Source organism: Paenibacillus sp. W2I17, assembly GCF_030815985.1.
GTDB lineage: Bacteria > Bacillota > Bacilli > Paenibacillales > Paenibacillaceae > Paenibacillus.
The window spans coordinates 1,211,102-2,133,847 of record NZ_JAUSXM010000001.1; the positions used below are offsets into that span (position 1 = coordinate 1,211,102).

General features: G+C 45.2%; 791 protein-coding genes, 15 pseudogenes, 2 riboswitches and 1 other annotated feature (2 of these 809 only partly in view). Of the genes and pseudogenes, 141 read left to right on the plus strand and 665 right to left on the minus strand.

Going from position 1 to position 922,746, the window contains the following annotated elements; all coding sequences use genetic code 11:
• On the minus strand, positions 1–164 hold the 5' portion of the coding sequence (locus tag QF041_RS05285; protein WP_307412653.1) for a helix-turn-helix transcriptional regulator. The gene continues 799 nt to the left of window position 1, outside the view; only the first 164 of its 963 coding nucleotides appear in the window; it begins with the start codon at positions 162–164; its stop codon lies beyond the left edge, outside the window.
• A gap of 130 nt (positions 165–294) precedes the next feature.
• Between QF041_RS05285 and QF041_RS05290 the strand changes: the two genes are divergently transcribed.
• The gene (locus QF041_RS05290) at positions 295–1,419 is read left to right on the plus strand and encodes a GerAB/ArcD/ProY family transporter (protein ID WP_307412656.1); all 1,125 of its coding nucleotides are present in this window, start codon (positions 295–297) and stop codon (positions 1,417–1,419) included.
• 105 nt (positions 1,420–1,524) lie between these two features.
• Here the strand turns inward: QF041_RS05290 and QF041_RS05295 are convergent, their stop codons facing one another.
• Positions 1,525–2,424: a sugar-binding transcriptional regulator gene (locus QF041_RS05295; protein WP_307412658.1), complete on the minus strand. Its 900-nt coding sequence runs from the start codon at positions 2,422–2,424 to the stop codon at positions 1,525–1,527.
• Between the two features lie 257 nt (positions 2,425–2,681).
• Here QF041_RS05295 and QF041_RS05300 point away from each other — a divergent pair, with 257 nt between their 5' ends.
• From QF041_RS05300 to QF041_RS05325, 6 genes are all read left to right on the plus strand, one after another.
• Entirely contained in the window at positions 2,682–3,416 is a 735-nt protein-coding gene (locus tag QF041_RS05300) for an MBL fold metallo-hydrolase (RefSeq protein ID WP_307412660.1), read from the plus strand.
• Between the two features lie 27 nt (positions 3,417–3,443).
• Entirely contained in the window at positions 3,444–4,310 is an 867-nt protein-coding gene (locus QF041_RS05305; protein ID WP_307412662.1) for a Cof-type HAD-IIB family hydrolase, read from the plus strand.
• 78 nt (positions 4,311–4,388) lie between these two features.
• Entirely contained in the window at positions 4,389–5,384 is a 996-nt protein-coding gene (locus QF041_RS05310; protein ID WP_307416901.1) for an ABC transporter substrate-binding protein, read from the plus strand.
• 17 nt (positions 5,385–5,401) lie between these two features.
• Entirely contained in the window at positions 5,402–7,156 is a 1,755-nt protein-coding gene (locus tag QF041_RS05315) for an ABC transporter permease (RefSeq protein WP_307412664.1), read from the plus strand.
• Positions 7,153–8,202 carry an ABC transporter ATP-binding protein gene (locus QF041_RS05320; RefSeq protein ID WP_307412666.1) on the plus strand — a complete coding sequence of 350 codons (1,050 nt, stop codon included), beginning with the start codon at positions 7,153–7,155 and terminating at the stop codon, positions 8,200–8,202. The genes QF041_RS05315 and QF041_RS05320 overlap by 4 nt, the downstream gene beginning before the upstream one ends.
• A gap of 4 nt (positions 8,203–8,206) precedes the next feature.
• Positions 8,207–8,986: a Cof-type HAD-IIB family hydrolase gene (locus tag QF041_RS05325; RefSeq protein WP_307412668.1), complete on the plus strand. Its 780-nt coding sequence runs from the start codon at positions 8,207–8,209 to the stop codon at positions 8,984–8,986.
• Between the two features lie 212 nt (positions 8,987–9,198).
• Here the strand turns inward: QF041_RS05325 and QF041_RS05330 are convergent, their stop codons facing one another.
• The 7 genes and pseudogenes from QF041_RS05330 to QF041_RS05360 all read right to left on the minus strand — a co-directional run bounded on the left by QF041_RS05330 (position 9,199) and on the right by QF041_RS05360 (position 15,225).
• Positions 9,199–10,467, minus strand: coding sequence for a cytosine deaminase (locus tag QF041_RS05330; RefSeq protein WP_307412671.1), 1,269 nt, complete (start codon positions 10,465–10,467; stop codon positions 9,199–9,201).
• Positions 10,436–11,713: a cytosine permease gene (codB, locus tag QF041_RS05335; protein ID WP_307412673.1), complete on the minus strand. Its 1,278-nt coding sequence runs from the start codon at positions 11,711–11,713 to the stop codon at positions 10,436–10,438. Before codB ends, QF041_RS05330 begins: the two co-directional genes overlap by 32 nt.
• 687 nt (positions 11,714–12,400) lie before the next feature.
• Positions 12,401–12,637 (minus strand): annotated as a pseudogene (locus tag QF041_RS31310) (integrase core domain-containing protein); the annotation flags it as partial.
• Positions 12,638–12,691: 54 nt separating this feature from the next.
• Positions 12,692–12,925: pseudogene (locus QF041_RS31315) on the minus strand (IS3 family transposase); the annotation flags it as partial.
• Between the two features lie 47 nt (positions 12,926–12,972).
• Complete coding sequence (locus QF041_RS05350; protein WP_307412675.1) at positions 12,973–13,290, minus strand: transposase; 318 nt, start codon at positions 13,288–13,290, stop codon at positions 12,973–12,975.
• A gap of 142 nt (positions 13,291–13,432) precedes the next feature.
• Entirely contained in the window at positions 13,433–14,464 is a 1,032-nt protein-coding gene (locus QF041_RS05355) for a ketopantoate reductase family protein (RefSeq protein ID WP_307412677.1), read from the minus strand.
• 14 nt (positions 14,465–14,478) lie between these two features.
• Positions 14,479–15,225: an acetoacetate decarboxylase gene (locus QF041_RS05360; protein ID WP_307412679.1), complete on the minus strand. Its 747-nt coding sequence runs from the start codon at positions 15,223–15,225 to the stop codon at positions 14,479–14,481.
• A gap of 346 nt (positions 15,226–15,571) precedes the next feature.
• Here QF041_RS05360 and QF041_RS05365 point away from each other — a divergent pair, with 346 nt between their 5' ends.
• Positions 15,572–16,459: a LysR family transcriptional regulator gene (locus QF041_RS05365; protein WP_307412681.1), complete on the plus strand. Its 888-nt coding sequence runs from the start codon at positions 15,572–15,574 to the stop codon at positions 16,457–16,459.
• An 87-nt stretch (positions 16,460–16,546) separates the two neighbouring features.
• Here the strand turns inward: QF041_RS05365 and QF041_RS05370 are convergent, their stop codons facing one another.
• Positions 16,547–17,953: a family 4 glycosyl hydrolase gene (locus QF041_RS05370; RefSeq protein ID WP_307412683.1), complete on the minus strand. Its 1,407-nt coding sequence runs from the start codon at positions 17,951–17,953 to the stop codon at positions 16,547–16,549.
• 176 nt (positions 17,954–18,129) lie between these two features.
• Here QF041_RS05370 and QF041_RS05375 point away from each other — a divergent pair, with 176 nt between their 5' ends.
• A complete protein-coding gene (locus tag QF041_RS05375; protein ID WP_307412685.1) occupies positions 18,130–18,981 on the plus strand; it encodes an AraC family transcriptional regulator in 852 nt (283 codons plus the stop codon).
• A gap of 97 nt (positions 18,982–19,078) precedes the next feature.
• On the opposite strand, the gene QF041_RS05380 is transcribed toward QF041_RS05375, so the two are convergent.
• The 5 genes from QF041_RS05380 to QF041_RS05400 all read right to left on the minus strand — a co-directional run bounded on the left by QF041_RS05380 (position 19,079) and on the right by QF041_RS05400 (position 25,995).
• A complete protein-coding gene (locus tag QF041_RS05380; protein WP_307412687.1) occupies positions 19,079–20,203 on the minus strand; it encodes a phosphotransferase enzyme family protein in 1,125 nt (374 codons plus the stop codon).
• A gap of 173 nt (positions 20,204–20,376) precedes the next feature.
• Positions 20,377–21,843, minus strand: a complete 1,467-nt coding sequence (locus QF041_RS05385) for a glycoside hydrolase family 1 protein (protein WP_307412689.1) — start codon at positions 21,841–21,843, stop codon at positions 20,377–20,379.
• A gap of 42 nt (positions 21,844–21,885) precedes the next feature.
• Positions 21,886–23,823 (minus strand): beta-glucoside-specific PTS transporter subunit IIABC, encoded by a 1,938-nt coding sequence (locus QF041_RS05390; protein ID WP_307412691.1) that lies wholly within the window; start codon positions 23,821–23,823, stop codon positions 21,886–21,888.
• A 158-nt stretch (positions 23,824–23,981) separates the two neighbouring features.
• Positions 23,982–24,830 carry a BglG family transcription antiterminator LicT gene (gene licT, locus QF041_RS05395; protein WP_307412693.1) on the minus strand — a complete coding sequence of 283 codons (849 nt, stop codon included), beginning with the start codon at positions 24,828–24,830 and terminating at the stop codon, positions 23,982–23,984.
• 232 nt (positions 24,831–25,062) lie between these two features.
• Positions 25,063–25,995 carry an ArsR/SmtB family transcription factor gene (locus QF041_RS05400; RefSeq protein WP_307412695.1) on the minus strand — a complete coding sequence of 311 codons (933 nt, stop codon included), beginning with the start codon at positions 25,993–25,995 and terminating at the stop codon, positions 25,063–25,065.
• A gap of 224 nt (positions 25,996–26,219) precedes the next feature.
• On the opposite strand from QF041_RS05400, the gene arfA reads away from it, so the two are divergent.
• Positions 26,220–27,713 carry an arabinosylfuranosidase ArfA gene (arfA, locus tag QF041_RS05405; protein WP_307416902.1) on the plus strand — a complete coding sequence of 498 codons (1,494 nt, stop codon included), beginning with the start codon at positions 26,220–26,222 and terminating at the stop codon, positions 27,711–27,713.
• 643 nt (positions 27,714–28,356) lie between these two features.
• Here arfA and QF041_RS05410 read toward each other — a convergent pair.
• Complete coding sequence (locus tag QF041_RS05410; protein WP_307412696.1) at positions 28,357–28,896, minus strand: hypothetical protein; 540 nt, start codon at positions 28,894–28,896, stop codon at positions 28,357–28,359.
• A 116-nt stretch (positions 28,897–29,012) separates the two neighbouring features.
• Complete coding sequence (locus tag QF041_RS05415) at positions 29,013–29,927, minus strand: DsbA family oxidoreductase (RefSeq protein ID WP_307412698.1); 915 nt, start codon at positions 29,925–29,927, stop codon at positions 29,013–29,015.
• A 133-nt stretch (positions 29,928–30,060) separates the two neighbouring features.
• On the opposite strand from QF041_RS05415, the gene QF041_RS05420 reads away from it, so the two are divergent.
• Positions 30,061–30,408: a winged helix-turn-helix transcriptional regulator gene (locus tag QF041_RS05420; RefSeq protein ID WP_076253083.1), complete on the plus strand. Its 348-nt coding sequence runs from the start codon at positions 30,061–30,063 to the stop codon at positions 30,406–30,408.
• Positions 30,409–30,570: 162 nt separating this feature from the next.
• Here the strand turns inward: QF041_RS05420 and QF041_RS05425 are convergent, their stop codons facing one another.
• Together QF041_RS05425 and QF041_RS05430 are read right to left on the minus strand one after the other, a co-directional pair.
• Positions 30,571–31,035, minus strand: coding sequence for an NUDIX domain-containing protein (locus tag QF041_RS05425; protein WP_307412701.1), 465 nt, complete (start codon positions 31,033–31,035; stop codon positions 30,571–30,573).
• Positions 31,036–31,146: 111 nt separating this feature from the next.
• Entirely contained in the window at positions 31,147–32,031 is an 885-nt protein-coding gene (locus tag QF041_RS05430; protein ID WP_307412702.1) for a LysR family transcriptional regulator, read from the minus strand.
• Positions 32,032–32,155: 124 nt separating this feature from the next.
• On the opposite strand from QF041_RS05430, the gene QF041_RS05435 reads away from it, so the two are divergent.
• The 4 genes from QF041_RS05435 to QF041_RS05450 all read left to right on the plus strand — a co-directional run bounded on the left by QF041_RS05435 (position 32,156) and on the right by QF041_RS05450 (position 36,847).
• A complete protein-coding gene (locus QF041_RS05435; protein WP_307412704.1) occupies positions 32,156–33,166 on the plus strand; it encodes an alpha/beta fold hydrolase in 1,011 nt (336 codons plus the stop codon).
• Positions 33,167–33,352: 186 nt separating this feature from the next.
• Positions 33,353–34,957 (plus strand): type 2 periplasmic-binding domain-containing protein, encoded by a 1,605-nt coding sequence (locus tag QF041_RS05440; protein WP_307412706.1) that lies wholly within the window; start codon positions 33,353–33,355, stop codon positions 34,955–34,957.
• A gap of 90 nt (positions 34,958–35,047) precedes the next feature.
• Positions 35,048–35,938: an ABC transporter permease gene (locus QF041_RS05445; RefSeq protein WP_307412708.1), complete on the plus strand. Its 891-nt coding sequence runs from the start codon at positions 35,048–35,050 to the stop codon at positions 35,936–35,938.
• Between the two features lie 18 nt (positions 35,939–35,956).
• Positions 35,957–36,847: a carbohydrate ABC transporter permease gene (locus QF041_RS05450; protein ID WP_307412710.1), complete on the plus strand. Its 891-nt coding sequence runs from the start codon at positions 35,957–35,959 to the stop codon at positions 36,845–36,847.
• 104 nt (positions 36,848–36,951) lie between these two features.
• On the opposite strand, the gene QF041_RS05455 is transcribed toward QF041_RS05450, so the two are convergent.
• The 4 genes from QF041_RS05455 to QF041_RS05470 all read right to left on the minus strand — a co-directional run bounded on the left by QF041_RS05455 (position 36,952) and on the right by QF041_RS05470 (position 40,344).
• Positions 36,952–37,293: a sensor histidine kinase gene (locus tag QF041_RS05455; RefSeq protein WP_307412712.1), complete on the minus strand. Its 342-nt coding sequence runs from the start codon at positions 37,291–37,293 to the stop codon at positions 36,952–36,954.
• Positions 37,294–37,384: 91 nt separating this feature from the next.
• On the minus strand, positions 37,385–38,698 hold the full coding sequence (locus tag QF041_RS05460; RefSeq protein ID WP_307412714.1) for a cache domain-containing sensor histidine kinase: 1,314 nt from the start codon (positions 38,696–38,698) through the stop codon (positions 37,385–37,387).
• 28 nt (positions 38,699–38,726) lie between these two features.
• Positions 38,727–39,896, minus strand: a complete 1,170-nt coding sequence (locus QF041_RS05465) for a helix-turn-helix domain-containing protein (protein ID WP_307416903.1) — start codon at positions 39,894–39,896, stop codon at positions 38,727–38,729.
• Positions 39,859–40,344, minus strand: a complete 486-nt coding sequence (locus QF041_RS05470) for a response regulator (protein WP_307412716.1) — start codon at positions 40,342–40,344, stop codon at positions 39,859–39,861. The genes QF041_RS05465 and QF041_RS05470 overlap by 38 nt, the downstream gene beginning before the upstream one ends.
• Positions 40,345–40,531: 187 nt before the next feature.
• Between QF041_RS05470 and QF041_RS05475 the strand changes: the two genes are divergently transcribed.
• Positions 40,532–40,807 carry a hypothetical protein gene (locus tag QF041_RS05475; RefSeq protein ID WP_253508491.1) on the plus strand — a complete coding sequence of 92 codons (276 nt, stop codon included), beginning with the start codon at positions 40,532–40,534 and terminating at the stop codon, positions 40,805–40,807.
• 175 nt (positions 40,808–40,982) lie between these two features.
• On the opposite strand, the gene QF041_RS05480 is transcribed toward QF041_RS05475, so the two are convergent.
• The 6 genes from QF041_RS05480 to QF041_RS05505 all read right to left on the minus strand — a co-directional run bounded on the left by QF041_RS05480 (position 40,983) and on the right by QF041_RS05505 (position 49,506).
• Positions 40,983–41,609 carry a hypothetical protein gene (locus QF041_RS05480; RefSeq protein ID WP_307412718.1) on the minus strand — a complete coding sequence of 209 codons (627 nt, stop codon included), beginning with the start codon at positions 41,607–41,609 and terminating at the stop codon, positions 40,983–40,985.
• Positions 41,610–41,772: 163 nt separating this feature from the next.
• Positions 41,773–43,500: a thiol reductant ABC exporter subunit CydC gene (gene cydC, locus QF041_RS05485; RefSeq protein WP_307412720.1), complete on the minus strand. Its 1,728-nt coding sequence runs from the start codon at positions 43,498–43,500 to the stop codon at positions 41,773–41,775.
• On the minus strand, positions 43,497–45,320 hold the full coding sequence (gene cydD, locus QF041_RS05490; protein ID WP_307412722.1) for a thiol reductant ABC exporter subunit CydD: 1,824 nt from the start codon (positions 45,318–45,320) through the stop codon (positions 43,497–43,499). Before cydD ends, cydC begins: the two co-directional genes overlap by 4 nt.
• Before the next feature lie 14 nt (positions 45,321–45,334).
• The gene (locus QF041_RS05495) at positions 45,335–46,348 is read right to left on the minus strand and encodes a cytochrome d ubiquinol oxidase subunit II (RefSeq protein ID WP_179086461.1); all 1,014 of its coding nucleotides are present in this window, start codon (positions 46,346–46,348) and stop codon (positions 45,335–45,337) included.
• Entirely contained in the window at positions 46,348–47,712 is a 1,365-nt protein-coding gene (locus QF041_RS05500; protein WP_307412723.1) for a cytochrome ubiquinol oxidase subunit I, read from the minus strand. Before QF041_RS05500 ends, QF041_RS05495 begins: the two co-directional genes overlap by 1 nt.
• A gap of 399 nt (positions 47,713–48,111) precedes the next feature.
• Positions 48,112–49,506: an MFS transporter gene (locus QF041_RS05505; protein ID WP_307412725.1), complete on the minus strand. Its 1,395-nt coding sequence runs from the start codon at positions 49,504–49,506 to the stop codon at positions 48,112–48,114.
• A gap of 112 nt (positions 49,507–49,618) precedes the next feature.
• Here QF041_RS05505 and QF041_RS05510 point away from each other — a divergent pair, with 112 nt between their 5' ends.
• Entirely contained in the window at positions 49,619–50,500 is an 882-nt protein-coding gene (locus tag QF041_RS05510) for a LysR family transcriptional regulator (RefSeq protein WP_307416905.1), read from the plus strand.
• Between the two features lie 24 nt (positions 50,501–50,524).
• Positions 50,525–51,091, plus strand: a complete 567-nt coding sequence (locus QF041_RS05515) for a GNAT family N-acetyltransferase (protein WP_307412728.1) — start codon at positions 50,525–50,527, stop codon at positions 51,089–51,091.
• 88 nt (positions 51,092–51,179) lie between these two features.
• Here the strand turns inward: QF041_RS05515 and QF041_RS05520 are convergent, their stop codons facing one another.
• The 4 genes from QF041_RS05520 to QF041_RS05535 form a co-directional block, all read right to left on the minus strand.
• Entirely contained in the window at positions 51,180–52,151 is a 972-nt protein-coding gene (locus QF041_RS05520; RefSeq protein WP_307412730.1) for a hypothetical protein, read from the minus strand.
• Positions 52,151–52,642, minus strand: a complete 492-nt coding sequence (locus tag QF041_RS05525) for an RNA polymerase sigma factor (protein WP_307412732.1) — start codon at positions 52,640–52,642, stop codon at positions 52,151–52,153. The genes QF041_RS05520 and QF041_RS05525 overlap by 1 nt, the downstream gene beginning before the upstream one ends.
• A 151-nt stretch (positions 52,643–52,793) precedes the next feature.
• On the minus strand, positions 52,794–54,374 hold the full coding sequence (locus QF041_RS05530) for a histidine-type phosphatase (RefSeq protein ID WP_307412734.1): 1,581 nt from the start codon (positions 54,372–54,374) through the stop codon (positions 52,794–52,796).
• 240 nt (positions 54,375–54,614) lie between these two features.
• Entirely contained in the window at positions 54,615–55,034 is a 420-nt protein-coding gene (locus tag QF041_RS05535) for a DUF3237 domain-containing protein (protein ID WP_307412736.1), read from the minus strand.
• Positions 55,035–55,184: 150 nt separating this feature from the next.
• Here QF041_RS05535 and QF041_RS05540 point away from each other — a divergent pair, with 150 nt between their 5' ends.
• Complete coding sequence (locus tag QF041_RS05540; protein ID WP_307412738.1) at positions 55,185–56,387, plus strand: MFS transporter; 1,203 nt, start codon at positions 55,185–55,187, stop codon at positions 56,385–56,387.
• Entirely contained in the window at positions 56,380–57,024 is a 645-nt protein-coding gene (locus QF041_RS05545) for a TetR/AcrR family transcriptional regulator (protein WP_307412740.1), read from the plus strand. The genes QF041_RS05540 and QF041_RS05545 overlap by 8 nt, the downstream gene beginning before the upstream one ends.
• Before the next feature lie 91 nt (positions 57,025–57,115).
• Here the strand turns inward: QF041_RS05545 and QF041_RS05550 are convergent, their stop codons facing one another.
• The 13 genes from QF041_RS05550 to QF041_RS05610 form a co-directional block, all read right to left on the minus strand.
• On the minus strand, positions 57,116–59,377 hold the full coding sequence (locus QF041_RS05550) for a glycoside hydrolase family 3 N-terminal domain-containing protein (protein WP_307412741.1): 2,262 nt from the start codon (positions 59,375–59,377) through the stop codon (positions 57,116–57,118).
• A 95-nt stretch (positions 59,378–59,472) separates the two neighbouring features.
• The gene (locus QF041_RS05555; RefSeq protein ID WP_307412743.1) at positions 59,473–60,393 is read right to left on the minus strand and encodes a carbohydrate ABC transporter permease; all 921 of its coding nucleotides are present in this window, start codon (positions 60,391–60,393) and stop codon (positions 59,473–59,475) included.
• A 15-nt stretch (positions 60,394–60,408) separates the two neighbouring features.
• Positions 60,409–61,350, minus strand: coding sequence for an ABC transporter permease (locus tag QF041_RS05560; RefSeq protein WP_051153902.1), 942 nt, complete (start codon positions 61,348–61,350; stop codon positions 60,409–60,411).
• 136 nt (positions 61,351–61,486) lie between these two features.
• Positions 61,487–63,160 (minus strand): ABC transporter substrate-binding protein, encoded by a 1,674-nt coding sequence (locus QF041_RS05565; RefSeq protein ID WP_307412745.1) that lies wholly within the window; start codon positions 63,158–63,160, stop codon positions 61,487–61,489.
• A gap of 42 nt (positions 63,161–63,202) precedes the next feature.
• Entirely contained in the window at positions 63,203–64,864 is a 1,662-nt protein-coding gene (locus QF041_RS05570; protein WP_307412746.1) for an ABC transporter substrate-binding protein, read from the minus strand.
• Positions 64,865–64,985: 121 nt separating this feature from the next.
• Positions 64,986–66,725: a sensor histidine kinase gene (locus QF041_RS05575; RefSeq protein WP_307412747.1), complete on the minus strand. Its 1,740-nt coding sequence runs from the start codon at positions 66,723–66,725 to the stop codon at positions 64,986–64,988.
• A complete protein-coding gene (locus QF041_RS05580) occupies positions 66,707–68,293 on the minus strand; it encodes a response regulator transcription factor (protein ID WP_307412749.1) in 1,587 nt (528 codons plus the stop codon). The genes QF041_RS05575 and QF041_RS05580 overlap by 19 nt, the downstream gene beginning before the upstream one ends.
• Before the next feature lie 64 nt (positions 68,294–68,357).
• Entirely contained in the window at positions 68,358–68,570 is a 213-nt protein-coding gene (locus QF041_RS05585; RefSeq protein ID WP_307412751.1) for a hypothetical protein, read from the minus strand.
• A 251-nt stretch (positions 68,571–68,821) separates the two neighbouring features.
• Positions 68,822–71,140 carry a glycoside hydrolase family 95 protein gene (locus QF041_RS05590; protein ID WP_307412754.1) on the minus strand — a complete coding sequence of 773 codons (2,319 nt, stop codon included), beginning with the start codon at positions 71,138–71,140 and terminating at the stop codon, positions 68,822–68,824.
• Between the two features lie 286 nt (positions 71,141–71,426).
• On the minus strand, positions 71,427–71,852 hold the full coding sequence (locus QF041_RS05595; RefSeq protein ID WP_307412756.1) for a MarR family winged helix-turn-helix transcriptional regulator: 426 nt from the start codon (positions 71,850–71,852) through the stop codon (positions 71,427–71,429).
• 138 nt (positions 71,853–71,990) lie between these two features.
• The gene (gene nfsA / locus QF041_RS05600) at positions 71,991–72,731 is read right to left on the minus strand and encodes an oxygen-insensitive NADPH nitroreductase (protein WP_307412758.1); all 741 of its coding nucleotides are present in this window, start codon (positions 72,729–72,731) and stop codon (positions 71,991–71,993) included.
• Positions 72,732–72,870: 139 nt separating this feature from the next.
• The gene (locus QF041_RS05605; protein ID WP_307412760.1) at positions 72,871–74,091 is read right to left on the minus strand and encodes an NtaA/DmoA family FMN-dependent monooxygenase; all 1,221 of its coding nucleotides are present in this window, start codon (positions 74,089–74,091) and stop codon (positions 72,871–72,873) included.
• A gap of 116 nt (positions 74,092–74,207) precedes the next feature.
• Positions 74,208–75,311 (minus strand): Gfo/Idh/MocA family protein, encoded by a 1,104-nt coding sequence (locus tag QF041_RS05610; RefSeq protein WP_307412763.1) that lies wholly within the window; start codon positions 75,309–75,311, stop codon positions 74,208–74,210.
• A gap of 266 nt (positions 75,312–75,577) precedes the next feature.
• Here QF041_RS05610 and QF041_RS05615 point away from each other — a divergent pair, with 266 nt between their 5' ends.
• Positions 75,578–75,922 (plus strand): winged helix-turn-helix transcriptional regulator, encoded by a 345-nt coding sequence (locus QF041_RS05615; protein WP_074095086.1) that lies wholly within the window; start codon positions 75,578–75,580, stop codon positions 75,920–75,922.
• Between the two features lie 178 nt (positions 75,923–76,100).
• On the opposite strand, the gene QF041_RS05620 is transcribed toward QF041_RS05615, so the two are convergent.
• From QF041_RS05620 to QF041_RS05680, 13 genes are all read right to left on the minus strand, one after another.
• Positions 76,101–77,063 (minus strand): sensor domain-containing diguanylate cyclase, encoded by a 963-nt coding sequence (locus tag QF041_RS05620; protein WP_307412765.1) that lies wholly within the window; start codon positions 77,061–77,063, stop codon positions 76,101–76,103.
• On the minus strand, positions 77,056–77,691 hold the full coding sequence (locus tag QF041_RS05625; RefSeq protein ID WP_017688455.1) for a hypothetical protein: 636 nt from the start codon (positions 77,689–77,691) through the stop codon (positions 77,056–77,058). Before QF041_RS05625 ends, QF041_RS05620 begins: the two co-directional genes overlap by 8 nt.
• On the minus strand, positions 77,681–78,055 hold the full coding sequence (locus QF041_RS05630; RefSeq protein ID WP_091016260.1) for a response regulator transcription factor: 375 nt from the start codon (positions 78,053–78,055) through the stop codon (positions 77,681–77,683). The genes QF041_RS05625 and QF041_RS05630 overlap by 11 nt, the downstream gene beginning before the upstream one ends.
• A gap of 284 nt (positions 78,056–78,339) precedes the next feature.
• Entirely contained in the window at positions 78,340–79,242 is a 903-nt protein-coding gene (locus tag QF041_RS05635; protein WP_017688457.1) for a carbohydrate ABC transporter permease, read from the minus strand.
• A 12-nt stretch (positions 79,243–79,254) separates the two neighbouring features.
• Positions 79,255–80,220, minus strand: coding sequence for an ABC transporter permease (locus tag QF041_RS05640; RefSeq protein WP_017688458.1), 966 nt, complete (start codon positions 80,218–80,220; stop codon positions 79,255–79,257).
• A gap of 111 nt (positions 80,221–80,331) precedes the next feature.
• Complete coding sequence (locus QF041_RS05645) at positions 80,332–81,987, minus strand: ABC transporter substrate-binding protein (RefSeq protein ID WP_307412767.1); 1,656 nt, start codon at positions 81,985–81,987, stop codon at positions 80,332–80,334.
• 139 nt (positions 81,988–82,126) lie between these two features.
• Positions 82,127–83,668 carry a response regulator gene (locus QF041_RS05650; RefSeq protein WP_307412769.1) on the minus strand — a complete coding sequence of 514 codons (1,542 nt, stop codon included), beginning with the start codon at positions 83,666–83,668 and terminating at the stop codon, positions 82,127–82,129.
• Positions 83,669–83,681: 13 nt separating this feature from the next.
• On the minus strand, positions 83,682–85,463 hold the full coding sequence (locus QF041_RS05655; RefSeq protein ID WP_307412772.1) for a sensor histidine kinase: 1,782 nt from the start codon (positions 85,461–85,463) through the stop codon (positions 83,682–83,684).
• A gap of 4 nt (positions 85,464–85,467) precedes the next feature.
• The gene (locus QF041_RS05660; RefSeq protein WP_307412774.1) at positions 85,468–86,583 is read right to left on the minus strand and encodes a response regulator transcription factor; all 1,116 of its coding nucleotides are present in this window, start codon (positions 86,581–86,583) and stop codon (positions 85,468–85,470) included.
• Positions 86,584–86,932: 349 nt separating this feature from the next.
• The gene (locus QF041_RS05665) at positions 86,933–87,772 is read right to left on the minus strand and encodes a formylglycine-generating enzyme family protein (RefSeq protein ID WP_036671125.1); all 840 of its coding nucleotides are present in this window, start codon (positions 87,770–87,772) and stop codon (positions 86,933–86,935) included.
• Positions 87,773–87,905: 133 nt separating this feature from the next.
• Positions 87,906–88,541 carry a glycoside hydrolase family 11 protein gene (locus QF041_RS05670; RefSeq protein WP_307412777.1) on the minus strand — a complete coding sequence of 212 codons (636 nt, stop codon included), beginning with the start codon at positions 88,539–88,541 and terminating at the stop codon, positions 87,906–87,908.
• 71 nt (positions 88,542–88,612) lie between these two features.
• On the minus strand, positions 88,613–89,386 hold the full coding sequence (locus tag QF041_RS05675) for an alpha/beta hydrolase (RefSeq protein WP_307412780.1): 774 nt from the start codon (positions 89,384–89,386) through the stop codon (positions 88,613–88,615).
• 41 nt (positions 89,387–89,427) lie between these two features.
• Positions 89,428–90,711 carry an SGNH/GDSL hydrolase family protein gene (locus QF041_RS05680; protein ID WP_307412782.1) on the minus strand — a complete coding sequence of 428 codons (1,284 nt, stop codon included), beginning with the start codon at positions 90,709–90,711 and terminating at the stop codon, positions 89,428–89,430.
• A 290-nt stretch (positions 90,712–91,001) separates the two neighbouring features.
• On the opposite strand from QF041_RS05680, the gene QF041_RS05685 reads away from it, so the two are divergent.
• Positions 91,002–92,144, plus strand: coding sequence for a family 8 glycosyl hydrolase (locus QF041_RS05685; RefSeq protein ID WP_307412784.1), 1,143 nt, complete (start codon positions 91,002–91,004; stop codon positions 92,142–92,144).
• 278 nt (positions 92,145–92,422) lie between these two features.
• On the opposite strand, the gene QF041_RS05690 is transcribed toward QF041_RS05685, so the two are convergent.
• The 14 genes from QF041_RS05690 to QF041_RS05755 form a co-directional block, all read right to left on the minus strand.
• A complete protein-coding gene (locus QF041_RS05690; RefSeq protein ID WP_373461282.1) occupies positions 92,423–94,081 on the minus strand; it encodes an ABC transporter substrate-binding protein in 1,659 nt (552 codons plus the stop codon).
• A 20-nt stretch (positions 94,082–94,101) separates the two neighbouring features.
• Entirely contained in the window at positions 94,102–95,031 is a 930-nt protein-coding gene (locus QF041_RS05695) for a carbohydrate ABC transporter permease (RefSeq protein ID WP_036615892.1), read from the minus strand.
• A 27-nt stretch (positions 95,032–95,058) separates the two neighbouring features.
• The gene (locus QF041_RS05700) at positions 95,059–95,913 is read right to left on the minus strand and encodes an ABC transporter permease (protein ID WP_307416906.1); all 855 of its coding nucleotides are present in this window, start codon (positions 95,911–95,913) and stop codon (positions 95,059–95,061) included.
• A gap of 275 nt (positions 95,914–96,188) precedes the next feature.
• Positions 96,189–98,540 carry a helix-turn-helix domain-containing protein gene (locus QF041_RS05705; RefSeq protein ID WP_307412788.1) on the minus strand — a complete coding sequence of 784 codons (2,352 nt, stop codon included), beginning with the start codon at positions 98,538–98,540 and terminating at the stop codon, positions 96,189–96,191.
• 294 nt (positions 98,541–98,834) lie between these two features.
• Entirely contained in the window at positions 98,835–100,541 is a 1,707-nt protein-coding gene (locus QF041_RS05710; protein ID WP_307412789.1) for an RICIN domain-containing protein, read from the minus strand.
• Between the two features lie 275 nt (positions 100,542–100,816).
• Positions 100,817–101,764, minus strand: coding sequence for a carbohydrate ABC transporter permease (locus QF041_RS05715; RefSeq protein WP_307412791.1), 948 nt, complete (start codon positions 101,762–101,764; stop codon positions 100,817–100,819).
• 17 nt (positions 101,765–101,781) lie between these two features.
• Complete coding sequence (locus QF041_RS05720; RefSeq protein WP_307412793.1) at positions 101,782–102,627, minus strand: carbohydrate ABC transporter permease; 846 nt, start codon at positions 102,625–102,627, stop codon at positions 101,782–101,784.
• 53 nt (positions 102,628–102,680) lie between these two features.
• Positions 102,681–105,257 carry a DUF5696 domain-containing protein gene (locus QF041_RS05725; RefSeq protein ID WP_307412794.1) on the minus strand — a complete coding sequence of 859 codons (2,577 nt, stop codon included), beginning with the start codon at positions 105,255–105,257 and terminating at the stop codon, positions 102,681–102,683.
• A gap of 17 nt (positions 105,258–105,274) precedes the next feature.
• On the minus strand, positions 105,275–105,910 hold the full coding sequence (locus QF041_RS05730) for a YIP1 family protein (RefSeq protein WP_036615901.1): 636 nt from the start codon (positions 105,908–105,910) through the stop codon (positions 105,275–105,277).
• Positions 105,894–107,357, minus strand: coding sequence for an NHL repeat-containing protein (locus QF041_RS05735; RefSeq protein ID WP_076317895.1), 1,464 nt, complete (start codon positions 107,355–107,357; stop codon positions 105,894–105,896). Before QF041_RS05735 ends, QF041_RS05730 begins: the two co-directional genes overlap by 17 nt.
• A gap of 15 nt (positions 107,358–107,372) precedes the next feature.
• Entirely contained in the window at positions 107,373–108,248 is an 876-nt protein-coding gene (locus tag QF041_RS05740) for a carbohydrate ABC transporter permease (protein ID WP_026081082.1), read from the minus strand.
• Between the two features lie 2 nt (positions 108,249–108,250).
• The gene (locus tag QF041_RS05745) at positions 108,251–109,207 is read right to left on the minus strand and encodes a carbohydrate ABC transporter permease (RefSeq protein ID WP_036615906.1); all 957 of its coding nucleotides are present in this window, start codon (positions 109,205–109,207) and stop codon (positions 108,251–108,253) included.
• A gap of 19 nt (positions 109,208–109,226) precedes the next feature.
• Complete coding sequence (locus QF041_RS05750; protein ID WP_307412799.1) at positions 109,227–112,124, minus strand: extracellular solute-binding protein; 2,898 nt, start codon at positions 112,122–112,124, stop codon at positions 109,227–109,229.
• 105 nt (positions 112,125–112,229) lie between these two features.
• The gene (locus QF041_RS05755) at positions 112,230–113,585 is read right to left on the minus strand and encodes an extracellular solute-binding protein (RefSeq protein WP_307412802.1); all 1,356 of its coding nucleotides are present in this window, start codon (positions 113,583–113,585) and stop codon (positions 112,230–112,232) included.
• A 274-nt stretch (positions 113,586–113,859) separates the two neighbouring features.
• On the opposite strand from QF041_RS05755, the gene QF041_RS05760 reads away from it, so the two are divergent.
• On the plus strand, positions 113,860–114,627 hold the full coding sequence (locus QF041_RS05760) for a helix-turn-helix domain-containing protein (RefSeq protein WP_307412805.1): 768 nt from the start codon (positions 113,860–113,862) through the stop codon (positions 114,625–114,627).
• A 124-nt stretch (positions 114,628–114,751) separates the two neighbouring features.
• On the opposite strand, the gene QF041_RS05765 is transcribed toward QF041_RS05760, so the two are convergent.
• The 5 genes from QF041_RS05765 to QF041_RS05785 form a co-directional block, all read right to left on the minus strand.
• Positions 114,752–116,377, minus strand: a complete 1,626-nt coding sequence (locus tag QF041_RS05765) for a response regulator (protein ID WP_307412807.1) — start codon at positions 116,375–116,377, stop codon at positions 114,752–114,754.
• On the minus strand, positions 116,362–118,128 hold the full coding sequence (locus QF041_RS05770; protein WP_307416907.1) for a sensor histidine kinase: 1,767 nt from the start codon (positions 118,126–118,128) through the stop codon (positions 116,362–116,364). The genes QF041_RS05765 and QF041_RS05770 overlap by 16 nt, the downstream gene beginning before the upstream one ends.
• A 48-nt stretch (positions 118,129–118,176) precedes the next feature.
• Positions 118,177–119,862 (minus strand): extracellular solute-binding protein, encoded by a 1,686-nt coding sequence (locus QF041_RS05775; protein WP_307412809.1) that lies wholly within the window; start codon positions 119,860–119,862, stop codon positions 118,177–118,179.
• Between the two features lie 131 nt (positions 119,863–119,993).
• Complete coding sequence (locus tag QF041_RS05780; protein WP_307412810.1) at positions 119,994–121,538, minus strand: glycoside hydrolase family 43 protein; 1,545 nt, start codon at positions 121,536–121,538, stop codon at positions 119,994–119,996.
• Positions 121,539–121,545: 7 nt separating this feature from the next.
• Positions 121,546–123,063, minus strand: a complete 1,518-nt coding sequence (locus QF041_RS05785; RefSeq protein WP_307412812.1) for a glycoside hydrolase family 43 protein — start codon at positions 123,061–123,063, stop codon at positions 121,546–121,548.
• Positions 123,064–123,226: 163 nt separating this feature from the next.
• Here QF041_RS05785 and QF041_RS05790 point away from each other — a divergent pair, with 163 nt between their 5' ends.
• Positions 123,227–124,096 (plus strand): AraC family transcriptional regulator, encoded by an 870-nt coding sequence (locus tag QF041_RS05790; protein WP_307412814.1) that lies wholly within the window; start codon positions 123,227–123,229, stop codon positions 124,094–124,096.
• 118 nt (positions 124,097–124,214) lie between these two features.
• On the opposite strand, the gene QF041_RS05795 is transcribed toward QF041_RS05790, so the two are convergent.
• The 4 genes from QF041_RS05795 to QF041_RS05810 form a co-directional block, all read right to left on the minus strand.
• On the minus strand, positions 124,215–125,909 hold the full coding sequence (locus QF041_RS05795) for an ABC transporter substrate-binding protein (RefSeq protein ID WP_307412816.1): 1,695 nt from the start codon (positions 125,907–125,909) through the stop codon (positions 124,215–124,217).
• A gap of 275 nt (positions 125,910–126,184) precedes the next feature.
• Positions 126,185–126,460, minus strand: coding sequence for a barstar family protein (locus QF041_RS05800; RefSeq protein WP_047842948.1), 276 nt, complete (start codon positions 126,458–126,460; stop codon positions 126,185–126,187).
• A gap of 14 nt (positions 126,461–126,474) precedes the next feature.
• Positions 126,475–126,909, minus strand: a complete 435-nt coding sequence (locus tag QF041_RS05805) for a ribonuclease domain-containing protein (RefSeq protein WP_307412819.1) — start codon at positions 126,907–126,909, stop codon at positions 126,475–126,477.
• Between the two features lie 257 nt (positions 126,910–127,166).
• Positions 127,167–127,928: an alpha/beta hydrolase gene (locus QF041_RS05810; protein ID WP_307412821.1), complete on the minus strand. Its 762-nt coding sequence runs from the start codon at positions 127,926–127,928 to the stop codon at positions 127,167–127,169.
• A gap of 136 nt (positions 127,929–128,064) precedes the next feature.
• Here QF041_RS05810 and QF041_RS05815 point away from each other — a divergent pair, with 136 nt between their 5' ends.
• From QF041_RS05815 to QF041_RS05825, 3 genes are all read left to right on the plus strand, one after another.
• Positions 128,065–128,676: a TetR/AcrR family transcriptional regulator gene (locus tag QF041_RS05815; protein WP_307412824.1), complete on the plus strand. Its 612-nt coding sequence runs from the start codon at positions 128,065–128,067 to the stop codon at positions 128,674–128,676.
• Positions 128,677–128,703: 27 nt separating this feature from the next.
• Positions 128,704–129,585: an AraC family transcriptional regulator gene (locus QF041_RS05820; protein ID WP_307412826.1), complete on the plus strand. Its 882-nt coding sequence runs from the start codon at positions 128,704–128,706 to the stop codon at positions 129,583–129,585.
• A 108-nt stretch (positions 129,586–129,693) separates the two neighbouring features.
• A complete protein-coding gene (locus QF041_RS05825) occupies positions 129,694–130,974 on the plus strand; it encodes a glycoside hydrolase family 27 protein (RefSeq protein WP_307412829.1) in 1,281 nt (426 codons plus the stop codon).
• Positions 130,975–131,032: 58 nt separating this feature from the next.
• Here QF041_RS05825 and QF041_RS05830 read toward each other — a convergent pair whose 3' ends face one another.
• From QF041_RS05830 to QF041_RS05845, 4 genes are all read right to left on the minus strand, one after another.
• Positions 131,033–131,389 (minus strand): hypothetical protein, encoded by a 357-nt coding sequence (locus QF041_RS05830; RefSeq protein ID WP_307412831.1) that lies wholly within the window; start codon positions 131,387–131,389, stop codon positions 131,033–131,035.
• Between the two features lie 121 nt (positions 131,390–131,510).
• Positions 131,511–132,239, minus strand: coding sequence for an amino acid ABC transporter ATP-binding protein (locus QF041_RS05835; protein WP_307412833.1), 729 nt, complete (start codon positions 132,237–132,239; stop codon positions 131,511–131,513).
• Entirely contained in the window at positions 132,232–133,680 is a 1,449-nt protein-coding gene (locus QF041_RS05840; protein WP_307412834.1) for an amino acid ABC transporter substrate-binding protein/permease, read from the minus strand. Before QF041_RS05840 ends, QF041_RS05835 begins: the two co-directional genes overlap by 8 nt.
• A 344-nt stretch (positions 133,681–134,024) precedes the next feature.
• Positions 134,025–136,130: a serine hydrolase domain-containing protein gene (locus QF041_RS05845; protein WP_307412836.1), complete on the minus strand. Its 2,106-nt coding sequence runs from the start codon at positions 136,128–136,130 to the stop codon at positions 134,025–134,027.
• Between the two features lie 285 nt (positions 136,131–136,415).
• Between QF041_RS05845 and pdxR the strand changes: the two genes are divergently transcribed.
• A complete protein-coding gene (pdxR, locus tag QF041_RS05850) occupies positions 136,416–137,846 on the plus strand; it encodes a MocR-like pyridoxine biosynthesis transcription factor PdxR (RefSeq protein ID WP_307412837.1) in 1,431 nt (476 codons plus the stop codon).
• A 45-nt stretch (positions 137,847–137,891) separates the two neighbouring features.
• Positions 137,892–138,512, plus strand: a complete 621-nt coding sequence (locus tag QF041_RS05855) for an NAD(P)-dependent oxidoreductase (protein ID WP_307412839.1) — start codon at positions 137,892–137,894, stop codon at positions 138,510–138,512.
• A gap of 134 nt (positions 138,513–138,646) precedes the next feature.
• Here QF041_RS05855 and QF041_RS05860 read toward each other — a convergent pair whose 3' ends face one another.
• The 10 genes from QF041_RS05860 to QF041_RS05905 form a co-directional block, all read right to left on the minus strand.
• Positions 138,647–139,891 carry a serine hydroxymethyltransferase gene (locus QF041_RS05860; protein WP_307412842.1) on the minus strand — a complete coding sequence of 415 codons (1,245 nt, stop codon included), beginning with the start codon at positions 139,889–139,891 and terminating at the stop codon, positions 138,647–138,649.
• 25 nt (positions 139,892–139,916) lie between these two features.
• Positions 139,917–141,122, minus strand: a complete 1,206-nt coding sequence (locus QF041_RS05865) for a benzoate/H(+) symporter BenE family transporter (RefSeq protein ID WP_307412843.1) — start codon at positions 141,120–141,122, stop codon at positions 139,917–139,919.
• Between the two features lie 19 nt (positions 141,123–141,141).
• The gene (locus tag QF041_RS05870) at positions 141,142–141,885 is read right to left on the minus strand and encodes a YggS family pyridoxal phosphate-dependent enzyme (protein WP_076212076.1); all 744 of its coding nucleotides are present in this window, start codon (positions 141,883–141,885) and stop codon (positions 141,142–141,144) included.
• 332 nt (positions 141,886–142,217) lie between these two features.
• Complete coding sequence (rbsB, locus tag QF041_RS05875) at positions 142,218–143,150, minus strand: ribose ABC transporter substrate-binding protein RbsB (protein ID WP_307412845.1); 933 nt, start codon at positions 143,148–143,150, stop codon at positions 142,218–142,220.
• Positions 143,151–143,164: 14 nt separating this feature from the next.
• Positions 143,165–144,127 (minus strand): ABC transporter permease subunit, encoded by a 963-nt coding sequence (locus QF041_RS05880; protein ID WP_370511443.1) that lies wholly within the window; start codon positions 144,125–144,127, stop codon positions 143,165–143,167.
• A gap of 10 nt (positions 144,128–144,137) precedes the next feature.
• Positions 144,138–145,619, minus strand: coding sequence for a sugar ABC transporter ATP-binding protein (locus QF041_RS05885; RefSeq protein WP_307412847.1), 1,482 nt, complete (start codon positions 145,617–145,619; stop codon positions 144,138–144,140).
• A gap of 14 nt (positions 145,620–145,633) precedes the next feature.
• A complete protein-coding gene (gene rbsD, locus QF041_RS05890) occupies positions 145,634–146,035 on the minus strand; it encodes a D-ribose pyranase (protein WP_221821049.1) in 402 nt (133 codons plus the stop codon).
• Entirely contained in the window at positions 146,035–146,913 is an 879-nt protein-coding gene (gene rbsK, locus QF041_RS05895; protein WP_307412849.1) for a ribokinase, read from the minus strand. The genes rbsD and rbsK overlap by 1 nt, the downstream gene beginning before the upstream one ends.
• Positions 146,906–147,895: a LacI family DNA-binding transcriptional regulator gene (locus QF041_RS05900; protein WP_307412850.1), complete on the minus strand. Its 990-nt coding sequence runs from the start codon at positions 147,893–147,895 to the stop codon at positions 146,906–146,908. Before QF041_RS05900 ends, rbsK begins: the two co-directional genes overlap by 8 nt.
• A 309-nt stretch (positions 147,896–148,204) precedes the next feature.
• Complete coding sequence (locus QF041_RS05905) at positions 148,205–148,612, minus strand: cupin domain-containing protein (RefSeq protein WP_307412852.1); 408 nt, start codon at positions 148,610–148,612, stop codon at positions 148,205–148,207.
• 200 nt (positions 148,613–148,812) lie between these two features.
• On the opposite strand from QF041_RS05905, the gene QF041_RS05910 reads away from it, so the two are divergent.
• A complete protein-coding gene (locus QF041_RS05910) occupies positions 148,813–149,373 on the plus strand; it encodes a TetR/AcrR family transcriptional regulator (protein WP_307412853.1) in 561 nt (186 codons plus the stop codon).
• A gap of 160 nt (positions 149,374–149,533) precedes the next feature.
• Entirely contained in the window at positions 149,534–150,409 is an 876-nt protein-coding gene (locus tag QF041_RS05915; protein ID WP_307412854.1) for a DMT family transporter, read from the plus strand.
• 199 nt (positions 150,410–150,608) lie between these two features.
• Here the strand turns inward: QF041_RS05915 and QF041_RS05920 are convergent, their stop codons facing one another.
• From QF041_RS05920 to QF041_RS05950, 7 genes are all read right to left on the minus strand, one after another.
• On the minus strand, positions 150,609–151,751 hold the full coding sequence (locus tag QF041_RS05920; protein WP_307412856.1) for a DUF4309 domain-containing protein: 1,143 nt from the start codon (positions 151,749–151,751) through the stop codon (positions 150,609–150,611).
• A 245-nt stretch (positions 151,752–151,996) separates the two neighbouring features.
• A complete protein-coding gene (locus tag QF041_RS05925) occupies positions 151,997–153,130 on the minus strand; it encodes a serine hydrolase domain-containing protein (RefSeq protein ID WP_307412858.1) in 1,134 nt (377 codons plus the stop codon).
• Positions 153,131–153,346: 216 nt separating this feature from the next.
• The gene (locus tag QF041_RS05930; RefSeq protein ID WP_026081084.1) at positions 153,347–153,544 is read right to left on the minus strand and encodes a hypothetical protein; all 198 of its coding nucleotides are present in this window, start codon (positions 153,542–153,544) and stop codon (positions 153,347–153,349) included.
• A gap of 135 nt (positions 153,545–153,679) precedes the next feature.
• Positions 153,680–153,994, minus strand: a complete 315-nt coding sequence (locus tag QF041_RS05935) for a DMT family transporter (RefSeq protein WP_307412859.1) — start codon at positions 153,992–153,994, stop codon at positions 153,680–153,682.
• 3 nt (positions 153,995–153,997) lie between these two features.
• The gene (locus QF041_RS05940) at positions 153,998–154,339 is read right to left on the minus strand and encodes a DMT family transporter (RefSeq protein WP_307412861.1); all 342 of its coding nucleotides are present in this window, start codon (positions 154,337–154,339) and stop codon (positions 153,998–154,000) included.
• A gap of 248 nt (positions 154,340–154,587) precedes the next feature.
• Complete coding sequence (locus QF041_RS05945) at positions 154,588–155,460, minus strand: YitT family protein (RefSeq protein WP_036670902.1); 873 nt, start codon at positions 155,458–155,460, stop codon at positions 154,588–154,590.
• Between the two features lie 90 nt (positions 155,461–155,550).
• Positions 155,551–155,907, minus strand: coding sequence for a MerR family transcriptional regulator (locus tag QF041_RS05950; RefSeq protein ID WP_307412862.1), 357 nt, complete (start codon positions 155,905–155,907; stop codon positions 155,551–155,553).
• 111 nt (positions 155,908–156,018) lie between these two features.
• Between QF041_RS05950 and QF041_RS05955 the strand changes: the two genes are divergently transcribed.
• The gene (locus QF041_RS05955; protein WP_307412863.1) at positions 156,019–156,792 is read left to right on the plus strand and encodes an SDR family NAD(P)-dependent oxidoreductase; all 774 of its coding nucleotides are present in this window, start codon (positions 156,019–156,021) and stop codon (positions 156,790–156,792) included.
• Positions 156,793–156,966: 174 nt separating this feature from the next.
• On the opposite strand, the gene nspC is transcribed toward QF041_RS05955, so the two are convergent.
• The 5 genes from nspC to QF041_RS05980 form a co-directional block, all read right to left on the minus strand.
• Positions 156,967–158,094, minus strand: a complete 1,128-nt coding sequence (gene nspC, locus QF041_RS05960) for a carboxynorspermidine decarboxylase (RefSeq protein ID WP_221819364.1) — start codon at positions 158,092–158,094, stop codon at positions 156,967–156,969.
• A gap of 1 nt (position 158,095) precedes the next feature.
• Positions 158,096–159,334: a saccharopine dehydrogenase family protein gene (locus QF041_RS05965; RefSeq protein WP_307412866.1), complete on the minus strand. Its 1,239-nt coding sequence runs from the start codon at positions 159,332–159,334 to the stop codon at positions 158,096–158,098.
• Positions 159,335–160,018: 684 nt separating this feature from the next.
• Positions 160,019–160,156, minus strand: coding sequence for a hypothetical protein (locus tag QF041_RS05970; RefSeq protein WP_307412867.1), 138 nt, complete (start codon positions 160,154–160,156; stop codon positions 160,019–160,021).
• A gap of 113 nt (positions 160,157–160,269) precedes the next feature.
• A complete protein-coding gene (locus QF041_RS05975) occupies positions 160,270–161,529 on the minus strand; it encodes a cytochrome P450 family protein (protein ID WP_307412869.1) in 1,260 nt (419 codons plus the stop codon).
• 277 nt (positions 161,530–161,806) lie between these two features.
• A complete protein-coding gene (locus tag QF041_RS05980; RefSeq protein WP_307412871.1) occupies positions 161,807–162,643 on the minus strand; it encodes a TetR/AcrR family transcriptional regulator in 837 nt (278 codons plus the stop codon).
• 237 nt (positions 162,644–162,880) lie between these two features.
• Here QF041_RS05980 and QF041_RS05985 point away from each other — a divergent pair, with 237 nt between their 5' ends.
• Both QF041_RS05985 and QF041_RS05990 read left to right on the plus strand, forming a co-directional pair.
• Positions 162,881–163,528: a TetR/AcrR family transcriptional regulator gene (locus QF041_RS05985; RefSeq protein WP_307412873.1), complete on the plus strand. Its 648-nt coding sequence runs from the start codon at positions 162,881–162,883 to the stop codon at positions 163,526–163,528.
• Between the two features lie 19 nt (positions 163,529–163,547).
• Positions 163,548–165,869 (plus strand): MMPL family transporter, encoded by a 2,322-nt coding sequence (locus QF041_RS05990; RefSeq protein WP_307412875.1) that lies wholly within the window; start codon positions 163,548–163,550, stop codon positions 165,867–165,869.
• A 112-nt stretch (positions 165,870–165,981) separates the two neighbouring features.
• Here QF041_RS05990 and QF041_RS05995 read toward each other — a convergent pair whose 3' ends face one another.
• Positions 165,982–166,737 (minus strand): gamma-glutamyl-gamma-aminobutyrate hydrolase family protein, encoded by a 756-nt coding sequence (locus QF041_RS05995; RefSeq protein ID WP_307412877.1) that lies wholly within the window; start codon positions 166,735–166,737, stop codon positions 165,982–165,984.
• 214 nt (positions 166,738–166,951) lie between these two features.
• Positions 166,952–168,151 (minus strand): MFS transporter, encoded by a 1,200-nt coding sequence (locus tag QF041_RS06000; RefSeq protein ID WP_307412878.1) that lies wholly within the window; start codon positions 168,149–168,151, stop codon positions 166,952–166,954.
• Positions 168,152–168,396: 245 nt separating this feature from the next.
• Between QF041_RS06000 and QF041_RS06005 the strand changes: the two genes are divergently transcribed.
• The gene (locus QF041_RS06005) at positions 168,397–169,269 is read left to right on the plus strand and encodes a helix-turn-helix transcriptional regulator (protein WP_307412880.1); all 873 of its coding nucleotides are present in this window, start codon (positions 168,397–168,399) and stop codon (positions 169,267–169,269) included.
• Positions 169,270–169,351: 82 nt separating this feature from the next.
• Here QF041_RS06005 and QF041_RS06010 read toward each other — a convergent pair whose 3' ends face one another.
• The 3 genes from QF041_RS06010 to QF041_RS06020 all read right to left on the minus strand — a co-directional run bounded on the left by QF041_RS06010 (position 169,352) and on the right by QF041_RS06020 (position 174,887).
• The gene (locus QF041_RS06010) at positions 169,352–171,337 is read right to left on the minus strand and encodes a methyl-accepting chemotaxis protein (protein WP_307412882.1); all 1,986 of its coding nucleotides are present in this window, start codon (positions 171,335–171,337) and stop codon (positions 169,352–169,354) included.
• 243 nt (positions 171,338–171,580) lie between these two features.
• Positions 171,581–173,107, minus strand: coding sequence for a response regulator (locus tag QF041_RS06015; RefSeq protein WP_307412884.1), 1,527 nt, complete (start codon positions 173,105–173,107; stop codon positions 171,581–171,583).
• Between the two features lie 16 nt (positions 173,108–173,123).
• Complete coding sequence (locus QF041_RS06020; RefSeq protein ID WP_307412885.1) at positions 173,124–174,887, minus strand: sensor histidine kinase; 1,764 nt, start codon at positions 174,885–174,887, stop codon at positions 173,124–173,126.
• A gap of 206 nt (positions 174,888–175,093) precedes the next feature.
• Here QF041_RS06020 and QF041_RS06025 point away from each other — a divergent pair, with 206 nt between their 5' ends.
• From QF041_RS06025 to QF041_RS06035, 3 genes are all read left to right on the plus strand, one after another.
• Positions 175,094–176,407 carry an ABC transporter substrate-binding protein gene (locus tag QF041_RS06025; RefSeq protein WP_091016368.1) on the plus strand — a complete coding sequence of 438 codons (1,314 nt, stop codon included), beginning with the start codon at positions 175,094–175,096 and terminating at the stop codon, positions 176,405–176,407.
• Positions 176,408–176,475: 68 nt separating this feature from the next.
• Positions 176,476–177,348: a carbohydrate ABC transporter permease gene (locus QF041_RS06030; RefSeq protein ID WP_062834362.1), complete on the plus strand. Its 873-nt coding sequence runs from the start codon at positions 176,476–176,478 to the stop codon at positions 177,346–177,348.
• A gap of 1 nt (position 177,349) precedes the next feature.
• On the plus strand, positions 177,350–178,180 hold the full coding sequence (locus QF041_RS06035) for a carbohydrate ABC transporter permease (RefSeq protein ID WP_017688542.1): 831 nt from the start codon (positions 177,350–177,352) through the stop codon (positions 178,178–178,180).
• A gap of 117 nt (positions 178,181–178,297) precedes the next feature.
• Here the strand turns inward: QF041_RS06035 and QF041_RS06040 are convergent, their stop codons facing one another.
• The 3 genes and pseudogenes from QF041_RS06040 to helD form a co-directional block, all read right to left on the minus strand.
• A complete protein-coding gene (locus QF041_RS06040) occupies positions 178,298–178,483 on the minus strand; it encodes a Rossmann-fold NAD(P)-binding domain-containing protein (protein ID WP_307417095.1) in 186 nt (61 codons plus the stop codon).
• 21 nt (positions 178,484–178,504) lie between these two features.
• A pseudogene (locus QF041_RS06045) lies at positions 178,505–179,001 on the minus strand (SDR family NAD(P)-dependent oxidoreductase); the annotation flags it as partial.
• A gap of 220 nt (positions 179,002–179,221) precedes the next feature.
• The gene (gene helD, locus QF041_RS06050) at positions 179,222–181,636 is read right to left on the minus strand and encodes an RNA polymerase recycling motor HelD (RefSeq protein ID WP_307412889.1); all 2,415 of its coding nucleotides are present in this window, start codon (positions 181,634–181,636) and stop codon (positions 179,222–179,224) included.
• Positions 181,637–182,004: 368 nt separating this feature from the next.
• Here helD and QF041_RS06055 point away from each other — a divergent pair, with 368 nt between their 5' ends.
• The 3 genes from QF041_RS06055 (at position 182,005) to QF041_RS06065 (ending at position 184,588) form a co-directional block, all read left to right on the plus strand.
• Complete coding sequence (locus QF041_RS06055) at positions 182,005–182,322, plus strand: winged helix-turn-helix transcriptional regulator (protein ID WP_307412891.1); 318 nt, start codon at positions 182,005–182,007, stop codon at positions 182,320–182,322.
• A gap of 146 nt (positions 182,323–182,468) precedes the next feature.
• Positions 182,469–183,350 carry an SDR family oxidoreductase gene (locus QF041_RS06060; protein ID WP_307412893.1) on the plus strand — a complete coding sequence of 294 codons (882 nt, stop codon included), beginning with the start codon at positions 182,469–182,471 and terminating at the stop codon, positions 183,348–183,350.
• A 257-nt stretch (positions 183,351–183,607) separates the two neighbouring features.
• The gene (locus tag QF041_RS06065) at positions 183,608–184,588 is read left to right on the plus strand and encodes an aldo/keto reductase (protein ID WP_307412895.1); all 981 of its coding nucleotides are present in this window, start codon (positions 183,608–183,610) and stop codon (positions 184,586–184,588) included.
• A gap of 75 nt (positions 184,589–184,663) precedes the next feature.
• Here the strand turns inward: QF041_RS06065 and QF041_RS06070 are convergent, their stop codons facing one another.
• The 3 genes and pseudogenes from QF041_RS06070 to QF041_RS06080 all read right to left on the minus strand — a co-directional run bounded on the left by QF041_RS06070 (position 184,664) and on the right by QF041_RS06080 (position 186,872).
• A complete protein-coding gene (locus tag QF041_RS06070; protein WP_307412897.1) occupies positions 184,664–185,035 on the minus strand; it encodes an iron chaperone in 372 nt (123 codons plus the stop codon).
• 128 nt (positions 185,036–185,163) lie between these two features.
• Positions 185,164–185,637: an HIT family protein gene (locus QF041_RS06075; RefSeq protein ID WP_307412899.1), complete on the minus strand. Its 474-nt coding sequence runs from the start codon at positions 185,635–185,637 to the stop codon at positions 185,164–185,166.
• A 193-nt stretch (positions 185,638–185,830) separates the two neighbouring features.
• Positions 185,831–186,872: pseudogene (locus QF041_RS06080) on the minus strand (NAD(P)-dependent alcohol dehydrogenase).
• 191 nt (positions 186,873–187,063) lie between these two features.
• Between QF041_RS06080 and QF041_RS06085 the strand changes: the two are divergent.
• Complete coding sequence (locus QF041_RS06085) at positions 187,064–187,477, plus strand: MerR family transcriptional regulator (RefSeq protein ID WP_339783952.1); 414 nt, start codon at positions 187,064–187,066, stop codon at positions 187,475–187,477.
• A 98-nt stretch (positions 187,478–187,575) separates the two neighbouring features.
• Here QF041_RS06085 and QF041_RS06090 read toward each other — a convergent pair whose 3' ends face one another.
• Positions 187,576–188,154, minus strand: coding sequence for a TetR/AcrR family transcriptional regulator (locus QF041_RS06090; protein ID WP_307412903.1), 579 nt, complete (start codon positions 188,152–188,154; stop codon positions 187,576–187,578).
• A 289-nt stretch (positions 188,155–188,443) separates the two neighbouring features.
• Between QF041_RS06090 and QF041_RS06095 the strand changes: the two genes are divergently transcribed.
• Positions 188,444–189,367 carry an AraC family transcriptional regulator gene (locus QF041_RS06095; protein ID WP_307412905.1) on the plus strand — a complete coding sequence of 308 codons (924 nt, stop codon included), beginning with the start codon at positions 188,444–188,446 and terminating at the stop codon, positions 189,365–189,367.
• A 134-nt stretch (positions 189,368–189,501) separates the two neighbouring features.
• Here QF041_RS06095 and QF041_RS06100 read toward each other — a convergent pair whose 3' ends face one another.
• The 5 genes from QF041_RS06100 to QF041_RS06120 form a co-directional block, all read right to left on the minus strand.
• Positions 189,502–190,524, minus strand: coding sequence for an NADH:flavin oxidoreductase/NADH oxidase (locus QF041_RS06100; protein ID WP_307412906.1), 1,023 nt, complete (start codon positions 190,522–190,524; stop codon positions 189,502–189,504).
• Between the two features lie 121 nt (positions 190,525–190,645).
• On the minus strand, positions 190,646–190,990 hold the full coding sequence (locus QF041_RS06105; RefSeq protein WP_307412907.1) for a rhodanese-like domain-containing protein: 345 nt from the start codon (positions 190,988–190,990) through the stop codon (positions 190,646–190,648).
• 51 nt (positions 190,991–191,041) lie between these two features.
• A complete protein-coding gene (locus QF041_RS06110) occupies positions 191,042–191,182 on the minus strand; it encodes a hypothetical protein (protein ID WP_307412908.1) in 141 nt (46 codons plus the stop codon).
• A 116-nt stretch (positions 191,183–191,298) separates the two neighbouring features.
• A complete protein-coding gene (locus QF041_RS06115; RefSeq protein ID WP_091016387.1) occupies positions 191,299–191,724 on the minus strand; it encodes a MarR family winged helix-turn-helix transcriptional regulator in 426 nt (141 codons plus the stop codon).
• A 184-nt stretch (positions 191,725–191,908) separates the two neighbouring features.
• The gene (locus tag QF041_RS06120; protein ID WP_307412910.1) at positions 191,909–192,937 is read right to left on the minus strand and encodes an ABC transporter substrate-binding protein; all 1,029 of its coding nucleotides are present in this window, start codon (positions 192,935–192,937) and stop codon (positions 191,909–191,911) included.
• A gap of 210 nt (positions 192,938–193,147) precedes the next feature.
• On the opposite strand from QF041_RS06120, the pseudogene QF041_RS06125 reads away from it, so the two are divergent.
• Positions 193,148–193,961: pseudogene (locus QF041_RS06125) on the plus strand (undecaprenyl-diphosphate phosphatase).
• Positions 193,962–194,048: 87 nt separating this feature from the next.
• Here QF041_RS06125 and QF041_RS06130 read toward each other — a convergent pair.
• On the minus strand, positions 194,049–195,227 hold the full coding sequence (locus tag QF041_RS06130) for an MFS transporter (RefSeq protein ID WP_307412911.1): 1,179 nt from the start codon (positions 195,225–195,227) through the stop codon (positions 194,049–194,051).
• A gap of 138 nt (positions 195,228–195,365) precedes the next feature.
• The gene (locus QF041_RS06135; RefSeq protein ID WP_307412912.1) at positions 195,366–196,205 is read right to left on the minus strand and encodes an arginase family protein; all 840 of its coding nucleotides are present in this window, start codon (positions 196,203–196,205) and stop codon (positions 195,366–195,368) included.
• A gap of 105 nt (positions 196,206–196,310) precedes the next feature.
• Here QF041_RS06135 and QF041_RS06140 point away from each other — a divergent pair, with 105 nt between their 5' ends.
• Positions 196,311–196,676, plus strand: a complete 366-nt coding sequence (locus QF041_RS06140) for a winged helix-turn-helix transcriptional regulator (RefSeq protein ID WP_307416908.1) — start codon at positions 196,311–196,313, stop codon at positions 196,674–196,676.
• 143 nt (positions 196,677–196,819) lie between these two features.
• Here QF041_RS06140 and QF041_RS06145 read toward each other — a convergent pair whose 3' ends face one another.
• Positions 196,820–197,290, minus strand: a complete 471-nt coding sequence (locus tag QF041_RS06145) for a GNAT family N-acetyltransferase (protein ID WP_074095010.1) — start codon at positions 197,288–197,290, stop codon at positions 196,820–196,822.
• A gap of 218 nt (positions 197,291–197,508) precedes the next feature.
• On the opposite strand from QF041_RS06145, the gene QF041_RS06150 reads away from it, so the two are divergent.
• A complete protein-coding gene (locus QF041_RS06150) occupies positions 197,509–198,162 on the plus strand; it encodes an MBL fold metallo-hydrolase (protein WP_307412914.1) in 654 nt (217 codons plus the stop codon).
• A gap of 231 nt (positions 198,163–198,393) precedes the next feature.
• Here the strand turns inward: QF041_RS06150 and QF041_RS06155 are convergent, their stop codons facing one another.
• On the minus strand, positions 198,394–199,017 hold the full coding sequence (locus tag QF041_RS06155) for a hypothetical protein (protein ID WP_307412916.1): 624 nt from the start codon (positions 199,015–199,017) through the stop codon (positions 198,394–198,396).
• 228 nt (positions 199,018–199,245) lie between these two features.
• On the opposite strand from QF041_RS06155, the gene metE reads away from it, so the two are divergent.
• Complete coding sequence (metE, locus tag QF041_RS06160) at positions 199,246–201,540, plus strand: 5-methyltetrahydropteroyltriglutamate--homocysteine S-methyltransferase (RefSeq protein ID WP_307412917.1); 2,295 nt, start codon at positions 199,246–199,248, stop codon at positions 201,538–201,540.
• 176 nt (positions 201,541–201,716) lie between these two features.
• Here metE and QF041_RS06165 read toward each other — a convergent pair whose 3' ends face one another.
• The 7 genes from QF041_RS06165 to QF041_RS06195 all read right to left on the minus strand — a co-directional run bounded on the left by QF041_RS06165 (position 201,717) and on the right by QF041_RS06195 (position 207,159).
• Complete coding sequence (locus QF041_RS06165; RefSeq protein WP_307412919.1) at positions 201,717–202,259, minus strand: TlpA family protein disulfide reductase; 543 nt, start codon at positions 202,257–202,259, stop codon at positions 201,717–201,719.
• Positions 202,260–202,270: 11 nt separating this feature from the next.
• A complete protein-coding gene (locus QF041_RS06170; RefSeq protein WP_307412920.1) occupies positions 202,271–202,984 on the minus strand; it encodes an ABC transporter ATP-binding protein in 714 nt (237 codons plus the stop codon).
• Positions 202,977–203,798: an ABC transporter permease gene (locus QF041_RS06175; protein WP_307416909.1), complete on the minus strand. Its 822-nt coding sequence runs from the start codon at positions 203,796–203,798 to the stop codon at positions 202,977–202,979. The genes QF041_RS06170 and QF041_RS06175 overlap by 8 nt, the downstream gene beginning before the upstream one ends.
• A gap of 28 nt (positions 203,799–203,826) precedes the next feature.
• Complete coding sequence (locus QF041_RS06180; RefSeq protein ID WP_307412922.1) at positions 203,827–204,408, minus strand: nitrous oxide reductase accessory protein NosL; 582 nt, start codon at positions 204,406–204,408, stop codon at positions 203,827–203,829.
• Complete coding sequence (locus tag QF041_RS06185; RefSeq protein WP_307412924.1) at positions 204,405–205,793, minus strand: right-handed parallel beta-helix repeat-containing protein; 1,389 nt, start codon at positions 205,791–205,793, stop codon at positions 204,405–204,407. The genes QF041_RS06180 and QF041_RS06185 overlap by 4 nt, the downstream gene beginning before the upstream one ends.
• Before the next feature lie 317 nt (positions 205,794–206,110).
• The gene (bshB2, locus tag QF041_RS06190; RefSeq protein ID WP_307412925.1) at positions 206,111–206,791 is read right to left on the minus strand and encodes a bacillithiol biosynthesis deacetylase BshB2; all 681 of its coding nucleotides are present in this window, start codon (positions 206,789–206,791) and stop codon (positions 206,111–206,113) included.
• Positions 206,792–206,814: 23 nt separating this feature from the next.
• Complete coding sequence (locus tag QF041_RS06195; protein WP_017688572.1) at positions 206,815–207,159, minus strand: YojF family protein; 345 nt, start codon at positions 207,157–207,159, stop codon at positions 206,815–206,817.
• Between the two features lie 266 nt (positions 207,160–207,425).
• On the opposite strand from QF041_RS06195, the gene QF041_RS06200 reads away from it, so the two are divergent.
• Positions 207,426–208,211, plus strand: coding sequence for a DUF817 domain-containing protein (locus tag QF041_RS06200; RefSeq protein ID WP_307412926.1), 786 nt, complete (start codon positions 207,426–207,428; stop codon positions 208,209–208,211).
• Between the two features lie 171 nt (positions 208,212–208,382).
• On the opposite strand, the gene QF041_RS06205 is transcribed toward QF041_RS06200, so the two are convergent.
• The 14 genes from QF041_RS06205 to QF041_RS06270 all read right to left on the minus strand — a co-directional run bounded on the left by QF041_RS06205 (position 208,383) and on the right by QF041_RS06270 (position 227,531).
• Positions 208,383–210,923, minus strand: coding sequence for a glycosyl hydrolase family 95 catalytic domain-containing protein (locus QF041_RS06205; RefSeq protein ID WP_307412928.1), 2,541 nt, complete (start codon positions 210,921–210,923; stop codon positions 208,383–208,385).
• Complete coding sequence (locus QF041_RS06210; protein WP_307412929.1) at positions 210,920–212,065, minus strand: glycoside hydrolase family 88/105 protein; 1,146 nt, start codon at positions 212,063–212,065, stop codon at positions 210,920–210,922. The genes QF041_RS06205 and QF041_RS06210 overlap by 4 nt, the downstream gene beginning before the upstream one ends.
• Before the next feature lie 66 nt (positions 212,066–212,131).
• Positions 212,132–214,189, minus strand: coding sequence for a glycoside hydrolase family 65 (locus tag QF041_RS06215; RefSeq protein ID WP_307412931.1), 2,058 nt, complete (start codon positions 214,187–214,189; stop codon positions 212,132–212,134).
• Positions 214,190–214,233: 44 nt separating this feature from the next.
• Positions 214,234–216,528, minus strand: a complete 2,295-nt coding sequence (locus tag QF041_RS06220; RefSeq protein WP_307412933.1) for an AraC family transcriptional regulator — start codon at positions 216,526–216,528, stop codon at positions 214,234–214,236.
• Positions 216,529–216,615: 87 nt separating this feature from the next.
• Positions 216,616–217,551, minus strand: coding sequence for a glycoside hydrolase family 88/105 protein (locus tag QF041_RS06225; protein WP_307416910.1), 936 nt, complete (start codon positions 217,549–217,551; stop codon positions 216,616–216,618).
• Positions 217,552–217,599: 48 nt separating this feature from the next.
• Positions 217,600–218,847 carry a hypothetical protein gene (locus tag QF041_RS06230; RefSeq protein WP_307412935.1) on the minus strand — a complete coding sequence of 416 codons (1,248 nt, stop codon included), beginning with the start codon at positions 218,845–218,847 and terminating at the stop codon, positions 217,600–217,602.
• A 1-nt stretch (position 218,848) separates the two neighbouring features.
• Entirely contained in the window at positions 218,849–220,177 is a 1,329-nt protein-coding gene (locus QF041_RS06235) for a Gfo/Idh/MocA family protein (RefSeq protein ID WP_307412937.1), read from the minus strand.
• Positions 220,174–221,712 carry an extracellular solute-binding protein gene (locus QF041_RS06240; RefSeq protein WP_307412938.1) on the minus strand — a complete coding sequence of 513 codons (1,539 nt, stop codon included), beginning with the start codon at positions 221,710–221,712 and terminating at the stop codon, positions 220,174–220,176. The genes QF041_RS06235 and QF041_RS06240 overlap by 4 nt, the downstream gene beginning before the upstream one ends.
• Before the next feature lie 23 nt (positions 221,713–221,735).
• Complete coding sequence (locus QF041_RS06245) at positions 221,736–222,605, minus strand: carbohydrate ABC transporter permease (RefSeq protein ID WP_083679484.1); 870 nt, start codon at positions 222,603–222,605, stop codon at positions 221,736–221,738.
• Between the two features lie 2 nt (positions 222,606–222,607).
• Positions 222,608–223,567, minus strand: coding sequence for an ABC transporter permease (locus tag QF041_RS06250; protein WP_091016421.1), 960 nt, complete (start codon positions 223,565–223,567; stop codon positions 222,608–222,610).
• Between the two features lie 267 nt (positions 223,568–223,834).
• The gene (locus QF041_RS06255; protein ID WP_307412940.1) at positions 223,835–224,530 is read right to left on the minus strand and encodes a hypothetical protein; all 696 of its coding nucleotides are present in this window, start codon (positions 224,528–224,530) and stop codon (positions 223,835–223,837) included.
• 147 nt (positions 224,531–224,677) lie between these two features.
• Entirely contained in the window at positions 224,678–225,586 is a 909-nt protein-coding gene (gene murB, locus QF041_RS06260; RefSeq protein WP_373461376.1) for a UDP-N-acetylmuramate dehydrogenase, read from the minus strand.
• A 185-nt stretch (positions 225,587–225,771) separates the two neighbouring features.
• Positions 225,772–226,752 (minus strand): SDR family NAD(P)-dependent oxidoreductase, encoded by a 981-nt coding sequence (locus tag QF041_RS06265; protein ID WP_307412944.1) that lies wholly within the window; start codon positions 226,750–226,752, stop codon positions 225,772–225,774.
• A gap of 167 nt (positions 226,753–226,919) precedes the next feature.
• Positions 226,920–227,531 (minus strand): hypothetical protein, encoded by a 612-nt coding sequence (locus QF041_RS06270; RefSeq protein ID WP_307412946.1) that lies wholly within the window; start codon positions 227,529–227,531, stop codon positions 226,920–226,922.
• Between the two features lie 163 nt (positions 227,532–227,694).
• Between QF041_RS06270 and QF041_RS06275 the strand changes: the two genes are divergently transcribed.
• A complete protein-coding gene (locus tag QF041_RS06275; protein WP_307412948.1) occupies positions 227,695–228,369 on the plus strand; it encodes a class I SAM-dependent methyltransferase in 675 nt (224 codons plus the stop codon).
• A gap of 69 nt (positions 228,370–228,438) precedes the next feature.
• Here the strand turns inward: QF041_RS06275 and QF041_RS06280 are convergent, their stop codons facing one another.
• The 5 genes and pseudogenes from QF041_RS06280 to QF041_RS06300 form a co-directional block, all read right to left on the minus strand.
• Positions 228,439–229,842, minus strand: a complete 1,404-nt coding sequence (locus tag QF041_RS06280; RefSeq protein ID WP_307412950.1) for an outer membrane protein assembly factor BamB family protein — start codon at positions 229,840–229,842, stop codon at positions 228,439–228,441.
• Positions 229,843–230,037: 195 nt separating this feature from the next.
• Positions 230,038–232,090, minus strand: a pseudogene (locus QF041_RS06285) (serine hydrolase domain-containing protein).
• A 110-nt stretch (positions 232,091–232,200) separates the two neighbouring features.
• Positions 232,201–233,501, minus strand: a pseudogene (locus QF041_RS06290) (GHKL domain-containing protein).
• Between the two features lies 1 nt (position 233,502).
• Positions 233,503–234,243 carry a LytR/AlgR family response regulator transcription factor gene (locus tag QF041_RS06295; protein ID WP_091030735.1) on the minus strand — a complete coding sequence of 247 codons (741 nt, stop codon included), beginning with the start codon at positions 234,241–234,243 and terminating at the stop codon, positions 233,503–233,505.
• A gap of 197 nt (positions 234,244–234,440) precedes the next feature.
• Positions 234,441–235,205 (minus strand): YheC/YheD family protein, encoded by a 765-nt coding sequence (locus QF041_RS06300; protein ID WP_307412952.1) that lies wholly within the window; start codon positions 235,203–235,205, stop codon positions 234,441–234,443.
• A 202-nt stretch (positions 235,206–235,407) separates the two neighbouring features.
• Between QF041_RS06300 and QF041_RS06305 the strand changes: the two genes are divergently transcribed.
• Entirely contained in the window at positions 235,408–236,217 is an 810-nt protein-coding gene (locus QF041_RS06305; RefSeq protein WP_307412954.1) for a DUF6492 family protein, read from the plus strand.
• 17 nt (positions 236,218–236,234) lie between these two features.
• Entirely contained in the window at positions 236,235–237,608 is a 1,374-nt protein-coding gene (locus QF041_RS06310) for a sugar phosphate nucleotidyltransferase (RefSeq protein WP_307412956.1), read from the plus strand.
• Between the two features lie 106 nt (positions 237,609–237,714).
• Here the strand turns inward: QF041_RS06310 and QF041_RS06315 are convergent, their stop codons facing one another.
• The 5 genes from QF041_RS06315 to QF041_RS06335 all read right to left on the minus strand — a co-directional run bounded on the left by QF041_RS06315 (position 237,715) and on the right by QF041_RS06335 (position 243,905).
• Positions 237,715–240,534 carry a glycoside hydrolase family 2 TIM barrel-domain containing protein gene (locus QF041_RS06315; protein ID WP_307412958.1) on the minus strand — a complete coding sequence of 940 codons (2,820 nt, stop codon included), beginning with the start codon at positions 240,532–240,534 and terminating at the stop codon, positions 237,715–237,717.
• A 188-nt stretch (positions 240,535–240,722) separates the two neighbouring features.
• Positions 240,723–241,517, minus strand: a complete 795-nt coding sequence (locus QF041_RS06320; protein WP_307412961.1) for an SDR family NAD(P)-dependent oxidoreductase — start codon at positions 241,515–241,517, stop codon at positions 240,723–240,725.
• Positions 241,518–241,647: 130 nt separating this feature from the next.
• Positions 241,648–242,646, minus strand: a complete 999-nt coding sequence (locus QF041_RS06325; RefSeq protein WP_307412962.1) for an AraC family transcriptional regulator — start codon at positions 242,644–242,646, stop codon at positions 241,648–241,650.
• 191 nt (positions 242,647–242,837) lie between these two features.
• A complete protein-coding gene (locus QF041_RS06330) occupies positions 242,838–243,410 on the minus strand; it encodes an esterase/lipase family protein (protein ID WP_223869139.1) in 573 nt (190 codons plus the stop codon).
• A 186-nt stretch (positions 243,411–243,596) separates the two neighbouring features.
• The gene (locus tag QF041_RS06335; RefSeq protein WP_221819423.1) at positions 243,597–243,905 is read right to left on the minus strand and encodes a hypothetical protein; all 309 of its coding nucleotides are present in this window, start codon (positions 243,903–243,905) and stop codon (positions 243,597–243,599) included.
• Between the two features lie 163 nt (positions 243,906–244,068).
• Between QF041_RS06335 and QF041_RS06340 the strand changes: the two genes are divergently transcribed.
• Complete coding sequence (locus QF041_RS06340; RefSeq protein WP_307412965.1) at positions 244,069–245,301, plus strand: GAF domain-containing sensor histidine kinase; 1,233 nt, start codon at positions 244,069–244,071, stop codon at positions 245,299–245,301.
• A gap of 46 nt (positions 245,302–245,347) precedes the next feature.
• Positions 245,348–245,773: a hypothetical protein gene (locus QF041_RS06345; protein ID WP_145317541.1), complete on the plus strand. Its 426-nt coding sequence runs from the start codon at positions 245,348–245,350 to the stop codon at positions 245,771–245,773.
• Positions 245,774–245,853: 80 nt separating this feature from the next.
• Here the strand turns inward: QF041_RS06345 and QF041_RS06350 are convergent, their stop codons facing one another.
• Both QF041_RS06350 and QF041_RS06355 read right to left on the minus strand, forming a co-directional pair.
• Complete coding sequence (locus QF041_RS06350) at positions 245,854–247,086, minus strand: sialidase family protein (protein ID WP_307412968.1); 1,233 nt, start codon at positions 247,084–247,086, stop codon at positions 245,854–245,856.
• 18 nt (positions 247,087–247,104) lie between these two features.
• Positions 247,105–247,473, minus strand: a complete 369-nt coding sequence (locus tag QF041_RS06355) for a hypothetical protein (protein ID WP_047842879.1) — start codon at positions 247,471–247,473, stop codon at positions 247,105–247,107.
• Positions 247,474–247,655: 182 nt separating this feature from the next.
• Here QF041_RS06355 and QF041_RS06360 point away from each other — a divergent pair, with 182 nt between their 5' ends.
• Entirely contained in the window at positions 247,656–248,930 is a 1,275-nt protein-coding gene (locus tag QF041_RS06360; protein ID WP_307412971.1) for a stalk domain-containing protein, read from the plus strand.
• Between the two features lie 357 nt (positions 248,931–249,287).
• Here the strand turns inward: QF041_RS06360 and QF041_RS06365 are convergent, their stop codons facing one another.
• The 8 genes from QF041_RS06365 to QF041_RS06400 all read right to left on the minus strand — a co-directional run bounded on the left by QF041_RS06365 (position 249,288) and on the right by QF041_RS06400 (position 258,441).
• Positions 249,288–250,463, minus strand: a complete 1,176-nt coding sequence (locus QF041_RS06365; protein ID WP_307412972.1) for a Ger(x)C family spore germination protein — start codon at positions 250,461–250,463, stop codon at positions 249,288–249,290.
• A gap of 30 nt (positions 250,464–250,493) precedes the next feature.
• Positions 250,494–251,597 (minus strand): GerAB/ArcD/ProY family transporter, encoded by a 1,104-nt coding sequence (locus QF041_RS06370; protein ID WP_307412973.1) that lies wholly within the window; start codon positions 251,595–251,597, stop codon positions 250,494–250,496.
• Positions 251,598–251,638: 41 nt separating this feature from the next.
• Entirely contained in the window at positions 251,639–253,048 is a 1,410-nt protein-coding gene (locus QF041_RS06375; RefSeq protein WP_307412975.1) for a spore germination protein, read from the minus strand.
• 199 nt (positions 253,049–253,247) lie between these two features.
• Positions 253,248–254,129 (minus strand): carbohydrate ABC transporter permease, encoded by an 882-nt coding sequence (locus tag QF041_RS06380; RefSeq protein ID WP_307412977.1) that lies wholly within the window; start codon positions 254,127–254,129, stop codon positions 253,248–253,250.
• 15 nt (positions 254,130–254,144) lie between these two features.
• Complete coding sequence (locus QF041_RS06385; RefSeq protein WP_091016465.1) at positions 254,145–255,035, minus strand: carbohydrate ABC transporter permease; 891 nt, start codon at positions 255,033–255,035, stop codon at positions 254,145–254,147.
• Between the two features lie 54 nt (positions 255,036–255,089).
• Positions 255,090–256,355, minus strand: coding sequence for an ABC transporter substrate-binding protein (locus QF041_RS06390; protein ID WP_307412979.1), 1,266 nt, complete (start codon positions 256,353–256,355; stop codon positions 255,090–255,092).
• 85 nt (positions 256,356–256,440) lie between these two features.
• Positions 256,441–257,325 (minus strand): AraC family transcriptional regulator, encoded by an 885-nt coding sequence (locus tag QF041_RS06395; RefSeq protein ID WP_307412980.1) that lies wholly within the window; start codon positions 257,323–257,325, stop codon positions 256,441–256,443.
• Positions 257,326–257,442: 117 nt separating this feature from the next.
• On the minus strand, positions 257,443–258,441 hold the full coding sequence (locus QF041_RS06400) for a LacI family DNA-binding transcriptional regulator (RefSeq protein WP_307412982.1): 999 nt from the start codon (positions 258,439–258,441) through the stop codon (positions 257,443–257,445).
• Between the two features lie 161 nt (positions 258,442–258,602).
• Here QF041_RS06400 and QF041_RS06405 point away from each other — a divergent pair, with 161 nt between their 5' ends.
• Positions 258,603–259,028: a MaoC family dehydratase gene (locus QF041_RS06405; RefSeq protein ID WP_307412983.1), complete on the plus strand. Its 426-nt coding sequence runs from the start codon at positions 258,603–258,605 to the stop codon at positions 259,026–259,028.
• A 67-nt stretch (positions 259,029–259,095) separates the two neighbouring features.
• On the opposite strand, the gene QF041_RS06410 is transcribed toward QF041_RS06405, so the two are convergent.
• The 12 genes from QF041_RS06410 to QF041_RS06465 form a co-directional block, all read right to left on the minus strand.
• Positions 259,096–260,286, minus strand: coding sequence for an aminotransferase-like domain-containing protein (locus QF041_RS06410; RefSeq protein ID WP_307412985.1), 1,191 nt, complete (start codon positions 260,284–260,286; stop codon positions 259,096–259,098).
• Between the two features lie 179 nt (positions 260,287–260,465).
• Positions 260,466–261,614: an NAD(P)/FAD-dependent oxidoreductase gene (locus QF041_RS06415; protein ID WP_307412986.1), complete on the minus strand. Its 1,149-nt coding sequence runs from the start codon at positions 261,612–261,614 to the stop codon at positions 260,466–260,468.
• A 6-nt stretch (positions 261,615–261,620) separates the two neighbouring features.
• Entirely contained in the window at positions 261,621–262,340 is a 720-nt protein-coding gene (locus QF041_RS06420; RefSeq protein ID WP_307412988.1) for a methyltransferase domain-containing protein, read from the minus strand.
• Entirely contained in the window at positions 262,327–263,484 is a 1,158-nt protein-coding gene (locus QF041_RS06425) for a type III polyketide synthase (protein WP_307412990.1), read from the minus strand. Before QF041_RS06425 ends, QF041_RS06420 begins: the two co-directional genes overlap by 14 nt.
• A gap of 230 nt (positions 263,485–263,714) precedes the next feature.
• Entirely contained in the window at positions 263,715–264,599 is an 885-nt protein-coding gene (locus QF041_RS06430; RefSeq protein WP_307412992.1) for an alpha/beta hydrolase, read from the minus strand.
• Between the two features lie 160 nt (positions 264,600–264,759).
• Complete coding sequence (locus QF041_RS06435; protein ID WP_307412993.1) at positions 264,760–265,452, minus strand: hypothetical protein; 693 nt, start codon at positions 265,450–265,452, stop codon at positions 264,760–264,762.
• A 62-nt stretch (positions 265,453–265,514) separates the two neighbouring features.
• Positions 265,515–265,874 (minus strand): MmcQ/YjbR family DNA-binding protein, encoded by a 360-nt coding sequence (locus QF041_RS06440; protein ID WP_307412995.1) that lies wholly within the window; start codon positions 265,872–265,874, stop codon positions 265,515–265,517.
• Positions 265,875–266,016: 142 nt separating this feature from the next.
• Positions 266,017–267,423 carry a DEAD/DEAH box helicase gene (locus QF041_RS06445; protein ID WP_307412996.1) on the minus strand — a complete coding sequence of 469 codons (1,407 nt, stop codon included), beginning with the start codon at positions 267,421–267,423 and terminating at the stop codon, positions 266,017–266,019.
• Positions 267,424–267,540: 117 nt separating this feature from the next.
• Positions 267,541–267,855, minus strand: coding sequence for a DMT family transporter (locus tag QF041_RS06450; RefSeq protein WP_307412998.1), 315 nt, complete (start codon positions 267,853–267,855; stop codon positions 267,541–267,543).
• A complete protein-coding gene (locus QF041_RS06455; RefSeq protein ID WP_307413000.1) occupies positions 267,855–268,193 on the minus strand; it encodes a DMT family transporter in 339 nt (112 codons plus the stop codon). Before QF041_RS06455 ends, QF041_RS06450 begins: the two co-directional genes overlap by 1 nt.
• Positions 268,194–268,295: 102 nt before the next feature.
• Positions 268,296–268,396: riboswitch (guanidine-I (ykkC/yxkD leader) on the minus strand.
• Between the two features lie 70 nt (positions 268,397–268,466).
• Positions 268,467–269,096 carry a pentapeptide repeat-containing protein gene (locus tag QF041_RS06460; protein ID WP_307413002.1) on the minus strand — a complete coding sequence of 210 codons (630 nt, stop codon included), beginning with the start codon at positions 269,094–269,096 and terminating at the stop codon, positions 268,467–268,469.
• An 11-nt stretch (positions 269,097–269,107) separates the two neighbouring features.
• A complete protein-coding gene (locus QF041_RS06465; protein WP_307413004.1) occupies positions 269,108–269,872 on the minus strand; it encodes a class I SAM-dependent methyltransferase in 765 nt (254 codons plus the stop codon).
• Positions 269,873–270,531: 659 nt separating this feature from the next.
• On the opposite strand from QF041_RS06465, the gene QF041_RS06470 reads away from it, so the two are divergent.
• Positions 270,532–271,374, plus strand: coding sequence for an AraC family transcriptional regulator (locus QF041_RS06470; protein WP_373461377.1), 843 nt, complete (start codon positions 270,532–270,534; stop codon positions 271,372–271,374).
• 178 nt (positions 271,375–271,552) lie between these two features.
• On the opposite strand, the gene QF041_RS06475 is transcribed toward QF041_RS06470, so the two are convergent.
• From QF041_RS06475 to QF041_RS06490, 4 genes are all read right to left on the minus strand, one after another.
• Positions 271,553–272,632 carry a threonine aldolase family protein gene (locus QF041_RS06475; RefSeq protein WP_307413007.1) on the minus strand — a complete coding sequence of 360 codons (1,080 nt, stop codon included), beginning with the start codon at positions 272,630–272,632 and terminating at the stop codon, positions 271,553–271,555.
• Positions 272,629–273,051, minus strand: a complete 423-nt coding sequence (locus QF041_RS06480; protein WP_124114576.1) for a MarR family winged helix-turn-helix transcriptional regulator — start codon at positions 273,049–273,051, stop codon at positions 272,629–272,631. Before QF041_RS06480 ends, QF041_RS06475 begins: the two co-directional genes overlap by 4 nt.
• A 236-nt stretch (positions 273,052–273,287) precedes the next feature.
• Entirely contained in the window at positions 273,288–275,006 is a 1,719-nt protein-coding gene (locus QF041_RS06485; protein WP_307413009.1) for an ABC transporter ATP-binding protein, read from the minus strand.
• 2 nt (positions 275,007–275,008) lie between these two features.
• The gene (locus QF041_RS06490; RefSeq protein ID WP_307413010.1) at positions 275,009–275,383 is read right to left on the minus strand and encodes a hypothetical protein; all 375 of its coding nucleotides are present in this window, start codon (positions 275,381–275,383) and stop codon (positions 275,009–275,011) included.
• A 262-nt stretch (positions 275,384–275,645) separates the two neighbouring features.
• Between QF041_RS06490 and QF041_RS06495 the strand changes: the two genes are divergently transcribed.
• Together QF041_RS06495 and QF041_RS06500 are read left to right on the plus strand one after the other, a co-directional pair.
• The gene (locus QF041_RS06495) at positions 275,646–276,071 is read left to right on the plus strand and encodes a MarR family winged helix-turn-helix transcriptional regulator (RefSeq protein WP_074094962.1); all 426 of its coding nucleotides are present in this window, start codon (positions 275,646–275,648) and stop codon (positions 276,069–276,071) included.
• Between the two features lie 112 nt (positions 276,072–276,183).
• On the plus strand, positions 276,184–277,572 hold the full coding sequence (locus tag QF041_RS06500; RefSeq protein ID WP_307413012.1) for an MFS transporter: 1,389 nt from the start codon (positions 276,184–276,186) through the stop codon (positions 277,570–277,572).
• A gap of 106 nt (positions 277,573–277,678) precedes the next feature.
• Here the strand turns inward: QF041_RS06500 and QF041_RS06505 are convergent, their stop codons facing one another.
• From QF041_RS06505 to QF041_RS06540, 8 genes are all read right to left on the minus strand, one after another.
• Positions 277,679–279,766: a serine hydrolase domain-containing protein gene (locus tag QF041_RS06505; RefSeq protein ID WP_307413014.1), complete on the minus strand. Its 2,088-nt coding sequence runs from the start codon at positions 279,764–279,766 to the stop codon at positions 277,679–277,681.
• Positions 279,767–279,798: 32 nt separating this feature from the next.
• Positions 279,799–281,256, minus strand: a complete 1,458-nt coding sequence (locus QF041_RS06510; RefSeq protein WP_307413016.1) for an alpha/beta hydrolase family protein — start codon at positions 281,254–281,256, stop codon at positions 279,799–279,801.
• Between the two features lie 39 nt (positions 281,257–281,295).
• Complete coding sequence (locus QF041_RS06515; protein WP_307413018.1) at positions 281,296–282,216, minus strand: alpha/beta fold hydrolase; 921 nt, start codon at positions 282,214–282,216, stop codon at positions 281,296–281,298.
• A gap of 193 nt (positions 282,217–282,409) precedes the next feature.
• Entirely contained in the window at positions 282,410–283,396 is a 987-nt protein-coding gene (locus QF041_RS06520) for an alpha/beta fold hydrolase (protein ID WP_373461286.1), read from the minus strand.
• A gap of 217 nt (positions 283,397–283,613) precedes the next feature.
• Complete coding sequence (locus tag QF041_RS06525) at positions 283,614–284,984, minus strand: sensor histidine kinase (RefSeq protein WP_307413022.1); 1,371 nt, start codon at positions 284,982–284,984, stop codon at positions 283,614–283,616.
• On the minus strand, positions 284,981–285,655 hold the full coding sequence (locus tag QF041_RS06530) for a response regulator transcription factor (protein ID WP_017688634.1): 675 nt from the start codon (positions 285,653–285,655) through the stop codon (positions 284,981–284,983). Before QF041_RS06530 ends, QF041_RS06525 begins: the two co-directional genes overlap by 4 nt.
• Positions 285,656–285,728: 73 nt before the next feature.
• On the minus strand, positions 285,729–285,980 hold the full coding sequence (locus tag QF041_RS06535) for a GNAT family N-acetyltransferase (RefSeq protein WP_307413024.1): 252 nt from the start codon (positions 285,978–285,980) through the stop codon (positions 285,729–285,731).
• A gap of 45 nt (positions 285,981–286,025) precedes the next feature.
• Positions 286,026–286,631: a TetR/AcrR family transcriptional regulator gene (locus QF041_RS06540; protein ID WP_047842851.1), complete on the minus strand. Its 606-nt coding sequence runs from the start codon at positions 286,629–286,631 to the stop codon at positions 286,026–286,028.
• A gap of 282 nt (positions 286,632–286,913) precedes the next feature.
• Between QF041_RS06540 and QF041_RS06545 the strand changes: the two genes are divergently transcribed.
• Positions 286,914–288,353, plus strand: a complete 1,440-nt coding sequence (locus tag QF041_RS06545; RefSeq protein ID WP_076249946.1) for a DHA2 family efflux MFS transporter permease subunit — start codon at positions 286,914–286,916, stop codon at positions 288,351–288,353.
• Positions 288,354–288,451: 98 nt separating this feature from the next.
• On the opposite strand, the gene QF041_RS06550 is transcribed toward QF041_RS06545, so the two are convergent.
• The 3 genes from QF041_RS06550 to QF041_RS06560 form a co-directional block, all read right to left on the minus strand.
• Positions 288,452–289,687, minus strand: coding sequence for a cytochrome P450 (locus tag QF041_RS06550; RefSeq protein ID WP_307413026.1), 1,236 nt, complete (start codon positions 289,685–289,687; stop codon positions 288,452–288,454).
• Positions 289,688–289,902: 215 nt separating this feature from the next.
• Positions 289,903–290,190, minus strand: a complete 288-nt coding sequence (locus tag QF041_RS06555; RefSeq protein WP_307413028.1) for a hypothetical protein — start codon at positions 290,188–290,190, stop codon at positions 289,903–289,905.
• Entirely contained in the window at positions 290,187–291,329 is a 1,143-nt protein-coding gene (locus QF041_RS06560) for an NAD(P)/FAD-dependent oxidoreductase (RefSeq protein WP_307413030.1), read from the minus strand. The genes QF041_RS06555 and QF041_RS06560 overlap by 4 nt, the downstream gene beginning before the upstream one ends.
• Positions 291,330–291,625: 296 nt before the next feature.
• Between QF041_RS06560 and QF041_RS06565 the strand changes: the two genes are divergently transcribed.
• Entirely contained in the window at positions 291,626–292,441 is an 816-nt protein-coding gene (locus QF041_RS06565) for an AraC family transcriptional regulator (RefSeq protein ID WP_076249418.1), read from the plus strand.
• Here QF041_RS06565 and QF041_RS06570 read toward each other — a convergent pair.
• The 32 genes and pseudogenes from QF041_RS06570 to QF041_RS06730 form a co-directional block, all read right to left on the minus strand.
• Positions 292,438–293,079, minus strand: coding sequence for an HAD family hydrolase (locus QF041_RS06570; protein WP_307413032.1), 642 nt, complete (start codon positions 293,077–293,079; stop codon positions 292,438–292,440). The genes QF041_RS06565 and QF041_RS06570 overlap by 4 nt on opposite strands.
• 39 nt (positions 293,080–293,118) lie before the next feature.
• Positions 293,119–293,712 carry a DUF1349 domain-containing protein gene (locus tag QF041_RS06575; RefSeq protein WP_307413034.1) on the minus strand — a complete coding sequence of 198 codons (594 nt, stop codon included), beginning with the start codon at positions 293,710–293,712 and terminating at the stop codon, positions 293,119–293,121.
• A gap of 266 nt (positions 293,713–293,978) precedes the next feature.
• A complete protein-coding gene (locus QF041_RS06580; protein WP_051449724.1) occupies positions 293,979–295,223 on the minus strand; it encodes an MFS transporter in 1,245 nt (414 codons plus the stop codon).
• 92 nt (positions 295,224–295,315) lie between these two features.
• Positions 295,316–296,347 (minus strand): zinc-dependent alcohol dehydrogenase, encoded by a 1,032-nt coding sequence (locus QF041_RS06585; protein WP_307413037.1) that lies wholly within the window; start codon positions 296,345–296,347, stop codon positions 295,316–295,318.
• Positions 296,348–296,389: 42 nt separating this feature from the next.
• The gene (locus QF041_RS06590) at positions 296,390–297,697 is read right to left on the minus strand and encodes an aminotransferase class III-fold pyridoxal phosphate-dependent enzyme (protein ID WP_307413039.1); all 1,308 of its coding nucleotides are present in this window, start codon (positions 297,695–297,697) and stop codon (positions 296,390–296,392) included.
• Between the two features lie 37 nt (positions 297,698–297,734).
• Complete coding sequence (locus tag QF041_RS06595; RefSeq protein WP_017688647.1) at positions 297,735–298,889, minus strand: glycosyltransferase family 2 protein; 1,155 nt, start codon at positions 298,887–298,889, stop codon at positions 297,735–297,737.
• A gap of 352 nt (positions 298,890–299,241) precedes the next feature.
• A complete protein-coding gene (locus QF041_RS06600; RefSeq protein WP_017688648.1) occupies positions 299,242–299,808 on the minus strand; it encodes a TetR/AcrR family transcriptional regulator in 567 nt (188 codons plus the stop codon).
• A 152-nt stretch (positions 299,809–299,960) separates the two neighbouring features.
• A complete protein-coding gene (locus tag QF041_RS06605; RefSeq protein ID WP_307413041.1) occupies positions 299,961–301,439 on the minus strand; it encodes an Lsa family ABC-F type ribosomal protection protein in 1,479 nt (492 codons plus the stop codon).
• A gap of 516 nt (positions 301,440–301,955) precedes the next feature.
• Entirely contained in the window at positions 301,956–302,339 is a 384-nt protein-coding gene (locus tag QF041_RS06610) for a hypothetical protein (RefSeq protein ID WP_307413043.1), read from the minus strand.
• A 139-nt stretch (positions 302,340–302,478) separates the two neighbouring features.
• Complete coding sequence (locus tag QF041_RS06615) at positions 302,479–303,084, minus strand: pentapeptide repeat-containing protein (protein WP_036608249.1); 606 nt, start codon at positions 303,082–303,084, stop codon at positions 302,479–302,481.
• Positions 303,085–303,337: 253 nt separating this feature from the next.
• A complete protein-coding gene (locus QF041_RS06620; protein ID WP_307413046.1) occupies positions 303,338–303,946 on the minus strand; it encodes a GNAT family N-acetyltransferase in 609 nt (202 codons plus the stop codon).
• 32 nt (positions 303,947–303,978) lie between these two features.
• Positions 303,979–304,341 carry an Asp23/Gls24 family envelope stress response protein gene (locus QF041_RS06625; RefSeq protein WP_307413047.1) on the minus strand — a complete coding sequence of 121 codons (363 nt, stop codon included), beginning with the start codon at positions 304,339–304,341 and terminating at the stop codon, positions 303,979–303,981.
• 163 nt (positions 304,342–304,504) lie between these two features.
• Positions 304,505–304,981, minus strand: a complete 477-nt coding sequence (locus tag QF041_RS06630; RefSeq protein WP_307413048.1) for a hypothetical protein — start codon at positions 304,979–304,981, stop codon at positions 304,505–304,507.
• A complete protein-coding gene (locus QF041_RS06635; protein WP_307413050.1) occupies positions 304,978–306,981 on the minus strand; it encodes an alpha/beta hydrolase family protein in 2,004 nt (667 codons plus the stop codon). Before QF041_RS06635 ends, QF041_RS06630 begins: the two co-directional genes overlap by 4 nt.
• A 21-nt stretch (positions 306,982–307,002) precedes the next feature.
• Entirely contained in the window at positions 307,003–307,932 is a 930-nt protein-coding gene (locus tag QF041_RS06640; RefSeq protein WP_091030896.1) for an ABC transporter permease, read from the minus strand.
• Positions 307,933–307,948: 16 nt separating this feature from the next.
• Entirely contained in the window at positions 307,949–308,866 is a 918-nt protein-coding gene (locus QF041_RS06645) for an ABC transporter permease (RefSeq protein ID WP_145147472.1), read from the minus strand.
• Positions 308,867–308,967: 101 nt separating this feature from the next.
• Positions 308,968–310,533 carry an ABC transporter substrate-binding protein gene (locus QF041_RS06650; protein ID WP_307413053.1) on the minus strand — a complete coding sequence of 522 codons (1,566 nt, stop codon included), beginning with the start codon at positions 310,531–310,533 and terminating at the stop codon, positions 308,968–308,970.
• Positions 310,530–311,741 carry a M20 metallopeptidase family protein gene (locus QF041_RS06655; protein ID WP_307413054.1) on the minus strand — a complete coding sequence of 404 codons (1,212 nt, stop codon included), beginning with the start codon at positions 311,739–311,741 and terminating at the stop codon, positions 310,530–310,532. The genes QF041_RS06650 and QF041_RS06655 overlap by 4 nt, the downstream gene beginning before the upstream one ends.
• Complete coding sequence (locus tag QF041_RS06660) at positions 311,738–312,490, minus strand: FadR/GntR family transcriptional regulator (RefSeq protein ID WP_091016565.1); 753 nt, start codon at positions 312,488–312,490, stop codon at positions 311,738–311,740. The genes QF041_RS06655 and QF041_RS06660 overlap by 4 nt, the downstream gene beginning before the upstream one ends.
• Before the next feature lie 358 nt (positions 312,491–312,848).
• Positions 312,849–313,562, minus strand: coding sequence for a glycosyltransferase family 2 protein (locus QF041_RS06665; protein ID WP_307413058.1), 714 nt, complete (start codon positions 313,560–313,562; stop codon positions 312,849–312,851).
• 168 nt (positions 313,563–313,730) lie between these two features.
• Positions 313,731–314,828: a Gfo/Idh/MocA family protein gene (locus QF041_RS06670; protein ID WP_307413061.1), complete on the minus strand. Its 1,098-nt coding sequence runs from the start codon at positions 314,826–314,828 to the stop codon at positions 313,731–313,733.
• A 12-nt stretch (positions 314,829–314,840) separates the two neighbouring features.
• Positions 314,841–315,764: a helix-turn-helix domain-containing protein gene (locus QF041_RS06675; protein WP_237175535.1), complete on the minus strand. Its 924-nt coding sequence runs from the start codon at positions 315,762–315,764 to the stop codon at positions 314,841–314,843.
• 24 nt (positions 315,765–315,788) lie between these two features.
• A complete protein-coding gene (locus QF041_RS06680) occupies positions 315,789–316,793 on the minus strand; it encodes a Gfo/Idh/MocA family protein (RefSeq protein WP_307413064.1) in 1,005 nt (334 codons plus the stop codon).
• A gap of 431 nt (positions 316,794–317,224) precedes the next feature.
• Positions 317,225–320,027, minus strand: a pseudogene (locus QF041_RS06685) (alpha-mannosidase).
• An 18-nt stretch (positions 320,028–320,045) separates the two neighbouring features.
• A complete protein-coding gene (locus QF041_RS06695) occupies positions 320,046–320,870 on the minus strand; it encodes a carbohydrate ABC transporter permease (protein ID WP_036608291.1) in 825 nt (274 codons plus the stop codon).
• A 22-nt stretch (positions 320,871–320,892) separates the two neighbouring features.
• Complete coding sequence (locus QF041_RS06700) at positions 320,893–321,759, minus strand: carbohydrate ABC transporter permease (RefSeq protein WP_036608294.1); 867 nt, start codon at positions 321,757–321,759, stop codon at positions 320,893–320,895.
• A 67-nt stretch (positions 321,760–321,826) separates the two neighbouring features.
• The gene (locus QF041_RS06705; protein ID WP_307413071.1) at positions 321,827–323,206 is read right to left on the minus strand and encodes an extracellular solute-binding protein; all 1,380 of its coding nucleotides are present in this window, start codon (positions 323,204–323,206) and stop codon (positions 321,827–321,829) included.
• A 78-nt stretch (positions 323,207–323,284) separates the two neighbouring features.
• A complete protein-coding gene (locus QF041_RS06710; protein ID WP_307413073.1) occupies positions 323,285–324,586 on the minus strand; it encodes a glycoside hydrolase family 125 protein in 1,302 nt (433 codons plus the stop codon).
• A gap of 223 nt (positions 324,587–324,809) precedes the next feature.
• A complete protein-coding gene (locus QF041_RS06715) occupies positions 324,810–325,982 on the minus strand; it encodes a GntR family transcriptional regulator (protein WP_307416911.1) in 1,173 nt (390 codons plus the stop codon).
• Positions 325,983–326,238: 256 nt separating this feature from the next.
• Positions 326,239–331,485 (minus strand): S8 family peptidase, encoded by a 5,247-nt coding sequence (locus QF041_RS06720; RefSeq protein WP_307413075.1) that lies wholly within the window; start codon positions 331,483–331,485, stop codon positions 326,239–326,241.
• Between the two features lie 688 nt (positions 331,486–332,173).
• The gene (locus tag QF041_RS06725; protein WP_307413077.1) at positions 332,174–333,592 is read right to left on the minus strand and encodes an exosporium glycoprotein BclB-related protein; all 1,419 of its coding nucleotides are present in this window, start codon (positions 333,590–333,592) and stop codon (positions 332,174–332,176) included.
• 204 nt (positions 333,593–333,796) lie between these two features.
• Positions 333,797–335,257, minus strand: coding sequence for an alpha-L-fucosidase (locus QF041_RS06730; RefSeq protein ID WP_307413079.1), 1,461 nt, complete (start codon positions 335,255–335,257; stop codon positions 333,797–333,799).
• 122 nt (positions 335,258–335,379) lie between these two features.
• Between QF041_RS06730 and QF041_RS06735 the strand changes: the two genes are divergently transcribed.
• The gene (locus QF041_RS06735) at positions 335,380–336,225 is read left to right on the plus strand and encodes an AraC family transcriptional regulator (protein ID WP_307413081.1); all 846 of its coding nucleotides are present in this window, start codon (positions 335,380–335,382) and stop codon (positions 336,223–336,225) included.
• Between the two features lie 26 nt (positions 336,226–336,251).
• Here the strand turns inward: QF041_RS06735 and QF041_RS06740 are convergent, their stop codons facing one another.
• On the minus strand, positions 336,252–337,337 hold the full coding sequence (locus tag QF041_RS06740) for a glycosyltransferase WbsX family protein (RefSeq protein WP_307413083.1): 1,086 nt from the start codon (positions 337,335–337,337) through the stop codon (positions 336,252–336,254).
• Between the two features lie 61 nt (positions 337,338–337,398).
• On the minus strand, positions 337,399–338,394 hold the full coding sequence (locus QF041_RS06745; RefSeq protein ID WP_307413084.1) for a CgeB family protein: 996 nt from the start codon (positions 338,392–338,394) through the stop codon (positions 337,399–337,401).
• A 287-nt stretch (positions 338,395–338,681) separates the two neighbouring features.
• On the opposite strand from QF041_RS06745, the gene QF041_RS06750 reads away from it, so the two are divergent.
• Positions 338,682–339,089 carry a hypothetical protein gene (locus tag QF041_RS06750; RefSeq protein WP_307413085.1) on the plus strand — a complete coding sequence of 136 codons (408 nt, stop codon included), beginning with the start codon at positions 338,682–338,684 and terminating at the stop codon, positions 339,087–339,089.
• A gap of 110 nt (positions 339,090–339,199) precedes the next feature.
• Here QF041_RS06750 and QF041_RS06755 read toward each other — a convergent pair whose 3' ends face one another.
• The 6 genes from QF041_RS06755 to QF041_RS06780 form a co-directional block, all read right to left on the minus strand.
• Positions 339,200–340,549, minus strand: coding sequence for a glycoside hydrolase family 30 protein (locus tag QF041_RS06755; RefSeq protein ID WP_307413088.1), 1,350 nt, complete (start codon positions 340,547–340,549; stop codon positions 339,200–339,202).
• 22 nt (positions 340,550–340,571) lie between these two features.
• Complete coding sequence (locus tag QF041_RS06760) at positions 340,572–342,215, minus strand: type 2 periplasmic-binding domain-containing protein (RefSeq protein ID WP_307413089.1); 1,644 nt, start codon at positions 342,213–342,215, stop codon at positions 340,572–340,574.
• Positions 342,216–342,252: 37 nt separating this feature from the next.
• On the minus strand, positions 342,253–343,140 hold the full coding sequence (locus tag QF041_RS06765; protein WP_017688674.1) for a carbohydrate ABC transporter permease: 888 nt from the start codon (positions 343,138–343,140) through the stop codon (positions 342,253–342,255).
• Positions 343,141–343,155: 15 nt separating this feature from the next.
• A complete protein-coding gene (locus tag QF041_RS06770) occupies positions 343,156–344,145 on the minus strand; it encodes an ABC transporter permease (protein WP_206099103.1) in 990 nt (329 codons plus the stop codon).
• A 118-nt stretch (positions 344,146–344,263) separates the two neighbouring features.
• Positions 344,264–345,286, minus strand: coding sequence for a LacI family DNA-binding transcriptional regulator (locus QF041_RS06775; protein ID WP_307413091.1), 1,023 nt, complete (start codon positions 345,284–345,286; stop codon positions 344,264–344,266).
• Between the two features lie 180 nt (positions 345,287–345,466).
• The gene (locus QF041_RS06780) at positions 345,467–345,811 is read right to left on the minus strand and encodes a thioredoxin family protein (protein ID WP_307413093.1); all 345 of its coding nucleotides are present in this window, start codon (positions 345,809–345,811) and stop codon (positions 345,467–345,469) included.
• Positions 345,812–345,929: 118 nt separating this feature from the next.
• Between QF041_RS06780 and QF041_RS06785 the strand changes: the two genes are divergently transcribed.
• The gene (locus QF041_RS06785; protein ID WP_167350856.1) at positions 345,930–346,067 is read left to right on the plus strand and encodes a hypothetical protein; all 138 of its coding nucleotides are present in this window, start codon (positions 345,930–345,932) and stop codon (positions 346,065–346,067) included.
• A 79-nt stretch (positions 346,068–346,146) separates the two neighbouring features.
• On the opposite strand, the gene QF041_RS06790 is transcribed toward QF041_RS06785, so the two are convergent.
• Positions 346,147–346,449 carry a DUF3817 domain-containing protein gene (locus QF041_RS06790; protein WP_306068467.1) on the minus strand — a complete coding sequence of 101 codons (303 nt, stop codon included), beginning with the start codon at positions 346,447–346,449 and terminating at the stop codon, positions 346,147–346,149.
• A 196-nt stretch (positions 346,450–346,645) separates the two neighbouring features.
• On the minus strand, positions 346,646–347,614 hold the full coding sequence (locus QF041_RS06795; RefSeq protein WP_307413094.1) for a LacI family DNA-binding transcriptional regulator: 969 nt from the start codon (positions 347,612–347,614) through the stop codon (positions 346,646–346,648).
• 157 nt (positions 347,615–347,771) lie between these two features.
• On the opposite strand from QF041_RS06795, the gene QF041_RS06800 reads away from it, so the two are divergent.
• Positions 347,772–349,196: a glycoside hydrolase family 1 protein gene (locus tag QF041_RS06800; protein ID WP_307413095.1), complete on the plus strand. Its 1,425-nt coding sequence runs from the start codon at positions 347,772–347,774 to the stop codon at positions 349,194–349,196.
• A gap of 190 nt (positions 349,197–349,386) precedes the next feature.
• On the opposite strand, the gene QF041_RS06805 is transcribed toward QF041_RS06800, so the two are convergent.
• The 4 genes from QF041_RS06805 to QF041_RS06820 form a co-directional block, all read right to left on the minus strand.
• Positions 349,387–349,989, minus strand: coding sequence for a sugar O-acetyltransferase (locus QF041_RS06805; RefSeq protein WP_307416912.1), 603 nt, complete (start codon positions 349,987–349,989; stop codon positions 349,387–349,389).
• A 38-nt stretch (positions 349,990–350,027) separates the two neighbouring features.
• Positions 350,028–350,594, minus strand: coding sequence for a sugar O-acetyltransferase (locus QF041_RS06810; RefSeq protein WP_221819499.1), 567 nt, complete (start codon positions 350,592–350,594; stop codon positions 350,028–350,030).
• 229 nt (positions 350,595–350,823) lie between these two features.
• Positions 350,824–351,987, minus strand: coding sequence for an MFS transporter (locus QF041_RS06815; protein WP_307413097.1), 1,164 nt, complete (start codon positions 351,985–351,987; stop codon positions 350,824–350,826).
• A gap of 119 nt (positions 351,988–352,106) precedes the next feature.
• Positions 352,107–352,859 carry a TrmB family transcriptional regulator gene (locus tag QF041_RS06820; protein WP_036670754.1) on the minus strand — a complete coding sequence of 251 codons (753 nt, stop codon included), beginning with the start codon at positions 352,857–352,859 and terminating at the stop codon, positions 352,107–352,109.
• 205 nt (positions 352,860–353,064) lie between these two features.
• Here QF041_RS06820 and QF041_RS06825 point away from each other — a divergent pair, with 205 nt between their 5' ends.
• Both QF041_RS06825 and QF041_RS06830 read left to right on the plus strand, forming a co-directional pair.
• Positions 353,065–353,193 (plus strand): DUF4023 family protein, encoded by a 129-nt coding sequence (locus tag QF041_RS06825; RefSeq protein WP_047842809.1) that lies wholly within the window; start codon positions 353,065–353,067, stop codon positions 353,191–353,193.
• Positions 353,194–353,288: 95 nt separating this feature from the next.
• Complete coding sequence (locus QF041_RS06830; RefSeq protein WP_307413099.1) at positions 353,289–353,549, plus strand: hypothetical protein; 261 nt, start codon at positions 353,289–353,291, stop codon at positions 353,547–353,549.
• 81 nt (positions 353,550–353,630) lie between these two features.
• Here QF041_RS06830 and QF041_RS06835 read toward each other — a convergent pair whose 3' ends face one another.
• The 6 genes from QF041_RS06835 to QF041_RS06860 form a co-directional block, all read right to left on the minus strand.
• Complete coding sequence (locus tag QF041_RS06835; protein ID WP_307413100.1) at positions 353,631–355,274, minus strand: extracellular solute-binding protein; 1,644 nt, start codon at positions 355,272–355,274, stop codon at positions 353,631–353,633.
• Between the two features lie 304 nt (positions 355,275–355,578).
• Positions 355,579–357,258 (minus strand): response regulator, encoded by a 1,680-nt coding sequence (locus tag QF041_RS06840; protein ID WP_307413102.1) that lies wholly within the window; start codon positions 357,256–357,258, stop codon positions 355,579–355,581.
• A gap of 4 nt (positions 357,259–357,262) precedes the next feature.
• Positions 357,263–359,011: a sensor histidine kinase gene (locus QF041_RS06845; RefSeq protein ID WP_307413104.1), complete on the minus strand. Its 1,749-nt coding sequence runs from the start codon at positions 359,009–359,011 to the stop codon at positions 357,263–357,265.
• Positions 359,012–359,107: 96 nt separating this feature from the next.
• Entirely contained in the window at positions 359,108–359,998 is an 891-nt protein-coding gene (locus QF041_RS06850; protein WP_127545810.1) for a carbohydrate ABC transporter permease, read from the minus strand.
• 15 nt (positions 359,999–360,013) lie between these two features.
• Complete coding sequence (locus QF041_RS06855) at positions 360,014–360,919, minus strand: ABC transporter permease (protein ID WP_047842804.1); 906 nt, start codon at positions 360,917–360,919, stop codon at positions 360,014–360,016.
• Positions 360,920–361,067: 148 nt separating this feature from the next.
• Positions 361,068–364,808 carry an alpha-L-arabinofuranosidase C-terminal domain-containing protein gene (locus tag QF041_RS06860; RefSeq protein ID WP_307413105.1) on the minus strand — a complete coding sequence of 1,247 codons (3,741 nt, stop codon included), beginning with the start codon at positions 364,806–364,808 and terminating at the stop codon, positions 361,068–361,070.
• A gap of 385 nt (positions 364,809–365,193) precedes the next feature.
• Between QF041_RS06860 and abnB the strand changes: the two genes are divergently transcribed.
• Positions 365,194–367,611, plus strand: coding sequence for an arabinan endo-1,5-alpha-L-arabinosidase AbnB (gene abnB / locus QF041_RS06865; protein ID WP_307413107.1), 2,418 nt, complete (start codon positions 365,194–365,196; stop codon positions 367,609–367,611).
• 133 nt (positions 367,612–367,744) lie between these two features.
• Here the strand turns inward: abnB and QF041_RS06870 are convergent, their stop codons facing one another.
• The gene (locus QF041_RS06870; RefSeq protein ID WP_307413108.1) at positions 367,745–368,299 is read right to left on the minus strand and encodes a helix-turn-helix domain-containing protein; all 555 of its coding nucleotides are present in this window, start codon (positions 368,297–368,299) and stop codon (positions 367,745–367,747) included.
• Positions 368,300–368,428: 129 nt separating this feature from the next.
• Here QF041_RS06870 and QF041_RS06875 point away from each other — a divergent pair, with 129 nt between their 5' ends.
• A complete protein-coding gene (locus QF041_RS06875) occupies positions 368,429–369,010 on the plus strand; it encodes a LysE family transporter (protein WP_307413110.1) in 582 nt (193 codons plus the stop codon).
• A gap of 53 nt (positions 369,011–369,063) precedes the next feature.
• Here QF041_RS06875 and QF041_RS06880 read toward each other — a convergent pair whose 3' ends face one another.
• A complete protein-coding gene (locus QF041_RS06880; protein ID WP_307413111.1) occupies positions 369,064–370,041 on the minus strand; it encodes an MBL fold metallo-hydrolase in 978 nt (325 codons plus the stop codon).
• Positions 370,042–370,466: 425 nt separating this feature from the next.
• Between QF041_RS06880 and QF041_RS06885 the strand changes: the two genes are divergently transcribed.
• Entirely contained in the window at positions 370,467–371,444 is a 978-nt protein-coding gene (locus QF041_RS06885) for an alpha/beta fold hydrolase (protein ID WP_307413113.1), read from the plus strand.
• An 87-nt stretch (positions 371,445–371,531) separates the two neighbouring features.
• Here the strand turns inward: QF041_RS06885 and QF041_RS06890 are convergent, their stop codons facing one another.
• The 5 genes from QF041_RS06890 to QF041_RS06910 all read right to left on the minus strand — a co-directional run bounded on the left by QF041_RS06890 (position 371,532) and on the right by QF041_RS06910 (position 379,365).
• Positions 371,532–372,179, minus strand: coding sequence for a protein kinase family protein (locus QF041_RS06890; RefSeq protein ID WP_307413114.1), 648 nt, complete (start codon positions 372,177–372,179; stop codon positions 371,532–371,534).
• A 311-nt stretch (positions 372,180–372,490) separates the two neighbouring features.
• The gene (locus tag QF041_RS06895; protein WP_307416913.1) at positions 372,491–373,972 is read right to left on the minus strand and encodes a DHA2 family efflux MFS transporter permease subunit; all 1,482 of its coding nucleotides are present in this window, start codon (positions 373,970–373,972) and stop codon (positions 372,491–372,493) included.
• A gap of 68 nt (positions 373,973–374,040) precedes the next feature.
• Positions 374,041–374,628 (minus strand): TetR/AcrR family transcriptional regulator, encoded by a 588-nt coding sequence (locus tag QF041_RS06900; RefSeq protein WP_047842796.1) that lies wholly within the window; start codon positions 374,626–374,628, stop codon positions 374,041–374,043.
• Between the two features lie 262 nt (positions 374,629–374,890).
• A complete protein-coding gene (locus QF041_RS06905) occupies positions 374,891–378,145 on the minus strand; it encodes a bifunctional cytochrome P450/NADPH--P450 reductase (RefSeq protein WP_307413116.1) in 3,255 nt (1,084 codons plus the stop codon).
• A gap of 299 nt (positions 378,146–378,444) precedes the next feature.
• Complete coding sequence (locus QF041_RS06910; protein WP_307416915.1) at positions 378,445–379,365, minus strand: NAD(P)/FAD-dependent oxidoreductase; 921 nt, start codon at positions 379,363–379,365, stop codon at positions 378,445–378,447.
• A gap of 462 nt (positions 379,366–379,827) precedes the next feature.
• On the opposite strand from QF041_RS06910, the gene cyoE (QF041_RS06915) reads away from it, so the two are divergent.
• On the plus strand, positions 379,828–380,757 hold the full coding sequence (gene cyoE, locus QF041_RS06915; protein WP_307413118.1) for a heme o synthase: 930 nt from the start codon (positions 379,828–379,830) through the stop codon (positions 380,755–380,757).
• 126 nt (positions 380,758–380,883) lie between these two features.
• Here cyoE (QF041_RS06915) and QF041_RS06920 read toward each other — a convergent pair whose 3' ends face one another.
• From QF041_RS06920 to QF041_RS06930, 3 genes are all read right to left on the minus strand, one after another.
• Positions 380,884–382,653, minus strand: coding sequence for an ABC transporter ATP-binding protein (locus QF041_RS06920; RefSeq protein ID WP_307413120.1), 1,770 nt, complete (start codon positions 382,651–382,653; stop codon positions 380,884–380,886).
• The gene (locus QF041_RS06925) at positions 382,650–384,395 is read right to left on the minus strand and encodes an ABC transporter ATP-binding protein (protein ID WP_307413122.1); all 1,746 of its coding nucleotides are present in this window, start codon (positions 384,393–384,395) and stop codon (positions 382,650–382,652) included. The genes QF041_RS06920 and QF041_RS06925 overlap by 4 nt, the downstream gene beginning before the upstream one ends.
• A gap of 603 nt (positions 384,396–384,998) precedes the next feature.
• Positions 384,999–386,234 carry an MDR family MFS transporter gene (locus QF041_RS06930; RefSeq protein WP_127545778.1) on the minus strand — a complete coding sequence of 412 codons (1,236 nt, stop codon included), beginning with the start codon at positions 386,232–386,234 and terminating at the stop codon, positions 384,999–385,001.
• Positions 386,235–386,379: 145 nt separating this feature from the next.
• On the opposite strand from QF041_RS06930, the gene QF041_RS06935 reads away from it, so the two are divergent.
• Positions 386,380–388,146 (plus strand): ABC transporter substrate-binding protein, encoded by a 1,767-nt coding sequence (locus QF041_RS06935; RefSeq protein WP_307413125.1) that lies wholly within the window; start codon positions 386,380–386,382, stop codon positions 388,144–388,146.
• A 78-nt stretch (positions 388,147–388,224) separates the two neighbouring features.
• Here QF041_RS06935 and QF041_RS06940 read toward each other — a convergent pair whose 3' ends face one another.
• The 5 genes from QF041_RS06940 to QF041_RS06960 form a co-directional block, all read right to left on the minus strand.
• Positions 388,225–390,852 carry a PAS domain S-box protein gene (locus QF041_RS06940; protein ID WP_307413127.1) on the minus strand — a complete coding sequence of 876 codons (2,628 nt, stop codon included), beginning with the start codon at positions 390,850–390,852 and terminating at the stop codon, positions 388,225–388,227.
• A 270-nt stretch (positions 390,853–391,122) separates the two neighbouring features.
• On the minus strand, positions 391,123–393,504 hold the full coding sequence (locus tag QF041_RS06945; protein ID WP_307413128.1) for a polyprenyl synthetase family protein: 2,382 nt from the start codon (positions 393,502–393,504) through the stop codon (positions 391,123–391,125).
• Positions 393,505–393,691: 187 nt separating this feature from the next.
• On the minus strand, positions 393,692–394,489 hold the full coding sequence (locus QF041_RS06950) for a sulfite exporter TauE/SafE family protein (protein ID WP_307413130.1): 798 nt from the start codon (positions 394,487–394,489) through the stop codon (positions 393,692–393,694).
• Between the two features lie 486 nt (positions 394,490–394,975).
• Positions 394,976–395,731: an SDR family NAD(P)-dependent oxidoreductase gene (locus QF041_RS06955; protein ID WP_047842788.1), complete on the minus strand. Its 756-nt coding sequence runs from the start codon at positions 395,729–395,731 to the stop codon at positions 394,976–394,978.
• A gap of 326 nt (positions 395,732–396,057) precedes the next feature.
• The gene (locus tag QF041_RS06960) at positions 396,058–396,528 is read right to left on the minus strand and encodes a DUF6376 family protein (RefSeq protein ID WP_127545763.1); all 471 of its coding nucleotides are present in this window, start codon (positions 396,526–396,528) and stop codon (positions 396,058–396,060) included.
• 141 nt (positions 396,529–396,669) lie between these two features.
• Between QF041_RS06960 and QF041_RS06965 the strand changes: the two genes are divergently transcribed.
• Positions 396,670–397,638: a bile acid:sodium symporter family protein gene (locus tag QF041_RS06965; protein WP_074094894.1), complete on the plus strand. Its 969-nt coding sequence runs from the start codon at positions 396,670–396,672 to the stop codon at positions 397,636–397,638.
• A gap of 120 nt (positions 397,639–397,758) precedes the next feature.
• Here the strand turns inward: QF041_RS06965 and QF041_RS06970 are convergent, their stop codons facing one another.
• Complete coding sequence (locus QF041_RS06970; RefSeq protein ID WP_307413132.1) at positions 397,759–398,610, minus strand: aldo/keto reductase; 852 nt, start codon at positions 398,608–398,610, stop codon at positions 397,759–397,761.
• A gap of 172 nt (positions 398,611–398,782) precedes the next feature.
• Between QF041_RS06970 and QF041_RS06975 the strand changes: the two genes are divergently transcribed.
• Positions 398,783–399,301, plus strand: a complete 519-nt coding sequence (locus QF041_RS06975; protein WP_047842784.1) for a MerR family transcriptional regulator — start codon at positions 398,783–398,785, stop codon at positions 399,299–399,301.
• Between the two features lie 259 nt (positions 399,302–399,560).
• Here the strand turns inward: QF041_RS06975 and asd are convergent, their stop codons facing one another.
• The 6 genes from asd to QF041_RS07005 all read right to left on the minus strand — a co-directional run bounded on the left by asd (position 399,561) and on the right by QF041_RS07005 (position 406,993).
• The gene (gene asd, locus QF041_RS06980; RefSeq protein WP_307413134.1) at positions 399,561–400,646 is read right to left on the minus strand and encodes an aspartate-semialdehyde dehydrogenase; all 1,086 of its coding nucleotides are present in this window, start codon (positions 400,644–400,646) and stop codon (positions 399,561–399,563) included.
• A 168-nt stretch (positions 400,647–400,814) separates the two neighbouring features.
• Positions 400,815–401,092: a binding site (T-box leader), on the minus strand.
• 191 nt (positions 401,093–401,283) lie between these two features.
• Positions 401,284–402,129, minus strand: coding sequence for a class I SAM-dependent methyltransferase (locus tag QF041_RS06985; RefSeq protein ID WP_307413136.1), 846 nt, complete (start codon positions 402,127–402,129; stop codon positions 401,284–401,286).
• A gap of 149 nt (positions 402,130–402,278) precedes the next feature.
• Positions 402,279–403,151, minus strand: coding sequence for a UTP--glucose-1-phosphate uridylyltransferase GalU (galU, locus tag QF041_RS06990; RefSeq protein WP_237175573.1), 873 nt, complete (start codon positions 403,149–403,151; stop codon positions 402,279–402,281).
• 56 nt (positions 403,152–403,207) lie between these two features.
• Entirely contained in the window at positions 403,208–403,600 is a 393-nt protein-coding gene (locus QF041_RS06995; RefSeq protein ID WP_307413139.1) for a GtrA family protein, read from the minus strand.
• Positions 403,593–404,579 (minus strand): glycosyltransferase family 2 protein, encoded by a 987-nt coding sequence (locus tag QF041_RS07000; RefSeq protein ID WP_307413140.1) that lies wholly within the window; start codon positions 404,577–404,579, stop codon positions 403,593–403,595. The genes QF041_RS06995 and QF041_RS07000 overlap by 8 nt, the downstream gene beginning before the upstream one ends.
• A 239-nt stretch (positions 404,580–404,818) precedes the next feature.
• Positions 404,819–406,993: an ArnT family glycosyltransferase gene (locus tag QF041_RS07005; RefSeq protein WP_307413142.1), complete on the minus strand. Its 2,175-nt coding sequence runs from the start codon at positions 406,991–406,993 to the stop codon at positions 404,819–404,821.
• 205 nt (positions 406,994–407,198) lie between these two features.
• Here QF041_RS07005 and QF041_RS07010 point away from each other — a divergent pair, with 205 nt between their 5' ends.
• Positions 407,199–407,882 carry a response regulator transcription factor gene (locus QF041_RS07010; RefSeq protein ID WP_307416916.1) on the plus strand — a complete coding sequence of 228 codons (684 nt, stop codon included), beginning with the start codon at positions 407,199–407,201 and terminating at the stop codon, positions 407,880–407,882.
• A complete protein-coding gene (locus QF041_RS07015) occupies positions 407,882–409,399 on the plus strand; it encodes a sensor histidine kinase (RefSeq protein ID WP_307413143.1) in 1,518 nt (505 codons plus the stop codon). The genes QF041_RS07010 and QF041_RS07015 overlap by 1 nt, the downstream gene beginning before the upstream one ends.
• A 597-nt stretch (positions 409,400–409,996) precedes the next feature.
• On the opposite strand, the gene QF041_RS07020 is transcribed toward QF041_RS07015, so the two are convergent.
• Positions 409,997–410,707, minus strand: coding sequence for an SDR family NAD(P)-dependent oxidoreductase (locus QF041_RS07020; RefSeq protein WP_307413145.1), 711 nt, complete (start codon positions 410,705–410,707; stop codon positions 409,997–409,999).
• Between the two features lie 102 nt (positions 410,708–410,809).
• Between QF041_RS07020 and QF041_RS07025 the strand changes: the two genes are divergently transcribed.
• Positions 410,810–411,169 carry a MerR family transcriptional regulator gene (locus QF041_RS07025; RefSeq protein ID WP_076249478.1) on the plus strand — a complete coding sequence of 120 codons (360 nt, stop codon included), beginning with the start codon at positions 410,810–410,812 and terminating at the stop codon, positions 411,167–411,169.
• Between the two features lie 115 nt (positions 411,170–411,284).
• Here QF041_RS07025 and QF041_RS07030 read toward each other — a convergent pair whose 3' ends face one another.
• From QF041_RS07030 to QF041_RS07050, 5 genes are all read right to left on the minus strand, one after another.
• The gene (locus QF041_RS07030) at positions 411,285–411,866 is read right to left on the minus strand and encodes a GNAT family N-acetyltransferase (protein WP_307413147.1); all 582 of its coding nucleotides are present in this window, start codon (positions 411,864–411,866) and stop codon (positions 411,285–411,287) included.
• Positions 411,867–411,910: 44 nt separating this feature from the next.
• The gene (locus tag QF041_RS07035) at positions 411,911–412,486 is read right to left on the minus strand and encodes a GNAT family N-acetyltransferase (protein ID WP_307413149.1); all 576 of its coding nucleotides are present in this window, start codon (positions 412,484–412,486) and stop codon (positions 411,911–411,913) included.
• A gap of 166 nt (positions 412,487–412,652) precedes the next feature.
• Positions 412,653–412,952: a hypothetical protein gene (locus tag QF041_RS07040; RefSeq protein ID WP_017688728.1), complete on the minus strand. Its 300-nt coding sequence runs from the start codon at positions 412,950–412,952 to the stop codon at positions 412,653–412,655.
• Between the two features lie 153 nt (positions 412,953–413,105).
• On the minus strand, positions 413,106–414,875 hold the full coding sequence (locus QF041_RS07045) for an ATP-binding cassette domain-containing protein (RefSeq protein ID WP_307413152.1): 1,770 nt from the start codon (positions 414,873–414,875) through the stop codon (positions 413,106–413,108).
• Positions 414,860–415,714 carry an ATP-binding cassette domain-containing protein gene (locus QF041_RS07050; protein ID WP_307413153.1) on the minus strand — a complete coding sequence of 285 codons (855 nt, stop codon included), beginning with the start codon at positions 415,712–415,714 and terminating at the stop codon, positions 414,860–414,862. Before QF041_RS07050 ends, QF041_RS07045 begins: the two co-directional genes overlap by 16 nt.
• Before the next feature lie 112 nt (positions 415,715–415,826).
• On the opposite strand from QF041_RS07050, the gene QF041_RS07055 reads away from it, so the two are divergent.
• Complete coding sequence (locus QF041_RS07055; RefSeq protein WP_307413155.1) at positions 415,827–416,417, plus strand: biotin transporter BioY; 591 nt, start codon at positions 415,827–415,829, stop codon at positions 416,415–416,417.
• Positions 416,418–416,741: 324 nt separating this feature from the next.
• Here the strand turns inward: QF041_RS07055 and QF041_RS07060 are convergent.
• The 5 genes and pseudogenes from QF041_RS07060 to QF041_RS07080 form a co-directional block, all read right to left on the minus strand.
• Positions 416,742–418,210: pseudogene (locus QF041_RS07060) on the minus strand (Msr family ABC-F type ribosomal protection protein).
• Positions 418,211–418,704: 494 nt separating this feature from the next.
• Positions 418,705–420,594, minus strand: a complete 1,890-nt coding sequence (locus QF041_RS07065) for a beta-glucoside-specific PTS transporter subunit IIABC (RefSeq protein ID WP_307413157.1) — start codon at positions 420,592–420,594, stop codon at positions 418,705–418,707.
• A 211-nt stretch (positions 420,595–420,805) separates the two neighbouring features.
• Complete coding sequence (gene licT, locus QF041_RS07070; RefSeq protein ID WP_307413158.1) at positions 420,806–421,636, minus strand: BglG family transcription antiterminator LicT; 831 nt, start codon at positions 421,634–421,636, stop codon at positions 420,806–420,808.
• A gap of 401 nt (positions 421,637–422,037) precedes the next feature.
• Positions 422,038–423,480, minus strand: coding sequence for a 6-phospho-beta-glucosidase (locus QF041_RS07075; RefSeq protein ID WP_307413159.1), 1,443 nt, complete (start codon positions 423,478–423,480; stop codon positions 422,038–422,040).
• Positions 423,481–423,845: 365 nt separating this feature from the next.
• Entirely contained in the window at positions 423,846–424,676 is an 831-nt protein-coding gene (locus tag QF041_RS07080; RefSeq protein WP_307413160.1) for an amidohydrolase family protein, read from the minus strand.
• Positions 424,677–424,998: 322 nt separating this feature from the next.
• Between QF041_RS07080 and QF041_RS07085 the strand changes: the two genes are divergently transcribed.
• Both QF041_RS07085 and QF041_RS07090 read left to right on the plus strand, forming a co-directional pair.
• Positions 424,999–426,726 carry a cellulase family glycosylhydrolase gene (locus QF041_RS07085; protein WP_307413162.1) on the plus strand — a complete coding sequence of 576 codons (1,728 nt, stop codon included), beginning with the start codon at positions 424,999–425,001 and terminating at the stop codon, positions 426,724–426,726.
• A 131-nt stretch (positions 426,727–426,857) separates the two neighbouring features.
• Positions 426,858–427,757 carry a manganese catalase family protein gene (locus QF041_RS07090; protein ID WP_307413163.1) on the plus strand — a complete coding sequence of 300 codons (900 nt, stop codon included), beginning with the start codon at positions 426,858–426,860 and terminating at the stop codon, positions 427,755–427,757.
• Positions 427,758–427,945: 188 nt separating this feature from the next.
• Here the strand turns inward: QF041_RS07090 and QF041_RS07095 are convergent, their stop codons facing one another.
• The 22 genes from QF041_RS07095 to QF041_RS07200 all read right to left on the minus strand — a co-directional run bounded on the left by QF041_RS07095 (position 427,946) and on the right by QF041_RS07200 (position 470,852).
• A complete protein-coding gene (locus QF041_RS07095) occupies positions 427,946–429,928 on the minus strand; it encodes a sucrose-specific PTS transporter subunit IIBC (protein ID WP_307413165.1) in 1,983 nt (660 codons plus the stop codon).
• Between the two features lie 26 nt (positions 429,929–429,954).
• Positions 429,955–431,430, minus strand: a complete 1,476-nt coding sequence (locus QF041_RS07100) for a glycoside hydrolase family 32 protein (RefSeq protein ID WP_307413167.1) — start codon at positions 431,428–431,430, stop codon at positions 429,955–429,957.
• 346 nt (positions 431,431–431,776) lie between these two features.
• Positions 431,777–432,760 (minus strand): LacI family DNA-binding transcriptional regulator, encoded by a 984-nt coding sequence (locus tag QF041_RS07105; protein ID WP_221819545.1) that lies wholly within the window; start codon positions 432,758–432,760, stop codon positions 431,777–431,779.
• A gap of 373 nt (positions 432,761–433,133) precedes the next feature.
• A complete protein-coding gene (locus QF041_RS07110; protein ID WP_307413170.1) occupies positions 433,134–433,556 on the minus strand; it encodes a hypothetical protein in 423 nt (140 codons plus the stop codon).
• Positions 433,557–433,789: 233 nt separating this feature from the next.
• Complete coding sequence (locus QF041_RS07115) at positions 433,790–435,463, minus strand: ribonuclease J (protein WP_307413171.1); 1,674 nt, start codon at positions 435,461–435,463, stop codon at positions 433,790–433,792.
• A 157-nt stretch (positions 435,464–435,620) separates the two neighbouring features.
• A complete protein-coding gene (gene rhaA, locus QF041_RS07120) occupies positions 435,621–436,892 on the minus strand; it encodes an L-rhamnose isomerase (RefSeq protein WP_307413173.1) in 1,272 nt (423 codons plus the stop codon).
• Positions 436,893–436,911: 19 nt separating this feature from the next.
• Positions 436,912–438,981 (minus strand): bifunctional aldolase/short-chain dehydrogenase, encoded by a 2,070-nt coding sequence (locus QF041_RS07125; RefSeq protein WP_307413175.1) that lies wholly within the window; start codon positions 438,979–438,981, stop codon positions 436,912–436,914.
• A gap of 178 nt (positions 438,982–439,159) precedes the next feature.
• Complete coding sequence (locus QF041_RS07130; protein ID WP_370739085.1) at positions 439,160–440,092, minus strand: glycoside hydrolase family 5 protein; 933 nt, start codon at positions 440,090–440,092, stop codon at positions 439,160–439,162.
• A 411-nt stretch (positions 440,093–440,503) separates the two neighbouring features.
• Positions 440,504–442,843 carry a beta-galactosidase gene (locus QF041_RS07135; RefSeq protein WP_307413178.1) on the minus strand — a complete coding sequence of 780 codons (2,340 nt, stop codon included), beginning with the start codon at positions 442,841–442,843 and terminating at the stop codon, positions 440,504–440,506.
• 51 nt (positions 442,844–442,894) lie between these two features.
• Positions 442,895–446,233, minus strand: coding sequence for a DUF5107 domain-containing protein (locus QF041_RS07140; RefSeq protein ID WP_307413179.1), 3,339 nt, complete (start codon positions 446,231–446,233; stop codon positions 442,895–442,897).
• Between the two features lie 173 nt (positions 446,234–446,406).
• Positions 446,407–447,117 carry a trehalose operon repressor gene (gene treR, locus QF041_RS07145; RefSeq protein WP_307413180.1) on the minus strand — a complete coding sequence of 237 codons (711 nt, stop codon included), beginning with the start codon at positions 447,115–447,117 and terminating at the stop codon, positions 446,407–446,409.
• Between the two features lie 128 nt (positions 447,118–447,245).
• Entirely contained in the window at positions 447,246–454,748 is a 7,503-nt protein-coding gene (locus QF041_RS07150) for a fibronectin type III domain-containing protein (RefSeq protein ID WP_307413182.1), read from the minus strand.
• A 155-nt stretch (positions 454,749–454,903) separates the two neighbouring features.
• Positions 454,904–455,926, minus strand: a complete 1,023-nt coding sequence (locus QF041_RS07155; RefSeq protein ID WP_307413184.1) for an SDR family oxidoreductase — start codon at positions 455,924–455,926, stop codon at positions 454,904–454,906.
• A gap of 97 nt (positions 455,927–456,023) precedes the next feature.
• Positions 456,024–456,449 carry a cupredoxin domain-containing protein gene (locus QF041_RS07160; protein ID WP_017688751.1) on the minus strand — a complete coding sequence of 142 codons (426 nt, stop codon included), beginning with the start codon at positions 456,447–456,449 and terminating at the stop codon, positions 456,024–456,026.
• A gap of 221 nt (positions 456,450–456,670) precedes the next feature.
• Positions 456,671–457,624, minus strand: a complete 954-nt coding sequence (locus QF041_RS07165; protein WP_307413186.1) for an EamA family transporter — start codon at positions 457,622–457,624, stop codon at positions 456,671–456,673.
• A gap of 106 nt (positions 457,625–457,730) precedes the next feature.
• Positions 457,731–457,841, minus strand: a riboswitch (purine riboswitch).
• Positions 457,842–457,987: 146 nt separating this feature from the next.
• A complete protein-coding gene (locus QF041_RS07170; RefSeq protein ID WP_307413187.1) occupies positions 457,988–460,207 on the minus strand; it encodes a DEAD/DEAH box helicase in 2,220 nt (739 codons plus the stop codon).
• Entirely contained in the window at positions 460,204–461,547 is a 1,344-nt protein-coding gene (locus tag QF041_RS07175; protein WP_307413189.1) for an ATP-binding protein, read from the minus strand. The genes QF041_RS07170 and QF041_RS07175 overlap by 4 nt, the downstream gene beginning before the upstream one ends.
• A gap of 6 nt (positions 461,548–461,553) precedes the next feature.
• Positions 461,554–463,131, minus strand: a complete 1,578-nt coding sequence (locus QF041_RS07180) for a TerB N-terminal domain-containing protein (protein WP_307413192.1) — start codon at positions 463,129–463,131, stop codon at positions 461,554–461,556.
• A gap of 210 nt (positions 463,132–463,341) precedes the next feature.
• Positions 463,342–465,882 carry a diguanylate cyclase domain-containing protein gene (locus tag QF041_RS07185; protein WP_307413194.1) on the minus strand — a complete coding sequence of 847 codons (2,541 nt, stop codon included), beginning with the start codon at positions 465,880–465,882 and terminating at the stop codon, positions 463,342–463,344.
• Between the two features lie 281 nt (positions 465,883–466,163).
• Positions 466,164–466,760: a biliverdin-producing heme oxygenase gene (locus tag QF041_RS07190; protein ID WP_307413196.1), complete on the minus strand. Its 597-nt coding sequence runs from the start codon at positions 466,758–466,760 to the stop codon at positions 466,164–466,166.
• A 305-nt stretch (positions 466,761–467,065) separates the two neighbouring features.
• Complete coding sequence (locus QF041_RS07195; RefSeq protein WP_307413198.1) at positions 467,066–470,200, minus strand: MMPL family transporter; 3,135 nt, start codon at positions 470,198–470,200, stop codon at positions 467,066–467,068.
• Positions 470,201–470,279: 79 nt separating this feature from the next.
• A complete protein-coding gene (locus QF041_RS07200) occupies positions 470,280–470,852 on the minus strand; it encodes a TetR/AcrR family transcriptional regulator (RefSeq protein WP_017688759.1) in 573 nt (190 codons plus the stop codon).
• Positions 470,853–471,011: 159 nt separating this feature from the next.
• Here QF041_RS07200 and QF041_RS07205 point away from each other — a divergent pair, with 159 nt between their 5' ends.
• The 4 genes from QF041_RS07205 to QF041_RS07220 all read left to right on the plus strand — a co-directional run bounded on the left by QF041_RS07205 (position 471,012) and on the right by QF041_RS07220 (position 473,998).
• Positions 471,012–471,809 carry a Nif3-like dinuclear metal center hexameric protein gene (locus tag QF041_RS07205; protein ID WP_307413200.1) on the plus strand — a complete coding sequence of 266 codons (798 nt, stop codon included), beginning with the start codon at positions 471,012–471,014 and terminating at the stop codon, positions 471,807–471,809.
• A gap of 517 nt (positions 471,810–472,326) precedes the next feature.
• Positions 472,327–472,752, plus strand: coding sequence for a DMT family transporter (locus QF041_RS07210; protein WP_076327895.1), 426 nt, complete (start codon positions 472,327–472,329; stop codon positions 472,750–472,752).
• 44 nt (positions 472,753–472,796) lie between these two features.
• Entirely contained in the window at positions 472,797–473,495 is a 699-nt protein-coding gene (locus QF041_RS07215) for a Crp/Fnr family transcriptional regulator (protein ID WP_307416917.1), read from the plus strand.
• Between the two features lie 14 nt (positions 473,496–473,509).
• Entirely contained in the window at positions 473,510–473,998 is a 489-nt protein-coding gene (locus QF041_RS07220) for a DMT family transporter (RefSeq protein WP_307413202.1), read from the plus strand.
• Positions 473,999–474,088: 90 nt separating this feature from the next.
• On the opposite strand, the gene QF041_RS07225 is transcribed toward QF041_RS07220, so the two are convergent.
• From QF041_RS07225 to QF041_RS07240, 4 genes are all read right to left on the minus strand, one after another.
• Positions 474,089–474,805, minus strand: a complete 717-nt coding sequence (locus QF041_RS07225) for a YebC/PmpR family DNA-binding transcriptional regulator (protein ID WP_036608916.1) — start codon at positions 474,803–474,805, stop codon at positions 474,089–474,091.
• A 279-nt stretch (positions 474,806–475,084) separates the two neighbouring features.
• Positions 475,085–476,806, minus strand: coding sequence for an assimilatory sulfite reductase (NADPH) hemoprotein subunit (gene cysI, locus QF041_RS07230; protein WP_307413204.1), 1,722 nt, complete (start codon positions 476,804–476,806; stop codon positions 475,085–475,087).
• A 53-nt stretch (positions 476,807–476,859) separates the two neighbouring features.
• A complete protein-coding gene (locus QF041_RS07235; RefSeq protein WP_307413205.1) occupies positions 476,860–478,695 on the minus strand; it encodes an assimilatory sulfite reductase (NADPH) flavoprotein subunit in 1,836 nt (611 codons plus the stop codon).
• Positions 478,696–478,914: 219 nt separating this feature from the next.
• Positions 478,915–479,292 carry a winged helix-turn-helix transcriptional regulator gene (locus QF041_RS07240; protein ID WP_253509488.1) on the minus strand — a complete coding sequence of 126 codons (378 nt, stop codon included), beginning with the start codon at positions 479,290–479,292 and terminating at the stop codon, positions 478,915–478,917.
• A 189-nt stretch (positions 479,293–479,481) separates the two neighbouring features.
• Between QF041_RS07240 and QF041_RS07245 the strand changes: the two genes are divergently transcribed.
• On the plus strand, positions 479,482–480,042 hold the full coding sequence (locus QF041_RS07245) for an NAD(P)H oxidoreductase (RefSeq protein ID WP_036670680.1): 561 nt from the start codon (positions 479,482–479,484) through the stop codon (positions 480,040–480,042).
• A 169-nt stretch (positions 480,043–480,211) separates the two neighbouring features.
• Here the strand turns inward: QF041_RS07245 and QF041_RS07250 are convergent, their stop codons facing one another.
• The gene (locus tag QF041_RS07250) at positions 480,212–485,434 is read right to left on the minus strand and encodes an S-layer homology domain-containing protein (RefSeq protein ID WP_307413207.1); all 5,223 of its coding nucleotides are present in this window, start codon (positions 485,432–485,434) and stop codon (positions 480,212–480,214) included.
• A gap of 454 nt (positions 485,435–485,888) precedes the next feature.
• Positions 485,889–487,445 carry an ABC-F family ATP-binding cassette domain-containing protein gene (locus tag QF041_RS07255; RefSeq protein ID WP_017688769.1) on the minus strand — a complete coding sequence of 519 codons (1,557 nt, stop codon included), beginning with the start codon at positions 487,443–487,445 and terminating at the stop codon, positions 485,889–485,891.
• Between the two features lie 197 nt (positions 487,446–487,642).
• Between QF041_RS07255 and QF041_RS07260 the strand changes: the two genes are divergently transcribed.
• Entirely contained in the window at positions 487,643–488,116 is a 474-nt protein-coding gene (locus QF041_RS07260; RefSeq protein ID WP_307416918.1) for an SET domain-containing protein, read from the plus strand.
• A gap of 232 nt (positions 488,117–488,348) precedes the next feature.
• Here QF041_RS07260 and QF041_RS07265 read toward each other — a convergent pair whose 3' ends face one another.
• From QF041_RS07265 to QF041_RS07295, 7 genes and pseudogenes are all read right to left on the minus strand, one after another.
• Positions 488,349–488,969 carry a DUF1349 domain-containing protein gene (locus QF041_RS07265; RefSeq protein ID WP_235200736.1) on the minus strand — a complete coding sequence of 207 codons (621 nt, stop codon included), beginning with the start codon at positions 488,967–488,969 and terminating at the stop codon, positions 488,349–488,351.
• A gap of 37 nt (positions 488,970–489,006) precedes the next feature.
• Positions 489,007–490,353: a dihydrolipoyl dehydrogenase family protein gene (locus tag QF041_RS07270; RefSeq protein WP_307416919.1), complete on the minus strand. Its 1,347-nt coding sequence runs from the start codon at positions 490,351–490,353 to the stop codon at positions 489,007–489,009.
• A gap of 50 nt (positions 490,354–490,403) precedes the next feature.
• Positions 490,404–491,919, minus strand: a pseudogene (gene opuFB, locus QF041_RS07275) (osmoprotectant update ABC transporter permease/substrate-binding subunit OpuFB).
• The gene (locus QF041_RS07280) at positions 491,912–492,886 is read right to left on the minus strand and encodes an ABC transporter ATP-binding protein (protein WP_076249515.1); all 975 of its coding nucleotides are present in this window, start codon (positions 492,884–492,886) and stop codon (positions 491,912–491,914) included. The pseudogene opuFB and the gene QF041_RS07280 overlap by 8 nt, the downstream one beginning before the upstream one ends.
• A 220-nt stretch (positions 492,887–493,106) precedes the next feature.
• The gene (locus QF041_RS07285) at positions 493,107–493,967 is read right to left on the minus strand and encodes an ergot alkaloid biosynthesis protein (protein WP_307413208.1); all 861 of its coding nucleotides are present in this window, start codon (positions 493,965–493,967) and stop codon (positions 493,107–493,109) included.
• Positions 493,957–494,403 carry a nuclear transport factor 2 family protein gene (locus QF041_RS07290; protein WP_307413210.1) on the minus strand — a complete coding sequence of 149 codons (447 nt, stop codon included), beginning with the start codon at positions 494,401–494,403 and terminating at the stop codon, positions 493,957–493,959. Before QF041_RS07290 ends, QF041_RS07285 begins: the two co-directional genes overlap by 11 nt.
• Before the next feature lie 130 nt (positions 494,404–494,533).
• Complete coding sequence (locus QF041_RS07295) at positions 494,534–495,118, minus strand: TetR/AcrR family transcriptional regulator (RefSeq protein WP_307413212.1); 585 nt, start codon at positions 495,116–495,118, stop codon at positions 494,534–494,536.
• 167 nt (positions 495,119–495,285) lie between these two features.
• Between QF041_RS07295 and QF041_RS07300 the strand changes: the two genes are divergently transcribed.
• Both QF041_RS07300 and QF041_RS07305 read left to right on the plus strand, forming a co-directional pair.
• A complete protein-coding gene (locus QF041_RS07300; protein WP_076214772.1) occupies positions 495,286–495,648 on the plus strand; it encodes an iron-sulfur cluster biosynthesis family protein in 363 nt (120 codons plus the stop codon).
• A gap of 409 nt (positions 495,649–496,057) precedes the next feature.
• A complete protein-coding gene (locus tag QF041_RS07305; RefSeq protein WP_076214769.1) occupies positions 496,058–496,831 on the plus strand; it encodes a M15 family metallopeptidase in 774 nt (257 codons plus the stop codon).
• 134 nt (positions 496,832–496,965) lie between these two features.
• On the opposite strand, the gene QF041_RS07310 is transcribed toward QF041_RS07305, so the two are convergent.
• The gene (locus tag QF041_RS07310) at positions 496,966–497,205 is read right to left on the minus strand and encodes a hypothetical protein (protein WP_307413214.1); all 240 of its coding nucleotides are present in this window, start codon (positions 497,203–497,205) and stop codon (positions 496,966–496,968) included.
• 130 nt (positions 497,206–497,335) lie between these two features.
• On the opposite strand from QF041_RS07310, the gene QF041_RS07315 reads away from it, so the two are divergent.
• Positions 497,336–497,968 (plus strand): nitroreductase family protein, encoded by a 633-nt coding sequence (locus tag QF041_RS07315; RefSeq protein WP_307413215.1) that lies wholly within the window; start codon positions 497,336–497,338, stop codon positions 497,966–497,968.
• A gap of 48 nt (positions 497,969–498,016) precedes the next feature.
• Here QF041_RS07315 and QF041_RS07320 read toward each other — a convergent pair whose 3' ends face one another.
• A complete protein-coding gene (locus QF041_RS07320) occupies positions 498,017–499,177 on the minus strand; it encodes a leucine-rich repeat domain-containing protein (protein WP_307413216.1) in 1,161 nt (386 codons plus the stop codon).
• Between the two features lie 167 nt (positions 499,178–499,344).
• Here QF041_RS07320 and QF041_RS07325 point away from each other — a divergent pair, with 167 nt between their 5' ends.
• Complete coding sequence (locus QF041_RS07325) at positions 499,345–499,803, plus strand: AraC family transcriptional regulator (protein WP_307413218.1); 459 nt, start codon at positions 499,345–499,347, stop codon at positions 499,801–499,803.
• A gap of 318 nt (positions 499,804–500,121) precedes the next feature.
• Here QF041_RS07325 and QF041_RS07330 read toward each other — a convergent pair whose 3' ends face one another.
• The 3 genes from QF041_RS07330 to QF041_RS07340 form a co-directional block, all read right to left on the minus strand.
• Positions 500,122–501,366 carry an aminopeptidase gene (locus QF041_RS07330; RefSeq protein ID WP_036608587.1) on the minus strand — a complete coding sequence of 415 codons (1,245 nt, stop codon included), beginning with the start codon at positions 501,364–501,366 and terminating at the stop codon, positions 500,122–500,124.
• 238 nt (positions 501,367–501,604) lie between these two features.
• Positions 501,605–503,146: an acetate--CoA ligase gene (locus QF041_RS07335; protein ID WP_373461379.1), complete on the minus strand. Its 1,542-nt coding sequence runs from the start codon at positions 503,144–503,146 to the stop codon at positions 501,605–501,607.
• A 317-nt stretch (positions 503,147–503,463) separates the two neighbouring features.
• Positions 503,464–504,468 carry an aldo/keto reductase gene (locus tag QF041_RS07340; RefSeq protein WP_307413221.1) on the minus strand — a complete coding sequence of 335 codons (1,005 nt, stop codon included), beginning with the start codon at positions 504,466–504,468 and terminating at the stop codon, positions 503,464–503,466.
• Positions 504,469–504,669: 201 nt separating this feature from the next.
• On the opposite strand from QF041_RS07340, the gene QF041_RS07345 reads away from it, so the two are divergent.
• Positions 504,670–505,515, plus strand: coding sequence for an AraC family transcriptional regulator (locus QF041_RS07345; protein WP_211081549.1), 846 nt, complete (start codon positions 504,670–504,672; stop codon positions 505,513–505,515).
• Positions 505,516–505,583: 68 nt separating this feature from the next.
• On the opposite strand, the gene QF041_RS07350 is transcribed toward QF041_RS07345, so the two are convergent.
• The 13 genes from QF041_RS07350 to QF041_RS07410 all read right to left on the minus strand — a co-directional run bounded on the left by QF041_RS07350 (position 505,584) and on the right by QF041_RS07410 (position 521,580).
• The gene (locus QF041_RS07350; protein ID WP_047842725.1) at positions 505,584–505,982 is read right to left on the minus strand and encodes an Asp23/Gls24 family envelope stress response protein; all 399 of its coding nucleotides are present in this window, start codon (positions 505,980–505,982) and stop codon (positions 505,584–505,586) included.
• 28 nt (positions 505,983–506,010) lie between these two features.
• Positions 506,011–507,090 carry an AI-2E family transporter gene (locus QF041_RS07355; protein WP_253508009.1) on the minus strand — a complete coding sequence of 360 codons (1,080 nt, stop codon included), beginning with the start codon at positions 507,088–507,090 and terminating at the stop codon, positions 506,011–506,013.
• Positions 507,091–507,125: 35 nt separating this feature from the next.
• Complete coding sequence (locus tag QF041_RS07360) at positions 507,126–508,583, minus strand: sensor histidine kinase (protein ID WP_221819582.1); 1,458 nt, start codon at positions 508,581–508,583, stop codon at positions 507,126–507,128.
• Positions 508,561–509,268, minus strand: coding sequence for a response regulator transcription factor (locus tag QF041_RS07365; RefSeq protein ID WP_307413225.1), 708 nt, complete (start codon positions 509,266–509,268; stop codon positions 508,561–508,563). The genes QF041_RS07360 and QF041_RS07365 overlap by 23 nt, the downstream gene beginning before the upstream one ends.
• A gap of 234 nt (positions 509,269–509,502) precedes the next feature.
• Positions 509,503–510,948, minus strand: a complete 1,446-nt coding sequence (locus QF041_RS07370) for a 4-hydroxyphenylacetate 3-hydroxylase family protein (RefSeq protein ID WP_307413226.1) — start codon at positions 510,946–510,948, stop codon at positions 509,503–509,505.
• Positions 510,949–511,120: 172 nt separating this feature from the next.
• The gene (locus tag QF041_RS07375; RefSeq protein WP_307413228.1) at positions 511,121–513,079 is read right to left on the minus strand and encodes an ABC transporter permease; all 1,959 of its coding nucleotides are present in this window, start codon (positions 513,077–513,079) and stop codon (positions 511,121–511,123) included.
• Positions 513,054–513,824, minus strand: a complete 771-nt coding sequence (locus tag QF041_RS07380; protein WP_036608600.1) for an ABC transporter ATP-binding protein — start codon at positions 513,822–513,824, stop codon at positions 513,054–513,056. The genes QF041_RS07375 and QF041_RS07380 overlap by 26 nt, the downstream gene beginning before the upstream one ends.
• A gap of 313 nt (positions 513,825–514,137) precedes the next feature.
• Positions 514,138–515,121: a sensor histidine kinase gene (locus tag QF041_RS07385; RefSeq protein WP_307413230.1), complete on the minus strand. Its 984-nt coding sequence runs from the start codon at positions 515,119–515,121 to the stop codon at positions 514,138–514,140.
• A complete protein-coding gene (locus QF041_RS07390; RefSeq protein ID WP_307413232.1) occupies positions 515,118–515,822 on the minus strand; it encodes a response regulator transcription factor in 705 nt (234 codons plus the stop codon). Before QF041_RS07390 ends, QF041_RS07385 begins: the two co-directional genes overlap by 4 nt.
• A 41-nt stretch (positions 515,823–515,863) precedes the next feature.
• Positions 515,864–517,204: a beta-N-acetylhexosaminidase gene (nagZ, locus tag QF041_RS07395; RefSeq protein ID WP_307413234.1), complete on the minus strand. Its 1,341-nt coding sequence runs from the start codon at positions 517,202–517,204 to the stop codon at positions 515,864–515,866.
• A 398-nt stretch (positions 517,205–517,602) separates the two neighbouring features.
• Positions 517,603–518,706 (minus strand): NADH:flavin oxidoreductase, encoded by a 1,104-nt coding sequence (locus tag QF041_RS07400; protein WP_307413236.1) that lies wholly within the window; start codon positions 518,704–518,706, stop codon positions 517,603–517,605.
• 330 nt (positions 518,707–519,036) lie between these two features.
• Positions 519,037–520,350, minus strand: coding sequence for a hypothetical protein (locus tag QF041_RS07405; protein ID WP_307413237.1), 1,314 nt, complete (start codon positions 520,348–520,350; stop codon positions 519,037–519,039).
• Between the two features lie 180 nt (positions 520,351–520,530).
• Positions 520,531–521,580 (minus strand): 2,3-butanediol dehydrogenase, encoded by a 1,050-nt coding sequence (locus QF041_RS07410; protein ID WP_076249528.1) that lies wholly within the window; start codon positions 521,578–521,580, stop codon positions 520,531–520,533.
• Positions 521,581–521,966: 386 nt separating this feature from the next.
• On the opposite strand from QF041_RS07410, the gene QF041_RS07415 reads away from it, so the two are divergent.
• Positions 521,967–523,004, plus strand: coding sequence for a LacI family DNA-binding transcriptional regulator (locus tag QF041_RS07415; protein WP_307413239.1), 1,038 nt, complete (start codon positions 521,967–521,969; stop codon positions 523,002–523,004).
• Positions 523,005–523,182: 178 nt separating this feature from the next.
• Here the strand turns inward: QF041_RS07415 and QF041_RS07420 are convergent, their stop codons facing one another.
• Together QF041_RS07420 and QF041_RS07425 are read right to left on the minus strand one after the other, a co-directional pair.
• Positions 523,183–524,151 carry a D-2-hydroxyacid dehydrogenase family protein gene (locus tag QF041_RS07420; protein ID WP_307413240.1) on the minus strand — a complete coding sequence of 323 codons (969 nt, stop codon included), beginning with the start codon at positions 524,149–524,151 and terminating at the stop codon, positions 523,183–523,185.
• Positions 524,152–524,422: 271 nt separating this feature from the next.
• The gene (locus tag QF041_RS07425) at positions 524,423–525,004 is read right to left on the minus strand and encodes a TetR/AcrR family transcriptional regulator (RefSeq protein WP_307413242.1); all 582 of its coding nucleotides are present in this window, start codon (positions 525,002–525,004) and stop codon (positions 524,423–524,425) included.
• Between the two features lie 286 nt (positions 525,005–525,290).
• Between QF041_RS07425 and QF041_RS07430 the strand changes: the two genes are divergently transcribed.
• Positions 525,291–526,511, plus strand: coding sequence for an MFS transporter (locus QF041_RS07430; protein WP_307413244.1), 1,221 nt, complete (start codon positions 525,291–525,293; stop codon positions 526,509–526,511).
• Between the two features lies 1 nt (position 526,512).
• On the opposite strand, the gene QF041_RS07435 is transcribed toward QF041_RS07430, so the two are convergent.
• From QF041_RS07435 to QF041_RS07485, 11 genes are all read right to left on the minus strand, one after another.
• Positions 526,513–526,674: a hypothetical protein gene (locus tag QF041_RS07435; RefSeq protein ID WP_155985038.1), complete on the minus strand. Its 162-nt coding sequence runs from the start codon at positions 526,672–526,674 to the stop codon at positions 526,513–526,515.
• Positions 526,675–526,706: 32 nt separating this feature from the next.
• Complete coding sequence (locus QF041_RS07440; RefSeq protein WP_307413246.1) at positions 526,707–527,162, minus strand: SRPBCC family protein; 456 nt, start codon at positions 527,160–527,162, stop codon at positions 526,707–526,709.
• Positions 527,163–527,323: 161 nt separating this feature from the next.
• The gene (locus QF041_RS07445; RefSeq protein ID WP_047842713.1) at positions 527,324–528,409 is read right to left on the minus strand and encodes an HD-GYP domain-containing protein; all 1,086 of its coding nucleotides are present in this window, start codon (positions 528,407–528,409) and stop codon (positions 527,324–527,326) included.
• Between the two features lie 283 nt (positions 528,410–528,692).
• Positions 528,693–530,528 carry a UbiD family decarboxylase gene (locus tag QF041_RS07450; RefSeq protein ID WP_307413248.1) on the minus strand — a complete coding sequence of 612 codons (1,836 nt, stop codon included), beginning with the start codon at positions 530,526–530,528 and terminating at the stop codon, positions 528,693–528,695.
• A 214-nt stretch (positions 530,529–530,742) separates the two neighbouring features.
• Positions 530,743–532,074: a sensor histidine kinase gene (locus QF041_RS07455; RefSeq protein ID WP_307413250.1), complete on the minus strand. Its 1,332-nt coding sequence runs from the start codon at positions 532,072–532,074 to the stop codon at positions 530,743–530,745.
• Between the two features lie 2 nt (positions 532,075–532,076).
• Positions 532,077–532,745 carry a response regulator transcription factor gene (locus QF041_RS07460; protein WP_307413252.1) on the minus strand — a complete coding sequence of 223 codons (669 nt, stop codon included), beginning with the start codon at positions 532,743–532,745 and terminating at the stop codon, positions 532,077–532,079.
• 28 nt (positions 532,746–532,773) lie between these two features.
• Positions 532,774–534,738: an ABC transporter ATP-binding protein/permease gene (locus tag QF041_RS07465; RefSeq protein ID WP_307413254.1), complete on the minus strand. Its 1,965-nt coding sequence runs from the start codon at positions 534,736–534,738 to the stop codon at positions 532,774–532,776.
• 349 nt (positions 534,739–535,087) lie between these two features.
• Positions 535,088–536,380, minus strand: coding sequence for an amidohydrolase (locus QF041_RS07470; protein WP_307413255.1), 1,293 nt, complete (start codon positions 536,378–536,380; stop codon positions 535,088–535,090).
• Between the two features lie 78 nt (positions 536,381–536,458).
• Complete coding sequence (locus tag QF041_RS07475) at positions 536,459–536,752, minus strand: hypothetical protein (protein ID WP_076214685.1); 294 nt, start codon at positions 536,750–536,752, stop codon at positions 536,459–536,461.
• Positions 536,753–536,826: 74 nt separating this feature from the next.
• Entirely contained in the window at positions 536,827–537,924 is a 1,098-nt protein-coding gene (locus QF041_RS07480; RefSeq protein ID WP_307413259.1) for a saccharopine dehydrogenase family protein, read from the minus strand.
• Complete coding sequence (locus QF041_RS07485; protein ID WP_307413260.1) at positions 537,908–538,615, minus strand: class I SAM-dependent methyltransferase; 708 nt, start codon at positions 538,613–538,615, stop codon at positions 537,908–537,910. The genes QF041_RS07480 and QF041_RS07485 overlap by 17 nt, the downstream gene beginning before the upstream one ends.
• A 129-nt stretch (positions 538,616–538,744) precedes the next feature.
• Between QF041_RS07485 and QF041_RS07490 the strand changes: the two genes are divergently transcribed.
• Complete coding sequence (locus tag QF041_RS07490) at positions 538,745–539,854, plus strand: helix-turn-helix transcriptional regulator (RefSeq protein WP_307413262.1); 1,110 nt, start codon at positions 538,745–538,747, stop codon at positions 539,852–539,854.
• Positions 539,855–540,095: 241 nt separating this feature from the next.
• Here QF041_RS07490 and QF041_RS07495 read toward each other — a convergent pair whose 3' ends face one another.
• The 6 genes from QF041_RS07495 to QF041_RS07520 all read right to left on the minus strand — a co-directional run bounded on the left by QF041_RS07495 (position 540,096) and on the right by QF041_RS07520 (position 547,390).
• Complete coding sequence (locus tag QF041_RS07495; RefSeq protein ID WP_307413264.1) at positions 540,096–541,109, minus strand: FecCD family ABC transporter permease; 1,014 nt, start codon at positions 541,107–541,109, stop codon at positions 540,096–540,098.
• Entirely contained in the window at positions 541,106–542,131 is a 1,026-nt protein-coding gene (locus QF041_RS07500; RefSeq protein WP_307413266.1) for a FecCD family ABC transporter permease, read from the minus strand. Before QF041_RS07500 ends, QF041_RS07495 begins: the two co-directional genes overlap by 4 nt.
• A gap of 117 nt (positions 542,132–542,248) precedes the next feature.
• Positions 542,249–544,216, minus strand: coding sequence for an AraC family transcriptional regulator (locus QF041_RS07505; RefSeq protein ID WP_307413267.1), 1,968 nt, complete (start codon positions 544,214–544,216; stop codon positions 542,249–542,251).
• A gap of 287 nt (positions 544,217–544,503) precedes the next feature.
• The gene (gene yidC, locus QF041_RS07510) at positions 544,504–545,391 is read right to left on the minus strand and encodes a membrane protein insertase YidC (RefSeq protein WP_307413269.1); all 888 of its coding nucleotides are present in this window, start codon (positions 545,389–545,391) and stop codon (positions 544,504–544,506) included.
• Positions 545,328–545,678 (minus strand): hypothetical protein, encoded by a 351-nt coding sequence (locus QF041_RS07515; protein ID WP_241230758.1) that lies wholly within the window; start codon positions 545,676–545,678, stop codon positions 545,328–545,330. Before QF041_RS07515 ends, yidC begins: the two co-directional genes overlap by 64 nt.
• 92 nt (positions 545,679–545,770) lie before the next feature.
• Entirely contained in the window at positions 545,771–547,390 is a 1,620-nt protein-coding gene (locus tag QF041_RS07520; RefSeq protein ID WP_307413270.1) for a DUF4153 domain-containing protein, read from the minus strand.
• Between the two features lie 134 nt (positions 547,391–547,524).
• On the opposite strand from QF041_RS07520, the gene QF041_RS07525 reads away from it, so the two are divergent.
• Positions 547,525–549,336 carry an ABC transporter substrate-binding protein gene (locus QF041_RS07525; protein WP_307413271.1) on the plus strand — a complete coding sequence of 604 codons (1,812 nt, stop codon included), beginning with the start codon at positions 547,525–547,527 and terminating at the stop codon, positions 549,334–549,336.
• Between the two features lie 55 nt (positions 549,337–549,391).
• Here the strand turns inward: QF041_RS07525 and QF041_RS07530 are convergent, their stop codons facing one another.
• A complete protein-coding gene (locus QF041_RS07530) occupies positions 549,392–550,732 on the minus strand; it encodes an FtsW/RodA/SpoVE family cell cycle protein (protein ID WP_307413273.1) in 1,341 nt (446 codons plus the stop codon).
• Positions 550,729–551,064: a PadR family transcriptional regulator gene (locus QF041_RS07535; protein ID WP_181155366.1), complete on the minus strand. Its 336-nt coding sequence runs from the start codon at positions 551,062–551,064 to the stop codon at positions 550,729–550,731. Before QF041_RS07535 ends, QF041_RS07530 begins: the two co-directional genes overlap by 4 nt.
• Positions 551,065–551,348: 284 nt before the next feature.
• Here QF041_RS07535 and QF041_RS07540 point away from each other — a divergent pair, with 284 nt between their 5' ends.
• From QF041_RS07540 to QF041_RS07560, 5 genes are all read left to right on the plus strand, one after another.
• On the plus strand, positions 551,349–551,933 hold the full coding sequence (locus QF041_RS07540; RefSeq protein WP_307413275.1) for a P-loop nucleotide/nucleoside kinase family protein: 585 nt from the start codon (positions 551,349–551,351) through the stop codon (positions 551,931–551,933).
• A gap of 312 nt (positions 551,934–552,245) precedes the next feature.
• Positions 552,246–554,285, plus strand: a complete 2,040-nt coding sequence (locus tag QF041_RS07545; RefSeq protein ID WP_307413276.1) for a serine hydrolase domain-containing protein — start codon at positions 552,246–552,248, stop codon at positions 554,283–554,285.
• A gap of 387 nt (positions 554,286–554,672) precedes the next feature.
• Positions 554,673–555,434 (plus strand): hypothetical protein, encoded by a 762-nt coding sequence (locus QF041_RS07550; protein WP_307413278.1) that lies wholly within the window; start codon positions 554,673–554,675, stop codon positions 555,432–555,434.
• A complete protein-coding gene (locus QF041_RS07555; protein ID WP_307413279.1) occupies positions 555,427–556,755 on the plus strand; it encodes a sensor histidine kinase in 1,329 nt (442 codons plus the stop codon). Before QF041_RS07550 ends, QF041_RS07555 begins: the two co-directional genes overlap by 8 nt.
• Positions 556,752–557,387: a response regulator gene (locus QF041_RS07560; RefSeq protein WP_307413281.1), complete on the plus strand. Its 636-nt coding sequence runs from the start codon at positions 556,752–556,754 to the stop codon at positions 557,385–557,387. The genes QF041_RS07555 and QF041_RS07560 overlap by 4 nt, the downstream gene beginning before the upstream one ends.
• 134 nt (positions 557,388–557,521) lie before the next feature.
• Here the strand turns inward: QF041_RS07560 and QF041_RS07565 are convergent, their stop codons facing one another.
• From QF041_RS07565 to QF041_RS07615, 11 genes are all read right to left on the minus strand, one after another.
• Positions 557,522–558,487 carry a sugar phosphate isomerase/epimerase family protein gene (locus QF041_RS07565; RefSeq protein ID WP_307416920.1) on the minus strand — a complete coding sequence of 322 codons (966 nt, stop codon included), beginning with the start codon at positions 558,485–558,487 and terminating at the stop codon, positions 557,522–557,524.
• Positions 558,488–558,788: 301 nt separating this feature from the next.
• Positions 558,789–560,495 (minus strand): hypothetical protein, encoded by a 1,707-nt coding sequence (locus QF041_RS07570; protein ID WP_307413282.1) that lies wholly within the window; start codon positions 560,493–560,495, stop codon positions 558,789–558,791.
• A gap of 22 nt (positions 560,496–560,517) precedes the next feature.
• Positions 560,518–561,390: a carbohydrate ABC transporter permease gene (locus QF041_RS07575; protein WP_076249554.1), complete on the minus strand. Its 873-nt coding sequence runs from the start codon at positions 561,388–561,390 to the stop codon at positions 560,518–560,520.
• A gap of 38 nt (positions 561,391–561,428) precedes the next feature.
• Complete coding sequence (locus tag QF041_RS07580) at positions 561,429–562,331, minus strand: ABC transporter permease (RefSeq protein ID WP_307413284.1); 903 nt, start codon at positions 562,329–562,331, stop codon at positions 561,429–561,431.
• A gap of 111 nt (positions 562,332–562,442) precedes the next feature.
• A complete protein-coding gene (locus tag QF041_RS07585) occupies positions 562,443–564,044 on the minus strand; it encodes an extracellular solute-binding protein (protein WP_210107936.1) in 1,602 nt (533 codons plus the stop codon).
• Positions 564,045–564,440: 396 nt separating this feature from the next.
• Positions 564,441–564,815, minus strand: coding sequence for a hypothetical protein (locus tag QF041_RS07590; protein WP_307413286.1), 375 nt, complete (start codon positions 564,813–564,815; stop codon positions 564,441–564,443).
• Positions 564,816–565,052: 237 nt separating this feature from the next.
• Positions 565,053–567,296, minus strand: a complete 2,244-nt coding sequence (locus QF041_RS07595) for a helix-turn-helix domain-containing protein (RefSeq protein WP_307413288.1) — start codon at positions 567,294–567,296, stop codon at positions 565,053–565,055.
• Between the two features lie 21 nt (positions 567,297–567,317).
• On the minus strand, positions 567,318–568,541 hold the full coding sequence (locus QF041_RS07600) for an MFS transporter (RefSeq protein ID WP_307413290.1): 1,224 nt from the start codon (positions 568,539–568,541) through the stop codon (positions 567,318–567,320).
• Positions 568,542–568,590: 49 nt separating this feature from the next.
• Positions 568,591–569,643, minus strand: a complete 1,053-nt coding sequence (locus QF041_RS07605; protein ID WP_307413292.1) for an ROK family protein — start codon at positions 569,641–569,643, stop codon at positions 568,591–568,593.
• A 36-nt stretch (positions 569,644–569,679) separates the two neighbouring features.
• Positions 569,680–570,882, minus strand: coding sequence for an ROK family transcriptional regulator (locus QF041_RS07610; RefSeq protein WP_307413293.1), 1,203 nt, complete (start codon positions 570,880–570,882; stop codon positions 569,680–569,682).
• A 536-nt stretch (positions 570,883–571,418) separates the two neighbouring features.
• Positions 571,419–572,258 (minus strand): YitT family protein, encoded by an 840-nt coding sequence (locus QF041_RS07615; RefSeq protein WP_307413295.1) that lies wholly within the window; start codon positions 572,256–572,258, stop codon positions 571,419–571,421.
• A gap of 372 nt (positions 572,259–572,630) precedes the next feature.
• On the opposite strand from QF041_RS07615, the gene desA reads away from it, so the two are divergent.
• The 3 genes from desA to QF041_RS07630 all read left to right on the plus strand — a co-directional run bounded on the left by desA (position 572,631) and on the right by QF041_RS07630 (position 575,526).
• Positions 572,631–573,689: a Delta(5) desaturase DesA gene (desA, locus tag QF041_RS07620; RefSeq protein WP_036608678.1), complete on the plus strand. Its 1,059-nt coding sequence runs from the start codon at positions 572,631–572,633 to the stop codon at positions 573,687–573,689.
• Positions 573,690–573,793: 104 nt separating this feature from the next.
• Complete coding sequence (locus QF041_RS07625; protein ID WP_373461299.1) at positions 573,794–574,930, plus strand: histidine kinase; 1,137 nt, start codon at positions 573,794–573,796, stop codon at positions 574,928–574,930.
• Positions 574,927–575,526, plus strand: a complete 600-nt coding sequence (locus tag QF041_RS07630) for a response regulator transcription factor (protein ID WP_307413297.1) — start codon at positions 574,927–574,929, stop codon at positions 575,524–575,526. Before QF041_RS07625 ends, QF041_RS07630 begins: the two co-directional genes overlap by 4 nt.
• A gap of 185 nt (positions 575,527–575,711) precedes the next feature.
• Here QF041_RS07630 and QF041_RS07635 read toward each other — a convergent pair whose 3' ends face one another.
• The 7 genes from QF041_RS07635 to QF041_RS07665 form a co-directional block, all read right to left on the minus strand.
• The gene (locus tag QF041_RS07635; protein WP_307413299.1) at positions 575,712–576,620 is read right to left on the minus strand and encodes a hypothetical protein; all 909 of its coding nucleotides are present in this window, start codon (positions 576,618–576,620) and stop codon (positions 575,712–575,714) included.
• A gap of 44 nt (positions 576,621–576,664) precedes the next feature.
• Positions 576,665–577,405, minus strand: coding sequence for a polysaccharide deacetylase family protein (locus QF041_RS07640; RefSeq protein WP_307413301.1), 741 nt, complete (start codon positions 577,403–577,405; stop codon positions 576,665–576,667).
• A gap of 472 nt (positions 577,406–577,877) precedes the next feature.
• The gene (locus QF041_RS07645; RefSeq protein ID WP_076217026.1) at positions 577,878–578,381 is read right to left on the minus strand and encodes a ferritin; all 504 of its coding nucleotides are present in this window, start codon (positions 578,379–578,381) and stop codon (positions 577,878–577,880) included.
• Between the two features lie 156 nt (positions 578,382–578,537).
• Positions 578,538–578,657: a hypothetical protein gene (locus QF041_RS07650; RefSeq protein WP_017688846.1), complete on the minus strand. Its 120-nt coding sequence runs from the start codon at positions 578,655–578,657 to the stop codon at positions 578,538–578,540.
• Between the two features lie 101 nt (positions 578,658–578,758).
• The gene (locus QF041_RS07655) at positions 578,759–579,016 is read right to left on the minus strand and encodes a YolD-like family protein (protein ID WP_036608707.1); all 258 of its coding nucleotides are present in this window, start codon (positions 579,014–579,016) and stop codon (positions 578,759–578,761) included.
• 153 nt (positions 579,017–579,169) lie between these two features.
• Positions 579,170–580,861 carry a DUF11 domain-containing protein gene (locus tag QF041_RS07660; RefSeq protein ID WP_307413304.1) on the minus strand — a complete coding sequence of 564 codons (1,692 nt, stop codon included), beginning with the start codon at positions 580,859–580,861 and terminating at the stop codon, positions 579,170–579,172.
• Positions 580,858–587,568 carry a DUF7507 domain-containing protein gene (locus QF041_RS07665; RefSeq protein WP_307413306.1) on the minus strand — a complete coding sequence of 2,237 codons (6,711 nt, stop codon included), beginning with the start codon at positions 587,566–587,568 and terminating at the stop codon, positions 580,858–580,860. The genes QF041_RS07660 and QF041_RS07665 overlap by 4 nt, the downstream gene beginning before the upstream one ends.
• A gap of 232 nt (positions 587,569–587,800) precedes the next feature.
• Here QF041_RS07665 and QF041_RS07670 point away from each other — a divergent pair, with 232 nt between their 5' ends.
• Both QF041_RS07670 and QF041_RS07675 read left to right on the plus strand, forming a co-directional pair.
• Complete coding sequence (locus QF041_RS07670; protein ID WP_307413307.1) at positions 587,801–588,460, plus strand: hypothetical protein; 660 nt, start codon at positions 587,801–587,803, stop codon at positions 588,458–588,460.
• Positions 588,402–588,941 (plus strand): GGDEF domain-containing protein, encoded by a 540-nt coding sequence (locus tag QF041_RS07675; RefSeq protein ID WP_307413309.1) that lies wholly within the window; start codon positions 588,402–588,404, stop codon positions 588,939–588,941. Before QF041_RS07670 ends, QF041_RS07675 begins: the two co-directional genes overlap by 59 nt.
• A gap of 103 nt (positions 588,942–589,044) precedes the next feature.
• Here QF041_RS07675 and QF041_RS07680 read toward each other — a convergent pair whose 3' ends face one another.
• Positions 589,045–589,566 (minus strand): hypothetical protein, encoded by a 522-nt coding sequence (locus tag QF041_RS07680; RefSeq protein ID WP_307413311.1) that lies wholly within the window; start codon positions 589,564–589,566, stop codon positions 589,045–589,047.
• Between the two features lie 72 nt (positions 589,567–589,638).
• Positions 589,639–591,279 (minus strand): sensor domain-containing diguanylate cyclase, encoded by a 1,641-nt coding sequence (locus QF041_RS07685; protein WP_307413313.1) that lies wholly within the window; start codon positions 591,277–591,279, stop codon positions 589,639–589,641.
• A 301-nt stretch (positions 591,280–591,580) separates the two neighbouring features.
• On the opposite strand from QF041_RS07685, the gene QF041_RS07690 reads away from it, so the two are divergent.
• The 6 genes from QF041_RS07690 to mnhG are packed head-to-tail and all read left to right on the plus strand — an operon-like array spanning position 591,581 to position 597,489.
• Positions 591,581–594,535, plus strand: a complete 2,955-nt coding sequence (locus tag QF041_RS07690) for a Na+/H+ antiporter subunit A (RefSeq protein ID WP_307416922.1) — start codon at positions 591,581–591,583, stop codon at positions 594,533–594,535.
• Between the two features lies 1 nt (position 594,536).
• A complete protein-coding gene (locus QF041_RS07695; protein WP_036608715.1) occupies positions 594,537–594,875 on the plus strand; it encodes a Na(+)/H(+) antiporter subunit C in 339 nt (112 codons plus the stop codon).
• Complete coding sequence (locus tag QF041_RS07700; protein WP_307413316.1) at positions 594,868–596,346, plus strand: Na+/H+ antiporter subunit D; 1,479 nt, start codon at positions 594,868–594,870, stop codon at positions 596,344–596,346. The genes QF041_RS07695 and QF041_RS07700 overlap by 8 nt, the downstream gene beginning before the upstream one ends.
• Before the next feature lie 6 nt (positions 596,347–596,352).
• The gene (locus QF041_RS07705) at positions 596,353–596,829 is read left to right on the plus strand and encodes a Na+/H+ antiporter subunit E (RefSeq protein ID WP_036608718.1); all 477 of its coding nucleotides are present in this window, start codon (positions 596,353–596,355) and stop codon (positions 596,827–596,829) included.
• Complete coding sequence (locus QF041_RS07710) at positions 596,829–597,113, plus strand: Na(+)/H(+) antiporter subunit F1 (RefSeq protein WP_307413318.1); 285 nt, start codon at positions 596,829–596,831, stop codon at positions 597,111–597,113. Before QF041_RS07705 ends, QF041_RS07710 begins: the two co-directional genes overlap by 1 nt.
• Positions 597,097–597,489, plus strand: coding sequence for a monovalent cation/H(+) antiporter subunit G (mnhG, locus tag QF041_RS07715; protein WP_307413320.1), 393 nt, complete (start codon positions 597,097–597,099; stop codon positions 597,487–597,489). Before QF041_RS07710 ends, mnhG begins: the two co-directional genes overlap by 17 nt.
• Before the next feature lie 133 nt (positions 597,490–597,622).
• Here the strand turns inward: mnhG and QF041_RS07720 are convergent, their stop codons facing one another.
• The 6 genes from QF041_RS07720 to QF041_RS07745 form a co-directional block, all read right to left on the minus strand.
• Positions 597,623–598,738: a rhamnogalacturonan acetylesterase gene (locus QF041_RS07720; RefSeq protein ID WP_307416923.1), complete on the minus strand. Its 1,116-nt coding sequence runs from the start codon at positions 598,736–598,738 to the stop codon at positions 597,623–597,625.
• Positions 598,739–598,845: 107 nt separating this feature from the next.
• Positions 598,846–599,865 carry a dienelactone hydrolase family protein gene (locus QF041_RS07725; RefSeq protein ID WP_307413323.1) on the minus strand — a complete coding sequence of 340 codons (1,020 nt, stop codon included), beginning with the start codon at positions 599,863–599,865 and terminating at the stop codon, positions 598,846–598,848.
• 191 nt (positions 599,866–600,056) lie between these two features.
• On the minus strand, positions 600,057–602,303 hold the full coding sequence (locus QF041_RS07730; protein ID WP_307413325.1) for an MMPL family transporter: 2,247 nt from the start codon (positions 602,301–602,303) through the stop codon (positions 600,057–600,059).
• Between the two features lie 41 nt (positions 602,304–602,344).
• On the minus strand, positions 602,345–603,505 hold the full coding sequence (locus QF041_RS07735; protein WP_307413327.1) for a type III polyketide synthase: 1,161 nt from the start codon (positions 603,503–603,505) through the stop codon (positions 602,345–602,347).
• 234 nt (positions 603,506–603,739) lie between these two features.
• A complete protein-coding gene (locus QF041_RS07740; RefSeq protein WP_076217035.1) occupies positions 603,740–604,360 on the minus strand; it encodes a flavin reductase family protein in 621 nt (206 codons plus the stop codon).
• A gap of 169 nt (positions 604,361–604,529) precedes the next feature.
• Positions 604,530–605,522 carry an iron-hydroxamate ABC transporter substrate-binding protein gene (locus QF041_RS07745; protein ID WP_307413330.1) on the minus strand — a complete coding sequence of 331 codons (993 nt, stop codon included), beginning with the start codon at positions 605,520–605,522 and terminating at the stop codon, positions 604,530–604,532.
• A gap of 463 nt (positions 605,523–605,985) precedes the next feature.
• Between QF041_RS07745 and QF041_RS07750 the strand changes: the two genes are divergently transcribed.
• Positions 605,986–606,594, plus strand: coding sequence for a hypothetical protein (locus QF041_RS07750; protein ID WP_307413332.1), 609 nt, complete (start codon positions 605,986–605,988; stop codon positions 606,592–606,594).
• Positions 606,595–606,731: 137 nt separating this feature from the next.
• On the opposite strand, the gene QF041_RS07755 is transcribed toward QF041_RS07750, so the two are convergent.
• The gene (locus tag QF041_RS07755) at positions 606,732–607,967 is read right to left on the minus strand and encodes a multidrug effflux MFS transporter (protein WP_307413334.1); all 1,236 of its coding nucleotides are present in this window, start codon (positions 607,965–607,967) and stop codon (positions 606,732–606,734) included.
• A 6-nt stretch (positions 607,968–607,973) separates the two neighbouring features.
• Complete coding sequence (locus QF041_RS07760) at positions 607,974–608,717, minus strand: GTP pyrophosphokinase (protein ID WP_062834047.1); 744 nt, start codon at positions 608,715–608,717, stop codon at positions 607,974–607,976.
• 244 nt (positions 608,718–608,961) lie between these two features.
• On the opposite strand from QF041_RS07760, the gene QF041_RS07765 reads away from it, so the two are divergent.
• Both QF041_RS07765 and QF041_RS07770 read left to right on the plus strand, forming a co-directional pair.
• On the plus strand, positions 608,962–609,834 hold the full coding sequence (locus tag QF041_RS07765; RefSeq protein WP_307413336.1) for an alpha/beta hydrolase family protein: 873 nt from the start codon (positions 608,962–608,964) through the stop codon (positions 609,832–609,834).
• A gap of 85 nt (positions 609,835–609,919) precedes the next feature.
• Positions 609,920–610,636: a YoaK family protein gene (locus tag QF041_RS07770; RefSeq protein ID WP_307413338.1), complete on the plus strand. Its 717-nt coding sequence runs from the start codon at positions 609,920–609,922 to the stop codon at positions 610,634–610,636.
• Between the two features lie 117 nt (positions 610,637–610,753).
• On the opposite strand, the gene QF041_RS07775 is transcribed toward QF041_RS07770, so the two are convergent.
• Positions 610,754–611,650: a LysR family transcriptional regulator gene (locus QF041_RS07775; protein ID WP_036608744.1), complete on the minus strand. Its 897-nt coding sequence runs from the start codon at positions 611,648–611,650 to the stop codon at positions 610,754–610,756.
• Positions 611,651–611,782: 132 nt separating this feature from the next.
• Here QF041_RS07775 and QF041_RS07780 point away from each other — a divergent pair, with 132 nt between their 5' ends.
• From QF041_RS07780 to QF041_RS07790, 3 genes are all read left to right on the plus strand, one after another.
• The gene (locus QF041_RS07780; protein WP_307413340.1) at positions 611,783–612,493 is read left to right on the plus strand and encodes an O-methyltransferase; all 711 of its coding nucleotides are present in this window, start codon (positions 611,783–611,785) and stop codon (positions 612,491–612,493) included.
• A gap of 77 nt (positions 612,494–612,570) precedes the next feature.
• Positions 612,571–613,881, plus strand: coding sequence for an MFS transporter (locus tag QF041_RS07785; RefSeq protein ID WP_307413342.1), 1,311 nt, complete (start codon positions 612,571–612,573; stop codon positions 613,879–613,881).
• A gap of 148 nt (positions 613,882–614,029) precedes the next feature.
• Positions 614,030–615,145 (plus strand): AbrB family transcriptional regulator, encoded by a 1,116-nt coding sequence (locus QF041_RS07790; protein ID WP_307413343.1) that lies wholly within the window; start codon positions 614,030–614,032, stop codon positions 615,143–615,145.
• 129 nt (positions 615,146–615,274) lie between these two features.
• Here the strand turns inward: QF041_RS07790 and QF041_RS07795 are convergent, their stop codons facing one another.
• The 13 genes from QF041_RS07795 to QF041_RS07855 form a co-directional block, all read right to left on the minus strand.
• Positions 615,275–615,478 carry a hypothetical protein gene (locus QF041_RS07795; protein ID WP_017688872.1) on the minus strand — a complete coding sequence of 68 codons (204 nt, stop codon included), beginning with the start codon at positions 615,476–615,478 and terminating at the stop codon, positions 615,275–615,277.
• A 77-nt stretch (positions 615,479–615,555) separates the two neighbouring features.
• Entirely contained in the window at positions 615,556–615,819 is a 264-nt protein-coding gene (locus QF041_RS07800) for a YkgJ family cysteine cluster protein (protein ID WP_017688873.1), read from the minus strand.
• 102 nt (positions 615,820–615,921) lie between these two features.
• Positions 615,922–616,770: a chemotaxis protein gene (locus tag QF041_RS07805; protein WP_076249579.1), complete on the minus strand. Its 849-nt coding sequence runs from the start codon at positions 616,768–616,770 to the stop codon at positions 615,922–615,924.
• Positions 616,771–616,995: 225 nt separating this feature from the next.
• Positions 616,996–619,014 carry a PTS system trehalose-specific EIIBC component gene (gene treP / locus QF041_RS07810; protein WP_307413347.1) on the minus strand — a complete coding sequence of 673 codons (2,019 nt, stop codon included), beginning with the start codon at positions 619,012–619,014 and terminating at the stop codon, positions 616,996–616,998.
• A gap of 28 nt (positions 619,015–619,042) precedes the next feature.
• Positions 619,043–620,764 carry an alpha,alpha-phosphotrehalase gene (gene treC, locus QF041_RS07815; RefSeq protein ID WP_307413349.1) on the minus strand — a complete coding sequence of 574 codons (1,722 nt, stop codon included), beginning with the start codon at positions 620,762–620,764 and terminating at the stop codon, positions 619,043–619,045.
• A gap of 370 nt (positions 620,765–621,134) precedes the next feature.
• Entirely contained in the window at positions 621,135–622,490 is a 1,356-nt protein-coding gene (gene dctA, locus QF041_RS07820) for a C4-dicarboxylate transporter DctA (RefSeq protein WP_307413350.1), read from the minus strand.
• A gap of 235 nt (positions 622,491–622,725) precedes the next feature.
• Positions 622,726–623,418, minus strand: a complete 693-nt coding sequence (locus tag QF041_RS07825) for a metal-dependent hydrolase (protein ID WP_133384481.1) — start codon at positions 623,416–623,418, stop codon at positions 622,726–622,728.
• Positions 623,419–623,516: 98 nt separating this feature from the next.
• Positions 623,517–625,229, minus strand: a complete 1,713-nt coding sequence (locus QF041_RS07830; RefSeq protein ID WP_373461303.1) for a glycoside hydrolase family 13 protein — start codon at positions 625,227–625,229, stop codon at positions 623,517–623,519.
• Between the two features lie 119 nt (positions 625,230–625,348).
• Positions 625,349–625,807, minus strand: coding sequence for a VanZ family protein (locus QF041_RS07835; RefSeq protein ID WP_307413352.1), 459 nt, complete (start codon positions 625,805–625,807; stop codon positions 625,349–625,351).
• A 41-nt stretch (positions 625,808–625,848) separates the two neighbouring features.
• Positions 625,849–626,718, minus strand: coding sequence for an effector binding domain-containing protein (locus QF041_RS07840; protein WP_307413354.1), 870 nt, complete (start codon positions 626,716–626,718; stop codon positions 625,849–625,851).
• Positions 626,719–626,984: 266 nt separating this feature from the next.
• Positions 626,985–629,417 carry a glycogen/starch/alpha-glucan phosphorylase gene (locus QF041_RS07845; protein WP_307413356.1) on the minus strand — a complete coding sequence of 811 codons (2,433 nt, stop codon included), beginning with the start codon at positions 629,415–629,417 and terminating at the stop codon, positions 626,985–626,987.
• Positions 629,418–629,940: 523 nt separating this feature from the next.
• On the minus strand, positions 629,941–631,044 hold the full coding sequence (glgD, locus tag QF041_RS07850; protein WP_091031408.1) for a glucose-1-phosphate adenylyltransferase subunit GlgD: 1,104 nt from the start codon (positions 631,042–631,044) through the stop codon (positions 629,941–629,943).
• Between the two features lie 26 nt (positions 631,045–631,070).
• Complete coding sequence (locus QF041_RS07855) at positions 631,071–632,240, minus strand: glucose-1-phosphate adenylyltransferase (RefSeq protein WP_036608767.1); 1,170 nt, start codon at positions 632,238–632,240, stop codon at positions 631,071–631,073.
• A 623-nt stretch (positions 632,241–632,863) separates the two neighbouring features.
• Between QF041_RS07855 and QF041_RS07860 the strand changes: the two genes are divergently transcribed.
• Positions 632,864–633,934 carry a D-alanine--D-alanine ligase family protein gene (locus QF041_RS07860; protein WP_307413358.1) on the plus strand — a complete coding sequence of 357 codons (1,071 nt, stop codon included), beginning with the start codon at positions 632,864–632,866 and terminating at the stop codon, positions 633,932–633,934.
• A 7-nt stretch (positions 633,935–633,941) separates the two neighbouring features.
• Here the strand turns inward: QF041_RS07860 and QF041_RS07865 are convergent, their stop codons facing one another.
• The 4 genes from QF041_RS07865 to QF041_RS07880 form a co-directional block, all read right to left on the minus strand.
• Positions 633,942–636,374: an ATP-binding protein gene (locus QF041_RS07865; RefSeq protein ID WP_307413359.1), complete on the minus strand. Its 2,433-nt coding sequence runs from the start codon at positions 636,372–636,374 to the stop codon at positions 633,942–633,944.
• Positions 636,375–636,415: 41 nt separating this feature from the next.
• Positions 636,416–637,354, minus strand: a complete 939-nt coding sequence (locus QF041_RS07870) for a tyrosine-type recombinase/integrase (protein ID WP_307413361.1) — start codon at positions 637,352–637,354, stop codon at positions 636,416–636,418.
• 158 nt (positions 637,355–637,512) lie between these two features.
• Entirely contained in the window at positions 637,513–638,664 is a 1,152-nt protein-coding gene (locus QF041_RS07875; protein ID WP_307413362.1) for an iron-containing alcohol dehydrogenase, read from the minus strand.
• Between the two features lie 246 nt (positions 638,665–638,910).
• The gene (locus QF041_RS07880) at positions 638,911–640,605 is read right to left on the minus strand and encodes a M3 family oligoendopeptidase (protein WP_076217123.1); all 1,695 of its coding nucleotides are present in this window, start codon (positions 640,603–640,605) and stop codon (positions 638,911–638,913) included.
• A 606-nt stretch (positions 640,606–641,211) separates the two neighbouring features.
• Between QF041_RS07880 and QF041_RS07885 the strand changes: the two genes are divergently transcribed.
• On the plus strand, positions 641,212–641,967 hold the full coding sequence (locus QF041_RS07885) for a DUF3153 domain-containing protein (RefSeq protein ID WP_307413365.1): 756 nt from the start codon (positions 641,212–641,214) through the stop codon (positions 641,965–641,967).
• A 117-nt stretch (positions 641,968–642,084) separates the two neighbouring features.
• Positions 642,085–642,297, plus strand: coding sequence for a cation:proton antiporter regulatory subunit (locus QF041_RS07890; protein WP_017688899.1), 213 nt, complete (start codon positions 642,085–642,087; stop codon positions 642,295–642,297).
• Positions 642,298–642,347: 50 nt separating this feature from the next.
• On the opposite strand, the gene QF041_RS07895 is transcribed toward QF041_RS07890, so the two are convergent.
• The gene (locus QF041_RS07895) at positions 642,348–645,095 is read right to left on the minus strand and encodes a PAS domain-containing hybrid sensor histidine kinase/response regulator (RefSeq protein ID WP_307413368.1); all 2,748 of its coding nucleotides are present in this window, start codon (positions 645,093–645,095) and stop codon (positions 642,348–642,350) included.
• Positions 645,096–645,305: 210 nt separating this feature from the next.
• Here QF041_RS07895 and QF041_RS07900 point away from each other — a divergent pair, with 210 nt between their 5' ends.
• Positions 645,306–646,130 carry a protein-glutamine gamma-glutamyltransferase gene (locus QF041_RS07900; protein WP_307413370.1) on the plus strand — a complete coding sequence of 275 codons (825 nt, stop codon included), beginning with the start codon at positions 645,306–645,308 and terminating at the stop codon, positions 646,128–646,130.
• A 190-nt stretch (positions 646,131–646,320) separates the two neighbouring features.
• Here the strand turns inward: QF041_RS07900 and infC are convergent, their stop codons facing one another.
• The 17 genes and pseudogenes from infC to QF041_RS07985 form a co-directional block, all read right to left on the minus strand.
• A complete protein-coding gene (gene infC, locus QF041_RS07905) occupies positions 646,321–646,812 on the minus strand; it encodes a translation initiation factor IF-3 (RefSeq protein ID WP_307413373.1) in 492 nt (163 codons plus the stop codon).
• Positions 646,813–646,932: 120 nt separating this feature from the next.
• Entirely contained in the window at positions 646,933–647,865 is a 933-nt protein-coding gene (locus tag QF041_RS07910) for a manganese-dependent inorganic pyrophosphatase (protein WP_307413375.1), read from the minus strand.
• A gap of 484 nt (positions 647,866–648,349) precedes the next feature.
• Positions 648,350–649,096 carry a metallophosphoesterase family protein gene (locus QF041_RS07915; RefSeq protein WP_307413377.1) on the minus strand — a complete coding sequence of 249 codons (747 nt, stop codon included), beginning with the start codon at positions 649,094–649,096 and terminating at the stop codon, positions 648,350–648,352.
• Between the two features lie 99 nt (positions 649,097–649,195).
• Entirely contained in the window at positions 649,196–650,203 is a 1,008-nt protein-coding gene (locus QF041_RS07920) for an LLM class flavin-dependent oxidoreductase (RefSeq protein ID WP_307413379.1), read from the minus strand.
• A gap of 235 nt (positions 650,204–650,438) precedes the next feature.
• Positions 650,439–652,376, minus strand: a complete 1,938-nt coding sequence (locus tag QF041_RS07925; protein ID WP_307413380.1) for an LTA synthase family protein — start codon at positions 652,374–652,376, stop codon at positions 650,439–650,441.
• Between the two features lie 115 nt (positions 652,377–652,491).
• Positions 652,492–654,867, minus strand: coding sequence for a putative PEP-binding protein (locus tag QF041_RS07930; protein ID WP_307413382.1), 2,376 nt, complete (start codon positions 654,865–654,867; stop codon positions 652,492–652,494).
• Positions 654,868–655,125: 258 nt separating this feature from the next.
• Positions 655,126–655,308 (minus strand): annotated as a pseudogene (locus QF041_RS07935) (hypothetical protein); the annotation flags it as partial.
• Between the two features lie 89 nt (positions 655,309–655,397).
• Positions 655,398–655,715, minus strand: coding sequence for a hypothetical protein (locus QF041_RS07940; RefSeq protein WP_307413383.1), 318 nt, complete (start codon positions 655,713–655,715; stop codon positions 655,398–655,400).
• A gap of 91 nt (positions 655,716–655,806) precedes the next feature.
• Entirely contained in the window at positions 655,807–657,477 is a 1,671-nt protein-coding gene (locus QF041_RS07945) for a helix-turn-helix domain-containing protein (protein ID WP_307413385.1), read from the minus strand.
• Positions 657,478–657,576: 99 nt separating this feature from the next.
• Entirely contained in the window at positions 657,577–658,581 is a 1,005-nt protein-coding gene (locus tag QF041_RS07950) for an ABC transporter substrate-binding protein (RefSeq protein WP_307413387.1), read from the minus strand.
• A gap of 185 nt (positions 658,582–658,766) precedes the next feature.
• Positions 658,767–659,141, minus strand: coding sequence for a hypothetical protein (locus tag QF041_RS07955; RefSeq protein WP_307413390.1), 375 nt, complete (start codon positions 659,139–659,141; stop codon positions 658,767–658,769).
• A 133-nt stretch (positions 659,142–659,274) separates the two neighbouring features.
• Entirely contained in the window at positions 659,275–659,853 is a 579-nt protein-coding gene (locus tag QF041_RS07960; protein ID WP_307413392.1) for a histidine phosphatase family protein, read from the minus strand.
• Positions 659,850–662,072, minus strand: coding sequence for a class I SAM-dependent methyltransferase (locus QF041_RS07965; protein WP_307413394.1), 2,223 nt, complete (start codon positions 662,070–662,072; stop codon positions 659,850–659,852). The genes QF041_RS07960 and QF041_RS07965 overlap by 4 nt, the downstream gene beginning before the upstream one ends.
• Before the next feature lie 64 nt (positions 662,073–662,136).
• On the minus strand, positions 662,137–662,343 hold the full coding sequence (locus QF041_RS07970; RefSeq protein ID WP_307413395.1) for an aminoglycoside phosphotransferase family protein: 207 nt from the start codon (positions 662,341–662,343) through the stop codon (positions 662,137–662,139).
• A gap of 116 nt (positions 662,344–662,459) precedes the next feature.
• The gene (locus QF041_RS07975; protein ID WP_307413396.1) at positions 662,460–663,020 is read right to left on the minus strand and encodes a GNAT family N-acetyltransferase; all 561 of its coding nucleotides are present in this window, start codon (positions 663,018–663,020) and stop codon (positions 662,460–662,462) included.
• Positions 663,021–663,041: 21 nt separating this feature from the next.
• Positions 663,042–663,488 (minus strand): RidA family protein, encoded by a 447-nt coding sequence (locus QF041_RS07980; RefSeq protein ID WP_307413398.1) that lies wholly within the window; start codon positions 663,486–663,488, stop codon positions 663,042–663,044.
• The gene (locus QF041_RS07985) at positions 663,485–664,387 is read right to left on the minus strand and encodes an AraC family transcriptional regulator (RefSeq protein ID WP_307413399.1); all 903 of its coding nucleotides are present in this window, start codon (positions 664,385–664,387) and stop codon (positions 663,485–663,487) included. The genes QF041_RS07980 and QF041_RS07985 overlap by 4 nt, the downstream gene beginning before the upstream one ends.
• A gap of 128 nt (positions 664,388–664,515) precedes the next feature.
• On the opposite strand from QF041_RS07985, the gene QF041_RS07990 reads away from it, so the two are divergent.
• On the plus strand, positions 664,516–665,805 hold the full coding sequence (locus QF041_RS07990; protein WP_307413401.1) for a Gfo/Idh/MocA family oxidoreductase: 1,290 nt from the start codon (positions 664,516–664,518) through the stop codon (positions 665,803–665,805).
• Between the two features lie 171 nt (positions 665,806–665,976).
• Here QF041_RS07990 and QF041_RS07995 read toward each other — a convergent pair whose 3' ends face one another.
• Entirely contained in the window at positions 665,977–666,321 is a 345-nt protein-coding gene (locus QF041_RS07995; RefSeq protein ID WP_289392176.1) for a hypothetical protein, read from the minus strand.
• 123 nt (positions 666,322–666,444) lie between these two features.
• On the opposite strand from QF041_RS07995, the gene QF041_RS08000 reads away from it, so the two are divergent.
• A complete protein-coding gene (locus tag QF041_RS08000; protein WP_076318675.1) occupies positions 666,445–666,867 on the plus strand; it encodes a hypothetical protein in 423 nt (140 codons plus the stop codon).
• Between the two features lie 199 nt (positions 666,868–667,066).
• Here the strand turns inward: QF041_RS08000 and QF041_RS08005 are convergent, their stop codons facing one another.
• From QF041_RS08005 to QF041_RS08065, 13 genes and pseudogenes are all read right to left on the minus strand, one after another.
• Positions 667,067–670,240 (minus strand): bifunctional cytochrome P450/NADPH--P450 reductase, encoded by a 3,174-nt coding sequence (locus tag QF041_RS08005; protein WP_307413404.1) that lies wholly within the window; start codon positions 670,238–670,240, stop codon positions 667,067–667,069.
• 298 nt (positions 670,241–670,538) lie between these two features.
• Positions 670,539–671,093, minus strand: a complete 555-nt coding sequence (locus tag QF041_RS08010; RefSeq protein ID WP_307413406.1) for a glutathione peroxidase — start codon at positions 671,091–671,093, stop codon at positions 670,539–670,541.
• Between the two features lie 215 nt (positions 671,094–671,308).
• Positions 671,309–672,034, minus strand: a complete 726-nt coding sequence (locus tag QF041_RS08015; protein ID WP_307413408.1) for a LutC/YkgG family protein — start codon at positions 672,032–672,034, stop codon at positions 671,309–671,311.
• A pseudogene (locus QF041_RS08020) lies at positions 672,024–673,546 on the minus strand (LutB/LldF family L-lactate oxidation iron-sulfur protein). Before QF041_RS08020 ends, QF041_RS08015 begins: the two are co-directional and overlap by 11 nt.
• Positions 673,543–674,271 (minus strand): (Fe-S)-binding protein, encoded by a 729-nt coding sequence (locus QF041_RS08025; protein WP_091031478.1) that lies wholly within the window; start codon positions 674,269–674,271, stop codon positions 673,543–673,545. The pseudogene QF041_RS08020 and the gene QF041_RS08025 overlap by 4 nt, the downstream one beginning before the upstream one ends.
• Before the next feature lie 285 nt (positions 674,272–674,556).
• Positions 674,557–675,318, minus strand: a complete 762-nt coding sequence (locus tag QF041_RS08030; protein WP_307413409.1) for a DeoR/GlpR family DNA-binding transcription regulator — start codon at positions 675,316–675,318, stop codon at positions 674,557–674,559.
• Between the two features lies 1 nt (position 675,319).
• The gene (locus QF041_RS08035; RefSeq protein ID WP_307413410.1) at positions 675,320–676,813 is read right to left on the minus strand and encodes a rhamnulokinase; all 1,494 of its coding nucleotides are present in this window, start codon (positions 676,811–676,813) and stop codon (positions 675,320–675,322) included.
• 235 nt (positions 676,814–677,048) lie between these two features.
• Positions 677,049–677,564: a DUF2500 domain-containing protein gene (locus QF041_RS08040; protein ID WP_307413411.1), complete on the minus strand. Its 516-nt coding sequence runs from the start codon at positions 677,562–677,564 to the stop codon at positions 677,049–677,051.
• 111 nt (positions 677,565–677,675) lie between these two features.
• A complete protein-coding gene (gene pepF / locus QF041_RS08045) occupies positions 677,676–679,478 on the minus strand; it encodes an oligoendopeptidase F (RefSeq protein ID WP_307413413.1) in 1,803 nt (600 codons plus the stop codon).
• A 522-nt stretch (positions 679,479–680,000) separates the two neighbouring features.
• A complete protein-coding gene (locus QF041_RS08050; RefSeq protein WP_062833989.1) occupies positions 680,001–680,360 on the minus strand; it encodes a winged helix-turn-helix transcriptional regulator in 360 nt (119 codons plus the stop codon).
• Between the two features lie 267 nt (positions 680,361–680,627).
• Positions 680,628–681,191 carry a 6-phospho-3-hexuloisomerase gene (gene hxlB / locus QF041_RS08055; RefSeq protein WP_047842632.1) on the minus strand — a complete coding sequence of 188 codons (564 nt, stop codon included), beginning with the start codon at positions 681,189–681,191 and terminating at the stop codon, positions 680,628–680,630.
• 4 nt (positions 681,192–681,195) lie between these two features.
• Complete coding sequence (hxlA, locus tag QF041_RS08060; RefSeq protein ID WP_036670570.1) at positions 681,196–681,828, minus strand: 3-hexulose-6-phosphate synthase; 633 nt, start codon at positions 681,826–681,828, stop codon at positions 681,196–681,198.
• 417 nt (positions 681,829–682,245) lie between these two features.
• Positions 682,246–683,328: a lactonase family protein gene (locus QF041_RS08065; protein ID WP_307413415.1), complete on the minus strand. Its 1,083-nt coding sequence runs from the start codon at positions 683,326–683,328 to the stop codon at positions 682,246–682,248.
• 214 nt (positions 683,329–683,542) lie between these two features.
• Here QF041_RS08065 and QF041_RS08070 point away from each other — a divergent pair, with 214 nt between their 5' ends.
• The gene (locus QF041_RS08070) at positions 683,543–684,472 is read left to right on the plus strand and encodes an AEC family transporter (RefSeq protein ID WP_307413417.1); all 930 of its coding nucleotides are present in this window, start codon (positions 683,543–683,545) and stop codon (positions 684,470–684,472) included.
• Here the strand turns inward: QF041_RS08070 and QF041_RS08075 are convergent.
• From QF041_RS08075 to QF041_RS08095, 5 genes are all read right to left on the minus strand, one after another.
• Complete coding sequence (locus QF041_RS08075; RefSeq protein WP_307413418.1) at positions 684,450–685,040, minus strand: DUF2062 domain-containing protein; 591 nt, start codon at positions 685,038–685,040, stop codon at positions 684,450–684,452. The genes QF041_RS08070 and QF041_RS08075 overlap by 23 nt on opposite strands.
• Positions 685,041–685,098: 58 nt before the next feature.
• On the minus strand, positions 685,099–685,557 hold the full coding sequence (locus QF041_RS08080; RefSeq protein WP_076327802.1) for an OsmC family protein: 459 nt from the start codon (positions 685,555–685,557) through the stop codon (positions 685,099–685,101).
• Positions 685,558–685,577: 20 nt separating this feature from the next.
• Positions 685,578–686,345, minus strand: coding sequence for a DeoR/GlpR family DNA-binding transcription regulator (locus QF041_RS08085; protein ID WP_036608860.1), 768 nt, complete (start codon positions 686,343–686,345; stop codon positions 685,578–685,580).
• A gap of 137 nt (positions 686,346–686,482) precedes the next feature.
• Positions 686,483–687,613, minus strand: coding sequence for an NADH-dependent flavin oxidoreductase (locus QF041_RS08090; RefSeq protein ID WP_307413421.1), 1,131 nt, complete (start codon positions 687,611–687,613; stop codon positions 686,483–686,485).
• A gap of 188 nt (positions 687,614–687,801) precedes the next feature.
• On the minus strand, positions 687,802–688,479 hold the full coding sequence (locus tag QF041_RS08095) for an SOS response-associated peptidase (protein ID WP_307413423.1): 678 nt from the start codon (positions 688,477–688,479) through the stop codon (positions 687,802–687,804).
• Between the two features lie 228 nt (positions 688,480–688,707).
• Here QF041_RS08095 and QF041_RS08100 point away from each other — a divergent pair, with 228 nt between their 5' ends.
• Both QF041_RS08100 and QF041_RS08105 read left to right on the plus strand, forming a co-directional pair.
• A complete protein-coding gene (locus tag QF041_RS08100; RefSeq protein WP_105598328.1) occupies positions 688,708–689,229 on the plus strand; it encodes a zinc metalloprotease in 522 nt (173 codons plus the stop codon).
• 44 nt (positions 689,230–689,273) lie between these two features.
• Positions 689,274–689,945, plus strand: coding sequence for a hypothetical protein (locus tag QF041_RS08105; protein WP_036608867.1), 672 nt, complete (start codon positions 689,274–689,276; stop codon positions 689,943–689,945).
• 137 nt (positions 689,946–690,082) lie between these two features.
• Here QF041_RS08105 and QF041_RS08110 read toward each other — a convergent pair whose 3' ends face one another.
• The 11 genes from QF041_RS08110 to QF041_RS08160 form a co-directional block, all read right to left on the minus strand.
• Entirely contained in the window at positions 690,083–691,993 is a 1,911-nt protein-coding gene (locus QF041_RS08110) for an AraC family transcriptional regulator (RefSeq protein WP_307413426.1), read from the minus strand.
• Between the two features lie 180 nt (positions 691,994–692,173).
• On the minus strand, positions 692,174–692,302 hold the full coding sequence (locus QF041_RS08115) for a hypothetical protein (protein WP_307413427.1): 129 nt from the start codon (positions 692,300–692,302) through the stop codon (positions 692,174–692,176).
• A 16-nt stretch (positions 692,303–692,318) separates the two neighbouring features.
• The gene (gene msrB, locus QF041_RS08120; RefSeq protein WP_307413429.1) at positions 692,319–693,413 is read right to left on the minus strand and encodes a peptide-methionine (R)-S-oxide reductase MsrB; all 1,095 of its coding nucleotides are present in this window, start codon (positions 693,411–693,413) and stop codon (positions 692,319–692,321) included.
• 16 nt (positions 693,414–693,429) lie between these two features.
• Positions 693,430–693,996, minus strand: a complete 567-nt coding sequence (locus QF041_RS08125; protein WP_307413431.1) for a redoxin family protein — start codon at positions 693,994–693,996, stop codon at positions 693,430–693,432.
• Between the two features lie 18 nt (positions 693,997–694,014).
• A complete protein-coding gene (locus tag QF041_RS08130; protein ID WP_373461380.1) occupies positions 694,015–694,740 on the minus strand; it encodes a cytochrome c biogenesis CcdA family protein in 726 nt (241 codons plus the stop codon).
• A 34-nt stretch (positions 694,741–694,774) separates the two neighbouring features.
• Complete coding sequence (locus tag QF041_RS08135; protein ID WP_047842622.1) at positions 694,775–695,815, minus strand: sensor histidine kinase; 1,041 nt, start codon at positions 695,813–695,815, stop codon at positions 694,775–694,777.
• Positions 695,812–696,516, minus strand: coding sequence for a response regulator transcription factor (locus QF041_RS08140; RefSeq protein ID WP_083677370.1), 705 nt, complete (start codon positions 696,514–696,516; stop codon positions 695,812–695,814). The genes QF041_RS08135 and QF041_RS08140 overlap by 4 nt, the downstream gene beginning before the upstream one ends.
• 77 nt (positions 696,517–696,593) lie before the next feature.
• A complete protein-coding gene (locus tag QF041_RS08145; RefSeq protein ID WP_307413435.1) occupies positions 696,594–697,109 on the minus strand; it encodes a hypothetical protein in 516 nt (171 codons plus the stop codon).
• 166 nt (positions 697,110–697,275) lie between these two features.
• Positions 697,276–699,825, minus strand: coding sequence for a beta-mannosidase (locus QF041_RS08150; RefSeq protein ID WP_307413437.1), 2,550 nt, complete (start codon positions 699,823–699,825; stop codon positions 697,276–697,278).
• 246 nt (positions 699,826–700,071) lie between these two features.
• A complete protein-coding gene (locus QF041_RS08155; protein WP_307413439.1) occupies positions 700,072–701,103 on the minus strand; it encodes a LacI family DNA-binding transcriptional regulator in 1,032 nt (343 codons plus the stop codon).
• A 189-nt stretch (positions 701,104–701,292) separates the two neighbouring features.
• Positions 701,293–702,240: a DMT family transporter gene (locus tag QF041_RS08160; RefSeq protein ID WP_307413441.1), complete on the minus strand. Its 948-nt coding sequence runs from the start codon at positions 702,238–702,240 to the stop codon at positions 701,293–701,295.
• Positions 702,241–702,405: 165 nt separating this feature from the next.
• Here QF041_RS08160 and QF041_RS08165 point away from each other — a divergent pair, with 165 nt between their 5' ends.
• Positions 702,406–703,281, plus strand: coding sequence for a LysR family transcriptional regulator (locus QF041_RS08165; protein WP_307413443.1), 876 nt, complete (start codon positions 702,406–702,408; stop codon positions 703,279–703,281).
• 42 nt (positions 703,282–703,323) lie between these two features.
• Here the strand turns inward: QF041_RS08165 and QF041_RS08170 are convergent, their stop codons facing one another.
• From QF041_RS08170 to QF041_RS08190, 5 genes are all read right to left on the minus strand, one after another.
• On the minus strand, positions 703,324–703,521 hold the full coding sequence (locus tag QF041_RS08170; RefSeq protein WP_307413445.1) for a hypothetical protein: 198 nt from the start codon (positions 703,519–703,521) through the stop codon (positions 703,324–703,326).
• Positions 703,522–703,551: 30 nt separating this feature from the next.
• Positions 703,552–704,034: a tetratricopeptide repeat protein gene (locus QF041_RS08175; RefSeq protein ID WP_307413447.1), complete on the minus strand. Its 483-nt coding sequence runs from the start codon at positions 704,032–704,034 to the stop codon at positions 703,552–703,554.
• 196 nt (positions 704,035–704,230) lie between these two features.
• Positions 704,231–705,088: a heme o synthase gene (gene cyoE / locus QF041_RS08180; RefSeq protein WP_307413450.1), complete on the minus strand. Its 858-nt coding sequence runs from the start codon at positions 705,086–705,088 to the stop codon at positions 704,231–704,233.
• 157 nt (positions 705,089–705,245) lie between these two features.
• Positions 705,246–705,812, minus strand: coding sequence for a hypothetical protein (locus tag QF041_RS08185; RefSeq protein WP_091031535.1), 567 nt, complete (start codon positions 705,810–705,812; stop codon positions 705,246–705,248).
• Between the two features lie 655 nt (positions 705,813–706,467).
• Complete coding sequence (locus QF041_RS08190; protein ID WP_036609024.1) at positions 706,468–706,821, minus strand: DUF3243 domain-containing protein; 354 nt, start codon at positions 706,819–706,821, stop codon at positions 706,468–706,470.
• 246 nt (positions 706,822–707,067) lie between these two features.
• Here QF041_RS08190 and QF041_RS08195 point away from each other — a divergent pair, with 246 nt between their 5' ends.
• The gene (locus QF041_RS08195) at positions 707,068–707,283 is read left to right on the plus strand and encodes a hypothetical protein (RefSeq protein ID WP_307413452.1); all 216 of its coding nucleotides are present in this window, start codon (positions 707,068–707,070) and stop codon (positions 707,281–707,283) included.
• Positions 707,284–707,398: 115 nt separating this feature from the next.
• Here QF041_RS08195 and QF041_RS08200 read toward each other — a convergent pair whose 3' ends face one another.
• From QF041_RS08200 to QF041_RS08255, 12 genes are all read right to left on the minus strand, one after another.
• Complete coding sequence (locus QF041_RS08200) at positions 707,399–708,316, minus strand: NAD(P)/FAD-dependent oxidoreductase (protein WP_307413454.1); 918 nt, start codon at positions 708,314–708,316, stop codon at positions 707,399–707,401.
• Positions 708,317–708,497: 181 nt separating this feature from the next.
• Positions 708,498–710,129, minus strand: coding sequence for an S-layer homology domain-containing protein (locus QF041_RS08205; RefSeq protein WP_307413456.1), 1,632 nt, complete (start codon positions 710,127–710,129; stop codon positions 708,498–708,500).
• Positions 710,130–710,223: 94 nt separating this feature from the next.
• The gene (locus tag QF041_RS08210; protein ID WP_074094703.1) at positions 710,224–710,823 is read right to left on the minus strand and encodes a nitroreductase family protein; all 600 of its coding nucleotides are present in this window, start codon (positions 710,821–710,823) and stop codon (positions 710,224–710,226) included.
• 149 nt (positions 710,824–710,972) lie between these two features.
• Complete coding sequence (locus tag QF041_RS08215) at positions 710,973–711,227, minus strand: hypothetical protein (protein WP_036609033.1); 255 nt, start codon at positions 711,225–711,227, stop codon at positions 710,973–710,975.
• 136 nt (positions 711,228–711,363) lie between these two features.
• Entirely contained in the window at positions 711,364–712,212 is an 849-nt protein-coding gene (locus QF041_RS08220) for an AraC family transcriptional regulator (RefSeq protein ID WP_307416925.1), read from the minus strand.
• Between the two features lie 80 nt (positions 712,213–712,292).
• On the minus strand, positions 712,293–712,841 hold the full coding sequence (locus QF041_RS08225; RefSeq protein WP_307413458.1) for a glutathione peroxidase: 549 nt from the start codon (positions 712,839–712,841) through the stop codon (positions 712,293–712,295).
• A 189-nt stretch (positions 712,842–713,030) separates the two neighbouring features.
• On the minus strand, positions 713,031–713,927 hold the full coding sequence (locus tag QF041_RS08230) for a carbohydrate ABC transporter permease (RefSeq protein ID WP_307413460.1): 897 nt from the start codon (positions 713,925–713,927) through the stop codon (positions 713,031–713,033).
• 17 nt (positions 713,928–713,944) lie between these two features.
• Positions 713,945–714,826, minus strand: coding sequence for a carbohydrate ABC transporter permease (locus tag QF041_RS08235; RefSeq protein ID WP_074094700.1), 882 nt, complete (start codon positions 714,824–714,826; stop codon positions 713,945–713,947).
• 215 nt (positions 714,827–715,041) lie between these two features.
• A complete protein-coding gene (locus QF041_RS08240) occupies positions 715,042–716,358 on the minus strand; it encodes an ABC transporter substrate-binding protein (protein ID WP_307413462.1) in 1,317 nt (438 codons plus the stop codon).
• Between the two features lie 168 nt (positions 716,359–716,526).
• On the minus strand, positions 716,527–717,378 hold the full coding sequence (locus QF041_RS08245; protein WP_221825073.1) for a response regulator transcription factor: 852 nt from the start codon (positions 717,376–717,378) through the stop codon (positions 716,527–716,529).
• Between the two features lie 23 nt (positions 717,379–717,401).
• Entirely contained in the window at positions 717,402–719,222 is a 1,821-nt protein-coding gene (locus QF041_RS08250; RefSeq protein WP_307413464.1) for a cache domain-containing sensor histidine kinase, read from the minus strand.
• Between the two features lie 178 nt (positions 719,223–719,400).
• The gene (locus tag QF041_RS08255; RefSeq protein ID WP_307413466.1) at positions 719,401–720,168 is read right to left on the minus strand and encodes a helix-turn-helix domain-containing protein; all 768 of its coding nucleotides are present in this window, start codon (positions 720,166–720,168) and stop codon (positions 719,401–719,403) included.
• Between the two features lie 154 nt (positions 720,169–720,322).
• Here QF041_RS08255 and QF041_RS08260 point away from each other — a divergent pair, with 154 nt between their 5' ends.
• Complete coding sequence (locus tag QF041_RS08260) at positions 720,323–722,599, plus strand: FAD-dependent oxidoreductase (RefSeq protein WP_307413468.1); 2,277 nt, start codon at positions 720,323–720,325, stop codon at positions 722,597–722,599.
• 74 nt (positions 722,600–722,673) lie between these two features.
• Here QF041_RS08260 and QF041_RS08265 read toward each other — a convergent pair whose 3' ends face one another.
• The 34 genes from QF041_RS08265 to QF041_RS08430 all read right to left on the minus strand — a co-directional run bounded on the left by QF041_RS08265 (position 722,674) and on the right by QF041_RS08430 (position 751,683).
• Positions 722,674–723,174 (minus strand): DUF1648 domain-containing protein, encoded by a 501-nt coding sequence (locus tag QF041_RS08265; protein WP_307413469.1) that lies wholly within the window; start codon positions 723,172–723,174, stop codon positions 722,674–722,676.
• Between the two features lie 137 nt (positions 723,175–723,311).
• On the minus strand, positions 723,312–724,382 hold the full coding sequence (gene bglB, locus QF041_RS08270; RefSeq protein WP_307413471.1) for a beta-galactosidase BglB: 1,071 nt from the start codon (positions 724,380–724,382) through the stop codon (positions 723,312–723,314).
• Positions 724,383–724,417: 35 nt separating this feature from the next.
• Positions 724,418–726,973 carry a hypothetical protein gene (locus tag QF041_RS08275; protein WP_307413472.1) on the minus strand — a complete coding sequence of 852 codons (2,556 nt, stop codon included), beginning with the start codon at positions 726,971–726,973 and terminating at the stop codon, positions 724,418–724,420.
• 5 nt (positions 726,974–726,978) lie between these two features.
• Positions 726,979–727,797 (minus strand): carbohydrate ABC transporter permease, encoded by an 819-nt coding sequence (locus QF041_RS08280; RefSeq protein WP_373461381.1) that lies wholly within the window; start codon positions 727,795–727,797, stop codon positions 726,979–726,981.
• Between the two features lie 5 nt (positions 727,798–727,802).
• Complete coding sequence (locus QF041_RS08285; RefSeq protein ID WP_307413476.1) at positions 727,803–728,708, minus strand: carbohydrate ABC transporter permease; 906 nt, start codon at positions 728,706–728,708, stop codon at positions 727,803–727,805.
• A 92-nt stretch (positions 728,709–728,800) separates the two neighbouring features.
• Positions 728,801–730,072, minus strand: a complete 1,272-nt coding sequence (locus QF041_RS08290; protein WP_307413477.1) for an ABC transporter substrate-binding protein — start codon at positions 730,070–730,072, stop codon at positions 728,801–728,803.
• Positions 730,073–730,094: 22 nt separating this feature from the next.
• Positions 730,095–730,976 carry an AraC family transcriptional regulator gene (locus QF041_RS08295; protein ID WP_091031576.1) on the minus strand — a complete coding sequence of 294 codons (882 nt, stop codon included), beginning with the start codon at positions 730,974–730,976 and terminating at the stop codon, positions 730,095–730,097.
• 353 nt (positions 730,977–731,329) lie between these two features.
• On the minus strand, positions 731,330–732,007 hold the full coding sequence (locus QF041_RS08300; RefSeq protein WP_307413479.1) for a phosphotransferase: 678 nt from the start codon (positions 732,005–732,007) through the stop codon (positions 731,330–731,332).
• A 17-nt stretch (positions 732,008–732,024) separates the two neighbouring features.
• Positions 732,025–732,300 carry a hypothetical protein gene (locus QF041_RS08305; protein WP_091031581.1) on the minus strand — a complete coding sequence of 92 codons (276 nt, stop codon included), beginning with the start codon at positions 732,298–732,300 and terminating at the stop codon, positions 732,025–732,027.
• A gap of 166 nt (positions 732,301–732,466) precedes the next feature.
• A complete protein-coding gene (locus QF041_RS08310) occupies positions 732,467–733,006 on the minus strand; it encodes a GNAT family N-acetyltransferase (protein ID WP_307413482.1) in 540 nt (179 codons plus the stop codon).
• Between the two features lie 204 nt (positions 733,007–733,210).
• A complete protein-coding gene (locus tag QF041_RS08315; protein WP_307413483.1) occupies positions 733,211–734,398 on the minus strand; it encodes a glycoside hydrolase family 5 protein in 1,188 nt (395 codons plus the stop codon).
• Positions 734,399–734,605: 207 nt separating this feature from the next.
• Positions 734,606–735,022: a hypothetical protein gene (locus QF041_RS08320; protein WP_307413484.1), complete on the minus strand. Its 417-nt coding sequence runs from the start codon at positions 735,020–735,022 to the stop codon at positions 734,606–734,608.
• A 26-nt stretch (positions 735,023–735,048) separates the two neighbouring features.
• Positions 735,049–736,035 (minus strand): alpha/beta fold hydrolase, encoded by a 987-nt coding sequence (locus QF041_RS08325; RefSeq protein ID WP_307413486.1) that lies wholly within the window; start codon positions 736,033–736,035, stop codon positions 735,049–735,051.
• Between the two features lie 51 nt (positions 736,036–736,086).
• Complete coding sequence (locus tag QF041_RS08330; RefSeq protein WP_307413488.1) at positions 736,087–736,722, minus strand: hypothetical protein; 636 nt, start codon at positions 736,720–736,722, stop codon at positions 736,087–736,089.
• The gene (locus QF041_RS08335; protein ID WP_307413490.1) at positions 736,719–737,252 is read right to left on the minus strand and encodes a GNAT family N-acetyltransferase; all 534 of its coding nucleotides are present in this window, start codon (positions 737,250–737,252) and stop codon (positions 736,719–736,721) included. Before QF041_RS08335 ends, QF041_RS08330 begins: the two co-directional genes overlap by 4 nt.
• 172 nt (positions 737,253–737,424) lie before the next feature.
• Positions 737,425–737,892 carry an NUDIX domain-containing protein gene (locus tag QF041_RS08340; protein ID WP_307413492.1) on the minus strand — a complete coding sequence of 156 codons (468 nt, stop codon included), beginning with the start codon at positions 737,890–737,892 and terminating at the stop codon, positions 737,425–737,427.
• Between the two features lie 145 nt (positions 737,893–738,037).
• A complete protein-coding gene (locus QF041_RS08345) occupies positions 738,038–738,496 on the minus strand; it encodes a GNAT family N-acetyltransferase (RefSeq protein ID WP_307413494.1) in 459 nt (152 codons plus the stop codon).
• Positions 738,493–739,062 carry a P-loop NTPase family protein gene (locus QF041_RS08350; RefSeq protein ID WP_307413496.1) on the minus strand — a complete coding sequence of 190 codons (570 nt, stop codon included), beginning with the start codon at positions 739,060–739,062 and terminating at the stop codon, positions 738,493–738,495. Before QF041_RS08350 ends, QF041_RS08345 begins: the two co-directional genes overlap by 4 nt.
• A 32-nt stretch (positions 739,063–739,094) precedes the next feature.
• Complete coding sequence (locus QF041_RS08355) at positions 739,095–739,661, minus strand: GNAT family N-acetyltransferase (protein WP_307413498.1); 567 nt, start codon at positions 739,659–739,661, stop codon at positions 739,095–739,097.
• 2 nt (positions 739,662–739,663) lie between these two features.
• Complete coding sequence (locus tag QF041_RS08360; RefSeq protein WP_307413499.1) at positions 739,664–740,161, minus strand: GNAT family N-acetyltransferase; 498 nt, start codon at positions 740,159–740,161, stop codon at positions 739,664–739,666.
• A gap of 27 nt (positions 740,162–740,188) precedes the next feature.
• Positions 740,189–740,545, minus strand: coding sequence for an NIPSNAP family protein (locus QF041_RS08365; RefSeq protein ID WP_373461382.1), 357 nt, complete (start codon positions 740,543–740,545; stop codon positions 740,189–740,191).
• 37 nt (positions 740,546–740,582) lie between these two features.
• Positions 740,583–741,461 carry a methyltransferase domain-containing protein gene (locus QF041_RS08370; protein WP_307413504.1) on the minus strand — a complete coding sequence of 293 codons (879 nt, stop codon included), beginning with the start codon at positions 741,459–741,461 and terminating at the stop codon, positions 740,583–740,585.
• Positions 741,462–741,942: 481 nt separating this feature from the next.
• Entirely contained in the window at positions 741,943–742,488 is a 546-nt protein-coding gene (locus QF041_RS08375) for a GNAT family N-acetyltransferase (protein ID WP_307413506.1), read from the minus strand.
• 126 nt (positions 742,489–742,614) lie between these two features.
• Entirely contained in the window at positions 742,615–743,145 is a 531-nt protein-coding gene (locus QF041_RS08380) for a P-loop nucleotide/nucleoside kinase family protein (protein WP_307413509.1), read from the minus strand.
• 12 nt (positions 743,146–743,157) lie between these two features.
• On the minus strand, positions 743,158–743,643 hold the full coding sequence (locus tag QF041_RS08385) for a GNAT family N-acetyltransferase (protein WP_307416926.1): 486 nt from the start codon (positions 743,641–743,643) through the stop codon (positions 743,158–743,160).
• A gap of 5 nt (positions 743,644–743,648) precedes the next feature.
• Positions 743,649–743,819, minus strand: coding sequence for a DUF952 domain-containing protein (locus QF041_RS08390; RefSeq protein WP_307413511.1), 171 nt, complete (start codon positions 743,817–743,819; stop codon positions 743,649–743,651).
• Positions 743,820–743,883: 64 nt separating this feature from the next.
• Positions 743,884–744,399, minus strand: a complete 516-nt coding sequence (locus tag QF041_RS08395; RefSeq protein WP_307413513.1) for an AAA family ATPase — start codon at positions 744,397–744,399, stop codon at positions 743,884–743,886.
• A gap of 206 nt (positions 744,400–744,605) precedes the next feature.
• Positions 744,606–745,670, minus strand: a complete 1,065-nt coding sequence (locus tag QF041_RS08400; RefSeq protein ID WP_307413514.1) for a polysaccharide deacetylase family protein — start codon at positions 745,668–745,670, stop codon at positions 744,606–744,608.
• 219 nt (positions 745,671–745,889) lie between these two features.
• Positions 745,890–746,942: an ABC transporter substrate-binding protein gene (locus QF041_RS08405; RefSeq protein ID WP_307413516.1), complete on the minus strand. Its 1,053-nt coding sequence runs from the start codon at positions 746,940–746,942 to the stop codon at positions 745,890–745,892.
• 108 nt (positions 746,943–747,050) lie between these two features.
• Entirely contained in the window at positions 747,051–748,025 is a 975-nt protein-coding gene (gene yjfF / locus QF041_RS08410) for a galactofuranose ABC transporter, permease protein YjfF (RefSeq protein WP_307413518.1), read from the minus strand.
• Entirely contained in the window at positions 748,015–749,058 is a 1,044-nt protein-coding gene (locus QF041_RS08415; RefSeq protein ID WP_083657362.1) for an ABC transporter permease, read from the minus strand. The genes yjfF and QF041_RS08415 overlap by 11 nt, the downstream gene beginning before the upstream one ends.
• Positions 749,059–749,062: 4 nt before the next feature.
• The gene (locus QF041_RS08420) at positions 749,063–749,836 is read right to left on the minus strand and encodes an ATP-binding cassette domain-containing protein (protein ID WP_307413519.1); all 774 of its coding nucleotides are present in this window, start codon (positions 749,834–749,836) and stop codon (positions 749,063–749,065) included.
• Positions 749,829–750,575: an ATP-binding cassette domain-containing protein gene (locus QF041_RS08425; protein ID WP_307413521.1), complete on the minus strand. Its 747-nt coding sequence runs from the start codon at positions 750,573–750,575 to the stop codon at positions 749,829–749,831. The genes QF041_RS08420 and QF041_RS08425 overlap by 8 nt, the downstream gene beginning before the upstream one ends.
• A gap of 85 nt (positions 750,576–750,660) precedes the next feature.
• A complete protein-coding gene (locus QF041_RS08430) occupies positions 750,661–751,683 on the minus strand; it encodes an ABC transporter substrate-binding protein (RefSeq protein WP_017689009.1) in 1,023 nt (340 codons plus the stop codon).
• Positions 751,684–751,926: 243 nt separating this feature from the next.
• On the opposite strand from QF041_RS08430, the gene QF041_RS08435 reads away from it, so the two are divergent.
• The 3 genes from QF041_RS08435 to QF041_RS08445 are packed head-to-tail and all read left to right on the plus strand — an operon-like array spanning position 751,927 to position 756,291.
• Positions 751,927–753,738 (plus strand): cache domain-containing sensor histidine kinase, encoded by a 1,812-nt coding sequence (locus QF041_RS08435; RefSeq protein WP_307413523.1) that lies wholly within the window; start codon positions 751,927–751,929, stop codon positions 753,736–753,738.
• A gap of 5 nt (positions 753,739–753,743) precedes the next feature.
• Positions 753,744–755,333 (plus strand): response regulator, encoded by a 1,590-nt coding sequence (locus QF041_RS08440; protein WP_307416928.1) that lies wholly within the window; start codon positions 753,744–753,746, stop codon positions 755,331–755,333.
• Complete coding sequence (locus QF041_RS08445) at positions 755,326–756,291, plus strand: sugar ABC transporter substrate-binding protein (protein WP_307413525.1); 966 nt, start codon at positions 755,326–755,328, stop codon at positions 756,289–756,291. The genes QF041_RS08440 and QF041_RS08445 overlap by 8 nt, the downstream gene beginning before the upstream one ends.
• Positions 756,292–756,426: 135 nt before the next feature.
• Here QF041_RS08445 and QF041_RS08450 read toward each other — a convergent pair whose 3' ends face one another.
• The 7 genes from QF041_RS08450 to QF041_RS08480 all read right to left on the minus strand — a co-directional run bounded on the left by QF041_RS08450 (position 756,427) and on the right by QF041_RS08480 (position 760,467).
• Complete coding sequence (locus QF041_RS08450) at positions 756,427–756,951, minus strand: GNAT family N-acetyltransferase (protein WP_307413526.1); 525 nt, start codon at positions 756,949–756,951, stop codon at positions 756,427–756,429.
• 38 nt (positions 756,952–756,989) lie between these two features.
• Entirely contained in the window at positions 756,990–757,313 is a 324-nt protein-coding gene (locus tag QF041_RS08455; protein WP_307413527.1) for a hypothetical protein, read from the minus strand.
• A gap of 45 nt (positions 757,314–757,358) precedes the next feature.
• On the minus strand, positions 757,359–757,805 hold the full coding sequence (locus QF041_RS08460; RefSeq protein WP_307413529.1) for a GNAT family N-acetyltransferase: 447 nt from the start codon (positions 757,803–757,805) through the stop codon (positions 757,359–757,361).
• Positions 757,806–757,987: 182 nt separating this feature from the next.
• Positions 757,988–758,926: a hypothetical protein gene (locus tag QF041_RS08465; RefSeq protein WP_307413530.1), complete on the minus strand. Its 939-nt coding sequence runs from the start codon at positions 758,924–758,926 to the stop codon at positions 757,988–757,990.
• Between the two features lie 34 nt (positions 758,927–758,960).
• Positions 758,961–759,788 carry a methyltransferase domain-containing protein gene (locus QF041_RS08470; protein ID WP_307413531.1) on the minus strand — a complete coding sequence of 276 codons (828 nt, stop codon included), beginning with the start codon at positions 759,786–759,788 and terminating at the stop codon, positions 758,961–758,963.
• A gap of 44 nt (positions 759,789–759,832) precedes the next feature.
• Positions 759,833–760,297 (minus strand): hypothetical protein, encoded by a 465-nt coding sequence (locus QF041_RS08475; RefSeq protein WP_307413533.1) that lies wholly within the window; start codon positions 760,295–760,297, stop codon positions 759,833–759,835.
• Positions 760,294–760,467, minus strand: coding sequence for a class I SAM-dependent methyltransferase (locus QF041_RS08480; protein WP_307413534.1), 174 nt, complete (start codon positions 760,465–760,467; stop codon positions 760,294–760,296). The genes QF041_RS08475 and QF041_RS08480 overlap by 4 nt, the downstream gene beginning before the upstream one ends.
• A gap of 157 nt (positions 760,468–760,624) precedes the next feature.
• On the opposite strand from QF041_RS08480, the gene QF041_RS08485 reads away from it, so the two are divergent.
• Positions 760,625–761,074: a DUF1569 domain-containing protein gene (locus tag QF041_RS08485; protein WP_307413536.1), complete on the plus strand. Its 450-nt coding sequence runs from the start codon at positions 760,625–760,627 to the stop codon at positions 761,072–761,074.
• An 89-nt stretch (positions 761,075–761,163) separates the two neighbouring features.
• Here QF041_RS08485 and QF041_RS08490 read toward each other — a convergent pair whose 3' ends face one another.
• The 29 genes from QF041_RS08490 to QF041_RS08630 all read right to left on the minus strand — a co-directional run bounded on the left by QF041_RS08490 (position 761,164) and on the right by QF041_RS08630 (position 782,399).
• A complete protein-coding gene (locus QF041_RS08490; RefSeq protein ID WP_307413537.1) occupies positions 761,164–761,745 on the minus strand; it encodes an HAD-IA family hydrolase in 582 nt (193 codons plus the stop codon).
• A gap of 48 nt (positions 761,746–761,793) precedes the next feature.
• Entirely contained in the window at positions 761,794–761,928 is a 135-nt protein-coding gene (locus QF041_RS08495; protein WP_307413539.1) for a hypothetical protein, read from the minus strand.
• A 24-nt stretch (positions 761,929–761,952) separates the two neighbouring features.
• Positions 761,953–762,732, minus strand: coding sequence for an acetamidase/formamidase family protein (locus QF041_RS08500; protein WP_307413540.1), 780 nt, complete (start codon positions 762,730–762,732; stop codon positions 761,953–761,955).
• A gap of 87 nt (positions 762,733–762,819) precedes the next feature.
• Positions 762,820–763,347, minus strand: coding sequence for a DUF5662 family protein (locus QF041_RS08505; protein WP_307413541.1), 528 nt, complete (start codon positions 763,345–763,347; stop codon positions 762,820–762,822).
• Positions 763,314–763,823 carry a phosphotransferase-like protein gene (locus tag QF041_RS08510; RefSeq protein ID WP_307413543.1) on the minus strand — a complete coding sequence of 170 codons (510 nt, stop codon included), beginning with the start codon at positions 763,821–763,823 and terminating at the stop codon, positions 763,314–763,316. Before QF041_RS08510 ends, QF041_RS08505 begins: the two co-directional genes overlap by 34 nt.
• A gap of 54 nt (positions 763,824–763,877) precedes the next feature.
• Complete coding sequence (locus QF041_RS08515) at positions 763,878–764,360, minus strand: DinB family protein (protein WP_307413544.1); 483 nt, start codon at positions 764,358–764,360, stop codon at positions 763,878–763,880.
• A gap of 31 nt (positions 764,361–764,391) precedes the next feature.
• The gene (locus QF041_RS08520; protein ID WP_307413545.1) at positions 764,392–765,048 is read right to left on the minus strand and encodes a DUF4367 domain-containing protein; all 657 of its coding nucleotides are present in this window, start codon (positions 765,046–765,048) and stop codon (positions 764,392–764,394) included.
• 41 nt (positions 765,049–765,089) lie between these two features.
• Complete coding sequence (locus tag QF041_RS08525; RefSeq protein ID WP_307413547.1) at positions 765,090–765,644, minus strand: helicase; 555 nt, start codon at positions 765,642–765,644, stop codon at positions 765,090–765,092.
• A gap of 182 nt (positions 765,645–765,826) precedes the next feature.
• The gene (locus tag QF041_RS08530) at positions 765,827–766,354 is read right to left on the minus strand and encodes a YfiT family bacillithiol transferase (RefSeq protein WP_307413548.1); all 528 of its coding nucleotides are present in this window, start codon (positions 766,352–766,354) and stop codon (positions 765,827–765,829) included.
• 298 nt (positions 766,355–766,652) lie between these two features.
• Positions 766,653–767,054, minus strand: coding sequence for an NUDIX hydrolase (locus QF041_RS08535; protein WP_307413550.1), 402 nt, complete (start codon positions 767,052–767,054; stop codon positions 766,653–766,655).
• 120 nt (positions 767,055–767,174) lie between these two features.
• A complete protein-coding gene (locus QF041_RS08540) occupies positions 767,175–767,576 on the minus strand; it encodes a GNAT family N-acetyltransferase (RefSeq protein ID WP_307413551.1) in 402 nt (133 codons plus the stop codon).
• 111 nt (positions 767,577–767,687) lie between these two features.
• Positions 767,688–768,320: a hypothetical protein gene (locus QF041_RS08545; RefSeq protein WP_307413553.1), complete on the minus strand. Its 633-nt coding sequence runs from the start codon at positions 768,318–768,320 to the stop codon at positions 767,688–767,690.
• A 179-nt stretch (positions 768,321–768,499) separates the two neighbouring features.
• A complete protein-coding gene (locus QF041_RS08550; protein WP_307413555.1) occupies positions 768,500–768,763 on the minus strand; it encodes a VOC family protein in 264 nt (87 codons plus the stop codon).
• An 80-nt stretch (positions 768,764–768,843) separates the two neighbouring features.
• On the minus strand, positions 768,844–769,602 hold the full coding sequence (locus QF041_RS08555; RefSeq protein WP_307413556.1) for a nucleotidyltransferase: 759 nt from the start codon (positions 769,600–769,602) through the stop codon (positions 768,844–768,846).
• Positions 769,603–769,650: 48 nt separating this feature from the next.
• A complete protein-coding gene (locus tag QF041_RS08560; protein ID WP_307413558.1) occupies positions 769,651–770,286 on the minus strand; it encodes a Type 1 glutamine amidotransferase-like domain-containing protein in 636 nt (211 codons plus the stop codon).
• A 190-nt stretch (positions 770,287–770,476) separates the two neighbouring features.
• Positions 770,477–770,872, minus strand: a complete 396-nt coding sequence (locus tag QF041_RS08565) for a hypothetical protein (RefSeq protein ID WP_307413560.1) — start codon at positions 770,870–770,872, stop codon at positions 770,477–770,479.
• Between the two features lie 163 nt (positions 770,873–771,035).
• The gene (locus QF041_RS08570) at positions 771,036–771,500 is read right to left on the minus strand and encodes a hypothetical protein (protein ID WP_307413563.1); all 465 of its coding nucleotides are present in this window, start codon (positions 771,498–771,500) and stop codon (positions 771,036–771,038) included.
• Positions 771,501–771,700: 200 nt separating this feature from the next.
• Positions 771,701–772,480 carry a Cof-type HAD-IIB family hydrolase gene (locus QF041_RS08575; RefSeq protein WP_307413565.1) on the minus strand — a complete coding sequence of 260 codons (780 nt, stop codon included), beginning with the start codon at positions 772,478–772,480 and terminating at the stop codon, positions 771,701–771,703.
• A 327-nt stretch (positions 772,481–772,807) separates the two neighbouring features.
• Positions 772,808–773,356 (minus strand): P-loop nucleotide/nucleoside kinase family protein, encoded by a 549-nt coding sequence (locus QF041_RS08580; protein ID WP_307413567.1) that lies wholly within the window; start codon positions 773,354–773,356, stop codon positions 772,808–772,810.
• Positions 773,357–773,626: 270 nt separating this feature from the next.
• Positions 773,627–774,271 (minus strand): HAD hydrolase-like protein, encoded by a 645-nt coding sequence (locus tag QF041_RS08585; RefSeq protein WP_307413569.1) that lies wholly within the window; start codon positions 774,269–774,271, stop codon positions 773,627–773,629.
• 236 nt (positions 774,272–774,507) lie between these two features.
• The gene (locus tag QF041_RS08590) at positions 774,508–775,227 is read right to left on the minus strand and encodes a ferritin-like domain-containing protein (protein ID WP_307413572.1); all 720 of its coding nucleotides are present in this window, start codon (positions 775,225–775,227) and stop codon (positions 774,508–774,510) included.
• A 152-nt stretch (positions 775,228–775,379) separates the two neighbouring features.
• Positions 775,380–775,919, minus strand: coding sequence for a hypothetical protein (locus QF041_RS08595; protein WP_307413574.1), 540 nt, complete (start codon positions 775,917–775,919; stop codon positions 775,380–775,382).
• Between the two features lie 173 nt (positions 775,920–776,092).
• Entirely contained in the window at positions 776,093–776,923 is an 831-nt protein-coding gene (locus QF041_RS08600; protein ID WP_307413575.1) for a phospholipase D-like domain-containing protein, read from the minus strand.
• Between the two features lie 326 nt (positions 776,924–777,249).
• A complete protein-coding gene (locus QF041_RS08605; protein WP_307413577.1) occupies positions 777,250–778,347 on the minus strand; it encodes a Gfo/Idh/MocA family protein in 1,098 nt (365 codons plus the stop codon).
• Positions 778,348–778,405: 58 nt separating this feature from the next.
• The gene (locus QF041_RS08610; protein WP_307413579.1) at positions 778,406–779,578 is read right to left on the minus strand and encodes a Gfo/Idh/MocA family protein; all 1,173 of its coding nucleotides are present in this window, start codon (positions 779,576–779,578) and stop codon (positions 778,406–778,408) included.
• Positions 779,575–780,489 carry a sugar phosphate isomerase/epimerase family protein gene (locus QF041_RS08615; RefSeq protein ID WP_307416929.1) on the minus strand — a complete coding sequence of 305 codons (915 nt, stop codon included), beginning with the start codon at positions 780,487–780,489 and terminating at the stop codon, positions 779,575–779,577. The genes QF041_RS08610 and QF041_RS08615 overlap by 4 nt, the downstream gene beginning before the upstream one ends.
• Positions 780,490–780,830: 341 nt before the next feature.
• Positions 780,831–781,328: a metallophosphoesterase family protein gene (locus tag QF041_RS08620; protein WP_307413580.1), complete on the minus strand. Its 498-nt coding sequence runs from the start codon at positions 781,326–781,328 to the stop codon at positions 780,831–780,833.
• 216 nt (positions 781,329–781,544) lie between these two features.
• Positions 781,545–781,979 carry an Rrf2 family transcriptional regulator gene (locus tag QF041_RS08625; protein WP_307413582.1) on the minus strand — a complete coding sequence of 145 codons (435 nt, stop codon included), beginning with the start codon at positions 781,977–781,979 and terminating at the stop codon, positions 781,545–781,547.
• Positions 781,980–782,021: 42 nt separating this feature from the next.
• Positions 782,022–782,399: a DivIVA domain-containing protein gene (locus tag QF041_RS08630; RefSeq protein ID WP_017689054.1), complete on the minus strand. Its 378-nt coding sequence runs from the start codon at positions 782,397–782,399 to the stop codon at positions 782,022–782,024.
• 199 nt (positions 782,400–782,598) lie between these two features.
• Between QF041_RS08630 and QF041_RS08635 the strand changes: the two genes are divergently transcribed.
• Positions 782,599–783,165, plus strand: a complete 567-nt coding sequence (locus QF041_RS08635; RefSeq protein WP_036609176.1) for a TraR/DksA C4-type zinc finger protein — start codon at positions 782,599–782,601, stop codon at positions 783,163–783,165.
• Between the two features lie 190 nt (positions 783,166–783,355).
• On the opposite strand, the gene QF041_RS08640 is transcribed toward QF041_RS08635, so the two are convergent.
• The 7 genes from QF041_RS08640 to QF041_RS08670 form a co-directional block, all read right to left on the minus strand.
• The gene (locus QF041_RS08640) at positions 783,356–784,048 is read right to left on the minus strand and encodes an ArsR/SmtB family transcription factor (RefSeq protein WP_307413584.1); all 693 of its coding nucleotides are present in this window, start codon (positions 784,046–784,048) and stop codon (positions 783,356–783,358) included.
• A 133-nt stretch (positions 784,049–784,181) separates the two neighbouring features.
• The gene (locus QF041_RS08645; protein WP_307413585.1) at positions 784,182–785,471 is read right to left on the minus strand and encodes an MFS transporter; all 1,290 of its coding nucleotides are present in this window, start codon (positions 785,469–785,471) and stop codon (positions 784,182–784,184) included.
• 260 nt (positions 785,472–785,731) lie between these two features.
• Complete coding sequence (locus tag QF041_RS08650) at positions 785,732–786,007, minus strand: barstar family protein (RefSeq protein WP_076208833.1); 276 nt, start codon at positions 786,005–786,007, stop codon at positions 785,732–785,734.
• A gap of 14 nt (positions 786,008–786,021) precedes the next feature.
• Positions 786,022–786,462, minus strand: coding sequence for a ribonuclease (locus QF041_RS08655; RefSeq protein ID WP_036609184.1), 441 nt, complete (start codon positions 786,460–786,462; stop codon positions 786,022–786,024).
• Positions 786,463–786,724: 262 nt separating this feature from the next.
• A complete protein-coding gene (locus tag QF041_RS08660; RefSeq protein ID WP_307413587.1) occupies positions 786,725–787,732 on the minus strand; it encodes a Gfo/Idh/MocA family protein in 1,008 nt (335 codons plus the stop codon).
• Between the two features lie 2 nt (positions 787,733–787,734).
• Positions 787,735–788,109: a replication termination protein gene (locus QF041_RS08665; protein WP_307413589.1), complete on the minus strand. Its 375-nt coding sequence runs from the start codon at positions 788,107–788,109 to the stop codon at positions 787,735–787,737.
• A gap of 382 nt (positions 788,110–788,491) precedes the next feature.
• Positions 788,492–789,640, minus strand: coding sequence for an acyltransferase (locus tag QF041_RS08670; protein WP_307413591.1), 1,149 nt, complete (start codon positions 789,638–789,640; stop codon positions 788,492–788,494).
• A gap of 72 nt (positions 789,641–789,712) precedes the next feature.
• Between QF041_RS08670 and QF041_RS08675 the strand changes: the two genes are divergently transcribed.
• Positions 789,713–790,105: a YidH family protein gene (locus QF041_RS08675; RefSeq protein ID WP_017689063.1), complete on the plus strand. Its 393-nt coding sequence runs from the start codon at positions 789,713–789,715 to the stop codon at positions 790,103–790,105.
• A gap of 177 nt (positions 790,106–790,282) precedes the next feature.
• Here the strand turns inward: QF041_RS08675 and QF041_RS08680 are convergent, their stop codons facing one another.
• The 11 genes from QF041_RS08680 to QF041_RS08730 all read right to left on the minus strand — a co-directional run bounded on the left by QF041_RS08680 (position 790,283) and on the right by QF041_RS08730 (position 805,885).
• Positions 790,283–790,888 carry a general stress protein gene (locus QF041_RS08680; RefSeq protein ID WP_307413593.1) on the minus strand — a complete coding sequence of 202 codons (606 nt, stop codon included), beginning with the start codon at positions 790,886–790,888 and terminating at the stop codon, positions 790,283–790,285.
• A gap of 863 nt (positions 790,889–791,751) precedes the next feature.
• Positions 791,752–794,271 (minus strand): ATP-dependent helicase HrpB, encoded by a 2,520-nt coding sequence (hrpB, locus tag QF041_RS08685; protein ID WP_307413595.1) that lies wholly within the window; start codon positions 794,269–794,271, stop codon positions 791,752–791,754.
• Between the two features lie 153 nt (positions 794,272–794,424).
• Positions 794,425–795,231 (minus strand): SDR family oxidoreductase, encoded by an 807-nt coding sequence (locus tag QF041_RS08690; RefSeq protein WP_017689067.1) that lies wholly within the window; start codon positions 795,229–795,231, stop codon positions 794,425–794,427.
• A gap of 373 nt (positions 795,232–795,604) precedes the next feature.
• On the minus strand, positions 795,605–796,447 hold the full coding sequence (locus QF041_RS08695) for a hypothetical protein (protein ID WP_307413597.1): 843 nt from the start codon (positions 796,445–796,447) through the stop codon (positions 795,605–795,607).
• A gap of 10 nt (positions 796,448–796,457) precedes the next feature.
• Complete coding sequence (locus QF041_RS08700; protein WP_017689069.1) at positions 796,458–797,210, minus strand: vWA domain-containing protein; 753 nt, start codon at positions 797,208–797,210, stop codon at positions 796,458–796,460.
• A 219-nt stretch (positions 797,211–797,429) separates the two neighbouring features.
• Positions 797,430–799,484, minus strand: coding sequence for a hypothetical protein (locus tag QF041_RS08705; RefSeq protein WP_307413599.1), 2,055 nt, complete (start codon positions 799,482–799,484; stop codon positions 797,430–797,432).
• Between the two features lie 158 nt (positions 799,485–799,642).
• Positions 799,643–799,918: a WXG100 family type VII secretion target gene (locus QF041_RS08710; protein WP_017689071.1), complete on the minus strand. Its 276-nt coding sequence runs from the start codon at positions 799,916–799,918 to the stop codon at positions 799,643–799,645.
• Positions 799,919–800,103: 185 nt separating this feature from the next.
• Positions 800,104–800,652, minus strand: a complete 549-nt coding sequence (locus tag QF041_RS08715) for a WXG100 family type VII secretion target (RefSeq protein ID WP_017689072.1) — start codon at positions 800,650–800,652, stop codon at positions 800,104–800,106.
• 6 nt (positions 800,653–800,658) lie between these two features.
• Positions 800,659–801,489 carry a hypothetical protein gene (locus QF041_RS08720; protein WP_047842537.1) on the minus strand — a complete coding sequence of 277 codons (831 nt, stop codon included), beginning with the start codon at positions 801,487–801,489 and terminating at the stop codon, positions 800,659–800,661.
• A 16-nt stretch (positions 801,490–801,505) separates the two neighbouring features.
• Complete coding sequence (gene essC, locus QF041_RS08725) at positions 801,506–805,510, minus strand: type VII secretion protein EssC (RefSeq protein ID WP_307413601.1); 4,005 nt, start codon at positions 805,508–805,510, stop codon at positions 801,506–801,508.
• A 54-nt stretch (positions 805,511–805,564) separates the two neighbouring features.
• On the minus strand, positions 805,565–805,885 hold the full coding sequence (locus tag QF041_RS08730) for a hypothetical protein (RefSeq protein ID WP_221825192.1): 321 nt from the start codon (positions 805,883–805,885) through the stop codon (positions 805,565–805,567).
• A gap of 422 nt (positions 805,886–806,307) precedes the next feature.
• Between QF041_RS08730 and QF041_RS08735 the strand changes: the two genes are divergently transcribed.
• Positions 806,308–806,547 (plus strand): hypothetical protein, encoded by a 240-nt coding sequence (locus QF041_RS08735; protein ID WP_074094612.1) that lies wholly within the window; start codon positions 806,308–806,310, stop codon positions 806,545–806,547.
• Positions 806,548–806,670: 123 nt separating this feature from the next.
• On the opposite strand, the gene QF041_RS08740 is transcribed toward QF041_RS08735, so the two are convergent.
• The 6 genes from QF041_RS08740 to QF041_RS08765 form a co-directional block, all read right to left on the minus strand.
• Positions 806,671–806,823 (minus strand): hypothetical protein, encoded by a 153-nt coding sequence (locus QF041_RS08740; RefSeq protein WP_164783094.1) that lies wholly within the window; start codon positions 806,821–806,823, stop codon positions 806,671–806,673.
• A gap of 244 nt (positions 806,824–807,067) precedes the next feature.
• Complete coding sequence (locus QF041_RS08745) at positions 807,068–808,543, minus strand: aldehyde dehydrogenase family protein (protein ID WP_307413604.1); 1,476 nt, start codon at positions 808,541–808,543, stop codon at positions 807,068–807,070.
• A 167-nt stretch (positions 808,544–808,710) separates the two neighbouring features.
• Entirely contained in the window at positions 808,711–809,250 is a 540-nt protein-coding gene (locus QF041_RS08750) for a GNAT family N-acetyltransferase (RefSeq protein ID WP_307413606.1), read from the minus strand.
• Between the two features lie 113 nt (positions 809,251–809,363).
• A complete protein-coding gene (locus QF041_RS08755; RefSeq protein ID WP_076249779.1) occupies positions 809,364–809,702 on the minus strand; it encodes a L,D-transpeptidase in 339 nt (112 codons plus the stop codon).
• Positions 809,703–809,758: 56 nt separating this feature from the next.
• On the minus strand, positions 809,759–810,784 hold the full coding sequence (gene rsgA, locus QF041_RS08760) for a ribosome small subunit-dependent GTPase A (RefSeq protein ID WP_373461383.1): 1,026 nt from the start codon (positions 810,782–810,784) through the stop codon (positions 809,759–809,761).
• Positions 810,785–811,320: 536 nt separating this feature from the next.
• On the minus strand, positions 811,321–811,914 hold the full coding sequence (locus tag QF041_RS08765; RefSeq protein ID WP_307416930.1) for a DUF2087 domain-containing protein: 594 nt from the start codon (positions 811,912–811,914) through the stop codon (positions 811,321–811,323).
• 178 nt (positions 811,915–812,092) lie between these two features.
• Between QF041_RS08765 and QF041_RS08770 the strand changes: the two genes are divergently transcribed.
• The 3 genes from QF041_RS08770 to QF041_RS08780 all read left to right on the plus strand — a co-directional run bounded on the left by QF041_RS08770 (position 812,093) and on the right by QF041_RS08780 (position 814,430).
• The gene (locus QF041_RS08770; protein ID WP_307413611.1) at positions 812,093–813,091 is read left to right on the plus strand and encodes a YpdA family putative bacillithiol disulfide reductase; all 999 of its coding nucleotides are present in this window, start codon (positions 812,093–812,095) and stop codon (positions 813,089–813,091) included.
• A 5-nt stretch (positions 813,092–813,096) separates the two neighbouring features.
• Positions 813,097–813,540, plus strand: coding sequence for a DUF441 domain-containing protein (locus QF041_RS08775; RefSeq protein ID WP_036609212.1), 444 nt, complete (start codon positions 813,097–813,099; stop codon positions 813,538–813,540).
• Positions 813,541–813,917: 377 nt separating this feature from the next.
• Positions 813,918–814,430, plus strand: coding sequence for a hypothetical protein (locus QF041_RS08780; RefSeq protein WP_036609214.1), 513 nt, complete (start codon positions 813,918–813,920; stop codon positions 814,428–814,430).
• Between the two features lie 97 nt (positions 814,431–814,527).
• On the opposite strand, the gene QF041_RS08785 is transcribed toward QF041_RS08780, so the two are convergent.
• Positions 814,528–814,977: an NUDIX domain-containing protein gene (locus QF041_RS08785; RefSeq protein ID WP_307413613.1), complete on the minus strand. Its 450-nt coding sequence runs from the start codon at positions 814,975–814,977 to the stop codon at positions 814,528–814,530.
• Between the two features lie 49 nt (positions 814,978–815,026).
• Positions 815,027–815,329: a HesB/YadR/YfhF family protein gene (locus QF041_RS08790; protein WP_307413614.1), complete on the minus strand. Its 303-nt coding sequence runs from the start codon at positions 815,327–815,329 to the stop codon at positions 815,027–815,029.
• 488 nt (positions 815,330–815,817) lie between these two features.
• On the opposite strand from QF041_RS08790, the gene QF041_RS08795 reads away from it, so the two are divergent.
• Positions 815,818–817,563: an ABC transporter ATP-binding protein gene (locus tag QF041_RS08795; RefSeq protein ID WP_036609220.1), complete on the plus strand. Its 1,746-nt coding sequence runs from the start codon at positions 815,818–815,820 to the stop codon at positions 817,561–817,563.
• Positions 817,564–817,575: 12 nt separating this feature from the next.
• Positions 817,576–819,666 (plus strand): ABC transporter ATP-binding protein, encoded by a 2,091-nt coding sequence (locus QF041_RS08800; protein ID WP_307413616.1) that lies wholly within the window; start codon positions 817,576–817,578, stop codon positions 819,664–819,666.
• Positions 819,667–819,850: 184 nt separating this feature from the next.
• On the opposite strand, the gene QF041_RS08805 is transcribed toward QF041_RS08800, so the two are convergent.
• The 8 genes from QF041_RS08805 to QF041_RS08840 form a co-directional block, all read right to left on the minus strand.
• A complete protein-coding gene (locus tag QF041_RS08805) occupies positions 819,851–820,477 on the minus strand; it encodes a YdcF family protein (protein WP_307413617.1) in 627 nt (208 codons plus the stop codon).
• Positions 820,474–821,019, minus strand: coding sequence for a hypothetical protein (locus QF041_RS08810; protein ID WP_053061520.1), 546 nt, complete (start codon positions 821,017–821,019; stop codon positions 820,474–820,476). Before QF041_RS08810 ends, QF041_RS08805 begins: the two co-directional genes overlap by 4 nt.
• Before the next feature lie 99 nt (positions 821,020–821,118).
• Positions 821,119–821,829: a hypothetical protein gene (locus tag QF041_RS08815; RefSeq protein WP_307413619.1), complete on the minus strand. Its 711-nt coding sequence runs from the start codon at positions 821,827–821,829 to the stop codon at positions 821,119–821,121.
• Positions 821,826–822,881 carry an ATP-binding cassette domain-containing protein gene (locus QF041_RS08820; protein ID WP_307413620.1) on the minus strand — a complete coding sequence of 352 codons (1,056 nt, stop codon included), beginning with the start codon at positions 822,879–822,881 and terminating at the stop codon, positions 821,826–821,828. Before QF041_RS08820 ends, QF041_RS08815 begins: the two co-directional genes overlap by 4 nt.
• A 6-nt stretch (positions 822,882–822,887) precedes the next feature.
• Positions 822,888–824,618 (minus strand): arginine--tRNA ligase, encoded by a 1,731-nt coding sequence (argS, locus tag QF041_RS08825; RefSeq protein WP_307413622.1) that lies wholly within the window; start codon positions 824,616–824,618, stop codon positions 822,888–822,890.
• 278 nt (positions 824,619–824,896) lie between these two features.
• The gene (locus QF041_RS08830; protein WP_256704105.1) at positions 824,897–825,031 is read right to left on the minus strand and encodes a hypothetical protein; all 135 of its coding nucleotides are present in this window, start codon (positions 825,029–825,031) and stop codon (positions 824,897–824,899) included.
• A 122-nt stretch (positions 825,032–825,153) separates the two neighbouring features.
• Positions 825,154–825,489: a four-helix bundle copper-binding protein gene (locus QF041_RS08835; RefSeq protein WP_036609230.1), complete on the minus strand. Its 336-nt coding sequence runs from the start codon at positions 825,487–825,489 to the stop codon at positions 825,154–825,156.
• 73 nt (positions 825,490–825,562) lie between these two features.
• Entirely contained in the window at positions 825,563–826,681 is a 1,119-nt protein-coding gene (locus QF041_RS08840) for a CobW family GTP-binding protein (RefSeq protein ID WP_307413624.1), read from the minus strand.
• Between the two features lie 171 nt (positions 826,682–826,852).
• Between QF041_RS08840 and QF041_RS08845 the strand changes: the two genes are divergently transcribed.
• Positions 826,853–827,371 carry a MogA/MoaB family molybdenum cofactor biosynthesis protein gene (locus tag QF041_RS08845; RefSeq protein WP_237175930.1) on the plus strand — a complete coding sequence of 173 codons (519 nt, stop codon included), beginning with the start codon at positions 826,853–826,855 and terminating at the stop codon, positions 827,369–827,371.
• 68 nt (positions 827,372–827,439) lie between these two features.
• Here the strand turns inward: QF041_RS08845 and QF041_RS08850 are convergent, their stop codons facing one another.
• The 94 genes and pseudogenes from QF041_RS08850 to fliF all read right to left on the minus strand — a co-directional run.
• Complete coding sequence (locus QF041_RS08850; protein ID WP_237175931.1) at positions 827,440–827,994, minus strand: hypothetical protein; 555 nt, start codon at positions 827,992–827,994, stop codon at positions 827,440–827,442.
• Positions 827,995–828,068: 74 nt separating this feature from the next.
• On the minus strand, positions 828,069–829,088 hold the full coding sequence (locus tag QF041_RS08855; protein WP_307413626.1) for an acrylyl-CoA reductase family protein: 1,020 nt from the start codon (positions 829,086–829,088) through the stop codon (positions 828,069–828,071).
• 111 nt (positions 829,089–829,199) lie between these two features.
• Positions 829,200–829,853 carry a hypothetical protein gene (locus QF041_RS08860; protein WP_307413627.1) on the minus strand — a complete coding sequence of 218 codons (654 nt, stop codon included), beginning with the start codon at positions 829,851–829,853 and terminating at the stop codon, positions 829,200–829,202.
• 518 nt (positions 829,854–830,371) lie between these two features.
• On the minus strand, positions 830,372–831,826 hold the full coding sequence (locus tag QF041_RS08865) for a nicotinate phosphoribosyltransferase (protein WP_091017227.1): 1,455 nt from the start codon (positions 831,824–831,826) through the stop codon (positions 830,372–830,374).
• Positions 831,827–832,024: 198 nt separating this feature from the next.
• Positions 832,025–832,582, minus strand: coding sequence for a cysteine hydrolase family protein (locus QF041_RS08870; protein WP_307413630.1), 558 nt, complete (start codon positions 832,580–832,582; stop codon positions 832,025–832,027).
• A gap of 67 nt (positions 832,583–832,649) precedes the next feature.
• Positions 832,650–833,453 (minus strand): NUDIX hydrolase, encoded by an 804-nt coding sequence (locus QF041_RS08875; protein WP_062833857.1) that lies wholly within the window; start codon positions 833,451–833,453, stop codon positions 832,650–832,652.
• A 78-nt stretch (positions 833,454–833,531) separates the two neighbouring features.
• Positions 833,532–833,936 (minus strand): PaaI family thioesterase, encoded by a 405-nt coding sequence (locus tag QF041_RS08880; protein ID WP_036609249.1) that lies wholly within the window; start codon positions 833,934–833,936, stop codon positions 833,532–833,534.
• A gap of 209 nt (positions 833,937–834,145) precedes the next feature.
• A complete protein-coding gene (locus QF041_RS08885; protein WP_197997748.1) occupies positions 834,146–834,559 on the minus strand; it encodes a YlbF/YmcA family competence regulator in 414 nt (137 codons plus the stop codon).
• A 304-nt stretch (positions 834,560–834,863) separates the two neighbouring features.
• Positions 834,864–836,420: a tRNA (N6-isopentenyl adenosine(37)-C2)-methylthiotransferase MiaB gene (gene miaB / locus QF041_RS08890; protein WP_307413632.1), complete on the minus strand. Its 1,557-nt coding sequence runs from the start codon at positions 836,418–836,420 to the stop codon at positions 834,864–834,866.
• Between the two features lie 309 nt (positions 836,421–836,729).
• Positions 836,730–837,302 carry a phosphate propanoyltransferase gene (gene pduL / locus QF041_RS08895; protein ID WP_053783855.1) on the minus strand — a complete coding sequence of 191 codons (573 nt, stop codon included), beginning with the start codon at positions 837,300–837,302 and terminating at the stop codon, positions 836,730–836,732.
• 194 nt (positions 837,303–837,496) lie between these two features.
• On the minus strand, positions 837,497–838,492 hold the full coding sequence (locus QF041_RS08900) for a dipeptidase (RefSeq protein WP_373461320.1): 996 nt from the start codon (positions 838,490–838,492) through the stop codon (positions 837,497–837,499).
• 85 nt (positions 838,493–838,577) lie between these two features.
• Positions 838,578–838,838, minus strand: coding sequence for a stage V sporulation protein S (locus tag QF041_RS08905; RefSeq protein ID WP_007430104.1), 261 nt, complete (start codon positions 838,836–838,838; stop codon positions 838,578–838,580).
• 117 nt (positions 838,839–838,955) lie between these two features.
• Complete coding sequence (locus QF041_RS08910; RefSeq protein ID WP_307413634.1) at positions 838,956–839,750, minus strand: TIGR00282 family metallophosphoesterase; 795 nt, start codon at positions 839,748–839,750, stop codon at positions 838,956–838,958.
• 153 nt (positions 839,751–839,903) lie between these two features.
• Positions 839,904–841,445 (minus strand): ribonuclease Y, encoded by a 1,542-nt coding sequence (rny, locus tag QF041_RS08915; RefSeq protein WP_036609258.1) that lies wholly within the window; start codon positions 841,443–841,445, stop codon positions 839,904–839,906.
• Positions 841,446–841,755: 310 nt separating this feature from the next.
• Positions 841,756–842,493 carry a regulatory protein RecX gene (locus tag QF041_RS08920; protein WP_076208863.1) on the minus strand — a complete coding sequence of 246 codons (738 nt, stop codon included), beginning with the start codon at positions 842,491–842,493 and terminating at the stop codon, positions 841,756–841,758.
• A gap of 282 nt (positions 842,494–842,775) precedes the next feature.
• Positions 842,776–843,840, minus strand: coding sequence for a recombinase RecA (recA, locus tag QF041_RS08925; RefSeq protein ID WP_307413638.1), 1,065 nt, complete (start codon positions 843,838–843,840; stop codon positions 842,776–842,778).
• A 244-nt stretch (positions 843,841–844,084) separates the two neighbouring features.
• Positions 844,085–845,341 (minus strand): competence/damage-inducible protein A, encoded by a 1,257-nt coding sequence (locus tag QF041_RS08930; RefSeq protein ID WP_307413639.1) that lies wholly within the window; start codon positions 845,339–845,341, stop codon positions 844,085–844,087.
• Positions 845,342–845,448: 107 nt separating this feature from the next.
• A pseudogene (gene pgsA / locus QF041_RS08935) lies at positions 845,449–846,037 on the minus strand (CDP-diacylglycerol--glycerol-3-phosphate 3-phosphatidyltransferase).
• 320 nt (positions 846,038–846,357) lie between these two features.
• Positions 846,358–846,849 (minus strand): YajQ family cyclic di-GMP-binding protein, encoded by a 492-nt coding sequence (locus QF041_RS08940; protein WP_036609266.1) that lies wholly within the window; start codon positions 846,847–846,849, stop codon positions 846,358–846,360.
• Positions 846,850–847,004: 155 nt separating this feature from the next.
• On the minus strand, positions 847,005–847,169 hold the full coding sequence (locus QF041_RS08945; RefSeq protein ID WP_167350848.1) for a hypothetical protein: 165 nt from the start codon (positions 847,167–847,169) through the stop codon (positions 847,005–847,007).
• Between the two features lie 73 nt (positions 847,170–847,242).
• Positions 847,243–848,304: a helix-turn-helix domain-containing protein gene (locus QF041_RS08950; RefSeq protein WP_307413642.1), complete on the minus strand. Its 1,062-nt coding sequence runs from the start codon at positions 848,302–848,304 to the stop codon at positions 847,243–847,245.
• Positions 848,305–848,370: 66 nt separating this feature from the next.
• Positions 848,371–849,138 carry a DUF3388 domain-containing protein gene (locus QF041_RS08955; RefSeq protein ID WP_047842510.1) on the minus strand — a complete coding sequence of 256 codons (768 nt, stop codon included), beginning with the start codon at positions 849,136–849,138 and terminating at the stop codon, positions 848,371–848,373.
• 197 nt (positions 849,139–849,335) lie between these two features.
• Positions 849,336–849,599 carry a DUF3243 domain-containing protein gene (locus QF041_RS08960; RefSeq protein ID WP_017689119.1) on the minus strand — a complete coding sequence of 88 codons (264 nt, stop codon included), beginning with the start codon at positions 849,597–849,599 and terminating at the stop codon, positions 849,336–849,338.
• Between the two features lie 163 nt (positions 849,600–849,762).
• Positions 849,763–850,533: an elongation factor P 5-aminopentanone reductase gene (ymfI, locus tag QF041_RS08965; protein WP_076326809.1), complete on the minus strand. Its 771-nt coding sequence runs from the start codon at positions 850,531–850,533 to the stop codon at positions 849,763–849,765.
• A 1-nt stretch (position 850,534) separates the two neighbouring features.
• Entirely contained in the window at positions 850,535–851,815 is a 1,281-nt protein-coding gene (yfmH, locus tag QF041_RS08970; RefSeq protein ID WP_307413645.1) for an EF-P 5-aminopentanol modification-associated protein YfmH, read from the minus strand.
• Between the two features lie 3 nt (positions 851,816–851,818).
• On the minus strand, positions 851,819–853,099 hold the full coding sequence (gene yfmF, locus QF041_RS08975; RefSeq protein ID WP_307413647.1) for an EF-P 5-aminopentanol modification-associated protein YfmF: 1,281 nt from the start codon (positions 853,097–853,099) through the stop codon (positions 851,819–851,821).
• Between the two features lie 126 nt (positions 853,100–853,225).
• Positions 853,226–854,056 (minus strand): spore cortex-lytic enzyme, encoded by an 831-nt coding sequence (gene sleB, locus QF041_RS08980; RefSeq protein WP_307413649.1) that lies wholly within the window; start codon positions 854,054–854,056, stop codon positions 853,226–853,228.
• Between the two features lie 198 nt (positions 854,057–854,254).
• Entirely contained in the window at positions 854,255–856,993 is a 2,739-nt protein-coding gene (locus tag QF041_RS08985; RefSeq protein ID WP_307413650.1) for an FtsK/SpoIIIE family DNA translocase, read from the minus strand.
• A 90-nt stretch (positions 856,994–857,083) separates the two neighbouring features.
• Positions 857,084–857,314 (minus strand): YlzJ-like family protein, encoded by a 231-nt coding sequence (locus QF041_RS08990; protein ID WP_036670404.1) that lies wholly within the window; start codon positions 857,312–857,314, stop codon positions 857,084–857,086.
• On the minus strand, positions 857,311–858,084 hold the full coding sequence (locus QF041_RS08995) for a ClpP family protease (protein WP_223869123.1): 774 nt from the start codon (positions 858,082–858,084) through the stop codon (positions 857,311–857,313). The genes QF041_RS08990 and QF041_RS08995 overlap by 4 nt, the downstream gene beginning before the upstream one ends.
• A 219-nt stretch (positions 858,085–858,303) precedes the next feature.
• A pseudogene (locus tag QF041_RS09000) lies at positions 858,304–859,987 on the minus strand (ribonuclease J).
• Between the two features lie 477 nt (positions 859,988–860,464).
• On the minus strand, positions 860,465–861,343 hold the full coding sequence (gene dapA, locus QF041_RS09005) for a 4-hydroxy-tetrahydrodipicolinate synthase (protein ID WP_307413653.1): 879 nt from the start codon (positions 861,341–861,343) through the stop codon (positions 860,465–860,467).
• 47 nt (positions 861,344–861,390) lie between these two features.
• Positions 861,391–862,611 carry an aspartate kinase gene (gene dapG / locus QF041_RS09010; RefSeq protein ID WP_036670402.1) on the minus strand — a complete coding sequence of 407 codons (1,221 nt, stop codon included), beginning with the start codon at positions 862,609–862,611 and terminating at the stop codon, positions 861,391–861,393.
• A 377-nt stretch (positions 862,612–862,988) separates the two neighbouring features.
• Complete coding sequence (locus QF041_RS09015) at positions 862,989–863,585, minus strand: dipicolinate synthase subunit B (RefSeq protein WP_062833836.1); 597 nt, start codon at positions 863,583–863,585, stop codon at positions 862,989–862,991.
• A complete protein-coding gene (gene dpsA, locus QF041_RS09020; protein ID WP_307413656.1) occupies positions 863,582–864,481 on the minus strand; it encodes a dipicolinate synthase subunit DpsA in 900 nt (299 codons plus the stop codon). The genes QF041_RS09015 and dpsA overlap by 4 nt, the downstream gene beginning before the upstream one ends.
• A gap of 157 nt (positions 864,482–864,638) precedes the next feature.
• Positions 864,639–865,085: a dUTP diphosphatase gene (gene dut, locus QF041_RS09025; protein ID WP_017689132.1), complete on the minus strand. Its 447-nt coding sequence runs from the start codon at positions 865,083–865,085 to the stop codon at positions 864,639–864,641.
• On the minus strand, positions 865,045–866,328 hold the full coding sequence (locus tag QF041_RS09030; RefSeq protein ID WP_062833834.1) for a M16 family metallopeptidase: 1,284 nt from the start codon (positions 866,326–866,328) through the stop codon (positions 865,045–865,047). Before QF041_RS09030 ends, dut begins: the two co-directional genes overlap by 41 nt.
• Before the next feature lie 100 nt (positions 866,329–866,428).
• On the minus strand, positions 866,429–867,424 hold the full coding sequence (locus tag QF041_RS09035) for a polysaccharide deacetylase family protein (protein ID WP_047842504.1): 996 nt from the start codon (positions 867,422–867,424) through the stop codon (positions 866,429–866,431).
• A gap of 175 nt (positions 867,425–867,599) precedes the next feature.
• Positions 867,600–869,702 (minus strand): polyribonucleotide nucleotidyltransferase, encoded by a 2,103-nt coding sequence (gene pnp / locus QF041_RS09040; protein ID WP_307413660.1) that lies wholly within the window; start codon positions 869,700–869,702, stop codon positions 867,600–867,602.
• Positions 869,703–869,961: 259 nt separating this feature from the next.
• Positions 869,962–870,231 carry a 30S ribosomal protein S15 gene (gene rpsO, locus QF041_RS09045; RefSeq protein ID WP_036609297.1) on the minus strand — a complete coding sequence of 90 codons (270 nt, stop codon included), beginning with the start codon at positions 870,229–870,231 and terminating at the stop codon, positions 869,962–869,964.
• A gap of 159 nt (positions 870,232–870,390) precedes the next feature.
• Positions 870,391–871,329 carry a bifunctional riboflavin kinase/FAD synthetase gene (locus QF041_RS09050; protein WP_373461321.1) on the minus strand — a complete coding sequence of 313 codons (939 nt, stop codon included), beginning with the start codon at positions 871,327–871,329 and terminating at the stop codon, positions 870,391–870,393.
• 70 nt (positions 871,330–871,399) lie between these two features.
• Positions 871,400–872,323, minus strand: a complete 924-nt coding sequence (gene truB, locus QF041_RS09055; RefSeq protein WP_036670396.1) for a tRNA pseudouridine(55) synthase TruB — start codon at positions 872,321–872,323, stop codon at positions 871,400–871,402.
• On the minus strand, positions 872,317–873,294 hold the full coding sequence (locus QF041_RS09060; RefSeq protein ID WP_307413663.1) for a DHH family phosphoesterase: 978 nt from the start codon (positions 873,292–873,294) through the stop codon (positions 872,317–872,319). Before QF041_RS09060 ends, truB begins: the two co-directional genes overlap by 7 nt.
• A 19-nt stretch (positions 873,295–873,313) precedes the next feature.
• Positions 873,314–873,673: a 30S ribosome-binding factor RbfA gene (rbfA, locus tag QF041_RS09065; RefSeq protein ID WP_017689140.1), complete on the minus strand. Its 360-nt coding sequence runs from the start codon at positions 873,671–873,673 to the stop codon at positions 873,314–873,316.
• Between the two features lie 25 nt (positions 873,674–873,698).
• Positions 873,699–874,427 (minus strand): translation initiation factor IF-2, encoded by a 729-nt coding sequence (locus tag QF041_RS31250; protein WP_373461322.1) that lies wholly within the window; start codon positions 874,425–874,427, stop codon positions 873,699–873,701.
• Positions 874,375–876,285: a translation initiation factor IF-2 gene (infB, locus tag QF041_RS09070; protein ID WP_373461323.1), complete on the minus strand. Its 1,911-nt coding sequence runs from the start codon at positions 876,283–876,285 to the stop codon at positions 874,375–874,377. Before infB ends, QF041_RS31250 begins: the two co-directional genes overlap by 53 nt.
• Entirely contained in the window at positions 876,278–876,607 is a 330-nt protein-coding gene (locus QF041_RS09075; protein ID WP_017689142.1) for a L7Ae/L30e/S12e/Gadd45 family ribosomal protein, read from the minus strand. The genes infB and QF041_RS09075 overlap by 8 nt, the downstream gene beginning before the upstream one ends.
• Entirely contained in the window at positions 876,600–876,905 is a 306-nt protein-coding gene (rnpM, locus tag QF041_RS09080; RefSeq protein ID WP_017689143.1) for an RNase P modulator RnpM, read from the minus strand. The genes QF041_RS09075 and rnpM overlap by 8 nt, the downstream gene beginning before the upstream one ends.
• Before the next feature lie 25 nt (positions 876,906–876,930).
• On the minus strand, positions 876,931–878,028 hold the full coding sequence (gene nusA / locus QF041_RS09085) for a transcription termination factor NusA (RefSeq protein ID WP_047842500.1): 1,098 nt from the start codon (positions 878,026–878,028) through the stop codon (positions 876,931–876,933).
• Positions 878,029–878,151: 123 nt separating this feature from the next.
• Complete coding sequence (gene rimP / locus QF041_RS09090) at positions 878,152–878,613, minus strand: ribosome maturation factor RimP (RefSeq protein ID WP_047842499.1); 462 nt, start codon at positions 878,611–878,613, stop codon at positions 878,152–878,154.
• Between the two features lie 256 nt (positions 878,614–878,869).
• Positions 878,870–883,189: a PolC-type DNA polymerase III gene (locus tag QF041_RS09095; protein ID WP_307413665.1), complete on the minus strand. Its 4,320-nt coding sequence runs from the start codon at positions 883,187–883,189 to the stop codon at positions 878,870–878,872.
• A 343-nt stretch (positions 883,190–883,532) separates the two neighbouring features.
• Positions 883,533–884,987, minus strand: coding sequence for a proline--tRNA ligase (gene proS / locus QF041_RS09100; RefSeq protein WP_062833824.1), 1,455 nt, complete (start codon positions 884,985–884,987; stop codon positions 883,533–883,535).
• A 62-nt stretch (positions 884,988–885,049) separates the two neighbouring features.
• Positions 885,050–886,321, minus strand: coding sequence for an RIP metalloprotease RseP (gene rseP / locus QF041_RS09105; protein ID WP_307413669.1), 1,272 nt, complete (start codon positions 886,319–886,321; stop codon positions 885,050–885,052).
• Positions 886,322–886,434: 113 nt separating this feature from the next.
• Positions 886,435–887,574: a 1-deoxy-D-xylulose-5-phosphate reductoisomerase gene (locus tag QF041_RS09110; RefSeq protein ID WP_076208881.1), complete on the minus strand. Its 1,140-nt coding sequence runs from the start codon at positions 887,572–887,574 to the stop codon at positions 886,435–886,437.
• A gap of 70 nt (positions 887,575–887,644) precedes the next feature.
• Positions 887,645–888,439, minus strand: coding sequence for a phosphatidate cytidylyltransferase (locus QF041_RS09115; RefSeq protein WP_091031861.1), 795 nt, complete (start codon positions 888,437–888,439; stop codon positions 887,645–887,647).
• A gap of 16 nt (positions 888,440–888,455) precedes the next feature.
• Positions 888,456–889,223, minus strand: coding sequence for an undecaprenyl pyrophosphate synthase (locus tag QF041_RS09120; RefSeq protein ID WP_017689151.1), 768 nt, complete (start codon positions 889,221–889,223; stop codon positions 888,456–888,458).
• A gap of 89 nt (positions 889,224–889,312) precedes the next feature.
• Positions 889,313–889,867 (minus strand): ribosome recycling factor, encoded by a 555-nt coding sequence (gene frr / locus QF041_RS09125; protein WP_017689152.1) that lies wholly within the window; start codon positions 889,865–889,867, stop codon positions 889,313–889,315.
• On the minus strand, positions 889,867–890,595 hold the full coding sequence (gene pyrH / locus QF041_RS09130; protein ID WP_017689153.1) for a UMP kinase: 729 nt from the start codon (positions 890,593–890,595) through the stop codon (positions 889,867–889,869). Before pyrH ends, frr begins: the two co-directional genes overlap by 1 nt.
• 232 nt (positions 890,596–890,827) lie before the next feature.
• Positions 890,828–891,478 (minus strand): translation elongation factor Ts, encoded by a 651-nt coding sequence (gene tsf, locus QF041_RS09135; RefSeq protein WP_036609326.1) that lies wholly within the window; start codon positions 891,476–891,478, stop codon positions 890,828–890,830.
• A gap of 115 nt (positions 891,479–891,593) precedes the next feature.
• The gene (rpsB, locus tag QF041_RS09140) at positions 891,594–892,292 is read right to left on the minus strand and encodes a 30S ribosomal protein S2 (protein ID WP_017689155.1); all 699 of its coding nucleotides are present in this window, start codon (positions 892,290–892,292) and stop codon (positions 891,594–891,596) included.
• A gap of 296 nt (positions 892,293–892,588) precedes the next feature.
• The gene (locus QF041_RS09145; RefSeq protein ID WP_307413674.1) at positions 892,589–893,215 is read right to left on the minus strand and encodes a hypothetical protein; all 627 of its coding nucleotides are present in this window, start codon (positions 893,213–893,215) and stop codon (positions 892,589–892,591) included.
• Between the two features lie 3 nt (positions 893,216–893,218).
• Complete coding sequence (locus QF041_RS09150) at positions 893,219–893,803, minus strand: hypothetical protein (RefSeq protein WP_307413676.1); 585 nt, start codon at positions 893,801–893,803, stop codon at positions 893,219–893,221.
• A 65-nt stretch (positions 893,804–893,868) separates the two neighbouring features.
• Positions 893,869–894,183 (minus strand): hypothetical protein, encoded by a 315-nt coding sequence (locus tag QF041_RS09155; protein ID WP_307413677.1) that lies wholly within the window; start codon positions 894,181–894,183, stop codon positions 893,869–893,871.
• 52 nt (positions 894,184–894,235) lie between these two features.
• Complete coding sequence (locus tag QF041_RS09160; protein ID WP_133384327.1) at positions 894,236–895,645, minus strand: flagellar assembly protein A; 1,410 nt, start codon at positions 895,643–895,645, stop codon at positions 894,236–894,238.
• Between the two features lie 62 nt (positions 895,646–895,707).
• Positions 895,708–896,496 carry a FliA/WhiG family RNA polymerase sigma factor gene (locus tag QF041_RS09165; RefSeq protein ID WP_017689160.1) on the minus strand — a complete coding sequence of 263 codons (789 nt, stop codon included), beginning with the start codon at positions 896,494–896,496 and terminating at the stop codon, positions 895,708–895,710.
• Positions 896,497–896,511: 15 nt separating this feature from the next.
• Positions 896,512–896,955, minus strand: a complete 444-nt coding sequence (locus QF041_RS09170; protein ID WP_307413679.1) for a hypothetical protein — start codon at positions 896,953–896,955, stop codon at positions 896,512–896,514.
• 4 nt (positions 896,956–896,959) lie between these two features.
• On the minus strand, positions 896,960–897,457 hold the full coding sequence (locus QF041_RS09175) for a chemotaxis protein CheD (RefSeq protein WP_017689162.1): 498 nt from the start codon (positions 897,455–897,457) through the stop codon (positions 896,960–896,962).
• The gene (locus tag QF041_RS09180) at positions 897,450–898,070 is read right to left on the minus strand and encodes a chemotaxis protein CheC (RefSeq protein ID WP_091034987.1); all 621 of its coding nucleotides are present in this window, start codon (positions 898,068–898,070) and stop codon (positions 897,450–897,452) included. Before QF041_RS09180 ends, QF041_RS09175 begins: the two co-directional genes overlap by 8 nt.
• Before the next feature lie 10 nt (positions 898,071–898,080).
• Positions 898,081–898,542: a chemotaxis protein CheW gene (locus QF041_RS09185; protein WP_091031877.1), complete on the minus strand. Its 462-nt coding sequence runs from the start codon at positions 898,540–898,542 to the stop codon at positions 898,081–898,083.
• A 41-nt stretch (positions 898,543–898,583) separates the two neighbouring features.
• Positions 898,584–900,656 carry a chemotaxis protein CheA gene (locus QF041_RS09190; RefSeq protein WP_307413681.1) on the minus strand — a complete coding sequence of 691 codons (2,073 nt, stop codon included), beginning with the start codon at positions 900,654–900,656 and terminating at the stop codon, positions 898,584–898,586.
• Between the two features lie 32 nt (positions 900,657–900,688).
• Positions 900,689–902,131, minus strand: coding sequence for a protein-glutamate methylesterase/protein-glutamine glutaminase (locus tag QF041_RS09195; protein ID WP_307413682.1), 1,443 nt, complete (start codon positions 902,129–902,131; stop codon positions 900,689–900,691).
• Positions 902,132–902,163: 32 nt separating this feature from the next.
• Positions 902,164–903,051 carry a MinD/ParA family protein gene (locus QF041_RS09200; protein WP_017689167.1) on the minus strand — a complete coding sequence of 296 codons (888 nt, stop codon included), beginning with the start codon at positions 903,049–903,051 and terminating at the stop codon, positions 902,164–902,166.
• Positions 903,048–904,400 carry a flagellar biosynthesis GTPase FlhF gene (gene flhF, locus QF041_RS09205; protein ID WP_307413684.1) on the minus strand — a complete coding sequence of 451 codons (1,353 nt, stop codon included), beginning with the start codon at positions 904,398–904,400 and terminating at the stop codon, positions 903,048–903,050. Before flhF ends, QF041_RS09200 begins: the two co-directional genes overlap by 4 nt.
• Complete coding sequence (gene flhA / locus QF041_RS09210; RefSeq protein ID WP_017689169.1) at positions 904,397–906,430, minus strand: flagellar biosynthesis protein FlhA; 2,034 nt, start codon at positions 906,428–906,430, stop codon at positions 904,397–904,399. Before flhA ends, flhF begins: the two co-directional genes overlap by 4 nt.
• A 25-nt stretch (positions 906,431–906,455) precedes the next feature.
• Positions 906,456–907,538 (minus strand): flagellar biosynthesis protein FlhB, encoded by a 1,083-nt coding sequence (gene flhB, locus QF041_RS09215; protein ID WP_179088479.1) that lies wholly within the window; start codon positions 907,536–907,538, stop codon positions 906,456–906,458.
• Positions 907,539–907,561: 23 nt separating this feature from the next.
• Positions 907,562–908,350: a flagellar biosynthetic protein FliR gene (gene fliR, locus QF041_RS09220; protein ID WP_036609353.1), complete on the minus strand. Its 789-nt coding sequence runs from the start codon at positions 908,348–908,350 to the stop codon at positions 907,562–907,564.
• A gap of 10 nt (positions 908,351–908,360) precedes the next feature.
• A complete protein-coding gene (fliQ, locus tag QF041_RS09225) occupies positions 908,361–908,630 on the minus strand; it encodes a flagellar biosynthesis protein FliQ (RefSeq protein WP_307413686.1) in 270 nt (89 codons plus the stop codon).
• 25 nt (positions 908,631–908,655) lie between these two features.
• A complete protein-coding gene (fliP, locus tag QF041_RS09230) occupies positions 908,656–909,411 on the minus strand; it encodes a flagellar type III secretion system pore protein FliP (protein ID WP_036609355.1) in 756 nt (251 codons plus the stop codon).
• Positions 909,408–909,944, minus strand: a complete 537-nt coding sequence (locus QF041_RS09235) for a flagellar biosynthetic protein FliO (RefSeq protein WP_091017292.1) — start codon at positions 909,942–909,944, stop codon at positions 909,408–909,410. Before QF041_RS09235 ends, fliP begins: the two co-directional genes overlap by 4 nt.
• Positions 909,945–909,955: 11 nt before the next feature.
• A complete protein-coding gene (locus QF041_RS09240; protein WP_017689175.1) occupies positions 909,956–910,321 on the minus strand; it encodes a response regulator in 366 nt (121 codons plus the stop codon).
• A 28-nt stretch (positions 910,322–910,349) separates the two neighbouring features.
• Positions 910,350–911,624 carry a flagellar motor switch phosphatase FliY gene (gene fliY / locus QF041_RS09245; protein WP_307413687.1) on the minus strand — a complete coding sequence of 425 codons (1,275 nt, stop codon included), beginning with the start codon at positions 911,622–911,624 and terminating at the stop codon, positions 910,350–910,352.
• Positions 911,614–912,613, minus strand: a pseudogene (fliM, locus tag QF041_RS09250) (flagellar motor switch protein FliM). Before fliM ends, fliY begins: the two are co-directional and overlap by 11 nt.
• Positions 912,614–912,652: 39 nt before the next feature.
• Positions 912,653–913,114 carry a flagellar basal body-associated FliL family protein gene (locus QF041_RS09255; protein WP_215075444.1) on the minus strand — a complete coding sequence of 154 codons (462 nt, stop codon included), beginning with the start codon at positions 913,112–913,114 and terminating at the stop codon, positions 912,653–912,655.
• Positions 913,114–913,335, minus strand: coding sequence for a flagellar FlbD family protein (locus QF041_RS09260; protein ID WP_076208897.1), 222 nt, complete (start codon positions 913,333–913,335; stop codon positions 913,114–913,116). The genes QF041_RS09255 and QF041_RS09260 overlap by 1 nt, the downstream gene beginning before the upstream one ends.
• A gap of 68 nt (positions 913,336–913,403) precedes the next feature.
• Positions 913,404–914,219 carry a flagellar basal body rod protein FlgG gene (gene flgG, locus QF041_RS09265; RefSeq protein WP_264929307.1) on the minus strand — a complete coding sequence of 272 codons (816 nt, stop codon included), beginning with the start codon at positions 914,217–914,219 and terminating at the stop codon, positions 913,404–913,406.
• An 81-nt stretch (positions 914,220–914,300) separates the two neighbouring features.
• Complete coding sequence (locus QF041_RS09270; protein WP_047842481.1) at positions 914,301–914,684, minus strand: TIGR02530 family flagellar biosynthesis protein; 384 nt, start codon at positions 914,682–914,684, stop codon at positions 914,301–914,303.
• Complete coding sequence (locus QF041_RS09275; RefSeq protein ID WP_307413690.1) at positions 914,681–915,238, minus strand: flagellar hook capping FlgD N-terminal domain-containing protein; 558 nt, start codon at positions 915,236–915,238, stop codon at positions 914,681–914,683. The genes QF041_RS09270 and QF041_RS09275 overlap by 4 nt, the downstream gene beginning before the upstream one ends.
• 19 nt (positions 915,239–915,257) lie before the next feature.
• A complete protein-coding gene (locus QF041_RS09280) occupies positions 915,258–916,646 on the minus strand; it encodes a flagellar hook-length control protein FliK (RefSeq protein ID WP_307413692.1) in 1,389 nt (462 codons plus the stop codon).
• Positions 916,647–916,685: 39 nt separating this feature from the next.
• Positions 916,686–917,627, minus strand: a complete 942-nt coding sequence (locus QF041_RS09285) for a MotE family protein (protein ID WP_221824181.1) — start codon at positions 917,625–917,627, stop codon at positions 916,686–916,688.
• Between the two features lie 43 nt (positions 917,628–917,670).
• A complete protein-coding gene (gene fliJ, locus QF041_RS09290; protein WP_307413693.1) occupies positions 917,671–918,123 on the minus strand; it encodes a flagellar export protein FliJ in 453 nt (150 codons plus the stop codon).
• Positions 918,124–918,134: 11 nt separating this feature from the next.
• Positions 918,135–919,454 carry a flagellar protein export ATPase FliI gene (gene fliI, locus QF041_RS09295; RefSeq protein ID WP_036609365.1) on the minus strand — a complete coding sequence of 440 codons (1,320 nt, stop codon included), beginning with the start codon at positions 919,452–919,454 and terminating at the stop codon, positions 918,135–918,137.
• Complete coding sequence (locus QF041_RS09300) at positions 919,441–920,304, minus strand: FliH/SctL family protein (RefSeq protein ID WP_307413696.1); 864 nt, start codon at positions 920,302–920,304, stop codon at positions 919,441–919,443. The genes fliI and QF041_RS09300 overlap by 14 nt, the downstream gene beginning before the upstream one ends.
• Positions 920,297–921,313, minus strand: a complete 1,017-nt coding sequence (fliG, locus tag QF041_RS09305) for a flagellar motor switch protein FliG (RefSeq protein ID WP_047842476.1) — start codon at positions 921,311–921,313, stop codon at positions 920,297–920,299. Before fliG ends, QF041_RS09300 begins: the two co-directional genes overlap by 8 nt.
• Positions 921,314–921,324: 11 nt before the next feature.
• Positions 921,325–922,746, minus strand: partial view of a flagellar basal-body MS-ring/collar protein FliF gene (fliF, locus tag QF041_RS09310; RefSeq protein WP_036609370.1) — the 3' portion only. The gene runs 162 nt beyond the window's last position; 1,422 of the gene's 1,584 nt are visible here — the last part of the coding sequence; the start codon falls outside the window, past its right edge — the gene reads right to left on this strand; it ends in the stop codon at positions 921,325–921,327.

Below are 922,746 nucleotides of genomic sequence, written 5' to 3' on the forward strand. Positions count from 1 at the left end.
CCTGTATCGGAAATGATCGGTACTCCACTGGCACATAATGCATCAATATATCGATATACGGTTCTTATATTGATTTCTAACTTTTCGGACATCTGTTTTGCAGTTACTTTGGTGCCTGAATTCAGCATCCATAGAATGGCTAACATATTATCGTTCTTTGGCATAACCTGCATCCTCATCTTCAATTCTTTATTGGATATCTCCACATTATATCAGTACGCATATTTTACATAAAACAACTTCGTTGGGCGATACTACCTAGAAATATACTCTCCGGTTTGGAGCGAAGGCCAAATGAAGCAATCCACATCTAATATTAATACCTCCGAGGTAATTATTGTAGTTATCAATTCAATACTCGGAGCTGGAATTCTAACACTCCCTCGCACAATTAGTAAAGCAGTAGGGACACCAGATGTATGGATTTCTGTCATTTTATCAGGATTAATTGTAACCACAATCAGCATTCTTCTTGTAACCTTGTGTCGTAGGTTCCCCGGTAAAACGGTATTCGAATTTATACCCGAAATCACAGGTCAGTGGATTGCTTATCTATTGGGGCTTTTAATTATCGTGTATTTTGTTGTTCTTTGTTCATTCGAAGTTAGGGTCATGGCCGAGATTACAAGTATGTACATCCTTGAGCGCACGCCTACTTGGGTCACCATTATGGTCAGTCTGTGGATTGGTATTTATATGTTAACGGGTGGTCTTAAGGTCATCATCCGGGTCTTTTCAATCGTGTTGCCCGTTACGCTTGTGTTGCTAGCGCTGGTTTTCCTTTTAAGCAGCAAGATGTTTGAACTTAATAACCTCAGACCACTCCTGGGCGATGGATTCATGCCTGTGTTGAAGGGTCTTAAACCTTCGTGTCTCTCCTATTCTGGATATGAAGTTTTACTCATCATCACAGCTTACATGGTGGACGTGAAAGCGAGCAATAAAGCTGCTATATACAGCATACTTATTTGCACAATTATCTATTTGGTCACGATTGTCACCGTTGTAGGAAATTTATCTTTGCCAGGAATTCAAACACGAATGTGGCCAACGTTCGACATGGTTCGAAGTTTTGAAATTGAGGGATTTCTTTTTGAACGTTATGAATCACTGTTTATTGTGTTTTGGCTGATGCAGATCTTTGCTACCTATGCTTTTAAACACTATTTTGCGGCAATCGGGATCCGAGATTTGTTTCGTCTCAAAAATATTACGAGCATACAATTCGCGATGTTGCCAGTCTTGTATGTAATTGCTTACTTGCCTAAAAACCTGGAGGAAACGTTAGCTTTGGGTGATTTTCTTGGCAATATGTCCATTTTTTTATTTGGCTTGTTACCACTGCTACTGCTGATCATTAGTTTTGTTCGTAAAAAAGGCGGGAAGCAGGCTTCTAGTGAAGCCATAAAGGTAGGCTAAATAGTGAGTTCTTCTTATAGTTGCTCAGGAGAACCTTTTCGTTCTCCTGGCTCCACGAGCATAAAATGAGTTTCATTAGCCAAACGAAAGGATGTTTCTCGAACATCAAATTTTCGTAATATGACTTGCTGTGGCTTCATCCGTAATGAGCATATTAATATATCCACCCCGTAAAGCAGCCAGTATGCAGTCTATTTTGTGCAAACCAAAGGCCATGCCTACCACCGTTTTAGTCTTCTTTAACTGCTCCAGTCCAAGGCCAATGACTCTATGATTAATGGGATGCTCGGTGATTGTACCTTCACGAGTAATAAACACAGAATTAATATCCGCTACCGTGTGAAGTGCTTCTAATTCAGTTAACACTTGCTCATTCAGATAACCCGATCGTTCCATCGTTGACATGGAATACGGATTTCCGATCCCCACCAGCGCGAGATTAATATTCTCCCCCTCTTTAAGAACGGCCGAAATATTAGGCATGCCAACAATCTGCTCCCTTAACTCTTCTGTTTCCACAACGGCCGGAGCATATAACGTATCACAGGTTACGCCCATTTTTTTGGATAACTCATAGGCGATCTGATTAGAGTGCATTTCATTGCGTGAATTCCCTGTTCCACCCACCAGTGGAATAATTTTGACATTCTCTTTTTTCTCCAAAGGGAACTCTCGCACCATATGATAGAGCGTATTGCCCCATGAGACACCCACACGGTCACCGTTTTTAATCAATTTTTGGACAAATTGAGCGGCAGCCTTGCCTACAGCACTCGACAACAACTCTTTATTCAGATCCTTGGTTGGAACGACCAACACCTGTTTGAGGTTAAATAAGTCTTCCAGTTTTTTCTCCAACTTGGACGTTTCGTAATCATCATCATGAATGACAATCTCAATAATGCCCTCTTCCTTCGCACGTTGCAGCATCTTGGAGATTACTGGCCTGGATACACCTAATTTCTCCGCAATCTTCTCCTGTGTCCAGGATTCATAATAATACATCTTACAGACTCTTATCATATTTTTGCGTTCGTCTATATTCACATATAAGTCCGCCTTTGACGTTTAAATTTCCCTTCTTACACATTTCCCACTATAAAATGGGATTCGCGGCGGAGTCAAGCCAGGATAACTTTGCCAAAAGCATTTTTACAAAAGATTGACTTTCGGTTGACACGAGAGAAACAAACCCTTTTTACAATTGTAACTGTACGGAACATTTGTAAAGAATGCAGATTAAGACAGACAGAGGTGCAAAGATGAATGTGAAGATATTAGGTTACTGGGGTGGTTATCCCGCCGCTGGCGGAGCAACTGCGGGATACCTTGTAACCACAGATGAAGGGCAGATTTTGTTGGACTGTGGCAGCGGCGTTATGAGTAAACTCCCCAGCGAGACATGCGTGGAAGATCTATCCGGTGTTATTTTGTCTCACTTGCACCATGATCATATCGCCGATCTGGGAGTCCTTCAATATGCTGCAGCGGGTGCGATCCGCAATGGTCGCATGTTGAATAAACTGAAGCTGTATGCACCGGATAATCCAGTGGATATTCTGAATGGTCTATATGGTGAACATACCGAGGTCATCTCGATTGATCCTTCATCCAAAATTCGGCTTGCTGGCGCAGAGATAGAATTTGTACAGGTGCAGCATACCATTACATGTTATGCCGTTAAGATCACATATCAAGGTAAGGTGCTGGTGTATTCCGGTGATACCTCGTACTGTGATTCTCTTATCGAACTCGCTCGGGATGCAGACATCTTTCTATGTGAGGCTACAATCTGTGAAGGCAGTGTACACACAACTGGCCAAGGACATATGAATGCACTTCAGGCAGGCATGATTGCTGGTCAGGCTAACGTCAAGCAGCTCGTCCTTGTCCATCTTCCCGGAGATGGCGATCTGGAGTTCATGCGGGATGAAGCAAGTCGCTCTTTCCAAGGACCTGTGGATATACCCGAACCACTTCGTATGTATGTTGTGTAAGTTAATCAATCCGGGAGGAATATGTTCATGTACAGATTGTTAGCCCTTGATCTGGACGGTACGATGCTCAATCCAGATAAAATGATAACACCTATGACACGAAGTTCCATTCAACAATTAATCTCAGCGGAAGTGAATGTCACGATTGCATCTGGGCGATTTCCCGCTTCCGTATGGTCACACGCTAGGGAAGTCTCCATGAATTTCCCACTGGTTGCACTAAACGGTGCTGTGACGGTAGATCCCTTGACAGGACAACTGCTTGATGGCGTTGCGCTGAAAATAGAAGATATGCTGTTCATGTTGGATGTCATCCAGCAAGAAGGAGCCTACATCCATTTCTATGGATACAATGTTCTCTATGTTCAAGAGATTAATGATATCAATAGGAACTGGGCCATCAACAATAGGGTCAACAGACCGGAATTGGATTCTTTCGAAGAACGTGATGAACTTGATGCTATAGAGGCTGATCTTATTCGCTTCGTTGAAGTCGGAAAGGATTTCAGAACCTTTGTAAACCAGATGCCAGGCATGCTGTTCAAAGCAGCCGTGATCTGTACAGACAACGACTCACGCGAAAAGCTATTTCGTACCCTTGAAGAATCAGGGTTATTCCAATGTACACGAACAGGAAGTTTGCGGTTTGATGTTAATTCAGCCGGAGTCAGTAAACGAGGCGCACTGGAACGTTTATGTCATGCACATCAGATCGAACGCGAGCAGGTAGCTGCAGCCGGAGACTATGATAATGATCTGGACATGCTGCAATGGGCAGGATTAGGAATCGCCATGGGAAATGCAGAGCTTCATGTGAAGGAAATCGCTAATGTTGTCACTGCCAGCAACGCTGAAGATGGCGTTGCTCAGGCAATCCATACGTTCTTACTCTAATCTATCAGCTAGACACCAAAGGAGAGATTATCTGTGATTCCATTCAAAAAGTCGTTACTACTGCCCCTTTTGGCAGGCATGATTGTATTCAGCGGTTGTTCTGCACAGGGACAAGCCACGACAGATCAAGATAGTTCAGACGCAGCTTCGAGCACAGTCTCAGGTAAGCTTTCATTCTATACATCCCAACCAGAAGAAGATGCAGGCAAACTGGTAAAGGCGTTTAACGATAAATATCCTGATGTTCAAGTCAGCATCTTCCGTTCCGGAACCGAAGAAGTCACTGCCAAGCTTCAGGCAGAGCGTCAAGCGGGTAAAACACAGGCGGATGTACTCCTGCTGGCCGATGCCGTTACCTTTGAAAATCTTAAAAAAGATGACCTTCTACAATCGTACAAGTCCCCAGAGCTAAGTGAAATCCCGACAGATCTGGTTGATCCGGACGGTATGTACGCCGGTACGAAGGTTATGGCAACGGTACTCGCTACCAACACCCAAAAAGTCACTACTCGACCGACATCTTGGCAAGTGCTGACCCTGCCGGACAGTAAGGACGTAAGTATTATGCCGAGTCCCTTATACTCTGGTGCAGCAGCATACAACATCGGTGTGTTTAGTCGAACAGATGGGTTTGGATGGGATTTTCTACAGGAAACCAAGATGAATGGCATGGCCGTAATTAAAGGAAATGGTGCCGTTATGAAAGCTGTAGCCAGCGGTGAAAAATCATATGGCGTCGTTGTTGATTACCTCGTAGCACGTGAAAAAGCGAAAGGTTCTCCAGTTGAACTGATCTATCCAGAAGAAGGTGTCCCCATCATTACAGAACCGATCGGGATTATGAAAGAAGCTGCCAACGTACCGGCTTCTCAAGCCTTTGTAGATTTCATTCTCTCTGAAGAGGGCCAGAAGTTGTCTGCCGAGATCGGTTACTCCCCTATTCGTGAAGGTATTGCCCCACCTGAAGGATTAAAAGGTGTATCAGAAATGAAGATTTTGCCTGGCGATGCGGCCAAACTTGCAGCGGATCGTGAAACAGATAAACAGCAATTCATTAATGTGTTTGGCGAGTAAGGATTGGAGCTGTCTGAATGGAGAAATTGAAGAGAAACATGATCATTCTTAGGGGACAAGATAACAGGCGCAAGTCAGTTTTCTCCCTCCCCGGCCTGTTTCGTTGGAATCGATTGATCGCCCTGTTGGGTGCTATAGCTGTTCTATTATTCTTTGTATACCCCATCCTGAAGCTGGTTCTTCTCAGCTTTCAGGGCGAGCAAGGGTTAACGTTAGCACATTATAACGAATTGCTTCAGCAGGAGCGCTTCTGGTCCACATTGCGCAATACTGTATATATCGTCATCGGTTCAACTGTGTTCTCACTCGTGATTGGAACTGCACTGGCCTGGGTCGTCGCCTATACGGATATACGACACAAATCGGCCCTTCATATGGGGATCATGCTTTGTTTTATTCTTCCCTCTTATGTTCTCACATTATCTTGGTCTTCATTTACCGGGTCACAGAGCTGGCTCGCACATCTGCTGCAATGGATTCATCCCGATCTGGCTCCTTGGAGCATGTACAGTATGGGCGGAATCGTTTTTGTGATGGGAATTCATCATTTTCCGTTGGTGTATATGTTCACTTTGGATGTACTCCGCAAAATCCCGCGTGATCTGGAGTGGGCAGCCAGAGCCGGTGGTGCCAGCAGGATCGAGGTCTTCCGTCGTTTTACACTGCCGCTTGCTCTTCCGGGTCTAACGGCGGGCGGATTACTGGTTTTCCTGGCTTCGCTGGACAATTTCGGAATACCTGCTTTCCTTGGCACACCTGTGAATATTTCCGTTCTCAGTACACTTATATATGAAAAGATCATTGGATTCGGCCCTTCGGCATTTGCCCGTGGTGCATCGTTATCTGTACTACTCGGTGCTGCTGCGGTAGTCGGCAGTCTGTTGCAATGGATTCTTTTACGTAAAAGTCATGCTTCGGATACGATGCAACCTGATCTTACCCCAAGGTATAATTTGGGTTGCATGCGCAAGCCGCTGACCTTGGCCATATGGGCAGGTCTCGCACTGATTACAATTATTCCGTTGTCTTCGATGATCTCGATGTCTTTAAAAAGAGCGTATGGTCTCGGTCTGACTCGTGCCAATATGACCCTGGACAATTATAAATATATTCTCTTCGAGAATGAGCGTGTATGGCAGGCGATCCAGAACAGCCTGGTCCTCTCTCTTGTCACGATGCTGGCTTGTCTGATTATTGGTTCAGGATTTGCTTATATACGAGTTCGCAAACCTAATCAATTCAATAAAATGGCCGAACTGGCCACTGCTGTTCCCTATACACTACCCGGCATTGTATTCGCACTGTCCATGATTCTGGTATGGATGGAGCCGGTTCCCGGTTGGAACCCTGGCATCTATGGCACCATGACCATTTTGTTTATTGCCTACATCTGCCGATTCCTTATTCTTCAGATCCGTTCAAGTGTCACTTCATTCATGCAGTTGGATGCATCCATGGAAGAAGCCGCGCGGATATCCGGAGCCGGTTTCTGGCGTAAGTGGACTGCTGTTCTGCTTCCCTTACTTCTGCCGGGTATTCTGACCGGAGGTATGTTGGTCTTCCTGACTGCCCTGACCGAGCTTACTGTATCGGCATTGTTATATTCATCAGGTTCACAGACTATTGGAGTTACCATATTTAGTTTTGAACAGGCAGGAGATACCCTCTATTCAACTGCATTGTCCAGTCTGATTGTCGCACTTATTGCGGCAGGCGGAGTTATTTTGCTCATCGCTCAACGTTGGGCAACTCGTAAGGGAGTGAAGTCATGAGTATCCAGATTCAACAGGTCAGCAAATCCTTCGGAAGTTACCAGGCACTTCATTCCATTGATTTAACGATTAAGGATGGCGAATTCATCGCGATCCTTGGACCGTCAGGCTGTGGAAAAACCACATTGCTGCGCATTCTTGCCGGATTTGAACAGCCAAGCAGCGGTAATGTTCTGATGGATGGCAAGGTAGTTGCAGGTTCAGGGACATTGCTACCTCCGGAGAAACGGAGAATTGGCATGGTGTTCCAGTCTTTCGCACTTTGGCCGCATATGAATGTATCCGAACATGTCCGTTTTCCCATTAGAACACATAAATCAACACCTCCTCATATTAAAAATAACGAGCAGAACCGCATTCAGGAAGTCCTGAATATGTCTGGACTGTCCCATCTGGCCGAACGTATGCCGCATGAGCTATCCGGAGGGCAAAAACAACGCGTCGCTATTGCACGCGCCATCGCTCCCCAGCCCTCATTACTGCTGATGGATGAACCCCTCAGCAGTCTGGATGCCATGCTTCGCATGGATATGCGGCGTGAGATTCAACAAGTACATCGTAATACGAAATCAGCCGTAGTTTATGTGACGCATGATCAAGGCGAAGCCCTTGCCATGGCTGACCGAATTATCGTGATGAAGGATGGTCGTATTGAACAAGCTGGCACACCCCAGGAGATTTATTTGCGGCCAGAGACCGAATTCGTGGCGAGGTTTGTATCGAAGTCGAATTTGGTCAAAGGTCACTGGGATGCAGATATGTTCGTCCCTGAAGACGGTACGAATATTGCTTGGCCTGGCAAGCATGTTGCTAACTATTTTAAATCCAACGGTTTGTATCCCGTTAGACCCGATGAGTTCCATTTACAACCTTCCAGTGAAGCTGGAATAATGGGCGAGATCGCCAATGTTCAGTTTCAAGGGAAAGAATTTCACTATGATATTCGTAGTGATACGAAACGTTGGGAAGTCATCTCCCCTCTTCCTTTCGCCCTGAATGAACAAGTAAGTTTGAGTCTTTCTTCCGTCGGCGGTGAAGGAGTGTGACGTTATGACTCAGACCCCGAAACTGATTTTCTTTGACATTGATGGTACGCTGCTCGACCGCCATAATCGAATTCCCGCTTCCGCCAAGCAAGCTGTTCTTGCATTAAAGGAAGCCGGACATGTGGTCGCTTTAGCTTCAGGACGATCTCCGTTTATGTTGGAACAAGTGCGGCTTGAACTGGAGCTGGAGTCTTATGTTAGTTTCAATGGACAATATGTGGTGCATCAAGGAGAACTTATTCACAGTAATCCCATCTGTTCGGAAGCTTTGGAGCAATTGTCTTCATTCGCTGAGTTGTCGGGACATCCTCTCGTTTATCTGGATCATTCACAGATGAGTTGCAGTCAGGAATATCATCCGCATGTAGACCTTTGTCTAACTTCGCTTGGTGTAACGCATCCTGGGTTTAGCAAAAGCTTTTGTACAAATAGACTCATCTATCAGACGATGTTATTCTGCTCACCAGAAGAGGAAACGGTATACCGTGAAAGGTTTCGTGATCTCCACTTTGTACGCTGGCATCCGTTGTCCATGGACGTTCTGCCCGCCGGTGGTTCCAAAGCCGAAGGTGTTTCCCGACTCGCAGACCGAACGGAGTTTTCCCCTGAAGATGTGTATGCTTTTGGCGATAACTTCAATGATCTGGAGATGTTCCGTTATGCAGGCTGCAGCATTGCCATGGGCAACGCCCCGCATTCTCTACAACAACTGGCGTCTCATGTTACAGCAAGTGCGGAGCAGGACGGGATCTGGCATGGTCTGAAATGGGCTGGATTGTTGTAAAGAAAAAACAAGTAGCAGACCTCTTCTCCTTGTAGCAAAAATATGAGTACGCAAAGACCTCCTCTATTAACATAGGGAGGGCTTTGCAAGTTGTCTGTTGATACCTTTCATGTTCCATATAAAATACATCGTATGGGCCAGGCAGTATAACAGGTGAATACGCAAAAAAAGCCGCTTAAATAGCGACTTTTAATGGGATTCGTTCTTCTTCATTATTTATTAAAAGTAACCTTTTCTGTACCGCCCTCAAAAATGATGGATGTGTCCCGCGGCTTCGATTCCGCAATTTTACGACCGCCTCTGTAGGAATAAAGTACACCGGCTTGTTTGCGAACAGCCTCATATTCATTCTCTGCTTCAAGTACGATGAAGTTGGCAGGTTTACCTTCTTCAATGCCGTATACATCCTCAATGTGTAACGTTCTTGCGCTGTTTTTCGTAATGAGGTCAATTGAATTCACGATCTGGTCGTAACCAAGCAACTGCGAAGCATGAATCCCCATGTGCAGTACTTGCAGCATGTTGCCTGTACCGAGCGGATACCAAGGATCAAAGATGTCATCGTGACCAAAGCACACATTCAGACCTGCTTCCTGCAACTCTTTGACACGCGTCAGCCCTCTTCTCTTCGGATACGTGTCGAAGCGTCCTTGCAGGTGAATGTTAACCAGCGGATTGGAGACAAAGTTCAAATCGGCCATCTTCAGCAAACGGAACAATTTGTACGTATAAGCGTCATTGTATGACCCCATCGCGGTTGTATGACTTGCCGTTGTGCGTGAACCCAGTCCACGTTCATAAGCTTCCTTGGCAACAACTTCAACGAAACGGGATTGCTCGTCATCAATTTCATCGCAATGGATATCGATGAGACGATCGTATTTTTCAGCCAGATCAAACGCAACTTTCATTGAATCAACGCCGTATTCCCGTGTGAATTCGAAGTGTGGAATGCCGCCGACCACGTCAACGCCCATTTTCAGTGACTCTTCCAGCAATTCTGCCCCGTTTGGATAAGAGTGAATGCCTTCTTGTGGGAAAGCAACAAGCTGAATGTCCATATATGGAGCCATTTCTTCTTTTACTTCAAGCATCGCTTTAACAGCAATCAAGCTTGGATCAGTAACGTCCACATGGGTCCGTACATGCTGGATGCCTTGTGCCAATTGCCACTTCAGTGCTGTTTTGGACCGTGTTTTGACATCTTCATGTGTCAAGAAAGCCTTGCGCTCTGACCAGCGTTGGATGCCTTCGAACAGCGTTCCGCTTAGATTCCATTCCGGCTCACCTGCTGTGAGCGTTGTATCGAGATGAATATGCGGCTCAATGAACGGTGGCAGCACAAGCGATCCGTTGACATCCAGGATCTCTTCATTCTCGGTCACTTCCAGCGATTGTGTAATTCGTTCAAACTTCCCTTCTTTCACAACGATATTCCATAGTCCTTCTTTACCCCGCAATTTTGCGTTCTGTATAATCATTTATTTTCCCCATTTCTTTAGATTCTTTGGCAGGAACAATCAGCATCAAGACGATATAGGCCACTGCTGTACCAAGCAGTGCGTTCAATGGTGTTACGCCAGGAGCCAGTTGGGCGAATGCAACGCCGATGGCCCAAGCCACCATCGCTACCCAGTTTACATTTTTGAATAACATGTCGGCAAATGGCTTATAGTTTCTACGTTTCACAATGAAGTAATCTGCAATAATAATAGCCCCGATAGATGGTACCGCCGCGCCAAGTACGTTCAGGAAACTGACGAAGTTGTTGTACATCCACATGGCGAATACGGTACCCACGATGCCGTTTACGATGACGAAGAATTTCTTTGAGATTTTGGTAATATTCGCAAAACCAAGACCCGAAGCGTACAGTGCATTATCGTTGGTTGTCCAGATATTCAGGCCCAGAACGATGATTGCCGGGATGATCAATCCTTGCAGGAACATGACCTCCGAGATATCAGCCAGGTTATAGGCCATTGCGCCAACTGCACCGAACAGAAACATGAGTGAGTTACCCAGGAAGAATGCAATCACTGTTGCAGTAACTGCCTGTTTCGATGTCCGGGAAAACCGGGCAAAATCGGGTGTCAGCGTTCCGCCGCTTATGAATGATCCAATACAGATCGTTAATGCTGCCGCCGCGGTAAGCGACTGAGTCGGCGTGTAATCAAGCAACCCTTGCAGACCACCCAGCGAACCTGCACCTTCGAACATGGAGTAACCACCGAGAATGGCAATCGCAGGAACCGCGATATATCCGAGAATGACGAGTGACTTCATGCCGAAAATGGCTGATGCTGTCATGGCAAGTCCGAACACGATAATCAACAGGTACACGTTCCAATCCATGGCTTTGGCGACCGGAATTGCGAACATGGCTACGCCTACTCCGAACCATCCGACCTGTGTAAAGCCTAGCAGGAACGAAGGCAGATACGACCCTTTTGCACCAAACGCATATTTAGCGAGCAAATGTGTGGACAGGCCCGTTTTGGCGGCGATATGTGCCAATGCCCCTGTGTAGATACCGAGCACCAGATTGCCTGCAAGTACGATGCCAATGAACTCCATGAACGTCAAGCTGACGCCCAATGTCCCTCCTGCCAGCATGCTTGCAGAGAAGAAAGTGAAACCCAGCATGACGGATAATGTTTTCCAAAAGTGGTTTCTTTGCGCTTTCGGCACGGCTTGCCATGAAAATTCTTGATCTTGTTTGCTCATCAGAATACCCCCAACATAAAGTGTATCTGATACCAAAAAAAGCAGAAAAAAAAGGCTACTCGTCAAGTTATACACTGACAAGTAGCCTCTTTTTGCATCATAATCCGCGCGAAGACACAGAGCATCCTATTACGGAATATGCCCTGATTCTCGCGTGATTATGAAATCCGCTGCCCTTGCCAGCCTCTCTGGACTGAATTAAAGGTACCAGTATTCAATTACATTCTATTATTTTGGAAAAACCTGCAGTTGTCAATGTCATTATTATCCAAAGGTTATTAATTCCTTATACAGCAAGCTGTTTTTATCACGGTTATTCAATGATAGCGCACCTGTGGATTGAAAAGAATAAACCGTGAAGAACTACTCTATGCCGTTCTAAAATCAAGTTTAACTAGATTTACCAATACAACAAACAGGGGATGTCCCACAAGTCATAAATATGACGGAGGGCATCCCTACTTAACGTGATTTTGTTCTAATGAATCTGACACACGCTATTCGCTCCCATTGATCTAGTTCCGAAATCTAACGAATCACAGAGACGTTATTTGGTCGATTCGGTCGATTTTTTAGATCTTGACACCGTTTATGACGAAATAGCGTTACTGAGGTTCGTTAAATTTTGTATACGTTGATGATCTGCCTTTTAAGATGCGGTATGGACCTATGTCAAAAAAGTAGACACTACGCTGCGGATTTGTCCGTAAATTTCATCGCAAAACGAGCAGGGGAAAGATACCCTAGCGCGCCATGCATTCGCTTGCGGTTGTAATAGAACTCAATGTACTGGTAGATGGCAGTATAAGCCTCTTCCGGTGTCTTAAAACGAGGGTTGCAGTAAATGAGTTCCTTCTTTAAAATACTGTGCCACGACTCAATACAGGCGTTATCATAACAGTTTCCTCGTCGGCTCATGCTTGATTCCAGATGGTCGTGTTTGGAATCCGTAGTCTGAACGCGATATTTGGGCATGACCACAGAACGTAGATTCATTTGACGCATGTATATACTGACGGTACGGGAAGAGATTCGCAACCCTTCTAAATGGAGCAGATACGTAATTTTAGGGCTTCCACACCGCATCTGGTGGTCGTAAAAATGATACCGAATACGCTTCATGACCTCGTCTTTGCGGTTCTGTCGCATGCTGGTTCGGTCCATTCGCCATTTGTAATATCCGCTCCGTGATACTTGAAAGGTACTGCACATCTTCTCCAAAGAAAACTCGGAGCGATGGTCTTCCACAAACTGAAATCTTAGCTCTTTGGTTTGCTGAAGATGTGCACTGCTTTTTTTACAATCGCCAGTTCTTCTTGTGTATCCGCAAGCGTGTGCTCTTTCTCTTGAAGCAACCGGCGCATCTCTTGGAGCTCTGCTTCCAGTTCCTTCACTCGATCTACACTGGCAACAGGCTCATGTTTTAGTTCGCGGTACTTACTCATCCATTGGTGCAACGTACTTTTTGGAATGTTGAGTTCTTCTGTCAAATCTCCAAGTGTCTTCGTCTGCTCTTGAATGAATTTGACCGTTTGTTTCTTGAATTCTTCGTTATATCGTTGCCGCTGTTCTCCCATGTGGACACCTCCGTTAGTCTTATTATCCTTCCGTCCGTTAACGGGTGTCCACTTTTTATTCTAGCTCCAGTAGATTCGTTAGCGCTTGAGTAGAAAGGAAATTCCTTTGGAGAAAGCCCCTTCAGTGTAAACTTTAAATTTATTATTGTGCACTTAATAGTTCTTCAAAAGCTTTTATGTTCGTGTCAAAATCAGGAACGGTTTGAGTTTCTTCAGCAGATTTAACCAGTTTTACAACTAAATCATTATAAGGTGTCGTAATTCCGGTACCCTCTGCTCTGCTTGAAACAACTCCGTTAATATAATCAATCTCCGTTTTCCGGTTTTTCTCCAGATCTTGAAGCATGCTTGCTTTGAGCAATCTGGAGGGCTCCATCACGTAACGTAATGTTTTCACCCGTTCAGGGATATCTTCTTTGCTGTTCAGTTCGAGTGAAGCGATGTCGAATCCATTCATTTTAACTAGGGTGACCCCATTGGCGCGAGCAACTTTAATCGTCTCGTCCGCAATATGAGCTGCACTCACAATGCCGGCTTCTTGATCAAGAATGTCCCCATATTCCCCATTCAAAGCAGCTGATAAACCACTAAATGCATTGTTGATCAGCAATTTGGACCATTTGGTTCCAACCAGGTTATCGGAAATGTGTGTTCCACCTACAAGGTCCAACACCGATTTCACGCGCTGAATTCGTTCGGTGATTTCACCATTTATTTCACCAATCTGAAAAGCATACTGCTTAAATTGAGTGTACTCGATGGTCAGGCTCGACACACCCGGTTCAATGAGCGTAGCGCCAAATTCAACGGAGCCAGCAATGACACGTTTTTCACCCACAATGGACGCCACTTTTTCTTCCGGAATCCCGTTCTGCAAAGAACACACCATACTGTCTTCTTTCAAGAATGGAAGTAATTCCCGAAGAATGGAATCGTTGTAGAGTTGTTTGGTTAAAAGTAAAACGAGGTCATATTGTCCTGATTTCTGATCAGGAGTAATGGCTTTTACTTTGGCCTGAAACTCCGTGGTTCCGGTCACTTTAGCACCCGTCTGATTTAAAGCATTTACATGTTCCTGATATGCATCAATTAACTCAACGTCCAGTCCACCATCCGCAAGGTATGCACCTACGATGGTTCCCAAAGATCCTGCTCCTACAATTGCAATTCTCATTTTATTTTTCCTCCTTATTTCTCTTCCAGGTAGTTATATACAGGTTGTGCAGCGTTTAAGGTTAGGTTGGTAAGGATATGAGAAGCGGACACCACTTCCAACACAGGCAGATCTGCAAGAGGTGCCAACGCATGTTCGAACAGTTGAAGCCGGGCAGGTCCTGTCCAAGCCTCCTTCACTTCGATGTCCGTAATTTGAGTACGGATCAGATCACATATTCTTAAATTTCCGGTATAGTCCGTAGCAATCTTAATCATAAAATTAGGTCGGCATATTTCACGTTTGGCGAACTCCTTATCCAGCTCCATATGTTTATATCCCATCGTTGCCGTGGCTACACGCAGCGTTCCATAATCTAGTGTGCCAACTAGTGTATCTGAATCGGTATACAACTTGGGTGCACCCAGCTTTTTCGGATAGGCGGTGAGTTCTCGACCACTGGCTATCGCGGGGAAATTGTCTACGTACATCGAATGCACATAATCGCCTTCCTCCCCATTGAATTGCACAGGAATAACTTGTCCAGCTTCTGTATAAGCACCCAGCCCAGAAACATCCGGCATCCACATCACTTCGAATTTAACCAGTGGTTCAGTAATTTCGAGAGGTTCTGGTACGGCTGCCCGCAACGCTTTTGCATCAGTTCGGTAAATAATATTCAAATATTCACGATTCACGAATTTGTATGGTGGCATCGGGTATGCCGGAGCTGTTAGGGGTGTATTCAGATTTTTAGCTATGTTATTCACATCGATTTTCATCAAAGACACCTACCTTATGTTTTGGTTCTATATAAGTTGAACTCAAGATTATTTACACTGACACTACGATGACAGAACAACCTTCCAATCGCTGTTATCCCCAGATTTTTCGATTCCCCTTCTAAAGGGGAAAATCCGGTGATAAAGGCGAACGCTTTGCTTTTTCAGGTTTTTTCTGTCCTCTCCGTTATTGTGTAAATAATTAGTTCAACTTATATAGTCAGGTTTTTGCAATTCAAAATTTGATCTGTATCTCATAAAAAAATTCTACATCAATATTTAAATTTAATATAATACATAATAAGTACTATATATATTTATCAAAATAAATAAGGGGTGCACGTGAATGGAATTGCTTCAGCTCAAATACTTTCAGACCGTTGCCTATACTGAACATATCTCCAAAGCAGCTGCACAATTAAATATTGCTCAACCTTCCCTAAGCTTGACGATTAAAAGACTTGAGGATGAACTGGGTACCCCCTTATTCCACAGGAGAGGAAGAAACATTCAATTGAATTCCTCAGGTGAAATTCTATTGAAACATGTGAACAGGATTTTTATTGAAATTGAAAATGCAGAGATGGAGATTAAAGCGGAGGAACAGCAAATATCCAATACAATCAGGATCTCGATTACGAATACCAGATTCCTCACAGGTCTTATTAGTGACTATATCAACGGCTCCCCCGAAACCAAGCTTCATCAGGGTATTGGAACCCGCAGTGAAATTATTACAGGTTTGAAGAAAGGCGAAATGCATCTGGGGATTACGGGGCATCCGATTCAGGATGAGGAGATTGAGAGTATTGTGCTTGTTGAGGAGGATATTGTTCTCGTTGTTCCCACGAATCATGCATACGGCGGAGAGACAAGCATTTCATTAAGTGTTGTTGCAAATGAGCCCTTTATTTCCCTTGCCGATAATAAGGAGTACAGCCGGTTTACAACTATGCTCTGTGAAAAAGCAGGTTTCCTCCCCAATCATGCATTTGAGGTCGATTCTCATACCCTGCTTGAAATTATCAGCCTTAATCAGGGTGTTGCATTAATTCCGATCTCCGTATGTAGAATACTAGGGTTACGTTATGTAAAAATTGCAGATGATTCAGCTATATATCCCATTAGCCTATCCTGGGTCAAACAAAAATGGTTATCTCCTGCTGTAAGAGAATTTCGTAATTTTATTACTTCGTATTATGAAGACCATGCTGGCTTGTTTAAAGTGGAATAGGATTTCTTTATACATGACAAACGATAAAAACAAAGACCAGGTTAGTTCCTTGGAAGGAACCGACGTGGTCTTTGATCGTTATCGTTCTTAGCTATACTGCAGTCTGTCCTTATACCAAACGTCCGGAATCATCTTACGCTCCAGTTCCAACAATTCATGAATGATCTTGTCCGCGTCGCTGATGGAACTCACGAGCGGGTCAGTGAGCATCGTCCTTCTCAGCTTCTCGTAGCTCTGTTCCAGAACAGCTTCAACCGTAAGCTCATGCGTATCCAGTACAAGTTCTTGCATACCTCTAATTCCACGTGGCATCTCGCCTACATGGAGTGGCTTCACTCCATCCATATCTACATCGCACAGTAGTTCCAGGAACGAATCGTTATTCATATTGGTTACAGCGCCTTGATTGAGCGTATTGATGAAGAACTTTTTGCCCAAGTTCCCCACCATATTTTCGATGATATCTGTCGCATGATCCGGTCCGAAGGTGCTCATGTAATTGGCAATCGGGATGTTTCCTGTAAGGAAGTCATCGACTTGCTGCCACATTTCATCGTGACGCTCATATCTGTCCTCTGTCTCCCAGATCGATAATGGCGGGATGGTGTCCGCAGTTTTGCCAAGACCCTGCCAATACCGAACGTATTCCTTTGTATGCGCCGTACAAGTGGGAATGATTCCGAAAATATCATACAGTTCGTAGGTAATTGCATCGTTAAATAGAGCTTTTGCGCCGCGATCACCGCCGTTATTCTCATCACCTGCCAGCTTGCGCATGGCTTCTGCAATTGTGGGCATCACATTTTTTCCTTCATACTCGGCTTTGAGCAGCCAAGTAAAATGATTGACACCCGCGATACGAAAATCGAATTTCTGGTCTATTTCTGCGGTGAACTGGCTTGTATTTTCGATGATTTCGGCTCGTACGGCATAATAGGCTTTCTTATGCGGCATATGATGACTATCGCACAGTGCAAATGATTTAAGCTTCGGTGCATATCGATGTAAAGCGATGCCGTGCACGGTAGACGGGTTAATATAATTGATCACCCAAGCATCCGGACATAACTCCTCAATGTCCTTGGCACATTCCATAATAACCGGCAGTTCCCGCATCGCGCGAAAGATTCCACCAGGGCCAATCGTATCGCCGGAACACATGCGAATCCCATACTTTAGAGAAACCTGGCAGTCGATGCCCCGATATTTCACCGATTCTTCCGCAAAGCTGAGCACAACGAAGTCGGCTCCCGTCAGCACCTGTCTTCGGTCCACTGAACCCTCAATCTTTAGGGATACATTGTTCTCCTTGGCGACCATTTCCGCTAGTTTTACCATTTTCGAGAGCCGTTCCTCGTCCGTATCCACCAAGGCCAGCGTTCCCTGATTCAAATATGGGGAGTGAACCATCTGCCAGATGGACTGACGACCGAAAAACAGGCTGCCCGCCCCAATAACAACCACCTTTGGATGTTGTGTACTTGTAGCATTCATCAATAACCCCTCCTCGTAACGATATAAGTTCATTATAGGTGAGTGGGCTGGAATCGGAATGTGTGATAGTTTTCAAAACATGTCATATGGTACGATAGTTAACAAGAGATAAATCCTTTGTTATGATAGTGAAATATAAAGGATGTCATAAAGTCGAGAGGATTAGGTTGGATTAGATGCACATAGGAACTGTAAATATGAGTATAATCGACGAACTTTCGGAGTATGTCACACTTCGCATGAGCTCTTATTTGGAACAAACGCATGACAGCAATTGGACGGAGCACAAGTCTCATTCCGATTATGATCTGTGGTTCATTACAGCAGGCTCCGTGCAGATTACCATCGATGGAATCGAGCATATGGCGAACCCGGGTGACGTCGTGTTTTTTTATCCGGATATGCCCTACACTGCTTCCACGACCGGAGAGTTGTGCCGTTTCGTATACATGCACTTTGATTTCAGCATCGCTGAGCAAAAGCGAATTCTCGGCGAGTTTCAGCTCCCAGGCATTGTACCTGGCAATCTGATTCAAGAGGAATCAACGCTGTTCACCTCGTCCTATCGAAGATTCAAGCAGAGTGGCGGCGCTTCAGCCAGTCCACTTTATTTGAAAGCCTCTCTACTTCTCGTCATCGCCAAAATTTTGGAATTACATAGGCAAGGGCTGTATCACGGTGAGTTTCTGAAAGACCGAAAACCGAGGAAAATCGAAGGAAGTCTGGAAGTTCTGCAGAATGTCTTTCCCTACGTGGATGCGAATCTGCATCGTGCCATCCGAGTTAACGAGCTTGCGGCCATTGCGGGCGTCTCTGAGAAATATTTTATTTCTTTGTTCAAAAAAATCCTCGGTATTACACCGGGGCAGTATATCAATCAGATCAAAATGAACCGGGCCAGAGACTATCTGTACGAGAAAAAATATACGATCCAGCAAATTGCCGGATTTCTGGGTTATCCCGATCCCTTTACGTTCTCCAAAGCATTCAAAAAATTCTACAACGTGCCCCCATCCAAATTTGAATAAAATACCGCAGACAAACAAAGAGGCAACCGATCAATCCGGCTGCCTCCATACTTGATGAATCCTTGTTATTCAGGGTTTAGTTTACGTACAGGTCCCTTCAGCGTCCCTCATACTCAAAAGGAGCTTCAGTGGAATACATCTCATGGAAAAATCCTTTATACGGTATATCCTCTTCCAGACATTTAATGAGATACAACAGTTCTTCGTCAGCTTCCGGTTCTTCGCCCGCACGCTGCATTTCCTCAAATTGACCTAGAATATTTTCCAGAAGGGTGACTTGAATAAATAAAGCCAGCTTCTCCAACATCGCATCTGCGATTCGGGTCTCGGAAGTATAACCGGCAAGTGCGGTTTCAAAATACTCTCCCATGAACGTTCTGCGTTTACTGACATCGGGTTCGAATTGTATCCAGCCCATACCGTGCGTCCATAGATCAGCCAGATCATATATATACCAACCGAAGCATGAATTATCGAAATCATACACGGTGATCTGACCGGTATCAAAATCAATCGAATAATTCCCGTCATTATAATCGAAATGGATCATCCCGAATGTTTCTTGGTTTGTATCCAAACCTTGTAAGGTATTCAGGATCTCGACCATCTTCTGCTTGAGCAAAGAGAATGATTCAGGTACTACGTTTTCGATATATTTACCGTTATAATTGTCAATCAAATGATGCCGGCGATGGACGGGAGTGTACCCTTTCGATAATTGATGCATTCTGCCCAGAACTTTTCCGCTATTATAATAGTATTCGGAAAGTGGGACCCCTTCACGGTACTGATAATGGTTTTCTACCAGCAACTTCCCCTTGGCCTTCACAAACATACAGATAAAGAACGTATGCTCATCATAAGTGATCTCTTCTAACAGATGGCCCTTTTTCGAGCTGACTACATTCGAGACACTTGCACCGTGCTTAAATAAATACCGGACATACTCCAGTTCGGCAATGTAATCTTCCCGCTTTCTGTCAGGCAAAAAAGACACCCGTAGAATTAGCGATTCACGCCCCTCTTGCTCGCAAGTGTAAACGACATTACGTCCACCCTCATGAGGCGGAATAAGCTGAATATTGTAACCCTCCAGATGAAACAATTCGGGTACCAGCGTCAGTACATGTGTATTGCTGATGTTAACAGCTTCGTTAAAATTAATAATAATCTCCTCCAGTAAACATTGTTTGGACGGTTTCCCGCAGTGCAATGTCCACAAAAGGAATCTCTGTAATGCAAATATCCTTCTGTGAACCTAAAGCAAAATCACCTTGTTAGACATTGAATTCACTCCTCTTGTTTGAATATCACAAGTTTACATAATTATCCCTGATTTTACTAGTGTAAAATAAAGAACCGCCCATACGGGCGGCGTGTAAGAATTTTGTATAATTACAGGATTTCTCCGTTCGTTTCAATAACTTGTTTGTACCAGTAGAAGGAATCCTTGCGGGTTCTTTCCAATGAACCATTGCCGGCATTGTCTTGATCTACATAAATGAAACCATAACGTTTGCCCATTTCAGAAGTCGAGCAGCTAATGATATCGATAGGTCCCCAGCTAGTGAAACCCATCAATTCAACGCCGTCAGCGACGGCTTCTTTCATCTGTTCAATGTGGCTGCGCAAGTAATTGATGCGATAAGGGTCATGCACTGCCCCGTCCTCTTCCGGTGTGTCGATAGCACCCAGCCCGTTCTCAACGATGAAGAGCGGCATCCGGTAACGATCATACAACCGGTTCAGCGCGACGCGAAGACCAATTGGATCGATAGGCCATCCCCATTCGGTAGCTTTCAGATGCGGGTTTTTAATCTGACTGACCAGCATACCAGAGTTGCTGTTGTCATTGGGATCATATTTTCCGATATACGTCATGTAATAACTGAAAGCAATAAAGTCCACGGTATTGTCCCGGATAATGGCATCGTCCTCAGGAGCTTTAACCAGTTCAATGCCGTTTTCCTCAAAATATCTTTGCATATAGGATGGGTATTCGCCTCGTGCCTGCACCTCTGGGTAGAACAGGTTCATCTGATCTTCCTTCAGCGTCTGCAGAACGTCCTCCGGTTTACTAGAAGCAGCATACGTTTCCAGACGGCAGATCATACAGCCGATTTGTGCATTCGGCATTTTCTCTTTTCCGCTTTTGACAGCCAGCGCACTAGCTACAAACTGATGATGCGTTGCCTGATAAGCCACTTGCTCCGGGTTTCCCTTGATTTTATCTTCCAGAATGCCGCCGCCAGTATACAGACTTGTCAGCATCATGTTCATTTCATTGAAGGTAATCCAGTATTTCACTTTGTCTTTGTAGCGGTCAAACAGCGTATTGGCAAATTTCAGATACAGATCGATCATCTCGCGGCTTTCCCAGCCGTTGTATTTGCGGGTTAACTCAACGGGCATCTCGTAGTGAGAGATCGTTACGAGCGGCTCAATGCCGTATTTCAAGAGTTCGTCGAGCACGTTATCATAGAAGGCAAGACCAGCTTCATTGGGAACAGCCTCTTCTCCTGTCGGGAAGATCCGTGTCCACGCGATCGAAAGACGAAACACTTTGAAACCCATCTCTGCAAACAAGGCAATGTCTTCTTTGTAGCGATGATAGAAATCCACGCCGTTCCGTTTCGGGAAATATACGTCTGTGTTACCGCTCAGATATTCTTCCAATTGAACAGAATCCACGTCGAAGGTAAAATCCTTGCCATTGCGCTCCTCATGTGGAACGAATGGAGCCATGTCTGAGGTAGATAGTCCTTTGCCGTCTGCGTCATATGCACCTTCGAGCTGATTGGCAGCGGTAGCTCCGCCCCATAAAAATCCTTCAGGAAATGAGTGTTTAATTGTTTTTGTCATGTTATTTCTCTCCTTTTTTTGTATGTGGTATGCATGAAGCTGTCAACGAACGGTGAGGAGAAGCAATTCATTCATTGGAATCACCCCCTTCACCTGAACAGGTACTACATCGAGGTAATCCGGCGTATTGGTTACAATGACTGGTGTCACAAGATCAATACCCGCACCCTGGATGCCATCCATATCAAATTCCAGAAGCAAATCACCCTTCTTCACTTCTTGTCCAGCAACAACCTTCACGTCAAAATATTTCCCTTTGAGCGACACACTGTTTAGTCCAACATGAATGAGAATGTCGATTCCACTGGATGATGTCAGCATAATCGCATGTTTACTTTTGGCAACCAACGTGACGGTTCCGTCAAAAGGAGCTGTAACACGTCCATCCTGCGGACGAATGGCAATACCTTTCCCGGTCATTTCCTCGGCAAACGTTTGATCCGGAAGCTCTGCGAGCGGCACCAATTCACCAGTGAGCGGGCTGAACACCTCCCCTTTTTTATCCTCAATGGAATGTACTGTGACAGGTGTCACCGTTTCTTGAGAAAAGGCAGTGGTTGTATCCTGTTCCTGTTCGGTTAATGTTTGTGCTGAGTCGGACATGGCAAAATTGTGTGCATTTGGCTCATCCCACTTGAGCAACAAAGTCACCACGAAGGAAACAGTAAAGCTGATGCCAATTCCGATTAATGCATACCAGAAATTGGACATGCCACCATTCGGGCCAATGTATAACGGAAGTGACAGCAATCCTGGTACAGCAAAACCGAAGCATTTCAGACCCACTGCGGTAATAAAGCCACCCCCTGCTGCTCCACCGATGAGTGAAGCGTAAAATGGTTTTTTCAGCTTCAAGGTGACACCGTACAGTGCAGGTTCAGTAATGCCAAGCAAGGCAGATATGCCACTGGATAAAGCAATGGATTTCATTCTTTTATCTTTGGTCTTGAGGAAAACAGCCGTGACTGCACCAGCCTGACTCATATTGGTTATCAGGTTGATCGGCAGCAAAAGTACGTCATATCCGAGTTTGCTCAGATTCTGCAATGTGCCCGGGAAGAACGCATAATGCATTCCCGTCATAACAATCAGAGGCATGAAGCCGCCAAGAATAATGCCGGTTAACGGCCCCGAATGGGCAAAGAGCCAAGAAGTGCCCATTTCCAGATAGATGCCCATGTAATTCCCTAGCGGGCCAATCGCAATTAATAGAATCGGCACTGTGATGACTAGCACAATCATCGAGGTAAAGATGACTTTGACCGGACCGGGAATAAAACGATCCACCCAGCGATGTACATAACTCAGAAGCCACACACCCAGAATAATGGGAATAACGGACTGGGTGTAATTCACAATGGACACGGGCAGCGAGAGAAAACGAATCGGTTCAAGCTGGTTTGCCAGATACGCGTTCAGAATCGTAGGATACAATAAAGTACCTGCAAGCGTCAGGGCGATATATTCATTCACTTTGAACTTTCGGGCTGATGATAGGGCCAGAAGAAAAGGCAAGAAATAAAAGGCCGCATTTGCGATGGAAGACAGAACTTGATACTCACCGCTTTTCTCCTGTATCGCTCCAAGTGTAACGAGCAGTGCCAGAATCCCCTTTAACATCCCTGTACCTACGATGGCAGGCAGAATCGGAGTGAAAATGCCGGAGATCGTATCCAAAACAGCATTAATCCCTTTAGAGCGTGGCGCGTCTGTTTCGGGCTTCGATATGCCATTCTGCTTCATCTGATCCTCGATCTGCTCATATACGGCTGCAACCTGGTTACCAATGACCACCTGAAACTGATCGTTCTGAAACTGTGCGCCGAGCACACCATCAAGCGCTTTGATCTGTTCCAATTGAACTTTGTTTTGCTCTCGAACGTTGAAACGAAGCCGTGTGATGCAATGCCAGGCTTGGGTAATATTCTCTTGCCCTCCTGTTAACTGGATAATTTCTTTGGACAACTCCCGATGATTCATGTTGCTTCCTCCTTTTTTGGCGAAAAAAAAACCAAATGTAATACCGGCCCGCCGCAGATGCGGAGTCGGAAACATTTGGTGGTGCCTGATCGAATCAGTAACACTCCATATTCAATTCATTTTGATGATGGTATAACTTCAAACAGGTTGTATGGAGATCAATCCGTATCGGTACGGGATGTCACTCTCTCGATGTGGATCATGAGATATACCATCTCATCGGGAGTAATCACAAATCCGCGTTGCTGCTCCATCGCCTCCTTTATTTTGAGTGCGCATTCGAAGCTGACAGGATATCTCTCCGACAATACATCATATAGAAATTGCTGATCTTTAAACGAGAGCACTTCCCGGTTCAACTGACGAACAATGAAGTATCTCAGATGGGTGATGAACCTGGAAAAATCAGCAGATTCCTGATTCAGTGCCATTCCAAAATGTTCTGTCATGATACCTAAAATGTCATTAATCATCTGTGTAATTTTAATCGTTTGGTTCATACTGCCCGAGTCGAATTGTGAGTTCACGAAATGAAGGGCAATTGAGCTTGATTCACCAGATGGCAGTGAGACTAGAAAAGCATCATTGATTTTTTGAACTGCCCATTCTCCGGCACGGTATTCGGCAGGATATAGATGGCGAATGTCCCAATGAAGCGGATTTTGCACATCCACGCCTTTTTTGAAACGATCCAGCGCAAAATGAATATGGTCCGCAAGTGTTAAAAGGATCGAATCATTTAGCTTTTTTCCAATCATCGTCTTGCCTTCTTCAATAATCTGATCCGTAATGTCGATGACTTGCAGTGGGATATCACTGAGAAATTGCTCGACTCGCTGATATTTATCATTCGAGCCGATTCGGAACATTTTCTGGATCTGGCTCTGCTCAATCGGCTGTCCTTTTACTTTTTTGAAGCCAACACCCGTTCCGATGACAATGACTTCGCAGCCTTCGGCGTCTTCCGCCAGTGCGATGTTGTTATTTAACGATTTTTTAAACCTCATGATGTAATCACCCCCAGTATGCAAAAAGCACCACCAATGTCCAATTCACAAGTAATAAACAAACTTGTGAAATCCAGACTTTGGTGGTGCCTGATCGAATCAGTGACACTCCTTATATAGCTGTATCTTATATCAGCTATGTAATCGTTGTCAATACCATTACTCTGGAATTGTTCTGCGTGTGGTTCATCGTGGAACTTTCCCTCTATAAACTGACATCAAAACGAAAATCCTATTCGTCTGGAGTCTTATTTTCCTGAGCATCATAATAGTATCGAATCAGAATATCCTGATCATAGTTTCCAAAACCTTTCCCAAACAGGGTGAGTCCGCCTCGGCCATCTACTCCCTCTTCCGGCTTCAATCCAAAGGTCCAATAGGTGGATGCACCCAGATTCAGGTCTTGAACGCGCACATCCGACATGCGCTGACCATCAATAAACGTGCCTTCCCCGTTAATACGCAGCATTTTCAATACACCATACTGGTTGACGTCCAATTTCCACCATAGCGGTGTATGTTTTCCTTTCCGATCTCCAAAGTCCCCGGGGCTTGTCCATGTTCCCAGGTGTTTACCATTAAGGGAAAAACGGATGTCGGAAGGCCAGTTTTCATTAACTTGGGGTGCTTCCGAACTGAGTTCGAGTGAAATTTCAATTTCCTGGAGATGTTGTTGTGTATTCAGATAATTGGGAATCTTATATTCCAGAAAACCTCGTGCCAACCAAAGAATACCTGCATTGACCCGATCCGGGTCCATGAAGCAGGCCGGGGTATCATATTGCCCAATCATCTGCGTTGTTGTTGCAATGCCACAGGTGGGCCAGGCTTCGTAATCCGTATACTGACCAACCGGAATAGAGACTTCATGATAAGGAGCATCAACTGGTTCAGGAGAGAGATTGATAGTCATAAATTCTTGCAGAATAAAGCAGTATTTATACGTTCCACCGTTCTCACGCTTCATGCGGCTACCTACGATGCCCGCTTTCTGCAATTTGCTCACATGTGTACTAACGATGGCTTTGCTCAGATACAGCTCTTTGGCAAGCGCATTGATATGCATCTCCCTGTTTTGCAATAATAAGCGAACGATATTTAAACGGGCCTCGCTGGCGAGCGCCTCATATATGATCAAGGATGTGGCATCCGTGCCAAGCATCATCAATTTCACTTCCCTATCTCTATAGAATTCATATATTATTGATTTAGAATTCGTTATTTAGCGAACCCTGCGAAATAAACTTGCTCAATATAATAGCATTATGATACACATTAGATAACAAATCAATCCGTTGATTTTGCTTTTATGCGAACTCATCATGAAATAGAGTTTCTTACACACCTAAAATTAATTCTATGGAGGTTTTCCCATTGCTCACATCCAAGATGCTTATTGATAAAGACTTTCAGATTGCTGAAGTAGATCCGCGTGTCTATGGTTCATTTATAGAACATCTGGGACGGGCGGTATACGGCGGTATTTATGATCCAGGTCATCCTACGGCAGATGCTCAAGGTTTCCGTCAGGATGCCATTGAAGCGATTAAAGCTTTGAATGTGCCAATTGTTCGTTATCCGGGCGGCAATTTCGTATCCGGTTACAATTGGGAGGACGGCGTTGGTCCGGTAGCGGAACGTAAACGCAGACTTGAACTCGCTTGGTGGACGATTGAAACGAATGCGGTAGGAACAAACGAATTTGCAGATTGGGCCAAACTGGTTGGAACCGAAGTCATGATGGCTGTAAATCTGGGTACTCGCGGCATTGATGCGGCCAGAAACCTGATCGAATACTGTAACCACCCATTTGGCACATACTGGAGTGATCTGCGTATCTCTCACGGTTACAAGGACCCGCATAAATTCAAAACCTGGTGTCTAGGCAACGAAATGGATGGCCCTTGGCAGATTGGTGCAATGACTGCATATGAATATGGCCGTCTTGCCAATGAGACAGCCAAAGCGATGAAATGGGTTGATCCGGAAATTGAGCTTGTGGCTTGCGGCAGTTCCAGCCGTGACATGAGTACATTTGCAGATTGGGAAGCAACCGTGCTGGATCTTACCTATGAAAATGTGGACTACTTGTCCCTGCATCAGTATTACAACAACAATAAAGACAACACGTATGACTTCCTGGCGACATCGCTGGATCTGGATCAATTTATTGATAGTGTTGCTTCAATCTGTGATTTTGTACAAGCCAAGAAACGCAGCAAAAAGAAATTAATGCTGTCTCTGGATGAATGGAATGTCTGGAAATCCATCGGCACAAGCCGTATGGAAGAACGCTGGCAGATTGCGCCTCCAGAGTTTGAAGATGTGTATACACATGAAGATGCACTGGCCGTGGGCTGTTATCTGATTACCATACTCAAGCACGCCGACCGTGTAAAAATGGCTTGCCTTGCTCAGTTGATTAACACCATTGCACCAATCATGACGGAAAATAACGGAGCAATCTGGTTCCAGACGACGTATTTCCCATTCATGCACGCATCCAACTTCGGTCGTGGTACGGTGTTGCGATCCATTACCTCTTCACCTAAATATGATTCCAAAGACTTTACAGATGTGCCTTATCTCGAAGCGATCAGTGTGCATGATGAAGAGAACGGCACGATCACAATCTTTGCGGTGAACAGACATCTGGATGAGAAGTTGGAACTGAATGTGGATCTGCGTTCCTTCGGAGAAACCACATTTGTGGAGCATATCGTATTGGAGAACAACGACTTGAAAGCCACCAATACCAAAGAAAACCCACGTAACGTTGTTCCTCACAACGGCGGATATACAACGGTTGACCAGGGTAAAGTGCAAGCAGTCTTGAACAAAGCATCATGGAACGTGATTCGCCTCAAAACCAAACAGGCATAATAAGTAATAAGAGCGGGATAGAAATTTTCTCCTACTCTGCAACATCAGCATTGTTTTTCGCACCGCGTGCAGCCCCCTGCGCGCGGTGCTTTTTGCTGCATGAGGGTAGTCAGCCGAACTACACAGTTCCAAAGTTAGACCCTGTGGTGCGTATTGGAAATCTCAGTTTTTATTACTCGCAACGAAGGAATTTAACGAACACTGGGAGTCTTATTTAACCCGATTCGGGCGGATTTTAATTCTAACGAACACAGGAGAAGTTATGCTGCAGAATCAGCCCCTTTTCCACACTATATCTTACATTTTGCAGCAAATAGGGTGTGTCATGTTCGTTAGAATTTTAATGCCTTGATATTGACCCGAATAAGGTTTCTGAGGTTCGTTAGCACTGAGCAAGCATGCGAAATCGAGCTGGTTCGAACCTCATATACAGCATAAGCAAATAAGCCACCCTCCGTTTGCCGTACGGAGAGCAGCTTGCGGTTAAGCATCTAGCGGAGAAGATAAGGAACAGATCAGAAAGAGATCAGATCACCCAACATACTAGCGATACTTACTTCCCAAATGCAACGAAGGTTGTGTTCTATTTCACGATTTTCATTTCAAGTATTATCCTTGTTGTGCTTCCTCTTCACCTACGGTTTCAGCCTGAGCTGCTTGGCTTGCTGGAGTCAATCAGCCCTTGAACTGCCCCCATAAATGGCTGAATCTGCTTAATCATGCCATAACCCATTTTGACCACAGGTGTAAACCGCTGGATCATGCCAAACAACCGCATACCCCCGCCTAACATACCTCCAATCGAGCCTGCACCGCCAAAGCCACCTAACAATGAGCCTAGCATAGGCATGAAAGATGATACCTGGGCTTGCCTAGACGCTGAGCGAGACATCGACCGGGATCGTATTTGCGACTTACGTGTGCTGTTCACCCGTTTACGGTTTCGAGAGGATGCTGTTTTTCTCGTAGCCCCTGCTTTAGGTTTTGTTTTGCGAGCACTGCCTTCAGATGAGGGTGCTGTGATTGCGGCCTGTGTAAGCTTTCCGCCCCCCGTAAGCACTACGCCTTCGCTGTTAACGCCAGAGATGTACCCGACGTACGTCTCGCCATTATGAAGAGTCACGCAGACTGGGCGATCCTTGAGCCGTTTCACCCGGACGTGTATTTCATTGGTTTTAGCCATGGAATTCACCTCACTTGACTTGATCTACTTCAGTCTACGCAATGGGTGGACGACTTGCCTGTGCGAATAACACATCCTTGTGCCGAAAGCAGGAAGATTCTGACATGGCTCCTGCCTCAGATATGCTCAATATACATCTCATTCAAAATATGACCCATACGATATGTGTGCTCTACCAATTCAGATTTCACATATGATTCAATATCACTCTTTTCGATATTGTACAAGACCTCCATTTCTTTAGAAAAAAGAAGGTGTCCCTCATTGATTTTCTGCTCCAACGAGTTTATTTGTTTTGGTTTCAGATCACCACCAAGCACCTGCTGAAGTGCTTGCACATATGTTTCAAGAGAACGCGCTCCGACAATTTTCATACCCTGGTTCTCTTCATTCACAATGATAATTGATGGGAAACCTCTAACTCCCAAACTAGCGACACTCTCAAAGTCTTCCTCTAATAACTCTTGTGTAGATTGCTGTGCAGCCGCCTCAACCACTTCTTTACCATTCAAGCCCAGTTGATTAACGATATCCGTCAGCACATCATCTTCTCCAATATTTCGATTAAATGCAAACACAGCTTCACGCGCACGTCTTAAAAAGTCCTGCTCTTTCCCAGGGTGTGTACTCTGAATGACCTTAAATACGCGAGATGGCGGATAGGAAGAAAGTATTGGATTATCATGCCATAAGGAACCGTCGATGGGCATGCGTGAATGTTCACCCACTTCCTTCCAATGCGCTGCAACGTCCGAAGGTTTCTGAATCCCGTTAGCACCATCCGAAAAACCATTCCAGTTAGCCAGTAGCCCACCCATTTTGATTTGCAGCGTAAAATAATGGCCGTATTCCTCAACAAACCGATGAAGCACAGGCTCAAGCGCCCAGCAGTGAGAGCAGATCGGATCTGTTGCGTAATATAGAGTTATCCTTTTCTCAACGTGATTCAGATTGATTTCTTGCATCGCCTCTTCCTCATTCACACCACATACGCCTGTTTCCAGATCACACATCATAGATTCGTTACTCACATTATCCCGCCTTTATATTGTCTTATGAATTGATTTTCTTGTGTTAGTTTGATTATAATGTCTACATTCTTCTGAACAAGTACGATTCTTTTTCTGACTTAGTATCAAAAAGTATACTATTGGAGGGTATCAAGTGAAATACGAGTTTAATTTCGATCAGTTATGTCCAGCGACTTATGCATTTCAGGTCATTGGAGGCAAGTGGAATCTTCCGATCCTGGCAATCCTCAGTGAAAATGACTGTATACGTTACAATGAATTAAAAAGAAGATTGCCTGGCATTACCGGAACGATGCTAACGAACTGTTTGAAGGATTTGATTCATTCCGGCATCGTGCATCGGGAGCAATATAACGAGGTGCCACCGAGAGTGGAGTATTCGCTCACAGAATCGGGCAAGGAATTGGTTCCTTTAATTGAATCCATGGTAATATGGGGTCAGAAAAATATGACAGCAGGCGTGAAGCAACAAGATATATAACTCCTGGCCTAGTGTAACCCCTTATCATAGATGTTCATTTTTGAATCGCTCTGTACACTTTGTTCAACGACAAAAAGGCTATTTCACTGGATCATCATGTCCTTTGAAATAGCCTTTCCTTTATAAATACAAGACGGCCGCTTGTTTACGACGTGTACACATCTAACTATCCAGGTCGTCATCTTCCTCATTTCCTAAATACATAACCGTTTTTTCTCCATCAACCAATCTAATGATCTGCTTTCGTAATTTTGCAGGAAATAAAGGTAGTTCATTTATATTTTTAATTTCGAGCCATTCATATTCCACCTGATTTTCGTCACTTGGCAGAATAGAACTATCTTGGTCCATCAAACCTATGTACTCGCATAAAAAAACAAAATCTACACGATGAAGAGCTTCACCGTATACACCTTCAATGACAAATTCCAGTGATAACGGTTCTACATCTATTCCGATTTCTTCCGCAACTTCACGCTTCACAGCATCCGTCAGGGTTTCACCTGCATTCTGGCTCCCACCAGGCAGGATGTAGATGACTTCATCATTATCATCCTGCTTCATTGCAAGCATTCTCCCGTCTTTAATGATCAATGCTTTTGCAGAATTTCTAATCTTTCTCTCCATTGCTAATCCCCCATATATATCTGTATCATGTTGTTGAAGGTTGATTCCATTTAACCTCACGATCTCCATGAAGAATATTTTAACACATACATCTAAACAAATTCTGAACAATCAAATTAACTCACTCTTGGCGACCTCCATGAAAGCAGCCATGGACGGAGAGATCCATTTTTCCCGATGCCAGAGCATTTGCGCAGAAAAGGATACATCTGATAAATCCCACGGCAGAGCAACCACTTCCCCATCGCTCAACTCTTTCTTCAAAGCCATTTCAGGTAATAAAGCGATCCCTAGACCAGCCACAACACATTGTTTAATGGCTTCTACACTATGAAACTCCAGCTCTGTCAGAGCATCCACACCTTTCTTTGTTATGGATTGGTCAAAATGAGTGCGATACGAACAGTTCTTTTCGGTCAGTAGAAAATGCTGTTTGTGGAAGTCATCAATGACCAACACGGAACGCGATGCTAACATATGATCGGGAGAAACCACCATTTGAAAGGTCTCATCCTTTAAAAACTCTGACTGAAGGTCTTTGGAATTAATTGGCTCATCCAATACAAAAACGACATCGGCATGCCCTTCTCTCAGACTCGATTTAAGCTCTTGCCCTGACAAGGGGCGGAACAATAACCGCACACCAGGATAGTCCGCTCGGAAGCGTTTGAACAAGGCTGGAAGAAGATATGCACACAGCACTTCGTCTGCTCCGATCACAACCGTCCCCGCCAATTCTCCGTGCTGACTGGATATGCACTTTGCTTCCTCTACATCGTTTAATATCTTAGTGGCATATGGTAGAAACTGTTGGCCAGCATCCGTTAACACGACCTTTTTGCCTAATCGATCCAGCAATTTCACCCCAAGCTCTTCTTCCAGCGATTTGATTTGCATGGTTATGGTAGACGGTACATAGCTCAGTAATTCAGCAGTTTGACTAAAGCTGCAGGTCGATGCAAGTGTCCAAAAGGTTTTTAGCTGGCGTATTTCCATGAGTCAGGCACCTCCTAAGTTCAAAATAAATGAATGATATGTTCGATAACGTTTCGTTGAATTGATAATAGACGTATTGTAGAGTGAAATCAAGTTATTACTATTTTATAAGGAGAATCAATCTATGAACGATTATGAAACATATAACCTTGGAGTTACATTACTTCAATCGGGACAACAGCTCCCTCAAGCCTTTATCGCTTACAAAACCTATGGAAACTTAAATGCGGCAAAGGACAATGTTATTGTTGTCCCAACATGGTTTGCTGGAATTCACACAGATAATGAATGGTTAATTGGAACGGACAAAGCACTGGACCCCAGTCGTTATTTTATCATTGTGCCCAATATGTTGGGTAACGGATTATCGTCTTCTCCAAGTAATACCCCTGCCCCATATGATAAGGACAACTTTCCCCTCATCTCCATGTATGACAATGTGCGTGCCCAACATCAACTCATCACTCAAAAATTCGGTATCTCCAAAATCAAACTTGTTGTGGGCTGGTCTCTGGGAGCCATGCAGGTTTATCAATGGGGAACCAGTTATCCTGAGATGGTCGAGCGTATTGCCCCCTTTGGCGGGACGGCAAAGAGCAGACCCCATACACAGTTGGTATTCAAAGCAATGATCGCGGCGTTACAGGCAGATTCGAATTATAAAAATGGTAGATATGAACACCCTCCGGTTGCCGGTCTCGCAGCGATGGGAAGAGCTTATGCTCCATGGGGGTTCTCGCAGGCGTACTATTTGGAGAAATTGTACCAATCTGAGGGTTACGACTCCTTGAAATCTTATGTAGAAGATTACTGGGATCAAGTATTTCTTCCCTTCGATGCTAACGACTTGATTACCATGTTGCGTACAGGAATCTATGGAGACATTAGCGATAATCCCGTAGATGACGGCAACTTCGAACAGGCGTTAAGCAAGATCACTGCTCCTGCACTCGTTATGCCAGGATCAAGTGACTTGTTTTTCACGCCAGAAGACAGTTCGTATGATGCTCAGCATATGCCAAACGCGGTGTATCAACCTGTAGAGTCCAAGTGGGGACACTGCTTTGGAATCGGAGCAAACGAAGAGGATTCACTCGTTATCGATCGTCATCTAAAGCAATTTTTGGAGACATGAGTAAAAAAAGAAGGAGTACAAAGTAAAAAAAGTGCACAAAGCTCATTTCTCTTTTCTTCGCTACAACTCAAAAGTAAAAAAAGATACGGGTTCTCGTCAATAACCTTTATATCACATTCCCCCTTTCTCGTTTAGAATATTTTCAAGTAAGCGTTATTGAAATACGACTGATAAGGGGGAAAAGAAATGAACAAGAAAACGAAAACCTTAGTCTTGTCTGTGTGCATGTCAACCTTATTACTCGCAGCCTGTAGCAATGGAAGCGGTGCTGATAAAGGTTCAACGACGGACACGGATTCCAACGAGGCTGGAACAACAACCATTCATACCGTAACATCAGAATACTCTTCTGCAAAATATCCAAAGGGCGACGATATCACCAACAATGTATGGATTAAGCGATACAAAGAGAAGTTTAATATCAACGTCAAAACAGACTGGGTTAGCGATGAGTACGATACAAAACTCAATTTGGCTATCGCATCGAACGATCTTCCTGACGTATTCAGAGTTAATCCATCACAACTGAGACAGTTAGTCGAAGCAGATATGGTCATGGACCTTACCGAGGTATTTGATCAACACGCTTCAGATCGTCTCAAAGGTTACATGGAAGCAGATGCGGACAGTTACGAGTCTGGAAAGAAAGACGGTAAGCTATACGGGATACCACAGATGCACTGGGGATTAATTGAACAACCAGACTTCATCTGGATCCGGAACGACTGGAAAGAAGAATTGGGAGTCCAAGATCCGAAATCTGTGGAAGACATCAAAAATATTGCACTAAAATTCATGGAAAAGCACGGTGGTTATGGTATAGCGGTAGACCAATCGTTGGATTACCTCAACCTGCTGGCCATTGCATGGAATGCGCATCCGGATATGTGGATGGAGGATAGCACTGGAAAACTCGTGTACGGCTCCGTGCAGCCTGAGATGAAAAATGCGCTTGCTGAGTGGTCAGAATGGTACAAGCGAGGTATCATTGATCCTGAATTTGCAATCAAAGACTTTAATGCGATGAACGCTGACATTGTAGCCGGCAAAGTAGGCATGCAGCCTTATTACCAGTGGTGGGGTTATAATCCGGGTGTCGATACGGTATCCAATCTGGGTAAGGACGCCATCTTCTACCCTTATATCATCCCTACTGTTGATGGGAAAGAAGCCAAACAATCCATTTTCTTCGCCAACAACAATTATATCGTTATGAAAAAGGGATTTAAGAGCCCTGAAGAAGTGATCAAAATTTTGAACGACTATGCTTATATTGTGGATGAAGGCAATGGCAAGGAATCCACAGAAACGTTATCCGCCTTGCTGGACAACGATATTGCCCATGTTGTTGGAGCGTTCCGTGTACTTAATCCGAATTCCGATTACGAGCAATTTGAGGCGGTCTCCGCTGCCCTTCAATCCAAGGATACCAGTGGACTCACGACTTCGGGTATGTGGCAAAAATATAACAACAGTGTGGAATTCCTAGAGAATGCAACCCCAGGAGCAGTTGGTGATTATTTGCAACAAGGAGCTCCAAAGAACGCGTATGGTCTTGCCAAGAAAGTACTGGACAGCGAGAACTATACAAAGACGGCCTTATGGGGTGTTACGCCAGAAATACTTTCAAGCTACGGCACAACCTTGGATGATATCCTGACCGAAGGCTTCACCAAGATCATTATGGGTAGCGAAAGTATCGATTATTTCGATGTTATTGTCCAGAATTGGCGTGCAGCCGGGGGCGATGACGCAACTCAGGCAGTTAATGAAGCCTACGGGAAGAAATAATCTCGTTTGTCACAAAGAGGGGATGAGGGTCATCTCTCCCCTTTAATTGATAGCGATTACATTTGGCGTACGATGAACGGAGGAATATGTATGTTGAGAAAATGGAAGCAGCAGAGTCCTTACCATCTCATGTTGATTCCAAGCCTGGTCTTGGTCTTCATCTTTTGTTACATCCCTTTCTACGGACTTATTATTGCGTTTCAGAAGTACAATCCGGGCCTCGGCTTCAACTCGCCATGGGTTGGATGGGATAATTTTGCCCACATATTTAATCAGCCGAACTTCGTAAGAACGATCTGGAATACATTGTACATGTCTGTCTTTAAGATTATCGGTGGTATAATCGTGCCAGTAATTTTCGCATTACTGCTTAACGAGGTACTGCACAGTGGAATTAAACGTACATTTCAAACCCTTGTCTACATCCCGAACTTCCTCTCTTGGGTCATTATGGCTGGCATCATGCTGGATATCCTTAGCTCCGACGGCATTATCAATACATTTCTAAGTGTATTTGGGATTGCACCGATCTCCTTCCTTGGCACACCCTCTATTTTTCCTTGGACGATGATTGTGAGTGACATATGGAAAGGCTTCGGATTTGGCACGGTTGTTTATTTGGCAGCTCTGACCAGTATTGATCCGGGACTTTATGAGGCCGCAGTGATCGACGGAGCGAAACGGTGGAAGCAGACCGTCTACATCACGTTGCCTCTCCTCATGCCAACCATTGTTTTAATGACCGTACTTTCACTTGGGAACGTACTCAATGCTGGCTTTGACCAAATCTATAATCTCTACTCCCCTGTTGTTTATCAGACCGGTGATATTATTGATACCTATGTCTACCGTTTAGGAATTCAACAAGCACAGTATTCAATTGGTACCGCTGTCGGGTTATTCAAATCGATCATTTCCAGTGTTCTCGTTGCTGTATCGTACATCCTGGCTTACAGAGTGGCTGGCTATCGCATCTTCTAAGAAGGAGGAACTGACACTATGATCTATGATAAAAGTATGAGCAGGCGTGTATTTCTTATCATAAACTACACCATATTGCTTCTAATCTCTCTCCTATGTATCCTGCCGTTTATCAACCTGCTGGCTGTTTCATTCAGCAGCAGCGCAGCTGTATCTGCGGGGAGTGTTACGTTCTGGCCTGTGGAATTTACAACAAAAGCCTATGAATTTGCGTTAACGGGAGGATCATTTTTCTCCTCTCTCTGGGTGGCCATCCAGCGAACCGTTATCGGAACGTTGGTGAATCTGGTTCTGATCGTACTCACGGCTTATCCCCTCTCCAAATCCAAGCAAAAATTAATGGGGCGTAATATCTATATGGGATTTTTCATCGTAACCATGTTATTCAGTGGAGGACTAATTCCAACCTATCTCGTGGTTGTGAAAATGGGATTAATCGATTCCATTTGGTCTCTGATCCTGCCTGGAGCCCTCCCCGTATTCAGTATGATTATCCTCATGAATTTCATTAGAGGTTTGCCCGAGGAGATTGAAGAATCAGCCATTATCGATGGTGCTGGGCCAGTACAGGTATTGCTTCGTATTCTACTCCCACTTCTCAAGCCCGCTCTCGCTACGGTTGGTTTGTTCAGTATCGTTGCTCACTGGAATTCGTGGTTCGATGGCATTATCTATATGAACAATCCAGACAATTATCCATTACAAAGCTACCTGCAGACCCTCCTGCAAAGCTTTGAGCAAATCATGCTGAAATCTGGGTCAGATTATACACAGCTGTTGTCCATGATGAACGCCAGAACGGGGCGCGCCGCTCAGATGTTCCTGGGTGCCATTCCGATTTTACTTGTGTATCCATTCTTGCAGAAATATTTCACCAAAGGTTTGGTGTTAGGTAGCGTCAAAGGGTGAACAAAAGGGCTTGCAGTTCATACTGCGAGCCCTTTGTTTATATCTAAACTTATGTTTATGATCGCTGTACCGCATTATGAGATGCTAAGTGAAAGCATGAATGACTATTTGGCTTCTATGATGGCAGGCAGCAGAATGGAGAAAATGGTGCCTTCACCTATTTTACTCTCCACCTGTATTCCATAGGGTTTCCCAAAATGAAGTTGAATCCGCCGCTGCACATTATGCAATCCAATCCCATTGGTTCCCGTACTTGCACTGGACTTTTCTTCCAATAGATTCTGCATCGTATGATGATCCATACCAACGCCATTATCGCAGATTTCGATTACAACTTTATCCACCCGCAGTTGAATCCGAATGGTAATGATTCCGTCTTCCTCAAGCTCGGCCAGACCATGAAATATCGCATTCTCCACAATGGGCTGCAGGATCATTTTGGGCATGTGATAATCCAACACTCTATCCTCAATCTCATACCTCATCTGAATACAATCATAGTACCTGACATTCTGTATCGTTACGTAATTCGTTATATTATTCAAGTTCTTCACGAATGGTTACGAGGGTTCCATCGGATTTTGTTGCATAGCGGAGCATCGAGATTAAGGCATCGGTCATTTCCACGATTTTGTCAGCCTGTTGCATTGAGGCGATCCATTTCACTGACCCAAGGGTGTTATACAGAAAATGAGGCTTGATCTGGTCATGGAGCGCACGCATCTCGGCTTTGGCTTTTTCTATCTCTTCCTGCTGCATCCGTTCGACCAACCGCTTCAATTCATGCGACATTCTGTTAAATCGAATGGATAAATGTCCAATCTCGTCTCTTGATCCAATAGGTTCAACTTGTTCAAACTGACCTTTCTCGACTAGAGCAATATTCCGTAGCAGTTTTTTAATGGGAGTTGTAATGACATGAGATAGAAAGATGGAAATGACGGCAGCAAAAAGAACAATGACAATGGCAAGCGTCACCAGATTACGGCCCAATATTTTGCCATCAGCAGTCAGCTCATCCAAAGGCATATATAAGTAAGTTGTCCATTTTTGCTGACTAAGGGGACTGGTCACCACGACATTGAGTGATTCAGGCGGACGAACGTTGTCCCGGAACAGTGTCCCGATCAATCGTTCGTTCACGTTATAAACGATCTTGTCATCCTCATCAACGATCATGAATCTGGAGCGCAGCCCCTCCTGCAAGTTTCGATTGACGATTTCAATGAATTTGATATCAATGCTGACAACAATCACGCCAAGCAGTTTTCCACTAGTCACATCATGAATTTTGCGAGCGTGTGACACTGCCAGTATTTTATTCTCCAATTGCTCGTCGATTCGTGTTGTGAGGGTAATGGTTCGATCCTTATCATGCATGAACTTTTTAAACCACAATTCATTTGCTACTTTGAAGTTTGGATCAATGGGTTGATGTGGACTGACAAAAAGGTCTTGCCCCCCGTTCATATTGTAGAGGTAGATGGAGAATACGCGATCTTTCATCATGATGTAATTCATCAGAATATTGTATGCGGCAATCTCATGTTGTTCATCCCCCTCTCGCAGGAAATCCTGGATCGGAAAACTCCCTTCATGAGTCGCAGACAGATTGTCACTAAGCCCATTGCTGGCGAGCAACGAAATTTTCTCAATCTCCTTGAGGAACTCATCAATGCGAATATTCGTCTGTTTGGCCAGATCGTTTAGCAACGTTGTATAGTTCTGTGCCAACAACCGCTCTGAGGAGTAATACGAATTGATTGTCATCACCAATACCGGAAGGATAATGACCGTCATACAGATCACCATAATTTTGTACTTGATTCGGAAGGGCCGAACATGCTTCATATGCTGCACCTCTATTCACCGATTACATTCATCCCTGCTGTAATTCTCGATATTCCTCAGGAGTGACACCTACCGATTTTTTGAAAATCTTACTGAAGTACGTGTAATTATGGTAGCCCACCTTTTCTGCGATTTCATACACTCTCATTCCTCTGCTCAATAGATACGCCTTGGCATGTTCAATTCGAACTCGGGTCAAGTACGTGATAAAGTTCTCTCCTCGTTCCTGTTTGAACACACGGCTGAGATACGACGGATTCACACTGATTTGGCTAGCGATACTTTGCAGTGAGATATCTTCCGCATAATACTTGTCGATCAATTCAGTGGCGAGATCGGTGTAAGTGCTTTCCTGTTTGATTTGGGAATCGGTTTGGAAGTAATACGCAATATGAGCAAGCATATCTTGGTGGATATCCTCCCAATACTCCCCCTTTAGAACGATTTCATAGGGCGATTTTTCTGTTAAAGAAGGTGCACCTCTTTCCGTAGCTCGGGATAGATGGGAATGTATCGTTTCCATTACCATGATATATTGCTTGCGAATGCTATTCTCATCTGCTCGCAGCTGTTCCAGATTGGATCGGATTCCTTCAAGGAACTCTTCCGCCTTTTGGTTGTCTTTGCTTACCCATAACTTCAACAAATCTCGTTCTTGTTGCGGGCTTAAAGCCCCCTTAACTTCATGTCGATCTGGGGATTGAACCATATCATCGTAATACAGCACCTGGTTGCTTCCTGTGAAGAAACCCTGTTGTAGAGCCGTTTCTGCCTCTTGGCAGGCCTTCCTGATGTGAAGGAAACCGGAAGTCATTCTACTTACCCCAGCCGTGAGTGATAGATTCATAAAATCCTTGATCGAAGACAGCAATTTATTACATAGTTTATTCAAGTCGGCGTGTACAGATTGGCTCTCAGGAAGTACATTGACGATCACCCAATATTCAGAGGAACTTTCAACAAAAATCTCTTTCTCCCACTTCGATGGAATGATCTCTTCCATAATATTAAGAATCGAAAATCGGAGCAGCTTTTCCCCCTTCTCTACATATTTCCGCTTTGCATCCTCGTAATAGTTCACGATGAATTTCATGACAACCAACTGGTCCGAACGTATACGAAAATGCAGTTCTTCCGCTTTGGTGACGATATCCTCCTCACTAATGAATCCGCTTACAATGTCTTGGAAGAAAACTATCCTTTAGATATCTTAGGCTCTTGGAATAGTCCTGTGTTATAGAGGGTGTGTTGGTTGGGTGAACATGTTCACTTTGCAGTTTCTGTCCAACAATGCTCAGGAGGTCAATAAGGGAGGATTCGGTGATCTCACTTTTAATCAAGTAATCTGAAGCGCCAAGTTTTAGCGCCTCTTTCACATAATGAAATTCGTCAAAATTACTCAGGATGACATACTTACAGGTTTTCAGTACGCAGGAGGCCTCTTGTATAAGCTGCAGCCCATCCATAATCGGCATCTTAATATCTGTAATGATAAGATCAGGCATCACTTCAAGCGCAAGGCTTAGTGCCTCTTTTCCATTTCCCGCTTCACCAACAACATAGAAATTGTACTCTTCCCAATTCAGCATGGAACGAATTCCAACCCGCATGAGCAATTCATCATCTACGATCATCAGTTTATACATGCGTATCCCCCAACATGAACCATTTTTAGATATTTTACCATTAAACGAACTCTTGCAAAGATGTCTAGCGAACCTTATTGCATTGCGGGTATCATAAATAAGACTTTTACAGAACATACGTTCCTGTTATAATGAGATTATCGTATTTGATGTAACATAACATGCCCGCCTGGAAAGGATACATATCATGAATTTATACAAGTTTGAATTAACGGTGAACGGATATCTATTACGCGTGCATTTCAGTGCATCTGAAGAAAGTGGATTGAAATGGTGCAAACGAGTTGCTTCTGAATTCCAGAATAACGTTGCCAATCTGGAGATCAAGGTTGATATACATAAAAAGCAGAAACAAAAGCATGCACGGGAATATCACGGAAAGCCATATCTGTATGATAGGACACTAAGGAAAAAGCCGCTTACCAAGAAAATTAAAACGGCTGAATCATCTGCTGTTATGTAAAGGAGACTAAAAGACTTTAAGATTTTCATCATATAGGCTAACTGGTTAGGGTTCATTTTAATTCAGGTGTTTTCCTTCCTGTCCTTCAAGACAAAAGATAAAAGCCTGCTCCTATGTGGAACAAGCTTTTATCCGTGTCAGTTGTACTATATGCCAAGAAAGATTTTTGTCACCCTTAGTATCTCTCTGATTCCTTGAATATCATATAACGATGGACACCTCTGACAGCATGCATTGCTTCTTGTATTAGCTGAATCGCAGTTTCGCGTTGTCCCGCTTTTAGTTCAATCGCTGCAAGAAGCGAAGATCTCATCCAGACCTTGTTAATGGATTTCAAGTGTTCCCTCGCCTGCTCACTTCTTCCTTCTTCCATAAGTAAATACGTTTCATAATATGTACGATAATCCGATCTACGCATATTCTGCACCGCCGTACGAACAGCTACCAAGTCGTTGCGATAGGAGCCGTAAGCTGCATTATATACTGCTTGTGTCCTTTTATTGGTGTCCTCATTTCTGATGCGCTCTATTGTGTGTTCCAATTCATCATCAAGTCTGTTTGCAAGAGCGTAATAGATATAAAGCTTTGGGGTATTCTCCTGTCTGCGTAGAAAAGCCTCGACGCGGTCCATGCGTGTTTCCCAACCCAGAGGATAAAAAATACGAATGGTTAACATGATCAGAGTAGCGGTGAGAACGACTCCAAGTATCCAAAACAGAGATTGGTCATTCATCTTCATGTACACAACAAATAAAAATATGGCCAAATAAAAAACAATATCCCACTTATATTTTCCCATCATCCATCTCCTTTATAGACACAAAAAAACTATTATATCAAAACAAACCCCAAGGAGTCTATGCACTGCATCCTTTGGGGTTTAGTTAAATTTATAAAAATTGATTCATTGAAATTTTCTTTATTAACGACAACCGACAGCATTGTCTACTCAATAGACTAGATTCTCACGCCCCGGCGTCTCCAATCATTTGTCGTTCAATTTGTTTCATCTCATAGAAATAACCTTTTTGCTCCATCAGCTCGGAGAAAGAACCTGATTCTACAATCTTACCTTGGTCCATGACCACAATCCGATCCATCTCTTCCAATCCCGTCAGCCGATGGCAGATCAGGAGAAGTGTATCTTCGGATGCCTGTGCCAGAAGATGCTGGAGCACACGTTGTTCTGTGACGTAATCCAGTGAGGACGTTGGTTCGTCCAAAAGCCATAAGTGTCCTTTGCGCAGCATGGCTCGTGCCAGAGCCAGCCGCTGCTTCTCACCATCGGACAGGTTCTCCCCTTTTTCATACACCATGTCGGTCAATGATTTATTGGGCAGTTGGACTTTATCCAGCACAGCCGACAGTTGTTCATCTGAATGTTCTTCTCCATTCAGCAACAGGTTGTCCCGGATGGTTCCCCGGAAGAAATGGCTTTGCTGCAACACAACATTTGCCCTTTGCCAAATACTCTCCTCATTCAGTTCCTGCACCGGAACATCGTTTAACCGTATATCGCCAGACGTTGGTACACGCAGCTTGAGTAACAAATCGATAATCGTTGACTTACCTGACCCGCTCGGCCCGACAATCGCTGTTTTGGAGCCTGCTGCAAGTTGCAGGGAGAGCTCCCTCAGCGCCGGTCTCCATTCCCCTTCATATTGAAAGCTAACACCGGATAGTTCAATCGAAACCGCCTGATCGGCTGACACTTCACCGCTTGGCTGTACAGGTTGCACATCGGAGGTTGGCACCGTTTCCGCCAGTCGCTGAGCGGCGTGTTCACTGTCCTGTTTATATAGAGGCAATATAGCCATTGCGGCAGCTTCTTCGAACACGGTCTGCGTGGCCAGGATCAACATGGCGAGAAATACACCAGCAAACGCTCCATTCACAATTAAGAAGGCGCTGAGTGCTAACACACCCCATGTAACAAGATACGTCACAAAAACGTGCATAGATTGCCCGCGCAGCAGGTGCGAAGCGGCTTGTTTCTGTTCCGTTGCCAATGCAGCGGAAGCCTGCTGAAGCTGCTGCTCACGCTGTTCCAATTGGCCGTATACTTTCAAATCTCGGAAGCCATACAACACTTCGGTTACTTCCGTGGACAGCACAGCCCGTTGCTGACGAACACGTCCATGTATTTTTCGCTGACCTAACAAGACAACCCCTGGTACAACAAATGCCGTGATCAGCATACCTAGTACTAACAAACACGCAATCCAGATCGAAAAGGCCGAAGTGAACAGCATGGTAGCCAAAAACACCATAACGACCATGATGGGTGGATACGCGACCCGCAAAAAGTAATTTTGCAAGCTTTCCACATCACCCACAATCCGCGCAAGCAGATCCCCGCTTCGGTTTTTGTTCAATATACCTGGCGTTACCGGGATCAGTTTGGCAAAAAAGGACGTCCGCAAGCGGCTCAGCATGGAGAATGTCGCCCTGTGGGAATACAAGCGTTCTCCGTAGCGACTTGCCGCTCGAAGGAAACCAAGCAGTTTGACCATGGAAGTGAGTACAATTAAGGTATACAGCGGTGGCGCAAATACCGTTTGCGATATCATATACCCACTCGCGGAAAAGAGAGCTACACCTGCTATGCCGGCGATAAATCCGCCCAATATCGAAAGCAAGATATCCTTGCGCTCCTGAATCATCGCTTTTGACAGAATCGTCAGCTCATTCATGCTAACCCTCCTTTCCGTTGTACATCCACCATCTCCGCATATTGAGGCAGGCGCGCCAGAAGCGCTTCATGATGTCCTGAATCCACCAACACCCCATTGTCCATAAACAAAATGTTGTCCGCATGTTGAATTGTATATAAACGGTGTGCCACCGTAATCATCGTTGCTGTTTTGGCTAATGCCGCAATGGATTGTTGCATTACCCGCTCGGTGTGCAGATCCAGTCCTACGGTGGGTTCATCGAACAAAATAACAGCTGGTCGCTTCAGAAAAGCACGTGCCAAAGCAAGTCTTTGCTTTTCCCCACCAGACAGCCCTCTGCCCCCTTCACCAACAAACGTATCCAAGCCCTGCTCCAATTGTGCAACAACGCCAGCAAGCCCTGCTTCTTCTGCTGCCTGCTCAATTTCAGCTCTGGAGACATTCCGACCCGCGCCAATCGCGATATTTTCGGCAAATGTACCTGCAAAAATATACGGATGCTGTGTAATGTAGCTAACACGTTCAAACCAAGCAGCCTCATCATGTTGCGAAGGCTGGCTTCCGTTAACCAAAACCGCTCCCGAATCTGGTTTTAGTAAACCGGCAATGAGATGAAGCAGCGTGGTTTTACCTGAGCCACTTTTGCCTACAATAGCGATCTGTTCTCCCGGTCCAATCGAGATCTGTCCTGTCTCAAGTCCAAAGGAATCAGGTGTGTACTGGAATCGGACATCGTTCAGTTCAATGGTTGGTGGCATTGATATCAACTCGGCACGAGCTGTACGAAGCTCTTCCGTCTTTGCAATTGCATCGACATCGGTTAATTCGCTTTGATCCGGTCCTTCTTCAGGCTTCGTTTGTGTGCTCTTGACACTAGTGTCCGCGAGCATCTGTTCCACCTTACGAATGGCGCCCATACTGGTTCGCCCGCTGTGAAAAGCCGTTCCTGTATTCTTCAACAGACTGTAAAACTCAGGGACGAGTAACAACACGAGAAAGGCTGTGTGGAAGCTCATCGATTTGAAAACCAGTAACTGAATAGCCAGTTCAAGCGCGACAATACCGATGCTTAACATCACGATCGATTCCAGCATAAACGTATTTGTAAATGCAATTTTCAAAATGCCCATGGTGGCATCACGATACCCCAGACTGCTGCGTTCAATTTCCTGTTGCTGACTTTTAGCCCGTCCGAATATTTTCAACGTAACCAGCCCTTGAAGCGAATCCAGAAATGTACCGGAAAACTCAGCCAATTGCGCGTATTTTTCTTCTGATTTGTTCTTTGTCTGGAGTCCAACCAAGATCATGAACAGCGGGATAAATGGTGCCGTAAACAGCATAATCCAGCCTGTGTTGGCGTGCTGCGTAAATGTAACAACCAGAATCAGAATCGGGATCATCGCAGCTTCCATCATACGCGGCATGTACTGACTGAAATAACTGTCGGCCTCATCCACAGCATCCAAAGCAACACTGACCTTTCCTCCCGTCTGTCCACTCAGGGTTGAAGGCATGGAAGCGCGGGTCAGGTTCTGCAACACAGATGCTCGCATATTTGTCTTGGCGCGTGCTGCCATATGCAAGCCCACTTTCCCATTACCATACGACAACAGTGAACGTGCGGCCATAACAGCCAATAATAGGACAAGTAACAGGATCACTGATGAAAAGGAAGCTTTCTCTACAAAGATTCGCTGGACTGCTTCAGCCACCAAGGTGGCCTGGCTTATAATAGCTACACCAAGGGCCAGCGAAATGATCGCAAGGAGAAGTCTGTTTTTTCGTTGTAAAGACATTTGCTGCGAGATCAGATTGGATTTGCCTCTCCTTTTCATTGAACGCTCCTCCTTTATTTTTTCCCTTTCACATAATCCGCATCAAACAGGAACAGTTTGAAGACCAGAATCAGAGAAGGAATTAACAGGCACAGACCACCGATAAACACAACGACGAGTGCAAAGCCCATTGCAGGTGATGTGGCGCTGCTCTGAATGGTGATGTATGGATCAAGAATGTAAGGATATTGCCCTATCCCATAAGCAAAAAAGGCTGTGAGAAATTGCAGCATGATGCATATAAAAGCTAATCCGTAACGCCGTCCGTTATATAACAGCCACATGGCAATCATGAAAAACGCAACAGAAAGCGCCAGCAGCCACCATAAATCCATCATATTTTGAAAATGACGCTCATTGTGTTGACCCAAATATATAAATGCAGTCAGCGCGAGAATAATGGTCGGTGTGCTCCAGAACAAAGCATAGTTCCGCATCAGCTTCAATGCCGAATGGTCCTCTGCGCGAGAAGCGTAAAATGTGAGAAATGATCCGCTAATGAACAATACGGACACAATGGCTAGTCCAACGATGCTCCACGATAATGGATTCGTAAATAGTGCCCAGTAATCGAGGGAAACCGTATCGCCTTGTTTCAAAATAAAGCCACCTTCAGATAATGTCAGTGCCACTGACAATGACGCCGGAATAAGTAGACCCGTAGCTCCGTATAAGAACAAATACACGATACTTTTTTTGGAACCATAATTTTCGAAAGCATAGAACGACCCACGAATGGCAAGTAGAATGACGGCAATACTTCCTGGAACAAGCAGCGCGGAGCCATAATAATAGGCCGTGTCCGGGAAAAATCCGACGATACCAATATAGAAAAAGACAAAAAATACATTGGTGATCTCCCAGACCGGTGATAGATAACGGGAGATCAGACGATTAATCAGGTGATCCTGCTTTGTCAGGCGTGCGTAAAAGGCGAAGAAACCTGCTCCAAAATCGATGGAAGCTACAATAAGATAGCCGTATAAGAACAGCCAGAGTACCGAAATACCAATTAATTCATAACTCATCAGGCCTGATCCCCTTTCTTGGCTGATTGATCATGCTTCTCCTTCAACCATTTCTCCATCTCGAGTTCAGCAGGATTATTATTGAACAACCGTCTCAGTACGACGACACACATAACGCCTAACAGGATGTAGAGAAGCAAGAAGACGAAAAATAAAATTCTCACACTCGGTGAAGAAGTAGCGGCCTCTTCTACCCGCATATAACCTCGGATGATCCATGGCTGCCGCCCGATCTCTGCATAGAACCAGCCCATCTCAACAGCCAGAAAAGCAAGCGGTGCACTGAGTGCAACCATACGAAGCATCCACTTGTTAAACTGATTACGTTTCTTCCAGAATACAAACAGGAAGTACAGACTTGATATAGCAAGCAGAGCGAATCCAATACCAGCCATTAGATCAAACAAATAATGCACAAGTAAGGGCGGGTGTTCATCTGGTGGAAATTCGTTCAGCCCGGTTACCTCGGCGTTAAAGTCTCCAAAGGCAAGGAAACTGAGCAGTTTCGGCAAATGAAGAGCGCCTATAATTTCATGTTCTGCATTCAACCATCCCAAAAAAATCAAATCCGCTCCGCTTTCCGTCTCGAAATGCCACTCGGCAGCTGCGAGCTTCTCCGGCTGATGCTCAGCCAAAAACTTGGCAGACACATCTCCAGCTAAAGAATTTAATAAACTGAATACCAGCACAACGGCCATCATGAGATTCAAGCCTTTTTTGTGGTAGGCCGACACTCCTTTTCTCAGCATCGCAAAGGCTGCTATTCCTGCTAACAGAGCAGCTCCTGTCAGATAAGCCGAGCTTAATACATGGAACACTTTGGAGAACGTCGCTGTATTCATCATCGCTTGCACGGGGTTCACTGCCATGAATTGACCTGCTTCCATGACAAAACCTTCAGGCTGGTTCATGAATCCGTTCACTGTTGTAATAAAAACAGCTGACATGCCTGCCCCGGCGACAATCGGAATAGTCAGCAACCAGTGGATATACGGATTTTTGAACCGATCCCACGTGTACAGATAAATGCCCAGGAATATTGCTTCAAAAAAGAATGCAAATACTTCCATAAATAGTGGCAGTGCAATGACATTCCCGGCAAGTTTCATAAAATTCGGCCATACCAAGGCCAACTGTAGTGAGATCGCTGTGCCTGTCACGACACCCACCGCGACAGAAATGACAAACCCTCTGGACCACCTCTTTGCCATAAGTATGTAATGGTGATCCTTCTTCCGAATGCCGATGAACTCTGCAATAGCAATCATCAAAGGTACGCCGACACCAAGCGTTGCAAAAATCACGTGGAACCCGAGCGTCAAACCAGTCACTAGCCTGCTCCATAAAACCGTATCAATAGCCATTCTTTGTGTTGCCTCCTTTCAATCTCTGTTCAATTTAGAAACATTCAATATCAGCTTTGGCCAAGCTCAATGCAGAGTTGCGAAAAATTTCACAAAGTTAGGTATGACGATATCTTGCCACACCTATAATGCGTTTACTCCTGTTGGCCCCCGATTATAAGAAGCATTGGATGCCTATTAAAATCTGATATTGATGCACTTAATGTACTAACCAAGCCTATTAATCAAAATTATTATATCTTTATTTTTACCTAATTCAATCAAAGACACGGCTTCTACCCTAAACGTTCAAGAAAGGATCAACTCTTTCTGACAACTTGGTGAAAAACAAAAAATACACCCAATGGAGCTATTGATTCATTGGGTGTAAACGTGTTATTGCACGGCAGATTCGCTATTTTACTTGCTTACTTGCTCCGGACTCACCGTACCTGCCTCACGACGTACGCTCATGATGATCAGTGATGCAGCTAATACCGTAAGGATGATTCCAAGCATCTGAAATCCTGTCACATTAAATGTATCTCCCATAACAATTCCAATCAATAACGACGATAAAATGGTCCCCAGGTAGCGTGATGTATTAAAAATACCCGATGCGACTCCGATCATTTCTTTGGGTGTGCTTTTGAACAGAGCAGCTTGCATGCCGACCGCGTTTAAGCCGTTACTTATGCCAAATAAAGCTAAGGCAACAATGATTATGAAGATTGGAGAAGTTTCATTCATAACAAGGATCAATATAGAGCCAAATGTCATTAAAGAAGCGGATACGATCAGAGCTGGCCGTGATCCTGATCTGTCAATCCAGCGCCCTGCGATCGGAGCAATAATGACTGAACATAACCCCAAAGCTAGCATGCTCATTCCTGTATGAACTTCGTTGAGATGACGTACCTGCTTCAAATACGTAGGAACTCCAAAAAAAAGTGCGTAAAACAGGATGTTCATCAGCATGTATTGCACATTCACCCATGTCATCTCGGGATATGAGGCAAACGTTCGCAGAGGGATAAAAGGCGTGGCTACTTTTAATTCATGTCGAATGAACATAACGAGTGCGATTAACCCGATCGCTCCTGTCAGCAGATGCCATGTTGAAATATCTCCTGTGGAATTTACTGAAAGTAAACCGATGAGCAGAGTTACCAAGGCTACCGTAAACATCAGGATGCCTGGTGCGTCAATTAACGCGAGCCATTGCCGAATGGACATGTGACCAGAGATAGACGGAGATTGCTCGTCCTTCGGGATTGTTTTCCAGGCGAACCAAAAGCTTGCCAAGACAAACGGAATATTAACGAAGAATATGCTGTGCCAGTCCCACCAATGAATCAATACTCCACCAATAAAAGGTCCAATTGCAGCCGCTCCAGAAAGGAATATAGCCAAGGTGGACAAGGCGGAGGCTTGCTTGTCAGTCACGTTAATTCTGACAATCGCCATTCCGACGGCCACCATCATGCTTGTGCCAATCGATTGAACGATCCGGAATACGATAAGCCACGAAAAACTGGGAGACCACGGAGCTAACATGGACGATACAAAAACAATAACAAGACCCATGAGGAATATCTTCCTGCGGCCAAACAAATCACTACACTTGCCCATGACGGGTTGAGCGACAGCACTGGCAATGTAAAATGATAAAATAATCCACGAAACGGCTGTAAAATTAAGTTGATACACTTGTTGTAGCCTGGAGATTGCCACCGAAATCATGGAGGAATTCAACGGATTCAACATGATTCCGAGTCCAACAGCTAACATCAATCCTTTATTTCGAACGTTCATCGGTGCATCACTCCTTCTTCTTCTGCTGTCATCTTACTTGAAAGCATTCATTTATTCCAACGCATTATATGTTATGATTTGATGAACTAGAAGGAATGAAGGGATGGTGCAAATGGAGCTTCTTCAACTAAAATATTTCCTGACAGTGGCCCGATGCGAACATGTTACGGAAGCTGCGGGAAAGCTGCATGTCACGCAATCCTCCCTGAGCAAAACGATACAACGATTAGAGGACGACCTGGGAGTCCCTTTATTTGATCGAATCGGGAGAAAGCTGCGACTAAACGACTTTGGAAGAACATTTCTTCAGCGAACTGAAAAAGCCCTATTTGAATTGGAACAAGGAAAGCGGGAAATCGCTGACCTCTCCAACCCGGATCAGGGTACGTTGCAATTGGCAGTGACTACGGCAAGCACATTGCCCGGCATACTGCGGGAATTCCGGAAAAACAAGCCGGATATTCAGTTCCATGTGCAAATGGTTTCGTTAGAAAACATGTCCAGACTTCTACATCGGGGCGAGGTGGACTTTTGTCTCTCCTCCCCTCCGATTCAAGGTGACGATATCGAATGTCAGATATTATATGACGACCCGATTGTAGTCGCTGTTCCTATGGGTCATCGATATGCAGACCGAAGCAGCATTCAATTAACCGAGCTTAAGGACGAGTGGTTTGTTGGGGTGAAGCAAGGGTATGGGGTTCGTGATATGGTAGATTCCGTATGTCATTCCGCTGGTTTCCTACCGAAGTATGTATATGAAGGGGATGAGCCTGCAAGATTAACAGCCCTTGTGGAGGCGGAGATCGGTCTCGCGTTTATACCTAGCACAGCCAGAAACCCGCATGAGCGCATTAGATATCTTCAGGTAGAGGAACACCAACTCGTTCGGGAAATCGCTCTACTTTCGCACAAAAACAGGTATATTTCCAAAGCCGCTTTAGAGTTTCGCAGCGTAGTTATGGACTATTTCAATGCTGTGCCACCAGCATAAATTCAATCCAGAGGAGATGTCATTTTGATATTAAAACCAGAAAAATTTGATCATATTTCAGAGACAGAACGGCTAGTCATCCGACCATTACAGAAAGACGACTATGAAAATTGGTTGAATGAGTTTGAAAACCGCTTGCCCTCCCAACACCGTCATGATAAAGGAAAAATGGATATGAGTGAATGTACGCTGGATTGGTTTCATGATCTGGTAGATCGACACCAGGAGTTAGCGCGTACAGATGCGGTTTATGTTTTTGGAGTATTTAGAAAGCAAGATGGTACACATCTGGGTATGATTGATATTGCAACCTTGGCGAGAGATCATTTTCAATGGGGAAGTTTCGGATACACGATCCATAATCAGTATTGGCGAAAAGGTTATGGGAAAGAAGCAGTGAATGAAGCACTTCATATTGCATTCGAACATCTGAAATTTCACCGCATAGAAGCTCATATCAATGTGGATAATACCCCTTCCATGAAACTGGCAGAGAGTGTTGGTATGGAATTTGAATGTCTACGTAAAGGGTTTATACACGAAAATAATGAATGGACCGATCACTTGGTGTATTACAAAAATTCTAATTAATCTAATCTCACCGATAATCAAAAAAGCGAACAAAGCACTTGCTTGCCCTGTTCGCTCTTCTTGGTGCAGCCATATTACTGTCTTCGCCTTACTCGCCCAAGCTGTTCCAGAATGATTGGAACGCGCCTTTCTCCACTTCCAGGAATGCCGGAACATTACCATAACGAACCAGACCTTCACCAAACAGAACCAGTGGGACCTGCGTTTTGTCTTCCAGCGTGAGATAGATGATCTTGCGATCTTCCTTGCCGTAGAGGTTCTCTTCCAGTTCCGGGCTCGTTGCGATTGGTTTGGCAGCATTTAGCGATAAGATGAAGCTTTCCAACGATTCGTCCGCTGCTAACGGCTGAAGCTGCTGCAATCCGTTGTTCCAGCTATTAAACGTCTCCCATTGCGCCGAGGCGATGTTGCCTTCGAGATAAAGCTTGCCGATCAGGTCGGCACCAATACCAATGGTGATCCCGTTGTTCTTGTCGAATAGCTGGGCATACACCTGACCATCGATCTCGGTGTAGGACATGATGCGGAAGTCCTTATCGTAGCCATTAACAGCATAGATGTCAGCTTCGCCAATGTTGGAAGCAAGCTCCGTATATTTATCCTGGCCGCTCAGCTCATCAATGCCACCAGTGGTGGTACCCAGTTTATCCCCCCGCAGGTTGAGTGCATTTGCGCCTTCAAGCAATGTTGGGGACTGCGTATATACGTTTCCTCCATATACAACCAGTTGCATCATATCAGCCATCGCGCCTTTGCCCTGTGAACTCGGCAACTCCATCTTCGGAATCACTATCGGGTCAAACGATACGCCTGGAGTCACCGCTGCCACCTGTGGTGTTGGTGCAGCTGGCCCATTGAATTGTTGCCATACACTTGGCGCAGCCAATCCAATGCTGGCAGCGATAACAACACTTGCAGCAATGTATAGTGGTTTACGTCGATGTTTTGGTCCCTGATGTTGCGTGTTTAAGGATTGCTCTACCCGTTTTTTCAATTGCTCGTTTGTTTTCATTTGATCCACCGCTTTCTTGTAGTTTTGTTTAAATTGTTCTTCGTTCATTACAGTTCCTCTCCTTCCAGCTCCAGTTTTAACAGCTGTCTTCCTCGTTTTAATCTCATTTTCACTGCTGATTCGCTAATCTCCAGGATCTCGCTGATTTCTCGGATCGGATAATCTTCGTAATAATACAGATGAACCACCGATCTATACTTGACGGGCAGTGACAGTACAAGTTCGATCAGCGCGTGATCTTCAGCGTTGTCTGTTGTAAGAGGATCGACTCCCTCCAGTTTGACCTCCCGTTTGCGCCAGCCTCTGCCTAATAAGGATTTGCAATGATTGGTGATGACCCGAATCAACCATGCTTTTTGATGCTCCGCATCGTTGAACGTAGGGGCTTTTTCTATTAGTTTGATGAAGGTATCCTGAGTGGCTTCCTCCGCGTCTTCTCGTCTGCCGAGGTGCACCATGGCAATCCGGAACAGCGTATCCGCGTATGTCTCATAGACTTTCATCACATGATCGCCCAGCTGGGGCACTGATCGCTGCATGGTTGTTATGCCCTCCTTTATACCTCTAACACTCTTACGGACGGCATTTGGTCACATTTTGTTTTAGGATTTTTTTATTGGTCCATTTCATTCAAAATGCAAAAAAAAAAAGCAGCTCCATGGAGAGGAGTTGCTTTCTTCATCCAACCAATTAGAAATTCTTCTGTAAAAGCTCGATGTTGTCTTCCAAACTGCTGTCCAAGCTTACGCCTACCTTCTGCAGTTTGTTTTGGTAATATGCTTTTACATCTTCCCACTTATAGTATGGATAGGTCTTTGTTTCGATCGGGAAGGCGATCTCTTCTTCATTTCTAAGCATTTTCACGAGAACATCCTTACCATTGGAATACAGAATCCATTGAATATTTGCTCCCATTGGTGAGATAACCGAGCCATTCCAGTTTTGGGTCACGTCCTGCGGTTTGTCGATACTCACATTAGCTCCGGCGATATCCAGGAATGAAGATAGTGGAATGATGGTTTCTGCGTGAGCAAAACGAAATATACCAGCCGTGTCTTTCTGCTGAATGGACTGGTCGGTAGACACAATCAATTCTTTGACCAGAGGTGCAATGATATTCTGCGGCAGATCCGTTGACGTTAAAGATGGACCTTTTTCATAGAAATCATTGATATTGTCAATACTCTCGTACCATTTCAATTGATTAGCCGTGAAATACCGCCCGAATTCGAAGTCACCTTCTCCTTTAATATTCGAAGAAATGATGTACAGTTCGTATAAATTAGAAGCAGCCTCGGTTGGGTTGCTGAGCTTCACTTTTCCCTTCTCATCCTTCAGTTCAAACTCTCCAGCGTTCAGCCGTCGATAGAAGTCTTCAGAGAAAAATTGCAAAAGGACCTCTTTTGCATAACGCGTTCCAGTGCTCTGTGTGACATAATCCTCGTATAACTTAACCCAGTCTCCATCTTCTACGTACTCATTATACTTTGTCGCTAGGTCGTAGGGCCGTAGATAGGGGTCTTTCCCTTCTTCAAAAGCTGAAGCCAGAATGTCTACCTTGTTATCACCCAAGCTTTCCTTTAACCCGTCAATAAACTGATCTCTGCTCTGCGGCGTTCGATCTTTGAAGGTTGCTTGTGCAATCACTTTTTTATCAGATGTAAAAAGTTCTTTGAAATTCTGCCCAACTCTGGCCCCTATTCCTTTCAGTTCTTCTCCACCCGTAGTGGATAACAATCCATAATGATCTTTTTCAACCTTCATCAGATTGCCAATTTCCTTCTTCAGCTCTTTGCCCAGATTAGTGATCTGCCCGTCCTTTTCAGCGATGTCGAGCAGTTCAAATAACGTCTTGTCGTACTTGGAACTGGATAGATGCCTGGAACCATGTCTCCCTATGTAGTTAATAAATATGGGTTCATATCCAATAGGAGCTTTTGTGTAACTTGTTTCCTTAAAAGGATATGGCGTTTTGGTACCGCGGTATCCCTGCTGATCGTTAATATTAGCTCCAACAAATACCGATTGGGTGTTGTTATCCCAGTCTACCTCTTGCCCCAAGGCTTCACCAATCGCTCTTGCAGGTACATAAGTGACCCCATTGTAGAGAAATGATTCGCCTTCCACCCTTTGACCGTTCACAACCACATTAGCCGATTGTTCAGACACTTCGATCATGCTCTTTGAACCTGCACCATATGCGTCAAATACACTTACAGACGTTAAGAGGGCGAGTGATGCTACTGAAATCCCGATTTTTTTGATCATCATATTGATTAGTTTTCTCCTTATTCCGCCTGATATTGGTTTATTTTCGCTCATCATACTATAGGTGAGAAGTGTCTGCGCCGTATCCATCCTATGTTAATTAATTGTAAAAGAGTACATATAAATATTGACGTAAAGTCTCATACGACAAAAAGAGCCGCTCCTTAGCGACTCTGAATCAGCATAACAGGCTATCTTGCTCCGAGACACATGAACAAAATAGTTATCACATGTCTCGCATTATCATAGCGCCCTATATATTTTTATATCAATCCCTGACTCCGTCGGATGACCTTCTCCAACAAGTGTCTCACGGTTCAAGAAGGATAAGGCTTTGCTGTCTGTAATCATTTTGGGGGAAGTACGAAATAAAGCAGTTTTCAGCGTTTTATCAATATTTCCGTTATTTTCGATATAAATTTTGCAGGAATGACCTGTGTTGTCGGTCCCTTGGAGCATGTATCTTGCCGATAGCGTATGCGGGTCACCATTCTTCCCTATGATCTGCGTATCCACTCCTCCACCCAGCACAATTCCCTCAAAGTACTTTCCGGTTACGCTGCCTGTAAAAGTAATCATGACAACCGAATCATCTTCGCTATTCTGTAAATCAAATGATTCTTCGATGTTCACATGTACTGTGAACAATTCTTCTAATTTCAAGTGTTCCCACCTCCATATGGGTTCAATTATAACTCTACTCACTAGACTGCTTCACTAAAAAAAAGATTTACATATTTCCTTCAAATCATTTAAAATGGTTTACACAATGTAAAGGTTAACAAGTTGTAAACGAAGGGGTTAATGACGTACATGAGTACATTACCAAAATCAGTTCGCTTTCCACTGTTCATTCTGATGTTAAATCTGTTTATTGCTTTATTGGGGCAAGGGATGCTCATTCCCATATTGCCGGAGTATTTGAAGCTTTTTCATGCGGGAGGCACAGTAGCAGGATTTTTAGTTGCAGCCTTCGGTGCCGCTCAATTCTTCTTTTCACCTCTTGGGGGACAACTGTCTGATCGATTTGGACGCAAAAAGTTGATCATCGCAGGTATGTTTCTGTCTGTCATTTCAGATATCATATTTGCGCTGTCGACGTCATTACCGTTCCTCTATGTCGCACGGTTTATCGGTGGAATCAGTCTTGGTTTAATGGTTCCTGCCAACCTCGCATATGTCGCCGATATTACAACGCCAGAGACACGTGCGAAAGGCATGGGCTATTTCGGCGCAGCTATGAACTTGGGGATGGTTCTCGGACCTGGTCTGGGCGGTCTCATCGCCGAGATGGGCATTCGCATGCCCTATTTCTTCGCAGCGGGTCTGGGACTGATTGCGGCCCTAATGACGCTGCTATTGCCTGAGACACTTCCCCCCGAGAAAAGAACGGTCTCCATCCGTCTTCAAAAAGGAGATCACTTGGGCAAGAAAATCTGGAGTTCTTTTAAAGTCCCCTATTTCAAATACTTGATTGTGTTGCTTGTCATGACCTTTGGTCTCATGAGTTATGAGACAGTATTCGCTCTTTTTGCAGAGCAAAAATACGGATTCGACGCTGCAACAATCTCCATTATTATTACTTTGGGCGCGATTATCGGTATTATTGTGCAGATCTGGCTTTTGGATTGGTTTGTACAGAGAATCGGTGAAGTTAAGTTGATCCGTCTATCTTTAATAATCACCCCCATAGCTTTATTGTTAATGTTAATTAAGGTCAACCTTGTGTTTCTGTTGTTCGCTTCTGCGTTATTCTTTGCATTCAATTCGTTTTTGCGACCTTCGGTCAGCACGTTAATATCCAAAAATGCAGGAGATCGGCAAGGTTATGCATCCGGTCTGAATACTACATTTTCCAGTCTCGGAACGGTGATTGGGCCGCTGATCGCAGGACTATTGTTTGACAAAAACATAAACTTCCCGTATATTTTTGGTGCAATTATGCTGCTCGCTTCTCTCGGACTGACCTTGAACGCATTTCGTTCGAAGAAAGGACAATTGTATACAAGTGAATGAAAACTGGCATCAACAATTGGGAAATAAACATCGTGATGATTTGATTGCAGCAGGTAAGGAGCTTTTTTTGAAATATGGTTTGCTCCAGGTGAAGATTAAGGATGTATGTACAAAAGCTGAACTTAGTAGAGTGACCTTTTATAAACATTTTCAGTCTATGGATGAGCTTCTTCTAGCCATTCAGATGCAACTGATCGAACATTTAACGGATGAGGTTAGCCGTGCATCAACGAAGGACTTGAATGGACGAGAACAACTCAAGGTCATGTTGAATGCATGGGTTGTTTATGCCCAGGATCATCCAGACTACATCCGGTTTATTCAATTGTTTGATATCAACTATGAGATGTATGATTTTAGTCCTGAATTAAGAGAAGAGTATGATAAGTTCAACCAGAACGGGAAAGAAAAACATTTCCTGATGGGCGCTTTATCCCAAGGCGTTGTTGACGGAAGTATTAAGAATCCGTCCCCTCCGTTGGGTCTGGCTCAGTTTATCTTCACAACGATGATGGGCATGCTCCAGCGCATGGTAACTATTCGTGCTGCTCATGATAATTCATTGGATATGCGGATGACGGAGCAATTTGTGAAGATGCTGCTTCATTTTGTTTGTAGCGAGGATATACCCGAGTGATGGCATGGTAGATGGATCGATAAAACAAAAGTTTGAAATAAAAAACGGATTCCGTATATTGGAATCCGTTTTTTTCTTCATTAATTAAGCGTTAATCCGTTAGCACGGGCAACTGTCCTCCAGCTTTTAGTTGACCAAGCAATACTTTGATCCCGGCAGACGTATTTGGCTCCTGCTTTCCATACACAGCAATTCCTGAGCGCACGTTTTGCAAATAGATCGTTTCGTAAGGGTTACCGAGTGAGAACAGCGTGTATCGCTGATTACTCTTGTTCATCGCATTAATCAAGGTTTGATACTCACTCCAACCGAATTGGCTGGCCACATTACGAAATTGGTAAGAAGCAAGAATCACATAATTGGCTTTGCCAATCGCCTGAAGTGTTTCATTCATTTTGCCTTGACCAACAAGTGATATTTCAGTCTTTAACGACAGGTTATTAGCGGCTTGCAACAATTGTTTCTCAAGCTGTTTCGCCTGTTCCAGCTCGGCTGCGACAATAACAACCCGGTCGCCTTGCTTCATTGGATCAGGAAGCACACCTTCGCGACTGCTGAGTACAGTGACCGCTCGCTCTGCGATTGTCTGCTCCACTGCTCGGTGCGCCTTCGATCCGATGATACCGTTAAGCTGAGTTAGCTTTTGCGCAAGAGTTTGACTGCGTTCAAATAAACCATATTTCGCTTTCATCTCCAAGATTCGTTTCACAGATGCATGTATGGTTTCATCCTTGATCGTTCCATTGTTCACCGCGTTCACCAGCGTTTGATGGGCCGCTGCTGAATCTTTTGGCATAAGGATGATATCAACACCTGCGGAAACGGCGCGTTCCACCGATTGATTCTCCCCAAAATGCTCCGCAATTGCATTCATGGTAAAGGCATCCGACACAATGAGACCTTCATATCCCAGCTCTCCGCGCAGAAGTCCTGTCAGTACCTTTTTCGATAAGGTGGCAGGAATCGGCACATGTTCACCGTCTTTGAGAGAAATGACTTGTTCGTTGTCTATGGCAGGGAAAGCAATATGTGCGGTCATAATCATCTCTACACCATTTTTGATTGCAGCCCGAAACGGTTTTAATTCGACCGCATCAAGCCGTTCTCGGTTATGGGCAAGCACAGGCATACCAAGATGGGAATCTACCGTTGTATCTCCATGTCCCGGAAAATGCTTAACTGCCGCCATCACCCCTGATTGCTGTAGCCCTTTTATCGTTGCCAGACCAAGCCGTGTCACCATATCCGCATCCGAGCCAAACGACCGTATACCAATGATGGGGTTATCTGGATTGCTGTTGATGTCCAGTACTGGCGCAAAATTGATCTGCAATCCCAGTGCCTTCAGCTCCTCCCCTGTCAGCTGACCGGCTGCTTCGGCTAGTGTTGCATCTCCAGTTGCGCCAAGCGCCATCTGCCCGGGAAGGTTCGTGCCTCCTGGTATTCGCTTAATAACGCCTCCTTCTTGGTCGATGCTAAGAAATAGAGGAATGTCACCTGCTTCTCTTTGTATATCATGTGTGAACGTTGTAAGCTGCGTCACGTCTACAATATTTTTGTCAAAAAGAATAAGTCCGCCCAAGTCCTGATCATGGATAGTTCGTTTCAGCCCCTCATTAACGGTCGTTGTCGCTTTACCATTCCATTGCCTAATGTCAGGCATAAGCATCTGACCAACTTGCTCGCTCACCGTCATATAGGATATCAGTTTGTCCCAATCTTGTGTCCGAATGGCCACTTCACGTTCGAAGCGAATTACTCTCGCCATAAATACGGCATATTCAGCGCGCGTGACAGCTTGATTCGGACGGAAGGTGGCATCTGAATAACCGCCAACCAAGCCGTTTGAACTCATAATAAGAATGGGTGCCGCTGCCCAATGCCTGTCCGTATCTGTCCATTTTGCAGAATTCTTACCTTCCGCTAGTGAATATGCCCGTGTAAGGAAGGCCGCAGTCTCTGCGCGGCTAAGCGGTGTGTCCGGACGGAAGGTTCCGTTAGGAAAACCACTCGCAAGTCCATTTTTAGCAGCTATCATGATTTCTCGATGGAAAGGGTGTGTAGTTGGAACATCCGAATAGGTTGTGCCTTCCACTGCTCTTTGAAGCTGATCTGGATAAAGCTCGCGCACCATAAAAGTGACGGCTTGTGCCCTTGTCACAAGTGCCTCTGGCTTGAAGATCCCATTGCCATATCCGGCTACTGTTCCCCGTTTCGCCATATACGTGATGCCAACCTCTGCCCACTTGGAATACTTTAGATCAACAAACGTTTCTTCCGCAGCTGCCGTTCCCACCCCTATAAGCATAGAGCCAACAACGGCACCAATAATCGTCATCCATTTTACATGCATTTGTTTCACTCCTGTTGTATTCTATGGATGAATAGACGCTACTATGGTACAGTTTGTTGCGTTTTCATACTTCTATGAAATTATTCAGGTCATGACTAACCCTTTACACCGCCAATCGTCATACCCTGTACAAAGTATTTCTGTAAGAACGGATACACCATCAGAATAGGAACACTTGCAATAATGGTCATGGTCGCTCGAATCGAGGTTGGTGTGACCGCCGTTGCATTGCTCTCGGCAGACTGATAAGCATCACTTGCTGATGAAGTCGCTGAGGTCGTCGAAGTTTGCAAAATCTTCATCAACTCATATTGCAGTGTGCTTAATTCTTTATTGGAAGAGTTGTACAGGAATACATCGAACCAGGAATTCCATTGTCCCACAGCTACAAAGAGTGATACGGTTGCCATTGCGGGAATCGTTAGCGGCAGGACAACGCGGATAAATGTCGTGAACTCCCCTGCCCCGTCAATACGGGCTGACTCCAGAATGCCTTCAGGAAGACCTTCAATAAATGAACGGATGACAATCATATTGAAGACTCCAATTACACCCGGAATGATATATACCCAGAAGGAACCAATCAATCCAAGGTCTCGAATCAGCAGATAACCGGGGATCAACCCCCCGCTGAAATACATGGTGAATACAAAAAACATCGTAACAAACTTGCGAAGCACAAATTCCTGACGACTAACCGTATACGCGAGCATGGCTGTACAGAAGACGGACACCACGGTTCCAATGACCGTACGCAGCGCCGAGATCAGAGTTGCGTGATATATATCGGATTCGCCAAAAATGTATTTGTAGTTGTCCAGTGTCCATACACGAGGCCATAGATATATTCCACCCCGAATGGCATCATTTGCATTATTGAAGGATACGGCAATCATATTAACAAAGGGATAGATCGTCACAATCATCAGACATACCATGAAGATGATGTTAATGGTGTCAAACGCTCGATCCCCGGTGCTGCTATTCCGAAAGCGGGATGTGTTTCCTTTACGCATGGCATAGGCCTCCTTTTAGAATAGTCTGCTCTCTCCCATTTTTTTCGCTATATAGTTCGCGGAGAAAAGGAAGATGAAGCTGACCACAGTTTTGAATATGCCGGCTGCTGTACCTAAGGAAAAGTTCCCCATCCCTAATCCATATTTCAGTACAAAGATGTCCAGATTCTCCGAATAGTCCATATTCATCCCGTTACCCAGCAGATATTGTGGTTCGAATCCGGATTCAAGAATACTTCCCATGTTCATGATCAACAAGATCACAATAACTGGTTTCAAGCCAGGCAGGGTGATATATAACATCCGTTTGAAGCGACTAGCTCCATCAATCTCGGCAGCCTCATATTGCGCAGGATCAATTGCCGTAATCGCTGCCAGATAGATAATGGTGTTCCAACCGACATCTTTCCAGACCTCCGTTGCCCCTAGAATACCCCAGAAGTATTCACCTTTCCCCATCCATAATACCGGACTGTCAATCAGGTGAAGCTTCATCAGCAGCAGATTGATAATTCCGTCTGGTGAGAGGACTGTTAATACAATGCTGGAAGCAACAACCCACGAGATAAAGTGAGGCAGATAACTGACGGTTTGCACAAAACGTTTAAATATGACATTTTTCAGCTCATTCAACAAGAGGGCCAGTGTAATTGCTGTCACAAATCCCAACACCAGTTTAATGGAACTCATAACGAGTGTATTTCTCAGCACCCGGTAGAAGGTATTGTCCTCAAACAAGATACTAAAATGATGCCAGCCTACCCACTGCTGATCGGAGAAGGACCTCGCCGGTTTGAAATTCTGAAAAGCCATGGTCCATCCCCATAACGGCAGGTACTTGAAGATAAAAGCCCAGATGACAAAAGGAATACACATCCAGGCAAGTGTTCGTTGCTGCACAAGTCGCTTAAAGAACGAGTGTGCTCTGGTTCCCTTCGGACTCGAGGCTGGAGGCATCGAATTAAGGGAGACATTAGGTTTCTCCACGGTGAACCTGCTCCTTTCCTGTGCTGTTATTTATGCGAGGAGAAGCCGGAGTTATGCTCTTTCGTCTTCTCCTGCGCATGTAACAGTTTGTTTTAAAGTGTTCGTATTACCATTTTCCTGCTACACGATCCTTCACAACTTTGGTAATGGTCGCTTCATAACCAGCTTTGTCCAATTTGTTCAATTCAGCCATGTAGGCATCCCACAGCTTATCAAAATTCGATGGTGCTCCCAAGATCATTTCCGGTAAGTATTTACGTTGCAGATCATCCGATTTGGTGGTGAAGATCTGTTCAGGTGATCCTTGCTCAAGGGCGATGGACCATGCGGGGAACCATGGCCGCTCTTCCGGTTTGTTAAATAATTCACTAAAGGTTTGGATACCGTAGGCTTCAAGGAACTTGTTGTCTCCCTCGGTGTAAGATGCAGCGGCTACTTCTGGCTGGTTGCCAGGGCTATAAGCATTACCATCGGTAAGTGTAGATTCACCGCCATATCGCGGCCAGTCTGATCCGAAGTAAGTGAACCCGAATTTACGGCTCAGCTCCAGATCATCATGGGCTTTGCGTTGATCCTCATTTGCAAAATAAAATCTGCCCTTATCATCCACACTGTACGTCTCGTCCTTGATTCCCCATTGCACCAGAACCTGATTCTCTTCCTTCAGCAAATTATCGAAATATTTAATGATACGAACAGGGTCTTTGGCATTCACCGAGATACCTGTTGCATAGTTGTTGACAAAGCCCGGAGGATCAACATACTGATCCTTAATTCCTTCATCAAACACAATCGGAAGTGGTGTATAACGTTTCTCATCAATGCCTGCCGAGAGCAGGTTTTTCGACGCATCTCCAACCTGCCAGCCATAATTGAAGTATCCTAACACACGACCCGAAGTCAGCTTGGCCAAATACTGGTCTTTGTTCATCGTAAAGGATTCCGGATCAAGCATGCCTTGAGCATTGATTTCATTCAACTTCTGAATCCATTTTTTCTGAGCATCTGTTCCGGCGACAACTTTTGCCTCATGGGTAGTCATGTCGACCATGACACTGCCATCGTTCGGATAACCGGCAAGATGCATCGCTGGATTTTGCAGTGTGAAGAAGTTATTAGCCACACCCGCAAGTGACACAAATCCGATTGTGTCTGCACCGTCGACAGTTGGATGTTTTTCCTTATAATCCTGAATCAGATCAAAATATTCATCCAGTGTAGTGATCTTGGGATAATCAAACTCTTTGAGCACAGATCGTTGAATCCAGAAAGCTCCTCCGCCAACATTTGGACTACCTGAATACTCACCCTGATTAGCCGTATAAGGCAGCGCATAGATTTTTCCGTCTTCGGCATTTTTCATTTTATCGAAGTATGGTCCATACACCCTTTTGATATTAGGGCCGTATTCCTCAATCAGATCATCCAGCGGAATATAGGCCCCGGCATCCAGTAACTTGGACATCTCACCACTGGAGCTAATGACATCAGGATAGTCTCCACTGGCAATCATGACACCGGCTTTTGTAGCACTATCACCTACCAGATATTCCATCTTCCAGTCCACACCCGTCTGCTCTTGCAACGCTTTACCGATTGTTGTTTCGCTTGCCAGAGCATCCTTCTTGCCTGGAGAGAACATGTAATATGAGAACGTGACTGGACTGTTCTCATCATCACCTGTGGCTGAAGGTGATGATGACGAACTGTTCTGACACCCAGCCAGCAAAACTGTTAGTAATACAGCTAAACCCGCTGTTCTAAATTTTGGTTTTAACATGTGAATATTCCCCCGTTCCGTGTGTTCTCTTATGGATTACACTCACCATTTGCCAGCTACACGATCCTTAACTGCCTGCGTTATCGTAGCTTCGTATGTTTTCTTGTCGAGTTGATTCAATTGACTCATATATTCATTCCATGTGTTCTCGAAAGTGGAAGGCGAATCCATAATCATTTTGGGTAAATATTTCTTCTGGAGATCTTCTGCCTTGGTGATGAAAATCTGTTCAGGAGAGCCCTGCTCCAGTGCAATGGACCAAGCAGGAGACCAAGGACGCTCATCCGGTGTGCTGAATAGTTCTGTGAATGTCTCCACACCATATTTCTCTAACAACAGCTTGTCACCGTCCGTGTAACTAAAAGTGGCCACTTCTGGTTGATTGCCCGGCCCATAGGCGTTGCCATCCTCCAGCACGGAGTTATTGCTGTAACGAGGCCAGCTGTAATTAAAATAGTCAAAGCCGAACTTACGACTTAATTCCGGATCTTCATGTGCCTTGCGTTGGTCATCATTTTCAAAGTAAAAGCGGCCCTCATCATTCACACTATACGTCTCGTTCTCAATCCCCCATTGAACCAGAATCTGGTTTTCTTCCTTGAGCAAATTATCAAAATATTTAATAATTCGCACGGGATCTTTGGCATTTACGGTAATTCCGATACCATAGTTGTTCACAAAACCTGGCGGGTCCACATACTGGTCTTTGACACTGTCATCAAATACGATTGGTAGAGATACGTATCGTTTATCGTCAATACCAGCCTTCTTGAGATTGTTCGTTGCGTCTCCAACCTGCCAGGAGTAACTGAAATATCCCAGCACCCGACCGGAGGTTAACTTGGCGAGATACTGATCCTGGTTCATTGTGAAGGATTCTGGATCAAACATCCCCTGTGCGTTAACCTCGCTTAACTTCTGAATCCATTGTTTCTGATAATCAGATCCGGCTACCAGTTTGGCTTCATGGCTCTGCATATCCACCATCACACTGCCATCGTTTGGATAACCTGCCAGATGCATAGCCGGATTTAGCAGGGTGAAGAAGCTGCCCGATTCACCCGCAAGTGTGGCGAAGCCGATGGTTTCTTTTCCATCGATCTGCGGATGCTTTTGCTTGTATTGCTCAATCAAGTCAAAATATTCGTCCAACGTTTTGATCTTGGGGTAGTTGAACTCTTTTAACACAGCACGCTGAATATAAAAGCCGGTCTGGAAGTTAGGCTCTGACACATAACCGATGTTGGCAGTGTATGGCAAGAAATAGATCTTTCCATCCTCCTGTCTGAATTTGTCCATATAAGGCCCGTATACCCGCTTAATGTTAGGCCCGTATTGATCGATCAGTTCATCCAGCGGGATAAAAGATCCTGCATCCATCAATTTGGCCATTTCACCACTGGAGTCGATGATGTCGGGGTAATCCCCACTCGCAATCATTACACCTGCCTTGGTTGCACCGTCACCGACCAGATATTCCATCTTCCAGTCAACGCCTGTTTGTTCCTGTAGCTTCTTGCCAATGGTCGTGCTGCTTGCCAGAATGTCCTTCTTGCCACCGCCAAACGTGAAATATTTAAAGGTGACCGGGGTATTGTCATTACTGTCAGGATAAGAGGCTTCCGGGTTGGCTTTATTACAACCTGCCAGGGTTACAGCCAGTAAAATGGCCAGACCTGTTATAATGTTTCTTTTTCTAAACATGTAGCAAATGCCCCCTTAAAGTATGGTTTGTGTCTTTAAGCCTTCTCAATATATCAAGATAGCGCTTTCAAAGTTACCCATGAAAGTGTACCTCCTACTTTGAAAAGTATATCCCTCATATTTAGTCGCCTGGCATGGCTGATGGATCAAGTGGAAGCTTAATTTGGATACGCGTTCCTTCTCCTTCCCATGTCTGGATGTCGAATGAAAAGTGATTTTTATAACAAAGTTTTAAGCGACTATACGCATTTTTCATGCCAACATGCTCTCCCATATCGGTGTTTTGATCCAGGTAACTTAGCAACTCTTCCAATTTTGCTTGTGACATCCCTATACCGTTATCCGTTAGTCTGATATGGAGCTGGTCATTTTCCATTGAAACGAAGAGTTGAATGATACCTACACCCGGAGAGGACTCAATACCATGAATACTTGCATTCTCAACAAAGGGAAGGATAACCATCTTGGGGATTCGATACATCAGTACCGCAGGATCTGCCTCAATGGTATATTGGAGTTTTTCTCCAAAGCGGTATTTTTGAATTTGTAAAAAACTTTCGATGAGTTCCAATTCTTCTTTTACTGTCACATCATTCTGATTCCAACTAATCGACTTGCGAAACATCTTGGCCATGTTATGCACGATTTTGGCAGTCTCTTTCTCGCCTTTGATGAGGCTCCGCATACGTACCGACTCCAGCGTATTAAACAAAAAATGTGGGTTGATCTGACTATGGAGCGCATGAAGTTGTGCTTCCTGCTGCTTCAACTCCAGGTCTTTCTTTTGGATGTCGGCGAGATATACCTCATGAATCAGGTTATGGATCGTCTCGGTCATTCGATTAAATTCCATCGTGAGTTGACCTATTTCATCTCTTGCATCTTCAGGCGGAATCGTCTGGAAATTTTGTGTTTTTACTTTTTTCATATGTTTTAGAATACGCACCAGCCTGACATGGATGGATCTGGACATCGCCGCGATGATAATAGAAGGCAGGACAAAATTAATGCAAGCCAGCCATACGACGAAGGAACGGGACTTCCGCACCTCCTTCAACACAATTTCTTCATCCATCACTCCATGTAGGGACCACCCTTCCAGATAGTTAATGCCTGTATACGTAAGTTCAAAGGGAATCATTTTGGTCGGAAACTGGATCTCGCTGTAACGTTTCCCTATCTGAGCTTCTTCTGCTGTAGGATCATTTGAAAATTGGATGTGTCCCCCCGGATCAAGAAGATACACTTTTCCATCAAATCCACTGTTGTGGAAATACTGCTTGATCATATCCATATTCAGGTCAATTTTAAGTAACTGCTCTCTCCCCCCAGTGTCCAGATTGTCGAGCCTCTGAACCAGACTTAACATCTGATCCGATGAGATCAATGCCGGATAAGGGGCGGAGTATGCCTGAAATTGAACGTACCAGTCCGAGTTGCGGACATCGTCAGTTAAACGATCAATATAACCGGAAGATAAAATGGTAGAATTATCGGTATACACTTGATACCAGCGAATCCCCTGATTCATTTGCCCGGAGAATTGCCCTTTTAGATAGGAATTATAAGCGTCAATGTACTCAAAATGACTTTGAAATGAACGGGAGATGGTGTCGTTGAATACAGGGTCAGTATATAACGAATAAGAGAGGCCGACGCCCTGATCAATGGTTACCCGCAGGTCGTTCTTCAGATTGTTCAGTGCCATGCCGGCATCACGAGTTTTCTGACTACGAATATTGGCGGATGTAACATTGTAGAACACCACATTGGTAACAACGATGGGAATAAATACGGACAGGACATACATCAGCAGTAGTTTATCTCGAAGCTTCATGTAATTCAGGTTCCATCTTGGCATTGTGCACCTCGCTGCTCATTTCCCATAAGAAAATTGCGATATTCTGTAGGCGATAACTTAACAAGTTTCTCAAACTGTGTTACAAAATAATCCGCATTCTGAAATCCTACACGTGCAGCAACCTCGTACATTCTCAGATCCGTCTGGCGCAATAACTTCTTCGCCTCATGAATACGCAGGTTCAGCAGATAGTCATTGAAATATTGATTGTAGCTTTTGCGGAATAATCGCCCAAGATAAACGGGATTCATATAGAAGAGCGCAGCAATGCTTTTGAGATTGATGTTCTCAGTATAATTTGCATCAATATATCGTTTGATCTTGCTGATATCTCCTTTGGATCGCTCCATTCGTAAATGAGAGACATAATCCTCGGCTTCCTCCAACGCGATGAGAAATGCATTCTTCAATAGTCGTAAATTCCAACCTTCATGATTTTGTTGTGCCAGCTCCTTTAGCTGCTGCAACCCTTCATCATTACCACCCATTTCGTGGACTACAGCAAGAATACCCGTTATATAACGCAAAAGAGAACCCGATACAGCCTGAGGAGAAAATCGATTCATATGAAACAATTTGAATTTCTCTTCTACAATCTCGTGATAAGCTGACCTATTCCCCTCTTCCAGGCTCAAAATTAATTGATCCACCTCGTCTTGATATACATTGAAAACAAACAGCGGTTTGTCCTTGATCTCCGTATAACGTACGATACCTCCAGTTTCAGCATACTTATGCTTGGCTGCTTCTTCAGCCGCCATAAGGGATTGTGGGACATCACCAATTTCTTTGACGAGTGTTCCTGCGTAAAGACCGATATCCAAGTTAAACCTTTTGCTCAGTGTTATATGAATATTATGCAGTTTATCCTGTAACGCCGAGCCCCCTTGATGATGATCAGGCCACAACAGTAATAAAGCAAACATGCCGCGTTGTTGCTCACTGATGAACATTTTGCATAAATTACTCTCCAGAGAATGTACTGCTTCACGTAGCTCTTCAATGGTAATTTTAATTTCATCTAATCCGGTCTGAAGTTCAATCAAAGTCATGAGCAGACTTGAACTACGATTGATCCCAAGCATCTCGGCATATCGATGTTCATCTTCCTTCTGTACATGGCCTTTGATCACATCCTCCAGCATGATGTTACTCGCCTGCCCCTCAGCCAAAAGAATATGTTTTCTTTTATTGCAAATCAGATTAGCCGACTTCTGCAACGTCACCGTCAGTTCTTCATCATCAATAGGCTTCAGGATATAGTCATGAACACCGTACCTGATTGCCTGCTGTGCATATTTGAAGTCATGATAACCACTGATGATAATGAACACAGGTTCCAGATGTGGCATTTTCTCTACGGCACGTATCAGTTCCAGTCCATCCAGGATTGGCATGCGGATATCTGTTATAATCACGTCTGGTTGCAGGCTTTCAATCAGATTTAATGCCTCTGCACCGTTCTCTGCCTCTCCGATAATCTCCATATTAAGATACATCCAATTTATGAGTTCATACAGCCCCTTTCGTACATACATCTCGTCATCTACCAGTAATACTTTTAACATCCGTGTGTCCCCTTTCCTCCAACGAAAATAAACCGCCGGTAGCATGTCTCCCTATCGGCGGTATCTAATATGGTGACTGTTGTAGTTCGATGATTGATCCACTGGCCCATGGCATCAGGCAAAACCAGGTGCTGGCTGGCGTACCATCCGCATATTTTTCAGTGACCAGTCCTTCCGAATGACAGAAGCGTTCAGACATCCATCCTTTTTTGCCATAGCCGAATTCTTGATCATAACGATTATAGGTCTGACACCCCCACCCGATGGTATCCATCATGCTAGGATGGTTACATTTTATAGGTTCACGTCTGCAATTTCATTGCACAAACGGCTATATTTATTGCGCGAAACGACAAGGAGGTCATATATCTGATATGAATGAGACTTCAGAATACCTGTTTAATAAATTTTATTTGCATTGAGCAAAAACACGCCAACTCTTGCCTATATCTTATCTCAGCAAATAAAAAGAGCGAATTCGCACGGCAATTTATTCAGCCGGCATTCGCTCAGGTAATCGGTAAGTTCTTATTTGTTATTCCATTTATCCCCTTTTAATTCAATCATAGCATTGGGGCCAGGGAAGGTTAATTCTATCTTTTGGTCCAGATAGGATACGGTTACTCTTGATTCTGCAATAGAGCGAATTCTGGTATTTAACAGACGACCATTTTCCCATTCCAGATCTATTTCAAATCCGCCACGAGCCCGAATACCACGAATATATCCTTTTGACCAAGCTGATGGCAAAGCAGGTAACAATCTGATTACTTCGTTATGACTCTGGAGAAGCATCTCTGCTATCCCTGCAGTACCTCCAAAGTTCCCATCAATTTGAAATGGAGGATGGTCACAGAACAGATTGGGTAACGTGGAGGAACGAAGAAGTTCCACGATGTTATCGTGTGCAAGTTCCGACTCCTCCAATCGTGCCCACATGTTGAGAATCCACGCCCGGCTCCATCCAGTGTGTCCACCACCGTGTTCCAGTCTTCTGTCGAGTGTTACACGAGCTGCCTTGGCCAGGTCAGGCGTTGATTGCAACGTAATTTGCGTTCCAGGATGCAAAGCGAATAAATGGGAAATATGTCTGTGACCCGGTTCCAATTCATCATAATCGTTACTCCACTCTTGGATCTGGCCATGTTTTCCAATGGAGGTCTCCGGTATTTTGGTTAAAGCACTACGGAGTAATTCTCCAAATTCCTGATCTTCTTGCAATATACGAGTACTCTCAATGCAACGCGTGAAGAGTTCTCTAATAATCTGATTATCCATTGAAGCACCAAAACATAAAGCCCCCGACTCTCCATTATCTAATATATAGCGATTTTCCGGTGAGGACGAAGGACATATCACCCAATTGCCGGAAGGATCCTCTATTAGATAATCCAGAATAAACATAGCCGCATCTTTCATCGTGGCGTAAACTTTTTTAAGAAATTGAACATCTTTATTATATTCGTAGTGGTCCCATAGATGTAATGAAAGCCATGCTCCTCCCATAGTCCAAAACGTCGATGTCATGCATACATCCTGCGGAGCAGCGTCTGCCCAGATATCCGAATTGTGATGAGCAACGAACCCCTTGCATCCATACATGGTTCTAGCGGTTTCCTTTCCCCGGACTTGCAGTCGATCTATAAAATCAAACAATGGAACGTGACATTCAGACAGATTGCAGCTTTCTGCAGGCCAGTAGTTCATCTGTGTATTAATATTAATTGTATATTTGCTATCCCATACAGGAAGCATGTCTTTATTCCATATCCCTTGAAGGTTTGCAGGTAAAGAACCTGGACGACTGCTTGAGATAAGCAGATAACGACCAAATTGAAAGTATAGACTCATCAGTTCCGGATCATGCTTTCCAGCTCTAAGCCGCTCAAGGCGCTGATCGATTGGAAGTTCGGAATATACAACATCTTTATTTTCATCTTCGAGATGTATATCCATCTTTTTGAATAAGGATTGATAGTCCGAGACATGATCAGCGAGCAGTTCGCTATATGGTTTTGCGGAAGCAGCATCAATTCTGCGGAGGCACTCCACTTCGAGTTGTTCCTTGGGTACTCGGAAATCCGTGCAAGCCGTGATTAGAATAGTCGCTGAATTACCATTCTTCAAAGAAAGCTGACCGCTTGAATAATGAACCTGCCCCCCTTCAGATATAAGGCGAATCGCACAAGAAAATCGGATTCCTTCTTCTCCCCCACTTCTTCCCCGGATGATCAAGTCATTCGTTCCACGCCTCTCGATCCGGTCCAGATAGGATTGGAAACCAACAGGATGCTTAAGAATATCGGAATAGGCTGTTGATTCCAGAACGGTTCCCCTGCCAAAAACAGTGGAGAAAGATAACTTTCCAGGCACACTAGATTTGAGATGAACAACGAGCACTTGATCCGGGTAGCTAGCAAAATATTCTCGGCTGTAAATGGATTGATCTGCGGTATAATTCACGTTTACCTTGCCTTGTTTCAGATCGAGATGTCTTTGATATCCATTTGGTTCATGTTCACTGTGATCCATAGCGATATAGAAGTCCCCTAATGGCTCATAATGCCTTTGCCCGTCAGGAACACCTACCAGAGTATCTGCTGCGAATTCTTCTGCTTCCCTAATCTTACCGTCAAAAATCAGGCTTCTGATCTGAGATAAAGATTCAAGTGCTTGAGGATTATTCCGCTGCATCGGACCACCATACCACAGACTATCTTCATTAAGCTGAATTCTCTCGATCTGTGTTTTTCCAAAAATCATGCCTCCAAGAGTTCCATTTCCGATAGGCAATGCCTCTTCCCATGTTCCAGCAGGTTGATTAAACCAGATATTTTTGGTCTTCACGTTAAAACCTCCAACGAATTATAATTCCTCACATTTTCATGTTTAGTGTGTTCCGTTTGTATGTTCTTTCAGTGTACTGTAATCTCTTAAGCATCTAAATGAACAAAATTAACTTGAATTATCACAATCTTATCCCAGCATTAGAGGTGTAATCGTGAATTCCGAAACTGACAGTACAAATTCTTTGTTCTGGACAAGGAAGTATAGCTATTGGCAATAAAAAAAGCCGCTATAATAGCGGCTCTGTTTCGTTCATTTATTTAGATTACGTGAATCTTGGCATAAGTTATAAGATATTTCGCTCCATTTGTTGCATGAATTGTCTCAATATCAACCGATCTTCCGAAGAAATGGATTGAAGTAGTTTCTCTTGCTGCTCTCTCCATTTATGCTCAACCGGTTTTTCTAATTCTTTGCCCTTATCGGTTAGAAAGATACGCATAATCCTTGCATCCTGTACATCACGCTTGCGATATATAAATCCGTTCTGTTCCAGTGATTTGACCATGTTTGTAACCGTTGGTGGTTCGCATTTCATATGTTCACTTAGTTGCATCTGTGTTACCCCATCACCCAACCACAGCCGATACAACAAATTATCTTGTCCTACATAGAGATTAAGTTCCCGAAGAGATTCACTATAATTTCGTCGCATTTGGGAGGAAATTCGATCTAAAGACTGTCGAATTTCACAATCTACTGTATTTGTCATGAACGATCCCTCCCTAACATCCGAATTATATTTAGCAGACTAAATGTATCATGGGGATATATAGGTGTCAATTCTCCTTAGTTTCGTCTTTAAGGGCCTTTTCCTATCCAAGTTTCACCCGAAAGATTGGTTTAGTCCTTATTTTTTGGCAAAACCTTGTTTGTTCAAATAGGCCATCATTTGCGGTTGAATACTTCTCTCGAGGTGATCCTGGATATGGTCACTCCATCCTTTTACTTTTTTTACGGTGAAAGGAGCTCTCGTCGGACGATTTTCATAATACTTCAGCATGGTCTCATCATAAATTGCTAATTTCTCTTGATCCATTGGTTGGTATTGATTATCAAGCAATACCATGGATTGAGGGAGCCGAGGTTTCAGTTCCGGCTTATCTCCAGCTGGATTACCGATACATAATCCCACCAGAGGGATAACATATTTCGGTAAATTCAATACGCCAGATAGTTCGCTAATATTGGCTCTGACCCCACCAATGAAAACTCCGCCAAGTCCCAGCGATTCAGCCGCGGTTAACGCATTTTGTGCCATCAGGCCAGCATCGAATGAACCAATCAACAGAAATTCAATATATTCAATATCCACATCCGGAGCGATTTCATGATTTCGGTTGAAATCAGCACAGAAGATCCAGAATTCTGCCGCTTCTTCAATATAGGGTTGATCGACACACAGATGTCTGAGTTTTTTTCGAAGTACTGGATCTGTGATGCGTATAATGGATACCGCCTGCAGAAGACTGAACGATGAAGTTTGATTTGCTGCCTGAAATATTGCATCTATTTGTTCCTCAGTTAGGGGTTGAGATGTGTAAGAACGAAACGATGTATGGTTATGAAGCAATTCGAGTGTGTTATTCATTAAAAAGCTCTCCTTTATTCGTTGATTCCATTTTCCTGCAATCCGTATTCGTAAGGAACACCCATATTCTCGCGTAGTGTTTTTCCTTCATATTCCTTATGGAACAAACCGCGTTCCTGCAAGATAGGTACTACCTGATTCACAAAATCTGCAACGCCATCAAAAGTACATCGGGCACAACTGAGAATCCGTCACATGCTTCAGCCAAAAACCATTCTTCCAAGAAGTCAGCAACCTGTGTCGGAGTGCCTGCAACGACCGGATGATAGTTGATGACCCCGTGAGCTAGAACATCCCTTACAGAGAGTCCTTCTTTTAATAACTTTAAGGCTCTCGGAGAACGTGGGTCCATGGGGTTGGCATAAGCATTTTTTAACAAGTCTGCCGCTAAAGGTTGATCTATATCTACGGAGTTTACCGATAATGGTAAACCAACCATGGATCCGAGGTAACTTACCCTGCTGGGGATTTCCTGAGGATTGAAGCTCATAAGCTGTTTCCGACGATCCAGAGCTTCTTCCTCCGTTGAAGCCAGAGAAAACATAAAACCTGCAAACATTTTGATATCATCGGGGTTTCGACCAAAACGTACAGCGCTTTGCCTTATCGCTTGTCTGTGTTCACGGGCAGACGTAATATCATAAGGATTGGCGTACACTCCCGAAGCATATTTCCCAGCTAATTCTAATCCTTCACTTCCTCCCCCTGCCTGGAAAATCACTGGCTGCCCTTGCTCAGAGGGCGGAATGGGCAAAGGACCACGAGATGCATAATATTGACCCTGAAGGTTTATAGGCTGTATTTTGTCCATATCAGCAAATTCCCCTCCTTCTACATCTAACGTCCAAGCGTCTGGTTCCCAACTCCCCCACAAGGCCTGAACAATTTGTATGCTTTCATGTGCCTTGTCATAGCGCTCTTGGCGATTTTCAACCCGGGCACCGAAATTAGCCGCCGCTAGGGGGTCGGATGTGGTAACCGCATTCCATCCCACACGTCCATGACTGATAACATCCAGTGCTTTGAACTGACGTGCAATGTTGTAGGGATAGTTAAATGTTGTAGAGAGGGTAGCCACAAGCCCGATGTGTTGTGTCTCTCTTGCTACTGCCATCAGTGCCAACATGGGGTCCATAGGGAACATAGGCGTCTGTGGGCCTAAATTATTGGATAATGCTGGAGTGTCAGCGATGAAAATCATTTGAAATTTTCCTTGTTCAGCTAATTTAGCCCGTTCTACATAACTATCCATATTGGTGTAAGCTGCAGGATCCGTGCCAGGCATTCTCCATGCGCTAAATTCGGCTCCATAACCCGAAACCATCTGTAAAGCCAGTTGCATATCACTTCTTTTTTTCATAACGATTTTCTCCTTCGTTCTGGACAGGCACAGATATGTGTGCCCTTACTATAGCGCGAATATATTTAGCATGCTAAGTATATGGATGAATCAGATTTTGTTCCGTTTAGTGAGGGTTATAGATATTGACGTTCACCGGTCTGGGCTGATTTCTCGACGGCATCCAGTAACTGATGTAGTTTCACCGCATCCGCGAAAGTAGGTGCTAAGGTAGTCCCTTCTTGAATATCTTTGGCGAACTTACGATAAGCCTGAGCCATGTTCAGAACAATTCCGGAGTCGTTATATAGAGAATGTGGAGCCGAGTAATAGGCATCGGGAATGGTTAGTTCACGAAGCTCGTTGTCCGTAGATCCTGCACCGCTTAATTGATGTGATCCGAATTGAATGGATGCAGGGGCGCTCAGAACAATCGTGCCGTTGTCTCCGAAAATTTCAAGTGTGAGTCCTGTCTGATGTTTGACTCCGCCTTGAATATGAACGCTGGCTGCCGCACCATTAGTCAATTTTCCTGTAATCATGATCTGATCATCCGTTGTTTTCTTGATGACTTTCTGAATATCTACCAATTCAACTTCTGAAAACTGTTGAGCTGTGGTGGCAGACAATTCTGTAAAGTCCCCAAGCATATAGGTAAATGCATCCAGATTGTGTCCACCTACAATGGTCAGCAAATTCCCTCCAACTTTCCGGTCAAACAAGTACGCAGTAGACTTGTCACCAACGCCCCCCATGCCATCTATAGCAATCTTCAGGTTGGCAGATAACACTTTACCGACATAACCTTCTGCCAATAAATCTTTTACATATTGAACGGCCGGGGCTTGTCTAGCCTGTAATCCAATCGCATTTGGCAGTTGTGCGGACGCTATCCATTCCTGCATTTCAAGCGCTTCCTCTGTATTCGACCCCAGTGGCCATTCACAATAAATTGGTTTGCCAGCAGGCACGACGGCTTTAACGGCGTTATAATGTTCCTTGACATTAATACTGACAACGACCATATCCACATCAGGATGCTGAGCCAACTCCTCCATATTATCAAAGCCGTGATCTGCATAGAAAGCTTCTGCGCTTTTCTTTGCACTCACCATATTACTTGTCCCAACCGCTGTAAGCTCGAACTCATCCAAATGCTGAATAGCTGGAATATGTGTTCCACTCGCCCACCCGTTATTAATGGATGCCCCTATGATACCTGTACGGATTTTTTTACTCATTGTTAAACATCTCCCTTGTTAAAATTTACAGTATGATCGAATATCGGTTTGCCTCCAGCCCTTATCAGTCACTCATTTCTATGATATATTTATTTAGCTTGCTAACTATCCAATCGAGATAACATTAATTATTCTTTCACATTTTAGGTAAACTAAAATTGTTTTGGTGTTGACACCATCATAGATGTATTTGTTTTATTAGCAAAGAGGGCAATTTAAATGAACATAGTACATCTTTTTGTACCTTTGGATCAGGAGTGATATGAATGAGAGTTTGCAACGAAGGATTTGAACAAGAGTTTATAGATGGAAAAAGTGACATGTACGCCATAGCTTTTACTCAGAATGTCCTTTCTGGGCGTTGGAAATATTTTATCTTATGGTACCTAAAAGACGAAACACGGCGATATACGGATATCAAAAAATTCCTTGGAGATCTGTCTCAAGGCTCCCTTACAAAGCAGCTTAAAGAGTTGGAGAATGATGGTGTTATTCAACGTGATGTATATCCGGAAGTTCCTCCGCGAGTTGAGTATTCGTTAACAGACAAGGGAATGAAGTTACTACCGATCCTTGAAAAGATGGAGGACTTTGGCAAAGAATACGGCTAAGCAACTTAAACTAGGCTTCCATATTACTTATCTTTGTTAAAGGGGGGATGATATGTTTTTCTTCTTTTTTTCTCCTTGCTTTTGGTGCTGTTCTGACTATCGCCTCTGTTCGACTTCTCCTTATAGACAAATAAAGTTGCTATTGTAGCAACTTTATTAAAAGACATTTTTAGATTTCTTAAACATTTTCAGGCTCATAAATTCCGTAACCATTCTTGCCATTCTTTTTAATCTTATACATGGCTCCATCCGCATGTCTCAGAAGTTCGGAAGGCTCCTGTCCATGCTTGGGAAATAGGCTGATACCAATACTCATCGAAAGGTTGATATAGTTTCCGGCAATTTTGAAATGGGTACTGAATGCAGCTTCCAATCTTTTGGCGATGACTTCAGCTTCGTAATCATCTTTCAGATGGCTTAAAATGATGAATTCGTCCCCGCCAAGCCGAGCTACAGTGTCCGCACTTGGAATTGTTTCGCTTAATCGCTTTGCCATCTCCAGCAACACTTGATCGCCAACATGGTGTCCATATGTATCATTCACTTGTTTAAACCCATCAGCATCCACAAACATGACGGCTAGTTTGTTATGGTTTCTTTGGGCATTACTGATGGCCCAGGCAAGACGGTCATTATAAGCAAGACGATTAGGCAGACCTGTAAGTGGATCATGCAAAGACAAATGCTTGCTGATTTTCTCGGAGATTTTGATTTTGGCGTACTCCGTCTCCAGTTCTTTGATCAGATTTTTAAGTTTATATACCCTGGTATTGGTGTTAGTCATGTCAGTAATCTGAATAAGGGCATAACTGCGATCTTCATGATAGAGCGGTTCAACATGCATATTTTGTCTGAATAATTGTTCATCCTCTCCTTCATTAGGAAGAATGAATGCCTTATGTAAAGCGCTTGAGCAAAATCTGCTCTGTCCATGATACAGCGCATTTTGCAAAATATTTAGATACATATTTGACTTAAACCGTGGGCAGACCTCAAGCAGATTTAAGCCTACTACCTCTTCTACGTTCTTGCCAGTAAAGCGCTCCAACCAGGCATTCCAGACAACAATTTTTAAATGCCTGTCCACGATCATTATTCCCATATGGGCTTTGTTCAAAGCTTGTGAAATAAGATTATCCATTGTCCGCCTCCAACAAAGCGTCCATTTTTGCCAGCAGGCTCGATATGGAGTTCATGCTCAATGCTATGACAATGATACCTGTCACATCCGTATCGGCAAGTAAAAACGAGGTATGTAAAACCAGGACATAGACTTCATTCTGAAGCAATATTTGTTGATCGGAATTGGTGACATAGATCAGTTCAATATCAGGCAGGACGTATTCCAGTTTGATCTCCAGGAAATTACCGAATTCTCCAATAATGGCGTTAAGCAGGACATTGCTAACTTCCTTCAAAACGTCCAAATCCGTATCCATCAGGTTCGGATCGTTCGGTATAACGCTCTCACCCAGTTCTCCAAGACAGATGTTTGCCAATACTTTAGCCTGCTCAACAGGAAACATCAGAAATGCTTTTCCCTGAAATTCGTATCCAAACTGTAAGGATGACCTAAACAGGTGACCTTCACTAAAGAAAATGTTGTATCTTCGATCTCCAGGATCAACATCGGATATGGAGATTAGTTCCACTTCCGGTATATTCAAAACGATACGCTTGTCTACAATCTCTGACAACATGTTAGCCGCTTGTCCCACGTAAACGTTCACTAGTTCAGTAAGCAAATCCTTCTGTAAATCATTCAGCATGATAGGCCGCCTGAATCAGTTGAATCATGGTAGTTGCCTTCTCTGCAGTTAACGGTTTATTCAAAAAACCAGAAATGCCTAACATTTCAACTTCATCCCTAGTTGTCTTCTGAATATCTGCAGATAAGATAATAATTTTGACATTGCTATCCGTTTCTCGAATCATTCGAAGCATTTCTTGTCCGTTCAAACCAGGCATCAGCAGGTCGGTGGTTATAAAATCAGGTTGAAATTCCTTAAATAGGTTGTATCCTTGCTCTCCATTATTAGCAATCTGAATCTCGCATGCTGGAATATGATCAACAATCAGCTTTGTAAGCAATTTCTGTACGAAAATGGAGTCTTCCACAATTAATACTTTCATTTTCTCTTCAGTCTCCTTGATAAAATGGTAAGAGCTCGGGATGGTCAGGCGCTGTGGACAGTTCTTGATATAGGGCTTTCGCGCGCAGTGGCACCCTGAAAAGAGACTGACTGGTGAATCAAGTAAATATAAATTATAGTAACTTTAATTTAATTGTCAACAACATTATTGAATAAGTTAGATTCGTGTGCAATTGACATACTACGGCCGCCGTTTAAAAAAACATAAAAAAAACGGTCACTCTAGTGACCGTTTTTGATCGGTTATCTGGAACTGCATTAAGTTTACTCTTTTACCCCTCCAAGCTGCAAGCCATGAACGAAATACTTCTGCAAAAATGGGTATACAACTAAGATGGGTAATGCGGCAACAATCGTAATCGCTGCCCGAATAGATACAGGTGTGACCATGTTACGCGCAGCACCAAGATCTGCACCATTGGCAACGGCTGCACTGCTGTTGGAATTCATAGAAGATGATAATAGTTTCATCAACTCATATTGCAGCGTGCTCAGGTTTTGTTTGGAAGATGCATACAGAAACGTATCAAACCAAGAATTCCATTGACCGACTGCAATGAACAGTGCAACAGTAGCGAGAACCGGTTGGCACAGCGGTAGAATAATGGAAATGAATGTTCTGAAATCTCCAGCACCATCAATTTTGGCGGATTCGATCAATCCCTCCGGTAGTGTCTGAATATAGGTTCGAATAACAATCATATTAAAGGCACTGATCAGCCCAGGAATAATGTACACCAGGAAGTTGTTTAACAAATGTAAATCTTTCATTAGGAAGTAAGTTGGAATAAGACCTGCACTAAAATACATCGTAAGAACAACTGTAATGGTAATGGGCTTTCGTAATATATAATCTTTTCGGCTTAGTGTGTAAGCCAGCATGGAGGTTAAGAATAGACTTAGAACTGTCCCCAAAACCGTTCTCGCCACAGATATACCAAAGGCGCTGAAGATGGTCCCTCCTGCAAATACTGCTCTGTAGTTTTGATCTGTCCATACCCGAGGCCACAGATAAATCCCACCTCGGATGGTGTCATTACCGGCATTGAATGATACGGCGAGTGTATTCACAAACGGATACAGGGTAACAATCGCGATTGCGATCATCAGTATACCATTTAACGTATGGAAGACAATCGGTTCAAGCCGAGATTTATTGATTCCCATCTCTAGTCCCCCTTATATTAATCGGTCTTCCCCGAGCCGTTTGGAAATTGAATTCGCCGCAAAGATCAGCGTGATACTAACTACTGTTTTGAAGATACCTGCCGCAGTAGCCAAAGAATAATTCCCGATCTGTAGTCCGTATTTCAGGACAAATATATCTATCGTCTGTGACCAGTCGACAACCACACCATTACCTAACAGATACTGAACCTCGAATCCAGCTTCCAAAATCCAGCCCATATTCATGATCAGCAAAATGATAACAATGGATTTGATTCCGGGTAAGGTCACATACAGCATTTTCTTATATCGGTTCGCACCATCAATCTCTGCCGCTTCATAGAGGGAAGGATCGATAGACGTGATGGCCGCCAAATAAATAATGGCATTCCAGCCAACTTCTTTCCATACATGGGATGCGCCTACAATGCCCCAGAAGTATTCCGGAACGCTAAGCCACATGATAGGTTCTTGAATGATATGCAGCTTCATGAGTACCACATTCACAATCCCACCATCTACAGATAGTGAACTTGCTACGATACCTGTCACAATAATCCATGAGAGAAAGTGAGGTAAATACGATATTGTTTGAATGGTTCGTTTATATAACTTATGTTTGATCTCATTAAGTAAAATGGCAAATATAATCGCTGTCGCAAATCCGAGCACCATATTGATGACGCTCATCGCAATGGTATTACGAAGCACGTTAAGAAATGCATCGTCTGTTAGCAAAAACTTAAAGTGTTTGAGCCCGACCCATTCCTGCTGCGTGAAACTCTTCGCAGGACTGTAATTCTGAAAGGCCATAACCCAGCCCCAAATGGGATAATACGAGAATACAAGAATGTACGCAACGATGGGCAATGACATGAACATGAGTTGTCTTTGTCCGCGCAATCGTTTTAACAGTGGTGCTTTGGGAACGACTGTACGGGTGGTTTGCTCTGGTATGGCTCCAGGCGTGTTCGCCATCTTTCACTCCTCCTATTGGCTTGCAACGACTTTAAGCATGATGTCTCGGAAGGCACTCACCTGAGTAATCCTTTGGTTGATACCTTCCAAGAGAATCATTGCCGCATTTTTTTATTTAACAGACCAGTTCTCAATTCTCCATTTAAGTTGTTCATTAATCCGGTCTTCATAGGATTTGACATTGATTTTCTTGTAAGCGTCTACATATTCAGTCCAAATGTTATCGAACTCATCCGGTTTTGACATGATTGCTTTAGGCAAGAATTTCAATGAAGTGTCTGTCATTTGTTTGTTCGCTACTGCAGCATCAGAGCCTTCTTTCAGATCGACCTGCCATGCTGGATAGTACACTGGATTTTCTGGTGCAGGAGAGAAGAAGTCACTCCACGTTTTGAAGCCATATGCATCCAGAAGTTCTTTATCTTCCGGTTTGAGGTTGTCATAGAATTCCTCAGGTTGGTTGATCGCTCCAATTGCATTGCCATCTTCAAATGTTCCTTCGAGCTTTGGTGCCGCAGCATAAAAACCTTCTGCTTTGTTAACCAATCTCCATGCCGGATCATCCTGCTCTGTCCGTTGCTCCGGTGTACGATAGAATCTTCCCTCTTCATTCACCTGATAGTCTACACCCTCTTCACCCCATGACAAGAGCTTCTGGTACTTCTCGTCCATAAGCTTATCGAGGAATTTGATAAGTGCAACAGGGTCTTCAGCATCTTTACTGATACCAAAACCATTGTTCAAGTTAATGACCGGACGATCCAGATAATGATCTGTGATACTTGTATCATAGACAAGCGGGAAGCCTACGTATGTCTGGCCAATTTTCCCCTGTGCTACGAGTGGGTCTTCTCCGGCTTGGAAATTCCAGTGCTGGTCGAACATACTAAGCACACGTCCCGAAGAAATTTTGGCCAGATATTGATCGTAGTTCTGAACAAAGGCTTCTTTATCCAGCAATCCCTCGTTATACAGATTGTTTAGTTCTTTATAATACCGTTTGGAGATATCTTTGTCGGCAAAAACGGTTGCGACTCCACTATCATCTACGACTACGCCCCCGTCATTGGGGTGACCCGTAAGATGTTCAGGTGGGTTAAGCAAAGGGAACGTCCGCCAGTCTGAAGCCAATGTAGTGAAACCAATCGTCGGTTGACCATCAATCGTTGGATTCTTGGCTGCATAATCACGGATCAACTTTGTGAAATCATCCAACGTTTTAGGAGTCGGGTACCCGGCATCCTTCAGTATGGACTTTTGAATCCAGAATGCAGGACCAGAATAATAGTTACTAATGAACTCCCCTGTATACACTCCATAGTTAGGCAACCAGTAAATATGTCCATCACTGGAGTCTTTCATCCGGTTCCAGTCTTTACCGAAATGTTTCTTCAGATTAGGTGCATGCTCTTCAATGAGATCTTCGAGCGGAATAACCGCACCCGCTGAGACCAACTTGGTGTCTGCTGTGATCAGATCCGGGAAATCGCCCCCGGCAATCATAACGCCCAACTTCTGTTGAAGATCACCTACTAGAAACTCCATCTCAAGATTAACGCCGAGTTCATCCTGGATCTTCTTGTAGATTCGGTTATCTTTAGCTGGCGCCTGATTTGGCGTTCCGATAAAGGCCGTGATGTTCAGTACCTCTTTCCCATCCTTTGTAGTCGCTTTCTCATTGTCACCGCTGCATCCTGCCAGTGCCAAACTCAAAGCCAGAACGAGTGATACGGAACCCCAAAGCTTCTTTTTCTTAAGTCCCCCCATGTACTTGCCCTCCTTGGAAGTGGTATGTCTTACTGTTTTTAGTATGAAGAAATGTATGCGGTTACAGAATATATACATTTAAGGTCTACCCCCCTGTAATTGTAGGTCTTATTCAGGAGGGGTTCTTCTTTTTCATGGATCAATTCGCATACTTTTGCCTGTATTCTACTGGTTTCATGGCTGTTCGTTTTTCGAAGTGTCTGAGAAAATGCTGGTAACTGCGGTACCCAACCTGTTCTGCAATCGCACTTGATGTTTGATTCGTCTGCTGGAGCAGACGCTTCGCTTCTTCCATTCTTAGATCATGTACTACCTCAATTACACCCTTACCATACTTTCGCAAAAAGGATTGCCCTAAATGGACAGGATTCACGTAGAATCGTTCTGCGAGCTCCTGGATCGTAAATGTCTCCCTGTAATGCATCTGCACATATTCAGCAACCGTCGCCTGGATGCCACCCATTTGCCTCTCCCGGAAAACAGCCAGTTCTGACTTGCATTGCAAACAGAAATGTTCCAGATTGTTAGCAACCTCTTCTATATTTCGATGGCCCTTCTCCAGAATTCCGCTCGCCAATTCATTCATTAGAGCATTAGGTTCTCCTCCTAATTCTCTACACAGGGACAATCCGCGGAATATAATATGAGTAGAGAAAATATGTACAATCTCTGGCGCAGCCTTCATCTGTACAAACAGTTCAAAAGCACTCCGAATCGCAGACGAGAGTTCCTCTACAGAACCGTTTTCAAGCAAATCGCAAATATGGTCCACCTCTGACAGCGTTTCCGGATCAAACTGCCAATTCTCCAGCTGAATATCTTCGGCAAACAAAAGACGCTCTTGGTTAAAAAACAAATACCGCCCAACTTCCTGAGCGGAGCGGAAGGATTCAGATAAATGCTCCAGTTTGTTAACCGTTAATCCAACCGCGATATGAATTTCTTCGCAGCCGTTATGTTGCATATTGTTTATCAAACGCTGGGTAAAAGCTTTAATTGCTTCAAATGTCTCATTTCTATCATTCGTTTCCTCCCCCCATACAAGTCCCAATGAGTCTCTTGTTCTGTCTATTACATAACAGCAAATTGTTTCTTCAGCCGTTTGTTCGACTACTGAACAGACTTCCTGAATATCTCCCTGAAAGGCTATCCGCAGGTATGCCCAATGGGACTTGTTTAAACGAGGAAGGATCTCTGACATCTCCTCCTCCGATATATTTTGCTTATCCTTAATCAGTGCAGACAAAAACGCTTTGATCCTTTGCTCGTTTGCATGTTCCCTTATACGCTCCTGGTTTTCACGCTCCTGCAATTGCATACGGAGACGGACCAACATATCCTCTGCTTCTGTACTATCAACCGGTTTGGTTAAATAGTTGGAGACACCTAATCGAATAGCTTGTCTGGCATAATTAAAGTCACTGTATCCACTCGTGATGACAAACAGCACAGACTCATGTTCCAATCGTCGTGCTTCTTCTACAAGTTCCAGCCCATTCATCACAGGCATACGAATATCTGTCACCACGAGATCAGGTCGATCTTGTTCCATCATCCGAATGGCTTCCTCACCGTTGGCGCACACGCCTCTGATTTCGAAACCATACTTTTCCCAATTGATCAGAAGCTGTAACCCTTCAATGGCATAAGGTTCATCATCGACTAACAATACTTTATACATGAGAGTTTACCTCCTATTTCCTCTGTTCCAGCTTGGAGATCGGTATACGGTACCCTGCAATGGTTTCCTTTCCAGGTACACTGCTTAGATCAAATATCGCATTTCCTTCATAAAAGAGTTCCAACCTGCGGTAGACATTGCGGAGTCCTACATGCTCGCCGTTCCTGGGTCTTTCAGAACGAATATCTCGCAGGAGCTCGGTTAGTCTCCCTGCATCCATACCGATTCCATTATCGATCACCTGAATAACCAGTTCAGAAGCGTTTCGTCTCGCCGTTATCTTGATCTCTCTTCCATTTTTTCGCGCCTGCAAGCCGTGTTTGCAGGCATTTTCGACGAGCGGTTGAATACTCATTCGGGGAATGAGCAACGAAGCTGTATCAGGATCAACCTCGAAGGTGTAATCAAACAGCTCACCAAAGCGAAACTTCTCAATCTGGAGATAAAGATTCGTAAATTGCAGCTCTTCTTGCAAAGGAATCAGATTGTCAGAATGACTGAGCAACTGTCTCATCAGCTTGGAAAGACTTTTAATAATCTCAATTACTTCCGTATATCCATTCTTTGTACTAACGACCAGCAAAGCATTCAATGTGTTAAATAAAAAATGGGGATTCATCTGACTCTGGAGCATGGACAATTCAGTCCTCACTTGATCCAGCTCCAAATCTTTTTGACGGATTTCCAGTTTATATACGTCATTAATCAGCGTATGAATTTTACCAATCATGATGTTAAATGTACGAATAAGCCCGCCAATTTCGTCGCGGCCTTCGTGAATTTCAATCAGATCGAATCGTTCGTTACGAACCTTCTCCATATGTCTGGATAACTTGCGAATCCGATAGTGGTAGGAACGCAAAATAATGTAGATCAATACAGAGGGGACCACGATACTTAATGCGAGCAACCCCAGAATTGATTTAAAGGCTTCTTGCAAAAGGTGGTCAAGGTGACGCGTATCGGCAACTCCAATCAATTTCCAACCCTTTAGGTAGGCTAGATTCCCCAACGATTTTTCGAGTGTGTAAGCAGAATCTCCAGATTCCTTGAGCATTGATTCATTATCAAGGGGGGATAAGTCGGTTTCGCTGAATTCCCCACTTGAAACGACGGTTCGATTGTTGCTGTCCACCAGACGCAGCTGAAGACTGTCTGATTCACGATTTAAAATGCTATACACCCGGCTAAGTTCCAGATCAATCTTGGAATACTTGTTGTAATTGGCATAGGAAGTATAGGTATCCATTTTGCCAATCACACTGATTCTTCTTCCCGCGTTAAATCCGGATGGCTCAATATAATCAACGACAAGAATGCCTCCACTGGTGGATTTCAGCTGTTTCAATCCAGGGAGTACATTCTTGTCTTTCATCACGATATAATGACTGCCCGTCTGAATGGTATCGTTATCCGTATAGATACGCACCTCCAGAATATTCGCTGACATGTACCGTGTTAATTTATCTCGCAGGAATGCATGGTAGACGTTGTAATAATCCACGGGGGAGTGATAGGTCCGATCCAGTGCCTCATAGAGCGAATCGTCTGCTGCAATAATTCGGCTCAGGGCAACGCTCTCATCAATCATGCCTAGCAGTTCCCCCGCAGCCCTGTCGATGGATTTACGCAGATTTTCCTGTTCTCTAATCTTGATATCCGCAGAGGTTCGTTCATAAAAGAAGATATTAATCGTTATTACAGGAAGGAGAATACTAAGTACATAAATAAGCAGAAATTTGGATCGGAGAGGAATATCATTAACCTTACTGAACATCCAGAATTTATGACGCATATAATCACCCTTGGTTTTTGTTTTTATAGACTGACGGAAGCTCCCCTGTATGCGCTCTGAACTTTTGGGTGAAATATTCAGCATCATGATATCCTAGCCTGAATGCAATGTCAGTGATCTTCATATTGGTACGTCGCAGGAGTTTACGGGCCTCCTCAACACGAAGCTGGTGCACATAGTCACTGAAACTGACCCCCATCTCCCGCTTGAACTGTTGACCCAGGTAGGCAGAATTCACGTGAATACGATTAGCTACATCTTGTAATTTAATTTTACTTCGATAGTGTTGCTTCAATTCATTCACTGCTTCTGCAACCAGCCCTCCCGTACCCGTCTTTTGCTTCAATTCAGACTGGGAAAGTTGCTTGGACAGTCGAACACACAGGTCTTGCAATGTGCCGGAAGACCAACTCGCAGCTTCATGCCATTCTTTTTCACATAGTATTTCTCTGCAACCCTCTCTTTTTCCATATTTTCGTAGCAACTCCCCATGGATATACCGGATGACATGATGTATCCATTCCAACGAAACCTCTGCTTTCTCACTTTTCTCTAACAGTGCACTCACTGCAATATCGATGGAATACGTGTTTTCTGCTTCAATCAACGCCAAGATCTCTTTGGAGATGTTCATCATTTGCTCTAAATCATATTCTTCGCTTATTCGATATTCATTAAGATGACTCTCATAGGTTTCATCTGTAACCATGACTCCATTTTGCTGTTTTTGCTCATTTCTGCGTTTGTCCAGAGGTTCAATCATTTCCATAAGGATTTGATGGATCTCCTCGGGAACAAGAGGTTTAAGCACGTACTGATCGACCTGATAACGTATGGCTTGCTTCGCGTAATTAAAATCGGAGTATCCTGTAACGATAACAATTTTAGAGGTATAGGCGAGATCTTCTCGCAAGGTGTGAATCAAACCAAGACCATCCATAACAGGCATTTGAATATCAGTGACGACAAGATCCGGTTCAACCGAGTTGAATAGAGCAAGTGCTTCCTCCCCATCCGTTGCCGTTCCGCAGAGTTCATATCCACAAGCTCGCCAGTCAATCATCGTTCTCCATCCTTCTAGCATAAACGGCTCATCATCCGCGACAATGACCTTGTACATTAGCTCACCTCACTTTTATCCTTGATCAGCTGCATGTAATTTATCTATATCAATAGGTAGATTCCAGTTGTTCTGAAAACGCTAAACAGCAGAACAACAGCAGGATTGTTGTCTGCTCGCACAACTTGGAGAACAAAATTTCTACCAATCTCATCGTCATTAATCATTAACATAGAAAATGGTTCCATCGGACCGTACTATAAGAACGCTCCGATTGTAGCGAAGCGCCGGGATAACAATTCAAGTGTAACGCTTACATTTTGGTACAACAACCTGTTAAACTATAGGTTTTCACCCGACAAAGTATAGGTTTAGCTCAGAAGTAATCTATTGCCAGGAAAAAGAGTTTTCATTCTCCACGCACAATACGGAATCCTTGATCGGGACCAAAACCATTTGCATCAAATTTGCCTCGAAATGATATTTCATTGTTATTGACACCGCCGATCCAGCCTCCGCCTTTCACAACTCGCCAAGTTTGATTTGGACTCTCCGAATCGCTGTACCAGTCCCAGCACCATTCTCTCACATTCCCAGACATATCATAGATTCCTAACTCATTCGCCTTCTGAGTTCCAACTTTTTTGGTTTGATTACGATTGCTCTCAATAGCGGGCCAGCTCCAGTCACCCGTCAGAATGTTCTCGCCGGCATTTACCCAGTACCAAGCAACTTCATCAGGATTGTTACTTCCGCTGTATGTGTAATTTAAGCTCTTTTGACCTCCGCTTGCAGCGTATTCCCATTCTGCCTCTGTGGGTAAACGGTAACCGTTGGCGTCCTCGTTGATCGTTACATTCCATTTTATAGTGTCGTTTTCATTGTGATTATTCGTGTCCTGGTTGTCTTTATCTATATTGTAATAAGGTTTCAGGTTTTCTTTTATACTTTTTTGATTACAGTATTCCACTGCGTCATACCAGCTGACCATTTCAACAGGCAGGTCATCTCCCTTGAAGCCAGAAGGGTTTTCCCCCATAACCTCCATCCATTCTTTTTGAGTTACTTCGTATTTGCCAATATAGAAGGAATCCAGCGTTTCATTCCTATCAATCTGACTCGGCTTACTGCTCTTGAAGGCTCCTCCTTCGACGAATACCAAGTCATCGCTTAATTTCGTATTACTTGCTGAACAAGCACTTAGACTAACAACTATAGCGATTAAAGTTAACCATACCAGCTTCTTCATTCAATTATTCTCCTTTACTAGCTTAAATCCGGCAACGTCGAGGTCCGTTAGTCTGGAGAATAACGTTACTCAACGCTACCGGAAAATTGAATTTCAAATGCAGGTGCAGAAGTTGAACTGCATCACATCATTTTTACCAAACCGTCACGTTTGCGCTTCCGCTGCTTTGATAACCTTCGGTTGCCATCACCTGATAGGACCAGCTGTTGCCTAAGTACATCCCTTTGCTCGCCCATGCATTCACATGATTACTGAACGTGATGGTAGAATTGACTCCGATCGGTCTCTTGGACTGTCTAACACTCCAATATTGAGGGAAAGTCTGAGTACCATCAATGGAAGGTGCATTGTATCTCATCGTTGTATAGATGTCATATGTGCCACCATCACTAGTCATTGAGCCCTTGTACGTGCCAGTCGGACGATATGTTCCCCAGCTATCCACCACGTAGTATTCAATGAGTGCGCCTCTTGTCCAGCCATAGAAGGTCAGATATCCGTTACCTGATGGAGAAAATACACCAGCATTATAATTGACCACTCGATTAGGCGTACCGTATGTCCACCCTTTCCCGACAACAAAGTTCCCGGTATTTTGCCAATTCACGCTGTAATTCCCGCCCGATCCATTCACGGCGTTGACCGTTCCTCCGCCATCTGTCCAATTTTGCCAATAATCTGTTGCTGCGCTCGATGTGGCTGCGAAGACACCAAAACTCATGGCAGATGCGAGAACAACGGTTAACAATTTTTTGCTAAATTTGAACATGGATTATACCTCCTGATATTTTAATAGATTTGGTTGATGCTACAATCCGATATGAATGTTCTTCAGCAAATTCACTTGAAAAGACGTTGCGAAAACAGATACAGATCGTTCTTCCACACGGGCCAATCATGTCCTCCACTTTCCTCATGCCAAATGTGAGGTACTCCGTGTTGCGCCAGATATTGGTGAACCCCAAGACTAATCTCTATAAGATTGTCCTGTTCACCGCAAGAGATCCATAACAGCGAGAGTAATGAAGGCGCTTTCGAAAGATCAGGGACAAGTAGCTTCGGACTTCTGGTGTTTGGGGCTGCGGAGAAAGCACCGATCCATGCAAAATGGTCTAGATTACTTAATCCGATATTTAAGGATTGACCTCCACCCATGGATAAACCAGCAATCGCCCTTTTATCCCGGCTTTTATGCAAAGGGTAGTTCGACTCCATGTAAGGTATCAAATCGTTGAGCAGATCGGATTCAAACCGTTTAAATGCTTTGATTTTCTCAGGTTCAAACAGGTCTCCTTCGGCTCGGTCATTCGACATTGCGCGACCGTTAGGGAAAACAATAACCATCGGCTCAAGCAAATTATCGTTGTACAGATTATCGAGAATAATTTGCGGAGAACCATGAGTATGCCATTCGGTTTCGTCTCCACCAATACCATGCAAAAGAAAAAGTACAGGATACATCGTTGTCGAAGAAAATTCTGGTGGGGTGTACACCATCGCTTTACGGGAATTGCCAACCGTGGTGGATGGATACTCTACCGTCTCCATGACTCCACGTGGTATATTCTCCCGATACTGGTCATATCCCGTTACTGCTGGTGAGATCAATTCCATTCTCTTTTCCTCCGAACATATGAGTGACTATCAGTCTTCAGTTAATCCACATAGCCAAAACCCAGAATAGTGAAGCATTTATGTTCATGACCTTCCGCCATTTCGATCTCGATGGAGTGTTCCCCCACATGCTCTTCGTTAAGCAGAAGTGTGGCATGGCAATGGGTCCAGTTCACTTGACGCGGATCGACTTTTTGGACAAATACCCCATCTACCTTGATATCTGCAGTTCCGAATTCGTCGTTACCCGAATCCTTGAAGATCAGAATGAGGCGTTTGCACTGCAAACTTATCCGAAAGCTGCTCTGATCCTCTTTCCCCTCTGCTGTACGCATCCAGTTGTTGGGAAACTGAGGTGTACCATAGTCATGAGCATCCATCTCAGCCATCTGCAGATCCGTGTCCGTTTTGCAAAAAGAGCCTGCATCGATTCGAGCAATGTTATTGCCGTTTTTCCGATCCAACAGCTTCACATTAACAAATTCATTTCCAATTAGCGGAGCTTTTTCAATATCATGATCTTGCTCATCCCATTCAGAACGATTCGTCACATCGAACAAATATTCCAAACAATCGGCCATAACCCGATGCCCCGTGTTAGTCGGATGATATATATCATGGAAAAATTGCTTTTTGGAAATAATGTTGCCCTCATCTTTTGTTTTGCCGAACTGATCTACGACAGCATCTTTCACACTTACCATTGGCAGATCATAGTGCCAGCCTACCGGAGCGAGACGATCCTGCAGATTCCAGTCATTTTCGAATACACTGAATAACAAGATGACTGCTGGCTTGTTATCGGCAGCAAGTGCTTTGAGCACCAGACTCTCGTAACATTTACCTTGGGTTTCATCATCTGCGTCATTGACTGCGAATTCGATTATGACAATATCCGGCTGAACGGCACCTCCCCTCAGAACATCACGATCATAACGTACAATCCCCAGTTCTGAAGGAGTTCCACCCACACCTGCTTTAATCAGATGAATCGGACTATCTTTTGAAAGCGCAAACATAAACTTGAACGACTCATACGACCGATAAGCGTAACTTTGGAGATGAATAGGTACTGCACCAGCACCATGGGTAATGGAGCCTCCAATATAAGCGATAACGACAGGTTCGCCGTTTTTTGCCTTCTCAATGGCTCGTTTTAATCTGACATTATTTCCTTTGTTCAGAAGAGATCGGCCAATCATGTCGCGATATCCATGTGATTCAAAATCAATTGCGGGCTTGACTGCCGACGCTGTCACTCCAACTGGATCGCGCGGTGCAGTGAATTCCGTGTTTTCACCTGCATCTCCTGAATCCTGGAGCATAAATCATCATCACATCCTTCCGGTTAGATTCTGACCATCCTCAAACAACATTTAAAGGATCACAGCTTGTATTATTATTAGATCAGATGTGATCCTTCTCCCAAAGTGTAGCGCTTACATAATTTTACAACAACCTGACAAAGTATAGGATTTTAACCAATATATCATTTTAAGTTGAGTACAATCACATGCAGATCAGAACACCTATAATTTTTCATGTAAACGCTTTAATTTGTATACTATTTCCATGTTATAATTTTGAAAAACCGCATTGATGAAGGAGGATACTCATGAATATCACGGGTCAAGGCGCGTGGGATACGGGTACATATACAAATCTTTTCTTGAAGCTAGGCTACGATGAGAATGAGATCACCAACAGATTGGAAGAAACATGGAACGAGCTGTTTTATGGCGATGAAAATACTCGAATATATTACCCCATGGGTGAGGATAAAGGTTATTTGCTGGACACTGGTAATCTCGATGTTCGCTCCGAGGGCATGTCCTATGGCATGATGATGGCTGTTCAGATGGACAAAAAGGAAGAATTTGATCGACTCTGGAATTTCTCACACACGTTTATGCAACATAAAGCGGGACGTTATAAAGATTATTTTGCCTGGCATTGCAAGCCTGACGGAACCCGACTCTCACAAGGTCCTGCTCCTGATGGTGAGGAGTTTTTTGCCATGGCACTTTTTTTTGCCTCCAACCGCTGGGGCGATGGCGCTGAACCTTATGATTACAAGGCACAAGCCCGCAAGATCCTTCATGCATGTATACATCAGGGCGAAGACGGCGAAGGCGATCCCATGTGGGATCCGGAAACAAAACTGATCAAATTCATACCAGAAACACCGTTTAGCGACCCATCCTACCATCTGCCTCATTTTTATGAACTATTCGCGAAATATGCGGATGAAGAAGATCAGAGCTTCTGGAAAGAAGCGGCGACCGCTAGTCGGGCCTACCTTCATACAGCCTGCCATCCCGTAACCGGGCTATCACCTGAATATGCGAACTATGATGGCTCTCCGGCTCCAATACAGCCGCATGGTGATTTCAGACATTTCTACAGTGATGCCTACCGTGTTGCTGCGAATATAGCGCTGGACTGGGAATGGTTCCGCAAGGATCACTGGCAGATCGAACAATCCAATCGCATTCAATCCTTCTTCAGTGATATTGAAATGTCCGATTATCGTCGTTATACAATAGAAGGGGAACCTTTCGACGAACCTTCACTGCATCCTGTAGGTTTGCTGGCTACCAATGCCATGGCTTCACTGGCTGCGGACGGTCCACATGCTGACACATTCGTTCGCAAGTTCTGGAACACACCTCTGCGTCAGGGAGAGCGACGTTATTACGACAATTGCCTGTATTTTTTCAGCATGCTGGCTCTAAGCGGAAGATATCGCATGTACTAAGGGAATGTGTACGAGCCGTTGAACCTGTCCTGTGAACGTTTGGCTTGCAGGACAGGTTCAATCTCAGAATTTTAAGAAGGATGCACTGATATTACGATTTAATCTATATCAATAAAAAACGTTCCCGGCTCGCAAGTGCTGACTGCGAACCGGAAACGCGTTTGGGTGTGCAAATACAGGCAGTAACTTTCCCCACTCTGTACTCCAATGCTTCTTTATGACCTGGATGCCTCTTCATCATCTGAATTGTTACACGGGATATGATTCAGATACTTTAATTATTTGGAAACAGAAGAAGTATCATAGGAAGATTGCATAATCTCCAGATATCGATTAATGTTCAGTCCCTCCAGGCCTTTCACATATTCATCCCAATCCTTATCCAGACTTTTGGCGCCTGTAATAAATTGCAGGGCGTTCTGATCGATGTAATCCTTGAGATTGGTCTGCATCATGCTGGCTTCATCAGCTTGGGACGGATCTACCCACAATGCCCAATGAGGGAAAATCTCTTTCGGTTCCTTGCCCTCCATTAACAATGTCGCCTCATAGAGACGTCGCTCACCACCATCATTGGCATAGATGTCTGTCCCCTGTACTTCGGAGTCCCGATATGCCTGATAATGATTGTACTGACTCAATGCAGCCCAACTGTCATTACGAGGTTCTTCTCCAGAAGGAAGCGGAATGGCTTTATATAACGGTTCAATCTGATCATTGAGCGCCACTTCTCCTTCTTGTGGTTTGCGCCAGCTTACGCCCTCTTCTCCCAGATATGATGCCATGGTTCCTTCCTGGGTATAGAGATAATCCAGCAGCTTTATGGCCGCGATCTGCGTTTCCTCACTGGCTTTGTTTGTCAGTACAAAGGACGCTCCGGGATCAATCGGATAGTTGTACGTAGCATAAGCAGCATGGGGTCCCTTCAATGGAGGGATGGGATTGTAATCATTCCCGTAAGGAGAACCTTCGGCAGTGGTTACGAATAATGATGGATGCATCGCTGCTCCCGCACCGAGAAGCTGTGCATCCGCGTTATCTCCAATTTTTTTGAAGGCCCCGACGTTTTGGGTAAATGCCCCTGGATCAATCAATCCTTCATCGTACAGGGATTTAATATAGGCAAGCCCTTCTTTCCACTCCGGTTTGTTCACTACGGTCTCCACTTTCCCCTGATTGACAATGAGATAATTCCGATCGTCGTCATAGATAAAACCGTTCATCAAGTACGGAATAATGTGCACACCGAAATTTTCAGTCGAACCGCTTAGCGGTACTTCGTCGGCTTTGCCGTTCCCGTTCGGGTCTTTCGTTTTAAATGCCCGAAGCATTTCCTTAAATTCTTCTGTCGTCGTGGGTTCGGTCAGGCCCAGTTGTTCCATCCATTTGGTGTTGACCCACATCTTGTTCGGGTATGAACAGTGAAAACATTCATTCAGACCCGTCAGACCATAGATATTTCCGTCGGGAGCAGTGTTCATGGCCCGATAATAGTCATTGCTTTCAAGCACTTTTTTAATATTGGGAGCATGCTCCTCAATCAGATCATTCAGCGGCAAAATAACCCCCTGCTGACCAAACTTCAACAAGTCTGTCTGGGAGAAACGATCTACCCAAGGGATGAGCAGATACAAGTCCGGATAATCACCGGAAGCCAGTGAAATCTGTCTTTTCTCCGCTGCACCGTCGAATGGAACCGTAGTCCAGTTGAACTGAATATCAAACTTCTCTTCCATTTTCTTCGTGAATTTGTTAGTGGACAGGTTGGTATCCGAACCCTGATGGGCGAACACATTAATGGCCGTCTTGCCTGATGGATCGCTGCCTTCCCCGTTCCCCTTATCAGAACTTGAACATCCGGTAAGTACCAACGAGGTAAACAGCATACAGGCAAGAATGATGAATCCCGCTTTTTTCAATACAATCCTCTCCTTCATGAATAATAGAAAAAATGAACTTATCCTTTAACTGAGCCAATCAGCATGCCTTGCACGAAATACCGTTGAACAAAAGGATAGATGATTAGCACCGGCAAGCTGGCCATCACAATTAACGAGTACTTCATGAGTTCAGCCATTTGCTGCTGTTTGATCATTTCCGATGCATCCATGCTCCCCGTACTGCTGTTCAGAATAAGAATACTGCGCAATATCAGCTGTAGCGGATAGAGCGACTGTGATTTCAGGTAGATGAGGGCGTCAAAGTATGCATTCCACTGACCGACAGCGTACATAAGTGACAACACGGCGATAATCGGTTTGGCGAGTGGCAGGATAATACTGAAGATAAATCGGATGTCACTGCAGCCATCGATGTCTGCTGCTTCGGACAATTCTTCCGGTATCGAGTTCTGAAAAAAGGTACGGGCAATGATGACTTGCCATACCCAGACGGCATTGGGAATCAGCAACGCCCAGCGGGTATCAATCAGTCCCATGGTTTTGACCACCAGATAGGTAGGGATCAAACCGCCCGAGAACAGCATGGTGAAGGTAATAAACATCATTAACGAGCTGCGACCAACAAACGTTTTTTTGGATAATGGATATGCAATCATAATGGTCAGTGCCACGCTGATGAAGGTGCCGCAGGCTGTATAAAAAAGGGAATTGGCATACCCGGTAAGGACTTGATCATTCCGCAATACAGACTTGTAACCGTCAAACGTCAGGTCAATGGGCCACAACCAGACTTTTCCCGAGGAGACGGCAGCAGGGCTGCTGAGCGAAGAACTCACAATATATATCAAGGGATACAGCACGGCAATCAGCACCACTGTCAACATGAAGTAAACAACCGTTATAAATACGCGGTCTCCCCAGGATTCACGAATCGTACTGCTGCTCTTGATCCGCGAACGACCTGCATTTGTCTGTGTGTTAGGCATGGGTTGGTTCTCCTCCTTTCGCTCCCGTTACCATAAGCTTGTATTGGACAGTCGCTTGGCAACCGCGTTTACGATTAATAGCAGAATCAGGTTAATCACCGAGTTGAACAGACCAACCGCAGTAGCGAAGCTATAATTGGCATTCAGCAATCCTATTTTATAGACATACGTGGAGATGATCTCCGAAGCAGACAGGTTGAGCGGATTTTGCAGCAAATATATTTTTTCGAACCCAACAGCCATGATATTCCCTACACTCAGGATCAGAATAATAACGGCTGCCGGAAGTAGTCCAGGCAGATCAACATTGATGATTTTCTGTATTCGGTTGGCTCCGTCCACTTTGGCGGCTTCATACAGGGATGGATCAACACCTGCCAAAGCAGCCAGATATATCACAGCAGAGTACCCCATTCCCTGCCACACATCGGAGAATACGTAGATGGATCGAAACAGTCCGGGCTCACCGAGAAAATTCACCGCTTCGAAACCAAGGGCACCTGCAATCGTGTTGACAATACCCAGCCTAGGCGACAGAAAGAGCATAATGATGGAGACCATAACAACGGTAGAGATGAAATATGGAGCATACGTCACCATTTGTACTGTTTTTTTGAATCGTATGTTTTTGATTTCGTTCAGCGCGAGCGCCAGTAATATAGGAATCGGGAAACCAACGATTAGACTGTAAAACGAAATGTAGAGTGTGTTCTTGATCAGCATAACAAACGCCGGATTTTTGAAAAGTAATTCGAAATACTTGGTTCCGGCCCACGGACTGCCCCAGATCCCCTTGATGACGTTGTAATCTTTAAATGCCAGGACCGCATTCATCATGGGTACATACTTGAAAATAATAAAGTAAGCAATCGGTGGCAGGATCAGCAGATACAGCTGCCAATGTCGCCTCCAGCTTCTGGATAATGCTTGCTTCAAGGCAAACGCTTTACTTGGTTTCTTCACGGACTTTGATTCACTGGTCATTGTGGTTCTCAGAATCATCCCCCCATTCTTGGCTCCAAATCGTGCTGAACTTCAGCTCAACTTGGTAGCGCTTACTTTTTGAGTAATCATAAGATTGCGCTGGGGATGCGTAAAGGTACAGTTACGCTGAGAAAGTACAAAAAGCGAATATAGTTCCCGAGAAACAGCCTACATTAACCGCTATGAACGTCCATTTTCCGAAATACACTCGGAGAAATGCCGCGTACCCGCTTGAAAGCTCGGCGGAATGAATGTGCACTGTTATACCCGGTGGCCTCCGCTATCTCGTCAATGGTCTGACCAGTGGAGTGTAACAAGTTCGAGGCAGCATCAATGCGTACCCGTTCTAAATAATCGGAAAGATTCTCTCCCGTGTGTTCTTTGAACAGTTGGGATATAAACTTCTCGGACTTGCTCATGTGCTCGGCAATCCGATAGATCGTCAAGTTTGCATCCCCATAATGTTGTTGGATAAAACAAATCATTTCGTTTACTGTATCCGCATGTGCTCCTGCTCTTCTTCTCTGGAAATCACCGCAAATGTCTTCTGTTAACCGTTTGAACTTTGCACGCAGCGAAGTAATCGTTTCTGTCATCTGAATGGATGTCACCCGAGATTTATATTCCTCCAGCAGGGAGGCATCCAGCTTGAATTTTGGTTCGTCCAGCTTCAGAAAAGTCCCCTTCAGCTCCATGATGAACTGCTGTGTCATCTCGTAGGACAGTTCCCGCTCCTCTAAATTACGAAGAAATAATTGCTCCAGAATACGTACCGCCTCTTCAGGCTCCCCGACTTTGATCGTGTTCAGCAGGCGCTGTTCAGACTCAATCGGATAATAGAACATTTCATTTTCCTTCATCGTATCTTCAAATCTCACCAGATGATCTGTTCCCATATGAATGGCATAATCCAGAGCTTGTTTGGCTTCGTCAAAGGAACGCCCTGCATCATTCCAAACCTCGTAAGCTGCACCTGTACCAATTGTTGTGGATATCCGATGCTCCCGGTAGATCACTTCCATCAAGGTGTTCAGCTCTTTTTCACATCTCCCTATAGCTTCATTCAGTTGGTTCTCATCCAATGGACAGGCAAAAGCGATCTGGTCTGCTCCCCAATCCGTGATTAGCAGCTGCGCATTCCACTCTGTAAGTACCTGTTTGATGAGCAGCCTTGCGACACCCAGTTCATGGATAGTTTCTTCACTGTCCGGATTGGCATATCCGTTTACCTTCACTAAGCCTGCCAAGCCCTTGCTGCTATGAAGGGAAATGTGCGCCTGGGATGAGATAACCTCCAACTCAAGTGAGGTATAGACTTCTCCGGTTAACAAACGTTTGATAAAACCGTCTCTCAATAACGGAATCTGCTCATTCATGGCGTTTTTAAGTGAGTCATTATTAGCAATGAGATTGTTAATATGGCTTGCCAAAAAATCATATTCATTGCCCCGTCTGCCTGGGGAATCGGTGATTTGTTCCCGAAAAGAGGCCAACAGTCTGTAAACGGGTGCACTATTCCGATAGGCCAGAACCAGCCCGAATAACAGTCCCAAGGCAATGGTTGCCAAAGTAAAGACCAGCGTGACTTGTTTGATTTGGTCCGCTTTTGTCATGAGTGCTTTCTCTGGAATCCCTGCCATGTAATTCCATCCATTTTGACTGGACTGCATCGATATCAGCAGCCGACCATCACTTCCAGGCTGTACATTCTGCACGTTCAGCTCCGTTTCCGCAGCGTTACCTTCTCTCTGGCGACTCTGTGCCACTTGCTCGGCTTCGGCTTGTTCAATGCCATGGGAGAAAATGATCTGTCCTTCCGCATCGGTGACGAGAGTCCAGCCGCCATATTGATCCACAATATGTTGAGTAAGGCTGGCCATCTGATCCTGATCAATCATGACACCAATCGTGGCTTGCGGTTTGTTGAAGCTGTTCAAAGGCAGAGATTGCAGAAACGTAATGGCGGGAACGTCTGCAAGCACAGTGCCGAGTATTTCACGTTTATAGTTTCGAAGCGGTATGATTTCATTAAAGTGTGGTTGTTTGAGAATTCGGTCATGCCATTGTTCAAACGACATACCGTCCAGCTGATTGGCAGCATAATAATGCTCTGGACGATAATACACGGTTCTTGGTGTGATGATGGCATTGTAGTTTGGAATGTGAATGAAGAAATGGGACAAGTAATCATTGGTACTGCTGTACATGGAGAGGCTCCGCTGCATACGGTTCATACCGTAGACATTGTAGAGATCATGCGGCTTTGGCCCAGCAATTAAATTTTGCAAATCGGGATTGACGGCAAGCTGTCTGGTAAAAGCTTCGACTTGAAGAAGATTTCGCTCAATGATCTCTTTCCCAAGACTCAGCGACTTCAAACTGTTCTCAATGGAGCTGGAACGGGCCGCTTCAATGGAAGCTCGGTAAGAGGCATATCCCGCAATTTGAGGAATCATCAGAATGACAAGATACGAAATGAGGAATCGGCGGAACACGGGTGAAAATTTGGACCATAGGAGCTGCATATGTACCCTCCCTTTTTTTATCAAGCGCTTACATTTCTCTGTGTTAAGGTAGCTGTTCAATGATACACCGGGCATTTCTTCCTGGTGAAGGTACAACTTCTTCCTTATGGTACATTTACATACTGTAGCGTACAATGCTTACATGAAAATAATTGTTGGTCTGCGGCTTAGGGCACAAATATAGTTGTATTTTACCTTCACATGGCCTCCATCCCAAAGTATCAAAAATAAACGCAAAAAACCTCCCCAAGACATGGAATGACTTGGGGAGGTTTTTGTTTAACGTTGTGCTAATTAGTTGCTAACGGCAACAAATTTCCATTGTTGGTTTGTAGCACCCGTGTAGGTGTTCTGCTGCAGCATGGCTCCATCCGAAGTGGAAGCGTTTGCCACTTCAATCGCTTTATTGCTGTTCACGTTAATGATACTCCAGTACCCGTTACCAAGATCGTTGACCTTAAAATGCTGAGCGGTTGTGTTCAGATTGCTCATGAGTTGAACCGCTTCCCCATTGGTGAGGGTACCGTTGCGAATGTCGATGACTTTGTCCGGCGAGTTCACACTTGTGAGTGTATAGTTGCCGTTACCGATCGAAGTCAGAACCCACTTCTGAGGGTTACCGCCCAGATCGCTCCACTGCTGGAGCTGAAGATTATTTTCATTTTGACCACCAGGAACATCAACAACTTTGTTGGAATGCCGGGCTACGATTTTATAAGTTGCACCGGATACAAGACCCGTTGTCGGTCCGCCCCCTTGTCCACTGCCCGGATAAGTCTGGGCACGTTCATGGTACCAGTTGAACAGGAATCGTCCCATGGCACTCCGTGAAGCATCTCCATCCCATTTCAGTCCAGCCGTTGGGTCAGCAAAAGAACTGCGTTGGCCTGGCTCCAGAATGAATCCGTTCATATGAGCTGCAATGCTGACATTGCCTGATGCGTTGAAAATCGTTTTGGTATTGGTTCCAAAACCTTCATTGCTGCCATTAAACAAGTTCCAATAGGCCGAATCGCCAGGTTTGTTTTTGAACCAGGTTACCTCGGTAATATTAATCGGATATTTGTCAGCGGCTGCCTTCACGTTGGTATTCCACTGGTCTTGCAGGATAGAGAAGTTGTCATATGCGCCATAACCAGGGTACCAGTGAACCGCATATCCATAGTTATTGAGCGGATCAGTCAATGGATGGCTTGCCGTCAAGCTGTAAAATTGGTTGTATCCCAGACCTGCCGCCCAGATGACATTGTCCGCACCTTTGCTGCGAATTGTTGAAATCATGGAATTTTGGAAATTACGCAAGTCATTCCAGTGATCCACAAAGTCATTTTCCCCGTTGTATCCACCCCAATGTCCATTGGCATAGGATTTCACCGGTTCGTTGATCAGTTCGAAGTGAACGTTGTCTGCACTTTTGATCTCCGGGCGTGAAGCGAGATAACCCCAGATTTCGTTGAATTTTTGCAGGTTGGCAGGTGTTGTCGCCTGATCATCCTTCAATGTGAAGTCCAGTCCCAGGACAACATAGACACCTTTTGTTTTGGCATATTGAATGTACGGAATAATTACATTTTGCGTAACGGTCTGCACACCGGCAAAGTTATATGTACCAGCAGCCACATCTCCCATGTCCTGACGATCGATGAACAGACGTACCTGATTCATATTCCAGCCATGATTGCTTCCGTACTTCGCGCTGGTGTCAGCAAAAGTATCGGTAATGTCTTTCAGATAAGCCAGTGTAGCTGCATGACGGTTATTGCCATGCAGATTGAGATAATAATTGCTGTCCTGATACGTCCAGTAGGCACCTGAGGGTTGATGCCAACCGTTCAGTAGCACAGGCTGGTTGTTGCTGTTCACCAGGTTTTTGCCGTTTACGTGAAGCTTGCCCATCGGCATGCCCACCCATGCTTCGGCACGACTGCCTCCCCATGGAGCAATTGTGATCAATAAAGCCAGAATGAGTACAAGTTTACAAGATGTCATGAACTTCTTCACTTTAATTCCTCCTGATCTGATATATTGCCTTGCAATAATGCGAGGTAAGCTCCGTCAGAGTATCTCTGATCAAACAGATCGCTCAGGTCGGCGCCCGCTCCCGCAGCCCGTTCCACAACAGCAAGGGGATCCTGCGCAGGGAAGGATCGCGGTTCTGCTGTGAGCAAACGTTCATGAGATCGTTACATGCCCCCTTTTCACAGATGGAATGTTGCATGAAGTTCCTCCTCCCTCTTCCAGTCTGATCCCACTCCAAACGTACAGAAGAACTTAACTTAACCGACGATTCCCGTACGCTCTACACTCTCTACGAAATATCGTTGCACAAACAAATAGATGACGATCAAAGGCAGAATGGCAAGAAGAATTCCTGTATCCTGGATCATGCTCAGATAGAACGGATCGGCCTGGGAAGCTGCACCGTCAGTAACCTGCTGGGCCAGATTATACGGAAGGGACGATAACTGAGTCGACATGACTTTACTTGAAGTCAGATAAGTCGTCGTATAGAAGCTGTCGTTCCACTGCCATACGAAGGAAAACAGCATGACTGTTACCATGGACGGAATGGCATTGGGCAGCATGATTCTTGAAAATGTTCGTCCGATGCTTGCGCCGTCCACATAGGCCGCCTCCTCCACTTCCTTCGGAATACCCCTGAAGAATTGCCGGAAGATAAAGATGTACAAACCGGCCTTAAGTGAATTGGCCGTAATCGCCGTCAGAATAAACGGCCAATAGGTATTAAGCAAATTAACAGGTTTGCCGACTATAAGCGTCATAAGCCCCATGAGATCAAAGCTTTTCAGATTCAGGTATACCGGAATGAGAATGGTCGTTGGCGGTACAAGAATCGTCAGAATTACACCAGCAAACAGCCAGTTGCTTCCCCTGAATTTCAGTCTGGCGAATCCGTATCCTGCAAGTGCACAGGATGCTGTAGTCAGCAGTGTAGTCGTTGCAGACAGGGCAAACGTATTAAAAAGCGTTGCCCAGTAATCCATTACGCGTATCGCCTCTTTGAAATTGTCGATGGAGAAGTTCTGTGGAATCCACACCACCACTGCCGAATACAGATCACCTTTAGCTTTGATGGATGTGGAAACCTTCTGAAATATGGGAAACAGGATAACGAAGGAAAGCCCGGTAATCAGAACGAATCGGATCATGGCCCACAGCCAGCCTTTCCAATGCTCCAGCGATAATAATCGTGATGTTGTCACGTGGGACACCCTCCTTTCTAATCTTGATAGAAGACTCGCTTCGAGAAAATGATGTTTACGATAACCAGAATGATGGCAATGGCCAGAAAGTAGACCCATGCCATGGCAGAACTTAATCCAAAGTCAAATTTGACGAAGCCGGTATCCCGGATCAGTTCCGTCATGGCGTTATTGGCAAACGAATCAATGATTGTATAGATCGCATTGACAAAAATAAGCGGGCTGACCATTGGGAACGTAATTTTCCAAAAGGCTTCATAACCCGTTGCCCCTTCCATCTTCGAAGCCTCATACAGTTGAGGGGAAATCGTCTGGATCCCTGCCAAAAAGATCAAAATCTGTACACCGGATTGACTGACGATCTGATAGATCCGATCTACGGCGCTACTCAGATACGTAACGATCCAATCGCTCACTCCGGCGTTAACCATCAGATTTTCGAGTTCAAATGTCCCGAGTGAGCTTCCACCTGTGCTACTCTGATTAACCGCTTCAATCAGGCTGGTGCTCTCCAGTGTCATAATCACTCCCGATGCCAGAATAACGGGCAGGAAAAAGATCGACCGCGCAACAGCCCGGCCCCTGAACTTCTGATTCAGGATGACGGCAAGGAACAGACTGAATATAACGATAAGCGGTACGTTGATGAGCACGTCTGTGATCGCCTCAATTAACGCACGGTTAAAGCTTGTATTGACGGTCAGCGCCTGAATGTAATTGGTAACACCGTTGAACTGAATCGCTATGCCTTCCGCGTTAGCCTGAATTGTACTCATGCTGTATCGCAGAGAGGCTAACAGCGGAATGAAGAAAAACAACACAAAACCAATGAGCCAGGGAAGCACGTAGATTACGCCCCACATGGCTTTCTGCTGAGCATACGTACGACTTCCCCATTTCCATTTCAGGAGCGTCTTCAGAGCTGCTCACCACCAGTCACATAGCTTTGGGCTTCCACTGTATCGTTGTCAACTTCTACAGGGAAGTCGTTATAATTGACAATTACGAACCCGCCACCTTCATATGTTGTCCGGAAGACGCCCTCCTCCAGGGATTCATGGGACATCATGGAACGTCCGGCAAACGGTTGGTTCACCTGGTTCACCTCGTTGTAGATCTCGGCAGCCAGATCGATCCATTGTTCATAATTCGCCGCGTAGAGATCATCATAATCCGTTTCTTTCACAACATGGTTTGGCGCATTGAACCATGCAAAGTAAGGACTCGCTCCATATTCAATCAGCTTCAGCACATATTGCCTTGCATTGGTATATGTGGAGAGATTGTATGGCGTCCCCGTATAACCGATGCTGCCGTGTACAACGAGCTGATAGAACGGAATCTCTTCATCCTCCAGCTTGAAACGACTGCTGGTCATCGGCGCATCTGTCAGACCAGTTACATACGGCAAGGCATAAGCGTTCCCGCCTTCAGCAACAAGCGAGCCAGCCTGCTGCCCGATTTGTTCAAGTGCCTTCTTCACGGAGCCAAGCGCTTGGGTTCGGTCCACCAGCTTTTTCGGATTCATATCGCTGTTTAACTGAGCTGCCAGATCATTCAGGCTTAGCGACAGTCCATCCTTTTGAAGGGACCTCAGCTCATCTAACATGTCTGCCGTTACGTCTTCCAGCATGTTGGGCGAAAGCACATAGGATGGTGAACGATCCCGGTCCCGCCGCTGGATGGCCTGGTTCATCGGATACAAGACCGCCGGTTCCTGAGTTAATGTGCGTGAAGCTTCTTTGGACGGTTTAAACCCTTTTTTGGATTGCACATTCAGCAGAGCGATATCGGGATAGAAACCGATGCCCGCTTCTTGTGTATATGCACTGAAATCCCGCAATCCCTTTTTCCCGCCTACCGCGCCGTCTACTTGGATGGAATCCGGCAGTCGATGATGAAGCCCGCCGTTAAGCCATCCTGCATAACGCACCTGAATATTGGATACCTTCTTCTCCGTCAAGGCGGAGAGAATGTTTTTGGCTTCATCAAATGTGGTCAAAGCCTCCGTTGAATCATACGGTATGCCCAACATATGCTGTCTTGTTGTCATGCCACCGAACAGTTGCAGATAAAAGGGAACGTTACTCTGCTCCTTGCTGGCGTTCAACTCGGGAAGTCCGCCGTTTTGCATCAGATAATCCCGATAGAGAGATGCAAGCCCCGAGTACGAGGCCTTATCCGCCCCGACAAAAGCATATCGAACGACGAAATCAGACGCGGTCGGTTTCTTCTGGAATTTCGGAAGTGTACGAACCATATCACTTGCCTGAAGCGTCACATCGCTCTTGTTCACTACATAGAAGCTGGGATATACGTTGTTGTAACTGTTCAGTTTGCCGCTGATATCGGCATTCACAACTGCAACGGCATCCCCTTGTTCAATAATGCCCAGGAAAGCCCCCTCTTTCCGAATCAGTCCAAATACCGGCAACCTGGCTCTGGCTTCATTCGAACTTGCTTCCCGTAGTTTCATGGTCATATCCGGTCCGTATATATCTTGTTGATAGGCAGGATACTGCAGCTTGCCATTGTTAAAATGGATCAGTGCTCCCGAACCGTCCGGCACCAGTATGGAGCCCACTTCTTCTGAACCCCCGGCCCCGAAGTAATCCATTACAGATATGCTGTTGATCGGATATTCCTCCGGAAAATGAATACCTGAGGACGGAACACGTACAAGCAAATCCTCTCCATCCAGCTCATATTCCATCGTAAGCATAAATAGCCGTGGTCCACTTCGTTCCTCTTCAATGCCAAACTCGGCATGATCCTGAGCCAGATCCTCCAATGTGTAACCGGCTGTGTCAAAAGCCTTCAAGGCCCGGGACAATTGCAATCCTTGCATCGCCTTATCAATCCGGACGTAAGTGCCTTCATCCTTGTCTTCCGCATAGCCGACCTTCAAGGCCCGTTGCCCGGCCTTGTCTAGCTGTGCAAGCAGCCTTTGTTCAAATCGCTCCTTGCTGATCTTCATCGGCAAGTCTTCTATGGATCGCTCAGTGCTTCCAAACTGGTAGTGGACCCGCACGCCGCTTGGCAGCACCTCGTAGCTTATCTGCTTGTGTGCAACACTATCCGTGAAGGAATTCACGGTGCTGCTCTGTCCGAGGCTGTTGAAGAAGCTGAGCTTCGTCTGTGATGATAAAAGGTCTTTGTTTATCCCGGCTGCAACCCCATCCTGCTCACGATCTGCAGGATTGCTGCGCCAGATCTGGCCGCTCTGCGTGTGAATCACTGCAATCTCGGCAGTCTCTTCGTTAATGAACAATTGCAGCGCAGCATTCTGCGCAATGCCTACCATGCCGGGAAGGCGGACATCGCTGAACGATGATTTCAGTTTCTCTCCGGGAGGCAGGGAGGGAAAGTCCGTCGGATCTGCGGCAGTCACTGTCTCGTGAGCGAGCGGTGTTGGCGAGAATTGACAACCGCCCAGAAGCAGACTGCCCGCGAGCAGCATTCCTGTTATTTTTTTGGCTACGGTATAATTCATAACAATTTCCTCCTCCCTTAGCCCCGAAGCACTAATTCCTGATAGATGGTTACGACAAACGATACAATCTGCTGTACAAGACTGAAGAATAACAGGCACAGAAATGCCATAAACGCCATCGCTACAAGTGTCAGCAGCATCGTGAGCACCGTTTTGGCTGGTGTGTACTGGTGAACCGTCATATTCCCCACAAATAACAGATATACCGTCCACGCAATGGCGAGTGCATTGGAGAAATAATAAAAGGCAGTTTCCTGCGCAGAGATCACAAGACTCAGCCAGATCCATGGAAAATGAATGAGTAACAACGGTACCAGTGCAAAACACGTTGACATGAAAATTTCGGAGAACTTGCCTTCCCCGTCCATCAATGTGGTTAACGACCAGTTAGCCACACACCAAAACAGTACCGGTATAATGACATATAACATTTCGAGCAGACTGTTCAGGTACTTTGGATTACTGAGATTAATGAGAAAACCGCTGTACTGGGCATGCAAAATTTTGGTGATGACCAGAAGCACCAGGATCATGAAAGCAATCAGCAGTGAGTTTCTCTGGTTCCGTTCATACTTCAATTCCCAGTATCCGTCAAACGGATGAAAAATCAGATGCAGCGGGTACTGGTATAGTTGCTTACTTGATGCCTGCATTCGTAGTCCTCCTTTTCTGCCTGCGAACGATGATGACGGTGACAATCGCAGCGACAGCCAGGAATATACCGGACATCATCCATGAAAAATGCTCACGCATCAGCTCTTTGCGGTACAAAAGAAAAGCCTTGGAATACCCTTTGGGCTCCATGCTGCGCTTGAAATATTTCGCAGACTCGGCGTATTCCTTCTGACGAAGCAATGCTTTGCCAATTCCCGCATACGCATATTCCAAGTTAGCGTTCATCTCGGCAGCTTGGGCAAACAGCACCGAAGATTGATCTTCATCACCGTTATAGTAGCTGCGCACCGCTTCGTGGAGTGTACGTCCGTATTCAGTTGTTTGAAAGACGGTGATTTCACCCAGCGCTTTATCCAGAACTAACATCCGGTCTCCCGCACGTTCCAGGGCAACAGGTGTATTAAATTGGCCCAGCCGGTTCCCGATGCCGCCATAAATATGGAGCAGGTATCCGTCTCCATTGTAGGTGAAGATTCGGCCCTTGCTGGAATCCAGTACGGAATACATGTCACTGTCACCCACATCCACATCAATCAGGCGGGATGGCCCTGCTTCTTGGGTATAAAGCAAATCACCCTGCGGAGTCTGATAGCCTTCTCTGCGCAAAATGTCTGTACCCTGGGCATTCAGCTTCTTGACCGGATCTTTGCCGCGATCCCCGCTAGTGGCGTAGATAAAGCCCTCTTCATCCATATCCAGATTGGTAAATTCCGTTGGAGTGAACATCACCATCTGGCTCCGTTGCTCCCGTGTTGCAAACCGTTTCCACAGATACTCCACCGGGTCCACCTGAACTCTGTTCGCTCCAATGAAGGAAGAGAACGTACCATCGGCGCTGAACTCCATGAATCCATCAAATACGCCTTCGGCCATGACGTAGATACGCTCCCCTTTGTCCATAACAATCCGCATCGGTTTAAACTGGAAGTCTGCTTTTAACAGATCCGATTTCGGTTCAGACACGATCTTGACGAGCTTCCCCTGTTCATCCAGATGCACCACCCGGTGATTATCCGAATCAGCGACCAGCAGATGGCCTTTTTCCGTGACGTACAATCCCTGTGGATTTTTAAAATGATCTTCCTTGCCTTCCTGCTCAAATGAATCAATCGTCCGTACCAGCTTGAAGTTGCGATCCATCTCAATGATGCGGCCATTGCCCGAATCGAGCACAAAGACGTGCTGATTGGCGGTAACATGCATGTCACTTGGCTCTTTCATAGGAGTTGTGTTCAGCTTCTTGCCGGTGATAATGGTGGTTGCCTCATATGCCGCCGGTGAAGGAACTGCGTCACCCCAGAAGGAATAATGATACGCATCCGTTTTACCGTCTGCACTCACATAGGGCGCCTCTTGAACGAACAACAGGAGGCAGATCATGCCCATGATGATCGATTTACGTTTTTTCCATGTGCTTCTCCGCACCTCGCTGCCTCCTTTCTACTCTTTCATGCCCGAAGTGGCCATCGTCTGCATAACACTGCTCTGAGAGATAATAAACAGAGTGATCGGTACAATCATCAGCAGCAAGGCAACAGCCGCACCTACACCGGCTCTTGCAATCCCTCCCTGCACAATCTGACTGAGCGCATAATGCAGCGTTTTGAGATTTTCACTGTAAATGAAACTCCCGCCATCCGTTCCCCATAACGCTGGAAACTGCAGGATCATGAGCGTGAGCCATGCCGGCTTCACATTGGGCATCACAATGCTCCAGAATATCCGGTATTCATTGGCTCCGTCGATTTTGGCTGCCTCCAGCAAAGCATCGGGAATCTGCTCCATGAACTGTTTCATCAGGAAAAGTCCCAGCGAGAACGCAAGTGATGGCACAATAATGGACGCATGAGTGTTAATCCAGCCAAGCCAGGACATGACCATGTAGTTCGGAATCGCCGTAACATGCGGCGAGAACATCAGGGACAGAATGACAATGGTGAACAACACTTTGGAACCCGGAAAACGATATTTCGCCAGGGGATAAGCCGCTGCAGATGCAAGCAGGATATGCCCCGCTGTGCCAAGTATCGTAATGAGCAAAGTGTTGGCAATATAGCGGGATAACGGCACCCACGAATTGCCCATGAGGTTGATCAGATCGGCAAAATTCTCCGTTGTCGGATTGTTCACCCAGAAGCGCGGCGGGAAAATAAACAGCTCATCCAGCGGCTTGAATGCATTGTTGACTGCATAGATGAGCGGAAGCACCATAAAGGAGCCGAACACGCCCAGCAATGCAAATAACATCAGGCTGACGGTAAATGACCGATTAAGCCTTTTTGGCATGCCAAACACGGCACGTACTTTGCTGGTCATCGTCATTCACCTATCTTTCTAAGCATTTTTTGCGTGAAAACGTTTGTACCCAGCATTAGGGCAAACAGAACCGTTGCGATGGCCGAGGCATACCCCATCTCGAAACGAATGGTTCCGAAGTCCATCAGATGTGTGACAACTGTGTGTGCCGCATAGTTTACGCTCGGGAAACCTGCCAGTGCGATGGAGATCTCAGCTACGGCGAAGGAAGCGGTAATCTGCATTACCGCACCAAACATCAGCTGCGGTCTCATCGAAGGCAAGGTGATGTACCAGAGCTCCTGCCAGCGGTTTTTGATCCCGTCTACGGTTCCTGCTTCAACCAGAGAACGATCAATGGTTTGCAGTCCTGCAATAAAGGCCAGGAAGCTGGTTCCCAGGCTCAGCCACAGCTGTACAATAATGACGATTGCCAGTACATACTTCTCGTCTGCGAGCCATTGGATCGGTTCCAGTACGACGCCAAGGCGCATCAGGAAGCCGTTCATATACCCGTAGCTGTCACCCGAGAAGATGATCAGCCAGATGAAAAAGACGTTGCCCGATATGGATGGGGCATAGAAAACCAGCGTCATGACCGCCCGAATTTTAGGAGACAGCTCATTGATGATCCACGCAAACAAAAAGCAGGCTATATAACTGAGAGGGCCTGTAATTACGGCAAAAAGCAGCGTGTTTTTGAGCGCGATCAGAAATACGTCATCGTTCAGGAAAAGCCGGGAATAGTTCTGCCAGCCGACAAATCGCGGCAGCTCCAGCATATTGAAGTGAAAAAAGCTGAGCCCAAGTGAAATGCCGACCGGAATGACAGTAAACATGAAAAAAATCAGCATAAACGGTGCCATCAATACATAATAATGCCTGCTGAGATACAGATCCCGCTTCAATAGGGACCACCAGCCGACCTGGCGGGTATGGACGGCAGGAGCGGCGGCTGTCTTGGTAGTTTTAGCTTGCAACCGTTACCCTCCCTTTCCTCTATTTCAGATTAAATTCCTTGCGTTTCAACTCAATTTCATCATCAATGTACAATACATAGTCTGATAAGGCTTCACGCGGATTTTCATTTGCATTGACCACCTTACGGAAGGCGTTGTCCAGATGTCGTCCCGTGAAATAACCTCCAGGAAGCTGCGGGATTCCCTGTACCCATTCCCATTGTTTCTCGAGATTTTGATAATCCTTCACAGGCCAAGGCAATTGCTTCAAGGCTTCGATATTGGCCGTTGGGTAACGGGCAGCCGCTCCCATAAGACCTTCCATTTCTCTCCCGTATTCAATCTGGGTCTGATCATCAGTCCACCACTTCATGAACTTCCACGCCGCTTCCTTGTTGTCGGCATTTTCGAGCATCATCACCGCACTCGTAGCGCTGGCCACTTCATGCCGTATGGACCCATCCGGAAGCTGTGTACCCGGAACAATCGTAAAGTCCCAGAGATTGCGGATTTCCGGAGCCATAACCGTCAGCATGTTATACGTGGTGTAATCAGCAATTCCGATCGGCATTTCCCCGGTACGGAAGCGGTTCGGAAAATCGGCTTTGAGCGGAAACTTGTAATTGGTATAAAATTGCGTCCAGCGTTTGAACGCGTCCATTGAAATCTCCGAATCCAGCGCACTTTTCTTCTGGTCTTCGGTGTAGAACGTTCCGTCATTCTGATATAACAACATCGCAAAGGTTGAATTCGGAACCAGGTTGGCATTGTTCAGCGTATCCTCTATCGGCAGATAAAACTCCATGTTATGCTTCTGCAGCACGGCGATGGCGTTATATACGTCTTGCCACGTTTTCGGCGGTTCGAGCTCCAGTTCATTCAGAATATCTTTGCGGTAAAAGAGCATTGGAAAATGTTGCTGCTCCGGAAGGGCATATACCCCGTCGTTGTAGCGGTAAGGCGTCAATCCGCTTTCACGGAACCTGCCCGAAATTTCCTCGAAATCGGGGAATTGGCTCAGATCCGCTGTTGCATTCCTCATCGCATAGTTCACCGGAATGTCTTCGCCCATCTGCATGGCTACATCCGGTCCTTCCCCCGAGAGTGTTGCGGGCAGCAAAATATTAGGCGGAACGAGACGTAACTGCACGGACACATCCGTATCCGGGGTAAACGAATCGTCGATCATGCCTTTCAGTACTTGGGCCTGATCTCGTCCGGTTGTGATCCATACGGTGATGGCATCCTTCTTTTGTTCCACGTTACCAATGCTGTCGTAATCTTCGGTATACGAGGCAACATATGCGCCCAGTTCGTGCTTCACCTGCTGGACGGTGCTCGCTTCCGCTTTTGGCAACGATTCACCCGGCGGAGATACGACAAGGTAATCCAACGTAATCGGCTGTTCACGTACCGATAGAATCCATGTGCCGAGACCACCTACGTTAATTTTGAACGTATCCAGCCGTTTGGGAACCGTCTCTGGTCTGGCCGCCATATCTTCAAGCTGCAATACCATGGCGTGAAGTACGGCCACTTTGTCACTTTGCTCACCCGTGGCCTTTTCCAGGTAATCTGCAACAGATCGCAAGGTGTCAGCTTGTCGTTCAAACACCTCCGTCATCTCCGGAATACGCCGTTCCAGCTGGTAATCCCGCAGTGGGTCCGGACTGTTGGAGGTGATCATTAATATTTTGCGATACATCTCATTCAGTTCCAGCACGCTGGATTCCACGGTCCGCAGCAGCGGAGCGATGTCGCCAAGTGTAACCGTCATTCGGATTCGGTGTTTTCCTTTTTCCAGATGAAACTGATATGGCTGATCTTCTCCCGAACCCAACACCTGAGTTTGCCAAGCCGGGCTGTAGTTAAATCGAATGCGTTTCATTTCCTTAAACGGAACTTCGCCGTTAATCGTCAGACTGCGGGTGGCATAGATGCCACGCAATTGATCCTGCTTCACCTTAAGCGCGATTTGATACAATCCGTCTTCAGGCACGTCAATTTCCCATTCAATCCATTCGCCCGGCAGTTTCCAGTTAATTCCTCCGATGGCGTTCATCCGAATTTTCGATACATTATAAGGCTCGAGTGAAGGACTTGATCGGTCCGAGATTGGTGCCAGTGTAGGAGATGATTTGCTAACAGCTTCCTCCCCCTGTACTTTCAGCATGACAGGAGCCGATTGTTTCAAGCCGAGTGAGGTATAGATTTGCTCCAGCTCTGCATAGGAAGGAACTTCGCTTTCTTGATATAACTCGATATAATCGATCGCCATGCTTTCTCTTAATGAAGTGAGCGATAACTTCTGACTGCCTTTTTCAAAATAAAACTGAAACGGTTCCTCGAAGTACCCTGCGCTGTCCTTGAAGGAAGTCAGCTGCCATTCGGGCTGTTCCACTTGTCTTGGTCTAAGCTCGTTGCCACGATCGTCCTGCCGGACGTTGTCCTCTCGATTTCCCCATACCCTGTCAAACAGAAGAATATCGGCCCCTCTGAACGGGACCTTACCATTAAGCTCAAGCCTGCGTTCGATCCCGGAGCTTTTGCCTTCTACGGGATAATAGTGAATGCGAATGTTGTACAAACCGCTCACTTGAACGGGAACATCCCAGCGAATGGTTCCAGTTTCCGGCGTAATTACGGCATTTCCGTCTAATCCGGCGTACCCTTGCACAACCTCAAATTCCCCATCCTCTGCCTGAATATAAGATTCGCCTTCGATGCGTACAATTTCATCCGGTTTGGCCGTATTGTCATGAGCAGTCAGATAATGCTCATAACTGAATGAATCCTCGGTTCCCGATACCGCCTCAAAGTCCTCAAGCGCATGTACCGTTCCCGGATTACGATCCCGCGATGGATATAGTGTCCATATGGAGAGCACCAAGGCCAGGACAAGCACCAGGATTAGTCCCTTTTTCTTACGTGACCGCATGTTTGAATGTATCCCCTTTCCTGTAAGCGTTGAGAGAACTGAACGATTGACTAACCCGGACAGACCGCACCTTCACTGGTGCGTTCTGCCCGTGTAACGTAATACTTATTTGTAAACCTCATCAATCGCAGCCTGGAAAGGAGCCTTGTATTTCTCGATCAGCGTAGATACGGATACCCCTTCTTTGAGTTCCCCATCAAAATCCCAGAACGGCAAGGACGGGAATGTGTTATGGTCGAGAACCAACATACCTTCCGCAACCTCTCTGGCGTTGTTGATATCTGCTTCATCAGTCAGATGTGTCTCCAGTGTGGATTGTCCCGGGTACTCATAGATCGATTCGATCTCATTAATTTTCTCCCAGATGTACATCAGTTGTTCCGGATTCTTTACCGCTTTTGGAATTGTTATAGCTTGGTAACGTGACTCACCGGAGTGATACGCTGTTGCACTTGGACCTTTTGGAAACGGTACAAAACCAATATCGTAGTCCTGCATATCCGTCATAATACCTTCGACTTCGTACATGGCACCTGAATACATCAAGGTGTTGCCTTGACGGAAGAACGTGGATGGCTCTGTCCAATCGCCGCCCTCAGAAGCTCTGCCGACCTTCTCGGTAGCCAGTTTGGACAGGAAGTTCAACGCTTCTTTTGTTTTTGGATCTTCCAGATTCTGCTTATCCTCTTTGGTCAGAGAAGCCTCGTTGGAATACAGAATCGGTTCCAGCAAGCCCGTTTGAGCGAGTCCCCAAGTGTCTAGCTTGCCATCATTGTTTCGATCCTTGTTCGCTTGCTTGGCAACACTGATGAACGTATCCCAGTTCCATTCATCGGCATCCACATACTCTTGGAGTGGCTTCAAGCCGAGCTCTTGCATGAGTGTGCGATTATAGAAAATTCCGTTGATAAACGAGGACTGGTCCTCAGTAAAGCCGTAACCTTTGCCTTCATACTGCATGTATTCTTTGGTTGTTTTCTGATTGAATACCTTGTCGTTTTTAATATAATCATCCACCGGCCATAACAGATCCTGTTTGGTCAATGCCGGAATGGCATAGTTTTTGCCCAGTCTCACCAGATCGCCAAGCGGTTCACCGGCCATCAGGGAAGCAACTACTTTTTCCTGATATTCACCAAAATCGATGGAAACATATTCAATATTAAAGTTGTGTTTTTTCTTCAGCGCTTCGAGATTCTCAAGGCGTTGAATGTTGTCCGGGTTGTTTCCCTGTATTTCCATGTCCCACCAAGCAACAACCTTGATGGTTCTGCCACCCATGTCAAAGTCCATTTCTGGCGTGGAGTTTTCATTCTTTGGCTCGGTTTCCGCGGGTTTTTGTTCCTCCTGTGGTGTTGTCTTTTCCGGCTCGGGTTGAGCGGTAGGTGCAGAACTGCATGCAGCAATCACCAACAAGACCGCAAATACCAGGCTCAGTAGCATGAACTTGTGTTTTCTCATCGTCTTCCCCCCTGATTGTCGTTTGCTATCACAGTGTATCGTCCAAATGAAAGCGCAAACAACCTGCCGAAATACAGATGTTTACCCGGGCTGAATATAGATTGGCGTAATTTTGCACGAGCAAAGTGCATTATAGGTTTTAATTGGTAAAGAAATGCACTGTCTACAAAAATATGCACATTGTATGCGCTTTCTTTTATTACCATAATGAAATTAAGTCAAATTTCAGTTAATCTAGCGCATTACAATTCAGCAGAAGGTGAGGTATTGCTTCATGTATGATATTTTACTTGTGGATTTCAGCCGTCGTTTGTGCGGAGAGTTGCAACAGATGTTGCTACGGAGCAAAGCTCAATATACTATCGCAAATTGTGTGTTCTCATCGGCCGAGGCTTTGACCGCATTGTCAGAACGAGACTTTTCCCTTGTTATGGTACATACAGAGAGGTTTGATACCGCGGGGCTCTGGTTATGCAACGACATTCGAAAAAAAAGTCAGATACCTATCCTCCTTATGGGTGGAAGAGATCACTTCAGGTTCGTACGCAAAGCCCTGACGTATCAGGTAAATGATTATCTCCCGTATCCTGTTAGTCCTTCTACCTTACTTAACAGTCTGCATGGACTTAGATCCCATCTTGAAACCGACCCGGCACACAAAACGTCGTCGTTCTTCAAAACACCCGTTCAAATGAACGGTAAGCCCATGCACTCCAGTCATGTTATTCGTATCGTCAAGGCCTATGTACGGGATCATCTGAGTGATGAAATCACGCTGAAGAAGATCTCTGACATGCTTCATTTTAACTGTGCGTACCTTGGACAGAAGTTCAAGCTGGAAGAGAAGATGTCTTTCAATGATTATATGCTCCAGCAACGTATGGAAAAGGCACAGCAGTTGTTGTCTTCCACGAATCTGCGAATATATGAGATTGCTATTGAGGTAGGCTATAAGGATATTGATTGGTTCTATAAAAAGTTCAAAGCGTATGCCGGATCGAGTCCCAATGCTTATAGAAGACAAAAAATCCACACGGCCTAAAGGTGGATTGCCGAATCGGTTTGTTTATCAATTAGATAACAACCACAAAAAAACGCAGGAAGAAGAATACATTCTGCGTTTTTTTGTGGTTATTTGGGTTTGGTCAATTCCAGAGTATTCACCATTAACGTACCAAAAGGGATTCCCGGTATTCTTGGGGAGTCATTCCCGTTATTTTCTTAAAAAGTCGGGTAAACGAATGGGCAGCCTCGTACCCCACTTGAAGTGCGACCTCACGCACCATAAGATTTGTGTTCTGAAGCAATTCTTTGGCTTTCCGTATTCGGCAGTCGTCAATGAACTCTGACACGTTTATTCCCATTTCCTGCTTAAAGAATCGCGACAGATAGGATGGATTAAAATGATGAAGTTCTGCCAGTCTTACCAGAGAGAGATCTTTCTCAAGGTTCTCCTTGACGTAACTGCATAAGGAATGAATGACAACGTTAGCACGTTCCTGCTCATTTGATCTTTTGTAGCGGACTAATTCATCGGCAGCACGATATAGAAATTGTACTGCATCCTTCATGCATGTATACTCCCCTAAGTGCAGCAAGCTTCGTTGATCCGGAATCTTCTGTTGAAGACCCCAACGATTGATCGTTGAATGCAATAATAAGGCCAGATTATAGTATGTCTCCATGGCACGTTCCATCGTAATATCCTGTTGCAGCAGTTCGCCTGCAAGCTCCTCAAATATATCGTAAAATGGCTGAATTCGTCCCGTTTCCAAATATCCTGACATAATCTCGATCCGGTTTGAGATCCGCATGGATTCTTTGGGTACATCAGATGAGAGATCGTTGCGATGATCCGTCAGTACCATGGATACACCATCCCCAATTTTCATCCACTGGAGTAATCGCAGACGTTCATATTGTTTGGTTAACTCGGACCAATTGCAGCTTCGACTGCTTAATGAAAAAGCAATGGATACGCCGAGTGATACCATGCATGCTTCCTGTACCAGTTCCAGTGTGCCTTCTAGAAATCGCACAAGTTTATCATTTGTCATCTCTTCCTCCTGCTTCGGCTGAAGCAGCCAGATCGTATCCCCATAATGGTCCGTTACACTTGCGCACACTGTACGTTCATTCATCAGAGAAGAGCCGATAATGCGAACGGATTCTTGAACTTGTGTGAGGTCCGAACCTTTTTCTGGAAGATTATTGAACCGACCCAATATGAGATAAACAGGCGAGTTGATCTGTAATCTTATATCCCGTTTGGATAATTCGTCCTGCATATCCATAGTAGAATCTATAACCGCTGTACAGTCTTGAAGTAACTTCCGTAAATACTCTTTTTGCTGTATCAGTGCAAGCTGCGAATTGACTTTATGAGAATGTTCCAACAACTCAACCATGCTGTGACTTCGCCTGATCTCTTCCATCACATCTTCTACAACAGACATTACCTTGTCATAACCTTCCGTTTTGAGCAAGTAACGCACATTAGCCATCTGAAAAGCTTGATATGCATAATCAAAATCGCTATGTCCTGTCAGAAAAATGACGCGACAATTCGGCCAACTGGCTTGAATCCGCTCTGTCAGCTCCAAGCCACTCATGCCCGGCATGCGGATGTCCGTTAGAACAATGTCAATTCTCGAACGTTGCATCCAAGACAATGCTTCTGTTGCAGAGTAGGCCTTACATACATCAAGCTGTTCGGGTATATGTCTGGCGAACGTTTCATAGAGACTATCCGTAATAATCTCCTCGTCATCTACAATCAAAAGTCGATACATTCGTTTTCTCCCTCTTTCCACTGGATTCGAATTGTGACTTTTAACCCTTGCAGTTCACTTCTGGATAGGAAAAGGCCACTTCCTTCTCCATACGTCAGGACCAGACGTCGATGAATATTTATTAATGCGGTCATTTCGTCTGTACCTCCGTCCTTATGCAAGCGTTGTTGAAGAGTTTGAATATGTTGCTCGTCCAACTCATTTCCATTATCCTCTACGGTGATCTCGGCATATGAACCTTCCATATTAAACCCAATAATTAGAAGACCGGAGTCCGTATTCTTTTCAAGGCTGTGTTCGTAGGCATTCTCAATAATAGGTTGAATAATGAGTCTGGGAACTTTAATATGTTCCATCTCAGCAGGTAGTGACCCAAAATCAACTTTGATTCGTCTGGAGAATCGTAATTGTTGAATCTCTGTATAGATTCGTGAATGCTCAACTTCCACTTTCAACTTCACATGATCTGTTTCATTCCGGGTAATGAACCTGAAATACTCTCCAAGCATGTTCGTGAATTGCTCAATACGTTCTGTTTCTCCTGTCCTTGCCAGTGAATTCAGAATAAAGAAGCTATTGTACAGAAAATGAGGATTAATCTGCGATTGAAGCTGTTTCAACTCGGCCCGCTGCATCATCAGTGTTTTCTTAAAATCTCGATCGATAAGGGATTGAAGATTTTCAATCATTAGATTGAAACGGGTGTAGAGGAAGCCAAATTCATCCTTTCGGTTATGCGCAATGGGGACATCAAGCATGCCTCCCTCCATTTTTTTGAATCTTTTCACCAACAACAGCAACGGGATATGAATCAACTTGTAACTTGAATAGAGATACGCCGTGATGGCAACAAATGATGTAATTGCAAACAGCCATGCCCAATGATAGAACTTGCTAAGTGGCTTGGTAACAATTGCCTCGGGTAGATATGTAGCTACGGATAAGCCCAGGGAGTCCATATGCAACTGACTAACATGGTACATGGTGTCCCCCACCTTCATCCGAAAGCCATCAAGTGTACCCTTTACACTGTGCTCACGGTAATTCGCGAGAATAATACTAGCTTGATGTTTATCTGTGATGGCATGCCCCGTTTTGTCCTCAATTAGAAACGTTGAACTCTCCGGGTACAAATTAAGCCGTGTGAGTTCATTCTGAAAATGGTATGTATCCAGCTCCACCTGAATGACAAAAAGCGGGGGTTCTCCTCTCGTACCTGTCAGCCTGACGGCACTTAAGTTCAAGGCGTCCTCTTTCACCGTGAAACGTGTACCTTTTCCTTGCATGCCTGAACTGAAATATAGATAAGAACTTTTATCGAAATCATCGATGCCTTGGATCGCGGATATACTCTTGCCAACAGAAGGGATATGTACATGAACGTTTTTGATATAAGCAGTGCTATTCTTGAATGAAGCGAGCCGTTCAGTCAGGTAATTTAATGTATCACGTCGCTCAACCTGATCCATCATGTCCCAGAGAATGGCCAGACGATTGAGTTTTCGATCCTCAACGATATCAAACTGCTGTAATTCCATCCATTCCATCTCTCTGTTCAATTCCAACACATATTGGTTCAACCGTCTCTCCGTTGACAACGATATTTCCTGGCTTGCATTGTCATAACTCCAATGATATAGATACACGCCAAGAAGAATAAGGGGGAGCACAAATACCAGATAGGTGATTATTAATCGCGCAAATATACTGTTAAACCATGATTTAGCTGGGATCTTGATCAATACATTCACCTCCAATGCCAAGGGCTGAGTGGGTTCCTTGTAAGAATAAAGTGAACATTAGTGCTCCTTTGGCTTGCTGGTGCGAAACCACGCGTTAACCTCCGATGTGATCTGATCTCCCCCCAGCTTGCGCCAGTTCTCAACGAATTGATCAAACTCATCTATCGACCTGCCTAGAATAATGTTCATATAGGCTTCAAGCTGAAGATCCCGAAGAATAATTTGTCGATCAACCATCGTGTCCGTAATTCCACCCGTGAATTGATCATAGAGAAGTTGGCCGTTCTTCTCGTAAGAATCTGCAATGCTAAAAGCACCCGAAGGCCCATAGGTTTGTTTCCAACCCCAGCCGCTCTCTACATTTTCCAATTCATAGGCCACAATGCGTTTGTGAATGGCGAGAGCTTCATTCTGCAGAGCCGAGAAGTCTCCTGTACTTCTGGCATCCCGAATTTGTTTGTATGCATCTATATTTTTATTACCGGGAAAAGGAGTTACCGGTGAAAGCATCCACACAGCACGGGAGTCGTCATTATAGTATGTTTCATACTGTGCCTGATCCCCCCAGTTGATGTCCAGATGCAGATTCATGAGCTTTACAACAACTTCCGGATTAGAGAAGCCCTTTTTTACAGCAAAGTATTGCCCAGTGTTGGAACGTAGCGGTACGAACAGACTCCGGTCCGACTTGGCAACAATGGGATATGCCTGCCATTCTACATCTTTACCTGTATCTGTATCACGGGTGCTCTGAAGCATAAAGGATGTCCACTGTTCGCCGTAAAGCATCCCTATTTTTCCATCCTGAACTAGACGAAACGCCTTGTTTCCACTTTTATAACCAAAATCCGGATCAAGTTGGCCTTCACGATACAACGTTTGCAGTACTTTCAGAGCCTCCCGAACTTCAGGCTGTATACCTCCATAAGTGAGGTTTCCTTCTGCATCTTTAACCCATATATTAGGGTAGGCACCGTAGCCGGACATCAACCCTGCAGCTCCCATAACTGGATCCCATAGATGATTCGTTAGCGCAAGTCCGTACGTATCATGCTCTCCGTTCCCGTCGGGGTCCTCCTCTGTAAACGCTTTCGAAACCTGGAGAAGCTCTTCCATCGTTTCAGGCGGCCGTAGCCCCAGTTGCTCCAACCAATCGGTTCTAATCCACAGGTACTGCGCTGTCTCAATGGACGAAGATGATTCGGGAATAGCCATGAGTTTGCCATCAATGGTTGCCGCATCAAATGCGCCTCTTCCCTCCGCCTCCAATATACTCTTTGTAAGTGGGGAAGCATGCTCTTGGTACACATGGGTTAAATCTTCGATCATTCCAGCGTTGCTCAGTTGTCTAAGTTGATATGGATTAACTTTCACTACATCTGGAAAACGTCCTGCAGCAAGGGATACACCCAACTTCTGATTGTATACATCTCCATTAGCAGTCCAGTCATAGTGAATTTGAATACCTAGCTCTTTCTCGTACAAACGAGTCCAGCGATTATCCAGTATCGTCTCACCAGGTAACTGACTAATCATGCGCTCAAGGTCATCTCCGGTTTCCCTGACAAAAGAGACCACGATGGGAGGAGAATACCTCTCAAACGTAGCGGGAAGTTGAATCTGCTGCCCATCTTGCTGCGGATGATGTTGTTTGCTATTACCTTCGGTATGACCTGCTGGTATGGATACAGCAAGGAACAGAATGAAGGTCCATCTTGTTATGTCCAGACATCTCTTATACATGACGACATGCCCCCAGTTCGGTTTGAACAACTCTCTTCTCTCTGTCAACTTTGAATCCATATCATTGTACAACAACTTGTACTCATTGAATACGAAAAGCCGCCATTGGGCGGCTTTTCGTATTTTTATTGTTACTCAACAGGATTAATCACGCGATATTCAAAATTCGAAAAGTCAGCTGTTCCTCCAGCTATTTCAGTTGAATATACAAACAACCCCGTTCGACAACCCATAAAATGATCCAGTTTATATATCATTTTGTGGACAATCCCTATATCTCTCCATTCAGTTCCATCGAAATAGGCAAAAGAGCACTCATCCAGATTGTTCTCAAAATTCCCGAATGCCTTTAGTTTAACTACTGGATCTGATACCGGGATACGTTCATGTTCAGTGGCTGGCTTCTGGTCGATCAGGTTGCCAAATATGGTGGAATCTTCACTATCTCTGGCATGCATGACCAAGTAAAACTTGCTATCCTGCTTCGTAAGAGCGATCATACCGTACGAACCGATCAGAAAGCACAATCCGGCATAATCCCCATCATTCAGACGACTGCCGTCAAGCGTAACTATTACTTCGCAAGCGGGCCCCATTGAACGCTGGGTTAGTGTGTTGACCGCAAACGTCAGATTTGGGCTGATCTGTCCCGTTCGAACACGATACACTCCCGGTTTCTCTGTGACGGACCAGAGTTCATGATTAGGTGTATGGTTCCATTGCCAAAAATCACGGAGGCGGATGTTTCCATCTTCCTCGGGTTCATAATTGAAACTGTCGCTACCCACTAACGGGTTATAACGGTGCTCTGGTCTCGTGCTTCGGATATCAATCTGCTTCGGCGCTTTGTTTGCAAAGACCGGTATACCTTGATCAAAGTGTAGCGGAACCAAAACAGGAACCCGGCCAACAGCCCCATGATCCTGAAACAGCATTGCATACCAGTCTCCATCCGGCGTATCCACGATACCGCCCTGAGCAACACCTGAATTGAAATAATCCATATCGTCATTGAATACTTCTCCACCAGTGAAGACATCTTCCAGAGAATCTGCCATATAAAACGCCTGTGTTCTCCGTCCGGAAGCTTTTGTTATATGAATCAGGAACACAATATATTTACCATTGATCTTGTAAAAATGTGCTCCTTCATAACCAAGGTGATGAGGCTGCTCGTCTTTTACAATCAAGCGATGCACTCCACCAGGTTTGGGCCCGGACAGATCAGAGCTTAATTCGGTCAGATAGATCTCGGTATTACCGTACACGAGATATGCTCGTTCATCATCGTCAAAAAATAAGGAGCAATCATGGTAAAACCCTTCCACGATCTGCTTCTTCCACACTCCCGAGATGGAGGTCGACGTATACAAGTATGTCTTACGGGTATCATTCGCAACAAAGATCACATAGAACATCCCTTGATGATAGCGGAGTGATGCAGCCCACATGCCTTTACTATAAACGTGATGACCATCCACCAGCCGTTGGGCAGGTGTATCGTCCAATGTGTCGTATACATATGTGGCTACTTCCCAATGGATCAGGTCATATGAACGCAGGATGACACATCCCGGCATCATATGCATGGTTGTACTGACCATATAATATGTGTCTTCTACACGAATAACGTCAAGATCCGGGTAATCGGCCCAAATAATCGGATTCGGATACATGCTTTAATTACACCTCATTTTGTCTGTTAAACTTCCATTCTCTTAAAAGGATGGTTGAGCTGTCTGTTGAACTTTTAAGCTTAATATACAAGTCTTGCACACCTTTCGCACCCGTAACATTAGTTGTTAGTTCCATCCATTGAAGAGATTCGGTTGCAGGTGGAACAATGATTTCTCCAATTAACAGTCCGTCTGTACGATCAAGTCGAAGTTCCAACGTACCTTCGGTTCCTTGATTCGCAATCGTGGCTGTGAAGGTTGTAGGTCCTTCACTTTCAAAGTCGACCTTGGATATAGCTATCCAGCTGTCATTATGCAGCTTAGCGGAGATCATATTCGAATCTGATGCAGACATCTCACCAGAGTCAAGATATTGCTCTGTTGATACTCCGCTACTCCATCCAATCGTTGAACCGCTTACCCGCCCATAGGGATCGAAGCATTTGATTTGATCTACGCCCTGATAATCGGCATGTACCTTCTTGATCTTACCCGTGGCCTCATCATGTTCGACTCGATTCAGATGTGTTGAACGGTAACCTTCGGGAATATCCATGGCTTGGCATAATGTCTGGGCATGATAGGCAATGTACCATTGATCCGATAGTTGAAATATAGCATGGTGATTGTTGCCGCCAATATCAAAAAAGTGTCCTGGATTCTGGAGTAGCGTACCCTGATATGTCCATGGCCCCATTGGCTGAACACTGGTCATATATGCAATCTCACCAGGTGGTGGGCTGTCATCTGGCCGATCACCCTCAATAAAATTGGAACAATACGTAAAGTAGTAACTATTATTATATTTATGTATCCCTGAATCTTCAAACATATAAGGCGCCTGAATAACCTTCGCTTTGCCAACAACGCTGATCATATCGTCTCCCAATCGCATCACTCTTGCCGTATCCGGTCTTTCTGCTTTCCCCTGTGGAATACCACCACCGAAATAGATGTAGGCCTGATGATCATCATCTACAATGACAGCCGGATCGAATAGCCAGGTTACTTCCTCCACTCCCGGAGTCTCTCTTGTAATAAGTGCTTTTCCTATAGGGTCTATCCATGGACCTACAGGTGTGGGCGCAGACAGTACACCTATTCCACTGGCATTGTTGGCGAAATAAAGAAAGAAACAGTCCTTTCCATCCAAGATTCGATGAGCAGCTGCCGGGGCCCAGGATTGTGAAGCCCATGTTGCTGCACCTTGAGGTCCAGCAACTCTGATCTCTCCATGATCGGTCCAGTTGATTAAGTCATCCGAAGAAATGACCGTAATCCGGTTGATTGAACTGTAGCTGTTTTTCTGAGGAAGACCGTCCTTATCATATTCCAGCTTATCACTAGTCATATATAAGTAGACTCGATTGTTAAATACCAAAGCATAGGGATCGGCTCCAAATTTGTGGGCCACCAGAGGGTTACCGTTGGGACGAAGCTTTCCAATCTCCCCTGGAATGCTCTCCAGATTGGCAGCTTGGTCTTGCTTTTGCTCACCAGCATGTGGTGTAGAATGATGATTCATCAAAAGAATCCCCCTATAATCGTTTTTAGTTGTGTCTTTTTACGAGAAAGCGTTTGCAATACAAAAGGTATCATGATAGGATGATTACATTTTAAGGTAAGCTGAGTACAATTTCATTGCGTTAACCGCTCTATTTATTGCGTGAAATGACGGGAGGTACTTCATGAGTGGATCCTCTGAGTGTTTTTATGATCCCATCCAGCCTGAGCTCTTATATCTGCACAGCGTAACGAAGTATAAGCTGGAAACGATCTATCATCGCCATAATGCATACGAAATCTACCTGTTTCTTCGTGGAAACGTTCACTTTTATGTAGATAATCGATGTTACCATGTACAGCCTGGTGATCTGCTTGTGATGTCACCCGAGGAGATGCACCGAGCCTTTATTCTGGATGAATCTGAGTATGAACGAATTACAATCAATCTCAAAAAAACATATCTATTTCAGCTTTCCACACCATCAACCAATCTATCGTCATGTTTTGACCATCGCCCCAAAGGAACAGGCAACATCGTACATCTAGACGACGATAACTTGAAGCAGATGCTGCAATGTACAAACGAACTGGAAGGATTGCTTGCTTCCGATGCTTATGGCACCGATATCAAAATAAATGCAGCCGTAGCCCAATTGTTGGTCATGATTAACGTCTGGTTTCATAACAATTCCTTTGTTCCCAATGACATTATGCCTGAACTGGTTCGTGAAACCATGGATTATATTGAAACACATCTGAATCAAGACATAACGCTTCGCAAACTTGCCGAAGTGTTCTACATGAACAGTACTTATATCAGCCGCCAGTTCAAAAAGCATACTGGATTGACCATCCGTTCCTACATTTTGGGTCGTCGTATTGAACGGGCCAAATTCCACCTGTCAGAAGGAATGAGTATTACGGATGCATGCTTTCAATCGGGCTTTAGTGACTATGCCAATTTCATTCGCAGTTTTACCAAAATGGTCGGCATCTCCCCCGGTAGATATATCAAACAAAGACGTGATGCAATGGAATCACTGCCAAGATAATGATGAGCTCATTTAATGAAAACTAAAAAACATCAAGCCATCCTGCATGGCTCGATGTTTTTTAGTTCTTGATATGCTTCGGATCTGCAAACAATTCATTATTGTGATTATACGCCAGTTAATTGATCTCTTTCCCCGTCCACAATCGAACGCGATCTTTAATCCACTCCGTATACTGCTGTTCCATGGCTACTGCACCTGCATTATCAAGTTCGGTAATCATATTGTCGTATATGCCTTCAAAGGCACTCGGAGAGGATGTAATCGCTTCGGCGATCCGTTTCTGAATAATATCCTGCGTTTTCTGATACACAACGTTATAATCCCCGCTATCCGAAGGAATCGGCATATTGTAAGCCGCACCCCACTCTTTCACCGGAAACTCCTCTTCGGAAGGGAACAAGTCCTTCCATGTGGTAATGCCATAGCCCTTCAATGCTTCTTTTTCCTCATCGGAATAACTTTGCTGAATCTGTTCTGGATAATTGGTTGTATAGTAGTTATCCGTTGAATCTTTGACGCCATCCCCGTAGTGAGCACCAAAAATGTAATACAAGCCTACTCCGGTTTCTTTGGTGAATGTGTTATTGTCTTTGTTTTTACGCTCCTGTACATCGGCCGGGATGGTGCGAACGCCGTCTTCCACATTATATTGCTCGCCTTCAACGCCCCAGTTTCTCAATACTTGCCCTTCTTCAGAAGACATCCAATCCAAAAATTTGATGGCACGGACAGGATCTTCACAATCGACTGTTATGCCAATGCCATAACCATCAAAGCCGATATTCTGGAAATCCTTACGCTGAAAACTGTCATCTAGCGTTACCGGATAGAATCCGTAGGTCATATCGTCTTTTCCTGCACTTTTCAAAGCATTTTCCGCATCACTGAATCCCCAGCTTGGATCAAGCAAGGATAACACGCGACCACTGGCGATTTTGGACTTATACTGGTCATCCTTCTGAACAAAACTGTCCTTGTCCAGCAAGCCTTCATTGTACATCTTGTTCAACCACCGGAAATATTCCTTCTCCTCGGGACGTTTGTAATGCAGAATTGCTTCATAGGTGTCCGGATTGATGAAATATTCACCATCTCCAGGTCCTCCAGTAGACATGACAGCGGGATCAGTAACAGTGATCATTCGCCGCCATCCATCTGCACTAAGCGTCAGCGGAATTGTGGGTTGGCCATCATCTGTGGTCGGATGTTTCTCGTAATATTCACGTAGCACATTTTCGAAATCGTTTAAGGTTTTGATCTCAGGATACCCGAGTTCCTTAACTACACGATGTTGAATGGCAGTACCATTCGTCGCATCAAAGCTGACCTGATCGATCGCACCATTCGTTGGAATCCAATAGATTGAAGGATCGTCATTGCTGTATTTCAACCGATTGAAGTGCTCACCGTAGATCTTTTTCAAGTTGGGGGCGTGTTCTTCGATCAGATCCGTCAGATCAATCATTGCCCCGGCATCAACGAGTCTGGTCAAGTTACCTTTGGGGAAAATTAAATCCGGATAATCACCGCTTGCAGCCATCAGGGAAATGCGGTCGTTTCCGCCTCCGCTCGAAATATCGAATTCAGCATCAATGCTTACACCGGTTTCTTCCGTAATTTTTTTCCCTACAGCATCCTGCATTTTGTTCCAGTTGGGACTTGCATCTGCGCCGAAGAAGGTAAATGTGATCGGGCTGTTGGGGTCACTCGTATTTGATTCGGAATTCTCTCCAGCGTTTCCGCAACCGGCGGAAACTAACACAACACTTGTTACGAGACATGCTCCTAGCATTTTTGAAATGGCTCTCATTATTTTTCTGCCCCCTAAATGGTGTTAGTCGTAATAACCAATCCAGACATTACAATGGTTCACTTTGAAATAGTATACGCTTACATATTCAACCGTTAATAAACGATTACAATCCTGCCTACCCTATTCCATGTTTAAAGTATAAGGAAGTCTAATCACCCCAACCTTGATTATTAAGCCATGAAAATAGCATGATCTAGACATAAGTCTCAGTAAAAATGTAAAGACCAAAAAAGCGATGGTTGCCCATCGCCTCATAAAGCCAAGGCTACTTTTCAATAATATAATTCCAACGTAAATCCTTGGATCTCCCCTTCAACTTCCCGCAACAATTCCATTAGTTGGTCAGCGTAATCTCCAAGAATCTCTTTGCTTTTCTCGAAACCAATCCATTGAACAGTAAGCGGCATGCTTACAGCCCCAGTTAAGACATCCCATAGTGCGTCCAAATTGCCTCCATAGCTCTCGTCTAACTCAAGCTGGTTCTGCAAAATTTGATGAAGCTCTTCCTTGCTGTGAAAGTCGTTTCCGTTAATCTGAATGATGCTCATATCATTTCCTCCGTTTATTTTAACTGTTCAAATGACTTGTAATGATCTGTCGTCTGGTAGATTAGACCGTCATTTGAGTATAGAATTCGGTCGCTTCCGCGCCGTCCTCCTGAGTAATTTATATCGGCTTCGTACCAGATCCGGCCTTTTTTGTTGGGGAGTAATCCTTCCCGGTTCCTGAACACGTCGCCGCCGATGCTTTTGCCTGGAGCGACTTCTCGCAGGTTACCTTCGCTTGGTTCCCAGCCCAATTCCCTGGCCTCTTTCTTGGTAATGTAATTTGGTGGAAGTTCATTATGCTCCGAGATATAATTGGCAACCTCATCAAATCCCATATCCTCCGAAACTTGAGGTGAACCGAGATCAAGCACAGACTCTGACGTACAACCTGAGAACAATAATGCAGCGAGGATGATCACTAACGTGTAAGCGAATTTTCTGAAAAACATAATCTTTTCTCCTTTTGATGTTCTTGCTCTTGCTGTCTTCCGTTTTGGTGCTATTTCGATGACAATGCTTCTAATGTTAACGATTTGTGGTAATTAAAGCAATTCTGTAAACCTACTATGGAGTTGAATTTCAATTAATAAACTCTTCTCCCCTGCTCCATTGAAGCATTATTCTTATTCTACAACAAAAAAAGCCGCTAAAATAGCGACTTTAATCGTACCGCGATCATTACCATTCAATACATTCATTTAATACATTATTTTAATTTACCCATCCAGTTCTCTAGTGCTATAACTACCTCTTCCAACTGCTTTTCTTCCGTAATTGCAGGTTGATTATCTCCTTTTTGCATGCCATATGAGCCAAATTGACCGTGATTTCCACCCTCAATACTCACATATGTCGTGTCTTCCGGAAGATTTGCTTTGGAGTTCTCCCAGTCTTCCCTGTTAAGCACTCCGTCATCCGAGCCTGTAATCTGTAAGATAGACAAGTCCGTATTCTTCACGCTCCCCCCTTCATCTGCATAAGAAGCCAAGAAAAAGACGCCTTCCAACTTCTCATTGTGCTCCGCAGCATACCGTGATGCAAACGACCCTCCCAAAGAATGGCCACCAATAACAAACGCTTCGTTAGGATGTTCCTCGATAAAGGAATCAGCCTTGTTTTGACCGAAAATCGCCAAGTTTATTGGCATGTTCGCGATATATACGCGGTGACCCTGTTCTGCCATTTCTCTGGCAAGCGGAGAATAACTTTCAGGTTCAACCAGACCGCCCGGATAAAAAATAATATTCGGTTCGGTTATCTCTGTACCCGCGGGTTCAAATCGGTAACCGTCCTTAATCTTAGCTACATTAACCTGAGCATCACTTGTCATCGCCATTTCAGCTCGCTCAGAGGGACTATACGTAACCGAATTGAGATATACGTAAACGCCGGCCACGATGATAACGATGGACAAGATGGTCCACATGATTATTTTTTTCCATTTGTTAGTACGTTGTGCTGTTTTCAACCTTAAAACCACCTTAGTATGAGGATAATGATATGTTTTTTAACTCTTAATAATTATACTTACCGGTAAGTATAATTACAAGATGATTTTGCTTACTATCGTTATTTGTCATAAAATATTCATGGAGGGAAGTCTAATGACAGAAAAATCACACAAACGATTACCTGGAAGACCCAAACATGGCAACGACGATATCTCAATTCAGCAAACCATTATTCAAACTGCTTCACAGTTATTCATGGAGTATGGCTACGAAACAGTCACGCTTCAGCAGATTGGCAAAACATGTAGCGTATCAAAACCAACCATTTATTATCATTTCACCAGCAAACCAGAGCTTTTTAAGGTTGCTTTTACAACAATGCTACAGAATGTGAGCCGTTTAACCTCACATATCCTTGATCAAGCCGAGAATTTGGAGTCGGGGCTTGTGCGATTGGCAGAGGCCAGACTGGGCAATCCACATGCGGAGATTGAAACCATGCTCAGAGAAGCTGAGCCTTTTCTTGAACCAGCTCAAATTCAGGATATACGCAACGCGGAGCATCAGATTCACGAAGTGTTAGCCTCCCATTTCCAACGGGCAATGGATGAAAACAGACTGCGGACGGACGATCCGTTTTTCCTGGCAGAGACCTTCTCGACATTGATGTTAATGGGTAATCGGGAAGATAACCTGCATAAATATGGTTCCAACTTTTCTCTAGGCCAGAAGCTAGTAGATATTTTCATTCGCGGAGCACAGTAAAAATTCAGGGCAACAAGGAGAGCTGACATGAATATCCCTAGAGGAACCTATGGGTTTCGATTCGCGGAAGACAAGGAGCTCCAACTATGTGTACTGTATGCGGCAGGATGTGATTCAATAACCGATCCTTCTTATCATTGGGATGGACTCGAACGTTCGGACGGGCCTCTCCTGTTATTCCAATATACAATCTCGGGTGAAGGTGTATTTGAGTCGAATAATCGCATCCATCATGTTGCCGCAGGACAAGCTTTTTTGGCAGAAATTCCAGGGCCACATCGCTATTACTACCATTCAGCATCAAAAGAGCCTTGGGAGTTTCTGTTCCTGCTGTTCAGGCCCACTCTTATTCTGCCCCATTGGCGAAAATTTCTTCGGGAAGCTGGAGAAGTGCCCTATTTACCCGCTGATTGTACACCCATCCGACTGTTGCGGATGATCGTGACTGATGCGGCAGCAGGCAGAATCACGGATCCTCTGATCGCATCATCCAGCGTATATCAGTTCATGACAGAATTAACACGATTACAGAAAACAACATTGCGCAACAGGGAGAATTGGTCTGAAAACATTCAAATAGCCGTTGAATACATAGAAAACTACTACTCGAAGATGATCAGTATCGATCACCTTGCGGAGCATGTTTCCCTTTCCAAATATCATTTTATACGTCGCTTTTCCTCCAGTACAGGTTTGACGCCAGGTGTTTATCTGACCCGTGTACGTACCGAGAAAGCAATGGAACTGCTGCGCGGAACTACGCTTAGCATTGAAGTCATCGCCGAACAAGTCGGGTATTCCAGCGGAAGTTATTTTATCAAAGCCTTTCGCAGCATAACCGGCGTTACGCCAGGTGAATTTCGTAGTGGCGGAGAAAGCCTTGTGTACCGTAAATTGTTCTTCGATTAACCGCAATATTTTGCTATTCCACACTCAACATTACTGTAGATATTAATAAAATCCTTTATTATGATGAATTGAGCGAGAGCAATAATTAATCCATAAAGGAGCATTCCCATGAATCATACGCTTGCAGCATCAACTCCACCGCTTGGCTGGAACAGCTGGGATTGTTACGGCGCAGCCGTTACGGAAGACGAAATTCGTGGCAACGCCGAGTACATGGCAGAACATCTTAAAGACTTCGGCTGGAGCTATATTACGGTCGACATTCAATGGTACGAGCCTTTGGCCAATTCTTCGCAATATCGTCCGTTCGTTCCACTCATCATGGATGAATATTCGCGGCTTATGCCTGCCGAGAATCGGTTTCCCTCCGCTGCAGGTGGACAGGGATTTAAGCCATTAGCCGACTACGTTCATAGTCTTGGGCTGCAATTTGGCATTCACATCATGCGCGGTATTCCACGTCAAGCTGCACATGCCGCTACTCCAATCCTGGGCACAACCGCCACTGCGCGCGATATTGCTCATCCGAATTCCATCTGTCCGTGGAATACAGATATGTATGGTGTTGATAGCTCAAAAGAAGGCGCTCAGGCCTACTACGATTCCCTTTTTAAACTGTATGCACAATGGGGCGTTGACTTGGTCAAGGTAGACGATATTGCTGCTTCAAGGCTCTATGACACCCATCAGCCAGAGATCGAAATGATATCCAAAGCGATTGAGCGCTCCGGTCGGCCCATGGTACTAAGTCTCTCTCCTGGCCCTGCTCCGGTGGAATACTCAGAATTCTTGGCTGATCATGCCAACATGTGGCGTGTCACGGACGATTTCTGGGACCTTTGGCCGCTATTATTGGATATGTTCGACCGCTGCCGGACGTGGCAGGGAGTTCCCCAAGCAGGCTGCTGGCCAGACTGTGATATGTTGCCTTTGGGTCATATCGGTATCCGTTCTGTAGACGGTGGTGGAGCAGATCGCTGGACTCGGTTCACACCTGACGAGCAGTTGACGATGATGTCACTGTGGAGCATCTTCCGTTCCCCGCTCATTTTTGGTGGTGAACTGCGAGATAACGATGACTGGACACTGTCCCTGTTAACCAATCGTGAGGTTCTGCGAATGCATCGCGAGAGTTACGGAGCCAGAGAAGCCTTACGCAAAGAAGATCTTATTGTGTGGACTGCCCAGCATACGGATGGTTCCTCTTACGTCGCTGTGTTCAACATCGGTGAGAATGCTTTACCTGTGGATCTGTCCATTGATGAGGTCGGACTGTCTGGCATTACCGAAGGTACTGAATTGTGGAGCCGAGAAGCAGTTCAATTAACAGAGAATTCCTTAGTTACTACTGTACCTGCGCACGGTGTGCGTCTCTATCGGTTTTCCTAAGCTTGCAAAAGAAAAAGAGAGGTCTGTCGTTCATTAGACAGACCTCTCTCTCATTTCATCAGTATGTATCCATGGCTTGAACGGCCAGATGAAATGCTTTAATCCTTCTTTCCAGAAGAGTCTTTTGTGGGCTACCTTCTTTGGACTTGGCATACATGTTCTCAAGGGATGGAAACAATCCAATCAAAACAAGACGGGCTTCTGTTATATCTTCCTTGGTGTATGAATGAGCTTTTTGATTCCAGTGTTTATCCAACAGTGCTAGGCCGATGTATAAAGCTTGGAGACGTTTCTGTAACAATGTTGTGTTATTCCTTTTCTGAGTCATATTCACTAAGGCATTTTCCGATTTGCGGATGGTTGATTGAAAGGCTTTAATGGATTGCAGTTGATCTTCTTGTGACACGTTTTCCATGGAGTATAGACCTCACTTTCTTGGCTTAGTTTGTTCGGTCTTTCTATTAAATCACCTCATAAATATAACAAAAAAAGCCGCTAAAATAGCGACTTTCAATGTGTTCATTCTCGATTCAGTGCTAGAGTACCTTCTCCAAAAAGCTGATCGTCCGTTCATTCTTCGGATTTCCAAATATCTCTTCAGGAGTGCCCTGCTCGACAATATAACCACCGTCCATGAAGATCACACGATCAGCTACTTCACGGGCAAAACCCATCTCATGGGTAACGATCATCATCGTCATGCCTTCGCTCGCGAGGTCCTTCATAACACCAAGGACTTCTCCTACCATTTCAGGGTCCAGCGCTGAAGTTGGTTCATCAAATAACATAACATCCGGATTCATAGCAAGCGCACGAGCGATAGCAACCCGTTGTTTTTGCCCCCCCGAGAGTTGACTGGGAAAACTAGCCGCTTTATCAGACAACCCGACACGATCCAGAAGGCTAAGACCTGTTTTTCGAGCCTCTTCTGCGTTTAAAACCCCTAATTCTCTTGGTGCAAACATTATATTTTTCAATACGTTAAAATGAGGGAATAAGTTAAAATGTTGAAATACCATGCCAATATTTTCACGCGCTTTATTAATGTTGGTTTTAGGATCATTGAGATCCTGATTATCTACAATAACTCGACCAGCTGTGATATCTTCCAATTGGTTGATGCAGCGCAAGAAGGTACTTTTTCCTGAACCGGAAGGCCCGATGACACAGACGACTTCTCCCTCGTTGACCGCCACATCAATTCCCTTGAGAACCTGATTTGTACCAAAACTTTTTTTCAAACCTTCAACTTTTATTTTAGCCACGACGAACCTTCACCTCCAGATAATCAGCAATTTTGGTCAATGTGATGATGACAATCAGGTACATAACCGCAACCGTTAACCATATGTCAAAAGAGGAGAACGTTCTTGCAATAACGATTTTACCCGATTGTGTCAACTCTACGAGACCAATAACGGATAAGATTGACGTATCCTTCAACGTGATAACCATCTGGTTAATGAAGGACGGAATCATAACCCGCACTGCCTGCGGAATAACGATCTTTATCATCGCTTTGCGATAAGGAAGGCCCAATGAACGGGCAGCTTCCATCTGACCACGATCAATCGATTGAATCCCGCCTCGGATAATCTCGGTTACGTACGCCCCCGCATTCAGACTAAGTGTCAGAATAGCCGCCAGGAACAATGGCATCGTGAAGCCCATTGCCTGTGGAATCCCGAAATAGATAAAGAATGCAAGGACAATCAGCGGAATACCGCGGAAGATATCCACAAATACGGTGGCAACACCACGAAGGAATTTGTTCTGTCCCACCTTCATAAATCCGAAAATCAGACCGATGATAAACGCGAAGAACAGGGACACAATCGTGTATAAAAGTGTGTTTCCCAGACCTTTGAAAAGTGCAGGAAGAGATTTCTGAATTAGCTCCCAGCGACCTTGATTAGCAACAGTCGGAGCGTTCTCACCCAGATATGTTTCGGTAATGCGTTTATACTCACCGTTAGCTTTGATATTGGCGAGACCTGTATTAAACATCTCCAGAAGCTCCTGGTTTTTCCCCTTGCTTACTGCAAAACCGTAAGGAGCGCCATCTTCTTTGTCGGTAACAATTTTCAAACCGTTGTTTTGATTAACTCCATAGGCCAGTACAGGATAATCTTCAAAACAGGCTACGGAATTACCGGTTTTTACATCTTCATACATTTGGTATGACTCATCAAACGGAACGATCGTAAATCCATACTCTGAAGCGATGGACTCAGCAAAACTAAACCCTTCTGTTCCGGTTTTCACGGCTACCTTCTGTCCACGAAGGTCTTCATAACTCTTAATTGTGTCATTGTTGGCACTAACACCCATAACGACACCTGATTCAAAATAAGTATCCGAAAAATCAAATTTTGCTTTTCGCTCATCCGTAATACTCATCCCTGCGATCACACCATCGACTTGATTCGCCTCAAGTGCCTGTACAGCTGCGTTAAATCCCAGGGATTTGATTTGATACTTGAAATTTTGATCTTTGGCGATGGCATCCAACAAATCCATGTCGATACCAACAAAATCACCATTCTCATCTTCATATTCGAATGGAGCAAATGTGACATCAGTTCCGATAATATAGGTTTTACCGGAATCGGACGCTGCAGCAGCGTTCCCTACCCATCCTGATAGACCGCTCACCAGGAGCAGCATCAGTGAAAGTATAAAAAATGAGATCTTCGTTGTTTTCATGTGTCCTCCCCGTCTCGGTATTGTCCGAATAATCATTATTTTCTTTGGAATCGGTATTACGGTTATGCTTTTTGTCGATCTTCTGCCCATTTGATTGTTATTATTTACTGTATATTAACAATCAATGCTTTGCCTTTCCACTTGCAACATTTTCCTCCATCATTTTTTTCCAACCAGTAAAAGTCCTTTTAATACTTACCCTTTAGGTAAGCTTCGCGAAACCCAATATTACATTGTGAATCTGAAAAAAGGTACATTTACTTTAAAACGTATTATTTAAAATTTAAAACTCAAAAAAAGCCGCGATTTCCGCGACTTTTTATTGTACAGTTTTTTATAATCTATTAATTTGCTCTGGTTGTCAATACAATCTCGAACTTCGAACCAGCTTCACCCGCGAATACAATAGTTCCGTTCTCAGGCAACACAATTTCGTTTTGTCCACTGACCACTGTATGATTAATGCCTATGCCAGCTTGGTTATATACAGCAAATGCGCTGTTTGCAGACATCTTGACCGTCATTTCTTTACCTGCAGCTGATGCAGGAATTGAAAACCATGTGGCATGACCATTCGCTTGAATGGTTGTCTTCGATTGTCTTCCCGCATAGATCGGTTTGATGATGTCTTGAGCAGCATAAACGTTGCCTCCAGCTGTAACATATTCCACGCCATTTTCCTCATTGAAATTAAACTCCATCGTGTCACGGCCCGCTAATCCAGGAATTTGCAATTGGTTCACAGCTTGGTTAGCTCCAACGATTTTATTCGTGTAGACATAACCCGGTAGCTCATTAAAAGTATGAATGGGAATCATCGGCATCGCTGCGTTGTACAGTGTTGATGTGTATTTTTCATTGACTAACACATACGCTTTGCCTTCCCGTTTCTGCCATGCGGCCTTTACTTCTTCCGACAATTCATTGGTTTCAAGCTTTTCTGCCTTATATTCAGAGGAAGCAACTTGCCCAAGCCCAGGAACAGACTGATACGAGCGAGACCACAAATATGTGTGCCCATTGACTTCCTGAACGAACTTCAGCTTTTCCGTAGCCGCATCATTAACAAATGAGCCATCAGGGGTGTACGTATAGGTCTGATCAGGACTGTTAGGAGAAGACAGATTAGATAACGTTAATTGCCCATCATCTTTTACGTCCATCTTCATTAACATGTTTGCCCCACCCGCGTACATGCCTGTGTGCTGTGTAAGTTCCTTCGGCATGGTTGTTTTCACCGGTACATCATGTGACTTCTCCGGTTTACGCTCTGGAATGATATTCTTCTCCTCAAGCGCACTAAGCAACAGCTCAGTTGCCAGCAATTGATCCGTTGAGCTATGACCACCCGAAGAGGTTACGGCAGCAGCCATATTATATTCCGGTAGCACAATTAAGGAGGAATGATAGGTTATTGTATTGCCGCCTTTGCTTACTGCCTGGATGCCGTAATCATTAAAAGGAAACAGGTTCACGCTGTCCCAGCCCAGGCCGTAACCAATAGACGAATCGCCTTCTTCCGGCCACATGCCTCTCTTGTATTCTTCTTGCTCCATGGCCTCTACGGATTCCTCCGAAAGAACACCTTCAACCTCACCTGTAAAGATTTTCGAGAACTGAACCAGATCTTCAGCGGTGGAATAGATGCCTCCCGAGGCAATCATATTTGTAGTCTCTAATGGAAGTTTCTCCTCATCCAAAGGGGCATATGTTGCTGCCATCTGGCTGAAGTCCACAATATCCTGCGGTGTTTTGGTATGCTCCATACCAAGGGGTTCGGTTATGTACCGGTGCATGAAAGTTGTGAAATCCAAGCCGCTGACCCGCTCAACCAGAATTTCAGCTAGTGTAAAACCGTCATTACTATACACCGAGTATGCGCCAGGATCGGCCTTCAGATGTTGCGTCGCCAATTGTTCCAGTAACGTATCATGTGCATAGGTATCATTATCTCCAAACAGTATTGCACTGTTACTTGACGTTCCGAGAAGTCCGGATGAATGATTCAGTAACATGCGTGGTGTAATCTGTTGGTAACGCTTGTCTTTCATTTTAAAGTCCGGAATATACTTCACGACAGGCTCATCGAGATCGATCTTGCCCTGATCAACGAGCTTCATTACAGAGGTTGTGAGCATCATTTTGCTGGTTGAACCAATGCCATACACGGTATCTGAAGAAAGCGGGATGTTGTTTTTCAGATCATTTTTGCCTGCCTGACCGGAGATCACAATCTCACCCTCATCCATCAGTGCGTACTGCACACTTGTCGTAGCGTATGATTCAGTGAGTACCTTGGCCTTTGCACTTACTGCCTTTTTAGTTAGATCATACGTAGAGCTACTACCGTTACTGGTAGCGGGTGTGGCCATGGCCGACATTGGGGACATCATTGCAAACACCAAAGTTATGGCGGCGATAGACGTTCGTTTCTTTCGTGTCAATCTCATCTTCTCCTGTCTAGTCTATGGATTGGGAATCTCTGTGTTCGTACTCCCGTAGTGTAACCGAAGAAGATGAACTGTCTGTGGCTTGAATATGAATCGAGTATGAACCAAGCAGGACCGACCGAAATAAGTTGGACACACGGTAAAAATCGCTTTAGTCCAGCTTTGTTTTGTTTGCAAATTAAACTTTTGCTATAATGGTATATCAGTCAATGGAGTGTTAATAACATGGCTAAGTACATGAATAAATGCAATCCATAATTCAGCATGAGTAATGGAGTTGAAGCAATGCTAAAAGTTAATCGGAATGACCAACGCCCGATCTGGCAGCAACTTTTGGATCAAGCGATTCATAATATCACAACCGGGAAATGGCAACCAGGAGAATTGCTACTCCCCTCACGCGAACTTGCTCAATTAATTGGTGTTTCACGCTCAACCATACAGATTGTGTACGAGGAATTATTCAGTCGAGGGTATACGGTAACCTCCCGACGAGCCGGGACAAGAGTTAGTGATTGGACATATGCACCTCGTTCATCAGAAGGCGTCACGAAGCAAGGGCCTATTCCGCCCGATCTGCCTACACTAAACGAATCGATTGGTCATCTGCATAGTTGGTTTGGCAATAGAGACAATCGCAAAATAGAAATTGATTTTAATCCCCACGAGCCTTATCTGGATGAAGGTTTCACAAAAGCCTGGAGGCAATCTTTTTTACAAGCTTCTACTGAACCCAATCTGGATCTTTGGGCTTATGGCGATGCCAGAGGGTTACTGACGTTAAGAGAGCAGATTCAGCGTTATTTGTCACTTGAACGAGGCATTCATATCGATGTTGATCAAATCTTGTTAACCTCAGGTGCACAACATAGCATTGATTTAATTGCCCAGGCACTCTTAAGTGAGGGAGACAGAATTTCCGTAGAAGATCCCGGCTTCCCTGCTGCTTGGATGGCGATGAAATACCGCCGGATGCAAGTCGATCCCGTCCCAGTCGATGAGTATGGATTATGTGTAGATCATATTCACCCAGAGACGAAACTCGTATTTGTCACACCTTCTCATCAATGCGCCGTTGGTGTTATTATGTCGGAGCCACGCAGGCAACAATTGATGCACTCGGCAGCTCATCATCGATATTGGATTGTTGAGGATGACTACGATAGCGAATTTAGGTACCGTGGAGATCCGCTTCCAACTATATTTAGTCAGCAACCTCAGAATACGCTTTATATGATGAGTTTTTCCAAAATGGTTGCACCCGGCATTCGACTATCCGCTATCATCGGCCCCAAAATAGCCATCGATCGCCTTACCCAAGTTCATGAATTAACCTATCGTCATCTGCCGATTATGGAACAATTAACGCTAACTCATTTTATTGAGCGTGGTCATTTTATGCGCCATATGAGAAGAGTTCGGAACATATATCGACGCAGACACGAAGTCATGACCAAAGCCATTGTTGCTTCTGGGCTAGGCTCACGATTTACATTAAGTGGTGTGGAAACGGGATTACATATGCTTCTAGAATCTGAAACGTCATTTGACGAAGAAGCGCTGACGAATGCTGCCCTTGATCAAGGTGTACGCGTGTATCCGCTTAGTAGATATTGCTTGGAGAGTCATCGAAAAGGATGGATATTAGGTTTTGCGAAAGTGGATGAGGAGCAGATTGAGGAAGGCATACATCGGCTAGCAAAGATTGTATTATGATGGAGAACATGCTCTGCAATCGGATTCGAAAGGATGTTTTTTGTAATGAAAATTTTAGTGTTAGGAGCCACCGGACGGGTTGGAAATCATTTCGTCTCTAATGCCCTACGTTCCAATCATCATGTAACTGCACTGGTTAGAAGCCCGGAAAAGGTACAAATCAACGATGACAATTTCGTTCTGCATCAAGGAAACGCTTTAGTCAAAGAGGATATTCATCACGCCATACAGGGTGTGGATCTCGTTGTTAGTTCCTTAAGTACCGATGGAACGACTACATTATCGCAATCCATGGGACATATTGTTGAGGCTATGGCTCAGGAGCGTATCAAAAGAATCATTACCATTGGTACAGCAGGAATATTGGAAAGTCGAACGGATCCTGGCTTGCTTCGTTTTCAATCCCCTGAGTCCAAACGTAAGTCCACGCGAGCAGCTGAAGAGCATCTGGAAATGTACAACATTCTCAAAGCTTCAAAGTTAGAATGGACCATCGTGTGTCCTACCTACTTATTTGATGGAGAATCTCTCGGTAAGTACCGGGTTGAGCGCGACTATTTGCCTGACGGTGGAACCTCTATATCTGTAATCGATACTGCGGAGTTTACTTATCAGCAATTAATGTCTGACGAGTATGTACAGTCTCGTGTAGGTATAGCCTACTAGGGCGTCTCCTATATCTCAATTAAGGTATATCTCTTCGTCAAAAAAGTAAGTTTCAATATAAACAAGCAAATTACGAGCCTGCAATTGTTATCCATTAGGAACAATTGCAGGCTCTATTTGTGTCTGCTGTTGAGCTATTTAAGTCCTTCATATAGAGGAAATTGCGAAGTGATTTCACGGACACTACCTAATATTTGATTTTTTACATCCGAGTTCTTTGGATTTTTAAAAGCAAGCCCTATCAGCTGAGCAATTTCTTTCATTTCCCTGGCTCCAAGCCCTCTTGAAGTCATAGCCGGAGTTCCAAAACGAATACCGCTCGTAACTAAAGGACTTGCCGTATCATGAGGGATTGCATTTTTATTTGCCGTAATCCCTACTTCATCCAGTAAAGCTTCGGCTTCTTTGCCTGTAAGGCCCATAGTTCGTAAGTCAACCAACACGATATGATTATCTGTTCCTCCCGATACAAGGGTGAGCCCTTCATTCATTAAAGTTTCTGCCAATACGTTGGCGTTATTCAGAACACCTTCAATATATGTTGTGAAATCGGATTGCAATGCCTCGCCTAATGCCACCGCTTTCCCCGCGATAACGTGCATGAATGGCCCACCCTGGGTTCCTGGGAATACAGCTTTGTCGATCGCCTTTGCCCACGACTCCCGGCACAAAATGGCTCCCCCTCGTGGCCCTCGTAAGGTCTTGTGTGTGGTAGTTGAAACAAAATGTGCATGTGGTACCGGGTTAGGATGCGAACCTGCCGCAACAATTCCTGCTATATGCGCCATATCTACAAAGAAAAGAGCTCCCACTTCGGCGGCAATCTGGGAAAATAATTCAAACTCAATGGTCCGCGGGTATGCACTTCCACCTGCAACAATCATGCGTGGACGATACTTATAAGCAAGTTTACGTACTTCGTCAAAGTCAATGCGGCCCGTCTGTGCATCGACACCATATGGAACAAAATTGTAAAACCTACCTGAAAAATTAACAGTACTTCCGTGTGTTAGATGACCACCTTGGGATAGATTCATGCCAAGTATTGTGTCACCAATCTCAACCGAGGCAAAATATACTGCCATGTTGGCCTGAGAACCGGAGTGAGGCTGCACATTCGCATGTTCAGCGCCAAAAAGGGCTTTAAGGCGGCGATTCGCTATCTCCTCGACCGTATCAACATGCTCACACCCGCCGTAATATCTTCTGCCCGGATACCCCTCTGCATATTTATTGGTCAACACTGAACCGGTTGCTTCCATCACAGCTTGACTCACAAAATTCTCTGATGCAATCAGTTCTATCGTATCCCGCTGCCGTGCAAGCTCTTGCTGAACAGCCTTTCCTATTACTTTATCTTGTTTCTCCAAATGTTTCATGAACATCTTCCTCCCAATCTTACGGTTATCTATTCGATCCAAATTGTTTTTTGGGAAATTTACTATTCATCAGTAGATGTGCCATCATTCCTGCAAACAGTCCCCAAAATGCACCACCGACACCAAGCAAAGTCACATTCGCTGCTGTCGCCAAAAACGTAATCAATGCAGTTTCACGTCCCTTAGGGTCCGTTAATGCATTGGCAAGACTGCCACCGATGGTTCCAAGTAAGGCCAATCCCGCTAATGTTGCAATAAAGGTAGCAGGAAGGATCAAAAACAGAGCAGCCAATGTTACGCCAAAAATGCCGACAAAAATATAAAAAACACCACAAGCAATACCTGCAATATACCGCTTCGTTGAATCCTCATGTGCATCTTTCCCTGTACAAATCGCTGCTGTAATAGCTGCCACATTAAAAGCATGTGATCCGAATGGGGCTGCAAGAAGCGAACCCAAACCTGTTACGGCCAAAATGGGATTGGCACTTGTCTTGAATCCATCATTACGCAGAACAAGCATTCCGGGCATATACTGCCCTGTCAAGGTAATAATGAACAGCGGTAGCGCAACGCCAAGTAAAGCATTTAACGAAAATGCTGGAACAACAAATACAGGCGATGCTACAGCCAATTGGATCGTACTGAAGTCTGTTTTCCCCATGCATATCAAATAAATCAAACCGATTGCCAATATGCCAACAATGGCGTAACGGGAAGTAAACCTTCTTAGCACGATATAGCCTGCAAACAGTACAATCACAAGCAAAGGATCTACCTTCGCCCCTCCAAAGGCCGATATTCCAAACTGTAGCAAAATACCTGCTAACAATCCGGAAGCGATGCCTGGGGGAATAAGTCGAACGAAACGTTCAAACATGCCTGACCAACCTAAAATAATAAATCCGACTGCTGAAATCATGTAAGCGCCAATAGCTTCTGGATAAGGGGTTACCGCTAATGCTGAAACGAGAAACGCCACACCCGGTGTAGACCAGGCTGTAATAATCGGTTCCTTATATCGATAACTGAGCCAAATTCCTGTTACTCCTACCCCAATCGAGATGGACCAAATCCAGGAAGCGGTCATTTCCGGGCTTAAACCAGCGACTTTTGCAGCTTGAAAAACAAGGATAAACGTACCCCCGTAATTAACAATTACGGATATTAAAGCGGCGATCACCGGCGATATCAAATCACGGCCACGTAACGAAGGGGATGCTGTCTTCATATTTAACACTACCTCTCACTTAATCATCGATGCGTGTGTTTTCATTCCAGTAATACTCGTCCGGTAAGTAGCGTTGACCAAATACACTTGTCCCTACACGTATCATTGTAGCTCCTTCTTCAATGGCGACTTGGAAGTCACCAGACATACCCATCGATAAAATATCCATTTCTACGCGTGGAATATTTTTCTCTTTAATCTGTGTACGGATCTGGTTTAACAATCGAAAACAATGTCGCGTTTCTTCGTTTGTCGCATTCAGTTTTCCAATGGTCATTAATCCTTTCACGTTTAATGTCTCGAATTGAGACAACTGTTCTACAAGCTCAACGGCTGTTTCTGGAGAGGCACCAAATTTACTTTCTTCGTAGGACGTATTAATTTGCACAAGAATGTCTAAGGTCTTATTCTCTTTGAGAAGCTGGTTATGTAACGCTTGACCCAGTTTCAGACGATCTACGGAATGAATGAGAGTAACATATTTAACAACGTCCTTTACTTTATTTGTTTGCAGATGTCCGATAAAATGCCATTCCACCTGCTTGCTTTGTTCCATGAGTGGGAATTTGTCTCGGAGTTCTTGAGCTTTGTTCTCTCCAAACAGGACCTCACCTGCTTGAATAGCTATTTGTAATTTCTCTAGCGGTACCGTTTTGGTCGCGAGCAACAACTTGATGTCCTCAATGTTGCGACCTGAAGCCTGGCAGGCCAATGCCATTTGCTGTCTTACAGCTTGAAGATTTTCTTCTACTAGATGTTTCATGTCAGCCACCTTCTTTCTATTCCGAACAGGAATGAATCAATGAGATTAGCTCCTCCTTTTGTATTGTGAAGACTGTGTGGAACGTCATGCTAGTATAGCAACGCATGGATTGGATATACATATCCAAAAATGCTCTTTTGGAGCAGTCCAAAATGACAAAGTGGACTATAATTCAATTGGGGTTCCTTTAATATGCTTTTAAAAGTCAATAATCTGATTGATGTGATGCCCGCACGCTTCTTCTGAAATGAAAAAAGCCGCTAATTTAGCGGCTTGGTTTAGTTCTATGTTCATGTCCATGTCCAGAACGAAGATACATGTTTTATGATGATTTACTCGTTCACATTTTCCTTGGTTACCAGCTTCAATTCAGCGGGAATCGATGACTCCACCTGCTTGCCACTGAGCACATCCAGAGCTGCTTGCAGCGCCAGTTGGCCAATCAGTATAGGCTGCTGAGCGACTGTTGCCGTCAATTTTCCATCCTGAATGGATTTGATTGCATCATCATTGCCGTCGAATCCGATGACCGGAATGTCTTTACCTGAGCTTTGAATCGCTTCAATCGCACCAAGTGCCATCTCATCATTATGGGCAAATACTGCCTGCACGTCAGGATTACCTTGTAGCAAGTTCTCCATGACATTTAACCCTTTGGACCGATCGAAATCAGCAGATTGTTTGGAAACCACATCGAGTTGCTTGTCAGCCACTTCATGGAAGCCTTTACCCCGTTCTCTTGTTGCGGAAGCGCCAGGTACACCCTCAAGTTCAATGACTTTTGCTCCCTCGCCCAGTTGTTCCACAAAATATTCAGCTGCCATGCGTCCACCTTTAACGTTATCAGATGCCACTAGTGCCGCCACTTCGCCTTTATCTGCGGAGCGATCCAGCGTGATTACAGGAATGCCCACACTATTAGCGGATTGAACCGCTGTGGAGATCGCTGCAGAGTCCGCAGGGTTAATTAGAAGTGCACTAACGCCTTGCTGAATGAGATCATCCACATCATTGGTTTGTTTGGCCGAATCGTTCTGCGCATCCACCACGATGACCTGTATTCCCTGTTTTTTGGCTTCAGCCATTACCCCGTCCTTCAGTGATACAAAGAATGGATTGTTTAATGTAGATATCGACAAACCTATTTTCTTCTGTCCGTTACTTTTGTTAGGGTCAGGTTTGGCCCATTCCGGTGGCTCCAGAGAGCACCCGGCCAGAACGATGATCATCAGCATACTTACGAGTGTTACAGTCCACTTTTTCATATTCGCTTCTCTCCTTATGCTGTTTTCTTGCGGTCCAGCAGGACAGCAATGGCAATGACGATACCTTTTACAACCATTTGATAAAATGAGTTTACTTCAAGCAAGTTCAATCCATTATTCAACACGCCGATAATCAGAACACCGATCAGTGTACCAACGATACGTCCTCGTCCTCCAGCAAGACTTGTACCACCCAATACAACTGCTGCGATTGCATCCAGCTCGTAGGATGTACCTGCCGTTGGTTGCGCTGAATTCAAACGAGATGTCAGAATTGCACCTGCCAGAGCAGCGAGCATACCTGTCAGGGAGTAGATCATAATTTTCACGCGATTAACTTTGATACCCGAGATAATGGAAGCTTTCTCATTACCACCGATAGCGTACGTTTTGCGGCCAAAAGCTGTTTTATGCAAAACAATCCACAGAATCATGAAGGTAATCAGCATCGTAATTGCAGGTACCGGAATGCCCAGCAGGTAACCGCGGCCGAACAATTGAAACAACAAGTTATCTCCGAGGCCTGTAATTGGGTTACCATTTGTGTACACCAATGTTAGTCCCCGGAATATGGTCATGGTAGCGAGTGTAGCGATAAACGGAGCCATTTTACCTTTGGTAATCATCAGTCCGTTCACCATACCCATGACACCACCGAGTGCTACACCGATAATGATGGACAAGATTGGATCGAGACCAGACAACATCATATTTGCTACAAAAGCACTGGATAAAGCCAAGATTGAGCCGACCGACAGATCAATTCCACCCGTCAGAATAACAAATGTCATACCAAAGGCAATCAGCGCATTAATCGAGACTTGACGCAATAAATTCAAGATATTAAGCGGTTCCAAGAAACTTGGATTCAACACCGATACGATGAGAATAAGAATGATTAAACCAAGCAGCGGTCCCAATTTTTGTATCACGTTTGAGAAACGGAAGCCGCTTTTAGCCGTTTTGTTTTCCTGCATTGTTGTCATATCACTGTCCCCCTGTGGCCAATGTCATAATGTGTTCTTGTGTTGCTACGTCCCTTGCAACCTCGCCACTAATGTGTCCTTCATGCACAACCGCGATCCGGTCGCTCATGCCAAGCACTTCAGGTAGCTCCGACGATACCATGATGATTGCAACGCCACGGTCTGTCAGTTCATTCATCAATTCATAGATTTCGCGCTTCGCTCCGACATCCACTCCGCGCGTGGGTTCATCCAGGATAAGTACGCTTGGTCCGATCCCAACCCATTTCGCGATAACCACCTTCTGCTGGTTACCCCCCGATAGATTTCTTGCCGCCGTCTCGGAGGATTGTGTTTTGATCTGTAGACGTTTGATCAGTGTATCTACGAAGTCTTGTTCTTTCGAAGCTGAGATGAAACCTTTGCTTGAGAAACTGAACAGATTTGGCAACGCCATATTCTCGCGAATAGAGAAGTCTAATACCAGCCCTTCATCCTTGCGGTCTTCTGTAATAAACCCGATTCCATGTTTCACTGCATCTGCCGGTTTACGAATGTTCGCTTTTTTGCCGCGAATGAAGATTTCACCGCTATCCAACGTATCCAAACCAAAGATGGTTCTCATGATCTCTGTTCGCCCAGAACCCATGAGTCCTGAGAAACCGAGTATTTCCCCCGCTCTCACGGTGAAGTTAATATTCTCAAATAGACCTTTGCTGCTTGCATTCCTTACTTCGAGGACAACTTCACCATAAGAAGGATTCCGGACAGGATAACGCTCGGTAAGTTCACGACCTACCATTTTCCGAACCACATCATCAAAGCTTGTCTGCGGAATAGCTTGCGTGTCCACCGTTCTTCCGTCACGCATGATGGTAATCCGGTCACAGATCGTGAATATCTCCTCCATTCGGTGAGAAATATACACGATGGATACGCCTTCCTTCTTCAGCGAGCTGATTACACCAAACAGCTTCTGGATCTCGCGCTCTGTAAGTGCTGCTGTTGGCTCGTCCATTATGATGACCTTGGCATCTGTCATTAGCGCTTTGGCAATTTCAATCATCTGTTGCTGCCCGACAGAGCACTCTCCCGCAGGACGTTCCAGTGGTATGTCTACGGAAAGCTTGGCGAACTGTTCTTTGGCAAGCGCTCTCATTTGTCTTGTATTAAGCAACCCGATGGATGATGTCAGTTCCTTACCAATAAATAGATTATCCAGCACCGTCATTTCAGGCCATACATTCAGCTCCTGATGGATAAAGGTGATACCCAGTTTCTCTGCTTCTTTCGGACTTGCAAAATAGTTTTCTTCTCCGTCTATGGTAATGGTTCCCTGATCACGCTGATGAAGACCAATCAGAATATTCATCAGTGTGGATTTGCCGGCTCCATTCTCCCCCATCAGGGCATGAACTTCACCATCCTTTAGTTCAAAATCCACTCCGCTCAGCACCTGATTCGTTCCAAACGCTTTATGAATGTCTTGCATCTGAATGTGCATTACGCAACCTCCTTTTAACCGAAATGGACTCCCGATTGTAAAATGCAATTGGCATAGGGTGTGGCTTCACCTGTGCGGATGACCGCTTTCACCTGCCGGGTTAATGCTTTGAATTGTTCGTGGCTGACGGAAGCATCGATTGCTTCTACTCCGAATTTCTCTGTAATGAATTGCATGGCTACAGGATTGCCTTCGCGAATCTCTTCAGCCACAATGACTTTCTCAATGATCATATCTTCAGTGATCGCTTCCACCACTTCGCGAAAACTTGGTGTTCCCAGTTTGAGGGCCAGGTCAATTTTGAGTACCCCGTCCGGTACCGGCAGACCTGCATCCGCGATCGCAATCATGTCCGTATGGCCCAGATCAGACAGAATCTTGGAAATGTGACTATTCAACATGCCATTTCTTTTCATTACAAACTCTCCTCTACTTCATCACGCGTTGGCATGCCGCCCTGCGCTCCGAACTTGGTGACGGACAACGATGCAGCCCGATTGGCGAAGCGTATACTCTCTTGCAACGCTTTTCCTTCAGCCAAAGCAACTGCAAATGCGGCGTTGAACGTATCCCCTGCCCCAGTAGTATCGATAGCCTCAACTTTATAAGTTGGGACTAGAATTTCCTCAGCGCCATCAAAGTAACGTACACCTTTACTGCCCTCCGTGATGAACAATTTGTTAGGATACTGACGTAATGCCTGTGCCGGACTCATACCCTGAAACAAAATCTCGGCTTCATGCTCGTTCGGCGTGATATATGCGGCATTGTCGATCACTTCTTGCGGCAATGTTCTCGCCGGAGCGGGATTAAGCAGCAGCGGTGTTCCGAATTCTGCACACAATGTACTCACATGCACAACCGTTTCCTCCGGAATTTCCTGCTGAATTAATACGATATCTGCATCGCGGATCACTTCAGCTGCTTCATCGACATATGCAGGAGTAACTTCCCGATTCGCCGCTTCAACCACTACGATACTATTATCACCTTCTGCCAGAATGATATGAGCCGTTCCACTTTCCAAATGTGTAACCGGTTTCACATTTTGCGTATTTACAGCATTTGTTCTAAAGTTCTCTAAAATATCTTTGCCAAAGGCATCGTCGCCTACCCGGCCGATCATCGCAACCTCGGCACCCAATCGTGCAGCAGCAACAGCCTGATTGGCTCCCTTGCCGCCAGGAACCGTTTTGAAGCTATCGCCAAGAACGGTTTCACCCGCCCCCGGCCGTCTTGACGAAGTAACAACCAGATCCATCGAACTGCTTCCAATTACACATATTTTAGCCATCTGATCTCACCTTTCTCGTAGTGCCCCGTTCGATGAAACTTACGGGCAACTGTATGTTTTTATTCTCTATTGCAGCTTGTTCCACAAGCTGGATAAGTAATCCCGCCGCTTCTCTTCCCATCTCGTATGCTGGCTGATGAATGGTGGACAATGCCGGCGATAACAGGCTGCTCATCGGAATATCATCGAAACCAATCACTTGTACGTCATCAGGAACCTTTCTTCCGATCCGTGATGCCTCATGTAGTACTGCCATGGCTGCGATGTCATTGCTGGCAATGATGCCGTCTGTGTCCGCATACTTTCTGAATAATTCTTCAGCCCATACCCCTGCCTCGTTAATTGAAAATGAGGTCGTCTGGATTACCCGGTAGTCTAACCCAGCATCACGGATGATTTCAATCGCCCCTTCAAAACGATCCTGAGCGGGTCTGATCTGTGAAGGTCCCTGCATAACTGTAATCCGGCGACTGCCGCGTTTGATAATCTCCCTTGCAGCTAGTCTTCCACCTTCCCTGCCGTCCGCATACACGGATGGACGATCCAGTGAGGTTCTGTCCAGAAACACCACGGGAATCTTCAGTTTTTCATATATTGAAGAATGAGGGTAGTTCGTTGAAGAGATCACACCGACCACGTTGTTCTGGATAAACGTCTGGATGTAATCCTGCTCCTTCCGTTCATCCTCATCACTATTTCCAAATATCAGTCTGTAATCCTGCTCCTGCATCCGGTCCTCTACGCCGCGGGCCAACTGCGGGAAGTAAGGGTTGGCAATATCCGGCAACAACAGGCCAATCAGTTTGGACTTGCGCTTATATAATGAGCGGGCCACTTCATTTGGCGAAAAATTAAGCGCCTTCACAGCATCTTCCACTTTCTTGCGTGTGTCGGCATGAACATAACCTCTATCATTAATGACTCTGGATACGGTGGCAACAGATACGCCAGCCAGTTGAGCTACGTCTTTAATTGTTGTCATAAGTTGCTCTCCTCTATGTGTAACCGGTTACAGACATTAAATTATCATATTATTTTTAATTTGACAAGTGGTTTCATTCTGGAAATTTCTCCAAGTATACATAAATGTGCACTGGAATCCATCTATATCATGGTTTTCACCTGTCAGGGAGATCGATACTTCATAGACGTAAAGAAGCCATCACTCGATTAAAACTCAGAGTGATGGCACCCAGATCAACATAAAAATCAGCAATCTCGCTGGATTTAATTAGCCTTTAATTTAAATTAGGAGTAACATTTTCGAAGAAATCAGTTCCAAGCGTTTATTTTATAACTCCCCATAAACTTCATCTGTAACAGGTTCCAACCATTCCGGTGTACCTGCAGTGATTGCAATGTGTTCAAACCAACTATCTTTAGCGGCCCCATGCCAGTGTTTCACACCATCATGAGTCACAATAACATCGCCGGCTTTGAGGAATTGAGCAGGCTTTCCTTCTTCCTGATACCAACCTTCCCCACCAGTCACTAACAACAGCTGAAATCCACCGCGATGGATATGCCAGTTATTTCTGCATCCCGGTTCAAACGTTACATTCCCAACACCCACATTCACTTTGGGATCAGCAACCAAGGATTGGAGATAACTTTGCCCTATGAAATATTGCGAAAATGCTTCGTTTTTTTCTCCTACCGGGAATATCCCTCCATCTTTAACTTCTTCATGTTTAGCCATTTTATTTCCTCCAATGTGATCTTATTGATTAATCCGTCCTGCTCCTATGTTGACCTAAATATGATTACACACATACGTGCGATATCGCACATTGGTGTATAATATAAAATAATTGCACTGCCTCTGCAAGGATCAAATGGACCCGATCTGTGCCTTATGGCGCAAAGGAACAACATTTGTGCAACTACTCTCTGGAAAGAATGGTGATTACTATCGTTTCTATCACAGATCGAAGAATACTTAAGTCTCAGGAAGCGATCAAATCCGCTTTTATCAAACTCATGAACGAGAAACCTTTTGATACCATTACAATGCAAGATATCTCTGATCATGCAAATGTCGGCCGCAGAACGATATACCATCACTATTCGGACAAATTTGACTTGCTGGATAAATTAATCGAAGAACATATCGATGAACTAAGGAAATTGTGCAAGGAAGCATCCGATCTTGATTTTATAGAAAGCAATGTGCTGTGGTTCGATTATTTTGAAGTTCACTATTCATTCTTCTCGGCTATGTTACTGAGTAAAGGAGCCCCTTTTTTCCGCAATCGCTTCCTGGCACTTGTCATTGAAGAACTGGAAGATGAGGTGAATGTAACGGAGGGAAAAAATAAAGGACTAACGAAAGAAGTTATTCTCACGTTCTTTGGTACAGCAATCGTTGGCATCGTGGAATCCTATTTCACGAATGGATTACCCCGTCAACCTCACATTGTCGCAGAACAAGTTGGGATTTTATTAGAAAGGAATCTATAACAAAGACCCCTCTTGAACCGTTCCTTCTTTATAATCTTACCAATTGAAGAGCGGTTCATTAATTATCATTACAAACATTAGCGATATGTGATATGGTCAGTGAGGATATTAATAGATTCATACATACATATGTACATGAAATGTGAGGAGAAGATCGAAAGTGATAGAGAGAAATACCCTTGAGAAACCGAGTAAATTTAGTGATCCCATTTTTGTCATGCTCGTGGCAAGCCTGTGTTGCTTGTTATGGGGAAGTGCGTACCCATCCATCAAACTTGGATATATCGCGTTTAACATTCTGCCGGAAGATATTGCTTCCAAGTATGTATTTGCAGGATATCGATTTACACTGGCGGGCTTGCTGCTCTTGCTCCTGTCTCGTATCGTTAGAAAAGAGAAGCTCCAATTGTCCAGACCTCAGTGGACAGGCCTCATCATGTTAGGTATATTACAAACCAGTTTGCAATATATGTTTTTCTACGTTGGCGTAGCCAATACAACGGGTGTCAAAGGCTCCATTATGAACGCAACTACGACCTTTTTCAGTGTTGTTCTGGCCCATTTCATCTATAAAAACGACAAATTAAGCAGAAATAAAATTGTTGGCTGCTTGCTCGGATTTGTTGGTGTAATCATCGTAAACTTCCATACGGATCTGCTTGCTTTTTCCTTTTCATTCACAGGCGAAGGGTTCGTTATTATAGCAGCACTTGTTTTTTCCGTTACGGCCCTTTACGCAAAACGTCTCACCGCTACGATCGATGTTCTGATCATAACAGGTGTCAGCTTATTCGTTGGGGGACTGGTGCTTACGCTGTTAGGTCTATTGCTCGGCGGTCGGGTTACTCATTTCACCTTGGAATCCACCAGTAACTTGATCTACCTGGCCTTGCTGTCATCCGTCGCATTTTGTTTGTGGAATATGCTTCTCAAGTACAACAAGGTCGGAAGAGTGTCTGTCTATAACTTCCTAATCCCTGTGTTTGGAGCTTTATTATCAGCGTTATTCCTGGGGGGGAAACGATTCTTGAACTGAAAAATCTGGCTGCATTACTGTTCGTGTCGGTTGGCATTTACTTAGTCAATCGTGTGCGTTCTGTGCAAAGCTCTAATAACACTTCAATGAAATAGACTACGCGTCCCACTTTCATGGATAACAAAAAAAGCCGCTAATCAGCGGTTTTTTTTTGTAAATGTGATTAAGCTATGCTTTCATTTCTTTACGATGCTACACCTTAATATATACTCGTAAAGTCAATCAAGTCCTCTTCTTCCTCATAGTTGAATACAATTGCGTGATTACCTAATTGGTATACCATCTCATAACCACCAACGACTTCATTGTAGTATTCTGAGGAGGGTTTCCCCATCCATATTTTCACATTCCATGGTGAAAGATTCTGCTTTTCATTGTACAAATCAAAAACGGCAATACGTGATTTGTTGGTAAGCTCGTGCATGTATGAATCAAACCCGACACCGAATTTAGAATAATAATAATACGCTCCCCATTCCTCGTTTGAACGAGAGGTTGGTTTCCCAAGTTTTTTTTGAGCATTTTGAAGCGTCATGCCAATCTTAACGTCCGTCCGCCCTGGCAATACACCCTTTAAAGCGGCTTCCTTCAGGCTTTTCAGGTAAGCGCGATCGCCAACACCCGAGTTTGGCCAATCTCTTGAACGAAGGTTACGCGTATCTTCCAACCGCATTTCCAATTTATTCACATTCAACTTAAATGTATCGAATTCATAGACAAAATGAACATTGTTGTAATTTTTAAATTGTACTCGAGCACCTGAAAGAGTACGTATCCCACCATCCCTGATGGCGTAGAACGAGTCTCCCATTTTTTTCCCATTGTTCTCTACATACGTTACACGACGCAGTTCACCGTTACGAACAATATACGTTTTGACTTCATTCATATTTGAAGTTCCCCAATCGGTGATCATCAGCATGTCTGGTGTACTGGCCTCTTTGCTCTTCACAACGAAGTTCCAGGTTTGAGGCAAAATAATCGTATTCAGATCCAGTTTTGCTGCCTGAACAGTTCCGTATGCTGCACCTTTTTTCAACAAAGCTGCACGATACGTGCCTGAATAACTCTTGTCGCCTTTTTTATTGTTGGTCCAACCATTTTCTTCGGTCAGCGTTCTCTTCTGTTCATCATAAGCGAAAATATAAACGGTATAAGCCGTTTGCTTGGCATCACGAAGCGTAAATGAAAGCCGGCTCATACTTTCGAGCTGTTTGGCGGAGATTTGCTCTCCTTTGGCAGCAGCATTGGGTGGTAGCAGAAGTAATGCGCTCAGAACATAGGCGATTAAGGTAAGTACGGCCAGAGAAGCCCATTTTGCATTGTGTTTAGGGTGTATCATCGATGACTCTCCTTTGAGTAAAAAAATAAAAATCTAACAGCTCTTTAATCTTGATCAAACTATGTAATTAATATAGGTTATGTTCAATAAGCATATCCTCCTACTAGTACTATTTTCCTAAGAATGATAACATACCCTTTCTAATAAAGAAATATATAACAATCTGAATCAATAGTTTTCGATCCATATAACATAAAAAAGCCGCTATATAGCGGCTCTTCAAGTAACTTCGAATACGATATCATTTACAGACAGGAGTACACCACATTACGTAAGCGTCGTTGAACGTATGGCTCCTGACTATTCAGCAGATGCTGGGCATACATAACCGTAAGTTCTGAATCCGGATCAATAATAGCCATACAACCAGCAGCTCCGCTCCATCCAAATTCGCCAATTGGACTCAGTGAGCCGCTTCCTGCTTTGGAGATATGTGTACGAACACCCAGTCCATAGCCGTATCCATACATATGATCCCAGGAATAATCAGCACGAGTCATCTCGTTCAGGTGGTCCGTTCGCATCAGTTCCACTGAAGCTTGTGATAGAATGCGCACGCCTTCGGGACTCGTACCACGCCCAGTAAGTGCGTTCAAGAAAAGTGCATAGTCACTAACGGTTGACAACAAACCTGCACCACCGCTCTCCAGCTCCGTACCCACACGGAATCCATTGCCGTCCAGACGGACAGCCTTCTCAAGCTCATCATTGTAAGCATACTGCGGAATCAGGCGCTTCTGCTGCTCATCGTTCAGATTAAACGCTGTATCGTTCATGCCAAGTGGTCCAGTAATTTCGTCCCGCAGATACGTACCAAAGCTTTTGCCACTTACCACTTCCACCAAGGCTCCCAGCACATCATGGCACATGCTGTAATTCCAGTGTGTCCCTGGTTCAAACAGCAACGGTTCTTTTGCAAGCGCTCTCGCGAAGTCGCGTGTTGGCAATGTTCCGTCGGTGCTTTTAACAGCTTCCTGAATGCTTGGACAACCAACGTCATACGAGAACCCGGCAGTCATAGTGAACAAATCGCGTACTGTAATGGCTCTTGTCGCCTTTTCCAGTCGAATCTCCCCGTTCGCCATCGTTTTCTTTACGGTCATCTCAGCATACTCTGGCAGATAATCAGACAAGGGATCGCTTAACAGCATTGCCCCTTTCTCCACCAGTTGCAGCCCTGCCACGCAAGTCATAATTTTTGTCATGGAATATAGATTGAAGATCGCTCCATCACCGATAGGTGTTTTCTCTTCCAGATTGGCGTATCCATTACGATAATGGAAAACGGTATCATTTCGATGCATCACCAGCACCTCTGCCCACGGTATACGCCAGGATGTGATGCGGTCGATAAATGAAGCAAGCGGTTTAAAGTCCATTTTTTCCCGTCCTTCTATGTAAAATCGTTTATCATTTTGCGATGTGGTCCATATTCAATCCCACAATCCACATATTAATAATATACGACCTTTTACAACGATTGACCACCACCTATATACTGTCCTATGTACAATTACAACTATATCTTCCTCTTCAATAAAATGCTTCGCACGAATAAGCCGATCCAATAAAGGATCAGCTTAGGTTGTAACGTTTTAGACTTCGCCGCGTCTGTTCTCAACCGATTTCATACGGTTTTGATCATCTGGTACCCGGTCAACACTGAACTCTTGACCAGCTTCAACCTCACCATGACCGGAAATATTTCGCGAAAAATTAGTGAACTGTCTTTTTTGCTCATCCAGCTCGTGTTTTTGCTTCAAAAGCTCTTGCGGGTCTTGTTTTGTCACCATGCTAACCTCCCATACATACTTAAAGTCATGCAATTTAATTCGTACTACAGAAGTTTTCCATAAGAGAGCTGTACTTATGCATGAATATAGATGAGATGGATATCGTTCCGTTGTTAATGCAGCTAATTTATCCAGTTAAGAGACTAGTTTCAATCCCACAATACTGACGATAATCCCACTAACGATAGCCAATTTCTTTGCATTTTTGGGCTCTTTGAATACATACATCCCTAATAGTACACTGCCCGATGCCCCAATACCTGTCCAGATTCCATAACCAATGCTGATTGGTATCTCTCTCAAAGACAGGGAAAGAAAAATGAAACTTAACCCCAAAAATAGAGTGAACATCAATGTATGTTTCAATTTGGTGAATCCATCTGAAAGTTTCAGAAATATTACACCGCCAACTTCAAATAAACCAGCCAAGATCAAGAAAAACCAACTCATATTCTATACACCTGCCTTTTGTTTAGGTTCATTGGATACAAATTTCAGACCGATGATGCAACTGATTAATATCATGACCAGCACGATTTTGATTGCACTTACGGAGTCCCCTAAAAAAATCATTCCCACAATTGCGGTTCCAAATGAACCAAGTCCAGTAAACACCGCATAAGCCGTTGATACAGGAAGTACTTTAGTGGATTTTGCAAAGAAGTAAAAGCTGCCAATCATTAAAATAACCGTGGGGATTACGATCTCGATTTTCGAAAAACCATCGGAGAATGACAAACCTAATGCCCAACCTACCTCTAAAATCCCTCCAAGAATAAGGAATAACCACGCCATAAAACATTCTCCTCTTCTGCATTCATGTTGTTGTTTTGTGATCAACATTTACATTCAATAATGATAGTTATTTGTATCATTCGATATAATAATAAACCACCTTTATTTTAATTGCAAATTTAAATATTCGTTTCAAACTAACAAGAAAATCCTCCTGTTAAAACTCCCAGTTAAGCTGTGAACAAACAAAAAAGCCAACCAGAAGTTTCTGGTTGACTAACACGTTTAAGTCCATTTTGTTTTTCGTATCAGTGAATATCTTTCTTTTTGAAATTACCGCCTCTCACTTCAGCTACATCGTATACGACTACAAAAGCAGTTGGGTCAATTTCGTGAATGATATCTTTAATTTTACTCTCTTCCATCCGGTTAATGACACAAGTAATTTCCTTGAATTGCTCATTAGAGTAGCCACCGTAAGCCTCGGTATACGTTGCTCCACGGCCTAAGCGATCCCGAATGGTTTCAACCATAATCTCAGGTTGATTCGTAATAATTTTAAACGTTTTGGAGCCGCTCAAGCCCTCTTCAACAATATGTATTACTTTAGAAGCAATAAAATACGCAAGTCCTGACAAGATCGCGCCTTGCAGACCAAACACGGTAGAAACGACAATAAATACAAACATGTTGAGGAACAGGATGAGATCACTGGTTCCAAAAGGTACTTTTCGCGAAAGGAGTACAGCCAGCATATCTATGCCATCCAATGCGCCACCATTACGTAATGCAAGTCCCATACCAAAACCGATAATAATCCCGCCAACAACCGTAACAAGCAAGGTATCACCTTCAATGATGGTTGGTACATGGTGCATCAGACTGGTGCTGATTGCGAGTGAAGCAATACCGATGATCGAATATAACGCAAAGCTTTTTCCGATTTGCTTGTACCCTAGCCACACAAATGGAATGTTAATAATCCCGATGAGCATCCCCAGTGGTAATCCGAACAGTTGTGATCCTACGATACTCAGACCTGTGACACCACCATCTGAGACATTATTCGGGATCAATATGGCTTCGAGACCATATGCTGTTATAAATCCCCCAATGATAATCAATAATACTTTGGAGAGAATCTTTAACTTGTTTGACTTTTGTTTTCTGTTTTGATGCATTGCATTTCCCCCTTGATGAACAACCGATAAAAAACAGTCTATAATAAAAATCACTGTTTTGGCAATAGATCGTCAATTGTGTGTGTTAGTTCATTGTCCGATGAGCGTTCGATACGACGAAATTTTATGCTCAAGCATCTCATCTGCTGTGTTAAGTATGTGCATCTGTTTTTGAATCGACTCTTTATGCTCCTCCAGTAGCTTCAAACGATCCGCCGCCGTATGCTCTCCTTCCTGAAACAAAGACGCATACTTCTTAATGGTAGCAATGGGCATCTGAGTCTCTTTTAATTTGATCACAAATTGCAGCCATTTCAGGTGTGACTCGTTGTACCGCCTGTCTCCACTCGCATCTCGGAGAGGAGTTACAATCTGTTCCTTCTCATAATAACGCAACGTATGTGGACTGATATGGAGTAATTCTGCCACTTCACCAATGGTATACATGGTTAACCTCCCCTCCATTTTCCCGCTTGACTTAGAGTAAGCTCTAATCAGTATAATCAACTCGTGGTGACATCACAATAAAAAATGAAATCAGATCCAGGAGGAATTCCCATGAAATATACAGTGATTACAGGTGCCAGTTCAGGCATTGGATATGAAGCGGCTTTAGCTTTTGCAGCTCGTGGCAAAAATATGATCCTGGCTGCACGCAGAACCGATGAATTGGACAAATTAAAAGCAAAAGTAGCTGAAATCAATCCTGATTTGGATGTTGTCATTCGTACAGTGGATCTGTCTATTGCCGCTAATGTGCATGAATTCTATGAAAGTCTTCAGGCTTATTCCATTGAGACTTGGATTAACAATGCAGGATTCGGGAATTTCGCTTCCGTTGGTGAACAACACCTGCCCAAGATTGAGCAGATGCTTCATCTTAATATAGAAGCTCTTACGATTCTTTCTTCCCTGTATGTACGTGATTATGCAAATGTTGATGGCACACAGATCATTAATATCTCCTCTGGTGGTGGATATACGATTGTAGCCGATGCAGTAACCTACTGCGCAACCAAGTTCTATGTTAGTGCCTTTACGGAAGGACTTGCGCAAGAGTTAAAAGGCAAGAACGCAGCGATGCAGGCCAAGGTGCTCGCTCCGGCTGCAACCGAGACGGAATTTGCGAAACATTCCTTTAATGTAGATGAGTTTGAATATGAAGGCAGGGTTCCCAAGTTCCATACGGCGGAACAAATGGCTGGATTTTTGCTGGAGTTGTATGACAGTGAGAGTGTAGTGGGCATTGTGGATGGGTTGACGTATGACTTTGAACTAAGAGAACCGATCTTTCCATACGCTGCAAGAGCAGCCTCGAAACCACAAAATTAACCCGAAAACTGAAGTCGAAGCCAAGTCGGCTCAATACCGGTAAACATTCATCTAACCTCACTGATAAACATCATTAAATCTAATCGTTAAACATCAGTTAACGTTAAAAAGGGAACCTGTCTCCAGGTTCCCTTCTTTGTATTTATATTCAATGCTTACTATATAATGAAGTAATTATGCCAGCCTCATTTTGAAATCCTGATATCCGAATTCACGGACAACTTCGCAATCGCCGTCTTTTCTTTTGACTGCAATCGCTGGAAGCGGCATGCCGTTGAACGTATTGGTTTTCACCATGGAGTAAATCGCCATGTCCTCGAATACCAGACGGTCGCCTTCTTGTAGAGGCTGATCGAATGAATAATCCCCAATTACGTCACCAGACAGACATGTTTGTCCACCAAGACGGTACAGATGGGCTTTCTCACCTACTTCTCCCGAACCGATCAGCGGCGGACGATATGGCATCTCCAGTACATCCGGCATGTGGCACGTAGCTGAAGTATCCAGAATAGCGATGTCCATACCGTTTTTATGGAAGTCCAGCACAGAGGTCACCAGATAACCCGCGTTCAGCGCAACAGCTTCTCCCGGCTCCAGATATACTTCCAGGCCATAGTCGTTCTGCATACGCTTGATGCATGCTTCCAGTCTTGGAATATCATAATCTTCACGTGTGATATGGTGTCCACCACCGAAGTTGATCCATTCCATTTGCGGCAACCATTGTCCGAACTTCTCAACAACTGCGTTCAACGTAGTCTCCAGATCGTCGGAATTTTGCTGACACAGCGTGTGGAAGTGTAATCCGGAGACACCTTCCAACATGTTTGCATCGAAATCCTCAAGTTTCGCGCCAAAACGCGAACCTGGAGAACATGGATCGTAGATCTCGTGTCCTTCTTGGGTTGAGCATTCTGGATTGACGCGCAAGCCGACCTTACGGCCAGCCTGAAGCGCCTTATCCTTGAATTTTGCAAGCTGTGAAAAAGAATTAAAAATAATATGGTCGCAGATGGAGAGAATCTCGTCGATCTCTTCTGCGCGGTATGCCGGAGCAAAGACATGGTTCTCTTTGCCCATTTCCTCGTGGCCCAGGCGTGCTTCATACAAACCACTCGCCGTTGCACCGCTCAGGTATTCTCCAATCAGCGGATACATCGCAGTCATGGAGAATGCTTTTTGAGCCAGCACGATTTTGGCACCTGTACGCTGCATAACACCGTTCAGGATTTTCAGGTTTCTCTCGATAAGCGCCTCGTCAACAACAAAACATGGTGTCGGTAATTGCTCGAACCGCATTTTAACGAACAAGCTCCGATTCTTTAACTTCTTCTGGCAGCTCATCAACGAGTACCGGGTTGAAGTCTTCTACCCATGGGAGGCCCCATTTGTTCAACTCTTCCATGAATGGATCTGGGTTGAACTCTTCTACATTGTATACGCCTGGTTTGTTCCATTTGCCTGTCATGACCATTGCTGCACCAATCATAGCTGGAACGCCTGTTGTGTAAGAGATCGCTTGGGAACCCACTTCTTTGTAACACTCTTGGTGATCACAGATATTGTAAACATAATATGTTTTGTCTTGACCGTCTTTTTTACCTTTGAAAATACAACCAATGTTTGTTTTACCAACAGTACGTGGTCCAAGGGATGCTGGATCAGGCAGTACTGCTTTCAGGAATTGCAGTGGAATAATTTGTTGACCTTCATATTCAATAGGCTCGATTGAAGTCATACCTACATTTTCAAGAGCTTTCAAGTGAGTCAGGTAGCTTTGACCAAATGTCATGAAGAAACGGATACGTTTCAGACCTGGCATGTTTTTTGCCAAAGATTCCAGTTCCTCATGGTACAACAGGTACATGTCTTTCTCGCCAACTTCTTTGAAGTCGTAGACACGTTTGATTTCCATCGGTTTTGTTTCGATCCATTCACCATTTTCCCAGTATCTTCCGTTCGCAGATACTTCGCGAATGTTGATCTCAGGGTTAAAGTTGGTTGCGAACGGATAGCCGTGGTCGCCGCCATTGCAGTCCAGAATGTCGATGTACTCAATTTCGTCAAAGTAGTGCTTCAAGGCATAAGCGGAGAATACGCCTGTCACGCCTGGGTCAAATCCACTACCGAGCAATGCAGTGATGCCTGCTTGTTCAAAACGCTCTTTGTAATCCCATTGCCAGCTGTATTCAAACTTCGCTGTATCATGTGGCTCATAGTTAGCTGTGTCCATGTAATTTGTTTTAGTTGCAAGGCAAGCATCCATGATTGTCAGATCTTGATACGGCAAAGCAAGGTTCATAACGATATCCGGTTTAACTTCGTTGATCAGAGCGATCAGTTCGTCAACATTGTCAGCATCAACTTGTGCTGTTGTAATTTTTGTTTTTCCGCCGTCCAGCTTGGCTTTGAGTTCATCACATTTGGATTTTGTACGACTCGCGATGCAGATTTCCTCAAAAACTTCACTGTTTTGAACGCATTTGTGTACTGCCACGGAAGCAACGCCGCCGGCGCCGATGATTAGTGCTTTTCCCATTTTACATTCTCCTATCCCAATATGTATTTTTTTAATTGGTTTAATACGGTGACAACAAGACAACAAAAAAAGCAAGGTGAAAAATGCTCGCAATCGCGCATCATCACACTTGCTTATCGATATACATCATAAAAAAGACGTGAAGTCTCCATGACCAAAAAAGTTCACAAGAACTCCTTTGGCGGAAAGCTCCTTCATGTATATCAATATTGGATCAGAGTCTATATAGCAAATAATTCGCCTTTACCACTCTTATTGACCGTTTCACAAGTTGATGTGCAATTGCACTGGTTGTAAAGTAACCAACTTATAAAATTTGAGCTTTGAACTCAATCAATAAAGCAACGTAAGTTGCCAATCGGCGTTTGACCCGGCTGTCCGTATGGCCTTAACTTCCTGGTGAAGTGGTCAAAATTATCTGCTGGAAAGCTCTAATTCATATTGATAAATTAACTTCCCAAAATCACAGGTCTTACACTATCAGACGTTGAAAAAAAAATCAAGCAATAATTAAAAATTAATTTTTTTCCGAACGAGGACTAAGAAAGAAATTGATATCCTTCGAATACTTTCAAGCCTTCTGCGCTTAGTAATTCCCCCACTACTTCAGGCTTTTGAGGACTTTTCTCAAATACTTCTTCACACGTGATCATAATGTTGCTTCCAGCAATTTCCGCTAATAGATCATGGGCCAAATGATTCGTTTCCTTCTTTGCGAGCTTGCAAAGCAATCTCAATGGCTTTATGCATAAAAAGTTCATCTTTATTCATAAGGTTTACCTCTACAACAAAATTTATGTACTCAATTTTATGTTTTTGCATTAGCATGTTCACTCCATTGGAATGCTTCTTGTTCATACCGTTCTATCATCATTATAAAAAAGGAGTATGACGACAATTCGTCATACTCCAGTGAGTCACACTAAGTGTATCTATTAAAATTTTACGGGCAACGATGCCAATCCCTGTGATGACAAAGCAGAGTGCCAATGAATCTCTTCCTGAGGAATACTGAGTTGAAGATCCGGTAGCCGTCGTAAAAGCGTAGTAAACGCCACGTCCCCCTCTACACGAGCAAGTGGAGCGCCAAGGCACATATGGATGCCGTGTCCAAAGGCCAAATGCCGTTTTATTTTGCGTTCGATATCCAACTCTTCGGGGTCAGTGAACTGCTGTTCGTCCCGATTCGCTGATTTCAGGAGGGGAATCACAACATCTCCCTTTTGAATCAATTGTCCATCCAACTCCGTGTCCTGTATTGCATAACGAGGACCTGAAGAAGTGGCGGGTCCGTTATATCGTAGCAACTCCTCCACTGCAGAAGGAACCAGATTCAGATCTTGTTTCAGTTGTTCAAGTTGTTCGGGATGGGTCAGAAGAAGATAAGAGCCGGTTGCAATCAGATTGGAAGTTGTCTCATGTCCAGCAAAGATTAATAACGTGATCATGGATATTAATTCATCTTCATTCAATCGATCACCCTCCTCCTCAATCGCAATTAATTGACTGATGAGGTCATCAGAAGGTTCTACTCGTTTGTTCGCCACAAGCTGTGAGGTGTACTCTGCAAATGATCGCAAGTGCTGCGCTACGGCAGGGTCCTGTTTACCAAAACCAAGACCTTTTGCAATGGCTTCAGACCATACATGGATCTGAGGTCGGTCTTCCTGAGGTATACCCAACATCTCGGAAATAACGTTGATTGGGAAAGGATAGGCATAGTCTTTTACAAGATCCATCTCTCCTTTTCCTTCGAATTGGTCAATCAACTCATCGGCAATTTCCTGGACGCGTGGACGCAGGCTTTCCATATATCTTGGAGTGAACGCTTTCGAAACCAGGCTACGCAGTCTACGGTGATCCGGTTCATCAACAAAGAGCATCGACTTTCCGGTAAAAAAAGTCTGGGGTTCCGATGAACCAAGCTCGCCTGAGAGATTCTTTCGAATATCATTGCCACTATCAATAGAGTTCATATCTACCGTAAATCGAGAGTGATCTTTCAGCACTTCCATGGCAACGTCCATCCGAGTTACAATCCAGGTTTGCCCTGCTCCACCCATCGGATTAGGAATAGGGACAACGGAACCTTTGGCACGCAGCTGTGCAAACATGGCAAATGGATCTTTACTATGTTCTTCGCTAAACAAATTAAATTCTACTTTTTCTGATGTCTGGTTATTCGAGTTATTCATATAAATCTTCCTTTCGAAGTGAAGTTATTCAAATCTATGGAAATATATGTTCATTTTGATTATATACTACTCGTATAATTAATTTCAAATCCCATAGTTTAAACAGCACAAAACAACTGTTATAACAACACTTTATTAATATACTAATAGTATATTAATAATAACTACAAGCATAAAAAAGCAAAAAAAGAGGTTGGCTTTAAGCCAACCCCCATACTAATTACGTTGCTTCACCAGTTCCAAATACCACCAACAGGCTTCGGTCAGTCTATTGGCTTCAGATTGAAACGCACTGGATTTGTACTCTTTGTGAAACGCTTGAAGCACCACTTCGATTACAGGAATATTTAAATCCTCTTGTCTGATCCTGTAATAACGCTAAAAGCCCCTTCGAAAGTTGCTTCAATGATGCAGATTCCTTGGATTTTTGAACACGGTTGTTGAACTCATCCAATTCGATCAATACATTGTCGATGTCCAGACCCATATCATGGCTACGCTCATCGGCATTCAGGAAATAGAGAGACTGAAAGTCGAAAATATGTTCATTTCTCTGGTGCATTGTTCTTAGAATCACTTCAATGTACGTTAGTACTTTTGGAACCACTTCGCTCCATACTGGTTTTTGCGTATTTAGACTTCTTGATGTATTGGCAATCTGATGTAATATGCCGTAGCACAATATTGCCCCTTCGTTGGCATATAAGCTAATATCGTTCCCGTACACCTGAATCAAGCGTGTGGACAGCCATTTTAGGTGAACTGTAGCCAGTTTGGCTGAGTTGATCTCCCCGGAATAAAAACCCGTCCAATATAATTCCCATACTCGCTCTTTATTAGGTACAGACATAGGAATCGCAATCTGATCTACGAGCAGGTCATAATCCGATGTATAGTGGTTTTGTTCAAGCTCTTTGCGAATGAAAACATCCTCTTGCATACGCTGATCAATAATCGAATATAAACAGTCTTCTTTGGAACTGAAGAATTTGTAGAATGTGCCTTTGGATACACCTGATTGATCCAGGATCATCTGGATTGTTGTATTTGCATAGCTATGCTCTAAAAATAGTGCAAGTGCTGTTTCCAATAAACTTTGTTTACGACTACTCATATCTCGTTATCGCCCCAAGTTTTTCTATTGATTTTAACATTCATCCCTCAGGAGTTGAAGCATTGATTCGCAGTATAGATATCATATAAAAATAATTGCACAATGAGTAAATTTGCACAATGGGCAACTAATTGTTATGATAAACCTCACAAAGTGCATATTCAGTAAGTGTGCTCTTCTTAAAAAGTATTAAACCATATTCATTGATATTGGAGGTGAACGCATAAGCGGAGAATAATGATTAAACGAAACTTGCGACATTTGAAAAAAGAAGCGACTGAAAAAGCACTTGCTGGTGCTGCATTTGAACTGACTCTTGAACACGGACTCGATGGTTTTACGGTCGAAGATATCGTGCATCAGGTGGGTTGTTCACGTAGAACATTTGCAAACTACTTCACATGTAAAGAAGAAGCCGTAGCAAGAGGCGCAATATCCGTTCAGAATACAACCGAACTCGAAGAGTTACTTACCAAAATGCCCGACAATGCCTCTTTGCTTGACGTACTGTATAACCTGATCAAGATGCAGCTTACAACAGAACTCTTAGGAAGGCTTCATCAACTAGTATCACTATCTCAGACCTATCCCGTGTTAGAACCACATTATCTTGGAGCCATGCACCGGATGCAGACGCAGGCACAAGATACCTTATTAGACTTATCTAACGGGAAATATGACGAGATCTATACTTATCTTCTGATTAACGCACTATATGGATCGATACTGCCATTAATTGATGGAAGACTCAATGTGTTGCTGCCCGGACAAGTCATTACTGAAGATACCAAGCCCGGTGCTTTAACCTTCGATCAATTTTTGGAAATTACGTTTAATCATTTGCGGGCAGGATTCGAACATGCCAACCATCCACATTCATCATAGAGGAGTGTAAAATAGAGAAATGTCTACATTATTATACAGAGTGGGGAAAACCGCTTTTAGCAAACCTGCAACCTTCATCATTGGCTGGGTTTTAATTCTGGGAATTGTCATTTCCATGATCAGCATCAATGGTATTCACATCAGTTCTGAAATGAAGATTGAAGGCACCGAGTCACAGAAGGTTCTGGATCAATTGGCAAAAGAACTGCCAGCCGCTTCCGGCGGTCAAGGAAGTGTTGTGTTCAAGGCACCGGACAACGAGCGTTTGGATACGCCTGAAAATATGGCTGCCATGATGAAAGGTGTTACTGAGGTTTACGGATTAGACAAAGTCATTAATCCTGCGGACTATGCAGCTGAAGCGGGTAATTCGGGTGCTGCTGAGATGGCTCAGAATGCTCAGGCTACCGATATGGCACGATCTACAACAACCACTCCTCCACCTTATGGACCTTTGATGGTGAATGGTGTACCAGTGCCAGGCATGCTGATCTCTTCGGATGGAAGCATTGCACTGTTCCAATTCCAATTTACAGTTGAGCAATCTGCCATAACCCAAGATGTATTTGATTCCGTTATTCAATCTGTTATGACGGTAGAGCAAGGAACCAACATTACGGTCTTGCCGGGCGAAACGCTCAAAACGGTATCGATTGGAGTCGGCTCGGCTGAGATTGTCGGATTGGTGATTGCTGTCATTGTATTGCTGATCACCCTTGGCTCCGTTGTTGCAGCAGGTCTGCCTCTGATCACCGCACTCCTCGGAGTTGCCATTGGAGTTGGTGGTGCGTTCTCGATCTCCAAATTCATTGAAATGCCTAGTGTCACTTCCGTCCTGGCTCTCATGGTTGGATTGGCTGTCGGAATTGACTATGCGCTCTTCATTGTCAATCGCCAACGTCGAATGATTATTGATCAGGGCTTGAGTGCAAAAGAAGCAACGGCCAGAGCCATTGGTACATCGGGCAGCGCGGTATTTTTTGCCGGATTAACGGTCATTATTGCACTGTGCGGTATGCTTGTCATCGGTCTCACATTCTTGTCTACGATGGCTTTGGTCGCAGCTGCCACCGTACTCATCAACGTATTTGTTGCTTTAACCTTGTTGCCAGCTTTACTCGGATTGGTAGGAGAACGCATCTGTTCCGCCAAAGCTCGTGATAAAAGCACGAAACATCCTAAAGCCACTAGCCACGGAGTCGCGGATAGATGGGTGAAATTCGTTATCAAAAATCGTTGGGCTACCATTATCGCCATCATCGTCATTCTTGGTTTTGCCGCGACGCCGATTACCAAAATGGAAATGGGTATCCCCGGCGCTTCCTCAGCGAATCTGGATACAACTGCAAGACAAAGTTATGATGCCATCTCCGAAGGCTTCGGAGAAGGATTCAACGGACCACTTATTCTGGTCGCAGAGCCTAATCAATCTTCCGCAAAAGTTACACCGGAACTCTTGGGCGGTCTGGTGATGGAACTCCAAGGTCAGAATAACGTTGCACAAGTCACACCGCTTGGTATGACAGAAGATTTAGCTATTTTCAGTCTCATTCCAAAAACGGGTCCTAACGATAATCTCACTAAAACACTGGTCACTGATCTACGCGCGACTGATTCCAGCATCGCACAGACCTATGATGTGAAACTCGGAGTTACTGGACTCACAGCTGTTAACATCGATATGTCAGCCAAACTGGCGCAGGTGTTCCCTATTTATGTAGGCATCATCATCCTGTTGTCCCTGATCATCCTGTTACTCGTATTCCGTTCGATTATCGTTCCAATTAAAGCCACCATCGGTTTCCTGCTTAGTATCCTGGCTACATTCGGGATCACAACTGCTGTATTCCAATGGGGCTGGCTGCATTCGCTCTTTGGTTTCGATACCGGTGGCCCGCTGCTGAGCTTTATGCCGATCATCGTAACAGGTATCCTGTATGGCCTGGCGATGGACTATCAAGTCTTCCTTGTTAGCTCCATGCGGGAATCCTATGTGCATGGTCATCGCGGGACCGAATCCGTTGTTCATGGATACAATCAGGTAAGTCGCGTGGTTGTTGCCGCAGCAGTGATTATGGTCTCTGTATTTGCAGGATTTATATTCACTGATGATGTCATGATCAAGCAGATTGGTTTCACTTTGGCGGTAGGCATTCTGATTGATGCTTTTATCATCCGTATGGGTTTGGTCCCTGCTATCATGGCTATTTTCGGAGACAAAGCTTGGGCACTTCCAAAATGGCTGGATCGCATCCTGCCAAACCTGGATGTTGAAGGCGAGAAGCTGATTGCTTCCCTGAATGCTGAAGAGCATGCCAACACGAAGTCTGGATTAAAATAATCATCCACAACAATCGTAATGGTAATACCACGATTACTATTACGACTACATTCACCAATACAAAGACCTCCTCTGTTTTTATAAACAGGAGGTCTTTTTTCTTTTTCACATTTTATGCGGTTATTTCTTCAATATGGATAGTATAGCGCGGGGATTTAGAAGCATTAACAAACGCCGCAAATAACGTTTGACTATAGTCATCTACTTTGTAGCTGTACTCTGGATGCCACTGCACAGCCAAAACAAACGAGCGGTTCGGCATTACCGCGGATTCAACGAGTCCATCTTCAGCGACTGCCACAGCAGTTAACTTATCCGATAACATCTTGATTCCCTGATGGTGGTAACTGTTCACTTTTATCGTATCTGTTTGCAAAATATCGTATAGGATATTATTTTTATCAATATGTACATCATGTACAAGATCCGTATACGGCGGACTTTGCTTATGATTAACGATCTTGTTCCCATGAAGTTGAAGGCTAGTCGGAATGTCTTGATATAACGTTCCACCCAACATAACGTTAAATAGTTGTAGTCCACGGCATATGCCAAACGCAGGCTTATCAAGCTCAATTACTTTTTGTAATAATATCGACTCCATCATATCGCGTTCAATACATAACTCTCCACAAGTAACCTCTTCATGCTCATGATACAGCTCAGGATTGAGATCATGTCCCCCGGTGAACAGGAACCCATCGAACTGATTAGCTAGCGTTGCTATGATCTCGATATCCGTTGTCAAAGGCAGCATAATTGGAATCCCACCTGCTCCTTCTATGGCGTTCATATATTCTGGAAGCATCCAGTAACTTTTTTTGTCCGTATCATATAAAGGCAGTACACCGATCATGGGCTTTTTCATGGCTTTACCTCCCAGCTTTTCATTCATTTTATCAGATCTCTTCATATATAAATTCACTGAATTATTGCATTATCCTACCTCTATCATCTACGATCCCGTTTCATCCGGAATGCTGGAAAACTAAAAAACAAACAAAGCCGCTTAACAGCGACTTTGTTTGTAGTTCATATACCATATATATGCATTCATCCGTTTAGTCTAGACAGCATCTCATCTAAGCTGCTTTTACAGTGGTTGCTTCGTCTGAATTCACTTGGATGGAACGCTGGCATATCAGGGTAACAACAAAAGCCAGCAAGGCAAGCATCACAGCAACTGGAGGCACCCACTGGACACCACCCATATTAACGGCAATTCCCCCGACGCCGGAGCCTAACGCTATACCCACATTGGCCGCCACAGGCAGGAGTGTAGATGCAAATGCTTTGGACCCCGGTGCGATCGCTCCAGACACATCAAACAAATATAACTGGGATGCCGCGCTCATGGAGGATGACACACATCCAATCAGAAACAGGAATGCCAAGCCGATCCACAGATTGGAAACGGCAAAACTCATGCCCAGGAAGAGGATCGCTTGGATTACGAAAAGCCCCTTGAGCTTGGGTAGGAAATCACCCTTGGCTATTTTGGCACCAATCCAGTTACTCAGGATGCTGCAGACTCCATAAATCAGGAGTATGGCACTAATCCATTGTACTGGCACACCCATCGTCTCACTCAGGAGTGGCGCAATGTACGTAAAAACGACGAAAATACAGCTGTTTCCCAGTACAGGGATCAGACAGGCCAGCAATATCCGTGGCTTCACAAAGAGAGACATCTGATCACTGAACGAACCTGCAATCGTTGTTGTTTGGCGTGGCAGAATACGAAACATGAATACCAGCGGCACAACACCTATGCATGCTGTAACAACAAACGTCATGGACCAGCTTAGATGTTGTCCGATAAATGTACCGAGCGGAACACCCAGCACATTTGCGATTGAAAATCCGCCCAAAATCCAGGCGATAGCTTCCCCTCTTCGCTCCCGGTTCACTGCGTCGCTTACGATCGAGATCGAAAGCGATATCGTAAGTCCACAAGCAACGGCCGACACGATGCGAATGGCCATCAGAGAAGAGAACGTTGTTGAGAACACGGTCAATAGATTTAATGCTAACACGATTGCAAATCCGATCAATATGGAACTTCTTCTGGATATTTTGACCAAGAAAGCCACAGCAAATGGTGTACCCACTGCGTATGCAATCGCAAAACCGGAGACAAGCATACCCGCGGCAGCAAGTGATACTTTCATGTAACTTTCAATTTCCTTCAACACACCCACGATAACATACTCGGTTGTTCCCAGTACAAAGCTAACAAGCGTAAGCGTTAAAATAAGTAGGTTCTCTCTATTTCTAGTCATAAATCAATACTCACTAATCCTTTCTATTGTTGCAAGCGCTTCATTTCTGTCTACGATCATTAATTCATGTATTTTCTGCTTTCCCATCCCTTCACTTTCGATATATAGTACATTTTGGATAGTGAAATTGTACTGTCAGATACGCTATGCCGACAATCAAGGTTGTTGTGGTTTTATTGCAAAACATTATATATGTTGTCATTTCAACATAGACTTTCATTACAGATTCTGAAGGGAAGACATAGATGAATACACACCACGAATCCGGCCAACGGCATCCAAATCGAGATTGCACCATTATTTATGTAGGCAAACTGGCCGACAATCCCCATTGGAGTTTTCCGACGCATAAACATGACGATCTGCATGAGATTATCTACGTAACTGAAGGCAAAGGATTGTTCACCATTGACGGCACCAAACACTGGGCTCAAAAAGGGGACATGCTCATATATAACAAGGGTACTCTTCACGAGGAGAAGTCCAATCCTGAATACCCGTTATCCACTTTTTATTGTGGCTTTCGTTTTGCAGAAGGCACCCAGACCCTTGAGGATTGGGTCATCCCTCCCTCTAACATTCCGATCATTCGAGCAAACCGATATTCCGATGAGCTCCATTCGTTAATGCAGACTCTCTTCAATGAATTTTCGATTCGGGAACATGGTTATGAGTCTATCTCTGGGCATGTCCTGAAAGCTATACTTCTGATCATCGATCGGCAGTCCCGTCAACAGCTTCCTAGTGGGGAGATCGTTGAGAGCAATACCCTTGCTGAGAGCATTAAAGACTATTTGGATACCAACTATCGGCAAAACATTAAACTCAAAGAATTGGCAGATCAATTTCATATCGATTTTTATTACTTAATTCATATGTACAAAAATCACTATGGCACTTCTCCTTATCATTACCTGATTCAACGAAGAATGGGTGAAGCTACCCGATTATTAGTTTCAACTAACAAAAAAATATGGGAAATCGCCAAACTGGTCGGTTACGACAACCCCAATTACTTTACGATTTTATTTACCAAAACGGTTGGTGAATCACCACGAAGTTTCCGAAAAAAGAATCAAAAGGATATGTTCGGGGATGAGGCGTCACATTCTTACTAATTTCTCTACATGCAAAAAGGCGCTCCATTTGGGAGCGCCTTTTTGCTTAACACGTTTCCTTTCACACTTACTTACTTCTACTCTAGAACTTAAACCGGCGAACCAGTTCTTGCATATTCTCAGCTGTTTTGGATAGCTGAGCAGATGATGCGGATATCTCCTGCATCGCCGCCATTTGCTCTTGGGCTGCTGCTGAAGTTGTCTGAGCACTATCAGCCGATACTTTAGAGATATGACTCATCGCGGCAACTGTAGCCGAGACTTCTTCCGTGCTGGCTGACAACTGTTCTGAGACAGCGGAAATATCCTGAATTTGATCCACGATATGCGTTGTATATTGTTCGATGTTCGATATGGTTGCTGAAGCTTCTTGGCTGATGCGCATACCTTCACCGACTTGATTACGAACTTTATCATTCATAAGAGATGTGGATTTGGCAATCAGATCAAGCATTTTGCCAATGGTAGCACCAATCTCGTCCGCACTTTGTTTGGATTGCATGGATAACGTGCGCACCTCACCAGCAACGACCGCAAAACCTTTTCCGTGTTCTCCTGCTCTTGATGCTTCAATAGAAGCATTCAGTGACAGAAGATTGGTTTGCCGAGAGATATCCGCAATGGCTTCATTCATTCGATTGGCTTCAGCGGATAGACTGGACAGCTCATTAATCAATGCCGAGGTTTCTTCAACAGCTCCGAGAATGTGTTCCATTTGTTCTCCGACCTGATTTATCGTTTTCCCACCATTAGCAACAGCGCGCTCCGTCTCTTCAGCCGAATCAACTATGGCACTCGCAGATTCTGCAATTGTACTGATGCCTCTCGCCATCTCTTCTACGGCATTCGCGGTTTGTTCCGAATTTTCCGCCCCAACGATAGCTGATTCAGCAGTCTGGTGCATCGTTTCCGCCACATGTTGAACCGATTGGGTGGTTTGTTCTGTACTTTCCTGAATCATCTGGGAAGAGTGGCTTAACAACGATGACGTCTGATGAAGTTCAGCAACCACCGATTGAAGGGAGATGGTCATTTGGTCAAAATCATTTGCCAATATACCAAATTCGTTTTCGGTTTTAAGATTCACTCGTTCCGACAGATTCCCTTCGCTTACACTACGGGTGGCCTTTCGCAGTTTTTGCATAGGTACAATAAAAGATCTCAGAATGAAGAAAATAATTACACCGGCAATCAATACAGATACAGCAATGACCGTTAGACTCGACACCATAATGGGTTTCGCTGCGGCGATAAAATCTTCATGGCCCATCAAAGCAATGACATTCCATCCCGTCAAAGCATTAACACCGTTATATACCTCCAGATCATACGCCAGATCCGTTCTGACAAATTGAGAAAATGCCATCGGTTCATCGGAACTTGAAGCCGTATTTGGATGGACTGGAATTCCCTCGATGAGTGCTCCACCGAGCTCTCCTCCCCCACCTTTTACAATCGCACCGGACCAAGCCGCGATGGTTCGATTGGAGTCCACCACAATCAGACTTCCATTACCTCCGACATCCACAATCGATATTTCATTTGCTAATCGCTCCAGATCAAGTTTAATACTTGCTACACCTTGTTCATTTGACAGAGCTTTTGAAATCTCTACATAAATATTCCCGGATACCGGATCTTTCATAATACTCGAAAAATAGAGTGATCCATTGTTACTTGTACCATTGGTGTACCATTCTGTGCTGCGTGGATCGTATGTTGCATCCTCAATTGCTGGAGAAGATATAACACTGCCTTGGTCGTTGCCTACGGTAATGGCAAGAATATCAGGATATGTATCAGCTAACTGGTCGATTCCTACTTGTAGTGCTTCATTGTTCGCCTGACTGGGATCGGAGCCATACATGCTGTCTATGTAACTCAATAATTCTGCTTTTTCCCCCACCAGATTGTTAATATGTTGTCCGGTCATCGTTAATATTGTATTGATGGGATCGGTCATTTTTTGTTGCACTTGATCTTTGGCACTATGATACGAGAAATAACCGATAAGTGCAGTTGGGATAATAAGCACCGCAAGGAAAGCTGCAATGAGTCTAGTGCTCATTAATCGTAAGCTGGCTCCTCCTTTCCTATAAAATGACCTTTTTTTCTTTTTCTTTTCCAAAGTGAATCTTCCTCTCTTTATCCATTTTTGGTAGAATCAATCGGCCAGTAAACGCAAAAAAAACCCATATATATGCACACCCAAAGAAACTTTGAGCATGTATATACATAGGTATTGCCTGAATGAATTCAGTAACAAGCCGTATTTGTTAGTATTATAACATAAATAAAAAGGGTTTGTTAACTATGATTGGGTCTTTATGCCAGACATCTGTTGTTTATAATCCGTAGGACTTAGCCCCGTATACTCTTTGAACACCTTTGAGAAATAGTGCTGATCGCTAAATGACAACAAATCGGAAACTTCCTTAAACTTCATGTCCGGTTGGCATTCCATCAGTCTGCATGCTTCCTGAATGCGAAGCCGGGTGTAATACTGAACAAATGTAATTTGTGTTGCATTTTTGATCACTCTGCTGACGTACGACGGGCTAACGTGAAACTTCATGGCAATGTCGTTGATAGATAATTGAGAGTATTTATTTAGTTTTACGTAATCGTCAATCTGTTCGAACAGAATCGCCTTGCTTTTTCGAACGTGGGATTGCAGCATATCGAAGCACTGTCCCGTCCATTCCGCCAGTTCCCGGCAAAAATCGGCATAGGACTGTGCCTGGGCGAATTGTCTTGACCGAAGCTCCAGACCCAATCTCATGCCCGACCCCTGTTCCTCGTACAGATGAGCAAACGTATCTACGACCAAACCAATAAACCGATCCACCTCGGTCATATGTACATTTTCCTCTGCCCATCGATTCAGCAATTCGGATAACTTGAAAGCAAACCGTTCTTTCTGCCGAGCCTGTATCATCTGTACAAAAACAGATTCCTGCACCGGATCCAGACAGCCTGTCTCAGATCTGGCCATCGACACCGGATTCCCGGTATCCAGCACTATTCCTTGTTTCAACCGTTGCTGCTCAGACAAAATGGACGACATGCGGTGATAGAGCTCCGGCAGATTACCAGACTCAGCGAATAGAAGTTGTCCTCCAATGATCGCATCGATGTCATGCGCAACCAAATGCCGTCGCAACGATTCAAGACATTCATGTACGGAAGAGTACACCTCAAGTGCACTCTTATTGACAAAAGCGACAAATTGATATGGGGTTTGACTAGTGTACACACGACAAGGATGGAATGCAAAAAAATCCTGTACTATGCCCTCAAGTTCCACCTGCACCCATCGTTCATGCCCTGCGGTAAAAGGCTGTTTGCTCATAATGATCATCATCTGGCTGAATAAAGGCGGAAACTCCTCCCCTTGTTTGGGCGTAGTCTCACATTGGGGATGAATGATTTCCTGCAAATCCAGCAGTTCCTTGGACATCTGTTGATCAAGTTGGTCAATTACCCGACCCATGACTTCTTCAAGCGCCTCTCGCTCGACAGGTTTTAACAAATAGTCAAACACTTGCAGGTTCAATGCTTTTCTTGTGTATTCAAAATCGCTGTAACCGCTAATCAAGATGACCTTCAGATCCGGGTTGGCAATTTTGGCTTGCTCAATCAGGGACAGTCCATCCATTTTCGGCATTCGAATATCTGTCAACAGCAGATCAATCGGTGACTGTTTTATCGCTGCCAAGGCTTCCTCTCCATTCGTTGCCGTAGCAGCTATACGAATCGGAAAGTTGAGTGTTTCCAAGAGCATTTTAATATTACGTAATATCGGTTTGCTATCCTCAACGATCATCGCGTTATACATCGCCTATGCCTCCTCGCTAGTAAAAATCCTTCGTCAGTGAGCCGATGATCTGAATTGTTGCTCCATGTTGCTCTTCCGCATGATTGTTAAATATATTAATAAAGAGCCGGTTGTTATACATTAGTTTGAGTCGATTGACACTGTTGATAATTCCCATGTTACCAAGGGCTGTTCCACCATCGGCAGTCTGGTTCATTCCAGAACCCGAGGCCTGAATATTGGCTAAAATCTCCTGGATCTTATCCGGTGGAAAACCCTCTCCGTTATCTTTGATCTCCAAAGCCCATAATCCGTTATATTGCTTCACCGTAATCTGGATACGCCAAGGCGGCGCGGTGTTGGCAAAGGCATGTTCAATGCAGTTTTCCACAAACGGCTGAATAACCAACCGCGGCAACCGGATTTCGTTCGCCAGCTCGTCTGCATGGATATCCCACTCCAGATCCTCTTCGTACTTTTGTTGTACAAGAGACAGATAATGTCTTGTATGTTGAAGCTCCTCAGCCAAAGTCACATGCGCGTATGGTGAAGAGACAATATAACGCAGACTGTCCGAAAGATGTTTGCACATATCCGATACAACTTTGGTCTTCCCCTCTTGGGCGGCAATACTGATCAGGTATAGAACATTATGAATAAAATGAGGTGCAATCTGGGCTTGCAGCGCAGAATTACGCGCCTTTACTTCTTCATGAAGCGCCGATTTTTCCCGGTCAATGGATTGCTGCAGCCTCTCCATCAGATCCTGAAAGGCTTCATTTAGCAATAAGAGATCGTTATTCTTCGGCGTTTCATCCACTTTCAGATTCATATTGCTGTAGTTCATGCGCCAGATCTGACCGCGTAGCTTGCGGATAGGCAGCAGCAGGTTACGTGTCGACAGGAAGATATACACAAACGAAACCAGCATCAGTGCTGTAATCAGCAGAATGGACATCGTCTGAACCGAATGGATCGAACCCAGAACAGATTTTTTGGGCGTTATGATATACGTGATCCAGCCTGTACTGGGTGAAGTGGAATGTGTGATATAATTGTCGTTTTTGTCCACATCCAGTCCCTCCTCTGATGAAGGCTTTGTCCAATTGGTAAATGTCACACCCACTTCCGAGCCCGTCATTTGCTCCCCTTGTTCATTCAGAATATAGACATCGCCAGCGGTAATGCCCTCAGTTAGGTTCTGTATATAGGCCTGTTCCATCTGGATGCTAAGATAACCGTACACCTTGCCGTTCTGATCATTGATCGTGCGTACAAAGGAGATCGTATCGTCTTGACGCAGCAGAACAAAACCACTTTCCGTCCAATCTCGTCCTACCTGACTACTCTCCATCATGGTGTTCAAGATTGCGGGAGGATTGCCTGAACCCAGATATGACGTAAGAAGAACACCTTGCCTGTCATAGATGGACATGTCCTTGATATTCATGCTGGGCCCGATCGCCTGAAACATGATGTCTTTGATGATCCTGATTTGCTTCAGTCTTTCATAGTTACTATGAGCTGAGGAGCTCTTGTCCATGGCTGCAAATATATTTTTGCTGGATAATATTCGCTGCGACATCTGGTTCTGTTGTTCTACGTAGAGATCAACCTGCTCTCTTACCTTCGTAGCTGTAACGAGCGTATCCTGCTCTGTTTTCAGTTTGAGCGGGCGGACAACGATCACATTTACATACACGATAAAACAGCCCAGCACGAACAAAAGCAGAGCCAGAAATGTCAAAAACACCTTTGTCTGCAAACTGAATTGAGTTGCTTTATGTATGAGCTTTGCCATTCTCAGAGATGCCCTCCTGTTCTGACATGATGTGAAATCCCTTATATTCATGTCTACTCTATCACGGTATTTCATGAAATGATAGCGATTTCAAGTTCAGGATTTTACACATCAACGTTCAAGCACAGACATGTACCGGGGCCAGAAAAGAATCTATAATCGGACTTGTAAACGGATTCACTAAACGTTTTAGAGGGGGATTTGCATTGAAAACAATAAAAAGAAAAAAGGCGTTTTCTATTATTCTGGCCAGTTTATTATCGGTCTCGTTAACCGCTTGTGGATCAGGAGGTACGGATTCCGGCACAGCTGCTGGCGGGGACAGCAAGAGTGGCAAAGTCACATTGGAGCTGGCAATCTCTAAAAGTTCTCAGGACTCTGCTTTCATCCAACAGGACATTCTTGATGCATTCGAAAAACAAACGAACATTCGTGTCAATTTGCAGCTGATTCCAGCGGAACAAACAACAACTGTACTGCAAACCAAACTGGCTGTAGATGAAACGCCTGACATTATTCAGTACAATCTGGCGAGCGCAGTCACAGACCTGAACCTTGAACGTAACTTCGAAATTCTGGATAACGAGCCTTGGGCGAGCAGAATTGTGAACAAAGACGTCCTCTCTTCTGGTGGTCATCTCTACAGCTTCCATGTCAGCCAAGATACGGGGATGCAAGGAGTAGTTTATAACAAACAAATCTTTGAAGAACTCGGGTTGTCGATTCCAACTAACTACGAAGAATTCCTGGCGATCTGTGAAAAAATCAAAGCAAGTGGCATTACACCTGTATTCATGCCTTACAAAGATGCCTGGGCTGCCAACATCTGGCCTGCTGCAGCTTTTGCCGATTTTGTAGCCAAAAATGAACCGACTTTTTTTGATGAGTTGAACAGCAATAAGAAAAAATGGTCTGATATCCCGGAATTCAAAACATTCCTGGAACAACAATATGAAATTTACACCAAAGGTTACACCAACACGGATGTGCTTAGCGACAGCTATGACATGGCCGTAGGTAAATTCCTGAACAAGGAAGTTGCCATGATGTTTATGGGCGATTGGTTAATCGAAGGCGTGGCCGAGCAAGATCCAAATATGGAACTGGGCGTATTCCCGATTCCATCGTCGGATAATGCCAGTCTGGGTGCAAGTCCACTGGGCGGACAACTGTTCATTCCGAAGAAATCCAAACATCTGGATGAAGCCAAACAGTTCCTGGACTATATCGCTTCCAAGGATGTCGCACAACAGATCGTCGACTCCAAAGGATACGTATCCAATTTCAGTGACGTTACTACACCGGAACTGCCAGCTTACAAACAGGATATTGTAGACAATTATATTACGCCGAAGAAAACCGTGCTGACAACGGATGCATACATGCTGGTTGATCGCAGCGAACTGTACCGATTATTGCAGGATCAATTTGCAGGCGGATTGTCACCGGAAGAAGTACTGAAATCCTGGGATGAGAAGTTCAGTCAGCTGATGCAGGATAAAGGTGTAGAAGGTTTCTAAAGAGTGAAATATAAGGCAGCATAACAGGATCGACCGTTATGCTGCCTGGCTATAACGGAGTGTGAGACATGAAAAGGACTAAAAATCTGTACTCGTATTACATGATATTTCCCGCACTGATTATCTACTCCATCTTTTTCGTTGTGCCTGCTCTCGCCGCTTTCTATTATTCATTCACGGATTGGCGGCTGGATCGGCTGGAGCTGAAGTTCATCGGGTGGGATAATTTCGAGAAAATTTTCTCGGACAAAACGCTTATTCTGGCGCTGAAAAACACGGCAATATTTGCAATCGTCACCGTCGTTGGCAAAAATGTCATCGGTCTATTGCTGGCCGTAGGACTTAACATGCGACTAAGAACAAAGAACCTGCTGCGCGCGATCTTCTACTCCCCTTCCATACTCAGCATTCTTGTGATCAGCATTCTGTTCACTCCCATGTTGCGTACCGAAGGTACAATCAACAATTTGTTGGAATCTGTAGGATTACATTCGTTAAGCCAAGCTTGGCTTACTAACCCATCGATTGTGATCTGGACGATTGCCATCGTCTCGATCTGGCAGAGTGCCGGGTTCCAGATGGCCATCTATCTGGCGGGCCTGCAGTCCATTTCTCAAGAGTATTACGAGGCAGCCAAGATTGATGGCGCAAGTTCGTGGAGAAGTTTTTTCAAAATCACACTACCACTCTTGCTGCCCGCGATTAACATTAACCTGATGCTGACATTGATCGGTGGACTCAAAGTATTCTCCGAAGTATATGTCATGACCGGTGGTGGCCCGGGTAACGCTTCCCAGGTCGTAGGTACGATCATTCTGCGATCTTTCGGCGAAGGCAACTGGGGACTTGGTACCGCGGTCAACACACTTCTCTTCGTGGTCGTTACCATTATTGCTATACCGCTATTGATCTTCATGCGGCGTAAGGAGGTTACGGAATAACATGGGCTATACACGCAAACTCGCCATCCGCAACTATATCGTGGAAGGTTTCCTGATCCTGGCCTCTCTTATCGTTCTGTTGCCGCTTGTCATTCTGATCTTTGGTTCATTCAAAACCAGCGCCGAAGTGCTTAGCTTCTCCCTGAGCTTCCCGGAAACATGGCAGTTCTCGAACTATGTTCGTGTCTTCCAGGAAGGCGGTCTGTCGCGAGCGTTCTTCAACAGCATTTTGATTACTGGTGTATCTTCCATTATTAATATCGTTGCCTCTTCGGCAGCGGCATTCATTCTGGCACGTCGGGAAACCAAACTATCCGGCACGATCTACATGTATTTCTTCATGGGACTGATTGCACCAATGTCGATTATTACGACCATACGGGTTGTACAGGGATTGGGATTCTACGGCAGCATCACAAGTGTTATCCTGATCTACGCCGCGTTAAATACAGCCTTCAGTGTATTCTTGTATAGTGGATTCATCAAAACCATTCCACGAGCGCTGGACGAAGTGGCATTTCTGGAAGGAGCAAGTGTGTTCGGGGTGTTCTTCCGCATCGTCACACCGCTCATCCTGCCCGTTAACGCAACGGTAGCCATCATGGTGTTCATGTCCGTCTGGAATGACATCACGATTCCTGTGTACTTCCTGACAGACAGTTCCACATGGACGATGCCACTGTCGATCTACAATTTCTACGGCAAATATAGCCGGGACTGGAACCTGATCTTCGCCAATCTCGTGCTTACTTCCCTGCCTGTATTCATCCTTTATCTATTTGGGCAAAAATATATCGTCAGCGGCCTTACTGCCGGTGCAGTTAAAGGTTAAACCTTATATTCTCACGGTTCTCAAGGAATAGAATTGGAGTATTCATGACGTACTCAACCCCCACCAGATCTGGTGGGGGTTGTTTTATTTATAGCAAGAAAATGTATCTACACCTCTCTATTTTTGAAACAATTGCGGGTAAAGGGCAGCAACACCACCAGCAAGACCCTGTTGTACATTCCGACTGGTATCATCAGCAATAATTTCGTAGAGATCCGATTCGATGGAATCTATTGCAATTTTGGCAATATCCGTTGGGCTCGTTTTTGGTGCGTCGATACCTGCCGTCATATCCGTATCCATGAACGCCACGTGCAATCCGGCAACGCTAACGTTCTTAGGGGCTAATTCCAGACGTAATGCATTCGTAATTCCCCACTGAGCGGATTTTGCAGCTGAATATGCTCCTGAGTTACCAAGGCTGAGCCAAGATAGAGCGGACAGGATATTCAGTATCGAACCGCCCCATTCTTCTCTATTATCGGTGCAAACGCACGAATCATTGAAAGCGTACCGAATACATGTGTATTGAACTCCAAGTGAATATCGTTCAGCTCACCTGTGAGCAGAGAAGCACCCGTAGCGGAACCAGCATTATTGATTAGAAGGGTTACATCACTAGCTACCTCAGCTGCAGCCATGACAGATTGTGGATCAGTAATATCGAGTTGCAGTGGAATAGCCCCTGGCAGATCAATGGATTCAGGGTTTCGCGCGCCAGCATACACTTTGGTTCCCCTCGCCAGCAATTCAAGAGCAAGTTCCTTGCCCAACCCTCGATTAGCCCCACTTACAATAGCAACTTGTTTGGAAATATTCATTTATTATTACTCCCTCTCATTGAGAATTTATATGTTTTCGAGCTGTTATGGGAATGATCATTCTCATAACTCCCAATATCAATCTATCACATTGGGAACGATCAGTAAAGAATAACTTTTATGATTCATATCTTCATAAAAAAAGATGCCCGATAACCTTTGAAAAAAGGCTCCGAGCATCTTTCTTTGGTCCTTCATTGAGAATGGATTTACATATGGATTATGATTTTATGTCATATAGATTCGCAGGTAACGCCTGCACAAATGGTGACCAGTCACTCACAGTATATAGATGAAGTCGGTGCATGGCCCGTGTGCATGCCGTATACAGAAGCTTACGATCATATTCCTGGCTGTAAGCAACGGGTGAAGCATCATAGACCAGGACAGCATCGAACTCAACGCCTTTCGCGAGGTACACAGGAATAACCATGATTCCTTTTTCGAAAATCTGTGTGTCCTTTGTTATGAGCTGTAACCCTTCGCCGCCTTGACTTTGCAACCTTTCATAGGCGTCACGGCTTTCAGCCGCGGTCTTCGTAATCACAGCGATGGAATCAAACCCCTCAGCCTTAAGCGAGGCGATGTCTGCGAGAATCTGCGCACCACGCATCTTTTCGTCCTTCACTCTTGTTAAAAGAGGCTTCTGATCTCCCCTTTCAAACGGTCTGATCTCTTCTCCCCCTGGTAGCATGCATTTCGTGAATTCAACAATCTCTCTGGTTGAACGATAACTGCGTACCAGCCGGATCAATGTAGTTTCGCCTTCTCCGTAAAGGTGAACCAGTGGCGAGTTGGATGCTGCCAAATCCGTAGCCTGCATAAAAATCGCCTGCCCGAAATCCCCCAGCACCGTCATGCGGGCACGAGGAAACAGTTTCTTGAGATATTCGTATTGAAACGCTGAATAATCCTGGCCTTCATCGACAAAGACATAACGAATCTCTGTGTTCGTCCGGACGCCTTCGATCATCTCTTTTACATATAAATACGGAGTAGCATCTTCATGGAAAAGCTTGTTCTGAAGGATCATGGCCTTGGTCTGTTTACAAATCTCAGGCCAGTGCTGTGGGGGGGGTGCCCCATTCGTTTGTTTCCGATAAGCGGCTTCATCTACAAATAGTTGTTCGTATATCCCTTTCACATCCACGAACTGGAATTTCCGCACACTCTTTCTTAAAGGTTTAAACATGTCTTTCACCAGTTTCTGACGAAGCAACTCCTCTTCCCGCACTCCAAAGTTAAAGGCACCCTCATCTTGCTCTGCGCTGTTATTACCGTTATCTCGAGCTGCGTATTTTTCCGCCACATCGAACACAGGCTTTTCTTTGTGCAGCATGCGGAAAGCTTCCACATACTCATCCGTGTCCAGATAATTCAATTCCTCCTGAACCCAGTCTGCTTCCCGTTCCAGACGTTCCAGCGAAACAAGTTCTCTCAGCAACCATTCCTGCAAAAGAAGAATACGGTTGGACAAGGTAAGATTTTGATCCAAACTGTAAAATTGAGTCTTAATTCGGTCCGCAGTGATGAATTCACGTCCCCGAAATTGAATGCCGTTGAACCGCATGCCCTCCCGCCCCAGCCACTTACCGTAGTTTTGGAGCACTTGCAGGAATGTCTCGGAAGCTTTGTACTTAATCGCCTCCAGACGAGCTTCATAACGCGGATCTTCTTGGGCTGTCAGCACATATTCAATCTGATCAAAGGCATCCTCTGGTCGTATGGAGGAATCCAGCCAATAATTCAGATATTCCTGGAAAGTGGTCTGCTGCATGTTCTCTTCGCCAAGTTCCGGAAGCACGGTGGAAATATAACTGGTAAACATCGGATTCGGCGAGAAAAGTACAATTTGATCTGCTTTGACGGTCTGGCGGTGTTTATATAGTAAGTAGGCCACTCGCTGTAATGCAGCGGACGTCTTGCCACTGCCAGCTGCCCCTTGAACGATAAGCATTCGGCTTCGGTCATCACGGATAATGGCGTTTTGTTCCTTTTGGATTGTTGCTACAATGCTCTTCATTTGTGAGTCTGCACCCTTGGCGAGCACTTGCTGCAACAGTTCGTCACCAATCGTCTCAGTTGAATCAAACATGCTCTGAAGCTGCCCATGTTGAATCTGGAATTGACGCTTGAGCTCCATCTTTCCGTCGATTCGTCCTGAAGGTGTGTCATAACTTGCTGGCCCGGGAGAGTGATCATAGTACAGACTCGCAATTGGCGTACGCCAGTCATAGATTAGAAAGTTCAATCCATCTTCATCCATGAAGGATGATACACCGATGTAGATCTGTTCAGTCAATGTCATCCCTTTTTCCTTATAGTCGAAACGGCCAAAATACGGCGTTGGAAGCAGTCTCTTTGTATTTTTCCATTGTTGTGTTAACAGCTTGTGCCCGCGCTCCCTCTCCGCCAACACTCTTGACTGCTGATTAATGGTATAGAATGCATCTTCAAAATCCGTGTACGAACCCGTATTAATCGTTACTTCTTCCCAGAACCGTTTACGAATTTCGGCAGCCTGTTCATGCAGTCCGGCAACCTTCGGTTCTAACTCGTCGAGTCGTGCCTGAAGCTTGTTCCTCACCTGCACTAGTCTTTCCTCTTCCAACTTCCATTCGTTTGTTTTATCCATGAATAAGTCCACTCCCTTTTCCATTTATTAGGACCCAAAAAAGAGCATTGACAAATCGGAATGTCGGATGTAAAATTAAATTAGGAGAAATAATGATTCACCCTTTACATTCAATATAAATGTCAAGTGCGCTATAGATTATATCATGGCTTTTTTTCACGTTCAATGCTTTTTTTGTTCTGTCTGAGTTGAACAATAATTTATATTAAAATAGATGTCCCTCGAGCTACACTGGGGGCATCTTTTTTTTGTGTCTTGGGCATGGTTCATACCCTGAATGCGCTGTAAGCTATACACCCCTTTATAAATTCGATAAAATGAACGAAACATGAAACATGAGTTGATGCTTTTGGGAGGGATACATAAATATGAATATAGAACCTGTGGAGGACCGGTGTCCTGTTGAGTTTGCAGTCAATATGATTGGTGGGAAATGGAAGTTATTAATTATAAATCGTCTCATCCGCCATTCAACAATTCGATTCAATGAATTACAGAAAATGCTTGACCCCATTACGCATCGCACGTTAACCAGGCAATTACGAGAACTTGAAGAAGCTGGTTTGATAAACCGTGTTACCCACCCTGTAGTTCCGCCTAAAGTCGAATATTCCCTTACAGAAAAAGGACAAAGCCTGACTTCTATCTTGTTTCAGCTAGGTGATTGGGGATCGAAATATATGTAAAACGCCTTCCCATAGTATCCTAAGGGATACTCTATATCATTAATGTGCGTACTTACGCTCCTATTCTAAATCCGTTATGCTGAGGTCATTGCTGAGTGTTAACTCATTCATTCCAATCACATATTGAAAGGAAGTTATTGACCACTATGACACAGAATGATCGATTTTTAGTATATGGGGCATCGGGCTCCCAAGGCGGCGCTGTCGCTCAATTACTCGTTCAACACGGTTGTGAAGTTCGCACGATTACTCGAAATGAGGCAACAGCCAAAACACTAAAGGAACAAAACATTGAAGCTTTCATCGGGGATCTATCAGATGTGGAACAGCTTCATACGGCGCATGAAGGTGTAAGTAAAGTATTCCTGAACCTGCCGGTGGAGTTCAACCCGGATAAGATCAGACAATATACCAAAAATGCAATTGATGCTGCTATACAGGCAAACGTTAAATTGATTGTAGTTAACACGGGTACCTATGTTCCTGACCCTATCACCCATTCCAAAGGAATTGAATTGAAACGTGAAGTTATCCATGAATTGCAGCAAAGTGGTCTTCCATATATCATTGTGGAACCCATTGTATACTTGGAAAACTTCCTGATTCCCGGAATACTGAACAATGGCGTTTTGGCCTACCCGGTACCAGCAGACAAGCCGATCTCCTGGATTAGCTTAAACGATGCAGCTCAATTCCACTATTATGCCTTGACTCATTCGGAATTGGCAGGAAGCATTATCCCTGCACCCGGATTAGAAGCCCTGACAGGTGCACAATTAGCGGAACAATTCAGTGCTGTATTAGGTGAAAAGATCAGCTTCATGTCTCTACCTTTTGATCATTTTGAAGCAGCGATTCAGCCTTTGTTGGGAAGTGAGACAGCAGCAGGTCTTAAAGGATTGTACCAATGGATTGATGGGCATACAGATCTTCTTCCACGGTTTCAAGAGTTGGATGATAACATCAAAGCCAATCTTAAATTAACCAAAATAAGCGATTGGATTCATCAAACAATGATTAAACAATAGTTTTCATTGGAAATCCCCTCTCGCTGCTATTCATGAACGAGCCCTTTGAATCTCCAACGGAGAAACGAGTGGCTTGTTCTTTTTATATGAGAACCTCAATAGACTCAACTGATTCAAATTCAGAGATTCTGATAGGATTAGGCAAAAGTTTGATAGAAATGTGGTACAGGTTATTCCATTCGATATGACATAATAATGTGTATATAGATCACCGTACAGGTGGCAATAATAAACATTAGAAAGGATTTGAACATGATATGGAATATACAAAACTTGGTAACACAGGCTTGGACGTATCTCGATTTTGCCTGGGATGTATGGGATTTGGGGATGCCAGTAAATGGGTTCATGAATGGGTACTGAATGAAGAAAATTCTCGCCCTGTGATCAAAAAAGCACTGGATCTAGGCATTAATTTCTTCGATACAGCGAATATATATTCCCTGGGTACGAGCGAGGAGTATCTTGGTCGGGCGTTAAAAGATTATGCAAATCGCGATGAGGTTGTCATTGCTACCAAAGTACACGGACAAATGCATCAAGGACCCAACGGTTCTGGCCTTTCCAGAAAAGCCATCCTGAGTGAGATTGATAAAAGCCTGAAACGATTGGAAACCGATTATGTAGATCTCTATATCATTCATCGTTGGGACTACAATACGCCTATTGAAGAAACCATGGAAACCTTACACGATGTGGTGAAGTCCGGTAAAGTAAGATATATTGGGGCTTCAGCCATGTTCGCTTGGCAGTTCCAAAAAGCATTACATGTAGCAGAGAAAAATGGTTGGAGCAAGTTTGTCTCCATGCAAAACCACTTGAACCTCATCTACCGTGAAGAGGAACGTGAAATGTTGCCTTTATGCAAGGAAGAGAAGATTGGTGTAACTCCCTATAGTCCTCTTGCTTCAGGCAGATTAACCCGTGACTGGTCCGTATCGACACTCCGATCAGAGACAGACAAAATTCAGAAATCCAAGTACAATGCGACAAGTGATGCGGATCGGCTTGTTGTTGAACGAGTTGCATCCATTGCAGAAAAATACGGTGTCCCTCGCACACACATTGCACTTTCGTGGTTGCTGCAAAAAGACACTGTAGCGGCACCAATTATCGGTGCCACCAAAATATCGCATCTGGAAGATGCGGTAGGTGCTCTTTCTGTTAAGTTGACCTCAGAAGACGTCTCATTCCTTGAAGAGCCCTATGTACCTCACCCTGTAGTAGGTGCTCAATAATCGCTTTAGTTTAAAATATAGAAGACCTCCTCTTTCCGTATCTGGAAGTTGGGGGTCTTCTTTTTATATCGCGATTTATTTGCGCCAGAATATTGAACATTCTGCCTTATCCGCTATATTAAACTCAATCATTCGCTCAAGTAAAGAAAAATCAATCTCCTGTTTCCACTTCATCCGCACCAACTCTTTGGTGTGATCATACCCCGCCTGAGTGATCTCTTCCGAAAAACGATTAATTCCTGCCTTCTCGGGAGCAACAGCCAAATGTTGCTTGGATACACTAAAGCCAATGATAAAGGTATCATGGTCGGTAAACATAGGTTGATTCCAGGCTATTTTTTGCTTTAAATTCGGGAATTTTTCAGTGACCCAGTTCAAAACTTCTTCCGTTCGTGCCTGGTGTTCCGGGTTATCGATGCGTGCTATAAATTCTGCAAAGGTCTCCATTGGTTTCCCCCTATAACAAGAAATCTACTACTTATATTGTCCAATTCAATCTTATTCTATCATGAATATCAAATTCAAAAACCCTTATCTGCCGATAACTTAACAAAAAATGAGCAGCCTGTTAGACTTTAGATATTTTCCTTTATCCAAGAACGCAACTTATCCGCATAGAGAGCGCGTTCATCTGGATCGGATTGAGAACCATTTGACAGATACAGTTGATCATTCACGTATCTAGGGTAAACATGCAGATGATAATGCCACACGTCTTGATTGCCAGCGAGTTCATTATGTTGCCGTGTCGAAATCCCATCACATCCATATGTACTTTTCATTGCAAATGCTGTAAGCTGAGCCGCGTGGTGAATTTCAACAGCGTATTCGGCGGGGAGTTCAAAGATGTTCTCGAAATGTTGATTCGGAACAATAAGGACATGTCCTTTATTGTTTGGCCACCATTTGCCTGCTATAAATGCCGTTACCTTTTCATTCTGATAGATGATATCCCTTTGTTTTGTTCCCTGATCAGGTCGCTCGATACCCCAAATACGACAAAATGGACATTCGTACCCTTCAGGCTGATGTGAAAATGATACTGTCATCTTTCTCCTTACACTCCTTTCATATTTTTCTAACTAGTTACTAGTTATTAGACGCCGTTACCTTCTGTTCGTTGCGATGAGATAGCGGGTTATAGAACGATCAGCAATTAACAAACTGAAAAGCAAAAAGCAGCTGACCTTGGCGGCAGCTGCTTTCTTCTATCTTTAACTATCACTATTGCACAGTTCACACTTACATAGTGCTGATATCAATAACAAAGCGATATTTCACGTCGGAAGCCAATACACGTTTGTAAGCTTCGTCAATCTGGTCAGCGGAGATAACCTCAATGTTAGGCGCAATATCATGTTCTGCACAGAAATCAAGCATTTCCTGCGTCTCACGGATACCACCGATCATGGAACCTGCGAATGAACGGCGATGACCGATAAGAGAAAATACGTTAACAGCTAGAGGCTCTGCAGGAGCACCCACGTTCACGAGTGTACCATCCAGCGTGAGCAGGGAGAAATAAGCGTTAATATCAATATTTGCACTTACCGTGTTAATCATCAGATCAAATGTGCCTGCAAGTTTCTCGAATGTTTCCGGTTCGCTTGTGGCAAAGTAGTGATCTGCACCAAATTGCAGTCCATCTTCTTTTTTGCTCAAGGATTGGGAGAGTACCGTTACTTCGGCACCCATCGCATGCGCAATTTTGACAGCCATATGACCAAGGCCACCCATACCTACAACGGCAACTTTTTTACCTGGGCCAGCTCCCCAGTGATGAAGTGGTGAATACGTCGTAATAACCGGCACACAGCAAAGGTGCAGCAGCATCAAGTGCAATGTTATCAGGGATGCGAACGACGAAATCCTCTACGACAACAATATGAGTTGAATATCCACCTTGCGTAGGCTCACCGTATTTGTCTACTCCAGCGTAAGTTTGAATATTTCCTTTGAGACAGTATTGCTCTTCACCTTTGCGACAGTTAACACATTCACCACAAGAGTCCACCATACATCCGACCCCTACTCGGTCACCGACCTTATATTTGGAGACTCCAGTTCCTACATCGGTTACAATCCCGGCAATCTCGTGTCCAGGAACGAGTGGATAATTCACAGGGCCCCATTCACCGTGGGCAGTATGGATGTCAGAATGGCAGATACCGGCATATTTAATCTCGATTAATACATCATTGGTATCCAGATCACGTCGTTTGATTTCAGCACTTCTGAATTGTTGGTCTGGTCCGTCAACGGCTCTGGCTTTAGCTATAATCAATGGTATAACCTCCTAGTAATTTAAAGTTCAAAATAATCTTACCCCCTCTAGTTAACTCTAGGTCAAATGTTTATCTTATTTTCTTATCTCCAACGTACTTTGACATCCAGTAATCCAACATGTTAGAATTCACTCGGATCATCCTAGAGTTAACTCGAAGTCTACCCCTAGTAGAAAGGAATTTTATGAAAATGACCTATTCAATCGGTGAAGTTGCCAAAAAATTAGACCTTACGGTATATACATTGCGTTACTACGACAAGGAAGGACTCATGCCTTTTGTGGAACGTACCACGAGTGGAACACGTTTGTTCAAAGACTCCGACATTGACTTTTTAAAGATCATCCAATGTCTGAAGCTGACCGGCATGCCTATTAAAGACATTAAGGACTTTATTGAATGGTGCTCTGAAGGGGACTCCTCGCTGAAGCAAAGATATGACATGTTTACGGAGCGAAAAGCTATTGTGGAAGCACAAATGGAGGAACTAAGAAGAACCATGGAAGTCATCGAGCACAAACGCTCCTACTACGAAACAGCTTTGAAGGCTGGGACCGAAGAGATTCATAAAATTAAACCGATGGAAAATGCCATCACCAATTGATGGTCATGCTTTCTATTTTCTAAAATTAGCGCACAAAAAAAGTAGCTTGAAGTCCTCTAACGGATTTCAAGCTACTTTTTTGGGTATGTCTCTACTCATCATTTTTCCAAAAGTTTCATCGTTACATGGATAATACGGTTTAATTTTTCCTTATCCGTCGAGGTTCTTGCCATGGCTCTGATGCCGACAGAAATATTGTGCAGGTACTCTGCCATTTCCTTCGCATCATGATCAGAGGAGAATTCTCCCTCCCGCTGCCCCCATTGAATGAGTTGCTCAAACATCTGCTCTGCTTCATTAAATGAATCAAGAGATCGCGTATCCACGTCCGGATCGCGTGTGCCTAGCTCCACGGCGGAGTTCACGATCAAACAACCCGATGGTGTCTCCTCTGCTTCAGTGATCATAACATCAAAAATTTTATGCAGTGCTTCCACTGCCGTCTTGGATGCCTTGATTTCTGCAAGTAATGTGGTGCTGACCTTACCTCTGTAACGATCCATTGCCTGCAAAAACAGCGAATGTTTGTCGTCAAATGTATCATATATACTTCTGCGATGAATTCCCATATGCTCAACCAGGTCACTCATCGACGTTTTCTCGTAACCTTGTTCCCAGAAGATCTTCATTGCTTTATCCAATACTTCGTTCACTTCAAACTCTTTACTTCTAGCCATTCGACTTCCCTCCCAAAATTAATCTAACACATCGGGAACGATCAGTAAATAAAAGACGCAAATACCCTTTTCATTCTCATTTTATCATGTATTAGCTGAACCGTAAGTGTATATCTTCTGTACTTGTTGTATATCATGACCTGTGTACTTGTGATTATGTAACCAGCAATCAGAATGTCTTATCCATTCACATCAAATGTTTGCCTATTCCTATCCGTTTTCTACCGCCTTCGGTCAATATACGATAGAATGTGATTATTATGTTGTGAGGAAAAAAGGAGAACTTTGCATGTCTGATCAAATACACGAACAACAAAACGAATTAGCCACACTCATTGACCGTTTTTCTGACAAGGACGGGGTGCATCCTACGGCTATCCCCTCATTATTTTTAATCCGCGAATCCGTTGTCACTGAACCTATATTTAGAGTAAATGAACCATCCTTCTGCATTATCGTTCAGGGTGAGAAAGAGGTCCTGCTGGGACAGGATCGTTTCCGGTATGGTCCAGGAAGTTATATCGTGGCAACCGTTGACTTGCCGGTTAGTGGACAAGTGATTCAAGCCTCGTCTGAGGCTCCCTATCTGGCCCTGAAACTTGAATTCACACCCAGTGAGATTCTGGAGGTATTGAACCATTCCGATTTCCCAGCAAGACCGCGAAAAACGACGAGACGTGCGATGTTTGTCAGCCAAGCTGAGCCGTCTCTGCTGGATGCGGTCGTCAGGTTAGCCCGTTTGTTAGAAGATCATTCGGAAGATATCCCACTACTCGCTCCTTTGTTCAAAAAGGAAATTCTCTATAAAGTTCTGAAAGGTCCACATGGGATTGCTCTGGAACAAGCTACCATGGAGGGCAGCCATACCTACCGAATCAGAGACGTTATTGAATATATTATGAATCATTCTGATCAGAATTTTCGGGTTGAGGAATTGGCGGATTTAGCAAATATGAGCACTGCCTCACTGCACAGACACTTTAAAGAAGTGACTGCCATGAGCCCGATTCAGTTTCAAAAACAACTGAGGCTGCAAGAAGCTCGCCGCTTGTTATTATCCAAGTCCACCGATGCAGCAGATGTAGCATTTCAGGTAGGTTATGAGAGCCCTTCCCAATTCAGTCGTGAATACTCTCGCATGTTCGGATTCCCACCCAGAGAAGACATTAAACGCCTGCGAGGTAAAACCGATGAGACGACTACCATCTCTTGACTGGTTACTGGCTAATATCGTTCCTCTACCTTGTCTAGTTTAATCCCAAAAAGGACTCCTTCTGTTTTGTCAGTCGGAGTCCTTCCCTAAGCAAGGATTAATGAAGATCATTCAATCGTTAAATCATTAATACATTAAAAACCAGTTGTATATTGTTTTGGAACGTCCGTTGTCTTGCGCAAAGCAGACGCAGCTTCCAAGGCCCAGTAAGGATTTCTTAACAGCCCTCTTCCGACTGCAACGAGATCAGCTTCTTCATTTCCGATGACTGCATTCGCCAATTTCGGGTCGTCCAGCCTTCCAACAGCAATCACAGGCACATCAAGAGCTTCTTTGATTGCTTTAGAGAGAGGTACTTGATAAGCTGCGTGAGTTCCTGGTCTGCCCGATGCACCAATAGGTCCCTCTCCACCAGATGAGATATCAAAGACGTCAACGCCTGCCTCTTGATAAGCCTTGGCAAACTCTGAACTTTCGTTAATGCCATAGCCACCTTCAACGTATTCTTTGGCTGAAATACGCATCATCAAGGGCATATCCTCGGGCATCTCTGCCTTTGCAGCCTGAATGATCTCCCGGCCGAATAACGTTAAATCTTGACCATATTTGTCTTCTCGCTTGTTTGTTAGTGGAGAATGGAACTGATGAATCAGATATCCATGTGCGCCATGAAGCTCAATCGCATCAAAACCAGCTTTCACAGCACGAGCTACAGCACTCCGGAATTTTTCAACCATTCCTTTTACTTCGTCCGTTGTAAGCGCTCGAGGTTGCTTGGAATTCTCATCAAAGGCGATCGCGGACGGAGCAACTGGAACCTCAGCATCTTCTGCTTTGCGGCCTGCATGAGCAATCTGAATGCCAACCTTGGCACCATAACTGTGACACGCATCTACGATCCGCTTCAGAGCTGGGATCTGTTCATCTGACCATAACCCAAGATCATAATCTGAGATCCGGCCATCCGGCTCCACATCTGTCATTTCAATGATAATGAGGCCTGTTCCTCCCACGGCACGACTAACGTAGTGCATATAATGCCAATCGGTTGCAATACCATCTTTTTGCTCAACTGAATATTGGCACATTGGAGCCATTACGACACGGTTTTTAAGCTCTAGGCTTTTAAAAGAATATGAACTAAACAAATCTGTCATCAAAATAAAACTCCCCTTTTCATGAATCACGTGTAATAAAAATGCATGCGCAAGCATCGAATCAATACCTACGCTTAATAATTCCGTATGATTAAGAACTCGCATGTATCTTTTAGTTCATTTACTTCATTACATAAACACATTCAAATCCATGCTTTCGCAAAATACGAACAGCCTTTTTGGATTGAAGCATACCAGGTGACATTATAATTACGTTATCTTCTCGAAGAAGGTATTTTTCCCATGTGAAAGCTAGGCGCCCCAATGAGATGTTAATCGTATCCGGAGTAGGATTAGCCATATAATCCGTCGCATCTCGAATATCGATCACTTTATACTGCCGAAAATCACGCTCTTGTCTGAGAAATACTTGGTAATCTATATATTCAAGATTGCGCAGTGGCCAAAATTGACGTACAACGATGAAGATACCTAATATGAAGGTCAAAAGCATCAACATAATCATTGTATAGCCCTCTCTTAACTCATCAGATATCGTCGAAAATTTTGTTTTGGATCAAAGTCTATTCAATGCCTCAGATATTACATTCTCGCCAGTGATTAGATCAAATGAACGCTTGTAGGTATTCTTCTCACTCAAACTGGCCAAAATCACATGACGACGAATACCTTCATGTTCAATACCTCCTTTATACATGAATCACCGCATCCACATTAAATTCATGCGCATGCATTTAATTTAATGGATATATTAATGAGTGTCAAGTCTTCTTATAGGGTAAATGACTACATTACCCTATATTCACCCTAGTCTTAGAACAATTCTTTAGTGAGGTTCTCTAATCGAGTCTCAAATCCATCCTGTTCCAATTCAGTTTGCAAGACCTGATTAAACGTTTGGAGTGCTTTCTTGTATTTATTCTCTCCAAGCTCCGTAATACGAGTATAAATGCCACGCCGGTCATCTTCACATGCATGTCTTTCCAGAGCCCCACAGTCTTTGGCTTCCATCCTAACGACGAGCCTGGAAGTAGCACTTTGGCTCAACCCCACCAGATCTTGAAGTTGCTGTAGGCGTAATTCCTTACCCTCCGCATTATATATGAAGTTTAACACATAAAATTCCTTCAAAGATAAGTCATATTGTTGAAGCAGAGCTTGTTCCAGCTTCTCGTTCAGATGGGTATGAATGTTAGAGAAAGCCAACCAAACATTCAAACGTTCACTCTTTTGCTGCAATCTAGATCACCCCACTTGATATTTAATGTTCATCAGCTCTTATCCTATTGTATCAAGCTTAATTACATTGGTCAAAATCCATCCAAGATCGACGTATATAACATTCTAATCTCATAAGAAGAGCATTTCCCCGTCTTGTAACGACGTTTGGAAATGCTCCAGTATTACCATTTATCCAGTAATCTTACTTTGCGGTAAGCAGGCTATCGGAAATAAATTGCAGCTGACCTTCCAACGTTAACGGATCGTTGTACGAGTCTGAAGTCGGATCAAGCTGGAACACATGATTTGCCTTCACCGCAGGCAAGTTCTTCCATAATGTATTGTCATATACGATCTTGGGATCGGTTTTATCTCCCGACCACGGGCTGGTGAAGATGATATCACCTGCATACTCTGGTAATAGTTCCATGGAGATTGAAGCCCATCCAGTTCCGCTGTCAATCGCTTCAGCTTGGGCCTTGGCTGGTGCCTTGAGATCAAACTCCCCGTAAATAATTTCACCGCCTCGACCATAGTTATGACCAAATACGAATAATCCTTTGGCGTATGGATTCAGTATGGAAATGGTGCGATCGCCTACAGCTTCCTGAACCTTGGGCTTCAGTTCATTGATCTTCGCTTCCCATTTAGCATTCCAAGCTTTAGCAGCGTCTTCTCTATTAGTGAGCTTACCCATTTCAAGCATTAGATCCTTGAAATTGCGCTTACCATATGCAATCTGTACAACAGGCGCAATCTGCTCCAGCTTGTCGATGCCCTCTGTTCCAGTGTATACGATAATTAGGTCAGGTTTTAAACTAATTAGTTTCTCTGGTGTAGGCTCTTGACCCAGATCACTGGTACCCGCTGCTGCAAGTTGATCCTTGATATATTTGTTGTTCATCGCTCCTGACAAAGCGCCGACTACCGGTGCATCCAGAGCAACAAAGTACCCTGTCGAAAATGATGTCAAATCAATAATGCGCTTAGGATTCTTGGGTACCTGTACTTCGCCTGCATCCGATTGATATGTAACAAGTTCCTCTTCGGCAGTTGCCGTTGATTCATTGGAAGAAGCTGAATCCGAGTTCGTCTTGGTTTCTGTCTCCGCAGCTGCATTCGTGCTGTCCCCGGTTGTACTATTGGTCGTGGCAGACTGACCACATGCACTAAGTACAATCAGCAAGATAAGTGCCATCATGATCCATATTGATTTTATCTGTTTACGCAAAATAAACCCACCTTTTCGTTGATATTGATAATCGTTATCAACGATATCATGCTCTACAGGATTTGACAAGCTATGTTTATTTCCCTCTCTCTATGAACTCTAACTTGCAAGTCACCAACTTAAACAGCTATCATCAATAGAGTAGACAAGTCACATTTATAAAATAGAGAGATCATTGGAAAGCAATGAAACGTATTCAAGGAGGACAACATGGAAGAGATTATATTGTGGTTAAAGTATTTGTTTTTAGGTATTGTTCAAGGTGCAACGGAGCCGATTCCCGTCTCCTCAAGCGGTCATCTGATCATCGCCCAGAAACTAATGGGCATCAAGCAGAATGGATTGTCATTTGAGATTTTAACTAACACAGCATCACTTATCGCTATTATTTTTATTTTCCGGGAAGATATCAAAAAGTTGATTATTGGTGCATTAGGTTACCTGCGTACTCGTAAAAGAAGAATATAGAGCTGACTTCATGTTTTGCTTATACATAATTATTGGTACGATCCCTGCTGCTGTCGTTGCGGTCCTGTTCAAGGACCGAATTGAAGAAATTTTCTCGTCCGTATATACCGTTTCCATCGCGCTATTAATCACCGGGGTTGCCTTGTGGCTTATTCGTAATCTTCGTGGTCGCAAGCAAGACGGTGATCTGTCTACGAAAGATGCATTGTTGGTAGGTTTGGCTCAGGCGGTCGCTCTTATTCCGGGCATTAGCCGCTCAGGCGCAACTGTAATTGCGTCCATCGCTGTCGGCATGAAACAGGAAACAGCTTTGAAGTTCTCCTTTATGCTGTACATTCCCATAAGCATTGGTGGACTCATCATGGGGGTATCCGACATCGCCAATGATCCGAATCGATCACAACTGGCGATCCCTTATCTGATCGCATTCATCACGACACTCTTCGTCACGTATTTCTCCATGAGATGGTTTATGGGCATTATGGCCAAAGGCAACCTGAAATACTTTTCGTATTATTGTTTTGCCGCAGGTACATTGTTACTGATCTTCTTATAAAAAATAGTCGACACACCAAAAGGAACAACCAGCGATGGTTGTTCCTTTGTTGTATAGTGACAGAACCTTAATGACCTATAGCAAGAGCTAGACGGTCAGACGCGTAGCCTTGTTGCTTCTGTTAACCAGCTCTGTTGCCGCGTACATGACACTGAACAGAATCAGCAGGATCAGGGGTACCATTGACATTCCCCATTGGCTGGCTATAAGTCCCATACCTAACGGGATGATTGTTGAACCTGTATAGGCACTGGCCATTTCAAGTCCAATTACACTTGGGGATGCCTTCTCACCGAAGCGTTCCGGTGTCGCATGAACAATACTCGGATAGATCGGTGCTCCGCCCAATCCCACGATAAATAAAGCCCCTGCGGCAACCCAGTAAGGAATCGGCATAACCAGGATAACCAATCCGAAGCATCCAACGATCCCACCATATCTGATGAGATTTTTGCTGGATACATGAGTCGAAAGAAAACCTGAGATTACACGTCCCAAGATAATGCCAATGAAAAATAGAGAGGATAGTGCTGCGGCAGTACCTGGAGAAACTCCTTTGCTAACAATGAAGAAAGAAGCCATCCACAGACCGGCAGCAGTTTCGGAACCATTGTAACAGAGCATCGCAAGCATCGACATTTTCACGCCGGGGATACGTATGGCCTCACGGTTGCTTACGCGTTTCTTCTCATCGCCTGAACCCTCTACTCTTCCCTTCTCAAAAATCTTCCATAGAGACAACGTTGATAATAAGACCACCACGATCCCAAGCAAAATCAACCCCACAGTAACGTATCCTGCACGCCAGTTGTTTGCTTGATTCAGCCAATATGCCATAACGAGTGGGCCTGTCACTGCGCCAATTCCCCAGAAACAATGCAACCAGTTCATATGCTTGGCCTTGAAATGCAATGCTACATAATTACTTAGTGCCGCATCCACCGAACCTGCACCTAAGCCGAGAGGGATCGCCAGAATCAGTAAAAACACAAAATTCTCAGAGAATGAGAATCCCAACAGCGCGATCGTTGTTGAGAGGATACTGAATAACGTGACTTTACCCGTTCCGAACCGGTGTAACAATCGACTGGCGGACAGACTGGACACTACTGTACTAAATGAAATGATTAGCGATATGTAGCCAGCCATTTCTGTTGTCGCATGTATATCGTTTTTCATAACGGACCAGGCACTGCCAAGTAAAGCATCAGGTAATCCCAGCCCTATAAATGCGAGATAAATAATGATTAACAATAACGTGACCATCTGGGTGTCTCTCCTCAGTTTGTTTAATTTCTGATTCGCTTTGAACCACCCATATAATAATATTGATATTTTTATCTGTAATCTTCCTATATTTTGACTCGTTATATCAGTATTCTGATATATTCCTGTTATCCTATATCACTGGTTCAAAATAGGAATTTCTCCAAGCAAATTCTTCAAGTTAATGGCATCCCACGGCATATGCTCAGTTATTCCTAATCCAACTACATCTGTTTCTTCAGACAGTTCTTTGATCAGATGAAGCAAGTGAGGTATTTGCATGGTTCCCGCTGGTGAAAACACATAAGGTTCCCCTGGTTTGGCGAATAACAATGAACGGAACATGTGGGGATCAAGCACATCCAGATCAAGATGAATTGCCAGGTGTTTGAACCCAGTCTCTTTAATCCACTTCTTAATCAAATCCATGCCATGGGTTAATTCTTCAGTTCCAGCCGTTCGGATACCCAATCTTTGAATCACTTCGGTTTCTTTTTCCGTGGGGGTCGTCAATCCGGCCATGAAGACATGTTCAGGCTTCAAGGGGACACACACATGTTTGGCAAACTCCGGATCTCCTTCCCCAAGAAGGTTCCCAAGCGGTAAAGTATGACCGTTGTCATAGCCCTCGTATCTAACCAAATCACCATGTGCATCAATCCATATCAAACCAAGTTCTCCGCCATAACGTTCATTTAAATAAGCAAATGGGGCTTGTTCAACCAAACAGTCACCGCCAAACATGACAATGCGATCAGGCTGGTGAGCTTGAATAATATACTGGGCAGCCTGCAATTGCTGAAGTAGCTGTGCCCTGCCTTTTATCCCGTTCTCGCTTACCAGAGATGTTCCATCATAAGCCTCAACAGGAACATGAATGAGAGGTTGATTATTGTCAGGTGCAAGCCATGCAAGCAGCTCCGCTCCAAATCCACCTTGCCATTGTGGCATAAGCAGACGTATTGTTTTTTGAGTCATCGTAAATCTCCTTTACTTCAAAGTAAGGTTAGTATAAACTGAGCCCAAACAAATAAATAGTACGGTCTTTTATGATAGGTACTACCCGGAAGGATAGTGTAAATGATGAGTATGGCTGAATACCACGGTAAAGTTAAAAACATTCAAGATACCCCTTTTGGATATACGTTGTCTGTCATTGGTGGCAAATGGAAAATGGTGATTATGTATCTTCTGGCTGATAACCAGCCTGTTCGTTTCAATGAACTAAAAAGACAGATTGGCGCCATCACGTATAAAACATTGAGTTCACAGCTTAAAGAATTGGAAGCAGATGGTATGGTGGAGCGGAAAGAATATCCCCAAGTCCCTCCTAAAGTCGAGTACCGTCTGACAGCCAAAGCTGAAACGTTATTGCCCGTTTTGGAAGGACTATGCGAATGGGGTGTCCAACATCAAGAACCTCCGATCAATAATAGCGCAACGGATTGAACGCTTTTGTCTATATTTTCAGATGAGATAATTGGAGTAAATGAAGTATGTTAAAATGCAAAAAGTCGCCAATCGGCGACTTTTTTTACTTTTATCTTGTGTTCCTCTGTCCGTTCAGCAAATAAAAGCTGTGATTCGTAGAATTATACTTTTTCGTGTACCAGATCTTTCTGGTAGGCCAACACTCTGTCCCAATTGCCACTGAAAACAGGAATTCGATAATACCCTACACGCTCATACAGCGCTGCAGCTTCTGGTTGCAAGGGACCTGTTTGCAGTTTCAGATTGGTATAACCAAGTTCGTTCGCAAGACGCTCTGCCTCGGCCAATATAGCCTGGGCAATCCCTTTACGGCGGTAACCACTGCGTGTATACATGCGTTTAACTTCTACAGATGTATCATCAAGGGGTCTAAGTGCTCCGCAACCGACCGGATACCCGTCGATCCTAGCAACGATAAAAGCCGCACGTGGCACCTCAACGTCTGATAGTTGAAATCCCGCCGTTCCATCACCGCCATATAACAAACCGAGTTCTTCACTCAGTTCCTTGATCAATAACAGCGAATCCTCGCTCCGAATATCTTCAGCTGCTGCATGCACGATATGTGTCATCCCACATACCCCCTTTATCTTATTGGACTTATTGGTTTTGATGATATATCTAAATTATCATTCCCAACAGCTAGCGTCAATTCTCCCATTCATTGAATATTTCTATAAGTACACCCTATAAGTACCCGAACGTATCTTTTTGCAGTCTTTATTCGTTTACATAAGAAATATAACAAGCAACAATGTATATGAATTTCAACTCTCGGAGGTCTGATATTATGGAAATTTCAAAGGGAATAGCGATGCTTCAGCTTGATTTTGAGGGGAATTTGATTCACCCTGTTCTGTTATGGGATGAAGAAATAGTTGTGTTAATTGATACCGGATTCCCTGGACAATATGACGATTTGCGTATCGCACTCGAAAAGATTGGTGTGCCGATCAGCCAACTTAAAGCAGTGATTTTGACACATCAGGATGTGGACCATATAGGCTGTCTTCCCGAGATTTTGAAAGAGTGTGGCTCACAAGTCAAGATATATGCGCATGAGCTGGATAAACCGTACATTGAGGGACAGCTCCCTCTTCTCAAAGACGGTCACCTTGAGCATCCTCCAAAGGGAAAAGTGGATGAAACGGTTACTGATGGTCAGGAACTGCCGTTTTGCGGTGGAATTCGCGTTATTCATACACCTGGTCATACGCCAGGTCATATCAGTCTATATTTGATGGGCAGCAAGACGCTCATCGCCGGAGATTCAATGTATAGTGTAGACGGCATGCTTGGAGGCATTCATGAACCTACTACACTGGATATCGAAACGGCTCGTTGCTCCTTAAAGAAGTATATGGAACTCGACATTACATCTGTGGTTTGTTATCACGGAGGACTAACTCATAGGAATGTAAATGAACAGATCTCAGGGCTATAAAATGAACTAACGAATATTTACACTGGACACTCCGATGACAGAACAACCTTCCGATTGCTGTTATCCCCAGATTTTTTTGATTCTTTTTATAAAGGGTAAATCCGAGCATAGCGTATGCTTCCGATGTAGCTTTCTTGCAGAAAGCTTGTAGGCGAATGCTCCGCTTCTTCAGATTCTTTCTGTCCTCTTCGTTATGTGTAAATGTTTAGTTCAATTTATATAGTTAAGGGTTTATTGTTTGGCAAACTGTAAAATTGCTGTAGCCGCACGAATTCGCAGCTCTTCTTCTTCACTGTGTAACGCTTCTCTCAGCACATGAAGAGCTGTTTGAATCGTGGCTTCATCTACTCCTGTTGAGAGAGAGTTGGTTGCTTCGGCTGTTATACTGACTGCAAGACCTCGATCCAGCTGTGCTTGTGATATGGGATACTCAAATTTCGCAAGGATGGATGAGTCTTTTTGCAGTGCCTGCACTTTGTCATTCAGCTCAGCGAGAGGAATACGACCCAACCATGTAACTCCGCGACGGTGACAGATCAAGTCGTTTTCTGTGCCAGCGGAATCGTCGTAATAATAATCCCCGATATCCCCAACATACGTCCATTCATCATCGCTAATTAATACATAATCTCCATCCTGCATGAGGTTAACAAACATATGTAGTGTCGCGAGTGTGCTCGCCAATTCTGCTTCATCCAAGGGATAGTGTTGAACCAACTGTTCCTTCCATAACCCCGGGGGCGTTTGCTCCAGATCCCCTGTACCTGACCAAGCAATACCAATATAATTGTCTTCCAAAAAGGATGTTACTCTATTGATTCCATGCACGGTCGACTGGATATGATACAGATTCATGCGTACCGCCTTCCTTTCTTTCAATCATTCGTATGAACATAGTTAACCATTGTAACATTAGTGGGGTCTATTTCAAACGTAATGACTTCTTCAAGTTCTATACTTCATGCTGAACACACCTTTGGATATAGCCTCAGGCTATAACTAGGTATAATTTAATGGAATTACATTATAACTCCGAATCTGTGATAAATTTTGTGTAACATAAAAGCAGAGGGGTTTTATACGATGACTAAAAGTAGTGTATTGGGATATCCGCGTATTGGTGCTGATCGGGAATGGAAGAAAGCGTTGGAAGCGTTCTGGGCAGGCAAGCTGGAGGAAACAGCATTTCACGCACGTTTGCAGGAGATTCGCATAGATCATTTGCGCAAACAACAAGCAAAAGGCATCGACATCATTCCGGTGAATGACTTTAGCTATTATGATCATATCCTGGATACGGCCGTGATGTTTGGCATTATTCCTAAACGTTTTGCTTATGATGGTGGTTCCGTTCCATTGTCCGTATATTACGGCATTGCCCGGGGAACGAAAGATGCTGCAGCAAGCGAAATGACAAAATGGTTTAACACCAACTATCACTACATAGTACCTGAACTGGACGGGGCTTCCCCAACTCTGACGGAGAACAAGCCACTTCTCGCTTATCGTGAAGCAAAAGAAAAACTCGGCATTGAAGGCAAGCCGGTTATCGTTGGACCGTTAACCTTCCTGAAGCTCTCCAAAGGCTATGATAAATCCGAGACAGACGCTTGGTTGGACCGCTTGCTTCCACTCTATACTCAATTGCTTCAGGAACTTGCAAGTGAAGGCGTTCAGTGGGTGCAGGTCGACGAACCTATTCTGGTAACCAAATTAAGCGATGAAGACGTACAGCGTCTGAATAAAATATATAAAACATTTGCAGCAGCCGTTCCAGGCCTGAATATCATGCTGCAAACGTACTTTGAATCTGTCGAAAACTACAACGATATTGTTGCACTGCCAGTTCAAGGTGTAGGACTTGATTTTGTACACGGACTCTCTGGTAACACACAATCTATTCGGACATCCGGTTTCCCGGCAGACAAAGTGCTCGGTGCAGGTATTATTGATGGACGTGGGATCTGGAAAGCTTCCCTTCAAGCAAAACTGAACTTGCTGAATGAACTGACTGAGTTCGTGACACCTGAACGTATCATCGTGCAATCATCTTGCAGCCTGCTGCATGTGCCAGTTACGACAGACCGTGAGGCAAAACTTACATCCGAACTGAAGAATGCACTCGCATTTGCAGATGAAAAGCTGGATGAGATTGTTCTTTTGACTACAGCCTTATCTTCACCAAGTGCAGAGATTACCGCTAAAATTAACGAAGCAGAGCTTCCTCTTCAGGCGCTTCAACAATCCGAAGATCGGAACCGTACCGCTGTACAGAAAGCCGTTGCTTCCATCAGTGTTCAACAGCCAGAGCGCTCCCGTCCTTTTGCAGAGCGTCATGAAGCCCAACAGGCCAAATGGCAATTGCCACTCTTCCCGACAACAACGATTGGTAGTTTCCCACAATCTGCTGAAGTCAGAAAAGCACGTCAGTTGTGGCGCAAGGGTGAGTTGAACAACGAACAGTATGCTGCCTTCATCCGGGAGCAGATTGATATCTGGATTAAGATTCAAGAAGAGATCGGAATTGACGTATTGGTACATGGTGAGTTTGAGCGTACCGACATGGTTGAATTCTTTGGCGAGAAACTTGCCGGTTTTGCCTTTACACAGTTTGGATGGGTACAATCATATGGTTCACGTTGCGTGAAGCCACCTATTATCTTCGGTGATGTTGCATTTACGGGTGAAATGACAGTGGAAGAAACGAAATATGCTCAATCGCAGACAGAGCGTCCTGTCAAAGGCATGCTGACTGGCCCGATTACCATCATGAACTGGTCATTCGTACGCGAAGACATTGCTCGTGAGCAGATTGCCTATCAATTGGCGTATGCGTTGAGACAGGAAGTCGAAGCACTTGAACAGGCAGGCATTGGTATGATTCAGGTTGACGAGCCGGCTGTTCGTGAAGGGCTTCCGTTGAAAGAAAATGAACAAGCGGATTACCTGGCTTGGGCAGTTAAAGCGTTCCGTATCTCCACGTGCACGGTGCATGAAACGACTCAAATCCATACGCATATGTGCTATTGCGAATTCCATGACATGATTGATTCCATTGAAGCTATGGACGCGGATGTTATCTCCATTGAGACATCCCGTAGTCACGGTGAACTGATTCATAGTTTTGAAGAAAATACGTATGAGCTCGGTATCGGTCTTGGCGTATATGATATCCATAGTCCACGGGTTCCAAGTGTGGATGAAATGAGCAGCATGATTGAACGCGCTCTGCGTGTTCTTGATCCGAAGCTGTTCTGGATTAACCCGGACTGCGGATTGAAAACCCGTGGACAGGAAGAAACGGTTGCTTCCCTGCGTAACATGGTTGACGCAACCAGAATCGCTCGTACCAATCACGCTTCAGCTGCTGTATTGTAATCGGCTGCGAAGCAGCATAACTTCAAAAGTAAAGCCGGACACCCCTTCGTTAAACGGGTGTCCGGCTTTTTATGCTTTTATTATTGTAGTTACTTTTAACGTACATTCATTTCACTTGTAACATGGCGACCTTTAGCGTTCCTGCCCCTTTTCTCACCACCATCCAACGCTTACGACTAGATACTCTCTTCCAGCCATTGCTGCAACGGTGTATCTTCGGTCAGTTCACCGAGCAGTATGTGACGGAACTCCCCATCCCTATCAATGACCATTGTTGCGGGCAAACCTGTAATACGATACATACCTGATATGTTGCCTGTCACATCAATTATCACCGGGAAATCAAACGCGAGCTTATTCATAAACTCACGAATCGTGCCCTTCGATTCCCCCACGTTAACAAACAGGGTTTCCACGTCGTTCTGATAGTCCTGAGCAATCTGGTGAACGAGTGGCATCTCCCTTACACAAGGTGTGCACCATGATGCCCAAAAGTTAATCATGACGGCTTTGCCCCGATAATCCGACAGCTTGACTTGTTCGCCTGCTGAATTAACCGCTGTGAACTCAGGGGCTACGGCACCAGCTTCAATGGCGTTGCCTCGCTGAGATTCGGGTGTCGATACATTTTCGAAAATGGCCCATGTACCTGCGAGCAATGCGACCACACCAATCAAAATTGTAAGTGTACGTCTGCTTTTAAAACTCTTTTTCTGCAATAAACTCACCTTCACTTTAAACCAAGACTTTGATGAAATGCTGCATGGAGCGAACCGAATTGATCACAAAAGTCGTGAGTAGAACCCTCTCCAACATTACGTCCATGGTTCATGAATATCACCTGATCCGCAATGTCGTCTGCGATCTCCAGCTGATGGGTTGAGAACACGACCATGTGACCATCCTGTTTGATTCCCTTGAGCAGCTGAGTTAATTCCTGCATCCAGAATGGGTCCAATCCATTTGTTGGCTCATCCATGATGAGAAGCGGAGGTTTGGACAGTACAGCCTGGGCGAATAACACACGTTGGCGCATGCCTTTGGAGAAGGTCGTAACCCGGTTTTTCTTTTGATCCTCCAAACCTACCATGGTCAGTACTTCCTGTACTCTTTCCTTGGGAACTTTCCTCAGAGAAGCCCAGAATAGAAGCATTTCCTCCGCACTCAGTCCTTGATTAAATTGATAATCGTCCGGCATGTATCCAATCTGCTCTGAATAACGCTTGCGCTCCTTCAACCATCGCACATTGTTCACCGCAACCTCACCGGAGGTAGGCCGAAGAATTCCTGCGATCATACGCAGCACTGTGCTCTTTCCTGCACCATTCCCTCCACAGAGGGCAAGCACTTGGCCTGAAGTAATGCGAAAGGAGATATCCTCAACAATTGGTTGCTTTTTAATGGATTTGCACAATCCCATCACTTCGAGTCCCACCTTATCCATGAGAACGCCCCCTCTCCCAGATCGCGTAAACAGCCAGGACAGAGCAGGTTATCCAGAACAGGCATATCCCGATGAAGATCCAACTGCCACTTGGTTGTTGCACCCACTCCACCCATCGATAATATTCTGGTCCCAGAATGGAGCCGCCCCCAAGTTTGATCACGACATACAAACGCACCAGCTCGGCCGGATTGATGAGCGTTAGCATAACCAGCAGCGGTTTCACCCACAGATAAGGCATCAGTCCCAGCACAGAGAGCAATAAGGTCGGCCACCCAATGACAGCGAAAAACCATACGGTCACCGAGATCGTTAACGCCTGCCACCGATTGCGCGACAACGAACCGATAAATAGCGCCAACGTCAGGAATAACAACACCAGTCCACACGAGAATGCCAGAAAGAGAAGATATGTCATGGCATCCAGTGGATTCCCGATTACTCCGCTAATGACCCCCATCAGGCCGTATCCAAACGCAACAATGGTAATTAAAACAATCGACAGCCCAAGATACTTGCCCACAATAAAAGACATCGTGCCGATGGGATACGTGGACAGCAGCTGCCAGCTACCGTCTTCCTTTTCGGATGTTAGTGAGAAGGAACCGAGGAATAGCGTCATTAATGGTAAGAGGTAAAGAATGAGATTCAACATCGAACCTGTGGTGCCCGAATATCCTTCAACCAGATTCTGTGAATTCAAGAGTAACAAGCTTAAGCTAAAGGTACAAAAAAGGATCAGAAACGAATACGCCCAAGGATTGCGAAATCCCATCTTCACTTCTCGTCTTGCAATCTGTATCATATCTGACATCATTGATCACCATTTTCTATTGTCATTCCTAGTGGCCTGACTCTTCTTTCTTCTCACCTTCCTGGTGCATCTCATTACTGTCTCCTTCATCATCATGTCCGTGCTCACCATGCCCATGTTCACCCATCATGTCCATATTCTCTGTGTTCTGCTTCCAGTCATGAGAAGCAAGATCCTCAGCGGTCATAATGGTTCCCACACCTTGCTCTGCAATGAAAGCTTCAGCCGAGGGCTTGTCCTTAAAGTTAAGAATTCCATAGGCCATAGGCGTACGTAATGAAGCGTCGTATACATACGTGGCTTTGCTGTATTCAATCCATTCCTTGTCATTATAATCACGTACATAGTCCATACCGATGTTATCTGTGCCATTTTCTGTTTTCCACTGGTTCATGCAGCCGATATCATCGAACTTGTAATTTTGGCCGTCTTTCGTAGTGAGCTGTGTTGCATATGCGTCGTCCTTCACCTGCATTTTACAGATCGCACAGATGTCCACGTCTTCATTGATCGGCAATGCCGCGTATTTTGTTCCGCAAGCGGTTAACAATACCATGCCAAACATAAGTACCATGACCAATGTCCATCTTCTGTTCAAGCCTTTGTTCATCTTCGTAATACCCCCATATAGATGATTATAAAAGTTGCCATACCCAACAGAACTAACCCGAACATCCACACCATCTTGGAACCTGTAGCACTTTCCACTGACATGTGCAGATCAGATTCCGTATCCATGCTCATTCGTGGCGATTTGTCGGTAGTCCATTGTTCTCTGCCTTCTGTAAACAATTCACTCAGAAAGACCATACCCGGTGATTGGAAAAAGAGCTGATACGCAGAATTTCGACTGACCAGTTGCTCATAAAAAGGATTGATGGCATAGGAAATTTCACTGATTCCATCCTGATTCAGATCAAGCCCCTGAAAGGAGTCCCAATAATTCTCCATCAGGACATTATTCGGACTATCCAGCGCGGAAGCCTCAATGACATTAGACACCAATCGGTTACGTGTAAACTCATTAGCTTCTGCCAGAACCAGCTGGATGCCAACAAAATTCCGAAGCACCGCATTGCCACGGATCTCATTGCCCGATGACTCTGCAATATTCATGCCGACACGATTGCCTTCCACTACATTGTTGTGAACAGAGGATTGATGTACGTCATACAACAGAATCCCTTGGGAATGAACATTGGTACTTTGTTTGCGAAAAGAATTGCCCGATATGACCGTATTCTTGACGCCCATGATCATGGCACCTGTCATGTTCTCCTCTCCGGTATTGTCCATGACAGTAGAGCCGTCAATGTACATACAGTGGATGCCATACCTTGTATGTAACAACCTGTTATTTTGAACGATAGACTTGCGACTGTTCTCCAGATAGATTCCATCCCTCATGCTGGTGATCTCATTGGCTTCAATGTAGCTATCATGGGAGTTGTACAGATCAATGCCATTGCCCTTCTGGCCACTGGAAGCAGAATCAGCCCCAATCCAAGTAATGTTGTTCCGCTGAATCGTTGCATGACTCGAATTCCGGATGATCATCCCATACCCCTGGGTCTGAATATGCAGATCCGTGATTTCACTGTTTTTCCCTTCAACCTGAATCGCTGCAGTCTGTTCATTGCTATCATGTTCAATTGTAAAACCGCTCAATTTCACTCCATCCGAGCGAATCATTATCGTAGAGGTGGCTTCCGCATTAACAACTATGACCGTAGGATCACCCTGAATGGTGATGTTTTTGTCAATCGTCACGGGTCCAGAATAACGACCTGATGTAAGTTCAATGACTTCTCCAGGTACAGAACGGTCAATCATAGGCTGAAGGGGAATGAGATCACGATGTCCAGAAGAGGCCATGACTGCACCATGCGGAAGGGATAGTAGAAGCAACATCATTCCGAGTAGAAAAATTAAACCTGTAACCCGACTCTTCTTACAACTGTTGAATGCATCCAAGCCTGCCCAAGGATTACTCATGATTCAAACCGCGCAATTCCGGCTTCTTGTTACAGTAGCTTATTGCTGTGGCAATGTATTCAACGGGTCTTACGTTAATCCAAAATATACGTTGGTTGTACACACCATCCCTCCATTTCACTCAAAATCAACTCTCCATGTTCCTCATCCATTGAAGCAACGTAATAAATGAAGCGTTATCACAATCCTGATCACAGTGTACTTAAAATAATATTTATTCCATATAGCTCAATTAGGCTATAGACGCTACATTTTTGTGTCGATATTGTGATGTAAATCAAAAAAAGCCGCCATATAGGCGACTTCTAAGTAATATATTATTCAAATGGATAGGTCCAAAATGTTTCTCTGCCAAAACGTTTCTTGATTTCTTCATTATTCAGCTCACGATTTCCTACAAGCTCTGCTGCCTGGAATTGTGAACGATGGGCACGAATGGATGCCATTTTTCGATCCAAAAATTCGGATACGTCAACAAATACATCCGGTTTGCCAATGTACTGTTCCTGATTATTAGCGAACGCAACGCAGTGAACCATCGGACGTTCATCCACAGGAAGTTTAGCGATTGTACGTATAACAGCGGCTCCTGTTGCATCATGATCAGGATGAACACTGTACCCTGGATAGAACGTAATGACCAGCGTGGGGTTCAACTCTTTAAGTAGCGACATGATGGTATCTTCCAGTAACTGTGGGTCTTCGAACTCCAGCATTTTATCGTGGAAACCCAGCATCCTGAGGTCCTGAATACCAATCGCTTCAGAAGCTTCGATGAGTTCCTGTTTACGGATGGCAGGCAATGTCACTCGGTTGGCAAATGGAGGAATCCCCATATTGCGCCCCATCTCGCCAAGTGTTAGACAAGCATAGGTTACATGGGCACCGCCATCTATGTATTTGGCTAACGTTCCCGATACAGAGAAAGCTTCATCATCTGGATGTGGATATACCACCAAGATGCGCTCATGCTCTTGCTCGTTGTGTGTAGTATTCATGGTTATTCAATCCTCCGCTTTCATCAGAACATCTCTCGGCTTAATTGTAACGCCACAACTAGTTTACCTTGGCTGTCGTGACCGGCGAGAATCAGTCTTTCTTGTTCCTGCTCATCAATATGTGTAAGTCCTTCGGCGTAAAGCCATCCCTGCGTCGTTTTTAGACCAACACGGTATGGACCTGTACCTGAAATGGACCCCTGCGTATATCGTATGGCCGCATTAGTAATGAATGCCGATGCTGGATGTTTTGTACTGTCCATGTGTTGTGCGTAAGCACCTGACGTAAGTTCTAGATGTACGTATAAGTCCTGATCAGCAAGATTATTGATCCGGAGCTGAATATCTTGAGGTTTAATCGGTTGCATAGCGGCCTCCTTGTCTAATGTAATTGTACGAATTTCATTTTAACATAACCAGAAGAGAATATACATGGAGTGAACCTATCGCCTCTTATAGAGCGTTCTCATGATGATTCCAGTTTGAAAACAAGAACAGATTTGCGCGTTTTTTTCTCTTTTTATTCATGGACCATATCTATATTATGAAGTGTAGGCAAAAACGCCCGTGATGAAGAACCTTAAATCTTAAATGAATCTTGCTCCAACATGTTTGGAAAGGAGTTTAACTCAACTTGAAATCTCTAATACAACTACTTCATTTTGGCTATCATCAGGCCATGAGCTGCATATTTCCCGTAGCGATCTTTGGAACACTGGCCTTGTCCAGCGTAATTCCTATTCCTTTCCTTCATCGATATGATGCCATTCTGCTCGTATTGCTTGCTGTGCAGTACCTGATGTATCGAAGCGGCTTGGAAACCAAGGATGAAATCAAGGTCATCTGTGTATTTCACATTATTGGCCTCGTATTGGAAATCTATAAAGTATGGATGGGATCATGGTCATACCCTGAGCAAGCATACAGCAAAATCCTGGGTGTCCCTCTTTATAGCGGATTCATGTATGCAAGTGTAGCCAGTTTTATGTGTCAGGTGTGGCGAAGACTGCGCATGGACATGACCGGATGGCCTGGTTTTGCACCTTCGATGCTGCTCGGTGCAGCCATCTATATTAACTTTTTCACTCATCATTTTATTCCCGATTTTCGCTGGTGGCTGACGGCGCTTGTATTTATGGTCTTCTGGAAAACCTGGATTATTTACCGGGTACGAGCAACGACCTATCGAATGCCCTTATCGCTTGCTTTTATCATTGTTGGTTTCTTCATTTGGACTGCAGAGAACATCGCTACATTCTTCAATGCCTGGAAATACCCTGATCAGCATGATGCCTGGCAACTGGTTAGCTTTAGCAAGATCAGTTCGTGGTTCCTGCTGGTCATCATCAGCGTCATCATCGTTGCTCAGCTCAAATATGTGAAGGCCAATCGAACCGCAGGTGATTCAAAGTCCAGTTAATTATTACATCCCTAGCCAAAAAACAGCAGCACTCCTAGACTGGAAAATAAGTCTTTGAATGCTGCTGCTTTTTTTGCAGTACCAAAGTATTCTTCAAACTGTTCAGTACTAGGAAAGTATTCGAAGCAACTTATAATTCCTACGTAAAAAAGCCGCCTAATGGAGACTTTTTTACTGCACCTGTCCAGTTGCTGTCTGTTCCAGCACTAGTTCCCCACCAGCTTCAATTTCAAGCTCATAGATGCCATTATCATCAAGTTCACATAAGCAGGCACTTCTGCTGAGCATCTCGCATCCGTTCACCCATTCAGGAATATGAAGCTTCGTATTGATCCGCCGGTCCGCGACAAGTTCTGCCCGGAAGAAGCCCGAGTTCCGATTCCATGTACAGGACATTCTACCTCCTGGTATGCACCAGTTATGAATGGATCCTTGTGTCCACCGTTTTGGCAATGCTGGCAGTAACTTGATCCATTGTTCTGACACATAGAGCAGCATTTCCTGTACTGCATTAACCCAGCCCATATTGGCATCCAGCTGAATCGGAGCTGCGGGCATGGACATACATATTCCCATATTGCGCCAGTCATTATGCAAGGTATACCCATTACTCAGAACACAGGAGCGCGCAAGAATATCGAGACTTTCCAGCGCCCGCTCACCATTGCCAAGTCGAGCATATATGGATGACATATGTGTAAGGGACCAACCACTCTGAGCACCAAGCCTTCGCTGATCAACTGCTGTCTCGAACGCTTGGAACAGTTCTGGCTGTTCTTCACGGGTGAGCTCCTGTCCTGGAAAAACAGGATACAGGTGTGAAAGATGACGATGATCACGTCGATCTTCAAACGCAGGATGCAGCCATTCTTTCACAGCTCCCTCCGTATCAATTAGATAGTCGGGCATATGCTCCAGCATGGCTTCCCAGCACGGAATCTTAGTCGTATGCACTCCAGTTAGTCGACTGGCTGCAATGACATGCTGTAGCAGTTCTTTAATAATGGCAATGTCCATGGTGGCATTAATGGCTGTAGGCATAGGATGCGCCAGTGGCTGTCCATGCTTAGGCATAAAATTCTCAGGTGTATTCTCTGGCGAAACAGACGGGTATATCTTGTATTTTCCGTCTTCACCCAGCACCAGAAAATCTTCATAGAACTGAAGGGCCTCCTTCATGAAGGGCAAGGCTTCCTCCAGCAGAAACTGCTTATCCCCAGTGAACTGATAATGTGCATAATAATGTCTGGCGATCCATCCTGCTGCTCCCGTCCAATTCATGATTACGGGAACAATCTGGTTAGGCACCCCGATACACGGCGTGGTTCCAGCGGGAATGTAAATCCCTCGGCAGCCATATAACTTGCGAGCATTGTCCCGAAAGTCATCCATTAATCCGTTGTAATAGCGGAACAACGAACGATTCAGATGGGATAAACCACCTACGTCAGTGTGCCAATACATCATTTGCACATTCTCATTCGCCATATTGTGGCCCCAGATCAAGCGATAATCACCACCCCACAAGCCGTATAATCCAAATGGCAATCCGCTATGTTCAGAGGTTCCGCTGATAAATAGGTATCGACCATAGGCCCACATCTTGCGCACAAATCCTGTAGGTGCTTCACCTTCATAGGCTTCCAGAAGTAAATCTTCATTACAGCGCCCGTCATCCGTTTCATCATCCAGATCTAGTTCAGCGGACCGAAACAAAGGTTGATGCAGTAATATATGCCGATCCAGAAACGTATTGTAGTCGCTCTCAAGCGATGCAAGTTCCTGCTTCAACCGTGTCCATTCCTGCGCTCGTCTGCCCGTAGCAAACATTTTAACAAGCACAAGCACTTTTCCAGAGGTCTGGAAATGAAGTTGCCTGCTAAGCATGTCTTCGTTAGTTTCGCTTTCCTTTTGTTGATCATGACTCACATCAGGTATTTCGTTCAATTGGATCAGTCGCAGCACCGCTCCGTAGTCCTGTCCATCGTCATTTTGCCCGCCATAGCACAGGTAGTCTCCACTATGATCCCGATCAATTCTTATCGTTATAGACGACTTTAGTACGTTGAACTCATCATCTTCTCTTACCCGGTCGCCCTGCGGGAATTGAAGGCCTATCGTCCCCGACAGCAATGAATGCTCAGCCGAATCTGTTCCCTGCGCACTTGCTCCATCTTTCACTCTATGAGTCTGGATCTCATAGACAATACAATCGTCTGCACGCGAGACGAAAAGACTTCTTGTATAGTTGTGACTTCTGTCCTGCCAGCGCACCTGAACTTCCCCTGTGTCCATATCCAGTTCCCGCCGATATTTGCGAAAAGCGTTATTACACTTCATTTCCACCGTCATTGTAGCCAGTGGATATCGGGAAGACAACTTGGAAGCGTAACCTTCTGCTTGCAGTGTACGGGTCAGGTGCCAGCTTGCCTCCAAATATCGTTCCTCATCCATTAACTTACGGGTTTCTGATAAGGTATGACTGACATCGGGCAGCTCATCTTTGCGCCCCCAATGCCATAATTCACTGTGCTGCAAGAGCACAGTTTCCGCCTGAATTCCGCCTTGCACTGAAGCACCAAGTTTACCGTTTCCAGAAGGTAGCGCTTCTCGCCACATCCCTTGCCACCAAGAAGAGGGATATTTCATTAACAACTTGTTCCTGTCCGGCCGTATGCCTGTAGTGTCTGTCTGGTCCTTGTGTTGGTTCACGCTTCTTCCGCCCCAAGTCTCTCCATCTCAATACTGGCTAGCAAGAACGGGGCTACGCCCATCTGCACATCGCTAACGACCTGTTCACTGATGTAATATTCATAAGAACCGTCTCGATACTTCTTCCCACCAAGTCCGGCACCGTGACAGATGTGGTGCAAGTGCACCCCTTTTTCATCTTCAGTGACTAACCGCTTCAATATTCCTGCATAGGCATGATCAACGACTTCACGGTCCAGTTCAGCCAGATAATGTAACCGGATGCCTTTAGCGAGTGCATAGGTCAGCATACAGGAAGCAGAGGCTTCCAGATAATTGCCCGCTCTTCCGTTCTGATCCATCACTTGGTACCAGAGTCCACTATCATGATCCTGAACATGAGCAATCGCGTATGCCATTCGTTCAAATATGCCCATAATCTGTCCGCGCTGTGGGTGATCCACGGGAAAGTGCTCCAGTGCATCCACAACGGCCATTGCATACCATCCCATGGCCCGGCCCCAAACATGAACGGATCGACCAGTATCTTGAGCGCACCAGCGTTGTTCCCTGCTCTCATCCCAGGCATGGTGGAGTAAGCCATTACGCGGATTACGGGTCTTTCGCTCGATCAACAAAATCTGTCGTGCCACTTCATCGAAGCTCTCGGGATGATCGAAGGTGCTCGCATATTCCGCCAGAAAGGGTGAAGACATATAAATACCATCCAGCCACATCTGAAACGGATATATTTTCTTATGCCAGAATCCTCCTTCACTTGTCCGTGGCTGTCCTTTAAGCTGGTCAACCAGGTGCAAAATTGCCTTAGCATATTTGTCATTGCCTGAGTTCTTCCACTGGCTGAACAGATTTTTGCCTTCATTAATCATGTCCAGGTTGTAATCATTCAACTGGTAGGTCCGAATGGTACCGTCATTCTCGATGAGGTCATCCATGTGACGCTGGACAAGTTCCGCATAGCGAGATTCTTGATTCCATTCGGCGGCGCGTTCCAATGCCATCAGCGTCATCCCGCCCACATAGCCCCATTTGCCTGCAATCTTGGGATGATTGCCATTCTGGCATTCGGAAAGCAAGGTATCTGCTATTTTGACAGACATTCTCCGTTCCTGTGTCACTGCCTTTGTCGAAGTTCCAACCATATCGAAATCCTCCTTCTGATGGATTATGCCATCTGTACCGTTCAATCGGGGTTTAACGTTCTGATGTTACATCAAAGGATGAAGACCTTCCCACTTCACAGTCCAGCTTCCATCCCGTGGAAATCCCGGATTCGCTTGTTCTCCTGCCCCTGTCCAGCCGGCGGCCATCATGGCGACAGCGGTTAGGAGACCGCCGTTCCCGGGAAGATATGCCCACAACCCTGCTCTCTGATAGTTGTGTCCATTAGGCAAATACGTGTTCTTCGTGGCATCCATCATCAGGAAATCCACTGCAAGCTCTGGTTCATTCAATCTGGCTGCTGTCATCGCGCACATCGGAAAATCCCAACCCCAGGCGGATTCCCAGTCCCAGCATTCTTTGACCTTGAGCAACGTATTTCTCATGATCTCCGAATCGATTAATGAACCTGGCAATAGTCCAAGTGCTCCAACCATCGAGGGATGATCATGGTTTTTAACGGTGTAAGTGTCCGGACAATTCTCGTGTGCGAGATAAACTCCGTTCTCATGTCGAGGTTTAGCTATGTGCGAAGCCACTCTTCGCCAGTCTGGATTGGCTGGATGATTCAAACGCTCTGCCCAAAGGATAGCTATCTCCAAACCGAATTTCCAGTACTCCAGTTCATAGGGCGGATTCAAACTATCGCTCATCGCGTGATTCTCCTGCGCAGGGATAAGCGGCGGACCTAACACATATGCTTGCCTTTTCCCATCCCAATGGGCATAGGACACCATAAAGTCAGCCGCTTCAAATACGATATCCTTATACCTTGTTAACATAGCAGGGTCAGGCCGGGACAGATAACACATCTCAGCTAGTGCCATAGGATGTGGTTGCTGCCAGATCAATCCCGGAGCTACTGGCGACGGAGTCTGATGCCCGTTATAACCCACCATTTTGGGCCATCGCGCACCGACATAACCTTGAGAGCGTGCCAGTTCGAGTGCTTCTGGCAGGATGGTCAGGTACCAGTCCAGACTCTTGCACAACAGATCGGTCCGATTCCAGAGTGGAAAATGCGCTGCATGCCACCAATGCATCTCCAGATGTATTTTTCCGAACCAGCTGTTATACATATATCCGGTCTCTTGTGGTGGCATGGACCCACCACTGTGCACCGCGCTCAGAAACTGGGATAGGACCACTCTACGCTCCAGTTCAGCGGCACGCGGATCTGAACTGCCTTCAAAATCAATCACTCCGCCATCATTCCAGAACTGATTCCAGTGGACCGAGCTTGATCGCAACACTGTATCTGCTGGCAAGGTTTCCGGCTTATCTGCAGCAAAAGATACACTGCACGACCAGATGTCCGAGTCTGGTACGGCCTTGGGAGATAGTGTGAATTCATGAGTTCCCGTCTGTTCCAGTTGGCCTGCGTCCCAGATCCATTCCAATGTATACTCATCTTCATCCAGCACACGTTTCAATGATGCGGAAGTCGAAGTGACCGATGTCAGCACAGTAGAATGTCTGTCATGTTGCTTCCAGTCGGGGAATACTGATTTTGACCAGCTCCGGTGTGTCATATCGGGCGCTGGAAATACAACAAACAGTTGCAGACGCTGCTTACGGATTAATTCGGATTGTACACAAATGGCGATACAATCGAGTCGTGGGTCACAGGCTGTCTCTACACGCACTTCTTCCCCCTGCACGGTAAATTCACTGTGCAGAATTCCGGTCCATAGATTCAATTCCTGACGTACCGGGACGACATGGGTGACGTCCGTCTCCTGACCATCTTCTCCTAGCAAACGAAATGAAATGCGTCCAAGCTGAAGTCGATGCGGGTTCTGCCTAAGCCAGTGATAGGCTTCTTCCTTGTCTTCCGGCTTCATGGGATATGGCACTTTGCGGCCATATGTCTCAAACGCCTGATAGACAATATCCTCATCTCCGAATACATGATGACCGCCCGTATAATGCCAACCCCAGTTGGATTGTGTACCCAGAGGTAGTTCATACAGATCTGGATACGTCTGAAGTCCCGTAAAATCAGCACTGAATGCAAATTCTCCATTACCTACTGATAAAGGTGATCTGGGTTCAAGCTCCGTTAATACCGGATGATTCCTGGTGACGACTGATTGTCGATCCATCAATGGCCCTGCCTCCTTATCATTCTATGGGGTTCAACTATGGATCAAGATTCCCGTACTACACCCCTGCGGCTTCGCATTATTTCTCTGTACTTTCCCGGTGTAATGTCTTTGTATTTTCGATACACACGAATAAAGCTGTTCTCATGCTGATAACCCACCATCGTTGCAATCTCGGAAATTCTGTAATCCGTATCCAGCAATAGTTCACAGGCACGTTCCATCCGAAGCTTAGTGAAATATCCGTGGATGGTATCACCTATTTCCTGCTTGAACAACTGGCTTGCCAAACTGCTTCCGATCCCGGCATGCTCGGCAATCTCCTGAATGCTTACCGGGTCTTCCAGGTGGTTGTTCATAAATGCAATCATCTGTTGACACAGTATGAAATCCTTGCTGAGCATAAGACTACCGAACCAATCAGCCAAACCTTCGATCTGGCTTCGCAGCACTTCACAGACAGCCTCCAGATGCATGGTCCGCATATCCACCATTTCGAATCCACAGCCTTCTGTCTCGCGCTTCAGGCGAATACGTTCAAGTGTAGCTGCAACAGCTTCAAGAAAGGCCAGCGCTGATGAAGGATGCCATTGCTCGTGCGTCATTCGACCGACTATCTTGTCAAAAGTTCTCAGGGCTTCTTCACCCCTGCCTGCTTCGACGGTCTCCGTCAGTTGTGTCATGAATTCATGTTCTTCCAATGTGTTCTCGGTCGGTTGCAGACCCGAGATCTCTTCAAACGAAATAACTCGTTCATACCCCCGATAGAATCTGTAATCCAGCGCACTCTCCGCCTCATGCATGGCTCGCTGAAGTCGCATGAATCCGTCGTGCCCCCCGCTTACGCCGCTCGACACCTGAAACTTGAGCAAACGAGGAATCATGCCAATCGTCTCTCGTATTGCTGTCGCTACGCTCTTGCTACCGCCAGAATGAATCGGTTGCAGCATCACGAGCATCCGGTCTCTGCCCAGATCGGCTGATAACACCCGCCATTGTCCAGACAACAGTTCAGCTATGATATTACCAATGGCAAATTTCAGCAGGGAGTGATCTGACTTCGTAAAGCGCTCACACCAGGCCTTATAATTATCAATCGACAACATGGCAATAGAGAGTGGCTCATCGCTCCAATCCTTGAAATAACGGCACCATTTCTCGCTAATTTCCCGACTTCCTGTCATATGTCCGTTATAGATATCCGTCAGAAATTTGGATGAAGCTTCCGGAAGGGTCTGCCTGAGATTGATGGCCTGCTGAGCATGATCCGTTAGCAGTTGCCCCGTTATTTTCTCCAGATCAATCTGCTCCGGATGGATTCTCTCCTGGTCGTATCCGCTGAGCAGTTGTCTCATGCGTCTTACCGGTCTAAAAGCAGCTGTATTGTAAACTGTGATCGTAACCGCTCCTGCTACAAGAGCCAACAAAGATACGATAAAAACAATATTGCGGATCTTCTGTGCATTAGCCAGGAGACTGTCTTGTGATATCACGGACAGATAACGCCATCCGGTGTACGGTGAAATGGTCTGTGAAGCCAGTAAAAGCTTACCTTCATGTTTAAACTCACCAAGCTTTTCACCATCCAATTGGGTGAGTACATGACTGACCGCTTCCTCTCCGACGGCATAATTGCCGAGATCATATAGAGGGTGGTTGTTGGTGTCGAGGATGAATCGATGGCTGTCAAGGTCGGAGACGGATGAGAGCAGCATGTGCTCGAACATCTTCTCTGTCTTGAAATTAACTGCGATAATCCCTTTCAATTCGCCAGCGATCATTATTTTTCGGTAAAGTGTAATTTGCGGCATGGATGCACCAGAAGAAGTGGAAATATCACGTTGCTTGACCAGCATGGGACGCTCTTCAAGTTCATCGGCAACACTAACCCAATCCGAATCCGGGAAATTAACCTTGCTGGAGCTGTAGCCTTGTGGGAAGGAAACAATGCTCTCCCGATTCATATCAAAAATGTAAGCGCTCTTAATAAAGGACGTACTACTGATTAAGGTTTCCAGAAATTGTACCAGTTCCGTAATATTGCGGTATGATCCCTGTACTTCATTGGTGAGAAATCGGTATACATTACTGTTCAGTGCAATTTTCACCGCAATCTGATCACTTTCCCGGATCACTTCATCAATATCATTCATGCTGATACGCAGCATCTGGTGTTGCGGCTCACTTAATTCCTGCTGTAACACCGATTTGGAAGAATAATATGTCGTCATCCCCACCGCAATAATAATCATGAAGACAACAACAGTCAGAATCAGCAGCAGCCGGGTCTGGGTATTGGTGAAATTGAATTTTAGCCACTTTAAGAAGGAAAGGGTCACAATTATCCCACCTCATATGCAATATACCGATATTATACCGTTCCCATATGCCCAATACGACCCGGTCCAATAGCCTATTTTCTCCCTCTAAAAAGATGATTTCTCCAATTTCTCCGGTGTTCCGACCATTTCCGTAGCGAAAACCGGCGTGTTTATCTGCCATTCTTGCATGGAAATAGTTTCAAGCCCAGCAAGAAGTACAATGCCGATCCCATGGGCGTCATTCAGATTCCAACCCAGTTCATGCTTGTAATAGTGATTCGTGAAGGAGTAGCTGGAGCCACGACATACGCCGTATACATTGCCTCTTTTATCAATTGTGCGCTCCGTAAGCCCCTTCCACCCTTGATACGCCGCTTGTGCATAGGGTTTCGGATCTAACAGCCAGCCCATTCGCACCCCTCGGGCATACGCATAGATGAACATGGAGGTACAGGATGTTTCCTCATACGACTCCGGGTCCGTTAATACCTGATGCCACAGTCCGTTTCTGCCCTGCAATGCCAAGTACCCTTCACACAATTCCCTGTAGAACTGAATGAGAACTGTATAGGATGGATGCTCATGAGGAAGGGCCGTCAGCAGCTCCGATATAGAGAACAACACCCAGCCGTTGCCTCGGCCCCAAGGGGTCCGTGTTGGCTCACCTCGCTCCACATCGAATACATGGGACATGATTTGAAGCTCTGGAATATACAGATACTTTTTATACAAAAGAACCTGTCTTACCGCTTCATCCAGCAGCTGATCGTCACCCGACCATTCGGCGTATCTACACAGGAACGGGATGCTCATATACAGATCATCACACCACATCGTGTTATCCATTGATCTGGAGACACCAATCTTGCGGTATAAAGTGCCATCTTCCAGACGGGACTGTTGATGCAAAATATAGTCAGCGATATGAGCTGCCGTCTCTGAAACGCCGTCCAACTTGCGTTCCCGATCGGCAAGCAGCATGGTGGCGCCGAAAGATCCACAGTCGTCCAGGCTGTCGATGTGGGAGAGCTGATTATTCAGCCCAGCTGCACCATAACGTTCTCTGTCCCATAAGGAGTAGCTGAAACGTTAAGAGGCAAATTCAATGTGATTCAGCACGTAATCTCGAATATCCGATCGTTGACCCGCTTTGCCAAGCTGAAGCAACCCGTATAACGTGACGCCCAGGGGATAGTTCCATCGGCCGAACCATTCATTTTCCAGAAATGGACGTACCTCTCCGTCTGGCAGCTCTGTTCGCCAGTATACGTCTTCACCTGTTCCGCTACGAGCAGTCCGCTTCATCTTCTGGCAGGAAGCCAGATCAATCTCCTGTTCCGTTTGAAAAGGACCCAGGTACAGCCACTTGCCTCTGTGCCCTTTCACATCCAGTGCGGGTGTCAACATCTCATCTGTAGTTGCATCCATCCGGAATCCCCAATCCCGGTCTCCACCTACACAGTTCGCTGTCAGATCTTGCACGTCAGCAGACAATGGCAGTTCGAAGCGAAAGCGTCCGGCATGCTCTTGATGGAATACCACCTTGCCCTCCACCGAGAATTCAATCGGGCTGTAGGCCTCACCAGAGATCAGCACAGTCTCCTTGCCACATTTCGTACCACCTATCTTCGTCCATGCATACGCAGACATGCCGCTGGTCAGTCCATACATCCGTGCCAACTGTCCATAAGGCGATGGCTTCTCGGGGTCTTCCTCCCGAGGCAACCAGTTAACGCCAGTGGCCTTCTCTCGCATGGGGCCAGAAGGAATTTCCGACAACGGAAAATCCAACGGCTCGCTGTAGAGCCAGCCTTCTTCCCCATCTCGTTCGAGCGAAGGCACAATGAAGTGAAGTGGTTTGTTCTTCCGGGAGCCAGTGCCGAACTGGCCACCTCCCCCCTTTTCCCCTAATTTGAATTCAAGAACGAAATGATTCCAGCCTCTGACTAGCCCACATTTCAGTTTCAGAACAGGAATCGCTGGATATTCCTCTTCAGGTGCAGAACCATAGATCAACACGCCATTATGATATAACCTAACAGGCCCGAAGCAGGTGATATGAAAAATAAATTCCTGATCACTGTCACTCCACAGTTTGGCCCATGCATAGACCTGTTGTCCTTTGCCCATGTGGGGAAATAAATCCCCCAGCGGGAAGACGTAGCGGTGATCATCGGACTTGCGCACAAGTCCTGGCCTACTCACCCTGTAGACCGGGGGATGCGGAGGATTGGCGCCAATATACCTTCCCGCAATGCTCATCAGGGCGTGCATAACGTCTTCACCACTGTGATAAGCCATACTCTCCTCCGGTTCAAAATACACAGGTCTGCTCATGTCACTTCTCCCTCCCTTTGGGCGTGGGTACTCTGCTGTTCCAACCACCCAGCACTTCGTCTATGTGAATAGGCCGATGCTCTTCCACAGATCGCCACACTGCTTCTCCAGCGGCAACGGAATAAGCGCCGTCTTCAGCGCCAGACAGAATTCGGTAAGGGCGTCTCTTATCTTCGCCGAGGAAAATATCCTCCAGCAGCAGTGGATCCCCTCCTCCATGTCCGCCTTCACGATGAACAACATGGATCGTTTCTTTTGAACCAAAGAGCGGAAAGTAATCGATCGTCTGGACGGGTGTGGGAAAAGGCGTCCGGGCCGGCATATGATACTCCAATGTTTCTAGCCTGCCCTTCGTGCCATTTATCGCCAAACGGTACCCTTCGTAAGGAAGTGAGAAATTAACCGAATAACTCATCAGCGCGCCGCCACTATATTTCACGGTTGCGGCATACGTGTCTTCAATCTCAATGGTGGAATCAAAGATACACTGGTCGGGACGGTATGAAGTGTACGGAAACTCCTGCTGGCTTGTTGTACCGAGCTGGTTCAGATGGTCATCCGGTACCCGGATCTGACGACTGCGGGACGTCCAGCGGGAATAATAGGCACAATCTTCTGAGACATGGCATGTACGGCAATGTCTTCCGTCCTCCTGTGCCGGATTCCATTCACCTTCAGCCCCGTAATAGTTCAGTGCTCCATAGGCAAAAACTTCAACTGGCTTTTGATTGATCCACCACTGGACCAGATCAAAGTGATGAGTACTTTTATGGACCGACAGACCGCCCGAGAATGCCCGTTCACGGTTCCAGCGTTTAAAATAACTGGAGCCGTGATGGGTATCGATATACCAGTTAAGGTCTATGGAAGTGACACGACCGAGTCTCCCCTCCTGAATTAATTCCTTGATGCGCATGTGGATCGGCATATACCTATAATTGAACGTTACGATGACGTTGCCTTTACTTCTTGCTTCTGCTTCCAGAATGCGTCTGGCATCAGCTCCTGTAGTCGTCATTGGCTTTTCGGTGATAACATCGAGATCCCGCTCCAACGCGGCGACAATATAATGGGCATGGGTATCGTCCCTGCCAGCTACGATGATACAGTCTGGCCGAGTCTCATCGACCATGACCCCAAAATCCGAAGCGCCATATACCGCTACTTCTGTATGCTGAGGGAAACGGGTACGATAGACTTCAAACCGTGCAGGATCGGTATCCAGCAGAGCGACAACCTCTGAATTATGAGAGAACAGCTCATGAATTGGTTTTGCAAATTGTCCCAATGCTCTGCCGCTGACCCCGCATAGGGCATATCTTTTTTTCATTTTCTCACCTTCTCATACCATTCCTGTACACGCTGGGTGACCACTTCTCCCCCGGAAGCATTCCATTTCTTCACATATTCATCATAAGCCTCGATTGGCAGCTCGCCGATAACGATCTTGGTCAATACCTCTTGAAACAACTTGTGAGACTGGATATCAGGAAAACCTTCATACACAGAGGCTGGCAGACCGTCACCGGCAATTTGCCGTGCATCGGCAGTACTGACTTCGAACATGTCTTTGACCATTTGCTGCTGATCTTCAGGATATGTCTCTTCAATCCGCTTGTTCATGTCTTCTGCTGTAGTGAGATTCTTCATGCCGAGGGCAAGCGGTTTGTTGTCAGCAGGTGGAAGAATGACTTTGCGTCCATCCTTGACTTCATGCTGCTCTCCTTCGAGACCGAAGCGACCGAATTCATCATTTTCTGGATTATAGAAGAAGTCCAGCAGCTTCAGCGCATTTGGCGCATTATCCTGTTTGGTGGCTGGGATCATCCATTCCGGTTCACCCATGCTTTTCTGGGTGACAAAAGCTTCAAACCCTTCGGCTTTGGGCAACGGCATTGCTGCAATGTAGGCATCTGGAGCCTGGGTCAGCATCGCATTGTACCGATCTCGCACATTTGCAGGCAAATGGTACCAGCTGCCTACGAGGTTATTATTGATTTTGGCCTGCCACACTTCCCCTTTGTTCAGGAAGGTTTCATTGTCCAGCAGTTTTTCCACATATAACATGCGAATGAACTTGATTGCTTCCCGCATATTGTCGGTAGTCCCTGCGTACTGAATCTTTCCATCGTATTCATCCCATTCGGGATACCCTTCCCACATCGCTACCCCGTACATCGCAAACAAATGGTCCATCCATCTGCCGAATTCCCTGCCGCTTGTTGGCAGTTCATCCGGTTTGCCGTTGCCATTCGGGTCCTTGTCACGGAAAGCTGTGAGCAACTCGACATAATCATCAGTGGTCTTAGGCATCTCCATGCCCACCTTATCCACCCAATCCTGACGAATTAACGGTGCACGTTCAGGCACAAGGAATACCTTGGGTACATAATAGATTTTGCCATCAGGGGAAGCAGAGCGAACGATATCCCAAGCTTCCTGAGGAATACTCTCCCACACATGGGGTGCATATTCAGGCAGGAGTTCATCCAGTGGTAACGCGCCTCCCTGCTGAATCAGTGTCTGCTCAATGCCTCCAATCGGACGCAGGATATCTGGCAGTTCATCGGAGGCAATCATCAGGTTCAAGTATTCGGATGGCTCCGAACCGGGAGGCGTTGTAATGAGCTCATACTGGACCCCCGTCTGTTCAGCAATGTATTTCACATGTGGATTATCCGCAGTTGGCAAGCTGCCAACGCCCATATGGCTTTTGAATACTTTGACTTTTGCAGCTCCACCACTGCCTTCGCCGTTACCAACGTCATTTCCGGAATTTGTAGTCGCTGAGCCACAACCAGCGACCAACAGCATGGCTAGACTGAGCATTAGCGGCATCATCTTGCGGGTCAGTTGTTTTCTCATGAAATCATCCCCCTGAACATGGTTTATTCTTTCAGTGATCCGAGCAATGAACCTTTCACAAAATACTTCTGTAGATAAGGATACACCAAAATAATGGGAACGCTTGCAAAAAGTATCGTCGCTGCCTTTAACGTGGTTGTATTGAAGTTGTAATCCCCAAGAAACATATTTACCTGGGCCAGTTCCTCCGGGCTGGTTAAATACGCTCGCAGCTTCATCTGCAAAGGCCAGAGCCCTGGATCACGTAGAAACAGTACTGCCCGCTGGAACGTGTTCCAGTATCCCACCGCATAGAACAGACTGACCGTAGCCAGAACCGGCTTGGATAGTGGCAAATAAATCTGAAACAGAATCCGGAAGTCATGGCAACCGTCGATTCGGGCCGTATCATCAAGTTCTTTGGGCAAGCTCATGAAAAAGGTACGCAGAATGACCATATTAAATGTGCCAATTACACCAGGAATAATCAGGGACCAGATGGAATTCATCATGCCCAGTTCCCTTACCGTCAGAAAGAATGGAATCATCGGGGCATTGAAAATCATCGTAATTACGATGCCCAGCATGACTTGTTTGCGAATCATGAATTCTCTGCGCGATAACGGAAAAGCGGTCAACACTGAAAATAACATACTAAGCGCAGTACCCACTACCGTAATGAATACGGTTACACCGAACGATTGCCATAAGCCTGAGCTTTGTAGAATGTGTTTCCATGACGCGAAAGTAAAGCCGACGGGCCACAGAAATACTTCTTTGGAGTCTGCCGCAACCGGCGAACTCAGGGAAACCGCAAGCAGATGTAGCAAAGGAAGGAGCATTGTAAAGGCCGCAAGCGTCAGGAAAATGTAGTTGGCGGTTTGGAACAGCTTTTCTCCAATCGTCTGCTTGATCATTACCACAACCCCTCTCCTGATTTTCTCGCAAGCCGATTGAAGACCCAGAGCAGAATGAAGCCAATCACCGACTGAAATAGACCAATCGCTGTTGTTACACTATATTGCCCTTGCAGGACACCAGAGCGGTATACATAAGTTTCAATGATATCCCCTACCGAGTAGGTCATCGGTGTCAGCAGGTTGTAGATCTGATCAAAGCCAAGTTCCAGGAAATTGCCGATATTCAGCAGGAACAGGGTTAAGATCGTCGGGAACAACGCAGGTAATGTAATGTAGATCGTTTGCTTCCAGCGATTCGCTCCGTCCATCACAGCCGCTTCATATTGCGTGGGATCAATGCCACTTACCGCAGCGAGGTATATAATCGTTCCCCAACCTACCTCTTTCCAGATAGAGGACAGCACAACAATAGGTCGGAAATATTGCTCCTGCTGCATATACAGGATCGGCTCGAACCCAAACCATCCACGGACAGCGTTTACAAAACCACCCGAGGCTAACACCTCAAACACGATCCCCCCGACAACAACCCAGGAGAGAAAATGAGGCAGATAGAACAAACTCTGCAAAAAGCGTTTGGCAAGCATTTTTCTCACTTCGTTGAACAATAGCGCTAGCAGGATCGGAGCAGGAAATCCGATCACCAGTTTGTATAAGGCAATCAGAGCTGTGTTCCGAAGCACATGATAGAAATCCTGATACGTAAAAATAAACTTGAAGTTATCCAGGCCAACCCATGGACTACTCCATATACCTTTCATAATCTGAAAGTTCTGAAATGCAATCACGCTTCCGCCAAGTGGAATGTACTTGAAAATAATATAGAACAAAATGCCGGGCAGGATCATGACATACAACATCCAGTGTTTTCGAATGTTACGCAGATAACTTGGTTTGACGGGTTTGTTGACTGTAACCCCGGGTTGCAACGTTGATGTTTCCGACAGCTCAGCCATACGATCGCGGGCCCCCTTTGACAGAATGATGGTGAATGACGAGCAGGCTCCTCTGTTCACATGTTAAGGGAGAGCGGGGTCAGCAACAATCGTTCAATCAGCCATAGCATGAGCCAATCGCTTGCGTGACGCGGGTTTGCAGGATCGGTTCATTCACTGGTGGAATGGTTGGTACTACTTTGGCAACAAAAAAAGCCGCCATAGGCGACCTCTGAAGCGTTTATGGTGTTGTTTACTTTTCACATTATGTCCTTAATAGTCCATATCTCATTTCCCCAGAGTTAACGATCCGCTGTCATTGGCATCTTTAATTTGTTCATGGGTAATGAGTTTCCCTTCTTCGTTAAATCCCTTAATTATATATGGGATAGCCGCTGACGGAGGAAGGAAAACATACCAGATTAGATGTCCATGACTCACCTCAACCAGTTTCGCTTCGGTCGCGATTACTGTTCCATTTTCCTGTGTCTCTACGGATATACGTTTAATGGAAGAGTCCTGAATATTACCAAATAACATGGGAAAAGGAGTGGAGACTTGCTCCAGTTTCGGTATGCTCATATAATGCAGTGCAAACTTGGATTCAACTGATTCATTAATGGAATATCCTCCACCCCATACCCATTTCCATCCGAATATGTTCTTGCGGGTATACTCCATCTGCAGATTACTGTTGTTTTCCCGACCCTTTTTGTGCGTAAACAAAATCATGCCACCGTCTACAGCCTCCTGATGAATGAATTGGGAGGTATAAAACTCACCTCTAAATTCCTGAACTGCCCTCTCAGGACTGTTCGCTATAGGAATATGTATAGGTTCACTAAATCCCCAAACCTTGGATATCCGTTGATCGGCTAGCCCGCCAGCACGTTCATTCATATACATATATGCCAAGATTGACAGAGGCGATAGTAAAATTACCATTGCAGTGATTAGCAGAATTCTCCTGTTACGCTTGAACATCTCCATGTACACTCCTTATGATAACGATGAAATATTAAATACAATCACTCTGATATTACCATAATTAGCATGTGGATACTTGTTTCAGTACCATTCCCACAAGCAAAAAAGGCCGCCAAAGGCGACCTCCTAATGATTCCAATGAAGTTACTCTCCCAGAAAGATTACTTCGGTTTCCAATTCAACTTGGAACGTATCGTATACTTTCTTCTGAATAAATTGGATCAGATCCATATAATCCTGGGCAGTAGCGTGATCCACATTTACGATAAAACCTGCATGCTTCATGGAGATTTCAGCACCTCCGATGCGAGTGCCCTGCAAGTTACAATCCTGAATCAGTTTCCCTGCAAAATGTCCCTCGGGTCGTTTAAATACACTTCCACAAGAGGGGAATTCAAGCGGCTGCTTGGATTCTCTCAGGAACGTTAATTCCTTCATTTTGCTCGCAATATCTTCCTTGTTTCCTTTTTTGAGCCCGAATTCGGCCTCCAGTATGATATAGTGATCCATCTTGAAGAGACTATTTCGATAACCAAACTTCATCTCTTCTCGCGGGATTTCCAACACTGCGCCGTCTTTGGTGATCACAGTCGCACGTTCAACAACATCGGCGATCTGACCGCCATAAGCACCCGCATTCATGTAAAGTGCGCCCCCCGTGCTGCCGGGAATACCACAAGCAAACTCCAAACCGGTCAAGCTATGCTCCAAAGCAAGTCTGGATACATCAATGATATCAACGCCGCTCTGCGCAATCATGCTGTCCTCACTCACTTTAATTTGATCGAAGTGGCTAAGAGAAATCGTTACTCCCCGGATGCCCCCGTCTTTAATAATGACGTTTGAGCCTTTTCCAATGACCGTCAGAGGTAACTGATGTAAGTTGGCAATTTCCACGATTTTAGTGATTTCGTCTATCGTTGTTGGATGGATGAGGATATCTGCGTTACCACCTATTTTAATAAACGTGTGATTTTTTAGCGGTTCATTGAATTTCACTTTTTCCAAAGGTATCTGATGCTCAAAAATATTCATGATTTTCTCTCCCTGAATTCATAAAGAAATGATTGCACCATCGCGAAAATGAGATGCTCCTTCTTTATTATATGCTAAATAGGAGATTTTGTTTGAAATTATGTTGTTTTCATTATAATTAATCGCATTCTCTTTAGATTTCGAACTTTTCCGTGAGCTCCTGCATGGAAGCAAGCCGTTGCTTTGTTGCCGCAACTACATGATTATGAGAGTTCTATGTCTGTTTGAGTCAGCTTGGCCGATAGCTCCCATAAACGAATAGCTTGCTCAGGGTCGATAGCATACTTCTTGACCCCATAGAAACCTCCATCCTCGGGAGCCATTTCACTGATGTCACAATCCTCGCAGTATACACCGCCTTTTCCCTCAAGCTGATGTGAAGTTGCTGCCCAGACTTGCGTCGCTGCCCCCTGCTCAGGTGTTTTGAACGCAGGGTTGGCCACTTGTCCAGATTCATCAATCCAACCCAGAGCAATCATTTCCTCTTTTGGCATATGACGCTGTAGAGGTGTCATAATTCCGCCTGGATGAACGGAGAAAGCCCGTACTCCGTGCTCTGCACCTCGACGATCCAGCTCAACGCTGAATAAAATCGTTGCTGTTTTGGACTGTCCATAGGCAGGGAATTTCTCATAGCCATGTTCAAATTGGATGTCATCCCAACGAATCGGTGAGAAATGATGTCCCGCTGATGCCAAGGAAATAACACGTGCTCCCCCTTGACTTGCTAGTGCTGGCCATAACAGATTAGTCAGGGCAAAATGGCCCAGATGATTGGTTGCAAATTGAGCTTCCCAGCCAGGACCTACCCGCGTCTCCGGACAAGCCATGATGCCCGCATTAAGAATCAGCATGTCAATGTTCCGATCACTCGCCAGAAATCGCTCGGCAAAAGCACGAACGCTGGATAAATCAGCGAGGTCCAATGCATCTATTTCAACACCTTCCAGACCAGAAAGTGCTTCCTTCGCAACCGCTGGACGACGCGCAGTCACCACTACACGGGCTCCCGCATTAATAAGCGCACGTGTCGTCTCCAACCCGAGGCCGGAATATCCACCCGTTACAATAGCAAGCTGTCCTGACAAGTCCAGATCTCTCAATACATCCTCCGCTGTACTGTTATGGTTGAAGCCAGAGCCCATTTTATGTTGTAAAGTTCTAGTATTATTTTCCTGTGTCATTCTCTTCATCTCCTTTGGGATCGTTTCTGATGCTAGTCTACACCTTATAGCGTACTCTAAGTCAAATGGAAGTGAATACATCACCTCGCAACTTCTCCATGCAATCTGCAAAAGTAAAAAAAGCCGCCAGTTGGCGACTTTCGTTGAAAAGATTATGGTCATCCAAGTTACGAATCACCCTGAACGGTGGATAACGAAACAAGGACCGGGCTGGCGAAATCAGAGGCCTCTTCTCCTTTTGGATTATGAAGACGGAATAGAAATGCGTCCCCTTCTTCTGATTTCCAGACCATATAATCACTAATTCCTTCTTCACCTGAGGCCTGAAGATAGAGCTCGGCATAACCAAGCGGGTGTTCTACCAGTTCTCCACTATAATCGGATACCTTACCGGCTTTTTCTAATTCTTCTTTACCCGCTGTCTCCAATTCTGCCAGATTATAATCCGAAGGCAGTGGTTCAATATCCACATAATAGTCAGCGTTACTAGTCAGTGACAGACGGCCTTGAGCAACATCAAATGTGAATTTCTCGAATACGTACAAGGAGAATTCTCCTCCTTGTTGTAAGGTCGCCTCTAGTGATTGATTGCCATCTGCGGTCAACATTTCAAAACTTTCGGTCTGTGGACGCTTCGTTTCATTCGCTTCTTCTGTTCCACCTACTGGCATTGATGGTTCAGGGATAGCCGAAGGTTCATTACTACCAGAGCAAGCTGCAAGTGTTAGAACCATAATGATTAACGAGATACTCACCATAATAGAACGTGGTTGAAACATCAGGTTCATTCCTCCCTGTCTATATTCTGCGCTTACATGTTATTACCCATGGCAGAGACTCGGAACCCATAGGTCCAACCTATGAGTTTATCCATAATCAGTATTTCCCTTGATGCCTTTCAGTTTGTAAAATATGGAGAAAACCTCAAGGAGTGATGAGCACATGGAATTCTCAGTAAAGCAGCTGTTTGATAAGGTAGCCCAAGATTATGATGTGCAGCGAAAGCAGCTTATTCCTTGTTTTGATGATTTTTATGGAATGGCTCTGGATCTAATGGAAAGCCCGCTCGATTCTCCACGTATTCTTGATCTGGGTGCAGGAACGGGACTGCTCTCCGGATTGGTCCTGCAAAAGTATCCCAACGCGCGATTAACCCTGATCGATATTAGTGATCAAATGCTCGAAGGAGCACGTCGAAGATTTGCTGATGCAAACCAAGTACAGTATGTGATCGGGGATTACTCCAAGTATGATTTCACCAGTTCCTACGATATGATTATCTCCTCCCTGTCTATTCACCATCTGACCCACGCTGACAAGAAAAAGGTGTTTGACTCTGTACACAAGTTGTTAGAACCAGGTGGATGCTTCATCAACGCAGATCAAGTTCAGGGAAGAACCCAAGATACGGACACCTATTACCGCCAGCGCTGGTTAGAAGCGATTCATCAAAGTGGTTTGTCTGAGGAAGCCATCTCGGCTTCAATAGAAAGACGCAAGGTGGATATCAATGCCACGCTGGAGGATCAATTGGTGTGGTTGGAGGAAGCAGGGTTTCGCGTGGCAGATTGCATGTACAAATACTTGGACTTTGCAGTGTTTTATGCGCAAAAATAAAAAAAGACCGGATTATCAGCAAGCTATGCCGTAATCCAGTCTTCTCACATATTTTTCATCTTAAATCACTTATTTCAGCGATGCTGGCAGCTTAACGCCGAGAAGTTCGCCTTCGGCTTGGATGATGATCATTCCGTTTGTCTTCAACGTCGTGTTGTGCAGATCTCCACCGGTGGAGACGCGGAAGACCGACTGACCCGACATCATGTTGAGGACAAGCAGTGTGCCGTTACGTTGTGCTCGATACATCCCTTTGCCGTAAACATCAATCTGAGAAACGGGGGCATCACCATGCCACTGGACCTCTTGACCATTAGCCAGCTTGATGCCTGTAAGTTCTCCCGTGTTTCCGTTTTTGAAGATCAACCTTTCCTGTGTAACGCCAAGCCATACCATATTTTCGCCGTAAGGACGGTGAAAAGTTCGAAGTGGCGCGGTTCCCGGATTGCTTGAGGTCAACGGATACTCCGCTATCGCATCCCCTTGTAGAATGTATAGTTTGTCTTTATTGGAAAATATCCCTCCATACCCATTCACATACGGTGGATCCCCCGGCATGGTCCACTTATACTCCTGACTTCCTTTTAACACACCGGTCTTCAGATTGTACGCTTTCACTTTCCATTTGCGTTCTGGTGAAGACTCGTCATTTTCCAACATCGAAGAATAGTAGTCCGCTGAGTATACAAGACCGTCTTTGATCTGAATAGCTTCCCCCTGACCAAAATGACCCCATAGCTTCTTGCCCGTTTTCTTGTCATATGCATTAAGCTGTAAGGATGTAAGTGCCCCTTGGACAAAAAAGGTTCTCAGCACCACACCATTAGATTCTCTCAGATACTCAGTACCATTACCTTCACCTAATGGTTCATCTGCTTCCCAGCGCAGTTTGCCTGACTGGATATCCAGTGCGAACGTTGTACTCCCCTTAATCACGTAGAGGGTATCCACCGTTGGAATCAGAGCTTCCGTACGGTTATACGTATCAATCCAGGTGGATGTGCCTGACTGCCATTTTGCTTTGCCTGTCTTCGCATTCAAGGCATATGGCTTGTGATCAATGGTCAGTCCGTAGAGAATCCCGCTTCGATAGGTAACATAAGGAGTCAGGTCTTTGCCGTAAGTCCACAGCCGTTTACCTGTTGTCGCATCAAGTGCAATCAACTTCGATCCAGCAAACGTGAATACTTTTCCTTCTTCTGCGATGGCATTAGCTCCGATGTACGTCTCGTTCATATTCAAATAGTTATCTACTTTTGCTGTCCAAGAAGGTTTCAGTTCAGGTACAGTGATTCGCTGATACGAATACCAGTTTCGAATGGATACATCCGATGCTTCCGCATGTGCCTGAGATGGCAACACGCCGATGACGCCGTGAACCATCAGCATTCCGGCAGTAATACCTGCAATGATGGGTCTTCCTGCTCTTCTTTTCCATTCCTTATTCATTTGACGTTTATGTATATTGACCATGGTAAATGAATTCCTCCTGTTATTAAAATCCTGAGATATAACTACATAAACATAACGCGTGATAGGTCCAAATAGTTACCGGATTGTTAAATTATTCAAAGAAAATATCAAAAAAGCCGCCACCAGGCGACTTCTTGATAACTGTATTTTTTCGGTGATAAGTTGCGAACGTGACTCATTAATGAAGTTTCTGCTTTACTTTAATTCAATCTGGAATACATCACCGGCATCCCCACCAAAAACGATAAAACCACTTTTCGGGAGCTTTGTCGATTCCTGATTGGTTGCTACAGAGAAGTCAACCATTTCCCCTTTATCATTATACACTGCATAACCTCCGGTCTTCGGAGAATCCACCGTGATGGATTTGTTACCCGAGCGGGCGTCGATCGCATACCACCGGGCTTGACCGTTTGCCGGAATAGTCGTAACTCCTTTTTTCCCACCAAAGATTGGAGTAATCGCATCCTCGGCAATGTATTCCTGCCCATCCTGGAGCAAAATCTCGGCGCCATTCTTTGTGTAAAATTGCAGATCAAACGCGTCTCCTTCCGTTCATTACAGGAATCTCGGCGATATTCTCTGCGTTGTTTGCATCCATGATTTGCGTGCCATTAGCATAGCCATTTTTGGCATCAACAGACAGGTTCTTGATCAGCATTGATGGAAGCAGATAAAAGATCGATGTTATTTTTTCATCCAACGCGTAATATTTCGAGCCGTCACGAGCTGTCCATTTCTCTTTCGTTGCTGCGTCAAGCGCATTATGATCCAGTTTTTGATAATCATACGTGTTCATTACCGTTTGACCTATGCCGGGTAACGTAATCATGCCCTGAACTTTAACATACACCTTGTCATTACGTTCCTTCACAAAGCTAGCTTTTACACTGCCATCCGCACTTGTAAAATGTTCGTCGCCTGTGTACACATAGGTCTGCTCAGGAATAATTCCACCCAGCAAAGCAGGCAGTTGCATCTCACCATCCTTAATCGTTATATCCAATGTCTCTCCTACCGTACCATAGAGACCGGAGTACGCGCTTAATTCTGTTGGCATCTTCACTTTGACAGGTGGTGAGAATTTCTGATCAGGCTGAACATCATCGATGATGCCCTGATCCTCCAGAACGTCCAGCAGCACTTTGCTGGCAAACATCTGATTGTAGATGGAAGATCCGCCAGATGATAGAACCGCCATTGAAATATCATGTTCAGGTATAGTGATTAACACGGCATGGTACAACATGGTATCCCCGCCTTTGGCAAGCGCGGTAACCCCATAATCGCTGAAAGGTGCAAGGTCAACCGAATCCCATCCCAAGCCATAATTGATCGTATTTTGCTCATCAGATACCCATATGCCCTTACGATATTCATGAGATTGCATGGCCTTCACAGCAGATTCGGACAGAATATCCGGTCTGTTCCCCATTAAAACCTCTCCGAATTGACTCAATTCTTCTGCGGTAGAGTACACTCCGCCTGTGCCGATAATGTTTGCATTTTCGGTAGGCATCTTCATCTCAAGTGTAGGCCAATAGGTTTCGGATAATTGCGCTCTGTCAAAGGAATCTAGTGGTGTCTTCGTTGATTCCAACTTCAACGGCTCGCTGATGAACTTGGCGATATATTCGCTGTAGCTTAATCCGCTCACCCGTTCAACCAGGATTTCAAGCAATTGAAAACCGTCATTGGCGTAGACGGAGTATGCGCCAGGTTTGGATTTCAGTTTTTCGGACTGAAGTTTGAGCAATAACTCATCATGATTGCGGGTGTCATTATCTTCAAACAACATGCTGTTTCCATAATGTGTACCGTAAAGACCGGATGAATGATTCATCAACATGCGCGGTGTGATTTGAGTATAGCGCGCATCTGCCATTTTAAAGTCCTTGATATACGAAGTAAGCGGCTCATCCAGATCTATTTTACCGGAATCAACCAGCTTCATGGCGGCTGCCGTAACAACCATTTTGCTAACCGAACCTATGCCATACATGCTATCCTTGTCTACTGGCTTCTGTGATGCCTTATCGTGCAGTCCTACACTATCTGATAAAATGTATTCTCCTTCATCCATGATCGCATATTGCACACTGGTGACACCGTAGGTTTGCACCATCTCCTTGGCGATCTGCTCCGCCCGTGCCTCAATCGTACTGTTATTATTCGCCTCTGCGCTGACATCTGCCAGCGGTGTAATTACAAGCACCGCTGTACATAAAAGACTAATTAATTTCTTCATCCCATGTCCTCCTTCAAATGTTCTTATGAATGGATTCATCATATCCGGGAAGAGACTGTTCGAACGCAAACGAACCCTGAATGGAAAAAAACAACCCCTGAACGGCAGGTTCAGGGATTGTCGGTGTGGAACGGAAGCACGACCATGTTGTTAAATTTCCGATGCTGATGCTCAATACTCATATGTCCACCATATTTCTCGCACATTCGCGATATATTGGTTAGACCGATCCCATGGTACTCCGGATTGGGCTTGTCACTTTTCAAGTCAACGATCGGTTGCTCCACATGATTCATAATCTGGATGACAAGTGCAGATGATGTGGAGTGAATGGCAATGAGGATGTATCGATCCTCCGCCTGTCTAACCTTCTTGGAGGCTTCAATTGCGTTATCAAGCATGTTACCCAGCACCACACACAGATCATATCGATCGATCTGGATATGTTGCGAGTGGAGCTGGATTTTGGTGTCGATTTTGATCCCGTTTGCCTGCCCCATAGCCAAGGTATTTGTAACGAGTGCATCGATGACCAGATTGCCGGAGTTCACCCGCTGGTACGCACCTTCAATGGTATTTAATGTAGATTTAATATGGTCACCTGCCGCCGCCAGTTCGTTACGTTGGATACATTCATCAATATACAGAAATTGCTGATTGATATCATGGATGATGGATTTAATGTTTTTGAAACTGTGAACGGTCTTCTCATAGTTGGCATCCTGGTAGTCCATCTGACGCTGTAACTGGGTATTTTCATGCGCAAGCTGTACCTTTTCCACCATATTATCAAATACATATACAATGAACACGTTGAGAAATAGAGAGCCCAGTACGGAAAAGACGTAGAATATGTTTTTTTCACTATATATGGAGGCCACATTGATCTGATAGATCGTAATAATGGGTACGATAAGAAACAGCAAATAATACCGATAATGCACGGCAAAACTTCTGCGTTTGGCCACTAAACGCACAATTTGAATAACAATGAACATAATACTGCAACCAACCAGCATCACCTTGGAGAGAATCCAGTGGTCTTCTCCGTTGAACTGTTCCCATGAAATGAAATCTGTGGATTCCAAAACTCCGAGAATATATACAGCTATAGTATTCGCCATAGTAATCAGAACCGCATACAGGATGGTAAAAACAAGCTTGATTTTGAACTCCACTTCATAGGACTGTGCCAGACTGAAGATTAACAGCAGAGCAACAGCAGTAGAAACGATATCAGAGAAGGAAGAAACCAAATAAAAATAACAAAGCAGGATAAAAACGATGAAATAGATCCCTCTGCGCGCGGCTTACGCCTGGACTTGCCCAACACAGAATCAAAATAAAAGTTCGCCTGAAATGCCATAAGTAAAGTCACAAAGATGATGGAAAAGATCATATAGGTACCCATATCATTGAATCCTCATGATCATATATTTGGTGTAAGCATCCTTGATTTCTTTGACCTTGGATCGACCTATGGGCAGTTCCGTTCCATTCAACATGACAACTTGAGTACCGGAAAACTTCTGAACATGCATCAGGTTGATGATAATCGAGCGATGAATCTGTAAGAAACCATGGTCTTTCAAACCTGTAGCGTAGCTGGATAAAATGCCTTTGGTTTCATGTACATTTTCCTGTGTCACAAAATTCAACTTGTTCTTGATCGTTAAACTTTTGACGACCTCAATCCAGAGAATATCATCATATTTCAGCAGCAGTTCATCATAGTCTGATTTGATTAGTACATACTTTTTGTCCAATGCCTGAAAATATTGACACAGCTTAATCATCTTTTCCTCGAAAACTTGCGGCTGGATTGGCTTGATCAGATATTGAAAGGTGATGACATCAAAGCTCTCCACCATATATTCCGGGTAACTGGTCAGAAACATAATCTGTACATCCAGAAACTTCATGTTCCTGATCTCTTTAGCGGTCTGAATCCCGTTCATTCCGCCCATCTCCACATCCAAGATGAGAATATTGAATGTATCCCCAACCTCTCTGTAGTGTGAGAGCAGTTGTTCACCAGATGTGAATAGACTAATTTGAAAATCAAAATTGGTTTTTAGAGATAAGGAGACCAGCATGGATTTCACACGTTCTCGTTGCTGCTCCTCATCATCACAGATTGCAATATTGAACATGGGGGAACATCCGCCTTTCATCGACATCGACTCTGAATTTCACTCTCGAATATACTATTTTAACATAGGTTTCGGAGTCGAATTGGGATGAAATGCATTATTCCGACCCTAAAACGCAGATCAACAAAAAAAGTCGCCACATTGGCGACTCTTGAGCTTGTAACCTTCTCCAGCATTCCTATGAAAAGTCCAGTCTGTTATTTTGTTTTTTTGGGGAAAGCATGGCGGTAATATCGTATTACCTTGCGATACATCGTCTTGTCCTTTAATTGATTGAATATATATGGGTCAGGTTTGACATTTACTTCAATAATCCAGGGTTTCAGACTGTGGTCAAGGCCGATATCCACACCAATTTGCTTAAGATGCGGGTACTTTTTTTTCATATGACGAGCTATGCGCAGGCTAAGCTCATTCATCTCTTGAATCAGTTCGTTTCTGCGTTTGGTGGATGCATGTGATTTTAGCAGCTTGTGAATATCCATCGGTGTACCACCACTATGATAATTGGTTACGATTTTCTTTGGATGACCCAGTCGCCCGATGATTCCAGTAGCTTCCCAATGTTTGGTCGGGCTTAGCTGTATCATGACACGGATGTCAAAACGTCTGTTATTGTGCTTAAGCAGATGGATTCCTCTCTGAATCAGATAACTTCTTTTATTCACCAGACGAGTCAGACTGTTATAAAACGATTCAAAACTGTCAAACGTCAGACGTTTTTGCTCTATCTGATAGACAAAATGTTGCTGACTTTCCATCTCTGCCTTAATAACACCCATCCCGAAAGTACCTCTCTCGGGTTTGACATAGACCATTCCATATTTGCTGATCATGGATTTCAGATTCATCTTGTTATATTTCTGTGTGTCGGGGATGAACGGTTTAATTAATTCATTATTAATGATCAATTTTGTTTTTAACCATTTGCTTCTTAACGGCTGCAATTTATCAACTCCCATGTCGTAAACTCTCCCTTCAGCAACCGCATCAAAGCCTGCTGTTTGATCAAGATCCTGCAAGCATTATATGTAATACCGATAAAGGAACCCTCAACAAAAGCCCCTATTCGTAAAAATGTATATTTGCACATGCCCTGACCAAAACACTTTTGCACACATACCATATAATGAGTCATCACGATTTGTGCAAGGAGTTGAGAAGATGTCCGTCCAGCCTGGAATCCGGTTGAATAATGCGCCTAAGATTGATGTTCTTATACCAGCGATCGAGAAAGATTTGGCTACCCTTCCCCTGGTCATCGATAACATTCGCCGTTATGTAAAACATCCCATTGGAAGCATATATATTGTTTCTCCGGTCAGCACCAAAATCAGAAAACTCTGTTCCCTTAAAAACTGCATTTTTGTTAATGAGCGATCCGTCCTGCCTATAACCAAAAACGACATACACTACCAGTCCTCCCGATGGAATCGGTCAGGCTGGTTATATCAGCAGCTGCTCAAAATGAACGGAGATTCCATTGTGAAGGCAAAGTACTTTCTAGTCATGGATGCAGATACCGTACTGATTAAACCTCATTCATTTCTTGTAGAAGGCAAAACAGTCTTTTACTGCCGTGACTGGAGCCAGCCGGAATATTTCAATACCTACCGCAAGTTGTTAGGCATGAAAGCTCCGCGTCCCCGCTCTTTTGTCACCCATTATATGCTGTTCGACAAATCGAAACTCGCTGCCTTAAAACAGAAAATTGAAGCGGTTCATAAGCTGCCATGGTACAAAGCGATCATCTCCAATATCAATAAGAAGAAACAGTTTGGTTTCTCCGAGTATGAAACGTATGCCAATTTTATGTACACGAAAAACCCAGGCAGCATGGTCCTTAGAAGTTCCAAGAATAAAAGTCTGAATGTGAACGCTTCTTCGTTAAAAGAGCAACAAATCCGCGATCTGGCTCTTAAATATCGTTCTCTTTCCTTTCATAAACGGAAAATCTATAGTAAAGCTCCCTGAGCTTAAGGAGGAAGCCCATGCATATCGTACTGCTGTGCGGCGGCTCTGGCAAAAGGCTCTGGCCTTTATCCAATGAGCTTCGCTCCAAGCTGTTCATAGATATACTTCCATCACCCGCTGGAGGTAGGGAATCCATGATCAGCAGAGTATGCCGCCAGCTTGACAGTTCATCCCTAACGGATTCAACACTCATTATTTCACATCAGGATCAGGCTAACATTACGGTACGACATACTCAAGGCAAAATACCAGTCATCGGGGAACCTTATAAACGAGGCACTTTTACTGCGGCTGCCTTAGCGACGTTATATCTGCAATCCTTCCGAATGGCCAAAGATGACGATGTGATCTGTATCGCTCCAGCTGATGTGTTCGCAGGTGAAGATTTTTTCAGCAACTTCCAATTACTGCCGGACATATTGAAACATTCTCAAGCCGATATCGCTTTAATTGGGACAAGGCCTACACATGCTTCAGAACAGTATGGATACATCCTGCCGGATGGAGAAGAACGTAATGCTTATGCGCCCATAACACAATTTATAGAAAAACCCGAAGCCACCATTGCTGAAACTCTGCTACAACGTGGGGCACTATGGAACTGCGGTGTGTACGCATTCACCGTCGCGTTTATGATATCCCATATTAAAAAAATGGGGCTTCCGGTTCATTATGATCAATTGTCGTCCCTGTATGAAGCGTTGCCTGAACGCAGTTTTGACAAGCATGTTGCAGAAAAGGTACAGCGGGCCGTAGTCCTGCCTTATAAGGGAGTATGGCAGGATATCGGAAGCTGGGATACGTTGTGCGCGCAGTTAGATACCCATGTAATCGGACACGGTGGAATCTCGGGTTCTTCCTCCAATTCCTATATTATTAACGAGCTTCCCTACCCCATCCAAGTCATTGGTGTGCCAGGTATTATCGCTGCCGCAAGTCCGGACGGCATTCTCATTGCCAACAAAAATAATTCAAATGAAATTAAAGCGCAATTGGGTAACTTGCCATTAAAACCGATGTATGGTGAAGCAACCTGGGGCAGTTATCGTGTTATTGAAGGTTCGTTAGAAGATGAGAATACAACTGTAACCACATTAAACATAACGGTTCTACCCGGCAAACATATCGGGTTGAACTGGCATAGAACTGGGTGTAGAGCATGGACCGTGCTTGCAGGCAGTGGGCAAGTGCTTGTCAACGGAAAGGTCATGCAAGTGAGTATGGGCAATCAGTTCGCGATTACCAAGGAGAGTCTCTTTTCTATTCTTGCTGAAACCAGGATGGTGATCCTTGAGGTCCGGATCGGAGTAACAGAGGATAAAGACAACATACTTTTTGAAGAAGAAGATTGGAATGTAATCCTAAAAAGTGCAGGTTCATCTAACGCTTAATGGGAGAATGAACCGATTCAATCTGCATGTCTTATAGCCCCTTCCATTCGCGGAAGGGGCTCATTGGCATAATTAAGGGAAACCTGACACTTCTTCTCCCTATATCTTAGTTAAACAACTTGCGAAGTTCCTCTACTTCCAGACGTGCAACTGGCTGGTAAGCGGAACTTTGTACATAACGCTGGAAGCTGTATAACAACTGTCTGCCCTCCAATGTAGTCATCAGACGCTCCAGATTCAGCGCTCCAATCAGCACTCTCCCCTTCCGGACCCGACACTCCATCAACAGGCCGAGCTTGTGGTTTCGCTCAAAATTATCAATGGTCTGCACGATCGGATTCAAGTCTTTATCCAACTCATCCAAGATGATCGATGACGACTCGGACACGATGCTCCACCACGGATAAGTTGAGTGCTCCTCTGTGACAAAATGTTCGAAGGCCGGATGATCCTGTTGAATTAACAAGCCCATTGTGCCCACAGGAACTTCTCTTTTCATATTCTCTGATATGGAACGAAACATAGGATAAGACCAGAAATCGGTGCTATAGAAACCTTGGATCGCGTGTTGAAGCTGATTGGGATTCGGGAAAAGTAAAATATCCTCGCCCTGCTCAAGCAGCGCCAACGCCTGTTCCGAGAGTTCGGTAAATAGATTCAAACCGCTCAGGTCCACTTCCTCCTGACTCGGGTAGATCCACAGGTCGTAAGACTTACGGATATCCGTGCCCGGAATGGACAGTCTAAGCTCCACTTTGGTCATATTGGAGACTTCAGGAATGCGAATGCTGAGATCCGCGATATTCACATAATGTTCTCCATGGGTCGCTGGCAGGTCTGCTTTTCCTTCCAATAGGACGCTTCCCTCGATCTGCTCGCTTTGAATTTCCCACTTCAATTGAAGTCCATCCAATGCTTGTCTCCGGAAGTAACTTAGTTCAATGCGTGCTTCGAACAATTCACCCGCTTGATAATTATATTTGGGGAATCTCGCCAACAACACAGCGTCGGAACAAAACGTTCTCCACTCCTCAGGTGTAATCATGCCTTTGGAATCCATGAATGCGTCCAGTACACCCACAAGCGCTGTTCCCTGACCACTGAAATCCTGAAGATCCAGCAGCTGGAACCCGGCTAGTTGCTGCGAACGAAAAGCAGCTTCCAGTTCTTCCTTGTAACATGCAACCGCGAGTTTACCAGAGGCTCTGAAGTAGGCTTCCGCCAGATGTCCCAGTCCTTTGGCATTCAGACGCTCTCGAAACACTTCGAAATTCTTGGCTTTGAGAGAACCCGTATACTTGTTGATCTCCTCGAAATTAGGAAACGTGGCGTACTGTCCAATTTCATGCGAGATGATTGGTACGTGTGAGACAAGTTGGTCACTTCCAGCTTCGGCCTGCACTGTTTTGGAACCTGTCCCATATTGAATCTGAATCTCTTTGTCCCCAGTCTGACCAGAAGGGTCAGCATCGCTGCCTTGCTCAGGTACAATGTTTGAATCGTAATCTTTCAATGTATTTGGCAGGTCGGTCTGCACGTGACCGAGCGGAGCATCACACATCGCATATGAACCTCTGAACAGGCGCTCTTTGGAGAAACGAACCCCGCAGAAGAATTCACTTTCCTCCAGAATGTCCGGCACAAACTGAAAGTTATTCGAACCCTCGGTGTATAGATGACGATGATCATATGCTTTGTATGCCTTCAGGATCGAATTCAATCTGTCCTTGCTTCCCCATAGTTCATTCCCCATGGACATCATGACAAACGAAGGATGATTACCAAAAGCACGCAGCATCGCAAATCCTTCGCTAATCAAGTAATCCTGCTCGGCTTGATTATGCCCATCCGAAGATTCATCCGTAATGGTTCCCCAGAACGGAAGCTCAGGCTCCATGTAGATGCCGAGCAGATCCGCTGCAATAAAAGCAGCCTCCGGAGGACAACAGGTATGGAAACGGTAGTGATTGATACCGTAGGACTTGGAGATAGCGAGAATACGAACCCATTCATCCACATCTGTTGGCGCGTATCCCGTGAGCGGAAAGATCAGCCCGTCATGTTTGCCTCGAAGAAACGTTTTGCGACCATTAATGGTGAATTTGTCTCCAGCAGCCCGGAATTCCCGTAATCCCGTCCATACTTCGGTGAAATCCAGCACTTCGCCGTCCTGATCTTGCAGATGAATATGAAGTTGGTACAGGTTAGGTTCATCATCACTCCATAACATCGCATCTTCGCCAATCTTGTACGTCAGCTGGATTTCCTGCGAATCCGGGGCGAAAATCTGTTCCTCGGTCGTATACACCGGATCTGCACTGACTGCAACAGCCGAAACCACGATTCGTACTTCTTGCAGGTCACCAACAAGTGCTGCCTTGATCTCGAAAGATCGAGTCGCAAGATCGGGATAGACCTGAACATTATCCAGGAAAACACGCTCGAAAAATTGAAGTTCCAATTTCCCGGTGATGCCGTTCCAATTCGTCTGCGTGTCTTCGGATGTAAGGTGACCACCTTTGGTTGGATAATTGGTATTGTCCACTCGAATGGTAATTGTATGAGTCCCAGCGGTTAGCCCTGCCTCAATCTCGTAACGGTGAGGTGTGTTCAGACTGTTTTGCGTTCCCCATTCCACCCCATCAATCCAGACTGTGGTAACTCTTGTTCGTTCCAGATGCAAGAAGCAACGTTTGCCAGCCAAGTGTTCGGGAATTTCAATCTCTCGTGAAAACCAGGCATAACCCTCAAATAAGTACTCATCCGTCAGCGCACCGATTAACACATTCTCGTTTTTCTTGCCCTTGGCCGCATGAGATGTAGTATTTGGCAATGTAATAACGTCTGAGAAATTCAGACCACGTTCCACCTTATGTTCATCGAGTTGGAGTTTCCATATGCCTTCCAGATTTATTGCAGCTATCATGATAGTGTCCCCTTTTGGATTCATATAATCGACAAAAGTAATCGCTTCCAATGAACAGAAATCGTTTTCGAGAAATCATACCTGTATTATAAACTCGATTGACGCCCCTCGCATAGATCATTTACAAATAAAAAAGTCGCCAATACTGGCGACATCTTATGGATACCTATCCTGTATCCTGAACAATTTTAAAATATGGTGGGAACCATGCCCCCGTCCATCCGGATGGGAGAGCCTCTGAAGGCTGAAGCATATGGGCTGCATACAAATGCAGCGAGTCTGCCTATTTCACTTGGCTTGATGAATCGCTGTAATTCGGACTGTGGCAGATTACTCTTCATAAAGTCTTTCTCTTTTTCCTCGAAATTCAACGTCTCATCAGGGTATATGCCCTCAATGATTTCTTGTACGTTTTCGGACAGTGTTGGACCTGGCAGGATCGTATTGATCGTAACCTCAGTCCCTGCTGTCAGTTTGGACAAACTTTTGGATAATGACAGCAGCATTGACTTGGTCATGCAATACTGGGGCATCTGGCCTGAAGGCATAAGGGCTTCTTCACTTGCGATGAAAATAATACGCCCGTCATTGTTCTTCACCATTTTAGGTAAATAAAATTGGGATAAGCCATTGGCAGCAAGTACATTAATACGGAAATATTTCTCCCACACTTCATCATTTATGTCTTCATAACTCATGATTTCATATATACCCATGCTATTGATTAATATATCAACTTCAGGAAATTTCTCGAATAAAGCTTGGCGTTGCGCCAGATCCACAAGATCAGCGGTAGCCTTTTGCGGAGAGGTCTCCGGAAAAGTGGACTTGATTTCACGAACTGTTTGTTCTACCTCTTCATCATTGCGTCCATTAATCAGAACATGAACACCTTCTCGAGCGAGTTCAATAGCAATCGCTTTGCCGATCCCTTTTGTTGATCCTGTAACTAAGGCTGTTTTCTCTTTTAGTCCCATATCCATCCTGCATTTCTCCTTCTTGATTACAACTATCCGGCAGCTATTTCTTGAATATCGCCAACAGCTTCATACACCGGATAGATACAATATTACGCAGTCTGAAGGGTCTAGTAACTAGCAGCTTGCGCCAGAGTTATTGCCTGACACGCCAATTTGAAGGTGTATCCCCTTCCCAGGTCTTGAAAGCACGATAGAACGAATTCTGATCTTCATATCCAACCAGAAATGCCACTTCTTTGATATCGAGCGAAGGATCTGCAAGGTACTCTCGGGCCTGCTCACGTCTGGCCTCGGTTAATAATTGCTTGAAGTTTGTGTTCTCCTCCGTCAGTCGCCGCTGCAAAGTACGATCACTCATGCGAAGCTCTTTGGCGACTGTCTGGATGTCAGGGCGCTTTCCTGTGAGGCTGCGTTTCATGATCCATTTGACCACTTCAGTAATGGAACGATTGCTCTCTTGTTCGTCCAGCGACCGATCCAGAGCCGGGGTCAGAATCTCCAGTAACTCCTCGTTATACGATAGAAATGGAAGACTCAGATCTTTCCGTTCCAGCGTCAGCCGATTATAGTTGGAATTCGTATCGACTCGGCAGCCGAAGTAATCCTCAAGGGTGGCTACGTCACCCATCGGTTGGGAGAACTCAACCCGTTTTGCAATCAAAGGCTGTCCTGTGCCCCTCCGTCCAAGTTCGATCAGAAATGCCAGCGTAATACCGACCAGTAATGGCGGACCTGGTTGCTCCTTATGTAACCATCCGAGTTCAATGAACCATTCCTCCCCTGCTTCGGTAATCTGCAAACTCTCGGGAGGACACATTTGCTTGTAACGCACCATGCGATTCAACGCATCACGATAATCACGAGCATGGTACATCGCCAGAACAGGCGGAGGATACTTCGATATTTCATATCCGGTTGCAAGTTTGATGATGCCCTCGGCGGTGTCCCCATTGAGATCAGAGTAGGCCTGCCAGATTGCGAAGTATTGAGATTGGGTCACTACAGGTTTATTTATTGTCTCAAGAGATAGTTGAGCTGTACGAGCGATGTCATCAGCACCAATCCCTAATTGATGTAATCCAGCCCAAAAGCCTGGATGAACTTTAATCCGATCATTCGGTTGAGATTGCATGTATACAGACTCCTTTAACTTGTTCCATTTTCATTCTGATTTCTAATTATAGAATGGATGTACCTATTTTTGAAACTTACCTCAGCGAGCCATTTCCCGTAATACGAAAACACGACTAACCATGAATGGTCAGTCGTGTTCAAGTCAATCATTCAGTATATTATGAAAGAATGCACATTTTGTATGTTCAGCTACTCATTCAACGCAGTTTTGATCAGGGCATTCACCCGTGAGTTAAACAGCAGACCGATATGGGATACGAGGGAAACCGAAACGTTGTTCGCCCCGTTCAACCGGGAAAGTACCGGGGACACAATCGTGTCACTGGTGGAATAGATCGAAGTCACCTTTATTCCACTCGGAGCTGTCGTTGTGGTCAATCGATTAGCCCCGCCAAGGGTAATCAACTTATCAACTTTGGAAGCGCCTCCACGGTTAAGTATGTAATAGAGACTATTAGCTCCACCCATGCTATGAGCTATAATATTGACTTTTGTATGACCCGTTTCGCGCAGAACATCATCTACGAATCGACTAATTGCTGCGGAGTTCAACAGCTGGTTTCCTTGTTTGCTAGGAAGGTCAATTGCGAATAATTCGTCTCTTGTCCACCCTTGGCTACGCAAATAACTCTCAATTGCTGTAAAATTGCTATCTGAACCGGTCAATCCATGTACCAATACAATGGGTGTACGTGCCGTAGCTGCAGAAGCCTTTGAACTCGATCCTATTCCAGTTATTGATAAGGCAAGGATCATACTCATGAATACAATAAGTATTAATTTGGTCTTTTTCACTTCATTCACTCTCCTGTAAAATGTTTTATATTCCATATATTACAATCTAACATATGGAATATAAATGAACCTTTAGTCTCATTTTTACAGGAATGTCTAAAGTAGACTACAACTAACATCATTACATTTTATCAAACCCTAGTTCTCTACTTCTTATCCTTCAACGATATCTGCACGTAGATCCGTTGCAATCTCAATCATTTTGGGAACAATAGCTTCGTTAGAAATAGCTACATACAGATCTCCCATGTACAAACGAAAAGCAATCTGTGCACCCTCAAGGTCCCACATAAAAAAGTCCCCCTCGATGGTCATGGTGCTCTCAGCTCCTACAATGTTAAGAACCGGTGAATAGGTAAAATCGGGTTGGGATTCGAAGTAGAGTTTGCACTCTTCCAGCGAGATGGATTGTTCCGCATTGCTTTCTTGCATGGATCGGGTAATTCGAAAACGCTGATTCATTGATTTGCCTCCAAAACTTTATTAATATATACATGTTCCACAGCATTATATTTTCTCATTTCCGTCTTCCACTGTCAAAACCATACATGCTCTATTCTTTCAATTCATATATACTGAATACAGTGCACAACGAATTTCTACAATCAGGAGGAGTCAAATCAATATGTTGAAAACAGAATTCATTGATGTACTATCCATTGTCTCACATAAATTATATGATTCGGCTGCTAACGTTATGGACACGGCAAGCAGGTTAATTCCTGCAAATACGTTTTGTATTGCCCAGTTGGATCATCTATCCACCAAAGTTCTGAACGTATATAATCGTGACAAACTAATTCTGGGTGAGGGGCTGGTCGTTGATAACGCCGAGTCATACTGTGCACTTGTGACTGAACATTCCCAAGGCCCGTTAGTAATTAATAATAATCTAACCCATCCATTAACCAGACATATGGACGCAACCGAATTCGTAGGTGGATGCTCATTTGTCGGTGTACCTATACATAATGAGAACGGAGAAATTTACGGCTCCCTTTGCTCATTTGATCAGGATTTCTATTCCTATCAACAAAAGGACGTGGATCTGCTGCTCTCCTTGTCTTCATTTTTCACGAGTCTTCTTGAGATGGAAACAACTCTTCAACAGTTAAAACAGGCGGAAGAGACCGCTGCAAAAGTGCTTGAAGAAAAGAAAAATTTGCTGGCCGTTCTCAGTCATGAAATCCGGACGCCAATGAATGGTGTTCTTGCAATGGCCAATCTGTTGCAATCGACCAGGCTGAGTGAGGATCAATCGTTATATGTTAATGTCATTGAGTCAAGTGGCGCCAGCCTTCTGTCGATGATGGATCAAATTCTGGACTACTCCAAAGCAGAAGCTGGTGCGATCTCTCTCGAGATCAAGCCCTATAGTGTCACTGAAACAGTTGAACATGTATTACAATTATTCTCTTCTGAAGCACAGAAAAAAGGAATTAGGTTGTACGCAGAATATAATATTAATGACCATCTGATGCTTATGGGTGATCAGCACAAAGTTCGTCAGATTTTAATCAATCTCGTTGGGAATGCGCTTAAATTTACGGAGAAAGGTGAAGTATGCATCTCTACTGAGGTATCTGTTGATACAAAAGGTACTCTCCATGCATCCTACGAAATAAAGGATACGGGCATTGGCATCCCGCAGGATCGTCAGGATCTGTTGTTCAAATCCTATTCCCAGATTCATGGTAATTCAGGAAAATATGGCGGAGCGGGGCTTGGCCTGTCCATCTGTAAACAACTCGCTGAATTAATGGGTGGGGTTGTATGGCTTAAAGAGTCCAGTCCTATGGGCAGTCAGTTTGTCTTTAATATTTCCAGCGCTGCACCCACCGTCCATACAAATATCTGAATGATGAATATATTATTCTATCTGAAAAAGATAGGAGGTATATACGTTGACACAATTTCTGGATGCAAGATCATCGCAAAATGCTGCGTTGTTTAATTCCATCTCCATACCGATTCCAGTGATTAACACGCCTCAATTATTCGGCCAGATTGGTCTGCAAACGGCTGGAGCCGGACCCAACCTGAGAGTCTCTCTAAAGGGAACCATAACGGTACAATTACCACTTGCCCTATTTCAAGTGAGGATTATTATTGTAAGAGGCACAGTGGCAACCGATCCGATCGTTTACTCCGGCAACTACACGTATGGTCTGAACGGTCTGCTTAACCCTGAAGTGATCGTTTTCTCTGCCAATGACTTTAACACACCGATCGTGCCACAATTAACCTACAGTGCATTTATCAGTACCAACTTGCTCGGAACGGTTCGGGTAGGCCCCGAGAGTTTCGACGGATTTGTCGTTTCGGATTAAAATGAACACCTCCACCCCCATACTCTTAATCTTTTTGTTCATAAAGATTAAGGTATGGGGGTGTTCCAATTTACATTGCATCAGTTTCCAAAATAAACATCCAGCTTGCCTGTGGGCGGCGTTGTCGCCATCCAGACAGCTGCCAGATTATCTGGACTAACTGTAGCCGCAGTAATATAGTCTCCAATGAGTACTGTGGGCATCGGAGAGTTGCCGTTTGGATTAAAAGATGTAGTTGTGATGCGACGATTAGTGAAGCTCGCACCTCCATTAAATGATTCCGCAACAAAAACGTCCAGCAGGAATCCGTCAATTCGATTGGAGTAATAAATTACCCTGATCGTCCCTGCAAAAGGTGATACGGTTATGGACGGGAAAAAATTCTGTGTACCCGGTGGCGCGCCTGTGATACTGATGGGGTCTGACCATAAAAGGCCATCCGGAGATTCGCAGAGTAAAACATCGGTATATCCAGCTCGCGCATCATTCCATACAGCATACACGGTTCCGCTGTTAGGTCCAACGGAAATATCTGCTCCCAGACTTAGGTTGGTCTGCACTCGAAAAGCATAATTCGGCACAGGTAAAGGCGAAGGTGCCGGTACTACGGATGAAATAAACGTTGCCTGTCTTTCAAGAAGAGGTTGATAGGTAATGCCCCCATCGTACGAAATACGTAATAACGCGGATGGACTGGCAGGACCCGTAATGATATATCCCGCATAGACTTGACCTGAGAATCCAACAGCCAGCGCAGCTCGATCGTGTATTCCTCGGGGATTCGACTGTCGATCAGGCGGCTCCCAGGAGATCCCCTGGTCGAGCGACCTTTGCGTAAAGATCGCGGAAGAAGTTGTCGCGAGCGGCGTATATCCGACATATGCATGGCCACGATAGGGGCTACCTGGAGAACGGTCAACGGCTATGTAAGGCTCATCATTATGAACAATTGTACCGAACCCCGCCTGGACGATAACCGGTGGCTGCCACGTTAGTCCATCATCAAATGAAGTATAACTCGCAATCGTCCCATCATTGATCCCGTTAAACAAATGCACGGTAACGATAAACGTATTCGGAAACGTATAGTCTATCGTAGGCGCCTCTGCTCCTGTATACCCTGCCGGTTGAGGAAGTACCGTGGTGGACCAGGTACTGCCTCCATTAATGGAACGATAGAAACCAGTCAATGTTGGCCCGGTACTGGTATCCACAGCTACCACGCACATGATATTCGGGTTCAGCGTATTAACTGCAATTGAAGGTTCAAATTGACTGCCTGCCAAAGCCCCGGTAATATTCACAACTACCATCTGCTCACCTCAATTCCTTTAAGGGATATTTGTGAATCGATCAATTAATGTCATCTCCGATTGAAGCACACGCTGGATGATCTGACCTGTAGAGTTAACACCATATACATGAATGACCGTACTTGTAGCACTAAAATAATCGCTTTGCACCTCGTAAAAAGCAGCATTAATCAATGGATAGATTAAGGTTCGGGTCGCTTGAGGAAGTAATTCAAACAGATCATGACCTATAGGTATACGCGCAGTTTGAGTGGTGTCCCATCTGAAAATTTCCAGCTCAATACTGACAGGAGCATTAAGGGAATCATTAATGCACGTCACAATGAGTTGAGTGGATTGGGTCTCACCCGAGGTTGGATTGTAAATAAAGCCTGTAGAGTTTGGCAAAAAGCACACTCCTTCCGCAATATATAGTAAAGTATATTACGATTCTTGCTGCCAGTATGACTATATTCCAGACTCTTATATTGGAACGATATGAAAATTTTGTTATGCTACATATGTTAGATTACTAGATTCTGTTCAAAATATAATTCTACTATTATGTACGGAGTTGGAGGACACAAACGATGCTTATTAAACGTGTAGGAAAAATCGCCGCGGTTACTGTAATTGCTCTCTCTATTCTTGGAAGTACCCCCAATATCGGTGGAGCCTATGCTGCCCCGGCCATCTCAGTTCAATTGGATGATGTGCCCCTGAAATTTGATGCAGCTCCACGAGTTGATAAAGGTGTCACTTATGTTCCGTTTCGGACGGTCGGGGAAGCCCTAGGTATCGATATTACCTGGAACAGCAAATCACAGACTGTAAAAGCAACGAACACTGTGAAAGGACAAACTACCGAGGTACTATTACAAGTTGGCAGCACCACAGCGACCGTAAATGGAAAAAAAGTTACACTCTCAGCAGCACCCGTTCAGCGGGAGGGCCGCGTACTTATTCCACTAAGTTCGTTCAGTAACCAATTCGGTGTACAAGTAAGCTGGAATCAAGCAACCAAGACGGTCTCCCTTGTCTCCCCACAACGCGAGATGCACCTGAGAGCCTTCTATGCATTGCAATCCTTTCAAGAAAAGGACCTTATTACTTCCATGAATTCCGTAGCCTTTGGCTGGAGCCGCATTGATCGTGAAGGTCAATTTACGCTCCAAGGGGATGAGTACCGCCTCCCTGCTGCTGCGGGTGATATTACACCGCAGTCTATCGTTGCTGACGCAGCAGATCAGCAGATCCAACCACAGCTCATGGTGTACGCATTGGACGGAAATGGTGAACTGACCAAAGTTCTGAGCGACAGCAGCCTGCGGCAGAAATCGATTGAAGGCATAACTGCTGCTGTCGCAGAGCATGGTTTTGGTGGAGTTGTTCTGGATTTTGAAGGACTGGGCTTTAAACTGGATGCGGTAGAACAACAGAAGCTGCTCAATGCTTACGTGAAACAACTAAAGAGTTCCTTGCCCCAGGACACAGCTTTATCTCTGGCGGTACCACCGCTAAATAGTGCTTATAAAGGTTATGATTACAAAACACTTGCCTCTATTGCAGATGATCTTATTATTATGGCCTATCAGTATAATCCGGTTGGCACCAAATCTCAGGTACCTGAGCCAAATAGTCTTGTGGATCAGGCGATTCAATTAGCCATACAGGCTGGTGTACCAAAGAGCAAGCTTCTGCTTGGTATCAGTCTAAGCAGTGAAACGCCCTCCTCTGTAGATGATAAGCTCGGTCTCGCCAAACGTTATGACCTCAAAGGAGCCGCGTTCTGGCGTCTGGGTCTGTTCCGTTCCTACAATACAAAGATGGAAGATACAGTGAATGCTTCTGTGATTAAAGAGTAAACATTCTGACTGGATGCAACTCACTACTCACTTAACTAAAAGAAGGACCTCGCCTCTGGTACGCAGAGACTTGGTCCTTCTTTTTCCCATCATCTTACTTTATAAATTTATCCACACTTCCAAATATAAGCTTCACAAACTGGGTAGGACCAGGCAAACGGGGCTGAAAGAGAAGAATGATCCCAATTACTGCCGCCACAGCAGTAAATCCCACGCTCACTATTCTGACTCGCTTTTCTTTGCTACTCTTCCACTCTCCATACACTATCGCAGTCGCCAGCATCAATATTCCAAGGATTGAGCCTAGCTTCATGCAATCACCTCTATTCTCAGGCTTGTAACAGGAGCCAATTGTGTTCAACTTTCGTCCTCATCAGGTATCCCCTGTGGTCCTGTTGATTTTCCGGTACGTACTACATGTGCATCTACTTTGACTTCCACGTCCATATCAGGATAGATGGTTTCCCAGTTCTTCTCCTGCGCTTTCCATTGATTCGGATAATATCTGCGGAATTCAACTGCGAATTTAAAGAAATCGGAGCGCAGCTCTTTCTGGGACATGTCTAAAGCATCATGAGCCAAAGATGTGAGCTTAGCCGACCATTCCTTTTCCAGTTTAGTTAATACAGCGGGGTCAGTCAGATTCGCATCCGTCGTATTTAACACCACTTCTCCCCTGGTTTGGATGTCGACCTTCATACTCCACTGTTTGTTTACAATTCGCGGCTTCAAGGAAGTTTTATTTTCAATGAGTCTTATCGAGAAAGAACCCTCTAACGGCTCAAACTCAACAGGCATGATAATGCTGTTCAGTTCTTTTGCAAGTAGTAATACACCTACACTTAGTGGTTCTTTGACCGTCTTGACATAGCGATCCTTCTTATACAAGCTCAGACCTTTCACATACGGCGTAGTCGTGAGTTTATCCTGATCGGGCTCCGGGGGTAAGATTAACATGCGAGACAAAATGGCTGAACTGCTCGGACCTTCAATAGATTTAGCCAGTTCAAGGGCAGTAACACGTGTACCTAACTTCAGATTGGCCATCTCACGCAACGATTCGGCAGAACTTCGCTCCAGTGGATCAAGTAACGCAAGGATATCTTTCGCAGCCTTATCGCTGGAAAAGACATATGCATGCTCCCTGAACTGAGGGTAACGCAGGAAGAAATCGATATACTCGCGGATACCGCGTTTGCCGGCTTGCTCACTAATGATTATGACTTCGCAGTGGCCCCAGAACATATTCCGGGGAACTTTACGTTGTAACCGATTCAATGCCTCGGCAATTGTACGTCCTTCCGCTGTTCGAATCATTGTTACCCCGCTTGGACTACCTCCACTCCCACTGCTATCTCCTGCACTCGCCTTTCGCGGAATGAAAATCTGTGAAGTCAATTGTACTTTGCCATCTTCATAATCTATCCCTGTAGCCAGCACGATAGCCAAATCGTTAATCTCGATGCGATCCCAGCATCCACTTAAAAGCACACAACACAATATTGGCATTAGTAGTACTCTATATATTCGCAAGTGCTCCTCCCCCATCAATCAGGTGTTCGCTCAATTCTTCCGAAAATGTGCCCACCCTTTCTTCAGCCATGCGACACCGTAGATCATAGCCGGAAGGATTAATAAAATGCTGATCGTATACAAGTTGGCTGAAGCGCTAACCAAACTGGAAATACCGGATCCACCGGACACAACCCAGTAAGCAAATACTATGCACAGGAACGAAAGTGGACCAACCACAGGTTTGTAGTCCCGCAAACCAAACCATTCCGCGGTTGATGTAGCAAAGATATATAGAAAAACGGAAATTTTAACGAAAATACCGAAAATCCAGATGGCAATAATAAGGGATTCGATATGTTGCAGAAAGTCCGCAATGGTTATGTACCTTGCTGCGATCATGACCGGAAATACAAAGGTATCCGTCAAATCACCAATTAAAAACAGGCAAAACAGATTGGTAACTGTCATTGCAGTTGTCGTAAATACAAGGGAACCCAGCATGACCCGGGTTATTCGTTTTTTTTCATTCACATAAGGTAGCAGAAAAGCCAACACGATATATTCACTAAACCATGCAGCCGGTGCAGCAGCCCCCGTAATAATGGGAATTGGACCCTTCTCCATAAAAGGAAAGAGCTCGGCAGGATTCAGTTCACCGATCAATAATATAAAGATCAAAGCCAGCAGCACGATCAGCAGGGTAACAAACACCTGAGAGGTTCGTCCGACAACTTCGATCCCGAGTCTGACATTAATCGCACATACAACAACCATCGTACCCATCACAACAAACAAAGGTGTACGCGGAAGTGCATTATTGACAATGAATTCACCGTATTCCCGAATAATCAACCCCGTCAGGTGGGGCAAAAAAGCGATATATATCAGGCCGAATAACTTGCCCGGAATCCGTCCAATAATCAATACGCTGTATTGAATGAGCGTTTTTCCTGGATACAGACGATCAAGCCCAACGGAAATACCAATAGTAGCCAAACCAACGATTGAACCTATAATTGGAGTCATCCACATGTCATGTCCTGCATAGTGCATTGTAATTCCAGGAACAGATAAGATAGCCGTCGCGAGAATGGCGGGAAAGACCATAAATGCCAATTGAGTCACCGATATTTTCCCTTTGTCAGTCAACATATGTAATCCCGCTCCCTTGTTTGCTTGAAATGTACATTGTTCTAGTGTGGTTTGTTCCTTGGGGATGGACGCCACCATACATCCTTAAGTTCCTTAGCCATCGTAGGTGCTACCGGTGAGAGATAAGGTGTTCCAAATGAACGAAGACTGCTTAAATGAATGACAACCAAGATGACTCCCAGCATGACACCCGTGAGTCCCAGCGTTCCCGCCAGAAACATCATGGGAAAACGTAGTAGACGAGTCGCGATGCTGGCATCATAGCGGGGTATCATGAAAGAAGCGATACCGGTAATCGCGACAATGATAATCATGGGGGCTGAGACAATTCCAGCACTCGTCGCCGCTTGCCCAATAATTAAGGCGCCCACAATACTGACCGCTGATCCGACCTGCTTGGGCAATCGGACGCCAGCCTCACGCAATGCTTCAAAAGCAATTTCCATAATGAGTGCTTCCACCAGGGCAGGAAAAGGTATCTCTTCTCTCGCCCGAGCAATACTGAGAAGTAATACGGTAGGAATCATCTCCTGATGAAACGTCGTAATCGCTACATAAGCCGAAGGAAGCAGCATGGATAAAACAAAAAAAATGTATCGCAGCCAGCGTACAAAAACACTCATGAACACATTTTGATAATAATCTTCGGGGGATTGTAACATGGAAAAAATGGTCACTGGCGCGATAAGGGTAAACGGCGTTCCGTCAACGAGAATAGCAAAACGACCTTCCAGCAAGTTGGAAACAACGACATCCGGACGCTCCGTTGCAATCATCTGTGGAAATGGTGAATATCGCTGGTCAACAATGCCTTCTTCAATGTACTGACTCTCCAGTACGTCTCGGAGCTTTAAATCGCCAAGTCGTGTCTCCACTTCCTTTACAAGTTTGGGATCAATAATCCCCTCCATGTATACAAGTGAAATACTGGTGTTTGTACGATCTCCCATGTTACGTGTATGAATCTTCAGTGCAGGTGTCTTGAGACGTTTGCGCAGTAATGACATATTCATGGTCAACGATTCTGTGAACCCATCCCGTGCACCACGCACGGTCGATTCAGCTAACGGTTCTTCCGTTGAACGATTTGCAGCTTGGTATAGAGGGTATGTAGTTCCTCCTATTGAACCATCCAGTAGTAACAGAGCTTCTCCTTCAAATATGGCCTGTACTGCCTGAGTAGTCGTTTCAACTTGCTTAACAGAAGCTAGGGGAACTTGCGCAGCTTTGATCCCCGTTTCCTGAAGGGGCGTTAGTACCTGTCGTTCCAGCCGCTCCGTATCGCATACACCAATACAATATACGCATAACGCGGATGTAAGACACGCCGTTTGGAATGTATGAAATACAACGTCCGAGCAACCCGCAAAAACGGAGCGTAACATTTCTTGATCAATAACAAGATTTCCGGTTAATGGCAGGTCCTGTTGTGTTATCGCTGATGTGTCCATGACGCCTCCCCTTTCCGTGAACGCTCCGTCCAGATATTCTCAGTTAAAGGTATCCTTTACTTATCAGATGGGATATATACGCAAAATATAGAATGCCAAAAAAGCCGCCCTCATGAGCGACTCTGATGATATAAAACGCTATTCATTCCTATGAATCCGTTGATCTTGCTCTTTGAAATTCCCTATTTTCTATTTATCCCTATCCTTTCACAGCACCCAAAGCAACACTCCCAATAATCTGTTTAGAAAATATAGAGAATACAATAATAATAGGCAGGATTGAGATCGCTACACCCAAATACAAGAGCCCATAATCCATCCCATAGTACCCCTGCACTAGCGCAACCAATACCGGAAGCGGATATTTATCCAGGGAGAAAAATAGCACCAGCGGTGTTAGAAAATTATTCCATGATCCGATAAACGTAAATATGCCAAGGGCGGCGATCGCGGGCCCCAGAATAGGCAGTACAATCTGATTGAACGTCCGGAACTCACCGGCACTGTCCACCCGCGCAGATTCAATAATCTCATCCGGGATGCTGCTCTCCATGAACTGTTTGATAAAAAATACATTAAATGCGTTAGCCGCAGCAGGCAAAATAATTGCGGCATAACTATCCAGAAGTCCCATCATGCTGAATAGTCGATATACGCCAATCAAAGCCAGTTGACCCGGTACCATCATGGTTGCTAACAGAAACAGGAACAATCCGTTTCGTCCTTTGAATTTAAATTTGGCAAATCCATAGGCAGTTAGAGCCCCAATATACAGAGATAATACGGTCGATGTTCCGGCAATAAATATGCTGTTGGCAAACCCACGCCATATGTTGATTTTGGATACCATGTTCATATAGTTATCAACCAAGAATGATCCAGGGAGAAATGTAAACGTCGAAGCAATCGTTGCATTATTATGTGTGGAATAGATGAGCATCAGATAGAACGGAATAATACAGAGTACGGCTAGACCAATCAGTAACAGATAAATGATGATCTTGCCCGCCGTTAGTCGCCTTGTGTTGGTATAATGTTGAATCGCTGCATTTGGTTGTTCCATTGATTTCGCAGTTTGCATGAAGAACTCCCCTCCCTATGAACGGCTCTTGCGCTTGGTCATGATGAAGGATGCAACAGACAACAATATGATAATGATGAACAGGCAAAATGCGATGGCAGCGCCGTAACCAAAACGCGTGCTCTGAAATGCTACATTATAGAGATACATAATACTGGTCATGGCTGCCCGGTCAGGACCGCCATTGCCGTTGGTTAGTGTAAATGGCTGATCGAAAATCTGGATGCCCCCAATAATGGATGTAATCATCTGAAACAGAATAATTGGACGAAGCATCGGCACGATAATATGAATGAAAATATGTTTCTTTTTCGCGCCATCCATCTGGGCAGCCTCCAGCAAGGAAGGGTCAATGCCCTGAAGACCAGCTAGGTAGATGACCATCGAATAGCCAAAGTATTGAAAAAACAAAATGGATGATACAATCAGACGCATAAACCAGGGATCATTTTTCCAGTTAATTGGATCTTGTATTATGCCAGTCTGCACCAAAAAATGATTCAGTCCGCCAGACTGCCAGTCAAAAATCAAGCTGACAAGCAATCCAAGTGATGCGGCCGTAACGATGTTGGGAAAAAAGTATACGGCTCTGAAAAAGTCCCGTCCTTTGAGCAGCTTATCATTCAAGATAAAAGCCAACACAAGTGAGATTGTGAGCTGTGGAACTACAGATACGCCCCAGATGAATAACGTATTAAACAAGGTTTTGTAGAACAACGGGTCTTGTAATACGGCAACGTAGTTACCGATCCCCACAAAGTCAGGTGTCGTGATCCCATCAAAGTTGGTGAAACTGATGTAGAGCGAATATAAAATGGGATACAGCCCAAAAATGGTGAAAATAATAAAAAACGGAGCAATGAAGTAGTAGCCGTAATGGTCCTTGCGAATCGTTTTGGCAAACATGTTCTATCCCCCCAGTTATCATCGGATGTGTATATTCAATCGCTTACTTCTAAGCTAATCCACTTCCAGTTCCGGAAATCTCAAGGTGACATCACGTTTGATTCGCTTTACGACTTCTTCCTTGGTCTGAATGTCCTTATTGAGATATAACTGGAGTACAATCTTGTAGATATCATTGTTAATCGTGGCATCATATTTGGTGCGTTCGTATACAGGTACCCGTTTTGCAGCCTCCGAGAAAAACTCGAAATGCTTCTGTCCTCCCAAATAAGACGATGAGAGAGACGGGGCAAGTTCATCATTCACAACCATGTTGCTGGTGAAATAATCCTGTTCTTTCGCTAACTCGGACAGAAAGTCGTGGTCAAAATTATAGAACTCAATAAACTTCCAGGCCAGATCCTTTTTCTCACTTTTACTGTACATCGCGATATAGGTTCCACCTGAACTAAAGGTTGACGGACCCTGGGCTAAGCCCCACATGCCTTCGGTATCCGGAGCGTTTGCCTTGAACGTATATTGCAAACCCCAGGTTGCCCCGGGATAAAACATGACCTCTCCTTTTTGCATGGATGCAGCGTAACCTGCACTTCCATCTTCATACTCGGCAAGTACATTCCGCTCACGTGCTTCACGTACAAGATCGAGCACTTCCAAGTACGTTGGATCGATGACAAGTTTGCCGTCCTTCACCCAAGGTATACCATCATATGAATTCGATATAGCATTCCAATTCGCCAATGCATGTACTTTATTCCCGCTAAGTTGCTGCACCTTCTCTCCAATCTCGAAGATCTTCTCCCATGTATCGATCTGTGAACCCACCTGCTCAGGATCATCGGTGCCCAGATATTTCTTCGCCAAATCCCGACGATAGTAGATGCCCCCTGGTGTTCCCTGATAACCTATCGCTCTGACATTTCCCTCACTGTCCTGTTCATTGGCCTGAACAAAAGCATATTGTTCCTGGATAAGTTCATTGGCGTTATACGGCGAAGCTGATAAATTCTCCAGATATGGAACGTCAATCAGCTCTCGAATATTCGCATTTTCAATCATAAATACATCTGGAGCCTTCGAGGTTGTCTGTAGCGCAGATTTCAGCTTGGTGATATAGAAATTACCGGGGATGTTGACAAAGTTCACTTTGATGTCAGGATATTTCTGTTCGAATTTCTCGATGGCGTACCCTGCTTCATCTGTAAAACTCCACACGGTAATTTCCTGTTGCTTGGTTTGATTCGATGGGCTGAACTGACAACCAGCTAACAACATCGCTGCACATACAAATACAATAGTTGGCTTAAACAACTTCTTCATAGGCCCCCTCCTTCAAAAAGGAAACGCTTACAATTTATTAGAGTATATTGATTTTGGAGAGGGCTTTCTCCACAAATATTGTGCATTACCCTCCATATTTTGTGATATTCGTACGATGTTTCTTACGAAATTCGGAGGGTGTGCAGTCATTATATTTTTTAAAAAGACGATTATAGGAGTTAACATTGTTAAATCCGTGTCCGATCGCAATCTCCAGAATCGTATCCTGACGGAACAATAAGGCCCACTCGGACTTGATAATTCGAAAATGATTCAAGTATTCCATCAGTGTTACTCCCTTGATCTCTTTGAACAGCTTGCAGACATGGAACTTGCTGAATTTAATATGTTCCGCCACCTGTTCCAGCTTAATGGGCTCAGCATAGTGCTCCTCCAGGTATTCACAGACCGATTCAAGGAATTCAAATTTTTTGGAAGAAGTACATGCCCATCCTGATGAGGAAGATTCATCGGTGATAACTGGTACTTTTGTACGTAGTAAAAGTATGATGAGATCATACAACCTGGATACCATTAACCATCGGTATCCCGGCTTCTGATCTTTCTTCTCGGTAATGATGTCATCTATATATTGAGTCAGATTGCTCTGACTTCCCGTATTCGAGGGAATAACAGTTGTTTTGTTGAAAAGTTGTCCGAGATCCTGAATTTCAGCTTCGGTCGTGAAACTCCCGGTTAACAATTCGAGTCGGAACAAGATAATGGTCAAATGTTCGGTCCCCGGCAAAAAGCAGTGCACATCCCCTGGTTTGATCAGCAGCACATCCCCTTTTTCCAACTCACACACGTGGTCGTTCACGCCAATTCTGGCGCTCTTTCCATTGACGAGAACCAGTTCAACCTCATCATGCCAGTGTGCAGCATAATTGAACTGATTTCCTGTATGAATTACCCGAATGGGAAAACCTTCTTGCATATGGCCTGTCTCCAAAAAAGTGGGTACGCCCATCGTATCAACCTCCATTTATTTCCAACGAAAAATACTCCTCGTCTTTATATTATGCATTAATGGCTACTCTCCTTTCTTTTTAAGTATTTAAAATTCTATAAAATGCAAAAAAACTCCTCAACTCAGGTTGAGGAGCCGAACAGAATCACGTTCCACGCATTGGATGTCCAGTGTATATAACGTCTCTACGATCTCTCCGTTCAACAATTGGAAGAGAACATGACCTGCAAGCTGGCCTGCATCCCTCTTCGGCTGACGAAATGTGGTTAGAGGTGGATTCATGTATTGAGATGCAGGTATATTGTCAAAGCCAATTACGGATAACTGCTCAGGTATTGAAATATCATGCTCCCTGAAGGCTTCCAAGCCGCCGATCGCCATTTCATCATTTGCAAAAAATACAGCGGATGGCAACTCTCCTTCAAGCAGTTTCTTGGCTGCATCGTACCCATCTTGCTTCATGTATTGTCCGCCAATTTTCCATTCGGGGTTCTCTTCGATGCCTGCCTCCTTTAAGGCTTTCAAATAACCTTGATAACGATGGAGATTACATTCCGATTGTGACGGGCCACTAATATAAGCTATTGTCCGATGCCCTTTATCGATCAGATAACGGGTAGCCAAGTAACCGCCTTGCGTATCACTCATCAAAACCTTTACAATATGTTGAGCATCCAGATCCCGATCCATGACAACAATCGGAAACCCTGCTTCAGATGCTTCAACAAGCAACTGATCTTGAATATTCTGAGCGATAACAATAGCTCCGTCAATTCTTCGTTCACGAATGTAACGATGGGCTGTCGACTTCTCTCCACCCAACGAACTACATACGATCATATCGTATCCATGACTCATGACGACGGTTTCTATTCCGTTCACCAAATCCGAGAAATACGGACTGGACATGTCATGGACAATAACACCAATGGTTTGTGTACTATTTCGTTTTAATTCCGATGCAGGACCATGCCTAACATAATTGAGTTGACTCGCTGCCTCAAGTACTCGGAGTCTTGTCGGCTCACTTACATTCCCTTTATCGTTGAGTACGCAAGATACGGTCGAACTGGCTACACCAGCCATCTTGGCTACATCTTTAATCGTTGTCATCATATATACTCCTCAAAGACAGTTTCATCTGTTTAGTCCATCATGGCAGTAACACAGCAATACACACGGAATAGTTCACTAGCATTTTAACACGTCAGTCCAATCATGTCTCTTAGCAAAACATCAACTACGAAAAAACATATTAAAGAAACCGAGGTGCCTTCATGAGATTTAGTGAATATATAATAGGTCAGCGTTACGAAACCACATCCTTGAGATTATCCAAGCGTGATATTATTGAGTTTGCCACAATCTATGACCCACAGTACATGCATTTGGATGAGGAAAAGGCCAAGCAAGGCCGCTTTGGCAGTTTAATTGCTTCTGGCATGCAAACGATGAATATCTCCTTTAAATTATGGATTGAGGTTGGGGTCTATGGAGAGCATGTCGTGGCGGGCACCGGAATGAATAACATTCAATTCCTGAAACCTGTCTTTCCGGATGATGAACTTCATGTCATTGCAGAAGTCATTGGACTGTCTCCCAGACGAAAAGGAAATGGGATTGTTACGGTGCTGCTGAGTACTTTCAATCAGAAAAATCAAAAGGTATTTCAGGCAGAATTAAGTGCATTAATCGATAATTAAGGCTGAGAAAAGCCCAAAAAAGCCGCCAATTGGCGGCTTTTCGTAGATATATCACATTGAAGCATTTTTAAGCGTTATACCCTTTCAATACCTGCCCCAAAATCTCTACGCCCTTGACAATCTGTTCGTCTGACGGAGTTGAGAAATTAAGTCTGATGGCATTACAAGGGTCTTGCTCGTTCACCAGGAATGCATTTCCCGGTACAACCGCAACCCCTTGAGCTGCCGCTGTCTTGGCATAATCAAGCATTGGCACATGTACTGGCAGATCACACCAGAGGAACAGTCCACCATCCGGTTGGGTATAGGTAATGGACTCACCCATATGCTCTTGCAGCTTGTCCATCATCAATGTTGCTTTTCTCCGATAGACCTCACGAATGCTGTTAATATGCCCCGCGTAGTCATACTCTGTCATGAACTTGTATGCCAGAATCTGTGGAAGCATGGCCGTATGTACGTCTTCTCCCTGTTTGGCAACAACCATCTTCTCCACGACTTCATGGGGCGCTTGTACAAAACCAACGCGCAGTCCAGCCGACAGAATTTTGGAGAATGATCCAACATAGATGACCAGACCCTCATCATCCATAGACTTGATGGTTGGCACATCATCTCCATTGAATCGAAGTTCTCCGTACGGGTTATCTTCCAATATCATAACGCCATACTTCTTAGCCAGTTCGTATATGGCCTTACGTTTTGCAAGACTCGTTGTTACACCAGTCGGATTCTGAAAACTCGGGATCACGTAGATCAGTTTCACATTGGGCTCCGTTTGCAGTGCCTGTTCCAGCTTCTCGATATCCATACCGTCCATCTCCATCGGAACACCGGCAAGCTTTGCACCGGATGCCCGGAAGGAGTTCAGGGAACCGATAAAGCTCGGACTCTCACAGATAATCGTGTCCCCTTCATTACAGAACACTTTACAGGCCAGTTCAATCCCCTGCTGCGCTCCAGATACGATGAACAATTGATCGGATGGTTTACCCGTATCAAAACCTGTCTTCAAATGTTGAGTCAATGCTTCCCTAAGGGGAACATATCCTTCCGTAATCCCATATTGCAGAGCTGTGACCGGGTCATGCTCCAGAATGGATTGAGTGAATGTGCGAATCGCCTCAATAGGAAAGGTTTCCGGAGCAGGATTTCCCGCGGAGAATGGAATCACATTTTGTCCCGAAGAAGCCTTCAGAATCTCACGAATAATGGATGGTTGCAGTGCTGCGATACGATTGGAAAATGAATAGTTCATCTTAAATAGTGCCTCCCGACATTTCATCTGAATTAACTCTCTATCATTACATTAGATTCTATTATACGAGCATTTCCCGAATTTCCAAACTGTCTCCGCAAAATTAATGTTTATACGCCAAAAAAGAGGCCGCCGTCAGCAACCTCTTTCGCATAAGTATTGAGTAAAATTTCAGCCTATTAGCGCGCTGCGTTCATCTCGGATAACCGCGTGGCCTTCACAACATAAGCAGCTAGACCGGGGATCATCCGGGCCAGACCAGGATAGAATTTATTGGTTTTAGCAAAAGCCAGCTTTTGAATTCTTCTTGCGCGTCTGAGCAATTGAGTGAATTCACGGCTTGCTTCCAGCGTGTAATTACTCTGCCAATCGGCATGTTCAATGTCGCCTTGCAGGTACTTGTCAGTCCACCTTGCACACAGGAGTGAAGAGCGAAGGGCAATGGACATTCCGTCTCCACATAAGGGCGGTATCATCAGCATGGCATCCCCAATATGCGGATATTGGGACCACGGTTCTGGAACATTGGACAGATGCAGCGGTGCAATCGACACTTGCGTTCCATCTACAGGCTTTCCTTCGGCTAAACGGGCTGCCAAACTCACGTTTGTCAGGGATGCCGCCTGTAAAATATCGTTTACAGACTTGCCACTTCCCTGAACGGTATCCAGTGTCAACAATGCGGCGACATTCACAATGCCATCCTCAATCGGGGAAATGCCCACGTAACCACCCTCGCAAAAATATAACTCTACCCGTGCGGGAATCTCTATCCCGCTGAAGTGGGACTTAACGCCAACGTATACGGTTTGGTCCCGTAGATCAGGTGCGGAAGCCATCCCGCGTGGTTTTTTGGTCCCATGTGCCCCGATAACGGCTTTGGCTCTGTAACTGATCCGCTCATCTCCCTGTTTCACCTGAACCTCATAACTGGCATCCTCAAGCTGCTCGATGCTCGTTATGGTCGCTTTGGTCACAATCTGGGCTCCGGCCTCCAGAGCCTTCAGATGCAAAATCTGGTCCAGCTCATATCGACTTATGCCATATGCGAATCCCGGCAGCGGTGCTTCGATCACTCCGCCTTGTGGCATAACGATTTTGGCATGATCCATGGTGCTGGGTTTCTTCGACTGGTCTAGAAGGTGAATATCCAGAACTTCTAACATCTCCTTGGTTTCGGGTGACATGAACTCACCGCAGGTTTTGTGCCGCGGGAACTCCTGGCGATCCAGCAAAAGGGTCCGATGGCCTTTTCCTGCCAGTTGCATTGCACATGTACTGCCGGCAATTCCGGCTCCGATGACAATCACATCTATCGATTTCGACACGTAAGATCACCTGCCTTTCGTGGGAATAACAACAGAGTAACGGAATAAGGGCTTCCATTCATAGGTCATCGTATTATGATTGAGACGTTGTTTAAGTTCCTTCCAATCCCTCCCTGTAAAACCTTTGGCTACAGAAAGAGGCCCATCATGACGAATATAACGATTGCGCGAGATCATCCGTGTAGTAATCCAGACCGCCTTATAGGATACGGGATGACGGTGAATATCATTAATAACGACACCGTATCTGGATGCTCGCAACATATGAGAAACCATATCAACCAGTTGATCTCCGTCAAAATGATGCACAAACTGGGAACCTGTCACGATATCTGCTGAAGCATCCGGCAGTTGTGTAAGATCGGCACGTTGTACCCGGACTCGGGGTTCGTCACGGAATAGTTTTCTCGCTTCCTCACACGCTTCTTCCGTCAGATCAACCAGCGTAATTTCCAGCTGAACACCCTGACGATCTGCCCATTGCAGTAGTTTCTGGTTCACATCTCCTGAACCTGCCCCCACATCCAGTAGGGTCAGCTTAACCGGCCTGCCGACTGAGTTCCATAACTTCTCTACACCAGCCAGAGTTGGGCCAGGTGCTGCAAATATTTTGTTAAGACGTCTCAGATGTCTAAGCGCTTCACGCAGCTCCTCCCCTCCCAGAGAAAAGTCATCCATCAGTTCATCTTCCTTGGCTCGAATGGACAATGTTCTAAAAAAGGACATGATCATGCTCCTCCATCACTGAAGATAATGAGGGGACATAAGTGAATTTCATCAACTCTGCGGTGAGTCCCGGTCCAAATGCCATGGCTACACCATCCGTAGAGGATTGACCCTGTGCCTTCATGTCCTCACGCATCGCGTTCAGTACAAACAGAATGGTATTGGAAGATAAGTTACCATACGTTCTGAGGACATCCCTGCTATACTTCGTTTGCTCGTCTCGCAGCTTCATTACATTCTGCACAGAGTCCACAATCCCACGTCCTCCCGGATGAATGGCCCACAGTTCAGGCAGCTGTTCACTTTGCAATAAAAGACGTAGTTCCTCTTCCAGATGAGCACCTAACAGCTTCGGAATACGTGGGGATAGATACAGGTCATACCCCAGATTCCCCACCTCCCAGGTCATATCTTCAGTCGAATCCGGAAGAAGCACAGAATAACCCGTGCCTAGACTCAGAACATTCTTGTGCTGAGGTTCTGGTGTACCCACTACACAGGAAGAAGCAGCGTCTCCGAAGAATGAAGCTGCAAACAGCGCTTCCCGATCTTGTACGGGCTGAAAATGAATGGTGCACAACTCTACACAGACAACAAGTACCTGTGATCCGGGAGCTCCCTGCACGACATCTCGTGCCATCTGAATGGCTTTCAACCCTGCGGCACACCCCTGAAAGATCAGCGGCAGTCGATTAACTCGGGCAGACAAACCCAAATGACGGATGAGCATAACATCAAGACCCGGCAGATATTGACCGGTGCAGCTGACCGTGATGATATGCGTGATGCTCTTTGGAGATACGCCTGAATCCTCCAGGGCTTTTTCTGCCGCCTCAATCCCGAGCGGAAGCGCCTCCCGCTTGTATGTATTCATTCGTTCTTCGGTTGTCGGGATGTCTGATCGCTCACCAGAGGGCAGATATCGGCATTCTTCCAGTGAACCGAGATAGCTCGGTTCCACAGTATATCGTGTTTCAACACCACAGGACTTGAATATGCGCCTGGCAAAACGGGCCAAATCTGGCCGATCCTGAAGAGAAGAAGCGATTAATTCTGCAATATCTGACTGCGCTACGGGGTGAGCAGGTAGAGCCGTTCCCATGCCAAGAATCGCGATATCGGATGGACTGTTATATTGGTTCATAATAAACCTCCTGGTATTGGTCATTATTTCCTCTAATTTAACAACTCTTACCCTTAACGATATCGTTATAATCTCAATAAGGCTCCTAATCTAGTTTATTAACACATCCGCAAGCTCAGAAGCTTGGTTTCACCAAGCCATTGAAGCAATCACACTAATGAACGAAAAAAGCCGCCCTTTAGGCGACTTCAAGATAACCAGATTCCTTCTAAGTGTCATTCTGATGCAAGTTATTTGGAAAATGCTTCTCTGATCTTGTCACTCATTCGGTACCAGGCATCCTCAGCCATCTGGAGATCCCCAAAATGCGTAAATCCATGAGCAGCTCCCTCGTACTCCTTAAGAGTCACCTTCACACCGCTTGCTTCCAGCTTTGCTGCATATGTTCTTGCTTCTTGGGCTAGTGAATCTTTCTCCGCGGTAATAATCAATGCTTCTGGAAGTCCCTCTAATGATGTTGCAAACACAGGTGAAGCCAACGGGTCTTGCGCATCTTCTGGCGTTTCAAGGTACATGGCATTGAACGTTCTGGCGATATCGGCTGGAATGGCTTCTTCAAAACTCGGTTTTTCGGCCGGATCTGTAGCCACATCCAATACGGCATAATCCATAACTTGCAGAACAATCGGCAGCTCGCTACCACGTTGCTGATTCAGTAAACACACTGCTGCAGCAAGATTACCACCAGCACTATGCCCCCCAATAGCGAATAGAGACGGGTTAACCGAGAAGGATTCCGGATTGGCGTGCACCCACTGTACAACGTCGTAACATTCATGGACCGCCGTTGGGAACTTGTGCTCTGGTGCAAGACTGTAATCGATATTAACGACCACACAATCAGATCGATCAGCGATCAAGCGACACCATGGGTCATCCATCTCTGCTTGTCCCAAGATGAAACCACCCCCATGCATATTAAAGAAGACCGGCAGAGGAGCGGAATGGTCCCTATCCGGTGTATACACAAGTACACGTGTATCCCCTTTAGTCGTAGGAATCATGACTTCTTTTACTGTGACCGCATACGTGGAACTGGGTTGAAGAGCTGCACCTGTACCGACGACATTTTGACGCATACGTTGTACCATTGCCAATTGTTGTTGTTGATCCATAGTTATCACTCCTTTAGTTGATTGCCAATACTTCTCCCGTTGTCACTTAAGTATAGATGACACTCATCTATTCCGTCATGTGCAATTCATTCGATATGTATTGATCAGCATGCTCAAACATGGACCAAAATTACCTCCCCTTGGTCTTGATGCTTTAATGTTAACATTCAGTGCCAGGAGATCGGTTTGAATCCGTGCTTGTTTCCTTTTTTTTGTGGAACATCATCCAGACCCCCATCAAACAAAATAAAACGCTGCACCCCATGCCAAACAAGCTACTGGTTTTTAAGGCAAGAGGTGAGCCTTGCATGGTAAGTAATGTCGCTTGGGTCACCACGATGGATACCATCGCATCGGTGAAGTTAATCATTTTCAATGTAGATATGATCGGGTTATGGAGATGACGGTTAGCCCAGGTACCATACACGGCAAAAACCAGCTTCGTAAAAGCGACTGTAGATACGATATACACGATGATACCCTCATATATGAAGGCATCGCCGATTAGATACATTCGCAGGCAGACCATCGAATAGGAGGCGCCCAGTAAACACAGGAACAGACCTCCGCGCTTATATACCGTAAGCTCCAATCTATATCTTTCTTCGGGAGTGTCCATCCTCTTGGTAACTGTATATTTATGGAGCACTTGGCCTTTTGCCACACACAGAATCAGATAATATACAGCATTCGTAATGAACCACCCCGAAAGCAGATATATGCCCAGGATTAACTTGCCTATCCCTGTTACAGCGTTGATAACAAGGGATGCCACATTAAACAAGGCCGTTCGATCTTGTTTATTTCCAAGGTAATGGAACCAAATGGACTTCAAATATGTCTTCATTTTCATAGGATATTCATTCTGTTAGAGAAGCAGACCATTAGCCTTTTACCTACCTCATATATTTCTTCTTATTTCTTACCGTTCAGAGATTCCCGAATCCTTTTCGGAAGAGATTGGACAACCATATCATATGAGTGATCGATCATGACGTAGACATCCTCATCGGACAAGGAACCATCCAGCATAATGGTATTCCAGTGTTTTTTGTTCATATGATATCCCGGTTGAACTGCTTCATGCTGCTCTCTCAGGTTCTCTGCAATTATAGGATCACATTTTAAGTTTAAGCGACAGTGCTTTTCTTTGTTTTCAAAAATAAGCGCGAACATCTTACCCGCAACCTTAATCGCGACTGGATCACGCCCAAATGGATAATCCTTGGTCGCACCTTTCTTGTTCAAACTGTATTCAATCATCGTATCCTTCAAGTCAGTACCTCCCTTTCACCAGTGGACGATATAATGATACCGAATGTAAGTTCGTATGTAAATAAGCTCGTTGCACATAAAAGCACATAATAAAACCTCCTCCAAATGAATGGAGAAGGTTTTATCTGGATTTATTTAACTCTTAATTGGCTCTATCATTCCTAGTTTTGCTGCTGCGGCTGAATGAGCCATGGTTAGATTTGCTGCTACTGCTGTTTGATCTACTGCTATTGGGTCTACCATCGTTTGAACGACCACTGTTTGATTTACCACTCTTGGCAAACCATTCGGATTTGGGCTTGCGTGCCGGGTTAGCTTTGGACTTCGCCGGTTTGCCTGCAGCCGATTTGTTGAACGAAGGTTTACTGCCTGATGCTTTGCTGGTTTTATCAAACACAGGTACACCTGTCATTGGATACGGATGACCTTTCACTTCAGGAATCGTCTTTTTGATTACTTTCTCGATATCCTTCAGGAATGGAAGTTCATCCTTCTCGCAGAACGAGATGGCCATACCGCTTTTGCCAGCTCGACCTGTACGACCAATACGGTGAACATACGTTTCCGGAATGTTAGGCAGGTTAAAGTTAATGACATGTGACAGTTCCTCCACGTCAATTCCTCTTGCCGCGATATCCGTCGCAACTAATACACGTGTTGCACCACTCTTGAAGTTGTTCAGCGCCCGTTGTCTCTCGTTCTGAGACTTGTTGCCATGAATAGCCTGTGCCGTAACATTCGCTTTGGCCAAATCACGTGTAACCCGGTCAGCGCCGCGCTTCGTGCGTGTGAACACCAATGCCGTGACGATGGATTTATCCTCCAAAATTTGGTTCAACATATGTTGCTTCTTGCCGTTTTCCAACAAATATATAGACTGCTCAATGCGGTCTACTGTTGAAGATACCGGTGTGATTTCTACTTTGACTGGATCAACCAGCAGGGTTTTAACCATTTTGGTGATTTCAGGAGGCATCGTAGCTGAGAAGAACAGCGTTTGCTTTTTGTTCGGCATTTTGGCAATGATTCTTTTCACATCATGAATGAAGCCCATGTCCAACATCCGGTCTGCTTCATCCAGAACGAGAATCTCAACCATCTTCAGATCAATACGTTTCTGGTTAATCAGATCGTTCAATCTGCCAGGCGTTGCGATAATAATATCTGCCCCTTGATTCAGCGCACGCTCTTGTACTTTTTGCGAAACGCCGCCAACAATTGCCGTACAACGAATGTCCGTATACCGGCTATATACCTTGATGTTATCCGCGATCTGAATAGCCAGCTCTCGTGTTGGTGTCAAAATTAATGAGCGAATATGTCGTGCGGACTTTGATCCTTGTCCTTTGGATCTTTCGCTTAATAATTGAATGATCGGCACCGAGAATGCTGCTGTCTTGCCTGTTCCTGTCTGTGCACATCCCAGCAGATCTCTGCCAGCTAATACAGCTGGTATGGCCTGTTCCTGTATAGGGGTAGGATTAGTATAGTTTGCTTTGCTTAACCCTTCCATAATAGAGGGGATAATATTTAAGTCCTTAAATGTCATGTTGTCTCCTTCATTTACGCACATCTATCAATATGACGCATCTTTTATTTCACACGTAACGTATAAGGATACCATTAAAAACGTAATTTGTACATTATCTTTTTAATATCACTTTGTTTAACTGACCAATTTAAGACCAACTGCCGATCCGAGCACCATAGCGATAAACAGAATTCGTAGGGCATTTCGAGGTTCTCCATAAAACACCATGCCCAGAATGGCACCACCGGAGGCTCCGATTCCCGTCCATACGGCATATGCTGTCCCCATCGGAAGAGTTTCCATTGCAATGGACAGGAATAGGAAGCTTAAACCAAACCCGGCTACCAATAGAACCAGTGAAATGAGATTACGGTCTTTGTGCAACTTGTTTATCATCAGCACTCCGATCATCTCAAATATACCTGCCAAGATAAGAAATACCCAGTTCATTATAGCTGCACCTCCTTATTCTTCTCTTTGCTCAGCATTTTAAGACCGATTACGCCGAGTAAAAGTACACCAATGAGTACCATTTTTCCGGTTTGGACAGGTGCATTAAACAGAACAATCTCTGAAAGTACTGTACCTGCGGTACCCAGGCCAACAAATACTGCATACACGGTTCCCACAGGCAGTGTTCGCGAAGCTGCAATCATCAAGGAGAAACTAATGATAATTGCAACCAACGTAAACCCCCATTCCAGCAGACCACTGGCATGTTTCAATCCAATGACCCAACCTACTTCAAACAACGCAGCAATCACAACCGACATCCACGTTTTATTCATTCCTGTAACTCCCTTTCTCTAATTCATTTTTTTACACCTAGTATGGGTACATTAGCGGAAAAAATAAAAAAAGCCCGGGAAACAAACTGCATGTAGCAGTTCATCTCCCAGGCTTTTATCCCTCCGTGGCACAACCAACAGGTTGCGGGTTTTCTCTCGGACCAGACCGACACATACATCGCGGAACCCTAGAAAACCTGTTTTTATTCTAATGTGTCTCCAATTATACACACTTCCACTATCTTGGCAACCCCGTAAATGTGATCATGCCATTTATTTGATAATCAAACCCATTAATCCTACAAATGTGGCGGCTTGATGTGGTGAAATCACACAACCGTTGAGATCTTCCATCGTCAGAACCAAGGAGTCAAATTCACAATCGCTAAGATCCAAATCCTTCATTTTGGTCCCCGTTAAGGAAGCTTGGTCGATGTTACATTGACTGAACTCCATTTTTTGCAGTGCCAGATAGGCAAAGTCCGCACCAATCAAGGTACATTCCGAGAAGGAGACCTGTTTCAGATGGGCAAAACGGAAATTACTGTAGTCGCCTAGACCATGAAGGAAACTGACATTTTGCAATCGGCTATTGGAAAAATCAGTTCCGACAAACTTGCAGTTATGCCATTCGATTCGATGCATGAAAGCACCAGAGAGATTGACATTGGAGAAGTCACAGTGTTCGAACCGGACATCGGTGAATTCAAATTGTTCCAAGGCAGACTCCGAGATTGTCACATGTCTAAATACAACATTTTCAAAGGAAACCTTACTCGCTTCCTGTTGATCCAGCATGATATTCTCGATCAGTTTGTGTTTGTACTCCACTTTGGATTCCAGGAATGCAATCGTTTCCGGATCGAGCAACTGCTCCTGAATCTTGGGTTTGTCCATTTTCATCCCGTATTCCCCTATTCTTTAATAGCTACAACTCGCAGTCGGCTTCTGTCCAGATACCACTGTCCATCCCGCATCAGTTGTGGCCGCACTCTTTTCTCGACAGCTTCCATAATAACATCCTGTTCCGCAGGTGTGATACCACTGAATAAATACTCCCCGAAGCTGGTCAACCACTTTCTGGCACCTGGCTTGAACGGGGTAAATTGATCAACGTGCTGGGCCAGCCTAACTCGAAATCCGTGTTGCTCCAGAAGATTAGCATATTCGCCAATGGTCGGGTGATACCACGGATTCCGTCCTTCCCATTTGTATCCACGGGCATTCAGTTCTTCCTGTACCGCTGTAATTAATATAGCCGTGTTGCCATTTGCAGCAAACTCAGCCACGAATCGCCCGCCCGTCTTGAGCGCTAACTGTATTGATTCTACTACAGCTGGAGCATCCTTTATCCAATGCAGAACGGCATGAGAGAAGACCGCATCAAACGGTTCTTCTGTCCGATAATGACAAGCATTTGCTACTTGAATATTCATATCAGGGTATTTCTGTTTAGCTTGCCTAATCGTCTCTTCTGAAAAATCTATACCTGTTGGCAGCGCTCCTGCGGCTGCAATTTTGGCTGTCAGATCCCCATTGCCACAACCCACATCAAGAATACGTTCACCTTGGGATGGCTGGAGCAAGGATAAGATAGGTGTTTCCTGTAACGCTGTAAAAGGAGCGGAATAACCACTCCACGATTCGTTCGTTTGACCGGATGAATGTCCGTTATTCATAGAATATAATCTCCTTCTCAATTAAGGATCTAATGTATCTATAATAGCCTCAATATAAAAAGACTGTCAATTCACTCATCAGATCACTATAAAAAAAGCCGCCGAATGGCGACTTTAACATTAAGAATTCGGATCAACTGAGATTTCCTGTTACCGGATGCGGTACATACTGTTGTCGATTTCGTTCATAATGGCTTTTCTGGACATATTCCATATTTCACACTCTCCTTGAATTTGTTCTGTAAACTGATGTTGTCTCGACCTCTTCGGTAACTAGCTCTAACCAGCATGTGAAGTATATCTCTCGATGTACGGAATTTTCTTCGAACTTGATCTGTGATTCGAGCCTGTCAATCAAAATTTGCCTCACATGGTTTGATAACCACTTCATCACCTTACTCACCCAACTTTTCAAATAAACTTTAATCGCTTGGCTCTGTTAACATACTCTTAGTATGCCGAGTCATGGGCTGCAAGCGGTATATCAATCGTCTTAATTGATTGCCTGATCCTCTCAGGCCCCCTTTTGGTTCTGTACGGTAAGCTTTATAATGTATGTAGGTTAAATCCGTGAGGAGGATACGTATGACCGAAGAATTATTCAACCAAAGCAGGAATTGAGTGACCTGATCGAACGCCATTCCCACCATAACGGTGCAATGGAAACAGCGATTTCTTCCTTGTTTGTCTATCACCATTCCAAGATTAGTGAACCCGCATACAGAGTATATAAACCTTCATTATGTGTGATTGTTCAAGGGTTGAAAGAAGTATTGCTCGCACAGGAGCGTTATGAATATGGACCTTCCAATTACCTGATTGCTTCCAAGAATCTCCCGGTCATCGGGCAGATTATCAAGGCATCCGCTGATGCACCCTACTTAAGTCTCAAGCTTGAATTCACACCGAACCAAATTCTCGAAGTACTTAACGAATGCAACATCAAGGTAACATTCAACGAAAACGCCAGACGAGCCATGTTTGTAGGTCAGATGGAATCGTCCATTCAGGACGCTGTACTCCGACTTGTTCGATTGCTGGATACGCCGGGTGAGATACCGTTTCTGGCTCCGTTGTACGTTAAAGAAATCCTGTTCCGCCTCCTTCAAGGGCCTTACGGAGGAGAACTGGCGCAGATTGCGGTTGAAGGTAGCAGCACTTATCGGATCAGAGAAGCGATTGAGTACATCGTTCATCATTGGGAACAGCCATTTCGCATTGAAGATCTGGCTGAGACCGCCAGCATGAGCGTCTCTTCATTCCATCGTCACTTCAAAGAGATCACAGCCATGAGTCCATTACAATTCCAGAAACAATTAAGATTACAGGAAGCCCGGCGACTTCTGATGGCCGGATCTGCTGACGCGGCAGATGTAGCGTTCCGGGTTGGTTACGAGAGTGCTTCTCAATTTAGCCGCGAATATGCACGCATGTTCGGTGCGCCGCCAAGAGCCGATATCCGACGGCTGAAAGAGAAATATGACATGGCCTTGAGTGAGTAACCGAGTATTCACTCTCTATCTCACAACTATCACACAAAAGGCACACCAAAAAAGGACAACCACAATGAGTTGTCCTTTTTTCAGTATCAAAATTCTGCGTAATTTCTTTTGGATTTATTCCAAATACTCGTATTTATGAGAAGGAAATCTGAGCTGTTCTCCTTACTTTTGAACAAGATTAGACCAATGCTTCGACCCGTTCTGGCACGTGGATCTCTTCGTGCAATAATTGAGTGATATCACGAGTCAGTGCATCCACATTCTCTTGACGAGTTGCCCAGCTGGTGCAGAACCGCACCGCACTGTGTGTATCGTCAACCTTTTCCCAGAAGGTGAACGTATAACCGCTGCGTAATTTCTCAAGCAAACGATCCGGCAGAATCGGAAACTGCTGGTTGGTTGGTGAATCGTACAGGAAGCGTACCCCCTGCTGTTCAAGTGAGTCATGAATTCTCAAGGCCATATCTACGGCATGGCGAGAAATATCGAGGTACAGACCATCTTCGAACAACGTTTCAAATTGGATACCCAGCAATCTGCCTTTGGCAAGCAGGCCACCTTTTTGTTTGATCATATAACGAAAATCCGGTTTCAGTGCATCATTCAGGATAACAACCGCTTCTCCCATCAATGCGCCAATCTTGGTTCCCCCGATGTAAAACACATCACACAAGCGTGCAAGATCAACAAGTGTCATATCGCAATCGCGTGAAGCGAGTGCATATCCAAGACGTGCTCCATCCACGAAAAACGGAAGACCACATGCTCTGCTCACTGTATGTAATGCTTGCAGTTCTGCCTTACTGTACATCGTTCCATTCTCCGTTGGTTGGGATATGTAGACCATTCCTGGTTGAACACAGTGTTCCGGTGACGACTCATTCATGTGCGCATCGTAGACGGCTCTAACCTGCTCGGGCGTGATCTTTCCGTCCTCGCTTGGAACTGTGAGTACCTTATGTCCCGTAGCTTCAATAGCTCCGGTTTCATGAACCGCAATATGTCCTGAGCTCGCTGCAATTACACCTTGATATGGACGCAAAATAGATGCAATCACCGTTGTATTTGTCTGTGTGCCACCAACCAGGAAATGAACATCAGCTTGCTCATTGTCACATGCCCGACGAATAAGCATTCTCGCCCGTTCACAATGCTCATCCGTGCCATACCCGCTCGTCTGTTCCATATTGGTTTCCATCAGTCTTTGTAAAATGCGTTCATGCGCACCTTCGTTATAATCACATTCAAATCGTATCATCGTGTTGTCTCTCCTGCCTTCTTGTTCAACTTCTCTTGTATGTTCATCATGGAGGTGTACACCTCTTGAATCTCTTCTTCATTCAATTCTTGCATCAGCTTCAGGATCTGTTGATCGGATCGATCATTCAATTGGGCATATAGTTCCTCGCCCTTGGCAGTCAAACGAATCAGACTGACCCTGCTGTCGGCCGCAGAATTCACTTTCACCAGCAGTCCTTCCTTGGACAGCTTGTTCACGATTCGGCTCATGTAACTGCGATCAATGGTCAGTGTATCCACCAGATTGTTCGCAATGCTCTCTCCCCGAATTCCAATCTCAATAATGACCCGTACTTCTGCAAACGAGTACCCTGTTCCAAGAATATGCTTATCGAGTACACCAAGAATGTTGGTATAAAAACGGTTAAAACGTCGCATGTCAGCCAGTATATCTGGATTTATGTACTGAGAGTTGATGTCAAACCCTCCTTTTTAGTGGACATTGTCAACATTATATTAATCACGTTAGTGGACGTTGTCAACATTATATTTTGCATAGCATTTATTCTATACCGTCTTTTTAATCCAAACAAAAAAGCCGCGCATATGCGCGGCAAGGTTGTTCTGTCATCGGAGTGAAGAGTGTAATTATTTTTTTGTTCAATTTACATGGATTAAGAGTGACTATATTGCACCTGATGAAGACGGCTGTATATCCCTCCAGCGGCGACCAATTCCTCATGGTTGCCCTGCTCAGCGATACCATCTTTATTCACTACGATGATGCGATCTGCATTTTTGATGGTTGTCAAACGGTGAGCAATCACGAGTGTCGTTCTGCCCACCGACAATTCAGCGAGTGATTGCTGGATCAGTGCTTCCGTTTCCGTGTCCAGCGCAGAGGTTGCCTCATCCAGAATAAGAATGGGTGGATTTTTCAAGAACATACGAGCAATAGATAACCGTTGCTTCTGTCCTCCGGATAGCTTGACTCCACGCTCGCCAATGACAGTATCCATACCATCAGGCAACGTGAGAATCAGTTCCTCCAACGAGGCACGACGGGCGGCATCCCAGATTTGTTCATCCGTTGCACTCAAATCCCCGTAAGCAATATTCTCCTTAATGGTACCCGAGAACAAAAATACATCCTGTTGAACGATTCCGATATGCTTGCGCAAGGATTGAAGCTTAACGTTACGAATGTCGACGCCATCCACAGTGATACGTCCCTCTTCTACCTCATAGAATCGGGGAAGCAGGCTACAGATCGTCGTCTTGCCTGCACCCGAAGGACCAACAAAAGCCACAGTTTCCCCTGGTCGAACAGACAGACTGATATCACTCAGAATACGCCGACTGGATTCATATCCGAACGAGACGTTCTCGAAGCGAATATCACCCTTCACACTTTCGAATTCAACGGCGTTTTTGCTATCCGCAATTTCAGGTTCCGTATCAATGATCTCCAGATAACGCTTGAAACCAGCAATGCCCTTTGGATAACTTTCTATGACGGCATTGATTTTCTCAATCGGGCGGAAGAAGATATTGGATAGAAGCAAGAAGGCCATAAAGTCACCCATATTGATTCTGCCATCGATATAAAACCAAGCCCCGCTGATCATGACAAACACCGTAACCAGTCGCATCATCATATAACTGACCGAGATACTTTTCGCCATCGTTTTGTAGGCAAGCAGTTTGGTTTTACGGAAATTCTGATTATCCACCGCAAAAAGTTCTTTCTCATGTTCTTCGTTGGCGAACGATTGCACAACACGCATGCCACCAACGTTATCTTCAATGCGCGCATTGAAATTGCCGACGTCTCCGAAAAGTCGCCGATAGGTCTTTGTCATGCGGCCACCAAATACAATAATGACCCAAGCCATAATTGGGATAATGATAAAGGTAAGCAGCGCAAGCTCCAGATTAATGTTAGCCATCAGCCAGAATGATCCGATTAATGTCATCACTGCGATGAATACATCTTCAGGTCCATGGTGAGCAACCTCGCCGATATCATTCAGATCATTCGTAAGATGACCAATTAAGTGACCTGTTTTACGATTGTCAAAGAACCGGAAGGACAGCTTCTGCAAGTGAGCGAACATCTTCTCACGCATGTTGGTCTCAATGTTAATGCCCAGCATATGTCCCCAGTATGTAACGACATAGTTCAATACAGTATTAAGTGCATAGATGGATAACAGCACAACACAGGCAAGCATAATAAGAGGCCAATCCTGACCTGGCAACAATTCATTAATGAATTTGCTGACGGCAAGGGGGAAAGCCAACTCCAGAAGCCCTGCGAGTACAGCGCATCCAAAATCAATCAAAAACAGTTTTTTATAGGGACGATAATACGAAAAAAAACGACGAATCATACTTATTCACTCTCACTCTCCAGATCCTTATTGGGACTTACATCTTCATTTTGCAGCTCGAAAAGATGGATATACTCGTCGATGACCTGATCAATAGCTTTTAACTCCCCACTGATCATCGGGCGAATATGTTCGTACTCCTCCTGTCCAAGTTGTCGGACAAGCGTTGTTCTCCGATTCTGCATCTGCTCCAGAAATACAAGAATCCGGCCGCGACGGAAAGTTTGCGCACCACGGCCCCGTTTTCCCTCATGTTCACCATGACCTCTTCCACGTCTGGAACGTTCACCACGTTGCTCATTGTCACTCATATCGCGTCTCGGACGCTCACCTTGACGTACACTTCCATCGATTTCATTCAGATCACGATCTCTCATCCTGCCACCTCCATTATGTGTATACGTTTGTATACAATACATTCATGTATACGAATGTATGCGAAATCCCAAAAGATGTCAACCTTTATATTCACTTGAAACAACGTAAACTTTACGCCATACATCAATTCAACGGAAAAAGAAGTGATCTCTTTGGATCGGGCACTTTTCCATGAACACTTCTATTAATTGACACCAAAAAGAGGTAGAACTATAATGGTCACAGCAACTATAATCATGACGGTTATTTAGGAGGAAAACCTTGGAATTAGAAAAATATATCGGTGTTAATGTACAGCGCGCGGCACTTAAACTGAATAATTACTATCAAAAGGTAGTCAATCCGTTTGACATCACAGTGGATCAGTGGGAAATACTAATCGTACTATGGGAAAAAGAAGGCATTACTCAAAAAGAACTTGCCGAGAGACTTCATAAGGACCAAACGAATGTTGCACGGATGCTGTTTAAGCTCGAAAAGAAAGAATTTATTTATCGTGTGATTCATGAAACGGATAGAAGATCTTTACGTGTTTATTTAACTCCTAAAGGACGAGATATGAAAGATGAAATTCTTGCTCCTTCCATGGATGCATATAATAAAACGATCCAGGGGTTATCCAAGGAGGAGGTTGAGATGTTTAGAAGGATTCTTACTGTAATGTATAACAACGTAAAAGATCTATAGTCCAAAGAGGAGTCCTCTCCACTTTAAAGGGGGGATAACTTTTTTTGTCATATACTTGCTGCAGCAACTATGGTCGAGACTATTAAAATTTATTCTAAAGGAGATTTTTAAGATGGAAATAACAGCAAAAGAAGCAGGTGTTTTCGACGCCAAGTACAGAGCATTGACCATTGGGATCATTCTTGCTGTCACTACCGTCGCGTTTGAAGGTTTAGCAGTTGTTACGATTGCTCCAAGCCTGGCTCAAAAATTAAATGGGCTCCATTTGTACGGTTGGATATTCAGCTCTTTTCTTTTGGCACAAATCCTTGGAACAATGATCATTGGGGCGCGGATCAACAAAAACGGCGTATTCGCATCGTTTGGTATATCGATACTTTTTTTTGTGATCGGCATCGTAATTGCGGCTACTTCTGTGAACATGATTACTCTAATTATAGGGAGAGTATTTCAAGGGTTTGGTGGAGGCGGTATCATTACGTGTGTATATTACAGCATTACTTTAGGTTATCCTGATAAGCTGAGAACGAAAATACTTGCTTTGTTTTCCGGCGCCTACATTCTACCTGCACTAATAGGCCCTTATATTGCTGGGCTTATAGCGGAGCATATCTCCTGGAGAGTTGTTTTTTGGCTTGTGCTTCCCTTCATTGGTTTGGCTGTCATGCTGACGCTTCCCGCTTTCCGCAAATTTACAGTTAGAGTGAATAAACCTTCCAAGAATAACCAAAAAGAAGGTTTTGCAGTATTACTGACTATTGGAACGGGAATGTTGCTGGCTGGGCTAGGCTTTATAACCGATTGGAAAGGAATTGTGCTTTCCGTAGCAGGGTTGCTTATCATGATTCAGCCTTTGCGAAAGCTGCTGCCAGAGGGCACCTTAAGTGCCAGAAGAGGTTTACCGGCCACAATTGCTTCAAGAGGATTCTTTGTTGCTAGTTATAATGCGACCGAGAGTTATGTTGTCCTCGCTTTGACAGATGTTAAAAAGCTTCCTGCAGATATGGCAGGATTAATTGTAGCCGCTGGTGCATTAAGCTGGTCAGCGGCTGCCTGGCTTCAGTCCAGGTTTGATGCTAAAGATCATGGGATGGGCCGAAAAAAACGGGTAACCATTGGTATTGGATTTATGATCATTGGTGTTGCTGCGGTCATTCTCGCTGTTGGCCTCCCCGAAGGAGGGATCGTATTTGCAGTGATTTCACAGCTTTTCACTGGATTCGGCATCGGTTTGGCACATCCTACGACTGGAGCGATTGCACTACAGCATATAAAAACAGGTGAAGAAGGTGAGATCTCCGCCAGCCTTCAGTTTACAGATGCATTTAGCCCAGGGGTAAGCATTGGCGTCGGCGGAGCCCTTATTGCCGTTAGTCAGTCACTAAATTTGGGGTTGTTGACGGGGATTATATTGGCTCTGTCTCTTCAATTACTTCTCGTTCTCTTGAGCTTTACGATTTCCTTTCGCATCAAGCAGGCAAAAGCCTCGGCGGAGAACTGATACCGTCCTGAATTCGGAAAATTAAATATTCCCTACATTGACATACCAAAACCTTCCCCACGTCATGGAGAACGCTTTGGTATGTTTTTTAAATACATTCATTTTACTATTTCAATGAAATTTCAAATGTGGAATCCACGTCACCTGCAAATACAATGCGGCCGTTTTCTGGTAAAACAACCTCATTCTTACCGCTGACCACGGTGTGATTAATACAAATACCGTTCTGATCATATACGGCAAAGGCGCCAGTTGCAGGCATTTTAACCGTCATGACTTTTCCTTTCACCGTTGCTGGTATCGAAAACCATCTGGCATATCCGTCTGCTTGAATCGTTGCTAGAGATTGTTTACCCGAATATAGTGGTTGTACCATTTCCTCACTGGCGTATATGCTACCAACGGCTGTAATGTACTCTACTCCGTTCTTTTTAGCAAAATAAATCTCCTTTGTATCACGTCCAGCCAGGCCAGGGATTTGCAGCTCCGTGACTGCTTCGTTTGCTCCAATAATCTTAGTATTGGATATATATCCCGGGGTCTCTTTGTCCAAATGAATAGGGAGAATTGGTGCCGAATTGAGATAAACCGTTGATGTATATTTCTCATTCACCAGGTAATATTTTTTTCCTTCACGCTGCTCCCATGAGGCCGTAATATCCTGGGATAATTCATTGGCTTCCAGCTTCTCCATTTTATATTCGGAGAAAGCCAATTGTCCAAGTCCTGGCAAGGATATATAAGATCGATACCACAGATAAGTCCTTCCATTCTTCTCCTTAACAAATTTCAACTTTTCCGTGCCTTCATCGTTAACAAAAGTACCATCTGCTGTATAGGTGTATTTTTGAGCCGGATCACTTGGAGCTGCGGGTGTGGATACAGTCATTTGTCCAGCAGTATTCATTTCGATCTTCTTAACCGAATTATTGCCGCCATATATACCTGCATTCGTGGCTATTTCTTTAGGTATATCTGCCTTCAGGGGCACACCAAACGATTTTTCCGGCTTCCGTTCTGTAATAATCCCCTTTTCCTCAAGTGCGCTGAGTAATAATTCACTCGCAATGAACTGATCTTTGGCACTTGTCCCACCTGATGAGGTAACGGCTGCAGCCAGATTATATTCCGGCAGTACGACTAATGATGAGTGGTACGATATGGTATCTCCACCTTTTGTTACTGCCTTGATACCGTATTCACTGAATGGGTACAGATTTACACTATCCCACCCTAAACCGTAAGATATAGACGTATCGCCATCCTCTGGCCACATGCCTCTTTTATATTCTTCTTGCGCCATGGCTTCTACAGACTTATCGGTAAGAATGCCTTGGACCTCTCCCGTGAAGATTTGTGAAAACTTCGCAAGATCTTCAGCGGTGGAATAAATGCCTCCAGTAGCGATAACATTATAATTCTCTTGTGGAAGCTGACCCTCATACAATGGAGAATAGATTCCCGCCATTGCTGCCGTGTCAACCACATCCTGTGGTGTTTTGGTATGTTTCATGTCCAAAGGTTCCGTAAAATATTGGTGTATAAAAGCTGTAAAACTCATGCCGCTAACACGTTCAACCATAATTTCGGATAACGTAAACCCATCGTTACTATACACGGAGAATGCGCCGGGATCTGCCTTCAGGTTTTGACTCGCCAATTGCTCGAGAAACGTATCATGTGAGTACGTATCATTATCCCCGTACAATGTGGCATTGCTGCCAGTGCTGCCCAGCAGACCGGAAGAATGATTCAACAGCATGCGCGGTGTGATTTGTTTGTAGCGATGATCTTTCATCTGAAAATCAGGTATATAGTTCACAACAGGCAGATCCAAATCCACCTTGCCTTCGTCAACTAACTTCATAACAGAAGCTGTGAGGAACATTTTACTCGTTGATCCTATGCCATAGATTGTATCCGGCGTAAGAGGCACCTTGTTGTTTTTATCGTTTTTACCCGTCTGACCGGACACCACAATCTCGCCACCATCGATAAGGGCATATTGCAGGCTTGTGATTCCATGTTTCTCGGTGAGTAACTTGGCTTTCTCCATCACCGTTTTCTTGGTTGGTTCATACGTAAAATCACTGCTACTTGTAGCAGGCGCGGCCATTGCAGACATTGGAGCTAACATCGTTAATACCAGCGTTAACACGGCGATTGAAGTTCGTTTTCCCTTTTGTCGTCCCATTCACATCATCTCCAGAATTTTAAGTGTTTTGGTTATTTGATTTCTTCTGGGTCTACAAATTTCACCTCCGGATACAAGTCATTTGGTCCCTGAATCAGATCTCCACCCGTTCCTTTCAGTTGCTTGTTAAAGAAATCGAGTACATATTGATTTACGATGTTTGATCCTCTTTTACCATTGATATCTCCTGTGATACCGGACAGTTTAACCAGCTCTGAATAGAACTGAAGGTCCGTGAAATTGAAGTGCTGGGTTCCTTCTACATAGATCACTTTTCCCCCATGATTCATAACATTTTTCATAATGTGCAGCTCATCTGAAAGAGATTTAGTTACTTCATCCTCCGAATTTCTATCTATTTCAAAGTTGGCGAACCAGTCTTCAAAACTTCCCGATCGGATGAACATAAACGGCTTGTTTATATCATCTCTATTTTCCACTTCATATAGTGACCCATCCATATTAACCCCGGCCTTGATTCTCTGATCTAAATACGTTGCATTAAACGCGGTTGCACCCCCAAAAGAATGCCCCATCGCGCCGATGTGATCTAGATCGATTTTCCCTTTAAACTGACTTTCGATTGCACCTGAATTCAGCTTTTCGATTTGATCGATTACAAACTCCACATCTTTCGTCCATATACTCCCTGTTTTTGTACGTTCATCTAGTGTAGTCGTGCTTTTTTTATAATCCGTTACACGGCCATCTGGAAAAAGAGTAGCAAAGGTGCTATACGTATGATCGATGGTGACCACGATATACCCATGACTGGCCAGATTCTCGGCCTGTGATACATGTAGAACTCTACTGGTTCCCATACCATGAGATAGTAGTACCACGGGATAAGGACTTGTAGAAGGTAATATTTCAACATTTTCATAAGAGTTGGTTTGACTATACTTCAAGTAGTCGAGCAAAAATTCGGGCAGTTTTAAAGAATTAGAGAAGCTCTGAATATACTTTTTGAACATTTCTTTATCTTTTGGAAACAGCGTGTCACGCTTGTTATTATTGCTGTTTTCAGTTGGGTACCAAACTTGAACCATTAGTTCTCTCTTATCGCTTTGATCTTCAGTGAAGATTTCGTCTCTGTTCTGATCTGTTAAATGAAATGTTTGAGTACCCACCTTCTCTGGACCATCAAGCTTCGGCAGATTAAAAACAGGTAAGTATACAGACAAGACGGTAGAACCAACAAGCAGAATAACGATTAAGGAAGATAAACTATATTTCAAGAACTTCCCTATTTTAAGGTTCATCATCTTTTCGGAATGTCTGAATAAAACGATGATTATGAATAGAGCCGTCATGATATATACCACAAGCAACTGCCATCTGTATCCCTCAACAAACAATTGAACTAATAATATAACGCTACTTCCTATACCCAAACCCAAGCCTATTTTCTTTGCACTTCTTTTAATAAATAGTAGGTCTATGAGTAACGCGAAACAGGATAGAACTAACAGTATCTCAAATAATCTCAATTGAATTCCTCTCTCTCAGCACGGACTTTTACAGAATTTTTACTTCGCTTCGTTCATGAATGCTCTAACATCTTCAGCTATTTCTTTGAATAACGTATGATGCAAGTAATGTTCGCCATCCATGGTGATTACTTTCCCATGTACTGAATCTTTGATCTGCCCTTCATGCAGCGGTATCCATCCTTCTACACCTTCATTATTAGCTTGTACAAAGAGAAGAAGTGGAAGGTCTTTAGGGAAGGTTAATCCTTGGGCTCCTTTAAAATTGGAAGCAATATGGTCCATTTCATTCAAAGTCGTGGAACTGTTCGAGTTTTTATTCGACAGCATTTTCATCTGTTCTACGGTATGTTCATCAAATGGGAGTCCCGCATAAGGATCTTCACCAAATTTGACTACTAATCTTTGGAGACCTGATTTTTTAAGAAATGCGAACATTTTTGTAGGTAACTTGGCATCCATACCCGGTTGTGTTGAAACACTGCTATCAATTCCGACAAATGCCGTGACCTCATCCGGATATTTGTTCACATAATCAATGCCATAAATGCCTGCAATGGAGTGACCCATGAGCATGTACTGATGAATATCGAGTTGCTGCAGAGCTTCATGAACTTCACTTACGATATTCTCTGTGGTTCGTTCTTTTTCAGTCTCATCACTCAATCCATAACCGAATGGTTCAACCGCCACAACTTTGTAATATGGTGATAGTTCGTCAATGAGCAGTTTAAAATCAAGCACTGGTGCTGCTGTTCCAAAACCAGGCAGAAGTACAATCGTTTCCTCGCCTTCGCCTTGAATGAGTACATTCATATTTTTCCCGTCTACAGATACATGCTGACCATAGGAATCTATTTTCTTGGCCTCTGAATTACTACTGATCACATTGGTGATATAAACAATACCTAGAAATAGAATAATGGCGATTACGATTGCTCCTACTATTTTCAGTATCATGTTTCTCACTTTTTTGGCCTTTGATCTATTCTTTGTTTTCTTTTCCGCAGGCTGCGTCGTCAGTGTTATCTTCTCCTGTCTTGAACTGATAGTTCGATTGTCTTTTTTGCTGCTAATGAAATCTTATCCAATGAAAATGTACTCCCCGTGACGTCAATATGAACTGAATATGAACAAGCCAATTCATTTATCTTTACTGCTGCGTCATAAATCCCCTGAATTTTTCAGCAATTTCTTTGGGATGGGAACGATACAAATAATGATTTGCTTCCAGCAGCACCACTTCACCACGCACAGATTTCTCTATTAATTTCTCGTGTTCCGGAACCCAATTGTCTGCTGCCGGATGATTCTTTTGAACAAAGAAAAGAACCGGGAGATTGACAGGCAGCGTCAGCTGTTCAGCTGTTTTAAAGTTGGCATACATACTCTCTGCCTCATTTAATTGAGTGGTATTATACATATTTTTGCGTATCAGAATGTTCAATTGTTCTTTTGTTTGCTCATCATAAGGCAGTCCATCATAAGGGTCAGCACTCAGTTTCAGTTGCACTCGGGCGAAGCCTAAGTTGCGGAACCATTTAATCGGTTGTGTATCTGAGGAATCAATCTTCTGTTCACTTATCGCTGGAACACTGCTATCCAGCCCAACATATGCACTTATTTCATCTGCATACTTGTTCACGTAATCCAGGCTATAGATCCCCGAAATGGAATGACCCATGAGGATATAACGATCAATATGTAGACGCTGTAACGCTTCATGAATTTCACTGACGATATTTGCTGTGCTACGTTCCTTTTCGGTCTGATCACTCAATCCGTAACCAAAGGGCTCAACAACGACAACTTTATAATATGGAGATAACTCGGAGATAAGAGGTTTAAAATCAAGCGCTGGTGCCGCTGTTCCAAAACCAGGCAGAAGCACAATCGTTTCCTCGCCTTTGCCTTGAATGAACACATTCATATTTTTTCCGTCTACGGATACATGTTGACCATATGGTTCCATTCTTTTTTGCTCCGAATAACTGCTGATTTTATTGACGGTATATACGATAGCTACAAAAAGTAAGATTGCTACAATGATTGCGCAAAGTACTTTAAACAAAATGTTTAACACTTTCTTGGTTTTGCTTTTACTCTGGACTTCTTTGTCTGCTTGTAGTTTCACATTCATCTGCTCCTATCCTCATCTGTATATTGGCCTGGCAGGCTGCTTAAGAAATCCTAATCAAGAAAGATGTACTCCCCATGACCGGAATATGAATGGAGTATGAACAAGCAAAAAAAATGTCCTATGTAACATACAAGGAAGCTTGCATGTTACATAGGACATGAACATTCGGTTTAGATAATCCGATGGATATTCTATTCATTGACCCTATCCTGTGAGCCTAACTATCCGTTGGTGGATGGATGGGCAACGTGACAATAAAGGTCGTGCCTTGACCAGGTTCGCTTTCCACTCGGATGTCACCCTGATGAAGGGACACGATCTGTTTAACGATAGCAAGTCCCATACCACTCCCGTCATATTTGCGGCTGTGGGAACGATCTGCCTTGAAAAAACGGTCGAATATACGCTTCTGATCTTCCAGGGGAATTCCAATGCCCGTGTCGGATATTCGAACAGTCACATTTTTGAAGTCCTCTTCGATACTGACTTTAATCATACCGCCATCCTCGGAAAACTTGATGCTATTTCCGATGATGTTTGTCCATACCTGATTTAACTGATCGTGATCAGCCGTTACCTTCACGTTCTCCAAATCAAGCTCGAAATGAATGTTGCGCCCAGACCATTGAGGCTGAAGCGCAACGATGACCCGCCTGATCTGTTCATCAAGGCTTAAGGTGGTGAGCCGTAGTTGCTGTGACTGCGATTCAAGCAAACTCAGCTTGAGCAGGCTATCGCTCATTTTGGACATTCTTTTTGCTTCTGAGATGATAATATCCAGGTAACGGTTTCGCTCTTGTTCTGAGAGATTTACTTGCTTCAGTGCCGAAGCGTAACCGGATATCGAGGTGAGCGGAGACTGAACCTCATGCGAAACATTGGTAACGAATTCCCTGCGCATCTGCTCCAGCTGCTGCAGATCATGCATCATTTCTTCAAAGCTGCGGGCCAATGTACCAATCTCCGTCGTTTGTTTAATGTTCAGCTTGACGTTGAAATCTCCAGCTGCAATCCGTTTGGTCGCTTTGGTCAATTTTTTGATCGGTCTAACCAGATATACAGAAGCAACCAGGATTAACAAACTTCCTGTCATCAACGAACAGGTTGCAAAGATTAAGCCCCATTTGACCACAAAAGTGGCTGAGGGTGGTGAGAGTATTTCCAAAAACATCGCTTTTGTTCCCATCTCCGTCTTCAACGGTAACCCCAAGAGCACTGTACCAATCCCATCCCTGGTGTCTTGTACAACGCCTCCAGCTAATACTTTCTTTAGTTGCTCACTCGTCACAACAGCCGACTTATGTCCGTTAGTCTTTCCATAGGTTGTGAACTGTCCCGTAGCTTCGTAAATTCGAATATGATAGGAATTGAGCTGCTTCATTCCACTTACATACAAGTCCGCTTCACGTAAAGGCAGGGTCTTATAGATCTGCACAACGTCTTGGCCAAAATTACGCAAGTTAATTTGAGCGTTTTGGTTCAATTTGTCCTCAAATATCCAGGTAGACAAAAAAAATGAAATGACCGTACCAGCGATAACAGACCCCAGAAAGGTCAGAACCACACGAATATATATGGATCGGATCATTCATAGACCTCAAGTCTGTACCCTAGCCCACGCACCGTTTCAATCCGAAAATCAGGTGTTGTCGCGAATCGTTCGCGCAGGCGTTTAATATGTACGTCTATTGTTCGATCATCTCCCGCGTAATCAATACCCCATATCTGATCGATTAATTGCTCACGTGTATAGACTTGTCCTGGTGTTCCAGCAAGCTTATACAGCAATTCGAACTCCTTAAGTGGTAACGTAAGCGACTCCGTGCCTCTCATCACCTTATACGTCTGACGGTCCAGAATGACGTTGCCAAACTGGATTGTATGTGTGGAGCCGATTTTGTATCGTTTCAGTAATGCTCGGACACGAGCGGTCAGCTCTAATGGATCAAACGGTTTGGTCAAATAATCATCCGTACCCAGTTCGAACCCTTTAACCTTCTCCCAAGTCTCTCCTCTCGCCGTCAGCATGAGTAACGGGAGGTCGGGATTGGCTCTTCGGAGTTCTTTGCACAGTGCCCAACCGTCCATGACAGGCATCATAATATCAAGGACGACCAGATCTACTGGAGTTTCGCCATATATAGTGAGAGCTTCCTTACCGTCCGCAGCTTCCACTGTTGTGAATCCATCGTTTTTGAGAAATAGACAGACGAGTTCACGAATGTTCGCATCGTCGTCTGCAACGAGTATAGTAGCCATATGTTTTTTCTGTCCTCTCCGTTACGTTTAAATATATAGTCCAACTAGTATAGTAAATATTAAAACATCTTGCTTATAGTATATCCACAGCAAACATCGTATGTTCTTTCAACGTTCCCTGGATTGGCACAGGCTGTGACCCATTCTCCTTGAAACCTGCTTTTTGAAGGACACGGATGGAACCTGTATTATCGGGCACAGCGCCAGCTTCGATTCGAGTAATTTCAGTTTCGTGTTTGGCAAATTCCAGTATAAGATCCAGAAGCAATGCGGCATCATCCACATTCCAAAATCTCACATAGATACGTTCTGCACTATATTTCATCACATTATCCCTCCTCTATTAACGTTAGGTGCAATTGTAGCATGATTATATCAAGTCATTATAAGAGTACGAGCGAATCAACGAGAATTGTTTCGCCAGGAAATGTGGTGAATATGGCATATCATTACGCAACCAGGCAACGATGGTTCCAATAAGGGCCGAAGAACCGTACCAGATTGCAATCTCTTTGTGAATGCCGGATTCTTCGAGTTCATCTTCCATCTCTACCCGATCAATTTTGGCTTTCACCAGCGTACTTAACAATTTGAGCAGTCGTTCGGTAAAAATCGGTGTGCGTTTTGTAGCAAGAACCACCTGATAGAACGAGGCGTTCTCTGCAAAATGCTCCAGTAACTTGACTAGAACAGGCCAAGCCTCTTCCGTTCTTTGCTTCTCAAAATGAGGGGCATATTCATCCACGATCCGTTCAATATTCTCAATCATCTCATCCGCCATCTTCTCCATCATATCCGTAATATCACGATAGTGCAGGTAGAAGGTTACCCGATTGATCGTCGCTCGTTCGGCAATTTTGTTGACTGACAACTTCTCAATATCCATTTCCTGCAGCAATTCAACAAATGCACCTCGAATTAACTGACGTGTTCGCAATATTCTTGGGTCCACGGCTGATTTCTTCTCGTCTTTCACGTGTATCCCTCCCATCAAATTTTAAACATTACAATTTTAAACAAACAGTCGTTTATTTTTGATTTACACAACAAATTCATTTTATTTGTAAAATAAACGACGAAAACACGTCATAACGTAAATTGTAATCTGTCCGAATATGTATATAATTCAATAAATACAATGTAAACTATACAACACGTTGTAAATTTAGTCACGTGTGGATTGAAAGGATGAAAAGGATTGAGTCAGGCTAGAGTTCAAGAAGAATTATCTGTAAAGAAAGGCCCCATCCTGTTTATCATGATTTTGGGAGCCTTCCTTGCAACGTTGAATCAAACGATCATGAGTGTCGCTACACCGGAACTGATGGGTGATTTTAACATCTCCGCCGCAACAGCACAATGGTTAACGACAGGTTACATGCTGGTGAACGGGGTGCTTATCCCCATTACGGCTTACTTCATGCAACGCTTTTCAACCAAGCAATTATTCCAAGCTTCCATGTTTATTTTCCTGATTGGTACCATCGTATCTGCTCTTGCAGATAACTTTGGCACATTGCTGACAGGACGTATGATTCAAGCAGCGGGTGCCGGCATTATCATGCCGCTCTTGATGCACGTTATTTTGACCTTGTTTGCTCCTGAAAAACGAGGATCTGCAATGGGTATGGTTGGTTTTGCCATCATTTTTGCCCCTGCAATCGGGCCTACCCTTGCCGGTTATATCCTCGAGAACTACTCTTGGCAAACGATGTTCTACGGCATGATTCCATTAACTCTTATTGTCATTGCCTTTGCGTTTGTATACCTGAAGAATGTATCCGAACGGGTCAACACAAAGTTCGACACAATCAGTGTGGTGCTCTCCACGATCGGATTTGGCGCATTGCTCTATGGTTTCAGCAGAGCAGGAAGTCTGGGATGGTCAAGTGCAGAAGTTCTTATCTGTATTGCGGCTGGAATTGTTTCTCTTGCCCTGTTTACATGGCGTCAGCTCGTTTCTGAAACTCCGCTGCTTGATCTGCGGGCTTTCAAGTACAATATGTTCTCCCTGACCACGGTCATCAGTATCGCGATTACAATGATCATGTATGCTGACATGATGTTGCTTCCCTTGTATCTCCAGAACGCACGTGGTTACACTGCACTGGAGTCCGGATTATTGCTTCTGCCAGGTGCACTTGTCATGGGCTTCCTGATGCCAGTAGCCGGAAAATTGTTTGACCGTTTTGGAGCGAAATGGCTCGCTGTTATCGGGATGGTGATCACCATCGTAACCACAATTGGTTTCATCGACTTAACGGATTCAACCAGTTATGGATACCTGGTATTGATGTCTACCGGCCGCCGAATTGGTATGGCTCTGCTCATGATGCCGATTCAGACTGCGGGACTTAACCAACTGCCACCAAGACTTGGTGCACACGGTACAGCTATCTCCAACACCGTCAGACAAGTGGCTGGCGCTGTAGGTACTTCATTACTCGTAAGTGTCATGACCTCCCGTACAACGGCACACGTACAGGATATGATGGCGACTGGTGCAGCCAATGGTCTCAGTCAAAAACAGCTTGCTACAGAATCCATGATCCAGGGTATCAATGATGCTTATGTTGTTATCATCGGTATCGCTGTTGTGGGATTGGTCCTTTCCTTCTTTATCAAACGCACCAAACAAGCCAAAGAGGAAGAAATCAAACAGGTGGTAAGACAAAAAGTTTCTATGAATTCAAATTAAGGTGTCCAGCCTCATACTTGCTTGCATAACAAAGCGGCAGATCAAGACGTTTACGTCTGATCTGCCGCTTTTTAGGTTGTGTCCCGTATGATTCCTTCTCACTCCGCAACGATCTTCACTGGCAGATGGGTCAATGACTGTCCCGGAGCTGAAGTGGCCAGATTATTCTCCAGATCAAAGGACTCCACCGGTTCAATCCGAGCAATCTTCTCCACAAATGCAGTCAAGGCAATGCTGAGTTCCATTCTTGCCAGCGGGGCACCCAGACAAAAGTGTGGGCCATTGCCAAAGGTAAGATGTCTTTTGTTATTCCGACGATGAATATTCAGCTCAAAGGGGTCTTCAAACATTTGCTCATCCATATTGGCTGCACTCATCCAGGAGATGACAACATCTCCTTTTTTCAAATCCACTCCGAGCAGTTGGTTATCCTGCTTCACTGTCCGATGTCGTTTGGCATTATGGAACCGATAACGAAGCATTTCTTCCACTGCGAGCGGAACCCATTCGGGATTCTGTCTTAGTTGATCATACAGACTCGGGTCATCGTAGAGAAAGGAATAGAACGTATTTGAAACCATATGACTCGTTGTCTCTATACCGGCTCCAAGCAGAAGCATGGTCGTGCGAACAACCTCATCCTCCGTGAACTTCTCACCTTCAACATCGACATTTAACAGATCCGTAATGATATCCTCACCAGGATGAGTCCGTTTATGAACCACAATAGGATACAGGAATTGATAATACTCTTGAGCGGCAGTTTGCTTTTTCAGTTCACTTTCCTCAGCCGTCTTTGGATTGGTGGGTTGAAACAGAATATCTACCCAGTTCTTGAAGCGATGGCTGTCTGTAAGAGGGATCCCAAGCAGATCGGCCATAACCATCGAAGGCAGCGGAGCGGCCAACGCTTGAACAATATCAATCGTCGTATTTGGCTCAATATCTGCTACCAGTTGCTCTGCAATGTTGCGAATTCGTGGCTCCCAGTTTTTCAGACTACGCGGTGTAAAAGCAGCAGATAACAACGAACGACTTTTTTGATGACGAGGAGGATCGATACTTGATATGTTTAATTTGTCTGGAGGTGTGCCTTCATTGTTCTTTGCTCCAACGGCAATTGTCGTCCGGGTTCCTTCGGCCGAAAAATATTCATGATTACTCAGAACCTGCTTCACATCATCGTATCTGAACACATTCCAGGTGTCTGTATCTTCGTGATAGTACACAGGATGCTCGGACAGCATTTTTCGAAACCAGTGAAGTGGGAAAAACTCTTCAGATCTGGACTGAAACCCCGTGATGTCCTCAACACGTATCACTTCTTTATACATTTGGAATCCACCTCTCAGCATAGTTTCGTGATTGGTTACATGGCTACCTGAATTGACAGTTCAGCACCTGACTCCATTTTATACCATACGTTCATTTATTGATATAAACCATTTGAACTAAATCATAAAAACCCCTTAATATAAGGGGTTTTTGTTTTATACGCATCGTATATTAGTTCTGCCGGCATTTCAGAAAGATAAGCCATACGAGCTGATCAATCGCCTAGTTTCGCTAATCCTTCCTGTAGTTGCTCCAGTTGTTCAGACAGGGTCTCAATCAAGTTCTTCGTTTGGCTTGCCTTCTCCATTAAGATTTGCTCTTCAGAACTGTCTTCCGATGCATTCCTGATTGGTGAGGACTTCAGTTCCGACAATTCGCTTTTGTATGTTTCTTGTTTCTCCAAGGCTATTTGCAGTTCTTCTTTTGTCATACCAATCTGATGCTCCAGATATACGATATCGGACGAGTTCGCTCCATCGGATAAACGTTGTGAATATGTCATGACTCACCTCTTTTAATTTCATCCATTGCTTTGCCAACAGTGTAGGGCTCAATATCGATATCCAGCTCCATATCGAGAGCTAGTTTCGCCAGTTGACTCCCGATAAAAGGACCCATGGTCAATCCAGAGGCTCCAAGTCCATTCGCTGCAATCAGACCTTGCCAGCCTGGGACAGCCCCCATTACTGGCAGAAAGCCAGGTGTGAACGGACGGAACCCAACTCTTACTTCCTGGAATGTGCTATTGGCTAGCCCCGGCGCCAGTTCCAGACCTTTATTCAAAACTTCCTGCATGCCCCCTGCAGTTACTCTTGTATCATAACCCTCCACATCATTTTCATGAGTGGCACCAATCACAATCTTCTGTTGATCAAAGGCCAGGAGATATTGATCAGAAGGTGGCATGATCACAGGCCAGCGGCCTGTATCCTCCCCATCCGTGACATGTAGATGCATAATTTGTGCCTTTTGATAATGCACTTTAAAGTGTATGCCGAGCGGCATCAACAGTTCGTTGGCCCATGCACCTGCACAGACAACGACTTCATCTGCCAGGAAACTCTGATCATTAACACTCACACCAATGACCCGATCCGCTTCGAATTGAAGCGTGGCGTCTCCATGGATCACTTCCGCTCCATTTCGCTGTGCAGACCGGATCAAGGCATCGCGCAGCGCTCTTCCATCTATACGTGCAGCACCGCTGATATGTACCGATTGATAACGTTCATCCAGCAATGGAAAACGTTCACGGGTTTCTTTGTCATCCAGAGGTGTAATGTCGCCAATCTCCGGTGCATCTGCTTTGCGAAGATGGGCCCGCTCTTCCATCTTGTTGATTTTGTCCACGTCCGTATGAATACTAAGCGCGCCCACTTGAGCATAACCGGTTTCCGTTTCTCCTTCGCCTTCAAGCTCCGCTATGATGCCAGGATAGAACCGCGCACCAGCCTTGGCGAGCTGATACCAGTCCTGATTGCGACGCTGTGACAGCCATGGACAGATGATACCGGCAGCTGCATCCGTTGCCTGTCCTATATCTTTTCGATCTATGATGATGACCTCTGCGCCATGTTTGGCTAATTGATAGGCTGTTGATGCCCCCAGAATACCCGATCCGACTACGATGACTTTCTTCATGTTTGCATCCCTTTCTTTAATCACTCATTCCTTATAGCGTATACCGTTTCGCATTCTGTTGGCAAGGCAGGCCTTACTTTTAGATCCATAAATAGAGGCTGATCAGACTACATTTCATACTCATTCATCCAATAAATAATTGTTGAAGCATTTATATGAAAACGTTTTATATATTGCCCGTCATTCAATTAAATTTATTCCATTTATGTAATATAATTCTTTCTAGGTTTCTTTTAACTCTGTAACCACGCCACTTACGCACATGATCCTTTAACGAAAAGAGGAATAACACAACGATGCCGAAACCTAGCATGGGGAATCCGCTGGATACCGATATGCCGCTCATGATTACAGGGCAAAACCAGTTGACCGTTGATGAATTGATGAATTGGAGCGACCATTCACGGGATTACAGCATAGTACAGTGCATCGGAGGAACAGGGCGAATCGCAGCAAAGAATCATGAATTTTCGATCAAAAAAGGGACCGCTCTCATTTTGTTCCCGGAGGTAACCTACCGTTACCACAATCTGAGTGATTCATTACGATTTGATTGTCTGTCTTTCAATGGCTATTTGTTGCCACGGTTCTTGCATACCTTGCAGATCGGGGAGCTGCGCGCCTTCAAGCCGGATGGAATGCTTCATATCCTGTTGCGTGAAATTACGTTGGCGCTGCAGTCCCGGCACAAGGATCAGATCTGGCACGTCTCCGCATTACTGTACATGCTTTTGGTCAGATTAACCATTGAAGGTGAACGCTATAGTGCTTACGAACGTTCTGATGCCCGATTAAGATTGGATGAACTCATTACTTTTATCAAACAAAATTATCATCAGGATATCTCTCTCCCCATGTTGGCTGAGCAGATGGACGTTACCGAGCAGCACCTGAATCGGATATTCAAAAAAGAATTTCAAATGACTCCACTGGAGTATCTGATGCGATATCGGCTGTTGAAAGCCAAGGAAATGCTCATCGAAAATAACGCTACTACCGCTCATGAAATAGCCAAAGCCGTTGGTTTCAACAGTGCCAGTTACTTTGGATCAGTGTTCAAAAAATACGAAGGGATCTCCCCTATCGAGCTACGCAAGCAGTATCTGGATTAAAGCGCCTCCATATCGATCTCGGCCAGCGAGGATAACCGAAGTTCATGCATGGCGAATTCCAGACCACGCGTTACCTCGTTAGGCACGATGATACACCGAATACCTGCTGCATTGGCTGCCTTCAAGCCATTAGGTGAGTCTTCGAACACAATCGCTTCGGAAGCCTCGATCCCAAGACTCTGGAGAGCAAGAAGGTACAGTTCAGGGTCCGGTTTCACTCGCTTCACATCCTCGGATGTATGAACGACTGTGAAATAATCAAAAATGCCTAATTTCTGCAAGTAACCATGCACCCAGTCCCGTGTGGAGCTGGAAGCAACCGCAAGCTGAATCCCCTTCTCCCTCGCAGACTGAAGCAATTCATGCACCCCCGGAAGAATGGCGGCCTGTCCCAAATAGACTTCGTATTTCTGTTCAGAGAGAAGTTTGATATGATCATGATCTATCTTTTTTTGGAGCGCCTGCTCTAGATATAGATATGGATGAAACTCCTCAAAGGATGTCCCCACATTTTTCGACCAAAGCTCCAGACCAAGTTCCACTCCGTGCTCTTCATAAATATCGCGAAATGCATAATACCAGGGCGTCTCTGTATCCACAATGAGTCCATCAAAATCAAATATAAATGCTTTTACCATGAACCTGTTCTCCCTCCAATGATCGGCCGGGGAAGCGGATTAGAAACGTGCGGTCAAGTCCGGATGAGTAACGTTCACGGATAAAAAGTGACACGTACAGCCCGTTCCAGTCGGCGACTGAACAACTAATCCAGCTCGAAGTTCCCCTTGTATCGGCATACCGAAATAACGAATTAGTTTCCACTCTTCCCCATCGGGTGAATAAAAGAATGATATGCAGCCCTCTACTTTGCGTATACGCAGATAGGGATTAGGTACGGAGACTTCAATCGAATTGCAATCATCCGATGAACCATCACGTGTCACCACCGACACGATGGTAGGCACTTTTCCATCATACTCAAAACAAATTTTGCACCAGTTAAGATCATCCGCCATCACCATCAGGCATCCGGAATCATATTGATTTTTCATATCAACGGTTAATTGGGTTGTGATTTCGAAATCGCCAGGCACAGGCATGGACAAGAAAGGAGCAGTTGCACGAATATGCTTGCCCGCTGGATCTTGGAAAAAGTCGGTGTCCGCCTTCGCTTCCACCAGCACACCTCCCTGATCGGTATAGGACCAGGTTTCGGGCTCGTTCATCCAGCTCCATTGCTTCCGTGCTTCTGTTGTCATTACGTTAGTCATTTGTTAGCAGCCTCCCAAGTTAAAATATGTTCTAGAGGTAGTTCAAAAAGTCCGCTTTTGATTACGAAGGATGCCTAGTGGCATCATCAGCATCGAATATGGCATTCAGCCGAAATGTCCGTTGCTCACGTAGTTTTCCTACGCTCCGCTACTCCATTTCTAGCTTCATCCCATCTTCTTGGTACTGAAAACCGCTCTTTTTGAACATGCATTTACTAGTTTTTTCTGTACTACATATTCGCTCAAGATACAGTAAACCCCTTTTTCTACATATTTTTGTAAGGTTCCAGCACTTGGGAGTGCTTTTGCGGATCTGGCAGGAAGAACATGATGACCATAAGAACGACGTATAGACCAAGAATGACACTGAATAACAGTGTTGGATTGTGATGGTAGAGCAGGCCCGTCAGGTAACCGGATGGAATGGCTGTAAGCGTCATGACGGTCTGCACGGCCGAGAACATATCGGCTTTCTCATGCGTACCCAATCGGTTCATCAGCAGGGAATCCCGGTACGTCTGCAAAATGAAGTTACCCGCAGCGAGTACGATTAGCGTGAGAAACAACATTCCTATATTTCCCACAGGGATTAATAGAAACAGAATGGCTCCGGCTGTGCTTAGCACGATGGAAAAACCAACATACTTTTCTTCCGAACGCCGTTTCAGTCGCGGAATGATAACCAGATAGAGCAGCATGACGGTTACCGCAGTCACTACTGGGATAAACGAAATGACACGGTCATCAAACTTCAACTGTTCCTTGAAGAAAATGACCTGAAAGAAATTCAGCTGCAAGATCAGATTGGACAACACCGTGATCAGAATAATCGGAAAAAGTCTCCGTTTGTAGAACGATTTGCCAAACAGGCGCAGACTGGAACCCAAGCTCTGAAGCACGCGGGTTTTACTATGCAATCCCATAAGTTCCTTGCCGACCTCGGTCTCATCCGTGTATCGGTTACGAATGAAAAACATGGCGGTCATCAGGATGCCCCCGACAAAGTAAATGCTGGCGAGTGTAGGCACAATACCATAATCAGCAATGACTACCCCGGCAATAGGTGTTAATACCCCGGCTCCTGTAATGATCATGTTGAGAATGGCAAACACCTTCGATCGTTTGTGTTCCTCCACATCCTCTATGATCAGACAGTTAAAGGCGACCGTTACAAACTTGGATGTTGCATTTAGTAAATAGGCGATTAGAAACAACCAGAAGTTCTGAGAGAAGGCCCAGATGAACATGGGAACACTCCAGGCAAGCAGATCAAAGATCAGCGTTGTTCGTTTCCGGCCCAGCTTATTCGTAATGGAACCCGCAAACAATTGAAAGATAAAGGCAAAATAAAGATTTACCGAATTGATTAAACCGATTTCAATGTCCGAAAGTCCGGCTTCCTTCATATATAAAGGAGCATAGAAGAGAACGATCGTGCCCGGAATGGCCCATACCGGTTCGAGTAAAATGGAGTAGCGTGGATTCTTCGGCAAATCTTGAAGCAATTTCAATCGATATCCCTTCCTTCTGCGGTTTTCACCGCTGCGAATTCCAACTTCTCGCAGCGGCAAACCCGCTAATGTCTACATGCTTATAGTACCTCTTATAGGATAAGAGCTGTTTTGACCGAATTCATCGGCAACTTCTCTCCAGTATGCATGTCATAACCAATCGTTCCATTAAAGGCCTGTTCATAATCACTCAGCAGTTCCTTGGCTGTCACCATTTGCTCCAGTTCCGGGATGCTTTGGGCAAATTTCAGTGCCGTACTGATCATTGAGTGATTAGCAACTGCACCGATGATACTAATGCCATCATTAATCACGGCTGTTGATTTGAACGTCACCTCATAGCTGTCGTCATATCCCATAGGAATAATTTTGCCGCCTTTGGCAATCAGCTCAAACCCTACATGAAGCTGGTTACCAACCGCGTCCACTACAATATCAAACTTTTTGTTATTATTGATCTCGTATACTTTATCCAGCGTCAGATCCTGAGGATAAAACACATGATCCGCGATCCCTGAAGCGAACTCTTTGCGGTATGGATCAACTTCCGTGCCTACAGTAAGCCTTGCCAATCGTTTGCTCACAAGCTGACACAGGGAACCGATGGCACCAGAACCGAGGACCAGTACAGAGTCACTTGGCTTAGTCCCTGCTTTCATGAACGTCTGAAGTACACATCCCAGTGGTTCGATCATCATGGCCGTTTCCCAACTCATGGAATCCGGGATGGCATAGATATACTTTTCGTCCCCAACAAAATATTCAGCAAAGGTTCCGTGTGTCGTCATCCCTACTTGATAGTCATCAAAATTCTCGCAGTAGATGAACAGACCCTCACGGCAGTATGAGCAGGTACCGCAAGATTGCGTGGGATCAACCAATACCCGATCACCGATCTTGAAACCACGAACTTCGTTGCCCACCTCAACCACTGTGCCTACGCCTTCATGACCAATGATCGTTCCTTTATTCGCCGGCACTTTGCCTTTGACAATATTCAGATCTGTACCGCAGATGCCGGAACCATAGATTTTAATTTTTACCTGGTTTGGCTTTTGAATGGTTGGCTCCTCGATCTCCTGGTAAGTCACCTGTTTGAGATCCTGATATACGAGTGCTTTCATTGAATAATTCCTCCTAGTCGATTATCGATTATGATCTATGGATTAAGCTTCAAACGTTTTCGAAAGTTGCATCGCATGAAGATGTTCCTGCTTCTGAATCTCTTTCCAGTCTGACAGGATCTGTAACAGAGCTTCCTCGACCCACAGCAATTCTTCCCGTGTATGAGCATCAGAGAAAATAAAGTAACCTTTGGTGAAAATGCCAAAGTGAGCCATTCTCTTCACCATGAACTCGCGGAAAGGATCGGTTTGGAAGTTATCTTCAGCCAAGGATTGAATGCAGAAGCTTGCATACGTCCCTCTCACTTCCAATTGATCCGTCAATCCTAGTAACACAAGTTCGGATTCCAGACGATCCATAATCCGGGTTGCCGGATCACGCCAAGTCGGCCATACTTTCACATTTTTCATTAATCGTTCACAGGCAATGGCTGCCGCGAGCGCTGTCGTTTCGCTGGAATGGGCATTACTGAATCTGACCTGTCCTGACAAAGACATCAAGTGCTCCGGACCCATAACCGCTGCGAGCGGTAACCCGTTGGCCATACCTTTAGAGATACAGAGCAGATCAGGCCAGATGTCATATTCTCCTGCTGTAGCCTGCTTGCCCATTCGAATACCGGAAGTTACCTCATCGAATATGATAATGATGTCCAGAGACCGACACAGGTTTACGGCTTCCTCCAGCGCGTCCTTTTTCCACTCGTTGGGGCATAGAACAATACATGCGATATCCTCGGGAGATGAGGTAATCTGGGCCTCAATTCGCTCCACAGTAGGTTTGTTGATCCAGATTGTTGAACGCTCGATATCCACTGGAATGCCCCGTTCTTTCGTCTGGCCACCATAATAACCGTAGGCAGACCAATCGTGCCACCCATGGTAAGCTGTCGCAATAACCTTGCTTTTGCCACTAGCGGCACGGGCCAGACGCACGGCCCCACTCACTGCATCGGCACCACTCTTGGTGAAGCGCAGCGATGGATAACGACCCTCGAACCGCTCCAAAATCAACTCGGCGCATTCAAGCTCAATGTCGGCAGGCAAAGAAAAGCTTGTCCCTTTTTTCAACTGGTGAATGACGGTTAGTTGGACTTCATGTCTGGCATGGCCCCATGGCGCCGTACCCATGGCCATTTCGCAATCCAGCCATTCATTTCCGTCGATATCTGTAAATCGGGAGTTATAAGCCTCTGCACAACATACGGGGGTATGCCCCGGAAATAAACGTTCAGGTGCTTTGGCTAAAGTGCTGCATCCGCTCGGAATTACCTTTTCGACTTGTTCCAACCACTCCAGATTACGGGTAAATCTTACGGCACGATCGAGCGTGCTCTCTTTTTCTTTCACCTTAAGTACCTCCTTGTTTATTTTCGTTGTGAGTGAATTACCGAACTTTGGTTCCAGGCCAGCATCCATCGTAGATGCGATCCATCGTGATCACATTGCCATACAGATCAATGATCAGATCCTTGGCTCGATGAGCATGTCTCATCTCAATCCAGTAGCGGTTCTCCAGCAAACGGGCGAAATTGTCCACCAAAAACAGTAACCGGTTCTCACTATGAATCAACTCCTTGCCCAGTACCTGCGGCAGCCAGATGGCTCCGTTGGAATTAAAGCGGTTTGAATAGTCACGTACTTCGGCTACATTTGCAAATTCGGCTTCCTCCAGCTTAGTCCAGAATGTATCGGCATCACTTCGAACCTCGGCAAGGTCAATCCCTACAATCGGCAGATGCTGGTATTCCTCTTGGCTTTCCAGCTGTGCTTTCAGATGACTGAAAACGAATGGCCACACATCCGCCTCGATTTGACCGCCCCACTTTTTCCAGAAGCGTGCCAGATTATTCTTGCGGTTGAAGTTGCGGTGAATGCCGCTGCTGCGTTCCCAGTGATATGCTTGAATATTCGGGTTAATAACCGTATCGTATCCGGCAGCTCGTGCCCGCATCTGATAATCAAAGTCCTCGTATCCGTTAAAGAACTTCTCATCGAGGTTGCCGATGGTCTCATACACCTCCCGCTTCATGCCAAACATGGCGAACACCACCAGTTGAACAGAAAAAGTTTCTTTTGGGATATCATCAGGAGATGCGTTCAGGAACAGGTGTCGGCCGATGGTGTCCGCAAAAGCAATGCCGCAATGCTGCACGCCTCCTGTTTGCGGATACAACAGAACCCCTCCAATCATGCCGATTGTAATATCGCTATCCAGTGTCTCTTTCATCATCGGTTGCCAGTTCGGTTGAAGAATGGTGTCAGAATCCAGGAAGAAAATGTACTCTCCCTTGGCTAGACTCAGTGCGCTATTAATCGACACGGCGCAACCGAGTGGAAAATCATGCTGAAGAATCTCGATGGTCACACCTTCTCTTACTTCTTGCTTCAGTTTATCCAGATGTTGAAAGACTGCTGAGCCGGAACCATCGTTGATGAAAATAATCTGAGTGGATGGACTTACCGTCCGGAGCAACGAATCTGTGAACAGGTTCAAAATGTTATAGTCCTGGTTGACTGGCACAATAATGGTGTAAAGCATGGAATCCCTCCTGATTTGGGTTGATGGAATGAGTACATAAGCTGATTTTGAACTGCACAATTGCAGGTATTTCTGCCCGGCCCCCTCGTTTGAATATTTTGTCTTTATTTGGTAATGATTTGAATCTACTAGAAATTTATATCATTTTTTGTAAACTGGAAATCTTAAATTCTGAACTCTGTTAATATTTGAATATGTGAGAAAATCAAGTCTTTGCAGCTTGCGCGCTGAGAAACGCTGTTGTGAACGCAAAAAAACACCCTCAAAGAGTCTGTGTATCTAACGATACAGTCGACTTTTTTTGGGTGCTTTCGTATTAAAATCTATTGTTTTTCGCTGAATTAACCTTTAGCTATCTCTGCTTAAATCCATGATAAAACGTGTCTACTACAAGCGCAGGGGCTGCTTTTCTCGCGATATGACCACTTACAACCTGCTGCCACGTCAGGAACATGATGGAATACAGCACATCGACAATCCAGGTTTTATCGAGATCGGAGCGGAAATAACCTTTCTGTTGTAACAGACCGACCGCATGCAATACAGGTTCTCTCAGTTTCAGATCTGCTCCCTCAATCTCGGGATTATAGTTAATGGTGGTGTCATGAGCCAGAAAATATATTTTGTCGCCTAATGGAATAAGCGCCTCGATTAGTTCAGGTATGTACTTTTCACAGTGCTCCTCATCCAGTTGAATTTGTTGCATGGTCTCACTGACCACCTCGATTGCGCGTAATCCCAGATGAACCATGAGCTGTTCGCGGCTTTCCACGTATCGATGTAACGTGGCAATCCCGATTTTTGCAGATTCTGCAATTTCATTCATGGAAGCATTCGGTTTTTCAATCAGCAACTTGGTGGCCTCGTCCAAAATGGAATGAAGCCTGGTTTGTTTGATTGTAGTCATTTCTTTTTTCATTGTATTACACCTCTTGGCGAGTATTGTTCAACAATTGATCTGATCATCCATCATATGATTGGATTAGACTATAAAATTATAGCATACTTCCTCACAAGTAATACTAAAAGCCGCCATTTGGCGGCTCTTAGCATGGTTATCTTTCCCGTTGCTTACAGTTCGATGATTCTCGTTGCAATATTTGTACAAAATTCACGATCATGCTCTACAAAAAGCAGGGTTGGCGAGTATTCCAGCAGTAAATCTTCGATCTGCATACGTGAAATGACATCTACAAAGTTGAGTGGTTCATCCCAAATGTGCAGATGAGCTTTCTCACTCAGACTTTTGGCAATGAGCACTTTCTTTTTTTGACCTGCGCTAAACGTCGAGATATCTTTGTCCAATTGCAGTCTGGAAAAATCCAACTTTCGAAGTATCGATTTAAACAGGCTTTCATCTATCCTCTGTGTGGCCGCATACTCAGATAAATGCCCTCCGAGATCGGACGTGTCCTGCGATACATACGAGATTTTAAGCTGATGATCCTTTTGGAAAAGACCTGTATAAGCAATATCTTCACCACAGATCAGTTTAAGAATGCTTGATTTGCCAGATCCATTTTTACCGTACAGGGCAATACGATCCCCTTTTTCAACCGTGATACTGACATTCTTACACACCGTATTGGAGCCGTATGATATCGACACATGTTCCAATTCAACAAGTTCCTGCTTGTGAAAATCCAGCTGATGAATCTGTAAACGTTCTGCACTCTCGATGTTTTTGAGAAGTTTGGATTTCTCTTGAATCGCAGATTGCTGCCTTTGTTCGATATTTTTGGAACGTTTCATCATTTTGGCAGCCTTATGCCCAATATATCCTTTATCCACCTTGGAGCCGGAATTTCTCGTACCATTTTTGGTTTTTTCAACTTCATGCGACCATCCACCGGTCCGTTTGGCTGAATCGGATAAACGCTTGATATCCTTTATTAATTTCTCATTACTCGCAAGTTCAAACTGATCTTGCCTTCTTTTATTTTCCCACCAAGCGGAGAAATTGCCTTTCTGAATCTCGATGTTACTCTTATTGATGGAAAGGATATGGTCCACGCTGTGATCCAGAAACGCCCGATCGTGTGATACCAAAATAAATCCACTCTTGCTGCCAAGATATTTACTGACGATTTGTCTTGCATGAAGATCAAGATGATTGGTAGGTTCATCAATGAGCAGAAACCGATTATCCTTCAGGAACAAAGCAGCCAGCATCACCTTTGTTTGTTCTCCGTTGGATAACGTATCAAAAGGCCGATACAACACATCTTCTGACACTTTTAACAGGTTAAACTCGCGCACAACTTGCCAGTGCAGATATTCAGGATGAATCTCGCCGATGACATCAACGGTCATGACTCCCTTATTCTCTACCTGGTACGGAAAGTACTCAAAGCTAACATTCGCAGAGATATGTCCGCTGTATTCATATTTGCCGAGCAACAGATTGAGGAATGTCGTTTTGCCCCTGCCGTTCCTTCCGGTAAAACCCAATTTCCAATCGGAGTCCAACTGAAAACTAACATTTTCAAATATATTATCGTAACTGCCTTCATAGGCAAAGGTCAGATTGGTAATGTTGATTAAAGACATGCAGATCATCCTTTTTATGTGAAATATAAAAGTAAACTGACGGGATTTCACCATCGAACATGGCATGGATTCCCTCACTTTAATATTTGAACATAATCAGAATTTAGATTCGCTTATACAATAAAGAAACCTGGCGATAAATCATTCAGCGCCAAGTAGATCTATGCATAGGAGGACAAAGTGTCGGATTCTGATTAGTAATATTGTGAACCATGCCATTGTTCATATTCGTTGACAGGTCCACATAAACATCCACAACCTCTAATTCAGTCATGACTCTATCCCCCCTTTGAAAGTTCAAAATTTATTACAGAAAACTTAACATGGAATACGACATGGGTCAAGGCAGTGCAGCCTAGATCTCATCTTCCCATCCCCGTACCGTTAAACCATCGTGTTTTCTGGCTTACACACCTCTACGTAAATTTTAATGATGTACTCATCGGGATTACTTTCTGCGAAATAAGTGAGCACTTTGATATGCCTGATAACCGAAGCTTACCACCATGCGGCACCTCACGGAAGGTAGGCATCCTGTACCTCAACTTTTCGTTCATTCCCTATCGCAATGTATCTTACGTTAATGACATTTCCTTTCTGAAAGTGGGGAATATGTGTGATTGGAATATAAGTCTCTACAATTGTTGGGAAGGTGCGGCCGTCAACTTGGGTTACAGTCAGATCCAATCGCACGCCTGGCCTTCCATCCATACTGGATGAAGTCTGTACAATATCATGAATTATCGCTTCTGCTGGAATTCCGTCCATCAGAATGCTCTTGCGAAGATGCTGATTCTCTTTATTGTTACGTAGCAGTTTAAATGCCATAATCGTAGTAATCGTGCCTGTTATAAGCCCAAAGACAATAACAGCAACAAAAATAATTAATGTGACGGTCATGATAACCTCCTTTTAGTTGAAACTTATGTTAACTACTTCTTGTTTAGTTCTCTTATTCCTGCCAATTTGCTTCGAATTGGGAAAGCTTTAACGTCAAAAAAGCCGCCTCAAGGGCGGCTTACTGCTGTGTATGTTCAACTCAATCTACTTTCGCACCATACGAGCGTACAAACAGAACAGCTTGTTCACGATCCAAACGTACGCCTTTGATATCCAGCGATTTCAGATCGATTCCTTCCAGATTAGCCCCTCTAAGATCGGCCCCTTGCAGCTTGGCTCTGCTTAATACAACTCTGGTAAGATCACAGTCTCTCAAATCCGCTTTGGTGAAATCCGTGTCCGTAAAGTCAGCCTCAAAGAAACGAATTCCTCGCAGATCCTGTTTCCCCAAACGTGTATGTCTCAGATTGGTATAGGACCAATCGCCGTGACTTAGGGTGATGCCATCCATTTGCGCACCTGAAAAGTCTGAGCCTGTCATCTTGCAGGAGCTGAATTTGGAAGCAAAGAGATTCGCACCACCGAAGGTGCAGTTTTCAAAAGCTGATTCCGTATGAATCGAACCATTCATGGAAGCCCCTTTGAAGTCACACTCGATAAAACGACAGTTACTCGTTTCGATTTCTTCCATAGAAGCGTTCATAAATGTACACTGCTTGAAAACACAGCTTATGAGTTCTCCATAGCGCAGATCACGTCCCTCAAAATGTACTGCTTCATATTCCTGATCCTTATATTGATACACTGGTTACACCCCACATAGTATATTTCTCGGTCTTTCTTCATTAAAAGAACTTTTTTATACTATACCACAACCCTGTCAAGTACCTGCTTAATCACACACAAAAGTCAAGTTATTTTTTTATAAGAAAAATCTGAAAACTAAAAAAGGAACGCATAAAGCGCCCAATCCAGCTCACACTTTTAACTGTTCCAATGTGGGCTTATATATGTTGAACTCTCCAGTTAGCTGCTTGTTCTGTTCCTATCAGAAAGCATTACACCAGTTTTTTTGACATCCTGTACAGGGATAACGAAGGTTTATTGATTTCCCCTACTCTCTGGTATCCCAAACGCTCGTAGAGTTTAATAGCTAGTAGATTTTCCTTTTTAACCGTAAGTGAAGATTTGGACAGACCTTGTGTTATAGCTTGCTCCTCAGCAAAATGAATGAGCTGTGTCCCTACACCAAGACCTCTGCTTTCAGGCAACGTAGCCAATGTCCCGATGTGGTACTCGTCGTACTCCGCTTCTTTTAATGTCACCATGGAGTAGAACTCTTTCCAGTGTTGGAGATTATACTTAATCAGGTTCCATTTACGAAGTTCAAACAGTTTGGAGAACGTTGGCAAAGCAAGTTTGTTCATTATAGTGGTCGGATAACACATGATCATGCCCAGCGTTTGGTTATCCATTTTGGCTTCATAAGCATATTGGTGACTGAATCGGTTCTGATTCGAACGCCATAACTTGTTAAATGTTTTCTCTATAATGCCTTTATCCTTGGTACCTGCAAGCGAATAGGCCATATATTCAAGTGCCATCTGATTTAGCTGCCCGCCGACTAATGATTGTGGACTGGCTTTTGATATGGAAATCTTATTCATCGCTGTCACTCCTCTAGGTAGCTGAAATTGGATTAAATCTTGGCAGCAGGTTGGTTGAATGATAATCCCTCAACGATCACATTCACCGTATCAATGGTTAATCCGGTCAGCTGTTCCACATGCAATCTCACATTGTTTTGCAATTCCCTGCAGACTTCATGCACTTTCGTTCCATAACAAACGACAACCTTTAAGTTTATCTCCAGTCTTGATTCTACCTTGCGAATATCTATGCCATTTTGCAGACTTTTCCCGCTCCACTTTTTGGTGACCCCTTCTATAAGTCCTGTCGACATGGAGGAAATCTCACTGGTAGTATTCGCGATCTTGCCGACAATTTTGGAGATCACATCATCCGATATTTGAATTTTTCCCAAAACATTTTGAATGGACATCCTAGGTCCCCCTCTTTATACCTGCATTTTTTGATAGATTAAAATATCATTTAATATAAATATAAATCATGCAGAGTCCGATTTCAATTTTTGAATTTAGTCATCCTCATTTCTACCTGTACATAGAAAAAAACCGCGATCATCGCGGCTTCTTCTAGTCATACTATGGGAATTTCAATTGAATACGGACAGGAATGTGAGAGGATGACTCGCTCTCTGTTCTGCCTTCTGCTGCCGCCTCTGTTTCTTCTGGTTGTACGATCCACTGCCTGCCAATTAATGATTGTAGCAGTTCAATCTCTTCTGCGGTCAGTTGAATATGCTTCAGAGACAACTCATCTTGAACGTAATCCCGATCCACCTTACGGTCAAACCGGAAATCGAGCAATCGTTTCAACCCGTTAATATGCAAAAACTTGAACTCATAACCTTGACGTATCGCCTTTTCCCAATCGTCTCCGTTATCAGCTGCTGTCTGTAGTCTTTCATCAAAATCCATCGCGGATTCCTTAACCAGAGGCAACAAACGGGAATAGTCTCGACGTTGTAAACATTCAATAATCACTTCTTTTGATTCTCCACTTGTCAGTACATTTTCTACAAGAAGCCCTACAGGAATGGACAGCTGAGTTCGACTCATTGCTCGCCCTCCTCATTCCCGAGGTACTGATTGAACCAGGCATTCACCTGTTCGAAGCTATCGATACGTAATGAAGGTTTACCGCTTTTCAGCAAACTGTGGTTGGAACCCGGGTAACGAATCAGTTTGGTCTTTTTGCCGTATCGTTTTAGCGTAGTATATAATTCCTCCGCTTGCGCAATCGGTGTCCGATAGTCCTGCTCTCCGTGCATGATCAGAAGTGGCGTCTCAATGTGGTGTGCATGAGCAAGAGGTGAGCGGGACCACAGGAATTCAGCGTTTTCCGCCGGATTACCACCAATGACTCCTTCGACATAGGAAATTCCAATATCGCTCGTTCCATACATGGACAACCAGTTGGAGATGCATCGCTGGGTTACAGCCGCCTTGAAACGGTGGGTATGCCCTACGATCCAATTCGTCATCACTCCACCATAACTGCCACCGGCTACACCCAGACGTGATTCATCAAGAAAATCATAGGTAGCCAGGGCATAATCAACAGCTTCCATCAGATCCCGATAATCACCTCCGGCAAAGTCACCACGGCATGCTCTGGCAAACTCCTGACCGTATCCCATACTTCCACGAGGATTGACCCATAACACAGCGTACCCTTGTGCAACGAGTGTCTGCATTTCATGACTGAATGTTCCCGTATACATCGCATGAGGTCCGCCATGAATCTGCAAAATCAGTGGGAGCTTCCCATTGGATGAACGTACTGCCGGTGTGGCTAACCAACCTTGAATCGGCCATCCATCTGAAGATGTAAACTCAACACGAACAGGCACATTTATGGCTAATTCGGTCATGAATTCGTCATTTCGGCGGGTGAGTCTGAACATTTCACCACTGTTGATATCCACGCGGTATAACTCTCCAGGATGTTCAGCGGTCAAGGCAGCGATAACAAGCGACGTACCATCTGATGTTAAGGTATACTGATACACATCCTTCTCACCATCGCCCGTAACGGATTTACACTCTCCATTATCTTGAATATGATACACATCCACATTCCCGTTCTGTGTCCCAAGTACATATACACCAAGTTCCGAATGCTTATTATCCGTGAGTGGAGAAGGAGAAGCAGCTGCTGACTTCATATCACCAAGCGCCGCGTTACCAAGCTGCATATCTACTTGAGGTGCGATTGGCCTGGGTATACCTCGATGAACGGGGACTGCATATAATCTGTTGTGACTCCCACTTCCGTATTTGCGATCACTCGCGATCAGAATCAACTGTTGTCCATCGGGTGAATAGGAGAACTGGCTTACCACCAGGCTGGAATCCGTCACTTTGAAGAGATCACTTTCTCCCAATCGAATGCTGTATACATCGGTAAAGTGCAGCAGATCCGCATCGAGTTCCTCATCCTCCACTTGCTTGGATATGAAGGAAAGGCTCTGGCTATCTGGCGACCACGCCGGAGCACTGATATTCCATAGCCCGGAAGTCACCTGCGTGATCTTCCCGCTTTCGATCTCATATACAAACAAATGGCTGTATTGACCATCCCACCATCCGGAACCTTCCGCCTTCGGCGTTGTTCGTTCGAAGACCTTACCTCGCACTTGATGCACTTCAGCCTTATTCTGTTGCTCCTCGGGTTGAACTTTACTGGTGAAAGCAATGTAATTCCCATTCGGAGACCAGATATAACTCAATATTTTACGTGCAAAAGGTATCAGCATGACAGGCTCTTTTTTATCTGAATCGAGCGTCCATAGTCCTTTACCCCCATCCTCTGAGCGAATGAATGTGAGCTGTGTCCCATCCGGCGACCACGCAGGCGAGGAATCTTTCGTGCCATCTGAAAGTGCAATATCTTCATCACCATCGAGGGAGATTCCCCGAATCTGTGTGTTATATTCGTTTTTATCCTGATCTATGGTCTGTTCCACATAAGCCACTCGTCCGTTCGGACTGATCACTGGCTGACTGATCCAACGATAGTGACGCAGATCCTCCGGCATAATTGGTCTTTGGTTCATGTTCATGGCTCCCTTCTCCGTTTATTTATGAGTTGTCTCCGTACGTGGATCAAGCACATCACGTAACCAATCTCCAAGGAAAATAACACCGAGTACGGTAAATGTAATGGCTAGTCCCGGGAATGTAGCGACCCACCAGCTTGTTGCAACGTATTGTCTGCCATCACTGAGCATGCCTCCCCAGGACACATCGGGTGGTTTGATACCCAGACCCAGGAAACTGAGTGAAGCTTCCATTATTATCGTCGTGCCGACATTCATACCGCAGATTACGATAAAGGATGAAAGGATATTCGGGAGAATGTGTTTCAGAATCAGTCTTCCGTTCTTGGCTCCAATCGATCTGGCCGCATGAACAAAATCACGCTCTTTGATACTTAGAACCTCACTTCTCACCACACGGGTGAATGGAACCCAGTTCGTCACACCGATCACAAAGATCAGCGTCGTAATACCTGGGCCAACAATCGCCATTACCACAAGCATGAACAGAATGGTTGGAATTGCCATGAATGCGTCTCCTACACGCATGATGACGGCATCCAGCCATTTCCCATAGAATCCGGATACCAGCCCCAGAATTGCGCCAATTATTCCTGACACAATCACCGCACCCATACCCACAATTAAGGAAACCCGGGCACCATATACAATTCGGCTCCACATGTCTCTGCCCAGATTATCTGTTCCCAGCCAGTATTCAGCCGTTCCGCCCTCAAGCCATGCAGGCGGTTTAAGACGGTTGAGCGGATTAACTGCTGCCGGATCATGACTCGTCAGTAGAGGTGCACCTATGGCAATTAACACAACCAACAATACAAGCACAGCACCAAACATTCCGGTCTTGCTGATGATCAGTTGTTGCCAGATATAACGAAATCCCGTTGGTGCACGCCCATTGTCTTGTTCCTGTTCTGTACCCGGAATTGGCATTTCATTGCTGCCTGTCATATGATTGCACCTCCTTCTAGTCGTATTTGATGCGCGGATCAAGTAGCCTGTAGGCTACATCCGTCAAGATGTTGGTTACTACAACGATAACCGCAATGACAAACACTGCTGCTTGTACAATCGCCATATCATGTGTGTTGACTGCAACGACCAGCAATTGACCCAGTCCAGGCCAGGAGAATACCGTTTCCGTAATCAAGGTTCCCCCGATCAGACTTGTAAACTGCAAACTCATAATTGTCACGACCGGAATCAATCCATTGCGAAACGCATGTTTTACAATGACAACCATCCGGCCAAGCCCCTTGCTGCGGGCTGTTCGAATATAGTCCTGGTTCAGAATCTCCAGCATGCTGGAGCGAATCAGCCGGGTCATCTGCGCAGCCAGCCCGACGCCAAGCGTGAATGCCGGCAAGATCAGATGTGACAATCCTCCACGACCTGAGACTGGCAATACACCCAACATGACGGAGAACAAGAGGATAAGCATAATCCCCATCCAGAAGTTCGGCATCGCCTTACCAATAACGGATATTCCTGAAATAATGAGATCGGTAAATGTATTGCGTTTGACAGCTGAAATGACACCAAGTGGAACAGCCATTAGCACGGCAAAAAACATAGCCGCTACCGCCAGTTCAAAGCTGGCAGGCAACCTCTCCAGCACAAGCTCTAATGCAGGCTGATTGTAGCGAAAAGATTGACCAAAGTCTCCCTGTATTGCACTGCCCAGAAACTTCACGTATTGCGTATATAAAGGCTGGTCCAAACCAAGTGCCTGTGTCAAAACAGCACGATCTTCAGCGGTAGCCGTTTCAGGCAACATTAGCGCAACCGGATCACCGGTAACTCGAACCAATATGAACACAATTAATGAAACAATGAACAGTACCGGAATGATCTGCAGTAATGACTTAAGTACGTATTTGCCCATTCCTTGTTCACCTCCCTTATTAAAAAGAACGGCAGGAACATGGTTATCCAGTCCCTGCCGTTCACGGCCTATCTTTTCAATGACCGGTGTTATACCCGATGTTACTGTGCAACAGGTGTAATCTCGTCAGCATAGAACATCTCGTCACTGCGCGGCGCGAAGTTCACTTTAGCATTTGTTCCATATACACCTTCCATTTGGTACAGATAAACGGCTGGACGCTCTTCAGAGAAAATCTGCTGTACATGCTGATACTCTTTCTCACGAGACGCAGGGTCCATGTTTACCAATGCAGATTGAAGCAGTTTCTCTACTTCAGGATTGTTGTAATCCGACTCGCCTTTTGCTTCTTCCAACATATAACGATTGTAGTTATTCGAAGCATCGAACAAGGAGTTGCCGATACCGATCATGAAGATTTCTTTGAATGATTTGGAGCTGTAACGTTCACTGAATGCACTTGCTTCCAGGACATCCAGATTGATTTTGAATCCGGCTTGTTCCAGCATGGCTGCAACAACTTCAGCTTGTTCTTTGTACTGTGCAGAAACGGAGATGGTCATCTCTGCTTCACCTTCTGCATAGCCAGCTTCTTGCAGGAGCTGTTTGGCTTTTTCCTGGTCATAGAGTGACGTTTTGTACAATGAAGGATCAGCACCGAAGTTGCCCGGAGTTACAGACGTGCGGGTTACGATACCTGCTCCGCCGGCAATGCTGTCCACAATGCCTTGTTTGTCGATAGCCAGGTCAATTGCTTCACGAACTTTTGGATCAGCCGTGATGCTGCCTTCTGTCTGGCGGAAGATCAACTGAAGCACACGCTGGATTGGCGCTTTGACAATCTTCTTGTCTGCTTCGCCTTCGATCCGTGCAATGTCAGTGGATGGAATGGAAGACGCAACATCTACACCACCAGCAAGCAATTCGGATACACGAGTGGAGGCTTCAGGAATAACGCGGAATACCACTTCATTCCATTTTGGTTCACCGTCAAAGTAGTTCTCGTTTTTCACCAGTTCCACACGATCATCTTTGGTCCATTTACTGAACTTGTAAGGGCCTGTGCCTACCGGTTGTTTCAGGAAAGCATCAAACCCGTTGTCTGCAATATATTTTGCTGGCAGAATGCCAGCTCCCATTTTGGACAAACGATTCAGGAGCAACGGATCTGGACCATCCGTGATAATATCTACGGTATAGTCATCCACCGCTTTAACTTCTACGATATTTTTGAAATAACTATTTTGTTTCAGTGTCTCGTCCTTGGCTACGCGCTCCAGCGTGTATTTTACATCTGCTGAAGTGAATGGATCGCCATTGTGGAAGGTAACACCTTCACGCAACTTAAATCTCCATGTTGTATCATCGACCTGATCCCATGATGTCGCAAGTCCCGCAACTTTCTTCTGTTCACTGTCATTTTTGATTAGATAATCAAAAACGTTGACCAGAACCGCCTCACTGGAGGTGTTGTTGTTGTTGTGCGGATCGAAACTCTCAATATCTGTTGCTGCAGCAATGGTCAGTGTTGTACTTGCGCTTCCACTGCCCGTTCCTTCTGTTGCGGAACTATCATTTGTGCTTGTCGATTTTCCTCCGCAAGCGCTGAGTACCATTACAACTGCCAGTAACGTGATCCACAAGCCTGTCCATTGTCTTTTTTTCATTGTGATTGCTCCCCCTCAGAAGTTGTATTCCTTGCCAAAAATTCAAGTGCTACTGCAGACAACATGCCCACACCATAAGGCATCGCTGTCTCATCAAGATCAAACATGGGATGGTGGAGTGGATAGCGAGTACGTTCCTCATCATTCCCAGATCCTAGTCTGAAGAACACACCCGGAATCTGTTCACAATAAAACGCAAAGTCCTCGCCCCCTGTGGAGGGTTTGATATAGCTCCATCCCTTCTCCGCATTAACCTGATCACAAGTCTCTGTTAGCAGGTCAACCATACCGAGATCATTCACGACAACAGGGTATCCATCGCCGTAGATGACTTCGCATCCTGCTCCAAAAGAATCGCAGACCCCTTTAACAACCTGCTGGATCAAAGCTGGCATCCGCTCACGAATGGCAGGTGAGAGTGTACGAACCGTGCCGATCATCTCCACTTCCGGGGCGATGGCTGTTCCCATATAACCTCCCGTGATTTTGCCAATGGTGACCACAGCCGGTTCAAGCGGATCGACCATGCGACTGACGATATTTTGCAATGCGGTGATGACCTGAGCGGATACCGCAATCGCGTCAATGCCCTCATGCGGACGAGCTGCGTGGCCACCCTTGCCAAACACCTTGATAATCAAGGGATCAGCTGAAGCGAACGCAACGCCTTGACTTACACCCAAGGTTCCCGTGTTCTGTCCAGGTGTCATGTGTAATCCTGCGATGGCATCAACCTTCGGATTCTCCAGAACACCGTCCTTGATCATGGCTCTTGCTCCTGCAAGTCCCTCTTCTGCTGGCTGGAAAATAAATTTGATATTGCCCGATTTCGGTCTTCCAAGACCAGTAAGCAGTTGGGCGGCTCCCATTAGGATGGAGGTGTGAGCGTCATGTCCACACAGATGCGCTTTGCCTTCCACTTGCGAGCGGTATTCCACCGCTTTCTGATCTTGGATTGGCAGAGCATCCATATCTGCGCGCAAGGCAAAGGTTGGTCCATCAGTCTCTCCGCGAAGCAGGCCTGTAACCCCGGTCTGTCCGACATTGCGTGTAACTTCCAACCCCAGGCTTTCCAGATGCTCAGCTACGATAGCGGATGTGCGATGCTCCTCATAGCCGATTTCCGGATGCTGATGTAAATCTCTGCGCCAAGCACTTAACTGGGCTTGTAGTGGCTGAGCCAGCTGTATTAGTTCTGAACGATTCATTCGCTGTCATTCCCTTCATTTTTGTCCGATTCAGAAACCAAACGGGCATAGATTGCATCCGCCGAGAATTCGATATGCCTTTTCATCGTCTCCTTAGACTTGATGCTATCATGGGCTTTCAATGCTTCAAGAATCTCCATATGTACACCGTGGTTGACGGTACGAATCCGGTCATCATAAGGCATCAAGTCGAGCGCCGGATTAATTTTCGTCCGGATCTGTCTGACGGCTCTCTCGCAGTATGGATTCCCCGACGCTTTGGCGATGGCCAGATGAAATTTCACATCCAGCGCCCTGAACCATTCCCTTGTGCAGTCTGGCTCTATACTTTGTTCCATATAGCCCTCAAGCAGCTCCAGTTCGCCTGCGGTGATCCGCTCAGCAGCGAGAAAAGCTCCCTCCGGCTCGATAATGGTTCGATATTCAAACACCTTCAGCATCTGTGACCAATCCCGTTTAATTTCTTCTCTGGTCCGTTTATGCGAATTGGCTGTCAGAGGCAGTACAAATGTTCCACCTTTGGCACCCACCCTTTTCTCAATCAAGCCTTTCTCTTCCAGTGAAGAGAGTGCCTCACGAACGGTAATGCGGCTTACGTTAAAAATCTCTGCCAGATCTCGCTCGGCTGGAAGCTGTTCTTCACTCATCAATTCTTTCAAAATAATGGCTTCTTCCAGTTGTTCCCTAATGAATTCACTAACCTTTTTGGTGGATACTTTCTCAAAACGAAATGAAAACGTACTGGACATCTAAACACTCCGATCTGTATATGGTCTAGACCTTATACCATTAATATAATTCCGACTAAACTTATATGCAATACTTTTTTCAAGTAAATTCATATTTTTTTCTCACCACCTCCAAATTGAAGCATTTTGGCACAAAAAAGACGCATCTACACGCAGCAGATGCATCTTTGCTTTCGTTATTTGACGACACCCATGGGCACTACGATTACAGAACAACCTTCCGATCACTGTTATCCCCGGATTTCTTTGAATCCCTTTTTGAAAGGGGAAAATTCGGGGATAGCGTATGCTTCCGATGTAGCTTTATTTTCAGGAAACGTTTAGGCGAATGCTCCGCTTCTCAGGTTAGCACTGTCCTCTACAACTTCTTATTGGCAAAGGGTCTGAAATCCTCCGTAACCGCGAGTTTTGTGCTTCCCTCCAAGTAAAAGCTGTCATCCGCTCTCCAGGTATGACTCTTTTTGTTTTGTCTGCGGTGATAGACATAATTATAAGGAGAGGTCGCGTACGCTTTGAATCCTCTTTTCCTGCATTGTCTCAGGAAGGTCACATCTTCCCCTATTGAACGGTCCGTGAAGCGGACTTTTTTCAAGACCTCTCTTTTGAATAAAATAGTCCCCCCTTGTACAAATTCAACCGGTTTATTCTTTTCGGATGGAGATCTGACCAACAGTGTCTTGGACGCACCCAAGTAGACCAAGCACGAATGTTTACCCACAATATCACTTTTGGTCCGTCTCAGTTCTCTCACCTGTTCTGTTAAATAATACGGCGAGTAGTAGTCATCATCATCAAATTTGGCAATCAACGAAAAACGAGCCCTGGTTATTCCGGCATTCAGGCTTTGTCCTAGCGAAATGCTCTCCGGAATTTTATATACATGAACATTCGCATATTTTCGAACCCGGTTTTGATATAATGCCAGATTCATACTGTCATGATTCAGGACAATGATCAGCTCTTTGCTTTGATAACGCTGGCGACTGTAATTTTGCAGGATGTTGTCAAAAAATTGCGGTCGATTGGTACACACAACAATGGAAACACCGTGACCCGTTTTTTGTTTAGTCAAGACATACCCTCTTTTCAGCTCATTTTTCTCTCATCATATGTGCCGAAATAGAGTATGGTATGGACCAATAGCTAGTATCCGCAACACCAAAAACCCTCTGTCCCCAATAACGGGACAAAGGGTTCTGTACTCCGATGCAATTAAATCTATCCTTTTTTTATGTCTGTTCTATGCTTCGCTACCGTTATTCAAGTACACAGCCTTGCCTGTACGAGCAGATTCATAGAGTGCTTCCAGGATCTGAGATACAACCAGCGCTTGTTTCGGTGTGACCACCGGCTCCTGATCGTTCTCAATCGCTTCAATCCACTTTCTCATCTCAACATCCGGTGCGCTCTCGCTCTTACCATCGTAAAAAGCTACCCCGCCCGCACTCAGTTCAATCTCATTGGTGTATAGACGGCTGAATTTCTCACCATTGATGCGCAGTCCGTTCTTCATGTCCGCACCCGCTTCGCTACCGCTCAAGCTACATTTCGCCTCATCCACATCCAGTGAGTTCAGTGCCCAACTGGATTCCAGCATGATCGTTGCTCCATTCTCCATCACAATCATGCCAAAGGCCGAGTCTTCTACGGAGAATTGTTTCGGGTCCCACGGGCCCCAGGCATTGGCCGCATTTTCACGTTGCGAAAGCTCATGATAGGTCGTACCCAGCACAACTTTTGGTTGATAGTTATCCATCATCCAGAGCGTCAGATCAAGTGCGTGCGTACCAATATCAATCAGCGGACCGCCACCTTGCTTCTCTTCATCCAGGAAAACACCCCATGTTGGTACTGCTCTACGTCTAATCGCATGTGCTTTGGCAAAATAAATATTACCCAGGTCACCCGCTTCGCACACCTTCTTCAAGTACTGACTGTCTTCTCTGAAGCGGTTGTTGTATCCGATGGTCAGTTTTTTACCGGTACGTTCTGCCGCTTCCAACATGAGCTGTGCTTCAGCAGATGTCTTCGCCATTGGCTTTTCACACATGACATGTTTTCCCGCTTCCAGGGCAGCAATGGAAATCTCGGCATGAGAAATATTCGGCGTAAGTACATGCACAATGTCCAAAGACTCATCCTTGAGCAATTCCTGATAATCCGTGTAGACTTCAGCATCAGTAGAGCCATATTTCTGCTTAGCTTCATCTGCACGTTCCTGAACGATATCACAGAAAGCCACCAGTTCAACATTATCCAGTTTACTCAGACTCGGCAGATGTTTACCATTCGCGATTCCACCACAGCCAATTATTCCGATACGATATACTTTACTCATATATATTCACCCTCACTTAAGTATTGGTTGTTTCATTTTACGAAAAGCCGACGGGGTCATCCCCAGACGTTTACGAAATACAGCATGCAGATAGTTGGCATTATTGAAGCCTGAAGCAAGAGCAATCTGTTCAATGGATACGTTACTTTCCTCCAGATTGCGGCACACGGCGCGCAGACGAATATCCTCCAGTACGCGGCTGAACGGCATCTCCGGCTGTACTTGGTAGAAGATTCGCTGCAATTGTCTGCTGCTAATATGAAGTTTCTCTGCCACATGCTCCAGCGTGACCACTGTAGGGTGATTCGCTTCCATATACTGCACTGCATACTCATAGCGATACACCGACATATCCCGCACAGGGGCTTCCGGTCGATTCCCCCCGGTGTCGTATGCTCGCACGGTTTTGAGTAATATGCTGATAACCAGTTGCTTGATCGACGTATAATAACCTAACAATTTCTGATCACATGCCTCATAGGCTTCCAAAAAACAATGCATTGCCCGATGATAATCATTCACCGGAGTAAGCGGAAGCGTTCTCAGCTTTTCAATCGTTTCCTCGGATTCTGCTGCTTCCCAAGGATCAACATGTTCCCTTGGCTTGTGAACGATATCCACATGAAGACATAATTCATCCATATCCTCTTTGGCATCAGCCTCCTGATAATGAACGACACCCGGTCCAGTCAAATAAAGCATACCTTCCGAGAGTGCATGTGTCTGATCATCCAGAATAACTTTGCCTTTACCTCTCGGGATAAAATGAAACTCAAACTCCGCATGATTATGGAAATCCACAACTCGGCCCGCTGGAAAAGAAGTCAGATGAAATCGCATCACGCGAATCTCATAATGTCCCCAAACCATTGAAATATCCAGTCTCTCCAGGAGATCCTGCCGTTCAAGCATTTTCTCATAAGGATACAGGCTCAAGATTGCACACCTCCTTAATAAAACCTAACCCTTCAACTCATTCAGAGTGATTCTGCGCCCTTCTTTGGCGGAGAGATTTGCAGCTTCCATCAATCGGGTTAACTCCATAGCGATCTGCACGTTTTCAGTTGCATCTGTATCATTCTGTATATGTGCAACCCATTGATTGAATGCGCTTTCTCTTTGGTCTGCCAAAGGAAGTTCAGTCCAGTCATCATATTGTCCCTGTGCTGCTTTCGTACGAATCAATAGCTTTTCTTCGGGTGTTCCGTACAGAAGTGTACCTTCCGTACCATGAACCTCAATCGTAAACGGAGAATGGCTGTTCACAAAACCAGCTTCAACAACGCCCACTGCTCCAGAATCCGTAAATAAGGTTGCAACGGCATTATCTTCCACTTCTTTGCCTGTAATATATCCAAAGTTCGCATTAACCGCTGTTACTTCCTGACCCAGAAACAGTTTGGCGAGATACATTGGATGGCAGCCCAGATCAATCAGTGCACCGCCCTGACAATCCTTCAGATCATAGAAGTGTTCAGGTAACCAGTTGGAAATCGCTCCATCATGTGATAAACGCGCTCTAACATAAGTCACTTTGCCAAGTAATCCTTGGTTAAGTACATCCTGAATCGTTAACGTATACCCTGCATTCAGACGTGGTAAGGATACTGTCATTTTGACTTTGTTTGCCTTTACCTCATTAAGGATTCTGTTGGATTCCGCCTGTGTCGATGCAATAACCTTCTCCGTGAAGATGTGTTTACCTGCTTTTGCAGCTGCGGTGATCACTTCTTCATGGATGCGGGTTGGCGCATCTACAATAACGGCATCGATGTCATCCTTGGCCAGCATTTCTTCGAGTGAAGCATAGAATGGTACGTTTAAACGTTCAGCCGCTTCCTGCCCCCGCTTGGCATCTTCATCCCAAACAGCTGCGATGACTGTATCCTCATGTTCTTGTGCCTGCTTGATGTAATCCCATGCGTGAACATGCCACAAGCTAATTTTTCCAATTCGAATAGTCACTGTTGTCTTACCTCCATAGGATATAAGGTGAATCTGTAAAATTTACACTCAGCCACTCCGATTGCAGTACCATCTTACGATCACTGTTATCCCCGTATTTTTTGAATCCTTTCTTAATGGAGAAAATCCGGGGATAAAGGCGAACGCTTCGCTTCTACAGATTGGTTCTGCACTCTTCGTTTGCGTGTAAATGTTACATTCATCTTATATAATATTCTGACATTTATCTATAAGTTATCACAGACTTAATCTATTTTTAATAGAAACTCGCGACAATAAATGTATAAAATCACGACATGAATGTTATTAGACATTTATACACTTGCCCAAATCCCTGATATATTTTACATAACGAGGTCGCATAACAAAAACCTCCTGTCCACACTACCGTGAACAGGAGGTTTCTATAGTTATGATGTTCAATAATCAACTCAACGTAACACGTACCCTTGTGTAACAATCTTGTACCCAGATACCATCTGACTGTGCCCCTCCAACGTGTCCTTAACCCGTTCCAGCACATCGCTCTCATAAACGGAGGCAGTTTCGAATCCAATTTGCACGTTCAATTCAACGGGTTCGGAGTTCAGATTATACCAGCGAGCAATTAAATCTCCTGTTTCCTCTGCGATCTTCAGTGTGGAGAATGCCAGTGTCGAACCTTGCGAATTCCACGCTAACCATTGCTTCGATAGAGGTAATTCAACCTTCTGCCCATTAGCTCCGGCATGACCTTCTTGCTCAAATGTATACGCAAGTGCTCCTAGCTGCACAGTCGTCCACGGAATCGGATACGCATATGCAGACGCACATGCACCTGACTGTGCGGCATCGCCCGCAAATGGAATAATCGCATATTCCACACTTTTATGTCCCAGGCATTGGGCTTCCGGTGTTTCAAACACACCCCAATCTCCCAGTTCCGAAGAGGCACGCAGTAGCGTAACCGCAATCGTACTACCTTCTTCATGCTGTAAAATCTCGTATTCATTCAGCCCTTTGTTTGCAATCATCAAGCCATGGTCACCATCGGTCACATGTACAAATGCTTGCTGATGCTGCGCATTACTCGGATTCACCCATTCTTTTGCCGATGTATTGGAACGTCTGGCAATTTCAAAGATGGAATCTGCATAATGATCCTCTGTCACCAGTCCTGATGGAAAGAGTGCACGCAGTCGATGATCCTTGGCCTGATTGTTAAATTCAGACTTTACTTTGACCATATTACTGCCTGCTTCCAACGTATACGTTGTCGTAATCGCCAGCGGAACGGTGTTCTTAACTCGCTGTGCCTTCCGTTCTGTAAAAGGAACCATTTGGCGCTTCTCCAGCTCGAACAGTTCGTCTGCTTCAGCAGGAATATCCCAGCGTAATACACTTTCCATAACTGCCCGGTACGGAGACTGCTCCACAATCCGCAGGTCTGCCTTCAGATGCTCTGTGGTCAGCGTTGTCTCTCCCTCCGGTTGACGGTAGACATATTCATTACCAATATCACCGGTATTTTCATATGAATTCAATCCCCTGTATACAGCACCGGAGACCTTATCTTCAATCGTTGCCGTACCATTCTCTTCAACCGTCACTCGCAATTGACCGTTCTCCATCATCATTCCCTGAACCTCGATGACTTCGCACGTATCTGGCACTTCAACAGTCTCAGCAATCTCTGCTTGTTTCTCTACTGGAATGAGAGCATATGTCTTATAACCCAGCGAAGGTACATCCACCGCCTGGAAAGTCACTCTTACTTTACGAGCCATATAAGGCTGTCGGAAGCGATCCTTCGGAAGTTCATAGCCAAAATGTGCACCCAGATCCTTGATTTCTGCCGAATACATGTGTCCATCCGAATCGATCAGCTGATACGCTGGTAGTGTATCTTTTTCCACCTTCTGTGCAAGTGCCTGAGGGTTAGGACCCTCTGGGAAAAATGCTTTGTCCACAATCAGATCCATCTCAATGATTCCATTTCGATTCCATCCACTCGTGTTGAACACAGTGAACGGCACAGCTTCCTCTCCCCAAGTCTCAGCAGATTGCACATGAATGGACTCGGCAATCGCCTGCGCGCTCTGGGAAACCAATTTCTCTGCAAGCTGTCTGCTCTTGGCGAAGCGGGTCACCATCTCACGGTGAACCTCATCGACACTGCATCCGCAGATGCTATCATGTGGGTGGTTCTGCATCAGCATCTTCCATGCATGTGTCAACAGATGGTGCGGATAATCCTTTACCCCGGCTATATGCGCCATGGCAGCGAGTGGTTCGGCTACTTTTTCAAGCAACGTCTGCCCCTGCTGATTCATCTGTTTCAGATACACCCGGGCGGATGCCGTATTCACCAGTGTTCCCCAACCATCCGTGTGCTGACTGCGAAGCTCGCCCTCAATGCTCGCCAGATGCTCAGGCACTTCCTTCGTAACTGCCTCAATGTAATCGTCAAAATTGGAGTGAATAAATTCCACATCAGGATACAACGCAGCTGCTGTGCGTAAAGCCTCTGGCAGATCCGTCTGGATCGGCTGGTGATCACAACCATTCATGAACAACAGATGTGGAGTCGAGGCAAACTTCTCGGCATCCTCCAGATTTTTTATCCCAATATATTCGGGCTTTCTCCGGATCAACCGGAACTTCCATCCCATTACAGTACCAGTTCGCGAACAAAATGCCGAGCACTTCCGAACCATCCGGCGAACGCCAGATCATCTCGGAATAGGGAGATTCGTAACTGTCTGCATCAACCACCGCATTATTGAATCCGGTGGGCTTTACCCCACGCCCAAAGATCGCATTATGAATGTCCGCCTGTTGCAGGATCTGCGGTGCCTGTCCCATATTTCCGAACGAGTCTGGGAAGTATCCCGTCTTGGATATCACACCCAAAGGTCGAGCATCACGATGACCGATGAGCAGATTACGCAAGTTGGCCTCACTGCTAGTCAGAAACTCATCCTGTAACACATACCATGGACCAAAATGGATGCGTCCTTCGCGGATATAACGGTCGAGCCTCTCCTGTTGGTCGGGCCGAACCTGCAAATAATCTTCACGAATAATCGTCTGCCCATCCAGATGGAAATAGCGATATTCCGGGTCCTGATCGAGCGTATCCAGCAGTTTATCCATCAGCTCAATGAGCAGTACATGATGGTGTTCATAAGGCATATACCATTCGCGGTCCCAATGGGTATGCGAGATGAGATGTGCCGTCTTTTTGGTTGTCATGTTGCGTACCTCCTGTCATTAACCTTTGGTTGCTCCGCCCATGCTGAATCCTTTGGACATGTAACGCTGGGAGAAGATATATAGCACAACCGAAGGCATCGTATAAAGTAGTGAAAATGCAGCCAATCTACCGTATTCAACCATACCGTGGCTGCCAAAGAATTGATAAATTGTGACCGATGCCGGAAGTTTCTCCGGTGTCTGGAGCAGGATGTATGGCACGAAGAAGTTGCCCCAACTTCCCGAAAACGTAAATATCGCTATCGTTGCAATACCAGGCAACATCAATGGCGCCACGATTCGTCTCAAACTACTCCACACGGACGCTCCGTCAATCCATGCCGATTCTTCCAAATCGATTGGCACCGAATCCATGAAGTTTTTCATCATCCAGATGCCGTAAGGAAGTGAGGATGCAGTCAGGAACAGCATCGTGGCAATGATGCTATTTTGCATTTTGAAGAACAGAAACATTTGAAATACCGGAACCATCACGGCAGTAATCGGAAGAGCTGTCATGAACAAAATGGATAACAGAAAGCTTTTTTTGAATCTCATTTCATAACGGGATAAAGGATAAGCAGCAAGAACAGATACCAGTACAACCAATATCGCTTGCCCTCCCGACAGAATCAGGCCTACACCGAATGAACGAAGATTGCTCGAATCCCCGAGTACATCCTTGAAATTTTGAATGGTCCAGGTACTGGGCATTTTGATGCCCTGTTGCGCGTTCGGGTCAAATGAAGCCAGAATGATCCAGAGCAGCGGCAATAAAAAACAGAGCCCTAGAAAGACTAGAATCCCGTACTGGATTTTGCGTTGAAGCCCATGTTTGACCATAGGGATCGAACCTCCTTCATGGTTACACTTTCACTTTCATGGATCGCATGTAGAACAGGCTGGCGATAATACCGATGAACAACAGAACCAGAGATATGGCTGTGCCGTATCCAAACTGATAGTTCACAAAAGCCTGGTTGTACATGAAGATCGGTAAGGTTTGTGTTGAAGTACCCGGGCCACCACCGGTCATCGTATAGATCAGCGTGAACACACCCAGTGTCTGTAGGGTAACCAACATCATGTTGGTTACGATGGACCCTTTTACCATTGGAATCGTAATGTGTCTGACAATCTGGAACCCGGTGGCACTGTCAATAATCGCAGCTTCTTCAACTTCCTTCGGGATATCATCCAGTGCCGACTGATAGACCATCATCGAAAAGGCTGTGCCGTGCCAGATATTCGCGATAATGACACTCACCATAGGGAAACTGAACAACCAGGAGACTGGATTCGCTCCAAACCAGCCGAGGATCTGATTCAATGAACCATTGTCACTGAAAAAGGCAACCATACAGAATGCCACGACAATCTCGGGTGTCACCCAACCGGCAATGACGATGATCCCGATGACCCGGCGGAACGTCACATTTTTCTCTTTCATTAGAAGGGCCAGAATGAACCCAAGCAACACCTGACCAATCACTGCGGAGAAGATGAGAAAGACCAGCGTGCGCCAGACACTAATCCGGAAGTCCGGATCATGGAACATATTAATGAAATTCTGGAATCCAACGAACTCCAAACTCTTGGCTGCCGCACCGGTCAGAGCCATATTCGTAAAGGCAAAACAGATCGTCAGAATGATGGGAACAATGAAAAACACAAGTAATAACAGTACGGAAGGCATGAGAAACAGAAATGAACCTGGTGCTTTCCTTTTCATAAGTCACTCTCCATTCGAACCGGAAAAAGGGGAGATTGTGCCTCCCCCTCCGAATATATCGATATCCTTATTTCTCTTCGATGCTGTCAGCGCCAAGGGAACGGGATACGTTGTCCTTTAATTGCGTAACTCCCTCTTCCGGCGTCAGCTTGCCAGAGGCAATACTCTCAACAATGCTTTGCAATTGTGCGGATACCGCTGCATATTGATCGTTCGCTGGACGGAAGTGCGCCACATTCAAGAGTTCCTGTGCTTCTTTGGTATATGGACGCTCCGTATAACCTTCAACTTCTGTGGAATCATTACGTGGGCTGAGGCTGCCTTCCGCTACTACGCGTGCAGTCGCATTTTCCTTATTCATCAGAAACTCGATAAATTTCCAAGCTGCTTCCTTGTTCTTCGCCTGTGCAGGAACAGACCAGGCCCATCCTCCAGACATTGTAGTTGCTCCAGGTTCTTCCCCATTTTGTGTCGGGAATGGTGCAAAGCCTATTTTTTCTTCAACGTTGGCGATTGGAGCAGCACCGTTCTCGGCCCATGTCGAACCTGCCCAGCTACCATCTACAGCCATCGCCAGTTTGTCTTGCGGGAACTGTTGCTGGAATGCAATACTGCCAGCTTGTCCATTCAGGGCAACCTGCATGGTTGGACCTGTTTTATCCGTGTTAAACACTTGATCTATGAATTTGAAGGAATCCAGCAGCCCCGGGCTGTTAACGACCCATTTCTTGCTGGTGTCGTTATACAGCGTATCCGCCGTACCATACAGCAGCATTTCTAGCGTTTGCATGGTAACACCTTCACCGTTCGCTTTGCCCACGATCATATTAAGTGGCGTCACACCCGGCAGTTTTTGCTTGATGGTACGTGCTGCTTCGAGTACTTCTGCCCAGCTTGCAGGTTTGAACGGAACTTCAAGTCCCGCCTGTTGAAACAGTTCCTTGTTGTACCAGATTCCGCGTGTATCCGAAGTAGCCGGAACGCCGTATACCTTTCCGTCTTCACCTGTAACCCCCGCCTTCAGGTTGTCGATGATGTGTTCTTCCCAATCGGACCATCCCTGAACCTGTGTATCCAGCGGCTCCAGATATCCCGCAGCAGCATCGGATTTGATGATGGATGTATCTTCAGCAATGACATCTGGCGCCGTATCCGGGGATTTCATTTGCAGAACCATTTTGGACGTATAATCACCCTCACTTGCCAGTACAGGCGCAATGTTGATTTTGATATCCGGATTTTCTTTCTCGAATTGATCCACCAAACCTGATTGGAAAAACTTCGTAAGTGTATCTTCAGAGCCTGAAGAACGGAACGATACAGTTACTTCCTTCTTGCCGTCACTGGTTATGCCTGTGCTTGAGCTTCCGCCCGAACAGGCTGTAGTAAGAATGAGCAAGGATGTCATAACTGCTGCTACCGGCATTTTCAATGATATTTTTCTCATGATTCGCTCTCCTCTTGTCGGAATTCAACGAACTCCGAACGTTATGATGTACTCGCAGGTTATCTCTTGCTTCCCTATCTATTTCTGTACGCGGAATCCGCAATAATCCATAATCAGTTCACTAAAGAGCATGTTGGACCATGAAAACCATGGACGTGTATATTCATGTGGATTGTTGGCCGAAAAGCCTTCATGGGTCAGTCCGGTATCCGCATCCGTCTTATGGATGAGCTGAAGCAATCGTAGTTTTTCATTGCGATCCTCTGTAGTCAGCCCCTGCATCGATAAAGCGATATGCCAGATGTACCCTTCCGGTGTATGCGGACTCCCGATTCCTGCTGCTGCTGTTCCCTCATAAAAATACGGGTTGTGCGAGGAAAGAATGAAACGGCGTGTATTCTGATACACCTCGTCGTTCTCCTCTACATATCCGAGATAAGGTAAAGACAGCAGGCTCGGCACATTGGCATCATCCATCAGATTGTGATTTCCTTTCCCATCCGTTTCGTACGCATATATGGTTCCATATTCCGGATGTTCAACGGTGCCATAATCCTGAATACCTTTGTTGATCTCTTGCTCCAACTGCTTAGCAGTCGCTGCCAGCGTTTCATCCTCGAACACCGCTTCAGCAATTTCCTGAAGATATCGAAGCGCCACAACAGCGAACATATTGGATGGAATCAGATAACCATATTCACAACGATCGTCGCTGGGACGGAATCCCGACCAGGTCATGCCTGTATAGACTGTTTCAGTACCTCGTCCCTCTCGGGTGAGCGTATCGGTTTCGGGAGCATCCAGACGTTGGAACGTGTAGGGTGATTTCGTCTCATGATGTTGCTCCACTTGCCATAACTGCATGATGATCTGGGATGCTTTACGGAACGTATCATTGAATTGAGTTGTTCTTCCCGTGTTCTTCCACAAGAGATAACTGAGCTGAATCGGATAAGCCAGTGAGTCGATCTCATACTTCCGTTCCCAGATCCAATCATTCATCTGCGTCAGGTCTTCCTGATGTCCTTTTCCACTCTCCGTCTCATTAAAAGCGTTTGCATAAGGGTCCAGGAGAATATATTTCAGTTGACGTTCAACCAGTCCAGCGATCATGTCGGCAATATCTTCATCCTCTGAAGCGAGAAGCAGATAAGGTCTGACCTGAGCGGCAGAATCACGTAACCACATGGCAGGAATATCTCCCGTAATCACAAAAGTTGTTCCATCTTCTTTGCGCTGAATTGTAGTCGCCATCGTATTGGTAAAACAATTTTTGAACATTTGGTTGAGTTCCGGATGGTCCGGCATACGTTGCTTAACCTGATCAATCATGTCGTATATCGAGGGGGAAATTTCTTGATTATCTCTGGGTTTCAGCATGTTGTCCTCCTTATGTAATCCAGTTTATTAACCGCTTTCATCATCCTAAAACGAATATAATGTTATGTCAATATATTTATTTGTATATTAGCATGTTATTTTAATTTAAAGACACCAAATAATATACCATTTAAAGCAATTCTCCCCATTTTATCCGCACCAAAAAGAGGCCTCGTTTATACGAAGCCCCTGATTGAACACAATGAATATTAAGTTGTTATAATTAACCCTTTTGTTTCACCATACTCGTTGACTTACCCTTCACCAATCGGGCAGGTAAAACAACTCTGTTCACTGTCATTTCGTTGTTCTGCATACTTTGAAGCACCATCTCGAACGCCTGTTTTCCCATATCAAACTGGCTTTGTCTCATATGTGTTACACGGCTTCCTTCGGCAGCGTTTGGACTGTCAAAGCAAATGATGGACATATCTTCCGGGATCCTCAGACCAAGCCGATCCGCTGCCTGTTCTGCAAGTAAAGCAATATGATACTCCGCAGCAAAGAGTGCAGTAATCTGGGGGTATTTCTGTAAATGTTCCACCAATGTCTCCACATCACGTACCTCGACTTGAGGATCGAACACACTTGGCAGTGTCGAAAGAAAAGATTCTAACCACAGTTCCCTGTTCACCAGCACCCCTTGATCGTGATGAGACTCAATGATTCCTTCAATTCGTTCTTCAATCGGTGTAGTGTTCGCCGGAGGCTGCGTCAGAAAAGCGATATGTCGGTGACCTAGATCGAACAAATAATTCATCCCTTCTCGCGCCGCGCCTACATTATCCGTACTGACAGATGAAGCCGGAATTCCTTTCAAGTACCGGTCAATCAGGACAAATGGGAATTTGTTAACGACCAGTTTAAGAATCTCATCGCTGAAATATTCACCCTGTGCCGGGAAAATAATCAATCCATCCACACCCAGTTCCAGCAGTTCCTGAATGCTCTGTTCCTCCTGCTCGGGAATCCCGAAGGAACGTCTAAGTACGAGAAAACAATCATGCTCTCGCGAAGCTTCTTCCATACCATATAACAGTTCTGTACCATACATATCACTGAAATTAGTAATGACCAGACCAATGAGCAGCTTCTTCTCTGGATCTTTAACCGAAGCACGCGGAGCAGGTCTGTTAGGTCTTTCCTGTAACATATCTGCTGTGTCGGCTACAAAGGAACCCCGTCCCGGCTGACGAACAATTAATTGTTCACTCGCCAGCATCTCAAGTGCTTTTTTAGTTGTAATCCGGCTCACTCCGAATTCATCACATAATTCCTTCTCCGAAGGAACACGCTCACCCACTTGATATTGATGAAGCTGTATCCGTTCGCGCAAGGATTCAAAGATCTGTTCATACATCGGCTTGGATGCCGAATCTTTCCCCAATACAAGCACCTCCATAAATACCCATACTTCTCATGTTCTACATCCTAATATATCATGTTATATCATTAATGTGAAGAAAGAGGCAACTCACCTGCTGTCATATGAGAGCAAAAGAAAAAGCATCCCAATAGATGCATCAGTAATCTTAGGCGTCAGATGTGAATCGAGATACAACAAAAAGCCGACAAGCCCTGATACCTTGGCTTATCGGCTTCTTGCTTAGATGGTCAAAATGTAGTAATCATCCATATCATACTTCGAATAATTAAGGTTGCAGACCCTCAGCGGACGGTGGACTCACTTCCGTTCCATTCTCTTCAGGGCTCGAATCTGGTTCTGGAACGGATTGTTCTTGTGCTGCGCTGACGAACAATCGTCCAGCTGCTTCCGACTCTACTTTGTTGCCTGCTGCATCCTGAGCACGAATCACAATGACTCCACCCTCAAGAACAAGGGATGAAGGTGTTGTGTACGTACCTGTGTAACGACCAGGTTCAGTCTCCACCAATGGAACCTCTCCTGCCCCCTGGGCATTCAGATTCAGCGGTAACTGAATACGGAAAGATGCTTGCAGACCAGGTTTACTGTCAAATGAAACGGTAACACTCTCCCCTGATGTGATTCGAACATCCTCAGCCGGAGTAATATTCGTAAGTTCTGGCAACGCCGTTTCCACATAGACGGTGCGGGTTACCGTTGTTTTGTTGCCAGCGAGATCGGTTGCTGTAATGGTAATCGTGTTCTCGCCTTCGTTAACCAATACGCGATGACTGAAACTTCTGTCTTTGCCCACTTGTACGGTTTGTCCGTTAACAGTCAACTTATCGAGGAATTGTTCCACGACATTACCCGTTACGTGAACAACTTCCGCATTGATGCGATCTCCTTGAGTTGGCGTAACAATGGTCAACTGCGGTTTGGTCTGATCCAGAATAATGACGACGGGGAGTGAGCGGTCGGTCGTTTTCCCGTCCACCACTGCCTCGGCAGTAATCGCATTAATGCCAGAACGGAGTTTCACACCGTATGAGAACTTCCCATTTGCCACCGTTGTAGTGCCAGCGAGATCTTTGCCGTTGTAAAACTTGATCTGAGCGCCGGATGCCGGAGACGTTCCCGACACAGTGAAGGTTGATTGATTCGTATACGTGTTCGCAGGTGCTGTGAGCACAGGTGCATTGACCGGATATCTCACAACTGCACGAATCATGTAGTTACCTTCTTCATCAGGTGAAGTGCTCCACGCTCCACCTACTCGCTGCCAGCTTCGACCTGCATTTGGACCATCCTCATCGGTAGCGAGTCCCGGAGCGCTAGTTCCAGCTAAACTCTGTACATACACGATATAGAAATCACCCGTTACAATGACCGGTTCCGGGAATTCAACAGTTGTCCATTGATCGTTACGAAGTGCAGTACCGTCAAATGGTCCAGCCAGTTGTCGTCCCGGAGCTCCGCCCGCACCCGAAGCATCATATACGGCATATTGGAACGCTGTGCCTCCAGGTACAGGCCATTCGGTGTTCCAGAATCGGAACGATGCACCTGTCAGTTGAGCGGTCTCCAGCTCTGGTGTCATTCGAACTGCCCAAGCATTATCCGCAGCATTAAAAGCTCGTGCGTTCTCTGCTGTTCCATCATCATAAGCAATTTCTCCAGGGAAACCGATGAACGGCTTCAAGGCAACATTCGCCTCTGCCGTACCATTACCAGGTACAGTCACAGTGACGGTTTTACTGTAATAATCAGCCGCCCGGATGGATAGAGTGTAGCTTCCTTCTAATACCTGAATCACGAAGCTGCCATCTGAACCTGTGCGAACTTCACCTACATTGGCATCTTCGACCACGAGAACGGAAGCATCAGCCAGTGGTTGTCCTGTCCGCTCATCCGTTACTACACCTTCAATCTGCCCATGCGGAATTGCCTCCAGATTAAAGTTGGCTTTGGCTCCACCGCCATCGGTGATCGTTACCTGCTGAGTTCGAGGATAATATCCATATGCCTCAGCTTTTAACGTGTAATCACCTGCTACGTGTGTGAAGCTATACTTGCCTGTAGCTGAATCTGTCTTCACCGAACGTCCGGTTTCCAGTACGGTAACCGTTGCACTTGCAGGCAGGCTTTGTGGATTAACCGAACCTGTTTCTGGTTTTTCAACTTCCGGTTGTTGCTGTTTCGTTTTGTTAAATTCCGCTTTGTCAGTCCGCGAAATTTTGTACCATGGATTATCATAGGACGGTTTTGGTTTGTCATTGTTAAGCACAACCGCACTATCCTCCGTTACCGTCTCCGCAGCAACTCCCAGTACACGGAAATCATCAATGAACCAGCCTGTCTTCACAACACTGTTATCTGAGGTCAGGCGGAACCGGAATTGAACTTCATTACCGGTAAGTGCATCCAGATCATAAAATACGGGTGTCCATTGTTTACCGTTTGTACTATGTGAGAATTTGCCCAGTTCTGACCATGTGGTTCCACCATCCTTGGTGACTTCCACATACCCGTAGTCGTATCCACTCTCAATCTCGTACCAATGATTAAACGTGAGCGTTCCTTCGGACACATCCGTCAAATCAATGACCGGAGATACGAGTGAATAGTTGGAGCCACTCTCGTACGTATTGTCGAGATCAGTCGCCCAGACATTCGGTGGAGAAAACGCGCTGGCAGGTCCCGTTACCGGAATGCCGCGTTCCCACTCATCTTTGGTTCCTGAATGAGTCCAGCCATTATCATCACTGCCATCGAAATGATCAATGTAGATATCCTGAGGCACCTCTACTGTAATGGAGACCTCGTTCGATTTGTCACTTTCATTGCCACTATAATCAAGTGCGGCAACGGTATAGTAATACGTCGAATCTGTCACCGTAGCCGTATCTGTAAACGTTGTTCCTGTTGCAGTTCCAATGGATTCATAACCTGCACCTGCGGTTGTGGAGCGATATACGATATAGGATTCGAGATCCTCATCGCTCGGACCCGTCCAGCTCAAGGCTACATTACCAAGAATATCGGCCGTCGCAGACAATCCGGCAGGAGCGCCCGGAGCAATCTCATCCAGTTCTTCTACAGCGAAATCATCAATGTACCAGCCAGCCTTTTGCAATGAATTATCGCTCGTCAGATTGAACTTGATGAACACCTGCTGTCCCGCGTATTCGCGAAGATCCACATATTGTGTCTTCCAATTGCCACCTGTACCCGTGAAGGTTAACAGCTCTTCGAACACATAATCGCTATCCTCGGAAGCGATGTATACCTTGCCGAAGTCGATGTTATTCTCCAAGTCATACCAGTGCTTGAAGGATAACAATGCCCCTTCGGGACTCTCGGTGAGATCAATTGGCGGCGCAAGCAGATAAGCATTGCTATTCGCCACATAAGTTCCTTGCAGATTGGTTGCAATTACCTTGTCACCAGAGTATGCACTTCCAGGACCACTGCTTGGTGCTCCCCAAACCCAAGTACTTCCGGTTCCGCCAGTCGTGAAGCCCAGCTGATCTTCTTCAAAATTCTGAAGATATCCAGGCTGAACACCATTGGACACAGACACTTTATATACCTGACTTTCGAATCCGTTGTTGCCGTAATCATTCACGCGGATATAATACTCCACACCTTGCGGTTCAATAAGAAAAGCAGGGATTGTCGCTGTATACGTCCCATCTTTGTTATCTCCAGCAATTCGATTCATCGGCAGATAGACGTACTGGTCGGTGCCTGTCGTTTTGGCAAAAGCCTCGACGGAGACTACCGCGACGTTATCTGTCACATGAGCGGTTAATGGTATATCAATGCCTGTAAAGGCTGAATTGACAGGGGTATGTGCCAGTACTGGCTCTTCCAGATCATCTCCGGCTGTAACCACTCTGCCGGATACCGTGCCAATTCCTTCGAGTACAGAACCCACAGCATCAAGGGCATTAATAATGCCATGACCGTAGCCGTTATTAGGAGATGTCGGATACTGACTATCTGTTCTCGGCGTGGCTGTATCTGTAATGATCTGCTCCAGCTGATCCACCGTAAGGGAATGATTGGCCTGAAGCAGCAGTGCAGCAAGCGCAGTTGTATGCGGACCTGCCATGGACGTTCCGTTCCAGCCTCCCTCATATACACCGCCCGGAACTGCTGAACGGATATTCACACCAGGGGCAGATACTTCCGGTTTGATCTCCCCATATGGAGATGGACCCAGCAGCGAGAAGGAAGCCAGGTTACCATTTATATCTGTGGCTCCCGTGGCAAAACTTTCAGGGTAATTCGCAGGGTTCGCAACAGAGCCGGGACCACCCGGATTCGTCAGTCTTACATTACCTGCGGAGAACTCGGGAAAGATCTGCGCGTCACGCCAAGCTTGGACCATAGGACGGAACCATTCATCCAATCCTGCGCCTCCGCCCCACGAGTTGTTAACGACATCCGGTGCAAGTTCAGGATGCAGATTACCTTCCGCATCCACCGGAGCGATCAACCATTGTCCACCATCGAGAATAATGGCATCTGTTGTTTCCGGATTGAATATCCGTACACCAATCCACTTCGCACCGGGAGCAACCCCGATCTGGTTGGTACCATCTGCTTCGGAGCCAACCATCGTACCCATCGTGTGAGTACCATGTCCGTCTTCGTCCGCAGGAAGTGAAGCATTACTGTGTGGATCATACCAGCTTAGTTCGGGATCAACGATATTGCCCGAAGCATCCAGTCCCCGCCATTTGCTGCGAAGCGCCGGGTGGGTATAATCTACACCACTGTCCAGATTGGCAACAACAATCCCTGTTCCATCGATGCCCCGATCCCACACGGCTGGTGCATTGATGTAATCCAGGTTCCATTCCACGTTTTCTGTCGCAAGCTTGTCCTTGGCAGCAGGCTCCTTGTCTTTGACTCCGACTGAAGAGTCTTTAGCTGGCGTTTGGACAGCATCTTTGCCTGATTCCGCATTCGCCGGTTCTTTACTCACTTCGGCTTTCTGTAAGTATCGTGTCTCATTTGGTAGAATCTTCTCCACCTCAGGCAGCAGCGCAATCTGTTCCATGACTTCTTTGGTACTCGTTACTGCCAATGAATTGACAATAAAATAGCTTTTATATTCTTTGACCTTACCCAGGTCAACTTCCTTTTCCAGATAAGTTTCCAATGGATATTGTGTACGCGAGGCCGTTTCTCGCAGAGAGCTGACGACCGAATTACGAACGGACAGCTTTGTGGCTGAAGCCGTTTGTTTGGCGATGGTCGCCTTTTCAAGGGCCTGTTTGGAGACTGCTGCTGTATCCACCTGTTCCTTCATTTTCACCAGATAGGTAACATATTCACTACCCTCAAATTCTTGGGTCAACTTGGCGTTAACTTTGGACTCCGTAACTTTGGCAAGTCCAGATTTCATATCCAATTTGGATGATGTGGAGTTTTCAGCTGAAACCGGATGAATGATCGAAAATGCAAGGAGAAGCGAGAGCCCCATGGAGATGGGCTTGCGTAACCGATTAATCTTTATCAAACTTTTCCACTCCTTTTACCCGGTTTTTTAATTTAGTCTGGTACATATGCCCTTCTCTGCAGAATAAAACGTTAAAATACCTTTATTGCGGACAAACAGATATCCTGGATTTCACATAAAGCCTCACCTCCTTTACAGGTCTGGTTAGGGATCAATATGAGTCAGAAGAGATAACAGATCAGTCTATGTTTTTTACTTGGAAGTTTAGGAGATTGAATGAATCGGATTAAACCATGTGAGTGAATAGTTTGGGTGTTTGAATAATGCAATGAGAGTGAATGTCTGTAAGCATTCATGTGGAAGGGTAATCTGGAGCGTTAGCAGAACGCTTGCTAAGGAGTGGTGGTGGATATGACTTTCGATCGTGATTCGAGTGAGTAGTTAAACATTTTAATTACATATAATAGACGATTAGGAATTTAATTGGATTTTATTGGTATAGTATAAAATCATTATTCGATATATACAAGCACTTTATTGAAAAATATAGAAAATAAGTCTATTTAATGCTTTTATGTGTCTCATGTCGCTTACACATTTCAGCTTATTTTTCGTATTCCTGCATGTTTTTGATGAATAATAGTTTGTAGTAGTTCTATATAACCAAGACCTGATACTCAAAATTTCAAATCAAGAAAAAGAACGACATGAGAACTCTCATGTCGTTCATCTCAAAATTTATATCTCATCATGTAATGTTCACGCCGCCACTTGCATAGCCAACAACGGTATTCACAAGACTAAGTCCAGTTGCCGTTGCGGAGAATACAAGCAGAAGACGTGTCTGTGCAGTCACAGGTATAGCCAATCCGGTTGTTATGCCATTGGAGATACTACCCAATGCAATAATACCGGTGAGTGGAGGTGCCAGTGTAACGACCGCCCCCGGAACCGCAGTAAATGCATTATTCGGAGTAGGTGAACTGAATAATTGCGCAGTGATGGTCACCGTTGAACCAACTAAGGCCAAGGCTGCTGTGGTACTGAAATAGGCAGCAATGGAAGTTATAACGCCATCTCGTGGAACAGAGAACGCAAAGTTAATGAGTGGTCCGACAATCGTTCCCGTTAAATCAATGGTGCCACCCAGAATGCTGACTCCTGTTGCCGAGCTGCCGAAACCGATAAGGCTTGTCGTTCCGACCAGTCCACCAAGAACCGTTGTTAATATGGCAGGTCCGCCAGAAGCAAACGGTATGATGGCGCCCGAACCCGTAGCTCCTGTAACACCAGTGCTGCCAGTTACTCCCGCAATCCCAGCTGCCCCGGTAGCCCCGGTGACTCCGGTGGCTCCTGCTACGCCAGGATCACCTGTTGCTCCTGTAACGCCAGCTGCCCCAACAGCTCCAGTGCTCCCCGTTGCACCTGTCGCTCCTGTTGCGCCACCTGCTGGGCCTGCCGCACCCGTTGCTCCGGTAACACCTGTTGCACCTGCTGGTCCCTGGGCACCAGCAGCTCCCGGTGTACCAGCTGGACCTACACCACCCTGAGAACCAGCAGCGCCAGCCGGGCCTTGTGGACCAGGTACGCCCTGAGGACCCGCTGGTCCTGCAGGTCCTGCCGGACCTTGACTCCCTATGTTTCTAAGCCCTGTTGTGATAGCCAATTCGGTCGCCCGGATCAAAATGACCAGTTGATCTTTCTGAGCCGAATCGATATTCCCCTGTAAAATGACAGATAGGAGCACATCCAGCAATTGCTGCAAATTGGTTCCCACACTGATCGGAGAAAATGGAACGGCCTCTGCAGATACAATGGTAAGCTCCAAGACCGCTTCGAGATCTGCCTTGGTTCCCTTTTTCAAATCCGAATGATGAACCAAAGCCAGTAATTTACGCAGTACCTCAATCAGAAGTGAAACATTGTGAGGCGTGGGATTGGCAAAAACCTGTACAATTGCTCCCTTCAACTCACCAATTAATTTGAGAAGCAATTCGGCTTCTTTGTCAAAACACTTATGATGGTGGGTATTGTGGTGATGATTGTGGTGGTTATGATGGTGCTCGTGGTGGTGTTCTTTGTGCTGCTCTTGGGGATGGTCACAGTCCTCAGCTTTTTTTTTCTTAAATCCGCTCCAACCATATCTGATGCGTTTCTTTGGTTTCATCTTTTTTGCAGATCCTCCTTAGTGAGTCTCAATCATTCCATTACAGGCGAACATCACTGGTTTGATGATATCAGTATATTAGCAAGAAAGAATTTCGTGATTATTATATGAGTAGTAGCCCAACCAAAAGAGCGCTATCCGATGAGTACAATACTCCTGGATGCGCCCTTTTTATATTTACAGTATTTAATTTATCTTTGTTGATTAGTCCAATTTAATTTTGAAAACAATAGGCGCATTACTTTTCACAGTTGTCGTTGTGATCATCAGTGCGTCCGCTGTTCTCTCCCATTGCGGTTGTTCTTCATAGCCAAGTACCTGAATATCTTGAATGACCCCTTGAAAATGGTGAGAATTTTCCTTCAGGGATTTAATCTGCACCACCCCGTTATCTGGATAGGCAAGAACCGTGGCATACAGACTGCTTTCTTTTAACGTAAACCGTATATCTTCACTCGTAAATATCTTCGTATCCCCATCCGTGAATTGCCCTTCCTTCACCTCTGTCGGACCCTCGCCAAACGTACGCCAGAATGACGTGTCATAGATCGCTTCCCCATTCACTTCCAGCCACTTGCCAATGCTCAGCAAAATGTCACGATCTTCTTCCGGTATACTGCCGTCTGCTTTGGGTCCAATGTTCAGCAGTAAATTTCCGTTTTTGCTTACAATATCGACGAGATCCCGAATGATCTCCTCAGCCGTTTTATAGTTATTATTTTCCGTATAACACCATGAGTTTTTAGCGACAGCTGTATCCGTTTGCCAAAAATAGGGCTTAAGCTCAGCGAACTGTCCCCGCTCCACATCCGGAACGGCACTACCAAACATGTAGGCCTCATGTTTATAATTGATAGCTACAGGCACGCCCCACTCTTCGCCTTTGTTATAATAATAGGCAGCAAATTTTTTAAGATAGGGTTTGAACGCAACCGTTTGAATCCACCAATCGAAATAAAAGACCTTTGGCTGATATTGATCGACCAGTTCACAGCAGCGAATCAACCAGTCCTCCAGATACTCCTCGGTTGGAGGTGAGTCATACAAGTCGAAGTGATCCTTAGGTTCAGGCATGGCAGGCCAATAGAAATCCCCACGCTCCAGGGGTTCCTTAATATCTGAATCAAACTCCTTCCCGTGAGACATGAAGAACCAGTGCTCGGCGCGGTGAGACGACACACATAAGGTCAGCCCCTGCTTCTCGTATGCAACCTTCATCTCACCCAGAAGATCCCGTTTGGGGCCCATTTCATATGTGTTATAGTGAGAGATAGAGCTTTTGTACATCTGAAAACCATCATGGTGCTCAGCCACAGGCATAACATATCTCGCTCCAGCCTGTTTGAATAACGTTGCCCATTCGTCTGCATCGAACTTCTCTGCACGAAACATCGGAATGAAGTCTTTATATCCAAAGTCCTTATGAGGTCCATATACCTCAAGGTGATGTTCATAAGCTTTGGTGCCTTGTATGTACATATTTCGCGAATACCATTCGCTATCATAGGCCGGTACAGAATATAGCCCCCAGTGAATGAATATGCCGAATTTCGCTTTTGGGTACCATTCAGGAACTTGGAAGGCGCTAAGCGAACTCCAGTTGTCCTTGAATTTACCGCTCTCAATCGTTGCTTCAATATGTTGCAAATATTCGTTTTTGTCCATGAGATGTTCTCATCCCTTCTGTTATTGTCTGTAGTTGTATTGTAGTGCTACGGCCGAAAGATAGACATGCAGAACACTAACTTTTAGATGGACAATAATAACCTTGTATGGAGATGAAAAGTATGAATCATCAAACTTTGCTTACGAACTACCTGTCCAATCTCCAAGTCGAATTATTCATGGTCAATTACAATCGGTGCGATACGGATTGGCGGGATCTGGATTACACGCCCGATTACAGCAAGTTTTATTTCATATGCGAAGGTGAAGGTTGGCTCAAAATTGGGGATGAGGAGTATTATCCTGCGCCTAATCAACTTATTTTAATGCCAGAGGGGATCCAACAGTCATACTCTGCCATTAATGAAAGTCCTTTTCTCAAATATTGGTGTCACTTTAGCGCAAAGGTTGGGGGAATCAATTTGTTCCAAATTCTGAAATTCCCACACATCTGTACGATAGATCAACCTGAGTTGATTCAAGCAATCTTCAGCAGTATCCTTACATATGCAAAATCCGATGAAGTCTATGCCCATATGATGGCCAAGAGCAAACTGACCGAGTTACTGTCCCACTATCTAATGAATCTGGATCTGGATCAGATCTCTTTTATTAACGTTCCTGTCATGGAGAAACTGTCCACCATTCTGGCTTATATTGATTCCAACATCGAAGAGAATATCTCGGTTCAGGATTTGGCCCAGATCGCCTACATGCATCCAAATTATTTCATTCGATTCTTCAAGCAGCAGATCGGAGTTCCTCCGATCCTCTATATTACTGGCAAAAAAATCGATAAGGCCAAGGAGTTGCTGGCCTGCACCCCAAACACAATCACTGCCATCGCCGAGCATCTCGGTTTCAGTGATTTGTATTATTTCTCCAGACAGTTCAAAAAGCATACAGGGTTAACTCCAACGGAGTACCGCAAACAACAAACGGGACTTACAACGAAACATGGTCTATAAATAAGCACAAAGCAGAGAGAGTTCCTTCATTCGGAACTCCCTCCTATTGACTTGTTTCTGTTTGATTCATGCTGAGTTACTTTCTTGAGTTCTCTCAAATAAGCATAACCATAGTTTTGATCCGGCTCAAGATAAGCCCCTTCCGCCCACTCGTTCCAGGCATTAACAAAAAGATATTCACTTTTGTACAGCGTCCTCGCTCGTTCCATCTGTCTGGATAGATACAGCCCAAACTTCTCTGGGGTGGCCCCGAGCGTACTCTGTCCGTCAACGCCTCTCCGCGGTGTATTATCCCAATTGACAAAAGCACCTGGATAGACAATTTCTCCGTTACGGTGTGGTGTTCGTTCGAGAATGGAGGACCATACCTTGTCGTAATTCACAGCAATATGCTGCTGTCCCTTGATGTTCATTTCAATCCAGATTCCATTCATATGTCCATGTGCAAACGTATAATGCGGTTCAAATTCCATACTCGCATCAAAGACCTGACGATTAAATGTAGGGAATCCACCAATGGTCTGCACAAAATGAATCCCTTTCAGGCCATGCTTCAAAGCCAATTCACGCCAAAACTGAATCATTTCCTCACATTGCGGAATACTGGCTGGTCGATAGATCAGAAACAACGGCTTACCTTCCACTCGAATATATCGTTTGTCCTTAAATACTTTTACCAGATAATTAAAATGTTCTTCCCAATCCTCTCGATCCCCATAGTTCTGGGCCATGAGAATATCGGATTCTTGCCCATCCCATTTTCTTGTCCATGTCTCATTGGCCCAAGACAAACAAAAGGGAAAATCAGGCTCCCCACTATCCAAAATTTCATTCACCGGTTTTTCCAGCAAACGCTTGCCTTTGAACCAATAATGATAATAACAAAATCCATAAATACCATGCTGTTTAGCCGTTTCCGCTTGCCACTTTCGTACATCTGGATCGGAAAGATCATAATATTTCCCCTGAAATGGCTGCTTAGGCTGATGATGACCCGAATATAAAGGCGCGGCTTTTTTTACATTCGTCCATTCGGTAAAACCGTCCCCCCACCATCGGTCGTTCTCCTCAATCCGGTGAAATTGAGGCAGATGCAGAGCAATTACCTTCAATCAGAACTCCTCCAATGCAGCAACATGATGCAGCCTACGCTCCTGTGATTTTTAGGATGATTTATATGAAAATGATATCCAGCAGTCGCAATGTTTTTTGTAGATGGGATTGATTATATTTCATGTATGCCAGAGCATGGCTAGCGGCCAGTCTCCTTGCATCAACACTCTGCCAGTAATATTCAAACTTCTGAGTGAGTTCTTCACAAGAGTTGTATTGTTGAAAGTTACTAAGGTCAATCCCGTTGCTCTGATTCACAGATGGTCCTATGAGCTGAAACGTCCCACATGCGGCAATTTCCATCACGTTTTTGATTGATTCACCACTATGAATAACCAGTTTGCTTCCGTTATATAACATCTGACGAGCTTCATTCGTATGAACAGGATTGAAATCCCCGATTTGTGCCCAACCCTTTCCATCTACCCGAACCTTTTTGTTATCCAAAAGACCCGATGTTGCAATAGTGGTGACGATGCCATCCGGTTCTGCATCCCCGATGATATAAACATCCGATTCGTACTCTGGGGGAACAGCTTGCGGACAGAATAAATGTGGATCAGGTGGCATTAACAGTTCATGACTACAAGTGCTTCCCATATGATGCTGATCATCGCTTATTTGGGTTGAATGTTGTGTAAACACGTGATCAAAAATCGGTAGAATAGTTTCGCTTTGATTCACATGTTGATCGGCAGACAACCAGATGGCCTTCTTCACGGTGGATGTCCTTAATGCTGTAATATTCTCATCCGGCAAGTTTTCTTCGCTTCCGATGACCATAATCAGGTCAACATCATAGGAAGACAAACAGGCTGACACGGATTCGATATATTTAATCTCATTCACATTTCTCACGAGATGTTTCAGACTCTGTTCAATCAGGACACAATGTGATGATATTTCTCGGTCATTACAAGGAGTAATAAGAAGCACATTTAACTCCTTATAGATCACTTTTGGCACTTCTTGGGCGGCAGGTATGCTTCCCACCTGCATCATTTTCAGCCATTGCTGATTCAGTTCCGATTGCTGTACTTCCATATGTTTACGCATGGATTTGAGTTTCCTGTTCAGAACCACATTCATCTGTCTCAGGAATAACCGGTTCGCATCATGAACTGAACGTTTCTTTTTCGTGGACTTAACCTGCGTTCTTGACTTCTTTCGGATAACAAACCCTCCTGTTCCATGCGAAAACATTCTCTGCCTACAATATGCACGAAATAGTGTTTCGCTAACTCTTTTTTTGCAAAAGGGGCTTTATCCCAGGTATATAATGTGTGGCCACCCGGATCATTCCAGATCTTGTCCTCATAGAATATATGAATACTATATAGGAGATGATATCTTTGCCAACATTTGATAACATCCTTGTCACCGGCAATCAGACGATAAATCAAAATCTGCACGTTAATGGTAATCAAACCGTTGGTGTCGATCTAAACGTCAATGGCAGTCAGACCATAACAGGCAGCCTTCAAATCAACGCCAGCTCCTCGATTGTCAACCATTTGGGTGTAGGCGGAGTAATTGAAGCTGGAGATAGCGTAAAGGCCGCTACACAATTAATGGCACTCAATCAACCTACTCTTCCACTCTCCCTACCCGTTTTGCAACAACTCAGATATTACAATCCTGGTGTTGCAGGTCAACCCGGTTTGGTCTTAACAGGGACTGCTGGCAATCAATATATACTGTTCGTTGATGAAAGTAGTGGGACACCCCATCTCGCCATTCAACCCGTATAATATAACCCTGAATCAGATGAATTTTACCAAAAGAAGCGATATCCGTGTACACTCCGGATATCGCTTCTTTTGGTTTTATTTCTGATGAAGCCTGGTTATAACTCATCCATTTATAAATCTGTGATTAATACGGACAAGACACTCTTGCTTTCCAGCTGGAACCTCATCAATACATCGTCGCGCAGCTTAACCTGTATGTTGCCCGTCTCCTCCCCATCATTGAAGAGGACTAAAGCTACGGAACCATCGGCATTTTTAAAAGCCACAGAACAAATTCCATCATCACTGGATGTTGATTCGATCCGAACAGCCTTCGGGCGGATCACAGCACTGAAATGTGCCAGGGCATAATAATCAAGTGTATACGTAAGTTCCTTTGTTTGCTGATTCACCTGTACGATCCCACGACACGTACTGCGGCCAAATCCCGGAACGGTTGGCCCGTTGTTCTCATCAAGTGCCATATTCCAAAGTACAAAGGACTTGCTGTAATTGCGAAGAATCTGAATTCCCGTTCGCATCACATTCGAGAAGGCTTGCTCAAATGGCGGGATCCACTCTCCACCCGAACCTTCAGTGAAATGCACTTCTTTCCCTGCAAAAGCTTCATAAACCTTCGTTTGAGCAGAAGCATCGCCCCCGTACCAATGCCAGGCTACGCCATCCACTTCCTCTCCCGCTTGTTCAAGTACAGTCAGAGGATAGTCCGGTTGATCCCAGTTGTGATCGTAACAGAGAATCTTGGTTTGAATATCGGTTTGCACAAAGGCTGGTTTGAGATGGTTTTTGATAAAATCTGCTTGGGCCTCGGCTGGCATCAACATACCCGGATAGTGCCCTGGTTCATAAAGCGCCTCATTCTGTGGTGTGATGGCATGGATCGGTAATCCATGCTTGCCATACGCTTGAATGTATTTCACGAAATATTCAGCATAAACGGGATACCATTCAGCCTTTAATTGTCCGGTAATCATCGATCCGCTCGTTTTCATCCATCCCGGTGCACTCCATGGTGAAGCAAACAGCTTCAATTCAGGATTCAATGCCAACGCCTTTTGCGTTAAAGGGATAACGTCCCCTTCATCATGTGCAATGCTGAATTGGGTTAATTCTGCGTCTGTCTGTTGTTCGGGCATATCGTTATAACTGTATACCGTTCTCGCATAGTCCGAAGCCCCCATTGGATTACGGATGACTGACAGCCCGATCCCTTTCTCCGGATGGAATAGTCGGGTCATGACCTCATCCCGTTGTTCATCATTCAAGATTTGGTTGATCAAATAGGCCGATGAATCGGTAAAAGAAGCACCAAATCCATCCATCTCCTGATACGTTAGCTGATCATCCAGATGGATGGTCGTTATCTCCTTATCAGCATCCAGTGGTTTCAATTGCTCTTGGGATAGAGATACGAATAAATCTTCTTCACCCGTAGATTTGTACATTTTGAATGTCGTCATAGGATTCTCCTTTGTATTTCTATTATTGAATGCCTAGTTTCTCTTTGTTCAATTTCATCTTTTCACTGCGTACCTTCACAATCTCTTCCCAACGATTCTCACCTAAAAATGACTTGTAAGAAGCCAGTGCATTGTCATACGAGGCATCATCCTTGGAACGTACCATACTGACCAGTGTTGTATTCCACTTCGTATTGATTGCTGACAACGCACGAGCTTCAGGTGTGCCTTGATCCGGGCTAATATTCTCCAGAATAAAGTGTGGTTTCAGCTTGCCTTTGCCCCACTCCTGCATCTGTTTAATCGCTTCCGGAAAAGCATCTGCACTGAGTGCTTTGTGACGGTCATGACCGAAGAACATAAATTCACCCATCCGATAATCCTTTTTGAATTGATCTGCGTTATTCAGTTGCATGTCTTTCACTGCTGGCAGCAATTCTACACTACCGTCGGCTTTGGTTTGGTAGGTTTCCCCCTCGATCCCGTAATTCATAAGCGTCTGTCCTTCTTCACTCAGCAAATATGTGAATATCTGAATGGCCTTGGCCGGATCTTTACAGTCCTTGGAAATGAAATTGATCATCCACCCGGTTATTCCGGATTGATTCAATGTTGGTGCATTGCCTTTGATGCTCTGCGGTCCATCGATAGCAACATATTCTTTGCCTGGATTGGCACTCATGTAGATTTGCAGGTTTCCTCCTTGTTGAGGTGTACCGTCGAGCAGCATCGTTGCATATTTACCCGATTTCACTTTCTCTTCAAAAGCCGTACCATCATCCGCAAAACTGTCATCACTGATATTGCCGTCTCTGTACACGGTGTTCAATGTCTTCAACCACGTGAGATAATCTTCATCCAGATTGCGATCATAGAATTCTCCTGATTCGGTCTCCAACGGAACACCGATGAAATCTTGTAACGTATCCCCGAGTGAACCTGTTCCTTCACCAATAGAGTTGAATCCAAACGGAATCAGCGCAGGGAACTCTTGCTTAATTCGTTTCATCACACTCTGGAATTCTTCTGGCGTTCCAATGACCGGACTACCCAAAGCTTCGTACACATCTTTACGAATGATAAATGCCGTTTTGGCAGGAATGTTACCGCTATCATAATCCTCTTGCGTATTGGAATAGTTCGGGTATCCATAGGTTTTACCATCCGCCAATTGGAACCAGTTCAATGTATCGGCAGCCGCAACTTTATTAAAGTAAGGATCATATTTTTCCGCCAGATCGTTCAGCGGCATCGCCCAGGTTGCAGCTTTTTGTACCACAGGAGAATTCGAGTCAAATACCGTCAGCAAGTCAGGCATATCTCCACCTGCGAAAAAGGTGTTTAACTTGGTATCATCACCCGTGATGAATTTAATATTGATGTTCAGATCCTCTTTGATTTTCTTGGTAACAATGTCCTTGCCAAAATCAGTGTTCCACCAGTCAGCATTGACGTACCATGTCAGGTCGGTAGCCTCTTCCTTTTTATCCAACTGCCAAGCTGGCTTTTCCGGGTCAACCGTATAACGATCTTCAATGGATACCCAGTTCCCTTCACTGGAGCCCCCCGATCCACCGCTGCAACCTGTAATCATAATTACGGCTGTGAGCAGTGTTGCCAACAGTTTAATCCCTTTTTTGCCTGATGCCTTATTCAACTTCAACATATTTTTGTTCCTCCTCAAAATGGGGTATTTGTTGCTCCTATTCCTTGACTGCTCCGAGCATCATTCCCGAGATAAAGTATCTCTGAACGATGGGATAGATCAGCACAATAGGGAGTGTTGTAATGACAATGGTGGCCAACTGCACGCCTTTGGTCGTTGTTTCAATGACAGCTGAACCGCCGACATTTTGCATGGATTGGGTCTGGGACTGAACGATAATCTCATACAGCATCATCTGAAGTGGATACAGTGACTGATCGGTAATGTATAACTTGGTTGTCATGAAGTCGTTCCATTGCCCCACCCCATTAAATAGCGCAATTGTAGCCATGGCAGGCATGGAGAGTGGAATGAAGATTTTCAGGAAAATATGCCAATCCCCTGCGCCGTCAATCTTGGCCGATTCTTCCAGCGAATCCGGGACATTTCGGAAGAAATTCATCAGAATTACGACATCATAGAAGCTGAACAATGCCGGAATAATGTACACCCAGAAGCTGTTTAATAATCCAAGTGATTTGATTAACAGGTATGTCGGGATCATACCGCCCGAGAAGAACATGGTAATAACACCCATGGCAACGTATAATTTACGGCCTCTTATGTACTTTTTGCTCAGACCGTATCCAACCATGGCACAAAAGAACACATGTGTAACAACGCCGATCGTTGTTTTGGACACCGATATGAAGAAGGCCTGCCAGATGCCCTGATCATTGAATACAGCTCTGTAATTCTCCAGCGAGAATTCCGGTGACCAGAAGATGAACCCACCTTCCGCCAACGCTTTGCCTGAGCTAAAGGAAGAGATGATGACATTCCAGAGCGGAACCAGAATAACGATCGTACAGATGATTAACAAAATCATGTTTAAGGTATCAAAGATCCGACTATCGAGATCTTCTTTTGCCACCTTTCCATTCACGCGGGATGCCTCCTTCTACAACACAGATTGATTATCGTTTAATTTGCTTGTGATTTTGTTCGCCGTGACGAGTAGAATGACAGAGATGATTGAGACACCCAAGCCAACGGCCGTTGCATATGAAAAGTCACCCTGAGACATCCCCATACGATAGACGTACGAATTGATGACTTCCGCTTTGTCGCGGTTCTGGGAGTTCATGAGAACCAAGGTCTGATCCAGATTCGACCCTAATAAACCGCTTACAGTTAGAATCAGATTTAGGCTGATGATGGATCTCATATTAGGCAATGTGATATTCCAGATCTGTCTGAGACGGCTTGCACCATCAATTTTGGCAGCTTCATAGTATGTTGGATCAATCTTTGCCATGATCGCCAGATACAGAATCGTTCCCCAACCTGCTTCTTTCCAAATATCCGATAACGTAGCAATCCACCAATACTTTCCTGCATCCAGCAAGATGTTCTGCGGTTGCGAGATCACTCCCAGGCTAAGCAACAACTGATTAAATAAACCCGTTGTCGAAAACCAGGTGATCAGCATTCCCCCAAGTACGATCCAGGACAAAAAGTGAGGCAAATATGAAACCGTTTGCACAAACTTCTTGAAGCGTCCGCTGTTTAACTCGTAGATCATGATTGCGAGAATGATGGGAATGACAAACCCGATACCTAATTTCAAAAAACTGATCCCCAGCGTATTCACGACCGCATCCCAGAAGTATTTGTCTGACAAAATGATTCTGAAATTATCCAGCCCTACCCAAGGAGCGGTAGCGAGCGTATCAATAACCGTGTAATTTTTGAAGGCAATCGTCAAACCGTAAATCGGAATATAACAGAAAATAATCATAAAGATAATGCCAGGGATAATCATCGATTGAATCTCCCATTGTCTCCGATAATCGACTATGAATTCTTTAATCCGTTGTCCGATGGGTTTCTTCCCATTGGGACTGATCGCATTTTTACCGGTTGAAGTCTCTACGGCTAATTTATCCACGTTTTTTACTCCCCTCCATCATGCATACATGTTTATAAAAACGTTTTTATTTTTCGACATAAAAAACCCCTTTGTTTTTATTTATGTAAAAAAAGACCGGAGAAGAAGCTGAGTCAACTTATGTACGGTAGTCTTTCCGGTCGATCTTCACATGGCTTGAACCTCTAACCACCAGCTCACCCGCCAATTTTTGCGCAGCCCCTTGTTCTTTCTCCTTAATCATACCCACCAGTTGATTGATTGCCAGGATACCCTGTCTTGCAATTTGATTTCTTACCGTTGTAAGCGGTGGAGAAAAATACTGTGCGATATCAATATCGTCAAAACCCACGACACTAACATCTTGAGGCACTTCAAAGCCCTCAGACTTCAACGCATGCATACAGCCAATTGCACTCAAGTCATTCCCTGCAAGAAATGCATCAGGCCGCTTGCCGGGGTGCAAATGAAGAAAAGATTTTATCGCACTATACGTGCTCTCCTCCTCAAAATACCCTTGTATAATGTAATCTTCATCGATTGGAAGCTGGTACTCCCGCAAAGCAGCCTGATAGCCATCTCTACGCTGTACACTGTCAAACATCGTGTCCACACCCGAAATATAAGCAATTTTCTTGTGCCCCAGCCCAATTAAATACTTGGTAGCTTCATAAGCCGCCACATACGAGTCAAAAATGACACTTCCCATCGTATCACTCTGATAGACCCGATCCAGAAAAACAGCCTTGATCTTATCTTTCTCCATGGCGATAATATCTTGCTCATCAATCCGAAGCTCTTCGTAGATAATGACACCATCCACCCGCCGACCCAGAATATTACTCATAATAACGTGTTTATCCTTGGTCACAAATACATTCAAACCATACCCAAGACGATCACATTCGCGAGACATCGACTCAACCAGCTTATAGAAATACGGACCCGATACACTTGTAGTGAAAAAACCAAGCATTTTGGTTTGACCGGACTTCAACAGCTTGCCATTCAGATTGGGCACATAATTTAAACGCTCTGCCACCTTAAGAACATGTGATTTTGTCTCCGGGTTCAAGACATCCACACCATTCAAGGCGTTGGAGACAGTAGATATGGATACGCCCGCTTCCCTTGCTACATCTTTAATCGTTATCTTTGCCATAAGTTTTGTTCCTTTACTATAAAAACGTTTTTATAATGTTTAAATTATCATAAAACCGTTTTCATGGCAACACTTTAATTTGCGAGTTCAGGCATCATGTACTTTATTCCTAGCTATATGCCACTGCGGGCGCAAAAAAACGGCTCATGTATGAGCCGCCGTTCATGAAACTTTAGCTTTCTATTCCTCATCCTGGATATACATGGAGTGGATCTGTTGCAGCTGCTCTTTCAAACGTTCCAAGCGTACGAAGCGATCCGCTCGAATATATTCCTTCTGCTCCACAAGCATGATCATTGTTGGAACGGTAAAAATAAGAAACTTGGATGCAACCTCTTCCACGTCGTTAGCATTAATGTGACTGAGGTATATTGATGGATAAGGTTCAAGCAACGCCCTAATCTTGGGGAGTAAAGCGTGACATACACTGCACTCTGGACGAGATACATACAAAAAAACCAATTCATGTTGTTGAATAACTTCTTCAACCATTTCTATGGATGTTAACTCATGAATATCTTTCATAGAAGCTCAACCCTTTCAGTCATTCAATAGCTTGCTCATTTAAACTTTTTCTTTTCAAGTATAGCCTATGTGCGTTAGAATCAAATGGAATATATCCCCATATGAAAGAGGTTATGGTATGAAAAAATCATTCTTATTTCTGTTCACTGCTCTGGTAGTTGTTACTTCCTTCTCAGCATATGCACCTGTGTCGAATGCCTCTGGCGATATTGGAGTCAGCTTATTGTCCGATCGTCAGCAAGGTACAGTAAAGTAGTACTTGTACAGAAAGTAACAGGCGACAATTCGGATAACATCTGAATTAGTCGCCTGCTTTCATTTATTCTTATTGCTTTTTATTTCCAATCTCTCTTCCGAAGATAAGATTCGAATACAAAAGTTCCAAACGGCAATAGACCGGCGAGTCCACCCATTAACCAGCGTGTTATCTTCCACTTTTTGACCAGAGCCAAATGCACTAGTGCAATAAGGTATAGAGGAAACAAAATACCATGAATCATGCCCATTACGGCTACAGCGGAAGAGATATCTGCAAAATATTTCAGAGGCATAGCAATAAAAATCAACAGAAGTAAGGATACGCCCTCCCATATGCCCGCAATTCTGAATCGGCCTGTCACTGTTTTCATAAAGTCCATTCTCACCTTTCCTGCTAATCGTTTGTGAAATATGTAACTTGTAACATGATACAAAAACCTCACGCCACATCTCCGTACAGATATGTCGTTCAGAAGCTCATCTTCAGTATAACGTATGACTCCGATTCGAAGATGCTTCAAATTTGAATAATTATTGAATCCATAAAACCAGATTCCCACATCAGGTCCTACGGATTCAAGTCGTCTCACGCTCAATCAGCTGGTATGTTAGTTGCTCTGTCTTCAACTCTGTTTTACCCAATACAGCCCACAATTGATGGAAAGCCTGGGTGGCTTGCTCCGCAATCGGATTGTGTATGGTCGTGATCCCGAGGACACGGGAAAGCTCGATATCATCAAACCCCACAATGGCGAGTTGTTCCGGTACCTGAATATTCCGTCTGCGTGCTTCACTAAGAATGCCGATGGCTGCATAATCATTCGAACATAATACGGCCTGTGGAAGTTCTGGCCCCTCAGCCATTCTTCGCATCGCTTCTTCGCCATCGGAGGAGCTAAATACGGAATATTGATATGCTTCGGTCCACACATGCAATCCTCTGCTCTTCATGAAAGATTCATAGGCTTCACGTCGGCTCTGAGTATTCAAACTTTCAGCCCTTCCGAATGCATTCGCAATTCGAGTGTATCCTCTTGATACCAGATGCTCCAGAGCTAACTTATACCCTTCTGCCTGATCCATAGCAACAGACGGAATCTCGTCATTCCCCATTCGCTGCCAGGAGACAATGGGCCCATACTCCATATAAGCCTTTAATTTCCGAGGATCATTGACACAAGCAATAATAACTAGCCCATCGACTCGTTTACTGCGCAGATCTTCGAACGCCTGCAATTCAATCTCCGGATCTCCACGGGATGTATAGATAATCGTCTGAAATCCAAAATCCATGGCTGTATCAATGAATTGATTCATGAATGTAAGAATGATCTCACCTGTGGTAGAGGTCACAATTCCAATCTGCTTTGTTTGCCCTGTAGATAACGATATCGCATTCCGGTTGGGAATATAATTCAACTGTTTCATAATATCCGTTATGATCTGTCTTGCTTCATCACTAACATGCGGAGAATGATTAATCACGCGTGACACTGTCGCTTTTGAGTAACCGGACCGCTTCATAATTTCATCAAACTTGGACATCGGAGACTCCCTTCTTGCTAAAAAACTATAGAATAATAGTATGCCTCAGATCTGGGTCAAAAGTAAAACTTGACGTGTAACCCGTTACAACGTTTAAGCTTTTTTTATGTCATACATGAATCATCTTAAAATCAATTTGATGAATGGAGCGATACACATGAGTAATCATACTTATCAATTCCCGGAAAATTTCCTGTGGGGTGGCGCAATTGCAGCCAACCAAGCTGAAGGTGCATACAATCAAGGCGGCAAAGGATTATCTACTCAGGATGTAGCTCCCAAAGGCATCATGGGGCCAATCACGGAAGAACCCACTGAAGATAACATGAAACTGATCGGTATCGATCTGTATCATCGCTACAAGGAAGATGTAAAACTGTTTGCCGAGATGGGCTTTAAGGTATTCCGTACTTCCATCGCCTGGTCCCGAATTTTCCCAAAAGGGGACGAGCTGGAACCAAATGAAGAAGGATTGCAGTTCTACGACGATCTGTTTGACGAGTGTCACAAATACGGGATCGAACCACTGGTTACGCTGTCCCACTATGAGACACCTCTTCACTTGTCCAAAGAATACGACGGCTGGGTTAACCGAAAAATGGTTGGATTCTATGAGCGTTATGTAACTGCCGTATTTAAACGTTATAAAAACAAAGTAAAATATTGGCTTACTTTTAACGAAATCAATTCGATTCTTGAAGCACCCTTCATGAGCGGAGGCATCTACACGCCGAAAGAAAAGCTTAGCAAACAAGATCTGTATCAGGCGATCCATCATGAGTTTGTAGCCAGTGCTTCTGCCGTGAAGCTCTGTCATGAGATCATTCCTACAGCACAGATTGGTTGTATGATGCTCAGTATGCCGACCTACCCGCTGACACCAAATCCAGACGATATGATCAAAGTCATGGAATTCGAGCACAGCAACTATTTCTTCGGCGATGTACACGTAAGAGGTCGCTACCCTGGATATATGAGACGTTATTTCCGTGAAAATGGAATCGAGATTCAGATGGAAGCTGGCGACGAGGAAATGTTGCTGAATACGGTAGACTTTATCTCTTTCAGTTATTACATGAGTATCTGTCAGACAGCAGACCCGGAGAAACAAATCGCAGGTGAAGGTAATCTGCTTGGGGGTGTACCTAACCCTTATCTGCCAGCAAGTGAATGGGGATGGCAGATTGACCCGCAAGGATTGCGTTATGTCCTTAACATGTTCTATGACCGTTATCAAAAACCACTGTTTATTGTAGAAAATGGTCTTGGTGCTGTTGATGAGTTGATCACGGGTGCTGACGGCGAAAAAACGGTTGAAGATGACTACCGCATCCAGTATCTGAATGATCATCTGGTTCAGGTTGGTGAAGCCATTGAAGATGGCGTTGAAATTATGGGTTATACATCATGGGGTTGCATTGATGTTGTCAGTGCGTCTTCTGCCCAGTTGAAAAAACGTTATGGCTATATCTATGTGGATCGTCATGACGATGGATCAGGAACACTCGAACGTTATCGCAAGAAATCCTTCCATTGGTACAAAGAAGTGATCAGCAGTAACGGGAAAAGTTTGCAGCGTTAAGGATCTTTAAGCAAATGTAACAGATACATCCTTCTAGCCCTCAGACAAATCACATGAAAAAGTGTCGGTTATACGATTCCTTGGCATGTTTTCTGTCTGGGGGATTTCATTTTTTCAAAAAGAAACACCCGATGATACACATCGGGCATTCTCATTAGCTACGATCACGTTGTTCACTATTTATTCTTCACTATGTGTTCTTCACTACGTCCCTGCTGTACTTTGTTTTGTCTTCTTCCGTTATCTTGCGAAGGACCCTGCAAGGATTACCCGCAGCAATCACACCAGAGGGTATACTCTTGGTCACTACGCTCCCTGCGCCGATGATCGTATTATCTCCAATCGTCACACCGGCAAGAACTGTCACACCGCCACCGATCCACACATTATTGCCCACCGTGATGGGTCCAACGATCTCCAGACCTTCATTGCGCTGCTCAACATCATAAGGGTGGCCTGCAGTATAAAATCCGCAATTGGGAGCAACAAAAACGTTATCTCCAAAACTGATTTTTCCTCCATCCAGCATGACAATATTATGATTGCTATAGAAGTTCTCACCAATTTCAATATTATAGCCGTAATCACATACAAATGGCTGTTCAATCAGGAAACGATCCGTCGTTTTCCCCAGCAGTTTCTTGATTAACGCTTCTCTTTCATTGATCTTGGCTGGATGGAGCTGGTTATAATCGTAACAAAGCCCTTTGGCATGTAAACGCTCTTGAATTAACTCTTGATCATAATTGGCGTTATACAAGAGCCCTAATTGAGATTTCTCTTTTTCAGTCATCATTTCGTAAGCACTTCCCATCTTCTATCTAAAATAATTTAAAGCTCTATCTCTCTAATGATTCTAGCAGGATTGCCGCCAACGATCATATTATCGGGAACATCCTTTGTAACCACAGACCCGGAAGCAATAACCACGTTGTCTCCAATGGTAACCCCCGGATTAATAACGGCTCTACCACCAATCCATACGTTATTGCCAATCGTGACTGGCTTGCCATATTCTGCACCCGTATTGCGTTCATGCGGATGGAGTGGATGAGTAGCCGTATAGATATGTACATCTGGCCCCATCAAGCAATGGTCTCCAATACGAACTTCACACACATCTAATATCGTACAGTTAAAATTGGTATAAAAATGATTGCCTACATGAATGTTATATCCATAATCCACATGAATATTAGGTTCCATGCCCAGGTGTTCACCTGTAGATCCCAACAGTTCTTTCAATAACTTGGTGCGAAGCTCACCCTCCGTTTCCGTCGTTTGATTGAACGTCCGCGTCATTTTCCTTGCATACTCTCTGTCCTCAGACAATTGAAGATCCGAAGCCATGTACAGCTCGCCATCCAGCATTTTTTGTTTTTCCGTCTTCGTAGTCATGATCACCGCTCCCTCATTACACATCATGTAATTCAACATTAAATAACACTTTTAAAAACTCTTTTAATTATATAGATTAGTATGAATAAAGCAAGTTTTGCTAGATATGAAAATGGTTAATTTCACTGACGTATACTCTAGTGTATCAACAATAAAAAAACCTCTACACCCATTAGACTATGGGAATGCAGAGGTTCAAGCCTTTTGTCCAATCTCCAATTTCTTTATTCTAAGCAACCGCCTGAACGGTTTTTTCCTTAACGCTAATGGCATAGATGGCAGACACCAAACCAAGCAAAATCAGAACAGAACCAACCCATCCAGTGTTCAGAATCGATGAATGATCAATCACCATGCCACCGATATAGGTACCCAGTGCAATACCTGCATGTGCAATTCCTGAATTGGTACTGATTAGCGTTTCGGCTGTTTCCGGAGAAGTTTTGATAATGAGACTATTCTGAACGGGCGTAACCGTCCAACTCAATGCACTCCAGATGCTTAACAATAGCAAGAATGCGATCAAAGGCAATCCTACGCTAAACGGAATGACAGCCATAGTCACAATAAAGGGAATCAGCACAATGACAATGGCTTTAGCAGGATGCAGACGATCGGATAACATGCCACCTATGCCTCCACCTGCAACAGCGGCGATCCCAAACATCATATAGATAAAGGTAACCATCGTGGCGCTGGCACCCAGCGTTTCTTGCAAGAATGGCGTGAAATACGCATATAAAGTCAAATGGCCCGCAAGCACAAGCAAAGTCGTAGCATGGATTGCCAACATTTTAGGATTCCACAGAGCCGTAAGCTGTTTTTTCAGGGATACAGCAGGAATAGGCTGGACACGGTCCATTGCAATCCAGATGGCTACCATAACCACTGCAGTCAGAATAGCAATCAGCATAAACACCTCACGCCAACCTGCCAAGTTGCCTACAAAGATACCCAGGGGCACACCCAGGATAAGTGATGCACTGCCTCCCATGGTAATGATCCCCACCGCGCGTCCTTTATATTGTGGTTCCACAATGCGTGCTGCAAGGGTCAGGGAGAGTACAAAAATAAGTGAACCCGTTGCGGCTCCGAGTGCTCTGCCCGCCATCAGCATATAAAAGCTGGGACTAAATGCAGAGATCAGATTACTGATCAGAAAAACAAATAGCGTACACATATATACTTTTTTACGCTCGAATCTGGCCGTCATATTTAATAAAATCGGGGCAGACAACGCATAGACAAGTGAGAAAATAGAGATTAGATACCCGGCTTTCGCCAGGGAAAGATGAAGATCCGTAGCAATCAGGTCCAGAATTCCACCCAAAATCAGTTCAACGGTTCCGACCACAAATGCTGCGATAGCAAGCACATATACTTTCTTATTCATTTTTGAATCCTCCTCAAAAGTTACAACTACGATAGTAACCCATAAGAATGAAAGTTTCAATAGTTATTTTCATGATTGTTTTCAAACAAAGATATAACAAAAAAACTATGAGAATAGTTTTAATAGATCAATCTGGTGAGCAGTTTCTCGATTTCCGCATCCTGTAACAGTTGGTCACCGTATTTTTTGGTAATTTGAGTAAGGGCAACATCATGGTAGAAATAATCAGTCATCGCTTTGACAATCGGTTTGGACATCGTCTTGATGGCTCGCCATGAATCATGCTCCACACCGGCAAACAACAAATACGCATGATCCACAATAAGCAGCTGTGAAGGTTCCGGCGCATCAAGCAATGGAATCAACGAGTATATCCGGTTTAAGGATGTCTCCATGCCCCCAACGGCAAGCACTTCAACGTACACGCCCTGCTTTTCCTTCTGCTCCAGCAGTTCACGATATTTCTCCATTCGCTCATTCCAGGCCAGAAAAAGAATTGATGAATCTGCTTCCTCGATAAGCTGTTCGATATTCGATGCGATGGACGACTCATCTTTTAACGTCCAGATATGTTCATCGGTGAATGTACGTTTGATTTTGTAACTTTTCAATTCCTCAATATCTTTCTCAAAATCAGCCTTGATCTTATGAATAATGGACTGAAGATCCACAGCCATATATAGTTTTTTCTTCCCATCCATCGTTGTCAGCACCGTTCCCTTGTCGATCAGGCGATTAAGTACTTCATAAATTTTGGCTTTGGGAACGTTGGAGTAATTTACAATCGATGTGGCATCAAGCGGTTCATCCTGCGCGAATATAGCCTCGTATACCTGACTTTCATATTGTGTAAATCCGAATTTCTGCAACATGGTTTGGATGGCGCATCCCTTCTTAGTGTGTCTGGTCTATCTAGTTTAGACGCATGAACTTCCCATGTCCAGTATGTCCCAACTGACCTAGGAATGTGGAATCAAAATTAAATTTAGCCATCTCACCAAAATAAAATCACTTTCAAGTGGTTATATTAACAATCGGGAATACACATTTTGCTTGTGGAAGGAGCTGTAACTTAGAATGGAAAGTACTCAAGATTTTGTGAAGAAAGTTAACGAAAATGCCGAAAAAGCACGTCACAATAAAAACAACGGCAAGGGAACGCCAGGGGACAAGTTGCCATCCAAACAGCACTCAACGAATAAGTAGAGTCTATTTATTAAACATCATGTCTTCCGTCTAACACCCTTTCCTCTACTTTTCATCTACTATTAAGAACCTTTAATAGAAAAGAGATGATTAGTATGGCTCGTGTCAATGCTGTTCCACAACCGGATCTGGTATTAATCTACTGGTCTAGAAATCCGCTCATTCCCGGTTCTGCGCGCAGAATCCAAAGTGTACGCGTGATTGGTAATACGTCTCCATGTACATTCACACTGGTTCCCGGTGCACGGCTGATCAATGCACTGAACTGCTTGCTGGACAATGATATTGGATTCAAAGTGGTATACCGCTACAAAACCTCAGCAATCAGCGGAGTTCTCTTATTGAAACGCAAATGATCAGCATCAAAAAATGGTGCCTCCCTTTAGGAGCGCACCATTTTTTCATTTTTCATTCTTGGATTATATGAATCAATCCTTTTATTGGTTAGCTGCGATGGTATCGTTCACTTCTTGTGTGATCTGATCCCCGCCAAGTTTCTTCCAATTGGCTACGAAATTATCAAACTCGTCAATCGACAAGTTACCATAGATGATTTTCAGAAATGTCTCGGCTCTCAGTTTATCCAGTGTAGCTTGCTTCGTATTCATTGTTCTCGTCGGTGCATAGATGAATTCATTCATGACAATGAGGTCATTATCCCGATAATATTTAATCACACCTTGTGAACTCTCTGGGCCAAAGATACGCTCCATATGCCACTTGTCGAGGTTCCCATTCCGATAATCCATAATATCGTCATAGAACAGCTTCGCTTCAAGTTCCAATCCGGACGTATCTCCTGTTTTGAGCGCCTGCTCTACTTCATCCTGTGCCTTCACATTTTTGTTGGCTGGCAGGTTGGAGACCGTTGCATTATGAAAACCAAGACCTGTCAGTCCATTCAAATAAGCAGCCCGTTCTTCCTTGGCAGACTCACCGAACATTTTTTCAGCCTGGAAATTAAGAAGTTTAATCAACGCTTCCGGATGCTCGTAGCCTTTGCGAACGGCAAATATACCGCCCAGACTCAGATGATTCTGTGTTTTTGCTGGTTGATCATCAATCGATTGAACCGGGTAAGCCATCCAGTCGATGTTTTTGTCTTTCTTAATCATGCTGCTAACCTGAAATGGTGCCCATTGTGGCAAGAAGAACATGCCTGACTTGCCTGCATTCACATCCTCCATCATTTTAGCAAAATCCTTAACACCAAATTCGGGATCAAGCACACCCTTCTGATACAGAGTCTGAAGCTCACGTAATCCTTCTTTCACTTCGGGTTGGATCGTCCCATTCACGACTTGACCTGAAGCATCCTTAATCCAGGTTTCGAGATAACCATGATAACCGAGCAAGAACGCGTTTATAGGTAAATCTTTGTTCAAGGCAATGCCGTACGTATCATCTTTGCCATTTCCGTCTGGATCTTCGAAGGTAAAGGCTTCCGCAATCTGGATGACATCCTGCATGGATTTGGGCGCTTCAAGACCAACCTTTTTCAGCCAATCCTGACGAATCCAGATCATATCCGAGGAATCCAGCGAGCCTGGGAAACTCACCATGGCGTATATTTTGCCATCCTTCGTTACCGGCTTCAGACCTGCTCCATCTTCAGCAGACATGAACTCCTTCACCAGTTCGGATGCATACTTGTCATATACTTCGGTCAGATCCTCCAGCATTCCCGCTTCATGCAGTTGTTCGAATTGAACAGCACTCACTTTCAGTACATCCGGCAGATCACCACTCGCCAGCGTGACATTCATCTTATCGTTATAATTGGCATCCGGAACAATCCATTCGTACGTTACATCAATACCAAGTTCATCCTTGTAACCTCTGGTCCAGATGTTATTGGCGTGTGTATCTCCTTGGGCAAGCGATTCTTTCCCCGTTTCATTCATGGTGGAAGTCAATTTAATGGGTGGGTCATATTTCGTAAGTGGTCCTCCCGCATCCTGCTGTGTGTTCGACTCAGCTTCATTCTCGGCACTTCCCGCACCGGATGAACAGGCAGCAAGTGTGGTGGCCAGTACCATGGTTAATGTTAATAATGAGAACTTCTTGAATGATATATTCATGCGAATCCCCCTTTTTTCTCCTCCCGTGAGGTATATAAGATGAACTTTAAATATTAAACACCCACTCCGATAGCAGAATAACCTTCCGTCACTGTTATCCCCAGATTTCCTTTATCCCTTTTTCCAAGGGAGAAATCTGTTGATAAAGGCGAACGCTCCGCTTCTTCAGGTTTTTTCTGCTTTCTCCGTTCATGGTTTAATTTGACTCATCTTATATATAATTTTATATTACAAAGAAAGCGCTATCGCTTCGAGTGTATCCCGTTGACATCTGGTATCTTTGATTTACCATTTGAGATATCATTTAACTTTTCTGATCCCGATACTCTTGAGGGGTGCAACCTGTCGCTTTTTTGAAGAAACGATAAAAATAATGTTGATCACTAAATCCAACTTTCGCGGATATTTCATGCATCTTGCAGGAAGAACCCAGAAGCAACTCTTTGCTTCGCTCCACTCTACGGTCATGGATGTAGTCGGATATGCCTTTGCCGGTAATCCGTTTGTACCAACGCGACAGATAAGAAGGGTTAAGAGAAACTTCCTGTGCGATCCGTGTGAGTGATAGGTCGTCCTCCAGATGGTGCTTGATATAATGATGGATCGTGATCAGAATCTGTGATTGGTCGTTCAGGCGGGCATCGCTTCGTTTGGAGATCATCCATTCGTATGCCGATTGATAAAAAACGACCAGATCGGTCCATGCGGTATGAATATCAAAATGTAACATTCGAGACAGCGATATTTCTTCCATTGCCGATTCATATAACCCTAGTTCATGCAGGACTTCAATGAGTACACTCGCTGCACCCGTATACGTTTTCATGCGAAAGAATGGATCTGGAAGTCCCTCCTTCGCCGCCTCGGTCCATTTATGGAAGGACTCTATCCATTCCCGATCCCCGGCGGTTATTCGCTGTTTGATCTGATCCAGATGCAGCGTTACAACACCCTGTTGATTCATAATGCTAGGGGTGTAAGGCAATTCATCCTGGATATTTACACGCAGCAGCTTCTCCATTCCAAGCCCGGGACTCTCATGAATCGACAGGCGTAACTGCCCGATTGCCTGATTAACCCTGCTCCACTCTACCGCCTGCTCGCTGACCATAATGGATACAGACAGGTTCAAGCAGTCCGCACAGGATTGCTGCACAGACTCCAAAGTGCCATAGACAAAACGAAGGGTCTGTACCCAGTTATCCAGCTGACTACCTCGTTCCCCTTGTGTATCAGATACGTGTGACGGATATGTCTCTTGCGATTGAATAAAACACGCGATGACCTGGGTGTCCAGATCAATCGCCTTCACCTTAGCCTTGTCTTGCAGCAGCTCCTCCGCAACATTGGCAACGGCATAACGGATGAGACTGCGATCCGCCTGAGATTGATAGTTGTTCCACTCCTCTACCCGTATAATTACAGGAATAACGAGTTGATCGGATTCGAAAGGTAACTGTACAGCATCCAGCTCTTCTTGAAGTGAAACAATATCATGTCTATCCGTTCGCTTAAGCACATCCAGCAGCAATTGACGCTGTAACTGTGGCAGTGCTCGTGGCAATTTACCGCGAAACCAGGCAGCTTGGTAGCGAAAATCATTTTCTTCCGAGAGCTGTGTTAATGCCCGTTCTACCGCAGCTCGAATATGATTCATGCCCTCTGTCTTTAACAGGTAATCAACAACGCACGGATTTCGAATGGCTTGATGTGCATAATCGAATTCGTTATGACCTGTCAGCAAGAGAACTTTGCATCGTGGCCACCGGTCCATAATCTGCTCAATCAACTGCATGCCATCCATGCCAGGCATACAGATATCACTGAGTACAATATCAATCTTGACCGAGTTCAACCAATCGATGGCTTCAAGGGCAGAGTATGCTTTAATAATCTCCATATCCTGAAAGTTCGCCTTTTGAAAGAAAGCATACAGTCCATCTAAAATAACGGGTTCATCATCTACAATAAGCATCCGCTGCATAACGCTACTCCCCTTTCCATGGAATCTTCACTATAATGCACAACCCACCGAGCTCACTTCGCTGCGCTGTAAGACCATAGGCAGCTCCGAATTTGATTCTTAATCGCTGATTCACATTCAAGAGCCCGGTTATCTCTTCGTTTCCATGTTTCCGTTCTATTTCCTCAAAGGCAGATTGCAGGTAATTCAATGTTTCGTCGGTTAACTGATCCCCATCATCCTCAATGCGAATGGACAGATTGTCCTGATCCTGTTGGTACGAAAGTTGTAGAATTCCTCCCTGGCTACGTTTGGCTAGTGCATGCTCAAACACATTTTCCACGATCGGCTGGATAATAACTCTGGGAATCGAAATCATTTTGTACCTCGCATCCAGATCCTCCAATTCCAACTGAATCCTCGAACCAAACCGGATTTTCTGAATGGATGCATAGACAAGCGCATGGTCAATTTCAGCCCCCAACGATACCTCTGTATGAGAATCCCGAGACATGTACTTGAAATATTGACCCAGATAGTCGGTGAATTCCTGAATGAGCTCCACATTCTCCACCTCAGCCATCTGCTTGATGCTGAACAGACTGTTGTATAAAAAGTGAGGTTGAATCTGGGATTGTAGATGTTTAAGTTCCGCTTCACTTGTTCGAATCCGTGCAACATAATTCTCATCGATCAAAATATGTAAGCGCTCTATCATATGGTTGAATCGAGAGTACAAATAGCCGAATTCATCCCTTCTGGATGAAGGAATATGTACACTTGTCTGGCCCTGCTCTGCCATCCTGAATCCTCGAATGAGTACCGCTAAGGGTTGGTGAATCGATCTGTAGATCGAAAACGAGAAGACAATAATGATCACAACCGACATGAAGGTGACCATCCATAACCATACGTTGTATTGTTCCAGCGGTGCCCTTAGCACATCTTGCGGTATAGTGGCTGTCAGCGTGAACGAATGATCCTTATCATATAACGAATAATAGAGATATGGATCGGATTGAAACTTCGTAACTTGCATGGACTCGGACGGTTCTGGCGAAACTGTTCGAATCGGTTTAACAGGTGCTGGCTGCTCGGAAGAAGAGATAACTACATGTTGCTGTTCACCAAAACTCAGTGTAATCTCACTTTCGCCCGTTTCCGATAGCTGCTGCAAACGATGTTTCAGTTCTTCAGCAGACAAGCGTATCCCTAATATGAAATTGGGTGGTTCCTCATGGTTCATGTTATATGGATTACTTTTCAGAAAATAGAGATCGTTATTGGAATGTGATAATTCGCCATTCAGATTCCCCATCGTGGCGAGCAGATTCTGCCACTCGTTATCCTCTACGTCCCGAATCCCGTCCGTGGCACTGACCCGTTTATGCAGAGCAGGAACATAGTACACCACATCACTAATGTAGGGACTTGTCACCATGATCTGACCCAGCTTATTGTGGATATTGTTCAGACTGGACGTGACTTCATACCTGCTCATAATCGCGGCTCGTGTACTTAGTGTGGACATGGTTTCATCAAATGAAAATTCGGTAACCAGCGCACTCATTCGTTCCAATTCGAATTGCAGATGATTATGGTAGAAGTACAATTTGGACTCATGTGCCTTCTCCACCTCCGTCTGCATTTGTTTGGAGCTAAGTTGCGTAATCATAATGCTTATCCCGTACAATGGCAGAATGACCAGTACAAAAGCAATCATCAGTTTGACGACAATGGATGACTCTCTCCATCTTCCCCGGATGAATCGCAATGTTTCCCTCCTCCTCCCCCTCACGCTCTCTCATCAATAGCAAAAAAGGAGCCAGAAATCGGCTCCTTCCATCGATCGGTTTTCCTCCTATCGATCTTATCCCTTTACACTTCCGACAACAAGCCCATGAACAAAATACCGCTGCAGGAACGGATACACAAGCAGAATCGGAATAACGGACAAAAAGATCTGGGAAGCCTGGGTGGTTCTATCCGATACCTGACTTAAGAGTGTTGCATCCTCCAGGGTCATCATCTCGCTCTGAATCATCGTCACCTGCTGCAACATGGACTGAAGATATGTAGCCAGCGGATAACCTTCCGGACTCTTCATGTAGATCATGCCATCGAACCAGGCATTCCAGTGACCCACCATGGCGAACAACGTAATGGTCGCGATACTTGGCAGAGAGATCGGAAGATAAATGCTGCATAGGGTGCGGAAATGTCCTGCCCCATCCATCCAGGAGGCTTCTTCAAGTTCCTTCGGCAATCCCCGGAAAAAATTAAGCATTAGAAGTACATTGAAGATAGGAACGGCGCCCGGCAGAATCAAAGCCCAGATGGAATCCAACAGCCCCGCTTCTTTAACCACCAAGTAACCCGGGATCAATCCTCCACTGAACAACATGGTGAATACAAAGATCCAGGCATAGAACGTTCTTGAACGGAATTTGGCAGCCTCTTTGGAGAGCGGATAAGCTACGAGAATCGTGAAGATCAGATTGGTCGTAACCCCCAGAACGACACGAAGAAGGCTTGTGCCGAATGAGTTCAGGAATTGCTGATTTTCCAGAATGTATTGATAGGAGGACAACGTGAAATCGACAGGCCAGAATGTGACGCTGCCTGCTTTTACCGCATCACTTGAACTAAATGAAATCGCTAATATATTCACAATCGGGAACAGGCATAACAAGGCAAGAATCGTCAGGATGACGTAGTTAAACCCTAGGAACCACCGATAGGCTCTTGAAGCATGGTGCATGATTCTGCCTCCTTTCTAGAATATCCGATAATTCGCGAACCGATAGGCCAAGAAATAACCAAGCCCGATAAAAATGAAGGAAACAACGGATTTGATCAGACCCAGTGCTGTTGATACAGAATACTGAGCATCCTGCAATCCGATCCGATAGATCATCGTATCCAGAATATCTCCTGATTCATATACCAATGGATTATAGAGGTTGAATACTTGGTCAAAGCCACCGTTGAGTACATTTCCCAGACTGAGTGTTACCATCAAAATGACGATCGGGCGAATGCCTGGCAGCGTGATATGCCATGTCTGTTTCCATCTTCCCGCACCATCCATAACAGAGGCCTCATACAGAGATTTATCAATATTCGTGAGGGCAGCCAGATAGATAATCGTCCCGAATCCGAATTCTTTCCATTGGTCTGTAATGACAAGTATGTAAGGGAACCACTCGTTACTGGCCAGGAATTGAATCGGGTCAATGCCCACGGCTTTCAACAACATATTAACGATCCCGGTGCTTGGAGATAACACATCTACGATGATTCCCGCCAGAATAACCCAGGAGAAAAAGTGAGGCATATAGATCACGGTCTGAATTGTTCGTTTAAATCCTGTCTTGCGAACCTCGTTGAGCAATAAGGCTACAAGTACTGGAATCACCAAGCCGGACACAATTTTCATCGTTGATATAAATACCGTATTCCATACAACCTGCGAGAACCCCGGCAGATCGAACAGATACCTGAAATTGTCTAGGCCCACCCAATTCATGTTTTTGAATCCGGCAATGGGAGAGAAATTCTGAAAGGCAATAGAGAGCCCCGCCATCGGAATGTATCCGAATACAATGATAATGAGCAGTCCAGGCAGAATCATGAGATGAAGCGGAACGTTTCGGATAAATTGTTTGTAGTTGGAACGCATAAGCTGACTCCTCCTTCAACGTTTATTATAGGAGCAGCCAGATCACCGCAATAGTGTTGGCTATTTACTTTGGGTATCTTTTGTTGACTCTCACCCCTGGAACGCCAAAAAACCGCGATATCCGCGGTCTCTTGTTCACGATATGAATTTAATTCAGAATATCCATAACTAATACATTCACTGAATGAGCTGTTAAGTTAACGACCACCGATGTATCGGACAGTGTGATCTCCTGTTCTTGGGGAACCACTTTCTCATCATTCTTCTGATTCACATTCGGAATATGCACCAAATGATCTTCTCCAGTAAGCGTGATCAGTCTGGCTGAAGCATCCACCTTCAGATCCTGAAGGCAAATCCGGGTTGATTTATCTACACCATCTGCATTGACCAGTTTCACATACACATGACGTTCATCCTTCGTAACGGAGTGGAATACTTCCCGGTTGTAAGCTTCCAGCTTGTAATCCAGAACCTTGCTGATATTACGTCCGTCTGTATAGGAACAAATCAGATTTTTTCCTGTGTCCCCACCATAGTTAACCGTGATTGTATAATCGGTCCCATTCTCGAGTGGTTCATAATTGGCCGCTCTCAGGTTACCTGCTGCCGAGCTGGATGAATAGTCTCCCAGTGTATAACCTTCAATCCCTTGTTTGTACACCTTCACGCCTGTTGCGTTCCCGCCGTAACTGATTGCGTACTCGATAACATCCTTGTTCTCAGGTGAGATATCCGTCAGTCCCACGCCGATGTAAAAACCATCCTCACCTGAAATTCTTTCAGCCTCAACATGAACTTGGTAGTTGGTCCATTCGTCATTCAGCAGGTACAATCCGTTCAATCCACTTGTTTGTGCGCTCAAGATAAGCCCTTTTCCTGCGGTTAACGTGTATCCTTCCGATCCGGGAATCTGGTTCCATGCCTCACTAGGCTCTGTACGTTCCCTGAAATCTTCATCAAACATCAAACTGCCATCCACATTGGACGTGACCGTGACTCGTTTCACCACGATGTCTGCATGACCTGTTGCAATTTCGATGCCGCCACGTGGAATGAGACTCAGCGGTTTGCCTTTGCTGTAGGTGGAGAACGAAGTCTCAAGCACCTGATCTCCTACATGTTTTGCAAAAAGCTGCTGCACATAGTAATTCGGTGTATACCATACTGTTTCATCATCAAACCAGATGCAGTCTGGCGTCCAGCGGTAAGTACCATCCGTTAGTACCTTGTTGAACAGTGGCGCATAGGCAGCCAAACGAACAACGTCCGCGTTATTTTCAAATCCAGTCATGATCGCAGCTTCTGCGACCGCTCCTGCCAGCGTGTTTTTGTCCGTGGAAGCATATTCTCCCACAAATACTTTGGATGTTTCTTTCCAATCTATACTTCCGTCTTCAAGATAGGCCCGGTCATAGTAGTTGTATCGATCTACGTTGTTCAGCAAATATTCATTGGAGCGGTAGTAGTGCTCATCTGCAATGGTGTCCATGTAATTGTCCTGATTCTCATACCAAGTTACGGTCTCTTCAATTACCTCTGTGCCATCTGCAAAAGCAACCTGAGCTGATCCGGTCAGATTCCCGCTGAGGAATTTCCATCCTTCCTGGTACGCATCATCATCTGCCTGAGCACCCACCGTCGAGATAATGTGCAGTTCATGATCAGGATAGTTCTGTTTCATGTACTCATCTATCGAACGTTTGAATACTTCGAAGTTGGCAAAAAATTCAGTGCCCCAGTTCTCATTACCTACACCCAGATAACGAAGATCGAACGGTTCAGGATGGCCCATCTGGCTTCGTACCGCCGCCCATTCGTTGTGTTCCAAGTCTGTACTGAGCGCAAAATCGATCAGGTCTGTAAAGTTGCGGATATAATAATCCCTTAAAGCACCACCCGCAGGGTGAGCATAATCCGAACGAGCCTGACATAACACACCGCAAGCCATGACTGGAACCGGAGCGGCATTCAGATCTTCCGCCAGTTGGAAGTACTCCATATAACCAAGCCCCATCGTCATCATGTAACCCCAGACATTATAATTCTCTTTGCGGAGCTCAACCGGACCCACAGAATCCTTCCAGTCATATACGTTGTCCCAGATAAATGATCCTTCCGAGATACATCCTCCCGGAAAACGCAAGAACTTCGGATGCAGATCTGCAAGTGCCTGGATTAGATCTTTTCTCAATCGATAGTTCGGATTACCTGTGTAGTTGGCATGTGCTGTAGCCGATATGCCTTCTTCTGTCGGATCAGCTCCCCATACATTCTGAGGGACTAAGGACACCATATCGATGGAGATGCCACCTGCAAACGTAAGTACCAGTTGACCAAGTACAGTCTCCGTTCCGGTTAGAGACAAACCGTATTTCTTCCATGTGTTCCCACCTTCAACATGCAGCGTTACCGAATCACTGATGGAAGTGTCACTTCCATCCTGCAATTGAACAGTGATCGTTCCTGCCGATTCTGCTTTTGCCCATACGGTAAAGTCATATGATTCACCCCGCTTGATGGACATGGCACAATGCTGGTTGGAGTCTGAGAATCCACGATTCCGAATCGTAGCCCCATCCTGAACCGTGACATAATAAGCATTTACTTCCGGGTCTTCCACGTTGAAGTGACCGTTTAGTCCATCCGTATGCTGTACGAGCATCTTCTCGGTATCGCCTGACCAGGCAAACAAAGGTTCACGATTTCGACCAGTCGAACAACCACATTCTCCAGAGTCATGCGAGTACGTATCAAATGCAAAAGATTCAAATGATCGATTCTGAACAAGCTCTGCATAGATTCCGCCATCTGCCGCGTTGTTAATATCCTCGTAAAAAAGCCCATACATGACTTCACTGATATCAGCCACCTTCTGATCTCCATGGATGGTGACGGTATAGGGAGCGACATGTGCTGGCACAACAGACACGTCAAAGCTTTGGCTCAGCTTACGATCACCTCTGTTCAGAAGCGCACGGAGCGTAACCTCTTGTGCTGATGTGATCACCTGAACTTCTCCGCTCTCGGACAAGACTTCCGGCTTACTGGAGCTCCATTCAACAGACACTTTACCACCCAGCAAGTCTGCAGGTAATGATACATCCTTGGTGATGATTCGGTTGGGGAAGGACAAGTACTTGTCCGCCGCAAGCTTCACAATCGCTTCATCTGTCAGCGATTCACACATGACTTCAATGACTTCATCCATGGTAAGCGCTGCTTGATAGATCCGAAAATCGGATAACGAACCTGCAAAATCCACATCCGCTGCATACTGGGAACGTCCAATATAATTCTGGCTATAATTCTCAGGATCGGTGAAAGAATTAAACCATTCGCGCAATTTGGCATAATTGCCACTGGATGTCTGACTGATCGATCCGTCTGCCGCCTTCTCCCCATTCACATATACAATCGGACCCGCACTGCTCAACGTTCCCCCTTGGCTGCCTGCTACGGAGAGTGCGATATGCAACCATTCTCCGCTTGCAACCCCTCGACTTGGGTGGACAACCAGATTATCTCCGGCGTATAACGTACCCAGAAGCTGACGTGTCAAAAATAAATATGGCCCCTTCTCCCCTTTACCAAAGTCAAAAATGCGCTCCCACACATTAGCCCCCTTGCCGAGAAACACCCAAGTGGCAATCGTAATCCCTGTGTTATCGCTTACATCCCGAAGCAGATTCGACGGTAATTGCAGATAAGAGGTTCCATTCGTTCCCCCGTTGAAAGTCACCGCCGATCTTCCTTTCAACTCGGATACCACAGGCAGGATCTCGCCTTTGGCTATACCATCATGTCTCTTACCGGAGCTGTCCTTCCCGATCTGAACGGTATCTTCAAACGTGTATTGTGCAATTAATTGATTTCGATATGTTGTCATGTTCTTACCTCCTATGTAGTTGGGAATTGTCGGTTCATCCTTTTAATTCGTATTAATATAAAATGATTGATAAATAGTTAAATACATTTCTTAAACGTAATAATATCGCATCATCGATCCCCATTTCAATCCTAAATTTGAGAAAGACAACTGGTTTATTTGAATGTAACGACCTTTATCGGCTCTTCCCGTCTCTTATTTATTTTTTATTTTACTCTTATAAACATTACATTTATGGTTTACAAACATATAAATCAATTGATAATATAACAAATGAAAGCGCTTGATATAATGAAATACTCAAAGGAGGTCTGCCGAACCTTTTATCGTGTGTTGCCAAGTATCGGTTGATTTTTCATTCCGGGGAATAGGAAAGGGGAAACGTATGAAACGTTATTGGGTTCGCGTACTTAACATTTCTGTACTAAGCACCACTTTACTTACTGCAACAACTTTGGCGCCGGTCTCGGTGTTCGCAAATGGTTCAGAGGCAACCGTGGGTAACTCGCAGACTTCTACCACACCTCTCGCAAATCCTGCTCCATCATTCAAAAATGTTTCTTTGCATGACCCATCTGTCATTAAGGTGGATGATACGTTTTATATTTTTGGTTCACACCTGCAAGTGGCTAAGTCCAAAGACTTTTTGAACTGGGATCTGGTCGCCTCCGGCGTCACAGATAACAACCCTGTTGTCCCCAATGTAACCAAGGAATTCGCTGAAGCGCTGGAATGGGCGCAGACGGATACGTTATGGGCAGCAGATGTCATTCAATTGGCGGACGGCAAATTTTATATGTACTACAATGCTTGTAAAGGGGACTCTCCGCGATCAGCGCTCGGCATTGCTGTCGCAGACAATATCGAAGGCCCTTATAAGGATCAAGGCATTCTGTTGAAATCCGGCATGTGGGATCAGATCAGTGAGGATGGTACCATCTACGATGCAACGATTCATCCCAATGTGGTCGATCCTGATGTCTTTTATGATAAAAACGGCAAGTTATGGATGGTGTATGGCTCCTACTCCGGAGGGATTTTCATTCTGGAGATGGATGCAACGACAGGTAAACCGCTGCCAAATCAAGGTTATGGCAAAAAGCTGACCGGAGGCAATCATAGTCGTATTGAAGCCCCTTATATGCTCTACAGTCCAGAAACCGATTATTATTATCTGTACCTGTCTTACGGTGGACTAGGTGCTGATGGAGGATACAACATTCGTGTTGCTCGCTCCCAATCACCGGATGGGCCTTTCCTCGATGCGGAAGGAAACAATATGATCAACGTTAAAGCGGACAAGGATAAACCGTTGTTTGATGATCGTTCTATTGAGCCTTTTGGAGTCAAATTGATGGGGAACTTCCTGTTCGAGAGACAGATCGGTGATCCTGGCACAGGCCTAGGTAGCGGCTATGTATCGCCAGGGCATAACTCTGCTTATGTTGATCCGGAGACCGGCAAACAATTTCTCATCTTCCATACCCGGTTTCCAGGGCGTGGCGAAGAGCATGAAGTTCGCGTACATGAGATGCATATGAATGCAGATGGTTGGCCCGTTGTTTCTCCATATCGCTATGCGGCTTTGGGAGAGGATACCACGCAACTGACAACTCAGGAGATCGCTGGTCAGTACCACTGGGTGAACCATGGTAAGGACATCACGGCGGACATCAAGCCATCCCAGACCGTTCAGTTCACGGCAGATGGGCAGATTCATGGTGCCGTGACAGGAACATGGAGTCTTGGTGCAGACAACAAGGTTCAGATCACTTCGAATAACGTTGTGTACAAAGGCGTTTTCACACATGAATGGAACTTGGAATCTCAAAGTACGGTTCTGACCTTTAGCGCCCTCTCCTCCACCGGGATAGCCATCTGGGGAAGTCAGGGTGTTGAACGGAGTGATCAAGACATTGTAGATGCAGTGAAGAAGGATCTGAACATTAGCAATACGGATCACGTGTTCTTCAATCTGACTCTGCCTACCAAGGGAACAAGTGATGCAGACATTACGTGGAAAAGCTCCAATGCTTCGGCTCTATCCGCTACAGGTGTAGTGCAGCGACCACGCGCTGGTAAGGGCGATGCCAAAGTGAAATTAACCGCCACGATTAGTAAAGGAACTGCGGTAAGCTCCAAAACGTTTAACGTTATCATTCCACAGCAAGCAGTAAGCCCATTGCTCGGGGAGTATACTTTTGAACACAAGAAACTTGGCAAAGTCGCACAGGATTCCAGTAAAAACGGATATCACGGACAAGCTTTTAACGTGGTCAGTTCTGCTGCAAGTGGCAAAAATCAGGCTGCTACATTTAATGGGGCAGACAGTTACATTCAGTTACCTGGACTCATTACAGATACAACGGATTTCACGTTTAGCGCTTGGGTCAATTGGGACGGTGGCGGCTCCTGGCAGCGTATTTTCGACTTTGGAAATGGCTTGACGAGGCATATGTTCCTTACTCCCTCCCAACATAATGGGGCATTACAATTTACCATTCATAATGAGGGACGGGATCAGAGCCTTATTGCAGCAAATCCACTTCCTTCTAAAGAGTGGGTTCATGTCGCTGTAACCCTTCAGGGTGATGTGGGTACTCTGTATGTGAATGGTACATCGGTTGCAAGCAGCTCTGAGATCACCTTTAACCCGAAAGATCTGCAGGTAACGGAAGCTTATGTAGGCAAGAGTCGTTATACGTCTGATCCGTTCTACAAAGGCAGCTTGGATAATGTAAAAGTATATGATAAAGCTTTAACAGCCAAGGAAATCCAGCGTCAGGCCAAAGAAAAGCCATAAGTTAGAGTCCTATCATAGGCGTTGGACTCCATAGCGAACAAACCTATAAAGCAGCCACTGTATTGAACTGCATCCATTTGTTAGAGACGACTAACAGCGGTGTTGCAGTTCATTACATCAGGCTGCTTTATTGTCACTTCGAATAATGAATGACCATGTTTAATTTGTTCGACTTAGCACCGGAGTTAACATAGGCGTGAGGCTTGTCCGCTCCAAAACGGATCGACTCCCCTGAACTTACCGTATAATCTTCCGCCCCTACTCGAATCGTAACTTCCCCTTCAAAGACAGTAATAAATTCTTCCGTACCTTCGATATGCGGTTCAGCATTCAACTCAGACTTAGGGTCCATCTCCATCATATATATTTCAAAACGACGACCCTCTTCAAAAGGAAAATGCGGATAAATCCGAACCTTTCCCTCGTCTTCCATCAATACTTGAATATCATCGCCCGTTACAACAGTAGTATCTGACTTCGGCTCGTGGATCAAAGCAGTGAAGGAGGTTTTCAGGCCATTAGCAATCTTCCATACGGTTGCAATGGACGGATTGGATTCACCACGTTCAATCTGACCAAGCATGGTCTTGCTGATACCAGACATTTCGGCGACCTTGTCCAGACTAAGTTTTCTTTGTTCCCTAAGCTGTTTCAGGTTCTGAGCAAGAATACTATTAATGTTTTTCAAAATCCATCCTCCTCATTTTATATTTATGTTGTGCTACATAACGCACATGTTGTACAATAATAAAGACCGTACGTTATAACGTACATTTCAGATCATTATATCACACAACTAAGAAACTGTGGAGGAACCATGAACATTATACCTTTAGTGACCTATGCAATCATTGCTTCATTTACACCCGGACCCAACAATATCATTTCCATGACGCATGCCAGAAATCAGGGGTTCCTCAAGACCCTTCCTTTTATTAGTGGAGTTGCAGCCGGCTGCCTGCTAATTATGTTTCTGTCCAGCTATTTCAACCTTATTCTTCATCAATACATCCCAAGGATCACACCTGTCTTGAACGTGTTAGGATGTGTGTATATGCTCTATCTGGCGCTCAAAATCATGCGTAGTAAACCTGCAGATTCGCAAGAAAACAAGGTCAATCATTATTCATTTCTATTTGGGTTCACCCTGCAATTTATCAACCCAAAAGTCATTCTGTATGGGCTTACTGCCATATCCGTTTTTGTTCTGCCTCTTGGACAGTCCCATGTACAATTAATTGTATTTTCCTTACTGCTCACCTTCATCGGTATTAGTGCCAATATGACCTGGGCGTTCGGTGGCATGTTATTCCAGAGCTTTTTATTAAGATACGAGCGTCCTGTTAATATCGTCATGGGTATGTTGTTAATTTACAGTGCATTATCAATCCTGATGTAAAATGCAATAGAAAAAGCGTCCACTCATTTGATGAGCTGAACGCTTTTATTTTTTCATCCTAATTCCGGTCTCCACCATGGATGTGTAGGGTATTCCCCCGTATGAAGCACAACCTTCTCGCCGATTTTGGGTGTTGCAATCTTAACTTTCAAGGCATGTGCAGCCTTCGTAATTCGTTCAACCGGTTCATTCCAGGCATGATAGGCGAGCGTAAATGCGGCCCAATGAATCGGGATGAGCAATTTACCCCCTACATCCAAATGAGCTTGTACCGTTTCTTCCGGCATCATGTGAATGTTGGACCAACGCTCGTCATATTGCCCACATTCCATCAAGGTGAGGTCAAATGGACCGTATTTACTGCCAATCTCCTTGAAATGAGGACCATATCCGCTGTCACCACTAAAGAACACCTTTGTATGTTGTCCAGCGATGACCCATGAACACCACAAGGTAGAATTACGGTCAAATAATCCTCTGCCTGAGAAATGTCGCGCTGGCGTGCAAGCCAATGTTAGACCTTTGAACGATAACTCATCCCACCAGTTATGCTCGGTAATCTGTTCCAAAGGCACACCCAGTTGAATTAGCCGTCGACGTACCCCAAGCGGCACGATAAATCGCTTTGTTTTATCCTTCAATCTGCGAATGGAGTCATAATCCAGATGATCATAATGGTCATGCGATATAATGATTGCATCTAGCGTTGGGAAATCCTCCGGTCGAATCGGTAGATTGGTGCTGTAACGTTTGGTGCCCACCCAGGATACGGGTGATGGACGATTGCCCAGCATCGGATCAAAGAGCAACCTGTGCCCTTCAATTTCGAGTAAAAAAGCCGAATGTCCGAACCATGTAACCTGTGGGTTATCGGATGCACTGAAGGATGCAGCAGGTTCACATATCTCCATAGGCATCGTGCCAGATGGCCTCCGCTCTACATTGCCACGCATGGAATCTCTCAATATACTGATCAGGGACTTGAAGTTCATGCCGGCCGATGTCGGGAGCTGATTTTCGTATTTTGTCATTATACATACCTTCTGTTCTATATAATCAATCTAGGTTCAACTTTTGATTAAGATATATTCAACTATATCAGTTGAACTACACATTAACACTAGAACGTAGAGGACAGAAATAACCTGAAGAAGCGGAGCGTTCGCCTTTATCACCAGATTTTCACCTTTGTAAAAAGTGAATCAAAAAATCTGGGGATAACAGCGATCGGAAGGTTATTCTGTCATCGGAGTGAGCAGTGTAAATATTCTTTAGTTCAACTTATATCGTAGCTATATATTAATTCATTGGCCGTTGATATACAATTTTCACTAGAACACGCCCATCCCCATGATCGGAAATAAATTCAATTAAGATAGAATTAAGACTCTGTTTTCTCTCCTATAAGATTGGGCATATATGATAGAGAAAATACATGGAGAGTATGTGAGAGAACATGAAGAAATGGCGTAAAAGATTAGTTAAGTTTTTGATATTCGACCTGGCGGTAATTCTGTTGCTTCTGGGTACAGGCGTGATCTACCAACAAGTGGGTTTAAGGCAGGATGCCAAAATACTCGTACACCCTGGAAAACTGTACAACGTACATGGTGACAATATGCATCTATATACCGGTGGAGAAGGCGATGTAACGGTAGTACTTGCCTCCGGCTGGGGTACCGCTAATCCTTATGTAGATTATTATCCATTATATGAAAAGCTTGCTCCCAACACAAAATTCGCTGTATATGACCGATTTGGCTATGGATATAGCGATCAGACTGATAAGAAACGTGATGTCGATACCGTAGCTGAAGAATTACACGAGTTGTTGCAGGTATCTGGACAGAAGCCACCTTATGTATTAGTTGGACATTCACTCGGCTCGCTGGAAACCATCCGTTTCGCACAAAAATACCCGGATCTCGTCAAGGGTATCGTCATGATTGATGGCGGAAGCCCCGAATATTATTCAAATGACGATGACTCTTTGGCAGACACAATTGGTGGTTTTGCGAATAAATTACGTATCCAAACCGGACTATTCCGCCTCTCGATGCAATCTGACTTGGTTGTCGAAACTTCCAATGCCAATCGTAATGAACTGAAACTTGTACCCGATGATCTGAAAAAATTGGATACAACTGCGCTGTTGCACAACTATGGTAATGTTAACACGTTGGATGAATTACGTGAAATAGCTGCCAATGCCAAAGTGGTTGTAGATCACAAGCAAACCTTACCATTTCCACTCACCATACTGACGGCTGATTACCTTGGTGCAAGTGAACCCGAATGGGATAAATCACAAGTAGAATTCAAATCTTGGTCAGATGAATCTAAACAGGTAACCATTAAAGATACCGATCACTACATCCATCAATATCGCCCTGACCTCGTTGCGGATGAAATATTGGCCCTGGTGAAGAAGTAACGTACACTCTGCTAAAGTAAGGCTAAGTTATATCATGAAAGAAACCCCAAAGATTCTCTAATATCTTTGGGGTTTTAAGTATGAGATTTATTGTGCTATCGCCAGTCTTGGCCGTTGGGACCTGAAATCGCTGAAAGCTTGTTCGATCTCTAATGAAGTCAACTGATGACGATAAAAGTACTGTTCCATCGCCTCCATTTCGGTACGATCGCCATTGTAGATATTATCAATTCTTCGAATGACCTGGTTATATAAGCTCTCACGTCTGGCGTTCACAGGCTCACACAACCAAAAGTTCGTTCTCTTCACATCACCTGTCTTGGTCCAGAGCAAATTCTCATATCGGATGACATCCCAGTCCCAATATCCAGCATGAATCTGCTGAAGTTCCGTCGTAAACATATCGTATATCAATTTGGGAGGAATGTGTCCATATGTCATACGGTACTCTTTCAGTTTGAATGCTTCAATCCACTCTGTCAGGGTGTACTCACCTGGTGAATACGCATACAATTTGGGTGCATAAGGATTACTCTGCAATGCCCTAAGTGCTTCACTTTCCATCTCCCCATCCAATCTTGCACGTGAAGCATATACCTTGAGACAATAATCTTGCAATCTATATACAACCGAGCCATTACTAATAAGCGAAGCCTGTAGAGTGAGATGGCCATTTTTTTCGTAGTGCAACAGCATCTTTTCGATGTTATTGTCAATGGGATTAATGATAATCATAATGATGTCTCCTTGATTAAAAATAAAATATAAACCGTTTTCGAATTGGTTGAAAATTTTACTAATACATTCTATATTACCCTTTTATATTAGTATGAACATATACAATTTTGCCGGAACATGAAGTATTTGCTCTGAAATTCATTCTTTGAACCGCCGTATTCCGGCTACATTTTTACTCTAAAGGCTGTAACCCGTTTCACGTCAACACCAAAAAAGATAGAATAAATACACAAAAAAGCGATGCGTCCTTAAAGTTAAGGGACACATCGCTCTTATACAATAGCAAATTATTATTGTTAGTTAATGGATTAATGCATAGGACCTTGTTGTTCTGGCGTTGATCCTACTTTGACCCGTTTCACAAAGAGTGAAGTAATCAGACCGATAATCGACAGCACTAATGCAAATACAAACGCATTCTGTACACCTGACGTGAAACCTGCCAGTTGATTTTCTGGACTTTCCGGATTCGCCACTCCGCTCAAAAAGCGGGATTGTCCTGCGCTCAGTATACTTACCGCAACAGCCGTACCGATCGCTCCGGATACCTGTTGCAATGTATTCATGATGGCAGTACCGTGAGGATAATACTCACGTGGCAATTGGTTCAGACCATTCGTCTGTGCAGGCATCATAATCATCGAGATTCCGACCATCATGAACACATGCAGCGTAATGATTTTTGCCAGTGTTGTTGTAGGTGTAATTCCAGTGTACATGAAGAGTACAATCGTTACGATAGCCAGACCAATAATCACAAGCCACTTCGGACCGAACTTGTCAAACAGTCGACCCATAACCGGAGACAGTAAACCATTCAGCAAACTGCCCGGCAATAGAACCAGTCCGGCAGTTAACGCTGTAACCGCCATACCTTGTTGCAGATACATTGGCAGGATCAGCATGGATGACAGCATCATCATCATACAGATGAATATCAGGATCAAGCCAATCGTAAACATCGGATATTTGAATGCTCGCAAATCCATCATTGGCTGTTTCATTCTCAACTGACGGATACTGAATAACAGCAAGGACAACACACCAATAACGAGAGTGGCAACAACGACCGGACTTGTCCAGCCTCCGCCTGTTTCCCCATGTCCCCCTGCACTACTGAAGCCGTATACGATACCACCAAAACCAAGGGTAGAAAGGATAATGGACAGTACGTCAATTTTGGGCTTGGTCAATTTCGAAATATTCGGCAAGAACAATAAGCCGCATACCAGTGAGATCAGGAAGAACGGCAAGGAGATCCAGAAGATCCAATGCCAGCTCAGATTAGCCAGAATCAGACCGGAGATACTCGGACCGCTTGCTGGTGCAAACATGATAACCAAACCGATCAATCCCATGGCCGCTCCACGTTTTTCAATCGGGAAAATAACCAATATGGTGTTAAACATCAGTGGCAACAATAGCGCTGTACCTATCGCCTGCAGTACCCGTGCCACCAACAGAATTTCGAAACTAGGTGCAAGTGCAGCAACAAATGTTCCTGCAATCGAGAAAATCAAAGATGTTGTAAACAGCTGTCTTGTGGTAAACCACTGCAGCAGCATACCGGATACCGGTACCAGGATTCCCAACACAAGCAAGTAACCTGTAGTTAACCATTGAATCGTTGTAGGACCTACTTCCAGTAGAGCCATAAGTGGCGTCAATGCCACGTTTAATGCCGTTTCTCCAAACAGACCAATAAAGCCGCTCAGCAGCATCGCGAACAAAATCGGAAATACCTTGTATTGCTTTGTTTCTTGTTGATTCTGTGCAGAATCAGCCTTCATGGAAACCTCCACGATCCCATCCTCCTCAAACGTATCGAACTTTCTATTTCTCTGTCTCTTGGTATAAATTATTGAATCTGTTTGGCGTTCTTCGTCACAACCGACAAATACTCAGCAGCCGTCAGCAGAGGCTGTTTATCCTGATTCGTCAGGCTGATAATCAGTGCTCCCTCCATCAAAGAAATGATCAGAAGTGCCGTCTCCCGCGCCTTCTCTTCACCAACGCCATCCAGAATCAGATGTTTCTTAATGACATCCTGCCAATCTGCAAATACACCCTGACATGCAATACGCAACTGCTGACTAATACACGATGTCTCCACAGCTGCCCAGAAGCTGAATGGCAGAAATCCGGTAAACCCGGCTGCTTCTGTTTCATGAGCCAAATCATGAATAAATCTCTGAATGGCATCCCCCGTATTGTCGTGGGCTGCAAATGTTTTCTCAAATGTCTGCAAGATATGTTCATTGGCTTTTTGAATACACTCGTGCGCGAGCTCTTCCTTGCCTTGCGGGAAATAATGATACAACGACCCTTTCGGCGTACTACTCTCTTTGATGATCTGATTCAGACCGGTCGCATGATATCCTTGTGAAAAAAACAGTCTCGCTGCTGTGCTGACAATAGACTCTCTAGCATTAGACTTTTCACTCAACGAAAGCCACTTCCTTCAAATAATTATAACAATCGGTCTATATAATTAAACCCGCTCAGATAAGGACTGTCAATCATTTTTATTTCAAATTTTAATGTAAACGCTCACAGTTAAGGAGTGAGAAAATGAACCGAGCAACTGCTCATGGTCAGATCATCATAACAGCCGCTAATTTGGAGACAAAGCTCCAGATTAAGCGGCTGTTTGTTAGCATGAGTATATTAAGGATTGTATATGAGTAGTTGTTGGAGTCATCTCCGTCTTAATGTACCTCCTCATGCACAGCTTTAGGAGTTTCACCTGTTCGTTTATTACCTGCCCACACGTCTTGCACGTAGCGTCCTTCGGCCTGAAGCTGAATGAGCCAGTCCTTCGCTTGCCGCACCGTTGCTCCCTGCACCTCCTGATACGCTTGTTGCAAAGTCTCTTCTACCGCAGGAGCCATCTGGTTTCCATCCCCGCATACGTAGATTTTTCCTTTGTTCATCAGCATGTGAATCAACTGTTCGTAATTCTCTTTCATTAGATGCTGTACATACGTTTTGGGCTTGCCATCCGCACGAGAAAAAGCAGTGTGTAGCTTAACGATCCCTTCTCGCTCGTATTGTTCAAGCTCTTGACGATATATGAAATCTGAATCATTCCTGCACCCAAAGAACAGATGCGCCTCACTCAAAGACAAACCTCTCTGTCTCATAACAGCTCTCGCCTGGAGGAAACCTCTGAATGGTGCAACACCCGTCCCCGGTCCCACCATGATCATTGGAACATCAACCTCTTCGGACAGATGAAATTCGGATTCAGGTGTACGTACAAACATCAGAATATCTTCTCCGGATGAACAACCAGCGAGGTACGATGAAGCAACTCCCAGATATTCGCCCTTACCACTCCATGCTGGCTCTCTTACTACCGATACGGTTATGCTCGCTTGCTCGGAATTCAGACTTGGCGAGCTGGATATTGAATAATATCTGGGCTTAAGCGGAGGCAAAAGTTCAAGGAACCTTTCGAATGGCAGCTCACACGCCTCATACTTTTCTAGCAGGTCCAACATGGTGATTCGATTGGCAAGAATATAATCCTTGTAGCTGTTTTCATCCAACATGCCTTCCAGTTCACGCTTATGAGGTGGACATACCGTATGATTAGCTAACTCCTGCAACTGTGTTCTGGAGACTGGTGTCTGCAATTCCACGCAGTGAGTGAGCAACTTCTGAATTTTGACGGGTCTGTTCAGTGGAAGGTGTGTAAGATGGCTGACGTCCGAAGTTAATTGAATCTGAATATCCCCACGTAGTCCGAACCGACTGAGTATCCGATCCACATTCTGCTTCTGATTGCTAGGTAACACGCCGAGATGGTCACCTTCTCTATAACTCATGCCTTCAGGCAGTAACACTTCGATGTGACGCGTGCTTCTTCCACTTCCCAGCGCCTGAAGCTCTTTATTAACTACAACCGTGGCATAGCTGGCATCATAAGTTCGTGCAAGTGGCATATCCGTTTTCTCGCGGACAAACTCCATTTGAAGTCTGCTTGTGCTTGATAAGGTTGGTTTCACTACTTCCTCGCTAATCCCCAAGACACCCAACACCTGAGGCCACAACATATGCTGCCACATCTCGACTTGTTTCTCCATGTCACCTCCGGCATCGGCTTCACCGCGGGATAACAGTCTTTTACCTCCCAATTCTTCAAGCCTCTCATCTATTAATCGAGGAATGCTCTGGTACGTCCCGGACCAACTCCGATCTCCACAACCCAGAACGGCATAGTTTACATCCCGTGCTTCCTCTGACTCTGTTCCCTTTAACCAGTCTACAAATGCCGTAGCATTTTGCGGAGGTTTACCGTTATACGAAGCTGTGACGATGAGAACGACACCTTGGCGGGGAATGCGGCCAACCCACTCATTCAGAGTGGCTGCTTCACTTGGGATTCCATACGAACGCCCTTTTTCCACAAGCTCTCGGGCAATGCCTTCTGCCGTTCCCAGATTGGAACCATATAACACCAGGAGCGAAGGCTTACCATCTGCTTCAACGGCCAGGATTTCTTCCCTCTGGCTTTCACTTGCTATATTTTTATGAACAACAGGAGCAGGTTTCTCTTTCGCAGATACGGTCGACTTATTCCTTGTTTGCGAAGCCGCGCGCGCTTTCACCTGGATCCGGAAGTCTCCCGGCTTCAATGTCAGTGTCTGTTTAACATCTAACTCATAGTTGCTATAATCGATCAACTCAAAATGTTTAAGGACCATGCCAAGCACAAGTGTTGCTTCATATAAAGCAAACTGCATGCCTATACACGCTCTCTCCCCATTACCAAAAGGTTTATACGCATGATGAGGCACTTTCGCCGTATCTTCAAATCGCTCTGGACGGAAAAGTTCCGCATCCTCTCCCCATGCTTCTCTGTCACGGTGAAGCTGGGGCAAAAGAATACTGCAACTTTCCCCTTTCTTTAAGGGATATTTGCCACCTATGACGGTGTCTTCTTTCGCATATACGTCAAATCCCGGAGCCGTTGGCCAGAGACGTAGCGATTCACTAAGAATCATGCGAATATATGGAAGCTGAAGAATTTCCTCGTACTGTGGTGAGTCACTGACCAATATCTGATCCACCTCGTCATACGCCTTTTGAAGCGATTCCGGATTTTTCAGTAGAAAGTAAAGAGCAAAAGATAATAAACCACTCGTGGTTTCATGTCCGGCAATGAGAAACGTAATAATCTGATAACGGATGTTCTCATCATCCAGCATTTCGCCAGTCTCCGGATCTTTGCCATTCAACATACGTGCGAGCAAGTCGACCTCTTCTGGTGCTGAACTCGCTTTACGTTCCTCTATAATCTGATCTACCAGAGAGAACATCGTCTGAATATCCTCTTGGAACTGTCGTTTGGTTTTCACCATAAGCAGATTCTGAATTTTCAAACGTGAGCTCTTTTGCATTGCTTCATTTAATGCCCGAACCATGCTTTCAATAAAAGGACTGTGGTCCTGTCTGTAAAAACTGTTAAACCGATAATTGAATCCACATAGTCCAATGGTATCCAACGTAAGGCGTGTCATATCGTCCGCAACATCAATCGTATCGTTGGAATTGAGGCGTGCCCACTTATTGACCAACTGTTCCGCAATATCGACCATCATGGGATGATAACCTTTCATGGCCTGTTTGCTGAAGGTGGGAAGCAGAATGTTATGGGCCTTTTTCCAATTGGGCTCCGAGGTTCTGCTTGTGAATAAACCATCGCCTCCAAAGGCACGTACATTTTCGAGTTCATTGTATACATATTTGTCAAAACGGGACACATCGCACAACTCAGCGACAAGATCTGGTCCAGATACGATTAAACCGGAATAACCGGGAACGGTAAGTCGATATATCGGTCCATGCTGTTCAGCCAGGACACCTAGCGACAGCGTTGGTTTATCTTTATCTATCAAAGGCAGGTTGCCAAGTGGTCCATACATTTTGGGTTGTGGAATGTAAGTTGTATCACTCATGATGATCACCTCTTAACTGTACACCGTGGAGCAAGGTATTCGTTAGCCACATGATTGCTGTTCTGCTTTCATTCATAAGTGATCTCTCCTTTGATGATTTTATATATGATAGTAATATGTATCATTTGATAATACATTAAACCATAATTGATTTAATATCAAATTTTCTTCCGGCTGAATTACTTTCAATTGAACCGTTCAACGTTTAAGTTGAATAACAACAAATAGAGGATTGCATATGCAATCCTCTATTGTATGAACCAATGACGTTATGATTCTATGACGCTTTTTAATGTATTCTAATGATGACTTGGTTCATCCCACTTCTCAAAATTCAATTCATTATTAATGCTTACCGCAGACAATGCCCCCAGAGACGCAGCCGTGATTGCCTGATACATCTCGGATGCTGCATCACCGGCACTGTATACACCTGCTACGGATGTTTTGCCGGAAGCATCAACGATAACCGTTCCTGACTCTGTAATTTCACAACCGATGGCCTTTGGCAGTTCTGATCCGGTAAACAGTTTCGGTTGGAAGAAAACTCCTGTGCATGGAATCGCTGTACCGTCATTCAGTACAACTTGCTGTACCATTCCTTCTTCAGAGTTAATGGATTGAATCGGTGCATCGAATACAGTAACATGATGCTGCTTCAGCTCTTCACGCTGCTCATCAGTTAAGGAATCTGATCCATTCGTACAGATCGTATAACGTTCTGTCCAGCCGGATATGACTTTTGCCATATGTAATGCCTTATCTCCACTAACGATGATGACCAGCGATTGGTCTCTTAACTCCCATCCATCACAATATGGACACACAAACGCACTTTTACCGTAAACCTCTGTTAATCCGTTAATATCCAAGGGAAGGTCTTTCTTACCTACCGCAAACAAAATCTTTTTCGTGCGATAACTTGCCCCCTGTGTAGTCTTAACTACAAAATCACCATCGCTACCTGTTATCGCTGTTGCCGTATCGGATGCAAATTGAACTGAGGGATAAGCTGCAATCTGTTCTTTGGCAGCTTTCCGGAATTCACGCGGACTTGCCCCATCTCTTGTCACAAACCCATGAGTCTCCCTTGTAACCCAGTTACGCGGTGTCTCATCATCAATGACCACAACGTTCTTGCGGGCCCTGCCGAGTACTAGGGCTGCATTAAGCCCCGCTGGTCCTCCACCAATAATAAGTACATCCAAGCGTTGATTCATATTACTCAAATTATTCACCCTTTCCAGACATTTAATATCTCTAATTGTGCTTTAAAAATAACCTCCGCTTTCTCTTAAGAAAGTAATATCGGAGATTTACAAGCACACATTTAAACATAACTATTAAAGATATCTTATGTCTACAATAAACAAAACCTAACCATTTTGCAACATATATCTTTAACTACTTTCTTCAATCCAGCCTGTGTGAGTTGAATAAAAGATTATTTACACTTACACTACAATGACAGAACAAACTTTAAATCACTGTTATACCCTGATTTTTTGATTCTCTCCTGTAACACAGAAATAATTATTTAACAATTAAAAAAAACCTTGTTTTTAAATTGTTCACAATCAAATGACATTATTTTAAATACTAAAACGTTAATTAAATCACATAGTGTATTGAATGGTATAATAGCGACATAATATATAAGTATAGATATAGGAAGTGAGTTCTTGAAAACATTGAATAATGGTTCACAGACCAATATCAGCCTGGAGTATAGCTCGATTCCGAAAGTATTCTTCGATACGATCAAAATCGGAATCATCAAGTCCAACCTGATCGCCATGTTTGCGGGTTTAAGTTTGGCTTTATATGTATTTGATGCTTCAATCTTAGCTAATATTGTACCAATCATCCTTTCCTTTATTGGGTCTTCTCTCATTATTGGAGCTGCAGGGGTGTTTAACAACTTGTATGATCGTGATATTGATGCGATCATGGAACGTACGAAGAAACGTCCTACCGTTACGGGACGCGTAGATACCAAGTCGGGTCTGATTCTCGGTATTGCAATCACCATCATCGGGGGCATCATGTTGTACATCGCTTCCCCATCCGCTGCTGTATTTGGTATTTTGGGTCTGTTGCTTTACGTGTTCCCTTACACGATGTGGACCAAACGTACAACGATCTACAACACGGAAGTGGGAAGTCTTTCGGGTGCTGTGCCTCCACTCATCGGTTGGGCAGCCATTTCACCGGAACTGGGCCATTTCGAGATCTGGGCATTGGTTGTTACGATGCTCTTATGGCAAATGCCTCACTTCTATGGGATTGCGATTCGCCGTTTTGACGAATACAAAGCTGCTGGTGTTCCCATGCTACCCGTTGTTAAAGGCATCAGACGGACATACATTCAGACAAATGTGTATCTGGTACTGTTACTGATCTCCAGCTTTTTATTCTGGCCGATGAGTCCATTTGTCGCTATTATGGCATTTCTGGTTAGCTTGGCTTGGCTCATTCTTAGTGTGGCTACCTTTGATAAGAAAGAAACAGAGAAATGGTCCAAACGGATGTTTATCTTCTCCATTAACCATATCACTATTATCTTCCTGGTCATCATTGCGTATTCCTTGATTGCTCAAATGATGAGATAAAAATATTCCATCGTTCCACTCATTATAACGATAAAAAGCCTTACAGACTGTACTCTTTCAAGGAGTCGTCTGTAAGGCTTTTTTTTACTTTTTTGCTTTCTTATTATCTTTTCTAAATTTTCAAAGTTATCCAACTTTGGCGGGAGTTTGTTCCCCTTGCCACAGCAACTGCATCTCTTCATTGGTGGCAAGCAATTCGGCCAAGCTTCCCTCGGCTTCAATTCGTCCATCTTTCATCACGATAATGTGATCTGCTTTGGAAAGTGCTGCCCTGCGGTGAGAAACTGCGATGCAGGTGACATCGGGCTCTTGGAACAGCCCTTCCCATACTTGTTGTTCTGTCTCCACATCCAGTGCACTGGACAGGTCATCAAAGATAAACAGGTCCGCCTCCGTCATTAACATACGTCCTGTGGCCGCGCGCTGAATCTGCCCGCCTGACAGCATCACCCCTCTTGGACCAACCGGGGTCTCAAGCCCCTGATCCAGATGTTTGATATCCTTCTCCATCACAGCCAGACGAATGGCTTTTTCTAGGGCTTGCTCGGTGTTACCCTGTTTGCCCTGGACGATATTTTCTTTCAACGTATCACTAAACAGTCTTGGCACTTGCGGGGTATACGCGGCTCTAGGCGGCATCAGGAATGTGGCTGGATCAACAGCCGCTCCATTCCAGAGAATTTCCCCTTTTTGCTTGGGTAACAGTCCAAGAAGTGTGCGTACAAGTGTTGATTTACCTGACCCGATCCGTCCCGTAATCACAAGAAATTGTCCGCGTTTAAGACGGAAACTGATCCCTTCTATGCCATTTGTAGAATTCGGATATTGATAAGTCAGCTTATTCACCTCAAGAGATTGCAACTTCTCCTTAGGGTCCCTCTGTTCACTTACAAGCTCCGGCGGATCTTCATACAGATAGATTTCCCTCGAATCCATGATCTGATCTTCTTCCCCCGGGCGGAATAGCTTACGCATACGATCATAGGATACCTTAAGCCTTTTGTGCTGAAACACCATATAACCAAACAGTGAAATGCTAAATCCGATATTGGCCAGATAACTGGTGAACAAGGCAAAATCACCTACGGTAAAGTTCCCTGCTTTCATCTCAGCTGCACACATCAGTAGAATCAATCCGGTACAGATACTTAGAACATGCTGATTCATCGATCTCATCCACTGCTTGAACAGATTGTCTCGAAGTGCAGCCTGGCGACGATCTTCATTCAACTGGTTGAAACGTGAAGAGACATTCTCTTCGGCCTGACCGAGTTTCAGGGCTTGCACTGCTCCAAACGTTTCCGCAATAAAACTGGTAATTCGCCCAGTCGCTTCGCGATTAACCTGTGCATACTTCCGAGCCCGATTCCCGGATAGGTTGTTGAGTAAGGTAACGATTACCAATGGTAACACGGCAACCAATGTAATCTGCCAATTAATGTTTGCCATAATGACGATGGACACAACAGCAAATACAAGCCGTCCCCAGAAGTCCACCCATGATTCTACATACTCGACGACTTCATCCACATCATCCCGAAAGCGACTCATCGCCTCCCCTGGTGAAGCCGGAAGATTACGCCCAGGCCAGCGCATGATCGCTGCGAGCATGTTGGTTCGCAAAATCGCCTGAACATGATACAGATACGTAACCCATGCATAGAAAGCTACAAAAAATGTGCCCACCCGTGCCATTCGGACCAAAGCAATAAAGATAAGCGGCACAGCAAGCCACATGTAGTCATTTGAACCCACTGTTGTGCGATCAAAAAACCATTGCATTCCAATACCAATGGCTAGCGGCAAGGAATGAAATATACACCATAACAATCCGTTGATTACAAATAACAAAGGCCTGAATCGAAACAAACGGCCTATAAATCCTGCTACAGTCATGCCAATTCCTCCTCTCGGCCTGTAATGAGCAGTCTGGCATAGTGAGATGCCGGGTTACTGGCAAGTTCTTCTCTCGCTCCAAATTCCAGTACCTTCCCATCACCTAGCACCATAATCCGGTCCACTTTCTCCAGCGTAGCCAGTCGGTGAGCAATGATGACACCTGTGGATTGTTTCATTAACTGGTCAATTGCAGATTGCAGCATGCCTTCGGTCGCAGCATCCAGACGCGATGAAGGCTCATCCAGAATAACCAGGCTTGGTTCGGTCAGGAATACGCGGGTTAAGGCAAATAACTGTGCTTCCCCTGCCGACAATGAAGCTCCACCTGCTGCCAGATACGTATCGAGTCCCTCTGGTTGTGAATTAATCCATTGGCTAAGTCCAAGGCGATCCGTCGTTTCCTTGACCATCTGATCCGATACATCCTCATTAAACAGGGTTAGATTGTCACGCAGCGTGCCATCAAACAATTGCACATCCTGTGTCACCATGCCAACGCGGCGATAAAGCGCTTGTAATGAAAGCTTTGTGATATCCGTTCCACCTACACGGATCGTCCCCCGATCCAGATTGTACAGCCGGAGAAGAACACGACTAAGACTCGATTTACCGCTACCTGTGCGACCGATGATTCCCAGACGTTCTCCAGGTTTAATGGCAAAAGTAATGTCCTGCAATACCGGTTTATCCTGGTTATAACTGAAATGTACCTGACTGAATTCCAGACCAAGAGGTCCTTCCGGCAATTGCTCCTCTGTACCCTCTTCAATCATACTTTGCATGGACAACAGCTCTCTGGAGCGCAGCATGCCTGATTTTGCTTTTTGGAACTCCTGCACCTGATCTCCAAGCATCTCAATCGGATCATTCAGCATCTGCGTATATTGATAGATCAGAAATAATGTTCCGATACTAATTAGACCTTCCATATAATAATGCACACCCAGCAAAAGCACCGCAGTGACCGCCAGAGCGAACAGAACTACAGTGGTATTCCACGGAATAACCCGTAGCAGCCAGGCTTTTCTCCCCTTACGGAATACCGTGCGCATCGTGCGGTAAAAGCGGTTCATCACATAGGGCACATGACCATTTGCTTGCACATCTTCAATTCCGGCAATGCGTTCTTCAATTAATCCGAACAGAGAGGCACTTGCCGCCCGTTCATTTTTGGAAGAGTCCACGCCCAGATTTCGGATGAAGACCATGAACAGGATCGATAATAATGTGAACACGGTCATAACCAAAGCAATGGGCACATTGACACTGAACATGAATCCGAGAATTCCGGCCAGCAGCACAAAACTCCCTATCACTTGCACAATGAACATCGCGAAAAAATTGGAGATACTCGTTACGTCACCATCTACACGTTCAATCATCTCTCCAGGTGTTTTCACATTATGAAAACGCATATCAAGACGCAGGCAGTGCTTCAGCAGATCTCCGCGCAGTTGATTCGTGGCCCGCCAGGCCACGTCGTTCCCCAAATAACTGACCGCTACCGTGATGAGTTGATTAAACACGGCGACAACCAGAAATATTCCTGCGAGCTGAACAAGATTTGTGAGGACTCCCCCACTTGCTGCTGTATCGATAAATCGTTTGATAATCTGTGGATTCAAAAGCTGAAGCCCCGTTGATGTGAGCAACATGATTAAAAGTAAGGCCAGCCGTCCTTTAACGGGTTTCAGATAACGCAGCAGCCATGACATGGAGCGTTTCTCTGTTTTGGGCACAGGTCCCACCTCTTTATCGGTTTATTTAATTGTTCTTGCCTATTCATATTTGTTGATGATCTTAACAACAGCAAATTTGCGATCACTAGGATGAGTCATACATAATGACATTAAAATCGGGATTTCCCGCCCATAATTGATATGTAGAACATATGTTGACCATTGTACATTCTCCTTTTTAACAAGTTAGTTTTTTATAAAATAACGCTCCAAACGCTCCTTTCCATGTGAACAAATTGGGTGGAATGCATGCAAAAAAGCCATAGATGAACTAATGTTCATCTACAGCTTGTAGCCAAAAGAGATCGAATGAAATGCAAAGCATTTCCCGTATCTCCTCTGCATCGCAATAATGATGAGCGTCCACGACAGAGGTGCACAAACATGACTGTCCCAACGCGATCATTGCAAAAAAATTGGATTAATGTCACTATGCTCATGCGTATTCAGTTATCGATTCGAAATCTGTATAGGCATAAACATAATCATCATCCCACCCGTTTCACATATTTGTTGTTTATTGTATTCGCTGGACTAACATCCGTCAAGATAATTTTAACTGAATTGTTATTTAATTCATGCCATTAAAATTTTCAATTCTCGCTACATACTTAATGATGTAGGCTCTGTTTGCTTCTCTCTAACAACAAGACGTCTGTGCGCTATCAGAAGAAAAGGTACTCCCAGAGCAGTCGTCAGCGCAATCGGTAGAAAAACAGCGAGCCCATTCTCCGCTCCAAATTGACTTAACAACACCCCTCCCATGACAGGAGCAATGACACTACCGATATTATTGAATCCGATGGTACCGAAATACGTTCCTTTCCATTCCGGCTTCGCAATCCGGTCAATGAGCATATCCATCATGGTGAACAACAGCACTTCCCCAATGGTAAATAGTATGACACTCATCATCATCATGAGTACACCTTCAGCAATTCCGACCATCATCAGACTGGTTGCAACCAGCAGGTTACCCACAATCAGAGGAACAAGCGGTGGAAAGTTTCGGAAGGTTCGCACAAGCGGATACTGAATAATCAGTACCGTCACGGCATTCAGGGAAAGCATGTACGAGAACATCTGACTTCCATTTTCAAAGATCGGGCTCCTCGCCAAGTACTGTGCCAACGTAGAACTAAAGTGCCCGTAACCCAGAACACAAAATGTGGTACCGATTAATACTGGCAGAAACACCCGGTCGCGACCGGTGGTTATGAGTGCTTCACGCAAACGTGGTGCGGTTGCCTGATGACGCTCTGGCAGATTGGCATGCTGTAGCTTGAATTGAAGAAATAATACAAGTCCATAGGCTATGTATATCAAGCCGGAAATCACAAATGGGAACGTTGATTCAGATGATCCCAGCTGAAATCCGATAATTGGCCCAAAGACCACACCAAGATTAACTGCAGCATATCTGAGGTTGAACACCAGCAATTTGTTCTCCGGAGAAGTAATATCCGATAACAGTGCTCTGGAGGTGGGCTCAAATACTGCACGGCATAATCCGTTTAACGTATTGGCAACAAAGAACACCCATAGATGCTCTGCTGCTGAAAAGATAAAAAACACACCTGCCCAACTAAATACCGAGATTAACATCACGATTTTGCGACCGATCCGGTCCGAAATATAACCTCCATAAAAGCTGACCATGACACCTGCCAGCGAGCTAACGGCCACAGTAATACCGGTCTGGGTCGGTGTAGCATCTAGCACACGTGTCAGATAGATGGATAGAAACGGGATACTCATTGACGTCACAAGACGTCCAAACATGGTTCCGATAATGATCGTCCATGCCAAGGGGTGAATTTGCCTTAAATATTGCTTCATGCGAACTTCTCCTATTCTTTCTAGATGCTTCAAAAACGGACTTTTTGAACTACCTCTTCTAATGTATAATTGTAAGGATAAAAGGGGGAAAGAAAAGTGTAAACATATGATCACACTTTTCACCTTTAATAGAGGAGTCATGAACATGGATACCCTACATACACACTTTATAAGGCTCGCCGGGGCCGAACAACTGTCTTTCAAGCTTCATGAACCTGTAACAGTAACGATCGATAGCCTGTCCGCTGCCTTGTGCTGCACCCCACGTAATGTGAAATTCATTCTCAGAAAATTGGAGGAGCAAGGCTTCATCCACTGGCAACCCGGTCGTGGACGGGGACATCATTCGGAGTTAACGATGCTGCGTAGCATGAATGAAGCGTTGGAAGCGAGTTTTACCGAACTTTTGGGTAAAGGCAAAATGAAGGATGCCATTGAACTCATTGGAACCATTCAGATGGATGATTCACTGCGAGAACAGCTCATGCTCTCCCTCCATCAACAGATGGGATTTCACAGCCACGATGAAACTGCCTCTGGTCAGGATATCCTGCGCATCATGAGGTCACGCCAGTTAGGTGATTTGGACCCAGCCTTTGTTTATACTGCATTTGAAACCTACCTATTAAGCCAGGTCTGTAATACGTTGATCACTTATGATGCCAAGACGGAATCATTCCTGCCAGCACTGGCTCACATGTGGGAATGCAGCGAAGACCATTGCTTATGGACCTTTTATCTCCGAAAAGGTGTACGTTTTCACAATGGTCGTGTCATGACGTCCCGGGATGTCCAAGCGACGTTGCAACGTTTGATTGATGTGCACAGTCCGTCCATCTGGTTGTATCGGGATATTGAACGAGCGGAAGTAGCTGGCGATTACTGCATCAAGTTTGTTCTACATCGTCCTAATCGGTTTTTCTTGCATCTGTTCAGTTGTATTCGGATGACAATCCTGCCCTACGATTACAATGTAACCAATACATTGATAGGTACCGGTCCTTTTCAGATCTCTGAGCTGAATGAAGATGTGCTGGAGCTTACCGCTTTTGATGCGTACTACGGCATCCGACCACATCTGGATCAAGTCCACTTCTGGTTTGTGCCTGACCTGAGTCCGAATGATCGCTATTATGAGCTACCGGGTACAGATCGATTAAGTCTGGCAACAGGCTGTGATCAGACCAACAGTATCAATTATCCGGCGCTGGGTTGTCAGTATATGCTGTTCAATTTTCACAAGGAAGGCATCCATCATCATCCCCTATTTCGACAAGCCCTGCGTATCGTCTATGATTCGGTCGCGCTTGTCCGAGATCTCGGTGGGAATCGGATCACACCGGCCAGCAGCTTTCTGCCCTGGAAAAGTGCAGCACAAGACTGGACCGCTGCCTCTCTTAAGCATGCTCGTGAATTGTTGCATAACTGTGGGTACCAAGGTGAGACAATAACATTATCATATAAGCATAATAAAGATGCAGACGTTGCGGAGTGGTTCCAACGTCGTGCAGAGTCCATCGGTCTGAACATCAGCATGCAGGCCGTTGTGGATTACTTCAACTCAGAGGAGACCACGAACGCGCAATTGATCCTCGCTGAAGAGATACTGGAGGAAGATTGGCAGTACGGCATGATTCATTTTTTCAAAAACCTGTCCAACCATTTTCATATGTGTATGTCTCCTGCATACCAGTCTCTACTGGATGACAAACTGGATCATTTCGCAAAGCTCCATCGGGAAGACCGTACTGCGCTCCTGGATGAAGCTGAAGCCTTGTTACGTGATCACTGCTGGATCTTGCATGGCTGTCACATGAACAAGCAGGCTGAACTGGATCAGAGCATCTTCGGCATGCAGGTAGCAGAATTCGGTTATCTGGACATCTCCAAATTGTGGATCAAAAATCCTTAGAGATTTGTGCATAAAAAAGCTGCTAGCTTATTTATGCTAAGCTAGCAGCTTTTGCTCATGAATCCATTTTTAGGACACTCAGAGATTATTTTTGATGTAATAGGTCTCCAACGCTTGCATAATGGACTCGATTTTGATCGGTTTGCTGATATACGCATCCATGCCTGCCTTCAAGCAGTTTTCCATGTCTCCTCTTACTGCATTTGCAGTTACCGCAATAATGTATGGACAACTCTCGGGGTGCAAAGCATTTTTAATCGCTTTTGTCGCTTCGAATCCATTAAGCCTTGGCATATGCACATCCATGAAGACGATATCATATGAAGTGTGTTTGACCGCCTCGACTGCCTCAACACCGTCCGCCACATGATCCACGAAGTGCCCTTTTTTCTCAACGATTCTGCTAAGGACGAGCTGATTCACCTCATTGTCTTCTGCGATTAAAATCCGCAAGGCTGATGTTCTGCTCTTCTTCTGCTGTTGATCCAACCTGTTGCTCTCTTCACCGTTATTTAATTTAAATTGGGCGGTGAATATAAATATTGTACCCGGTTCATCCGATTCCTCGATCCAGATCTCGCCCTGCATAAGCTCCACCAGTTTCTTACTAATGGCAAGGCCAAGACCGGTACCTTGAGGTTTGCGGGTCATAAAATTCTCCAGTTGGTAGAAAGGTTCAAATAATTGTTGTTTCCTTTCAATCGGAATCCCAATGCCCGAATCCTTTACCTGAAAATAAAGCTGCACGTTATTGCCGGACTGCTCCTTAACCCCAACTTTAACTTCCACGCCGCCTTCTGAAGTGAATTTGACCGCGTTGCCAATGATATTGGTAAGTACCTGTTTGAGACGATAAGCATCACCATACACCGGAGTTGGAATAGCATCTTCTACGCACATACGTACATCCAGCTTCTTTTCTCGAGCCAGCGGTTTTACGATTTGCACCGTCTCGGTCACGATCTCTACGAGATCAAAAGGATCTTCAACCAGATCGGTTTTGCCTGACTCAATTTTGGAAAAATCAAGAATATCATTAATGATGGCCAGCAAGGAATCTCCACTCTTCTGGATGATTTCGATATATTCCTTTTGTTCCCCGCTAAGTCCAGGAGTATCCATGAGCAGATCCGTCATCCCAATTACACCGTTCATAGGTGTGCGGATTTCATGGCTCATCATCGCCAAAAATTCACTTTTGGCCTTATTCATTCTCTCCGCTGTTTCTTTGGCTACCAGCAGTTTTTTCTGCTCCGTAATATCCTTCGCAATCAGGTAAAACCCGACATTGGATTTATTAATAATAATTGGAGCAAGCGTAGCCAAGACTTCTGTCTCAGATCCATCCGTGTGCCGAACAGCGTTGATCTCCTTTTCAGCCATCTCATAATTACTGCCCAGAATCAGACCCAGATTACTGGCTCCGATAAATCTGCTTATGCTTGTACCGATCATTTCAGCCACGGGACAACCCGTCATTTTCACCGCTACTGGATTTGCATTCATAATATTACCATCCATGTTAAACGAGATAATGGCGTCATGATTGTATTTCTTAAGCGAAGTGTATCGCTCCACAGATTCCTGCAATTTAAATTCGATGCGTTTGCGTTCAGTGATATCCTGAAGTGTTCCGTTCAGCTGAACTGGCTGCTGATATTCATCGAGCGTGATCAGCCCACGCAAGTGAAGATACTTCTCACTTCCATCAGAGCTGATGTGTTTGTATTCAAAATCGAGCGGTTCACCCTGTTTTACCCTTGTAATATGGTTTTGTAAAGAGGTTATATATTCGGAATCCATGACATCAAAAACATCACTTATACGATATGGTTTGCAGGTGCGTTCAAGTTCAAAAATCTCAAAGATCTGATCTGAAAGTGTTATATAATCTTTGACCATATCCCATTCCCAACTACCAATTAAGGCAATACGTTCAGCCTCTGCACTGATATCCTTTTGTTTTTTTCGTTCGGATACATCTCGTCCAATCGAAAGAATCTGCTGTCCATGCTCAGCATCACCAAAAACCTTGTATGTGGTCTCAAACCACAGATAATGTCCCTCTTTATGACGCACCCTAATATTTAACAGATTTCCCTTAGTCAAGTCCATCTGTGAGATCCGTTCCAGATCTTGTGGGTGGAAATATGCATCATTTTTTTGACCAATCACTTCTTCTGGCGAATAACCCAATAAAAGTTGGACTGAGGGAGAGCAGAATCGACAAATACCCTCCTGATCAGCAATATAGATGATCTCCTGAGCATGATCTGTAATCAGTTTGAACATCTCTTCACTATGCAGAAGTTTTTGTTCAGACATTTTGCGGTCAGTTATATCAACAATATGGCAAATGAAGTAAAGAGGTTCATCCGTAATTTCGCTACGAACTAATGAAACATGCAATGAAATCCATAAGATGTTACCATTTTTATGGATATAACGCTTTTCATATTTATACTCTTTAGATTTACCTTCGAATAGCTCGCAGTTATAGATCACATCTTGTGGTGAATCATCCGGATGCGTAATATCCTGGTAGGTGAGCTTCGTTAATTCCTCATAAGTAAAACCCAGCATACAGCAAAATGCAGGGTTCACTTTTCTCCATTCTCCTGTCGGAGCAACGAGTGCAATTCCAATAGGTGCTTGGTTGTATATCTGCTCGAACAATTCATGATGGTCGACCTTTTGAACCTGCATTGTAAACTCTCCTTTTGGCATATAGACTCATGTTATAAATAGTCGAAAGTTAATTTTAATTGGAAGGACGTTGTTCCACAAAGGATCGGTTTGTTTTAAAACCACAATACCAGCTTAGTACCCAAAAATCGAGTTATTGAAACATATCTTTTCAAAAGTTTGGTGTCTACAAAGTCAAACAAGGCCTGGAATCCATCCAATGGAATCCCGACCTTTGTCATTATATATCATTATAAGTCATATGGAGTAAGGAATCGCGAGAAAAATGGATTAGCGCTCGCGGCCAATAAGATAATCCAATAAATGTCTCAGGAAGGGAATAGGTTTCGGCATCTCGTTCAATGCATCTGTAGCAAGACAATAATGCTCCCACATCGCTTTCTTCGCGCCTTCATCACCCAGAATAGACACAAAGGTTGAATTGTTGTTCCGCTCATCCTGACCTGCAGGTTTCCCAAGAATGAGGTGATTTCCCTCGAAATCCAGCAAGTCGTCCTTGATCTGGAAGGCGATCCCTGCATGATAAGCGAACTTTTTCAGCGCAACCATCTCCGCTTCCTTCACTTGGGCAAGTATCGCTGGCATAACCAGGGCAGCTTCGAAGGCAATGCCTGTTTTGTAAAAACAGATCATGTTCAACTGCTCCAGCGTCAATGCCTTGCCTTTGGAGTTCAGATCCATCGCCTGCCCCATACACATATCCTCTGCTTTTTCAGCCGAATACTGAATGAGAGTGAGCACGGTTGCCGCATCAAAGCGATTCAATGAGGATTGCTCTCCAATCGCCTTCTGAATGAGAAACAGACCGGTAAGCTCTGCTGTGGCGCTATTGTGTACCTGGTGCAGCGTGGATCGTCCACGTCTTGTCGAAGCATTATCCTGCGTAGGCAGATCATCAAAGATCAGGGAAGCGGTATGCATGTACTCCAGCGATCTTAGTAGGGGAACGATGGATGATTCAGGTAGACCGTACTCTCGCACACCCATAACCCAAGTTAATATGGGACGTAACCTTTTTCCGTCTCCCTGCAAACTGTAATTGGCTGCATCGATTAGCGTTTCTTTCATCTCATGCAGCCCACCGGGCTTCGCAATCTGCAACTCCACATTAATCTGTTCGCGCACCGTTCGAATGGTCTGTTTGAACTCCTCTTTCTCCTGCTTGTCATTTCTCAATTGAAGCACGACCTGATCCCGTAACAATTTATCGAGGAAATCAACGTCATCTGCTTTTCGCACCATCTGTTGAACCAGTTGATTGAATTCAGGCTGCCCAGAGGCAAAGATCGTCATCACTTCATCATATTTTTGCTGTCCCAACCGTTCTTTACAACGCTTCAGCCCGTTGATGGCACGATCCAGTATGACCTCACGGGTCTTGGCATCCGAGTTGTAAACATCATGGATTAGATGAGAGATGACTGCCCAATACAATTCATATGGATTAATCAAGTCGGGACGCAGGTCGCGGTACTTCAAATAGTACGTATACGGAGTTACTGCCCCTTCTTCCATATCGTCAAACATATCGGCAAAATCATCGGCCAACTGATTATATATCCCGTAATAGAACGTCCGTAGATCAAATCCTTCATCCACTGGTGCACTGAGAACAGACCGGACGATTAATCGGGAAGAAGAAGATTTGATAATAATCGGAATGTACAATTCTTCATTGGTATAATTCGCATTGGCTAATTTCTTGTTGCGATCGATCTCCTGAGACTGAAAGAACACATAAGATTGCTCTAAGAACGTGCGCTGTTTCTCTGGATGCTGATAGTCCTTAATGTACTCAAATGCTTCCCGAAGCTCGGAATGTACATATTCGATCACTTCCAGATTGCTACCTTTCCACTCTCCCAGATCAGGTACGACCCCGGTAAGAAGTGCATCGCGTATCATCAGGGAATATTGTTCTTTTTCTTGAACAGTCAAAGCTTGAGAATCCAGCAGATCATCCACAAATGGATACGTCAAACCGTACGAATAACCAAGTCGAATCGCCGCATCAAATCTCCGGGCCCGTTCTTCTGGTGGTGTCTGCTCGTTCATCTCATCATCCACATGAAGGACCACGCCGAGAATGATCTTGATGAGCTTCCGCTGTGCCTGCTCTGCATCCAGCTCCTTCGGGATGTTGGATGCTACATTCTTTAATTTGTTCATCACCCAGATGACAGCTGTTTCAATGTGCTCCTTCTGTCCCCACCGGTACAACGCAGCCAGACTAATATAATCGGGCTGTCCTTTGCGCCCAGTGGCAGAGCCCATAAAGTATTTTTTGGTATTCTGGACAATGTGCTGAATTCGGGATTGCGTACCCGGAGAATCAAGGGCTTGCCCCAGATCCCGCATATAAATATAGGAGATACTCCGATCCAGGTAATCATCCAGCTTCCCAGTAGCATTCAGCCAGTGGATATATCTATGAATATCCCGGGGATCCGGTTTTCTTTTGCTAGGTGATAAAAGAGAAAGCCAGGCAAAACGATGAATATGTTTCTTTTGCCATACATGAATATCTTGGCTAAGTGCTGTCGTATACGTATTATCTATAAGTTGCTGCCTAAGAGAAGTAAAATACTGAGATGCTTTCTGCTCAGCTAGCCGATATCCTGCATCAGCCTGTTCTGTAAGTACGTTATTCATAGGGTGGATACCTCAAATTCTATTAATGTTAAACATGTATCCATGAAAGGAGATGAGGTGCTCCATGGACGAAAACTGAACTCATTTGATCGTGTATCCAACGCTTCAGCTCATGTTCATAACCTTTATACGGCGATCCAACCGTTTGGTTACGAAATCATCATTGTTCATTTCTACATACGTGATTTTACAGAATGGAAGACCAGACTTTGACCGCGGTGATGGCGATAAGTACGATTAATGCATATCGAAGTACCCTCACATTGATCATCGAACTAACCCGTGAACCAAGGGATGCCCCGAGCAAACTGCCGATCACCGTATAGATGATGGGTTCCATCGGAATGTCTCCACCCGTAATTTTCCCTATAACGCCGCCGATTGCGGAGATAAATACAATCGCCAGTGAAGAAGCAATCGTCGTTCGTACGGGGATGTTGAGAATCGTCAGCATGATAGGAATAAGGATAAAGGCACCACCCGCACCAACAATCCCTGATACAATGCCTACTGCAAAAGCAGTGCCTGCTGCAATCCATCGATTAAACACCAGTGGAGCTGAGGTATCAAGCTTTCCTTTTCCGGGAATTAGCATAAGCACAATCGCCATGATCGCCAGAATGCCATAGATCAGATTAATAATCCTTCCGTCCAGATGACCGGATATGAACCCGCCGATCAGACTGCCAGCAAGAATGCTGGAGCCCATGTATAGCACCAATCCGTGGTGAACGATCGCCCCACCACTTCTACCCGTTTTTACTTTTCTGCGGAATGCAATCACACCGGCAAGTGAAGCGAAAAACACTTGAAACATACTAATCGAAGATACCTGATGTGCTGAGAACGGCTCCAATCCCATCCAGGATGGAACATATAACAACAGCGGATAATTGATAATGGCCCCACCAATACCCAACAAACCGGAGAAGAATGAACCGACCAGACCCAGTATAAACATGATGACAAAAAGCAGAAGATCCATCGGTTATGCGCTTCCTTTCGTGCAATATAAATCTCATATCGATACCACTCAAAAGTGGTATACACGGCGAATATTATCAGTTATAATAAAAACCAAGTAAATTAATCCGAAATGAGTGATTAAGCATGTTTAACGTGTTGAAGACTCTTTTTGAAAATAAATGTCCACTGTGTAACGAAAAATTACAAGTTCATAACGATGCGTTATGCTCGACCAAAACTTGTTCTCAATGTCACTACAAAGAAGAGAGTTATGGCTCTCTCGGAGTTCGAATTGTATATGACACACCACAAAATGATAAAAAGATACAACCTTGCTAATTGTATCACGATCTCTGAATTTTCGGGATGATTCGACAAACTTATTTCCATCTCACATGCTACGATTACTTTATAATGAAAATACAAAAACGGTGCAAAACGAATAAATCGTTCTGCACCGTGTTTCTGTTTTTTGAGATGAGTTGCCTTAATTATAAAAGGGTACTTATTTGGTTTTGAAGCTGAGGAATCCATCATCTACGGCTACGGTTGTACCATTGACTGCACTGGCTGCATCACTGAACAGGAATGTAACCACACTGGCTACTTTCTCCGGTTGAATAAGCTCTCCACGCATATGTTGAGTAGCAAGCGCATCCTTCATGGCTTGGTCATCACCCAGAATCGGTGTTTCGATAAAGCCAGGTGCTACACCAACTACACGAATTCCATGCTCAGCAAGTTCCAATGCACCGGATTTGGACATCATAACAACAGCAGCCTTGGCTGCATTGTAGTTGAAGCTACCTACTGCAGCAACACTTCCATAGATCGAAGCTGTATTTACAATAGTACCTTGTACATTCAATTCAACCATTTTTTTCGCGCCATAATACATACCGTAGTATACGCTGTGCTGATCTACATCAATGACTCTGTGATAGGATTCCGGGTCCATCTCCAGAAATGGCTTCACAAGTCCAATGCCTGCGTTATTGAAAATACCGCTTAACGTACCATATTGCTCTACGGTCCAGTCTATCAGGGCTTTGATCTCGTCCCCTTTGGATACATCCACTTTGTACGCGCCCGCTGTTCCGCCTGCTGCTTCAATCTCTGCCGCAAGCTTCTTCGCTCCGTCTTCATTATAGTCAGCGACAACAATAGTCGCACCTTGATCCGAAAGTTGAAGTGCTGTCTCTTTACCAATACCACTTGCTCCACCTGTAATAATAATTACTTTTCCATTGTGTTGAGTCATGACTCCGTTCTCCTTTGGCAAAATATATTTAGGTGCAGTTCTAAACTTATAGTAAGTAACTATATTTTATTAACTTATATACTTATCATACGCCTCTGTCCCAACCTTGTCAAACCATAGATCATCTTCACATAAATATGAGATAAATGTCATATACATCATCCTATTTACATGATATAGTCTAGCTCCTGTGATATTAAATATGCATGAGTTTTCGGAAAATAAAAAAGCGAGCATAACGGTAATTCAATCATTCCGATATCTCGCCCTTATAAAATATGAGAATTTCAAACTGTGTTGTCTTCCATATTGAAAATTAATTCAATTTATTCACCCTGAAGTCCGCTTAGCGGATCTTTCAAATTATTGATGTTCGTGATCAGTTCAGGAATGCCTGTCTTCTCCCAATTTTCTGCCGTAAAACCTTGCTCTGCAATTGTATTCTCGAAATTGTCTACAACTTCTGTTAATTGAGTATTGTAACTAACCAGATTTTCATGAATGCTCTCTCCTATTGCAGGAGCAGTCAACTGAGAAAATTCACTTGCTTCTGCTTGGATCAGATCGATTTTCTCCTGAATCTGCGTTGTAATCTCCGGATTATTCACCGCACCCGATGCAAGCTCTTGCAGATCAGCCCCGGCGTTTGATACCTGTTCTATATAATCAGTAGCCCCACTCACATAATTTAAACTTTGATTGGCTTGTTCCACGACAGAACAGGCCGAAATCAAAAGAATACTTGATGCAATAAGCCCTGTCATCATTAATGTGTGCTTTCTTTTTCTTATAAACATGATCATCTCCCCTTCTCCTAATCGGAATCCTTGTTCCAAGTCCATGATACCTGTTCAGACTACTTCATTGCAAATGGGTCTGCAGCCAACGTTATTAAGATGTATAATAGTAAAATCACACGGTAAAGGGATGTCATGATTATGCTTCAAGCCTTGAACCAACGCTTGAACCGCATCATGCCACTGATTACCCCAATCAGTATTATTATTGGCGTGTTATGCGGGAGTTTTCTTTCTTCTTATACCTTTTTATCCCCTTGGCTTTTTGCGTTCATGACGTTCGCTGGAAGTATCAGTCTTGGGATACGGGATTTTGTGAACGTGCTGAAGAAGCCGTTCCCCCTGTTTGTATGTCTGTTTATTTTGCATTTGGCGATGCCTCTAATTGCTCTCGGTATGGGTCATCTGGTTTTCCCTACAGATGCGTATACCATAACGGGCCTGGTTCTGGCAGCCGTGATTCCGACAGGAATAAGCAGCTTCATCTGGGTCAGTATCTATCGGGGCAATATCGCACTTACACTTTCCATCATCCTGATTGATACCATGCTTGCTCCTTTTGTAGTGCCCGGGGTGTTATCGCTGTTAATCGGCACCAGTGTTACACTGGACACAGCAGCCATGATGAGCAGTCTGTTTTGGATGATTGTGGTACCATCCCTGCTCGGTATGCTGCTGAATGAGTGGACCAAAGGCGCCATTGTCCCTGTCTGGGGACCAAGGTTGAATCCGTTGTCCAAATTGTTCATGGCATCAGTCGTTGCGATCAACGGATCTGTCGTTGCGCCCTACTTGGCTGATTTCAACTGGAAGTTGGCTGGTCTTGCGGTCATCATTATTTTCCTGGCATCATTCGGTTATGCGCTAAGTTACTTCATCGCCCGATTGCTGGGCTGGAATGAGGCCGATCAGGTCGCTCTGGTGTTCAATGGAGGGATGCGTAATATCAGCGCAGGTGCAGTACTCGCTGTTTCGTATTTTCCGCCACCAGTTGCTGTCCCGGTTGTGCTTGGCATGGTATTTCAACAGATGCTTGCTTCTCTGACAGGTTATCTGCTCGGTCGTCGCTCTCAGCTTCTACAGAAGTCAGATAAGACATCTGCGGCCTAACAAAATATTGGATGATTAAAAAACGCCGACATGATTGTCGGCGTTTTGATTTGTGTTGCTATTGTTACTATTATTGCCAAGATACTGCTACGTTTCGTAAACCTAGCAATCAGTTCCGGGCTACAAATCCACTTTCATATTGCCCAGCATCTTGGCAACTTCAGGATTATCAATCTTCATGAATAGACTTTCCTTGGTATCCAGTGTGGAAATGGTTGCAATCTCTTCCGGGCTTAGTACAAAGTCGAAAATATCGAAGTTCTCGATAAGCCGCTCTTTGCGTACTGATTTTGGAATAACAACAACATCCCGCTGCACAAGCCAGCGCAGTACAACCTGGGCGACGGATTTGTTATGTTTCTCGGCAATGGAAACCAGGACTTCGTTGCTGAATAAATTGTTGCGACCTTCGGCGAACGGGGACCATGACTGGTGCTGTATCCCCTGTTCTTTCATGAAAACAGCGCTGTCGACCTGCTGTTGAAACGGATGAGTTTCGATCTGATTGATGACAGGCACAACTTCGTTGTGGACGATGAGGTCCATCAGGCGGTCAGGTAGGAAGTTACTGACACCGATAGCCCTGATCTTGCCCTCACGGTATAGTTCTTCCATCGCACGCCATGCGCCGTAGTAATCACCAAACGGCATGTGAATGAGGTACATATCCAGATAATCGAGCTGCAGCTTACTTAACGATTTGACAAACGCCCGCTTGGCACTTTCGTATCCTGCATCCTGAATCCAAAGCTTGGTCGTGATGAAAAGTTCTTCCCGCGCTATGCCACTGCGTTTAATTGCACGTCCAACCGCTTCTTCGTTTAGGTAACCGGCAGCGGTATCAATTAGGCGGTAACCGGCCTTCAGCGCCTCATATGCCGTGTTCTCACATTCATCAGCATCGGGAACCTGGTAGACACCAAAGCCAATAATCGGCATTGTCACTCCATTGTTCAAGGTTACAGTTTGCATATTCAATTCCTCCTATGGTTCAATTGTGAATCGCAAGTGGTCACGTATTCCTGAAATTCAGCAACGAAGCGAGGATTCCACTTCTGGCCGACTTGCGTTACAATAACCCTAGCTCCTTCGTCTTACACGAAGTCAAGCGGTCTCCAATATTTTTTTAGAAGGAGGAGTACATATGTATACTGTCCAGGATGCTGCCCAGCTTACGGGACTCACAGAGCACGCTGTTCGCTTTTACACGGATAAAGGCTTGGTTCCGAGCATTCAACGCAATAAAAATAATATTCGGGTGTTTGATGAAGAATCCATCAATTGGCTACATGGCGTCAAATGCCTCAAGCAGACAGGTTTACCGATTGAAAATATTAAAACATACGTCGATCTCTGCCTCGAAGGTGATTCAACCGTTTCGCAGCGATTCGCACTTATGATGGAGTATAAGGAAGCGGCGCTGATTCAGCTTGAAGAGGCTAAGAGCCGCGTAGCCCATTTGGAAGAGAAAGCACGTCAATATCAGGCCATTTTGGAGCAGCGCATCCCGGATATGACCAACCCGGTCAATTGGGAAACCAAGCGTGACGAAGAAGGGAGTTGTCCTGCATCCCGTTTAAAAAGTCGCAGTCTTCCTGAAGCCGAGGTTTCGGCTCAGTGCCCAGCAGCTGCTATGAAGCAGCAAACTAGCATAGTATCTTAAACTTCACATGATATAGCTCACGTATGTTCTAAACATATAGGCTATTTCTTACATTATGTATATCTAAATGAGCCCGAGTAAAAAACGCCGACAACATTGTCGGCGTTTTTCGCCACTACAACTCTATGCTGGAATCTCTTTAATCTATTCCTGCCCGTTTTCTGGTCCCTGTTCACAATACAAAAAAACCATCAACAAGTGATGGTTTTTCATGAAATATCCTGTTCAGAAATCTGTTGCTGCTTATGATGCCGTATGCTTATTTAGGTTGAATATATCCTTCAGCTTTAAGCAGTTCTGCGATCAGAACCGCACCACCTGCAGCTCCGCGGAGCGTGTTGTGGGACAATCCAACGAATTTGTAGTCATAAAGTGAATCTTCGCGCAGTCGGCCTGTGGAGACACCCATTCCGCGTTCGATGTCACGATCCAGTTTTGTCTGTGGTCTGTTTTCTTCTTCAAAATACGTAATGAATTGTTTTGGCGCACTTGGCAGAGCCAGTTCCTGCGGACGGCCTTTGAACTGCAACCAACGCTCCAAAATTTCGTCTTTACTTGGTTTTTTCTCGAAGTTTACAAACACGGTCGCAAGATGTCCATCCGTTACTGGAACACGAATACATTGGGTTGTAATTAATGGAGCCGATGCTTTGACGATCTCATTATTTTCGATGCTGCCCCAGATCCGCAGTGGTTCCTGCTCACTCTTCTCTTCTTCGCCACCGATGTATGGAATGACATTATCAAGCATATCTGGCCAGTCCGTAAAGTTTTTACCTGCTCCCGAGATTGCTTGATACGTGGAAGCAACAACCTGAGTCGGGTTGAACTCACGCAAGGCGTGCAGTGCAGGCACATAGCTCTGAATCGAGCAGTTTGGTTTTACAGCAATAAATCCTGTTTTTGTACCCAGACGTTTGCGTTGAGCTTCAATCACGTCCAGATGTCCCGGGTTAATCTCAGGGATTACCATCGGTACATCTGCTGTCCAGCGGTGAGCTGAGTTGTTGGACACGACAGGTGTGCCTGTTCTAGCGTAAGCTTCTTCGAGCGCTTGAATTTCATTCTTTTTCATATCAACCGCGCAGAAAATAAAATCAACCTGGCTGGCAAAAGCCTCAACTTGGGAAGCATCCTGAACAACGATTTTCTTCACAGCTTCCGGAATAGGAGCTGCGAGTTTCCATCTGCCTTGTACGGATTCTTCATATGTTTTACCTGCCGAATTGGCGCTTGCAGAAATAGCTGTTACTTCAAACCATGGATGTTGATCGAGCAGGTCCACAAAACGCTGACCCACCATTCCTGTTCCTCCGACGATACCAACTTTCAATTTTGCTGACATTCAATCATCATTTCCTTTCGGTTTAAGTGATTCTTCTCTTCAAATCAATTTCATAACTCACCAAAACGTATTATGAAATTGACTTCCTAATTAACACTATTCAGGCAACTCCAAAGCGTGTAGTCACACCCCGGAAAAACCAAAAAATCCCATCCCCAAGACAATAGTCTCAGGGACGAGATTGAACTCTCGTGGTACCACCCAGATTCGCCAATATGTCACCATATCCGCCTCTTCAAGTAAAGGTTTACAACCATGTTGAAAGCTGTAGACCGTTCATACTCTAGCTCTGTAACAGGAGCTCCTGTCACACCATCCCTTAAATGCTAAGTTCCGATGTGCTGCTCTGAGTCTTTATTCAATAAAAAGTTCTTTACTCCTTTTCAGCTGCCGGAGCTCTCTTTGAAAGAATGATTTTTATCTACTCGTCTCTTCGTCGCATTTGATATTGCGATTATAATATCAAAATTACCGTGATGAAGTAAACACATTTTTTTAGATCGTGGAATTTATATGTTTCCAGTGGAGCTGAACCATTCAATTATCGCAAGAAAAACTTCAGCTACATGCGGTCAATCTTCTGTGATAGCACGTCGATAGACATTTTTATTATAACATACTACAAATAGCTATTTCTTTACTGCTTTTTGGCAACCATCGCATACGTTCCCAGTGGGCTCCCAGGCCCCGAGGCATGATGTGTCCTAAGTAATTTTAGTTCAGAAAGAAGAAGTGTTTTTACTTTGTCCGGGATCGGAAGCAGTTTCAGTTCCACAGGCGCTTCTGCCAGTGTCATTTTGGTTTCCCAGCGACCGTCCTGCAGCTCAGGAGAATGGATCGAAGTCTCTTCCTTCATCGTCCAGCCTGCCGCAGAGACAAGCTCTTGGATGTCCTCCGGTGTAAAGAGCGTCCGCACATTGGAGAAGCTGTTCTCTTTGTAACATTCGACCTGAGACTGAATCAGAACGGATAACCAATGTGAGAGCTGGCTCACATCTGTAACTCGCGCATCCCATTCTGCAAAACATAACTGATGTCCCCACATCCTAATCTTGCTAAGAATCTGGGCGAGTTCGTCAAACGATTTCAAGTACCAAGAACAATGGGAAAGTACGATAACATCAAACTCATTCTCGGCGAATTGAGCCTGATCACTTAGAATGTCAAAATCATAATCCATTCGAATTCGATCACCCAGTGGAGATCTCCGCAGCTTGGCTGCCGCTTCGCCTACGGTCAGCGGTGCACCATAATCCTCTGGTGCAATATCTACACCATGAACGTGCCCGTGCTCCCCCACCAGATGTGCAAGCACGGCCGTTGTATCTCCCTGACCACAACCGATTTCCAGAACGCGGCTGCCTTCCTGTATCCCCCAAAAGAGTCCCAGTTTCATCCGATGCTCAGTCTGAATGTACTGAATGGCTGCGTTGTCCTCCACGTCCATATACTTAATAAGGTCCTTGATGATAGATTCATTCATGATTCCTCACCCCTCAAAGAGCAACTTAAACTTCTTGCTAATTGTAGCTTTACTGGAATAATTGTACAATACTAGAGTCTATGACAGAACCACGACACGGAGGAGAACCCGTCCTACAGCAGATCTAAACCTCTGCTACATATCAATCCCTATCCCCACTGGGTTGCAAGCTTCTGAAGATAGGGCGTCAGCATGGGCTGTAATTCCTTGCGCATCAGTCCGATCTCCAAGATCGCCTGAATATATCCGAATTGATCGCCTATATCGTAGCGACGCCCCTCCAGTTCAAGGGCCAACAGTTCCTCCACCTGACTTACTTCTTTCAAAGCATCCGTTAACTGATATTCCCCTCCAGCCCCTCTCTCGATCTGATCCAGAATAGGAAAGATGGAAGGTTTCAGAATGTATCGTCCCATTACAGCTGTTCGGGATGGCGCTTCTGCAAGAGAAGGTTTTTCGACCAGATTGGTGACCCGGTGAACCCGGTCCTCTGCACCATTCGAATCAATGATGCCATATTTGCTCACATTTGCCGCGTCTACCTGACGAACACCAATGATCTGGTTGCCTGTCTTTTCATAGAGATGGACCATCTGTGCAAGTGCAGGTGGATCAGACACCATAATGTCATCTCCCAGCAGTACAGCGAAAGCATCATCTCCTACAAATTGCCGTGCACACCCAATGGCATGCCCCAGTCCCAGCGGTTCTTTTTGACGAATAAAATGAATATTTGCCATCTCGCTGATGGCCTGCACCTCTTCCAGTAAAGACTGTTTGCCCTTGGCATATAAAGAGTGTTCAAGTTCAACCGATTTATCAAAATGGTCCTCTATGGATTTTTTGTTGCGTCCGGTCACAATGAGGATATTCTCAATGCCTGATTGCACTGCTTCTTCAACAATGTACTGGATGGCCGGTTTGTCTACAATCGGTAACATCTCTTTGGGCTGTGCTTTGGTCGCTGGCAGGAAACGGGTTCCGAGACCCGCTGCCGGAATAACTGCTTTTTTAATTTGCATATCATCATACACTCCTTTCATTGCTTCTTATAACCAATATTGCACGCTGTGGGCAGCTAAGTAGCTATACGAAACACCCAATATCTGCTGCCCATATAGTTCAGAATCATCCCCATCAAGGTCGCCAGGATCTTGCTCATCACGAGACTCCAACCCAGCACATCGTGTAATGTCATCAGAATGAAGGCGGATAACGCGAGAACGACGAGATTGGTGATTAGAAAACGAATAAGTTGCGCTCTATCGCCGCTCCCTCGTGCCGCATCTCGAAAAGTCCACCTGCCGTTCAGCCAATAACTGTTTGCAACCCCGCAGCTGTACGAGATTACTTGAGCCATCAGAACCGGTACACCGACCACTGCAAGCAAAGCAAACACCACCGCATCCACTGCCGTATTTGCAACACCCACAATACCGAACTTGAAGAGTGTCACTAGACGCTTAGTCATGATGAGCAACTCGGGCTGTCAATCGGGGTTGCGCTTGCTGGCCCTCGGCATGAACCACATCTCTCACAATGTATAGCGGACGCGCCTTGGTCTCATCATAGATTCGGCCCACGTACTCGCCCAGAATACCCAGCATGATCAGGATGAATCCGTTAAACATCAGCATGATACTCACAATGGATGGCCATCCCTTAATTGTTGAATCTGTAAAGATGGCCGAAATAATAACCGTTAACATATAGATGAATCCGCCAACCGACAGGATCGCACCTACATAACCTGCGAGCTTGAGCGGTTTATACGAAAATGAAGTAATACCATCCAGGCTGAGCTTCAGCATGCGTTTTAGCGGATATTTTGTCTCACCTGCCAGACGTTCATCGCGTTCATATTCAATCGCAGTCTGACGAAAGCCGACCCAACTGACCAACCCGCGCACGAACCTGTTTTTCTCCGGAAGACGTTTCATCTCATCACATACTTTGCGATCAATCAGGCGAAAATCTCCGGTGTCTACCGGGATATCCGTATCGGTTGAGGCACGAAGGACACGATAGAACAGACTTGCCGACCATTTCTTGAAGCGAGTTTCCCCGCTTCGTCTGGTGCGACGTGCATATACGACTTCATAGCCCTCTTTCCATTTGGCGATCATATTCAGTATCAGTTCGGGAGGGTCCTGCAGATCCGCATCAATAATAACTACCGCATCCCCCGCTGCATAATCCATACCCGCTGTTATCGCAATCTGATGTCCGAAGTTACGGGCAAAATCAATCAGTTTCACACTCTCGTCCCAACGGGCGTAATCAAGGATCATCTGTGCACTTCGATCCACGCTGCCATCATTGACAAACAACAGTTCATAGCTCTCTCCTGTGCTGCCCATGACCTTCTTCAGACGCCGATAAGTCTCCTCGATCACCGCTTCCTCGTTATACATGGGAATAATAATGCTATATCGATACGTTTGAGCCATGTTTGTCCCCTCCCTTTTCCAATGGACTTCGTCCGAGATTTTCACTCTATACAAATTGAAATAAAGAATATTTACACTGCACACTTCGATGACAGAACAACCCTCCAATCGCTGTTATCCCCAGATTTTTTGATTCCCTTTATAAAGGGAAAATCCGGGCATAAAGGCGAACGCTTCGCTTTTTCAGGTTTTTTCTGTCCTCTCCGTTATCGTGTAAATGATAAGTTCAATTTATATAGCTACAATTTCACTTCGTACAAGGTCGTCTGTCCGCCGAATCCAAATCCAGCTCTGTTTCCGGTGTCTCCGTTATCCGCAGATCCGCTGTCGGTGCCTGTCTGCCATTCTGACGTTGGAATCTCGGTTCCGTGCTCTTTGATCCAATCGCTAATTTCCGAGTTCCCTCCGCGGCCACCCATGCCACCAACCATGAAGTATTTCACTTGCCCGCTCTTGACGAGTTGCTCAAGTTCCTCTGTTGTGTACACCGGGTCTGACCCGGAGAAACCTCCAAGTGTAATTACCGATGCTTTCTCGTCGATAATATAAGGTGCTGCCTGATTATAATCTGTTGTGGCGAAGAGATACGTTTCGCCTGTATTGTGCTCTTTCAAATAATTCAGTGTGGCTGTATCGACTTCTTCGTTACGGTTGCCCATTCCGCCACGGCCACCCATTGTAGGCATTTCTGTGTCTCCTGCACCGCTACCCATCGGCATACCCATGCCGGATCCGCCAAACATACCATTGGAACCAGTAGGTCCTGCTGCCGGAATCATACTGTTGCCACCATAAGTAATTGGGGTGAATGCCCAGTAGATTGGACCGATCAGCATCACCATGAATCCCGCGATAATGAAACTCTGTTTCCATCGATGTGTGCGATGAAGCATAACGATTAGGATGACCGTGATCAGAATGCCTGCGATCAATTCACTAATGGACCAGCCTGCACCAATCGTATCGTTATACACCTGCATGATATACCAGCCGAATAGAGTCGTCAGCAGCACGGACACCGGAAGCAACCATGCCTGCCATCCATCGCGATCACGATATGATTTCCACATCGCTACAAATCCTGCGCCAGTCAGCGCCGCAATTGGAGGTGCAAGCATAATCAGATAATATTGATGGAAGAAACCTGCCACACTGAAAAAGGCAGCAACGGGAAGCAGCCAGGCTAGCCAGAACATGGCCTCCTTGTGTTTGTTGGTTAAATTTCTCCGTCTTAATCCTGCAAATAGGGCAATGCATCCAAGCAGCACAACAGGCAGAAGCCAGCTGGCTTGACCTGACAGTTCAGTCTGGAACAGACGCAGAGGACCTTTTTCCCCCGTACCAAACATTCCGCCCATGCCTCCGCCGAAATTTCTTCCATTTGGCATTTCCATATCATTCGGCATCTGCCCGTTCGGGAAATTGCCATTCGGCCCATTCATGCCGCCCATGGCGTTCAAGCCGTTCGAACCATTCATATTATCGTTATCCGGTGCATTGACATCTTGCCCAGCGCCAGGAACACCACTGCCTGTCTGATTAGGGCCTGAAATCGAGTCTCCTCGATTTTCCCGATTATTTCCCTGTCCCATACCATTTGGCATACCTGCGTTACCTGCAGTATTCTGCTGACCCGTTAGGCGAGCCAGACCATTGTATCCAAAAGCGAGTTCCATGACCGAGTTTGTTTCACTGCTGCCGATATAAGGCCGCTCGTCTTCGGGTATGGAATCCACAGTGACCGCCCAGGATAAGGAAACGACCGCCAGAACCGCTGTGCTGCCGATCAGCAGAATGATCTTCCTTCTCCATTTCGCCTGAAATGCGAGTAGATAGAACAAGTAAAAAGCCGGGAGAATCATGTAGGCTTGAAGCATTTTCATATTAAAGGCTACGCCTATTAACCCAAAGGCAACCAGAATGCACCAAGCACTGCCTTGTTTGCTGCGTTTGAACAAAAACCATGAACCCAGCAGTAGTGTAAATACCAGCATGCTGTCAATATTGTTGGTCCGACTGACTGCAGCCACAACTGGCACAGTTGCCATCGCAAGTGCCGAGATTCGTGCTGCTGCAAGTCCATATGTAGGTTTCACCATGAAATAGATCAGGAGCACCGAACCGATTCCCGCTAATACCTGCGGCAAAATAACACTCCATCCGTGCAATCCAAAGACATAGGCAAATGCCGTCTGGATCCAGAAGACAACCGGTGGTTTGTCAACAGTTACCGAGCCTGCCGAATCGAGTGAAGCATAGAAAAAGTTATGGAAGTTACTGAGCATACTCCCAACGGCAGTCGTATAATAGGAATTCGCATATGGATCGTTCCAGATGCCGTACCCGTTCAGAAATGCCGCCAGTAATACAATCGGCAGAAGGACAAGATCCATCCTTCTTTTGGTGTTATTCAAAGTTAATCACTCCTTCAAATTTCTTCATGTCTAGTATTGTGACATGCCAAAATAAAACTGGGATGAGTGCCCGCTGAATGTTGTCTGAGGATAATTCACAATCCTTTCAGCTAAATTTCAGTTTGGCAAGCGATAATACAACATACAGTCCCTCTCCATTGAGGGAGAACTATAGATGGAAGCAAGCAAGGAGGAGCGGCACATAATGAAGCTTAGCAGCGGAATTAAAATACTATTGGCTGATGATGAACCGCATATTTTACAATTTCTAGAGCTTGGATTAAGCAATGAGGGCTTTGATGTGCGCACCGCACCGGATGGAGCGGCTGCGCTTGAGTTAGCGCTTGAATTCAAGCCACATATGGCTATTCTAGATGTCATGATGCCAGAGATGGATGGATTCGAATTGGTCGAGCGTCTGCGTAAGACCGGTGACGAGGTTGGCGTAATTATGCTGACAGCGAAGGATGAAGTCGAGAATCGGGTTAAGGGCCTTTGGCTAGGTGCTGACGATTACATGATCAAACCCTTTGCCTTTGACGAGCTGCTCGCCCGGATTCAGGCCAGACTGCGTAATCAATTTCCTTTATTAATAGGAGCCGTCACCCACGGTCCCTTCCGAATTGATGATCAGCGCAAAGAAATCACCTATCAGAATCAGGTCATGGAGTTATCTCCTACCGAATACGAATTGCTAAAATTCATTGTGCTTAATCATGGGATTGTACTGAGCAAAGCGACCATTTTGAGTCGGGTGTGGGGGTATGATTTTGGCGGGGAAGAAAATATTGTGGAGGTATACGTTCGCTCCTTGCGTGACAAACTCGGGGATAAAGAGCATAAACTCATCCGCACGCTTCGGGGTGTCGGGTACAGGGTGGATCTTTAATGAACTCTCTGCCTAAGAAAAATAAACTTCGTTTAAGACGTCTCCACCAATGGATCTGGCCTCATTCATTGCGTTCTCAATTGCTCTCACGTTCTTTGTTCGTGCTTGCCGGGCTATTATTGTTAATCGGTATTTTGCAATTCTGGATCATGGAAAGCTTTCTCTACCGGAATCAGGCAAAAACCATGGAAGAACAGCTCATGTCCATGCCCCCGGTTTGGCTCGGTATCCAGTCACGTAACGGCTCTTCCAACAATCCTTTTGGTGGACAGGCAGGAAACGGGTCTGGTAATCGGGTGTTGTTTATTCCTGACCGTTCACTAGCCCTGTTTGATAACGAAGGTACGTTTGAGGATGTTTTTGGAGAAGACGGTCTGAAAGCCCCTCAACTATCAACCGCCGTATATCAGGACATAACACATGAGTTGAAAGAACAAAAACATATTCCCTACCGGATCGTCACGGATAGCCAAGGGAATGAGCAATTGATTGTATTCGCCTCACCAGGTCCACGCAATCGGGGCTTACCAATGGTACAGATGGGTACGGCTACGAAACCACTTAGAGATTTAATTATTAAACAGCTTCTAATCTTCCTCATGTTATCGCTTTTAGCCATGGTAGCCGGTCTTATTCTATACACCAAGGTATTACGCCGGACGCTTGTTCCCCTGTCCAACATGGTGAATAAAGTACAGCAAATCGATGCAGGCAGTCTCGCAGAACGCCTTCCCATCGTTCAGGGACAAGAGGAAGTGGATCAGCTCGCAGTTTCATTCAATGGCATGCTTGAAAGGCTGGAGAACTCGTTTGAAGCAGAGCGGGAATCGAAAGAGCAGATGCAGCGTTTCTTGTCTGATGCTTCCCATGAACTTCGTACCCCGCTCACCTCTATTCACGGCTTCATTGAAGTTCTACAGCGGGGTGCAGCGACCAATCAAGATCAATTGTATAAAGCACTGGACAGCATGCACGGCGAATCCGTCCGAATTAACAAGCTGGTTGAAGATTTGCTGTTACTAACCAAGCTGGATCAGGCTCCAAGGCAGGAGCGGGAGGTTATTCAGCTGGACAGTCTCCTGCTAGAAATGCAACCACAACTCGCCATGATGGCTCAGCAAAGATCCATTCATCTTGACCTGACGGCTGAAGTGTATGTACTGGCTGACCCTTACAAGCTGAAACAGGTTGTGCTGAATCTGTTCCATAACGCGGTGCAGCACACCGATCCTGAACATGGAGCCATCTCCATAACGTTATATGCCACGCATCATAAGGCTGAATTGTCCGTGAAGGATAACGGCACAGGCATTGAACCTGAACATCTGCCCCATATCTTTGAGCGATTTTACCGCACAAGCAGTTCTCGTTCGCGCAAACAAGGTGGCGCAGGTCTCGGTCTCGCCATTACCCGCTCGATTGTGGAGTCGTATGGTGGGAAGATTACGGTACGAAGTCAGGTAGGCTTGGGAACTGAATTTATGATTTTGCTGCCGCTGCATAAGGCAGATGTCTAAACTGGCGTCGGCTCCTAGCTGGCTATAAGTTGGCTATAAGCAGTTCTACGTAAGATCTACTTGATCTTACGCTCGCTCTAGTCAAGCTCTCCAAACGTTGCTTTCTTCCATCTTCATTCCGGCTTTTCATTGCATGACGAATCCCCCTCTCATTACGGTTGAGGAATGAAAGGGGGATTCTTTTTGTATCTGATCGATAAAGTGTAGAGCAGTAGCTCAATTGGTTTCAGGCTTTCGGGCTAACGAATCTGAGGCGTCTTATTCAAGCATTTGAAGCGTCCGCAGAGATCTAATGAACCTGAGCCACGTTATATTAGAATAAACAGCCGTTTACTGCGTTTTTCTAAGGGGATTTCGGAAATAGCGTGTCTGATGTTCCTTAAAATTTAAGACACGTACCTAAAGGCATAATAAGACGTCCTGGGTTCGTTATAAAATCGTCTACCCATTCTTCAAAATCAGCTATCTTGGACCTCAAGACTTTTGAGACAATGGTATCAATCATCGAATAGCTTGCCTAAGTTTGAATTTGAGTTTGAGCTTGAAGGCATTCTCTAAAATTCATCCCGTTCTATCGTTGCTTTTGGCAACGGTGGATTACCAAGGGTACACGCCATTCTCATCTAGGAATTCTCCGTTATGGCGTTTGCCATCCGTCGCATAGCGCACGATAATCGCAGCGCCGGCTTCTTTTGATTTACCGCCTTCGGCGTTGCCGTTAAGATCTGTTGATGTGAATCCGGGCGTTACTGCAAAGACTTGAGCCCTGCTGTTTTTGACTTCATAAGCCATCGAAAGTGTCATGGCGCTGTTGGCCGTTTTGGATGAATTATAGTCGAAGGCATTTAAAGTAGATTCCTCATTTTGCATATGGTCCAGAGAAGCCATGTCGGTTGATACATTAATGATTGTGCCTTCATTATCTTTGATTAACGGGAACAATCGCTGATTCAAACGGAAGGTGCCGAAAAAGTTCACTTCAAAGGCGTTCCGCAGATCTTCCTCTTTAGTATCCGTAAATGAATGAGAGAAAGCCCCCGGCATACCCGCGTTATTGATCAGAAGGTTTATAGCGGGATAACTCTTGTGAATCGTATCGGCTGCCTGCTCAATGCTCTTCAGGTCGCACATGTCGATCTGTACAAAATCTACATCTAACCCCCTGGAAGTTAACTCAGAAACAGCTGCTTCCCCCCGTTCGATACTACGTGCGCCAAGGATAACTTTCCAACCTGCTTCACCCAACTGCTTTACGATTTCATATCCAATTCCTTTATTTGCTCCGGTTACAAAAACAGTCTTTTTCATGCGAATCCTTCTTTCCATAATTTGATTTATATTTAACAATGTATAAGTTACTATGCTACACTTAGTGTAGGTCAAATCATTTTTATAAAAAGAGGGATTAACATGTTAACGATTGGAGAAGTAGCGAAAAAAGTTGAGATCTCCATTGGAGCGATCCGCTTTTATGAAAGAAAGGGACTGCTGAAACCTGCTGCACGAAATGAGCAGAATAACCGTCTTTATTTGGAGGATGATCTGAACTGGCTGGTTTTTATCAAATGCCTTCGCGAAACCGGGATGAGTGTGGAAGACATCAAAAAGTATTATGATCAGGTCAATGAAGGAACCTCCACGCTGAAGGAAAGAACCAAGTTGATTGAGGATCAAAAGCAAAAGTTGCTTAATGATATCGAGGAGAAAAAAGCGCAGCTTGTTCATTTGGATAACAAATTGGAGCGCTATTATCGTGGAGAAAATTATTAACAGAAACCTGTTTTGTAAACTAAATGACAGAAAAAATCAGGCAGCCAGGATTAACTGTCTAACCTGATCCGAAAGTTGAAACTTATAGCGATTTTCAATGAGATTAAAAGTTAAATCAAAAATGACCTTCGCCCTTACACAGTTGATAATGGTTATACTTTTCATCCTCGATCTCGATCAAATTTACCCGTTCAAAATTACATTTCTGTATCACCTTATTGGATGCTTGATTGGTAGTCAAAGCGATGGCATTTAACACTTCCACGTTTGTATGTTCAAACAAATAATCTGTCATTCCTTTGAGCGCCTGCGTTGTGTAACCACGATTTCTGAAGTGTTTCGAAATACCGTACATAATCTCCCGATTGGGTGCTGGCAGTTCATCCTTGATCCCTGAGCAACACCATCCTATGAACTCGTCATTTTCTTTGAGTACGATAGCCATACGTAAGTATAACTCTCCGATATACCCTCCCGCCATCACAACTTGTTTAAAACGTTGATTCTCAGGGATTTCATATTCGGTGAGCCACAGGCTCCTGTCTTCAATCGTAGCGTTCCATCCCGGTAGGAATTCATACACCTCAGGTTGCCACGTAATTTCTTGCAGTTTCTCTAAATCTTCAATTCGATACTCGCGCAAATAAATATCCTTGCAATCGATGATTAATTCATCGGTTAGTACGGGTTGGTTCATAATTCCTCCTACTACACACTTAATTACAGCTTATTAGCTTTACTTCAAACAAGCCCCTCTTTAACCATAAACTCGTCTTTGGTTAATCCAAAGAGGATCAGATCCTGGTATTTTCCATCCGTATAGATCACCTGGCGACGTACACCTTCCTGAATACATCCAAGTTTTCTCATCATTGCTGCGGAAGGTTCATTACCTTGGAGTACATAATCATTAAATTTATTGAGCCTGCGCTCGAAGAAGGCATAGTTCAGCAAGATTCGAACGGCTCTGGTTCCGTATCCTTTTCCTCGATGATCCCTGTCAATTTGAATGCCAATGCTAAAGGTACCGTTTCTCTCATCAATGCTGTTCAGATTCACACCTCCGACATTTTCACCATCCATATTTACAATTGTAAACATGATCCGTCCTTTGGTTAAAGAAAAATCAGAGAAGTTTTCCGTGAAACTCTTCGCTTCAACATGGGTTGGCGGCAACTCTACTGCACACTCCAATAACCGACGGGCAGGTGTATCAAAGCGGTTATAATAATGATCCTCCCAATCTTCCTCACGCAAAGCACGCAATCTGACCTTATCATCCTGCCAGAAATATTGACTATAATCGATCTCTCTCATCCCAAGTCCCCCCGCATATTTAACCAGATTTTTACTTCGAGCTACAAATATAATAACCCATAATGTGGAATTGGAGGAGATATGTTTTCATTAAACACAACGAAAATAACCCCCGAACAGGATAAAACCTGTCGGAGGCTACGCTCTATTTTATATCAATATGTCATTACGATTCTTCCGTATATTGAGGTTTGGACACGTTATCCGGAACCGTTTCGTCAAAAACATCCTGACCTGGATAATCCCGTACTTCTCCCTCGTGAAGCTCATGATTTTCATAATCAAAACGATGTGCAGACCTCTGATCCACCCGCCACGGAGAACTTTTCCCGAGAGACTCGGATAACAGAGATGAACCGTAAGGACCCTCCGGGAATTCTTCGAGTGTGATATCGTTTCGCTGCGACTCCACCGTAGACACATCGGTATATTCTTGCCGTTCTTCACGCAAAAACTTATCTTTCATCGTTTATCCCTCCTGATCCACTTCAGATGATCAACGTCCACTTATTGTGAGCGAGGACAAACGCATTTATGCATGATCTTTGGAAAACACTGCGTTTATGGTTCTAATCCATCGTCTTATTCATCACCGGATTAATCACGTTAATCATCGCCATCACAGTTGGCGAATCCATATTAAAAGTACAAAAACAATGAGGCCAGCCATGCTAATCCAGGTATCACGTTTGGACCATACCAATAACGATGAACGTCCTCCGAGCATAGAGTGCTCTCTAACTTTACGCATTTCCATGGCAATGGTCATATCCTCTGCACGTTGGAACAGTGCCATTAACAAAGGAATCACCATCGGACCCAGGTCACGAATTCGAACGGTATTTGGTCTTAAAGCTGCCTTTCCACGTGCCCGTACGATCAGTGAGAATCGCTGCCACTCACTCCAGATCATCGGGATAAACCGAAAGATTAACGAAACAGCAAGAGCAAACGAAGCTACGGGCAACCTGATCTTTTTACCGATACCGAGTACCCAGTTAAGCCCTTCTACCATTCGCCCATAAGGCGTCGTCAGTGAAAACCAAAGGCTTGCCAATGTGACGATAAACAAACGATACACATTCAGCAAAGTGCCCTCCGCCTGCATCAGGGAAAAGCCAAAGTGCAGACCTCCTCCTTCTGTTGAAAGATTTGTCCCAGATAGCGCCGTTGATATGATGAAAAAGAATAATAATGGCTTCATTAACTTCATACATCCACCCAAAGTCTGACGCGGAAGCACGGCAAGTGCGGCCACTACCGGCACCAGTGTTAAAGTCAATCCCAGCCAGCGCTGTTGAAGCATAGCTGCGGTGACCAACAAAATATACAAAATCCATTTCAGACGCGGGTCCATGACGCCATATAATCCGCCTGAATGAGTCAATGTGTTCGGAAGAAGCTTTGGATCGTCTTCCGTTTTAATGGACGACAGCTTCAGTGCTTTTTTTTCATACTTCATTACATCGCTCTTGACTTCCATCGTTACCGTCCCTGATGCTTCTTTCGATCCGTTCTGAATCCCCACCTCAACTGACGTGGACTGAACAATACTTTCAGCCATCTCCTCTGGCGTCATCGCGGTCAAAGGCAGCTCAAGACCCGCTTCTCTTAACTGCTGTGCCAGTCTCATCGATGGTGGCAGTCCGATCCCTGTCTGCTCCAGCAGTTCAGGTCTATTGTGAAGTTCTCTCGGCGTAAGATCGGCGATTAGACAGCCTTCCTGCAACAGCAATACTCGATCCGCACAAGGCAAGAATGTATCCAGATCATGGGTTGCTACCACGCCCCCACCACCTGCCAGACGATGTTGCTCCAATACATCCAGCAAAAGCAAGACACTATGCGATTCCAATCCGGCGCTTGGTTCATCCAGCAGAAGCCAGTGTGGATTGGTCACACTTCCGAGAGCAAGACCTAACCTGCGCTTCTCTCCCCCACTTAGAGCAAATGGCGACCTGTCCAGATGAAAACGTCGGTCCAACTCCGAGGACACTGGCGGGTCCCATTGGTTCAGTGCTTTTGTGATCTGCTCTTGTTGCTGTTTCTCTGAAAGTCGATAGGGACGCAGAGAATATGTGAATTCACGCTGAATACTTCGGGCAAACAGTTGTTGTTCCGGAAATTGAAACAATAGTCCCATTTGCAATAAAATCGACTGCGGCACTTTTCCTTCTTTCCATAAAGGTGTGCCATCTAATGTGATACTTCCTGCATCGGGCGGTCTCAGACCAGCCAACGTCTGTAATAAAGTCGTTTTTCCTGAACCCGTGCAGCCCAGCAGCAAGGTGATTTCCCCACTGTTCAACTGTACACTCACATCTTCAAGCAGTGCACGTTTGCCCGATTCCGATGCTTCTATGCGTATATTGGTTAGCTTGATCTCCAACGTGCGACCTCCTTGGCCAGTTGCTCAGGTCGCAGTGGCATGGCTTCTGGCATCATACCTTTTTGCTTGAGCAATAACGCAGTTTTTACAGTAAAAGGAGGGTCCAACCCTAACCGTTCACAGGGAGATAGCTGTACATTTTCCCGAGTAGCCTTCTCATTCAACTCTGTTTCATAGAAAAAGGACTCCGGCGTCCCGTTGTACACACAACGTCCCCTCTCCATAGCAATGATTCGATCACACAGGGTTGCTTCCTCCAGATGGTGTGTAATCCAGATCACCGTTGTCCCCCGCTGGGTAATCTTCTGAACGATGGCCTCGATACGGTCTCTTGCTCCTGGATCAAGCATGGCTGTTGGCTCATCCAGAATCAATATATCCGGTTGGGCTGCGAGCGCTACAGCAATATTAAGCAGTTGCTTCTGTCCCCCGGATAATTGTGAGACCGCCTTCTCCGGGGGATATTGAAGTCCTACGGTATGTAATGCATCCTGCCTGCGCTCCAATTGCTCTTCTACAGATTCCATTAATGGTGACAGCGCAAAATGAAACTCCTCTTCAATCGTATCGCCAAGTACCTGAGCATCCGGTTGCTGCAGTACACCCCGAACAGTAAGTTCATCCGAGATATTCCGTACCCCTCCCGATAGCGGAATGAATCCGATCAGTAGTCCAGCAAGTGTGCTTTTCCCACTGCCATTCGCTCCTACAATACTAATCCATTCTCCTTGGTGCAGCGTAAGTGAAACCCCGTCCAGTGCTTTCCTCACCTGACTACCTTCGGAAGCATAATGCACTCGAACATCTTCTAATGTAATTATAGGCAGGTTGCCTTGCATCGTAAATTAGTCCTTTCCCTTTCTATTGTTATGTGGTACGATCCTAATCGTTAACCACATTTATTTAATTGGTTAACAATCATATTACCAAAATGGAGAGGATTGTTCAAACATGAAATTATCTTTGCGAGGCATTGTATTCAGCGCACTTATGGCCGCAATTTTAGTACTTTTTGGTTACATAAGCATTCCCATTGGCTTCTCCCCAGTACCGATAACATTACAGACCTTGGCTGTCATGTTAGCTGGAGGATTACTTGGCCCGCTATATGGTTTTCTGAGCGTTACCATGGTTGTTCTGCTCACCGCTCTTGGTTTCCCCTTGCTGCACGGGACCGGAGGACTTGCGGTACTTCTTGGACCTACCGGAGGATATGTGATGATGTGGCCGATCTCCGCATTATTAATTGGACTGCTGCTTGCACGAATCAACATCAAAGGTGTTACAGGATTCATGCTCGCTTTTGTTGTATTTGAACTATTTGGTTCACTGCTCGTGTATGTCTCTGGTGTCCCTTGGCTTGCCTATGCATACAAAATGGACTTACCTGAGGCCATGATTCAAGGGTTTTATCCTTACATAATTGGGGATCTGATCAAGGCTGTATTTGCTGCCATCATCATTGCGCCCGTGCGCATGGTTTTCCCACCTCAACGTCTCACAGGTAACATACATTCAACGGTTATAAAAGCGGAGTCTTAATAGAAGCTACATAAGGTAACTGATCTGCCTATCTTTGAAAACGACGAAACCGCCAAAATCACTTTGGCGGTTTTCGTCTCTTCTTCTATAGATTTATTTTCTATATAAATTGAAATAAAAATTTATACAAAACGGAGAGGACAGAAAGAACCTGAAAAATCGAAGCGTTCGCCTACAAGCTTTCTGCAAGAAAGCTACATCGGAAGCATACGCTATCCCCGGATTTACTCCCTTATAAAAGGATTCAAAAAAATCTGGGGATAACAGCGATCGGAAGGTTGTTCTGTCATCGGAGTGATCCGTGTAAATCTTCTTTAGTTCAACTTATATATTCACCTGAATTAATTGACGCTCTGTAATCTGAAATTGTTGATCCGCTGTATTTTCAATAAACCTTTGATCATGAGATACATACAGAATCGTCCCTTCATAGGCCTTGATAAAACGCTCCAACGCTTCCAATGCATGCATATCAAGAAATTCGTCGGTTCATCTAACAATAGAATGTTATATTGTCCAAGAAACAAGTGACATAATTGAAGACGAATCGCTTCTCCTCCACTTAATGTCCCAACATTCTTCAGCAGGTCATTACCTGAGAATTGCATCGCATGCAACGCACTTCTGAGCTCTGATTCCTCATATTCCGAACGATCTTTCAGGAATTGTAATACGGTCTCTTTTGTCGTGAATCGATAGCTCATTTGCTGAAAATAACCGAGCTTTGCTTTTGGAGACATCGTGATGTGATCTCCAGTATGGAAAACATGGTTAAGCAATGTGCTTTTCCCGCTGCCATTGGCTCCGGTTATCGCTATTTTTTGTTTTAATGGAATTTGAAAACTTACATCCTCCAACAATATGTTTCCTTCCACCTCAAGCGTAAGGCGATCTGCCATAATTGGAAATCTATTGTGCAGCTCCAGTGTCTTTGGCTGACGGAAGATCATAGGACGATCCTCCTGCACTGCTTTTACCTCGTGAAGTTGTTGCATCCGCTGTTCAATCGCTTTGGCTGCGCGGTGGACCGCTTTTTGACTGGTGCCTTTGGATTTTGTTTCAACCATGCGGTTTGCTTTTGCCTTGGATTCTTTTTTGGACATGCTTCCGGCCTGCGTTATTTTCTCGGCTTTCTTCATCTTTTCCCGAGCGGCCAGCTCCAATCGTCTTTTCTCCTTGGAAAACTGTTCATGGGCCTGGTTTTGCTGTTCACGCTCCAGCCTCTTCTGTGCCTGATAATCACTATAGTTACCGGAATATACGCGAACCTCGCCTTGATGGATTTCCCAGATCGTGGTCACCAGTTCATCCAGAACCGCACGATCATGACTGATCAGCACAAGCGCCCCATAGTAATAACGCAATTCATCCAGCAAAAATGTAATGCCCTCTTGATCCAGGTGTGTTGTTGGTTCATCCAGTAACAGTACTTCATGATAATGAGTGAACATTTGAGCCAGTTTCAAACGGGTCTGTTCTCCGCCACTCCATGCTTGGTCGTGTTGAGGTATGGCTAATTTACTGAGTAAAGCCCCGTCAACTTCGAGATTTTCGTTAGGCTGGGGTGGTTCCACTTGTTCCAAATAACCAAACTCTGCAAAACGTTTTACCTTTCCGGCTGTTGGCTGGATCTGTCCCGCAATGAGTTTCAACAATGTACTTTTACCCTGACCATTCCCACCTACTACACCAATGCGATCCAGTTGATGCACAGCCAGTCGCTCAATGTTCAGTACTGCTTTATCCATATAGGTCATCTCAACCTGTTCTAATTCAAAACATATCTTTTCCATATTCGCTACCTCCGAAATAAGATTTATTTCGTATCGATAGCGAAGCACACTTCTATCGATACGAGCTTATCGTGCCAGCTCGTATCAATAGAACAGTAACGTCATCATAGTGGTTACCTCCAGTAGTCTGTATTGAGCGCCTTTACCTAATTATTTAACTGATTAAGATAATCAGAAGAAAAAACAAAGAATCACAGGCCACGGCCTGTGATTCAACGTAAACGGGTAAGCGAGTATAACACTTATTTTAAGGTCAGGATGATTGAAAATGACAGACTGATCCCGTTTACTCTGAACCAATAGTCAGAGCCTTTGAACGTATTCAATTACCGATTCAAAGGAAGGAAGCGCAGTCTCATTGCATGTGTCATGTTCAATAATCCACCTTTCATTATCATGTATAGATGTACAATTCTAATTATAATTATAATTTTCCAATTCCACCATGTCAACGGAACCATGAAAACACGACACCATCGGATTAGTACATCAATCTACTTTTGTTCCTGGCTATTACCGCTACTTAATTTTAATAGAAGCTCCTGGCTATGAACCTGACCTATAGCCTGCGGAATCACTTCTTCGTAGTTGGCTGAGTTGGTTACAATAATAGGTGTCACCGTATGATAACCAGCAGCCTTAATCTGTGCAATATCGAACTCAAGCAACAGATCTCCCGCTTGGACCCGATCGCCTTCCTTGATATGGGAAACAAAATGTTGCCCATCCAATTTAACGGTATCTACTCCCACGTGAACTAATATTTCAGCACCGGTGTCTGACACTACAGCCAAGGCATGTTTTTTCTTGAATGCAACGGTAACTGTACCATCAAAAGGCGCTACGACTCTGCCCACAGTTGGCTCAATCGCAATCCCTTTACCCATTGCTCCCGATGCAAAGGCCGGATCTGGAACTTCCGACAATTCAACAATCGTTCCTTCGATTGGGCTAAATACATCTTCGTCTGAAGCATTCGTTGTACGGGCAGGTTGCTCGGCAGATGCAGTAGGTTCAGTTTTTGTTTCTTCTTCAACCGGATCTTTGAAGCCCATGATGTACGTCAGTACAGCCGAAACAACAAACGATACTACGATACCCAGAATCAATCCAGGGAAACCTTGTCCACCTGGTCCGTAGAAGATTGGCAAGGTCAGCAGTCCCGGTGCGCCGGATGCAAATGCCAATGTACCCGCTTGACCAATGATAGCTCCACCAACTGCACCACCGATAACTCCTGCAATGAATGGACGTTTCAGTGGTAATGTCACCCCATAGATGGCCGGTTCAGTAATGCCAAATAACGCGGTCAACGTGGATGATCCAGCCAGCGTTTTCAGTTTTTTGTTCTTGGTTTTCAGCATAACCCCAAAAGCAGCGCCCGTTTGAGCAAAGATCGAAGCTGTCGCAGCCGGTTTAACGCCATCCTGTCCATACACTGCAACGTTGTTGATAAATACCGGAATGAGACCCCAGTGTATTCCGAAGATAACGAGCAGCTGCCAGCTTGCACCCATAACGGCTCCTGCGAGCAATGGACTGAATCCAAATGCGGCAACGAGTCCAGCTGCAATTGCATTACCAACGTAGACACCAAATGGTCCAAATACCAACAGTGTCAGCGGTACCATAATCACTAACAAAAACAATGGTGTAACAAAGTTTTTCACACTATCGTGAAGTGTCTTATTAAAGAACTTCTCCAACTTGCTCATGACAATGACAGCCAAAATGATAGGAATAACTGTAGATGAATAGTTCATCAAAATGACAGGGATACCGAAGAAATCCGTTGGTGTTCCCTCTGATTTCAACGTGACGATGGACGGATAGATCAGTGCTCCTGCAATCGTCATCGCGACAAACATATTTCCCTGGAATTTACGTGCTGTTGTAACCGCTAACAACAGAGGCAGGAAATAAAAGAGACTATCTGCTGCTGCATACAGGATCGTATATGTTGTTTCTGTCGTTTCCAGCCATCCGATATTGCTTGCAATCAACAATAACCCTTTTAGAATACCGGCTCCCGCCATAACACCCAGAAGTGGTGCAAAGATGCTGGATATGATATCGATAATCCCCCCGAGCCCTTTGGCTGCTTTGCGAGGTTTTTCTTTATCTGACGAATCGTCCAGAATGTTACTGATCTGTCCAATGGCACTATAGACTTCAGGCACCTTGTTACCAACAACCACCTGGAACTGTCCTCCATTTTCTTTGACTGCGATGATGCCTTCTGTTTTCTCCAGTTTGGCTTTGTCTGCCTTGGCATCGTCCTTTAATACAAACCGTAATCGTGTTGCACAATGAACCAGCGATTCCACATTTTTCTCACCGCCGACCAGTTCTACAATCTCTTTGGCCAGTTTCTCTTGACTCATAATCTGCACCCCCACTTTTTCTCAAACAGGCCTCTTACCGATTTTTTTGCACGCAAAAAACCTAAGCCTTGAGCAAGGGGACACAATGGTCCTGACCTTCTCATGACTTAGGTTTTGCCTGCATAACCAGTAACAATCCCAGTTAAATCGTATTTAATTCCTGTTAATCACATATTATTATAATGAAACCATTTTTGTCAACATTTAAATATTATCGATTAACCACTCGTTCGATATGAACCGTCAGATACAATTTTTCTTCATTGGTCAGCTCATGGTTGTACTCTTTTTTGACAAACAGCTCAATTTTCTCCGTACACGCTGCTGCATCCGGATGTTTCTCCTTAATCATGTCATAGAAATGATCATAGTTGTTGTCGTAATGCGTACCACTGAGCACACGCTGGGAGAAGAACTTCAGATGTGTGATAAAGCGAAAATAACTGAGAGAGTCCTCATCAAATTCCATTTTGAAATGATATTTGGCTATATTAATAATCTGCTGGATAAACTTCGTAATATTCATCGTTGTAATAACTTCTTCGTTCATCTCTGCGTTAACAATATGAAGGGCAATAAAAGCGGCTTCATCGGGTGGAAGCTCAATATTCATACGGGTGTTGATCTGTTCCAGCGTCCTCAGACCCAGTTCGAATTCGGGCTTGTACAACTGTTTGATCTCCCACATTAATGCGTTCTTGATCTCCACGCCTTCCCGATAGCGTTCAATCGCGAAGTTAATATGATCCGTAAGAGATACATAGATGTTCTCATTCAGCTTTCGGCCCAGATTCTCACTTGCATACGTGATGATCTCTTCCACAATTTCAATCAGTTCCATCGGAACTTCGCGCAGCAGCATTTTGAAATTATCGGATGTTTGTTTGTTTTTCAATGCAAATACTTTCTGGATGCGGGTCTCGTCTACTTTATCCCCCGGCTTTTTCTTAAAGGCAATCCCACGTCCCATCACCACAAGCTCTGCTCCATCCGCCTGATAGATGCTAATGACGTTATTGTTGATAACCTTTGCTATTTTCACTTCAATCCCCCCGTCACGTTCCACTCTCTTGGCAGTTATACATCGTCTTTTGGGCATACAAAAAAAACCTGAAGCATCACAAAATAAACAAGACATGGTGGTCTGCTTTTTTTGGTGCTTAGGTTTTGCCTACTTCGAGTAGTAACAATCCCAGAAACGATATAATTGCGTCAAGTATAGCGCGAACCTGACTATATGTCAACGCTTTCAATGTGAGGACAATCGGAAGTCCCATGGTTATATAAATTGAACTAGATAATACTTACACTAGCTACTCCGATGACAGAACAACCTTCCGATCGCTGTTATCCCCAGCCTAAATGTTTAGTTCAATTTATATAAGATGAAACTTCCGATGTTTTATTGCCGTACAAGACCATTTTAATTCAGAAAAATATAAACTAAGCGTCACCCAGGTTTGTTCCGTTGGATTCGATCACATTTTTGTACCACTCAAAACTCTTCTTCTTCAATCGTGTCAGTTCACCATGACCTTCATTATTACGATCCACGTAAATGTAGCCATAGCGTTTTCGCATCTCACCTGAGGAAGCACTCACAATATCAATAGGTCCCCAGCTGGTGTAACCAATGATGTTCACCCCATCCTGAATGGCCTCACCCATTTCAGCTACATGTCGTTTCAAGTAGTCAATCCGGTACGCATCATCCACTTTACCTTCCGGTGTAACCACGTCATTGGCACCAAATCCATTCTCAACAACAAACAGCGGCTTCTGATAACGATCATGTAGTTGATTGGCGGTAATACGGAATCCTTTAGGATCAATCGTCCAGCCCCACTCGGACTTCGCCAGATATGGATTGGCTACCGAGCCAAATACGTTACCGCTGGTCATATTTTTGATAACTTCCGGATCGGTACTGGTTGTACGACTTGAATAGTAGCTGAAACCGATATAATCTACCGTATGATTCTTCAAGATTTCCGCATCACCCGGCTGCATAACGATGTTCAATTCGTGGTCCTTGAAGAAACGTTTGGCGTAACCCGGATATTCCCCACGTGACTGCACATCGATGAAGAAATAGGACTCTCTATCTTTTTCCATGCCTTGGAACACATCTTCCGGATTACAGGTATACGGATAGAAGCTTCCTGCGGCGAGCATGCACCCAATCATGGCACCTGGGATAATCTCATGACATGCCTTGACTGCCAGTGCACTTGCAACCAGTTGGTGGTGAGCAGCCTGATATTGGATCTCCTTGATATTATCCCCTTCATTGAACGCCAACCCCGCCCCAAGGAACGGAAGATGAAGCAGCATGTTAATTTCATTGAACGTCATCCAGTATTTCACCTTGTCTTTGTACCGAGTGAATACCGTTGTAGCGTACGTCTCGAATAGCGTTACCAGTTCACGACTTCTCCAGCTGCCGTACTTCTCGATCAGGTGCACAGGCACATCAAAGTGAGCTAATGTAACCACAGGTTCAATGCCGTTTTTCAACAATTCATCAAACAGGTTATCGTAAAATTGTAATCCGGCTTCATTCGGCTGTGCATCTTCTCCTGTCGGGAAAATCCGTGCCCAAGCAATGGAGACACGCAGTGCTTTGAATCCCATTTCTGCAAATAGAGCAATGTCTTCGGGGTAACGGTGATAGAAGTCAATCGCTTCATGTGAAGGGTAGAACTCGGTAGCGAGCGGCGTAAAGGCCGGAACATTACCTTTCATAATACTTCTGCGGTTCTCACCTGTTGGCAGCAAGTCAACGATACTCAGCCCTTTGCCATCTTCCAGATACGCGCCCTCCGCCTGATTGGCAGCAATGGCTCCACCCCACAGAAAGTCTTTAGGAAATTTAAAATTCGTCATCATCATTCTCCTTCCAATTATGTAATTCAGCTATCCGCTCCAATCGTAAGAAACATTAAAAAGACAAAATATTTAAGTTGAACTACACAATTACACATAAACGGAGAGGACAGAAAAAATCTGGGGATAACAGCGATTGGAAGATTGTTCTGGCCGCGCAGTCGTCTTGTGTAAAATCGGTTGTTCAACTTAAATAGAAAAAACCCGAACCAGCCTGGATACACGAAAATGTGTAAACAAGCCAGCTCAGGTTATGCCCATATCGGTAACATTCCCAGATCATGAATATGCGGATTGGATAAAACTTTAGCAAGAATCAGAACAGTTGTCAACTTCTTGAAACCGGTTTAGCTTCGGATTGCCCACTACGATATTTGATAGAACGCAGCACATGTGCCGCCAAGAATCATCTGTTGATCTGATATAGGTAGGGCATTAATGTGACTTACAATGAGACCGTATACTTCAGAATACGTAGCTGAAACGTTGCACACGGGCCAGTCGGACCCGAACATTAACCTTTCCGCACCAAAGGCTTCTATGGCGATATTCAGATAGGCTGTAAAATCCTTTGGAGTCCAATTTGCCCAATCTGCTTCCGTCACCATCCCTGAAAGTTTACAATACGCATTAGGTTGTGCGGCCAATGACTCAAGTGCTTCTTTCCAGGGTGAGATTATACCTGATTTTATGTCGGGTTTGGCTAGATGATCAAGGACAAATCGCTGTTCAGGAAACGTCTTAACCAATTCAACGGCATAAGGCAGTTGCTCCTTGGATACCAACAGATCGTATGCCAAATCATACTCCTTAAGCAATGAAATTCCGCGCTGAAAGTCTTCTCTCAATACATAATCCAGATCAGGTTCATCCTGTATGACATGACGTACGCCCCTCAGATATGGATTGGACGCGAACAGTTCAAGCTGATTCCGAACTTCATCCGAACAAAGATCCACCCATCCAACAACACCTTTGATACATTCATGCCGATCCGCCAGCTGCAGAAGCCATTGGGTTTCTGTCAGTGATTGTCTGGCTTGTACCGCAATACAACCATCCAGTCCTGATTGGACCAATAAAGGTTCAAGATCTTCCGGAAGAAAAGATTGACGAATAGCTTTCATCTCTTCGCCAATCCATCCGTACTCGGCGACATTGTATTCCCAGAAATGTTGATGTGCATCCAGCTTCATATTAGATCCCTCCCAGGGTATTTAAATCTAATTATCATTAAAAAGCAACCACATGATTTTTCATTTGCAATGAAATAAACGCTCACTACACATCTATTAGTATGACAAAATCACTGATTTTCATATGATTTTTATTCCAATTGTGCAGGTATTGTCCAATATTAAATCATGATATAGTAAATTACGAAAACGCTTTCATAAAATAATTCGGTGGTGATTCCAGTATTAAACAAGTAAATTTTTGTTTGCGTTGAGCTCTATTTTCACCCTGCTTAACCGCTATTCAGGTTCAACCAATCTCTATTCGAAGGAGACTATATTAATGAAAAAAAACCGCAAATCAATCCTTTCTCTTACGCTTGTGACTGCCATGATTCTATCTCTATTCTCCTCGGCTATGGCTTCAGCTGCAACTGACAACAGTGAACAGGCCAGTGCATCACCCGCTCCAAGCAAAATGCAGACCTACGTGAACGCCATGGAGCCTGGCTGGAATCTGGGTAACTCTCTGGACGCCGTTGGTGAGGATGAGACAGCTTGGGGCAACCCTCGTATTACAAAGGAACTAATTCAGTCGATTGCAGATGAGGGCTACAACAGTATCCGTATTCCTGTGACCTGGGAAACCCACATCGGTGACGCACCCGACTACATAATTGATTCCGCTTACATGAATCGGGTTCAAGAAGTAGTGAACTGGGCCCTCGATGCGGATCTCTACGTCATGATCAATCTTCACCATGATTCCTGGCGCTGGATCAGTTACATGGAGAAAGACCATGACAACGTGCTTGCACGTTACAACGCTGCTTGGACTCAGATTGCGGACAAATTCAAAGATGCATCCGATAAACTTATGTTCGAAAGTGTTAACGAACCACGCTTCTCCGAAGGCGGCACAACAGATGCAGCGATTGGATATCGCATGCTGGACGAGTTGAATACTTCTTTTCACAAGATCGTAAGAACTTCGGGTGGAAACAACGAGACACGTCCACTTGTGCTTCCAACGATGCATACCTCTTCCGCTCAACCTGATCTGGATGAACTGAATAAGACCATTCGAAAATTGAATGACAGCAATATTATTGCAACCGTTCACTACTACGGGTTCTGGCCATTCAGTGTGAACATCGCAGGTTACACCAAGTATAACGAGGAAGTACAGAAGGACGTTACTGACACATTTGATCGGGTATACAATGCTTTTACAGCGAAAGGCATTCCGGTTATCGTTGGTGAGTATGGCTTGCTTGGTTTTGACCAACACACAGGTGTCATTGAGCAAGGCGAAAAACTGAAATTCTTCGAATTTGTTGGACAATTTCTGCGTCAAAAACAAATGACAACGATGTTGTGGGATAACGGACAACACTTCGGTCGCACAAGCTTTACTTGGTCTGATCAGGAATTATTTGATACCATGAAAGCCAGTTGGACAGGTCGCTCATCAACAGCTGAAACGGACCTCGTATATCTTAAACAAAATGAAGCTATTCAAGATAAAAAGGTAAAACTCAATCTGAATGGGAACAAATTCAATTCCTTGAAAAATGGCAATACGCCTCTTGTCAGAGGTAAAGACTATACGATCAAAAAAGATGTACTTACGTTAAAATCCAATCTGTTAACCAAATTGACAGCCCCTGGTGATTTGGGCGTAAATGCCACACTCACGGCTGGATTCAATGAAGGTGCTGACTGGAACTTCAATATCATTAAATATGACACACCTAAGTTGAACGATGCAACTGGTACAACCAGTGCATTTGCCATTCCGACTACGTTTAACGGGAACCAACTGGCAACGATGGAAGCAACATATGCAAACGGAGAGAACGCCGGTCCACAGAACTGGACTTCGTTCAAAGAATTCTCCTACACATTTAGCCCAGATTACGAACGTAATGTGATTGAACTGAAACCGAACTTCTTCAATGAAACCAATGATGGCGAAGTCACGCTTAAGTTCCATTTCTGGAACGGAGATGTGCTGACGTACAAAATCACGAAAAATGGAACCAGCGTTGTTGGCGTAACTTCCAAATAAGAACTCATCTAACGTTCTGTTCAGAGCTTTAAGCTCTGACAGAACGTTTTGTTTTTGTTTCACAATTGATCGAATAACGTACAAGTGCCCCTTCATACCTTTACACTAACTGGGATTGAGGGGGAAATGTCATGTTTAAACGTGTAGACCGTCTTGCCATCGAACTACCCATATCCAATAATCCGGACCCTAATGGAGCTAGTGCAGTTCAGGAGTTGCTTGGTGGAAAGTTCGGGGAAATGTCAACATTAAACAATTATATGTTTCAGTCATTCAATTTCAGAGGCAGATCCAAGCTGCGTCCTTTTTATGACATTGTTGCAAGTATTACCGCGGAAGAATTCGGCCATGTCGAACTTGTCGCCAATACGATTAACCTCATGCTTGAAGGTTCAACTTCACCAGGTGCCCCAGACTCCACACCACTGCGTGTTGGTAAAGACGCACGGATGACGTCACACTTTATCGAATCTGCCCAGACAGCGCTCCCGTATGACTCCATGGGAAGACCCTGGAATGGTTCATATGTCGTGAGCAGTGGCAATCTGATCTTTGATCTGTTGCATAATTTCTTTCTTGAATGCGGTGCAAGAACTCACAAAATGAGAGTCTACGAAATGACCGACAACAAAACAGCCCGAGAAATGACAGGTTATCTGCTTGTACGCGGCGGTGTGCATGTTCTTGCGTATGCCAAGGCACTGGAAATTGCAACGGGTGTGGATGTAACGAAGATGTTCCCTATTCCAAAACTGGATAACAAAGCTTTTGAAACGACACGTAAGTGGGAAGCGAAGGGTGAGCACCGCAGGTTGTACACGTTCAGCGACAAGGATTATCAGGGCATTGCCCAGATCTGGAAAGGGACACACCCAACCGATGGTGGTAAACTGGAGGCTTTTGCAGGCTTGCCGGGGTATGGAGGGCCAGTACCTGAGCTACCTGATCTGCCGGAAGAATTTGCGCCAGGGATATCCGCGGAAGATCTAATGCAGATTGCCGAGCGACTGAAACGTCACGCTGGTCTGTAGGCCGACGATTGACGTTTGTTTATCCATAGGGCGCCGATTGGATAACCGTAAACTGGTGCTGCCTTGTGTGCTAGAACTTTTTGTTTAATTAGATTATTGATGATCTGTTTTCTTTGATTTCTTATGGGGCACACAAAAAAGGGAAACGGGAGAGATACATCTCTCCCCGCTTCCCACTTTACACGCCTCTATTGTGGCTCAGTAAAATTCACTACAAGTACTGCTTCCCCATTGGCTTGAACATGGCCAGATGACGTTGCTGTAACAGTTGCTATCGTTTCGTTTCCACTTGGGATCAACACAGGTGTAATCACCGGCAGACCCGCAGCCTGAATGACATCCATGTCAAATTCAATCAACAATTGTCCTGCAGTTACACGATCTCCGCTATTCACATGTGCGGTAAAACCGTTTCCTTTTAGTCCAACCGTATTAATTCCGATATGAACCAGCATCTGTACACCTGTTTCATGCTCCAGAATCACCGCATGTTTACTCTTGTTCATGACATGTGCAATGACACCATCAAACGGTGCGTACACTTTTCCTTCTGATGGCTCGATGGCAATGCCCTCACCCATGTGTTTTTCCGAGAACGCCGGGTCAGGAACCTGCTCCAGAGCAACGACGGTACCGTTCATTGGCGAAGCTATTTCGAGAAAATCTACCTTAGGACGATTGCTTGTAACGGCGTCGGTAACTGAATTAATACGCGGATTAGAGTCCTCTGCTTTAACTTCAGTTGATGTTACTCCACTGTTCTCATGGCTCACCGCTTCTTCTGCAACCGGTTGATCCTTATATCCGAAGAACCAAGTAAGTGCAAATGCAATCGCCATGGCAACTACGTTGGACAAAATATACAACGGCAGTTGGCTGTTCAGATAGAGCAGTGTACCAGGAATAACCGTTACAGCCATGCCTGTACCTTGCAGATGGAACAGGGAAGCGATGAAACCACCCACACCACCACCAACCAGCCCCATAATAAATGGTTTCATGTAACGCAAGTTAACTCCGAAGATGGCTGGCTCGGTAATGCCCAGAAATGCGGACAAGGAAGAAGGTAATGCGAGTGCTTTGAGTTTCATATTTTTGGTCTTCAGACCAACTGCGAGACAAGCCGCTCCTTGTGCTGCCATGGCACAGGTAATGATGGCGTTGAACGGATTGAATCCCGTTTTCTCCAGTAGCTGAATCTCCAGGAAATTAAAGATGTGATGCACACCGGTAACGACAATAATCTGATGGAAGAATCCAATGATAATACCTGCGATGCCAAACGGAAGATCCAATACGGCAGTTGTTCCATGCAGCACCCACTCTTCCAGGGAATGGAACACGGGACCAATCGCGAATAGTCCAAGCGTAATCATGACTGTCAAAGTAATAAAAGGAGTCAAAATTAAGTCCAGTGCCTCAGGTACCCGTCTTCTTAATACCTTTTCAAACTTGGCTCCAATCAAACCTACAAAGAACGCAGGCAGAACCGATCCCTGATAACCCACGACAGGAATAAAACCGAACATATGCAGCGGCTGTGCTGATCCATCTGCCACCGCGTAAGCATTGGGTAAAGCGGGATTAACCAGCATTAGCCCCAGTACGATACCAAGTACCGGACTTCCGCCAAATACGCGGAATGCGGACCACGCTACAAGTGCAGGTAGAAATGCAAAGGCCGTATCCGTCAGGATTTGAGTGAACAACAGGAAATTGGCCGAGATATCATCCGGTGTTGCACCGAACAACGCCAGAATTTCATTCTGGGTAAGTAATCCGCGCAATCCCATGAACAGCCCTGTAGCTACCAGAACGGGAATGATGGGTACGAATACGTCACCAAATGTGCGAATAGCCCGCTGAAAAGCATTTCCTTCCTTTTTCCCCTGACTCTTCACATCATCCTTAGACGTTCCTTCGATGCCCAGCTTCTCAACCTCTTCAAAGATTCGATTCACTGTTCCCGTACCAAAGATAATCTGATATTGACCTGAGTTGAAAAAAGCACCTTTCACCTTCTCGATGTTCTCGACCGTTTTCTGATCAATTTTTTCTTTATCTTTCACCATGATGCGAAGACGTGTTGCACAATGTGCAAATGATGCGATATTCTCTTTGCCCCCGATGGCATGAATGACTTCCTGGGCAATCCGTTGATTCTCCGACATGTTATCTCATTCCTCTCACGTAATACTTAATAATCCCATTTTGTTGCTTCAAAATCAGCTTTGCCTCCGTGTGCAAAGAAACGAATATCTACGCTGTCCCGGCTTGGGAAAATGCGGCTGGTAAAGACCTCTTCCCCATCGTTCACAAAGATCTCGACGGAAGACGAATCTACGAACAGATGGAACTTAATCACATCTGAAGTAAGCGTGCACTGTCGTACAACTCCGTTCTGTTCTGCCAACTTGGCACCAGACATCGTCCGATCCAAGACAACTTTCTGCTGAATTCGATCATACAGAAGAATCGTCTTTTCAGTTCCATTTGCCCGTACTTCGATGCCTACAACCTCTGCTTCTACATGGCTTATCTCACATATCAGCTCATAGGCAATCCCATTAAAACCAGTGAAAGATCGACTCTCATTGTCAATTGTTGCGCAAATATGTGCGCCTTTATCCTGCTGACGTAATTGGACCATCTCTGCAACAGGTTGTTGGATTAACTTGCCGTCTCTCAGTGACAATTGCCGAGGAATGGTCAGGCAATGAGCCCAGCCACTATCGTCTGTCGGATACGTTAGATCGGGAAGTCCCATCCAACCAACTAGAATACGTCTTCCGTCCGGGTCCTGCATGGTCTGCGGAGCATAGAAATCGAATCCACGATCCAACTCCTGAAATTCACCATGTTTGAACTCTCTCGTCTGGAGATTGAGCGGCTCACCGATCAGATAACCAGATTGAAAAATATTTTGATAATGATCTCCCGCAGCATCTAAGCCTTGCGGGGAAAAGACAAGTACACCTTTCCCGTCCATCTCCATATAATCCGGGCACTCCCACATGTAACCAAAGGAGGTTAATTGCGTACGAATTTCACCAAGAAACTCCCAGTTGTTCAGATCAATGGAGCGATACAGCACTGTACATCCCGTCTCGTCTGTTCTCTGCGCACCAATTACACAATAATACGTGTCTCCTTGTTGCCACACCTTGGGATCTCTGAAGTGTTCCGTGTATCCTTCTGGCACAGACGAGATCACTGCATCATTCAGTTTGGTTACTGAACCGCTTTCATCCATAACTGCCAGGCATTGATACGGGTGTCTGACCCAATCCTCATCCCTCGTATTGCCTGTGTAGAACAAGTGTAGCTTGCCGTCTTTTTCAATCGCGCTACCGGAATAAGCTCCGTGTGAGTCATACCTGCTACCCGGTTCGATTCCAATCCCGACATTTTCCCAGTTCACCAGATTCTTCGAGCGGGTATGATACCAGTATTTCATGCCATGTTCTGTCCCAAGTGGAAACCACTGATAGAACAGATGATAATAGCCTTGATAATATGCAAAGCCGTTAGGATCATTAAGCAGACCTGTTATCGGCTGAATGTGATAACTCTGTCTCCATGGACACTCGGATATCTGTGCTTCAAGCTTCGCAATCTCTCCAGGCTCCGCTTGCTCAATTCGTCTGTAGCGTTGCTCTCTAGTCATTTTCATAGCTGTTCTCCATTCTTGCTTATATAAGTTAGACCAAGAAATTTTCACACTGGGACTACGATGGCAGAACAATCCTCCGATCGCTGTTATCCCCAGATTTCCTGATCCCTTTCTAAAAGGTGAAATCCGGTGATAAAGGCGAACACTACGTTTCTTCGAATTTTTTCTGCCCTCTTCGTAAATGTTTTTTTCTTATATAACTTATACGAAAATCAAAATATAGGAACCGGTTCCACTCAAAGCAAAAAAATAATTCCATATGGCATTAATGCCTGCCCGTGTTCGCATATCCGCATTGGATATTCACAGTGGAACCGGTTCGATGGAATTATCATAAAGGATGTTTTTATAATTTGTCAACGCTTTCTCGAGGAATTAGTTCTACGTCCAGTGTTGTTCGTTCCTCCACCGACTCGCCTTTGACCAGACGAATAATGTGATTCGCCGCTACTTTGCCCGCCTGCAAATAATGATATTTCACAGTCGTCAGCGTAGGATGAATCATCTCCGTAATATCGTATCCGCCAAATCCGGTAACAGACAAATCTTGCGGTATGCGGATTTTATTGGAGAACGCAATCTTCATCACACCCAGTGCAATATTATCCGTAGCCCCCACGATGATTGTTGGTGTGATTTCTTTCAGAATGGCTTCAGCAGTAACAATGGCTTCCGACATCTTAAAGCTTGTCTCATAATACTTCACTTCACATCCACTACACTCGGCGATTGCTCGCTGGAATCCTTGTTTACGATAGATCCCTACCGCCCGATCCTTCTCGCTAACTCCCATATACACGATCTTGCGGTGACCTTGTTCGACGACATATCTGCCCATCTCATAACCTGCCTGGTCATCATTGTGAACCAGACTGTGCAGTTGCTCATGCTGCTGCCCCACCAATAACACCGGAATCCGTATATCCTCAACGGCCTTCAGATGTGCTTCAGTCACTTCAGCAGCCAGCAGAATAATACCCGATACCTTCTGTCGTGCAAAATCATAGATGGCATCAATCTCGCGCTGCATGTCCTGACTCGTATTTGCGATCAGCATCTGATACTGATTACTCCGCAGTTCTTCATCAATTCCAATCAATGTCTGGGATGTCGCAAAAGAATCGAGACGCGGCACAACCGTACCGATAATACTGGTCTTCTTTGCCTTCAGACTCTGTGCAAATGTGTTGGGAACATAATTGTATTGTTTGATAATGCGCTCAATCTTCTGGCGTGTATCTTCACTAACCGATCCGCCATTCAGAAAGCGAGAGACCGTGCTTTTTGCCACACCTGCCATCTGAGCGATATCAGAAATCGTTTTATTCATAAAGACTCCTCTTATTTCTATTAGCTGGTTTACCTTTTATTATACTTCGAATCGCAAACCCATGGCGAATTTGATTCAACTCCATTTATCGCACATCTATTGTACATTCCCGATGTAATAGCAAAAGCCCGATGGTAAGTTTCCATATGCAGGTTCGTCCAGATCATCAGGGCAAGGATAATATTCTTGGAGGCAATGTCCAAAAATTATTAATCATGAACGAAAACCGCCCGCTGTTGGATTTCAAACAGCGGGCTAAGTCATCCCATAGAGGTAGACCCAGGGTCTACATTAATATGTTATGCAGCTATGCAGGAAATGTGTATAAACATAAAAAAAACCCTATCAGCATCAAGCCGATAGGGTAGTGAGATTAGTCAGAAACAACAAGTCCATCAAAGTTCTCCGGGCCAACACGAACTGTTCCCAGCAAGTTTGAGCTGATGAATGCAGAATAGGTCAATTGTGGTAAAAGTGGTGGATTGAAGTCATCAGCTGAGAATGTGATAACTTGCGGTGCCAAAACACTTACATTAAAAGTAGAAGTTGCGGAATAAATGACAGGGTCTGTTGCCAAGGTCCCTCTTACAATGGTAATCGTAATTCCAGCAAGAGCTAAAGGCAATTGTACAGAAACTGTTCCTTTAAATTGAACTCTGAGGTTCGCCCCTGCTCCTGCTGTTTGCAGACCGATTTGACCAAACAATTGCGGCGTATTAAGCACTAAAATCGGAATAGCAATAGAGTTAGCTAAACTTGCATTTTGGGATGTTCTTGCATCAAGAAATGTTGTCATTGAGTCTACCTCCTAATGTTTAAGATAAGATAGTATATTCTAAGGTTCCTAGTGTGCATGGACATCTTGCCATAAAACAAAAAAAAGGCACTGCCAGTATTGTGACAGCAGTGCCTTTTTACTGATTCTTTCGGATTCGATTTTACATTGTAACAGTTACATCTTGAATGTACCGTCAAAGAATCCTTTTTCCGTTACCTTCTTCCACGTTAACTCTGCCCACTTACTCGGAACTATACTTCAATTATGATCGGCAAGATCATTGGTCTTCTCTTTGTTTGAGCGTAAATATAGTGACCGATCTCGTCTTTCAGCTTTCTTTTGATCACATTCCACTGATTCACCCCAGCCCCGGTCAACTCATCCATCCGGTTTAGAACAAGCTCATGGATCTCATGCATGAATTCTTCCGAATCCTTAACGAATACAAAGCCTCTGGAGATAATTTCGGGTGATGTGACCATCTGTTTTTCCGTTTTGCTCAGTGTAGTCACAATCACCAGCATGCCATCGGAGGATAATTGCCTGCGGTCACGCAGTACAATATTGCCGACATCACCCATGATCAGACCGTCTACGAGACTATTTCCTGATGCAATTTTGGGACCCAGCGAAGCAATGCCGTCTTTGTACTGGACCATATCCCCATTATTCACGATAAACACATGATCACGCTCTATACCTACGGATTCAGCAAGCAGTCTGTGTTGATACAACATGCGAAACTCACCGTGGATCGGAATCAGATAATCCGGTTTCATCAGGGTAAGCATCAATTTGAGTTCTTCCTGACTGCCGTGTCCGGATACATGCATCCCAGCAGCACCACTTGAACCATATATCACACGTGCTCCGAGAACATAAAGGTTATCAATTACATGTGCAAGATTCCGTTCATTACCCGGAATGGCACCCGCAGCAATAATGACCGTGTCCCCGGCGTTAATTCTTACGTGAGGATGTTTACCGGATGCCAAACGTGACAATGCTGCCATCGCTTCTCCCTGGCTGCCAGTGCATAATACAACGACTTGTTCTGGTGGAAACTGATCCGAATCAGTAGCTTCAATCAACAATCCGTCAGGAACTTGCAAATACCCCAATTCACTGGCCACCGATACCACATTCACCATACTTCTGCCCAACAGTGCCAGTTTGCGCCCCGTCTCGAATGCTGCATTCACAATCTGCTGTACCCTGCTGACATTCGACGCAAAGGTGGAGATAAATACTTTTTGTTTTGCACGGATAAAGGCATCCAGAATGTGGTCTCCCACGACACGCTCGGAAGGTGTAAATCCGGGTCTTTCTGCATTGGTACTCTCGGAGAGCAAAATATGGACACCCTGTTTGCCAATCTCGGCCATACGGTGCAGATCTGGGAAAGGTCCATGTACAGGAGACATATCAAATTTGAAATCTCCGGTATGCACAACATTGCCTGCTGGAGTCTGAAAAAAGATACCAAGACAATCCGGTATACTATGACTGGTTGCAAAAAAGGAAACCTCGATTCCTCCCAGCGTAATGCTGGAATGAGCATCGATCGTATGCAGGTCGGCCTTGCGCAGTAGCCCATGCTCCTTCAGTTTAAGCTCGATCAGCCCACGAGTGAGCCTGGATGCATACACCGGGATGTTCATTTGTTTTAACAAATAGGGAATACCACCAATGTGATCTTCATGTCCATGGGTAACCACAAGACCCCTTACTTTATCCAGATTCTCCAGCAAATACGCTACATCCGGAATGATCAGATCAATACCAGGCAATGTCTCATCGGGAAACTTCGAACCACAGTCAATCACGATGATGTCCTGATTGTACTGGATAAAATACATATTTTTCCCTATTTCATTCACGCCGCCAAGTGCAGCGATATACAGTTTGTTGTGGGCTAAATTCAACTCTATTATTCCTCCTCTGCGTGGCAATCGTATATGATACGCATCTATATTCCTAGTATGGAAGCAATCGCCTAAGTTATGCATTTCAGCGTGATTATGCCAAAAAACCACCACGGAATTTTCATTCCATAGTGGTTTATTCGAAAAATAAATACAGTTACACCAATGATTTATCACGCTGTAGTAATACGTTTTGTTCATAGTTTTTGATATCGGTGATCCACTTTTCACGAACTGGAACGCCTTGCTGAGCACAATAGTAGTCCCAGATCGCGCCAAACGGATAGGATTTGAACTCTTCCGTTAAGGCAAGGCGCAACGTGTAATCCCCTTCCAACTCGGCTTGTTTCAAGGCATCCACTGGTTCCAGCATCGCACGCAGAAGAGCTTTGATCGTGTTGCGAGTACCCACAACCCATGCAGCTACACGGTTAATACTTGCATCAAAGAAATCCAGTCCAATATGTGTGGTCGCAAGCAGATCATGTCGAACCAGTTCACGGGCAATTTCCAGCAGCTCATCGTCCATGATTACCACATGGTCACTGTCCCAGCGCATCGGACGGCTTACATGAAGTAGAATGCCACTTGTAAACAATGACAAGGACGACAGTTTATTGGAAATAACCTCTGTTGGATGGAAATGACCCGCATCCAGGCAGATCAACGTATCATTTTGCAAACCGTAACCCATATAGAATTCATGAGAACCCACCACATATGCTTCCGAACCCAGACCAAACAGCTTACTCTCTACCGCATCCAGATTGTGCTCAGGGTTAAGTGGTTCGCCGAATACTTCATCCAGCGATTCTTTGAGACATTTGCGTGGTGTCAACCGGTCAACCGGATTATCTTTGAATCCGTCCGGTACCCATACATTGGTTACACAAGTCTGACCAAGCTGTTCACCGAAATAAGCACCAATCCGGCGGGATGCCTTGCAGTGATCAATCCAGAACTTGCGAATTTCAGGATCTGGATGACTTAACGTGAACCCGTCACTTGATTTTTCATGGGAAAAACATGTTGGGTTGAAGTCCAGACCGAGTCCTTGTTCTTTGGCCCACTTCACCCAGTTCTCATAATGCTTTGGCTCAATCTGATCCAGTTCAACCTGCTCGTCTGTATCCGTGTAAATCGCGTGCAGATTGACCTTATGTTTGCCGGGAATCAGAGCAAAAGCTTGCTCCAGATCGTTACGAAGTTCTGCTGGTGTGGTCGCAGCCCCCGGATATTGACCGGTAACGGAAATACCCCCTGTTAACTCCCCATCTTTATTCAGAAAACCTTTGACATCATCGCCTTGCCAGCAGTGTACCGATACTTTGATCTCCGCGAGTTTGTTCAGCACCTCGTTTGTATCAATTCCGTGCTGGGCATACAATGCCTTGGCTGCTTCATACGCTTGCTTGACTTGGTTATCCATCCGCAAGAACCCTCCTATTTTAACGTGTAAATGCTGCCGGTACACCGCCATCAATGGTCATCATGCAACCGGTTGTTTTTTCGGATTTCGAAGAAGCAAAGAATGCAATTCCTTCCGCAATATCTCTTGGATAGATATTCACGAGCAATGTCGTCCGTTTGCGATAATACTCTTCCAATTGATCCGGTTCAATCCCGTATGCCGCTGCACGTTCGTTTCTCCAGGAACCGTTCCAGATCGCTGAACCCTGTAGAATGGCATCTGGAAGAATCGTGTTGACACGAATGCCATACTCTCCACCTTCTGCTGCAATACAACGTGCCAGATGTGCTTCCAGCGCTTTCGCTGAGCTGTAAGCCGAGGCACTTTTACCTGCATACACCGAGTTCTTGGAACCGATAAATACCATGCTTCCCCCAATACCCTGCTGTTTCATCAGCTTGAACGCTTCACGAGCCACGAGGAAATACCCTGTACCCAGAACATTCATATTCAGGTTCCATTCCTTCAGGGATGTTTCGTCAAATGGGCTGGATGTGGCCAATCCTGCATTGTTCACGATGATATCCACTCCGCCATATTGCACCGCAACATCAGCATAAGCGGATTGAACGGCTTCCTCATCGGTGACGTCCATCTTCAGCGCATAAGCACGATTCGCACCGTACTGATCATTAATTTCCTGTGCTACCTTCTGTGCGCCCTCCAAGTTGAGATCAGCAAGCACCACATGTGCGCCTTCAGATACCAATCTACGTGCTGTTTCACTTCCGATCCCGCCTGCGCCGCCTGTAATAAACGCCACTTTACGGGAGAACTCGGTTTCTGCCGGAGCCAAAGACAATTTGTACAATTCCAGCGGCCAGTACTCCACATTGTAAGATTCATTTGCACTGAGTGATACGAATTGACCCAGGCTAGTAGCTCCACGCATAACGGCAATGGCTCTGTGATACAATGCTCCGCTTACTTGGGAAAGCGCCCAGCTCTTGCCTGTGTTGATCATGCCCACACCTGGAATGAGGATAACGCGTGGTGCCGCTTCGAACATGACATCACCTTCGTTTTTGTTGCTCTCAAAATACTGCTGATATTGCTCTTTGTAGGCAGCCACACCTTCTACCAGTTTTGCTTTTAAGCCTTCGATATCTTCCGCATTCGGTGTCCAATCAATGAACAGAGGTACGACTTTGGTATGTACCAGATGATCCGGGCAAGCTGCACCCACCTGAGACAATTCCGGGGAATCTGCTCCACCCACAAAAGCAAGTACGTCCTCTTGATCATCAAAGGACATAATCATTTTTTTACTATCCGATACCGCTCCACGAATCGTTGGCATCACGCGTGATACGATCTGACGACGAACATCAGCGGCAAGTGCCGGGTGTTTCACACCACCGAACAAACTTCCTTCGTCCACCCGTGCTTCGATGAATGCTTCCGCTTCATTGATAATTTTGATGGTCTGAGCGTAACATTCCTCGGATGTTTCTCCCCAAGTGACAAGTCCGTGTTTTTCCATCAGTACGAGTTCGGCATTGGGATTCGAGAATACGCTTTCAGCAATCATTTTAGATAAGGTAAACCCTGGACGTACGTAAGGCACCCATACAAATCGATCACCGTAGATCTCTTTCGCCAATTCCTTGCCGTTATGCGCACAACACAGGCTGATAATCGCATCCGGGTGCGTATGATCCACATGTTTATATGGAAGGAACGCATGCAGAAGAGTCTCGATGGAGGCGCGCGGGTGCTTGGCATCAATCATGCAATGTCCCAGATATTCAACCATCTCTTCATCCGACATGGATTCACGTTCAATTAATGGTCGAATGTCTTCGAGCCCAAGTCCGGTAAAATGTTTCGCTTCCATGGAACCCAGATCAGAGCCGCTTCCCTTCACATACATTACTTCTACATCACGACCACGAAAATCCTTCACTATCGTTTTGGTAGAGGTATTACCACCGTAAATGTTACATACACTGCGATCAGATCCAATCAGATTGGATCGGTAAACCAACTGCTCAAGTCCTGTTGTTTTCTCAGATGCCTGCGATGCATTCCATAAACTCTGTACCATTTGTTTCCCTCCGATAATGTTTGTTTTATTCCTCATCCGAGTTTAACATCTTTGTTTTATTTTGAAAACAAAATATTTTAAAACAAAACGGAAATATTCAAAAGTCATCATAGATTGAGCTATTTTATTAAAAAACACCCTGACGTAACCGTCAGAGTGTTCCTGTTTCATCGGCGGATTAGAAAATCCCCGCTTTTTGGGAAGTGTTTTTAATACCATAGGTATCATTAACTACGGTGTTGCCAAAACTCGTTAAGCTTCCGTTCGGACCTGTGGCCATGTCCAGATAGTTCAGACCAGAGCTGTTTCCGTACCAAGACCAGGCAAGCCAACCTACCCCTTTTTCCTGCCCATATCTCATGATGGCATACTCGTCCACATCACCGTTTGTGTGATATCCCCCGAATTCACCAATGATCAGAGCCAATCCTTTGTTCAGCACATTCTCCATATTGGCTTTGACCGTTGCAGCATCTTTGCCAGCATACTCATACATATGAATGGAGAAGACGGTATTTTTTTGAGAATCGGCTGCAAATACACTTTGTCCATAATCCACGATGGATTGAGGGAACTGTCCCCATCCGGCTGCATCCACAATTAGCGTATTTTTAATTCCCGCATTTCTAAGTTTCGGAATGGCTTTTTTGTAACCATCAGCCCACGCACTTCCATTCCACGTTCCATACCATTCATTCGCAATGTTGACGATTACCCGATCTTCTTTGCCAATCAAAGCTTCCTTAATACTAATCCAGTAGTTCACAGCCGCATCCAACGAATTATAGTCATCTTTTCCTGTGGCGTCATGTACCTCGAGCACAGCTATCATTTTATTTTGGTTAACCACATTAATAATATTTTTAACAGCGTTCAGATCATCCTTGGTGTACAGGCTACCATTCGAAAGAACAATGCGTACCGTATTGGCACCTGTTTTGGCGATTGCAGGGATAGCGGTATTCAAATCATTTTTGAACCAGGAATGTCCGTGATTAACACCTCTCATGACAAAAGCCTTGCCTGTGGAATCGTACAACTTGTTACCGCTTACATAAAAACCTGTAGCAGCAGATGCTTTGGGTGCTGCACTCCCTAATACCATAAACATGAGAGCAGCAATAACCGTGAAGATTGTACACTTTTTCAGATTAACCATTCGTTTGGAACCTCCTGTATTTGTTTTTTTATTTCAATTAACCCTGCTCCAGGCAAGAAGTTAACTAAAATCGTTGGTAATAGAAGTTTTTTGTTGTTAAATAAATAACAATTAACTTTATAGAAGTTACATTATTTAGTTTAAATAAACTTTATCGTTAAGGTTATGAAGTTATAATAAATTGAAAACGTTTACCAGTCAAGATCTTTTTACCATGATTAGGAATCATTTGTTTTTACATAACACAGCAAAAAAAGGCTCTCTCCCCTCACAATCGTTCGGAGAAAGAACCCTCTGTATTATAAAACGTCAGTTAACTCTTGTTTAAGTCTTGTTTATCTGTTGTTTAACTCCTGATTTAGACTAAACGTCTCCCCTAACTCCCGCCAATACCAAACCAACCCGGTACTGTGGTCTCACCCGAATCTCATTAAACTTCCCGATCTCCACACCCTCAAATCGCTCCACATAAGCCTGATTCACATAACTCTCAGTCGTCCCTTTTCGAATTGGGGTTACAGACAGACGAAGCGCGTGATCAGCCAGCAAATGACGGGATTGCTTCAAACCAAGCATCCAGCTGTGCCCATAGTGAATATGATCTGTTAACATCTGATGATGAATATGTGCTGCAGCGACGTCTCCTTCATAATCAATCTCGATCCACACGTCATCTACTTGTTCCGGCCACGCTGTGTCCAATCTCAGTGTTGCTGCATACTCTTTGGGATAATCAACCTCTACAGCAGGCTCGTAAGGCGAAACTTGGAATGTATACGTACCGAATATTCCCGGCTTCGACTGTGATGACACAGCATATTTAGAAGCTGAAACATGCTCTGGAGCCGGATAGAAGGATACCTCCATCTCTGGTTGCTCCACGGATGTACATATGAGCATCTCATTCTGTACATACAGATGACTGCTGCTAATTACAAGCCTATCTTCTCCGCCCACACGGAAACGGTAGGCATTCAAGGCCTCTTCACGGGTCAATGTAATGATACGTATGATTACACCGTCGGATGTTGTGACTCTCAGATGATGGTCCTTGCCAACAATCGGGTGTATCACAACTTCATTCCCCTGCTCTGATATTGTACCTTCGGGCATATCCACATTTGTAACAGATGATGCATCAATAACATACTCAGGAATCATACCGTCATGGGCATAAAAGACAGCCGTAAGCTCCTGATTTACCATAAATCGGGTCAGTGGCTGAACGGTAGCACTAATGATCTTCATTCCATTCAGATTCATATGGAAAGGCAGAATGGCTGCCATGCCGGATTTCAGCTGCATCGTTCCTTCTCTTGGATAAAAAGCAGTTCCTTTGCTGGTATGCAGCTCCAATTGGATATCACGATCAGGCAACACCACATGATCCTGATAATTATTCATGAACAAGAATCCTGAGCCAGCTTGTTGGCGAACAGACCAACGCATATCCATCGTGTTCTCCGGGGTTATCGATTGTTGACCATCCGGTATAACACAGCCCATTGGTGCAAGCAACTCACCGTATGCTTCCAGGAACATGGACAAGCTTCGAATGCGGTCATACGATTCACCAACACGTCCAAATTCCCCGAGTGGCGATTGGTAATCATACGTCATTTTCGGCAATGCCTGCTCGTTCATATATGAATTTTTGCCTATCGGATTGGTCCCCCCGTGATACATATAATATCCGACCAGATTACTGCCATTCGCCAGCTTCACAATGGTCATCGCCTCGACACTGTCCGCATCAACAACCGGCCGAGCGTGATAACTGACCTGCATGCCACCAGCAAGCTCGCAGTACGCAGCAGGGTACTCCAGACTGTCATAATCCACTTCTTCCACAGGATTCATATGCAGATCCCGGAACAAATACTCCCGGCTTGGAGGCTGATTGGGAATCCATGGTGTGTACGCATACCCCGCTAGCATCGGCAATGTTCCTTCTTCAGGAACCGCAGCATTGCCCCAGGCCGTGGCAGTATAGAACATCGGCTTCATACCGACTTCTTCGGCAATATGGCGAAGCATCTTCAGATGTTCTCGTCCATCCCGGCCGGAGGTAATGTATTTTTCGCGGGTATACCCCCATGCATCCATGGGTGCGCCAGCGTGCATGTACTCATTTTCCAACTGTACCCCGATAACAGGGCCACCCTCCTGATAAAAACAGCCGTTGAGCTGACGGGCAATCTCCTGGTATAATCGCTTGGCGTAATACAGATATCCTTCATCGTTCGACCTGACTTCGAATGGGTAACTGAATAACCAATCTGGAATCCCTCCATTGCGAACTTCCCCATGACAGAATGGACCAATCCGCACAATCAGAGGCAGCTCATGTTTGCCACACAGATCCACAAAGTGCCGCAAATTCAGATTTCCTGACCAATTAAATTCGCCTTCCTGCTCCTCGTGAAAATTCCAGAAAACATAGGAAGCGACAATGCTCACCCCGCCTGCCTTCATCTTCAGTAATTCTTCTTCCCACTGCAAGTAAGCGAATCTGGAGAAATGAAACTCACCTACCACGGGAATATGGGGTTTAGCATTACGAGTCATATAATAGTTGGTAAAATCATACGATTCCCCTCGTGGGCTTTTGCCGCCACTGCCAGTCATGCGACCCGCACGAATCTCTTTATCTTCCGCATCCAATATAAAGCGAATCTGGCTACCTGCTATATTATCATTCATGGATTATATAACTCCTTCGATATAAATGGGATGTGTTGAAACGATTATCAATTATCGATGGATGATTGCCCCTTGATGATTCGGGTTTTTCTCCAATACCCGGTCCAACTCAAGTTTGGCTTCACTTGTCCGCCCCAGCCCCAGAAGACCCAATGCCCGCATATACCGACAATGTTCTTCATTTCGCTGATCTAGATCGTCGTCAAACACTAGGAAATCGGGCAGAGATACCGCAAAATAATCCATTCGGATATGATCATGCATATGTCTTTCCGCATAGTCAATGAGTTTGTTAAAGCGTCGGTTTGCTTCCTTCACATTGCCAAGTTTCTGCCAGGCCAGACCCTGATAATAGATGGATTCCGGCGGTTGGTCATTATAAAACATCGCGCTTGCCGGTTCATTCAAACCGATGGATGCTCTGTGGAAATTCTCCTCTGCCACCTGATTATTCTTCAGTTGCTGGTAGGCACAGCCAAGATAAAAGTAAACTGGGTTGTCTCCGGCTCCCTCCAATTTACCTTCACCTAAGTTCTCCGGGTAAACTAATGCCTTCTGCAACAGCTCCAATGCTAGTTCAGGTTGTTGTTTCTCCAGATTTTGCTTTGCCAGTTCAGTCAGTGCCGTACCATATTGTCCTGTTACCTTACCTTCTCCACCCTCCCATGGATGAAACCGCCGGGTCTGAAGGGCATTCCATGCTTCTTGATGACTACCTTGCATATTCAATAAAGTCACCCACTCGATATACAGATCATCACGGTGGTGAACCAACTCCATATGTTGTTCCAGCAATTTGATTCGATGCTCGCAGGAATATCCTATCTTCTTGTGCAATTGATCCAACTCGTAGAAGATTCGGGCATCCTGTGAATCCAACCGGAAAGCTTCCTCTAATGATGCCAGTGCAAGATCAGGACGATTCAGCTTGTTATAATAAGCCAGTCCCAGATTCCGATGTACAGTCGAATATGCAGCATCCACCTCGCGTGAAGTTTCCCAATGGGTAATTGCTTCCTCGTAGCGTTTATGATCATATAACCAATTTCCCAGGTAATAGTGAGCACGCGCATCATTCGAATCCACTGCCAATGCATCCTGAAGCACCATGAATTCAAATAACGTATTAGGAAAACAATAATCCGTTGGAGCAGCTTTTCCCTGCTTTTTACATTCCCGGGCCTGCTCCACATCCCCCAGCTGACGATACGAGTAAGCCTGAGCATAACCAACCATAGGATACGGCTGTGCTTTTTCGGATTCAACATAAGAGAGTACCGTCAGTGCTTCTTCCCACAATCCACAATCCGCGTAGTCTGCGGCTAGATTCAGATAATTATAAACGTCTCCTCGCATCAGACGATGGAAATACTCACGAGCTTGCTCCGCTTGTTGTCTCTCTGAAGGTGCAGTTGCTCCACTGTAGATCAGGACTAACTCATGTGCGGCTCCAAATTCAACGGGGTCCAGTTCCAATGTCTCACGCGCATATTGGATCGCCTGTTTATCTTGACCCATTCTGCGCAACAGAGCCACCTTCAGATGCCGCGCTTTATAATTTCTGGTGTTACGAATTAGCGAACGTTCGATGTGAGCCAACGCTTCGATGTCCCGATGTAACGCCGTATCGATCTGAGCAAGCATGTAATAACCTGTATCCTGATACTGTGCAGACCATACGGCTTTATACAGGGCTGCGTAGGCTTCTTCCTGTTTCCCCTGTAGTTTCAAACTCAGACCGAGTTGGTAAAATGCTTCACTATCATACGGATTTGTATTTTTCCATGTCAGTGATTGCACGGCCTGTCTGAAATGCTTCTCTGCATCTTGAAACAACCCTCTACGCAGCAACAATGTGCCATACGCTATGTTTAGACGAATATCCGTTGCATCACGCTTCAAACCTTCCAGATAATAAGGTTCCGGTTCATACGTGGCATGCCGATATTGTTCCAAATGAAGACCCGCCAGATATAGTTGTTCATTCGTACGAATCTCGGATGGTAGCGGAAGTGGTGTGGCCGGATCTGGAACTTCCTGAATCTCAGAACGTTCAGGTTGATAGGCTACAAGTACTTTTCCTTCCGCAGTTCGAACACTTAACTTCACCTGATGCCATTCATCTTGTCCGCTCCACGGGAATGAAGATTTATATAGTTCCGTAGGTGAGATATTACATCTCTCGTGGAGATATACCGTGGTTGGGCCTATCACTTCAACGGTTACTTGTTCAAAAACCGACGTCGCATATACCATCACGGTTACCCTTCCGGTCGTTTCGTCCATTTCCAGATTAACCGCTGCATCAATCGTTGCATTTTTGACCATACCAATTCCTTTATACGGCATAAAATACTGCGAGAATGATTTCGCCTCATAGGGCTGTAACCATGTAAAATCAGGCTGATTATCGGTATAGATCCCGGTCATTAATTCAATATAAGGTCCATCCTCGTCCGTTAACTGACGATCCCAGGCTTGCCCGAATTCCCCGTTCCCCCAGGTCCATTGCTTCTTGCCCGGAGAAATATGATGATTGGCTACATGCAACAAACCTGCCTGAACCCCATGGTCATAACCCCCTACAAAATTATAATCCGACTTATACGCCATATAGGATGTTGGAACCGGTATGTTTTTGTAGCGCGAGATATCCACACCTTCGGAATAGTCCATCTTGTAATAGGTGCCGGTTGCGATGGGAAAGCGGGATACGTCCCGTTTTCCGTGGTCCAGCACAGCCGTTACATCAGGTGGAAACACGGATTGCGTATGATCGTTGACAGCTACAGCCGGGTTGGCCCACCATAGAAAAGTTTGAGGTGCGCTGGTGCGATTGTATACCTCGGCATGGATTTCAAGATAGGCTTTGCCGGGATGTAATGTGAAGCCAGCGGTCATTTTGGTACCATACATGCGATCAATCTCACCCACCCACACGGTAGCGCTTCCATCTTCATTACTGCCAAATGTATAGTCGACTGGGCCAAACGTGTTGGGCCGATGATGCTGTGGCCAGTTGAATTCAATTCCTCCGGATATCCATGGCCCTGCCAGACCCACGAGCGCAGGTTTAATCACCCGGTTATAATATACAAAATCGTAGTTGTTGGTCCGATCCAGCGCACGATAAATCCGTCCACCCAGTTCGGGCATCATCTCGATACGTACATATTCATTTTCGAGAATAACTAATCGATAAGATTTCATTTTTGCTTCATCTTCAATGCTGTCGATCACGGGATGCGGGTACACCTTACCCGAACTTCCCTGGTAGATTCTCTTTTCAAGAAACATCGGATTTTTGTCCGGTTTACCTGTACCATAGGTTGGAATATCTCTGGTTTCTTCCCATATGCGAACATTTGATTTCGCTGTCACGTGATTCAATTCCCTCACTCCTTGGCCTCGTATATATTGTGATCATACGCTCCGACATGCAGGAAGAACATTGACATTAAGCGGTTCTTGATGGACGATCTTCGGATTCCCCCATAACCAAAGAGAGTACCTATCCACTGAATAATGCAGTGAAAGGTACTCTCTGATCGATCTTGATTAACTTATCTGCGTCGTGCAAAATCCACAAATCTGAACTTGTCCGGTCGATGCCTTGACTCCGTATACTGAAATTGACTGGCATCCTCCAGGTACACCTGGCTCCTCACCACAACTACATTGTGGAAACCTTCAAGGTCAAGTAATTCCCTGTCCTCAGCGGTGGGTTCTTCCACCAGAATCTCTTTCTTGGCAAACGAAATGGAAAGCCCCAGCTCTTGCTCAATGTACTGATAGATGGAATCATTACAGATCTCTTTGCTGAGCCCAGGAACAAGCCGCTGGCTAATGTAATCTTTGTCCAGTATGACATGCTCTCCATCCACTTTGCGCACACGTCTGATCTCCCAGACCTGTTCATTCAGACCAAAGTTAATTTTCTTGTGCAACGCCTGATTGACCTGCAGCTCCTCAAAAAACTTCACATACGTTTGAGCACGATGTCCCATTTTTTTGGCCAATTCCTTGAAGCTAACCAGACCTGAGATGGGAAAATCGATCTTGCGTATGTCCAGTACAATCGAGCCCTTGCCTTGAATCTTCTGAATATAACCTTCTTCGTACAACATTTTCAATGCTTTGCGAATAGTCTCTCGAGACGTTTGATAACTTTCCGATAGATCAAGTTCCGATTGAAGCAGCGTCCCTGCCTCAATCTCTCCGGTCCGAATACGATCTGCAATATCTTCATATATCCGGATAAATTTATTATTCATTATTCATCACCATTGTTCATTACCCTTTTTTTATCATATTGGCAACCTATTATAACATTAAAAACCAATCAAGCGGTAATGTCGTTACTGTCGATGATTGCAGTATCACATGTAAGAATCAATTCAATCTAGATATGACGATTGAACGCTGACGCTTTCTCCACTTGATCTGTACGCTTCTCATCCATGACTTGAATCAGCTTATTTAAACGGAAGATCAGCGCTGCAGCTTCGGATCTGCTTAAGTGCTGCATGGGACGGAAGCTGCCGTCTTCATATCCGGTAATCATGTACAAACCTGCAAGTTCCTGCACTTCTTCTTTGGCCCAATCGGATACATCAGTCTGGTCGGTAAACACTCTTGGGGAAGTCAGCGATTCCGGTCTGATTTTACGGACAACATTTGCTATAATCTTGGATGCCTGTTCACGGGTTACCAGTGCATACGGAGCGAATTTGCCGTTCCCCATCCCTTGAACCATTTTATGGTGAACGGCAGCCTTAATCTCAGGAGCAAACCAATCCTCATCTTTCACATCCTGAAATCCATGCTGTTCATTAACCGTTGTATCCACACCCATCAAACGCACGATTAATGCGGTAAATTCTGCACGCGTGATCGGACGGCGTGGCTCGAAGCGAGTTTCACTTACACCTTGAATGATATTTTGTTCCGCAAGCCAGGTAATCTGATCTTTATTGAATGTTTGGCTGATATCGATAAATTTGATACTTTTTTTCGCAGGTAACTCAGGTTGCTCATCAGAAGGTTCAGGTTGTGAACTCGCCTCATCGGCTTGTTCCGATGCGTTTGGACTCGGGGTTGCACCGCCACCGCTCCAGGAGGATAGTGGATACGGAAAAGTCATGGCTGCTGCCCGTTTTCTTTCACTTTTTTCACCTGCTGAATTCTCCGTCCATACTTCCACCTCATAATGCTGCTCGGCATTCAGTCCTGTCCATACATGACTGCGCTGCGTGCCACGGTAGATCTCACGATCTTTATGGGTGATCACAATCACCTCATTTATTGAATCCAGTTCCCAAGTTAGCTTAATCGCACTTGTGCCTTGCGCTACGGCTGCAACTGTCAGATCCTCGGAAGGCAACGTCTCGAATTCCGGAACCTGGAGCGCCTCACCCTCACCTGCCTCATTAAATGGAACGATTGCAAAGTCAGTATAACGCTCGGCACTGTTTAATTCAGACACATGTATGGATGTCTCCGTTGTTGTTCCCACAAGCTCTTCGTTTCGATAAACTCGATAACCCCCAGCACCAGGAATCAGTTCCCATACAATGTCTGCACCATACATGGAACGCCCCTCTACTACAGGAGATGAAGCAGCACTACCAGGCAAAGTCATTGCATGAAGGTAATAACCACCATCACTACTGCCGGAGGCATTCATGGCCTTCACTATATAGATATAGTTCACGCCCGGTTCGAGTTCCTTGTCGTCATAGAACAGTTCGTCTGCAGGAACACGAGCAATCTCCACACCATCCCGCTCAATGATAAACTGCTCGGCACCTTCCACCCGGCTCTGTTCCAATAGAAGACGGATGTGGTCCTTCGCCGAATGATACTCCACTTTGACCGGAGCTGCTGGCTTGGTCAGGACAGAATACGCCAGCTTCTCCGATGCATCTCCCTGATCATTCACTGTATGGATTTCAATCGGGTACTGCTTGCCTGCATCCAGTTGATCAATAATTAACTCTTTTTGTGTGCCTCGGTATACTTCCGTGCCATCCAGCAATACAACGAATGTTTCGTTTACATAAGGGAAATCCCATTCCAATTTAGCATGATCAGTCTCGGGGTATATCTTCATTTCCAGTGAATCCACATGAGGCAAGGTGTAAAAAGGAATCACGGTCATTGGGCTTCCTGAACCAGCAGTATTATAAGGAATAATCTGTACCTGATCATATCGGGTTGCACTCTCCAGATGAGTTAATCTCACCTCTGTGATATCCCCTTCTTCAATCGTGGTGAACATCTGATCTCCGATACGTATGGTATATCCCTCCGCACCTTGTACCTTTGGCCAAGAGATCCATCCCTCCTTTTCCCCAATCTTGCTTGCATGTAAAGGTTCATGAATGATCGCAGGCAACGTTCGCAAGTGAACTTCGAAACCGGAATCACTCTCTCCCGTAGCATTCGATGTTTTGATGGTATACGTGTAATGCTCTCCTGGTGTCAGTCCATCATCTTCAAATGAAGCTTGATCTGCTGGAACCTTAGCGACTTCAACACCATCCCGCATAATGATGAATTGCTCTGCTCCCCGTGTTGAGCTTCCAGTCAGGTCCAATACCGCAGTCTGATCTGTGATGTGTGTTATGCCTGCCGTCTGAGGTGATATGGGTTTCGTTAAAACTTGAATCTGAATAGACTCTGACCGATGCCCATCTTCATTAATCGCAACAAGTTCGAATTCATACGCCGTGCCATCCAGCATACTATTGAGATGTACAGACGGTTCAGACACGCTCTGCACATCTCCCGTTACCTGATTACGAATCTCATATGCTGCTGCTCCCTGAACAACATCCCAAGCCAGATCCACCACATGTGTTCCGGCTTTCACTGTTATACTTTCTGCAACCAATGGCAACGTTTGAGTCATTACACTGAAAGTAAGCGGCGCACTCGTTCCACTCGTATTGACTGCCCGAATCACATAAGTGTATTTCGTTCCTGGCAACAGATCCTTGTCTACGAAATGGGTTTCACTTGAATCCATCTGAGTGATCTCTCTTCCATCCCTTTCAATGACATAATGATCTGCCCCTTGGACACCAGTGTTACTGAAATCCAGACCCAGGCTGTTTTTTGCCACATCATATACCGCAATCTTAACGGGTTTCTCAGGCAAAGTCAGTAGAGATACATCCGTCGCTTCAGAACGAGTCTCCTGTCTATTGACTGCCCATAGTTGATAGCGATGCAACGTTCCATCCTGGAGCCCTGTAATCGTTGCTTCATTCTCAATTCCTCTATAGATCTCCTTGCCATTCTGCTCAATCACGTATTCAGCGGCACCTTCCACGATAGACCAGGAAACTTTTGCATGATGTACTCCTGGATCAACAAGTACTTCGGCAGGCGACACAGGTTTAGACAATCGGATGAGCTGCGCTGTCTCACCTGTACCAGAAGCATTCGTAGCCTGAACTTCCAAAGCGTACTCTGTACCTGGCAACAATTCCTCAGCCGTGTAGGCCAGTTCTGATGTTCTGCCCACTTCTGTTCCATTGATTTTCACAATATAGAGATTCGCCGTATCTACAGCTTGCCATGCAAGTCCTATACTTGTCTCACCAGTCGATGTGACATTCAGTCCTTCCGGCCTGCTAGGTAGCGTAAGAATTGTACTACTGGTGGATGCACCGTACCCGGCAGCATTGCCCGCCTGTACTTCATAGGTGTACTCATGACTGCTTGACAGGTGGTGAACTGCGAGTTGTGTATCTGATATCTCATGGCTCTGTCCATCGATGACCACCCGATATTTCGTTGCCCCAGCTACAGGCTCCCAGCTCAAGATTGCTCCCTGTTCAGTTACTTGAACAACGTGAAGTCCCGACGGGCTCTCCGGTAATGTTGTTCCTGATACCGAACTGAGTATCCCCTGTCCACTTCCGTTCACTGCTTGTACATCCAGTTGATAAGATGTTCCTGAACTCAGTCCCGCATAGACCCATTCTTGGTTTCCAGCAGGAACCGTTCCCGACTTCTCTCCATTCAACCATAACTCATAACGATCGGCTCCTCGTACTGCTTCCCAATTCAGACGAAGGCTCCCTGTGGAAGCATCTGATACCTGTAAGCCGGACACCTTCCCAGGTAAAGTCTTGAGCAAAGGTAATCCTGCCAACGGTCCTGTTCCTGTCTCATTTCCGGCTATTAACGTATAGCTGTACTCCGTTCCGCTATCCAGACCCGAGTCCAGATACTCCGTCTGCTCTCCTTCATATATGGCTGTTCCATCGCGTGAAAGCCCATAATACGTTGCAGAAGTCACTGTCTCCCACGTTAATGAAATATCATTCTCCTGGATTTGAACGGCCATAAACTCACCGGGCATTGCCGGCAGTGTGAGGAATCCGGTTCTACTGCTACCACCTGCTCCACTTTCATTCATTGCCGTTACCGAAATGTTATGAATGGTTCCTGGAACGAGGTTGCTAACATAGGGAAGGCTGCCAGGATCAGATACCGTCTGATCAAATACGGTGGCACCGTCCGAAGTAGTCGCGATGATGCGGTAAGCATCTGCTCCTCGTACTGAATCAAAATGAATTTCGGCCAAATTGGGCTGTGAATCTACTTTTCTAACGTGCAACGTTCCGGGAGCTGCCGGGGTAGTTAATACTTGAACACTTACTGCATCACTTACTCCGGTATGGTTTCTCACTCTAACTTCATATTCATAGACCTGACCACCACTTAGGGAGTTATCGATTATACTTTGGTTAGGATAATCCAGTGTCCATGACTGTCCTGTCGTTTTATTCGTTATCTCATACTGATATCCATCGGTATACCTTTCCCCAGTTGGCAAATCCACTGTAAGTTCAGCTGAAGTCTCAGCGATCTGTGTCGTTTTCACATGAGTCGGTTGCTGGGGCTTGCGTTGAATAAGGTAAGGTGATGATGTTGTCTCATATGTATTCCCTGCTCTGTCCATGGTTTTCGAATGGATGTACCATATACCTTCCGATTCGATGGATATTTTATGCTGGTCAGAGCGAGCTTCAAGCCAATGCTCCGGTGATTCTGCACTGTTCGTAACTTGATAGAATCGTTCCCGTTCCTGAATGCCTGAGTGGGCATCGGCATACTGAATGGTAGTGGATATATCTATATCCGTCCAAGCATGTCCGTTCGGTGCAAATGTAATCGTTGGAGCCATCTGATCCACATAGGCGATTCGACTCACTTCCTTGCTTACATTGCCAACAGTATCCCTTGCTCTAGCCCGAATGGTGGTAGCGCCGTTTGTGCTTACTGTACCCGTATTGCCTGCAATATAAGGAGCATCGTTCATGCTGTATTCATAGGATATCGCTTGTTCATCCACACTTCCAGCGATAGTGAATTGCACATGTTCTTTACTCCATCCAGAAGGGCTTAAACTAATCACCGGCTCGGTTGGAGCTGTCGTGTCAATTCGAACTGTAGCCTGAGCGGACGTGCTTATATTGCCTACACGGTCAAGTGAGCGTGCATATACGATCGTTTCTCCCTCATCGGTAACCGTCACTTCGCCCGTGTAATCGATCCAGGGACCTTCTTTGTTAAGTCGATATTGGCTCTTGGCAAGCCCACTGCCCGCATCTTCACCACTGTTTATCGCAAAAGTTACATCCTGATTCGTCCAATCCTCTTCACTTAACGTAATCGTTGGTTGCTCAGGCCCAGTCTTGTCGATTCTGGCTGTTGCCGAAGTGGAAGCACTGACATTGGCGGCCCGATCAACACTTCGTGCATAAATCTCGGTTATCCCTTCTTCACTTAGTGTAAAAGGAGCCTTGTAGTCGATCCATTCTCCCTCGCTTCCAAGCTTATACTGCGTCAGACCAATGCCACTCGCTTCGTCCGTACCCTCCGTTAATGTCACGATAACCACCGCTTTTGACCATTCAGGCGGATTCAACGATATGACGGGAGGCGTTGGTGCCGTCCGATCTACCCTGGCTGTCACAGCCGTTTCCTGTCCTGTATTCCCAAACGCATCAATACTTCGTGCCATAACAGTTGTGTTGCCTTCACTGTTTACGGTAAACGGAGCACTGTATTCACGCCATTCTCCTGCCGGACCAACTTTAACTTCAGTCTTCTGAGTTCCGCTCAAGGCATCCTTTCCTTCTTCAACCGTGATGAGAACATCTTCCTTGGTCCATGAGGATGGAGTCACTGTAACGGAAGGAGCAGTTGGACCCGTCGTATCTTTAATCATCTCTCCAGCGGATATAAACGGGGTCTGTATCCCTTCACCATTCAGTGCCGCCACAAATACTTCATATTTTCCGTCCGCGAGTCCGGTCAGGGCGAATTCTGTACGTGTGGAAGTTGTTGTTCCCGTTGCGAGGACTTGCCCACCTGGACTGCGTATTTCCGTTTTGTATTGGGTGCCCGCAGGATTGCTATTATTATTCCAACTCACTGTAACAGAGTTGCCTGATTGTGTCACAGCCGCAGCAGCGGGTGGATTCGCCAATGTATATTTGGTGGATGGACTGGAGTACCCCGTGAAGGAACCACTTGAATTTTTGGCACGTACAGCAAAAGAATAACTGGTATTCGGAGTGAGTCCAGTCACCTGCCGACTGTTTGATATACCTGTATCCACGATCTGATTCGTGGTCATATTCTTCAGCTCATACGTAACAGAGGCGTCATTGGCCTTCTTATCCCAGTTGACCGTCAAGTTATTAGAATTAACCAATGTGTATGTCGGCGTTCCGGGCACAACAAAACTTCTTACCGTGAAGTTAACGGTTCCTGCTGAGGACACCCCACCTTTGTCATCCATGACCCATACTTGCAATGTGTGTGTGCCATCTGGCAAGGTGTCAGGCAATGTGTAATTGGTGTTGAAAGACTGATTCGAACCCGTCGCGGTCATCTGGGTCAAAATGTTCTCAGACCCACCATCAATGGACCATTTCACGGTCAACAGGTCGCCTACATCCGTATCTCGTGTTGTACCAGAAATCTGAAGTTGCTCGCCTTTGTAATACGTTTGCCCCGAAGAAGGAGCCGTTAGTGTAAATGAAGGCGGAACGTTCTGAGGGCCGATTCCCACGATCGTTGAAAATTTGCGTGAAGCCTGATTCGCTGTTGCTTTGGCATTCCACCAGAATTGCGCAGCTGTATCACTAGCCGTAACGGTCTGGCCTGGAGTGAATGACGAAGGTGAAGAACCCCCTGTTAGCTGCGCATTGTCCGGACCGCTGTACTGTCCCATGTATATGCGATCTGCATTCACAACGTTGTACGTGTTGGCATAAAAAGCGGTGACCTGAACACCACCGCTGTAATTGCGCCATCCATTCTCGATGACTTCAAACGGAGATGCATCATTTCCATTCACCATCGTATCCCAATAAAATGTTCCACCCAAATTCAGTGCCGATCCGCTGCGGTTGATGGCTTCCAGTTCAACCTTCATGTACCCACCTTGTGACGTGGCATTGACGATAGATACACGCAAAATATATTCGACATTGTCCTTTTGCCGGGACATTTCAATCACATTATTGTTAATTCGGTAATAGTTAAGCGGCAATGTTTTGAAGTTCACGGGTGATCCATTATGGTCGATAATCGTAGATACATTCCCTGTATCACCACCGTAAAATACATTTGTGTTTGGTATTAATACAATTCTGTATTTGCCATCACTGTTCATCTCCACTTTCACCTTGGAGGACTGTACAGCCTTCATGCTGGACGTATCGGATACAATCCCGATCGTTTCAACCGTTTCAGCCATTACCGTCGTTGCACCCCATTCAAGCAACAGGGCTTGAGGTGATAATAACGCAAATGCCAGCACCACTTTGGTTAACTGTTCCGCTTGTTTCTTCACACGTTTTCCTGATTTCTTCAACGTCTACTCTCCTTTTTGGCACACAAAAAAAGGAGGCACCCCAACAAAGGAACGATGTCCTAAGTTGGGGTGCCTCCCCTAACAAGTGTCATTTTTTCTTGATTATAACGATTAAGCGCATGAATGTAAACACTTGATCATGAATGCCTTACTTCTCATTTCTCATCTCTGATCTTTAATAACGCTTCGTCCAATGCGCCAACGACCTTGTCACACCATACATCAAATTCCGGATCTTCGGTCTGTAATTCAGGATGCGCCAGAATATGCTCAATCGTACTTCGAATGCCCTGATCTGCTCTTGTCGTTGCTACAAAATCCGGAACAAGCCTCTTCAGCTTACTGTTATCAAAGACAACGGTATTGGCTTTGTCACCCAGCAATCCGCCGCGAAGATCCTGATCACTGCATGCTGCCAAGAACTCAGAGGGTACATGTACCGCATGAAGCTTAACGCCCAACACGCCAGCTATAATCTCATGGATCTGATTCCAGGTGACGGATTCGTCCGAGGTGATATGTACCGATTCACCAATGGCATGGATATTTCCCATCAGCCCGATAAACCCTTTGGCAAAATCAGTATTGTGTGTAATCGTCCACAGTGAGGTGCCATCTCCATGGATGATAACGGGTTTGCCTTCACGTATACGCTTGAGAACCTGCCAGCTGCCTTGAGCACCATGAACACCGAGAGGTACCGATTTGTCGCCATACGTATGGCTCGGACGCACGATGGTCACAGGGAATCCGTGCTCGCGGTATTGTTTCATCAGATAGTCTTCACAGGCAATCTTGTTGCGAGAATACTCCCAGTATGGATTCGATAAGGGCGTACCTTCCGTGATCCGGTAATCAGCCAGGGGAGTCTGATACGCTGATGCTGAACTTATAAATATAAACTGCTTTGTTTTATCCTTGAACAAACGGTAATCTCGCTCCAATTGAGACGGTACAAAAGCGATAAAGTCTGCCACAACATCAAATTCCAGATCAGCTATCAGTTCCGCTACACGTGCCTCGTCATTAATATCGGCTTGAAGTACGTTGACCTCACTAGGTAAGTCATCGTTCTGATTGCCACGATTAATTAAATAAAGTTCACAGCCTTGCTGTGCAAGCATCTCCGTAATGGCCGTACTGATGGTGCCTGTCCCTCCAATAAATAGCGCTTTCATTTTAGCCACCTCCTGATCGATTTTACCCACTTTTCCATGATATCACGCACCAAAAAAAGGAGCAAAGCTCGGTGACCCGAAACTTTGCTCCTTCTGTTTATACGACCTTAATCGTTGCGTATATCATGTACATACCGCAGTGAATCTCGTATTCGCCCTTCGGCAGATCTTTGTCGACCGTATAATAATTAGGTCCCTTTTGCATGTATAGATCCATGCCAAGCTTTTGTGATCCCACTGATTTCACATGTGTCACCGACCGGGTCAGAATAAAGTTGATTTTAGTCGGTACGCCAGCCTTCACCTCGATAACGTCTGGTCCAAAACCATCGTTGCTTACGTCCACATCAATGACTTCATATCCCTTCAAATCCTCCGGAGTCTCGGCTTGTGCTGTTACTGCACTTCCCGATCCAGGGGATACGTCTTTGCCCATAAAATAAACCAAAAATGATCCAAGCAGTACAACAACGGTCAGACCCAGCGTTAACCAAGGCCATGTTTTTCCAAACCAGCTTTTCATATAAACACTCCTCATTCGATGTCCCATCAATATTCAATCAACAGACGGATGTATTCTTTAAGCATACCTGATTCGCATGACAATGAAAATGACCCCTCTGGGCTATTGCGGTTGAGCCATATAAGTGGAACTAAAGAATATTTCAATAAAAAAAGCCTGATTTCTCAGGCTTATCTACGGGTATTCCCGTTCATGCTTCGCAATATCCCTTTTTGTATAACTCAGGAATAGATCGGAGTATTCCGACTTCGTCTCGTGCGTAATTTATACAACTCTGGCAGGGCTACACCAATGAGCACAACAATAACTCCGAACCATTGCAATCCGCTGACATGCTCATGGAGCACGATTGAGGATAACAAAACTGCAATTGGAAGCTCCACTGCACCCAGGATTCCGGCCATGTCACCACCAATATGCGGAACGCCGATAGCGAACAGTACTGGTGGAATGAATGCCCCGAAGAATCCAAGCAGCAATCCAAATACAAGCAACTGGCTCCAGATCAATCCGTTAAAGAGGAATGTCGGCGGGAACAAAATGCACAGCAGGATCAATCCGCCTGTAACCATCCACGCACTGCGGAAGGCTGGATGCGCTGAAGGAACCGCTTTGCCGCTGAACAAGACAAACAGGGAATAACTTACGGCTGCCATTAGCCCAAGAGCAATACCCAGACCGTTGAACTCACCCAATCCTTGTTCCAGGAAACCCGCTGCCAGCAAGGTTCCACCAAACAGAATGATCAACGTCAGGAACGTGACTTTGTCTGGACGTTGTCGTTTGCTTATCGCCTGAATCAATACACTAATCCAAGTGAACTGGAACAACAGGATAATGGCAAGTGAAGCCGGAATGTAACGCAAAGACTGATAATACACGAGACCTGTAATTACGGTTGGTGTTCCAGCAGCCATCAATATCAGACGTTGTTTCCACGTCAACCGCTTGAATACCTGTGCCACGGCTCCTGATGCTTTGCCATTTGCCTGTGACTTACGTTTTGTTCTAAATCTTGTGTATAGCGCCAGCATCCAGGATAGAAGAAAACCCGTGATCAGCTGTGCTCCCACAACCTCTCCAAGTTTATATCCTTCGCCGTACGCCAGAACCACAATCGTGGATAATATGCCATAGCTCATCGCTCCCGCGAGAACGGACAGATAATATTTCATTGTGAATAAACCTCCTGATGATAAGAAAAATACGCCCGCATGTTGGTTCATGCCAAGGTCACAGACACCATCTAAATGCAAAAAATCCTAACTACGAGCAAGGAATACATTGATTCCTTGGCATCGTAGTTAGGAAGTATAGGCTTCCCGTAGAGACCCTCGCCCTGTGTACACTTTCGGCCTGCGAGGTTATACGAAATGATATATGCAATTTGATGTAATTCGTGTGTGACGACTTTTCATATATTACATGGGAGGTGAGATGGTGTCAACCCTATTCCGTATAAAAAGTTGAACTAAATTATTACATAGAGTCGCTTCGACGCTGTACCATTCTTCGAGTACTCTAATTACGTAAAAACGTCATGTCCGATTGGAGCCTGAAGAGTCCCACTCCAATGTTTGCTGTAAACCTTCCTTCAATCCATCCAGATCCAGCCCATCTACGGCAAAAGCCTCACGGATCAAAGGCGGCGCGACAAATTCATCATACTTGCCCAGATAAGGCGCTTCATCTTCAGCCAGTAACGCAGATGCGTCTTCAGCCGTTCGACACTCACTCATGATCTCGGCTAACAATGTTCGTTCATCGACCTTGCCGGACACTACAAAATAATATGGCTCCATGGGCACAACCGAACGCAAGGCAAGTTTCTTGGACAGATTATGCTTCATCAAGCGCTCCAATGTACGGAAAGATTTACTTCCCACCCAAGGAAGAACGTACATCGAATCTCCCCCTGCCGGAATCACGACCTGCTTCAACAGTCCGCTTTCACGAGCTAGGCGGCGCGCCCGTTCAAGTCGATTGACAGCTTGTGGTGACAGATAGGGATAGATCACTGAGTCTGACAACACTTCACGCATTTTCTGTACTACCGACGTATGAATATCTCCTCCCGCTCCAAGCCATAACGTATCTACTTTACCTTTCGCAGACTTCACATACACAGCCTTGTGCTTGTGATCGACCTCTTCCACTTTCCACAGTTTGCCTGCGAGCGAGAAGCAATAGCCAGGTGGGGGCACGGTTGTAATCGAACCAATCTCTTCCGAGCCGTTTAATACTTTATGTTCCTCATCGTCTTTAAACACGGCGTAGAAGCGATAATTATTCACAATTTTCTCACCTGTCAGACCGATGATCAATGTTCGATCCTCTGTCCATTGCAGATGATCCGTCTCAATGAGGTAATTCAGGAAAACCTGATATTGATCAGGTCTAATCAACGCAAATGGAGCCAACGAAAGGATGGCTTCTGCAAGATCTCTCGGCTCCGCCTCCCCCATACTTTTCAACATGCTCATCGTCTGATGGTAGAGCACACCTATGGGCATTTTGCGAGCTTCAAGCGGCTCGACCCATTTCGTTTTTACATAGAGTTCGATAACAGCAATCGCACGCATCAAGGTCCACGGCATACGTGCTGGCAATTGCGCTTCCTCGTCCTCTTCCTCCGGACATACAAAAAGCATCTCTGATGCCATATCCTCTCGTCTTCCCGAACGTCCCAGACGCTGTACAAAGCTCGAAGCACTATACGGTGCACCGAGCTGAACCACACGTTCCAGTTCGCCCAGATCGATGCCCAGTTCAAGCGTGACCGTTGCCGCTGCAACCGCTGGCCCCGACCCGGTGCGTAGGGCAGCTTCCGTCTCTTCCCTCAGCATGGCGGAGATACTTCCATGATGCACATGGAACACATCACGCTCTTGCCTGTGAGCCGCGACCCGCCGCATCTCAAGAATGGTGACTTCAGCATCCGTTCGGCTGTTGGTGAAGATCAGCGCTTTTTTACGATGTGTACTCTCATAAATGAAGTCGTAGTACGCTTTACGTGCGTTATGAAGCTGCTCCGCCTGCTCCTCGTCCTGCGCATCTGGAAAAGAGAAATGTTCCACCCGCAGTCGCAGCTTGCGACCACCCGGGGAAGAGACCACATCCACCCCCTGCTGCGTTCCGGCAGCAAGCCAAGATGTAGCCGCATCATAGTCACTAAGTGTAGCCGACAAGCCCACTCTTCGCGGTGCACAGCCAGCCATACGCTCGATTCTGGCAAGTTCGCTGAGTACTTGAATGCCCCGATCCGCTCCCATGAAAGCATGCACCTCATCGATGATGACATACCGCAGGTCATGAAACAGCGCCGGGATTGCATTCGGACGATTCATGAGCAGACCTTCCAGCGATTCTGGCGTTATCTGGAGCACACCGGAAGGATTTTTCATCAGTTTTGTTTTCTCCGCCTGCGGTACGTCCCCGTGCCAATGCCATACCGGAATATTTCCTTCGGATAACAGATCCTTAAGACGTTCGAATTGATCATTAATCAGGGCTTTCAGAGGTCCAATGTATAAAATGCCAACCGACTTGGAAGGCCGTTCATACAGCTCGGTCAATGCAGGAAAAAAAGCCGCCTCCGTCTTGCCGGAGGCTGTCCCCGCCGCAATCAGCATATGATGCGGGGTATGAAAACAGATATTGCAGGCCTCAATCTGGGCAGGACGAAGCGATTCCCATCTTTTTTTATAAATAAATTCCTGAACAAACGGCGCCAGCCGATAGAACGGATTATCACTCATAATTCAAACTCCGCCAGGAAATCGTCCAAATCATCCGTATTCGCGGATGCATTTGCCCCTTTACTCGTTTCCTGAGGTTTGGCAACCCGCTCCCCAAGTAATTGAGTATAAGTCACTTCAGGATTCTGGTGTAACGTATGCAGCACATCCATAAAATCTCGTACCACTTCACGCGTGGTCAGCAATTCATCCGCACCCAGTCGGTTCACCGCCGTTTGCATAAAATCAACCAATTGTTCATCCGTCAGACTTGCACTGTATCCAAAATGCAGGGCATGAATCTGTCGCAGCTTCTGGAGCAGAATCAGAATCTCTTCATGCGATAACATCGCCAGCTTCAGGATCGGACCTGTGTAATTCGCATAAGCTTTGGCTGCATAACGACCATCAATAAGCCTGGAGCGAAGCGCTTCATAGCTGTATAATCCGCGCCGTTCATCCTCTACAAATTGCGGTGTACCGCCTACAAATATGCCCAGGTGCTCTGCCTTGCCCTGCATCGTATCATTGAACATGGTCAGCAATTTCTCATAGTTGCTTTGACGGGAGACACTGTTTGTAATTTTGTACAGATTCACCGCTTCATCAATGAACAACAACAATCCTTTGTAACCAATGCGCGCTGTGAATTCAGACCATAATTTGAAGTAGTCGTACCAGTTGTCATCATCAATGATAACGCCAACAGCCAGTTCTTTTTTCGCTTCCGTTTTGGTTGCAAATTCTCCTCGAAGCCAGCGAAGTGCCGCCTGTTTGCGATCATCATCAGCCAGCTTGTACCCGTTCCAGTATGACGCCAGTACTTTGGCAAAATCAAAACCGTGAACCAGATTCTGCATCTCACCCGTCACTGCATAGATCTGCTTCTCTACCTCAAGCGGCAGAGCGGGATCATCCGGGCGCAGGTTCTGACTCTGCATCGTGGATTGTTGCAACCCTGCGATCCATTTTTGCAAAATCGGCTCCAACGCTCCCCCATCCGGGCGTGTGCGTGTAGACAGACGAGTCATCAGTTCACGATATGTGGCAAGTCCCTGGCCTTTGGTTCCCACCAATCGACGCTCTGGTGAAAGATCGGCATCTGCCACAACAAAATCCCTATCCATCGCATAGTTACGAATCATCTGCAAAAGAAAGCTTTTACCGCTGCCGTAACGACCCGTAATGAGTTTAAACGCTGCGCCGCCCTCAGCGATATTGTCCATATCCCGCAAAATGGCTTCCACTTCCGGTTTCCGACCGACAGCAATCTGCTCCAGCCCAATTCGTGGGACAACACCCGCCGTCAATGAATTTACAAGTGCGGTGGTCAGCCGCTTTGGTATTTTAAGTTCTGTCACTGCGTATCACCTCTTCACATGTTCGAACACATCTATATAATCAGGAACAATCCGATCACCATCAATCAGAAGATCACCGATCGTTTCCATAGCCACATCATTAATTTCATCCAGCAGAAGCGTAGGCATCGTTCCATATTGCTCAGCCAGACGCATCAGCTCCGTATCTGGACTTGCGTCAAGTAGAACATGAATCGTTTGCACCTGCTGAGGGGAGAGTTCCTTGGCAAAAAGCAGCCATTCTTCATCCAGATCAGCCTCAGCAGACTCGTCCCACTGCAACCTAATAGATTCTACTTGCGCTCCTGTTGCAATCTCTACTGCGGATGGCTCCGACTCCATGGAACCTTCAGTTGGAGTGATATCATCCCTTGCTTCCAGTGCATCGAATGGATTACTTGTAACATTTGCGTTGTTAACCTCTTCATCCTTCACTTCAGAAGGCTGATCATCCTCAATTGTAAGCGCCAATCGCACGTACTCACTTTCCTGCTGTAACGATGCCAATTTCTCCGTATCAATACGAATCACCGGTTGCTCCATAGCCTCCGCCTGCCCGGTCGCATATGTTTTGTCCAGATAACGTTCAATCAGATTCGCAAGTTCGGGTTCAAGAGTCTGTCCTCGCAATCTGCCTCTGAATCCGAGCAGTTCACGAAGTTTATTTTCAGTACATCGATAGATCCGCGTAACCATCTGCACAAATTCAGCCTGTTCACCTATGGGCATATATCTGAACGATACCGATCTTCCATAGATCGAATCATCATAGACTGCTTTGCGAAACAGAATGCGCTCCATCGTGCGTTCATCGTTGGGATCACACTCAGGCAACAGTCCAACTTGTCGCGAACGTTCCAGGTACGAATCAACCAAGGCCATGACCCGAGGGATGTACTGCTCCATCACTTCTTTGCCGCCATCTCTGTAGAACTTACTAAGTGTAATATCGTAATCATAGTATCTTTTCAGCATATTCAGCGAGATATCCGATACATTATCCTGTAAAATACGTTGCAGTTCCCTATCCAGCATCTCTGCTGGCAGGTATCCGCCCGAAAGGACCATAACCTCGGATAAGGAAATCTCCATCTGATGGACCAGCACATAATCGACCATCCATTCTTGCATATATATATTTAATTGGGGCAGCCGTTCACGGTAGTTCACCCATAGCTGCTTCAATTGATCATAACCATCCTGAGGATTCTGCCAGCCAATGCCGTTAATTAACTCGTAGATATGAACAAATAGATAGGACAGATCGGTATCCGGGTATCTCCCCTGACGTACTTCCTTCCTCCAAAACATATACCACTTGCGCTGGGCTTCGTTCATCACGCCATACGTTGGCCAGTAACTCATAAAGGGAACCCACGGGGATACACCCCCCTCCATCTCTACCCACTGCTTAGCTTCCTCTACAAAACGTTTTTCTGAGAACAATATGCCTCCTCGATGCTGCATCGTATCATGTGCAGACTGCACAATGGTTGAACGATCAGGAACCGGAACTGCTGCTGTTTCAGGTTCTTCACTCAGATCTATCTCCATAAATTCCAATTGTCTTGAGTTGTCTTTCATAGAACGTTATCTCACCCTCCTCCAAGACAGAATACGAACAAGTGTATCCATAGGGAACATTATAACACTTGTCCTGTGTCTGCGGTGACGAAATTAAGACATTCCTGGGCACAAAAAAAAAGAGCATTTCTGCCCTCTTTTCATCATGTCTATTTAACTTTTTTCAAATAATGATTGTATCGTTTCAAATCGAACGTTACACAGGCGTAATCACACGACAATTGCGCGATTTTTCCCTTCATTTTTCGCTTGGGCCAACGCTCGACTCGCTTTTTCGATTAGGTCGGATGCATCGAAAAGCTCTTCTGGCACCAGTACTGCACCGCCAACACAAACAGTGACAACTCCGCTCGGACCCGTTAATTCCCGCTGAATCTGGAGAGCGAGCACGTGCTGTCTAATTTCTTCCGCCAGTTTAGCTACATCCTCAGACGTTGTGCTCTTTAATTTTAGCATGAATGTACCTCCGCGAAGACGAGAAATCTGCGCCTCATGCTGTTCGCTAACCACGGTAAGCACCTCACCAATCCATTGCAGACACAGGTCGCCTCCTTGAAGGCCGTATGTTGCATTATACGAACGGAAATCATCAATATCTATAATGAGCAGTCCCAGACTGCATTTTTCCTGTAAACAGTCATCCCAGTCAGCTTGAAGCTGTGACTTGAACACCGTCTGAATTGGCATATCCGTTAACGGATCTGTCGTCAGGTAGTTCTGAAGCTGGCTCGTCGTTTCAGTGTAATTGTCCTGTTCATGGTGGGAAGCGCAGCTGTGCAATAGGACCATCACAGAAGGTTTACCCGCGTGCGTAACAGAAGCAAGTGTAATTTCAAGCAACAATGAGGTACCTGCTGCTGTGGTGAAATACGACTGGCTGGTAATCAAACTTGTGTTATTGTGCTTTAATTCCTCAAAATTCTGTTGCAACGTCACTCTCGTTTGCTCAGGTACAAACGCCCTGAAATCCTTGCCCATCAGGTCTTTGGAACTCTCGAACCCGAGCAACTCGGCAGCCTTCGTATTACAGTAGATAATCTGACCGTCAGTCAAAGTAAAGAATGCCACGGGCGAGTAATCCATTAACTGCAAATAACGCTGTTCATTTTGTCGCAAAATACGAGCATTCTGCAGCGCCTGTTCTTCGGCCTGAACCAACTGGTTCTCTGTCTGCCGACGTACAATGGTTTTGAGTAAAGGTAACACGCTAAGCTCTTTGGATGTCCATGGATACGAAGTTGATTTTACAACCTCACGCCATTTCTCGAAGGATTTACGAGGGGACAACCGCATGCCATCATCTGTCTTTAGCACTGCCTTCGCGGGGTCACCCGCCCAATCGACAACCTGGACGACCTCAGGTCGGAACCAGAGCATGTAGTTATGCTGTCCAGGCGAAATGGCAACATAAATAACCCCGGAAACCTTATCCTGATAAGCTTTGGATGTTTCATACTCTGCACTCAGTTTCGACGTATGATAACTATAATCCTCGGACTTTCCTGCAAGCCAACCTGCCAGTTCACGAATCTGTCCACTGTTTGGCGTTTCACCATACAACAATAACTTGTCCTGGTAACAGATTGCTGCTCCGGCAGCACCCATCAGATTTAACACCGTCTCCTCTTCTCCCTGTAATTCCTCAAGCACTCGGGCAGGACTTGTGTTACCGATAAAAATGTTGGCAATTCGTGAAGCGGCTTCACGTGACTGAATCTCTGATTGATAATCATCGAGTTGCTGACGCTGAAACAATTCATTCGAGAAGAACGCGCCCAGGAAATTGCAAAGATTCCGTACGCGATGGGGTACATATCTGGCCTTATAATGATGGCATGTAATGAGTCCCCACAGTTGATTGTTATGAATGAGCGAGATCGTAACGGTCGCACCCACACCCATATTATGCAAATATTCGATATGAAGAGGAGATACGCTACGCAGGACCGAAAGACTCAAATTTAGCGGTTTGCCTGTGAGCGGTTGAAGCATAGGCACAATCTCGACGGGTTTATAATTGACATTCACAATGGTTCGCAGCCAATTGCGAAGATACAATTCCCGAGCCTGTTTTGGAATATCCGAAGCCGGATAGTGATGTCCAAGGAATGGTTCGAGTTCTTGTTCACGCGCTTCAGCAATAACTTTACCGTTCCATTGCTCGTCAAACTCATAAATCATGACTCGGTCATAACCGAGCATTTCCTTCACCTGTTCAGCCGCAATCTGACTTGCTTCCACGCGACTATCTGTACTTTTGATCCGACCAAAGAAACGGGATATCCACTCAAAGTCGGTAGTCTCCATGTCCTCTTTTTCATAAAAAGGCTCGATCTCCAGAATGAGCAGACCATCACTTTCATGAAGAACAGAAGAAAAGATCCGGTCTTCATCGGATACCTTAATGGTCAGATCCATGTAATGCAAATCAGAGGTTACATCTGCATTGAAGCTGCTAGCCAACAGTTTGCGCACATCTTCCTCGCCAATCAGATTTTCCAAAGGCATGCCCAGAACGTCCTCATAGGCAATACCCAGATGGTCCTCCGTATTTTGGCTACACTGAACAATGGTTGGCGTATGACTGGTATTGATGGCCAAAAGAACACCATGAGGTTGAATAAAACCGGGGATATGAATGGGTTCTTTATCACAGTTATTCAGATCTATAGGATCATTTGTGTAAGTCCCCTGATGAAGCAATGTGCGGTTCAACAAATTTTGTTCTTTCTTGGACTTCGGTTCGGCCATGGCCAGGAAAATCCCCTCTCATGATGTTATATAAGTTGAAATAATGATTATTTACATTGCACTACGATGACAGAATAACCTTCCAATCGCTGTTATCCCCAGATTTTATCGATTCCCTTTTCTAGAGGGAAAAATCCGGTTATAAATGCGAACGCTTCGCTTTTCCAGCTTTTTTCTGTCCTCTCCGTTATGTGTAAATGTATTATTTCCACTTATATAGATACCTTTTAATATATGAAAAAAGTCCGCCCTACAGGCGTTTGGGTTGATGAAAAGGGATGTTACATGTCCGTATTAATCCACTGGTCCAGTAGTCGGAATGTCTCTGATGCACTGTGTACCATGTTGTCATGATCCTCTGGAGTGCTGATGGACTGCTGCAGCAAACCTGTAAACTCGCTCCATCTTGTTCTTGTCTCTGAGCCGTAAGCATTGAAATATTCCAATCCACGATCAGCTTCAATGGGCAGGAACTGCGACAAACGCTTGGTCATGATCTGTCCACCGTTCGTGGACCCCTCAATTACATACAGATATCCGAACAAACGCGCAGGTGTTGAAATATCCGGCAGTTCTTCACAGAGCGGAAGTTGAGTGATCTCTTCTTCACTTGCACCCAGATTTCGTAAATCTTTCTCCAACAGTACAGCCTTGCCTCTAATCTCGATATCCAATCCTGTACTTTCCCAGAAAGGTAGCAGCACAGCCTGATCCTCCAGCGGTTTCAGGAATCCATAAAATTTCTCTAAATATGTTCTATATTCTTCTATAGTCACAGTTTGATTCATAATGGCTTTTGCATAAGGGTTCTGTTCTACTTGTCTGTGATAATGAGCTGTCTCGCTCTTCAGACGTTCCATAATAGTTGTTGCTGTCATCGTAGTTATCCCCTTTCACAATCTGTTCTATTGTTGCAAATGAATGCTTATCCTCAACTGATTCTCAGTATATTGAAATAGAAACTGCTTTCCTTGCTCTCAGTTCCATTAGTGCAGACAAAGACTCTATGTAAGTATACTTATTCTTGTTAGAGAAAACTATATGAATCCGTCATTGTTTCACGTTAGATTATTTCCCGCATTGTTATGATAACTTAGTTACTATTCATAGGATAAAAAAATAAAAAACGACCCCTGACGTCATGTTTGTCAGGAATCGTTTGATATAAAGATGATTTATTTATTTATTTATTTGTTTGTTTGTTTATGGGATCGGACCCCGAACCCCAGTATTTTAACTTGTGTAATAGACTGATTAGAGCCGGAAGCAAGATTGGAAGCATGACAAAACTTAGCAAAACCAATCCGATGATGACAGAAATAGCTACTTCAATCAGCGTAACAACACCGGAAGGAATTAGTGCGGCGAAGGTACCTCCCAATATTACTGCCGCCGAGATCACGACTCCTCCTATATTACGGGAAGCCTCCGTAATTTTATGAATTGGATCTCCTTCAATCTCGCGATATTTCATCATGAGGAAGATACTGTAGTCCACACCAAGTGTAACAATCATGATCAGACTGAAGAAAGGAACGTTCCAGCTCAGATAGTCAACGCCAAGCGGGCCAACCACCAGCAATTCATTCAGACCAAGGGCCACATAATACGTCAGGAATAACGCACCTATAATGATTACAGTCTGCCAAAACGAACGAATAATGAACAAAAGTATCAATCCAATTCCAATCAGCATGATCATGGACGTCCGATTCAGATCACCTCCGGATAATTCTTTCATATCCAGGTTCTGTGACGGTATGCCGCCCAGGGCCACTTTCGCCTCACTCAAATCCGTGCCAACCAAAGCCGTTTCCAACTGCTTGTTAAGATTTTGAACAACATCCATCGCTTCTTTCGAATATGGATTATCGGTCAAAATGATGGAGATTTCCGCTGTCTTCCGATCCGAAGACATATACATGTCGAGCGAATTTAGAAACTCTTCTCCTTTTAATACCTCTTCTGGAATGTAGAAGCTTTTCGCAGCATCAGACTGGCCAAGATGACCCAAATAATCTTCTGCATCACCAAGACCCTTCGACACATCTGAGAGTCCTTTTGTACTTTCGGTCAATCCGGATTTCAACTCACCCATTTTGTCCTGCAAATCGTTCAGACCGCTTAACAACTGACTCTGTCCTTCATTAATCTGACTGAGCCCATCTTTCACTTCCAATGTTTTACCCGCTATCTGCTTGGTTCCATTGGCTCCAGTCGTCAAACCTTTGGATAGCTCGCCAGCACCGTCTTCAAGCTGACCGACACCTACAGCAACCTGAGTCAGACCGACACTAATTTGAGCCATTGACTCGTTGGCTTCCTTGAAAGAAACCATAGCCCCATTGTACTGCTCCATCAACGGGTCCAACTGTGTGTATAACGCGTTCAGTTCAGTTTGAGCCGCTTGAGAAATATTAATCACTTGTACGGCATCTTCTTCTTGTTGTAACTCAGGGTGATTCGCAATTAGACGGGTCATGCTACCTTCGATCTGAGCATAGGCATCAAGCGCTCCCTTAATAGCTGTCTTGATGCTTGTGAAAGTACCACTAAAGGAACCAAATCCCTGTTCAAGTTGCGTATACCCTTTGTGCAGATCACTGGCACCTTTAGACAAGACTCCAACCTTTTCTTTAAGGGTAGCAAGTCCGTTTTTCAACGTCTCTGCCCCTTCTTTCCCATTATTCAGCCCATCAGATACCTGATTCATGGCGTCTCCCAATGCATTTACTCCAACTTGCAACCGGCTTGTCCCATCAATCAACAGCTGTACGTTACTTAAATCATTCGAAGATTGAAGCTGTCCAGCTGCAGAGGACAAACCTTCCTTAATTTCGCCCACACCATCGTTTGCTTTACCAATACCCTGATTAAGCTCCTCTGCTTGATCGTTAATATACAACTCTTTAATTTGGACTCCAGTTGGTCGAGTGACACCGTAAACCTCAGAGACACCTTCCACCTTGGACATCTTATCCGTCAGATCATCCAGTGCCTTAAGCAATGTCTGATTGTCCATTGCCTGCTCGGATTGCACAACCAATGTTGTTGGCGCTGAGAATCCTGGTGCATAATGCTCCATAATCAGATTAATCCCCTGTTTGGAATTGTAGTCATTATTGACTTCAAACAGGTCATTATAACTTAGTCGATTACTGTAACTGAATAATAAAGGAACACTAATCACCGCAACCAGAATGATTGCCAGGAAAGGTCTTCGTACCGATTGGCGGGATAAAAATCCCCACAGTCGGCTGTCCGCATGGCCTTCGAATTTTTTCGATGGCCAGAACATTTTTTTGCCCATGACAACCATGAAGAACGGGTTCAACGTATTGAGGACGATAATGAGAACCGCTACTGCGATCGCCACCGCAGAGGTTGCCTGATATAACTGAAACTTGGCAAGCAGGAGTGAAAGAAACCCGATAAATACAGCGATGCCGCTATACAATACGGTTCTGCCTGCTGTTTTAAATGTCGTTTTGGTCGCAAGAACCACATCGCCATCCTGTCTACTTAGTTCCTCCTTGAATCTGGTATATAACAGGATATTATAATCCGTACCAATACCAAAGAGGATAACGACCATAAATATCTGAGTAAAGTTCGAGAACGGAAAGTTAAACCAATCTACAAGATATCCCACAATAGCTAATGAAACAACGTAAGATATACCTACCGTGAGCAGTGAAATAACAGGTATGATCGGCGATCTAAAAATAATAATCAGGATAACGAGGATGAAAATGATCGCGATAATTTCTGTTTTCTGCACACCATCTTCAATCGACTTACCAAAATCATCATCGATCAGATCAGCTCCCGTCAGATATGTATCCACATCAGGGATGGCTGTAGATTCTTTTAACAGACTAATCACTTCCGAAAGAGGAATATTCTCATCTTTAGTGACGGTGATTTGAGTCAGGATCGTGGTTCGGTCCTCGGATATAAGCCGATCAGCTTGCTCTTCACCATCCAGATGGGTTGTGATCGTCTCAATATTCAGTTGCTTTTTCTGATTTTTCAGGTTGGATAAAACGGATTCGATCTCCGTCTTTTGCTGGTTCGTTAATGCTTGTGTATCTTCTCCACTATTAAATACAGCAATGATGGAATAAGTATTCCCGCTATCCTTATCCATATCTTTCAACATAGTCGCAGCAACCTGGCTTTGTGCCGTTTCAGGAATTGAAATCTGTCCTTTTTCTTTTACCAGTTGACCAAAATCAGGCATCGCCACTACAGAAACGAGAGTAATAAGTATCCATAAAATCAGGGAGATCGTTCTGGGATTCCTAAGTTTATTCATGATTTATCTTCACACACCTTATGTCTAGTATAGGAATGAATATTCATTCCGTTTATGTTGTAAAAAAAGGCCAATAGAATCAATGGACTCTAATGGCATTCCACAGGCACTCCTCAAGCTGGTTCATTAGCTCCGGCGTCGCTTCCAGGAGACCTTTGTTAAAGTGTTCAAACAAATGTATGAAAGCACCGTAGACTATATTCATTAAAGCTTCTGTAGGCAGTATAAGAATGGCTCCTTGCTGCTGCCCCTTATGTATGCATTCATTCAGAAACCCCATAAATTCATTGACACTTTCCTTGCTTTCATCGTGAAAATGCAATGCATTACCCGTAGAATTAATAAACTTTAGGCGATCCGGGTCGGACTCTGCGAACTTGAACAATCCACGAAAAATATGATGAAACTGGTCACGTACAGGTATCGGCTCATTCGGAAATCCCTGTTTTAAGGCATCAAGAAACTCCCTGATACTTTTCTGAAAAAGTTCATTCAACAATACTTCCTTGTTCGTAAAATAACGGTAAATAGTTCCTGCTCCCACCTGAGCCGAATCGGCAATCATCGGCATGGTTGTTGCATCGAATCCCCGCTGGGCAAAAAGCGTTAAAGCAGCTGCAAAAATATCATCTTTTTTGCTGCTTTTAGCCATGTGTCTATCCCTCCTTTGTATAGGAATGAACGTTCATTCCGTTATGTTTGATTAGTATAACTCCTTTTGTCACTTCTAGCAAGACCTTTCTAACCTACTGTTTATTCTTCAAAATGATACAATAACTATAAAATCAATTATTTTGGAGGACTTATGTTCATGAATATAACCATTCAAAACATTATACAGTATCTCACAGCCCATGTAGAGTTACCGGAGAACACGGTAGATCGGCTGATTACTGGCTCGTCCGACCAAACGGTCACAGGTGTGTTTGTTACTTTTATGCCCACTCAACATGTCATTGAACATGCCATACAACGTGGGGCCAATCTAATTATCGCTCATGAATCCCCCTTCTACAACCATCACAGTCATACGGATTGGCTTGCAAATGATTCGGTTTATATGGACAAAAGAAAGTTGATCGACGAAGCAGGCATTTCCATCTATCGATGTCATGATATCATCCACCGCTTCCAACCGGATGGCATTACCGAAGGACTGATTCAGGCCTTGGGGTGGTCCTCTTATGTGGAACAACGACTAGCGGAAGCAGACATTCTTTCTTTTCCGGAAGGAAGTACCGTTGAAGCTATTGCTCGCCATATGAAAAGTTCCCTAGGCATCGATTATGTACGCGTTGCAGGCAATGCGGAAATAGTATGTAAACGCGCAGCGGTACTGGTAGGTTTTCGTGGTAATGGACATGTGACAATTCCCTTGATTCAGAATGAGCAATTGGATCTCATCATCGCTGGAGAAGGATTCGAATGGGAAACACCGGAATATATCCGTGATGCTGTGCAACAAGGCAAGTCCAAGGCACTGATCATGATGGGACATGCAGAGAGCGAGGCTTCGGGAATGAAGCTATTAGCAGACAGGTTGGTAGAACGTTTTCCCGAATTGTCTGTTCGTTTTGTAGGCGAGAAGCCTGTTTACACTGTGATTTAATAGGATCATTGGATTTGTACGGAGAGGATCTTCTAGCTGATTGCTTCTAATCTCATTGCCTGTCCTACCCCGGAGTTTTGGATACTTACTATGCTCCGGGGACGCTGGGTAGACTCTCGTTTCATTTCTTGGATAGCTAACGAACCTGACACACTCTATTTAGCGAATATTTTCCGTTTTCAAAAGTAACGAATCGTAGACACCCTATTTCTCCATTCCCCCTGTTTTACCGCCCATTTCTACCCCACATAGCCAATTTAACGTCGCTGAGATTCGTTAGATTTCTCAATTCAATCGAATCAGTACAATAAGATGTCACTGGTTCGTTAGATTATGATGAAAAATGAGTGCTGAGCATATATGCCACGCATCTCTTCATGCCCCATCTGGATTTCCCGAGTTCTTTATAGTACTCTAAATGCTGTGACTTCAAAGCTCAGGACATTTGTCCTTGGCGTTCAGAGTCAATTTATCATTTAATAATAGAAGTCGAAGTGATTGAATAAGGAGCGTACATATGAGAGGAATTATTTTTGCATTACTGGGCGGCGCGTGTATCACGCTCCAAGGGGTTGCCAATACTCGGATTAGCACCGACATGGGCACATGGCAAGCCGCTACGATTACACAACTGACAGGCTTCATCTTAGCGGCGCTGATCCTACTGTTTGTTAGAGACACCAACCTTCAAGGACTCAAACAAGTAAAACCCATGTATCTGGCTGGAGGTGCTTTTGGCGCCGTCATTATTTTCAGCGAAGTGACGGCCATTCAGCAAATCGGGGTTACATTCACGATCTCGGCTCTGCTCATTGCCCAGCTGTTCCTGACTTTTCTGGTGGATAGTAACGGATGGTTCGGCGTCGTGAAACAAAAGATGAAACTGCCGCAATTTCTGGGCATTGCCTTAATGGTGACTGGTGTCATTATTATGAAACTATAGTTTTTGGAGAAGGATTGAACATATCGTCGGGGGTGAATCACAGCGTGCAAGAGATCCATAACGAGCAACAATTAATGCAGTATCTGAAGCAATATCAACTCGAAAAGGTATTTCACGAGCCCCTGCGTACACATATGACATTATGCCATTTCGAGAAGTGTGAACTGATCTGTCGTGAAGGGGAAACTTCTGAATATTTGTACGTACTGGTCGAAGGTAAAATCAAGATTTTCACCACCTCCGCTCAGGATAAAACGCTGGTGCTTTGCTTCAAAACACCGCTTGAAGTTGTCGGTGACATAGAGTATGTCCGTGAAAGCGATATTGTTAATACGGTTCAGGCCGTGTCACCTGTGGTGATGCTTCGCATTCATTATCAATGGCTCGCTGAGCTTGCCAGCGATTATGCACCTTTACTTAAATTTTTGCTTAAAATCATCTCTCACAAATTCTACATTGACTCGAACTTTTCCAATTTCAACCTGATGTATCCCGTTGAGGTTCGTCTAGTCAGCTACCTGCTCTCCATCTCAACAGAAGAAGCGGGCAACGTCGTTCATGAAGAGTTGGATGCATTCAATCTGACCGACATCGCGAATCTGATCGGCACCAGTTACCGACATCTGAATCGGGTCATCCAGAAGCTCTGTGCAGACGGATTAATCGAACGATATCAGGGATTGATTATGATCAAGGACCGGGCGGGTCTACGTGAAATAACAGGTCACAACATTTATGAATAAGGAGTTCGACAACCATGTTAATCACAGGTATTTCGCTTGCGCTACTGGCAGGTGCACTTGTCAGTCTGCAAACGATTTTTAATAACAAAGTCAATGAACGCACCGGTTCATGGTCCACAACAACGATGGTGCTTTTCACCGGGTTTATTGCTTCTTTCCTCATCTCTCTGCTAGTCGAGGGTAAAAATACATTCAGCTTCCAGCATATGCAGCCCTGGTACTGGCTCAGTGGAGCCATCGGCGTTGGCGTGGTCTTCTGTCTCGTGCAAGGGATGAAGCTGCTTGGTCCCACATATGCCATCTCGATCGTACTGACGTCCCAATTGAGTTTTGCGCTACTATTTGATTCCATGGGATGGCTCGGTCTGGAGCAAATTCCTTTTTCGTGGAATCAGCTGCTCGGTGTACTTGTCATTGTTGGGGGAATTGTGTTGTTCAAGTTCGGTGGGGGGAAATCGGAAAAATCAGAGCAGTCCCCTGGAACACTTCAGTCTGACTCATAAACAAACAAAAAAAAGAGTGTCCGTCCAATCCCGCAGATTGGTCAGACACTCTTTTTATGCAATCAAACCACCACGTATCGTCTCGTTCTCTTAAACGAACTCTACGTTGTGGTAAACCTGCTGAACATCTTCAAGGTCTTCAAGCGCATCGATCAGTTTCTCGAACTGAGCTTGTGCATCCTCTGGAAGTTCAATATGGTTTTGCGCAAGCATCGTCAGCTCGGCTACTGTGAACTCAGTAATACCAGCAGCTTTGAATGCTTCTTGTACAGCGTGGAATTGATCCGGTTCTGCATATACAATTACAGCATCGTCTTCGTCCACGATATCACGTACATCCACATCTGCTTCGAGCAAAAGTTCCAGTACTTCCTCGGAGTTTTTGCCTTCTATACCAATAACCGCTGTTGGATCAAACATGTAAGCAACAGAACCGCTGACACCCATGTTGCCAGCGTTTTTGTTAAACGCAGAGCGCACTTCCGGCGCTGTACGATTCACATTGTTGGTGAGTGCATCAACGATGACCATCGCACCATTCGGTCCGAAGCCTTCATAACGCAGCTCTTCATAGTTCTCATCCCCGCTGCCTTTTGCTTTTTCCATCGCACGATCAATGATGGCTTTGGGTACATTATACGTTTTGGCACGTTCCAGCACGACTTTCAGTGCACGGTTCGCTTCCGGGTCCGGTTCGCCCTTCTTGGCAGCTACATAGATCTCAACGCCGAATTTAGCGTAGACCCGGCTCGTGTTTGCATCTTTTGAAGCTTTCTTTTCCTTGATATTATTCCACTTACGACCCATATCGTTTCCGCTCACTTTCAACATTTAATCTGCTTTCTACTATGCCATTATATCTTGTTGAGCGTACTTCAACAAGTTAATACACACGAAATAATGGGAATAACTGCGGTGATTATCCATCTCCATTTGAAGATTAGCCTCAGTTTATCCTCTCATAAATCTCTCAACAGCAACTAACGTTACCTCTATTCACTCCATATATAGCAGACAAGAAGCACCCCATAAAGGAATGCTTCCGCCCTAAATCAGTCCTAATTTCAGTTCATCTTACCCGGTCAATTAAGCGTGAAATTGTCGACCATCCAACACTTCAGGAACATAACCCGCACGAATGACAAAGTCTCCGAAATGTTCCCCTTCATTGCGTTCTTTGGCATACTGGTTCACCATTGGAGTTAACGTGTCCAAAATCTCGGTTTCACCAATGTTTTCTTTGTACAGCTTATTCAAGCGATGTCCGGTGAAGCTGCCACCGAGATACATATTGTATTTCCCTGGTGCTTTACCGATAAGTGAAATCTCTGCCAGCATCGGTCTTGCGCATCCGTTCGGGCATCCGGTCATCCGAATGACAATCTCTTCGTCTCTCAGCCCAGCTTCGTCCAGTACAGGCTCCAGTTTGTCGATCAGGGACGGCAAGTAACGTTCGGACTCAGCCATCGCAAGGCCGCAGGTCGGAAGCGCAACACAAGCCATCGAACTTCTGCGCAGCGCAGAGTAATGTGCACCATCGGTCAGATTGTATTGCTGAATCAGCGCTTCAATCTTTTTCTTTTTCTGGCTGCTAATATTACCGATGATCAGATTCTGGTTCGCAGTCAGACGGAAATCACCCGTATGCACTTTGGCAATTTCACGTAGACCCGTCATGAGCGGATAACCGTCTACATCTTTTACACGACCATTCTGAATGAACAGCGTGTAGTGCCATTTGCCATTATTGCCTTTTACCCAACCATATCGATCTCCATTAGTCTCAAAATGATACGGACGTGCCGCATCCAGTTTCCATCCCAGACGGCTGGTCAGCTCTTCGACAAACCACTCCACACCACGATCATCCAACGTATATTTGAAACGAGCATGTTTACGAACGGCACGATCTCCATAATCACGCTGAATCATAACTGTTTTCTCTGCAACATCAATCATTTGCTCCGGCGTACAGAAACCAATGACTTTGGACACCTGAGGATAGGTTTTGGCGTCACCATGAGACATCCCCATGCCACCACCGACGGAAACGTTGAAGCCTTGCAGCTTGCCGTTCTCCACAATAGCAATAAAGCCAAGATCCTGTGAATAGACATCCACATCATTGGATGGTGGTACAGCAATACCGATTTTGAACTTCCGTGGCAAATACACTTTGCCATAGATTGGTTCAACTTCTTCGTCGGAGTCCTGGGAATCAATCACTTTCTCTCCATCCAGCCACAGCTCATGATAAGCCCGGGTACGTGGGTCCAAATGATTGCTCACCTGACATGCCCACTCGTACACTTCAGCATGCACATCGGATTGATTCGGATTCGGGTTACACATCACGTTACGGTTCACGTCACCACATGCAGCCAGTGTACTTAGCAACGAATCGTTCACTTCGCGAATGGTGTTCTTAAGATCCCACTTCAGTACGCCATGCAGTTGGAAAGACTGACGTGTGGTCAGACGAATCGTCTCATTCGCATATTTATGTGCCACTCTGTCCATCATCAACCACTGCTCCGGGGTTACAATCCCACCGGAAGCACGCACACGCAACATGAATTGGTATGCAGGCTCCAGCTTGGATTTGTGACGCTCATTGCGCAGGTCACGGTCATCCTGCATATAACTGCCGTGGTGTTTCATCAGACGGTTGTCGTCCTCTGGAATTGCACCCGTAATGCGATCAGCCAACGTTTCGGTCAGACTTCCGCGCAAGTAATCACTTTTGATCTTTATATCTTCCACATCGCTATTCGTGCGCTGTGGGTTAAGTAAGTTATTATAAACCATGCTGCTTTCTCCTCTCGTCTCTGCGGGATGGTGCAATCCGGCTGAGCCGGTAATTAATAGACGTCCCGCTGATAACGTTTCTCCTGCTGTAACCGTGTCAGATATTCCGATGCCTGCTCAGGCGATAAACCGCCTTCTTGTTCAAGAATCGTGGTGAGCGCAGCATGCACATCATGTGCCATTTTTTTCTCGTCACCACAGATATATACGCTTGCACCTTCCTGAAGCCACTGGTACAACTCTTTGCTGTGTTCCAGCATGCGATGTTGTACATACACTTTCTGTTCCGTATCACGTGAGAAGGCTACATCCATCTTAGTGAGCACGCCATCTTTGAGCCAACGCTGCCATTCCGTCTGGTACAAGAAGTCAGTGGCGAAATGCTGATCCCCGTAGAACAGCCATGTCTTGCCCTCTGCTCCTGTCTCTTCACGCTCACCAAGGAAAGATCTGAACGGCGCTACACCTGTACCTGGGCCAACCATGATGATCGGTGTATCCGGGTTCTCAGGCAGCTTGAAATTCGGGTTATGCTGTATATATACAGGCAAGGTGTCGCCAGCTTCGATTCGTTCAGCCAGATGTACTGAGCATACACCGTAACGTTCTCTGCCACGCGCTTCATAACGTACCGAGCGAACGGTAAGATGAACTTCATCCGGGAAAGACTTCGAACTACTCGCTATGGAGTACAGACGTGCCGGAATTTTGCGAAGAGCAGCTACGAATTCTGCAGCTGGAATCCCTTTCAGATTATAATCATGAACCAGATCCAGCAGATCACAGCTATTCATGACCGTGCGGAATTCGGAATCATCTGCGAGTAACGCCGTCAGGCCACTCCCAGGATTCAGTTTCGCAAGTTGTTCCACAACCGGTTTCGTAACAGCTGTAATTTCAAAATAACGCAGCAACGCTTCGTGCACAGATGCCTGATCGCCGTTTTTATTCACGGTCACGCGTTCATCGGCATTCCATCCCATGGCTGCAATCAATTCCTCCACAAGGCGTGGATGATTCTCAGGGAATACCCCAAGGCTGTCACCTGGCTCGTACTCCAGGCTGGAGCCTTCCAAAGACAACTCAATGTGGCGTGTTTCACGGTCCGATCCTCTGCCATTCAGATTGAGATTCTCCAACACTTCAGCCTTGAATGGATTCGTGCGATCATATTCGGATTCCCCGCCGCTCACCGCAGCTGTAACAGCCTCAGTGGTTACCGTACTCGCAGCAGCAGATGTACTGCTTAAGGATGCCAGTACTTCATTCATCCACTCCGCAGCTGCTTCATCAAAATCAACATCACAGTCCACGCGTGGTACAAGGGCTGTACCACCCAATTCCTGCAATCGTTTATCGAAGTCCTTACCTGTCTGACAAAAGAACTCATAGGAGGTATCTCCCAGAGCCAACACCGAGTAATGAAGTCCTTCAAGCTTTGGAGCCCGTTTGCTGTTCAGGAATTCATGCAGCGGAATCGCATTATCTGGTGGTTCGCCTTCGCCATGCGTACTGACGATGATGAGGAGATTTTCAATTTTCTTGAGTCCGTTCGGTTTGAAATCTCCCATCGATGACAACGTTACCTGAAGACCTTGCTCTTCAAGTTTCTTGGCCAGCTTCTTCGAAAGGCCACTGGAATTCCCGGTTTGTGAACCAAAAAGCACGGTAACTTCCCGGGATACTGGCGGAGCACTGACAGGTGCAATACCTGTAGATGGTGCAGCGTGTACCAGGTTAGCTGGAGCCGCTATAGTCGCGCTTGCCTGAATTGCTGCAATATATCCGCTCAACCAAGTACGTTGTCCATCGGTCAATGTAGGAATAAGACGATTAAGCAGTTCAACTTGTTCTTGATTAAAAGGGCTGTTTGTCACTTGAAGTTCCACTGTTTGCCACCTCGCGCATTGCTTCGATTTTAATTCCGACTAAAATCATCACATTAATTTAATTTCTTCTCTCTAAAACCTAACACACCGGGTGTTGAGGGTCAATTTCAATGATTTTATAGCATTTATCAGTTTCGCTGATAAAGGACAAAAAACAACAAAAACCCTCCTTTTCAAATCAAGGACGGTTTTGGTTTTATTTTTAATTTGGCGGCCATCTCAAGTTGAAGTTGAAAGTGGAATATAGTCACTAAAATCATTTCCCAGCACTCTGCTTTTATCTCCGTATACTCTGTCCAAGTGATTTTCTCCCCACAGACATATGCGGTCAATGATGTCCTGTAGTGTCAAGCCGTACTCTGTCAGCTCATACTCTACCTTGGGCGGAATCTGGGGATGGATGATTCGATGGATGATTTCATTCTTTTCCAATTCACGCAGCTGCTGGGTTAAGACCTTCTGGGTAATGCCAGGAATGGCTCTGCGAAGTTCGCTTGTTCGTTTTTTACCTGATATCAGCTGATGCAGAATAAGTATCCTCCATTTTCCACCGACTAGTTCCAGCATTGCCTGCACGCCACTCTCATATTTTTTCATTTCTTGTTCCACTTGTACTCCCCCATAATTCACATATATGTATACCCGTTATTAAAAGTAACCGAAGAACCCCAAAGTATCTACAGCACTCTCAGGTGCGTACTTCTCAAGAAGATGTCATGAAACTTATAATAACATTGGTCAGAATGTTTAACCAAAATAAAAAGAAAAAAGGATGGTTACTCCTACATGAAAGTTAAACTGGTCGTTACTCACCCAAGACAGGATTCCCTAACATTTGCCGTGATGAATCGTTTTATAGAAGGTATGCAGGAGAATTCCCATGAAATCGATATCCTCGATCTATATCATGACGGATTTGATCCCCTATATCGTGTAGAAGATGAGCGAGACTGGCAAAATCCCGATAAACAGCATGCCCCTGTGATTCGCAAAGAGCTGGATCGTGTGCTTGCGGCTGATGCCATTGTATTTGTTTTCCCGATCTGGTGGTACAACGTCCCCTCCATGCTCAAAGCTTATCTGGACAAGGTATGGAACATGGGTCTGCTGAACAAGGCAAACTCCAAAAAGGCACTGTGGATTGCACTAGCTGGGGGGACGGAGGCTTCATTCCATAAATACGACTATTACAACATGATTTCCAACTATCTAAATAATGGGATCGCAGGCTATGCGAGAATGCAGGAATCCCGAGTCGAATTCCTCTATGAAACCATTTCAGAATCCAAAGAACATATCGAAAGCTTGCTGGAGCAAGCATATCAAATCGGCAAACATTACAATTAACAATTCGCAGACATTACAGATAACAACTGCAAAACGATAGGAGATTACTCGTTCGTTGAGTAACTGACTTTTCGCCCATGACGGGCGTACAATCAAGAAGGCTTACTCCAACCTGGGTTCCAGGTCAGAGTAAGCCTTCTTTTTCACACGCTACGATTCTGATGTATCATCATTTATTCCATACCAGTTTGTCCATCATCGCATATAACAATGTAGCCGATTCAGCTCGGGTCGCTTCGGCAAGTGGTTTCACCTCACCATTGTACCCGTGGGCGATGCCAAGATCCACAAGTAATGCCACACTGTCGCGGGCATAGGAGCGAATCTCGGAAGCATCGCGGAAACGAGTAAGGTTATCTGTTGCAGCCGTCTCGGAGTCAACTAGTCCAGCCACCGCAAGTGCCCTCACTGTCAACGTCATCATCTCTTGACGAGTGATCGTAGACTCTGGCAAGAAGCGCCCGTCACCGGTACCACTGGTGATACCTAGCGAACGCGCAGCTGTAACTGCTTCGTAGTACGAAGCCTTTTCGTTTACATCAGAGAACGCATTCCCGGAAGAAGCATATAAACCCAGCGCAGTCATCAACCATTGCATGTATTGGCCGCGAGTCATCTCCTGTTTTGGATGTAACTGCGTGGAATCACCCTTTGCCTCTGCATCAATTACACCTCGGACAGCCAAAGCCTCCATTGCTTTCTTGGCCCACAGCACTTCTGCAAGATCTGTGAATGTCTGCTCCACAGACACAACAGCATAATTTCCTGTGAATGATGTTACGGAAAGTACAAGCTGCCCGCTTTTTTGATCGTAGTAACTTTGCGGCAACGGGGTTGCCACACCGTTCGCACCAATGGCAAATGCTACAATCCGATCCTGCTGAGCATTTTGTGAGGATTGGAAAGGCAGACGAAGGTTCAACCCGCTTTCCGATGGCCATGGTTGACCATCCAGTTGAAGTTCAAGCTGGACTCCATATTGCGTGCCGAGCTGATCCGCGACTGTTTTTGGCAGCTCCGTTCTGACTAATCGGATTGATGCAATCCCATCACCAACTATATCCTTTGTTAATAGTGTCGCAGGGAGCTCCAATATCCCCAGCTCTGTAACAATGTTGAACACATGTGACTCACCTTGGTCTATCAACGCAGAGGCAGGCAGAGATACTTCATATCCCGTTGCTCCCGAAACCGACTTCAGCCGAAGTTCGACCAAGCGCTGACCCGCATCCGTTAAAGGGGCAACTTTAAAAGCATCTTTAATCGTTGAAACATCCACGTTGGACTGCACTACGCCCTTCTGATCAGACTGTCCCTGCAACTCCAGAACAGAACGGTCCTTCTCCGGTTTAGGTTGTGGTACCGCATTCTCTGCACTTGGGTTACCACTTCCTGATTGTCCGCCATTGCTGGCTGAACCAGAACCATTTCCTGGATTTCCACCGGAATTGCCGCCTGAATTACCGCCCGAACCAGGGTTGCCTCCGGGGGAAGGCACAGATGCGAGCACCTTCACCGTTAACGGTGCAGTCAGGGCTTTACTGTCGTCAGAAGTTCGAGTAATTTCCAACTCCAGTGTTACTGTTGTTTCCTTAGATGGTGGGACAATCGTTCCATCAGTTTGAATGACCGACGGTACCGAACTGGAAGCGATCTTCACCGTGAAACCTTGTGGCACGGATGGGAACTTCAGTTTTTTTGCACCTGCGGAAGGCTGTTCCAACGCTGTAATGCTTGTGGCTACATCAGCAGCGCTCTGCTGAGCCGTGTGCACCTGATAAGCGGAAGATACACCTCTCAAGGATTGCCCCGTGGCATCCAAAGCTTCCACTTTGTAATAATATTCCGTGCCGGGGTTCAGTTCACTGTCCGTGTACTCCCGCCCATTGCCACTATAGACCACCTTATACTCTCCTTGCTCACGATCTGAGCGGTAGAGCTTGTAGCTTGCTGCACCAAGATGAGCATCCCAGTGAAGCGTTGCGCTCGTTGAATCCAACGCATCAGCATTAAGGCCAGCACTATCATTTACAGGTGGCGCGGCGTCAGGTTTAACGATCATAATCCAGCTAATCATCGGGTCCTGCGATGCCGTATTGCGCACGGTCAACTCCAGCTTGTTGTCCGACACGCTGATGCCTTTGTTGGCTCTAACGCTGGCAGGCGTAAAAGTAACTGCTCCGGTATTGGTGCCATTGATGATGAAATTCGCTCTGCGCGATGTATTGCTCCACGGATCGTTGAATCCGGCGTAGACATCGTATGTCCCGTTTGGCACATCAAATCTATAGGTTAAGTCCGTGCCTTTAGGGGAATTGCTGACATTGCCACCGTTCAGATAACGTACGGTCGAGAATATATCCCCGCCATTCGAACCGGATGCCAGTGCATCTGCGCTGACATAACCCCAATTACGTCCCTCAGCCGGAGCGTACATCTGGTCCGCCGTTCCCGGGTTCGCAAGCGTTCCTTTCATATAAGCACCCATGAGACTATAATCAGCCGTTTCGTAACCTCCGCTATTCACGAAATATAGTGTATTCTCCGGAATGACGTTTACGCGAACTGCCTGCTTTTTGTTGTTATATTCCGGTGTCGTTACCTGTAATGTGAGCGGTCCTGGCTTAGCAAAATCTTCTGCCGTCATCTCCCGGTTATCAATCGTCCATACTGCTGGCGTTGATACCAGTGCTCCACCCTCGCGCACATTCAATGTTGTTGGCAGGGATGGTACTTTGCCTAGCGCCACGGCTTCTGGCAACGGATCAGCAATATCTACCTTGCCCATCGAATTCAGCAGATCAGGTGTCCAGCTGTTATACCACTTGATCGCGATGTCGGAGCCTATTCCAAACTCAATTGGCAAGAACACGTATTTTGCAGCATCATTCGAGAAATTGCCACCATTCCACGTATCCCCCACGTAAATGAACTTGCCTTTTTCCGGATCGACCGGAATGACGGATGTGGTCTGTGTGCCAAATGCCTTGCCTGGATCGGGATCAGTTGGCAACGTACGCACGAACGGATTGGTCTGCGTTGACCACGGGCCAAAAATGTTATCCGCCACCGTCACTTTGTTTTCGTTAGGTGCCCAACCGGAAGCTCCGGAAGTCAAAATATAATATTTCCCCTGATACTTAAACATCGCCGGTGCTTCACGTTGCCCTCCCGGGAACACACGCACGTAATCTACGCCGTATTCCGCCTGATAGGTGGAATCTCGTACAGGATTGCCTTTGTCATCCGTTCGTCCTTCCTTATGCCACCCTGTTACGTCACTGTAGTCTTCATTCAGTTTGGAGATATACAGCGTAAGGTTTTCCTCACTGGAGTAGATCAGATAACCGGTACCGTCATCGTCCTTGAACAACGTCATGTCACGTGCCATACCCTTATCGCTTGGGAAGTAATCTTTCTCCCCTTCCGGGGCTCTGTCCATCCGGTAACTCTTCTGATACACAAAAGGCCCTGTTGGAGAGTCACTGATCGCATAACCGGCCCGCGCCTTACCGTAATTCGCATTATCGTTATAGGGGTCCTTGTCGCCATCCATGTGGGCCCACATCACGTATTTCTTCGTTTTGTCGTTGTAGATGACCTTCGGTCGTTCAATGATCCGTCCTTTGCGAATATCTGCCCAGATATCCACGCGGTCCTCACGCCCCGCATACAATTTGGAGATCAACGGGTCATTGTCAAAATCATCCATGGATTGAAGTGTTGTTAGCGCCATGCCTCGGTCCGTCCAGTTCATCAGATCCTTGGATGAATACACACGCACACCAACAGCTGGCCAGCCGCCCTTATGATATTCGCCATACCAGTAATAGGTCTCCGTCTGTTCATCATAGAAAAAGCCAGCCCCATGCGCATCGATCGGTTTCCCGTCCAGATCCGGCCACAATTGTCCCGGTGTAATGCTTGTGCGGATTGTGGCAACACCCAACGGCGCAGATGCTGGGGAATCAACTCCATCCACCTTCGCTTGGATCATGTAGAAATATCCCATGCCCATTGTCAGACTACTATCGGTAAACGTGCTTTCATTGCCACTGTACACTTGCTGATACGTACCCGTTGCACTGGTTGCACGGGACACGGTATACGTTACATCAGATCCAGGCAGGACATTCCACCCCAGAGAGATTGAAGTATCCGTCACAGCTGTGGCAGCAAACGCTGCAGGAGAGTCAATGGCGTACGTCGTGGCTTCTGCAACAGTGACTGCTGATTCTCCAGCTGCATTCAAGGCCGTTACGTGATAGCTATAGCTGTTGCCCGGCTCAAGTGCCTTATCCGTGAATGTGAGCCCTTTACCTTCGTAAACCTGCTCGTATTGGTCGCTGCCAACCTCGGCACGAACCACGCGATAACCAGTCGCCTTATCCACAGCGGGCCAAGATAGCTGCACGCTTGTGGCATTAAGTGCTTCGGCCTTTAATTCGCCAGGAGCCTGTGGTGCCGCCGCAGTCGTCCGAACTTCTAGCGGAGCAGTCCATAGTGATTCGGTTAGGCCTCCGTATTCATAAGCGAGCCTGTAATAATACACCGTATCCCCGCTTAATCCTTCATCCGTGTGTCCCAAAGATCCGGTACTGGTTACCAGAGAATAACCGCCTTCAGGTGTAGAGGAACGGTACAGGCGGTAGGCTGATGCACCCGCGATTTCAGACCATTGCAGTGAAACCGAAGACGCCGTCTGTTCAGCAATGGAGAGCTGAATATCGTTCCCAGCCGGTTGCTCGGCAATGATCACGTCATCTGCATGTACCGACTGCCACTTATTCCGAATGCCCACGGTACCTGACCCGTATGTAGTATCGACCAGATCAAATACCAACCGATCGGAGCCGTTTTCCGCGATATACCCGCGAATGGTGGTACCTGATAACACCACTTTGAGTGTGTACCATGTATCTTTGGCAAACGCATAGTCCACCGTTTTCAGAGGTGTATCTGTCCCGTTCACCCTTTTCGAGAAAACGAGTTTATTGTTGGGTACCTGCATTTGAAAATAGTAAAAGTTGCTCTTATCTTGGAACCGCGGCAAAATGCCCGGATATCCTTTACCTTCTCCTGTATAAAAGCGCATGGACACGGTCATGTCCGAGATGGAGTCTCCAGTAGAGATGATGCCTTCATTGGTATCGCTCTGGAAAAGCGTGGAATTGGACGCATCTGTCGGGTCAGCGAACACTTCCCAGTTGCCTGAGCTTACGTTCCACGCGGGTGATTCCGTGTAATTCCCATCCGAAAAATCGTCCTGCAACAACGTGGCGGGTATACTGTTCAGATCGGCATACGCCTTACTCGGCAGCATCAACGGTCCGGAAGACAGCGCAAGTGTTGCAGATAACATAAATATCATGGGTTTCCTGAGTTTATCCAATGTTCATTCTCTCCTTTGGCGTGAAAGATGAAAGCATGGTTCATGTATGCGCGGTGTTGTTGTTCAGCCTATCCTCAGCAACCAGTTGTCAGTAACGAGCGTTTGTCCACCTCCTTATTTTAATGAAACCGGTTTCATTGGAGTGCAAAAAAAAGACCCGTCTTCCCTTCTAAGTGCAATGATACCCATACGGAATACCGTGTCTTCCTTGCCCCTATGCAGTGAAACAGGTTTTTAATATATAAATGTAATCGCTTTCCTGAATTATATTATTGCCTTATTCAAGCTGTCAACTGTGAATTGGGCTCAAACATTTTTCGTTAAAACCACGCAAAAAAAGCGCGAGTTCTGCCTGTTTTGCAAGCAAAATTCGCGCTTTTTCTCACGCTTCGAGCTTGTTCGCAAGCTCGCACATGATTCGTAATCAAAAGCGGACTTTTTGAACAACCTCTATTTAGAATACTTTTGTTGTCCACGACTCACAGTTCCACGTCTCCGTAACGACATCACGGTAGAATTCCGGTTCGTGGGAGATTAGAAGAATACTGCCTTTGTATGCCTTGAGCGCACGTTTCAACTCTTCCTTGGCATCAACGTCCAGATGGTTCGTCGGCTCATCGAGTACAAGCAGGTTGGTTTCATTATTGATCAGCTTACAGAGACGCACTTTGGCTTTCTCCCCACCACTTAGTACAGCTACCTTGCTCTCAATGTGTTTTGTAGTCAAACCACATTTTGCAAGTGCAGCACGCACCTCGAATTGGGTATAGGAAGGGAACTCCTGCCAGATCTCTTCAATACATGTATTGTAGTTGGCATCCTTCATCTCTTGCTGGAAGTAACCAATCTCCAGATGTTCACCGCGTTGAACGGTTCCTTCCAGAGCTTGAATTTCACCCAGAATACTGCGCATCAGAGTTGTTTTACCGATTCCGTTCGCACCAACGAGGGCAATCTTCTGTCCACGCTCCATACGCAGATCCAGTGGTCTGGACAACGGTTCGTTGTAACCAATTACAAGACCTTTGGTTTCGAAAATGAGCTTGCCGGATGTTCTTGCATCACGGAAGTTGAACTGCGGTTTCGGTTTCTCCTTGGCGATCTCAATGACATCCATCTTGTCGAGTTTCTTCTGTCTGGACATCGCCATATTACGTGTAGCTACACTTGCTTTGTTCCGCGCTACAAAATCCTTGAGGTCAGCGATCTCTTGTTGTTGGCGTTTGTAAGCCGACTCCAACTGCTGTTTTCTCATCTCATGCACTTCCTGGAAGTGATCATAATCGCCCACATAACGAGTTAGATTCTGGTTCTCCATGTGATAGATCAAGTTGATAACACTGTTCAGGAACGGAATATCATGAGAAATCAGAATAAAAGCATTCTCATATTCCTGCAAATAACGTTTCAGCCATTCGATATGCAATTCATCCAAATAGTTCGTAGGCTCATCGAGCAGCAAAATATCGGGTTTTTCCAGCAGCAGCTTGGCAAGCAGGACTTTGGTACGCTGTCCACCACTCAGGTCATTGACGTCTTTATCCAGACCGATATCCGTCAGACCCAAACCACGTGCGGTTTCATCCACTTTGGCATCGATCATGTAGAAATCCTGGTTTGTCAGTGTATCCTGAATCGTACCCACATCTTCAAGAAGTTGTTCGAGTTCCTCAGGAGTCACATCGCCCATTTTGCCATACATATCATTCATTTCCTGTTCCATGTCAAACAAATACTGGAACGCGCCGCGAAGTACGTCACGGATTGATTGGCCTTTGTTCAATACAGCATGCTGGTCCAGATAACCAACACGCATCCGTTTGGACCACTCCACCTTGCCTTCATCCGGCTGAAGTTTTCCTGTAATAATGTTCATAAAGGTGGATTTACCTTCACCATTAGCCCCGATCAGACCAATATGTTCGCCCTTCAAGAGGCGGAATGAAACGTCGTTAAAGATAGCACGGTCACCAAAACCGTGACTTAATTTTTCTACATTTAATATGCTCATTCATGACACCTTTTCTATATAGACTTAATTCTTTGTATATTATAAGCGTTATATCCTGCACAACTCAACGCCATATTAAAAAATATTGCACCTTTTTGTCTGAAATTTGCCTTATATGAAAGTATGGGTTAAAATTTTGCCTTAACGAATTACTACTATATAGAACGGAGCTCCCACAGGAGCATCAGGTGAAAAATATGATTGAAGTGAAACAATCCAAGTTGGGCGATGGTGGTGAGTTTAACCGCGGGGTATTTGCTACCGTTGATATTGCCAAAGGAACGCTTATCCATCAGGCACCCGTTGTGCCTTACCCAAATGAAGATCATGAGCATGTCGAAAAAACGATTTTGGAAGATTACGTGTTCGAATATGGGGCGAATCATACCGCCATTCTGCTCGGCTACGGCAGTCTGATCAACCACTCCTATGAACCTAACGCTACTTATGATATCAATTTTGATAACCACACCTTTGACTTCTACGCGTATACAGACATCAAAGCTGGCGAAGAAATCGTAATCAATTACAACGGTGAGGAAGACAGTATGGACCCGTTATGGTTCCTGGACGATTACGAGGAGCGTATGCTTGAGTTCAATAAGTCCAATGATGATGAGGGTGAAAAAAAGACCAACCCCCAGTCCCTCGATACGGACACGAGTAAATAAACGTTAAACTCAAGTAAAGTTCGCAAGCACTCTCGTTGTATGTGCCAAAAAAACTCACTGAACCCGGTGAATGATGAAATGAGTAAACGGGAAACTTTTCACAGTCCAAAGTTTAAACACACAAATAAGCAAGTCCTCCGTTAATGGAAGACTTGCTTATTTGTGTTGTCTTGCTTTCTAAGCCAGATACACCTGTTCATGTTTCATTGTTTATCGTGCCTCTGAACATGTTTTAATCCGTAATCGGCGGATCTGTATGCAAGTCTTGATCGGGTGTCGTGGATCTCCACTTGGTAAAGGCTACCTCGAACCCTGCACGCTTTGGTGAACACAAAAATGGACCTGCATGTTTGTTCGTTGGATAGGCAAACCGTGCAACCCGAATCGTACGCCAAGGATGCTCATCTGTGCGTGCACGAATGACAACAGCCTCATTACTGTAGGAGGCTCTGATTGTTACAATTCGTCCACCCCACTCTGGCACAGGAGAGAGTGACCAATCCGAATACGTATCCGTCACGACGGCTCCAACATGTGCCACACCATCATTGACCTCAACTCCGGCCTTGATCCATTGGTCTTCTCCGTACCATAACATTAATCCCGCCTGGTCATATAATTCGGTGAATGAGCTTAGATCAAACGATACCTCAATCGCTTCCGTTCCGTCCCATGGAGCAAGCATGGCATGTCCATCCCGATGACAGAACCCGTAGAATGTGTTCTCCCAGAAGTCACTGCCTTCCCGAGCTTCCACAACGAAACGATCCCCATCCATCCGTGCAGCAACGGGTTCCTTTGTCCACTTGCCTTCATGAAGCCCAATAAAATCCGATGACATCGTTGTTTTCATCCTTCCTTCCGTCCCAAAAGGGAGTTCATCATCACTTCTAAATTAAAGAACCCAGGTCCGATGCAGCAGTAGGATATGCAAAATTCATGGTGTTTAACTGATCGATAGTCAGATTGAACTGAATCGCCATTGCAAAAAGGTTGATCAATTCTTCTGTTTTGCTCCCGAGCACATGCGCGCCCAGAATACGTCCGGTTGATTTATCGATCACCACTTTGGCCATGGCGAATTTTTCATGAGTTCGCTTGTAAGTATACCATTTCGACATATCATTTACCTGCACCTCGTAGCCCTCTTTCTTGGCTTGTTCCGTGCTCATACCTACAGCTCCAAGGGCAGGGATAGTAAACACAATGGAAGGCATCACTTTATAATTAGGTTTGTGTTGATTTCCCTCCAACAAATTGAACGATACAGCCCGGGATTCCTGACCTGCTAACGGGGTTAAAGGCAACCCTTTTGTATCGGTTACATCACCAGCAGCATACACTCTCGGATTACTTTCACTTTGCAAGTACTCGTTCACCGTAATACCCTTTTTGCTGTAGCTGACGTTGGCTTTCTCCAATTCCAGCCCATCCACATTAGGAACACGCCCGGCTCCATGAACGACAAGTCCGCACTGCCACTGGTGATCTGCACCATTACGTGTGCCATGAACGACATAAGCGTTCCCCTCTTGTCGTATGGACTTTACCTCCGCGTTCAGATGAACGTGGATGCCGATCTCTTTCGATTTTTGCAACAAGGATTCCACCAGCTCCGCATCAAAAGAGTTTAGCGGTTGTTCACTCCGATGCAGGATATGGACTTCCGTCCCGGCTCTGGCCGCAATATGCGCAAACTCAAATGCAATGTATCCACCGCCTACCAGAACTAATCGATCCGGCAGCTGTTCCAGATCCAGAAAGTCATCACTATATATGAGATGCTCTGAGCCCTCAATCTCAAGTGGTGCTGGTCTTGCACCAGTAGCAATCAGGATGTGTTTGCCATGAAGGATTTCTTCTCCCACTTGAATATGATTTTCATCGACAAATGAAGCTTTACCATGGAACGTATCCATTCCGGCCTGTTTGAATTGATCTTCACTTGCTCTAGGTATGCTCTCGGTAAAGGTGCGTTTAAAGGCCATAAGTTCAGACCAGTTGATGGTCGCCTGTCCCTGAATTCCTTTCCCTTGCATCCGTTCATTCCAGTCAATCAGCTCAGCCGCTCCAGCTAGCACTTTCTTGGGATCACAGCCACGTAGTGCACACGTTCCGCCGAACTCACGTTCATCAATTACAGCAACTCTCCAGCCAGCTTCAGCGCAACGGGTGATTACAGAGCTTGCCGCGCTTCCTGTGCCAATCGCAATCAAGTCATAGGTTTCTTGTGTCATCATGGTTCCTCCTCGTCCTTTTGGTACATCTATTGCAGGGATGCCTGAAGTTACAGCAATCCAGCTTGTTTAAGGTATTCTCTTGCCACCTGTTCAGGATTCTCTCCCTCTACGTTCACGTCATAGTTCATCTGACGCATCTCGTCATCCGTAATTTTGCCAGCAAGCTGATTCAGCACCTCAACCAGTTGTGGATATTGATCTGCCGTTTCTTTACGAAGCATTGGCGCGCCTTGATACGGTGGGAACAATTCCTGATCATCCTCCAGCACAACGAGTTCATATTGTCTCAACTCACTATCTGTGGAGTAGGCATCTATGATATTAATATCGCCCCGCTGAAGAGCACCATAGCGAAGCTTGGGCTCCATTGTCGCAACATTCGGGAATTCAATCCCATACTTCTTCTGAATGCCAAGGTATCCGTCTTCCCGATCCGAGAATTCCAGCGTGAATCCTGCCTTCATCTGCTGTTCCACCGGTTTGAGATCCGAAATGGTCTTGAGATTGTATTGATCTGCGATGCTCTTTGGAACAGCCAACGTATACGTATTGTTGTAATCCATAGGGTTCAGAAGCACCATGTTGAACTGGCTCAGCATTCCATCTCTTGCCTGTTCGTACACCTCTGTCCGATCGGTGCTGACTGCTGTTTCCTTCATGAATTCGGAGATCGCTGTCCCGGTGAATTCGGGATAGATGTCAATATCACCTGACTTGAGTGCATTGAAAAGGAATGGCGTTTTGCCTAATCCGGGTTTTAGTTCAACCGTCAGGTCTGTGTCTTTTTCGATTAGCAATTTGTACATATTAATGAGAATTTCGGGTTCCGCCCCCAATTTCCCGGAAATGACGAGATCCTTCTGTCCACCACGTGCCACGAAGGGAATGGTAATCACAAGTATAGCGATTATTGCCAGCGAACCAAGGGTAACCAGTGTTTTCTTAAAGGATAATCGTTGGAACTGACGTAATAGTACATCAAACAAAATAGCCAACAATGCGGCCGGAATGGCTCCAAGAATGATCAATGCCGTATCCGTTCCGATCAATGCCCAGCAAAATTAATGCACCCAAACCTCCTGCGCCGATCAAGGCGGCAAGTGTCGCCGTTCCTACAATCAGGACCATCGCGGTCCGAATTCCGGCCATAATAACAGGCATCGCCAGTGGCAGTTCCACTTTGATTAGACGTTGCCAACTATTCATTCCCATCGCATTCGCCGCTTCCACCATGGAAGGATCAACTTCGGATATGCCTGTGTACGTGTTGCGGAGTACCGGAAGCAGCGCATACACCACCAGTGCAATGATTGCAGGAAGTGTGCCTATGCCGAATAACGGGATGAGCAATCCGAGAAGCGCCAAGGACGGTATCGTCTGCAACACAGCCGTAACCCCGATAATTGGTTCAGCTACTTTTGGTTTGCGTGTAAGGTATATACCTAGCGGAATAGCGATGACGACAGCAAAGAACAATGCGATAAATGAGATCTGAATATGTTCCAGCAGAGCAGACAACAACTGACCTTTGCGCTCACTGAACACCTCCGTGAACCTACTCATGTCCTTCACCTCGTTCCTGTAACTGACCAGACCAGTATTTCATCAGATCAACTCGACTGATCTCGCCAATAATCTGGCGGTTACGTTCAACCAGCAGATGGTCATGGGAAGCCATGATATCAACTAATTCCGTTAACGTAATGGATACAGGAACGGCAGTTTTGGCTGATTTTGGCACATGACCCGGTGAGAGTGGTGACATGATGGATTCGAGATCAAAATCAGATTGTGAACTCGTATCGGTGTTAGGACTTCCAACAAATTCACGTACGAAGTCATTAGCTGGCTGTCGGATCAGTTCTTCCGGGGTGCCTACCTGCAAAACCTGTCCATCCTTCATAATGCAGATGCGATCCCCCAGCTTCATCGCTTCCTGAATATCATGGGTGACAAACACAATTGTTTTTTTCATCTGACGCTGGATATCCAGAATATCGTCCTGCAATTTCTCCCGACTCATTGGATCGAGTGCACTGAACGGTTCATCCATCAAAACTATCTCGGGATCAGCAGCGAGTGCACGCAACACACCAATTCTCTGCTGTTGTCCTCCGGATAACTCGGACGGTTTACGCTCACTGTATGTATCTCCGTGTAAACCAACCATGTCCAGTAACGTATGTACACGCTCCTTGATTTGATCTGACTTCCACTTTCGCAGTTCAGGAACAACTGCGATATTTTCGGCAATTGTCATATGCGGGAATAGTGCAATCTGTTGCAGTACATATCCGATATTCCAGCGCAACTCGTGAATATTGTATTCATCGATTGGGCGTTCATTAATACGCACTGTTCCATCTGTTCGCTCAATCAGGCGATTGATCATTTTGAGCATGGTGGTTTTGCCACATCCACTCGGACCAATCATGACAAACAGTTCTCCCTTGTTAATGTTGAGGTTAACCTGACGCAAAGCCGTTGTTCCATCAGGATATTGTTTCGATACATTTTCGAACTGAATCATTCGCTCTCTTCGCCCCTTTATCTAGGGCGTGTTTCAGACACGCCCTGACATTCATCTTCATCTATTTCCCCAAAAGTGTGTTCGTATAATCACTGCTTTCCTTAGTGTCCCTTGTTAGGGAGAGATCCATATTCGAATCAACGATGTCAACATGCTGGTAGACATGCAAAAAGACGGGCACTAGGCACCGTCTTCTCATAATATGAAAATGTTTCTTCCATTATTTCCATACTTCCATATGATTCTGAATAAATTGCTCGAATGAAATAGGGTTATTCCCCGTTAATTTTTTCACCGTATCCGTCGTTTGATCTTCTCTCCCCTCCTCCTGGATAGGTACATCCAGTCCTGCGAGGGCAGCAGCGTATTCTCCTGACATTCCTGCGCGAATCATGCTGTTCCTCAATTTATCATCGGACAAAGATTCATGCTGGATGGACTGACCCAGTACACGGCTCAAGACGTCTGCAACCTGTCCATAGGACAACGACTCCGGCCCTGTAATGATATGCTCCGTATTATGAGGAACAATATCCGTCAGAGCATGGAACGCAACTGCCGCGATATCATCTGCACTAACAAATCCAATTTTCCCGTCACCCGTAGCACTGTATATTTTCCCGAGTTGCTTCGTCGTCTCCCGATGCGGCCCTTCCGTAAAGTTCTCCATAAAATAGGAAGGCTGCAATACAGTCCACTCAGGAGCATGAGCTTTTATATACTGATGTACTTTGCCAAATATAGGACCCTCTTCATCAATTGAAGCACTGCCAAGTAAAACGAATCGCTTAACGCCGTTCCACAATGCTTCCTTGATGAACGGAATGATGACGTCTTCTGGGTTCATATCCATGACTGGCATGACAAGGTACACCTGATTCACATTTTTCAGCGCCAGCGCATATGTCTCGGAATCATACCAATCAAAATAGACATAATTATCGGCAGAACCAGAAAGAGATGTTTTCGTTCTTCCTGCCAAACGCACCGGATAATGATGCTTTTGAAGTATGGCCGCAACACGGCTTCCTGTCTTTCCATTAGCTCCCGTAATAAGTGTCAACGATTTATCATTGATCATGCTTGTTACCTCCTAAGTCCGATTCGAGTACGACCATCGGATTCCAATAGTCTTTATAATGTGTAATTTTTCCATTAGAGTGGCGCACTACAGAGATGTAAGTTTGGTTGTATGGCTTGCCTGTAACTAATGAACGCCCTTTACAAGTAAATTCAGCTACAAACTGTTGTTTCGTCGAATCAGCCAAGATCACCGGTTCAGAAAACTGCTGGATTTCAATCATCCCCAGTAGATTATGAAGATGATTCGTAATTTCGGCTTTGCCTTCCAGTTTCTGAGGATATCCTGCCGGTGCATATGGGAATTCGAAGATAGCTTCAGATGTATATAACTCCAACCACTGTTCCAGTTTTCCTTCCAGTAGCAATTGAGTAAATCCATGCATGATCTGATGCGGTATACTATTGCCCGCTTCCATCTGCTGAGATTGTGTCATCCTTATTTCCTCCTTCAGTTTGTTTGGTGTTCTTTTTCCAGACCGAACGGTCTGGAATAGTCAAAAAATAAACGCCCTAAGCGTTCATTTTCAAAAAACCGTAAAGAATTCTTCCTCGAATCATGTAAAGCTAATCCATAGCCCTTAGGGTCATTTGTACAAAATCTCGCAGCGCTTCTGCACTTGCACCGCTCTTCGCCGTAAAGGTCAATGAGAGTCGGGAATAATTCAGAAAACGGGCAAGCCCGGGCAATTCTTCCTCTGCGTGCCTCAGTTCGCCACTCCTCTGGCCTCGTAACAGCGCAGTATGAATAACATCTTCCATTTGTTGGTTAGTGGTTTGAATAAAAGCTGCGATTTCGTGATTTTGTGGTGCCTGTTCAACCGCGCTATTAATGATGAAACATTCATTACGACGTTCGTTGTCTGTCAACACGTTAACCGCTTCGTTGAACAACTCCGTCACGCCTTGCCTCACACTTGTACATTCGTCTAATAGTCTGATTCCCGCTTCTGTCTTCTGCTGAATATAGAATTTAAGAGCAGAGACAAATAAATCATGTTTAGTTCCGTAGGTGTCATACAGGCTTTGCCGCGCAATGCCAAGTTCACTCAGCAGTAAGCTCAAAGATGTACCTTCATAACCGTACGCTCCAAATACAGACGTTGCTTTTCTTAGAACGGTCTCCGTGTCAAACTCCTTGGCTCTTCCCAATTTCAGACCTCACCTCCCTATTCATTAACTAAAGAATACCTTTTCCAGACTGATCAGTCAAGAAAATAAGTGCTTTGATTTTTGCCAAAGTGGTATAATGGGAATAGAAGCTGAATGAATTCTTTTACCACTTACAACCATGACCACATATAAAGGAGTGTACCTATATGTATATTCAAATTACAGATTTGGCTGCAAAACGATTGACGGAAAGCCTGAATGACCAACCAGGATATTTCAAAGTGATCTATGACTTGGAAGGTTGCGGATGTAACGGAGTTATCGCTATTATCATTGTTGATGAACTTGCGGCTCTCGACGCGCAGATTGAAACCAATCTGGTGCCATTCTATGTTGATCCGAAGCAGCAGCTAAACCTTGAACAACACATGAAGCTGGATACAGAAGAGAATTATCCTTCTTTCAAATTAAGCAGTGATTCTGGTGTGCTCAGCGCCAACGTTCGCGTTCGTGACACCCGTGCAGTAACAGCGGGAAGCTCCGGTGGATCTGACGCCTGCATGCTGTAACACAGTCTCCAGCATGAATTAACAACACTCTCTTCACAACAAAAGCCGTTGCATCTAAACGGTTTTTTTAACGTTCTTTTCCTTATATGCCTCTATCAGAGTTGCAAAAAGACTCTATAAAAGATGAACTAAACATTTACACGAAACGGAGAGGACAGAAAAAACCTGAAGAAACGAAGTGTTCGCCTTTATCACAAGATTTTCACCATTATAAAATTGAATCAAAAAAATCAGGGGATAACAGCGATCGGAAGGTTGTTCTGTCATCGAAGTGGCAAGGTAAATATCCTCTAGTTAGATTTTATAGCAAACTTTGTTTACAACTCGGAAACAATTGGAGAACCTATGGATATAATCCTCTAGTATACTCGGTATATAGATTCATATATTCCGAGGAGGAACACACATCATGAAACCTTTTACTCGTAAATCCATCATATCTACAATTCTTATAGGCTCTGTTGTAGCAGGTTCTGCCTTTACTACGTTTCCCATCACTTCAAGCCTGAATCCCGTCGCGTCTGCGGCAAGCTCTAGCTTCACTCAATTTCTGCATGATAATGCACCTGGTCGTACGATCAAAACGATTAAAAATGTGGCAACTGTGACCAATGTGTCCAGTACAGTTGTGCTTGTCAATAAAAAGAGAAATCTGCCTTCAACTTATGCACCTCAAGATTTGGTTGTACCTAATATTCCTTTTAGCTTCTCAGGTTCCAGTCCGAAGAAACAGATGCGTAAAGTAGCTGCAACCGCGATAGAGAAATTATTTGCCGCTGCCAAAAAAGACGGTATCGATATCAAAGCCGTATCTGGCTATCGCTCTTATGCGACCCAGAAATCGATCTTTGACCGTAATGCCAGCATCAAAGGTGAAGCTGTTGCCAATAAAACAAGTGCTCGGCCAGGACAAAGCGAACATCAAACGGGTCTAGCCATGGATATCTCCAGCGCTTCGGCTGGTTATGATCTTCAGCAAAGTTTTGGCAACACCAAAGAAGGCAAATGGCTGAAAGCCAATGCCCACAAGTACGGATTCATCATCCGTTATGGCAAAGATCAGGAGAAACTGACTGGTTACTCCTATGAGCCATGGCATGTACGTTATGTAGGGGTATATATTGCTGGTGAGATTACCAACCAGAAACTTACGCTGGAGCAGTATTTGGAACGTGCCAAATAAGGCAGGTTTGAACCCAAAGCCTAGACAGTTATTTGATTAGATAAAAGAAGCGTGACTATAGATAACATGACTGAAGGAGAAGATGGGGCCGCAACTGGCCCTCTTCTGCTTCAATCTTTCATTTACACATTTCATCATGTCCCAACGATTTTTCTAAAGATCAGTGGCAGTCTCTTCAGACCTTCTGTTCCAGCCCAAGAGCCTACTCCAGCTAGTATTGCATTATGGCACAAATAAAGTGCGACATTGTACACGATAGGGCCTAGAATAATCTCCACTACTACAAAACGTTTTAACGTCGAAGATTGGATCACATATACCCGAAATTCATGAGGGTCATGTCCTCCCATATACCTTGCGATCAATGCTTTCATGAATCACCTCTAGTGTTTTATTTTAGCGTATGGCAGACGATCCTTGTCTTATTCTAAAATAATACTTACATAAAGTAACTAAGTGTGTTATAGTCAGTTTATAAATCATACATAAGCGAGGGAAACTACCATGAGTGAGTTGGAGAATCTAGTCAAAAACCGTAGATCGGCCGTTATTTTTGAAGAAGGAATTGAAATTTCAGATTCGGAACTGCAAGAGATGTTTGCCCTTAACAAATTTGCACCATCTGCCTTTAACCTGCAACACACGCACTATCTTGTGATTAAAGACGAGGAACAGAAAGAGAAAGTCTATGAAGCTTCCCAGCAATATAAGGTAAAAACAGCTTCTGCGGTCATCGTGGTATTGGGCGACGTCAACGCGCATCATCATATCCGCACGATTAACGAAGGCTTGTTGAACCTGGGCGCTCTTACTCCGTTCCAATATGAGCAGGAATCCCAAAGTGTCACCGAATTTTACGAATCTCGCGGCAGATTCTTCCAACGTGAGGATGCGATTCGCAATGCCAGCCTGTCTGCCATGCAATTGATGCTGATCGCTCAGGATCGCGGTTGGGACACTTGTCCAATGATTGGCTTTGACTCGGAAGAACTGCAACGGAGTTTGGAAATCCCTAACCATTACTTACCGGTTATGCTGATCACCATCGGCAAAAAGTCGGAAGCCAAACAGCGCCCACGCGGTTACCGTAAACCGATTAACGAATATGTTAGCTTCAACAAAATGCACGCTGAATAACATAAAAGTAGTTAAAAGACACAACAAAAAAGCCACGATCTCGTGGCTTTAATACGTTTTATAGATCAACGTATCCAACATGTGAAATTCATCGTCAAACTCCGCATATATGTACAGTCGACCAGCAGGTGTATCCCCCGCATCATAACCCAATCGGAAATATTGATCTCCCTGAAATTCTGCATCAGCCAAAATCAATGTATTGATATCTTCGTCCGGATGAGCCTCGGCAATGGTTTTAAGTGCCTGCTCACCAAGCATGTCCCACCGTTTCCACGTCTCTTCCATATATGAGGATAAGGCTTCCGTCTCTGTCTTAGTTGAAACCTGTGCAGTGACTACCAGTTCTTTATCCTGAATAAGTAAGCTCATCTGATAGTTGGACATCGAGACGTCATACTGAAACAACCCCATACCCGGAACTTCATGATTGGATTCAAACATTAGATTATCTGCATACTGCAGTCTTTCCAGCTTGGGATTAGCGCTATAATCCAACTCGGTTAATTTGTTCTCGGAACAGTACAACTCTTTTAGTTGTACGTTATGGCGAATATCCAGCTTGCTAATATGGTTGTTAAAACAACGGACACTCTCTAAAACCATATTTGAACGAAAATCCAACTGTTTGATATGGTTGTGGTTACAACGAAGTTCAATCAAGTTTAGACAACCGGTTACATCAAGTTCCAACATGTAATTGTTGGCGCAATCAAGTCGCCGCAGTTGCTTATTGTGTTCAAGTTCAAGTGAGAAAAGAGCGTTATAACTGCAACTAAGTTCCTCCAACTGCTCAAGGTGCTCCGAAGCCAGCTCCGATAACATATTCCAATGACACTCCACCGTTATAAGTTTGGAATTATGAGAAAGATCCAATTTGCGAAGTCGATTAAAACTGCAATCCAGCACCTGCAATTCCGAATTGGAGCGGAGGTCCAGTGTAAGAAGCTGATTCTCTCTGCAACGTAATATCCTCAGCTTGTGATTCTGAGCTAGATCCAAACCAGTCAATTGATTATAGGCACAATCCAGCTCTTGAAGACCCCTGAAATACTCGACTCCATCAAGATTGCTAATATTGTGATTTGAGAGTTCTAATATCTCAACCTCACAAACGTCACTCTCCTGAATGAAATCCCGCTGATCACAAAAACGATCCAACACAACTTGCCTGAAACGTTCATCCGTGAAGGCATAAGTAATATCCATGTCTAGCGCCTCCCCCTCTCGTTTTGCTCTATTGGAACAGTCTTCCAACATATTATCACTATTCTATGAGTTTCGTCGCCGGGATTCAACAATTACCTAAGCAAACTCTTTTATACCATGTTAGCATCCAACATGTAAGAGAAAACCATATAGAGAGGATGATTTTCATGGAAATGGTTATCGAAAACCTTCCGTCATACCGTATCGCCTATGTTCGACAAGTCGGTCCTTACGGTCCAGCCAATGCTCAAGCGATGAATACGCTGAAACAATGGGCAGACAAAAACCAATTGCTTCATGAATCAGCAACATTACTGGGCATACCCCAAGATGACCCTTCTACCACACCGCCCGAAAAATGTAGATATGATGCCTGTATTGTTATTGCCGAATTTGAACGCCTGGAAGATGATTCTATTGAGTTTGGCGAGCTATCAGGCGGAGATTATCTCATCTGTAAGGTGAGACATACGGCAGAAGCTATTCAGCGGGCATGGAATGTGATCATGCACCATTTGCAAACAAGTGGTTATCGGATGGACAACAAACCGGTTATAGAACGATATCGTTGGGAACTGCTTAATCAGCATTATTGCGAGATATGTGTACCTGTAAGACCCGTGTAACCCATGTTACGAGGAAACGAAAAAAGTGACTTCAAATTGAAGTCACTTTCTCGTTCAGTAATATTACTGCTACTATTTAAGTTGAACTAATCATTTACACGATAACGGAGAGGACAGAAAAAACCTGAAAAAGCGAAGCGTTCGCCTAAAAGCTTTCTGAAAGAAAGCTGCATCGGAAGCATACGCTATCCCCAGATTTTCCCCTTCGGAAAAGGGAATCAAAAAAATTCTGGGGATAACAGCGATTGGAAGGTTATTCTGTCACCGTAGTGTCAGTGTAAATAATCTTTAGTTCAACTTATATAACTAGATTAGAAATTAAAATGCCCAGTTGCCTTTACGGAATACCGGCTCGATTGTACCGTCCTGTAACTCACCATCGATATCCAGCTCTGCGGAACCGATCATGAAATCGACGTGTGTCAAACTCACATTGCACTCATGCTTCAGCAACTCTTCGTTCGACATCGTTGTGCCATCTTTCATGTTGAATGGATACGCACTTCCCACAGCCAAGTGGCAAGATGCATTTTCATCAATACCCGTATTGTAAAAAATTCGATTCAAGTTGGAAATCGGGGAGTCATGCGGTACGAGTGCGACCTCACCCAGATAACGTGCTCCTTCATCAGTAGCAAACAGGTTCTTCAGATGCTCTTCACCGGATGCTGCCGTAAACGCTACAACCTGTCCATCCTTGAATGTGATTCTCATCTGGTCTACCAGTTGCCCGTTCAGGTTCAAAGGCATGGTACTGCTGACATATCCATTCACTCCACTGCGCTTAGGCATGGTGAATACTTCTTCAGTCGGCATATTGGCGACCGTGTATACACCTTGTTTATTTTCGCTACCACCGCCACCCCAGATGTGGTTGTGGACCAATTCAATTTTCAAGTCTGTACCTGGCGCACGGTAATGCAGGCTCTTATAGTTCTTTTTGTTCAGGAGATCACTCATGGTATTCAAGGTATCCAGATGTTCTCTCCAATTTTGTACAGCGTCTCCGCCATCTACACGGTTCATTTTAAAGATCGTTTCCCACATCACGTTGATTCGGTCTTCTTCCGGGATGTCGGCAAATACTTTGTTCGCCCAAGCCTTGGTTGGGGCCTTGATCAGACACCAGCTAATTTCATGGTTGCGTGTGTATTTGGCATATCCGCGACGTGCGTGTGCAGCTGCCTTAGTAGCACGGGAAACGCTGTCGGAGTCAATTCCGTTATACAGTTCAGGATCTGGAACTTTGATCGTCAGGGTAGCGCCGCCTGCTTCCGCAAACTTCTCCATCATATCCGCTTTCCATGCTGGATAATAGTCGAAGCTGTCATTGGAACCATGTTCAAAACGACTGCGGGTAATGTTGTCGTCATCAAAGTCCACTTGTACATAATTTGCACCAGCCGCATAGGCTTTTTGCACAATCAGACGTGTGAATTCAAGCGTTTCGATGGGAGCAGTGACGAGCAGATCCTGTCCTTTTTGGATATTCACGCCGACTTTAACAACCAGCTCTGCGTATTGTTCCAATGACTTTTCAAAGGTTTGTTCAAATTGACTCATGGTTGTGTTCACTCCTGTTTCATATATTATGGCATGGTTTGCAAACTTGGGATCTGTTGAGTGGCCGTTACAGCGAAGGATCGTTCTTTAGATCGTCGTTGTCTCCAAATTTTCTTCATCGTATTTTTCAAAGGTTAAAATTCGGAGACAAATACGACCACTATCGCTTCTGCAGAATCGATTCCTTCTCTTTCACTACGCAGGCTTAATATCTAAAATTTCATTTATATAAAACGATTTAACCATTACGTTTTTCTTGTTCGCGCAACTCAATCCGGCGGATTTTACCAGAGTTGGTCTTTGGCAGATCCGTAACGAATTCGATCTTACGTGGATATTTATAAGGTGCTGTAATTTCTTTGACGTGGTGTTGCAATTCACGCATCAGTTCTGGTGAAGCCAGTGAATCGTCTCTCAACACGACAAAAGCTTTGACAATATTGCCGCGGATCTCATCCGGACTTGCAACCACCGCGCATTCCTTCACACTGGCGTGTTTCATGAGTGCTTCTTCCACTTCGAATGGTCCAATCGTGTAACCCGAACTAATGATAATATCGTCACTGCGGCCTTCAAACCAGAAGTAACCTTCTTCGTCTTTGCGTGCACGGTCCCCTGTTACAAAATAATCGCCACGCTGATTCGCTTCCTTCCGTCCCTCATCCTGATAATAGGACCGGAACAAGGCTGGCATCTCTTTGTGCACCGCGATATCTCCTACTTCACCCGGAGGAACAGGTTGTCCCTCATCGTCAATAATTTCAATCAATCCAGGTGTAATCGACTGACCCATCGAGCCAATACGTACAGGCGCATCTTTGAGACTGCCGATTAACAACGTGCTCTCGGTCTGTCCATATCCGTCTCGAATAGTCAGGTCAAAGTGACGCTGGAAGATTTCAATGACTTCCTGATTGAGCGGTTCACCCGCTGAAACAGCACTGCGCAGATGAGACAGGTCATAATGTCCAAGATCATCGGCTTTGGCCATCAACCGATATTCCGTTGGTGTACAGCAAAGGACATTAATTTGATGTTCCTGCATCAGTTCCAGATAACGCTTGGGCTGGAATGATCCATTGTAGACCAGTCCAGTCGCGCCTCTTCCGAGTACCGACAGGAACGGACTCCAGATCCATTTTTGCCAGCCAGGTGCAGCCGTTGCCCATACCGTATCTGAAGGTTGAATATCCAGCCATAATGAAGAAGCGATTCGCAGGTGGGCATATCCCCAACCGTGGCTATGTACAACTCCTTTGGGATTACCTGTTGTGCCCGAAGTATAAGCAAGAATAGCCGTATCATCACGATGAGTCTCCACCGCAGCCATCTCTTCGGGTTGATTCTGCATTAACTGATGCACATTCACCCAACCTTCAGCAGGTACGCTAACTTCTTCATTCGGTGATGCCACGATGCGATGTGCCAGTGACGGCAGATCCGCGTCCATCTTCTCCACTTCCGAGGTCGTCTCGGACCATACAATAACAGCCCGCGCCTCAGAGTGACGCAGACGATATTCCAGATCTTTTGCCCGTAACATCTCGGAGGAAGGAATAACGGCAATCCCCAATTTCAGACAAGCAATATAAATGACATAGGCAATAATACGGCGTGGTACCATGACCAACACCCGATCACCCTTCTCTAGTCCAAGTTCACGCAAACCTCCAGCAAGACGATTTGCCTGCTTGAATAAATCACCATACGTGATCTCTTCCAATTCTCGTTGATCGCTGAGCCATCTAAGTGCAATCCGGTCTGATGGATGATTCTCCATCTCGGATGTCAGGTTATAGCTTTCAGGCGAAATCCACTGTTCAAAGTTCAAATGGAGCCTCTCCTTCGTAGTTCAATTGTATAGCTTCTATATATTATACCCTAAATCCTAGGACCAGGTGCTATGAACTAGGTTCATTCTGAAAAAAATAAACATAGGTCAATTAATGAACTATTATAATAGATCTTATCCTATAAAGAAAATGACATATACAAAATGGCGCCTTCCTGATTGATCAGGTAGGCGCCATTTCATTCTTCATTTATATTACATTAGTTTTACCTAACTATAATTTTCACACAGCTATACTGTGTATGTTACCACGGATAATTACCCATTCCGTCCAAAATGCTTTCGATCTCATTCAACTCTTCCGTTGTCAGATCCGGTGCCTGGAGGGCAGCCACGTTTTCTTCAATCTGGGACACACGGCTTGCACCAATCAATGCAGAGGTTACACGGTTACCACGCAAGATCCAGTTCAGAGCCAGTTGAGAGATCGTCTGACCTCTTCGCTCCGCAACCGCCTGAAGCGCATCGAACTTGGCAATCCGTTCGTCCGTGTAAGCTTCTTTTTTCAAATTGCCTGTTGGATTGGCGCGTTCTTCCTTGATCTTATCGACATATTTATTCGTCAACTGACCGCGGCCGAGTGGACAGAATACAATGGAACCTACGCCTTGCTCATCCAGTACGTCTTGCAGACCGTCTTCAATCCAGCGATTCAACATCGAGTAGTTTGGCTGATGAACCAGACACGGCGTACCTAGACGACGAAGAATGGTTACCGCTTCTTGCGTCTGTTCTGCATTATAATTGGACAAGCCCACATATAGAGCTTTACCTTGGCGCACGATATGATCCAATGCCGTCATCGTTTCTTCCAATGGCGTGTCCGGATCTGGACGGTGATGATAGAAAATGTCTACATAATCCAGTCCCATCCGACCAAGACTTTGATCGAGACTGGCAATCAGGTTTTTGCGGGAGCCCCACTCGCCGTAAGGTCCACTCCACATATGGTAGCCTGCCTTAGACGAGATGAGCAGTTCATCCCGGTAAGGACGCAGATGTTTTTTGTAAATCACGCCAAAGTTCTCTTCCGCTGATCCTGGAGGTGGACCATAGTTATTCGCCAGATCGAAATGGTTAATTCCGAGGTCAAAGGCACGCAAAATCATTTCTTCCTGAATTTCCAATGTACGGTTGCCACCAAAGTTCTGCCATAAACCCAGCGCAATTTGCGGCAGTCTGATTCCGGATTTGCCGGAACGTACATATTTCATCTCATCATATCGTTGTTCACTCGCAGTATAGGGCATCGTTATTCTCACTTTCCTGTAAGGTTTGTTGAATTCCTTTTCATCTTAGACATTTTCCTGGATAAACGATATGGCATTTCACTTTGAACATATGGAATAATGATTGTTATCTATATATAATAATGTTAAATAATTAATATTTTCAGATATTTAGTATGTTAAAATGCAAGATGAGACGAAATCGTACAGGAGTGAATACCCTTGATTACGTATATGTTCAAAAACAATCATTTTCAGGAGCTTCAGCTCCTTCATTATGGAACCGAAGCCTGTACACCAGGCCACCACTTTGGCCCTGCCATGCGAGACTATTACAAAATTCATTATATTCTGAATGGTAAAGGCACCTTCGAAGTTGGTGGCAAAACGTATACCCTGCACAAAGGACAAGGATTTCTGATCGTTCCGCATTCCGTCGTGCATTACGAAGCAGATCAGGATGATCCATGGGAATACAGCTGGGTTGCTTTTCAAGGCAGCAATAGTTCTTCCTTTTTACAGCAGGCCTGTCTGTCCGAGCATCACCCGATTTTTGAACTGGGCAATGAGGATGACGAGATGCGATCCTGCCTGCACCGAATGATCAATTCCCGCAATACCCACAAAGGTTGGGAGATTAGCATGACTGGTTTGCTGTATCAATTCTTCTCCATTTTGATTGATCAGGCCAACTCCGAGCATCTTCAACCCATGCCGGATTATTCGAAGGAAACGTACGTTACGCAAGTGATGGACTTTATCGAAATGAACTACGCCAATGCCATTACCGTGCAATCCATCGCAGCCCATGTCGGTTTGCAGCGCAGTTATCTGTGCTCTCTCTTCAAGGACCAGATGGGAAGCAGTATTCAGTCGTATCTGGTTCATTACCGGATGCGCAGGGCTGCCGAATTGACCCTTGATCCGGGTCTGACCATTGGTGATATTGCCCGTTCTGTGGGCTATACCGATCAATTGCTTTTCTCCAAAATGTTCAAAAAAGTGATGGGCGAAGCGCCCACCTATTATCGCAAACATAAAACAGCACCCTCCCAGTTAAGTTGTTAATTGGGAAGGTGCTGTTTTTGCCAATCGTTTATCCTATAATCGTTATTCCTTACATTCTTTTCATTGGTTTATACCGTCTCCGGCATGGATATGCCAACAACTTGCACTTTGATTTCATCGACCATAACGCCGGCTAATTGTTCTACAGCCTGTTGAACATTATGTTGAAGTTCACGACAGACCTCGTGCATCTTGTTGCCATATTGAATGTTGATGCGCAACTGAATGGTTGCCTGATCGTCTTTGACGTGTACGTCAATCCCTTTTTGCAGACTCTTGCCGCTGATACTCTTGGCAATCCCTTCAGTCAGTCCAACGGACATGGAGGATACGCCAGCCGTTGATTGAGCGGCCATCCCCACGATCTTGGATAACACATCATTCGAGATGTGAATGGTACCCATTTGAACAGATTGAGGTGCGATATATTCAGGTTCATTGTATTGTTTTTCGATAATTTCAGACATGTGCTCCACTCCTTCGAATAATTAAATTCTATGCATTCTGCCATTTGTCCTTGAAGAACATGTTATAGATTCGAACCAAAAGAATTTTAACGATCATATAAACCGGGATAATAATCAGGATGGCAATAATTCCACCCAGGTCGCCTGCACCCAACACCAGAATGATGGTCGTGAGCGGGTGAATATCCAGCTTTTTGCCGAATACGTACGGTGCTACCAGGTTGTCCTGAATCTGCTGAGCGACGAGAATAATAATCAGAGACCAGATGGCAACCGATGGTGATACCACGAGACCCATGATCACAATAGGTACGGACGACACAATCGCGCCGATAAACGGAACAAAGTTCATGATGACCGCAATAACCGTGAGCAGTAATGCGTACGGTAGTCCAATGATCAGGAAACCAATATACATCAATACACCCAGCGCCAGATTCACCAAAACTCTTCCCACAATAAAACCACTCAGTGCCTGATCAATCTCAATTACAACTTCACGGCTGTCATTTTGGAAACGTTTTGGAGCGATATGTGCCAGTTTACGACCAAATTTCTCGCCTTGTAACAGCATATAGAACAAAAGGATCGGTAGTGTAAACAAGATGATCGCAAAACTGGAAACAAGTGAGAAAAATCCACTTACATAGTTGGTTACAAAGTTAAATCCTTTGTTGATATACTCCGTGATCTGGGAGAAAGGTGTCGAGCCCTCAGGGAACAAGGCCTGAATGGCACCATTTTGCTCCAGCTCTCTCAGCTGTTCACTTAATGAATTAATTAGACTTGGTGCGTTATCAACCAGATTGATCAGTTGCTCACGTAACGATGGCCATAAACCAATGATGAAGAACACTCCCAGAATAGCAATAACCAGATAGATTAGCAAAATACTTAGCGTGCGATTTATTTTCTTTTTCTCCATATAATTCACAAGCGGCCTTAGCAGATAATAAAAGAACACCGACAACATCATCGGCACGGTAATGACCGTGATCATGGTGACGAGCGGCTGAAAGATGAAGCTTACACGTGATAATAAATAGATATTAACCAATATCAGCGCCAGTGCAATACTGAACCGGACAAACGTATTTACTTTGAACAAAATATTTCCCTCCACATGGACATTTCTTCTCTTATTTAATTTGGAATCTCAATGGTAAAAACGGTGGTCTCTCGCCCACGCCGGGAAAGGATCAGCCGTCCGCCCATTTTCTCTGTATTACGTCGTGCGATGGACAAACCAAGTCCGGTGCCTCCTGTCGCTGTCCGCGCCTCATCCCCTCGTACAAACGGGTCAAAGATGGTTGACCACAGTTCTTGTGGTATGCCCACTCCGTTATCTGCCACCTCTATCACCACATGGGTATGAAGCGGAATGAGTTCGACGCGCAGTTCGGTCCCGATTGGATTATAAGACAGAGCATTGGTAATCAGATTCTGGATGACTCTGGATAACAGCTCCGGATCGTACCTCGCGTAGATCACCTCATCAGGAACAAGTACATGAAGGACAAACTGTTTCTGTTCAATCTCCCCATAGGTATCTGCCATAATCTCGCGCAGGAATTCTCCAATCTCTCTTCTCTGAATATGCATGCGAAAATCGGGCGAATCCACCTTGAGCAGCTCCAGCATATTCTGTATCATGCGTGCAACTTGAACAGACTTGTTATAGATGTATCCCAGGTATCTTTGCTGCCTGTCCTTGTCCTCCCCACGTCCTTCCACCAATGCCTGCGCATATCCCTGTATGGATGTTATCGGTGTCTTCAGATCATGTGATAAGTCTACAATCAGTCGCTGTTTGCTCTCTTCGGCGTAACGTTTCTCCGCAGAGGTGTTCTCAATGACATCCGCCATGTAGTTAAAGGTCTCACCAATCTGGACAAACTCTCTCTCAGCTGAAATTGACATCCGTGTACTATAATTCCCCTGTATCATCTGCGTAAGACCCGAGGAGAGGATGCTGAGTGGTTTTTTGATTCTCCGTGCGACCCAATAGCTATAGACAAAGATCAACAATAAAACCAAACCGATGCCAATCATAATGTAAAAGGATAATGGATGTTTCAGATTGGTAATCAACTGATTATCATTAATTCGCACGCTGACCAGATCACGCGGAATTTTGAGCAATACATACGCTGCCGCTCCTTCTGTCGAGAGAGGAGTGATCGAATAATAGTATTCCTGGTCACTCCGATTTTCCAGTCCATCATACAGATCAGCTTCACTGTATTGTGTGAACGCATCTTGCTTGTCTCCCACATGACGAATGACATTGCGATTCGCATCCAGAATCTCAATCCAGCCACCGCTGTCCTTGAGACGTTGAATCTCTGTGTCTTTGCCTTTCGACACCGAACCTCCACCGGAATAAAATTCGTTCTCCAGCTCTTCCACATATACGTGGGCTTCAACATTCAGATCCGGATCAACCACCTGATCCGAAATGCGAAAATCCACGACATCCAGTGAAACCATAAGGTACACAATCAATACCAGTAACAGCAAAAAGAAGTTGAACAGCAAGAAGTCCAGTGTCAGGGATGTCTGCAACAGTCGCTTTTCTCTAGCTTTCCATGGGCGCTTCAATTTTGTATCCCAGTCCCCTTATCGTTTTGAGATATTCCGGTTGTCTGGAGTCACGCTCGATCTTCTCCCGAATGTTGCTGATATGTACCATAATCGTGCTGTCCTCGTGCGCATAATAATCGCCCCAGACCGCTTCGTATATTTTTTTACGGGTGAACACTCGGCCAGGTTGATCAAGCAACAATTCCATAATTTTATACTCTGTAGAGGTCAATGTTACAGGATTTCCTGAACGAAAAAGGATACATTGGGATCGATCCAGCGTCAGCTCACCTAATACCAGATTCTGTTCTTTCGCTTCGGGGATCTCCGCTGCATCAAATTGATTAACTCTTCTGAGCAAGGCCTCAACCCTGGCGACAATCTCAAGCGGGTTGAATGGCTTCGCAATATAATCGTCTGCCCCAAGTCCCAGTCCAAGGATTTTATCGTGATCCTGACTTTTAGCGGATAGGAACAGTACAGGCATGTGATATGTGGCTCTGATCTGTTTGATCAACTGCAATCCATCCATTACAGGCATCATGATGTCCAGTATGACCAGATCGATCTGTGTTGAACGTATGCATTGTAATGCCTCGGCTCCATTCACCGCAGTTTTAATGGTATAGTCCTTCTCCAGATATAGTTGAAGCAGTTCAACAATCTCTGGTTCGTCATCTGCAATTAATACGGTGTATCTCATGTTATTCCTCTCATTTCCTATACTCTATGCCTATCTCTACATTATTACTATATACTACGTCTCTTAATTCAACCTAAATCATTTCTAAAGATAATCTAAATAAATAGAAATAGAGCCCTGGCTCAGGCCAAGGCATTAACTAAAATAGGGCTGTTTTCAGCCTACATTCAAGCTTTTCGTTCTTCATTCAGGCTTTTCAATCTTCATTCGGAGCATTTGTATTAGATCATCAGATCAGTCCTTAAGCGAGCGTAGCCAAGGCTCCACTTTTCCGAATAAACGTTCCTTGTCATACTGCACATATTGGTTTGCCCGATTGCGCACGGGATCACCCGCGTAGAAACGTTCATACAGATCATGCCTTGCTCCGAGTGGACTTCCTGTTAGTTCCCATGCGAGTTGAAAGAGACGAATCTTCTCCGGGGCTTGCATCGTTACTCCACCAAGATATTTGCCAATCATGGAACCCATCATTTCATTCATCTCAAACGTACCTGAAGGAATCTGAATCAGACCACCCGCAGCAATGGTCTTCAAAATCTCCACCGCGCGTGGATAATAGTGATTGCCCAGATTACGTGCGGTTTCAATATATTTGAATTCCGGCAGCCAGTTGCCAAATGTGTCCGGCTTGGACTGTGCTTCAGCAGCAATAATCAGTCCCTCGATAGTCTGCATCTGACTGATCAGCTCTCCAAGTTGTTCCTGCACATTCAGGAAAGAGTCCACCCCGATCTCCTTGCCAATGGATGAGGTCACGGCTGTAATGAACTCCAGTTTCGAGTGTAATCGAATGACACTCTGATGGTAGGCCAGACTGGTCGAAGCTGTATTGCAGCGAATCTGCCATACGGCTTCAGGGTTATTGTGCAGTAATACACGTTCCCAGGGCACAAATACATCGTCAAAAAATAATACGGCATCCATCTCATCATACTGCGCACTGAGTGGATGTGATTTATCTGAATCTTTTGTGGCAAAAGATTCACGACACATCATGTGCAAACCCGGACTGTCCGCAGCTACGATTACCATATGGGCCAGCTCTGTCAGGTGGCCTGGAATTCGTTGAACGGGATAAGCAATGATATCATCCGCATAAGGAGCTGCTGTTGCCACCATTTTGGCCCCGCGTATCACAACGCCCTCCGTATTCCTTTTGACAATTCGCAGCATGGCATCCTCATCTTCACCAACAGGCAAGGAGCGATTAATCTGCGGGTCACGCTGTACAATTGTCAGGAAGGCATCGTTTCGTTTGGCTTGTGCAAAATAATCCGATATTTTGTCTGCAAATGCCGGGTCATGTGATGTCATTTCATGTCGTGTTGCATACCAACCGGTCAGCCTGGATCGGGCATAATCAGACAATCGGCTCATCACCCCATACGTCCGATCGGCCCACAGCCGAAAAGCATCCGCCCTGCTGTTTACGTCAGGAAGTGAACGAGGCACTAGAAAAGAGCGATGCACGTAACTTCCCGTCTGTTCGTCCCAATAGGCCAGGGTTTCCCTTGTCTTCGGGTCATCCACCAGATTGAACAATCCTTCTATGGTTTGAAGTGTTCCCTGAAAGGCCTGATGCCCAGTTACCTGGATACGCTCTCCGTCCAGCCATACATTCCGCTCATCATTCAAACGTTGAATGTAAGCTTGTCCACGAGACATCGTGATACTCATGATATGTCCTCCCTCTCAGGCACCGGCCTGACATTCTGTAACTCCATCCTACTAACTGCTTGAGAAACTATGTAATGATACATTCTGTATCTAATGAAATAGTACTGTGCCTTAGCTAGAAAAGTCAACAGACACCGAGCGATGAGTCCGGTGTCTGTTGGGCCATGCTATTTTAGACTAATTTGGAATACATGTGACGCAGATACCGCCAGCGCACGAGTGCAAAATACAAAATCTGCATGGAAGCAAACACCAAGAAGATGCGCAGGCTATATCCAAAGACCGAGAAATCAACCAGTTGCTGCAACGCCACAAAGGCAACCGAACTGTGGATGACCGCCACCAGAATCGGCAGGAAGAACATAAGCAATAGCTGCCTTGTTACGATCTTACGGAGTTCGGGACGACTCAGTCCCATTTTGCCAATCATGCGATACTGCGCTTCATCCCGTTCTAGATCTGCGTAAAGTCTGAAATACGTGAAACTTGCTGCAAAGGTGAAGAAAACAATGCCGATCAGGCCGCTCAAAATTAGAATGATGCCATTGGTCTGCTTGGAATTAAGCCAATCCACCACAAGCGCGCTGACCTCGTAATAACCTTTTTCGGAATGATCATCTTGAATGGATTTGATCAATTCAGGAGCAAAGCTGCGTGTACCCATCCAATCTTTCACGATAAATTGTATCGTTCGACTCGAATAGAAACCTTCAGGCATGCCAACTTCCTCGTTGTACGCTGGTCTCATCTTATTAAACAATTCGTCGGTTACGACGTAGAGATAAATTTCATATTGAAAAGGAATCACAATATCGGTACCAGGTGTCGATAGCTGGACAGGTACGTGCTGATTATCAACCTCCAGATTGACCTTTCCTCCCGAGGCTCCTTTTTCAACCTGTTCACGGTACTCCTTGCGAATCGCCAAATTGCTTGGTGTCATAAATGACTCATCGATCTGTTTCAACGTACGTTCTTCATACCCCAGTGCCTTCGCAAGACGGTTATAATCACTCAGTTTGATAATCTTCCCATTATTATTTTCACCTATAGGAGCATAACTGCCCTTCACGTAGGGAACTTGATGATCAATCAACGTTTCTTCAATCTGCCGAATATGTCGCTCGGAGTTTGGAGTATACCAGTTATTCATATAACTGAATGCGTACGGATTCGACATGGACGACAACCCCGGGTCAGCAATAGCAAGCATGGTGCCAATTCCCGTAAATGAAGAAGCCGAGATGATACTTACCATGAAAAACATGATGGCGTTATCTTTCATTCGATAGGTAAGTTCAGATAGGAAGAGCAGATTGGTTTTACGGAAAAACAACCTTGGATTTCTTTTCAGTGCCCGAATGATGTATACACTGAGCTGTGTGAACAGAAAGTACGTACCTGCAATAACAACCACGACACTTGCGAGTAATAACGGAAAGGAGAAGCTTATCCATACAAAAGTGAATACTCCTGCATAACCCCCACCAATCAACAATACGGATAACAAGGCAAGTAGACGTGAGGCTTTGGGTTCCGGTTTCGGTTTTTCCTCTGATTTCACAAGGTCAATGAGAGTTCCTTTGCGAATGAGCAAGGATGAGGACATCGCGATCACAACAAACAGCAGCAGAAATGCACCTGCCGTCAGGGCAATGCTTTTTAGCGGAAAATAGAATCGAAGACTGTTCTCAACAGCCAGCATGGAGCCACAGATCAGCAGAATCAATTTGCCGAAAATAATTCCGAGTCCAATCCCGGTAATGATGGAAGCTAATCCGATACACATGTTCTCCATAAACAGAAGTCTGTTCATCTGCTTACGTGTCATGCCTATGATCAGGAAAATACCAAATTCCTTCTTGCGTGTCTTCAGAAATGAACCAACGGAGTAGAGCAGGAACAGGAATGAAAAGATGAATATAATGATCTCTGCAATCACAAACCCCTGATTCGCAAGCAACGTAACCGTCCCACTTGATCCCTTTAAGCCCGCTTTCAAATCAGGATGGAACAGGAGCAATGCGTAAGTAAAAAAGATCATAACGGAAAATGTACTGCTCAGAAAATGAGCCAGATAAATTCGTTTATTGCGAACAACGTTATTAATGGCGAACTGGCGAAAATTCATGTCCTGAACCTCCCATTAGGGATAATACATTAATAATCTTCTGGTAAAAGGCTGCGCGATTATCGCCGTAGTGAATTTCATTATACAGTTTGCCATCCTTGATAAAGACAACCCGACTGCAATAACTTGCAGCTACTGCATCATGAGTGACCAGCAGCATCGTAGCCTGATCCTCCTGATTGCGAGTTTCGAGAATCTCCATGACATCTCTTGCCGCCTTCGAATCCAGGTTGCCTGTTGGCTCATCGGCCAGAATCAGCTTCGGGGAATGGATAAGCGCTCTGGCAATGGCCGTACGCTGTGCCTGTCCTCCTGATATCTCATATGTCCGTTTGTTCAGAATACCCTCGATCCCCAGCTTGCTTGCCAGCTGTTCGACACGTGTGTTCATCTCTGCTAGCGAAACACCGTCAAGAGTCAGTGGCAGCACAATGTTTTCCTTGACTGTCAGGGTATTTAACAGATTGAACGATTGAAAAACAAATCCAAGCTCTTTGCGCCGGAACAGCGCGAGTTCGTCCTGATTCAATTCAAACGGATTCTTCCCTGCAATCCGCAGTTCGCCTGATGTTGGATGATCAATGGTTGAGATCATGTTCAGCAGTGTTGTTTTGCCACTACCCGATGGTCCCATGATGCCAACAAACTCACCTTCCTGAATACTGAGGTCAATACCTGATAACGCTTCATAAGATACGATGCCTTTGTAGATTTTACTGATCTGTTTCACAGAACAAATCTCCATGGTTACAACTCCTTAGTGATGTATGAATTCAAAAATCAAGTTACATTCATGCTGTCTGCATGTGTATTGTGCGTGGCCTTTCCTGTACTCTTATGACTATAGTCTATCGAAGTTTCGGCCATTCTCCTATGGTTTAACCTTTCATCAACATGACAATGTTGTAAGGTTGCATCATGAAAATCAAAAAGACGCCTTCGCCCCGATCAGGCAATAGACGTCTATACTTACACTTACACTGTAATATATACTCCACTCTCACTTCTTCAACAAAAATACAGACCTCACGTCCCAATCTTATCTTCAACCTGTCACTTCAAGAGTTGAATGTAATTCGGACAGTCGTTCCTTCGCCATACACAGATTCAAGATCAATCCGATGATTCATCCGTGTTAACACTTCTTTGGCAATATACAGCCCCATGCCTGTGGACTCTTTGAAATGTCGCCCGTTCTCCCCGGTGAAGAAAGGTTGGAATACCCGGTTAAGATCAGACTTCGGAATCCCGATGCCTTGATCCTGTACTTCCAGTATGATGGAGCGTTCCGCTTCATACGCACGCACATAGATCTTTTGCCCGCTGCCCGCGGAGTATTTGATTGCGTTCGACAGTAACTGTACCAATACAAAACGAATCCACTTGGCATCGGATTGCACAACCAGCGCAGAATCGATATGCATCTCTGGATAGACGTGATTGCGAATAAAGAATCGCTTGAGTTCATGGATCGCTTCTTCCCCAGCGGTCTTCAGTATCACAGGTTCCACACTGAAATCCTGCTCGAAGGTATCCAACCGGGCCACATACAGCACAGTCTCCAAACCTCGCCTCATCTGGTCCGCTTCCTCCCGAATGCTTATGAACCGAGGATCGTCATCTTCCTGGCCTTCCACGGTCAACTCAATGACGGATAACGGTGTCTTCATCTGATGGACCCACTGGTTCATGAATGTCAGATATTCTTGCTGCCGTTGTTCCAGCCGATGAAGATGAGCATGGTACTGTCCGTATTGTGAATCCAGCAGCTTTTCCAGCGCCAGTGATAAAGGACTTGTTTCGTTCAATGGTACAAATTCCTTCAGCGAATCCATCGATCGTGACATCCGGGTATAAAAGGAGCGATGTGAATAATAACGATACACCAAATATCCGATGTAAAAAAATAATCCCAACGCTACGGCATAAGCAGCCGTGACCCAATCGTTGTAACCGTCATACCAGAACACTGCAACAACGGTGAACAAGATGGCAACAACCCAGCACGTTAAAGCAAGATGTTCTCGTATAAACAATCTCATGATGGTGAAGAGGCCTTCCAGGTATTGTTCAATCGGTAACCCGAACCTCTGACCGTTTCCAGTGCATCCGTAATACCAAGTTCGGCTAATCGTTTACGCACCCGAGTAACGTTTACGCTGAGTGTATTGTCATCCACAAAAGAGTCATCCCACAGCTTCTCCAAGATTGTCTCTCTGCTCACCAGCTTGGGACTGCGGCGGAGTAACGTTTCCAGCAGAATCGTTTCCTTCTTCGTCAGCTGTACTTTGCGATCACCAAGCTGAATCTCCAGTCTTTCCAAGTACACGACCAAGCCGTCCAGTTCCACCTTGCGTTCTTCGTCACGTGCAGCATAGTCCCCATATACCCGGCGCAGCTGACTTCGAATTTTCGCTATCACAATCTCATGCTCAAATGGCTTCGTGATATAATCATCCGCCCCGTTCTCCAGTGCCATGACCTGATCCATCTTCCCACTCCGTGCGGAGATAAACAAAATGGGGCATGTAGACAGCGTACGAATCTGGCGGCACCAATAGAAACCATCGTAACTCGGCAAGTTGATATCCAGAAGTACCACATGTGGCTGTACCTGCTCAAACTGTTGTACAATCATCTCAAAATCATCGACCAGTACGGCCCGGTCCCCGTAGCGTTCAATATGTGATTTCAATAATCCCGCAATCTTGGGATCGTCCTCTATTATCATAATGGTATACATTATTGGATCTCACCTCTGGCAAAATCATAACACAGGATTTATTATCTAGCATCGATTTGCTTACGCCAATCCACAATATCTGCATTCAATTGCTTCAGATCTCCGGAAGCTTTCTGATCATCCGATAACTTGTATTGTTGCTTCAATGCCAGGATACGATATACACTTTCATCAATTCGGGACTCGGTGATCTTGCCTGACTTCACTGCACTTATTAGCGTATCAAAAATCGTCTTGGCACTCTCATAACTGTGAGCTACCAACAGAATGTCACTTCCTGCTTTAACAGTTGCCAAGGCAGCTTCATTCAGCTTGTAGTTCTTCGCGATTGCACCCATACTCAGGTCATCTGTGATGACCACACCGTCATAATTGAACTTTCCACGCAGATGTTCACCAATAATGACATCTGATAAGGAAGCCGGATGATCCGGGTCCAGCTTCGGGAACAAAATGTGTGCAACCATGACCGCCTCTACCTGCTCCTTCACTGCGGCCTGGAACGGAATCCATTCAAGCTCGGCCAGTTGTTTTTCCGTTTTATTCACAACAGGCAGATCAAGATGGGAGTCCACGGACGTATCACCATGACCCGGAAAATGTTTCACTACCGGAATAATCCCTTCACTACGTAGTCCCTTCATCTCTGCAATCCCCATACGTGACACCAGTTCTGCCGAGCTGCCGAATGAACGATCTCCAATCACCGGGTTCTTCGGATTACTATTCACATCCAGCACAGGGGCAAAGTCCACATTAAAACCCGCAAGCTGAACTTGTCTGGCCAGTAATTCACCCATCGTTTCAGCAAGCGCGCTATCTTTCGTCTCCCCTACTTTTCTACTGGAAGGAATGGATTCCACCGTCTCCGGCATACGGCTCACTTTGCCGCCCTCCTGATCCACACTCATGAAGATCGGTACCGGGTTGGACTGATTCGCTTCCTTGATGGATTGTACAAACTTGGCTGTTCCCTCGAGTGTTGATACATTGTTGGCATAGAAAATAATGCCCCCTACCTTTTGATCCGTAATCATCTGTTTGGCTTGATCATCCAACGTTGTCCCTTGAACACCGGCCAGTATCATCTGTCCAATCTTCTCTTCTAACGTTAATGAACTGAGCTGCTCCTGCACCGGATCGACTTCTTCTTGCGGTTCCTCTGGTACTTCTTCCTGCGGTGGAGCGGTATTCTGCTCCGGCGATGAGGAAGATTGCCCTGAGTTGGAGCCAGCGTTCGATCCGGTATTCGAGTCCGTTGCGGAGGAAGGTTTCTGTGCTTGGCCACATGCCGATAAAAGCAGGACTACTCCCAGCAGAAGACACAGCATCTGCAGTTGTTTTCTCCATTTATTGTTCGAGTTGTACCTATAGTTGTGCAAGGATATTCATCCTCCTTATGTAATGTCATCTTGGTAATCTAAAGGTTCAGGCCTAACCTTATCACAAGGTGAATGATTTTCAAAATAAGTTGTACTGAATATCGAATCGTTGTTCAGACACTTAAGCGGCAAATAAAGGGGTTGCACTGGAACCTGAGATGTGAAACATAATGGTGTTGTGACTAGGCGCGTGTGCGATGTATGTGGAGAATAAAAAGGAGTAACGGTGCAGGAAATGAATTCCTATTGTGAATTTTTCATATGTTGAAATTATTAGTATAGGAAAATCAAAAAGCCGCCCAAAGGCGGCCTATTTGTTCGTTTTTGTTTTACTTTTCGTTGTAAATCGTTGCCGTTCAGCGTTAGTTCACCTTTCACCAAACGTTCTTAGGCTTCTATTAATGGAGTGTTTGCAACACTTCCGTTGTAAATGGAATGATTTCGGATATGCGACCTTCACGAACTTTGGCAGGCCATTCGGGATCACTAAGCAGAACACGACCCAAGGCGATCAGGTCAAATTCATTGTTCTCCAGCTTCTCATTTAATAGATCCAAGTGGGCATCCCCTGTTCCCTGGTTCTCGGTTGCTCTGTCTACAAATTCAGCTTCAAGTCCTACCGATCCAACCGAAATGGCTGGTTTGCCAGTGATTTTCTGCGTCCAACCCGCAAGGTTCAGCTCAGATCCTTCGAATTCAGGCAACCAGAACCGGCGTGTAGAGCAATGGAATATATCTACGCCAGCAGCACTGAGTGGGGCCAGGAATTGCTCCAATTGTTCTGGCGTCTCCACCAGACGTGCCTCATAATTCCCCATCTTCCATTGGGAGAACCGGAGCACAATTGGGAAATCAGGACCAACCACCGCACGACAAGCTTTAATCACTTCAACCGCAAATTGGGTTCGACGTACCAAATCACCACCATAATTGTCGGTTCGTCGATTCGTCTGCTCCCAGAAGAATTGGTCAATCAGGTATCCATGGGCTCCGTGCAGTTCAATGCCGTCAAACCCGATTCGCTGTGCATCCGCTGCCGCTTGGGCAAATGCCTGTACAAGACCTTGAATCTCCTCTTCCGTTAATGGTTCACGTGATGGTTCACCTGCCATGCTAACCCCTGACGGACTTACAGGCTCAGCTTCTGCGTTAGGCAAGTCACCGGAACGACGTGCTGTACCCACATGCCACAATTGTGGCATGATTTTGCCACCCGCTTCATGTACTGCTTTCACAACATTAGCCCATCCTTGCAACGAATCTTCACCATGGAATAATGGAATACTGGCTCCACTAACCGAAGATGGATGATTAATGCCTGTACCTTCTGTTATGATGAGCCCCACTCCACCTGCTGCTCTGCGACGATAGTATTCAGCAACTTCTGGTCCAGGTACGCCCTCTGGTGAGAATCCGCGAGTCATGGGTGCCATAACGATTCGATTAGACAATGTTAGCTTGTCCGAGGTGAAAGGTTTGAATAATGCTGAAGGTACGTTCATAGTACATTGCTCCTTTGCAATTGGAAGTATGGAACTCCGCATCCACATGAAATGCGACATGCTTTTGTATATTGTAACACGTGTAATCCAGTTGACTGGTTAGGATTATTTCTCTATCCATTTTATAGTTTCTTAATTTTATTTTCAAATTTTCGAAGTTGGGCGTTCAAACTAATCTTATAGGAAAAAAGAAAGCTACCTTACGGCAGCCTCTGTTTGATCACACTGCGGAAGCAGTCTAACATGCACTCTACTACATCTTAAAGTATTTTCCCGGTCACCAATAATGTGGATGTAGCATAGTATATAATCCATAATCTTCCTTCCAATTTAATTAGCATTCACGGGGATATCACTGCGATTCACTCGAAGCAATTTCCCTGATGAAGTCGATAACACATCCGGATCGGTACCCAGACCAAAGTAGAAGTCACCCTCGTTCTCTTCGAAAGACTTGGCATAGGTGTCCTGGTTAAAACGTAAAATCTCATTCCATGTGGTCAGATCCGTGGATTGGTAGACCCGATTGATATACAGATTGGCACTTTGGCGAGTGTACGTAAGCACATACACCTTGCCATCACGCAACAGCACATCGGTTGGGAGCGCCTTGGCATCTGGGAGATTAACTCGCCTTGCCTGATTAATGTCGGTCATGACATTCAAAGATTTGGGCAGCAGCTGCCCATCATTGAACACGCCTCCCGCTATATAGAGCAACTTGTTATTGAAGTTAACATTTTTGCCTATTTTATTATAAGGAATCGTGCCCATTTGATAGGTTAGTCCTGGCAACATTTTACTACCATAGATGACAACATCCCGTTTCTCAAGCTTTTCATTAATCTCCAGGATATTAGTTTTGTCATTCCATATTTTATTGGCAGGATACATCATGCCAGATGCATATAACTTGCCATTAAGATGGAACATGGTATAAGCCCGGAAACCAAACGTATTAATGGTCGCATATTTCTGCCAAGTTTCACCTTCATTATGTGAGATTAATATCGTTGGTTTGGAATCTGTCCCCAGCGCGGCAAACATCTTGCCCTGATAAGAAGCCAAATCGTATACGTGTACACCCAGCGGCAGATTGCGATACTTGGTCCACACCTCTCCATCCAGACGATAGAAGTTACCCAGTTCCCACTGTTCACTATCGGAATCATTGCCTGGAATATATAACTTGTCGTTTAGTACTCTGTAGATATCAATCTGTTCCTCATCCACATACATCTTCGTTGATGGCAAGATGCCCGGGTTGCTGTTAGTCACCGACTGGGTCTTAAATTTTGCATCCGCTGTATCATAATAAATGACTGGGATAGGGCCTGAATTTGGAGCTACGCCCAGATTGCTGCTATTGCCGTGGCCCAAATATATTTTGCCGTTGTACAGTTGCATGTCCCAGACGTTATTAGCATATGGTGTTTTGGTAAAAGGTCTGCCTAGCAGTTCGATCTTCGATGTTACATCTGCTGAACTGATCGGTGCATTCGACACCTTGGCAAGCCTACGTTCCGTCGCAGGGGGTTGACTCGTTGAGGTGGTGTTTTTCGGCTTGGAGTTCCCCATAAGCATCCAGCTCATTCCTGCGACAATGGTCAAAATTACGGCTGTCCATTTGGTATGTCTCTGCATGTCCGCTTCCTCCTTCATTTTTTCATCATTATTACCTTCACACCAAGATGATACAATTTGTATCTTTTCATACTATGTAAAACTACCTGTACATGCAACAAATTCCGCCCTATTTATACAAAAAAAGTAGACATCACATCTGCTGATGTGCTGTCTACTGGTTCTTACTGTCTGTGATTTCTATTCAGCTTTTACCAATATCTTAACCTGATTTTTCTCTTTCAACAGCGCTTCAAATCCATGCTCTACCACTTCATCCAACGAAATTCGTTTGGTCACCAGCTTGTCAGCCGGGAAGAAACCTTTATCCATCAGACTGATAACCGCCGGGAACACATCACGATAACCAATAATGCCATTAACTGTACGTTCTTTCATGACAATTGAGTTCGGGTGAATCGGCGCTTCCTGTTCAAAAATACTGACGATCATCAACTCTCCACCAATACGTGTCGAATCGATGGCTTGTTGCAGAACACGTGGAACACCGGTTACTTCATAGGCTACGTTAACGCCACCTTGTGTACGCTGATGGATCTCTTCCACGACATTAAACTGCATTGGATCAATCACAATGGCACCGAGCTCTTCGGCTTTTGCTTTCCGTTCATCCGATAACTCCACCACATAAATATCCGACGCTCCCGAAGCTTTAAGCGCTTCAATGACCAGTAGTCCGATTGGGCCTGCACCAAACACGGCTGCCGTATCTCCCACTTTCAGCTTGCTTTGGCGCACAGCGTGAAGTGCTACAGCTGAAGGTTCAACCAACGCACCTTGTTCATACGAAATTGAATCCGGAATGGCATGTACCATGTTTTCTGCAGCAGTTACATACTCGGAGAATCCTCCTCCGCCTCCAGCGAGTCCAAGGAAACCCATCTGATCGCACAGATTGTATCTGCCCTGTTTACAAGCTTCGCAGTGTCCACATGCATAGATGGGTTCTACCACAACACGATCACCTGCCTTGAAACGTGTAACGCCTTCCCCTACTTCAACCACCTGTCCTGAGAATTCATGCCCCATAACTATAGGCGCTTGTTCCCCTGTTAGCGGATGCGGTGCTTGAGCGGGAATGAAGATTGGACCTGCTGTGTACTCGTGCAAATCACTGCCGCAGATACCGCACCATTCCACTTTTATTTTGACCTTCCCTTCTTCAGGGTGAGGTTCATTAATATTTTCGAGACGTAAATCTTTGACTCCATGCCAACGTAATGCTTTCATTCATTTCATCTCCCAGATCATAATTTGTGATATAATCGGAAACGTTTCCGTAAATTAAATATGTCACATTTTAGATACGCTGTCAAACATATTTCTCCACTAATATGTCTATTTCGTGATCATATCGAGTTCACTTTAGAATGCTTATACTTTAATTAAAGTGATCTTAGCGGTATTACAAACGATGTAATCCTAGTTATTAACATATATTATGGCAAATAATATTGTAGATCTATTGAAATTTAATCAGGTCTCGCCATAAATCTGGTCCTTTCACGGGATACTTCATTGTTCAAATGTTATAATCAAGTTATATAACTATCGTGAAGTTCATACATATTCCTAATAATTCGGAATCGTTTCCGATAAAGTGAGGTAACCGTACATTGAGGAAAGAACAGAAACTTACGATCAAGGACGTTGCAGAGCGTGCCGGCGTGGGCATCGCAACCGTATCCCGGGCCATCAACAATTCAGAAGGCATCAGCAGTAAAACACGGGATAAGGTGATGCAGGCCATTGAAGAACTGGGTTTTGTACCCAACACCTCGGCACAGAGTCTGAAAATCCGGCAAACGCACCAGATCGCTCTTGTTGTACCCGACATACGTAACGCCATCATTCCGGAAATCTCCTGGTCTGTAGAGCAAACGGCGAAGCAGCATGGGTACCATGTCGTGCAGATCAATACGGCAGGCAATGCCAGAACGGAGCTTGAAACCATTCGTAATGTCAAAAAATTGCATGTGGACGGACTGATTTTCATGCCTCTGGCGTACCCCAAAACGTTACCCGGACTGATTGATAAAGCGCCGATCCCTATCTCGATGATTAATTACGGCAAAAAACTGGAACCGGGTATGAAAGCGGATATCGTCTCTCTCTCTCAACCTGAAGGCAAATTGGTAATGGAACATCTGTTCAAGATCGGTCGAACTCGAATTGCATATGCGGGAGCACCGAAGGACATTATTGAAGAACGCTTTCGTGCGTATGAGCAAGCCGTAGGTCACGTGGACATTTCTCTCGTCTACTTTGGTGAGGATTTTTCATTAAATACAGGTGCCAATGCTGCAGATTATTTCTATGGACTTACGCATATGCCAGATGCTGTCTATGCCATTAATGATATGGTTGCCATCGGATTGGTTAATCGGTTCAAGGAGTTAGGGGTTCGTGTACCTGAAGATGTGGCTGTTGTGGGTGTGGATAACAATCAATGGACAACCGTCACGTCTCCTCAGATTAGTTCTGTGTCCATTATGGGCGAAGAAGTCGCCAGACTTGCTACCGAGCTGTTGTTAAAACGAATTCGGGAGATGAGCACGACCGATTACGAACACATCCAATTTGAACCACGCTTAATCGTTCGTGAATCAAGCGTCGCCATGATTCATTCCTCCCAGCGAGGACAACACAGTTAAGTTTGGTGAGAGGGATGGGTCAGCAGGATAGAATATATTTTACGGCTATCCCTTTATTTGTCCTGCTACACAGATATACTAAAAAGGTGTTGCTCAGGTCTAACTCTTTCCTGGCAGCACCTTATTTGTCGTTGATTCTGTATAACTATAGCAGATTCATACTCCGCATACGTTCATTCTAAGAATGCAGTTGCCTGATCGGTGTTCCCTTCAGGAACATCGCTATATTCTCTACGGTATGATTATAATAGATTTCATAATTGCCACGAGTCACATACCCCAGATGCGGTGTTGCCAGGACGTTGGGCAATGTTCGCATCACATGGTTAACTGGTAGCGGTTCCTGCTCATATACATCAAGACCTGCACCAGCAATCACACCACTCTGCAATGCCTCCACCATAGCTTCCTGATCGACAATGCCCGCTCGTGACGTATTGATCAATAGGGCACTAGATTTCATTTGTTGAAATTCGGCTTGTCCGATCAGATTCCGCGTACGATCACTCAATACCAGATGAATGGATACGATGTCGCTCTGTGCAAGCAATTGCTCCTTGGTCTCGGACCAGATCACACCATGTTTTTCGGCTTTCTCTTGTGTCAGATTCTCGCTCCAGGCCATCACATTCATGCCAAATGCTTGTGCGATCTCAGCCATGCGAGTGCCTATTTTGCCCAAACCGAGCAATCCAAGTGTTCTCCCATGCAAATCCAACCCTACAGTGCTCTGCCAGTTTCGATTGGAGCGAAGTGCATTATTTTCCGTAACCAGTTGTCTGGACAGCCCCAGAATTAGTGCCCATGTAAGCTCCGTCGGCGGATTAGAGCTTCCCTCGGTTCCACACACAATGATCCCGTTTTTCTCTGCAGCCTTGAGATCTATCGACGCGTTGCGCATACCACTTGTAATCAGAAGTTTTAGATTAGGGAGCTGCGAAATGACCTTCTCTGGAAACGGTGTACGTTCCCGCATCAGCACCACAATATCGAAATCCTGCAATTCCTGAATGACTTTTTCTTCCGAACCCATATAGTTGTTGAATGTCTGAATCTCCACCTGATCCATCAACGGACTCCAGTCCGCCGACGTCAGTGCAACGTTCTGATAGTCATCCAAAACGGCACAGCGCAACTTCGTATTCATTCCTGATCTCCTCCTATATCTGCTCAATTCTTGTCTATATAAATTAAACTAAAGAATATTTACACTGGTCACTCCAATGACAGAACAACCTTCTGATCGCTGTTATCCCCAGATTTTCTTCGATTCCTTTTTATAAAGGAAAAATCCGAGGATAAAGGCGAACGCTCCGCTTCCTCAGCTTATTTCTGTCCTCTCCGTTTTGTGTAAATGTTAAGTTCAATTTATATATATTGTAGCAACTCCGCATCACTTTAAACAGAATAATTCCCTATTAATGTAACAAAGACAGCGTAACCTGGATGCTCTGCTCTACAAACAAGCGGTCCGGTCCTGATTTCATCAGTACGGTCAGTCCAATCATGGATACCACCAAAGACTGTGCGACCGCACTTGCGTTCATGTCAGTGGACAACTCCCCGCTCTGTTGCCCTCGTTCTATCGTTTCTTTGAAAAGAACACCCAGGTACATCTGATGCTCCCGTGTAAGGACAGCGAATTTGGGATCATGTGGAGCCAGCTCAACCATCGTATTAATGCAAAAACAGCCGTGACTAGGCTCGGTCACACTCCCCTCTGCTCCAATATGTTCAAACAATCCACGAAAGGCTTCCCGCACGGAGGAGCCCTGTTGAAGTCTGGCTCTGACTTGAGCCGAATGCTGAGTGGTATACCTGCGAAGTGCTGTTTCAAATAATTCCTTTTTATCGCCAAAAGCCGCATACAGACTGGGACGTTGTATGCCCATTGCGGTCGTCAAGTCATTTAAAGATGCCGCTTCGAACCCTTTGTCCCAAAACGTACGCATCGCTGCATCGAGTGCTTTATCCGTATCAAATTCCCGTTGTCTAACCATACAATTCACCTCTTTATGTATCGATCAGTATGTTTATATATTTTAACCTCACTCTTATTACAAAGTCAAAGCCTAATAACCGGAAAGGAGTTTTTAACTATAAGTGACTCGAAAAATCTGGAATAGAAGCGATCGGATAATTATTTTGTCGTCGTATTCTCTGGGTAAATAATCTTCAGTATAACCCTCACCCAATTCTCTGTTGACAGAATTCACGCAAATAAAGTATGGTTATTCCGAAACATAACATACCGATCAGTACATAATAGAAAGGTGACAAAGACTCATGCAAACTTCTTCTCCAGATGCACAATTATCCAATAAGGATCGTCCTGCCATGTCACGGTTAGTTGCTCTTCTTTTTGCCGTGTGCAGCGGACTTGCGGTCGCCAATATCTATTATGCTCAGCCTTTGCTGGACTCCATCGCTCAAGAATTCAGCCTCTCTCCATCATCCATAGGGATTGTCATCACAGTGACTCAAATCTGTTATGCCTTGGGGCTGTTCCTTCTTGTTCCGCTTGGTGACCTCTTAAATCGCCGCAAGCTGATCATCATTCAAATGCTCTTATCCGTACTTGCACTGGTTCTCGTAGGAACAGCACAATCTAGTTCCCTGTTGTTCATGGGGATGGCTGTCGTAGGTCTACTCGCAGTCATTACGCAAACGCTCGTTGCCTTTGCTGCACACTTAGCAGCCCCGTCCGAACGTGGTCGCATTGTCGGGTTGGTAACCAGTGGAATCGTCATCGGCATTTTACTTGCACGAACGGTTGCAGGTACGCTGAACGATTGGCTCGGATGGAGATCGGTATATCTGTTCTCTGCCAGCCTTACATTACTCGGAATTGTCGCCTTATATCTTGTTCTCCCAAAGCAGCAGTCCCCGCAAGTGAAACAAAGCTATACCCAATTACTCGGTTCCGTCTTGCAACTGTACCGTGAGTTGCGTGTGTTACGAGTACGAGGTGTGCTGGCCATGCTGATTTTTACAGCCTTCAGCATCTTGTGGACTTCCATGGTTCTGCCACTCAGTGCCCCTCCACTGTCCCTGTCTCATACGGCCATAGGTGCATTCGGTCTGGCTGGAGCGGCTGGAGCACTGGCCGCGGCCCGTGCAGGTAAACTCGCCGATCGGGGCCTTGGGCAGAAAACAACCGGTGTCGCCCTTGTCATTCTGCTCTTGTCCTGGCTGCCCATCGGTTATGTCCATCATTCTCTCTGGTTCCTGATCCTGGGTGTTATCCTGCTCGATCTCGCCGTGCAGGCCGTACATGTTACCAACCAGAGCCTGATCTACGAAGTTCGCCCCGAAGCACAGAGCCGCCTGACGGCAGCCTATATGATCTTTTATTCCATCGGCAGTGCAACCGGCTCCATCGTTTCTACCCAAGTGTATGCATGGGCGGGCTGGACAGCCGTTTGCTGGTTAGGTGCTGGCGTTAGTGCAGCAGCCCTTATATTCTGGATGATCGATTGTTATATGCATCGGAATCTCGATCGTTGAATTAGTCCAGTTTATTCCACACCACAATAAAAAGAGTTGCCAACGGACCAAATAACAGGGAAATCAGAAACCAGTTCCGACCACTTCTGTTTTTTCCCTGAGCCAGTCCGGCATTAATCAAGGCAAGTGTGCCCCAACCTACAAAATATTCATTATCCATCAAATGTCTTCTCTCCTCTATCCATTCAATTCTGGCTACTGCTCAAGCATATCTTTGAGCTTACGATTACGATCCTCTAGAAATGCCTGCATGTATCTCTTCAGCACAAGTCGCTCCGTTGCCCATCCCAGCAATCCAAGTGGAGCTTCGAATCGAAGTGTGTCTCTCATGCAAGTCATCTGATCCCCAATTACGCTGAAATGATGTTCATGTCGCATGCTCTTGAAAGCCCCTTTCTCCATCTGATCCACAAATAGAAACGGTCGTTCAAACTGCACGATCCGGGACTTCAACTTCTGTCTGACCCCAAAATGAGTAGCCTGAAATGTAACGGTATCCCCTGCTCCAATTCTTCCTGTGGTTACTCCTGCGACTGCTCGCTCTCTCGTATGTTTCCAGACGGTCTGAGTATGTATATCAATATCCCGGGCATAGTCGAAGCACCGTTCAATCGAGGCATGTATCGTAATCTCGGTTGTCACTTCAATCATGGCGATCGCTCCTTGGCAGGAAAAATTAGGTCTTTGCAAAGTATACGCTTGCTTCCTTGGTCGAACAACACATCTAGGATGATATAACAAAAAACGGGTCCCCTGTCTTAGTACAGGAGGCCCGTTCTCAATATAAGTAAGGAATACAGATCATATTTAGATTAAATAAGCAATTCATCAATGGCAAGCGTACGCTCTTTGGAGAGATCGCGATATTCTTCAGACTCCACTTTGATGAGTGGTTTGAAAATATCGGACGTATTGTTCATGACAATAACACCTTTTTCTCCATTGCTGAGCAGAACCTGTTTCCCGATGAAATTAGGAAGCAAATGTTGCATCAATGCCTGAACCGGTTTTTCATTCAATTTACCAAATCCCATCCCATAGATATCTCTAAGGTTGTTGATCAGGTTTGGATTGCTTCCTCCGTGATTCCCTGATCTCATGCCTATATAGATATCCGCTACAGATACAATCTGTGTATATGGATGAATTTCACTTTTCTCAAGTTGCATCGGATAACCCGACCCATCTTCCCGCTCATGATGCTGCAGAGCAACCAATGCTGTCGCTTCATCCGTCATTGAATTTTTGATAATTTCATGACCATATATGGTGTGACGCTGCATTTCAAGCTGCTCATCAGCTGTCAACGGTTCTGTTTTGTTCCGAATCCGGTGGGATACTTTGCACTTTCCAATGTCATGCAGATAACCACCGCGACTAATCTGATAACTCTCCTTCTGAGAATATCCAAGCCAATTCGCAAGGTAGAAGGACAACAACCCTACCTGGATTGAATGTGTATAGTTATTGACGTCATCCCGCTCCAGCATCATCAGGAGATGAACGACATCTTTCTGCTCATCCAGTCCCTCAACCATCGGTTGCAGTGCATCATCCACCATGGTGGCGTTGAACTTGCCAACGGTCAGAGCTTCGAGAAAAGCATTTTGATAATTATGTACAGTCTGAATAAATTGGGACTTCAGCTCTTCTTCAGGCGGTTCTTCCTTCGTAGTTATCCCGGAAGCATGCTTTGCCGCTGCAGCAAAAAATTCTGCTTCAGTGATTTCTTCTTCGCGTGATTCAATATCTACATAATCTACACGGTGCTGCATAAGCAAGGTGATATCCTCACCTTTGATCACAGTTCCCTTCCCGAGAACGTGTAATCCTGCATCGCTGAATGTATCTGCAGTTAGACGGTCTCCGTCTTGCAGGTTCATAATATGGATTCTCAAATCGGTATTCCCCCTGAACAATTCATTATAGTAACAGCACCCAACGGAACGGGGCCACAAAAATACCTATACTTCTTTATATCGTTATAATTCTTCATTTCATACATAGTTCAAACGACCTTAATCACAATGGTAAATACGAACGCCTAAGACTTTATCCTCACTCCAACATCCAAATTAGTCCCGGTTTTAAACTTTTACACACTTTTGTGCCTCATTGCCGTATCAGAGTAAGCCAAAGAAGTTCAAACGCTCCGTTTGAACTTCTTCAAGACATCTCAAATTAGATTTTGATCGAACCCAGACTAGCACCTTTAACAAAAAATCGTTCAATGCTCTTCTCGACCGAAGCATCGGGAATCAGCGGCGGTGCCTGATGGGGTTTGGTACGTGCATCAATAATCACCTGATCACAGCCCCAATGCTTGTGGTCATATCCGCTATTAACCCCGTACATGTCATGTGAAGGGTTGCTGCGAGTAAAGGTTGCCCATAAGAAGTTGCTGAGGTTAGCACTCAGGAACGAACTGTCGTCACATAGAATGATCATCGGACACGAGTCCAGACCTCCCTGTTCTTTCAATAGAGACGTGAATGCTTGCATCTCCTGTGCTGTATCTGTATAACTCGTAAAGGCCGATGTCTGGATCGAAACGATACCCGGCATGATGAGCTGTGGATTCTCATAACCACGAATGTTTTTCAAAGAGTCTGGCACTTCCGTGCACAACTCTCGAACCTTGTCGCCATAGGCTGCAAAAACAACTTTGCTTCCGCTGTTCAGTCCTGTACCCGAATAATCGAGTGTATCAATCGTTGTATGGGTATGGAAATGAATATCCCGCTGCATATCCATACGCTCCAAGATATAGGTCAGGAATTCAACTTCCTTGTGGGTATCCAGAGGTTGCTGATCCTCAGCAGTAATAAACAGGTACTTCGCCAGACTAAGCTGACCCGTACCCAAAATACGATTGGCAATCGTAAGCAACTCTGTCGGCTGCTTCACCGCCTGATACGGGGTGTAACGTTCACTGCCGATGGCAAACAGCAATGGATGGACCCCTGCCGCATCGACCGCATGTACTTCTTTGACACCTGGAATCTCCTGTTTGATCGCGTCTCCAGTAATCTCATGAATCAAATCACCAAACGCCGTATCCTCTTGCGGCGGACGACCAACAACCGTAAACGGCCAGATGGCATTAGGTTTGGCATAGACTTTATGCACACGCATTAACGGGAATTCATGTGTCAGACTGTAATAACCCAGATGATCACCGAACGGCCCTTCGGGTTTTGTCTCACCTGGGTAGATATCACCCGTGATGACAAAATCAGCATCATTACTGATGCAATATCCGTCCTTGTAACTGTACCGGAAGCGACGTCCAGCGAGCAAACCGGCAAATGTCATCTCACTTAGTCCTTCAGGCAAAGGCATAACCGCTGAAAGTGTATGTGCAGGTGGACCACCAATGAAAATACTAACTTTCAGTGGTTCTCCCTTTTTGACAGCTTTGGCTTGATGTATACCGATTCCGCGATGAATCTGATAGTGTAACCCTATTTCCTTGTTCATTTCAAAATCATTGCCATCCAGTTGAACCCGGTACATCCCCAGATTGGAATTCATGATGCCTGGCTTATCTGGATCTTCGGAATACACCTGCGGTAGAGTCACAAATGCCCCACCGTCCATAGGCCAGTGCTTGATGAGAGGCAAGTCCGAGATTTGAATCTCTTGCGCGGACACGGGTAGACTAATAGACTTCTGTTTTGGCAGCGCCTGCCACGCAGCAAGACCTGTTTGGACATGCTGAAATGGTGTCTTAAGCGCCTTCATGGGATCGTCACGAACTGCCATGACCCGTTGTACGCCTTCCAGCGTGCCGCGGAACATGAACTTGCTTCGTTCCACCGTGCCGAACAGATTGGATACGGCCTGGAACTTTGAACCTTTTACATTTTCAAATAACAACGCCGGGCCTTTAGCCTCGTGCACTTTCATGTGGATCGCTGCCATCTCCAGATGAGGATCAACCTCTTCTTTGACCCGAATCAAATGACCATGCTGCTCCAGATCGTTAATACAATCTTCCATATTGCGATATTTCATTGGATGGCTCCATTCTCTGTATGATTAAATTAATTAAGTTCATAGATTCACATAACGTCTCTTCTATTTTATCAAATGATCCACTGCTAAACAAAACTATATGTGAAATTTTGTCGCGAATACAGATATCAAAAAAAGCAATATGGCAGCAATCTGAATCCTGAACGTACAGGGACCGATTGTTTCCATGTTGCTCTCTCTGTTCTGACTTGCCTTAAGGTTTAATGGTCGATCTGGGGATCGTGATAATAAACTGCGTACCTTTTCCTACTTCGCTCTCTACATCAATTGTACATTGATGCAATTTCAAAATTTTAATCACAATGGACAAACCCAATCCATTCCCTCGAAGCGAGCTGCTTCGCGCTTTGTCCACCATGTAGAATCGATCAAAGATATACGGGAGTGCTTCCTCAGGTATACCTTGTCCTGAATCTCTAATCAATACCTTTACATGTGAAGATGACGTCTCAATTTCCACATGAATGGTACCTTGTGGACCGGTGTATTTGATCGCATTGTTTATTAAATTTTGCCAGACCTGATCAAACAAATCTTTGTCCACTGTGATCTCGCAGGGCAACAAATCCAATTCGATCTGTATGTCCTTCTGTGACCACTGCGGCTCCGCCAGTAAGATCGCCCTTCTTAATTGTTCATCCAACTGGAATGTGGTGAAATGAACCGGATGATGCTCCGAATCCAGCGAGGCTAGCCGAAGCAGATTATCACTGAGCCTCGATAAGCGCAGCGTTTCTTCATATATAATATCCAAATGCTCTTTCTGCTCTTCTAATGGAATAACACCATCTTGTAGTGCTCTGGTGAATCCTCTAATTGATGTGAGTGGAGATTGCATTTCATGAGAGACATTGCTGACAAAGTCATCACGAACCGAATCGATTTTTTGCAACTCACTGGCCATATGATTAAAGCTCTCCATCAGTTCGCCAAACTCATCCTGATTATTATGTTTCAAGCGGACCGACAGGTCTCCTGATGACATCTCCTTCGCTGCAATCGTTAATCTCTTAATCGGTTTCACAATGTACCCGGACATGAACAGGATTAATAAGCTGCCAATCACCAGAACCGTTAACAGTGAGGTTAAGAGCGTGTTTCGCAGTGTATGAAAAAGAGAGGAGAAATCACTTTGAATCAGAAATGTGCCAATCCCCTCGTTTGTTCCAGGAACGCCTATGGTCGCGATTCCATCTTTACTTGACAGAAAAATGGCATCCGTTGTACCCGTTTCAAATAACGAATGAACTTTGTCCTCTGGCAAGGAAGATAACACTTCACTTTGTTCATTCACGGGAGTGATATTTAAGCCGTAGCGAGCAAAAATATCCAAGCTTGATTTCACTTTTTCTGGATCATCGATCAGGTTAATCAGTGTAGCGAGGTCTTCAGCAAAAGTAACCATAAAACGATTCGGTGTCTTTTCCTGGGACCCGTTATTTATCATAAAGGAAAGAATTAAACTCACCAGAACAATCCCGATAAACGTAGCTACGATGCGAAGTCGCAGGCTTTTCCTAAACATTTTCATGCCCGCTCCAGCCGATAACCAAGTCCTCTTATCGTTGAGATCACTAACTCAGGAACATGTTCAAGACGTTCCCTTAACCGTTTGATATGTACATCAACTGTACGCTCATCTCCTTCGTAATCGATACCCCATATATCATCTATAAGCTGTGTACGTGTGAATATTTTCCCTGGCGAACTCGCCAGAGAAAATAACAATTCACATTCCTTCTTTTTCAATTCGATAGTTTGTCCATCCGAAACAACCATTAGATTGCCCAAATCAATCGTTATACCGCTGATCTGAATTATGTTTGATGAACTTTTGTTATATCGTTTCAGTAACGATTTTACACGCAGGATTAACTCTACCGGATCAAAAGGTTTAACCAGATAATCGTCTGATCCTGCATTAAATCCTCTGACTTTGTCCTTGGATTCTCCCTTGGCAGTCACCATCAGGATGGGAATATCCAGATAAGACCGAATATCTTCCGTCAGTTCAATGCCGTCTATTCGCGGCATCATCACATCCACAATCGCCAGATCAACTTTCGTATGCGAGAGGATATCTAACGCCTCTTGACCGTCTGGTGCTTCCAGCACGGAGAATTGATTCTTTTCAAGATAGATTCGGATTAATTTGCGGATATGGGAATCATCGTCCACCACCAGAATTGTATTCATGTAACCATTATCCTTTCCGCAATTGGTTTTATTCGTATCGTAAGGATTCCATCGGGTCCAGCTTCGCCGCTTTTGATGATGGCATCAAACCGGCAACGATACTAATTGCTGTACTTACCACGATACCAAACAAGATATAATATCCCGAGAGATTAATGAGTTTGGCTCCAAACGCATTGTCCAAAAGAATGTTTAATACATAACTAATGATCACTGCAAATATTACCGCAATAATACCACTAAATACGCCTAATAAGGCAGATTCGGAGAAGAATATTCGCTTGATATCTTTCTTTCTTGCTCCAATCGCCCGAAGAATGCCGATCTCCTTTGTCCGTTCCACGACACTGATATAGAGTACTACCAGTATCATAATACCGGATACGATCAATGAAATACCTGCAATACCCGCGAGTACAATGGAAGCCATACTTACATATGTCGTGATATTCTCCATGACCTTGGCCATTTGAGAGCCTGCGAAGCCAGCATCCACAGCAGCTTCATTGATATCATTTACATATTTCATATCGGTTGCATAGGCGTTAACCTGAATCGGCCCGATTGTTATTCCCTTGTCTGTATACATTTGCTCCAGCGTTTCTGATGAAATGTATCCCGGGGATTGTTGCATTGGAGATTGCGGATCTGCCGCTTCGTAGATCCCTGAGATGGTTACTTCTTTCTCCAAAGTCACTGGTTTATTATTGCTATCCATCTCATTGATATATAGAAACACGGACTTGCCGATCATGGTTTCAGCTTGATCATTTCCGCTTAATTGTTTTGCCGTATCGAGAGGTAACAACATCTCATTTTCTACAGGAAGGACCCCTGTTGTCATCAATGCTGGATCAAAAGCATCCGTTAACGTCGTTAACTGTGTAAGTCCTACACTTTGTTTTTCATTCACCATAGTCGATTGCCCTGTAATGGTCGTAATCGTCTCTACATGATCTACATTAGGGAAATTTCGGATCGTCTCGATATCCGCTTCGGTGAACGGTTCACCCGTGGCCATCAAAGCCTCTGGGCCTTGCATATCCTTGGCTTCTTCACTCGGCTTTGTTATATCCACGAGCAAAGGGTCCATACTTGAATTGATTTCGTCATTCATATACGTCGTTATTCCATTCCCCAAGGAGAGCATCAGGAGTACACTTAATATACCTATAGATCCACCCAAAGCGACCAGTACATTACGCTTGCCGTTGAGTTTCATATTTTTAAGTGCCATCTTGAATGAAGCAAGCAAGCTCAGGCTCCGGGAAGAATCCTGACCACTCTCGTAAACAGCCGTAGAAGGATCTTTCAGGTGAATATCGTCACTAATGCGCCCCTCTTCAACCTTCACAATACGTGTACCGGAGTCAGCAACTTTCTGCGAGTGAGTTACGGCAATCACCAGCATTCCCTTTTTGGCTATACTGTCCAGCAGAGCGAGGATTTGATCTCCGTTTTCCCTATCCAGAGCACCCGTCGGTTCATCAGCAAGAATAATGTCCGGATTGTTGGATAATGCCCGTGCGATGGAAACCCGTTGCTTCTGACCGCCAGATAACTGGTTGGGACGTTTGTTCAGATGATCCTTCAGTCCGACCTCTGTCAAAATATCAACGGCACGTTTATTGCGATCCTTCTCATTCGTATCTGTCATTTGCATCGCAATCGTTACATTTTCGAGGACAGACAGATGCGGGATCAGATTGAAATTTTGAAAGACAAAGCCGATATTATTCTTCCGATAATCATCCATTTCTTTCTCGGTCATGGAACTTAAGTTCTTGCCACGAACAACGACGTCCCCTTCATAATCGGAGTCCATGCCACCAATGATATTCATCAGTGTCGACTTACCGCAGCCAGATTCGCCAAGGATGGAGACAAATTCCCCTGTCTCAAAACTCAGATTCAAACCGTGAAGTACGGGAACTTTTTCTTTTCCATATAAGGTGTATGATTTCTTCACATTTTTAACTTCTAGTATTTTCATATGGATCTCTTCCTCTCCTGATCATGCACGATATCTATCTATTTGATGTTCATATCGTAACAAATCAGTATGAACTGATAATGAACTGGACCATTGCACCTTTAAGAGGTTCGAAGAGAACTATATGCAAAAAAAACACCTACAGCTTGCTTGAAACAAATCATTTCAAGTAAGTGTAGGTGTCCAGAAATTTGATTAGATTAGTCCAGCTTTTGCCAGCAGTCTTTTTACAATCGCCGCCGACTGCGCACGACTAATGTCTGCATCTGTCATCAGCTTGCCATCATCGCTGATGCAACCGGCTCAGCTGCCCATGCCTGTACTTTAGCGCTATCGCTACCTCTAAAAATTAAATTCCCTCAACAATCCTTTTGGCTCTAACCTTCACCTCACGGTAAAGTTCATTCTCATCGATTGTGAGCAGCTTTCTGCCTCTCATGAGGATCTGACCATTCACAATCGTGGTGTCCACGTCCGCCCCATTTACGCTGTACGCCAGTAACGATTCTACCTCATGTACCGGTTGAAGATGTGGTTTCGCCAGATCGATCAGGATCAGATCAGCTTTGTACCCCACCTCAAGCATACCCACTTCATCCTGTAGACCAAGCAGACTAGCACTTCCACGTGTAGCCATGCTTAGTACGTCCTTGGCTGGCAAGCGAGTGGGATCACCATAGTCCAGCTTTTGCAGCCAGGTCGCGGCTTTGATCTCCTCGAACATATCCACGGTTGTGGCACTTCCCGCTCCATCCGTTCCGATTCCCACATTAATTCCCTGAGCCAACATCTCGGTAATTGGAGCAATTCCACACCCCAGCTTCAGATTGCTGACTGGATTGTGTGCTACACCGCCGCGCATGCCCTTCAATCTGTCGATGTCCCTGCGATTGAGGTGTACACCATGCGCAAGCAACACATGTGCCTGTTCGAACATCCCCGCCTCTTCCAAATACTCTGTCGGTGTCATGTCATAGCGCTCACGAATCTTCACAACTTCTTCCTTTGTCTCAGCCAGATGAATATGTAGCGGGATATCCTCCGTGACAGCCAGAGCAATGACTTCACGTAGCGGCTCCATGGGACATGTATAGGGTGAGTGGGGTCCATACATGGTTGTAATCCGCCCATCGGCCGCTCCAGACCAACGTTGTACAAGATCGATCGCCTCCTGCATTCTGCGACCCCTATCATCCTCCATGAATACCATCCCACGTGTAAGTGATGCCCGCATACCCGTTTGCTTAACCGCTTCTGCAATCTCGTTCATATGAATGTACATATCCGCAAACGCAGTGGTACCCGAACGGATCATCTCGGCAATGGATAACTTGGCACCCCAATAGATGTCTTCCGGGTTCATCCGTGCTTCGGCAGGCAACATTTTGCGTTCGAGCCAGTCCATCAGCTTCAGATCATCCGAGAATCCCCGGAGCAGACTCATCGGTGTATGTTGGTGGGCATTAATCAGTCCTGGCATGGCAACCTTATTGCGTCCATCGATAATCTCATCTTGCGGGTGAGGCACAATGTGATCAGCAATCTGCGTAATGCGATCACCCTCAACACGAATATCCCCCGTGAAGGGGGCATCGGCATCTTTCATTGTTAGAATCGTAGCTTGCTGAATCAGTATACTCATTACATTCACGGCTCCTCTGAATTGGTTATGGTTCTTTCCATATCCGAGGGTAAGCCTTCACGTAACGGCAAGGTCAAGTCATTTTAATTTTTGGATCGTCATCTTTCTGAAACTTTGTATAAACGGTTTGGGGTCGATCTCGACCATATATGGATATACTCCTGTGCTTGTGTGCAAATAGAAAAATCCACCTTCATCACCCATACGGCGAAATGACATGTCAAACACTTCCGTGATGTTGAACTCGCGGTATTTGGTCACAATTTTATCTGAATACAGAATCATGGAGCGAGCATTCATCTCAATCTCTTGGGCGAGACCCGTCACTTCTCTCTGTACTTTGTAATAAGGTAATACAGCAACGCAGTTCATGATCTCCCTCCATTCATGCCATGATTATTGTTCCATCATAGCAGATCGGAGGTTCTCAGCAAAAGAACATGAAACTAGGTGATCTTGGTCGTCACTTTTAGTGGCGTATGAAGTGCATCCTGAATGTCCTGCAAAGAGAGACACTGTTCAATATGAAATACACCATGTGGCAATTCTGTTTTATACACGCGTTCTGCCACAGCTGAAGCTACCGCTGCTGTTGCATCTGCTTCCTTTGCGCCGACCAGTAGTTGTTCGACGCGGATTTGCTCACCATTTTCCCATCCTACGGCATCGACCTTGACCGCATACATCGGCTCTCCCCCAGGAATAAGGCCAAACGCCTTAACCGTTCCATTCCGAATAGACGGGATACGCAGCAGCGAAAACAACCCTGCACGTTTGGAGATTGCCATGGATCCTGTGATCCAGCGGGAGTCCAGACAGAGTCTGGTAGATACGGTTGGAATACGTAACGTCCGAGCAACCACATGCTGATCCGAAAAGTTAAATCGATAGGCCTTCCGGTTCCCCAGTTCCGCTCCAAAATCAATACATTTGCCATCTCCGAAACTTTGTACCTCAGCAGGTTTGCCCTTTTGCATCACTTGGTAAGTGGCATTCATCTGATCAACGGTCCACTCCACGGCAGCTTTTCCGTGCTTCTCTCCAAGTCCCAGCATTACGGTAATGTCTGCTTCCTCCACCTGATCCATATGCATGGTCGCTTCGCGTACAAGCAGATTAGTCACTCCGGGTGATAATCCAACGCTGAGGATCGCGGTCGATTTGGAACGTTGTATTTTGGTGTGCAGTTGTTCCACCTGGGCGAGGAAATCATATTTTGCAGAAATATCAATATAATCGGTTCCGGCTTGTGCGCAGGCTTCAACAAACCGGGTATCGCTCTGATCCACACACATGATGACCAGCTTCACAAGCCTTAACATGGATGGCTCTACAGGTCGTGTTACATCCAGTTGAAGTGGTAGCACAGCACCACCTGTAGACCTACTGAACTCTTCCGCACGGTTCATGCGTGTACCCGCAGCCCATACTTTACCCGGGAACAATTTCCCCAGTTGAGTACATATCATCTGCCCCACTTGACCATAACCGCCAACCACCCAGATCTGATCTTTCATAGGCTTCACGTTAATTTCGAATTGCATAATACCCCTCCACCCAGAACGCCCCGAAGTAACGTGTAATATGTGAAAAACCGCATTCGGTCAGTAGCTGAGTCATCTCTTCAGAGCATATTGGATCGGATTCACGGCCCAGGGAAGCAGCAAAGCGCTCCCACTCTTCAGGAAGGACGCCCACACTCAACATGTGATCCTTCCAAGCTCGCATCATGATTGGATGTGCAGGTGAACGAAGATCGGCATTTACAGCCGCAATGATCAGTGGTGCACCCGGTTTAAGTCTCGCTGCAAGGCTGGTCAGAAACGTTCTCTTGGCCTCCATCCCCTGAAGGAAATGTAACATGAGCATGCTTGTCGCCCCATCATATACAGTATCCTCCAGCAATTCTTCAACCGTGACAGGTTGCATTTTCACTCTGGAACCGATGCCTGCTTCCGCGACTCGTTTCTCAGCAAGTTGCAGCATGGGCTGTGAAGGATCTACTCCAGTCAATGTCCAACCGGCATGACGTGATCCGAGCAGAGCAATCTCTTTTCCCCCTCCCGCTCCGGCAACAAGGATATGAATATCGTTGTTATTCGCAAAAGATGCTGCAAGCAGCCGTTCCATTAGATCATGCATATGAGAATATCCCGGAATTTTCAGGGCTATCGATTGTTCGTAACGATGAACATCTGCTGTTTCCCAGCTCATCGGTGATGGATTGTGATTCATGGACACCGCACTCCTCTTGAATTGAAGTTAGACTTGACTCGTTGTTCGTCTAATTTCATTATAGAAGGATAGGACGAGCCTACAATCCCAGAACATTGGGATATGCGCACAGAGAGAGGAGTAATCTCGTTGACATCACGTATTGATCGGAACCACAGACTTATCACTTCTCTTGAAAAAGGAACCTGGACCTCACGTACCTATCGGGAAGCTGTTCTCAAGCAGATCCATACGGTTGTACCTTACGACGCATACTGTTTCACTACCGTTGATCCCCTGACTCTTCTCTCCACAGGAGCCGTGACAGAAGATGGCATTGAGGCCATTCATGATCGGTTATTTATCAATGAATACATGGAAGAAGATATACATAAATACGCTGAATTAATTCGCAGCGGTGAGCATACAGTTACACTTCATACGTCCATGAACTCACAGCTTGAACAAAGCCCACGTTATATCAACATTCTTCAGCCAGCGGGGTTCGGTGATGAACTGCGTGCTGTATTGGTCAGTGGAGACGCTTGCTGGGGATATCTGACCCTATATCGTAAGACAGAAAGTGCTGTCTTTACAGAGGAGGAGCGGTTGATGATTCAGTCCTGGACCGCTTCTATTGCATCGATGCTGCGGTCCACGAGCCTGACACTGATGGATGAGATCACGAGCAGCAGTCCCGAGGAACCGGGCATTCTGATCACCTCGGATACGTTCCAGCTCTTATCCCTGAACGCCCCGGCTGAGTATTGGCTGTCCCAGTTACGTATGCTGGAACATGTAGGGCCAGACGTCCTGCCCCGTCCGGTACGTGCAGTGAGTTCCCACTTGCAGCGCAAGAATCAGGCAGAACGGGCTGGCGATACTCAGATCACTCCCGACTCACCATCCAAAGTCTGCATTCAACTTCCGGATGGGCGTTATCTTATCCTTCATGCCAGTCTCATGCGACAGCTCGCGGGACCGGACCAGATTGCCATCCGCCTGGAGCAGGCAATGCCGCAGGATTTGCTGCCCTTGCTCGCCGAAAGCCATGGATTGTCCAGTCGAGAGCGAGAACTGCTCGGATATGTGCTCCGCAGTTATTCGTCCAAGGAAATTGCTGCTGCGATGCATATTTCTGTCTACACCGTTCAGGATCACTTAAAATCCATTTTTGCCAAAACCAAGGTATCCTCACGTCGCGAGCTCATCTGGTATTTCGTTTCCCGTTTCCAGCTGTCGGATGAACCTGCCATATAAATCCTGAGTCATTTCCCAGTATCAAATTGACTATTAAATAAATGAGAAAAGATCAAAAGATGCCAATACGATATCTTCGTAATGGCATCCTTTTTATATGCTATTGATTAAGAAGCATAGCGGTAATACAGTGTAACTTCGATATTTGAACTTTTGATATCGTGCATTCTGCTTTAAAATGCAACGCACAGTCCTACCAAGCCGTTTTCCACAAAATATTTAGACTATATCATTGATTGTGTTATTTGGCTTTTGCTAGTAAATAAAGAAAATATGGAACACTAATGACTGTAATGACGATTCCTGTCGGCACATCTCCTACGAGGCTAACCGTGCGCGTAATCGTATCAGCCAACACCACGACTAGTCCCCCAGCCAAGCTGGCAGCCGGAATGAGCAATTTGTGATCGGGGCCGACCAATTTTCTCGCCATATGCGGAGCGATCAAGCCAACGAAAAAGAAGCTTCCTCCCACGGCTACACTTCCAGAGGATAAAGCAACAGCAGCGATTGACAATCCTAAGAACTGCCGATTTACGGAAACACCAAGCCCCTGTGCTGTCTGATTGCCCAGATGGAGGGCATTCAGTATGCGAGCCTTGTAAAAAATATAGCCGAGTAAGATCAAGACCCATGGTGTCAGTATGGAAATATAGCCCCAATCATCGCCCCATAGGCTCCCCGCCAGCCAATACAGCATGAAGTTCATCTGCGAATCATCCAGCTTGAGTGTCCAGAAGGTCGTCAGCGCCCCGTACCCGCTTCCTAGCGCTACCCCGGTCAAGATCAAACCGATTGGCGAGATGTCTCGTCCGCGGCGATACGATAATAAGAAGATCAAACCCGCTGCCAATAGTCCGCCAACAAAAGCTAACAGGGGCAGAGCAATAAAGGAACTCTTTCCTGTGGATGCAATGAATACAACGAAGAACAGGACAAACAAACCCGATCCCGAACTAATTCCCAGTGTTCCCGGACTAGCCATGTCATTACGCAGCAAACTCTGCATCACGACCCCGGCCGCTCCCATTCCCAGACCTACCAAAATCGAAAGTACAATTCGTGGCAAACGAAAATCAAACACAATCAGATTTTGCTTATCGGTACCGTTTCCTATGAGAACGTTCAGCACTTCTAGCGGTGAAAGATTCATTTTGCCAGAATTCATGCTAATGATCGCAAACACAAGGATGAGCACCATAAGCACTACATTGATGATAATGCCTCGTTTCATCGTATAACGCCGCTTGATCATTCATATTCCCTCCTTTGTCTTCGAGCCAAGAAGAGAAAATACGGCACACCAATGATAGAAAATATAATGGCAATCGGCGTTTCGAACGGTTTATTGATCAAACGTCCAGCCAAATCGGCCGATACGGTCAGCAAAGCACCATATAACGCAGCTGCCGGAATAATGTATCGATAGTCGACACCTACCATATATCGCACAATATGCGGGGTAATCAGACCCACAAAACCAACCGGGCCAACCACAACAACAGCCAATCCAGTCAGTACAAGTACAATAATTGTCGACAAAATCTTGACCAGTCCGCTGCGAATTCCGAGTCCACTTGCCACATCATCTCCCAAACTGAGCAATGTAACGGAAGGGGACAGCGCCAGTGCCAGCAGTATACCACCAACAAAGAGCGGTGAGATAATCAGCAATTCTCCCCATTTGACCCCCGCTGTGCTACCCGCTGTCCAGAATGTCAATGCTCGGCCCAGGTTATAATTGATCGCCAAGTACTGACTGAGTGCGCCAAACAACATTGAAATAGACAGACCTGCCAGTACAAGCCGCTGAGGCGTCATTCCGCGATTGCCCAGTGACGCGGTAAAGTAAGTCATACCGGTGGCGATCGCTGCTCCCAGACAAGCGAACAACATCATCTGCCAATACGAATAACCCGGCAGAAAGGCCAGGCATAGTGCAATTGCAAATGCTGCGCCAGAGCTAATCCCCATGAGCCCGGAGTCGGCCAGCGGATTGCGCGTTGTCCCCTGCATGATAGCGCCACATACCGCAAGGCTGCATCCAACGATCAGATCAGCTACGGTACGCGGGAGACGCATGGTTTGAATAATTTGATGTTCAGTGAGCATTGGATCAAATCGGAAAATAGCCTCCCATACCGTTGCTAACCTCATATCAGCAGCACCAAACATAATTGATGCCGCCGACATGAGAACCGTTAATCCAAGCCCTATTACCATGTACACGGTGAAGTTCATCGCCCCACGGCGTTTTTGTTCAGGCTTGCTTTTCATCTCGTTTCCCTTTCATCACCTATTTACAATCCAAACGAATATGGATATTAACGTCCATAAATTCGACTGGTCATGTTTGAAAATTTGGAGTGTTCAATTAAAATTTCGTTCTAACTCTTATTTAGCTAATGCCAGCAATTGACTAACAATATAATCAATCAATGCACTGGAAGTCATTACGTCGGTGGACCAAGATAGCGAAGAATCTACCTTTACGATCCGATCATGTTGCACAGCAGGTATGGCATTCCACACTGCATTATCAGAAGCAACGTTTCCATCTCCTAAGAAGATCATATAATCCCCAGAGTAAGCGGGTAATACTTCCATGGAGACATCGCCCCAATATTTATCTGCATCGATAATATCCGTTTGGACTTTTGAAGGTGCCTGCAATTGAAGTTCATCGTAAACAAGCTCGCCAACGGCATGCTTGGCTCCAGCTATGTAGTTACTTTTATCACTGAATTCTCCAACCGTAATCGTTACATCGGATAGGCCCGCATTCTGAAAAGCTAGCTTTGCTTCTTCGATTTTTCCGGTATAAGCATTCAAAACATCCTTAGCCTCTTCCTGTTTGTTCAAAACATCGCTAATAAATTGTATCCGCTCTTCTGTAGTCATATCACCATAGGGAACATAAATGGTCGGGGCAATTTTGGATAAATCATCATACGACTCATCGCTCCAAGCCAAAATGATCAGATCAGGCTCAAGCGTCATGATATCTTCCGGCTCCATGGCTACTTTTATGGAGTCTGTAATCTGGTTAGCATAAACCGGCTCTGTCTCTCCCCGTGCAGCTCTAGCCACACCTAAAGGAGTTACACCTAGGGCTACCACATCACCAACCAAATAATCAACTACAACTCGCTGAGGGTTGTTAGGTACCTCAACATCACCCTTAACTGTGGATATCGTTCTGGTCTGCGAGACTGCTTCTGAAGCTTTTGTCTCCGACCCTTCCTGTTGTGCCGTCTGCTGTGTCTGCGCAGGTGTTGTATTTGCCGTTCCCCCATTATTCGCTGGCGTCCCCGACGTACATGCCGTCAATAAGAGCATCATGCTTATCGCCGCCGCCAAAATCATTTCTTTACTTCTTAATGTTCCAAACATCGTTGATTCCCCATCTCTATAAGACTTGACTAGACTCGCTAGTTCCCTCTCATCGTAAGGTAGATGAGAATCATTATCAATACCATCAACCTGCATGGATAGTGCGTTTATTTTCCGATAATCACTTGGCGTCATCTTGTAATGCTTCTTAAACATGCGGAACAGGTTTTTCTCATCTGTGAAACCAGCTCCCGTTGCGATTTCTTTAACCGTCGCTTCTGTATGTTTCAAGTCATGACAGGCTGCTTCAATCCTTCTCTGAATGAGATACTCCTGTAAGTTCATCCCTTCCCTTTTTTTGAACAACCGCGTCAATTGTCCACCACTGATCCCAAACATATCGGCAATTTGTTGGAACATAATCGGCTCCCTGTAATGTTTATCGAGATATATCTTGGCAGAACAGGCTGGATCTGGCTGGAGATACCGAATCTCACCACCCTCCAAATCCCTGTACACCTCATGAATCAATTGATATAGAAAACTTTTGGCCTGTAGCTGATCCATCGCCTTGCCACGTTTCCAGCCATTCATCATCCGTTGGAACCAATCGCGTAGCAAGATAGGATTACTTGGCGTATAACCAAACTGTTGAACAAATGGATTCACTTGCTCCAGTAATTGTTGCAGATGTTTCTTGAAAAAGAGAGGTGATTCTGCTCTATAAAACACCATAAAGGTCTTCACCATCTCCTCTTTAGGCGTAATACTGAGCAGGCTCCCCTTCCCGCCGTGAACTAAACCGAAGCGTTCCATTGCAAATGTGGTTTCATTCAGTTGGATTTGCGCTTCTCCCCCATATGCATAGATAAACATGCTACTAGGTATTTTATATTGCTCCAACGGGTATTGTGACGCTATATTCTGTAAGCGTACATCTATTAATGTAATGATCGAACGTGTCCAGATACTGGCCATCATATCAATCATCTCTGGTGTAAATCCCTGTCTTGCTTCTTCCTCTTGCATCTACCCGCACTCCTCGTCTCACTTTTTCCAATGTATACATCACTTAATAATTGATATTGATTATCAATATCACATTTGATCAGGTAAGTATATATCATTAAGTGATATTGGGGAACAGGCAGTGGACGTTATGCTTTCCATCCGCTTTCGTAAAAAACTAAAAAGGAACACCTGATAGTACAAAAAAGAAGCCTGATCCATATGGATCAGGCTTCTTCATTATGTTTTTTGTATTCAACAAGATTACGTAGTCACCATGTTTCTCTTGTCACCTGCGACCAAATTTATTAAGACTTTGCAGGTTTCCGAGAAGGTTTGGCGGAGCTGGATTTTTTATTCTTTTTCTTACTTACTTCCACAACCACAGGCTCCTGTAGGTGTTCCACCGGGTACATTTTACGGAACAATAATGTCTGTAGTACCAGGAACGAACCCCCAACGGTCCAGTAGAGCGGCATCGCTGCCGGAGCTGTAAGAGAAAAGAATGCCATCATCAATGGGGAGAGATATCCCATGATGGCGAACTGTTTTCGCTGCTCAGGCGCCATGTTGGCTTGTGATACCTTGGCTTGAATCAGATATATGACCGCAACCACCACAGCGAGTACGTAGTCCGGCGCTCCCAGTTTGAACCACAGGAACGAGTGGGAGGACAACTCCGGTGTAAGTCGGATGGCTGTGTAAATACCTGAAAGTATAGGCAACTGAATGAGCATCGGCAAGCAACCAATGTTCAGCGGATTGAACTTATGTTTCTTGTATAGCTCCATCGTTTCCTGAGACAGCTTTTGCTTATCAGCAGGATCATTTTTGCCTTCATATTTTTTCTTGAGCGCATCCATCTCGGGTTTCATGGCGTTCATGATGACTCGTGTTCCCTGCTGGGACTTGGCTTGACGCATCATCAAGGGCAACAGTGCTAAACGAATGACCAGCGTAATAACAATAATCGCGACCCCGTAGCTTCCGTTAAATATCGTGGCAATATGCTGAATCAGATACGACAGTGGAAATACAATGTAGTGATTAAAAAATCCCGGTGTCGATGAAGTAATCTCAGACACGTTGTTGCTGCATCCGGCAAGCAGCATGACTGCAAACAAAATGGCAATCAGGCCATAGATCCGTCCCTTGCCCGAAGTAAAAGTGAATCCCTTGTTAGTCTTATGTTCCATATATATCCTCCTCGTTGATTTGTTGACCAATCGTTCAACGAGGAATGACAATCTGGTTCATCTTCATCGGGCGCTTCTCTTCGTCTAATCATGCGACTCCAGTCTTCCTGTCTATGCTGTCTGTCCAAACACAAGGCGGGAAGTACAGGTTCAAGTCCACCACCGGCGCCACCTTCCATCCAGTACTCTGTCATGCCACAATGAAGATGGGCAATATAGGCATAACTGACGGTGAAGATGAGTCCAATCGAGAATAAATATGGTAATAACTCCTGCAGTTCAAACAAGGGATTCACCCCCTTTATAGGTTAGTTTTTATATTATAACACTTACATATTGTTTTTGCATAAATCCGTACGTGAAAACAACTACTATTCAGCTATTCCGTTCTCAATTTGGACAACTCTTGCTCAGCTCGGTGTCTTGCCACGTTATAAGAAGGCCATGAACGATCTGATGAATCCTCGTCCAAGTAGGCTTGACGTTCCAGCATTTCCTTCTTGAGATCCGGATACTCCTCCTGAGCAAACTCTCGAAGTAACGGAACTGCATCTGCCGACAGACTTGCCAGATAGGTTGCATCAATATTGCCAGTCTGATGATAACGTTCTATGTTCAGCTCGGCAATCCGTTTATCCATGCCCACATAGTTGACTGCAACATAAGCTGTGAGCGCCAGCACGATATACCAGCGGATCAGCGGTATTGACGTGTACCGTATACGAAGGCCAGCAATCAGCAACAGGAGTGCGAGGAAGATCATGAATGCGTGTACCAGGAAGCGGATGTACGTATATCCATATGCCTGCTCATACAGATTTAGGCGCATAAACGCGGAATACAACATAATTGCTGAACAACTGACCAGAATCAGGAGAAGTACCTGATGCACGATGGAACCCGCTTTGCCACTCGCACAAGTATACTGCAAAGCAACAATAAGAATAAAGAAGTTAATACCTGTGACGAGAATTAACTCTGCGAATCCACTTCTCGCATAGTCTGCGTAAGACAGATCTACCGGAAGATGCCCCTCTCCTGCACCAAACAGATACGAAAACTGTACAAGTACAAACAAAACGTACACACAGTTAATGACAATCAGCATCGTCCCCACAATGATGGGGTCCAATCTGAATGGTTCCCGATGAACCGGAGTGCGTTCGGGCTCGGGTGTAATCTTATTGGTAACCTGACCTTCAGTGGCCGGGCCCACAGGAGAGAATATATAGGTGTGATCACGCTTATCAACCGTGGATGCTACTCCATTTTTCCAATGTGCGTTCGCTCTCTTCTCTGCCTCATATTGCATTGGCTGTACAAATCCCCATACATAACCGAACAGCAATATACCTGCGATGACAATCCAGATGATTCTCGGTATCCCTGGAGTAAAAGCCAATTGATTCAGCCACTCCGGAAAACCGGCTAAATACTGATCAAAGACCCCGTCAGCGGAGGACAGTAATGCAACGACTACAATGAGGATAGGCAAGGACGCCACAAGACCAATGAGTACTTTGAAAACAACTGTTTTTTGGGATTTGCCCATGCCACGCCCGCCTGCTCTCACAGCAATAGCAGCAACAGTCCCCCAATGACGTATGGCTTGAGGCAGCAAGTGGTCAATAGCCGTACCAATCAAACCAATCTCCCACCACTGCTTCTGTTTTCTGCCCATCAGATACGTCATATGTAAAATACCTACGCCGGGTACAACCAGAAAATTAAGAACATACAGCAGTTCATTGTCGTATAACAGGAAAGTTAGCGACAACAATAGCACTACAGCCGCCACAAAAGCATCAATGAACTTGAAAGACCTCATGCGGTCCCGTGCAAACAGATACATGAACACATAAAAGAGAATTACAAAGATAGGATACGATACGCCAATCTCATTACCATAGAATAAATACTGGTGAATGATCGCCAGCATCCATGCAGACAGTAGCGTGATTAGAGCGCGTTGCGGTGAAGCCATTATTTTATCAATCATGGGAAATACCTCCATTAACCTTTCTATGCTATATTCTAGATGATAAAATAGGAATATAAATAGAAATTAAAATCGACAAAACTTCTTATTTTAGATAAATACGTCAGAGTTCACCTCCAGGAGGGAATCAACACTTGAAATTACATCAGCAATATCTGCTGTTACATCGTCATTACGGTCACCATACAGAACATGAACTTACACTCGCCGATCTCGCGGAGTTGCTAAATTGTACACACCGCAATACGTTAACGATTGTCAAAAAGATGGTTGCCCATGACTGGATTAGCTGGGTTTCCCAGCGTGGTCGTGGTCGACGTTCTTCACTGACTTTGCTTGTTCCGGCTGATCAAATCGCCGCAGAATATATGATGCAGGCCATGAATCGCCGGGAGTTACAGGAAGCTGCCGAGCAGGTGAGCGCATTCTCCAGTTCAACAATCATGCAGGATCATCTAAACCAGTGGTTGCTAGGGTATTCAGGACATCATACGGAAGCCGGCACCAATAATGAGCAGATTGATACGCTTCGGTTGCCCCTGCGCCAACAGCTTCATGCGCTTGATCCGCTGTACATTAATCTATTAGCTGAATCCTTTGTTACCAGCCATGTCTTTGACGGGTTGGTTCAGCGGGGTGAACAGGGAGAGATCCTCCCATGTCTCGCTCATACCTGGGATGTCAGTGCAGACCGAAAGACCTGGATCTTCTATTTACGAAAAGGTATTACATTTCACGATGGTCAGTTGTTGACGGCCCATGATATAGTGCATACGTTTGAACGACTGCAATCTACAGATCGCCGAACACTGTACCGTGATGTAAGTAAACAGATTCTATCTATTGAAGCGGTCGATTCCTTAACCGTGTGTTTCCAGCTTAAAAATCCTCATGAATTGTTTTTGTCCTTCCTGACAACAAGTCGTGCGGCGATTGTACCCTCACCAGGAACAAACGAACATAAGATGAAGCATTCGAGTGATTTGCATGGGATGCAAAAACCTGTTGGGACGGGACCGTTCAAGGTCACCGCCTGGGATGATCACTTGTGCAGACTTGAAGCCTTTTCATCATATTTTCAAGGTAGAGCACACATGGACCGGGTAGATATCCTGCAAATTCCGTGGAGTGCCTCGGCAAAAATGGACGATAGCCAAGATATCGAAACTCCGTTCTTTCATCTTGTTCATAATCCGTCTTCGTCTGCGGGTGCAGAATGGACACAGATTAGTGCAGGTGTAATGGTTCATAAATTACTCACGTGTAATACACAAAAAACCGGACCGTTAAACGATCCGGAAGTAAGAGCACACCTTCAGTCATGCCTTGCTGGAATGTATAGAGATGACGGACATGCAGATGACTCTGAAGTCGTGGAGACTGATTTTAGTGCGGTGAATACCGGGATGGTTGACCCGGAGGGATTTAGAGATATTACTAAACGACTTACTTCGTCTACTCCCATCTCACTGCAAATTGCGACCATCCCACAGTATCGCAGGGATGCCCAACATCTGGCGTCCATACTGGAGCAGTGCGGTTTCTCCTGTACCGTCCGAACCGCTACGATGGAGCAGTTCAAAGGAAATCTCCGGCTGGAGTCTGATCTGATTCTCTTCTCTCTCATTCGGGACAGGGATGAAGAACTGCGAAGGTATGATCTCTACTCTACATTATCTGAGCATCTGGAAGATTCTACTCGTATAACGATCCATGAGATCTTGCAAACCATCGTCGCCTCTCCCATCGCAGCAGATCGAACTTCTGATTTAGATCGAATTGAACAATTTTTGGTTGATCAGAATTTACTATTCCATTTATCCGAAAAACCAGTAGAAACCGCTTATCTGCCTTCGGTACGTGGTCTATCTTTCAACAGCCAGGGCTGGATTAACCTGCGTCATATCTGGTTTCCTTCTGACGCACTAGCACGTCAGTTTGATTAGACATCGTATTATATACTTTATATACTGGTACCATCTGATCGCGCGTCTTTTAATTTTATTTTGACATTGTCGTGATCGGCTCTCCCTGTTTGCTTCTCAATGAAATAGTATCTTTACGTCGATATACTCCAAGCAGTAAACCCATCATGGCGTATTCTAAGATCACATGAGAACCAAATCCAATAAAAGGGAAAGTAACGCTGACAATCGGAACCTTTCCCGTAGTCATCGCAAGGGAGTAAAGCATTTGCAAAGAAAACATCACCGTAATGCTGAACACGATCATACGACCAAATACATCGAGTACACGAGGTAGCATTCTCAGCATACTAGCAAGAAACCATACGATTCCAAGCAACAGCAGTATGCCTGCTAACCAACCAAATACATCAATAAGCATTACACCTGGATAGTCCATATAATACCCTTTAAAGTGATGGTCAAAAGAAGTGTCAGAACCGTTTCCCCACCATCCGGCGGAATGAAGAATATTCATAATTGTTTGGTTATTGTAACCGATTCCTAACGGATCATTCTGGAGATTCAAAACGACTGAGAGTCTCTCAAACCGCCTAAATTCACCTGTCAAAAACAATTGAAATAAAATGACACTTCCCATTATAGTAGTTCCAATGAAAGTAAAAATCCATTTTCGTGTAATCCAGGCAAACATGATGACAGTTGCCGTTCCGAATAGAAATAATCGTACCCAATCTGAAGCTTGAAATAAGCTGAATGATGGCAAAGCCACAAGAAGAATATACGTTGAGACGGATTGTACGTCGAACTTAGTACGCAGCTTATCCAGCATTATCGAACCTATGGCGAGGGGCAATACCCACATGGATATCGTCGTAAGATCAATTGTTAACCCCAATATGCTCCAGAACCGTTGCACGCCATAATTAACCGGGGATACTAGTGGATTAATCCACAACAGGCCCGTGAGTAAAATATATATCCACCAAGCATTCCTTTTCCATTTTCGATAATCAAAATACATCAAAAACACCATCAGTACTAAACCAAAAATAGTGTAGATCACATGACTTATATAAAAGAACTGAGAGATTTTAACTGCGATATTTGTCGTAAAAATCCACATCAGCAACAGGCTTATGATTAGCAAACTGGCAATTCCCGTTAACAGCGCCCAATGCATACGATGGCGATGCAATCGGTGCATACTCTTGCCTACGACAGCGGGATCACCCATCTGTTCAATGGCATATGCAATTGCTTCTTCCTCTGTATAACCTTCTTGTTCTTTATCCAAAATCATCTCTTCCATGTGGTTTCCCAACTCATCACGCAGGTCGTTATGTACTTCGCGAGCTTTAACCTCAACACACATGTGATCAAGATAATGCTGAATTCGCTCATGTCGATTCGTCATGTCAGGCCTCCTTCCCCAAGCACCCGATCCACAGCTCTACGGAACAAATTCCACTCTGCTTTTTTACTTTTTAAGGCCTCCATGCCCTTGTCACGAATCGAATAATATTTCCGTTTACGGCCTTCAACCTCCATCCAGTACGACTCTACCCAACCTTCAATCTCCATAGCATGCAAAATAGGATATAACGTGCCCTCTTTCAGATTAAACACACCCTCGGATTGACGATGTAGTTCCTTGATTAATTCATATCCGTACAACGGTCGTTCCTGAAGCAGGGTCAGAATCAATGTTTCGGTACTGCCTTTAATCATTTGTTTGTTAACCTGCAACGCGCTCACTCCTTCCTTTTCAATTCATTTAGCAAGAATTTTTAGATTTTGAAAAATACACTTTTAAATCTCTTCTTTTTATATACATCGGAAACCTATGCATAGAACAACTAGGTATGATATTACCTTATCCTTCCTTTTCTGTCTAGCCAACAAGCTTCTTTATTTATGTTAAAATAAACAAGTCCTTTCATTCACGAACTCTAATGATAAATCTATATACTCGTGTATTTTTCAATTACATATCCTATTTTTTGAATCTAATTAAAGGAGGCATTACATTCATGAGCAAACTAATTTTCTTTCTCGGCGGGGCTGGAAGTGGCAAGACTACACTTGCCAAAGCCCTTTCCCGTAAACATAAAGCGGCTTTCTTCGATATGGATATTCTGCTTCGTCCCGCGGCTGAGGCGATCATGACCCTTCAGGGACTTGATCCATCCGACCGAGATTCGCCTGAATACAAAAGGTTGTGCCGTGATCTTGGGTACCGCATTACGATGGACGCCGCTCTGGATAACGTGCAGTTGGGTATCGATACGATGGTTGTCGGGCCGTTCACCAAAGAAATTGGAACTCGCGATTGGATTACTCAGGAACTTGCACAAATTGGACGTTCTCTGGAGGATACGGATGTGCGAGTTGCCTATATTTATCTAGAGAATGAAGCGTTGTATCACAAACGGATCTCAGCAAGGAAATCCCCACTAGATGAATGGAAGTTAGCCAACTGGGATGCCTTCAGAGCTTCTCTCGTCCGAAAAGAAGTAACCTGGCCGCTCCCTTCTGCATCCGTCGCTTATATTGATAATTCCAGTAATGACTCAGCCATAGCCTATGCTGAACTTGAACGACGGATGTACGAGTAGTTTTATAAAATCTACTTCCCAATTCCTTTGCACTATGTAGGCTTCGCATGGAAAATAAAAAGACGAAACAAAAAGAGGTATTTGTCGAGATCCCCGTTGGGTCCATCATGACAAATACCTCTTTTCATATATTTAAGATCATTCCAAACTCACTCTTCATCCTCAACAATTGCGGGATCACGCAAAAAGGTTTGCGGAAGTCCTGCCGTAATAAGTGCGTACTACGGAATCGCCATTACATTCGAACTGATAGATTATAGATGTACTTAAATGTTAGAGAACGAACATATCTCAACTCCAAAGGAGAATTTCATGAAATCTCACGTAGCAACATGTCCAACTCGACAACAACAACACAGCTACAAATCGAATCACAGGTGGAAACGTACTGTAGCCAACATCCTCCTGGTTGCATCTCTAAGTATCACCACGATGACCAGTGTATCGGCAGAGAGCAGTCTCCCTCTTCCTCAGGTAAGCCCTCAGGAAACTGAATCGTTCATCAATCAATTCTTTGCCCAACCTGAAATGAAGCCTGCTCTGAAAGGTGCGGTAGTCACCGTTGTTCACGACCAACAGATCGTGTTGAACAAAGGATATGGTTATGCCAATGTGGAAAAACAAATCCCCGTCGATGCCGACTCCACTCTATTCCGTGTAGCCTCCATCTCCAAAACGCTGACAGCAACTGCCATTATGCAATTGGCCGAGCAAGGTAACGTAAAGCTTGATCAGGATATCAGCGCATACACAGATGCTTTGCATCTGACCAACCATACCGGAACAGCGTTAACATTGGAACATCTGATGACCCACACCAGCGGGTTTGATTTCACAGATGCAGCAGCTACACCCAGGGAGTTGAATCATTCTTATCCGCTTGAGCAATTCATCCAGGACAACAAACCGTCCGTTGTTCGCAATCCAGGAGAAGTTTTCCGTTACGACAACTACGGTTATGCACTCTTGGGCTACATCGTTCAGAAACAGTCCAAACTTCCGTTTGAGACTTATGTACAACAGCATATATTCAACCCTCTTGATATGTCGGATAGCCATTTTACACTAAGCAAAGACACGCTGAGTAAACTCGCAATTCCTTATGGCGCTGAAGGACAAGAACTTCCGCAATATCCCAATGTACCGGACAGCTCCCCTGAGGGCGGATTCATTACAACTGGACGGGATATGGCTCACTTTATGCTTGCGCAGCTCAATCAAGGTTCGTACCAGGGTGCACGTATACTAGAACCGTCATCCGTCCAAGCAATGCAAACGCTGGATGTCTCCATACACCCGGATATACCTGGAACAGGTTACGGATTCGAATCCACCTATTCGCAGTATAATCATGGACGGAAAGTCGTGAGTAAAGCAGGCGATCTGGACGGATTCCACTCCAATCTGTGGCTGTTGCCTAACGAGAAGACTGGACTATTTATCGTCTCCAACAGTGATGGACCAGATCTGCGAGAAGCGCTTTTTCAAGCATTTATGGATCATTTTTATCCGAGTAATGAAGTCCAAGATGTCAATTATAGCGTACCCGAGTCTTCACTCCATTCCTACGAGGGACTATATCGAGATATCCGTCTGCCTGCATGGTTATATGATATTTCAGCAACAGAGAAAGGTCTTCAGGTTATAGATGCTTATGGCACTCATACTTTAACACCCGTTAAGGACATGTTGTTCATGGATGAGGACGGTAAGCTTGCTGGTTTCAAAAAAAATCAGTCAGGTGAAATCACGTATTTCTATTACAACAAGTCAGACAGCTGGTCCGAGAAATTGCCAGAAGCCAGACCTTATGAAGATGTGCCAGAAGACCATCCCTATGCTCCGTACATCTATCGTTTAACACAGATTGGCCTGTATCCACAGGATCAAACCCTATTTGAACCAGAGAAGCCTGTTAGTCGTGGGGAGTTTGTAGCACAGGTCGTGGGCATAAGCGGAATGTCCATTTCAGCTCAATCACCAAAATTTAAAGATACCCAATCAAGTCCCTATGCCGCCTACATTCAAACAGCCCTTGAACTGGGTATTGTGCAAGGTAATACTCGTGGATTGTTCCATCCCGAGCAAGCCATAACAAGGCAAGAGGCCGCGGTGATCATATCGAGAACGGCACAACAACTCCTTGGCGCACCTGCCGTAACTGCCGATCTCATCGGTTCACAGGATCGTTGGGCTGAAGAAGGTGTCCAGTTTGTGGTTGCTCTAGGTCTCTACGGTCCGGAAGTATCCATATCCAGCAGCGGTGCTGTGGATTATAGATCAAAGCAGCCTATGCTCAGGCAGGAATCATCAGTTTTGATGTACAAAATGTTAGGCACTCTGCTACATTAACATAGAGTGATGCTCGGCAAGCCATGTCATTGCTACATGGCTTGTTTTTCCACTTTATTTTACCAATGATGCATTTTATAAGAACGGATGATTACTCGCATGCGACTAAAACTTTCATTACATAGATTCATGAAAACTAAATTTAATTTCGTGTGGTTTGTAACAATGTTGTGCTTTATACTGACAGCCACGTATATCCATATCTCTTCATTTATGAATCCTTATATCGGACTTTCGTTGACCCTTAATGCCTCCAATTCTTGGGCAGTACATGATGTAGATCCGCAAGGTTTAGCTTATACATCCGGGATTAGATCAGGTGACACCGTTATCTCCTTGGAACCCGAAAGAGAAGTCCGGTTACTCCATCAAAGAGGTGTATTCTTAGTGACTGAAGCCTACACCATCGGCGTTGAGAATTCTCACGGTCAGGCATCCGAACATACAATGAAGCCTGGACCACATGAATGGTTCAACATCGGCTTTTCATCCATAGTGGAATTATTGCTATTGTTGACCGGAACCTATGCCTTGTTTTGCCAACCCGGTTCACGAGTGATGCGCCTGTTCTACCTCCTTAACCTGTCCATGGCCATATGTATACTGACGATATACACATCCCAGTTGCCTTTATCCAATTATATTTTGGCCTTTTGTGCAGCATGGTTACCTTACTGTCTAACTGCTTTTTATGTGTCTTTTGTATTCCGTACCCGTCTGCATCGTTTCCGGTGGTTACTATTTATCAGCAGAGGTATTGCAGTTGCTTATTCTGCAGGCCTGGTATTTCTGTACATCAAGCAGTGGATGATGACCGATGTTCAGATCAATCAAGGCATCACTACCGTCAGTACTCCTGTTGCACCGTCTGGTCCAACCAATCTGCTCAACTTTATTCTTTGTGCAACCCTTCTAATCTTAATCTGGATGACATGGGTTAATCGTAAAAGCTACAATCGCAAGGAGCAGAACCAGCTATTGCTCATGTTAACAGGAATACTTGTTAGCCTGATTCCCTTCATCATCTGTTTTGCTATTCCAACCCTGCTTCAAGGTGAACCATTATTGCCTGTAGAGTACACATTAATTGGATTTCTGCCTTTATCTATGGATGTTCACTTATGTACTTGTACAACGGAGTATGCTTGACCTCAAACTGGTTATGCCAAGATTGATGATTCATGGACTATATGCTTTGATCGTATTTTTACTGTTTCTGGCTGCTTCTCACCTGCATTCGGTAATTCATATCAGCTTACTGTTTGTCTCGTTTTTGCTGATCACTTGGGTATATCAGTACATGCTCACCCGCTCACGCAAGAAAAACAAACTTAACAAAGACTGGTTGGAACACCAGCAACTGCGGTTGACTGTGCGAATGGCTGAACAGCAAAACATGCGGGACATGATTCATGTATTTGCCGAAATGTTCCACAAGATGCTGGATATTGAAGGCGTAATTGTCATATGGATTGATGATAAGCACAGATATTCTCAGGAAGGCACAGGGATTTTTGCTTCCATTCAGAATATAGATAATCAGGCGTTGAATATTGAAGTTTTACGGCAGAAATATGATTTGGCACAGGTTTGGGAGCTGTCAGGTGAACCCACTACGGAGACGATAGGATTTCTGGGTATTGGTCACAAAGAAAATCGCACCCTTTTTTCAGCGGAAGAACAGGATATCATTGATAAAGGCAGGCTGGAAGCAATTCGAATGCTCGTCAATGGGAGACTCTTATCCGATCTGCAGAAGCGATATGAATACCGTGTAGACCAGACAGCTCTTCATGAACACCAGATACGCCGCCATCGGCAGTTCAATGATATTATGATGGAAGCCCAACAGGCAGAGCGTATGAAAACCTCTTATTTCCTTCATGATCAACTGCTTCAAAATCTGATTTTCCTGTCTCGTGATTTGGAGGAATTACACGATACCGGAGAGACGCATAAGGATCAAACGGCTGTTTGGCTGGAGTGCCTGTATGCTTCCCAAAGAGATATACGCCAATTGTGTGATGATCTCTACCCTCATATTATGGATCGAAGTGATCTTGAGGAAGCGTTGCAATGGCTCATCCGTACACTTCAAATGCAAAGTGGCATCAGAATGGAACTAAACTACAACGCCCTCTCTGAAGAGTTGAAGCACGAACCTCTGAAGTCCACCGTATTTCGGACGATCCGCGAACTTATCATGAATGTGATGAAGCACGCACAGGCGTCGTTTTGCTCTATTCAGGTACATACAAGGGATACTGACTTGATTCTCCAAGTAGAGGATGATGGCTTGGGATTTAATGTTCATACCACATTTGATACTGCAACAGGGCACTTCGGTTTGATATCCATACAAAGCAGCATTCAGCATCTCGGTGGAGAATTCACCATACATTCCAGCCTTGGCAAAGGAACCTCAATCAACATCCGTTTGCCTTTAACCAAAGGAGCAACTGAACAATGAGCGAACCCATTACAGTCGTACTACTTGATGATCACCCCCTGGTCATGGAAGGTCTCAACAACCGCTTAAACCGCGAACCAGACATACAGGTAGTGAAGACATTCAGCGACCCATTGCTTTTTTTATCCGAAGTAGAGGTGTTGCGACCAGATGTTGTTGTGATGGATATCCGCATGCCCCAGCTTGACGGGTTCGAGGTTGTTAGAAGATTGAAAGTTCAATACGGGTTATCCGTCAAAATTATATCGTTATCCGGATACAACTATCACGAATTCCAGTTAAAAGCTTATGATCTGGGCGTCCATGCCTACTTGTCGAAACAAGCAACGTATGGACAGATTATCAACGCCATTCACCAAAGTATGTTGGGTCATGTTCTTATTCCAGAGACCATGTTATCCCCTAATCTGGAGGAATCACTCACGGCAACAGAACGGGAAATACTTAACCGAATTGCACTGGAGATGACCAACAAGGAGATTGCACAGGATCTGGCAATCAGTCAACGTACAGTGGAGTATCATATAACTTCTATTACGCAGAAATTTGGTGTAAAGTCCAGAATTGGTGCTGTAGTCAAAGGCTATCAGGCAGGGATTCTCGGTGACGTAACACTCCCTGAGAAACGTTAAAGCATGGAACATTTTACGAGAACAACAAAAGAGCGGCAGAACACCCTGTAATACAACCTGAGGTTTGTTCTGAACCGCTCTATCTGTTGGTTTACTTTCCTATATGGTGCATTCATACTTGATGCGTGTGCTCCCTATCCGCGCTGACGCGCCGCATGACGTTCAGCAATACGAGCCGTGATTATTCCATGACTCTCATCGATTTCTTCCGGTGTACACGCGGCTTTTAATTCATATACTTTCACCGGAGAACGGTCGATAATATCCAAAAACGAATCAAAAAAGGTCATGTCTTTACTATGGATGTATGGACACCAATGATCTGATAACCCTACGGTTTCATGAATATGCACGCCAACCACGTGATCAATCAACGCGTTAGCCTCACTTACATTAGCGTACAGCCCCATTCGATCCATCATCATGCCGTGACCAATATCGTACCAGAGACCAAGGGGCGCGCCCTTCATTTGTCCAATAATCGTTCCCGCTTCATGCAATGTCGGCATCTGATAACAGCGTGAACGGGTCTCAATACCGAAATTCACCCCGTATCCCCGCTGCTCCGACAAGTTACATACCTCTTCCAGACTCTCCTGAATCCGGCTCAGATAATGTGCGCTGCCATCTTCCCGCTTCTCCAGCATCTCTTGCCATAAAGATTGATATGCTGGTGAATCCGGTCCTTGATCGTGGTATATCTTTTTCAACGCTTCATCTATATTGTATTCAAACGGAACCTCACCGGGATGTACAACAACAGCCTTGGCCCCATAACGATGTGCGTACTCGGCTGAGCGAAGTAACAGCTCAATCGCCCGTTTGCGTCGCGGCTCATCATCGAATCCAAGCAGGACGGAATCCGTCCCGTAATCAGGATCAGCCACATGCGGAAATGTATTATGCACACTGGATACACCGATCTCGCCACGTTCAATCATCGGCTCTATCGTCTGTAGCATCTCTTCCGTAACGTTATAATTCAGTTCAACTTGTTTGAATCCAAGAGACTTGATCTCCTCGATCATGCCTTGTCCGGTCGTATGACGTTTGATGTTCCAACATGTTGAGAATGAATATTCCTGTTTGTCCGTATACATCATTGGTTCCTCCTGTCTCTCATTCTATCGCCCATTCATATTCCATTTATCTCTATCTATATAAGTTGAACCAATAAACTTTACACTAGATCACTCCAATTGCAGTACCATCTTCCGATCGCTGTTATCCCCAAATTTTTTGATCCCCTTCTCCAAAGGGAAAAATCGGGTGATAGCTTATGCTTCCGATGCAGCTTTCTTGCAGAAAGCTTTCAGGCGAACGCTCCGCTTCTTCAGATCGGTTCTGCACTCTTCGTTCTCGTGTAAATGTTCAGTTCATCTTATATACCTATTCATCCCTCTAACCGTTGTCTTCACGGAGGGTCAATTCAAATCTCATCCTGTTTGCAGTCTTTCCAGGCACATAACGATAGATGATCTCCGCATGATTCACGTACATTAACACGGATGGTTCAGGTGCTTCAGCCTTCACGGTACACGTAAGTCCAGGGAACTGCCATAACACTGGTGTAATATCCTGCTGACGAAGGAATGGCCCTCTGATTTCAAAATAAACATCGATTTCTTCAGCCGTATCCAGCTCCACATCAATGGTTAACGAATCTGGCGTGAGGTCCGCATCAAACGTTATTCCGCGCAGATGGCTGTTCCAGCCCTCACCTACCTCACGACGGATCAAGCGTAGATAATAACGTTCACCCGTCTCTGTCTGCCAGTGGATCGTGGCTGGATGCATCTGGCCATTGGTATTCACACTTCCCGACATGGCCCCGATCATCCGATCTTCACCGATCCAAGCTTTGGCTGTACACAAATTCCGATTGGACGTTGGATCATTGCGCTCACACAGTTCCATGAACCGTTTCTGCACAAGCCGATCTTCTTGATGAGCCTTGAAATACGGCACGGCTTCAGCGGGCACATCCACCCCAAGGAGCGCAATCAGTGGATCATGGCCTGACTCACAGTTGATTCCTGCCAGATATTCATACCCTTCTCCAAGCAAGAGATAGATAAATACACCGATCGAACTATGCTCTCGCATTTCCATGTCGTACGCCCGAGAGAATGGGCCGGAGAGATTCTCCAGATTGGCATTGTAATATAGCGCAATATTATTCCACAGCCCATGTTCAATCCGGTGTCCAATTTCGATCAAACGTTCCGTGAGTCCATACTTTCGATACATGCCAAGCACGGACAGATCCACCCCGTAATACGTTGTCGTATTGAACTCCGCGAATGTACCGTTGTATTGTTCAAACTCCTTCACCAACCCCTCCGCCTGTTCATCCGAATGCTGAATCCAATCTGTTCGGTTCAAGCGATGGCCGTAGTAGTGGGTGATGAAAATGTGCATCAACTCAATATTCGTGTTCATGGGGATTACATCGGATAACCTGCGTTCTATTGACCCTTGCACAGCCAACTCCATCGCATGGTCCATCCGTTTCATGAGTGTCTCCGGCATAAGTTCGGCGAATTCGGCAGTCACAACCACACAGACACAAGCGATAAACTCGCGCCAGTTGGGATCATAGCTGATCCAGACCGGTGGCAGAACCTGATTCACTGCCGAATAAAAAAGGTGTTTCAGTTGTTTGGGGTCTGCTGCCTCTGTTAGCAGAGAACCCTCTTCCTGTAGTTTATGGATAAACTGCGCAGACACCTTCTCAAAGGTGCGTTCCAGGAAATAGGCCGTGCCTGGCGCAAAAGATTTCCAAGCATAGTGACCCGCTGGTGGATGCACATCAGTTGGTCGGGTCGCGAAGGTTCCGTGATAGATCTCATCCGGAGCGTCATATTGAACATCGAGCACCTTGTGGAACACCCGTATCGCGCGTTCCACATCACCAGGCTCATTTCGAATCAGCAACCCGAGCGCATAATGTGCACTGGCTCGTGTGCTGTGCTGCGATGAATCCTCCTCTTCGAAACTCCGAATCAGATCCACTTTCTCGTCATAAAAGCTATCCATCATCAACATGGACTGATTTATAAGATACTGCTGCTCTTTCGACATCTTTTCTACCATTCGTTGTGTCATGTCATGCGCCCCCCCGAGACTGTTAACCTTTTACAGCACCTACCATTACGCCACTGATAAAGTACCGCTGCAACCACGGATACACAAGCAGGATCGGTAACGTGGAGAATATAACGCTGGCTGCTTTCAGACTCTCAGGCAGGACCTGAACAGCACCAATGCCTTCGTTCTGCATCAGTTCTGTAATCTGGTTTTGCTGAATCATCTGATACAATTTTAATTGCAAAGGGTATAGCTCAGGCTTGGTAATATACATGAGTGCATCCTGGAAACCATTCCAGCGTCCTACCGCGTAGAATAAGCTCAGTGTCGCCATAACCGGAAGGGACAGCGGCAAGATAATGCGCATAAGTGTTCCGAAGTGGCTGCTTCCATCAATGCCTGCTGCTTCTTCCAGACTTTCAGGAATACCTCTGAAGAAGGTAATGAGGATAATCATGTAGAACGGACTAATCAATCCAGGCAGAATAAGTCCCCATGTGCTATCGAGTAAATGTAGATTTTTGATCAGAATGTACTCTGGGATAATGCCGCCACTGAAGAACATCGTCACCACAATGACAAGCATGAACCACTTGCGCCCTTTTAGATTACTCTTCGCCAGTGGATACGCTGCTGCGATAGTCATCACCATGCTTAGCACAGTACTAAGGACGGTCAGCCATATTGTATAGATAAGGGAACGAATCATTGATCCATCTGCAAATACTTTGGTATACGCCTCAAAGGACAACTCTTTGGGGAAAAAGGAAACTTCTCCTGAACCGATCGCCCGGTTTGAGCTGAGCGAGATCGCAATAATATGAATGAATGGTGCAAGACACAGCACCATCGTAATGATAATAAGAATGACGTTTACCGTGTTGAATATTCGATTCGCCGTGTTTTCAGACATCTCACTCACTCCTTACAGATCATATGTGAATCAATCCACTACATAATGCTCTCATCGGTTAATTTCTTGGACGTATAATTTGCTCCGAGTATGAAGACAAGTCCAACTAAAGCCTGGAACAAACCTACAGCTGTTGCAAGCGTGACCTGACCAGATTGTAAACCGACACGATAGACAAACGTGATGAGCACATCCGAGTATTCACGTACAGCCACGTTACCGATAATAAACGGTCGGTCGAAGCCGATGGAGATCATATTGCCGACATTGATGATCAATAAGGTAACAATCGTTGTTTTGATGCCTGGCAAGGAGATGTGCCAGATTCTGCGTAGCCGACTTGCTCCATCCACTTCTGCGGCTTCGTAGAGTTCCCGGTTAATGCCCGTGAGAGATGCCAGATACAGAATCGTACCCCAGCCTGCACTCTGCCAAACGCCTACCGCAAGATACGTGAAGAGCCAATAGTTTTTGTCTGAAAGGAAAGGTAATGGATCAAATCCCATGCTCATCAAGATATTGTTAATAAAACCGGATTGTGTACCGAATACCTGAAGTACGATCCCTCCAATAATGACCCACGAAATAAAGTGAGGAATGTACAGTAAAGTCTGTGCCAACTTTTTGAACCAGGCCTTCTTCAGTTCGAACAATAAGATGGCTAATATAAGTGGTGCCGGGAAGGAGACCAGTAGATCCAGCATGTTAAGCACTAACGTGTTGCGTAATGCAGTGTAAAATCCCTGATTTTGAAACACTTCTCTGAATGCATCCAAGCCAATCCACTCACTACCGGAGATCCCTTGAAAGAAGTTAAAATCCTTGAACGCAATCTGCACGCCATACATTGGCCCATACTTGAAAATAATGAAGTAGATCATGGGCAGTAGGAGCAACGCATATAGTTGCCAGTTTCTGCGGAAATAGATGCTTGTTTTCATATACCTTCCCCCCATGTCATTCAGGATTCTTCATCAAGGCGATGTTACCATCGCCCTAATGAAATCCCTGTTCTTTGTTGTCATACACATTAGATGTGATCTCTACTCTACTTATTTCATCGCTTTGTAAGCTTCTGTACGTTCATCCAGGATTGCTTGGCCACCGCTCGCCATGTAGTCCTTCATCATGCTGTCATACGTGGCTTCAAAATCAGCGGGTTTGGAAATGGTTGTTTTAACGAAAAACTCCATAAACTTGTCTTTTAAGCCGTTACCGTAACGTGCTTCTGCATCAATCGGTTTGGAGAAACGTACCGGTTGAATGGTGTCCGTGTTAGAGATCGCTACCGACTTGCGCATATCATCCCGATACTTCGACTCTACCTGAACGACATAGGCCTCTTCATTTTTCTTGTCATCCCCAACGTATTTACCGTTCACGATAATGGCAATGTCACCGGAATTATAGATGCGGCCTGCGATTTCAGGAGAAGCATCATCTTTGATCAATGGGACCCCATCCACAAGTTCGTAGTTCTCATTTTCAACACCGAATTGCAGGTCGAACAGGTTGTTGCCCGAAGCCATCCAATCCAGATACTTCATCGCTGCTTCCGCATTTTTGCTCGATTTCGGAATCATGACATACATTGCATTGGGTGCATATGCCGGTTTGGCGAATTTGCCTTCCGAGTTTTTGAATGCATCAATTGGTGTGATCACTGCACCCGGTTGATTGGTTTGCAGGTTTTTGTACGTACCGGAGATATAAATCTCCCCCGCATCCTCAGTGTAGAATCCAACTTTGCCGTTAGATACATCTTCCCACAGCTTTTTCTTGTCTTTGTCGAGTCCAAAGTCCTTGCTCATTAATCCTTCATTATAAAGTGTGTTCATATATTTCAGGGCGTCCTTGAAACCAGGCAACAACGTTGGATAGTCATTGGAACCCAGTTGCTGCGTTAATGTATATTTCTGTTCTTCCGTCAGCGGTTCAATGAATGACCAGATCAGTGGCTCATATTGAGCCGAGGCAATCGACATCCCCATTGGGATTAGTCCTGTGCCAACCTTACCTGGATCTTTTTCCTTAAAGGCCTTCAGTGTTGTATGCAGCTCCTCAGCAGTCTCAGGGGAAGGCAATCCGAGCGCGTCCAGCCAGTCCTGACGAACATAGGATGCGTACTTCCCAAGTACAAGACGTTTACCTGGAACCGCAAACTGTTGTCCATCGTATTGACCGTAGGCCAGCGTTTCATCTCCCAGGAACTTCTTCAGGTTAGGACCACTTTGATTGATCAGATCCGTAAGTTCGGTCAAACCTCCTTGCTCTGCATACCGGTTGAATGTTCCCGAATCGTAGGTAAAGACAATATCAGGTACTTCAGAGCCACTCGCCATCAGAACGTTAAGTTTCTGTACTTCCTCCGAGCGTGGTACCGGAACAAACTGAACGTCGATGTTGTTTGGATCACCAAACTTCTCTTGAATGAAGCGAGTCAGATAACTGTCCGAAATGGTGTAGCCCGCCGGAGTGTTTCCCCGATCGAAGATTTCCACTTTCAAAGTCGTTTTTTCCCCCGAACCCGACTCTCCAGATGAAGATGTTGATTCGCTTCCTGATGAACATGCAGATAATAATAGAGTGAATGCTGTTACCACTGCGAGGATTGAACTTGCCTTGCCTGCCTTACGTCTTTGAAATAATCTCATTTGACCTTTCCCCTTTCGCACACTCTCTGAATGAATTCACATGATTGCCACTCCACTTTGTTCATCCCATTTCGTTGCACCTGTGAATGTCACTAATCATTACATGTAATCCGATAATCAGACAATAAACTATTTTCAAAATGTAAATTTCACGGTTTTTAAGTTAAATACCGCGATATATAAACATATTTCCTGCCAATATACAATTTTCACGCCTTTAATGTTAACTATATTAACATATTAAGTTGCGTTAAGGTCGATTTCTCACACCCAATCTGGCATCGCCCAGCTTGCAATAATCTTTTTTCCATTAAATCTCTCTTCAAAAAAAGAAAAAGAGACCACATCTTATGTGATCTCCTTGTTTAAGCAGCACGTGTAGAACGATTCAACGCACTAATTCCTCGCCGGAAGATTAAACTTCACTTGACCAAACAACGTATCGATGGCATTTCCCGCAAATTGATCGATAACATGTTCGCTGCTTGTGTCCGTATGTTCCAAAATCAATACATTATACTTCTCATCATAGTGCATTCCACCCAAAATAAATCGTACAGGAACGTTCTGAGCCGCCCCTGCCTTCGAAATGGCCTGAATAAGTTCGGATTCATGCATTTGTTGACTTGTCGTGTAGGCACCAACAGGTATAGTTATCGTATATGACGAGTCATCTACATGAAATGTAAATGTGTTGTTGCTTGCTGTGATGGTAACCTGTTTACTGATATCTACCGATCCCCATACTTGCTGTCCGTGTTTGTACATCATTTTCACTCCTGCCCTATTAATCTATGAATTGTCATAATGCTAGTATAGGACATTCGTAAAATTCCTTAACAACATACCAGCCACACTGGCCTAAGATCGTGGTTAAACACCAAAAAAATCTCCTGCAAAGGACGATAAGGGACGAAACCTTATTGCCTCATACAGGAGATTTCATAGATATCTCTAGGATTATTGGATTTTACCCGATACTCGGATGTTCTAACACATACAATTCCGTTATTGATCCCCTTGTTTTCCACCCTGCTTGCGGTAGTCTCCTGGTGTCACGCCCATAATCCGTTTAAATACTCTGCCGAAAGAGATGGCATTGGCATAACCCACTTGAAGAGCAATATCCTGAACAGCCATATCGGTTGCAGACAACAGACGACAGGCCTTTTCGACCCTCAGTTTCACCAGAAAATCAACAAACTTCATCTCAAACTCTTCCTTGAACAGATAACTTGCATATTTGCCCGAGATTTGGAACCGATCACTCAGATGTTTCAGCGACAGATCCGGATCATCAAAATGTTCTTCAATATAAATCCGCAGCTCGTTGATCATCGCGCGATGACTTTTCGTTTCATTCACAGATACATAATTGCGATAAACCTCTTTAAGCCACTCCTGCAAAATCTCTTGAATCCCCTCCAGTGTCTCCACTTGCTGGATATCACTGCGAAGACGAGTCAGGATTTCCTCGGCAAATTGGCTTTGCAACCGCTCAGACAGCTCCCCGAATTCACGGGACAACATCTGGATTAACGCCTGCAGCAACATGCGAATATCGTTATCTGTAATCTGATCTTCGCTGAACGCAACAAACATCTGGTCCAGCTGCGTTCGCCAACCATCACCGGTTAGTCTGAATTCACGGACAAAGTCTGCGAGCATCTGCAAATACTTGTACGATTGCAGCTCAATACGATCCGGCAGTTGCTCACTGAGAACGATGGCATCTTTACCAAGCGTAAGTCTATGCTGCAATCCAGCATCTGCACTCGCATAGGATCGAGTAACCTCCTCCCAGCCCGATACGGTTCGTCCAATGCCAAAGGTAAACCGGAGTCGGAAGTGTTCCGCAATCCACATATGCATCTGCTTAGCCAGATCCATAAGCAATTCACGGTCCAGTCCTTCCTGCTCATCCGATGCAATCACCACAATAAGCCTGCGGTTCCCAAACCATTCAGCCCAACCGCCGAACTGGGTCTCATTCTGCACAAGTTCTTCCACTACGTTCATGAGCGCAATCTTCAGAATATTCTGATTGGTCGAGAGATCGTCACCATTCATCTCCGCAATGAGGACAGCAACACTCTTCGGTTCCATGAATCGTTCCTCTAGCGGTTGCAGATGGCGAAGTCGCTGACGGAATGAATCCATTCGCTCTCCTTCCATCAGATCAACAAGCAACTGTCTGCGATGAATCAGCAAGTTTTCATGATGTTGTTTCTCATAGTCAACCGTCTGAGCAATCAGATGTTCCAGCGCACGGTCGATAAGTGCCAGTTCATCTTTGACGGATGGAGTTGCTTCATCCTCTTCGGCACGTGGCTGTAACGCCTGAATTCGATTCATGATTAGCTGAATGGGGCGTGTATTTCTGCGAGTAATGTAGATTAGTCCAGCCACCGCACCAACGATTGTTAATAAACCAATACCGATCCACACATAAGAAACAAGGGATACCCATGAATACAGCTGTCCGGATTGAATACCACTCTCAAAGACCAGACCAAGCTTGTCCGCAGTCACACGATTAAGTATTTCACCTGCTGAAGGGTCCATTTGATGCGCGGTATAGATCAGATTGTCGCTCTTATCCCGAACCTGAAGAACAGATAACTTTTCATTGGTCATGTTATCAATCTGCCGTTCTATTGCATACATGCGGATGGTAATGACGAGTAGTCCTTCCCCGCCCCACGGTAAAGGAAGCCATTTATTCATGCTAATCACCTGTGAAGGTACGTCGAAGGAACGTTCCTTATAATCACGTGGCAAGTTCCAACCGAGGTTCTCGCGATCTTTCAAGGCTTGCTCAATATAGGCACGATCTTCGAAATCTTCCAAGCGCATCATGCCTCTGGGCGTAAGAATCTGGGAATCGGACATGCGATAGAGATAAATGGATTGAATCATATCCTGCTGATCCAGCATACGTCCCAGCCCACTTGCCGCATCATAGATGAACTGACTTGATAATTGTCCCTGTCCAGCTTCCAGAAAGCGACTATATGTCTTGTTTGCACCAATGTCTTCAAGCAACCGAAGTTCAATGTCACTTAGCGAGCGCTCCAGTGTATCCACGATATAGCGGGTGGAGATCATGTCGGCTTTTTGCGTTTCGTTACGTGAGAGTTCGTTGACAATCAGGAAGGAGAGAAAGATCAGAATGGAAATCGTAAGCAGAAAAATAGGAAAATACGAATACATCAACTTGGTGTGCCAATTCCGCTTCAGATTTACTTTCATAGGCTCCAACTCCTTCCATCTCTATTCTAATGAGTATGCTCTTCTCTGTTCTTTGGCCTGCCTGCTGACGATATACAGAATCACTGATCCTAGTGCTGCACTGATCGTGCAAGCCAGATACATCAGTGATGGACCGCCGGAATCGAGCAAATATCCGTTAAGCATATTACCAACAATTCCGCCCAGGCCAGCAAATACCATGTTAAATAAACTTTGACCTGTGGCCTGCATCTCCCGTCCCGTAACGGAAGCCACATATTCCACAGCTGCAATATAAAAGAATCCGAAGGATAACCCATGCAGCACCTGAACGCCAATCATGACCTCAGGTGTCGGCCATAGCCATTGTATTCCCCAACGTAACATATACGCCCCCGCTGCAAGCAGCATCGTCCGTTCATGTCCCCATTTTCGGAGTATGAATGCCGCTGCCAACATGGATGGAACATTAGTAATTGACGCCAGCAACAGTGCTGTACCTGTCATGGTCACAGAACCGCCAGCCATCTGAAATGAAATAACAAAAAAGGAGTTAAACGCAGTGAGCGTTTGGTTAACCAGGAAACAACCTGTTAGAAATAGAAGGAATGTCCGGTTTCGGAGCAATCTTGCCAAACCTACGGAGAAAGTTACCGAGGACGAGGATATGCTCGTCTGCCGGGGAAGTGTACTTGCCAGTATGGCGCTCAGAATGTTAAACAGGAGAAATGGTAGCCATAACATGTGAATGGAAAACTGGGAGAGGTACATCCCTGCGGCAAATCCACCAACTCCCGTTCCTATGCTGCCGAAGAGTCGGATCATGCCATATGAGGTATTGGCTGCTCTCGCGGCGGTAACCGCATAGGAGTCAGCCACGGGTATTTGAGTCACTTGGAATATAGTGCATAAAGTATAAATCAATATTAATATAAAGTACACTTGAATATTGTAGAAATACGCTAACGATGCAGGAACAAGCAGGCTTATCACCAGTACGAACCGTGTCTTTTTAAACTTATCTACCAGAATTCCCCATATTGGTTGAAGAATAATGGATACAAGTGTGCCAAACGCCATAATAAATCCGGTTTCTTTACTGGAAAACCCTTGTGCTACCAATATGGGATTAATGTACGGGTTAAACATCCCACCAGCTAGCCCCATAAACAGATATAGGCCCTGCAATTGGAGTAAAACACGTTTTGCATCCTTGGAATCGGCTTTTATTTTCTCTGTGTAAGCCTTCATATGTCTACTTCTCATCCGGATCTCCATCCTTTATTTCTGTAGTTGCTTCGCCTATTCTCTATTTTTAAGTGCGTGTCAGACTCGACTTGATTGCAGCCAACGCCCCGATTGCTCCTGCTTTGTTCCCCAGTTCAGCTACAGCTAAAAGTGTAGGCAGAACAGTGTAACGTTGGAGGCGTGTGCGCACTTCATTTAGATAATAGGATGGGTTGGATGCAGCCACGCCACCACCGATCACTATAATGGAAGGATTGAGTAAAGCCGTAATATTCGCCAGACCTCTCGCCATATAACGCATGGGTAGTTCCAGAATCTCCAGGGCAGCAAGATCACCCGACTCCGCTGCTTTGAATACATGCCTGGCTTCAATCTGTTCCGCTCCCCCTCCTGCCAGACTCATGATCAGGGATAAGGAACTTCCCTTTCCAGCAGCAAAATAACGCCTCGCCTGTTCGGTAATTCCCGTACCTGAAGTCACTTGCTCAAATACGCCAAAGGAATCCGCATCAGCAACATAACCGGTATGAAGCCCTTCGTCCCCTGCAATGAAATGCCCAATCTCACCTGCTGCTCCATTCTGGCCGCTATAGAGCTGTCCATTCAGGATAAGAGCAGATCCAATGCCTGTTCCAACCGTGACCATTACACAGTGTTGATGTCCCTGTGCTGCCCCTTGATCATATTCTCCCATTGCGGCCATATTCACATCATTATCCAACATGATATTCCCGCTGTAATACTTCGCAATAACAGGGCGAATATCTAGCTCAGGCCACTGAAAAGCCGGAGCATTTCGCAGTATCCCCTCCTCCTGTAGAACCACACCAGGGAATCCCAAGCCTACACCGTTAAGTTGATCCAGACTGCATCCAACTTCGCGGCAGAATATTTCCAATTCAGTGAATAACCATCGGAAGAACTCATCCGGCTGATCACTGGCAAGCGTAGGCAAGATACGTTCATGAACTTCATTTCCAGCCTGTTGTGATGACAAGAGCATTAATGTTTTGGTGCCTCCAATGTCAATACCTGCAATCCAGCCGGATGGATCACTTTTAACCGTACCATCCTGATTGGGCTGATAATTATTACTTACGTTTTTCACGGATTCTGTCATGCCTTTTCCCTCCTCACATGTTGTATATCCAATCTCTTATTCCATGGCCTGCTGAAGGTTCAGCATCGTTTGTTGTACGGCTACCTGAACCGCGCCAGTGACAACAGCTTGCTCACCAAGCTTGGAACAGATTAACTGTGGTTGCACAGGGAATTGCTCAGATATAATCTGCCTCAGTAAAGGCAATAACACATCACCGTTCCCTCCTACACCTCCGCCAAGCACAATGAGATCCGGTGCAAGCACAACGCTAATCTGACGCAGAGCGGAAGCAATCTTCTTGCTGTATTGTTGTAGAATGTCTAACGCCTCTACTTCTCCACTGCGCGCAGCTTCAAATAACCTCTCGGGAGTCAGGTGTCTGTGAAGATCATCTGCACCCGAATCAGCAGCCTCCAATAATAGTTCATCATGCTGATCTAGATAATCTTTCGCCAGTTGCATCAGACCATCAGCGGACAGCACTTCCTCCAGACGTCGGCCATCGTCCACCAGCATCTCCGCGATCTCTCCAGTTAAGCCACCTAAACCTCGAAGCAGTTGGCCATGCACCATGATGCCAGCGCCCGTCCCTGTACCGATGGAGAAAAAAACAAACAAGGGATATTCTGCTGCTGCACCACTCCTATACTCCCCAAGCGCTGCAAGATTCACATCATTTTCCAGAATTACTTCACAGGGAAAAGCTCCTGACAACGATTCTAGAGAGAAAGCTTCTTCCAGACCCGCTAAAGGGTCCACAATACGATTGATACGCCCTGATTCAGGCAGCACTACGCCTGGTATACCGAACCCGATGCACTGAATCTGATCCCAGTTCAGATGATTCTCATCAAGCAGTTCGTTCATATGGCTTCGAAGGAGCTCGAGCATCGTCGCTTCTGCTCGCTCATAAGCTCCTTGAACAACCATGGGATATGTTCGATAGGCAATGATCTCTCCATTCAGATTGGATAATGCAATCCGAATACGTGATGCGCCGATATCTATACCACAGACATAATAAGCCGTTTCATTGAAACGAATGAGGGTTGCTTTTCGACCCTGAGCGTTGTCAGCTGGCCCCATTTCCCTCACCAGATTACGGTCAATCAGATGTTCGACCGCCAAAGACACCGTTGGTTTACTAAGTCCGGTCTGGCGGCTGATATCCGCTCTCGACATGGTTCCCTGAGTTATGAGGGCATCCATAATGAGATTTTCATTCAGATTGCGGATAAATTGCGGTGTACCAGCCATGTTATCGCATCCTCTTATAGTTAGTTAGGTTTATTAACAAATTAATTAAATTCAATATATCATCGTGCTTGGTAGGTGTACAGCTTTTTGTCATTGCACTCTTTTACTAGAGAGAACCAACCTTCAGCTGTAACACAAAAGCCTAATAAAGGAATTATTATACAATAATAGACGTTTATACATTTCCGAAACAGTGCCACGCTCATAGAATACCTTATCACGATCAGGGAGGTTTTAATATGTATAGAAAGCATCATAAATGTCATCATCCAAGACCAAAGTGTTTTTACAAAAAAATCACGAAAACTTGTGTTACCAAAGTTAAATATGTCCCTACAAAGTGTAAAAAACACTGTCATGTCACGGTTGAATATTGTGGAATCAAAAAAAGAAGACATTATTAATACTCTTTTGCCCTTCTCTATGGAGAAGGGTTCTTTCTTATTGAACTAGATTAATACCGGGTACCATTAACCTATCAAAAAAGTTGCGGTGATATTTCACCGCAACTCCTTTCTTCATTACATACATATTCATCAAGTTTTGGAGAGTTCAATAAATCCTTCACCGAAAACATCACGCACGTCATGAATGGTGATAAAAGCAATCTCATCTTCTGCTCGTACAATCTTCTTCAGCATAGAAACTTCCTGCTTGCTAATCACAATGTATAGAATTTCTTTCTTATTTTTCGTGTAATAGCCATGACCAGACAGGACGGTTACTCCTCGATCCATCTTCTCAATGACTTGCTTCGCGATTTCATCCTGTTTGGAAGAGATAATCATAACTGCTTTTTTCGGATTGAGCCCTTCAATAATGAACTCCATTGTTTTGGTTCCAACAAACAGCAAGACAATTGTACACATTAATCCTTGTGGTCCAATGATGAAGTATGAGGAGAAAGCCACAATCAGATCGAAGAACAGAAGTCCGTAACTGATATTCCAATCCAGATATTTGTTGGCAAGTCGGGCCAGGATCACTGTTCCCGCCGTTGTGCCTCCCACTCTAACAATTAAGCCAATACCAAGACCGGCAAATACTCCGGCAAAAATGGTATTGATCCAGAGTTCATCCGATGCAATCGTCCAACTCTCCGTCAGATGCAGGAAAAACGAGTTGAATACCACCGCAATAATCGTATATACCGTAGTCGTTTTATCAAGAAACCGATATCCCACAATTAACAAAATACCGTTCAGGATCAAGTTCATCAGTCCAGGGGACCATTCAAACAGGTAATACAAAATAATCGTGATACCCGTGACGCCGCCTTCACCCAAATCGTTCGGGATGACAAACAGGTTCACCGCGAGTGCAAACAGAAATGCACCTGCCATAATAAATAGGATATCCGTAATTCGTTTCTTCATTATGCATTCCATCCAATCCATCAGAAATCAACCTAATCGACCTGTCTCATAAGTTGTCATAACCACTCAAAGATAGATTTTACCATGCTCTCAACAAAATTTGTATACATAATACAAATTGTTGCGTAATTTGTGCAAAGGAATTAGTAAAACCTGCTTTTCTGTCTTCGCAGAGCTATTGAGTCATACACCCATGACAAATGTCATGGTCGATCATTGATATTCATCATTACAGAAGGCTGACGTTTATGACTTACTGTCATGTTCGGATTGTTTTACAATGATAAAAACGCTTCCTAACAGGAAAGTCTAGCGGGAAACGCCAAGTTGTAGCTGATTACAGTTATAACGATTGAAGGAGGACACAATTTTATGAACAGATCAAAAGAAATGGCCTTAAAAAAAGAAGTTACCCCTTACGAAAAAAATGATCTCAGATTAAGTATCCGTCAGTTAATCAATACATTGCTCCCGCTCTTCTTGTTATGGGCTGCTGCTTACTTTAGCTTATCGGTTTCCTACTGGCTGACCTTCCCGATTGCCTTGGTGGCATCCGGATTTGTACTACGGACCTTTATTATTTTCCATGACTGCTGTCATGGTTCATTCTTCAAGAGCAAACGCGCCAATGATATTCTCGGTACCATTACTGGTGTATTGACAGTTACACCCTATCAGCAGTGGAAAAACGAGCATTCTATCCATCACGCAACAAGCAGTAATCTTGACAAACGTGGTGTAGGTGATATCTGGGTTATGACGGTTGACGAATACAAAGAAGCTTCTCCTTGGGGTCGTCTCTTCTATCGGATTTATCGTAACCCGTTTGTATTGTTTTGTATCGGACCCATTTACGTGTTTCTGTTGGCTTACCGTTTTAACCGCAAAGGTGCTAGACGTAAAGAACGTATCAATACACACCTGACTACCGTATTGATCGTAGTGCTCTATGCATTCATGTCCTGGTTAGTCGGATGGCAGGCTTTTGTAATGGTTCAGGCACCTATCTTCTTCTTCTCCGGTTTCTTTGGTATCTGGCTGTTCTACGTTCAACATCAGTTCGAAGAGACGTATTTTGAACATGAAGATGAGTGGAGTTATGTAAAAGCAGCTGTTGAAGGCAGTTCTTATTACAAATTGCCAAAATTATTGCAATGGATCAGTGGTAATATTGGGTTTCACCATGTGCATCACTTGAGCCCACGTGTACCTAACTATTTCTTGGAAGAAGCACATAACGCAACACCACCCTTGCAAAAAGCAACGACTATTACACTACGTTCCAGTCTGGTTGCCCTGCGCTTCCGTCTGTGGGATGAAGATTCTAAACAGTTTATTAGCTTCAGACAGCTCAAAAAGCTATCCCGCAAGCCGTATGTTCAACCGCCTATCCGAGTAACCAATCCAGCGGGTCTGACAGAGAAGCCTTAACTCTGTCGGATTCGTTTTCTTGTGTTCAAGCCATAGTCATGCTACAGTCATGCTAAGTTTGAGTACATTGCAAGTTTGAGGAGGAGAATTCCATTCAAAAGTGGATGCAAAATTTTTATAAAAAGACAGGATTGAATCTTTATGTATGGCTCGCCTTTTTCATCCTGCCCTTCTATTTCATTTCACAATATTCCAAATTATGGACGTTGGTAACTGGCATTATCATCATCCTCGTTTTCTTCGTCTGTTATCTGCTCGCCTTCATCACCAAGGGCTGGCAGGTATACATGTGGATTGGATTGCTCATTGCCATATCCATTACGATGACTATCGCTTATGATTATGCCTATTTCTCATTGTTTCTTGCTTTTTTTATTGGGAATATTAAAAATAAAGCCGGTTTCTTCACCCTCTATTCGGTGAATTTGGGAGCCAGTTTCCTAACCATTAATTATGGTTTCATTAATCAGAGTTCTCTGTTGGTGAGCCAACTCCCGTTTGTATTCATCAGCTTGATGGCCTCCATTCTGCTTCCCATCAGTACGTATAACAAAAACAAGACTGAACAATTGGAAGGCCAATTGGAGAATGCCAACAAACGACTGGATGATCTCGTAAAAATGGAAGAACGACAGCGTATCGCTCGTGACCTGCACGATACCCTCGGGCAGAAGCTCTCACTGATTGGTCTGAAAACCGATCTGGCGAAGCGTTTGCTCCGCAATAATCCCGATCAGGCCGAGATCGAATTGAACGACCTCAGACAAACGGCAAGCACAGCTCTGAAGGAAGTTCGGGAAATGGTCACCACCATGCGTGGTACACAATTAGTTGATGAACTGTTCCGGGCGGAGCAGATTCTGAAGGCCGCTTCGATTGAATTTATGCTGGAAGGCAATCCAAAGCTGCAAGATACATCGCAATTGAATGAAAATGTAATCGGCATGTGCTTGAAAGAAGCCGTCACCAATGTAGTCAAGCACAGTCAGGCCACGGTATGCACCATCACCATTAAAGAAACACAGTCTGATAACATTTTAACGGTTCGAGATAACGGTGTAGGCATAGAACGCACGCGCAACAAGGATCGACGCGGTACCGGCATTTTGGGTATGAAGGAACGACTTGAATTTGTGAACGGTTGTCTGGATCTTCGCTCTGGAGCAGATAAAACAGGCACACAACTCGTTATTCAAGTGCCTAAGCTGACACGCAAACCAATGAAGGAGGATACAACATGATCAGCATTGTAATCGCCGAGGACCAACGCATGATGCTGGGCGCCTTGTCTTCCCTGCTCAATCTGGAAAAAGACATGCAGGTGGTAGGACAGGCAAGCAATGGACAGGAAGCTTTGGCACTTGTCAAAGAACTGACCCCGGATATCTGTCTGATGGATATCGAAATGCCCGTCAAAAGTGGGCTGGAAGCGGCAGAAGAGATGAAAGGTTTGAACTGTAAAGTCATTATTCTGACCACTTTTGCCCGAACCGGCTATTTCGAACGTGCGCTCAAAGGCGGTGTTCGTGGATACCTGCTCAAGGATAGTCCGATTGAAGAACTGGCTGAAACCATCCGCCAAGTTATGAATGGAAGACGCATATTTGCTCCCGACCTGGTCGATGAGGCTTATGTAGAAGAGAATCCCCTGACGGAACGGGAGAATGCTGTTCTCGGCCTCATGGCAGATGGGAAGAACACCAAGGAAATCGCCGGGCATTTGTTCATCACAACGGGAACGGTGCGTAACTACATCTCCATTATTCTCAACAAGTTAAATGCCAGTAACCGAATTGAGGCCATCACTCGCTCCAAGGAAAAAGGGTGGTTCAAATGAAAGTACCGCTTTAACCCATTGAAACAAAAATAAGCATGTACCCCCGCTGCATAAGCTGCGATAACATGCTCACAATAAAAAGCTTGGCCCAGCAATTTCTTCCTGGGCCAAGCTTTTTTAGGTCTATCGTAACAATCCCACACTCATCTCTTCTACATTGCAGAATATCCGTAAACACTCAAGATTTATTTCACAGATACAACCATGCCAAGAGCTTCTAATGGCACTTGATCGGTCTTAAACTGATGAATTTTGTTACCGTCCTGCCATGAGATCGTTACATGAACAGACTTTCCACCACTTGGATATTCAACCTTGATATACCCTTTATCTTTGGGTACAGGCAAGGTATGTGACTCCAGGTACTCCACCATTTTCTTCGCTATGCCCGGATTATTCATTTCATCTTCGGATACCGAACGAATTTCCAGCGTCCATCTACCTTCTTGCCAAGTCAGATATTGACTGCCTGCGGCACCTTCACTCATGCCTTTGATGCCATATCCCAGATCCACAGCCATATCTGCTGGAATATCTTTCAGGTCCGTCTCAGGGAAAATTTCTGTCTGATTCGGGTCCTTGTAGGTCTTCACTTCATAGGAGGCCAGTACAGGTATCTTACTATCGGATGCAGTTAAAGATGGATCGTTAATGGCAACAGACTGAGTGGTAGCGTAGAACTTTACCTTAAATTCATCAGCAGTATTGGACAGTATTGCCACACCCAAAAATGTACCCTTGTCCAATGTGAATGAAGTGGGTAACGCTACATCCTTCCTCTTCAACTGGTTGCGAACTTGCTTGATCACATCATTCACAACTGATTGACCAGTGGCAACTTGGTTGTCATTTGCCTTCGATCCTGATGTGTCTTCATGATCTGTTGTACCCGCATTTTCTTTGGTTCCTGTTTCATTTTCATTAGAGAAATCAGCACCACCGCTGCCGGTCTCGGTCTGCTCTCCCACTGTTGTCGTTGGTGAAGAACTATTCTCTGATAATGCTGTATTTGAATCCGGTTCGCCACATCCTGCCAGAGCAAGTAAAACCGCTGTCGTTACTGGAATCGTGATCCACAATGGTTGTTTCTTCATGATGTGTACCTCCTTCGTTGTAGCCAATCTAAAAATTCAAAAGATTAACGCTTGTCGTTCCAGAAGTTAACTGGCTGCATTTTTTGGCTTAATACTTCAAAACGATACCCTTCTGCCTTCAATGTTTTCAATACTTGCGGTAATACTTTCAGCGTTGCTTCCTGGTCGTGCATTAGCACAACAGGCGTTGTTCCGCTCTTTTGCACATTGTGGATCTGTTTCATTACACTGTTATAGACTTTCTGGTGATCTTTCTGGTATTTCCAGTCTTCCGAATCCACATTCCAATCCCATAGATGGAATCCACCCTGGCCCAGCAGTACATTACGGAATGCCGGTTTGAGATAGGGTTTACTACCATATGGCGTCCGCACGAGACTTGTTTTAACTCCGGCAACCTTGTTCAGACTTGCATTGGCCTGTTGCATCTCTTTTAATCCGCTATATGCAGATTTATAGAATTTGCTTGGAACGTGAGTCACACCATGCAGACCCAATCCATGCCCGTCAGCTACGATTCGTTTGGTAGCCTTCTGAAATTTCTCCATTTGAGGACCCAGCATGAAAAACGTTGCCTTCGCATGATGCTGATCCAGAATATCCAGTAACTGACCCGTATGAGCGGTTGGCCCATCATCAAACGTCAGGTATATGATTTTGGAATTTGCTTTGCTTGCACCATCCTTGGATGCAGCTGATTTGGCAGATACCGACTGCGGCAATAATAGTGGAATGATTAGTAAAATAGCAAGTGTGACCATGATAGATTTACGAATATGTAGCATAATTAAAAGTCTCCCTTATGTGTTATATTTCCCCGGGTGTCCATGTTTTTCTACCTTCATCCCTTGGCGATTAATCCTAATACTATCAAAGATAGTGGCTCCTGTTCTCGCTCCAAAGGCTACGGTAGAGTTACACTTTTGTCAGATAAACCTAAAATTTAATACGAATTTGATAGATTTGCGCAAAATAAGATCCCGTCAGGATAGATCAATTGTGACATATCCTCTATTACCCAGATTCAGAATTTTGATAGACCTTTACTCCGATTCAAGCAAATCAATACAATCATTAAATATCGTTGCATGCAAAAAAAACCTGCACAAGTGCAGGCTTCTTTGTCTTCAATCAGCATATGGCATCAAAACATTATCCCTTGCAAGGAGATTGCCCCCATTGCTTTCAGGATCATTACCTCATGCTGTATGTAAATGGTGTTTTGACGCTGGAATCTTATCGAGTTCCTACGTGCATTTATTCAGCAGGAGCAGTGAACGAACGTTTGCCAAACTCGGCATCCAGCATGTAGAAGGCATTGCTGTCTTTTTCAATGCGGCGCAGCTTCTGAATAATGTTGTCAAACAATGCTTCCTCTTCAACCTGCTCATCAATGAACCACTTCAGGAAATACATCGTTGCATGTTCACGTTCATTCAGAGCGATGTCAGCCAGATTGTAGAATTTTTTCGTGTTTTGCTGTTCATGAGCATAACCATGCTCAAATACATCCAGCATCGAAGCATATTCATTCTTCGGTTCTGGCAAAGCCGCAAGTGTGGCGCGTTGTCCACGATCATTCAAGAATTTGTATATTTTCATGCCATGGAATCGCTCTTCTTCCGCTTGCACGATGAAGAAGTTCGCAAATCCATCCAGACTTTTGCTGGAACAATAGGCTGCCATAGCCAGATATACATGAGCGGAATAAAACTCAAAATTCATCTGTTCATTTAAAGATTCTGTTAACGTTTGGCTCATAATCTAAACACCTCTTTCTTTCTCTAGGGATGGTTATATTCTAACATAACGTAAGCAGGACTTACACCGATTTTCTACAAAATTCGCCAAGGACTGAACGAACAAAAAAAGCTCTGCCGCGATGGCAGAGCTTCTTTCATTCTTTAGAGATATGCATTATACCAAGAACGCTTTGGAGATGATAACCAACAGGATGAACAGAACCAGAATGGCACCTACAGAAGTGAAACCTCCGTATCCGTAGCCTCTTGTTTCTCCACCTAATACTTCGCTCATTGACCGTACCTCCTCTGCAACAGGTATGGGATATCTTATGCAGGAAGAACGACTTTGACAGGGCGGATGCCCTAATTATTCAGATTGCTGTTTTTTTTCGTTCAGTACCGTGGAGATTGCACACGCATGATATCTAGAAAAGGCACCTTCGCCGTGAACTCTTCTTCGGTATACTCTACGTGCACAAGTCGTGTACGGGAGTCCATTTTGACGATGACTCCTTGCACCTGATCTTCTTTGCCCCATACCGTCAACAGTACTTCCGAACGTTCCCGAAAGGCTTCAACCAGCTGGTTTCCCAACTCTTCAAGTTCAAACTCATCCCGTGTAGGTCTTTTTGCTACTTTTGCTTTTGCCAATGTGGCTGCCTCCTCTACTCCGACGTCCCGATTCCACGGGTTGATTGCCGAGTTCATATTCAATTAGTATACCATTCATTTACGTTCGTGTAATCTCATGGCAACCAGAATGACCAAATTCCTCAGGCAAGTGACCGTTAACCGTGATACCTCCTATTCTTCTCCATACTCCACAATGATGCTGTACTCATTCGATCGGGTTTCGCCAGCCCGTTTTTGTCCATTCCATTCATACGTGTACCGAGCAATCAAGGCTCCTTGCAGCGTCCCCGTCTTCTCAGAAGCTAACTTCGCTACATAGGAGATGTTCTTTTCCGTTCCAGGCTCAATCACGCCCACATGCAGAACCCGTGGTGTGGAATACTCTGGTAAGCTCAATTGGATCTCACCCGTAGCTTGCCCAAGCCATCTGGCACCCTCAGGTAAAATGCTACCAAGTTGAACACGTGCCGGCAAATTACCCGTATTCCCCACACGTACCTGAAAAGTGACGGTACCTCCCTGCTCGACCAATGTGGGTGTCACTTGAACGTAAGCCTGAATTATCGGCGCTTTCAATTCGACCACAGCTTCATTGGATGTAATCATCCGCTGCACTGACCGTGAATCCGGCAATCGAAATGTATACATCAGGCTAGCATGATTCACATACCTGTAGTCATCAGGCATCGATTCATCTCGATCTGGAAGTTTCGCTTCGAACTGAATATTCAGAACCGACCGGGCTGTCAACGTCCCCAGATTAAGCCCTTTAGCCAGATTGGTTCCGGGACGTTTAACCCCATTCCAGCCCAGACTGCCTTCGACAAATGTCACACCTGTTGGCAGTACATCCAGGAGAGTTCCATCCACTGCATAACTGCTTCCATTGGAGACAGTAATATTATATTGGACAGCATCACCCAATGTGGCCGTTACCGGGAGCACACTTTTCAACACAGAGACCTGGGGCTGTATCACTTCCAAGGTAACCTGATTGGAGTAGACCGTCTCCTGCTGTCCTGCCGAGATATACGCCAGTACAGCTACACTTGATATTCCGTTTGCATCGCTTCCCCCCGTAACCTGAACCCGATATTGTATCCTAATTGAGCTTCCGGGCAAAATCTCTCCAAGTTGTATGCCCGTATCAGGCGTTACTTGTGGTGCAAACATTTCATCTACGATGACACTCGCAGGTATAAAAACAATACCTTGTGGCAAAGAAATCGTTACTTGGGCATTCGTGGCTGTAATAAAACCCGGATTGCTCACGATGACGGTGTACATGACAATATCCCCTGAGAAGGTATAGATGTGATCCGCCTGCAAGGAGATCTCCAGCCGGGATGAGACCAGATTGACCTCCACGATATTGGATTGTTCCATACCCGTAACCGTTCTGCCTTCCGGTGTCAAAAACTCATAGTTAACCTGTGCCTGATTCAGCAGCTTCAGTGCCTCAGGTAAACGCAAGATTACAACTTGAAAGTGGTATCGCAACGTGGCTCCGGGCGCGATTTCAGCTGGAGGCAATCCTCTCTCCGGTGATGCTCCCGGTAACGGAATACCATCACGCAATACACTGTTGGGAAGCAGTGCCGTCTCTGCAGATAGCTGATCCAATAGGTGCACTAGGGCCGTAAGATTTCCGGTGTTAACAATTTCAACACGGTAGATAAGAGACTGCCCCAAGGCAGCCTCTGTGACATTGCAGACTTTTCTGACTTCAAGCCTGGGGCCGATCCACGGTGTTACAACCGTATTCGAATAGGATACCTGTTCCAGTTCAGTCGCACCCGAGCTGAATCGAACCAGGGACTGATTCTTTAGCCAATGGGACAACGGACCGGAAGATTGGCTCATATCACCACAACCTCTACTCTGAATGTAACCGTAACGGAAGCACCCGCAGCAATCGAACCAAGCGTGATGCCTGTATTCGGATTCCCCGTTGGTCTTGGCACACCATCCACCGTAACACTTCCTGGCACAAATACTGTACCTACAGGTACCGGGTCAACCATGACCACATTATTCACCACTTCAATACCGCTATTGGTTACTACAACCGTATAGGTGATTACATCACCAACAACTGCATCAATGGCACTTGTGCTTTTGGCAACAACAACATTTGGTGCAGATACCGGGATAACCAGAACATTCGAAGATACGGTCCCCGTCAACAGACGGCCATCGGGTGGACTAAATGTATAGTTGGCCACGGCCTGGTTAACCAGTTGCTGATCCTGCGGCAACGAATCTACAGTCACTTCGAGGGTAACCGTTACAGTAACCGTACCTCCGGACGGTATGGTACCCACAACGATACCCGTCTCCGGATTCGCACCTGGCTGTGGAACACCATCAATCAGAACACTGTTGGGAAGCAGTACCGCTCCGTTCGGTATACTGTCGATTAATGTCAAATTAGCAGCAAGATTCCCACTATTGATAATTGCAAAAGAATACGTGATGGTGTCACCAATCGTTGCATTGGAAGTGCTACCTGTTTTGGTTAAGGCAATAATCGGCTGATAGATTGGTGTTACAACCGTATTGGAATACGCTGCTCCCGAGAAAACACCCGATGTGAAACTTACGGAAGACTGACTGCTTACTTCCGGTGGTGTTGGCAGTGTATTGACCCGCACTGCATACGATACCGCGATCGATGCTCCAGGGGCTAAACTACCAAGGGCTATGCCCAGCGCAGGGTTGGCCAAGGCACGTGGGACGCCGTCCACCAAAACACTGCCTGTAACAAATGTGGTGGCTGGGTTAATCGGATCGGTGATCACAATGTTGTTTACCGGGTCAATTCCTTCATTGGTCACAACCATTTCATACACAATCGTATCCCCTACCACGGCATCAACTACCGAAGCCGTCTTGACTACACTCACGTTCGGAGCAGATACCTGAATGTTAAGTGCGTTGGATGTAATCGTGCCTCCAAGTGTTCTTCCATCAGGTAATGTATACGAAAATGTCGCAGAAGCCTGATTGATTATGGACTGGCTCAATGGTAACGTCACAATCACAACGGAGAAGGTAACTAGAGTTGTTGTGGAAACGACACCAAGCGGAATACCCGAAGCAGGATCTGCACCTGGTGCAGAGGCCCCGTTAATAATAACGCTATTTGGAACAAGCTCTGTTCCTGCCGGAATAGTATCCGTTAACGTGACCGATGCCCCATAGTTCCCGGTATTGGAAATGGCGATGCTGTACACAACGGTGTCCCCTACTGTGGCTACCGTCTGATCTCCCGTTTTCACTGCAGCCAGAATAGGTTGATAGACCGGAGTTGTAACCGTATTGGAGAATGTGGTCGCTGAGAAAACACCTGATGTAAAGCTGACCGTGGACTGATTATTTAACACTGCACTTGCCGGAAGCGCCGTAACCTGCACACTAAATACAACGGTTACCGTAACGCCAGGTGCGATGGAACCAAGTGTTATTCCCGTAGAAGGATTGGCTCCAGGGCGCAGAACACCATCGACAAACACGCCGGTTGGCGCAAGAACGGTACTTGTCGGCACTGCATCCGTGAAAACCACATTGTTGACCGTTGCAATTCCGTTATTGGTTACAGCGATGCTATACGTTACGACATCACCAACAGATACCGCCGTTGAAGTTGTGGATTTGACGACATCGACATCCGGTGCCGATACGGTAATGGTCAGCACATTGGATAGAACAGACTCCGTGATGTTCCGCCCATCCGGCAATGTATATGATAGAGCTACCGTAGCCTGATTCACCAGTTGTTGCGGACTTGGCAGCGTATCAACAACTACTGAAAAGGTAATGGTGGTCGTAGCTCCGGGAGCCACATTGCCTGCGGGGATGCCGGTTGCCGGATTTCCTGCTGGCAGCGGTTGACCGTTCACAATAACGCTATTTGGAACAAGGATGGTTCCGGCTGGAAGGTTATCTGTCAGATTAATCTGGGCTCCATAGTTTCCCTGATTGCTCACGGTTATCGTGTAGCTGACCGTATCCCCAACGGTAGCATTTTGTGTACTGGCTGTTTTTTGTGCTGAAAGAATAGGCTGGTACACCGGAGTGACCACGGTATTAGAGAAGGTTGTGCTTGAGAATGTACCTGAGGTAAAACTGACCGTAGAGCGATTGCTCAACTGATTGCTTGGCGGGATCACGTCGACACGGATACTGAATGTGACCGTTGCGGACGTTCCGGGACCCAATGTCCCAAGAGATACTCCACCTGCCGGATTGGCTCCGGGTTGCGCAACCCCATTCACTGTGACACTCCCTGTAACAAAGGAGGCTCCAGCTGGAATCGGGTCCGAGAACTGAATATTGTTCACCGGTGCAATACCGCTGTTAGTCACCAGAATGGAATAGGTCACCGTATCGCCTACCGTAGCCGCAGTGGAAGCTGTGCTTTTGACAACAGAGACGTTTGGTGAAGAGACTGGAAACGTGAGCGTATTCGAAGTGGCTGAGCCAGTCAACGTCCGCCCATCTGGAGGTGTAAATGTAAAGGACGATGTAGCAAAATTGCTAAGCTGCTGCGGAGATGGAAGTGAATCCACAACAACGGCAAACGTGACAACAGCCGTCGCCCCCGCTGCTACAATGCCTACCGGAATGCCTGCTGCTGGCGTCGCTCCAGGCTGTGGCACACCGGATACCACAACACTGTTAGCTACTAAAGTAGTCGCAGCAGGAATGGTATCTGTCACGGTAACATTTGCCTCCAGATTGCCTGTGTTGCTGACCGTTACCGTGTATACAACCGTATCACCTACGGTCGCATTTACGGTATTTGCCGTTTTGACAAGTGAAATCTGCGGTTGTATGACCGGAGTCTGAGTGGTATTGGACGATGATGACCCTGAAAATGAACCGGATGTGAAGCTGACCGTCGACTGATTGTTAATCTGCGAAGGAATCGGCATGGTAATCGTCACCTCAAAAGTTACGGTAACCTCGGCTCCTGGAGCCAACGTACCGATTGGAATGCCGGCGGTCGGATTGGAGAGCGGGAACGAAGTCCCGTTCACAATGACACTTCCGGGTACAAATGGGGTATTCGAAGGAAGAGGATTGACATATACCACATTATTAACGGCTACTGTGCCGTTATTACGAATAACAGATGTGTATCGAATGACATCCCCGACTACGCCGTACTCTACATTGTCACTGTTGACAATCGTAACATTGGGCAGAGACACGGGAATAGTGATGGTGTTGGATGACGAGAGACCGGCAACGGTTCTCCCACTTGGAAGCGTGTAGGCAAATGAAGCAACCGCCTGATTAATTAACTGCCTTGCATCTGGCAAACTGGTAACCGTCGCAACAAAGGTGACCGTTGCACCTGAGCCCGCAGCAATCTCTCCTAGACTGATCCCCGACTCCGGGCTGACCCCAGGTGTAGGTACGCCATTAATAATGACACTATTTGTGCTGAATACTGCTCCTGCTGGAATGGGATCTGTCAAGGTAACCGTTGCAGCTATATTACCTGTATTGTTAATTTGGATGGTGTAATTAAACGTATCGCCTACCGTCAAACTTGTTGTACTTGCTGACTTCACCACTTGAATCACTGGTAGAAATATGGGGGTATTTACCGATATGGAAGAAGAAACACCGTTAAAACTGCCTGATGTAAATGCTGCATTGGCCCGGTTACTAACCAAACCCGTGGATGGAACAGAATTCACTCTGGTCTGATAGGTCACAGTTACACTGCTTGAGCTATTTAATGTACCCACTGCGATTCCCGCAACGGGACTTGCGCTGGTAACAGCAGATCCATTAATCGTGACACTACCCGGGACAAATTCAGAGCCGGACGGTGCATCCGAAATCACCAGATTTTGTACTGCACTAATTCCTGCGTTTGTTGCAACAACGGTATACGTAAGCACATCTCCTACTGTCGCATCTGGTGTGTTTACTGTTTTACTGATAGAAACATTGGGAGCCGATGCAGATATACGAACGATATTGGATAAGCTGCTGCCGGAGAGATTCCGTCCACTTGGAAGCTGGTACGTATAACTTGCAGTCCCTTGATTCTCCAGTGTCGGGGGAGTCGGAAGTGTGGTGAGTGTAGCGCGAAACACCACCGTAGCCGTAACTCCCGGCAGGAGGCTGCCCAGTATTATTCCGGTTAACGGGCTGGTTCCAGGACGTGCAGTACCATTCACGGTTACCGAATCCGGGACAAACGTCAGTCCCGCTGGAATCGTATCGGTCACATTCACTTGAGTCGCTATGTTTCCACTGTTCGTGACCGCAAGTGTGTATGCAATCTGATCCCCCAGTGTCGCATTGGTTTGGCTTGCCGACTTGTTGATACCGACAACAGCTTGGTATACAGGGGTTGGAATGGAATTAGAGTTGGAAATACCCGTGAACGAACCAGAGCTATAGGACACTACCGCTCGATTGGATAACGAACCTGAAGCAGGCAAAGACTGCACATTCACCTGAAACGTCACCGTTGCAGAACTTCCGGCCGCCAATGTCCCAATAGAGATACCACTGCTCGGATTCGCAGACGGTACGACAGTTCCCCTTACGGTTGCACTGCCGGGAACAAAAGTTGTTCCAGCAGGGAGCGCATCTGTAAGTACCACATTGTTAATCACCTGAATACCGCTGTTGGTAGTAACTACGGTGTACGTGAAGGTCTCCCCGACAGCAACATCGGTAACTGATGCTGATTTTACCGTGGTCACATTGGGCAATGTAACCGGGATTGTTAAGGTATTCGAGGCGATGTTTCCCGTGATCGTCCGACCATCAGGTGAATTGAAGGAATAAGAAGCCGTAGCCTGATCCACAAGAGTCGGCGGTGTCGGCAAGCTTGTTACAAGTACCTGAAAGGTCACGGTATTGGCACTTCCTGCCGCGAGGCTCCCCAGATTAACGCCGGTAACCGGATTGGCGCCAGCAATCACATTTCCATTTAGACGAAAGCTGCCTGCTACATATGAGCTACCACTTGGAATGTTATCTCTCAATGTAACGTTGGCAGCAACATTCCCTCCGTTGTTCACTTGGAGTGTATAGGTTACCAGGTCACCCACCGTGGCATTGGTGGTACTCGCCGATTTCACAATGGACAGGTTTGGCGAATAAACAGTAAGGGTGGAGTTATTGGACGGAATAACTCCGGTAATGACTGGCCCCCCTGCTACACTTTGAAATGTAAAGGCTGCATTAGCCGAATTCACCAGTTGCAGGATGCTTGCATCCTGACCGATGAGTGCTCGATAGGTTACAACAACACTGCTGGATAAAGTTAACGAACCCAGCGGAATGCCTACCGTCACATCAAGTGTTGGACGGGGTATACCTGCAACCGTGACACTGCCTGGAATAAAGGTAAGACCTGCAGGAAGTGAATCGGATAAAACAACACTGGCCGCACTTGCAGTGCCTGCATTGGTAACGGTAACCGAATATAGAATACTATCCCCGGCAACTGCACCGGCGGCGACCGTTGCCTTAGCCAATGTGATCTTGGGAGCATTAATATCAACTTGTATTGCATTGGCGTTGACAATGTAGGCATCCCCCGAGGTCGTTAATGTCAACACCGCAGATGACTGGTTATTGATCAGTCTTGCCGAAACATCCACATTGGTAATATCCCAGCCTTGACGTCCACCGATAATATTGGTGCCTGGAGCCCCGTTGATCTGATTTCGTGTCCCAAACGTTCCGGTTGTATTAAGCGCTCCGGTATCTCCGTTAATCTGAGAAGCAAAAAAGTTCGCAGCTAGATTATTGGGCCCGGACAAAGCAACCGATGTAGCTGAGGTTGGCCCGAATAATGCCTGGTCACCGGTCCGGTTCGCGTCACCCTCCTGCGCACTGAATAGTATTCTTCCTCCCAATACACCGGAAAGGGGCGTTGCAAATCCAGTCAGTGTGGTAACGACAGGTGGAGAAGTGGATTGAACGAGTACGCCCCCTGCACGCAAAGACATGTTGCGAAAAGGCAGATTGGGATTCTGATAAATGACTCCAAGTGTCCATCCCGCATGATTGGCCGTGGAATCATTTGTAATAACGATAGTCCCTACCACTGCTCCGGTGATATATGTACCTGCTCCCCCATTTTGTACAAGTGTCGTCACATTAGCAGAACGTACATAGCCAGCAGCACCGCCCCCAAGATCGAATTGATTGTAGGTAAGTGGATCCGGGGTGACACTGGAAGTCCCTGCGGGTGTAATAAACGTAACCGGATTGTTGATGGCAGCACTCAGATTGACTGTACCATTGATGTAACTGCCGCCCCAGATCAATTCTGCATACAGAACGGTACTTCCAGCAGGCAGTGTAAGAATGGCTGCTGAACTGTTGCTCTGATACAGGCTTGTAGTTCCCAGGGGATAGGTGCCGTACTGGAGGCTGGTGTTGGTTGTGATAAAACCTCCAATACTGTCCTGTGTTCCAGGTACCCCCGCTGTTTCCGAACGACTCAGTCCAAGCGTATTTCCTGTAAATGTAATTGCTCCCGTAGCATTAACGGTTGAACGAACGACAAGAGGAATGAAGATCACCTCCCCTTCATCAATGATTTCCTACATATGGAACGGAGCCATGTATATAGTCTATGAGTGTATTGTTGAGTTTTGTTTGTCCTCCATAAAAAGTTTGTGACAACTCGAAACTTATGTGAGTCTTGTTCTCACATAACAGTTAAATACATTTGCGTTTTGTTCATTGTGATTTATAATTATCATATACGAGAGTAATTCTGTCGTACCATTATGATGCAGTCAGCGGTGATATATGAAAGGTTTCCATACGTACAATAGACACATTCCAACAGAGTACGAGTTCAAACATTCCAAATGGATTCAAAAAATGCTCCATGCCTACTGGATAGTCATCATTGCACATTTCGCCATTCAGATTGGCTGTTTCCTGTTTCTGGAGTATGATCGCACACCAATAGATTTCTTGATGAATGTGCTTTTCTGGCCTACGGCCGTCAGCAGTTCATGCATTTTGTTCGCAAGTTGGGTTGATCGGCGCTTCAGTTCATATTCCTTTTACACCATGTCTATAGCCAGCACGGTTATCGCCTGGACGATTATTCATGTCAATTATGACATTCGGATTATATTAGCAATCTGTCTGTTGCCCATCTTTGCTTCGGTGCTGTTCTTCAGTAAAAAGAGAGTCTGGATTGTCTTCCTAATGCAGATGATCGGTTACCTTCTCGTTCTGTTCGACCCAGCCTACCGATTGTACCTGTCTTCATTTGACATGGTATCCATTCCTGCTTTTCTAATCCTAGGTACATATGTAGCACAAGTTATCGTAACTAGCGGCGTTGAGGTGCTCGATGATCTTCAGGCCAGTATGCTTGCCAAGCAGGGACCTTATTGTGCGAAATGCCATTATGACCAAACAATCCAAAACAGACGGTTTAACCAACCTTTATAATCAAAGCTCATTCAAGGATTATTATGAAAAAGCATTTGAGTATGCCAACAGTGGCATGAGTCTGCATCTGGCCCTGATCGATATTGATGACTTCAAATCCATTAATGATACGTATGGTCATCGGGTTGGAGACATCATTCTGGAGAAAGTGTCCCTGATCATTCAGGAAACCATTACCTCAAGTGATATTGCAGCACGGTACGGGGGCGAAGAGTTCGCCTTATTGATGTTTGAGCAATCTTTCAAGCAGGCCTATGCCTTGGTGGAACAGATTCGTCAGAAGATTGCCCTGATGGGCCATCTGGAACTTGAAGGAGCTTCCATCACGGTGAGTATCGGTCTCAAAAGCTACAGTCCCAATCTAACCAAAGACAAATTGTTCGAGGAAGTGGATGCCTGTCTGTATGCCGCCAAACGAACAGGTAAAAATAAAACCGTAACATCACTTGATCTGACTCCGTCCTTGGCAGAGAAAATATAAATAAAAAAGTTGTGCTGTACACCGGAATTCCGGTTTGTACAACACAACTTTTTTTGGGTTTGAATACGATCAGCAGGCTGATCTTCTTCATACGTCTATGTTTTCATTCCGCCCATTCCCAGCGATGACGATTTTGCTCCAACCTAGGATGCAGATCTCCGGACGATCCGTCAATGATGAGACGCAGCTCTTTGATCCAATCCTTGAAGGAATCAAATGAAGCAAACATATTCGCCATCTCAATCGTCAAATAAAGAAAGTGAGGGGCTGGATATTCCGCAGTGATATGGCGCAGCGCGCTATCCACAGGTGTATATTTCTTTCTCTTGCCCTCAAGTCCCTCCACACGTATACGTGAAGTTGGATGTTCCCGCCGCCAATCATGCAGGCGGTCTTCTCTTTTGTAATATGCCTGTATCGTATCCTTGCTCATTCGTTTAAACGTGCTCTCGTGTAAAGGATACAGCACAAGCTGTATGAATGAACGGGTATCTACCGTTGCAGCGGCTCGCTCGAGTTGCTCATCAGTCACATGTTCAAACGAGTCATAAAAAGTCAGTGTACCTTTGCGGCTGGCCGCAGGTGGCTCATAACCATAAGGTACAGTTGTATATTTTCCAGACAATTTCACCCCTCCTTGTCTATACGCTTATTCGCACAAAGGTAATTGGGATAACCCAGCTATTGTTATTATACGCTAACGATCCTGCTTCAACTCGGAATAAAATGTCATTCTGTTCTTGCCTGCACGTTTGGACTCATACAAAGCTTCGTCCGCCATCCGGATAATCTCACTTGGATTGGCGCTGTTGATTGGATATTCCGCACCTCCAATGCTACATCCAATTCGAATTCGCTCATATTCAATAATAAACGGCTTGTTCAGACTTTGAATGATGGCTTCTGCATAAGCCATGGCTTCTTCCCTCGGATGACTCCCAACAGACTGAAGTACAATCAGGAATTCATCTCCGCCCAATCGGACTGTTATCCCCTTCACCTGACCAAGAGCAGACAGTCGCTGGGCCACTTTCTGTAGTAACACATCTCCAGTCTGATGTCCAAGTGTATCGTTGACCCGTTTGAATCCATCGAGATCCAGATAGAGAAAAGTCAGCGTGTGATTTTCACTTTCGGTCTCCAGAGACTCCTCCAGATACACTTCAAGGGCAGTGCGATTCGGCAGTCTAGTCAACTGATCAAAATGCGCCAGATTCTGCATCACGACCAGCTCTGAGTTTTTATTCATAAGAGAGGTCAGCATATCCCGAAGTGAACGGGACAACACTTCAATCTCCTTAATCCCTTTAATCGCAGGAATCTCAAGCTCTTCCCCTGCACGCAGTCGATTGGCTACTCTGGTAAGACGCACAAGTGGGGAAGAGATCAGACGTGAGACAAACCAGCCAATCAGTGCAAACAGCACGGTAACGGCGAGTCCAGACCACACATTAAACCACATCAGGTCAAACACAGAAGCAAAAGCAGATGACTTGACTTGACGAATGACTACGGTCCAGCCTAATCCGGGATAATCCAGATGACCCTGGCTGTAGGCAAACCCTGTCACATATTCATTACCGTCAGGCCACTTTTCAATGGACCAACTGCTTTTGTTTAGCTGAGCCTCTTCAATGCCGGGCAATACCAATGGTTTACCAATCCATTCCTTCGGCCCGAGCAGCACTGTATGTTCCTTTTTGCTCACGATAAAGAACTCAATGTCCTTTTCTTCCCTTTTCAATGGGGCGAGCACGGACTCCTCGACTTCCTTCGCCCATTCCCAGCTTAAATGTGCAGCGAGCACACCTTGAATCATTCCTTTGCTATCCTTCAGCGGAAAACTGATATCGACAAATTGCAACGGCTCTCCCGTTGGATTCGGAAGCAGCTTGGCAAGAAGTACTGCATTATGCACATCTCCAATGAATTTACCCTTGATTCCCTCCTGATACACAGGTCGCTCTGATAAATTTTCCCCAAGCAAGATACCATCCGTGGCAGCTAACACTTTTCCTTTCGGGTCCATGAATCCAACCCATGAGAATGAGGGAAAGCTATCTTGTAACTGATCCAGCAGCATCTGAATCTCATCAGGTTGGAATTCATCTTCCAACGAAGCCATTTGGCCCAGCAGGTCCAGTTCACCCGCGCGAGCGGACATGAATCGATCCAGCTTGTCCGAAGCCTGTGAGGCCGTGCCTGTAAGCGAGTGACCAATCTCAGTCTCTACAGCAACAAATGACTTTTGGCTAAAAATAGACCCAATCGTCAGGGTAACCAGCAAGGATAACACAGCAAAGATGACTGTAAGCACAGTTCTAATTTTGAATGACATTACTTCCTCCATTACACGGTGAAACCATCTTGCTTTTCAACATAACTATGCTGCAAAGAGTACACGGAATGTCACCTAATCGTTTTCATATTTATCGGAACTTGTGTGTTTTTTTATTATACATGCCCATACAATATTATACTGAAATCTTCACCGTGTTTCTTCCATTCAAAGAATAGACACGATTCTGTATATACATACTTGGGTTATGAATATAGAGAGCAAGCATATCCTTCAAAGGATCATGCGCCTGTATGTCACAGAGAGAGTAATCGAAATACTAAACATTGGGGGTGTAATGTTGAGCCTGCTTCATGTTGCTGTTATTCTGCCTTTTGCCGCTGGCATTTTTCTTGCCATGCTGCATCGTTTCTTCCGTAAAAAACATTTGGGATGGCCGGTTCTCCTTGTCCCGGCACTATTATTTGTATACTTTGCGAGTCTCATACCCGCTGTGTCACAGCACAATACCGTATCCGGAAATATCCCGTGGATTCCTTCACTGGACATTGGATTTAATCTGTATCTGGACGGTCTGAGCCTCATGTTGACACTGCTAATCACCGGAATCGGTGTCCTCGTTGTTCTCTACTCCATCTTCTATATGGATATGAAAGAAGCGCTGAACCGTTTCTACCTGTATCTGTTGATGTTCATGGGAGCCATGCTGGGCGTGGTGCTGTCTGATAATATGATCGTGCTCTACGGATTCTGGGAATTGACCAGTATTACGTCATTCCTGTTGATTGCATTCCATTACAAACGTAAAGCCTCGACTTCAGGAGCACAAAAATCATTCCTGATTACGGTATTTGGCGGTTTCGCCATGCTTACCGGATTCATGATGATGTATCTCATTACCGGAACATTCAGTATTCGTGCAACCATTACAGGATTGGGTCAGTTTCAGGAGAGCGCATTATTTCTACCCGCACTTGTCTTGATCCTGATTGGAGCTTTCACCAAGTCAGCTCAGTTCCCATTTCATATCTGGCTGCCGGATGCCATGGAAGCTCCGACACCTGTTAGTGCCTATCTTCACTCAGCCACCATGGTTAAGGCCGGACTGTACGTTGTAGCACGGTTTACACCAATCTTCGGTGGACAGGGACTCTGGTTCTGGCTCGTTACCGGCGTTGGTCTTCTGACTTTGTGTTATGGATCATTCCTGGCGGTGAAAAAAAACGATCTCAAAGCGATTCTTGCCTATTCGACCATCTCTCAACTTGGTCTGATCATGTCCCTCTTAGGGGTTGGATCTGCTGCTCTCTACTTCGGATATGGCGAATCCTCTGCGATGTATACCGTGGCAATAACTGCTGCGCTGCTTCACCTGTTTAATCATGCGACCTTCAAGGCCGCTCTGTTTATGGTTGTAGGCATTGTCGATCATGAAACGGGTACACGTGACATTCGAAAGCTCGGTGGACTTGCTTCATTCATGCCAATTACATTCACCGTGGCTTTGATCGGTTCACTTGCCATGGCGGGTATTCCGCCGTTCAACGGATTCCTGAGCAAGGAGTTATTCTTTCAGGCGATGGTAGAAGTCACGCATCTGCGAATCTTTGGACTTGGGTCCTGGAGTGTTCTATTGCCTGTATTCGCTTGGCTTGCAAGTGTGTTTACCCTGATCTATGCGCTTATTATCGTGTTCAAAACATTCCTCGGTCGTAGCCAAAGCGAGATCCCTGCCGAGAAGCTGCACGAAGCGCCCGCTGGCATGCTCATTCCGCCTGTTGTTCTAGGTGTTCTTGTCGTTGTATTCGGACTCTTCCCGAATCTGCTGGCCGGATCACTGATTGAACCGGCAATGGCCGCTGTGCTTCCATCCCTCTTGAATGGGAATGAGCGCTTCGATGTACATTTCTCCCTATGGCACGGATGGACTCCGGAACTGATTATGACGATCGGAGTTGTGATTCTCGGAATCACTCTCTACAAGCTGTTGCCACGATGGAGGAATATTTATGAGCATTATCCACAAGGATTAACAATTAACAATATGTACCACGTCGTGCTGGATAATCTTCAGCATTATGCACGCAAATGGACGGAAGCCTATATGAATGGCTCGGTTCGTAATTATCTCGTTTACATTTTCTCATTCACGGTCGCGTTGCTGGTCTATGCCTTCTTCCGTTCAGGAGAAAATATTACCTGGAATCTGCAGGGCAATGCACCTTACTCATTCTATGAGGTGGTACTGCTAGTCACGCTCATCGGTGCTGCAGTTTCGATTCCTTTTGCCAAGAACAGACTGTCGGCAGTCATTATGACCGGAGCGGTTGGTTACCTCGTAACCCTGCTGTTTGTACTCTTCCGTGCGCCGGATCTGGCGTTGACACAGATGATTGTTGAGACCGTGTCCGTTGCGTTGTTCCTGCTCTGCTTCTACCATCTGCCTGAGCTTCAACGTGGCAAATCAAGCCGCAGTTATCTCACAGTAAATATGATCGTAGCGATTGCAGTCGGGATCGTGATGACTTTTGTTGCATTGGCAGCAAGCGGAACAGCCTCACTGGACAGCATTTCTACCTTTTTCCTTCAGGAAGCGTATGACTCGGCTGGTGGTAAAAATGTCGTGAATGTGTTGCTGGTAGATTTCCGTGGCTTCGATACGTTATTGGAGATTATGGTGCTTGGCGTTGCTTCGTTATCCATCTACTCCATGATTAATCTGAACCTTGAAGCGAAAGATCTCGGAGCCCGCTTGAAGTTTCGTAAAAAGGACGAGAGTCAGGATTCCGAACCTGCTCTGGATGATGAAGCGGACAATACGAAAAAGTATGGTAACCGGGAACGCAGCTCATCCTCGTGGGATACCGTCCCCTTGCAGAGTAATGATGTATTGCTGCAAACAACTACCAAGGTCGTTGTGTTCATCATACTGACGTTTGCCATGCACCTCTTCTTTGCAGGTCACCACAATCCGGGCGGAGGTTTCATCGGCGGCTTGGTAACAGCTGCAGCGCTCGTATTGATTGCCCTGGCATTCAGTACAGATACAATACGCAAAGCGTTACCGGTTGACTTCCGTATTCTAACAGGAATCGGATTGGGTATAGCCTTACTTACGGGTGCGGGTTCATTTATATTCGGAGTCCCGTTCCTAAGTCAAACCTTCGGCTATTTCGAACTTCCTTTGCTGGGAGAGACAGAACTCGCCACGGCCATGCTATTTGATCTTGGCGTGTATCTCGCTGTCCTGGGTGTCACCATGACCATCATTCTACAGATCGGGGAGGATCGCTGATATGGAAATATTGATGTGTGTAGCCGTTGGCATTCTGTTTGCGGTTGCCGTCTTTTTAATCTTGTCGCGGAGCCTGCTCCGTATCGTACTTGGCATGTCCATACTAACCCATGGCGTGCATCTGCTCTTGATCACCATGTCACGTCTCAAAACCGGGGCACCACCACTGCTTGGGGAGATGGCTGAACGTTATGTCGATCCTCTTCCTCAGGCTTTGATACTCACTTCGATTGTTATTAATTTCGGACTCACTGCGTTCTTCTTTGTTCTCTCCTATCGTTCTTATCTGAAGCTGAGAACAGACGATATGGAAGAAGTAAGGGGGCGCCCATATGAATAATCTCGTCGTTCTGCCGATTCTGTTGCCTTTGATTACAGGTGTTCTGGCTCTGCTATTTTTCCGAAAAATAAATATCCAGCGGATCATTAGTGTCATTGGACTTTTGTTTACAGCAGCGGTCTCAACGATACTCATTACGCGGGTAGCTCAGACTGGAGTTCTAACACTTAATATGGGTGGATGGGCACCTCCCTATGGTATTGTGCTTGTTGCGGACATGGTATCGGCGCTACTTGTCGTCGCTGCTTCCATCATTGCACTGGCATGTCTGCTGTATGCGTTCCGCAGTGTGAACAAGGAGCGGGAAGAGCACCACTTCTATCCGTTCTTTCATTTTCTGATCGCGGGCGTTAACGGTTCATTCCTAACCGGAGATTTGTTCAACTTATTTGTTTGCTTTGAACTGATGCTGATCTCTTCCTACGCACTGATCGTATTGGGAGGTACGGAAAGACAGCTTCGGGAAACGATCAAATATGTCTTGATTAACATCGTTTCTTCAGCTCTTTTTGTCGCTTCCATCGGCTTCCTCTACTCTATTACTGGCACACTGAACATGGCAGACTTGTCTGTAAAAATTGCTGAAGTGGGACAGAGCGGGGTCATTACCTTAATTGCCGTTCTCTTTCTGATCGTATTTAGCATCAAGGCCGGGCTGTTCCTGTTCTTCTGGCTGTCGGGCTCTTATGCGGCACCACCTGCTGTTGTCACTGCATTGTTCGCAGGATTGCTTACCAAGGTTGGCTTGTACGCGATTGTGCGAACATTCACACTGATCTTCTATCATGATCCGGATTTCTTCCATGCACTAATCGGATGGATGGCTGGAGCAACGATGGTCCTGGGTGTCATCGGTGCGATCTCATACCGCGATGTAAACAAGATTCTCATCTACAACGTGGTTGCAGGTGTGGGGTTTGTAGCTTTTGGTATGGCCGCGGCCAGTCGCCCTGCACTGGAAGGTCTGCTCTTCTATATGCTGCATGATATGTTGATCAAAACATTGCTCTTCCTGCTCGGCGGTGCCTTGATCGCTGTTGCCGGAACATCCAAACTCGACAACATGGGCGGGCTGATCCATCGTTATCCGCTGCTCGGCTGGATGTTCTTCATTAGCGCACTTGCCTTGGCAGGTTTGCCGCCATTTAGTGGTTTTCCGGGGAAGTTACTTCTCTTTGAAGGCGGCTTGCAGGCAGGCTTGTATGGTCTGACCGGCATTGCGGTGCTTTCGAGCTTGTTGATGTTATATTCGGTACTGCGCATCTTCATACAAGCGTTCTGGGGCGAACCACCTGCCGGGGTTATAAGACGCCCTTACGCGGTGAACGGCCTGCTGATTCCAGCCGGAATTCTGTTTGTATTCATCATCGTAATGGGTGTGGGGGCTGAAGGCATGTTTCAATTGACCTCCCGCGCAGGCGATATTCTACTGCATCCCAATATTTATATTGATGCCGTATTGAAGGAGTAGATGTCTATGGCCTTTCAGATTGTACTGAATCTTATCATTGCTTTTGTATGGATGTTTCTGAACAACGCCTGGAATGGTGTTGGTTTTCTCATAGGTTACCTGCTCGGACTGCTTCTCATCGGGGGGATGCGCAGATTCTTCCCCCAGCGGTTCTATATTGTGCGAGTCTGGGCCATCTTCAAACTGATTACACTGCTGTTCAAGGAACTGGTGCGAGCCAGCATTGAGGTTATACGCCAGATTATCAAGCCAAAGTTAGATATAAGGCCCGGTATTTTTACGTATAAAACTCAATTGTCCTCGGATTGGGAAGTTACTCTGCTCTGCTTACTCATCTCATTGACACCAGGTTCTCTGCCGCTTGAGATCTCGGGTAATCAACGCAAACTGTTTATTCACGCACTGGATATCAAGGATGAACAGAAAATGAGAGATGATATCCAAAATACATTTGAAAAAGCAATTATGGAGGTGACGCGTTAATGTTATCCTCACTGTTGTTCATCTCATTGCTCATTCTCTCCTTAGCCATTCTGGGTTGCTTGTACAGGGTGCTTCGGGGACCATCCATGGCTGATCGGATCACGGCACTGGATACGATCGGTATCAATGTGATTTCCATCGTTGCCGTTCTGTCGATGATGCTGCAAACCCAAGCCTATCTGGATATTATCTTGCTGATTGGCATTTTGGCCTTTTTAAGTACAGTGGCATTTGCACGTTATATTGAACGGGGGGCGGTATTCAAAAATGATGGAGATCGTTAAAGTAGCCGCTGAAACAGCTATAGGTCTACTCGTACTGCTCGGTGCACTACTCAGTGCACTCAGTGCATTCGGACTTATTCGTCTGCCTGATGTATATCTACGTGCCCATGCCGCAACCAAAAGTATGACTCTTGGTGTGTTCTGTGTATTAAGCGCTACATTTTTCTTCTTTTGGTACTTCGATAACTATATCAGTGCCCGCTTATTGTTAGGTATCCTGTTTGTCTTCATCACGGCTCCGGTCGCCGGACATCTGAACGGACGGGCCGCCTATCGCACAGATGTACCACTGTGGGAGCAGAGCGTGCAAGATGAATTGGAACCCTTGTTAAAAGGGAAAAAAGTAAACCATGAAGCCAAGGATATGATGGAGTAATCCCCAGCCTAGGCATAACGAATACCCCCGAGGATCAGCCGCCCGTTTCGCGGGTTGTTCCCGGGGGTATTTTTTTATTTTGATACACAAATCATATCAACCACTGATTATGCAGACTGATTAAGTAGTAAAGTCAGAATCCATTCAGTCCCTGTCTTCTAAGATCCGCAGCCACAATACGTGCAAGCTCCGCAGCCCCTTGACGATTCGGATGCAGACTATCCCCTGTCATATATAGAGCAAGTGTTGCCGCAGGACCAATGGACGTGAAATAGGCAGAACTTAACTTATTCAGTTCAACAAGGGTAACTCCCTCTTCCTGAGCGAGTGCACGTGTGGATTGATTGTACCAGCGGTTCTCCGCTTGATGTACGTTGGCTGTATTAAAGTCTGTTGCCCGGCCCTGAGGCGTGGAGAGGATAACCGTTGCTCCTTTGTTCTTCGCCTGACGTACCATATCCCGCATAATCTCCTTGAACTGCGCCTCCGTTGTATTGTTCTTGGCATTGGTATCGTTAATTCCGAATTGCAAAATAAAATAATCTCCCGGCTTGATATACTTCAGAATTGCTTCCATCTGACCATCATCGCGGAAACCTCTCGCAAATTGACCACTTGACGCCATATTTCGAACCTGGAAGGTGGAATTGTTCACATAGGACGGAAACAGCTGTCCCCAACCTCCTTGTACACTGCTACCCAGCGGATAGTAATTACAAACTGTTGAATCACCACCAATGTAGATTGTGCGGTTGGTAACGGTCTGATTGGATAACTTTCGGATTTCGAGTGCACTAAGTGTGAAGGCGGTGCCTGTCTTTCCTTCCGTAACCAGCAGGTTTAATTGCCCGTCAGTCACCGGAATTTGAAATTGGTCCGTTGCCCCGTTGCCTGTCATATTGATGATCTGGTAGACACCTTCTGCAGCCACGCTGGATCTGGAAGTATTACCCAGGATCACTTTAACTTCATATAGGCCATTGGACAGATTCACATTGAAGGTATTGTTGCTCTTGGTACCAAAAGTTAAAAACTGCACAGCGTCACTCTTAACCCCGCTTCCTGCGGCAGACACATTCCTCATCTGTGCAGGTGTGTTGAAGCCATAACCTTTCGTAGGCGTATAAGCATCTCCTGCGGACACGCCTGTGTAACCGCTCTCAACAGCACCCGAACCAAAATCAAATCTGTAATTGTCCGTTGCCGCTTCGGCGACTTGCCCTTCACTGCTTCCCAAACCGATGCCCATTGTACTCGCAAACAGAACAAAACAGAGCAGAAGCTTTACCGATATTGGCCATTTCATCACGAATTCTCCTCTCGAATCAGAATTATATTGGTGCACGATCCACAGCTTCACAGAACTTGATCAAGCCAGTCATAAGCCTTCGCTCCGCTAATCTCATGTCCACCTGTAAAGAAATCCGCATCCAGTGATTCTGATGCTCCCGCCTGCTCATATATGTGTGTCAAACGGGCATACGCCTCTCTCGCTGCATGGATTGGGAACACCTGATCATCACTTCCGGCTTCAATAAAAAGTGGCCTAGGCACAATCAGGCCGATGAGATCCGGCAACTCCGCTTCACGCAGGATACCTGGCACATAGTTGTCCAGACAATGGTTCCGATCCAGTATGCTGCCCTGGAATGTACTTGCATAACCACTTACTACAGTTGCCCGGAACCGTTCATCCAACGCGGCTGTAAATGCGGTCACCAGCCCACCGCCCGAGATACCCATGCTTCCAATTCGCTCCGAATCCACTTCTGGCCGGGTCGATACATAATCCAATACACGTGTTGTTTCATACACCCTATGACCGGCGAGGGTCTTCCCCACCATGAGCAGATGTGCAGCAATCTTCGTACAGGAACTTGCCCCTGGTGGCGCATCGCGGTCCTCTTCCAATCTTCGATCACCAAATCCGAGCAACTCTGGAGCCGCAACCACATATCCACGCTTCACAAGAGCTACTGCAAAGTCCTTGTGTAATCCGGGCTCGCTTGTCCGTAGTGACCCATCCGGTTCCATACCCGAGATCTCTCGGCTACCGTAGCCATGCCCATGACAAGCAACGATAGCAGGTCTCTTGTTTTCGGTAATGCTTCCATCACCCGGAATTAATAAATATACAGGCATGCGAAGTCCTGCATAGGTCGTGATTTCAATCCGCTCCCGAATATATCCGTCACATGTAATGCGCTCCAGTAAGATTGGATTCAGTGCGGCCGCCATCGTGGGGAAACCGCCCAGCCGTTCTTTCACGCGAGTACGTAGCTGATTGCGCCATAACTCAAGGGGTTGATCTGCATGATACGCGGAACGACCACGAAGATTCGTTTGTTGTTGTAGATAGGCTTCAATATCAGACATGGGCCTGTGTCCCTCCTGTTTTTCGTAGGATAACGTAGATAAAAGACTGTTATATGGAATTAATCCCATCCATTATAGAACATCTAGGTCACCCATGAATTGAACATGTTTGCCTGTTTTGAATGGAATCATACGATTTCTAGCCAAAAAAAGGATATCTCCAACCTGAAGACAGGTTACGGAAATACCCTTCATTTCATCTGACCTGGCAGCCACCAGTTCCACCTGCCCATTAATTTCATCAATGCAGGTACCAGTATTAGACGGATTAATGTAACGTCAATCAACACCGCTGCCGTGATTCCGACCCCTAACTGCCTCACACCTGCGACTTCAGCAATGGCAAACGGCACGGTCACCGCAAGCAGAATTGCCGCTGCGGAGGTAACCAGCCGGCCTGTAGAAGCCAATCCCTGTTGGACAGCCACATCACTGTCTCCGGTTCGTCTATACACTTCCTGAATACGGCTCAGCATAAACACACCATAATCCATGGATATGCCAAACACCAATCCTGCAATGAATACAGGAATCATAATGGCAATGGCTGACGGCTCCATACCTAGATGTCCTTCATTGAACACCCACACCAATATGCCAAATGAAGCGGCTAAGCTGAGCAGATTCATCAGAATTGCCTTGATTGGAATGAGCATCGATCGGAATGCCGCCAGTAACACAAGATAATTGGTGACCACTACAAATACCAGCACTTTGGGCAGTTGACTTGTGACTTCCTGCATTATTTCATACTGCTTGGCAGCTTCCCCACCATAACGTAGTTTTACATTGTTGGAGCCTGGTGCATGATCGCTATTCCTCATTCGTTCCAGCCAGTCTGCAACCTGTTCCGAACCAGGCTCCCCGTGCACAGTGGCTATCAATCGTATGGAATGATCAGAGACCGTTGAACGCAACCATGCCGTCCTTGTTGACTCCTTGCCTTCTATGGAAGGAATGAGCTCCTTCGGTGGAATTCGAATAAGGCTTTGCGAGGCATTTTGATTCGGCTGTAATAGGCCCCATGGTGAAACAATGCTCAATACGTCTGAGTCCTGCAGTAGTTGACAGGCTTTGTTGTAGGCTAACTGCCAGTGATTGGCAGTCAACAGTTCCTGTTGTCCGCCAATCACGATCTCGATAGCGGAAGTATTCTTTTGCCCCAGATCATGTTGCAACTGCTCTGCTGCCTGGCGGGACTCCATTCTCTCTGGCAGTGAAGAAGCATCCGGGACGGACAGTTCCAGCCGAGTCACTGGATAAACACACAGGAGCAGCACAACCGTACCTCCAATGGCCATACGGACTGGTCGTTTCATGACCCTTGCTGACCATCTATGCCAGACCGAGCGTCTGGGTAACAAATAGACTGACTTTCGCCTGAATACCCGATCCGCAGACAGTGACAGCAGAGCTGGCAGCAGCGTAACATTTAACAGTAGCGATAGGAGCAGAACAATAATGGCCCCCAAGGAGACACTTAGAAACATCGGCAGTCTGATCCAGAGCAGACCCAGCAGACCAAGGAGCACGCAAGCTGCCGAGAACAACACTGCTCTGCCTGCTGTACGTAATGTTCGCTGAAGAATCTCGCTCCGCAAAACCTCGCTCTGCATATCCAGGCTGCTGCCCGTAACGTTAGCTTCGCCTTTATCTTCGTAGACCCGCTGAAGTTCTTCCCTGTACCTGCTCAGGATGATCAGGGCAAAGTCTATACTCAGTGCCATGCCCACCATGGGAATCACATTAATGATAAAGTTGGACAATTCCAGATGATAACCAAGGAGTGACGTGACTCCCATAGCAGTAATCACAGCACTGATCCCCATCATGACAGCAATCAACGCGGCATGTAGCCCCCTGAATGCAAAACACAAAACGATCAGGGCAATCGGCAGTCCCACCATCTCTGCCCGTTCCAGATCACGGAAGCTCAGATGATTGACATCCTGCTGGACGACTGCCTTTCCCGTCAATTGCACCGTACCTGGACCCTCTGTTGCCAGCACGGCGCGCAACTGCTCCAGTGGGGGACCCATCTGATGCGCGGGCACATCCATTTTCACAAAGGCATAAGCCCTTTGGTCTTGCAGCGTCACTCTTTCGCTAACATCCAGAGGGGACGTGATAGAGGTTACCGCAGGCAACACTTGAACCTGTGTCAAACGATCCTTGATCCACTGCCGGAACTGTAACGGCGAGGTATTTTCCTTTTTCTCAAAAACCAGAATAACCGGATCAGCAGGAGATCCGAATTCGTCCTCCAGAACAAGTTCAACCGCTTGTGCATCCCCGTGAACCCGTTTTAATCCGTGATCCTGAACAATGTCAGGTAACTTCCACGCCCAGACCGCTGACATCCCGATGATAAATACCCAGCAGAGAATAATGAACCGCGGATATCGGCTGATGAAGGCAGCAAGTCTGCGATAACCCATACCTAAGCTCCTCTGCGATCAGATTAGTCATTCGATTATATTCATCGGTATTGGATGCCATGATTCACAGGTATTCTGTTCGCTATGGGGGCAGGGATGTATGTAAAAGGAAGTAACTCTGCCGTCAGTCCCGGGCCAAAGGCCAGCGCTATCCCACTGGAATGCTCTTCCTTCTGTCTGTAATCCTCACGGATGGCTTGAAGAACAAAAAGAATCGTCACGGACGACAGGTTGCCATAATCCCGCAGGATGTTTCGGCTGTAGGAGACCTGCTCATCTGTCAACTGATACAGCTTCTGAACGGCATCCACGATGCCTCTGCCTCCCGGATGGATCGCCCATATTTCCGGTAAACCGCTCCCCTCCAGCAACCGTTCTACCTCTGGACCGAGATGCAAACCAAGCAGCTTCGGAATCTGTGGTGACAGGTAGAGATCAAAGCCTGTATTGCCCACTTCCCAGATCATTTCTTCTGCACAATCCGGGAGCAGCGTTGAGTGCCCACGACCTAATCGAAAACATTCATTGCGGTCTGTTCCGGACGCACCAATAACACAGGCAGAGGCACCGTCTCCGAAAAACGATGCGGCATAAAGGTCGTCCCGTTTGGCAGATGGCTGAAAGTGAAGTGTGCATAGTTCCACACACACGATGAGAACTGTAGCCTTCTGATCTGTCGTTACAATGGAATTCGCCAGTTGGATCGCCTTCAGACCGGCTGCACATCCTTGAAACACCAGTGGAATCCGGTTGATCTGCGGTGAAAGTTCAAGCTGCTGGATCAGCCGAACATCAAGTCCAGGCAGGAATTGCCCCGTGCAACTCACCGTAATGAGATGTGTAATTTCGGAGGAGGATACGTCTGCATCCTGAAGGGCCTGTCCGGCCGCCTCCAGACCAAGTGGAACAGCAGCAGCTTTGTATTTGCCCATACGCTCGGATGTAGTCGGAACCTCCTCCGCACTGGTAAAGGGTAAATATCGGCAAGAATCAACAGGCTCAAGCAGATTCGGTTCACACGTATACCGAGTCTCCACACCGCACTGATTAAAGATTCGTTTGGCCCACCTTCTCGCATCTGGCTCATGTTCCAGCGCTTGCGCGAGACGGGCAGACACATCCTTTTGCTCAATACGGTGGGCAGGCCACGCCGTTCCTATTCCCATAATACTTGACCCAGTAGTTGCCTCAAGCTGGTTCATCGGCTTAACCTCCTATATCGTACGTGTTCAAAAGTAGGCTTTTTAAACAACCTATATATAAAATAGGTTCATATGACATATGTGCAGGATATAGTACAAGTCTATTCACTCCCTGTCCTGTTTATGTTCATATTAACAAGCAAAGGCGGACAACATATGCGAGTTTCGCACGTGCTGTCCGCCTTTGCTACCGGATTAAACCCGTTCCTATATTACATATTCGATCTGTCAGAACTATTCAGGTCGAATCACCGTGAATCTCTCCCCAAGCTTGGCATAATCATTACCCGCCAGTCGGCTGACTGGTTTCAAATGATCCATCAGGATATAGCCCTTGTCCGGATTGTAGACTTGTTCGCTGAAATGATACTGAACAATGCGTACCAGCAGCAGGTCACTCACCGGTTTGCCCTCATCATTCGTGATGGGAATGTGCTGATACAGCTCACACTCCATCCGAATGAGTGCTTCCTGAATTCCTGGCACAGCAACCTTGGTACTTGGCACTGTAGTAAGTTTTGTCCGCTCAAGCTCACTTTCGTGGGGTTCCAGTATGGCAGCTGTCTCATTCACTTCTGTTATGATTGCTTCATCACAGATATGCACAACCAGTTCTTGATGAGCAAGCACATTACGTGCAGTATCTTTCATGATACCGTCTTTACGTGCAATGGATATGGATAACAGCGGTGGGTCCGAACTAACCACATTAAAGAAACTAAAAGGCGCTGCATTAATTACACCATTCTCATCTGAAAGTGTCGTCACAAAAGCAATTGGACGTGGCACCACCGAACCACTCATCAGTTTATAGTTGTCTCTTCCCGTTATTTCACGTGGATCCAATGTATACATATGTAAATATCCCCTTCCATGCTCGTGAAGCAAATGACAACTCTACTTCATGATACGACAATGATCCTGCTTCTTTATTATATATCGTAAAATGCTGAATTAACAAAAAAACTCCCTGGTGCCCATTGCACCAAGGAGTTTGAACATGCCATTTCGTATTGGCTATTTCTTATTTAACGATGCTGTTCTGGATGTCTTCCATAATTTGAAGATTCGCTTGAACTCCACTATACAGCCAGCTGCTGGAACGGGTAAATTCGAACAAATTACCATTTTTCACAGCCGGGATGCTTTGCCATACCGGATCTTTCAGTGCTTCTGACCCTGTACCTTCATCACTATTCACAAAGAACAAGTAGTCTACATCCATTTCAGCCAATTTCTCCATTGAGATGGAAGACCAGTTACCTGTCGCATTGGCAGAGATTTCTTTTACAACTTCAGGCTCTACAAGTCCAAGTTCTTTGTACATCACTTCTCCACTCGATACATTGTCACTTACGATGAAAAACTTGCCGCTAACCAACCAAATGGCCGCTGCCGATTTCGTTCCACCTGTAACGTTGTTGATTTTTTCCTTGATTTCTGTAGCTTTAACTTCGTAATCATCCAGCGCTTTTTGTGCTTCGGCACTCTTATTCAAAATTTCACCGATTTTCAGCTGCGTTTTGCGCCAGTCGCTATTAATCTCATCGCCGAGTACGAAAGTCGGTGCAATCTTACTGTACTGTTCGTATTTCTCACCTTCAACCACACTTTCGGAACCGATAATAATCAGATCCGGGTTAAAACTTGTTACCGCTTCGAAAGGCAGATCGAAGGCAATCGTTGGAATACCATTCAGATCTTTTTGTAGATATTCCTGAATTCCGTTGGCTACAGACCATTGGGCAACTGGCTTAACACCAAGTGTTACCAGATTGTCTTCCAGATAAGAAGCGATGATGCGCTCCGGATTTGCGGGAATTGTTACTTCGTGTCCCATTGCATCTGTTAATGTGCGCTCTGTAGCGGCTTCTGTTTGTGTCTCTGTCTCCGTTGTTGTATCGCTCTCTCCTGCTGCTCCGTTCTCTGCAGGCTTCGCTCCACACGCGGCCAACCAGATGGACATAACCATCACCGTAATTAGAAGCATGATCATCTTTCTATTATTCTTAAGCAATTTGTTAACCCCTCTCATTCCATTATGGAAACCTTATTCGGCGTTATTGTCACAGATATCAACGTTCAAAAATATTGACACTATTATTGATACATATAATATCCGTATGTACATTTGTCCGATTCCATTGACAATGATAATTGTTATCAGTTCAGTTGTCAATTCGATTTTGCTCTGCGCTATAAAGTTGAACTAAGGATTATTTACACTGACACTACGATGATAGAACAACCTTCCAATCGCTGTTATCTCCAGATTTTTTCAATTCCCCTTTCTCTAAGGGAAAATCCGGTGATAAATGCGAGCGCTTCGCTTTTTCAGGTTTTTTCTATCTTCTCCGTTTGGTGTAAATGATTAGTTCAACTATATAGATCATATAAAATCTTCTTGACGGCATTCACCTATAGGCGGATGCCGCCATATGCTAAATGCAGAATACGACGACAGGAAGGATGTTCTGTACATGTATTACGAATATAACCCTTATCTAAGTTATGGAGAAGACCGTTCCTTTCAATTGCCTCCACTGTTCCCAGGAGGTGGCGGTGGCGGCACACCGGGTGGTCCGACGTTTCCTGGTATACCTGGCGGTCAAAGCTCCTATCCTCTATACATTCCAGGCGGAGGACCCGGTCCATATATCCCTGGAGGCATTCCAGGTACAATCCCGGGTACAGCACCGGGCGTACCTGCGCAGCTGACTCAAGGCAATCTGCCCACCCTGCTTAGTGCCTATCCTCGTCCGGTAGGTCAGCCTCCGGCAGAAATGCTTTTTCTGTATAACCTGATCAAAAGCAGCCCGGGTCTGCTTCCGCTCTTCCTCCAGCAACAGCCGCAAAGCCTCACTCAAGCTGTGCAATTTGCACAGACTGGTGCAGCGGCACCACGAGATAACGAAGAACGTGTGCTGCCCAACTTTTGTTACAACCGATGGTCCCTTGTCTTCACATACAATGATGTCTACCTGATGTGGCCTGCAATTAATTTGTTTGGTTTTGTGGTGGGGTACTTTTATCCATTCCTCACGCCAGGTATACTGTCCAATACACAGATTTTATTTGCACTCTGTTAAACCTGTCCTTACCTACAGCAAGAGCCCCACTTGGAAGCATGATTCCTTCCAAATGAGGCTTTTTTTCGGTCTTTTAACCCAAAGTCACTTTACGCTATTAAGTCTCCATAAACGCAAGGTGTGCAGAATCAGTACATTTAACTCAACACTTGATCGTTCTGGCGCTTCCTGCCTCTACTGACCATTAGGAAGTAAATCACCAAGGCACCGAGATCAGCACACGCAATAACGATTCCCATTGGCACAGCTGTGCCTTCTCCCCCGAGACCTACGAGGGGAGCAACAATACCACCGAACAGGAACGTCATCACTCCAATAAGCGCAGACGCACTGCCAGCCGATTTCTCCTGATTGGCCATCGCCAAAGCGAAGGACGCGGTATTGACCAACCCAACACTGGATACCACCAAAAATAGCGGAATCAGTACAGAGATTAGATTACCTCCAGCCAGAATGGCGATGAGCAGTGAAGTTCCTCCGAGCGCCGCGGTTAGCAGCCCCGCGATTAACAGCCGGGTTTCAGATACCTTACCTGCAAGTCTGCCGGCAACCTGACTGGCCAAAATAATACCAAGCCCGTTTATGGCAAAGCAAACACTAAACATTTGCGGGGATACCCCGTATATTTTCTGAAGCACAAACGGTGAACCGGATATGTAGGCAAACATGCCAGCCGCTACGAAACCCTGGGTCAACGCATAACCCATAAACTGACGATCCCCTGCGATTTGGCGAAACGTAATTAATGTCTGCTTCAATCCCCCGCTTGATCTGCGATTGGAAGGCAATGTCTCTCCAAGACCGAAAATGACAGCCAACAGTGTCAGTATTCCGATGAGGCTAAGCAGAATAAATACGCCGCGCCACGACGTATACGTCAACAATTGTCCACCAATGATTGGTGCAGCAATCGGGGCTACGCCGTTAATCAGCATTAACAGAGAAAAGAAACGTGTCAGTTCCGGGCCCGAATATACGTCTCTGACGATCGCGCGCGAGATGACAATCCCTGCCGCTCCAGCTACACCCTGAATGAATCGCAGCACAACAAAAGAGCCCATCGTAGGGCTGACCAGGCAAAGTATGGAGGCGATAGTATAGAGCACAAGCCCTGCAATGAGCGGTGTTCGCCGACCACGTACATCACTTAGAGGTCCGGCAAGCAACTGTCCAACCGCAAGTCCAATCATACACGCCGTCAGACTAAGTTGAGCATACGAAGTAGATGAGCCAAACTCATCAGCCAGCGTGGGCAATGCGGGTAAATACATATCCAGGGACAACGGCCCAAAGGCCGACAGTGTCCCCAGAATTAAAGCCATCCGTACACGAGATGTGGAGTTTGTGTTCAATGAAGCTGTTGTACTTTTCATCAAATACTACTCCCCGCTACCCAGCAGCTTGAGCAGGTTGGACGGCAGTGTGAACTGTTGATTGTTAATAATAATACGGCGCAGTTCTTCTTCATCCCGCTCGTTCTCGGCGTCCTTGATCTCCTGAATTTCACGGTGAAGTCGTTCCATCTGTTGATCCAGTGCATTTGCCGAATCTGCCGCACTCTTTAACTCTCTCGTCAAATGCTCGGGAACATCCTTATTGTATTTATAAAAAATCTTATGCTCCAGACTCGCCCAGAAATCCATCGCGATTGTACGGATCTGGATCTCCACACATGCTCGTTCTTCACCATTGGACATGTACACAGGCACTTCCACCAGAAGGTGAAGGCTTTGGTAACCGTTTGGCTTTGGATTCTCGATGTAGTCTTTGACCTCCAGTACACGCAGATCACTCTGGTTGCACAGCATATCCTTAATGCGATAGATATCCGAGATAAAAGAACATGTAATCCGTACCCCGGCGATATCCTTGATATTTTGCTTGATGCTCTCAAATGTTAACTCATGATTCTTGCGGAACATCTTGTTCATAATGCTCTCAGGTGATTTCAGTCTGGACTTTGTATGCTCAATTGGACTGTAATCATGCAAAGACTGGAATTCTTCCTTCAGGACTTCAATCTTGGTCTCCATTTGATCCAGAGCAAATTTATAGATCATCATAAATCTGGTAATTTCATATTTGAATTTCTTGAATTGATCGATTGGATGTGGAGCGTTCATCATAGCTTTCTCCCTTTCTTTCTGCACACTAAAATTAGTTTTATAAAAATGAGGACAGCGGTCAATGCATATGCCTCCTGAACCATTATAAATCATATGGAGCCAATAAACGAATTTCTTACATTTGGGCTGGCGATTCAGCCTGGAAGGTATGGGAACTTATTTTACGTACATCCTATAGAAATATCCCTGTCATTTGGCCCGCAATTATTAATAAAAGAGGTGGATTTTCCTGCTCTATCAAGTGACGTATTCATCCGATACACTTCGGGTTAAAGCTTATTTATACCTGCCACAAGGTTGTTCATCACCTGATATCACGACATATGCTCATCCCGGCTCTGTCTCCTCTGCCTGTCCGGAATTCGCTTCCATACATACATCTCTACATCTGCAACCACTCGCCAGCCACTACCCTTCTACAACAATGCATGATACGGATAACATACCGGAACAGTGGCCTGTGCTGATCTATTGTCGCGGCGGACTTGGCAGCTATGGCGGGGTAAATACTGTTTGGCTTGAGCAATTTGTACATAAAGGTTATATCGTGTTCGCCCCATCCTATCGTGGCAACGAAGGAGGTGAAGGTCGTGACGAGTATGGCGGAAGAGATGCCGAAGATGTGCATGCCGCTTATCGGTTGATGCAGCGTTTACCTTTTGTCGACCCGACTCGGATATCGTTAATGGGGTTCTCCCGTGGAGCCATTAATGCGGTACATACAGCAACTGCCTATAATGATGGGCCAGACAAAGTACATAAGTTAGTCCTATGGAGCGGTGTCGCCGATGTGGAACGCACGTATCATGAACGAACCGACCTGAGACGTACATTGAAAAGGGTGCTCGGTGGTTCCCCCCGTACGGTTCCGGAAGCATATCTTGCCCGTTCCCCTTTGTCGAATGCAAACAAACTATCCTGCCCCGTGCTGATCATGCACGGCACATCGGATACGCAGGTGAATTACAGTCATGGCACCCGGATGTACCACTGGCTGAAGCGCCGGGGCGCTAACGTTACGTTTCACGCCTATGGCGGGCAGGATCATCATTTTCACCAGAGAATACATGAGTCAGCGGTGAATAATATGTTTGACTGGCTTGCGGCGCCGTAGTCCTGAGCCATGAATATCATTTTGAAGAATCATGCGATATGGCTGTATACTGGAGGGGCTACGTTTTTTTGAAAGGACGGATAGGATGAATCAAAGCACCCTCCAAAAATACGCCATGCTGCTTCTCTGTATGTCTGCCGGAATGGTGGACCTGATCGGATATCTGGGACTGGGGCATGTGCTCACAGCCAATATGACGGGAAATATTGTACTGCTCGGTATTGCCATCGCCCGTGCTCAGGAATTTGTCGTGCTGCGGTCATTGCTTGCCCTCATCGGTTTTATTGCCGGCAATGCCATTGCAGCACATATGGTTGGACCTGTGCAGACCAAAAATGGCTGGTCTTCCAGGGTCACAGCCGTGTTCACTGTTGAAAGCATATTGCTGCTGCTGTTCGCGATCGCCATGATTAGTCCATTTTCAGAACAACTGTCCTATCTGTTAATTGTCATCCTAGCCGTTGCAATGGGGATGCAAACAACTGCGGCACGCCGCATTGGAATTGCTGGCATCTCAACAACCGTGCTCACCAATAATTTGGCCGCTGTGGTTGAAGATACCGTAAGCATCCTCAAAAAGCTGCGACATGCCAATATCCGATCGTTAGCCAAAGCCTTGTCCACAGACGCCTACCTTCGTGCAGGTGCTGTTGTCATCTATTTGATCGGCGTCATTGCAGCCGCATTGTTATTCCACCGTGTGCCCATAATTGCAGTCTGGATTCCTGTCCTGATCATTGGCGGCGTAACCCTATACGCCAGATTACATGCATGGGGAACATCACAACAAAGCGAAAGTTAATAGTTGAAGAAGTAACCTGTCCATGTTCAAGTGGCTGTTCAAAAGTCCACTTTAGGATACTGAAAACTGGTCTTTTTGAACATGGACTTTAAGTTATTTTAAGTACAATCACGCTATTTATTTCATCAAAGCAGCTTCTTGGCGGATAAGCTTGACCAGATGCTGTGCAGCAGGCGATAATACCTCCCCGGCTCGTGTACATACGGCAACCGTATTTCTCAGCTGTACACCTCGAACAAATACACGTGCCAGCCTGCCTTGCTGCACATCTTCGTTCACAACCAAAGAAGATATAAAGTTGGCCCCATAACCTGCCTTCACCGCACTGATCGTTTCGTTCAGCCCGTTGAACTGAAGCGCAATGCGGGGAGCGGCCAGGTTATTTGTTGTGCAAAGGGAAACGAGTCTCTCACGCGTGGCACTGCCTTCTTCGCGCATGATGAACGGTTCTGCCATCATCTCATGCAGCTCGATTTCTTTTCCCGCATACGGATGGTCAGGGTGCACAACAAACCACATCTCATCGTCAAATAATTCATCCCATTGGACACCTGCATGTGTAATGCCACTTCCACCATACACTGCAATCTCTGCCTCATAACGAAGTAATTGGTCAAATGCCATCCGGGTGTTGGTTGTGCTCACAACAATCTCCACATCCTCGTGCATTTGCTTAAACCGCGCAATCCAGCCCGGCAACAGAAAGTTCGAAGGCAAGTAGGTTGCCGTAAGACGGATCAGTCCTTTCTTGCCCTCCCGAAAATCCTGCACAAAATTCTCGACATCCTGCTCCAGCATGAACAGACGCTCCGCATAACCTGTTAACTGTATCCCGGCATCCGTAAGCACCAGTCTTCTTCCCTCCGAAACAAAAAGCTGGATTCCCAATTCACGTTCAAATTTCTTTACCTGAGAAGATACCGCAGGCTGACTAATATTTAGTTCCTCTGCGGCACGAGTGACCCCGCCATATCTCACGATGGCATGAAATAATCGTAATCCATGCAGATTCATGTTTACACCTCTTCCACGTCAAATACATAATCTAAAGTTATATTATCATACATAATATATATTTTATTTATATATCCACTCCATTTATAGTTGAAATAAGAAATCCAATACAAGGAACAAGGAAAGGAACATATGAAGATGAAAAATATAAATACGACCAACCTACAGCATACCTGGACTCAAGTTGACGACTACATGAATGATTTGCTGATTCCATCAGATTCCCTGCTTGAACATACACTAAAAAGCAATGCCGAAGCTGGACTTCCTGCTCATGACGTAACACCAAATCAAGGAAAGTTACTTCAGCTCATACTGCAAATCCAAGACGCATCCCGTGTACTTGAAATCGGCACATTGGGTGGATACAGTACCATCTGGATGGCAAGAGCGCTGCCTGAACACGGACGCATCGTCTCACTGGAATCGGAATCACACCATGCAGACTTGGCCCGAGCCAATCTCACACGAGCAGGACTGATGCACAAGGTTGACCTGAGAGTTGGTCCTGCCCTGACCACCCTTCCCGATGTTCAGGAAGAATACAGGGAACCGTTTGATATGATCTTCATCGATGCTGACAAACCGAGTAATCCCGATTATCTGAGATGGGCCCTGCGACTGACTCGGCCGGGGAGTCTTATTATTGGTGATAATATCGTCAGGGACGGTGAAGTGATCCGCACAGACAGCACAGACCCCAGAGTTCAAGGCGTTCGATCATTCCTGCAGTTGATCGCGGATCACCCTCGGCTTGAAGCTACAGCACTGCAAACGGTCGGTAGCAAAGGTTACGATGGATTCGTCATTGCTCGTGTGATTGATGCCCCTGAACCAAAATAAACAGTGGTCAATTCTTCCGCAAATTCCCCTTTCCTGTTAAACTGGAATCACTGCACAGGCAGACTGGGGGGAACCACTTGAGAGTTTTACAACATATTAATGATGAAATTCGCGGCTGGTCCCGCAATATTCAACTGTTTTTCCTGGCTAGCATTCTGTATCAGATCGGAAATGGCATGTTCTCTGTCTTGTACAATCTGTACATTCAGGGTCTGGGCTATAATGATACAATGAACGGCCAGATTGTAAGTATTCAATCACTCGCAACAGCCATTATGTTTGTTCCTATCGGTCTATGCGGTGATCTGTTCAGCCGCAAGCGGCTGCTCATTACCGGGGCGTTATTCAGCGGAATCTTTCTGATCGGACGCTCCTTCGATTATTCGGCTACAGGACTGATCTGGTTCGCGGTATTTTCTGGCCTTTTCGCTGGGGTATTCCAAGTACTGGCCATTCCTTATCTGGCGGAAAACGTCAAGAAAAGCCAACGGCTGAAGATGTTCAGTTATTATTCATCCCTTGTGCTCGCTTCCCAGGTTCTTGGTAGCCTGGGTGGCGGTGTATTCGCAGATTTGTTACATACGGCAGGACTCGCCAAAGTGACAGGATTGCAGACGGTTTTATTTGTCGGTGGTGCAGCAACACTGGCTGCGTTTATTCCACTGTTATTTGTAACCGAAGGCAAGGCTGCTCCGCAGACAACAATTCCGGCGCAACCCGTTCTTCAACCCAATGCGGATCTAAAAGAAAATTCAACGAATACCCCAAGCACGGTGGATTCGATCACGAAGAAAAAAGATTCCCGACTGATTGGTCAGTTTATAGTGACTCAGTTGTTAATTGGATTAGGTTCCGGACTGGTTGTACCGTATCTGAATCTGTATTTCACCAATCGATTCTCGGTTTCTCTGAGCGGCATGAGCTTACTAATTGCACTTGGTCAGATTATGACGATTGTATCCATGCTGATTGGTCCTACCCTGGCGGCAAAGGTCGGAAGCGTAAGAGCCGTTGTCATTTTCCAGGTCATGTCGCTGCCCTTCCTTCTATTAACAGGCTTCACCAATCTGTTGTTCATCGCTTCGCTCAGTTTCTTATTCAGACAAGCATTGATGAACGCAGCCAATCCCATTCATTCAGCCATACTGGTGGATCGGATCTCTGACAAACGCCGTGGCATTGCCAATTCACTGATGCAGACCTCGTTCATGATTGGTTGGGCGACCATGGGACCTGTTCAATCCTATCTGGTCACCACGTACGGAACGTATTGGGGTTATGCGATCACATTCAGCATCACAGGCTGTCTATACGTTATTTCATCACTGATGTACTTTGTAATGTTCAGAGAACCCAAACCTTCCGCTACGGCTCTCGCAGGATCTTAATGAGTTGAACAGCAGCAGCCTGGTTGTTCCGCAGATAACGCAACGTATCTCATCATCAGGAGTGATCACACATGAACATGAATATTTCATTAAACCTGAATGCATACCTGAGTCTCATACCACCTCATTCAACCGGTAGGCTAAACGGATGGAATTGATGCGCAAGCTTGGTTCCCACGTTGTCTTTCGGTTTTTTCTTAGTCTGGGTGTCTCTGTTCTTGGCGGATTGCTATTCACAATTATTCATACACCGATCCCGTGGTTGCTCGGGCCAATGGTATTTATGCTGCTCGGCTCCCAAGTCGCCAAATGGCCGCTCATGTGGCCTGCCTCCATTCGGGACTATGGCATTTTGATTGTTGGTTATTCGATTGGACTCACCTTAACAGAAGAGGCATTACACGGCATTTTGCAACAACTTCCCATGATGTTGCTGATGACCTTGCTCTTAATCGGGTTGTGTGTGATTACGGCTTACATCGCTTCAAAGGTAACCGACTTTGATTTCCCCTCCCTGCTGGTTGGCAGTATTCCAGGAGGACTATCCCAGATGGTGTCCCTCGCAGAAGAGATGAAATCCATCAACTTGACGCTGGTTACGTTTTTGCAGGTGACTCGGCTGATCATGATTGTCTTCTGTGTTCCGTTCCTGCTGTTCAGTCCGTGGATTGGAGGTATCGCAGGTGGCGGTTTGGATCATCCGTTCATTGACGTAGCGACGTGGGGTTCCCTTTTCCCCGAGATTCTTGTCTATGCTCCGCTCTGTGTAGCGGGTGCATGGGTTGCACGCAAACTCCGATTTCCGACGGCCTTTATGCTGGGCCCCATGATTGTCATGTGTGTCGTTCAATTAAGCACAACGATGCACACGCCCAGTCTGCCAACCTCCCTCTTAAACGTATCGCAATTGATGATTGGCAGTCATGTTGGACTGATGCTCAAGCCAGAACAGTTGCAACGTAAGACACAGACGGTGACCCTAGCCGTGATTAGCAGTGTACTTCTCATTGCTGGTGCGCTTGGATTGAGTTATCTGTTAATGAATGTATTCTCCCTCTCGGCGGCTACCTCACTACTCAGTATGGCCCCTGGCGGAATGGATCAGATGAGTATCATGGCACATGAAGTGAATGCCGATCTTTCGGTTGTATCCGGGTACCAATTATTTCGCATCCTGTTTATTTTCTTCATCGTCTCTTCCGTACTGAAGATGATTCTTGTACATATGTTGAAAGAAAAGAAAGTTAAGCCCTCACTTCAATGATCATATTCCTAGCTGATCCCATGACAAAGAGAGTATCCATTTGATGTCACATCCTGCGGATACTCTCTTTTATTTGTACAGACTCATCTTCAGCATTTGGCCTCAGTCAATTTTAAGCATAATGACTACTTATGAATAAATTCGGTTGTACATCCAGCCTACAATGCCCACCGTAACCACTGTTGCCCCAATAATAAATGCATAATAGCCAATCTTACTTTTGGACTCCGAAGTCTGATGGTCATAATAATCCGAGTTACGTCGGTAAAACCCCATCCATAACTCTCCGATCATATTCACAACAACCAATACAAAACGTTTAACAAGCCCCATTGTATTCGCGTCTCCTCTCTCTGATCGACCTTCTTCCCTATTAAGTATAATTATCCCAATTCATTAAAACAACCTACTCATATTACCTTCGGTGCAGTTTCTTGCTCCAACCAGGTTAGAATATCAAATGCTTCCTGATCGGTGCTACCACACATCTCTTCCTCAGCTTGCAATCCACTGCATACCGCAGGACGATCTTTTTGGCCAAAAATTCCGCAGCGATTATCATCCGTAAGCTGCACACAACGTACACCTGCCGGCTTGCCATGAGCCATGCCCGGTATCGGTGATGATATGGAAATCGCGATACAACATGCGGCACAGCCTGTCCTGCATTCCATACATATACCCTCCTAATTTTAATACTTATAGTACTGACAATACGTGTTCAAAAAGACCGGTTTTCAATACCAAGAAGATGGGATGAAGCTAGAACCTCTTAATTATGAGCGATTTATCCAGGTCCAGGTTCGAGCCAGCCCCTGAGCAATTCTCCGATTCATACTTCGATTGGAGAAATACCCCCCATGACTTAGCGGATTCCAACTCATAGCCACGCCGCCAGAGTTCACTTCAATATCTTCTTTAACCGCTTTCTCATAAGCAGGATCAATGGGGCGTAACGGATAACCCAGAATATCATCCCGATCGTAGAAGTTCACCCACTCCCCTTCCAGCCCGGCATAATACTGATTCACATGGGAAGAGGGCACCTGAATTGGGCAACTAAAGTCATGGTAACGCAAGCTCCATAAGGGCAGGGTTGTACCAAACGAGTAAAAATTGGTCAGCGTGTCGCCCCGCTCCAGAGCCGAGTTCACATCCACAACCTCAGGAACACGACTGGACGGATATTGCAGATCGTAGAAGAAGTTACTGGCGATTACGGCACCCAAACTATGGGCAACCACACAGAGCGGAGCTTCCGGTCCATTACGCTGTGCAAGAGTATGCATCGCCTGATTCAACGTTCGATGTACGGCATCATAGTTATGGCCTTGATTTTCCACCGGTTGATAAGCAACCGCATCAGCCAGGTAATGGATGACAAATCGGCGCAACGCCTGAAAGTTCAATCCCGGAGAGCTGACGAGCTGTTGAAAGAGCGCCTCTTCCCGCTCCTCAAATACATCCGCCCAATATACAGGTTCGATATCCAGCATCTGTTTGGAAGCGCCAGGCAAGACCATCACCTTGTCCAATTCCTTATGCAAACAAGCAATCAGCTTGTCCGCGTACCCATCCTTCCGCATACCCAGCCCATGAATGACCATCACCGCAATACGTGTCATGGCTCTCCTCCTCATCGATCTAGGAACTCTTTCTCCACCATATGAACGCCACGACTCGAACATGCCTGAAGCTTGCTTTGTCAGAAGAACCTTTCCAACCACCATTATTTTAAAAATGTGATTCTTCCATTTTATATACAGTTTACCATGATCGTCATGAAAATAACGATCATACAGCAAAAAGGAGCTGCACATCACGCAGCCCCTTCTTGTTGTTGTATTCAATTAACCTTTCAGATGAACCTTCAACACACCATTTTGATTAGATGTAACATCACCTGTCGTGACTTCCACCCGTTCAACCATATCCTGACCATCTGGAATGATAATCGGTGTAATCAGCGGGTATCCCGCATCTTCAATTACCTTACGATCAAACTCCAACAGCTTTTGTCCAGCCTTTACATGCTCGCCAGCTTCCACATGCATGTTGAAGCCTTCACCTTTGAGGGATACTGTATTAATCCCGACATGAATCAGAACTTGTAATCCACTCGCGTGTTCAAGAATCACCGCATGTTTACTTTTGATCACATGAGCTACCTGAGCATCAAACGGGGCAACAACCAGGTTGCCGGAAGGTTCAATCGCTACACCTTCACCCATCTGTTTCTCGGCAAAAGCCGGATCAGGTACTTGCTCCAGTGATACGGCCTGGCCTGTTAATGGCGCCATGATTTCCAGTGTATTCACTGCTTCGTCCCCTACTTGAGCTGCACTACGTGTGCGCTGGTTTGGATCTGTTTTTGCAGTTGAAGAGGTAACACCCGAAGCAGACTGCGATGTAGCCGCTTTAGGCTCATTAACAGTTTCATTGCTTGCACTCCGATCTTCTTTTCTCAGTTTGGCTCTGCCAAAAAGGACGGTCAGTACAAAGGGTACAATCAGGACAATCGCCATGCCGATGAAGAAGACACCCCATTTGTTAGGGAAAATCGACAGGAATCCCGGTACGCCACCTACACCGATGGAGGTTGCCTGAACATTATTCATCGTCAGCAGCACACCACCAATTGCGGAACCGACCATACCAAAGATAAACGGATAACGGTAACGGATGTTAACACCAAAGATCGCCGGCTCGGTTACCCCGAGGAAGGCCGACACCGAGGACGTTGCCGCAAGTCCTCTCATTTTCTTCTCACGTAGGACAAGCATCATCGCAAGTGCCGCCGAACCTTGTGCGATGTTGGACAATGCCAGCATCGGCCACAGGAACGTACCGCCCTGACTACCAATGAGCTGAACATCGACCGCGAGGAACGTGTGATGCATACCGGTGATAACAAGCAAAGCGTATAGACCACCGTAGATCAGACCACCCAGCGCCGCGTATGAATCGTAAACATAGATCAAGCCGGAAGTAATTGCATTCGCAATGGCAAATGTAACTGGTCCAATGATCGTGAAGGCCAGGAATCCGGTAATCAGCAACGTGACCGGTGCAACGACCAGCAGTTTAATTGAATCATGTACCCTTTTGTTCAGGAAAATCTCCATCTTCGCAAGCAGATACGCCGATACCAGTACCGGTAGAACCTGCCCTTGATAACCGATCTTCTCAATCTCCCAACCAAACAGATTCCATGTTGGCACCGTGCCATTATTCACAGCATCAGCGTAACCATATGCACTCAGCAGATCGGGATGTACCAGAATGAGACCAAGCACGATCCCGAGCAGCGGACTGCCGCCGAACCTTTTTACAGCTGCCCAACCAATTAGAGCCGGCAGGAACGTGAAGGCTGTACTTGCGATCGTATTAATAATGGACGCAAGATCCTTCCAGGCTGGATAAACATCCACCAGTGATTTTCCATCAAAGAAAATGCCTGGGCCTGTCAGAATATTGTTAATCCCGAGCAAAAGACCTGCCGTAATGATTGCAGGCAAGATCGGAATGAAAATATCCGAGAGTGTTTTAATCGCTCGCTGGATTGGATTTTGCTTTTTACCAGCAACCGCCTTCACATCATCCTTGGAAGAACGATCTCCCCCGGTAATCTGAATCATCTCATCATAGACTTTATCTACCAGACCAGGCCCAATAACGACCTGGAATTGTCCTTGGGAAGAGAATTGTCCTTTAACCAGATCATTCTGATCCAGACTTTCAGTATCCACTTTACTCTCATCGTACAAGGCAAACCGGAGTCGTGTAACACAGTGTGTAGCAGCTTCAATATTCTCTTTGCCACCGACTGCCCGGACGATCTCCTCAACCTGTTTTTTATCGATTGCCATAGTGTCACTTCCTATTTATAAAATGTGATTAGTCCTGTTGTGGCACAAGCCACATATAGGATGCATACGGACTGAGAGAGATTTCCTGCGTCAGCGCAGGGGCTGCCTCCGTATTCCCTATGAGTAACTCTGCTGATTTGCCTGCAATATGATCATTCCAGACTGCTTCCGGAAGCGAGAACGTGACGTCTCGTTTACTGAAGTTGGATACAACAATCAGGGACTCACTTCCATTGGTCCGTGCGTAGGCGAATACATCCGGGTGTGCATCGTCCAATCGTTCATACAGACCGTCGATCAGCACGTTAACCTGTTTACGCAGGGCAATCAATTTGCGGTAGTGATAGTAGATCGAATCTGGATCAGCCAGCTGCTGTTCCACGTGAATGGAAGGATACCGCTCATCCACCTTCAGCCAAGGTGTTCCCGTAGTGAAGCCTGCATTCTGACTTCCATTCCACTGCATCGGTGTGCGGGAGTTGTCCCGGGAACGCTCTTTTACAATGTTGAAAGCTTCTTCAGCGGATTTATCTCGTTCTTCCTGAAGCAAGCGGTACATGTTCGTTGATTCGATATCGCGGAACTCACTAACGTCATTCCAGACTGGATTCGGCATGCCGATCTCTTCTCCCTGGTAGACATAAGGTGTACCTTGCATTCCGTGTATCGTTGTTGCAAGCATCTTCGCACTCTCGGCACGATAATCACCATCATCGGCGAATCGGGATAGCGCCCGCGGCTGATCATGGTTATTAAGGAACAGCGCGTTCCAACCTCCACCGGCCTGCATGCCAGTTTGCCACTCACTGAAGAGCTGCTTCATCGCTTCGAAATCATACGGCATCAGTTCCCACTTCTGACCATTCGGATAATCCACTTTTAGGTGATGGAAGTTAAACGTCATCGAAAACTCCCGGGAAGCCGGGTTCGAATATTGGATACAATGTTCCAGTGTTGTGGAAGACATTTCCCCTACAGTCACCATGTTGTAAGGCCCGAATACTTCTTCATACATCTCGGTAATGTACTCATGCACACGTGGTCCATCCGTGTAGTATTTGCGTCCATCACCCGGTGACACGCTGCCATCATCATCAGGGAACCGCTGGTCTTTGGAGATCAGGTTAATCACGTCCATACGGAAACCATCCACACCCTTTTCCGCCCAGAACTTGATCATATCCCGTACAGCTTTGCGTACTTCTTCATTCTCCCAATTCAGATCTGCCTGCGTTTTATCAAATAAAGTCAGGAAATATTGTCCCGTCTGTTCATCATACTGCCACGCGGGCCCACCGAACTTGGATTGCCAGTTGTTTGGCACACCGCCATCCGGGGCAGGATCTTTCCAAATATAATAATCCCGATACGGATTATCCTTGGAAGAACGGGATTGCTGGAACCACTCATGATCGGTCGAGGAGTGATTCACCACGATATCAATCATCAGTTTCATATCACGAGCCTTCAGACCTTTCAGCAGTTCGTCAAAATCCTCCATCGTCCCATAATCCGGATTAATCCGGTAATAGTCCGCTACGTCATATCCATTATCATGCTGCGGGGATACATATACCGGCTGTAACCACACAATATCGATACCCAGATGCTGCAAATAATCAAGCTTCTCGGTTAATCCACGAATATCTCCAGTACCCGATCCGGTTGTATCATTAAAACTCTTCGGATATACCTGATACACCGTTGATGTCTTCCACCAAGATGACGGAGTTGTATTATTAGAACTCATGTTAACGCCTCCAATAAATTGTAATGCTCTCATGTGATGTTCTCGGTTAACTTCATATCTATATTACATAAGTAAACATGTATATACAAGTTGAAACTATAATATGTATATTCTTCACCTCTTCTACACATTCCCCATAAATCTTTCCTCTGTAACATTTATTTTGGAACCTGCGTTCGTGAACCCAATGATATCTGTATTGGGACAACAAAAAACCGTCTGTTCTTCCCACCATTGGTGCGGGCAACAGACGGTCTAATTTGGTTGAACTTGTTAATTGAATTTGCTGTTCGTCAGTCAATGATTTCGTTGATTTAAATGATACGGTTACTTTCACTTGACTAAGTCACTCTAGTAGGCACATTGCCTCCTACGACATCTCCGGTGAAACTGCGGCTTTACCCTGTTTTTCCTGCATATTCAACATCAATAAAGATAGTGCAGCTTGCTCTTCCCTTTCCAGTTCAGCAGCACTGATCTCACCAGAGAGTACGGCACGCATTCGCTTTTGATCCAGCAGACCTTCCCATTTCGCCACCACAAATGCTGCGACACAGTTGCCCATCAGGTTGGTGAAGACACGCATTGTATCCATGAAACGATCTGCACCAAGCAGCAGAGCAACCGCTGCTACCGGAAAAGCATTGACAGCCACTGCCGTTGCAGACAGGGCCAAGAATGCGGAGCCAGGTACTCCTGCCATGCCTTTGGAACTTAACATCAACACCAGCAAAATCGTAATCTGCTGCATCAATGTCAGTTCAATCCCTACGGCCTGAGCAACAAAAACCGTTGCCAAGGATAAATAGATCGAAGCGCCATCCAGATTAAACGAGTACCCCGTCGGCACTACAAGACCCACAACCGCACGATCACAACCCGCCTTGGTTAGTTTGTCCATCATGCGTGGCATCACCACTTCTGAGGATCCGGTTCCAATTGCCAGCATCACTTCAGAACGGGTATACTTCACAAATTGCAGGAAATTCAGCCCGGTAATCCACCAGGCAGCCAATGCCAGCATGACCAGAAACAGCAGCGCTGCGCCGTAACAGGCCAGAATTAACAGACCAAAGGATGATAAAGTGGAAGCCCCATAGGCACCTACCGTGTAAGCCATGGCTCCAAATGCACCAATTGGCGCGAGTTTCATGATATAACCGATGATGCGGAACACAATGCCGAGCAAGTTCTCAATCAGCGTAAGTACATTCTCTTTTGCCTTACTCTCCGTTGCTGCCAGCGCAACCCCGAACAGGCAGGCCACGAGCAGAACTTGCAGAAGTGCATTTTGTGCAAAGGCATCCACAACACTTGTCGGAATAATATTCATGATAAAGTCTACCGTATGCGGTAACTCGGAACCATTGGTTTTCGCTTCAATTCCGCTTGCATCTATGGTTGAAGGGTCCACGTTCATTCCGGCACCTGGGCGAAGCAGATTGGCTGTTCCCAATCCAAGTACCAGCGCCACTGTAGTTGCAATCTCGAACCACACGATGGCTTTCAGTCCGATGCGACCTACTGACTTCAGATCACCGATCTTGGCAATACCTGTCACAATCACCATGAAAATCAGTGGTGCGATGATCATCTTGATTAATTTGATGAAACCTGTTCCGAGCGGTTGCAGCAAGCTACCCAGATCCGGCCACAGGATGCCTACGCCAATCCCGATGATTACCGCTACAATAATTTGAAAAAATAATGATTTCATAAATGACATGAACGCTCCCCCTGTTTGCGGTCAATTCGGATTTCCGTTTGGTTTCCGTGTAACTTTTTATATCATTCTAAAAGAGAGTTCAACAATGGAATTTCAATTTTTTTGTCATTTGTACCAACTCTATCGGTGAAAATTGAACCTGAAACCGAAAAAAGACGAATATCACGTCAGTTATCCTGACGTGATATTCGTCTTTATCCATAAATCTATTTATTATTGAACAGGGGTTAAATGATCACAGGGTAATAGATTCTCCCGGGGCCAGCACACGGCCTTCCAACCCTTTTGCAGCCAGTTGTTGCACGAAGTGTTCCGCATCCTGACGAATTACCGGGAACGTATCATAATGAACCGGAATTGTCAGTTTGGCATTAAACCATTCGGCCGCTTGCAGGGCATCCTCAGGTCCCATGGTGAAATGTCCACCAATCGGCAAGAAGGCAACATCGATATCATGACGATCACCGATCATTTTCATATCCCCGAAGAGACTTGTGTCTCCGGCATGCAAAATCGTTTTACCACCAATATTAATGATATATCCAGCAGGCAACCCTGCATACATGATCCGTTGTTCTTCTTCCAGCACAATCCCGGAAGTATGGAACGCCTGAATCATTTTGGCTTGAGCAAAGCCAAGATCTACCGTTCCGCCCATGTTCATGCCGAGTGTATCCAGACCTTTCCAGGACATATATGTAGCCAATTCCACAATAGCCACAACTTTGGCGTTATTTGCTTTGGCAATAGGTTCAGCATCGAGGATGTGATCCATATGTGCATGTGTCAGCAACACAACATCGGTCTTAATATCTTCTGGCTTCGTTACAGCAAGCTCGTTGCCACGCAGGAAGGGATCAATGATCAGAGACTTTTCTTCTGTGCCCAGCTGTACACTGGAGTGACCGTGGAACGTAATATTCAACAACTTGGATTCCTCCCGACATATGTTTTGATTATTTTGAAAACCACTATTTATTATAAATCATAGCTCTTCACCAACGCAAAATTACGCTAGCCTCCGTGTTATCGCTGCTTACGATACACCCTTGCTTCATACGGCTGAAGCTGAATCGCACCTTCATCGGTAGAATAACGTCTGCTCACATTGCTGATGATCAGCTTGGCATGCTCGGAAGTCCAGCCTTCTGGCCAGTGCATCTCAGGCTCATGCCCACGGAAATTCAGAATGACCAGCATCTGCTCATCTTCCAGCGTTCGGGTATAGGCATAGATATCCGGATCATCCGGCAACAGCAATTCATACGCACCATAGATAAGCACTTTATGTTGTTTGCGAAGCGCAATTAACTTACGGTAATAATGCAAAATGGATTGCGGATCACTTTCGGCATCAGCCACATTAATCTCAGGATAATTATCATTCACCTGAATCCACGGCTGACCCTGGGTAAACCCTGCGTGTTCCGTCTCATCCCATTGCATCGGCGTGCGGGCATTATCGCGACTCTTCAGCCAGATCGCCTGCATGACTTCATGCTTTGACTTACCTTGACCAATGTAATGATTGAAATAATTTTTGGTCTCGATGTCCCGGTATTGTTCGATATTCGGGAAAGCGACATTGGTCATGCCGATCTCTTCTCCTTGATAGATGTAGGGGGTCCCTTCGAGTGTAAGCATCCATGTCGCCAGCATCTGAGCAGAACGCACCCGATATTTACCATCATCACCAAAACGGGAAACCGGACGTGGCTGATCATGGTTCCCCATATAATTGGCGTTCCAGCCTCTACCATGTAAAACCGTTTGCCACCGGCTCATGATTTCTTTGAGATCTGTCAATTTCCATTCCTTATAGTTCCATTTACCAATTCCGGAGGATTTGGCATCGATAAACATATGCTCAAACTGGAATACCATATTAAGCTCATCACGATCCGTTCCCACATAAGCCAAGGCCTGCTCAGGCCCAAGTCCCGAAGTCTCGCCAACTGTCATGGGTCCGTAGGGTTTCAGGATCATGTTATTCAGCTTCTTCAAGATCGAGTGTACCTGTTCCAGGTTGGAAAAGAGCTGATACGCTGGAACCACCGGCAGATTATCCGGATTGTGGGCACTTGGCAGACCCTCTGCCTTGGCGATATGCGCTACTGCATCGAAACGGAATCCATCTACCCCTTTTTCCAGCCACCAATGCACCATCTCATACATCTCTTCAGCCATCTGTGCATTGTTCCAGTTGAGATCGGGTTGCTGTTCCGAATACAGATGCAGATAATATTCATTTGTCTCGGGATCATGCTTCCACACCGAACCTCCAAAATAGGACTCCCAATTATTCGGCACCTGACCATTTTTGCCTGAACGCCAAATATAATAATCCCGCTTTGGATTCATCTTTGATGAACGCGATTCAGCAAACCAAGCATGTTCATCTGACGTATGATTCAGCACCAGATCCATCATGATCTTGAGACCACGCTTGTGTGCCTCTGCCAATAATCGATCAAAATCCTCCATCGTGCCATACTTGCGTAAAATGCCGTAGTAATCCCGGATATCATATCCGTTATCATGTCCTGGTGAATCGTAAATGGGACAGAGCCAGATCACATCTACGCCCAAATTTTCCAAATAATCGAGCTTCTCATAGATTCCCTGCAAGTCGCCATATCCATCTCCGTCCGAATCTTTAAAGCTGCTCGGGTAAATCTGATATACCACACTCTCTTTCCACCAAACGATATCGCCCACCTCGCTCTCATCATTGTTCACTATATAATCTCTGCTCACTGTATTAAGCCGTTAATATGTTTTATCCGAAATGATTCCCTTGTAAACATTTGAAAGGTATCTTATGCAAGAAGACCCGGTCATGGACCGCGATCTGCGGTTCAATTCCGAGTCCTTTTTTGTGAACATAAGACTAACTTAAATCCGACGTAACCTATCCAGGCACCGATCGTGTTCAGAATAATGTCATCCACATCAAACGAACCTACACGTGTAATCAATTGTGTGACCTCAACACCCAGCAGAAGCAAAACAACTGTAGATGTAAAGGTCAGGAACGTACGACACCTCCGAAACAACCATGGAATCCAGATGCCCAGCGGAATGAACAATACGATATTGCCAAACAGGTTTTTGACCCAGGTATCTGTATTGTACCTCTCCCTCTCCATAAGAAGTGGACGAATCGTCTCGAAGGGTACGAGATTATATTGATAATACATGCCTGGTGTTCGGCCACTAACAAACAGTAAAATGCCCATAATCAGTATGTAAAGGACTGCCATGCAAGTAACAATGGTCAGCATCCACTTGGAGTGGAGCCACGACTTTTCGCTCATTCATCCGTCCTCCGACCTTGAATTCCGCGAAGCGGTAAGGTCTATTTTAACGGGATATAGATCTTCATGTCCAGTTGTTCAGGGGTCGATTTCCAGACATCCGTCACTTCAAAGTCCGGTCCTTCCCTCCGTTCATAGTTAGACTGCGGTAGCCAGCTGCCATAGATCATTTTCCGAATATCCTGCCCGGAGCCTTCCACGGTGAATTCTGCATACAAGCCGCCCGGAATTTCAATCGAAGTAAAACCGGGTTCAAGTACCTGCGATGCTCCTCTGCTTTCTTCACCCACAATAAAAGAAAATGCTCCATTCTCTTCAAAATGACAGGCCACACCGTAAGCCATATCAGGGCGTGTCCTCTCCGGGATCGCCATGAATTTCTGTTCCATGCCAAAATCGTGATAAAATCCGGGTATTTCAGCATAATGCTGATTGTCATTCAGGTTGCTCTTATATTCATAGCCGACAATCCAGTTCGGTTCCCGTGTGACCAGACGGGGTGTGTTCATGTGGAAAGTTCCATCAAGCCGAGTTCGATAATCGTTAAAATCAATGCTCTGTTGCATCTTCAGAAGAGACAACTGATCCACTTCCAGCTTACGCAGCTTCGCCGGTGTCATTCCAAAGTAGGCTGAAAATGTACGGGTAAATGCCTCTTGAGATTGATAGCCAAAGCTCATCGCAATGTCCAGTATGCCTTCCGATGTGCCCCGCAGCATCCCTACAGCTTCCGTTAATCTGCGTCTGCGCACGTACTCCAGTACCGTGAATCCCGTGATCGCCTGAAATAAACGCTGAAAATGAAACGCCGAAAAGCTCGCAGCAGCGGACGTCTCTCTGATATTAAAATCATCTTGCAAATGCTGCTCCAAATACTCAATAGCAAGCTGAATTCGTGTGTAATGATCCATAGTGACGGCTCCCCTATCTAATTCAAAATATCAAACGATTTCTTATGTAGTATGACTGAGATCCCGATTATTTTTTTGATTTTGTGTGCGAACTTGTATGATGAAAGATACGCGAGTTGCGGTTCTCTTCAAGTTGAATGCCACTATGATACACACTGTATGCCAAAATCCCCTTGTTCTACAAGGAGATGCTCTCTACGCTGGTTAATTTACCAGCAGAGATGTCTCTTGCGAACAAGGGGACTTGTTTGTTTAACAATCTATTCTTAACCTTTCCAGTTCCCGGACACGGGATGAATACCCCAGATATCTGTCGCATACTCACTAATGGTACGATCACTGGAGAATATGCCGGAATGTGCCGTGTTTAATATCGCTTTCCGAGTCCAGCCCGGAATATCCCGATATGCCTGGTCAATCGCAGCATGCGCGTCTGCATAAGCAGCAAAATCACGCAATACAAAGTATTCATCACCATGGGCCAGCAAGGAGTCATAAATATCCCAGAACTCCCCATCACGATAACAGAATGCACCTGGATGCACCAGTTGCTCCACGACCTCGCGAATGCGTTCATCGTGCTGCACAATCTCATTCGGACGATAGCTGCCGGAACGATAATACTCAAGTACTTCGTCTGCACGCAGACCATAGATGAACATATTTTCTTCCCCAACCTGCTCCGCCATCTCCACGTTGGCTCCATCCATCGTGCCAATCGTTAAAGCACCGTTCATCATAAATTTCATGTTGCCCGTACCGGAAGCTTCCTTACCTGCGGTTGAGATCTGTTCACTAACATCCGCAGCGGGAATGATCTTCTCTGCAAGAGAGACGGAATAATTTTCGAGGAAAAATACCTTCAAGCGGTCATTCACGGCCGCATCCCGATTCACCGTGTCAGCCACGGTGTTGATCAGCTTGATAATTTTCTTGGCAAAATAATAACTCGGCGCTGCCTTGGCACCAAAGATGAACGTACGTGGTACCATATCAAACGAAGCATCATTCTTAAGCCGGTTATACAGATGCATAACATGCAAAATGTTCAACAGTTGACGTTTGTACCCGTGTAGTCTTTTCACCTGTACATCAAAGATGGAATCCGGATTCACTGCTGTCCCGGTATGATCCAGAATATACGCAGCAAGCCGCTCTTTGTTATCCCGCTTAATTGAACGGAACTGCTCCTGGAATGATGTATTATCCGCAAAACCAGTCAACTGGTCCAGCTTACCCGGCTCTGTTATCCATTCGTTACCGATTGTATCCGTGATAAGATCCGACAGTTTCGGATTGGCATGCATCAACCAGCGGCGATGGGTGATACCATTCGTTTTGTTATTGAAACGCTCTGGATACAGTTCATAGAACGGAGCCATCTCGCGCTCTTTCAAAATCTCGGTGTGCAGAGCAGCAACACCATTCACGCTATGACTGCCTACAATCGCCAAATGTGCCATCCGTACCTGATCGTTTGCAACAATAGCCAAATGCCCTATGCGATCCTGATCTCCCGGATACCGGTCCAGCAGCATCCCACAGAAACGTTTGTTGATCTCTTCAATGATCATGTAGATTCGTGGCAGCAGCCTGCTGATCATGGATACAGGCCACTTCTCAAGAGCCTCACTAAGCGTTGTATGATTGGTATACGATACAGTACGGGTTGTGATATCCCATGCTTCATCCCAGCCGTATCCCTTCACATCAATCAGGATGCGCATCAGTTCTGGTATAACCAAGGTTGGATGAGTGTCATTAATGTGGAAGGCCACTTTATCAGGCAAACGATCATACGGTAGCTCCAGCTTGTTGAACGTACGCAAGGCGCTCTGTACACCTGCTGAGCACATGAAGTATTGCTGCTTCAATCGCAGCAGCTTTCCTTCGTACTGGGAATCATCTGGATACAGGAATTCCGAGATTGATTCAACCGATCGGCTATAATCCAGATAACCGTAGTAGTTCGAAGGGGTGTCGAGTGAAGTCTCGCGCTTTGGCTCGGCACTCCAGAGACGCAATGTATTCACATGGGTTTGACCATAACCGATGACAGGCACGTCATAGGGAATGGCGACAACCGATTCGGCATCTTTTGTAACAAACTGATATTCTCCATCCTGCTCATGAGCTTCTACCCGGCCCCAGAACTGTACTTCCACCTTTTTGTCTGGACGGCGGACTTCCCACTCATTGCCCTTATCCAGCCAATTGTCGGGTAGCTCTACCTGATTACCATTGATGATTTTTTGCTCAAACAACCCGTATTTATATCGAATCCCGCAACCATGTCCTGCATATCGTAGTGATGCGAGTGAATCCAGGAAACAGGCAGCGAGTCGTCCCAGACCTCCATTACCGAGTCCTGCATCCGCCTCCTGTTCTTCTATCTCTTCCAAGGAGAAGCCCAGCTCAGCTAAACTGTCACGCACCAATTCCAATTCATTCACATTCAACAGATTGTTCCCGAGCAGACGTCCAATCAGGAATTCCAGCGAGAAGTAATAGACCTGTTTATCCTGGCGCTGCTTGAACCCCTGATTCGACGCTGCCCAATCCTGGCCTGCATATTCCCGAATCATGCTTCCCAGTACGTGGTACACGTCTTCCTGTGTTGCTTCTTCAATCGGTTTGCCCAATTTGCTGACCAGATTCCGTGTAAATATACTCTTGAACGTTTCCTTGTTGTCAAACAAAAGTAGGTTCCTCCCGGGGAAATCCTGCAGGATGGTGGCGGTTCATACACTCAGTTGCTCAACATTGTGCAAAGTGGCCGTTACGGTTACGAATCGTTCTTATGATCGCTGTTGTCTCCAAATTTTCTTGATTAACCTATATAAATTGAACTAAAGAATATTTACACTGGACACTTCAATGACAGAATAACCTTCCGATCGCTGTTATCCCCAGATTTTTTGATTCCTTTTTAAAATGGGAAAATCCGGGGATAAAGGCGAGCACTGCGCTTCTTCAGGTCATTTCTGTCCTCTCCGTTTTGTGTAATTATTCAAGTTGAATTTATATAGTACAAGGTTGAAATTTGGAGACAAGGGCGAACGTTACGCTTCAGAATCGATTTCGTCCCCTTCACTACGTTTGCATGCTGGTGAGAACTTTCGAAGATGCAATTCATGCGTCGAAAGTGTATGAACCTTAAATCCATCCTACAGGATTTTTATTTTATATATATTTATAGAAGATATCGGTTACGTGTGGGCATTAGATAATAGTACTTTTCGCTAAGATGTATGGATTTGACGGGTCACCGATCAGCGTCTGTCCTCCGGTCAGCCTCACGTCTTTATCGAGAATAACATTCTCAAGGACCGTCCCCTCACCAATGTAACATTTCTGCATGATGATGGAACCTTTTATTTTGGCACCCTTGGCCACCTGTACACCACGGAACAGAATGCTATCCTCCACCTCTCCACCTACGATGCAGCCATTCGCAAGGAGTGAATGTTTAACATCGGCGGTATCCAGGTATTTGGCAGGCGCTTCGTATTTAATTTTGGTCTGGATCGGATCTTCCTTGAACAGTTGTTCATATTGCCCTGTGTTCAGCAGATCCATACTGTTGCGATAATAACTGTCAATGGAATTGATGACTGCGTGATAGCCATCATATGCATACGCAGCGATATTCAATCCATCCGGATTTTTTTGAATCACATCCCGGAAGAAATGGCTCTCGCCATGATCAATGCAGCGCTGCACTTGGCGCAGGAACAATTCCTTTTCCATAATGAAAATTTCTGTATATATATTCGGGTGATTAGCGCTTTGGTGAATGTCCACCACGTTACCGTCCCCGTCATGATCAACTTTGACACAGGCGTCATGCTCAGGCAGCAGCTGATCCACTTTTTTGCAGACCAGTGTAACGTCCGCTCCTTTACTGATGTGATACCTGTAGACATCCTGGAGGTCTGCTTTGGTCACATGGCGACTGCCCGCATGCACAACATATTGTCCTGCCCCTCTGTGGAAAAAGTCCAAATTGTTATGGAAATGCTGCAAGTCCCCTTGTGATGTATCTGTCGGATCGTTCCAGTCTGGTGGCAAAATAAACATGCCCCCATGCTTGCGATCCAAATCCCAAGGTTTACCGTCACCAAGATGGTCCATCAACGAGCGATATTTTCGCCGTACAAATACACCAATACTCTCGATTCCGGCATTCATCATATTGGATAGAACAAAATCGATCAGACGGTAACGCCCGGCATATGGCACCGCGGCTCCGCAGCGAAAATACGTCAATTCCTTCAATTCTTCAAGTTCATGGTCAAGGTTAATAACTCCGATCAATGGTTTCATCGCATGCACCGTCCTTTTAACTTCAATTAGGCCTTGCTGGTTATTCCTTGGCGAAGCTGACGTTCCAGTTCTTCCTGATCCACGAGCAATATATCACTCTCATCTTCCGGTGCAGGCGATATCTGTGTTCCATCAGGAATAACCAATCCTTCTGCGATAATAGCTCGGTAAATGCGCACATTTTGCCCGATTTTCACTCTTGGCATGATCACCGAATCGATGACCGCACTGTTCTCACCAACTTCAATTCCGTAGAACAGAACAGAATGGTTGACCTCACCATGCACTACAGTTCCTTCACTAATAATACAATTCCGTACCTTACCCGAAGGTGAGATGTATTGTGCAGGTTGGTTCGGATTACGTGTGAAAATACGCCAGTCCGGATCATTCAGATTAAATGGTGTGTCTTCGTCCAACAGGTCCATATTGGATTCCCACAGACTACGAATGGTACCTACGTCTTTCCAATAACCTTCAAATGGATATGCATATAAGGATTTTTCGTTTTCAAGCAACAAAGGAATAATATCTTTACCAAAATCATAGGAGGTGGATGCCTGTTGTTCATCCTGGATCAGGAAACGTTTCAGTACATCCCACTTGAAGAGATAGATACCCATGGAAGCCAGTGTGCTCTTGGGCTCAGGAGGTTTTTCTTCAAATTCATAGATGCTATAGTCATCGTTGGTGTTCAGCACCCCGAATCGGCTGGCTTCTTCCAATGAGACATCGATGACCGATATGGTGCAATCCGCATCTTTTTCTTTGTGATACTGGAGCATTTTTTCGTAGTCCATCTTATAGATATGATCCCCTGACAGAATGAGCACATGCTCAGGATCGAATTGTTCAATAAAGTTCAGGTTGCGGAAGATCGCATCCGCTGTACCCCGGTACCAGTTGCTACCGTCTTCACGTTCATGTGGAGGAAGTACATATACCCCGCCGTTTTTCCGATCCAGATCCCAGTCACTGCCAATGCCAATATAGGAATGTAAGACAAGTGGTTCATATTGGGTCAATACACCCACTGTATCAATACCAGAATTAGAGCAGTTACTCAGCGGAAAATCAATGATTCGGTACGTGCCGCCAAAATATACAGCTGGCTTAGCCAGTGATTTGGTCAATCCTTTTAACCTCTTACCTTGCCCTCCGGCAAGTAGCATCGCTACAACTTCTTTTTTCGCCATCATTACAGCCTCCTCCACGTGCATTCGTTCTGATTCATTTCAGAGCCCATAATCGATATTCTGTTGTGTGGACACTGTTGTCTTGATTAGGAGCTTGCTGTACAGATGTGTGACCGGTGAATCTTTGATGCAGTTGAACTTCTTGGATTGTAAAGCCTGAAATAGAGATGATGCTGGTGTAGAATTGCTTGACTGTCTTACAGAGGTGAATGTTAGATGCAAAACTTAAGGTGTAGCTCGTGAACAATGAAATAGACTACTCCTATTTAACATTAAACACGAAACGGACTGGGGAATCTTACTGGAAAACATCGACATCAAGTTGCGGGTAAGATTACCCTTTCTCGTGCCGCTGTTATTCATATTGTATTCGATATAAGAGAAGTAAACTCCTTTTGGAAAATTCATGGTAAAAGTGTGACACTACTAGACCCATAAACCTATAAAATCAAAAATACAGGTCTTACGAATCAGAAAACGGCAATGAATTTGTAAATTTTTAGAGGAATATATAGAAATGTGTCGAATAGATAGATGTAGTATAGAAGTTATGATCAGAATTGCCAAAGCAATCTATCAGGAAATTACATACTAATAACTATAAATTATTTGGAGGTCTTGTGATGAATGAAATTGAGAATTTGATAAAAAATTTAAGATCAGTAGCCGCTCAGTTAAAATTGAAGTACCATATTTCTTTACTAAGCAATACACGTTCTAATACAAGAGAATTAAACAATTCCGTTATAAGCTATTCCACTAACAATGAATTTTTTAATGATAAAGAATTTGATGAAGTATTTGAAGGTATTAAAGACGCTGATTTCTTTGTCGAGACATTTTTTAACGAAATCGAGTTTATACTGGAAGTTCTCAAACAATCTTATTTTAAAAACAAAAGGTTTGTATATAATCTATCTAGAAACGGTCAGCACATTGGGAAGAAATCTTTAATTCCATCTTTTTGCGATCTTATGTCTATTCCTTATACAGGCTCAGATGCACTTGTAATATCATTTAGTAGAGCAAAATATATTTATACAAAATATTTAGAGGTTCATAATGTTAAAGTCCCTGATAGCTGGGTTTACGACCCTTCAAATGGATGGTTAGCTGGCAATAAGCCCAAATTAGATACAAAGATTATAATTAAACCTATGCACGAGTCTGCTAGCATAGGCTTATCAGAAACATCGATCAAATTGTTTGATTCTAGTACTGAGTTAAAAATCATTAATGATAGTAAAGAGAAAAATTCCGCTATCTTAGTTCAACAATTTATTGAAGGGTATGAGTGTGAAGTTCCCTTACTCATTTCTAGTAGACCTTATGCTTTGAATCCAATAGGTATTTCAATAAATGGTGAAAATCATCTTAAACAGAGCATTCTAACCTCCGACTGCTCTTTCAATGATGGTTATAATTTCTACTCCCTGGATAAGGAGTTATCATGCTCAGTAATTGAAAAAGTTAGAGAAACAGCGATTGATATCGCTCAACTTGTGGGGCTAAGGAGTTATGGGAGAGTAGATTTTAGAATTGATAACCAGGGCGATGCTTACTTAATGGATATAGCCGCTTCGCCCTACACAACCAAACATAGCTCTTTTGCTTATGCATATAACCAATTAGGTTTAGAGTATCATGAGATATATAGTTCAATAATTGGATTATCCTCTAAAACGGTTTATTGAAAACTGGCTATAATGATGAGAACTGTAGATCAGAAAACAGAAATAATCTGCAATGAAAAGAACTAGACTCATCTCTAGGATTTGAGTTGTCGTATACCCATTGGTCAAGTTCAGCAGGTTCGAGTATCAATTTATTCTTAATCAATTGGCTCAAGGCTGCCAGCCTGCTTTTTATTTTCTTTTCATTTTTCGTATGAAAATTGGGGACATTGTCTTTAGATTCATCGAGTAATTTTTCCGCGTCAGACCAATTGTATTGGAGTATATTTTTAGCCAATTCTAAATTGGTTAAATGATAATCATAGAAACTATCAATACTGTTAACAAGAACTTTATTTTTCAGAGTATGTACGGTTGCATCGTATTCTTGATAATTTCTATTTATCAGATATAAATTTGCAAGATTAATTAACATCACAGCGTCCTTTTCGGTTGGAGTATTTTGGATTTTTTCTCTAAAATTCATTATACTCTCTTCGAAAAATTGTTCGCTTATTGTTTCTTTACCTCTGAAAATATATAAAAAGTTAGCTAAAAATAAATTGTTATAAATTTTTTCTATCGAAGGGAATTTAATGTAGTCATGTTCTTCAATAAGACGTAAGCATCCTTCCATATGTGATGAAGCTTTTTCGAATTGGTTTAGAACAATTAAAATCCCTCCAAGGTTGCACAGGGCAAAGTAGTATTGCAAGTAGTCATCGGTTTCTTTAAAATATGCAACACTATCTGACATAGGTCCGATTGAAACTTCTGCAGAATTAAATAAGAAACTTTTTCTGTCCAAGACTCTACCAAGATATTCAAAAAATGGTCGGTTATTTTGTTTACTTATAAAGTTTTGTAATTTGTCCGCAATTTTTTTACCTCTATTAAATTGACCGAGTTTATTCGTATAAGTTGAGAAGAGAGCAAAGTTACATTGAGCCCAGTGTTCTGCTTCTTCTTGCCCAATGTCGTCTAAAACTAAACACAGAGCTTCAGTATCTCGTTCTATTCTAGCTGTGTCTAAATCTAACATTAGTGAGACTAGGAGTTTCATTCTTAATACCTCAGAACGAAATAATAGTGAATGAACCGTTGATATTTGATTCAACTTTTGATAGGATTCCTTATAGTTTTGAGACAAATAATAATCACATGCCTTAGATAAGTGATCAAAGTCAGTTTTCAGAAAATTAGATCTGGTATTATTCTTAATGTAATAATTAAGCGTCTCTCTAATTTGAATTTGATGCTCTTCATTGGCTGAAATTTCCATATTTCTACAGTATGCTAAAGCAAATAATCCAAATACTTCTTTAGTTTCTTGTCCTTCTTCATCTGCTAACGAGAGATGTAGTGCACGCGAGAAATAGTTTTCGGGTTTATTTTTTTTTAAGTACTTTGTGTACTGAAGGTGAAATCTAGCTTGAGTGCCTGTGACTTTTTTATAAAAAAAGTCTCTAATTATACTGTTAGAAAAAGTGAATTTAAGTCCTTTCTTTAGGAATAAATGAGTATAGGATTCGTACAATAGATCATCAACGTCATTATTTTCATTGCAAAGATACCTAATCTCATTAGTGTTAAATTCACCATCAATAATGGATGAAGCTTTAAGAACATTCTGGGCATCAGCTTCTCTTGAACCAAATATTTTTAGACGATGTTGAAGTATACTATTTAAATCTGCTGCAGCTTCTTTATTGATTTTTAAAATTCCATCGGTATACAAAGCTTCTATAATTATTCTAATAAAATCAATATTAGCTCCACTTAAAGACATGATTGTTTCGATTTGATCTTTGGTTAGCGTGAAATTATACCCAAGTAGTTTAACAATTTCTTCTATTTCATTAGAAATAGGAAGCAATAGTTTTAAGTTTTTCACTGAATTAAGAAGCGTTCTAGCATTTAAATTCATCACTTTTGAACTGTCATCTTCGTTTGCAATAATGAGTAATTTAATCTTTTTATAATCTAAAATTTTTTTGTGATTGATGATAGCCTTTATCAGAGTCTTCGAAGATTCATCCCAGAACTCAAAGCTATCTGCAATAATTATAATATTACTTTCAGTTGATTTTCTTAGCATTTTTATAAAAAAATCGATTTTAGTATCAAATATCTCTTTTCTTCGAGAAGCGCTACTTAGACCGATGCTAAAAATTTTAAATACACTGAATCCTAGATTCAAACTTTTACCTGTAATTTCTGTTTTAGGAGAATGAACACTTTCGGCTTGAATAATCGTTGAATATGCGCTAACATCTCCGCTTTTACCTTCGATATAATAACCTTTCCAGTCTTCATAATTATTAATTTCTTCTAAATAATCTTCTACTAAGAATGTTTTACCACTTCCAGTTGATCCACTCAAATAGACTATATTGAACTGATCCCCATTAAATGTATCTTTAATTTTATCTTTTATTGTTGTTTGTTTTACAGATAACATAACAACCTCCAAATAATTTATAGTTATTTGGAGGTCTTTTTCTACACTTTTAGATTATTTCTCGGATTAAACCGTGAAAGCACATCCTTCTTCCGTTCAACAGACACTTCTGTGTATATTTGCGTGGTGCTTACATTGGTATGTCCGAGAATTTCCTGAACTGATCGTAAATCTGCACCATTATTCAGCAGATGTGTAGCAAAGCTGTGCCTGAGATAATGCGGTGTTGATTTTTTGCTAACCTTAGATAAATCCCTGTATTTAGAGTAAATATCCTCAATGGAGTAAATGGAGAGTCGATCACCATATTTGTTGAGGAACAGAGCATCAGATTGGGGGTCGAAATGTCCGCGGGCATGCAACCATGTTTTAATTTTATGGATGACTTCGCTGCTTGAAATGTAGAGCAATCGCTCCTTACGACCTTTTCCAAAAATCAACACGGTTTTCTCTTCGAGATCGATGTGCTCCATATCAATATTCACTAGTTCTCCAATACGAATTCCAATAACATAGAGCAGTTCAATGATAGCATCGTTGCGAAGGTTGATTCTTCTTCTAAAACTCGTGTGTAATTGTTTCATGTGCTCTTGTGGTGCATTTAATAACTTTTCAACCTCATTGACAGAAAGTGTCTTTGGAATACGTCTTGCCGTTTTGAATTTTTTTCCGAAACCAATAATTGGGGACTCGATTATATCACCGCTTTGAACCAAATAATTAAAAAATGCTTTGAAGCATATGTACTTTCTTTTAATGGTCGAGTCTTTAAGTGTGTGTTCACTGTTTAGTTGTTCCAGATACATTCGTAAATTTTCTCTGGTTACATCATGAATATGTTTAGTATCAAGCCATTCTACAAGTCTGTTGAGATCAGACAGATAGGCTTTAATGGATTTAAGGGATAGATTACGCTCCACGCTTAAATAAGTCTCATATTGCTTAATATAGGTGTTTAGGTTACTTGTACTAAGTCTCATGATGCCTCCTGATGTCGATGTCATATGTTGCCAATGGCCCGACCTACATTATTACGCATTGAACTCCATTTGTGAAGATGCCCAAAGGCATAGATACAATATCCGAGATTTGAAAAACAAAAAAGAGCCGGATCCCCTCCGACTCGATACGTTCTCACTTATATAATTTTGCGGAACAGCTCCATCACCTCATCCTTGGACGGTTGATAGGGATTGCCTGGTGCACAGGCATCTTTCATCGCGTTATCGGCAAGCAGTTCCACATCGGGATCTTTTACACCCAGTTCAGACAGTTTCTCAGGAATGCCTACTTCCTTCGATAGCTGACGTATGGCCTCAATAACGTAATCGGAACACTCCTCATCACTTCTACCCTTCACATCCATACCAATTGCCTTAGCAATATGACGGAATTTGCCGGGTACATGCTTGGCGTTCAACTCTTCCACATAGGGGAGTAACATTGCGTTACAGACACCGTGCGGCAGATCATATACGCCACCCAGTTGATGCGCCATCGCATGGACATAACCCAGTCCCGCATTATTAAAAGCAATTCCGCCAAGGAAACACGCATACGTCATATGTTCCCGCGCTTCCAGATCACTGCCGTCTCTCACGGCTCTAGGCAAATATTCAAAGATCAGTTCAACAGCTGCTGCAGCTGTCGCACTTGTCACTGTAAATCCACCCGGTGTAACCATCGCTTCTACGGCATGTGTCAACGCATCCATTCCTGTGGCAGCTGTGAGACTTGCAGGTTTGCTGAGCATCAGCTCCGGATCATTAACCGACAGGGAGACCAGACTATTGCGGTCCACCATCACCATCTTCACTTTACTTTCCTCATCTGTAATCACGTAGTTTATTGTCACCTCGCTCGATGTGCCAGCCGTTGTGTTAACAGCCACAAGTGGCACGGACTTATGTTTCGATTGATGAAATCCTTCATATTCACGGATATGCCCACCGTTCGTAGCTACAATACCAATGCCTTTGGCAGCATCCTGCGGTGAACCTCCGCCTATTGATATAATGGCGTCACAGCCATGATCCTGGAACGCTTGGAGTCCATCATGTACATTCTGACATGTTGGATTAGGCTGAACCTCATCATATACTACATAGTCTAACCCTGATTTTCTTAGTGTAGACAGTACCTGCTCTGCAACGCCTGAAGTAATCAATTGACGATCACTTACAACCAGCGCCTTGCGGATACCCATCCGTTCAATCATCTGACCTGCTTCTTGTAAACAACCTCTACCCATCAAGTTCACGGGCGGAACATAATATGCATGTGTTGCCATTTGAACCAGCCTCCTGTAACCCCTGATTTACTATCTCCATTGTAACTGAATCCGTTTTCAGATATAGTGAAATAAATCACAATGAAACCGATAAATGTTACACTTGAGGTTGATTTTTCCCCGTAATGAAAAAGACGACCCAGACACCCGAAGGTCTCCAAGCCGTCTTATTTATCTATCTTAAAACTTTATCCACTACTTATACCTTACCGAAGGTACTTACACTAAAAGCATTCTGACGAAGGCTTACAGCGCCTTATCGTTCACGCCGTCAAGCCATGCCTCAATATCGCCAATTACGGAGGATACACAGCCATCCTCGAATGGTGAGTTCAATCCAGCCAGTTCAACCAATCCAGTGAAGGACAGGCTTCCTCCCGCTTTGCACAATGTCAGATAGTCGGCCCATGCGGACTTCATGTCCTCATTGCTGCGTTTCCAGAACTGGAATGCACAGATTTGTGCCAACGTGTAGTCAATGTAGTAGAACGGCGATGAGAAAATGTGACCTTGCTTATGCCAGAAACCACCCTGCTCCAAATACGCATTATCTTTGTAATTGATGTGTGGCAGATAGGTCTTCTCAATGTTGCGCCAAGCCTGCTTACGCTCCGTTGGTGTTGCATCCGGGTTCGCATACACAAAATGCTGGAATTCATCCACAGCTACACCATACGGAATGAACAACAGACCGGAAGACAGGTGATCAAACTTGTACTTGTCCGTATCTTCCTTGAAGAACAACTGCATCCATGGCCATGTGAAGAACTCCATACTCATGGAATGAATCTCAGCTGATTCATATGTCGGCCAGTTGTATTCAGGCACTGCAAAATCACGGCTTTCATACACCTGGAAAGCATGACCTGCTTCATGTGTCAATACATCAATATCACCAGACGTACCGTTGAAGTTGGAGAAGATAAACGGCACTTTGTAATCGTTCAGGAACGTACAATATCCGCCGCCCTGTTTACCTTTTTTGCTTACCAGATCCATAAGCTCGTTTTCGGTCATCATCTGGAAAAATGCATCTGTCTCTGGTGATAATTCAGCGTACATTTTTTTACCATTATCGATAATCCAGTCCGCGTCACCTTTAGGTGTCGGGTTACCCGTCTTGAAGCTGAAGCCCTGATCGTAATAATACAGCGTATCCACATCAATCCGATTACGCTGGCGCTCTCTGAGCTTGGTCGCCACAGGTACAATATAATCACGAACTTGTGCCCGGAAGTTAGCAACCATCTCTGCGTTGTAATCCGTGCGGTTCATGCGATCATAGCCGAGTTCCACATAGCTTGGATAACCCAGTTTCTTCGCGATCTGTGTACGTACTTTAACCAGTTCATCGTAAATGCGATCGAATTCGGCCTCATGTTCAGCCATGAAAGTGTATCTGGCTTCCGAAGCACGCTCCCGCATGGAGCGATCCGTGGACAGTTCAAATGGATGAAGCTGTGGCAACGTACGCTCTTCACCTTCGAACGGAATTTTGGCGGATGCGATCAATTGATTGTATTCTGTGGAAAGTTTGTTCTCCTTCTGGAGTTCTTCAATAATTTCCGGACTGAATGTTTTCAGTGAAAGATCCGCCAGTTGGAACAGCTGTGAACCCCATTTTTGTTCCAACTCGTTGCGGAATTTGGAGTTAACCAGTGCACGGTAAAAATCTGTAATATATTCCTGCACAATTGGTGCATTCTCATCCAAAAATTCGTTCTCCGCCTTGTAAAACTCATCATTGGTATCAATGGAATGACGGATGTAGACCAATTGGGCTTGTGTCTCAAAATCACTGCGCAGCGCGTTAATCTGATCCATGAACCCACTCTGTTCTTCAACCGTTGCCGCAGCTTCAAAACCGCTCAACAGCTCACGGAAAGATGTCTTGATGTGTTCCAGATTCGGACGTGTATACGTATACTCACTAAATTTCATTTATGTACACCCTTTCCTGTTTGGCAGAATTTCGGGAGTATCCCGAGTTAAACTACCCCCTATTATACAAAAGAGCAGCTAAAAAATCCCATAATTACGAAAAATATTTGTCCATCGGTCAAATTGTGCAACATGAATGGTTACATATATTAAGTACTTATGTCAGGTCAGTGCCTCAAAATTTTTCCCCACACAAATAAGCCCGCCTCGCGTTAGCGAAGCCAGCTTATAGGTTGTCTCTCTTCTTTTCACATTTAAACAATACTAGCTTTGGTCTTTATCCATAATCTGATAGAACCAGCCCATTCCGACCATGCCCACGACCATAATAACGGCCATAATAATGATATATGTCATGAATGTAACCTCCCTGCTTCCGTATATTCATCACACTACTACTAGTGTACACGGTGATGCGCCGTTTGAATTGACCGAACATTGACAAAAATACGAAATCTTTAATTTTAATAAATGGATTATTTCCCCGATCACACTAAATCATACGTACCTCACTGCACGGTGCAAAGTTTCATCCGCCATGCTTACGGTGTATACTATACTTCTATGAAATGGAATTTGGATTTTTACGCAGAAAGGTTGAAAGACATGTCAACTCGCATTCCCTTACGTCAGCTATTTCTTACTGTTTTATTAGCCCTTATGTTATCTGTTTTGACCGCCTGTGCTGATGGAGAAGCCCATCTAACGGTAAATATGGATGGATCAACGGATCTGGATCTCAATCTCAACGTAAAGAACTCCGCTCTTGGAAAAATTGGACAAGACAATCTCATGCCTCTGATCGCAGATGCATTGAATCGAAATAACTTCCAGGCAGAGGTTTCGGAACAGGGAGATCAGAAGCAGCTCACAGCGACCACCCATTATGAAAAAAGCAATAAAACCAGCTTTGATACGTCCAAGTTACCACAAGGGATCAAGGTTGAACAATCAACATCACCCGGCTTCTTCACTTCCAAGATGCACATTACAGCAGAAGCCGATCTCATGGAGTCCATGCCCGATGGTGAAATTAAAAATCAAATTAACAAGGTGCCTAGCTTTCTTAAAAACCTCTTGTTAAAAGACGTTAACTTTGACTTTAAGTTGTCTTTGCCCATCAAGGCAGCCGATTCCAATGCCGATCAGGTGGAGGATGGCGGAAAAACGCTCATTTGGCACGTTTCACCCCTCCAGATGAATAAACTGGATCTGACTGTACAGGTTCCTAATATCCGGAATATCATCATAATTGCAGTCATTGGCCTGTTATTAATCGCTGCTCTGCTTATTTGGTTTTTTGTTCGTCGCAGACGGGCCAGACAGCGCCATAGTGCAAGATCACATCGCGAAAAAAATTAATTCTTCACACCAATTTTATTTGTGACTTGCCAAACGGTGTTATGGATAGTAGAATACATCCGTACTGTGTGAACGGTTAATTTTTTATTAAGCAAAGCTAAAGAGGTGACAGGTTTCATGAATATCCGCGAATGCCCACTACCTGGTATCGGAGTTAAGTACCAGTTTGATACAAAGGGCGGCCATCAGTTAGTCATTATTGTGCATGAGGACGGACGCCGTGAATTATTCTCCGTTGATCCACAAGACAATGAAGAACTCACTCTGATTGCAGATTTGGAAGATGACGAATGTGTGACTCTCTCCGGTTTAATCGGAGGCTGGTCGTAAATGACAGAATAACCTGTACCTTGAATTTCAAGGCGCAGGTTATTTTTCTGTTACGTTACCCTTTGAGAGCGAATATATGGAACCCAAGTATTCAGTACGCGGCTAATCTCCGTGGAATGAAACGGTTTGCTGATAAAGTCCTGCATCCCGCATTTCAGACACTCCTCACGGTCACCGGCGCCTGCAAAAGCTGTAATCGCTGCAATAACCGGTATTTCTGGGTGGCTCTGTCTGATGTGGCAGGTCGCTTCAATCCCATCCATAACTGGCATTTGAATATCCATAAACACCAGGTCATATTGAACCTTGTTCAATGAATCGACGGCCTGCTCACCATTCTCAACGATATCACATACTCCGCCAAATTTGCGCAGCATCTCCTCCAACAGATGACTGTTGACCGCTTGATCCTCAGCAATTAGAATTTTGATGTCATGGGCAAGACTCGCTCGATCCAATTGCAGTTCATCATTAGTGTTGATTTCAATCGGGTCATTACTCTCCTCTATCCACCGCTCCACTACGAGGGTGAACTGGAATTCTGCCCCCTCACCGATCTCACTCTGTACGCCAATCGCTCCGCCCATTAACTCCACCAGTTTTTTGCTGATCGCAAGCCCCAGACCTGTCCCGCCAAACTTACGATTGATGGCCGGATCAAGCTGTGAGAAGGATTGGAACAATTGATGCTGCTTTTCTATTGGAATGCCGATCCCTGTATCTCTCACCTTAAAGGTCAACATCAGGTTATCCTGACCATGCTCATCTGAGAAATCAGCACCTACGCTCACCACAATACGGCCCTGCTCTGTGAATTTAACGGCATTACCCACCAGATTGATCAAAATCTGCCGGATCCGTGTCTCATCCCCTCGAATGCGTTCAGGAATGTGATCCGACACTTCACAATAGAGTTCAATATTTTTCTCTGATGCCTTCTGTGCAAACAGCTCGATCACCCCACCCAGCATCGCCTTAATATCTACAGGTGCTCGCTCAAGATCCATTTTGCCTGCTTCGATTTTGCTGAAATCTAAAATTTCGTTCAAAATGTACAAAAGAGATTCGCCGCTATCAATCATGATTTCCGCAAAACCTTTCTGTTCATCATCCAGCTCGGTTTCCATTAACAGATGAGCCATGCCCATGATGCCGTTTAATGGCGTACGAAGCTCATGACTCATGATGGCGAGAAACTCGGACTTTGCCCGGTCTGCATGCTCTGCTGCTTCCTTGGCACGTATGATATCCTTAACAGATGTCATATCACGGAAAACCAACACTGCTCCGCGGGTTCTACCCTGATCCATAATCGGCTTCAATTGGAACTCCGCCAGGAAACTGGACCCATCCTGTCTCCAGAATACGGATTCGGTACGCGGCAGACCTCGTCCCTCACGAACAGCCTGTAGAATCGGTGTATCCTTGGATGGGTATGGGATGCCTTCGCTCTGCATTTGGATCATCATCTGTTCTAATGGTTTGCCATTCAATTCACTTGGACAGAAGTTCATAATCTCCGCAGCGGCCGGATTGGCAAAGTTCAGATTCCCTTCCAGGTCCAGTCCAATAACACCCTCAGACATGCCATTCAAAATCAATGCCCGTTCATAACTAAGATTCTCGATTTCCTCGACGTAACGTTTGGACTCAGTAATGTCACTCGTAATCCCGTAGACCCCAACAACTTTGTCCTCAAGTATAATAGGAACATTAATCACATTTGTTTCAATCCGCTGCCCACTTTTGTGAATTAAACCTATCTCGTAGCTCTGTGCATTGCCCTTCACCGTTTCCTCAAAATGATATCGAGTCTTCTCCAGATCCACAGGATCAATGAGGTGATCAAAAGGCCGACTCAGCAGCTCCTCCTTGGTGTGTCCTGTCAACTGTTCCTGACCCATATTGGCTTTCAGCAGATTGCCTTCCAGATCAAGAGAAGCCACACCTAGGGGATTACAGTCAAATAACGATCTGTACTCCTGCATGCTTAACTGTTGTTGCTGGCTGGCTGTGATATCCCGGGTTACGGCCACCATCTCCATCAATTCACCTGAATCGTCATATACATAGTGCGTAATCGTATCTGCCCATACCGTAGATCCATCCTTATGTAGCAGGCGATAATTGAGCCGTTTGGGAGCCAGACCCTTTCTCTGCTCTTCTACGTACGCTTCAACCAAAGGCACATCCTCCGGATAGATAACAAATGTTCCCGGCTTACCTATAACTTCTTCTGGCTCATAGCCCAACATGCTTTTACATGCATTCGATACATATTTAAATGTACGACTAGAATCGGCATCATGTATTGCAATCAGGTCTAGTGAAGACTCCGCCAGCAGGCGAGAGATGCGACTGCTCTCTTCCAATTGCTTACGTTGCACGATGAGGATTTGCTCTGCATCTTTTTGTTTCGTAATATCAGCAGCTTGTACCAGCAAATACAAGGGCTCACCATTCGTTTCATCCCTAACAATACAAGCTCTAATGGTTGCCCATAATAACGAACCGTCCTTTCGTTTCAGACGAACCTCCGTCTCGTACATCGGACTTGTTTCATGGGTCATTTCCCAGAACTTGCTGCGGAATTCCTCCATATGCAGATCTTCTTCGTAGATCATATGTATGACCGAAGTATCGATCAGTTCATCTTCACTGTATGCAAGCATCTCGCAAAATGCAGGATTAAGCTGCAACCACCGTCCATTTACATGCGATGCGACAGCAATGCCGATTGGTGCGTGCGTATACAATTGTTCGAACAGAGATCGGCTCTCTGTAATGGATTTCGACATTACATGTCCTCCTTTATGAGAATCTGAATGTATTCCGTATGAATAGATCGACCTGAACATAACTTCATCTATAGAGTACTACCCCAAATGCCATGATTGATAAACGAGATCGGACAAAATTGCTGCATGAATCGACATATACTACACAATACCCGTGCTCTCCCGATTATACAATGTTGAATATTCGAATAGGAACGGAGGTTATGGATCATGATCATTGTTGCTAATCAACCCGCCCAGCTGAACCGCTCGGAATGGTCTGATTTTGAATGGTATTGGTTACAGCAACTCCAGAATCGTCCTACAAGGTATGTGTACCAATCTATGGATCATCTTCGTTTTGAGTGGGACTTGAGGGGCTCTCTCGTGGATGCAGCGGAAGGGTTGGATCGAAGCGGTGTGAGTTTTGCATCCTTTGAAAAATCCAGATGTAATCCTGCCTACTGGAATCGTAATGAGGAAGGTGGGTTCGAGCTCAGATCAAACGTGACCCCCGCCGAAGGTATCCGGGATATCTGGAGGAATGGACACTTATATGCCTTTGAATGTGCAACAGCTACCGTTATTGTGCTGTATGGTGGCGTGCTGGGAAGCATTCGCGAAGACGCCTTTAATTCCCTGTTTCGAAATCTGTTACTCTTTGACTGGCATTATGACAGTGACCTGCGATTAACCGAAAAAAACGGTAGCGAAACCGCCCTGCCAGGAGATGTGCTGTATTTCAAAAATCCGGATGTTTCTCCGGAAACCCCCGAGTGGCAGGGAGAGAATACGTTCATGCTGCGTGAGAACTGGTATTATGGTCATGGCATTGGTATTGCACGCGGCGAAGAAATTATACGTACCCTGAATCAGTTCCGCGTTCCAGGTAGCCGGGTCTCCGCCTACTTAATGGATATGGTGATCTATCCGGACTTCTTTTATTTATCCCGATTCGCCAAAAACAGCCAGAATAATATGGCCGCTGGTTCTACGCCTGTATTACCTGGGCAGTTATATGTACGTCTTGGTGGCAGCCGTTATTTACGCACCTGAACTACTGGTGGAACAGAAACGGCTTTTGCATTAAATTGCGAACAATACCTTAATCCAAGTGATGACAAACAAGCCCAATACAGCAGCAGTTAGCCTGCCACCTCATTGGGCTTTCTTTACATCCAAAAGATCATTACTGTATCGACATTCGCCTTACCTTTGTGCTACATCGAGGATCGCTCCATGCAGTTTACGTATTCGGGTCCAGTTGCACAACAACCTGTTTACCACTTACCTGAACACCTGTCGTTTTGCTACCGAAATCAGCCAATGATTTGCTCAGCTGCTCAGCCCACTCCTTGCCTGCAACTCCTTCTTTGGCTCCATGCACCTGGATGACGAGTTTTACCGAATCACCCTTCTTCAGAATGCGCTCCGCCTGAGACTGCTTCGTCTCCCGGTCATGATCTTCCATCGCAAGGTTCAAGCGAATTTCCTTTACTTTACGTTTATCGGGAGATTTACTCGCTTTTTTCTTCGCCTGCTGCGCTTCCGCTTTGGCTGCTCCAGCTCCAATCAGCTTGCATGGCGGTGGACTTGTCATCAAGGACAAGCACACCAGATCTACTTTATGCTGCTTGGCAAGTAGAAGTGCTTCCTGCGTGGACATGACACCCAGATCTTCACCATTCAGGCCGGTCAGCTGCACTTCGGCTGCTTTGATCTTTTCATTTTTGATCATGATTCTTCCTCCTCTACATCAAAAGCCTGTCCTGACCATTTACGGATCAGAGCAGGCTAGGATGGTGTTGCTACTTATTTGTAATACATATCAGCGTACAAATACGCCAATCGGTTTGATTTACAGCGTGTTGAATGCCTCCGTCAGAACCGGTACGATTTGTGATTTGCGTGATACTACGCCTTTCAAGAGCGCTCTGCTATCAGACAGCGTCACATTGTAGGCTTTCTCCACAGCTTTAGTGGATGTACCATATGCCAGAGCTACGGAATCGTTGTTCAGAATGTCTGTTACGACAAATACAAACAGGTCGAGACCTTTGCTGGAAATGATCGCATCAATAGCTGCTTCAAGCTCAGGTTGCTTCACGAGAACATCATTCACGTCAACGGCATTAACCTGTGCAATTTCCACTTTGGATTGACCCATTACGAATTCTTTGGCATCCAGGGAAATCAGTTCAGCAATTGTTTTTTGGCTCAGATCCGCGCCGGCTTTCAGCATGTCCAGACCATAGCTGTCTGCATCTACACCAGCAATGGCAGCCAGTTCACGTGCAGCAGCTACGTCCTGCTCTGTGCAAGTCGGGGATTTGAACAACAGGGAATCGGAGATAATGGCAGACAGCATCAGGCCAGCAATCGGTGCACTCACTTCGATGCCATTTTCTTTGTACATTTTATTCAAAATGGTTGCTGTACAACCTACAGGCTCTGCACGGAAATACAGAGGTCCGTTTGTCTCAAAGTTAGCAATACGGTGATGGTCGATAACTTCAACAACAGTCACTTCCTCAATATCGCTTACACTTTGCTGACGCTCGTTGTGGTCAACCAAAATAACTTTGTTTACTTCATTTGCAGCTGTTTTAATCAGACGTGGTGCTGCAATTTTGAATTGATCCAGTGCAAACTGGGTTTCACCATTGACTTCGCCGAGGCGAACCGCTTCAACGTCCTGACCCAATTTTGTTTTGAGATCCGCATAGGCGATTGCCGAACAGATCGTATCCGTATCGGGATTTTTGTGACCGAAGATTAACGCTTTTTCCATATTCATAGCCCTCCGTCAATTCTGATTTATATAAGTTTAACCAAAGAATGTTTACACTTGCCACTCCGATGACAGAATAACCTTCCGATCGCTGTTATCCCCAGATTTTTTGATTCCCTTTTTAAAGGGAAAATCCGGTGATAAGCATACGCTTCCGATGCAGCTTTCTTTCAGAAAGCTTTTAGGCGAACGCTCCGCTTCTCCAGCTTTTTTCTGTCCTCTCCGTTCTCGTGTAAAAAGTTTAGTTGAACTTATATAGAAAATATATGTCATATTTCAATCATACCCTACTGATTATAGCGCTAATAAGGCTTAATTCCAATCCCTTTACAGCGAATTAATTGCAAATCATTCTCAGGCAAGTCATTTTGGAAAATAGCCAAACTTGGTTCATTCCCCTCAAGTCGATATAATATGTATCCTATTTATTCCATCGTACAACCTTATAAATTAGCATACGAAACTCTGATACGCAACGAAAACATTAAATCTCAGGCTCTTCCGCGCTCTGCCCTTGCCGTACAAAAAAGGTCTGTAGACTGCCGTCCTCGCTAATCTCCAGCAGGTTCAATTGCGCTCCGTAGGCACAACCACCATCAATGCCAATTTTGTCTCCGCTCGGGTCAAACCAAATGCCTGTCTCATCATGCAAATGCTTCACGGGGGTGTGTCCAAATACGACCGTCTCTCTAATCGTCGTTGGTCTGGAATAGAATGATTCACGAATCCAAATAAAGTCCCGCTCGGACTGTCTTCTCCAATCCTCGATATCCGGGTTGATCCCGGCATGTACAAAAATATAACCCGGAATTTCGTACACCAGCGGAAGCTGTTCCAGAAAACGAAGATGGTGTTCATAGTGTGTACGTATCCACTTTTTGGCTTCAGTGTAAGCATTCCAGTCCATCTGCTGCTCATCAAAAGTAAGATCCAGATAACTTGCTATCGTCTGTAACCCGCCATTACGAATCCAGTGTTGGTCATAATCCTCAACATCATGAGTCAATGCCTTGACCATCATGGCATCGTGATTTCCTTTGATCACCATAATATCGTGCTGTTGCTGAAGCTGCATAATCTGTTCGATCACCTGTTTGCTGCTTGGACCGCGATCCACATAATCACCGAGTAAAATCAATTCATCCTGCTGCGGATTATAATCTGCAAGCTTAAGCAGTGCATTAAATTCATCGTAACAGCCATGAATATCACTAATGACACATCTGCGCATGTGAACCTCTCCTCTCCCTGATCACGCAAGAGTATAACCGGACCCTTGCAAGAGCAAGATTCCGGTCTGTTCAGAGTAGTTATTCCCGCTTAATCACCATTAGTCCTGCTTGAGTCCAAAGGCTTCTGCAATCAAGCCGAATGAGCGCAGACGTGCTTCAAACGAATGAACCGCTGATGCAATAATGACTTCGTCTGCTTCATGGCGTTCAGCCATTGCGGTAATTTTGTCTTTCACCTGATCCGGTGTTCCCACGATGGAAAAAGAACGACGTTGACGAATCTGTTCCATCTCCATCGCTGTGTATGGATAGTTGTTCACCGTATCCAGAGATGGGAATGAACTTTGTTCAAGACCTCGTCCAAGGCGTAAGAAGAAAAGTTCATTGCTGCGCGCAAGTTCAGCCGCTTCTTCCTCTGTCTCCGCGCAGAATGCCGAGACAGCAATCATTGAATGTGGTTTGTCATTCAGGATGGACGGCTTGAAATGTCTGCGGTAATGTTTCATCGCTTCTTCGCCGCCTGGTGTTCCGAAGAATTGGGCAAACGCATATGACGTCCCTTGCGCCGCAGCAATTCTTGCACCTTCGGAGCTGGAACCCAGTAACCACACTTCTGGTACCGTGGGAACCGAAGGTCCGGCTACCAGAGATGCAAACCGATGATCCTCGGGCAACTGCTCGTGGAAGTATCCGCCCAGATCCGCGATCTGTTGCGGAAAGAATTGTACATTCGATGATTTGCCTTCATTCAGAGCTCTGCTGGCAATTGGCATGCCCCCTGGTGCTCTGCCAATCCCAAGGTCAATCCGCCCCGGATGCAAAGCTTCCAGCAGACGGAAATTCTCTGCAACCTTATAGGCACTATAATGAGGTAGCATAACTCCACCGGAACCTACGCGAATTCGATCCGTATGTGCAGCCACATGTGCAATCATAACTTCAGGACTGGAGAAAGACAGCGCACCACTACCGTGATGCTCCGACATCCAGAAACGGGAGTACCCCAATTGATCCGCATGTTGTGCGAGTTTCACCGTTTCCTGCAACGTATCCTGTACACTTCGTCCTTCATTGATATGTCCATGTTCGAGTACACTCAGTTTCATATATATTCAATCCTCTCGTCTGTTAGGTTCATAAGTACTGTGAATATGAGATCTGCGAATATTACGCGCTTTTGCTCACTTCATTCTTGCTCATTCCATTGTAACATTAATTATTACAGTTTCAAACTTTAGTTATTTTCTTTATTACCACACTTGTGCAAGAAACATGCAAAAAAACGTCACCAGCTTTTGAACTGGTGACGTTTTTGATCTGACCTATTGCAGAGAAATTGATTTATGGTGCACGTTTCGGTAACAACTTCACATACTCGTCAGACAGTTTCATCAGGCTAAGCACATGTTCATAATCGGAACGATACGGTTCCAAATCCGTTACCGGCTCGTAAGTCTTTAGCGAATAGGCTGTTCCATCGTCAAAGCCCGCACCCGGGATAAACATAATATCATCGTTGACAAATGAACCCGTCGGCAAGTAATACCGGATACCGAAGGCATTGTGGTCCATGTTGAGCAGGTCATGTCCGAAGGCAGTGAATTTCTCATCCTGTAGCGAAACTCCCATCAGATTCATAATCGTTGGCAACATATCCAACTGACCGCCTGGCTGCTCAATCACTTGTCCTTTGGTCTGTTTCGGCGTATGAATCATGAACGGGATGTTGAATCGACTTACTTTGCCGTCATAAGCAACGCCCAGATTGGCCTGGATCTGCTGTGTAATCTCTTCGTCAGCAGGCAGACCAAAGTGGTCTCCGTAGAGCACTAGAGTAGTATTATCCCATAATCCGTTCGCCTTCAACTCATTAATGAGTTGACCGATGGCATAATCCGTATAGTTTATCGCTTGCAGATAATCGTGAAGCAGTTTGTTCGTGATGGTCGCAGGAATCGTGATCCGTGCACGATCAGCGGGAACCGTAAACGGCGAGTGGCTCGATGCCGTAATGAACTGAGCATAGAACGGCTGATTCGCAGCCTGATGCGCAGTCATTTTTTCCACACCTACACGGTACAACTCTTCATCCGATGGTCCAAAGTCATTGAATCTGTCATTCTCGAAGCTGGGCTTGTCGAAGTAACGAGTGAATCCGAGTGCCGGATACATCTTGTTCCGGTTCCAGAAGGTGACGTCATTGACGTGGTACGTCTCGGACTCATATCCCTCTTTCCCCAATAACTTGGGAAGACTCGGCAGTTCGCGGTCACTGTACCCTGCTGACATGGGAACAACTCCGGTTGGATAGATAGATGTGTTCGACATGAACTCCGCGTCTGATGTGTTTCCCTGTCCGATCTGTTGGAAAAAATGAGAGAAATAATAGCTTTCTTTGGCCAGATCATTCAGTACCGGTGTTAACTCCTGACCGTCTAATGAAGCATTAATCGGGAAATTCTGAAAGGACTCCAGTTGCAGTACAATCAGGTTACTGCCTTTGGCCTGACCAAAATATTTGGCTTTCACAGCTGAGCCGTTACTTGGTTTATCCTGATACGGATACTTGCTAACCAGCTCATTGATCTTGGCAATTGTTTCGTTAATGTTGCCATTCGCAATGGCCTCATTTTCTTTGCTCGTCAGAATGGCGGACGATACCTGATAGTTCAGGAAACCGAGATTCTCGGCCCGAACCAGCTCATTATCAATCGTTTCACCTTTGACAATAAAACTGCCAGACAGCACAATGCAGAATGCAGCGGTAAGCGCAACGCCGAGCTTGCCCCAGTAACGTCTGCGAATTCTGCCAAACGTCAAACCGCTATCGCGGTAACTGCTGCGGTTACGCCCGCCAGCACGTTTGCGCATAATCAACCATATTGGCAATGCCAGTACGATGTCTGCAAAAAACAGAAAGTGCTCCGGTCGTACCAGTGGTCCGATACTTCCCCGTACTTGGGCAACTTGCCCCAGCTCACTTAGCGCGGTATAGGTGGGTACCGAACTGAAATGAACGTTATACAGCGTAGCCGCGAACAGCACCAGAGAAAACAGAACATTAAATCCTCCGTATACTGCTCGCTTCCAGCCTTTGGGCACGATCAGATCCAGCAGGCATACCACAGTTAGTGCGCCTAATGCGTCAGTTAACATACCGATGCCGGACAGACCCTGGAAAAAGAAATACCGCAACAGCGATAACTTCAACAGCATAAGAATGAATAACACGGCGAATAAGGTCCGTGATGAAGTTCGTTCATTTTTGGAATTATACATGGTCGCTTTCAACCCTTACCCTGAAATTTTACGTTCATTTTACAAAACGCATATTTCAGTATAACAGTTTTCTGGTTGCTATTCCATGGAAGTTCCGTGTAGGACAGGGTGAGCGTTACGCAATTGTAGAGATATCCGTGTTCTGCGTGTCTGCTCCCTCTCTCTGTGCCTTGATGGCTGCTTGTGCAGCAGCAATTCGTGCATAAGGGATCTGTTCAGGCAAACAGCTTACGTAATCCAGACCAATGCGGTGGCAGAACGTAATCGACTCCAGATCCACAACATTTTCTCCACAGATTCCTGTCTTTAGATGAGGTTTACGAATTCGACCTTGGACTACAGCCATCTCCACCAGTTGTCCGACTCCCTCAATGTCCAGCACATGAAATGGGTTATTCGTTACCATACGAGAGTCCGTATCCCGTTGAAGGAGAAGGAGTTGCTTCTCAGCTTCATGGCGACTATATCCAAACGTCATCTCTGTCAGCTCATCCGTGCCAAACGAGAAAAAGTCAGCCTGGCGAGCAATGTGAGTCGCCGTCAGCGCCGCTCTCGGAGCTTCAATCATCGCCCCCACTCTATAGAGACAATGTCGCTTCTCCTCACCAAGCACTTGGTCAGCCACATGATCCACCAGATCTCTCATCACCTGAAGTTCATGCACATGACCGATCTGTGGGATCATAATCTCGGGACGTACCCACCAGCCTTGACGGATGCCTTTCACTGCTGCACGGAAAATCGCTTCCAGCTGCATATCAACGATTTCCGGGAACACCGTACTCAGACGACAAGCCTGTTGCCCCAATGTCGGATTATGTTCATGCAATTCACTGACTCTGCGAATTACACGCTCCAGTTCCTCCAGTTCAATCCGATGGTCTTTTTGCTCCTGCCACTCCTCTGCTTGTAACCACTCACGTCGTTTCTCCAACACCCCCAGATCCGGTAACAGTTCATGCAACGGCGAATCGAGCAAACGTATCGTTACCGGGTATCCATCCATCGCTTCGAATATCTGTTCAAAATCAGACTGTTGCATCGGCAACAGTCGCTCCAAACCACGCCTGCGTTCGGATTCACTGTCTGCTAAGATCATTTTTTGTACAAATGGTAACCGCGCAGGTGATAACAGCATATGTTCTGTACGGCATAGCCCTATTCCCTCGGCCCCTTGTAGCCGTGCTATCATGGCATCCTGTGGATGATCTACATTGGCCAGTACCTTCAGCTCTTTCACTTCATCAGCCCATTCGAGCAGTAGTTGCAGATCTGATGAAAAAGGTGAGTCTGAGTTGTTATAAGCTGGACATTCATCATTAGTTACTGGCTGGATCTGTATGGGCAGATCTCCGTTGCTCGCTTCGCTGATAGAACTAGGATTTGTGTAAAGCTTCTGCACTTCCGTGATATGCGCAGGTTGGATGCGAAGAAGTGCATCCTCCTTGGTGATGAATCCTTCATGGACAAAATCCACAGTACTCCTCAGTGTGGCTGTGGAGGATAATCGTGCGGACTGGGTCTGCACAACATACAACGCGCCGGATTCAATCACAAAGGTGATTTCCTGCACTTCTCCCTTATGCGTCTCCAACTGGCTACCTATCTCCAGCAAACTTGTGTACAGCTCAGGTTCGTCATTCCGTAAACGCTCCAGGCTGTGATCTGTTTGGCTCGCGTTCCCGGTTGGGACGTATCGTCCTGTAATTCCCTTTTCTCCTGTAAGTGGGTTACACGTATATATTGTTCCGGTCCCACTTGATTCTCCACATTTTCCATGCATCATCGTCTGTATAAGAACAGGAGCGCTTTGCTCCGAAGAGATGTAATATGATTTACGCATGATCTCGTCCTGAGATCTGGATGCTTGAATACGCTGTGAATGATATACCGCACGTACTGCTTCTTTGAATTGAATTTGAACATCTTGCGGAAAAGGGTTACGCCCCTCCCCTTCAATTAAATATTTAAATTCGGTAATGGATAATTCAAGTTCCGCTTCATCCTGACCCTTGACATGACTCGATATTTCTGTGAAAAATTCAGACGGAATTGCATATACCAGCTGTCCATATTCCTCTAAGTAATCTAGATAACATTGGAGTGCATACAACCGGTCACCGGTTTGACGTGCGAGTCCTTCCACAGTAACATCATTCAGACCAACATTGAGCAGTGATCGTGTCGCAGTTGCTGATGCTCGATCCTGGTCCGTACGTACCGCGAGTAGTAGCGGATTCTCCGAATGTCCGAAGAACTTCCCGGTTTGCTGTTCCAGATGCCGGATCGCGTTAATAATCTCTTCCTCTCCTTCACCGGAAAGATGTCCAAGACGGGTACAGAACTCGCGACAGCATTCCGTTGTGACCACAAATCCGGCTGGGACAGACCACCCTGCATGGATTAGTTCTGCAAGATCAGCCCCTTTACTGCCCATTAGCCCTTTCATCTCTGCCGTACCTTCTTCCAACAGAATTACCCGTTTTGTCATTACAGCTCTCCCATCCGCCATCATGGCTATGCTTGAAGACTTCAAACCCTGCGTTACAGATCAGCCTTCACTCTAATGGTATGTCACAATCGTTCAGTCAAGGACATCCGCTTTTACATTTTGTGCTCGTTATCCAGTTTTTTGTAAACGCTACACTAAAATAAGATGAAACAAGCCTTTTGGGTAGTTGTATTGGCTCATTCATCAAAGTAAACAAAAAGATGCCCCTTCAGCTAAGCTGGAGGAACTTCACATTTTTTAGTATTCACTTACCTCAAACGTCAGCACCCGATCAAACAGGATATAATCCTTCCGACTCTTAAAAGGTCCTTTGTTGTTGTCATGTTTATCGATTGCATACGAAGCTTTTCCGCTTCCCACTTGCTTGGCTTCATACCAGTTGATGAAATCATTTACTTCTTTCATGCTCAGGTCGAATTCTGGAATTTTATTTTTTTATTGGATATAAAAAAAGCCCAAGAAGAATAAATCTCTCCTTGCGCTTCCAGATTGTAAATCTAATGAATTAGCTATTCCCATTCACCTGTTTTGATGTAAGTTGCATCATAAGCAACAATTACATTCGTTTTATCTGTTACCTTTTGTACATCATCGAAAACAACTTCTTCCTCGCCGTAATCTACTAAACTCGAATCAACTTTCTCGAAGACCCCACAATCCTTCACATAAATTATATCTGGATGATTAGAGTCATATCTTAAGCTTTCAGGAAGATCTTCACCCGAAATTTCATGCGATTCGGCAACCGTATTCGTCGATACCTCTGTCACAGGAATCATTCCAATAACAGCTACTACTAAAAGTAAGGCCCAAATTTTTTTCTGCATAGGATGTCTATTCTCCAATTCATTTTTCCTATATCATACAGTAAATCAGATTAGTGGAAACCAGCTAGTTTGTAGTTTTAGCTCCCATCCCTCAAGCCATAAACCGCAATACATCCTCAATCTTCTTCCCATGAGAGATCACACCGTAGTTCATCCACGACATGAAGTCCACTTCATACACATTGCCACTCTTCACCGCAGGCAGACGTTTCCACTCTTCTCTGTCCAGCAGTTCGCGCTCATCTCCAGGTTTAGCAGAATTTCCAGTGTCAAATGTAATCAACAAGTGATCCGCATGAAGCTGACTTAGCTGATCCAATCCAATGAAAATCCTCCGCTCGTGTCTTGTCCATTGCTGCACACGGGAGTGCGGAGTCAGTCCAAGATCCTGATAAATTACAGGGCCAACGTAACCCTGCTGATCCCCATAGAGAGTAATATCCGAAGCAGATATGCGTAAAAAAGCTACCGTCTGACCACGCATATAACGTGATAACCGACTCTTACCTTCCATTGCCTTGTCCTCATACGCACCAATTACATCTTGAACCCGATTCACTTTTCCCAACACATCGGCTGTCGATCTTAAAATGGAGCGCCAGTCCTCTCCCAGATGATCTACGTAAAAAGTAGGTGCTACCTGCTCAAAGCGGTCCAGATTCCATCGATCATATCCCTTGTTCAGCATGATAAAGTCCGGTACATTACCCAGATTAAACTGCGCATCCATCTGGCTCACATCAAATTCAGGTACGTCATCCAACCCCAAATATTGCTGCCTGCCCCAAGAATGATGCGAACATTGCAGTACAGGTTTTACGCCAAGAGCCAACACAAAGTCCTCCAGATAAGGAGCAAAGACACGAACCTCTTGACGGTGATGACGGCGGTATAACCCAGGTGAAATACCAGCATATTGCTTAAATCGGCGGCCAAAATAATACTCGCTGCTAAATCCCACATTCTGTGCAATTTCATGGATACGATCATCCGTCAGCTGCAATAGTTGCTTCGAGCGCTCCAGCCGAACCGCATTTACATATTCAAGCGGGAGCTTGCCCGTAATTTTTTTGAATTGCCGAGTGTAGCTGGCTCTTGTTAGACCAATATCTGCTGCGAGCTCATCCACGGTTATGGTCTGATCATAGTGGTCGCCAATATAACGAATTGAACTTTGAAGACGGGCACGGTCATCGGGTACTTCTGTTGCGGGGGCACTATGGCGAAGCAAGGCACGAAACCACTCCTGAAAACGAAGCTGTACCTCCCATTGCTCCAGCCAATCGCCAGTGACCTGTTGACGCAGTATTTGTTCCAAGGCTTCCAGACAGGAACTCCACGGATTGTAACTGAGTTGCATAAGAGGTAATAATGTCGGAGAATCTGGACTTTGGGAAAGTTCCTGCTGCTTCTCCGTGTTTCTTCTAGACAAAGCGTTTGAAGTCTCTTCTTTCAACTCAGCCACCATAAGATCAAGCTTATAATACTGCAATTCACTTTCTGTCCAAGGCGAACCTTCTATTTTAACGGATGTTCCAGCCGGAACAAACATAATCATTCCTTTTTCCAGATGAGATTCCCGATCTGAGCAAACTATAGAACCCTTCCCAGACGTTACAACGAATATAGCGTGTGAAGACGACATTTTGTATAACAAACGTTTATCGATATGAGACTTATGGAGATCTACGTATTCCATATGCTGAAGTGAGCATAGCCAGGGCTTGGGAATCAGTTGTATTATCGTGTGGCACATGTTCATCGTCCTTAACTGAGAATTATTATCATTTAAAATAGTGTATACGAAAAAAGAAAGCTCTTCAACCCTGACTGAAGAACTTTCTTTCTTATGGGATTATTCTTATGGAGTCATTTTTTCCAAGAGATCATCAATTTTCATGGAATTTGCCGTAATCGCACCTGATTGCCAATGTGATCTTTCCATGATGTACACCTGATTGTTTTTAACGGCCGGAAGAGATTTCCACAATGTGCTGTCAAGTACCTTCAAGGCTTCCTTGTTCTCAGGAGAAGACCATTCACCATTGGAAGGGAACACAATAAGATGATCTGCATCCAGTTGCGGCACGGCCTCTTCAGACAGAATTTCCTGGTATTCTTCCATCTTGTTAACCAGAGGATGAGGTGTTAGGCCAAGCTCCGAATAAATAAATCCGGTGAACCTATTTTTCACACCGAACAGTGCCAGTGTATCATCGTTAACATTCAATCGGACAACTGCAACGGTCTCGTCCCCGACCGCTTCCTGCAACTTCGCCTTAGCATCTGCAATCTTGGCCTCAAATGCCGCAGCAACTTCTTCACCCTTGTCCGGTTTCCCTACAACATCGGCAATGGTTTTCAAAATTTGATTGGAATCCTGCAGTACACTCTCAGGCAGACGATACGTCGGTGCCACCTTGGAGTACATCTCATATTTCTCCATATCTACCCCACCATCTACAATGATGAGATCCGGATCATACTCCAACAAAGCTTCAATACTCCCAGTAGTATCAAATTTCGGAACATCCAGTCCTAAATAATCCTGTACACCCCACATCGGATTATACCACTGCACTACAGGTTTAATATCGAGCGCCTTCAGATAATCTTCCACATATATTCCAGCAATCCGCTGTGGTTGAACCGGAATCGTCACATCTCCAAATTCATCCTGTACAACTCGTGTCGCAGGCTCTGTCTCGTTTCCAGAAGTATTTTCTCCAGAAGCTGCACTTTCAGTTTCAGTTGCAGGAGTCTTTTCCGCATTCGTAGCGGTATTTGTACTACATCCTGAAATAACCAGACCCATGAGCAGTAATGTAATCGCCCACTCTTTGAAACCTTTAACTAAACCTACCATGTTACCCTTCACCCCTATATGATCTGTTGATGTAACCGTGAGAATGTTATACACATAATATATAATGATTATCATTCTCATCTATTGCTTAGGTGAATTGTACCTTATGCCTCAGCTGACCCACAATGTACATTTGATGCTGTTTTTTTATACAAACGAAAACAACCCTGTTGGTACTCCCCCGCTTATCGCAGGGGCAACCTGCCTTGACGATAACTTTCCAACAGTTGATCCACAAAGGAATCGTTCGCCGTACCCTGTAACAGTGCAGCACCAATTAAACCCATATCATCACTCACATACCCTGCTAACTCAGGTTCGCCGGTGAGAGCCAAGGTCTGTTTGAACGCCTGTTCCCTGCATGCGCGCAGCACCTCTTCTTCAGCCACCACTTTATCTTGAGCCCATCGTTCAAAAGCTTGCATCCACTCGTCAGCAAATGCAGAGGCATCCCTTTCATCCAGATAAATTTCCACATCCAATCCTTCGAATGTCTGCTGGGTCAGAATCCGTCCCTCATTAAGATCCGCCAGCAGCTTCTCCACATCCGTTTTGCTCATTGATCTCTCCTCCAGTTCCTCATCATGTCAAATACATCTCAGGTATAACAAAACGCTTCATCATTCGATTAGGATCGGCTGTAAAATGATCCAATTGAAGTTCCTCATATTGAATTTCTCATATATAACTCTGTCACTCCCACAATCGGGTGACCTGGACCAACTTGCGCGTTCCATCAAACTGCAACTTATAGATGTCCGGCATCGTAGTCTTCTCCCAGAAATCATAACCGTAGGAAGAGTCATAATGTTGTAAAATAAGCGTCATTACATCTCCATGGGTTCCGATGACTACCTTGTGACCCACATGTTTATCCAAAATTTTCTCGATTACCGCTACTGCCCTTGAGCGAGCCTGTTCACCAGACTCCCCACCTGAATACGCATACGTAGGATCACGGTACAACTGCTGCTTGGCTTCACGAAAATTATCATGCTTCACATCCAAACTCGATAACTGGCGTTCACGCAGATCTTCCTCTGTCACCACAATTCCACCTGACTGATCTGCCAGAATCTGAATCGTATCCACCGCTCGCCTGTAAGGGCTAGAATAGAACAGTTGAATCTGCTCCCCATGGAGCAGACTGGCAACCGTTCCTGCATCTTGATGACCTTGCTCTGTCAGTCCACGCTCGCGTTCCTGTCCTTCAACATATCTAGACTCCGCATGTCTAACAAAATACAAAAACGTACTGGCCTCACTCATCATCCATCCGCCAACCCTTTTTTCTTCTCAATGACAATCAGGCAGGTACTGTCTGGCAAAGGCGCAGGCTCACCATTTTCCTTCATAAAGATCATTCGTTCTCCAAGTGCTTCCGTGTACCCCTCCTGGAGAAAATGTCGGAAAGTAATAAGCTCGGCTTGTTCACCCAGCGCTTCTCGAATACAGTTCTCATAGGCTGTCGGCGTGAATATACCGAACTGCTCCTGAATTTCATGCACATATGCCTCTTCGCCCCACGTATAGGTATAGAGAAATTCCATTGCATCGTTGATCGGCATCTCTACTTCGTTGTCTGAGATCCGTTCATATTTAATTGCACGTCCCTGAAAATCCTCTGCATACCGCTCCAGCCAGCGCATCCCATCTGGTTCCAGAAAACGAATCCGGCGCTTCTGTGCCTCAGGTTCACTCATGATGCCATCCCGAATCAGAATTCTTCCTCCAGGTGACAGCACACGGAATGAACTTCTCAGCGCTGCCACAACCGTATCAGAATTAAATCTTCGACCGTCCAGTTCAATATATGAATATAATTCATGCAGAATGGATGAAAAAATAACCGTATCCACGGTGCCCGGCTGCACATATTGCTCCAGTTGCAGGGCATCGCCCTTCATCACTTGCCAGCGATGTCCCTCACGTTGTTTTTTGCGCTCCAGCGCTTCAATGACATTGGCTGAAATATCGATACCAATCGGCTCCACTTCAGGTTTTTCCTGCTCAATCAGATCCAGAAGAATTCCTCCACCTGGACCGATATCAAGTACCCGTTTACCAACGATATAGTCAAGCAGTACTTTTTTGTAATCACCGGAGCTGTTCATATCGGACAAATAAGTCTCTTCGTTGTGGAAGCGGTCATAGGCATCCCGGCGTAATCCGAACAGGTCAAATAACAGCAGTACAGCCTTCTCGTATAACGGCGACTTTTCTGCTTCAATACAGAATGCAATCAGCTTCTCAGCCGCTGGAGAAAATTCAAAGGTCACAAACAGTGTATCCGGCAGATCCGCATGACGCTCAATGCGATGTGTTAGATGGGGATTGACGATCTGCTCCCCTGCCGTAATCTGTTCCCACGCATACTGTTCCAAATATTTTTCAATCATTCGTTTCTTGTAAATATTGAGCTTCTTGACCCCTTTGTAATCGTAATACATCGTATTCATCAATGGTTCGAAGCTGATATGTCGAACGATTTCAGATCGACTCTCCATGGATGTTGGATTCATACTTTCGCTGCGAAGCGTCAACAGGAACACTTTCACCATCTCCTGCAACGAAAAATCCTGCATGGCCGACTCCACATACCATAATGTGCGATGAGCCAGCGGAGCCAGCGCCTGTTCTACATCCAGTTCGGTTTGGAGCTTGGCGTACGCCGTATCCATAGCTTCTCCCTGCCGAATAGATGAACTTCTTAAGCGGGATAACCGTTCTTTCACGCTCCAGTCTTCATGAACAGGTCCAGCGATAATCCAGCCTACAATTCGCTGTACCTCAGCCTGAACCTGATTCCATAACGCTGGATCAACGCCTGCAATAATGCATTCATTTAATGCCATCAGTATGGTGTGCAGTTCATCTGTAGTAAGCCACCCTTTGACGATCAAGGCGTGGAGCGGAGCATTCTCGGCAAATGGAATCTCACCGCGTATGTATTGACCAATAAGTCCATGCGTAGCAATCAGAGTACGAATAATCTCATGCCTTGGTGTGTGTGAAGTCGGCGCAGTATGCTCGCTTATATCTGTACTCTTACTTATAGTAGCACTCGGAGAACCAGGTTGATTTATACTCGTCTCCTTAGTCTTACCGATGTCATTATCCTGGTGCTCTGCTCCTGCGTATAGATCATATAACTGAGCGGACCCCACATTGTGTACAAACAAGTTAACGCCCTGCTTTTGCCATACCCGCCGCTGCTCCCGTGATCCAGCCTTCGCCGTCTCTGACCAGATTAATACGTCCTCCAGAATTTCTCGCACCCAAAAAGAAACCTGAAGCTCCTCCAGCACGTGAAGTGTACGCTCGGTGTAATCCAGCACCGGATTAGTTCCCTCAAGTTCGGCAATGGAATGAATGCGTTCGAGGTTAATATGGGGCTTCTCCGCTGCTGCCAGCAGTTGCAGCCATTGCTGCTGGGCTTCCGGCGTGTTACCTGACTTGTATGATTGTATGGCCTTTAATGAATACAGCATGAATAAGTCCCCTCTCTTTCTCTACCCTTATATATAATATAGTTAGATTCGTTTATAAGTTGAACTACTGTATAACTGGCTCTGTATCTTCCGGCAATGTGCCGCTCATTAATATTACCCAGCTTCGAGCCACATCACCCGCAGGATCACCGGACATACCAGTCATCCAATCGATGACCCAGTATTGATCGCCAGCCTCACTGAGCATAACATTATCAGGGTGAAAATCGCCATGACAGATCTGCTGTTGATCAGGCAATGTTTTATTCATTCTGGACTGCTACGAGTAGAAAATCAATTCGATATAACTTCATAATGTGCTCGTTCGAATACGCATAGATTTCCGCAGTTCTTCCCTGACCGATTCGCTCCATACCTATCCTCCCTTTACTCGAACTCACTGCCTCTGACTTTGGAGAAAACCATACAATGAACCAGCGTACCTGTGCTGTCCCGCCGCATCTTGCGCAGTATACCTTCCAGTGTATAACCCGCTCGTTCCGCTACTTTGGCACTTCGCACATTGCGGGCATCACAGCGGATTTCCAGCCGGTTCGCCTCCAGATGAGTAATGGCAAATTGCTCAATGCCTTTCACCGCTTCCGTCATCAAACCCTCACCAGCTCGCGATGTTCGAATCCAGTAACCGATCTCAAAACAGCGGGCGTTCCAATCGATGCGATGTAACCCGCTGCTGCCTACGAATTCATCGGTATGTCTATCACGCAAATGTAACATCATGTCGGTACGCTCCAGATATTGCAGTCTTGCTTTACGAACAGTCACTTCAGACTCTTCCAATGAAGGGATTTTCTCGGCAAAAGGTAACCACAACCGCAGCTGCTCCGCACTCTCACGGACCGCTTCATTAACAGCCGCACCGTCCCCCCACTTCGGTGCTCGAATTGTGAGGCGTTCCGTATGGAAGCTCTCGGGTATCGTTAACATGATCGGATTAAATGGTTATACCTACTCCTCTACCTGAAATATGGAATCAATGATCAGCGGCAAATTATCCCTTACGGACACTGCCCCGAATACTGAACGAGCATGTGCCCCCTGATCCCCAAATACCTCCAACATCAGATCCGAGAATCCATTTAGCACTTTATGATGCTCCTGATACGAAGCGGACGCATTGATAAACCCCTGCACTTTAACCACTCTCTTCACCTGATCCAGTGAACCCAGCACGTCTCGAACGACAGCGAGCACCTCCAGTCCGGCATTTCGGGCAAAATCATATCCCTGTTCTGTTGTGAAGTCTGCTCCAACTTTACCGCGTTCGGAGGTATCCGGACCTTTCCCGGATACATACATGATTCCATTCACAATAACGGCATTGGCGTATTTCGCTGCGGGGGCACTGGCCTGTGGCAAAATGATCCCCAGTTCATTTAATCTCGCTTCAATCATCGTATATTCTCTCCCTCTTTTAGGGTCCTCACGGAACCCGATTCCTTGTATTCCTGCCTATAGACTCTTGGTGATACCTGAACGGTACGTTTGAACATCTTGCCAAAATGAGAGAAGTTACTGAACCCCGCAAGCCAAGCGATGTCTGTAATGGATTCTTCACTTTCTCGCAGCAAACGCTGTGCTTCCTTCACCCGTAACAGATTCAGATAATCACTGAAGGTAAACCCCGTCGTTTGTTTGAACAATCGACTCAGATAATGCGGACTAATGCGAAACATGCCCGCCATCTCCGGTAGTGTCAATGGTTTCTGATAGTTCTCATTCAGGTAACGTACAACTGCCTGTGTCTTGGGATGAAGAACCGGCTCACGATCATCGGAGCTTAACCTGCCCAGGTGTTGATTACGATAGGCATGCAGCAACAATTCAATAGCCCGGTGACGGAGCAACAGGTTGCTTCCGGGTTGAGGACAAAGCATTTCATCCACCATTTCGCTAACCATCCGTTCTAGAACCTCCGTGACCTGTGAAGGAAACCTTACAATAGGAATCTCCCAGCAAAAGGGTTCCTTTAAGCCTTCAACTAACTCCGCGGAAATCGACATGCCAGCAAAAAGCTCCGGCTTCAAATAGAGCACCATCCGCTCATGGTCGGGCATGCCACTCTCCAATGTTTTATGAACCGTATTTCGGTCAACAAACACCAAATCGCCAGCCTTTACCCGGTAGGTCCGGTCCTTAATGAAATAGATACGCTCACCAGACAACAGGTAATATAACTCATAATGATCATGCAGATGGTCATCCGTCATCGAGAAATATCCAATGCGACGATCATATTCGATGTGCAGTAAATCCAAGGGATCATGAAAATCTGCACTGAAAGGTTCTGTCATTTCGCCCTCTCTCCTTTCCATAAATTATAGCAAAATATGCGGCATTTGAAAGCGGTTACGCATAAAATGCGGCGAAAGAAGTACTCCCTTGTTATAGTCTAGAGCTATATTTCAAGGAGGCGATAGACATGAGTAACAAGAAACGTTATGTATTAGTCGGAACTGGCGGCCGCGCCGAATTTTTTTATGGTGCTTTGACCCGGGATTACAGGGATACATCCGAGCTTGTCGGCTTTTGCGATATAAATCAAGTCCGAATGAACTACGCGAATCAACTATTGAAGGAAAAGTACAATTATCATGAGGTACCCACTTATCCTGCAGATCAGTTTGATCAGATGATTGAGAACGAGAAGCCTGACTATGTCATCGTAACCAGCGTTGACCGCACCCATCACAAGTACATCATTCGTGCGATGGAACTGGGTTGTGACGTTGTCACTGAAAAACCGATGACCATCGATGAGGAGAAATGTCAGGAGATTCTGGATGCTGTCAAGCGAACTGGACAGAATGTAAGGGTCACCTTTAACTACCGTTATGCACCGCACCATACTAAGATTCGGGAACTTATTCTGAATGATACGATCGGGAAAGTCACTTCCGTTCACTTTGAATGGCTGCTGAATACCCGCCACGGGGCAGATTATTTCCGCCGTTGGCATCGGGACAAGCGTAATAGCGGCGGACTGCTCGTGCACAAATCCACCCATCACTTCGATTTGGTGAATTTCTGGATCGGCTCGCAACCGGATACCGTGTTTGCATTTGGTGATCTGATGTATTACGGCAGAGAAAACGCAGAAGAACGCGGTGTAACGCAGTTCTACAACCGGGCAACCGGCAACCCGATCGCAAAGGAGGACCCTTTTGCACTGCATTTGGATTCGGATGCTCATATGAAATCCATGTATCTGGATGCTGAATCAGAAGATGGTTATCAGCGGGATCAGAGTGTATTTGGGGATGGCATCAACATTGAGGATACGATGGGTGTTCTTGTGAAGTATCGGAACAAAGCCATTCTTACCTACTCCCTCGTTGCCTACCAGCCATGGGAAGGTTATCGCATTGCCATTAATGGCACCAAAGGCCGGATTGAGATGAACATTGTGGAGCAATCCTATGTCAATTCATTGGGTGATAAAAGTAAGGAAGGTGCATTAATCGGTAAAACGTTGCGGGTTCTCCCGATGTTCGATGCGCCATATGAGGTTGAAGTGGAAGAGAAAGCAGGTGGACATGGCGGAGGTGACCCGGTTCTGCTGAATGATCTGTTTGGAGAGCCTGTTGAAGATCCGTTCCATCGTGCTGCTAACCACGTGGACGGTGCCAGATCCATTCTGACGGGTATTGCTGCCAATCGCGCCATCGCCACAGGTTTGCCTGTCAACGTCAATAATCTGGTTCGTTTCTAAGTCTCACACGTCGTTACCATATACGCCAAAAAGCGCAAGTTGCGAAGGCTTACTGCCCTGCACTTGCGCTTTTACATCTCAATATATTCTGTTGCTGGTATAAGTAAGAACCATGGCCAATTTGATTGGAGAAGAATCCTCTCTCTGGTTACAGAGGAAATGTCTTTCCTTTTACACCTTCCGGTTCCACGCCGGGTGACGATAAAATTCAATCGTATCAATATAATTTACCGTGAACTGCTGTTCCACATCCGACAGGTTCAACAGCTTGCGGTCGATTTGCTTCATCCCCATGACCACATCGTGCCTTAACAGGTCCATCGCAATTTTGCCTACAAACCCGCCTTCCATCTCCTTATGCTTGGCACGGAACTCTTCATTGTAGATCAGTTCAGGTGTGAATGCCGCTTCAACGAATGCATTAACGAGCGTAAGCTCATTGCCATCCATCTGTACTGCCAGATAATAATTGCCACGCTCATCCTGAATGAGGTCTTTATACATCTCTACGATCATTTGAATCACTCCTCTATTATAAATGAAACCCCGTTAGCCGTAACGAACATGGGCTATCAAACGTACACCTTCCTACCCCGTTCCTTCATATACTAGGTACAAATGGCGAACGGAGGAATACTTATGAGCTGGCAGCATCTCCATACTGGAAAAACACTTCAGCAGCGCCTGGCAGAACTCCAGGGGCACCTTGCAGAACTGAATACTCCACTCTCCGGGTTGGAACCGGGACGTATTCGTCGTGTCTATCCAAGGCAGTTTATCAAAGTAAACCGTCAGTTATTCATTCCTCTCAGTCTGAATTCCATTCGGGTATTTGATATTCCTCGAACACGGCGAGGCGTCAGAGTGGGAATCCGCACGACTTTCCCTTCCAGGAATGCATTTAACAATATCAGACTTGTGGGCGTGGGACTGGATTATCTTGAACTCCAGGGAAAAGGCAGAGTCCCTTCCCGTATTTTATTTCCTCTTTCCAGCGTCGAGTCGATCTATCGGCCAACCGCCGGAAGAAAAAAACTGAAACGGCCGTGTACCCGGAAGTAATGCTGGTTCTTTTCGCAAGCCATACAATGGTTCCCAAATGTCTGCATACGGGTGCTCCCTTCCAATATATAATTATAACCCATGCAACCACTCATCTGCTGAAGAATCATTTTATGTCAAAAAGCGGTGAGAACAGAACTGCTTCTGTATCTCACCGCTCAGCCAGTTACGGATCAAGCCGACCCTTCACATGTGTACATCAGATTCCTGTCCATACATCCTTGGCATAACGACCTTCCTGCTGAAGCTGATTGAGCCAATCTTCTGCTTCCTTCACGGACTTGCCATGAATATCAGCGTATGCCTGCTGGAGTGTAGCTTCCACATCAGGTGCCATCTTGCTGCCATCACCGCAGATATACAGATGCGCACCCTCTTCAAACAAAGGAATCAGGTGACGGGCATCATCTCTCATCAGATGCTGTACATAACATTTCTCCTCCCCGTCTACACGGGAGAAGGCCGTATGAAGTTTCACAAGCCCTTCTTGCTGGGCTGCTTCCAGTTCATTTTTGTACAGATAATCATGCTCGGGATTTCGGCATCCAAAGTACAGGTGGGCTTCGCCAACCTCTTGACCTTGTCCCTTCAATACATGCCTTGCCTGCAAGAAACCTCGGAATGGAGCAACACCGGTACCCGGCCCTACCATGATAACGGGAACCTGTGCATCCTCCGGCAGTTGGAAGCCGGATTCCGGTGTCCGCGTGAACATGACGATCTCGTCACCCGACTTCAGGTTAGCCAGATAGTTGGACGCAATGCCTTTGTATTCTCCCTGTCCACTCCATGCCGGGGCACGTACAACACTGACCGTAATACTCGCTTGATCGGGCTGAACACGTGGTGAACTGGAGATGGAATAATATCTGGCTTTTAATGAAGGCAGTAATTCAAGGAAACGCTCAAACGGCAGTTCACATGCCTCATATTTCACCAGATAATCCAGCATGGAGATCCGTTTATTCCGCACTTCATCCATATACACAGATTCATCAAGCAGTGCTTCAAGCTCCTTTTTATGCGGTGGACAAACCGTATATGCTGCCATCTCTCTAAGCTGTGCACGAGTTGCTGCTTCTTGAAGCTCAACGCTATGACTGAGCAGATCATACAGGTTCACCGGTTGATGCAGCGGTAGATGCGCGGCACTGCGACCAGATGCATCCAGAACCAGATGCTCCGTTCCGGTGAATCCATAACGACGCAATACACGTTCCACCAGCTCCGGTGGATTCTGCGGCAGAATACCCAGATGATCCCCTTCCTTGTAGGTTATGCCTTCAGGCAATTTGATCTCCAGGTGACGTGTACTGCGTTCACTGCCTGCGTCGTGAAGCTCTCTGTTCTCCAGTACTTCCGCTACATGGGCATCATACGTATCCGCAAGCGGTGTTACGGCGAGCCCACTGACAAACTGTACAGATAGTGAACTGCGTTCGCTATTGGAGCTTGTGTTTAGTTTCAGTCCCATCGTTCGTGCGAGATCCGGCCATAATTGCTCCGTCCAATCCCCCACCTGTTTCTCAAAATCACCGCTGGCATCGGACTCACCCAGCGGTGATAACCGCTCTGCTCCTCTGGAAGATAACTGTTCATCAATTAAACGCGGAATACGCTGATAGGTGCTGGCCCAGTTGTGGTCACCGCATCCAAGAACGGCGAAACGCACCCCTTTGAATTCATTGGCATCCGCATGTTCAATCCACTCGACAAACATTTTGGCATTACTTGGCGGCTGACCGTTATAGGATGCACTGACAATAATGACGGCACCCTCCTTTGGCAGTTTGCCAACACGATCATCCAACGCAGCGACCTCACTCCGGAACCCCTGATATCTGGCGGTATCCGCAATTTCGCGTGCAATGCCTTCAGCGGTGCCCAGATTGGAACCGTACAGAACAAGCATCGGTGTGTGGTGGGCATTCGCTGCATCCGGCTCCGTTCTTTTGGCAACCGGCTTTGGTTCTTCGACCGCTACACCCGGAACGGCCATGACTGGCTGCCCGCCACGCGCACGTACACGAATTGTGAAGTTATCCGGTTTGAGCGTCAGCGTTTCTTTCACCTTTAACTGATAATCAGAATGATCTATGAAGTCAAAATGCTTCAACACCATGCCCAGTACCAGAGTTGCTTCCTGAAGTGCAAATTGCTGACCAATACATGCCCGTTGACCATTACCGAACGGCTTGTAGGCATCATGCGGCACTTTGCTCGGATCTTCGAACCGTTCCGGGCGGAATTCCTCTACGTCATCTCCCCAGGCTTCGCGGTCGCGATGCAGCTTGGGAATAAGTACACTGACGCTGTCTCCTTTTTGCAAAGGATATTGACCCGCAAGTACCGTGTCCTCTTTTGCATACAGAGAAAATGCCGGGGCCGTTGGCCATAACCGCAATGCTTCGTTCAAAACCATGCGGACGTACTTCAGATTGCGAACCTGATTGTACGTGGGAACCGGATCTTTCAGAATCTGATCCACCTCAGCTTGGGCTTTAGCCAGCGTATCCGGATTCTTCATCAGATAATAAACGGCGAAGGATAACAGTCCACTTGTGGTCTCATGTCCAGCAATCAGGAATGTAATAATCTGATAACGGATGTTCTCATCATCCAGTGTTTCTCCTGTCTCCGGGTCCTTGCCGCTGAGCATGTGGGACAACAGATCATCTGCCCCTTCCTGCGGTTTCTCTTTACGCTCAGCAATAATGTGATCCACCAAGGAGAACATGGAACGGATATCCTGTTCAAACTGTTTCTTTTTGGTGATCATCAGCTTGTCTTGCAGACGCAGTCGCTGCAATGAACTCATGGATTCATCCAACGCACGAACCATACTCGTAATGAATGGATGTGGTTCTTCCCGATAGAAGCTGTTAAACCGATAGTTGAACCCACACAGTCCAATCGTGTCGAGCGTAAGACGTGTCATATCATCCGGAACGTTAACCGTCTCATCCGGGTTCAATCGTGACCATTTCTGAACCAGCTGCACAGCCAGATCAATCATTTTGTTGTGATATCCCTGCATGGCACGTTGACTGAAACTTGGCAGCAGTACATTATGCGCTTTTTTCCAATTCGGTTCTTCAGTCCAACTAGTAAACAGTCCATCTCCCGCAAAAGCACGAACCTTCGCAAGGGGTGCCCACACACGTTTGTCGAATTTGGATTCATCCGTTACCTCGGCAACCAGTTTGTGACCTGAAATATACAATTCACTTCGCCCAGGATACTCCATTCGAAAGATCGGTCCATATTCCTCGGCCAGTTTCACCAGGGATTGCACCGGCTCTTCAAAATTCAATTGAGGCAAATTGCCCAGTGGGCCAAATGTTTTTGGTTGAGGCACTGAAATTGGTGGCATGACGCTCACTCCTTCTTCCCAAGTTAAGAGTTCTACAACTAAAAATAATGACTTGATTTACAAACGTGACTACACTTACTCTTCAGATCAACAGATTCAAGTTATTTTTTGCACATTTTCATATTTCATCCAGATAACGATAAAACCATCAAAGAACTAACTGACCGAAATGGTATATTGGTCATTTTTGATTAAAAAAAATGGAGGACTTCGTTATCTTCTTTTACCCTAACATTTCCAGTTCCAATCTTCAACAGTCCCAAAGTCATAGGACCTCAGGACAGTGATTAAGGTATACTTATGATTTCGTTAACAGAATCTGAATAGCCGACTCCATCTCTAATGGAGCAACTGTCGTTTCATAACGGCCATGGACGTTCCCACTGCGGTCAATCAGGAATTTGGTAAAATTCCATTTGATCCCGTCTCCTTGATACAATTCTGGATGTTTCTCCTTCACAAAGGTGTCCATCCACTGTCCTTCCTGCGTGTCCAGATCATAACCTTGAAATGGGGCTTCTTCAATCAGATAACGGAACAACGGATGCATCGATTGCCCAACGACCTCAACCTTCTCCAAAATCGGAAAGGATATCTGAAACTGACTTCTGCAATACTCGGCTACCTCAGCGCTACTGCCAGGTTCTTTCTCGTTAAATTGGTTGCACGGGAACGCCAGAATCTCCAGCCCCTGATCACCATATTTCTCATACATTTGCTGAAGTTCACTGAATTGCCGGGAGTAGCTACACCGACTTGCTGTATTCACAATAAGCAGCACCTTCCCTTTAAAAGCAGCAAAATCACCCTTGTGTCCATCCATAAACGGAACTTGGCAAGAAAATATACTCATCTGTATTCATCCTCCTCTTTCTCTTTTGTAACTCATATGAATTCTCTCTTGAAATGGATTATACACCTCCATTATTAATAGGTGAAATATATAATTAATATAATTTTAATAGTTTTCAACTATAGTAGGCCAAATAAAAAACTGCCCTCAGCAGTCAAACACTGCATCTTGGACAGTTATCAAAATCATGATGCGCCATCACGTTCGACACACCGTTAACCCATAATTAAACCATATACAATGCCTGGTCCGTGTACCCCAATGGTTAAATCATTTTCAATATCGGAAGAGCGGCTTGGCCCGGAAATAAAGTGGATGCCTGCCGGAAGATTCTCTCTCCCCGCTTCGTCAAATCGATCCAGTGTCTCACCCAGTCTGGTGTACAGTCGATCTACTGGAATAATGATGATGAGTACCGTAGGCAAGAGACTGACCGAACGACCTTTTTCCGGTGAAGAAAGAACGGTGACCGAGCCTGTGTATGCAGTCGCATAATCCGCCATGACTACACCGATATCAGCCTCAGCTGCTCGAGCCTTCCAGTTCTCATCCGCCTGACTATTCCAGACTGAGATCTGTACATCCGGTAACTGCTCTTCCAACCCGAGATCCTGTAAGGCCTGTTCATTCTGACGAATGATATATTTCGCACTCAGTTCATGAGATTTGTTGGCTATAAATTGAGATACTTCTTCCATGTTCTGAACCCGGGCAATGTGTGCACCTACACTCACAAAGTTATCGGTAAATGCTTGAATACGCTTCTCTTCATCCCATTCCAGTTCAGTCCAAAAATCGGGTGCTCCCCGAAAGGGTTGGGTCGGCGCAAGTCGTTGCCTTGGTCTCCTCAATTTCGAAGCAATGTCATTCATGAACTGCTCCTGTTTCTCCATGGACTTCTTCTCCAATTGAGCAAGCCATTGCTGATGTTCAGTGACCATGATTAGTACCCTCCCCTTCTTCTCGTTCACGAATAATCTGCTCCATACGGCTGCGAACAGAAGAATCCAAGGCCGGTTGCTCCTGATTCAGTTCCTGATCCAGCTTGTTCCATTGTTGCCGGAAGGATTTCTTGGCGAGGCTTGGCGCAATTCGATACTTGTTCCAGCCTTTGAGTGGACCCAGCTTGAGAGAAATGCCGTTGTTGCGTACAACTGCCTTCTGCCCAATCTGTCCGAGACGTATGGCGGCACTGAAACGTTTGGAATTGGATACAACAGCGGCAAATCCCTTCATGCCCATGCTCTCCATTTTGTTTCCATGGCCGTCTTCCACTTTACGCCTACGTAGATAAACGAGAGCATATCATGCAATGGAATTTTAACTGGACATGCTTCATAACAGGCTCCGCAAAGACTAGAGGCACCCGCAATATCGTTCCATTCATCAATGTTGCCATTGAGTGCAGGTGTCAGTACCGCGCCAATCGGACCACTGTATGTTCCACCGTAGGCATGACCTCCAATATGGCGATATACCGGGCAAGCATTCAGACAAGCACCGCAGCGAATACAATTCAGCAACTCCTGAAATTCAGGATCACCGAGTTGAAGGGATCGACCGTTGTCCACGATAATAATGTGCATTTCATCTGGCCCATCCGCATCCGCTGTACGACGAGGACCTGTGATGCCTGACATGTACATTGTTAATTTCTGACCTGTTGCAGAGCGTGGCAACAAGGTTGCCATGACCTCCAGATCTGTCCACGACGGGATAATCCGCTCCATGCCCATCAGTGTAATCTGCGTTTTTGGAACAGTGGATACCATACGGGCATTACCTTCATTTTCGAACAAAACCATGGAACCTGTCTCTGCAATCGCAAAATTGCATCCAGTCATGCCGATATCCGCTTCGAGGAATTTCTCGCGCAGCTTTTTGCGAACAAATCCGGCAAGTACCGTTGTGTCCGGCTCCAGAATTTCACCCGCTTCCTTCGATAACAACTCTGCAATCTGGTAGCGGTTCTTATGGATGGCTGGAATGACAATATGAGATGGGGCTTCACCTGCCAACTGAATGATGTATTCACCCAGGTCGGTCTCAATGGCTTCAATGCCCGCCGACTCCAACACATGATTCAGATGTACTTCCTCCGACACCATCGATTTGGACTTTACCACCGTAGAAGCCTGCTTGTGCGCCGCAATATCCAGCGCAATTGCCGCTGCTTCCACCGATGTATCTGCAAAATGAATATGAACCCCGTTCGCACGGGCATTATTCACAAATTCATTCAGATAATAATCCAGATACGCAATCGTATGCAGACGAATCTGACGGCCACGCTCCCGCCATTCATCCCAATTTCCATGTTCTTCTGAGGCAGATTTCTTCCCGTTACGCAATCGTTCTGTCGTGAATTTGACTGCTTTTCGCAGAAAATCATCATTCAAGGCCAGTCCGGCACGTTCTTTGACCGTCGTATCCATAACTCCCGGTTGGCTCATCCTGTTCGCACCCCCTCATACAGTAGTTCCGCCAAGTGCATCACACGCACCGGTTCATTCCGATAACGCAGATTACCTGCGATATTCATCAGGCAGGCCATGTCCAGCCCAACCAGTACTTCCGCTTGTGTCTCTTTGACATGATCGACTTTCTCCGTCACCATCGCTCCTGATATATCAGACATTTTAATGGCAAACGTACCCCCGAACCCGCAGCAATCCTCAGCGAATGGAAGTGGAACCAATTCCAGACCTTTTACTTGAGAGAGCAGCGCCATCGGCTCATCCTTTACACCCAGCAGACGGCTACCGTGACAGGATGGATGATAGGTTACTTTGTGCGGAAAATGTGCGCCCAGATCGGTTATCCCGAGTACTTGAACGAGGAATTGAGTAAACTCATAAGCTTTGGCTTCCAATCGTTTTGCCTTCTCCAACCATACTGGTTCATCCGCGAACAGCTCGGGATAATGATGAATCATATACGTACACGATCCCGAAGGGCATACCACAAAATCACTGTCGTCAAATGCTTCAAGAATTGTCTTGGCCGCTACCCGAGTCTCATCCCAGTACCCGCTATTGTAGGAAGGCTGACCGCAACAGGTCTGAATCGGCGGAAAATCCAACCGAACGCCATGAGCGGCGAGCAATCTGACCATGGCCTCCCCCACTCGGGGATAGATGGCATCGCTGAGGCAGGTAATGAATAAGGAGACCTTCATAATTACACGCTCCTATTAACTGATTAGTAGATGAATTAACTAAGAATATTGACTAAGAATATTTACAATGAACACTCCGATGACAGAATAACCTTCCGATCGCTGTTATCCCCAGATTTTTTTAATTTACTTTTTAAAGGGTAAAATCCGGGGATAAAGGCGCAGTATATGCTTCCGATGCAGCTTTCTTTCAGAAAGCTTATAGCTTCGCTTCTTCAAGTTATTTCTGTCCTCTCCGTTTCGTGTAAATGTTTAGTTCATTTTATATAGATAAATTCTAAAATCTTAAACTGTAATAATCCCTATGTCGTATCCGCTCAAACGGTCTGTCTGTTCAGCCTCCAATGGCTGATCGGTAACAATCGTATGGACTGCATTTAACCCGGATACCCGGGCAAAAGCACGGACACCAAATTTACTGGCATCTGCAAGTAAGATGACTTGATCGGATATGCCAACCATCTTCTGCTTCAGCCTTGCCTGCAGTTCATTGGATTCACTGATTCCGCCACCTTCGAGATGTACACCTTTGCACGACATGAACATTTTATCCACGTGATACGTTTCCAGAGAACGCTCCGCGAGCGGCCCAACAAAAGACAACGAGCGAGATGCCAGCTGACCCCCTGATGAGATGACCTCAACCTTGTCACGGCTGCTGAGTTCAGTGGCAATTTGGATCGAGTTGGTTAAGACCGTCAGCGGGAAATCCGGCATATTCGCTGCCATATAACCTGCCGTTGTGCTCGCATCCAACAGAATGCGATCACCCGGATTAATCATCGCCAGAGCCGCTTGTGCAATCCGTTTTTTCTCTTCCGCATGGGTTGTCTCCCTGATCCGGTAAGGGATCTCCGGTTGATCTTCTTTCACACTTACTGCACCACCGTGAGAGCGACGCAGTCGCCCTGCCTGTTCCAGCCGATCCAGATCCCGCCGGATGGTTTCCTCCGTCACTCGACAGCGCTCACTAAGCTCAGATACACGCATACTGCCCTTTACATTCACCATCTCCACAATCCGGTCATACCGCTCGGCTGCCAGCATGTTACACTTCACTCCCCGCTTGTGAATTAGATGAAGCCGTCACACGCAGAAATCTGCCATAAGCATCTTCCCAGATTGACCTGTCCTGCGGCTCATACACAGTTACCGGAAATGAATCACGAATGGCCTTACGAGTTTCCCAGATATCTTTAAAAGCTCCGCTCGCCATCCATTGCACCGCCATATTCCCGATGGCACTTCCCTCTGCCGGACCTGCCCATACCGGTTTGCCAATGGAGTTCGCAGTCCACTGACATAACAAGCGGTTCTGGATGCCTCCACCGACCATATGCAATCCGTTGAACGTCTGACCCGACAATTGCTCCGTCCATTCCAGAACTCTTCTATACTTCAATGCCAGACTCTCCAGAATTGCCCGGGCAATAGCGCCCTGATCCTCTGGTACCACTTGCCCTGTATCACGGCAATACTGACGTATACGCGTCGTCATATCTCCTGCTGGCATGAATAGTTCATCATCCGGATCAAACAAACTGGCAAATGGAGGTGCCTGTTCAGCCTTTGCTAATAACGCATCATAGCTAATTCCCTGCCCTTGGCGGTCCCACTCGCGCATACTTTCCTGCAAAATCCATAAGCCCATAATGTTCTTCAGCAGACGGAATGTTCCGCCCGCCCCGCCTTCATTGGTGAAGTTCAAGGCCAGACTCTCGGTACTAATCGCAGGATGATCTATCTCTGTACCCATCAGGGACCAGGTCCCACAACTCAGATAAGCAAATGAACGTTCCGTTGCAGGAACAGCCACAACAGCCGAACCCGTGTCATGTTCTGCAACAGCAATTACCGGAATAGGAGAAAGCCCCAGATCATTACAGATACTGCTGCGCAACTGGCCCACGCGGGTACCTGGCAGCACGGCTTCACCGAACAGTTTCTCCGAAATGCGAATATGAGCCAGCAACTCACTATCCCACTGCCCCGCCGATGGATTGTATAATTGCGTTGTCGTTGCATTGGTAAACTCATTCACCGCTTCCCCTGTCAGGAAATAACGTAGCAAATCCGGAATCATGAGAAAACGCTCTGCTTCATGAAGTAACGGGGAACCGCTGCGTTGAAGCGTCGCCAATTGATACAAGGTATTAAAGCTAAGAAACTGAATCCCTGTACGTTCGAAGATTCGCTGAGAGCTCAGCTCTTGGCATACCTGATCCATCATGCCGTTAAACTGTGTATCACGGTAATGATACGGGTTACCCAGCAACTCACCATTACTGCCAAGCAGACCAAAATCAACGCCCCAGGAATCGATCCCCAGGCTCTCTGGTTTTTCTCCCTGCTGTTTCACAAGTGTAAGCCCTTGCAACAATTCATGATGCAATCGCAGAATATCCCAGTGCATCCGCTCGCCAACCTTCACTGGTTCATTCTTAAACCGATGAATTTCGCTTGTTTCGATCCCTCGATCATTCAGATGTCCCAGTAACGCTCTCCCGCTCCCAGCGCCCAAATCATAAGCCAGCACACTCACCGCGCTTCACCAACCTTTCGAACCCATCCTATTTTCCAAACGGTATCTCTTGATTCAGTCCGTAACCCTGTACTTTATTCTGTATTTATTGTTTGTTTGTTTTTGTTTAATACTGTTTTACTTTATTTTACGAGTATATCACCATTGTAAGCGTTTGAATACCCTTCGGTATTTCTTTCTTTTGGGTATACCAAAAACGACTCTCTCCCACCTGGGAGGAGCCGCATTTCTTTTTTTACGTATAAAATTGACCTTTGCTTACCCCGGACTGGGGCTGTACATCTCTCTCAAAATGCTTGAATCGCGTCCCCTGATACGTCAGCATCCCTCGATCATTTTCCACCATCATACCATAATGGTTTCCGCCAACAATCAGTTCAGTGCGCTCCCCATTGTCGAATTCAAATGTAACATAATACCGGGTAGTCGCACGGCTATCCCCGCTGCCACCTGAAACTTCCGTTCGTTTGGCCACCACCGTTGAGTGCAGGGTTAACAAGGCCGCTGCGTTATTCGATGACCACGTGCGTACCCCTGAAATAATAACAAAAACGATAACTCCCGCAATGATGAGAAATATGCCGCCAATGAAAATCGAAGCAAATGCATTCATTGTAGCAAACTCATTGAATCCCGAAAAAAAACCACCCTGATTGCCTTCAAAACTTGGTACTTCATTCATGTCGTCAAACACACCAAAACCGTCTACGCTTAATCGGCCCATCGATGAGGACACGCTCGTTAACGCCATTCATCATCGTTCCTTTCCCCTTGCAAAAATAAGATGCACCGCCCCCCACGCAAGGAAGGCGGTGCATGCAGACAACCCGTTCTGCCTTGTCCGTATACTATATGAACCAGATTAGGAATACAGACGTTCAAGTTCGTCGACCAGACTGCCGACATAAGCAACCGCAGAGCGAATCGGCTCAGGTCCGGACATATCCACACCCGCAAGCTTCATTAACTCCTGTGGTGTGAGACTTCCACCAGCTTTGAGTGCATCAAGCCAGCGATCTACCGCAGGCTGTCCTTCTTCCCGAATCTGCTGTGCTGCCGCTGTAGAAGCCGTCAAGCCTGCCGCATAGGTATATGGATATAGCCCCATATAATAATGAGGTTGTCTCATCCACGTGAGTTTGGCCCCTTCATCAATTACCAGATCTGGTCCCCAGAATTCGGAAAGGATGTCTCCTTTGAGCTGACTTAACGTCTTCGCCGTAATGGGCTCATCTTTGGTTGCGCGTGCATACACCCTGCGCTGTAATTCACCTTCCAGCAGATGTGTAACAAAGTTATGGTAATACGTGTTCAACAGTTGCAAAATGACCCAGCGACGCATTCTCGGATTATCGGAACGCTTTAATAGATGGTCTGCCAGCAGCATTTCATTCATGGTCGATGGTGCCTCAATGAAATAAAGAGATGGTCTTGTATTCGTGAGCCGTTGGTAACGTCCGGCAAGCATGAAGTGGCCTGCATGCCCCACCTCATGGGCAAGTGTAAATGCTCCGCGCATATTGTTTGCCCATGAAATTAAGATATAGGAGTGTGAACCATATATAGAGGAGCAAAATGCCCCTGTGGATTTGCCTGCATTATCTGCGTAATCCACCCAGCGGTCACTGAATGCGCGCTCTACGATCTCGCCGTACTCCGGCCCAAGCACACCAAGTGCTTCTCGAATGAGTGTGCACGCCTCATCATATGTAATGGCAGGGCTAAATTCAGGATCAAGCGGCGCCTTCAGATCACAAAACATCAGTTTGTCCAGACCCAGCTCACGTTTCTTTAGAGCCGCCAGTCTGCGCATATGAGGTGCGAGTTCCTGCTGGATAATATCGAGCACATTATTGTACATCTCTTTGCTCACTTGCTGTGGGCTGAGAAGCATATCTGTAACATCGTCGTAACCACGCAGCCTGGATAAAACAACCTGCTTCTTCACTTCGGTTGCATAACCTTCTGCGAACGTATTTTTGTAATCATTTAATGTCGAGCTGAATGCAGCATAAGCAGAACGGCGCAGCTTTGTATCGGACGACATCTCATAATTATTTTCATAGAACGACCAGGACAGTGGACGAGTATTATCCTCTCCATCCAGAGCATCGTCAAACGTCATGTCTGCCAGTTTACCGCGCAGATAGATACGGTATGGCGAATCCAGCACCTCTCCAAGTGAGGCAAGCACCTTCTCGGTCTCTGGCGTGAGCCGATGTGCTTTTTCTCGAATCAAACGCTCCAAACTGCGCGCATACGGCTCCAATCCCGGAAGTTCTTCAAGGTACCGTTCAACGGTTCCCTCCGGCAGATCAACGATCTCCGAATTGACAAAAGACAAGGACGACGACAGATTTGATAGGATATCTCCTGCTTTAGCTGAATTCTCAATATTGACCGGATTGGTGCTGTCCTCTGACTGCTTCAAGCGGGCATAAGAAGCCGTCTTGGCGATCCGCTCCTGCAAAGCTTCACGCGCATCCAGACAAGCCAGCAATTGTTCAGCGCCTTCGCTCAGACGTCCTTTGAACGTTTCGATCTGGGCAGCAGCCAGTGGAAGTGATCGAAGCTCCTGCTCCCATTCTACATCGGTTACAAACAAGTCTTTCAGATCCCAAGTAGTTTCTGGTTTTACCTCAGCACGTGTACGTATTTTTTCCATCTTTAGTTGTCATCCTCCTTGCATTTCCAATATCTCTCATCGTATCATATTCCGATCATCTATACATGACATCTCCTAAAATGGTTCAGGGGAGAGTATAGATTGGACTAAAGATTATTCACACTTACCACTCCGATGACAGAACAACCTTCCGATCGCTGTTATCCCCAGATTTTTTGATTCCCCTTTTTCAAAGGTGAAAATCCGGTGATAAAGGCGAGGCGTATGCTTCCGATGTAGCTTTCTTTCAGAAAGCTTTTAGCTCCGCTTCTTCAGGTTCTTTCTGTCCTCTAAATGTTTAGTTCCATCTATATAAAAGGGGTATCTAGGATAAAGGCCAGTATATGCTTGCGATATAGCTTTCTTTCAGAAAGCTTTTAGCTTCGCTTCTTCAAGCTATTTCTATCCTCTACGTTTTGTATAAACTTTTGCTCATGTGAACATGGTCTGAAAGTAACTAAAAAAACCGCCAGGTAACGGAAGAATCCATTTACCCGGCGGTTCGCTGTGAATATAACTTATTTAGCTTTCTTTCCAGATTACATTTTCACCGTAATTTTTACCCCAGTTATACATTGCGTGCAGGACGGGCATCAGGCTCTGACCGTGATCTGTCAACGTATATTCCACCCGAGGAGGTACCTCTGCATACACCTTGCGCTCAATCAACTTGTCTTCTTCCAGCTCACGAAGCTGGTTGGTTAGCATCTTCTGGGTAATATGAGGGATTAGGCGTTTCAGCTCACTGAAACGTTTGGTGCCTTCCAGACCCAAATGCCACAAAATAATGAGTTTCCATTTGCCACCGATCACCGCAAGGGTCAATTCCTTCTCACAGTTGATTTCTTTCAGATTAATCCGTTCCTTGACTTCGGCTGCCATGGCTCCGAGCCCCCTCATCTTCAATCTTATATCGCGTATATTACACATATCACGGGGACACTTCACACGAGGTAAGCTTTCCGCTCCATGCATGATGTAATAAGTACATTCATTCGATACAGCTATCTATTAATTCTACTACAGCCTGGTCGGGATGCAAAGTTTAACTGTAAATCACGGATAAAATCTATACAGATGAATGACTATGTATCGCAGAAAAGACCAGAACCCTTCATAATCAAAGGATTCCGGTCTTTCATCTATTCACTATTCCAGGTTCGCGTGGCGGCCAAACATATCCGCTCCGGTCATACCCTTCATTTCCATCATCGTAAGGATGAGAGCATCCATGCCGATTAACAGTCCTTGCTCGAACAACGAGCCCATCGGCTGAATGGTTACTGCCGCTCCGGAAGTTGCTGTGTCCTCTTTGGCTGAAGCCGGGAGACGCACTACCGTAGTTGCCAATTTCCCAATCGTGGACTCTGGTTTAATCGTAATGAGACCTACAGGTGCACCAGCTTGACTAGCCTTTTGAGCCATGGCTACCAGACTGCCTGTCTCTCCTGAGCCAGAGCACAGCAAGAGGAAATCTTTCGAGCTGATCCCAGGTGTTACGGTCTCGCCCACCACATATACACGAAGCCCCATCTGCATCAGTCTCATGGCAAAAGCCTTTCCCATAAGTCCTGACCGGCCTGCTCCTGCTACAAAAATCTGTTCCGCAGCCAGAATGTGCTCAGCCATTGCTTGCATCTCTGCATCGTCGATCTGGCTTAGCGTACGTTCCAGCTCCTTCAAGATGTCAGCTGCGTACTGTGTTTTGCTCATCTGCTTACCCTTGTTTAACGAGACGTTGCATTTCAGCTGCAACTGCCGCTTTGTCTGCTTGTCCTGTGATACCGCCGCCTACAATAACCAGATCCGGTTGTGCTTTGATTACTTCTGGCAATGTTTCCAGCTTGATTCCACCAGCAACAGCAGTTTTAGCATTTTTCACAGCTGCTTTGATCGTTTGCAGATCTTCGAATGGGCTTTGTCCTTCAGCTTGCAGGTCATAACCTGTGTGTACACAGATGTAATCTACGCCAAGCGCATCAATTTCACGAGCACGTTGTTCAAGGTTAGGCACGTTGATCATGTCCACAAGAACTTGTTTGTTTTGTTTCTTCGCTTCTGCTACTGCACCTTTGATCGTGCTGTCATTCGTTGCCCCAAGTACAGTGATCAGATCCGCACCAGCTTCAGCTGCTTTCATGATTTCATAACCACCAGCGTCCATGATTTTAAGGTCTGCAAGAACTTGCAGATTAGGGAATGCTTCTTTCATTGCTTTAACCGCGTGCAAACCTTCATTAATAACGATTGGTGTACCAATCTCAACGATATCAATATATTGTTCAACCTCTTTAACCAGTGCGATACCTTCAGGGATATTTACCAAGTCAAGCGCCAATTGCAATTTCATCATTTATTTCTCCTTTGTTATTCAAGTATGATTCGTTCCTGTAAAAATAATAATCAGATATTTAGCCTGCACCAATTTGTCTGTTCAGATGCATGCAGTGTTTGTTTTGGCTACTCATTCATTGTAGACCCTGACTATCCATTCAGGAAGTACGCACTTTGAAGTGGGGTAGTTACTTCGGCGATACTATTGATAATTGTTCGTTGTTAGGTGAATCGAATATAGAATTAATCCTCTATTTCAATCCGCCCGCTTACAGCAGAACAGCAATCTAATCATCCAATTAGATGTTCAATATAAAAGACCCCGCCACATGGCAGGGTCTTTGTCTTTGTCTTTATCTTTGTCTTTATCTTTATCTTTATCTTTATCGTTTCATTTTCAATCCAGCCAAAGCTGGTTTAGAAATTTATCATTTTACAGATATACAGGTTTTACGCATACCGGCTTGGATACACCTGTGCTGTGACCTGTGTATTTCAGACGTCCGCTCTCCTGATCTACCGTGAATGTCACGAGGTTGTTCGTATCACGGTTAGCTGCGATCAGCAATTTGCCGTTAGGTGTCAGAGCAAAATGACGCGGGTGCTCACCTTCAGCAGATACATGCTCAACCAGTGTCAGGTGTCCTTTATCTGCATCTACTGCAAATACAACGATGCTGTCATGTCCACGGTTAGAACCATATACATAACGTCCATCATTGGAAACTGTGATTTCTGCTGTTGTATTCTCTTTGCCATCATATCCATCAGGCAGTGTGGACACTGTAGACAATTCAGTCAACGTGCCCGCTGCTGCATCATATTGGAACGAAGTAATGGAAGAATCCACTTCATTGATCACATAAGCGAATTGACCATTCGGGTGGAACGCCAAGTGACGTGGGCCAGCTCCCGGATGTGTTTTGGTTTCACTGTGCAGCACAAGTTCATTTTTGTCTACATCAATGGAATAGATCGCGATGTTATCTGCGCCCAGATCCTGTACCATCATATATTTACCATCCGGGCTGAAGAATGCGGAGTGAACATGTGGCTTGTCCTGACGCTCAGGATGCGCACCTTGTCCTTCATGTTTCTTCTCGTCCAGAAGCGCTCCAACTTCACCGTTATCCGTCAAGGCTTGCAGACCTACCAGGCCACCGTGGTAGCTGGAGAGAATCAAGTATTTGCCGGAAGGATCACGCTGGATATGACATGGTGGTGCTGAAATGGAGTTATTCCGGTTCAGCAACGTTAATTTTCCTGTAGAAGGATCAATGCTCAGAGCTGCAGCTTCAGACATTTTGTTGCCTTCAGCTGACGCTGTTTCACCAATTGCATACAGTTTGTTTCCTTCAGCATCCACGTTGACAAACGTTGGGTTTTTCACACCCGCGATGCCGTCAAGCTTGGACAAGCTGCCTGTATCCTCATTCAATTCATATGCATAAATGCCCTCATTTTCCGCTTCGGCGTAAGAGCCGGCAAGTACGAGCAAGCGTTTTGATTCACTCATTACAGTTTCCTCCTCTATGTGTATGTAATCTTGTTGCACCTCTTCTATAATAAATCTGCCATATCAAAATAGCAATCCGCTGTCGCTGCCCATCAAGGAAATCCTCAGTTAAGCAAGGCGATTACTACACATCATCATACTGAAATCCATTCATATGAGATGCATCTTCTGCTATGATAAGATAGGTTTTTCATCCAGAAGGGACTGAATTGCATTGCTTCACTCATTTTTACTCACGTTATACCATGTATTCCTGCCGATATCACTTCCCGTGATTGGAGGTATTCTGTTAAAACGCTTCAAAAATTGGGATACCCGGTCGCTCTCGACCTTTTCCCTTTATATTTTGAGCCCTGCGCTCATCTTCAATACATTGCTGCATGCAGAGATTACCTGGACGGACGTCACCAGCACGTTCTGGTTCTCTATTATTAATCTGATTGCTCTGTGGGCCCTCGCCGAGCTGTTAAGCCGGGTTTTCCGTCTGGGTGCAAGCGAAAAAGCGGGTCTCACCCTCGTCTCCACGTTTACGAACTGCGTGAATTACGGGCTCCCGCTTGTACTGCTTGCCTTTGGTCAGCTTGGACTGGACAAGGCTTCTGTCTACGTTATTGGACAGATGATTATTGTTAATACGGTAGGTATCTTTTTTGCCGCGAGATCCGAATTCACGGTGAAAGATGCGATTCTGTCCGTTTTCCGCATGCCATCCATCTATGCTGCTGGCATCGCCATTGCGCTGCGTGCGTCCAATCTGAGCCTGCCTGAAGCGCTGGATGGAGGGATCTCCATGCTGGCTGCGGGATACTCTCCTGTCGTTCTCGCCATTCTGGGAGCACAGATGCTCAGACCAAAAGGTGCAACGGTGCCTTGGCTGTCCAATGTACGCCGAGCTTTCTGGACCGGGCTTGTGGTCCGTCTCGCAGCTGCGCCAATCCTGTCCTGGCTTATACTGACCGCTCTTCAGGTCGAAGGTACGTTGTTCAGTGTGCTGCTGATCCTCGCATCGATGCCGACCGCAGTGAACGCCGTTATTTTGGCTGAACAGTTTAATGCTTCTCCGCAGTTTGTATCCCGCTGTATTCTGTGGACCACCGCTGCATCCATGTTGATGCTGCCGATTATGATTGTGATGGCTTCCTGATTAATACCGGAGGTGATACCGAAGCGATATCCGCTTGTCGGCGTTTCTCCAACCGGCGTTCATAACGCCGGTTGAGCGCTCTGACGTAGAAGAATTTTACGACAAAGTACGAAATCACACCCAGAATGACACCAAACACGGACATGCCTGCCAGAATATCCAGTCCACCAAGCAACAATTCACTCACGGCCGACCAGTTCCCGCGAAACAGCTCCATGAATGCACTCTCATGTACCAGTCCCTGTCCCATGCTGTGAGCAGGCAAAATCCATGAGCCAATTTGTTTGGCGAGTGGCATCAGAATAATAGGTAAAAACGTAAGTTTCCCGATCACGTTACCAACAATCGCTGCTGGCACCGAACCCCCAGACAGTCGCACAATCGGATAAAATACGAGATATATCAGGGAAGCAGTCGAGATCACGATCAGTTCCAGTCCGAACCCTATGGCAAATCCGGCAGATACTTTATGGGCACCTCCGGGAGCACGTAACAATTTGAGAAAATTCAGCTTCATAGCACGTGTCAAACGTACCCAGCGGTTAGTCTTGCGCTTCTGTGTGTTCATACCGAATTACTCCTTATTTTACACAAATGACAACTTGAATCGTCTATTCTTCAGTATATCACACCGGATTAGCTCCTGTAGTAACAATGACCGGCTGTGTCTCCATCTGGACATTACCTGCCACCGCTCGGGAGATCATACAGGAGGATTCAGCCTTATGCGCCAGGCGCTCAGCCTTGGTCAGATCCGCCTCTGAAGCATCTTGGCTGAGTACAATTCGGGGTCTATGTACGATCCGTTCGTACGTAAATACGTTATTTGTGACATCTACCGTTGCTTCCGATTCAAGCGTCAATTCATCCGGCGTAATATCCGAACGCTCCAGCATCGCTGCCAGCGTGATCAGGTAACAGGTGGAGGCTGCACCCAGCAGCATCTCGTCCGGGTTAGTTCCCGTACCGGGTCCGCCCATCTCCTGCGGAATCGATATGACCGTTTTTAATCCACCTGCATCGATTGTTCCCTCACTGTTACGCCCACCATTCCATACCGCTTTCAGATGAAAAGGATGTTTCATGACATTCATTCCCTTCTTGTTTACACACGTATACACGTAATATTCTGCTCGATCAATGCGCTAACGTGCTCTTCATCTACACCCTGATCTGTAATCACTTTTCCCACACTGCTCATCTCAGCAACTCTGGTAAACGCCTGTATGTTAAATTTGCTAGAATCTGCAAGTAAAATGACCTCATCCGCAATATGGATCATTTTCTGCTTCACCAAGGCTTGTAATTCATTGGATTCACTGATGCCTTTGGTCAGATGCACCCCTTTGCAAGACAGAAATACTTTATCCACATGATAGGCATCCAGCGAACGTTCCGCCAGCGGTCCTACAAAAGACAGTGACTTCGAAGCCAGTTGCCCACCTGTGGCAATCACACGAATCTGCTCCTTGTTACTCAGCTCTGCGGCGACCTTAATCGAGTTGGTTAATACCGTCAGTGGAATGTTCGGCAATCCTGCAGCCATATACCACGCCGTTGTACTTGCATCCAGGGCGATCCGGTCGCCGGATTCCACCATTTTCACCGCTTCGCTTGCAATTCTGCGTTTCTCTTCTGCATGGGCTACAGCCCGTTCCGGATATGGAATTTCCGACTGTAACTCATCCTTGTATTTTACGCTGACCGCCCCGCCATGGGACCGTCTGAGCCTGCCCGCCTGTTCGAGCTTGTCCAGATCACGACGAATCGTCTCTTCTGTCACCCCGCAGCGCTCACTAAGTTCGGTCACACGCATGCTGCCTTGCGTATCCACCCATTCCACTATTTTCTCATACCGTTCAGCTACGAGCATATTCCTTCACTCCAAACCGTTGATTATCCAGTTGATCCTGTTCATCCATCATACCACAGAGCGATGACAAGAAGAATCTGGACCATGTGCAAAAAGAGGGAGCTTTCGCCCCCTCCATTCCAGTTCTGAAGTGTATCTTATTTATCTTCTGCCATAGGGAACCAGCCCGGTGTGTGGATGATTGCATTCCACAACCCGTCAGGGATAACCAGACGTTCCTGATCCGATTTGGTCAGAATCGTTTCAATGTCTTCTTCCCGTCCGCTCTCGATTTTCTCAACCCAGTCCGGTTCAATAATCAACTCACGTCCAATGGCAAGTAGTGGTACTCCCGTTTGGAGTGCCTCAGCGGCCTGATCTGCCGTATGAATCGAACCTACACCGATAACAGGCAATTTGCCGTTCACACGATCCAGGATGAATTCCATTCTAGAACGCGTATCTGCTTCGCCACGTCTTGGCTTGGACCAGAATTCGTTCAGGGAAACGTGCAGGTAATCCAGGTTTTTATCTTTAAGCGCATCCACCAGTGCATACGTATCTTCCATTGTGAGTCCCGGTGTTTCCGGTTCTTCCGGGGAGAAACGGTAACCAATGATGAACGGCAGTTTGGTATGTTCGGCAACCACTTTCTGAATCTCATCCACTACAGCAAGTGGGAAAGTCAGACGCTTCTCGACACTACCGCCCCAACGGTCTTCACGTCGGTTGGAATGTGGGGAGAAGAATTGCTGGATCAGATAACCATTAGCACCGTGAATCTCAACACCATCAAATCCGGCTTCAATGGCACGACGTGTCGCTTCACCAAAGTCTTTGATAATCGAAGTAATCTCGGCATCCGTCAACTCTCTTGGTTCAGGAGAGCCCGGACGCTCACTTGCAACCGCACTAGGAGCAACTACTTGACCCGCAGGTACAGCTTGTTCAGGCGTAAGACGGCCCGCATGGAAAATTTGCAATACGGCTACGGAGCCCTGTTGTTTCATGGTGTCAGCCAGTTTCTTCAGACCAGGAATGAAGCGATCATCATAGACTCCAAACTGAGCCGGAAAACCAATGCCATGCTCTGTTACATGCCCTACAGCCGTAATTGACATGCCAGCACCACCGGTGCGACGTGCATAATAAGCAAGTTCAGCGTCGGATATCGTACCATCAGCATTCGAGGACATATGAGTCATGGGAGCGAGCACGATACGGTTTTTCAGTGTAATACCAGTCGGCAGTGAAACTTGTTGAAACATCTGGTTAAACTTTGGATTCATTCGTGGTTCCCTCCTGATTATAAATATCTCTTTTAATAGATATATGAATATATGCGTTCACTTACTGTAATGATTATAGTTACGTTTCATTGCAATTGCAACTTTTCATTTTCAGAAAGGAAAAAAAAGGGCAGAGTGTCTCCAGACTCTCAGCCCTCTTCATCTTCTTCACATCATGCAAAGGATATTCAGAAACTCCGAACGTAAGCCAGCTTCTGATCCATCTCTTCTACGCATTCGTAACAATCGTGTTCATCGTTGGCGACCATTGGGGTGACTGGATACAGATTCATCTCTGTACTGTTATACGATTTCAATAGCGGTAACAACTGAGTCACCCGTGTATTAGCCGGGTCAAGCCAGGTGTTGATTTCTTCTTCGGAGAGGATGGCCGGCATTTTACTGCCAAATTCACGTGTAACCATGTTTGCGCCTGTCATAAGCATCGTGCAGGTACGAAGCGGCTCTTTCCGTGTATCTCTCCACACCTCGTATAACCCGGCAATGCCGAACAGACCGCGATCTGGCATGACAACACGAACTGCATAACTTTTTTTGCCCTCTTGCCGCCAGTAATATAATCCATTGCAGGGAATGACGCAGCGCTTGGTCTCTACCAGTTTGTAATAGGAAGGATTCTCATGCACCGTCATGAGATTTGCGTTAACGGCATCACGACCCCAGAATGGAATGAACCCCCACCGGAACTCATCCAGTACACGCTCACCATCCTGATGCAAAATAATCGGCGTATGCTGGGTTGGGCTGATATTGTATCGGTTTTTGTAATAATACATCACTCGCTGAATGTTGAAATGATCTCTGACTTCGTCCAAATCGGCTGCCAATGAAAAACGGTTACACATGCTCAAGCACTACCTTTCCCTGTGAGAAGTTGAACGTATTGTTTGTTATTTCAGGGAAATTATGCATGCATATCGAACAGAAAATGACTTATTTTGACACCATTAGGGTCTGATCAAGATATATTTCATGTTTTTCACGACAAAAACAACGACCTCGGACTCATTTCAACTCAAATATTACTTGTTACTATAATAGAGAATAAAATACATTTATTGGAGGTTTTAAGTATGAAAAGGAAGTTTTTGATGAGCATCATGTTGTTCTCAGCGATTGCGATGTTTGGCAGTACCATCTATGCGGCAACCTTTCTGACCTACGGTTACCCCAGCACCACCATCCCCATTCGTACGTATAATTACGCCTCCGCATGGCAGACTCCCATGGATGCTTCCCTTACCAACTGGAACAATGCAGGTGCCAAAGTTAAATTCACCAAAACAAGTAACTCCCCAAACACCATCACCGCAGGAAACTTCAATAATACAGCATATGGTGTCAACTACGCCTCCGTATCCGGCAGTCAAGTCGTAAGCTTCCGCATCGAACTCAATGCATCCACGATCACCCCTGACGCAACCAACTTATCCAACTTCATTCAAAGCGTATTTGTCCACGAACTCGGACACTCCATCTGGCTCGGTGACAACCCAACAACAAGCAGTCCTTCCATTATGTCTTACTCCCGTAACCGCAATTCCATGACCCAACCCCAAACTTTTGATATCAATAACGTAAAATCCAAGTACTAATCCGCTACGAACTTATCCCAAAAATCCAAGGAGGATTCCTGTCCATGAACAAAAATCGAGTATTAACGCTGCTTCTCTCTTCCATTTTCATTTTATCTGCTGTTGGATGTTCTTCTGTTACACCTACCGCGTCCCCATCCGATGCACCCATGACCATTATTGCTTCTGAAGATTACCCGAGTTATGGCAGCATTGGCGACCTGTCCGAGAGAGCAAATACCATTGTGAAAGGCAGTGTTGTTGAGACTCGTGTGGAAGCTTTAAACGATATTGTACAAGTTACTGATGCTGCCAATGAAAACGAGTTAAACCCTGCGTCCGATCCGGGCGGAGAGCCAGCTTCTTTTGACAAAATCTATACGATCCACACGATTCAGGTCGCTGAATCCTATAAAGGCGGTTACACTGCCGGGGAAAAACTTGAAGTGAAGCAACTTGGCGGACAACTTGGCAACACCGAGATTATTAATGATGACAACCTCAAGCTGATTCCTACCAAAGACTATGTACTCTTCCTGGAAACGTATGAAGACACCCCTGCCAGCCTGCTCAACTCCGTTCAAAGTCTCTACGTGATCAAACCTGCCGCCAAGTCGAATCAGCCAGGTCAGCAACAATCACAGTCAGAAGTCATTGTGAGCGCAAACCCCGAGAATGACCTCACACTGCAACTGGAGGATCTGCAAGAAATTCAGAACGAACAAAAGAGCGAATAAACTCTTATACGGTAATCACACCACACTGTTATTTCATCTCCGTACAGGCAGCTAATCCCCTCTACTGTTCAGTCTTACATAAGAAAATGAAAACCGTGCTGCTCAGCAAACTGGGCGGCACGGTTTTTTGAAGTTCCTTATTTAGACGGTGTATTAAGTCCAATAATCCATTCAGCCAGATCCTGTGTCTGTTTCAACAAGGCAATAGGGTCACGGAACCAGGATTGTTCTTCCGTCCATATGTACACTTTTCCATTTTTGATAGCAGGCAATGAACCCCAGATCGGATCTGCCTGAAGGTCTTTCAACTGAGACTTGCTGGTCAGCACAATGTAATCTCCAGCGTATTTGGAGAGCAGTTCTATGGAGAATTCATGATAGGCGCCCTGCATCAACTCGGATGGAATGTTCTTTGGTGCTTGCAAACCAAGCAATTCGTAGATGTTACGCCCTCCCCGGCCCGACTGATTGCCAAAAATGAAGACTTGGCGATCATATTCCTGCATAACGGAGAATGTAGCATCAGCTGGAACAACACTCTGCACCTCCTGCTTGATTTTGGCAATCTCCTCATCAAAATCAGCCAGCCACTTCTCTGCTTCCGCTTCTTTGCCAAGGACTTTACCGAAATAGTTCACTTCGTCCTTGAGTGTCGGAAAAGTGATGGATGCGATCGAAACGGTTGGAGCAATCTTGCTATATTTCTCATAAGCCGCCTTGTCCGGATTCAATGTAATAATAAGATCAGGTTCCAGCTCCATCAATTGTTCAACGGAATCCCCTATCGTTTCAAGACCATCCATGTGACCTTCCAGATAAGGACTGTTCATCAGAAATTGGCCTCCACCAATCGGTTTGACACCAAGAGCAAGCACCGTTCCCAGATAATCTATGGCAGCAACTCGCTCGGGATGTGCAGGAATCTCTACCTCACCAAAGGTCGTATTTACCATTTGGGTTTCCACGACTGCCGGTTGTTCGGGTTCAGCCGCAACTTCGGATGTTTCTGCCCCCTGCTGGGCTGTTCCACAAGCACTCAATGTGAGTACAAGCGCAAGCGACATAATCGCTGATTTAAAATGGTTAAACATGTTGATTTCCTCATCTCCCTTATATTGATAATGATTATCATCATCAATTAAAGGATAACGTTCATCCCCTCCTGTTACAATGGATTGATTTGTTGCATTTAATGTACTTTTTGAAACTGATTTCGAGTTTTCCTGCTGCTTCAACCGATATTGCCCTGGTGTGATTCCGGTCTCTTTTTTGAATATACGATTGAAATAAAATGGGTCCACATAACCCACATACGCAGCAATCTCCTGTAATGAAGCTTCTGTGGACGCAAGCAGACTCCTTGCCTCACCCATTCGTAACCGAATCACATATTCTGTCGGTGTACATCCCGTCTGTTCCTTGAATTTGCGTGATACATATTGCGGACTGTAACTCAAGGACTGGGCAAGCAAATCAAGTGAGATGGATTCCCGGTAATGAGCTTTGATATATCGCAAAACCTGATCGGTAAGCGAAGGCTGTTGAACTACGTTAAACATGCGACTCCGCTGTAACAAGACAAGCTGTACCAGTTGAAAAAAATACACTTTGACTTGAATTTTGCCCACTCGCTCCTGCCCTGACCAACATTCATGTATATTCCGCACAAGCTCACGCAGCTCAAGTGTATGATCCGGCACTGTCGCCCAAGACTCTTCAAACGGATTACGCTGGTTCAACATCATTCGGTACTCCACAAGCACATTGGAGGGCAAGGTTGATTTGTACAAAATCAGATGTACCTCCATAACCCCTGTCGCTTCAAGTGTTAGACGTCTTCCTTTTCCCCCATGCAGCAACAAGAACTGGTTTGTAGTCCATACCTCTTCATCAAGCCAGACCTGCCCCCTGCCTTGAACATACACAAATGCACTCGTCGGTAACACATAATTGCGTATGAACTCGTGTGTTGCGAGTGATATAAGACGCACATCAAGCACGCGAACCTGAACCTGATCCCACAGCTTGATGTCATTCTGAATTCCCATATAAACTCCCTCTCCTAAGCGATCAAACACACACAATACCTTGGCATTGTGACTAAAAACCTACCTATAATTGATAATGATTATCAATTATAACAATGATGCAACCATCTTTGAAGCCTACCTTCGTTTTTGTTAGATGCTGCAAAATAAAAAACGGTCGAAATCCCTCATAGAGAGATCTCAACCGTTTTTTATTTTGGCCTTATTATCTTTTAATAAAGTCAGCTTGGAACAAACCTGAATGCGTCCTGTATTGTAACCCGCATCGGCAGATTGCAGCCCTTCTCTGGAATTGAACTGCACTTTCATCTGCTACTGCCCTTCTCTACTCGACAAAAGACAATAAATATCCGTATCGTTCTTCCTCCATCTTGTCTAACGGAATAAAGCGGATCGATGCACTGTTAATACAGTAACGTTTGCCACCACGATCTTCGGGACCATCATCGAACACATGACCGAGGTGGATGTCACCTGCCCGGCTTCGTACCTCCGTGCGATCCATACCAAAGCTCGTATCCGTTGTATAGGTAACAACCTCAGGTACAATCGGTTTTGTAAAACTCGGCCACCCGCAACCGGAGTCATACTTATCCCGGCTGGTGAATAACGGCTCTCCCGTTGCAATATCCACATACAGACCGGGCTCCTCATTATCCCAGTATTCGTTACTGAACGCATGCTCCGTATCATTGTTTACCGTGACCGCATACTGTTCGTCTGTTAATCGTTCCTTTAATTGTTCATCTGTTGGACGTGGATATTGAGCGGGATCAATTCCAATCTCCAGGTCATCCAGGACAGTCATATCAATGTGACAATATCCGTTCGGATTTTTTTCCAAATAATCCTGATGGTACTCCTCCGCCAAATAATAATTCTGCAGAGGCATTACTTCCGTTACGATGGGTTGGTCATATTTTTCTTGCTCTGCCTCTACAGCCTGCTCGATAATTTTGGCATCTTCAGGCAACGTATAATATATTCCAGTCCGATACTGAACTCCACGATCATTGCCCTGCTTATTCAAGCTGGTAGGATCAATAACTCGAAAATAAGATTCCAGCAGTTTCTGCAAAGATACTTGCTGCGGATCATATTTTACATGAACGGTCTCCGCAAACCCCTGGTCCCCGCGTATAACATCCTCATAGGTTGGATTCTTTCCTTCACCGTTGGCATAACCGGAAGTCACATCCTGAACCCCTGGAATACGAGCCATATATGCCTCCACACCCCAGAAACAGCCTCCTGCCAAGTACAGGTTACTCAGGTTTTCCTCGGAGACACTCGATGCCTTGCCAGGTTGAGTAGATATCGAAGATGAAGATGAAGATGAATGGCTCTCAGCCCTGTTTCCACAAGCAGACACAACTATCGCTATAACAAGGAGGCACAAGCCGAGCAGCGTCCTTTTCATGACACTTCCTCCCTTCTCACAAAATCTCTTGTAATGATTCCATGATCTGTTCATTGGATGCATGCCCTGGCTGCGATTTCGCTAAAATACCATCAGAGCCAATATAAAAGGAACTAGGGTACGCTCTTACACCAAATTCCTTGGCCCATACACCTTTCTCATCCAAAAGAACAGTTATGTTATCATATGGCTGTTGGTCAAACCATTCAGTAAACGCTTTGGAGGATTTCTCTCCTTTGTAGTCTGGCGTAACAATCGTAATGACTTGAAAATCATTGTCTTGACCAGCCAGATTGTTCAAGTCTTCCAAACCCGCAAGGCAGATGGAACACCAGGAAGCCCAGTATTTCACATACACTTTCTTGCCTTGAACATCAGAAAGTCCAACCGTGTTTCCTTTCAGATCACGTAATGAAAATTCAGGAGCCGTCTCTCCCTTGTTCATCATGGTTGACGAACTCATATCGGATGTTGATGCTGGGGTTGATGATGACCCCGTTTGCTGTGATCCACATGCGCTCAAGATCAACAGTACTCCAGCGAATACGATTACAGATACCATCCATTTCCGCGCCATCTTCATACAAAACTCCTCCAATGATTATTGAAACCAGGTCACCAAGCTGTTTAGCCGGTCTGTCATTAACAATAGTCCCATGACAATAAGAATACAGCCGGAAGTTATTTTGATGACACCCATGTACCTGTATAAACGACGTATCCGCTTCATAACATATTCCGAAAAAACGGACAGAATCAGGAAAGGAATCGCCAATCCAAGGGTATACAGGAACATGAGAAACCCGCCATACAGTGGAGAGCCTTCTCCTGCGGCGATACCAAGAATGGCCGCCAGCACAGGCCCGATACAAGGCGTCCAGCCAAAACTAAACGTTAGACCCAACAGGAACGCTCCGACATACCCTCCCCGTTTGGCTTGATCGTTTGACAGCTTTCTCTCCCGTTCCAGCCAGGATAGTCGGATCAAACCGGTTTGATAAATCCCAAAAAGCACCACGATGGCTCCGCAGATGGCAATAAACACAGGACTTGAGATCAAATTACCAACGATGCCGGAACCAAAACCGAGTAAAACAAATACCAGGGACAGCCCAAGAACAAATAAAAATGTCCGCAAAACAAGTGTGGACCGCAACCAAACCGAATTGGTGTCTGGCTGCTGCTGATTCGTACCGTTGACCATGCTTCCGGATAGATAAGACACGTATACCGGGATCAGCGGCAGAATACATGGCGCAAAAAACGATAACAATCCTGCACCAAAAACCCCGAAAAGAAAAACCAAATCACTGGTCAAGTCATTCACCACCTGAATAAATACTGCGTTTGATTAACCAAGGTTAACGACTGACGTAGATCGGAAGCGTGAACCAGAAGCAGCTTCCTTCTCCTTTTGTACTCTGAACCCCGATCTCGCCACCATGGAGTTCCACAATGGATTGAGCGATGGCAAGGCCAAGCCCGGCCCCCCCATTACTCTTGCTGCGTGATTTGTCAATTCGATAAAAACGTTCAAATATACGCGAAGTCTCCTCCGCTTCAATGCCTTCCCCTTCATCCGTAACTGAAATTCGTATAAACGGCCCCTTTTCTTCGGCAGCCAGAATGATTTTTCCTTCAACAGGAGAGTATTGAATGGCATTTTGCAGCAAATTGGAAAGGACCCGCTTCATTTGTGCAGGCATCATGACCGCGGCTGGTAATTTATCGGGCAAATCGATTTCAACGTTCAGCGTTTTCTCGGCGAGGTGAAACGAAAAACTCTCCAATGTACTGAGCAGCAACTCATCGACGTGACAAGGCTGAGGGTCAAATACCTCCCCTTGCGCTTCCAGGCTGGATAATTCAAACAAGTCTTGAATAAGCCCTCCCAAACGCTTCGTCTCAAGTCGTATCGTGTTCAGGTAACGTTGAAAGGTTTCTTTATCCTTAATGACATCATCCTCCAACGCTTCGACGAATGACTGAATGGATGCCAAGGGAGTCCGTAAATCATGGGATACATTGGCGATCAACTCTCGTCTCGCGGTTTCTGAGTGATGCAGATGATCAAAGCTTTCCTTCAGCTTGGAACTCATTTCATTAAATTGCTGTGCCAGGAGCTTAAATTCCTGCGTACCGATGAGGGGGACTTCCGTATGGAAATCCCCTTCGGCAATTCGTATTGTCTGCTGTGTAATTCGCGCAATTGATTTCTCTAATGGCTTAGTCAGCAAATATTGAAGAATAAACGAAAGCAAGCCTACCCCTGCCGTTATAGCCGATAACCAATAGAATTGTTCGATCGTAAGCAGCATTTTGGAATAACTGATGAACAAACAAATTAATAATACGCCAATGCCTGTGAGACTGGACAACACCAAGTATGTGCGAAGTTTCATGAACTACCACCCGCAAACTTGTAACCTATGCCCCAAACTGTTTTAATATATTTTGGATCAGAAGGATTCTGTTCGATCTTCTCTCGTAATCTCCGAACATGTACAGTCACCGTTGTTGTATCTCCCTCATAGCTAAAATCCCAAATCTTGCTTAACATCTGGTTACGGGAGAACACCTGACCCGGGTGACTTGCCAGCAAATACAACATCTCAAACTCTGTAACGGTCAATTCAATTACCTGCCCGCTGATATGCACTTCACGCTTGGTAAAATCAATGGTAAGCCCTTCATAATTGATCGTATATTCAGATGTTGTAACAGGTGATGCCTGCGCAATTCGCATTCTCCGCAGGATTGCCTTTACACGTAAGACGAGTTCTCTCGGACTGAATGGTTTGGTCAGATAATCATCCGCCCCCATCGTCAGTCCCATCAGACGGTCCTGTTCCTCACCCCGGGCCGTCAGCATTACAATGGGCACATCCTCAGTTTGCCGAATCTCGTTGCATACTTCCCAACCATTCTTATGTGGCATCATCAGGTCGAGCACAATCAAGCTTGGCGTTTGGCTGTGCCACAGCTCAATAGCCTCCAAACCGTCCTTGGCCGTCACGACAAGATAACCTTCCCGTTCCAGATACCTGCGACAAACGTCCGTAATATTTGTATCATCATCGGCAACCAGTACACATTCATTCAAACGAACCCACCCCATATTCCAGAAAATACATTTGAGCCAATCATATCATATGGTGATGGCGATGCTTAGCCCTTAAATTACTTCATTCCCATGGCTGGCATCATGTATTGTTTAATTACAGACTCAGCCGCATACGAATTCCCTTCATGGATGACAGGCATCGATTTCAAGTTAACTTGCATACCGTCTACCATGATTTTTTTCGATCCAATCCACAATTTAATCGTTTTTCCCGCAGGCATCATCGTTTCTTCCATCATCATGTCGTCTTTCATCATGTTGTCATCTTTCATCATCATGTCATCTTCCATCATGTTGTCGTCTTTCATCTTCATGTCGTCTTCCATCATGGTGTCGTCTTTCATCATCTTGTCGTCCATTTTGCCCATATACATCAAAGTTACAGATCTGTCCTTGCTGTCCCACATAATGCTGTAATCATACATTTTCGCCGCCTGTCTCAATTGAACAAGTTCCATGCCATCCTTTTTAATCGTTTTCATATCTGCAGCACTTGCCAATCCAGAAAAGGCCATAGACATCATCAATACCGCTGCTACCATCGCTTTTTTGCTCTTATTTGTTTTCATCATTCTTATCACTCTCCATTCGTTTATTACTTACATGGATTACAATAAGCATGACAGCTTACGATTCTCTAAGCGAAGTATTACGAAACCATTACGATATATAAATGAGGTCAGGTTTCAATAAAAAAACGGTTGAAATCTCTCTTACGAGAGACTCCAACCGTGTCTTCTAGGTCAAACGAATAAAATCAATCATGGATCGAACCTCGATCGGTCCCGGATTTGATATCACATCATTAGACTGCAATCCCTCTCTGGAAGTGAACTGCACCTTCACCGGAATGCCAGGAATCAAGTCGAAGAAGTTATCTGAGAAGACACCCTCCACATCCGAAGATAGCCATACCTGTTTAGCAAGCACATCACTTTCCAGTACCAGATGAACGCCGTTCTCGTCCGCTCCTCCGCTTACATTGATGTTTGCAGGCTGCAGAGCAAGGTCTTTGGACGGTACAAAATAGTGTTCCTGTACGATATTCGCCGCACCTTCCTGTTTCAGATCCAGGCGCAGCAGCTTGTTAGCTGTATCATGACCTTCAACCCATTCCGCGTTACGTAATGACAGCACTCGATCACCTGTATTAGGTGCCAAGGTCACATCATGTGTTTCATCACGATGCACCGTTCCATCGAACCCGAGCAAACGAATCTGTAACTGCCCTTTTACAGGTTGTAATTGATCCGAGATGATATATATATCTGTTGTATCTTCTTTTGTTCCATCTACCGATACCAACACATCGCTGAAGCTGCGTTTCGCATAATATTGCAATGCTTTCCAACGACCAAGGTAGTCCATACCTGCCCAAGAAGCCACCGGCCAGCAGTCATTCATTTGCCAGTAAAGTGTGCCCATGCAGAATGGTTTGCGGCGACGGTGCGCTTCAATGGCTGTCTTCATCGCTTCCGCTTGAAGCACCTGGCTCATATACAGGAACGATGGGAAGTCCTTCGATTCATGCATGTACATATCCATGTACTGTTTGATCAGACGATTGCCTGCGCCATTCTTTTGATGAGCCAGCATGACTTCCGACTCCAGAGCCAGATCCTCTTCTTCCGCGTAAGTGCGTACTGACTTGTACTCCGGGAAAGACTGGAATCCGTATTCACTCATGAAACGACCCACATGCACGTTGTAGTTCTCGAATGGTTCTACATTGTGCCACACGCCCCAGTAGTGGATATCCCCCTCAGCTGTGGATGGGTGCGCATGCTGCGTCTCATCCCCTGTCAGGGATACCAGTGGTGAGGAAGGCCAGTAATCAACACCTGGAGCATACGCTTCAACCACTTCTGGCAGCAGATCATGGAAGATGGCTTCGTAATCGGCCCAGATGCTTTCACGCTGCTCGGCAGTAAATTCCTTTTTCCAACCCCAGCCACCATTCTCAACATAGTGAGCCCAAGCCGAATCAATCTCGTTGTTCCCACACCAGAGTGCAATACTTGGATGGTTGCGCAGACGTTTCACATTATCAATGGCTTCATGTCTTACACTGTTCAGGAACGCTTCATCTCCTGGATACATGCTGCATGCAAACATGAAGTCTTGCCATACCAGGATTCCGTATTCATCACACAGTTCGTAGAACACATCCTGCTCATAGATTCCGCCACCCCACACGCGCAGCATATTCATATTGGACTCGGCTGCGGATACGATCTCATGACGATAACGTTCATGAGTAATTTCAGTGATGAAGCTATCATTCGGAATGTGATTGGCCCCTTTGGCAAAGACCGCAACACCATTTAGTTCAAAGTAAAAGGATGCTCCTGCTTCATCTTTGTCACGTACCAAGCGAATGGAACGAAGCCCAGTCTTCACTGTAGATTCAGCCACAGCTCGCTCACCTTGAAGCACTTCGGTAAGGAAAGTGTACATATGCGGATCACCAAGCCCACGGCTCCACCACAGTTTCGGTTCATCAATGGAGATTGGAATCTCCACAGTCTGAGTTCCAGGTTGTAGCGATACGGATCTTTCCCATCTCTGTCCATCTGCGCCGATACGAATAATCGTATCTACGGCTTGTGATGTCTCGACTTCCACAACAGCAGTTAATGAAGCTGAGGTAGCGCTTACTTCATTTTGCTGGATATACACATCATTGATTCGTACCTGTGTCCAACCTTCAAGACGTGCTTCACGCCAGATCCCACTGGTTACAAAACGCGGACCCCAGTCCCAACCATAGTGATACGGGGCTTTACGTGCAAAAATACTTACTCTCTTGTCGCCAAGTCCACCAACAGCGGACTGATCATTCGATGCAGGTAATGCATATCCGAGCTTCTCCAGCTTAGGCAGGTCTTCCTGAATGGGAGACCGAAAACGTATTCGGAGAATGTTGCCGTTCCCCTTCAATACAGACTTTACATCTGCCTTCCATACTCGGAACATATTATCTGCTGATAACACATGCACCTCATTCACATGCACATCCGCATATGTATCCAGACCATCAAACACCAGTTCCAGATGTTCCTGGGAGAACAACGCTTCAGCAACGTCAAATTCCGTCTGATATTCCCAATCTATCTTATCAATCCATTGTACTTCCTTCTCGTTTGTTCCATAAAAAGGATCTGGAATCTTACCCAGCTTCAGTAAATCTGTATGCACACAGCCGGGCACCTGAGCCGGCATCCACTCTTGATCTTCGCAAGCCTTGAACGTCCAATTCTGAAAAACATGTGATTGTATTGTGCTCATGACAGCCTCCATTGTTGTTAGAGTTGGTAAACATTATTTTGTTAGGTTTTGTTATTATAAAAACAAATAACTTACAAAACAAAATTAACACGATATGCTTCTTATAGTCAATCTGTTTTGTAATTTAATTTGTTAAACAATCTCTGCATAACAAAAAGACATGAAGCTCTAACCTCTCCATGTCTTTCACCTGATTTCATTTACCCGTATGACATTGTTAAAATGAGCCCGTAAATTCATATCCCATTACAGTATACTGGCGTTATATTCATCACGAATAATTAATTCTGAATAGATCAGCTTGCGTTCATATGGTTCATCCAGGTGTTTGATCCGCCACAATAGCTGATCTACTGCTCTCGTTCCCAGATTTTCTTTGTTAATATGTACCGAAGCAAGAATGGGTTCTTCCGTCTGCGTATTGTCAAATCCGGTTACGGCACAGCGTTCAGGCACCTGAATGCCTCGACTTTGGAGTGCCTGAATGACAATGACAGCTGTATGGTCATTTGCACACACGATAACTTCAGGGATATCCTCCAGCTCCATTTCCGCAACGGATCTCCGGATCTGATCATACTCTGGTCCCAGCAAGCCTTCTTGCTGTTCCCCCTCCAACTGCTTCTCTTCCAGGACCGTACGATATCCAAGCCAGCGTTCTCTGAAACTTGCCGCATCGGGCAGTTGCCCGGCAAACTGGAATCTTCTATACCCTTTTCCAACGAGCATGAGAACCAGTTCTTTCATACATTTCATATTGTCCGTAAAAACCGAGTCTGCGTATATGGCAGGGTCTTCATGATCCACCATGACAAGCGGAATACGCAGTCTGTAAATCTCAAGCAATACCGATGTCGAGATGGTGCCCACGGTAATGACTCCGCTGATTGCTTCGGGATTAAGGACCGAGAACATCCGATCTGAAGAGGGTTCTGTCAGCGTTAAAATATCCATCCCCTTCTCATTCAACCTCTCAGAAATGCCATCAAATACAGGCCCCCAGTATAAGGAAGCTCGATTCTGAGAACGAATGTTGGGAAACAAAATCAATATGGTGCCTTGTCGCTCCGCTTCTGGCTTCATCTCCGTTGATATCTGTGTCTCCCCCGGATAACGCTTAGGCTCAGTTCTGAAATACCCAAGCTGCCCCGCCGTTCTGACAATCATCTCGCGTGTATGCTCACTCACACCAGGCTTGCCCGTCAGCGCACGGGAAACTGCGAATTTGGACACCCCCGCAGCATCCGCAATTTGCTGCATCGTTACTCTTTTGGCCATCCTACTCACCCGTTTTTCCTAATTTTCCATTCAGTGTAGCATAAAAAACAAAAATCAACAAAACAAGGTTATGTTATTTTGTTTTTGTTAGGTAGATGTTTATCTGTTTCACAAGGTGTACGACATAACCAAAAAAGGCCCTCTCCCCACCTTCCATAGAAGATGACGAAAGGACCTTTTATCCCCCAATTATATGCCTGGTGCTCCCTGATCGCCAAGTTCCGACTGTAAAACCGGGCGTTTTCTGCGCCAGAAGATAGGCTGTGGAAGTTTGATCTCTGTGATCAGAACACCGACCAACATCAAAGTTGCTCCCGCATACCCTTGCAACGTTAGCGATTCCCCTTGAAAGGTAAATGCAAAGGCTGCTGCAAACAGTGGTTCGAGTGAAAAAATCAGACTTGTTCTTGTGGGAGAGGCATGACGCTGCGCGAGTGTCTGCAGAATATACCCCAAGCCGCTACACAAAACACCTAACCCAAGAATGGCTGCCCAGGATTCAGCCGTATCGGGCATACGTGGCGTTTCCAGCATAAATGTAGCTGCAATTCCCCACATCGCTGCAACACCTAATTGAACTGTCCCCAAAGTTAGTGGATCATGCTTCGGTGTGAACTTGCCAGCAATCATTATATAGATGGCATACACAAGTGCTGCTAGTATGCAGAGAATATCTCCCGTGTGCAGACTAAGCTCATGTTGAAGCGTCAACAAGCCAAGCCCGGTAACGGCAACCAGGATACTGAGCGTCAATCGTTTGTCCGGCATACGACGATGCTGGATCGTCGTCAGGATCGGTACAAAAATAACGGCCAAACTTATTAGGAAACCCGCTTGGGATGTCGTTGTTCGTTGCACACCATAGGTGATGAATACAAATGCAGCAAATAAAGCTGTCCCCATAATAGCGCCTGCCACAAGTGTTCTGCGATCCATCTTAAACAACCGCCGATGAAAAAGAAGCCCTGCCGCAATAAAGGCAATTCCAAAACGAAATGCGACCAGATTCAATTCTTGCATGGACTCCAGACCCGATTTCATAAACAGATAGGAAGATCCCCATATAACCGTTGCGAGCAGCATCTGTATGTCCGCTCTTCTTGTTGTCTGACCTTGATTAACCTGTACACCATTCATCTTGCTTCAACCTTCATTCTATGTATTCTGATCTGTGTGATCGTGCGTCAAACTAACTCGCCTTGGCAAGTATAAACGATCTCTTTGCATTATAAAAATGAATATTTATAATGGGTTATATGAAACAAATTCATGCATCAAAAATGGGAAGGAACGGAATCTTTCATGTCACTGATCAAATACGAAATATTGAATACCGTTGTGGAATATGGCAGTCTCACCAAAGCGGCAGAAGCGTTGAACATCACCCAGTCCGCGGTCAGCCATGCCATCGCAAGTCTGGAGACAGAATGTGGTTTTTCCCTGCTCCATCGTGGCCGCTCCGGTGTGCGTGTTACCGCTGAAGGCGAACGCATTCTGGGATACACCCGTGAGATTCTGCGCTGGACGGAACTGATGAACCAGGAAATCTCCCTCATTCGTGGCGCGGAGATTGGTACGGTGCGTATTGGTACCTTCGCGAGTGTCTCCACACAATGGTTGCCCGGCATCCTGAAACAATTTCGTCTGCGTCATCCCGGAATTGAGATCAAGCTGTGGGAAGGCGATTATGCTGAGATTGAGGGCTGGCTGGCTGGAGGTGCCATCGATCTCGGATTCCTGTCCCTCGGCGATTCATCACCTTTTGAGACGATCCCATTACAAAAAGACAGGATGATGTGTATCCTGCCTCTAGATCATCCTCTCGCCTCAGAGGAGTCTGTTTCGTTTGATATTCTGCTGGAGCAACCCTTTATTCTGCCCAAGTGGGGCGGAGATAACGAGATAGAACGACTGATCCGGCAGCATGCGGCCAAGCTCAATGTCGTCTATGAAGTCGCAGAAGATCAAGCCATTATGGCGATGGTCCGTAATGGCCTCGGCATCAGCCTGCTTCCGGAAATGGTTCTTCAAAATCATACCGATTCACTCGCGCTCGTACCACTCTCTGGAGATCCTTATCGTACGATTGGCATGGCCTGTCCGTCTTTGGGCAATCTATCGCCAGCTACGCGGCGGTTTATAGAAGAGGTACAACAGTGGCTTGGCCCCGCTATGTAAATTTGGAGAACTCACTACCTCTGTCGTTAAGATCGATTTCTCCTATCCGATACTCACAAATTGGATAACACCAAGAGTCAGCAGCAGTACAGATATAATCGCAATCGTGATGCCAAAACCAATCAGGAAGCGCACGCCAGGTGAGCGTTTGCCCTGCTGGCTATCTCCCAGGTTATCCAGCTTTTTCTCAATTTGATCCAACCTTTCATTTACCTGTTTCAGATCTTGATTGGAGTTCATTCATACATCTCCCTTTTCTGTGTATTCGACCTATTCCCACACCCGATCCAGTTGATCTGCATAGTAACGGATGGCTCTTTTATAGTCGTTTATTCTCTTATCACTTGATGTGTCCGCAAGTTGCACGAGCAGTCTTTGCATTGCTTCTGCATGTTCACCCAGATTATAGAGCACCATGGCATAGAAAACTTCAAATTCCCGGTACGCCGGGAATTCTTTCATCCCTTTTTCAAACCAAGCCTTTGCCTGCTCATACTGTCCAAGCGTTCGATATGTACTGCCCAGTCCAAGTATTGCACCTGCTCTGTCCTCATCAGAAAGTCCAAGACTCAGTGCCTTCTCATAATGCGGAACAGCTTCTCGCTCTAACCCAAGCGAATCATGTGCCCAAGCGAGCTGATACCAGACATTTGCATTCTCGGGTTCCTGGACTGTAATCTCTTGCAGTAGTTCAATCGCTTCCTGCACCTTGCCTTCTTGTCTCCATCTTACGGCCTGTTCCAAATTACTCATGCTGTCACTTCCCATCTTGCATTATAATTTCCACATATATGATTCAATTGTTTATTATACCAAAAAAGCACCCCAGAGAATATGTTGTAACAACTCAAGGTTGTCCAAACGCTATTCCATAGTGTGCTTTTTCATTCGATGCAGCCAGCTAGTTTAAGCTGAAATCTCTCTGAAAAATGATCTGTTCATCACCTAATTAAGACCATGTCGTATTCGCTACCATGACAATAAATACGAGCATGAGATAGTTCACCGAGATCAGAAAGTTCACTTTTGCCCACTTCTCATCATCCTGTGTCTTCAGTCCGCTAAGTGTATGCACGAACCAGATCAGTCCACCGACCAGAGATACAATCAGAAATACCAGACCTACGTAGTTGTAATAATACAACAGAAATACAGCAGGAAGCAGTAGAAAAACATAAGGAATCATCTGAAACTTGGTGCGTTTCACCCCTTTAACTACTGGCAACAACGGGAAACCGGCAGCGCGATACTCCTCCACCCGGCGAATACCCAATGACCAGAAGTGTGGTGGTTGCCATAAGAATAATAGTGCAAACAGCAACCAGGCACCTGCATCAATTTCATTCGTTACAGCCGTATAACCGATGACAGGCGGCATCGCTCCTGCAATTCCACCGAGCGACGTGCTCCACGTTGAACTGCGTTTCAACCACATCGTGTAAATCACGATGTAAGCGAACCATCCAAGCAGTGCCATCCAACCTGATAACGGATTCACCAGGAGATACAGTACTGCTAGTCCCACAACACCAAGGATAATGCCATAGCCAAGTACAAAACCTGGCTTCAGATGGTTAATGTAATCCATCCTTTTTTTGGTGCGCTCCATCTTTTGATCCAATTCACGATCCCAATAATTATTGATTACACAAGCTGAAGCAATAACCAAAGTTGATCCAATCACGACCATGAGCAGAGATAACCAGTTGATATCCCATTTTGAAGCTACCCAGAATCCTACCGCCACCGCAAACACATTTAACCTTAGAAGTCCGGGTTTAGTTAATGCAATCATGTCTTTAAGCATGAGGCTCCTCCTGAACTATGTAAAAACGCCATTCCAATAATGATACATGTAGCTACCATTAATTACAATCGCTTTCATGAATTTGTCATAACCAAAAAGCATCCCTCACCGTTCCAATGAACAGGAGGAATGCTTAAATCATGAATTTCAGCTTATTTTATGGGATGTATTGTTGCACAATTTTAGTCACTTTTCCGTCCTGCACCGTCAGATGATACGGGAATACGGACAGATCAAGAATACGGGTATTCTCATACAACGATTCGAACTTGGATAATGTCACGGGTTCATTCCACTGAATGTCTGCGCCCTGCATCGTACCATCCCGATCATACAACTGCATCAACACTTCAGCATTGGCACTAACCTCAACTTGTTCCTGCTCTTTGCTATCGTTGACAATATAGTAACCATCTGGAGCACCGTCTATACCTGCTTCCGGATTGCGCTGTGCAAAAATTGCATCGGCTTCTTCACCCTGATACCAGCCAATCTTGTCCACTGTCATAAACAATTTGCCGTCTTCTATATGCATACCTTCAACATAGGCTGTAAACATCTCGGAGTTTGCAACTTGAGCTTCTTTCGCAGAAGGTTGTTGAGCGTCCGTACTACCTTGAGCATTCGCAGGGGTAAGTAAATATGTAGTCAGCACAATCATACCAAGTAAAGCAACAACTGCACCGATCATTCGTAGTTTCCATTGTTTTGTCGCGTTCTTCATAGGTAACATCTCTCCTTAATATGAACGTTACTATTCCTTAACCGGAAGTCTTGCTTCTCAAACGCTCATGTGAACTATCGATTCCAACGTTCTTTCTATTCCTATCATACTTGTTAGGGAGATTATAAAAGTATCAGCCAGATTAAAAATAGTTACAATGTGCGTCATTACTCCTTCTGTAGTCTCCGTAAACGGCAATAACCCCTGAAGGCATCGCCATTCAGAGGTTATTTACTAGGGTGTGTCTTTTAAACTCAGGCAAGTGATACGTTGAAGGATGTCTGTGTCCAAAACATCTTGAAGTCCAAGCTGCCTAGTCCTGACGAATGGTCCAGACAACTAAGGAACCGAGGACGTCTTATTTGGCCTTCTGGCGCTCCTTTTATTTTGTAAGGAACAGGAGACACGTTATTTGCCAGAATCCCCTGAAAACACGATATTAACGGCTGTTTATACCAATATAACGTGTGTCAGATTCCTTAGATTGCTGCTGGGCTTTCTAACCTTTTGAATAAGACGTCACAGGTTCGTTAGCGCTCCCTCTATCTGTCCTGCTCCAGACACGTTCAGAGTTACGCTCCAGCTTTTGGCAGGTTTTTTGCAGGTTTGAAGACCTGCTCAAAATATTTCTTATGCTTACGCATAGTTACTAATCTTAATGATTGGGTGTGGAGCTTTGTGCCAAACGAACGAGCATATGAGCCAGCATGTGACGTTCATCTTCCTTGCCGACATTCCACAGCTCCTGAAGCAGTTTTTCTTCACGATTACGGGGCTCCTCCCGAGCTGCCAGATAATCCGCTACTTTCTCGGCAATTTTGGCCATCTGCTCCTCACTTAGTCCAATCGATTCTCCCATGGCAATTCGCTTACCCAGGTATTCTTTGAACGCATCAAAGTTCTGTAGAATCTGTTCTCTTTCTTCCGGCGCAATCTTCTCGATTGCATTGTCCACCTTGTCAGTTGAAACTTGGCCATCTTTATGGATTACATGATTTTCTTCATTCATTTTCATAACCTCCTGCATAATAGTTGTTTATTGGTTTTAAACTTTAAACTTGATACTCATTGGTTATCTATAATATAAACGTATTGCAGAACTTTAATCAGTACGTTCAATTCTGTATATATCTTCTATATATGAGCAAGTACACGTTTCAAAAGAACTACAGCGGTTAATCGTTTACATATACGTAACGGTGTTTGGATATGTTAATGAACACCTTTTACAATATCGAACTAGGAGGGATTCCCCATGCGTGATAAAACCAAACATGAGAAGAATAACGATGAACTTGAACCAGGAGTGAATACCGTTATCCATCCAGACAAAAACAATCCCGGACCAACCGATATGATCGAAGGCGTGGTTGGTGATATCGTGGACAACATTCGCAAAGATTTCTCACATGACTCGAAGGACAAGACGTCTTCTTCCAAATCAAAGGATCCATCAGACAAACAAGCGTAATCCTTTTCTCCCTAGCAAAAGATAACTCAAAGAGTCCTCCTGCCACATGCATGGCTTGGGAGGACTTTTTGGTAATGAACAATTAAATAATCAACCTCATATTTGAAGGCGAAATTCAACGTGAATCCTTTGTCATCTGCTGTAACGCCTTATGAATCCAGATCGCGGCAATGGAACCTTCACCCATCGCAACGGTTGCTTGTTCTGCGTGCAGGCCCAGATCCCCGGCAATCCACACATTAGTCGCTGCCTGCAAGCTGCGGTGATTAGCTTCTACATGTTTATTATCTGCGATTACAGCTCCAAGCTGCTCCGCCAGTTCATAGTGTACCCGGTTGCCTCCAAATGCGATAAATCCACGCTCCGACTCAAAAATCTGTCCATCTTCGGTCAGAACACCGGTGATATGGCCATCCTCAATCTGTTGTACTTCCTGAACAGCCGCTTCCAGATAACGAACTCCCGCCTCTTTCATGCTCCGATGCAGCTCTGCAGATATGGGAGCCTGCTCATGATTGATATATAACAGATCATTCGTACGCTGAATTAAAATCATCGCCATATTGGCACCTGGTTCGCCAGATCCCAATAGTACCGTACGTTGATCCTGAATCTCATAACCATCGCAATCAGGGCAGACATACACGGTTCGGCCCAGCGTAGGGGTTAGTCCCGGAATGTCCGGAACTCTATCCGTGAGCCCCGTTGCCAATAACACGGTTTTGCTCCTATATTCAGTTCCTGAAGTACCGAACAATTGGATCTTCTCTCCATGACGTCCTGCTTTAACAATACGGTCTTTCTCAAAAGATACACCGGTCCGCTCTGCCTGCATCCTGCCTCGTTCTCTAAGCTCTTCACCGGATACCCCATCGGGGAAACCGAGGATATTATGATAAGTCCGGCACAACGTCGATCTGCCTTCTCCCGCGTCGATTACCAACACCTGATGAGCTGAATAACGTCCAAGCTGAATGGCTGCCTGAAGCCCTGCGAGCCCTCCACCTACAATTATGCAATCAACCTCTCGCATGCTCCTTCTCCTCCTGAACTTCCATTTATCTAATTTAATTAAACAGTTTGTCCTTCTATACATTAAACCGTTCAGCCAAGCTTAAACGATTCCTCATATTGCTTATCTTATACCAAAATAAACAGACCCAAACCATCCGCCGGAATCACGGTGAGATTGGGTCTATCAGATTCATGAATATTTAGAAGTTATACGATTCAAATCGCGATGCATTCGAGATGGCGTTCCATACATCGGCTGTTTCGCCGCCCATATACCAGTAAGCCAGTCCAGCAATCTGCCGTTGCTCACTCATCAACACTTTGGCCGATAACGAACGACTATCCTCTGCCCAAATATATCTTGGCTTACCGTTACTGTTGTACCCGATAATATATTGAACCAGACTTGCATCCCATCGTCTTACAGATCCCGTGGCATGCGCACGCGTTCCCTGGTCTGCCAGTGTAATGTCCCAAGAGCTGGTTGCTGGATTCACTGACGACCAGTCTCGTGTATACAACGGAAGGGCCAAAATTGTTTTGGCACGTACCACCTCGGAGAGCATGGTATCCAAAGCCTTTTTCACCCATGGAAGAGACGCCACTGATCCTGCTTTCGGATCACCGTTCCAGTGTTCCTCGTATCCCATCAGCACCATATAATCCGATACAGCGCCCAGTTTGGCATAATCAAATGCATCCGTCCAATCAGTACCCAGGTCTGGCGAAACGTCCACGGACACCACAGCACCAAGTGCGTGCAACGTAGCCGTCAAGGAGGTGACAAATGCCGTCAGATCTTCACGATCCGCAGGATCAACATTCTCGAAGTCCACATTAATGCCGTCCAGTTTATAGGTTTTGACATAAGCGGCTACCTGTGAGATCACTGTCGCTCGGTTGGCCGAACTGGATAACATCTGATGCGTAAGTGCCGAATCCGAACGATTACCTAGCAATGGCCATAGCTGCCTGCCGGTGGCGGATGCCCAGGAGATCAATGCCGGGTCCGCGTGATCTGTTACTTTCATACTGCTGTTCAGGAAAAACCAGCGTGGGACAAGTGTATTGACCTCAGATTGTTCCACTTGTTTCTTGAATTCAGTTGTAGTGGAGTTATATTGCCAGCCCAATTGAACGCCAAGTTCATCCCCACGTTGTAACTGCTCAGACCATGTTTTCTTTTGTAAAATGGCATCGAGCATTACGGCTGCTTCTTCTCGCGTTACCTGGTCATGTGGTCGGAACACGCCTCCGCTTCCCCGCATTAGTCCAAGTTGATATACCGTCTGAACATAAGGACGTGCCCAGTCCGAGATATCCGCTGCGTCGAAATACGTTGAAGATAAGAGCGAGGTCTCTACGGGTTGTTGTTTTAACATTCGCACAAGAAGGGCAGCCGCTTCTTCGCGCGTAATGGAAGCATTAGGCTGGAACGTTCCCTGACCCTTTCCTTCCAAAATAAAAAGATTCGTCATGGCGGCAACGTTGCCGTAATACCAAGCATTCATGCTTATATCCTGATAGGGATTTATATTATTTTTAACAGGCTTCAAACCTAGCAATCTCACCGCAAACGTCGCAAATTCTGCACGAGTAACGGCTTTCTTCGGTTCAAACGTAGTCTCTGACGTACCGGCAGCAATACCTTTGGCCACCAGATGTGTAATGGCATCCTTGGCATAACTGGTGCGCGTATCCTGGAATTGTTGCTGCACGGTTGCGGCCTGAACGGTAGAGCTATATGCAGCCACCGATCCAAGTGTTAATAACCCGCATAAAACCATTTTCCATATCCGTTGGTTCGTTATGTCTTTTAATCTATTATTCACATTAAAAAGCCTCGCTTCATTGGATTACGATCAACTATCATCGTATCAAATTGAAGCGAGGCCGTATGTGGTTAAATGTTGGGAAATTCGAAGCTTACTTGTGTACTTTTACGCGCTCTTCAATTGGTTGGAATTCTTTCTCACCCGGTGCTGCCGTTGGTTTACCAAATGGCATTTGAGCGATCAATCTCCAGTTCTCAGGAATGCTCCATTCTTGCTTCACTTTCTCGTCAATCAACGGGTTGTAGTGCTGCAAAGATGCACCCAGACCTTCTTGTTCCAGAGCAGTCCAGATTACCAGTTGCAACATACCGTTGGATTGGTTAGCCCAGATTGGGAAGTTATCTGCATAAGCTGCAAAATTTTGTTGAAGCTGTGCGATCGCATTGTTATCTTCGAAGAAGAGAACCGTACCATATCCGCTGCGGAATCCAGTCATTTTTTCTGCTGTGGATTTGAAGGCTTCTTCATTACCTACCACTTCACGCAAAATTTCTTCTGTGTGATTCCACAATTTATCATGTTGTTCACCGAGCAATACAACGGCACGGGATGTTTGTGAGTTAAAGGAAGTTGGTGTATATTTCACCGCTTCTTCTACGATTTCCTGGATTTTAGCATCCGAGATTGTAGATTCCTTGCTGATTCCATAATAAGATCTTCTGTTTTTCAACGCATCAAAAAAAGTTGTCATTCTTATTCGCCTCCCAAAATTTTTTTTTCAATTGCCAACACAGTAACTATAATATAGTAACCTACATTAGTCAACAAACTAATTTATTTTCACTAAATATACATTCACTGAAAACATTTCAACAAGTTTGCCCAATACAGCAATTGAAATTATCCTTCGCCCGTCTTTTTACGATAATCCGCCCGGTATTTCTCTTCCGTAGACGAGTTACTTTTTGTCTGATCTTTATTCTTCTCTTCCTGAGCTTCCATATTCAGATCTTCCATCGGAATTGGATCTACGGTCTGTTCTTCTTCATGTCGGTCAAGCAGACTTTCGTGCTCTGTCTTATATTGTTCAGGATTGTCACGGGATTGTTCCTGTTGGGTATCGTTGTTATTCTGATCCGGTGTGCGCTGTTTCATTCATATTCGCCTCCTCTGGGTTCATTACCTTTCTTTACCTGTTCTGCGTGTCCTCTAAACACAGTGGGATGCATTCCTCAAACGAAAATCAACAAAAAAAGCCAACCAGACAAGCTGGTCAGCTCAAAGACGACTTCTATGATTGGCGATGCAATTGGGTACGGTACAGATCGGGCGAACATCCCACACTTTGTTTGAACATCCGACTAAAATGCGAAAGGCGTTTGAAACCGGACAATCGACTTGCTTCTGTCACGGTGATCTCAGGCTGAAACTGAAACAAAAGCTTCGCCTGATTTATACGGCGGTCATACAGGTATTTAAATATCGTCAAACCTGTCATTTCCTTAAACATGCCTGCCAGATATGGCTTGGACAGATGTAATTCCAGTGCCAGATCATCCAGACCAATGTCCTTCATATAATGGGTATCCACATAACGAATAATGTGTTGGACATGCCGCTCCCTCTCCGATGAGGGAAGTTGTTCCTGGACATCACCCTGGCAGATCTCTGCTACAAAATACAACAGATCACACAGTCTGACATTCATTCGCTCTTGCCTGAAATTGCTCTGACTTTGAGACAGACGATGAAGATCATGCAATAGAGCTTCGAATTCAGAGCGGTGATCTCCCTTCAGATTGACCCGACAGTTTCTGAGTTCTTCAAATGGTCTCAGGACCTCAGCCATACGGTCCGGATGCAGGCTGCTGCGAATGGCAGACGGATCAAAATGCAGTGTGCTTCGCTCATAAGCACTGCCTGGCTTCGGATGTGGTCGATGAAGAGTCAAGCCATGCATTAACACCAGATCACCCGGCTCCAGGTTATATACCCGGTCTCCTATGATGTAGGTACATTCTCCATCATGAAAATAATAAATCTCATAATGTGGATGTGAGTGGAATCCATCTGACTTGCCTGGGTTAAATATGCTGGTGGATCGGTAACTATACTCCAGTGAAGCACTAAATTGCATCATGCTCGGCACATTCATGCACCTCCTGTTCGGAAGAGGGAAACGATTTGTGTCATGTCCCTGTAGGATATATGAAAGTGAAATTATAGAATCTGTTTAATACTTTCTTGAATCTCGTCGATGGAGTCGATAGGTTCGAAGCGTCTGACCACACGACCCTCTGCATCAATCAGGAATTTCGTGAAATTCCATTTGATTGCATCGCCGTGTAACCATTCCGGTGCCTTCTCAGCCACCATTAATTTCAATAATTTGGCCTGTATATCTGTTTCATCAAAGCCAGCAAAAGGCCCTGATCTTTTCAAAAAGTCGTAGAGCGGGTGCGCCGCTTCTCCATTCACATCCAGTTTGGAGAACATCGGAAATTTCACACCATAGTTAATCTGGCAAAAGGACTCCGCTTCCGAACTGCTTCCAGGCTCTTGCTCTGCAAACTGGTTACACGGGAAACCAATAATCTGAAGTCCTTGATCCTTGTACTGGTCATACAGCTTCTGCATGTCATCAAACTGGTGCGTATATTTACATTTACTTGCCGTGTTTACGATGAGCACAGGTTTTCCTTCATATTGATAGAGTGGGAAACGCTCTCCACTGGTTCTGGTTACGGTAAAGTCGTAGATGGTTGGCATAAGTCTAGTGCACCTCGCGTTAGTTATGTAGTCATACAGCATCATATGTCATTGTTAATTATATACGAAGTTTGAACTATTGTATCGGAGAAGATAAGTTACTCTCCCTTTCAACAGAAAACCCTTCTGCCGCGAAAATCTCTTCGTTCAGCAAAAGGGTTATTATATGGGATCACAGTGACAGCAGCTTCAGCCCTTCACGGCACTTCCGGCCACGCCCTGAATGATATAATGCTGACCCACGAGGAAAACGATGATCATCGGAATAATGCCTGCCGTGGCAGCGGCCATCATGCCGTTGTAATCTACATTGTTCTCCAGAATAAAGTTCTGCAGTCCGAGCGGAACGGTGTACAAGTCTTTGTCGATCAGGAACACGAGCGCATTCTCATAGTCATTCCAGTGCCAGGAGAAATCGATGATCGCCAGGGTAGCCAGTGCAGGCTTTGCCAAGGGCAGAATCAGCCTGAAGAATATGCGCAGGTGACCGGCACCATCGATGAACGCCGCTTCCGAGATCTCTGAAGGCACGGACAGGAAGAATTGCCGCAGCATAAACACCCCAAAGATCGTGAACATTCCAGGCAGGATCAATGCCCAATGTGTGTTATATATGCCGACCCACTCAAACATCAGAAACTTCGGTACAAAGAGCACCTGCGGAGGCACCATCATCATCGAGAGATAGATCAGGAACAGCGTCTCCCGACCTTTGAATTGAATCCGTGCGAAGCCATAGGCTGCAAAAGCTGAGAGAAATACAGCTCCGACCGTGCTAATTAGTGATATTTTCAACGAGTTCAGATAATATGTCGCAAAAGTATCCGCTCCGCTCCAGACCTTGATATGATGCTCCCAGTTCAGGCTGGAGGGTATCCACTGGATGGGATAGGTGAATACGTCCGCAGGAGATTTGAACGATGTGCTGATCATCCAGATGAACGGCATAATCATCAGCAAGGCAAAACCGGACATCAGAAGTGTCAGTATGATTTTTCGAATCTGCGTTAAGGACTCCATGCGGACTTTAACTTTAGGTGAATGCGGAGCTGTGGGCTTTGCGCTCGTGGCATTTCGTTTTTCCATAACGATCCCTCCCCTCCTTAGTAGTGAACCCAACGTTTCTGACCAAGCCACTGCAGAACGGTGAAGACCATAATGATGGCAAAGAGCGCCCAGCTAATGGCAGCAGCGTATCCCATCTCGTAGTAGCGGAAGGCATTCTGGTAGATAAACAGCGACAGGACGGTTGTACTGTTCCCCGGCCCACCCTGGGTAATCGCTTGAATGATACCAAAGTTCTTGATGGTCATAATCAGCCCGGTAATCAGCAGCAAAAAGGTAGTCGGGCTCACAAGCGGCCAGATCACTTGGCGTATCGTCTGCCAAGGACGGGCTCCATCAATCCGTGCAGCCTCAACCAATTCCTCCGGGATTTCCTGCAAGGCGGCCAGATAAATAATCATGTTGTAACCCAGCATGAACCAGATCCAGATGATATCAATCGCATACATGGACCATTCAGTTGTTGATAACCAGCCCGGTGGGTTCGTTATACCAATCCCGCGCAAGAAACCGTTAATCGGCCCCGACGTTGGCTGGAACAGCAGCATCCAGACAAAAGCGATGGCAACACCGCTGGTGATATAGGGCATGAAATAGAGAGCACGCAGCGTTTTTTGCCAATACACCGACTTGTTCAGCGCCACCGCCACGATAAATGCCAACCCCATCGATACCGGAACCGCTAACAGAAATACAAATGTATTTCGCAGCGCCACCCCAAACAGATCATCATTCAACATCCGGCGAATGTTATCCAGCCCGACGAAATTCGTCTCCGGGCTCATGAATTTGTAATCAGTGAACATGAGATAGAACGAATAAACAGCCGGTATAATAAAAAACAACAGCACGCCAATCATATTGGGCCCAATAAACAGATACCCGAGCCTGCTCTGCCGTTTCATCCAGGATTTATGCATATGCTCCCCCACTCCTTAACATCTGTTCTGGAATTAAGCATAACAAGATGTCCTCTAACATTTAAGGAACATAACCCTGTACCTGATATCACAGATATATGTATTTCGGCAGTGCCTTTCGGGAGGGAAACAACATGGAATTGTTCTATTGCTTATAATAGAAAAAACCGCCCCATTGGGGACGGCCTTTGTTCTCGATGCATTTACATTACATTCTATTGATTCTGCTTCAGCCAATCATTATGGCGTTTGACCATGTTCTGAACCGTAACTTCGGCAGTCTGGTTACCAAGGAAGAACTTTTCATACTCCTGTGCACGCAGATCGACCACTTCCTGCGCAATGCTGCGGACAAACGTAGGTGTCTCGTCACCGTACAACACAAATTCCAGTGACTCCTTGTCATAAGAATCGGCATAATCGCCCAGCAGATGATCGATCGCAGTCTGCTGATCGACCGCATTCGAGGAAGGTAGACGCCCACCCGCAGCCATCGGCATCATTCCCCCATCGGCGTACCATTTCAGGAACTCCCATGCGGCTTCTTTATTTTTTGACTTGGAATTGATCGCTATAAAGTCACCCAGTCCCCCGCTCTTCACCATATCTGCTTCCTGTGCAGCTAGTCTTGGTACAGGGGCAAAGGCGATTTTCCAATCCCGAGGGAACTCGGTCATGTTGTTTGATGTGCGGATTAGCCATTCGCCGATATTAATCATGGCAGACTCACCGCCAAGGAACATGTTTTCCACCGGCATTTTGGAAGTCAGCTGCTCTCCGAGCGGAGGCGTAGTTGCATCCTCCTTCATCATTCCGTTCAACGTCTCCAGCCATTTAGTGACGAGTGGATCATCAAGGTTGGAAGAACCGTCTGCCTTAACATAGCCGTTCTTCACCAGAACAGAATCGAGCGGGTCTACATAGGAAGCAGTATGCTGCACCAATCCGTACTTGAAGCCAGCCGCCTTCAGTTTGAGTGCATATTCACGAGCTTCATCCCATGTCCAGGCTTTTGGTACACTCAATCCGGCCTGATCAAGCGCTTTCATATTTAAAGCGAAGAAGGCAGCGTTTTTCTTGGTTGGCATCCCGTAATATTTGCCGTCCACTTTCCAGGAAGCCGCATCTTCACCCATTTTCTCATCAATGTTGTAATCGGTGAACTCGCCCAGATCCAGTGCTGTCCCGCCCTTGATGCGTTTATCCAGATTGGTGAGGGTATAGTTGACGTACAGGTCGACGTTCTGCCCGGTGGACAGCGCCGTATCCAGCTTCAGGTTGCCATCATCGTCATTCACAAACCGCACATATTCCACCTGAATATCAGGATGTTCCGCATTCCAGGTATCCACGACTTCCTGTGGACCATTCTCGGGCGGCACCGCGCCCCACATGGTGAGCTTCACTTTTCCCCCTGCCGCTCCACCTCCGTTATCCCCACCGTTCGTCTCATTTTTACCTACACAGCCGGCAAGCAAGCCCAGCATCAGCGCACCTACGATTAATCCCGTTAATCCTTTTTTGATTCTCATCTGGTCACATGACCTCCCTGAATTGAAGTGTACCTTCCGTTACATCGTAGCAGGGACCTTGCTGGGTTCATAAGATACATATCCATGATTCGGATTGAACAAAAATACGGATTTACTTGTGCTTGCCTGAGCACTCGGTACACATATTCCTTCTACTCATCCTGTGAGTCACGAACGATGGCGATACTGGCTGGGCGTGCAACCGGTCCAACGCTTGAATATTTTGATGAAATAATTATCACTTCCGAACCCTACCCGGTAACCAATCTCCTGTACAGGAAGGTCCGTCTCGCGCAAGTATTCTGCCGCTTTCTCCATCCGTACCCCATGCAAGTAATGAATCAGGGTATGGCCGGTTTTCTTTTTGAACAGAGCACTCACATAATTCTCGCCCATCATCACATATCGTGACATGGATTTGACGGTAATGTCTTGGTCGTAATGCTGTCCGATGTATTGAATTATTTTGCTAATCTCCGGATGTTTCACAATTGGCTCACGAACAGGTGTAAATGGAAGATCCGTATCAGACGGGGGCGCAGAAGAGACCGTAAGAGAATTAGGCAAATCAGGCGTTGATGGGAGAACCGGTGTGGAAGGTGGCACTTCATGATGATCTGTCTCTGTCCGGGCTTCAGTTGAAGCTCCCAGTTCTGCACTTACTTTACGGAGTGTATCACGCAGTGAATTCACACTCATGGACAGTTTCAAAATATAATTGGAAGCCCCGTATTCCATTGCACGGCGTACATATTCGAACTCCCCCATACAGGTGAGCATGACAAATTTGGTTTTTAACCCGGCCTGACGGGTCTGTTTGAGTAATTCCAGACCATCCATACCTGGCATGACAATATCGGTCAGTACCAAATCCGGTGTATCCTGTATAATCATCGCCAGTGCTTCGGTCCCGTTACCGGATTCTCCGATGACCGTGAAACCCAGCTCTTCCCAGGAAATAATCTCTCGTACCGACTCACGTACAAATACCTCATCCTCCACAAGTAATACCTTCCACATTCCAGATTCCCCTCTCCAGTCGTCTAGTCTGACCGCTTCTGTAAGTAAGGCGTCGACAATAAAAAAGGAATGCTGAACCTCACTAATGTCCCCGGATTAGTATCAATCACTTCAAGTTCACTTTGGCCTTTGAACAATAACCGCAATCGTTCCTTAAGGTTAGACAGGCCGATCCCCGGACGTGTGCGAGTCATCTGCTGACGCCGGGATTCCTCCATTCCAATTCCGTTGTCTGCCACCTCCAGCATCAGCTTTCCTGTGTCTTGCCTGTAAATTCCGATGCGGATCTGACCAAGCTGTTCCAGTGGCCCGACACCGTGATGAATGGCATTCTCCACCAGTGGCTGCAAGCTCAGCTTGGGCACCAGCGCATACTCCAATTTATCGTCAAATTCACAAGTCACCTCAAAGCTATCGCGGTAACGAATCCGCTGAATATGAAGGTAGGCTTGAACCAACTCAATCTCGTCCTTCAGGTATACCAATTCGACCTGTGAATTCAGGCTGACCTCCAGTAATTTGCCCAAGGAAACACACATCTCGGAGATCTCCTCATTCCCGCTGCGTATCGCGCTCCATTTCATTGTATTCAATGTATTCAGGAGAAAGTGCGGATTCATCTGGGCCAGAAGCATATGAAAATGTACCGCTTCCTTTTGACGTTCCTCCGCCTTGAGTCTGTTGATCATCTGATTGGCATCATCCAGCATCGTATTAAACGTGCGTGTTAGTTCCAGTACTTCCCCACGGCTGCGGCCTTCGGGAATACGAATCTTGAGGTTTTTGCGGACAACCTCCTTCATCTTATTCTGTAAGTGCGACAAGGGGCGCGTAAACGTTGCCGAGATCATAAAAGCCATCACTACAAATGCTCCTGTGAAACCAAAAAAGGTCAGAAAGTAACGCTGTTTAAGCTCGGATATCTCTGTAAACAGGATGGAAAGTGGAATACGATTCACCATATACCAGTCCAGTGATTCGATGTACACGTAGTTAATCAGTGTATCCGAGGCTGGATCAGTCAGATAAGCCTGTGCCGGATGAAGAGCTATTTCACGCGTAACCTCCGGGGAAAGCACCGCTGTTTTGGATGAACTGGCTATGGTCTCTCCACTACCTGTAATAAGGTAATACTCCTGGTTACTCTGGGAATCCTTCAGCATGGTCTGGAACCAGTAGGAATAATCAATGCTAATTCGTGCCAGCCCGTATCGCTTGCCGCCGCTATCTTTCATGTAAGCATACAGCGACAACAGATATGGGCTGGAGGATAACTCTCTGAGCACAGGGTTGGAATCCCGTGCATCCCAGCGATAGAAAAGTTCTTCCGATTGAAGCGAGTGTGAATCCGTACCGCCTTTTGGAATGGTTATTCCCCCCAAACGTTCGCGGAATTGTTCCAGATAGGGGCCATAAGTCAGTGCTTTTTTGGGCAAATACGAAGTGTAAACGCTATCATGAAAATCCAGCAAGGTAAAGTACACCGAAGGATTATATAGGAAGAAACTGTTGTTGATCATCTTGAACTTTTCTTCTACCAGCGACTTGTTCTCAAGCGGCGTACGACTGTCCGGGGAGGTTAGCACACTTCTAACCGCGGAATCCTGTTCCAGAAAAATGAGCGTTTTGAAGGCAATGCTCATCTGGTCCTCCAGAGAGCGATACATCTGGACTAGCTGCTCATGACTCTGCTCACTGATTTTCTGCTCGACCAGCGATTCAATTTGCTGATAATTGTAGACATTCAATGCACTGAACGGTAAAAGAATCAACACCACAAATGCACCGAACAGGCGGTATCTGAGCCGCTGTGGCAACCAACTTTTCCAATTTGGCTTCTTCATTCCTTAGTGCTCGCTCCCCTACAATTAATGACCCCATTATAGCACCTACCTGCCATTCACAGCCGGGGGCGGATGATTTGCATGGATTTGTGATATCCGTTGCCTGCACTCAAGAGAAATGCACAGATATGTTCTATTGGTGTAAGAAATGAATGTATGGATGGACGACACCCTTACCTCATACTTGATGTCGTTTCCGATACTCCGAGGGACTGATTCCTATGGTGGACGAAAATACACGGCTCAGATAAAATCCGTTCTCATATCCACATCTCTCGGCTATCTGCGTAAGGGTCAGACGGCTATCTGCCAGCAAGGCTTTTGCTTTTTTGAGACGAATCGCTTTCAGATAATCAGATGGTGTCTCTTGAAAGGCCTCCCGGAACCTTCGGGTGAGCTGGACTGGACTTAAAGCCAAATGTTCAGCCAACATTCGGAGACTGACCGCCTCTCCAGCCCACTCCTCCAACAATACTGCCGCTTCAGCCATGAGGGCATCCTCCGTGAACTTCGTTTCCATTAGCCTGCTCTGTCTGCGCTCCCATTGATATAGCCGCCACAAATCCAACATCAGATGAGTTTTCCATCCTGTTGTAGCCTCATCGTTGTCCTCACTCGCCAGACGCAGGTAGGCATATGTTGAAGCCAGACGCTTCGTATCATTAATGAGGGATCTCCCGATTGGCGGCAGGAGACTCTCACCCTCTGCGGAGTTACAACGGAACAGCATATAGTGAAACGTCAGCGGGGTTACCGTCTCTCTGCGAAAAGGAACGTGGGGCGGACATAATACCAGATCAGCAAAACCCGCCTCTCCGGTCTGCCCATCAATCTCGTAACGAAATACGCCCTCTTCAACGGCAAAGACCACCCAAGCGTCGTAGATATCTTCTGCCAGAGCAAATTCAGCTTTCTTCTTCCAGTAGATGTGATTAAGGAGGTCCATGACACACCTGCCCTTGTTGTGAAATAAAGTATATGCTCGATGATAATATAGTGTATTTGAAAAGTAAATATATAGAACTAATATGAAATTATAGATATGAAAAATATGAAATCTGAGCTTAGGCTCATCCATATTCAATGAGAGAGGTGTTCATATGAAGCACGAACTCGTTAAACCGGATATCACCGTCATCGGGGGCGGGCTTGCTGGCGTATGCGCTGCCATATCTGCTGCCCGGCTGGGCCAACAGGTCGCTCTGGTGCAGAATCGTCCTGTACTCGGTGGCAATTCCAGCAGTGAAGTACGTGTGTGGGTCTGCGGCGCTACCGCCCACGGGATTAACCGCTATGCCCGTGAGACGGGCATCATGGGGGAACTGTTTGTAGAGAATCAGTATCGTAATCCAGAGGGCAATCCCTATCTCTGGGACTTGATCATTCTGGAAGCCGTTCGAGCTGAATCCAACATCAGCCTGTACCTGAACACGGATGTACATGAAGTCGAGGCCACTGGGGATGGAGATGAACGCATGATCACCTCCGTTACCGGATGGATGATGGGTTCTGAGCGCAAAATCCGATTCGAGAGTCAGATCTATCTGGACTGTACGGGTGATGGATTGGTCGGCTTTCTGGCTGGAGCCAAGTTTGCACTCGGGCGGGAAGCCCGCAGCAAATATGGCGAAGAGTGGGCACCAGAGGTGGCTGATCAGATCACGCTGGGCAGTACACTTCTCTTCTATACCAAGGATACTGGTGCGCCTGTCCGTTATATCCCGCCTTCTTTTGCCAAGGATATCACACAGACCAGCATTCCGATTCGCCGGGTCATTCGCAGCGGGGATTCCGGTTGTCATTACTGGTGGATTGAATGGGGCGGTGAACATGACACCGTTCATGACAATGAGCTGATCCGTGATGAACTGTGGTCCGTGATTTACGGGATCTGGGACTATATCAAGAACTCCGGCAAGTTCGAAGCTGACCAGATGACGCTGGAGTGGATTGGTTCTCTGCCTGGCAAAAGGGAGTACCGCCGCTTCACGGGTGACTATGTGCTCACCCAGAACGATATTATCAGCCAGCGGGAGTTCCCGGATGCCGTTGCCTTTGGCGGCTGGTCCATTGACCTGCATCCCCCGCAGGGCATGTATGCCGAAGCGAGTGGCTCGAAGCATATGCATGCCGATGGCGTATATCACGTGCCGTTCCGCTCGTTGTATTCCGCGAATGTGCGGAATATGCTCATGGCCGGGCGCGACATCAGTGCATCACATGTCGCCTTCGGCACAACCCGCGTCATGGCAACATGCGCGGTCATCGGCGAAGCCGCGGGTACGGGCGCGGCGCTCTGCGCGGCCATGGGGGTGTCGCCGCGCGAGCTGCACGCGAGGCATCTGGCGGTCCTGCAGCAGACATTGCTGCGGCAGGACGCTTCCATCATCGGGGTGCGCAGCCACGATGAGCTGGATCTGGCCCGGCGTGCCCAGGTTACAGCCTCCAGCACGCTGGCCGGCATCGCCCTTGAGCAGCCTGGCGAGACGTACCCGCTGGGTACGGATGTTGCCCTGCTGCTGCCCGTGCATCCAATGCTTAGCGGCCTGGAGCTGCTGCTGGATGCATCCAGCGATACCGCGCTGACGGTAGAGCTGTGGGATACGGGGCGTAAGGAGAACTACGTCCCGCATTCGTTACAAGTTACGGCGACTGTTAACGTTACAACAGGAACTGCGCAGTGGGTGAAGCTTCCGCTCGAATGGCGACCGGAAGAACCGCAGAATGCTTTTATTATCATCCGTGCCAATAAAGCCGTCTCACTCTACCATTCGACGGAGGCACACAGCGGCGTGCTGATCTTCTTCAAAACAGAAGAAAACCACGTGTCCAAAAATCTGGAGGATCATGCCACGGATCAGCCTGTCGTATTATGGTCCATGCAAGGGTTGGCGCGTCAGCCCTTCTGCTGTCGTACCCTCTCTGAGACCACGGCCTATTCAGCGGACAACACGATCAACGGTTACCATCGACCTTATGGTGGGCCGCAACAGTGGATGTCACAGCCGATGCAGTCTGGCAAGCCGGAATGGGTACAACTGACATGGGAAGAACCACAAACCTTGGCTGAATTGCACTTGACGTTTAATGATGATGTGAACGAGGATCTGGTTAATTTACATCACCATCAGACTGCATTCCGTGTGATGCCTGAACTTGTGCGTGATTATCGGGTGGAGGTATTAAGTCGGTCTGGGGAATGGATCGAGATTGTACATGTAACGGAAAACCGCAAAAGAAAAGTCATTCATACCCTGGATACACCTGTGTATTCACAGGTGCTTAGAGTGAACATGGATGCCACCAATGGAAGCAAGTACGCGGAGTTAATCGAGATTCGGGCCTATGGGGAGCCAAGGTTGACAGGCAAAAGCTAAACGCAAAACACATTGGAATAACCCCTGGGATTTCTCATGAATTCTAGAGGTTATTCCAATGCCTTTAAAGAGGTCTATTTCAACTTAAATGATCTGTATATAAAAAATGCAATTGAACCAAATAAAACGATAATGAATATAACAATGGGCAACCAACCGTTGTTAGCCTCTTTTTCACTGGAAAAACCAAGGATCATCCAACTTATATACATGAAAAACAGTGTTATTTCAGCCTTCATTACATTAACCATGATACGAGCATTTGTATATTGTCTCTCTGCGTTGTCTAAATTTAAGTTCAAGTAATTATATGTATGTGGGTATTTTTCAAGAATCGATAGACCAATCCATAATATAAGTCCGATTATTAATGGTATCCAAACGACCCACTTTCCCCCCCACCCATCCGGTTCTCCTTTCATATTAAAATGTATCGGCAACTCATTCGGTAATGTCATCCATTGCTGGGTGAAGTATAACGTAAAGATAAAAAACAACATAAATGTCGTGATGTCTAACACTATTTCTACTCTCGTTTTCTTGATTGCTATCTTTGGACGTTCTTTGAGCTCCAATTTTGTTCACTACTCCTTCAATAATCTATTTAGTAGAGGCACTTCAAAGGAGTATAGAACAAAATAGGTGCCCTTTCAAACCAAAAGGAGGATACAGGAAACTGTATCCCCCATCCTCCGTACAAGTCCGACTTCTTCTATTCGGCGGTTGGGACCCGCAAGCCCTCAATCAGAATAAACAACGTAAGTGCTTGTCCATATCCCATCGGACTGATCGCTATATCTTTATAAAACTGAGCATCCTGCCCCACAGGAGTACCATAGGACACCTGCTGTACAACTCCGTGATCATCAATTTGTTTCAACACTGCTTCAAGCGCCCTCAAGCCATTCTGGCGATAGGATTCATCCAGGTATCTATACCGGATTCCCTTGAGAATGCCGTATCCAATCGCTGCTGTTGCCGAGGTTTCTTTGTAAGAGGTGGGATCATCCAGAACAGTGTGCCACATGCCATCCTCACCCTGAAGCTTGCTCAGTGCTCTGACTTGAGCGGTTGCTGTATCCAGCAGATAGGCCTTCAGCCCGTCTTCGATCGGAATGATATTCAGAAAATCCATAACTCCCGCCGTATACCATGCATTGCCCCTTCCCCAATGAACAGCACCATAGTTATGATTTCCATTGAAATCCCAGCCATGATAGAACAAACCGGTTTCCTTGTTATATAGATATTTGATATGCACAAGGAACTGTCGTTTGGCTTCTTCCACCATGTCGGGTTTCTTGAAGTAGACCCCTGCCTTGGCCAAAAATAGCACCGTCATAAACAGGGTATCAATCAAAATTTGACCATCATTGGCGTCTCCCGTGATCATATGTTGAAACGCACCATCTCCGGTACGCAGCAGTCCATCCATGATCCAACTGCTCCACTCCTCACAGACCCGTTCGTACTCCCTGTTTCCGGTCAGCTCGCATAGTGAGATCAAAGTAAGAAGCGGAGCACAGGTGTTCACATTTTTTTCTGGTAATCCTTCCATCATCCTTGCATTGTACCATGATTCCAGAAATTCCAGCACTTTAGGATCTTTCGTTGCCTCATGGAGCTGAAGTAAGCCGTATAGACCGACACCTTGCGGCCATTCCCATAGATGTATGTCGATTAGTCCGATGGGAAACTGTTCATTGATGCTTGTGTTTTTCATAGACTCCATCGCTTGGGATACCTTGCTTATTCTCTCCTGCAACACCATTTGATTCGGCATGTTGGTTATCACTCCCTTGGTTTCTTGCACACGATTCAGCGCTCGATGTCCAGTAACTTCAGTTGTCCCTTCACTCCATGACCGTCATGTACGATTTCCTCTTCTTGAATATGAAAAGGCTTGTTCATTCCCCATCGAATTGGACCATATACCGGGTCTGTTAGAGTGAGAGTTAAAGCTTGACTATCGAATTGCGGGCTTGCAGAACGAACTTGGTTTATAAAAGCGTCAAACGACCCGAATTGCTGTTCGCTTCCTGCTCTTATAATCCAGGCGTTACGTAAGCCAGGGGAAATAAGCTCACGCTCTCTCGTCACCCCGTTGCTCTCCATACTCGTCCCGTTAGCCGCATATATGGCCGCATACCCCTTATCCAAACGGGCAAAATGCCAGTTCTCATGCCTTACCCATTCCGTGAAGGAGTGAGTAGGAAAATAAGCATGTGTCCAGTCAGAGTTGTTATCCGCAGGAACATCAAACATCATCAAAGCGATCCCCTCATGCTGAACAACATCGGGCAATATCCCATTCCCAGCCCAGAAGCAAGGTCGACCATCCCCATGCTTGTATATTTCTGCCGGATGATTCACCCAGATCAGCGCCTCAGGTGATAGCGATAAATGCTGGACATGCTCCTGATAACCTGGCTTGCCTGGGCGGAACCGAATGATTGAGGATAAGGAATATTCCTTGGTCCGACAATGATAGAGCTTGGCGTAACCTCCCTTGCCCTGCTGATTGGCGAACACCAATTGCTGATTGTCCCCAAGCAACAGATGCTCCTGATATGCTGCTGGAGGACTGTAATCCGATAAACTCAAGGCAACATTGCTTATTGAATAATTGTTTACATGACCAACGCCATAAGCGATCCAGCACATTGAAGTGGTTCCCGCTGCATAACTACCCAGCAGTTCCTTCTCATAGCTGCGCCCAAACGTTGTAGACAAGACTCCTTGATGCATCTGAACGGTAATATAATAAAATAACAGGTCCATTGCCTTTTTGGCTTGCTGCCTGAGCTGTTCATTATGGGCAAATTCATAGATATGCAACAACCCAACCGCATCAATCGGAATGTATGCACTTGAATTCCATTCTGCCAATCCTTCATCCAAAAAGCGCTCAAACCATAATGCAAGCCTCTGCTCTGCTTTTTGACGGTGTACTTCACCGGATTCACCACTGTTGCTGAACGTTTCATCCCCAAACAGCTGTCCGGCTAACAGTTCATTGGTATGGAACAACAAGGCATGGTTCTCACTGAAGAACCACATCACATCATCGCCAGGTTCATCAATCCAATATCGATAGCCCAGAATGCTTGCTTTTACCCGATCCCAGAACGACTCACTGAACAGACCACTATTTCGTTCATCTCTCCAAAGACGGAACAGTCCCACCAGATAGAAGTCACTGCAATCCTTCCGTTGCTCAATCCCTTCCAAACCATCAAGCAAAATGTTCTCCGCTTCTTGCAGATTGCCTCCTGTTTTGATCATGGCGATGGCCTTATGAATATTGGGACTGCCCTTCTCGGCAATGCATTGCAGAGCCAGGGATTTGCGGGCTTCAATATCCGCAGCTTGCTGAGCAGCCTCATCATAGCTGGTATCATAGGATTGGCAGCCGAACTTCTTGGTTAGTACAACGTTTGAAACTGAAATAGCCAGCGTGAAGTATACGTAATGATGACCGAGTTGATTCGTATGTGCCAGGACCAGGTCCGTTTCCTTTTCGGCTATGTGTATCGTCTTAGTTTCGGTGCCATCAAAAAAATTGCCATACTGAATATCAACCTCTCTAACGATATCCGGCAAGGGAAGCGGCAGCTTAAGCTTAATCTGCTCACCTCTGAAGAGATCTGAAGGAAAATGAGCCTGTTCGAGGGCTTCCTCTGCGGATTTTACAGACTCCGACAAATGAGGAGCAATAGGCAGGGAAATCACCAATTCCTCGTCTCCCAGATATTCCACCGCAAAAGCATACATCGTATCCCGCTCAGCCAGATCCTCCCAGCAGGCATAGATCTCATTGATTCCAGCTACTAGTTCAGCTTTAATAACGACTTCCTGCTCCTTGTTACGCGTGAGTGGTGCAAAGTCCGTTACCATTTCCCCATTCACCCACAACGTCAGACTGCCATAGGTCTTAATCCGCAAAGAGGCGGTATGAGCAGTCGGAGAAATGAGTCTTGTCGCCGCGTAACTGCGCAGATGTGTCGGTACAAACCAAAATCCTGATTGCTCCACCCGTGGATTATTCCAAGGTGAATACAGTGCCCAAGGCATTCCGTTCTCTTCTCCAACGAAGTCGTCTCCCGGGCTAGGAAACTCGCTCCATTGATCAAAAAATCGGTTCACAGGCTGCGTTCTCCTATGTTCTACAAATTCCTTTCTGCATGGATTCTCATGAATGGCAAAACCGTCGATTAGCCAATCATTAATATCTCCCTCCATCGTTGTTGGAACAAAGGCAACAGGCTTTGTATATATGCCGCTGATCATCCAATGATTAATGACCTGATTGTGACCTAATTTCATAGGTTTATAATTCAAGGTATCCATCCCACTCCGGGTGGTATCTGACATTCAACTCATCCTTTCATTCCTGAAGTAATCATACCGCTGACAAAATACCGTTGGAAAACCATAAAAACAATAAGTACCGGAAGCATCGTGATGACGGACATCGCAAGCAAACTTCCCCAATCTACGTTGTATTCACCAATAAAATTAGAGAGCGCAAGCTGGATGGTATATTTCGATGGATCACTAATCGCAATTAACGGCCATACAAAATCATCCCATCTCCACATGAAGGAGAAGATTGCGAGCACCGCAAGAATTGGCTTCGCTATCGGAAGAATAATGCTCCAGTAAATTTTCCATTCGCCCGCTCCATCCATCCGGGCAGCTTCCAACAGCTCATCCGGTACGCTCAACAAATACTGCCGCATAAGGAACACACCTGTTGGGGTTGCTGCTGGCGGGATAATAATCGCGAGCAGGCTATTATACAACCCCAGAGCACTCAGCACTTTGAATATAGGAATCATGATTACCTCAATCGGAATCATGAGTGTTGAGACAAAACCGATTAATATGATCGTGCTTCCGCGGAAGCGGTACTTCGCGAGTGCAAAACCTGCCATGGAATTAATCAATAACAGTAGCACCGTTGAGGACACGGTTACGATCGTACTATTCATAAAATATAAGCCAAAGTCACCTTTACTGAATGCCTCCTTGAAATGCTCGAAGGTGACGGGCTGCGGCCACAACTTGGGAGGGAAGCTGTACAGATCGCTATTCGTCTTCAGAGAAGAAATCACGACCCACAGGACAGGCAGGAGCCACACCACTGCAGCAATACTTAACATACTGTAGATGACGACTTTGACCATAGGCTTCATTACCATTACGTAGCCCCTCCTTTCGATAGACGGAATTGCAGAGCCGAGAATCCACCGATAAGGATAAACAGCATCACCGACATGGCACTGGCCAGACCGAGCTCCTGTCTGTTAAAGCCAATCTCATAAATATATTGAACAATATAGGTGGTATCTTTGCCCGGCCCACCACCTGTAAGCGCAAACATAAGTGGGAATGCTTTGAACGCGTCAATCAGAGTCAGCATCACAACAAGCAAGCTTGTTGGCTTCAAAAGCGGGAGTGTGATATAACGAAACACCTTGATTCCCGTTGCCCCGTCCAAGCGGGCAGCCTCATAATAATCCGTAGGTATAGCCTGCAAACCCGCGATAAAAATGACCATGAAAAAGCCTGCACGTGACCATACTGTCGCGATGATTACAGCCGTATTAGCCCAAAAGGAAGAGGTTAAAAAGCCGACGGGTTCCACACCAACCACGGTTAGCAGATGATTCAAAATGCCAAATGAATCTCCGAAAATCCACTTCCAGGTCAATCCTACGATAATGTAAGAAATCATGGTCGGCCAGTAAAATACGGCCCTGAAGAACCCGCGCATTCTAATCTCGCGCGCAAGCAGCAAAGCAATGCCTAACGCTGCTGCATATATTAGCGGGACAACAATCGCTGCATAAATCCCCGTTCGTCCGATGGTCGACCAAAATTCCCGATCTCCTATAATTTTGATATAATTGTCCAGCCCGTTGAACTTCATTGGGTTCAATCCATCATAGACATGGAAGGAATAATAGAGGCCCAATAAAGAGGGAAATACGATAAAAGTTCCAAAGATCAGGAGGTTGGGAAGTATAAACAGATAAGGAGCAATAACGAGCTTCCTGTTCTGTTTTGCCAGCGTATTTCTGTTTAATCGTTGTCCTTCACTCATCTGCTTGCCCCTTCCTTATGCGTTATTCGAAAGGGAGGCTTTACAGGTATCGATAAGCCTCCGTTATGCGAATTAATCAAATGACTTTACGTTTATTGACTGCCAATAGCCTCGTTAATCAACTTGGCTGTTCGATCCAAAGCCTCCTGCGGAGTTGCCTTATCGGATAGAACCTCAACAATATTATTTTTCAGGTCCGTTGTAATTTTGGATATAATTGTCTGTCTGGACCAGTCATTAGCTGCAAGAGGCGAACTGTTCTTCAGTTCATCCGCGAAAATTTCAAACATCTCCTTGCCAAATTCATAATTCAGGACAGCGCTATCCTTCCGTGGACTCATAAACAATGACTCCTGATTATATTTTGAATTCACTTCTTTGGACGTTAAGTATTCAATAAATTCTGCCGCCTCCTGCTCATATCCACTGCCTTTGAAAGCCATCAGAAACTTCCCGCCGGGTACTGAAGAACGTTGTGTTCCTTTTGGCATGTAGGTGACTCCCCATTCAAAATCGGTGATATCCTTGTAATTGCTGATCATCCAGTTGCCAGCCCAGTGGGTAGCCACCGTCCCGGAACGGAACAGGTTGTTCGGATTTTCCCCTCCGAGCCATACGGATTCGGGCATGATCCCTTCTTGATGAAGCAGCTTGAACTGCTCCATGCTACGGATTCCGGCTTCACTGTTAATCGCTGCTGCAGTGCCATCCTCTGTTAAGATGCTTCCGCCATTCTGATACAAAAGAGTGGACCATCTATGCGGTGTGACATCCCATACCATGCCATAACGTGCTCCGCCTTTATCCATAACCTCTTTTAACGCAGCTGTGTATTCATCCCACGTCCATACCTGGTCAGGAGATGTCGGTACTTTGACGCCCGCTTTATCAAATAAGGTTTTGTTATAAATAAGCCCATTCGCTGTAACATCCATAGGCGCCGCTACCAGCTTGTCATTAATAACATAATAAGGTTTAAGTGAGTCAATAAATTGATCCTTGAATTGGTCCGCATTGTCCACGTAAGGTGTCAGATCAACCGCTTGATTAGCAAATGATCCGGTATCCGTGACCCGGCTCAGGGCAGGTGGCTTTCCACCGGATAACATTGTTTTTAATTTGGTTTGGATATCCTTGAAGCCAACTTCAATCAGGTTGATTTTAACCTTGGTATTGGTCTGCTCATACTCTTTAATAATTTCCTTGATGACTTCTCCTTCTTTTCCGTCAGAGAACCACAGGAAATCCAGGGTTGTTTGTTTTGGATTAGCATTGGTACCTGAATTTCCGCAAGCAGTCAATACGATGAGTAACATGACCAATACCATGCTAGTGATGAGCTTAAACGTTGTTCTTTTTGTCATATCAACATCTCCTTGGAAGGGTCTAATGAATTTTGGCTTCGTTGAGCAATTCACTTTTACGGAATAACTGTGGTGATACGCCCACATATTGTTTAAAGGCCCTGCTAAAATATACAGGTGTGTTAAAACCTAGCGTCTCAGATATGGACAAAATCGGTGCATCCGTAGACAGCAACAATTTTTTGGCCTCTGCAACTCTTTTCCGTATAACATAATTGCTTATGGTATATCCCGTCGTCTCTTTGAAAGAATGACAAATGTAGTACTTATTCAAATGGAGTGTTTTGGACAGTTCATCCAACGAAACATTCTCCGTATAGTTCTGGTTTAAATAATGAAGAACCCGGCTTACGCTTGTCTGCTTCTGGGAAGAACATAAGATAGGATTGGCGGATTGCTCACTGGTCGTTTTCCGGTAAATCCGCAGTAGCAATTGGGTAAGACTTAATTTCACCATTGTTTTGTACCCTGTATTCCCTGCCCCCATCTCCTCCTTGATTCCCTTAAATATAGCTGTGATATGCTCACGCTCCTCCGGAGGCCAATGCACCAATAACCCATTGGGATGACGGAATATGGACATCAGATTCTCCAACTGACTGACAGCAAGCATGTCCAAAAGCAATAATTCCGTGAAATTGACGAAACTTCGCTTGTACACGATTTCTCTTGAAGGATTGATTCGGTGGGGCACACCGCCTCTGAATATAAACATATCTCCAGGCAGCGGCTTATATATTCGGTCACCGATTAAAAAGGTTGCATCTCCTTGAATAAAATAATGTATCTCATACCCATTATGCGTATGAACAGGCCATTCATCCTGAAAATTATCTGCTTCTGATCGCACATAAACTTCATTTTCCTGCAAAGCAATATTCGTCGGGGTGTGTATGGTTAGCATCAGTAAAGATCTCCCTTCCCAGAATATAAAAAGCAATATAGTTTAATAATTTACAATGATAGCGCTTTACAATGAATTGTATCACAGTTATTTCGATCTAATCTGAACTATATTGCTGTATTGTTGATCACAATTGTTGAAAATGAATAGAAAGGAATTCATAGGGATTCGAAAGATGGAAACAAAAAAACCGCTGTCCAGCCCTTAGGCTATCACGCGGTCCATTAGCATTACCTTTCAAACCCATTCATCCCAATGGTTTTCAAGAAAAATGACTTCTTTCTCATAGTGGGCCAGATGACCCTCTTCGACCATCTTCATAAAAGCGACATCTCCATCAGCCGCACGATCAGTCAGTGTTTTACACATGAAACGGATACGGGATATGACCAATCCTTCAAATCTGCTGGAACACTCAGCCCGTACGTAGCCATGAATAAGGCAATCCGTTCTTTCCGAATAGTTCCGTGCGCCTGGCTGGCGTATGGCATTACACCCTTTCCGTCCATCTCTGGTGAAAAATCTGCGAGTGGAACGGATGTATACAAGACATAGGCGATATCCCACATTCGCGGACCCGGACCCGCCATATCAAAATCAATAATGCCTTGAGGACGGCCATCCTTGAACACCACATTATACGGCGCAAAATCGTTATGACATACAACTTCATCTTCAGTTATGCCTGGATATTTGTTCGTTGATACTGATGTTGTTGTAAATCCAACGGTCGCATCATGGTAACTTCTCAACAGTTTAGCGACTTCAATCAAAGATTCGTCTGACCACATATACTCTTCTAGATCAGGGTAGTCATTGCCTGGAACGATGCCTTCAAGGTAAGAAAGTACTTCTCGCCCCTGTTCATCTATTCCCAGAAATCGAGGGGCATGATCATAACCAACTTTTTCGAGATGTAAAAGCAATTCAATCACATATGGATTTGGTTTCGCATGCCGGCGAACCGTCTCGCCTATTCTGATGACCTGATTCACATTACCTCCCGATAACACTTCCTCCTGTTTGGCCACTTTCACCCCTCCTCAAGCTAAACTTCCTTGCTATGCCCATGATTACGATTTTTCTTATAACTCCCCGGGAATCCCGCGACCAATAGTATGAATCCAACAAAAAACATGAAGTATACGAGTAAACCTGTTGGATGCTCGTTCGTCTGAGCAAACTGGGGTACGTTCGTCCCTCCTGACGCATATCCTGCTTCTACTATAGCGACAGATACTCGGATTGAAATTCTCTCCATCGTTGAAATAAACACACTGCCAAGCATGAGGACTACACCCAAAATCTTGTTAATATTATTCATTTCATGCCTCCTTGATTAAGCGTCCACTTTTTATGAGGTTATCTACTTAATGTCTTTCGATTCTCTAGTCTATATTCCTGCATGTTATATTAACAGTCCGTTCCTATATCATCATATCAAATAGCGGCGTCATTACTGACGCCGCTGTTGACGCTCTCTGAATAAGTTACGTAGCTACCACTTGGTGCAGATCCATACTATTTTCGAAAAAGGCTGACCGTTCAACATAATACAGATCATACATCTGTTCATTCATATTAATCCGTTGATATACATCTGGATACACATCATTGGCTAATTTCACATAAGGCAGTTTTTGTACCGCTTTTCTGGATCTTATATTCTGCTTGCGTATCTTCATAAATACCGTTTCAATCCCATGTTCCAGAAACAATTCAACAAAAAAGGCTGATTTGGCTCTTTGGCTATACCCATTTCCAAAAAAAGGTGATCCAATCCAAGTGGCTAAAAAACCGGTTTGATGCTCAATATGATATAGATCAATGGTTCCAATAGGCTGCCCTGTTTCATTCAAAATCGTTCGGGAAATCACTGTCTTTTGCTCTTCTTCGACCATCAATTGTTTGGTCAGGAATAGATATTCTTCATACGATTGGCATGCATAACGAACGTAAGGAGAAACTGCGGGGTCCATCATTAAGCTGTACAGTGAAAGGCATTCCTGCAAATCACGTTTTTTTAACATTCTGTCTACCACCTAGTCCTTTTAGTTCGCTATATCAAGCAAATTAAGTATATAAAAGCTATTGTGGGATTTAATGAATTCTGTATGTGGCTTATGTAAAATTCATTGGTAAATGTTGTACGACTTCACCTCGGGTAACACAAAAAAACGGCATGTCCCTTTTGAAGGAACACGCCGTTTGCACGGATGCCGATAGACAGTAAATTATTGCATACCTTGCATGATGGCATTAATGATATTTTGCTGCGTCACGGTTTTGTTTGAACGGTTAAACAAGGCGAATCCATGTTGACCGTTATGCCCGTTATCCCAATAAACAGGAACCATTTTGTATTTCTTAGCTTTTGCTGTAACTGCTTTGGCGTAAGCAGCACGATATACATTGTTGCTGGAATCGTAGGACGTTTTATCAATGGAACCGAACTCACCAATCACTACGGGATAGCCCTGAGTCACAAATTTGTCGTACATGGACTTGAACTGCGATTCAAGATAATCCTCTTGGCCCCAAGTAGACTTCTTGGCAGGATTCGTAGAAGTTGCACCCCACTGTGTGATATTACCGTTTTCCTCACCTGCAAAATCCCACGGAGAGTAATAATGTGCCGAGATCATGATTCTCTTCTGCGAACTAGGAATAGCCGAGGATCTGTAATTATCTGTCGGAAGAGCAAAGCCATAATTACCAACAGTGTAGTCAATATTGGTATTCCAGCCTGGAATCAGCAACCATCTGGCATTGTTGTTACCTCCAGTCTGACGAACCGTATCCACGAAGATTTGATTGTATGCGTTCAGATTGGCGTAATAGGCCGAGTTTGGATTGCCATAGGTACCATCGAATACTTCGTTCATGGATTCGAAAATAAGACGGTCATTGTAGTTGCTAAACTTGGTGGCAATCTGCTGCCACACCTTCTTATATTTTTCCTTAATGGCAGTCTGATTGCCACCATTCACGAGTAGCCATCCACCCTGTACGGAATTAAACCCATCACCATGAATATTGATGATCACATACAGACCTTCATTGTACGCATAATCCACGACTTGCTGAATTTGATTCAGCCATGCCGCATTGATTGTATAATTGGGAGCGCTTCCAATGTTACTCAAATAGGAAACGGGAATACGAATGGATTTGAAGCCTGCCGCTTTTACCTTTTTGATTAACTCTGGAGTTACCGTAGGATTGCCCCAAGCTGTCTCATTCGGTGTACCGTTCACCGCTGCTTCCAGCTGATTGCCGAGATTCCATCCTGCACCCATCTCAGACACTATTTGCGAAGCGTCCGCTGCTGATGCTTTAGCGCTCCATCCCGTAAAGGCTACCGCAGCCACTAATACCAGTGCCAAGCTGCTGATGCCAAATTTCTTCCATTTTTTGAACATAACCATACCTCCGCTTATTCTATTATTTTTAACAAGCAGTGCAGTTAATCTATCCATACAGATTGAATGATTCGAGAATACGTGCCTCCTCTCCCTATCGATCAAACAAATGAATTTTCCGTCTGACACCAACATAATAACACATTTATGGAAAATAAAGCGATATCTTTATTGTTTTTTATGACTATTTACTACAAAATAATCCATCTATCCGTTTAAATGGATTGCTTGAATTTGTTCTCTATCAAAATCAATAATCATGATGTGATCGGGCAAAATATGATCTCCGCAAGATATTGTTGCGCCGTAATCGGCTATACTGTTAAATGTGATATCCACACGATAGACTTCAATCTCATTAAACCAATTCTGATGTACCTTTTCATGAAGTTCATTCTCATAATATTCTCGAAAGACAGTCTCACAAGTTGAAAACCACTTAATGTAGTCTTCTATTTTATAAACAATACAATCTAACGGTGTATTAGTGGACACATATATTTGCACGTCATTTAAATCCTCATCCTGTATGCAATGTTTAAATATTTGCACTGTTTTTTGCAGAGTGTAACACCGGTAACTTTCATCACTCTCTTCTTCAAGCTCAATGAATTCACTTAACAATGTGATCTTGCTCCTCTCAATGCATATTAAAATAGCTCATTTAACCACTTTACGAATTTTTCTTTCTCCTCAAACTGTGGGTAATGCGCTGACTCGTTGAATACAATGAAGTCTTTGATCGGTGCATCCAATACGTCAAAATAATCACGTGCTGCATTCGCAGTGGTCAGATGATCAACAATTTCGGGTAAATTTTGATCAAATGCTTCCTTCAGTAAGATGTCTTGTGAACTGAACATCCCTGTATAAAAGCGAATCATATCCAACCCATTATATTCGGGATTAAAAAGGAATCCTGAAATATAATCTCTATTCTTATGGATGAGTCTGGCTGCACCACCGTACTTTTGCAACAAAATTCTAGGCGTAAGTTCCTTTCCTTGCTCGATCGAGCTGCGAATTAGCTCCAGTTTTTTAACATCCTCTGCATTACTGGCTTGTTTCGCTTGCTCGTACGTGTACTCCAAACTTTCCAGTTCGCTCTGAAGTGTATTAGCCATCTGTCCAATGCCTATATAAGCGTGAAACTGAGTAGGTGCTTTAGCCGCAGCTTTCATCCCGATGTATGTACCAAATGAATGACCAATTAATATAACCTTCTCTTGACCTAACTCCTTAGATACATAATCCCTTAACGCTAACAAATCATCTACTAATACATCTGTTGTCAGATTCGAGTAATCCTCAAAAAAGTGATAGGACTTCCCACTCCCACGTTGATCGTAATGCACCACCGTGAAGTGTTGCTCAAGTTCTTTCTGATACTTCCTTACGTATGGAATCTCTGAGCATCCCGGCCCGCCATGCACAAAAATCAGGATAGGGTTAGTCCGATCAACACCCCTGATCATGACTTCATGTCCTGTACCGTTAATTTCGACCTGCTCTAACATGCTGATGCTGTTTTCACCTTTAATTTTCGGTGTCCATGTGGGAAATATCAGAGCTACTATAACCATTAAAATAATACTGAATATGCTGTACTTGAGTGTTTTACGTATTTTTTTGCGCATGTAACGCTCCTTAAATCATAAGTTTCATTTGTAATTCTACCAGCGGTTCCTTTATCGTAACGGATACAACAATTCAACGGGTTCTATCATCAGCTCTTCTTGGAAGATGTAATTGTGATCAGCTCCTACGATACAGAGGATTCGTTTTCCTGGATGAGCTTCAACTGTATTTTTGACTCTTTGAATCATAATCTGATTGCGGACCACCCAGCGAAAGTTCTGTGCCTTCGCGTTTACCTGATGCAACCATTCATATTTTTGTCTGGTTACACGATCGAACTCCTTTGAATTAAAAGGAATCTCGCCAAACTGATACGTCTCCATTTGCTCTGCAAACCAATGATCATCCCGTTGTTCAAGTTCTTTGCGTTCCACGCCCGAATAACCGTTGAATGGATCAAAAGCATTCCACACATCCAATTCAAACCAATCAATAGGGACAAATGGGATGTTATGCTCCTCGCATAAAGGGAAGACCAATTCCCAATACTCACTAGCTGGTTCTCCCCAGTATCCTCTATCATGTTTGTCCTTCAGGTACCTCAACCAACTCTGCGGATGAACTTCACCACAAATGAGATCTGGTTTAAACTCAGTAATCACATCCTTGTAAAGGGAAAGGGAACAATGATATCGCTCCCTGAGTTCTGGATTATGAATGGTTCCAAGTATCCCAACCGTTGTCATGGGCCCAGCTCCTTTATCATGTGTATATCTTTCGGCTCTTTGTCATAAAGTTCTTGATCAATCTCGCTTGCAATCTGACTGCCCTGACTTCTATAAAAGGATACCGCTGATTTCGTCTCTGTGGAGGAGATATACAGATACTGTGCACCACGTTTCTTAGCCTCTTCACCTAACTCGTTTAGAATACGTTTTCCAATACCTTGTCTTCTGTACTCACGTGAGACATACATCAAGTCAACTTGTAATTGATTTCGTTCTTTTCCTCTATATTGATGTGCCAGCACACCAAATCCGATTAATTGATCGTCAGCTAACGCGCCATATGCCATGCCACCTTGTTCTAATTCGTACACATATCGATGTTGAATCTCCTTCAAAAGCTTCTCATCCCAGTTTGAGCACTCATGATTTTGTTCAAGCTCAACCAATCGGTTCCCTCTCATTTCATAGATGAGATCAATATGTTCCGAGCGATCTATTTCCTGCAGCTGGTTCACATCATCAAGGGTCAACGTTCTATACGTTATCATGGTCGTTGCCATCTCTCCTTCCCATGTTATTTCTAAGATCCTATGGCTTTATTGATCGAAGTCTGTATCTATCAAAGACCCTTTTATCGTACAAAAAAGTGTATTCCTTGTTCTCTTCAATTAGTTTTGACATATCCATTGGAACGGCTATTGTTCTTTCAAGATTATTAAATCAGCTTATTTTAATTACTGGTAACTCATTCAAATGATTTATTTCGATAGTGTATTTCTTAAACTTATGGTTCCCAAGTCCATCCCATCTGTCTGAGAAACGATAAAACATATCTCCGAAGTTCATACCTTCAGGTAATACATCCACAAGCTTTATTTCATCGATTTCAGACTCCGGTAAGCTCTCCAGCAATTTAACCTCAGCATAAGAGACCATACCAAAGCTCCCATTCCATTCAAATATTCCATAAGGTGTTAATTCAAAGCGTACTGCCCCTGTCTCTTCATAGAGTTCTCGACTTGCCGTGTGTAAAATTGTTTCCCCTATTTCTTTGTTGCCTCCGGGGATCTCCCAACCTCCTCTTTTCCTATTTTTTATAATGATGAATTTATTATTGTATTTAGCGATCATAACTGCAAATTTGATTAACTCTGGATCAAGTTCATCTAGATCAAACCAGTGGCTCATGTTATCTCTCCCATAAACAACTATTCTTTCAATATATAATTGTTAAACCATTGAAGTGGTAACAAGCTATAATCGTTGTGAATACCGCAACCAATCCTCGCTATTCGTTAACAAAGATATTTTGCCCTCTGAAATGTTGAGTCTATCATTTTATTTCCAACCTGTAGATCACTTCATCATCTAAATTGGTTCTGTTCTCACTAAAGAAGGACATGCTCTTATACAAATTCTGTGCTATTTCATTATTCCGTTCAACCGTTAATGAAATAACCTTGCACAACGGATGCTGTTTTGTAATGTAATCTAGAATGGCTCTTATAGCGCGCTTTCCCATTCCTTTGCCTTGATAGGATTGATCGATTTGAAAACCACCAATCCAGTAATTATCTGTACTATCTGGCGTATAACTTAGATAAAAGAAACCAAATACCTTCCCATCAATCTCAAGTACGTAAGGATCAAATGCTTCATCCCACGGTTTTATATAGGCGTAAGCGATCCCCTCAATAACAGATGGAACTAATGACAATTGGTGTTCATACAAAGAGATCTTCAGCGCCTCTTCCCAATTCTCTCGTGTGACTGGTTGTATCTTTATATTCACCACTGTATCTCCTCTTTCGATAATCTTTGATTACCTCTAAGGTTCTTTTCACTCTCACTTACAACCACTTCCAGATGATGTTCAATCAACTGTATCACTTGTTTTTTATTCTTCGTGATTGTTGCAGTCTTATGGTTTTTGTTAATTGTACATATAACTTCTTCTATATTATATTGATGGTTCCATTTCACAATCATCTTGCATAAGTTCTTGAATGACTGCTTGTAATTCCACGGTCGCAAGCCCACTCTGGACAATACAAACCTTTTTATAATCCGATAATCTCTAATGAAAACATTTGGAGCTAATACAAAAATCAAATCCGCTTCAAGGATGGACTTAATTGTCCAATCTTTGCACTGTACTCCTTCTATAATCCAAGCCTTTGAACTGACAATAGACTGGATCAAGTCATCCCTAACACTTTCAGGATATCTCAGATTTTCTGCGCTTCTGTCCCATATGAGATTGTCTAATTCATAGGAAGGAATACCGTATTTATCCGACAATTCTTTGGCTAATGTTGATTTCCCACTGCCGCAAGATCCAATAATTCGTATTCTCATACATTCTCCTGGCGATCTGTCGTCTTTGTTCATCAGTCTGTTAGCTTACATCCGTTGGACTCATATTCTTTCTTCAAAAATGCATAGATAACATTATCAACAAATCGATTTTTCCAATAATAATGTTCTTTCAATATTCCTTCTTCACTGAAACCAACTTTCTCAAGCAACTTTCTTGATCCCGCGTTCTCTGGCTCTACAAATGCTTCAATTCTGTTTAATTCAAGGTTCTTGAATCCATATTCAACGATTTTCTGAGTTACCTCGGTCATGTAACCCTGCCGCCAGAACTCCGGTGCTAACTCATATCCCATCACAGCTTTATGATGTTGTTTCATCCAACCATGAAATCCGCATGTTCCAATAACTCTACCGTCCGATTTCAAAGCAATTCCCCAGCGGATGACCTGACCATTCTCGAATCGTTCAGTCCATCTTTGTATGAGTTCTTCTGCTTGTTTTGTATTCTTAAAACTTTCTACATCGTAGAATCTTGTAACTTCATCTGAAGAAAAAATATGAAATATGTCTTGGTAATCACTCTGTTTAATCTCTCTTAACAGCAGTCCTTTGGTTTCAAGTTCAGGAAAAGGACTCATATTCACTTCACCTCAATCGAGTATACTGCTACATTTTTCCCAATTATATCTACGTCCTTCTCGTGTCTCATGCCATTCTTTTGCGCGACTTTCATAGAACCCACATTGCCATGTTGAATTAAAGATATTAATCTTTTCTGCTTCAAGTGATCGATGCCATATTCTTTCCACGCTTTTGCTTGTTCATATCCGTAACCCATTCCCCAGTATTGCTCTATAACCCAGTAACCAACTTCAAGCTCATCATTGCCTTCAATGATTTGAGGAATCAGTCCGGAGGTTCCAATTAACTTGTTATCCTCTTTATTAAATGCGAGGAACAGCCCTTTATCGTCTTTATTCCAGTTGATGAACTTTTCCAGGCTTTGCATGGTTTCTTCCTTGGTCCAAGGTCCTCCATGTCTTATAAATTTCATCATATTCGGCTCACGTGTCATCTCAAAAAGTAAATCAAAATCATTTTTAGTATATTTCCGAAATATAAGTCGTTCTGTCTCCATCTTTCTCTCAACTCCTTATTCTTCATATCACTTCAAAATCGTTTTTCCGCGATCTACTGTCGATGTGAAAAACGCTTGCCCAATCTCTTCTCGAAATACTTCTTTATACCGATGTCTTCCAATCTGATCAAAACGGGCTTGAACTCGCTTTACGTGTTGTGTATCTGATTTTATCTTTTTCTCAATCTCTTCGTATTGTTCAAAGGTATCGTATTCCCACATCGCAAAAATTTCGCTTGTTTCATCATCGATTGGTGTGTGCCATCTCCCAATAAGTCTTGATCCGTATTTCAATTGAGATGGCAGCAAAATATCATTAAATAGAGCATTAAACTCTTCTACAAAAGAAGTCGCAATAATATAGGTTTTTCTCCTATATATCATCATCTGTACCTCCTTATATGTAATAGAAACAGTACACCTATCTCGTCACGATTCCCGATGTAATTTTCATGTTCGGAGCATAGGTTAACCATGAGTTCTCATTAAACTCCTTAGCAAATAAACTCTCTGCTTCATATTCTCTATTCGCTTCTTCTGAATTCAGTCCTCTTTCCATCAATTGAGTAACAACTTCATGTTTCGCATTCGATTCCTGTCCCAGTCCTTCTTCTTTTAATGCATGAAAAAGCTTTTCCTTATCGGAATCTGCCATGTGTTGATCTAAGAAGTTAACCTTGTCACTCACCCGGCATTCTACATTTCTCAAACCAAGTTGGCTAAGCAGGATTGGAATCTTCATACCAATATTTCCATCTTTACCACTTTGTTCGGCATCCTCCTCGAACAATTTTTGGAGAATACCTAGCTGAATAATCTTGGATTGTTCAAGTCCATGTAATTCATAGTTTGACATATTAGCGATCCAATGAGGTTCAAAGCATATCATTCTACCCTCATGTACTACACTGTCGATCATCTTCTGAAGAATGGTGATAGGCTCTGTCATATGTAATAAGAAGGCATGACTTATCGCAATATCGTATTGACGTTTCACTTGCACCGTTGCAATGTCATCTACTATAAAAGTCGTTTGATAAGAGGTCTTTGAGAAAATCTCTTTGGCCTGCTTAATCAATTCCTCACCCTTGTCTAATCCGGTATAGGTTGATCCTTCCGGTAATAAAGGAAGCAACTTCAATCCAAGATACCCATATCCACATCCATAGTCGATAATATCTACTGAATTTTCAATCTTCCATACACGTTGAACCAAAAACTCAAGATAATCATCGTTATAATATAGCCACCGCGTATTTCTCAGATATTCAATTTGGTCATCCCAAGAGTAATCAGACAAGGCGATTCCCCTCCTTCATAAGATGTAATCGTATTCATAAATATTCAAATATCATGGGAAACGGACTAGAGTGGTATTTAAACTCAGGCGATTTTCTAAGGAACACAAGACATCTTATTTCCCTAAATCATCTGACAAAAAAGCTACAAAGGGCTATTTTTTCTGGTATAGCGTGTCTCAGATTCCTTAGATTTCGGAGGGCGTTTCAAATTCCTGAATAAGACGTGTCAGATTCGTTAGCGTTAACACCTAACACCTAAACTCAACCCTATGTTAATGCATATCAACCTTTGTAATGATGATATTGTCCTCTCCACTATACAGTTGCTTCAAAACCAAATATTCCAATCACTTACATAAGTGTACTGCGAAAGCATGGAATGTTCTATAAACCTTAACAGTTAATCCCAAGCTTCTTTATCACCAGACCGATAGTATTGTCCTCATATCATTCAAATCCGTTATATATTTGAGAGATCATTCATACCAATTGCTCATATTCAGTTTTCAAGATACTCATGCAAACACTATCCCAGTATTTCCCCTTTTTATATATCTTCTTTCTGTATCTTCCTTCTTCTTTAAAGCCACATTTTAAATAACATTTGTAAGCAATTTCATTATACTCGTACACTTCAAGTTCTAATCTGTTTAAATTTAGCTCTTCGAAGACAAACTTCTGTAGTAAACGGATTGCTTCACTCCCATAACCTTTACCTAAAAATTCTTTTCTCCCTATTACAATTGCTAAACATGCAAAGCGGTTTTTATAATCAATTTTGTACAAATCAATCTGACCTATATAATCTAGCGTATCCTTTAACCCGATAATAAAACTTTTATTTGAAGACTTGCCTTCAACCATTGTCCTGAAAAAGACTTCCGTCTCATAACTCGAATGAGGATACAGAAAATTATCTGATAATGTCCCTGTGATTTCCGGGTCGTTCACCCATTGTTTGATGTAATCCACATCAGAATCCTGGTATTCTCTTAACACAATTCGCTCTCCATAAATACGAGACATCGATAATCCCCCCAGCGAATCTTTTTTCTTTTGCACCACTCTTAATAAAATCTAATGCTTTTCTACCTTTTATTGGTTATTCAACGCTCGTGCATTTTTACAATTCGAAGCATAATAACAGTACAGTTATTTCACTCGATATTTCTCATTATTTATAATTCCACTTACTATTTCAGGTAGTTGTGCTTCTGTAAAATGATTAGTATACAGCTTGTTATCTACTCTCAGATCCGGATGATTTTCAAACACATCCAGCAGAATTATACTTCTTTCTTTCATTTGATATTCTTCTGCTCTTAGGCGGTCTCTACGAATAATGGTTTGACGATCAACCATTAATACAACATAGATTATGCGAACATGATAGTCTTCCAATTCTGTCATTAATCCATCAATGTCTTCCGGAAAGGCCACATAATCCAGAACTACATCGTATTTATAATCCAATAGGTTTTTCACTAGACTAGATATATTTTTCCAAGTTAAGTCATTTGTATCCTTATCAAGCCAGGGTTTACCTCGCCCTTTGACCGGAAAGTGACTAACCGCATCTCCTGAAATATACGCACTTTTATCTAAAGTCTGAACTAGCAGCTTTGAAGTTGTAGATTTCCCTACTCCAGGGGGGCCAGATAAAATATATAGATTTTTACTCATTTCGTATTCTCCTTACAATATCTTTTGGAAACTTCCAATATCCAGCTTTCTATCAAATTTATATCCGATCTCTTTAAACAGAGCACATTGTTCATAACCATTTCTCTCAAATAATGATTTACTTCTTGTATTCTCCATGCAAATCGTCGCAATTAAGGTATGGAATCCTTGTTCTTTTGCAATCTTCTCAATAAAACGTAGTGCTTGTTTCCCCAAGCCTTTTCCCAAAATATCGGGCTTTAAATATATGGTGACTTCACCACAAATATCATATGCCTGTTTACTCTTATATTGGGTGATCAGAACATAGCCCATCATTTGATTGTTTTCAAGAATTACGTAAGTTTTATACCGCGTATCCTTGTTCATCACAGTGGATTTAATCTGATCAAGATCTAATTCCTCCGTATGAAACGAAATCGTTGTATTCATTACATAATAGTTATAAATCACTCTAATTTCAGGGAGATGCTGTTCGGTTACCTCTTCAAAAGTCACAGTCGTCAATTAGGTTCCATCCTTTTCAGTTCATTTTCTTCAACATATGTATGAAATACCGCGTCTAGATTTAACTCACCGTAAATATGAGGATATTGCCTGCCTTCATTATACAGATCTTCCCATACAACTTTGGACTTTATTTTAGAATCCCATTGATCAACGCGGCTTCCCACTCTTTTCTCGAGAGCAAATGTACAATCATCATCATAAAACCCTCCTATTAAAAACAAATGATAATTATTTGGATAGGACCTTCCTCAATATGAGTTCTATGATTTCACTAGTCTCCAGATGATCGGTAATAATGCGAGTTTGAAATTGTTCATCCTTGAAAGCTTCAACACACTTTGGTGCTTGTTGATACTGCCAGCCTCCATATTCATCTCCGCGTTTAGCCAAACGATGATAAATCGTCTCTTCTGTAGCCGTAAGGCAAAAATGATGAATGTCCTGATCGATCTCTTTCAACCCTTTATAGATGTAATGAAAGTTTTCCTCTTTATAGATGGTCATGGGGATAATTAAGTGTTTGTTGTATTTCTGCTTTACTTCTTTAGCCGTCTTTACGGTTAGAATTTTCCATAGATCGATATCTTGAAAATCATCCGTACGTTCCCTTTCCTCTCTACAATTCTCCGGAAGAAGTTTTCTGAGCATATAACCTATTTCTTCAGGATCGTAGATCATGCTGTTTGCAATTAAGGGCTGAAGTGCTTCTGCTGCAGAAGTTTTTCCCGAACCAAAACGCTCCATTAATCATGATGATCATTTAATGAATTCACTCCCATTCAATGAATTTTTTCAATAGAAACCAGATTCTTCACATACAATTTCATCCATTATAAATGTTTTCCTTCCACTTTTGTGTTACAAAATGGCAAAAAACATAATGAAATCCCATTGGGTCAACCCAACGGGATTTCATTATAGTGCATTAGTTTTCAATCAACCTAAGCTTGTTAATGTATTTCCAAGTAATCGATATATATATCCCATGTCCCGTCATCGGCTGTTACAACCAATTCAATGACCTGATTTCCCGTCCCATGGCTGATATTATTCAAGGTATAAACCGCTGGAGTGCTTCCGCCAAAATAAAAGGTTCCCTTCGTCTGTCCGCCAATCTTCAAATCAACTCTAGCCATGTTGGCATTGTTTGAAGCTCCACGAAGCGAGAAATTATGAGTGCTCGTTGCAAAATTCTGAGTGTATTTAACCAAATCATTGTTGGCATAAAGGACCACACCATTGAAAGGAGAACTGATATTACCGGTGTATTGTCCACCTTTGGTCATGTTCTCAGCTTCCACTTTTGTTCCGTTACTCGGGGGATTCGTAGTGCTATTATCGGGTGCGACTGCCCGACCGGTAGTTGATGAGATCATGCCGGAGCAAAGGCCACGATTCTTCAGATTTTGTGCAATCTGCGGAATGGCCTGAAGTGTCGTCTGGTACTGATCATGCATTAGTATGACGTCACCACTTTTCATCGTGTTCACAGCTGCCACGATCTGGGCTGCGCTGGCACCATTCCAGTCTTTGGAATCTACGTTCCACAGTACTTCCTTCAGGCCGTTTTGGCTCACAACGGATTTCAAGGTCGCATTTGTCGCACCGTAAGGAGGTCTGAACAGTTTAGGTGAACTTCCGGTAATGGACTGGATCGTCTGCTGTGTCCGTGTAATCTCTGACGACATCTGAGAGCTGTTTAATGTAGTCATGTTTGGATGTGTATAGGAATGATTGCCAATCCACATACCAGCTGCCACCTGTGCATTAACCAGAGATTTATTATTTTGCGCATTTTGTCCAACATTGAACATCGTTGCCCGTAAGCCCGCCTGCTTCAACGCGTTAAGCATGTTTGTTGTATTTCCAGATGGGCCATCATCAAACGTCAGACCTACATAACCATTCGGACAACTTGCATCTGCAGCACGTGCATCGGGCACCGCCGGAATAGAAAACAAGGTACCGAAAAGCGCGAGAGATATTACCGCCTTTGCAAGCTTTACTTTCAACATAAAGTTACCTCCTCATAATATATTCACAGCATCCTACCTTCTACACTCCCTCTCTTTATCGGACTTTCACCCCTCGAAAAAAAGCGCTTTCAAAAGTGTGTAAACCGCTGCGTCCTTTCTGAGAAAAGAACTTTTAGTTCAAGGTGAGTTCAGTATAAACGATACGTTTATTTAAAGTAAATTGAATTTTATCCAAAATGTTCTATTTATTCACGTGTTCTAGAATCGTCTGTTGTACATCTCCCGTCTAGCACTCTCCTGTGTAAAAATGTCCTCCGGGGGCACCATGCGCTTCGGGAGTGTACGCCCTGCAATAATTTCTTTTGTAGCCTGCATAAGCTGAGGACCAAGCAGCGGGTTACATTCCACCACAGCGTTGATTTTCCCACTCGCCAGAATTTCAAGTGCTTTGTGGGAGCCGTCCACCGAGACAATGATAATGTCTTCTCCCGGCTTCAGCCCAACTTCTTCTATCGCTTGTATGGCGCCAAAAGCCATTTCATCATTATGGGCAAAAAGAACCTGCGGCCGTTTGTCTTCCGGGACCTGAAGGAATTCTTTCATCACTTGTTTCCCGTTGTCCTCCGTAAAATCGGCAGGAGCACTTTGTGAGAAGATGATATCTGCTCTGGTGTCGAAAATGCTTCTAAAGCCCTCACCACGCTGGATGGAGGGTGTAGAACCACTCGTGCCTTGCAGTTCGGCAATTCGTATCAAACCCGGATGATTTCGCATCCGATCCTGAATGTACTTTCCGGCCTTCACACCTTCCTCATAAAAGTCCGATCCAATCGTTGTCACAAAAAGTGAAGTGTCTTTGACATCAACTGACCGGTCTACGATAATCACGGGTATACCTGCATCCCTGGCCTCCTGAAGAATACCATCCCAGCCCGATTCCACGACAGGTGCAATGGCAATGACATCCACCTTTTGCCTGATGAACGACCGAACAGCCTCGAACTGTTTCGTCTGAGACTGCTCTGCATTTTTTATTACAAGGGAGATTCCCGATTCAGCCGCAGCATTCCGAATAGACGTGGAGTTTGCCAGACGCCAGGCACTCTCTCTGCCCAGTTGTGAAAAACCCAAGACAATCGGTTTCGTAGAGGTATCCCTTGCTACCGCTGATTCCATCCATTCCTCAACGGAGGGAAGAGTTTCGAAGTTGTTAGACGAGATGGGAGGAGGAACAGATTCAGACTCAGGGGTTGTGCAGCCGACAAGCAGCAGTAGAATGAACAAACACAACCAGTTCACATGTCTTCTCACTCACGTATCCCCCATCTCCATGTTACGCTCAGCATTCACCTATGCAGAGCGCATATTGTTATATCATTGTTTCGGTATCCGTGTTCAATATCATTTCATTCGATCAACTTAATGCAGTGATTTCGAGGATACTCGCCGCCCGCTAAGAAGTCGCTGGAACAATATAAAAACAAACAGCATCAGGCCAATTACAATCTTGGTCCACCATGAGCTGAGCGTACCTTCGAAGCTAATTATAGTTTGGATAGCCCCCTGGATCAATACACCAATAAAGGTTCCCGCCACATACCCCACACCACCTGTTAACAAGGTGCCTCCTATTACAACAGCGGCGATGGTATCGAGTTCAAGACCCATGGCGTGTAATCCATAACCGGATAACATATAAAAGGTAAAGACAACACCGGCAAGCGCGGAACACAAACCGCTGAACGTGTACACCAGGATTTTGGTACGTGCAACTGGCAGTCCCATAAGCAGCGCGGATTGCTCGCTTCCGCCGATGGCGTAAACGTTGCGCCCAAACCGGGTGTAATGTGCCAGGTAGATCGCGAGCAGTACAATAACCAGTGCAATTATCACATTAATGGAGACAAAGCTGCCCCCTGGCAAGGAAATTTTCGCCTGTGCAACCTGTGTGTAAAATGGATTCGTAATGGTAATGGTGTCGAGACTGATGACATAACACAGCCCCCGCGCCAAAAACATGCCTGCCAATGTCACGATGAAGGGCTGGATTTTGAAATAGTGGATGATAGCCCCCATGACTGTGCCAAAGAGCGCACCCATGACAAGCACCATAGGTATAACAATCGCAGGCGACCACCCTTGCTTCTCGACCAGACTTGCGCTAATGATGGTCGTCAGCGCAATGACAGAGCCTACCGACAGGTCGATTCCTCCTGATACAATCACAAAAGTCATGCCAATCGCCGTGATAATCAGAAATGCGTTATCAATGAGAAGATTAAGCAGCACCTGGGTGGAAAAGAACCCCGTATATCGGAAAGAGCCTATGGCAAACATCACGACCAGCAAGCCGAAAGTGACAAAGACCGGGAGATACTTACGATTAAGAAACATGGCGGTTAACCCCCTGTTCGGCTGGAAACTTACGTTTTTTCCAACGGATCACCATGGAATTGCGGAATGAATCGGATTGAATCAAACATACGGCCAGTACAACAAAGGCTTTGACAACCAACGTAACTTCTGGCGGGACTCCGATCATATAGATCGTCGTTGTTAAGGTTTGGATAATGAGTGCTCCAACGACGGTACCCATTAGATAGAAACGACCACCATTGAGCGAAGTACCCCCGATGACTACAGCAAGAATGGCATCAAGTTCATACCACAGACCTGCGTTATTGCCATCCGCACTGGATACATTCGAGCTGAGAATAAGCCCAGCAATGCCGGCACACAGACCACAGAAGACATATACCGTGAGAATAACCGTTTTTGAACGAATACCTGCCAGTTGGCTCGCGTTTGCGTTACTTCCGACCGATTCGATAAACAGTCCCAGTGCCGTTTTTCTCGTCAACAGTGAGGCAACAAGCAGCACAGTTAATACGATGAAGATGGAAAAAGGCAATGCTGCAAGCGAACCTGCCCCGATATAGGCGTAGTTCGCGTTGGATACAGTAATAATCTGTCCACTCGTAATCAATTGCGCAATCCCACGTCCGGCTACCATCAGTATAAGCGTTGCAATAATGGGCTGGATTCGGGCAACCGAAACCAGCGCCCCGTTCCATATGCCCAAGATCAGTGAGAGACCTATAGATAATCCAAGTGCACCCAACACAAGCCAGAGCGAACTCTGATCCACTCCTCTGCTGATGCTCATACAAGCCACGGCACCGGAGATCGCTACAATGGAGCCCACGGACAAATCGATACCTCCGGTCGCAATCACCAGTGTCATGCCGATCGATACCAGAATTAAAGGCGCTCCAAAATTGAGAATATCAATCAAGCTGCCATACAGATTCCCTTCACGCATGACGAGGGAGAAGAAATCTGGAGAGTACAGCAAATTAAAGATTAAAAGTAAACCAAGCATACATAACGGCCAAAACAAATGATGTTTACGCATCTTGCCCGCCATCTCTTTAACCTCCTGCCATTGCTTTCATGATTTGCTGTTGATGGATCTGATCCCCGCTAAGTTCTTGCACTTTTTTGCGGTCCCGGATTACGGCAATCCGGTGGCTGACACGAATCACTTCTTCCAGCTCGGACGAAATGAACAGCACGGCCATACCCTGCTTCGACAGAGAGAGCACCAGCTTCTGTATTTCAGTCTTGGCACCGATATCAATTCCACGCGTAGGTTCATCGAGAATCAACAGATCGGGGTTCATCAGCAGCCACCGTGCAAGCAACACCTTTTGCTGATTACCGCCGCTCAGATTTTTAATTAAATGCTCCGGGTTTTTCGGATGGATATTTAACAGGTTGATGTACTTTTCGGCGATCTCATCCTGTTTCTTGCGTGAGATGGGTTTGGACCAGCCTCGTGTCGCTTGTAAAGCCAGAATAATGTTCTCCCGAATGGTCAAATCATCGATTATGCCTTCGGTTTTACGGTTCTCGGAGCAAAAAGCAATATTCTGATCAATTGCATGACGCGGCGACTTGACCGTACTTCCTGTATCCACAACGAGCAGTTTGCCTTCATCTGAACGATCTGCACCAAAGAAAAGGCGAGCGATCTCGGTACGACCAGACCCCAATAACCCAGCCAAGCCCACGACTTCTCCTTTGCGAATGTCCAGATCAAATGGCTCAATTGCTCCTTTGCGTCCAAGTGCCTTAGCGGTAATTAACAGTTCTCCCGACTCCGCCTGGGCAGCATCCGCTTCCTTCGGAAGCTCCTCAAGCACCTCGAGCTCCTTGCCGATCATCTTGAGAACCAGTTCCATGCGTGGAAGTTCTGGCGGCTATGTACTCTCCTTCCAATTCCCCGTTACGGAGCACCGTTAGACGATCCGACATTTCGTATACCTGATCAAGAAAATGAGTAACAAAAAGAATTGCTAGACCCTCACTCTTTAATTTGTGCATAATACGAAACAGTTGCTGCACCTCGTTTTTGTCCAGACTGGATGTGGGTTCATCCAATATGAGCACTTTTGCCGAGATGCTGAGTGCTCTTGCAATTGCAATCAGTTGTTGCATCGCGACCGAGTAGGTCTGTAAAGGAGCCTTAACGTCGATGGACAGATGTAATCTGTCTCGCAGAATGTTCTCCGCATCTTTGTTCATTTGCTTCCAATTGATTTTGCCAAATCGTATCGGCTCCCGACCGATGAAAATATTCTCAGCAACCGTTAAGTTTGGACAGAGATTGACCTCTTGGTAAACGGTACTGATTCCCGCCTTTTGCGCTTCAAGCGGACCGGAGATCGAGAGATCACGGTTATCCATCGTTACCGTTCCTTCGTCAATGGAATAAACGCCGGTCAGAACTTTAATAAGCGTCGACTTCCCCGCTCCGTTCTCACCCATCAAGGCATGAATCTCGCCCGGAAACAAGCGAAAGCTGACACTGGATAGCGCTTTAACCCCGGGAAATTGTTTGGTGATGTCTGTCATTTGCAAAATGGGTGCTTGCTCGGCCATATAACCCTCTCCTTTGTTATGGAAAAAAGTCATTTAGCGACAGCCTGGTCGAAAAATGACTTTTCGGTGTTATACGAATCTGCTTTTAATATTCACGTGTTGGCAATGCTTCTTTGGCTTGCTCCGATGTGAAGGTCGTCTCATCCGTAACGATTCGGGGTTCGATGTCTTTCCCGTCCACTACCGATTGAACCGCTTCCATTAATTGAGGTCCTAACAACGGATTACATTCAACGATAAAGTTGATTTTGCCATCAGCAGCAGCCTGCATCCCATCCTTCACGGCATCCACAGAGATAATGGTAATATCTACGCCTGGTTTCAATCCTGCCGCTTCAATGGCCTGAATTGCACCAAGTGCCATATCGTCATTATGTGCATAGAGAACATCTATTTTTTTATGTGCTTTGAGGAAAGCTTGCATGACTTCTTTGCCTTTGGCACGTGTAAAGTCACCTGATTGTGAAGCAATCACTTTAAGCTTCGAATTGGAAGCAATCAATTCCATAAAGCCCTCTTGACGGTCATTCGCTGGTGCGGAGCCTGTTGTACCCTGCAGCTCAACAATGTTGATCTCGTCTTGTGTGTCCTTGTATTGGTCACTAAGCCACTGACCTGCTTTGCGTCCTTCTTCTACAAAGTCGGAGCCAATAAAGGTTTTGTAGAGGGTTTTATCCGGCGAATCCACAGCACGGTCCGTCAAAATCACGGGAATGCCTGCATCCTTCGCTTCCTTCAATACGGTATCCCAACCGGATTCTACAACAGGGGAAAAAGCAATCACCGTCACCTTCTGTTGTATGAAGGATCGCAAAGCTTTAATTTGATTTTCCTGCTTCTGCTGCGCATCGGAGAATTTCAAATCATAACCTGCTTCTTTGGCTGAATCCTGAATCGACTTGGTATTCGCCGAACGCCAGCCACTCTCCGCACCAACCTGCGAAAAACCAAGCGTAATTGTTTTGGCGCTGGCAGGTGTACTGCCATTCCCACTCGTTGAAGTTTCATTATCGGAGCCTGCTCCTCCATTGGTACTGCTACATGCCGTGCTGACCAGCATCACCATAGCCAATGTTATGGCAAGTCCCCACTTTTTTTTGGTTCGCATGTTGTGATCCTCCCTTTTTTCGTTTCACCTTGTGGTGTGACCACATTATAGAACGCTTTCATTCCGAGCTTATATGGAGTCTCATACTTTATTTATGTAATAATTTAGTAATTTCAAAAAATGGAGTTTAAAAAGTGTAATTTCTTTGTTTAATTGTGTAGTATTTAGCGATTCTCTTACATATTAGAAAATCATGTTATACTAATGATACATTTTTGATCCCTTCAGATGGAGTGGAATACGTTGAAACTCATTCAATGGATTGCTTCAAGCCTCAGGCTTAAACTACTCAGCATGTTTATCATCCTCAGTTCAGTACCACTGATCGTGGTTGGATTGATTTCTTACCATAAATCCTATACGGTCGTATCCAATCATAACAAGGCCTCGACACAACTGGTTGCCGACCAGCTTGCCAGGAACATTGATATCTTGTTTGAGGATACGGAACGGCTGCTCGAACTGGGCAAGAACCCGCAAGTGCTTCAATACCTGTATTCTCAATCGGAGTCCTACCCGGAAGCCAAAGCCATCCTTCAGACATACAATCTTTATCGGGAAACCTACAAGTATGACAAGGTACTTAATATCTCATTCGTGAATTTCTATGGAAAAGGCATAAGTGAACGAAAAGGCGTGTTCAAGCTGGAACGAAATCCGCTGCGTAACCCGTACTTCAAGTATCTGATACAGTATCCGGATGCCATTCTGCGCATCCCTCATTCTGCAGCCTATGCCGAATATAACAGGCTGGATGGGTTTGCTTACCCTAAACAGAATGCGCTTTCAATTATAACCACGGTCAAAGAGCGAATTACGCATGAGGTCATCGGGTTCATAGTAATTGATTTGAATGATTCGTTCATTGATGATTTTTTGACGAATACCCCTATTAAGGATTCCGGTTTTTTCTATATTAGTGATCAATACGGAAATACACTATTCAGGCCAGATGCCACCCCGGTATCCCTAACCATGATGGATCAGATCCGATCGGTTCCTTTACATCTACAGCACGACAGCTTTATCCTTTCTGCAGGATCCAAGCCCCAGTTTGTTGTATACAGCACCTCAAAACAGACCGGATGGAAAATAATCGGGGTAGCTCCTTATCAGGAAATCATTGCAGAGGCCAATAGCATTCGCCAATTGATCATCATTACGGTTTTGTTAAGTGCTTTCTTTGCGATATCGTTATATTTTTTCCTGAATAATCGACTGATTCTTCCCATTCGGATTCTGATGAACAAGATGCGTAAAGCTGCAAACGGTTACTTGGAAGCCAAAGTCACACCACACGGCTCGGACGAAATTGCTGATCTGGGCAAAAGCTTCAACGTGATGCTGGATAAGCTCAAAATGCTAATCGAAAAGAGCATTCGAGAAAATGAACAGGTGAAAATAGCTGAACTACGTACGCTGCAAGCTCAGATCAACCCTCATTTCCTGTATAACACGTTGGAATCTATTCTATGGATGGCTGAAGCAGAGAAAAAAGAAAATGTAATCAAACTTGTGCAGGCCCTCTCGAAGTTCTTTCGTTTGAGTCTGAATAAAGGATTCGACTGGGTATCCATTCAAACCGAGCTTGAACATGCGCGGAGTTACTTGGTTATTCAACAGATGAGGTACCACGATATTCTCACCTACGAGATCAGCGTTGATCGTGAGCTTCAGGATTATCCCATTTTGAAAATGACGCTGCAGCCCCTGATTGAAAACGCTCTCTACCATGGGATCAAGAACAAACGCGGTCAAGGGCTGATATCCATACACGGATATGTAGAGGACAATAGCATCATTCTCACCGTACAGGACAACGGAATTGGCATGTCTGCGGATCGATTGGCACAATTACGTGAAGAGCTGGAGAAGCCGGCCGGTTCCCGTTCACCCCAATATGACGAGCAGGAAGGCGGATTCGGTCTGCTCAATGTACATCACCGGATTCGACTCTATTTCGGACCAGCTTATGGTGTTGAAATGGAAAGTACGTATATGGAAGGCAGCACATTTATGATTCGTATCCCCAAAAGCAAGGAGGTTAACCGTTGAAAAAGGTGATGATCGTGGATGACGAAATTGGAATTCGGGAGAATATACGGAGCTGCATCGATTGGGAAAAGGAAGGTTTTCACTATTGCGGGGATGCACCCGACGGCGAACTTGCGTTACCTTTAATTCATGAATGGGCTCCGGATATTCTGATTACGGATATCAAAATGCCATTTATGAACGGATTGGAACTGACCTCCATCGTTCGCACTCAACAACCTGATATCAAAATCATTATTATGAGCGGTCATGATGAATTCAGCTATGCCCAGGAGGCCATCCGACTTGGTGTGACCGAGTACTGTCTAAAGCCCATTAGCGCAGCAGAGCTAATCCAAATGCTGCATAAGGTCAGCAAACAAATGGATGAAGAACATCAACGCATGACAAACCGCACGATCACCAAAGAAAAACTGCTGGCCGATCTGTGCGGAGGACTCATCGGTACAACCGATGCGATTGAATCAGCCAAACAACTCTCACTTCCTCTCTCGGCCAGGTATTATACAATTGTCATTATCGATGTTCGATTAACAGATGATTCCCGGGACCCGGAATCCTTGATGAAGAAGCTGCTTCCCATACTGGAGGAAACTCGTGATCCCCACGTTGAACTTCTTCCTAATATTCGAAGCCGGACCGAGTTGGTGCTTCTGCTCAAGTATCACTCCGATGACACCATATCCATATATCTGGAGCAGCTTCGCGGGCGGGTTCGTATGGAACTTGAGCATACGTTCAAATGTAATATTATTCTGGGCATTGGCAGTCAGCAGGAGCGTCTGCAAGGAATTCATGTCTCGTATCTTGAAGCGGAGGAGGATAAATATATTACCCGGCTCACCCTTCAGAACAGAGCTTCTCTACGTGAAATCAACCTGGATGAGCAAACGACTCTTTTTCTCGACAGGAATTCGTTTCTTGAATTCCTCAAAATCGGCAGCCCCAATCTGCGTGACCATTTTGTGCAGGAGTTTGCCGCTCCATTACAGTCCTTCGACTGGAAGTCCTCCTCGTATGGCTTCTATCTGTTGAATGACCTTACGCTGGAGTCGTTTCGGCTCGCCAATCAGCTGTTCCGCATGAGTGACCATTCAGATGAGAACATTACTTCCCTGCAGCAGACGATCCGGAAGATTACGTGCTGGGAGGATTGCACCCAATATCTGTGCTCCCTGCTTAACTTGTTATGGCAGAGAAGAGCAGCGTGTTCTGGAAAATACAGTGATGTCATTGATCAGGTGAAAGCCTATGTATCCCGTGAATACAATAACGAACAGGTCTCGTTGAAGATGATTTCTGCACACGTCAGAATCAGTCCAAGTCATCTAAGCAAGATTTTCAGTCAGGAAACCGGTCAAACGATAACGGAGTATCTAACCCAGATTCGAATCGGTAAAGCCAAGGAGTTGTTGAAAACAACCAGCAACAAAACCTTTGAGATTGCTTACAAAGTCGGTTACAACGATTCTCACTATTTTTCTAATATATTCAAGAAAATAACAGGTTTTACGCCAAGAGAATACCGAACTCAAGGAACCGAGGCATCGCAGGCCAGACCATCAGATATGAGAAAAGAGCCAATGTATGAATAAAGCCAGATTTGCACTTTTACTTACACTAATCCTTCTGTTCCCGATGATCATTTCATCCGGTTCGGCACACATTCGCCCACAGCAGATGGCTGCAACACTTCCTGCGACTCCACCTGTAGAGAAATCTGCAGCGAGCAAAACTTTCGGTATTATCTATCCAATGACGTATCCAACCTATGAGATGATCACGAAGGATGCAACGGAGTATGCAGGGAAACACAATATCACGTTAATTGTAAACGCACCTGATGAAGCCAATACCGAACAACAGATCCGTATCATGGAGAATATGATCAAACAGCATGTGGACGGGATAGCTATATCTCCTGTGGATGCTGCTGCACTTACACCCGTTATTGATGCAGCCCAAGCGGCAGGTATTCCTGTCATTACATTTGAGTCAGATGTCCCATCCAGTCATCGAATCGCTTATGTGGGCGCCGATAACTATCGCACTGGCCAACAGTTCGCGATGACGACTACAAGACTCCTGCATAATCAAGGTATGATTCTTGTCGAGAATGGCTTGGAGGAGATGCAAGGTTTGCAGCAGCGGCTTAATGGATTCATTGATTATATCCGCAGTGAAACAGACATCGAAATTTTGGAAGTTCGTTATCATCAAGGGAATGAAGATCAAGCCATGTCCGATATGGAGAACATGATTCAAGCTCACCCTCACTTCAATGCGATTATCGGGCTCGATTTTGTTTCTGTCTCTGCCTCTACCCTGATCTGGAAAGCAAAAGGCCTTAACCGGCATTTAATCGCGTTCGGTGATAGCCCGACCAGTGAAAACGGGTTGCTCAACGGTCAATTGTCTGCCGTTATTTCGCAGAATGAAGGAGTCTGGGGTGCCAAAATGATGGAGACCCTGTTACTCGCAAGCGACGGTGTGCCTGTGGAGGAATTTATTGATACGGGGATCATTGAAATAAACCAGGAAGGTAGTAATTAAGGGGAGGTCCTACTGTCATTCTGATGACAGTAGGACCTCCCCATTTAAATTTTCGTACACGTAGTTATTACAATCCGTTCATCGAAGTGTTTCTCAAGAAAGATGACTCTCAAGTATGATGTTCCTTTTGAGAAGTCATTTTTTCCATTCGTTTTCTAATATGCTCATTTCGATTAGATTCCAGAATATATCTTCATATCTTCTCGCATCACGAATAAGTCCTTCTTGTACAAAGCCCGCTTTTTCATAACATCGGATGGCTGAGACATTAAAATCAAATACGCCCAGACTGATCCGGTGCAACTTCTCCTCTTCAAATCCAATTCGAAGTGCCTCATCGATCATTTGCCTTCCATAACCTTTACCCTGATACGGCTTGCCAAGTAGCACCTTACCAATACGCCCTGAACGATTATATCGATCGATACCGCCAAGAGCAATATGACCCACAATCTCCTGAGTTGATTCATCCATCACTTTATAAATGAACTTATTTGAAGTGTTCTTATCATTGGCGCCATGCAAATAATCCGATAGTTGCTCTCTGGAAAGTGGATATTGGAACTGAGGGCCGGCCCACTGGAGCAAAAATGCTTCATCCCCACTCCATTCGATCAGTTGATCAAAATCTTCCGGTTCAAAGTATTGGAATGTAATCATGTGTATCCGCCCCTTCTTTTTTTTTGTCATATCATAACCTATTTCAGTTCTCTTGTGTCGTCATAATTATGAGTTTCATCAAACGCTCTGTTTCTTATATTCATTTCACGAATGTAGTTTCTGACAACATTCATTGTACTAATTAAACAGATAACTCCACCCAAAATACATATCGCGGCTATCCAATAATTCAGTGCAAAATTCACTTGATAATCACTCGGAGTATAACTGCCAGCTGCTGCTGACTGGAATGCTGCATAGCCTAGCTTGGGAATCGCCTCTTCAATCATTTTCGAGATCGTAATAATCACAATTCCTAACATGATAAAGAGTAATGAGAAAATAATGTGTACATGCTTCAAAGACAAGCTACCTCCTTTACAATCCACATCGCGTGTGTTTTGGCACTACTTGCATCTTAGAAGCCGAACGACTTCGCCATCAATCAGCCCTTCACTTACGCTGTGAAAACCAAGTGATTCATACAGATTTTCGGCGATACCATTTTCCGGCCTGTGTCCAATCATGATGCGTTTGCAATTCTGCGATTCTTTCATTAGATCAATTAACTTCCTCAATGCTTCTCTTCCATAACCTCTGCCCTGATATTTTGTATCTATCATTAGAGCAAAAAGCCAGTAGTTATCCTCATGATCCGGCTTATCTGAGTACACAGCAAATCCAACCAGATCCGAATCAAAATAGATGGCCATGGGTTGAAAGTCTTCCACTACTTTGGATTCAGCAATCCAATATACAACCGGAGCGGGAAAACTTTTTTTCTGTTCTTCCGTTACATTCAGTTGAGTACATGCATACCAATTATCCACCGATACACGTTTTAAATGAATCATATATTGAAATTCCTCCTCGTGAAAATTACACAGAGGAATCCCACTGAAGACTTCCTTGGGTCCTCTGCGCTAGACAAAAACACCTCTGGCAACTCCATTTCTTCTACTCAGATTTGTATTGTTTCTCATATCACATCGCTCCTTTCACGTTGTTGTGCAGGCCTCTTGCGACTTAAATCACCTCATGCTAAACCTTTGATCTCTGATAATTTAGGAGTATGTTTCACAAGGTCCGCTATTTCATAAGATGCATTATCTGCTAATGCATCTTTAACTGCCTCAGCCCCTCTTGTCTTCCAGATCGAATATATCCATTTGGAAAAACCATATGCATTTATGTGGTGACCACGTTCCTGTATCTGCATAAACAATTTCACACTTTCCTCATACTTTTCGATATCTGTTAAAATACAGGCCAAATTGTTTAACGCAATGTTGATATCTCTCTGCGAATTTCTGGAAACATTAATATCCTCCCAGCTGCCGACCAGCTCATCTTTTCTTGAAATAGGAATTGCTCCATCATTGATTTCATCAATCCAGTCCATCGTTTCGTTCAAAAGAGCGTCGACTCCCGCAACCTCCCCGGCATGATGCAGATAGGCCAGACGCTGTTTGTTGTATGTAATTCGGGCAAAAAGTATATTGGACCATGTCTCATCTTCTTGTATGAGCTGATTCATATTTTCAAGCATACTGTCCATTTCACTGTATCTCTCCAAAACCCAAAGCGAACCACCCAAAGCCCGATGGCTCTCGAATCGAACACCTCGGTTGGTATCCAACTTCGGGGCATGATCACAAGCATACTGATACCAATCCATCCAATCATCAAAGTAGTTCCCCAGAGATAATGACAACGCTTGTGTCGAATCCGAAACGATCCAGTGTAACTGCTCCGGGGTGAGATTTTCTTTCCCCCATATGAAGAATTCCCGGTGATTGGCATAAAGCGGTTCCGGCTCTCTTAACAAGGCATAACCATCTGAAATATTCCAGTAGACCCAGCCTCGTTCATGGACAGACAATTTCCTGGATTGTTCATAGTTTTTCAGTAACTCAATCATACCCTGATGATCCCCTCGAACTACTAATTCCTGAAAAGATTGAACGATATTCATCCCCATCCTCCGTCCCTAATTAGTTTCAACCCAGCTATGTCACTGGCTTCGTGCCGCAAGCTGTAATGAAATTCATCATGGCATAGGCTTCCGGCGAATGATTTATCGCTTCAGAAGCGTGTTGCAGCTGAGCAAATTCCTCCGAACTGATCACACCTTTTTCAGCAAAATGTACAAAACGATTAAGATTAAACTGCTGCTTAAACCCTTCTATACCTAACAGATCACTATGTTGAAGGACAGAATCGATGTCAACATCGATGTATCCGCTCTCAGAAAGGAGACGCGGCAGACTTCTACCAATTAAACGATTACCGCCGTGTTGTGCCACATAGTCCGAAATTTTCATTAATACCGTATGCAAAGCAGGAACATCAGGATTCACTGCTCCAAAAACGCCGTCATCCACATCAATAATGGCAAGACGTCCGCCAGGCTTCAGTACACGATATATCTCTTTTGCAGCTTCGTCAGGATTGTTCAAGTGAAGAAAGATAAGTCTTGCCACGACAAAATCAAAAGAATCATCAGGCAGATCCATCTGGTAGATGGAAGACTCTACAAATTGTAATCGCTTGGAAGGAATATCTTTCAGCCGTTCTTTGGCTTGTGCTTGCAGTGAACGATCAATCTCAAGCGAGGTAAGCTCGCTGTCCGGCAGACTGTTCAATAGTTGCTCTGTAATGTAACCTGGTCCGCTTCCGACCTCCAATACACGCATTCCATTTTTCAAACCATACCACTCTAGATTTCGGAATTCTTTGGACCACCCCATTACCGCCTGTATCTTTAACCTCTCTAATTCCTCTTGTAAACTTAAAACTGCCGTTTGGATACTGTATGTTGAACGCGGATCACTCATAAATTCCCTCCTGTTCTTCTGTGGAATAATAAAAACATATATCCTTAGACCTTTTTCTTCCCTAGAAAAAGAGCAACCTTATGTTGTTTCTCTATCGTTCCACCTGCAGCATCAATGGAATCTTTGACTCGCTCCAGAAGTGAACGCCGAACATCCTCAGCCAGCTGCTGATGTTTGGAATTGGTATTTAACAGCGCGACATACTCTTCGCTGGAACAGGACTGTATCCAGTTATACTCCTTAACCGTAATATCCGTAAACAAGCCGGATCGTTCAGTCATTTCTTTGCGCTCCTGAATGACTTCATCCGGCGAAGGATAGTGCGAATCATCCAGATGAGGGGCTAATGCTATGTAGTGGGAACGAATTTCATTGTGTAGCTGGTCATAGACCGGTACATGAATCGTCCAGAAAAGTCCAATGCCGCCTGTATTCTCTAGCAATTCCCAAGCCCGGTGGTAACCAACTTCCGGATTAATGAAGTGAAAGGCCGTTCCTGACACAATCAATTGAAATCGCTTTCCTTCGCCTGCCCCGTTCCGCAGCCAATCTCAAGAATGGAATCCTCTTTATTAAGATTCAGGTATGTAAAAATATCATCAAACATTTCACTCGGATAGACGGGTCTATATCGTTCATATTCATTTGTTACGAGATTAAACGTCTCCTTATTTTCCAAGTTCGTATCCTCCGATTTCAATTGTGATTTTCCCATAATACATTGACTAAACTTACCATATCTTATTATTCTTGATAGTAAGAGGATAAACCTTTCAATAGGAGAATGATGATAGTTTAAGTCCAAATTTTATATCCTAGAGGACTGAGGTGTTCTTGTGAAAAGTATATTTGATACGATCAATGCTGCTGAAATTACAGAGCGCATGGATCAACTTAGTGAAAATTCCATCCCTGAATGGGGCACGATGCAGGTCTCTCAAATGTTGGCTCACTGTTCAGCATTTCATGATATCCCCTTAGGAAATGCTTTTCCACCTAGAGGATTACTTGGGAGACTCATAGGACGGTTCGCAAAACCAATGTTTTATAATGACAAGCCCTTGCCCCATAATATGTCTACAATCCCGACAATCATTATTGATGACCAACGACAGTTTATGGCAGAAAAAGAAAAGCTTGAGCAGCAGATTAATATCTTTCAACAAGGTGCTTCAGAAAAATTATCCCGCCACCCCCATCCCTTCTTCGGAAAATTAACAGCCGAGCAATGGGGTAAAGGCATATACAAGCATTTAGATCATCATCTAAAGCAATTTGGAGTTTAGCGGTTATGCATGCTGTTCTATTATTCTCTTTCATTGACTGACGAGTTCAGCAGGTATTATCCGGAACTTATTAGTTTCTGGATTTCATTCTAAATTAGCAATGACTCAACTTCATTAACCCAATCTCCTTCTTCGTCAGCCAGTAAAGTCTTCCAACCAAGTAGCTTAGCAGAATGTAAATTTTTCTCTTGATCATCTATAAATAGAACCTCTTTTCCAGCTGACAGGAAGGTTTCTACCCGTTGGTATATCTCAATCTCAGGTTTGCATAAACCCACTTGATTAGAGATGGTTACACTTTTGGTAAATGAGAATAAACGGCTCAGATTCGGCTCAATCCATTCCTTACAATGATTGCTGAGTAGATGGATATCTGCGAACTCACTCCATCGCTCAAGGTATTGAGCGGCTGGTAAGGGAACAATCGAATTGTATAAGATGTCCTTCGCTCGGCTTATTGATAATTCAGGATACATCTCCTTCAACGATTGCCAGAACTCTTCTTCCCTCATCATTCCTGTCCAGAGCTTTCGTTTGATTCCTGCAAAATGTACTTTCAAAGATTCTGCCGATAGGTTGGTTTCCTCACTCATATCTTTCCAGCACGTCAACGACATATTACTTAACAAAACCCCTGCGATATCTAAAACGATCTGTGGTCTGCCTTTCATTTTATCGACCCCCAAGTTCAACTAATACGACGTATAACAGGCCTTAAGTTACTTAAAAGCGTCATGCAGAAGGACAGCATGCACACCCTTAACGCCATTCACAATTTGGGTGATACGCAGGTCAATTACCGCGCTTCCAAGTGCAATCGCTTCCACTCGATCTAGTCCGTACAACTCACCCATCAGATTGAGCATCCCGTCTAATGCTTAAACCGTAGCCTCATTCAGATCTTCATGAAAACCGAAGGTAAGCCAGCCGGACGGCGTATGTGCACGAGGATTGGTCAAAATCATATCATCAATCACGTTAAGCGTGACATCCACCAATTCCATCGGACATTCAATGGCCTGACAGCTGACTTCACCGTCCCCCTGCCGTGCATGACCATCACCAATCGCGAGATAACCTCCGTCTACGGGGATAGGTAAATATAATTTACTTCCCTGCACCAGTTCCTTGCAGTCGATGTTCCCTCCACAATAGCGAGGCGGCCAAGTCGTATGAATTCCACCTGACTCTGGCGGCATGCCCACTACACCCATAAACGGCGAGAGAGATACAGTGAAGGACTTTCCTTTTATTTCACAGGTTCCATTCATCGTTTGGCGATCAAGTGTCCAGTTCAGCGACAGTTCTTCAACCTCTGTTAGATGTAACTTCTGGTTCTGCCAGTTCGGATATCCGCCAGCGGAAGTAAACCCGTAACTCCCGGGTACGATCTCATTGAAAATAATCTCCAACGTCTGTCCTTGCTTCGCCTCATCGATATAAATCGGACCGATTAAGGCATGACCTCCATCTTTTTCACCTTGTCGATCAAAAGGTTTCATGCGTTCCGCATAACTCACACCCGTTCCCCAGCCCGCATCCAGTGTCTGAAAACGAATAGAGTCACCAGATTTCACGCTCAAAATGGGAGTTACCTCATTGGTAAATGAACCAATCAGATTTTCCTGAGTTAATTCAATCGTATGAATGGTCATCATAACCTCCACAGTTTCGGAATTCAGCTTTTTTGCTTAATTATCACGATATCGAGTATTTTTATTTGCAATAACGATCCGCTTCCATGATCATATGAACTTCTCATCCTTTCTAATAAATAACTGTTCAAGCTCTTCTCTCGTCACTGGATGTAAAATAATATCTTGTGAATTTATCATTCGTTCTACCAGATTAGAATCTTTCACTTTACGTCCCCATTTTCTTGAAAAAGACCTCCAATCACATACCATTTCTATCAGATATTTCGTAGGCATGGGCAGAGCTTCTTTTGTATTCCTATTTACAATCCAATACTCCCAATGATGTTTGTTATGATTTTGGTGATGTAGCCATGCATTCTTCCATCTTAGATGGGTGTCTTCATCCTTCTGTTCTGAATAAAAATGAATTGCATAGGGAATAAATTCTTGCGGAAAGAACTTGGATATATCATGAATTAAACCTTGCACATACAGACCTTCTTGCCAACATTCGATCAGCACGTTCAATTTATGCTCTACAACATATAGAAAATATCTCCAGTATGCGGAACGAATGGTCACCAACTCCCATAGCATTGTGTTTAAAACAGCGCTGCAATAATCTTCTCTGCACATTCTTCCGGTGTGTTCATACTTGTATCAATCGAATAGCTATAGTGGATGTGTTTAGCCATGATTTGATGCTGCTCATCCGATTGCTCTTCTCTTCGATCACCACGTTCAATGTTCCGCTGACGACAGATATCGAGAGGACAATGCAGTTCCACAATATCCAGTGGATACCCTTCAAAAATCTGTTTGACTTGTTCATAATGCGGCGCGAGCTCCGGTCTTTCTACAAGTATGCCATCGATCAGAACATGCTTGCCATGGTCTGAAAATACTTTTGCCGTATGATACATCATTACAATCGCTTCACTCAGATACTTCCAGTAATCCGTCTGAAGATGTTTATCACCAATCGTATTTTCAAATAAATCATTAGCCACAACATAGAAAAACGGATCATCGTATGATTGCATCGCCTCTACAATTGAAGTTTTACCAGAGCTGGTTACACCGTTCAAAAATATAATTTTGCCTTTTTCCATGATAATCTTCTTCCTTTGCTTAAGTATAATTTTATAAATGTAATACAGCGTGTACTAGGTGTGTTTCATTGATTTTTTGAGCAGCATGATCTGGCCAATATGATAGGCGTTATGAATACATAGATTTGATACAACTCCCCACCATGGCGCGTTGAAATAGGAAGGGATTTCACGGGTCAGTTTATGTTCTTCGCTATCTTCGAGTGCCCTGTTCCAATCACTAAAGACGGTTTTCAGTCTATGTAATGTCTTGCTCCACTCCACATCATTCAGGTTAGACGTATCTATGTCGAATGTATCCTCATTATTCACTGAATGCTGCCCATCGACCTGTTCGGCAATATATCTCTCAAGCCACTTCTCATTCCAGAAAATAAGATGATTGACGATCGCCCAAATGGAATGCTCCCCCTCATTCTTTACATAAGCGGCTTCCGCCGCATTGAGGTCTGTCAGAATATCATGAAGCGGTATAAACCAGCTCTTGTCATGATAACAGGCGTTTAATTGGTCTATGAGAATAGTTTTGTAACTCATCGTTGCACCTCACTCAGATTAATATCATCATTTATCCGTTCATTGACTTCGCAATCTTCATCACAAGATCTTCTGACATATTTCCGCCAATGATCTCGTATTGCAACGCCTTCCCATGCACGTCCTCTTCGATCCATACCAATTGGGAAGCTTCGTTATTGAAAATATAAAATGCTTCGACGCCACGGATGGCTGCTTGCTTAACCGTAGTACCATCATGATCAGGCAATGCGATTCGGCTTTTTGTTGTCCCGAAAATATTAAGTTTATAACCACCGTATTCTTTATACGTTATGCTGATGCCCACAACTTTCTTATTGGGCTTCAAGTCTCGAATCACTACATTTCTGCCTGACCTGTTACTTTCTTCAATCATTTCATCGATTTCTTGCGGAGTTAGATTATCAAATCCATAAAATACATGAATGGCATCTATATCAGAATCAATCGGAAATTTCGGCTGCCATGGAGAATAATGTTTCTGCAATTGTTCCAAACCGTCTTCCCATGGAATGGGTGCATAATTGGTCTGTTGCGTGAATTGATTTTCTATAACATCTGCGGTATAAATCGCCTTCCCGTCACCAGGCTTTAAGTCAATGACGATTCGGTCAATCGCATGATCATTGCGTAAGGATTCAATTTGAATTTTTCCAAGCACATCTCCGCTTTTGTTTTTGATATCCATTGGTCTTTCACTCCTTTCCTTTCAAAAATACCTTTCTGATCTCATACAATAGAAAGCTGAGCCCTACAGAAGATAAAACGATCATGAGGACTCCAAATATGCAAATCGTCGGCAATATATCCTCGTAACCATAACTTGTCGTTTATTCGTCTGAGATAAAAACCTTTTGGAAATTCATTATCCTCCGTAAGGGCTGCAGATGCTATGGTAATGGAGCCGGACGGAGCTTTGTTACCCTCTGAAATATTGGTAGAACATATCTCGGGCTGATCCAAATATTGCATTCTTAGATAAGGTCCTAACTCAACCGGACAACATTCCAACCCAAGATCATTTGCTCTTCGAAAGAGCTCAAAAGTCGTAGCACCATCCGAAAATCCAAGTTGTCTGACGGTCAACTCAACCGTTTGCAAGCTTTGCTTTGTACTGGAAACTATAAATCTTTCATCATTTAACAACTGTTCTCCATATTTATTCAATAAAATAGAGTGTTGCTCCAGTTTCTGTATAAGCTGTGGTTTTGTTAATCCGCCAACGTCTACTATTCTTATTTCAACTGCGCAATCAGGGTATACTTTTTCATCTTCAATCAACATCCGTATCCCCCTAATCAAGATTACTTCTATTTGACTTTATATTTAAAACGCAGTCACTCATCTAGTTCTGAATCCGTTTACATACTAATCCTAGGTAATTGATAGCAGCAGCCCAAGGCTCCTCAGAAATTCAATTCACAATTTCCCATTATGTTACCTCCACACTTGAGATGTATAAAACCCTACCACCTCTGCGATGTTATACAAGATTTAATTTGAGCAATATGATGCTGCCCGTGCCATACAAATCTTTGAATCGCGATATCCAATGTAATTGTACCTAACACTTCTGTTCGGAGTGTTCGTCTAAACTGATCGGGATGTAAACCAAGCAGCAGAGTGAGAAATCGCTTGTGTAGTATCTCCATCAGCAAAATTGAATCTTCAATGGGCGTATTCCTGTAATCATGTAATGATGCCCATGAATCTTCTCGATATGAGCTTGCCATCGGTTCATCTTCAGTTAACGCTCTCTTAAATCTGATATAAGCGTTCATGTCATTGTCCGCAAGGTGGTGCACAATCTGTGTGATTGTCCAACCTCCGTCACGATAAGGAGTACAGAGCTGATCATCATTGAGATGTTGTGTAATCTCTCTTAAGGTCTTCGTAATTCCGGGAATTTGACCAATGATGTGGATTCGGTCCTCATTAGAGAATTTAAGACTTGGCTCAAAGTTTCCTATCGGAAAGCGTACATTTTCATCCAAGGTTGACCACCTCTCCATTTCTCTACTATAGAACCAAATCATATCCAATATAACCCACAATGTTCCATTTGCGAAGTGTAAAAGCAAAAAAAGAAGCAACCTTTGTTCTCCGGCTGCTCCTTATATTAAACTACTCTCATATCTGTATTTTGATTAGAAAACTAGCACAATAAACCTGAGTTACGAAGGTACAATCATATAAAAAGCGCCCCTATCTTGGGTCGAATGGTGTTTGTCTAGAACATCACCAACCAAGATAGGAGCGGCTTTAAGGTGGAGTCTACCATAATGAGTGACCTTATTTTGAAAATTCAATCAAAAAAGGATGGCTTTTCTCATCTAATGCATTATGAATTCTTTCATAGAAATTCCCCCATGTTATCATTTGCCCAGCTTCTTCTAAAGTAAAGTAGCCCACTTCTTCACTTTCATCACTGGTAGTTAAAGCTCCACCAATCGGTTTTCCAGTAAATATATTGTTGCATACACCGCGCGTTATGTTCTGATACAAACCACAAAATTTTATTAATTCAATATCAATCCCTGTTTCCTCTTTCACTTCTCTAACTGCTGCCTGCCTAATAGTCTCTCCTTCTTCAACACAACCTTGAGGCATTTCCCAGCCTCTTCGACCTTTCATAAGTAAAATCTCATTATGTTCATTGAGAACGATTACACTAGCAGAAACGATAAATTTCATTCTAATTCCTCCTATGGTGGTTTAAATAACCACTCTTCCTCGAATGGAATAGCTAAATGCCTAGAACTGAAACGTGTTATTATCTGATGATCCCAACTTCGTGGAAAAACTCACAAAATGCTATACCATATCTGAAATAAACATGGCTTTAGTTCCTTCTTCTGGCTTAAATCCAAATAATCCATAGAATTTTTCTGCACTATCATAGGATATAAGCACTTTTGTTTTGATATTAGAATACCGACTAAGCATTTTTTCCATCATTTTCTTTCCAATTCCTAATGATTGATATTCTTTGTGTACTAACATGTAATGAAAATATACTGTCATCACGCCGTCAGACAATGCATTTATTAAGCCAACTAATTTAGTATCATTCCATGCTGTAATAACCGTATGAGAGTTGTTTATTGCTTGTCTCAGATCTTCTGGGAAATCTCCTGATTTCCAGTCCACCGAGTGAAACAGTTCCTGAATTGCCTGTGTATCAATGTCTTTTATTTCTTTGAAAATAATTGTCATAATATTGCTCCTTTGTTGTTGTTTTGATCTGATACGTCTGGCTCGATACATTCTTCTGCTTATAGCTTCTACCCGACCAAGGAGCACTTGCGACGATGCTTGAACATCTGGTTAGGCGATGTCGTTGCCCTCCATGATTACCCTTACATACTCATCCCAATCCTTACCATCTGTATTGATTTCTATTGTTGGCACTCTTGAGATTTGAGCTTGATGTCTTAATACATTTTGGATTTTTAATAATTCACTTACCGACGATCTTACTTCTTCTTCTGTTTCATAGATCCATTCTTCTGGTTGTCTACTTTTAATTCTTTCTTCTACGACTTCGGGTGAGATTGTAAGCAAAATACACCTGGCACCTAAAGACTCAAGCTGTTCTTCTATTTTATTTATCTCATCCAAATCCGAATCTACAAATGCAGCTCTATGATTTAAATGAAACCTTTCCAGAACATAAAATAGTCCCCTAGATCCTCTAGATGCAGGACCAAGTTGAATTGCCCATTCGTTAAGTTTCTTTAGCATTTCAACCCGCTCTTTAAGTAACTCAATGTGTCCTTCTCGGGTTAGACTTACATATTCTCCATGTTTATTATTCAAAATTTGAGAATAATGTTCTCCAAGAATAACTACGCTCCGTTCTGAGGATTCTTCTTGTGATTGATAACGTTTAATTGCTTTTAATACTGAAGTCTTCCCGGCATTTGAGTATCCTTCAAGAATTATTCCTCTAATATGCATTTAAATCTCCTTCCACTAGCAATTATTTCGCCTAACGTTTCTGTATTCATACTTTCAACGTAGTTGAATATACCTGATGAAGCGCTTTCATATGGCAGACCAAGACTCCAAAAGGAGCCGCAGCGTGAATATTATTTTATCTGATGCTGATACATCTTTTAAATACCCCAATACATTCTTTAGTTTTTATCTTTCAAAAGATCTTCCCATTCTTCGATTGATAATTTATTGGATATATTCTTTAAGTTTTCAGGGACACTTACAAAACACATTAATTCTAAACTATTTCCATCTGGATCATCCCAACTCTTTTCTTTTTCAATCCAGAAGAAAGCTGTATCTTCATCTCTCCAGGCCAGCTCTAATCCTAATTTAGAATAAAATTCGATTGATTGATGTAAGTTACTCACTGGTAAATGTGCTTCATACAACCCAAGTATCATGTTTTCTCCTTTCAATCGGGGCTGGATGTGGTCACTCGCTTCTCAGAGTGACTACGAGCGTCAATATGTTGTTAGCTAAATTAATTTCTGGAAGTAGCCATTGTATGTAAGACGTTCTCAAAATAGCTATATACTTCATCTGCGATTTCCAGAAACTCTTCAACAGATACATCGCTATCCAAGTAACAAGCATACAGATACTCAACTAAAGCGGAGTCAATCTCACAATAGTTTAATATGGCATTCTTCATCTTAATGATTTCATCTTCCCATACCCCTGTATCTTCTAAAACCAAAGAGTATAATGCACGAATTAATCTCTTAGAGTAACCTTTAATATATCTAGTTTTCATTGAGTGATCACTAACATTAGAAAGTGAACGATGTACACGATCTACTTCCTCCTTGGTATCTGTATTTAAGTCTAAAATGAATTCTGGAGAAATTATGATCGGGGGTACTTTTTCACCAATGTCCTCCCCATGTATGCAAACACAAATAATCTTAATCCAAAAACCCCAATCATTCGGTCTACTTAATACATCATCAATCGAGCAAATGGTCGTATCCATCTTAGTGACGAATGGATATTCTTCCAAAAGCCTGTCTTTAATCATTGACAATCTTTCGTAATCAATATCTTCGGGATTTGCACATACAATAGTAAAGTCTGCATCTGACTTAAAAGGTTGAGCCGTTCCTTTTGGAATCGAGCCACACATATAAATACTATGAGTCTTATCTTTGAATTCGTTAAGAATATGATCCACATACTTATCAACCAAATCCTTATATTCACTTTGTATTGCAATTCTATTTATAACTTTTTCTAATATCATAAAGACTCCTCCTAAAATATGAGCTTCTTCGAGCTACTTTCAATGAATTTACGACTTACAATGTGCTTGGTTCATTATGATTGAGATATATTCTTCATCTTTAAGCCTTGTTACCTTACAGTTCTCATTAGTTTCAAATTCTACTATTCTCTCTTCAATTGTTTTATTAGTACGATCTTTAAATACGTCCTCTCTATCATAGTGAGGAAAAATAAGCTTGTCGGTTACACCTAATGCCTTAAAATCCGTTAAATCCATTGTGTTCATCTGTGGAGTAAAGAAATCGACAATGTTAATATTCGGCCCCAGTAATAACGTTCCTGCACTTACTCCAACTATAATTACATTCTGTGCGGCCAGTGTTCTAATAATTTCATCAGCACCACTTTTCTTAGCGTAATACAATAATGTAAATGGATTTCCACCATTGATATATATAACATCTCTATGTAAGAGAATATGTGGGTCATCAAATTCTATATCTACAAAATTGATATGCTGAAATCCCATGTCCTTAAACTCTTGCATTGCTCTTTGTGCATATCTATTAGTTTCTTTTCTAGGGGATGCTGTTGTAATAATTGAGACTTTTAATTGAGAAATATCTTCATCAATAAAATCCAGAAATTGATTTTTTATATCATCAGTATAAAAACCACAAGAGGTTAGTAACAAGCTACTCATTGAAATCACCGTCCTTAACTAATAGTTTATCTAATCTTTATAATTTAATTAAGCATTCCCCTGATTTCTGCTAACGTTCCTGCATCTTCGATTCTAGCGAATGCTAGGGTCTTCGGCTTCTTCCGTACCAAGGGCACATGCCCGATGCGCGAATATTATGATGATATACTGTCTTCCTGATCCGCTTCCACTACTTACTCTTATCTATAAAATCTCTATATCTATCATGTAGTTGTATTCCATTTTTTATAGATTCCCCTGTTTGTTTGTCTATCACATCAAGATCAAAACCTAAATTACTATAACCATCCAGCATTTCTAATATTGAATACATTACTTCTTCTATTAATTCTGCTTGGATATGATTGAACTTTTCCTCGTTAATTACTTCCCCAATGCTTTCATATTCTTTTTTAAATTCAGTCCACGGCATTTTTGAGTTCTTATGTAAGCACGAAGAAGATAATTCACTATAAGTCTGTTTAATATTTTCGAGTTGTTGGAAAAAAGCATTAAATTTATTATCATTGAAGTCTACTATAATGACTCGCATCCTTTCTAATCTTATGCTTTTCAGTATTTTCATTTAACCTTCCTGTATCCACGTCGTCCCACCTACTTAAGCGGCCGCGATGCTAGGCTGTGCGGATGTATCCGCCTGATTAAGCTCCTCTGCTTATATCCTTCGGACGAACCGAGGAGCCGCCAGGCTCCGATGCGCGGATATAATGTTAGATGATGTTACCAGACTACTCCGAAATTACCCACGGAACGATCCCTTCGAATTCAATTTGTAATATTGGCTCTGGAAATCCATCACGCACTAAATTTATCTCATTCGTAAATCCAAATCTGAAGTTATCGATTTTATATAAATCTTTGTCTAATGAAGTTATTGTTCCTGATTCATCATTTTCGTTCCATACATCAGGTCCACTAATCAATCTACCAACTATATGAAAGAACCCACCATATAAATGGGTTCCATCTTCATTCTCACAGTATTCAGATACTTCTCCTTCTTTTCTTGGATCTATTCCTAAACTATTAAAAAAGGTTACAACATCCTTCGATAGGAATGGAATTGCCTCAACAAAGTTCTTACAATTTAAACATTCGCACCCCTCAGTAATTAAATGATAAGATTTATAGAACTCTTTGGTTTTATTAAAATCATATTCAATTATCCATTTGTGTATTCGAATCCTTTTCATGGGTTCACATCACTTTGCTCTGGTAATTTCATCTACCGTTGTTGTATTCCTGACGTTAAAGCAGCTTACCGTAGGGAACGGGTCAATAGACTTAGCTGATTGAATGTGTCACCTTAATCAACTTCTCCGATATCCTTCTTGGCGACCGAGGAACAAGTGAGACGGTGTATGAATGTACTGTTAGATAAAGTAACCTTGAGTTACCCACAAAATCTTTCTAAACTTACAGCAACACCGTTTTCATCATTATTAACGGTTATTTCATCAGCGATTTCCTTCAATTCCCTAATCGCATTTCCCATAGCAATAGAATATCCCGCCATCTTAAAGAGGCCTACATCATTATGATCATCACCAAATACAATAACGGAATCCAATTTTACATTATATAATTCACAGAGTTTAGTAATTGCCATTTCCTTAGATGCCAGAAGAGGCATGATTTGTACTAATTTATTATTATCCGTAATTAGTATATTCACTCTACCCTCGAATTTTTCAAACAATCCAAAATTGTGATTATTGCCATTCAGAAGTATCTTCGTAGCATCATATTGCTTTAATTCTTTTAAGGGTTTTACTATGGGGTTTGATTGTGTGTTCATTGAGCTAATATAATCAAGCTCTCTTAAACTAAACCACTCATCCTTCACTTCCATAGTCAGCTCAATTTGAGGGTCACACTTCAAACAGTAATCAAGAATTTCTGTAGTTACATTAGCAGGGATTGATTCATTAATTTCTATCTTGGTTTCCTTACACATCACTTGAGCTCCGTTGTAATATACAAAAGCCCCGATATCTACTAATCCTTGTGGAAGCAACCAATTAACCGCCCTTGGCGGTCGAGCTGTTGCAAATATTATTCTCATTCCTTTCTGATAACAAGATAAGACCGCATCTACGTTTCTCTTAGATACTTCTTTTTTTGAATTTAATAATGTTCCGTCCAAGTCAAGAACTACAGTTGAATACTTCAATGAATCAACTCCCAATATAAACTTCTTCGTTATTTTATCTACCGTTGTTGTATTCACGAACCCGAGAGACTTAATGGAGCGACTGGGTCGAAGACTTAGCCTCACAGGAGTTGTCTACTGGATACTACTTCCTCGAAATCCCTCTGGCAGACCAAGGGGCTTAGCCCCTCAGTGTGAATACGGTGTTGGCAAGATTTTAGGGGCTTCTTCGAGCTACTTTCAATGAATTTATCACTTTCAATGTGCTTGGTTCATTAAGATTGAGATATATTCTTCATCTTTAAGCCTTGTCACCGATGTCAGCGCCTTCATTGGAACCTCAACACATCAGTCACTTTGATTATTCTTTAGCTCTATGATAATTTCCCCTTCTCCAGAAGGCACTTCAAAACCCTTGAGGAAAGAAGATAAAATTTCTTCTGTTATTGTAAACGCAGCATTAGCATCGAATCGCTGGCTCCGAATGCGAAGTCGTTCACGCAAATCATTAGGATGAACTTTCAAATAAACCAGTTTCCACTCTCCTCCTCCATCTTCAATTAGCTTCTTATATTCATTTCGTCTCTTCTGCTGCCAAAAACTGAAATCAATAACCACATTGCGCTTTTCATTCAAAAGATGTACTAGTTCATTACGCAGCTTTAACTCGGCTTTAATTTTTAGTTGCTCATAGATTTCAACTGGATAATCAATTCCGTAACGACCATTTGTAGCCCAAATTTCTTCATCAATAGAGAGACGTACAAAGCCCCTCTGCTCTAATCGTTGAGCAAATGTTGTTTTTCCCGATCCAGCCACACCACACATCATAACTACTAATGGAACGGAAACATCAACTTGATAGATAAAATCGTCTATTTCATGATTATTACGCACTCAAATTCTCCTTTCATCTTTGAGTAAGGTTAATATTCTCTGGAGTCTCCATTATGTCTCTTAATAGAAATTTGTATTTTTCTTATTTACGCTGATTTCCGATTACGTTCCTGTATTCATGAACCCCGAAGGGGTTGTCTGCTGATATTCCTCTTCGAAATCCTTCCAGCAGATCAAGGCTCCGTCAGGAGCCGCTGCGTGAATATCATGTTATATGATGTCAGCGTCTTCTTCGAAAATACTTACACAAATATTCCACTTCCCATGATGTTAAATATATTTTTTCAATTCAAATAAATCATTAATAATATAATCCGCTTGTTTAAGCTCCCATTCTTGGGCAAAGTCAAATCGACAACCAAAAGCCTTCAATCCATTGTTTTTTGCTGCATTGATATCAGAGATCCTGTCGCCAACTACAGCAGCATTGTTGATGTGATATTTCATAAGGATGTATTTAACTAAGTCATCCTTATTCTGAGTCTCTATTTGCTGGATGCTAAAGGTTTCTGTCACCCAATTATTTAACTTGTAACAGTTAACGATAGCATTGAGGTATTCGATTAGTCCATTACTTGCAATAAAAATTAAGCAGCCTTCCTGTTTTAAAAAATCAAAAACTTCTTTGACATGCGGATAAAGCGCACCTTTGCCATAATTAATATTTGCAATTAACTTCTCCAAGAAGATTTCGTCTACCATTCGTCTGGTTTCGTTTGAATGGTTCGGTAGTAACGTTTCCCAAACTACTGGTAGAGGAACTCCCATAATTTCACGATATTTTTGAGTTGGAGTCTCACTCGACCATTCATTACGAGACCTCAAGATAGAAAACGTTTCTTCTAACGATAACTCTAAGATTTTGTTTGTTTGAAATAGTGTACCATCCATATCGAAAATAACCGCTTCCAGCATGATTTCACTCCTATTCAGAGTTTGAATAATTTATTTTGTATTTTTATACGCTGATTTACTATAACGTTACTGTATCCACGACGACCACCGACTTAAGTCACGTTAGGGGCGACCGCGATTCGGTTAGTCGGTGCGGATGTGTCCGCCAGATTCCACTTCCCTACCAATTCCCTTCGGACTGAACGAGGGAGCGTCAGGACCCAAAGCTTGGATATAATGTTATCTGACGTAAACCTCTACTGTGAATTAGCTATAATCTTGTTCGTTAAGTTAAACACATGGCGGCATTCATAGTAATAACTTTTGAGTTTATATCCCCCAGCTTTAAATACAGGCTTATGTTGATACCAAACTATAATTAGCGTTCCTTCAAAAAGAATTCTACGAAGGGTATAAACTATTCTGTTAAAGAAGACGTTTCTATTTTGAGCAAATTTATGAAGTGTTTCGGATTGAAACTGAACATGTTTATCTTCATCACTTAAAATCTGATTACATAAATCGATTAATACTTCTGACTTTGTAGATTTTTGCAAAGCTTTATAGTACAACTTAGCAATGATCTCAGCGGTTAATAGAACAATGACTGATTGTTCTAAACTCGCATATCGACGTAATCTTCTAAATACATTGTCCACCCAATGTCTACGAAGGAGTGGGATTCCCTGTACCTTCATAAATCTGCCTAGATCTCTAGCGTGCCTTTGTTCTTCTTTAATGAACTCTATAAGCGCTTCATAGTAATCCTGATCTTGTGTCTGATGTACATATTCTTGTGCACGTTTAATTAGATATTTACCTTCAGAGTTTTCTCCTAATTGAAACTGTTGAATTGACTTAATGATTATTTCTCTTTCATTAGTTGTTAATTTATAGTTGTCATCCCAATGAATATATTTGAGATTTTGATTATTTCTTCGATAATATTGCACCCATTTCGAGAAAGTGATATTCATTATTTGCTCCTAAAATGTAATAGGTTTATGTCAGATAACGTTCCTGTATTTACGACTCAGCCCATGCTGAGTGTCCGGCCTATACTTGACCAAGGACGTATATCCGCAGCGTGAATATTATGTTAGGCGATGGGCTTTCTTCTTTGTATAATCTACGAAGATCTATTTTTCTCTTTAATAACAAATTGTTTGAAGTAATCTTTAAATATCTCGTATAGTGCCTGTATTTCTTTAATTTCTTTAAGGAATTTATTCTGTATCTCTTCTTTTTGTTTATCTTCCAGCTCTATATTGAATTCAGAGTTTTCGTACTCACTTAATAAATCATAGAAATATTCACAGGGTTCTTTTACTGCTTCACAGTTGTCGGCATACTCTCCAGATATAAACAGAAAACTAGCCCAAGATATCTCTCTTCTGTCGTACTTCAAATATAAACAAGCAATGTATTGGTCAAAAAGTTCACTATTGTAAGGATCAATAAATGGATCTGAATTAATATATTTATCGACTATTTCAATAGCACGTCCTTGAAAACGTACCGTTGCTAATTCAATAATCCAATACGGTGGTTTGGAATATTCATCGATTATGTGATCACAAAACAACTGGAAGTGCTTGTACCAGATCAATTTACTATCAAGCATGATACTTAATTTACAAGCAAATTCTTTATTAGTTTCTAACTTCATTGAAAACCTCCTGGCTTAAAGCCTTTCATCTAACGTTCCTGTATTCACGACTCAGCGTATGCTGAGTGTCCGGCGTATGCCGGACCCAGGACGAATGTTCGCAGCGTGAATATTATGTTATAGGATGTCAGCACTTCATTGAAATACTCCCAAGAATCTAAAATCTTAATTCACTAAATGTTATTAATCTTTTTCATCATTTCTACTCTGCCAATACTCTTATATTGCTCATTAATAAAAGAAATCACCTCATTTAAATATACAAATATTTCATTAAGATATAATTGGAAATCATTAAAAGTTGTATCATCAGGTACTACTTTTTGCTCGTAAATTTGCAGATATAATGACCACCAGTCAAATTTTCTTGGAACTGGATAACCGATTTTTTCCAAGTCCTTTTCTAAACCGTCCAAAAATCTCAATTGGGGTATATTCCCTAAGTACAAATCATCTTTTTTCTCGACTGTGATCATATATTCGACTGCTTCCAAAATACTTGTCAAATAATCGAACGGATCAAAACATTCTGGGACATTTGTGAATTCACTCTTATCGAGTAATTCTCTACAATAAAAGCTCTTTATTTCAGAGACAATATTTTCATCTTCAAAAATAACACCGCTCTCATAATTGTTATTACTTCCAAAACTGAAGTTAGCAGAACCAATATAAGCAAAATTATCAGTAATAAAAAGCTTTGAATGGTTAGTTATAAGTTCAGCACACAGCACAAAATTTTTGAATATATCTTCTATCTCCAGTTTATCTTCAGAAGAAAATGTTCTTTTAGCGTATAGTAAATTAATATCAACTCCTGAGTTTGCTATGTCAGCTAACTTTCTATAAAAGCTTCTTTCATATTTATTTTCAAAATTAAAATTATACGTTGCTATATATATATTTTTTGTGTTTGTTAAACGGCTATTCAGTAATTCAGTCCAGAAATCAGATTCTTTAAAAAAAATCACTTTACCTTGTGAAAATAAAATTTCCTTTTGCATGTTTATCTCCTTATACTTTTGTTATAAATCATTTTCTAGGTTAAATAGTTTTTAAGATCTTGCTGATTTCCTATAAAATCATATATACGAACTCCGTAAATACCTCTCTTTTCAAACAATATCCAAACTACTTATAATATAACCCATATTAATCCATCTGCGAAGTCACGAACATACTCAAAAAAAGCAGCCCCAGTGCGAACTGCTCCATTCGTTAGAAAAGACTAACCTGATGGATGCAGTTTAACATTTGGGCTGCTCTTTCTTCGCTCAACTTTACTAATAACCTTTAGTGATTAACTTTTGCTCTCCTTCACCTAAAACATTTACTTCGCTCCGCTACTCCACACCACGCGCTCGCTCATCGCTTTATGCTGTGCAATCAGACAGAGTTCTGCCGCTTTGAACGCATGCTCTTGTGTCATCGCTGTCTCGGTGCGATCCAGACAATCGCGAATGAGCTGACCGAAGAACGGGTACCCGACCTTGCCTTTTACATTGTAGCGGTACTCTCCTTCATGATTGACCAGGTACACCTGATCCCCCTGAGGTTCCCTTGCGATGTCGATATACTTCCGCAGCTCGATATAACCGTCCGTTCCCAGAATAACTGTACGCCCATCGCCCCATGTGCCCAGACCATCCGGTGTGAACCAGTCCACTCGGAAGTAACCGGAGGCTCCATTATCACCAATTAGAGAAGCTTCGCCGAAGTCTTCCAATTCCGGGAACTGTGGGTGATTGAAGTTATGCACACGACTGAACCCTACCTCAGCGTCTGTACATGATGCAAACGTCAGAAATTGTTCGATCTGGTGACTCCCGATATCACATAGAATGCCGCCATACTGCTCATGCTTGAAGAACCAGTCGGGTCTTCCTCCAGCATTCAGGCGATGCGGGCCTGTACCCATAACTTGCACTACTTTGCCGATTGCCCCTTGTTCAATGAGCTGTCCCGCATAGATCGCACTTTCTACATGCAGTCGTTCACTGTAATACACCATGTACTTTTTGCCCGTTCGCTTCACTTCTTCTCGTGCAAGCTTTAATTGCTCCAGCGTGGTAAACGGTGCTTTGTCTGTAAAATAGTCCTTGCCTGCGGCCAGAACTCTCATGCCAAGCGGTGCACGATCTGAAGTGATCGCTGCACTTGCCACCAATAACACCTCATCATCTGCAAGCACCTCTGCTTCAGATCCAGCGACTTGAGCCTGTGGGAACTGCTTCTGAAATGCCGCTACCTTCGCCGGGTCTGGATCATACACCCACTTGAGGGTAGCTCCAGCCTCCAACAATCCCCCAACCATGCCGTAGATGTGTCCATGATCCAGCGCAACAGCAGCAATAGTGAACTCACCCGGAACACATACGACCTCTTTTGTGACACTTTTTGGTGCATAGAACATTCCATCTTTAGCCATGTCATCCCATCCTTATTATAAAATGTTGATTACAATGAACTCGTCTTATATATCATCTTCATTTAAACGTCTGACTCAAATCAGCAGGTTGACTGCCACTGAATGCCTTGTCTTTCTTCGTCGTTGAACCAGCAATGCGTTCCTGCAGTTGCTCGTAGAACAGATCCTCATCGATCGGCAGATCCACCCAGTTATCCGTCCAGGTGGACAGCAACATAGCGTTCGACAATGTTAATCCGTGTATACCATCCTCACCGGGAGCAATGAGTGGTGCGCCTGTACGAATCGAGTCAACCCAGTTACGAATCAGACCCGGGTGACCCGTTTCCACACCTGTAATCGGAATCTCGCATTTCCAACATTCTGGCTGTCCAAAACCTCCGGTAAACCGCTGATTGAATTCAGGCTCAGATTCCCGAAGTCGCCAGAACGTAAGTTTTCCGTCTTCGATCACGATTTTACCTCGGTCTCCGTTGACCTCAAATCGGTTCGTACCCGGTGCTTCGCCAGTAGTCGTTACAAAGACACCTGTTGCTCCGTTTTCATACTCAACATAAGCTGTTACATCATCTTCCACTTCAATATTCCGATACTTGCCAAACGAACAGAAAGCACGCATTCGTACCGGCATCATGCCGATGGTCCACTGCCACAGATCCAGTTGATGCGGGTCCTGGTTAATCAGTACACCGCCACCTTCCCCTGCCCAAGTTGCCCGCCAGCCGCCGGAATCATAGTAACTTTGGGATCGGTACCAGTTCGTAATAATCCAATTGGTACGCCGTACCTCGCCCAGTTCTCCCGAAGCGATTAAGTCTCTAAGCTTAATGTAGAGTGGGTTGGTCCGCTGGTTGTACATCATGGAAAAGACTTTACCGCTGGCTGCGGCTGCTTCATTCATCTTGCGTACCTGTTTTGTATACACACCGGCCGGCTTCTCGATCATGACATGCAAGCCATGCTGGAACGCCTGAATGGCTTGTTCCGGATGATCATAATGCGGCGTTGCAATAATGACTGCATCAATCGTACCCGAAGCCATCATCTGCTCAGCATCCTGCCAATAGGTGACCGTTGCCGGAAGATGACTGGATACCCAGCTCTCCATCTCTCTTCTTACATCACATACGGCGACCAGCTCTGCACCGGGTACTTCTCCAGCCACCAACGTTCTGGCATGTGCTGCTCCCATGTTTCCTATACCAATAACCGCTACTCGTACGATACTCATGACTGCTCCTCCTCGTCCACACGACGCTCAATTTCGGCGAAAACGTCTGCAAAATGCTGTAACATCGCCTTGGATTCCAAGGCACCACTAAAGTCCTCAATTCCGTAGTATCCGTCATACCCAACGGCACGAAGATCCCGTACCATTTGTACCCAATCAACCATACCTTCAGTCAGCGGCGTCCAGTGACATTTCCAGGCTGTATTCAGAGCCACTCCGCTGCTCTTCTCAGTCACATTAGCCTTTTGCGAATCTTTCCCTTCTGCTTCAAACCACCCGGCATTTTTTACATGTACATGAGCCAGATAAGGCCCCAGCAACTCAAGTCCCATTCGATGATTCTCATATCCTTCATGCACCATATTGCCTGGATCGTACAATACACCCACATGCTGCGGGTCCAGCGATTGCACAAGTCGATAGGCCAGTGATGCCGTCGGTGCAATCGTCTGATGATGTGTCTCTACAATCGCCTTGATGTTGTACTGTTTGGCCAGATCTTGTACTTCACTCAGGTAATCAACGGCTTTACGATACAACTCAGGATAACTGGTCTTGCGATCATATCCAGGAACACCCACACGCATCATTGAAGCTCCTAACCCATCCGCAGCCTGAAACGCCTGCTCGGTGGCCGACAGATCTCCATAGTTCAGATACGGTACAAGTGCAATGGATTTCCTGCCTTGCCCTAACGCTGCTTCACGAAAAACAGGAACCTGTTCCTGCCAGCGGCTCGGATCTACAGAACATCGATTATTTCTCCAGTAAGAAGGCTCTTCAGACATAGCATCTTCAGGAATTCCACGGAATCTCCACTCAATTCCATCAATCCCCGCTGCTGCCGCAGCCGATGCCAATTCTTCTGCATTCAGATCAGGGGTAGCCACGGTGAATACAGACAGTTTCATCATGATCCATCTCCTTATGTAAACGTATTCATTTCATGTCGTAAAGGCATTGTATCACTCCATTGAACGTCACCATAGGGGAAAACGCCAACAGATGAATGACAGATAACGAACAGAGCACATTCCCCATTCAGAGATAACTTCCAAGAGAATGATGTGATCAAAAATCAAAAAAGACATCCCTGGAACAGATTTCAATTCTGTTCAAAGATGCCTTGTACAATAATTTTATATATAGGATTTAAATTTGAGGAAAAGGTTCCTATCAGTTATCCAGTCGTCACTTCAGTAGCTGGTTCTGGTTCTTGTACTCGTCCAACTTGCAACCAGCGCATATCTCTCTAATCCCGATCAAAGAACACATGTTCAGCCTGTATTTTCCCCTGATCTATTGTCATGATGCCAAATGAGTATTGTTTCTGAAAACGCCGATCCGTAGGCGACCCCGGATTAAATACCAGTGTGTTGTCCACGGTATGCATCACCGGGATATGTGAGTGTCCGTAGATCACAGCATCCACATGCTGGCCTGCAAATGTATGAATTGCATTCTGCTCCGTACCCTTTGATCCCAGATGACCGTGCACAAGACCCAGACGAAGCCCTTCCACTTCAACAATACGGGAATATCCCAGTTCTTCAGCGATTTCGGCCGGGTCCGTATTACCCGCTACCCCTTCAACAGGTGCATACTCACTAAGCATTGGGTATACACTCCAATCCGACCAGTCGCCGGCATGAAGAATGAGATCTGCACTCGGCAATACATCCAGGAGCCTAGCCGGTAACTTCCGTGATTTACGTGAACAATGCGTGTCGGAGATGACTACAATTTTCATATAACAACCCACCTTTCCTTTAAGGTCGTTCAAAAAGTCCGCTTTTGATTACGAAGGATGCCTAACGGCATCGCAACATCGAATATGGAATTCAGCCGAAATGTCCGTTGCTCACGTAGTTTCCTACGCTCCGCTACTCCATTTCTAACTTCATCCCATCTTCTCGGTACTGAAAACCACCCTTTTTGAACATGCACTCTAAGCCTTTATTGCAATCTATTCTGTCTGTGATGGAACAGTTTGCATCTGAGTACAGGAACGTTCCATATCTTCGAGTGTAATGGATGCAAAGAACTGCTCCACCTTCGCCTCGGCAACCTGATACAGATTGGTCAGCAAGCTGTCTATATGCAAGCCCACTTCACAATCCGGGTTACAATTGCCGTGAATCGGGAACAATGGACCTTCGTCCTTGGCAGCCTGATAGATCATGGCTAATGTGATTTCACTTGATGGCTTCGCTAAGTAGAAGCCTCTTGTTCCAGGAGAGGAGTTCACCAATCCTGCCTTTTTCAGCCCGCCCAGAATACGTCTGACGACGACAGGGTTGGTATTCACGCTACCTGCAATATGTGCAGACGTGATTCGTTCAGGCGCGCTGAGTGACAATAACAACAAACAATGCACACTGACCGAAAAATGAGTACTCATGATTAACCACCTTTATTTAATATAATCCAGGACATGCTGACGTTATTCAGAAAACAGATCCTTTTCGGGACGTGCTCTGATCTTGAGCTGTCGCACACTGTATTCCAGTTGTTTCACAATATCATCCAGTTGTTTGCGATCAATCTTGGTCGGATCTTCCACCGGTTTCGCGGACGACTTAAGATCGCGGATCGTTAACTGCTGTTCTTGCCATTTGTCCATCAAATCTGCAATATTGGCATAGAAACGTTCGTAATCTTTGATGACCAGGTCAAGATAAGCATCTACCTCATCCGGATCATAACCACGAAGTTTATAATTAAATTGTTTTTCATGAATCGATAACGCATCTAGCTGCACTCCCAATTGTTTAAACAATTGTCTCTGTTTATCCAATCTTCGTTTCATATGTTCATCCATATTGACAACCTCCATTATAGGCCAAGCCGTGGTTCTATTTCCTGTAAAGAACATACGGCATTTTCTCTCTCTATTTTTTATAACACATAATCCGTCAGATATAAAACGATACAGCCCTATTCCTCACGAAAATGATTGCTTTTCATCCATTTCGGGTAAAGACACACTACACCCCACAACGGGAAAGGAGCATGTCCTTATGAGTACATTAACTAAAGATCAACATCAAATACTGAAAAACGCCCTTTTGGAGCAACGTGAAAACTTGCAGCGTCATTTTGAATCCAGCATGGAAGACGGTGCTCCAGTCGAGTCGCTGAAAGATTCAACCGGTGAGCTGTCCTCCTATGATAATCATCCGGCAGATGCCGGTACGGAAACATTTGAACGCAGCCGTGATCTGGCGATTGACGATACATTAACAGACGAATTCAATCAAGTGAACGACGCATTGGAACGTATGGAGCAAGGTACATATGGAACCTGTGTAACGTGCGGAGAAGATATTCCCTTCGAACGACTTGAGGCTATCCCTTATACCGCTTACTGTATTGACGACACACCTAATCGGGAGATCAGCAACGATCGGCCCGTTGAAGAAGAGGTAATGACCATGCCTCCGAGTGGTGCTGGAGAAGGTAGACAGCAGCGGGCCGGCAAGTTCGACAACGCAGATGCGTGGGAAGCGGTCGAAGAATATGGTACATCTAATTCCCCAGCAACCGCAGCCAAACGTGATGTGAAGGGTTACGATGAGAACATGTAACTTCGTTATGAGCTGAAATGGTAAGCGTCAAAATTGAAATGAATTCAATAGGCGCTCCACCATTAGCCTTCCTTATCACGCATTAAAAAGCCGCCATTGGGCGGCTTTTTCTAGTTTTCTCCAAAGCAGTCTCTCACATTTGCCATTACTTGCTTCCAGCGATAACGCTAAACCCATGTATTCCATCGATTTATTCTTTCGATCCACTATCAGATGATGCAGATTCCTGCCGCTTAGAAACAGATCGAGACTTTTTCGTAGTTGCTTTGTCCTTATCAGACGTAGCTTTCTTTTTCTCTTTTGCATTTGTCTTAGAAGCAGGTATTTTCACTATAGGTTTAGAGAGAGCAGAGAATAACTGAAAGACCTCATGTTCCCCTTGTCGATTCTCTTTTGTAGTATAGGGTTCACAGAGTTTTATGATGTTTTTATACAACTGCTCTACTTCCTCACGGGTTGCATACAGCGTGATGTCCGAGAGGAACATCCGATCTTCGTTTTCCGCCTGATGCATGAATCGCTGACGACTTTGTTCGAACATCTCATTTAATAATTTGAGTGTCTCGGACCGAAACACCTGTTTCAATGGAGAGTTTTCCTTATCTTCATCTTCGTGACGGAGATGGATCTCTCCGGTGAATGGTTCATAATATTTGGCGATAATCCCATTAATCTCACGTGTAGAAACGATGGTCAGCAGACCAATTTTCTCCAGCTTTTTTACATGATAGTGAACTTTGGCTGGCACCTCACCCATCTGGTCGGCGATCTCTTTGACAGTGGATGGTCTGCCCTGCTTGTTAAACATATTCATAATCTGTATCCGATACGGATCGGAGTAGATTTTAATTTCTTCAATTGTTGAAAGAACCTTGTGCTCCATCCCTGTATCCTCATTTCCGGGGTACCTGTTGTCCATCGATATCTCTATTATACCGTTGCGTCAGGACTTCGGTCAAAACGAGCGAGAAATGACTTGATACGGAAAATCGGCTAATGATCACTTCTGAATATCTTCACAGAGCACTTCGAAAACTTTTGCTAAATAACAACATACCTGCTGACATGGCAAGCATAATACCAAAAACGATAAACAGAACAGGCATGGTCATCCAATCTGCAAGTGCTCCCGAAACCATACTCCCAAGGGGTGCAACACTCAAGACGAGCATACCCTGAAGGGCATACACTCTGCCCAGCATCTCCGAAGGGGTAACTTCCATAAGATAGGTGGCAAGCGGTGTTGTAGCCAGCGGAATCCCCATACCCATCAGTAGACAAAAGACCGCTGCAACCGGCAGTTGGAAGGAAGTCATATAAGCGGGTAGTGCCGTCATCGCATAACTGAGACCCAACATGACAACACCGCTGATGACCAGCACACCTTTACGATAATTCGCTCCCCTTTGTGTCAACCATACACCGCTAAGCAACATACCTCCCACCATCAGCCCACTGAGCAGACTTAATCCCCCAGCGCCAGCATGCAACGTTTCAATGACATAGGGTGTACGGAGAACATTAAACGGCATCAGGCAGAAATTAACGAAGGCAAACAGGATGGAGACAATTAACAATAAGGCATGTTTACGGAGAAAATGAAAAGCTTCCGCCATTTCGGAGAATATACTACTTTTGTCGGATGGAAGAGAATTCATTTCAGTTGATGTTTTACTTTCATTGTTAGCAGATGTTAAGACTTCAGGGTAGCCTACTCGGCTCATCATTAAAGCACTTAGCGCAAACAACCCCGCATCAATCAAGATCGTCCAGGCAATGCCTATTGTAGCAATAAGGGCACCCGCCACTGCAAGTCCTGCGAGTTCGGCCACTCTGGTTGCGGAAGAGGACATGGCATTACCCGAAAGCAGCATCGATTGGGGAAGCAATCGGGGGACACTGGACACTTCCGCAGGAGTAGTGAAGCATTCCAGCAAAGAATTCAGAATCGTAATGACAAACAGATGCCAGACTTCAAGTTGGCCCAATCCAAACAGCAGAGCTGTAATACCCACTAACAACCCGCGACCCGTATTCGTAATCACAATCACTTTTTTGGGAGACATGCGATCAACCAAAGCACCGGCGAACAGTCCCAGAAGGATATTGGGCAAAAAATTCACCGCCAGCAACGTACCCATCAACACTTTCGAACCGGTTAGAATGTACACCATCCAACTGTAGGCAATCGAGTCAATCGAATCACCAAATCTGGATACAACTTTACTAAGCATAAATTGCATGTACGGTCTGATTCGTATTAACTCACCCATACCTTGCTTGCCAACTGCTGTGTTATCACTCATCCCTTTTCACTCCTCAACGTTAAAATATTTTTCATGTTAATTTTATTTTAACGTAAGTTATGCAGAAATCAATACCTCCGTGAAAATAATTTTAACGACAAGTAAACAAAGTAAAATCTCGCTCTACTTTCAGATGATTCGTAATCAACACAAAGATTTTTGGGACAACCTTTTTGGACAACCTCCTATAACACAAAAAACAGACCACATGTGGTCTGCTCGGCTGGACATATTGTATTTGAACTGCCTTTATTTGCTGCCTACTTCTCAACAAGCAATTGAAATCCAGACTGTTCAGCCTGAACCTCCAACATCAAATCACGTACCCGGCCTGCTTCATTCCCTAATCGTTCTTCGCTGATTAGGTAGTTGGTCCATTTTAGCTCTAGTGGAAGTTCAATCGTACCCGTCAGGCAATCCCACAGAGCGTCGAGATTACCCCCATAAAAATCCGGCAGCTTCAGCTTATCCTTTAATTGTTGATGAAGTTCAGCGCTACTCGCAAAGTCTTCTCCATCCAGAATCACGGTATTCATGGCTGCTCCTTCCTCTATTTCAAACGTGTAAATGATGCATAGTGATCTGTCGTTTTGTAGATGAGCCCATCATTGGAGTACACAATCCGATCCGAATTACGGAAGCCGGAAGTATAGTTAATATCCGCTTCGCGCCATGTACGTCCGCTGGCCGAAGGCAGAAGCCCTTCCCGATTGCCAAATGTGTCCCCACCGATGCTTTTCCCAGGAGCAACTACAGCCAAGTTTCCTTTTGACGCTACCCAGCCAAGTCCTGTTGCCTGTGATTTGGTAATAAAGTTACATGGCAACGTTCCGTTTGCACTCAAATAGTTAGCTACACCCGTAAACGTATTGATGATGGTACATGTTGCAGCAGATGCCTTCTGCTGTGCGACTGGAGTGAACTGTGAACCTGTGAGGAAAACAAACGTTAACAACAATGCCAGTAATGCGGTAGATATCAACTTTTTCATCAATCCGGCCTCCCGATCCCTCAAAGTAGATGAACGTTGTCACGATATGCGTTCTGCAAGCTGTAACGTTCTAGTTGTATGTTCTGCTAGATTATAGTAAACAAGTCATCTCATGACTATTTATATCACATCATTTTGGTAGAAAGATCAAATGAAGACGTTTAATTTGTAAAATATTATAATTGTAACATTTTAAGACAGAAAAAAGACTCTCATCCTGAAGATGGAGTCTACTTTTCTAGTATGTTTAAACTGACCTAATCTAATCGATCAGTTGCACCCGTTGACGAGTTCGAGCCGATTCCAGGCATGCATCAATAACGCGCATGTTTTGAATGGTATTTTCCGGACTGAAAGGTAGGGCAGCTCCATCAAGCACAGCCGTTGCAAATGTCTCCACCTGAAGCACATAGGAATTGGACACCGATACACGTTCCTCACGGCTGACCGAATCGGTGTGCACAATAATCTGAGGTGGAATATCACTGTTCTCCCAGCCAAATACTTTTGGCAGTTCAATCCGCCCTTCCGTCCCGAGAATCTCCATCTCCGCTCGACCTGAAGCCCACATACCACAGTCAAAAGTTAAAGCTACCGAATTCGGAAATTCTACCAGTCCTGACGCCATCATATCCACGCCATCATGCTCGTCCGAGAATAGAGCGTGTACTGTCACCGCTTCCGGTTCCTGTCCCAGATACATCCGGGCTGCCGAGATCGGATACACGCCAAGATCGAATAATGATCCGCCGCCCATCTCTCTTTTGAACCTTACATTTTCCTTGTCATCAGCGGTATTACAGGTAAAGTTTCCATGGATGGCTCTGACGATGCCAATCTCTCCACTAGCTATAATCTCTTGCACACGTCTGTGCTTGGGATGATATCGATACATAATCGCTTCTGCAAAAAGAACACCATGCTGATGACATACCTCAATCATTTCTGCCGATTCATCTGCATTCAGGGCAGCCGGTTTCTCACACAACACGTGTTTGCCAGCCTGTGCCGCTTTGATGGTCCATTCTTTGTGCATATGGTTAGGCAAAGGAATATAGATGGCTTCAATGTCCGGATCAGCGATGAGCTCTTCATAACTGCCATACGATCTGGCAATGCCGAGTTCTTCAGCAAGGGTTTCCGCTTTTTCCTTACTACGGCTGGCAATCGCCAACACCTCACCACGTTCGGACTGCTGTATCGCCGGAATGACTGCATTTTTGGCAATGGTTGACGTACCGAGTACACCCCACTGTAACTGTCTGTTCATGCTCATCTTCCTTTCGTACCGTAATTGTCCTCTTCTGCCTTGTGTAACATGCCGAGACAACGATCCAGGTCCGTTTTGACCTGTTTCTTGTATAACTCAGCTTTTTCCGCACCATCATCCGTAAAATGATATAAAACGATTTCCTGAAAATCCACCTTTGGATCATTACCTTTAAGTTTCTTCGTCCGATAAAAAACACCTTGCTGTACCAATTCATGCAGTGCCCGATATACCTCGCTCTGGGGTGGTACATAACCGTAGTCTTTGAATTCTTGCTTAATCGCCTCCAGCATCTCGTAACCATACCCCCTGTGCTGTTCAACCATCGTAATCAGATACAGCTTGATAAATGCCCGCTGTGCAATCATAAAAGCCACGTTCATTCCCCTCCTGTCAGAACCTATATATCTAGTATTATAAAACTTATGTTCGTGTTCTGCCATCTTTCTCCGCTTTGCCTCCCTTTTATCTATCTTCAAGGAGAGCGAGCAAGAAATCGTGTGAATATGGGGTAGCCTGGGGGAAGCACGGAAAAAGGTTTGCTTTTGTGAATTTTTCATGTAATGAAATTTTAATTTATATTCAAAAGTTGTTTATTTCAGGGCTCAGGGAGTCTTGAGATCGAATTTTAATAATAAGAAAGACTGTGCAAAAGCTGTAATACCTGTGCTCCTGTATCTTGTGTTCGTATACTCTCGTACACCTGTACATTCCTGCACAGTTGTGATTCTGTTGTGAATTTTTCATATGTTGATATATTCATTTATTACGAGCAGGCTTGGGTACAGTCCCCACAATCCATTTGCCCCAGCTTACACGCGAGATAAGCCATGTCAGTACACACGATAATGTAAGAGCCAACAACCAGGTGATGATCATTCGGACGACAGGGTTCCAGCCCATAGCAACGTAAAACAACTCATCCGGAATGTAGCTATACCGAAGCATCAACATATGCATTAGATAACCGCCATACGATACACCACCAATCCATCCCAGCAATCGTGTAGCCCTGAGGTTATGCAGTTTCCCGGCCAGCTGGTACATGACCATAATGGAAGCGATCAGAAAGAGTGCCATATCAGGGCGGATCAAGCTGACTGTGTAGAATGTAATTTTGATTCCTTCCGGCTTCTGAAACTCCAGCATTAATAAATAAGTAAACCGCAGACCCAGAACAATAAACACTGTCCAGTATATCCAGCGCAATCGATGAATCCATTCATTCCAGTGCTGGACGGATAACCCCGCTGCTGCACCAAGTACAAAATAAATAAAGAAATAGAGGAAATTGCGGTCTGCATACGTTGTAAAAGCATCTGTCAGCACCGGGATATTCACCCGTTCCATGAACTTGGCGATGTTTCTTAATTGATCCGCAAGTACAAGATACACCACACCAGAAATCAATAATGCGATCAAGCGCCCCTTGGCCTCATATCGGTTATATACATAACGAATGGCACGCAAGAAGAGCGGAAATAGCAGATAAAACTGGATCAGCATAATGATGTACCAAAAGTGTGAAGTCGTTTTGCCCGTAAGCAACTTCAAGCTTAGGTCTGGGATGTCATTCCATCCAAATCCGGTCCAGCCCCGTGGTGCAAGTGTAAAATAAATGAGTGACCAGATCAGATAAGGCACAATGACGTCGGTTACTCTTTTTCTCATGAACTGGCCATAATTCAGCTTGTCTCCCGTGTTATAAAACAGCACCATCCCTGTTATGAATATGAATAAAGGAACTGCAAATTTGGAGAGCATCAGCAGTATGGCCAGTAACACGCCATCCTCCAGTCTCGTTTCCGGCACCACAGAGTAATGTGCGATGGAATGCTGGAGAACCACTGCTCCAAAGGCAATTCCCCTTAAGCTCTCTATTTCTGTAATTCGTTCTTTGCGAGGCATACATTCAGCCATCCTTTCTTGGTTTTGCGATACAAACAAAGTACAATGAAGCCGTATATTTAATGAACGGAGTTGATTCACATTTCTTTAACAGACAAAGATGTAACCACTACTGATTCCAAGTATGTCCAACAACATCTGGCTAACGAGCGAACTTTTCTGGCCTGGGTACGCACCGGTATTGCCATGGCGGGCATTGGCTTTCTTGCTGCCGGATTTGGTTTCAATTCATCGGCGTATGATCGGCTTGCACATATTGCGGCGATTATTACCGGTATCACTTCTCTGATTGGCGGTATATCCATCATTGTGTATTCGGCAGCAGCGTATCATCGGAAGCGTACACAAATCAATGAACAGACGTTTCAGGCATCGACCGGATTAATCCGGTTTCTTACCATGATGCTACTGGTGATTGGACTCGCTTTGGCTGTACTGTTATATGTATTGTTATTCCCTGCTTGACTGGGTAAAAACACCATCCGACATTATTGACACCCACCCATATGCAACACAGGGACAAAAGCCGGCTTCCCTTAAGGAAACCGGCTAATGACCATCTGGTGGATCATATATGTCATTCCATTTTACAGATAATAAGTCATTGTGTTTTATTTCATATCGATTAAATTCGCGGCAAGATTACAGGAATGTATTGTTACCGAATCGCGTTGCCTTGGTTTGAGCTTCCAATCTGCGTTCTTCCATATCCAGATCCGGACGTTCGGCTGGCACATCTCCGCGATGAGCTGCTTCGGCTCTGTCTCGGTTAAGCTGGCTGTTGCCACTGAACACATCGTACACATCGGAGTCCCGATCCGTAGAATCTACGAGCAGCAGGATTTTACCATTCTGTACATACTCCTCATACTGTTTAGCGTCCTCTTCCGGAATACCAAGACCCACAAGTCCACCCACCAATCCGCCAGCTCCTGCACCCACAGCTGCACCGGTAAATGCTGCTGCGATAGGGCCTGCGGCCAGAATCGGTCCTATGCCGGGTATGGCTAGTGCACCGATACCTGCGAGCAGACCGGCTACGCCACCAAGGACACCACCTGTTGCTGCACCAGCAGCCACGCCTTCAGGGGCTTTGGTACCTGTCTCTTCCCGAATGGCCTTCAGTTCATCCCGATCCTGTGTAACAACGGAGATTTCGTCTGAAGTGAATCCTTGTGCTTTCAGACCCTCGATAGCCTGCGATGCTTCACGTTCTGTATTAAACACACCTACGATTTTCTTCTGCATAGTGAATCCCTCCTCATATTATTGAGTGGTTCGCTATGTTATTACCCGTCTAAGTTTCTTTTAAACGCTAGCAAGTCAATTTACTATGTGCTGATAGCAAATAATTGCTGAGGTTCATTCCTTTTTATTCCTCATCATGGTGTGCCTTCAAACTTAGGCATGTGATACGTTGTCAGGCATGTTCTACGTTGAAGGGCGTCGGCGTCCAGAACATCTTGAAGTCCAGACTGGCTGATCCTGGCGAATTGTCCAAACGATTTTCTAAGGAACCGAGGACGTCTTATTTAGCCTTTAGGGTCCTCCTTTTATTTTGTAAGGAACATGAGACACGTTATTTACCAAAATCACCTGACAAACCCGTTGTAAATGGCTGGTTATTCAAATATAGCGTGTTTCAGATTTCTTAGATTACTGCGGACGCTTCAAATCGCTGAATAAGACGTCACAGGTTCGTTAGCGCTCCGCTCCATGTCCTGCTCCATGTTCAGCTCCAGGCACGTTCAGTTACGCTTCGGCTTCGGCAGGTTTGAAGATACGCTCTGGGGCGTGCCTTTAACCTCTAAAGAAACAGATTTTGCCGAATTCTCGTCCCATCCCGGAAGTTTTCGGCAGGCGTGCCGGGGTACGTCAAAGGAAAGTAACGCAGCATGGGACGAAAAGGATAAGTGACGTAACATGGGGCGAAAAGATAGTAAAAGATGCACTTAAGCGAGTTTTGAGACACGTCCTTGTTAAAGGTGATTCTTTAAGGCAGAGAATGATTCGATCAGCTACAAAACTGAAGGTTGTTCAGGAGAGTCTAAGCCTGATGAAGAGCCCCTTTGGGAACCCAATCGTTGATATCGAAAAACGAAGTCATCGAGCTATTTGCCCCGTGGTTTGGCCCGATTTGTGGCGACCGCTTCAAGTGGATTCTCCGGCCAGTAGTGCTTCGGATATCGACCTTTCAGATCTTTTTTGACGTCAAAGTACGTCTCTCGCCAGAAATTCGCCAAGTCTCGTGTGACCTGTACAGGTCGCTGAGCCGGTGATAATAGGTGGATGGTCAACGGGACTCGCCCACCCGCTATACGCGGTGTCTCCTGTTGTCCAAACATCTCCTGTAATCTTACCGCCAGCGCCGGGTCCTCTGGACGACTGTAGTCCACGGGAATACGAGAACCACTGGGCACCTGTATATGCGTCGGTGCTTCATCGTCCAGTTGTTGTCGTTGCGTCCAGCTCAATCCACCCAGTAATACATCCTGCATCGACAATCTCTTCAAGTCGGCTGCCGAACGCATGCCTGTCAGATAAGGGGTAAGATGTTCTGCCAACTCTTCGGTCAAATCATCTTCGATCAGGTCGGGCCACTCAGGTAGATGGAGATGCAGGAACCGCAGCCTGTCCGCAAGTTGTTTGGATGTTTTTGTCCAGGGCAGACATTCCAGCCCTTCCATTCGTATTCCGGTTAACAGTGCTTCCAGCACCTGATCTTCAGGTGGCTGTGCAATACTGCTCTCTTTAATCACAAGGGCTCCAATACGAAGTCTCTTATGTGCGCGCACGCTGCGTGTATTGGAATCCCAGGCCACTTGCACTTCATTCTGAAGCAAGTGCTGACCCGCCTGCAACAAGGTCTGCTCCTGCAGCGGCGCAGCCAGCAGGATGCGAGCATCTGCGCCCTGGTCGTCTGCCTCGGCTGCGACCAGATACGCTGAACGGCTCAGCGATTCTGTCGCTGCGAGCCGTACGCCGCGGCCGCTGCTCAGCAGATAGCGGCCGTCCTCCCGGCGTTGCCCGATCCGGTCCGGATAGACGAAGGACAGCAGCAATCCGCAGCTGTCCTCATCCGGCCGTACCGGATCGGCCGCCGGGCCGAGCGCCGAGCGCAGCTGGCGGCTCTCCTGGAGCATGCGCCGCACGGCCGCGCCGTCTGCGACAGCCGCTGCCGCTTGCGGCATGCCGCTGCTGTCCGCGGTCAGCAGCGCCTCTACGCGCGGGCGAAGGTCCGTGCCCGCGCCTGCACTGCCACTGCTGCGGAGGCCGGCAGGCTCCTGCAGCAGTGCCGCCAGCATGCTGGCGTAGCTGGCCAGCCCAAGCTCCGCTGCGCGGAGCAACATGCTGGCCAGTCGCGGATGCACGCCAAGCGTGTTCATCCGCCGCCCGAAGGGCGTGATGCGGCCTGCGTCGTCCAGGCCGCCCAGCTGGCGCAGCAGCGCCTGTGCCTGGCCGTAGGCGGCGTCAGGCGGGGTGTCCAGCCATTGCAGCTCTGCTGGGGAATGGACACCCCAGACGGCAAGCTCCAGCGCCAGCGGCGCAAGATCCGCGGAGGTGATCTCCGGGCGAGCTGCCTCAGGCAGTCCCCCATGAACCTCTTCGCTCCATAGCCGGTAACACACTCCCGGGGCAATTCGCCCTGCACGCCCCCGCCGTTGATCGGCTGACGCCTTGGACACCGGCAGGGTGACAAGCCGGCTCATACCCGTACGGGGTGAGAATGCCGAAGCACGACTCAGCCCTGCATCTACCACAATCTTAACTCCAGCGAGTGTAAGACTGGATTCCGCAATGGAGGTGGACAACACAACTTTGCGCGAACCCTCAGCCGCCGGGCGTATGGCCTCATCCTGTTGTTCCACCGGCATACTGCCATACAGGGCATGAACTTTCACATGTCCAGGAAGAGAACCATTCGATAACTCCCGCTCTGTACGGTGTATCTCTCTAGCCCCTGGAAGGAAAACAAGCACGTCCCCCTCCTGTTCAGCTAATGCCTTGTTCACCGTCTGAGCCGTGAATTGTTCCAGTGGCATGGCTGCTGGTCTCGGTACATATCGTGTTTCCACCGGAAACGTGCGTCCCGGACAATGAATTGATTTTGTACCTTCGCCAAGCAATGCACAGACGGGAACAGGATCAAGGGTCGCCGACATCACCAGCAATTTCAGATCTGGACGTAACATCGCTCGGGATTCCAATGCCAGGGCCAAGCCCAAGTCCCCATGTAGATGCCGCTCATGGAATTCATCAAATATAATCATCGCCGTATCCTCAAGACCCTGGTCCTGCTGCAACATCCGGGTCAATACGCCTTCCGTCACAACTTCAATGCGTGTCCCCTGACTCACCCGGGTATCCATGCGTACACGATATCCTACAGTCTGACCCGCCTTTTCCCCTAGAGTAGCCGCCATTCTCGATGCAGCCGAACGCGCAGCCAGCCTTCGGGGTTCCAGCATAATGATTTTCCGTCCCGCAACCCACGGCTCCTCCAGCAAAGCCAGCGGTACAACCGTCGTTTTTCCCGCCCCCGGCTCTGCAATTAACACACCTGTATCTTGATCCCGAAATAACTGTCTTAACTCAGGAATAATCTCTTGTATCGGTAACTCTATATGCATATGATCGCTCCTAATGAATGTACCCTAGTGCTCTTCAGTATCTCTATTCGAATGTTAGCATTATAACAAAAAAAGCCGTTCCAGAGGAACGACTATCGCAGACATATCCTAAGACACGACTTAAGTAAAATGGAATTTATCCAGAATGCTCACTTAGCTGAGCAATGACTCGGCACCATCAATGACGATCTCTGCTCCGGTAATATGTCTGGATTCGGACGATGCGAGGAAGCTTACCAGATCGGCAACATGTTCCGGCTGACCCGGCCCGTCCGCAAGCGGCTGCTGTCCTTCCGGGAACTCCATCGGAATAATGATCTGCTGCAGATCATCCGTTTTGACCGTACTTTGATCGATATTTGTCGCAATCGCTCCTGGGCAGATCACGTTCACACGTATCTTGAACTTCGCCAGCTCAAGCGCAGCCATCTTGGCAAAAGCAACCTGTCCTGCCTTGGACGTGCTGTACGCCGACATGCCAAAGCTAGAGAAGCGTTGATTGCCATTAATCGAACTCGTGATGATGATACTGCCGCCACCCCGTTTTTTCACGTGAGGCAATGCATATTTAATCGTGAAAAATGTACCATTCAGGTTGGTTGTAATAATCTGCTGCCAATCTTCAACCTGAATTTCCTCAATGGGTGCCGAGACACCGTTAATGCCCGCATTGGCAAAAACAATATCCAAACCGCCGAATAACTCAACGGTTTCCAGTACAGCTTTTTCCACACGTGCCGGGTCGGAAATGTCCACATCAAATGCTCTTGCCGCACCGGGGTGCAGCGCATTAATCTCTGCTTCCGTTTCCGAGATCCGATCATTCACCAGATCAAACAATGCAACATGTGCACCCTCTTTAGCCAGCTTGACCGCAGTGGCTTTCCCAATCCCGGAGCCTGCTCCGGTAATAATCGCAACCTTGCCTTGGAACCGTGACTTGCCGTTATGTTGTGTCATTATCCATTCCACTCCTTTGATTTGGCAATTATGTAAGAATGTACGTTCAAGCTCATCGTTAAAGAGGTTGTTCAAAAAGTCCGCTTTTGATTACGAAGGGTGCCTAGCGGCATCATCAGCATCTAATATGGAATTCAGCCGAAATGTCCGTTGATCACGTAGCTCTATCTACGCTCCGCTACTCCATTTCTAGCTTTATCCCATCTTCTTGGTACTGAAAACCGACCTTTTTGAACACACACTTAAAATCAATTCTTCACAAGATTACCCAAAAAGAGTGTCTTTTAAATCAACAACAACAAGTTTTTTCACCGTTGACCTACACCAACGTCACAGCAACTTCAGGATCGGTCCACAACTTTATAACTGGCACTCACCATTCCAACTCAATGAAAGCGGCATCATCTTCAAGTCCGCCGGTATGTGTAGCATCCAGCAATACCTGAATGTGTTCATCCGGGACATAGGCTTGAATGGCATCCAGGTCGTTCAGTCCATCCGTATATAACTGGAGCCGCAGCGAATCACCTGCTGAACCTTTTGTCTCATAGATGTGCGGTTTACCTCCAACGGGACCTTCGAGTGTAGACCAACGCTCATTTGTCTTGCAGTGAGTCTGAAATAATTCAGACTGTTCCTGACCATTACGCCACAGGCGAATACGGGAATCTCCTTGCCACGCAAGCCACACCCGACTTTTGCGTCCGCCTCCCGTGAGCTCGATCCGTCCACACACATACATGGCCTGACTGCCCCGACTTCGCTTTTCCATCAACACTTCACGCAGCAACAAAGGTGAACTTTCCAGTGGCTGTAATTTCTCCAATTGCTCCGATGCGGGAAGGGTTAGATCATGGAGAAGACGTTCAACACCCTCTACCGTTGTGTGTTGCGTCGTTTCCAACCAATCCAGCAGAGCATTCCCCAGAAAACGCGCTGCAAAATCGCCCAGGTAACTCATGCCTACCCCATCACACAAAACAAAATTGCAGATATTCCCCTTCATACGTACCGCAGCAAAGTCCTGTCCGGTATCTCCCTGATGTACCGTCTCAGCTGCTCTGCCATAACCATATCTGCACTTAAATGTGCCCTGATAGCGAGTTAGCGGCTGTTCCCCGGTCTGTACACTCACATAGCGAAAGTTGCCATGCCGTTGCTCGGCATGGCCCCCCTTATCTCCAACAGACAATGTTGCCAAACGCATCGCTCTCATGATTCCCCTCCTATCTCACAGGCGTAGCAGCGGACATCTGGAACCCGATTGATACCAATTCTGCACATGTACCTGGCAGCATCATGAGTGCACCGGGTGCAAGCAAATAATCAGCTTCAACAAGCATTTCCCGATAACTTTCGGGCAGGACGGATGACATATTCCGCAGCTTCTCTCCATGCTCATCCTGTAGATTCGTTTCCGAAGAGATTCCCTTCCATCTTCTGGGTTCAGCAATTGGTCCTTCAAGCAGATGATCCGATATAAAAATATTCTCCACCAACACATTGCCGTCAGGTACACTCATCCCCATGATTCTTTTTGCAATAGGTTCGGGATCTTCACCTGTGGCTACCCCATCGGTCATGTGGCATACAAGTGGCGCAGGACAATCCTGCATATTCGGAATTTCGGCCTGTAGAATCTTTTCCGCCTGCAGGAAAGCCTTCGCAGAATCTGAAAACCGTCTCGGAGTCAGATCAGGCAAAGAACCAACGGCAGCGATCTCGTCAATCCCTTTGATTCCGTTCAACAAGTCATATACATCATCGCTGTAAGCCAATATGGCTATACGATAGCGAGGTGTCAGACGATTTCCCTTTGTAGAGCGAAATACCATTTGGCGGATCGCGAGAGATAGGGCATCATAGACGACGTCAATCCGTCGACGATTTTCCAGAACCATGTTCATGGAGGCGCTAATATCAATTAAATATATAATAAGTGCAGGTGTACGCTGTGATGCTTGAATCGTGTAGTTCATCTAGGGTGAGTCACCTCCATCGTTCACGTGTTATTTTATAAGAAGTTGTTCAAAAAGTCCGCTTTTGATTACGATGGATGCCTGTAGGCATCATCAGCATCGAATATGAAATTCAGCCGAAATGTCCGTTGCTCACGTAGTTCTTCCTACGCTCCGCTACTCCATTTCTAGCTTCATCCCATCTTCTCGGTACTGAAAACCGTCCTTTTTGAACACGTATTATAAGTTGGGCAACGTGTAGCTGTTGTTGCTCAGGAATTTGTTAATGGCGCTCATTCGAGCGGCCACTTTGCCGACCCCTTTGAAATAAGCAGCATCAGTATTGTAAAGATTTTTGAAATCACGGGCATACGATTCCGCATTTTCAATTTTTCTGCCTTTTTGCGCATTATACGTTTTATTGTAATGAGCAATCAGCGTGACCACATTCTCGGCACGTTTTTTCTTGAGCGCAGCTGCCTGAGCGATCTCCTGCTGACGCTTTACTTCAGCTGCTGCCTTGCGCTCCGCTTCCTGTTTTGCAAGCTTGGCATCATTCTCTTTTTTCCAGACCAGATAAGCTTCATATTTTGCTTGTTTATCGTACTTCTCCTGCTGGGCTCTCTTAGCGGCTTCTTTCTTCTGCTGCTCCTGCTTCACCAGATAGGCCTCATATTTCGCCTGTTTGTCGTATTTGGCCTGTAACGCTTTACGTTCTTCTTCTTTTTTCTTTGCTTCAGCTTCCTTCAACTTGGCTTCAGTGAGCTTTTTCTTTTCCTCTGCGGCCTTTTGCTTCTCTTGCTCTTGCTGCTGTTTGAGCGCAGCTGCCTTTGCTGCTTCAGCCTCTTCCGCAGCTTTGATATCTGCCAGTCGTGTGGCTTCCTGCTGTTCTTTCTGTTTCACCTCTGCCTGATCGGCTAGTATTTTGACCGTTGGCACGCCACCTGCCAGCAATACAATAAGCACAGCGGAGGAAATCATGAACTTTTTGGATCTGTAGAATGGCACAGGTACAGGCTTGTCTGTGTCTTCTTTTGGATTAAGCTTTGCATCCAGTTCCTTAATTGCAGCCTCGACTTCCATCTGCATCGCGCTGTTATGAGGAATAAAATGATAAAGCGAGCGGTACACTTCCAGTGCTGCAGCCGGTTTATCTTCATCCTCCAGGGCTCTTGCTTGCAGGAACAGACGGTTCACAACCGCTTCCTGATCGGGAGAGTGCGGCGTTTGGGAACGGTTCCCGTCTTGCGTATTCACCGATTCACTTACTGATTCTGAGCTCTTTTTCAGATTCACATCAGCTTCGGACGGATTGGCAGCTTCTTCTTCCGATGTCGCAGCAGCCGCCGCATTGGCCTGATCCACGTTTACCGCGGCCAATGCAACATACCACTCACCAAACGTCGGACAGCTGCTCAGATCGTGACTTTCCCAAGCTCGAATAAACAGATCGGACAGTTTGGAACCCCAACGCTTCTCAAGGGACTCCCGCATCGCATAATACCGTTCACTCACCGTTTGCATTTCATGCTGATCAAAATAACTTTCGCCCCACGCTTTCTCTACAATCACAGGGTCGGACCAACTTAACATCTCAGCAATGATAACAGCTCCGGCAAATCGGTCAGCATATGAACTCCACAAACCGCTGTGCACTGTTCGATGGGCTGCATAACCGGGTGACCCGGCAAGCAGGGCATCCGGACGATCCATCTTGGAACCGTACATCTGCTCGACATCCACAAGTTCTACCGCAGACGTCTTCCCCAGGTTCTCCACTTCGGAAAAAAACGGAATCATTACATTGGGAGCGGACATATCGCAATGAGCCAGTCCACGTTGTTCCATAGCCGAACCCGTTCCAGCAAGCGCTCTAGCCAGCTTCAGGCTCTCCTCAGCCGTCAACTGTCTCTGATCACTGATCACATCGAACCAGGTCTGACCTTGCACCCATGGCATCAACACCGCATATAACAGATCGGGATGTTTTCCAATGAGCGCTCCGTTTCTTTCCGGAGTGAGCACATCACGCTTGCATACCTGCAAACCTGGCAGTTCACTATAAGACTCCATATGTTCAGACTGATATACCATAGCCGGAATACGGAATTTAGGAAAAAAGACTTTTAGTGCTTTGGCCCCATGAATGGAACCATTACGGGGTATCAACTGATAAACAATCCCCTGCCTTCCGGCTTGGGCATAAGCCAGACCCGGCGCAGCCGGATGTTGCCCAATCGTATAGGCAATGTCGTTAATCACCACTTCATCCCCGGGATTTGGTTGAAAAGACATGCTTATCCCTCTCTCTGTCCTAGTGTCATAGTTGCAACAAAAACCGGGTGTTGTGAAAACGCCCGGTTTTTGCTGTAGTTGTACATCTTCAGCTTGCTATCCACCTATAATTCAGGACGAATTCAGACTTCACATCGGCCTGATCTATGTAAAGCAGATTAACGAGCTTGGTCAGCTGTACGGAATTTGTTAGCAATAGCTGTAAGTTCAGCGCTGATGCTGTTCAGCGTTTGAACGAATGATTGCATTTGTTTGCTAGCTTCTTGGAACTCTTGGAAGAAGCGTTGCTTTGTCATACCTTCCCATTGTCCTTCCATGCTTGTGATGGATTGAGTCAATGTAGATACGATTTGCTGACTTTGCTCACCGCTTTGTTTAAATTGGTTGGAAACCTGATCAAGCTGCTCTGGGGTAACTAAAATACGTCCTGCCATTTGTAATTCCTCCTTGGTTTGTGCAATTAAATTTTTACTTGTTCAAATTGTACTATACCAGGATCGATCGGACAAAAGCCGAAGGACCTACTCCTATTTACCCCATTTTCAGTACTTGAAACTTCTCCTAACAGCCTATTTACAAAAAAAGATTCACTTTCTGCTGTTAATTTCATTTACCCTGTTCAGGAAACCACAGGCTCGGTCCCTCTTCTTCCCCGAAAGGAAGGATCTGTGAATCTCCATGCTACAGGCTCAGGCTGCATAGCCTGCACCAGTGTAGCCGGGGAGCCATCAGGCGGAGCGGCATCCTGTACACGATATACGGCCGCCATTGCGGAAAGGGGATCGGATACTACAGCTACAGTTGCAGAATGTGCAGGCATGATTTCTCCTGTACGATTGTTCTGAAGAACATTCAGCATATTGACCGCATTACCATAGGCTGTGTTCACATGACTCAGCACGGAACGATACTCCATGTCTGCCTGCTGGAATAACAACGCTTTGCGTCCCAGCTGTACGCTTAAGTCCATTAATCGACGCAGCGCATCCTCGCCCAGTCGTTTACTGTGATTCCATTCATTCATCACCGCTGCGCGGGATTCAACCTCCCACTCCAGCGAATGAATCGCCTGATCCAACACTGTCATCTTTTGCTGTATTTGCTCCGCTGCATACTGAATCTGCTTGCTCAGTGCCCGAAGCACATCCGGTTCCACACGAATGCGCATTTACCATCACCTTTCCTCTTCCCCTGCAGGCTGTTTAAGCCAGTCCAGCAGCATCTCGTGAAACTGTTCTCTAGTCGTTAGTGCTGCAACAAGCCAATCATCTGAAGCCGCAGTGCTCATCCGGAACAACCAGTTGGATACCGCACTTGCAGCAAATGCTGCCGACTGCGACTTCCACCCGTCTTCATTCCATACAAGCAACCTGAGCTCCCCGTCTGACTCCTTACCCACCAGACAGCGTGCCAGTGCAAGTGAGCCCTCAGGATCACTTGTCTCCTGTTCGAGTTCCGCTGCTACGGTCTGTACTCCGCTGTTTTCGAGCTCATTCATGACATCATAAAATTTTTTCTTGGAGCACATTAGGGCCGGTTTCTCCGCAGGAGAATGGCCGCTCCATTTCATCCGCTCTATCAGAACATCGATGGCTTCACGAACACTTCCCAGATCGCTGAGCCGGAACGAGTCCGGTACGTCGTCAACACGGGAAACTTCAACGACCCGCTCATCCGTGCAATGTATATAACTCTCATACGACTTGCCGTTGATCGTGTAGCGAATCCAACAAGCTCTGTCGGACAATCCGGCAATGGCTACCCTGGAGAAAACGGTCGGTGTCATGATCAGCTCATCGGTATCCTGATCCCGAATCAGATATCCTTTGTCAAGCAAGGAGGTTTTGACACGCTCCCACTCCATCGCGATATCCTCAGCCATATAGCCGCGAAACGGATCTTCCACACCAAGCAGTCGGTCTGAACCGAGAATACCAGCCAGGAAAAAAAGTTCCTTTGTTTGCAACGTGACTACCTTTTGCTTAGAATCATGAACCGTCAACATTATGAGCCACCTCCCCTCAAACTACAACATGCCATCGGTCACGAATTTCAGAAATCCAATCGGTCATTTTCCAGCTGTCATCACATGGAACTGCACCTTTAACCCTGGAATATTTACGTTTTACATAATAACCTTGACCCGGAGGCAGTACCTTCAGCCCACCTGAACTACCTCCAGATTCGGAATAAGGTATACGGAAGAACGAGAGATCGTTAGGGTCTAAAGTCCCGAACAGCATTCCACTCTGGGAAGCCTTCACATCTGTTACCCAGTCAGAACCAAAGGTTGGGAAGTCTGCCGGAACCCCGGATAGAATCACGTGTACACCGCGATCCCTTCCTTGACGAACAATCGCTCCCAATTGATCTTTTACATTAAAATCGTTTAACTGCTTGGACAAGGTGTCCGCATCATCGATGACGAGCACAAGTTCCGGTCCACCGGAAATCTCGCCTCTTTTCAGAACTTCATCGTACAACTGTTGAATCACAGGTGCAAGCTGTTCTTCTCGCGACACATGTCCACGGACATGGGGCAAACTGCTGATTTCCCCCAACCCACCTGAGCCATAACGCATATCTACTGTGTATATTTGTACATCTTCCGGAGAAGCATGATAAGCCAGTGATAACATCCATGTCAATAAAAATGTCGTTTTGCCGCCTTCCATCGGACTCGTTACCATGAAATGCGGACCTTCACGCAGATTAAGCTCGAATGGTTCCAGATCATCCGTAAGCAGTCCCACAGGGACAGTTACAGACGATGTATCCCAAGCCTGACCATATGATCCTGTCCGAATGAACAGATCTTTCAGTTTGATCTCTTCCGGAAGTGGAGCAATCTGCGGCGCTTCTTCCCCTGTCCAGCCTTGGCGAATCTCAGCAATCGTACGGCGCAGTGCCGATGAACGCTTGCCCTCATCTGCCCCTGAAGAAGGTAATGCCGCCTGGAACATTAATGGAGGCACTTGCCCTTTGACCAGACCTCTTCCTGGCGGAAGTTGGCTTGGTGCCTTGGAAGGTCTCCCCACGGCATAATAATAATCACTTGGATCGGATAACTCAAATGAAACCGCATTGGGAATATTACTTCTGAATTTTTCAAATACATCGGTTACCCGATTCGCAGTAAGCACAAAGGTGATACCCAGACTTCCGCCTTCACGCAGGATCGTCTCCAGAAGTTCATTTTCTTCCGGATAGGCATTGCGGAATGAAAGATAACCATCAATAACGACCACAACCTGCGGGACTGCCGCGTGAGCTGAACGGCGGTACGCCGAAATCGTTTTAACACCCGCCTCCGAGATGATATCTTTGCGTTGTGCTGACAGCTTGAGAATATAGCGGAATAACCGCTTGATCCGGTCTTCCTCTTCAGCCATCATCACGCCACCGATCTGAGGTAGTGCTGCAAAGTCCTTCATCATGCGGCCCATATCGATAATGTAACCATGCCAAGGCTCCGTTCTATGGGAACGTGCCAGAGACATAAGCAAGGTCTGAACAAATGTTGTTTTGCCCAGTCCTGGCATGCCGTACACGACCAGATGTCCTTGATCCACAGGCAATGCGAGCGGTTGTTGGCGCTGATTCGGGAGATCATCCAGCAAACCAACCAGTGGTTTCAGACCATTCGCCCCGCCATCAAGCAGCAGATCCCGATTTTCTTCTTCCTGCCAGTCCTGAAGACCTTCCCATTCCAGTGTCTCTGGTAAAGGTGGCAACCATGGTCCTGGCAAACGACGGATACCCGCATCCGCTGCAGACTGCGCAACATAATCAATAAATACCTGAAGCTGTTTCGGAACATCTTCACCTTTGAGAACGGCTCTGCGCTCTCCAGTTAACAGAGGCTCCCGCTTACCATTCAGGCGCACTTCCATAACAGGCAATACCGTTGTTGAATCCTCCTGCTGGTTATAAGGTGCACCACTCCAGGCGAATTGCATTTCTTCAAACACTTCATCACTACCAACCTGGAAATATCCACGACCAGGCTTTGTAATCCAGGCAGCATTTGGAATCTTGATCATATCCCTGCTATCTCCCTCACTCTGTACGCGAAGGCAGATCCGAAAACGGGAATTACTCCATATTTTATCGTCTACAACACCAGCTGGCTTTTGGGTTGCCAGAATTAGATGAACCCCAAGTGTCCGGCCAATGGCCGCGATACTGATCAATTCATCCATGAACTCCGGCTGGTCCCGCTTCAATTGAGCAAACTCGTCAATGATAATAACCAGATGTGGAAGTGGCTGTTCATGTCTGGAACGCAGAATCTTGTAATATTCATCAATATGCTGGAGGTTTCCCGCATCATTTAATATTTTTTGCCTTCTGACCAGTTCGGCACGAAGTGAGATATTCGCCCGCTCGATCAGATTCCCATCCAGATTGGTGATCGTCCCTACCACATGAGGCAGATCAACAAATGTATTGGACATACCGCCACCTTTATAATCAATCAGCATGAAGGCCAGATCATGTGGATGGAATTCAGCCGCGAGTGAAGCTACGATGGACTGGATGACTTCACTTTTACCTGAACCGGTTGTACCTGCAATCAGACCATGGGGACCATGACCCTGACGTTCAATTTTGTCATGCAGGTTTATCGCAATTTTTTTGCCGCCAGCTCGTACACCCATTGGTACGGGCAGCGTATCAGGATATCTCGTCTGTCCCCACCTGGACACCACATCGAGATCTTCCACGCGTGATGTGCTCAGCATATCAAATAACGGGAGCACTTGCGGGATATCCGAAGCAGATGAACGTTTTAACCGGATCGGTGACATATAACGGGAAAGCGCCTCTGCCATCTCTTTAGAGATCACATCAGGCTTGTACGTTTGTTGAATAACATCTGCATCTTCCGTTTTTTTGATATACACCCCTTTGCCTTTGGAGGCATCCATAATCAACTGGCAATGCATCGGTAGAGACTCTTTGCGATTTGCCAGTATGATGGTGCATACATCAATCTCGTGAGCCGACTCCAGCAGCAGCGGAAGCAACGGTTCTTCTTCAATCAATTGCGTATCGGAGAGAATCACAACGTAACACGGCGTTTGCACGCTTTTCTTGTAACGGTCTTCCTTATTGTTACGACGCCGGTTCAACACGGAAAACAAGCTGTCCGCCAATTGATGCGCACCGCTGTGCCTGTCGGCCATATAGCGTTGTCCTTGGTCTTCATCCCAGATATGGGGCATCCAGCGAAGCCAGTCCCATTCCTTGCTGTCCTTCTCTTCATAGAAAGCAGCAAGCTTCAGTTCATCCGGGGAATGGCGTACCGTCAGTTGTGAGATGATGACTCGCAGGGAAGCAAGCACTTCCTCCCGATCACCGACAAGTCCCATAACCTTCGATTGGAACAAAGGCAATGTAATGGAAGCATCCGGTACCGTCTGGAATTCAGCCGCAAGTTCATGGGCCGCTTCAATCAGCTCATCCTTCTCGTAACCATCAATCCGCGGAACCTGAAGTTTGATGCGGAATGGAATCTCTCCCGTACCAATGCGTACCTGAAGGAAATCATCATCCTCCGGTGAACGCTCCCACAAGGAACTGTTCCGGTTCTTCACCACTTGAAGACACACACCCGGATCACCATGAATTTCGTACAGGCTCTTCACTTGCTCCGCCTGAGCTTCCTTCAGTTCTTCCCGGTGTTTGTCCAGTTGGGCAAGATACATTGTTTTTCGTTCTTCCAATTTTTTGCGATATGATTTCTTGTTGCTCAGATACACGAAGAATGGAATGGTGTAAGAAGTAAGCATCATCATGACCGTCATCATCTGAAACATCATATAATTGCTGTTGCCCATTTTGCCGGTCATATTGATATATACGTAGAAACCAATGCTGACCATGGTCATCATGATCGGCACAATAATGGATATCATGGAAAACGTGGGTTTGCTCGGTTCTGTTGGAGGCCTGAGTACTTCGAGTCTCTCTTCCTTGAGAACCGGTGTCATTCTTGGAGAACGCTGATATAACACATTCACGAAGAGAAGACCTCCTTTAGTTCGTTCAATAATGAATGTATACGTTCAAAAGCCCTATTTGTTGCTGTCCTGCTGAAACAATGAACGTCTTCCATATACAGGCGCTTCTTCTGAAGTCGTTGAAAATGCCCGCTGGACACGTACGCAACTGCCTTGCCGCAACCCGGTTTCCATTAACTGCTGCGCGTTCTGTGGAGAGAACCACAGACCTTCCGGGAACTTGGCCTCAAGGATGTACTGAATGCCGTCGCCCGGTGCCTGTCCAAAAATGCGAACGCCGAGTAATGTCTTCAAATGTTCGATGGTACATTCGTCCGGAACATCGATGTCGAACCATTCTCCTTCCTCGCGGCCGGAATACACGGTTAGAATCATCCGAATCCCTCCCATGGTCTCATATGTAAATTGTCCTAATGTCAGATTAAATCAAAAAAAAGAGAATGAATCGTTATATCAACCCTATTTTCTTACATAAACACCCTGTTTGCAATGTACCACCTGTAATTTTGTTACATATGACCCACGTATATATTAAAATATCGTACATTCGACTCAGAACTTTCGTGGCAGTTATGCAATTAAATATTGCGAGGATACGAAAATTATCGTTTTTTGTTCCATTTAAATGGTAATTAAGTTACGTATTTCAGGACTTTTATTCCTTCGCTCACAATTGAATTGTGAACACTTTTCAAACATTACCCACCTTTATGTTTTCATAAGCTGATTTTAAGGTAATTTTAAGCATTGGAATTTAATATTAGCTGTATGAAATAACAACCGTGAGGTGATTTCAAGTGAGAACCCTAATAACCTTTCAAAACAAATCAATCCCTGTATATTTTAATCAAGAAAACAAACAACCTATGCAGAAGACATTAAGATTGCTTAGCAGTGCTCTTGAGCATAAAATTAGCAACGGTAAACGCGCCATTCAAAAATGTCTGCATTCTTTAATTAGTATTGAGATTGTTAATGGAGAAGCCATTCTCCACAGTCGAAGTGAAAACGACTCCCTTGCTTTATCCTTATATTAAAAGGAGTCAACCAAGACACAGTCAGTACAAGACATGAAAAAGGAAGCTGTCGTTATAGACAAGCTTCCTTTTTTGAGTTGTATACACGTTAACAGCGGATTGCAAACTATTATCAGCCATCACTCAGTGCAGTTTGCTCAGGACATAGGCGGCATCATGTTCTTCCGCAATCTCGGCTTTACGAATACGAATGACAAACAGCCGAACCAAATTGGCACGTGTATGTTCTTCCTGACAGGTATTCAGTTTCCTCAGAATAAAGCGGTCAATGGACATGAATTTAAGCCCCTTTGCCATTGGATTTACGGATCGATTCTTCCGTGTATCCATAAATAACCAGATAGCGTCAGCCCCAAACAGCTTTTCCACTCTTATATTAAGCCGTATTTTGCCGAGGTGTAAAATTGTGCAAAAAGCCCGTCCCACCAAGCTGGAGACGGACTTCCGCATGATTTGTCGATCTTTTTGTAACCCGCTCTAATCATTCATAAATGCCCCTGCTAGTTCACTCTTTTTCGACTTATTTCACTCCCGGATATTCCCGATATTGGTGCTGAATGCTGATCCAACGCGTACGTGTAAACTTCTCAATGGCCCAATCCCCACCGAAACGTCCAATCCCTGAAGCTTTTTCACCGCCAAACATCACATGCGCTTCATCGTTCACAGACTGATCATTTACATGCACCATACCCGATTCAATGCGCTGGGCAACCTGATATCCTCGATTCAGATCTTGGGTGAATACGGAACCACTAAGTCCATAAGGAGTATCATTCGCCAAACGTACAGCTTCCTGCTCATCATGAGCCTTCATAATCACTGCCACCGGGCCAAACAATTCCTGCTGCACGATATCCTGTTCAGGTTTAACATCGGCAAGTACAGTAGGAGACAGCACACTGCCTTTACTGGTCCCCCCGAGCAATAACCGTGCACCTTCGGCCTTGGTTTTGTTCACAAGCTCCAGCAATCGTTCTACCTCTTTTTCCCGAATGAGAGGGCCAACCAGTGTTTTGGCATCCGCCGGATCACCTGCCTGAACATTCTTCGTCTTGGCTACAAATGAATCGACGAACTTATCGTAAATATCGGCATGCACAATGATACGATTCAGCGCCATGCAGATCTGTCCCTGATGCAGAAACTTGCCAAAGACCGCCGCTTCGGCAGCACGTTCAATGTCCGCATCTTCCAGCACAACCATGGCGTTGTTGCCGCCTAGTTCCAGTGCCGTTTCTTTTAAATGTTCACCCGCCAGTTTACCGATCCCTTGTCCAACTTCTGTGGAACCCGTGAATGAAATTACTTTGGGAACCGGATGAGCGACAAAGTAATCCCCGATCTCGCTGCCACTTCCGGCAACGACATTCAGCACGCCCACAGGCAGACCAGCCTGTTCAAACAAATCGGCAATGAGCCAACCTGCCGTAATCGGAGTGTCTGATGCTGGTTTAATCACCACACCATTACCAAGGGCAATCGCTGGAGCTACAGATCGCAGGCATAGATGCAAAGGGAAGTTCCATGGCCCGATAACACCAATCACTCCCTTCGGCTCTCGAACCACACGGTTCTCTTTGCCAGGGGTATTGGACGGAATAATCTCACCCTTCATGCGATAAGGAAAAGATGCTGCTTCGTCAACAATGCGTTTAGCCGCTGCAAACTCCGCCTCCGATTTGATTCGGGTACTCCCGGATTCCGTGATCAACAGTTGAATGATCTCCTCTTTTCGCTCCGCCATCAGGGATGAAACTTTACGCAATACCTCTTCTTTCGCAGCAGGTAATGACTTCGCCCATTCAATCGAATTTTTCTGAGCTGACTCATAAGCCTTATCTATGTCTTCCTTATTGGAAGAGCGCCATGTGGCAATAACTTCTCCCGTATAAGGATTGATATTCTCCATTGTTTTCTCACCGGAGCCATCTACCCAGCTGCCATTAATATATTGTTTCGTCCATGTTGTATGTTCAGTGTCCATTAAAGTCATGTGAATACGCCTCCTGATCAAGATTGAATGTCACACCTGCACAACGGTGTAATACATCATTAACCTTGTTCAGAATTACGCAAACGTGAAGACCTGAATTAGCTCTTCCATTCCTTAAGCTTAAGGAAACAACACAATCCACAGTATTTTGCCGCCCTGTAAGTCTTTCATCTGTCAGGCAGGCTCTTCTCTCCAAAGAGGCTCAAGTCTTCCCATCCGTAGCCAACTTCGATCAGATCTTGACCACCAATGCGGAGGGACTGTGTCTGGACTGGAGTGCCTCCCATCTTTTCATAGAAGCGACAAGCTGAATTACGCTCCAAAGCCCATATGATCAAACGTTTCATATTGTGGGTCTGCAGATGATGAACGACATGTGTCGCCAGTTGCTGACCTATCCCCGTTTGTTGCACTTCCTTCAGCAAATATATGGCGTACAACTCTCCATCATAAGGTAATTTTCCTTCACGCTCCTTACCCCCACAAGCAAATCCGACAATGTTCCCATCATCCTGTTCAGCTACCACCAGGATCTGATCCTTTTCGCCAGAACGAATGGTCTTCTCCCACTGGGGCAATCTTGATTCTATAGTCAAATGATCCAAAAAATCGTCAGGCACAATTCCCCGATACGTTGTTTTCCAACTCTCTGTATGTACATGGGCTATTCCTTGCGCATCCCCTTCCCGCGCCCGCCTGATCAGCATAGCTATCACTCACTTTCTCTCGTAACTGCCTTAGATTTACCATATTATATGTTCTTCTTTATATAATTCCAAATTCATCCACTGAACTACCTCTTATAAAGTAAAATCCGGCCCTACGGCCGGATCGTTACCCTCGTGCCTACAGATACCTTGGAAGACAAATCCAGTACATCCGAGTTGTACATGCGTATGCAACCATGGGAGACGGATTTGCCAATAGACCAGGGCTCATTGGTTCCGTGTATGCCATAATGGGGAGCAGACAGCCCCATCCAGAACACGCCAAATGGCCCACCTGGATTCGATTGTTTGTTAATAATAGTGAACTCCCCGTTTGGAGTCTGCGTGAGCATCTTGCCGGTGGCCACAGGATAGCCCTTAATCACCTGATTGCCGTCCAGAAGATATAACATGTGGTCAGACAGATCTACAATAATCCTGTAATCTGGCATAATGACATCCCTCCTGACCTATCTTATGCAAGATACCGGATGATGCCCGCCTGATTTCAGGCTTCCTCCCACTCTTTCATACTACGGGAGTGCTTGGGTTTGCGACTATTGGCCGGTTTGCTGGAAGCGGTACGTCTTCTGGATGCCACTTCTTCCTTGCGCTGCTGATATTGCAATTCCTTCTGCATTTTCAGATAATTATTCAGTCTTTTTTCATCCAATGAACCATCCTGTATGGCCTCTTTCACTGCACATCCAGCTTCCCGTGTATGACTGCAATCCAGAAATCTGCACGTAGCGGCAAGTTCTTCAATTTCTCCAAACGCCTGCGACAGCCCATCATTGCCCTCATCCCAAAGATTAAGCTCACGCATTCCCGGAGTATCGATCAATACGGCTCCCTGAGGAAGTACAAACATCTCCCGGTGTGTTGTCGTATGTCTCCCACGGCTGTCTCCCTCGCGGACGGATTGAGTAAACTGCACATCCTCACCCATCATCCAGTTCACCAGCGTAGACTTGCCACTGCCAGAAGATCCTGTGAGCGCAACAGTCAGCCCTGGCTGCAAATATCGTTCCAGTAAGGATTTCCCTTGACCCTCCACTGCAGATATCGCAAGCACTTCAACGCCTGGAGCAATTCCTTCTACACTTCGGATCTGTTCTTCCACATTGCTGCACAGATCACTTTTGCTCAAGACAATGACCGGCCTTACGCCACCATTCCAAGCCATCATCACGTACCTTTCGAGTCGTCTAAGATTGAAATCATGATTAAGTGCAGCCACGATTAACAGTGTATCTACGTTTGCGGCGATTAATTGTTCCTTGGTCACTGGACCTGCCGCCTGTCTCGATACCCTGCTCCGACGGGGCACCAGATTGTGAATAATTGCTTCTTCACCTGCCTGACCTGTAATTGCCACCCAATCTCCAACCGCTGGTACCAAGCTGGTCTCCAGACTATCATGACGCATTCGGCCCGAAATTCTTCCCCAGCATTCGCCCTCTTCTGTAATCAAACGTTGCAGATGTCCATGGTCTGCGATAATTCTGGCTGGCTTTTTCTCCTGCTCTTCCATCCCTGTCTCTTGCCACAGTTCCTGCCACTTTGCAGACCAGCCGTACTTCTTAATATGGTTATCTAAAATAAAAATTCCTCCCAAAATAAGTTGTTTGTTTACTTCGTTCAAGCCGAGTGAACAATCATCTCCGGTTCAGATCAAAACAAAAAACCACGAGTAGAAATACACCCGCGGCAATAAGTAATTAGCCGAACCAAAGATCATCCTACTCGTAGATATACCGGATAGAACACTTAACCATCCGCTATAAACAATTCAGGAACACCCTTTTATCGACAAACAAAAAAGCCACGGGTGCGTCACCCGTGGCTTCATCTGAGCATGCGATACTTCACGTTACAATGGATACTGCTATCCAGCTAACGCAAAATTACATGCTTTGATCCGTTCCGGAGACGCTGTTCATATTCAAATTAACGTATACTGCATTTAAGTTTGTCATAAACAATCGCCTCCCTTGTAGAATTATCCATTATGTTACACACTGAGCTTTGCAGTTGTCAAGCCCAAACTATTTTTACCACCAGCCTACTCTATTTAACCTGATCCCAGCGTGTCCACATCTCCTTCGGATTCAATTCATAGATCTCCTCTTCCCGATACATGAACTGATGCATGATAAATTCCCGCCGAATCGTGGCAAAGTCTTCATGGTATTGCTTTATAAATGTATTGATTTCTTTCTCCGTATACTTCCGACCAAATTCAAGCTGCTCGACCAGATGACCAAGTACAATCAGTTTTTTCTTGTATTGAGCCGGAATTTGACGCAGTCGTCCATCTTTGGAGAAAAAATTTCTCATGACCGACGCTTTCAATGTTTCGTTCACATCACTCATATCCGGAACCTCCTCTCGATTAAAGATAAAATCAACCGAAGCCTGTGCATTCTCGCGGATAAACGAAGGATTGAGTGTGAAATACACTGTATTTTTCTCCCGTCGTTCCTTAATCAGCGCCGCCTCTCTCAGCTTCGATGCATGATGTGTCACGGTTGGCTGTGACAGATTCAGCCGCTCGGCAAGTGCCTGTCCGTGCAGTTCACCCTGTGCCAACAACAGCAGCATGCGAAGCCGGGTCGGGTCAGCCAACGCTTTATGATAAGCCACAATTTTCTCCAGCTGCATCATCGTTCATCTCGCTTTCGATTAGATATATATCTAATTTGATATTATTCTTTTCTTCTCTACACGTCAACTCCTTTGGTTTCAAGTAAGCTTGTCTAATTAAACTCCACGCTTGAACTGGCATTGGTTCGTTATTTACGGTAGGATTATATTGCTTGAAATAAGGAGGATTAAGAACATGGAAGATGTCATTATTATCGGCGGAGGCCCATGCGGTCTGTCTGCTGCCATTGAATGTGAGCGGCTGGGACTGTCCGCTGTGATCGTTGAGAAATACAATATCGTTCAATCTATTTATCTGTATCCAACCCATATGCAGTTTTTCAGCACAGCCCCGCTGCTTGAGATCGGAAACGTTCCGTTCAGCACACCTAATGATAAACCGTTTCGTTATGAAGCACTTGCCTATTATCGCAGGGTAGCTGAACATTTTGGTCTGCGTGTTCATAACTATGAGGAAGCCCGTGAAATTAAAAGCAAGGATGATGGTACGTTTGAGGTACATACGCTCAATCGCCGCGGGGAGGCCATCGTACATGTTGGACGCAATGTAGTTGTAGCTACCGGTTATTTTGACCATCCTAACTATCTGGGCATCCCTGGAGAAGATAAAGATAAAGTAACTCACTACTTCCGGGAAGCCCACCCGTATACCCGTACACGTGTCGCCATTATTGGCGGAAGCAACTCAGCCGTGGATGCAGCCATGGAACTGGTTCGGGTCGGAGCACATATTGATATGGTTTATCGCGGAAGTGGTCTGTCCCAGCATATTAAACCATGGGTACGCCCGCTATTCGAGAGCATGGTGACAAAAGGTCGTATCACACTCCACCTGGAATCACGCGTGAATGAAATACTGGATGATTCGATTCGTCTGATACACACGGATGGTTCCACTCGGGAACTGGATAATGACTTCGTACTGGCAATGACCGGTTTCCGACCAGATCGTCAACTACTCACGTCGGTAGGTGTGGAGATGTCTGATGATATGGATAAACCTCTATATGATGCACAAACGATGGAAAGCAGCGTACCTGGTGTATATGTGGGCGGAGTCATCGCTTCTGGTCGTAATGCCAATGAAGTCTTTATTGAATCCGGACGCTGGCATGGACGGTACATTGCAGAACATATCGTTAGCAAACAACGTGGACAGACTGAAGGGAAATGAAAACAATGGATATGACTTCCCTGCTGTTGCTCGTATTTGCAGCTCTCGGGATTATCAGCAGCAACACACCTGTGACCGTAGCGATGGTATTTCTGTTGTTGCTACGAGTCCTGAACCTGAATCAGGCATTTCCATGGCTTGAAAAATACGGACTTACACTGGGCATTATTATTCTGACCATTGGCGTGATGGCACCTCTTGCCAGTGGCAAGATGAGTCTGCAGACGATCGGCGAGTCTTTCCTGCACTGGAAATCACTACTCGCCATTGGCGTAGGATTACTAGTGGCATATCTCGGAGGACGTGGCGCTACGTTGATGGGTACACAGCCAACTGTCGTAGCAGGGCTGTTAATCGGAACGGTACTTGGGGTTGCCCTGTTCAAGGGTGTACCTGTGGGGCCATTGATTGCGGCGGGAATTTTATCATTGCTACTGGGCAAATCCTGATTCAAGTTGTGAAGGTTGTGACATGACATGCTATGCAGATTGGCTGTATTTCCCACCGTTGTGTGATATACTTCTATTCATGCAAATTATGTACACGAGTCTACAACAGAATAATCCACATTAGAGGTTGTTCAAAAAGTCCGCTTTTGATTACGAAGGATGCCAAGAGGCATCATCAGCATCGAATATGGAATTCAGCCGAAATGTCCGTTGCTCACGTAGTTTTCCCTACGCTCCGCTACTCCATTTCTAGCTTCATCCCATCTTCTCGGTACTGAAAACCGTCCTATTTGAACACGTACTATTATGGTTATGCTGTTGCATGAAAATATAGATTCACTTTGCAACTATTAATGGCGCAGGAGGATTCAGGAACCATGTCACGTCAGTTTATTACAGAAGCCGTGATGGTGGCCATTTACGGTCAATTGTTAGCGCCGCCCGCGCCTGTAGAATATATTGTTCCTTATACCACCATCCTTGAGCTATATGAATTTCAGACCAGTCCTGATCCCATGATGGATAACCCGGCAGATGATCAGCATGTGAAATCCAAAATCAATGAAATGATTTCTTATTTCGAGGAACCGCTGAATAAGAAAAAAATAGAGCGTGCGTTACTTGTTCCATGGGCCAAAAGCCCCTCCATTTTATTTGGTGACCAAGTATCCATTGCCATTATCAATGCAATAGATACGGCACAGTACGGGGAGTATTTCGATCCCATTGAGACCGAACTGCTGCTGACATCTCAGCGCCTGAGTATCCCGATTCTCACCGATCAGGTTGAACTGATTGCACGCATAATTGAGTCTGAATCACCTGTGCAGGTATTCGATATTGATGATTTTGATTTTGCGATGGATGATGAACCACTGGATCAGGTGTAATTCATGCTCTGAGCACGTGAATCGGATTTTTAAAAAATGACCTTGGCATCCACTTTATCGTGCATGCCAAGGTCATTTTTTTGCGTAAACACTTATTTTATTCTGCAATATCCCGCGCTAACAGGGTTCGGCTAATCTGATTAAGAGGTGGTAACGACTCCAGCGCAAAAAACTTCAGACCTGCATCACTATTTACACGCGACTCCACAAGGTCATCCTGAATGATCACTGTCCGGAACAGGGCAATGACATAATACTCTTCATCTCCGCTTGAATGCAGATACCGAAGGTCAGGCCCCGAATAGAGACCTTCCAGTGTCATGGTATCAGCAGTCCAACCTGTCTCTTCCCATAACTCCCGATGTGCAGCTTCTTCAATGGCCTCACCAGGGCGCATCTCACCTGCTGGCAACCGCCAGTGACCGTGTTCAGCATGCTGAATCAGCAGTAATTCACCTTGTTCGTTCTCAGCCCGCACAGCCGCCTTTACAACAATATGAGAGCGTTTCGCGATATACTGGGCCAAATCTCGTGGTGGCAGACTCACTGCTTATCCCCTCCTCCTACTCGGAAGCCGGTGGCGACCTGTAATCCATCTATTGCTTAACTTCCGTGTAACGGTATTCGATATCCTGACCTTCATCAACGATATCCACATGCAGTTGGTGGCCTTTCAGATACCAATAATCGTGATCTTCCATAAAGAATTGAATCCCCGACACTTCGGTTTGATCCGCAGGATGTCTTGGTTTCTCCACAGCAATACCTAGCGAAAATCCAGGGTGAAGACCTCCGCCAGAGCTATAACGGGCAAAAAATCGAATGCTGTCTCCCTCGTTCAAATTCAGTTCTTCCTTGTACCAGCGAGCAGCTTGATCGGATACATGTATGGTACTCATTTGGTGTCAGCTCCTTCTGTATATATATATGTTCCATCATATCTCGACAGGGACTTGAATACAAACCCGAGTGACCACATAAAGACAAAATAAGTTGTGAAAAATGTTTGACAGATTGTAAAAGCCGGTGTTAAGATGCAAACATACGAGGTCTACATTGTATTTATTTCCAAAAAAAGAAAGGGTGATTACGGTGTTTAACAAACATATGATTGGTCAATTCAGCACACAACTAAATACCGGAGCACACCCGAAATCATTATTCCGTTCATAAGTCGGCATGACATGGCGTTCTTTCATTAGAACCTCTGTGATGTATACTCACAATCGAACTTATATATGGTGACGGCTCTGTTCTCTGAGCCATGCTGCCGTATGATTATATGAAGACATACCGCCTGCGTGCGGTATGTCTTTTTTTGTGGGTACATTTCGGCATACATGAACGGAATCTGCATTTCTTGGACATCGAAAGGAAGGGATAACACTTGTTCTCTGTACTTAAAAACCTGGCCTGGTTCTTCCGGCTGGAACGCAAACGATACCTAACCGGTGTCATCTTGCTTATTCTGGTGGGCATTGCTGAACTGCTGCCTCCTCGTCTTCTTGGTAATGCCATCGACGAGATTGTGCGCGGTTCCATTACCGGCACCTCACTTACCCGTTATATCTTGCTTATTCTGGGAACGGTCATCATTATCTATCTGGTTACATACGTTTGGATGCACAAACTGTTTGGTGGTGCCAACCTGGTGGAGCGGCTGCTTCGTTCACGCTTTATGGACCACTTGTTACGGATGACTCCTCCCTTTTTTGAGAAAAACAGAACAGGAGATCTGATGGCTCGGGCCACCAATGATCTTCGTTCCATTGCCACTACAGCAGGCTTCGGCATGCTGACCTTAACAGACTCTACAGCCTTTCTGGCCACCGTATTGTTCGCAATGGGTTTCCTGGTTAGTTGGAAACTGACCCTGGCGGCAATCCTGCCATTACCTTTTATCGCCATTGCCATGATGATCTATGGTAAAGCTGTACATCAACGTTACACCCTGGCACAGGATGCATTCGGAGATATGAATGACCAGGTGCTGGAATCCATTGCCGGGATCCGTGTCGTGCGTGCCTATGTGCAGGAACGTCTCGACGAGAAACGGTTCGCCGACGTGACCGAGGATGTGTATCGCAAAAATCTGGCTGTTGCCAGAATGGATGCGCTATTCGAACCCACCATCCGGCTCTTCGTAGGACTCAGTTATGTGATTGCACTTGCCTACGGCATATATCTTGTATTTCATAATGAAATTACCCTGGGGGATCTCGTATCGTTTAACATGTACCTGGGGATGATGATCTGGCCCATGTTTGCTATCGGCGAATTGATTAACCTGATGCAACGTGGTAGCGCTTCGCTTGATCGGGTCAACGAGACTTTATCGGTAGAACCTGCCGTACAAGATGTGGAGCAACCTGCCCACGTCACGAATCCGGAAGAAATTGCGATGCAGGATGTTACATTCCGTTACCCAAGTTCCACTGTCGACAATCTCAGTCATATCAGCTTTTCGCTGCGACGGGGTCAAACATTGGGTGTTGTGGGTCGTACGGGTAGCGGTAAGTCTACTTTGCTCAAACAACTGCTTCATGAATACCCTGCCGGTTCGGGCACATTAAGCATCTCGGGTCATCCGATTCAGGATATCGCCAAAGATGACTTGCACAGCTGGATAGGGTACGTACCACAGGAACAAGTTCTGTTCTCCAAATCAGTTCGTCAGAACATTCAATTTGGTCAACCTGGGGCCAGTGATGAAGTCATCATGGAAGCCATTCGTACCGCCGCTTTTGACGGGGATCTGGGGACTTTGTCCGATGGACTGGATACACTTGTTGGTGAAAAAGGAATCTCTCTGTCCGGTGGACAGAAACAGCGGGTATCGCTGGCGCGTGCCTTTATTGCTAATCCTGATATTCTGATCCTCGATGATGCCTTATCTGCGGTCGATGCACGTACTGAAGCCAAAATTATTGAAAATATACGCAACAAACGCTCGGGCAAAACCACGCTGATCTCGACTCATCGCCTGTCTGCTATTGAACATGCTGACCGAATCATCGTACTGGAGCACGGGAAAATTACGGAAGAAGGCACTCACCAGGAATTGTTAGCCATGAACGGCTGGTACCGTGAACAGTATGAACGGCAACAGGTCGAGTCCAATCTGTCCACGTAGGAGGTCAATTCATTGAAGTCTAATACAGGCAAAAGGCTGCTTGATTACGCCTTGAAAGCCAAAGGAACATTTATCGCTGCATTAATTATGCTTACTATTGGTGTTGCGGCCGAGCTTGCCGGGCCGTTCATCGCCAAATCCATGATCGACAATCACTTGCTCGCGATTGAGCAGCCTTTCTATGAGACGACAGTTTCAGATGAAGCCGCAGTCTACAACGGCAAGAACTACAAACGCGAAGGCTTGTTCGAACCGGATGAAAACAAAGGCTCCGAAGTGCGGGTATTACAAGCCGGCAGAAGTTTTTATTTTGTAAACGAACCGGTCAATGCACCTGATGGGGACCGCACATATGCGGATGGAACCCTCACAGTTACACGCGCAGGTGAAGTGACAGGCCAATATGCGGCAGTACCCCTGTCCGCGGGTGAACTGTTTGCTTTTTACAAACCGGAGATGCCCAGCATCTATCAATTAATTGTGTATTACATGATCTTCCTCGTGATCTCGGTCATTATGGAGTTTGGTAAAACTTTCTGGCTGCAATCCTCGGCCAACAAGGTCATTCAAAGACTGCGTAACGATGTGTACGCCCATATTCAGCGACTGCCGGTGCACTTTTTTGATAACCTGCCCGCAGGTAAAGTTGTATCTCGGGTCACAAACGATACAGAAGCCGTCAAGGATCTGTTCGTTGCCGTTCTTTCGAACTTTTTCTCAGGAATCATCACGATTACAGGTGTATATGTCGCGCTCTTCCTGCTTGATGTTCGCCTGGGTCTAATCTCATTATTCGTTGTGCCGATGCTCATTACATGGATTGTACTCTATCGCAAATTCGCTACTCGCTACAACACGATTATTCGATCACGACTGAGTGAGATCAATGCAATCATTAACGAGTCCATTCAGGGGATGTCCATTATCCGCGTATTCCGCCATCAGAAACAAACCAAACAGGAATTCGAAGATCTGAATGATGACTATATGAAACACCAGAACAAAATGCTGAACCTGAATGCCTTCACCTCACACAACCTGGTTAACGTATTACGGAATATCGCCTTTGCGGTTGTCCTGTGGTACTTCGGTTCCAGCGTGTTGGATGGCACAAGTATTATCTCCCTGGGTGTTCTGTATGCCTTCGTTGATGTCCTGGGCCGCTTGTTCCAGCCGATTACCGGCATGGTGAATCAGCTCGCCAACCTGGACTCCTCCCTCGTATCCGCTGGTCGCGTCTTTGAGCTGATGGATGAAAAGGGAGAAGCCGTAACCGATGGCTCTATGCCAAGATACAAAGGGAATGTTGTCTTCGATGATGTATCCTTTGCCTATAAAAAAGATTACGTGCTTAACAATATCTCATTCAAAGCATCCCAAGGTCAGACGGTCGCTCTGGTCGGTCACACCGGTTCAGGTAAAAGCTCAATCATCAACCTGCTATTCCGGTTCTATGACCCGCAAAAAGGCAAGATCACGATTGACGGTCAGAACGTCAAAGATCTGCCTAAACAGTGGATTCGCGAGCATATGGGGATTGTATTGCAGGACCCGTATCTGTTCACAGGCACCATTGCTTCCAACGTCAGTCTCGGCGATGAGAAGATCTCCCGTGAGCGAATTGAACAGGCGCTGCGTGATGTAGGTGCTGAACGTATACTGGCTCATTTGCCTCAAGGCTTTGACGAACCTGTCATCGAAAAAGGAAGCACATTATCCGCTGGACAGCGTCAATTGATCTCCTTCGCTCGGGCACTGGCGTTTGATCCGGCCATCCTCATTTTGGATGAAGCTACTGCCAATATTGATACGGAAACGGAAACATTAATTCAGAACGCACTCGAAGTCCTCAAAAAAGGACGTACCACCTTCATCATTGCTCACCGTCTCTCCACTATTCGTTCGGCAGATCAAATTCTGGTTCTGCATCGCGGGCGTATCGTTGAGCAAGGTGCACATGATGAACTGATGGAGCTTAAAGGCCGCTATTATAAGATGTATCAGCTTCAACAAGGTGCGCAAGCAGCAGCGGTCGCAACTCTCGAGAATCCGTCAGGTGATTCCGTTCCAACCTCAACCTCCTTTGCCGGAGGCAATGCATAACAGAGTAAAACAGAACGTTCTTTAAGTAACCAATCAAAATGATGTACTCGACGGCAACACAAAAACCGATCTACACAGCTACCTCAGGGTTTGCGGTGTAGATCGGTTTTTTGTATTTTCATCTGGAGGCATGTTCGGTTACTGTTTATTTCGTCCAAACAAAAAAAACAATCCGCGTGCAACCTCATGGCTGCTGCGGATTGTCTATCCATCCTTTGATCGTATATCCCATGTACATCACGGTCTCTCTTGCGAGAAAAGGAAACTTGCTGCGCCAGGTTCGATACGCCGTAGTTCGTGTCGGAGATGGTACGGCATCCATACCCAGTCCGGCAGCCAGCTTCATGGCCCGTTTCATATGTAACGGATCACTCACAATTGTATAGGTTTGATAATCGGCCTGTTCACCAATCTGAATAGAATTGACCAGATTCTCCTCGGTAATTCTGGATTTGGTCTCTATGCGAATGTCCGCAGGATCTACACCATGTGCGATGGCATACTTCTGACCCACTTCAGCTTCCGTATGTTCTCCATCACCACTTGATCCACCTGTGAAAAGCAGATTACGAACGGTACCCTGACGGTATAATTCAATCCCGTGTTCAATACGTTCGCGAAATACAGGTGAAGGGTTATCCCCCGCCACGGCTGCGCCCAGAATGATTGCTGCATCCGATATCCTGGATGAATCCTCATCCGTATATGCAGATATACGGATTGCGGTAACCACAGTCCACAGGATTCCAACCAATACTACAGCCAGAACCGTCATTAATATCCAGCGTTTCGTTATCCGTTTGCTTGTCATTCATCCTCTTCCAAAGCCCTTGCTTGCATACTCTCGGTATGCATCCGCTCCAGCGTTTGCAGAGCTGCTGCGGATTCGGCATCCAGACCAAGCTCTGCAATCCATGCACCCGTATATTGCTGAAGACGGATCTCCAACTCCTGTGCACGGTCTTTGAAATCCTCCAATTCCTTAATCATGCGTGAGCGTCCTTCCGGACTGAATGTCTCGTGAATTCGTTCCTTGAAATAATGATGTACAATACGGTTACGTTGCTGCCATAACTCATTCAACTGGCGAGTCTCTTCCTCAGAGAATGTAAAATGATGGCGCACTTCGTGAATGAGCTGCCCCAGTGAACTGCTCATCTTTCGTTCGTACAAATCTTCCAGATCCTCTTCAGACACGGCTTTGCCTTGAGACATTTTCATTAATAAAATCAGATTGACCAGCTGCTGTTCAAGTGCCTGCCCGTAGTACACTGCCAATCCGTAATAGGCAAACAATTCCCTGGAGTGTTCGCTGTCCAGCATGTCACCATTCTGGATATCTGTATTTTGCATATGCGAGCGCCCCCTTAAACCGTACAATGTTAACTATTCCATGTCCCTCTATCCTAACCAAACCAAGAGCAACATTCAAGTTATCGGGAAGCGCGTCTTCTAACTCCGCAGATCTCTTCTTCCGGACAGCCACACATGGATGATTAGTAACCCTAATGCATAGAGCACAGTCCACAGCATAACCGAAACAAAAGAGTCCATCTTCGATTCATCAAATAACATCATCTCACGAACCAGATAAAAGGCTGGTGGAAGAATGCGGCCAAGCCATTCTAACGATTCAGGCAAACGTTCACTTAAGGAACCTTGGATAAACGATAGTAATAATACAATAATGAGGGCAGGCATACTTCGACTAAGCAAGGGAATGTACGATTTTTGAAAAAATACACTGATGCCCAATCCCAACAGCGATAATCCCAGATGTCCTAACCAAGTCATCATCCACTCCTCACCTGTGGGTTGTCTCTCGAACATTCCCGCGAACACGGGATACAGCACAGTGATTGCGGTGAGCAGGAATTGCATTATCCAGGCACAGATGAGTTGACTTGTTACAACCTTACGCCTGCTTCCTGTATGAAGGACAAGTAATTGATACTGCTTTGCAGGTTCGGTATTCATCACCATTACTCCGAGCCAAGCAGCTGCCAGAAATAACAGCATAGCCGTAACACTGTAACTGTCCGCAATAGGGTTGGGTTTGTAGGAATAGATCAGCAGCATGGCGATGATATAAAAGATAACCGGTGCAAAATATTTCTGTGAGCGAATGTGATGCCTTAACAAATATCGGGTTAGATAGATCATTCGGCTTCTCCCCCCGCTTCATCCATGGAAAAGCTTAAGTCCACAGATTCTGTGACACCTCCACGACTCGTATGTACAGCTGGATGTTGTCCTTCCAGCAGACTTTCCATATGTAATTGACTTTCTTCCTGTTGTACAGACACAACCGAACCTCCGGATGTCAGAATCATTCTGAGGACATCATCTGTTGATTGTTGAACCACTTTCCAATCCCACAACCAAACATTGGATATCCCTGAGCTTGTATTGCGAACTAAAGACAGTACTCCTGGTTGTTGTACAATAGATAGATCGTTAGCCAGATCCTCTCCAGCTTTCGTCAGACTTTGAATACATACAACGGGTTCGCCAGCTTGTAGTATATCTTCACGACTCCAGTAGCGGAGCACGCTGCCTTTTTTCAACACAATCACCTGGTCTGCCAAACGTTCAATAAGCAACGGTTCATGACAAGCTGTAACGATGGATGTCCCTTCATCCTTCCATTGTCCCAATAAGGATACAATGGCCTCTTGAGCTGGAATATCCAAGCCCGATAAAGGTTCATCCAGCAGCAAAAGACCACCCGGTCCAGGTAACAGGGCCTGAATCAAATTTACTTTTTGCAGTGTGCCCTTGGATAATAAGGGTAACTTCTGATCAATCGCGGTATCCAGATATAAAAGTTCACTAAGTTCTCTAATCCGCCCACGCAGTACTTCGGGGCGAATGCCCCGAATTCGACCCATGTCCCACAAGTACTCTCCAGAGGTAAAGGGTAAACGTGGCAGGCCATCTACTGCATACCCATCAGAACCCTTCATTGTGCGCTGGATCGATCCTGTATCGGGTAACAAAATACCTGCCAACATACGTAGCAACGTGCTTTTGCCCGAGCCGTTTCTACCAACAAGCACAGCACATTCGCCCTGTTTCACTTCCAGATTAATTTGATTCAGTACCTGAGTACTGCCTAATCGCTTGCTCACTTGTTGAAGCAATATACCTCGACCTGATGAGTCTGGTACATCTTGATCGGCTTTCTTGAAAAGTCCACGTGTACTCCATATCACCTGGGATCACATCCGCTCTGGAGCTTGCACACCTAGCAAATGTAAACTGTACGCGAGGCGTTCGGCAGTCCGTTTGGCCAATGCCACCCTGAAGGATCTTACATCAGATGACGCATCCGCAATCCGTTCGGCGTGATAGAAACGGTTGAATGCTTGAGCGACATCTATTGTGTATTTGGCAATGACCGAAGGCTCATTCCGATGAATTGCTTTTTCCAGGTACTCGGGATATTCACCAAGCAGTTTCAGCAATGCCCATGAGGTATCTCCGATAAGGGGTGGAGTGGTTACTGTGTTATTCTCACCATCCGCAAGGTTGGGCTTAGTCAAAGGGTTTTCATTTTCCATACGGGTCGCCTCTTCTGCCTTGGCAAGCACACTTTGAATCCGAGCATGGGTGTATTGCACATAAGGTCCGGTCTCCCCTTCAAAACTCACCGCATCCTCCAGGGAGAAGTCCACATCGTTTAACCGACTATTACGCAGATCACCGAAGACAATGGCACCTACACCAACAGCCTCAGCCACCTTCTGAGGGTTCTCCAGATTCGGGTTTTTCTCCTGAATAATCTGCAAGGCACGAGCGACTGCCTCATCCAACACTTCCTGCAAAAAGACGACTTTACCACGACGTGTAGACATTTTCCGTCCCTCAAAACGCATTAATCCAAACGGGATATGTTCACACTTCGCAGACCATTCATGATCCATCCGGGATAGGACCGCAAATACCTGCCGGAAATGTAACTTCTGCTCGCCTCCGACCACATATAACAACCGATCTGCCTTCATCACCTCATGACGATAGACTGCCGTAGCCAAATCCCGTGTAGGATAAATTGTTGTTCCATCTTTTTTGATAATCAGGCACGGGGGCATGTTCTCATCCTCCAGACGTACCACGAGTGCTCCATCACTCTCTTCAAGTAAACCTTTTGCCTTCAGTTCTTCAACCACTGCACCCATCTTGTCATTGTAAAAGCTCTCCCCCAGCGTATGGTCGAACTGCACATTCAGACGTTCATACATCCGGTTGAATTCCTTCATGCTCACTTCCACAAAGAACGCCCATAACCGCTGTGCTTCATCATCTCCTTGCTCCAGCTTGCGGAACCAGTCGCGTGCCTCAATCTCCAGTGAAGGATCGTTCTCCGCCTCATCGTGGAAGCGCACATACAATTCCAGTGAAGTACGGATCGGGTCTGCCTGCAAGGCTTCATCATTGCCCCACCGTTTGTACGCTGCGATCTGCTTGCCAAACTGGGTTCCCCAGTCTCCCAAGTGATTCACACTTACGGAGGTATAGCCCGCTTCGTTATACATCCGATACAGTGCTGCACCAATTACAGTAGAACGCAAATGTCCAATTCCGAAGGGTTTTGCGATGTTAGGGGAAGACATATCAATCACAACACGCGAACCTTGACCAAGCTGAAGCTTACCAAATGTGGCATTCCCCAGTTCTTTCAGCAGATTCGGCGCGAGCTTCTCCCGATTAAAACGGATATTTACATACGGCCCGGCGGGAGTCGCTTCAAGTCCTGCTGCCTGCAATCCCGTTGCGAGCTCGGTCGCAATGACTGCCGGTGCTTTCTTTAATGACTTCGCCAATGCAAAACAAGGGAATGCTGCATCCCCCATCTCCGCCTGTGGTGGGACTTCCAGTAACCTCAGAACCTCTTCTTCATTCAATCCCGTTAAAGGGGCAATATCGGCCGCAGCCTGCTTCATCAACATGTCAAACACTCCTTATCCATTCATTATTGGCTGAAAATAAACACAAAAAAGCTCTCGTCTCTAAATAAGAGACGAGAGCTGAATTAACAATTCCCGCGGTACCACTCTAGGTGAACAGCTACTCTTAGTATACATCAACATGCATACCAACAGAACTCGTTCCGCTCGATGCGTATAACGGTCGCAAGCCGGATTACCCTCAGACAGATATGCCCTATCCCCGGTCGGGATACGTACATCTTTTCGGATAACCATCTCACGGGTGCGGTTCACTCAGGTCATGTCATACCGGCTTCCACCTCTCCCGGCTCGCTGTCATGTATGGATCTGGCTACTCTCCCGATCATTGATATTCTTCGTTTCAATTCATTGCCATCATTATACATACCACGATCAGACTTGGCAACCTGCATTAAAAATCCCCTACTGAAAGGCAACACATAGGCACATCGTCTCAGATGCCTGTGTTCACTGCCTTCCCTTAGGGGACAACGGTCATTATCGGTTTTAATTATATATTCCAGTGAAATAATATTTACGCTACTGCTGCCATCAACCGGCAAGCTTCTGCACATCTGCGGCAAGCCTCTGCACATGCTTGGCAGTGATCATGGTGGTGTTTGCCACACTCTGCGGCGCAAGCTTCACAAGCTTTCACACACAATTCGCATATTTCAGCAATGAAATCACTTCCACGTGTCATCGCTTGTGCAGCAAAACTGCAGATCTCCGCACATTCCCGATTCAAACGAATGCAATCACGCAACATCGCCAGATCATATTCTTTCAGACTCGATATGTAACATACGTTGCATGCATTCATGCACTCCAGGCAAGCATCGATACATTGTTGATATTGTTGTTGTGTCATTTAAAGTTACCTCCCAGGCAAAGTTTGCTATGCATCTTAATACCCAGTTCGGAGGAATATTGAATCATCTAACCTACTTTATCACTTCCAATTCCAGTAATTGGTCACGAATGACAGTTTGGTCAAAATGTTCACCTATAAACACAGCAACATTAGGGACCTCTCCCTGAGGTGTGATCTTCATGTAATCCGATTCACGGTAGGCATACTGGAACCAGAAACGGCTCGCCGTGTCACTAAACGATAAAATGCCTTTTGCTCGATACACGTCCCGTGGCAAAGCAGATACAAATTGTTCAAATGCTTCGCTGTTCACCGGATGACTGAAATAATGCGTATACACCATGACATGTTCGTGTGATGCATGAGGCGCGGAATGCTCGTGACTGTGGGCATGGACATGGCTATGGGATGCGTCAGTATTCGTATCATCGCCTTGGACTGTATGATCTGTATGTTCATGACCATGACTGCATCCATGTGTACCACAGGCTTCTGTATGCACATGATGCTCTTGGTGAGCCGGCTTGTCTGCTTCAGAAGCTGAATCACGTACATGCACGTCTGCCCCGCTGCGAAGCAACAGATCCATCTCTACCTCACATTTCACCGTAGGAATTACAGGGGCGAAGCCATTCCATTTTGCCAAAAGCTGCTCCAGATCCTGCAGTTCCTGTGCACTCACCCGATCCGTTTTATTCAAGAGAAGCACAGACGCACAACGAATCTGCTCCTGCATCAGCTTGAACGTCTGCCCCTTCTGCTCCTGATACAGGCCAGACAGATGTGCTGCATCCACAACAGTAATGAGACTTTTCAGTTCCAGTCGCATGTAGAGTGAGGTCTCCGTTACCGCATCCAAAATCTCCATTGGGTTCGCGGCACCGGTAGCTTCTATAATGATCACATCCGGTGATTCCTCTTGAACGAGATCAGCAAGTTGCAACCCCAAGTCACCACGTACGGTACAACAGATGCATCCACCTAACATCTCTGTCATCGGAACGGTGGAATCCACAATCTGACCATCCAGATTGACTTCGCCTAACTCATTCATAACCACTGCGGGACGCAAACCCTGCTGTTGCCAATGTTCGATCAACTGAACAAGCAGTGTTGTTTTGCCACTTCCCAAAAAACCTGACAGTATATATACAGGTATGGATTGTTCTTTTAAAATCGTTTCATTCATGCGTATACACCTCTCTGATTGTCCTTCTTGTAACCTGATCTATCTATATCTAGCGAGTGTACACCATCCCGCATTCGTTGTGCAATAACGTTCAACTCTTCCCCAGTACATTGCCTGATTCTACCGGATGGTCTATGCTATGAGGACATGTTGATTGAAGGAGGAAGTTTCATGACTAATTCAGTGGAACAACATCGCCAGGAAGCTCCGACCACGGTATCGTGCATGATTGTTACAGTATCGGACACACGCACTAAAGACACTGACACCAGTGGCCAGCTCATGCACCAGCTTCTGAATGAAGCGGGTTATCCGATTGTTGAATACATCATCACACCAGATGAAACGGAGAACATTCGAAGCATCCTGCAAGATGCAGCTGTTCGTGATGATATCGAAGCCGTGCTGCTTAGCGGCGGAACAGGGATTGCACCCCGAGATACAACCTACGAAGCGGTGTCTTCACTGCTGGACAAAGAACTTCCGGGCTTTGGTGAGATCTTCCGTTTTCTCAGTTACACCGAAGATATCGGTTCCGCTGCCATCCTGAGCAGAGCCGTCGCTGGAACGATTGGACGCACAGCTGTATTCTCCATGCCGGGTTCCAAAGGAGCCGTCAAATTGGCCATGGAAAAACTCATTTTGCCCGAGTTACGGCATGTGATGCGTGAAATATATAAACCCGTCTGAAGAATCAGACGGGTTTTTCGGGTTTATTTTCAGCTGTACGGTAAAGTACGAAGGGTATCTCGCTCTACTTACCTTAGTTGCCCCAGCACATGTTGGAACACCTGCATCACATCCTGTTCATACTTGTCCTTTTCCCCACCAGAAGCTGTATATACGAGTGAGACGTACCCTTTGCTGCGAATCGTTGTCCGGCCAAGCGCATTCTCCAAGACAGCCTCATCACGATTCTCACTATACATTTGTTTCATGCTGGCAGCTCGTGCAGCCTTATCACTGAAAATATGGACTTTCACGATGTGTCTGCCACTTCCATTCAACAAATACATATAAGAGATCCCACCATGGCCGTCATCGGCAGACATATTATTCATCAGCTGAATGCCTTTTGCTTCAAAACTCTTACTGATCTCACTCACCAATTCACCGTTTAATCCGTGTCCTTGACTCTGTGCACGCACATTTCCTTCATCTGTCGCTTCGCGGGTGTAGACCTTCCGCTCCTGTTCAATGGATGATGCCGAACAAGCCACCAGGGACCAGATACTCGTGATCAACACGCCACTTACAAGTACCGACTTCATTGTTCTTCCAACCAGACTTCGCCCTTTTCTACCAAACCACATGCCAATCCTTCCTTTCCAGCCACGTGTACTGTGACCCAATCAGGTAGAATTAGCATGTCTAAGGACTTAGAATCTTATGCGGATGGCAGATCTGATATCGTATTGACCACCGTACGACCTACTGCACCACCTTGGAGTATCGTCTCCAGCGTATGTGGTAATTGGTCTAGAGAAATCTCCCGGATTCCCAGTTCCAGCGCACGCTCCGGTTTCCATTCTCCGCCGAGCAGTTTCCACAATCGTTCCCGACGTTCCATCGGACAATATACAGAGTCTATACCCATAAGCTGGATACCACGCAAAATAAACGGAAGTACCGTGGATTCAAAAGCTGTGCCTCCGGTTAGTCCGGATACCGCTACCGCACCTCCGTATTGAATCTGTTTTAATCGCTCCGCAAGAGCTGGTCCTCCTGTTGGATCAACAACTCCCGCCCATAGCTGTTTCCCCATGGCTCCTTTAGCTGGAGCATCAGCTTCTTCACGAGTAATAACCTCTGAGGCGCCCAAGTTTCGGAGCAATGACCCCTCCTGATCTTTCTTGCCTGTGCTGGCTGTTACTTCAAAACCAAGTTTCGCCAGAATGGCAACTGCCATACTGCCAACGCCACCCGTTGCACCCGTAACCAGAACCTTGCCCATCTCCGGTGTCACTCCAGCCTGTAACAGCGCATCTACCGAAAGTGCGGCCGTGAATCCTGCAGTTCCAATTGCCATGGCTTCTTTCTCACTGAGACCCGGTGGCAGAGGCACCAGCCATTCACTGCGCAGACGAGCATACTCGCTGTACCCTCCGTAATGAGATACGCCAGGTTCAAATCCTGTACTGATCACCCGATCTCCTGGTGCAAAACGCCCACTTACCGACTCTTCTACCGTTCCGGCCAGATCAATTCCCGGTACCATCGGGTATTCACGAACGACACCGCCTTTCTCAAGGGTAGCGAGTCCGTCTTTATAATTGACACTGGAATACTGCACCTGTACAGTTACATCTCCATTTGGCAGATCTTCCTTCTTCAATTGCTCTATAGCAGCTTTCACTCCGCCCTGTTCTTCTTTACGGACAACATATCCGTTAAAATGGTTTTTCATCGATAGCCACTCCTTCTTTGGATTTTATATATTTTTCCATTAAGCACATGAATTGTTCGCATTCAAGCTTAACGGCTACCTTTTACTTCTGGATTCTTCAGATGTTGATGATCAAGCTCTGTCTCTCCTGAGCGTCAACAGATAGATTAGTGGACCCACAATAGGGATGATGCCTGCCGCAGCCCAAGCTGCTGAACGTCGACTCACTTCAGTATCCCTATATATCGCAATCATGGAAAGTAAGGTCAGCAGTACAAAATCAATCGTCATGATATGTACAAAGGCAGATTGCTTGAATGCTTCCATATATACATCCGGATGACCTTGCGTCATGGCATAGAATGCCGTCCCCAGCGTCAACAGCAGAAGGACTACATGTGTCAGCTTGTGGGCTGCTACCCGTCCAATTCCCGACTCTCGCTGACGACCAAAATGTAAGCTTGCGTAACCCGAAACTCTATTTGCGGACGATGACCATACATAATAGGGAAGCAGGGCAAAAGCACCCAATCCAAAAGAAAGTATGACAAAAGGCCAAGCCGGTACACGGCCACCTCGTTCTTTCACAGATGTCCTTAACAGCATACAAGCATACACTGCCGGGAAAATACCTAACCACGAAAATACCGTAAGTAACCAAGGTTCTTTGCTTTGCATTGTGATCAGTTCTTTGAATATCGGGTCACTTCCAGGTGACTGCCCTGGTGCCAACAACACTGCATAGGCAATAAAAGCGATCCAGACCAGTCCTAATATCCATCTCATGTCTGCACCTCCTCTTACTTTCATCCCCTACAGGTACGGGATTGAAACAATGCTAGGATACTTAACTGGAACTGAAGGAACTGTTCTAAAAATCGGCACTGAAATAACTGCTCTAATATGTTTAAGCAAATTTAAATCTGGAATGATGCAGAATTTGGCGTCTCCTGCGCTTTCCCGAGAAATAATTACTGCTTTTCCCCCTGTAAATACGTGTTCAAAAGTCTATTTTTGAACAACCTCTTGAACTGAACAAGACAAATTCCAGTATAGCCTGCTACCTGGGCAGTCTGTCCATGAGATTTCTTACATCACTGGTCCATCTCATCGGGACATATAAGAATAACGTCTATCAACTATCGACGTACTTTCACAGAAGACAGAACGCGTATAGCGGAAATTTTGCTTGCGATCATCGAATCGTTCAACTCCGCTAAGAACGTATACATTTTATAGGCATCAAAAAGGCATAAGCCAGAATCCCTCACTGGTTATGCCTCTCTGTAATTCTTATGTGTAGATCATTCCTCTGTGGATTTCACATGTTCCGCAATGAGCTTCTGCTTCATATTCCATGCCGCAGGGCTGATGTTCACACGGTAGATCTCCGGATTGAGCTTCCGTTGGTATTCAGGCCAGAAGAGGTTCATCTGTTCCCGGTGGTACGCCCGAATCTCATCCAGATTAGGCAGTTCATACACTTTACGTCCATTCACAAAGATTGGCTCCAGCATATTGACCGCTTCGTAGCGGGTAACCGTCTTTTTCAGGTAAGGGTGTAGCGGGTTGAACAGCTTGAGCGGTCCGCCCTGTAGCGGCTGCTCTTCATCTGGATAGCAGATATAATCTGCAATCGCTTTGCCATGTTTCGGATCAATGATCCGGAACACTTCCTTTTTACCTGGAGTGGACACCTTTTCAGGATTGGCAGATATTTTGATCGTAGGCAGCATGGCACCGTCTACTTCACGCTCCACCAATTTGTATACTCCACCCAAAGATGGCTGGTCAGAAGCGGTAATCAACTGTGTACCAACACCCCATGTATCAATCCGTGCTCCTTGAGCCTTCAGGTTGAAAATCGTATTCTCATCCAGATCATTGGATGCAACAATTTTCACATAATCCAAGCCAGCCTCATCCAGCATCTGACGTGCCTGAATCGACAAGTACGCAAGGTCACCACTGTCGAGACGAATGGCATTCATCTTTTTACCCTGGCTCTCCAACTTCTTGGCTGTCTTGATGGCGTGAGGTACCCCACTGTTCAACGTATCAAAGGTATCGACCAGCAGCGTAACCTGATCAGGCAACACTTTGGCATACACGTCAAACGCCTCCTGCTCGCTCATAAAGCTCTGTACCCAAGAATGGGCATGTGTACCTGCTGTTGGGATTCCAAAGCGCTCTCCGGCCAGCATATTGGACGTTGCATGGAAGCCTGCCACATACGAGGCACGTGCGCCCCATATAGCAGCATCCGCTTCCTGTGCACGTCGTGTGCCGAATTCGAGCAACGTATCCTGCTGTGCTACCTGTTTGATCCGCGAAGCCTTGGTTGCAATCAACGTCTGATAATTCATGAAGTTAAGTATCGCCGTCTCCACTAATTGTGTCTCCATAATGGAGCCTTCTACCCGAATGAGCGGTTCGTCAGGGAAAACAATTGCACCCTCCTTCATGGAATGAATCGTCCCCTGAAATGAAAACTGGAGCAATTCTTCCAGAAAGACCGGATCGTAATTTTCCTCTTGTTTGGATAAAAATTTGATGTCGTCCATCGTGAACCGAAGCTGACTGATATAGTTCACAATACGTTCCAATCCGGCAAATACCGCATATCCGTTGCCAAAAGGAAGCTTACGGAAATAGGCTTCAAATACCGCCTTCCGCTTGTGAGTACCATTCACCCAATGGGCGTACATCATATTGATCTGATATTTATCCGTATGTAAAGCCAGGCTAGTTGTCTGCATTTGTCTCATCCTCTCTGACTTCCGCTCGTGCCCCCAGATTTTATCTGTGAACACGGGTTAACATATGGAGACTTATTCTTCATGATTCTGTTCATCCGTATTAAACAAACAAGTCTCCCGTAAAAAACTCTATACACCATTCACCACATTCATCCGGTTCCTAACAGGAGGTCAACCAAACATGACTATGGAGTAGACTTAAGCCAAGACTGTCTCGCTCGCCTTAACCACCGAAGCACCAAGGCTGGAACGAAAATGTCCAAGTGCCCACTCATGCCCTGCCGGATTGAAGCTGGCAACGGCATCTTCATATATCGTAATATGAAAACCTTTATTGTAAGCGTCCACTGCAGTATGCAATATGCAAATATCCGTGCATACCCCAATCAGTGCAATATCCGTAATACCACGTGCACGCAGTCTGAGTTCCAGATCGGTCCCACAGAATGCGCTATATCTCGTCTTATCCATCCACTGTATATCTGTTTTCCGTTCTTCCATCACTTGGGCAAGACGACCATATAACTGTCTTCCCTCCGTATTTCTGATGTTATGAGGTGGGAAAAGTGCAGTCTCCGGGTGATACGGATCATTCTCTTCGTGCAGATCCACAGCCATGATTACCTCATGTTTGTTCTTACAATAGGCCTCGGTTACAGCTGCAATCGTCTCTTCAATCTCAATAGCCGGCTGACCTACAGGCAAAGAACCTGTCACAAAATCCTTCGTAAAATCAATGACAATCAGTGCTTTCATCGTCAACACTCCCTTAGCCCAGAAATGGTTGATCCTGATTCAATCAGATTGACACATCTACACCTTATTACGTATAGATGGAAAGGCGTGGTACGAGTTCTGTAAAACGATATAGCTGCGCCGGACGCTGCGAGTACTGGTTGGAACTCACCAGGTTCCCCTCTTCATCTCTTACTTCTTCCACAATGCCTTTACGGCTGCGGGTAGACGTAATCTTGCGAATGAAGTTTGGTTCTTCAAAATCCGGTACAACACTTTGAATAACCTGATATAATTCACTTAATGTAAAATCACGTGGCAGGAACTGACGAGCAATCGTCGTTTCCAGCATCTGCTGTTGAATACGTCGATAAGCATCTTCAATGATTGTTCTGTGATCAAAGGCCAGTTCCAGTTCTTGCAGCGCCTCCTGAATGGTGAACAATCCAACATCCTCAGCATCATCTGCTGCTTGGCGTTGATCCAGCATCCATTCTTCCACAAGCGCGAAAAATGCGTGGGAGATAATCCAGCCCCTCGGATCACGGCCCGGCTGACTGTATACATTCAAGTACTCCAGATGTCCACCATCTACACCTGTCTCTTCCATCAGCTCACGCTTAGCTGCACCATAGATGGATTCATTTTCCTGACAAAATCCACCGGGTAATGCCCATCTGCCTGCAAAAGGCCAGCCTTTGCGCTTGATCAGCATCACTTTCAGTTCCCGAATGGGAAGTGTCTTAGTCACCGTCTTGCGCTCCCGCTTGGTTAAGGTGAACATAACGATATCCGCAGGAACACCATCGGGGGTACGATATTTTTTGGAACTATAAGCACGTGCTGCTTGTTCGTCGCTCTCTGCATTAAAGTGTTCGTAGTTTTCGCTCATGGGCACCACCGACTATTTTCATTTTGATAATTTCATTATGACATAATAATATCTTTTGTCAACCGCAGGATTCATGCGTTACGTTCTCGGGCGTGCTATGCGGAATGTCGCCGTAGCCATACATCCCAACGTGCCCGATGCATCGCGAACCTCCGATTGAGTCGTAACACTGCGTCCTGCTTGATGCAGTACGGTAGCTGTCACCGTTAATTCCCCTTGTTTCATCGGTGCGAGAAAATGTACGTTCAGATTTGTTGTCACACAGCCGTCCACTTCCATTGCTGCTGTTGCAACCATACCCATCGCCTGATCCATCAGTGAAGTTAATACACCCCCATGAATAATCCCCATGGAGTTGGTATGATGTTCGCCTGCTGTCAACGCGATCTGTACTTCTTTGCCGTCTCCTTTAATATAACGACATCCGAGAAATCCCCAGAATCGTCCGTCTCCGTCTTCCACCATTTTGTCCAAAATACTCATTATTCATTTCTCCTTTATTCACTGTACGTATCAAGCTCTCTTGATGTCATGTGCCTTTATCATTAAAAGTCAGTTGCGCCACACAAAATAACCCCACAGCGTGGAGCTTTGCTTGGAATTATATTCCGAGTACTTGGCGATAGCCACTCCACGTTAAAGGTTATGTAATGTCAAAAAAGGCGCGGACAGCGTCCGCACCCTTCCGTCATTTAACCGCAACTGGTCGGAGGTGAATCCGTTCCAGCCTCCACGTTTACTTTTTCAGAAACCGTATCCCGGATTACAGAGATCACTAGTTGAAGCAAGTAGTTGATGTCGCTCTGGCTCTGCTGGAATTCCGTAACCAATGGAATACTGTCCAGTTCGCTTTGCAGATCTTCAATTTCCTGTTCAATTTTGCTGACCATCTCCACATTTTTGAAGCTTTCAAAAGCAACGATTTCTTTTTGTTTTTTCTTGATCGTTGCAATCAACTGCTGGATGCGCTCATGGTCACGAATTTTGGTTTCAGCCTGTTGAAACTGTCTAACTTCCTCACTCGTTCCGAGCATATCAGCCAATTCTTTGGCTTTTCCCATAATGTCGTCGCGTATGACCAGATTGCGCGTATCGTAGGTTGGCATTCCATAATGGTTGTACTGCACTTCTTCCTGCGCCACTGAAATCGCTCCATTCTATGAGATGATATAAGATGAGAACCTGGGCTCAAATGAGTTCAAACGTCTGCTCCATGACCGCTGCGGGTACGGATCGTTCTTTTGATCGCTGTTGTCTCCGGGTTTTTCTGATTACAATTGTTCAAGGTTAAAATCCGGAGACAAAGGCGAACGCTTCGCTTCTACAGACCGATTCCGTCCCCTCCGCTACTTGCGCGAATGTCCGAACCTGATATTGAACCCCAAAATTCTCATCTTATTGGTGTGTGTATTACTGATTGGCAGCTACCGGCTCGGAGAGCAGGTTGCCCCGAATATAAAAAGTCATCGGATCGGTGATTTCCACTTGTACGAAAGTACCGATCAATTCTTTGGGTCCTTCAAAATGCACCAGCTTATTGCTGCGCGTACGTCCTGCCAGAACTTCGGAATTCCGCTTGCTCTCACCTTCAACGAGTACTTCAACGATTTTGCCGCGTTGCTCTTCATTGCTTCGGTGGCTGTATTCGTTGATCGTTTCGTTCAAGCGCTTCAAACGTTCCTTCTTCACTTCCATCGGTACGTTGTCTTCCATCACCGCAGCCGGTGTACCTTCACGTGGGGAATAAATAAAGGTATAGGCAAAATCATACCCTACTTCACGGACAAGGGAAAGTGTATCTTCAAACTGTTCTTCCGTTTCCCCCGGAAAACCAACAATAATATCCGTTGTCAACACAACATCCGGGATGGCCTTTTTAATTTTGTCAGCCAGTTTCAGATAGTGTTCCCGGTTATACTTGCGGCTCATACGCTTGAGTACTTCTGAACTACCAGATTGCACCGGAAGATGAATGTGCTCCACCAGGTTTCCGCCCTTGGCCAGCACTTCAATCAAGCGATCATCGAAGTCACGTGGGTGACTGGTTGTAAACCGTACTCGCGGAATATCAATTTGGCGAATGGCATCCATCAAGTCACCAAAGCTGTAGTTCAGGTCGGTGAAATCCTTGCCGTACGCATTCACATTTTGACCAAGCAGCGTGATCTCCTTAAAGCCTTGTCGTGCCAAATCCCTAACTTCGGCAATGACATCTTCCGGACGACGGCTGCGTTCTTTGCCCCGCGTAAACGGAACGATGCAATATGTACAGAACTTGTCGCAGCCATACATAATGTTCACCCAGCCGCGCATACCCTCACGTTTTTTCGGCAGGTTCTCAATAATGTCGCCTTCCTTGGACCACACCTCAACAACCATTTCTTTGCTGAACAGCGCTTCCTGGATTAGATGTGGCAGTCGATGCACATTATGTGTACCAAAGATCATATCCACAAAGCCATGTTTCTGCATGATTCGGTTGACGACGCCTTCTTCTTGGGACATACACCCGCATACGCCAAGTAACAATCCCGGACGTTCGAGTTTTAGCGTTTTCAGGTGACCAAGCTCACCAAATACTTTATCTTCCGCATTTTCCCGTATGGCACACGTATTGAGCAGAATAATATCAGCTTCTTTGCGATTCTCTGTAGCCTGATATCCCATAGACTCAAGCAGTCCTTTGATGGTTTCCGAGTCATGCTCGTTCATCTGACATCCATACGTATATACAATATAATGTTTGCCTTTCCCTATGTTTTTCAGTTCATCGGGAACGGCATTTTCGTAAAGCACCTGGACGTCTTCCTTACCCCGCTGTTTCTCCTGACGATGATTGGGTTCCGATTTGATGTTAATCTCACGGCCCCGGATTCTTATCTTTTTGCTGAATTCATCTTGCGAAATTACTTTGGCATCCGAGAAATCAAAATATTGGGAGTAATCCTTTTTTGAGTCTTTAGCCATTTCCTTCGGTCACTCCTTACAGCCTCTATTAATAAAAAATCGTTCATTCATCCCTGTTCCAGTGAATTTCTTGCTTGGAACATTAAAAGAGCATTACAGCAAATTATAGCATGAATTGGGCTGTAGTTCCACATCCAAAGCGCATGTTCCTTCGTCTAATCCGAAACATGCCATGCTCACAAGAACACTAAGAAAACACAAAAACCTGAGCCTTGCCATCAGGGCTGGAATTAACCGGCCCCTGTTGGCTGTGCTCAGGTTTATATGTTATTCAGACCCCCAATTGGCGGCTGAAGCTATTACATGTAATTAATCGATGATTTCAGCAGTGTCGCCATTACGAGCGCCAGCAGCGTTAGCTTCATCTGTATCAATATGCATGTCCAGTGCAAAAGAATCGGATACACGAGCCAGTACATTTTCCAGTACCAGACCACGATCTCCGCCAAGGCGAACTTTCAGCAATTGTTTGTCCTCGATACCCCATTTTGCAGCATCCGAAGTGTGGAAGTGGATGTGACGAGCAGCAACGATAACACCTTTATCAATCGTAACTTCGCCAGCAGGACCTTTAATCGTGATTCCCGGTGTACCTTCAATGCTTCCGGACTCACGCACAGGTGCTTTAACACCAATAGCAAATGAATCTGTCATAGAGATCTCCAGTTGCGTTTCAGGGCGAACAGGTCCAAGGATACGCACTTTATCAAACTGTCCTTTCGAACCAATTACCGCTACAGTTTCGTTAGCAGCGTATTGGCCAGGCTGGGACAGTGGTTTAAATTCAGTCAGTTCATAACCTTTGCCAAACAAAATTTCAACGTGCTCTTGGGATACATGAATGTGACGGGCAGATACGCCCACAGGTACTGTTTTACTCATTGTAAATTTCACTCCTTGTTTATCTATGGCCTGTACTCAGGCTCTTAACAATCCAATGGTATTATACCCCTTTTTGGAGTGAAATGAAAACGAACTGGTGAAAATTCATGAAATACACTTATTTCACCATCATTCCCCTCCTTTATTTGGAAAACAAGTTTCAATTCAACCCATTCAACGCACACACGGCTTCACTATTTCATGGAATTCCCCTTCATCTTTGGATTGCTCTCTGGCAAGTGTTCCCCCAGATAACTCATTGCATTCCCCCACAACCAGCCACGAACCAGATGTTCATCATAATGCTTGAGCAGGATTTCCGTCAGTCTCGGATAATGTCCTGAATGTTCAAGTCTCTGAATATACGTTGAAATTCCATCAAAATCGGACCCCATCATCAGGTGATGCTGCCCGCCGAGAGAACAGAATTGCTCAATATGAGGCAGCAGATCTTCTATACGTACCTCACCCTCCTGCTTGACAAACCAGGGTACAAACGTCAGTCCAATCCGCCCTTCCCGGGCAATGATGGCCTGAATCTGATCATCTTTCAGATTACGCACATGGGGACATACGCTATAACTGTTGGAATGGGAGGCAATAAAAGGACGTTTGCTCAAGTCAGCCAGTTCCCAAAACCCTTTCTCCGTCAGATGTGACACATCCAGTAGCATTCCGATTTCATTACACTGGCGCACCAGTTCTTTCCCCTTCTCCGTCAGACCTGCTCCACGCTTCTCCATTACTCCGTCAGCCGCCCAATTGGCATAATTCCACGTTAGTCCAATAATTCGAACGCCCATCTGATAACATAGCTCCAGATAGAACAGGTTGCCCTCCAGGCCATCTACACCCTCCATTGTGATTAATCCCCACGGACCCTCTGTTTGCCCCACCTGAGCCACCTGTTCACGCCATAACAACGTCTGTGTGCCGCCAGGCCGCTCCTGACTTCTCTCTACACGTCTACGATAAATCTCCAATTGTCCCATCACATGTTCAAACTTGCCTCTGCCAAGCACTTCGGGTAAATAGATGGCGAACGCCTGCAACCCTACATTTCCCTCTTTCAAACGTTGCAAGTTCACATCCAGTTGTGGAGCATCTTGGAATGAAAGAGCAGGCTGCATCAAAATTTTGCTCAGTGCATCACAGTGAAAATCAGCTATACGCCAATCAGACATGGACATCTTAAACCCTCCTCAATATGTTATTGCAAAAAAACGCAAAAAAACCTGTCTACATCGTAAACAGGTTCAATGCATACTGCATGTATTATCTGGGCTCCACAATCAGCTTAATGGCCGTTCGGTCCTCGCCGTCGATCACAATGTCTGTAAAAGCTGGAATACAAATCAGGTCAACTCCGCTTGGTGCTACAAATCCCCGGGCTATCGCTACCGCTTTAATGGCTTGGTTCAGTGCTCCCGCTCCAATTGCCTGCAGTTCAGCATTTCCACGTTCACGAAGAACCCCTGCAAGAGCGCCGGCTACAGAATTAGGATTGGACTTTGCTGAAACTTTTAATACATCCATGGTAAGTACCTCCCTGGGAATGTTGAAAGTTTGTTTCCACTTACTAGATGTTATTCGCGGGAGGCAAAAAAATTCCTTCTTTTTAGACGGGTTTCCCTGCAAATTGGGACAATACCCCTATTCCATGCGCCACTCGTCCTCCATCAGACGAATTTTTTCGATGCGTGTTGCCGCACCTGTGGCTTCATCAATTTCAACAAAAACACCATGGAAGTGCCATTTGCCATCATCCACAACGAAACGTACAGGCAGCTGAGTGTAGAACTTACGCAGCACGGCCTCACGCTCCATACCCAATATACCGTCACGGGGCCCTACCATGCCTGCATCCGTCAAGTAAGCCGTTCCTCCAGGCAAAATCCGATCATCATTACTCTGTACATGTGTATGTGTACCTACAACGAGAGACGCACGTCCATCCAGATGCCATCCCATGGCAATCTTTTCTGACGTCGCTTCAGCATGCATATCGACCAAAATACATTTATGGTCTTGGTGCAGCTCATCTACAATTTCATCAGCTACACGGAATGGACAATCCAGAGCAGGCAGGAACGTTCTTCCTTGAAGATTGACAATCGCTAGCTCTTTCCCTTCGCCTTTGACAACCGTGTACCCTCGTCCTGGTGTGCCTGGTGGAAAGTTCGCTGGACGAATCATGCGGGGCTCATCATCTATAAAATCAAAAATATCCTTATTGTCCCAAGTATGATTACCAAGTGTAATACCATGTACACCCCAGTTGAAAAACTCATTTGCGATTGCACCGGTAATGCCGCGACCTGCTGCCGCATTTTCACCATTCACAATCACCACATGTGGCTTATACTTCGATTTCAGGTACGGTAAATTTTCCTTTAATGCCTTACGTCCCACGTTACCTACAATGTCACCAATAAACAAAACCTTCATTGATTACTGCCTCCTCAATTCCTGCAAAGTCCTCTTACTTCAAATGTTGAACCTTTGCAGGACTCTATCTATGCTCTATGATGTGTAGTTGCCTTTTAACAGGCTATCAACAGGAAAAGTGGCCCACTACTGCGGCCACTTTTCCGTAATGCTCTATTTTGCGTATTCAACCGCACGGGTTTCCCGGATGACGGTGACTTTGATGTGACCCGGATAGTCGAGTTCATTCTCAATCATCTTCGTGATGTCACGGGCTAAGCGGAAGGCTTCAGCATCATCGATCTTCTCAGGCTGTACCATAACGCGAACTTCGCGTCCGGCCTGAATGGCGTACGATTTCTCGACACCTTCGAAGGACTCTGAGATTTCTTCCAGCTTCTCCAGTCGTTTGATATACGTTTCCAGCGTTTCGCGGCGTGCGCCTGGTCTTGCTGCGGAGAGCGCATCTGCTGCGCCAACCAACATGGCAATGACCGAAGTCGCTTCGCAATCTCCGTGATGGGACGCGATACTGTTGATTACAACCGGATGTTCTTTGTATTTCTTCGCCAGTTCCACGCCAATTTCGACGTGTGATCCTTCCACTTCGTGATCCAGCGCTTTACCGATGTCATGCAATAGACCTGCACGTCTTGCCAGAGTTACGTCTTCTCCGAGTTCGCCAGCCATCAGTCCAGCCAGATAAGCGACTTCCATGGAATGTTTCAAGACGTTCTGACCGTAACTTGTACGGAACTTCAACCGGCCCAAAATTTTGATCAGATCCGGATGCAGACCATGCACGCCCACTTCAAAGGTAGCTTGCTCACCGTATTCACGGATGCGCTCATCCACTTCTTTGCGGGATTTCTCAACCATCTCTTCAATCCGTGCCGGGTGAATACGTCCATCAGCCACCAGTTTCTCCAGGGCAGTACGGGCGATTTCACGGCGAATCGGGTCAAAGCCCGACAGAATAACAGCTTCTGGCGTATCATCGATAATGAGGTCAATCCCTGTAAGGGTTTCAAGCGCACGGATGTTACGTCCTTCACGACCGATAATCCGGCCTTTCATTTCTTCATTTGGCAGGGTAACAACAGATACCGTTGTTTCCGCTACGTGGTCAGCCGCACAGCGTTGGATGGCGAGTGTAATAATCTCGCGGGACTTTTTGTCCGCTTCTTCCTTCGCTTGTTGTTCAATGTCCTTGATCATTTGAGCCGTCTCATGACGAACTTCCTGTTCTACGTTGGACAGTATGATACTGCGTGCGTCTTCCATGGTGAGGTTGGATATACGTTCCAACTCTGTCACCTGGTTTTTGTAAATCATTTCGATCTGCTGCTGAGTCTCATCAATTCGTTTCTCTTTGTTAGCCACTTGCTCTTCTTTACGTTCGAGTGATTCCAATTTTTTATCCAGCGACTCTTCTTTTTGCAACAATCGTCTTTCTTGTCGTTGAATTTCATTCCGACGTTCACGAGTGTCTTTTTCAGCTTCAGCACGAATGCGATGGATTTCATCCTTCGCTTCCAGCACCGTTTCTTTCTTCAGTGCCTCTGCCTCTTTCTTCGCGTTCTCCACGATTTGTACGGCAGCTTGTTCCGCACTAGAGATTTTAGCCTCTGCAAGAGATTTGCGAATAAAATACCCTACTCCGAACCCAATGATTAGCGCGGCCACAACGAGAGCGATCGTGATTGCAGGATTCATACTGTTCACCTCCTCGTTGGTTCCTCCAAGGCATTCCTTGGGTCAATTTGCAGTTTTCAAACCTTACATATGTTTGGGAATAACGAATACTCACGGCGATCCCCCGCCGATTTTCATTTCACATGTACATGTTTCCACGTACTATTCACTGTTTCCAGCAAACCCATAATTAAGAATGGTATAAATCTTAAGAAACCGAAACCGCTTTTTTGGAAGGAAAAAGGGTTGTCCATTTCTTACAGACTCATGTCCATTTTAGTATTTGACGAAAGAAATTGTCAAGAGAATGCAGTATAGAGACTCTAGTCTGCTAATCCCATAACAACGCTTCGTCATCTTCAGGGTCCCCAGCCTCATCTTCTTCAATTAAACAATTCACGACCCGGCGCACCATATCCATTGAAAAACCACGTCTCATTAGGAAGGGAAGCGTTTTATTTTTCTTCTCTTTGACGTCCCCTTTGACCTGATTCCATTTTTTGCGTCCTGCACTCAAGGCAGTCTCAAATTCCGCATCTGTACTGATCCCTTCTAGTGCCTCAACAATGAGATCATTGGCAATGCCCTTTTGACGCAGCTCTTGCCTTATCCACAGTTTTCCCTTCCGCTTGCCCTCCATACGCTGTCTTGTCCATTCCTTCGCAAATAGATCGTCATCCACCAGGTTCTCCCGCTCAAGCCGATCCAGCGCCTCTTCAATCAAAGGTGCAGCAAACTCCTTCTGACGAAGTTTCTGACTTAATTCATGGCGCGTACGTGGCTTATGCTCCAAAAATCGCAGAGACTGTGCATAGGTCCGCTGTCGCTCGTCAGCTACAATGATTTCCTCCAGATCCTTCTTCATAAACGTATTACCTTGAGTCATCCTGTATTTAATCATCACATCTTCAAGAACCGTAATGGAGTGGATGCCAAAAGTGATTCGATAACGAGCTTGCCTGCTCTTCGTTCGTTCTACACGTGTAATAATAAGTTCTTCGTTGTCCGGAAATTGGGATAGGCCGTCCTGTTCTGCTTCTTCATATAAATCCTCGTCATGTTGATCCATTCTGGTCTCCCCTTTCATAACATTTTCGTTCTGACTACGCCAAGCACATCTTCACATAAGACAGAGAACACTAATAATACAAAAGACCGGGAACTCTGCCCGGCCTTTACTCCACAGTTAGCGTGCTAACAGCCCCTGTCCATTGGGACAGGGGCTGTTAGACAGCACGAGTACTCCCACTACAATCCATTATCCAGATTGATCCAAGCTCAATCAGATAAGTTTACGGAGTCCAGTGGGGAACACCCTCAGGGTCCTCCCTACAAGGGAGGTTTTGAGAGGTTACTCGTTGATTTCAAACAATTCTTGTTCTTCTTCTGCTTCTTTTTGTTGCTCTTCACTAGTTGGCGCAGGAACTGCAGTAACCAAGTTACTGGCTACACGAATTTTTTGTTCAATGATGTCAGCAATATCTTTATGCTCTTTCATGAACTGCTTTGCGTTCTCACGGCCTTGTCCTAAACGCTCGCCTTCGTAGGAGTACCATGCACCACTTTTATTAACGATGTCCAGCTCTGTACCAATGTCAATGATACTGCCTTCTCTCGAAATACCCTCGCCATACATGATATCCACTTCCGCTTGTTTAAACGGAGGTGCCACTTTGTTTTTCACAACTTTAATACGAGTACGGTTACCAATCATGTCATTGCCTGATTTGATACTCTCAATACGACGCACATCAAGACGTACTGTGGAATAAAACTTCAGAGCACGACCACCAGGTGTTGTTTCCGGGTTACCAAACATAACGCCGACTTTCTCACGAAGCTGGTTAATGAAGATTGCGATTGTTTTGGATTTGCTGATTGCACCAGACAGTTTACGCAGCGCCTGAGACATCAAACGCGCTTGCAAACCAACGTGTGAATCACCCATTTCGCCTTCAATCTCTGCTTTTGGAACCAATGCGGCTACAGAGTCAATAACGACGATATCTACTGCACCACTGCGTACAAGAGCTTCTGCAATTTCCAGCCCTTGCTCACCCGTATCTGGCTGAGACAGAAGCAATTCATCAATATTAACACCAAGTTTGCTTGCGTATTGTGGGTCAAGAGCATGCTCGGCATCAATAAATGCAGCTTGTCCACCCGCTCTTTGTACTTCAGCGATAGCATGCAATGCTACGGTTGTTTTACCAGAGGATTCGGGTCCATATATTTCAACAATACGGCCTTTAGGCAAGCCGCCTGTTCCTAATGCAATATCCAAAGCCAAGGAACCACTGGGAATAATTTCCACATTCATATGAGTGGACTCACCCAGTTTCATGATGGATCCTTTACCAAATTGCTTCTCTATTTGACGGAGCGCCATATCAAGCGCGGCACGACGGTCTGACAATAAGCTCACACCCTTTACTGTTTATAAGATAATGATACCTTGTTTTAACACGTTTGCCAAGCTTTTTTTCGAACATACATTCGTTTTTTTTTGTAAAGGCCGAGGCGCCTCTTCCTCAAGGAAACTTTCCATTAAACAGAAAAAAGAACCGTAAACAAGGCTGTAAAGCCTAATTCTACGGTTCTTCCGTCTTCCTTAATTATACTTGCTTGGAACTGTAAATGCAATCGAAGCTATTAACTAATCAATCCATCGCCACAAGTTTTTGCCATAAGCGATATAGAATTGCTTTGGCTGAACGAATGCGAACCGTCTCGCGATTACCATTAATACGCAGCTCATGAATTTCCGTCTCTTTTCCACGTTCAGCAAGAGCGATGAAGACAAGTCCGGGTGGCTTGCGTTCCGAATATCCCGGTCCAGCTACACCGGTAACAGCCAAGCCAAAATCAGCATCGCCAATCATGCGGATCTGCTCAGCAAGCACTTTTGCAACCTCAGGACTTACCGCCCCAGGTGCATCTTCACCTTCCAGATAATCATGAGGCACATTCAGCAGCTTTTCCTTAATTTCATTGGAGTAACAAACAATTCCACCTTTGAGCATTGACGCACTTCCGGGTACAGAGGTCAGACTTTGCATGACAAGCCCTCCTGTACAGCTCTCAGCAGCGCTGAGCGTCAGCCCCATGTCAGACATCATGGTTACAATCGTGTACTCTATAGGCACATCCTCGTTCGCGTAGAGATGTTCTGTCAAACGTTCCCGAATCTGAACCTCCATCGCATCCAGCTTCAGCTTCGCCTCTCCCTCACTCGCAGCCTTTGTGGAGACACGTACCGTAACTTCGCCTTCGCTCGCGTAAGGAGCAATCGTAGGGTCTGTCTGCACGTCAATCAGATCCAGAAGTCGATCTTCCAGAGCAGATTCACCAATACCTGCGAATTTGAGCATTCGGGAATAGATCGGCATCTCTTCTGTGAGTACATGCTGGAACAGCCAAGGTTTGACTTCCTGTTCAAACATTGGAATCAGCTCTTTAGGTGGTCCAGGCATCACAACATAATATTTGTCATTGTCAGAAATCGCATTTCCTGCCGCAAGGCCCGTTTCATTGGCCAGAGGTGTTCCGCCATCAATAACGATCGCCTGACGTCTGTTATTCTCTGTCATATCCACATTACGATCTCTGAAAAAGCTCTCAATTTTGTCCATTGCCATTCGATCTGTATGCAGTTTCCGGTTAAGAACAGCTGCGAGCGCATCCTTGGTCAGATCATCTTGGGTAGGTCCGATGCCACCGGAAAATAAAATAACGTCTGCACGGCCCTGCGCAATGCGAATAGCTTCACTAAGTCGATTCAGGTTATCCCCAACCACCGTTTGGAAATATACATCGATCCCCATCGCAGCCAATTCACGGGATAGGTATCTGGCATTGGTATTGACGATTTGTCCAAGCAGTAGCTCTGTGCCAACTGCAATGATTTCTGCCTTCATTGAGCATCCTCCTGTACACGTGGTGAGTGATCAAAGGGCAATAGGATAATTTCCTATTGCCCCTGACCCAATGCTTCCTTCATGATTACCCATTTAAGAACAAACCATTATGCTTTTGTTAAATGAAGCAGGTTTTTGTTTTTGATAAAGTAATCGATACCCGACCAGATGGTAATAAGCGCTGCTGCCCATACCGCGATAATATCGACGTGAATACCCGTGTATGAAAACGGGAAATTGTTCAACAGCAACAGCACAATCGCCACAATCTGCACTACAGTCTTCAGCTTGCCCCAAGCACTGGCGGCAACAACCGAACCATCCAGCAATGCAATTTGACGCAAGCCGGTAACTGCAAATTCACGACTAATAATAACAACTGCAATCCAGGAATCCAGCTTGCCCATCTCCACAAGCGAGACCAAAACTGCAGTAACCAGCAGCTTGTCTGCGAGTGGATCGAGCAGTTTCCCCAGATTGGTAACCATGTTATTTTTCCGCGCAAGGTATCCGTCAATTCCATCTGTGCTTGCGGCGATGATAAAAAATAACAGCAGCAATCAGTTGATTATACGGAAGCGAAAAGCTTCCAAGCTGCAACGGCTCTGGATAAAATGGAAAATCCACGAGCAGGAACACCATCAAAAAAGGGATTAAGCAAATTCGTGCAAGCGTAATCCGGTTGGGTAAATTCACAAGACGCCCTCCCTCATATCCTCCATTACTCCAAACAATCATCATAATCCCGTTATCATCATCCGGAACATGAAATGTACAGTTTCAATGTCAATCCATATTAACATGATCCCACTATGTAGAAACGCAAAAAATAAAGTCAACCGCTCAAAAGCAAAACCGCTTTAAACGTTCCGGTGACTTCCAGAAGATGTACTGCTTTTCACAAAGTCAGCAAACGATGAGGACTGGACTTGATGCTTGACTGCCAGCAATGCACACTTAGTATAATATACGCCCAATACCGTGTCAAAAAACACTTTTGCTACAAAAAGGCCATATTACTTGAAATTTGTATATTGCAAATCCAGAGGCAGGTTAGCACCATTTAGCAGCTGCATGACAGCTTGCAAATCATTTTTACTCTTACCAGTTACCCGGAGTTGGTCTCCCTGAATCTGACTCTTCACCTTCATCTTGGAATCCCGAATCAGGATATTGATTTTCTTGGCGATGTCCTGATCAATCCCCTGTTTAAAATTCAAACGCTGGCGGACTGTACCAGAAGACGCTGGCTCTACCTTTGCGTAATCAATGTTTTTCAATGGTAGACCACGCTTCGCCATTTTGGATTGCAGCACTTCAATGACAGCCTTGAGTTTGGTCTCATCATCAGATACGATCGTTAACGCATCCTTATCCAGCTTCAGGCTGCTCTTGCTGCCCTTGAAGTCATAACGAGCGCCAATTTCTTTCTCGGTTTGTGTAACGGCATTTGTCAGTTCTTGCAAGTCCATTTTGGACACGATATCAAATGAATTTTCTGAGCTCAAACCAGTCACCCTTTCAGTTAATCGTATGTTCTGTAACATTATAGAGGATACCTTAAGCAAAAGTCTAATTTCAAGCTGTTTTACACAAAGAAAAAAGCATTTTTGGCTTCCACTTCAAGTGGCTGCCAAAAATGCTTGCTGGTCCAGCTTCCAAGCTAATAGCGGCTGCGGTTGGGCTGTCTAAACATATCGAGCACACCCAAAAGTACATGTGCAAGTCCAAAACCCAATATTCCGTAACCCCAAGCACTTGGAGTCAGGTAATAACCCAGGAGGCTGACAATGATCCCTAAACCTGTTACGATCCAGCTGACTGTCACAGCCATCCACCTCACTTCACCAAAAGTTAACTGCAAGTTAAGACACGATTATTGTCTCCTGCAGTTGACCCGGTTATTCGCTACCCGTGGTACCTCCTGTACCATCCGTTGATCCATTTTCAACACCTGTGGAAGAAGAAGTACTACTACTGTCTTCACCAAGCTTCAAACGGATCCGATTGGTCGCCTTGCCATCCGTTACAACTTGCCCGCCAACCTCAATCGTGGTCGCTGCAGCGTAACCGGACTTAATATACATTCCCGCACTATCCAGCTCAAAGGTATAGCTGTCGCCATCGGCTGTATTGCCATACTCCAACTTCTCTCCACTGGAGTTCTCGCCCTTGTAAACTTCCAGCCAGCTATTGCCTGTTGCTTTAATCGTAACCGTTACAGGCTGCCCTGCACTACCGTTAACTTTAAAGTTCGTAATATTTCCTGATTTCCCATCTTCTGCAACAGTCACATTAGACGGTGAATTTTCAGTTGGTTCTTCCTCAGTTTCATCCGTCTGTCCGTCCGTTTGGCCATCAGTTTGGCCATCCGTTTGACCGTCCGTCTGTCCTTCCGTGTCTGTACCGCCACCGTTACCGCCAGCGTCGCCCTCACCAGTACCGTCAGTACCTGAATCTTTGGCAGGCGGATTAGATGCCTGTCCGTTGTCGGCAGGTTGATCCGGTTTATCCTCAGGCTGTTGTTGACTGTCTGTAATTTTGACTGAATCAAGCCCTGGATTATCTGATTCATCACCATTGTTATAAACCACGTATACATACAACAGAACTACGATCAAAACAGGGAATGTCCACATCAGCGCGACAGACATCCACCGATTACTACGCTCAACCGGACGGCTGGAACGCTTCTGAATAACCGGTTCCATCGTTGCTTCCGTCTCTTCTGCGGGTACGTCTTTTTTGTGTCCCTCCAGCAGCTCATCAGGGTTCAGTCCCACCGTCTCCGCATAGGTTTTGATGAAAGCACGCACATAGAAGCTACCCGGCAGCACTTTATAGTCTCCTGCTTCTATGGCCTCCAGATACCTCTTGCGAATTTTTGTCATTTCCTGTACATCGTCAAGACTCATCCCTTTTTGCAGCCGGGCCTCCCTTAACTGCTGACCCAGTTCAGACATGCCATCTCCTCCTTATGTTTATCTCTTGAGTTGTTGCTAATCTATTTCATGATTCCGTACGGTTCCTTACAATTCGTCGGTGTAGCTAGCCGTAAACGTATCATAAATAATTTCTTCATTCGGATTGTTGCGAAGTTCAATAATAATATCAAAATCATTAAAATCATATTCGGATTCCTGCACAAAAATATCCGGATGTTCAATAACTTTGGTGCTAGGCATGGACATAATATCCTGCAACAAATTGTAATGCCGCTCACTGGAACGAATCGTGCTTACAATTCCGTCAATGATGAAGACATTGTTCGGGTTCAATTCGTCTTCGGACATTTGACTCCTTATCGTCTGACGAAGAAGTGTGGAGGAAACAAACGTCCATCGCTTCATTGCACATACGCTGCCCGCAATAATGGACTCCGTTTTGCCAACACGAGGCATTCCGCGCAAACCGATGACCTGATTGCCTTCCCTCTTAAATACTTCACCCAAAAAGTCCACAAGTAACCCAAGTTCATCTCGTGTAAAACGAAATGTCTTGCGATCATCCGAGTCACGGTCAATGTATCTACCATGACGCACGGCCAGAATATCCACCAATTTAGGTTGCCGCAAAGCCGATACGGTGATGCTGTTTACTTTGCCAAGCATTTCACCGAGCAAACGGATTTTTTCATCATCATCCGATTCAAGCAGCATGCCTCGAGTTTTGCCTTCAACACCGTTAATGGTCAATATATTCACTTCAAGCATCCCCAGCATAGAGGCAATATCGCCTAACAAACCGGGTCTGTTCTTATGTATTTTATATTCCATATACCATTGTTTAGATTCCATTTCAACACCCCGTAATGCATTATTCCACATTATTCGACAGCAACAGAACGTGTCCACTGGACAACAATCTGAGACATCTTCTAAAAATGGGTCACGTTAATGATATATAAAATGAAAATGAATTACAAGAACAGCTCTGTAATCCGTTTGTAATCATTAGAGAAAAGCCCCCTTACGGGAGCTCTTCATCTGTAATCTTATGCGTTTTGTTTGGCCAATTTGACCATCAGGCACGCAATCGTACGACGCTCATCTGCATCGCCGACATCCCATAACTCTTTCAATGCCCGGTTGGAATGGTTCGCCGGATCGACTTTCTCATCAAGGAAGTCGCCGATTTCATACGCAAGTTTGTTGATGGTTTCTTCACTCATCCCCATCTTCTCTGCTTGCAGTACGCGGTCACCCAGGAACTTCTTCCATGTGTCAAAACTGGAGAGCACTGTTTTTTCTGTTGACATGATAAATCCTCCTTAGATGACGCATGAGATTTAAAATCAACAGTTGTAATATGTGCTTTCGAGGCATTTTATATACGAGCATTTTGAAAATAATCCGGAAGACGGCTGCTTCTCAGCAACCTTCACCTGTTTCGTTCACAGCCAGTCAAGTTTTCTTGCTTTTTTACGTTAACCAACCGCCATTTGGACTGATGATCTGCCCATTGATATAACCCGATTCAGGGAGGGCCAGAAAATAAACCAGTGATGAGATTTCATCAGGTTGAGCAAGTCTTCCTGCCGGAATTTCCTCTTCCAGCATCTTCAGTTCACTCTGATCCAGATGGTTCAGCATGGATGTCTGAACGGCGCCAGGAGCAACGGCATTTACGGTTACTCCGGAAGGTGCGAGTTCTTTCGCAAGCGCTTTGGTGAATGCATTCACCCCACCCTTGGTTGTGGAATACAGCACCTCACAAGAAGCACCAGACAATCCCCAAATCGACGATACATTAATGATTCGGCCATACCTTTGGGAGATCATGTGAGGCATCATTTCCTGTGTACACATAAACGTGCCTTTGAGGTTAATCGCCATCACTTCATCCCAGATCTCCTCTGTAACATCAGCCAACATCCCATAGTGCGAGATTCCTGCATTGTTCACAAGAATATCTGGCATGAGATTATGCGACTCGAGCTTCTCACGCATGCGCTCAATCTGTTCCCGGCTGCGAAGATCCGCAGACACGGTCATGATTTTTCCACTGCCCTGTTCCATGCACCGTCTGGCGGCTTCATTCGCTGCTTCATGCGATTTCATATAGTGTATAACAACATTCATTCCCACTCTGGCGAAACGTTCTGCGATAGCCGCTCCAATGCCACCGCTTGCGCCAGTTACCAGTACAGTCATTTCCCCGATTGCCTTCAATTGTCCTGTTCCCCTCTCCATATCAAGGACTCACGACTAGCGATACAGCCAGTTGATCCCACCGAATATGCTCTCTCAGTCTGAGATTTACATCTTCCAGTGTAATCGATTCATAGAGCGGCAGCATATTGAAAAAATCACCGCCACGGAATTGCTGACGTGTAAATTCATGCGCAATGTTCTCCGGAGAATTGAGCATACGCAAATATCCGCCTATTTTCTTTTTGCGTGCACGTTCAAAATCCGTGGATTCGAACCCTTTTTCTACAATGGCATCCACTTCTTCACGTATACGCGCGAGCAGTTGATCCGGGTCTTTTGTATCACCACCAATGGCTGAAAACGCATATTGCGGCGAACTGTTATACTCATGTCCAAAGCTGTCCGAGATCAGATCTTCATCGTAGAGCTTCTGAAATAATCGTGTGCTTGAGCCAAACAAAAGGTCCATCATCAGCTGCGTTGTCATATCTCGCCGTAACAATTGTTCCCCGGTAAGTCCAACGTCCGTCTCCTTGAATCCAAACAGACATTTGGGCAGTGAAACAGCCAGTTTTGCTTCCCGTCTAACTTCTCCTACCTGCTCAGGCTCCGGTTCGAAGAAGCGTTGAATACTCCCCTGTGGCTTATAATCCTTCTGCTCCTGGTTCGATCGAACCATATCAATGACTTCCTGTGGATCTACACCACCCACCACAAACAAGAGCATATTACTCGGATGATAGAAGGTGTTATAACACTCATATAACATCTCTTTGGTAATCGTACGGATGGATTCCACCGTTCCTGCTATATCGATATGCACCGGATGTTTCTGATACATGGCTTCGATAAGCCCAAAATAAACACGCCAATCCGGATTATCAGCATACATGTCAATTTCCTGTCCAATAATGCCTTTTTCCTTTTCCACATTTTGATCCGTGAAGTAAGGATTTTGCACAAAGTTGACTAATGTTTGTATATTTTCATTCACATATTCAGTCGCTGAAAACAAATAAACCGTCTGATCAAAGCTCGTAAATGCGTTAGCTGAAGCACCATGAGACGCAAATGTTGCAAAAATATCACCTGTTGGTTCTTCAAACATTTTATGCTCCAGGAAATGAGCAATCCCATCCGGGACCTTCACTGCTTCCTGCCCTTCAACCTGAAAATGATTATCCACCGATCCATACTTGGTTGCAAACGTAGCATACGTTTTCTGGAATCCCGGTTTAGGCAAAATATAGACATGCAGTCCGTTATCCATTACTTCGTAATATAGTGTCTCCTGCAAATGCTCATACCGAATGCTCTCCACCGATTATTCCTCCTTCTCGTCCCGCAAGAAATAAATCGTATCCAGACGGAATTGTTCTGCCGCCTCACGCACATCTTCCTTGCTAATATGTTCTACCTGAGCCAACAGTTCTTCAGCCGTTCTCTCTTTGCCAGACAACTGTCGATTGAAGTCATAAGCGATCATCTCAAAAGCAGAATCCTGCATTTCCTTAAGCAGGTTACGGATCATTGCTTTGGTCTGAGACATTTCCAGATCACTGATTGTACCGCTTTTCATTTCTTCCAGCTGCTGCTTGATGATCGTGACGGCCTTCTCATAATTAGGGATTTCAATCCCGGATTGAATCGTTGCAATGCCCTTATGTCCGTCATAACGCGAAGACGCGTAATACGCTAGGCTTTCTTTTTCACGAACATTGACAAACAGTTTGGAATGAGGATAACCACCGAGTATCCCGTTGTACATTAGTGCTGCGGCATACTGAGGATCTCCATAAGTGATAGATGTACGGAGTCCCATATTGAGTTTTCCCTGACTCACATTCAGTCGCTCAACAACGTTCTCCACTTCCTTATCTCCTCGAACCGCTGCCTGTGTCTGGTAATCAGAGGAGGACGTTCGATCTACATTGAAATGACGCTGAACAAGGTTCTCGACCTCCTCCAGTGTCGTATCCCCTACCACGTATAAATCCATACTCGCCTGCTGTAGCCACTCCTGATAAGACGCAGTCAGTGTGTCAGGCTCAATTCCGGGCAGATCCTTTCGCTCACCCAATGGATGAAGACGGTATGGCTCGTTCTTGCACATTTCCTCGATACTGCGTTCAGCGGCATAGCGCATTTTATCGTTCACGATGGACTCCAGCTTTTTACGAACAGTCTCTCGCTCCGCTTGTACATAAGACGTCCTGAAATGTCCTTTCTCCTGTGCAGGTCGTGTAAGAACCTCTCCTAGGAAGGCAAATGAACGATCCAGTAGCTGTTCATCCCCTCCAACAAAGGAATCATTAATGGTATCCATTCGGAACTGTACAATCTGGTAATCCCCGCGTTTATAAACGTCAAAACCAAAACCTGCTCCATACAGATGCTCCAGTTGCTCACGAAATTGCGTTGTTTCCGGATATGACTCCGTGCCGCGTCGCAGAACAAAAGGTGTCAGCGCTACTTTGGTTACTGTATCTTCCCGTAAGGGAACTCCTGCATATAACGATATAGCAAACGTTTTAAAACGTTTAGTTGGAAGCACATGTATACGAAACTCTCTCTTGCTACCTCGTTCGAATCCTGATGTATTCAAATGTCAAAACCCCTTTACGGCGTCATTTATCATGCAATCGTATTAAGCTAAACGTAACAACCATTTTAACCCATTCAAAAGGCAAGAAGCAACCGAAGTCACGCCTTCTGGTTGCTTCCAACATCATCACATACAAAAGATATGCTGTCCGATTGTTTTCACTTGTGGACGGGTCCAGATCCATTTGGATGTTGCTGTCTTCGGGTTAAAATAATAGAGACATCCACCGGACGGATCCCATCCATTCAAGGCCTGCTCAACTGCCTTTTTGGCTTGTGCGTTTGGTTCCAGATAGATCTGTCCGTCCGCTACAGCCGTAAATGCACCTGGTTGAAAAATCACACCAGAAGGTGTACTTGGAAAGCTTGGTGAATTTACGCGATTCAAAATTACTGCTGCGACTGCAACCTGACCTTCAAACGGTTCACCCCGGGCTTCACCATATACAGCGTTAGCCATAATCTTGAGTTCATTCTCTGAGAGACCAAGGGCATTGGCAGATCCCATATTGTCTTGCTCTTTATCTGCCGTATTGTTGCTACCTCCACCCCCACCTGAGGATTCCTTGTGTAGCGGCGGCTCTGTTGGCGACCATTTGGTTGACGCATTGTACAGCTTGAGCTTGGTCTCAGCTCCAACCACACCATCTGCCTTCATGCCAAACTCGGATTGAAACCATTTGACGGATTTCAGCGTGCTGCTGCCAAAATTACTGTCGATTTTACCATTGTAAAATCCCAGGTACTTCAGACGCCCCTGAAGCTCATATACATCCTGACCGTAACTTCCATATTTCACTGTATTGCTGCTAAACGTAGGCAAGGCCTTTTCTTCTAACTGCTGCGGTGTACGCTCGGCTGAACTTTCAGTTGCTGTATTCCCAGGAAGCAAATAACGAATTCCCAATGCGGATATCAGCAAAATAGCAGTGAAAAGCCATAGGTTCATTTTTCGCATCGACTGTGCTCTACCTTTCTCTTGTGGGATTAACAGAATCGCTAAGGTTATTATGACAAGCCTGCTTGTTTCCTATGCACCAAATCATCCGATCTTTGGAGTAGATGGCAAAACTTCAGTCTGCTGAGCAAGCAAAAAGCCCTCAACCAATACGGTTGAGGGCTTAAACGATTCGTTGTAACCATGTTACATGTTACACTACGAGCTTATTTTATTCTGCTGATACTGTTCAAGTGAAACCAGTACTTCCCTTGGTTTGCTGCCCTCATAAGGACCAATTACACCCCGGGCTTCCATGGAGTCAATTAAACGCGCTGCACGTGTGTAACCAACCCGCATACGACGTTGTAACAGGGAGACTGATGCTTGTTTTGCCTCCAAAATAATCTGTACAGCTTGCTCATATAACTCATCCTGTACTTCATCTGCTGCCTGAATGGAATCATCCACTTCAGGTACAATGGACTCATCATACTGCGCTTCACCTTGACCACGTACGTAGTTTACAATATTCTCTACTTCTTCATCGCTCATAAAGGCACCTTGTACACGAACCGGTTTTGATGCGCCCATAGGCATGAACAGCATGTCTCCACGGCCCAACAGTTTCTCAGCCCCACCCATGTCCAGAATCGTTCGGGAATCGACTTGAGAGGATACGCCGAAGGCAATCCGCGATGGAATGTTAGCCTTGATTACCCCGGTAATAACGTCAACAGAAGGACGTTGTGTGGCTATAATCAGATGGATTCCGGCTGCACGAGCCATCTGAGCGAGTCGTGCAATGGCATCCTCCACATCTCCGGCTGCAACCATCATCAGATCTGCAAGCTCATCCACAATGACAACGATATAAGGCAGAACAGCCGCAGGATTATCTTTCATCAGATTATTGTAGCCCTCGACGTTACGCGTGCCTGATTTGGAAAACAGTTCATATCGTTTCTCCATCTCAACCACAATCTTTTTGAGAGCAAGTGACGCTCGTTTAGGATCAGTTACTACTGGTGCCATCAGATGTGGAATTCCGTTATATACGTTTAACTCAACCATCTTGGGATCGACCATCAGGAACTTCACTTCATCCGGCTTGGCTTTGTACAATATGCTGGTAATAATTCCGTTAATACACACCGACTTACCGGAACCTGTAGCACCCGCGACCAGCAAATGGGGCATACGAGCCAAGTTACCAATGATCGTCTGTCCGGAGATATCTCGGCCAAATGCAATGGTCACTTTGGATTCTGCATCCTGGAACGTTGCCGTCTCCATTACTTCACGCATCGTTACAACCGACACCTCGCCATTAGGTACCTCTATACCTATAGCGGACTTCCCGGGAATCGGTGCTTCCATCCGAATATCCTTTGCCGCCAGAGCCAACGCGATATCATCAGTTAGGCTGACAATCCTGCTGACCTTAACACCAATATCAGGCTGAATTTCATACCTTGTAACGGCAGGGCCCCGGACCACTTCAAGCACCTTGGCGCGAACACCGAAACTCTCCAGTGTAGCTTCCAGCTTGCGTGCTGTCTGCATATAATCCTTCTGGTCACCCGCCTTGCCCCCATTGTTTGGCTTGGCAAGGAGACGGAATGACGGCAGCTTGTACGGCTTAGGAGGTGGCGGTGGTGGTTTCACCGGTTGTGTGTCCTGCCCTTCAGGAGTAGGAGTATCTGTTCCCTGCATTGCATCATTAGGTACTTCTTCTCCACTCTGAATCTCATCCACAGCATTCAACCCGTTCGTACCCGCATCGGATGCAGACCACTCTGTCTCTACCAGTTCATCCGTTATTTTAATGGCATGCTCGCCCTGTTGTACTACGTTTGGATCGGCCAGATCATCCGGGAACGGATAAGCATCGTCCAGATCATCTTCAATGCTTGCCTCTTCTGCTCTAACGTGCTCGAAAAAGTCTCGAATGATCGGCGCTGAGTTAGGTTTAGCCTGAACAGGAACACGTGATGAAGCTGATTTGTTCGCTACGTCTTCGGTCGCATCCTGCCACGCCTCTACATTGTGATCTTGTTCGGCGCGGTACACAGTCTGTTCTGTTTCTGCCGAATCGACCTCATCCATTTCACGTCCTGATGTCGCCTGTTCACGATTAGCTCCCCATTTCCCGAAAAGTTGGAAGAATATTGGCGCTTTTCGTTTTGGCAGATGCTGTTCCTCTAATTCATCCTCATACTCGTCTTCGTCATCTTCAACAGGAACAGGCACCACTTTACGAGCGTTACCTTTCTTCCTTCCATCAGATGCCGAAGCAGAACGTGCAGAGGGCCTCGACTCCAGCTTCTTGTACATCGAACTCCCGGCATCCCAGATCTTGGTTCGGAATATTCGAATCAGATCCACATAAGATAGACTCGTAATCAGCATAAAACTGATGATAAACATGACAATCATGATGAGTCTCGCCCCAAGGCTGCCGAACAGCCACAGGAAAAGAGCAAATTGTCCAGCTCCGAGATAACCACCGCTGATGTCCTTGTTAAGCATGGAGTCCCTCTCCCCTGGCGCAGCAGGGGTTAGCAACTCGGTTTGCATATCATTATGTACCTGCGTAATCACAGCACCAGGCTCAAGCGCACCAACCGGAATGAGCTTCTGGTGCATTGCAGAGACAGTACTCATCAAGGTTAAGGCAAAGACCAGCAAAACAAGTCCTGTCTTGCGTGTGGTCCAGCCACTCGGCCATTTCCGGTGAATCATCACCATGAGACCATAATAAATACCAACAAGTGGAATCGCAAAATAAAACTTACCAAGCATCAGTCCGAACATCTTGGAAAGCGAACGTCCAACGGTGGCTTCACCCGATAATGCTATGACAGCAAGGGTAATAAGCACAATCCCGTAAATTTCATATTTTAAAACGCCACTAAAACCAGCGCCCTTTTTTTTCCTCTTTTTTCTTCTGGCCAAAATCAGGTCACCCCCAGAAGAATATTATACCATACAAATATAATCCGTACATATGTTCTTTTTCTGCTCAATTTGTCTGAATTCGTCGCGTTATGCTGATCCCAAGTTACCCGAAAGCGGAATGGTCGAACCGGGCATATTGGCAGGATTGAGATAGGCTTCAAGTGGACAATCCAGCAAACGTACGATAACGGCTTCATTGTCATTAACAGGTCTCACCTGCATCAATAAACCATTCATCTTGATCTCCTTTGTATCTTCGCCCTCTTTCCACATTCCCGACCAGAGTTGTTCCGGGGGCATCACTGTATATAATGTCATTGGGTATAACCTCCCGCTTGCAGAGTCTGTCTCTTGTCTCCTATGAGCTGATTTAACTGAGCAATAGCCTGCCCAATTCCGCCTACTGCATCCATCAATCCATATTTCACTGCATCTGCGCTTCCTACAGCTGTACCAATATCCCGATTTAGCTCACCGGTCTTAAACATTAGTTCTTTGAACATCTCTTCAGAGATATTCGAATGCGAAGTCACGAACCGAACAACCCTCTCCTGCATTTTTTCCATATACTCAAACGTTTGAGGTACACCAATGACAAGGCCGTTCATCCGAATCGGATGGATCGTCATCGTTGCACTTCCCGCAATCAGGGAATATGTTGAAGCTACAGCAATCGGTACTCCAATGCTATGCCCGCCTCCAATGACCACAGTAACCGTAGGTTTGCTTAGAGAAGCAATCATCTCTGCAATGGCCAGACCCGCCTCTACATCTCCACCTACCGTGTTCAAAATGATCAGTATACCTTCAATACGCTGATTCTGTTCTGCGGCCACCAGCTGTGGAATGATATGCTCATACTTTGTTGTTTTATTTTGTGGCGGCAAAATCAAATGCCCTTCGACCTGTCCAATAATGGTCATACAGAAAATATTCGATTCACCTGCAGGCGACTGTGTCTGCCCAAATTGCTGAATAGTCTCTGTCACGGGAGAGATGGCCTTGTCCTCCTGAATCGGAATCTCCGGTGCTTCAACTTCCGGTTGATTGGATCTTGACGCCTGTTTGCCATTCATACGTTCATTCATTTCAATAATCCCCTTCTCCAGAAACATTAATGTATTTCCTTAGTATGGGGATTTTTCCAACCGCCTTATACCCGTTACATCAAATTGCTTCACATATTGACCCTATTGCAGTTCTTCCTGAAAACGCAAAAAAGCCCCTTCTCTACGAGGAACCGTCCAATATTACTCGTAGAGAAGGGGCGACTGTGTGCCTGAATATATGTTTTTGTTTAGCTTATTTTAAACTTCCATAATGATTGGCAAAATCATCGGTCTACGACGAGTTTGCTCATACAGGAAGCGTCCCAGTGCATCTTTAACATTTGTTTTGAGTGAAGCCCACTCGTTAACGTTCTCACTCATCAACTTCTGCAATGTGCTGCTAACGATCCGGTTGGCCTCATCCAGTAGTCCTTCCGATTCACGTACATACACAAATCCGCGAGAGATGATGTCAGGACCGGAAACAATTTTTCCATCCTGTTTGCTCAGTGTTACCACAACAACAAGGATACCATCTTGTGACAACAATTTGCGGTCACGAAGTACAATGTTACCCACATCGCCTACACCCAAGCCGTCGATCAACACATTACCTGCAGTAACTTTACCTGCTCTACGTGCTGCTCCACCTTGAATTTCAATCACTTCACCGATATCCGTGATGAAAATGTTCTCAGGTTCTACCCCTACAGATTCAGCAAGAACCGCGTGGCGACGCTGCATACGGAATTCACCGTGAATTGGCAAGAAGAATTTCGGTTTCATCAGGTTGAGCATCAGTTTCAGCTCTTCCTGGCTACCGTGACCAGATACGTGGACACCACTCACTGTTAGCACCGCTGTAATGCACGTTAGCACCCAGACGGAACAGTTCATCAATCGTACGGCCTACATATTTTTCATTACCTGGAACCGGTGTTGCTGCGATAATGACGGTGTCACCTGGCAGGATGTCCACTTTACGGTGTGTGGAACGAGCCATACGTGTCAGTGCTGACATTGGCTCTCCTTGACTTCCTGTGCAGAGAATCACGACACGATCAGCTGCCATCTTGCCTACTTCTTCAGGTTCAATGATCATGCCATCCGGAATCTCAAGATAACCCAGTTCTGAAGCAATACCAACCACATTCACCATGCTGCGTCCGATAACTGCAACTTTACGTCCAGTCACTTCTGCTGCATTGATCACTTGTTGGATACGGTGTACGTTGGAAGCAAATGTCGCTACAACAACACGTTGACTAGCTTTACGGAAGATATCTTCCAGAACGATACCCACATTTTTCTCCGATGGTGTGAATCCAGGTTTCTCAGCGTTTGTACTGTCGGACAACAGTGCTAAAACGCCATTTGTTCCGATCTGTGCCATACGCTGAAGATCTGCATATTGACCATTGACTGGAGTATGATCGAATTTGAAGTCACCTGTGTGAACAACTGCACCTTCCGGTGTTTCGACACATACACCAACTGAATCCGGAATACTATGGTTAGTAGCGAAGAACGATGCTTTCAGAACAGATCCAAGTTGGATCTCGGAATCAGCATCAATCAGAATACGTTTTGTTTCACCCAGCAAATTCGCTTCTTTCAACTTGTTTTCTACAAGTCCAAGCGTAAGTCTTGTTCCGTATACAGGAACATTCAGATGTTTGAGAACATATGGCAGACCACCAATGTGATCCTCATGTCCGTGAGTAAGAATGATTCCTCTTACTTTGTCACGGTTCTCAGTCAGGTAAGAAATGTCAGGGATGACAATATCAATACCAAGCATATCTTCTTCCGGGAATTTAAGACCAGCATCTACGACTACAATGTCGTTGGCGTATTGGATGACGTACATATTTTTACCAATCTCGCCTACGCCGCCCAAAGCAAAAATCATCAGTTTATCGTTATTATTTTTCTTAGACAAATGAATCTAAACCTCCTATGGTAGTTGGACGTCGTACCTTATTATTTATTGTAAGTTAAGAAAAGTAGTCCATACATCACATACCCACCTATCGGGATGAATGCAAAAGAACACCTTTATTCACGATATTTGGAAGAAGTTCTTCGAAGTTATTCCCTTTGACCAACAAGTTGGATTTGAAAATTCCCTCTTAGCCGTTCCTTCCTTTTTCACCGCAAAGCTGCACCACGAAACGATGTCGCTTTCAATTTCAAAAAAATACCGCACCCAGTCACTTGACATCATTATACATGATTAAAAACAAAAAAAACAAGTCACTCTATCGTTAACCTGTAGGTTTCCCTTTAGCAGTGGAAAAGAAACCTCACATTACTCGTAAAAAAAAGAACCGCAGCCTCTACGAAGAGGAGCGGTTCTTTTGCTGATCTGAAGGATATTCCCACGATTAATAAAATAGTCCATATACAACCAAAATGATTACAAATTAAGCAAACCTTTGATATAAACTTGCTCCTCTTCCGTTGGCGGAATAAGGGGCAACCGTACGGAACCAACGTCTAGACCACGCAATGTCAGCGCATATTTCACCGCTACGGGGTTTGGAAGAGGCTGTGGACACTCAAACAGGCCTTTGAACACCGGGAACAACTGCTGATGAATCTGAGCAGCCTGAAGAGGTGCTCCGCCATAGAAGGCGTCAATCATTTTCTTCATTTCTGCCCCTACGACATGACTGGCCACGCTGACAATTCCATGTGCTCCAACCGCAATCGCTGGTAAGCCTGAAGCATCGTCACCGGAATAAACTCTGAAATTCTCTGGAGCACTTGCTGCAATCAGCGTAACCTGCTCCATAGACGCACATTCCTTCGTAGCGACGATGTTAGGAATCTGTGCAAGACGAAGCGTTGTCTCTGCTGACAGGCTGGTTACTGTACGCCCAGGCACGTTGTAGAGCATAATGGGCAGCTTGGTGGAGCCTGCAATCGCTTCAAAATGTTTGAACAAACCTTCTTGGCTAGGTTTGTTGTAGTACGGAACAACCAACAAAATGCCATCCACTCCGGCACGTTCAGCTTCCTGTGTCAAATGGATGGAATGTGCCGTGTTATTGCTTCCCGTTCCGGCTATAATTTTGCACCGACCGGCCGCATGTTTCACTGCAAATTCGAATAATTGAACTTTCTCAGTATCACTAAGTGTTGGAGACTCCCCTGTTGTTCCAGAAACCACAAGTGTCTCCGACTTTTGATCTGCAATCAGATAGTCGATTAGACGTGCCGTTTCCTCCCAATGAATCTCTCCTTGTTCATTGAACGGAGTGACCATTGCTGTAATCAATCTTCCAAAGTCCAATTCGATTCCTCCTTCAAAACAGGTTTGGCTCCTCTAACTTCAGTTATTTACAAATGAAGTTCGAATGAGGCGTGAAGTGCCCTCAGGGCCTGAACCATATCTTCTTTTTTTACGAGTACCCAGATCGTTGTATTCGAATCTGCCGATTGCAGGATCTGAATGTCTGCCAGTGTCAAGGACTCCACGATTCGAGCCATAATTCCAGGTACACCATTAATGCCTCCGCCAATAACGGACACTTTGGCACAACCGGACAGGCTTTGTGGCTTGAGACCTATCTCCTGCAATACCTGTATGGCTTTCTCGGAATCACTGTCAAAAACCGTATAGACAACTCCCGAGGGGGTAACATTAATAAAATCAACGCTGATTGAATTCTCTGCCATGGTTTTGAACACTTTAAGTTGCAATCGATCTGCACCACCACCAGGCACATCCACCGTAATTTGCGTTACATTGCTCACGTAGGCTATGCCTGTTACATAACGGTCAACAATGCCTGTCTGCACATCCTGGAATCCTTCCGGATGCGTAACCAGCGTTCCTTCCGTGTCTGCAAAAGTAGATCTTACCCGTACTGGAATCTGGGATTGCATTGCAATCTCAACCGCACGTGGATGGATTACCTTGGCCCCGTGGTGGGCCATGTTACAGATCTCTGCATAACTCACAACAGTCAGTGGACGTGCATCCTCAACAATTCGCGGATCAGCGGTAAGTATCCCGTTCACATCTGTGTAGATATCCACCATTTCAGCACGTAATGCTGCCCCCAGAGCTGTAGCAGACGTATCGCTTCCCCCACGACCCAGTGTCGTGAAGTCTCCGTTCTCTGTCTGCCCCTGGAATCCGGTTACAACAACGACACGGCCGAGCTGAAGCTGCTCCAACACACGAACAGGACGGACATCCAATATCCGGGCATTCCCGAAATTGTCGTCCGTCACAAAACCTGCTTGTGCACCGGTCAGCACTGTAGTTGGAATGCCTTCATGTTCGAGTAAACTGCTCAACGTTGTCGCCGATATGATTTCACCACAGCACAGCAGTAAATCCTTTTCGCGTGCGGATAGTGCGTTTCCGTTCTGTGCAGCCCAGTCCAGCAACGTATCGGTCGCATATGGCTCGCCGCGGCGCCCCATCGCAGACACAACGATGACCAGACTCAATCCTGCTTCAAGTTCACGTTTAACATGACGGAGCACATGCTCTCTCGCCTGAACAGTGGAGAGAGACGTGCCTCCGAATTTCTGTACCATGATACGCATCTTTATTCCTCCATTTGTGTACGCAAGAAGACTGGACACGGGTCAAATCAACAAATGGATCACTCTAGGGAGCGTTCTGATGCGATAATTTCAGCATTTTATACGGCATTCCATGCCGCTCCTTATTTTTTGTAATTGTCTGGGACAATTGCAAATCAAAGGTCGCGGTTGTTATCGAGGTCATGATGCATACATTCACAATAGACCTCTCCCGCTTGCTTAACCTGTACTGCCCGCAAGCAGGAATGCCTTATAGACAGGAACGTGGACATAGTAGCTGTTCAATCCAGCATATCGTCCCCCATGATTTTCTTTGTCTCTCGAACCCTTCTTCATTTCTCCAAGCGCATAAACGTTGTCACCGAATCATTGTTCCATCAAGCCTGTGAAGAACGCTCCACAATCATCGGCTGCAACTGTTTGCCCTCAAGAGCACTCCAGCAAGCCTCTGGAATCAATTCCATTTTGGCGACTAACGAGTTTGGTTTTTTCACTGGATCGTCCTGCCCAAATGGCACAAAATACAAGTACTTGGCCACGAGCAATTTGGCGATATTCGCAGCATTCAAGCCCAGACCGTCATTCGTGGAAATCGCGAGCACAAGCGGACGCTGATTGCGCATCTGCGCTTTGGCTGCCATTAGCACTGGACTGTCGGTCATCGCATTAGCCAGCTTGCTTGTTGTATTCCCTGTGCATGGAGCAATAACCAGCACATCAAGCAGCTTGGAAGGCCCTAATGGCTCCGCCTCAACAATTGTAGAAATGATATCATTACCTGTTATATCTTTCAACTGTTTTTGCCAATTTTGCGCCGTACCAAAGCGTGTATCCGTCGTCAGAACCGAATTCGAAATAATCGGAATGACGTTGGCACCTTCAGCTACGAAGCGGCTAATTACCGGCATAACCTCTTCAAACGTACAATGAGAACCCGTAATTGCATAACCTACCGTTTTTCCCTGCCAGTTCATGATTTAACCTCCCGTGCGTTCTGTTCTTCCAAAAGCAAACGGATCAACGCGTCGGCAATAATGCCGCCAGCCGTTTTGGGAGCAACAATGCCGGGGAGGCCAGGCGCAAGTAGCGCTTTGATACCGCGTTTATCGGCATACCTGAAATCACAGCCGCCAGGAGCGGATGCGAGGTCGATAATGACAGCCTTTTGCGGCATTCTGGACAGGATTTGTGCTGTGATTATCATAGTCGGTATCGTATTAAAAAGCAAGTCAACTTCCCCGGTCTGAGCGGCCAAATCCGTTGTCATGAAAGGCTTCCAGCCCATTATTGTAGCGCGGGCAGCATCCTCTTCCCGCCTGATTCCCACCCGTACATTTGCTCCAAGTCCCTGCAGTGTTTTGGCCATTGTGAATCCTGTTCGACCAATGCCAAGCACAATGCATTCCGAACCATGGATTGTGAAGTCCGTCTCCCGAATAGCTATGGCGATGGCTCCCTCAGCTGTTGGAATAGAGTTATAAAGTGCAATATCATCACGATCAAGTACTTCAACAAGTCGCAGCCCATTTTCAAGACAAAGTTCGCGCAAGAACGGCTTTGCCATACCTGTGAACACAATACAATGCTCTGGTAATGCTGCAATATGTTCCTTTTTCAAATAGATTGGTGTGTCACTGAATGAAGTACTTACTTTTCCCTGCTCATCGCAACCGACAACAGGCAGTACGAGTACATCTGCGGAAGTAAACACTTCATCCTCCAGTTCCTGGTGCTCGATCCCTGGAATGGAACGCTCTATTTTATCGAAACCCACCACACTTACCGTTGCATCCAGCTCAGCGCACTTTTGAATGACTTCAAGCTGCCGCGCATCTCCGCCCAGGACTACAATCCGGACTCCGGTCAGCATCGGGACGTCACTCCTTTCACCACATGTATGCCTTATCGTATGCAAGGGCCCACAGGGGGGTGAAAACAATAATTGCATTCATCCGTCTGTTTCTCAAATGTAAAAAAGAGCCGCCCCTGTCAGGGACGACTCTAAAGAATGGGTATATTTACGCTGCTTATTTCCCGGTATGACCGAATCCACCTTCGCCACGTACCGTTTCCGAAAGTTCATTCACTTCCGTCAATTCAACCGCAGGCACGGTCTGGAAGACGATCTGTGCGATGCGCTCTCCCCGTACAATCGTGAACGGTTCCTGACCCAGATTAATCAACAGAACTTTAACTTCTCCGCGATAATCCGCATCAATGGTCCCCGGTGTGTTGAGGCAGGTAATTCCATGTTTGAAGGCCAGTCCGCTCCGAGGACGGATCTGTGCTTCCAATCCAGCTGGCATTGCCATCGCAAGTCCGGTTGGGATCAGCGTACGCTGACCCGGCTGCAATACAACATCTTCCTGAAGTGCAGCTACTACATCAAAGCCGGATGCCAGCTCCGACATTTTTTGAGGCAGTTTAATATCTTCATTGCCCGGCAGTTTCTGTATTTGAACGTAATGCAACAAAATCATCCCTTCTCAATCCAGCGATCGTCTTATCTGAAGCGCCAACCATAGCAAGTGCAAAAGGTTCAGCAAACATCAGATCAAGTACCGCGTTAATATCGTCCATGGTAACTTGCTCAATTTTGGTGATCATCTCATCCAGCGTATGGTGTCTGCCCAGCATGAGTTCGTTTTTACCCAGACGATTCATGCGACTGCCTGTGCTTTCCAAGCTCAGAATCAAGCTGCCTTTCAGCTGTTCTTTTCCTTTACGAAGTTCATCTTCGGACAAGCCGTTTACAGCCAGGTCGCGCAGAACCTCTTTGGTCAGATCGAGCACTTCTTTGGTCTGTTTCGGTGCTGTACCCGCATATATCGTGAAAAGTCCGCTGTCCGCATGAGAGCTATGATAGGAATACACGGAGTACGCAAGACCCCGTTTCTCACGAATTTCCTGGAACAGTCTGGAGCTCATGCCTCCACCAATGGCGTTATTCAGAACAACCATAGCGAATTGCAGCGGATCTCCGATTTTACAGCCCGGGAACGAGATACAGATATGATTCTGTTCCGTTTTCTTTTTGTGAAAGAGCTGTCCGCTTTGGAAGGCTGGCATCGTGACTGCTTCCGTTACTCCATTTACATCAAAAGCACCAAAATGTTTCTCCATCAGATCGATTACACTGTCATCAATATTACCCGCGATACTAATGACCGTGTTCTCAATCGTGTAGTGCTCCTTCATATATGCACGCAGATGACTGGAATCCATCGCTTTGAGACGTTCTTCCGTACCCAGGATTGGGTATGCGAGTGGATGCTCACCATAGGCGGCCAAGGCCATCAGATCATGAACCATATCATCAGGCGTATCTTCATACATCGAGATTTCTTCCAGAATGACGTTTTTCTCCTTGATCAATTCACCATCATCCATTTTGGAGCGGAAAAACATATCAGACAATACATCAACCGCAATCGGCAAATGTTCATCCAACACTTTAGCATAATAACACGTGTATTCTTTGGAAGTGAATGCGTTCACGTTACCGCCAATCGCATCGAACTGCTCCGCAATCGCCTTGGCATCATAACGATCTGTTCCCTTGAACAGCATGTGTTCAATAAAATGTGATACTCCGTTACTTGCAGGTTGCTCATTGCGTGAACCTGTCTTGACCCATATTCCGAAAGACACAGAACGGCAGGTCGGTATCTGTTCCATGACAACTCTGAGGCCATTGCCCAGCTGAATTTTTTTCATGGTTGGCCCTCCTACATCTCTATAATTGCCTTGATTTCAACCTTGAAATTGAAATCGACATTTGGGTTCCAACTGTTTGATATTAACAAAAAAACAACGTTCACTCAACCGCAGAGGTATTTACACGTTCCGAAGACAGCGTCTCACTTACTGTTCCGAGCACCAGACCTTTGGCCCGTATGGATTGAATCATGCCCTTTAAAGCTCCCGAAGAAGCAGCTGTAGGGTGCATTAGAATTAACGTGCCTGCCTCGGTATTTTTAGCAATTTTGGCAACAACGGCATCCGGGCTTGGCTTACGCCAATCCACAGTATCTACTGTCCATAACACGGTTTGCAGTCCCATGGATGAAGCAATGTCAACGGTCTTCTGATTAAAGTCACCGGAAGGCGGAGCAAACCAACGATTCTCTACGCCCAGTGTTTTATGGAGCAGATCCTGGGTTTTGCTAATTTCCAGCTTGGCCCGTTCTGCGCTCAATCGACTCATATTGGGGTGAGAATATGCATGATTGGACATCTCATGCCCACGCTTTTGAATTTCTTTGGCCAGTTCAACATTTTTGCTTAACCAACTTCCATCCAGAAAAAAAGTAGCCTTCACTTTCTCGGCATCGAGCGTATCCAGCATCGGTTTAATGTATTCGTTCCCCCAGGCCACATTAATCATAAAAGAAACCATCGGTTTGTTTGCATTCCCCCGATAAATCGGATGTGCACCCAAATCCTTAAGCTGGATCTCCGGCTCAATCTGACGGTAGACATACGCTATTTTGGTATTCAACGTTCCACTCAGCGCCTTACGGTATGTCGCTTCCACATCAATCTCCATGCCATTATAACCAGGAATCGCTTTCCATACCCGATCCACTCTGGCATTTACCGGAGCAATTTTCGTTTCAGCCGCTTTATCCCGAATCGCAGACAACAGCGCATCTTCTCCAGTTGCCTCCTTAAACATGTCAAAAGCATTTTGCGTACCTGGCCCATCACGGATCTCCGTAATGTATGTACGTACACTGCCAACTTGTCCGATCAATATGACCGCAGTCACACCCGCCAGAACAGCCGCCAGCTTTTTGGATTGGTTTCCCACAGCTCCATCCTCCCGCCGTCTTTGTCCCCATCATATGAGGACAAGGGCAAAAATATGAATGCTGAGCCATGGTTTCATCCTTGCTTTACGTATTTAAACGTTAAAAAAAGAGCCAGAAATTCACATTCTGTCTCTTCATTCAATCTATCCATTTATAACCTGTCGCTTCGGTATCCTAGGATTGAGCCGGAGCTTCAGCAGTCAAAACTGCTTTACGGGACAAGTTGATTCGACCTTGTGGGTCAATTTCCGTTACTTTTACCGTAATGGAATCACCGATAGCTACAACATCTTCCACTTTGGCAACACGTTCAGTTGACAGTTGCGAGATGTGTACCAGACCTTCTTTGTTCGGAAGTACTTCAACAAATGCACCGAATTTTTCTACGCGTTTTACTTTGCCGACATAAATCTCGCCGACCAATACTTCGCGCACAATACCTTCGATGATCGCTTTGGCTTTATCATTCATCTCCTGGTTGGAAGAAGCGATAAAGACACGTCCATCCTGTTCAATATCAATTTTAACACCGGTTTCTTCGATGATTTTATTGATAATTTTACCACCTGCACCGATCACATCACGGATTTTGTCCGGATTGATATGCATCGTTGTAATTTTAGGCGCATATTGTGATAACTGCTCACGTGGAGTTTTCAATATTTCGTTCATTTTGCCCAAAATGTGCATACGACCTTCTTTGGCTTGCGCCAATGCATCAGACAAAATTTGACGATTAATACCAGCAATTTTAATGTCCATTTGAATCGCGGTTACACCTTCAGGTGTTCCTGCTACCTTGAAGTCCATGTCACCCAGGTGATCTTCCATACCCTGAATATCACTCAGAATGGATACATGATCACCATCTTTGATCAGACCCATAGCTACACCCGCAACTGGAGCTTTGATTGGAACACCTGCATCCATCATAGCTAAAGTGCTGGCACAGATACTTGCCTGAGATGATGAGCCGTTGGATTCCAGAACTTCAGATACCAAACGAATCGTGTACGGGAAATCCGTTTCGGAAGGGATCACTTTGGAAAGAGCGCGCTCACCCAGAGCACCATGTCCGATTTCGCGACGGCCTGGAGCACGTAATGGACGAGCTTCACCTACGCTGAATGGTGGGAAGTTATAGTGATGCATGAATCGTTTCGTTTCTTCAAGACTGATTCCGTCCAAAATCTGAACATCACCCAGTGCACCAAGTGTACAAACGCTAAGTGCTTGCGTTTGACCGCGCGTAAACAGTCCTGTACCATGTGCACGTGGCAACAGAGATGTATCACATTCAATTGGGCGAATTTCAGCAAGTCCACGTCCATCCGGACGAACTTTATCATGCGTGATCAGACGACGCACTTCTTCTTTGACGATATCGTGCAGAACTTCCTTCACGTCTTTGAGCAATTCCGGACTTTCAATATATTTCTCTTCAAAGTGAGCAACGGTTTCGTCATTCACTACATCGATTGCATCTTGACGAGCATGCTTCTCGGCGATTTTAACCGCTTCGACCAGACGAGCGCTGGCGAATTCACGCACACTGTTGTTAACTTCAGCATTAACGGTACGCAACTTAACAGCCATTTTTTCTTTTCCAGCAACTTGCACGAGTTGTTCGATTACAGCAATAATGTTTTGGATCTCATCATGTCCAAACATGATTGCTTCGAGCATCACTTCTTCCGGCACTTCGTTTGCTTCGGCCTCAACCATCATGATGGCATCTTTGGTTCCTGCAACGACCAGTTCAATATCACTGACTTCAAGCTGTGCAATCGTTGGGTTAATGATGAACTCGCCATCAATACGTCCAACTTTCACGCCACCAATCGGTCCGCTGAATGGAACATCCGAAATGCTCAATGCTGCTGATGTACCAATCATTGCAGCGATTTGCGGTTCGCAATCCTGATCCACACTCATAACGATATTCAGAACTTGTACATCATTCCGGAAGCCTTCCGGGAACAAAGGACGAATTGGACGGTCTGTCAGACGGCTCGAAAGAATCGCTTTCTCACTTGGTCTGCCTTCACGTTTAATAAACCCACCCGGGATTTTACCTACGGCGTACAATCTTTCTTCATAGTTCACCGTTAATGGGAAAAAGTCCAGATCTTTCGGCTCACTTGATGCTGTCACAGTACACAGTACCACGGTATCCCCGTATGTTACCTTAACGGCAGCATTAGCCTGCTTGGCCAAACGCCCGGTCTCAAGCGTAAGCTTTCTTCCACCAAGCTGCATTTCAACACGCTGTTCCATGAAACCCCTCCTTTTATTCGTTCCTAATTCAATGGATTCTGCATATTCACAGTATTTCCTGCTTGTCCTGCATTCATTAGCTATGTATGGAACTTTCAACATGCTAACCTGCACAACAAAAGCTCCTCACGGAGCCCCATCTACAAATATATGGCAACATGTTCATCTACAAAACAACCCGGCTGTAAGTTCCGCTTGTCCTTTTAGACAAAAGAATGACGGATAACAGCCAGGTTGATTTTGAAAACATGTACGATAATTAACGACGCAATCCGAGTTTTTCGATCAGTGCGCTGTAACGTTTAACATCTTTGTTTTTCACGTAAGCCAAAAGCTTACGACGTTGACCTACCATTTTCAAAAGTCCACGACGTGAGTGGTGGTCTTTCTTATGCGTACGCAAGTGGTTTGTCAAACTTGTGATGTTTTCCGTAAGGATAGCAACTTGCACCTCTGGAGATCCTGTATCGGACTCGTGAGTTTTGTGCTCGTCGATCAGTTGTTGTTTACGTTCTTGAGTCAATGCCATCCTGTTCACCTCCTTCAATATAATCGCCATTAGCCTCGTCACCGCCGGTGAGAGCAAGCAACCAAGCCAAGGTTAATGTTGTCTCAATCGACAACGTAGTACAGTATATCATAATTGCCTAGTTAAAGTAAATGTAAACATGCATTTAATCCTGAACCTTTAAGATAACAGGCGGCCGGCAGTTAATGCATCTTCACGAATCTGGCTAATTAATGCCTCAATGGAGTCAAACTTTCGTTCTGCACGAATATAGTGAACGAGCTCAACCTTTAGTTCCTGGTCATACAAGTGTCCATCAAAATCAATCAGGTGCACTTCAAACGTAGGTTTCATCCCGCTTTCGTGAAACGTAGGTTTCACACCGAGATTCATTACGCCATGCAGTTCCTGTTCGCCATACTGCACACGAACAGCGTAAACACCCTTCGACGGGGTAACGTAATGATCCGTGAGTTCAAGGTTGGCTGTAGGAAATCCAATCGTTCGTCCACGCTTCTCCCCGTGAATGACGGTTCCTCTGATGCTGTAAGGTCGGCCAAGCCAATGACTGGCCTCATCCATCTCCCCACGCTTCAACAGGCCACGAATGAGAGAACTGCTCACTTTTTCACCATTTAACAAGAAAGGAGGAACGGTTTCCACCGTCATCTCTCCTTCTCCCAAAGTACGAAGAAGTTGTTCATCCCCGGCACCCTTGTGACCAAAACGGAAGTCAAAACCCACCACCGCTGTTCGTGTCTGAAGAGGAATCAACAAGTCGTGTACGAATTGTTGCGGCGTCAACCGTGAGAAATCTTCATTGAACTCCACCACATAGAGTACATCAACGCCCATTCCTGCCAAGATCTCTTCTTTATCTCTCAAGGGAGTTAAATAACCCTCGTAATCCCCTTTGCGCATAACTTCCTTCGGATGTGGATGAAAGGTCATGACCGCTGCCTGCATGCCCGTTTCCCGCGCAATGCGGACAGCTGATAAAATGACACTTGCATGTCCGAGATGCAGTCCGTCGAATTGACCAATCGCAAGCACTTGGGGCAGTGTGCTCAGCTCAGTCGAATGTAACGTCTGCGGATAGGTTAGCATTACGGTTTTCACAATCATTCACCTGCATTTCACTAGATAGGCCAAGCTAGAGCATCACCACAACTCCAAGCTCGAAACCTCTTTATTCCGGCAAAAAGACTTTAACTGCCCTCACCGTTGGTTTTAGTTCATCCCGTTCAAATATCCCCAGAAACGTACCATCCTGAGCATACAACCGCAATAAACCAGGTTGCTCTACAGGCGGTTCCAGAAGACGTGCAGACAGTTTCTGACCTTGAAGTGCTCCTTTGGTCTGTTCTTCTCCAACCTTATGGGCCGGAATTGAAGCAATAGCCTCGTCAACAGGAATCAACGCCTCCGCCAAAGTCCCGTCAGCCATAAGTTGTTCCACTTCTTCAATTCGAAGACAACGATCTGCAGAGATACCTGCCGATATCGTACGCTCCAGTTGAACCATGGTTGATGGATATCCAAGTTGCCGGCCAATGTCTACACACAATGTCCGAATATAAGTACCTTTTGAACATAAGGCCCGGAAGGATATATCGGTGGTCTCACCCTGAGTCTCAATCCCAGTGAGTTCGAGCTCATAGATTGTGACCTCACGGCTCTTACGCTCTACCGTCTTACCTTCACGAGCAAGCTCATAAAGACGTTTGCCGTCTACCTTTACCGCAGAATACATGGGTGGTACCTGTGAGATCGTGCCCAGAAACTGCTCAAGCACCTGTTGAACCTGTTCCTGTGTTACTTCCACAGTCGTTTCAGCCCGCTCAATGACTTCCCCTGTCATATCCTCTGTGTCAGTAGACAGTCCCAATCTCAGCGTAGCCAGATATTCCTTCGGAAGCTCCTGCATGTACTCCACCACACGTGTCGCCCGTCCAAGACAGAGCGGCAGAACGCCTGTAACTTGTGGGTCAAGTGTGCCCGTATGCCCAATGCGCTTCATTTTGAGAATGCGACGCATTTTGGCTACAACATCATGAGAAGTAAATCCCGCCGGTTTATATACCGGAAGTACACCTTCAAATGGCTTTACCATTGTGAATTCACCTGCTTCAGCACTTTTGCGATAATATCATCAAGTCTGCCTTCCAGACGACATCCGGCTGCGAGCACATGCCCGCCTCCGCCAAAGGTCTGTGCTAGTGCAGCAACATCAATCTTACCAGCTGAACGCAAAGAAACCTTGACTGCATTCTCGTTGATGACTTTGAAAAAGATACCAACTTCCACGCCCTGAATGTTGCGCGGATAGTTCACTACCCCTTCAAGATCTTCATTAGCTGCTCCACAAGCCACCATATCATCTGGTGTAATAACAACCCAGGCTATCTTTCCATCATCTGTCATCTGCAGGCTTGATAGTGCCTGATTCAAAATCCGAACTTGCGGAAGAGTCACCTGTTCCAACAAGGTCTGGGCGAGATAGGGTCCATCCACGCCATGTTCAAGCAGTCTGGAGGCCGTTGTCATAACATTTGGGCTGGTGTTGGCATAGCGGAATCCACCTGTATCCGTAAGCAATCCTGTATAAACTGCCGTCGCAACATCTTGATCCCATGTTACTTGGAACAGGTTAAGAAAATCGAACAAGATTTCAGCCGTAGCAGCAGCATCTGACTTAATGATGTTGACTGTACCATAACCGTCATTTGTAGGGTGATGATCAATATTCAAGATAACAGCATCTTCTTCGAAATAATGACGTGTCAAACCTACTCTGGCAAAGTCTGCACAATCCACACAGATAACAGCTTTATATTTTCGCTGCGGTGGTTGTTCGGTCATGTTCACAATGTTGCCTGCTTCCCACAAAAATTGCATACGTTGCGGGATTTCACCTTCATTAATCATCGTGAATGTCTTACCCAGACATGACAGCAGCCAGCCCACCGTTACCGTCGAGCTGACTGCGTCACCGTCCGGCTGTACATGCGACACGACCAGGTAATCATCATGCTCCAGCAGAAATTGCTTTCCGGCCTGGAGCGCCTGTTCATAAGTGTGCATTGCCGTCTCCTCTATTCTGTTACTGGGATTCGTTCTTGTCGGAACCAATATCGCCAAGCAGCTTCTCAATTCGGCTGCCATAAGCGATGGATTCGTCAATCTTAAATATCAACTCGGGAACATGCCGGAACCGGATACGTTTGCCCAGCTCCGAACGCAAAAATCCATTTGCTTTTGCCAGAGCTTTCAGCGTGTTATCTTTTTGTTCCTGTTCACCGAAGACACTCAGATAAACTTTGGCTTGCGACAAGTCTCCTGTCACTTCGACTCCCGTTACCGTAATAAAGCCGATACGTGGATCTTTCAGTTCAGACTGGATGAGCAGACTTATTTCTTTCTTGATCTGCTCGCCCACTCTACCTGTACGAATCTTAGCCATTGTTGTTCACCTCATGCTTCCTTGCTTATCGTTGTACTGTCTCCATAATGAAAGCTTCGATAACGTCGCCTTCTTTGAGATCATTATATTTATCAAGTGTGATACCGCACTCGTAACCTTGTGCTACTTCTTTGGCATCATCTTTATAACGTTTCAGGGAATCCAGCTTACCTTCGTAAAGGACAATGCCATCACGAATCAGGCGTGCTTCCGCAGAACGCGTAATTTTACCTGAGGTAACCATACAACCAGCGATGGTACCCACTTTACTGATGGAGAACGTGCTCCGAACTTCAGCATGACCGATAACTTTTTCTTTGTAGATCGGATCAAGCATCCCTTTCATCGCTTGTTCAATTTCTTCGATAACACTGTAGATTACGCGATGCAGACGAATGTCTACTTGCTCTTGATCTGCAGTTGCTTTCGCCTGGTTATCAGGACGAACGTTGAAACCAATCACGATGGCATTGGATGCTGCCGCCAAAATGATGTCGGACTCAGTGATTGCACCAGCGCCGCTATGAATGATTTTCACGCGTACACCTTCAACTTCGATCTTCGCAAGGGAACCTTTCAATGCTTCAACCGAACCTTGTACGTCACCTTTGATGATTACGTTCAGATCTTTGATCTCGCCATCTTTGATGTGCTGGAACAGATCATCCAACGTTACGCGAGTATGTGTACCCAGATCGGATTCACGTTGCGTAATCGCAGCGTTTGTCAGCGATGGAACGCGCTTTGCGCTCATCTTCAAACACCATGAATGGATCTCCCGCACCTGGAACTTCAGTCAAACCTGTGATTTCTACAGGTGTTGAAGGTCCAGCCTCTTTCAAACGACGACCTTTGTCATTGACCATCGCACGGACACGACCGAAGCAGTTACCTGCTACGAAAGCATCGCCGACTTTCAATGTACCGTGCTGTACGAGGATACGTGCAACTGGGCCACGTCCTTTATCCAGCTCGGCTTCAATCACTGTACCACGGGCACGTTTGTCCGGGTTCGCTTTGTATTCGTTCACTTCTGCAACCAGCAGAATCATTTCAAGCAGACCTTCCAGACCCATTCTTTGTTTCGCTGACACGTTAACAAAGATGGTATCTCCGCCCCACTCTTCAGGAACGAGTTCATAGCTAGTTAGTTCTTGTTTCACTTTGTCTGGATCAGCGCCCGGCTTGTCAATTTTGTTGACAGCCACGATGATTGGTAGCCCAGCAGCTTTGGCATGGTTAATCGCCTCAATGGTCTGTGGCATAACACCGTCATCCGCAGCTACGACAATAATCGTCATATCCGTAACTTGTGCGCCACGTGCACGCATCGCTGTAAACGCTTCGTGACCCGGAGTATCCAGGAACGTGATCTTTTTGTTGTTAATTTCAACTTGATATGCACCGATATGTTGCGTGATTCCGCCTGCTTCGCCATCGGATACATTCGTGGAACGAATAGCATCCAGCAAAGTAGTTTTACCATGGTCAACGTGACCCATGATCGTAACTACTGGTGGACGAGCCTGCAAGTCAGCAGCATCATCATTCTCTTCCAGTGTTTCGAAACGGTCATCTTCAAGCACAATCTTCACTTCAACCTCAACACCGAATTCACCTGAAAGCAGAAGGATCGTTTCGATATCAAGCTCTTGGTTGATTGTTGCCATAACGCCCATAGCGATGAGCTTTTTGATAACTTCGGAAGCATCCTTATGGAGCAACTTCGCTGTTTCACCAACGGTCATATCACCACGAACGATGATTTTCTTAGGTGTGTTATCAATTTTCTCACGTTGTTGGTACTGTTGTTGATTTCTGTTGCGGTTGTTCTTGCCACCACGGTTACCACGGAAGTTGCCGCCACGGTTGTCATCATAACGACGTCCACCGCCACCGCTGTTCGAACGGTTACCACTATTGTTGTTGTTGCCAGTAGTACCACCTGGGCCGCTTCTACGTTGGCCTTGTCCTTGGCTCTGACCTTGGCCACCGCTACGGTTGCCAGCAGTACCTGTATTACCACCGCTGTTAGGGCCTGAAGTTCTTACTTGACCGCCACCGCTGTTATTCGGACGTTGACCTGTTCCTTGCGGACGGGATGCAGTACTGCTTTGTCCTCCTTGAGCTGGTCTTGGACGGTTAGTTGATTGTCCTCCTTGGCTTGAGCCTTGGGAAGAGTTCGTTCTGTTACGGCTGTCTTGGCCGCTGGGTCTTTGGGTGCCATTGTTATTGTTGGAATTTGGTCTATTGTTCATACCTACCTGCTTTTCCTGTTGTATTTTTGTTTGTACGGGACTACCGGATGGGTTACTGCTCTTCGGCGTGTTCACTCCGCCGGCCGGCTTGTTGCTGTCCACTGGTTTGTCACTGCGTACTGCCGAAGTAGCAACTGGTTTTGCATCGTTGCCTTGTTTCGAAGCAGCAGTGGATTTTATATCTTTAAAAAATTGTTCCACCTTACCGACTGAACCATTCTCCATGACACTCATATGATTGTTTACGGGAATTTCCAGCTTTTTAAGAATGGTTATAATTTCTTTACTACTCATATTAAGGGACTTCGCATATTCATAAACTCGCAATTTATCCTTGTTTTCCTGTTTACTCAATATACTCCACCTCCGACATTATACCGACTTGCTTGGAGATCATTTTTGCAAACCCTCGATCCGTTACTGCAAGAACAACACGCGTGTCTTTACCGATACTTGAACCCAGGCTATCCCGGTCAAATCCGATCAACAGAGGAACCTTATAAGTTCCGCATTTATCGCGAAATTTCTTTTGTGTATTGGCTGAGGCGTCACCCGCAACAATAACCATTTTAGCTTCGGAAGAACGGATCGCTTTAAGTACAATTTCTTCACCTGTTACAAGTTTACCTGCACGCATAGAGAGTCCCAAATAAGACAGCGTTTTAATATTAGTCATGTTCACGCTCCTGTGCTGCTTTGAATTCATCCTCAACCGCGATGAAGTCAGCTGCTAATTGCTCGTAAATTTCAGGTGAGACTTTGCCTTTTAACGCCCGATCCAAAGCCCGGTTTTTGAGTGCGAGTTTAAAACAGGACTCTTTGCCGCATAAATAGGCACCACGTCCGGATTTTTTGCCAGTCAAATCGATCAGCACTTCATCCTCTGGCGTTTTAACAATGCGAATCAGCTGCTTTTTGGGCATCATTTCTTGGCATGCCACACATTTGCGCAGCGGCACTTTTTTTGGTTTCATACGTCAGCGCCCCCCGTACTTTACTTTAGTCGACGGAGACGGAATCCTGATGCATTTCAGAAGAAGAATCTTTTTCTCTGCCGAATTCCTGTTCCGCCTGGCTCTCGCTCTTAATGTCGATTTTCCAGCCGGTTAATTTGGCTGCTAATCTGGCATTTTGGCCTTTGATACCAATTGCGAGCGACAGTTGATAGTCCGGAACGATAACCCGAGCCATCTTTTCTTCCTCAAATACATGAACTTCCAATACTTTGGAAGGACTCAGTGCATTAGCGACATATTCGTCTACCTGATCGGAGAAACGAACGATGTCGATTTTTTCACCGCGCAGCTCACCCACAATGGTCTGCACGCGCATTCCCCTAGGACCTACACAAGATCCAACTGGATCAACTTCCTCGTTGCGGGAGTGAACGGCAATCTTGGAGCGGAACCCTGCTTCGCGAGCGACGGAGCGAATTTCAACTACACCGTCAAAGATCTCAGGCACTTCCAGTTCAAAGAGACGTTTCAAGAGGCCCGGATGGGTACGGGACAAAATGATTTGCGGCCCTTTCGTCGTATTCTCGACCTTGGTGATATACGCCTTAATACGGTCACCATGAACAAACTTCTCGTTCGGCATCAATTCGGTCAGCGGTAAAGCCGCTTCGATTTTGCCCAGATCGATGTAGATATTGCGCAAATCCTGACGCTGCACCACTCCCGTAACGATATCTTCTTCCTTATCTACGAAAGCGTTGTAGATCAGGCCGCGTTCGGCTTCACGAATCCGCTGGGTCACTACCTGTTTGGCAGTTTGTGCCGCGATACGTCCGAAATCACGCGGCGTAACTTCAATCTCCGCAATATCTTCCAGCTGGAAGTGTGGGTTGATTTCTCGTGCAGCAGGCAATGAAATTTCGGTACGTGAATCCAGGACTTCTTCCACGATCAATTTACGGGCATACACCCGAATAACTCCCGTATTACGGTTCATGTCAACACGCACATTCTGGGCCGTGTTGAAATTCCGCTTGTAGCTGGAAATTAGTGCAGCCTCGATCGCTTCAAACAGCACATCCTTGCTGATCCCTTTTTCCCGTTCCAATTCATTCATTGCTTCAATAAAATCCATACTCATGAATGTTGATCCCCCTTTCAAACATGGCATCTCATACGTAAAACGGCGAAAGGCTCTGAACTCATGAGCACCTTGCCGTTATCGTGAGATGTGTCTTTTTCATTAATAAAGTGAACAAGGCACTTAAAACAAAATAGCTAGGCGCGCACTGGCAACCTTATCATAAGAAATGGCATGCTGTTTTTTGCCTGCTTCGATCACGAGTTCCTCGTCATCAAAGGAAAGCAGCTTGCCTTCAAATTCCTTCAATCCGTTCACCGGCTCGTAGGTTGTAACAAAAACATTTTTGCCTACAGCTTTGGTAACGTCCTCAGGTTTTTTCAGTGGACGCTCCGCACCGGGAGAAGACACTTCAAGGAAATAGATGGTTGGAATCGGATCGTTCTCATCCAGCTTGGCGCTCAGCTTTTCGCTGATCAAGACACAATCGTCGATGTCGATGCCACCCTCTTTGTCGACATACACCCGTAAAAACCAGTTGCTGCCTTCTTTGACGTATTCGATGTCAACCAGCTCGAAGCCTTGTTCGTTCAAGTAGGGTTGGATCATTTCTTCCACGGTAGATTTAATGTTCGTTGTGCTCAAAACCAATAACCTCCAACTTAGGTTACACCAGCAAAAAAGCACTGGCAGATTATTCAATACCCAAGATTCTTGTATACCAAAGACTAAAGAGTGGGTTTCCCCACTCTTTAGAAATTCGTACTATCTCGTTCACTTCAAAAATTATAACATAGTCTGGTAATAGTGACAAGTAAGCGATGGTTCAGGCAGTTTACTTACTAATGAAGGAAAAATTACGTTCCCCCAACAATCGCTATGGTTAGATCCAAATTCAATCCTAGAAAAGGGAAAGCTGATTGCTCTCTGGCAAGCCACGGAAACATCCCATATTCGACAGGAGTTCAACAATGGTCTTACTTGCTTTCGACTTCTGCTGGAAATCTTCCACCGATAGGAATTCACCATGATCTCTTGCCGCAGCAATATTGCGAGCAGCATTATCCCCGATTCCTGCCAACGCCGAAAATGGAGGGATTAGTGATTTTCCGTCAACGATGAACTTTGTCGCTTCCGAACGGTATAAGTCAATGGACTTCAGCGAGAATCCGCGTGCTGCCATTTCCAGACCCATTTCCAGGACAGGTAACATGTTTTTCTCTTTTGGAGGTGCTTGGAAACCTAATTGCTCAATTTCCGTAATTTTGCGATAGATCGCGTCATATCCTTGACACATCAGTTCGATATCAATCTCATCCGCCCGCACGGTAAAGTAAGTTGCGTAATATTCAATCGGATGATACAGCTTGAAGAACGCCGTACGTACTGCCGAAATAACATAAGCGGCCGCGTGAGCCTTCGGGAACATGTACTGGATTTTGAGACACGAATCAATGTACCATTGAGGCACTTTACAATTCTTCATCTCGTCAATCCATTCCTGTGGCAGCCCTCGTCCCTTACGAACACTCTCGGTAATCTTAAAGGCAAGACTTGCGTCCATTCCCGTTTTATAGATCAGGAATAACATGATATCATCCCGACAACCGATTACCGTCTTAATGTTACACGTTCCGTTCTTAATCAGATCCTGAGCGTTTCCAAGCCATACCCCTGTACCATGAGACAATCCGGAAATCTGCAGTAAATCGGCAAAAGACGTCGGCTGGGATTCGACAAGCATCTGACGTACAAACTTCGTTCCCATCTCTGGCACGCCAAACGTCGCGACTGGCGACCTAATCTGTTCCGGTGTAACACCCAGAGCGTCGGTTGAGTTAAACATGCTCATGACTTTGGGATCATTCATCGGAATGGTCGTTGGATCGACCCCTGTCAAATCCTGTAACATCCGCATCATAGTTGGATCATCGTGCCCCAGAATATCAAGTTTCAGCAAGTTTTCTTCAAAAGCATGATAATCAAAGTGTGTGGTTTTCCACTCCGCATTAACGTCGTCAGCCGGAAACTGAACAGGTGTAACGTCTTCGACTTCGATATAATCAGGTACCACGACAATACCGCCGGGGTGCTGTCCAGTACTCCGTTTCACCCCAGTACAGCCAGAGGCCAAACGATTCAATTCAGCTCCGCGCCATTTCTTGTGATGTTCTTCCTCATACTTCTTGGCAAAACCAAATGCTGTTTTCTCAGCCACCGTACCAATGGTCCCCGCACGGAAAACACTCTTCTCACTAAATAGTACTTTCGTATAGTTATGAGCATGAGGCTGATAATCACCAGAGAAGTTCAAGTCAATATCGGGAACTTTATCTCCTTTAAATCCAAGGAAGGTCTCGAACGGAATATCCTGGCCTTCTCCTTTAAGTGTGCCACCACAATCCGGACACTCTTTCTCTGGAAGGTCAAATCCACTCCGAACACTGCCGTCCAGGAACCACTCGCTGTGTTTGCATTCCGAATTCACACAAATATAATGAGCAGGTAGTGGATTAACCTCGGATATCCCCAGGAATGTAGCAACAACAGAGGAGCCTACCGATCCCCGCGAACCTACGAGATAACCATCCTGATTCGATTTTTTAACCAAGCGTTCCGAGATCAGATAGTTGGCAGAAAAACCGTATTTAATAATTGGAATGAGCTCTTTCTCTAGTCGTGCCACGATTACTTCTGGTAATTCCTCACCATAGATGGACTTGGCAGTGTTATAGCAGGTATTACGGATTTCTTCGTCCGCACCTTCCAGAATCGGAGTAAACAGTTTGTCCGGGAATAACTTAATTTCCTCAAATCGGTCAGACAACTCCACCGTATTTGTAACAACGACCTCGTATGCTTTCTCTTGACCCAGGAACTGGAATTCTTCCAGCATTTCCTCTGTCGTTCTAAAATGTGCATCCGGTTTACGTTGATCTTTCAGTGGACTAAATCCTGTAATACCGTGAATGGTGATATCCCGATATAACTTGTCACGCGGTTCCAAATAGTGCACGTTACCTGTGGCTATGACCGGTTTATTAAGTTTTGCACCTATATCAATGACTTTACGGATCGCTGTTTTGATTTCTTCGGGTGTAGCCACCAACCCTTTATCCACCAAATGCATATACATGGTAAGTGGTTGAATCTCCAGTATGTCATAGAACTCAGCGATCTCTTCCGCTTCTTCGAGCGATTTGTTAAGCACCGCTTCGAAAAACTCCCCTTTTTCACAGCCCGATATAATAACAAGGCCTTCACGCAAATTAATCAGTTTTGATTTGGGAATGCACGGTACCCGCTTGAAATGTTCCGTATGAGAGAGAGATACCAGCTTATATAGATTTTTCTTACCGACATCATTCAATGCATAGATGCCACAATGGAAAGGTCTTGTATTCGACAAGTCGACACCTACATAATCGTTCAAGCGATCAAGCCTCGTTAATCCTTTCATCTGAGCAGCATCATTTAATAATCCGATTAGTATACCCGCGAGTGCAACCGTATCATCAATGGCACGGTGATGACTTTCGAGTCCAACCTTATACTTATCCGCCATCGTATTCAGACGGTGGTTCTTATTTTTTGGAAATAACAATCTCGCCAGTTCCAATGTGTCAAGGACCGGGTTAGGAAGCTCTGGCAATCCAATTTGCTTCAGGGAAGCCTGGATAAAGCCCATGTCAAAACGTGCATTATGCGCAACAAGCACACCATCACCAGCAAACTGCACAAAATCACGGATTACAGGCTCCAGCTCAGGTGCGTCTTTTACCATGTCATCATTAATATTGGTCAACTGCTGAATGTTGTAGGGAATGCGTTCATGCGGATTCACAAACGTTGCAAATCGGTCGATTTCTTTACCATCTTGCATCTTCACGGCTGCAATCTCAATGATTTTGTTTTGTGTTACCGACAAACCTGTGGTCTCGATATCAAATACGATGTATGTTGCTGTTTGGAGATCCAATGGCTGAGGAGCCATTACAACGGCAACAGAGTCATTCACGACATTGGCCTCAAGGCCGTAGATCATCTTAATCCCGTTTTTCTTAGCAGCCTTGGAAGCCTCAGGATATACCTGCACCCCACCATGATCAGTGACAGCAATCGCCTTATGTCCCCACTCGGCTGCCATTTTCACGTATTTGTCAATTGAAGTTACAGCATCCATCGTACTCATTGTAGAGTGCAAATGGAACTCCACCCGTTTCTCTGGTGCATTGTCTTTGCGAGACGGCGGTGCTTTAACTTCAATCAAATCCGAAGGAATCATGGCGAGTTCAGGAATTTGCATAAACCGGTCATATTCTACACGACCACGCACTTTTACCCATTTACCGTTAGCCAACAAACTGAGAATTTTTACATCCTCTTTTGTTTTGGCAAACATCTTCATTTGCATGGAATCCGTGAAGTCGGTCAGGTAGAAGGTAAACAATGTGTTTCCGTTTCGCAGTTCTTTACGATCCAGTCCAAACACCGAACCTTGAAGCGTGACCTTTTTCTCTTCATCCTGAATTTCCTGCATAGGTACCGCAGGTTCCTTGATGTCATAACCCATTTGCAAACGCAGATCACCCTGCTCCTCATCCACCGGGATTTCTGTGTCCACTTCACTCATCATCTTCTCGATGACCTCAAGTTCTTCTACACGTTTTTGGGCCTGGAACTGTTCCATGGCCTCTTTATTGCTTCCCACTTCACCCACTTGCATCTTGATGCGAAGAGGTAGATGAAAGTATTTTTCATAGAATTTCGTAATAGCCTGATCAATCTGTTTCTTACGTGCCAATTCCATCGACGTTGCATCACTCATTGTCAGTTGTAGGAGATCCTCTTCACATTCAAAGGTTGTCCGGTTCATCCAACCATTTACAGATGGAATCTCACGGGTAACCCATTCCAGAAACAGATTCCAATATTCACTGACGATATCACCATTTTGTACTTGGTCCGTGTATTTGAAGCCAAATGAAATTTTGGCGATATGATTCATCTTCTCTTGAATATGCAGACAAAATGTGCGATAGATTGGAGCGGGTACCAACGTATCCTTTGCAATCAGAATATTCCATTCCCGATTACTTCGATTGGTCTCTACTTGTTCAATCCATCCATCCAAAAAATAGGGCTCTAACAGACCAGCCGGAAGCTCTGCCTGTTTCATCAACAACTCAAACCGTTTTCTTTTCTCCTCGAATCCGCTCATCGTGTTCCTCCTTGTACCCCCTTAAAGCATGAAAAGCCCCTGCATTCAAAAATGTCACCGATCCGAACTCGCACCGACTCATTTTATCCGACAGAAGCTCTCCATTCATTACTCTTACAGTCCGTACGTGCCATTATATAAATTGAACAAAAAGATATTTACACTTACCACTCCGATAACAGAACAACCTTCCGATCGCTGTTATCCCCAGATTTTTTGATTCTCTTTTACAAAGGGGACAATCCGGGGATAAAGGCGAACGCTTTGCTTCTTCAGGTTATTTCTGTTCTCTACGTTCTCATGTAAATGTTTAGTTCAATGTATATAGTCAGGTTATCCTGACTTAATACGCTCTAGCAAACACAACCGTGTGTTCTGCCTGTTCACCACAAGCCAGGCACGTATGCTTTTCTTCCGCAGGCTGGAACGGAATGTTCCGGCTTGTTGCACCTGTGACTTCTCTTACTTTATCTTCGCAAGCTTCTGAACCGCACCATCCAGCCAGTGTAAACCCGCGTTTATTTTCCATCAGTTCTTTCATCTCATCGAGTGTATCCACGGAGTAGAAGTTATCCGACATAAATGTGCGAGCACGCTCTAACATATCTACCTGGATCTGTGTCAGCATAGACTGGATTTCTTCTACCAGGTTCGCTTGTTCTACCACTTTCTTCTCACCTGTGATGCGTGATACGAGTACACAAACGCCATTTTCCATATCACGTGGACCAATCTCCAGACGAATCGGAACACCGCGCATCTCGTATTCATTGAACTTCCAACCTGGGCGAACATCGCTGCGATCATCCATTTTCACACGGACTCCAGCTTTTTTCAACTCAGTGAACAACTCATCTGCACGCCCAACCACAGCATCACGCGTTTTCGGAGGTCCAATTGGAATCATGACCACTTGTGTTGGTGCGACTTTAGGAGGAAGTACGAGACCACGGTCATCTCCGTGAACCATAATTAATGCACCGATCAAACGTGTGCTTACTCCCCATGAAGTAGTGTAAGCCAGCTCGAGCACATTATTCCGGCTAAGATACTGGATTTCAAATGCTTTTGCAAAGTTCGTCCCCATGTAGTGAGATGTACCTGCTTGTACAGCACGTCCATCCTTCATCATTGCTTCAATCGAGTACGTATCCACCGCACCCGCAAACTTCTCGGATTTGGTTTTCTGACCCACAATTACAGGAATAGCCAAGTATTCCTCAACTACTTCACGATAAATCTCAAGCATTTTCATCGTTTCTTCACGTGCTTCTTCTTCCGTCTCATGCGCTGTATGACCTTCCTGCCACAGGAACTCACTTGTGCGAAGGAAAGGCAACGTTCTTTTTTCCCAACGAACTACGTTAGCCCACTGGTTGATCAGTACCGGAAGATCCCGATAAGACTGAATCCACTTGGAATACATGTGACCAATAATCGTTTCGGATGTAGGACGGATTGCCAGACGTTCTTCCAGCTTCTCTCCGCCGGCTTCCGTAACCCATGGTAATTCAGGATTAAAACCTTCCACGTGCTCTTTTTCCTTTTGAAAGAAGCTCTCAGGAATGAACATCGGGAAGTAAGCATTGCGATGACCCGTTTCCCGGAAACGACGATCCAACTCATCCTTAATGTGTTCCCAGATTTCAAAGCCGTCTGGTTTAAACACGATACAACCGCGTACGGGTGCATAGTCCATGAGATCAGCTTTTTTGATAACATCAATGTACCAGCGTGAGAAGTCCTCACCCTGTGGTGTGATTTCAGTCACGAACTGTTTATCATTTTCCTTTGACATAAGACTCCAGCGTCCTCCCATAACGACTATCTCTGAATGTCCAGAGCGTAGTCCAACCGTAATTATCCGTTAATTAAACGTAATATATCATTGTAAGTTACTGCCAGCATCAACACAAACAACATCGCAAACCCGATGAAATGCACCATGCCTTCGCGATTGGGATCAACAGGTCTGCCGCGCAGCGCTTCAATTCCCAAAAATACCAGACGACTACCATCCAGTGCAGGTATTGGTAGCAGGTTGAAAATCCCAAGGTACAGACTCAAAATTGCTGCCCATCTCGTTAACTGTTCAATCCCTTGTTTAGCAATTTGCCCTGTCACTTCAAATGTACGAACTGGGCCACCAATATCATCCATGTTGAATTGATTGATCAGATGTTTAAAACCTTCAAATATTATTTTGGTTGTATCAACCATGGCCACGCCTGAGACTTTAAATGTCTCTACAAATCCAACAGATCGGGTTGGTAACGTAGGTACGATTCCCACTTTACCGCCTTCTTGTCCTTCTACAGCAAGTGGAGTAATCGTTATATTAAACGTATCCGAACCCCGGCGCAGCGTCCATTCCATCGGCTTGTCTTTGGAATCGGCAATCATCGACACCATTTTTTGTGAATCCGTACCAATTGCAGTACCATTGATGGTTTCTATAATATCGCCCTTTTGCAGGTTCGCCTGATCGGCTGCCCCACCTTCAAGCACTTCACCAATTTGAAGATTTTTTGGATTTTCCACAGGAACTCCTGCCATCTGCGCATATACAGCAAACAGCACAAAGGCCAAGATAAAGTTCATGAGTGGGCCCGCAAAAATAGCCAATGCACGCTGTCCAACAGTTTTGCTGCCGAATTGACGATCTTTCGGTGCAATCTGCGTTTGTTTACCACGACTTACCAACATCGCTTGGGGATGTATACGATACTCCTGAATCTCTCCATCTACATCGAGTTGAAGCTTCAGCGCTCTCTCCATATCAATGGAGATGACTTCACCACGTATTACATTTTTACGGTTATCCAGCTGGTCCAGATAGATCATCTTCACCTGGTCATCCGCCGATCTTACCGCAATGGTCTGTCCTTCCTGGATCTCTACCAGTTCCGGATCTTCCCCTGCCATCCGTGCATATCCACCAAAAGGCAACAAACGCAATGTAAACTGGGTCTCGTTTCTTTTATATGAGAACAATTTGGGACCAAAACCGATCGCAAACTCCCGTACAAGAATACCGGCGCGTTTGGCAAAATAATAATGCCCCCATTCATGAACCGTCACGATGACAAAGAACATGAGCACCGTTAGAAATACCACTTGTATGGTTTCCAATCCCTATCCATCCTCCTTCACGGCACATACCGCAGTCTGTCCCTCTAGATTATCATTATTCTCTGATGCCGCACAAGAGAATCACTTCTTCCAATTTGTAATGAAAAAAGAGATTACAGACTGGCCGCAAGCTTACGGCTCTCCTGATCACAACGCGCGATCTCCTGCAGATCAGGCTCGTCCACATTGTGGTGTGCTTCCAGCACAGAAGCAATAATATCTTCTATTTTAAGGAATGATATCTCTTTACGCAAGAAACGGGCTACAGCAACCTCGTTGGCTGCATTAAACGCCGTTGTTGCGGTTCCTCCCATTTTACCACACTCATACGCCATTCTTAAACACGGGAACCGTTCCATATCCATCTCACGGAAATGTAATTTCCCAGCTTGAGCAAGAGACAGACGCTGTGCCGGTGATGGCAAGCGGTCAGGGTAAGTCAGTGCATATTGAATGGGAACACGCATATCCGGATTCCCCAGTTGTGCGATGATGCTGGTGTCATCAAATTCCACATAGGAATGAATAACACTCTCTGGGTGAAGCAATACATTAATCTGATCATATCGAAGACCAAATAACCAATGTGCTTCAATGACCTCAAGTCCCTTGTTTACCATCGTTGCCGAGTCTATCGTGATTTTCGAGCCCATTGACCAATTTGGATGTTTAAGCGCATCCTCTATAGTCACGTTCTTCAACTGTTCACGGGTAAGATCACGGAATGATCCACCTGAAGCGGTGAGCGTGATACCTGTCAGGCGTTCTCTGTTTTCACCATTTAAACATTGGAATATAGCAGAGTGCTCACTATCAACGGGCAGTAAAGAGACTCCTTTGGCAGCCGCTCTTGTCGTGACGATATGCCCCGCTGTAACCAATGTCTCCTTGTTGGCCAGTCCGATCTGTTTGCCTGCGTCTATGGCAGCAAGCGTTGACTCCAATCCAACACTGCCCACCACTGCTGTAACAACCGTATGCGCATCGGTTCCTGCCGCAACTTCTACGAGTCCTTCGTTGCCATAAAACAGTTGCGTTCCTGCTGGCAAATGTGGAGCTACCTTCTCCGCCAGTTCTTTGGACCCCACCGATACCTTCTTCGGCCGGTAACGTTTGGTTTGTTCGATCAGCAGGTCTGTATTGCCTCCGGCAGCCAGTCCCTCCACTTGAAAGAGTTCTGGATGCATGTCAACTACATCCAGTGTCTGGGTTCCAATGGAACCGGTTGACCCGAGAATCGCAATTTTTTTCATGCTGCACCTCATCTTTAATTATCCAATGCCTACGGCGAACAATGCTGTTATCTCAGACTCATGTTCTTCTTTAGTAGGGCAGTAGCATTAGTATATGTACGAATGGAAAAACAACAATCCAGCTGTCGCACCGATCAAGAATGCCTCCATGCCCTGGGAGAAGACTGCCTGAATCCTTGATATTATATACACGTTTGTATGCAGACTGGATCAAGTCACCCATCTGACCTACAACTGCACAGGCAATTCCGATCACAATCGCTCTCTGCCAGGAAAGCAAACCATCTGATACTAATGCAAAAATAACAGAAGTAACAATTGCAATCACGATGCCACCCAGTGCACCCTCCACGGTTTTGTTTGGACTAATGGAAGGCCACAGTTTGTTTTTACCAATTAGTTTCCCTACAAAATAAGCTCCTGCATCACTGGCCCATATGGAGCCCAGCAACAGGAACGTCCAGAACAACCCATGATGCAGATGTCTGGATTCTGCAATGTAATAGAAACCGATTCCTATATACAACACGCCAAGGAAAAGCATCGCCACTGTATTCACGGGAACCTTATTTTTGGTGACAACCGAAGCTGTCATCAGGACAAGCATTACTATCCAGATGACCTGAAATAAGGATAGCGGTCTTGCCTCCCAAAGCATTTCCCAAGGAAACACAATGGCAAAAACACCAGCATATCCAATCAGGGCCACACCTGAAAAAGGCATCACCCCGGTCATTTTAACAAATTCATAATAACCGATGAGAGCCATAAGCAATACCAAACCATGGTACCAGGGTCCGCCCAGCATGCAAAAACCTAAAAACAACACACCTGCTATGATTCCTGTCGTTAGTCGCTGTTTCAACGGCTTCATCCTCCATCTATTTCAAACCGCCGTAACGCCTTGTTCTGCGCTGATATTCGGCTACTGCTTCAAGCAAATGCTTTTTGCCAAATTCGGGCCAGTATATATCCGTAAACCATAATTCACTATATGCAAGCTGCCAAAGCATAAAGTTGCTTAATCTCAACTCTCCACTCGTCCGGATCAGCAGATCCGGATCGGGCATGTCAACCGTCAGCATATGTCTATCAATGAGTTCAGGTGTTATGTCCTCTGCCGATAGTTCCCCCGATTTCACCTGCAGAGCGATCTGTTTAACACAGTCCGTCATTTCACGACGACTTCCATAGTTCATTGCAAAGTTCAAAACGAGACCTGTATTATGTTCCGTAAGACGAATGGCTTCCCGCAAGGCATTAATGGTATGAGAAGGTAAATGTTCCTCTTGACCCATCATGCGAATGCGCACATTTTTTTCTATAAGTTCATCCAGCTCTATGGCTAGAAATTCTTGCGGAAGTCGCATCAGAAAATCCACTTCTTCTTTTGGACGCGTCCAGTTTTCTGTCGAAAAAGCGTACATCGTCAGATATTTGATGCCCAGTTCATCCGCCGCGATGGTCGCACGTTTGACCGCCTTCATGCCATTTTGGTGCCCGGCTATACGCGGGAGTCCCAAACGTTTGGCCCATCGTCCATTGCCGTCCATGATGATGGCGACGTGCTGCGGGATATTGTCCTCGGATATAGTCAGCGTTTCCTGCTTGTCAGCCCCATTCCACCACGACCGAACCCGTTTGATCATTCCTGTTCCTCCAAAATCCCTGAAGTTTCTTTATCTGAAGCTTGGAAAAAGAGACAAAACCCCACCGTATTGGAGGGGCTGCGCTTGTCTTACACTTCCATGATTTCTTTTTCTTTGGCAGCGAGTACCTTATCGACTTCAGCAATAAACTTGTCGGTCGATTTTTGGATATCGTCCTGATGTCTCCGGGATTCATCCTCGGAAATATCTGACTTCTCCATTTTCTTGATGTCATCATTCGCGTCACGACGAATGTTACGAATCGCTACTTTACCTTCTTCACCGAACTTCTTCGTCAGCTTAACAAGTTCCGCTCTACGTTCTTCCGTCAATGCCGGAATAGACAAACGGATCATGCTACCATCATTGGCTGGAGTAAGACCCAGATCCGATTTCATGATGGCACGCTCAATGTCACCCATGGAGGATTTGTCCCAAGGCTGAATCATCAGTGTACGGGAATCCGGAGTGCTGATATTAGCGAGTTGATTCAATGGCGTCATTGCTCCATAATACTCTACCTGAATTCGGTCCAGAAGAGCTGGAGTTGCGCGGCCTGCACGCAAAGTAGCCAGGTCACGACGCAATGCTTGAATTGCTTTTTCCATACGCTCTTCGGCATGTTGTTTAACCGCTTGTGGCATTAATCTACACTCCCTTTAACGATTGTTCCGATACGTTCGCCAAGAACAACACGTTTGATGTTACCTTGTTCCGTAATGGCAAATACGATCAACGGGATGTTGTTGTCCTTACAAAGCGAGGATGCCGTCGAATCCATTACACCAAGGTCTTTGTTAAGAATATCCATGTAAGTCAACTGATCAAATTTCACAGCTGTACTGTCCTTAAACGGATCTGCTGAGTATACACCATCAACTTTATTTTTGGCCATCAAGATAACTTCTGCTTCAATCTCCGCTGCGCGCAGTGCTGCTGTTGTATCCGTGGAAAAGAACGGGTTACCTGTACCTGCTGCAAAAATAACGACCCGGCCTTTCTCCAGATGGCGAATAGCTCTACGACGAATATAAGGCTCTGCAATCTGTTGCATTGCAATAGATGTCTGTACACGCGTAGGCACTTCAATCTGTTCCAAAGCATCCTGCAGTGCCAGCGAGTTCATTACTGTCGCCAGCATACCCATATAATCGGCAGTTGCACGATCGATGCCGTTTTCACTACCGGCAATTCCACGCCAGATGTTTCCGCCGCCACATACAATAGCAACCTGTACACCAAGTGCAACAACCTCTTTTACCTGTTGGGCAATCGACGAGATCGTATCTGCATCAATACCGTAGCCGTTTTGACCGGAAAGAGACTCTCCGCTGACCTTTAAGACAACACGTTTAAATACTGGCTGTTCCAATTATTCACCCTCCACTTTGAATCGAACACGCTTGGTGTTCAACCAACAAAACTTCTCGCGCATGGCCTCCTGCTTAAAAAGAAAGGAACACAGTTGTGTTCCGCTCTTTTAGGAAAAACGTTTAACCGGTAAGGCACTGTTTTCCTGAGATATAAGGGAGTTTACGCTTCGAAGTTTCATCATTCTTATATCTTCGAAAATCAATTTTGCTCGCCGGTTTATAGAAACCGTCTTATTTGTTTACTTGGGACATTACTTCTTCTACGAAGTTGTCTACTTTTTTCTCAAGACCTTCACCCAGTTCGTAACGAACGAAACGACGGATGGAGATGTTTTCACCAATTTGGCTGATTTTTTCGTTCAGCAATTGAGAGATCGTTTTGTCTGGATCTTTAACGAAAGTTTGTTCCAGCAGGCAGTACTCTTCGTAGTATTTACCGATACGGCCTTCAACCATTTTTTCAATGATTTTCTCTGGTTTGCCTTCGTTAAGAGCTTGAGCTTTCAGGATTTCTTTTTCTTTTTCCAGCTCATCTGCAGGAACTTCTTCGCGTGTAACGAATTTAGGATTAGCTGCAGCGATTTGCATAGCTACATCTTTAACGAAATCCTTAAATTGATCCGTTTTACCAACGAAGTCTGTTTCACAGTTAACTTCAACCAAGACACCAATACGTCCACCAGCGTGGATGTAAGATTCAACAACGCCTTCAGTTGCTGCACGGCCTGCTTTGCTTGCTGCTGCAGAAAGACCTTTCTCACGCAACAATTCAGCTGCTTTTGTTACATCACCGTTTGCTTCTTCCAGTGCTTTTTTGCAATCGAGCATACCAGCGCCCGTTCTTTCGCGAAGTTCTTTTACTGCACTCGCATTAACTGCCATTATAAATTCCCTCCAACATTAAGTATTGTACGTACACTCTAAAAAAAGGGCAGTGAGAGGTTATCCACCTGCCAACCACCCTTTTCATTTAGTTTATAACATATGTTCGAATCTATTAAGCGGAAGTTTCTTCGCCTTGGTTAGCTTCGATTACAGCATCAGCCATTTTACCTGTCAGCAATTTAACAGCGCGAATCGCGTCGTCATTACCTGGGATAACATAATCGATCTCATCCGGATCGCAGTTAGTATCAACGATACCAACAATTGGGATACCCAATTTGCGAGCTTCCGCAACAGCGATACGCTCTTTGCGTGGATCGATGATGAACAGGGCGCTTGGCAGGCCTTTCATATTTTTAATACCGCCCAAGAATTTCTCCAGACGATCTTTTTCTTTGCGAAGCAAGATAACTTCTTTTTTAGGCAATACAGCGAATGTACCGTCTTCTTCCCAAGCTTCCAACTGTTTCAAACGATCAATACGTTTTTGAATAGTTTGGAAGTTAGTCAGGGTACCGCCAAGCCAGCGTTGGTTAATGTAAAATTGACCAGCACGTTCAGCTTCTTCTTTAACGGAATCTTGAGCTTGTTTCTTAGTACCCACGAAAAGAATTTTACCATTCTCTCCTGCGATTCCTTTAACGAAGTTGTAAGCCTCTTCGACTTTTTTCACCGTCTTTTGCAAGTCGATGATATAAATTCCGTTTCTTTCAGTGAAGATATAACGATCCATTTTTGGGTTCCAACGACGAGTTTGGTGACCGAAGTGTACCCCAGCTTCGAGAAGCTGCTTCATGGAGATTACTGCCATCTTCACACACCTCCTAATATGGTTTTTATTGTGTCCTCCGCCGGCATCATTTTTCGCCAAGACTCTCCATAAGGAAAGCACCCTCAACAAAATTAGCACATGCGTGTGTTTTAACACCGTTATCTAATATAGCATAACTGACTGTCCGATGCAACAGTCTTTAAAGTTAAAATCTACTTTTCGTTTTTTGCTAGTATCGAATCATTTTAAACTTGATATGTAACTCAGGCGCTAATTATTATCAAGCTTTGAAAATGTACCGTTTAATACGCAAAAACCGTCCTGTCCGAGCATGCTCAGTTTGACGGTTCTTTCGTAATTTTTGCGATAATGGATTTGAAACTTTCGCCTTTTTCAAGCGCATAGGTACCCACCTGGATTTTGGTATTGATTCGCTCAGCCTTGCCAGCTTTTATGAATGCTTGAGCATCATCTACGATTCCCGCGGTTTTCAGGTTTGCTGCAACGATCGCCAGACTATTGCCTGAACGTACTTTGAATGATACTGTTGCGCCTTTCGGATTGCTCGGCGTTACAGGTTCTGTTGTCTTCGGCTCAGTTATCTCTTTTTGCCCTTCACCTTCACTTGCAGCAGGCTCTTGTGGCTTCTCAGGCTCTGCAGGTGTCTCCGTAGAGGTTACTGTCTCAGGTGGTGTTGCTGTTTCCCCTTGCAACTCACTGCTTTCCTGCTTTTTCTTCTCAACCCACTCAGCTTCTGTGTACAATTCCTCTTCAGAACCGACCACCTTCATATCCAGGCTTTTTGCGGCTGTTTCAAGTTGTTCTTTGGTTATATTGGCGATCTGCTCGGGGTCCAGATTACTATCCGACAATGCATTTTGCCCAACTGTGGCCAGTTGAAGCAAAACCGCACCAATAATCATGCCGCTCCCCAGACCAATCCATAAGGATCGCTTGTCCATGACTTAGCTTTCCTCCCGTTCTGCCAGTTGCAGTATTAACTGTACCTCACCACGCTGAATGCCTGTCTGCTTGGATATGGCATCCATCGACTTACCTTCAGCATGTAGATTAAAGAGTTCTGCATATCGATCTTTAATCGACTCACGTTGTGGCAAAGATTCGACTTCACTGGTCTGTTGGTCTGCTTCTAACGCCTGCTGGGCCGCCTCTGCTTGGACACTTTTCACGAGCGCTTGTGCTTGCAAACCTTCGGAAGATTGTACAGATACATTACCGGAGTGTGGAACAGGTGATGCGACAGCTTCATTCTTTTTGCTCTGTTCCAGCTGATCCAACCGCTGCTGTAATTCCTGAAGTTGCAATTGCATACGTTGATCGGCTGCTGTCGCTTCTCCCTTCATTTCAGCCACACGTTGAATAAGAGCATCATTATCATTTTCGATCTCGGTCATGTAGTGTTCAAGCGTAGATTCCATCTCCTGCACCAGTTGATGCCCAGGCTCTTGCGCCTTGTTTTTCCGAGGCATAATACAAGCGTAGGCGATGGCGCAGGCCCCTAATATGACAATAATGATCCATGGTGACAAATTGGGTTCTCTCCTTCTGATTCAACCATCGGTGCGCAAGACTGCATGTCCATAACAACCATTTATTATAAAGACAGATCTATGTGTTTTCCCTTGTACGGGTGCTCTGCAGGTTTGACAGGTTCTTGAGCCTGAGCATTCTCCTGTCCATCGGAACCACTCTGCTGATCCCCATCATGGTTATGACCATCACGCACCGAAGTCTGTGAAGTTTCGTCCATTGCTTCACTTCGTTGCCTTGCTTCATTTGCTTCTTTCGACGTTTGCTCTGCCAAAAGATTCTGATCCGTAATCGGTCGCTGCTGGGCTTCACTTTGATAACGTCCCGCTTCACTTGTTCGTGGTACCGCAATCTGCAACTCCACTGCTTTGAAACTCATACGCTCACCTCACGGTTTCGAATGGATTTCTTCCTGTGCCTGAATGCTGTACTTAAACGTATGGAACCATCGTAATATCACCATCGTGATAATAAAATGAAATTCGACTCACTGGATCTTTAATAAATTTCGTGTATCTGCCGATAACTATTTTAGAGCCTCCATAAATCATCTTCAGAATATCAACACGAGCCTTACTTGTATCTTCAAGTGCCTTTTCAATTTCAAAGATACGCATTTTCGTTTCTTCACTTATACGAAGAGCAGATTTCTGCGTAGCATTCAGCTTGATTCGCATCGACATCTTATCTGGAGTTAGTTGTCCAGCGGCAGCTAATTGATCCAGCAATGTCAAAGCTTTCTTCGTTTTGTCCAAGGAATCCATCTGCTCTCTGACTTCCTTGCGCAAATCATTGAGTTCGTTACGCAGCTTTGGTAGCACACCAACTTCAATGGAAGTGACCGTGGACATGCTGTTGCCCACAACACGCGCTGAGACGTTCTGACCAGCCTGGATCGAGCCACCAACAATAAGACCCTTGGTTCCCGCACAGATGACACCGTGGCCAGCACGAATATTGGAATGCATAATACTTTGGGAAACCAGAACATCTTCACCGGCATCCACGTTGCCTTCTTGAATGAAAGTACATTTAACATTATGGCCTGCTTGTACCAGTCCTTTGTTATAACCAATAATACCACCGGTAATTTCGATTGAGCCGCCTGCTTCCAGTTCAGCTCCTTCGACACCTCCGACGACACGAATGTCACCTGCTGCTTTTACTTTAAATCCGGTGAGTACATTGCCTCGTATGACAACTGTGCCTACAAAGTCGATATTACCGTTATTGTAGTCAACGTCACCATTGACTTCATAAACCGGAAACACATTCAGTTTGTTACCGTCCGTTTTGGTAACCAGCCCATCCAGTGCAGCATACATCGCAGAACCATCCGGGTTAATCACAACGTTTTTCCCAACTTTAAACCGAGCTTCTTTTCCCGGACGATAAGGAATTTCCTCACCCGTTACTGCCCTGCCTGGTATGCCATCGCTAGGAGCGATCCGCTCTGCAATGATCTGACCACTACGGACATTGTTTAACCGGGTCACTTCTTTGTAATCGACAGTTCCATCTTCCGATTCCAGTGGTCGTCGTTCATTCGTATCGTCCATTCCAACCAGAACCTTGATGAAGCCATCTGTTCCTTGAATGGGAGCGACACCTTCTGCAATCTTGTATTTATCTTTCAAATAGGTTTCAGGGTTGCTCACAAAAAGTAATAATGCCTCTCGCGATACACCTTGTTTGATGCCCTTGTCCGCCACAAATTGTTCAAGTTCATCGATCGTGCAGGCAAAGCCTTCTTCCTCTTTGGAAAATTCAAGGTAGGCTGTGCATTTGTCGTCCGATAAAACAATGTTTAAACATTGTTCCAAAGCAGTCCGCTGTGTCACTGCAATTCTTCCCCCTTTTAGACTTTCCACTCCCCAAACTCCAATGATATTACTTCTCTCTATTAATCTTTACGCATCAACAAATCTTTCTGTTTGTCCAACGTGCCGCGTAATCGTAATATTGCTTTGGAATGTAACTGGGATATACGAGACGGAGAAAGAGACATAACCTCAGCAATTTCACTAAGAGAAAGATCTTCGTAATACAAGAGTGAAACAACCGTTCTCTCTTTTACCGTCAACTTGTCAAGCCCTTGCACCAAAGCTTCCTTCAAATAAAACTCATTCACTTTATAATCCGGATTTTTGGCTTTCTCATCCACCATCAAAGACAGACGAGTCTCAGACTCTTCCTCACGAATTGGGTCCTCCAGCGAGCAAAGTGACATGACTGCCACTTCCTGAAGCATATGTTGAAAATCTTTAGTGGATACGTCCAAGTACTCGCTCATTTCTTCATCACTAACGGACCTGAGATAACTTTGTTCCAGCTGTTGGTAGGCGTCTTCAATTCGCTTGGCCTTCTCACGCACAGAACGCGGAACCCAATCACCTTGACGCAGACCGTCAAGAATGGCTCCGCGGACCCTCCATGATGCATAAGTTTCAAATTGCAGACCACGTTCATAGTCGAACTTCTCCAATGCATCAATTAACCCCATAACACCATTGCTCTCCAAGTCATCCTTGGGAACATTTTTGGGCAAACCAACAGCCAGTCGACCGGATACATAATTTACAATATGAAGATACTTTTCAATCAAAGTTTTCTTAGCTTCAAGATCTCCATGTTCTTTCCACTTTTCCCACAGATCAGAATGGTTCAAATGTGAAGCTTTACGCTCGTTCAATTGCTTTCACCCTCCTTATTTGTCTGTCAGGTGACGAACGGCCTGCGCCAATTCCTCCGGATCCTTGGTCCGGACAAGTTTAGGCGGATCCAAAGGGGCGAATCCCGTTGGAGCTTTCGTCTCAGATGGCGGAAGATCGTCCCCAGATGAAGCGTTCTGTCCACTCTTGAGCAAATCATTCAGCTCTTGTCCATCGTCTTCGATTTTAATGTCCACCTGTGAACCTCTTTGATCTTGAGCACTTGGTGAATCATAACCATACCCATTTCCCTCGATCTGAGGGTTCAGCAGCAATCCCAATCCCCAGCGTAAACCATATGCAAGGACAAACCAGGCTACGAATCCGATCAATCCGCGAATTAAACTGGTCATCAGCACATTGCTGCTGTATGCTACAAAAAAAGTAAGAATAAACCCAACGATGCCTGCTCCAAGATTAAAGCGGTAGTTTCCTATCATAGTCTTATAGTTCCTTTACACCCATTTGTACACTTCGAATAGTCAAAAGTCCAGTTTCACAGTCCATCTCAATCGTTCGTCCATAATTCCCACCCGTATCTTCTGCTAGAAGAGGGATATTGAGTTTTTGAAGCCACTCTCGACAAGAATCTGCATTCCTTGGTCCAATGCGCATTGTATCTCCAGCGCCAGCAAAGGCAAACATCTGAGAGCCTCCGGCCATTTTAGACACAATACGTGAGTGAGAAGCGCCTAGTTTTATCATCTTTTCCAAAAGCTCAGGCAACGCCGTATCCGCATATTTCGCAGTGTTCAGTTTCCCTTCACGGGCGATCTCTGAAGTAGGAAGCATGACATGCGCCATTCCAGCCAGCTTCAAATGTGGGTCATACATTGTTAATCCCACACACGAGCCCAAGCCAGTCGTACGGATTACACCAGGAAGATGAGCGATGTTTAAATCCGCCATACCGACTTTAACGACGCTTTTGTCCTCAATCATGGCTCAGTGGCACCCCTAGCGATTCAAATATCTTTGCAAAGGATGGTGGATCCGGAATGAGGAAAAACTGACCCTCAACTTGATCTTCACCTTCAAAGAAAGATGTGTCAATCAACAATGCAGCGTCACCCATCTCGCCAAATTGCAGCAAGCCATAACTTAGAATGGCACCTGCCATGTCGATGGCAAGTCCAGGGACAGTTGGATACATAGACAACTTCGTGAAATCTGCCAAAGAAGAAAGATAGGATCCAGCCAAAATATTTCCAATCTCGGAAAGCGCTGATTGTTCCATATCTGTAAAAGCGAGTCCTTCTTTCAGATCAAACCCGGCAAGTCTATTCAACAACATTTTAGCAGCCTCTGGTGTCATCATAAAGAAAAGATTTCCCGGTGCTTCGCCTTCTACACGAAGAAACACGGTAACCACGATGCGTTCATCTCCGCCCACTTTTTCGGCAACTTCTTCAAAAGGGAGCATTTGTACTGTAGGTACACCCATGTCAATCGGTCTGTTGAGGAGTTGAGACAACGCCGTTGCGGCGTTGCCTGCTCCAATGTTACCGACCTCTTTGAGCACATCCATCTGGAATACCTCAAATCGGTTGAACATCTCCACGGTACTAGCCCTCAACACTTTCCAGCTGTACAATCTCGCTTTTATTTAATACTTCGTTTAGGTTGAGCATAATCAACAAGCGTGAATCCTCCAATTTAGCAACACCCCGCAGGTATCTCGCTTTGACGCCGCCGACCACTTCTGGCGGGCTATCGATCGCACTGCTCTTGATATCAATAACATCATTGGCAGAATCTACGATAAAGCCAACTTGCATGTCGTCTACACCTACGATAACAATACGAGTCTGATCCGTGTATTCCGTTTCCGGAAGGGAGAAACGACCGCGTAGATCAATAACCGGAATTACAACACCGCGTAGATTAATAACTCCTTTTACAAAGGAAAGTGTCTTGGGAACACGGGTAATTGGCATCATACGCTCAATCGTCTGAACCTTATCTACCTCAATACCATACTCTTCGGTACCCAATTTAAAGACGATGACTTTCAACTCTTCTTCCATGTAAAAAACCTCCCTATTAAATGTAAGACTTAGCTCTATGCTTATTTAATAAATGCATTAGGATCAAGAATCAGGGCTACTTGTCCATCTCCGAGAATGGTTGCTCCAGAGATTCCTTCAATAGCAGGAAGATAGGTTCCCATTGATTTGAGAACAATCTCACTTTGTCCAATAAATTCTTCAACAGCTACGGCTGCAAGACGGTCGCCTTTGCGAATCACGACAATTTCTGTTTCCTGCTCATCAGCGTCATTGAAATCCGGTACGGAGAAAACTTCGCTCAAAGACAAGTACGGAATCAGTGACTCACGGAACGTGATCATTTTATTGCCGTGAATATTACGCACTTGCTCACGTTGTACAATGGCCGTCTCTACAATGGAGGACAACGGAACAGCGTATTTCTCTGAACCAAGTCGTACAAGCATTGCAGCAATAATGGATAGAGTCAACGGAAGCTGAACAGAGAAGTTCGTGCCTTTGCCTGGAGTTGAATGAATGGTTACATTACCGCCAAGCGAAGTGATCTTCGATTTTACTACATCCAAGCCAACGCCCCGGCCAGAGATATCCGAGATAATATCAGCAGTACTAAAACCAGGTGCGAACAACAGTTGATTCACTTCATCGTCACTCATCTTGGCACCTTGTTCTTCGGTTACAACACCACGTTTGATCGCGGTTTTCAAAAGCTTGTCGCGATAGATACCTTTACCATCATCTTCAATCTCGATAAATACGTGATTTCCACTGTGGAAGGCACGCAGGTTTACTGTACCCATCTCTGGTTTACCTGCGGCTACACGCTCTGAAATGGATTCCACACCATGGTCAACCGCGTTACGCAGTAAATGCACAAGCGGATCACCAATCTCATCAATTACCGTACGATCCAGTTCCGTCTCAGCACCTGTAATCACCAAATCGATTTTTTTATCAAGTGTCTTAGCCAGATCACGGATCATGCGCGGGAATCGATTAAATACGGTATCTACCGGAACCATCCGCAATTTCAGTACAATATTTTGCAAATCTGTGCTAACTCGACTTAAATGAGCTACTGTATCGGATAAATCATTGTTGCCTGTTTCACTGGCCAATTGCTCCAGACGTGAACGGTCGATCAACAATTCACTGAACAGGTTCATCAATACGTCGAGACGTTCAATATCCACACGAATGGTACGTGAAGGTGCAGCAGCTTGCTTCGGTGCAGCTGTTTTAGCTGGTGCCGTTGTGGTTTCTTCTTTGGGTACAGAATTCTTATCCGGCGAAGCAACCTCAGCTACAGCTGTTGGTGCGGGTGGCGCTTCAACTGTAGCTGCTACCTGATTGGCCATCTGCTGAAGAGTCTCCTGATCCAGTTGAATGAGCTTCGCACTTTCAATTTCAGAGATACTCTTGATGCCTTCTTCCAGTTCGTGCGCCTCTTTAGTTGTTATGTAATACAACGAGAAACTGCGCTCAAACTTCTCCTGCTCAATATCCTGAACGGATGGGTAAGCCTTAACGACTTCACCTGAACGTTCCAGCATATCAAAGACCATATAAGCCCGTACACCTTTTAACTGGCTATGCTCGCTAACAAGCACATCCACGTAGAACACACGATGACCTTCGGCGATCGACTGATCCAGCACTGAATATTGGAATTCATCCAGCTCCACAGCCGAAGAGATTGAAGCGTTAGCCGGCTTGTTTGTTTCTGTAGCAGGTCCATTTCCGTTTGTCATTTCACCATTTTCAATGGCCTGAAGTGAAGCTACGATTGACGACACATCTGCTTTACCTTGTCCACCTTCGGTAATATCCTGAACCATGGTTTCCAAAGCGTCCAGACTCTTGAACATGGTATCAAAAATGTAATCCTGCATTTTCAACTTCTCATTACGAACCAGATCCAACACATTTTCCATTTTATGTGTCAGTGATGCCAAATCTTCAAAGCCCATAGTTGCTGCCATACCCTTCAAGGTATGAGCAGAGCGGAATATAACCTGAACTATGCCCAGGTCTTCCGGATTGCCTTCAAGTTGAAGCATGTTTTCGTTAAGCGATTGCAGATGATCATTAGACTCATCAATAAACATGGATAAATATTGGTTCATGTCCATTGTGAGGCACCTCCTCCGTGAGTTACACTCCGTTATTTCACTGCTTGAACAAGTTTAGATGCAATCTCCTGCAATGGCAGAAGATGACGAACGCATTGCAGCTCTACAGCAGAACGCGGCATACCATATACAACACATGTTTCTTCATTCTCGGCAAAGGTTGATGTAACTCCAGCTTCGTATAATCTCTTCATCATACGTGCTCCATCACTTCCCATTCCCGTCAGCAAAACAAGATGCCTTTGTAAAGATGTAAACGGCAGAAGTGACTCAAACATCGTATCCACTGAAGGTCTATGTCCATTCACTGGTTGATCTTCAGTCAGCTTCACGATAAACTTCCCGTCTGCTGTTTTGTTAACTTTCACATGGAATCCGCCGGGTGCTATATAGGCGGTTCCTTTTTTCAGAACCATGCCCTCTTCAGCTTCAACCACATGCAGTGGACTGAATGTATTCAATCGTTGAGCCAGAGAACGTGTGAAATTGGGCGGCATATGCTGCACAATAATGACCGGTGCAGGCAAATCAGCAGGCAACTGCTCAAGCAATGTCTTGAGAGCCCTCGGTCCACCCGTAGAACAACCTATTGCCACAAGTTTGTTGAATGGTCCCTCCAGCCCCCCTCCACCTTTGGTGACAGGATTGGGCTTGATTACATCCTTGGCTTTTGCAGAGGCAGAGGTTGCCGCTATTTGATCAGCTGCCACTCTAGCTGCATTAGGTAGTCGAACTTCCTTTGGAGTCTGTACTGGATTAGCTGACCTCACTGCTTTTTCTGCCTTCGTCCCCAAATTGCGTTCAGCCTTTGGCAATGGCTCCGGTTTATTCTCTACGCGACCTGGTTTTGAAGGTGACAATGGTTCAATTGGTTTCTTTGATTTGGCCTGAAAGGCTTCAGTCCGTTCTCGAAGAGAGCGTTGACTCGTCTCGACAGGTTCGATCGTTTTTTTCACAGGCTCCGCTCGATCCCTGGCCGGCAGTTCTTTCTGTACTGGCTGAGTTGGGGGAGCAACTGCTCCTCGCAACATGTCTCTATTTTTCATGGATAACTCACGATCAGCTTTTCTTTTGATCTCATTCATCGCAGCACGCATGCGCTCAACCAAGGCTTTACCAACTTGAGCAATATCCTGGTCATGTGAAATAGATGGTTTGCGAATGAAGTCAAATGCCCCGGCTTCAAGCGCCATAATGGTTTCTTTCATGCCTTGTTCATTGATACCAGAGAGCATAATCACAGGAACGAAGGATTCCTTCATAATTGATTTTAATGCATCCAACCCATTCATTTCGGGCATCTCAACGTCCATTGTAATAATATCGGGTTTCAATTCTAGTGATTTTTGAATCGCTTCTCTACCGTTTGATGCCGTTGCCGTTACCTTGAATTCCGGATCCGCTTGGATCAAATCCGTAACAATCTTACGCATAAAAGCGGAATCATCGACAACCAATACTTGATACGCCGCCATGTTGTGTCACCCCTGTTTCCTTTATTCAGAAATCATGTTGTCCGTTTAAGCCACTTATTCATAAATCCCCTGATTCCTGTCAAGGTTCCGGATCCCGGAGTTGCAGGTACAGCCAGATAACGAAGAGCAAGTTTCTCTATATCTTTGGAGGCTTTGGCATTGGGATAAGCCAGACTATAGGGCATTTGCCTTTTAACCGCCTTGACTACCTGGGCGTCTTCTGAAATATACCCAAGCAGCGGAATATCCGTCTGCAAAAACCGCCTCGCCACTCCAGCTATTTTTTCTGCCACCCGTTCCGCTTCTCGTTCGTCTTCCACCCGGTTAACGATCATCCGAAAGGGCGTAGCATTTTCCTGGCCGTGCATAACTTTGACTAAAGCATAAGCATCGGTTATTGAAGTCGGTTCAGGTGTAGTTATAATCAGGCATTCATCAGCAGCACCGATAAACTTCATATTCTCTCTGGAGAGTCCTGCCCCAGTGTCAAAGATGACATAATCCATTTCCTGGGCAATATCCTCGACTTGACTGGCGAAGAACTCCAGATCACGATCAGACAATGAGAACAACTCTTTCATGCCCGATCCTCCAGCAATGTAAGGCAAGCCACTGGCACCCAGTTGTATGATTTCCCTTATGGATTTTTGTCGGTACAACAGGTGGTAAAGATTATAGGAAGAAGACGTACCCATAAGAACATCAATATTAGCCATTCCAATATCGGCATCAAATACAAGTACCTTTTGCCCCAAAGCCTGCAATGCCAAGGCAAAGTTCAGTGTGAAATTGGATTTACCAACACCTCCCTTACCACTGGCCACAGTAATGATTTTCGAGGATCGAATATCTCGCTCAATGCCTTCCAATTCCAAAGGCGCGGAGACCATACTTCGAAGTGCAGCTGCCTGATCCTTCATTGTGACCATTCTCCCAGCAACTGTTTAGACAACGAATCTGCATCTGGTTTCAACAAATCGTCCGGAACATTTTGTCCATTTGCCACATATGCGAGCTTGAGTGGAAAACGGTGTAACAAGTTAAATAGCGGACCGCAGCTCCCCGTCTCATCCATTTTGGTGAAAATCACCTTATCCAGTCCATATTTACTGAAATGTTCCGTGATCTGCACCATATCAGCACTTTTGGAAGTCATACTCATGACCAGAAAGGTTTCGCTATTCTCTACAGGAGCAAGCAAACTTTGCAGTTCCGAAACAAGTAATTCATTTCTGTAGTTTCTACCCGCTGTATCCATAAAGATCAAATCACAATTCTCTAATCGAGAAATGGCACGTTGTGTATCACCGGGCGATTGCACCACCTCAAGTGGAACATTCAGTATAGATGCATACGTTCTAAGCTGTTCTACTGCCGAAATCCGATACGTGTCTGATGTAATGAATCCAACTTTACGCTGTTTTTTGAACATTTGTTCAGCAGCCAATTTTGCAATTGTCGTGGTTTTCCCTACACCAGTTGGTCCAGCTACATAGACGATTCGCGTGGTAGGAAGAATGCCTTCTTCAATACGATGCTCCAAAAAGTGCATGACCTCAAGCTTCACTACTTGTTCTACATCCTGTTCTTTCAATCCACCCTCAGACCATTTTGCTTGAATTGAATCAAACCAGGATTCCCATACTTCCGGCCAGACATCTTGTTCTGTCAAACGTTCTCGGATCATATGCAGTTCCTCTGGCACAGGGTCCGCAGAAATACCTTGCTTTGTAAGCCTGGTCACCATCTGTTTAAGATCCTGCAATTCAGTCATCAACTTATCCTGCTGCAGGTCTGAACCTGTTGGCTCCGGACCAGTTGTTGAACCCGAAAAATCCGCCCCTTGCGGTCGCGGTTTATGATCCGTGCTCGAAGAACCTGAGCCGCTGTCTATGTCTGAACCGATATAACGCGATTCAAACACAGACGGCGCAGCCGCAGATTGGTCCTGTACACTTTGATCAGCTGTATTCGTTGTCGCCGACTCATCAGAAGCCGCAACAAACGAACGAGCTGTTTGCCGGTAAGCTTCAGGTACAAATGCACGAGGTACAGGTGTGAATTGATTTTGTACTGGCTTTGTTGTTTGCTTGTTTTCTTCCTTATCCACTGCAGCTACAACTTCGATCCGTTTTTTGCGAAACATTCCCATCACACCGCCCACCTTAATCTCTTTGGTGGACAGAATAACGGCATCACTTCCCAGGTCTTTGCGAATTTGAAGCATAGCTTCGGGCATGGTCTCAACAACGTATTGTTTTACTCTCATAAGTTCACCACCCCGATACTTTGAATTTCAACATTCGGCTCCAACTCGCTATAGGAAAGCACAGGAATGTCCTGCATAGTACGTTCAATAACCTGACGCAGATACATCCGAATGGTTGGAGAAGTTAATACAACAGGTTGTTGACCTGATTGAATCAAACGGTTCACTTGTTCACTGAGCTTCTGATATACACTTTGTGTAGATACAGGGTCTAACGCAAGATAACTGCCTTGATCCGATTGTTGCACACTTTCAGCAATTTTCTTCTCAAGACCAGGTCCAACCGTGATCACTCGAAGTGTCTCACCTTTCTGTGAGAACTGCTGAGTAATCTGACGTGAGAGGGATTGTCTGACGTATTCAGTCAGCACATCAGGATCCTTCGTATACGTACCATAGTCAGCCAGTGTCTCGAAGATGGTAACCATATCACGAATAGATATTTTCTCACGCAATAACTTGGCAAGCACTTTCTGTACATCACCAATGGAAAGTAGAGAAGGGATCAGTTCATCCACAAGGGCAGAATAGTTCTCTCTGAGATTATCCACAAGTGCTTTTGTCTCTTGTCTTCCAAGTAACTCATGCGCATGTTTCTTAATCAGCTCCGTCAGATGTGTAGCCACAACGGAAGGCGGATCAACTACCGTATATCCTGCAAGTTCTGCTCTGTCTTTGGTTACTTCATCAATCCATAGTGCTGGAAGTCCAAAAGCAGGCTCCGTCGTTTCAATACCTGTCACAGACTCCTCATCATAGCCAGGACTCATGGCAAGGTAATGATTCAACAACAGTTCTCCGCCGCCTACCACATTACCCTTGATTTTGATAACATACTCATTGGGTCTGAGCTGGATATTATCTCGAATCCGTATGACCGGAACGACCAACCCCAGTTCCAGAGCACACTGCCTCCGAATCATAATGATTCGATCCAATAAGTCCCCACCCTGCTGATTATCAGCAAGCGGGATTAAACCATAACCAAATTCAAACTCAATAGGGTCCACCTGAAGCAGGTTAATTACACTTTCAGGACTTCTAACCTCTTCAATCTGCTGTTCTTCTTCCAACTGTTCTTCCGCTACTTGTTTCAAATTCAGATTATTCTGCATACGCCACGCTGCATATGCCAACACACCTGCCAACGGAAGTGTAGTAATAACATGAATTGGTGTGAAGAAACCGAGCATGGCAATAACGAAAGCTACGATATAAATAAGTATTGGATATGTAAACAGTTGCCCCGTAATATCATCTGCCAAGTTTCCTTCTGATGACGCTCTGGTGACGATAAGTCCTGCTGCTGTGGAAATAAGGAGAGCAGGGATTTGGCTTACCAATCCATCTCCGATAGTCAATACAGAGTACGTTGACATTGCATCTGCGAAAGCCATCCCATGAACAGTCATACCGATTATAAATCCACCAATGAGATTGATCAGGAGGATGATAATACTTGCAATTGCGTCACCTTTTACGAATTTACTTGCTCCATCCATCGCTCCATAGAAATCGGCTTCACGTTCAATTTTGGAACGACGCTCACGAGCTTGTTGCTCGTTGATCAGACCCGCATTCAGATCCGCATCAATACTCATTTGTTTACCAGGCATCGCATCGAGGGTGAATCGGGCAGCAACTTCAGCTACGCGTTCGGACCCCTTTGTAATAACGATAAACTGAACGACAACGAGGATCAAAAACACGATAAATCCAATCGCAATTTGCCCTCCAGCAATCCAGCTACCAAAGGTAGCAACTACAGCTCCGGCATCCCCATCACCAAGGATTAGCTTGGTTGTCGAAATGTTCAGTGCCAGTCGGAATAGTGTGGTGATCAACAGCAAAGCTGGAAAAATAGAAAACTGCAACGCTTCTTTGCTATTCATTGCAACAAGGAGTATCATCAGAGCAATTGAAATATTGACGACCAGCAACAAGTCCAACAGCCAGGTCGGGATCGGAAGAATCATCATCAACACAATGCCAATGATACCCGCAAGGACAGCTATATCTTTAATCTTCAATGAATGTACGGCCTCCGATCCCCTTTTATTTCGTTCTGCCCTTTAGTTTATATACATAAGCCAGCACTTCAGCTACCGCTTGAAACAAATCAGCCGGTATAGCGTCACCAATCTCGGCTCTCTGGAACAATGCCCGTGCCAGCGGCTTGTTTTCCATCGTAATAACACCGTTTTCTTTGGCAATTTCCTTAATACGCAAGGCGACATAATCTTGACCTTTGGCAATAATCTGAGGTGCCTCCATCTCGGAACCTTCATACTTTAACGCAACCGCAAAGTGAGTCGGATTCGTAATGATTACATCCGCATTCGGCACTTCCTGCATCATACGCTGCATAGCCATACGACGCTGGCGTTCCCGGATTTTACCTTTGATCAGCGGATCACCTTCCATTTTCTTGTACTCGTCTTTGATGTCTTGCTTGGACATACGAATCTTCTTCTCATGGTCATACTTCTGATACATGTAATCAAATATCGCAAGTATCATTAATGCCACTGCAATCTTGATACCAAGACTTAAAGTGATCGACGCAGCGAAATGTAAAATAGCATCCAATGAAAAATGAGAAAGTGAAGCAATATCTGACTGGTAGCCCTTAATTGTACTGTAAACGAGATAACCGATAATCGACATTTTTAAAATGGATTTAGCAAATTCCACTAGTGAGCGGAGAGAGAATATATTTTTGAAACCTTTAATCGGGTCCAGTTTCTCAAGTTTTGGCTTCAAACCTTCCCCTACAAGAAGAAAACCAACTTGCATGTAGTTAACGATCAAAGCAACCAGTAACGCACCCAGCAAAACGGGAGCGATCAATAACAAAACTTCAATGCCATAGCGCATCATAAGCGCCATCACATTCTCTCCGGTGATATCCATACTCAATCGATTGATGAAAATATCTGTGAACAGACGAACTATACGTTCTTTATAGAAATTACTGAATACCATCATGATCAAAAACGCGATTAGGAGAATAGATGCGCCAGATAGTTCAGCGCTTTTTACAACCTGTCCTTTTTTTCGTGTATCCTGTCTCTTTTTCGGGGTAGCTTTCTCCGTCTTCTCCCCTGAAAACAACTGGAGGTCGAGTTGAAGTTTCATCCGTGTCTTTTCCTCCGTTTCACTCAGCCGGGCCTTTGTCCAATGGTTCCAAGCAATTTTTCCATCGATCTGAATATCGCTTCGAACAATTGACTAAATACAAAGGAGAAACTGGGAACCAGCAAAAGCAAAATAGCAAGACCAACGAGTAACTTAAGCGGCAACCCAACTGCAAATACATTAAATTGAGGAGCAGTTTTGGCCAAAAAACCCAATCCAACATCCGTCAAAAACAACGCAACTACAATCGGAGCCGACATCTGAAAAGCCAACATAAATGATTGACCTAAGGTCTGAATCAAAAATTCAGCAATACTTCCATCTGCCAACCGTAGGAAAAACACATTAGATAATGGTACCCACCGGTAACTGTAAACTATCGCATCCAGCAAATAATGGTGTCCATTCATCGTCAGAAACAGAAGCATAGCAAATGCATACTTCAAGTTACCCGTAAGTGGAGCTGAAGCACCTGTCATTGGATCGTATACATTGGCCATACCAAAACCGATCTGTAGATCAATAAAGGTCCCCGCAGTCTGAACTGCCGTCATCAACAGATAAGCCACAAAACCTAAAAGCAGGCCAATTAGAATCTCTCTGATGATCAATAAGACATAACTCAGGTCTGTGGGTACGGTCTGGTCTATTCCGTAAATCAGATAGACAGACAATGTGACAAATGCAGAGATACCAATTTTAACTGAAGCCGGCACATTTCGAGCCGAAAAAACAGGCGCAGTTACAAAAAATGATGTGATTCGACAAAACATAAGCAGAGCGACAGGGAAACTTTGCAACAATGTCTCCATCTGCTAAAGCCTACCCTATGTATCTGTATAGATTATCGAGAATGTTAAACGTAAAATCCACCAAGATATTTAAGATCCAAGGTCCAAACAAAAGTACTGCCAGAAGTACGGCAACAATCTTGGGTACAAAAGCTAATGTTTGTTCCTGAATTTGAGTTGTCGCTTGAAAAATACTGATTGCAAGTCCTATAACCAGAGCTAGTATAAGCATAGGTGCGCTGGCCAGCAATGACGTGTATACCGCTTTCCCGGCCAGACCGATAATAAATTCCGAAGTCATGACCGTCCTCCTTTAACTTTCCGGATCAAGTGTTAAAACTCAGTAACAGTGACTTGACAACCAGGTACCACCCATCCACAAGGACAAAGAGCAGTATTTTGAAAGGTAATGAGATCATGACCGGCGGAAGCATCATCATCCCCATTGCCATGAGTGTACTCGCGACAACAATGTCTATAACCAGAAACGGAATAAAAATCATAAACCCCATCTGGAATGCTGTCTTCAACTCACTGATTACATATGCCGGCACCATAACAGTAATTGGGATATCCTGATAGGTCTTTGGTTGTTCAGTCTGATTGTACTTCATAAACAGTAACAGATCTTTTTCTCTGGTGTGACTAAACATAAATTTCTTCATGGGATCCGCTGCTTTTTCAAGTGCCTCGGTTTGCGTAAGCTCTCCCTGGAGATAGGGCTGAAGCGCTACCTGATTTATGGAAGACAACGTCGGCGACATAATGAAAAGTGTCAGAAATAGCGCCAAACCGACCAGCACCTGATTGGGTGGCATTTGTTGTGTACCCAAAGATGTACGTATAAAACCGAGCACAATCACAATCCGAGTAAAACTGGTCATCAGTACAAGCATTGCTGGAGCAATACTAAGCACCGTAATTAACAGAATGATGGACAGTGAACTCGTGCTTGGTGTCCCTCCATCACCGTTTCCAATCTGAATATCAATATTCGGAATGGGTTCGGCAAAGGCAACCGTTACAGATGCCAGACTGATAAGTCCTAATAAACAACACGCTAACCAAATCTTTTTCTTCATGAATCCCTCGACCGATCTGTAGTATTGTCTTTATCCAGGAGCTTTTCCATCTTCTCTTTACGGTTAGGCATCTGCCGAAGTTTGGATTCAAACATTTCGTGAAAAGAAGTTGTGTCCTCTAGTTCCATTTCCCGCGGCGGTTCTTCTCTACGGAAACGTTTTGTGAGCTTGGCAATGAGAGGTGAGAGATTTCCTTGTTGTGCAGCCGCATCTCGTTCGAAGGAATCAATGATTCTTTGGGCCTCTTCCAGATCCGAAACCTTGTCTATCAACTGGATGTCTTCACCTACACCAAGCAGATATACACATCCACCAATTTCCATAATTTGCAACGACTTGTTTTGCCCCAGTCCAACCCCGCCCAGGGTACGAATTGTGCCGTGCCGGAACATTTGCTGATTCCTTTTGTTTAGAAAACGGATCAGATAAACAATAAGGGCCAGGATGACGGCCAGGACAACAATCACCCATACAAGCTGTAAATAATAATTACTTCCCACGCCAGCTCCTCCTGGAATATCACCCTGAGCCATCATCATGTCTCTTAAACGCCCAGTGTCTTGCTGATAGCTTCGATAACCCGGTCAGATTGAAACGGTTTAACGATAAAGTCTTTAGCACCTGCTTGAATAGCGTCGATTACCATCGCTTGTTGACCCATCGCGGAGCACATAATTACTTTAGCGTTAGCATCAATCTTTTTGATTTCTTTCAAAGCTGCAATGCCATCCATCTCAGGCATCGTGATATCCATTGTGATCAGATCCGGACGAAGCTCTTTAAATTTCTCAATTGCTTGTGAGCCATCCTGTGCCTCACCAACAACCTCATATCCATTTTTGGACAAAATGTCCCGGATCATCATTCTCATAAATGCAGCGTCGTCTACGACTAAAATTCGGTTTGCCATCTTGATTCAAGTCCTCCCTAAATTGTGCTTATTGTAATTTCTGAATTCGGTCCCATTGGCTAACGATATCTATAACACGAACACCAAAGTTTTCGTCAATAACGACAACTTCTCCCTTGGCGATCAGTTTGTTATTCACCAAAATATCGACAGGTTCCCCGGCTAACTTATCCAGTTCGACAATCGAACCCTGTGACAGTTCCAAAATATCTTTAATTTGCTTCTGGGTCCTTCCTAATTCTACGGTGACTTTAAGGGGAATGTCCATCAATAAATTCAAATTGTTTTCGTCTACCTGACCATACGCCCCATTTTGCAAATTGGCGAATTGAACTGGCTGTACGTTAACATTCCTATTTGGCATTCCACCGTAATGTTGAGGTGCACCATAAGGTTGCTGCGGTGGCATGCCATACGGCTGCTGTGGCGGCATTCCTTGAGGCATACCCATCGGGGCCTGTCCATATCCGTTATAGTCCTGAGCAGGCTGTTGTGGAGCCTGTGGAGCCTGTTGGTGTTGAACGGGCGGCTGCTCCGCAACCGGTGATGGCGTTGCTGGTACAGCTGCTGGCGCAGGTTCAGGTGTTGATGCCACTGGTGCGCTGGCAGTTGACTCCTGAGCGCCTCCAATTAACATATCTACCATGCTTTTAGCAAAATGTACTGGAAGCAACTGCATCAGATTGGAATCGATCAGATCCCCGATTAACAAACGAAATGAAACTTGGATAAGGGTCTCATCTGCTGGAAGATTACTTACACCCTCTCCACTCTCCAGATTGAGAATATCGATTCCCGGAGGGGAAATATTCACAAAACGATTAAAAATCGTGGACATTGAGGTTGCAGAGGAACCCATCATCTGGTTCATCGCTTCCTGTACTGCACTAATATGGATTTCATTCAGTTCTTCATCGACCGGATTTCCTTCGCCACCCAGCATCAAATCAGCGATGACTTGAGCATCTCTCTTCTTGATAACAAGCGAGTTAATGCCTTCGAATCCATCCACGTAATTCACATGAACGGCAACATGTGGCTTAGGAAAAGCTTCTTCAAACTGCGTTCGACTAATGATAGAAACTTTAGGTGTTGTAATATCTACTTTGAGGCCTAATAGCGTGGATAAGGCTGTTGCCGCGCTACCAAATGTAATGTTACCAATCTCCCCCAAGGCATCCTGCTCCAGCTCGGTCAAAAAATCATCAACCGTCTTTTCAGCGGGTTCCGAGCTGTTTATCGATTCCGATTGCCTGAGCAAAGCATCGATTTCTTCTTGGGATAAATAATCCTTACTCGTCAAATTCTTCAACTCCTTCGGTGACAATCTTGTCTATTTGCACAGCCACACGGTCTTTGATTGTCCCCGGACTGCCCATGTATTTCAGTTTGTCACCCACTTTAATGGAAAGTCCCTCATCAACTGGTTTGTTCAACGTAATGACATCGCCAACGGACAGACCCAGAAATTCTGCAATTGAAATTCTCGATTCTCCCAATTCCGCAACGATGGGTAACTTGGCTTTGTTTACACGCTCTTTTAGTGCATCATACTCCTCCGGAGCTCTCGTTTTTCTTCTCCGAAACAAACCACTGATGAGTTGACAACCGTGACATAATAGGTTCAAGAACGACATGCGGTATACATAGATTGATCATGCCTGTCGTGTCACCAATTTTGGTACTGAGCGAGATCAGAGCAATGGTCTCATTGGGAGATACAATCTGCATAAATTGCGGATTGGTCTCGAGCGCTTCCATCCTTGGGGTAATATCCAACACTGTCTTCCATGCTTCTTGCAAACTTTCAAATGCACGGCTGAATATTCGTTCCATGATGGTCGTTTCAATCTCCGTCATCGATGCAATCTTTGTTGGAGCACTCCCGGTTCCACCAAGAAGGCGATCCAGCATCGCATATCCCACGTTTGGATGGACTTCCATCACCATTCGTCCCTGTAGTGGCTCCGCTTCAAAAATGTTCAATATCGTCATCTTAGGAATAGAACGGATAAACTCATCATAAGGCAACTGTTCGACCTGAACGACATTGATTTGAACGAATGTCCGCAGTTGGGCTGAAAAATAAGTGGTGAGAAAGCGTGCAAAGTTTTCGTGAATACGAGTCAAGCTTCTGATATGGTCTTTGGAAAAACGCACTGCCCGCTTAAAATCGTACGATCTGATTTTCTTCTGAGTTTCTTCCTTCTTCAATTCTTCTGCATCCATTTCACCAGAAGAAAGGGCTGCTAATAGGGCGTCAATCTCATTTTGTGATAATACATCCACCATGTTCTCACCCCCTTACAGGTCTACAGCGTGTTCTGTTCATTACATTGGTGCTATAACAATGTCTGAAAAACTAGTGCTTTTCAATTTTGGCTCAGGCAATGCCTCATTAATTAGACCTGTCAGTTTCTCATTGAATTGTTTCATACCCTTGGCCGAACTCAGTTCCTCAGCCTTGGTGTCTGCAAGTGCCTGAATAATAATGGGCTTCACCGTAATGCTTTTAATTTTTTCAAAATCTTCTTTGGCTGTTTTGTCAGATAACCTGAAAGAAAAACTAACCATAATAATACGATCCGGATCGGCCAGATTCGTTTTAATCTGTGCAAGCTCTGACGATACCTCTACAATTTCATCCGCAGTCATTTTTTTTTCTTCAGCAGCTGCCGCCGTATGTGTGTCGTCCTTATTCCCGTTCTGTCCTTGCATAAATACAAACACAACCACCACAATGAGTGTTATTGCCAGCAACATTGTTGCAAGCCAGGGCATCATTTTTTTCATCAGGATTCCTCCGTTTGCTGCACTTTAATAGTGGCTGCCTGAACCCCGATTTCACGGTTGTAATCTTTAATCTTGGAAATAACGTCATCGGCTTTTTCAAGCACAATCAGTCTCTTTCCAGTTACCAGAGTAATATACGTATCCGGCGTCTCTTCCACAATTTCAACCATCAGCGCATTTAACCACATGGGAGAACCATTTAACCGCGTAACCGAAATCATGCTAAGCCCCCTTGATCAGAGTGGGAGGAGCAAGCCCCTCCACATTTTAAAAATTCATTAATCAGCTATTAACGTTTCAGGTTAACAACTTCCTGAAGTATTTCATCCGACGTTGTAATGATCCGGGAGTTTGCCTGGAATCCACGTTGAGCTACGATCATCTCAGTAAACTCTCCAGTCAGATCCACGTTAGACATCTCGAGCTGTCCAGCAATGATTGCTCCTGTTCCGTCCTCAGCACTGTTCGCTGTTAATGGTTCCAGCACCCCATCCGGATTAGCGTTTGCTGTCATACGGTACAAGTTGCCCCCAATTTTCTCAAGGCCTTCCGGATTGACAACTTTACCTATTCCAATCTGTGGACCTGCTTCGATGGTTCCGTCTGCCATGGTCTGGTTAATTGTTCCATCCTGACCTATCGTGAAGGAAACAACATCATCCGGTATCGTAATATTTCCACCACCGTTATCCAGAACAAACAATCCATCCGAAGTCAAAAGGTTACGTGCAGCATCCACATGGAAATCCCCCGCACGAGTCAGGTAAGGTACTTCCTGATCTTCACTCAAACGTACCAAGAAGAATCCATCTCCATTAATCCGAAGATCTGTTGGATTATTCGTTGTCATTGGGCTACCTGCCAGATGCAGCGTATCAATTGAACCTACGGATACACCAAGACCGATTTGTTTCGCATTGACACCACCACTTGCATCGCCAGGGGCAGTTACCCCTGCCGTAGTTTGGCTCATAATATCTTTGAACATAACCCGACTGCCTTTGAAGCCAACCGTGTTTACGTTCGCAATATTGTTACCAATTACGTCGAGTTTTGTTTGGAAACCCCGCATCCCGGAAACGCCTGAGTACATTGATTTCAACATTTTTAAAAATCCTCCCAGTCTTCATTTGGTTACCGCATCAGTCGGTCAGCGGCATTCCGGCTCCCGAGAAGGGCCAGCCGGTCAAGAAATGATTACGGCACTATCAATCTGAGTGAACACATTATCCTTCATGCTCTCACTATCCATAGCTGTAACCACAGTACGATTTTTGACATTGACGATAAAAGCCATATCCTGCATTAAAATCAATGACTCTTTGGCTCCTTTGGCAGCAGCTTTGTCCAAAGCAGAACCAATCTGTTCCATTTGCTCGGTCTTGAGTTCAATGCCACGCTGTTCCAATCGTTTGGCAGCATGATTGCTCAATTTCAGAAGATTATCTTCCAGCACCTTTGCAAAAGGTTTTTCGGGTATGGCCGAAGCTTCTCCCGTTTTGGGTCTTTGAAGCATATTCGGTGTAATCGGGCCTGCATATAATTGTCCAACCGTTATACGATCACTCATATCGTTTTCCCGCTATCTTCCGTGTCACCCGTTTCAGTGGATGATTCAACTGGCTGGCTCTCGTTCGTTTCAGGGGTTACGTCCTGAACGTTCTGTACCGGAGTTTGACTCTCTTCTGCCTGTTTTGGATAATTCACCTGAATGATCTCATCCAGCTTAATCTCGTCTTTGCCCACTTTTGCGTATTGAACGCTATCTCTTACAATGATGGAATCTACAATACCCTGGCGAAGAATTCCGTTATCATCTTTATTAGAAGAAAGCCAACTTACCTCCATGCCAATCATGCCGGATACTGCACCAAGTGACTGGTTCAATGTTTTAAGCTGCGTAGAAATATTGACCAGTTGTTCCACTGAGCTGAACTGTGCCATTTGAGCGATAAATTCCTTATCCTCCATCGGCTGCATCGGGTCTTGATTTTGCAGCTGGGTAATCAAGATTTTTAGAAACTGATCTTTACCCAATTCTTTTGTTGCAGCACTTGTGGTTGCTTTATTGGCTGCCGAATAGTTCGGCCAGGTATTATTCGTTGAAACAATTTCATTAGCCATTTGCTCACCTCATTTCTGTTTAAGCCTTAGCACTAAACGTATCTCTCTGTAATTCGTTTCCTTCGACTTGCTCGCTACGCCAGTTACGCAATTCTTCTTGAATCCCTGCTGTAGCTATAGCATCATCCGATTGTTCTTCACGCTCACGCGAACGGCGTTGTTGCTGAGAGTTACTTCCCGGCTGACGGCCTCCGTCCTGATACATCTGTGATCCAATTGAACTGTTCTGGGTAACCTCAAGTCGTTCCACTTGAATTCCCTGGGCTTGAAGTGAAGAACGCAGCTGCGTCATTTGTTGTTCAAGCATGTCTTTAGCCATCGTGTGCTCAGTCATAAACCGTGCAACCAACTGCCCGTTCTGCAAGGTAATTTGAACATCCAACTTACCTAGATGCTCAGGCCGAAGTGAGATAGTCGCCTCGGAAAATCCTTTTTGCTGGACAATATCCAGCTTGTTAACAACAAACTGTGTCATTTCTTTGGCAAACTGTGATGTTTGCATTACAGGTTCAGCCGGTTTTCCTGCTGTTGTACCTGAAGAACGCAAGGACAGCTCTCCTGCAGTAATGATGGTTGAGTGTTCCACTTCTCCACCTGCATTTGAAGCAGATGTGGTAACAGCCTCATCTTTCACCTGGGTTCCAGAATTCGCCACTGCCGCAACAAGAACTTGTGGTACAACAGAATCCTGTTTGGATGATTGAAGCGAAGTATTTGGAGCGACTTGTGCAGTCTGATCCTTAACTGCAGTTAATGTATCCAGTATGGATTTCAGTTCAGTCCATCCTTTGTTACTCGCGGTATCCACTCCAGCCTCTTGAAGCTGACTCTGCAGAGATTGTAACAAATGTTTGAATTCAGGAGCGTTCTTTGCAACGTTACTCTCTGGATCATTCATTCCAGCCACTAATTGTGTAAGCACATCTTGCAGAACAAAACGTACTGCTGCCGGATGCTGCGACAGTTCAATTGCGGGTACTGTTTTTACGCTTTCCGCTCCGTTCGAAGACTCGTCGGAACCTTCTGCATTAGTACCTGAAGGATTACTTAATTGTGTATACATCTGTTGAATCAGAGTTTGCAAACCTGCAAGTAGAGCTGGGTCATTTTCCAAAGCTTCGTCAAGTGAATCCAAGTCCGTGAACAACGAATTCAGTATAGCCGTGATTGATGCCGCTTCTCCTTCTTCACTTGTAGCAAAGGAAAACACCAACGGATTGGCAGTTAAGCTTCCAGTAGCGCTTGGACTATCACCTTCTGTATTTCCTCCAGATAACGATTGTGCAAGAGTTTGGAGAAATTCACCGCTAGCACCTGCAGCTGAACCTTTCGATTGTGCTCCGGTTGTCTGACCTGCTCCTGTTGCTTTTGCAGATGCTGTGGATGCCATCTGATATACAATCGACATTTATTTTCACCCCCTCTCGGTTATACAGTGTAGTCAGCTCTACTTGTTGCCCATTAATTTGTTCAAAATTTTTGCAGTTTCAACCGAGTCCTCTGAAGACATGTTCTCAAGCAATTGAGAGCGTGTTGCATCATCTACTGAATTCAGGATGGTCAATGTTTTGTCAGGACTTAACTTGTATGTTTCCAATAATAACTTGGCACCACTTGAAGCAGACATCGAAGCAAATGTTTGACTAAGCTGGTTTTTATCCAGGTTTTTGCTTGTGGTTGTGGATGCAGTTGAAGTTGCTGCGGTTTCTTTCTTCAATCTGGATTGCAGCGCATCCAGTGCCAGATCCCCGGACGGTTTGGCATCCTTCATCATCATGGTGACATCGGCTGCTGTTTTCGGGTCCATCTTTTCAAGCACCTTGGTCCGAGCAGATGACTGCATGGCATTCAACAACAATACCATTTCCTCATTCGTCATATTTTGCAAAATCGGTGCAGCTTTGCTTGGACTCATGTCCGCATACATTTTAGCTAAATCTTTGATTTGCTTTTGATAATCGGATTCCGTTTCCGGCGTTGCTGCCGTAGCCGTTTCAGCAGCTTTCTCCGCATCATCCAACTTCTTCTGAAGGTCTGTTGCTTTCTTCGCTTCAGTTGTTGTCGCTTCCTGTGCTGCCTTAAGTTCTGTTTCTTTTGCCGTAACTTGGGACTTCAGCTTTTCGATTGTCGCTTCAGCACTTTCAACCTGCTGCTCACTCTTCTCCAGCTTATCTTTCTCAGGGTCCAGCACAGGATCAGGTACCCATTCCTTAACTACCGGAATCTTGTTAGCAAATTCAAACAAATTATTACGAATATCTACATTAAAAAGCGTAAGCAATACGCCCAGCAATACTACGGTGAATACAATCGGGATGGAAATCATGAGAAATTTTTCCCAGCCGCCTCCCGATTCTTTTTCCATGTCGCTATCGTCTTTAACAGCCATCGTTCATTCCTCCTTCACGAGACAACTTCGCGTCCGGCTCACATCAATTCGCGCGTCCGGCTTTGGCAGCGAAGCGTACAGTAGCCATCTCGTCCAGATCGTTCTGTTCCCGGAGGAGCATCTCCTGCTGAAATTTGATCTTGGCCTTGTCTCTCGCTCCAAGCCATACTTTTTCATCAACCATCTTACCGTTCAGAAACGTCTGATTCCGTTGCACGTTGACCTGAGCATGTTTAACATCATTGTTTTTACGTGAAATGCACTCGTCAAGATGATGTACATAACGCTGCATCTCCTGCAAACTGTTTACAGACGCTGTATTTTCCGTAGCAGATTGGATAATCCCGACCAGATTATTTCTATCGTTCAGAAGTTGTATCAGATGTTCTTCCTCCGTCTGAAGTTTACCGATCGCTGTGGATAACATCCACTCTGCCTGTGTTTTTTCATTACTCTTCAGGTCAACAACTTTCTGGAAATGATATCGAAATTTCATCGCTTAACCATTCATCTCCTTGCAAATTCAAGAATCAAACGTTCCTGCACTTCACTTAAGGTGACTTTCTCGTCGACTTTCTGCTTGGTAAAGTTCCATATACTATCAATCTGGTCTATCGATTCATCTATGGCTGCATTTGATCCCCGCTGGTAAGCTCCAATATTGATCAAATCTTCCGATTCTTTGTACACAGCCATCAAACGTTTCATATTATTAACAGCTTCCAACTGCTCTTCCGGAGCAATATCCTTCATAACACGACTTATGCTGGCTAACACATCAATCGCTGGAAAATGACCTTTATTTGCAATGGATCGATTTAACACAATGTGTCCATCCAGAATACCCCTTACCGCATCGGCGATCGGTTCGTTCATGTCATCCCCATCAACCAGAACGGTGTAAAAGGCTGTAATCGAACCCGTAGGCCCTGTGCCTGCCCGTTCAAGCAGTTTGGGCAAACTTGCAAAAACCGATGGCGTATATCCTCTCATTGCCGGAGGTTCACCTACGGCCAGACCAACTTCCCTTTGTGCCATCGCATATCGAGTTACCGAATCCATCATGAGCATCACGTTCATTCCACGATCTCGGAAATACTCTGCAATAGTGGTCGCAATAACTGCTCCCTTGATCCGAATCAGGGCAGGCTGATCTGAAGTTGCAACAATGACTACGGAGCGTTCCAGTCCTTCCGGACCCAGATCCCGTTCGATAAAGTCGCGAACCTCACGTCCACGTTCACCCACAAGCGCGATGACATTGACATCTGCTGCTGTATTACGAGCGATCATGCCCATCAACGTACTCTTACCAACACCAGAACCGGCAAAAATACCTACACGCTGTCCCTTACCTACGGTCAGCAATCCATCGATAGCTCTTACACCAACACCCATCGTTTCAAGTACACGTGGACGATCCATTGGATTAACCGGTGTATTGGAGGTAGAGTACATCGGCATTCTGGATGGGAGAAGGGAACCATCTAGCGGCTGCCCAAGTCCGTCCAATACTTTACCGAGCAATTCGGAGCCTACCTGAACACCGAGTGGTTTACCCGTACCTACTACATCGCAACCAGGACCGATGGATTGAAGTTCACCCAGTGGCATAAGCAGCACTTTGTTATCTCGAAACCCAACAACTTCGGCCTGAAGAGGCTTGGCCGATTTACCAGGATAGATATAACATACGTCACCGATACTTGCATCTGGCCCTTCTGACTCCACCATAAGACCAATGACCTGAGTTACTTTGCCGTTAATACGAACAGGATCGAATTGGCGCAAATGTTCCATATATCGCTGTGAACTAAGAACCTTCATGTTGATTTTTTCGCTCCTCATCCTCAAGTGCTATGCGGACCAGTTCTTTTTTAATCTCAGCAAGCTGTGTATCAATTCTCGCATCTACACTTCCAAACGAAGAACGAATGACACATCCCTTGTCTTTGACCGTTGAATCAGGCAAAATCTGCAATTCTGCCTGAGAGTCAATGGACAGAGACAATTCTTCACGAGCTGCCTGTACAAATGTAAACTGATCAGGAGCCACACAAAGTGTGATCAAACCCTGCTCCCGTTTACGTGACAAACTCTGACGAATCAGTTCCAATGTATGATCGGGTTCAATGGTAAGTTGCTTATCAATGACTTTCTCAGCAATCCCGCAAGCGAGCTCCACGAGGAACGGTTCGGCTTCCTGAATGATCTGATCTTTAGCTACATAAGCTTCCTTGAGCACTTCCTGGGCTTCAATCATCATCTTTTCGATCTGCACCTGGAGATCCAGTTCAGCTTGTACTTTGCCTTCTTCAAAACCCTGTTGGAAACCTTGTGAACGAAGCGCTTCAGTCAGATGTTCATCCTGTTGTCGTTGTTCCTGCCACCAGCTGTCGATCTGTTCACGGGCCTCTTGAAGCATGCGCTCTGCCTCTTCTGAAGCTTCACGTACTTGCGTTTCTGCAAACTCCTTGGCATCTTCCAGCATCTCTGCGGTAAGACGTTGTGTTTCTTCGTCCACGCGTGCTTGAAGCGTTTCTGCTTCAGAACCTTCAGCACTTTCACCGTATAATTCCGTTTCAGACTCCTCAGCACCACCATAATGATGATGATTTTCAAGTTTTTTACGGTCATCAACGGGTACATACTGGAAAGATTTAATCAAATTAGACAATGATATCATCTCCTCCACCGCGTGCGATAATGATCTCACCGGCTTCTTCCAATCTGCGTATCGTTCCTACGATACGTGTCTGAGCTTCCTCAACATCACGCAATCGCACAGGTCCCATGAACTCCATCTCTTCTTTGAATGTCTCGGACATCCGTTTCGACATATTCCGGAACACGGCATCCCGAACTTCTTCGCTTGCCACTTTGAGTGCCAGCTGCAAATCTGCGTTGTCGATATCCCGAATAATGCGCTGAATCGAACGATCATCCACATTGACGATATCTTCGAATACAAACATGCGTTTTTTGATTTCCTCTGCAAGCTCCGGATCCTGAATCTCGAGCGAGTCCAAAATGGTACGCTCTGTACCCCGATCGACTCCGTTCAGAATCTGAACGATTGATTCGATACCACCCGCATTCGTGTAATCCTGCGTTACGGTAGAAGATAGTTTCTGTTCCAGAACCCGCTCCACTTGAGAGATGACTTCCGGCGAAGTACTATCCATAACAGCCACCCGGCGAGCGACATCTGCCTGTTTCTCTTGTGGCAAGGATGATAGAATCGCTGCTGCCTGTTCGAATTGCAGGTAAGACAGAACCAGGGCAATAGTTTGCGGGCTTTCATTCTGAATAAAGTTCAAAATTTGATTCGGATCAGCTTTGCGCGCAAAGTCAAACGGTCTCACTTGCAGCGTAGCTGTCAAACGATTAATGACTTCAAGTGCTTTTGAAGAACCCAAAGCTTTCTCCAGGATTTCTCTCGCATAATTGATACCGCCCTGAGAGATATATTCCTGCGCCAGACAGATCTGGTGAAACTCGGCCATGATCATGTCCTTTTCGGAAGAATCAACCTTGCGAACGTTGGCAATCTCCAACGTAAGTTGCTCAATCTCCTCATCTCGCAGATGTTTGAAGATCTGAGCCGATACTTCCGGACCTAATGTAATCAACAAAATTGCTGCTTTTTGTCTTCCAGTCAAACCTTGACTGCTTGCCTTCGCCAATGCGTTCACCTCTATTCGTCAGCCAGCCATGTACGCAGCAGATTGACGAATTCGTCTGGCTTTTTCTTGGCCAAACTCTCCAATTGTTTGCGCACCTGACTTTCGTTCGTTACACTGTCCAGCGTAATGGACGGGAACTCTGTTGCTATTGGAAGAGGAATCTCTTCTTCTTCGACTTCGTTTTGTTTGCGGCGACGGCGTACTAACAAAATAACTACCGCTGCGATCAATGCCGCTATGAGTGCGCCTCCACCCCACATCATCGTTGAGGAAAGCTGGAAACCTGTATTGTCTGCAGAGGCAGTCTGGAAGCCTTGTGACATGACTGAAACTTTCTTTGTCAGATCGGCGTCACTTATTACAGTGCCTGAGTCTGCCAGTGAAGCACGAACAATGTTAACCAAAATGTTCTCAATTGCGTCCTGAACCGGTCCCTGTAATTCTGTTTCTCCATTCGGTGGTTCAACTGCAACGTTAATGGTTAAGTCTTTTACAGTATACGGACTGGAAATGATATCCTTGGCAATTCGATTAACATCGTAGTTTATAGTGCTTGATGATTCTTCGGAGGTAGAGTTACCGGTTGCATCAGATGATGGGTAACCCGGAACTTCCTCTTGTCCTGTGCCAGCAACGCCACCTGTTGGGTTGCTGGCGCCAGTGTAGCTCTTTTGAATCTCCTGCACACTGATCTCGATGCCTTTCATATTATCTACATCAACAGGTGTGACCAGATTTTCCTTACGAGTTTCTTTGTCAAAATTAAGCTTGGAGGCTACCAAAACATTAACTTTGTCTTCCCCTACAATCTGGGAAAGGAATTGCTTTACGTTATTACGGACATCGTTTTCAAACTTTTTCTGTAAAGCCATGTTTTCTTGAACTTCGGAAGACAACCCGCCACTGCCACCTCGGGCAGTTGGAATCAATTCTGCTTCATCTGTGTTCGTAATCGTGATGTTCTCAACAGGCAGATTAGGAATTGCAGTCTTAACCAAGTTAAAGTAGCCATCTACCGCTGCCTGATTTGGGTGATAACCCGGTTTGAATTGGAGAGCTACCGATGCTGATGCTTTGTCTTGTTCTTCTAAACCAGCAAAAATGTTATCTTTCGGCATATTAACGAGTACTTTAGCATCCTGTATCCCTTGCATCCGCTGAAGTAACTGTTCAACTTCTCCGTTTATAGCGTTGTTGTACTTTACATCAAACTCTTTATCCGTCATCCCGATAGGTGATGATGACTCCTCAAATGACTTATACCCTAATGAACCATTCTGAATAATCCCTTGAGATCCAACATTGACCTTTGCGATTGCAACACTTGTACTCGGTACGGATATGGTCTTGCCATCTGAACTTAATTTGTATGGAATGCTAGATGAATCTAGATAACTGATCACGCCCGCTGAATCACTTGCATTCAAATCTGT

Bases quoted from the DNA above. Each gene is read 5' to 3' on its own strand.
- QF041_RS05290 (WP_307412656.1), top strand. From the start codon at position 295: ATGAAGCAATCCACATCTAATATTAATACCTCCGAGGTAATTATTGTA.
- QF041_RS05295 (WP_307412658.1), bottom strand. From the start codon at position 2,424: ATGTATTATTATGAATCCTGGACACAGGAGAAGATTGCGGAGAAATTA.
- QF041_RS05300 (WP_307412660.1), top strand. From the start codon at position 2,682: ATGAATGTGAAGATATTAGGTTACTGGGGTGGTTATCCCGCCGCTGGC.
- QF041_RS05305 (WP_307412662.1), top strand. From the start codon at position 3,444: ATGTACAGATTGTTAGCCCTTGATCTGGACGGTACGATGCTCAATCCA.
- QF041_RS05310 (WP_307416901.1), top strand. From the start codon at position 4,389: ATGATTGTATTCAGCGGTTGTTCTGCACAGGGACAAGCCACGACAGAT.
- QF041_RS05315 (WP_307412664.1), top strand. From the start codon at position 5,402: ATGGAGAAATTGAAGAGAAACATGATCATTCTTAGGGGACAAGATAAC.
- QF041_RS05320 (WP_307412666.1), top strand. From the start codon at position 7,153: ATGAGTATCCAGATTCAACAGGTCAGCAAATCCTTCGGAAGTTACCAG.
- QF041_RS05325 (WP_307412668.1), top strand. From the start codon at position 8,207: ATGACTCAGACCCCGAAACTGATTTTCTTTGACATTGATGGTACGCTG.
- QF041_RS05330 (WP_307412671.1), bottom strand. From the start codon at position 10,467: ATGATTATACAGAACGCAAAATTGCGGGGTAAAGAAGGACTATGGAAT.
- codB (WP_307412673.1), bottom strand. From the start codon at position 11,713: ATGAGCAAACAAGATCAAGAATTTTCATGGCAAGCCGTGCCGAAAGCG.
- QF041_RS05350 (WP_307412675.1), bottom strand. From the start codon at position 13,290: ATGGGAGAACAGCGGCAACGATATAACGAAGAATTCAAGAAACAAACG.
- QF041_RS05355 (WP_307412677.1), bottom strand. From the start codon at position 14,464: ATGAGAATTGCAATTGTAGGAGCAGGATCTTTGGGAACCATCGTAGGT.
- QF041_RS05360 (WP_307412679.1), bottom strand. From the start codon at position 15,225: ATGAAAATCGATGTGAATAACATAGCTAAAAATCTGAATACACCCCTA.
- QF041_RS05365 (WP_307412681.1), top strand. From the start codon at position 15,572: ATGGAATTGCTTCAGCTCAAATACTTTCAGACCGTTGCCTATACTGAA.
- QF041_RS05370 (WP_307412683.1), bottom strand. From the start codon at position 17,953: ATGAATGCTACAAGTACACAACATCCAAAGGTGGTTGTTATTGGGGCG.
- QF041_RS05375 (WP_307412685.1), top strand. From the start codon at position 18,130: ATGCACATAGGAACTGTAAATATGAGTATAATCGACGAACTTTCGGAG.
- QF041_RS05385 (WP_307412689.1), bottom strand. From the start codon at position 21,843: ATGACAAAAACAATTAAACACTCATTTCCTGAAGGATTTTTATGGGGC.
- QF041_RS05390 (WP_307412691.1), bottom strand. From the start codon at position 23,823: ATGAATCATCGGGAGTTGTCCAAAGAAATTATCCAGTTAACAGGAGGG.
- licT (WP_307412693.1), bottom strand. From the start codon at position 24,830: ATGAGGTTTAAAAAATCGTTAAATAACAACATCGCACTGGCGGAAGAC.
- QF041_RS05400 (WP_307412695.1), bottom strand. From the start codon at position 25,995: ATGATGCTTGGCACGGATGCCACATCCTTGATCATATATGAGGCGCTC.
- arfA (WP_307416902.1), top strand. From the start codon at position 26,220: ATGCTTATTGATAAAGACTTTCAGATTGCTGAAGTAGATCCGCGTGTC.
- QF041_RS05410 (WP_307412696.1), bottom strand. From the start codon at position 28,896: ATGGCTAAAACCAATGAAATACACGTCCGGGTGAAACGGCTCAAGGAT.
- QF041_RS05425 (WP_307412701.1), bottom strand. From the start codon at position 31,035: ATGGAGAGAAAGATTAGAAATTCTGCAAAAGCATTGATCATTAAAGAC.
- QF041_RS05430 (WP_307412702.1), bottom strand. From the start codon at position 32,031: ATGGAAATACGCCAGCTAAAAACCTTTTGGACACTTGCATCGACCTGC.
- QF041_RS05435 (WP_307412704.1), top strand. From the start codon at position 32,156: ATGAACGATTATGAAACATATAACCTTGGAGTTACATTACTTCAATCG.
- QF041_RS05440 (WP_307412706.1), top strand. From the start codon at position 33,353: ATGAACAAGAAAACGAAAACCTTAGTCTTGTCTGTGTGCATGTCAACC.
- QF041_RS05445 (WP_307412708.1), top strand. From the start codon at position 35,048: ATGTTGAGAAAATGGAAGCAGCAGAGTCCTTACCATCTCATGTTGATT.
- QF041_RS05450 (WP_307412710.1), top strand. From the start codon at position 35,957: ATGATCTATGATAAAAGTATGAGCAGGCGTGTATTTCTTATCATAAAC.
- QF041_RS05455 (WP_307412712.1), bottom strand. From the start codon at position 37,293: ATGCCCAAAATGATCCTGCAGCCCATTGTGGAGAATGCGATATTTCAT.
- QF041_RS05460 (WP_307412714.1), bottom strand. From the start codon at position 38,698: ATGAAGCATGTTCGGCCCTTCCGAATCAAGTACAAAATTATGGTGATC.
- QF041_RS05470 (WP_307412716.1), bottom strand. From the start codon at position 40,344: ATGTATAAACTGATGATCGTAGATGATGAATTGCTCATGCGGGTTGGA.
- QF041_RS05475 (WP_253508491.1), top strand. From the start codon at position 40,532: ATGAATTTATACAAGTTTGAATTAACGGTGAACGGATATCTATTACGC.
- QF041_RS05480 (WP_307412718.1), bottom strand. From the start codon at position 41,609: ATGATGGGAAAATATAAGTGGGATATTGTTTTTTATTTGGCCATATTT.
- cydC (WP_307412720.1), bottom strand. From the start codon at position 43,500: ATGAATGAGCTGACGATTCTGTCAAAAGCGATGATTCAGGAGCGCAAG.
- cydD (WP_307412722.1), bottom strand. From the start codon at position 45,320: ATGAAAAGGAGAGGCAAATCCAATCTGATCTCGCAGCAAATGTCTTTA.
- QF041_RS05495 (WP_179086461.1), bottom strand. From the start codon at position 46,348: ATGAGTTATGAATTAATTGGTATTTCGGTACTCTGGCTGTTCTTATAC.
- QF041_RS05500 (WP_307412723.1), bottom strand. From the start codon at position 47,712: ATGGCTATTGATACGGTTTTATGGAGCAGGCTAGTGACTGGTTTGACG.
- QF041_RS05505 (WP_307412725.1), bottom strand. From the start codon at position 49,506: ATGAACGTTCGAAATAAAGGATTGATGTTAGCTGTTGGACTCGGAATC.
- QF041_RS05510 (WP_307416905.1), top strand. From the start codon at position 49,619: ATGGAGCTTCTTCAACTAAAATATTTCCTGACAGTGGCCCGATGCGAA.
- QF041_RS05520 (WP_307412730.1), bottom strand. From the start codon at position 52,151: ATGAACGAAGAACAATTTAAACAAAACTACAAGAAAGCGGTGGATCAA.
- QF041_RS05525 (WP_307412732.1), bottom strand. From the start codon at position 52,642: ATGCAGCGATCAGTGCCCCAGCTGGGCGATCATGTGATGAAAGTCTAT.
- QF041_RS05530 (WP_307412734.1), bottom strand. From the start codon at position 54,374: ATGATGATCAAAAAAATCGGGATTTCAGTAGCATCACTCGCCCTCTTA.
- QF041_RS05540 (WP_307412738.1), top strand. From the start codon at position 55,185: ATGAGTACATTACCAAAATCAGTTCGCTTTCCACTGTTCATTCTGATG.
- QF041_RS05550 (WP_307412741.1), bottom strand. From the start codon at position 59,377: ATGCATGTAAAATGGATGACGATTATTGGTGCCGTTGTTGGCTCTATG.
- QF041_RS05555 (WP_307412743.1), bottom strand. From the start codon at position 60,393: ATGCGTAAAGGAAACACATCCCGCTTTCGGAATAGCAGCACCGGGGAT.
- QF041_RS05560 (WP_051153902.1), bottom strand. From the start codon at position 61,350: ATGCCTCCAGCCTCGAGTCCGAAGGGAACCAGAGCACACTCGTTCTTT.
- QF041_RS05565 (WP_307412745.1), bottom strand. From the start codon at position 63,160: ATGTTAAAACCAAAATTTAGAACAGCGGGTTTAGCTGTATTACTAACA.
- QF041_RS05570 (WP_307412746.1), bottom strand. From the start codon at position 64,864: ATGTTTAGAAAAAGAAACATTATAACAGGTCTGGCCATTTTACTGGCT.
- QF041_RS05575 (WP_307412747.1), bottom strand. From the start codon at position 66,725: ATGCCAAGATGGAACCTGAATTACATGAAGCTTCGAGATAAACTACTG.
- QF041_RS05580 (WP_307412749.1), bottom strand. From the start codon at position 68,293: ATGTTAAAAGTATTACTGGTAGATGACGAGATGTATGTACGAAAGGGG.
- QF041_RS05585 (WP_307412751.1), bottom strand. From the start codon at position 68,570: ATGATGGATACCATCGGGTGGGGGTGTCAGACCTATAATCGTTATGAT.
- QF041_RS05595 (WP_307412756.1), bottom strand. From the start codon at position 71,852: ATGACAAATACAGTAGATTGTGAAATTCGACAGTCTTTAGATCGAATT.
- nfsA (WP_307412758.1), bottom strand. From the start codon at position 72,731: ATGAATAACACACTCGAATTGCTTCATAACCATACATCGTTTCGTTCT.
- QF041_RS05605 (WP_307412760.1), bottom strand. From the start codon at position 74,091: ATGAAAAAAAGAAGTGATATGCAACTGGCTTTACAGATGGTTTCGGGT.
- QF041_RS05610 (WP_307412763.1), bottom strand. From the start codon at position 75,311: ATGAGTAAAAAAATCCGTACAGGTATCATAGGGGCATCCATTAATAAC.
- QF041_RS05615 (WP_074095086.1), top strand. From the start codon at position 75,578: ATGAGAGTTTGCAACGAAGGATTTGAACAAGAGTTTATAGATGGAAAA.
- QF041_RS05620 (WP_307412765.1), bottom strand. From the start codon at position 77,063: ATGGATAATCTTATTTCACAAGCTTTGAACAAAGCCCATATGGGAATA.
- QF041_RS05625 (WP_017688455.1), bottom strand. From the start codon at position 77,691: ATGCTGAATGATTTACAGAAGGATTTGCTTACTGAACTAGTGAACGTT.
- QF041_RS05630 (WP_091016260.1), bottom strand. From the start codon at position 78,055: ATGAAAGTATTAATTGTGGAAGACTCCATTTTCGTACAGAAATTGCTT.
- QF041_RS05635 (WP_017688457.1), bottom strand. From the start codon at position 79,242: ATGGGAATCAATAAATCTCGGCTTGAACCGATTGTCTTCCATACGTTA.
- QF041_RS05640 (WP_017688458.1), bottom strand. From the start codon at position 80,220: ATGGCGAACACGCCTGGAGCCATACCAGAGCAAACCACCCGTACAGTC.
- QF041_RS05645 (WP_307412767.1), bottom strand. From the start codon at position 81,987: ATGGGGGGACTTAAGAAAAAGAAGCTTTGGGGTTCCGTATCACTCGTT.
- QF041_RS05650 (WP_307412769.1), bottom strand. From the start codon at position 83,668: ATGTATAAAGTATTGTTAGTCGATGATGAACCTTATGCCATTGAAGGG.
- QF041_RS05655 (WP_307412772.1), bottom strand. From the start codon at position 85,463: ATGCGTCATAAATTCTGGATGTTCAGTAAGGTTAATGATATTCCTCTC.
- QF041_RS05660 (WP_307412774.1), bottom strand. From the start codon at position 86,583: ATGTACAAGGTCATTGTCGCGGATGATGAGCCGTTTATGCTAGAAGGA.
- QF041_RS05665 (WP_036671125.1), bottom strand. From the start codon at position 87,772: ATGAAGAAGCTGGTATGGTTAACTTTAATCGCTATAGTTGTTAGTCTA.
- QF041_RS05670 (WP_307412777.1), bottom strand. From the start codon at position 88,541: ATGTTCAAATTTAGCAAAAAATTGTTAACCGTTGTTCTCGCATCTGCC.
- QF041_RS05675 (WP_307412780.1), bottom strand. From the start codon at position 89,386: ATGGAATTGATCTCACCAGCAGTAACGGGATATGACCAGTATCGGGAG.
- QF041_RS05680 (WP_307412782.1), bottom strand. From the start codon at position 90,711: ATGCTCCAGGATTCAGGAGATGCAGGTGAAAACACGGAATTCACTGCA.
- QF041_RS05685 (WP_307412784.1), top strand. From the start codon at position 91,002: ATGAATATCACGGGTCAAGGCGCGTGGGATACGGGTACATATACAAAT.
- QF041_RS05690 (WP_373461282.1), bottom strand. From the start codon at position 94,081: ATGAAGGAGAGGATTGTATTGAAAAAAGCGGGATTCATCATTCTTGCC.
- QF041_RS05695 (WP_036615892.1), bottom strand. From the start codon at position 95,031: ATGCCTAACACACAGACAAATGCAGGTCGTTCGCGGATCAAGAGCAGC.
- QF041_RS05705 (WP_307412788.1), bottom strand. From the start codon at position 98,540: ATGCAGCTCCTATGGTCCAAATTTTCACCCGTGTTCCGCCGATTCCTC.
- QF041_RS05720 (WP_307412793.1), bottom strand. From the start codon at position 102,627: ATGTGGGGCGTAATCTACGTGCTTCCCTGGCTCATTGGTTTTGTGTTG.
- QF041_RS05725 (WP_307412794.1), bottom strand. From the start codon at position 105,257: ATGAATTATACCGTAGCCAAAAAAATAACAGGAATGCTGCTCGCGGGC.
- QF041_RS05730 (WP_036615901.1), bottom strand. From the start codon at position 105,910: ATGCAGGCATCAAGTAAGCAACTATACCAGTACCCGCTGCATCTGATT.
- QF041_RS05740 (WP_026081082.1), bottom strand. From the start codon at position 108,248: ATGACCAGCAAAGTACGTGCCGTGTTTGGCATGCCAAAAAGGCTTAAT.
- QF041_RS05750 (WP_307412799.1), bottom strand. From the start codon at position 112,124: ATGCGGTCACGTAAGAAAAAGGGACTAATCCTGGTGCTTGTCCTGGCC.
- QF041_RS05755 (WP_307412802.1), bottom strand. From the start codon at position 113,585: ATGAGAAAACACAAGTTCATGCTACTGAGCCTGGTATTTGCGGTCTTG.
- QF041_RS05760 (WP_307412805.1), top strand. From the start codon at position 113,860: ATGTATGATATTTTACTTGTGGATTTCAGCCGTCGTTTGTGCGGAGAG.
- QF041_RS05765 (WP_307412807.1), bottom strand. From the start codon at position 116,377: ATGTATCGACTTTTGATTGTAGATGACGAGGAGATTATTACGGATAGT.
- QF041_RS05775 (WP_307412809.1), bottom strand. From the start codon at position 119,862: ATGTATAAGAGATGTCTGGACATAACAAGATGGACCTTCATTCTGTTC.
- QF041_RS05780 (WP_307412810.1), bottom strand. From the start codon at position 121,538: ATGTATCCGAATCCGATTATTTGGGCCGATTACCCGGATCTTGACGTT.
- QF041_RS05785 (WP_307412812.1), bottom strand. From the start codon at position 123,063: ATGAATCATCATTCTACACCACATGCTGGTGAGCAAAAGCAAGACCAA.
- QF041_RS05790 (WP_307412814.1), top strand. From the start codon at position 123,227: ATGAGTGGATCCTCTGAGTGTTTTTATGATCCCATCCAGCCTGAGCTC.
- QF041_RS05795 (WP_307412816.1), bottom strand. From the start codon at position 125,909: ATGAGAGCCATTTCAAAAATGCTAGGAGCATGTCTCGTAACAAGTGTT.
- QF041_RS05800 (WP_047842948.1), bottom strand. From the start codon at position 126,460: ATGAGCATCATTCAGATTAACGGAAACGACTTTCACAGCAAGGAAGAG.
- QF041_RS05805 (WP_307412819.1), bottom strand. From the start codon at position 126,909: ATGTTTTTCAGAAAATTCGCTTACACGTTAGTGATCATCCTCGCTGCA.
- QF041_RS05815 (WP_307412824.1), top strand. From the start codon at position 128,065: ATGACAGAAAAATCACACAAACGATTACCTGGAAGACCCAAACATGGC.
- QF041_RS05820 (WP_307412826.1), top strand. From the start codon at position 128,704: ATGAATATCCCTAGAGGAACCTATGGGTTTCGATTCGCGGAAGACAAG.
- QF041_RS05825 (WP_307412829.1), top strand. From the start codon at position 129,694: ATGAATCATACGCTTGCAGCATCAACTCCACCGCTTGGCTGGAACAGC.
- QF041_RS05830 (WP_307412831.1), bottom strand. From the start codon at position 131,389: ATGGAAAACGTGTCACAAGAAGATCAACTGCAATCCATTAAAGCCTTT.
- QF041_RS05840 (WP_307412834.1), bottom strand. From the start codon at position 133,680: ATGAAAACAACGAAGATCTCATTTTTTATACTTTCACTGATGCTGCTC.
- QF041_RS05845 (WP_307412836.1), bottom strand. From the start codon at position 136,130: ATGAGATTGACACGAAAGAAACGAACGTCTATCGCCGCCATAACTTTG.
- pdxR (WP_307412837.1), top strand. From the start codon at position 136,416: ATGCTAAAAGTTAATCGGAATGACCAACGCCCGATCTGGCAGCAACTT.
- QF041_RS05855 (WP_307412839.1), top strand. From the start codon at position 137,892: ATGAAAATTTTAGTGTTAGGAGCCACCGGACGGGTTGGAAATCATTTC.
- QF041_RS05860 (WP_307412842.1), bottom strand. From the start codon at position 139,891: ATGAAACATTTGGAGAAACAAGATAAAGTAATAGGAAAGGCTGTTCAG.
- QF041_RS05865 (WP_307412843.1), bottom strand. From the start codon at position 141,122: ATGAAGACAGCATCCCCTTCGTTACGTGGCCGTGATTTGATATCGCCG.
- QF041_RS05870 (WP_076212076.1), bottom strand. From the start codon at position 141,885: ATGAAACATCTAGTAGAAGAAAATCTTCAAGCTGTAAGACAGCAAATG.
- rbsB (WP_307412845.1), bottom strand. From the start codon at position 143,150: ATGAAAAAGTGGACTGTAACACTCGTAAGTATGCTGATGATCATCGTT.
- QF041_RS05880 (WP_370511443.1), bottom strand. From the start codon at position 144,127: ATGCAGGAAAACAAAACGGCTAAAAGCGGCTTCCGTTTCTCAAACGTG.
- QF041_RS05885 (WP_307412847.1), bottom strand. From the start codon at position 145,619: ATGCACATTCAGATGCAAGACATTCATAAAGCGTTTGGAACGAATCAG.
- rbsD (WP_221821049.1), bottom strand. From the start codon at position 146,035: ATGAAAAGAAATGGCATGTTGAATAGTCACATTTCCAAGATTCTGTCT.
- rbsK (WP_307412849.1), bottom strand. From the start codon at position 146,913: ATGGCTAAAATATGTGTAATTGGAAGCAGTTCGATGGATCTGGTTGTT.
- QF041_RS05900 (WP_307412850.1), bottom strand. From the start codon at position 147,895: ATGACAACAATTAAAGACGTAGCTCAACTGGCTGGCGTATCTGTTGCC.
- QF041_RS05905 (WP_307412852.1), bottom strand. From the start codon at position 148,612: ATGGCTAAACATGAAGAAGTTAAAGATGGAGGGATATTCCCGGTAGGA.
- QF041_RS05910 (WP_307412853.1), top strand. From the start codon at position 148,813: ATGGTGATTACTATCGTTTCTATCACAGATCGAAGAATACTTAAGTCT.
- QF041_RS05920 (WP_307412856.1), bottom strand. From the start codon at position 151,751: ATGATACACCCTAAACACAATGCAAAATGGGCTTCTCTGGCCGTACTT.
- QF041_RS05925 (WP_307412858.1), bottom strand. From the start codon at position 153,130: ATGGACTTTAAACCGCTTGCTTCATTTATCGACCGCATCACATCCTGG.
- QF041_RS05930 (WP_026081084.1), bottom strand. From the start codon at position 153,544: ATGGTGACAAAACAAGACCCGCAAGAGCTTTTGAAGCAAAAACACGAG.
- QF041_RS05935 (WP_307412859.1), bottom strand. From the start codon at position 153,994: ATGAGTTGGTTTTTCTTGATCTTGGCTGGTTTATTTGAAGTTGGCGGT.
- QF041_RS05940 (WP_307412861.1), bottom strand. From the start codon at position 154,339: ATGGCGTGGTTATTCCTTATTCTTGGAGGGATTTTAGAGGTAGGTTGG.
- QF041_RS05945 (WP_036670902.1), bottom strand. From the start codon at position 155,460: ATGCATCAAAACAGAAAACAAAAGTCAAACAAGTTAAAGATTCTCTCC.
- QF041_RS05950 (WP_307412862.1), bottom strand. From the start codon at position 155,907: ATGTATACCATTGGTGAAGTGGCAGAATTACTCCATATCAGTCCACAT.
- QF041_RS05955 (WP_307412863.1), top strand. From the start codon at position 156,019: ATGAAATATACAGTGATTACAGGTGCCAGTTCAGGCATTGGATATGAA.
- nspC (WP_221819364.1), bottom strand. From the start codon at position 158,094: ATGCGGTTCGAGCAATTACCGACACCATGTTTTGTTGTTGACGAGGCG.
- QF041_RS05965 (WP_307412866.1), bottom strand. From the start codon at position 159,334: ATGGGAAAAGCACTAATCATCGGCGCCGGCGGCGTTGCTTCCGTGGCA.
- QF041_RS05970 (WP_307412867.1), bottom strand. From the start codon at position 160,156: ATGCAAAAACATAAAATTGAGTACATAAATTTTGTTGTAGAGGTAAAC.
- QF041_RS05975 (WP_307412869.1), bottom strand. From the start codon at position 161,529: ATGAATAACTCGAATAACCAGACATCAGAAAAAGTAGAATTTAATTTG.
- QF041_RS05980 (WP_307412871.1), bottom strand. From the start codon at position 162,643: ATGAGTAGTCGTAAACAAAGTTTATTGGAAACAGCACTTGCACTATTT.
- QF041_RS05985 (WP_307412873.1), top strand. From the start codon at position 162,881: ATGATTAAACGAAACTTGCGACATTTGAAAAAAGAAGCGACTGAAAAA.
- QF041_RS05990 (WP_307412875.1), top strand. From the start codon at position 163,548: ATGTCTACATTATTATACAGAGTGGGGAAAACCGCTTTTAGCAAACCT.
- QF041_RS05995 (WP_307412877.1), bottom strand. From the start codon at position 166,737: ATGAAAAAGCCCATGATCGGTGTACTGCCTTTATATGATACGGACAAA.
- QF041_RS06000 (WP_307412878.1), bottom strand. From the start codon at position 168,151: ATGACTAGAAATAGAGAGAACCTACTTATTTTAACGCTTACGCTTGTT.
- QF041_RS06005 (WP_307412880.1), top strand. From the start codon at position 168,397: ATGAATACACACCACGAATCCGGCCAACGGCATCCAAATCGAGATTGC.
- QF041_RS06010 (WP_307412882.1), bottom strand. From the start codon at position 171,337: ATGAGCACTAGACTCATTGCAGCTTTCCTTGCGGTGCTTATTATCCCA.
- QF041_RS06015 (WP_307412884.1), bottom strand. From the start codon at position 173,107: ATGTATAACGCGATGATCGTTGAGGATAGCAAACCGATATTACGTAAT.
- QF041_RS06020 (WP_307412885.1), bottom strand. From the start codon at position 174,887: ATGGCAAAGCTCATACATAAAGCAACTCAATTCAGTTTGCAGACAAAG.
- QF041_RS06030 (WP_062834362.1), top strand. From the start codon at position 176,476: ATGAAAAGGACTAAAAATCTGTACTCGTATTACATGATATTTCCCGCA.
- QF041_RS06035 (WP_017688542.1), top strand. From the start codon at position 177,350: ATGGGCTATACACGCAAACTCGCCATCCGCAACTATATCGTGGAAGGT.
- QF041_RS06040 (WP_307417095.1), bottom strand. From the start codon at position 178,483: ATGGATACGGATATGACGGCAGGTATCGACGCACCAAAAACGAGCCCA.
- helD (WP_307412889.1), bottom strand. From the start codon at position 181,636: ATGGATAAAACAAACGAATGGAAGTTGGAAGAGGAAAGACTAGTGCAG.
- QF041_RS06055 (WP_307412891.1), top strand. From the start codon at position 182,005: ATGAATATAGAACCTGTGGAGGACCGGTGTCCTGTTGAGTTTGCAGTC.
- QF041_RS06060 (WP_307412893.1), top strand. From the start codon at position 182,469: ATGACACAGAATGATCGATTTTTAGTATATGGGGCATCGGGCTCCCAA.
- QF041_RS06065 (WP_307412895.1), top strand. From the start codon at position 183,608: ATGGAATATACAAAACTTGGTAACACAGGCTTGGACGTATCTCGATTT.
- QF041_RS06070 (WP_307412897.1), bottom strand. From the start codon at position 185,035: ATGGAGACCTTTGCAGAATTTATAGCACGCATCGATAACCCGGAACAC.
- QF041_RS06075 (WP_307412899.1), bottom strand. From the start codon at position 185,637: ATGACAGTATCATTTTCACATCAGCCTGAAGGGTACGAATGTCCATTT.
- QF041_RS06085 (WP_339783952.1), top strand. From the start codon at position 187,064: ATGACCTATTCAATCGGTGAAGTTGCCAAAAAATTAGACCTTACGGTA.
- QF041_RS06090 (WP_307412903.1), bottom strand. From the start codon at position 188,154: ATGGCTAGAAGTAAAGAGTTTGAAGTGAACGAAGTATTGGATAAAGCA.
- QF041_RS06095 (WP_307412905.1), top strand. From the start codon at position 188,444: ATGTCTGATCAAATACACGAACAACAAAACGAATTAGCCACACTCATT.
- QF041_RS06100 (WP_307412906.1), bottom strand. From the start codon at position 190,524: ATGACAGATTTGTTTAGTTCATATTCTTTTAAAAGCCTAGAGCTTAAA.
- QF041_RS06105 (WP_307412907.1), bottom strand. From the start codon at position 190,990: ATGATTATGTTGATGCTTTTGACCTTCATATTAGGTATCTTCATCGTT.
- QF041_RS06110 (WP_307412908.1), bottom strand. From the start codon at position 191,182: ATGTATAAAGGAGGTATTGAACATGAAGGTATTCGTCGTCATGTGATT.
- QF041_RS06130 (WP_307412911.1), bottom strand. From the start codon at position 195,227: ATGGTCACGTTATTGTTAATCATTATTTATCTCGCATTTATAGGGCTG.
- QF041_RS06135 (WP_307412912.1), bottom strand. From the start codon at position 196,205: ATGACTCAAAAAACAATACGTCTGCTTATGCCACAATGGCAAGGTGGA.
- QF041_RS06140 (WP_307416908.1), top strand. From the start codon at position 196,311: ATGAGTATGGCTGAATACCACGGTAAAGTTAAAAACATTCAAGATACC.
- QF041_RS06145 (WP_074095010.1), bottom strand. From the start codon at position 197,290: ATGACACATATCGTGCATGCAGCAGCTGAAGATATTCGGAGCGAGGAT.
- QF041_RS06150 (WP_307412914.1), top strand. From the start codon at position 197,509: ATGGAAATTTCAAAGGGAATAGCGATGCTTCAGCTTGATTTTGAGGGG.
- QF041_RS06155 (WP_307412916.1), bottom strand. From the start codon at position 199,017: ATGAATCTGTATCATATCCAGTCGACCGTGCATGGAATCAATAGAGTA.
- metE (WP_307412917.1), top strand. From the start codon at position 199,246: ATGACTAAAAGTAGTGTATTGGGATATCCGCGTATTGGTGCTGATCGG.
- QF041_RS06170 (WP_307412920.1), bottom strand. From the start codon at position 202,984: ATGGATAAGGTGGGACTCGAAGTGATGGGATTGTGCAAATCCATTAAA.
- QF041_RS06175 (WP_307416909.1), bottom strand. From the start codon at position 203,798: ATGTCAGATATGATACAGATTGCAAGACGAGAAGTGAAGATGGGATTT.
- QF041_RS06180 (WP_307412922.1), bottom strand. From the start codon at position 204,408: ATGAACAAAGGCTTGAACAGAAGATGGACATTGGTCATGGTACTTATG.
- QF041_RS06185 (WP_307412924.1), bottom strand. From the start codon at position 205,793: ATGAGTAATCCTTGGGCAGGCTTGGATGCATTCAACAGTTGTAAGAAG.
- bshB2 (WP_307412925.1), bottom strand. From the start codon at position 206,791: ATGAATACTACACACAACGAGCAAGAGCATGAGCGCATCTTGGTGGTA.
- QF041_RS06195 (WP_017688572.1), bottom strand. From the start codon at position 207,159: ATGCAACCGATTAAACCTCAAGATATTCAGCTCCGGATCAATAATCTT.
- QF041_RS06210 (WP_307412929.1), bottom strand. From the start codon at position 212,065: ATGGTTGGAACTTCGACAAAGGCAGTGACACAGGAACGGAGAATGTCT.
- QF041_RS06215 (WP_307412931.1), bottom strand. From the start codon at position 214,189: ATGGATCGACAATCAGTCGTCACCAGGAATCATCCGGTATTAACGGAG.
- QF041_RS06230 (WP_307412935.1), bottom strand. From the start codon at position 218,847: ATGAGCAGACCTGTGTATTTTGAACCGGAGGAGAGTATGGCTTATCAC.
- QF041_RS06235 (WP_307412937.1), bottom strand. From the start codon at position 220,177: ATGAAAAAAAGATATGCCCTATGCGGGGTCAGCGGCAGAGCATTGGGA.
- QF041_RS06240 (WP_307412938.1), bottom strand. From the start codon at position 221,712: ATGAGAAAACAACTGACCCGCAAGATGATGCCGCTAATGCTCAGTCTA.
- QF041_RS06250 (WP_091016421.1), bottom strand. From the start codon at position 223,567: ATGGCTGAGCTGTCGGAAACATCAACGTTGCAACCCGGGGTTACAGTC.
- QF041_RS06255 (WP_307412940.1), bottom strand. From the start codon at position 224,530: ATGTTCAAGCGTAACAGGAGAATTCTGCTAATCACTGCAATGGTAATT.
- QF041_RS06265 (WP_307412944.1), bottom strand. From the start codon at position 226,752: ATGACACAGGAAAATAATACTAGAACTTTACAACATAAAATGGGCTCT.
- QF041_RS06270 (WP_307412946.1), bottom strand. From the start codon at position 227,531: ATGTTTCAACCACGTTCTATTATGGTGAGTATCTCGTTAATCATTATG.
- QF041_RS06275 (WP_307412948.1), top strand. From the start codon at position 227,695: ATGGAATTCTCAGTAAAGCAGCTGTTTGATAAGGTAGCCCAAGATTAT.
- QF041_RS06280 (WP_307412950.1), bottom strand. From the start codon at position 229,842: ATGGTCAATATACATAAACGTCAAATGAATAAGGAATGGAAAAGAAGA.
- QF041_RS06295 (WP_091030735.1), bottom strand. From the start codon at position 234,243: ATGTTCAATATTGCAATCTGTGATGATGAGGAGCAGCAACGAGAACGT.
- QF041_RS06300 (WP_307412952.1), bottom strand. From the start codon at position 235,205: ATGGGAGTTGATAAATTGCAGCCGTTAAGAAGCAAATGGTTAAAAACA.
- QF041_RS06305 (WP_307412954.1), top strand. From the start codon at position 235,408: ATGTCCGTCCAGCCTGGAATCCGGTTGAATAATGCGCCTAAGATTGAT.
- QF041_RS06310 (WP_307412956.1), top strand. From the start codon at position 236,235: ATGCATATCGTACTGCTGTGCGGCGGCTCTGGCAAAAGGCTCTGGCCT.
- QF041_RS06315 (WP_307412958.1), bottom strand. From the start codon at position 240,534: ATGATAGCTGCAATAAATCTGGAAGGCATATGGAAACTCCAACTCGAT.
- QF041_RS06320 (WP_307412961.1), bottom strand. From the start codon at position 241,517: ATGGATATGGGACTAAAAGAGAAAACAGCCTTAGTTACAGGATCAACA.
- QF041_RS06325 (WP_307412962.1), bottom strand. From the start codon at position 242,646: ATGCAATCTCAACCGAATGATCGGATTAAAGTTCATCCAGGCTTTTGG.
- QF041_RS06330 (WP_223869139.1), bottom strand. From the start codon at position 243,410: ATGAGTATGATCCTTGCCTTATCAATAACTGGAATAGGATCGAGTTCA.
- QF041_RS06335 (WP_221819423.1), bottom strand. From the start codon at position 243,905: ATGAATCAGCGTTTTCGAATTACCCGATCCATGCAAGAAAGCAATGCG.
- QF041_RS06340 (WP_307412965.1), top strand. From the start codon at position 244,069: ATGTTGAAAACAGAATTCATTGATGTACTATCCATTGTCTCACATAAA.
- QF041_RS06350 (WP_307412968.1), bottom strand. From the start codon at position 247,086: ATGGTAGTTGTGAATATTACCGGGGCTTTGGCAGGCAGTCAATTTGAA.
- QF041_RS06360 (WP_307412971.1), top strand. From the start codon at position 247,656: ATGCTTATTAAACGTGTAGGAAAAATCGCCGCGGTTACTGTAATTGCT.
- QF041_RS06370 (WP_307412973.1), bottom strand. From the start codon at position 251,597: ATGTTGACTGACAAAGGGAAAATATCGGTGACTCAATTGGCATTTATG.
- QF041_RS06375 (WP_307412975.1), bottom strand. From the start codon at position 253,048: ATGGACACATCAGCGATAACACAACAGGACCTGCCATTAACCGGAAAT.
- QF041_RS06380 (WP_307412977.1), bottom strand. From the start codon at position 254,129: ATGCAAACTGCGAAATCAATGGAACAACCAAATGCAGCGATTCAACAT.
- QF041_RS06385 (WP_091016465.1), bottom strand. From the start codon at position 255,035: ATGTTTGCCAAAACGATTCGCAAGGACCATTACGGCTACTACTTCATT.
- QF041_RS06390 (WP_307412979.1), bottom strand. From the start codon at position 256,355: ATGAAGAAGTTGTTTAAGCCAACTATTGTATTTGTATGTGCAGCGATG.
- QF041_RS06395 (WP_307412980.1), bottom strand. From the start codon at position 257,325: ATGGGCGTACCCACTTTTTTGGAGACAGGCCATATGCAAGAAGGTTTT.
- QF041_RS06400 (WP_307412982.1), bottom strand. From the start codon at position 258,441: ATGATGACAACGATTAAAGATGTAGCCAAGATGGCTGGTGTAGCCAGT.
- QF041_RS06405 (WP_307412983.1), top strand. From the start codon at position 258,603: ATGAGATTTAGTGAATATATAATAGGTCAGCGTTACGAAACCACATCC.
- QF041_RS06410 (WP_307412985.1), bottom strand. From the start codon at position 260,286: ATGAACTATTCATTTTCCAATCGTATCGCAGCACTGCAACCATCCATT.
- QF041_RS06420 (WP_307412988.1), bottom strand. From the start codon at position 262,340: ATGTCCTTTTTTAGAACATTGTCCATTCGAGCCAAGGAAGATGAACTG.
- QF041_RS06425 (WP_307412990.1), bottom strand. From the start codon at position 263,484: ATGAACCAATATAACAGTCCATCCGATATCGCGATTCTTGGCATGGGA.
- QF041_RS06430 (WP_307412992.1), bottom strand. From the start codon at position 264,599: ATGGATCAACAACAACAATTGGCAATGGTACAACGTATGCGTCAAAAT.
- QF041_RS06435 (WP_307412993.1), bottom strand. From the start codon at position 265,452: ATGAAAATGAAGACATATTTGAAGTCCATTTGGTTCCATTACCTTGGA.
- QF041_RS06445 (WP_307412996.1), bottom strand. From the start codon at position 267,423: ATGACATTTAAGGACTTAAATATTATCCCCTCTATTATGGAAGGGTTA.
- QF041_RS06450 (WP_307412998.1), bottom strand. From the start codon at position 267,855: ATGAACTGGGTATTTCTTATCTTGGCAGGTATATTTGAGATGATCGGA.
- QF041_RS06455 (WP_307413000.1), bottom strand. From the start codon at position 268,193: ATGAATAAAACGTGGATGTCGGTTGTGATTGCTGCGTTGTTTGAAGTA.
- QF041_RS06460 (WP_307413002.1), bottom strand. From the start codon at position 269,096: ATGAAAATGGACAAACCCAAGATTCAGGAGCAGTTGCTCGATCCGGAA.
- QF041_RS06465 (WP_307413004.1), bottom strand. From the start codon at position 269,872: ATGAATAACGGACATTCATCCGGTCAAACGAACGAATCGTGGAGTGGT.
- QF041_RS06470 (WP_373461377.1), top strand. From the start codon at position 270,532: ATGGAAACAGCGATTTCTTCCTTGTTTGTCTATCACCATTCCAAGATT.
- QF041_RS06475 (WP_307413007.1), bottom strand. From the start codon at position 272,632: ATGATACGATTTGAATGTGATTATAACGAAGGTGCGCATGAACGCATT.
- QF041_RS06480 (WP_124114576.1), bottom strand. From the start codon at position 273,051: ATGCGACGTTTTAACCGTTTTTATACCAACATTCTTGGTGTACTCGAT.
- QF041_RS06485 (WP_307413009.1), bottom strand. From the start codon at position 275,006: ATGATTCGTCGTTTTTTTTCGTATTATCGTCCCTATAAAAAACTGTTT.
- QF041_RS06490 (WP_307413010.1), bottom strand. From the start codon at position 275,383: ATGAGAGATCGTGATCTGAATGAAATCGATGGAAGTGTACGTCAAGGT.
- QF041_RS06500 (WP_307413012.1), top strand. From the start codon at position 276,184: ATGGAAATAACAGCAAAAGAAGCAGGTGTTTTCGACGCCAAGTACAGA.
- QF041_RS06505 (WP_307413014.1), bottom strand. From the start codon at position 279,766: ATGGGACGACAAAAGGGAAAACGAACTTCAATCGCCGTGTTAACGCTG.
- QF041_RS06515 (WP_307413018.1), bottom strand. From the start codon at position 282,216: ATGATACTGAAAATAGTAGGAGCAATCGTAATCGCCATTATTCTATTT.
- QF041_RS06520 (WP_373461286.1), bottom strand. From the start codon at position 283,396: ATGAATGTGAAACTACAAGCAGACAAAGAAGTCCAGAGTAAAAGCAAA.
- QF041_RS06525 (WP_307413022.1), bottom strand. From the start codon at position 284,984: ATGATCCGATCCATATATATTCGTGTGGTTCTGACCTTTCTGGGGTCT.
- QF041_RS06530 (WP_017688634.1), bottom strand. From the start codon at position 285,655: ATGGCTACTATACTCGTTGCAGACGACGATGCGAACATTCGTGAACTC.
- QF041_RS06535 (WP_307413024.1), bottom strand. From the start codon at position 285,980: ATGAAATATAGTGCAGAACGTATCTATGTGAGATTTTGGAATGTGGAT.
- QF041_RS06545 (WP_076249946.1), top strand. From the start codon at position 286,914: ATGATTTTGGGAGCCTTCCTTGCAACGTTGAATCAAACGATCATGAGT.
- QF041_RS06550 (WP_307413026.1), bottom strand. From the start codon at position 289,687: ATGTATAAAGAAGTGATACGTGTTGAGGACATCACGGGGTTTCAGTCC.
- QF041_RS06555 (WP_307413028.1), bottom strand. From the start codon at position 290,190: ATGACATATTCACAACGTTTATCCGATGGAGCGAACTCGTCCGATATC.
- QF041_RS06560 (WP_307413030.1), bottom strand. From the start codon at position 291,329: ATGAAGAAAGTCATCGTAGTCGGATCGGGTATTCTGGGGGCATCAACA.
- QF041_RS06565 (WP_076249418.1), top strand. From the start codon at position 291,626: ATGCCGAAACCTAGCATGGGGAATCCGCTGGATACCGATATGCCGCTC.
- QF041_RS06570 (WP_307413032.1), bottom strand. From the start codon at position 293,079: ATGGTAAAAGCATTTATATTTGATTTTGATGGACTCATTGTGGATACA.
- QF041_RS06575 (WP_307413034.1), bottom strand. From the start codon at position 293,712: ATGACTAACGTAATGACAACAGAAGCACGGAAGCAATGGAGCTGGATG.
- QF041_RS06585 (WP_307413037.1), bottom strand. From the start codon at position 296,347: ATGAAAGCACTCGTATATCAGGATCTCAAACAGGTGACTTACCAGGAG.
- QF041_RS06595 (WP_017688647.1), bottom strand. From the start codon at position 298,889: ATGCTTTACACCATTATTGTGCCAGTCAACCAGGACTATAACATTTTG.
- QF041_RS06600 (WP_017688648.1), bottom strand. From the start codon at position 299,808: ATGAAAAAAGAAATGACTACAATCAAACAAACCAGGCTTCATTCCATT.
- QF041_RS06605 (WP_307413041.1), bottom strand. From the start codon at position 301,439: ATGTCTTTAATCAACATTACCAATCTGACCTTTGCCTATGAAGGCAGT.
- QF041_RS06610 (WP_307413043.1), bottom strand. From the start codon at position 302,339: ATGACCGTCACATTAATTATTTTTGTTGCTGTTATTGTCTTTGGGCTT.
- QF041_RS06620 (WP_307413046.1), bottom strand. From the start codon at position 303,946: ATGAATAAGATTTCCATATCAAAAGCCAGTCCACAATCATTAGTCGGC.
- QF041_RS06625 (WP_307413047.1), bottom strand. From the start codon at position 304,341: ATGTCCATTCAAAATGTTTTGGGAAAAATTCAAATATCGGATGATGTG.
- QF041_RS06630 (WP_307413048.1), bottom strand. From the start codon at position 304,981: ATGAGTCGAACTCAGCTGTCCATTCCTGTAGGGCTTCTTGTAGAAAAT.
- QF041_RS06635 (WP_307413050.1), bottom strand. From the start codon at position 306,981: ATGAACCAAAGACCAATTATGCCGGAGGATCTGCGTCACTATCGTTGG.
- QF041_RS06640 (WP_091030896.1), bottom strand. From the start codon at position 307,932: ATGACAGGCAGCAATGAAATGCCAATTCCGGGTACAGAACAGGAACAA.
- QF041_RS06645 (WP_145147472.1), bottom strand. From the start codon at position 308,866: ATGGGCAAATACGTACTTAAGTCATTACTGCAGATCATTCCGGTACTG.
- QF041_RS06650 (WP_307413053.1), bottom strand. From the start codon at position 310,533: ATGAAAAAAAGACAATGGACAGGCTTGTGGATCACGTTACTGGCAGTT.
- QF041_RS06655 (WP_307413054.1), bottom strand. From the start codon at position 311,741: ATGAATCGTTCAGAACTAATACAGCTGGCTCAGCCACTACAAGCCCAG.
- QF041_RS06660 (WP_091016565.1), bottom strand. From the start codon at position 312,490: ATGTCCAGTACGTTTTCATTTCGTTTTGAGAAAGTATCCACCAAAAAG.
- QF041_RS06670 (WP_307413061.1), bottom strand. From the start codon at position 314,828: ATGAGTAAAGTATATCGTATCGGAATAATTGGCTGTGGTGGAATCGCG.
- QF041_RS06695 (WP_036608291.1), bottom strand. From the start codon at position 320,870: ATGGTCAAACATGGGCTTCAACGCAAAATCCAGTACGGGATTCTAGTC.
- QF041_RS06700 (WP_036608294.1), bottom strand. From the start codon at position 321,759: ATGAAAAGGAAAGCACCAGGTTCATTTCTGTTTCTCATGCCTTCCGTA.
- QF041_RS06705 (WP_307413071.1), bottom strand. From the start codon at position 323,206: ATGAGAAAAATATCATTGAAAATGCCGGTAGCAGCAGTTATGACATCC.
- QF041_RS06710 (WP_307413073.1), bottom strand. From the start codon at position 324,586: ATGCTGAAACCCAGAGATAATCAAGAAATTTCCCCCTCGATATACGAC.
- QF041_RS06725 (WP_307413077.1), bottom strand. From the start codon at position 333,592: ATGAAACCAAAGAAACGCATCAGATATGGTTGGAGCGGATTTAAGAAA.
- QF041_RS06730 (WP_307413079.1), bottom strand. From the start codon at position 335,257: ATGGACAAAAACGAATATTTGCAACATATTGAAGCAACGATTGAGAGC.
- QF041_RS06735 (WP_307413081.1), top strand. From the start codon at position 335,380: ATGAATCATCAAACTTTGCTTACGAACTACCTGTCCAATCTCCAAGTC.
- QF041_RS06745 (WP_307413084.1), bottom strand. From the start codon at position 338,394: ATGCGTAAACATATGGAAGTACAGCAATCGGAACTGAATCAGCAATGG.
- QF041_RS06750 (WP_307413085.1), top strand. From the start codon at position 338,682: ATGATATCTTTGCCAACATTTGATAACATCCTTGTCACCGGCAATCAG.
- QF041_RS06755 (WP_307413088.1), bottom strand. From the start codon at position 340,549: ATGACGACATTCAAAATGTACAAATCTACGGGTGAAGAAGATTTATTC.
- QF041_RS06760 (WP_307413089.1), bottom strand. From the start codon at position 342,215: ATGTTGAAGTTGAATAAGGCATCAGGCAAAAAAGGGATTAAACTGTTG.
- QF041_RS06775 (WP_307413091.1), bottom strand. From the start codon at position 345,286: ATGGCAAAGATAACGATTAAAGATGTAGCAAGGGAAGCGGGCGTATCC.
- QF041_RS06780 (WP_307413093.1), bottom strand. From the start codon at position 345,811: ATGAAAGATATTCATGAGTTAACATCCATAGAAATGGTTGAAGAAGTT.
- QF041_RS06785 (WP_167350856.1), top strand. From the start codon at position 345,930: ATGAAAAAATCATTCTTATTTCTGTTCACTGCTCTGGTAGTTGTTACT.
- QF041_RS06790 (WP_306068467.1), bottom strand. From the start codon at position 346,449: ATGGACTTTATGAAAACAGTGACAGGCCGATTCAGAATTGCGGGCATA.
- QF041_RS06795 (WP_307413094.1), bottom strand. From the start codon at position 347,614: ATGTCCAAGTTTGATGAAATTATGAAGCGGTCCGGTTACTCAAAAGCG.
- QF041_RS06800 (WP_307413095.1), top strand. From the start codon at position 347,772: ATGAGTAATCATACTTATCAATTCCCGGAAAATTTCCTGTGGGGTGGC.
- QF041_RS06805 (WP_307416912.1), bottom strand. From the start codon at position 349,989: ATGACTGAAAAAGAGAAATCTCAATTAGGGCTCTTGTATAACGCCAAT.
- QF041_RS06810 (WP_221819499.1), bottom strand. From the start codon at position 350,594: ATGACTACGAAGACGGAAAAACAAAAAATGCTGGATGGCGAGCTGTAC.
- QF041_RS06815 (WP_307413097.1), bottom strand. From the start codon at position 351,987: ATGAATAAGAAAGTATATGTGCTTGCTATCGCAGCATTTGTGGTCGGA.
- QF041_RS06820 (WP_036670754.1), bottom strand. From the start codon at position 352,859: ATGTTGCAGAAATTCGGATTTACACAATATGAAAGTCAGGTATACGAG.
- QF041_RS06825 (WP_047842809.1), top strand. From the start codon at position 353,065: ATGGAAAGTACTCAAGATTTTGTGAAGAAAGTTAACGAAAATGCCGAA.
- QF041_RS06830 (WP_307413099.1), top strand. From the start codon at position 353,289: ATGGCTCGTGTCAATGCTGTTCCACAACCGGATCTGGTATTAATCTAC.
- QF041_RS06835 (WP_307413100.1), bottom strand. From the start codon at position 355,274: ATGAATATATCATTCAAGAAGTTCTCATTATTAACATTAACCATGGTA.
- QF041_RS06840 (WP_307413102.1), bottom strand. From the start codon at position 357,258: ATGCAGCGGATGCTTATTGTAGATGATGAACCCGTTATTTTAGATGGA.
- QF041_RS06850 (WP_127545810.1), bottom strand. From the start codon at position 359,998: ATGCACCATGCTTCAAGAGCCTATCGGTGGTTCCTAGGGTTTAACTAC.
- QF041_RS06855 (WP_047842804.1), bottom strand. From the start codon at position 360,919: ATGCGTTCCAACTACAAACAATTTATCCGAAACGTTCCGCTTCATCTC.
- QF041_RS06860 (WP_307413105.1), bottom strand. From the start codon at position 364,808: ATGACAACATATCGAAATCAATTAATTGCACAATACACGTTTGAAGAT.
- abnB (WP_307413107.1), top strand. From the start codon at position 365,194: ATGAAACGTTATTGGGTTCGCGTACTTAACATTTCTGTACTAAGCACC.
- QF041_RS06875 (WP_307413110.1), top strand. From the start codon at position 368,429: ATGAACATTATACCTTTAGTGACCTATGCAATCATTGCTTCATTTACA.
- QF041_RS06880 (WP_307413111.1), bottom strand. From the start codon at position 370,041: ATGACAAAATACGAAAATCAGCTCCCGACATCGGCCGGCATGAACTTC.
- QF041_RS06885 (WP_307413113.1), top strand. From the start codon at position 370,467: ATGAAGAAATGGCGTAAAAGATTAGTTAAGTTTTTGATATTCGACCTG.
- QF041_RS06890 (WP_307413114.1), bottom strand. From the start codon at position 372,179: ATGATTATCATTAATCCCATTGACAATAACATCGAAAAGATGCTGTTG.
- QF041_RS06895 (WP_307416913.1), bottom strand. From the start codon at position 373,972: ATGAAGGCTGATTCTGCACAGAATCAACAAGAAACAAAGCAATACAAG.
- QF041_RS06905 (WP_307413116.1), bottom strand. From the start codon at position 378,145: ATGAGTGATACAACTTACATTCCACAACCCAAAATGTATGGACCACTT.
- QF041_RS06910 (WP_307416915.1), bottom strand. From the start codon at position 379,365: ATGAATCAACGCTTGGATGTACTTATTATTGGTGGAGGACCAGCGGGG.
- QF041_RS06920 (WP_307413120.1), bottom strand. From the start codon at position 382,653: ATGACTGTAGCAGGATTTATAGGCCGTTTGTTTCGATTCAGGCCTTTG.
- QF041_RS06930 (WP_127545778.1), bottom strand. From the start codon at position 386,234: ATGAAGCAATATTTAAGGCAAATTCACCCCTTGGCATGGACGATCATT.
- QF041_RS06935 (WP_307413125.1), top strand. From the start codon at position 386,380: ATGGATACCCTACATACACACTTTATAAGGCTCGCCGGGGCCGAACAA.
- QF041_RS06940 (WP_307413127.1), bottom strand. From the start codon at position 390,852: ATGCAGGTTCAAAAGGTCGACCATCATGAATTGTTCGAGCAGATATAC.
- QF041_RS06945 (WP_307413128.1), bottom strand. From the start codon at position 393,504: ATGAATAACGTACTTACAGAACAGGCTGATGCAGGATATCGGCTAGCT.
- QF041_RS06950 (WP_307413130.1), bottom strand. From the start codon at position 394,489: ATGGATCTTCTGCTTTTTGTCATCATGTTTATACTGGGTCTGGTCGGT.
- QF041_RS06955 (WP_047842788.1), bottom strand. From the start codon at position 395,731: ATGACTCAACACAATGGAAAAGTAATTATTATTACAGGTGGAGCAAGT.
- QF041_RS06960 (WP_127545763.1), bottom strand. From the start codon at position 396,528: ATGTTTATAAGAAAAAGAAAGCACACATTAATGATGACAGGGCTTATT.
- QF041_RS06965 (WP_074094894.1), top strand. From the start codon at position 396,670: ATGCTTCAAGCCTTGAACCAACGCTTGAACCGCATCATGCCACTGATT.
- QF041_RS06970 (WP_307413132.1), bottom strand. From the start codon at position 398,610: ATGCAAACTGTAACCTTGAACAATGGAGTGACAATGCCGATTATTGGC.
- QF041_RS06975 (WP_047842784.1), top strand. From the start codon at position 398,783: ATGTATACTGTCCAGGATGCTGCCCAGCTTACGGGACTCACAGAGCAC.
- asd (WP_307413134.1), bottom strand. From the start codon at position 400,646: ATGTCAGCAAAATTGAAAGTTGGTATCGTCGGAGGAACAGGAATGGTG.
- QF041_RS06985 (WP_307413136.1), bottom strand. From the start codon at position 402,129: ATGAATGAATCTATCATCAAGGACCTTATTAAGTATATGGACGTGGAG.
- galU (WP_237175573.1), bottom strand. From the start codon at position 403,151: ATGCAAATTAAAAAAGCAGTTATTCCGGCAGCGGGTCTCGGAACCCGT.
- QF041_RS06995 (WP_307413139.1), bottom strand. From the start codon at position 403,600: ATGACTAAGCGTCTAGTGACACTCTTCAAGTTCGGTATTGTGGGTGTT.
- QF041_RS07000 (WP_307413140.1), bottom strand. From the start codon at position 404,579: ATGGCTCAAACGTATCGATATAGCATTATTATTCCCATGTATAACGAG.
- QF041_RS07010 (WP_307416916.1), top strand. From the start codon at position 407,199: ATGAAGCTTAGCAGCGGAATTAAAATACTATTGGCTGATGATGAACCG.
- QF041_RS07015 (WP_307413143.1), top strand. From the start codon at position 407,882: ATGAACTCTCTGCCTAAGAAAAATAAACTTCGTTTAAGACGTCTCCAC.
- QF041_RS07020 (WP_307413145.1), bottom strand. From the start codon at position 410,707: ATGAAAAAGACTGTTTTTGTAACCGGAGCAAATAAAGGAATTGGATAT.
- QF041_RS07025 (WP_076249478.1), top strand. From the start codon at position 410,810: ATGTTAACGATTGGAGAAGTAGCGAAAAAAGTTGAGATCTCCATTGGA.
- QF041_RS07030 (WP_307413147.1), bottom strand. From the start codon at position 411,866: ATGAACCAACCCGTACTAACCGATGAATTAATCATCGATTGCAAGGAT.
- QF041_RS07035 (WP_307413149.1), bottom strand. From the start codon at position 412,486: ATGAGAGAGATCGATTATAGTCAATATTTCTGGCAGGATGATAAGGTC.
- QF041_RS07040 (WP_017688728.1), bottom strand. From the start codon at position 412,952: ATGAAAGATAAGTTTTTGCGTGAAGAACGGCAAGAATATACCGATGTG.
- QF041_RS07050 (WP_307413153.1), bottom strand. From the start codon at position 415,714: ATGCAAGGCAACCTGCCTATAATTACATTAGAAGATGTTCGAGTGCAT.
- QF041_RS07055 (WP_307413155.1), top strand. From the start codon at position 415,827: ATGAAATTATCTTTGCGAGGCATTGTATTCAGCGCACTTATGGCCGCA.
- QF041_RS07065 (WP_307413157.1), bottom strand. From the start codon at position 420,594: ATGAGTCAAGAGAAACTGGCCAAAGAGATTGTAGAACTGGTCGGCGGT.
- QF041_RS07075 (WP_307413159.1), bottom strand. From the start codon at position 423,480: ATGACGAATTTTAAATTTCCTAAAGACTTTCTGTGGGGTGGAGCCATT.
- QF041_RS07080 (WP_307413160.1), bottom strand. From the start codon at position 424,676: ATGAAGCTGGATGCACATCAACATTTCTGGGAATACAATGTCGCCGAG.
- QF041_RS07085 (WP_307413162.1), top strand. From the start codon at position 424,999: ATGAAAAAAAACCGCAAATCAATCCTTTCTCTTACGCTTGTGACTGCC.
- QF041_RS07090 (WP_307413163.1), top strand. From the start codon at position 426,858: ATGTTTAAACGTGTAGACCGTCTTGCCATCGAACTACCCATATCCAAT.
- QF041_RS07095 (WP_307413165.1), bottom strand. From the start codon at position 429,928: ATGTCGGAGAATCAACGGATTGCCCAGGAAGTCATTCATGCCATCGGG.
- QF041_RS07100 (WP_307413167.1), bottom strand. From the start codon at position 431,430: ATGAAAATGACTAGAGAGCAACGCTACAGACGAATTGAGCAAGCGGAG.
- QF041_RS07105 (WP_221819545.1), bottom strand. From the start codon at position 432,760: ATGAATAAAACGATTTCTGATATCGCTCAGATGGCAGGTGTGGCAAAA.
- QF041_RS07110 (WP_307413170.1), bottom strand. From the start codon at position 433,556: ATGACAACATTTCTTGATGCAAGAACATCCCAAAATGCAAGTTTAGCT.
- rhaA (WP_307413173.1), bottom strand. From the start codon at position 436,892: ATGGATAACCAAGTCAAGCAAGCGTATGAAGCAGCCAAGGCATTGTAT.
- QF041_RS07125 (WP_307413175.1), bottom strand. From the start codon at position 438,981: ATGGTACAGAGTTTATGGAATGCATCGCAGGCATCTGAGAAAACAACA.
- QF041_RS07130 (WP_370739085.1), bottom strand. From the start codon at position 440,092: ATGTTTATGGTATTAGGGAGTGCAGCACCCAAAGCATCTGCTGCTACA.
- QF041_RS07135 (WP_307413178.1), bottom strand. From the start codon at position 442,843: ATGAATGATAATATAGCAGGTAGCCAGATTCGCTTTATATTGGATGCG.
- treR (WP_307413180.1), bottom strand. From the start codon at position 447,117: ATGAATAATAAATTTATCCGGATATATGAAGATATTGCAGATCGTATT.
- QF041_RS07155 (WP_307413184.1), bottom strand. From the start codon at position 455,926: ATGAAAGCGCTATTTATTGGAGGGACAGGCACCATCAGTACGGCCATT.
- QF041_RS07160 (WP_017688751.1), bottom strand. From the start codon at position 456,449: ATGAAAAGCTGGTTTGGAAAAACATGGCCTTGGTTAACGCTGGGTCTG.
- QF041_RS07165 (WP_307413186.1), bottom strand. From the start codon at position 457,624: ATGAAATATTATCTGTCCGTTCTCGCGGGAGCGATGAGCTATGGCATA.
- QF041_RS07170 (WP_307413187.1), bottom strand. From the start codon at position 460,207: ATGAGTGATAATCCGTTCTATCGGCTGGCGCCGTTTGTTCAGGAATTT.
- QF041_RS07180 (WP_307413192.1), bottom strand. From the start codon at position 463,131: ATGAAAGACAACTCAAGACAATTGGAATTTATGGAGATAGATCTGAGT.
- QF041_RS07185 (WP_307413194.1), bottom strand. From the start codon at position 465,882: ATGGCCGAACCGAAGTCCAAGAAAGAACAAAATTTGTTGAACCGCACA.
- QF041_RS07190 (WP_307413196.1), bottom strand. From the start codon at position 466,760: ATGACAGCAACAACTATTATGGAACGTCTGAAGAGCGAGACAGCTCAT.
- QF041_RS07195 (WP_307413198.1), bottom strand. From the start codon at position 470,200: ATGAATAAACTTAGGAATCCCAGAACGATCTCCCTGATTTTATGGATA.
- QF041_RS07200 (WP_017688759.1), bottom strand. From the start codon at position 470,852: ATGGCTAAAAGCAGCAAAAAAGATGATATTTTTGCAGCTGCTTTAACG.
- QF041_RS07205 (WP_307413200.1), top strand. From the start codon at position 471,012: ATGAATATAACCATTCAAAACATTATACAGTATCTCACAGCCCATGTA.
- QF041_RS07210 (WP_076327895.1), top strand. From the start codon at position 472,327: ATGAGAGGAATTATTTTTGCATTACTGGGCGGCGCGTGTATCACGCTC.
- QF041_RS07220 (WP_307413202.1), top strand. From the start codon at position 473,510: ATGTTAATCACAGGTATTTCGCTTGCGCTACTGGCAGGTGCACTTGTC.
- QF041_RS07225 (WP_036608916.1), bottom strand. From the start codon at position 474,805: ATGGGTCGTAAGTGGAATAATATCAAGGAAAAGAAAGCTTCAAAAGAT.
- cysI (WP_307413204.1), bottom strand. From the start codon at position 476,806: ATGGTTTATAATAACTTACTTAACCCACAGCGCACGAATAGCGATGTG.
- QF041_RS07240 (WP_253509488.1), bottom strand. From the start codon at position 479,292: ATGAAAAAATATGAGAGTGGCGTGCAGGCAATGCTGGAACTAGTCGGT.
- QF041_RS07245 (WP_036670680.1), top strand. From the start codon at position 479,482: ATGAAAGTTAAACTGGTCGTTACTCACCCAAGACAGGATTCCCTAACA.
- QF041_RS07255 (WP_017688769.1), bottom strand. From the start codon at position 487,445: ATGAGCATATTAAATGTAGAAAAATTAAGTCACGGTTTTGGTGACCGT.
- QF041_RS07260 (WP_307416918.1), top strand. From the start codon at position 487,643: ATGATTGAAGTGAAACAATCCAAGTTGGGCGATGGTGGTGAGTTTAAC.
- QF041_RS07265 (WP_235200736.1), bottom strand. From the start codon at position 488,969: ATGAAAACAACGATGTCATCGGATTTTATTGGGCTTCATGAAGGCAAG.
- QF041_RS07270 (WP_307416919.1), bottom strand. From the start codon at position 490,353: ATGACACAAGAAACCTATGACTTGATTGCGATTGGCACAGGAAGCGCG.
- QF041_RS07280 (WP_076249515.1), bottom strand. From the start codon at position 492,886: ATGATTCAGTTCGAAAATGTATCGAAACAATATCCTGATGGAACAACG.
- QF041_RS07285 (WP_307413208.1), bottom strand. From the start codon at position 493,967: ATGATCAATGATAAATCGTTGACACTTATTACGGGAGCTAATGGAAAG.
- QF041_RS07290 (WP_307413210.1), bottom strand. From the start codon at position 494,403: ATGACACAATCTCAGCAGATGGAAGCGGGCAATAGTATACCGCATCAG.
- QF041_RS07300 (WP_076214772.1), top strand. From the start codon at position 495,286: ATGTATATTCAAATTACAGATTTGGCTGCAAAACGATTGACGGAAAGC.
- QF041_RS07305 (WP_076214769.1), top strand. From the start codon at position 496,058: ATGAAACCTTTTACTCGTAAATCCATCATATCTACAATTCTTATAGGC.
- QF041_RS07310 (WP_307413214.1), bottom strand. From the start codon at position 497,205: ATGAAAGCATTGATCGCAAGGTATATGGGAGGACATGACCCTCATGAA.
- QF041_RS07315 (WP_307413215.1), top strand. From the start codon at position 497,336: ATGAGTGAGTTGGAGAATCTAGTCAAAAACCGTAGATCGGCCGTTATT.
- QF041_RS07320 (WP_307413216.1), bottom strand. From the start codon at position 499,177: ATGGATATTACTTATGCCTTCACGGATGAACGTTTCAGGCAAGTTGTG.
- QF041_RS07325 (WP_307413218.1), top strand. From the start codon at position 499,345: ATGGAAATGGTTATCGAAAACCTTCCGTCATACCGTATCGCCTATGTT.
- QF041_RS07330 (WP_036608587.1), bottom strand. From the start codon at position 501,366: ATGAGTCAATTTGAACAAACCTTTGAAAAGTCATTGGAACAATACGCA.
- QF041_RS07335 (WP_373461379.1), bottom strand. From the start codon at position 503,146: ATGGAGAATCATCCATCAGACCGGATTGCACTTAGATGGCTCAGCGAT.
- QF041_RS07340 (WP_307413221.1), bottom strand. From the start codon at position 504,468: ATGCCCTATACTGCGAGTGAACAACGATATGATGAGATGAAATATGTA.
- QF041_RS07350 (WP_047842725.1), bottom strand. From the start codon at position 505,982: ATGTCTGAAATTATCGAAAAACAATACAATGAACCTGAATATATCGCA.
- QF041_RS07365 (WP_307413225.1), bottom strand. From the start codon at position 509,268: ATGAGATACACCGTATTAATTGCAGATGACGAACCAGAGATTGTTGAA.
- QF041_RS07370 (WP_307413226.1), bottom strand. From the start codon at position 510,948: ATGAGTATCACGATGTCTCGTGGACAAGCTTACATTCAACGTTTGAAT.
- QF041_RS07375 (WP_307413228.1), bottom strand. From the start codon at position 513,079: ATGAATTTTCGCCAGTTCGCCATTAATAACGTTGTTCGCAATAAACGA.
- QF041_RS07380 (WP_036608600.1), bottom strand. From the start codon at position 513,824: ATGGAGATTTGTTCTGTGAAACAGATCAGTAAAATCTACAAAGGCATC.
- QF041_RS07385 (WP_307413230.1), bottom strand. From the start codon at position 515,121: ATGAGATTGTTTATACGAGAACATCTTGCTTTAACGTGCTGGGTTGTT.
- QF041_RS07390 (WP_307413232.1), bottom strand. From the start codon at position 515,822: ATGTATACCATTATGATAATAGAGGACGATCCCAAGATTGCGGGATTA.
- QF041_RS07400 (WP_307413236.1), bottom strand. From the start codon at position 518,706: ATGAACGTACCTTCAGCATTATTCAAACCTTTCACCTCGGACAAGCTA.
- QF041_RS07405 (WP_307413237.1), bottom strand. From the start codon at position 520,350: ATGCAGAGACATACCAAATGGACAGCCGTAATTTTGACCATTGTCGCA.
- QF041_RS07410 (WP_076249528.1), bottom strand. From the start codon at position 521,580: ATGAAAGCATTACGTTGGCATGGAGTCAAAGATTTACGTCTCGAAAAT.
- QF041_RS07420 (WP_307413240.1), bottom strand. From the start codon at position 524,151: ATGAATACGAAGTTGCGCTGTGCCGTTTTGGATGACTATCAGAACGTT.
- QF041_RS07425 (WP_307413242.1), bottom strand. From the start codon at position 525,004: ATGGTTAGACAACGGGAATTTGATACGGATAAAGCACTCGATGCAGCG.
- QF041_RS07430 (WP_307413244.1), top strand. From the start codon at position 525,291: ATGCAAACTTCTTCTCCAGATGCACAATTATCCAATAAGGATCGTCCT.
- QF041_RS07440 (WP_307413246.1), bottom strand. From the start codon at position 527,162: ATGATTGAAGTGACAACCGAGATTACGATACATGCCTCGATTGAACGG.
- QF041_RS07450 (WP_307413248.1), bottom strand. From the start codon at position 530,528: ATGAAATATCGCAATATGGAAGATTGTATTAACGATCTGGAGCAGCAT.
- QF041_RS07455 (WP_307413250.1), bottom strand. From the start codon at position 532,074: ATGTTTAGGAAAAGCCTGCGACTTCGCATCGTAGCTACGTTTATCGGG.
- QF041_RS07460 (WP_307413252.1), bottom strand. From the start codon at position 532,745: ATGAATACAATTCTGGTGGTGGACGATGATTCCCATATCCGCAAATTA.
- QF041_RS07465 (WP_307413254.1), bottom strand. From the start codon at position 534,738: ATGAAAATACTAGAAGTTAAAAATGTGAAGAAATCATACACCTTATAT.
- QF041_RS07470 (WP_307413255.1), bottom strand. From the start codon at position 536,380: ATGAGTATACTGATTCAGCAAGCTACGATTCTAACAATGAAAGATGCC.
- QF041_RS07475 (WP_076214685.1), bottom strand. From the start codon at position 536,752: ATGAACTGCGTTGCTGTATTACCTTATTACAAAGTACAGAGAGAAGTG.
- QF041_RS07480 (WP_307413259.1), bottom strand. From the start codon at position 537,924: ATGCAATTCGAAATTAACGTGAAGCCTATGAAAGATCAGATCTGGGTG.
- QF041_RS07485 (WP_307413260.1), bottom strand. From the start codon at position 538,615: ATGAATCACAATCCATCACCGATGAGCTGGGAAACAGCAGATGTTCAT.
- QF041_RS07495 (WP_307413264.1), bottom strand. From the start codon at position 541,109: ATGATCAAGCGGCGTTATACGATGAAACGAGGCATTATCATCAATGTA.
- QF041_RS07500 (WP_307413266.1), bottom strand. From the start codon at position 542,131: ATGAAAAGCAAGCCTGAACAAAAACGCCGTGGGGCGATGAACTTCACC.
- QF041_RS07505 (WP_307413267.1), bottom strand. From the start codon at position 544,216: ATGCAAGAGGAAGAAGCAAGACAGGGATTTACACCAGAGATGATTGAT.
- yidC (WP_307413269.1), bottom strand. From the start codon at position 545,391: ATGGAACATAAGACTAACAAGGGATTCACTTTTACTTCGGGCAAGGGA.
- QF041_RS07520 (WP_307413270.1), bottom strand. From the start codon at position 547,390: ATGATTGATAAAATAATGGCTTCACCGCAACGCGCTCTAATCACGCTA.
- QF041_RS07530 (WP_307413273.1), bottom strand. From the start codon at position 550,732: ATGACGAATCGACATGAGCGAATTCAGCATTATCTTGATCACATGTGT.
- QF041_RS07540 (WP_307413275.1), top strand. From the start codon at position 551,349: ATGAGCAAACTAATTTTCTTTCTCGGCGGGGCTGGAAGTGGCAAGACT.
- QF041_RS07545 (WP_307413276.1), top strand. From the start codon at position 552,246: ATGAAATCTCACGTAGCAACATGTCCAACTCGACAACAACAACACAGC.
- QF041_RS07555 (WP_307413279.1), top strand. From the start codon at position 555,427: ATGCTTGACCTCAAACTGGTTATGCCAAGATTGATGATTCATGGACTA.
- QF041_RS07560 (WP_307413281.1), top strand. From the start codon at position 556,752: ATGAGCGAACCCATTACAGTCGTACTACTTGATGATCACCCCCTGGTC.
- QF041_RS07565 (WP_307416920.1), bottom strand. From the start codon at position 558,487: ATGTATACGGACAAACAGGAATATTCATTCTCAACATGTTGGAACATC.
- QF041_RS07570 (WP_307413282.1), bottom strand. From the start codon at position 560,495: ATGACACAACGAATGGTAGAAAAGATGTCGAAAGAGCAGCAGTATCTT.
- QF041_RS07575 (WP_076249554.1), bottom strand. From the start codon at position 561,390: ATGTCTGAAAACACGGCGAATCGAATATTCAACACGGTAAACGTCATT.
- QF041_RS07580 (WP_307413284.1), bottom strand. From the start codon at position 562,331: ATGAAAACAAGCATCTATTTCCGCAGAAACTGGCAACTATATGCGTTG.
- QF041_RS07585 (WP_210107936.1), bottom strand. From the start codon at position 564,044: ATGAGATTATTTCAAAGACGTAAGGCAGGCAAGGCAAGTTCAATCCTC.
- QF041_RS07590 (WP_307413286.1), bottom strand. From the start codon at position 564,815: ATGATGTACAAACACGGACAGCAAGTATGGGGATCGGTAGATATCAGT.
- QF041_RS07595 (WP_307413288.1), bottom strand. From the start codon at position 567,296: ATGAAAGTAAATCTGAAGCGGAATTGGCACACCAAGTTGATGTATTCG.
- QF041_RS07600 (WP_307413290.1), bottom strand. From the start codon at position 568,541: ATGAGAAGTAGACATATGAAGGCTTACACAGAGAAAATAAAAGCCGAT.
- QF041_RS07605 (WP_307413292.1), bottom strand. From the start codon at position 569,643: ATGACAGAATCCGTGAAAAACGTAAGTAATAATTATCAGCCCAATCAG.
- QF041_RS07610 (WP_307413293.1), bottom strand. From the start codon at position 570,882: ATGGCTGGTACACCGCAATTTATCCGCAATCTGAATGAAAATCTCATT.
- QF041_RS07615 (WP_307413295.1), bottom strand. From the start codon at position 572,258: ATGAAGAAACGAATTACGGATATCCTATTTATTATGGCAGGTGCATTT.
- desA (WP_036608678.1), top strand. From the start codon at position 572,631: ATGAACAGATCAAAAGAAATGGCCTTAAAAAAAGAAGTTACCCCTTAC.
- QF041_RS07625 (WP_373461299.1), top strand. From the start codon at position 573,794: ATGCAAAATTTTTATAAAAAGACAGGATTGAATCTTTATGTATGGCTC.
- QF041_RS07630 (WP_307413297.1), top strand. From the start codon at position 574,927: ATGATCAGCATTGTAATCGCCGAGGACCAACGCATGATGCTGGGCGCC.
- QF041_RS07635 (WP_307413299.1), bottom strand. From the start codon at position 576,620: ATGAAGAAACAACCATTGTGGATCACGATTCCAGTAACGACAGCGGTT.
- QF041_RS07640 (WP_307413301.1), bottom strand. From the start codon at position 577,405: ATGCTACATATTCGTAAATCTATCATGGTCACACTTGCTATTTTACTA.
- QF041_RS07645 (WP_076217026.1), bottom strand. From the start codon at position 578,381: ATGAGCCAAACGTTAACAGAATCTTTAAATGAACAGATGAATTTTGAG.
- QF041_RS07650 (WP_017688846.1), bottom strand. From the start codon at position 578,657: ATGAGCGAAGTATTAGGTGGAGAAACAAGAGGCTACGGATACGGAGGT.
- QF041_RS07660 (WP_307413304.1), bottom strand. From the start codon at position 580,861: ATGAGCCAATCTTCCGGTCCGTTGTCCCATTGGCTAAAGAATCAGTCC.
- QF041_RS07670 (WP_307413307.1), top strand. From the start codon at position 587,801: ATGAAAGGTTTCCATACGTACAATAGACACATTCCAACAGAGTACGAG.
- QF041_RS07685 (WP_307413313.1), bottom strand. From the start codon at position 591,279: ATGTCATTCAAAATTAGAACTGTGCTTACAGTCATCTTTGCTGTGTTA.
- QF041_RS07695 (WP_036608715.1), top strand. From the start codon at position 594,537: ATGGAAATATTGATGTGTGTAGCCGTTGGCATTCTGTTTGCGGTTGCC.
- QF041_RS07700 (WP_307413316.1), top strand. From the start codon at position 594,868: ATGAATAATCTCGTCGTTCTGCCGATTCTGTTGCCTTTGATTACAGGT.
- QF041_RS07705 (WP_036608718.1), top strand. From the start codon at position 596,353: ATGGCCTTTCAGATTGTACTGAATCTTATCATTGCTTTTGTATGGATG.
- QF041_RS07710 (WP_307413318.1), top strand. From the start codon at position 596,829: ATGTTATCCTCACTGTTGTTCATCTCATTGCTCATTCTCTCCTTAGCC.
- mnhG (WP_307413320.1), top strand. From the start codon at position 597,097: ATGATGGAGATCGTTAAAGTAGCCGCTGAAACAGCTATAGGTCTACTC.
- QF041_RS07720 (WP_307416923.1), bottom strand. From the start codon at position 598,738: ATGGGCATCGGTTTGGGAAGCAGTGAAGGGCAAGTCGCCGAAGCGGCA.
- QF041_RS07725 (WP_307413323.1), bottom strand. From the start codon at position 599,865: ATGTCTGATATTGAAGCCTATCTACAACAACAAACGAATCTTCGTGGT.
- QF041_RS07730 (WP_307413325.1), bottom strand. From the start codon at position 602,303: ATGGGTTATCGCAGACTTGCTGCCTTCATCAGCCGATATCCGCGGTTC.
- QF041_RS07735 (WP_307413327.1), bottom strand. From the start codon at position 603,505: ATGAACCAGCTTGAGGCAACTACTGGGTCAAGTATTATGGGAATAGGA.
- QF041_RS07740 (WP_076217035.1), bottom strand. From the start codon at position 604,360: ATGTATACATTGGATCCACGTGAAATAACGGGAAGAGACAACTATAAA.
- QF041_RS07750 (WP_307413332.1), top strand. From the start codon at position 605,986: ATGTATTACGAATATAACCCTTATCTAAGTTATGGAGAAGACCGTTCC.
- QF041_RS07755 (WP_307413334.1), bottom strand. From the start codon at position 607,967: ATGAAAAGTACAACAGCTTCATTGAACACAAACTCCACATCTCGTGTA.
- QF041_RS07760 (WP_062834047.1), bottom strand. From the start codon at position 608,717: ATGAACGCTCCACATCCAATCGATCAATTCAAGAAATTCAAATATGAA.
- QF041_RS07770 (WP_307413338.1), top strand. From the start codon at position 609,920: ATGAATCAAAGCACCCTCCAAAAATACGCCATGCTGCTTCTCTGTATG.
- QF041_RS07775 (WP_036608744.1), bottom strand. From the start codon at position 611,650: ATGAATCTGCATGGATTACGATTATTTCATGCCATCGTGAGATATGGC.
- QF041_RS07780 (WP_307413340.1), top strand. From the start codon at position 611,783: ATGAAGATGAAAAATATAAATACGACCAACCTACAGCATACCTGGACT.
- QF041_RS07790 (WP_307413343.1), top strand. From the start codon at position 614,030: ATGGAATTGATGCGCAAGCTTGGTTCCCACGTTGTCTTTCGGTTTTTT.
- QF041_RS07795 (WP_017688872.1), bottom strand. From the start codon at position 615,478: ATGGGGCTTGTTAAACGTTTTGTATTGGTTGTTGTGAATATGATCGGA.
- QF041_RS07800 (WP_017688873.1), bottom strand. From the start codon at position 615,819: ATGGAATGCAGGACAGGCTGTGCCGCATGTTGTATCGCGATTTCCATA.
- QF041_RS07805 (WP_076249579.1), bottom strand. From the start codon at position 616,770: ATGACACGTATTGCGGTGATGGTCATTCATGGGCTGGGTATGCGGAAG.
- treP (WP_307413347.1), bottom strand. From the start codon at position 619,014: ATGGCAATCGATAAAAAACAGGTTGAGGAGATCGTCCGGGCAGTCGGT.
- treC (WP_307413349.1), bottom strand. From the start codon at position 620,764: ATGAGTTCTAATAATACAACTCCGTCATCTTGGTGGAAGACATCAACG.
- dctA (WP_307413350.1), bottom strand. From the start codon at position 622,490: ATGTCATTTATGAAATCATTATTTTTTCAAATTATTGTAGCGGTAATC.
- QF041_RS07835 (WP_307413352.1), bottom strand. From the start codon at position 625,807: ATGAGCGAAAAGTCGTGGCTCCACTCCAAGTGGATGCTGACCATTGTT.
- QF041_RS07840 (WP_307413354.1), bottom strand. From the start codon at position 626,718: ATGGATCATTACACACGAATTCAGCTTGCTATTGAGTATTTGGAGCAG.
- glgD (WP_091031408.1), bottom strand. From the start codon at position 631,044: ATGAAACCATTGATCGGAGTTATTAACCTTGACCATGAACTTGAAGAA.
- QF041_RS07855 (WP_036608767.1), bottom strand. From the start codon at position 632,240: ATGGCGAAAAAAGAAGTTGTAGCGATGCTACTTGCCGGAGGGCAAGGT.
- QF041_RS07860 (WP_307413358.1), top strand. From the start codon at position 632,864: ATGAATGAAATTGAGAATTTGATAAAAAATTTAAGATCAGTAGCCGCT.
- QF041_RS07865 (WP_307413359.1), bottom strand. From the start codon at position 636,374: ATGTTATCTGTAAAACAAACAACAATAAAAGATAAAATTAAAGATACA.
- QF041_RS07870 (WP_307413361.1), bottom strand. From the start codon at position 637,354: ATGAGACTTAGTACAAGTAACCTAAACACCTATATTAAGCAATATGAG.
- QF041_RS07875 (WP_307413362.1), bottom strand. From the start codon at position 638,664: ATGGCAACACATGCATATTATGTTCCGCCCGTGAACTTGATGGGTAGA.
- QF041_RS07880 (WP_076217123.1), bottom strand. From the start codon at position 640,605: ATGAAATTTAGTGAGTATACGTATACACGTCCGAATCTGGAACACATC.
- QF041_RS07885 (WP_307413365.1), top strand. From the start codon at position 641,212: ATGTCAACTCGCATTCCCTTACGTCAGCTATTTCTTACTGTTTTATTA.
- QF041_RS07890 (WP_017688899.1), top strand. From the start codon at position 642,085: ATGAATATCCGCGAATGCCCACTACCTGGTATCGGAGTTAAGTACCAG.
- QF041_RS07895 (WP_307413368.1), bottom strand. From the start codon at position 645,095: ATGTCGAAATCCATTACAGAGAGCCGATCTCTGTTCGAACAATTGTAT.
- QF041_RS07900 (WP_307413370.1), top strand. From the start codon at position 645,306: ATGATCATTGTTGCTAATCAACCCGCCCAGCTGAACCGCTCGGAATGG.
- infC (WP_307413373.1), bottom strand. From the start codon at position 646,812: ATGATCAAAAATGAAAAGATCAAAGCAGCCGAAGTGCAGCTGACCGGC.
- QF041_RS07910 (WP_307413375.1), bottom strand. From the start codon at position 647,865: ATGGAAAAAGCGTTAATCTTCGGTCACAAAAATCCCGATACGGATACG.
- QF041_RS07915 (WP_307413377.1), bottom strand. From the start codon at position 649,096: ATGCGCAGATGTGTCATTAGTGATATTCATGGCTGTTACGATGAATTT.
- QF041_RS07920 (WP_307413379.1), bottom strand. From the start codon at position 650,203: ATGAAACTGAGTGTACTCGAACATGGACATATCAATGAAGGACGAAGT.
- QF041_RS07925 (WP_307413380.1), bottom strand. From the start codon at position 652,376: ATGTATAATTCCAAAAATGAACGAACTTCATCACGGACCTTATTCGCC.
- QF041_RS07930 (WP_307413382.1), bottom strand. From the start codon at position 654,867: ATGACAAAACGGGTAATTCTGTTGGAAGAAGGTACGGCAGAGATGAAA.
- QF041_RS07940 (WP_307413383.1), bottom strand. From the start codon at position 655,715: ATGCAGAAAAAAATTTGGGCCTTACTTTTAGTAGTAGCTGTTATTGGA.
- QF041_RS07945 (WP_307413385.1), bottom strand. From the start codon at position 657,477: ATGAACATGTGCCACACGATAATACAACTGATTCCCAAGCCCTGGCTA.
- QF041_RS07950 (WP_307413387.1), bottom strand. From the start codon at position 658,581: ATGGTAGGTTTAGTTAAAGGTTTCAAAGAGTGGGCGATTACATTACTG.
- QF041_RS07955 (WP_307413390.1), bottom strand. From the start codon at position 659,141: ATGAGCAAAACGGATGTGGAGAAGCTGCTGGCGGATCTTAATGAGGGA.
- QF041_RS07960 (WP_307413392.1), bottom strand. From the start codon at position 659,853: ATGATGAGTGAGGCCAGTACGTTTTTGTATTTTGTTAGACATGCGGAG.
- QF041_RS07965 (WP_307413394.1), bottom strand. From the start codon at position 662,072: ATGCTGTATTCATTAAAGGCCATACAATCATACAAGTCAGGTAACACG.
- QF041_RS07970 (WP_307413395.1), bottom strand. From the start codon at position 662,343: ATGAATAAAACATTGCCTGATCAACAGCAGATCTGTCATGGCGATTTT.
- QF041_RS07975 (WP_307413396.1), bottom strand. From the start codon at position 663,020: ATGTTAACGATACCCGAGAGCTTCCATACGGAACGCCTCACAATTCGA.
- QF041_RS07980 (WP_307413398.1), bottom strand. From the start codon at position 663,488: ATGATTGAAGCGAGATTAAATGAACTGGGGATCATTTTGCCACAGGCC.
- QF041_RS07985 (WP_307413399.1), bottom strand. From the start codon at position 664,387: ATGACAGAACCTTTCAGTGCAGATTTTCATGATCCCTTGGATTTACTG.
- QF041_RS07990 (WP_307413401.1), top strand. From the start codon at position 664,516: ATGAGTAACAAGAAACGTTATGTATTAGTCGGAACTGGCGGCCGCGCC.
- QF041_RS07995 (WP_289392176.1), bottom strand. From the start codon at position 666,321: ATGATCGTAGAGATGTATAAAGACCTCATTCAGGATGAGCGTGGCAAT.
- QF041_RS08000 (WP_076318675.1), top strand. From the start codon at position 666,445: ATGAGCTGGCAGCATCTCCATACTGGAAAAACACTTCAGCAGCGCCTG.
- QF041_RS08005 (WP_307413404.1), bottom strand. From the start codon at position 670,240: ATGCCACCAATTTCAGTGCCTCAACCAAAAACATTTGGCCCACTGGGC.
- QF041_RS08010 (WP_307413406.1), bottom strand. From the start codon at position 671,093: ATGAGTATATTTTCTTGCCAAGTTCCGTTTATGGATGGACACAAGGGT.
- QF041_RS08015 (WP_307413408.1), bottom strand. From the start codon at position 672,034: ATGGTCACTGAACATCAGCAATGGCTTGCTCAATTGGAGAAGAAGTCC.
- QF041_RS08025 (WP_091031478.1), bottom strand. From the start codon at position 674,271: ATGAAGGTCTCCTTATTCATTACCTGCCTCAGCGATGCCATCTATCCC.
- QF041_RS08030 (WP_307413409.1), bottom strand. From the start codon at position 675,318: ATGCTGGCAGCCGAGCGGTATGACCGGATTGTGGAGATGGTGAATGTA.
- QF041_RS08040 (WP_307413411.1), bottom strand. From the start codon at position 677,564: ATGGCGTTAACGAGCGTGTCCTCATCGATGGGCCGATTAAGCGTAGAC.
- pepF (WP_307413413.1), bottom strand. From the start codon at position 679,478: ATGGAAAAAATACGTACACGTGCTGAGGTAAAACCAGAAACTACTTGG.
- QF041_RS08050 (WP_062833989.1), bottom strand. From the start codon at position 680,360: ATGGCAGCCGAAGTCAAGGAACGGATTAATCTGAAAGAAATCAACTGT.
- hxlB (WP_047842632.1), bottom strand. From the start codon at position 681,191: ATGAGCAAAACACAGTACGCAGCTGACATCTTGAAGGAGCTGGAACGT.
- hxlA (WP_036670570.1), bottom strand. From the start codon at position 681,828: ATGAAATTGCAATTGGCGCTTGACTTGGTAAATATCCCTGAAGGTATC.
- QF041_RS08065 (WP_307413415.1), bottom strand. From the start codon at position 683,328: ATGAGTGAATCAAAACGCTTGCTCGTACTTGCCGGCTCTTACGCCGAA.
- QF041_RS08075 (WP_307413418.1), bottom strand. From the start codon at position 685,040: ATGAACACACAGAAGCGCAAGACTAACCGCTGGGTACGTTTGACACGT.
- QF041_RS08080 (WP_076327802.1), bottom strand. From the start codon at position 685,557: ATGAAACATCCTTTTCATCTGAAAGCGGTATGGAATGGTGGGCGTAAC.
- QF041_RS08085 (WP_036608860.1), bottom strand. From the start codon at position 686,345: ATGCTCGTAGCTGAACGGTATGAGAAAATAGTGGAATGGGTGGATACG.
- QF041_RS08090 (WP_307413421.1), bottom strand. From the start codon at position 687,613: ATGAATCCAAAGTTTAACCAGATGTTTCAACAAGTTTCACTGCCGACT.
- QF041_RS08095 (WP_307413423.1), bottom strand. From the start codon at position 688,479: ATGTGTAACCGTTTTTCATTGGCAGCCGATTTGGACGAAGTCAGAGAT.
- QF041_RS08100 (WP_105598328.1), top strand. From the start codon at position 688,708: ATGAAAAGGAAGTTTTTGATGAGCATCATGTTGTTCTCAGCGATTGCG.
- QF041_RS08105 (WP_036608867.1), top strand. From the start codon at position 689,274: ATGAACAAAAATCGAGTATTAACGCTGCTTCTCTCTTCCATTTTCATT.
- QF041_RS08110 (WP_307413426.1), bottom strand. From the start codon at position 691,993: ATGGGAATTCAGAATGACATCAAGCTGTGGGATCAGGTTCAGGTTCGC.
- QF041_RS08115 (WP_307413427.1), bottom strand. From the start codon at position 692,302: ATGAAAGTGCAGTTCAATTCCAGAGAAGGGCTGCAATCTGCCGATGCG.
- msrB (WP_307413429.1), bottom strand. From the start codon at position 693,413: ATGAAAAGGACGCTGCTCGGCTTGTGCCTCCTTGTTATAGCGATAGTT.
- QF041_RS08125 (WP_307413431.1), bottom strand. From the start codon at position 693,996: ATGAAGATGGCGCGGAAATGGATGGTATCTGTAATCGTATTCGCTGGA.
- QF041_RS08135 (WP_047842622.1), bottom strand. From the start codon at position 695,815: ATGAAACTTCGCACATACTTGGTGTTGTCCAGTCTCACAGGCATTGGC.
- QF041_RS08145 (WP_307413435.1), bottom strand. From the start codon at position 697,109: ATGATGAAAACAAATAAGAGCAAAAAAGCGATGGTAGCAGCGGTATTG.
- QF041_RS08150 (WP_307413437.1), bottom strand. From the start codon at position 699,825: ATGAGCACAATACAATCACATGTTTTTCAGAATTGGACGTTCAAGGCT.
- QF041_RS08155 (WP_307413439.1), bottom strand. From the start codon at position 701,103: ATGGCCAAAAGAGTAACGATGCAGCAAATTGCGGATGCTGCGGGGGTG.
- QF041_RS08160 (WP_307413441.1), bottom strand. From the start codon at position 702,240: ATGAATGGTGTACAGGTTAATCAAGGTCAGACAACAAGAAGAGCGGAC.
- QF041_RS08165 (WP_307413443.1), top strand. From the start codon at position 702,406: ATGTCACTGATCAAATACGAAATATTGAATACCGTTGTGGAATATGGC.
- QF041_RS08170 (WP_307413445.1), bottom strand. From the start codon at position 703,521: ATGAACTCCAATCAAGATCTGAAACAGGTAAATGAAAGGTTGGATCAA.
- QF041_RS08175 (WP_307413447.1), bottom strand. From the start codon at position 704,034: ATGAGTAATTTGGAACAGGCCGTAAGATGGAGACAAGAAGGCAAGGTG.
- cyoE (WP_307413450.1), bottom strand. From the start codon at position 705,088: ATGCTTAAAGACATGATTGCATTAACTAAACCCGGACTTCTAAGGTTA.
- QF041_RS08185 (WP_091031535.1), bottom strand. From the start codon at position 705,812: ATGAAGAACGCGACAAAACAATGGAAACTACGAATGATCGGTGCAGTT.
- QF041_RS08190 (WP_036609024.1), bottom strand. From the start codon at position 706,821: ATGAATGAAGAAAATCATGTAATCCATAAAGATGGCCAAGTTTCAACT.
- QF041_RS08195 (WP_307413452.1), top strand. From the start codon at position 707,068: ATGCGTGATAAAACCAAACATGAGAAGAATAACGATGAACTTGAACCA.
- QF041_RS08200 (WP_307413454.1), bottom strand. From the start codon at position 708,316: ATGCGAGAGGTTGATTGCATAATTGTAGGTGGAGGGCTCGCAGGGCTT.
- QF041_RS08210 (WP_074094703.1), bottom strand. From the start codon at position 710,823: ATGACAACTTTTTTTGATGCGTTGAAAAACAGAAGATCTTATTATGGA.
- QF041_RS08215 (WP_036609033.1), bottom strand. From the start codon at position 711,227: ATGAAACAGCGCACACCGGATCAGAATAACAACGATACCCAACAGGAA.
- QF041_RS08220 (WP_307416925.1), bottom strand. From the start codon at position 712,212: ATGATGCAATTTAGTGCTTCACTGGAGTATAGTTACCGATCCACCAGC.
- QF041_RS08225 (WP_307413458.1), bottom strand. From the start codon at position 712,841: ATGCCAACCATCTACGACTTTACCGTAACCAGAACCAGTGGAGAGCGT.
- QF041_RS08230 (WP_307413460.1), bottom strand. From the start codon at position 713,927: ATGGAAAAACGAAATGCCACGAGCGCAAAGCCCACAGCTCCGCATTCA.
- QF041_RS08235 (WP_074094700.1), bottom strand. From the start codon at position 714,826: ATGCATAAATCCTGGATGAAACGGCAGAGCAGGCTCGGGTATCTGTTT.
- QF041_RS08240 (WP_307413462.1), bottom strand. From the start codon at position 716,358: ATGAGAATCAAAAAAGGATTAACGGGATTAATCGTAGGTGCGCTGATG.
- QF041_RS08245 (WP_221825073.1), bottom strand. From the start codon at position 717,378: ATGTGGAAGGTATTACTTGTGGAGGATGAGGTATTTGTACGTGAGTCG.
- QF041_RS08250 (WP_307413464.1), bottom strand. From the start codon at position 719,222: ATGAAGAAGCCAAATTGGAAAAGTTGGTTGCCACAGCGGCTCAGATAC.
- QF041_RS08255 (WP_307413466.1), bottom strand. From the start codon at position 720,168: ATGGACCTCCTTAATCACATCTACTGGAAGAAGAAAGCTGAATTTGCT.
- QF041_RS08260 (WP_307413468.1), top strand. From the start codon at position 720,323: ATGAAGCACGAACTCGTTAAACCGGATATCACCGTCATCGGGGGCGGG.
- bglB (WP_307413471.1), bottom strand. From the start codon at position 724,382: ATGCCGAATCAAATGGTGTTGCAGGAGAGAATAAGCAAGGTATCCCAA.
- QF041_RS08275 (WP_307413472.1), bottom strand. From the start codon at position 726,973: ATGTCAGATACCACCCGGAGTGGGATGGATACCTTGAATTATAAACCT.
- QF041_RS08280 (WP_373461381.1), bottom strand. From the start codon at position 727,797: ATGAAGCCTATGGTCAAAGTCGTCATCTACAGTATGTTAAGTATTGCT.
- QF041_RS08285 (WP_307413476.1), bottom strand. From the start codon at position 728,708: ATGAGTGAAGGACAACGATTAAACAGAAATACGCTGGCAAAACAGAAC.
- QF041_RS08290 (WP_307413477.1), bottom strand. From the start codon at position 730,072: ATGACAAAAAGAACAACGTTTAAGCTCATCACTAGCATGGTATTGGTC.
- QF041_RS08295 (WP_091031576.1), bottom strand. From the start codon at position 730,976: ATGCTAACCATACACACCCCGACGAATATTGCTTTGCAGGAAAATGAA.
- QF041_RS08305 (WP_091031581.1), bottom strand. From the start codon at position 732,300: ATGAATAATATTAACAAGATTTTGGGTGTAGTCCTCATGCTTGGCAGT.
- QF041_RS08310 (WP_307413482.1), bottom strand. From the start codon at position 733,006: ATGTTAAAAAAACGTGATTTGCAGGAATGCCTTTCACTGTACAGCTTA.
- QF041_RS08315 (WP_307413483.1), bottom strand. From the start codon at position 734,398: ATGTTCAAAAAATGGAAGAAATTTGGCATCAGCAGCTTGGCACTGGTA.
- QF041_RS08325 (WP_307413486.1), bottom strand. From the start codon at position 736,035: ATGCGCAAAAAAATACGTAAAACACTCAAGTACAGCATATTCAGTATT.
- QF041_RS08330 (WP_307413488.1), bottom strand. From the start codon at position 736,722: ATGACAACGGTTGGGATACTTGGAACCATTCATAATCCAGAACTCAGG.
- QF041_RS08335 (WP_307413490.1), bottom strand. From the start codon at position 737,252: ATGATAACGTATAGAACGTTGACCCTTGATGATGTGAACCAGCTGCAG.
- QF041_RS08340 (WP_307413492.1), bottom strand. From the start codon at position 737,892: ATGAGCCACTGGTTTGATCTAGATGAACTTGATCCAGAGTTAATCAAA.
- QF041_RS08350 (WP_307413496.1), bottom strand. From the start codon at position 739,062: ATGAGAATACGAATTATTGGATCTTGCGGCAGTGGGAAATCAACATTA.
- QF041_RS08355 (WP_307413498.1), bottom strand. From the start codon at position 739,661: ATGAGTCCTTTTCCTGAACTTGAAACCAAAGGACTGCTGTTAAGAGAG.
- QF041_RS08360 (WP_307413499.1), bottom strand. From the start codon at position 740,161: ATGGAGACAGAACGACTTATATTTCGGAAATATACTAAAAATGATTTT.
- QF041_RS08365 (WP_373461382.1), bottom strand. From the start codon at position 740,545: ATGATATATAGGAGAAAAACCTATATTATTGCGACTTCTTTTGTAGAA.
- QF041_RS08375 (WP_307413506.1), bottom strand. From the start codon at position 742,488: ATGTCTCGTATTTATGGAGAGCGAATTGTGTTAAGAGAATACCAGGAT.
- QF041_RS08380 (WP_307413509.1), bottom strand. From the start codon at position 743,145: ATGAGTAAAAATCTATATATTTTATCTGGCCCCCCTGGAGTAGGGAAA.
- QF041_RS08395 (WP_307413513.1), bottom strand. From the start codon at position 744,399: ATGGAGCGTTTTGGTTCGGGAAAAACTTCTGCAGCAGAAGCACTTCAG.
- QF041_RS08400 (WP_307413514.1), bottom strand. From the start codon at position 745,670: ATGTTGAAAGTAAAGCTTGCAAAGGCGGTAATATCTCTCGCGCTTTTC.
- yjfF (WP_307413518.1), bottom strand. From the start codon at position 748,025: ATGTTTCTTAATCGTAAGTATCTCCCGGTCTTTGTCACTTTCGGCTTG.
- QF041_RS08415 (WP_083657362.1), bottom strand. From the start codon at position 749,058: ATGGCGGGCAAGATGCGTAAACATCATTTGTTTTGGCCGTTATGTATG.
- QF041_RS08425 (WP_307413521.1), bottom strand. From the start codon at position 750,575: ATGGCCGAGCAAGCACCCATTTTGCAAATGACAGACATCACCAAACAA.
- QF041_RS08430 (WP_017689009.1), bottom strand. From the start codon at position 751,683: ATGCGAACCAAAAAAAAGTGGGGACTTGCCATAACATTGGCTATGGTG.
- QF041_RS08445 (WP_307413525.1), top strand. From the start codon at position 755,326: ATGAATAAAGCCAGATTTGCACTTTTACTTACACTAATCCTTCTGTTC.
- QF041_RS08450 (WP_307413526.1), bottom strand. From the start codon at position 756,951: ATGATTACATTCCAATACTTTGAACCGGAAGATTTTGATCAACTGATC.
- QF041_RS08460 (WP_307413529.1), bottom strand. From the start codon at position 757,805: ATGATTCATTTAAAACGTGTATCGGTGGATAATTGGTATGCATGTACT.
- QF041_RS08465 (WP_307413530.1), bottom strand. From the start codon at position 758,926: ATGAATATCGTTCAATCTTTTCAGGAATTAGTAGTTCGAGGGGATCAT.
- QF041_RS08470 (WP_307413531.1), bottom strand. From the start codon at position 759,788: ATGAGTGATCCGCGTTCAACATACAGTATCCAAACGGCAGTTTTAAGT.
- QF041_RS08490 (WP_307413537.1), bottom strand. From the start codon at position 761,745: ATGAAAGGCAGACCACAGATCGTTTTAGATATCGCAGGGGTTTTGTTA.
- QF041_RS08495 (WP_307413539.1), bottom strand. From the start codon at position 761,928: ATGGGTGAGTTGTACGGACTAGATCGAGTGGAAGCGATTGCACTTGGA.
- QF041_RS08500 (WP_307413540.1), bottom strand. From the start codon at position 762,732: ATGATGACCATTCATACGATTGAATTAACTCAGGAAAATCTGATTGGT.
- QF041_RS08505 (WP_307413541.1), bottom strand. From the start codon at position 763,347: ATGTGCAGAGAAGATTATTGCAGCGCTGTTTTAAACACAATGCTATGG.
- QF041_RS08510 (WP_307413543.1), bottom strand. From the start codon at position 763,823: ATGGAAAAAGGCAAAATTATATTTTTGAACGGTGTAACCAGCTCTGGT.
- QF041_RS08515 (WP_307413544.1), bottom strand. From the start codon at position 764,360: ATGAGTTACAAAACTATTCTCATAGACCAATTAAACGCCTGTTATCAT.
- QF041_RS08520 (WP_307413545.1), bottom strand. From the start codon at position 765,048: ATGGATATCAAAAACAAAAGCGGAGATGTGCTTGGAAAAATTCAAATT.
- QF041_RS08525 (WP_307413547.1), bottom strand. From the start codon at position 765,644: ATGTTGATTGAAGATGAAAAAGTATACCCTGATTGCGCAGTTGAAATA.
- QF041_RS08535 (WP_307413550.1), bottom strand. From the start codon at position 767,054: ATGAAATTTATCGTTTCTGCTAGTGTAATCGTTCTCAATGAACATAAT.
- QF041_RS08540 (WP_307413551.1), bottom strand. From the start codon at position 767,576: ATGACAATTATTTTCAAAGAAATAAAAGACATTGATACACAGGCAATT.
- QF041_RS08545 (WP_307413553.1), bottom strand. From the start codon at position 768,320: ATGCATATTAGAGGAATAATTCTTGAAGGATACTCAAATGCCGGGAAG.
- QF041_RS08550 (WP_307413555.1), bottom strand. From the start codon at position 768,763: ATGATACTTGGGTTGTATGAAGCACATTTACCAGTGAGTAACTTACAT.
- QF041_RS08555 (WP_307413556.1), bottom strand. From the start codon at position 769,602: ATGATATTAGAAAAAGTTATAAATAGAATTGCAATACAAAGTGAATAT.
- QF041_RS08560 (WP_307413558.1), bottom strand. From the start codon at position 770,286: ATGAGTAGCTTGTTACTAACCTCTTGTGGTTTTTATACTGATGATATA.
- QF041_RS08565 (WP_307413560.1), bottom strand. From the start codon at position 770,872: ATGAAAATACTGAAAAGCATAAGATTAGAAAGGATGCGAGTCATTATA.
- QF041_RS08570 (WP_307413563.1), bottom strand. From the start codon at position 771,500: ATGAAAAGGATTCGAATACACAAATGGATAATTGAATATGATTTTAAT.
- QF041_RS08585 (WP_307413569.1), bottom strand. From the start codon at position 774,271: ATGCTGGAAGCGGTTATTTTCGATATGGATGGTACACTATTTCAAACA.
- QF041_RS08590 (WP_307413572.1), bottom strand. From the start codon at position 775,227: ATGAATATCACTTTCTCGAAATGGGTGCAATATTATCGAAGAAATAAT.
- QF041_RS08595 (WP_307413574.1), bottom strand. From the start codon at position 775,919: ATGAAGTTAGAAACTAATAAAGAATTTGCTTGTAAATTAAGTATCATG.
- QF041_RS08600 (WP_307413575.1), bottom strand. From the start codon at position 776,923: ATGCAAAAGGAAATTTTATTTTCACAAGGTAAAGTGATTTTTTTTAAA.
- QF041_RS08605 (WP_307413577.1), bottom strand. From the start codon at position 778,347: ATGGCTAAAGATGGAATGTTCTATGCACCAAAAAGTGTCACAAAAGAG.
- QF041_RS08610 (WP_307413579.1), bottom strand. From the start codon at position 779,578: ATGAGTATCGTACGAGTAGCGGTTATTGGTATAGGAAACATGGGAGCA.
- QF041_RS08615 (WP_307416929.1), bottom strand. From the start codon at position 780,489: ATGAAACTGTCTGTATTCACCGTGGCTACCCCTGATCTGAATGCAGAA.
- QF041_RS08620 (WP_307413580.1), bottom strand. From the start codon at position 781,328: ATGAAAATTGTAGTCATCTCCGACACGCATTGTTCACGTAAATCACGG.
- QF041_RS08625 (WP_307413582.1), bottom strand. From the start codon at position 781,979: ATGAGTACTCATTTTTCGGTCAGTGTGCATTGTTTGTTGTTATTGTCA.
- QF041_RS08630 (WP_017689054.1), bottom strand. From the start codon at position 782,399: ATGGATGAACATATGAAACGAAGATTGGATAAACAGAGACAATTGTTT.
- QF041_RS08635 (WP_036609176.1), top strand. From the start codon at position 782,599: ATGAGTACATTAACTAAAGATCAACATCAAATACTGAAAAACGCCCTT.
- QF041_RS08640 (WP_307413584.1), bottom strand. From the start codon at position 784,048: ATGGAGCACAAGGTTCTTTCAACAATTGAAGAAATTAAAATCTACTCC.
- QF041_RS08645 (WP_307413585.1), bottom strand. From the start codon at position 785,471: ATGAGTGATAACACAGCAGTTGGCAAGCAAGGTATGGGTGAGTTAATA.
- QF041_RS08650 (WP_076208833.1), bottom strand. From the start codon at position 786,007: ATGAATACCGTGATTCTGGATGGAGAAGACTTTGCGAGTAGCGCTGAA.
- QF041_RS08655 (WP_036609184.1), bottom strand. From the start codon at position 786,462: ATGAAAAAGTTGATATCTACCGCATTACTGGCATTGTTGTTAACGTTT.
- QF041_RS08660 (WP_307413587.1), bottom strand. From the start codon at position 787,732: ATGAACAGACAGTTACAGTGGGGTGTACTCGGTACGTCAACCATTGCC.
- QF041_RS08670 (WP_307413591.1), bottom strand. From the start codon at position 789,640: ATGCCTCGCAAAGAACGAATTACAGAAATAGAGAGCTTAAGGGGAATT.
- QF041_RS08680 (WP_307413593.1), bottom strand. From the start codon at position 790,888: ATGCAGAAGAAAATCGTAGGTGTGTTTAATACAGAACGTGAAGCATCG.
- hrpB (WP_307413595.1), bottom strand. From the start codon at position 794,271: ATGCATATAGAGTTACCGATACAAGAGATTATTCCTGAGTTAAGACAG.
- QF041_RS08690 (WP_017689067.1), bottom strand. From the start codon at position 795,231: ATGACACAACATAACGGCAAGTCACGGTTCCAAGGCAAGGTTGCGATT.
- QF041_RS08695 (WP_307413597.1), bottom strand. From the start codon at position 796,447: ATGAGAGCGATGCGTTTGGCAACATTGTCTGTTGGAGATAAGGGGGGC.
- QF041_RS08700 (WP_017689069.1), bottom strand. From the start codon at position 797,210: ATGAACTACACGATTCAAGCATCACAGCGTACACCTGCACTTATTATA.
- QF041_RS08705 (WP_307413599.1), bottom strand. From the start codon at position 799,484: ATGTCTTTTCAACCAAATCCCGGGGATGAAGTGGTGATTAACGACATT.
- QF041_RS08710 (WP_017689071.1), bottom strand. From the start codon at position 799,918: ATGGCAGGACGTATTTTAGTTACCCCAGAGCAGCTTGATCAGGTTTCC.
- QF041_RS08715 (WP_017689072.1), bottom strand. From the start codon at position 800,652: ATGCGCATTCGTGTGGAACCGGATGTGCTTCGGGCACTGAGCAAGCAG.
- QF041_RS08720 (WP_047842537.1), bottom strand. From the start codon at position 801,489: ATGTTGACGGTTCATGATTCTAAGCAAAAGGTAGTCACGTTGCAAACA.
- QF041_RS08730 (WP_221825192.1), bottom strand. From the start codon at position 805,885: ATGATTCTAACCGTGTATTCCGGCCGCGAGGAAGGAGAATGGTTCGAC.
- QF041_RS08740 (WP_164783094.1), bottom strand. From the start codon at position 806,823: ATGTCCATTGACCGCTTTATTCTGAGGAAACTGAATACCTGTCAGGAA.
- QF041_RS08745 (WP_307413604.1), bottom strand. From the start codon at position 808,543: ATGACTTTAATGGACACTGAACATACAACATGGACGAAACAATATATT.
- QF041_RS08750 (WP_307413606.1), bottom strand. From the start codon at position 809,250: ATGCTGATCAGGCGGGCGCGGGAAGGGGATGCGCAAGGAATAGCCCAT.
- QF041_RS08755 (WP_076249779.1), bottom strand. From the start codon at position 809,702: ATGCCAGATTACAGGATTATTGTAGATCTGTCTGACCACATGTTATAT.
- rsgA (WP_373461383.1), bottom strand. From the start codon at position 810,784: ATGGAAGAGCAGGAGAAAAAGCCAGCCAGAATTATCGCAGACCATGGA.
- QF041_RS08765 (WP_307416930.1), bottom strand. From the start codon at position 811,914: ATGCAGCTGGAGAAAATTGTGGCTTATCATAAAGCGTTGGCTGACCCG.
- QF041_RS08770 (WP_307413611.1), top strand. From the start codon at position 812,093: ATGGAAGATGTCATTATTATCGGCGGAGGCCCATGCGGTCTGTCTGCT.
- QF041_RS08775 (WP_036609212.1), top strand. From the start codon at position 813,097: ATGGATATGACTTCCCTGCTGTTGCTCGTATTTGCAGCTCTCGGGATT.
- QF041_RS08780 (WP_036609214.1), top strand. From the start codon at position 813,918: ATGTCACGTCAGTTTATTACAGAAGCCGTGATGGTGGCCATTTACGGT.
- QF041_RS08790 (WP_307413614.1), bottom strand. From the start codon at position 815,329: ATGAGTACCATACATGTATCCGATCAAGCTGCTCGCTGGTACAAGGAA.
- QF041_RS08805 (WP_307413617.1), bottom strand. From the start codon at position 820,477: ATGACAAGCAAACGGATAACGAAACGCTGGATATTAATGACGGTTCTG.
- QF041_RS08810 (WP_053061520.1), bottom strand. From the start codon at position 821,019: ATGCAAAATACAGATATCCAGAATGGTGACATGCTGGACAGCGAACAC.
- QF041_RS08815 (WP_307413619.1), bottom strand. From the start codon at position 821,829: ATGATCTATCTAACCCGATATTTGTTAAGGCATCACATTCGCTCACAG.
- argS (WP_307413622.1), bottom strand. From the start codon at position 824,618: ATGTTGATGAAGCAGGCTGCGGCCGATATTGCCCCTTTAACGGGATTG.
- QF041_RS08830 (WP_256704105.1), bottom strand. From the start codon at position 825,031: ATGCAGGTTGCCAAGTCTGATCGTGGTATGTATAATGATGGCAATGAA.
- QF041_RS08835 (WP_036609230.1), bottom strand. From the start codon at position 825,489: ATGACACAACAACAATATCAACAATGTATCGATGCTTGCCTGGAGTGC.
- QF041_RS08840 (WP_307413624.1), bottom strand. From the start codon at position 826,681: ATGAATGAAACGATTTTAAAAGAACAATCCATACCTGTATATATACTG.
- QF041_RS08845 (WP_237175930.1), top strand. From the start codon at position 826,853: ATGACTAATTCAGTGGAACAACATCGCCAGGAAGCTCCGACCACGGTA.
- QF041_RS08850 (WP_237175931.1), bottom strand. From the start codon at position 827,994: ATGTGGTTTGGTAGAAAAGGGCGAAGTCTGGTTGGAAGAACAATGAAG.
- QF041_RS08855 (WP_307413626.1), bottom strand. From the start codon at position 829,088: ATGAAAAACCATTTTAACGGATATGTTGTCCGTAAAGAAGAACAGGGC.
- QF041_RS08860 (WP_307413627.1), bottom strand. From the start codon at position 829,853: ATGAGATGGATATTAGGACTGGTCTGGATCGCTTTTATTGCCTATGCA.
- QF041_RS08865 (WP_091017227.1), bottom strand. From the start codon at position 831,826: ATGCAGACAACTAGCCTGGCTTTACATACGGATAAATATCAGATCAAT.
- QF041_RS08870 (WP_307413630.1), bottom strand. From the start codon at position 832,582: ATGAAAGCACTGATTGTCATTGATTTTACGAAGGATTTTGTGACAGGT.
- QF041_RS08875 (WP_062833857.1), bottom strand. From the start codon at position 833,453: ATGAGCGAAAACTACGAACACTTTAATGCAGAGAGCGACGAACAAGCA.
- QF041_RS08880 (WP_036609249.1), bottom strand. From the start codon at position 833,936: ATGAGTATTTTGGACAAAATGGTGGAAGACGGAGACGGACGATTCTGG.
- QF041_RS08885 (WP_197997748.1), bottom strand. From the start codon at position 834,559: ATGCCAACCTACGATACGCGCAATCTGGTCATACGCGACGACATTATG.
- miaB (WP_307413632.1), bottom strand. From the start codon at position 836,420: ATGGCTAAAGACTCAAAAAAGGATTACTCCCAATATTTTGATTTCTCG.
- pduL (WP_053783855.1), bottom strand. From the start codon at position 837,302: ATGAGTAAAACAGTACCTGTGGGCGTATCTGCCCGTCACATTCATGTA.
- QF041_RS08900 (WP_373461320.1), bottom strand. From the start codon at position 838,492: ATGTCCATGTCTGATTGGCGTATAGCTGATTTTCACTGTGATGCACTG.
- QF041_RS08905 (WP_007430104.1), bottom strand. From the start codon at position 838,838: ATGGATGTATTAAAAGTTTCAGCAAAGTCCAATCCTAATTCTGTAGCC.
- QF041_RS08910 (WP_307413634.1), bottom strand. From the start codon at position 839,750: ATGAAGGTTTTGTTTATTGGTGACATTGTAGGTAACGTGGGACGTAAG.
- rny (WP_036609258.1), bottom strand. From the start codon at position 841,445: ATGAATCCTGCAATCACGATCGCTCTCGTTGTGGCCGCGCTAATCATT.
- QF041_RS08920 (WP_076208863.1), bottom strand. From the start codon at position 842,493: ATGGATCAACATGACGAGGATTTATATGAAGAAGCAGAACAGGACGGC.
- QF041_RS08930 (WP_307413639.1), bottom strand. From the start codon at position 845,341: ATGAAGGCAGAAATCATTGCAGTTGGCACAGAGCTACTGCTTGGACAA.
- QF041_RS08950 (WP_307413642.1), bottom strand. From the start codon at position 848,304: ATGTCTGAACTGGGTCAGCAGTTAAGGGAGGCCCGGCTGCAAAAAGGG.
- QF041_RS08955 (WP_047842510.1), bottom strand. From the start codon at position 849,138: ATGGAATCTAAACAATGGTATATGGAATATAAAATACATAAGAACAGA.
- QF041_RS08960 (WP_017689119.1), bottom strand. From the start codon at position 849,599: ATGTCAACAGAAAAAACAGTGCTCTCCAGTTTTGACACATGGAAGAAG.
- ymfI (WP_076326809.1), bottom strand. From the start codon at position 850,533: ATGGAGAGGGGAACAGGACAATTGAAGGCAATCGGGGAAATGACTGTA.
- sleB (WP_307413649.1), bottom strand. From the start codon at position 854,056: ATGCGAAAAATGAACCTATGGCTTTTCACTGCTATTTTGCTGATATCC.
- QF041_RS08990 (WP_036670404.1), bottom strand. From the start codon at position 857,314: ATGACATTATATACAGTGATGCCCCCGGAACAACTCTGGTCGGGAATG.
- QF041_RS08995 (WP_223869123.1), bottom strand. From the start codon at position 858,084: ATGAATGAACGTATGAATGGCAAACAGGCGTCAAGATCCAATCAACCG.
- dapG (WP_036670402.1), bottom strand. From the start codon at position 862,611: ATGCGTATCATGGTACAGAAATTCGGAGGCACGTCTCTCTCCACTGTT.
- QF041_RS09015 (WP_062833836.1), bottom strand. From the start codon at position 863,585: ATGAACTGGCAGGGAAAAACGGTAGGTTATGCAATTACGGGTTCTCAT.
- dpsA (WP_307413656.1), bottom strand. From the start codon at position 864,481: ATGCTGACCGGAGTCCGGATTGTAGTCCTGGGCGGAGATGCGCGGCAG.
- QF041_RS09030 (WP_062833834.1), bottom strand. From the start codon at position 866,328: ATGAAAAAAATTCAGCTGGGCAATGGCCTCAGAGTTGTCATGGAACAG.
- pnp (WP_307413660.1), bottom strand. From the start codon at position 869,702: ATGGAACAGCGTGTTGAAATGCAGCTTGGTGGAAGAAAGCTTACGCTT.
- rpsO (WP_036609297.1), bottom strand. From the start codon at position 870,231: ATGGCATTGACTCAAGAACGTAAACAACAACTGATCGACGAGCACAAA.
- truB (WP_036670396.1), bottom strand. From the start codon at position 872,323: ATGGTAAAGCCATTTGAAGGTGTACTTCCGGTATATAAACCGGCGGGA.
- QF041_RS09060 (WP_307413663.1), bottom strand. From the start codon at position 873,294: ATGCACACTTATGAACAGGCGCTCCAGGCCGGAAAGCAATTTCTGCTG.
- rbfA (WP_017689140.1), bottom strand. From the start codon at position 873,673: ATGGCTAAGATTCGTACAGGTAGAGTGGGCGAGCAGATCAAGAAAGAA.
- QF041_RS31250 (WP_373461322.1), bottom strand. From the start codon at position 874,427: ATGAGCGCAAAGCGCGTTCCATCGCTGACAAACGCTGCGATTACGCAA.
- QF041_RS09075 (WP_017689142.1), bottom strand. From the start codon at position 876,607: ATGACTAATATTAAAACGCTGTCTTATTTGGGACTCTCTATGCGTGCA.
- rnpM (WP_017689143.1), bottom strand. From the start codon at position 876,905: ATGAAACCAAAAAAAGTGCCGCTGCGCAAATGTGTGGCATGCCAAGAA.
- nusA (WP_047842500.1), bottom strand. From the start codon at position 878,028: ATGAGTATGGATTTTATTGAAGCAATGAATGAATTGGAACGGGAAAAA.
- QF041_RS09095 (WP_307413665.1), bottom strand. From the start codon at position 883,189: ATGAGCGGATTCGAGGAGAAAAGAAAACGGTTTGAGTTGTTGATGAAA.
- proS (WP_062833824.1), bottom strand. From the start codon at position 884,987: ATGTCAAAGGAAAATGATAAACAGTTCGTGACTGAAATCACACCACAG.
- QF041_RS09110 (WP_076208881.1), bottom strand. From the start codon at position 887,574: ATGAAAAAAATTGCGATTCTCGGGTCAACCGGTTCCATTGGAACCCAG.
- QF041_RS09120 (WP_017689151.1), bottom strand. From the start codon at position 889,223: ATGATCAAACGGGTTCGGTCGTGGTGGAATGGGGCTGACAAGCAGGAA.
- frr (WP_017689152.1), bottom strand. From the start codon at position 889,867: ATGCCACAAGCGGTTAAACAACATGCCGAAGAGCGTATGGAAAAAGCA.
- tsf (WP_036609326.1), bottom strand. From the start codon at position 891,478: ATGGCAGTTAATGCGAGTGCAGTAAAAGAACTTCGCGAAAGAACGGGC.
- rpsB (WP_017689155.1), bottom strand. From the start codon at position 892,292: ATGGCAGTAATCTCCATGAAGCAGCTTCTCGAAGCTGGGGTACACTTC.
- QF041_RS09145 (WP_307413674.1), bottom strand. From the start codon at position 893,215: ATGGACAAGCGATCCTTATGGATTGGTCTGGGGAGCGGCATGATTATT.
- QF041_RS09155 (WP_307413677.1), bottom strand. From the start codon at position 894,183: ATGAGTTTCAAAGCAGTGGAGTTGCAGATTGCGGTACCACGAACAAGT.
- QF041_RS09170 (WP_307413679.1), bottom strand. From the start codon at position 896,955: ATGATAGGAAACTACCGCTTTAATCTTGGAGCAGGCATCGTTGGGTTT.
- QF041_RS09175 (WP_017689162.1), bottom strand. From the start codon at position 897,457: ATGATTGAGGACAAAAGCGTCGTTAAAGTCGGTATGGCGGATTTAAAC.
- QF041_RS09180 (WP_091034987.1), bottom strand. From the start codon at position 898,070: ATGTTCAACCGATTTGAGGTATTCCAGATGGATGTGCTCAAAGAGGTC.
- QF041_RS09185 (WP_091031877.1), bottom strand. From the start codon at position 898,542: ATGGAAGAAGAGTTGAAAGTCATCGTCTTTAAATTGGGTACCGAAGAG.
- QF041_RS09190 (WP_307413681.1), bottom strand. From the start codon at position 900,656: ATGGACATGAACCAATATTTATCCATGTTTATTGATGAGTCTAATGAT.
- QF041_RS09195 (WP_307413682.1), bottom strand. From the start codon at position 902,131: ATGGCGGCGTATCAAGTATTGGTTGTCGATGATTCCGCTTTTATGCGT.
- QF041_RS09200 (WP_017689167.1), bottom strand. From the start codon at position 903,051: ATGAAGGATCAGGCAGCTGCACTTCGAAGTATGGTCTCCGCGCCTTTG.
- flhF (WP_307413684.1), bottom strand. From the start codon at position 904,400: ATGAGAGTAAAACAATACGTTGTTGAGACCATGCCCGAAGCTATGCTT.
- flhB (WP_179088479.1), bottom strand. From the start codon at position 907,538: ATGAAACTTCAACTCGACCTCCAGTTGTTTTCAGGGGAGAAGACGGAG.
- fliR (WP_036609353.1), bottom strand. From the start codon at position 908,350: ATGGAGACATTGTTGCAAAGTTTCCCTGTCGCTCTGCTTATGTTTTGT.
- fliQ (WP_307413686.1), bottom strand. From the start codon at position 908,630: ATGACTTCGGAATTTATTATCGGTCTGGCCGGGAAAGCGGTATACACG.
- fliP (WP_036609355.1), bottom strand. From the start codon at position 909,411: ATGAAGAAAAAGATTTGGTTAGCGTGTTGTTTATTAGGACTTATCAGT.
- QF041_RS09235 (WP_091017292.1), bottom strand. From the start codon at position 909,944: ATGGCTCAGGGTGATATTCCAGGAGGAGCTGGCGTGGGAAGTAATTAT.
- QF041_RS09240 (WP_017689175.1), bottom strand. From the start codon at position 910,321: ATGGCAAACCGAATTTTAGTCGTAGACGACGCTGCATTTATGAGAATG.
- QF041_RS09255 (WP_215075444.1), bottom strand. From the start codon at position 913,114: ATGAAAAAAATGATGCCCTGGCTTGCAACAATGTTGCTGGCAATAACA.
- QF041_RS09260 (WP_076208897.1), bottom strand. From the start codon at position 913,335: ATGATTTCGGTTACGCGGTTAAATGGTTCTCCCATGTGGTTAAATGCG.
- flgG (WP_264929307.1), bottom strand. From the start codon at position 914,219: ATGTTGAAATCAATGTACTCAGGCGTTTCCGGGATGCGGGGTTTCCAA.
- QF041_RS09270 (WP_047842481.1), bottom strand. From the start codon at position 914,684: ATGAGTGATCGTATAACGGTTGGACAATTATATGCAGGCCCGATTACA.
- QF041_RS09275 (WP_307413690.1), bottom strand. From the start codon at position 915,238: ATGGCTAATGAAATTGTTTCAACGAATAATACCTGGCCGAACTATTCG.
- QF041_RS09280 (WP_307413692.1), bottom strand. From the start codon at position 916,646: ATGTCGATTGTATATCAGATGGCATCCACAGCATCTGCAAAAGCAACA.
- QF041_RS09285 (WP_221824181.1), bottom strand. From the start codon at position 917,627: ATGGCTGTTAAAGACGATAGCGACATGGAAAAAGAATCGGGAGGCGGC.
- fliJ (WP_307413693.1), bottom strand. From the start codon at position 918,123: ATGAAATTTCGATATCATTTCCAGAAAGTTGTTGACCTGAAGAGTAAT.
- fliI (WP_036609365.1), bottom strand. From the start codon at position 919,454: ATGAAGGTTCTTAGTTCACAGCGATATATGGAACATTTGCGCCAATTC.